Below are 649864 nucleotides of genomic sequence, written 5' to 3'. Positions count from 1 at the left end.
CCAGGTGGTCGCCTTCGCCACTGGTGTTCCTTCCTATATCTACGCATTTCACCGCTACACAGGAAATTCCACCACCCTCTACCATACTCTAGTCAGTCAGTTTTGAATGCAGTTCCCAGGTTGAGCCCGGGGATTTCACATCCAACTTAACAAACCACCTACGCGCGCTTTACGCCCAGTAATTCCGATTAACGCTTGCACCCTCTGTATTACCGCGGCTGCTGGCACAGAGTTAGCCGGTGCTTATTCTGTCGGTAACGTCAAAATTGCAGAGTATTAATCTACAACCCTTCCTCCCAACTTAAAGTGCTTTACAATCCGAAGACCTTCTTCACACACGCGGCATGGCTGGATCAGGCTTTCGCCCATTGTCCAATATTCCCCACTGCTGCCTCCCGTAGGAGTCTGGACCGTGTCTCAGTTCCAGTGTGACTGATCATCCTCTCAGACCAGTTACGGATCGTCGCCTTGGTGAGCCATTACCCCACCAACTAGCTAATCCGACCTAGGCTCATCTGATAGCGCAAGGCCCGAAGGTCCCCTGCTTTCTCCCGTAGGACGTATGCGGTATTAGCGTCCGTTTCCGAACGTTATCCCCCACTACCAGGCAGATTCCTAGGCATTACTCACCCGTCCGCCGCTCTCAAGAGAAGCAAGCTTCTCTCTACCGCTCGACTTGCATGTGTTAGGCCTGCCGCCAGCGTTCAATCTGAGCCATGATCAAACTCTTCAGTTCAAACATCTTTGGGTTTTTAAGAAACCCTAAACTTGGCTCAGCAATCGTTGGTTACATCTTTGATTTCTCGCGGAGTAACTTGTGATGCTGATAATCTTGTTGACTATCAGTCTGACTCCACAAGCACCCACACGAATTGCTTGATTCAGTTGTTAAAGAGCGGTTGGTTAAGAGCTTTCGTCTCAACCGAGGCGCGCATTCTACAGCAGCCTCATTTGCTGTCAAGTGATTATTTTCAAAAGCTTTCGAAGATTTCTTCAACAACTTCAACCACTTGCGCTTAAGATCTCTCCGAAGCGGGAGGCGAATTCTACAGCGTTACACGCTGCTGTCAACACCTCTTTTTCAACTTCCTTCTGGCTTCGATGAACTGAAGCAACTTGCTGCCGAAAACTTCATAACTCGTTGTTTACCAAGGAGTTTTCCGTTTCGACTGCGCCGGAAGTGGGGCGAATTATAGGCTTCCAGAATCTGCCGTCAACCTTCTTTTTCACATTTCTGTCATATGGGTCAAAAAAGCCCCGAAAACGCGAAAGCCGGCCCCAGGAGCCGGCTTTCCACTTACCGAGCCTTACAGGCTAGGAAAGGCGAACTGCGACGCTTCATGGCTAGCCCGTTGCGGCCAACGCTGGGTAATCGCCTTGCGACGGGTGTAGAAACGCACCCCGTCCGGCCCATAGGCATGCAGATCGCCAAACAGCGAGCGCTTCCAACCACCAAAGCTGTGATAGGCAACCGGAACCGGCAGCGGCACATTGACCCCCACCATGCCCACTTCAATCTCGTCACAGAACAGCCGCGCCGCCTCACCATCACGGGTGAAGATGCAGGTGCCATTGCCATATTCGTGATCATTGATCAGTTGCATTGCAGCTTCCAGGCTGTCGACTCGCACCACACACAGCACCGGCCCGAAGATTTCATCTTTATAGATGCGCATCTCAGGGGTCACGCGATCGAACAGGCTGCCGCCGAGAAAGAACCCTTGTTCATGCCCAGCGATGCTCAAACCGCGACCATCAACCACCAACTCCGCACCCGCAGCCACACCTTCTTCTATGTAGCCACTGACCTTATCCCGCGCCTGGCCCGTCACCAATGGCCCCATATCCAGGCCACAAGAGGTCCCCGCACCAATTTTCAACGCCTTGACCTGCGGCACTAACTTGGCGATCAACGCGTCCGCCACCTGGTCACCCACGCATACCGCCACCGAGATCGCCATGCAACGCTCGCCACAGGAACCATAGGCCGCGCCCATCAAGGCACTCACGGCATTATCCAGATCCGCGTCCGGCATCAGCACGGCGTGGTTCTTTGCTCCGCCCAACGCTTGTACGCGCTTGCCACGCTTGGTCGCTTCGGAATAGATGTACTCGGCAATCGGCGTAGAGCCTACAAAGCTCAAGGCTTTTACTTCCGGCGCTTCGATCAATGCATCAACCGCGCCCTTGTCGCCGTGCACCACACTCAGTACACCTTTAGGCAAGCCAGCTTCCTGCAACAGCTGCGCGATGAGCAGCGTCGAACTCGGATCACGCTCGGACGGCTTCAGGATGAAACAGTTACCGCACACAATCGCCAGCGGGTACATCCACAACGGCACCATGGCCGGGAAGTTGAATGGCGTAATCCCTGCCACTACGCCCAACGGCTGGAAGTCCGACCACGCATCAATGTTCGGCCCAACGTTGCGGCTGTACTCACCCTTGAGAATCTCCGGTGCCGAGCACGCGTACTCCACGTTCTCAATCCCGCGCTTGAGCTCGCCCGCTGCGTCTTCCAAAGTCTTGCCGTGTTCTTCGCTGATCAACTGCGAGATACGCGCTTCGTTCTGCTCCAGCAATTGCTTGAAACGGAACATCACCTGCGCACGCTTGGCCGGCGGCGTATTACGCCAGGCCGGAAATGCCGCCTTGGCCGAGTCGATCGCACTTTGAATGGTTTCGCGACTGGCCAACGGCACCTGGTGAATCACCTGGCCAGTAGATGGGTTGTACACATCGGCGGTACGAACGCTGTCGCTGACCAACTGGCCGTTGATCAAATGCTGGATAAGGCTCATGCAGGGCTCCTGAAAAATTGTTCTATATAGAAGGAGAAATCAGTCGATCTTGTTCAGCACTTCGCCGACCGCGTCAAACAGACGATCCAGCTCCTGCGGCTTGCTGTTGAACGTTGGCCCGAACTGCAGGGTGTCACCGCCAAAGCGCACGTAGAAACCGGCTTTCCACAAGGCCATGCCAGCCTCGAATGGCCGCACGATGGCATCCCCGTCACGCGGGGCAATCTGGATCGCACCGGCCAGACCGTAGTTACGGATGTCGATCACATTCTTGCTGCCCTTCAGACCGTGCAGTGCATTCTCAAAGTGCGGTGCGACTTCGGCTACGCGCTGCACCAGGTTTTCCTTCTGCAACAGGTCCAATGCCGCCAGGCCAGCCGCGCAAGCCACCGGGTGCGCCGAGTAGGTGTAACCGTGGGGGAATTCCACGGCGTACTCCGGCGTCGCCTGGTTCATGAAGGTCTGATAGATCTCGCTGCTCGCAATCACCGCGCCCATCGGGATCGCGCCATTGGTGACTTGCTTGGCGACGCACATCAGGTCCGGGGTCACGCCGAAGCTGTCGGCACCGAACATCGAGCCGGTACGGCCGAAACCAGTGATCACTTCGTCGAACACCAACAGGATATTGTGCTGATCGCAAATCTCACGCAGACGCTTGAGGTAACCCTGTGGCGGCACCAGCACGCCAGCGGAACCGGCCATCGGCTCGACAAACACTGCCGCGATGTTCGACGCGTCATGCAGCTCGATCAACTTGAGCAATTCATCGGCCAGCGCAATACCGCCCTGCTCCGGCATCCCCCGGGAGAACGCATTGCTCGCCAGCAAGGTGTGAGGCAGATGGTCGACATCCATCATCGCCTGGCCAAACAACTTACGGTTACCGTTGACGCCGCCCAGGCTGGTACCGGCGATATTCACACCGTGGTAGCCGCGGGCGCGCCCGATCATCTTGGTCTTGGTGGCCTGGCCTTTCAGGCGCCAGTAGGCGCGCACCATCTTCACTGCGGTATCGGCACACTCGGAGCCGGAGTCGGTGAAGAACACGTGATTCAGGTTGCCTGGGGTCAAGTCGGTAATCTTTTCCGCCAGCTGGAAAGACAACGGATGACCGTATTGGAAGCCTGGAGAGTAGTCCAAGGTGCCCAATTGCTTGGCCACGGCTTCCTGGATTTCCTTGCGCGTATGCCCGGCGCCACAGGTCCACAGCCCCGACAACGAATCGTAGATCTTGCGCCCCTTGTCATCGGTCAACCAACTGCCTTCGGCGGCCACGATCAGGCGCGGGTCGCGCTGGAAGTTACGGTTGGCGGTGTAGGGCATCCAGTGCGCATCCAGCTTAAGTTGGCTGGCCAGGGACGATGGGGCGTTTTCGGGCATGTTCATCAGCAAAACCTCGCAAGGCAAAAGGCAGCGTCGGGATCGGAAAAGCGTGGTTGCAGCTAAATTGCCACGGGGATAAAGTCGATGAAATCCAACTCTTCTAACCTTCAGTCAGGACTTCACTAAACTATGAGCAGCCGTCGTCCCGACCCTCTGGCGCAAGTCAGCGATTTTGATATTCGCTTGTTGCGCATTTTTCGCAGCGTGGTGGAGTGCGGCGGCTTCTCGGCGGCAGAAGCCGTACTCGGTATTGGCCGCTCGGCCATCAGCCAACAGATGAGCGACCTTGAGCAGCGCCTCGGGCTAAGGCTCTGCCAACGCGGCCGCGCCGGGTTTTCCCTGACCGAGGAAGGTCGCGAGGTTTATCAGTCAGCCCTGCAGTTATTGAGTGCCCTGGAGAGCTTTCGCACTGAAGTCAACGGCCTGCACCAGCACCTGCGCGGTGAATTGATCATCGGCCTTACCGACAACCTCGTCACCCTGCCCCATATGCGCATCACCCATGCACTGGCGCAATTGAAGGAGCGAGGCCCGGATGTGCAGATCCAGATCCGCATGATCGCCCCCAATGAAGTGGAGCAAGGTGTGCTCGACGGACGCCTGCACGTCGGCGTGGTGCCCCAGGCCAGCGCGCTGTCTGGCCTGGAATACCAACCGCTGTACAGCGAACGCTCGCTACTCTACTGCGCAGTCGGCCACCCATTGTTTTATGCCGATAACAAACAGCTGGAAGACGAACGCATCGACGACCAGGACGCCATCGCTCCCACCTTCCGCCTGCCCGCGCAGATCCAGGCCCACTACCAGGCGCTAAACTGCACCGCCAGCGCTTCGGACCGTGAAGGCATGGCGTTCCTGATCCTTACCGGCCGCTACATCGGCTACTTGCCCGACCACTACGCCAGCCTGTGGGTGCAACAAGGCCGACTGCGCGCGCTGAAACCGGCTACACGTTTTTACGATTTGAGCCTGGCATCGGTCACACGCAAGGGCCGCCGCCCTCATTTGGTGCTGGAAAGCTTCCTGGAAAGCCTGGCCGCAACCCGCTAAAACGGGCCTCGAAGTAAAAGTTGAGCAGGTGGACAGCTTTTTGCAAGGCACAGGGACCTTGAACCGTTCGCCTCGAGTTAACCCGCCATGCCCCCACAATCCTCCAGCTCCAGCGACCTGATCTACGGCCTCAACGACCGCCCGAAACCACTGCCCGCACTGTTGGCAGCGCTGCAACATGTACTGGCGGCGTTCGTCGGCATCATCACCCCACCGCTGATCATCGGCTCTACCCTCGGCCTCACCGCCCACCTGCCCTACCTGATCAGCATGGCGCTGATGGTCTCGGGCGTAGGTACTTTCATCCAGGCACGCAGGCCGTTTGGTATCGGCGCCGGAATGATCTGTCTGCAAGGCACCAGCTTTGCGTTTCTCGGCGCGGTGTTGTCAGCAGGCTTTCTGGTGAAGCAACGCGGCGGTAGCCCGGAAGATATTCTGGCGATGATCTTCGGCGTGTGCTTCTTCGGCGCGGCGGTACAGATCGTGCTGAGCCGCTTTATCGGCCAACTGCGCCGAGTCATCACGCCCCTGGTTACAGGGATTGTGATTACGCTGATCGGCATCAGCCTGATCAAAGTAGGCATCACCGACCTCGGCGGCGGTTTCAATGCACCGGACTTTGGCGCCCCCGCCAACCTGGCGCTCGGCTTGTTCGTGGTGCTGACGATCATTCTGCTCAACCGCTCCAATACCCCATGGGTGCGCCTCTCGGCGATCATCATCGGCCTGGCCCTGGGGAGCCTGGCCGCCTGGTTCAGCGGCAAACTCACTCCCCAGGCCCTGCCTGACCTGCCCCTGATCAGCCTGCCTACGCCGTTCCGCTTCGGTTTCAACTTCGACTGGAGCGCCTTCCTGCCGGTAGCGCTGATTTATCTGATCAGCAGTATCGAAACCGTCGGCGACCTCACTGCCAATTGCATGATTGCCCGCCAACCGATCAACGGCCCCTCTTATATAAACCGACTCAAGGGCGGCGTGCTGGGCGATGGCATGAGCTGCATGATCGCCGCCACCTTCAGCGCCTTCCCCAATACCACCTTCGCCCAGAACAATGGCGTGATCCAACTCACCGGCGTGGCCAGCCGTTACGTCGGCTTATATATCGGCGCGTTGCTGTTCTGTCTCGGTCTGTTTCCCCTGATCGGCGCCGTGCTGCAGCAAATTCCCAAGCCAGTGCTGGGCGGCGCGACCCTGGTGATGTTCGGCAGTGTGGCCGCTGCCGGCGTGCGTATTCTTGCCCAGGCGCCGCTGGACCGACGCAGCATGTTGATCATCGCCACCTCGTTTGGCGTCGGCCTGGGTATCGCCGCCCAGCCCAACCTGCTGCACCTGATGCCAACATTGGTGCAGAACCTGTTCGACTCCGCCATCACCAGCGGCGGCCTCACCGCCATCCTCTTGTGCCTGCTACTGCCGGAAGCCAAGGCGAGCGCCACTGCCGCAAACCACACTCCAGAACGCGACAGCCTGGAACCGCTTTGACGGTTTTATTGCATCGGGACTTGTCTGAGGCTTGAGGGTGGGTTATCTGTGCACACGTCGTCTCTATCGATCAGCACGGAAACCTCCATGAGCCTCGAAGTTCCTGCCCACAGCAACCACGCCGGTAAACCCGCCAGCCGCATTCGGCAAAAGAACGAACAAGCGATTCTCCAAGCTGCTGAAGATGAGTTCGCCCGTCATGGCTACAAAGGCACCAGCATGAATACCATTGCTGCCAGTGCCGGGTTGCCCAAGGCTAACTTGCACTACTATTTCACCAACAAGCTGGGCCTGTACATCGCGGTACTCAGCAATATTCTCGAACTGTGGGACAGCACCTTCAACGCGCTGACTGCCGAGGACGACCCAGCCGTGGCGCTCACGCGCTATATCCGCACCAAAATGGAATTTTCGCGACGCCAGCCACAAGCCTCGCGGATCTTCGCCATGGAAATCATCAGCGGCGGCGAATGCCTCACCGAATATTTCAGCCAGGACTATCGCGCCTGGTTCAGTGGCCGGGCGGCGGTGTTCCAGGCCTGGATCGACGCCGGCAAGATGGACCCCGTCGACCCGGTGCATTTGATCTTCCTGCTGTGGGGCAGCACCCAGCACTACGCCGACTTCGCCACCCAGATCTGCCGCGTCACCGGTCGCACCAAGCTGACCAAGCAGGACATGGAAGACGCTGGCACCAATCTGATCCAGATCATCCTCAAAGGCTGCGGCATCAAGCCAGCCCAATAAACGAAGCGAGTTATGTCTTTTACGCTGACAGGCCTTTGCGAATTTCGTGAAGAAATCCGCAAAAGCCGCTTTATCACCCTGGCGGCACCCATCACCAGCCCGCAGGACGCCCAGGCTTTTTTCGAGCAACACAGCGACCTGAACGCCACGCATAACTGCTGGGCCTGGAAGCTGGCCGACCAATACCGCAGCAACGATGACGGCGAACCTGGCGGCACCGCCGGGCGCCCGATTCTTGCGGCTATCGAGGCACAGGGCTTTGATCAGGTCGCGGTGCTGGTAATCCGCTGGTACGGCGGCATCCAGCTGGGTACCGGCGGCCTCGCCCGTGCTTATGGAGGCGGTGCAAACAAATGCCTGCAAAATGCCGAGCGCATCGAACTGATCAGCCGCGTGCCACTGAGCTGCGCCTGTGGGTTTTCCGAGCTGAACCTGGTGAAGCTGCGTGTCGCTGAACTCGCAGGCCTGGTGCTGGAAGAAACCTTCACCGCCAACGGCGTGGAGCTGCAGCTTGCACTGGGGGAGGCACACATCGACACCCTACAAGCCCAGCTCGCCGACCTGAGCCGTGGGCGCATCCTGCTGCAACGCTGAAACTGCTACTGTTACGTGCTGAACTCCCTGAACCGCGATTTCAAAGGAAGCCTTTCATGTCTACGCCAAAAACTGCACTGATCATCGGCGCCTCACGCGGGCTGGGCCTTGGCCTGGTCAAGCAATTGCTCCAGGATGGCTGGGACGTGACCGCCACCGTGCGCGATCCGAGCAAAGCCGATGCGCTGAAAGCCGTGGGGCCGGTGCAGGTCGAGAAGTTGGACATGGACGACCAGCAAGCCGTGATCGCCCTGGCCCAACGCCTGAAAGACCGCACCTTCGACCTGCTGTTCGTCAACGCTGGCGTCAAGGGCCCGGCGAACCAGGAGCCCGGCCACGCCACCCTGGCGGAAGTCGGCCAGTTGTTCTTCACCAACGCAGTGGCACCGATTAACCTGGCCCAGCGCTTTGTCGGGCAGATCCGCAAAGACACCGGTGTGCTGGCCTTCATGAGCTCGGTACTGGGCAGCGTGACCATTGCCGACGGTTCGGACCTGGCGCTGTACAAGGCCAGCAAGGCTGCACTCAATTCGATGACCAACAGCTTTATCACCCAACTGGGCGATCACAAGCTGACCGTGCTTTCGATGCATCCGGGCTGGGTGAAGACCGACATGGGCGGCGAAAATGCGCATATCGACGTCGACACCAGCGTGCGCGGCCTGGTGGATCAGGTAAATGCCTACACCGGCAAGGGCGGCCACCACTTCGTGGACTACAAGGGCGACACCATCGCCTGGTAGCCCCCCAACTGTAGGAGCGAGCTTGCTCGCGAAGAACGCCCAGGCACTGCTTAAAGCCAGACTGCCCGCGTCATCGTTGACGATTTTCGCGAGCAAGCTCGCTCCTACAGAGGTAAACTGCCCACCTCGCCCTCCCCGGCGACCCTGGATCAGCAGACAGGGCAACACTGAGCTGGCAAACCTGAACCCATCATTCAGAGGAGCCGGCCAATGCCTGCGACCCGTATCTGGTTAAAAAACCCTCTCGCGATTTTCACTGCCAATGGCCTTGATGCCCGCGGCGGCCTGGTGCTGCAAGACGGTGTGATCACCGAAGTGCTGGCCCAAGGCCAAGAACCGGCACAACCCTGTGCACAGGTGTTCGACGCTCGCGAGCATGTGGTCCTGCCCGGGCTGATCAACACCCACCACCACTTCTATCAAACCCTGACCCGCGCCTGGGGCCCAGTGGTCAACCAGCCGTTGTTTCCCTGGTTGAAAACCTTGTACCCGGTATGGGCACGGCTCACCCCGGAAAAACTTGCCCTGGCCAGCAAAGTCGCCTTGGCTGAATTGCTGCTCTCAGGCTGCACCACCGCAGCCGACCACCACTACCTGTTCCCCGATGGCCTGGAAAACGCCATTGATGTGCAGGTAGAAAGCGTGCGCGAACTGGGCATGCGCGCCATGCTCACCCGCGGCTCCATGAGTCTGGGCGAAGCCGATGGCGGCCTGCCGCCGCAGCAGACCGTACAACAAGGCCAGGTGATCCTCGACGACAGCCAGCGCCTGATCCGCGAATACCACCAGCGTGGCGACGGTGCACAGATCCAGATAGCCCTGGCGCCGTGCTCGCCGTTCTCGGTCACCCCCGAGATCATGCAAGCCAGCGCCGAGCTGGCCAACCGCCTGGATGTGCGCCTGCACACCCATTTGGCAGAAACCCTCGACGAGGAAGACTTCTGCCTGCAACGTTTCGGCCTGCGTACCGTGGACTACCTCGACAGCGTCGGCTGGCTCGGCCCACGCACCTGGCTGGCCCATGGTATTCACTTCAACCCGGATGAAATCGCACGCCTGGGCGCCGCCGGTACTGGCATCTGCCACTGCCCAAGCTCGAACATGCGCCTGGCCTCCGGCATCTGCCCGACCCTGGATCTGCTCGCCGCCGGCGCGCCCATCGGCCTGGGCGTGGACGGTTCCGCATCCAACGACGCGTCGAACATGATCCTCGAAGCGCGCCAGGCCCTGTATATCCAGCGCCTGCGTTACGGCGCGGAAAAAATCACTCCCGAAGGCGTGCTGGGTTGGGCCACCAAAGGCTCGGCGCAGTTGCTGGGACGTACGGATATCGGTGAATTGGCGGTAGGCAAGCAAGCTGACCTGGCGCTATTCAAGCTTGATGAGCTGCGGTTCTCCGGCAGCCACGATCCGATTTCAGCGCTGCTCTTGTGCGGTGCGGATCGAGCGGATCGGGTGATGATTGGCGGCCAGTGGCGAGTCATCGACGGGCAGGTCGAAGGTCTGGACCTGAAAGGTTTGATCGCCGATCACACCCAGGCGGCGCGGCAGTTAATCGCCGGAACCTAAGCCAAACGAGGTTCAAAATGTGGGAGGGGGCTTGCTCCCGATAGCGGTGGGTCAGCCAACCTATATATGACTGAACCACTGCCATCGGGAGCAAGCCCCCTCCCACATTGGACTCATTGGTGGCTTGAAGAATCAGTCACAACCCCAACAGCGACAACATGATAAAGGTCGCAAACAACACAAAATGAGTCATCCCTTCGATGGCGTTAGTTTCACCATCATTAAGGTTGATCGCGCTGACAATCAGCGTGATAAACACCATCACCGTCTGCACCGGCGTCATCGCCATCTGGAACGGCTGGCCGGAATACAGGGCCATGGCCTCCATCACCGGCACCGTCAGGATCACCGTAGACAACGATGCCCCCAACGCGATATTCACCACCGACTGCATGCGGTTAGCCAACGCAGCACGCAGTGCCGTCAGGATTTCCGGCGCGGCAGAGATCGCCGCCACCACAATCGCCGTGATCACCGGCGGGGCGCCCGTGCCTTCCAGGCCCAGGTCGAGGGTTTTGGACATCACTTCGGCCAATGCGCCGATCACGATCACCCCAAACACCAGGGTGCCGATCGAGAACGCCAGGTTGACGGGGGGCGACTGCTCCTCTTCCGGGGTTTTCTTGCGGCGTTTTTCCGGGTAGCTGTAGCTGAAGAAGTAGCTGTGCGGCCCCACCTGCATGCGCAGGAACAAGGTGTACAGCACCACCATCGCGCCGATGGTGAAGGCCGAGTAGATTTTCCAATCCGCTTCGGGGATAAACTCCGGCACCACCATCGACACGCCCATGGCCGTAAGGATCATTACGCTGTAGGTGCGTGCTGAATCATCGTTGTAGGACTGTTCGCCATGCTTGATACCCCCCATCAGCGCGGCCAGGCCGAGGATGCCGTTGATATCGAGCATCACCGCTGAGTAAATGGTGTCACGCACCAGCGTGGGCGATGGCTCGTTGCTCATCATGATCGCCAGGATCACCACTTCCACCAATACCGCGGCGAGGGTCAGGATCATGGTGCCGTAGGGGTCACCTACCTTTTCCGCCAGTTGCTCGGCATGGTGCGCGACGCGCATCGAAGCCATCACGATAAAGGCGATCAGCGCCATGCCTGCCAGCAGCGCCACCAGTTGCCCGCTGTGGAGCATCCAGTGCTCCAGCGGGTAGGCGGCAATGGCGGCAATCAGCGCCAGCAACATGAATTTTTCTTGCTTGAGGGATGTGAGCATTCCGGGCCTTTTCATACAGCGAATCAGTCATTGATGGGGTACAGACTGCGCCAAGCCGCTAACGTTTCGTTACACCTTAGTTCACATCAACCTTGCGAGGGTGAGACAAATACTCTCCTGCTGGTCAGGTTTTGCCGATTATTTCAGCCATGGCCTGTAGAATGTCGCCATTGCACCTGATGAGATTTTAAAAATGTACGATTGGCTCAACGCCCTGCCCAAGGCTGAATTGCACCTGCACCTGGAGGGTTCGCTGGAGCCTGAGTTGCTGTTCGCCCTGGCCGAGCGCAACAAGATTGCGCTGCCGTGGAACGATGTCGAAACCCTGCGCAAGGCCTATGCCTTCAATAATCTGCAAGAGTTTCTCGACCTGTATTACAAAGGCGCCGATGTGCTGCGCACGTCCCAGGATTTCTACGACCTGACCTGGGCCTACCTGCTTCGCTGCAAGGCCCAGAACGTGATTCATACCGAACCCTTCTTCGACCCGCAGACCCACACCGACCGTGGCGTGCCGTTCGAAGTGGTGCTCAACGGCATCGCCGCGGCACTTAAGGATGGCGAGCAGCAACTGGGTATCACCAGCGGCTTGATCCTCAGCTTCCTGCGCCACCTGAGCGAAGCTGAAGCCGAGAAAACCCTCGACCAGGCCCTGCCGTTCCGTGACGCGTTCGTGGCCGTGGGCCTGGACAGCTCGGAAATGGGCCACCCGCCGAGCAAGTTCCAGCGCGTGTTCGACCGTGCCCGTCACGAAGGCTTCCTGACCGTGGCCCACGCCGGTGAAGAAGGCCCGCCCGAGTACATCTGGGAAGCCATCGACCTGCTGAAGATCCAGCGTATCGACCATGGCGTGCGTGCCATCGAAGATGAGCGTCTGATGCAGCGCATCATCGACGAACAGATCCCGTTGACCGTGTGCCCGCTGTCCAATACCAAGCTCTGCGTGTTCGACGACATGGCCCAGCACAACATTCTCGACATGCTCGAGCGTGGCGTGAAGGTGACTGTGAACTCGGATGACCCGGCGTACTTCGGCGGCTATGTCACCGAGAACTTCCACGCGCTGTACACCTCCCTGGGCATGACCCAGGACCAGGCCAAACGCCTGGCGCAAAACAGCCTGGATGCGCGTTTGGTCAAACCATAACCGAACAAGCGCTGCTCAACATGTGGGAGGGGGCTTGCTCCCGATAGCAGTGGATCAGTGACACATAAGTGCCTGACACACCGCTATCGGGAGCAAGCCCCCTCCCACCTGGTTTTGTGTTGACCTTAGATTTGGGTGAGCTCTTCCAGCGTCTTGCCTTTGGTCTCCATCCCAAACACCCACACCACCAGCGCCGCGACTGCAAAGCACAGCGCGCCCAGGGCGAACACCCCGCCCTGCCCGGTTATCGGGAATACCAGCCCGGTCACCAACGGCCCCAGCAGCGAGCCGACCCGGCCAATCGCCGAAGCAAACCCGGAGCCTGTCGCCCGCGCCGAGGTGGGATACAACTCCGGCGTATAGGTGTACAGCACGGCCCACATGCCAAACAGGAAGAACTGCATCAGCAGCCCCGAAGTAATCAGCAGGCCGACGTTGCCGCCAAACACCGCACTTTGCCCATACAAAAACGCCATCACCCCGCCGCCCAGCAGCGTCACGACGCACACCGGCTTACGCCCCCAGCGTTCGACCAGCCACGCCGCCATCAGGAAGCCCGGGATCCCACCCAGGGAGATAATCACGGTGTAATACACCGACTGGGTCACGGCAAAACCCGACTGCTGCAACAACGCACTCAACCACGACGTCAGCCCGTAAAAGCCGAGCAAGGCAAAAAACCACACGCTCCAGATCATCATTGTGCGTTGGCGATACTGCGCCGACCACAGCTGCTGGAACGCGGAGAAGAAAGTCCCCGGCACAGTCTCGACCCGTGGCAGGGCAACCGGCTCGGGTAAATCAGCGCGGCCCAGGGACTCGCGTACCTTCTGCTCAATGCCCAGCAACACCTTATCCGCCGCGTCATGCTTTCCGGCCTGTTCCAGCCAGCGCGGTGATTCCGGGATAAAGAACCGGATGGCCAACACAAACACCGCCGGCACCGCCAGCACCAGGAAAATGTCGCGCCAGCCAATCACCGGCAACAGGAAGTAAGACAGCACGCCCGCAGCTACGAAGCCCAACGGCCAGAAACCATCCATCAACGCGATGTAGCGCCCGCGCCCCTTGGCCGGAATCAGCTCCGACAGCATCGACTGAGCGATGGGAAACTCCATGCCCATGCCAATGCCCAGCAGGATACGAAACAACGTCAGCATCTCCACCGTCTGCGCCGTGGAACACAAGTAACTGGCAACACCCCACAACACGATGCTCCACTGGAACACCGGCTTGCGCCCGAAGCGATCGGCAAGCATGCCGGACAGCGAAGCGCCGATCACCATGCCGAAAAAGCTCGAACTGGCCAGTAATCCCGCCTGGGCGGTGCTCAAGCCAAACTCGGTTTTGATCGAGCCCAACAGGAAGGTCATCATCGCCAAGTCCATGGAGTCAAAGAAAAACGCCAAGGCGATGATGATGAAAATGATTCGGTGGTAACCACTGATCGGCAGCCGTTCCAACCGCTCCGCTGCGCTATAGCCTTGCATACCCATGCCACACCCCCCTTGTGAAAAATCCCCTCGGCGAGTGTGCGACATCGTTATCCCTGGCTATTGCTGGATGCGACCTGACTGAAACCCTGAACGACGCAAACCGCTGACGAGGCGCCTACACTGCCGCCAGCCGGTTGATTTCCACGAGCCCGATATCGGAAACCTGCAAGGCCCGCGACTCGTTGACCACACCGATCCAGCCCGACTGCAGAAACAGCTGCAACAATCCCGCGCCCAGCGCACCGCCCAGATGCGGTTGCTGCTGGCTCCAGTCGAAGCAATCGCAGGCCAACGGCGCCGCCAATGCCTGGGTAAAAATGCCCAGGCCTGCCAAATACTGCGCGCCCTTGACCGTGACCTCGGTACGCTGCTCATGGCGCTCGATCCAGCCTGCCTCCAACATCCGCTGGTACAGCCCCGCCGCCAGCTCGCCGCCAAGATGGCCGTGACACAGGCGGGCGCGCCGCAGCAGCGGTGGCGCCATCAGTGCCAGCGGCAAAGCATTCGGCGTGCTGCGCGCCGCGCTGGCCATGGTGGTACTGGCCAGCGCATCAATGGCGACACTGACATCCGCAGCCGCCACGCGAAACAACCGCTTGCCCCGTCGAGCCTCGGTTCGTAGCAGACCGCTACCGGCCAGGCGCGCCAAATGTGCATTGGCCGATGCCGACGACAGTCCGGCCAGGCTCGCCAGCTCTTCTGAAGACTTCGCCGAGCCGTCCATCAAGGCCCAGAGCATGGCCGTGCGTTTGGGCTCGGCGAGCAAGCTGGCGATCTGACTGATGCAAGGTGCTGCTTCCATGTATTCACTCCCTGTTAAACCATTTTTCTGCTGCGGTTGAGGCCAAAGTATAGGTGCGCAGACCAGCGGTTCCGCGGCGTCTGACAGCGCAGATCAGGACAGGGTATGAGTGAAACTTCCGACCGTGACGCAGGCTATTGCCTAGCAGCCATTCGCCCCAGTCGCTGCGCGGTCAATGTCGCACAGCGTGCCACGAGCATGTCCCGCAGCAGATTGATCGGTTTGCTCAATTGCGCACGATGGGCACACAACAAGTTGAGCGGCGTGCGCTCGCCCTGCAACTCCGGCAGGATCAAGCGCAAGCGTCCGGCCAGCACGTCGGTGCTTATATCCAGCCAGGACTTGTAGGCAATCCCCATCCCCGCCACCGCCCAGCGGCGCACGACATCGGCATCATCACTGAAGCGGTCACCGCTGACCGTCAGGCTTACATGACGCTTGCCGTCGTAAAAACCCCAGTGGTCATGCACCCGGCTACCGAGCATGTAGAGCAGGCAATTGTGTTGGGCCAGTTGTTCCAGATGGCGCGGCTCACCATGGCGGGCGAGGTAACTGGGGGCGGCACACAGCACTCGAATATTGTCCGGGGCGATGGGCAGCGCAATCAGGCTGGAGTCTTCGGGTTCGCCATAGCGCAAGGCGATGTCCACCGGCTGGCGGAACAGGTCGGCAATGCGATCACCCAGCAACAGGCGCACATTCAATTGCGGGTGTTGCTGCTGGAACTCGTCCAGCCACGGCACCAGCTGGTTACGCCCAAAATCCGATGGCGCCGACAATTGCAGCACGCCGCTGACATGATCTTGACCACTGGCCAACAGTCGTCGCCCTTCGTCCAGCGCACCCAGTGACGCACGCGCGTACTCCAGGAAGCCCTCGCCTTCGGCGGTCAGGCGCAGGCTGCGGGTTGAGCGCGCCAGCAAGCGCGTGCCCAGTTGCTGCTCGATACGCTTGAGCGCAGCGCTGGCCACCGCGGGCGACAGGTCCATGACCCGCGCCGCCGCCGACAGGCTACCCAGGTCCGCAGCGCGCACAAACAACTGCAAATCATCAAAACGCAGCATGCATTCCCATCCATTATCAAAATTTGGTTGAAACAGACTGCTGTTTTAGCCGCTTTTATCTGCATGGGAAATAGCCAATCATCTGCGCATTCCGTCATCACGTGCCAGGAGTTGAATATGTCCACCGCCTTTAACGTCATCGCCACGCTGATCGCCAAACCCGGCCAACAAGCCACCCTGGAACCCTTGCTGCGTGCCCTGCTGGAACCGACCCGCCTGGAAGCCGGTTGCGAGCAGTACGACCTGCATCAGGACCTGCAACACCCCGAGACCTTCTACATGCTCGAACGTTGGAGCGATGAGGCAGCACTGGCCGGCCATGACCGGAGCGCGCATATCCAGAGCTTTCGCGCCAAAGCCGCTGACGTGCTCGAACATTTCGAACTCAAGCGCCTGAAATTCCTTGCCTGATCCCCCCATCAAGTCCGCATCACGCCCCCTTTACCGGAGCCACCATGAAAGCCATTGCCTACTACGCTTCACTGCCGATCAACGACCCAAAATCCCTGCAAGACATCGAACTGCCGGAGCCCGTGGCCGGCCCGCGTGACCTGCTGGTGGAAGTCAAAGCCATCTCGGTCAACCCAGTGGACACAAAGGTGCGCCAGAATGTCGCCCCCGAAAACGGCGCCGCCAAGGTGCTGGGCTGGGATGTGGCCGGTGTGGTCAAGGCCGTTGGCAGCGACGTGACGCTGTTCAAGGCTGGCGACAAGGTGTTCTACGCCGGTTCCCTGGTACGCCCAGGCGGCAACAGCGAACTGCACACGGTAGATGAGCGCATCGTCGGCCATATGCCCAAGAGCCTGGGGTTTGCCGAGGCCGCTGCACTGCCGCTGACCGCCATCACCGCCTGGGAGCTGCTGTTCGAACGCTTGCAGATCATTGAAGGCAAGGAAGATCAAGGCCAGAGCCTGCTGATCGTCGGTGCTGCTGGCGGTGTGGGGTCGATCCTGACGCAACTGGCCAACCAGCTCACCGCGCTGAAAGTCATCGGCACCGCCTCGCGTCCCGAAACCCAGGCCTGGGCCAAGGCCCTGGGTGCCGACTTGGTGATCGACCACAGCCAGCCGTTGAGCGAAGCGCTGAAACAGGCCGGCCACCCGCAAGTGACCCACGTTGCCAGCCTGACCCAGACCGAGCATCACCTGGATCAACTGGTGGAGGCGCTGCAACCCCAAGGCAAGCTGGCGCTGATCGATGACCCCAAGGCGCTGGATGTGAGCAAGCTCAAGCGCAAGAGCCTGTCGCTGCACTGGGAGTTCATGTACACCCGCTCGATGTTCGAAACGCCGGACATGATCGAGCAGCACAACTTGCTCAACCGCGTGGCCGAACTGATCGACGCCGGCATCCTGGAAACCACGGTGGGCGAGCACTTCGGTGTGATCAACGCGGCCAACCTGCGACGTGCCCATGCGCTGCTGGAGAGTGGCAAGGCCAAGGGCAAGATCGTGCTGGAAGGGTTCTGAAAAAACGACTGTCAGTGTCGTCCGTTATTCATGTAAGTAATGGACGACACCATTAGTCCGAGAGTTGATCCTTGTCATATTTTTGCGGGGATTCGGGTTTATATTGGCCGCCTTTGCCACGAGTCTTTTACGCGAGGAAGTCAGCAATGAAGATCCTGATAAAAGCGTTAGCAAAATCCCCAGGCAGCCAATGGCAGGTTCGTCTCGACGGCGAAGCCATCACCTTTCGCAGTGAAGCCGAGGCCCGCGCCTTTGCCGATACCCTGCAAGCCCGTATCCAGGCGCCCCACCGCTTTCCCCTCGGCCAGCAACGCTCCGCCGCTGGCTGAGCCGCATTTCAGACCTGCGCCTGTTCGGCCCTTGCCCGTTGCAGGCGCTGGGTCGACATCGCAATCGTCACCGCCAGCACACCACACAAGCTGATAACCATGGCCATCGGCATCGCCGTGCCGTCGTGCAACACGCCGACCAACGACGCAGCCCCTGCCGCCACACCGAACTGAATGCAACCGAGCAACGCCGACGCACTGCCGGCCCGGGCGCCCTGCCCGCTCATGGCGCACGCCGAGGTATTGGGCAAAATGCAGCCCAGGCTGGCGATACAGATAAACAGCGGCACCAGCAAAGGCCACAAGGCCTCGGTGCGCAGCGCGGCGATACCCAGTAGCGTCAACGCCGCCACCACATACACCCACACCGTGCGCGACAACAAAAACGCCGGGCCGCGCTTGGCCAGCAACCGCGCATTCAACTGCGCTACCAGGATAAAGCCGGCGGCGTTGGAACCGAACAGCCAGCCGTAATGCTCGGCAGGTACGCCGTAGAGTTTGATAAATACAAAAGGAGAGCCGGCGATGTAGGCAAACATCCCGGCAATCGAGATGCCGCCGGTCAAGGCATAGCCGAGGTATACGCGGTCCGACAACAGCGAGCCGTAGCGACGCAACGAACCAGACAAAGGCTGGCGCGGCTGATCGGCCGGGAAGGTTTCCGGCAACCCGACTGCCACGGCAATTGCCGCCATTACGCTGAACAGCGACAGTGCCAGGAAGATCGATTGCCAGCCCCACACCCCGACCATCAACCCACCCGCCAAAGGTGCAAGGATCGGCGCCAGGCCGGTGACCAGCATCAGTTGCGAATACACCTTGGCCGAGCCCACCGCATCGCACTTGTCACTGACCACCGCCCGGGAAATCACCATGCCCGCGCAACCGCCAAGGGCCTGCACGAAGCGCGCACCGATCAGCCATTCCAGGGACGGTGCGTAGGCACAGGCGAAGGACGCGAGGGTAAACAGGGTGACGCCACTGAGCAGCGGCACACGCCGACCAAAGCGGTCGGCCAATGGACCGTAGATCAATTGGCCAATGGCCAGGCCGGCGAAGTACACCGCCAGGGTCAACTGGATATGTTTTTCATCGGTGGCAAAGGCCGTGGCCATTGCCGGAAAGCCCGGCAGGTAAAAATCGATCGCCAACGGCGCAAAGGCGCTCAAGGCGCCCAAAATCAGGATTATGCGGAGGTTCATCAGACACCCAAGTGAGTCGGCAGCCCGACAGTCTAGCCGCGCTTGGGTGCCATGAACATTACGTTAGGTCGCTAACGATCAGAAAAAATCACGCCAGCTTGGCGGTGTAGCCCTCCTCGGTGATCAGTTGGATGACCTTATCCGAGGGCAGACTGCTTGCCACGCGCACTTCTTTGGCGCCCAAATCGACTTCGACACTCGCTGCCGGATCCTGGCTCTGTACCGCCTGGGTCACCGATCGAACGCAATGGCCGCAGGTCATTCCTTCAACACTGAATATTTGCATGACATGACTCCTTTGATGAGGTTGGGCACAGTTTGGAGCTTGCCACGATGGCAAGGTCAAGTTTCAAAAAAATCGGCCGGGCTGGTATTCGCAGGCAACGTCGGCCAAGCTTCAACTTTCCTTGCTGTGAACCACGGAGCATTCGCCATGCGCTGGTCGTTTTTTGCCCTTGCCGGCCTGATGAGCCTGTCTGCTGCTGCGCCCCAAGCCCTTGCCGCTGAAGATTATGCGGTGCTGATCATTTCCCGCGAGCGCCTGGAGGTGCCGACCAACTGCGAGATCGGCCTGTATATCCAGGACCAGTTGGCCGGGCGCCTGTTCCAGGAACAGGCCACCTCGTTCAATCTGCCTGCGGGCGATGTATCGCTGCGCCTCAAGCTGTTACCGGGTCAGTCCGGAGGCTGCCTGCCCAGCCTGCTGGCGCCACCGGCGCAGAACATTACCTTGAAGGCTGGCGATGTACGCAAATTGCGTATCGCTCAAGGCCCGGACGGCATGTACCTCAAGCCTGCGGCATTGGAATACTGAAGACGCTTGACCTTCCCCACAGGTTAAGGTTGATCCTAAGGGCAACTTCTCCTGGAGGACTGTCCCATGAATGGATCCACCACATTTGACTTGCCCATCGGCGGCATGACCTGCGCCAGCTGTGCCGGCCGCGTCGAACGCGCGCTGGGCAAGGTGCCGGGGGTACAGCGTGTCAGCGTCAACCTGGCCAACGAACGCGCGCATATCGAAGTGCTCGGCCAGATGGACGCCAGCGTACTGATCGCCGCAGTCGACAAGGCCGGCTACACCGCCACCCTGCCCCAAAGCGAAACCGCCACCGAAGCCGACCAGGCCCGACGCCTGCGCCGTGAGCGCTGGGCGTTGGTGGCAGGGATCCTGCTGGCGTTGCCCTTAGTGCTGCCAATGCTGGTGGAACCCTTCGGCCTGCACTGGATGCTCCCCGCCTGGATACAGTTTGCCCTGGCCACGCCGGTGCAATTCATCCTCGGTGCGCGCTTCTATGTCGCGGCATGGAAAGCCGTACGCGCCGGCGCTGGCAATATGGACCTGCTGGTGGCGATCGGCACCAGCGCCGGCTACGGCCTGAGCATCTATGAATGGCTCACCGCCGCCCCCGGCGTGACGCCGCACCTGTACTTCGAAGCCTCAGCGGTGGTCATCGCCCTGGTGCTGCTGGGCAAATACCTGGAAAGCCGCGCCAAACGCCAGACCGCCAGCGCGATCCGCGCCCTGGAAGCCTTGCGCCCGGAACGGGCGATCCGCGTGCAGGATGGCCGCGAAGAAGACGTCGCGATCAATGCGTTGAAGCACGGTGACCTGGTGCTGGTCAAACCCGGCGAACGCTTCCCGGTGGACGGTGAAGTGGTGGAGGGCCAAAGCCATGCCGATGAGGCGCTGATCAGCGGTGAAAGCCTGCCGGTGCCTAAACAGCCAGGCGACCCGGTCACCGGTGGCGCCATCAACGGTGAAGGCCGTTTATTGGTGCGCACCCTGGCCCTGGGGGCCGAGAGCGTGCTGGCGCGCATCATTCGCCTGGTCGAAGACGCCCAGGCCGCCAAGGCGCCGATCCAGAAACTGGTGGATAAAGTCAGCCAGGTATTTGTACCAGCGGTATTGGTCTTGGCGTTGATTACCGTAGTGGGCTGGTGGTGGTACGGCGCATCCTTGGAAACCGCAATCATCAATGCGGTTGCCGTGCTGGTGATCGCTTGCCCTTGCGCCCTGGGCCTGGCCACACCGACCGCGATCATGGCCGGCACCGGCGTCGCCGCGCGCCACGGCATTCTGATCAAGGATGCCGAAGCATTGGAGCGCGCCCATGCGGTGAGCGCCGTGGTTTTCGACAAGACCGGCACCCTCACCTCCGGCGCGCCGAAAATTGCGCACCTGGCGGCCGTGGATGGTAACGAAGCACTCTTGTTGCAACAGGCCGGCGCGTTGCAACGCGGCAGTGAACACCCATTGGCCAAGGCCGTGCTGGATGCGTGCCAGGAGAAAGGTCTGGACGTGGCCGATGTGAGCGCCAGCCAGTCCCTGACCGGGCGCGGCATTGCCGGCACGCTGGACGGTCGGCCACTGGCGCTGGGTAATCGACGCTTGCTGGAAGAGACGGGCTTGGAGGCGGGCGAATTGGCTCAGCGCGCCAAGGATTGGGAAGCCGAAGGCCGCACCTTGTCCTGGCTGATCGAGCAAGGCGCGCAGCCTCGCGTGTTGGGCCTGTTCGCGTTTGGTGACACCCTCAAGCCCGGCGCACTGGAGGCCGTGCAACAACTCAAGGCGCAACACATCAGCAGCCACCTGATCACCGGCGATAACCACGGTAGCGCTCGGGTCGTCGCCGAGGCCTTGGGTATCGACGACGTGCACGCCGAGGTACTGCCCGCCTACAAAGCGGCTGCCGTTGCCGAGCTGAAAAAAACCGGCGTGGTAGCGATGGTCGGCGACGGCATCAACGACGCCCCAGCCTTGGCTGCGGCCGATATCGGCATCGCCATGGGCGGCGGCACCGACGTGGCCATGCACGCGGCCGGCATCACCTTGATGCGTGGCGACCCACGCCTGGTGCCGGCGGCCCTGGAGATCAGCCGCAAGACCTACGCGAAAATTCGCCAGAACTTGTTCTGGGCCTTTGTGTATAACTTGATCGGCATTCCCCTGGCCGCCTTCGGCTTGCTCAATCCGGTGCTGGCCGGTGCGGCGATGGCCTTGTCCAGCGTCAGCGTGGTGAGTAATGCCCTGTTGTTGAAAACCTGGAAACCCAAGGACTTGGAGGATCAACACCCATGAACATCGGCCAAGCCGCCCGCACCAGCGGGCTGAGCGCAAAGATGATTCGTTACTACGAATCCATCGGCCTGCTGAAGACGCCCCATCGCACTGACAGCGGCTATCGCGTGTACGGTCATGACGACCTGCACACCCTGACGTTTATCAAGCGCTCGCGGGACCTGGGGTTTTCACTGGAAGAAGTCGGCAAGCTGCTGACCCTGTGGGAAGACCGCCAACGGGCCAGCGCCGACGTAAAAGCCTTGGCGCGCCAGCACATCGACGAGCTGAATCACAAGATTCGCGAATTGGGGCAACTGCGCGACACCTTGCAGGACCTGATGGAGCACTGCCAGGGCGATCATCGACCGGACTGCCCGATACTCAAGGAGTTGGCAGCGGGCAACTGCTGCGCCTGATGCTCTAACTGGCTACACGCAAATCCGAATGTGGGAGGGGGCTTGCTCCCGATGAGGGAGTGTCAGTCAACACATCTGTCGCTGACACACCGCCATCGGGAGCAAGCCCCCTCTTATCAAACTACAAGTAAACTACTGATTTTATAGAGTTAAAATTTAGTCCTAACGCCGGATATTTTGGAGGCGGTCCAGGTTGCTGCGCGACGGCGCCACGTCGACGATGTGACCGGGTTGTTGGGACGAGTACATATCCGTTGCTTAGGTAACGGCCACTATAGGTTCCGCCCTTACGGCGGCTCACTTTGCAAAAGCGGCAAAGTAAGCAAAACGCTCTTGCCCCCGGCGTTTTTCAAGGTAGTTGTCGCGTCAACCGTCTGCTATGCCGCTTTTTGTTCGGTCTGCTGTTCCCTATCCGGATTCAGCAGCACCGTTCCTACTGGTTCCCAGTTACGTGTTTGTCCTGACCACCGTTCAGGTCTTTTCCGGCGCTCCCGCTCATACAGCTCATGACGCAGCGCCAGTATCTGATGATCTTTCCCTCCATGGCGCTCTGATGGGGTGACGAAGCGGATCCGGCTGTGCCTGTGTTCGCTGTTGTACCACCGCATAAAATCCCTCACCCAAGTCCGTGCAGCGTCTAAGCTGGCGAAGCCTTCCAAGGGCCATTGCGGGCAGTATTTCAATGTTCTAAACAGTGATTCCGAATACGGGTTGTCATTGCTTACACGTGGACGACCGCGAGAAGGCGTGATACCCAGCTCATACATTTTGCTTAACAGCGTCACCGATTTCATTGGCGCTCCGTTATCAGAGTGCAATACCAAGGGCTCACGCAGGCACTTCTCATTGATCACGCTACGTTGCAACAGCGCAGCAGCTTTTTCACCACTTTCTTCATCATAAACTTCCCAACCTACCGCCTTGCGGCTGTAAATATCTTCGATCAAATACAGGTAAAAATACTTACCGCGTATGGGCGAAGGAAGATACGTGATGTCCCACGACCACACCTGATTAGGCCTCTGAGCTGCGTGCGTTGTCGGCATTACTACGCGCCGAGGTCGTCGACTACGACCTCTGTGGTGTTGTTGGCCGGCTGCTCGCAAGATGCGATAAAACGTAGCTTCCGACGCCAGATACCGTGCTTCGTCTGCCAGGCGCGGAACGATCTGGCTGGGAGGTAAATGGGCGTATAGCGGGCTGTTGCACAGGGTTACGATGGCTTGTCTTTCAATTTCACTCAGCGCATTACGCGGCTTGGGCCGCAAGGTGGTGGTGCGCGCATCGGCCTGTAACTCTGGCGCCTGAGTCCAGCGCTGCAAGGTTCGCAGCGACAGTCCAACCTCTTGGCAAGCGCGTAATTTTCGGGCGCCTGCGACGATGGCTTCAATCAACCAACCCACCAACAACTGCCGTTCCGGCAAAGAAGTCAGTTGTCCTCGCCGTCGGTCCCCCAGTAATCGTTGAGCTTTTTTCGCAGCACTAACAACGCTGCGGTTTCGGCCAATGCAGCGTCTTTACGGCGCAGATCGCGCTCCAGCTCCAGGATGCGTTTTTTGTCTTTACGCGTCTGCTCATGGTCAGCCATTTTTTGGATCTGCACCGCCTCTTGACCGCTAATACAGGCTTGACGCCAAGCATTGATCTGCTCGGGGTAAAGGCCGTTTCGACGGCAGTACTCACCTAATTCAAGTTGCGTCAGGCTGGCTGTTTCAATGACAGCGGTCAACCGGGCCTCAGCAGACCATTTATCAGAAAGCGATATATCTTCTGGCACTTTGCTTCCTTGGACACTGGCCATCTTGCGCCAGGTATACAGCGATACATCGCTGACCCCTTCACGGCGACAAACTTCGGCTACCGTCAGGTTCAGCGGGGGAAGCAACATCTTAAGCAATGTGGCTTTACGTTCGGGTGAATAGTACGTCACAACCTGTCTCTTTCCGCCCTCGGTATGCTTTTTTGGGGGTAAATCAGGAGAGGCGACAACTATCCTGACACCGGGGGCCCCACCACTCGGCACCTCGCTTAGGCTCGGTGTGCCCGTAATCCGACAGGGATTTGGTGGGCCGCCGCCACGCGCCATCCATGGCGCGGGGCGGCTAAACCGGCATCCCTGCCGGTTTACCCCCCAAATCCCCGTCGAATTCCGGCCAGCGTGGTTTAACGGGGCGCCTGAGATCAAAAACACAGCGAGGCGGCCTTATAGCCGACCTGATCGTTGAAGCGTGCGCGTACCCCTGTGGGAGCGGGCTTGCCCGCGAAGGTCGTTAACGATGACGCGGGAAACCAGACAGAACGCGGCGTTCTCAGGTTTTTCGCGAGCAAGCTCGCTCCTACAGTAAAGCAGACGCGCCGCCAGCGTATCTGCGATGCGCAGCGAGTCGCTCTTGATCTTGCTTTTGATCTTAGGCGCCCCGTTAAACCACGCTGGCCGAACGCAGGCTTGAAGCCGTGGGTAACCCGGCAGGACGCCGGGTTAGCCGTCCTGGGCCAGGGATGGCCCATGACGGCGGCCCACGGATTCAAGCCGGAGTGAGGGCACACCGAGCCTGGGCGAGGTGCCGAGTGGTGGGGCAAAAGCGCTTTGGTTACTTTCGCGCTTTTCGAAAGTGACCCGCTGTAAAAGCGGAACCATAAGTGGCCGTTACCTAAACAACGGATATGTACCCAGGCCGAAAACCAACATCCTGCTCGGCTGTCAGGCTGCCACGGGAGCAAGCTCCCTAGTTTGCTGCGCGACAGCGTCACATCGAAGATGTGGTGGGGGCTCCCACATTTTGATCTTCATCTACCCGAAGATCACTGCATCCAAGGCGGCGGCGGTGGTTCGTCCGGCACTTTGCTCGGTGGCGCATCATCCGCCGCACGAATCGCCTGGCGACGCTCTTCATCCAGCCGCGCCGCTTCGATCTCGCGGATCACACCGCCCACATCCGCCAGTTCTTCCGGTTCGTCGAACTCACCGGTCAATACACTGGCCGGGTGCAAGGTACCGGCTTCGTACAGCGCCCACATTTCCTTGGCGTACTTGGTCTTCTTCAACTCCGGGGCAAAACGCCCGAAGTAGGAAGCCATGTTGCCAACGTCGCGCTCCAACATGCTGAATGCATGGTTGTTGCCCGCCGCATCCACCGCCTGGGGCAGGTCGATGATCACCGGGCCCGTTGGCGTGAGCAGTACGTTGAATTCCGAAAGGTCACCGTGCACCAGGCCGGTGCATAGCATCAGCACGATCTGGGAGATCAGGAAGGCGTGGTATTCACGCGCCTGGTCCGGCTCCAGCACCACGTCGTTCAGGCGCGGCGCCGCGTCGCCGTACTCGTCGGCAACCAGTTCCATCAGCAGCACGCCTTCAAGAAAGTCATACGGCTTGGGCACGCGAACGCCGGCACCGGCCAAGCGGAACAGCGCCGCAACTTCGGCGTTCTGCCAGGCGTCCTCGGTTTCTTTCTTGCCGAACTTGGAGCCCTTGGCCATGGCCCGGGCCTGGCGGCTGTTACGGACCTTACGGCCTTCCTGGTATTCGGCCGCCTGACGAAAACTTCGTTTGTTCGCCTCCTTGTAAACCTTGGCGCAACGCAATTCGTTGCCGCAGCGCACCACATAAACAGCTGCTTCTTTACCACTCATGAGTGGGCGCAGCACTTCGTCGACCAGACCGTCTTCGATCAGGGGTTCAATGCGTTTAGGAGTCTTCATCAGCTTTTATTGTGGGTCCTGTATTACCAAACACGCGTGTGGCACTCGTTATACGGCAATCGGCTCGCCGGTGGGAGAGGCTACCGACCTCTGACCACTCAAGAATGCATGCAATGGGCCAATTTTGTCGTTAATCAGCGTTCGATAATCGCCGTCACCCCTTGGCCGCCCGCAGCGCAAATCGAAATCAGCCCGCGGCCTTTGCCCGCCGCGTCCAACAGTTTGGCGAGGTTGGCGACGATACGCCCGCCGGTGGCGGCAAACGGATGGCCCGCCGCCAGGGAACTGCCCTTGACGTTGAGCCGACTGCGGTCGATGGACCCCAGCGGCGCATCCAGCCCCAGGCGGGTCTTGCAATAGTCCGCATCTTCCCACGCCTTGAGCGTGCACAACACCTGGGCGGCGAAGGCTTCGTGAATCTCGTAGTAATCAAAGTCCTGCAGGGTCAAGCCGTTGCGGGCCAGCAAGCGCGGCACCGCATACACCGGCGCCATCAACAGGCCCTCGGCGCCGTTGACGAAATCCACCGCCGCCGCTTCGCCATCACGCAGGTACGCCAGGATCGGCAAGCCGCGCTCCTTGGCCCAGGCTTCACTGCCCAGCAGCACCAGGGAGGCGCCATCGGTGAGCGGCGTGGAGTTGCCGGCGGTGAGCGTGCCCTTTGCGCTGCGCTCGAAGGCTGGCTTGAGGCTGGCAAGTTTTTCCAGTGTCAGGTCGGGCCGCAGGTTGTTGTCGCGGGTGAGGCCAAGAAAGGGCGTGAGCAAGTCGTTGTGCCAGCCTTCGGCGTAGGACGCGGCCATTTTCTGATGACTCTCAAGCGCAAGCTGGTCCTGTTCGGCGCGGGGAATCTGCCAGGTCTGCGCCATCAGTTCGCAATGCTGACCCATGGACAAGCCGGTGCGTGGTTCGCCATTGCGCGGCAGTTCCGGCTTGAGGTGCTGGGGACGAAGTTGTAACAAGGTTTTTAGTTTATCCCCCATGGATTTACCGCGATTGGCTTGCAGCAAAAGCTTGCGCAAGCCTTCGTTCACCCCGATCGGGGCATCGGAGGTGGTGTCTACGCCGCCGGCAATCCCACATTCGATCTGGCCCAGAGCAATTTTATTGGCCACCAGCAACGCCGCCTCCAGCCCGGTGCCGCAGGCTTGCTGGATATCGTATGCAGGGGTTTGCGGCGACAGGCGCGAGCCGAGCACGCATTCGCGGGTCAGGTTGAAGTCTCGGGAGTGCTTGAGTACCGCGCCGGCGGCTACCTCGCCCATGCGCAAGCCGTGCAGGTTGTATCGCTCGATCAGGCCCTCCAGCGCGGCGGTCAGCATCGCCTGGTTGCTCGCCGTGGCGTACGGGCCATTGGAGCGGGCGAAAGGAATGCGATTACCGCCAATGATCGCTACACGGCGCAATTGAGTCATGGAAAGCTCCCTTGTGAAGGTGGGTGTAATCATCAAGCCTAGCCTAGGCTCAATCGAACGACTGCCACCCCAGGGTGGTCAACCCTTTGAACCCCAGCCTTCGGAGAGCGTTCCATGTCTGACCGTTATATCGACTTCGCCAACTCAAGCCTCGGCCATCGCCTGGTCGCCGCCATTGGCCTGCCGTCGCCGGTACGCCTGGAACGCTGGCAAGCTGGGCGCCTGCGCCCGGTCGAAGGTGCGCTGCTGCTCGGCGGGGGCTCGTTGACGACCCAGGTGCTGGCGTTTGCCAATCGACTCACCGACGCGGTTTACAGCTACGGCGCCGAAGCCTCGACGGCAACCGCGTGGATTCCCGGGCACGGCCCCAAGCTCAAGGCGGTGGTGTTCGACGCCAGTCACTTGCAGCACACCGACCAGCTCAAGCAACTGCGCGAGTTCTTCCAGCCTCTGCTGAAAAACCTCGATCACAGCGCACACCTGGTGATCCTCGGCCGCGCGCCGGAAAGCCTCAGCGATCCGTTTGCCGCCAGCGCCCAGCGTGCCCTGGAAGGATTCAGCCGCTCCCTGGCCAAGGAGTTGCGCAGCGGCGGCGTATTGCAATTGCTGTATGTGAGCGACGGCGCCGAGGACCAGCTGGAAGGTGCGCTGCGGTTTTTCCTGTCGCCGAAAAGCGCTTATATCTCGGGCCAGGTCATCCGCCTGGCGGCCTGCGACACCCCGGTCGAGGACTGGACGCGTCCGCTGGCGGGGCGCAAAGCCCTGGTCACTGGCGCCGCCCGTGGCATCGGTGCGTCCATTGCTGAAACCCTGGCCCGCGACGGTGCCGAGGTGATTCTGCTCGACGTGCCCCAGGCCAAGGCCGATCTCGAAGCCCTGGCTGCGCGCTTGAATGCGCGTACAGTGGTGCTGGATATCTGCGCCGAAGACGCCGCCAGCCAACTGGTCGAACACCTGCCCGACGGCCTCGATATCCTGGTACACAACGCCGGCATCACCCGCGATAAGACCCTGGCCAATATGACCCCGGAATACTGGGACGCCGTGCTGGCCGTCAACCTCAATGCCCCGCAGGTGCTGACCAAGGCCCTGCTCGACAGCGGCACCCTGCATGACAACGCACGCGTAGTGCTGCTGGCCTCGATCAGCGGTATTGCCGGTAATCGCGGGCAAACCAACTATGCCGCGAGCAAGGCCGGCTTGATTGGCCTGGCCCAGGCCTGGGCGCCCCTGTTGAAGGAACGCGGAATCAGCATCAATGCCGTGGCGCCAGGCTTTATCGAAACCCAGATGACCGCGCATATCCCGTTCGCGCTGCGTGAAGCGGGGCGTCGCATGAGTTCATTGGGCCAGGGTGGCTTGCCCCAGGATGTGGCCGAAGCGGTGGCCTGGCTCGGTCAGCCAGGTTCCGGTGCGGTCAGCGGCCAAGCGCTGCGGGTATGTGGGCAAAGTCTTCTGGGAGCGTAAATATGCAATGGCACACCTTGGACAGTTCGCCCTCTTTACTGCCGTTGTATTGGCGAGCGGCGCTCAAGCGCAAGATCACCGGCAGCACCTTGCCCGAACACGGCTTGCGTTGCCGGGTCAGCGTCAACCCCAAGGCCGTCGCGGCTTACCGAAAGGTCTGCGGGTTTGCCGATGGCCCGATGCTACCGGCGACCTATCCGCACATCCTGGCGTTCGGCCTGCAGATGCAGTTGCTGACTGACAAGGCGTTTCCGTTCCCCTTGCTGGGGCTGGTTCACCTGAGCAATCGCATCCGCATTCATCGCCCCTTGGGTGGCGTGGGCGACCTGGGCATCGGCGTCTATGCCCACAACCTTCAGCCCCATGCCAAAGGCGCGACCTTTGACATTGTGACCGTCGTCGAAGATGCCCTGGGGCTGCTCTGGGAGGCCGAAAGCCAAATGCTGTGTCGCGGCGTGAAGCTTGAAGGCGATGCAGTGGATAAAACCTCCCAGGCCCATGGCCCGACCAGCGAGCTGACACGCTGGAAAGCGCCTGCCGATATCGGCCGCCGCTATGCCCGCGTCTCTGGCGATTACAACCCGATCCACCTCAGTGCGCCGACGGCCAAGTTATTCGGCTTTCCCCAGGCCATTGCCCATGGGCTGTGGAATAAGGCGCGCACGCTGGCAGCGCTGGGAGAGCATCTGCCGGCTGCCAATATTGAGATCGAAGTCGAATTCAAGAAGCCCGTGCGCCTGCCCAGTGAAGTGATATTGATGAGCAGCGCGGCCGGTTCCAGTGGCGAGTTGGCACTCAAAGGCGCGGGAGACATTCAGCATATGCTCGGCAAGTGGCAGCCGATCGCCTGAAACATACTGCGTAATTGTATATATACACCCAAAGTTATAGCGGACCTCACGAGGTCCGTTTTTTTATTCAACTCACTGATTTAAAACATTTAAGGCTTTATCAACCTATTCTCCATTACACCCTTCGTATTAGTCGTTAAGCCGACTAAGACCTTATGTATATAAATCGTTAATACCAAGTTGAGCGTTGCACGAAATAGTGCCTGGGTCTGTGATGACCACACGGACAAACCTATCGCTACCCAAGAAGTAGCGAGGGTTTGAAACAACCAAGGTTGTACCAGGTGCAAGGAACTCAATCATGAAAACTCAAGTAGTGTTTTGGAAAGCAAGTACCGCTCTGGCCCTGATCATGGCGATGAGCCTCGGCGGCTGCAGCAGCGGTGGTGGCGGGCATAAATCCAGCGTGGCAGCCTCCTCACCGGATGCCGGAGCAGGTGCGGGCACAGGTGGCGGTGACGGCGGCACAGGTGGTGGCACTGGCGGAACTGGCGGTGGCACTGACGGAGGCACGGGTGGAACCGGCGGCGGCACCGGCGGCACTGACGGAGGCACGGGTGGGACCGGCGGCGGCACTGGCGGTACTGACGGAGGCACGGGTGGGACCGGCGGCGGCACTGGCGGTACTGACGGAGGCACCGGTGGGACCGGCGGCGGCACCGGCGGCACTGACGGAGGCACGGGTGGGACCGGCGGAGGCACTGGCGGAGGCACTGGCGGCACAGGTGGCGGCACCGGCGGCACAGGTGGCGGCACCGGCGGAACGGGTGGTGGTACTGGCGGCGGAACAGGCTCGACAACCACCCCACTGATCACCGGCCAGATCGCCGGCACCCTCGGCACCACCGTGGGCAATGTCGGCGCAGCCGTGGGTGATCTTGGCTCTACCTTGAACGGTGTGCCCATCGTTGGCGTTACCGCTGGCGGCCTGGTGACCTCGGCAGGCACCGCTGTCACCAGCATCGGTACCGGCGTGACCTCCGGCCTGGGCTCGCTGGGCACCAATAGCAACTCCCTGGGCATTACCGTGGCAGGCGTAGGTAATGGCGTCGCCGACCTGGGTGGCGGCCTCTCGACCACCGGCCAATCGCTGTCGACCACCCTCAGCGGTGTCCCTGTGGTCGGTGGCTTGACCGGCGGTGTAGGCGGTGCGGTCGGCGGCGTAGTCGATAAAGTCGGCACCACGGTGACCATGCTCGGCGATACTCTCAGCACCGCCAGCACCACTGGCCCGCTGGGTTCGCTGACCAACACCCTGGGTGGCAAAGTAGTGGTGCCTGTGGTGTCGCTGGTGGAAAACACCACCGGCAATCTGGGCACCGCAACCGGCCTGGGCACTCCCGTCAATGGCCTGCTGGATAAAGTCGGCTCGACGGTCACCAGCCTGGGTACCCAAGTCGCCAGCACCGGCGGCACCGGCAACCCGGTCACCAGCGTGGTCGGCAGTGTGCTGACCGGCGTCGGTGGCACACTCGATAAGTCCGGCGGTTATGTCGCACCAACGGGTGGCACTGCTGCCCCCGGCATACCGGAACTGGTGGGTGGCCTTGTGAGTAACGTGGGTACTGGCTTGAATGTGGGCAACAGCAACGGCACCGTCAGTGCAGCCGGTGTAACCGGTGGCGCGCTGGGCAACACCATCGCCTCCGTAGGCACCGTGCTGGGTGGTACGGGCGTCGCCAACACCGGCGCCACGGCACCGGTCGCAGCGGTCGCAACCAATGTCGGCGCAGCCCTGAACCCCGTGACCTCCGGCGTCACTGCGCTGACGCAAAACATTGGTAACACCACTGGCGTTGGTGCTCCGGTCAACGGCCTGGTGACGCAAGTCGGCGGCGCTGTGAGCAGCCTGGGCACTAACCTCACCACCACCAATGCCAACCCGGTCACCAATACTCTCGGCACCACCGTTACGGCGGTCGGCAACACCGTGAGCTCGGTGGGTGGCCTGGTCACCGGCGGCACTGGCGGCACCAGCGGTGGCCTGCTTGGCGGCCTGAACATCGGCGCCAGCACCACAACCACCGGTACTGCAACGACAACAACCGGAGGCACCACAGCAACGGGCGGTCTTGGCGGTTTGTTGAACGGCCTGACCGGAAAATAGAATTGCACCTGGCCGATTAGACGGCCTCCCCTACAGCGCCTACGCTTGGTTGAGACGAGAGACCCTGAATAAGTCTCTCGTCTTTTTTATGGGCGGCGACATAGGTGATGAATCGCCACCCTCCCGAACCGCGTCCCAGAACCCGGCGGGCCCGAAGCGCTGCTGCAGTTGACCATGGAGTGTCCTATGCGCGTATTGACGCCGTTGTTATTGCTAACCCTCAGTGCTTACGTCCAGGCCGAGCCCCTTCCCAGCTTTTTGAACAGTAACGACACGATCCGTACCCTGCCGGTCCCCAACCTGCCCGCCGACGCCTATCGACCGGTCACGCCGAAAACCCAAGTGCCTGAAACGCCGCCGACTGCCGGCCAACCCTTATTGATGGACACCAAGGTCACCATCCGCAAGCTGCAGATCGAAGGCGGCACCATTTACCCGCTTACCGAGACGGCTCAAGTCTACGCACCGCTGATTGGTCGCGAGACCAACCTCGCACAGTTGATCGAAGCGACCCGTGGCATAACCCGTCGCTACCAGGAGGACGGTTACCTGCTGTCCTATGCGTTCCTGCCGCAGCAAAATTTCGAAAACGGTCTGGTCCGCGTCGTCCTGGTGGAGGGTTACATCAAGGACTACCAGCAAACCGGCGACATCGGCTCGGTGTCGGCCTACGTCGATAAACTGGCGCAAAAGTTGTTGGCCGAACGCCCGCTGACGCGCAAGACCTTCGAACGCTACACCACGCTGATGAGCCGCATTCCCGGCCTGACCGTACAAGCCCAGGTACCGCCGCCGGGCACCACCGATGGCGCCACGCACATGCAGATCCAGGCCAGCCGCAAGCCCTTCACCACCAGCATGAGCCTGGTGCAGAAAAGCCGTGGCGGCACCCAGGCGTTGCTCAGTGCCACCAGCAATTCGCAAACCTTCCTGGGCGAGCAGCTCACCGTCAGCGGCCTGTTCCCGCCGGGTGAGGATAAAGAGCATTACTACCGCGTGGACTACAACCAGTTCATCAATGCCGAAGGCAGCCAGTTCGCACTGGCCGCCGAACGTTACCGCGCCGACCCCAATGCCAATGTGCAACTGGACGGCGGCTTCCAACTTAAGCCGCACCAGTCCGTGGACCGCTACTCCATTGGCCTGAGCCACCCGCTGATTGCCTCGCCCACCGAATCGTTGACCCTGGGCACGCGCCTGTATGCCGTGGACCAGACCACCCGATACAAACTGGTGGGCTACCCGCTGCGTTTTGATATCGAATCGAACCTGCGTGCCCTGGCGTTCGAGGGAGATTGGCGCAAGGCTGATGCGCGGCAATTGCGCATTATCAGCGGCGGCCTGTACCGGGGTATCGACGGCCTGGGCGCCAAAGCCCGCAGTGACCTGGACGTGGCAAAGCCCGACCTCGACTTTTTTCGATTGCGCCTGTCCGGGGTGCAAAGCAACAAGTTCTTCGATAACTGGCAAGGCGTGCTTTCAGGCGCGTTCTACTGGAGTAACGACACATTGCCCGACAGCGAGCGCGCCACTTTCGGCGGGCAGAATTTCGGCCGCGGCTACCCCGATGACCAAGGTTCGGGCGACAAGGGCTGGGGCGCGGCCTACGAGGTCAACTACAGCTATAACCGCGCCGGTGACTGGGTGAAAGTCCTGCAACCCTATGTCGTGCTCGACCGCGCCAGGACCTGGTTCAATGAACTGCCGGTCAAGGCCAGCGATATGTCATCGGCGGCCGTGGGCCTGCGCTTTGGCGACAACAAGTACTACAACATCGCCCTGGAAGCGGCCAAACCGATGTCGGACATCGCCCTGGACAGTTACAACCGGCGGCCGCGGTATACGTTGAGTTTCAGTTATCAGCTCTGACCCAGCCGATGCCTTAACTATAAATGTGGGAGAGGGCTTGCCCTAATGCCAGTCAGTTAAGCGGTCATCGCCTCCTGTAGGAGCGAGCTTGCTCGCGAAAAACGTCAACGATAACGCGTGTTTGCTGAATGAACGCGGCGCCTGTAAGTTTTTCGCGAGCAAGCTCGCTCCTACAAAAAAGCCTTAACTGACTTGCATTAGGGCTTGCCCCCGATGAGCACGGGTATCTACACAGCGCTGACGTAGCGACCGCCAGTAACCACGATGCGAAGCGAGCCGCTCTTGATCTTGATCTGCTCTTGATCTCAGGCGCCCCGTTAAACCACGCTGGCCGGAATTCGACAGGGATTTGGGGGGTAAACCGGCAGAGATGCCGGTTTAGCCGCCCCGCGCCATGGATGGCGCGTGGCGGCGGCCCCCCAAATCCCTGTCGGATTACGGGCACACCGAGCCTGAGCGAGGTGCCGAGGGGTGGGGCAAGAGCGTTTGGTTACTTTGCGCTTTTCAAAGTGACCCGCTGTAAAAGCGCAACCAATAGTGGCCGTTACCGCAGGAATGGATATGTACACGGTCTGATCCAACATCCTGGTCGGCTGTCAGGCCGCCATCGGGAGCAAGCCCCCTCCCACATTTTTGGAACTGCGCACGGCAACTACCGAAGTGGAAACAGGCTGTTGAGGGTATCGATCAAGCGCACCAGATAGATCGGTTTGCGAAACAGATCCAGCACCTGCAGGCGCAGCATGTCACTGACATCATCCATCTCGGCATGACCGGACATCACGATCACAGGCAAATGCGAGCGCGAGGTGTGTTCGCGCAGGCGCTTGATCAACGAAATCCCGCTTTCCTCGGGCATGCGCAGGTCAGTGATGACCAACGCTATATCAGGGTGAAGTGTCAATTCTTGCAGGGCGAAAGTAACGGAGGTGGAAGTAAAACAAACGAACCCCTCGTTTTCGAGGGATTCGGCTAACTCGACCAGCGCATCCTCCTCGTCGTCCACCAATAGGATTTGTTGGCGGGGTGACGACGGGTGGCTCATGGGCAGTACCTGATAAAAAAGATCATCGTAACGACAACCTGCAGTACTTACGGTTATGTCGCTGCCGGCAGTGCATCGGACACCTGCTCGAAGACACCTTTTATTTTATCGCCAAGCCCAGTACCGAACCCAATGATTACCAACGCAACTATCGCCACGATAATCACATATTCAATGGCCGATGCCCCGTCTCTGCGACGCAAGAACAACTGAGCGTGAATGTAAAACTTCAAGAACAGGTCAAGGATCATAAGACTTCTCCTTCATGCGCCACAAAGCGCCGTTACTGCTGGCTCGCACAATGATTGCTGTGTGCCACTAGAGCATTGTCAACAAAATTGACACTCACAACTGTAAGAATGAATTAATCACAAAGTATTAGTCGCCGCGCTGCCACTCCTTGTCCGGCCTTTAGGGCGTCGGATTTAGCCTTCAGATAAATTTCTTGTGCAGTAATGGCATTTCGTCCTAGCTGAGCTACCTTCAAATAGCCAAATCGTTAGTTGTTCATCACAGCCAAGTTGCGAAATTAACTCGTTTGGATTAACGGGCATAAGCAGTGCAACAGGATAGGGAGAGCCGTCATGAACAGTCGCATCAGCATGGTCCTGGCTGGCTTGCTGCTTGTCGGAGCATTGATTGCGGGTTATTGGGGCCTGGTGTTGAGTCGTCCAACCGCACCAGTGGTTGCGCCCTCTCCAGAACCTGTCATTTCTGTTGAAAAAACCGTAACTGCTGTCGAAGACCAAACCCGCCAACCCGTGGTGGTACTGGTACACGCGGTGCCCGCTTTTGCCCCTCTTACCGCTGCCGATGTGACCGTGGAAAAATTGCGCACCGTTCCCGCCGGCAGCCTGACCAGCCTCGACCAGGCAATCGGCCGCACGCCCTTGCGCGCCCTGGGTGCCGGCACCTGGCTAAACGATGAAAGCTTCACCGCCGGTGGGCCGCTGGCCCGCATGATCCGTGCGAATGAACGCGCGCTGGCGGTCGCCGTCGATGAGGTCATCGGTGCCGGTGGCCAACTGAGCCCCGGCGATTACGTCGATGTCTTGCTGTTCCTGCGCCAGGACAACGCCAATGCCGAGCAATCGGCGCAGGTGATCATCCCTGCGATACGCCTGCTCAGCGTCGGCGACCAATTGGGGCTGGCCAACGACGGCACACCGGCAGTGCCGCCACCGGCCAGCGCCGAAGAGCGCGCCCAGGCTGCACAACGGCGTACCGCTGCGCGCAGTGTCGTGCTGGCGGTGCCCGAACCGTTGCTGAGCCGGCTGATGCTCGCCTCCCAGGCCGGCACGCTGCGCCTGGCCGTGCGCAGTGCCGACGAACAATTACTCAGCCGCTATTGGGCCGGCGAAAGCGACACGCCGGACAAAGTGCAAAGCGCCAACCGCGACCTCTACCAATTCACCCAACTGGCCCTCACCGGCCCGCCGAAAAAAATCGCCGCCACGGTTGCCGACACCGGCCAGCGTCGGGGCGTCGAAGTGATCCGTGGCGCTTCCGCAGCCCAACAAACCCCTGATTGAACAAGGATGCCTTGAATGAGCCCACGCTACGCTCAATTGGCCTTGGCCTTGATGCTACCGTGCCTGCCCGTGGGCATGGCGATGGCAGCGCCGGGCAATTGCAGCACCTTGGGCCAGTTGCCCGCCGTGGTCGAGGTGGGCGAAGGCTTGCAAACCGAGCTGCAATCGCCGGTCGCAATCACGCGCCTGGCTATTGGTGACCCGAAGATCGCCGATGTGCGGGTCAATGGCGAGCGTAACTTCCTGTTGACCGGTGTGGGCAGTGGCGCCACCAGCCTGATGGTATGGACGGGCTGCTCGACCGCGCCGCGCCAGAGCATGGTGTTCGTCAAGGGCAAGGCCACCTCGGCACTGACCAGCCAATCGCTGTCGCCCTCGGAAGACCCGACGCTGCCCAGCCAGGTACAGACCGATATCCGCTTCGTCGAGGTCAGCCGCACCAAGCTCAAAGAGGCCAGCACCAAGATCCTCGGCATGGGCAAGAATTTCTTCCTCGGCAGCCCCGACCTGCTCTCCCCAGCGGAGAGCGTGTTCAAGCTGCCGGTGAGCGCTGACAGTTTCAACATCGGGTTTGGCGGTGGCCGGGTCAAGGCGTTGATCAACGCCCTGGAAAGCAGTGGCTTTGCCTACACCTTGGCCCGCCCTAGCCTGGTGGCCATGAGCGGCCAGAGCGCGACCTTCCTGGCCGGTGGCGAGGTGCCGATCCCGGTACCCAGTGCCGGCAGCGATACCATCTCCATCGAGTACAAGGAGTTCGGCATCCGCCTGACCCTGACGCCCACGGTGATCGATCACAACCGCATCGCCCTGAAAGTCGCACCGGAAGTCAGCGAGCTGGATTACAACAACGCGATCCAGATCGAGGGCATCCAGGTGCCCGCCCTGACCGTACGGCGCACCGACACCAGCGTGTCACTGGCAGACGGCGAAAGCTTTGTGATCAGTGGCCTGATCAGCAGCACCAACCGCTCCACCATCGCCAAGCTCCCGGGCCTGGGTGATATCCCGATCATTGGCGCGTTTTTCCGCGACTCCAATATTCGCAGCGAGGAAAAAGAGCTGCTGATGATTGTCACCCCGCACCTGGTCCGGCCATTGGCGGCCAACGCACAGTTGCCGTCGTTGCCCGGCGAAAAACTGCGCAACTATGACCCGAACTGGTTCCGCCTGTTCTTTCTTGAAAACGGCAACTTCGACCGTCGCAGTGGACTTTCCCAATGAGCGATAGCCTTGGCCAGACCTTCCTGGCAATCACCCGCAACAGTACCGACCTGGAGTGGCTGCAGGGCGCGCTGGCCCCGCTTGGACAAGTGATCAGCGTCGGCGGCGGCAGCCTGGATGAATTGCTCGCATTGGTGGACGTGACCTTCGCCAACCTGGTGTTCGTGGGCCTGGACCGCGAGCACCTGGTGGCGCAGAGCGCCCTGATCGAAGGCGCCCTGGAAGCCAAGCCAATGCTGGCGGTGGTCGCCCTCGGCGACGGCATGGACAACCAGTTGGTACTCAACGCGATGCGCGCCGGCGCCCGGGATTTTGTCGCCTATGGCTCACGCTCCAGCGAAGTGGCCGGGTTGGTGCGCCGCTTGAGCAGGCGCCTGCCGCCCACTGCGCCGAACGCCCACCTTGGCGGCCTGACTGTGCTGTACGGAGCCCAAGGCAATACCGATGGTGCCCTGATCGCCAGCCACCTGGCGATGGTGGTGCAAAAGAGTGGCCAGCAGACACTGCTGCTCGACCTCGGCCTGCCGCGGGGCGACAGCCTGGCGCTGCTGGGCCTGGAAAGTACCTTCAATTTCGGTGACGCCTTGCGCCACCTGCGCCGCCTTGACACCACACTGATCAACAGCGCCTTCACCAGCACCGATGAAGGCCTGCGCATCCTCGCTTATGCCGCCAGCGACGAGCCCCTGGAAGTGACCAGCGCCGCCGAGCTGTACATGTTGCTCAGCGCTTTGCGCCAGCACTTCCAGCACATCGTCGTGAACCTGACCGGGCAAGCCGACAGCGAAGCGTTGCGCACCTTTGTCAGCCACTGCGACAAGCTGCTGTGGTGCACCGACCAAGGCGTGCTCGACTGCCGGCGCAACCTCGCGGTGCTGAACCTGTGGCGCGAAAAAGGCATGAAGCTCGATCATGCCAAGCTGCTCGTCGACCGCTACATCAAAGGCTGCGCACCCGACACCGAAACCCTGGAAAAAAGCTTCGGCCTGGAGTGCATTGCGGTGCTGCCGCTTAGCCCTGAAGTGCGCCTGAATGCCAAGAACCAAGGGCAAAGCCTGTTCACCCTGGCCCCGCGCGAAGCGTTGACCCACACCTTGCGTCAGTTGGGCGAGCGCCTGGCAAAACGTTCCGAGGGCATGGAAAAACCGTCAACGCGCTGGTTCGAACGTCTACTGGGGTCAGGTCGATGAACGGTGAAAAACTCTTCGGCGCCCCCACTCGCGGAGCCGCCGGGCGCAACGACCATGACAGCCTGAAAATGGTGCTGCATCGTTACATCATCGATGCCATCGAAGAGACCGGGCAGAACCTGCTGGAAGGCTCGCGTCAATCCCTGGCGCAATTTGTCATCGACAAAGTGGCCGAGTACATCACACGCATGCACCTGGCGATCTCGCGTTATGAGATGGAGCGCCTGGCCGAAGAAATCGTCGATGAACTGACCGGTTTTGGTCCGCTGGAAGTGCTGCTGCGCGATGCGTCGGTCACCGAGATCCTGGTCAACGGCCCGCACCGGGTATTTATCGAACGTGACGGCGTGCTGTACCAGAGCGACCTGCGCTTTATCGATGCGCACCATGTGGAGCGGGTGATGCAGCGTATCCTCGCGCCCCTCGGGCGGCGCCTGGATGAGTCGTCGCCGATGGTCGATGCGCGCCTGCCCGACGGCAGCCGGGTCAATGCGATCATCCCGCCGATCGCCTTGGACGGCCCCTGCCTGTCGATCCGTAAATTTCGCAAGGACATGCTCAAGAGCAGCGACCTGGTGGCGATGCAAACCATCGACCAGAGCATCTTCGAGTTTTTCCAGGAGGCCGTGGGCAAGCGCTGCAATATCCTCATCAGCGGTGGTACCGGGACCGGCAAGACCACGCTGCTGAATATTCTCAGCCAATTGATCAACCCCCACGAGCGCCTGGTCACCATCGAAGATGTGGCCGAACTGCAACTGGGCCACCCCCACGTGGTGCGCCTGGAAACCCGCCCGCCCAATGCCGAAGGGCATGGCGAGGTCAAGGCCAGCGACCTGATTCGCAACGCCCTGCGAATGCGCCCGGACCGCATCATCCTCGGCGAGATTCGCGGCGTCGAAGTGCTCGACGTGATGACCGCCATGAACACCGGCCATGACGGCTCCATGAGCACCGTGCACGCCAACAACGCCCAGGACGCGCTGCTGCGCCTGGAAACCCTGGTGGGCCTGACTGGGCGTGTGGTGGCGGAAAAAACCCTGCGCCAAATGATCTGTGCCGCACTGGATGTGGTGATCCAGCTGACGCGCCTGCCCGATGGGCGCCGCTGCGTCAGCGAGGTGGTGGAAGTGGTCGGTGTGCGCGACGACGTGTATGTCACCAATACCCTGTTCCGCTTCGACCGCCGCGCCGGCTTTGGCTTCCTGCGCGAAGCGTTGCACCCGGCCGGCGACAAGCTGCGGCGCGAAACGCCATTGCCGTTATAGGGGGGGCGTCATGACCGGACCCATCTTGCTGCTCATCTGCGTTCTGCTGGTCAGCCTGTCCATCTGGCTGTTCCAGCGCGGCCTGCGCCAGGCCGGCACCGACCGCGTGCTGGAGCGCCTTGCCGATGGCCAGCCCGTGCCTCAGGAATCGAACAGCAACTGGGTCGCCATGGAGCGGATGTTCCAGCGCGCCGGCCTGGGCAAGCCCACTGACCGCCTTGGGCTGTGGTTAAGCGGCTGGGCGGCTGCCATGGTGCTGGGCTACCTGCTGGCCGACTGGCTGGGCCTGCTTGCCATGCTGCTGGTGCCGCCGTTGCTGTTGCGCCTGTACATCGCCTGGCGCTATCAGCGGCGTGTGCAACGCATGATCGAACAACTACCGCAATTGCTCGACCACAGCGTGCGCAGCCTCAAGTCCGGGCGCACCCTGGCCGATGCCGTGCTGGGTGCAATTGAAAGCACCGAGGCGCCCCTCAAGCAAGCGATGAGCCGCATCCAGCGCAATGTGCAAATGGGCGTGAGCCTGCCGGAGTCCGCCAGCGATTTTGCCGAGTTCTACGAGCGCGATGAGTTTCGCCTGTTTGCCCTGGGCCTGAAGGTCAACCACCGCTACGGCGGCAATGCCAGCGAGTTGCTGGAAAACCTGATCAAGATGATCCGCGAGCGCGAGCAGGGTGCGCGCCAACTCAAGGCCATGACCGGTGAAACACGCATGACCGCGTATGTATTGGCAGGGTTGCCCATCGCCATGGTCGGCTACTTCCTGATGGTCAACCCGGGCTACCTGATGAGCATGTGGAATGACGGAACCGGGCGCTATCTGCTGCTCGGTGCGGTAGCGCTCGACATCACGGGCACCTTCGTAATGTGGCGCATGTTGCGGAGTATTTGAGATGGCCATCCTGATCAGCCTCCTACTGTTACTCGCCGCCGTCGTGTTGATCGCCGGCAGCCTTCTGGAAAAACGCCGCCGCCAGCGCACGGTCAACCAACGCCTGCAAGGCCAACTGGCCCGCGAAGACAAACTTGGCAGCCTGATGCGCCAACTGGGCGCCAGCGCGGTCGCGCAACGCTCGGTCAGCCTGGACAACGAAACACAAACCCTGCTCAACCGCGTCGGCTGGCGTAAGCCCAACCAGCGCTCCATGTTCGCCGCCTGCCAGGTCGGCGTGCCCATCGTGCTGCTGGGCCTGACTGTGCTCGGCCAACAGCTGCTGTTTGCCCATGCGGGCTCGCCATGGATCGCGCCGGCCATTGCGTTGGGGGTCGGTTACCTGTTGCCCAAGCGTGTGTTGGTCCTCAGTGCGAAATACCGCCAGGAGCGCATCGCACGGGAGATTTCCACATTCATTCCGTTGCTGCGCATCCTGTTCGAATCCGGCATGGCGGTTGAACAGTCGCTGCGGGTATTGAGTATCGACGCCCAGCGCCTGCTTCCGGACCTCACCCATGAACTGCGCCTGATCCTGGCACGGGTCGACTCGGGTCTGGAGTTGTCGGAGGAACTGGGCAAGACCGCGCGCCTGCTGGCCGTAGACGAGTTCACCGACACCTGCATCATTCTCCAGCAATTGATCCAGCAAGGTGGCGGCGCCATGAAGTCGCTGCTGGCGCTCAAGCAGTTGCTCGATGACCGCCGCCTGACCCGCTTGCAGGAATACATCTCGAAGATGTCGGCGAAGATGTCCGTGGTGATGATGGTGTTCCTGTTTCCCGCCCTGCTGACTGTGCTTGGGGGGCCGGCCTTTATCGCCATCGCCCGGGCCTTGAATAACTTCTGAGGAGCTTGCCATGAAGCCACTGTTTGTCGCCTTGAGCCTGCTGATGCTGGGCGGCTGTGTCAGCAATGGCCAGGTCCCATGGGCCGGATTGCTGCAGCCCGGCAGTTGCCCCAAGCCCAGCTCGGACCAGGAGCTTTCATTGAACCTGGCCGATGACATGGCCAACGAGGGCAAGCTGCACGCCAGCCTGGCCAACCTGCAGGGCCTGCCCAATGCCCTGCCCCAGGTTCGCCAGCGCCAGGCCCGGGCCTACCGCTTGCTGGGCCGCACCGAAGCCGAGCCGCTGTACCGCAGCCTGTTGGGCACATGCCTGGCTGCCGATGGCGAGCACGGCCTGGGGCAATTGGCCTCGGCCAAGGGCGACAACGGCCAGGCCATGGCCCACCTGCAACGTGCTGCAAAACTGGCGCCCACCGACGAGAAAATCCGCAATGACCTGGGCGTGGTGTACCTCGATCAGTTGCGGCTGGAAGACGCCCGTTTCGAATTCATGACCGCCATCGAACTCAAGCAGAGCGATCAATTGGCAGCGGTGAACCTGGTGACCTTGCTGATCTATCAGGACAACTGGGGGCAGGCCGCAAAAGTGGTCGGCCAGCTCGGGCTGAGCCCCGAGCAGGTCACCGAAGCCCAGGCGCGTGCACAACAACTCAAGGGTTCACGCACGGCACCGGTGCGCTCAGCCAAAGACCAGGTAGCGACGGTCAGCGACACGCTGCCGGCACCTGTGAAATAGGGAGTCGATGATGAAAATCCATTACCTCGCCGGCCTCGCAGTGTTGGCACTGCCGCTCATGGCATCGGCCATCGAAGCCGGGCCGTCTTCTCCACGGCAGGCGGAAACGGAAAACTGGATGGCGCTGCAACTGAGCGGCCGCGCGGCCTCGGCCAATCCGCAGAAGGCCACGCCGGCAGAACGGGAGCAGGCTCTCAAGCGCTGGCTGGACAGTAACAAGCACCCGATCCCGGAGTTCTTTGATCAGAAGGTGGGTGGGTCTGCACAGGGTGGGAGCAAATAACCAAGCCCATATCCCACTGTAGGAGCGAGCTTGCTCGCGAAGACCTCCACGACACCGCGTTTATGCAGGATTCACGCGTTATCGTTGACGTTTTTCGCGAGCAAGCTCGCTCCTACATTATTGGCGCAGGCGCTGGACCTTCAGTGCGCTGTCACCCGCTGGCGTATCGCCGAGTTGCTGGGTGACAACGCCAGCGCCAACTGGGTGCGGTTGTGCATATGGGTCAGGCGCAATACCTGGGACACATACAACTTGACCGTGTTCTCGGTGATCCCCAGGTCACAGGCAATCTGGTAGTTGGTCTGGCCCTTGCCCACCAGGCGTGCCACATCCAGCTGGCGCGGTGACAATTGGTTGAAGATTGCCGGGATTTCCAATGGCCCGGCGTCATCGGCCAGCGGCTCGCCATCAGTGTCCTTGGATGGGTTGCGACGCGCCTTGTCCAGGTCCATATACAAGTCGTTGATGGATTCGGACAAATACTGCAGCTTTTGGTTAAGCGTGCCCAGTTGCAAGTCTTTTTGCCGTTCCTCCAAGGCCGCTTCCTGGCGCTTCAAGCCTTCAAGCAGCTCGTCGAGATTGATCGGCTTCTGGTAGTAATCAGCGATCCCCGCGCGCAGGGCCTTGATCACATCCTGCTTGTCGGCACGCCCGGTGAGCATGATCGCTTCGAACGCACGATGTTTGCCAGCGACCTGTTGCAGGGCCTGCACCAGCTCGATGCCGTCCATGCCCGGCATATGCAGGTCACACAGCACCAGGCCTATCAGGGGGTCGTCGTCGAAGCGTTGGATAGCCTGTTGGCTGGACTCGCATGGGACACAACGGTACCCGCTGCTTTCGAGAAATTCACAGAGCTCCTCCACGATCAGGGGTTGATCGTCGACCACGAGCACTTTTACCGCAGATGTGAGCTTGTTCACGCGCTACTCCATGCCTGGCAAGCCAAAGAGGACCCATCCTTTTTGACGAAAAATCCTATACAACCACTCATTAAACGTAGACGTACTTTCCAACTATGTACATAGCATTAATCAACTCGCGCGCTTAATGGATCCAAAGCCAACACCCGACAAAACCTGTCAACACGAAAGGCGCAAAAGGCTGTTTTTTTGACACTTTTTCTGCCCGCCCAACCTGGCTCGAGCTAAGCCCTTGATGCACAAATATCCAGGCCAGCATGGCGACCGCGGCGCCGATCAGCGACCCCAACAGAATGTCGGTATTGGACGCCAGGCCCAGGGCGGCGAGCAGCTTCACATCCCCCGCGCCGAAGCGGCCCAACGCATAACCGGGCAGGGTCAGTATCAGCGCCAGAACCAACGCCAGGCCTCCTTCGCTGCGGGGCGCACCGACCCAGGTCGACCCTGCCCACAGCAGGTAGATCAACGCCAGCAAACCAGCCCCCAAGGTCAGCGTATTGGCAATCTGGCGCTGGCGAATATCCTGCACTGCACACAGGCCCAACCACAGCAGAATCACTACATAGTGGATCACGTAAAAAACATCCCTTTTTGCCGAATGATTCTATGCTGATATCAGGTACTCGCCTCAGGGTAGACGCAGTCATGAAATCAGGCTTCCCGAGAAAGCAAAAAGGTGCGGCGGCCATCGAGTTTGCCTTGGTCTTCGTGATCTTCTTTGCGGTGTTCTACGGCATGCTCAGCTACAGCTTGCCGCTGCTGTTGATGCAGTCCTTTCATCAGGCGGCCGCGGAGGGTGTGCGCCGCAGTGTGTCCCTGGATCCAAGTACCGCAGGCTATTCGGCACTGGTGGTACAGCGCGCCAAGGATGCGGCGCAGGCTCAATTGAACTGGATCCCCGGCTCGTTGAAGTTCTTGCCCGGCTACATCACCGCCACCTACACCAATAATTTGCTGACGGTAAAAATTACCTACCCCTCGGCCAATATCAAAGCGGTGCTACCGGCCTTGGTATTGCCCGGGGTTGGCAGCGTACCGAACCTGCCCGCCAACCTAACCGCCACCTCGAGCCTGCAGTTTTGACGGCAGGGGATAAATTGTTCGCGCGCCTGCGCGGGCGCCACAGCGCGCCGGCCATGATCGCGCTGGGCCTGCACCTGCAACTGGACAACCTGGGCCAGGTGCTGAGCATCGCTGGCACCTTGCAACCCTTGCTCACCCAGCACTTCACCCACACAAACACCCCGCCGCTGCACGCCTTGCTGTGCGCCAACAGCGCATTGAGTGTCGAGGGCACACCGCAGCAATGGCAACGCCACGGCCTGGACCTGGACTTTCAGGGTGCCGGCGGCCAGGTCCTGCATACCCGCGGCTGGATGGAGCCCGAGGGCGACGGCTGGGCCCTGCACTTGCTGGATATTACTGACCTGCTGGCCGACCGGGCATTGGAACAGCAGCGCGAACAGAACCATCAGATCGCCGGCCTGATGAACGAACAATTGCGCGTGTGCAGCCTCAACCGCCTGCCCCAGGTATTCAACGAGCACCTGCGCACCGTCGCTCAGCGCTGGCGCATGCCGTGCGTGGCCATGGCGCTGCTCGACGAGGAGGACCAAGGCTGGCGCATCTACAGTCAATATGCCGCCCATGATGCGCCGGCCCTGTGGCAAACCGGGCAACACTTGGGCACCAGCCTGGACAGCATCAACGGCAACACGCCGCTGAGCCTCGACATTGCCCAGGGCCGCAGTGACAACCCGCGCCTGCGCAGCGTGTTTGGCAATGCCGATGGCTTCCTGGTGCCTTACCGCGACAGCCAGGGCGTCGCGGCGTGGTTGCTGTGTGGCTTCTACAGTGGCCAGGCGCAACACACCCGCGAGCGCGATTGGCTCAACTTGTGTGCGGCCCTCGCCGCCCCGCTGCTCAGTCGCCTGCGTGAACAGCGTCATCACCAGCAACTGGAACGGCTGGAAGCCCTGCAAGGCCTGCTCGGTACCGGCTGGTGGGAATTGTTGCCCGCCACCCAGGAAATCCAGCTGGCGCCACAGTTGCTGCGCAGCCTGAGCCTGGAGCAAGGCCCCACCCGCCAGGCTCTCGCCACCTGGCTCGAACTGATCCACCCGGCCGACCGCCAAGCCCTCAACAGCCGCCTGCAAGACCTGCAAGCCTTGGGCAAACCCTTGCTGACCAGCGTGCGTCTGCAGCGTACGGAGGCCGAGCAGGCGCCCCTCTGGTACCGCATACAGGGGCAAGTGCTGGGAGTCGGGAATGAGCGGCGCTGGATCGGTTTCATGCTCGACATCAGCGACATCAAAAATCAGCAACTGCAAGCCGCCGCTGCCCATGCGCGCCTGGACAACCTGATCGCCAGCTCACCGGCGGTGATCTATGTGCAGCGCTACGTCAACGGCGCGCTGCATCCGGCGTTTTTCAGCGACAGCCTGCTACCACTGCTGGGCTGGACCCTGGCCGACTGCAACCTCGACACCCTGGCGGCGCTGATCCACCCCGATGACCGCGAACTCTACTTTGAACGCACTCGCCAATTGCTGCGCGAAGGCAACGTGCGCAGCCGCTATCGGCTGCGTGACAAACAAGGCCACTACCACTGGCTGCTCGACGAAGCCAAACTGTTGCGCGACGACCTCGGGTTGCCGGTGGAGGCCGTAGGCTTGTGGCTGGACGTGACCGAGGCGACCCTGGCCGCTGAACAGGTGCGTCAGAGTGAGGAGCGCTATCGCATCCTCGTGGAAGACTCGCCGGCAATGATCTGCCGCTACCGCCCCGACCTGATCCTGACCTTCGGCAACACCCCGTTGGCCAACTACCTGGAATGCCTGCCCGCCCAACTGCCCGGCGTCGACCTGGGCCAATGGCTGTCGGATGAACAGCGCGCCGCCTTTGTGCAGCGCATTGCGCGGCTGACCCCGGAATTCCCGGTGAGCACGGCTGAAATCAGCCTGCAACTGCCCGGGCGTGAACATGCCTGGTGGGTGTGGTCGGACCGTGGCGTGTTTGATCAACACGGCACCTTATTGGAAGTGCAGGCCGTAGGCCGCGACAACACCGAAGTGCGTCGCTCCCAGCAACAACTGACCCAAAGCGCAAAAATGGCCACCCTCGGCGAAATGGCCACCGGCCTGGCCCATGAGATCAACCAGCCGCTGAACGTGATGCACATGGCCGTCGTCAACGTGCTCAAGCGCCTGGGCAATGGCGATGTACAAGTGGATTACCTCACGGAAAAACTCCAGCGCATCGACGCCCAGGTGCAACGCGCGGCACGGGTGGTCGACCATATGCGCGTCTTCGGCCGCCGCTCGGAAATCGAACAGCAACCCTTCGACCCGGCGCAGGCGCTGGAGGGCACCTTGGCCCTGCTCAGTGAGGGCCTGCGCGGCAAAGGCGTGGAAGTACGCATCAGCCCTGCGGACTTCTCGGTGCAGGTCAAAGGCCATGTCGATCAATTGGAACAGGTGCTGATCAACCTGATGGTCAACGCCCGCGACGCGCTGCTCAGCCAACGCGAAAAGCCCCCCGGACTGCGCCCCTGGATTGCGCTGCACAGCGAACATGACGGCCGCCACGTACGCATCTGGGTCGAAGACAATGCCGGCGGGATTGACCCGCGCTTGCTGGAGCGGATTTTCGAACCGTTCTTCACCACCAAGCCAATTGGTGTCGGCACCGGGCTGGGGCTCTCGGTGAGCTATGGGATCGTGGAAAACATGGGCGGACGCCTGAGCGTCAGCAATGGCGAGGCAGGCGCGAAATTTTGCGTGGAATTGCCCATCGTACCGGATCAAATCACCAGGTAAGCCCGACCCATGTGGCAGGTAAGGTTGGCACCGACTTCGGCGTTGCCGAGGTTGATGCCCAGTGCACTTAACAGGCCATCCACAATCGGGTCGAGCACTGGCGACAAAATGTTCTTGATCGCGGTTACCAGCGTATTGGTAATGGTCGCGAGTAAGCCCGACACCGCCGGTAGGATGCCGCCAGGGGCACTGCCGGTTGGGGCAACATAATTTACCTGGATCGCCCCCAAGGTATTGACCAGCCCTTTGACCACCTCTGTCGAGGGAGGAACAGACTTGTAGGTGGGCGCCAGATTCATGTCGTTGACCGGAGAAAACAGCAGACTTTGACTCGTCCCTCCCACGGTCGCATGGACGACGGATAGGGATAAGCTACCGCCTACGCCTGCCTTGCGTGGACCACAGCCAAATATCCCCTTGCAGGTCTGTACGCCAATATCCACGAGGGCTACAGGATTCACTTGGGATTTTACTGCGGAGGAAAAGGCCTGCGCTGCATCCACTTTTCCTACAGAAACATCCGCAAGCGCAGTCTCAACCTGAACAGTCAGTGATTTCGCCGCATTGCTCGCACAATTGAAATCCGTAACATGGCTTCTCGCGCTGGCCACCTCGATATTGATATCCAGGCCGCTCAACAACTGAACATCGGTGTGATCACAAGGCTTCAAAATCAGGCACAACACTGGATCCAGCAAGCTCATCAAATTCAAATGCAACAGGTTATTCACGACACCTGTCACCGGCGTGGTGATGGCGGAAACCGCAGACGTCAGCCCATTAATGCCATTCAACACAGGCAGCTGAATAGACACCAACGTACGCACTTGTGCGGTGCGCACAAAGATCTGATCGGTCGGCGGGTTATTCGACAAGCCCTTCTTTGCCAGCGCCGGGTTGCCAATGGCCGACAACTGCGGCGGCTCAATGACTTTGGTCTGGATCGACACATTGCCCACCAGCGGAATAGCGAGCTGCGCCGCCGCACTCACGGCGTTCTTGCTGCTGGATAACTGCGCCACTGCTTCGAGCAACTGAAACAGTTGCACATTGGAATTCAGCGCCGCCGTCGGGGTGCCGGTGGCGATATCAATCAGGTCGCCCACCGTCAACAGCTTGGTGTTTGGCGCAATGGCTTCTATCGAAATCACGTCGTTGATAACCGCGGTGACCGCCGCGCCATTTTTCTGCAAGACCTTCACCGCGGCGTCGATCAACTGGGTGGCGGAGACGGCCGTGCTGAGTAGCGCATCGTAATCGCCGGCCTTCACGTTCAGGTCGATCGCCAACTGGTCGAGGTAACCGAGCAGGTTGACGTTGGTCTGCAGCAAGCCGTTCCAACTCGCCGCCGTGAGCGACAGGCTGCCGCCGAGCAGGTTACCCATGACCAGATTAAGCAGGGGGGATTTACTTGAGTCGACGCTGGCCAGGCTGCTGCGGATTGTCAGTTGCGCTACCGGCGGCGGTGTAGCCGCTACGGCAGTAGCGCTCAGGTTGAGTTGCGGCGTGAGCGGCGCACCACTGAACAGGTTCCACAAGCCGTTGGCGATGCTGGTCATCACGGTGTGGGAGACCACCACGCGAATCGCGTCGCTCTTGGTAGCATCTGCGGTAAACACGCGGGTGTTGGCGGCATTGGTCGCCAGGGTGCCGCACGTCACGGCCAGGGTGCGGCCATTGCCGACCACGAAACCGTTACGCGAGGCATTTTGCGCGGCATAAGCGTTGGCCGTAGTGTTGGTGCCGCATTGGCCACCGAGGCCAGCCGCTTCCAGCGCCGACGTATCGGCAACCGACTGCAGCTTGCGTTTTTCCAGGTACAAACGCCCGCTGTCGACCGCCAGCAACGTAAACACCAGGGCCAGCGCCAAGGTGCCTGCCGTCATCAAGCCAATTGCCCCACGCTGCCTGGAACCGAATCGGGGAGACATCGAAGCACTCCTGCGCTAACTCACCGGGGTTGCATTGGAGTGTAGACAAGGGACAGGCAGGTTGCTGGCAACTCGCCACATTGGCGACTGGCGGAGATGCCCTAATGCTGTAGGAGCGAGCTTGCTCGCGAAAAACTCACAGGCGCCACGTTGATTCAGGAAGCACGCGTTATCGTTGACGTTTTTCGCGAGCAAGCTTGCTCCTACAGGGGGTAATCAGTGCGGTGGGTAGTTGGAGAGGATCTTGGTCACAGTGCTGCGGATAGCCTTGCTGCGGTCCTCTGGATTAGGCGTGCTGGCCATCATTTGCTCGTCGCTGCCGCGCCAAACCAACTTGCCGTCCTTGCCGTCGAGCAGGTCGATCTGGATGGTTGCCACTTTGTAGGTGATGTTGCGTGTTTCGTTGTACATCGGTGCGCCCCAGTAGCCATTCCAGGGTCCGCCCCAGGCGCCGCCATAGTTGGTGGTGACTTGTTGCTGGCGGTCTTCGACGATCAGGTAGGCCTGCACATTCAGGTCCGCCTTGGTGCCGGCCGCTGCGGGGCGCAGGCCGCGCTGGTCAAGCTGTTCGCCCACGGCTTGGCGGATGCGTTGCTCGGTAAGGTCGCTCTTGATTCGCGGATCATCCGGGCGGTACTGCAATGCCGGGTCTTTCCAGGCCCAATTGCGGTAGGCGCCGAAGTCTCGGCTGGCGTCGAAATCGTGATTGACCTGGTTGCTCTGGCAACCGCCCAGCAACACAACGACAGCAAGTGCAGCGATACGACGAAACATGGCACTTCTCCAAAAACAACGTGAGCCTGAAATGAGAATAGCTGCTAACTGGGCGGATAGGCAGCCATTGCTTTCTGCATCGCCTTGCGCAAGCTGTCGGCGCGTTCGCTCAGGCTGCCCTGGCTGGTGGTTTCCGCGCTGGTGCTCCACACCGGCTGGCGGGTGCGGGCGTCGAACAGGCTGATACGCGCCACTGCCACCGTCACTTCATAGGTGCGCACCACGGGCACGCTGTTGTACATGCCATAGCCGTTGCCGTAGCGGTTATAGCCGCCGTAACCGTAGCCATAGTCGTCCTGCACCTGGCGCAGGCGTTTCTCCAGGCGTACATCGGCGCTCACCAACAAGTCGGGTGCACGCTTGTCATGCAAGGGGCGCAGGCCGCGCTGGTCGAGGGCGCCGCTGACCGCTTCGGCAATTTGCGCCGAATCGGCCCAGGCCGTGCCCGCGGGCAATTGGCCGTTGAGCCAGCCCCAGCTGCGGTAGGCGCCATAGTCGCGCGCGGGCGCCGGGTAGGCACTGGCATCAAAAGTAGTGGCCGCCTGGGCCGGAGCCGGCGGCATCTGTGCCGACGTGGCGACATAGGGGTTGGGGCTGGAGCAAGCCCCCAGACCGAGCGATAACAGGATCAAACAGAGACGACGCATTTCGACCTCCGCAGGCTGGGCCGCTTAAACCGGACGGCAGACCCAGTGCAAATAACGCCCAAGTCCGGCAAAGCTTGGGTGACGACGGTGAGCGAGCTCCATCTCCAATAAATCCTGCAAATCGGCGCGGGCCTGGAACTCCATCGGCATATAGTCGTGAAACACCCGCACGCCACTTTGGCTTTCGACCTGCCACATCCCTTCGAGTTGCGCCGCCAGCTCCCGTGGGTCGAGGGGCTGTTGCGGCGTAAGGCTCTGCTTTTCACCGGCCATGTCGTTCTTGCGCATTTTGCGGAAGTGGCCTTTGAGCAGGTTGCGGTAGATCAACGCATCACGGTTGTAGAACGCCAGGGACAACCAGCCGCCGGGCAGCGTCAATTGGTGCAGCACCGGCAATATGGCGTGGGGTTCGGCCAGCCATTCCAGCACGGCATGGCACAGCACCAGATCGTAAGGCTCGGTGAGCTGGCCGGGCAAGTCTTGCCAGGGCGCATGGATAAACGTCGCGGTCTGGCCGGCGTCGGCAAAGCGCTGGCGCGCGCCTTCAAGCATCGGCGCGGCGGGCTCGGCCAAGGTTACCTGATGGCCACGCTCGGCCAGCCCCAGTGACATATGCCCCAGGCCCGCGCCGATATCCAGCACGCGCAACGGGCGCTGTGGCAAGGCTTCGGCCAGGTCGGCCTGGAGCACCGCCAGGCGAATCGCGCCCTTGGCGCCGCCGTAGATTTTTTCCGCGAAACGCGTGGCCAACTGGTCGAAATGACGATCACTCATGGGCAAACCGCCGTTCGCTGTCGGCCAGCTTGGCGCGCACGACTTCGTTCATATCCAGGCCCAGTTCACTGCACAGCAACAGCAGGTACAACACGATATCGCCGACTTCCTGGCCCGCGTGGGCGAGTTTGTCGGCGGGAAGCTGGCGGGACTGGTCTTCGGTAAGCCATTGGAAGATTTCCACCAGCTCGGCCATTTCCACGCTGGCGGCCATGGCCAGGTTTTTCGGGCTGTGGAATTGCTTCCAGTCGTTGGTATCGCGGATACGGTGCAGGCGTTCGGTGAGGTGTTCGAGGTTCATTGGGGGACTCCTGAATGGGTATAGCTTCAGGGGGATGGGGAATGAAGGCAAGTGAATAGCGGTGGTGTGCTCAAGGCCGCCATCGGGGGCAAGCCCCCTCCCACACTTTGATTTGTGCATACTTTCAAAATGTGGGAGGGGGCTTACACCCCGATGAGGCCCTAATCAACAACGCTGAACTCAAGCCTGGCGGTTTGCCCAGCCTCATCCAGAACGCTTAGCTGATAGCGGCCCAACCGCTCGAAACTGGCATTGATATTATCCTGATTGGCGCTATCACCCAACGGCGCGCCATTGAGGAACCACCAACGCCGACCACTGCCGCCCAGGGCGGAGATTTTCAGGCGCAGGGTTTGTTGGCTGGCAGCCGGCAAGCGCAGTTGGTCGCCTTCGCGTACGCCGACGATGGACAACGGCGACGACGCGGCCAGCGCCGGTGGCGGGCAGTCCGGGTCAGGGGCCGGGATGCGTGCTTCACGGCGTTCGACCCTTGGCAACCAGGGCTCCAGCGGCGCCGGCCACAGGGCAATGTTTTTGACCTGTGCGCCAGGGCAATGGGCGTCGACCCGCAAGCCCTTGGCGTTGACCCAGATGCTTTCCATCAAGCCTACGCTCAAGGGTTGGTCCAGTGCCTGCAAGGTTGGCGGCGTGGTGTTGTCCAGGGTCCAGGCAAACCGCTGACGCCGGCAATTGGGGTCGCTGCGGGCCATGGGCTGGCCCATGGGCCAACAGATCGCTGCCACGCCGATATTCGCCGGCACCGGTTTGACCGGCGCACTGATGCCGCGCTGGCTGTCACGATTGGTCAGTACGTCATGGACCTGCAACATCAACGGCGCTGCCGATGCGAGGCCGAACTGGCCCGGAACCGGTGTGCCGTCCGGACGGCCAATCCATACACCGATCAAATAACGCGGGCCCACGCCAATTGCCCAGGCATCGCGAAAGCCATAGCTGGTGCCGGTTTTCCACGCCAGCACCGGGCGTTGCACCAGCTCCGCTCGCGGGTCGCGGTCGGGCCGTGCCTGGCCGCTGAGGATGCGCCGCACAATCCAGGCCGCCCCGGGTGAAAGCAATGGCCGCTCCCTGAGCGTATCGTCCGGCTGCAGTCGCAGGGTGGCGCTCTTGCCGTCACGGGCCAAGGCGCTGTAGCCGCTCACCAGGTCTTCGAGGCGACTGCCCGCGCCACCGAGGATCAGCGCCAGGTTCGGCTCGGCCAGCGCCGGCAGCGCCAACGGCATGCCGCCGATGCGCATCTGTGCGGCAAAACGCTTGGGCCCGTAGGCTTCCAACAATTGCACCGCCGGCAGGTTCAACGAGCTGGACAGCGCCGTGCTCGCCGGCACGGCCCCGGTAAAGCCCATGGAAAAATTTCCCGGCCGGTAATCGCCATAACGCCTGGGCACGTCCTGCAACAGCGACTCGGAGTGGATCAGACCATCGTCCAGGGCCATGCCATACAGGAAGGGTTTCAACGTGGAGCCGGGCGAGCGCAGCGCGCTGATCATGTCCACATGGCCGAAGCGCTTGGTGTCGTTGATATCCACCGAGCCCAGGTAGGCGCGCACCGCCATGCTTTCTTCCTCGACCACCAAAATCGCTGCCGAGGTGTGCTCCGGCAGCCGTGCGCGCCAGCCCAGCAGCAAGTCTTCGAGACGCCGTTGCAAGGTGGCATCCAGGGTGGTGCGGATCAGCGGCGGGCTGTCCGGACGGTTGAGGCGGCGTGCGAGTAATGGCGCCAGGCTCGGTTCCAGGCGCGGGGCGAGCAGCAGCGGTTCTTCCAGGGCTTCATCGACCGCCGATTGCGGCCATACCTTGAACTCGGCGAGGCGACGCAGCACCTTGTCGCGGGCCTCCTGGGCGCGCTGCGGGTGCCGATCCGGGCGCAAGCGACTCGGCGCCTGGGGCAATACTGCGAGCAACGCGGCTTCGGCGTGGGTCAGTTGGGACGGCGACTTGCCCAGGTACGCCCAACTCGCCGCGGCCACACCCTGCAACGTACCGCCGAAGGGCGCACGGTTCAGGTACAGGTTGAGGATTTCGTCCTTGGACAGGTGCCATTCCAACTGCGCAGTGCGCCACAGCTGACGCAACTTGCCGTGCAGGGTGCGCGAATGCGGGTCGAGCAAACGTGCGACTTGCATCGACAAGGTGCTGCCGCCGGAGACCACCCGTGCACCTGTGAGGTTTTGCCACGTCGCCCGTACCAGCGCCAACGGGTTGACCCCGGGGTGCTGGTAGAACCAGCGGTCTTCGTAAGTGAGCAATGCATCGAGATAATACGGCGACACTTCGCTGGTATGCACCGGATAGCGCCACACCCCATTGGCATCGGCAAACCGCCACAGTGGTGTGCCATCCTCGGCCAGCACCACCCGGGCCAAGTCGTCCTGGGGCAAGGGCAATGGCCAGATCCGATCAGCCAGCCACAGCAAGGCAATCACCAACAGCAGGCTCGCCAGGGTCCAGCGGGCAACAAAACGCAAATTCAAGCGGGCAAACCTCTATGCTTGTAGGGAACTAGCCTGTGGCAATAACGACCAAAGGCACAGTCACGCCCACCTTCTTATTCAGGACACGCACATGCAGGTAGAAAGCTTTTTCGAATGGTTGGGCCAGGCGCTCGGCTCCGTCATCCGGTTCATCGTCGACGGTCTGAGCGGGTTGTTCGGGGCCTTGACCCACGCCGGCGGCAACTTTATCGATGGCCTGTCGCGCACCTTGGGCATGGACACCTCGATCATCAGCATCATCACCCTGATCGTCGGCCTGCTCTTGCTGTACTCGGCGGTACGCGCCTTCATGCGGGCCTCGATCATCATGGGCATCATCTGGCTGCTGCTGGGCCTGTGGCTGCTCAGTTGGGTTGTGCACTGATTTATCTGACAGCCCCAGTCCTCTGTGGGAGGGGGCTTGCTCCCGATAGCTGAGTGTCAGCCAATAATGTTTTGACTGATCCACCGCTATCGGGAGCAAGCCCCCTCCCACAGTAGTCCCATTTCACATTCAGCGATCAGCGGCCCTTGATCACCATATCCACGGGCGTCTCACCCACCGCCTGCCAGTTCGGCCGATACATCGACTCTACCTGCGGCGGCGGCACGCGGTAGGTTCCCGGTGTCACCGCACGCGCCAGGTACAACAAGTGCGTGGTGCCATAGCCATCCAGGTTCATCGCCGCCACATAGCGGTCATCCCTGAACTCCTGATGCTTGAGCGAGGCATTCTGCATCGACTCGCGCCATTGCTTCACCTGGCTGCTGGCGTTTTCCAGGCTGGCGGCGCTTTGGGCCAGGTTCTGGTTTTCCAGTTCCAGGCCGGCGGGCAGCAGGTCCACCACCAGGGCATCCGGCACACGCTGCTTGGCGCTGACGGCCAGGTGCACCAGCACCAGATCGCCGCTGGCGAGGCCGCGCAGGTTGAGCGGCTGCCCGTCCATGCCCAGGTATTCGCGGCGGATGCTCAGGTTTTCACCACCGGCGGCCGGCGGCACCTGTGGATAACCCGAGATCGTCAATTGCTGATACACCGGCGCTTCACCCTGATTACTCAAGGCCAGGTCGCTGGACAACACCTTGCCCTCCAACGCCAGGGTCGATTGCTGGTTATTCAACTCATGCGCCCCGCCGCTGCCGGTGAGCAACACCTGCCAGTTGGCTTCCGGTCTGGCAAACCCGAGACGCCCGGCGAGGAACAGTGAATTACGCTCCTGGGTCGATAGATACGGGCTGGCGGCCAACTGGTCCGACAGGGTGAACAAACGCTCTTCGCGTTGGCCCTTGGCCAAGTCATTTTCTTCCAGCAATGCCAGGATCATCGCCTGGTCACGCAACGGGCTGCCATAGTCGGCCAGCCATTCTTTGCTACTGCGCTGTGCCGCCAACCCGGCCAACAGCGCCTGATCCGCACGTGGTTGATCGCCCATTTTCTGCAAGGCGATGGCCAACTGCACCAGCGGCAACCCGGAGCGCGCATCGCTGCGCCGTTCAAACAGGCTGCGCAACGCTCCCAACGGCGCCTGCTGACTGCGCGCCAGCACCATGCCGGCGTAAGCCTGCACGGCAAACCGCGTGTGCTCGGCGTTGTCGCTGTAGTCGACTTCGATCAGGTTACGCTCCTGCACATACCGCAGCAGGCGCTCGCTGGCCTTCTTCAAGGCTTCAGGCGGTACGGCAAAGCCCTGGTCGCGGGCGCGCAGCAGGAAGTCGGTCACGTACGCCGTCAGCCAATATTCCTCCTCGCCGTCGGCGCCCCACAAACCGAAGCTGCCGTTGTAGCGTTGCATGCCCAGCAGGCGCTCGATGCCCAACTCGATCTTGCGCTTGCGCTCGGCATCCGGCTCGCCCTTGATGCTCAGGCGCTTGAGCAGCGCGTCATCGGCATACAACGATGGGTACAGGCCGCTGGCGGTTTGTTCCAGGCACCCATAAGGGTAGGCCTTGAGTGCGCTGATCTGTGCACCCAGGTTCAACGGTGGCCGGCTCGACAGGCTCAACAGCGCTTCGCGCCCGGAGGCATCGAACTGGTCCAGCGTACCGGCAGGCAGGCTCCATGGCTGATCCTTAAGTACTGCACGGTAGTGCTTGAGCAACGCCGGATACGCCGGGCGTACACCCAAGGTCCATTCGCGGCTGAACGGCGGCAGGTTTTCCCCCGGCAGGTCCAGGCCATTCACGCTGACCTTGATCTTGCCCTGGCCCAGACCGCCCCAGGCCTTCACCGGGATGCGCAGGGTGGTGCGCTGGCCTTGCTTGAGGTCAACCGATTGCGCGCCGCTGTTGACCAGCTCCAACTGCCCTTCGGCGGTCAATTGCACATCGAGCTTCTGCGCCTTGCCCGACAGGTTGGAGAGGTCCAGGGCCAAAGTGGTCTGGTCGCCTCCCGCGAGGAAACGCGGCGCCGACAATTCGGCGATCAGCGGCGCGGCGATCACCGTCTTGCCTTCGGCCATGCCGTAGCGATCATCGCTCCAGGCCTGGGCCATCAGGCGCAGTTCACCGTTGAAGTCGGGAATGTTGACGCTGACTTCACCTTCGCCTTTGTCGTTCAGTGTCACCGGCGCGCTTTGCAGGGCGACGATGGTCACGCTGGTGTCCGGGCGCTTGCCGCCCTTGGCCAATGCCGCGTCACCACCAAACGCCAGGCTGGCCAGGCGCCCCTGGCCGGCTTCGATCAGTTGGCCGTAGATGTCGAACTGATCGACACCATAGGCTTTGCGGCCGAACAGGCTGGAGTAGGGATCGGGCGTGGGGTATTCGGTGATATTGAGAATGCCCACGTCCACCGCCGCCAGCAGCACATGCACCTGTTTCGGTACGCTGCCATCGGCATTCCTGGCGGCGATTTTCACCGTCAGCGGTTGTTTGGGGCGCATTTTTTCCGGCGCGGTGAGGGTCAGGCCGAGCTTGCGCTGGGTGCGGTCCAGCGGCAGGTGCAACAGCCCCACGGCGCGCTTGGGGGTGATATTGGCTTTGCGCTCGCCGGGACGGATCACCAGGGCGCTCACATACAGATCATGGCGCGACCATTTCGGGTCGAGCTTGACCGCAAAGCTCTTGCCTTCGGCCGGCACGTCGATTTCCTGCCACCACAGCGGGCCTTCGGCAGATTCCACCAGCAGGTAGCCCTTACCGGCAGCCGGCGGGGTGACGGTGACGTTAGCGGTATCGCCGTCGCCATAAGCGGGTTTATCCAGTGCCAGCTTGACCTGGTCGGGGCGCACGGCGCCACCTTCGGTGTTGTCCTGGGCCTGGTAGCCGGCCCAGAAGCGCACGCTGCTGACCAGGCCGGTCTGCGGGTCTTCAACCTCTACGCGGTAAGGGCCCCACTCCACCTGGAAGCTGACCTTGGCGGTGTCGCCAGCCTTGATGTCCAGGGTCTGCTCGTCGAGGTTGAGGAATTTCTCGTTGTAGTGGTAGCTCCAGCCATCGTTGTCGGAGTAGTTCCAGTAGTAGTCACGGCGCTCGCGCACCAGGCGCACTTTAAGGCCTTGGGCGGCGAGTTTCTGCCCGTTCTGGTTGGCCACCAGCACTTCAAATTCCACCGGGCCATCGCCATTGGTTTCCTTGCCATCAAACAGCCCGCGCAGGCCCGGCAATTGCTCGGCCGGCCAGATCGGCTGCACCAGGCGCCGCGTGATCGGCCGCCCGCCCGACTCTTGCAGGCTGGCTTGCACAATCAATTGCAGCGGCGACTTGGCCTCGGCCCATTTGCTTTCCAGGGTCAGCGCCCCCTCGCCGTTGGCGTCGAGTACGCTTTCGTCCAACTCGAAATCCTGGCTCAGCTCTTCTTCGGTGACGGAGCCGAACTGATAGCCAGGCAGGGATTTGACCGCTTCACGCAGCGGGCGCACATAGACTTGGCCGCTGACCCGATTGCCGGATGCCGGCGCGCCATACAGATAACGGCCGTTGACCTGGATAACCGGCTTATCCGCCGGGCTCAGCGCCGTGTCACTGCCCTTGAGTTCCAGAGCCAGGCGCTCGGGCAGGAAGTCTTCGACGAGGAACTCATACAGCTGCGGCTTGCCATCGCCCAGGTCGAACACCAGCTGCCAGCGCCCGGTCGGTGCTTCAGCGGCCAGTTGCAGCGGGTATTGATAGAGGCCGGAGGCATCGGCCTCCCATACAAATTTGCGGCTTACCTGTTCATCCGGTCGGCGGACTTCGACACTCACCGGCTGCGGCTTGACCGCGTTGCCATCCTTGTCGCGCAACAACGCATTGAGCAGCACGGTTTCGCCGGGGCGATACAGGTCACGCGGGCCGAACACAAAGAATTGCAACGGGTGGGACGGTTGCCCACCGATATCGAACTCGGCAAGGTCCAGCGCGGCGCTGTCCAGGCGTAACAGGCTGGTCTGTTCACCCTGCTTGGCCAGCAGCACCTGGGCTTTTTTCGGCAGCGCCAGCTCAGCGTGTCCACCGTCTTCGGTCTTGCCCTGGCCTAGCGCGCGGCCTTCGGCATCGAGGATTTCCAGCTCGACGCCGTTCAGCGCCTTGCCGCCTTCCAACGCCTGGGTAAACACATCCAGGCGATTGGCATAGCGGTGCACCGACAGGCCAATATCGCTCAAGGTAAACAGCGTGGCCGGTTGCGAATAGTTGTAGGTGCCCGAAGCACGCATTACCGCCAGGTACACGCCCGGCTGCTGCAACTGCTTGAGACCGGCGATCGGCAGCAACAGGGTTTCGCGGGTATTGCGCGCCGGGTTCAAGTCGAAGCGCCCGCCGTAGACCAGGTAGGCCATGGGCAGCAGTTCCCGGGACTCATAGCTTTGCAGGCTGGTATTGCGCCCCCACTGCGCCAGGAACGACGGCAGGGATTCAGGCTTGATACGGAAGAATTCGACGTCGATCTTGTCGACATTCAGCGCGATCACCGGCAGGCCCTCGGCCAGGCGCGTCGGCAGCAGCGTACCGCGGCTGGCGAAGCCGACGGTGGCTTGCAGGTCGCGGGTTTCCAGGCGGGCGGTGTATTCGGCGGCGAGCTGGTTGTCGTTGACCGCCTTCACCCCGGCGTCCACTGTCAGCACCAGCTTGCGCTGCGGCTCCAGGTGACGCAGGCGCAGCTCCATCAAGTTGTCGGAAAGCTCCCAGGCGCCATCGACCTTGCCGGACTTGCTGTCCACCAAGTGCAATTTATCGGCAAATTTCTGCTCAGGGTCCAGGGGAATGGAAAAGCTCACCGATAAGGTGCTCGCCCCTTCCAACTGCACTTCGGACACGTCCACCACGCTTAACTCGCGCCCGGCATAGCGCTGCTTCAACGCCGCCACGTCCACCGCCGCCTTGGCAGGTGCAGGCGCCACGCTTGGGGCGGGGGGAGCCGACGGTGCAGCGGGTTTATCGGAAGAATCACAGGCGCTCAGCAGGGCCAGCGCGCAAGCGAGGAACAGTCCTTTGTTAAGCATGGGGCACTCGTAGTCAGAGGGAACCGAGGGGTGAACTATATATCAGCGCCGGCCGGGCCGCTGTGGCGCTGATCACATTGACCGACGGAGGGAGGGTTGGTTCTGGGTGCTCTCCAGACTAAGCCAAATCCCACAGCCACTGGAGATCAAAATGTGGGAGGGGGCTTGCTCCCGATGGCAGTGGATCAGTCAGAATATTAGTGACTGACACACCGCTATCGGGAGCAAGCCCCCTCCCACATTGAGTCTGGTAGGCAGGTACAATGCCGCTCCACCAAGGAGCCTCCATGTCCACCCTGCTCTCCGACTGGCACCACCGCCCCACCCATCGCCGCGTTTGGGCTCTGGCCGCGCCGATGATCCTGTCGAATATCTCCGTGCCGCTGGTGGCCCTGGTCGACAGCATGGTCATCGGCCACTTGCCCCACGCCCATCAACTGGGCGCCGTGGCCGTCGGCGCCAGCCTATATACCTTCCTGGCCTGGGCCATGGGTTTCCTGCGCATGGGTTCCACCGGGTTCGCCGCCCAGGCCGCCGGGCGCAACGATGGGGCGGCGCTGCGGCAAATCCTGTTGCAAGGCTTGCTGCTGGCGCTGGGGTTGGCGACGTTGCTGGGTACGGTAGGTATTCCCCTGAGCCATCTGGCTTTGGAATGGATGCAGCCCTCCCCTGAACTGAACCAACTGACCCGCGAATTCTTCCACGCCCGTCTGTTCGGCCTGCCCGCCGCCCTCGCCAGCTATGCGCTGGTTGGCTGGTTCCTCGGCACGCAGAATGCGCGGGCGCCGTTGGCGATTCTGCTGACCACCAACCTTGTGAACATTGCGCTTAACCTGTGGTTCGTACTTGGCCTGGACTGGGGCGTGGTCGGCTCCGCGCGCGCCTCGGTGATCGCCGAGTGGACCGGCGCCCTGCTCGGCCTGGCCCTCACGCAAAAAGCCCTGCGCGCCTACCCCGGTCATATCGCCTGGGTCGCGCTCAAACGCTGGCAAAGCTGGCGGCCGTTGCTGGCGGTCAACCGCGACATTTTTATCCGCAGCCTGGCCCTGCAGTCGGTGTTCTTCATGATTACGGTGCAAGGCGCACGGCTGGGGGATGCCACGGTCGCCGCCAATGCCTTGCTGCTCAATGGCCTGTTGCTGACGGCCCATGCGCTGGATGGCCTGGCTCACGCCGTCGAAGCCCTGTGCGGCCACGCCATCGGCGCCCATGACCGACAGGCATTGCGCCGCTCGCTGGTGGTTGCCTGCGGCTGGTCACTGATCGCCAGCGTCGGCTTCGCCCTGCTGTTCACCTTCGGCGGCCATCTGTTTATCGCCATGCAAACAGACATTCCCAGCGTGCGCGAAACGGCCGACATCTACCTGCCTTACCTCGCGGTACTGCCGTTGATTGCGGTGTGGAGTTACTTGCTCGATGGCCTGTTTATCGGCGCAACGCGGGCGCGCGAGATGCGCAATGGGATGTTGCTGACGGTGGTGTTGGTGCTGCCGGTTGCCTGGGCGTTGCAGGGGTTGGGTAACCACGGGTTGTGGGTAACCTTCCTGCTGTTCATGGCGGTGCGCAGCCTGACACTCTGGGCGATAGCCTGGCGCTTGAATCGGCAAGGGCTGTGGCTGGGAGCAAACTGAAGGAATGCAAATCCAAATGTGGGAGGGGGCTTGCTCCCGATAGCTGAGTGTCAGTCAACAGATTCATTGACTGATCCACCGCTATCGGGAGCAAGCCCCCTCCCACATATATTACGAGGACAGGTAGGAAGAACGCGTCAGCCCAAGGCGCAACGCATCCAGGAACTGGGTGCGCTCAGACGCCGAGATCTTCGCACTCGCACACTTGTCACGGTAATGGGTCATCAACTCTTCCGGCGACAAGTGCACATAGCGCAGCATGTCTTCGATGGTGTCATGGGTCTCGATCCCGGCGCTGTACACCGAACCATCTTCACGCTGGTAGATGTTCACCGAGTCGGTGTCACCGAACAGGTTGTGCATGTCACCGAGGATTTCCTGGTAAGCGCCCACCAGGAAGATGCCCAGCAGGTAGTCCTCGCCTTCGTTCAAGGCGTGCACCGGCAAGCTGGTCTCGATGCTCTGCTCGTCGACGTATTGCTTGATCTTGCCGTCGGAGTCGCAGGTCAAGTCCTGCAATACCGCACGGCGCAGCGGCTCTTCGTCGAGGCGATGCAGCGGCAGGATCGGCAGGACCTGGCCGATGGCCCAGGTGTCCGGCAGGCTCTGGAACACCGAGAAGTTGCAGATGTACTTATCCGCCAGCTTGTCGTTGAGTTCGTCCAGCACCTGGCGGTGCGAGCGCTGGCGGGCTTTCAGCGAGTTGTGCAGGCGGCGGCACACGGCGAAGTAGCACTGTTCGGCCAGGGCTTTTTCCGCCAGGGTCAGCTTGCCGTCGGCGTACTGGGTGGCCACGTCGCTCATGTAGTGGGTGGCGCGCCAGTAAGTTTCGGTGACCATCTCGATGTCGGTCGGGCCCAGCAGGTCCACCAGCCATTGCACGGTTTCCGGCAGGCTTTCCTTGTTTTCGATAAGCGGGATTTCGTCGTTGTGTTTCTCGACGTCCGTCACCTGCACCACCAGCATGGCGTGGTGAGCGGTCAGGGAGCGGCCGCTTTCGGAGAAGATGTTCGGGTGAGGCAGGCTCTGCGCATCGCAGAATTCCTTGAGCATGCCCACGACCACGCCGGCGTAGTCGTCCATGTCGTAGTTGATCGAGCTGGCGTTACGCGAGTGGGTACCGTCGTAGTCCACACCCAGGCCGCCGCCGACGTCGATATGATCCACCGGCAAGCCGAGGTTGCGCAGTTCGCCGTAGTAACGGATGGCTTCCTTGAACCCGTGCTGGTAGTCGGCGAGGTTGGCAATCTGCGAGCCCATGTGGAAGTGCAGCAGGCGGATGCCCTGGTCCAGGCCGGCGGCGCGGAAGCGCTCGACCACCGACAGCAGCTGTGCCGCCGACAGGCCGAACTTGGATTTCTCGCCACCGGTGTCCGCCCATTTGCTCGACGCCAGGGACGACAAGCGCACGCGCAGGCCGACCTGAGGCTTGACCTTGAGGCTCGCCGCCTCTTCGATCACCAGCTCAACTTCGGATTCCTTCTCGATCACGATAAATACATTGTGGCCAAGCTTCTGGCCCATCAGCGCCAGGCGGATGAATTCACGGTCTTTATAACCGTTGCAGACGATGGTGCCGCCCTTCGGCGCCAGGGCCAGCACCGCCAGCAGCTCAGGCTTGGAGCCGGCTTCCAGGCCGATGGAGACGTTCTGGGTCGCGATGATGTTCTCGATCACCGCTTCCTGCTGGTTCACCTTGATCGGGTACAGCGCGGTGTACTTGCTCTGGTATTCCAAGCGTTCGATGTTGGCATCGAAGGCGCCGGTCAACTGGCGCACGCGGTCTTGCAGGATATCGGGGAAGCGCACCAGCAGCGGCAATGACAGGCCGCTCTTGCGCAGCTCATCGACTTGCTCGTAGAGGTCGACGGGCGTGCTGTTCGGGCCGTTCGGACGGACTTCTACGCGACCGGCTTCATTGATCGCAAAATACCCGGCCCCCCAATGGCGAATCCCGTAAACACTGCGGCTGTCCGCAACTGTCCATTGGCTGCCATCGTCTTTGCGTGTGCGTCGTACGGACATCGAAGTCCCCTATAAATGAAGGCGAAGGCGCCACCTCTCACGGAGGCTGGCGCAGTCTAAAGAATGAAAATGACGATTTGCCTGTGAGCAGGGTAGACCCCACTCCCCGGACAGAGTTTAGATACAGGTTGGGAAGAGGCTTTCAGCCGCCGGACTTCTTGGCCTTGTACCCGAGCTTGATCAGCTCGGCCAACAGCAGTTCGACGTGGTCACCCTGGATCTCGATGACCCCGTCTTTCAATGCGCCACCGGTGCCACAGCGCTTTTTCAGCGTGGTGGCCAGCTCCTTGAGCGCATCTTCAGCCAGGGGCACGCCGGTGATGGTGGTCACCGTCTTGCCGCCACGGCCTTTGCTCTCGCGGCGTACGCGGGCAATACCGTCGCCTTCGGGGATCAGGGTCTGTTTGCAGATGCAGGCGTCCACGGGCTGGCGACAGTCCGGGCAGTGTCGACCTGCGTCGGTGGAAAATACCAGGCCACCCAGGGCAGCGAAGGATGCGGCTTTTTTGGCCACCGGCAATCCTCTTCGGAGGATGAAGACTGATCGGCCAGCACCAACGGGCGAGACCGACCGCGAAGCCCCACTCTGGCAGGGGCAGCGCTACCGAACCGTCAAGGTAACATCCACGGTAGGAGCGAGCTTGCTCGCGAAGGTCGTCAACGATAACGCGGGCGTTCAGGCAGCACGCGGTGTCTTGGCGTTTTTCGCGAGCAAGCTCGCTCCTACAGGGTGAAACAATAGTGGTTCGGGTGAAAAGGCGCGCAGTGTAACGGCAAAAAGCCGACTTGCTAAGAGCCAAATGGCGCCATTTTTTGCAACTTTAGCGACGCAGGGCCAGATAGCGCCGCAGACCTTCTTGGGCGTCCGGGCAGTAGGGCTTTTGTGCGGCCTCCTGCTGGATGGTTTCGATGGTTAAAAACCGTGCTTCCATCACCTCTTCGGGCTGCAGCCGCAGGGGCCCGTCCCACACTGCGGAGTAAGACTTGCACCAAAGCCGGCTGTCACCCTCTTCGAAATAGAAGTGGTCATGCTCGATCAATGGCACACCGCTGACACCCAACTCTTCTTCCAGCTCGCGGGCTGCCGACAACGCGTAAGACTCACCGGCCGCTACCATGCCGCCCGCCGCCGTATCCCAGAACCCGGGATACAACGCCTTGCTCAAGGTGCGCCGATGCACGCACAGCTCGCCTTGGGAATTGAACAGGAAGATAAAGGTGCAACGGCCGATCAGGCCGAGCTTACGAAGGTCAGACCTGACGCGGTGGCCGAGCAGGTTGTCCTGCTCGTCGACCCAGCAGATCAGTTCGGCATCGGAAGCCGCACGGTGTGCGGCCTCTCTGGATGAAGCGTCCATCATCAACCCTGGTTGAGGAGCTGACGCAAATCGATCACTGCAGCGTTTGCCCGGGAAATGTAGTTGGCCATCACCAGCGAATGGTTCGCCAGTACACCGAAGCCACTGCCATTGAGAATCATAGGACTCCAAACCGGTTCCTGCGAGGCCTCCAGCTCACGAATGATCTGGCGCACGCTGACGGTGGCGTTTTTCTTGGCCAGCACGTCGGCAAAGTCGACTTCGATGGCACGCAGCAGATGGGACAGGGCCCACGCTTGGCCGCGCGCTTCGTAGAACACGTTGTCGATCTGCATCCATGGAGTTTCCACCACTTCCTCATCGACCTGCGGCACTTCGCCCGGCGCCAGCGCCTCGGTTTTCAGCGCGGTGTTCAGCTTGACTCGACCCACGCTGGCCGACAGGCGCTGGGACAACGAGCCCAAACGGGTGGCGACATCGCCCAACCAGTTGTTCAGGTTGTCGGCACGCGCATAAAACAGCGCGCCGCGCTGGTTAGGGTCAGACAGGCGCGCTTCGTAGCGGCTCAGGGAGTTGATGCCTTCCTGGTATTCCGACTCACTGGACGGCAGCACCCAGCTCTTGTTATCGAAGTTGAAGCGCGGCTCAGCCTTGGCCAGATCGGCGTCTTCAGCCGACTGCGACTGTGAGCGGGCGAAATCTTTACGCAGGGCGCGGGTCAGGTCGCGTACCTGCACCAGCACGCCATATTCCCAGCTCGGCATGTTGTCCATCCACAGCCCAGGCGGGAAACGATCATTGGAAATGTAGCCGCCTGGCTTGTTCAGCAAGGTGCCGACCACGGACTTGAGGGTCTCGACGGTGGTATAGCCCACCACCATCTGCTTGCCTTCCTTCTCGGCGGCAAGCTGGGCGTTTTGCTGGACCGGAAACAGCGCCGGCTCCTGGCTCCAGTACCAACCCAGGCCACCGGTGACCAGCAGGTACAAGCAGATCACGCTGAGCAAGGCTCGGCTCATCAGCAGGTTGCGAAAATAGCTGCGGTTGGCCGACTTAGGCTCAGGGGCGGGGCCTTTGGCACTGCCTGCACGGTTTTTCCAGTCCAGCATGGCGATATCCTTTCAATCACTTGAGTTCATGCACGTCAATTGTCCGGGTGCGTTCAGACACTCCGACCACAACCCTACCCCATCGTGCCCATCGGTGCGGGGCTTTTGCGCGAAAGTGGCGCGCAACGGCAATTGGACTATAAAGGATGCACGTCTTTTACGCTGCGCGACCAGTGGGTCGATAACTGAATGTCACGCACGCGGACTTAATTGACGTATGACACTCATGCAATAGAAAAGAGGTGCTAGCATAGAGCCATCAGTCGACCTCAGCATGCACCCTCACAGTAGTCAGGATATGACCGAGCCAGAAGACCCCAGCCGCGAGCGTCTCAAGCAGCATTTTGCCCAGCGGGTAATTCATCAGGCACGTCAAATTCTCGAGATCTGGCAGCGCCTGCAGCGCAGCGAATGGTCGAATGCCGATTTCTCCGAACTCAGCGAAGCCAACCTGCGCCTGCTGCGCTTTGCCGAGCGTTTCGAACAGCCGGAACACAGCCAGCTGGCCCGGCATATCGGTGAATCCCTGCAGGCAGTGGACGAAAACCGCGGCCGCCTGAGCAGCCAGTTGATTACCGAGCTCAACCGCCTGATGCAACGCCTGTCGCGCACCGGCCTGCGCCAGGGCGACCAGCTTGAGCAAACCTTCCTGCCGCCGATGCGCAAGCCCATCTACGTGATGCTCGCTGACCATGATCGCGCCGAGCGTCTGGCCAAGCAGCTGGAATTCTTTGGCATGAGCGCCCAGTCCCTGGACAGTGTCGCGGCCTTTCGCGCGGCCATGGCCGAGCGCCTGCCGTCGGCGATTGTGATGGATGTGGACTTCTGCGGCACAGGCCTGGGCCTCAAGCTCGCTGCCGAAGCCCAGGAGGGCCTGGAGCAAAAGCTGCCGCTGCTGTTTTTCAGCCTGCACGAAACCGACACCCCGACGCTCCTGGCTGCCGTGCGCGCTGGCGGCGAGGAGTTCCTCACCGGCACCCTGGAAGCCTCCAGCCTGCTGGAAAAGATCGAAGTGCTCACCTGCATTGCCCAGTACGAGCCGTACAAGGTGCTGATCATTGACGACTCGCGGGCCCAGGCGTTGCATACAGAACGCCTGCTCAACAGCGCCGGCATTGTCACCCGCACCCTGATCGAACCGATCCAGGCCATGGCCGAGCTGGCGGATTTCCAGCCCGACCTGATCATCCTCGACATGTATATGCCTGCCTGTACCGGTACCGAACTGGCTAAGGTGATCCGCCATAACGACCGCTATGTCAGCGTGCCGATCATCTACCTGTCGGCCGAAGACGACCTGGATAAACAACTGGACGCGATGAGTGAAGGTGGCGACGACTTCCTCACCAAGCCGATCAAGCCGCGCCACCTGATCACCACCGTGCGCAACCGCGCAGCGCGGGCGCGCAACTTGAAGGCGCGGATGGTGCGCGACAGCCTGACCGGGCTATACAACCATACCCATATCCTGCAATTGCTCGAAGACTGCAGCTTCCGCGCCCGCCGCGAGAACAAGCCGTTGAGCTTTGCCATGCTGGATATCGACCACTTCAAGCGGGTCAATGACAGTCACGGCCACCCCATGGGCGATCGCGTGATCAAGAGCCTGGCGCTGTTTCTCAAGCAACGTTTGCGCAAGACCGACTATATTGGCCGTTATGGCGGTGAAGAATTCGCCATCGTCATGCCCGACACCGACCTGGAATCGGCCTGCAAGGTGCTGGACGAGATTCGCGGGCGCTTTGCAGAAATCCACTACCCCGCCCAACCCCAGGATTTGTGGTGCACCTTCAGCGCCGGCCTGGTGGAGCTGTGCGACGACTCCGACAGCCTGATGATGGCCGCCCAGGCCGATGAAGCGCTGTACCGCGCCAAGGGCGCCGGGCGTAACCGGGTACAAGCGGCCCGCACATCAAAGCAAAGTGCCATCTTTTCACCAGAATCCACCGAATCGGTCATAACTCTGTAACGCAGGCGCAATAACTTCAGGCACTTATCTTTTGCCGTCGGTTGAAACCCCGCATGCGCCTCAAGCTGCTGACCAATCTCAATACCCTTCTGCTGGTGGCCGTTTGCCTGGCCCTCGGCGCGACGCTTTGGTGGTCGCAACGGGCGCTGGAGCGTCCGTATTTATTGATGGAGCGTTACCTGGGCCTGTCCCAGGTGTTTCAAAACCAGGCTGCACGTAATATCGACGACTACCTGGCCAGCGGCGATGCCCTGCGCCTGAGCGCTGCCAGCCAGAGCCTGGAAAGCCTGTTGCAGCAACTCGCCGAGCTCCCGGCCGAGCTGGCGCAAACCCTGCGCCCCAGCCTGGCGGACCTGGAAACCTTCAGCAAGACAGACCTGCTGGCCGCCGGCAAACTGGCCGGCGACCCGCAAGCGCTGCTGTTGCAGGCCGAACGCGAACTGGGGGCAAACCTGGAGCAACTGAGCCAATACGCCAGCGGCGTCAATTCCGCCGATGCAGCCCGCTACCTGCCAGCGCTGCTCGCCGCCTCGCAACACCTGGGCAAGCTGTCCCTGGCGCGGGACAAGCTGGTGAGCAGTGGCCGCGCCGAGCTGGCTGATGAGGTGGAGCGAGAGATCGCCAATATCCGTATCCAAGCCGACCTGCTGGGACAATTGCCGTTGCTTGGGGTCAAGGCCAGCGCCGAATCCAACACCGATGATTTCTCTGCACTGATGGGCCTGGAAAACACCGAAAAAACCGAAGCCCAAGATACTGGCGTCGATCTCAAGCGCGAACTCAATAGCCTGCTGACCCGTTACCCCGCCGAACTCAAGCGCACCCGGGAGCAGATCCAGCAACGCGCCGACCTCGCCGCCGGCACCCAGTTGAAGATCGCCAGCGTGCAGCAAGCCATCGCCGGACTGGAGCCAGTGGTGCGCGCGCAACACGCCAGGATCCAGGGCGAAGTACGCGTCATCCAAGGCGTGATGATTGGCCTGATCCTGCTGATCGCGCTGCTGATCGACACCCTGCAACGCCGCCTGGCACGGGTACTGACCAACCTGGCACCGGCCTTGTCCACCTGGGCCGAAGGCGACTTCAGCCAGCCCATTGCCTTGGGCAGGACCAACCGTGAACTGCACGCTATCGAAGCCTCCCTCAACCGTTTGCGCGCCTACCTGGTGGACCTGGTGGGCACCATTCGTGGCAACGCCGAAGAAGTCGCCGGCAGCAGCCGCGCCCTGGCCGAACTGAGCAGCGGCCTGCACGACGGCGCCGAACGCCAGGCCGGCGATACCGCGCAGATTCGTGATTCCCTGGGCGAACTGGAAGCCACCATCCAGCAGGTAGCCGGTGATGCCAGCCAGGCCGCCGGCGCCAGTCGCAACGCCGGCCAGGCGGTGGAGCAAGGCCAGCGGGTGATCGGCCTGAGCCTGACCGGGCTGCATGCCCTGGTGGGTGAAGTGCAGCAAAATGCGCAGATGATCGAGAAACTCGCAGAAGAATCCGCCACCATCGGCGGTGTGCTTACGGTGATTCGCTCGATTGCCGACCAGACCAACCTGCTGGCCCTCAACGCCGCCATCGAAGCCGCCCGTGCCGGTGAAGCCGGGCGTGGTTTCGCCGTGGTGGCCGACGAAGTTCGCTCGCTGGCCCAACGTACCGCAGGCGCCACCGCCGAAATCCAGGGCCTGATCGCCGGCCTGCAAACCGCCGCCCACCAATCGGTGCAAGGCATGCGCGCCCAGGTCGAACACGCCGAAGCCACCGCCCAGCAAGCCCAGGCCGCAGATGGCGCGCTGGATGAAATCGTCGGGGCGATCCAGACGATTTCCGAAACTGCGGTGCGCATCGCCGATGTGACCGCGCAGCAGAGTGGGGCCGTGAGTGAGATTCGCGATAACAGCGAGCGGATTCACCAGTTGGGTGAGGACAACCTGCTGCGTATCGGTCAGGGGCGTAGCCAGGGCGAACACCTGCTGGTGCTGGGTGGGCAGCTCAACACTGCCGTACAAGCCTTCCGCGTCTGACCCGATGTCCCGCCCTGTGGTAGATCGAATGTGGGAGGGGGCTTGCTCCCGATCGCGGTGGATCAGCTACAGGTATTGAGACTGACCCAATGTATCGGGAGCAAGCCCCCTCCCACATTTGATCTTCAGTGGATTCAAGACCGTGTCAGGCATGACTGGATCTTGGGCCACAGTCACAAATTTTGCGCAATCCTCGCTAATCGTGCTGCCTACTGCATAGAACTGGACAGTCACAAAGGCTTTGCGGCATAGTCGCCGGGTTCTGCCGCACCCATACCCATAACAAGGAACAGCCGATGGCGACCTTACTGGTTCTTCACGGACCCAACCTGAACCTGCTCGGCACCCGCGAACCGGGCGTCTACGGGGCAGTGACCCTCGACCAGATCAACCTTGACCTGGAAAAACGGGCCCGTGTTGCCGGCCACCATCTGCTCTATCTGCAAAGCAATGCCGAGTACGAATTGATTGATCGCATCCATGCCGCGCGTGGCGAAGGTGTGGACTTTATTCTGATCAATCCCGCCGCTTTTACACACACAAGCGTTGCATTACGTGACGCGTTGCTGGCGGTGAGCATCCCATTCATCGAAGTGCATTTGTCCAACGTGTACAAACGCGAACCTTTCCGCCATCACTCTTACTTCTCCGATGTAGCGGTAGGAGTGATCTGCGGCCTTGGCGCCAGCGGTTACCGACTGGCCCTGGAGGCCGCCCTGGAACAGCTTGAAGAACAGGCCAAGCGCCCCTGACCGACCCTTGGGAGTTGATGATTCATGGATATCCGTAAAGTTAAGAAACTGATCGAACTGCTGGAAGAATCCGGTATCGACGAGCTGGAAATCAAGGAAGGCGAAGAATCCGTACGGATCAGCCGTCACAGCAAGACCCCGGCCCAACAGTTCTACGCACCGCAGATGCAAGCACCGGCTCCTGCCGCTGCCGCGCCTGCCGCCGCTCCAGCAGTTGCCGCAGCCCCTGCTGCCCCAGCCGCACCCGCGTTGAACGGTTTCGTGGTCAAGTCGCCCATGGTCGGTACGTTCTACCGCACCCCGGCACCGACCTCGCCAGCCTTCGTTGAAGTGGGCAAGACCGTGAAAGTGGGCGACACCATCTGCATCGTCGAGGCGATGAAGATGATGAACCACATCACGGCCGAAAAAGCCGGCGTCATCGAATCCATCCTGGTGGAAAACGGTCAGCCGGTTGAGTACGACCAGCCGCTGTTCACCATCGTTTGAACCGCGGAGCACCTTCGATGTTGAAACCTGCGAAGAAACTGCAAAAAGTCCTGATCGCCAACCGCGGCGAGATCGCGCTGCGTATCCTGCGCGCCTGTAAGGAAGAGGGCATCAAGACCGTCGCTGTTTACTCGACGGCCGATACCGAACTGATGCACGTGAAACTGGCGGACGAAAGCATCTGCATCGGCCCGCCACTGGCTGCGAACTCGTACCTGAAGGTCTCGAACATCATCGCCGCGGCCGAAGTGACCGGCGCTGATGGTATCCACCCGGGCTACGGCTTCCTCGCGGAAAACGCCGATTTCGCCGAACAGGTGGAAAAATCCGGGTTTGCCTTCATCGGCCCGAAAGCCGAAACCATTCGCCTGATGGGCGACAAGGTGTCGGCCAAGGACGCCATGATCGCTGCCGGCGTGCCAACCGTTCCAGGTTCTGACGGCCCGCTGCCGGAAGACGAGGAAACCGCCCTGCGCATTGGTCGCGAAGTCGGTTACCCGGTGATCATCAAGGCCGCCGGTGGCGGCGGTGGTCGCGGCATGCGCGTGGTGCACAAGGAAGAAGACCTGATCGAAGCCGCCAAGCAGACCCGCTCCGAAGCGGGTGCCTGGTTCGGCAACCCAATGGTCTACCTGGAAAAATACCTGACCAACCCACGTCACGTGGAAGTCCAGGTACTGTCCGACGGCCAGGGCCACGCCATCCACCTGGGCGACCGCGATTGCTCGCTGCAACGTCGCCACCAAAAGGTATTGGAAGAAGCCCCGGCACCGGGCCTCGACGAGAAAGCCCGTCAGGAAGTCCTGGCACGCTGCGTCAAGGCGTGCATCGACATCAACTACCGTGGTGCAGGTACCTTCGAGTTCCTCTACGAGAACGGTCGTTTCTACTTCATCGAGATGAACACTCGTGTGCAGGTAGAGCACCCGGTATCGGAGATGGTCACCGGTATCGACATCGTCAAGGAGATGCTGAGCATCGCCGCCGGCAACGTGCTGTCCTTCACCCAGGACGACGTGAAGATGCACGGCCACTCCCTGGAGTGCCGGATCAACGCCGAAGACCCGAAAACCTTCATCCCAAGCCCTGGCCTGGTCAAGCATTTCCACGCGCCCGGCGGCAACGGCGTACGTGTGGACTCGCACCTGTACAGCGGCTACAAGGTTCCGTCCAACTACGACTCGCTGATCGGCAAGCTGATCACCTGGGGCGCCACCCGCGACGAGGCCATGGCCCGTATGCGCAACGCCCTGGACGAAATCGTGGTCGACGGCATCAAGACCAACATCCCGCTGCATCGGGACCTGGTTCGTGATGAAGGCTTCTGCGAAGGTGGTGTGAACATTCACTACCTGGAACACAAGCTGGCCAACCAGTAAGTGCTCCACCCAACAAAGCCGCCTTCGGGCGGCTTTGTTGTTTCTGCACACCTGTTTTCCAGGATGGACACTGTCCAAATGTGGGAGGGGGCTTGCTCCCGATGCAGTGTGTCAGCCTCAGTATCTGTAACTGATCCACCGCTATCGGGAGCAAGCCCCCTCCCACATTTGGTCCGCGCTCATTCAGTAATGTCGTCTTCTGCCGTCCGCTCGCGTAAACTTGCGCGCTTTCGCGGCCTACTCGCTGCACATTCATTTTTTCAAAGGTGCCCGCCATGCCTTGGCTGCAAGTCCGTCTCGCCATCAGCCCAGAACAAGCCGAAACCTATGAAGACGCGTTCCTCGAAGTGGGCGCCGTGTCGGTGACCTTCATGGACGCCGAAGACCAGCCGATCTTCGAACCTGAACTCAACACCACGCCGCTGTGGTCGCACACCCATTTGCTGGCCCTGTTCGAAGACGGCACCGAGGCCGCCAGCGTCCTGGCCCATATGGAGTTGCTCACCGGCGCGCCGCTGCCCGAGCATCACAGCGAAGTAATCGAAGACCAGGACTGGGAACGCAGCTGGATGGATAATTTCCAGCCCATGCGCTTCGGCCAGCGCCTGTGGATCGTACCGAGCTGGCACGCCGCCCCGGAGCCTGGCGCCGTCAACCTGCTGCTGGATCCGGGCCTGGCGTTCGGCACCGGCACCCACCCCACCACCGCACTGTGCCTGGAATGGCTGGACGGCCAGGACCTGACCGACTGTAACGTGCTGGACTTCGGCTGCGGCTCCGGGATCCTGGCGATTGCCGCCCTGCTGCTGGGCGCCAAGGAGGCCGTGGGCACCGACATCGATGTGCAGGCCCTGGAAGCCTCCCGCGACAACGCCGGGCGCAACCACATCGCCGAAGGCAAATTCCCACTCTACCTGCCGGAGGATCTGCCGCAGGTACAGGCCGATGTGCTGGTTGCCAATATCCTCGCCGGGCCATTGGTTGCCCTGGCGCCGCAATTGTCCAGCCTGGTCAAGCCCGGCGGGCGCCTGGCGCTGTCGGGTATCCTCGCCGAACAAGGTGAAGACGTCGCCGCAGCCTACGCCCAGGATTTCGAATTGGACCCGATCGCCAACCGTGATGGCTGGGTACGCATCAGTGGTCGTCGGCGCTAGAATGAGCGCTTGCCTGAATCGGATGACCGCATGACCGACAGCTTCGTCACCCAGTGCCCGCACTGCCAAGCCCGTTTCCGCGTCAACCATGCGCAGTTGAGCGCGGCCCGTGGCGTGGTGCGCTGCGGCTCGTGCCTGCAAGTGTTCAACGCCGCTCGCCAGTTGCTGGAGCAACGCGCTCATGCGCCTGCAGCCCAACCGGAGCTACCGGCTGGCGCCGAGCCAGCCGATAGATCGACTGTCGAAGCGACACCCGAGCCACCGCGGGCAATCAGCCAAAAACAATGGACGGCCGAAGAGCTGGACCTGGATAACCTGGACAAGGAACTGGCCAAGCTGGAACGTCGCGAGCCCCTGCACACCCAGCCACTGGATGCAGAACGTCGCCAACCAGGCGCCGAGCGTCGGCAAAAGGAAGAGTCTTTCAGCGCCAGTCGCGATACGGTGAAGGCCGAAGAAGAAAAATGGGCCGCCAGCCTGTTCAGTGAGCCACCCGAGGAGCGCACCCTGGCACCTGAAGACCTGCCAGAGCCGGCCAGGGCGCAGGCGGCCAACCAGCGCACCGAACCGTCCATGTCGATCCATTCCGACGATTTCAACGACGACGCCTCCCCTGGCGATGACAACCCCGACCCGCCGCTGACGCCTGTTACCGACGCGGGAGGTGAGTCTGAACCCGACGATCGTCTGCCGTCACGCCGCAAACGCTCGCGCCCGGAAGCCGCCGTACACGACGACCTGCTCCAGGACCTGGAAGACGATCCGCTGCACCTGTATGCGCAGAAACGCCCGTCAGGCTGGGGCCGCCGTTTGATCTGGATACTGCTGGTAGTGCTCGCCGCCGCAGGCCTGGCAGGCCAGTACATCGCCTACCAATTCGACGACCTGGCCCGCCAGGACGCCTACCGCCCGTGGTTCCAGCAACTGTGCCCGAAACTGGGCTGTACCGTGCCATCGCGGGTCGATATTGCCCACATCAAGAGCAGCAACCTGGTGGTACGCAGCCATCCGGACTTCGCCGGGGCGCTGGTGGTGGATGCGATCATCTATAACCGTGCGACCTTCTCCCAGCCCTTCCCGCTGCTGGAACTGCGCTTTGCGGACTTGAACGGCAGCCTGATTGCCAGTCGCCGCTTCAAACCCGCCGAATACCTGAGCGGCGAGTTGGCCGGCGTCAGCGAAATGCCTTCGCAGACGCCGATCCACATATCCCTGGATATCCTTGATCCAGGCAACAGGGCCGTGAATTACAGCCTGAGCTTCCATTCGCCCGAGTGAACCTGTGCACATCCCGAAGTTTGACGGCGGATGATTGACTTTGTCGCCATCGACCAAACCGATGGCGATAAAAAAGTAACTGTTCAGATTTTATCCAATTCAGCCTTTAACCAGTCATCGAGAGCGGGTATCATGCCAACCCTTTTTCGAACTCTAATGATCCGGCCCCACAACAGGGAAGTCCTATGTCGGCGGTACGCATCGGCCCATACACATTGCAGAACGGCTTGATCCTCGCCCCGATGGCGGGAGTCACCGACCAGCCCTTTCGTCAGCTGTGCAAACGTTTGGGCGCGGGCCTAGTAGTCTCTGAAATGGTTACCAGCGACATGAGTCTGTGGAACACCCGCAAGTCGCGGATGCGCATGATCCACAAAGGTGATCCCGAGCCACGCTCGGTGCAGATCGCCGGAGGTGACGCACAGATGCTGGCGGACGCGGCCCGGGCCAATGTGGAGCTGGGTGCGCAGATCATTGATATCAACATGGGCTGCCCGGCCAAGAAGGTCTGCAACAAGGCCGCCGGCTCCGCCTTGTTGAAGGATGAGCAGTTGGTCGCCGAGATCCTGCAGGCCGTTGTCGCCGCAGTGGATGTGCCGGTGACCCTGAAGATCCGTACCGGTTGGGACCGGGACAACAGGAATGGCCTGACGGTGGCGAAGATCGCTGAACAGGCAGGTATTACAGCGCTGGCGGTGCATGGCCGCACCCGCGCCGACCTTTACACCGGTGAAGCCGAGTACGACACCATTGCCGCGATCAAGCAGGCCGTGTCGATGCCGGTGTTTGCCAATGGCGACATCGACTCAGCCGAGAAAGCCCGGCGCGTGCTGCACGCCACCGGTGCCGATGGTTTGTTGATTGGCCGGGCCGCCCAGGGGCGGCCGTGGATTTTTCGTGAGATCGAGCACTTCCTGCGTACCGGCGAAGCCTTGCCGGCACCGGAACTGAACGAGGTGGAACGTATTCTGCTAGAGCATCTGGCCGCCCTGCACGCCTTCTATGGAGATGTGATGGGGGTGCGCATTGCTCGAAAGCATGTCGGCTGGTATCTCGCCACCTTGCCGGGCGCCAAGGAGTTCCGCGCCCAGTTCAATCGTTTGGATGAAACGCAGGCACAGGTCGCCACCGTTCGTGAGTTCTTTGCCGAACGTGACAAGAGCCTGGGAACAGGGGATGGAGAAGGGGTGGCCGCATGACGACGATGACCGAGACTTTAGTGAGTGGAACAACACCCGTGAGCGACAACGTCAATTTGAAACAGCACCTCAACACGCCCAGCGAAGAAGGCCAGACCCTTCGCGGGAGTGTCGAGAAGGCGCTGCACAATTATTTCGCCCACCTTGAGGGCGCTTCCGTCACGGACGTGTACAACCTGGTGCTCTCCGAAGTCGAGGCGCCCTTGCTCGAAAGCGTGATGAACTACGTCAAGGGCAACCAGACCAAAGCCAGTGAGCTGCTGGGCCTCAACCGTGGCACCTTGCGCAAAAAGCTCAAGCAGTACGATTTGCTGTAAGCATTCAATCAAACCAGAAAGGCGCCCGCGTAAAACCGGTCGCCTTTTTTGCTGACTCCTTTGCTTTTGATGGAAATTGAAATGACCGACCAGACTACCCGCCTGCCGATCCGCCGCGCCTTGATCAGTGTATCCGACAAGACCGGGATCCTTGAATTTGCCCGGGAGCTGGAAGCCCTGGGTGTGGAAATCCTCTCCACAGGCGGGACCTTCAAACTGCTGCAGGACAACGGCGTGGCCGCAGTGGAAGTGGCGGACTACACCGGTTTCGCAGAAATGATGGACGGTCGCGTCAAGACCCTGCACCCGAAAATCCACGGCGGTATCCTCGGCCGTCGCGGCATCGACGACGCCATCATGAACGAGCACGGCATCAAGCCGATCGACCTGGTGGCCGTTAACCTCTACCCGTTCGAAGCCACTATCAACAAGCCAGGCTGCGACCTGCCGACCGCCATCGAAAACATCGATATCGGTGGCCCAACCATGGTCCGCTCGGCCGCCAAAAACCATAAAGACGTGGCCATCGTGGTCAACGCCGGCGACTACGCCCAGGTTTTGGAAGGCCTCAAGGCCGGTGGCCTGACCTACGCCCAGCGCTTCGACCTGATGCTCAAGGCATTCGAACACACTGCCGCCTACGACGGCATGATCGCCAACTACATGGGCACCGTGAACCAGGCCGCCGAAACCCTGAGCACAGAAGGCCGCAGCCAGTTCCCGCGCACCTTTAACAGCCAGTTCATCAAGGCCCAGGAAATGCGCTACGGCGAGAACCCGCACCAGAGCGCGGCGTTCTACGTGGAAGCCAAGCCTGCCGAAGTGGGCATCGCCACCGCGACCCAGCTGCAAGGCAAAGAACTTTCCTACAACAACGTGGCCGATACCGACGCCGCGCTGGAATGCGTGAAGAGCTTCGTCAAGCCGGCCTGCGTGATCGTCAAGCATGCCAACCCGTGCGGCGTGGCCGTCAGCCCGGACGCTGAGGGCGGTATCCGCCAGGCCTACGAACTGGCCTACGCCACCGACACCGAATCCGCGTTCGGCGGCATCATCGCCTTCAACCGCGAGCTGGACGCCGAGACCGCCAAGGCCATCGTCGAGCGCCAGTTCGTCGAAGTGATCATCGCCCCAAGTGTCAGTGAAGAAGCCCGCGCCATCGTCGCCGCCAAGGCCAATGTGCGCCTGCTGGCCTGTGGCGAATGGACGGCCGAGCGTGCCGCTGCCTGGGACTACAAGCGCGTCAACGGCGGCCTGCTGGTACAGAGCCGCGACATCGGCATGATCGGCAGCCAGGACCTGAAAGTGGTCACCCAGCGTGCGCCGACCGAGCAAGAGATCAACGACCTGATCTTCGCCTGGAAAGTGGCCAAGTACGTCAAGTCCAACGCCATCGTCTACGCCAAGAACCGCCAGACCATCGGTGTCGGCGCCGGCCAGATGAGCCGCGTGAACTCGGCGCGTATCGCCGCGATCAAGGCTGAACACGCCGGTTTGCAGGTGGCGGGATCGGTCATGGCATCCGATGCGTTCTTCCCTTTCCGCGATGGTTTGGACAACGCCGCAAAAGCCGGCGTGACCGCCGTGATCCAACCGGGTGGCTCGATGCGTGATGCTGAAGTCATCGCCGCCGCTGATGAAGCGGGCATCGCCATGGTCTTCACCGGCATGCGCCACTTCCGCCACTGATCCAACTCGATGGAAATGTGGGAGGGGGTTGTGTGGCGAGGGAGCTTGCTCCCGCTGGGGTGCGAAGCGCCCCCAAAAGCTGGCGACTGCTTCGCAGTCGAACGGGAGCAAGCTCCCTCGCCACAGCAAGCCCGCTCTCACATTCAAAAGCGCTCCTGCAGCGCCTACAGAATTTGAGGTTTTTAAAATGAATGTTTTGATCATTGGCAGCGGTGGCCGTGAACACGCCCTGGCCTGGAAAGTTGCCCAGGACCCCCGGGTCCAGAAAGTCTTCGTCGCCCCCGGCAACGCCGGCACCGCCATTGAAGCCAAGTGCGAAAACGTCGCCATTGACGTCCTGGCCCTGGAACAACTGGCAGATTTCGCCGAGAAAAACGTCGCCCTGACCATCGTCGGCCCGGAAGTGCCATTGGTGGCCGGCGTCGTCGACCTGTTCCGCAGCCGTGGGCTGGATTGCTTCGGCCCCACCGCCGGTGCCGCCCAGCTGGAAGGCTCGAAAGCCTTTACCAAGGACTTCCTGGCACGCCACAAGATCCCGACCGCCGACTACCAGAACTTCACCGAGATCGAGCCGGCCCTGGCCTACCTGCGTGAAAAAGGCGCGCCGATCGTGATCAAGGCTGATGGCCTGGCTGCCGGTAAAGGCGTGATCGTCGCCATGACCTTGCAGGAAGCCGAAGACGCCGTGCGCGACATGCTCGCCGGGAATGCCTTTGGTGACGCCGGTTCCCGTGTGGTCATCGAGGAATTCCTCGACGGCGAAGAAGCCAGTTTCATCGTGATGGTCGACGGCAAGAACGTGCTGCCAATGGCCACCAGCCAGGACCACAAGCGTGTCGGTAACGGCGACAGCGGCCCGAACACCGGCGGCATGGGTGCTTACTCCCCGGCGCCGGTAGTGACCAGCCAAGTGCACCAGCGCGTCATGGACCTGGTGATCTGGCCGACCGTGCGTGGCATGGCCGACGAAGGTAACGTCTACACCGGTTTCCTCTACGCCGGCCTGATGATCGATAAAGCCGGTAATCCGAAAGTCATCGAGTTCAACTGCCGCTTCGGCGATCCGGAAACCCAACCAGTGATGCTGCGCCTGCAATCGAGCCTGGTGCTGCTGGTGGAGGCGGCACTGGCCCAGGCGCTGGACAAGGTCGAAGCGCAATGGGACCCGCGTCCCAGCGTCGGCATTGTGCTGGCTGCCGGCGGCTACCCTGCCGATTATGCCAAGGGCGATGTGATCGAAGGCCTGGACGCGGCCGCTGGATTGGAAGGCAAGGTGTTCCATGCAGGCACCGCGCTCAAGGACGGCAAAGTTGTAACCGCAGGTGGCAGAGTGTTGTGCGCCACCGCGATGGGTGCCAGTGTCGATGCCGCGCAACAGCAGGCGTACAAGCTGGCCGCGAAAATCGACTGGAAAGGTTGCTTCTACCGCACTGACATTGGCTACCGCGCCATTGCCCGTGAACGTGGTGAGAACATCTCGTAGCTATCCGTTCGGTTAGGTAAGGGCCTCTGGCCCTTGCCGTACACATGTCGCCCCGCGCATAGTTAACCCGTGCAATCAACCTACGAAGGGATTTCGCCGTGCGCTGGCTCAGGATCGCCATAGGCTTCACAGTCAGTCTGCTGACCCTGCTCTGCTTGCTCCCGGCCCAGGCCGCCACGCAAGGCAGTGGTTGGGCAGTATTGCTTGACGAACAGGCCGACCTGCAACTGAGCGACATCCGTTCTGCCCGCTACACCAATCAATTCAGCCCCATCGAACTGGACCGCATCACTGCCGCGCAGCCGGACGGCGCGCTGTGGGTGCGCTTCAGGCTGCAACCGGGCGAGCACGAGCAAGTGCTGCGGGTCTTTGCGCCGGACCTGTCCAGCCTGGGCCTGTATGTGCTGGACGGCGACACCCTGGTAGAGCAGCAAACCACAGGCACACGCCAGCCCCAGTCTGAACGCCCGTTGCCCAGCAGCGACTTCATGCTGCCGATGCCCCAAAGTCCGCGCCCCCTTGAGGTGTACCTGCGGCTGGTCTCGGAACACGAGTTGCGCCCCTACATCACCTTGGAACCGGCCGTACTGGCCGCCGCCAACCAGAACCAGACACTGATCTACGGCCTGCTGTTCGGCGTGCTGCTCATGCTGATCCTGCACAACCTCACGCGCTTCGCCTACCATCGCTCGCGCAGCAGCCTGTGGTTGGCCGCCTGTGAATTTCTGTTGATGCTAAGCCTGGCGCTGCTCCTCAATCTGGTAGGGCCATGGCTGCCGAACTGGCATGCGATCCAGACCCCCGGCGCATACCTTGCCCTGCTGCTGACCGCCCCCTGCGGCTTGATGTTTGCCTATCGTTTCTTCATGCCCCTGGGCCCGCACCCGCTGAACAAGCTGTTGATGGCCGACATCCTGCTGATCGTGCTATGCGGCTTGTTGCTGTTGTTCGTCAATACCCTGCCACTGAACATCATCACCTATGCGCTGGTGGCGCTGGCCGGCCTGAGCATGCTGTTTGTCTCGGCCTACCACTGGCAGAAAGGCTACCGCCCGGCGCGCTTGTTCGTGGCGGCGATGGTGGTGTTCAACATCGGCACGCTGATCATCCTGCCCGCCCTGCTCGGCCTCACACTGGTGGCGCCGCAAGGCTTGATCGTCACCCTGCTGGGCTTTATCTGCATCAGCGGCCTGCTGATGAGCCTGGCCCTCGGCGAGCGCCAGCGCGCAATTGTCGAAACCCGCTTCAGCGTCAGCCGTGACCTGGCAGCCAGCAACGCCGAAATCGCCGCCAAGGCCGAGTTCCTGGCGAAGATCAGCCACGAGATCCGTACGCCCATGAACGGCGTGTTGGGCATGACCGAACTGCTGCTGGGCACGCCTTTATCGGTGAAGCAACGCGACTACGTGCAGACCATTCACAGCGCCGGCAACGAATTGCTTACCCTGATCAACGAGATCCTGGATATTTCCAAGCTCGAGTCCGGCCAGATCGAACTGGACGATGTGCAGTTCGACCTCAATGCGCTGATCGACGACTGCCTGAGTATCTTCCGCGCCAAGGCCGAGCAGCAGAATGTCGAGCTGATCAGCTTTATCCAGCCCCAGGTGCCGCGGGTGATCAGCGGTGACCCGACGCGCCTGCGCCAGGCGTTGTTGAGCCTGCTGGAAAACGCCCTGCACAAGACCGATGAAGGCGAAGTGCTGATCGTCGTGGCCCTGGACGAGCGCAGCGCCAAGCCACGCTTGCGTATTGCTGTGCAGGACAGCGGCCTGCCCATGGAAGCCGCCGAGCGCGACGCCCTGCTGCACAGTGAACTGCACAGCAAGAACTTCCTTTCGGCGACGCGCTTGAGCGGCCACCTGGGCCTGGTTATCGCCCGCCAACTGATCCTGTTGATGAACGGCGAGTTCGGTATCAAGAGCGGCAGTCACCAGGGCAGCACCTTGTGGCTGACCCTGCCCCTGGACCCGGAACGCCTGGAACACCCGACCTCCGACCTCGACGGCCCACTCAAGGACGCGCGCGTGCTGGTGGTGGACGACAACGACACCTGCCGCAAAGTGCTGGTGCAGCAATGTACCGCCTGGGGCCTGAACGTCAGCGCCGTGCCTTCCGGCAAGGAGGCCCTGGCCCTGTTGCGCACCAAGGCGCACCTGCGTGATTACTTCGACGTGGTGCTGCTCGACCAGAACATGCCCGGCATGACCGGCATGCAACTGGCGGCGAAGATCAAGGAAGACCCGAGCCTGAACCACGACATCCTGCTGATCATGCTCACCGGCATCAGTAACGCGCCGAGCAAGATCATTGCGCGTAACTGCGGGATCAAGCGCATCCTCGCCAAGCCGGTGGCCGGTTACACCCTCAAGACCACCCTGGCAGACGAACTGACCCAGCGCAGCAAAGGCGCGGCTTTTCCACGCCCGGCACCCAGCGTACCGGCAGCCGTGAGCGTGCCCGGCGATTTCCGCATCCTGGTGGCCGAAGACAACAGCATCTCCACCAAAGTGATACGCGGCATGCTTGGCAAGCTCAACCTCAACCCGGACACCGCCAGCAATGGCGAAGAGGCGCTTGAGGCAATGAAAGCCCGGCGTTACGACCTGGTGTTGATGGACTGTGAGATGCCGATCCTCGATGGTTTCTCTGCCACGCAGCAACTGCGGGCGTGGGAGGTCAGCCACCAACGCGTGCGTACGCCGGTGGTAGCGCTCACCGCGCATATCCTCTCGGAACACAAAGAGCGTGCACGCCAGGCCGGCATGGACGGGCATATGGCCAAGCCGGTGGAGCTGTCGCAGTTGCGTGAGCTGGTGGACTATTGGGTAGCGCAGCGCCAACAGCGCCCGGAACATGCTTCGTCATAATTTGAAATGCGATCAAAGGTGGGACGGGGGCTTGCTCCCGATAGCAGTGGGTCAGTCAGCATATTTGTTACTGACACACCGCTATCGGGAGCAAGCCCCCTCCCACATTTGATCTCTGCCGCCTGATAGACTGCCCACACTTCCACCGCCCGCGAGCCAGCCCCATGCTCCATGTGTTATTCAGCGTTTACCTGAAGATGCTGGTGCTCTACAGCCCGTTCTTTGTGCTGTCCTGCTTTATCAGCCTGACCCGTGGTTACTCCAGCAAGGAACGCCGGCGCCTGGCCTGGAAGGTGGCCCTGGCGACCCTGGTATCGAGCGTGCTGCTCTACCTGTTCGGCCGGGTGATTTTCAGTGTGTTCGGCATTACCGTGGACGCATTCCGGATCGGCGCCGGCAGCGTGTTGTTCATTTCCGCCCTGGGCATGGCCCAAGGCAAGTCGGCGGTGCAGACCGACAACGTGCAGCAGGATGTGACCATTGTGCCGCTGACCATCCCCCTCACCGTCGGCCCCGGCACCATCGGCGCATTACTGGTGATGGGCGTCAGCCAACCGCATTGGGACGACAAACTCACCGCTATCCTCAGCATTGCCCTGGCCAGCCTCACGGTGGGCGTGGTGCTGTACCTGTCCAACCGCATCGAACGCATTCTTGGCGACCAGGGCCTGCAGATTGTCAGCCGCTTGATGGGCTTGTTCGTCTGCGCCCTGGCCGCGCAAATCATCTTTACCGGTGTACGCGGCTACCTGGTGCCTTAGATCCGGTACTTGGCAATGGCCAACTGCACCTTATCGCCAGCGCTTTCACGCATCAGTTGGATGGTTTTTTCATTGACCACCGAAGTATTCAGTACCAGACAGGTCTGCCCGCTGAATGCCTCGAACGACGAGCTGTCCCACTCCAGGAAGGGCACGCCCAGGTGTTTATCCACGCCGTGGGTGCTGTAGGTCACCAGCACCATCATCAGTTCACCGTTGTTTTCGGTACAAGAAGCCAGGCCAAAATCGCCGCCCTCCTGCACCGTCGTGTTGCGCTTGAACAGATCGAAACACGCCGGCCGCTGCTTCAACGCTTCCAGTGCATCCGCAGCCAACTTCGGCAAGGCGCTGACCAATGGCCCCGACAGCGACGTCGACGCCAGCATCGCAGCGATGATATTCAGGGCCGCCAGTTGCACCGTCAGGCCCTTGCCCGCACGCGAGACCCGCTCAAAGCGACTGCGCACCGGCAGCCAACCCAGGCTGACCATGACCTTGATAAATTCGTCGTACCACGCCTCGGTCCCCCGTTGGACCTTCAACACATCGCTCACATAACTGCTGGCCAGCAGGTAGCTTTTGCGAATGTACTCGCGGTTCAGCACAGACAGTCCCTCGGCGAAGGAAATCACGCTGTTGTTGACCACTGCCGCATTGCAGTCGTCCTCGCGATCCAACCTTGAAGCGAGCTGCTTGCCAGGGGCTCCCGGCAGCTTATAGGCAGCGATCAATTTGCGCCTTTTTTTACTGTTGATCCTTCTGTGACGTCGCTCCATTTCCAGTTCTCCACAAGCACCCCACATGGGGCTTACTTGCACCCTAGTCCAGTGCAGGGAGGGTTTTCCATGGGACAAACATTCCTTGGCCACACCCACCAAAAACCGTCCCCCAGCAATGACAGGGCGCGGGCGCGGGACTTGCGGTTTTCATCGCATGAAAAAGAAAAAGCCCCGGACAACGCCAGGTAAATCCCTGAGTCATTCGGAGCTTTCCGGCGGCCAATGGGCCGTTTTCAGCTGGCGGGTTTTTCGCCATACCAGCGCGGTGTATACACCCACTCACCACCACCGGCACGCGGGAATGTGCAGGTGGTGGATGAGCCGATCAACACCATGGTGCGCATGTCTACCTGCTCGGGCGTGAGCTGCCCCAAGGTGGTGACACGCAGCGTCTGGCCCGGGCGACCGATGTCGCGGCCCAGCACCACTGGCGTTTCAGGCGTGCGGTGCAGTGCGACAATCTCCAGGGCACGCCCCAGTTGCCAGGGACGCGCGCGGGAGATCGGGTTGTAGAACGCCAGGGCCAGGTCAGCCAGGGAGGCGAGGTCCAGGCGCTTTTCAATGATCGACCAGGGCTTGAGGTTGTCCGACAGCGACATCACGCAAAAGTCGTGGCCCAGCGGAGCGCCGGCCTGGGCGGCGGTGGCCAGGGAGGCGGAAACCCCCGGCAGGATTTCCAGGTCGACCTGATGCCAGGCTGGATCGTCGCAGTCGTGCAACGCCTCGATCACCGCAGCAGCCATGGCGAATACACCCGGGTCGCCGGACGACACCACCACCACCGAACGTCCCTGGGCGGCCAGCTCGAAGGCGTGGCGCGCGCGCTGCATTTCTTCGCGGTTGTCGGTGCAATGTTGCACTTGATCATCACGGAACGGCCCGGCCATGCGCACATAGGTTTCATAACCCAGCACGTCAGTGCAACGCGCCAGTTCGGCCTTGACCGCCGGCACCATCAGCTCGGCGGCGCCAGGGCCCAGGCCGATCACTGCGAGGCGACCACGGGGGCGTCCCACTTGTGGCAGATCCACGGGCTGCTCGGCAACGGTGATGCTGATATCCGCAATGGGCGTCACCTGGGCAAAGCGCAGCGGCACCCCCAACGCCAACGCGGCCTCATGCAATGAGGCATCGGCCATCTGCAGGTCACTGGCCAACAGGCAGGCCAGGGCCTGCACGGCGATCCCCGCTTCACGCAACGCCGTGCGCACACGCTCGGCCAACTGCTTGCCGGGCTTGCAAGTGACGTAGACGTTCCGTGGGTAAATCAGCAGCTCATTGGCCGCCGGGGTGCGCTCGGCATTACCCACATGGATCGCCAGGCGCGCCTGTTGGTCCTGTGGCAGATTGGCCTGGTCCAACCATGGCGCCGCACCTTCGATGCGCACGCTTTCGCCGGCCAGCAAGTCCGAGACAAAACGCTTGCCCAACTCAATGTCGGCCAGTTGATAACCGGCCGGCGGGTTGAGCAGGCAGGTGCCGAAACGCAGCTCGCCGCTGGTGGTGATGGCGGCGGATACGCCCAATGCCGCAGCGATATCCCGCGCCATCACATTCACGCCGCCCAAGCCACCGAGCAGCGGCACAACGGCGCTGCCATCTTCAGCCACGGCCAGCACGGCGGGTTCCTCGCCCTTTTCCAGCAGCAGCGGCGCCAGGGTGCGGATCACAATGCCGGCGGCGCACAGGGCAATCAGTGGCGTGCCTTGCTGGTAGAGCTGGCGCAACGTCGCGCCGAACTCGCTGTAAACCTGGTCTGCACCGTCCACCCGTCCAGCCAGACCGTAGATCAACGCGCCTGGGTAAACCTGTTGGATCTTGCGTGCGGTGGCCAAGCTGCCTTGGCCCAAAATCACAATCGCCGGAGTCATCAACCTTGCCACCTTTCACCGGGCACGATGATCAGCGAGAAATACGGCGAGGACGCCGGATCGACCTGATCCAGCGGCACGATCTTCTGGTTGACCATGGTGGCGCGCTCCACATACAGCGCACGCCCGGCCAGGCCCAGGTCTTCCAACACCTGGCGCACCTTCGGGAAGTTGCGCCCCAGTTTCATGATCACCGCGGCGTCGGCATCCGCCAGGCGGCGCTTGAGGTCGTCATGGGGCAATACCCCCGAGAGCACCGACAAGCTCTGGTTGCGATACACCAGCGGCGCGCCAAGTACCGAGGCGCCCCCGAGCATCGAACACACGCCCGGAATCACCTGGGCTTCGTAGCGTTCGGCGAGGCGATCGTGCAGATACATGTAGGAGCCATAGAAGAACGGGTCGCCTTCGCAGATCACCGCCACATCGCGGCCCGCATCCAGGTGCGCCGCCACATCAAGGCTGGCATTGTCGTAGAAGTCGCTGATCACTTGTTCATAGGACAGCGGCGCCGGCAGCACTTCGGTGGTCACCGGGTACACCAGCGGCATCAGGGTTTGCTGCGCGACCAGGTGATCTTCGATGATGCCGAAGGCGTTGCCCTTCTTGCCCTTGGCCACGAAGTACGCCACCACTGGCGATTCACGCAGCAGGCGCAGGGCCTTGAGGGTAATCAGTTCCGGGTCGCCGGGGCCTACCCCCAGGCCGATCAAACGTCCGCGTGCCTGCATTATTCGACCTCCGTGGCGAGCGCATTGACTGCCGCGGCGGCCATGGCACTGCCGCCCAAGCGACCCTGCATGATCACGAACGGGACGCCACGGCTGTCCGCCGCCAGCATCGCCTTGGATTCGGCGGCTCCGACGAAACCCACGGGAAAACCCAGGATCAATGCAGGCTTCGGCGCACCGGCATCCAGCATTTCCAGCAGGTAGAACAACGCGGTCGGCGCATTGCCGATCACTACCACGCTACCCTCCAGATGCGGTCGCCACAGTTCCAGGGCAGCAGCGGAGCGAGTATTGCCCAGATCTCGCGCCAGCCCGGGTACGCTCTCGTCGCGCAAGGTGCAGATCACTTCGTTATTGGCCGGCAGGCGCGCACGGGTCACGCCTTCGGAAACCATGCGCGCATCACACAGAATCGGTGCGCCAGCGGCCAATGCATCGCGCCCGGCCTTGCCGGCGCCTGCGGAGAATTGCAGGCCATCGATCGCCTCGACCATGCCGCACGCATGAATCACCCGCACCGCGAGTTTTTCCAAGTCAGCCGGAATCCGGTCCAACTTGGCTTCCGCGCGAATAATGGCGAAGGAGTTGCGATAGATCTCCTGACCGTCGCGGATGTAATCAATCATTGGTGTTGCTCCGTGGGCGAGCGCGCAGCAAGGCGCCCGCCGCTTCAATGGAAAGAGTGCGCGCGTGCAGCCGGCCGAAACCGGGTTGGGCTGCGTCGCGAAAATAGAGGTCGTAGTGGCCCGGGCTCACCGCCAGCAAGGTGGCCGATGCGGTGTGCGCTGCGGCGCAGGAGCGCGGGCAGCCGGACAGGTGCACCTCGACGCCGGGTTGCAGGGCCGCCAGTTGCACCGCATCGACCTTGGTATCGGCCAGGCCTTTGCCGCAGCCGCTGGAACCGGTACAGGCGATCAGGCGGGCCAGGGGTTGGTCGATCGAGCAGAGAAAGCCCAACTGCGCCAAGCGTTCGGTCACCGCGACAGGGCGTTCGATATTGGGTAGCAACACCCCTTGCCAGGGCGTGAAACGCAACGTTGCGTCGCCATACTCGCTGGCCAGCTGCGCGACGCCCTTGAGCATCAGCGGATCCAGGCGGCCCAATGGCGCGACGGCCGCGACGTAGAACTGGTTTTTCTGCGCCTGTGGATAACTTCCCAGGTGCAGCAACGCGCCACTGACCGGGCGCTGGAAGCCTTCCACCGACAGCAGTGGCAGGCCCAGGCGGCTCACTACGTTATCCACAGCCAGATGGCGCATGCGCGTTTGCTCGGGCGTCGCCAGGTCGAGAAAGGCTTCCAGCACCGCCACAACCAAGGCATGGCCCTGGTCCAACGGCACCGCCGCCACGGGCGCATCCAGCCCCGGGCAGCCAGCCAGACCGAACGCCAACAGCGTCTGGCCATCGCGCACAAACGCCGACAGCCACAGGTCATGGTGATGTTCAAGCATCGCCAGGGCTTCGCCACCATCGAGCTGTACGGCGAACTTGGCCGACAGTTGATGAAAGCGTGGATGGGTTTGCAGGGTGGCGAGGATCTGCGCGGCCAACGGGCGGGTATCGAACAGCATCTGCGGGTCGATACCGGCGCTGGGACTGAGCATCAGGTTGCGCACGTCGTCGCCGGCGGCGTTGCTCGGCCCAAGGTCGGCCGCCAGCAGCATGGCGATCAGGGCTTGCTGTTCGGGGCCGATGCCGCGGATCTGCAGGTTGGCGCGGTTGGTCGCCTCGATCACTCCGCCCGCATAGGCCTGGGCTGCGTCCGCCACGGCATGGGCCTGGGCGGCACTGATCGAACCACCGGCCAATTTGATCCGGCAAATGCCGCCATCCAACGCCTGGACAATACGCAGCAACCCCGGACAGGCCGAGGGGCGCAAGGTATTTACAGCGGGTGTTGGATTCACGGGGCTACCGGTTGACGGGTAAAGGCGCGGTATTATGCCTGCTTTGTCCGGCGGCATGAAAAGCCTGCCCGTCGGATGTCGTTCAAGGAATTGATATGTCGCCCTGGCTGACGGTTGTAGGCATTGGTGAAGACGGCTTCAAGGGCCTGGGCAGGAATGCCCGGCATGCGCTGTTGCGCGCCTCGCGGATTATAGGCGGGCAGCGTCAATTGGACCTGTTGCCGGTGTGTATCCGTGGCGAGCGCCAACTGTGGCCTAGCCCGTTTTCCCTGGAACCGGTGCTGTCGCGGCGTGGCGAGCCTGTGTGCGTGCTGGCCAGCGGCGACCCGATGTTCTATGGCGTGGGCGCCAGCCTGGCGCGGCAGGTGGCGGCGCAGGAACTGTTGATCTTGCCCGCGCCGTCTTCGGTGTCGCTGGCGGCGGCGCGTTTGGGCTGGCCATTGCAGGAGGTGGTGACGTTATCAGTGGTGGCCCGGCCGGTAGCGGCGCTGAATGCGCATCTGGCCAGTGGTATGCGCTTGTTGGTATTGAGCAATGACGGCAGCAGCCCGGCTTCGATTGCATCGCTATTGGTCGAGTCCGGGTTTGGACCCAGCCGATTGAGCGTGTTTGAACATCTGGGTGGCGAGCACGAACGGCGTATCGACGGGTTGGCGCAGTCGTGGGAGCAGACTTCAGTGGCCGACTTGAACCTGGTCGCCATCGACTGCCTGGCGGATGCCAACACACCACGTCTGTCGCGTCTGGCTGGCCTGCCCGACTCGGCCTTCAAACACGATGGCCAACTGACAAAGCGCGATGTGCGCGCCATGACCCTCGCCCGCCTCGCACCGATGCCCGGCGAGCTGCTCTGGGATGTGGGTGCGGGCAGCGGCTCCATCGGCATCGAATGGATGCGCGTCCACCCCAGCTGCCGCGCCTTGGCGATTGAAGCCGACGCAGGCCGCCAAGGTCTGATCGAACACAACCGCGACGTCCTCGGCGTGCCCGGCCTGCAACTGATTCGCGGCAAGGCCCCGGATGCGTTGCTTGGCCTGGAACCCCCGGACGCCATCTTCATCGGTGGCGGCGTCACCCGTGAAGGCGTGCTCGACACCTGCTGGCAGCACCTGCGTCCCGGTGGTCGACTGGTTGCCAATGCCGTGACCCTGCAAAGCGAAATGACCTTGATGAACTGGCGCGCCGAGCATGGCGGCGAACTGACGCGCGTCCATGTGGCCCAGGCGCAGCCATTGGGCGAGTTCGATACCTGGCGCCAGGCGCTGCCGATCACCCTGCTGGAAGTGGTCAAGCCGCTATGAAACGCATTCTGCTGCTCGGTGGTGTGACAGAAGCGCTGGCCATTGCCCGTACCTTGGGGCCGGAGCATATCTACAGCTTGGCCGGTGTCGGCCGTGTGCCGACCGACCTCACCTGCCAGGTGCGTGTCGGCGGCTACGGCGGTCATGAGGGGTTAGCGCAGTTTGTTCGCGATGAGCGCATCAGCCTGATCCTCGACGCCACCCATCCGTACGCGGCGCAGATCAGCCGCAACGCTGTCCAGGCGGCACAGTTGTGCGGTGTGCCTTGCTGGGCGTTGCGGCGTCCGGCATGGCAGCCGCAAGTGGGGGATGACTGGCGGGAAGTTTCCGACTGGGCCGGGCTGATCGAGGCGTTGAAACCCTTCAAACGGCCATTGTTCACCCTGGGGCGCGAACCGTTGCAGCATCTCGATGAGATTCCCGCCGAGCAATTCTGGACGCTGCGAGCGCTGGATGTGTATCCGGGCAATGACCGGTGTGAAGTGATCGGCGCACGCGGGCCGTTTCTGATCGAGGACGAGCGCGCGCTGTTTGAACGGCGCGCAATTGATGTGCTGATCAGCAAGAACAGCGGCAGCACCGCCACCGAGCCGAAGCTGGAAGTAGCGCGTGAGCGTGGGGTGCCGGTGCTGGTGTTGAAGCGGCCGGTGTTGCCTGCCGTAGATCGAGAGTTCACCACCGTAGCTGCGTCGCTACAGGCAATACACACCCTTTGAGCAACACGGACCTAATGTGGGAGGGGGCTTGCCCCCGATGGCAGTGGTTCAGCCAGCAATTGAGTAGCTGACACACCGCTATCGGGAGCAAGCCCCCTCCCACATTTGGCATGTGTTGCCTTGAAGATCGGCATCCACCCGATTCCCCGTCTATCCTCAAACCCTGCGACACCAAACCACACCGCCCTTTTTTACTTATCCCCCCCGATCAGGCTAAATACCCCTGATCGTTTAACCCTACGGATTATCCGCCATGGCCCGACAACGCTTTGCAATTGCCTGGATCGCCTGCCTTGCAGTGCTGTTCAATGCGTTTGCCATGCCGTTGGCCAGTGCGATGCAGCAGACCGATGACCCGGTCAAGCGCCTGATGTGGGGCAGTTTCTGCTCGTCCAATGGCGCCAGCCTGAAAACGATTGCCTTGGGCAAGCTGGAGATTCCAACACCGCCGGATGATCACTCCGCCATGCAGCATTGCTGGTGTTGCTCGGGCTCGGCGCCGTTGGTAGCGCTGCCGGGGCACGTGCCGCAGTTGTATGTGACGCGGTTTGAAGCGGTGCAAAGCCTGCCGCCACCATCCCTGCAAAATCCCACTCCGCGCCAGCAATGGCCAAGTCTTAATCCCCGAGCGTCTCCAACAGCCTGATCTTCTTCGCAAGTGAACTGCGTTTAGAACCGTTCTGGAGAACTGCCATGCTCAAATCTTCCCTGCTTCTGGCTGCGTTGCTGCTGCCGGTGTTCAGTGCTGCCAATGCCGAAGACTACAAGGTCGGCGACCTGCTGGTGAGCGAACCCTGGTCCCAGGAATTACCACCCAATGCGCCGACTGTGGCGGCGTACTTTGTAATTCATAACACCGGGGCTGCCCCGGATCGCTTGCTGAGTGTCGAGACGCCGGTGGCGGACAAGGCCGAACTGCATGAGCATGTGATGCAAGGCGACCTGATGAAGATGCAGCAAGTGCCCAGCGTGGCCGTACCCGCCAAGGGTGAGCTGACCTTCGCGCCAATGGCCTATCACGTCATGCTGCTGGGCCTCAAAGACCGCAGCCTGTTGACCGATGGCAAGCAATTCCCACTGACCCTGACCTTCGAGAAAGCCGGCAAGGTCGAGGTGGAGGTGTCGGTGCAGAAGGTCCCGCCGTTGGCCACGCACGAGCATAAGCACACTCACTAGACCAACCCGATGGGCGCCCCTCGCGCCAGGTTGTCTCCGCACCGCCGCCTGATGCGCGGCAGTTGGATCAGCCTGTTCGCCATGCTGATGATCTTTATCGGTCCGCTGATTTCCCAAGCGATGCCGATGGATCATCACGCCGGTATGTCCATGGACATGCCGGCGTGCCACGGCGAGCCCAAGCCCGCCAAAGCCCCCGACGAACATCATGTCCTCTGGGAAAAATGCGGCTATTGCAGCCTGCTGTTCAGTTGCCCGGCCCTGCCCGGCAGTGTCTCCTACGTAACGCTCAGCACCCCGCCGCCAGCCAACGCACTCATCCCCGCCCCGCGACTGGGCCATGCTCGGCAGAGCATCTTCCCCGGCGCCCGCAGCCGCGCGCCGCCCATCACTGCGTAAGCCCTTCACCGCGTTACTTCACCCCGGCCGACTCTAGACAGACAGCCGCAGGCTGCTGGCCGTGTTGTTTACGATTGATTGATGGAATTTGTCATGTCCAGGTTTTCTGCTGACACCCGTTTGGGCGCTGCCCCTGTTTTCGCCGTTCTGTGCGGCGCACTGCTTACCCCCTGCGCCCATGCGCACGAACACGAGTTGAGCCCCACGGTAATCACTGCGATCGCCCCCAGCTCGCCACTCACTGTTGTCACCAACCCCAAAGACCCACGCCAACCGGTGCCTGCCAGCGATGGCGGCGATTACCTCAAGACCATCCCCGGCTTCGCCCTGGTACGCAACGGCGGCACCAACGGCGACCCGGTGCTGCGCGGCATGTTCGGCTCGCGCCTGAATATCCTTACCAACGGCAGCATGATGCTCGGCGCCTGCCCGGGGCGGATGGATGCGCCCACCTCGTACATCTCGCCGGAAACCTACGACCAACTGACCGTGATCAAAGGCCCGCAAACCGTGCTCTGGGGCCCGGGTGCGTCAGCCGGCACCATCCTGTTCGACCGCAAGCCGGAGCAATTCGGCGAGCTGGGCACGCGGGTCAACGCCAGTGTGCTGGCGGGCTCCAACGGGCGCTTCGACAAGGTTATCGATGCCGCTGCCGGTGGGCCACTGGGCTACGTGCGGGTGATCGGCAACCAGGCCCATGCCGACGACTACAAGGACGGCAATAACGACACCGTCGCATCGCGTTATGACAAGTGGAATGGCGATGTGGCAGTGGGCTTCACCCCCGACGCTGACACCTTGCTTGAACTCACTGCCGGCCGCGGCGATGGTGAAGCACGCTACGCCGGGCGCGGCATGGATGGCTCGCAGTTCCTGCGCGAAAGCCTCGGGCTGCGTTTCGAGAAGTCCAATATCGGCGAGGTGCTGGATAAGGTCGAGGCCCAGGTCTACTACAACTATGCCGACCATGTGATGGACAACTACAGCCTGCGCGTCCCCTCGGGCACCGGCATGATGGCAGGTCCCATGGCTTCCAACGTCGACCGCCGCACCCTCGGCGCGCGCATCAAGGCAACCTGGCGCTGGGCCGATGTGCAACTGATCGGCGGCCTGGATGCACAGACCAATGAACACCGTGCACGCAGCAGCATGGGCATCGACACCTACAAGGACCTGCCGCGCAACAAGGACGCCAACTTCCACAACTACGGCGTGTTTGGCGAACTGACCTGGTACGCCGCCGACAATGACCGCCTGATCACCGGCGCGCGCCTGGACCGCGCCTCGGCCAAGGATTTTCGTCAACGTACCGGCTCGGGGATGATGTCGCGACCCAATCCGACCGCCGACGACACCCGCGCCGACACCCTGCCATCGGGCTTCGTGCGCTACGAACATGACCTGGAGGACACGCCCACCACGGTCTATGCCGGCCTGGGCCATGCCGAACGCTTCCCGGATTACTGGGAACTGTTTTCTCCCAATACCGGCGCGGTCGGTTCGGTGAATGCCTTCGACGGCGTGAAACCCGAGAAAACCACTCAGCTGGATTTCGGCGCGCAGTACAAAACCGCCGATCTCGAAGCCTGGGCCTCGGGTTATGTCGGCCAGGTACGCGACTTCATTCTGTTCGATTACCGGCCCGGCATGATGGGCACCACCTCCCAGGCGCGCAATGTCGACGCGCGCATCATGGGCGGCGAATTGGGCGCGGCCTACAAGCTGACCACTCACTGGAAAGCCGACGCCAGTCTCGCCTACGCCTGGGGCAAGAACAGCAGCGATGGCAAGCCACTGCCGCAGATGCCGCCGCTGGATGCCCGTTTCGGCCTGACATACAGCGAAGACGATTGGAGTGCCGGCGCCTTGTGGCGCGTGGTGGCGGCACAAACCCGCATTGACCAGAACAAGGGCAACGTGGTCGGCAAAGACTACGACAAGAGCGGCGGCTTCGGTGTGTTCTCGCTGAACGCCGCATACCGCATCAATAAAAACTTCAAGGTCAGCACCGGTGTCGACAACCTGTTCGGCAAAGCCTACGCCGAGCATTTGAACCTGGCCGGTAATGCCGGCTTCGGCTACCCGGCCAACGACCCGCAGGCCATCAAGGAGCCGGGGCGTACGCTTTGGACCAAGGTGGATATGAGCTTCTAAAAACATCGGGGGCAAGCCCCCTCCCACCCTCTGATTTGTGAATACAGTCAAATGTGGGAGGGGCGGTGCGACGATTCGACTTGCCCCCCGATGGCGGTGTAACTGACACAAAAAAACCAAAGCCTTGCGGAGCCCCTGATGACCACACAAAAGCTCTCCTTCTACAACCTGGCCTGGCGCTGGCACTTCTACGCCGGCCTCTTCGTCGCCCCCTTCATGGTGCTGCTGGCCCTGACCGGCATCATCTATCTGTTCAAACCCCAGCTCGACCCGCTGATGTACGCCGACCTGCTCAACGTGACCGCCGCCGAACACGCGCTGAGTGCCGACGAGCTGCTGCAACGGGCCAAGACCGCCTACCCCCAGGCCGCGATCAGCAAGTACCTGCCTCCCGTCGACGCCACCAGCAGCGCGCAGTTCGTCATGCAAAAAGATGGGAGCGAAGTCACCCTGTTCATCGACCCCTATCGCGGCATCGTGCTCGGCGAACAGGACGCTAAATACAACCTGCAAGCCATCGCCCGCGCCCTGCATGGCGAGCTGATGGTCGGCACCCTCGGTGATCGCCTGATCGAACTCGCCGCCGGCTGGGGCGTGATGCTGGTGGTGTCCGGCCTGTATCTGTGGTGGCCACGCGGCAAGTCATCGGCCGGTGTGCTGTGGCCTCGTTTGCAAAGTCGGGGCCGACTGTTCTGGCGTGACCTGCACGCTGTGGTCGGTTTCTGGGGCGCGGCTTTCTTATTGGTGATGCTGCTCAGCGGCATGACCTGGACCGGCTTCTGGGGCAAGCAATATGCCCAGCTGTGGAACACCTTTCCGGCGGCGATGTGGACAGACGTGCCGCAATCGGATCAGCAGGCGCGCATGCTCAACAGCGCCAGCCAACAGACCGTGCCCTGGGCCATGGAAAACACGCCGATGCCGATGTCCGGCGGCCACGCCGAACACATGAACCATGACGCCATGCATTCGGGCCCTGCCGCCCCCACCATACGCCTGCAACAGGTGGTCGACCTGGCAACCATACGCAAGGTCGAGCCCGGCTACAGCATCACCTTCCCGACCACCGCCACCGGTGTGTTCACCGTCGCCGTGTTTGCCAACGACCCGCGCAATGACGCCACCCTGCATATCGACCAATACACCGGCAAGGTCCTCGCCGATGTGCGCTGGCAACACTACAACCTCGTCGCTCGCGCCACCGAGACCGGGGTAATGCTGCATGAAGGCAAGATGTTCGGCTGGGTCAACCAACTGATCGTGCTGCTGATCTGCCTGATGATCCTGCTCAGTGCGATCAGCGGCGTGGTGATCTGGTGGAAGCGCCGGCCACAGGGCGGGCTGGGTGTGCCGCCGCTGCGCCATGACTTGCCGAAGTGGAAAACCGCGATGGTGATCATGCTCGGGCTGGCGATCATTTTCCCGCTGGTGGGGGCGTCGTTGATCCTGGTGTGGGTCTTGGATCGCCTGGTGCTGTCACGCTTTTTTGGCCAAGGTGAATCTGCCTCAGGTTCAGTATGAAACAGGCGAGATGCCCTTGCCAGAGGGCCTCTGTAGCCTTATGCGGACTTTTGCCCCGCAGCCGATAAGTGTTAACTTATAACACTTTCTGCGCTATCGTTACTCGCCGCGCCCTGCGGCGAGTACCTGCCAAGAAGCGATTGATCGACCGATGAACAACTACCTTGCGAGCGGCCTGTGCCTGCTCGCCCTGCATACCAATGCCCAAGCCCTGACCCTGCCCGCCAGCCCCATCACCGCGCCGGCAGTGGATGACGAACGCGTCGATCTGAACACGCCAACCACCGCCGGTTCGCGCCTGAACCTGACAGCGCTGCAAACCCCAGGCAGCATAGAAAGCCAGACCGGCGCGCAGATCCGCGAACGGGGCGATGCCAGCGTGCAGGACGCCATCTCTCGCGCCACCGGCATCAGCCGCACCGGCACGCCAGGGGATGGCGGCACCTCGCTGCAGGCCCGTGGCTTTACCGGCCAAAGCTCGGTGATGCAGCTCTACGACGGCAACCGCATGTACACCGGCATGGGCACCTCGACCTTCCCGGTGGACACCTGGGCCGTGGAACGGGTGGACGTACTGCGCGGCCCGGCCTCGGTGTTGTACGGCGAAGGCGCTACCGGCGCAGTGGTCAATACGATTTCGAAAAAGCCCTTTACGGGGCAGATCGAAAACCACATCCGCCTCGGCTACGGTTCCTACGACCGCCAGCAGCAGGCACTCGATAGCGGCGGTTCGCTGTCCGATACCCTGAGCTATCGCCTGAACCTCAACCGTCTGCGCAGCAACGGTTTTATCGACCGAGGCGACTCCAGCAGTGACTTCATCAGCGGCGCCCTGCGCTGGCAGCCAGCCGACAACCTGAGCTTCACCCTGGCCAGCGACTACGGCGACCAGCGCCCGCAAAACTACTTCGGCACGCCACTGGTCAATGGCCAGTTGCACAAGGGCCTGCGCGACAAGAACTACAACGTCAGCAACGACACCCAGCACTACAACGATCAGTGGACGCGCCTGACCAGCGAGTGGCAACTGAGCGATAACCTCAGCGCGACCAACGAGCTTTACTACCTGAAAAACCAACGCCGTTGGCAAAACGCGGAGAACTACAACTTCACCAACGGCCACCTGACCCGCAGCGGCAATTTCGGCATCAAGCACAATCAGGAACAGGTCGGCGACCGCCAGACCTTCACCTTCAAGCACAGTCTGTTCGGCCTCGACAGCCAGACCGTGGCGGGCGTGGAATACAACCGCATCCGCTTCCGCCTGGCGAGCAATACGCCGTTCAATGACGTGTTGAACAACGGCCAGCCCATCGACCTGCATCACCCGCAACCCGCGCCGTTTGCCAGCCAGGACCCGTTCAAACCGGTGTTCGCCACCACCACCAAAACGGTCGCCGGCTTCGCGGAAAATCGCCTGCAGCTCACGGATAAACTCGCGCTGATCACCGGCATCCGCCGCGACTACGCACACATCGACCGCGACGACCTGCGTACCGGCAGCCAATCCGACAAGACCCTCACCGGTAATAACTGGAAAGCCGGCCTGGTCTATGCGATCACCCCGGACACCTCGGTCTACGGCCAGTACGCCACCAGCACCGATGGCGTCGGCGGGTTGATTTCCCTGAGCCCGAGCCAGCAGCAGTTTGACCTGTCCACCGCCAAGCAGACTGAGGTCGGTATCAAACAAGCGTTCTGGGACGCACGCGGTGAATGGACCCTGGCGGCTTACCACATCGTCAAGAAGAAACTGCTGACTGACGTGCCGGGCGACCCGGACCTCAAGCAGCAAGTCGGCCAACAATCCTCCAACGGCCTGGAAGCCAGCCTCGACCTGCAACTGCCAAACGCCTGGCAGTTACAAGCCAACGCCGCCATCGTGCGGGCGCAGTATGACGACTTCAAGCAGGACGTCGGCGGTGTGCAGGTTTCCCGCGATGGCAATCGCCCGGTGGACGTGCCGCGCCGCACCGCCAACCTGTGGCTGAGCAAGGCCGTGACCGACAACGTGCGGGCCGGTGCCGGTGTACGTTACGTCGACGCCCGTTATGCCGACATGGCCAACCAGAACGAGCTGCCGAGCTACACCGTGGTGGATGCCACGCTGTCGTGGAAGGCGATGCGCAATACCACCTTGGGGCTGCAACTGAATAATCTGTTTGATCGCACCTATGCGGTCAGCCAGTACAACGATGGGCAGCAGTGGATCCTGGGTGAACCGCGCTCGTTCTTCGTCACTGCTGACTACACCTTCTAACTGAATAAAACACAAACCCCATGTGGGACTTGAGAATACTGATGACCTCACTCACCCTCAGCGAACTTGGCTGGACCCCTCCCGGCCACGACCATTGCCATCACCAGTTCCAACTGCGTGAAGCCAGCCTGCAAGTCGCTGCCGGGGAGTTTGTCGGGCTGATCGGGCCCAACGGCAGTGGCAAGACCAGCCTGTTGCGCTGCGCCTACCGGTTCACCCGGCCGGAGCATGGCGATGTGTCGCTTGAACACCAGAACGTCTGGAAGCAAAGCGCAAAGTGGTGTGCACAACGTATCGCCGTGGTACTGCAGGAGTTCCCTGACGCCTTCGGCTTGCGAGTGGATGAGGTGGTCGCCATGGGGCGCACGCCCCACAAGGGTCTGTTCGACAGCGACACGTTGCACGACGGGCAATTGATCCGGCACGCGCTGGAATCGGTCGGCATGCAGGATTTCGCAGACCATGCCTTCGTCACCCTCTCGGGCGGCGAAAAACAGCGCGTCATCCTCGCCCGCGCCCTGGCCCAGCAACCCCAACTGTTGATCCTGGATGAACCCACCAACCACCTCGACCCACGCTACCAGCTGGAGCTGTTAAAACTCGTCAAGCGCCTGGACATCGGCACCCTGGCGAGCATCCACGACCTGAACCTGGCGGCGGCCTTCTGTGATCGTCTGTACGTGATCAACCACGGGCGCATCGTCGCCAGCGGCAAACCTCACGACGTGCTGACCACCGCATTGCTGCGCGAGGTATTTGGCGTCGAAGCGTTGATCGACCCCCACCCTTTGGCCGGCTACCCCCGAATCACCTGGATAACCCAACCATGATCCTGCGTGCCTTGCTGTCGCTCGCCCTGTTGTTCGGCCCGGCCCACGCCTTCGCCGAAGCCACCCGTTACCCGCTGACCATCCAGAGCTGCAACCGCGACGTGACCTTCCAACAGGCCCCGCAACATGCGGTCAGTCACGACATCAACATGACCCAGATGATGCTCGCACTGGGGCTCAAACCGCACATGGCCGGCTACAGCGGCGTGAGCGGCTGGAAGTCAGTGCCGGCGGACATGGCCACGACTCTCGATGGCCTGCCGGAACTGGCGAGCAAATACCCGTCGGTGGAAACCCTGCTCAACGCCAATGTGGATTTCTTCTTCGCCGGCTGGGACTACGGCATGCGCGTGGGTGGCGACCTCACGCCGCACACCCTGCAACCCTTGGGCATCAATGTGTATGAGCTGACCGAGTCATGCGCTTTCGTGATGAAGCGCCCGGCTGCGAGTCTGGACGATACCTATAACGACCTGCGCAACCTGGGCAGGATCTTCGACGTGCAGGAGCGCACCAATGCCTTGATCGCGCAGATGCAGGCACAGGTGGCCGAGGTGCAAAAACACCTGCCCCCCGATAAGCCACGGGTGTTCCTGTATGACAGCGGCGAAGACCGCGCCATGACCTCGGGCCGCCTGGGCATGCCCCAGGCGCTGATCGACGCCGCCGGCGGGCGCAACATCCTCGAAGACATCGACGCCAGCTGGACCCGGGTCAACTGGGAAACCGTGGTGGAGCGCAACCCGCAGGTCATCGTGATCGTCGACTACAGCGAAATCACTGCCGAGCAGAAAAAGCACTTCCTGCTGAACAACCCGGCCCTGCAAGCGGTGGACGCGATCAGGCACCAGCGCTTTATCGTAATCCCCTATGTGCAGGCCACGCCAGGTATCGACAATGTGCTGGCGGTTGAAACCCTGGCGAAGGGGTTCCACGGCGAATGATCACCCGTCGCTACCTGCTGTTATTGGGCGCCCTTGGTGCGTTGTTGCTGGTCTCCTGCGTGACCTCCCTGGGGCTCGGCCCGGCGCGGGTGCCGGTGGACGTGGTAGGACGGATTCTGCTGAACAAGGCATTCGGTCTTGGTGCGGTGGACTGGAGCATGGGCCAGGAACATATCGTCTGGCTGATCCGGGTGCCGCGCATGCTGCTGGGGGCGTTGGTGGGCGCCGGGCTGGCGTTGATCGGCGCGGTGTTGCAGGCGGTCACGCGCAACCCGCTGGCCGACCCACACCTGCTCGGCGTAACCTCCGGCGCCACCCTCGGCGCAGTAATCGTGGTGCTGCATGTGGGTGAGATCATCGGTCTGTTGACCTTGCCCATGGCCGCGTTCGTCGGTGCGTTGCTGAGCATGCTGGTGGTGCTGGCGGTGGCCAGTCGCAATGGCCGCCTGGACAGTGATCGCCTGCTGTTGTGCGGTGTAGCGGTGTCGTTTGTGATGATGGCGATGGCCAACCTGTTGCTGTTCATGGGCGACCACCGCGCCGCCTCGGCGGTGATGTTCTGGATGCTGGGCGGTCTGGGTCTGGCGCGCTGGGAACTGCTGTCGATTCCCGCCATCACGGTGGTCTTGGGGCTGGCCCTGCTGCTGGGCATGGCGCGCCCGCTCAATGCCTTGATGGCTGGCGAACAGACCGCCGTGACCCTGGGCCTGAACGCACGCAACGTGCGGCTCAAAGTGTTCCTGATCGCATCGCTGATGACCGGCGTGCTGGTGTCGATCAGCGGCTCCATCGGCTTTGTCGGTCTGATGGTGCCGCACATCGCCCGGCGCCTGGTGGGTGCCGAGCATCGGCGCTTGCTACCCGTGTGCGTACTGCTGGGCAGTGTGTTCCTGGTGTGGGTCGACGTCGCGGCACGCACCCTGATCGCCCCCGAAGACCTGCCGATTGGTGTGGCGACGGCAGCGATTGGCGGGCTGTTTTTTATTGGCCTGATGCGCAAGCGCTGAGTTCATAGCTCATCTTTTGTGCGGGCATACCAGAACTCATCGGTTGGCGGTTCTGCCCGCACCCCGTTGCTGCTCCACTCCCGGTCCAGCGGGCCGATACGTGTCCAGAACGCATCGGTCATCAACACCGACAGTTTGCCCAGTACCCTGAGCTGGTTCACCAGCACGTGAGGGGCCGGCGCAGGCCCTGAGCTGAGCAGGCGGCTTTCAGTGAGTGAAAGCGCGGGCACGTATTTGAGCAGGGCCCCGCCGCGGCAAGACAGGTAACAACTCTCAGCCCGGGGGGCATTGTTCTTGATCACCACCAGGCTATCGCGCAAGTCATCCTTGGAGACGAAATTCTCCAGCAGGTCTTTGTCTATCTGCTCATGGCTGGACGTCGACGCAATCGCCTTGTAAAACCGGTGGACCGCGACAATTTTATGGGTGCCCAGTACATGGCCCGCCGGTACGTCAAATCCGGCGTGGCCAATCCAGAAAAACCTTGCCAGCGTGGACATGCCGTTTATCAGCCCCTGATCCTCCACCGGTTCGATCGCCACGTACCCCTGCCCTGGCTCTGGCTCCAGGACCGCACCCAGGTATTGCCTGGACTGGAACGGGGCCACCAGCCCCTGGGCATAATGGGCAGCATCATCGGGGTAAAAAAACAACGGGCCGCAGAACGAGTGAAAAAACGGATCATCCACCAATGCATGGGGCGTTTTTTTTGGCACCCAATTGGCAGTGACCCGCTCTTTCCTGCCCCATATTTCACTGTTCACCCGTACGTGCAGCTCACCGGCACTCGCCAGGCGACGCACGTAGTCGCGCACCTTGAGGGTGCCTTCAAGCAATCGAGTACGGTCCAGATGGGCCTCGCCCGTTACCCTGTGCAGTGGCGTGCTTCGGGGAAGTACGTACTTGAGCAACGCACCGTCAGCGCACACCAGGTACAGCGGCAGGCTTTCCCCGTTGCGCGCGTAGGTGAGGAAGCTCAGCGCCTTGACGATGGCAGGGGGCGCAAAGAAACTGTGCGCCATTTCATCATCGGCAGACGCAATGGCAACGGTGGAGGCACACAGGTACAGGCCATCAAGCACATAACCCTGAGGCAACTGACCGCCGACAAATACTTGGGTGAGATCGGCGAGATCTTCTCGAACCAACGCCAGGGTTGTCATGTACAACGGTTTGTTCACCGATTTGAGTACGTAACCGAATGCCACTTCGGCTTGCGGCTTGTACAAGCGCTGGGCGTGACGGACGGCATCATACGCCTGGGTGAACAGGGGCCCGCAGGGCGGGTCAAGGAATACGGCGCGAATCGCTCTGGCGTCGGTTTGAGGTTGATTGGCCAGAAAACTCACCTTCACCGTCCTCGGCGGTCCCCATACCCGGTCGCCCTCCACCACACGTAATTCACCGGCCTTCGCCACCTGCGTCACGAAGTCCGCAGGCGAAAGTGCCCCGCTGTGTATTTGCTGCTCGATGAGGTTATCGCCGTAGTCCGCCCTCACCGGGTTCAGCGGCGCCACACGCTGCATGAGCAACGACTCCTCGGCGGCGCTGGACAACTGGTAACTGAGGATCGAGCCCCTTGCACCGAACACGTACTCCCGATTGAGGTAGCGCTCACGGTGCAAGAATGATCCCAGTACCGCGCTCGGTATCATGGTTTGGTAGATGGCTTTTTCAGTCGCGGACAGCAGCATCGGTACCTCCTGGTCCACCAGGGACCGATACCGCGCCACAATCGTACTACCTCCCGGATACAGCCCCGCCGCAACCGTCTGCTCAGGGTAGATCCAATTCAGCGCAAACCCTTGGGGCGGCAGCGCCAGGGGCTCCGTCGCCACGAACAGCCCGTTGACCAGTCTGAGCACTACGCCGCCATAGGCCCGACGATAGCCGTTGTTCAGCCGCGCCGCTGCGTGGCGGGCCGCATCATCGGCACTCGCAAAGGAAGGGCTCAACCGACGCGGCATCAGGGTTTCGTAACCGCCCCATGTAGCGGCGACCACGCCTTTTTTATCCCAATACTGGCTGGTACGTACGACAGTGAGCATGCCTTTGAGCACCCACTCCCTGAGGAAGTCCAAGGGTGGCTTCTGACCGGAGTTCAACTGTTCCTGCGCCTGGGTCAATAACGTATCTGCCGGGCCGCCACTGCTCACATCAAGGGGTGCGGGCACATACCGCAACAGCGCACCATCGAGGGTCGAAAAATACAACGTCGGCTTTTTCACGCCTGCTCGATCAGCCGCAAAGATCGCGGTATACAGCACATCCGGCGTGACAAAAAACAACGTCAGCCAAGCGTTCGAAGTATTCAACCCCGCAGGCGACCATTGCTGCGAGCGAAACAGTCCATGCACTTCAAACCCATCGGGCAGCCGATAGCCGCCGCCATCCTTGCGCTCAAACAAACGGTTGAGATTGAACAGCGTGTCCTGAGCAGTGACGCCCACAATCTGACTCGCAATGTACTGCTCCTGCTCCTTGTGTTTGAGAATGAAGGCGAAGCAGGCCGAATCAGCGTAATTGCGCCCGTGCACTCGCCCATGCAAGTTGTTGGCAGCTTCATCGGCGCTGGGAAACACGGCGCCGTAGGTGACATAGTCAGGTGGGCCGGATCGCGGGGCGTAGGTGTAGTTGGGCGTCCAGTCGTTGTAGACCACCGAACGCGGGCCCCACAGCGCATTGCCTTCTATAACCCTCAAGTCTGCTGCCTCAGCCAGGCGCCAGACCCAATCGGCAGGTCTGATCCGCCCGCTGTCGAGGCGTTTGCCGAGGCTATTGTCACCGGCCTGGGGGCCGAGGTTGGCCAACAGCAGGCTTTCCTGGGATGAGTTGTTCGGGGTGAACTCCAACAGGCAGTCCTGCGCCCCCGACAGATACGCCGGCCGGCCAGCCGGGATGATCGAGTAGATTTCGGCGGTGCTGAACACCTGCTGGTTGATCTGCGCCTCGTCGCGGGTCCAGCCGCGCTGTGCCACCGCCACCGGATCGGCCATCGACAGGGCCAGGTGCGAACCATAGCGCCCATGCAGCACATAGGGTTCCGGCGGGATCAAAGGTCCGGCGTGGCCCAGAGGGAAAAACAACGTAAAGGCAAAGGGGTTGGCGGCGCTGGCAATGGGCTCGGTAATGACAAAACGACCATCTTCGCCCTTGAGCACATAACCACCGTAGTAGCGGTCGCGCCAGTTGCCGATTTGCTCATGGGCATACACCGCCGCATCCCGTGCAGAGAGAAACGAACGGCTCAAGGTTGCCTTGTAGAACGACGTCAACAGGTCGGAGCGGTTATCCACACTGCCCACCTTGCGCCACAAGCCACCGGCCTGCACCACCGCCAGCTCGGTTGCCGCAATGACCCTGCGCACATAGTCTCGCGGGCTCAAGGTGCCGCTGAGCAGGGCGGCCTGTGCACCGTTGTCGTTCAGCTCGCCCTCGCTGCCCTGCCGCACCAGCTCACTGGTGGACGTGGCCTCGGGCACCTTGAACGCCAGCAGGGCACCGTCCGAGGCTTGCATATACAGGGACAAACCACGCCCCGGGTTTTGGATTTCCAGAGTGCCTCGCGCCTGCCGAGTCGCCGCCACTATTTGTGCCGGTGTAAAGAAGGTACTGGCCAGCCATTTTTCCCGCGCCGCGACTTCGTGGGTCTGGTAAAAACTGGTGAAGTAGATGGCCTCCAGCCGGTAGCGGGAAGGCAACCGAAGCTTACCGTTGGGGCGTTTGGGAAACACCTCGTTGAGCGAGAACAGCGGTTGACGCTTGGGCGTCGCCAAGGTTGCAACGTAGGCGTCCTCACGGCTGTGCTTGAGTACAAACCCGACCTTGGCGCCCTGGTCGGACGCACCGGCCAACAATAGTGCACGCAACACGGCCGTTTCCGGGGTTGGAAACACCGCCGTGAAAAATGGCAGTTGTTGCACGACTGTCGCCGGCGTCCTGATCCGCCAGCCGTGGGTGATACGGCCGCGCACGCCGCCCCACACCGGATGCGCGATGATCACCCAGAGCTCGCCGGCCTCGGCCAGTTTCCAGATCAGATGTTCGAAATCACTGCTGGGCTCAAGCGTCCCGTCACGCAACTGCTGCTCCAGTTTTTTTTCCGTCGTCGAACCGCTGCTGACGTATTTGAGCAACACGTTATCGGGCCCGGAAAAATAGTGGGTCTTGGCGAACGCCCGCTGCCTGAAGCTGAAGAGTTGGTCGGCCACCGAATAGTAGTTGTTGAACAGCAGCACCTGGTCGGCCGTAAAGCTGGGAAACATGCCCTGGATTTGCGCGGCATCGGCAGGATGGGAATGGTAGAAGGCCTCGGCGACATAATCGCCAGGGGCGATGAAGTGGCCTTGGCTGTCCTTGGCCAACACCAGCCCATGATCAAAGCTGTTGCGTTGGTCCGGTACAGGATGGGTAGCGTAGTAGCGGCCTGCGCGCTTGAGAATGACACCGCCATACTCGACATCACGGCGCTCGCCGATGGCGGCATGTGCCCAGCACGCGGCGTCGTCGGCACTGATAAAGGCTGGGCTCAAGCGTGGTGACGGTTTTTCAAGCGCTGGGGGATCAGCAGCGAATCGTCCTGCCCGTTGCCATGCTGTCCCGACCTGCACCACATTCAACTCCCCCAACCTGGCCATTTTCTCGACAAACTGGGCAGGGGTAAGCGTGGCCTCTTTCATTTGTTTTTCCACCACGCTTCCATCATCGGAAAGGAACTGGGCTTCTGCCTCCGAGCCGGAAAAGGTGTAGGACAATAGCGCACCATCGGCACTTCGCAACATCAGCGTCAGACGCCGATGAGGGTCGTACAACGCAGGGTCGGCACGCCACTGGGCAAGCGCGGCAGCCAACAGTGAGGGGGTGAAAAAATACTTGTGCTGCCACACTTCTTTCGGCTGCACCCGGCAATAAACCCTATCAATCCGAAAGTTGGACGGCAGGCGTGCGCGGCCCTCGGCGCGTTTCATAAACAGCCCCTCGGGGGGTACGAGGCGTTGCTGCTCCCAGGCAGAAACGGGAGCGATGTACTCGTCCTTGCCGATTGCCTTGAGTACATACCCGAAGACGGGCCGGGCCGACGCCGTGATATTCATCGGCAGTAGCTTTTCCAGATCCCGACCTGGGAATACCGACGTAAACAATGGCTGCAGTGCCTGCCCTCCGGCCAATCGCTCCCCCATGCGCCAGTCTTTGTCGACACGCCCGCGTACGCCGCCCCAGACGGCGTTGGCTACCAGCACCGAAAACTCGCCCGCTTCGGCCAACTGCGGGATGACGTCTTCGTGCAGATCCATATCCCCGGGGTCGCCATCGTCCAAGCGCTTTAAAAACGCCAGTTCCTTGGGCGAACCGCTGGCCACGTACTTGAGCAGCGAGCCTTCGGGCCCGGACAAGTAATGGGTGCCGGCAATATGACGAAAACGAATCATGACTTGCATGTCGGGAGGCGAAAAAAACCCGAGCAGGAGGGTGCGCTCATCGGCGGTAAAGTGCGTGCCCTCATATGCGGCGTAATCAAGCGGATGGGAATGATAGATCGCCGCGCACGTATAACCCGACGGCAAGATAAGCGTGCCGTCATCCGCCGTAGCGAAGACTTCGTTCAGGGTAAATGACGAGGTCTTACCCGGCTGTGGTGTTGTCGCGGCATAACGGTTCTCGCGCTTGAGAATCACACCGCCGTACTCTCTGTCGCGCTGATCGCCTATTTGCTCATGCGCCCAATACGCGGCGTCATCGGCACTGATAAAAGGCGGGCTCAAAAGCGGCAAATGAACGGCCTGGTTTGACGGGTGGGCTGCAGTACTGGGGATCTTTTCCATAAAAGCTCTCGCGCAAGAAGGAGCGAAGGCGCATCGCGTGCGCCTTACCTGAACCCTCATGCTGGAACATCCCTGCACGGTGCTTGCGGCGCATATCTATCTTCATGCCCCGTTTTAGCGCCTCGCATGCACTTTGCCGCCATTGCGGCGCCAAGCTAGTGCACGCCCTTGCCAACACCCGCAGCAATCACTCAAGGGCGACGGTGGTTTGCGCCGCAGGCACAGCCTTTGCAAAGTCCGGTGTATCTGCCCCCATAAAAATATCGGTTTACGGAGATCGCACCATGCAGCGTCGTAGCTTGATCAAGGCTTTTACTTTGTCGGCATCCATTGTCGCGATGGGTTTGACCTGGACCGTGCAGGCTGCCGAGACCATCAAGGTCGGGATCCTGCACTCGCTGTCCGGGACCATGGCGATCTCCGAGACTTCGCTTAAAGACATGGCGCTGATGACCATCGACGAGATCAACGCCAAAGGCGGTGTGAACGGCAAGATGCTCGAACCGGTGGTAGTGGACCCTGCCTCCAACTGGCCGCTGTTCGCCGAGAAAGGCCGGCAACTGCTGACCCAGGACAAGGTGGCCGTGGTGTTCGGCTGCTGGACTTCGGTGTCGCGTAAATCGGTATTGCCGGTGTTTGAAGAACTTAACGGTTTGCTGTTCTACCCGGTGCAGTACGAAGGCGAAGAGATGTCGCCGAACGTGTTCTACACCGGCGCGGCGCCGAACCAGCAGGCGATCCCGGCGGTTGAGTACCTGATGAGCGAAGAAGGCGGCGGCGCCAAGCGCTTCTTCCTGCTCGGCACCGACTACGTGTACCCGCGCACCACCAACAAGATCCTGCGCGCGTTCCTGCATGCCAAAGGCGTGGCCGACAAGGACATCGAAGAGGTCTACACCCCGTTCGGCCACGCCGATTACCAGACCATCGTTGCCAACATCAAGAAGTTCTCCGCTGGCGGCAAGACCGCGGTGGTCTCCACTGTCAATGGCGACTCCAACGTGCCGTTCTACAAGGAGCTGGCCAACCAGGGCTTGAAAGCCACCGACGTACCGGTGGTAGCGTTCTCGGTGGGTGAAGAAGAACTGCGCGGCATCGATACCAAGCCGCTGGTGGGCAACCTCGCAGCGTGGAACTACTTCCAGTCGGTGGAAAACCCAGTGAACCAGAAATTCGTCGCCGACTGGAAAGCCTACGCCAAGAAACACAACCTGCCGGGTGCGGACAAAGCCGTGACCAACGATCCGATGGAGGCCACCTACGTGGGCATCCATATGTGGGCCCAGGCGGCGGAGAAAGCCAAGTCCACCGACGTCGACAAAGTGCGTGAAGCCCTGGGCGGCCAGACCTTTGCTGCACCGTCGGGCTTCACCCTGACCATGGACAAGACCAACCACCACCTGCACAAGCCGGTGATGATCGGTGAGATCCAGGCCGATGGGCAGTTCTCGGTGGTGTGGCAGACCCAGGAGCCGATTCGGGCGCAGCCGTGGAGCCCCTACATTCCGGGCAATGACAAGAAGCCGGACTATGCAGTGAAGAGCAACTAAAGCCCACCACAGGTCAAAAATGTGGGAGGGGGCTTGCTCCCGATTGCGGCGGGTCAGTGATACATGCATTGCCTGGCACACCGCCATCGGGAGCAAGCCCCCTCCCACAGTGTTGACCGCGCATGACTAGGACATTGTGTTATGCCTACTGCCCTCCAACATTGCCTGTTGGCACTGCTATTGTTGTTGCCGTTTGGCGCACACGCCAGCGACGCCGAAGACTTCCTCGCCGCCAACCCGACGCAACAAGCCAAGCTCCTCCAGGACTGGGCCGCCCAGCCCGACCCGGCGCGCATCGAGCTGGTGGACGCCCTGCAACAAGGCCAGCTCACGCTCAACGGCGAAACCAAAACCATACGCCTGAACAATCGCCTGCGCGGCTTGATCAATAACGTCCAGGCCAGCCAGCAGTTACTCGCCGCCGACCCCAAGGTGCGCCTGGCAGCCGCGCGCATCCTGCAAAAAAGCGCGGTACCTGCGCAGTTGAAATTCCTCGACCAGCAGGTCGCCGCCGAGACCGATGAGGACGTGCACACCGCCCTCAGCCTGGCCCTGGCCAACCTGCAACTGGTGGACAGCGATCCGGTGGTGCGCCTGGCTGCCGTGCGCTTGCTCGGCAGCACCGGTGACCCGCTGGCGCGCACGCGTCTCGAAGCGCTGCTCGCGCCGGGCGTGGAAACCGATGCCGCCGTGCACACCGCGGCCGAAACCAGCCTGGCCCAGGTCAAGCGCAAACTGATGATGGGCGAGATCCTCGGCCAGGCGTTCAGCGGCATGTCCCTGGGGTCGATCCTGTTGCTGGCGGCGCTGGGCTTGGCGATCACCTTCGGTCTGCTCGGCGTGATCAATATGGCCCATGGCGAGATGCTGATGCTCGGCGCCTATTCGACCTATGTGGTGCAGTTGATGATGCAGCGCTATGTGCCTGCTGCTATCGAGTTCTACCCGTTGATCGCGCTGCCGGTGGCGTTCTTCGTCACCGCGGCCATCGGCATGGCCCTGGAGCGCACAGTGATCCGCCACCTGTATGGCCGGCCATTGGAAACGTTGCTCGCCACCTGGGGCATCAGCCTGATGCTGATCCAACTGGTGCGCCTGGTGTTCGGCGCACAGAACGTCGAAGTGTCCAACCCCGCCTGGTTGTCTGGGGGCATCCAGGTACTGCCCAACCTGGTGCTGCCTTACAACCGCATCGTGATCATTGCCTTCGCGCTGTTCGTGGTGGTGCTCACCTGGCTGCTGCTGAACAAGACACGCCTGGGCCTGAACGTGCGCGCCGTCACCCAGAACCGCAACATGGCCGCCTGCTGCGGCGTGCCCACCGGGCGCGTGGACATGCTCGCCTTTGGCCTCGGGTCCGGCATCGCAGGCCTTGGCGGCGTGGCGCTGAGCCAGATCGGCAACGTCGGCCCGGACCTGGGCCAAAGCTACATCATCGATTCGTTCCTGGTGGTGGTGCTCGGCGGTGTCGGCCAGTTGGCCGGCAGCGTCATGGCGGCGTTCGGCCTGGGTATCGCCAACAAAATTCTCGAACCGCAGATCGGCGCCGTACTTGGCAAGATCCTGATCCTCGCGCTGATCATTCTGTTTATCCAGAAACGCCCGCAAGGACTCTTCGCACTGAAAGGACGGGTGATCGACTGATGAACCAGCCATTGATGCTTACAGCCACGCAAAAGGCCGGCCCCAAGGTGACGATTGCCGTCGGCGTGGTGATTCTCGCCGTGCTGCTGGCGTTGCCGCTGCTGTCGCTGCTGCCGGCGCAGAGCACCTTTCATGTTTCCGCCTACACCCTGACGCTGGTGGGCAAGATCCTCTGCTATGCCATCGTCGCCCTGGCACTGGACCTGGTGTGGGGCTACGCCGGGATGCTGTCCCTGGGCCACGGTCTGTTCTTCGCCCTGGGCGGCTATGCCATGGGCATGTACCTGATGCGCCAGGCGTCAGGGGATCAATTGCCGGCGTTCATGACCTTCTTATCCTGGAACGAGTTGCCCTGGTACTGGGCCGGCACAGACCATTTCCTCTGGGCGCTGTGCCTGGTGGTGCTGGCCCCGGGCTTACTGGCGCTGGTGTTCGGCTTCTTCGCCTTCCGCTCAAGGATCAAGGGCGTGTATTTCTCGATCATGACCCAGGCCCTGACCTTTGCCGGGATGCTGTTGTTCTTTCGCAACGAGACCGGGTTTGGCGGCAATAACGGCTTCACCAATTTCCGCAGCATCCTCGGCTTTGGCATCACCGAACCGGGCACGCGGGCGGTGTTGTTCGTGGCGACAGTGCTGTTGCTGGTGGCCAGCCTGTACATCGGCTGGCGCCTGGCGCAGAGCAAGTTCGGCCGGGTGCTGACTGCACTGCGCGATGCCGAGAACCGCCTGATGTTCTGTGGTTACGACCCACGTGGCTTCAAGCTGTTCGTATGGGTATTGAGTGCGGTGTTGTGCGGGCTTGCCGGGGCGCTGTATGTGCCGCAGGTGGGCATCATCAACCCCAGCGAAATGTCGCCGACCAACTCCATTGAGGCCGCCGTGTGGGTGGCCCTGGGCGGGCGCGGCACGCTGATCGGGCCATTGCTCGGCGCCGGCGTGGTCAATGGCATGAAGAGCTGGTTCACCGTGGCTTTCCCGGAATACTGGCTGTTCTTCCTCGGCGCGCTGTTCATCATCGTCACCCTGTACCTGCCCAAGGGCGTTATCGGCCTGCTGAAAAAATGAGGAACGTCATGCTTGAACCTATTTTCGATGCGGGCAGCGGCCGCGATGCGATCGGTATCGGCCAGGCCGCAGGCAAAGGGCTCAATACCCGCCATGGCACCATCCTGACCCTGGAAGATATCAGCGTCAGCTTCGACGGTTTCAAGGCCCTCAATGACCTGAATCTCTACATCGGCGTCGGTGAATTGCGCTGCATCATCGGCCCCAACGGCGCGGGCAAGACCACGCTGATGGACGTGATCACCGGCAAGACCCGGCCCAGCCACGGCAAGGCCTGGTTCGGCGAAACCCTGGACCTGACCAGCATGAGCGAAGTGCAGATCGCCCAGGCCGGTATCGGCCGCAAGTTCCAGAAACCCACGGTGTTCGAAGCCCTCAGTGTGTTCGAAAACCTCGAGCTGGCGCAGAAGGCCGACAAGTCGGTCTGGGCCAGCCTGCGCGCACGCCTCAATGGCGAGCAGAAAGACCGTATCGATGAAGTGCTCGAGACCATCCGCCTCACCACCTCGGTGCAGCGGCCCGCCGGCTTGCTGTCCCACGGCCAGAAGCAGTTCCTGGAAATCGGCATGCTGCTGATGCAAGACCCGCAACTATTGCTGCTGGACGAACCGGTGGCGGGCATGACCGACGCCGAAACCGAGTTCACCGCCGAGTTGTTCAAGCGCCTGGCGGGCAAGCATTCGTTGATGGTAGTGGAGCATGACATGGGCTTTGTCGGTTCGATTGCCGACCACGTCACCGTGTTGCACCAGGGCAGCGTATTGGCCGAAGGGTCGCTGGAACAGGTGCAGGAAAATGAGCGAGTGATCGAGGTCTACCTCGGTCGCTAAGGTGGTTTTCCTGTAGGAGCGAGCTTGCTCGCGAGATCGTTAACGATAACGCGGGCATCCTGAATGTACGCGGCGCCCTCAGGTTTTTCGCGAGCAAGCTCGCTCCTACAGGGGATTGAGGAGGTTTTGAGAATGCTGCAAGTCGACAAGCTGCACCAGTACTACGGCGGTAGCCACATCCTGCGCGGGCTGTCCTTCGAGGTGAAGATCGGCGAAGTCACCTGCCTGCTCGGGCGTAACGGCGTGGGCAAGACCACCCTGCTCAAGTGCCTGATGGGTTTGCTGCCGGCCAAGGAAGGCGCGGTGAATTGGGAAGGCAAGGCCATCACCGGCTTCAAGCCGCACCAGCGTGTGCATGCTGGCATCGCTTATGTGCCCCAGGGACGGGAGATTTTTGCCCGGCTGACGGTGGAAGAAAACCTGCTGATGGGCCTGTCGCGCTTTCCCGGCGCCGAAGCCAAGGCAGTGCCCGCCTTCATCTACGAGCTGTTCCCGGTGTTGCTGCAAATGAAGCATCGCCGTGGCGGCGATCTGTCCGGCGGCCAGCAACAGCAATTGGCGATTGGTCGCGCCCTGGCCAGCCGCCCGCGCCTGCTGATCCTCGATGAGCCCACCGAAGGCATCCAACCGTCGGTGATCAAGGAGATCGGCGCGGTGATCAAGAAGCTCGCGGAACGCGGCGATATGGCAATCCTGCTGGTGGAGCAGTTCTACGACTTCGCCGCCGAGTTGGCGGACCAGTACCTGGTGATGTCCCGGGGTGAAATCGTGCAGCAAGGCCGCGGTGAAAATATGGAAAGCGAAGGTGTGCGCGGACTGGTAACCATCTAATCTGTAGCCTCTTGACGATAAGCACCCGGCCATGAACCTGCCCATATCCCCTGCCCTGTTCACCCCCAGCTGGCACGCCGAGCTGGAACTCGGCTACGCGCGTTTCGGCGACACCACGCGCCCGGTATTGCGCCGCCACCTTGGCCCGCTGCGGGTGCAAAAGCACCTGTACGCCGAAGGCCCCGGGGTGTGCCAGCACATCATCGTGCACCCGCCCGGCGGAATTGCCGGCGGTGATCGCCTGGACATCAGCGCCCATGTCGGCGCGGGGGCCTGGGCGCAGTTGACCAGCCCCGGCGCCGCCAAGTGGTACCGCGCCAGCGGCCCGGCGTTTCAACAAGTCGAGTTGACCGTCGAGGCCGGCGCGACCCTGGAATGGCTGCCCCAGGAAACCATCGTGTTCAGCGCCGCCCAGGCTGAACTGACAACACGTGTTGAGCTGCAAGGCGACGCGCGGTTGTTCTACTGGGATGTGGTCGCTCTTGGACGCCCGGCCAGTGGCGAGCGGTTCGACCTCGGCCACTTTCAATCGCACCTGGATATCCGCCGCGACGGGCAGTTGCTCTGGCATGAGCGCCAGCGCATTGTAGGCGCCGATGGGTTGCTGGATTCGCCCATCGGGCTGGATGGGCAGCCGGTGTTTGCCACGTTGCTGGTGACGGGTGAGATCGAGCCTGAATTGCTTGAGCGTTGCCGCTCGCTGCCCCACGCTGTGCGCGGCGATCTGACCCAATTGCCGGGCTTGCTGGTCGCCCGCTGCCTGGCCAGTGAAGCACTGCTGGCGCGAGGATGGTTGATTGATCTATGGCGATTGCTGCGCCCGGCCATACTCGGCAGAGAAGCAATATCACCAAGAATCTGGAGCACATGAAGATCAAAATGTGGGAGGGGGCTTGCTCCCGATGGCGGTGGGCCAGTCACAGATGTATGCCTGACACCCCGCCATCGGGAGCAAGCCCCCTCCCACACTTGATCTCTGTCAAATTCAAGAATGCATTCTTTGAAGGACCTTGAACCATGGACCTGACCCCACGGGAAAAAGACAAACTGCTGATCTTCACCGCAGGCCTCGTCGCCGAGCGCCGCCTGGCACGCGGGGTGAAGCTCAACTACCCGGAAACCATCGCCTACATTTCCGCCGCCCTGATGGAGGGCGCCCGCGATGGCCGCACCGTGGCCGATCTGATGCACTACGGCACCACACTGCTCAGCCGCGAACAGGTGATGGAAGGCATCCCGGAGATGATCCCGGATATCCAGGTGGAAGCCACCTTTCCCGACGGCACCAAGCTGGTCACCGTCCACCAGCCCATTGCGTGAGGCACTGCGATGATTCGTGATGCAACCGAACACGACCTACCGGCGATCCGCGACATCTACAACGACGCCGTGCTGAACACCACGGCAATCTGGAACGAGCAACCGGTGGACCTGGCCAACCGCCAAGCCTGGTTCAGTGCGCGCCAGGCCCAGCAGTATCCGATCCTGGTGGCGGTGGAACACGACGAAGTCATCGGCTACGCCTCCTTCGGCGACTGGCGGCCTTTCGAAGGCTTTCGCTATAGCGTCGAACACTCGGTGTACGTGCGCAACGATCAACGCGGCAAAGGCCTTGGCCCACGCCTGATGCAAGCGCTGGTGGAGCGTGCGCGCAGCGGCGGCAAGCACGTGATGGTCGCGGCCATCGAAAGCGGCAACCAGGCGTCCATCCATCTGCATGAACGCCTGGGTTTCATCACCACAGGGCACATGCCGCAAGTGGGCATCAAGTTCGGCCGCTGGCTGGACCTGACCTTTATGCAACTGACCTTGAACCCGGGCGCCGAACCGCCCAAGGAGTGAGATCGATGAACGCTGCACAACTGCGTCGAGTCAATGCTGAAAGTTTTGCCCATTACCGCCTGGGCTTGATCGAGCTGTTGCTGGACGCGGTGCAGCATGGCGCTTCGGTGGGTTTTATGGACGACTTCGACGAAGCCCAGGCCCGCGCCTATTTGAGCGGCGTGCAATCCAGCATCGAAGACGCAAGCCTGCTGCTGTGGGTGGTGGTGCGTGACGAGCAGGTCATCGCCAGCGTGCAGTTGGCGCTGTGCCAAAAAGCCAATGGCCTCAACCGCGCCGAAGTACAAAAGCTGCTGGTGCACAGCAGCGCCCGCCGCCACGGCCTGGGCCATCAATTAATGAACACCCTGGAACTCGCCGCGCGCCAGCACAAGCGCGGCCTGCTGTACCTGGACACCGAGGCCGGCTCCGCTGCCGAAGCGTTCTACCAGTCGCTGCGTTATACCAAGGTCGGTGAGCTGCCCGACTATTGCCAAAGCCCGGACGGGCGCTACAGCCCGACCGCCATCTACTTCAAGACCCTGGGGCAACCTGCATGATTCCTGGCGAATATCAGATCCAGCCGGGCGACATCGAACTCAATGTCGGCCGTCGCACCCTCACCCTCGACGTGGCCAACAGCGGTGACCGGCCGATCCAGGTGGGTTCGCACTACCATTTTTTCGAGACCAATGACGCTCTGGAGTTTGATCGTGCAGCAAGTCGTGGCATGCGCCTGAATATTCCGGCGGGCACGGCAGTGCGGTTTGAGCCGGGGCAACGGCGGGAGGTGGAGTTGGTGGATTTGAGCGGTGGCAGGCGGGTGTTCGGGTTTGCCGGGCGAATTATGGGTGATCTTTAGGGCCTCATCGGGAGCAAGCCCCCTCCCACAAGGGAATGCATTCCAAGTGTGGGAGGGGGCTTGCTCCCGATAGCGCTTTCACATTCAACACATCTTTATCAGGGCAACCACACATGAAAATCAGCCGCCAAGCCTACGCCGACATGTACGGCCCAACCGTCGGTGACAAGGTTCGCCTGGCCGACACCGAGCTGTTCATCGAAGTGGAACAGGACTTCACCGTCTACGGCGAAGAAGTCAAGTTCGGCGGCGGCAAGGTGATCCGCGACGGCCAGGGCCAGAGCCAGTTGCTCGCCCATGAAGTGGTGGACACCCTGATCACCAACGCACTGATCATCGACCACTGGGGCATCGTCAAGGCTGACGTTGGCCTCAAGAACGGTCGCATCCACGCAATCGGCAAGGCCGGCAACCCGGATGTCCAGCCCGGCGTGACCATGGCCATCGGCGCCAGCACCGAGGTGATTGCCGGCGAAGGCATGATCCTCACCGCCGGCGGCATCGACTCCCATGTGCACTTCATCTGCCCGCAACAGATCGAAGAGGCGCTGACCAGCGGCGTCACCACCATGATCGGCGGCGGCACCGGGCCGGCCACCGGTACCAATGCCACCACTTGCACCTCCGGCCCCTGGCATCTGGCGCGCATGCTGCAGGCCAGCGATTCGTTCCCGATGAACATCGGTTTCACTGGCAAGGGCAACGCCAGTTTGCCCGAGCCGCTGATCGAGCAGGTAAAGGCCGGCGCCATCGGTTTGAAGCTGCATGAAGACTGGGGCACGACGCCGGCAAGTATTGATAACTGCCTGAGCGTGGCCGACCAATACGATGTGCAGGTGGCGATCCACAGCGACACCCTCAACGAGTCCGGTTTTGTCGAAACCACCCTCGCCGCCCTCAAGGGCCGCACCATCCACACCTACCACACCGAAGGCGCCGGCGGCGGTCACGCGCCGGACATCATCAAGGCCTGCGGTTACCCCAACGTGCTGCCCAGTTCTACCAACCCGACGCGGCCGTTCACCCGCAACACCATCGACGAACATCTGGACATGCTGATGGTCTGCCATCACCTGGACCCGAGCATTGCCGAAGACGTAGCCTTCGCCGAAAGCCGCATCCGCCGCGAGACCATCGCCGCCGAAGACATCCTGCACGACCTCGGGGCGTTCTCGATGATCAGCTCCGACAGCCAGGCCATGGGCCGCGTCGGTGAAGTGATCACGCGCACCTGGCAGACCGCCGACAAGATGAAAAAACAGCGCGGCGCCCTGCCCGGCGACGGCCCCGGCAACGACAATTTCCGCGCCAAGCGCTACATCGCCAAGTACACCATCAACCCGGCAATCACCCATGGCATCAGCCATATCGTCGGATCCATCGAAGTGGGCAAGTGGGCCGACCTGGTGCTGTGGCGCCCGGCGTTCTTCGGTATCAAGCCGACGTTGATCCTCAAGGGCGGCGCGATTGCCTCAAGCCTGATGGGCGACGCCAACGCCTCGATTCCCACGCCGCAACCGGTGCATTACCGCCCGATGTTCGCCAGCTTCGGCAGCGCGTTGCACGCCACCAGCCTGACCTTTATCAGCCAAGCCGCCCAGGACGCCGGGTTGCCCGAGGCCCTGGGCCTGAAGAAGCAGATTGCGGTGGTCAAGGGCTGTCGCGATGTGCAGAAAACCGACTTGATCCACAACGACTACCTGCCCGAAATCGAGGTAGATCCACAGACCTACCAGGTCAAGGCCGACGGCCAGTTGCTGTGGTGCGAGCCGGCGGATGTACTACCGATGGCCCAGCGTTACTTCCTGTTCTGAACCCGCCCCTGCAGGCGCGGGCAAGCTCGCGTCCACAGGAAACGGAGACTACGCAAACAACGTCGCAATCATGCCTTCGCTGTATTGGTAATCCATGCGCAACTCGACACCCGCCGGGATATCTTCAAGGGCAAATATCGCCGTCAGGATCATAGTGCTCCTGGTGCTCTTGGCACCCTGCCCCTCCTCCACTTCAACGTCGAACCCAACCCCTTCTACATTGTAGCCGCCGGCGGCCTGGCGTATGGGCTTGCCGTTGGCGTCATACTCAAAGTGGGTATTGATCCTGGAAAGGATGTTGTCCCCCGAGATTTCGATGGGCTCCATGCCGAGTTTTCCTGGGGTCGGCCTGGCACCCGCCACGATCACGTAGGTCTGCCCTCCGGGGCTGCCGACTTGAGAGGGCAGCACGGTGCCGCCGTAGACGCCGAGGATTTCACCTTTGGCAATACGCCGGTTGGCCACCACCATGGACTGCCCGATCAGAACTTTTTCTTCAGGTACCTGCATGTCCTGGGCAGTGAACACGCGCCGCTGCAGCTTCTCGTCATAACGCGCCGCCACCTTTTCGTAGCCTTCAAACTGGAGATAAGGCTTGATCTGCTCAGAGCTGTACTTGACGCCCGCTTCGGTCACGACTTCTCTCTGCAGTTTCCGGATACGCATGGGTTTGCCTTGCAGATCCCGCAGCGGGTACCTGCCGTTGTTAACCCGGTCATAACTGCCCGGCACATTGCGCAGCTGGGTGAAATGCACCTCGCGCTTCATGGCGCTCAGCTCGGTTGCAGTGTAGTGATCCACCGGCATGGACTCGGATGCATCTTCAAGTTCATCGCTGGAACTGCCGGACCGCATGCCGCCCGCCGAGCCCCTGCGTATCCATGCGCCGCCGATATCGGGCTTGGCGACGATACCGCTGCTGACCAGGGCAAATGGATTCTCCGACGCCTGCACCCACAACACGTAATACTCGCCATCCCGGGCATCGGGCATGCTCGCGACAAAGTAGCGCTTGCCATCCAGCTCGATGGCGCGCGCCTGGCTGAGCTGCAGGCCGGAGGTCGGGCCCACGCCCGGTTCGACCAGCACTTCGAGAGGTTCATGGGGTAGCAGTACCTCGGCGATTTCCTGGCGGCTCAGGCTCTCGATCAGTGCTCCTTCCTCGATCGCCAACCGCGCCTGCAACTCATCGGCCCTGGCCTCATAGAGCGCGGCGGACAATTGCTCGGCCGCTCGCTGGTCATGCAGGGCGGCCAACTGCTGCTGGTAGGGCTCGCTGAGCCGATCAAACTGCGCGCGGTATTTATGCGTCACATAGTCCTGCCAGAAATCCCGGGCCAACAGGGCGTGAAACTCCTCGGCAGAGTTGTCCTGGCCAATGATGTGCGTGTAGGCGTCATCCAGCATTTGCTGCGTCACTTGGCCCAGACGGGTAAAGCGCACCCGCTCGGGCTGCCCTGGCAATTGCAGCCGATCCTTGAGGCCGAAGCGATACGCCAGGCCGATCTCCACCTCTTCTCGCAGGCGGTCGATGTGCCGGGACTTATCGGCCGGCGGCACAGCGGGGTCGCTGATAATGTCCTTGCTGCGCTGGATATCGGCACGCGCAAATTTGTCGACCTCGTCCAGGCGGAACAAGCCCTTGGACAGGGTCGCCAACTGCGCCCCCGGCGCCTGTGCGGTGGCTTGCGCCCGCGCCCTGTAGATCAGGGTCCTGACCTCCAGATTGGCGAAGGAGTATGCGGCAAGATCGCAGCAACCGGGCTCGCCGGCCTGGTTGAACAGGTCCTTGCGGTGGTTCTCCGATGGCTCGGTGTTTTCGCTGATGCTGTCGAGCACCTCCCACACGCGACGCTGCAAATCGGCATGCACTGGGCCGGCCGGCATCAGGTTATTGAGTAGCCGGAAGAATGGCTCGGCGCCCGGCTGGCTGCGCAGTTGCGACCACTGAGCGCGCCTCGCGGCCAGTTGCCCCTCGGACATTCCCTGGGTCCAGCGTTGCAACGGTTGCGGTTCGGCCACAGAAGGCCCGGTCAAGCCGCGCTGAGCCGTGATGGGGATGTTCAGCGCGGTTCTCACCAGCTGGTTCGTGTTGGTCGGCGCCAGGCCGGCCTGTACGAGGCGCTGGTCGTAAGCCCTGACCTGTTGCAGGGTTTGCGGGGTCAGCGGATTACCGGATACGTACGTCACGTCATTGACTTGTGCCGAGCGCGCCAACTGCTCGCCGGGCGGTGCAATGACCGAGTCTGGCAGGGTCGTGATGTGATTATTGCGCAGGTCTATCTGATCCAGATTCGGTTGCTCGGCCAAGCCCACGGGCCAGCTGTCAATATTGGTGTTGTTCATACTGAGCCAACGCATGTTGGTAATGCGCGTGAAGTCCGGCGCAAGGCCGAGGGTGTTGTGTTGCAGCCATAGCACGCGCAACGTGACCCGTTCCGACAGGATCCGCGCAGTCTCGCGGGTCAGGCGGATCCGGTTGTTCTGCAAGAACAAGCGGGTCAGGCCGGGCATTTGTCCGAGGGCCAACGGCAGCTCGCGCAACTGGTTGTCCGACATATCCAGCCAGCGCAGATGCCGGAATCGCGCAAGGAACCCTTCCGGCGAAGCACTGAGTTGTGTGTTGCTCAGTTTCAGCGAACCTACATGGCCGAAATCCACATCCAGGTCCGGCAAGTTCGGCAGGTTCAGCCCACTCAAATCCAGCTCCAGGCCAATCGGTTGTCCATCACTGCTGAGCTTTTGCGGGGTCTCACGGCGCCAGGCGGCGAGGATCCGTTGCTGGGCCTGGAGACGGTCGTTCAGATTGTCGGCGTTGGCTTGCCGTTCGCCTGTCCGCACATAGCGCTGGCGTTCTCCGCCCCCCGAAAACGTCCAGGCATTCAACTGTCGCTCCAGGGTGGTAAATTCCGCTTCGAGCCTGGCCAACGTCCCATCGGCTTGCTCGCCCATCAGCGAAACCCACGCCCTCGCTTCGTACGTGCGCTTGTTCGGGTACATACGCCGTATCTTTGCAAGCCTGGGGTTGCCACTGTCAAACGCGCCGTCACGAGCGCTTGAAACCACCGGCGACCGGGCCTCCGCCAGGCGTTCCCAATAGCTCTCGAACTGCTGCCAGTAATCAGCCGGGAACGGGTTGCCCTCAAGCAAGGTGACACCGTTGACCCGGGCGGTTTCTTCGAACTGCTCTGGAGCCGGGTTGAGGTATTGCGCCGGCACCTCGCGCAACAGGTTATGGCTCAAATCGACGACTTCCAGATCGGGGCACGCAAGCAGGCCCGTCGGCCACTGTTCCAGTTGCGCGCCCCTCAGGTTCAGTTGCCTCAAGTGCGGCATCCCACTGAAATCCGGGGTAATGCCCAAGCGGTTGCCGGTGAACCGCAGCGTCTCAAGATCGCCCAGGCCACTGAGCATCCGGGCGCTTTGGGAATTGAGGCGAATGCGGTTGGAGCTCAGGTCCAGCGAGGTAAGGTTGTGCATGTCACCGATGGCTGCGGGTAATTCGGTAAGCCCGCAGCGGCGAATGCTCAAATCCTCGAGCCCGCTGAATTGCTTGAGGAAGGCGTCGCCCTTGGCTGACCATTTGGCCCCATAGATTTCAAGGCTCTGGACATGCCCGAAGTCGGCGCTCAGTGTCGGCAGCTCCAACTTGCGTGGCATCATCAACCGCAGGGTGCGGCTACGCGTACGACGCCAGTGCCCCATGATCTCATTGGCCATACGCGGCGCCGGGGCGTCGATATCCCGCACGCCCGATGCGTCCAATGGCGTCGTGGCCTGGACCCAGGCGTCGAGATCGGCGGCCAGGGTCTTGAATTCCGCTTCCCGGCGGGCCAGCCCTCGCCTGACGTCGCCACCCAGTGACTGGATGAAATTCGTCACTTCATCGTCGCTCAAGGTCGGGTACAGCGTGCGTACCCGGGCCTTTAGCGCCTCCGGCGACGGCCCCACCACGCGGTCCAGCAGCCGCCGGAAGCCACGCCCGCCACCCAACAGGCGCAGCCCCGGTTCAACACTCGGCTTGCGCACCGGGTGCTCCAGCAACACCGTGCGCAGCGGTTGTCGCGGCAGGGGCGCTTGCCCGATGGCGGCCTTCATTTGCAAGGCATCAGTGAAGCCCAGGTTCTGGCGCTCCACACTGGACAACTGCTCCCAAGCGGCGGTGTAGAAGTCCCTGGGCATGGGTGCATCGAAGGCGCCGTTGATCTTGAGCACCAGGGTCTTGCGAATGCTCGAGTCCGGGGAACCGATGGCATCGAGCAGGGTGCCCTCGGCCGAGGATCGACGCAGCTCGACCCGTGTGCCGCGCCGCCAGCCGGGCAAGGTTTCGAGGGTACGCAGGGCCAGGCGCTGGCTGTCGAGGCCGGTCAAGGTGTCCAGGTGCAGGCCTTCATAGGCGCGCGAAACACGGGTTTCCTGCTCGAACCAACGCGCCTGCTCGCGCTGCGTTTCGGGCAGAATCCCGCTGTTGCGAAACGCCTGCAATTGTTCATCGTTCAGGCCGGCAAGTAACTCGGCGGCAATCGACGCCGGCAGCTTGGGGTAAGTGCCCTGGACCAGTCCTACGTCAGGGTCATCGCTGGCGCTCAACGCCTTGTAGCGTTCCTCGACCAACGAGCCCTTGAACGTCTCGACGATAGTGGCGACCGACTCGCGCACCTTGGCGGCCCGCATCGTCAACGACTCTTCGGCAGTGCCGGGGATCGTCATCAGCTTCGGGTCGAGGCCTTGCAAGCTGTGCAGCACCTCCTCGAGCAAATCACCACGGGCCAACTGGCTTTCAGTGACCACCACCACGTGCCGGGAAGCGGTGGTAAAGGCTTGTTCTTCCCACAACACGCGACCGCTGTCGCTCACCACGCGCAGCACGGTATTGGCCGGCAACATGCCACTGCGCCGCATGAACTGCAGTTGCAGTGTCGGGTCTGCCTGGGCGTGAAGCGCCGGGTCGCTGCTGCGCATCTGCTCGACAAAGGTGGTCAGGTCCTGGTGAGCCTTGAAGTGCTGGACGGTGTCTTCAAGCAACAAAGGCACCGGGCCGTGTTCGACATAGGCCTGGCGCAGGGTGTCGTCCTCGATGCCGCTGGCCATGCGCGCCTGCTCCAGGGCCGTCGCGTCGAGCCCGCGCTGCACCAGGCCCAGACGCCGGATCAAGGTCGGCTGGTCCCAGGTCAGGGGCTCCTCGACTTCATGGCTCCAGGCGCCGGCATGGTTATGCTCCAGCAGCGGTTCATAAGCACCAGGGCGGCTGGGATGCTGGATGCGGTATCGCCCGGTCTTGGGTTCCTGGCGCACTTGATAGTAGTCACCTTCATGGGGCAACAGCGTCTGTCCTTTATGGGCATAGAGGCCCAGGGCGTCCGGCTTGGTGTCTGCGGGTAAGTCGACCTGTACCTTGTAGGGCGTCAAGTCAGGGTTCCACAGCCGCTCTTTACCGTCGGGGAGGGTGACTGGCTTGAGTTTATCCACCACGCTCGCCAGCTTGATTTCGGGCACGACCTTGGCACCGGTCTTAAGCAAGGTTGCATTAAGGGCGATACTGGCTAAGTGCGCCCACATGGTCTTCAGGTCGCCTTGCTCGAAAGCCTCGACCCCTTCAAACGCCTCGGCGCACATCTGCAGCACCGCCACCGCCAGCATGATCGGCCCCAGCCCCGGCACCACGAACGCCGCGAGGTTGAATGCGCTGATCACCGCATCGAAGTAACTGGCCAGCCGGTCGAGGCGGGCCTGGCGATCCTCGTCACCGGTGGGCACGGCTACGGCGCGGGCGTCGGCAAGGATCTTGCGCACCTGGGCTTCGCGCAACGGTTGCCACAGGCGGGTGTCGATCAGCTGCTCATCCAGGGGTAAACGCGCCGGCTTGGCGGCCAATGGGTAGTCACCGGCCGCGCCATTGCCGTTGGCGGGTTTGTACAGCCGACTGAACTGTTGAAAGAACACGCCCTGTTCGCGCTGAGGCACGAAACGGCTGAAAAAACGCCGGTAGGACAGGCTGTGCAAGCGGGTCCGGAGGTCGGCCATGAACTCGCCGCTGGAGGCATATTCCTTGAGCGGCTGCTGGGGGTCGTTGGGGATGAACACCACCAGGCGCTCGACCCGATCGCTGTCTTTGCGTTCAGGGCCGATCAGCACGGGCCCGACCAACACACTGCCGAAGATCTTCAGCGCCGCAAACGTCACCGGTTTACCGTCAAGCCTGGCGCTGCCGGGGTCGGTAATGACCTGCTTGAGCATGCGATAGGCATCGGCACTGACGCCCCACTCCGGCGTTTGCACCGCCACCTCGGCACTCAACGCCAATTGCTGGCGCTGATGTTCTTCAAGCTGGCGTTCAAGCGCGTTGCGCTGGGTATCGTCAGCGGGTTGCACGATGTCTTGGATATGTTGCTGATACCGTTTGCCCAGGTCCAGGCTGCGGCACAGTTGGGCAAACTCATGGGCAGGAATGGCCAGCGCATGCGCCTGGATCACACTGGGAGTCGGGATGATGTCGCTGTCGAAGCCGCCCCAGGTGGTGATCACCTGGCAATCGGCGCAGGCCCTGACCTGTTCTTCGTCGGGCGCGAAGTTGGCCAGGGCCGCCTCGAGCAGGGAAACGCCGCGGTATTCATAGCGCTGCGCCGGGTCGCCTTGTTGATCGAAAACAAAGGCACCGTACAAGTCATCGCGACTTTTGAACCCGTACTTGCGTGCGAAATAGACGTTCCGGACATCCAGCTCCAACTTGAAGCGGGTCTTGATCGCGTCCTTGAGCGGCTGCTCGGCAAAGGCCAATACGTCCTCGATCTGGCCCAGGTGCTCGTCAACCTGGTTCAAAGTTTCACGGTAACGGTTATGGCTGTCGGCCAGGTCGGCCTTTTGCTGGGCCGTGGCACTCAGGTACCAGCTGGGCAGTTCCAGTTCGTGGTTGGCGAGTTCTTGCTGGCGCAGGGCGATAGCCTGATTGAACCAGGCGGGCACACGGTCTTTAAGGAAGTCGTAGTGCACGCCCCGAAGGTCAACGTTGAACGTGCCTTCGGGGGTGGGAGTAACGGGTTGCTCTGACATAGCGGGCCATCCATGACGGGTTGTGAAAACACCAACCTATCGAATCGCCCGGCCAGGCAAGCCCTAGCTATTTATCGCCGCTCAAAAATGCTCGCGCGGGTTGAACGCGGCCTTTTGCGCCAGCGCTTGCCACAACGCCTTGACCTCTTCGTCGCTGGTCTTGGGCATGACCGCCTTGAGCTGCACGAACAGGTAACCGCGCTGCCCGGCCTTGTTTGACAAGCCGTGGCCCTTGGCGCGCATGCGCTGGCCGTTCTGGCTGCCGGCGGGCACCTTGAGGTTGATCTTGCCGGTCAGGGTCGGCACCGCCACTTCCGCACCGAGCGCTAACTCCCAGGGTGCCAGGGGCAAATTAATGATCAGGTTTTCGCCATCCACTTCAAACCTGGGGTGCGGCGCAAGCTTGATAATCAGGTACAGGTCGCCGTTGGCGCCGCCACCGATGCCCGGTGCGCCCTGCCCTTTGAGGCGGATGCGCTCGCCGTCGGCTACGCCGGCGGGGATCTTCACGTTCAGGCTCTTGGTGGTGTTGCTGACGTGACGGCCCGAGGCGTCGTATTGCGGCACCTGGAAGTTGATCTGCTTGGACTCGGTGGACAGCGTTTCCTCAAGGTGCACCGTCAGTTGCATCTCCACGTCCTGGCCCTTGCGCCCCGCAGGACGGCGCTGGCCGCCACCGAAAGCGTCGCCACGACCACCGAAGATCGAGCTGAAGAAGTCGGAAAAGTCCTCGGTACCCGCGCCGCCACCGCCGAACCCACCACGGCTCTGCCAGCCCGGTGGCCCCTGGAACGGTTGGCCATGCTGGCCGTATTTGCGCAGCTCATCGTACTCGGCGCGCTTGTCGGCACTTTTAAGCGCCTCATAGGCTTCGGACGCGTCCTTGAATTTCGATTCGGCGTCTTTTTCCTTGCTGACATCGGGGTGATATTTGCGTGCGAGCTTGCGATAGGCCGCCTTGATTTCCTTATCATCGGCCGTCGGCTCTACACCCAGAATCTTGTAGTAATCTTTGAAATCCATCGGCGGTTCACCATCCTTTATCGAGATCGCACTGCCCGGGGCACCACGTGCGCTGGTTTGCACCTGTGGAGGGTGGTGGCCTGGGGGTACGTCAAAGTGTTATCGGCATCAGCCGTATGCACCAGATGTGGGGGCAAATCCCGCACTTTCAAGCGTGATTTAACGGATAGTCGGCCTACGCAAGCGCCTGCGACTGACATACACTGCGCGGCCGTTTTTCAACCGGAACCCGATAGACATGAAAAACCCATCCCCAGCCCGTGCCTGCGGTATCGACTTCGGCACGTCCAACTCCACCGTCGGCTGGATCCGCCCCGGCGAGGAGACGCTTATTGCGCTGGAGGACGACAAGATCACCTTGCCGTCGGTGGTGTTCTTCAACTTCGAGGAGCGTCGCCCGGTGTATGGCCGCCTGGCCCTGCACGAATACCTGGAAAATTACGAAGGCCGGCTGATGCGCTCGCTCAAGAGCCTGCTGGGTTCCAAGCTGATCAAGCACGACACCAGCGTATTGGGTACGGCCATGCCGTTTACCGACCTGCTGGCGCTGTTTATCGGCCAGCTCAAGAGCCGTGCCGAGGCTACTGCCGGTCGTGAGTTCGAGGAAGTGGTACTGGGCCGCCCGGTGTTTTTCGTCGATGACGACCCCATGGCCGACCAGGAAGCCGAGAACACCCTGGTGGACGTGGCGCGCAAGATCGGTTTCAAGGACATTTCCTTCCAGTACGAACCGATTGCGGCGGCGTTCGACTACGAGTCCACCATCGAGAAAGAAGAGCTGGTGTTGATCGTCGACATCGGCGGCGGTACGTCAGACTTCTCCCTGGTGCGCCTGTCCCCGGACCGCCGACACAACGACAACCGCCAGAGCGACATCCTCGCCACCGGCGGCGTGCACATCGGCGGTACCGACTTCGACAAGCAACTGTCCCTGGCCGGCATGATGCCGCTGTTCGGCTATGGCAGCCGCATGAAAAGCGGCGCCTACATGCCCACCAGCCACCACATGAACCTGGCTACCTGGCACACCATCAACTCGGTGTACTCACAGAAATCCCAGCTGGCCCTGGGCAGCATGCGCTACGACATCGAAGACACCGGCGGCATCGACCGCCTGTTCAAGCTGATCGAACAGCGCGCCGGGCACTGGCTGGCGATGGAAGTTGAAGAAACCAAGATCCAACTGACCCACGAAGACAGCCGCCATGTGCTGCTGGATCGGGTCGAGCCGGGGTTGAGCGTGGACCTGAGTCGCACCTTGTTCGAATCCGCCATCGACGGCCTGCTCGAACGCGTGCGCAACAGCGTGACCCAGTTGCTCACCGATGCCTCGATAGACGTGGCCCAGGTGGATACGGTGTTCTTTACCGGCGGTTCCAGCGGCATCCCGGCACTGCGCCACAGCATCTCGGCAATGCTGCCGAATGCGCGGCATGTGGAAGGCAATATCTTCGGCAGTATCGGCAGCGGTTTGGCGATCGAGGCCAGCAAGCGCTACGGCAACTGACCTGCTCCGATCTCGCCAACACTGCGATCAAATGTGGGAGGGGCACCGCCCCTCCCACATTTTGGCCTGCGTACATCCGAAAAAACGCAGGGTAGCTTCGATGGACGTAATGGACGCTGGTTGAGTCCGCAAGCGGCCTAATCCTGCTTGTCATAGTTGACCGCAAAAGGAGATTTCAACGGCACTGCTAGTGCGCCCTGAAGGGGAACCGTATGACTCAATCTTCTTAACCACATCCATACCTTCAACGACCTTGCCAAACACCACATGCTTGCCGTTAAGTTGAGGAGTCGCAACGGTGGTGATAAAAAACTGACTACGGTTGGTATTCGGGCCATTGTTGGCCATGGACAACAGGCCTGGCCCGTCGTGGTTCAACGTAAAATTTTCATCTGCGAATTTCTCACCGTAGATCGACTTTCCTCCGAACCCATCGCCTCGGGTAAAGTCCCCACCTTGAAGCATGAAATTTGGGATTACCCGGTGGAACTTCGACCCCGCGTACCCAAACCCGTGCTCCCCCGTGCACAAGGCTCGGAAATTCTCAGCGGTTTTCGGAACAACGTCAGCGAAGAGATTCATGACAACTCGCCCAGCCGGAACGCCGTCGATACTCACGTCGAAATAAACTCGTGGATTGCTCATAGGTTTACCTTTTCCTTTTCAATTAATTGAAAAGCAGGAAAACCCCATGATTTTCCTTACTTCTCATTGGCACTCAAGAAAAGATAAAAGCTCCTGTCCTGCCTGCAACCTGTGAAAGCTGACAGTTTCTTAGACGGTTTGGCGATCATTTTTATAACGCCATTCGCTAAACCGTCCCGCCCAGCTATGCGGGCATTGAGGACGTACGATCCCTTCCCCACCTTCGAAGTGTGGGTTGTCTATGCCGTCGCAAGAATGAAGATCCGTTTGAACGGAAACAGCGTATGCCCATCCCTCTCCGGCGGGTAACGCTGGTGCACTCGCGCCAGGTATTGCTCCAGGAATCGTCGTCGCTCCTGCTCATTCAATGCCAGCAGCACAGGCCGCAGTGCCGAGACTTTGACCCAGTCAAAAATCGGCGACTGGCCCTCGACGACCTGTAGATGCTCGGTCTCCCAGATATCCAGGCCAGTGGTCAACGGCGCCAGCAAACGGTAATAGCGCTCCAGCGACAGCACCGGGCGCTCGGCCATGCACTGCCGAAGCTGCGGTGTACCCAGTGGTGCGTTATCCAGACCACCGTGTTCAAGGGTCTCGAGCATCAACGCGTACCAGGGCGCGTCCCGCCAATCAGGCATGTGAGCCGCCAGGCAACCGCCGGGGCGCAGTTGTGCCAACAAGCGTGGCAACAAGGTTTCATGCCCGTTGATAAAGTGCAGCACGGCGGCAGCGAACAACAGGTCCGCAGGCTGCTCGGCCTGCCAATGCTGCACATCGCACCTGTACCAGAGCGCCTTGATCGGCAGGTAGCTGGCCTCGCTGAGCATTTGCGAGGAGCTATCGATGCCGATCAACTCTGCCTCGGGCCAACGCTTGGCCAACAGTTGGGTGGCGATGCCGGTCCCGCATCCCAGGTCATAGATGCGCCGGGGCTGCTGGGAGGTCATGCGGTCCAACAGTTCCAGCACCGGGCGCTCGCGCAGGCGGGCGAATTGAAGATAGGCCTGTGGATCCCACCGAGTTGTAGCAGGCCCTGCCGTTGACGGCTTGGGTTTGTTGATCATGACTTAATCCATTAGGTCAGTTAGGGCGTAAGGCTCAGGCAGGCAAGTTAGCCTGCATCAGCTCACAATTGTCGCCCGAGGACGTTCAACGTCCTGAGTGCCAGCGCCACGCCGCGCCGGGTGTCCGGCTCACGCAGCAACGACAGCAAGCCATAGAGGCTGGGCGGAGTCTCTTCAGCCTGAGTCTGCGCCGTGGCCATGCGCGCCGCGTTGCCGACGTTCCAAGACACAGCCGTGGCCTGTTCAAACAGCAGCGCCAGTTTCTCCACCATGGCGCCATCGAGCATGTCCACCAGATCGGACACCAACGCCAGCACATCGACAACATTGTCCATACGGCCACTGTCCAGCAGCGGTTGTAGCTTGGTAAGCAACGCCTCAAGCCCGGCGTTATGCCCGGGCAACGTATCAGCAACATCCATGACGTTTAGAACCTCCGTGTGTCAGATCAAAGCATTCCGCGCGCCACGGCCCAGTACAGGCCACGATTGAAACCGGTGCGCAGCAGGCCGCCGAGCTTGCTCGGCGGAGTTGGCAGAACGTCATGGGCGTAGTCGTACCACAGCGGCATTCCGGCATTCAGCCCCATCTGCGCCACCGCCTGCACGCGCCCTTCGTATACCGAGTTGGGAGCGCCCAGCCGAATCTCGGCGGTGATGTTATTGGCGATCACCGGCGCCTGGTTATGACAGGCGCCTCCGGCCTTGCTGATGGGCAAGTCGACCGTGTCGCCGATGACGTACACCCCTTGCAACCCATAGACCTGCAGCGTTTCATGATTAGTCGGCAGCCAGCCTTCGTCATTTTCAGCCTGGGAGACGCCGCTTTCGAGCACCACATCCACGGCACGAATCGGCGGGGTCGCCATCAGGATATCGAAAGGCTGCTCCTCACCCTCTTCGGAGTAGGCAATACGGCGCTCGGCGTCGACCCTGCCCAAGGTGAAGTCGCGCTGGAAACGGATATTCCTCTGCTCGAAAATACCCGGCAGGGCCTCCCCTACCGGACGCTGCATGAACAGGCAGTTGCGCAAAAGCTGGGCGACGCTGGGGTAGGTGTAAATGATTTCAACTTTGTCGCGCACACCTCGACGCCGCAACAAGTCGTCCAGCATCAGGGTAGTTTCCACCGGGGCGATGCCGCATTGGTGAGGTACGTTTGGCGTCTTTGGAAAAGAAACGCTGATGAAAATCCGCCCCCGCTCAATCGTATTCAGGCGCTCGGCCAACCGCCGGGCTGCCGCGTAATCGTAGAAATGATCACCCGCCTCCTTGAGGCCCTCGATACGTTCGGGTGCAGGCACGCAACCGGTGGCGATCACCAGGAAATCGTAGCCGTAGCGCTTGCCACTGCGGGTATGCAGGTGCTGGCCGGCAAAGTCGAAGCGCGTGACCTCATCAACCCGGAAGTCGATTTCCGGGCGCAGCAATGAGCGTTCGGGGCGCTTCAACTCTTCGTCGAAGAACTGATTGAAGGCCACGTACATGAATGCAGGCTTATAGAAATGATCGGGCGAGTTCGACAGCAAGGTAATGCATACCGCGCCGCGCAGGATTTCCGAATAAAGCTTGGTGACCAACTGGTTGGCGAGCATCGTGCCGCCAACGCCGCCACCGACAATTACAATGTGCTTGCTCACGCGTCCCCTCCCTGGTTCAGACAACCTCCCTCGGGGAGTTAGCCTCATCCAAGCAGGTGCAAAGCACCACTGTGAGAACTTACAGTTTCAAGACATCTTCGGCATAACGTTTATCGCAATCGGCTATTTGCCCGAGTGCCCGGCCTCAAACCATGCCGCCAAGCTTCAATTCGCTCTTGAGGTAGGCATAGTAAATCGGCCCCGCCACCACCCCCGGCAAACCAAACGCCGCTTCGAACACCAGCATCGCCAACAACAACTCCCACGACTTGGCACTGATCTGCCCGCCAACGATGCGTGCGTTGAGGAAGTACTCGACCTTGTGGATCACAATCAGATATCCCAGCGCCGCCACCGCCACCCAGATCGACAGCGACAGCGCGACGATGGTGATCAGGGTGTTGGACATCAGGTTGCCAATCACCGGCAACAGGCCGAGCAGGAAGGTCAGCACGATCAGGGTTTTTGTCAGCGGCAGGTGGATGCCGCACAACGGCAGCACCACCGCGAGGAACACCGCGGTGAAGGCGGTATTGAGCGCAGCGATTTTGATCTGGGCGAAGACGATGTTGCGAAACGCCTGGACCAGCAGGTGCAGGCGATCGAACAACGCGGCGGCCAAAGGTTTGCGCTTGGTCAGGTCGGGCACGCGCTGCAGCGCGATGATAGCGCCGAGCACCATGCCGATCAGCAAGGTAACGAACATGTGGGCTGCGTCTTTGCCCACCAATTGCAGTTCGCTCAGGTGCTTGCTCAGCCAATCGCCGATAGCCACGCGAAACTCGGCGGCACTGGCGGGCAGGTAGGCATCGATAAACGGCGGCAATTGGCCGCGTGCGCGGTCGACCACGCCCATGAATTTGTCGAGGGACGCCCCGGGATTTTCCGCTTCGTGGAGCAGGAAGCTGATGGCGCCGGCGAATATCAGGGTCAGCACGCTGACGATCAGGGTGCCCAGCAAGGCCACCGCCAGCCAGCGTGCGCGCCGGCCTTCGATCAGGCGTTGCAGTTGCGGGGTGAGCATGTTGACCAGTTCATAGACCAACAGGCCGGCCAGCAGGCTGGGCAGCAATTTGAGCGGCAGCACCAGCAGCAACCCGCCGAAAATGATGATGTAGCTGGACAGCAACAACACATGACGCTGAGAAAACGTTGGCATACAGCCTCAAAACGAACGGCGTAAAAGGATGTTGTAGGAGCGAGCTTGCTCGCGAAAAACGAAAGGGCGCCTCGTTTAGTCTGGGTGCCCGCGTGATCGTTCACGTTTTTCGCGAGCAAGCTCGCTCCTACAAAGGGGCTGTGTGCGAGTGTCGCAGCCTTCTATGGCCCGGGGCTATTATTTCTTCAGGCAGGTGCTCATGAATGTTTTACGCGCATCGCCGGTCAACGCTTTGGTTTTAGCCGACGCATTGCAGTCTTTCATCTTCTGCTGCTGCGGCGTCAGGGTCTTGGCATCGTTGGCCGCTGGCGCCGACAGGCAGGTCTTCATGAAGGCCTTGCGGTCATCGCCTTTAAGGGTCTTGGTTGTGGCCTCGGCATTGCAGGTGGTCATTTTGTTCTGCTGGGCGGTAGCGGCAAAACCCTGGGAGCACAGCAGCAGGCCCATCATCAACAACGGAATACGCAGCATCTTCATGGAGTTTTCTCCCTGTTACCGTGCCGACGGGCACGGCCTACCTGGCAGTGTAGTCAAAACCTGTTACAACTTCAGCGACCACGTATATTCGAACGCCGGTACTGCTCCGGCGTGCAGCCGGCGTGACGCTGGAACATGGCGATAAAGGCCGAGGCGGTGCTGTAGCCCAAGTCAAACGCCACATGTTGCACGCTGCGCTCACTGTCCAGCGCTTCGATGGCCGCCAGGTAGCGCAGGCGCTGGCGCCATTCGCCAAAGCTCATACCCAGTTCGCGCACAAACTGGCGCGCCAGGGTGCGCTCGCTGACATGCACCTGCTCGGCCCATTGCACCAGCGGGCGATTGTCTCCCGGTTGCGCTTGCATGCCTTCCAAGACACCGAGCAGCCCAGGGTGGCGGGCGTAGGGCAAGAAACCGTCGTGAATCGGCGCCTGTTTGAGCTGGTCCACCAGCACCTGGGCCAGGCGAATATCGGCGTCGGCCTGCGGGATATTCACGTCACGCTGGGCGAAATCACTGAGGATGGCCTTGAGAATGTCGCTGATCGCCAGGGTGCATGGGGTTTGCGGCAGTTGCTCACAGAGCGCCGGCGCCAAGCCCACCGAGCGATACACGATCGCCTGGGCGTTGTAGGAGCTGTGCTCGGTATCCGGCGGAATCCATACCGCGTACTGCGGCGGCGACATAAAGCGGTTGCCGGCGACCTCCATGCGCATAACGCCATTGGCCGAATAGTCCAGCGAGCCCCAGCCATGCCGGTGCGGGGTGCACTCGGTATCCGGAGCGAACTCGGAGTAGCGGAAGTACACTGGGCTGGGCAAGCTGGGGAAATCCGCGAGACGTACGGTATGTCTGGGCATGTTGTCTGGATTCAGAGGTCGGTTGTCTGGTTCGCAGTATAGGCTTCGATACAGACAGAGGATAATCGCGCCTCGTCAATACACTGGATTCTTTCAATGCAATACGCGTATCCGCTGCTGGCCATCTTTATCTGGGCCGGCAATACCGTGGTCAACAAATTGGCCGTAGGCTCAATCTTCCCGGCTGAAATCGGCTTTTACCGCTGGCTGTTCGCTGCACTGCTGTTCACTCCGTTCATGTTCAAACCGGTCGTTGCCAACTGGGCGCTCATCCGCCCGAACCTGGGCAAGATCTTCATCCTCGGCGTTTTGGGCATGGCGGTGTATCAAAGCCTGGCCTATTACGCGGCCACGCTGACCAGCGCCACCAATATGGGCATCATCCTTTCACTGATGCCGCTGATGGCCCTGACCGCCGCCATCATCAGCCTGGGCCAACGCCTGACCTATGGCGCACTGACCGGTGCAGTGCTGTCATTCGCCGGCGTAGTGGTGGTGGTGTCGTCCGGCAGCCTCGGTGCACTGCTGCAACACGGGGTCAACCTGGGCGACGGCATGATGCTCATCGCCACGCTGGCCTATGCCATCTACAGCACCCTGCTGAAAAAATGGCAACTGCGCCTGCCGCCGTTGGTGCTCTTGTATTTACAGGTGCTGGTGGCGGTGGTGGTGCTGTTCCCGCTGTATCTGTTCTCGGCCAAGGCGGGCCTGGGCTGGGCGAATATTCCGCTGGTGCTGTACGCCTGCCTGCTGGCTTCGATGCTGGCGCCGCTGGCGTGGATGCACTCGGTGAAGACGCTTGGGCCGAGCCGTACCACGCTGTTCTTCAACCTACTGCCGTTGATTACCGCGCTGATTGCAGCGGTGGTGCTCAAGGAAGAGTTGGCGCTGTATCACTTGGTGGGCGGCTTGCTGACCTTGGGTGGGGTGATCCTGTCGGAGCGCTGGACCACGCCGGTCACAGCCACTCATGACACATCCTGTTAAATCCGATAAAACTTTTCGCCTGGCCCGGGACTCACAACCTATAGCGATCACGCCGGCAGAGCGTGGCGTACAACCGGATTAGCCCCAGGAGATTGAAATGACTGAAGCACACTTGACTGACATTGCGACCCTGCGCAGCCGCGCCCGCCAGAATGTCGAAAACGGTGCCGTGACCGAAGGCTACGACGCCGACCGTCAGGAGATCATCCGCCTGCTCAACGAGTCGCTGGCCACCGAACTGGTCTGCGTGTTGCGCTACAAGCGTCACTACTTCATGGCCAACGGCCTGAAAGCCAGCGTTGCCGCCGATGAGTTCCTGGAACATGCCACCCAGGAAGCCGAGCACGCCGACAAACTGGCCGAGCGCATCGTGCAACTGGGCGGCGAACCGGAGTTCAACCCCGACCTGCTGTCGAAGAACTCCCACGCCCAATACGTGGCAGGCAACTCGCTCAAAGAGATGGTCTACGAGGATCTGGTGGCCGAGCGTATCGCGGTGGACAGCTACCGTGAAATCATCCAGTACATCGGTGATAAGGATCCAACTACCCGCCGTATCTTCGAAGACATCCTGGCTCAGGAAGAAGAACACGCCGATGACATGGCGGATATTCTGCAGGACCTGTAATCAGCAACACAGCAGTCCCCCTGTGGGAGGGGGCTTGCTCCCGATAGCGGAGTGTCAGTCGAATTAGATATTGACTGAACCACTGCTATCGGGGGCAAGCCCCCTCCCACATTTGGTTTCAGGTGTAGTCAGCTATTTCACGGTTTTCGGCGCCTTGCCTTCCTTCATCTGTTGCAGCAAAGGCGCGCACTGATTCGGCTCATCGCCGCTCGGTGCCACCAGCGCCAGCAACCCGGCAGCCGGGCCGGCAATAACGCCCAAGGCCACCATGCCGGCGCCGCGCAGGGCCAGGGGAATGGCTTTCACGCCAGCATTGGGCTTAATGAATGGCCCGTTGACGTACAGCGGCGAGCGCAGCGAAAACAAGCGAAAGCCCTTGGACTCCGGTGTGATGGTCAGGTCCAACTGCTCCGTTGCCATGTTCGCGGTGCCATCGATGTAGATGATGGCGTTCTCGGTATCGAACACAAACAACCGCGTGGTCGCCAAGCCCGTCTTGATGCCGAAGTCCGCCGCCGCGCAGTTGATCTTCACTTCCTTGTCGCCGAACAGGCGGCCCACCACGTAGTTGCCCACATTGAGCCCGGCGATTTCCATCAGGCCTCGGCTGATGGCGCCGTCGTTGATCAACATCTTCAGGTCACCGTTGGAGGTGCCCAGCAGCGCCGCCACGGAATTACCACGTCCGGATATATCGGCGTCGCCGTTGAGTTCACCGAAGCTGGTTTTCATCGGTTCAAAGCTGGGGAACAACTGCTTGAGTTTGAAGTTACGCGCCGTCAACTTGGCGCGGCCTTCCATCGGCGTGGTGCGCCCGTTCAAACGAATCTGCGCGTCGAGCTTGCCACCGGCCACGCCGAAACGCAGCGGTTCCAGGCTCAGTTGGCCATCGTTGAGCACCAGGTGCGTATAGAGGTCGGTGAAGGGCAGGTCGGCACTGTGCACGATGCGCTTGCCGGTGAACTCCACGTCGGCATCCATGACACTCCAGCGCTCGGTGCGGAACTCTTCCACCGGCAGCACCTTGGTCGCCGGTTGCTTGCTCTCCCCGCCTCGAGCCTTTTGCTTGGCATTGGAATCAGCGCCGACCAAGGGCGCCAGGTCATCCATGAGCAACTGGTTGGACACCAGCGCGCCGCTGAGCTTGGGCCGCGGCTGGCTGGCGACATAGGCCAGGTCGCCGTGGATATCGCTGTTGCCGATCTTGCCGTTGAATTTTTCGTAGCGGAAAGAGGCGCCGCTGGCTTCATGCAGCTTGGCGATCAGGCGGCCATCGGTGGAATAGGCCGGCGAGTCCGGCAGGGTGACGCCGGTCAGGGGGTACAGGTTGCCCAGGCTGCTGCCCGAGAGTTTCAGGCGCAGGTCCAGGGCGCCGAGGTTCAGCGGGTCAGTCAGGGTGCCGGCCAGGGCGATGCTGGTGTCGGCGACTTTGACCTGGGCTTGCAGTGGGAACGGCTTGGCCGCGTCCTGCAATGCCAGCAGGCCGCCGATCTTGCCGGTAGCGGCGAGTTTCTGGCCGTGATATTGGCCTTTGACCTTCAGGCCGAACGCATAGTCCTGGGGCGCCGAGCCTTTTTCCAAAGCCTTCTTGGCATCGGCGTCGCCGACGATCTCGCCGAATGGGATCGGTTTGCCCAACGGGTCGATGATCACATCGAGCTGGGTTTTGAGGGTTTGATCGTCAAGGGTCACATAGCCCTTGTCGAAGCCGATGGCACCAATGTCCACCACCCAGTTGGAGGGCTCGGCGTCGGGATCCTTCGGATCGAACTTGAAGGTCCAGTTGGCGCGGCCATCGGCCAGGCGCTGCAACTGCGCACTGGGTTCGGTAAGGTCGATACGCGGGATCACTACGCGCTGCACCAGCAAGGCCAGGGGCGAAATACGCAGCTCGACCTTCTTGAGCGTAACCATCTGCGGTTGCTTGGACCAGTCGGGGTTGCCCAGGGTCAGGTCTTCGGCGATCACATGGGGCCACGGCACCCAGGCGCGCCAGCCGCCTTCATCAGGCTCACGCTGCCACACCACCGCAAGGTTGCCGTTGATGGCGAACGGGCGATGCAGCTCCTCGGAAACCTTGGCATTAAGTGGCGGTTTGATGCGATTCCAGTCGAAGAACACCAGGATCAAGACCACCATGGCAATTAACAGAACGAAGCTGGCGCAGCTCCAAGCGACGATTTTACGAGTGCGCGTCATTGCACAGGACTCCTGAATACGACTGGCTGAGCTACCCCTCTAGAGCAGCCTATAAGACTACGACTGGCAAACCGCCCGGGGGTTTAACCCGATGGCTGATTTAGTCGCAAAAAGCCACTTTCCTGATCGAACGGACAGATTCCGATCATCACCGGCGCACCATTGTTACCCAAGTTCGTGTCGAAAATACCCACCCCGGTGCAAAACCGCGTGCTTGAGAGGCTCGATCTAGAGCCTTTGCAGGGAACAATCAATTCTGTTGATTATTACCATTGTGTTTATGAACTTTTATATCGACTTATCAAGAGTAGCATTAGCCCTGTACCCACTTTATCGCCCTCCCAAGGAGCAACCATCATGAAACGTCAATTACTCGCTACCGTCCTGTTATCTGTCCTGGCTTCCAGCGCTTTTGCCCTGCCGGCCGCCGAACAGGCCACCCCACAGAATAAAGCCCAGGCCATGCAAACCAGCCAGACCGTGGCTCGCAGCGGTTCGCAAGAAGACGAAAACCGTGATTACGCCAAAGGCGCCGTGGCTGAAAATGGCTACAACCGCCTGCAAGAGAAAGGTCTGGTCGAAGGCGGTGCTGAACAAGCCAACAAACGCGCCTACACCGAAGGCGTTGCTGAAGGCGGTGCCGACCGTCTGCAAGAACTGCATCAAGCACAGAGCTAAGCCTGTGGTGGCCCAGAAAAAAGCCCGATCTGCCGATCGGGCTTTTGCTTTTATATAGACCGCATCACGCCCCGCCCCTGCCAAGTTCGACGCCGGCAAAGCGCTTTTGCTAGAGTGCGTCGCTGTACTTGCCGACAAAGCCCATTCGCTCATGCTGCCCCGTGCCGAACAGAAGCAACAGACCCGCCTCGCCTTGATGGACGCAGCCCGCCATCTGATGGAGTGTGGCCGTGGGTTTGGCAGCCTGAGCCTGCGCGAAGTGGCCAAGACGGCCGGTATTGTGCCCACCGGTTTTTATCGCCACTTTGCCGACATGGATCAGCTTGGTTTGGTCTTGGTCAGCGAAGTCGGCCAGACCTTCCGCGCCACGATTCGCCTGGTGCGCCACAACGAGTTCGTGATGGGCGGAATTATCGATGCCTCCGTACGGATCTTTCTCGATGTGGTCTCGGCCAACCGTTCACAATTCCTGTTCCTGGCCCGTGAACAGTACGGCGGTTGCCTGGCGGTACGCCAGGCCATCGCGGCCCTGCGCGAAGACATCACCCGCGACCTGGCGGCCGACCTGACGCTGATGCCCAAGTTGCAGCACCTGGACCCAGAGGGTTTGCATGTAATGGCCGACCTGATCGTCAAAAGTGTGTTCGCCACCCTTCCCGACATCATCGACCCACCGGCCCATGCCCTGCCGGCTCACCTCACGCCCCAGGCAAAAATCACCCAGCAACTGCGCTTTATCTTTATCGGCCTCAAGCATTGGCAGGGGCTGGGCAGTACCGAGTAAGCCCTCAGCCGGCCTTATGAAAACGCTTGGCCGTGGTGTAGTTCTTGCTCCAGTACTTATTGCTCAACGAATCTATACGCACATGTTTGCCGGTTCGCGGTGAATGAATGAACTTGCCTTCGCCGATATACAGCCCGACATGACTCACCTGCCCTCGCCCGTTGCCCTTGAAAAATACCGCATCGCCCGGTTTTAACGCTGTGCGCTTTATGGTCGCGGCAGTGGAGCGGTGCATCGCTGCCGTCGTGCGTGGCAGCTGAATATTGGCTTGGGTCTTGAACAGATAGACCAGGAAACTGCTGCAATCAAATCCCTGCTCGGCAGACGTACCGCCCCACTTGTAGGGGGTGCCGAGCAATTGATGGGCTCGGTCGATCACATCGTCCACCGAAGATTTGGCATGGGTTGAAGCAAAGGTAGGCGACTGTTGAAGATTGGCCGAAGCTGACGAGATGAAACACGACAGGCCGACAATGACTGAACAGATAAATGACTTGAACATGATGAATATCGCGGTGAATTAAACACGGCGCGAATCTTAAAGAACCATCACGTAAGCCCATGAAGGCGGATTCTTGCATCTGTGTAGGATAATTCCCTAAAAATGCAATGGATAATTGGATGAAAGAAGCTTCATACAATCCAAGGCCTCTTTCAGGAAAAGCGCCCTTTTCCAGTGCTATAACCAAACATACGCACCAAATTGAAACAACCATACAACCCGTGTATGCCCCATCCAGGCTCCACAACCCGTACCGACAGGCAATTCCTACGGCTATAGCGGGTTGGCAAGCCCCTTGCTCTAGCACTGCTATTGCTCATAGCTGGAAGCCTACTGATGCTGGTGATCCACCGCCGAATCGCCTCCCAAGCCCTCTGGGCCGCTGAGTTGCTGCTGAACTTCGAAGCCCGCAGCAAAAGCCGCCTGCGCTGTTTCAGTGCCGACGGTGAAGACGTCGGCCTGTTTCTGGAGCGTGGTCAGCCACCGCTGCACGACGGCGAATTCCTACAAGCCGAAGACGGACGTGTCGTACGCGTTCGCGCCAGACCTGAACAGCTGCTGCACGTCACTTGCCGCAACGCGTTTGAACTGACCCGCGCTGCCTACCATCTGGGTAACCGCCATGTGGCCCTGCAAGTCGGCGACGGCTGGCTGCGTCTGCTTGACGACTACGTGCTCAAGGCGATGCTGGAACAGTTGGGTGCCGACACCCAGACCATCGAGGCGCCATTCCAGCCTGAGCATGGCGCCTACGGCGGCGGCCATCATCACTCGCGCCATGGCGACGAAGACTTCAACTACCCGCCCAAACTGCACCAGTTCGGCGTACGTCTATGAACCCAGCCTGGGCGCTGTTGCGCCTGGCCAGTCCACAATTGCCGATTGGCGGCTACAGCTATTCCCAGGGTTTGGAAATGGCCGTGGACAATGGTCACGTACAGGATGCCGCGAATGCACGGCGCTGGATCAGCGATCAGTTGCTGCTCAATCTGGCGCGCTTCGAAGCACCCCTGTTGCTCGCCCATTGCCGTGCTGCCGCTGCACTGGACTGGGCCGCACTGGCGCAGTTGTGCGAAGAACATCGTGCCAGCCGCGAGACCCGCGAGCTGTATCAGGAGAGCCGGCAGATGGGCTATTCCCTGCAACAACTGCTCACTGGCTTGCCGGAACTGGACAGTGCCGCCCGTGAGTTCCTTGCACAACGCGGCGAACCGCACCTGGCCCTCGGCTGGGCCCTGGCCGCCCGCGCCTGGCGTATCAGCCCTGAGGACGCCCTCGCCGCCTGGCTGTGGAGCTGGCTGGAAAATCAGTTGGCGGTGTTGATGAAAACCCTGCCCCTCGGCCAGCAAGCCGCACAACGTCTGACCAGCGAACTGTTGCCGCTGCTGCAACAAGCCCAGCAAGACGCCGAACGCGTCGACCCCAAGCATTTGGGCAGCGCCGCCTTTGGCCTGTCCCTGGCGTGCATGGCCCACGAGCGCCAATACAGCCGCCTGTTCCGATCCTAGGATTTTTTTGGAGAACCAGATATGAACACCCAACCCCTGCGCGTCGGTATCGGTGGCCCGGTGGGCTCCGGCAAGACCGCCTTGACCCTGGCCCTGTGCCTGGCGCTGCGTGATCGCTATAACCTGGCGGTGGTCACCAACGACATCTACACCCGCGAAGACGCCGATTTTCTGGTACGCAACCAGGCCCTGGCGCCCGAGCGCATCATCGGCGTGGAAACCGGCGGTTGCCCGCACACCGCGATTCGCGAAGACGCCTCGATCAACCTGGAAGCCGTGGACCAGCTCAACCGCCGCTTTCCGGGCCTTGACCTGATTCTGGTGGAATCCGGCGGCGACAACCTGTCGGCCACTTTCAGCCCGGAACTGTCGGACCTGACCATCTATGTGATCGATGTGTCCGCTGGCGACAAGCTGCCACGCAAGGGCGGGCCCGGTATTTGCAAATCCGACTTGCTGGTGATCAACAAGATCGACCTGGCTCCGCTGGTGGGTGCCTCGCTGGAACTGATGAACAGCGACACTCAGCGCATGCGCAACGGTAAACCCTTTGTGTTCAGCAACCAGAAAACCGGGGTCGGCCTGGAGGAGATCGTCGCCTTTATCGAACGCCAGGGCCTGCTGACCGCTGCCTGATCAACCTATAAGGAACCTGTTCATGAGCCTCAACAAATTCCTCGCCGCGGCCACGCTGCTGCTCGTCCCTGCCCTTGCCTTCGCCCACCCGGGCCACGGCGACAACGGCCTGGTGGCCGGTATTAGCCACCCGCTGGGCGGCCTTGATCATTTGCTGGCCATGGTGGCGGTCGGTCTATGGGCGGCGCAGCAACAAGGCAATGCACGTTGGGCGCTGCCTTGTGCCTTCGTTGGCACCATGTTGATTGGCGGGGTGCTGGGCTTTGAAGGGCTGCAATTGCCGGCACTGGAAAGCGGGATTGCGGCGTCGGTGCTGGCGTTGGGCCTGGCGGTGGCATTGGCAGTACGGCCGCCGCTTTTCGTAGCCGTGGGTGCTACGGCGTTGTTTGCGTTGTTCCATGGTGTTGCCCATGGTCTGGAATTGCCGGACATGACCAGCCCTTGGGCGTATGCCGCTGGGTTTGTGGGAGCGACTGCGGTGTTGCATGCCTTGGGCTATGCCGTTGTGCGCTTTCTGCCGGTTGCGGCGGCGCCCTTGGTGCGAGTGGCCGGGGCGGCTTCGGCGGCGACTGGGGTTTGGTTGTTGGCGGGGTGATTTGCGGCGCTGCTGAAGGCGCCATCGGGGGCAAGCCCCCTCCCACACTTGACTGTATTCACAAATCAAAATGTGGGAGGGGGCTTGCTCCCGATGGCGGTAGCGCAGACACCACAGTTGCCAAGCCTGCTACCATGCGCGCCTACACCCCTGCCGTGACGACGCCAGCCAATGCCCAGCGCTTCCCCCCCTTCCTTGAACACCGTGCTCACGCACTTCCACGACCTGATCGTCCCCCTATGGCAAGGCCCAGGCTGGAATGCCGACCTGGCACTGCCCTTCGAGGCGCTGGACGCCGATCACCAGCCGCTGCCCCCGCAACGCTACCGCGCCATGGCCTGCGCCCGTCAGTTGTATGTGTTCGCCAGCCTGATCGGCGAGCCCGGGGCGGGCTTTGCCGAAGAACGCGCGGCGGCGCTGTTCCGTTCCCTGCAACGGCACTTCCATGATGCCGAGCACGGTGGCTGGTTCTACAGCATCGACCCGGCCGGCCAACCGCTGGACAAACGCAAAGACCTCTATACCCACGCCTTCATCATCTTTGCCTGCGCCCATTACTGGGCCAAGGTGCGTGAACCGTTGGTGGAATCGGTACTAAATGCCGCCCTGGAAGTGGTCGCCCAGCGCTTTGCCACGAACGATGGCTTGTATGAGGCCGTGCTGGAGCGCAACTGGGCCTCGCTGGGCTCAGGGCCATTGCAGAACCCATTGATGCACCTGGCCGAAGGCTTCCTTGCGACCCTCGCAGTGCGTGAGGATGCCGAAGTACAGGCGGCCCTGCTGGCGTTGGCGACGGCCATGCAGCAACGCTTCATCGACCGCGAGCATGGCGTGATGATGGAAAAACCGCTGGGAGCTGTGGATAACTGGTTTGAGCCGGGGCACCAGTTCGAATGGTTCTTTTTGCTGGAATCGTCAGAGGTGCTGCGCGGCACACCGCTGCATGCGTCACTGACACGGGCGTTTGCCTATGCCGAAGAAATGGGTGTGGATAAATCGAGCGGTGCGGTCAGTGGCATGCTTGCGCTGGATGGCGCGGTGCGCGACGGCACCCAACGTATCTGGGCTCAGGCCGAGTACGTGCGGGCACTGACGTTACGGCCAGGCAGTGAAGCGGTGCTGCAGCGCCAGTTGCTGGCGCTGCAAGAGCATTTTCTGCATGCCAAGGGCTGGCATGAATGCCTGGATGCCCAGGGCGCCGTGAGCCGACGGGATATGCCGTCGACTACGCCGTATCACTTGGCGACCTGCTACCAGGGTTTGATCAAGCAGTTTGGGTGATCTTCAGGGCCTCATCGGGGGCAAGCCCCCTCCCAAACTTGAATGGGTTAACAAATCAAGATCTGTGAACCCTTTCCAATGTGGGAGGGGGCTTGCTCCCGATAGCCTCACCTCGGTCTAACGGCCCATCACGCAATCCACTTGCGATCCCCGGTAAAGCTGATCGTCAGCCAACGCGCCGCATCCGGCGTGCCCAGCCCTGTGGATATCTCTTCACGCAGCCCATCCAGCGTCGCCACCTTATCCACCGGGTAATCCGCGGGCAATACCACATGAATCTCAATAAACCGCGCGCGCCCGTGCTTCTGCACATAGGACACGTAATCGTCGAAACCGTGCTTGGCCTGCGCCGCGTCCATTACTTCGCGCACTTTGTCGTCCAAGTGGTCCGGGGCAATTCCCAATACCTCGCGCAACGCCGGGCGCAGGATCTTGAACGCCGGCGCCAGCATGCTCAGGGCCAGCAGAATCAGGATCAACGGGTCGACATACACCGCCCACTCGCCATAGCCCTGGGACTTGAGCAACAGCGCGGCAAGGAAGCTGATCAGCAAGCCCACCGAGAGCATCGCGTCCACCAGCCAACTGATGTTGTCGAACTGGATCAGCGATGATTTGAGGCTGCGGTTGCGGTAGCGCACATAGAAGAAATAGGCGAACTCCACGACGGTAAACACTGCCGCATAAATGATCACCAACCCCAACTCGATCTCGCGCCCGCCATTGATAATGCCGAACACACCATTGAGGAACGCGTAGATGGCGATCAGCAGCAGGAAGCTGCCTTCGATCAACAGCACCATCGGCTCCAGGTGCCAGTAACCGAACTGGAAGCGCTCGTTGCTTTTCTTGGCGATCAGCTTGGCCGTGATCAGCATCAGCACCTTGATGGCGGTGGCGATCAGCGAGAAAAAACCGTCGAACAGAATGGATTGGGCGCCGGATATCACGCCCGTGACAATCCCGGCGATCGCCACAGCGAACATCAGGATCGTCGATTGTTTGAGCAGTGCCTGCTCACCTCGGTTACTCACATTTCCTCCTGTCAAAACCTTTAAACCGCACAGTGCGGAGGGTTTTCAGGAGCGGAGTGTACCTTATGTCCTGTTTTGGCCGATTTGACGCCATTTATTGTAGGAGCGAGCTTGCTCGCGAAAAACCCGAGCGCGCCGCGTGCATTCAGGATGCCCGCGTCATCGTTAACGTTTTTCGCGAGCAAGCTCGCTCCTACAATGTATTGCGCAGGTACTTAAGCCTTGGCCCCACGCTCAATCGCAAACCCAGCCCAGGTCTGGCTCACCGGCATCAGCTCCAACCTGTTGATATTCACGTGCGCCGGGGTGTTCATCACCCAGAAGATCGTGTCGGCGATGTCCTGCGGCTGGATCGGCTCGGCACCTGCATAGGTGGCGTCATAACGTGCCTGGTCTCCACCAAACCGCACCAGCGAAAACTCGCTCTCACACAGGCCCGGCTCGATGTTGGTCACACGTACGCCGGTGCCTTGCAGGTCGCAGCGCAGGTTCAACGAGAACTGCTTTACGAATGCCTTGGAGCCGCCATACACATGGCTGCCCGGGTACGGGTAGTTACCGGCGATGGAACCCAGGTTGATGATCCCGGCGCCGCGACCATGGGCGATCAGGCGCGGCAGCAACAGACTGGTGGTGGTCAGCAGCCCCTTGATGTTGGTGTCGACCATGGTTTCCCAATCGTCGAGGTTGCACTTGGGCGCAGGGTCGGTGCCCACGGCCAGGCCGGCATTGTTGATCAAGCCACGCAGCTTGGCGAACGATGGCGGCAGGTTGGCAATGGCGTCTTCCATGCCCTTGCGATCACGCACATCCACCACCAGGCCATGCACTTCGGTCTGCTTGGAAAGCTCTTCAACCAGCGCATTCAAGCGCTCGGCACGGCGACCGGTAAGCACCAGTTTCCAGCCGGCTTCGGCAAAACGACGGGCACAGGCTTCGCCGAAACCTGAAGTGGCGCCAGTGATAAATAACGTGTCGGACATGGTGTTCTCCTTGCGGGTATCGGGAAAAAAGCAGCCAGCAGAATGCCCTTACACCGCCCCTGCGGCAACCGCTATGCACACATCTTGAGGCATGATTGATCATTTTTTAACCACTTCGAGCAGAGCCTTATAAACCGTGGCTTGCAGCCATATGCGCGCAGGTTATCCACAACTGCGCCCACAGTCTTTGGGGGCAAGTGCAAACTGCTCGAAGCCGCTGTGTACAAGGCTTTCAGGCGGGTCTGGAAAGTTTTTTGCTTGACCTGGACGAGGTCGTATGTAGCCGCTGACATATGCGGAAAACCATAACGATGGCTCCAGGCCAGTCATTCCGGCCCCTGCGGGGGTCTTTCCAGAGTTTAGTCACAGACTTATCCACAGCCTGGACGGACATATTTTGGTCATATACCTGTGTCTTTAAACAGGTTGACAAAACCCTCGGACAGCCGCGAAAAAGCGGCTGATCAAAAAACAACCACAAGGCTGTAAGCCACGTGTTTAAAGGCTTTCAGCCAGCTACTCCCACGTTACCCACAGCCGGTTCCACAGTGGATGGGGACAAGTCAAAACTGTGACAAAACAGGGATTTGCGGCGGCTATATGTCGCGCTTTAGAGGGTGGCTGGATTTGTTTTCCACAATTTGGAGAAAGGCTTGTGGACATCCCAGAACAACTGTAGGAGCGAGCTTGCTCGCGAAGAACTCAAGGACACCGCGTCCATCCAGGATGTGCACGTTATCGTTGACGCTTTTCGCGAGCAAGCTCGCTCCTACAGGGTTTTAGTGACCGCCGAGGTAGGCGTTGCGCACTTCCTCGTTCACCAGCAATTCCTTGCCAGTCCCCGTCAGGCGAATCTCGCCATTGACCATCACATACGCCCGATCCGACAAACGCAGCGCATGGTTGGCATTCTGCTCCACCAGGAAGATGGTCATCCCGGTGGAGGCCAGCTCACGCAGGGTTGAGAAGATCTGCTTCACCACAATAGGCGCCAATCCCAGGCTCGGCTCATCCAGCAGCAACAGCCTGGGCCTACTCATCAATGCACGGGCGATGGCAAGCATTTGCTGTTCGCCACCGGACATGGTCATGGCCCGCTGGTTGCGCCGCTCCTTGAGCCGTGGGAATAGCTCGAACATGCGTTGCATATCCTCGCCGGCGAACTTGTCGCCGATGGGGATGGTGCCCATCAGCAGGTTTTCCTCGACGGTCATGTCGGGGAATACCCGCCGCCCTTCCGGCGACTGCGCAATGCCGTTGGAGGCGATGTAGTGGGACGACTTGTGGGTAATGTCGACGCCGTTGTACAGAATCTGCCCCGACTCGGCCCGAGGCTGGCCGAAGATCGACATCAGCAACGTGGATTTACCCGCGCCGTTGGAGCCGATCAGGCTGACGGTTTCGCCTTCGTTGATGTACAGCGAGACTTTTTTCAGGGCCTGGATCGGGCCGTAATACACGTCCAGGTCCTTCATTTCGAGGATAGGCGCGCTCATACCAGTTCCTCTTCGTCTGCGCCCAGGTAGGCCGCTATCACTTTCGGGTCGTTGCGGATCGCCTCCGGGCCGCCTTCTGCGATCACGTTGCCGTGGTCCAGCACCACGATGTGGTCGGAAATACTCATCACCATGCCCATGTCGTGCTCGATCAGCACCACCGTGAGGTCGTGTTCGTCGCGCAGCAGGCGAATCATCGCGCTGAGGGCTTCGGTTTCCTGGGGGTTGAGGCCCGCAGCGGGCTCGTCCAGGCAGATGATCTGCGGCCGCGTGCACATGGCGCGGGCGATTTCCAGGCGGCGCTGCTGCCCGTAGGAGAGCTCGCCGGCCAGGCGGTTGGCACAGTCCACCAGGTCGACCACTTCCAGCCAGTAAAAGGCATGGTCGAGGGCGTCGCTTTCGGCCTTACGGTAGCCTTTGGTGTTGAGGATGCCGGCCAGCAGGTTGCGGTTGACCCACATATGCTGGGCCACCAGCAGGTTTTCCAGCACCGACATTTCCTTGAACAGGCGGATGTTCTGGAAGGTCCGCGCCAGGCCGGCGCGGTTCACCAAGTGAGTGCCGCCGAACATCTTGTAGTACACGCGGCTGAGAAAGTTTTTCGGCGACACGAAGTCCACCGCCTTGAAGCGCTCGCCGAGCAGTTGGATCACGTTGGTCTGCTGGCCTCGCACGTTGAGTTCGATCTTGCCGCCGCTGGCTTTGTAAAAGCCGGTGAGGCAGTTGAACACCGTGGTCTTGCCGGCGCCGTTGGGGCCGATCAGGGCGAAGATCGAGTTGCGTTCGACCTTGAGGCTCACATCGCTCAAGGCCTTGATGCCACCGAAATGCATCATCAGGTGTTCCACGGACAGCACAACTTCCTTGCTCATGGTGCTACCCCCTTACGTGGCGTCACACCGGTACGGCTGATCCGAATCAAGCCACGCGGTCGCCAGATCATCATCACCACCATCAGCACCCCAAACAGCAGGACGCGGTACTCGGAGAAGCTGCGCAGCAGTTCGGGCGCCACGGTCAGTACGAATGCCGCGATCACCACGCCCACCGTCGAGCCCATGCCTCCGAGCACCACAATGGCGAGGATCAACGCCGACTCGAAGAAGGTAAACGACGACGGATTGACGAAGCCCTGGTAACTGGCAAAGAACACCCCGGCCAACCCGGCGGTGGACGCGCCAATGGTGAATGCCGAGAGCTTGACCAGCACGTGGTTCAGGCCCATGGAACGGCAGGCTATCTCATCCTCGCGCAAGGCTTCCCATGCGCGGCCCACCGGCATGCGCGTGAGCCTGTGCTTGATGTACAGCACCGCCAGCACCACCAGGAACAGCACGATATAGATGAACATGAACTTGACGTTGGGGTTGTAATCGATGCCAAAGAACTCGTGGAACGGGATGCCGCCATCCTTCGCCCGCTTGCCGAACTCCAGGCCCAGGAAGGTCGGCGAAGGCACTGGCATACCGTTGGGACCGCCGGTGAACGACAGCCAGTTATTGAGCACCAGGCGAATGATTTCACCAAAGCCCAGGGTCACGATGGCCAGGTAGTCACCGTGCATTCGCAGCACTGGAAAGCCAAGTATGCATCCGGCTAGCGCCGCTGCGATGGCCGCCAGCGGCAGCACCGTCCAGAAACCCAGGCCGAGGTATTGGTAGCCCAGCGCCAGGCCGTAGGCACCAATGGCATAAAACGCCACGTAACCCAGGTCAAGCAGGCCGGCCAGGCCGACGACAATGTTCAGGCCCAGGCCGAGCAAGACGTAGATCAACCCGAGGATGACCACGGTGAGCAGGTATTTGTTGGCGAAAATCGGAAACACGATGGCGATCACGATCAGCGCCGGAATAATCCAGCGCAGCCGCGACTTGTAGTCCGGTGGCAGCACGTGCACGCCCGAGCCGCTGCTTTCGAAACCCTGCAGGATCTTCACGCCTTTGGGGGTTTGCAGGAACAGGCTGAGGGCAAAGCGCCCAGCCATCACAATGGCGACCAACGTGGCAACGCGCACCGGCTCCAGGTTGAAGCTGTAGCCGTCGAGCACCACACCGACGATGGGGCCGAACACGATCAGCGAAATCAGCCCGGCGAGGACCGTATCGACCACACTTTTCTTGATATCAATCGATTTGGCAGCAGACATGTTTACACCTTCGCCACAAGTGGGCGACCAAGCAGGCCCTGGGGACGGAAAATCAGAATCACCACCAGCAGGGAGAAACTGAACACGTCTTTGTAGTCAGAGTTGATCAACCCTGCGAACAGCGACTCGGAGATACCGAGGATGATCCCGCCGAGCATCGCTCCAGGCAGGGAGCCGATGCCGCCGAGTACCGCTGCGGTAAATGCCTTGATACCGATAATGAAGCCGGCATAGAAGTCGAAGGTGCCGTAGTTGAGGGTGATGAGCACGCCAGCCAGGGCGGCCATGGCAGCACCGATGACAAACACGTAGGAGATCACGCGGTCGGTGTTGATACCCAGAATCGAGGCCATCTTGCGGTCTTGCTGGGTGGCGCGGCACATGCGGCCCAGCTTGGTGTATTTGATGATGTAGGTGAGCAACGCCATGCCGGCAAACGCCGCCACGAGGATGAACACTTTGGTATAGGTCAGTTGCACGAAGCCAGTGCCGATATCGACACGCCAGGCGCCGGCCAGCAGGGTCGGGATGCCTTGTTGCTTGGCGCCCTGGGCGATCTGGGCGTAGTTCTGCAGGATCAGTGAGATACCGATGGCGCTGATCAGCGGAGCCAGTCGGGTGGAGTTACGCAACGGTTTATAGGCGACACGCTCAATGACCCAACCGTACACGCCGGTGACGACTACGGTGAAGATCAAGGTGCCGAGAATGAGCAGCGGGAAGGATTCGATGCCGAAGTAAGCCAGCAGTGCCAGACTGATCGCCGCGAGGTAAGCGGAAATCATATAAACCTCGCCGTGGGCGAAGTTGATCATGCCAATGATGCCATAGACCATTGTGTAGCCGATGGCGATCAGGCCATAGACCGACCCGAGGGTCAGGCCGTTGACCAGTTGCTGCAGGAAAATACCATCCATAACGCAATCTCACGCGGTGAGCACCTGCACACCAGTGGGTGTGCGGCGCTTCTGGAGGAAAAAACAGATCTCAATAACCATACTGTTCAATGTGGGAGGGGGCTTGCTCCCGATTGCGGTGGGTCAGCTACACATCTGTTGACTGATACACCGCATCGGGGGCAAGCCCCCTCCCACATGGCTTACTTCTGCTTTTCCAGCTGATGGTATTTGCCGTCTTTGTCCCACTGGTAAACCACGTAGTCAGAGACTTTCAGGTCGCCCTTACCGTCCCATTCCTTCTTGCCCATCACCGTCTGGACCGGGTTGGCTTTCAGCCACTTGGCAGCGTCTTCACCCTTGTTGGACTTGGCACCGTTGAAGCCGGCGGCCAGGGCCTGGATCGAGGCGTAGGCGTACAGGGTGTAGCCTTCCGGCTCGGTGCCGTTTTTGCGGAACTCTTCCACCACGGTCTTGCTGTCCGGCAGCAGGCGCGGGTCGGCGCCGAAGGTCATGTACACGCCATCGACATACTGGGCACCACCGGCAGTCGCCACCAGTTCGTCGGTCACCACGCCGTCATCGGACATGAACTTGACGTCTTTCAAACCGGCTTCACGGATCTGGCGCACCAACGGGCCGGCTTCGGGATGCAAGCCGCCGAAGTACACCACGTCGGCGCCCAGGGAGCGGATCTTGGTGACCAGGGCGCTGAAGTCCTTCTCGCCACGGGTCAGCCCCTCTTCCAGCACCGGCTTGACGCCGCGCTTGGTCAACTGCGCAGCGGTAGCGTCGGCCAGGCCCTTGCCGTAGGTGTCCTTGTCGTTGATCACCGCGACTTTCTTGCCCTTGAGCACGTCGACGATGTAGTCGCCGGCGACGATGCCCTGCTGGTCGTCACGCCCGCACATGCGGAACATGGCGCTCAGGCCGCGCTCGGTGACTTGGGGGTTGGTGGAACCCGGGGTGATGGCAATGATGCCGGCTTCGTCGTAGACCTCGGATGCCGGAATAGTGTTCGAGGAGCAGAAGTGCCCGACCACGCCGATGACTTTGTCCTGATCCGCCAGGCGGTTGGCCACGGCGACTGCTTGTTTAGGTTCGCAGGCGTCGTCGCCGGCGACCAGCTTGATCTGCTCGCCGTTGATGCCGCCGGCCTTGTTGATAACGTCGGCTGCCGCCTGGGCACCCTTCATGTACTGCTCACCGAAAGCGGCGTTGGCGCCCGTCATCGGGCCCGCCACACCAATCTTCACATCAGCTTGAACAAACGTAGAAACACCCAGCGCCGCTGCAACGGCGAGGGCCAGAAAACCTTTCTTGTAAAACGTCTGGGACATGAGTGGTGCTCCGATATTTTTGATTTTTGGCACGACAACTTGCATTCAAACCTTTCACCGAAAGCTCAGAGCAAGCCGCGTGCCATTACGTTTTTATTCTTCAAAAAGACACGGTGTCATTGTTATTACAGGCGTTTCGACGCCTTCTGCCAGGACGTGCAACCGTCTAGCCTCTATAGGTGCAACCAACGAACCAAAAAAGTACAACCTCGACAGGTCGCACCTGCAACCAGAGGGATAAACGACAGTTCCTACACCTGTAACAACGTGCGTAACGGAACTGCACATTTACAGTGCGAGATTGCTACGCCTTGCACCAATACAGATGGGTAGCCTGCTAAGAAAATGCAGGCTTCTGACAGGTATTTCGCTGATCAGATCACGATCCTAAGACATTGCCCGGCGTGATACAGCGAGAATCCAGCTTCATACAAGCAGCTGCGCAGGCTTGCCCCGGCCAAGGGTTGCATGGGCGCAAACGGGATCGGCAGGGCCTGGGGATCCTGGTGACACAGATAGTCGGCAAACGCCTTGCCCACCACGCTGCCGGTGGTTACGCCACGACCGTTATAGCCGGTGACAGCGACCAGGCCGGGGGCCGGTTCGAATAGACGCATCAGGTGGTCGGGGGTGAAGGCGATGCAGCCGGTCCAGGTGCACTCCCATTGCACCGCTTTGAGGTAGGGGAAGTAGTGCTGTTGCACCCGATCGGCCCACGCTTTGAGAAACCAGGCCGGTTTTTGGTTGCCGTTGCCCAGGCTGCCAAGCAACAGGCGCCCGTCGGCATCACGGCGGATGCTGCTCAACACCTGGCGCGTATCCCATGAGCCCTGGCCGCCGGGGAGGATCTGCCGGGCGGCCTCCTCGGTCAGCGGCGCCGACGCGACTTGGTAGTAATAACCGGGAAAGAAGTTGCGCCGCAGCTCGGTCCATTCGCCTTCGGTATAGGCATTGGAGGCGATCACCACCTGTGCGGCCTGCACCGCGCCCTCGTCGGTCTGCACAGACCAATCGGCACCTTGGCGCTCCAGTTGGGTGACCGGGGAATGGTCGAACAGCTGCCCGCCAAGCCCCACGGCGGCATTCGCCAAGCCCGCCGTGTAAGCCATGGGGTTCAAGGTGCCGGCGCGCCGATCCAGCAACGCGGCAGCGATTTTCTTGGTCCCCGTGGCTTGCTCGCATGCTTGCCCGGTGAGTAACTCAACCGGCGCACCACGGCGTTTCCATTGTTCTTCACGGCTGCGTAAATCCGCCTCGCCACGGGCATTGTGGGCCATGTGCAAAGTGCCCTCGCGGCGCAATTGGCAATCGATGCGGTATTTGTCGATCAGGCTGAACACCAGGGACGGCGCCGCGCCCAACATGCGATTGAGCTGGCTGCCCACCGCCGTGCCGAACCCGGCTTCGATCTCGTCCGGCGGGATCCACATGCCGGCATTGACCAACCCGACGTTACGCCCCGAACCGCCATGGCCGCTGCGATGGGCCTCCAGCACGGCAACGCTTTTACCCTGTTCGAGTAAATGAATCGCCGCCGACAAACCGGTGATGCCGGCTCCGATCACGCATACATCCACCTTGACCGCGCCCTTGAGCGCGGCACGATCCGGCCGGCCAGGGGTGAGTTGTTCCCATAAACATGCTTCGCGTAGTGCCATTGCCAGACTCCGATGAGACCTAACAGACAACAATCTTGATGTGTAAATGAGATCAACTGTGGGAGGGGGCTTGCTCCCGATGGCGGCGTGTCAGTCAGCAGATGTACAACTGATCCACCGCAATCGGGAGCAAGCCCCCTCCCACATTTTGACCTCACTTGGACTTGAGGACTCAGTCGAACGTGATGCCCTGCGCCAACGGCAATTCCAGCGAATAGTTCACGGTATTGGTCTGCCGGCGCATATACCCGCGCCATGCATCCGACCCCGATTCACGCCCGCCGCCGGTCTCTTTCTCACCGCCAAACGCGCCCCCAATCTCCGCGCCGCTCGGGCCGATGTTGACGTTGGCAATCCCGCAATCGCTGCCCACGGCCGACATGAACTGCTCGGCTTCGCGCACATCGGTGGTGAAGATGCATGACGACAAGCCCTGAGGCACGGCGTTGTTCAAGCGCAAGGCTTCGGCGAAATCGGTGTAGCCGACCACGTAGAGAATCGGCGCAAACGTCTCGGTACACACCACGTCGCTCTGCTCGGGCATTTCCACGATGGCCGGTGACACGTAATAGGCGTTGGGGAATTGGTCTTGCAGCTGGCGCTTGCCGCCGAACACCTTGCCGCCTTCGCTCAAGGCTTGCTCAAGGGCATCCTGCATGTTGTCGAAGCCCTGCTTGTCGATCAGCGGGCCGATCAGGTTGCCTTCCAGCGGGTGGCCGATGCGCACTTTGGAGTAGGCGGCCTTGAGGCGCGTGACAATTTCGTCCTTGACCGACTCATGGGCAATCAGGCGGCGCAGGGTGGTGCAACGCTGGCCGGCAGTGCCGACGGCGCTGAACAGGATGGCGCGCACGGCCATGTCCAGGTCGGCGCTCGGGCCGAGGATCATGGCGTTGTTGCCACCCAGTTCGAGGATGCTGCGGGCAAAACGCGCAGCGACTTTCGGCGCCACTTCGCGGCCCATGCGCGTGCTGCCGGTGGCACTGATCAGGGCGACGCGCGGGTCATCCACCAGCGCGGCGCCGGCGTCGCGGCCGCCAATGATCACCTGGCTGAGGTACTCGGGGGCACCGTCGAATTTTTTCAGCACGCGCTCGAACAGTGCCTGGCAGGCCAGCGCGGTGAGCGGGGTTTTTTCCGAGGGTTTCCAGATCACCGCGTTACCGCACACCAGGGCCAGGGTGGTATTCCACGCCCACACGGCCACCGGAAAGTTGAAGGCGCTGATCACGCCGACCACGCCCAGCGGATGCCAGGTTTCACGCATATGGTGACCAGGGCGCTCGGAGGCGATGGTCAAGCCATACAGTTGACGCGAGAGGCCGACGGCGAAGTCGCAGATGTCGATCATCTCCTGCACTTCGCCCAAGCCTTCCTGGGTGATCTTGCCGGCTTCCCATGACACCAGTTCGCCGAGGTCGGCCTTGTATTGGCGCAGCACGTCGCCAAACTGGCGTACCAGCTCGCCGCGTCGCGGTGCCGGCACCTTGCGCCAGGCCTCGAATGCATGCTCGGCGCGACTGACCTGTTGCTCCACCTCGGCGGCGCCTTCCCAGTGCACAATGCCGATCTGGCTACCATCGATCGGCGAATGCACGGGCTGCTTGCCCGATTGGTACAGCGCCGGGTTTACCCCGAGACGATCAAGCAATGCAGCAACCATGGGTCACTCCTTCAATCTCAAACAGAAAATTCGCGCCGCCAAAGACACGGCGATCCAGAGCTTATTTGTAGCTGGCCCAAGACTTGCCAACAAACGACGATTAGGCGAGATATCATTCCGTTTATTCATGCAAAGAATAAAAAGAGGCATGCCGTGCTGAACAAAAGATATTTGCCCTCGATCACCGCCCTGCAATGTTTCGAAGCCGCCACCCGCCACCTGAGCTTCACCCGCGCCGCCGAGGAGCTCAATCTCACGCAAAGCGCGGTGAGCAAACAGGTGGCACAGCTGGAGGAGCTGCTGCAACACCTGCTGTTTCGCCGGGTACGCCGCCGTTTGCAGATGACGCCGGCGGGCGATCTGTACCTGGTGGAAGTGCGCAAGATCCTTACCCAGGTGGAGATGTCCACCCATTACCTGCGCTCCTATGGCGGCGAGACCGAAGTGCTGCGGGTGTCCACGCCCTACACCTTCGGCGCACGCTGGCTGGTGCCACGCCTCAAGGGTTGGCGCCTGCGCCATCCGCAGATTCACCTGGACCTGTGCAACGAGCAGGAGCCGGACGAACTGCTGCAAGGCAAGGCCGATATGGCGTTCTACTTCGGCCAGGGTTCGCGTCCCGGCACCGAGAGTTTGAAGCTGTTCAGCGAAGAGCTGGTGCCTGTCTGTGCGCCCGACAGCCTGCCCGCCCTCCCCTTCACCGACCCCACGCAACTGAGCGATCTGGTGCTGCTGCAAAACGCCTCGCGGCCCCAGGGTTGGCATGACTGGTTTGCCAGCCAGGGCATGCATACCGAGCACAGCTACCACGGGCCGCGTTTCGACACCTTCTATATGTGCATCCGCGCCGCGCAGGTGGGTTGTGGCGTGGCGTTGCTGCCGCGCTTTCTGGTGGAGGAGGAACTGGCCGAGGGCAAGCTGGTGATTCCCTGGCAGCATGCGATGCCGAGCCAGGATGCCTATTACCTGGCTTATCCTGAGCATTCGGCGGAGGTGCCGAAGGTCAGGGAATTTGTGAAATGGATGCTTGAGCAGGTTATTTAGTGCCTGGAATACCGCCATCGGGGGCAAGCCCCCTCCCACATTTGAAACGCATTTCAATCTGTGGGAGGGGGCTTGCTCACGATAGCGCCGGTGGCCTTGGCAAAAAAATCACTGGCAAACCGACCCACGTCTATGCGCCACTAGCCCCCTTACTTAATTGTGCGTAAAGGCCGGCGCCCATCGCCGACCCGTCTGGAGATTCCCGTTATGAGCGAGAGTGTGTTTGCCGATCGCATCGTGCAGAACTTGCTCGACACCGACTTCTACAAGCTGACCATGATGCAGGCGGTGCTGCACAACTACCCGAATGTGGAAGTTGAATGGGAGTTCCGTTGCCGCAACAGCGAAGACCTGCGCCCGTACCTGGCGGAGATCCGCTACCAGATCGAGCGCCTCGCAGAGCTGAGCCTGAGCCCCGACCAGTTGGGTTTCCTTGAACGTATCAGCTTCATGAAGCCGGACTTCCTGCGTTTTCTCGGGCTGTTCCGCTTCAACCTGCGCTACGTACAGACCGGTATCGAGAACGGCGAGTTGTTTATCCGCCTGCGCGGGCCGTGGCTGCATGTGATCCTGTTTGAAGTGCCGATGCTGGCCATCGTCAGCGAAGTGCGTAACCGCTACCGCTACCAGACGGTGATCCTTGAACAGGCCCGCGAGCAGCTGTACCGCAAGTTCGATTGGCTGACGGCGAATGCCAGCAGCGACGAGCTCTCGGAACTGCAAGTGGCGGACTTCGGTACGCGCCGGCGCTTCTCTTACCGTGTGCAGGAGGAAGTGGTCAGCGTGCTCAAGCACGACTTCCCCGGGCGCTTTGTCGGCACCAGCAACGTACACCTGGCCCGCGAGTTCGATATGAAGCCCCTGGGCACCATGGCCCACGAATGGATCATGGCGCACCAGCAACTCGGCCCGCGCCTGATCGACAGCCAGATCGCCGCCCTCGATTGCTGGGTGCGTGAATACCGTGGCCTGCTGGGTATTGCCCTGACCGACTGCATCACCACTGACGCCTTCCTCGGCGACTTCGACTTGTACTTTGCCAAGCTGTTCGACGGCCTGCGCCACGACTCCGGCGATCCCATCCAGTGGGCGGAAAAAGCCATCGCCCACTACCACAAGCTCGGCATCGAACCGATGAGCAAGACCCTGGTGTTCTCCGACAGCCTGACGCTGCCCAAGGCCCTGGAGATTTTCCGCGCATTGCGCGGTCGCATTAATGTCAGCTTTGGTATCGGCACCAACCTGACCTGCGATATTCCAGGGGTGGAACCGATGAGCATCGTGCTTAAAATGACCGCCTGCAATGGCCAGCCCGTCGCCAAGATCTCCGATGAAGCGGGCAAGACCCATTGCACCGACCCGAATTTTGTCGCCTATTTGCGTCACGTTTTCAAAGTACCTGCCCTTTCCAGCAAGGAGTGAATCATGCAAGCCGTACAGCGTGAGATTGCGCAGCAGCTCAAGGTCCAAGCGCCGTTCAATAACCAGGCCAGCCTTGAAGCCGAGATCGCCAGGCGCGTGGCCTTTATCCAGGACTGCCTGCGCAATTCCGGGCTCAAGGCCCTGGTGCTGGGCATCAGCGGCGGCGTCGACTCCCTGACCGCCGGCCTGCTGGCCCAACGGGCGGTGCAGGAACTGCGCGCCAGCAGTGGCGACGAGGCCTATCGTTTTATCGCCGTGCGCCTGCCCTACGACACCCAGTTCGACGAACATGACGCCCAGGCCGCGGTGGAGTTTATCGAGCCGGACGAACGCCACACCGTGAATATCGGCCCGGCAGTCAAAGCCCTGGCCAATGAAGTGGCGGCGTTTGAAGGCAAGGCAGCGGTGTCCCGCGACTTCGTACTGGGCAACACCAAGGCGCGTATGCGCATGGTGGCGCAGTACACCATCGCTGGCGCGGCCGGCGGCTTGGTGATCGGCACTGATCACGCGGCGGAAGCGGTGATGGGCTTTTTCACCAAGTTCGGCGATGGCGCCTGCGATCTGGCGCCGTTGAGCGGATTGGTGAAAAACCAGGTGCGTGCGATTGCGCGGCACTTTGGTGCGCCGGAATCGTTGGTGGAGAAAGTCCCGACCGCCGACCTGGAGGACCTGTCGCCGGGTAAGCCGGACGAAGCGTCACACGGGGTGACCTATGCCGAAATCGATGCGTTCCTGCACGGTGAGCCGGTGCGTGAAGAGGCGTTCAGGATTATCTGCGAGACCTATCGCAAGACTGAGCACAAGCGGGTGATGCCGTTTGCGCCTTGAAGTGAGCCAGCTGGTTTTGCAGTGATTGCCAGAATGCCATCGGGGGCAAGCCCCCTCCCACACTTTGATTGTGAATACATTCAAAATGTGGGAGGGGGCTTGCCCCCGATGAACGATGACGCGGCTTTACTTCAGGACCACGGCACCTTTCATCATCGAGATGTGGCCAGGGAACGAGCAGAAGAAGCTGTACTTCTCATCGGCTTTCAGCTTGGAGACGTCGAAGGTCACCGAGTCTTTCTCGCCAGCGCCAATGATCTTGGTGTGGGCGATGATGCGGTCATCACCGGCCTTCAGATAATCCTTATCGATACCAGCAGCCATACCGTCGGTAGCCACAGGCTGCATGTTGGCTTCAGTGGTCAGCACCCAGTTATGCCCCATCACGTTCTTGGGCAGGTTACCCGAGTGAGTCAACTCAACGGTGAACTGCTTGCAGCTCTTATCGATGGTGATTTCTTTGGTGTTGAAGGACATCTGGTCGGTAGAGTCGACGGTGACCTTGCACTCTGCGGCAAGCAACTGGCCGCTCGCCAGAGTCAGCAGGGAAACAGCAACGAGTTTGGCAAACATGTGAATCTCCAAGGCAGGGTTAGAAAACGCGTATTGCGACAAGGGTGCCTCAAGCAGGCTTAAGTTCTTATGATCTGCGTCAACAGATTGTATACAACTTTAGGCTATCAGCTTGATCAACACAATCAACCAGCCAAAGTGCCGCAGGCTGTCTATGATCGCGCCATTGCCCACTGGAGTCCGCGCCATGCACCTTAATCACCTGTTCAACGGCCTGCTGGCCGCCTACGCCTGCGGTAAGTGAAGGCGAAAGGCACCTTGAAGCTGCTACCATGACGACCCAAGGCAGCTGCGCGCCGCCCACCCTCACCTTCGACCCTAGAGGATCGCCCATGGCCAAACCTAATTACTCCTTCGCCAAACGTCAGAGAGACTTGGCCAAGGAACAGAAGAAAGAGGAAAAACTGCAACGCAAGAAAGCCGCTGCAGACGAAGAAGCAGGCGCACTGAACCCGGATGCGGATGGTGAAGTGGCGACTGACGAGACCGAAACCCCGAAAGACCCGGCGGAATAAGCATTACTGTAGGAGCGAGCTTGCTCGCGAAAGGCGTTAACGATAACGCGGGGTGCCTGATTCACCGCGGCGCCCTCAGGTTCTTCGCGAGCAAGCTCGCTCCTACAACGGCATCACCGTCACCCGCACCTCCGGGTCATGGCTACCGCCCCCCAGAATCACCCCCCGCAACGGCGACACATCAGAGAAATCCCGGCCCCAGGCCAGGGTGATGTGCTCCAGTGCCGGCTGCACATTATTCGTCGGATCAAAATCCACCCAACCCGACTCCGGGCAAAACACCGAGACCCAGGCATGGGACGCGTCGGCGCCGATCAACCGTGGCTGGCCGGGCGGTGGCTGGGTCAGCAGGTAACCGCTGATATAGCGCGCCGCCAGCCCACGCGAGCGCAGGCAGGCGAGCATCAAGTGAGCGAAGTCCTGGCACACCCCGCGCCGCCGCTCCAGCACCTCCACCAGCGGCGTGGCGACCTGGGTGGCTTCGGCATCGAAGGTGAACTCGCTGAAAATCTTCTGCATCAACGCCTGCGTGCCCAGCAGCAAGGGCTTGCCGGGCGGGAAGCAGCTTTCGGAAAACTCGACGAAGGTTTTCTTCAAATGCACGTAGGGCGATTCGAAGCGATAACGACAAGCTTCGATCAACTCCACTGCCATGGGCTGGCTGCTGTAGGTCAAGCTGTCGCGAGTCCGGTCCCAGGCCGGCGACTGCTGGAAATCCAGCGCAGGCCGCGCCAGCACTTCCACGGTCAGCGCCGCGTTCACCAGTAATTCATCATGGGGCCGCTCGAACGCGAGGCGGGTGATCGGGTTGCCGAACACATCCAGCTCATCGCGACGCGAAGACGGCTGCGGGCTGATTTCCAGCTGCTGCCAGGTACAACGTTGCCAGGCACACTGCCGTGGCCATAAATGCGCCAATTGCTGCGCCAGGGACACCGGGCTGTCGTAGTGGTAATGGGTATCGTGGAAAATCTGATAACGCGCGCTCATCACACCGACACCGTCTGCTGGCTGACATCGTCCACATGGGCAAAATGACGCAGCGCCAAGCGATCGGACACTTGCCCACTTTCATCGGCGACCGTTTGCAACAGGTCGGCCAGGCCGTCCAGCGCGGCACGCACGCTGGCCTCGCCGAACAACGGGTTCTCCAGGCAGCCCAGGTCAAAGCGCGCCAGGCGCTCCACCAACGGCGCCAGGCCGGTTTCCCGAGGCACACCGAAATCATCATTGAGGCGACGCAGGGTACGGCTCACCAGTTTCAACTGGAACAGCACCGCATGGGGGTTCTGCTCATCGAGCAACAACAGGTCGAGCACCGGGATCAACTGCGGCACCGCCAGGTAGCGCGAGCGATAGGTGATGCTGCTGTTGCCCAGTTCCAGCAACCACTCCAACCCGGCCTGATCGAACACCGCCACACCACGCAGGAACGCTGCCAGGCTGCTGCTGAGAAACTGCAGGCGCTCGATACGCCGGCCCATCATCAAGAAGCGCCAGCCTTCATCACGGGTCATGTCGTCCAGGGCAAATCCGGACAGCGCCGCCAGGGACATCACCAGACGGTTGAGGAAATCCAGCAGCTCGCCAAAATCAGGGGCTTGGCTTTCCAGCTCCATGGCTTCGCGTTGCAACTCCACCAGGGCCTGCCAGTTTTCCCGGGACAGCTTGCCGCGTACCTGGGACGCCGCCCACTGCAAGCGCTGCAAGTTAGCGCGCAGGCTCGAATGCCAATCATCGCCGAGCAAGGCGGCGAGCAGGCGCTCGGGCAGCTCGCCCTCCTCTGGTAACAGACGCAGGTTTTCCCCCAGTTCGATCGCTGCCCGCAACGCCAACGGATCATCGCCATCTACATAACGCGCCAGCACGATACGCAGCCAACGCGCACTGTCATCGCAGCGTTCACAATAGCGGCCAAACCAGAACAGGTTTTCCACCACCCGCGACGGCAAATAAGGATCGCGGCGTACCAGATCGTGGGCGCCAATCGCGCGCTGGGCACGCCACTGTTCGCCGACGCTGGCACGTTCACCCAACACCCAGGTGTCCTTGCTGGCACCGCCGCGCTGCATCGATACCACCTCAGCATCGGCCTCGGCAGCCACACGGGTCAGGCCACCGGGCAGCACGCGATACCCCTCATCACTGGCCACCGCGTACACGCGCATGCCGATGGCGCGGTGTTGCAGATGGTCTTCCTCGGTATGCCATACCGGCGCCTGGGACAACTGCGCCAGCTCTTGGGCAACGTAGGCGTAAGGCCGTGCGCGCATGCGTTCGGCCAGGGCCTGGCGTTGCTCATCGTTCAAGTCACGGCCAAAAACCGGGGCGAAACTTTGCGAAGAAAACGCCGGTTTGATTAACAGCTCCGGGAGCTTCTCCAGCGCCTCGGCCAGTACCGGTGCCTCGCCGCACCACCAGGTGGCAATGGACGGCAGGATCAGCGCTTCACCGAACAGGAATTCGTTGATCTTTGGCAGGAAACCCAACAAGCCTGGGGACTCCAACACACCGCTGCCCAGGGCATTGGCCACCAGCACATTGCCTTGGCGCACGGCGTCGAGCAGTCCAGGCACGCCGAGGGCCGAGTCGGTACGCAGCTCCAGCGGGTCGCAGAAATCGTCGTCGAGGCGGCGCATGATCGCGTGGACCCGACGCAGGCCGCTGAGGGTTTTCAGGAACACAGTGCTGTCGCGCACGGTGAGGTCGCCGCCTTCTACCAACGGGTAACCGAGTTGGCGCGCCAGGTACAGGTGTTCGAAATAGCTTTCGTTGAAACGCCCAGGCGTGAGCAGCACGATCAGCGGTGGCTGGTCGTCGCCCGGCGCCTGGCGAGCCAGGGTTTCCTGGAGCGTACGAAAGAATCCGGTGAGGTGCTGCACCTGCAAATCACGGTACAAGTCCGGGAAGGCGCGGGACACGATGGTGCGGTTTTCCAAAGCGTAGCCGGCGCCCGACGGGGCTTGGGTACGGTCAGCGGTGACCCACCAGCGGCCATCCGGAGTGCGCGCCAGGTCCACGGCGTACAAGTGCAGGAATGCACCGTCGGGCGGCTGGATGCCCTGGCATGGCCACAGGAAGTTGTTATGCCCGAACACCAGTTCGGCGGGCAGCAAGCCTTGCTTGATCAGGCGCTGCGGGCCATACAGGTCGGCCAGCACTGCATTGAGCAAGCGCGCCCGCTGGGCGATGCCGGCCGACAGCTGCCGCCACTCATCGGCGGCCAGCACATGGGGCAGCAGGTCCAGCTCCCAGGGGCGATCAGCACCCTTGGGGTCGGCATAGACGTTGTAGGTCACGCCGTTTTCCTGGATTTGCCGGGTCAGCAGCGCCTGGCGCTGGGCCAGTTGCGCGGGCGTGCTGCGTTGCAGGTGATCGAGCAAGCGCTGCCAATGGGCACGCACCGCGCCGCTGGCGTCCAGCAGTTCGTGGTAGGTGCCCGCGGTGAGCGGGTAACGGTCGAGCAAATCGGACATGGAACGCTCGGCAGGGGCAAGGGAAGTCAGGTTAACTCAAATTCACTACGGTCCAATGTGGGAGGGGGCTTGCTCCCGATAGCGGTGTATCAGTGACGGGTGTGCGGACTGACACTCTGCTATCGGGAGCAAGCCCCCTCCCACAGTTGGCTCGCATTCATTCCTTATTTGTTGGAAAACGGCGTAAATCGAGGGTCATAGGCAATTCATCGTTCACCACTACACCCGGCACAGAGAGCTTGCCCGGGCTATGCCCCAAGCGGAAAAACCGCGCCATCCGCCGGCTCTCTGCCTCATTGGCATTCACCGGCAAGCTGTCGTAATTGCGTCCACCCGGATGCGCCACATGGTATTGGCAGCCGCCCAGCGAGCGCTGCATCCAGGTGTCGAGCAGGTCGAATACCAAGGGCGCATGCACTGCGATGGTCGGTTGCAGACAGTTGGCCGGTTGCCAGGCGCGGTAGCGCACGCCGGCGACAAACTCGCCGACGCGGCCGGTCGGCTGCAGCGGCACCGGGATGCCATTGCAAGTCAGCAGGTAGCGTTGCGCTGGCAGGCCAGTCAACTTCACTTGCAGGCGCTCCAGGGACGAATCCACATAGCGTACCGTACCGCCCACCGCGCCCTCTTCGCCCAGCACATGCCAAGGCTCCAAGGCCTGACGCAGTTCCAGTTCGATACCGCTGACGGCGTAGTCGCCCACCTTGGGAAAGCGGAACTCCAAGTGCGCCGCGAACCATTCGGCGCGCAGCGGGTAGCCGGCCGCATTCAGTTCGACGATCACGTCGGCAAAGTCCTGCTCGATAAAATGCGGCAACAGGAAACGGTCATGTAACTCGGTGCCCCAGCGCGCCAGTTTCGGCGGCGCGTAAGGCTCACGCCAAAACCGTGCCACCAGTGCGCGCAGTAGCAACTGCTGGGTCAGGCTCATGCGTGCATGGGGCGGCATTTCAAAGGCGCGCAATTCGAGCAGGCCCAGGCGGCCGGTAGCGCCGTCGGGGGAGTAGAGTTTGTCGATACAGAATTCGGCGCGATGGGTGTTGCCGGTTACATCGATCAGCAAGTTGCGCAGCAGGCGATCCACCAGCCATGGCGGGCATTCCTCGCCCGGTGCGGGCATCTGCGCGAAGGCGATCTCCAGTTCGTACAACGCATCGTTGCGTGCCTCGTCCACCCTTGGCGCCTGGGAGGTCGGACCGATAAACAGACCGGAGAACAAGTAGGACAGCGACGGGTGGTTATGCCAATAACTGATCAGGCTGCGCAGCAGGTCAGGACGGCGCAGGAACGGTGAGTCCTTGGGCGTCGCGCCGCCCAGCACAAAATGGTTGCCGCCACCGGTACCGGTGTGGCGCCCGTCGATCATGAATTTCTCGGTGGTCAGGCGGGTTTGCCGGGCTTCTTCATAGAGGAACTCGGTGCGTTCTACCAACTCGTCCCAGGTGGCGGACGGCTGTACGTTGACCTCGATGACACCGGGGTCCGGCGTGACCCGGAAGTTGCTCAAGCGCGTATCCGCGGGCGGCTCGTAGCCTTCCAACAGCACCGGGCAATGCAACTCTTCGGCGGTGGCCTCGATGGCGGCCACCAGTTCCAGGTAATCCTCGACGCGTTCCAGCGGCGGCATAAACAGGTACAGGCGCCCTTCCCGCGCTTCGGCGCACAGTGCGGTACGGGTAAGCCAGTCAGCGGATTCATCGACCTTCGGCACACGCTCATCGCTCGTGGCCGGCTCGCCGTGGCTACGCAATTGTTCGGTGGTCGGCAGGTCAGGCTGATCCTGATTCGGGTCGGTGGGGTGCACGAACGGATACTCCGCCGCCGTCACCCAGGGCTGGGACGACAAAGGCAGGCGATAGCCCAGCGGCGAATCGCCCGGCACCAGGCGGCAGTGATTATCGCGCAGGTACCAGCGACCACTCTGCCAGCAGTCATTGGCCGCGGTGCGCGCCAGGGGCAGCACGTGGCCGATGACTTTATCCAGGCCCTGAGCGAAGACTTTGCGCAGGCGTTCGCGCTCCAGTTCGTCGCTCAAGCGCGGGTCCTGGGCGCTGACGTTGTGCGGCAACGCGCCCTCACGCCACAGGTAGTAGAAGTTGTCTTCAAAGGCCTGGAACACAAAGTGCGTCGCAAGCTTCAAGCGCTCGGCGATGCTCGCCAGGAAGCGCCCGGCCATCGCGTCGTCAGCGCCATAATCCTCTTGTTCATCGGCGATCAGCGCGCTGTTGTGCCAGATCGGCACCCCATCGCGGCGCCAATAGCAGTTGAGCGACCAACGCGGCAGTTGCTCGCCGGGGTACCACTTGCCCTGGCCGAAATGCACCAGGCCCTTGGGCGCATAGTGCCGGCGCAGGCGTTGGAACAGCTCGGCGGACAGGCGACGCTTGTCCGGCCCCAGGGCGGCGGTGCTCCATTCGGCGCCGTCAGGGTCGTCGATAGAGACGAAGGTCGGCTCGCCGCCCATGGTCAGGCGCACGTCGTGCTTGAGCAGGTCAGCGTCGATCTGCCGGCCCAGGGCCTGGATCGCCAGCCATTGCTCTTCGGTGTAGGGCTGGGTCACCCGTGGCGCTTCCCAGATACGCTCCACCGACATCTCGTGGGTAAATTCACACTCGCACGGCTCCACCAACCCGCTGATCGGCGCGGCAGATGATGGATCGGGGCTGCAGGCCAACGGGATATGCCCTTCACCGGCGAACAGCCCGGAAGTCGCGTCAAGGCCGATCCAGCCAGCGCCGGGCAAATACACTTCGCACCAGGCATGCAGGTCGGTGAAATCGACTTCGGTGCCGGAGGGGCCGTCGAGGGCTTTGACGTCAGCGGTGAGCTGGATCAGGTAACCCGAGACAAACCGCGCCGCCAGCCCCAGGTTGCGCAGCACTTGCACCAGCAGCCAGGCCGAGTCGCGGCAGGAGCCGGAGGCATTTTCCAGGGTGAATTCCGGGGTTTGCACGCCCGGCTCCATGCGGATCAGATAGCCGATATCGGCGGCCAGGCGCTGGTTCAGCCCAACCAGGAAATCCACCGCAGGTAATGGCGTACGGTCGATACCGGCCAGGTACGCGGCGAATCTTGGCGTCAGCGGCAAAGTTTCCAGGTACGGCGCCAGTTCGCGTTGCTCATCGGCGGCGTAGTTGAACGGGATTTTTTCGGCATACGGCTCAAGGAAAAAATCGAATGGGTTAAACACCGCCATCTCGGCAACCAGGTCGACTTCGATACGCAGTTCGTCCGTCTTTTCCGGGAACACCAGGCGCGCCAGGTAATTACCCTGGGGGTCTTGCTGCCAATTGATGAAATGCTGCTCGGGCAGCACTTTCAACGCGTAGGACAAGATCCGCGTACGGCTATGGGCTGCCGGGCGCAAACGCACAATCTGTGGGCCGAGTTCGACAGCGCGATCGTAGCGGTAGTGCGTAACGTGGTGCAACGCGACATGAATCGACACGGCGGCCTCCTGCGAGCCAGGGCATAGGCACAATGTGCGCAAGACTTATGCCAGTGCGGCAGTCATTGCGCTTCATCGTGGGGCCCGGTGCAGTACAGCACCAAAACAGCGCCAACGTGGGTGCCGTGGTACAAGTGACGCACATATTTGTGGCGCGGGCATGAGAGTGGGCGGTGAACCTACCCGGTCAACGATGTCTGTGTCGGGCAATCATGACTTGGCGCTGGCAGCGGACTTCGACCAGTTTCTGGCGCATTTCACGGTGGCGTTTGCTGTTGAACAGCAATAACCCAAGCAATGGAAACAACAGGCTCAAGGCATATACCACCCCATTCGGTTGATCATTGAGTGTTGGCAATACACCCAGAAAGCATACCCCCAGCAGCATCACTAACGGCCACATCCATTGGGGACGCCCGCGTGCAATCATGAAATTGCAATGCACAATGACTAGCGTGAGTGCGATACCCACCAGGAAGGAGTACTTGGCGTTATCTGCCATGGACAGGCTTGGCATATAGCTGTCGAAGAACACCGGAACCGCAAACACGAGCGTGAAAATGCAGGCAAATATCGCCCCCATAAAGACTGGGAAATACGTCGACAGAAAACTGCGAATGCTAGGCAGCTCGTTCATTGCTCGGCCTCCTCATACAGCCCTATGGCAATTGTGCGCACGTTTCCTGACACCGCACTGCCGGTAAAACCGATGGCCGCGCCCAACGCGTCCTTGATCTGCGTGACCGTTGCATGCTTGACCTCGGTGGGCGTGAACCGCTTAGGCAATTCGCCCGACAACTGCTTCAACTTGATCATCTTGGACGTCAAGCGTGGGTCGTTGATGCTCAGCAGCTCTTTGGTCAACTTGGCGCGCTCCTGTCGATTCAGGCCCCTGAGCACCTCTCTCACACTTTTCCCGGTAGAGGCCCTATTCAGCCGCACCAGCTTGACCGTTGCCAATGCCGATGAACCCACCCCAATCAACGACGCTGCATCCAGGGCAATCATGGTGTATTGGTACCATTCCTCACTGTCGAGCTGATCATTGCGCGCAGGATTGCGGATCTCATTGACCGTGCGATAGCCGCTGGCAAAACACTGCACAGAACTGGCTGCCGCAGCCGTGTAGCCGAGCGCCACGACCACCGAACTGGCCCCCGCCGAAAACGGGACCGCGACGGAACCACTGAGCACCACAATCCAACCGATGACCGCGCCGGCACACGATAGTGTGGTATTGACCGCTTCACCCACCAACCGGGACTCACGCGGATTGTCTTGCACCTGCTGGGCGAATTGCGTTGGCGCGATGTACTTCTGCGCCTCACGCAGGATCACACGCTTGGGTGCGATGCTGCAGATGGGCTGAAATTCGCGCAGGGTGACAACGTTGAAATCGGCATCGATATACACCACACCTGCACCGACAATGGCGGGGTCGGCATCAATGGCTGCAAACAGCCGCGGCAGGTTGATCTGGCTTTCGATGCGCTGGCGCGCCATGAACTGGGAGCGGTTGAAGTCCATGCCGATGCCGGCCAGGGGGTTGCCCATGGGGTGTTCTTCCTTGAAGCGGTGGAGACTGGACTGATTTTCTGGCGAAGGCGCAGCGACAGCTGGTGAGTCTACCCAATCAACGGGCTTTGCGTTGCGCAATGGCCGCTTGGCGCAAATGGCGGATTTCGAGCAGCCGCTGGCGCATTTCACGATGGCGCTTGCTGTTGAGCAACAACAAACCCAGCAGCGGAAACAGCACCGCCGAGCCGTACACCAGGGTATTGAGGCCGTATTGAATCATCGGCAACACGAACAGCAGGCAGCACACCAGGTAGCCCGCCACCAGCCGAGTCGCCCAGGGGAACCCGCGTGCAATCATCACATTGCCAAACACCAGCACCGCTACCAGCACCAGGATTGCAGCTGCGGAGTAGTTGGCCTTGAGCGCCGGCTCAACACCGCGCAAATAGGTCACGCCCGCCGTGGAGACAGCCACCGAACCAGAGAAAATCGCCATGAAGATGGTGCCCATGAACACCGGAAAATAACGCGCAAGGAAACTGCGCCTATCGGGAAACCCCTTCATTCCGTCAGTTCCTCATACAGGCCAATGGCAAGCGTCGATGCCGAGCCGACGTGACCGGTTCGATAGCTGCCCCAGATACCCAACATGCCGCCCAAGGCGTCCTTGAGCTGGGTGAGCGTGGCATGACGAATTTCCGTGGAGCTGTAGCGCTTGGGCAACGTGCCGGCGCGCTGCTGCAACTTGAGCAACTTGGGGGTCAGGCTCGGGTCTTTGAGGCTGAGCAATTCCTGGGTCAACTTCTTGCGCTCCTGGCGATTCAAGCCCTTGAGCAGCTCATACCAACTCTTGCCCAAGGCAGCGGCCTTTTTGGCCTTGAGCAGCCTTAAGGTGGTGAAGGCTCCCGTTCCGATCCCGACCAACGATGCGGCATCGAGAATCGGTGACACCGCGCCATACCACTGGGCGTCGTCCATGCGGTCGTTGGCATCCGGGTCAAGGATTTCGTTATAGGTACGGGCCACGCCAAACCCGCACTGAGCACTGCTGGCCAGCGCCGCCGTGACACCAATACCCACCACAAAAGCACTGGCACCGGCGGTGAAGGGTACGGCGACGCTGCCACTGAACACCACGATCCAGCCGATCACCGCCGCCCCACAGGAAAGCCCCATATCAAAGGCCTCCTTCTGGAGGCGCCCTTCACGGGGGTCGGTCTTCACCTGCTCGACAAACTGCGCCGGCGAGATGTACTTCTGCGCCTCGCGCAAAATGACGCGCTTGGGCTTGATGCTGCAGATGGGCTTGAATTCGCGCAGGGTAATGACGTTGAAGTCGGCGTCGATGTATACGACGCCTGCGCCAACGATACCTGGATCGGCATCAATGGCTGCAAACAGCCGCGGCAGGTTGATCTGGCTTTCGATGCGCTGGCGCGCCATGAACTGGGAGCGGTTGGAGTCCATGCCGATGCCGGCCAGGGGGTTGCCCATGGGGTGTTCTTCCTTGAAAGGGTGGAGACTGGACTGACGCTATCGGGAGCAAGCCCCCTCCCACACTTTAATGTGTGAATACATTCAAAATGTGGGAGGGGGCTTGCTCCCGATAGCGCTTTAATGGCCACCACCTTAACAAACAGGCTCCCAACCGCCTAGAAAGCAAAACGCCAGCACGAGGCTGGCGTTCTGCATATTCAAGCGACGATCAACGCGGCACCACCGGCTTGCGCGCAGGCTTGCCGCCCTTGCCCTTGGCCGCATCGGTGCGTTCCTTTGCCGCTTGCTTGTTACGCGCCTGGGCCGCCGCTTTGGCTTGCTCACGCTTGTCCCACGGGTTGCTGCCGTCGCTGCCACGGGGTGGCAGGCCGGTGTGCTGGGTGAGGATTTTGGTCGTGGTTTCCTTGGCGACCTTGTGGCTGCCGGCCGGCGTCGAGTTCTTGCGCCGGGCGCTCTGGTAGCTGTCGGTGGACGGCTGGTGCAGCGGGATCAGCTGGTCTTTCCCAGGCCCGATCAGATCGGCACGGCCCATGCGGGTCAGTGCTTCACGCAGCATCGGCCAGCCCTTCGGGTCGTGGTAGCGCAGGAACGCCTTGTGCAGACGGCGTTGCTCTTCGCTCTTGACGATGGTCACCGCGTCGCTCTTGTAGGTGACCTTGCGCAATGGGTTCTTGCCCGAGTGGTACATCGCGGTGGCGGTGGCCATTGGCGAGGGGTAGAACGCCTGCACCTGGTCGGCACGGAAGCCGTTGCCCTTGAGCCACAGGGCCAGGTTCATCATGTCTTCATCGGTGGTGCCCGGGTGGGCGGCGATGAAGTACGGGATCAGGTACTGCTCCTTGCCCGCTTCCTTGGTGTACTTCTCGAACATGCGCTTGAACTTGTCATAGCTGCCAATGCCCGGCTTCATCATCTGGTTGAGCGGACCTTCCTCGGTGTGTTCCGGGGCGATCTTCAAGTAGCCCCCCACGTGGTGGGTCACCAGCTCTTTGACATATTCTGGCGACTCGACGGCCAGGTCATAGCGCAGGCCGGAAGCGATCAGGATCTTCTTCACGCCCGGCAACGCTCGGGCACTGCGATACAGCTGGATCAACGACGAGTGGTCGGTGTTCAGGTTCGGGCAGATGCCAGGGAACACGCAGGATGGCTTGCGGCACGCGGATTCGATTTCCGGGCTCTTGCAGGCGATGCGGTACATGTTCGCGGTCGGACCACCGAGGTCGGAAATCACACCGGTGAAACCCGGGACCTTGTCGCGGATCTCTTCGATCTCGCGGATGATCGACTCTTCGGAACGGTTCTGGATGATGCGGCCTTCGTGCTCGGTGATCGAGCAGAAGGTGCAGCCGCCAAAGCAGCCACGCATGATGTTCACCGAGAAGCGGATCATGTCGTAGGCCGGGATTTTCTCCTTGCCGTACGCCGGGTGCGGTACGCGGGCGTAAGGCATGCCAAACACGTAGTCCATTTCTTCGGTGGTCATCGGAATGGGCGGCGGGTTGAACCACACATCCACTTCACCATGCTTCTGCACCAGGGCGCGGGCGTTGCCTGGGTTGGTTTCCAGGTGCAGCACGCGGTTGGCGTGGGCGTAGAGCACCGCGTCGCCGCGAACTTTTTCCACCGAGGGCAGGCGGATAACGGTCTTGTCGCGGGTCATGCGCGGGCTGGCCAGGATCTGTACGACCTTGGCTTCTTCCGGATCGTCCACCGGCCCCTTTTCCTGCTCGATGGCGCAGGCTTGGGTGTCCTGGGTGTTTACATAGGGGTTGATGATCTTGTCGACCTTGCCCGGGCGGTCGATACGCGTGGAGTCCACTTCGTACCAGCCTGCCGGCGTGTCACGGCGAATGAACGCGGTGCCGCGCACATCGGTGATGTCTTCGATCTTGTGGCCCCACGACAGGCGCTGGGCGACTTCGACGATGGCGCGCTCGGCGTTGCCGTACAGCAGGATATCGGCGGTGGCGTCGATCAGGATCGAGTTGCGCACACGGTCCTGCCAGTAGTCGTAGTGGGCGATGCGGCGCAGGGAGGCTTCGATGCCGCCCAGCACGATCGGCACGTTCTTGTAGGCTTCCTTGCAACGCTGGCTGTACACCAGGCTGGCGCGATCCGGGCGTTTGCCGGCCATGCCGCCTGGGGTGTAGGCGTCGTCGGAACGGATTTTCTTGTCGGCGGTGTAGCGGTTGATCATCGAGTCCATGTTGCCGGCCGCGACACCGAAGAACAGGTTCGGCTCGCCGAGCTTCATGAAATCGTCTTTGGACTGCCAATTCGGCTGGGCAATGATCCCGACGCGGAAGCCCTGGGCCTCCAGCAGCCGGCCGATGATCGCCATGCCGAACGATGGATGGTCAACGTAGGCATCACCGGTGACGATGATGATGTCGCAGGAATCCCAGCCAAGCTGATCCATCTCCTCCCTGCTCATCGGCAGGAATGGCGCAGGACCGAAACATTCGGCCCAGTACTTGGGATAGTCAAATAACGGCTTGGCTGTTTGCATGACGGTGACCGGTGTTGAGATGAAAAATCGCGGGCGCGGAATATAGCACAAATTTTGACCAATTCCGACGGCAATGGTCGGCTTTAATCCTGGCCGTCTCCCTCCGCGCCGGGCGCCCAGCTTTTGCGGGCGTGCGGGTAACAAGTAGATAACCTTCAGCGACGAAAACCCTGGATAGGCTGGCCCCAAATGACTATCCATTTGGAGCCCCTGATGACCAGCAACCCCACGCCTGCGTTTTCGACTCACGCAGCCTTTATTCGCACCCAACTGCCGGCCTGGCTGACGCTTGCGCCCAAGGAGTTGCGCAAAGCGTTGCGTGAAAGCCTGCGCAAGAGCAATAAGGCCAGGCATGATCTCAAGGCCTATCTGCACAGCCTCAAAAGCCCGGAAGCCTATGCGCGGCCCATGCTCAGGCAAGCCCTGCAACGCAAGTTTCCCGGCCAGCGGATCGATGAGTCCGCGCTCCTGGTGCGCAAATGGAAGCACCAACACTTGCTGGGCCTGGTCAAGACGGCCGCAGGCACTACGGAGCAGAGCCTGTTGGAGGTAGCGCTACAAAACTTCGAAGCGGACGAAGCCGAAGGCAAGGGTATCGAGGCCGGCTCGGGCATCTACACCCAGGCCGGAGGTGGCCGCCAGCTCAGCCCCGTGACACCGCAGCAAATGGCCAAACTGTGCCGCGATCTGGATATCGGCCGGTATTACCAGTATCACGTTGAACAGGTACTGGGCACCACCCATACCCTGACCATGACCTCGCACGTGCGCATGCTGTTTGTCGAAAAAGAAAAGCACAGCCTCGCGGTGTCGCTGCATTTGGCGCGACTGAACAATGTGCTGGTCCAAGAACGCTATGATCAGTTGCTTGCACTGGCGCGCGACGGCAGCCACCCACAGTTGCGCTGCAGCCACCTTACCCTCGACACGGTCGTGCTGCCCAACGTGCTGGTGTTCGAATGGGGCAGCGACAACCCGCAACAGTTGCTCTACGTGCCGGAGGATCCAGCGGCCCCCTTGCGCTTGCACTCGTCCGAGGAAGACTTGAACCAGCAGTTGGCGGACCGACTGAGCAACACACCCGGCTACCTGGCGTTTTTCAAGCGCCTGGTGCCCCTGCATCATCGCGATACCCTGCTCGAGGTACGACCCGCCTGGAGAGACTGGTTCTCCGTCGGGGCTACCGGCAAACTGATACCGGCCAGCCTGGCCAAACCCATGACATATACCGCCATCCGCGGCCATGTGTTCCTGGCCATCACCCGCCACCGCATCGAGCAAATCAAACAGGACGCGCGCGCATTGGTAGTGCCCACTGCGGACGCAGACCTGGCCAGCCGGCAAAAGCGCTTGCAGTCCTATCTGGAGCTGGGAAAGTCGGTGCTGTTCTTCGCCGCCTCATTTGTGCCGATCGTCGGCGAGGTCTTATTGGCAGTCAGTGCGGCGCAATTGCTCGGCACCGTCTACAACGGTTTTGCCGCCTGGAGCCGGGGCGACAGCGACGAAGCCCTCGACGATTTGATGGATGTGGTGGACGCGGCCACTACCACCGCCATCACCGCTGGCGCGGTCAAGGCGGTGGGTTTTTCCGCCGGGTTGGTCAAGGTCAGGCTGCGCGGTGGGCGTGAACGCCTGTGGAACCCGGACCTTGCACCCTACCGCCATCTGGAAAGCACCTTGCCCGGAGGCTTACCCGCCGATGCCGACGGCGTGTACGCACACGCAGGGCAGGCCTATGTGAAGCTCGACGACCACCTGCATGCCATCCAGCGCGACGCTGGCAGCCAGCAATGGCAACTGCAGCACCCCAGCGATCCCGACGCCTACACCCCGCCTCTGCACAGCAACGGCAGCGGTGGCTGGCGGCATGCCCACGAGACGCCGCGGGACTGGGATGATCTCAAGCTGATCAAACGCCTCGGACCAGACGCCACCAACATCACCCAGGGCCAGGTCGAGCCACTGCTGTTGGTCGGCGGCGCCAACAGCAGCACCCTGCGCCGGACTCACCAGGAGTCGCTGCGCCCACCACCGCAGCTGCGCGAAACGCTCAAACAGTTCAACCTGCAAGAGGAGATCAACAACTTCGACGCAGATCGCGCCGAGGGTTCGACACTCACGCCCTGCACACCTTATATCCAACTCCATGAGGTCTGCTTCCTCCCCGAATGGCCCCGCGACCGAGTGGTGAATATCGTCGATGACCAGGGCAAGAACCTGATCAGTCTTGGCGGTGGCACGCGAGCCATCAAGGTGCCGCTGGCGCGCTTCAGGAAGGGCGAATTATTGTATTGCCTGAAGGACGCCCTACCCACGGCTGAATTCAACGAGCTGCTGCCCGCCGAACCCGCTGAGCAACGGACCAACATCGAGAACCTGGCCCAGCGCTTGAGCCAAGCGGTGCCTGAGCATTCACACCGCCTGTTGACCTGGCTGGAAAAGACGCTGAAGCAACCCGGCAACAGCGTTGAGCAGGAGATCGGCAAGCTGGTCCCGGACTTGCCGACCAGCCAGGTCGAAGAAATGGCCTCGGTACTCAGCCCCGAACAGCGACGCAAATTGCTACTCGAGAAAAGCCTGACCCGACAACAACACTGGGAAGCCGACCAGTACCTGCAACAGGCCGAGGCCAGCCGGCTGCTCGCCAGCCTGCACCTGGACTCAATGGCCACGCCGCAAACGCCGGAACTGATGCTCGCAGCCCTGGAACAATTGCCCGGCTGGCCCGTCTCGCGCCGCCTGGAGGTACGCGACATCGGCACCAGTGGCCCGCTGCTATGCAGCAGCGGCACGGGCGACGCCAGCCAGCGCTTGCTGATCATCCGCGAAGGCCAGCACTATCGCCCACAAGATAGCCAGGGCCGGGCGCTGGCCGAACCCAGTGACCTGCCCACTGCCATCAGCCGCACGTTGCCGCCCGCCGAACTCAACGACGTACTGCACCAGGCCCAGGCAAGCACTCTCAAGCAGGCCATGCGTAAAGCCAGCCAGAAGAGCATGGCCGAGGGTTTGGTTGCCAAGCGTGCATCATTCAAACGCAGCGATTCGTTTCCCATGCGGCACCGGATCGAACCCGCATTTGCCGAGCCCGCACCGCCAGCGGGGCTCACGCTGAGGGCGGATGGCATCTATCAGGCGCCTGTCCTGCCCGACGGCAGCTATCGCTATTACCTGCTGGATAACGCCAGATACTACCGGGTACAGCCCGATGACAGTGGTTGGCGCCTGATCGACGCACGCAGCCAGTTCAGGGCCTACCAGCCTTATGTGCGCAAGCGCAGCGAGGGTGGTTGGGAGCTGGACGGCACCGTCGCCACGCCGTTCGGTGGCGTACCGATGCCTGATTTCGAAGGCACGACGCCAGGCGACTCCAGCGAAACCTTCGCATCTGCCGAACCCGCCACGGATTATGAGTCGGCCGACGAAGGCGCCATCGTGTATACGGCGGACGAACTGCAGCACATGCGCTCGTCGGCCAGCTACCAGCACAGCGTCAATCACCTCGGCGTATTCGATCGCGCCAACAATGGCCGCTACCCTTTGCGCGATACCGAAGGACGGCCGCTGCGAATCAAATCAATCCAGGCCACCGGACGCTCAAGAAGGGGCACGCCCTATGGCAAGGCGTTGATCATGCCGTTCATCGAGTGGGAAGGTTTTGAGAAAGTGGCGGCGCTGTACGACGAAAAGTTGAAGGTAGTGCCCTTCACCGCAGCACATCAGAAGTTTCCCGAAGAGGCCAGCCTGCTCGGCCAATCCACAGTGGTGACCACCAGAGCTATTGCCAAGGGCGAAACACTGGGGGTGTACGGCGGCGAGCTGGTGCCCTCGCGAATTGCCCAGCAGCGTCGCGATCCCTATCTGCTTGATGTGCACACGTGGGTGCAACCGGGCGCACAAAAAGGCAGCACGCCGACGCCGAAAATGGTCAGTGCTTTCCTGAGTTTCTCGGGCGACAACCTACTGTCGAGGATCAATACGATATTCGAGTACAACAACGGCATACCCGCCAGGCAAGCCAGCACCGGCTATAACGTCGAAGATGCCGGCTTTGTGGTCGATGTGCTGACCGCTGACGAGTCGCGGATGCGCCTGCGCCTGAGCGCTTTCTTTGCCACCGAGGAGATGGCGGCCGGCACGGAGTTGCGCTGGGACTATGGTTACGACGAAAAGATGATCAAGCAGCTGTTCAGCAAGGCCGATTGACGCTTGGCTATTCGTCGTCGTCGAAGTTGTAGCTGCCCGGCGCCAGGTTTTCGAAGCGCGTGTACTTACCGATGAACGCCAGGCGGATAAAGCCGATGGGGCCGTTCCGCTGCTTGCCGATGATGATCTCGGCGATGCCCTTGTGCTCGGTCTCGGGGTGGTACACCTCGTCGCGGTACACAAACATGATGACGTCGGCATCCTGCTCGATCGCTCCGGATTCACGCAAGTCGGAGTTCACCGGGCGCTTGTTGGGCCGTTGTTCCAGGGAACGGTTGAGCTGGGACAGGGCCACCACCGGGCAGTTGAATTCCTTGGCCAGGGCTTTCAGGGACCGGGAGATTTCAGAAATCTCGTTGGTACGGTTGTCACCGCTGGAACCCGGGATCTGCATCAACTGCAGGTAGTCGATCATGATCAGCGCGATGTCGCCGTGCTCGCGCACCAGGCGGCGGGTACGCGCACGCATTTCGGACGGGCTGATACCGGCGGTGTCGTCGATGAACAGCTTGCGGTCGTTGAGCAGGTTGACCGCCGAGGTCAGGCGCGGCCAGTCGTCGTCTTCCAGTTGGCCGGAACGCACTTTGGTCTGGTCGATACGCCCCAGGGACGAGAGCATACGCATGATCAGCGATTCGCCTGGCATCTCGAGGGAATACACCAGCACCGCCTTGTCGCTGCGCAGTACGGCGTTTTCCACCAGGTTCATCGCAAAGGTGGTCTTACCCATGGATGGACGGCCGGCGACGATGATCAAGTCGGACGGCTGAAGGCCGCTGGTCTTTTCGTCGAGGTCGGTGTAGCCGGTGGAAATACCGGTGATGGCCGCATCGGTGTTGAACAAGGTGTCGATACGGTCGATGGCCTTGGTCAGCAGGTCGTTGACGCTGACCGGGCCACCGGTCTTGGGCCGCGCTTCGGCGATCTGGAAGATCTGGCGCTCGGCTTCGTCGAGGATCTCGGCGGCGGTACGGCCTTCGGGGTTGAAGGCACTGTCGGCGATCTCGGTGCTGATGCCGATCAACTGGCGCAAGGTGGCGCGCTCGCGGACGATCTGCGCATAGGCCTTGATGTTGGCGACGGACGGCGTGTTTTTCGCCAACTCACCGAGGTAGCCCAGGCCACCGACCTGGGAGGTCTGGCCTTCCTTGTCCAGCTGTTCGGCCAGGGTCACCACGTCGATCGGTGAGTTCTGGTCAGCCAGCTTGGCGATGGCGCGGAAGATCAGGCGGTGGTCATGGCGATAGAAGTCACCGTCCGAGACTTGATCCAGCACGCGTTCCCAGGCGTTGTTGTCCAGCATCAAACCACCGAGCACGGCCTGTTCGGCCTCGATGGAATGCGGCGGCACCTTCAGGGCAGCGGTTTGCAGATCGTATTGCTCAGGAGCGGAGATTTCGTTCATGGCCACTTGGAATTTAAGGGTGTGTAGAAAAACAAAAGGCACGACCTGTAAACAGGATCGTGCCCGATGTTAACCGCCTGGCACGCGAGGTGCCAGTCAGTTAGGTGCGGCTTAAGCTGCTACCACGACAACGCGTACGGTGGCTTCAACTTCGGCGTGCAGGTGCACGGCTACGTCGAATTCGCCTACGTTGCGGATGGTGCCGTTCGGCAGACGAACTTCGCTCTTCTGCACTTCAACGCCGGAGGCGGTCAGTGCATCGGCGATGTCGTGGGTGCCGATCGAACCGAACAGCTTGCCTTCGTCACCGGCGGTGGCAGTGATAGTCACTTCCAGCTCAGCCAGTTGGGCAGCGCGAGTTTCGGCCGAAGCTTTTTTGTCTGCTGCGGCTTTTTCCAGCTCAGCACGACGCTCTTCAAACGCAGCCAGGTTGGCAGCGGTTGCAGCGGTGGCTTTGCCGTATGGCAGCAGGTAGTTACGACCGTAGCCGGCCTTAACGTTCACTTTGTCGCCCAGGTTGCCCAGGTTGGCGACTTTTTCCAGAAGGATCAGTTGCATGTGAAAATCCTCTAACTTTTAACCTTCACCGTTCGCGTTATCGGCGTCTTTCGACGCCAGACGACCGCGAAAATCAATCAGGCCGTCGACAATGGCCAAGACCACGAGTAACGGATAGATCAGCTGCATGAACAGCAACAGCGTGACGTACAACCCCACCAGCCAAAACCTGGCCAGGCGCTTGCGCGCAACCAGCCCATGGATCAGGGCCAGCCCGGCAAACACCAGCGGTACGCTGCAAATCGGCGCCAGCAAGGCCATCTGTGGGCCGAAGTTCGGCCCGACAACCATGCACGCCAGCAGCAACATCGCCGGCCCCGCCGGGATTCTGATACTGCGAAACTCGCGACCAAAACCACCCGGGTTGTACAACAACGCCTGCCAGTAACGCCCAAGAATCAGGCTCAGCACGCTGACGACCTGCAACAATGCCGCAATCAGGCCGGTCAGGACCGGGGCAATCAGTGACGCAAACCGCGCTCGCTCATCTACCGACAACTGCTGGTAGAGATCCCCGAGGGCCAACGGCAGGATCTTGACGATCTCCTGCGACAGCGCCTCGATTTGCGGGCGGAAAGCCGCGCCAAGCATCACTGAGTACACCAACCCCAATGCCACGCTGACCAGCAGCGTGCGGACCCAGGACTCACTTGCGCGCAGAACCAACGCAAGGCTCGATGACCCCAGCAGTACCAGAAGTACCCGTGGATCACCCATTTGCAGCCACCAGATCAAGGCCGGCAACAAACCCAGGGCAAGAACGCCAAGGGCGTCCTTCAAACCGCGCCGCAGCAGCACAAGGCAACCTGCGGCAGCACCCAACCAATAAAGCAACGGCAATGCCGCACAGCCAGCCACTACCAGAGTGGCCTGCACGCGACCGCGCATGATGAACTCAGCTAAGGCGCGCATGCATTCAATCCCTTACTACTTGTCGACTGCCCGGTCTCAGCGGCCGTGGCTGTCGGTGTAGGCCAGCAGGGCCAGGAAGCGGGCGCGCTTGATAGCGGTGGCCAGCTGACGCTGATAACGTGCTTTGGTACCGGTGATACGGCTTGGAACGATTTTGCCGGTCTCGGATACGTAGGCTTTCAGAGTGTTGAGATCTTTGTAATCGATCTCTTTCACGTCTTCAGCGGTGAAACGGCAGAATTTACGACGACGGAAGAAACGTGCCATTTGATAGGCTCCTTAAAAGGTCCGTGGATTACTCGTCAGCGTTATCGCTGTTGTCACTGTCATCAGCGCTATCATCAGCGCCTTCTTCAGGACGGTCGCGACGCTCACGGCGCTCACTGCGGTTTTCTTCAGCCTTGAGCATCTCGGATTGGCCGGTAACGGCTTCTTCGCGACGGATGACCAGGTTACGGATCACTGCATCGTTGTAGCGGAAGTTGTCTTCCAGCTCGGCCAGGGCCTTGCCAGTGCACTCAACGTTCAGCATCACGTAGTGAGCCTTGTGAACATTGTTGATTGCGTAGGCCAGTTGACGACGGCCCCAATCTTCCAGACGGTGGATTTTGCCGCCGTCTTCTTCGATCAGCTTGGTGTAACGCTCAACCATGCCGCCGACTTGCTCGCTTTGATCCGGGTGGACCAAAAAGATGATTTCGTAATGACGCATGAATGCTCCTTACGGGTTGTAGCCTGCCGCTCAAAAACGGTCAGACAAGGAGTGAATGACACTTATGGATCTTGCCGCAGGGGAGGCACATGCGTGCCTGCCAGGAAGGCAAGGGGCGCAATTGTAGAGAAGGGGGAGAAGCGGCGCAAGGTGATTGGTGATTATTTGAACAATCTCCCAAACACCACAAAACTAAATGTGGGAGGGGGCTTGCTCCCGATAGCGGTGGGTCAGTTACAGGTGATGTGACTGAACTCCAGCAATCGGGAGCAAGCCCCCTCCCACATTTTGGTTCTGTGCCAGGCTCGGGATTACTTCTTGGCCTTGACCTTGGCACCGCGCTGACGCTGGGCCTCAAACAGACATACACCCGTTGCAACCGACACGTTCAGACTGCTGACACTACCGGCCATCGGCAAGTGCACCAGGTAATCGCAATGCTCACGGGTCAGGCGACGCATGCCTTTGCCTTCGGCGCCCATGATCAGGATGGTCGGGCCGGTGAGGTCCTGGTCATAGATGCTGACCTCGGCCTCGCCTGCCGTACCCACGACCCACAAGCCACGCTGCTGGAGCTTCTCCAGGGTGCGCGCCAGGTTGGTCACGGCCACCAATGGAATCACTTCCGCCGCACCGCAGGCGACTTTACGCACTACGGGTGTCAGGGTCGCTGACTTGTCCTTGGGGACGATCACCGCCAGCGCGCCGGCGGCGTCCGCCGAACGCAGGCAGGCGCCGAGGTTGTGCGGGTCGGTCACGCCGTCCAGCACCAGCAGCAACGGCGCGCCTTCGGTGCGGTCGAGCAGCTCGTCGAGCATCGCTTCGCCCCAGACCTGGCTTGGGCTGACGTCCGCCACCACGCCCTGGTGCACGCCTTCGACCCAGACGTCCATTTCACGACGCTCGGCCTGGCCGATGGCCACCTTGTTTTGCGTGGCCAGCTCGACCAGCGCCTGTACACGCGGCTCGCTGCGGCCTTCGGCCAACCACACCTGCTTGACGCGCTTGGGATGGTGACGCAGTAGTGCTTCTACGGCGTGTACGCCGTAGATTTTTTCCAGACTCATGACTTGGCCTTAGGTTTGCGCGACCCGCTGCTTTTGGCGGGGGCCGAACCCGCTTTCGGCGGGCCTTTACGGTGTTTACTCGGCTTGCTCGACGGTTTTTCCGCCCCTTGGGACTTTCCCCCAGACGCCGCTTTACCACCGCTTTTGGCTTCGTTGAGCAACTGCTGCTTCAACTCGCGGCTCTTGCGCAGCTCGGCGTTTTTCGCCGCGGCATCACTTGGGCGGTAGGCTTCAGGGGCCTTGTCCTTGGCAGAAGAGCGACGACCGGACTTGGCCGGTGCAGGCTCGGCGACTGCCGCTTTCGCAGGTGCCCCTTTGCCCTTGGTCGCCGGGGCTGCGGTTTCACTGCCACGCTTTTTACGGCCAGCCGGTTCTGCGGGCTTGTCAGGCATGCCGAAGTCGATCTTGCGCTCGTCGAGGTCGACGCGCATGACCTGCACTTCCACGGTATCGCCCAGGCGGAAGCTGCGCCCGGTGCGCTCGCCCGCCAGGCGGTGATGCACAGGGTCGAAGTGGTAGTAGTCACCCGGCAAGGCGGTGACGTGCACCAGGCCCTCGACGTAGATGTCGGTCAGCTCGACGAACAGGCCAAAGCCGGTCACGGCGGTGATCACACCCGGGAACGTCTCGCCCACGCGATCCTTCATGAACTCGCACTTGAGCCAGTTCACTACGTCACGGGTGGCTTCGTCGGCGCGGCGCTCGCTCATGGAGCACTGCTCGCCCAGCTGTTCCAGGGCCGCCTCGTCGTACGGATAGATCCGTGCCTTCGGAATGGTCATGGCACCGGCGCGCTTGACGTGCGGGGTGTTCTGCTTGGAGTGGATCACGCTGCGGATCGCCCGGTGCGTGAGCAAATCCGGGTAGCGACGAATCGGCGAGGTGAAGTGGGTATACGCCTCGTAATTCAAGCCGAAGTGGCCCTGGTTGTCGGCGCTGTATACCGCCTGGCTCAGCGAGCGCAGCATCACGGTCTGGATCACGTGGTAATCCGGACGATCCTTGATGCTGGCCAGCAGGGCCTGGTAATCCTTCGGCGTCGGGCCGTCCTTGCCTTTGTGCAGGGACAGGCCAAGCTCACCGAGGAACGCGCGCAGCTTTTCCAGGCGCTCCGGCGGCGGGCCGTCGTGCACCCGGTACAACGCTGGAATTTCGTGCTTTTTCAGGAATTCGGCGGTGGCCACGTTGGCCGCCAGCATGCATTCCTCGATCAGCTTGTGCGCGTCATTACGGGTGGTCGGCGTGATAGCGGCGATCTTGCGCTCGGAACCGAAGACAATCCGGGTTTCCTGGGTTTCAAAGTCGATCGCGCCACGGGTATGACGGGCACCCAGCAACACCTTGTACAGCGCGTAGAGCTGCTTGAGGTGTGGAACCACGCCAGCGTATTCGCTGCGCAGGGCCTTGGCTTCGCTGGTCTTCGGTGTTTCCAGGATGGTGCTGACCTTGTTGTAGGTCAGGCGTGCCTGGGAGTGGATCACCGCTTCGTAGAACTGGTAGTCGGTCATCTCGCCGGTTTTCGAGATGGTCATCTCGCACACCATGGCCAAGCGGTCGACTTTCGGGTTCAGGGAGCACAGGCCGTTGGACAGCTGCTCAGGCAGCATCGGGATGACGCGCTCAGGGAAGTACACGGAGTTGCCGCGAACCTGGGCTTCGTTATCCAGGGCCGAACCGATCTTCACGTAGCTGGACACGTCGGCAATCGCGACGAACAGCTTCCAGCCGCCGGAGAACAGGCGCAGTTTGCCGGGCTTGGCTTCGCAGTAGACCGCATCGTCGAAGTCGCGGGCATCTTCGCCGTCGATGGTGACGAACGGCAGGTGACGCAGGTCGATGCGTTTTTCTTTGTCTTTGTCTTCGACTTCCGGCTTGAGCTTGGCGGCTTCCTTGAGTACCGCCTCAGGCCAGACGTGAGGAATATCGTAGGTGCGCAGCGCAACGTCGATTTCCATGCCCGGCGCCATGTAGTTGCCGACCACTTCAACGATATCGCCCTGGGGCTGGAAACGCGCAGTCGGCCAATGGGTGATCTTCACCTCGACGAACTGGCCCACCTTGGCGGCGCCATTGCGGCCCGGCGTGATCAGCACTTCCTGCTGGACCTTCGGGTTATCCGGCACCACAAAGCCGATGCCGCCTTCTTCGAAGTAACGGCCGACGATGGACTCGTGGGCACGGGACACCACTTCGACGATCACGCCTTCACGGCGACCGCGACGGTCGAGGCCGGAAACGCGCGCCAGGGCACGGTCGCCATCGAACACCAGGCGCATTTGCGCAGGGCTCATGAACAGATCGTCGCTGCCGTCGTCCGGGATCAGGAAACCAAAGCCGTCACGGTGGCCGGCGATGCGGCCCAGGATCAGGTCGAGCTTGTCTACCGGTGCGTAGGTGCCGCGGCGGGTGTAGATCAGTTGCGCGTCGCGCTCCATGGCGCGCAGGCGGCGGCGCAGGGCTTCGAGCTGGTCTTCGGTGGTCAGACCGAATTCTTCGACCAACTGCTCGCGGCTAGCAGGCGAACCACGATCGGCGAGGTGCGCCAGGATCAGTTCGCGGCTAGGAATAGGGTTTTCATATTTTTCCGCTTCACGAGCGGCCTCGGGATCGAGGGACTGCCAATCGGCCATTAGAGAGTTTTCACCTTGTCTATATGTGGGTTAGTTTGGCATACGCGTATTGAAACGGGAAATTTCAGGTATCAACAAGCGTTTAAAAGCCTTTTGCGACCCCCGGCGCGCACCTTGCACGACCATTGGCGAAATTTTCCAGGCTTTTTTGATGGCAGGGGTTTACAGCGCAAATATCGCTCCGTATAGTGCGCGCCATCGACGACGGCAACGTTGTCAGATAATGCCCAGGTGGTGAAATTGGTAGACACGCCAGCTTCAGGTGCTGGTGATCGCAAGGTCGTGGAAGTTCGAGTCTTCTCCTGGGCACCAAATTCAGATCAAACCCGCGAAAGCGGGTTTTTTCGTTTCAGGCCTTTGATTTTTAACGGAAAAATTGATTTATATTTTTCGAATCAGGGGTTTACAGATCAAAAAGGCCGCCGTATAGTTCGCCCCATCGACAGCGGCAACGTTGTTAGATAATGCCCAGGTGGTGAAATTGGTAGACACGCCAGCTTCAGGTGCTGGTGATCGCAAGGTCGTGGAAGTTCGAGTCTTCTCCTGGGCACCAAATTCAGATCAAACCCGCGAAAGCGGGTTTTTTCGTTTCTGACGCTTGAAAAACTCCCCAGTGATTTGCCCGCTCATCCGCACATGAGAAGTTTTATCGTTTATCCTTGCAATGATTTGTTGCATATAGCGAGGAACACTTCGGATGATGATCCGCGATAACCGTCTCACAACATCCCTTCTGCGCGGCCTGAGCCTCACCCTGCTCGGCCTGACACTGCTCTCGCCCGCCGCCTACTCCGCCGACAAGATCGCCCTGACCTTGTACAACGGCCAACATAAGGAAGTCGGCGATGAACTCGCCAAAGCCTTTGAAGCCAAGACTGGCATTCACGTTAACGTGCGTAAAGGCAGCAGCAATCAGTTGGCCAGCCAGGTCGTCGAAGAAGGTGACCGTTCCCCTGCCGACGTGATCTATACCGAAGAGTCGCCGCCACTGAACAAACTCGGCGAGCAAGGCTTGCTGGCGAAGATCGATGCCAGCACCCTGGATGTACTGCCCAAAGATTACGTCGGCCGTAACGGCGATTGGATGGGCGTGACCGCCCGCACCCGCGTCGTGGCTTTCAACCCAAAACTGATTGCTGAAAAAGACCTGCCCAAGTCGGTATTGGACTTCGCCGGCCCCGAGTGGCAAGGCAAGGTCGGCTTCGTACCCACCAGCGGCGCCTTCCAGGAGCAAGCGGTGGCGATCATCAAGCTGCACGGTCGCGAAGCTGCCGAAGAGTGGCTGACCGGCCTGCGCGCCTTCGGCAAGGTGTACAGCAACAATATGGTCGCCCTCAAGGCCGTGGAAAATGGCGAAGTGGCCACCGTGCTGGTGAATAACTATTACTGGTTTGCCCTGAAGAAGGAAAAAACCAACCTGGATTCCCAACTGCACTATTTCACTGATGGCGATGCCGGCGGCCTGATCACCGTGTCCTCCGCTGCCGCACTGAAATCCAGCAAGCATCCCAAGGAAGCTCAGCAATTGCTGGCATTCATGGCCAGCGAAGAAGGCCAGCGCGTGATCACCAACACCTCGGCCGAGTACCCGCTGCGCAAGGGCATGGAATCCAACCGTGGCCTCAAGCCCTTCAGCGAGCTGCAACCGCCGAAAGTCACTCCGGCCGACCTTGGCAATGCTGAGGAAGCACTGGAGCTGGAACGTGATGTTGGCTTGAACTGATGAACCCGTCGCTGACGACCGGCGCATTCAGCCCCCGGCGCAAACGCCCTTCGATCTGGCTGTTGCTGCCGGTGCTATTGCTGGTTGGCCTGAGCCTGCTGCCACTGGCATATGTCGGGCTCAAGGCTTGGCAGGCCGGCTGGGCAGAGGCGGTGCATCTGTTGTGGCGGCCGTATGTCTTTGGCCTGCTGCGCAACACCCTCGCGCTGATGGTCGGCGTGACGGTGGCCTGTGGCGTGATCGGCCTGTCCCTGGCCTGGCTGCTGGAGCGCAGCAGCCTGCCAGGGCGGCGCCTCTGGGGCGTGATCCTGTGCCTGCCGTTTGCGGTGCCGGCATTTGTCAGCAGCTTTACCTGGGTGTCGTTGAGCGCCAACTTCGAGGGGCTCGGCGGCGCAATCCTGGTGATGAGCCTGTCCAAATACCCGCTGGTGTTTTTGCCGGTGGCGGCAACCTTACGCAACCTCGACCCGTCCCTGGAAGAATCCGCCCGCACATTGGGGCTGAATCGCTGGGGCGTGTTCTTTCGCATCACCTTGCCGCTGCTGTGGCCGTCGTTGCTGGCCGGGGCGTTGTTGATCGCCCTGCATATGCTGGTGGAGTTCGGCGCGCTGTCGATCATCGGCCTGCAGACCTTCACCACAGCGATCTACCAGCAATTCGAACTGGAATTCAGCAATGCCAATGCCGCGATGCTTTCGGCGGTGCTGCTGGTGATGTGCCTGACCCTACTGTGGCTGGAGTTGCGCGTGCGCGGCAAAGGCCGGCATGTGCGCATCGGCCAGGGTGCGGCGCGACATGCCGGACAGGTCCAACTGGGCAAGTGGGCGTTATTGGGTCAGGTGTATTGCCTGGCGCTGGCAATCATCGGCAGTGGCATTCCATTGGGGATGCTCGGTTACTGGCTGGCGGTAGGCTCATCTGCGGCGTTTCCGATGGCAGAGATAGGTGAGGCGCTGCTGTCCTCCCTGGCACTATCCCTGGGCGGCGCAGCTCTGTGCCTGGCGCTGGCGGTGCCGGTGGGATTGCTGGTGGTGCGCTACAAAGGTCAACTGGCGATCTGGGCCGAGCGCCTGCCTTACTTGCTGCACGCCCTGCCCGGCCTGGTGATCGCGCTGACCCTGGTGTATTTCGCCCTGCACTACGTGCCGGTGCTGTACCAGACCTCGGCGTTGCTGCTGATCGCTTATGCGCTGCTGTTCTTGCCCTTGGCCCAGGCGCCGATTCGCACCGCGCTGAACAAGGCCGCACCGCAATTGGAAGAGGCAGCACGCACGTTGGGCGCTTCGTCGTTCAGTGCGTTTTGCCGAGTGACGTTGCCGATTATCTTCCCGGCGTTGGGGGCGGCATTTGCACTGGTGTTTCTGGATGCGATGAAGGAATTGACGGCGACGTTGCTGTTGAGCCCAACCGGGCTGAATACCTTGGCGACTGCCGTTTGGGCACATACCTCGAATGTGGAGTTTGCGGCGGCGGCGCCTTATGCAGCGTTGTTGATATTGGTGTCGGGGTTGCCGGTGTATTTGCTCACGACTCGGATGTATCTGAGTCGCTGAGATCGCTATCGGGAGCAAGCCCCCTCCCACATCGGAACGCATTCCAAGTGTGGGAGGGGGCTTGCTCCCGATGAGGCCGGCACAGGCAACACTAAGCCCTGAACTGCCCCAGGCTCGCCTTCAACTGCGCCGCCAACCCATCGAGCACCTTGCCACTGGCCGTCGTCTCTATTACCGCCTGCGCCGCACGCTCGGCCTGGGCATGGATTACCTCCACCCGCCCGCGCACTGCATGGGCGCCCTGGGCCTGATGCTCGGCTGCACGAGTCGCCAGGCCGATGGCCGCGTGCACCTGCTCCACCGATGCCTGGACCGTCTGTTGCAAGCGCACGCTGTCGCGCAGCACCAGCAATCCTTCATTGGCCTGGCGCCCAGCCTTACCAATGGTTTCCACCGCCTCACGCGCGCCCTGCTGCAATGCCACGATATGCGCCTGGATATCGCCAGTGGAGCTTTGGGTCTTACTGGCCAATGCACGCACTTCGTCCGCCACCACTGCGAACCCACGACCGGTCTCACCGGCGCGGGCTGCTTCGATGGCTGCGTTGAGGGCGAGTAGGTTGGTTTGCTCGGCGATGCCATGGATCACGGTCAACACCACCTCGATCTGCTCGCTTTGCTGGGCCAGGCGCTCGATAACCTGGGAGCCGGCCTGGACCTGCCCTGCCAACGCCTCGATCAAGCTGCCGACTTCGGCCGACGTGCGCGAATTTTCATCCGTGGCCTGGCGAATATCCACCACTTGTTGCAAGGCTGCCTGCATGGCATGGCTTTCGGCCTGGGCCTCGTCGGCCATTTGCGAGAGTGCGCGCAAACTCTGCGCCACTTCATCACGCTGCAAGCCAGCAGCAGCATCGGCGCCGGCATTGCGCAACGTCATGGCGCCGATTTCCACACCGGTGCGCTGGGCCACGTCGCCTGCTTCGCGCACGATGGGTTGCAATTTATCCACAAAGCGATTGACCGCAGAGGCCATGTCACCAATTTCGTCCTTGCTGTTGATCTGCACGCGCTTGGTAAGATCACCCTCGCCTGCCGCCAGGTCATCCATGGCCGCGATCAGCAGCTTCAAGCGATTGACCACGCGCCGACCGAGTACGATGGCGATCAGCAGCAGCACGCCAAGGCCCACCAATGCCAGGCCCATGCCGATGCGCCAGCGCAGGGTGCTCGCAGCTTCCTGCACGGCACTGGCGGTATTGGCGGTCATTTGGGTAGCTGTGGCCTGCGCCGATTGCAACCTGGCGCCCATGGCGGCGGCACTGTCAGCAGCAGCCCCCTTGAGACTATCGCCCACCAGCTGGTCACCGCTGGCAATCAGCGCGGCAAAGCGCTTATCCAATGCTTGCAGATCGGCTTCAACCGCCGCAGTGGATACGCCCATGCGCACCTTGCCGATTTCCACGCCGTTGGGGCTGATAGAGGCTTCTACGTAATACACGGAAGGGTCAGTCCTGGCCGCGTCCAGCACTTTATCCAGGGCACGCTCGCCCGCTCCCTTCGCCAGCAGGGCCTGGTTGATCGGGTTTTCGCGATTCAGGTAACGGGTCAAGTGCTCGCCTGCTGCGTCGTCATACACTACGAACAACACATTGGGGTTACGCTGGGCACGCCGGGCGAACTCCGACAACGTCGGCACATCACTGTCCCACATGGCGCGAGGGGCCACTGAAGCCAACAATTGCGCCATATCATTGGCGGAGTCCTGCAGGTCTTTTTCCAGGGTCGCACGCAGCTGTTTCTGTTCTTCCTGCAAGCGCGTGGAAAGCCCCGCCGTCAGACGCTGGCGGGTACTGGTCGACAGGCTGTCCAGGCTGGAGGTGACTTCCTTGCCCGCCTGGGCCAATTCGCCAGACAGCTTCTGGCTGTCGATACCCAGGCGATTGCTCAAATCGGCCTCCAGTGCAGTGACCGTGCTCCGCGTCAGAGCGACGGCGACCAGCACTTGCACCAAAAGAGCGATACCAAGGGTAACGAAGACCGGCCGCAACAGCCGGCTTTGTAACAATGAGAGAACGGCAGACATCGGGAATCCCTCCACCACGGGTGCCATTAAATTGATAGCACCGCGAAAGAGAGAAACACAGCAAGGGTCGTGCCGCTTGCCAGACAGAAACGACAAAGGGCTCCCGAAGGAGCCCTTTGCTTTTTACATCAACAGCTTATTAAGCGAACGGGTGACGCAGCACGATGGTTTCGTTGCGGTCCGGGCCCGTCGAAATAATGTCGATCGGTGCGCCGATCAACGCTTCAACACGCTTGATGTAGGCACGGGCGTTGGCTGGCAGTTCTTCCAGGGTCTTGGCACCCACGGTCGATTCGGTCCAGCCTGGCACTTCTTCGTACACAGGCTGCAGGCCTACGTAGCTGTCGGCGTCGGTCGGAGCGACATCGTTGCCTTCTGCATCTTTGTAACCGATGCAGATGTTGATGGTTTCCAGACCGTCGAGGACGTCCAGCTTGGTCAGGCAGATGCCCGAGATGCTGTTCACATCGATAGCGCGACGCAGGATAACGGCGTCGAACCAGCCACAACGGCGAGCACGGCCGGTGGTTGCGCCGAACTCGTGACCTTGCTTGGCCAGGTGTGCACCGACGTCGTCGAACAGCTCAGTCGGGAATGGACCCGAACCGACACGGGTGGTGTAGGCCTTGGTGATGCCCAGGATGTAGTCCAGGAACATCGGGCCAACGCCTGAACCTGTGGCGACGCCGCCAGCGGTGGTGTTAGAGCTGGTGACGTACGGGTAGGTACCGTGGTCGATGTCCAGCAGCGAACCCTGGGCGCCTTCGAACATGATGTCTTTGCCGGCGCGACGCAGGTCATGCAGCTCGGCGGTCACGTCCAGCATCAGCGGCTTGAGCAGTTCAGCGTATTCCTTGCACTCGGCCAGGGTCTTCTCGAACTCGATGGCCGGCTCTTTGTAGTAACCCACCAGCATGAAGTTGTGGTAATCCACCAGTTCACGCAGCTTGTCTTCAAAGCGCGGCATGTTGAGCAGGTCGCCTACACGCAGGCCACGACGGGCTACCTTGTCTTCGTAGGCCGGGCCGATACCGCGACCGGTAGTACCGATCTTCAGCTCGCCACGGGCCTTTTCACGGGCCTGGTCCAGCGCAACGTGGAAGGACAGGATCAGCGGGCAGGACGGGCTGATACGCAGGCGCTCACGCACCGGCACGCCTTTCTCTTCCAGCTTGATGATCTCGCGTAGCAGGGCATCAGGTGCGACCACCACGCCGTTGCCGATCAGGCACTGCACACCTTCGCGCAGTACGCCCGAGGGGATCAGGTGCAAGACGGTTTTTTCGCCATCGATGACCAGGGTGTGGCCAGCGTTGTGGCCACCTTGGTAGCGCACTACGGCGGCAGCATGTTCGGTCAGCAGATCAACGATCTTGCCTTTGCCCTCATCACCCCATTGGGTGCCCAGGACTACGACATTCTTACCCATAACACTTGTCCTCATTCGCGCAAACTTGGTGCCGGCGATGGCCGGCAGGAAAACTCAAGAAGCCAGTGGCGTTACTTGCCAAAGCCCGTTCTGCTGAATCAATTGCCGGTCGCAGTCCGCTTCACGGGCGGCGGCCAATGGCTGCCCAGGCAAGGCCTGGACTACACGCTGACCCTCACTGCGTAACTGGCAAACCTGCTGCCAGAGCGCTGCGTCCGTACTGTCGGGCATCCAGATGCCACCAGACGGCAGCTCGACCTCAGCACGCCCCAGGGTCACCAGGGTTTTCAAATCGGTGGAAAAACCAGTGGCCGGACGCGCACGACCGAAGTCAGCGCCGATATCGTCATAACGACCACCCTGGGCGATGGCTTGGCCAACACCCGGGACAAATACCGCGAACACCACACCGGTGTGGTAGTGGTAGCCGCGCAACTCACCCAGATCAAAATACAGCGGCAGCTGCGGGAACCGCGCCGACAGGCGCTCGGCGATTGCCAGCACGTCATCCAGCGCGGCCAATACCGGCGCTGGCGCCTTGGCCAGGCGCTCACGTGCAGCCGACAGCACTTCACGGCCACCGCACAGATCCACCAGCGCACGCAGCATGCCGGCCAGATCCGCAGGTACACCCTCGGTGAGGGCGACCACTTCATCGATGGCCTTGCGTTGCAGGGCATCGAACAACTGCTGCTCTACTTCGCCGGACAACCCGGCCGCACGGGCCAGGCCGCGGTAGATACCGACGTGCCCCAGGTCCATGTGCACAGCCGGCACGTCAGCCAGTTGCAGCATGGCCAGCATCAGGCTGATCACTTCAACGTCGCTGCTCGGGCTGGCATCGCCGTACAACTCGGCGCCCAACTGGATCGGGCTACGGGAAGACGACAAGGCACGCGGCTGGGCATGTAGCACGCTGCCGGCGTAGCACAGGCGGGTTGGACCTTCGCGGCGCAGAGTGTGCGCATCGATGCGCGCCACTTGCGGCGTGATGTCGGCACGGAACCCCATCTGCCGGCCCGATTGCGGATCGATGACCTTGAAGGTACGCAAATCCAGGTCCTGGCCCGCGCCGGTCAGCAGGGATTCCAGGTACTCGATATGGGGAGTCACGACAAACTCGTAACCCCAGCTCTGGAACAGATCCAACACCTGGCGACGCGCTATTTCAATGCGCGCAGCTTCTGGTGGCAGTACTTCTTCGATGCCATCTGGCAGCAGCCAGCGGTCTACCGTTGCCATTACGCCATTCCCCTATGATCCGGGCGGCCAGCCCTCGGCCGAACCTTGAGTGAAGCAGAAAATACCCGCCCCCTGCATAAACCACGCGCAAGAGCGACGTGACGAATGGCCTGTAACCGGCCTCGTCGGGCACTTTCCTCGAAAAACCTGTCACGCCTGCCGAATCAAACATGCAGACGCAAAAAAGCCGGGAATTTCCCGGCTGCCGCATCATACACCCGTTTTCTGAAAGGAGCACCCCGCCAGGCATTTTAGCCGCCCGACGGAGTGCGTCCTACAGAATCAAAGGCTGGTTACTTGGACTTTTCCAGGTAGCGGAAGAAGTCGCTGCTTGGGTCCAGCACCATGACGTCGGTTTTATTCGCGAAGCTTTCACGGTAGGCGCGCAGGCTACGGTAGAACGCGTAGAACTCCTGGTCCTGGCCGTAGGCCTTGGCGTAGATCGCCGCGGCTTGGGCATCACCATCACCACGGGCCTCTTCAGACTCGCGATAGGCTTCTGCCAGCAGGACACGGCGCTGACGGTCGGCATCCGCACGGATACCCTCTGCCAGCTCGTTACCCTTGGCGCGGTGCTCACGGGCCTCGCGCTCACGCTCGGTGCTCATGCGCTCGAACACGCTGCGGTTGACTTCCTTGGGCAGGTCAATGGCCTTGACCCGGACATCGACCACTTCGATACCCAGCTCTTTTTCCGCCATGGTGTTCAACGAACGCGTGATGTCAGCCATCAGCGCATCCCGCTCACCGGATACCACCTCGTGCAGGGTGCGTTTACCAAACTGGTCACGCAGGCCCGATTCCAGACGACGCGAGAGACGCTCGTCAGCAATCTGCTTGAGGCCGGAGGTCGCGGTGTAGAAGCGCTCGGCATCCTTGACGCGCCACTTGGCGTAGGCGTCAACCATCACGGCTTTCTTTTCCAGGGTCAGGAAGCGCTGTGTCGGTGCATCCAGGGTCATCAGGCGGGCGTCGAACTTGCGCACCTGGTTGACGTAGGGGACCTTCACATGCAGGCCCGGCTGGACATCCGCCTGGACCACGCGACCGAATTGCAGCAGCACCGCACGCTCGGTCTGAGCCACGATGTAGAAGCAGTTCCAGGCAGCGATGACCACGACGACGCCCACAATCAGGGCGGTCAGCGATTTATTGCTCATCAACGACTCTCCCTGGTACGTGTTTGCTGTTGCAGCAAGTCAGCGGCCGCACGGGCGCTCGCTTCGTTGGCAGCGGCATTGGAACCGGTAGACGGTGCGCTGGTGCCACTACGACCACCTTCGATCATCTTGTCCAGCGGCAGGTACAGCAGGTTGTTCTGCCCACCCTTGCTGCCAGTCACGAGAACCTTGCTGGTGTTACTGAAGACTTCCTGCATGGTGTCCAGGTACAGACGCTCGCGGGTGACTTCCGGCGCCTTGCGGTACTCGGCCACCAGCTTGGTAAAGCGATCCGCCTCACCCTTGGCGCGGGAGACCACTTCATCGCGGTAGCCATTGGCATCCTCGATGATGCGCTGGGCCTGACCACGGGCTTCCGGCACGACGCCGTTGGCGTAGGTTTCAGCCTGGTTGCGCGAACGCTGCTCGTCTTCACGGGCGCGGATCACGTCGTCAAAGGCTTCCTGCACTTCACGCGGTGCCGCTGCGCTCTGTACGTTTACCTGGGTGACGGTGATACCGGTGCGATAGGTATCGAGGAAGCGTTGCAGCCGCTCCTTGATTTCACTGGCCATCAATTCACGACCTTCGGTGAGCACCTGGTCCATGGCGGTGGAACCCACCACGTGGCGCAGGGCACTTTCGGTTGCGTGTTGCAGGCTGATTTCCGGCTGGTCGACGTTCAGAACGAAGTCCTGCAGGTTGCTGATCTTGTACTGCACGGTCAGCGGCACTTCGACGATGTTCTCGTCTTCGGTCAGCATCTGGCCCTGCTTGGTGTACGCCCGCTCACGCGTGACGTTCTCCATGTACTTCTTGTCGATCGGCGGGAAATAGATATTCAGGCCCGGGCCGACGGTCTCGTAGTACTTGCCGAAGCGCAGCACCACGGCCTGCTCCTGCTCGTCCACGACGTATACCGCACTGTAGAGCCATACGGCCGCCAGCACGACAAGACCCAGGCCCAACAGGCCATAGCCACCGCCCTTGCTTGTGCGACCGCCGTCGTCACCACCACGTTTTTTTCCACCACCGAACAACCCATTCAGGCTTTCCTGCAGCTTTCGGAAGGCCTCGTCGAGATCCGGTGGCCCCTTGCGGTCGCCATTATTGCGGCGCTTACCACCCCAAGGATCCTGATTATTCGAGTTGCCACCCGGCTCATTCCAAGCCATAGCGCTCTCCATCTGATAAAGCAAAGACGCACCCACGGCGCGCCGACCAATGCTACAGAATGCCTGCTACCGCGGCACAACCGCTTTAGGAGGCTTTTATTGCAAAGTGTGTTGTTCGATGAACTCTGCCGGTACAACACCCTCGCGACTGACCAGCCGATTGAGCTCCGAGCGCGGCAATCGAACGGCCAGCAAGCTGACACCTTCTTCGTCGTGTTCTTCTTTCTGTACCGCGCCCAACTCGAAAAACTGTGCACGCAGTCGAGCAAAACGCTGAGGCAAGCGCAAGGTGCCGACGAACAAATCGCTGCCGAGCAATTCGGCAATGGCTTGTTCAAGCAGCTCCAGACCACTGCCATCACGCGCCGACAACCAGACCCGTTGGGGCTTGCCGTTTTCGTCGCGCTGGATCTGTGGCTCAACGCCTTCAAGCAAATCGAGTTTGTTATAGACCTCGAGGATCGGCAAGTCCTGGGCACCAATCTCGCCCAGCACCACCATGACCTGTTCAATTTGCAGCATGCGATCCGGTTCGGCCGCATCGATCACGTGCAAGAGCAGGTCGGAATTGCTCGACTCTTCGAGCGTAGACCGAAATGCCTCGACCAGCTTGTGCGGCAAGTGACGAATGAAACCCACGGTGTCGGCCAGGACAATCGGCCCCAGGTCGTCGATATCCAGGCGGCGCAGGGTCGGGTCGAGGGTTGCGAACAGCTGGTCGGCCGCGTACACGTCCGATTTCGTCACGTTGTTGAACAGCGTGGATTTGCCGGCGTTGGTATAACCCACCAAGGAAACGGTAGGGATATCCGCGCGGGTACGGCCACGTCGCGATTGCTCGCGCTGGCTGCGCACTTTCTCCAGGCGGCCCTTGATCTGGCGCAGGCGAACCCGCAGCAGACGCCGGTCGGTTTCCAACTGGGTTTCACCGGGACCACGCATGCCGATACCGCCACCTTGACGCTCAAGGTGCGTCCAGCCGCGAACCAGGCGGGTGCTCATGTGGTCAAGCTGGGCCAGTTCGACCTGGAGCTTGCCTTCATGGGTACGGGCGCGCTGGGCAAAAATATCGAGGATCAGGCCGGTACGGTCAATCACGCGACACTCGAAGACACGTTCGAGGTTACGTTCCTGACTGGGCGTGAGAATGTGATTGAAGATCACCAGATCGGCTTCTTCGGCGTGGACCAGGTCGCGCAGTTCCTCGACCTTGCCGCTGCCTATCAGGTATTTGGCGGTTGGCCGATGACGCGGCACGTTAAAAAACGCAACGGTCTCGGCGCCGGCCGAATTTGCCAACTCCTGAAACTCCTGCGGATCTTCGCGCGCCTCAGGGTCCTGTCCATCCAAGTGAACGAGGATTACTCGCTCACCACCACCGTGGCGCTCAAAGAACAAAGGAGACTCCTATCAGGCGTTACCTGGCTCAGCGTCACCCTGTTCGTCACCTGCTGCGCTAGGCAGACGGATTGGACGAACTGGAACGACTGTCGAGATAGCGTGCTTGTAGACCATCTGGCTGACGGTGTTTTTCAGCAGGATCACGAACTGGTCGAACGACTCGATCGTACCTTGCAGCTTGATACCGTTGACCAGATAGATGGAAACCCCCACTTTCTCTTTACGTAAAGTATTCAAGTAAGGGTCTTGTAGCGAATGCCCTTTTGACATGTGCCGCACTCCTTTAAGGATCAATAATAAAAAATCGGAAAATAGATAGCTTATGGCCGCCACACCCCCAAGGATAGACGGCAATTGCAAGGACTCAGCTCAATATGGAGACCGTTCCCAAGTATTTCAAGGCGCGTGACAGATTGTCGCTGTCCAGGCTGTCCAACCAGTGCAAATCGCTCCAGCTGCGCAGCCAGGTGAACTGGCGCTTCGCCAATTGGCGCGTGGCAATGATGCCGCGCTCCTGCATTTCGGCTGACGTCAGCTTGCCATCCAGATGATCCCAGACTTGGCGGTAGCCTACAGCACGTATCGAAGGCAGCCCGGGATGCAGGTCACCTCTTGAACGCAGTGCTACGACCTCCTCCACAAACCCCTGTTCCAACATAATTGTGAATCTTTGTGCAATTCGTTCATGCAGCACCTGGCGATTTGCCGGAGCGATGGCCAGGTTCGCCACAGTATAGGGCAATTGTGGTTGTCCAGATGCGCCTGCATCAGCACTTTGCGCACTTTGTTTCAGCCTGTGTTCAGTCATGGTCCGGCCACTCACACGCCAGACTTCCAAGGCACGGGTGAGACGCTGGGGGTCATTGGGGTGAATACGCGCTGCGGACACCGGATCCACGGCCGCCAATTGCTCGTGCAGGGCTTGCCAGCCGAGGCGTGCAGCCTCTTCTTCGAGTTCGGCGCGCACTTGGGCATCGGCGGGCGGCATATCGGCCAGGCCTTCCTGCAAAGCCTTGTAGTAGAGCATCGTACCGCCCACCAGCAGCGGAATATTGCCCCGCGCGGTGATCTCGGCCATGGCCGCCAGGGCATCGGTACGAAAATCCGCGGCCGAATAGCTCTCGGCCGGGTCGATGATGTCGATCAAACGGTGCGGATACTGGGCCAACAACGCTTTCGACGGCTTGGCCGTACCAATGTCCATGTCCCGGTAAACCAGGGCAGAGTCAACGCTGATCAGCTCGCAGGGCAACACCTTGGTCAGCTCGATGGCCAGGTCGGTCTTGCCGGCGGCCGTGGGGCCCATCAGGAAGATTGCGGGGGGCAAGGCACTCATCAACGGCCGCGCAGGAAGAGTTTGTCCAGATCGTCCAGGCCCATCTGGGTCCAGGTCGGTCGGCCATGGTTGCATTGGCCGCTGCGCTCGGTGTTTTCCATGTCACGCAGCAGGCCGTTCATTTCCGGCAGGGCCAGGCGACGATTGGCGCGGATGGCGCCGTGGCAAGCCATGGTGCCGAGCAGCTCATTGATATGTGCCTGGATACGGTCACTGGTGCCGTATTCCATCAGGTCTGCCAGCACGTCGGCCACCAGGCGGTTGGCCTCAGCCTGTTTGAGCAACGCGGGAATCTGCCGGATCGCCAGGGTTTCCGGACCCAGACGCTGCAATTCGAAGCCAAGTTTCTGGAACACACTGTGATGCTCTTCAGCGCAATCGGCCTCGCGCTGGCTCACCGCCAGGGATTCCGGCACCAACAGCGGCTGGCCGCTGAGGCCTTCGCTGGCCATGGCGATTTTCAAGCGCTCGTACATTATTCGTTCGTGGGCGGCGTGCATATCCACCAGCACCAGGCCATGAGCGTTTTCAGCGAGGATATAGATGCCCTTGAGCTGCGCCAGGGCGTAACCCAATGGCGGGATATCGCCGCCGCCTTCCGGCAATGAAGGAGCAATACCCGGCTCGGCGCCCGGCAGCGGCGCAAAAAACTCACGGTACGCCGCCTGGGCCTCGGCCACAGGCACCGTCGATTGCGGGCGCGGCGTGTATTGATACTGATAGCCCGCACCGGCCCCCGAGTTCGGCGCCGTGTAGGTCGGTTGCGACTGCGGCGATTGCAACAGATTGGCGGCCAGGCTCATTTCACCCTGGGGGCCAAACTCTCCGGCTTCCGGGCCAGTTGGCCGTACCACGGCCGTGACAATCGGCGCTGACAGTTGGTCGTCCGGACGCACATCGCCCAGGGCGCGGTGCAGCGTGCCATACAGGAAGTCATGCACCATGCGCCCGTCGCGGAAGCGTACTTCGTGCTTGGTCGGGTGCACGTTGACGTCGACCACCGACGGGTCGACCTCAAAGAACAGCACAAACGTCGGATGCCGCCCGTTGAACAGCACATCGCGGTAGGCCTGGCGCACCGCGTGGGCCACCAGCTTGTCGCGTACCGCACGGCCGTTCACAAAGAAATACTGCAAGTCGGCCTGGCTACGGGAAAACGTCGGCAAACCGACCCAGCCCCACAGCCTCAGGCCATTGCGTTCGATCTCAATCGGCAGTGCCTGCTCCAGGAACCCGCCACCGCACACTGCCGCCACCCGGCGAGCGCGTGCGGCGTCGTCGTGGGCTTCGTGCAGGCTGAGGATGGTCTTGCCGTTGTGGCGCAGATGAAACGCCACATCGAAGCGCGCCAGGGCCAGGCGCTTGATGACTTCCTGCAGGTGGTCGAATTCGGTTTTCTCGGCCTTGAGGAATTTGCGCCGTGCCGGGGTGTTGAAGAACAGGTCGCGTACTTCCACCGAAGTGCCCACCGGGTGCGCCGCCGGCTGAACCCGAGGCGCCATGTCGCGGCCTTCGGTTTCCACTTGCCAGGCTTGCTCGGCACTGCGGGTGCGTGAGGTCAAGGTCAGGCGGGCCACGGAGCTGATGGAGGCCAGTGCCTCACCGCGAAAGCCCAGGCTCATGACCCGCTCCAAGTCTTCCAGGTCGCGGATCTTGCTGGTGGCGTGACGGGCCAGGGCCAGCGGCAGGTCGTCGGCGGAGATGCCGCTGCCGTCATCACGTACCCGCAGCAGCTTGACGCCGCCCTGCTCCACGTCGACATCGATGCGCTTGGCGCCGGAGTCGATGCTGTTTTCCAGCAACTCCTTGATCACCGAAGCCGGGCGCTCAACCACCTCACCGGCGGCGATCTGGTTGGCAAGACGCGGGCTGAGCAATTCAATGCGCGAGCCGCTGTTCAAGATGGTTTCGCTCATTACTGTGCCGCCAGTTCAGTGCCGGGGATGGTCAACACCTGGCCGATCTTCAACTCATCGGTTTTAAGGTTATTGGCACTGCGCAAGGCCGCAGGCGTGACCTGGAAACGTACTGCCAGCATGGCCACGGTGTCACCGGGCTGCACGCGATGGTCACGCGGGCCCTGGGCGATCTTGCCGGAGTCGCGCAGCCAGGCGATATAGGTGCCCGGCGGCGGGTTCTGCTGGAAGAACTGGCGCACGCCGGCGCTGATCGAGCGTGCCAACGCCTGCTGATGGCTGGCGCTGGCCAGCTTCGAGGCTTCGTTGGCGTTGGAGATAAACCCGGTTTCCACCAGGATCGACGGGATGTCCGGCGACTTCAACACCATGAACCCGGCCTGCTCCACGCGCTGTTTGTGCAGCGAGGTCACGCGACCGATGTTGCTCAGGACTTTCTGGCCGACGTTCAGGCTGGAGGTCAGCGAGGCGGTCATCGACAGGTCGAGCAGTACGCCGGCGAGCATCTTGTCCTTATCATCGAGGGACACGTTGCCGGCCCCGCCAATCAAGTCGGAACGGTTTTCGCTGTCGGCCAGCCAGCGTGCGGTCTCGGAGGTGGCGCCGCGATCCGACAAGGCAAACACCGAAGCACCAAAGGCGGCGGTGGACGGCGCGGCGTCGGCGTGGATCGACACGAACAGGTCCGCGCCCTTCTTACGGGCAATTTCGGTACGGCCACGCAACGGAATGAAGTAGTCACCGGTACGGGTCAACTCGGCGCGGTAGCCTTTCATGCCATTGACCTGGCGCTGCAGCTCGCGGGCAATCGCCAGTACCACGTCCTTCTCATGCTGGCCGCGGGAGCCGGAGGCACCAGGGTCTTCGCCACCGTGGCCGGCGTCGATCACCACGATGATGTCGCGCTTGCCGGCCGGTGCGGGCGGCGGCGGTGGCAGCTTGACCTGGGGTTGCGAGGGGTTGACCGGTACTGCGGGCACCGTCGCCACGCTCGGCGTCGGCGCAGGCGGCGGTGCGGCGTCGGCAGGGTTGTCGAACAGGTCGACCACCAGGCGGTTGCCGTATTGGGCGTTGGGCGCCAGGGAAAAGCTTTTGGGGGTCACGGCCTTTTTCAGGTCGATGACCACGCGCAGGTCGGTCGGCGTACGCTGGGCCGAGCGCATGGCGGTAATAGGCGTGTTGGCGGTAGAAACTTTCAGCGGCGCGGCCAGGCTGGCACCGTTGATGTCTATCACCAGGCGATCAGGCGCCGTCAGGGTAAAGACGCTGTGCTGGACCGGGCCAGACAGGTCGAACACCAGTCGCGTGTTATCCGGAGCTCGCCACAGGCGAACGCTCTTTACCTGTGAAGCAGCCAGAGCATTGACAGTCATTGCCGCAAGCAACACCCCCACGACAGCAACCAACGCGCGAAAGCGCATACCTAACCCCACCAATTTTATTTGAATTCCAATGCCAGAGTGGCGCACCACGCTTTAGCGCGCTCGCTCTGGGGCAACAACTTCAGCTGACGTCCGTGCTCATGCGGCGTAATGGTAATGGTCATGTCTGGCTTTGGCAAAAAGCCTGTGCCTTTATCTGGCCATTCGATCAGGCATAGCGCATCTTCGTCGAAATAATCACGGATGCCCATGAACTCCAGCTCTTCGGGATCTACCAGACGGTAGAGGTCGAAGTGGAAGGCACGCACGTCACCGATCTCGTAGGGCTCTACCAAAGTGAACGTCGGGCTTTTCACCGCGCCCGTATGGCCCAGACCGCGAATAATTCCTCGCGACAGCGTGGTCTTGCCGGCCCCAAGGTCACCCTCGAGAAAAATCAATCCGGCCCCGGCGGTGACCTGCGAGATGCGTTGACCGAACGCAACCATGGCGTCTTCATTCGCCAGGAAAAGCACTAATTCAGGCACGGCGACTGCTCCTCCAGCAATTGACGAATGGCAGGTATCAGGTCGCTGGCCGCCAGCCCGCGACCAAAACTGCCTTGGCGATCCCCCGCAGTGGCATGCAACCACACGGCCAGGCAGCTTGCGTCATACGCGGGCATACCCTGGGCCAACAAGGCACCGACCAGGCCCGCCAGGACATCACCGAGCCCCGCCGTCGCCATGGCCGGGTGGCCTTGATCACAGCGGGCAACCCGCCCGTCAGGGCTGGCAATCAAACTGCCAGCCCCCTTGAGGATAGCCACGGCATTGAATTTCTCGCTCAACGCGCGCGCCACCTTAAGGCGGTCCGCCTGAACCTCGGCTGTCGAAATGCCCAACAACCGCGCTGCTTCACCTGGATGCGGGGTGATCACGCTATTGGCAGGAAGGCTGACGCTGCCTGTGGCCAGCTGATTCAAGGCGTCAGCATCCCAGACCTGCGGCTGCTGGGCATTGGCCGCCACGGACAGCAGGCTTTTGCCCCACGCCGCAGCGCCCAAGCCCGGGCCAATCACGATGACCGAGATTTTTTCAAGCAGGCTCATCAACTGGTTGGCAGAGCTGACGCCCACCGTCATCACTTCCGGCAGCCGTGCCAGCGCCGCCGGCACATGCTCAGGGCGGGTCGCCAGGGACACCATACCGGCACCGCTGCGCAAGGCACTTTCGCCACTGAGCAACGCCGCACCGCCAAAGCCGCGATCGCCGCCGATGACCAATAGATGCCCGTACAGGCCCTTATGGGCGTTCGGGGAACGCGCAGCCAGTTGCGGCAAATGGCCAGGCAACAGGGGCTGCACGTCGGTTATTTCGTGTTTTGTCTGAGGCATGCGTCTTCAAGCTCCGATGTCTGGCAGAATTATACGCATCTAACCTGTGGTTTCCCGTGTCTCATGCCTGCTATTACCTCCGATCTGCCCGCCCTCGCCCAATCGATCAAAGACTGGGGCCGCGAGCTGGGCTTTCAGCAAGTCGGCATCAGCGGCCTCGACCTGGCTGAGCATGAACAGCACCTGCAACGCTGGCTCGACGCGGGCTACCACGGCGAGATGGACTACATGGGCGCCCACGGCAGCAAGCGTTCGCACCCCGACCAACTGGTGCCCGGCACCTTGCGCGTGGTATCGCTGCGCATGGACTACCTGCCCGGCGATACCCAGATGGCGCAACTGCTGGCCAAGCCGGAAAAAGCCTACATCTCGCGCTACGCCCTGGGCCGCGACTACCACAAGCTGATCCGCAAACGCGTGCAGCAATTGGCCGATCGCATCCAGGCACAGATCGGCCCCTTCGGCTTTCGGGCCTTTGTCGACAGCGCCCCCGTATTGGAAAAAGCCATCGCCGAACAAGCCGGCCTGGGCTGGATCGGTAAAAACACCCTGGTACTCAATCGGAAGGCCGGCAGCTATTTCTTCCTGAGCGAACTGTTTGTGGATCTGCCGCTGCCGGTGGACCCACCCCACGCCACCGAACACTGTGGCCGCTGCACCGCCTGCCTGGACATCTGCCCCACCAATGCCTTCGTCGGCCCTTATGTGCTGGACGCCCGGCGCTGCATTTCCTACCTGACCATCGAACTCAAGAGCGCCATCCCCGAGGACCTGCGCTCGTTGATCGGCAACCGCGTATTTGGCTGCGATGACTGTCAGATCGTTTGCCCGTGGAATCGTTTCGCCCGACCCACCGCTGAAAGCGATTTCAAGCCACGGCACAATCTGGATAACGCGGAACTTGCCGAACTGTTCATGTGGGACGAGGATAAATTCCTCAGCAGCACCGAAGGCTCACCCTTGCGCCGTGCCGGCTACGAGCGCTGGCTGCGCAACCTGGCGGTAGGCCTGGGTAATGCGCCGTCGAGCATACCGGTGCTGGAAGCCTTGAAGGCGCGGCGGAATTATCCGTCGGAGTTAGTGCGCGAGCATGTGGAATGGGCGCTGAACCAGCACGCGGCCCGCTAGTGTACGTCGTCGTTGTAGACGAACTTGGGCATTTCCCAGTGAAAACGGATCGCCAGCAGGCGCAATAAAAAGCCGCTGAATAGCGTCAGCAGAATCGCTTGTTCGCTGGGCAGCTCCAGATACAGGCACAGCAGATAGAACCACGCGGCCAGGAATGACACGCTGGCGTACAGCTCCCGGCGGAAGATCAGCGGAATGTCGTTACAGAAGATATCCCGCAGGATGCCGCCGAACACCCCAGTGATCACCCCGCTGACCGATGCCACTAGCATGCCGTGGCCCATTTCCAGAGCGGTCATGCAGCCGATCAGGGTAAATGCCACCAAGCCCAAGGCGTCCAACGCCAAAAACAGCGAGCGAAGGCGGCGCATCAGCGGTGCGATAAAGATCGTCACCAACGCCGCGACGGAGGTGAGCACCAGGTATTCCGGGTGCTTGACCCACGTCAGCGGGTAATGGCCGAGCAATACATCGCGCACCGAACCACCGCCCAGGGCCGTCACACAGGCGATCAGCACCACGCCAAACCAATCCATGCCACGCCGACCGGCGGACAAGGCGCCAGTCATGGCTTCGGCCGTGATGGCGATGAGGTAGAGCATCAGCAACATGATGGCGATCCTTGCAGAGAGGCCGGCAGTCTAATCATTTGCTGATGGCACCAAAAGGGGGCGCTCGGAGATAAACCCAGTCGCCCGCCATCAGGGCAAGTGCCCTTCCACCTTTGGATTTGCAAATCCATTCAAACGTGGGAGGGGGCTTGCTCCCGATGAGGGAGTGTCAGTCGATGCATCTGGGGCTGACACAACGCCATCGGGAGCAAGCCCCCTCCCACATGTTCAGCAGTCGCCCCGTTTTCAAGCCTTGATGAAATGCTTGCGGTAATGCTGCAACTCGGCAATCGACTCGCGAATATCATCCAGCGCCAGGTGCGTGCTGCCTTTATGGAAGCTGTCCTTGACCTCCGGCGCCCAACGCGCAGCCAGCTCTTTGAGCGTCGACACGTCGAGGTTGCGATAGTGGAAGTAGCTCTCCAGCGCCTTCATATGCGTATAGAGGAAGCGTCGGTCCTGGCAGATGCTGTTGCCGCAGATCGGCGACTTGCCCTTGGGTACCCACTTTTCCAGGAAGGCGATGGTTTCAGCTTCGGCTTCGGCCATGCTGATGCGGCTGTCGCGCACGCGTTGGGTCAGGCCGGAGTTACCGTGGGTGCGGGTGTTCCACTCATCCATGGTGGCGAGCACGGCGTCACTATGGTGGATGGCGATCACCGGACCTTCGGCCAAGGTGTTGAGGTTGCTGTCGGTGACAATGGTCGCCATCTCGATAATGACGTCGGTGTCGGGGTTCAGACCGGTCATTTCCAGATCGATCCAAATCAGGTTCTGTGGGTTTTGCATGGCTTGATTCTCTTGGCACCTTGGCGTAGCCAGGCAGTTTAGCAGGCGGGGGCGTGCTAGACTCGCGACCGTTTTACCTAACCTTTGCATTATCGACACGGAACACCAATGGCCAAACGCCAGCTCAATCGTCGCCAAAACTGGCGCATCGAAAAGATTCAAGGTGAACGCGCCGCACGCGCCGCCAAACGTGAATCCTCCGCCGTGGAAGCACTCGAGGGCGGCGACCTGGGCCCAGAACAAACCGGCCTGGTGATCGCGCACTTCGGTGTGCAGGTCGAGGTCGAGGCGCTGGAAGGCGAGCTCGCAGGCTCAGTATCCCGTTGCCACCTGCGCGCCAACCTGCCTGCGCTGGTCACCGGCGACAAAGTCGTGTGGCGTGCCGGTAACCAGGGCATCGGCGTGATCGTCGCCCAATTGCCACGCAGCACCGAACTGCGCCGCCCCGACAGCCGTGGCCAGCTCAAGCCGGTAGCCGCCAACGTCGACATGATCGTGATCGTGTTCGCGCCGCTGCCCGAACCCCATGCCAACCTGATCGATCGCTACCTGGTCGCGGCCGAGCATGCCGGTATTCGCCCGCTGCTGCTGCTGAACAAATTCGACCTGATCGACGAGCAGAACGCCCCGGCGCTCAATGCCTTGCTGGCGGTCTACCGCACCCTGGGCTACCCGGTGCTGGAAGTGTCAGCCCATCACGGCAACGGCATGGAACAACTGCAACAGCAGTTGGACGGGCGCATCAGCGTGTTTGTCGGCCAGTCCGGCGTGGGCAAGTCCTCGCTGGTCAACAGCCTGTTGCCGGAAGTCGACACCCGAGTTGGCCCACTGTCGGAACTGTCCGGCCAGGGCACTCACACCACCACCACCGCGCGGCTGTTCCACTTCCCCGGCGGCGGCGAATTGATCGACTCCCCGGGCATCCGTGAATTCGGCTTGGGCCACGTCAGCCGCAGCGATGTGGAGGCAGGCTTTATCGAGTTCAACGACCTGATCGGCACCTGCCGCTTCCGCGACTGCAAGCACGACCGCGAGCCTGGCTGTGCGTTGCTCAAGGCCTTGGAAGATGGCCGAGTGCAACAGCAGCGAATGAACAGCTATCGGTCGATTATTGCGAGTTTGCCTGAAAGCAATTACTAAGCCGCCAGCCTCTGTAGGAGCGAGCTTGCTCGCGAAGACCCCAAGAGCAACGCGGGCATCCTGGATACACGCGTTATCGTTGACGTTTTTCGCGAGCAAGCTCGCTCCTACAGTGAAACAGCAAATACAACAAGGCCGCGATCATCGCGGCCTTGTTGTATCTGGAGCTTAGGAGGCCGGCGCAGGCACCGTAGGATCCTTCACCCCGCCATCATCAAACAGGTTCAACTTCTGCCGCAGTTCATGGGCCGGCAGCGGCTGCTGTTCCGGCGGTAGCGCATTCGGATCAACCGGCACTTCGCCTGGTGCGCCGTCACCCTGGGTCGGTGTCGGTGGCGGCGGCTGGTCGCCCTCAATCGCACGCTGGGCCTTTTTGGTGAGTACCACGATATCGATACGGCGGTTGACCGGATTGAACGGGTCCTTGGGATCAAACAACTGCGAAGAAGCAAAACCTACCACTCGCGCCACTTGCGGGTCTGGATAGCTACCGGCCACCAGTGCACGGCGGGCGGCGTTGGCGCGGTTGGCCGAGAGTTCCCAGTTGCCAAAATCGCCCTGGCCCGCGTAAGGCTTGGCATCGGTGTGGCCGCTGATGCTGATCTTGTTCGGCACCGCCTTGATGGTGTCGGCCATGGCCAGCAGGATGTCTTCAAAGTACGGTTTCAAGCGCGCGCTGCCGGAGTCGAACATCGGCCGGTTGGCGGCGTCGGTAATCTGGATGCGCAGCCCCTCGGGGGTGATCTCGAAGGAAATCTGGTCCTTGAATTTCAGCAACTGCGGGTTTTCTTCAACCTTATTCTGCAATTCTTGCAGCAACAGCTCCAGGCGCTCCTGCTCGACCTGCTCGGCCATGGTTTCAACCGTATCGCGCTCGATCGGGATTTTTTCCTGGGGCGACTCGGTCTGCACCTCCGGGTTGATGGTGCGCTCAGGTGCCAACTGTGGCGAGCCGCCCAGGTCGATCACGAAGGGCGTGCCGCTTTCCGAAAAGCCAATCGGGTCTTTGAAGTAACCGGCGATGGCGATCTTCTGTTCCGGCGTGGCGGTAGACATCAGCCACAGCACCAGGAAGAACGCCATCATTGCCGTGGCAAAGTCGGCGAAGGCGATTTTCCAGGCACCACCATGGTGCCCCGCAGCGAAGCGCTTGACGCGCTTGATAATGATTGGCTGGTTGTTTTCCATGGCTTAGCGACCGCGAACCGCTTGTTCCAGCTCGGAGAAACTTGGGCGATGCTTGGGGTACAGCACCTTGCGCCCGAACTCCACGGCCAGCGACGGCGGCATGCCCGACGCGGACGCTACCAGGCACGCCTTGATCGCTTCATAGAGATTGACCTCTTCCTTGGCATCATGGGCCAGGGATGTGGCGAGGGGCCCAAAGAAACCATAGGCCGCGAGGATACCGAAGAAGGTCCCCACCAGCGCCGCGCCGACGTGCATGCCGATGGCCGCCTGGTCGCCCTCGCCAAGGGAGGCCATGGTCACCACGATACCCAGTACCGCGGCGACAATACCAAAGCCCGGCATGCCGTCGGCGATGCCGGTCACGGCGTGGGACGGATGCTCCAGCTCTTCCTTGAGGCTGAACAGTTCCATGTCGAACAGGCCTTCCAGCTCGTGGGGCGCCATATTGCCGGACGACATGATGCGCAAATAATCACAGATATACGCAGTCATGCGCTCGTCTTTGAGCACCGCCGGGTATTTGGCGAAAATCGGGCTGGCGGCGGCGTCTTCGATATCGCCCTCGATCGCCATCATGCCTTCACGGCGGCTCTTGTTGAGGATCTCGTAGACCAGCCCCAGCACCTCCAGATAGAAGGTGTGGGAAAAGCGCGAACTGAACATCCCCAGCGACTTCTTGATCACATGCATGGTCATGTAGCCGGGGTTGGCCTGCAAGAATGCGCCAAACGCCGCGCCGCCGATAATCAGCACTTCGAAAGGTTGAATCAACGCGGCGATTTTACCGTGGGAGAGGACGTACCCTCCGAGCACACTTGCGATGACGACAATGATGCCGATAATTTTAGCCATAGGAGATGGGTACTTGCGCCGTCGGGTTCATGGACATATTGGGTGTTGCGGAAAACTCTTGTTCTACTTATCGGCAAAACTGCGCCAGACTATAGCCCGTTAAGGCGAAAAGCCAATTCAGCCCGTTCCGGGCGTGTTAAACGCAAGTGATGATCGCGCCCCAATCATGGCAAACGAAACGACCGTATCCAATGCAAAACCCACCACCCTCGCCGCTTGGATCAAGCGCCTGGACGATGTTTTGCTGCCAGTGCCCCAGGCCAGCCATGAACGCGTATGCAAGGCCATTCGCGATAGTCGCAGTTCATTGCGAGATATTGCCGAACTGATGCAGAACAGCCCGGCCCTGGTGCTCAGCGTGATGCGCGAAGCCAACAGTCAAACCCATGGCAGCCTGGCCGAACCTGCGGAAAACCTCGAAGTCGCGCTTAATCGCCTCGGCCTCGAGCGTGCAGAGGAACTGCTGGCGCGCCTGCCCTCAGTGCCAGCCCAGGAAATCCCTGTTGCGTTGCGCCAATTGCTATTGGTGAGCCAGCATGCGTCCCAGCAAGCCAACGGTTTGTTCGGCAGCCGCTTGGCGCGGTTGTGGCAGGACATCCACTGGGGCAGCCTGCTGTTTCTGTCGCCGCTGTGGCCGATGGCCGTCGCCTTCCCCAAGCTGTTGGAGGAATGGGAACTGCGGGTTATCCATAAAGGCCAGTCGGCGCGCCATGTCGAGCAGGAGCTGTTCGGCGTGCGCTTGCTCGATCTGTGCCTGGGCCTGACCGAAGCCTGGCACCTGCCGATCTGGGTGTCACAGGGCTACAAGCTGTTGTTAGAGGAGCAGCGTTTGCTGGTCAAGGCGCTGCACATTGCCCGCGAAGACGATGCCCTGCGCCACCAGCAACTGCTCGATGCCGAGCCCAACCTGCGCCGCTGGCTGAACCAGCCGGCCAACACCGTGCTGCTGGCCAACGGCCTGGCGATGTCGGCCCAGGAATCCTGGACTTGCCCGCACACCGAGCGTTGGCAATACCTGACCGCCTTGTACCTGCAGGTGCCATTGAGTGACGTGCAACAGCAGGTGCACCAGCAAGCTGTGACCAGCGCACGCACCACCTTGATGCCCGACCTCTGGCACCCGGCGCTGTCGCTGATCTGGCCGTGGCATGTGCAGAAGGTCCATCGCGGCCTGCTGCCAGCGCCGCCGCCCACCGCCGAGTCCCTTGCGGTGTGGCGCAAACACTGTACGGAACTGCTGGTCGAGCCAAATCGTTTCGCCAATGCCATGCACCTGACCACCTGCGCCAAGAGCGCCTTGGTAGCCAGCGGTATGCAGCGGGTTTTGCTGTTCATGGCCGACCGCGCCCTGAGTACCTTGCGCGTGCACCAGGCCGATGGGCTGCCCAAGGACGCCGCACACCTGAGCCTGGATGTGGTCAACAGCACATTGCTGCAACGCCTGCTGGAAAAATCCGCCCAGGTGCGGCTCAGCCCCGACAACCATGCGCAGTTCTCAGCCCTGCTGCCGCCGGTCCTGCGCCGCTTGTTTACCGGCGAGCACTTGCTGCTGCGCTCTTTGAGCTGCAACGGCCGCGTGGTAATGCTGATCGTCGCGGACCAGGGCGGCGGGCCATTCTCGGAAACCACCGTGCAGGCGTTCGGCAAAACCGCCCAATGCATCGAAAAGGCCCTGCACAGCTTTACCAACCGCAGCGCCTGATGCTTGCGCTACAATCGCGGTCTTTAATCGCCAACATTTGTGCCCAGGAGACCTCACATGCCTGACTTCTCTGGCTTGCCGCTGGTGATCGAATCCAGCGACCTGCTTGGCCGCCTTGATGCCAAACACCTGATTGTGGTGGACCTCACCAGTGCCGCCCGCTACGCCGCAGGGCATATCCCCGGCGCGCATTTCGTTGACCCCAAACGCACCCAACTGGGCCAGCCACCGGCACCCGGCCTGCTGCCCAGCCAAGCCGACCTGGAAAAACTGTTCGGCGAACTGGGCCACACCCCGGACGCGACCTACGTGGTCTATGACGACGAAGGCGGCGGCTGGGCCGGGCGCTTTATCTGGATGCTCGACGTGATCGGCCATCCGAAATATCACTACCTGGACGGCGGCCTGCTGGCGTGGCTGGAGGAAAAACTACCGCTCTCCACCGATGTACCCGCACCGGTCGGCGGCCCGGTCAGCCTCACGCTGCACGATGGCCCCACCGCAACCCGCGAATACCTGCAAAGCCGTCTCGGTGCCACCGACCTGGGTATCTGGGACGCCCGTGGCCCGCTGGAATATTCCGGCGAGAAAGTGCTCGCGGCCAAGGGCGGTCACATCCCCGGTGCAGTGAATTTCGAATGGACCGCCGGCATGGACAAGGCGCGCAACCTGCGTATCCGCCGTGACATGCCGCAGGTCCTCGAAGACCTCGGGCTGACCCGCGACAAAGAAATCATCACCCATTGCCAGACTCACCACCGCTCTGGCTTCACCTACCTGGTGGCCAAGGCGCTCGGTTATCCGCGAGTCAAAGGTTATGCCGGTTCCTGGGGCGAATGGGGCAACCACCCCGACACCCCCGTTGAGATTTAAGGTTTAAGGACAGTTATGAAAAAGCAGTTGTTTATCCTCAGCCAGTATTTGCTCCCACACCACTTGCTCTCGCGCTTGGCCGGCTGCGTTGCCGAGTGCCGCGTGCGCTGGTTCAAGAACGCCTTCACCGCCTGGTTCGCCAAGCGCTATCAGGTGGACATGTCCCAGGCCCTGGTGGAAGACCTGACCGCCTACGAGCACTTCAACGCCTTCTTCACCCGCGCCTTGAAAGACGACGCCCGCCCGCTGGACCCGACCCCAGGCGCGGTACTCAGCCCGGCCGACGGCGCCGTCAGCCAGGTAGGCCCGATCGAGCATGGCCGCATCTTCCAGGCCAAGGGCCACAGCTTCAGTGTGCTGGAATTGCTCGGCGGTGACGCGGCGCTGGCTGCTCCATTCATGGGTGGCGACTTCGCCACTATTTATCTGTCGCCGAAGGACTACCACCGCGTGCACATGCCACTGGCCGGTACCTTGCGCGAGATGGTGTACGTGCCAGGGCGGATTTTCTCGGTCAACCAGACCACCGCTGAAAACGTGCCGGAGCTGTTTGCGCGTAACGAGCGGGCGGTCTGCCTGTTCGACACCGAACGCGGCCCGATGGCGGTGGTGTTGGTGGGCGCTATGATCGTGGCGTCGATTGAAACCGTGTGGGCCGGCCTGGTCACGCCACCCAAGCGCGAGCTGAAAACCTTCCGCTATGACGAAGCTGCCCGCGCGCCGATTCATTTGGAAAAGGGTGCAGAGATGGGTCGCTTCAAGCTGGGCTCGACCGCCATCGTGCTGTTCGGTCCGGACCAGGTGAAGTGGACCGAAGCGTTGCTGGCGGGTGCGCCAGTGCAGATGGGCCAGGCTATCGCACTGCCTAAAGCCTGATCTGAAAACTGCAAAGATCAAATGTGGGAGGGGGCTCGCTCCCGATGGCGGTGGAATAGTCTATACATCTCTGACTGGAATACCGCCATCGGGAGCAAGCCCCCTCCCACATTTTTGACCGCATTTCGTCAATTAGACCTGACCGTCGCGGTCGCGCAAGCCCAGCAGATACAGCACGCCATCCAGACCCAAGGTCGAGATCGCTTGCTTGGCCGATTGCTTGACCAACGGCTTGGCGCGAAACGCCACACCCAGCCCGGCAATCGCCAGCATCGGCAGGTCATTGGCGCCATCGCCGACCGCAATGGTCTGCTCCAGCCGCAAGCCTTCCTTGTGGGCCAGTTCCTTGAGCAGATCCGCCTTGCGCTGCGCATCGACAATCGGCTCGACGGCCACTCCGGTCACCTTGCCATCCACCACTTCCAGCTCGTTGGCGAATACATAGTCAATGCCCAACTTCGCCTGCAACTGCTTGGCGAAGTAGGTGAAGCCGCCCGACAGGATGGCGGTCTTGTAGCCCAGGCGCTTGAGTTCGGCGAACAGAACCTCGGCACCCTCGGTCAGGCGCAGTGACGCGCCGATGGAATCCAGCACACTCACGTCCAGGCCCTTGAGCAACGCCAGACGCTCCTTGAAGCTGGCCCGAAAATCCAGCTCACCGGCCATCGCCCGCTCGGTAATCGCGGACACTTGCTCGCCCACACCGGCCGCCTTGGCCAGCTCGTCGATGACTTCGGCTTCGATCAGGGTGGAGTCCATGTCGAACACCGCCAGGCGACGGTTGCGACGGAACAGCGAGTCTTCCTGGAAGGCGATATCGACATTCAGCTCCTGGGCAACACTGAGGAATTCGGCACGTAGCGCTTGCGCATCGGCGGGTTCGCCGCGCACGGAGAACTCGATGCAGCCCTTGCCCTTATCAGCAGGGGTATCCAATGGCATGCGACCCGACAGACGGTCGATATGGTCGATATTCAAACCATACTGCGCGGTAATGGAGCTGACGCGTTGCAACTGCTCGGCCGTGACCTTGCGGGTCAACAGGGTGACGATATGGCGTTTTTTGCCCTGGCCTTGCACCCAGTGCTGGTAGTCCGCTTCGGATACCGGAGTGAAACGCACCTGTTGATCCAGCTTATAGGCCGTGAACAGGATGTCCTTGAGTACCGCCGAGGCCTGCTCGGTGCTGGGGATTTCCACCAGGATGCCGAACGACAGGGTGTCATGGATCACCGCCTGGCCGATGTCGAGAATGGTCACACCACCCTGAGCCAGGACGCCGGTGATGGCCGCGGTGAGACCCGGTCGGTCAAGACCTGTGATGTTGATCAGGACAATTTCGCGCAAAGCGCACCCCCAGGCTGGAAAAAAACCGCATTCTACCCACTTTCAGTGACCATCGGGCACAGCCAGCGCTTTGCCGGCCATGGGCCTGTCGCTATACTGCGCGTCAACTTCACGGACCAAGAGCCGAGCGCAAGTGAACCGGCCCACGCCAGTAAAAACCGATAACTTCTTCCTGCTGATCTTCCGGGCACTGCGCCACCGCCGTGTACCGATCGCATTACGCATCGCCAGCCATAACGTGATCCTGGTCGCTTTGGCCCTGGTGATCTACGCCTGCGTGATGGGTTTGCAGTTCAAGCAGGCCATGCATGAGCAGGCAGATGCCCTGGGCGAGAGCCTGACGACCCAGACCGCCACGTCGGCGACTGAGTTGCTGGTGTCCAACGACATCCTCAGCCTCAACGTACTGCTCAACAACCTGACCAAGAACCCGCTGGTGGCCCATGCCGCCATCTATAGCGTGGATAACCGGATCATGGCCGAGGCCGGGCAACGCCCGAAGAACGGCCTGTTGGGTGAAGCCGAGGGCCTGTACCAGAGCAATATCACCTTTCAGGATGTGAAGGCCGGCCAACTGCGTATCAGCCTTGATATGCAGCAGTTCCAGCAGCCGATGACCATCAGCCTGCAGAGCATGGGCATCTTGAGCGCGATCCTGCTGGCCCTGGCCCTGGCCTTGAGCCTGCGCCTGGGGCGGCATATCTCCACGCCGTTGATGCAACTGCGCATCTGGCTGCGGGATATCGACGAACACACCCCGGCCACTGATCGCCAGGACGAAATCGGCGACCTCGCACGCCAGCTTCACGCCAGCTTTGCACCGGAACCTAAAGTCCCGGAAGTCGAACCTGAGCCAGAGTACGACGACACCGACGACTACAACGACGAGCCTGAGTTTGAAGTACGCAACCTGCGCGACCCGGGCTTCGACGAAAGCGCGCCGGTAGCCGGCCTGAAGCCAGCGCCGCGCCATGTGATCAAGGCCGAAGAAGACGAGCTGGACGACGAAGACCCGTTCGCCGACCTGCGCGATACCTCGGCCGTGGCCCCAGCTGCTGCGCCGAAGCCGGTTGCGGTGGAAAGGAACACCGAGCCGCAACACAGCGCCGTACTCGCCGTGCAACTGGGAGCCCAGGAGCAACTGCGCCGCCTGCCGCGTGCGCGCCTGACCGAGTTGCTCGAACGCTACCGCGACTGCCTCGACCAGGCCGCCTCGCTGTACCAGAGCGAACTGCACACCCTTAACGATGGCAGCACGCTGATGCTGTTCCACAGCGAAGACAGCGGCGAAGACTACCTGACCAATGCAATCTGCTGCGGCGAGCTGTTGCGCGCCCTGGGCCACGCCCTGCAGATCGAAGTGGCCGATAGCGGCATCACCCTGCAACTGCAGCTTGGCTTGACGGTGGGCGATGACCTGTTTGGCATGAGCCAGATCGACCTGCTGCTGACCGAAATCGCCCAGGATGCCCTGGCCTTGTCCCAACACAGCCGCAACCTGCTGTTGGTGGAACGCAAGATCAGTGAAGACACGCTGATCCGCCAACGCGCCCGCATCCGCCCGATTGCCAGCCCTGAAGGGGCCAGCTGTGTGGAGCGGTTGATGGAGCCGTATCCGTCGATGCTCGAGCGCCAGTTGGCGCGCATGCATGAGACCCGCAAACCCTGAGGCTAAGGCTTTTGTAGGAGCGAGCTTGCTCGCGAAAAACTCACAGACGCCGCGTTTATTCAGAAAACACGCGTTATCGTTGACGCTTTTCGCGAGCAAGCTCGCTCCTACAGAACAGCCCAATAAAAAGGCCCGCTTATTCAGCGGGCCTTTTGTTTGTGCGCCATTCAGATCAGAACCTGAACACTTCCAAGTCCGTGCGAATCGGCGTTGCCATCGGCATCTTCGGCTTTTCCGGAGCTGCCGGCTTGGGCTGGGAAGCCTGTTTGCGAGGTGTCTCGGCAGCAACCGGCGGCTGGTTGGCCAGTGGCTTGAGCGCCACCGACAACTGCTGTGCCAAATGCTGCAACAGCACACCCTGGGCCTGGACCTGGGACGCGGTGGTGCCGGCGTGCTCTTCCTGCAAATGTACGATGCGGTTATCCCGCACCTGTCCACGACGGTCTATCAGACGCCACTGTGCATCCAGGATTGCAGGTTGCGACTTGCCGGAGTCAAGCCGCGTGATCGTCAACAGCACCTGCACATCCGGAGTAAACCCGGATGGCCCTGGTGCCAGCACTACGCGCTGGCTGTCCAGTTGGCCGGCCACCTGGCGCAACATCAGTTGATTGATATCGGACGACAGGCTGCCTGCCCAACGACCATCGGTGGAACCTTGCAGGCTGCCATCGTTCTGACGTTGTAGCAGGGTTTCGCGCTGCAGGTAATCGGCAACGACTACCGGGCCAAGCAATACCGCCATGCCCGCTGTCTGGGCTGGCTGAGCCGGACTTCCGCTGTCCAGCTGGTACAGCGAAACCGGTTGGTGCGTGCTGCAACCCGCAAGCCCTAAAAGGCCAGCGAGCATCAAAAATAGTGGAAGGCGTGGAGCAGTCATCATCCCATCCAGGTGGCTGCCACAAGGCGAACCACAATGTAATACTAAAAATAACCTGACACGCTCGGCCACGCCGGCGCTGGAAAGGCCATATCATCCGTGAATATGCGCCATGACTCCAGCGCGAAAGCGTCGATCTACGCGTTAAATCGTAGATCGAGGCCTCTAGTACAGCTTAAACCGGCGTTTCCACCAGCAAGGCGTCCACTCGCTGGAAGCCGCGAGGCAGTTTATTACCACGCCGACCACGTTCGCCCTTGTAGTGTTCCAGGTCGTCAGGGCGCAATGACAACGTGCGCTTGCCGGCCTGGAGCACCAGGGTAGAGCCTTCCGGGACCACCGCGATGTCGGTCACGAACTCTTCACGACTGGCCACCCGGTCGCCGGGAATGCCGATAATCTTGTTGCCCTTGCCTTTGCCTAGCTGCGGCAAATCGCTGATCTTGAACACCAGCAAACGCCCTTCGGTGGTCACCGAAGCCAGCCAGTTGCTCTCACGATCATCCACCGGCCTTGGCAGGATCACCTTGGCGTTGTTCGGCAGGCTCAACAGCGCCTTGCCCGCCTTGTTCTTGGCCTGCAGGTCTTCACCCTTGACCACGAAACCGTAGCCGGCGTCGGAGGCGATGACGTACAGCGAATCATCGTCCGGCAACAGCACGCACTCGAAGCTGGCCCCCGGTGGCGGCGTAAGGCGCCCGGTCAACGGTTCACCCTGCCCCCGTGCAGACGGCAAGGTATGGGCCGGCACTGAATAACTGCGCCCGGTCGAATCAATAAACACCGCAAACTGGTTGGAACGCCCGGCCGCAGCGGTCTTGAAGCCATCACCGGCTTTGTAGGAAAGGCCGGTGGCGTCAATATCATGCCCTTTGGCGGAACGAACCCAACCCTTTTCCGACAAAACGACGGTAATTTTCTCGTTAGGCAACAGCTCGGTTTCTGTCAGCGCCTTCGCTTCAGCACGCTCGACGATAGGCGAACGGCGGTCATCGCCGTAGGTTTCCGCGTCTTTGATCAGTTCACTGCGCACCAGCTTCTTGAGCTTGGCTTCGCTGCCCAGCAGCGCCTGCAACTTGGCTTGCTCCTTGAGCAGCGCATCTTGCTCGTCGCGCAGCTTCATTTCTTCCAGGCGTGCCAACTGGCGCAAGCGGGTGTCGAGGATGTAGTCAGCCTGGATTTCGCTCAGCTCGAAACGCGCGATCAACTCGGCCTTCGGGTGCTCGGCGGTACGGATGATATGGATCACTTCATCCAGGTTGAGGTAGGCAATCAGCAAACCGTCCAACAGGTGCAGGCGGCGCTCGACCTTGTCGAGGCGAAATTGCAGGCGGCGGCGCACGGTTTGTACGCGGAACTCCAACCATTCCACCAGCAGATTGCGCAGGTTCTTCAACTGCGGCTTGCCGTCCAGGCCGATGATATTGACGTTGACCCGATAGCTGGACTCCAGGTCGGTGCTGGCAAACAAATGCTGCATCAGCACTTCATGATCCACCCGGCTATTGGTCGGGATAATCACGATGCGGCACGGGTTCTCATGGTCGGACTCGTCACGCAGGTCGGCCACTTGCGGCAGTTTCGATGGCTTGGCCTGCATCAACGCGGCGATCTGCTCCAGCACCTTGGCACCGGACACCTGGTGCGGCAGCGCGGTGACAATGATGTCGCCGTCTTCGATGTGGTACACGGCGCGCATACGCACCGAGCCCTTGCCGGTTTCGTACATCTTCAACAGGTCGGCGCGGGGCGTGATGATTTCCGCTTCGGTCGGGTAATCCGGGCCCTGGATATGCTCGCAAAGCTGCTCGACCGTGGCCTTGGGCTCATCCAGCAAGCGCACGCAGGCGGTGGCGACTTCACGCAGGTTGTGCGGCGGTACGTCGGTGGCCATGCCGACCGCGATACCGGTGGTGCCATTGAGCAGGATATTCGGCAAACGTGCCGGCAATACCAAAGGCTCGTCGAGGGTTCCGTCAAAGTTCGGCCCCCAGTTTGCAGTGCCTTGGCCCAATTCGCTGAGCAGCACTTCGGAGTAACGCGACAACCGCGCCTCGGTGTAACGCATGGCAGCGAAGGACTTGGGATCGTCCGGCGCCCCCCAGTTGCCCTGGCCGTCCACCAGGGTGTAGCGGTAGCTGAACGGCTGGGCCATCAACACCATGGCTTCATAGCACGCCGAATCGCCGTGGGGGTGGAACTTACCCAGCACGTCACCGACAGTACGCGCCGACTTCTTGTGCTTGGAATCGGCGTCCAGGCCCAACTCACTCATGGCATAGATGATGCGCCGTTGCACGGGCTTCAGGCCGTCGCCGATATGCGGCAAGGCACGGTCCATGATCACGTACATGGAGTAGTTGAGGTAGGCATTTTCGGTGAAGTCAGCCAGCGACCGGCGTTCTACGCCATCTAAGCTGTCTGCGAGGATGTCACTCATGCGGGCCTCATCATTGTAGGGTAACGCGCAGCGGAACTGCCGCTGCGCCGGGTCAATGCAAAAAAAGCAGGGCTCATGGCTGGGCGCTCCAGCCACCGTCAGGCGCGGCGAAACGATAGACCATAGGGCGTTTTTCACCATCGGCGCGAGGGCCGAAATTATTGTCGATACCGATCCACGCGCCGTCGGCATCCACCACCAGGGCTTCGGCCAGCCCATAAGGTTGTGCATAACGTCGCGGCGGCGTGAGCATCTCGTCGACAAACGACCAGCACAGCTCGACTTTGGCCGTGAGCGTATCGCGCCGGCAAATCTGGAACGCATTGCGCTCCAGGGTAAACAGCTTGCCGTTGAACAGCGCCAGGTCGGCAAAGTCCTTGGACACCGCCTTGGCGTTGGTGAATTGCGCCGGTTGCACTTCTTGGCCGGCCTCGCTCAACAACACGCAGGCACCGTCGCAATCCCATACGCTCTGGCCACGCTTGATCGAAATCAAGCCGCGGCGTTCACGCTCGGCGGCCAGCCAGACCTGATTGCCTTCGGGGTTCACCGCCAGGCCTTCGAACAAGGCATTGAAGTGCAGCAACATGCCACTGGCCCGTGCTTCGCGCACCATGCCAGGGGCAATTTTCAACCATTCGGGCGCGCCAGTCGCCGGGACCTGCAACACCGCCGCATGGGCTTCGCTGACAATGTAGCGATTCCCCAAGGCATCACAGCTGATACCTTCAAAATCCAGGTCACCGCCGCGAATGAACGAAGCGGCCTTGGTGCGCGAACGCAAGCCCCAAGGCAGACCGGACTCGGGCACGGGTGGCACGTCGATCTGCACCGCTTGGGCGTTCCAGGTCGGCGCGCCGGTATCCAGCCGGTAGATCTGGTCGTCATCCCGGTCAGAAACCGTCCACAGTTCCTTGCCGCACAACGCCAGGCCCGACAGGTTGCCGCCGCGCATGCCGTCCACGGGGTGCTCGGACACCAGCTTGAGTTCCGCCACGGACGCGGCAACCACCTGGGTGGCCGCCAGCCCGCTCAACATCAGGATCGCCAGGGCGAAGCCTGTGCGCATCAGCCCAGAACCTCAGCCAGGTTGCCTTTGGACTCCAGCCAGGCCTTGCGATCCGGTGCACGCTTCTTCGCCAGCAGCATGTCCATCATTTCCGACGTGCCGGCGAAATCTTCCAGGGTCAACTGCACCAGGCGCCGGGTGTTCGGGTCCATGGTGGTTTCGCGCAGCTGCGGCGGGTTCATCTCACCCAGGCCCTTGAATCGCGTGACCTGAGGCTTACCGCGTTTCTTCTCGGCCACCAGGCGATCAAGGATGCCATCGCGCTCGGCTTCGTCCAGGGCGTAGAAAATTTCCTTGCCCAGGTCGATGCGATACAGCGGCGGCATGGCGACGTAGACGTGACCGGCATCCACCAACGGACGGAAATGCTGGACGAACAACGCGCACAGCAAGGTGGCGATGTGCAGGCCGTCGGAGTCGGCGTCGGCGAGGATGCAGATCTTGCCGTAGCGCAGTTGGCTCATGTCCGCTGCGCCCGGGTCGACCCCGATGGCCACGGCGATGTTATGCACTTCCTGGCTGGCCAGCACTTCGCTGCCGTCGACTTCCCAGGTATTGAGGATCTTGCCGCGCAGCGGCAGGATCGCCTGGAATTCCTTGTCCCGCGCTTGCTTGGCGGAACCACCGGCTGAATCACCTTCGACCAGGAACAGCTCGGAGCGCATCGGGTCCTGCCCGGCGCAATCGGCCAGCTTGCCCGGCAATGCCGGGCCCTGGGTAATGCGCTTGCGCTCGACCTTCTTGCTGGCCTTCAAGCGCCGGCCGGCGTTGTTGATCGCCAGCTCAGCCAGGGCCAGGCCCAATTCCGGGTGTTCGTTGAGCCACAGGCTGAAAGCGTCCTTGACCACACCGGAGACAAACGCTGCCGCTTCACGGGACGACAGACGCTCCTTGGTCTGGCCGGAAAATTGCGGCTCCTGCATCTTCATCGACAGCACGAACGCGATGCGCTCCCACACGTCTTCCGGCGCCAGCTTGACGCCACGCGGCAACAGGCTGCGGTATTCACAGAATTCGCGCATGGCGTCCAGCAAACCCTGGCGCAAACCGTTGACGTGGGTGCCGCCCTGGGCGGTGGGGATCAGGTTGACGTAGCTTTCCTGCACGCTGTCGCCACCTTCGGGCAACCACAGCAGCGCCCAGTCGACGGCTTCCTTATTACCCGCCAGGCTGCCACAGAACGGCTCGTTGGGCAGGCGTTCGAACTCGCTGACAGAGTCTTCGAGATACGAGCGCAGGCCGTCTTCGTAGTGCCACTCGACCTTCTCGCCGGTGCCTTTGTCTTCAAAGCTGACCAGCAGCCCTGGACACAGCACGGCCTTGGCCTTGAGCACATGCTTGAGGCGGCTGATGGAGAATTTCGGCGAATCGAAGTATTTCGGGTCCGGGGCGAAGTACACGCTGGTGCCGGTGTTGCGCTTGCCAACAGTGCCGACCACTTCCAGGTCGGTGGCTTTATAGCCATCGGCGAAGGTCATCTGGTACTCGTTGCCGTCGCGCTTGACCTTGACCCGCACCTGGGTCGACAGCGCGTTGACCACGGAGATACCCACACCGTGCAAGCCACCGGAAAACTGGTAATTCTTGTTGGAGAACTTGCCACCAGCGTGCAGCTTGGTCAGGATCAGCTCGACACCCGATACACCCTCTTCAGGGTGAATGTCCACCGGCATGCCGCGACCATCGTCGGACACTTCCAGGGAATGGTCGGCATGGAGGATGACCTGTACCGACTTGGCGTGCCCGGCCAGGGCTTCGTCGACGCTGTTGTCGATGACTTCCTGGGCAAGGTGGTTCGGCCGACTGGTGTCGGTGTACATACCGGGACGTTTACGCACCGGGTCGAGGCCCGAGAGGACTTCGATGGCGTCGGCGTTATAAGAGCTAGCGCTGGGAGTGGCCATGGGGTCTCGTCGTGAGTCGTTCAATTAAAAAGTGACCTGCGATTCTACAGTGACGAAAAATCGAAGGATTGATACTGATCTGCGCCAATACCGGCAAAGCTCAACAATGCCGGCAATTGCTCGGCGAACCCCTGGTAACCATGGTCGCCACCGGCCTGGATGCGCAAGGCACAGGCCCGGTAATACTGTTGGGCGAGGCGATAATCCAGGGTTTCATCCCCGGTCTGCAACCACACCTGATAACGCGCCGCATCCTGGGGTGCCGGTACTTCAAGTTCGGCCAATGCCGCAACGTGATCGTGGGTCAACTCCCAGGTCTCATCGGTGTAGAGGTTCTTCTGGGTGCCCAGGTAACCGTCGAACATCCGATGGGGGCTGACCGCCGGGTTGACCAGCAACGCCTTGAGACCATGGCGTTCGGCGAGATGGGTTGCATAGTAGCCGCCGAGTGAGCTGCCGACCAGCAGCGGCCGCCCCAGTTGGTCAATCGCCTGCTCCAATTGCGGAATAGCCTGACGCGGGTGGTGATGCAGGGCCGGCACACGCAGTTGCTCGGCCAGGCCGAGGGCGCCCATCACGGTGATCAGCTGACTGGCCTTGTTGGAGGCCGGGGCACTGTTGAAACCGTGGATATACAGGATCGAAGCGGACATGCCGGGCTCTCCGTGCGTGGGCCAAAGAGGCGCAGTTTACAGGGATCGGAGTGAGGTGTGAGCACCCGATCTTCCAGACACCGCAGAACCCATGTGGGAGGGGGCTTGCTCCCGATGGCGGTGTGTCGGCCCCAATAGCTGTGGCTGACCCACCGCCATCGGGAGCAAGCCCCCTCCCACATTTGCTCAGTGTTTGCAGGTCTTAATAGCCGTTGCTGCCGTAGTCGACGGTAAACGCGAAGTCCCGAAGCCGCTCCACCCCAGTCTCCAACCGTCCGTCGGCATGCAAGCGCAGCCAGCGATACCCCGGCGCTTGCTCGCTGACCTGGAAGTCCTCGCTGCCCGGCGCGAACTGGATACAGGTGGAAGGCGAGGCCAGCAACCGCAACCCGTTGCGCTCGCGGTCGATCTCTTGGTGCACGTGCCCCCAGAGCAGCGCCCGCGCTTGCGGGAAGCGGTCCAGTACGGCAAACAGCGCCTCGGGATTGCGCAGGCCGATAGGCTCCATCCAGGCACAACCGATAGACACTGGATGATGGTGCAGGCACACCAGATGATGGCGGTTCGGCGCTTCGCTCAGGGCCTGGGCAAGCAGCTGCAGTTGCTGGTCCTGCAGGTAGCCCGGCACCGAGCCGGGTACGGCCGAGTCCAACAGGGTAATGCGCCAGTTGCCGATATCCACCACAGGCTCGAGCAAATCACTGTGCACGGCCGCCAGGGCCATGATCTGCGGCTCGTCGTGATTGCCCGGGATCCAGCGCGCCGGCGCGCCAATCGCCCGGGTCATGTCGCGAAATTGCTGGTAGGACTCAAGCGTGCCGTCCTGGGACAGGTCACCGGTGGCCAGCACCAGATCGATCCGCGGCTGTTGCTCGCGCACCAACTCGATCACCCGCTGCAAGCTGGCGCGGGTATTCATGCCCAGCAGGGCTGTGCCTTCCTCGGCGAACAAATGGCTGTCGGACAGCTGCACCAACAACACGCTGGCGTCGGGGTTCACGTTGGATACGCTCGGCAAGGCGCTCTCCCAAGGCAATCACTGGAATGGATAGGTGGCGCGATTATGCTAGGGCAGGACACAAAGAGGAAAGCTGGGTAAGCAGACGCAGTTCACATCTACCGCACGACCTCAACCTCATGACCCAACGCCAGGCAGTGGCTCAGCCATTCCCCGAGGAACACATTGAGCTGTGCTTTCTCGTCGGGTTGGTGCATGAACACATTCGGGTAAGGATAGATGCTGCGAAAGCGTCGCGCATGCTCGGCGCTGATCACTTCGGCCATACGCGCATCGTGGTATACCTGCACTTCCAGTTGCGGCACCGGCAGCCAAGGCAGACTGTGCTCCTGGCGCACGCGCAGCGTAGTGGTGTAGGGACAGGTGAGGATGACCTCCAGCGCCAGCACGCCGAGCATCTGGTCGCCGTGGGTCACAGCAATGCGCCGCGCCTCGGGGGTGTGGCGCATGTCCGGGAGCAGGCGCATCAGCCGCGCATAGTTGGCTTCGCAGGCGGCTTGCAGCCCGATCAGGTCAACTCGGTAACGCTCCCGTGCCTTTACTGCCATAACCCCCTCACTTCCGCGCGATTAAGCGCAAGCCACTGCAGGGCGATAATGCTGGCTGCATTGGAAATCTTACCGTCGCGCACCGCTTGCAAGGCATCTTCGAACGCCCAGGCGGTAACGCGGATATCTTCTGCTTCTTCTTCCAGTCCATGGACGCCGCCAGCGCCCGAGCTGTCGCAACGGCCCAGGTACAGATGGACAAATTCGGTACTGCCGCCGGGCGACGGGAAATACTTGGTGATCGGCCAAAGCGCGGAGAATGTCAGCCCAGCTTCCTCCTCGGCCTCGCGGTGTGCAACTTCCTCCGGTTGCTCGTCCTTGTCAATCAGGCCGGCGACCATCTCCACCAGCCACGGATTACCGGCGCGCCCCATGGCACCGACGCGGAACTGTTCGATCAGCACCACCTCATCACGTTGCGGGTCGTAGGGCAGCACGCACACAGCATCATGACGCACGAAGACTTCGCGGTTGATCACCCGGCTCATGCCGCCATCGAACTTCTCGTGGCGCAACTGCACGCGATCGAGCTTGTAGAAGCCCTGGTAGGCATTGTCGCGCTGAACGATCTCGATCTTGTTCGGCGCGGACTTCGCGATGTCCGTCATGTTTTCCTCGTTATGCTGATGCAATTGCCGCCATCCTAACGCGCCGATGCCCGTTGATGCAGCCCCTTTCCAGTTGCCGGGACAGGCGGCGGACGTCAAACTCACACGATCAAGCTTAGTGGCGAACTGACTGCCGCGCCGGTAGTCGAAGATCCACGAATTTCGCTCTTATCGATGGACGAAGAACATACATGTCGCTTTTAAAAATCGCCTCCGTGGCTTGTATCGCATTGACTCTCGGCGCCTGCCAGAGCCTGTTCCAACCCAGTTATCGCACGCCGCTGGAAGGCGTCCGTGACGCCACCGAGCAAAGCAAGCCGGGTTGCGCCAGCGCCGATTGCCCACTGGTCAATATCGACACCGTGCACTTTGCCAAGGAGCCCAAGCTAGACGCCTTGATCGAACAGCGCCTGCTGGAGATGACCCGCACCAATGCGAGCGACCCGCTGCCGTCGAGCCTGGAAGCCTACCGCGAGCAGTTCCTGCAAACCGCGGCGCCCCACAACAGCATGTATTTGCAGGCCAAGGTACGCGAGCAGCATGACGGCTTGGTGATCATCGAACTGTCCAGCTACCTGGACCAGGGCGCCACCCATGGCGAACCAGGCCGCGGGTTCATCAACTATTCGCGCCAGCAGCACAAGGCCCTGACACTTACCGATATGCTGTTGCCGGGCAAGGAAGACGCGTTCTGGAAAGCTGCCCAGGTCAGCCACAACAGCTGGCAGATCAGCACGCGCCTGAGCCTGGAGCCGGAATTCGTGAAAAGCTACCCGTTCCAGAAAACCCCGAACGTGGCGTTGACTTCCAGTGCCGTGACCCTCAAGTACCCCACCGCCACCATCGCCCCCTATGCCCTGGGCCACGTCGAGTTGCAGATTCCTTACTCGCGCCTGGAAGGCATCCTCAGGCCTGAACTGGTACCCGCGCGCCGCTGAACGCTCGTCCCAGGATGAATTCGCGATGTCCGGCGAATAAGTGCTGGGTTGAATGTTCAAGGGAGGGGTGACCTGCAAGAGGCATGTGTTGCTTGGGAAATGGCTATCGGGGGGCAAGCCCCCGATAAGCCTCTTACAAGGTATCTGAATCCGGATCAGACCTTCTTGTACAGCTGGCTACCTTCCTGCTTGAACCGTTGCGCCTGCTCCGCCAAGCCCTTGGCCACATCCACATCCACCGCCTCAATGCGCTGGTTGGCGGCGTATTCGCGTACTTCCTGGGTGATTTTCATCGAGCAGAACTTCGGCCCGCACATGGAGCAAAAATGCGCGACCTTGGCCGAATCCTTAGGCAGGGTTTCATCGTGGTAGGAACGTGCAGTGTCCGGGTCCAGGCCTAGGTTGAACTGGTCCTCCCAACGGAACTCGAAGCGCGCCTTGCTCAGCGCGTTATCACGGATTTGCGCGCCTGGGTGGCCTTTCGCAAGATCGGCGGCGTGCGCGGCGATCTTGTAGGTGATGATCCCCGTCTTTACATCATCCTTGTTCGGCAAACCCAGGTGTTCCTTGGGCGTGACGTAGCAAAGCATGGCGCAACCGAACCAGCCGATCATCGCCGCACCGATACCCGAAGTGATGTGGTCATAGCCCGGTGCGATGTCGGTGGTCAGCGGGCCGAGGGTGTAGAACGGCGCCTCGTCGCAGCACTCCAGTTGCTTGTCCATGTTCTCCTTGATCAGTTGCATCGGCACGTGGCCAGGGCCTTCGATCATGGTTTGTACGTCGTGCTTCCAGGCGATTTTGGTCAGCTCGCCCAGGGTCTCCAGCTCGCCGAACTGTGCGGCATCGTTGGCGTCGGCAATCGACCCCGGGCGCAGGCCGTCACCCAGGGAGAAACTGACGTCGTAGGCCTTCATGATTTCGCAGATTTCGTCGAAATGCGTGTAAGTGAAGTTCTCTTTGTGGTGCGCCAGGCACCACTTGGCCATGATCGAGCCGCCACGGGACACAATGCCGGTCACACGCTTGGCGGTCAGCGGCACATAGCGCAGCAGCACGCCGGCGTGGATGGTGAAATAGTCGACGCCCTGCTCGGCCTGTTCGATCAGGGTGTCGCGGAACAGCTCCCAGGTCAGGTCTTCGGCGGCGCCACCGACTTTTTCCAGGGCCTGATAGATCGGCACCGTACCGATCGGCACCGGCGAGTTACGGATGATCCACTCGCGGGTTTCATGGATATGCTTGCCGGTCGACAGGTCCATCACGGTGTCCGAACCCCAGCGAATACCCCAAGTCAGTTTCGCCACTTCTTCCTCGATGGACGAACCCAGGGCGCTGTTACCAATATTGCCGTTGATCTTCACCAGGAAGTTACGCCCGATGATCATGGGTTCCAGTTCGGTGTGGTTGATGTTGGCCGGAATGATCGCGCGGCCGCGGGCGATCTCCTCGCGCACAAATTCCGGGGTAATGATTTTCGGCACGCTGGCGCCGAAGCTGTGACCGGCGTGCTGCTGATCCAACAGGCCGCTGGCGCGGGCTTCTTCCAACTTCATGTTTTCGCGGATGGCGACGTATTCCATCTCGGCGGTGATGATGCCCTTGCGCGCGTAGTGCATCTGCGTGACGTTGGCGCCGGCCTTGGCGCGACGCGGGTTCTTCACGTGGGCGAAGCGCAAGGCAGTCAGTTCGGCATCGCTCAAGCGTTGCTGGCCAAAGTGCGAACTCAGGCCCGACAGGCGCTCGGTGTCACCACGAGCCTCGATCCACGGCGAGCGCACATCCCCCAGGCCCTTGCGCACGTCGATGATGACGTTGGGGTCGGTATAAGGGCCGGAGGTGTCGTAGACGACCACGGGGGCGTTGATTTCACCGCCGAAATCGGTGGGGGTCACATCCAGGCTGATTTCGCGCATCGGCACGCGGATATCCGGGCGAGTGCCTTGTACGTAGATTTTTTGCGAGCGGGTAAACGGCTGCACGGAGCCGGAGTCGACCTTGGCCGATTCACTCAGGTGCACGGTATTTTTTAGTTTTGTCGTCATCACGGGCTCTCCAACTTATCCAGGCGGTGGATTTTTGTCGGAGCGAACCTGTGACGGATGGACGCACTGGAACCAGTGCTGTGCTCGGTACTCGAGGGCTGTTCGATGGTCGAACAACATCCCGGACGAAGCACAAGAGGACTCGCCGGGTGACGAGAAATCTTGTTCCCTACGCAGGCGTTAACCTGATCAGGTTCAACGGGATCCGGTATTTACCGATCTCAGCCTTCCAACAAGGCACCCCGACAAGAACTCGGCCAGTCTAGACCATGGCATGGGCAAATTGCCAATAGCGGTGCATTCAGCGTGATGAATGGCGTGATCGTGGGATTGTTGTGCCGTGATCCGGCCACTACACTCGGGCACTGCCTCAAGGCTTGACGCCAGGAATGGCCAGCCTTAGCCTTGAGCGCTAAATTATCGCCGTAATATTTAAACTAGGGATCGCCTCATGCTGCGCAAACTCTCACTGGCTCTTGCCGTGTCTTGTGCGACCAATGGAATGGTCTGGGCAGCAGAAGCGCCCTTGTCCACCAACACCGACCTGGTCAGCGTCTATCAGGAAGCGGCGCACAACAACGCCGACCTGGCCGCTGCCCGCGCCCAATACGGCGCGCAAAAAGAAGTAGTGCCCCAGGCTCGTGCCGGCTTGCTGCCAAACCTGTCGGCCGGTGCCGATAGCAATAACGTGCGCACCCAGATCGACCAGCCGGCCGCCACGGCCAACCGCGACGCCCACTCCTGGCGCGCCACGCTGAGCCAGCCGCTGTTCCGCGCCGATCGCTGGTTCCAGCTGCAGGCGGCTGAAGCCGTCAACGAGCAAGCGTCGCTGCAATTGTCGGCCACTGAACAGAACCTGATCCTGCAAAGCGCCGAGAGCTACTTCGCCGTGCTGCGTGCCCAGGACAACCTGGCCTCGACCAAGGCCGAAGAAAATGCCTTCAAGCGCCAGCTCGACCAGTCCAACGAACGTTTTGACGTGGGCCTGTCGGACAAGACCGACGTACTGCAATCCCAGGCCAGCTATGACACGGCCCGGGCCAACCGTATCGTTGCCCAGCGCCAGGTAGATGACGCCTTCGAAGCGTTGATCACCCTGACCAATCGCCAATACAACTCGATCCAGGGCATCGTCCACACGCTGCCAGTGCTACCGCCGGCACCGAACGACGCCAAGGCCTGGGTCGAAACGGCCGGTCGCCAGAACCTCAACCTGCTGGCCAGCAACTACGCGGTGACCGCCGCCGAAGAAACCCTGCGCCAGCGCAAGGCCGGGCACCTGCCGACCCTCGACGCCGTCGCGCAATACGAAAAAGGTGACAACGACGCCCTGGGTTTCAGCAACCCGAATCAGTTGCCCATCCCGTACGGCGGTGATGTGTCGCAACGCACCATCGGCCTGCGCCTGAACATCCCGATCTACAGCGGCGGGCTTACCAGTTCGCAAGTGCGTGAATCCTATTCACGCCTGGACCAGAGCGAGCAACAACGCGAAGGCCTGCGCCGCCAGGTGGTGGAAAACACCCGTAACCTGCACCGTGCGGTGAATACCGATGTGGAACAGGTCCAGGCACGCCGCCAGTCGATCATCTCCAACCAGAGCGCGGTGGAAGCCACGGAGATCGGCTATCAGGTGGGCACGCGCAACATCGTTGACGTGCTGGATGCACAGCGCCAGCTTTACTCCTCGGTGCGCAACTACAACAACAGCCGCTATGACTACATCCTCGACAACCTGCGCTTGAAGCAGGCGGCGGGCACCCTGAACCCAGGGGACTTGCAAGACCTGGCGCGCTACCTCAAGGCAGACTACAACCCGGACAAGGACTTCCTGCCACCGGATTTGGCCAAGGCCGCCGCCGAGCAGCTCAAGGCCCGCCCGGGTTATTAATCACACTGCAAAAACCAATGTGGGAGGGGGCTTGCTCCCGATAGCGCTGTGTCAGTCGCCCAACAGGTTGGCTGACCCACTGCCATCGGGAGCAGGCCCCCTCCCACATTTGATGGGTGGTGGGTCAGTGAGCGATCAATCTTTCCAAACCGTCCAAAAGGCGTTTTAACGCACCCTGATTGGCCTGCATCACTTTCAACCCCGCCTGCGCCATCCTGCGCGCATCCTGCGGCAGCTCGAACAGCTGCCTCACCGCTTCGGCCAGACCTTCTGCGTCATCCACCTCGCGCAACGCCCCCGCGTCACGCATCATCGCGGTGATGTCGAGGAAGTTGAATACGTGGGGTCCCATGATCACCGGCTTACCCAACGCCGCCGGCTCCAGCGGATTGTGCCCCCCCGTCGGCACCAGGCTACCGCCGACAAAGGCGCTGTCGGCCAAGCCGTAGAGGAACAGTAATTCACCCATGGTGTCGCCAAGCAAAATCGAGGTTTGCGCGTTGACCGCCTCGCCACTGGAGCGGCGCACCGTGGCAAAGCCCTGCTGCACGCAACGCTCAAATGTTGGGCCAAAGCGCTCCTGATGACGCGGAACCAGAATCAGCAATGCGTTGGGGTAGCTGGCGAGCAATTGTCGATGGGCTGCAAGCACCACTTCATCTTCGCCTTCGTGGGTACTGGCTGCGATCCACACTGGCCGCTCACTGGCGCCCCATTGTTCACGCAACGCGGCGGAGCGTTCCGGCAATTGCGGATCGATGCTCAGGTCGAATTTGATCGAGCCGGTAACCTCCACCGTTTCAGGACGCGCACCAAGACTGCGAAATCGTTCGGCTTCGGTTTCAGTCTGCACAGCGAACAGGCTCATTTGCGAGAGCATCGGCTCAGTCAGCTTGGCGAAACGCGCATACCCCTTGGCCGAACGCGCCGACAATCGCGCATTGGCCAGCGCCACCGGGATACCGCGCTGGGCACAGGCATGAATATGGTTGGGCCAGAGTTCCGTCTCCATGATCACTGCCAGCTTGGGCTGCACGTGATCAAGAAATCGCTTGGCGGCGCAAGGCAAGTCGTAAGGCAAGTAGCAGTGCTGGATGCGCGGCTCGTTGGCGAACAGTGCCTGGATCCGCTCAGAACCGGTGGGCGTCATGCAGGTGACGGTGATCGGCAGCTGTGGATAACGCGCCAGCAAACCACGAACCATCGGCGCGGCGGCAATGCTTTCGCCCACCGACACGGCATGCACCCAGATCCCGCCGGGACGCATCACCGGCAAGCCATAGGAAAACCGTTCGCCCACACGCTTGGCATAGGCCGGCGCCTTGCGCGCACGCAACCATAAACGTAAGGCCACCAACGGCAGCGCCAGGTAAAACAGACAGCTATAGAGAGTTCTATTCATGGCGGCGGAGTTTATCGGCTTTTTCAGTCGATCGCCTGCAAGCACTCGGCAAAACGTTTGGCCAGGAAGCGGGCCGCGGGCCCAAGGTGTTCATCGCGGCGCCACACCAGCTCCACCACCAGCGCCGGCGGCGTCCATTCGCTGGCCAACTCGACCATCTGTTGTTGATAGGTCGGGTATTGCACGATATGCCGAGGCAACCAGGCCCAGCCCAGGCCGCTCATCAGCCATTCGGCGAGTACGTAGAAACTGTCGGCGCGCCACACCAGCGGGCTGGCCGCCTCGCTGCCGGGGTAAACGCTGGTCTGGGTCGACATCAGCAACTGCCGAAACTGCGCCAGATGCTGGCACGTCACGTACTGTTCCTGGGCCAGCGGGTGATTCACCCCGCACACCGTGACCATTTCCACACTGCCCACCACCCGTCGTTCCAGGGCCTCGGGGATCTGATCGTGATAGAACAACAGCCCCAGGTCCGCCTTGCGCTCCACCAACTTGCGCGCCACGTCGCCCTGGGCGGCGCTGGACAGCTGCACTTCCAGCAGCGGGTAGTGCACCGCCAGTGCCTCGAGGCTATCGAGCACCGGCTGGAACAACATCGCCTCATCCTGGGCCAGGCGCAGGCAGGCTTCCTCACCGCGGGTCAAGGACAGCGCCCGGCCATTGAGGCGCTCACACTGGCGCAGCACTTCACGCGCCTCCTCCAGCAACACGCTACCGGCCTCGGTCAAGCTAGGCTGGCGGCCACTGCTACGCTCGAACAGGCTCACGCCCAGGTCCGCTTCCAGCAACGCGATGCCATTGCTGATCGCCGATTGCGCCTTGCGCTGATCACGGGCGACGGCCGAGAACGAACGCCGCTCGGCGACGCTGACAAACAGGCGCATCTGTTCCAGGTTCCACTGCACGCTCATGGCTCAACCCATCTCCAATCCAGATAGGTAATGACTTTACCGCATCTGGCAAACAACTAGAATGCCGACCACTGTAGGAGCGAGCTTGCTCGCGAAAAACGCACAGGCAACGCGTCTAACTGCAATCCCTGCGTTTTCGTTAACGCTTTTCGCGAGCAAGCTCGCTCCTACAGATTTTGAAACTACCGAGGACTTTCCCATGAATGCCGCCTACGTTTACCTGGCCATTGCCATTTGCTCGGAAGTGGTTGCGACCGTCTCCATGAAAGCCGTCAAGGGCTTGAGCACACCGATCCCGCTGTTGTTGATGATTGTGGGTTATGGCGTCGCGTTCTGGATGCTCACCCTGGTGGTGCGCACCGTGCCGGTGGGGATAGCCTATGCGGTCTGGGCAGGGCTGGGGATTGTGATGGTCAGCGTCGCAGCGTTGTTCATCTATGGGCAGAAGCTGGATGTCCCGGCGATGCTGGGCATGGGCCTGATTGTGCTGGGCGTGGTGGTGATTCAGCTGTTCTCGAAAACCGTGGGGCACTGACCGCCACTCAACAGCCTGTATACTGCGCCTCTTGTCTTGAACACTGAGGTCGCCGATGCCATCCGTTATTTCCACCGACGTTCTGATTGTCGGCGCCGGGGTTGCCGGCCTCTGGCTCAACGCACGCCTGCGCAGCCAGGGGTTCTCTACGTTAGTGGTGGAAAGCGCCACCCTGGGTGGCGGGCAAAGCGTGAAATCCCAGGGGATCATCCACGGCGGCGCGAAATACGCCCTGCACGGCGCCCTCACCGGCGCCTCCGAAGCCATCGCCGATATGCCGCGCCGCTGGCGGGAAGCCCTGGCGGGTACCGGTGAGCTGGACCTGTCCGGCGTACGCGTACTGTCCCAAGCCCATTACCTGTGGTCCCCCGGCACCCTCGCCGGCAACCTCACCAGCTTCTTCGCCAGCAAGGCCGTGCGCGGCCGCGTCGATCAGGTCAAGGGCGACGAGTTGCCCGCGGCCCTGCAAGACCGTCGTTTCAAGGGCAAGGTTTATCGCCTGGCGGAATTGGTGGTGGACGTACCGAGCCTGATTGAACGCCTGGCGCAACTGGCGGGTGACGGCTTGCTTGCCGGTCAGCACATTGAACCCCTGTTTGAGGACGGCACTCTGGCGGGCTTGAAAGTCGACGGCCGCGAGATCCGTGCCCAGCGCATCGTGTTGAGTGCCGGCGGCGGTACCGCCGATGTGCTCGCGACCCTGGGCCTGAGCCAGCCAGCCATGCAAAAACGTCCTCTGCATATGATTATCGCCAAGGGCCCGGGCCTCAAACCCCTGTATGCCCATTGCCTGGGCGGCGGCACCAAGCCGCGCATCACTGTGACGACACACCCGGCGGCCGACGGCAACTGGGTGTGGTACCTCGGCGGCGATATTGCCGAGGCTGACGGCGTGGCACGCACACCAGAAGAACAGATCGCCACCGCACAGAAAGAGCTGGCGCAACTGCTGCCCTGGATCGACATGAGCCAGACCCGGTGGGCAACCCTGCGGGTGGACCGCGCCGAACCGCTGCAATCGGGGCTGACCCGCCCCGATAACGCCTTCCTCGCCGACGACGGCCGCCTGTTGGTCGGTTGGCCGACCAAGCTGGCCCTGGCGCCGGACTTCGCCGATCGAGTCCTGCACGCCCTGGAACGCGACGGCATCCGCCCTGGCGCCAGCGCGCCGCTGCCCGACCTGCCAAAACCGACTATCGGCCAACCTGCCTGGGAGCAACTGTTGCCATGAGCCTGCTAACCCTTCACGACTTTCATCGCCCCTTGGGCAACACCGGTCTGCGGGTGTCGCCATTGGGCCTGGGCACCGTCAAGCTGGGCCGCGACCAAGGGGTGAAATACCCCAGCGGTTTCCAGATCCCCAGCGACGAAGCGGCACGCAGGCTACTGCTCCTGGCCCGCTCGCTGGGCATCAACCTGATCGACACCGCACCGGCCTACGGCATGAGCGAAGAGCGCCTGGGCCCGTTATTGCGCGGGCAACGCAAGAACTGGGTAATTGTCAGCAAGGTCGGCGAAGAATTTGCCAATGGCCTGTCCCGGCACGATTTCAGCGCGGACCATACGCGGATGTCGATTGAACGCAGCCTGAAACGCCTTGAAACGGATTTTATCGACCTGGTGCTGGTGCATTCCGATGGCAACGACTTGCATATCCTCAACGATTGCGAGGTTTACCAGACCCTGGCGGAGCTGAAAAAAGACGGCAAGATTCGCGCTTTCGGTTTTTCCGGCAAGACCGTCGAAGGCGGTGTAAAAGCGTTGGAACAGGGTGATTGCGCGATGGTCACCTACAACCTCAACGAGCAGGCCGAAAAAGCCGTGATCGATTATGCAGCAGCCCATGGCAAAGGCATCCTGGTGAAAAAAGCCCTGGCCAGCGGCCACGTGTGCCTGGAGCCAGGAATGGATCCAATTGATGCCAGTTTCAAGCTGTTGTTTGCGCAAACGGGCGTCGCCAGTGCTATTGTCGGGACCATTAATCCGCTGCACCTGGCCCATAACGCGGCGACCGCTGCCCGGGTCATCCGTCAACTCTGATGCCGCCCACGCGGCCGACCCCGTCGCACAAAGGAGCCGACATGCCGCGTACGCTCATAAGAAAGAACCCCAGTAACTTCAAGACACTGCCGCTGCACGTAGAAGCCACCCCCGAAGGCCTGAGCTACCAGAGCGTCGGCATGCCGCTCAACTTTGCCCAGACCCTGCAACGACGCAAGCCAGTCGAGGTGCCGGACGCCGAACGCTTCGCCCTGGAACTGGCGAACCTCGGCGTTTCGGTACGCCTGACCCTGCATTGGCAGAACAAGGATTATTGGGTACTGGTGCGCCAACGCCGCCAGGACCGTGGCGATGTGGTGCTCAAGCTGATCTCCGGCTACGTCCCGGCCCATGAACTGAACCTGCCACTGCACACTGCCATCCAGGAAATTGCCGAGGAATGCCTGCTCGAAACTCCGGAAGGCTGGCTCGGCGGACGTTTCAACGACACCTGGCTGCCGGCGCCCTACTCCGCCGCCCTGCATTACCGCGAAGCCCTGCCGTTCCGCCTGAGCCCCTTGTCCGGCGCCGCTCGCCCGGTACGCTGCGCCACCACCCAACTGATCGAACGCCCGCGAGCCTACGTGCACCTGCCGACGGCGTCACTGCAGTTGATTTATGACCTGCGCCTGGAAGTGCCGAAGGAGGCCAAGTCCCTCAGCTTGTTCCATGTGGATGAGCGCCTCGAAGGCGACCAACTGGTGGCGCGCCTGGACCGCCAGCGCCCGGACCTGTACCTGATGCCATTGAAAGACGGCGAGCCGCTCGCTGAGCTGTACACCGTAAAGAAAGACCAGCTGTACCCGGCCAGCACACGCGGCTTGTACCTGGCGGAAAGCTTCGCCCGGCAGGAAGGCTGGCTGGTGCGCGATGAGCGGATTCGCTGGAAAGATTGGCTAAGGCAGCAGGGTTTGGCAGAGCCGGAAAAGGACTCCAAGCTCAAGCGCCTGACCGGCAAGGCGCGGCAGATGCTGCGCAAGATCGTACCGAAGAAGAGCTAGGGGCGAGCAGGCTCGCCCCGGGCGTCACGGGGTGTTACTCGTTGTTGCGGATCTTTTCGACGATAGCAGTGGTAGAGCTGTTTTCAACCAGCCCCAACACCTTGACCGTACCGCCATAGGCACTGACGATATCCGCACCGACCACCTTGTCGACGGTATAGTCCCCGCCCTTGACCAGCACGTCAGGCTTGACCTGGGCCAGCAGGTTCTCCGGGGTATCTTCGGAGAAGCTGATCACCCAGTCCACCGCACCCAGTCCCGCCAGCACCGCCATACGCCGGTCAACACTGTTGATCGGACGGCCTGGGCCTTTCAAACGGCTCACCGACGCATCATCGTTGACCGCGACGATCAGGCGATCGCCCTGGGCACTCGCCTGCTCCAGGTAAGTCACATGACCGGCGTGCAGGATGTCAAAGCAGCCGTTGGTGAAGACTATGCTCTCGTTGTGGGCGCGGGCATCGTCAATCGCCAGCAGCAATTGCTCCAGGCCCAGCACGCCGCGTTCCGAGCCTTCGGAGCGTTGGATCGCACGGCGCAATTCCGGGGCACTGATGGCCGCGGTACCCAGCTTGCCCACCACAATGCCTGCCGCCAGGTTGGCCAAGGCCACGGCGTGGGGCAATTCTTCACCGGCCGCGATGGACGCCGCCAGGGTGGAAATCACGGTGTCACCCGCACCGGTAACGTCAAACACTTCACGTGCACGTGCCGGCAGGTGCATGGCCGGATGGTCAGGTCGCAGCAGGGTCATACCGTGCTCGCCACGGGTCACCAGCAAGGCGCCCAGGTCGAGATCGGCCATCAGTGTGGCGCCCTTGCTCACCAGATCGTGCTCATCGACGCAACCGCCGACGATAGTTTCGAACTCACTGAGGTTTGGCGTCAGCAGGCTGGCGCCTCGATAAATCGAGAAGTCCTTGCCCTTGGGATCGGCCAGCACCGGAATGTTGCGAGCCTTGGCGGCCTGGATCAACACCTGGTGGTTCTGCAAGGCGCCTTTGCCGTAGTCAGACAACACCAGCACCTTTACACCTTCGAGCCACGCATCGACCTGGTCGCTGAGGGCCAGGGCATTGGTGGCGAAGGGTTCTTCGAAATCGATACGCAGCAATTGCTGGTGACGGCTCATGACCCGCAACTTGACGATCGTCGGCTGATGGGCGATGCGCTGGAACAGCGCACGCACGCCGGCCCCCTGCAAGCTGTTGGCCAGGCTGTCGGCAGCTTCGTCGTCGCCAGTCACCCCTACCAGGGAGGCCGGGGCGCCGAGGGCGGCAATATTGAGGGCGACGTTGGCAGCGCCACCTGGGCGGTCTTCGATTTGCTCGACCTTGACTACCGGCACCGGCGCCTCAGGGGAAATCCGTGAGGTACCGCCATGCCAGTAACGGTCGAGCATGACATCGCCGACCACCAAGACAGCGGCTTGATTGAATCGCGGCATGGACAACTTCATGGAGCAACCCACATACAAAATGAACAGGGGCGCGATATTAGCACAGGGTTTGCGGTCGCTTGCGCCCACTGCTGGCCAAATGTGGGAGGGGGCTACCCTCTGTAGGAGCGAGCTTGCTCGCGAAAAACTCACAGGCGCCGCGTTTATTCAGGAAGCACGCGTAATCGTTGACGTTTTTCGCGAGCAAGCTCGCTCCTACAAAAAAACCTTCGGACAAGCCCCTCCCACATTCGAGCCGTGACGCCTGTTGATCAGGTGATGTCAGCCGCTACCGGCGCATCCAGGCCCATGGCATGCAGGCGGGCGTAATAACCGTTCTGCGCAAGCAACTCGCCGTGGGTGCCGCGCTCGACGATCCGACCATCGTCCATCACCAGGATCAGGTCAGCCTTCTCGATGGTCGACAAGCGGTGTGCGATCACCAAGGTCGTGCGGCCTTGCATGACCTTGTCCAGTGCCGCCTGGATATGCCGCTCGGACTCGGTGTCGAGGGCCGAGGTGGCCTCGTCGAGAATCAACAACGGCGCATTCTTGAGCAATGCCCGGGCAATGGCCAGGCGCTGGCGTTGGCCGCCGGACAACAACACGCCGTTCTCGCCGACCTGGGTATCGAAGCCCTTGGGCAACTGGTCGATGAAGTCCTTGGCGTTGGCATCGGCGGCGGCCGCTTCAACGTCGGCGCGAGGCGCACCGGCCAGGTCGCCGTAGGCGATGTTATTGGTCACGGTGTCGCTGAACAGGGTGACGTGCTGGGTGACTTGGGCAATGTGCTTGCGCAGGTTGAGCAGCTTGTAGTCTTCGATCTCTACGCCGTCGAGCAGGATCTCGCCGCTTTCATGGTGGTAGAAGCGCGGGATCAGGCTGGCCAGGGTTGACTTGCCGCTGCCCGAACGGCCCACCAGGGCGATCATCTGCCCAGGCTCGGCGGTGAAGCTGATGTCCTTGAGCACATGGCGTTCGGTGCCAGGGTAGGTGAAGTTCAGGTTGCGCACTTCCAGGCGACCGCTGACCTTGTCACGCTCGATGGTACCGTGGTCGACCTCAACGTCTTCGTCCAGTTGTTCGAAAATACTTTCGGCGCCCGCCACACCTTTCTGGATAGTCGAACTGACCTCCGACAGTTGGCGGATCGGCTTGGGCAATAAACCGGCCAGGGTGATGTAGGCCACCATGTCACCGGCAGAGGCATCGCCGCGCAGGTACAGGACCAGGAACATCAGCACCGCCATGGCGGAGTAGATCACCAACTGCAGCGCCGGGGTGTAGATCGCCCCGGTGCGGGTCATGCGCAGTTGCTTGTTGGTGTTGCTCTGGCTGGCCTTGAGGAAGCGCTTCTCTTCGTAGACTTCACCACCGAAGCTGCGCACCACGCGGTAGCCCTGGATGGTCTCCGAGGCCACATGGGTGACGTCGCCCATGGCCACCTGGATCTTCTTGCTCTGCTTGCGGAATTTCTTGCTGGCGGTGCTGACCATCACGGCAATCAGCGGCAGGATCGCGATCATGACCAGCGTCAGGCGCCAGTTCATGTACAGCAGGGAGGCGAACAGGAAGATCACCGTCATGCCTTCGCGGATCACCACCTTGATGGCATCGGTCGCCGCCCCCGTAACCATGGTTACGTTGAAGGTGATACGGGAAATCAGGTGCCCGGAGTTGTGGTTATCAAAATAACGGTTGGGCAGCGTCAGCAAGTTGTTGAACAACTGCACCCGCAGGTCGTGGACCAGGCCCAGGGAAACCTTGGCCAGCAGATAGTTGCCCAGGAACGAACCCAAGCCCTGCCAGGCCGCGATCAGGATGATCAGCAGCGGTACGGCCTGCAGCAACTGCAGGTCGCGCAGGAATGGCACGGTCGGGAACAGCACGGCTTCCGGGTTGGAGAGGCCGTCGACAAAGTACTTGAGGATGTAACCCAGCATCGGCTGGGTCGACGCGAAAATCAGAAATCCGAGGATACTCAATGCGAACAAGCCCATATAGGGCTTAACGTAACTGAGCAGACGGAAGTATATTTTCAAGCTCGAAGGGCTTGCGCTCGGACTGGAGTCGGTCATATCACGCGGCGTTTTGAAAAAGGAGGCTGACTTTAGCACAGCTTCTCTGTTGTACTTGCACCCGGTGTAACCCGCGGCCCGGTTGGATCCGACCGGCGACATTACATGGCCACTAGCTTAAGATGGTTGGCTTTCTCTTTCTGGAATGGCTCTACTGTATGCACTCCAAGCGCCTTAACTATGGCTCAAATCGCGTTTTCGACTTCCTGGTCCTGTGGATTTTGCCTGTTGGCTTATTGCTGCTCCTGAGTGCACTGTTCTTCGTCGGCAATCGTAATGTACTGCACCGGATTTTCTACATCCTGTTCAGCGTACCGACTTTGTTTCTGTTGTGCATGCGCCCCAGGGAATTCAAGGATCTGTTGCGCGAGCCGCTGGCGATCGCCTTCCTGGCCTTTTCCGCCTGGGCGTTGACCAGCCTGCTGTGGAGCCCGGAACACAGCACCGACACTGACCTGTTCAAGCGCCCGCTGAACACCTTCATGCTCTTTGGCGGATGCGGGCTGTTGCTGCATTACCGCAATGAATTGTTCAAGCCGATCTTCTTCAGCGCTGCGGTGATTGCGCTGGTGGTCAGCCTGGGTAACCTGGTGGAGTTCGCCAAGGGCTACTCGCCCGGTTTGCGCATGATCGGCGGTCTTGGTGCTCTTGATAACCCACTGTTGAGTTCGCACCTTTTTGGGTTTTTCACCGTGTACTGGCTGTATGTCTGCATGACCACCCAGCGCATGAAAGTGTTGTGGTTCAGCGTACCGGCCCTGGCGATCATGACCATGGCCGTGCTGGCGACCGGCTCACGCACGCCGCTGGTGGCGCTGGGGCTGGCTATCCTGTGGATGAGCTTTGTGAGCCGAAATCGTCGCTCGGCATTGCTGATCAGTGGAATGATCCTAGGCACAGTCGCACTACTCCTGTTTTACCCCGAGTTAATCACCGAGCGAGGCACTTCGTTCCGTCTCGAGCTGTGGAGTATTTCACTGCAGCTTATCGCCGAGCATCCCTGGATCGGGCATAGCTACGATTCCGAGCTTTACCTAACGGTGTCCGATGGATACCAACTGCGCGAACCCCACAGCTTTGCCCTCGGCGTGCTCTATTACGTCGGCATCATTGGTTTTATCCCCTGGGCCTTTATGCTCGGCTGGGGCCTGTATAAAGGCCTGCAGCAACGCGCACAGCCGTTGTTCATCCTGGCTTCGTCACTGCTGGCCTACGGCATCGGCGCAGGCCTGACCGAGGGCGGCGGCATTCTGTCGCGCCCCAAGGAACACTGGTTCCTGCTGTGGATTCCCCTGGCGATTATCACCGGCCTGAGCATCGCCCAGCGCCATCGCAGCCTGTTGCGTATGCCGGTGCAAAACCTGAAGACCGCCGCCTTCGAGCAGATGTGCAACAACGCCCACGTCATTGAAGCCGATGGCCTCGGACCTAAAGTCCTACGCCTGGAAGACGGCAGCTTCCTCAAGCTATTCCGCCCACGCCGCTGGTACACCTCCGGCAGCTTCAACCCGTATTCGGAGCGTTTTGCCAGCAACAGCGAGCAATTGCGCACCCTTGGCATTCCCGCCCCGGACATCCTCGGGCTCTATCGCCTGAGTGACGCCAGCAGCGCCGTGGCCTACACACCACTGCCCGGCCTGACCTTGCGCCAAGCGCTGCAAAGCCTGGACAGCAGCTTGCGCGAATCGCTGGTGGAGCGTTTTGGCCGGTTCATGGCGCAGTTGCACGAGCGCGGTGTTTACTTCCGCTCGCTGCACCTGGGTAACGTGTTGTTGATGGACGACGGTGAATTCGGCCTGATCGACGTGGCTGACCTGCGCATCTATCCGTCGTCACTGCGTTATGCACTGCGCCAACGTAATCTGCGCCACATGCAGCGCTATCCACAGGATCGCAACTGGCTGTTCGAAACGCACTTCGAGCAACTGGTCAAAGGCTACGCCTCGGTGGCAAGCCCAGCGGCTACCGCGAAAATCCGCGAGCAAGTACAGAGCCTTTAAACATGTAGGAGCGAGCTTGCTCGCGAAAATCGTGAACGATGACGCGGGCATTCAAGTTGCCCGCGGTGTTCTCCGTTTTTTCGCGAGCAAGCTCGCTCCTACAGGGTGAGGCGCAGTTTCAGTTTTTGAGCGGCGCCAGATACAAGCGCACCAAACCGCGCAACGTCTTGCGCCCCCAGAACTTCAACGGGATCTGCTTGAGAATCTCCCGCGCCAGTGGGCGATCGCGGTCGGCGGTCTTGAGGAACATCGAGTTCAGGAAGTTGTAGCGCACCGCGTCATAAGCCGGGTGATCGCTGAACTTGGCATAGGTCTTGAGAATGTTCTGGATCATGTAGCGGTGGTTCTTGTACGTGTTGCTCGCGTGCTGGCGATACTTGGCCATCACCACGCCAAGGGCGTCGATCGTGTAGCCCGCCGCCGTGATCTTCAACTGGATCAGCAGGTCCTCCAGCGGAATCTGCGGGTCGAAGCCACCGACTTGCTCCAGCACTTCCCGACGAATCAGCATGGTCGGTGCCGGTGGGAACGGCTTGCGGTCCATGAAAATATCATCGAAGTCGAGGCTGCGAAACGGCACGTCGCGGCGTTGTTTTTTCTCCGGATGCAGGTTGCCGTCAGCATCGATCAGCTCGATGTTGCCGGCACACATGCCCACCTTAGGCTTACCGTCCATATACGCGACCTGGGTGGCAATACGGTCCGGCAGCATGATGTCATCCGAGCCGAACGGTGCGATCAGGCTGCCCTTGGCGCGCGCGATCGCACCGTTGAGGGTGGCGCTGAGGCCTTGGTTCTGCTGGACCTGGAAGTCAAAGCCGTGCTCGGCCTGCAAGCGCAGGATACGTTCGACGCTATCATCCTTGGAGCCGTCATCCACCACCAGCAATTCGATATTGGGGTAGGTCTGCCCCAACACGCTGAGGATGCTCTGTTCGATGTACTGGCCGTGGTTATAGGAAGCGATAATCACCGAGACCAGGGGTTGTGGCTGATTCATGCTCTACCTACTTCACGCAAACCGGTTTCAATCAGGGTCAGGTACTTGTGCTTGAACTCTTCAAGAGTGTGATTGGCCTGCAGGTAGCGGAACACCTCTTCACCCTTGGCGCGTAATTGTTCATCGCTCAGCGCCAGATAGGTATCCAGGGCCGCGGCCAGTTGCTCGACATTACCCGGGTCATGGGACAGGCCGCCCGCGCCCTGCACCAGCGGCAGCATCGCCGGGCCATTGGAAGCGATCACCGGCAAGTGGCCGCTCATGCCTTCCAGCAGGGCCAGGCCCAGGCCCTCGAACAGCGACGGCATGGTCCAGATATCGAAGCCGCGCACGTACTTCATGCCGTCTTCGCGAAAGCCCAGTAAGTGTGCGCGACCAGTCAGGCCCAGACGCTCGATATCCGCACGCAGATCGGCTTCGGCGCGACCGGAACCGATGATGCCCACCTGGGCCTCGGGGTATTTGTCCTTGAGGGTCGCGAAAGCTTGCAACAGATGGGTGTGGCCCTTGATCGGTACCAGGCGGCCCAGGGCGCCGATCATCCGTGCATCCATTGGCAGGCCCAGGGCCTTGCGGGCGTCCTCGCGGGTCAGTTGCAGGGCTTCGGCCTGGGGAATGTCGATGGCGTTGGTGACATAGGTGGTGTTGTCGCGGGTAAAGCCGCAGTTGAGGTTCACCAGGTAGTCCTTCACCGCCTCCGACACCCCGACAAACCGCCATGCCGGGCTGACCCAGCGCTGGGTCTGGCGCCGACGATAACCACGGGCATATTCGCCAAAACCGTGGGAGATACCGATGCACAGCGGGATTTTCAGCCAGCGATTGAGCGAGAGCATCATGTTCACCGACTTGAAGCGGTTACAGATGACCACATCGAATTTCTGCTCGCGGCAATACTTGTAGATCTGCCACATGGCACCGAAGCGAATGCCCTTGAGGGACTTCTCCGGCAGCTCGAAATAATGAGAGTGTTCAGCCACGCTCAGGGGCTGGCCGGGCAGCGGGCGGCCGCTGAGAAATCCGGATGTCACCTCGAAACGCTCAGGCGGCAAGGACTTGACGATTTGCTCACCCAGGTCGGCGAAATCATTGGTCTTGACGTTGTAGTCCGGCTGTAACTGCAAAACCTTGAAACGCGGCTTCATAACTCTCCATGCAGCGATCTGGCTACGGGCACGCAGCCCGGTAAAAAAGGGCGACAGGCAAATACCGGCCTGCCTTCAATAGGCTCTCAGTCCCTCTTCAGGACCCACAACAGCTCGTGACGGCGCACGGCCTTGCGAAAGAATTCGTTCTCGCCGTAGGGCGACGGCTTGCGGCCCGCCAGCAGTTGCTGCAACCACCTGCGCACCCGGCGCTTGAACGGCGCGGGCGGTTGCAGGTCATGCATCATGCCCAATGCCATGGCCTTGTCCTGCTGCAGACTCAAACTGAGCGCAAAGCTGCAAGGCTCCATCTCGACCGCACTCTCAAAACGCGGCGGCAGCGCTACGCCAGCCCCCGAATCACCCATGGGCCAGCGGTCGTTATCATGCAGGTGATTGGCGTAGCCGAGCAATGTGTCGGGCTGCCACTCCAGGCCTTGCAGGGCTTCCAGGATCGCCGCATGGGCACTGATGTGGTCCGCGTGGGGGTCAAGCAATGGCGTGGGCAACACGATCACCTGGGGCCGCGCCTTTAGCAGCAGTGCCCGCAGGTCAGCGATCAAGTTGTGCCAGGTCGGCGCGCCGTCCATATCCCCCGGCAATGCAAAGCCGTTGAACTGACGAAACAACCGCGTATCGCTTAAGTCAGCTTCGCGCGAAGCCATGGGCTGATCCGCCGCTGCCTGCATGGCCTGCAACTGCATGCAGAAGTAGCCCAATTGCACACACTGCGTCTCGGGCACGCCAGCCCAACGCGGCACGGCGATGCTGTCCCAGGCACGCAGGCGGCCCTTGAGGCGGGCGGCTTCAGCTCTGGGAAGCCCCATGTGCTGGTAATGTTCGGCTTCAATTTCACCGGCGGTCAGGGTCACGATCCAGCTTTCACGCGCCTGACTGTAGAGGCTGAACGCCGCCAGCTCGGCATCGTCGGCGTGAGGCGCGATCACCATCACCCGTTGCTGGCGATAGTCCGGCTGGCGAAAGCGCCAGAGTATCGGCTGGCCCTTGATCCGGCAGAAACGCCCGCGCAACCTGATATTGCCCGCCGCCAAGGCTTCGGCGGCGCCTGTCAGGTTCAGGTAACGCCGCCCGGCGACGCCGCGCTCGAAGACTTGTCGATCCGGCATCTCCAGGCCCAAAACGTCCACCGCAGGGTCGAGGAACCGCCCAAACCAGGTGCTTTTCAAATCGACACCCACGATCAGGGTTTCATCGGCCGCCAGAGGCGTGTCCAACAGCAGCCGCCCCGCCTCCAGGCGCAGGCCGGACTGTTCGCTGCCGACCGGGAACGCGTAGCCGTAGCTGTCTTTGGGCGAGTAAAACAGGTGATCGGCAAACCAGGCTTCATGGGCCGCCCACAGCAGCACCGCCAGCAGCAGCGGCAACCACCAAGCCACCAGGACGCCGGCTGCCACCAACACCAGCAAGCCGATCAACAGCGCGATACGCTTGTTGCGCCGATGGCGCTTGAGCAGCTGCTGCTTGCGACTCATACGCTGAACACCGGCACCGGGTTGCACCAGCGCTCCTTGTACTCACGGTCGGAACGCCCGAAGGAGAAACGCAGCGACTTGTTCGACGCCCGCGCCTGTTCCCACGCGCTTTGGGTATTGAGGAAACTCAGCACGCTGCCGGGGCTGAATGCGCGGGTTTCCGGGTCGACGCCACCGTTGACGTACTCGGCGCTGAACCACTCATTGGACTGCACCTGATATACCAACTGCACCGCTATCGGGGCATCATTGAGAAACAGCACCGAACCGAACAGAAACTCCTGGAGCAACTCCAGCACCTCGGCCAGACGCACCGCGCCTGCTGCCGGAAAGCCCCAGCGGCGCTGGAACAGGTCGCAATAAATCGCCGCCAACTCCACGCTGGAAAACTCACTGACCGCCCGCACTACGCCGCCCGCTTCTTCCAGCAAACGCAATTCGCGGCGCTGGTTGTAGCGAAACTTCTTCGACAGTTCTTCGGGCGTGCGCGCCATGGCCAATTGCTCTGCCTGGGGCTTGAGGGTGCTGACGCGCCCCTCGTTCAGCGCCGACAGGTAGCGCGCACGATGCCGCAACGGCACCTGCGCATCGGCGGCAATCGGCAGGATGATCTCAGCGTTGCCCAGGTCAAACAGGCCCTTCTTGCCGCTGCGCTTGAGCACTTCTTTGGAGAGAGCAAGGTCGCGTCCCCAGGTGGCGATCGCCCCCTTGAGTTCGCCACCTTGTTCCCAACCCAGATAGCGCACCGGAATCTGCGCCAGGTCAGCCAACCGCTCGATCACCTGCGGATGAGTCGCCAGGCTGCCGCCATAACGCTGCCAGGCCTGGGCGTAAACCTCGGCCTCGACAGGCGCCCAGCCACGTTCACGCCAGCCCTGGAAGCGGTTCAGCATTTAAACCACGGCGTCATAAGGGTCCACGCCGTCCTTGACCACGAGGATGTCTTCCATGATCAGGTACTGCAGGTCGGAGCCGAAGAACATATTCAACGCATCGGTCGGCGAGCAGATCATCGCTTCGCCACGACGATTGAGCGAGGTGTTCAGCGACACACCGTTACCGGTCAGCACTTCCAGCTCTTTCATCATGTCGTAGTAGCGCGGGTTGTATTCGCGCTTGAGCACCTGGGCGCGGGACGTACCATCTTCATGCACCACTTCCGGCACGCGGGTCTTCCACTCTTCGGCGACTTCAAAGGTGAAGGTCATGAACGGCGCCGGGTGATCGACCTTGATCATCTGCGGGGCCACGGTGTCGAGCATCGACGGGCAGAAGGGCCTCCAGCGCTCGCGGAACTTGATCTGGTGGTTGATGCGGTCAGCCACGCCGGTCGCACTCGGGCAACCGATGATCGAACGGCCGCCCAGGGCGCGCGGGCCGAACTCCATGCGTCCCTGGAACCAGGCCACGGGGTTGCCGTCGACCATGATCCTGGCGATGCGCTGCGGCATGTTTTCGATCTTGCGCCAGTTCGGCTTGCTCGCGTGCTTGGCGCAGGCGGCGATCACGTCTTCATTGCTGTAGGACGGGCCGAGGTAGACGTGCTCCATCTTCTCAACTGGAACACCACGGGCGTGGGACACGTAGGCCGCCGCACCGACTGCTGTACCGGCATCGCCGGAAGCGGGCTGTACGAACAGCTCTGTCACGTCGTCACGGGCGATGATCTTCTGGTTCAGCTTGACGTTCAGCGCACAGCCACCGGCGAAGGCCAGCTTGCCGGTGTCCTTGAGGATGTCACCCAGGTAGTAATCGATCATCTGCAGGGCCAGCTTTTCGAACAGCGCCTGCATGCTGGCCGCGTAGTGGATGTACGGCTCGTCGGCGATGTCGCCTTCGCGCTTGGGGCCAAGCCACTCGATCAGTTTCGGCGAGAAGTAGAAACCCTTGCCCTTCTCTTTATAACGGCGCAGGCCGATGACGTTGGCGTAGTCGGTGTTGATCACCAGTTCGCCGCTTTCAAACGAGGCCAGGCGCGAGAAGTCGTACTTGCTGGCATCACCATAGGGCGCCATGCCCATGACCTTGAACTCACCGTCGAGCATCTCGAAACCGAGAAACTCGGTGATTGCGCCGTACAGGCCGCCGAGGGAGTCCGGATCGTAGAATTCCTTGATCTTGTGGATCTTGCCGTTTTCGCCGTAGCCGAAGAAGGTAGTGGCGTATTCACCCTTGCCGTCGATGCCCAGGATCGCGGTTTTTTCCTGGAAGCCCGAGCAGTGGTAGGCACTGGAAGCGTGGGCCAGGTGGTGTTCAACCGGTTCTATCTTGATTTTCTTCGGGTCGAAACCCAATTGCTCCAGGCACCAGACGATCTTGTTGCGATAGCGCTTGTAGCGACGGTTGCCCATCAGGATCGCGTCGAGGGCACGGTCCGGGGCGTACCAGTAGCGCTTGGCGTAGTGCCAGCGCGCCTCGCCGAACAGGCTGATCGGGGCGAACGGGATCGCCACTACGTCAACGTCGGAAGGCTTGATGCCGGCCTGTTCCAGGCAGAACTTCGCCGACTCGTAGGGCATGCGGTTCTTTGCATGTTTGTCGCGTACGAAGCGCTCTTCTTCGGCGGCCGCAATCAGCTTGCCGTCGATATACAGGGCTGCGGAAGGATCATGGCTAAGGGCGCCGGACAGGCCAAGAATCGTCAATGCCACAGGGGTCTAGCCTCTTTTAGTCTGCATGCAGGCGGGTCGCGCCTGAAAAAAGTGTGCCTCTCGCCTGGGCGAGAAACAGCTAAAGGGCGGGATTATAGCTTAAAAGCAGGGGGAAGCTGTTAGCGGCGCGCGCCAGGCTCGGAGGGCTACTGCAGTTCGAGGCTACCGTCGGCGTTTTGCCGGTAGAGGGTGTAAGGCAAGGCAAGGGTATCCAGCACGGCGGAGATCGGCACATCGATAAAGGCCCAGGGAATACCGTCCAGCGCGAGGCCACCTGCGGAATTCGGCGGTGCATGCAATACGCACAGGTCATAAGCCACGCCGCTGTAGACACGCGGGACGGTCTGGCAGTAGGTTTTTTTCGCCTTGAGCTCCCGGATTGCGACCCCATCGTCACGCAACACCGTTGTCACGGTACCGCAGCCGGCCAGCAGCAACAGGCTGCCTACCAGCGCCGACCGCCTCGCCATTCCAGTCTTCATGCTTGCTTCTCCAGTTGAGGGGCTGAAAGCTAACACTCCGAACCGTTATCCACAGGCTCTGCTGGGCGCAATTTTGTGTAGGAACCGTCCGATCCCGCCGCCCTGCTTGCACTGGGCTCGTGCACCACAGCCCTGGCCGGCGACGCAACGCTGACCCTCGACCCCAGCGTGATCACCGGCTCGCGCAGCGCCAGCCCGACGCTCGACCTGCCGGTATGTCAGCAACGCCGGCGGGGCGATCGTGGTACGCGGGGGGGTTGGGGGCTGAACATCAACTCTAATGTGGGAGGGGGCTTGCTCCCGATAGCGGTGGATCAGCTACAGAAACATTCACTGACGCCCCGCATCGGGGGCAAGCCCCCTCCCACATTTGGACTTCAAGCGTGCTCTTAAACCAGGCCCGCCAAAACATCTGTCTCTTCAGGCAACCGCTGATCAATCACCTGATACAACGCACTGCCCTGCGGCCAATTGCGCATAAACCGTGCACGATCCTTGGCATACGCCGCAGCGAAGCTGGCAATGGAGCTGTGCTGACACATGGCGTCCAGGTCGATCATCGCCCAGCGGCCGTCGTTCCAAAACAGGTTATGCCCCTTGAAGTCGCCGTGGCTGATGCGCTCGCGAATCAACTCGGCAAACAGATGGTCCAGCGCCAGCAGCTCGCTTTCAGGCGCATCCCCGCGTTCGACATAGGGCGCGAAGCGCTCGATGATGTCCGGCCCAGGCAGGAACTCCGTGATCAGGTAAGCACGGCTGCGCAACCAGAAAAAGCGCTTCTCCAATACCGCCAGCGGCTTGGGCGTGGCGATACCGAGGAACGCCAGGCGATTGCCTTCTCGCCAGGAATGCCAGGCGCGGCTCGGCCGCCAGAAGCGCTTGAGCCAGTGGGCAAAGCCCTTGATGTTGTAGCGCTTGATCACCAGCGGCCGACCGGCCACCTCGACCTTGCCCACGCTGGCCGCGCCGCCGGTCTTGTACAGGTGGCCCTGATCGAGCAACGCATCCGCCTGCTCCAGCACCGGCAGCATGGCCGCCTCTTCTTCGCGACGGATCGCACGCAGGGCAAAGGCGCCACGTACTACGCTGAACAGCGTGCACTCGCGACCGGTCTTGTCGAGGAAATCTTTCAAGCGCCAGGCGCTGACTTTGCGTACCTGCTTTTCCAGGGCTTCCAGGGGCAAGGCATGCTCGCCATTGCCGAGCAGGTAATACACCAGCAATTCTTCGGTAAAGGGTTCGAGGTTTTTCGGCAGTTGGGCAAAAAATACGCCGAGGTTTTCCAGCACTCGATTGCGCGACAGCGGCTTGCCCGGCTCCTCGACACGAATACCGGCGCCATCGATCAAATACAACTTGCCATCCTGGCGCAGCAGATTGTCCAGGTGCAGGTCTTCCTGCCACAGGCCTTTGGCGTGCATCTGGGCAATCGCACCCAGCGCTTCGGCGAGCACGGCGGTTTGTTCGTCCGCAAGCGGCGGCAGGCTCTCGACGGCGAGCCAGGCGTCGGCCAGGCTTTGGGCGCCCTCGATAAACTCAAACAGCAGCCAGCCGCCCTCGCCATCCTGCAAGCCATCGGCCAGCAACAGCGGCGTGGTCAGGCCCTGCTCGGCCAACAAACGCACGCCCTTGAGCTCGCGCTGAAAATGCCGCGCCGCCTTGCTGCCTACCAGTAGCTTGGCCAACACCGGGCGACCGCGCCAAACAGCCGCGCCCACGTAGCGCTGCCCCGGCAACACCCGCAACAGGCTCAGCAGTTGCAACTGCCCCGGGCCTGCGGCATCTGCCAAGTCGATAGTCAACGGCAGGCTGGGGGAACGGCCAACATTTTTCAGCTCGGATAAACGCATCAGCGGTTCTCCTTGTGGCTGCGGCGTGCGGTCAAGCGTTGAAGCCAAGTGGATACCAAGGCACTGTCCTCGGGCTGTTCAAGGTACGCTGCCAACAGTTGGCGCACTTGCGCATCGGACCATTGCGGCGCACGGCGCAGCAGCGGTTCCAGGTCCTTGACCCGGTCCCGCCAGCCGAACAACAGCGGGCGGGTTTTCTCCAGGTCAATCAACTGCGCGGCGTAACCCTGCACGGTGGCCTGCAGGAAAATATGCTTGGGGTAAAAACAGCCGTGCACCTGACCCACACCGTGCAGGTGCCGCGCCAGCTTGCCGCACGCCAGCAGAATTGCGCACTGCTGGGTATCGCTCAGTTGCGGCCATTGTTCCAGCAACGAATCCAGGTCGTTCCAACCGTCCAGGGCGCGGGTAAGCAACATCGCCCGGCGTTCGCCTGCGACCTTGCGCTCGCCGAAGAAAGCCGCCTGCAACGCCGGGATACCCAGCTTTTGATACAGGCTGATGTTACGAAACTCACGGGCAAAACTGGGTTCGCCCAACGGCCGGTGCAAGGTGCGGGTCAGGTAGTTGCTCTGGCGCTTGAGGTAATAACCCTGACCCTCAAGTTCCAGGCGATACACGCTGCTCCAGCCGCCTTGGCTGGTATTGGGCTCATCCACCGCGTCCAGTTGCTTGGCCCACAGGGCGTCGAACGTCGCGAGGCCGTTGCGCTCAAGCAAAGCGCGGTCTTCGGCCGCCAGGAAGTCACTCATTCGCGTCCCTCGAAAAACTTCACCACATGGCGAATTCGCTGTTTGTCCGACGCCGTCAGGTGCGAGCGTTGGCGATATTGCAGGTAGAAGCGCAGGCGCTGGGTGGCCGACAAGTGATACTTGGCGACTTTGTCCAGGCAGGCCAAGTCCTTGGTGATGCGATACTTGAGCCAGAAACCGCGCCAGAAATCGCCGTTGGGGCAGTCGATCAGGTACAGGGTGCGCTGGTCGTCCACCAGCAGGTTGCGCCACTTCAAGTCGTTATGGGTGAAGCGGTGGTCGTGCATGGTCCGCGTGTACTCAGCGAGCTGACGGCTGATGCCATCGACCCAGCGGGGGTCCTTCAGGCGTTCGTCATTACGCTCGGCCAGCACCGACAGGTCTTCGGTCCTGGGCAATTCACGAGTGATCATGGCGCCGCGGTTGTAGGCCAGGCCCTTGCGATCCAGGCCCCAGGCAACTACGTCGGCCGTAGGGATGCCCCATTTGGCGAAACGCTTGAGGTTCTGCCATTCGGATTTGACCCGCGGCCGGCCCAAATAGCGGCGTAAGCCTTTACCGGCGCCCACATAGCGCTTGACGTAATAATTGACCCCACCCCGCTCCACCCGGATCACTTCCGACAGCGGGTCGCGGGTCAGCCGCTCGCCTTGCAGGGCGAAGACCGCTTCCAGGCTCCCGAAGTCATCCGCCAGGGCGGCGTAGGCAGGCTCCAGGTTCCAACCCGCCATCAGAGCGCATCCCCGTATCGTTGCTTGCGCGCATAAAGCTTCGCGGCCATGCGTTCCAATTCGGCCAACAGCGCGGTTTGCTCGGCCAGGATCTGGCGCAGCGGCTGTTGGAAGTAAGCCTTGAGAAAGCGCAGTTTGTCGCGCTGGGTCAAGCCGATCTCCAGGGCGGAGTAATACAGGCCGGCCAGGTCTTTGTTGCGCCAACGCATAGGTATCGTCGCACGCACCTGGGCACGGTGCAGGTCGATCACCGACAGCTTGAGGTTGTCGACGCTGATGGGCTGGTCGGTGTGCAACAGGAAATGGCAGAGGTAGCAATCGCGATGATTGACCCCGCCGCGGTGCATCGCGCCGACGGTACGTGCCAGTTCAAGGGTCAAGGCATGCTTGATGGCTGGCACGGGCGGTTGCTTGACCCAGTCGAGGGTCAAGTCTTCCAGACTGATAATCGGGGTCAGTTCCCGGGTGACGATAAACGAATGCTGGTCCGCCGGGTTGCTGCCTTTTTCGCCAAACGCCACGGCGGTCATGGTCGGCACGCCGAGTTCCTGCAAACGCTGGATCGCCAGCCACTCCTGGCCCGCGCCCAATACCGGCAACTTGGCCGTAACCAGGTTCTTGAGGATTTCGCCCCAGCCGATACCACGGTGGATCTTCACAAAATAAGGCTGGCCTTCGACCACCGTACGCAACGTACGGCGAGCGGCCAGCTCGCGGAACACCTGGCCTTCCAGCTTCTCGACCTCGGCGAACGCATCGCGCCCGGCCCAAAGAGTCTTGAAGGGTTCGGCTAGAATCAACTTCATCGGTTTGGCTCCGCCAGAATCAGGTCCGCAGCGTACTGCGGCATGCTATAGAGGTCGGCCGTCTCGGCGAAGGCCAGACCATTGCGACTCCAGGTCGCGCGTGCGTGTGGATCGTCGAGCATATCCACCAGGTACTGGTTGAGCTGGGCTTGCTCGAACGGCTCGTCCAACACCCGACCGCTCTGGGCCTTGTCGATGTAGAACGCGTAGCCACACACCCGGCTCACCAGTACCGGGAGGCCGGCGACCACCGCTTCGACCAGCACCATGCCGGCCGCCTCGTTATAAGCAGGGTGGATCAGCAGGTCTGCACCCAGCAGGAAGCGCGGGATATCACTGCGGCCCTTGAAGAACTGCACCTGATCACCCAGGCCCAATGCGGCACTCTGCAATTGGAATACCTTGGGGTCGTCCTGGCCGATTACAAACAGCCGGGTGCGTTTCTTCAGCTTCGAAGGCAATGCGGCCAAAGCCTTAAGGCTGCGGTCGACGCCCTTGGTCTTGAAGCCCGAACCGATCTGCACCAGCAACAGGTTATCCTCGGCCAGGCCAAATTCACCGCGAAACTCGGCGCGAATTTCGGCGGCGTTCGGCGGGGCGCGTCGGTCGCGGGCGATGCCGGGCGGCAGCAGATGGAAACGCTCGGCCTGGGTTCCGTAATACTGGGTGAAGAGCTGCTGCTGATGTTCGGACAACACCATGATCCGGGTCTTGGCGTTTTTGTCGAACACCGCACGCTCGTATTCGGCGAAGTGCCTGTAGCGCCCGAACCAGCGGTACATGGGGTTGCGCAGGTTTTGTGCCTTGTCCTCGAACACCCCGTCGGCGGCGAAGTACACATCCAGCCCGGGCATTTTGTTGAATCCCACCACGCGGTCCACCGGGCGCTTGGCCAGGTCAGCCTGGATCCAGGCATACAGTTTTTCGTTGCGACGGTGGTTGACCAGCGCCTTGACCGGTGCCACCAGCACCTCAAAACCTGGCGGGATATCACCCTCCCAGATCAAGGTGTACACACGAATCTGGTGGCCACGCTGCTGGCACTCCAGGGCGATGCGCATGAAGTCGCGCTGCAGGCCGCCGAAGGGGAAATACTTGTACAGAACAAAAGCCAGTTGCATCAGTGCTGCTCCTCAGCCAGTAACAACGTGCTCAGCCGGCTTGCTACACGCTCAGGATTCAAGCGTGTGAAACACAGGGGCGACTCACGCTGGATGTCGAACCGACGCAGGTCGTCGGCCGTTGGTTGATAGGTGCAGTTTTTTTGCAGGCATGGCGCACACGGCCAATCGCTGGCCAGGTGAACCTGGCCCTTGCCATAAGCACCGGTCAGGCCGGGGTTGGTGGGACCGAACAGGGAAATGGTCGGCACATCCAGCGCAGCGGCCAGGTGGCCGAGCCCGGTGTCCACGGCCACACAGGCCCGGGCGCTGGCCAATACACCGGCCACACCCGCCAGGTTGAGCTTGGGCAACACTTCGGCGTTGGGCAGCCCTTGGGCCAGGCGCTCGGCCCGGGCCTTTTCGGCGGCGTTGCCCCAGGGCAGTTTCACGTCCACCCCCAGGCGGCCCATGCGTTCGGCCAGCTCGCGCCAATAGGCTTCGGGCCAGTGCTTGGTGTCCCAGGTGGTGCCGTGCAACAGCAATACAAAAGGTTTCTTTGGCGGTAGCCCCAGCAGCTTTTCGGTGCTCAGGCCATAGTCGCCCAGGCCTTTGGGCAGATCGTAGCCCAAGGCCACCGCGAACAACTGGCGCAGGCGCTCTACCGCGTGTTGCCCACGGGCCACGGCCAGGCGCCGCGAGTAGAAGTGTGCCGCGATCGGTTCGCGGGCCGAGTGCTTGTCAAACCCGGCCACGGGTGCCCGCACATAACGGGTCAGCCAGGCGCTTTTCAACAGGCCCTGGGCGTCGATCACCAAGTCATATTTGGTCGACTGCACACGCTGCTTGAAGCGCCGCCACTCGCCGCTCTTGAAGGTTTGCCAGAGATTCTTGCGCCAACGGCGGATCGCTACCGGGATCACCTGGTCCACCGCCGGGTGCCAGGCAGGGATTTCGGCAAAGCCTTCTTCCACCACCCAATCAAAGCGAATGCCGGGGATCGCCCGCGCTGCATCGGTCAATGCTGGCAAGGCGTGGATCACATCGCCCAGGGATGAGGTCTTGACTACCAGTACCCGCAACTCAGCGAACCTCGACCACGTCGCCCTGCAACCGCTGCAAGGCATCGGTTACCGGCTGCGGCAATAATTGGCGCAGGCAATTGTAGTGGCCGAAACGGCAGGTACGGTCAAAGCACGGGCTGCAATCCAGGCCCAGGCGCACCACTTCGACCTTGTCGGCCAGGGGTGGGGTAAACCCTGGGGAGGTAGAGCCGTACACCGCCACCAGCGGGCGGTTCAGCGCTGCCGCGACATGCATCAGGCCGGAGTCGTTGGACACCACCGAGTCAGCGCAGGACAGCAAGTCGATGGCCTCGGCCAGGGATGTGTCGCCACTGAGGTTCGTCGCTTCCTCCCGCAGGCCCGGGATCAGGCGCTGGCGAATATCTTCACCGACCGAATGATCGTTCTTCGAACCGAACAGCCACACCTGCCAGCCTTCGCGGATCTTGGTCTCGGCAACCTTGGCGTAATGCTCCGACGGCCAGCGCTTGGACTCGCCAAACTCGGCGCCTGGGCACAAGGCCAATACCGGCCGATCAAGGGTGAGGCCGAACTTGGCCAGTGCCGCGTCGCGGGTCACCGGGTCGATCTGCAAGCTGGGGCGCGGGTACGGCTTGGGCAATTGCGCGCCAGGCTCGTAGGCCAGGGCCATGAAACGCTCAATCATCAGCGGGTAGCGAGCTTTATCCAGCGTGCGCACATCATTGAGCAGCACATAGCGAAACTCGCCGCGCCAGCCGGTGCGCTTGGGGATGCCGGCGAAATACGGCACCAGCGCCGACTTGAGCGAGTTGGGCAACAGGATCGCCTGGTCGTACTGGCCGGCCATGGACTTGCCGATGCGCCGACGGGTCGCCAGTTCCAGGGCGCCGTGGCCGAGCGGAAAGCTCAAGGCCTTGCGCACTTCGGGCATGCGCTCGAGGATCGGCCGGCTCCACTCAGGGGCGAGCACGTCGATCTGGCAGTCTGGATAGCGCTGCCGCAGGCACTGGAACAGTGTCTGTGCCATCACCATGTCACCGACCCAACTGGGCCCAACGATCAGAATATTCATGTAGTTTCCACAAACGATGCGGGGAGGCTTATGCCTCCCCGCCCTAATAGTGTTTCAGCTCAAGCCCAGCGCCTGCCAGATTCGCATTACCTGTCGCCGCTCGTCGGCGAACTGGTCTCCGGCGACCGTGCCGGCCTCGTTCTGCAAAGCCTGGCGGTGCGCGGCTGAGCGGTAGGCCTTGTACACCTCACGCAGCAAATGGGCATCGGCGGCGGGCATCAGCCCGACCTGCTCCAGGCCCTCCAGAATGCGGATATTGTCGGTGTAGCGCAGCAACGATGGATGTTGCGCAGACCACGCCAAAGCCGCGTATTGCACCATAAATTCAATATCGACGATACCTCCGGCGTCCTGCTTGAGATCGAACACCGCCGTAGCCTCGAAGGCATTGGCGCCCCTGCCGGCCGTCGTGGCCCGGGTGCCTAGGTTATCGCGCATCTTGGCACGCATCTCACTGACCTCCTGGCGCAGCTTGGCCAAGTCCCGTTCACGTCCCAACACTTCAGCGCGTACCTGCTCGAATGCCTGGCCCACATCCTGGCTGCCGACCAGCACCCGCGCGCGTATCAGGGCTTGATGCTCCCAGGTCCAGGCTTCATTTTGCTGATAGCGGTCGAATGCGCCCAGGGAACTCACCAGCAGGCCGGATGCGCCGGAAGGTCGCAGGCGCATGTCCACTTCATAGAGCTGGCCGGAGTTGGTCTGGGTGGTCAGCAGGTGAATGATCCGCTGACCCAGGCGCGTAAAGAACTGCGCGCCGTCAATCGGCTTGGCGCCATCGGTCTCGGCCTGGGGGTCACCATCGTGGATAAACACCAGGTCCAGGTCCGAACCATGTCCCAGTTCGATACCGCCGACTTTCCCATACCCGACAATGATGAACCCAGGATCGCACAGCGTACCGTCCAGGCGCTGCGGCGCGCCGTGGCGGGCGACAGTCTGGCGCCAGGCCAGGGCCAGCACTTGCTCAAGAATCGCCTCAGCCAGCCAGGTGAGATAGTCGCTGACTTTCATCAACGGCAGGCTGCCGGCGATTTCCGAGGCGGCCACCCGCAAGCGGTGCGCCAGCTTGAAATGCCGCAGGGCTTCCATCTGCTGCTCAAGGTCATCTTCGGGAATGCGCGTAAGGCGTTCGCGCAACTCGGCGGCCAGTTCCGGCGCCAGCGGCGGCTTGAACAGGCGGCCTTCGTTGAGCAACTCATCCAGCAACAACGGGAAACGGGTGATCTGCTCGGCGATCCACGGGCTGGCGGCGCACAGGGTCAGCAGGCGACGCAGGGCGTCGGGGTTTTCCGTGAGCAGCACCAGATAAGCCGAACGCCGGGCGACCGCCTCCACCAGCGGCAACACACGCTCAAGCACCAGGTCCGGGTTGGCGTGCTCGACGGCCTGGGCCAGCAGGCGCGGGATAAACGCGTCCAAGCGTTCACGGCCCAAGCGCTGCATGGCACGCAATTGCGGGCTACCGCGCAGGCCAGCCAAGGCCTTGAGCGCCTTAGGGGCGTCGGTGAAACCGCCTTCGGCCAGTTGGCGGCACGCGGCGTCTTCATCCTGGGATTCCTCCCACAGTGGCAACCACTCGCCACCGACGACCAGTTCGCTTTCTTCGCCTTCCTCTTCATCCGGGTCGGCAATCACTTGGCGGAAGTGCCAGTCCACGCGGCCACGCCAGTACATCAGGCGCTCGTGGAACGCGGCCCAATCGCTGAAGCCCAGCATAAAGGCGATACGCGCCTGGTCTTCGGGGCTATCGGGGAGCATTTGCGTCTGGCGATCGGCGATCGCCTGGATCGCGTGTTCGGTGTAGCGCAGGAATTCGTAGCCATTGCGCAACTCGGTGATCACCGCCGGCGGCAGGTAACCCTGGCCTTCCAGGGTGCCCAGCACGTTCAGCAACGGACGCTGTTGCAGGCTGAGGTCGCGGCCACCGTGGATCAACTGGAACGCCTGGGCGATAAACTCCACCTCGCGGATCCCGCCTGCACCCAGCTTGATATTGTCGGCCATGCCCTTGCGCCGCACTTCCTGCTGGATCAACTGCTTCATGGTGCGCAGCGCTTCGATGGCGGAGAAATCCAGGTAGCGGCGGTAGACGAACGGCCGCAGCATATCCAGCAACTGCGCGCCCGCCACCTGATCGCCGGCCACCACCCGCGCCTTGATCATCGCGTAGCGTTCCCAGTCCCGGCCCTGATCCTGGTAGTACTGCTCCAGCGCATTGAAGCTAAGCACCAAGGCGCCGGACGAGCCGTAGGGACGCAGACGCATGTCGACCCGGAAGACGAAGCCGTCGACGGTCATCGGGTCGAGGGCCTTGATCAATTTCTGACCAAGGCGGATGAAAAACTCCTGATTATCCAGGGAGCGCTTCACACCCACCGTTTCGCCGCCTTCAGGGTAGGCAAAGATCAGGTCGATATCCGAGGACAGGTTCAATTCCACCGCACCGAGCTTGCCCATGCCGAGGATAACCATGTGCTGGGCTTCACCACTGCGTCGCCCGGTGGGCGTGCCGAACTGGGCGCAATGGCGCTGGTACAACCATTGGTAGGCCTGGTCGATGCTGGCGTCGGCCATGTCAGAGAGATCGCGACAGGTTTGCACCAGGTCGGCCTGACGCGTCAGGTCGCGCCAGATGATGCGCACTTGCTGGCGCGTGCGCTGGCGGCGCAATACCCGGCCCAACTCATCTTCTGTTTCGGCTTGTTGCACTGCTCCGGCAATCTGGCTGCACAGCTCACCGGGCGCAAAGCCGCGGTCCAGCTCACCCCAGGCCACCAATTCGAGCAACATCAAAGGGTCACGAACACTCTGTTCAATGACGAAATCACTGGCTGCGCACACGCGGGCGAAGTCGGCCCACCGTTGCGGCGTCCACGCAGAAAGGCCATGATCGTCATCCAGCGCGGCCACTGCGTCACGAAATGACTGCTCGGCCCGGCTGGCGTAAGGCAGGAGAATGGCCGGCAGCTCGGCCAGCGTGGGAAGGCTCATGGTCTATCCTTGATCGGCGCGTAAATGGCCTGTAGCTGTGAACGCAAGAACCACCCTCGGTGATGGACTGTCGAACAAAGGTTATAAATAGCTGAAATTAAATCAATCTTGGCAGACAGCATTAAACTTTCACCTTTTCTTGTTCGCAAAAGATCAACAATAACGATTATGCTCACCAGCCAGACCGAGCCATACGCTCAGTCTTGTGTAGTTTTACTACTCGTATATACATTCGAAAGGCTGAAATGGCCGACGATTTGTAGTAAAACTACAGGACGCCGAAGCAACCTTCGGCCATCCAAGAATTTATGTCGTCTGCCCACAAGGCCAGTCGCAAACTTCAGGCAACCGATTCTGGTAGCCTTTCCGCCCTGGAGCAAGCCATGCAAGACCTCGATCCCGTCGAAACCCAGGAATGGCTGGACGCCCTGGAATCGGTTCTCGACAAAGAAGGCGAAGACCGTGCTCACTACCTGATGACCCGTATGGGCGAACTCGCGACCCGCAGCGGCTCGCAATTGCCTTACGCCATCACCACGCCATACCGCAACACCATCCCCGTTACCCACGAAGCACGCATGCCTGGCGACCTGTTCATGGAACGCCGCATTCGCTCGCTGGTACGTTGGAACGCCATGGCGATGGTAATGCGCACGAACTTGAAAGATTCTGACCTGGGCGGTCACATCTCCAGCTTCGCTTCCAGCGCAACCCTGTATGACATCGGCTTCAACTACTTCTTCCAGGCCCCGACCGACGAACACGGCGGCGACCTGATCTACTTCCAGGGCCACACCTCGCCAGGCGTCTACGCCCGTGCGTTCATGGAAGGTCGCATCAGCGAAGAACAAATGAACAACTTCCGCCAGGAAGTCGACGGTCAGGGCCTGTCGTCCTACCCGCACCCTTGGCTGATGCCTGATTTCTGGCAGTTCCCGACCGTTTCCATGGGTCTGGGCCCGATCCAGGCGATCTACCAGGCACGTTTCATGAAGTACCTGGAAGCCCGCGGCTTCATCCCCGAAGGCAAGCAGAAAGTCTGGTGCTTCCTGGGTGACGGCGAGTGCGACGAACCGGAATCCCTGGGTGCCATCTCCCTGGCCGGCCGCGAGAAGCTCGACAACCTGATTTTCGTCATCAACTGCAACCTGCAGCGCCTCGACGGCCCGGTTCGCGGCAACGGCAAGATCATCCAGGAACTTGAAGGCGTGTTCCGTGGCGCCCACTGGAACGTGACCAAGGTCATCTGGGGCCGCTTCTGGGACCCGCTGCTGGCCAAGGACGTCGACGGCATCCTGCAACGTCGCATGGACGAAGTCATCGACGGCGAATACCAGAACTACAAGGCTAAAGACGGTGCGTTCGTTCGCGAGCACTTCTTCAACACGCCTGAACTCAAGGCGATGGTTGCCGACCTGTCCGACGACGAGATCTGGAAGCTCAACCGTGGCGGCCACGACCCGTACAAGGTCTACGCGGCGTATCACCAGGCGGTCAACCACAAGGAACAACCCACCGTCATCCTGGCCAAGACCATCAAGGGTTATGGCACCGGTGCCGGCGAAGCGAAGAACACCGCGCACAACACCAAGAAAGTCGATGTCGACAGCCTGAAGTTGTTCCGCGACCGCTTCGACATCCCGGTCAAGGACGAAGAGCTGGAGAACCTGCCGTTCTTCAAGCCTGAGCCAAACAGCGCCGAAGCCCGCTACCTGAGCGAGCGTCGCAGCGCATTGGGCGGTTTCGTGCCACAGCGCCGCGCCAACAGCTTCAGCGTACCGACACCGGACCTGAGCACCCTCAAGGCCATCCTTGACGGCTCGGGCGACCGTGAAATCTCCACCACCATGGCCTTCGTGCGCATCCTTGCGCAACTGGTCAAGGACAAGGAAATCGGCCCGCGCATCGTCCCGATCATCCCGGACGAAGCCCGTACCTTCGGCATGGAAGGCATGTTCCGCCAGTTGGGCATCTACTCTTCCGTCGGCCAGCTCTACGAGCCAGTCGATAAAGACCAGGTGATGTTCTACAAGGAAGACAAAAAGGGCCAGATCCTCGAAGAAGGCATCAACGAAGCGGGCGCCATGAGCTCCTTCATCGCTGCCGGTACTTCGTACTCCAGCCACAACCAGCCGATGCTGCCGTTCTACATCTTCTACTCGATGTTCGGCTTCCAGCGTATCGGCGACCTGGCCTGGGCAGCAGGCGACAGCCGTACCCGTGGTTTCCTGATCGGCGGTACCGCCGGCCGCACCACGCTGAACGGCGAAGGCCTGCAACACGAAGACGGTCACAGCCACATCCTGGCTGCCACCATCCCGAACTGCCGCACCTTTGATCCAACCTACGGCTACGAGCTGGCGGTGATCATCCAGGACGGCATGAAGAAGATGACCGAAGAGCAGCAGGACGTTTTCTACTACATCACCGTGATGAACGAGTCCTACCAGCAGCCTGCCATGCCGGCCGGCGTGGAAGAAGGCATCATCAAGGGCATGTACCTGCTCGAAGAAGACACCAAGGAAGCGGCGCACCACGTGCAACTGATGGGCTCCGGCACCATCCTGCGCGAAGTGCGTGAAGCGGCTAAGATCCTGCGTGACGAGTTCAACGTCGGCGCCGATGTGTGGAGCGTGACCAGCTTCAACGAACTGCGTCGCGACGGCCTGGCCGTAGAGCGCAGCAACCGCCTGCACCCTGGCCAGAAACCTGCAAAGAGCTACGTCGAAGAGTGCCTGGCCGGCCGTAAGGGTCCAGTCATTGCCTCTACCGACTACATGAAGCTGTTTGCTGAACAAATTCGCCAGTGGGTCCCGTCCAAGGAATTCAAAGTCCTGGGCACCGACGGTTTCGGCCGCAGTGACAGCCGCAAGAAGCTGCGTCACTTCTTCGAAGTCGACCGTCACTTCGTGGTGTTGGCAGCCCTGGAAGCCTTGGCTGACCGTGGTGAGATCGAACCCAAGGTGGTGGCTGACGCCATCGTCAAGTTCGGGATCAACCCGGAAAAACGCAACCCACTGGACTGCTGAGGAGACTTTTTGTGAGCGAACTCATTCGCGTACCTGACATCGGCAGCGGTGAAGGTGAAGTAATCGAGCTGTTTGTGAAGGTCGGCGACACCGTCGAAGCCGACCAGAGCATCCTGACCCTGGAATCGGACAAGGCGAGCATGGAAATCCCTGCTCCCAAGGCCGGCGTGGTCAAGAGCCTGAAAGTGAAGCTGGGCGACCGCCTGAAAGAAGGTGACGAACTGCTGGAGCTGGAAATCGAAGGTGCTGCTGATGCAGCCCCTGCGGCCGCGGCCCCTGCTGCCGCTGCTGCGCCAGCACCCGCTGAAAAGCCAGCCGAAGCACCTGCCGCTGCGGCTGCTGAACCCGCCGCCGCCACCGTCCAGGACATCCACGTCCCGGACATCGGTTCGTCGGGCAAGGCCAAGATCATCGAGCTGCTGGTCAAGGTCGGCGACACCGTCGAAGCTGACCAGTCGCTGATCACCCTGGAGTCCGACAAGGCTTCCATGGAAATCCCTTCGCCGGCTGCCGGCGTGGTGGAAAGCATCGCGGTCAAGCTGGAAGACGAAGTCGGCACTGGTGACTTCATCCTCAAGCTGAAAGTACAAGGTGCTGCGCCAGCCGCCGCACCAGCACCGGCTGCTGCTCCGGCTGCCAAGGCTGAAGCGGCACCTGCCGCTGCTGCCCCTGCACCTGCCGCAAAAGCCGAAGCTGCGCCAGCCCCTGCGGCTGCCGCACCTGCGCCAAGCGGTGCCAAGGTGCATGCCGGCCCTGCGGTGCGTCAACTGGCCCGTGAGTTCGGCGTTGAGCTCAATGCTGTGTCGGCCACTGGCCCTCACGGTCGCGTGCTGAAGGAAGACGTGCAGGTCTACGTCAAGGCCATGATGCAAAAAGCCAAGGAAGCGCCAGCTGCCGGTGGCGCTACCGGTGGTTCGGGCATTCCGCCGATCCGTACCGTGGACTTCAGCCGCTTCGGCGAAATCGAAGAAGTGCCGATGACCCGCCTGATGCAAATCGGCGCGGCCGGCCTGCACGCGAGCTGGCTGAACATCCCGCACGTGACCCAGTTCGACCAGGCCGACATCACCGACCTGGAAGCTTTCCGCGTTGCGCAGAAAGCCGTGGCCGAAAAGGCTGGCGTTAAACTGACCGTGCTGCCACTGCTGCTCAAGGCGTGCGCGCATCTGCTCAAGGAACTGCCGGACTTCAACGCCTCGCTGGCGCCAAGTGGCAAGGCGATCATCCGCAAGAAGTACGTGCACATCGGTTTCGCGGTCGACACCCCGGATGGCCTGCTGGTGCCGGTCATCAAGAACGTTGACCAGAAGAGCCTGCTGCAACTCGCTGGCGAAGCCGCTGCACTGGCTGCCAAGGCCCGCGACAAGAAGCTCACCCCGGACGACATGCAGGGCGCCTGCTTCACCATCTCCAGCCTCGGTCACATTGGCGGCACTGGCTTCACGCCAATCGTCAACGCGCCGGAAGTGGCGATTTTGGGTGTTTCCAAGGCCACCATTCAGCCTGTGTGGGACGGCAAAGCGTTCCAGCCGAAGCTGATGCTGCCACTGTCGCTGTCCTACGATCACCGTGTGATCAACGGCGCCGCGGCGGCACGCTTCACCCAGCGCCTGAGCCAGTTGCTGAACGACATCCGCACCATCCTGCTGTAAGCCGCAGGGCCTTCCTTTCACTGGGAAGGCCCTTGCCGCACCGATTTCCGAGCGCCACGCTCGTACCTCAACCCCGCCGCTTGGCGGGGCTTTTTTTGCGCGCTCGGTGTACGCACAGGACAGGTTTGTACACCTTCTGTCACTTCGATTGCAGAAATCCTTCGCGCGGCCGATAACTGCCTTATAGCACTTAGCCTTCATCCTCTCTTGTCAGTGCGTGCCGCATGATGCAACCTTGCCGCAGGCGACAGTAAAGAGGGCGTGAGCCGGGCGCCACGCGCATTTTCCCAAGCGAGTTTCCCCATGAAAAGCCAACCCGATGTCGCCCGTATGGCGACCGAGGTAGTGACGCAATTACCGGTGCCTTCGCGCCTCGGTATGCTGCGTTTCGAGCGGCTTAATGAGGCAAGCTGGGCCCTGCTGTACCTCGATCCCAATTGCGAGCGCCAATTCGGCCTGCCAGCGGTGGAACTCTGTGCCCTGATCGGCACGCCCTACGCCAGCCTCATGGAGCCCCAGGCGCGCTATCAGCTGCACGACGCGATCCAGCAGCAGCTGACCCACAGCCCCCATTACCTGGTGCGCTACACCCTGCACACCCATGACGGCCCGATGAGCCTGCTGGAAATGGGCGAGGCCTACAAACAACACAACCGCCATCTGCTGCGCGGCTACCTGATGGTGGTCGACGGGCTGTTCAGCGATAACACCGCGCCCGCCCCGACCGCCGACCTGGAAAACCAGAACAGCCGCCTGCAGATCGCCCTGGAACTCAACCAGCGCGCCCAGCAAGAACAGCTGCAACACCTGGAGCGAGTACGCGCCCAGCAGGAGTTGATCCTGCTGCTGGCGCGCCAACGCTACACCACGCCCAATTCTCTGCGCGAAGCCGCCGAGCTGATTACCCGCAGCGCCTGCGACATCTACCAGATCGATTGCGCCAGCATCTGGAACCTGGAGGGTCAGCGCCTGGTGCCGATCTCGGCGTACCACCGCGCCGACCAACAGTACCGCCTGCCCGACGCCATCGACGCCAGTGGTTTCCCGGATTACCTGGAAGCCCTGCACTCCAGCCGCGCCATTGATGCCACCCATGCCCTGCGCGACCCGCGCACCCGGGAAATGGCCGAAAGCCTGCGTGCCAAAGATATTCACGCAATGCTCGACGCCAGCATTCGGGTCGACGGCCAGGTGGTCGGCGTGCTGTGCCTGGAACAATGCGGCAGCTCGCGGGCGTGGCAGTCCGATGAGATCGCGTTTGCCGGCGAGTTGGCGGACCAGTTCGCCCAGGTCATCAACAACCATAACCGCCGCACCGCCACCAGCGCCCTGCATCTGTTCCAGCGTGCAGTGGAACAAAGCGCCAACGCCTTTCTGCTGGTCAACTGCGACGGCGTGGTGGAGTACGTCAACCCCAGTTTCACTGCGATCACCCAGTACAGCGCCGAAGAAGTCCACGGCCATCGCCTGGCCCAACTGCCGGCCCTTGAAAATCTCAGCGAATTGCTGTTCGACGCCCCCTCGGCCCTGGCCAAAAGCAACAGCTGGCAGGGTGAGTTCAAAAGCCGGCGCAAGAACCTGGAACCCTACTGGGGCCAGCTGTCGATTTCCAAGGTGTACGGCGACAACCGCGAGCTGACCCACTACATCGGCATCTACGAGGACATCACCCAGACCAAGCTGGCGCAGCAGCGCATCGAACGCCTGGCCTACACCGACAACCTGACCAACCTGGGCAACCGACCGGCGTTTATCCGCAACCTCGACGAACGCTTTGCCCGCGACAGCGACAGCCCGATCAGCCTGCTGCTGGTGGACATCGACAACTTCAAGCGCATCAACGACAGCCTCGGCCACCAGACCGGCGACAAGTTGTTGATCAGCCTGGCCCGCCGTCTGCGTAACAGCTTGAGCAGCGGCGGCAGCCTTGCGCGCTTTGCCAGTAACGAGTTTGCGGTACTGTTGGACGACGCCGACCTAGAGACCGGACAACAGGTCGCCTGCCAATTGCTGGCCACCCTCGACAAACCGATGTTCGTCGACAACCAGCTGATCAGCGTCACCGGCTCCGTAGGACTGGCCTGCGCGCCACTGCATGGTCGTGACCCACAGACCCTGATGCGCAACGCCGGGCTGGCCCTGCACAAGGCCAAGGCCAACGGCAAGCACCAGGTGCAGGTATTTACCGAAGCCTTGAACGCCGAGGCCAGCTACAAGCTGTTCGTGGAAAACAACCTGCGCCGCGCCCTGACCCAGAACGAACTGGACGTGTTCTACCAGCCCAAGCTGTGCCTGCGCAGCGGCCGTTTGCTAGGCATGGAAGCGCTGCTGCGCTGGAATCACCCGGAAAAGGGCATGATCCGCCCCGACCAGTTCATCAGCGTGGCCGAAGAGACTGGGCTGATCATCCCTATCGGCAAATGGATAGCCCGCCAGGCCTGTCGCATGAGCCGACAGTTGAGCGCCGCAGGCATGGGCAATCTGCAGGTGGCGATCAATCTGTCGCCCAAGCAGTTTTCCGACCCGGACCTGGTGGCCTCGATCGCCACGATCCTCAAGGAAGAACAACTGCCGGCCAATCTGCTGGAGCTGGAGCTGACCGAAGGTTTACTGCTGGAGGCCACCGAAGACACGCGCCTGCAACTGGACCAGCTCAAGAGCTTCGGCCTGACCCTGGCCATGGATGACTTTGGCACCGGTTACTCGTCGTTGAGCTACTTGAAAAAATTCCCCATCGACATCATTAAGATTGATCGTAGCTTTATCCACGAAATCCCGGACAACCAGGACGACATGGAAATCACCTCGGCGGTGATCGCCATGGCCCACAACCTCAAGCTCAAGGTGGTGGCTGAAGGCATCGAGACTGCCGAGCAATTGGCGTTCCTGCGCCGGCATCGCTGCGATGTCGGCCAGGGCTACCTGTTCGACCGGCCGATCCCCGGTACAGAGCTGCTGGAAAAGCTCAAACGCTATCCACGTGGCCCAATCGCCTGACAGCGCTGTAACACTCGGGCACACTGGCTGTCTGACAATTTACTGCTACTCAACCTGACGAGAGGACTGATCATGGTCTTGCGCTCGGAAATTCTGGTGAACAAAAACGTGCTGCCTACTCAAGAACAAGCTCTGCCTGGCCGTGAAACCCCGATGGCGCTGCCAGAGACCCACTTCGTCAACGGCAACCCGCTGCTGGGCCCGTTCATTGATGACGTCGGCTTTGCGATCTTCGGCCTGGGGTGTTTCTGGGGCGCGGAACGTAAATTCTGGGAGCGCGACGGCGTGGTCAGCACGGTGGTCGGCTATGCCGGCGGCTTTACGCCGAACCCGACTTACGAAGAAGTCTGCTCAGGCCTGACCGGCCACAGCGAAGTGGTGCTGGTGGTGTATGACCAGGCCAAGGTCAAGTATGAAGACCTGTTGAAGATGTTCTGGGAACTGCATAACCCTACCCAGGGCATGCGCCAAGGCAATGACATTGGCAGCCAGTACCGTTCGGTGATCTATGCAACCACGCCTGAACAGCTGGCGGCAGCCAAAGCCAGTGCCGAGGCTTATCAAGCTGAATTGACCAAAGCCGGCGTGGGTACTATTACCACTGAAATCGACGAAGCACCGACGGTGTACTTCGCTGAAGCCTACCACCAGCAGTACCTGGCGAAGAACCCGCAGGGCTACTGCGGGATAGGCGGCACCGGCGTGACCTGCCCGATCTGACGCCGATCTCTGTAGGAGCGAGCTTGCTCGCGAAAAACCTGAGAGCGCCGCAGGGCGTCAGGTTTCCCGCGTTATCGTTAACGATTTTCGCGAGCAAGCTCGCTCCTACAGTTGATTATTCGGCGATGAGCCAATCCATCTGCCACCCACCCTGGGTCTGGCCAAGCTTCTTGGACAGCCACGGCAGTAGCTCACGCAACTCCTCTTCCAAACCCCACGGCGGGTTGGCAATCGCCAGGCCCGAGCCGGTCAGGGTGTTGGGGGTGTTCAGGGGATGCACCAGCAGCTCCACACGCAGCAACTTCGGCGCACCGGTGCCGGCCAGGTCCTGGTAGAAGCGGCGCAACATGCGCTGGTCCTTCACCGGGTACCAGATCGCCGCGACCGTCTGGCGCATACGGCCAACCGCTTCCTTGAGGGACGCCGCGCAACGCTGCATTTCATCGAGCTGTTCAAAGGGCGGGTCGATCAGCATCAGCGCGCGTTTTTCCGGCACCGGCAGCAAGGCCCGTGGCACATGCCAGCCTTCGCCCAGGTGCACTTTGACGCGGCGATCACCCTTCATATTGTCCTTGAGCAGCACGCCGTCTTCCGGGTGCTTTTCGTTGAGCATCACGCGGTCCTGTGGCCGCGTGAGGCGTCGGGCCAGCTCCGGCGAGCCCGGGTAATAGCGCAACTGGCCATCCGGGTTCATCTCGTGCAGCACGCGCATGTAGTCAGCGGTGAGCGGCGGCAGGTCGCTGGCACCCCACAGGCGGGCGATGCCTTCAAGGTATTCACCGGTACGGTTAGCCTGGTCGCCCTGCAGGTCATACAGGCCAATGCCGGCGTGGGTATCGAGGTAGGCGAACGGCTGCTCCTTGCGCGACATCAGGGCGATGAGTCGGGTCAAGGTCAGGTGTTTGAAGACATCGGCGTGGTTGCCGGCGTGAAAGGCGTGACGATAATTCATGGTTGCTCCTGCGCAGGGGGCGAAGTTTACCTTCAACCGGCGCAAAGGTGCAGGGCCGCAAGGCGGGCGGTACGGATGACACGCTATAGCCGTCCGCTCAACTCAATTGCACGGCGATGTAATCCGCCAATGCAGCAGGGCTGATATCCGGCCCGCGTGCGAAGTAGGCGACCTTGTGCTGCAAGGTGGCTGGTGTAAACGCGGTATACAGGTCAGGGCACTGCTCCTGGAGCCATTGCAGCAGGTTGTCGACCAGTACCTGCGGTGACTGCTGCGCCAGGTGCGCCAGTAATGGCGCCGGCACTTGCCACCAGGGGCTGGCCCTGGCCGGCGCGACCGGGCGCGACGTCACTGACAGCGGCTGGCCGTTGATCAGATAACGCTGGAACACCGGTAACACATGCCCGGCCTTGTCACCCAAGTGCTGCAAGATCGGCAGAAACTGCGCGCCGTCCCAGAAGCGCAAAAATACCGGCTGGTTTTCGGGCAGGTACACCTGGGTCAAGCCCTTCAGATGCTCGATCACAACGTCCAACGGGCAGGACGCGACTGCCAGCCAGCCCCAATCCAACGCCTGGGCGGCGACGACCCAATCGAGGAAGGCACTGCCCGGTTCGACGACAGCCACGTAAGGCATCACGTCCTTCCAATCGGCGTAGGCCGTGCCCGCCCAGACCGGTTGTGGTGGCTTCCCGACCGCCATGGCTTGCCAGGCGGCAAACGGCTGGGCATCGCTGGCACTGCCCAGCACGGCGTACATCCGTTCATCCGGTTGCAGTGGGTACTTCGCCAGCCAGGCGCTGGGCGTCAAAGGCGCTGCCATCAGGGCAAACTCCGTGCATGAGCGCTGATATCGCATTGCCCGTTCTTGCAGCGTTCACACTCTTCGCAAAACGGCGCGCTGCGTTTCAGGCTGGCCACTTGCACGCGGCTTAACGGTACCGGAATAACTGCCAGCAACGTCTCCTTCAACCCAGGCACCAATGGCGCTACCGCTGGGGCAGGCGACCCGCCGAGCTGAATCGGCGCACTGCTGAAGATCCCGGCAGCCGACAGCGTGATCGACTGCCCTCCTGCTTGAATGGTCACGCTGGCACCCGCGTCAATGACGATGCTTTGCCCAGCCCCCAGCTGAATGGTCTGCCCGGCACGCATATGCTGCGAACCACCGACCACCAGATGATCATCCTGCTTGAGTTCAGTCAGGCGATTGCCATGGGTGATGCGCTGCTCTTCGCCCTGCAACTCATGGCACGACTCACCGCCCACCCGCACACGACGCTGGTTATCGACCCGTAGCTGCTGGTCATTCAGCACATGCTGGGTCCAGTCGCGCTGGGCGCGCAGGTAGATCTCCTCGGCGCCCTTGCGGTCTTCGATACGTAATTCGTTGTAGCCTTCCCCACCCGGGCTGCTCTGGCTACGCCATATGCTACGGGTTTTGTCCGCCGGTAGGTCGAGAGGCATCGGCGTGGCGGCATTTGGCAAACAGCCCACCACCAGCGGCATATCCAGGTCGCCATTGACGAAGCCCACCAGCACTTCCATGCCGACCCTGGGGATCAGCACCGCACCATAGCGGTCATGGGCCCAGCCGCTGGCGACCCGCAACCAGCAACTGGAATGCTCGTCGTGCTCACCTACGCGGTCCCAGGCCAGTTGCACCTTGACCCGACCGTATTCGTCGCAATGGATTTCACTGCCCACCGGGCCAGTGACCACGGCGCTTTGATAACCCGGTACGCTCGGGCGCGGCTGCTCAGGCAAGGGCGGGCGAAAGACTGCATCCCAGGGTGCGGCGGCAAATGTATTGCGATATCCCTGGCGAAATTCTCCCCCAGCCACCTCGGTGACCGCTTCCTCCAGTACCTGGGGCTGCTTGCCTTCGTGGGTCACTTGCGTGACCAGCCACAAGTCGTTCCAGCCCTCGCACGGGTGGTCCCGCAGTTGCAGAAACCGACCGCTGGCCAAGGCCGGCTCGTCACCTTGGCCATAGGCAACCCGATAGTCACTACGGTGCCGCTCCAAGCCACGCTGGGCGAGATACTTCCCATGGGCCCGGTCGGAAAAATGGCCGGGGAATTGCTGCATTTCAAGCGTTGGGGGCTGTTCGTCGCCGGCCGTGTTTTCCAGCTCGAAGCGTGGTTGGCGAAAATCATAATCGCGCAGATTGACCGCCGTGGTACGGGTTGCCAGCTGCAGCGTAAAGCGCTTGATCGCGGGGGTATCGGCAACCATTCCTGAACCGGGTCGGTAAGGTGTAGGTTGATCTGCCTGGGCAAACACCGTCTGGTCATCGCCAAACACCAGCAAATGTCCTTCGGGAGCATGCTGGAAGTGATAGTGAATGCCAAGTTCGGCACATAGGCGCTGGATGAACGCCAGATCAGTCTCGCCGAACTGCACGCAGTACTCGCGCTCAGGGTAATCGCCGCTGAGCCGGAACTCGAAGCGATCGCTTTGAATCCCTTGCCCTACCAACACCTGCGCAACAATCTGCGGCACCGTCTTATGTTGGAAAATACGTTGCTGGCTGCTGTGCACCAGGTACGCCAAATGGGGCACGAGGCTGAGCTGATAACGCGTCAGGCGTCGCCCGGAATCGCCCCGGGCGACCCGATAAACCAAGCCGTGAACACCATGGCCCTGCTCATTGAACCCCAAATACGCCTGGCGATGCAGCAAGCCCTCCAAATCAAGATCCGGTTGCTCGCTGACCAGCTCAAGCTCAAACCGGTACGGCTGGCTGATGGCCTCCGTGCCGCTGAACTTGAACACCTTTAAGTCGCTGGGCACCCCATCAAGGGCCAGGGTAAATGCACTTTGATTGGCAGGAGCGAACATCCGGTGTTTCTCTGCGAAGGGTGGTCGGCCGATTCTGCACCAGCTTGTCGCCAGCCAGGACTCATCGCAGGCAAATCAGTAAGGTCCTACCCTTGGCTTCATTCAGCAGCTGCCGAGGGCTCACACAAAAAAAGGCCCGGCATCCTCAGGACGCGGGCCTTTTTCACTCGCTCAACAGGCGTTAAACGCCCAAGGAATTACTTGTTGAGGTTGTAGTCTTTCTCCGCAGCATCAAAACGCTCGACCATACCCGCAGTCGGTGCGCCCATTTTGCTCACGAAGTAGATCGCCAGGCTGGCGAAGATGAAGCCTGGGATGATTTCGTACAGGCCCAGCAGCTCGAAGTGCTTCCACACGATCACGGTAATCGCGCCGACCAGGATGCCCGCCAGTGCGCCGTTACGGGTCATGTGTTTCCAGATAACCGAGATCAGCACCACCGGGCCGAACGCCGCGCCAAAGCCAGCCCAGGCGTAGCTGACCAGGCCCAGTACGCGGTTTTCCGGGTTGGCGGCCATGGCAATGGCGATCAAGGCCACCACCAGCACCATGATGCGACCGACCCATACCAGCTCGAGCTGGGAAGCACCTTTACGCAGGAACGCCTTGTAGAAGTCTTCGGTCAGGGCGCTGGAGCACACCAGCAACTGGCAGCTCAGGGTGCTCATGACGGCAGCGAGGATGGCCGACAGCAGGACACCGGCAACCCATGGGTTGAACAGGATCTTGGCCAGCTCGATAAACACTCGCTCAGGGTTTTCAGTTACCGGGCCTGCCACTTCCGGATGCGCCGAGAAGTAGGCGATACCGAAGAAACCCACTGCCACGGTGCCGCCCAGGCACAGGATCATCCAGGTCATGGAGATGCGACGCGCCTTGGCGATCGACTTCACCGAATCCGCCGCCATGAAACGCGCAAGAATGTGCGGCTGGCCGAAGTAACCCAGGCCCCAGCCCATCAGCGAGATGATGCCGATGAAGGTGGTGTTTTTCAGCATGTCGAAGTTGGTCGGGTCCTTGGCTTCGATGGCCAGGAAGGTGGTGTCGACACCGCCAGTTGCCAGCAGCACGATGATTGGCGTCAGGATCAGCGCAAAAATCATCAGCGTGGCTTGTACGGTGTCGGTCCAGCTGACCGCCAGGAAACCACCGATAAAGGTGTAGGCAATGGTCGCCGCAGCACCGGCCCACAGCGCAGTCTCATAGGACATGCCGAAGGTGCTTTCGAACAGGCGGGCACCGGCGACGATGCCGGAAGCGCAGTAGATGGTGAAGAACACCAGGATCACCACGGCGGAGATGATCCGCAGCAGGCCGCTTTTATCTTCAAAGCGGCTGGAGAAGTAATCCGGCAAGGTCAGGGCGTCGCCGTTGTGTTCGGTCTGCACCCGCAGGCGGCCGGCCACGAACAACCAGTTGAGGTAGGCACCGACGATCAGGCCGATGGCAATCCAGCTTTCCGACAGACCGGACATGTAGATCGCGCCCGGCAAGCCCATCAACAACCAGCCGCTCATGTCGGAAGCACCGGCTGACAAGGCTGTCACCACGCTACCGAGGCTGCGACCGCCGAGGATGTAATCGGAAAGGTTGTTGGTGGAGCGATAGGCCATCAGGCCGATCAGCACCATTGCTGCAATGTAGATCACGAACGTGATCAGGGTTGGATTGCTAACGCTCATAGGAGTGACGCCCTGGCTTTGTTTTTATGTAGCGACGGTCAGTCGGACGACCATCGGTCAGTAACCGGATAGACGAGCCTGCGTGCCGCGCATTTATGACTGGCGTTTCCCCAGGAAAGCCGCCAGCCGATGAACCACCCCTAGAGATGGTTGCACCTTGGTGCGCGAATGCTATTCAACAAAGCAAATAAGGTGCAACCAGTTTCTTTCTAATAAGTTGCACCCAAGTGTGTTTCTGGACAAACGCCCTGTTTTTGCTCCTTTTCGGAGCAAGAACAGCCGATCTCAGAAGCAAAAGCACCAAGACAAAGCCGATTCCGCCGTTGCCTCATTTTTTTCCGATCAACCGTCGAAAATTTCCTGAACAAAAGGGTTGCACCCGGTTGCACCTGCGCATGGGCAAAGCTAATCTTGCCGCCAGCAGATGCCACTCGGTAGTGGCACCCATGAGGATAAAAAGATGGCAACGACCACCCTTGGGGTCAAACTCGACGACCCGACCCGCGAACGCCTTAAGGCCGCCGCGACCTCCATTGATCGCACGCCGCACTGGCTGATCAAACAGGCGATTTTCAATTACCTGGAGAAACTCGAGGGTGGTGCAACCCTGTCCGAGCTCAATGGCTCGGGTAGCAAAGACGCCGAAGACGCTGGCGAAATCCAGGCGGACCACGCCCATCAATGCTTCCTGGAGTTCGCCGAAAGCATCCTGCCGCAATCGGTACTGCGTGCCTCGATCACCGCCGCGTACCGCCGCCCGGAGCCGGAAGTGGTGCCGATGCTGATCGAGCAGGCGCGCCTGCCGGTCGAAATGGCCGAAGCCACCAACAAGCTGGCCGCCTCGATCGCTGAAAAACTGCGCAATCAGAAGAGCGCCGGTGGCCGTGCCGGTATTGTCCAGGGCCTGCTGCAGGAATTCTCCCTGTCGTCCCAGGAAGGCGTGGCGCTGATGTGCCTGGCCGAAGCGTTGTTGCGCATCCCGGACAAAGGCACCCGTGATGCGCTGATCCGCGACAAGATCAGCACCGGCAACTGGCACCCACATTTGGGCAACAGCCCGTCGCTGTTCGTCAACGCCGCTACCTGGGGCCTGCTGCTGACCGGCAAACTGGTCGCCACCCATAACGAGGCAGGCTTGACCTCGTCCCTGAGCCGCATCATCGGCAAAAGCGGCGAGCCGATGATCCGCAAGGGCGTCGACATGGCCATGCGCCTGATGGGCGAGCAGTTCGTCACCGGCGAAACCATCGCCGAAGCCCTGGCCAACGCGAGCAAGTTCGAAGCCAAAGGCTTCCGTTATTCCTACGATATGCTCGGTGAAGCCGCGCTCACCGAACACGATGCCCAGAAGTACCTGGCCTCGTATGAACAAGCCATTCACTCCATCGGCAAAGCCTCCCATGGCCGTGGGATCTATGAGGGCCCGGGCATCTCCATCAAGCTTTCCGCCCTGCACCCGCGCTACAGCCGTGCACAGTACGAGCGTGTGATGGACGAGCTGTACCCACGCCTGCTGTCGCTGACCCTGCTGGCCAAGCAATACGACATCGGCCTGAACATCGACGCCGAAGAAGCCGACCGCCTGGAGCTGTCCCTGGACCTGCTCGAGCGCCTGTGCTTCGAGCCGCAACTGACCGGCTGGAACGGTATCGGTTTTGTGATCCAGGCTTACCAGAAGCGTTGCCCGTATGTGATCGACTACGTCATCGACCTGGCCCGTCGCAGCCGCCACCGCCTGATGATCCGCCTGGTAAAAGGCGCGTACTGGGACAGCGAAATCAAGCGCGCCCAGGTCGAGGGCCTGGAAGGCTACCCGGTGTACACCCGCAAGGTTTACACCGACGTTTCCTACATTGCCTGTGCACGCAAACTGCTGTCGGTGCCGGAAGCCATCTACCCGCAGTTCGCCACGCACAACGCCCACACCCTGTCGGCCATCTACCATATCGCCGGCCAGAACTATTACCCCGGCCAGTACGAGTTCCAATGCCTGCACGGCATGGGTGAACCGTTGTACGAGCAAGTGGTAGGCAAGATCTCCGAAGGCAAGCTGAACCGTCCGTGCCGTGTGTACGCACCGGTCGGCACCCACGAAACGCTGCTGGCCTACCTGGTACGCCGCCTGCTGGAAAATGGCGCCAATACCTCGTTCGTCAACCGTATCGCTGACCAATCCATCTCGATCCAGGAGCTGGTGGCCGATCCAGTGGCCAGCATCGAGCAGATGGCCACGCTGGAAGGCGGCTTCGGCTTGCCGCACCCGCGTATCCCGCTGCCGCGTGACCTGTATGGCAGCGACCGCGCCAACTCGGCCGGTATCGATTTGGCCAACGAACACCGCCTGGCGTCGCTGTCCTGCGCCCTGCTGGCTACCGCCCACAACAACTGGAAAGCCGCGCCGATGCTCGGTTGCGCCTCCAGCCAGGAAGCGGCACAGCCAGTGCTGAACCCCTCCGACCTGCGTGATGTGGTCGGCCATGTACAGGAAGCCACCGTCGAAGACGTCGACAACGCGATCCAGTGCGCCATCAGCGCCGCGCCGATCTGGCAGGCCACCCCGCCCGCCGAACGCGCCGCGATCCTGGAGCGTGCCGCCGACCTGATGGAAGGCGAGATCCAGCCGCTGATGGGCCTGCTGGCCCGCGAAGCCGGCAAGACCTTCGCCAATGCCATCGCCGAAGTGCGTGAAGCCGTGGACTTCCTGCGTTACTACGCGGTGCAGGCGCGCAACGATTTCACCAATGATGCCCATCGCCCACTGGGCCCGGTGGTATGCATCAGCCCGTGGAACTTCCCGCTGGCGATCTTCAGCGGCCAGGTTGCCGCAGCATTGGCCGCCGGTAACCCGGTCTTGGCCAAGCCCGCCGAACAGACCCCGCTGGTTGCCGCCCAAGCCGTGCGCATCCTGCTCGAAGCCGGTATTCCGGAAGGCGTGCTGCAACTGCTGCCGGGCCAGGGCGAAAGCGTCGGTGCCCGCCTGGTGGGTGATGATCGCGTCAAAGGCGTGATGTTCACCGGTTCCACCGAGGTTGCGCGCTTGCTGCAACGCAATGTCGCCGGGCGCCTGGACGCCCAGGGTCGCCCGATCCCACTGATCGCCGAAACCGGTGGCCAGAACGCAATGATCGTTGACTCGTCGGCACTCACTGAACAGGTGGTGATCGACGTGGTGTCCTCGGCTTTCGACAGCGCCGGCCAACGTTGCTCGGCCCTGCGCGTGTTGTGCCTGCAGGAAGATTCGGCAGACCGTGTGATCGAAATGCTCAAGGGCGCCATGGCTGAATGCCGCCTGGGCAACCCTGAGCGCCTGTCGGTGGACATCGGCCCGGTGATCGACGCCGAAGCCAAGGCCGGCATCGAGAAACACATCCAGGCCATGCGTGACAAAGGCCGCACTGTGTACCAGGTGGCGATTGCCGACGGCGAAGAGATCAAGCGCGGCACCTTCGTGACGCCCACCCTGATCGAGCTGGAAAGCTTCGACGAGCTGCAACGGGAAATCTTCGGCCCGGTGCTGCACGTGGTGCGCTACAAGCGCAAAGAGATCGACCAGCTGATCGGTCAGATCAACGCGTCGGGCTACGGCCTGACCCTGGGCGTGCACACCCGCATCGACGAAACCATCGCCAAGGTGATCGACAACGTCAATGCCGGTAACGTCTACGTCAACCGCAACATTGTGGGTGCCGTGGTCGGCGTGCAGCCGTTCGGTGGCGAAGGCCTGTCGGGCACTGGCCCGAAAGCCGGTGGTCCGCTTTACCTGTACCGCCTGCTGTCGACTCGCCCTACCGATGCGATCGAGCAGTCCTTCGTACGCGGCGACAAGCTGGCTGCACCCGATGTGCGCCTGCGCGATGCCATGAGCCAAGCGCTGACCTCCCTGAAATCCTGGGCCGACAGCAACAAGTTCAGTGAGCTGAGCGCGCTGTGCACTCAGTTCGCCGCACAGTCCCAGAGCGGTATCACCCGCCAACTGGCCGGCCCGACAGGCGAGCGCAACAGCTATGCCATCCTGCCGCGCGAGCACGTGCTGTGCCTGGCTGAAGTGGAAGGCGACTTGCTCACTCAACTGGCGGCGGTGTTGGCGGTAGGCGGTTCGGCGGTATGGCCGGAAACCGAGCTGACCAAAGCGTTGTTCGCACGCCTGCCGAAGGATATTCAGGCGAAGATCAAGCGCGTGGCCGACTGGACCAAGGACGACGTGGTGTTCGACGCCGTTCTGCACCACGGTGATTCCGACCAATTGCGTGCGGTGTGCCAGCAAGTGGCGCAGCGTGGTGGGGCGATTGTCGGGGTACATGGCATGTCTCAGGGTGAGACGGCCATTGCCCTGGAGCGTTTGGTGATCGAGCGGGCGTTGAGCGTCAACACCGCAGCGGCAGGCGGTAACGCCAGCCTGATGACTATCGGTTAAACACTGTGGGAGGGGGCTTGCTCCCGATAGCGGAGTGTCAGTCAGCACATTGGACACGGACACACCGCTATCGGGAGCAAGCCCCCTCTTATCAAACTTCAAATAATCTACTGATTTTAAAGAGTTAAAATTTAGTCTTAACACCGGATATTTTGGAGGCGGCCCGGGTTGCTGCGCGACGGCGCTACGTCGACGATGTGACCGGGTTGTTGGGTTGTTGGGGCGAGTACATATCCGTTGCTTAGGTAACGGCCACTATAGGTTCCGCCCTTACGGCGGCTCACTTTGCAAAAGCGGCAAAGTAAGCAAAACGCTCTTGCCCCACCGGCGTTTTTCAAGGTAGTTGTCGCGTCAACCGTCTGCTATGCCGCTTTTTGTTCGGTCTGCTGTTCCCTATCCGGATTCAGCAGCACCGTTCCTACTGGTTCCCAGTTACGTGTTTGTCCTGACCACCGTTCAGGTCTTTTCCGGCGCTCCCGCTCATACAGCTCATGACGCAGCGCCAGTATCTGATGATCTTTCCCTCCATGGCGCTCTGATGGGGTGACGAAGCGGATCCGGCTGTGCCTGTGTTCGCTGTTGTACCACCGCATAAAATCCCTCACCCAAGTCCGTGCAGCGTCTAAGCTGGCGAAGCCTTCCAAGGGCCATTGCGGGCAGTATTTCAATGTTCTAAACAGTGATTCCGAATACGGGTTGTCATTGCTTACACGTGGACGACCGCGAGAAGGCGTGATACCCAGCTCATACATTTTGCTTAACAGCGTCACCGATTTCATTGGCGCTCCGTTATCAGAGTGCAATACCAAGGGCTCACGCAGGCACTTCTCATTGATCACGCTACGTTGCAACAGCGCAGCAGCTTTTTCACCACTTTCTTCATCATAAACTTCCCAACCTACCGCCTTGCGGCTGTAAATATCTTCGATCAAATACAGGTAAAAATACTTACCGCGTATGGGCGAAGGAAGATACGTGATGTCCCACGACCACACCTGATTAGGCCTCTGAGCTGCGTGCGTTGTCGGCATTACTACGCGCCGAGGTCGTCGACTACGACCTCTGTGGTGTTGTTGGCCGGCTGCTCGCAAGATGCGATAAAACGTAGCTTCCGACGCCAGATACCGTGCTTCGTCTGCCAGGCGCGGAACGATCTGGCTGGGAGGTAAATGGGCGTATAGCGGGCTGTTGCACAGGGTTACGATGGCTTGTCTTTCAATTTCACTCAGCGCATTACGCGGCTTGGGCCGCAAGGTGGTGGTGCGCGCATCGGCCTGTAACTCTGGCGCCTGAGTCCAGCGCTGCAAGGTTCGCAGCGACAGTCCAACCTCTTGGCAAGCGCGTAATTTTCGGGCGCCTGCGACGATGGCTTCAATCAACCAACCCACCAACAACTGCCGTTCCGGCAAAGAAGTCAGTTGTCCTCGCCGTCGGTCCCCCAGTAATCGTTGAGCTTTTTTCGCAGCACTAACAACGCTGCGGTTTCGGCCAATGCAGCGTCTTTACGGCGCAGATCGCGCTCCAGCTCCAGGATGCGTTTTTTGTCTTTACGCGTCTGCTCATGGTCAGCCATTTTTTGGATCTGCACCGCCTCTTGACCGCTAATACAGGCTTGACGCCAAGCATTGATCTGCTCGGGGTAAAGGCCGTTTCGACGGCAGTACTCACCTAATTCAAGTTGCGTCAGGCTGGCTGTTTCAATGACAGCGGTCAACCGGGCCTCAGCAGACCATTTATCAGAAAGCGATATATCTTCTGGCACTTTGCTTCCTTGGACACTGGCCATCTTGCGCCAGGTATACAGCGATACATCGCTGACCCCTTCACGGCGACAAACTTCGGCTACCGTCAGGTTCAGCGGGGGAAGCAACATCTTAAGCAATGTGGCTTTACGTTCGGGTGAATAGTACGTCACAACCTGTCTCTTTCCGCCCTCGGTATGCTTTTTTGGGGGTAAATCAGGAGAGGCGACAACTATCCTGACACCGGGGGCCACCACTCGGCACCTCGCCTAGGCTCGGTGTGCCCGAACGAAGGCTTGAATCCGTGGGCCGCCGTCATGGGCCATCCCTGGCCCAGGACGGCTAACCCGGCGTCCTGCCGGGTTACCCACGGATTCAAGCCTGCGTTCGGCCAGCGTGGTTTAACGGGGCGCCTAAGATCAAAAGCAAGATCAAGAGCGACTCGCTGCGCATCGCAGATACGCTGGCGGCGCGTCTGCTTTACTGTAGGAGCGAGCTTGCTCGCGAAAAACCTGAGAACGCCGCGTTCTTTCTGGTTTCCCGCGTCATCGTTAACGACCTTCGCGGGCAAGCCCGCTCCCACAGGGGTACGCGCACACTTCAACGATCAGGTCGGCTATAAGGCCGCCTCGCTGTGTTTTTGATCTAAGGCGCCCCGTTAAACCACGCTGGCCGGAATTCGACAGGGATTTGGGGGGTAAACCGGCAGGGATGCCGGTTTAGCCGCCCCGCGCCATGGATGGCGCGTGGCGGCGGCCCCCCAAATCCCTGTCGGATTACGGGCACACCGAGCCTAAGCGAGGTGCCGAGTGGTGGGGCAAGAGCGTTTTGCTTACTTTTGCGCTTTTCAAAAGTGAGCCGCTGTAAAAGCCAGCCCTTTCAAGGTCTTTGCCTAAATCGCGTCCTACGCCAATTCCAGGCTGAAATTAAGAAATAAACGAGTTGAATTTGGCTCAGCCAGCATCTCTTTTGGTCAAAAAACGATCATGTTTTGGGGCTTTTTCCAAAGACCTTGAAAGGGCTGGCTGTAAAAGCGGAACCATAAGTGGCCGTTGCCCAAATAACGGATATGTACCCAGGACGAAAACCAACATCCTGCTCGGCTGTCAGGCCGCCACGGGAGCAAGCTCCCTAGTTTGCTGCGCGACAGCGTCACATCGAAGATGTGGTGGGGGCTCCCACATTGACTGCACTTCAATTACCTGCCTGCGTTTTGCCCTTCCATCACCCAGATCAATCTTGCTATCCAGCCTATATTCACGCGCTTAGACTCAGGCCAATTCCTCCAAAGGTAAGCCGCCATGTCCGAATCGCTGCTCAGTTCCCGCAACCTGGCTTTCGAGCTGTACGAAGTTCTCGATGCCGAGGGCCTGACCCAGCGCGAGCGGTTTGCCGAACATAACCGCGAAACCTTCGATGCTGCCATCAGCACGGCGCGCAACATCGCAGAAAAGTACTTCGCCCCTCACAACCGCAAGAACGACGAAAACGAGCCACGCTATGAAAACGGCCAGGCGATCCTGATTCCGGACGTCAAACCCGCCGTGGACGCTTTCCTGGAAGCCGGCTTCCTTAACGCAGCCCGCAGTTTCGAGGCTGGCGGCATGCAGTTGCCGACCTTGCTGTCCCAAGCCTGCTTTGCCCACTTTCAATCAGCCAACGCCGCGTCAACGTCCTACCCATTCCTGACCATGGGCGCCGCCAACCTGATCGAAAGCTTTGGCACCGAAGAGCAGAAACAACGCTTCCTGCAACCGATGATCGACGGGCGTTTCTTCGGCACCATGGCCCTGACCGAGCCCCATGCTGGTTCATCCCTGTCGGATATTCGTACCCGTGCAGAACCTGCGGCTGACGGCAGTTATCGGCTCAAGGGCAACAAGATTTTCATTTCCGGCGGCGACCACTCGCTGTCGGAAAACATCGTGCATATGGTGTTGGCCAAGCTGCCCGACGCCCCTGCTGGCGTGAAAGGTATTTCGCTGTTTATCGTGCCTAAGTTCCTGGTCAACGATGACGGCAGCCTGGGCGCTCGCAACGATGTGCTGCTGGCCGGGCTGTTCCACAAGATGGGCTGGCGCGGCACCACGTCCACCGCGCTTAACTTCGGCGATCACGGCAATTGTGTCGGCTATCTGGTGGGCAAGCCGCACCAGGGCCTGAGCTATATGTTCCAGATGATGAACGAGGCGCGCATTGGCGTGGGCATGGGTGCGGTGATGCTCGGTTACGCCGGCTACCTCTACTCCCTGGACTATGCTCGCGAACGCCCCCAAGGCCGCCTGCCGGACAGCAAGGACCCGAGCACCGCGCCGGTGTCGATCATCCAGCATGCCGACATCAAGCGTATGCTGCTGACCCAGAAAGCCTATGTGGAAGGCGCCTTCGACCTCGGCCTGTACGCGGCGCGGCTATTCGACGACACCACCACCCTGCCCGCCGACGCCGAGCGCAAGCAAGCCCACGAACTGCTCGACCTGCTCACGCCTATCGTCAAATCCTGGCCCTCGGAGTTTTGCCTCAAGGCCAACGAACTGGCAATCCAGATCCTCGGTGGCCATGGCTACACCCGCGAATACCCGGTGGAGCAGTACTACCGCGACAACCGCTTGAACCCGATCCACGAAGGCACCCACGGTATCCAGTCCCTGGACTTGCTCGGGCGCAAATTGGCGCAGAACGGGGGAGCCGGTTTGAAACAATTGATCCGCTTGATCGCCGAGACCGGTACACGGGCGCAGCAGTACCCGTCACTTACTGCACTACGGGAGCCATTAGAGCAACTGGTTAATCGACTGCAAAGCGTCACCATTGGCCTGCTGACCGATCTCGCCCTGGGCAAGGTCACCAGCAGCCTGGCGAACTCGGCACTGTACTTGAAAGTGTTTGGGCATACGGTGGTCGGCTGGCGCTGGCTGGAACAGGCGATCCGCGCCGAAGAAGGGCTGGCCAAAGGCAATGCGGCCGATGCGGCCTTCTATAAGGGCAAGCTCCAGGCCGCCCGGTACTTCCTGACTTGGGAAGTACCAGGCTGCCATCATGAACTGGCGATTCTGGAGGCACGCGACGATACGTGCCTGGGAATGCAAGATGACTGGTTCTAGGGCTGCCCGATCACCTTGGAAATCACATCGACCGTGGCGCTGACTTGCTCTTGGTAACGGTCGAGTTCCTGCTGGTGCGCCTGCTGCATTTCGATCTGCTCGGCACACAGGTTCAGCGCGGCCAATACCAATAATTTGTCACCGATCAGGGTCGGGTACTTTTTCTTGGTAACCGCCAGGGAAGCCTTGAGCATGGTCACGGCATGCATCAGGGTCTGATCTTCGCCGGCCGGTGCCTTGATCGAGTAATCCTCACCGAGAATCGAAACGACCTTTATCCCCTCATTCATGCGCTGACAGGCCCTGCACTCACACGCTCAACCAGTGCCTGGATGCGAGCAGCAGTGGCGCCGTGCTTTTCTTCCTGCTCCATCAGGTTCAGTTGCAGGCTGTCGTTTTCATCCTTGGCACGGGCCAGTTCGGCCTTGAGGGATTCGTTGCTGCCCAGCAGCTCTTGATTCTGTTGTACGAGGTCGCTGACCAGTTGTTCCAATTGACTGAGGGATGCTTCTAACATTTTGATTTCTCGGGCATTTAAAAAGGGCGGTGACGATAAAGAAAATTCACCTCGGATGCCAGGGCTATCCCCGGCGTGCAGCCCGATTATTCAGGGGGCGAGCCGCACTTTCGAGCCTTAGTGACTGCATTTACCCGATCTGGTTCCTGAATCCGTCCAACCCCTCGTCAGGTGCGACAAAAGCGCGCAGCCCTTTAAGACTTTAGTCGCATGGCCGATAGCGGATGCACACCTCGTCTCACGGCCGCATGGATCGCGCTTTCCCCCAGGATTCCAGCATGTCACTTCGTAATATGAATATCGCTCCGAGGGCCTTCCTCGGCTTTGCGTTTATTGGCGCCCTGATGTTGTTGCTCGGTGTGTTCGCGCTCAACCAGATGAGCAAGATCCGTGCAGCTACCGAAGACATCACCTCGGCCAGCGTGCCCAGCATTCGTGCCCTCGACGAGTTCACCCAACTGACCCTGCGCTTGCGCGTGTTGTCGTACCGTTTGCTGACCAACCGCGAGCCTGATGTTCAGCAAAAAACCCTGGAAGCCTTCGATGTGCGCAACCAGCAGATCCATACCGCCCAGGGCGTCTACGAGAAACTGATCGAAAGCAGCGAAGAGCGTTCTACCTACAATGAGTACGTGCGCCTGCTGGGCCAGTACCACCAGATTGAAGAGCGCATGAAGAGCCTGTCGCGCGCCAACCAGACTGACGAGTTGCGCACCCTGCTTAACACCGAGCTGCTGAACAACTCCGAGCAAGTCAACGCGGTGCTCAACCGCTTGCTGGAAATCAACAATACGATGGCCAATGACACCAACCAGCAAGCCAAGGACCAATACGACCTGGCTTTTAACCTGGTAGTGGGCCTGCTGGTGGTTGCCACGGCGCTGACAGTACTGTTTGCCTGGTTGCTGACCCGCAGCATCACCCTGCCCATCGCCCGCGCCCTTGAAGCGGCGGAAGAAGTCGCCGAAGGCAACCTGACGCGTCCGATTACCGTGGACGGTAACGACGAAGCCGGCCGCCTGCTGGCCGCCATGGCCAAGATGCAAAACAAGCTGCGCGATACCCTGCAGCGCATCGCCGGCTCCGCCACGCAACTGGCCTCTGCTGCCGAGGAGCTGAACGCCGTCACCGACGAAAGCGCCCGCGGCCTGACCCAGCAAAACAATGAAATCGAACAAGCCGCCACCGCCGTCAACGAGATGACCAGCGCCGTGGAAGAAGTTGCCCGCAATGCGGTCAGCACGTCCGAGGCCTCGCGCAACGCCACCACCTCCGCCGGTGACGGTCGTGACCTGGTGCAGGAAACCGTCAGTGCCATCGAACGCATGAGCGCCGATGTACAAGCCACCGCCTCCTTGATCGGCGACCTGGCCAATGAATCGCGGGATATCGGCAAGGTGCTGGACGTGATTCGCGGCCTGGCCGACCAGACCAACCTGCTGGCCCTGAACGCGGCAATTGAAGCCGCACGGGCCGGGGAAGCCGGGCGCGGTTTCGCCGTAGTGGCCGATGAAGTGCGGGCCCTGGCCCACCGCACCCAGCAGTCCACCAGCGAGATCGAGCGCATGATCGGCAGCATCCAGACGGGTACCGAGCATGCGGTGGATTCGATGCGCAATAGCACCGAGCGGGCCGAATCGACGCTGAACATCGCCAAAGGCGCGGGCATGTCGTTGGATACCATCAACACCGCGATTGTCGAGATCAACGAGCGCAACCTCGTCATCGCCAGCGCGGCGGAAGAACAGGCCCAGGTGGCGCGGGAAGTAGATCGCAACCTGGTGAATATTCGCGATCTGTCGGTGCAATCCGCTACGGGCGCCAGCCAGACCAGCGCCGCGAGCAGTGAATTGTCGCGCCTGGCAGTGGACCTGAACGGGATGGTAGGCCGCTTCCGTCTCTAACTGACTGCACTTGAAAATGTGGGAGGGGGCTTGCCCCCGATTGCGGTATATCAGTCAACTTATCTGTAGCTGACCCACCGTCATCGGGGGCAAGCCCCCTCCCACATTTGCTTCCGCGAAAATTCAGAAAAAGCTTTTTGACAGTGCAGCAATTCAACAGGTTAGAATCCCTGGCACGCAGACTGCATGGTCAGTTTGCGCCCCCGTCTTCCCTGCTCTGGAGTATTGCCTTTGAATGCGACGACCATCAACAGCCTGTTCTTGATCGGCGCGTTGCTGGTGAGTGCGAGCATTCTGGTGAGCTCCCTTTCGTCCCGCCTGGGTATCCCGATCCTGGTGATCATCCTGGCCGTGGGCATGACCGCTGGTGTCGATGGCGGCGGCATCATTTTCGATAACTACCCGACCGCCTACCTGGTAGGCAACCTCGCCCTGGCCGTGATTCTGCTCGACGGCGGGTTGCGTACACGGGTGGCGAGCTTCCGTGTGGCGCTGTGGCCGGCCTTGTCCCTGGCCACGGTGGGGGTGTTGATTACCACCGGCCTCACGGGCATGGCCGCGGCCTGGCTGTTCGACCTCAATATCATCCAGGGCTTGCTGATTGGCGCCATCGTCGGTTCCACGGACGCCGCAGCGGTGTTCTCGCTGCTAGGCGGCAAGGGTCTCAACGAACGGGTCAGCGCCAGCCTGGAAATCGAATCCGGCAGCAACGACCCGATGGCGGTGTTTCTCACCGTCACTCTGATCGACATGCTCGCCAGCGGCCAGACCGGCCTGCACTGGAGCCTGCTCACGCACCTTATCCGTGAGTTCGGCATCGGTGGCCTGGTGGGCCTGGGCGGCGGCTGGCTGATGCTGCAGCTGGTCAACCGTATCAACCTGGCCAACGGCCTCTACCCGATCCTCGTGATTGCCGGCGGCCTGTTTGTCTTCGCCCTGACCAACGCCTTGCACGGCAGCGGCTTCCTGGCCGTGTACCTGTGCGGGCTGGTGATCGGCAACCGCCCGGTGCGCAGCCGCCATGGCATTTTGCACATGCTCGATGGCATGGCCTGGCTGGCGCAGATCGGCATGTTCCTGGTGCTGGGCCTTTTGGTCACGCCCCATGACCTGCTGCCCATCGCCTTGCCGGCCCTGGGCCTGGCGCTGTGGATGATCCTGTTTGCGCGGCCGTTGTCGGTGATGGTCGGCCTGTTACCGTTCAAGGCCTTCCACGGTCGCGAAAAAGCCTTTATCGCCTGGGTCGGCCTGCGCGGCGCGGTGCCGATCATTCTCGCGGTGTTCCCGCTGATGGCCGGCCTGCCCCATGCACAGCTGTACTTCAACCTGGCGTTCTTTATCGTATTGGTCTCGCTGCTGGTGCAGGGCACCAGCCTGCCGTGGGTGGCCAAGTTGCTCAAAGTCACCGTACCGCCGGACCCGGCGCCGATTTCTCGCGCAGCCTTGGAAGTGCACGTCACCAGCGAGTGGGAGCTGTTCGTGTACCGCCTGGGCGCGGAGAAGTGGTGCATCGGTGCAGCCCTGCGCGAGCTGAAAATGCCCGAAGGCACGCGCATCGCCGCGCTGTTCCGGGGCCAGCAACTGCTCCATCCGTCGGGTAGTACGGTGCTTGAAGTCGACGATCTGCTCTGTGTAATCGGCCATGAACACAACCTGCCGGCCCTGGGCAAACTGTTCAGCCAGGCACCGCAGCGCGGCCTCGATCTGCGCTTCTTCGGCGACTTCGTGCTCGAAGGCGACGCCCAGCTGGGCGCGGTTTCAGCCCTGTACGGGCTCAAGCTGGAGGGTATCGACCCAGACATGCCATTGAGCCGCTTCATTACCCAGAAGGTCGGCGGCGCACCGGTGGTAGGCGACCAGGTGGAATGGAACAACACCATCTGGACCGTCGCGGTCATGGACGGGAACAAGATAGGCAAAGTCGGCGTCAGATTCCCCGAAGGAAGTCGCCCGGGCCCCGGACTCTTCCTCTAAACTGCGGGGCAATAACGCCCCGATTCTTCACCTTGCAAGACCGGTCTCTATGCCAACCCTGCGCACTTTTCTCGCCACTGCCCTGCTGGGCCTGACCCTTTGTGTCGGCAACGTACACGCCGCCGACCCGCCCAGCGCCGACGCCATCCAGCAAAACCTGGATAAACTGCCCGATCGCAAGCTGCCCGACGCCGACATGAAGGCATTGCAGGCGATCCTGCAGCAGACCCTGACCTACCTGGGCAACAAGCAGGATTACGAACAGCGCCTGGCCGACCTCAAGCGCCAGCTGGAAGAGGCACCGCGCCAGACCACCGAGAACCAGCGTGAGCTGACCCGGCTCAAGGCCACCAAGGTCATCCCGGTTGCCCAACGCTACGCCACCCTACCGGTGCCGCAACTCGAACAATTGCTGGTGCAGCGCACCACCCAGCAAGGCGATCTGCAAAAAGAGCTGGCCGAGGCCAACAGCCTGACCATCGCTGCCCAGACCCGCCCCGAGCGCGCCCAGACCGAAATCAGCAGCAGCCAGACGCGCATCCAGCAGATCAACGCCACGCTCAAGCTCGGCAAAGACAACGGCAAGGCCCTCAGTGGCGACCAGCGCAACCAGTTGAACGCCGAGCTGGCGGCCCTGAATGCACTGATCCCACTGCGCCGCCAGGAATTGGCCGGCAACAGCCAGCTGCAAGACCTGGGCAACAGCCAGCATGACCTGATCCAGGAAAAAACCGCGCGCCTGGAGCAGGAAATCCAGGACCTGCAAACCCTGATCAACCAGAAACGCCTGGCCCAGTCCCAGCAAACCGTGACCCAACAGTCCATCGAAGCGCAGAAAGCCGGCGGCAGCAGCATCCTTGCCAAGGAAAGCGCAGATAACCTGAAGCTGTCCGACTACCTGCTCAAGAGCACTGACCGTCTCAATGATCTGACCCAGAAGAACCTGCAGACCAAGCAGCAACTGGACACGGTCAACCAAAGCGATTCGGCCCTGGATGAGCAGATCAACGTGCTCAAGGGCAGCCTGCTGCTGTCCAAGATTCTGTATAAACAGAAACAGGCCCTGCCACGCCTTACCGTGGACCGCGACCTGGCCGACGATATCGCCAACATTCGCCTGTACCAGTTCGAGGTCAATCAGCAGCGCGAATTGATCAGCTCCCCCAGCGCCTATGTGGATAAGCTGCTGGCCGACCAGCCGCCGGACGAGGTCACCCCACAACTGCGTCGCACCTTGCTGGAGCTGGCCATTACCCGCAGTGACTTGCTCGAACGTCTGGGCCGCGAGCTGAGTGCACTGCTTAACGAATCCATCACCCTGCAACTGAACCAGAAACAACTGCTCAGCACCGCCACGACCCTGCGCGCCACGCTTGATGAGCAAATGTTCTGGATCCCGAGCAACAAGCCGCTGGACACCGAATGGCTGGAAACCGTGCCGGCGCACCTGAGCAAGCAAGTCGCCACCCTGCCCTGGGCGTCCAGTGTCAGCGAACTGTATGACGGCCTGACCCAGCGCCCGTTGCTGTTCCTGCCGCTGCTGCTGTTGATCGGCGCGCTGTTGTGGCGACGCAGTGCGCTGTATGTGCGCCTGAAAAAGGTGCACCTGGACATCGGCCACTTCAAGCGCGACAGCCAGTGGCACACGCCCCAGGCCATCCTGATCAATGTCCTGCTGGCCATGCCGGTGGCCCTGGGCCTGGCGCTGTGCGGCTATGCGCTGCAGATTGACGCCCGCGGGCAAAACGCCAACCTGGGCTCGGCCCTGCTGCAGATCGCCCAGGCGTGGCTGGTGTTCTACACCGCCTACCGGATCCTGGCGCCGGGCGGTGTAGCCGAACTGCACTTTCGCTGGGAAAAGCCCCAGGTCGAGTTCCTGCAAGGCTGGGTGCGCAAGCTCGGCCTGGTGGTATTGGCCTTGGTGGCCGTGGTTGCGATTGCCGAGCACCAGCCGGCGGCACTGGCCGAAGACGTGCTGGGCATCGCCGTGGTGCTCACCTGCTATGCGCTGATGGCATGGTTGCTGAGCCGCCTGCTGCTCAACAGCCCAACCCACGAAAAAGCCTCGCTGTTTCGCAAGGCCATCGGGCTGCTGTTCACCGCCCTGCCGGTGGCGCTGTTTATTGCCGTGTGCTTTGGCTACTACTACACCGCACTGAAACTCAGCGACCGGCTGATCAACACTCTGTACTTGCTGATGCTCTGGCTGGTGATCGAGGCCACCTTTGTACGTTGGCTAAGCGTCGCCGCCCGGCGCCTGGCCTACGCCCGGGCGCTGGCCAAACGCCAGGCCGCCAAGGACGCCGGTGAAGGCGAGGCCGTGGTGGAAGAGCCAATACTGGACATCGAAAAGGTCAATGAACAATCCTTGCGCCTGATCCGCCTGGCCCTGCTCGGCGGCTTTATCGCGGCGTTGTACTGGGTGTGGTCGGACCTGATCTCGGTATTTTCCTACCTGGATAACGTCACCCTGTACGAATACACCAGCGGTACCGGTGCGAATATCAGCATGGTGCCTATCAGCATCGGTGACCTGCTCGGCGCGTCGATCATCATCGGCATCACCTTCGCCCTGGCGCGCAACCTGCCCGGCCTGCTGGAAGTACTGGTGCTGTCCAAGCTGGACCTGGCCCAGGGCAGCGCCTACGCCACCACCACCTTGCTGTCCTACATCATTGCCGGCGTGGGCTTTGTGACCACGCTCTCTACCCTCGGTGTGAGCTGGGACAAGTTGCAATGGCTGGTGGCCGCGCTGTCGGTGGGCCTCGGTTTCGGCATGCAGGAGATCTTCGCCAACTTCATCTCCGGCATCATGATCCTGTTCGAACGCCCGGTACGCATTGGTGACACCATCACCATCGGCAACCTGTCGGGGACGGTGAGCAAGATCCGCATTCGCGCCACCACCATCACCGACTTCGACAACAAGGACATCATTGTCCCGAACAAGACCTTCATTACCGGGCAACTGATCAACTGGTCGCTGACAGACACCATCACTCGGGTGACCCTCAAACTCGGGGTGGACTACGGCTCAGACCTGGACCTGGTGAAGGAATTGTTACTGAAGGCCGCACGGGAAAACCCACGGGTACTGAAAGAGCCCGAACCCCATGTGTACTTCCTCAACTTCGGCGAAAGCACCCTGGACCACGAGCTGCGCATGCACGTACGCGACCTCGGCGATCGCAACCCGGTGCTGGATGAGGTCAACCGCTTTATCAACCGTGAGTTCAAGAAACAGCACATCAACATCTCGTTCCGGCAGATGGAGATCTACCTGAAAAACCTCCACGGCCAGGAGTACAAACTGGTGCCGGCCGACGATGAGCGCAAGACCATTGCCGAGCCCCTCGATAAGCCCGACGCACCGGAGCCACCCGCGGGCAAAGTGGTGGATGCGCCGGAGCCGCCACCGAGCAAACTCGACTAAACGCCCTATCCCCAGCAGAATGCTCGGACATTCTGCTGGAGATGGCCGGTGAAAGCCCTCGACGAACTGACCTTCGACAACCGCTTCGCACGTCTGGGCGACGCGTTCTCTACCCACGTATTGCCAGAGCCCCTGGACGAACCGCGCCTGGTGGTAGCAAGCAAGGCCGCCATGGCCCTGCTGGACCTCGACCCGGTCGTGGCCGAAACATCGGTATTTGCCGAACTGTTTGGCGGCCACAAGCTGTGGGCCGAGGCAGAACCTCGGGCGATGGTCTATTCCGGGCATCAGTTCGGCGGCTACACGCCGCAACTGGGTGATGGCCGTGGGCTACTGCTGGGCGAGGTGTACAACCAGGCCGGCGAGCATTGGGACCTGCACCTCAAGGGCGCCGGGATGACGCCTTATTCACGCATGGGCGACGGGCGTGCGGTGTTGCGCTCTTCGATTCGTGAATTCCTCGCCTCCGAAGCCCTGCATGCGCTGGGCATCCCCAGCAGCCGCGCCCTGTGCGTGATCGGCTCGAGCACCCCGGTATGGCGTGAAAAACAGGAACGCGGCGCCATGGTTCTGCGTCTGGCCCAGAGCCATATCCGCTTCGGGCATTTCGAATACTTCTACTACACCAAGAAACCCGAACAGCACGCCGAGCTGGCCGAGCACGTGCTGAACCTGCACTACCCCGAATGCCGCGAGCAGCCTGAGCCGTACCTGGCGATGTTCCGCGAAATCGTCGAGCGCAATGCCGAGATGATCGCCAAATGGCAGGCGTATGGTTTTTGCCATGGCGTGATGAACACCGACAACATGTCGATCCTGGGCATCACCTTCGACTTCGGGCCGTTTGCGTTCCTTGACGACTTTGATGCGCACTTCATCTGCAACCATTCCGATCATGAGGGGCGTTACTCATTCAGTAACCAAGTGCCGATCGGGCAGTGGAACCTCAGCGCGCTGGCCCAGGCGCTTACGCCGTTTATCAGCGTTGACGCCTTGAAAGAAGCGCTTGGCCTGTACTTGCCGTTCTACCAGGCCCACTACCTGGACCTGATGCGCCGCCGGTTGGGCCTGATCACCGCCGAAGACGATGACCAGAAGCTGGTGGAGGGCTTGCTCAAGCTGATGCAGAACAGTGGCGTGGACTACACGTTGTTCTTCCGGCGCCTGGGCGATGAGTCCGCCGAGCTTGCAGTGAAGCGGTTGCGCGATGACTTTGTCGACCTGGCCGGGTTTGATGCCTGGGCCGAGCTATACAAAGCTCGTGTTGCGCGAGATGGGGATGACAGCCAGGAACAGCGCCGTGAGCGCATGCATGCGGTGAACCCGCTCTATATCCTGCGCAACTACCTGGCACAAAACGCCATTGCCGCCGCCGAGGCGGGGGACTACAGCGAAGTGCGACGGCTGCATGAGGTGCTTTGCAAACCGTTTGAGGAACAAGCGGGAATGGAGCAGTACGCGCAGCGGCCGCCGGATTGGGGCAAGCATTTGGAGATCAGTTGTTCGTCTTGACCCCTTAGATAAAGGTCTCCACAGACACCCCAAAACGCTCGGCCAGCCAACGAATCTGGCGCACGTTGAGCTGGCGTTTTCCGCTCAATACCTCAGAGACGACTGATTGCGCCCCGACCCCCGGAAGGTCGCTCTGGGTGAGGTTGTGCTCGCGCATCATGTAGCGCAGCACATCGACCCCGCTGGCGACAGGCATTGGGCGATGCTCGCGATCATAAGCTTCGATCCAGTCGCTCAGAATATCGACCAGGCTCATCAGTGGGCTGTCCTCGTCTTCACCCACCATGCTCAACAACTCATCCAAACCGCACACCAGTGCGTCGTAGTCTGCCTCGTTTTCCGGCTTGCGCAGCACAGGTGAAACGAATTGCCAGTGCTCTGCCGCCACTCGCATAAGTGCGCTCATCTGATTTTTTCCTTCCATTTGTCCTTCTCATAATCGCGATGGTCAAGCAGGTGCTTGATGTAAACGCGCTGCATTCGATACTGCACCGACGCAATCAACCTCAGCTTGTTACCGCCAATATCAAACACATGAAATTCACCTACCTTGTCCGTGGCGGGAAACATGGCTTTCATCGCAGCGAAGTCCTTGGGGGCGTTGCGCTTGATCACGCGATACCACTGATCCAGGGCGGTTGCCGAGCGCGGCCATTTTCCCTTTGCTTCCCAGATCCTGCTTTCACTGATGACTCGCATGCAACGTCCTTATCGCATCTTGCTATGAAGGTTAAGCCTGAATTCGAACTATCGCAATTTGCTATAGCCGCAAACAGACCGGTGGCGCACAACAAAAAGCCTAGCCACGCGAATCATCCCGCAGCGGGCGAAAATGTGAGCGAATAAGTCGCTGTATCTAACCTTGATAAACCCCACTCCCGGCACCAAATACATCTATTGGCCAGACTCCAGGAGCCTCCGATGTCCGAACCACTTGTAATCCCCTGCCCTCATTGCAACGGCCTCAACCGCATCCCAGGCGAACGCCTGGGTGATGCGCCCAAGTGCGGGCGTTGCAAGCAGCCGGTGTTGTTGAACAAGCCCTTTGAATTGAAACAAGGCGACTACACCAGCCAGATCAAGGGCGACCTGCCGCTCTTGGTCGATGTGTGGGCCGACTGGTGCGGGCCGTGCAAGTCGTTTGCGCCGGTATTCGAACAGGCCGCCGGACAGCTTGAAGGCAAGTGCCGGTTGGCGAAGCTGGACAGTGAGGCTAATCAGCAGCTGTCGGCGCAGTTGGGGATTCGTTCGATTCCCAGTTTGATTCTGTTCAAGAACGGCCGCGAAGTAGCGCGCCAGAGTGGGGCCTTTCCGTTGCCGCAGCTGATGAGCTGGTTGCGTAGTCAGGGCGTATAACCACCCCTTCAGAACACCGCTGGACAGTGTGGGAGGGCGCTTGCTCCCGATATAGCAGTGGACCAGTCAGCTTATCAGGTGACTGACACACCGCCATCGGGAGCAAGCCCCCTCCCACATTTTTGACCGCGTTTCAGCTTTGGGGGAGTGGGGCTTCGCGGTCCATCATCTGGGCGACCAGCATGACGCCCAGTTCGCTTAACTGGTGGATAGCCAGGGCCACATCGCGGTGTTCGCCTGTGAGATCGTTGGACAAGTTGAGTAATAGCGTGCGCACGGAAGAGAAGGTTTCGTAGCTGTTCAGAACTAGAGCTTCGGTGGGCAGGTTGGGCGACACATTGAAAAGGCTGATAGACATGCATTTGTTCCCTGATAGGGCCACTACCGTTTCGCTACTAAACGAAGGGTGGCAGCTGTACGCAGGTTAGTAGACCGGGGAACAAAGCAAAGACCGGCGCACCCGAGGGTGCCCTGCATACAGCCACCATCAGATAGGCGATAAACGCCATGCTTTTGGAGCGGTACAAATGCTTTGGTCGGTCGGGCTACTAAACCCGATCACTGAACATTCAGCGACCGGCAAACCTTAGAGACGCCCATCCAGACGCACAAGCCGGCGGATTCTGGCGTAGCTGTAGGCAAGGTTACAAGGCACAAGTCCCAATGCCAGACTGGTCCTACAGCCTATGTGGGACAAATCCAATCCCCGACTGAAATGCAATCAAAATGTGGGAGGGGGCTTGCTCCCGATAGCGATGTATCAGCCAAATATCTACTGACTGACCTACTGCCATCGGGAGCAAGCCCCCTCCCACATTGGATCTGTGTGGCACTTGAGATCAGGCGTTTTCCAAGAGGTTGTGCAATTGCACAAACTGCTGGGTCAGCTTGTGCCGTGGATCGAGGTGGATCAGCGGCTTGCTCTCCTGGTGCGACTCACGCATACGCACCGAACTGGCCAGGTACACCGGCAGCACCGGTAACCCTTCGGCAATCAGTTCATCCAGAATCTGCTGCGGCAGGCTCGCCCGGGCCTGAAACTGGTTGACCACAATACCTTCCACTTCCAGGCCCTCGTTATGGTCGTCCTTGAGCTCTTCGATTTCCGCCAGCAGGCCATACAGGGCCTGGCGCGAAAAGCTGTCGCAATCGAAGGGAATCAACACACGATCAGCGGCAATCAGCGCCGAAACCGCATAGAAATTCAGCGCGGGTGGGGTATCGAGATAAATCCGGTCGTAATCCTCGCTCAACTCATCCAGCAGCTTTCGCAACTTGTTGATCTTGTGCTTGGCTTCGAGCTTGGGCTGCAGGTCTGCCAGCTCGGCGGTGGCGGTGATCACGTGCAGGTTGTCGAACGGCGTTTCGTAGATATCCACCTTGTTCTTCTTCGAAAACGGCCCGGAAGACAGGGTTTGCTTGAAAAAGTCGGCGATTCCCATGGGAATATCGTCGCCGGTCAAGCCGGTGAGATACTGGGTCGAGTTGGCTTGCGCATCGAGGTCCACCAACAGGGTCCGGTAACCTTCGCTGGCGCTGACGGCCGCCAGGTTGCAGGCGATGCTGGACTTGCCAACGCCGCCCTTCTGATTGAACACCACACGCCGCATGGAAAAACCTCCGTGTATCAATGAATGCCCGAGTGTAGAGCGCAAAAGCGCCTGTTAGCTACCTCCTTCATCCATGTGTAGCTGCATAACACCACGAGCGCGGCATCTGTCTCACAAATGAATAGGAAGGCTCCGACAATCCCGCTCGTTCATGGATCACCGACAATCTGTAAATTCTTCCAACTTATTTGTGATCAACAGTGAACAAATTTTCACCAATATTTGCTAGAACCCCACGGCACCGGGATAATGCGCGCCATTCGGCCATCGCTGCCTGTCCCGGTATTCGGGGCTACCGGCCGCACATGGAAGCCCGCAGGGGCGGGATAACTTCTCAGTGATCAACTTCAACATCGCCCAATGGCGCGCCTGGGCTCCTGGCCTGGAGACTGCGGACGACTGGCACGCCTGGTGCCGGGCCCCGGTGTTGCTGCCTGTCAGTGAAGCCTCGCCGGATGTGTCATTTTTGCCAGCGATGCAACGCCGCCGCCTCAGCCGCCTGGCGCGCATGGCCTTCAGTGTGGGCTGGCCACTGGCCGAGGGCTTGCAGGATTTGCCCCTGGTGTTTATCTCCCGGCACGGCGAAACCCCGCGCACTTTCGATATTCTGACCGACCTGGCCAACGACCAGCCGCTGTCGCCGACCCAGTTCAGCCTGTCGGTGCACAACGCAGTGATCGGCCTGTGGTCGATCCTGCGCAATGAAACCACTGAAATGACCGCCCTCGCCGCCGCAGGCGATGGCCTGGAGCATGGCCTGCTCGAAGCCGCCGCACTGCTCAATGAAGGGGCCCCGGCGGTGCTGCTGGTGATCACCGAAGAACAGCCGCCCGAAGCCTACGCCGGTTGGATCGATGACGTGCCATTCCCTTATGCCCTCGGCCTGTTGCTGACCCCGGGCGACGAGTGGCAGTTGGAACTCACCACCGGCACTGTCCAACCCTCCACCATCGCCCAGTGGCCCCACGCCCTGAACCTGCTGCGCACCCTGTTGACCGAACAGGGCGCCTGCCAACATGCCTGGAAGAACCGCGTATGGAACTGGCAACGCAAGCCCTGACCGACAAGCCCCGGGACGCCTACTACTGGCGCCTGTTCGCCACCGCCGCGAGTTTTTTTGTGTTCGGCGTGGGCGGGCTGTGCCTGCGTTTGCTGGTGTTTCCGCTGCTCAGTTGTCTGCCGGGCGACGCCACGCAGCACCAGCGGCGCGCACGCCACACCATCAGTTGCCTGTTCTGGTTCTTTATCCGCTTGATGAAATCCCTGGGCATCCTCACGTTCAGCGTCGAGGGCGCCGACAAGCTTGGGCGCCCCGGGCAAATGATCGTCGCCAACCACCCGTCGCTGATCGACGTGGTGTTCCTGATCGGTCTGATGCGCCAGACCAACTGCGTGGTCAAGCAGAGCCTGTTCCAGAACCCGTTCACCCGCGGCCCGGTGCGCGATGCCGGCTATATCAGCAACGACGGCAGCGCCGACATGCTCGACGCGGCTGCCGACGCCCTGCGCGCCGGCCAGACCCTGATCATCTTTCCCGAAGGCACCCGCACCACGCCGGGCGCGGCGCCTGCCTTTCATCGCGGTGGCGCAGCCATTGCCCTGCGCGGTGCGACAATCATCACCCCGGTGGTGATCAAGGTCAGCCCCACCACCCTGACCAAGGCCGAACCCTGGTATCGCATCCCTAAACGTCGATTTCACTTCAGTTTGCGCGTGGGGGCCGATATAGAGCCACAAGCGTTTGCCGCGCTCGGCCCCGCGCCCCAGGCTTCACGCAAGCTCAACGATTACCTGCATCACTATTTCATTAAGGAGCTCGCCGAAGATGAGCGACCAACACCGCCTTGAGCACGAGATAAAAGAGCTGATCATCGAGGCCCTGGGCCTGGAAGACATCAGCGCCGACGATATTGGCAGCGATCAGACCCTGTTCGGCGAAGGCCTGGGCCTGGACTCGGTCGACGCCCTGGAATTGGGCCTGGCGATCCAGAAAACCTACGGCATCAAGATCGATGCCGACGCCAAGGACACCCGCAATCATTTCACCAACGTGGCCAGCCTTGCGGCGTTCGTCACGGCCCGACAGGCAGCTTGAGACCGTACCATGCAAACTCGTGACGATATTTTCAACACCCTGCGCGACGCCTTGGTGGAACTGTTTGAGCTGGAACCTGAACGCGTCACGCTTGACGCCAACCTGTACCAGGACCTGGAAATCGACAGCATCGACGCCGTGGACCTGATCGACCACATCAAGCGTCAGACCGGCAAGAAGATCGCCGCCGAAGAGTTCAAGGCCGTACGCACTGTGAACGACGTGGTTGAGGCGGTGTACCGTCTGGTCCAGCCCGCCGCATGAGCCGGCTGATCGGCCTTGGCCTGTTGTTGGCGGGGCTGCTGTACCCCTTCGCTGTGTATTACGGCACCGAGCACTTTGCGCCGTGGCAGTTCGGCTTGTTGCTGGGCAGCTTGTGGCTGCTGCGCGCCCTGACGGCTGCGCGGCGCCCAGGCAGCCGGGCGATGGCCGCGACGGTGATCCTGTTCTGCCTGCTGCTGGCCTGGTTTGATAACCCGCAGTGGCTGCGTTGGTACCCCAGCCTGGTCAGCGCGTTCATGTTGGCGCTGTTCGGCCTGAGCCTGAAATACGGCCCGCCGATGGTCGAACGCCTGGCACGCATGACTGACCCGCAGCTGCCGCCGAAGGCAATTGTGTATACCCGCCAGGTCACCGTGGTGTGGAGTGCATTTTTTCTGTGTAATGGCTTGCTCGCTGCCGCGCTCACGCTGTGGGCGCCGCTGAGCTGGTGGACGTTGTACAACGGCTTGATCGCCTACGGGCTGATGGCGCTGTTGTTTGCCGTGGAATGGCTGATACGACAAAGGGTTCGGGGCTGCGTATGAATGGGTTGAAACTTGAGCACTTGTTGCTTGAGCCGCTGCAACAGCGCCGGGTCACCACCGAGCCTGACATGAATCACGCCCAGCTGTTGGAGGCGTCCCTGCGCCTGGCGGCCGGCCTGCAGGCGCGAGGCATCCGGCGCCTGGCCGTGTACCTCGAAGACGCGGGCGTCCTGGCGATTGCCTTGCTGGGCGCCTGGCGCGCCGGTGCCAGCGTCCTGCTGCCCGCCGACCTGCAACCCCAGACCCGCCAACGCTGGGCGCCTGCCGTCGACGCCTGGCTGACCGAAGCCGCTGACCTTGAGGCGCTGTACCAGATGCCACTGAGCCCCGCGGTGCTTGATCTGGACAGTTGCCAACTGAGCCTGTGCACCTCCGGCTCCAGCGGCGAGCCCAAGCGCATCGACAAATCCCTGCGCCAACTGGCCAATGAAGTCCAGGCGCTGGAAGCCCTGTGGGGCGCGGACCTCAAAGACGCCTGCATCATCGGCAGCGTCGCGACCCAGCACATCTACGGCTTGCTGTTTCGCGTGTTGTGGCCGCTGTGCGCAGGTCGCCTCTTTGTGCGCAAACAACTGGCATTCCCCGAAGACATGCAACGCGCCAGCCGCGAATACCCCCGATTTGCCTGGGTTGCCAGCCCGGGGCTGCTCAAGCGCATGGGCGACAACCTCGACTGGCCGGCGCTGAGCCGAGTAGCGCGGGTGTTTTCCTCCGGCGGTGCGTTGCCGGTTGAAGCCGCCGGCAGCCTATACGACCGCTTGCAGCAATGGCCGACGGAAATTCTCGGCAGCTCGGAAACCGGCGGCATCGCCTGGCGTCAGGGCGCGCAACCCTGGCAGCCGTTTGCCGATGTGCAACTGAGCCAGGATGCCGCCGGCGCGCTGCGCATCGCATCAAAATACCTGCCCGAAGGGCATGTGGAGCAAACCGCCGACGCCGCACGCATCCATGCCGATGGCCGTTTCGAATTGCTGGGCCGCCTGGACCGCATCGTCAAGCTGGAAGAAAAACGCATCTCCTTGCCGATGCTGGAACAAGCGCTGATGACCCACCCCTGGGTTGCCGAAACCCGCCTGGGCGTGGTGCAGGAAAACCGCGCCTCCCTCGGTGCCCTGGTGGTACTCAGCGCGGCAGGCCTGCATGCCCTGCGCAATCAGGGCCGGCGCACGCTTACCCAAACCCTGCGCCAGCACCTGGGCCAACACTGCGAAGCCCTGGCCCTGCCCCGGCGCTGGCGATTGCTGCGCCAATTGCCCCTGAACAGCCAGGGCAAGCTGCCCCAGGCCGATATCGAAACACTTCTGCTGGCTCCCCGGCCAAAAGCCCCTGAAGTGCTGGAGCAGGTCGAAGCCGACGGTGAATGGACCGTGCAGTTGAGCGTTCCGCCGGACCTGGTCTATTTCAGCGGGCACTTCCCGGTAACGCCCGTGTTGCCAGGCGTGGTGCAGGTGGAATGGGCGTTCAACCTGGGCCAGCAACTGCTGGATTTGCCGGGCACATTCGCCGGGATGGAAGTGCTCAAGTTCCAGCAGCTGGTGCGCCCAGGCGACTGTATCGAACTGCACCTGCGCTATGACCGGGAACGCCGAAAACTGTACTTCGCCTACCGCAACGGTGTCGCCGCCTGTTCCAGCGGACGGATAGTGCTGGAGGCTGCACATGCATAACCCATGTGCCCTGATCCCGGTCTACAACCACGAAGCCGCCGTGCCCACAGTGGTCCGCAGCCTGCTCGACAGCGGCCTGCCCTGCCTGCTGGTCGACGACGGCAGCAGCCCGGCCTGCGCAGCGGTACTGGCGCAACTGGCGACCCTGGACAGCGTCACCCTGCTGACCCTGCCCAGCAACCAGGGCAAAGGCGGCGCGGTCATGGCCGGTTTCCGCGAAGCGGCGCGCCTGGGCTATACCCACGCCCTGCAAGTGGATGCCGACGGCCAGCACGACTTGCGTGAAGTCGAGACCTTTATCGACACCTCCCGCCGGCACCCCAACGCGGTCATCTGCGGCTACCCCGAATACGACGACAGCGTGCCCAAAGGCCGCTTGTATGCGCGCTACCTGACCCACGTATGGGTGTGGATCAACACCCTGTCGCTTGAGATTCGCGACTCGATGTGCGGCTTTCGCGTGTACCCGCTGGCGCCGACCCTGGCCTTGATGGACTCGGCCTACATCGGCACGCACATGGATTTCGACTCGGACATCCTGGTGCGTCTGGCCTGGCGCAACCAACCGATGCGCTGGCTGCCGACCCGGGTGCACTACCCGGCCGACGGCTTGTCGCACTTTCGCTTGTTCCGCGACAACGTTCGCATCAGCGCCATGCACACGCGGCTGTTTTTCGGCATGTTGGTGCGTGCGCCGATGATCCTGTGGCGACGGTGGCAGGCATGAGCGACAGCACCAAGCACTGGGCCGACCGCGAGGAGCGTGGCAGCTTCTGGCTGATGAAATTCACCGCGGTCGCGGCAAAAATCCTCGGCCGTCGACTGTTGAGCCCGTTGCTGTACAGCGTCGTTTTTTACTTCTTCGTGTTCGGCCGCACCGCCCGCCGCAGCGCCTGGCAATACCAGCAACGCCTGGCCGAATGGAGTGGGCGCAATGAGCTGCGCCCCACCCACAGGAAAGTCTTCGGCCAGTTCATGGCCTTCGCCGACTCGCTGCTGGACAAGCTCGATGTGTGGAACGGCAAGCTGCGCCTGGAGCAGATCGACATCGACGACCCGGCGCAATTGCGCGGGCAACTGCGCGGCGAACGCGGGCAGATGCTGGTGGGGGCGCACTTGGGCAACCTGGAAGTGTGCCGCGCCCTGGCGGAAATCGGTGAACAGGTGACCATGAACGTGCTGGTGCACACCAAGCACGCCGAGCGTTTCAACCGCCTGTTGGGCGAAGCCGGCGCCACCCATTTGCGCCTGATCCAGGTCAGCGAGCTGGACCCGGCCACCATGCTGCTGCTCAGCCAGCGCCTGGACGACGGCGAGTGGCTGGCGATTGCCGGCGACCGCATACCGCTGCACGGCGGGCGCACGGTGCGCGTGGACTTCCTCGGCCATGCCGCCGCTTTCCCCCAAGGCCCGTGGCTGCTGGCCGGCCTGCTCAAATGCCCGGTAAACCTGCTGATGTGCCTCAAACACCAAGGCCGCTATCGCCTGACCATCGAGCCTTTCGCGCCGTTGATCGAATGGAAGCGCAGCACCCGCGAGCAAGTGATTGCCGAGTGGACTGCCCGCTACGCCGCACGCCTGGGCCAGTTCTGCCTGCAAGCGCCCCAACAATGGTTCAACTTTTACCCTTTCTGGAAGACCGATGACGACGCATCTTGAGCCGGTAACCTTTGGCGAACGCCCCTTGCGCATCGAAGACGTGCTGGCCCTGGCCAACCGTCAGGTGCCCACGCAATTGCAGGGTGATGCTGCCTATCGCCAGCGCATTGCCAAAGGCGCGCAGTTCCTCGACTCGCTGCTGGACAAGGAAGGTGTGATCTACGGCGTGACCACCGGCTACGGCGACTCCTGCGTGGTGGCGGTGCCGCTGGAACACGTCGAAGCCTTGCCGCGTCATCTGTACACTTTTCACGGATGCGGCCTGGGCAAATTGCTTGATGCCCAGGCTACTCGCGCCGTACTGGCGGCGCGTTTGCAGTCGCTGTGCCACGGGGTGTCCGGGGTGCGCGTGGAACTGCTGGAGCGCCTGCACGCCTTCCTCGAACACGACGTACTGCCGCTGATCCCGGAAGAGGGTTCGGTGGGTGCCAGCGGCGACTTGACCCCGTTGTCCTACGTGGCCGCGACCTTGTCCGGCGAACGCGAAGTGCTGTTTCGTGGCGAACGCCGCCAGGCGGCCGATGTGCACCGCGAACTGGGCTGGGAACCGCTGGTATTGCGCCCCAAGGAAGCCTTGGCCTTGATGAACGGCACCGCCGTGATGACCGGCCTGGCCTGCCTGGCCTTTGCCCGCGCCGACTACCTGCTGCACCTGGCCACGCGCATCACCGCGCTCAATGTGGTGGCGCTGCAAGGCAACCCGGAGCACTTCGACGAGCGCCTGTTCGCCGCCAAGCCGCACCCGGGGCAAATGCAGGTCGCCGCTTGGCTGCGCAACGACCTGGCGATTGATGCGCCAACGGCGCCGCTGCATCGCTTGCAGGATCGCTACTCCTTGCGCTGCGCCCCCCACGTGCTCGGTGTGCTGGCCGACAGCCTGAACTGGCTGCGCTCATTTATCGAGATCGAGCTCAACAGCGCCAACGACAACCCGATCATCGACGCCGACGCAGAGCGCGTGCTGCACGGTGGGCACTTCTACGGCGGGCATATCGCCTTTGCCATGGACAGCCTCAAGACCCTGGTGGCCAACGTCGCCGACCTGCTTGACCGCCAACTCGCGCTGCTGGTGGACGTGCGCTACAACCACGGCCTGCCGAGCAACCTGTCAGGCGCCCCGGCTGACCGCGCGATGATCAACCACGGCTTCAAGGCCGTGCAGATCGGCACCAGCGCCTGGACCGCCGAAGCGTTGAAAAACACTATGCCGGCCAGCGTGTTTTCGCGCTCTACCGAGTGCCACAACCAGGACAAGGTCAGCATGGGCACCATCGCCGCCCGCGATGCCATCCGTGTGCTGGAGCTGACCGAACAGGTCGCCGCCGCTACCCTGCTCGCTGCCAACCAGGGCGTGTGGCTGCGCGCCCAGGCCGAGGATGCTCGGCCGCTGCCACCGGCATTGGCCGCGATGCGCGCAGAACTGGCCCAGGATTTCCCGCCGGTCATCGAAGACCGCGCCCTGGAAAGCGAACTGCGCCTGTGCCTGCAACGCATCGCCGAGCAACACTGGGGGCTGCATGCGTAGTCAGGGTGTATTGCACAGCGACACTGAAATCCTCGTGCCGTTTTTCGATATCGACACCATGCACGTGGTGTGGCACGGGCATTACGTGAAGTACCTGGAAGTGGCGCGCTGTGCGTTGCTGGACAAGCTGGGCCATAACTACACGGCCATGCTGGAGTCCGGCTACGCCTGGCCGGTAATCGACATGCAGCTACGCTATGTACGTGGCGCCACTTTCGGCCAAACCCTCAATGTGCGCGCCAGCCTGGTGGAGTGGGAGAACCGTTTGAAGGTCAATTACCTGATCACTGACCTGGCCAGCGGCGAGCGTTTGACCCGCGCCAGCACCGTGCAGGTGGCGGTAGAAATCGCCAGCCGCGAGATGCAGTTGGCATCGCCCAAAGTCTTCACCGACGCCGTCGAAAGGGCCCTGAAATGAAATCCCCTGTAGGAGCGAGCTTGCTCGCGAAGATCGCCCATAAAAACGCGGGCCACCTGACACCCCGTGGCGCCCTCAGGTTTTTCGCGAGCAAGCTCGCTCCTACAGTGGCGGCGTTGTTGCTGAGCTTAAGCGCCCATGCTTTTGACCTGCAGCAGTTGAGCGATCAGCTCGCCAAACCCTCCGTCATCCACGGCAGCTTTACCCAGGAAAAACACCTGCGCGCCCTGCCCCAGCCGCTCGTCAGCAAAGGCACCTTCGTGCTCGCCAAGGACCATGGCCTGCTGTGGCTGCTCAAAACCCCACTGCAACAGGACTACCGCATCAACGCCCAAGGCATTGCCCGGCGTGACGCCAACGGCTGGCAACCGCTGCCGAACAAGAGCGCCGGTGCCGAGCAGAATCGCTTGTTCCTCGCGGTGCTGCAGGGCGACAGCAGCGGCTTGCAACGTGATTTCGAACTGCAACTGCAGGGCCAGGCCCAGCAATGGAAGCTCACGCTGACTCCGCGTTCGCTGCTGCTCAAGCAAGTGTTCACCCGGATCAACATCGACGGCGGCGAGCTGGTGCACACCATCGAACTGCTGGAAACCCAGGGCGACAGCACCGTGCTGCGCATGCAGGACAGCACGGCCAGCCAGCCCTTGAGCGCAGCGGAGCAACACGACTTTGCCCAGTGAGCGTTTGCTGCCGCGCCTGTTCCTGATCCTGCTGGTGGCCGTGCTGGCCCTGGCCGGCTGGCAGTGGCGTCATGGCGCGCCGCTGTCGGCCAACCTGATGGAGCTGGTGCCCGGCAGCACGCCGGACGCCCTTGAACAGCAAGCCGAACAGCGCATGCAGGAGCCGCTCAACCGCGAAATGCTGGTGCTGGTGGGGCATGCCGACCGCCAGCAAGCACTGGCCGTGGCGCAACAATTGGGCGAGCGCTGGCAGGCCAGCGGCTTGTTTGAAAAAGTGCAGTGGAACCTGCAAGCCGACCTGCCAGCACTGCGCGAGCAACTGCTGCGCGCACGCTTGTCGATGCTCTCGGCCAAGGACCGCGAGCAACTGATCGAGCAACCCGACGCCTTCATCCAGCAACGGGTGCAAGCGCTGTTCGACCCGTTCACCAGCTTCAGCCTGGTGCCGAGCCAGGACGACTGGCTAGGCCTGACCGGTCGCATCCAGAACAGCCAGCCGCAACACGGCTCGGTGCAACTGGATATCGGCAGCGGCGCCTTGATCGCCGACGCCGACGGCAAAAGCTGGGTACTGCTGCGGGCGCGCACTACCGGCAATGCCTTCGATATGCACTTGCCGCTGCAAGTGGCGGACCTGCTCCAGGCCAGTCGCGCACAAGCCGGCGAGCAAGGCGCGCAGCTGCTGGCCGCCAGCGGCTTGCTCTATGCCGCCAACGGGCAACGGCAGGCCACCCGGGAAATCACCTGGGTCGGCGGCGGTGCGACCGTCGGCATCCTGCTGTTGCTGCTGCTGGCATTCCGACGCTGGCGCGTATTGCTGGCGTTTGTGCCGGTGCTGGTGGGTATGCTGTTTGGCGCGGTGGCCTGCGTGGCGCTCTTCGGACATATGCATGTGATGACCCTGGTGCTGGGTTCCAGCCTGATCGGCGTGGCGGTGGATTACCCGCTGCACTACCTGTCCAAAAGCTGGAGCCTGCAACCCTGGCGCAGTTGGCCGGCGTTGCGCCTGACCCTGCCGGGGCTGAGCCTGAGCCTGGCGACCAGTTGCATCGGCTACCTGGCGCTGGCCTGGACGCCGTTCCCGGCGCTGACGCAAATCGCGGTGTTCTCCGCCGCCGGGCTGGTCGGTGCTTATTTGTGCGCCGTGTGCCTGTTGCCGGCGTTGCTCAAGGGTGTGGAACTGCGCCCGGCGCAATGGCCGCTGCGCATCGCCGACAGTCTGTGGCAGATGCGTACAGCGCTGATCAAGCACGTGCCCAGTTCGGTGCTGCTGGTGTGGGTACTGTTGTTCTGCGTCGGGGGCCTGTGGCAACTGAATAGCAAGAACGATATCCGCCAATGGATCGGCGCGCCGCCGCAATTGCTCCAGGAAGCCCAGGCCGTAGCGCGCATCACCGGGTTCCAGCCCACCAGCCAGTTTTTCCTGGTGCGGGCCGACAATCAGCAGCAGTTGCTGGAACGCCAAGCCGCCCTGGGCAAACGCCTGGATCAGTTAGTGAATATGGACAAGCTCGAGGGTTACCTGGCGCTCAATCAGCTGGTGAGCCTGGCGGACGAACAGCAACAACTGCGGGATGCGCTGAACAAACTGCCGCAACACTGGCAGCCGCTGCTGGACCTGGGCGTGCCCGCCAGCGCCCTGCAAGCTGAAATCGCGCAGTTGCAGGCGCTGCCCATCACCGACATCGACGCAGCATTGCAAGGGCCGCTGGCCGAACCCTGGCGTACGTTGTGGCTCGGCCCGGTCGACGGCGGCGTGGCGGCCATGGTGAGCCTGCAAGGTTTGAACAACCCGGCGCTGCTGCGGGTGCAGGTGCTGGACTTGCCCGGCGTGCAACTGGTTGATCGCCTGGGCGACTTGAACCGGGTGTTTGCCGACACGCAAATCAGCGCCGCCGAGTTGAAGTTGATGTCTTGCGTGCTGATTGTGCTGTTGCTGATTGCCCCCTTCGGTTTCGGCGGTGCCTTGCGTATCGTCGCCCTGCCGCTGCTGGCCGCGCTGTGCAGCCTGGCCAGCCTCGGTTGGCTGGGCCAGCCGCTGACCCTGTTCAGCCTGTTCGGCCTGTTGCTGGTGACAGCCATCAGCGTTGACTATGCGATTTTGATGCGCGAGCAGATCGGCGGCCCGGCCGTCAGCCTGTTGGGTACGCTGCTGGCAGCGCTGACGACCTGGTTGTCGTTCGGCCTGCTGGCGGTCTCAAGTACACCGGCGGTCAGTAATTTCGGCCTGTCGGTCAGCCTGGGCCTGGCGTTCAGCTTTATGCTGGCGCCCTGGGCCGGACAGCAGAAACACACCTTATGAATGCGATTATCGCCCATGCGGCAAGGAGCCCTCGTGCCCATAGTTGAAATGGAACGTCGCCAGGTGGTGGTGATCGGTGCCGGACCGTCCGGGGCCATCGCGGCCGCGCTGCTAAAGCGCAAAGGGCATGATGTGTTGATCATCGAGCGCGAGCACTTCCCGCGCTTCTCGATTGGCGAAAGCCTGCTCTCGCACTGCATCGATTTTATCGAAGAAGCGGGCATGCTCGACGCCGTGCAAGCGGCGGGCTTCCAGGTGAAAACCGGTGCTGCCTTCGCCTGGGGCGAGCGCTACAGTGCATTTGATTTTGGCGACACGTTCAGCAACGGCAAGCCCACCACCTACCAAGTGCAACGCGGCGAGTTCGACAAATTGCTGGCCGATCAGGCGGCGTTGCAAGGCGTCGAAATCCGCTATGGCCATACCATTGTCGGCGTGGACTTCTCCGGCGAGTGCCGCTACCTGCATGTGCGCCGACAGAACGGCAGCGAGTACCACATCAAGGCCAAGTTCGTACTCGATGCCAGCGGCTATGGCCGCGTGCTGCCGCGTCTGCTGGACCTTGAAGCACCGTCGAACTTCCCGCTGCGCCAGGCCGTGTTCACCCATGTCGAAGACCATATCGAACACCCAGGTTTTGATCGCACCAAGATCCTCGTCACCACCCATCCGACCCAGCGCGATATCTGGTTCTGGACCATCCCGTTCAGCAATGGCCGCTGCTCAGTGGGCGTGGTTGCGGCCAAGGCGCATTTCGATGGCCGCGACAGCGACCTCGACGCCTGCCTGCGCAGCTTCATCGACGAGACGCCAAGCCTGTCCGGCGTGCTCAGCAATGCCGTATGGGACACCCCGGCGCGCAGCATCGGCGGTTACTCGGCCAACGTCAAAACCCTGCACGGCCCGGGCTTTGCGCTGCTGGGCAATGCAGCGGAATTCCTCGACCCGGTGTTCTCTTCGGGCGTGACCATCGCCATGCGTTCGGCGAGCATGGCCGCGGCTGTGCTGCACCGTCAGCTCACCGGCGAAACCGTGGATTGGCAAAGCGAATTCGCCGAGCCCTTGAAACGTGGGGTCGACACTTTCCGTTGCTACGTCGAAGGCTGGTATGCCGGCACGTTCCAGGACGTGATTTTCCATCCTGGCAGCTCGCCGGAAATTCGCCGCATGATCAGCGCGATCCTGGCCGGCTACGCCTGGGATGAGCGCAACCCGTTTGTCAGCGAGCCAAAACGGCGGTTGCGGATGTTGTCGGATATCTGTGCGAGTGAAGCGGTATGAGCAGTCCTGCCGTTGGAAAAAACTACCTGAGCAAGAATTACGTCGAAGAAACCAGGTTCGGCTTCTGGTTCCTGCGCAGCCATACGTGGCAGCATCACGTCTTGCGGGTGGCGATCAACGATCTGCGCAGCCTGTTCAGCGATCCGCTGCCGGTGGCGCCGGTATTGCTCGACGCCGGTTGCGGCCAGGGAAAATCCTTCCGGTTGCTGCAGGAGGTGTTTGCGCCCTCACGCCTGATCGGCCTGGATGCTGACCCCCACAGCCTCGAACTGAGCCGCGAAGAAGCCGAGCGCCAGGGCATGGCTGTCGAGTTGATCGGCAGCGACTGCGCCACCCTAAAGGTACCGGACGCCAGCGTCGATATCCTGTTCTGCCACCAGACCTTCCATCACCTGGTGGAACAACATCGCGCACTCAAGGAGTTTTATCGGGTGCTCAAGCCGGGCGGTTATCTGCTGTTTGCCGAATCCACCGAAGCCTATATCGACACCTGGGTGATTCGCTGGCTGTTCCGCCACCCGATGCATGTGCAGAAAAGCGCCGAGCAATACCTGGAGATGCTCCACGAGCAGGGCTTTGAATTCGCCCCGCAGAATGTCTCGTACCCCTACCTGTGGTGGAGCCGCTCCAGCGACTTCGGCCTGCTGGAGCGCTGGGGCCTGCGCAAGGCGCCGCCGGTAGGCCAGCGCGAGGAAACCCTGGTCAACTGCGTAGCGCGTAAACCTTTGGAGAATGCTGCCCCATGATGCGCCTGCTGTTGATCGGTTGCGTGTTGCTGCTGAGCGCCTGTGCCAGCCAGGCACCGCTGCCGGAAAAAATCCCAACCCTGGCCTTGCCGATGCAATTGCACGTGCAGCGTCTGGCGGACGGCCAGAGCCAGGATTGGTTGCTGGTGATCCAACACGAAGGCAGCGCGATTCGCTGGTCGATGATGGACCCGCTGGGTATTCCCCTGGCCCGGCAAAAGCTGGTCGATGGGCAATGGCAGGCCGACGGCTTGCTGCCACCCAATCCCCAGGCCCGGGAGTTGTTCGCCGCGCTGCTGTTTGCCCTGACCTCGGCCGGTGAAGTGCCGGCGCTGTATCCGCACGCCCAGGCAATGGACTTGACGCGTACGCTGCCGGGCCATTGGCAGATCGTCTACCAGTCCTCCGAGGTGTTCAGCGTGAACATGGTCGACCAGCCGTTGCGTTATCGCATCACTCCGCTGGGCCTGCGCCGATGATCGCTTACCTCAATGCCCTCGGCGTGATCTGCGCCCTCGGCCGCGGCCAGGCCGAAGTCAGCCGCAAGCTGTTTGTCGGCGACTGCTCGGGCATGCGCGCCGAAAGCGGTTGGGTGCCGGAGCGCGTGGTGCCGGTGGCGGCCGTGCACGGCGAGCTGGCGCCCCTGCCGGTGACGCTGAGCCAACAGAGCAGCCGCAATAACCAGTTGCTGTTGGAAGCGGCGTTGCAGATCGAAGCTCAGCTGCGCCTGGCGATCCAAACCTACGGGCCTTCGCGGGTCGGCATTGTGCTGGGCACCAGCACCTCAGGCATCGACGAAGCCAGCCGCGGCATTGCCCACTACTTGCGCGACCAGCAATTCCCCACCGACTACGACTACCAGCAACAGGAACTCAGCGCCCCGGCGAATTTCCTTGCCGACTGGCTGCAAGTGAGCGGCCCGACCTATGTGATTTCTACCGCCTGCACCTCCAGCGCCCGTGCACTGATGAGTGCCCAGCGCCTGCTGGATCTCGGCATCTGCGATGCGGTGATCTGCGGCGGTGTGGACAGCCTGTGCAAGCTGACGCTGAACGGTTTTACCGCATTGGAGGCGGTCTCCAGCGAGCGCTGCAATCCGTTCTCGGTGAACCGCAACGGCATCAATATCGGTGAAGCGGCGGTGCTGTTCCTGATGAGCCGCGAGCCAGCCCCGATCGCCTTGCTGGGCAGCGGCGCCAGTTGCGATGCCCATCATATCTCTGCGCCGGAACCCGGCGGCAGGGGCGCGCTGCAAGCGATGCGCAAGGCCCTGGCCAACGCGAAGCTGGCTCCCGAGCAGATCGGCTACCTGAACCTGCACGGCACCGCCACCCAACACAACGACGCCATGGAAAGCCTGGCGGTCGCCAGCCTGTTCCCCGACGGCGTAGCCTGCTCGTCGACCAAGCCCATGACCGGCCACACCCTCGGTGCCGCCGGAGCGCTGGAAGCGGCGTTCTGTTGGCTGAGCCTGAGCCACGGCTTGCTGCCACCCCACGTATGGGACGGCCAAGCCGACCCGGCGCTGCCCGCCTTGCAATGGGCACGCAGCGGCGACAGCTTGAAAAAACCCTGCCTGATGAGCAACTCGTTTGCCTTCGGCGGTAATAACGTCAGCCTGATAATCGCAGAGGCCCCATGATCGATTGGCCACTTGCCGAACTACTGCCCCATGCGGGCGACATGATCCTGATCGACCAGGTGCTGTCGTTCGATGAAGAGCAGGTCCGCACCCGCGTCACCGTCAAGCCCGGTGGCCTGTTCAACCGCCCTGACGGCAGCCTGCCGGCCTGGGTCGGCCTTGAGTTGATGGCGCAAAGCGTCGCCGCTTATGCCGGTTGCCGCGCGCGCCAGCAAGGCCAGGCGGTGGAGCTGGGTTTCCTGTTGGGCACGCGTAAATACGAGTGCAACGTGGAACACTTTCCCGCCGGCGCCGAGCTGGATATCCACGGCCTGCGCTCCCTGGAAGACGACAACGGCATGGGTGTGTTCGAATGCCACCTCACCGGCGACGGTATCCACGCCAGCGCGCGCCTTAACGTATTTCGACCGCCCCAGGCGGCCAACTACCTAGATGAATCGAAGGACCAAACGCCATGACTGAATCCGTACTGGTCACCGGCTCCAGCCGCGGCATCGGCCGCGCCATTGCCCTGCGCCTGGCCCAGGCCGGCCATGACATCGTGCTGCATTGCCGCAGTGGTCGCGCCGAAGCCGACGCCGTGCAGGTCGAGATCGAGGCCCTGGGGCGCATGGCGCGAGTGCTGCAATTCGACGTGTCCGACCGCGCCAGTTGCAAGGCCATCCTTGAAGCCGATGTGGAGCAACATGGCGCCTACTACGGCGTGGTACTCAATGCCGGCCTGACCCGCGACGGCGCCTTTCCAGCCCTGTCGGAAGACGACTGGGACGTGGTGATGCGCACCAACCTCGATGGTTTCTATAACGTGCTGCACCCGGTGATGATGCCGATGATTCGGCGCCGCGCCGCCGGGCGGATCGTGTGCATCACTTCGGTTTCCGGGTTGATCGGCAACCGCGGCCAGGTCAATTACAGCGCCTCCAAGGCCGGCTTGATCGGCGCGGCCAAGGCACTGGCCATCGAGCTGGGCAAGCGCAAAATCACCGTCAACTGCGTGGCGCCCGGCTTGATCGACACGGCGATGCTGGATGAAAACGTACCTGTGGAAGAGTTGCTGAAAATGATTCCGGCGCAACGTATGGGCACCCCGGAAGAAGTCGCCGGTGCGGTGAATTTCCTGATGTCGGCCGAAGCCGGCTATATCACACGCCAAGTGCTGGCCGTGAACGGGGGCCTGTGCTGATGAAGCGCGTCGTCGTCACAGGCATGGCCGGCATGACCTCCCTGGGTAGCGACTGGGAGACCATTGCCGCCAACTTTCGCGCCAACCGCAGTGGCATCCGGCGCATGGATGAGTGGGACCGCTTTACCGAATTGAACACGCGCCTGGCCGGGCCCATCGATGATTTCGTCGTGCCCGCCCACTGGACCCGCAAGCAGCTGCGCAGCATGGGCCGCGTCTCGCGCCTGGCAGTGTGGGCGGCGGAACAGGCGTTGCAGGACGCCGGTCTGCTCGGCGACGCGTCAATCAAGGACGGGCGCATGGGCGTGGCCTGTGGCTCGTCCACCGGCAGCACCGATGAGATCAAGGCCTTCGGCAATATGCTGCTCAACTCGGTGGCCGAAGGGCTCAACGCCAATTCCTATGTGCGCATGATGCCCCACACCACGGCGGCGAATATCAGCATCTTCTTTGGCCTCACCGGGCGCCTGATCCCCACATCGAGCGCCTGCACCAGCGGCAGCCAGGGCATCGGTTATGCCTACGAAGCGATCAAGTTCGGGCGCCTGCCGTTGATGCTTGCCGGCGGCGCCGAAGAACTCTGCCCCACCGAAGCCATGGTATTCGATGCGCTCTACGCCACCAGCCTGAAGAACGATGCACCGCAAACCAGCCCACGCCCCTACGACAGCGGCCGCGATGGCCTGGTGATCGGCGAAGGCGGCGGCATGCTGGTGCTCGAGGAGCTGGAACATGCGTTGGCGCGGGGTGCGCACATCCACGCCGAGCTGGTCGGTTTTGGCAGCAACGCCGACGGCCAGCACACCACCCGCCCGGAGCAGAGAACCATGCGCCGCGCCATGGAACTGGCCCTGGAAGATGCCGGGCTTGAACCGTCCGCCATTGGCTACGTGAACGGCCATGGCACCGCCACCGACCAGGGCGACATCGCCGAAACCCTGGCCACCAGCAGCCTGTTCGGCAGTCGCATGCCGATCAGCTCGCAGAAGAGTTTCCTCGGCCACACCCTGGGTGCCTGCGGCGCGCTGGAGTCGTGGTTCAGCATCGAAATGATGAACCGTGACGAGTATGTGCACACCTTCAACCTGGATTCGATCGACCCGCAATGCGGCGAGCTCGATTACCTGCAAGGGGGCTTTCGCCAGATGCACAACGACTATGTGATGAACAACAACTTCGCTTTCGGCGGCGTCAACACCTCGTTGATCTTCCGCCGCTGGTCCTGACTTTTTAATCGATTGGAGAAAACGGAATGTCTTCCCTGCTACGCGCCACCCTGATCACCCTGGCCCTGCTGACCACCGCCGGCTGCACCAGCAAGCCGGTGCTCAACACCCAGCATGAGTTGCCGGCCACCAGCCAGGTCAGCGAAGAAAAGATGAAACAGGCCATCGTCGCCGCCCTGCAGAAACGTGAGTGGACCGTGCAACGCCTGAGCCCGCAGCTGGTGCAGGCCGAGATCACCGTGCGCGGCCAGTTCTATGCCGCCATCGATATCCGCTACAGCCGCAACAGCTATGCCATCACCTACCGCGACAGCCGCGACCTAGGCTACAAGGACGGCAAGATCCATCGCAACTACAACCGTTGGATAAGCATGCTGGATAGGGACATTCTGGCGGGGTTACGCTCGGCCGGGATGCAGTAAGGCCAGAAACGACAAAGGGCGCCTTTCGGCGCCCTCTTCACAAACAGGTTGGCTTGTCATCGCCGCTTCCTGCCTGGCTCTGCGATGGCTGGTTGCCCAGGATCCTCAGAGTCTCACAAGCCCCTTTCGGGAACTCGGCCAGTATGCCTGAAAGCAGGTTACCTGCAATCGGTGGCAAAACGCCGTCCATCTATATCCCACTTTATCGCAACCCAAGCGCACTGCGTACCGCTGTTTTTATCGCCAAAAATTGATCATTGGTGAGTTCGGCGATTTTGTAAGTTCGTTTGCCATGACGATCTTTACTTTTGATTCGGTCCAGTCGACCCAAGCTGACTGTCGCGACGATGTCGCATTTAGCCCAGCAGACCGGGCTCGCTCCCTGAAGGTGGCTATCAAGCCGCAAATGGTGTTCCAACACCTGCTGTGGAGCGGTAGTACTCAGAGGTACCACCGTTACGAGCAGCTTATTCCTCCGGTGTTTGCGTATCACAATAACAGGTCGAATCTTGATGATTTCCGGAACCTCATAGCCACGAAAATCACAAATCAACACGCTGCCCTCCTTGGGCTGATAGAGAAGTGCCATCCATATCCACTCGCTTGAAAAAGAGTGATTTTGCGCAAGTTTCTGGCGAATAACTAAGCCGGTTGCGTTACCTGATATGTGACCCCGCCTACACCAATACCTGACGCGTCAACAACTCCACAAACCCCTTCGCCATCGGCGTTTGCACGCCCTTGCGCTGCACCAGCCACACCGCTGTCATCGCCTCCGGGTCCAGCAAGGTGCGATAGACCACGCCATCGATGCGGATGCGCTGGTAAGACGCCGGTAATACCGACACGCCCAACCCCGCCGCCACCAGGCCAATGATGGTCATCGCCTCCCCCGCTTCCTGGGCAAAGTGTGGGCTGAAACCGGCATCGCGGGCCAGGCTGAGCAATTGGGCATATAAACCGCTGCCGTAGGTACGCGGGAAAAATACAAAGGGTTCCTGCGCCAATTGCGCGAGGTGCAAGCCGCGCTCGCTGCCCTCCACCAAAGGATGGCCGGCGCTCAATACGGCGACCAACGGCTCACGCATCAATTCGACCACGCTCAACGAGTCGGGCAGCGGCAAAGGCCGCATCAGCCCGACCTGAATCGACTCATCCACCAGCGACTCGGCTACCTGGGTGCTGCTCATCTCTTGCAGGTTGAGGTGCACTGCCGGGAAGGCCTGTCGAAACGCAAAGATCGCCTGGGGAATACTGGAATTGAATGGCGCGGAAGACGTGAAGCCGATCTTCAGTTCGCCGAGTTCACCCAACTGTGCCCTGCGCGCCACATCCGCTGCCTTGTCGACCTGGGCCAGAACAAGCCGCGCCTCTTGCAGGAACAGCCGCCCTGCCTCGCTCAGCTCGACCCGACGATTGGTGCGCTCAAATAGCCGCGCCCCCACCTCTTGTTCCAGCGCCTGGATCTGCTGGCTCAGGGGCGGTTGCGAGATACCCAGCACCTGCGCGGCGCGGCCAAAATGCAGTTCTTCGGCGACGGCGATGAAGTACCGCAAATGACGTAATTCCATACACCCCTCATTAGGTCGTAAAACCTATCAAACAGGTCGAACAATATATTGGAAAGAATAATTAGGCAGCTATATTCTTTTTGCATTGTCGGTCCTGGCAGCCTTTCCTCCCCGAGGTCCCCGTGAATTCTGCTGTTGCTCCACTCACCCAACAAACCCCTCCCTCCGCCCTCGATGAAGTGGTGGCGCAGCTCAATGACGAGTACATCGAAAAAGGCACGCCGATGTTCATGCGCACGGTGCTGGCACTGTTCTCCGGCGGGTTTGCCACCTTTGCCCTGTTGTATTGCGTACAGCCGATGATGCCGGCGCTGTCCCACGAGTTTTCCATCAATGCGGCGCAAAGCAGCCTGATTCTATCGGTGGCAACCGCGATGCTTGCCTGCGGCCTGCTGGTCACCGGGCCGATTTCCGACAGGCTGGGGCGCAAGCCGGTGATGGTCGCCGCGTTGTTCTGCGCGGCGCTGGCCACCATCGCCAGCGGCCTGATGCCAACCTGGGAGGGGATTCTGCTGATGCGGGCGCTGGTGGGCCTGTCCCTGAGCGGCCTGGCTGCCGTGGCGATGACCTACCTCAGCGAAGAGATCCACCCGCAGCACATCGGCCTGGCTATGGGTTTGTACATCGGCGGCAACGCGATTGGCGGCATGAGCGGGCGCCTGATCATCGGCGTGTTGATCGACTTCGTCAGCTGGCACACCGCAATGCTGATCATCGGAGCCCTGGCACTTATCGCTGCCACGGTGTTCTGGAAGATCCTCCCCGAATCGCGCAACTTCCGCGCCAGCAGTCTCAAGCCACGCAGCCTTGTGGATGGCTTTGTCATGCACTTCAAGGATGCGGGCCTGCCATGGCTTTTCCTTGAAGCCTTCCTGCTGATGGGCGCCTTCGTGACGATGTTCAACTACATCGGTTATCGCTTGCTGACTTCGCCCTACGAGCTGAGCCAGGCGTTGGTGGGCCTGCTGTCGCTGGTGTACCTCTCGGGTATCTACAGCTCGGCCAAGATCGGCTCCCTGGCCGACCGCCTTGGTCGCCGCCGCGTGCTGTGGGGCACCATCGTGTTGATGCTTTCAGGGATGTTGCTAACGCTGTTCACGCCGCTGTGGCTGGTAGTGCCGGGTATGCTGGTGTTCACCTTCGGCTTCTTCGGCGCGCATTCGGTGGCCAGCAGTTGGATAGGACGTCGGGCGGTGAAAGCCAAGGGGCAGGCGTCGTCGCTGTATCTGTTCTGTTACTACGTGGGTTCGAGTATTGCCGGGACCGCGGGAGGGTTCTTCTGGCATTTTGCCGGGTGGAACGGGATTGGCGGATTCATTATCGCGCTACTGATCGGCGCGTTGCTGGTGGCGTTGAAACTGGCGAGGTTGCCGCCGCTGGGGCAGGCCTGAAGGTTTCGGGCTTTTAATGTGGGAGGGGGCTTGCTCCCGATGGCGGTGTGTCAGTCTCAGTATCCTTAACTGAGCCACCGCCATCGGGAGCAAGCCCCCTCCCACATTTTTGCTCTGTGTTTTACTCGTGGTACTGCGCGGACAGTTCGTGCACGGCGCGCAAGAACGCACCCGCATGCTCCGGGTTCACTTCCGGCGTAATGCCATGGCCGAGGTTGAACACGTGACCGGTGCCCTTGCCATAGCTGGCCAGGATGCGGCCGACTTCGGCGCGAATTGCATCAGGCTTAGCGTAGAGCACAGTCGGGTCCATGTTGCCTTGCAGCGCGACCTGGTTGCCAACACGACGGCGGGCTTCGCCGATATCGCAGGTCCAGTCCAGGCCCAGGGCATCGGCCCCGGCGTCGGCGATGCTTTCCAGCCACAGGCCGCCGCCCTTGGTGAACATGATCACCGGCACCTTGCGGCCTTCGTGCTCGCGGATCAGGCCGCTGACGATCTTGCGCATGTAGGCCAGGGAGAATTCCTGGTACGCCGCCGCCGACAGGTTGCCGCCCCAGGTATCGAAAATCTGCACCGCTTGGGCGCCGGCCATGATCTGGCCGTTGAGGTACGAGGTGACCGACTGCGCGAGCTTGTCCAGCAGCAGGTGCATGGCTTGCGGGTTGTCATAGAGCATGGCCTTGGTCTTGCGGAAGTCTTTCGACGAGCCGCCTTCGACCATGTAGGTGGCCAGGGTCCAGGGGCTGCCCGAGAAGCCGATCAGCGGCACGCGGCCGTTCAGCTCGCTGCGGATGGTGCTGACCGCATCCATCACATAGCCGAGGTCTTTGTGCGGATCAGGAATCGGCAGGGCTTCGATATCGGCCAGAGTGCTGACCACCTTCCTGAAGCGCGGGCCTTCGCCGGTTTCGAAATACAGGCCCTGGCCCATGGCATCGGGAATGGTGAGGATGTCGGAAAAGAGGATGGCCGCGTCCAGTTGTGGGTAGCGGTCCAGCGGCTGCATCGTGACTTCACAGGCGAACGCAGGATTCATGCACAGGCTCATGAAGTCGCCGGCGTGGGCGCGACTGGCGCGGTATTCCGGCAGGTAGCGACCGGCTTGACGCATCATCCACACGGGGGTGACGTCCACAGGTTGCTTGAGCAGGGCACGAAGGAAACGGTCGTTCTTGAGGGCAGTCATGTCGGCATCCGCAAAAAAAGTGCGGGCATTTTCTCAGAGCGCGACGCAAAAGGCACGGAATGCGCCGTGCCTTTTGTCTATCGGGTCAATTTGTCGCGGTAGCTTGAACGCAGCGCAAAACAAATGTGGGAGGGGGCTTGCTCCCGATGGCGGTGTGTAAGGCAACTAAATTGTTGCTGATGTACCGCTATCGGGAGCAAGCCCCCTCCCACATTTTGATCCCGTTTCAGGCTGGGATCGGGGTCAGACTTGCAGGTAGTCCAGGATGCCTTCGGCGGCATTGCGGCCTTCGAAGATCGCCGTCACTACCAGGTCAGACCCGCGCACCATATCGCCACCCGCGAAGATTTTCGGGTTGCTGGTCTGGTGCTTGTACTGGCCTTGCTCCGGGGCAACGACGCGGCCCTGGCTGTCGGTCTGGATCTCGAACTGCTCGAACCACGGCGCCGGGCTCGGGCGGAAACCGAAGGCGATGACCACGGCGTCAGCCGGGATGATTTCTTCGGAACCCGGGATCGGCTCGGGGCTGCGACGGCCTCGGGCGTCCGGCTCGCCGAGACGGGTCTCGACCACCTTCACGCCTTCGACGCGGTCTTCACCGACGATCGCAATCGGCTGGCGGTTGTAGAGGAATTTCACGCCTTCTTCCTTGGCGTTCTTCACCTCTTTGCGCGAGCCGGGCATGTTGGCTTCGTCACGGCGATAGGCACAGGTCACCGACTTGGCGCCCTGGCGGATCGACGTACGGTTGCAGTCCATCGCGGTGTCGCCACCGCCAAGCACCACGACCTTCTTGCCTTTCATGTCGACGAAGTCTTCCGGCGACTTTTCAAAACCCAGGTTGCGGTTGACGTTGGCAATCAGGAAGTCGAGCGCGTCATATACGCCCGGCAGGTCTTCACCGGCAAAGCCGCCCTTCATGTAGGTGTAGGTACCCATGCCCATGAACACCGCATCGTATTCGGCGAGCAGTTGCTCCATGGTGATGTCTTTGCCGATTTCGGTATTCAGCCGGAACTCGATCCCCATGCCGGTGAACACTTCACGACGGTGGCTCAGTACGGTTTTTTCCAGCTTGAACTCGGGGATGCCGAAGGTCAGCAGGCCACCGATTTCCGGGTTCTTGTCGAACACCACCGGGGTCACGCCGCCACGCACCAACACGTCGGCGCACCCAAGGCCCGCCGGGCCCGCACCGATGATCGCGACGCGCTTGCCGGTCGGCTTGACCTTGGACATGTCCGGGCGCCAGCCCATGGCGAACGCAGTATCGGTGATGTACTTCTCCACCGAACCGATGGTCACCGCGCCGAAGCCGTCGTTGAGGGTGCAGGCGCCTTCACACAGACGGTCCTGCGGGCACACACGGCCGCAGACTTCCGGCAGGGTATTGGTCTGGTGCGACAGCTCGGCGGCAGCGAGGATGTTGCCCTCGGCCACCAGCTTGAGCCAGTTGGGAATGAAGTTGTGCACCGGGCACTTCCACTCGCAATACGGGTTACCGCACCCCAGGCAGCGGTGGGCCTGGTCGGCCGAGTGCTGGGGTTTGAACGGTTCGTAGATTTCCACGAACTCTTTCTTGCGTTGACGCAACAGTTTCTTCTTCGGATCCTTGCGCCCGACATCGATGAACTGGAAGTCGTTATTCAGACGTTCAGCCATGTTAAAACCTCATCAAACTGTTCAGGCGCATATCACTGCGGGTTGGCACGGATGCTGGAGAGCAACGATTTCAGGTTGGCAGCCTTGGGCTTGACCAGCCAGAAACGACGCAGGTAATCATCGAGGTTCTCGGCGAGTTCACGACCCCATTCGCTGCCGGTCTCATCGACGTACTCATCCAGCACGTGCTGCAAGTGGTTCCGGTAGGATTCCATGGCTTCGCCGCTGATCCGCTGGATCTCGACCAACTCGTGGTTGACCTTGTCGACGAAGGTGTTGTCCTGGTCGAGCACGTAGGCGAAACCGCCGGTCATGCCCGAACCGAAGTTGTAACCGGTCTTGCCCAGTACCGCGACAAAGCCGCCGGTCATGTACTCGCAGCAGTGATCGCCGGTGCCTTCCACCACGGTGTGGGCACCGGAGTTACGCACGGCGAAGCGCTCACCGGCGGTGCCGGCGGCGAACAACTTGCCTCCGGTGGCGCCGTACAAGCAGGTGTTGCCGATAATGGCACTGTCCTGGGTCTTGTAGACGCTGCCTTTAGGCGGAACGATCACCAGCTTGCCACCGGTCATGCCCTTGCCCACGTAGTCGTTGGCGTCGCCTTCCAGGTACATGTGCAGGCCGCCGGCGTTCCACACGCCGAAGCTCTGGCCCGCCGTGCCCTTGAAGCGGAAGGTGATCGGCGCTTTCGCCATGCCCTGGTTGCCGTGCTTGCGCGCGATTTCGCCGGAGATGCGTGCGCCGATGGACCGGTCGCAGTTGCAGATATCCAGGGCAAATTCGCCACCACTGGCGTCATTGATCGCACTGCCTGCCATGTCGACCATCTTCTCGGCCAACAGGCCCTTGTCGAACGGCGGGTTGCGGTCCACCTGGCAGAATTGTGGCTTGTCTGCCGGGATGTGATCGCTGCCCAACAGCGGCGTCAGGTCCAGGTGCTGTTGCTTGGCGGTCTGGCCTTCGAGGATATCCAGCAGGTCGGTACGCCCGATCAGCTCTTCGAGGGAACGCACGCCCAGCTTGGCCAGCCACTCACGGGTCTCTTCGGCGACGTAGGTGAAGAAATTCACCACCATGTCGACGGTACCGATGTAGTGATCCTTGCGCAGCTTCTCGTTCTGGGTCGCTACGCCGGTGGCGCAGTTATTCAGGTGGCAGATGCGCAGATACTTGCAGCCCAGGGCGATCATTGGCGCGGTGCCGAAGCCGAAGCTTTCGGCGCCGAGGATCGCCGCCTTGATCACGTCGAGGCCAGTTTTAAGGCCGCCGTCGGTCTGTACCCGCACTTTGCCGCGCAGGTCGTTGCCGCGCAGGGTCTGGTGGGTTTCGGCCAGGCCGAGTTCCCATGGCGCGCCGGCGTACTTGATAGAGGTCAGCGGCGAAGCGCCGGTACCGCCGTCGTAGCCGGAGATGGTGATCAGGTCGGCATAGGCCTTGGCCACGCCGGCAGCAATGGTGCCGACGCCGGCTTCCGCCACCAGCTTCACCGAGACCAGGGCCTGCGGGTTGACTTGTTTCAAGTCGAAAATCAGCTGCGACAAGTCTTCGATTGAATAGATGTCGTGGTGCGGCGGTGGCGAGATCAGCGTCACGCCCGGCACCGCATAACGCAGCTTGGCGATCAGGCCGTTGACCTTGCCGCCTGGCAACTGGCCGCCTTCACCAGGCTTGGCGCCCTGGGCCACCTTGATCTGCAGCACTTCGGCGTTGACCAGGTATTCCGGGGTTACGCCGAAACGGCCAGTGGCGACCTGCTTGATTTTCGAGCTCTTGATGGTGCCGTAGCGCGCCGGGTCTTCGCCGCCTTCACCGGAGTTGGAACGCGCGCCCAGGCGGTTCATGGCTTCGGCCAGGGCTTCGTGGGCCTCGGGCGACAAGGCGCCCAGAGAGATACCAGCAGAATCGAAGCGCTTGAGGATCGATTCCAGCGGCTCGACTTCGCTGATGTCCATCGGCGTGTCCAAAGTCTTCACCTTGAACAGGTCGCGGATCATCGACACCGGGCGATTATCCACCAGGCTCGTGTATTCCTTGAACTTGGCGTAGTCGCCCTGCTGCACGGCGGCTTGCAGGGTGCTGACCACGTCCGGGTTGTAGGCGTGGTATTCACCACCGTGCACGAACTTGAGCAGGCCGCCTTGCTGGATCGGCTTGCGCGCACTCCAGGCCTCCAACGCCAAGGCTTTCTGCTCGGCTTCGATGTCGACGAAACGTGCGCCCTTGATGCGGCTCGGCACACCACGGAAGCTCAGCTCGCAGACTTCTTCCGACAGGCCAATGGCTTCGAACAGTTGCGCACCTCGATACGAGGTGACCGTGGAGATGCCCATCTTCGACAGGATCTTCAACAAGCCCTTGGTAATGCCTTTACGGTAGTTCTTGAACACCTCATAGAGGTCGCCCAAAACTTCACCGGTACGGATCAGGTCGCCGAGCACTTCGTACGCCAGGAACGGATACACCGCCGACGCGCCGAAACCGATCAGCACTGCAAAGTGATGCGGGTCACGGGCAGTAGCGGTTTCAACGAGGATGTTGGAGTCGCAACGCAGGCCCTTTTCGGTCAAACGGTGGTGCACCGCGCCGGTGGCGAGCGAAGCGTGGATCGGCAGCTTGCCTGGCGCGATATGGCGGTCGGTCAGCACGATCTGGGTACGCCCGGCGCGCACGGCTTCTTCGGCCTGGTCGGCGACGTTACGCACAGCGGCTTCAAGACCGAGGCTCTCGTCGTAGTTCAGGTCGATGATCTGGCGGTCGAAACCTGGACGCTCCAGGGTCATCAGCGAGCGCCATTTGGCCGGGGAGATAACCGGCGAGCTGAGGATCACGCGGGAAGCGTGCTCAGGCGACTCCTGGAAGATGTTGCGCTCGGCACCGAGGCACACTTCCAGGGACATCACGATGGCTTCGCGCAGCGGATCGATCGGCGGGTTGGTGACCTGGGCGAATTGCTGGCGGAAATAGTCGTACGGGGTGCGCACGCGCTGGGACAGCACGGCCATCGGCGTGTCGTCGCCCATGGAGCCGACGGCCTCGTAGCCTTGTTCGCCAAGCGGGCGCAGCACCTGGTCGCGCTCTTCGAACGTGACCTGGTACATCTTCATGTACTGCTTGAGCTGGTCGATGTCGTAGAAAGCCGAACCGTGGTCGTTGTCTTCCATGGTCGCCTGGATGCGCAGGGCGTTCTTGCGCAGCCATTGCTTGTACGGGTGACGAGACTTCAAGCGGTTGTCGATGGCGTCGGTGTCGAGGATCTGCCCGGTCTCGGTGTCCACGGCCAGGATCTGGCCCGGGCCAACGCGGCCTTTGGCAATCACATCTTCGGGCTTGTAGTTCCACACGCCGATTTCCGACGCCAGGGTGATGAAGCCGTTGGTGGTGGTAACCCAACGTGCCGGGCGCAGGCCGTTACGGTCGAGCAGGCACACTGCATAGCGGCCATCAGTCATGACCACGCCGGCCGGGCCGTCCCAGGGCTCCATATGCATCGAGTTGTATTCGTAGAACGCCCGCAGGTCCGGGTCCATGGTCTCGACGTTCTGCCACGCAGGCGGAATGATCATACGCACGCCACGGAACAGGTCGATACCACCGGTGACCATCAGTTCGAGCATGTTGTCCATGCTGGAGGAGTCGGAGCCCACGCGGTTGACCAGCGGGCCAAGCTCTTCCAGGTCCATCAGATCGTTGGCGAACTTGGTGCGACGGGCCACGGCCCAGTTGCGGTTGCCGGTGATGGTGTTGATCTCGCCGTTGTGGGCGAGGAAGCGGAACGGCTGGGCCAACGGCCATTTCGGCAGGGTGTTGGTGGAGAAGCGCTGGTGGAACACGCAGATCGCAGTTTGCAGGCGCTCATCGCTCAGGTCCGGATAAAAGGCGGTGAGATCCGCCGGCATCATCAGGCCTTTGTAAATGATGGTCTTGTGGGAAAAGCTGCAGATGTAGTGATCGGTATCGGCAGCATTGAGCACCGACGAACGGCGACGCGAGGTGAACAGCTTGATCGCCATGTCCTGATCGCTCAGGCCATCGCCTGCGATGAACACTTGTTCGATCTGTGGCAGACGCTCCAGGGCCAGGCGGCCGAGCACGCTGGTGTCGATTGGCACTTTGCGCCAGCCGACCAGTTGCAGGCCGGCGGCGGCGATCTCGCGGTTCATGTTCTCGCGAGCGGCTTCGGCTTTGACCGGGTCCTGGTTGAAAAACACCATGCCCACGGCGTACTGCTTGGGCAGGTCGGCGGCAAAATGCTCTTTGGCGACAGCACGCAGGAATTGGTCGGGTTTTTGAATCAGCAAGCCACAACCGTCACCGGTCTTGCCGTCGGCGTTGATCCCACCGCGGTGGGTCATGCAGGTCAGGGCCTCGATGGCCGTTTGCAAAAGGGTATGGCTGGGCTCGCCCTGCATATGGGCTATCAGGCCGAAACCGCAGTTATCCTTGAATTCATCGGGTTGGTACAGACCTGCTTTCATAGACACTTTCTCACCAGGCTGCCTCTTATTTCGAGGCAAATTTCTTTTCAATTCAACCGGTTACCTTCCACGCCGAACGTACGCCGGCTTAGCGGGGGCAAAAGGGAGGTCATTGTACACACCGACACAGACGCTCACAAATTTAGCGACGAAATGTCGCAAATCTATGTCGCATTTATGAAAGGTTTAAAGCGATATGCTGTGCTAGTCAAAACTTTTTTAATTCTGACCGCTACGACTCAAAAGCTACTGTGGCGCAGACACCACAAAGCGCGCGGTCCTTGCGGGGGACTGCACGCCTTGCGATTGTTTTTTGAGGTGCCGGGAGGGCGGCCTGGGTAAGGCCGCCGGATCTTCAGCGAGTTGTTGCCAGTTCTTGTTGAACGCTGGCAACAGTGCGAGGCCAAGGTTTACCAGCCTGGACCTTCGCTGGCAAGGCTTTGATGGCCGAATCAGCTGCGGCGCGGCTTGGGAAGCTGCCATAGGTGATGACGTAGAGAGGCTTGCCGTTGAGCACTTTCTTGAAATAACGGTACTGGCCGCCCTGCTCTTTGACGAACGCCTGGGCGTTGGCCTCGGAGCTGGTGCCGAGGATTTGCACCACGAAGTTGCCGGTAGGCTGGCTGCTGTACCAGCTGCTGCCGGCGGCGCCGGCCTTGGCCACGGTGGCGGCGGGTTTTTCAGCAGGCTTGGCCGCAGGTGCGGGTGCCGGCTTGGCCACTGGCGCTGCGGGCTTGGCTGTCGCAACTGTCGGCGCCGGGGTCGGCTTGGCAACTGGCGCTACCGGTGCGGCAGGCGCTACCGGGGTTGCTGGCGTGCCAGCCGGTACGCCGGCTGGCGGCGCGGTGGTGGTCACGGTCGGCGGCGTGGCGCTGGAGCCTTCCACCGGCACGCCGTCGTCGCCTTCGGAGATGCCACCGGCTTCTTCGGCGAGCGGGCCACGCATTACAGGCTGACCAACCATCGGCAGGTTGGTCGGTTGGCCGGAGTTGGCGAACTCGACGTTCGGCGTGGGCTTGCCCAGTGGCAACTGCGCCTGCTCAGTTGGCGCGCCGGTCGTTGTCGGTGCTTTATTGCGACCCGGGATCAACCAGGCGGCGGCAACAGCGACCACGACAACGGCGGAAATAGCCAATACGTGCTTCTTAGGCATAGTGAACCCCATCTTTGGACGCTTGACCGCTGAGCGGCTGGCAATCATGGCTTCGATCATTGCATCGCGGGCAACCTGGTTGATGTTGCCAGGCCAGCCATCGGAGCTTTCGTGAATATCAGAGATCTGCGCAGCGGTGAAAAGTTCGATACCCGCCCCGGCGCCTTCAAGGCGTTGCGCCAGGTATTCGCGGGTTTCTTCCTCTTCGTAGGGCTGCAGCTCAATGACGTGGAACAGTTCCTGATCACCGCTGATCTGCTCCAGATCGGCGATCAACGACGACTCGCCAAACAGGAACACATGGGGGCGGCCTTCCGGCGTGCCCGCAGCAAGCGCCAGCAACGCTTCGAGGGCAGATTCGTCAAGCTGCTCGGCGTCGTCCACCAGCAGGTAGACTTCCTGGCCGGTCAGGCCCAGTTGCACCACCTGCTTTAGAATCGCGCTCGGCTCGGCATTGGCTACGTCCAGCGCCTGGGCCACCTGGCGCAGCACACCTGCAGCATCGCCGGCGCCACGGGCCGAGACCACCACACTCTGCACCGATTGCTTGTTAGTGCTGGCCACCAGCGCCTGGCGCAGCAAGGTCTTGCCGCTGCCCAACGGGCCGGTGACCACCAGCAGCAACTGGCTGTAGCGCGCGAGGTGATGCAACTGCCCAAGTACCGGCTTGCGCTGGGCGGGGAAGAATTTGAAACCCGGCACCCGTGGAGCGAAGGGGTCATGGCTCAAGTGATAATGGCCGAGGAACGCCTCGTCGGCATGCAAACTAGTCATCGGGATCTTATTAACCTTTAAGCTGGGCCAGGGCGCGGTAATCCGCTCCCAGCGTGGCCTGTAAAATCTCTTTCGGATAATCGTCGGTCACCACGGCTTCGCCCATGTGGCGCAACAGCACCAGTCGCAGTCGACCGTCGATCACTTTCTTGTCTATTGCCATATGTTCGAGGAAATCGGCCTCTGTCATCTCCGTCGGCGGGATGACCGGCAAACCGGCGCGCTGGAACAGGCGGATGCCACGATCGCGCTCCTGGGCGCTGATCCAGCCCAGGCGCTGCGACATTTCCAATGCCATCACAGTGCCAGCCGCCACGGCTTCCCCATGCAACCACACACCATAGCCCATGTGCGTTTCGATCGCATGGCCGAAGGTGTGGCCCAGGTTCAGGGTGGCGCGTACGCCAGACTCCCGTTCGTCGGCATTTACCACCAGCGCCTTGGCGGCGCAGGAGCGGGAAATCGCTTCGGTCAGGGCCACCTGGTCAAGTGCGCGCAGGGCATCTACGTGTTCTTCGAGCCAGGTCAGGAAGGGCTCGTCGCAGATCAACCCGTACTTGATGACTTCCGCCAGGCCCGCCGACAGCTCGCGCGGCGGCAGAGTGTTGAGGGTCGCGGTATCGATCAGTACGGCTTGGGGCTGGTAGAACGCACCGACCATGTTCTTGCCCAGCGGATGGTTGATACCGGTCTTGCCGCCTACCGACGAATCGACCTGGGACAACAGGGTGGTCGGCACCTGGATAAAATCCACGCCACGTTGGTAGCAGGCCGCGGCAAAACCGGCCATGTCGCCGATCACACCGCCGCCCAACGCGACTACGGTGGTTCGACGGTCATGGCGCGCAGTCAGCAGGCCATCAAAAATCAGTTGCAGGGTTTCCCAGTTCTTGTGCGCTTCGCCGTCAGGCAACACCACGGAGATCACCGAATACGCCGCAAGGCTGCGGCTCAGACGCTCAAGATACAACGGCGCGACCGTTTCGTTGGAGATGATCGCCACCTGCCGACCGGCAATATGCGGCGCAAGCAACTCGGACTTGTCCAACAGGCCTTCGCCAATGTGGATCGGGTAGCTGCGCTCGCCTAAATCGACCTTAAGTGTCTGCATGTGTCCCCGCGTTGAAGATATATTGACGACCGGCAACGCCGTGATCCGACACCGCCTGATAGCTCTACGCCATACCTCACAAGGTTATGGCGCGCCGCCGAGAATAGCGCATTTCGGGCCAGGCTTTAACGGGGCGGCAACCTTTGCAGGCGCTCAAGAATGTCGAGCACCACCATTCGCGGCGGCCGTTCATCGGTTTCCACCACCAGATCGGCGATTTCCCGATACAGCGGATCGCGCAGTGCCAGCAGGTCCCGCAAGGTTTTCGCCGGGTCGGCAGTGCGCAGCAACGGGCGATTGCGATCGCGGGCAGTGCGGCCCACCTGCTGTTCGACCGACGCGTGTAAATACACCACCCGACCACCGGCATGCAGCGCCCGACGGTTTTCATCGCGCATCACCGCGCCACCACCGGTTGCCAACACAACGCCATCGCAGCCGCACAGCTCAGCAATCATCGCCTGCTCACGGTCGCGAAAGCCCAGTTCGCCTTCCTTATCGAAGATCCATGGGATATTGGCACCCGTGCGCAATTCAATTTCCTTATCGGAGTCTTTGAATGGCAGGCGCAGCTCTTTGGCCAGCAAACGGCCGATGGTGCTCTTTCCAGCCCCCATCGGTCCTACAAGAATCAAATTTCGCACAGAATCAACGACTCACAGCAATCGCCTGGTTATTCATAATACGCGGAGTCAGGAATACCAGCAGCTCGGATTTTTTCTCCGCCAGCACATCGCGCCGGAAAAGGCGGCCAAGATACGGCACATCGCCCAAAAATGGCACTTTATCTACCACTTTGCTTTGGGTATTGGAGAAAACCCCACCAATGACGATGGTCTCGCCATCCCGGACCAGTACCTTGGCATTGACTTCGTTTTTCTTGATCGGCGGCACATCATTGAGCCGGTTCAGGTAGTCGGGCTCGTCCTTGGTGACCTTGACCGCCATGATCACGTGGTCATCGGGGGTGATCTGCGGCGTGACCTCCAGTGAAAGGGACGCTTCCTTGAACGACACCGAGGTAGCGCCCTGGGAGGTGGACTCCTGATAGGGAATCTCGGTGCCCTTGAGGATGCGTGCGGTCTCTTTATCGGACGTGACCACCTTGGGCTGCGAAACGATTTCGCCATTGCCGCTTTTCTCCATCGCCGTCAGCTCAAGATCCAGCAACAGGTTGTCGGTAATGTAGGCGATGCCCAGCCCCGACGTACCGGTCAGCGAACCCAGGTCGACGAAGGGTGAACTGGGCGGGTTTGCCGGGGGCTCGGCGCCGTCCGCCAGGGGTTTTGAAATACCCCCCGCACCCCAGTTGCCGCGGCTGAGCCGCCCACCCCAGCGCACGCCCAGGCTTTTGTCGTAGTCGACATTGGCCTCAACGATTCGCGCCTCGATCATCACCTGGCGTACCGGGATATCCAGTTGCGCCACGATGCGCCGCAGCTCTTCGAGGCGCTCGCCGGTCTGGTAGGCGATGATGTTGTTGGTGCGGTCATCCACGGCCACCGAGCCGCGCTCATCCGTGGCACCCTCAAATCCGGTCATCGACTGGAATAGCTTGGCCAGGTCCGCAGCCTTGGCGTAATTGACCTGCAATAACTCTCGACGCAACGGTGCCAGCTCGGCCATCTGCTTGCGCGACTCCAGCACCAGCAGTTCGCGAGCGGCCAATTCATCGGCGGGCGCCACCAGCAACACGCCGGCCTGCACCCGTTTGTCCAGGCCCTTGGTTTGCAGCACCAGGTCCAGCGCCTGATCCCAGGGCACATTTTTGAGCCGCAGGGTGATCGAACCCTGTACCTCGTCGCTGGTCACCAGGTTGAGCCCGGCGACATCGGCGATTTGCTGCAATACCGCGCGCAGGTCGATGTCCTGGAAATTGAGGGTCAATTTTTCGCCCGTATAGCTGGCCGGCAAGGCACGGTCAGGCGGCGGCAGGTGGATCAGGTCCGGGCGATTGGGCACAGCGGCAGCCATCGGTGCCGTAAACGCTATCCATAGCGCCACACCGAAGGACGAGAAAGTCCTTTTCATTGTTTGATTCCATTATGAGTTGACGTTCAGCACCAGGGTTCGCGGGCGCTCCAGCCATGCGCCCTGGTCATCGGGGAACAGCTCGACCAATTCGATATAACCGTCTTGAATGGCCGTGACCTGGCCGTGGTCCGGCCCAAGGTAATCACCGACCGCCAGGCGATGCACCAATGATCCCGCACGCAGCAAGGCGAAAGCCTGCACGCCATTGGACAGTGTGCCGACCATTTCGAACTGATCGATGCTCATGCCCTCCAGCAGCCCCCGTGATCGGGTGAGATCCGGCGAAAGCGCCGGCCGACCGGGCACGCGGGCGGCCTGCAAGGTGGGCGACCGGAACGGATCGCGCAGGGTTGAAGGGTCATAGACAAATCGCGGGCCTGGCTCAAGGGCCTGGAGGGCCTGGCCGCTTGGAATGGCGCCCCGATAAGTCTTGGCCACCATTTCCAGACGCAGCAAGGCACCCTCAGGCCGAAGCGTGACATCCTGTACGGTGACGACCCGCCGCAGCCCAGCCAAGGCACTGACGAACGCCGCCAGGTCGTGGTAGGCCCCGGTCGCGCCCATCTGCACAGGTTGCTCGGTGTAGAGTTGACGGGGCTCTTCTTCCAGCAGCGTGATGCCCTCGACCCATACACCATTGGCAACCGCCAGTCGGGCAACATCTTCGAGCAAGCCAGGCACTTCGGACTCTGCGGGCAACTGCCGCAGAAGGCCCACGAACTTATCCTCCATTGCGCGCAAATGTTCGGTACGCGCCTCAAGGCTGGTAGCCAACTGTGTTTTTTCTGCAAGCTGCTGTTGCAGTGCATGTCCCCGCGCCTCGCCCCCCTGCAAGCGTTCCCGCGACGGGCTCAGGTACAAAACCTCACCCACCAGCAGCACCAGGCCGACCAGCAAGCAGCCGAGCAGGACCCGGTAGGGCAATGGCCATTTGGCAGCGTTATGGGAGAGCGTGGAAACGTCGAGCCTGGGCAGGCTCATGGTTGCGCCTCGACGGTTTCCCCCTGGCGCACCATCAGCTGAAACTCACTTTCGCCGCGCTCGCCTTCGGCCTGCACGCGCTGCAGACGAGTCGCATGAGCCCCTTGCGTGGCCTCGAGCCGACGCATCAACTGGGCGATATCCTGGTGGCTTTCAGCACTGCCGCGGATACTGATGGTATCGCCGTTCGCCACCACCTCATGCAGATGTACGCCCTCGGGCACTGCGCGAGCTAACTGATCGAACAGCCGGGCACCGGAAGAGCGGGCATCGTGCAGATCCTGCACGACCTTCATGCGTTCGGCCAATTGCTGGCTGCGCTCCTGCAGGTCGTCGATGGTCCTGATCCGTGAATCTTGTACGGCAATGTCCTCACCCAGGCGATTGTTGCGGCTTACCTGTCGGTCTATCGCCTGGTCGATCACCTGATCAGCCAACCAAACTGCGGCCAGCGCCACACAGACAAACGCCAGCATCAGCATCAGGAAATATCTGCGTCTGCGTTCCGCCAGCGCCTGGCGCCAAGGCAAAAGATTGATTCGTATCATCCAGCGAAACTCCTCAGGGCCAACCCGCAAGCCACTCCCATCCCTTGGGCATCCACGGCCCATTGTGCGCCATCGACTCGATGACCCGGCGCGAAGCTGGCAAAATCCTGACGGCAAGCGCGCTCCAATGCAAACTCTTCCACATCTACCACCCGCAGCACCAGCCCCGCCAGGGACAAAACCGCTTCACGCGCCTCGACCTGCTCGCGCAGGCATGCCACCAACATCACTTGGACCCATTGTGCCCCCTGGGCCGACGGCCCCTGGACCTGAAAGTCGATGGCCACCTCATCCAGTGGGTAGGGAATGAACTGGTCGGCGTCCATCTGGATCTTCCAGGCCATTTCCTCGTCGCTGAGGCCTGCGTCCATTTCGATCAACCGCGTGATCACCGAAGGGCCCGTAACCGCCACGGCGGCGCATCGGGCCGAAGGCCGCAAGCGCGATAAGGCCTGCTGCAATGCCCGCCCCACGCCTTCAAGGTCCAATAGGGTACCGTCGACCACCGAATGGGCCGGCAGCGCCTGGGTCACGTAGCCCTGGACGCTGAAACCGCCCGCTGAGCGGCCCAGCTCGATCAGCCTGATGCTGCTGTCGTTGATATCGACGCCCAGGACGGTGTCGACTTTTTGCCTGAAAAATCCCTTTCCCATAAAACTCCCTAAAACTTTCCCTGTCATACCGGCTGCCATATCGCCTGATTGCTGCCAGGCGCCCTGCATTCGGTCGGCTTGTTCGAGGCACGTGAATGACGCCCGAAGCCGAAAAATGCTTTAATGCCCAGCGTTTTTTTCCGCTTTTATCTGCTGCCCGGGTCGAACCATTGGTTGCCATGCATGACCCGACGCGTAACTCATTCTTTTCTCTGGAAATCCAAAAGCCTTGATTCGTCTGCTGAAGTTTTTCGGGTACTCCATTGTCGCCATCGTCTGCGGGCTGCTGCTCGTACTCAGCGGGGCCTACCTCTACCTTAGTCCGGGTTTGCCTTCCGTAGAGGCCCTCAGAAGTATCCAGTTGCAGATTCCTTTGCGGGTCTACAGCAGCGATGAAAAACTGATCGCGGAGTTTGGCGAAATGCGCCGAACACCGATCCGTTTCGCCGATATTCCGCCCAATTTCATCAGCGCCTTGCTGTCGGCTGAAGACGACAATTTCGCCAACCACTACGGCGTCGATCCCAGCAGCCTGGTGCGTGCGGCCACACAGCTGGTAAAAAGCGGACACATTCAATCCGGCGGCAGCACCATCACCATGCAGGTGGCGAAGAACTTCTTCCTCACCAGCGAGCGCAGTTTTTCCCGCAAGGCCACCGAGATCCTGCTGGCGTTGCAGATCGAACGTCAGCTGACCAAGGACGAAATCCTTGAGCTGTACGTCAACAAGATCTACCTGGGCAACCGCGCCTACGGCATCGAGGCCGCCTCCCAGGTTTACTATGGCAAGTCGATCCGCGACGCCAGCCTGGCGCAGATGGCCATGATTGCCGGCCTGCCCAAGGCCCCGTCGCGCTTTAACCCGCTGGCCAACCCGGCGCGCAGTAAAGAGCGGCGCGACTGGATCCTGGGGCGCATGTACAAGCTGGGCAAGATCGACCAGGCCGCCTACGAAAGCGCTGTAGCCGAGCCGCTGAACGCCAGTTATCACGTGCCGACGCCGGAAGTGAATGCGCCGTATATCGCCGAAATGGCCCGCGCCGAGATGGTCGGCCGCTATGGCAGCGACGCCTACACTGAAGGCTTCCGGGTGACCACGACGGTTCCGAGCAATTTGCAGGAAATCGCCAACCACTCGGTGCACGAAGGCCTGATCACCTACGACCAGCGTCACGGCTACCGCGGTCCCGAATCGCGCCAGCCCGGCAAGACCCTGAGTGCCTGGACCACCGAGCTGGGCAAGCAGCGCTCGATCAGCGGTCTGGAACCGGCCATTGTCATCCAAGTAATGAAAGACGGCATACAGGTGCTGACCCGCACCGGCGAGGCCCATGTGGCTTGGGACAGCATGAAATGGGCGCGCCCATTCCTGAATACCAACAGCATGGGGCCAATGCCCAAGCAGCCGTCCGACGTGGCCCAGGTGGGCGATTTGATCCGTGTGCAACGCCAGACGGATGACAGCCTCAAGTTCAGCCAGGTCCCGGTCGCCCAGGGCGCCCTGGTGTCCCTGGACCCGCAGAACGGTGCGATCCGTGCATTGGTCGGCGGCTTTGCCTTCGAGCAGAGCAACTACAACCGCGCCACCCAGGCCAAGCGCCAGCCGGGTTCGAGCTTCAAGCCATTCGTCTACAGCGCCGCGCTGGACAACGGCTACACCGCCGCCAGCCTGGTCAACGACGCGCCGATCGTGTTTGTCGATGAATACCTGGACAAGGTCTGGCGCCCGAAGAACGACACCAACACCTTCCTCGGCCCGATCCGTATCCGCGAGGCCCTGTACAAGTCGCGCAACCTGGTGTCGATCCGACTGTTGCAGGCAATGGGCGTGGGCAAGACCATCGACTACATGACGCGCTTTGGCTTCGCCAAGTCCGACCTGCCGCCGAACCTGTCCCTGGCCCTGGGCACCGCGACCCTCACACCAATGGAGATTGCCACCGGCTGGAGCACCTTTGCCAACGGCGGCTACAAAATCACACCCTACCTGATCGACAAGATCGAGAGCCGCAACGGCGACACGCTGTTCACTGCCAACCCACCGCGAGTGCCGGGCGACGTGGTCAATGGGGTGGCAGCGACCGATGGTCTCGCGGCACCAGGCAATGGCGGCATCACCATCGAGCCGGCGCCAGGCACCACGCCTGCGGCAACCGCCCCCGCGACCGCCGAACCGCAAGCCCCGGCCGTTGCCGAGCGCATCGTGGATGGCCGTACCACCTATATTCTTAACAGCATCCTGCAAGACGTGATCAAGAAGGGCACTGGCCGCCGTGCCCTGGCCCTAGGCCGTGCGGACATCGCCGGCAAGACGGGTACCACCAACGAATCCAAGGACGCCTGGTTCTCCGGTTATAACGGCGACTACGTGACCACCGTATGGACCGGCTACGACCAGCCTGAAAGCCTGGGCCGCCGTGAGTTTGGCGGCACCGTCGCGCTGCCGATCTGGATGAGCTACATGGGCGCGGCCTTGAAGGATAAGCCTTTGCACACCCAGCCGGAGCCGGAAGGCATCCTCAGCCTGCGCATTGATCCGATCAGTGGCCGTGCGGCTTCGCCGAGTACGCCGAATGCGTACTTCGAGCTGTTCAAGAGTGAAGACACGCCACCATCGGTCAACGAGCTGGGCAACGGGGTTGTACCAGGCAGCCCGCTGCCGGCGGATGAAGGTGCGCCGATCGATTTGTTCTGACCCGATCCAAGACGCAACATAGATCCAAATGTGGGAGGGGGCTTGCTCCCGATGGCGGACTGTCAGTCAATGAATATGGCGACTGATACACCGCCATCGGGAGTAAGCCCCCTCCCACATTTGACCTCTATCGGCTTCAAGAGAATTGCCATAAAAAAGCCCCGACTCATTCGAGCCGGGGCTTTTTGTTGGTGCGCTACAACAGCTTAGCCGTTGAACACATCATCCACGCTTTGCAGCGGGTAGTTCTTAGGATACGGCAGGGTCGCCACGCCGGTCTCGATGGCGGCCTTGGCCACGGCATCGGAGATCAGGGTGATCAGGCGCTTATCCATTGGTTTCGGGATGATGTACTCACGACCGAATTCCAGCTTGGCACCACCGTAGGCGTCGCAGACGTCCTGAGGCACTGGCAGCTTGGCCAGTTCACGCAGGGCGTTGGCGGCGGCCACTTTCATTTCTTCGTTGATGCGCTTGGCGCGTACGTCCAGGGCACCACGGAAGATGAACGGGAAGCCCAGGACGTTGTTGACCTGGTTCGGGTAGTCCGAACGACCGGTGGCCATGATCACGTCGCTGCGGGTGGCGTGGGCCAGCTCTGGCGAGATTTCCGGATCCGGGTTGGAGCAGGCGAACACGATCGGGTTCGGTGCCATGGACTTCAGGCCTTCGGCGCTCAGCAGGTTCGGGCCGGACAGGCCGACGAACACGTCGGCGCCGTCGAGGGCGTCAGCCAGGGTGCGCTTGGAGGACGGATGGGCAAACATCGCCTTGTACTGGTTCAGGTCGGTACGCTCGGACTGGATCACGCCCTTGCTGTCGACCATGTAGATGTTTTCCAGCTTGGCACCCATGCTGATGATCAGTTTCATGCAGGAAATGGCTGCTGCACCGGCGCCCAGGCAGACAATCTTCGCCTCGCCCAGGGTTTTGCCAGCGATTTCCAGGGCGTTGATCATGCCGGCTGCGGTAACGATCGCAGTGCCGTGCTGGTCATCGTGGAATACCGGAATGTCGCACTGTTCGATCAGGGCCTTTTCGATCTCGAAGCACTCAGGTGCCTTGATGTCTTCCAGGTTGATGCCACCGAACGTGATGGAAATGCGCTTGACCGTGTCGATGAACGCCTGCGGGCTTTCGGAGTCAACTTCGATGTCGAAAACGTCAATGCCGGCAAAGCGCTTGAACAGCACGCCTTTACCTTCCATGACTGGCTTGGATGCCAATGGGCCGAGGTTACCCAGGCCAAGGATCGCGGTGCCATCGGAAATCACTGCAACCAGGTTGCCTTTGCCGGTGTACTTGTACGCCAGTTCTGGGTCACGGGCGATTTCACGTACGGGCTCGGCAACACCAGGGCTGTAGGCCAGCGACAGGTCGCGAGCAGTGGCAGTGGCTTTGGTGAGCTCTACACTCAGCTTTCCTGGACGAGGATGGGCATGATATTCGAGAGCGGCAGTTTTCAAATCAGACATATCGGCATTCCGCTTTTACTGTTGGTCGACGGACCGCCGAGGATACGCGCGTAGCAATTTACCTACAAGACTGGGCAGTCACAGGTGTCAAGCGCCCTGGGCTACGACTTTTGGCCAAGAGCCGCGGGATACAAGGGCTCAACTGTTCACAATCGAAATAAAAAATGTCTACAATTTTTTATTCAAGGTGCTGATTTCAGCATGCTGGGGTCGGTCAATGGCAGCAGCCAGCGTGACTGGCCCTTTTTCAGACCGCCGCTTCGCGAGCGATCCTGCACCCAGCCGCGCGCCTCGAGGGTGCGGCCTTGCAGACCTTTGAGCAGGGCCGCGTCGAAACGACTGATCAGATTGGGTGCAATACGTAATACCAGCGAACCCTGCAATTCAATCCAGATTCCGCCGCGATTGCGCTCGATCGTGGTAACCCGGCCAGTGACCAGGGCAAACCCGGACTGCTTGAGTTGCGCCACGGACTGCACCGGCGATTGGCGCCATAGGCCGAGTCGCGCTTGGCGGGCGCTGTTTTCGGCGGCCTGCTGGCAGGCGACCAAGTCCACATTCGGCACCACGCCCACCTGGAAACCCAGGCCCTCGCCCAACAATTGCGCCTCCAGGTTCTCACCGTTGGCGCCGTAAAGGTGGGCCAGGGTACGACCGTAGTGATCCTTGCCCTCGCGCCCCGGCACCAGACCGACACGCCCATCACTGGCCCGCACCAGCGCCTGTAGACGCTGGCGGGCGGCGACGGCAAATGGTTCGTCGGTGCGCCCCTTCTTGGCGGTTTCCGGCGCATTGAGGCCAATCATGCGCACGCTGCGGCCATCCTTGAGGCGCACGGTGTCGCCGTCCACCACTCGCTGCACCTCGACACGCACCACAGCGGCCGGTGCGGGGCAGAACGCTTCGGCCCGGGCGGTCGCCAGCCAAATCCCTGGCACAAAAAAGGCGCCCACAAGGGGCGCCTTTTTCAACAGCTGGCAAAAGCCCATAAGGCTCTTGAACCTTACTCTGCTGGAGTAGCAGCAGCAGGCTTCTTGCCGAAAGCACCAAAGCGATCTGCGAAGCGCTGTACACGGCCGCCGGTGTCCAGAGTTTTCTGCTTACCGGTGTAGAACGGGTGGCACTCGTTGCATACGTCAGTACCCAGTGGCTTGCACAGGTTCGAACGGGTTTCGAACTTGTTGCCGCAGCTGCAGGTGACTTCGATGGTTTCGTACGCTGGATGGATATCGGCTTTCATGGCACTTCCTCGGGCTAGCGTGCCGCCACTCGACACTATTGTCGAATACCGCACGTAATTAGGCCGCGGATTCTACCAGACCTTTCTAAACGCGCAAGCGGCAACACTATTTGCTTGTAAAGATAAAAGCGCCTTTCATCAGAAAACCGTGGCATACCCAAGCCCTTCCCTCTCTGCTAGGCTCGCGTCCCTGCACCACCGCCTGCCTTTATATGAGACCCCTCGCGTGCCCGACGCCATTTTGCGCCTAGCCCTGCCCTCGCCCCTGCGCCGCCTGTTCGATTACCGGGCTCCGGCCGGCGTGCTGCGGGCGCAGTTGCGGCCAGGCATGCGCGTGCGCGTGCCGTTTGGGCGGCGTGAGATGATCGGCATTCTGGTGGAGGTCACCGATCACAGCGAAGTCCCGGCGGAGAAACTCAAGCCGGCGCTGGCCATCCTCGACGCCACGCCACCGCTGCCGCCCGAGCTGTTCAAGCTGTGCCTGTGGACCGCTCAGTATTACCAGCACAGCCTGGGCGACACCTTGAGTTGGGCGCTGCCGGTGCTGCTGCGCCAGGGCGAACTGGCAGAAGCACGCCAGGAGCGCTTCTGGTCGATGACGCCTGGCGCGCGCCTGGACGACCCACGCATCGCCCGCGCCCCGCGCCAGCGTGAAGCCCTGGCCACCTTGGCCCAGCATCCCCATGGCGTCGCCCATCAGCTGTTAAGCAAGCTGATGCTGAGCAAAGACAGCCTCGACCTGCTGTTGGCCAAGGGCCTGGTGCAGGTGGAAATCCGCAAGCACGCTCCGGACCCGCGCCACGAACACTGGCTGGCCCAACCGGAATTGCCGCTGAACCCCGAGCAACGCGCCGCGTACGAGGCAATTCGCGCAGGGTTCGACAGCTTCCATGCGTTCCTGCTGGCCGGCGTCACCGGCAGTGGCAAGACCGAAGTGTATCTGCAACTGATCCGCGAAACCCTGCAGGCCGGCAAGCAGGCGCTGGTGCTGATCCCCGAGATCAACCTGGGCCCACAGACCCTGGCGCGTTTCGAACAGCGCTTCAACGCCCGCATTGCCCTGGTGCACTCGGCGGTCAATGACCGTGAGCGCCTGGAGTCGTGGCTGGCGGCGCGGGACGGTGAGGCCGACATTATTATCGGCACCCGTTCGGCGCTGTTCACCCCGATGAAGAACCCCGGGCTGATCATCATCGACGAGGAGCACGACGGTTCCTATAAACAGCAGGAAGGCCTGCGCTACCACGCCCGCGACCTGGCACTGGTGCGCGCACGCCAGGAAGACATCCCGATTGTGCTGGGTTCGGCCACACCATCCCTGGAAAGCCTGCACAACGCCTACACCGGCCGTTACGGCCTGCTACGCCTGAACGAGCGCGCCGGCGGCGCCAAGCAACCACGCTTCCTGCGCCTGGACGTAAAGAGCCGCCCGCTGGACAGTGGTATCTCCGGTCCGATGCAACAGGCCATCGGCCAGACCCTTGCCGCCGGCCAGCAGGTGTTGGTGTTTCTCAATCGCCGCGGCTTTGCCCCCACACTGCTGTGCCATGACTGCGGCTGGATGTCCGGATGCGAACGCTGCGATGCACGCATGACCGTGCACCAGCGCTATGGCGAACTGCGTTGCCACCACTGCGGCCATGTGGAACGGGTGCCGCGCCATTGTCCGCAGTGCGGCAAGGTGGATCTGCGCCCGGTAGGGGCTGGCACCGAGCGCGCCGAGGAGCGCCTGGGCATTCTGTTTCCGGATTACCCGGTGCTGCGGGTCGACCGCGACAGCACCTCGCGCAAAGACGCGATGAACCAGTTGTTCGCCACCATCCAGAAAGGTCAGCCGTGCATCCTGGTGGGCACGCAGATGCTTGCCAAAGGGCATCACTTCCCACGGGTGACCCTGGTGTCGATCCTGGATGCCGACGGCGGGTTGTTCTCTGGGGATTTCCGCGCCAGCGAACGCATGGCGCAGTTGATCGTGCAGGTGGCAGGGCGCGCCGGACGGGCCGAAGAGCCGGGCAAGGTGATTATCCAGACGCACCTGGCCGACCATCCATTACTGATTCAGCTGACGGAACAAGGCTACTTCGCCTTCGCCGAGCAGGCCTTGAGTGAACGCCGCGCCGCTGGCCTGCCGCCCTTTGCACACCTGGCGTTGTTGCGTGCCGAGGCGCATAAGCCGGGACAAGCCGAAGGTTTCCTGGATGAAGCTTGCAGTACCGCCGAACGTTTGCTGGGTGAATTGAGTCTGAGCGGCATCGAATTGCTCGGGCCGGTACCCGCGCCCATGGAGCGTCGCGCCGGACGTTATCGCGCTCAGCTACTCTTGCAGGCAACCTCCCGTGCGCCGCTGCATCGGTTATTAAGTCGCTGGATGCTTGAGCTGGAGCAAATGCCCAGCGGCCGACAAGTGCGATGGTCACTGGATGTAGACCCTGTAGATTTGTACTGATCCACCCAACACTGTAGGAGCGAGCTTGCTCGCGAAAAACTCAAGAACACCGCGTTAAATCAGGAAGCCCGCGTTATCGTTGACGATTTTCGCGAGCAAGCTCGCTCCTACAAACTGCTCCACAGGTCCGGAACGGTTGGCAAGCCCGCCCTCGCCACGGATAATGCCGAGTTTTTCCACCTGCGCATCGCGCGCCGCCGCTTGCGGTCGAAAGAGAACACCATGAAAGACACCATTCGCCAGCTGATCCAACAAGCCCTCACCCAACTCGTCAACGAAGGTGTGTTGCCTGAAGGCCTGTCGCCGGCGATCCAGGTGGAGAACACCCGCGACAAGACCCACGGCGACTTCGCCAGCAATATCGCGATGATGCTGTCCAAGCCGGCCGGTATGAAACCCCGCGACCTGGCGGAAAAAATCATTGCCGCGCTGCCGGCTGACGCCAGTGTCACCAAGGCCGAAATCGCCGGCCCGGGCTTTATCAATTTCTTCCAGAACACCCAGGCCCTGGCGTCGCGCCTGGACGCTGCCCTGGCCGACGCCAACATCGGCGCGCACAAGGCTGGTGCTGCCCAGCGCGTGGTCATCGACCTGTCGGCGCCGAACCTGGCCAAGGAAATGCACGTTGGCCACCTGCGCTCCACCATCATCGGTGACGGCGTGGCCCGGGTCCTGGAGTTCCTCGGCGATACGGTGATCCGCCAGAACCATGTGGGCGACTGGGGCACCCAGTTCGGCATGCTGATGGCCTACCTGCAGGAAAACCCGATCACCAGCAACGAGTTGGCCGACCTGGAAAACTTCTACCGCGCCGCCAAGAAGCGTTTCGACGAATCCGAAGAGTTCGCCGACCGCGCCCGTGGCCTGGTGGTCAAGCTGCAAGCGGGCGATGAGGAGTGCCTGGCGCTGTGGAACCGCTTCCGGGAAATCTCCCTGTCCCACTGCCAGGAAATCTACGAGCTGCTCAACGTGAAACTGACCATGGCCGACGTGATGGGCGAAAGCGCCTACAACGACGACCTGATCAACGTAGTCAACGACCTCAAGGCCAGGGGCCTGCTGGTGGAGAGCAACGGCGCGCAGTGCGTGTTCCTTGAAGAATTCAAGACCGCCGACGGCGAACCGCTGCCGGTGATCATCGTCAAGGCCGATGGCGGCTACCTCTACGCCACCACCGACCTGGCCGCCGTGCGCTATCGCAGCGGCGTGCTCAAGGCCGACCGTGCGCTGTACTTCGTTGACCAGCGCCAGGCCCTGCACTTCCAGCAAGTGTTCGAAGTGGCCCGCCGTGCCGGTTTCGTCACCCACCCGATGCATATGGAACACATGGGTTTCGGCACCATGAACGGCGCCGATGGCCGCCCGTTCAAGACCCGCGACGGCGGCACCGTGAAGCTGATCGACCTGCTCACCGAGGCCCAGGAACGTGCCTACAACCTGGTGAAGGAAAAGAACCCGGAATTGGCCGAGGCCGACCTGCGCAACATCGCCCGCGTGGTAGGCATTGGCGCGGTGAAATATGCCGACCTGTCCAAACACCGCACCAGCGACTACAGCTTCAACTTCGACCTGATGCTCAATTTCGAAGGCAACACCGCGCCGTACCTGCTGTACGCCTACACCCGCGTGGCGGGTGTGTTCCGCAAGCTGGGCAAGGACTTCAGCGAAGTCGAAGGCCAGATCGTGCTGGATGCCGCCCATGAACAGGAACTGGCCGCCAAGCTGGCGCAGTTCGGCGAAGTGCTCAACAGCGTCGGCGAGAAAGGCACACCGCATATCCTGTGCACCTATTTGTACGAAGTGGCCGGGTTGTTCTCCAGTTTCTACGAGAACTGCCCGATCCTGACCGCCGACGACGAAGCCCAGAAACAAAGTCGCCTGCGCCTCGCCGCCCTGGCTGGACGCACCCTCAAGCAAGGCCTGGAACTCTTGGGCCTGGAAACTCTGGAGCGTATGTAAGTTGGCTGCCAAGAAAAAACCTGCACCCAAGCGCGGCGCCAGCCGCTACCAGGCCCCGGCGAAACAGCCGATTCCGGGCTGGCTGTGGATGGCTATCGGCCTCACGGTCGGTGCATTCATCGTATTTTTGATGAAGCTTGAACCCGGTCAGGGCGATGACGTCAAGCGCGTCAAACAGGAGCAGCAGAAAGCCACAAAAATCGCCGAGGCCAACAAGACCGCGCCGAGCCCGACTGCACCGGTGAAGCCAAAGTACGACTTCTACACCCTGCTGCCGGAATCGGAAGTGATCGTGCCACCCGAGGCCGTGCCGGAGAAAACCCTGCCGACGCCGCAAGTGCCAACCACGCCGGTGACACCTGCGGAAGCCGCGAAAATCGACACGGCCCGGGCCCAGGCTGCACTGGCCGGGATCACGCCGCCACCACCACCGCCGGTCGCTGCCACCAAGGCCGCGCCGGTGACCAAGTTCTTCCTGCAGGCGGGCTCGTTCCCGAAACAGGCGGATGCCGATCGCGTGCGTGCGCAGATCATCCTGTTGGGCCAGTCGGTGACGGTGGAATCCGGCACGGTGAAGGAAGCGACCTGGTATCGCGTATTGGTAGGGCCGTTCAGCAACCGTGAGCAATTAACCGTGGCGCAGAAACAATTGGCTGGCGCCGGGTTCAGCAACCTGTTGTTACAACAGCGCCAGAGTCGCTGATTCCGAAGGCATAGCAGGACTAATGTGGGAGGGGGCTTGCTTCCAATGGCGGTGGACCAGTCAGCATATCCGGCGACTGATACACCGCCATCGGGAGCAAGCCCCCTCCCACATTTGGTTTTGCGGTGTTCTTGGATAGGTGTCGGATCAATAACACCGCTCGTCCGCACACCGGTCCTACGGTTGAAATCCCCACCGCCACCCCCATATGAGTTTCCATCAGGGCATTTTCGCCCCGCTGCGTGGAGACTCTCCCCTTGACCACCATCGTTTCAGTACGTCGCCACGGCAAAGTTGTCATGGGCGGCGACGGCCAGGTTTCCCTGGGCAACACCGTGATGAAAGGCAACGCGAAAAAAGTGCGTCGCCTGTACCACGGCCAGGTACTTGCCGGTTTCGCAGGCGCTACCGCCGACGCCTTTACCCTCTTCGAACGCTTCGAAGGCCAGCTTGAGAAACATCAGGGCCACCTGGTGCGCGCCGCTGTCGAACTGGCCAAGGAATGGCGCACCGACCGCTCCCTCAGCCGCCTTGAAGCCATGCTTGCCGTCGCCAACAAAGACGCTTCCCTGATCATCACCGGCAATGGCGACGTGGTAGAACCTGAGCACGGCTTGATCGCCATGGGTTCCGGCGGTGGCTACGCCCAGGCTGCGGCCAGTGCGTTGCTGAAGAAAACCGACCTGTCGGCCCGGGAAATCGTCGAGACCGCCCTGGGCATCGCCGGCGATATCTGCGTGTTCACCAACCACAACCAGACCATTGAGGAGCAGGACCTCGCCGAGTAAGCCTTAGGCTTATTCTCGCTTGAGGCCGCCAAACAACTATGTCCATGACTCCCCGCGAAATCGTCCATGAACTCAATCGCCATATCATCGGCCAGGACGATGCCAAGCGCGCCGTTGCCATCGCCCTGCGTAACCGCTGGCGCCGGATGCAACTGCCGGAAGAACTGCGCGTTGAAGTAACGCCCAAGAACATCCTGATGATCGGCCCGACCGGTGTCGGTAAAACCGAAATCGCCCGACGTCTGGCCAAGTTGGCCAATGCCCCGTTCATCAAGGTGGAAGCGACCAAATTCACCGAAGTCGGCTATGTGGGCCGCGACGTCGAGTCGATCATTCGTGACCTGGCCGATGCTGCCCTGAAGATGCTGCGCGAACAGGAAGTGACCAAGGTCAGCCACCGCGCCGAAGATGCCGCTGAAGAACGCATCCTCGATGCCCTGCTGCCACCGGCACGCATGGGTTTCAACGAAGACGCCGCATCGTCCTCGGATTCCAACACCCGCCAACTGTTCCGCAAGCGTCTGCGTGAAGGCCAGCTGGATGACAAGGAAATCGAGATCGAAGTGGCCGAAGTGTCCGGTGTGGATATTTCCGCTCCGCCGGGCATGGAAGAAATGACCAGCCAGTTGCAGAACCTGTTCGCCAACATGGGCAAGGGCAAGAAGAAGAGCCGCAAGCTCAAGGTCAAGGAAGCGCTCAAGCTGGTGCGCGACGAAGAAGCCGGGCGCCTGGTCAATGAGGAAGAACTCAAGGCCAAGGCACTGGAAGCCGTTGAGCAGCATGGCATCGTGTTTATCGATGAGATCGATAAGGTGGCCAAGCGCGGCAACTCCGGCGGCGTCGATGTCTCCCGTGAAGGCGTGCAGCGCGACCTGCTGCCGCTGATCGAGGGATGCACAGTCAACACCAAGCTGGGCATGGTCAAGACCGACCACATCCTGTTTATTGCCTCCGGCGCCTTCCACCTGAGCAAGCCAAGCGACCTGGTGCCCGAGCTGCAAGGCCGCCTGCCGATTCGCGTGGAACTCAAGGCGCTGACCCCGGGCGACTTCGAGCGCATCCTCAGCGAACCCCACGCATCGCTCACCGAGCAATACCGTGAGCTGCTGAAAACCGAGGGCCTGGGTATCGAGTTCCAGGCCGACGGCATCAAGCGTTTGGCGGAAATCGCCTGGCAGGTCAACGAGAAGACCGAGAACATTGGTGCCCGTCGCCTGCATACCCTGCTTGAGCGCCTGCTTGAGGAAGTGTCGTTCAGTGCTGGTGACATGGCCGGTGCGCAGAATGGCGAAGCGATCCAGATCGATGCTGACTACGTCAACAGCCACCTGGGCGAATTGGCGCAGAACGAAGATCTGTCGCGGTATATTCTGTAAAACTCACACCGAACTGCTTTGCTTCAAATGTGAGAGGGGGCTTGCTCCCGATGGCGGTGTATCAGTATCAGATGAGCTGACTGACACACCGCCATCGGGAGCAAGCCCCCTCCCACATTTAAGCCGGTTTATTCAGGAGCATCCCATATGGCCAAGTTTCCTAGCGCAGTAAACCTGCATAAAACCTCCAATACCCTTGGCCTGACTTACGGTCCGGATGAAACCTACCAACTGCCCGCCGAATTCCTGCGGGTGCACTCGCCTTCCGCCGAGGTCCAGGGCCACGGCAAACCCATCCTGCAATTCGGCAAGCTCAACGTCAGGTTGAACAAGGTCGAACCGGCCGGCCAGTACGCACTGAAATTGACCTTCGACGACGGCCATGACAGTGGACTGTTCACCTGGGACTACCTCTACCAACTGGCCGTACGTCAGGACGCACTGTGGAGCGATTACCTGGCCGAGCTCAAAGCGGCCGGAAAAACCCGCGACCCGAACCAGTCGGTCGTGCGGCTGATGCTCTAGCCCAGGCGTCTTGCTCTTTAGAGGGCATTTTCTAATTTCATCTGCTTGAATGCCCTGTCGCGAGGCCAATGATCGGCCTGCTTGCGAAAAAAAATAAACTCGGGTAACCAATGGAACTGGCAAGTTCCCTGCATTTGACGATGCGGTATCAACGGTCACCCGGGTCGCAGTACCAGGCTGGTGTCGTGTATCGAAATTGGGTGCGCAGCAATCGCCGGTACTCGTCTTTCGGACAATGGAGCGTCGTAGATGAGTAACAAGAATAACGATGACTTGAAACGCCAGGCGTCGGAAAACACCTTGGGGCTGAACCCGATCATCGCGTTACGCAAAAAGGATTTATTGGCCTCGGCCAGGATGGTGCTGACCCAAGCCATCAAGCAACCGTTGCACAGCGTCAAGCACGTCGCCCACTTTGGCGTCGAATTGAAGAATGTGATGTTCGGCAAATCCCCACTGGTACCCGAGGGCGACGACCGTCGCTTCAACGACCCGGCCTGGAGCCAGAACCCGCTCTACAAACGCTACCTGCAGACTTACCTGGCGTGGCGCAAGGAACTCCACGACTGGATCGACGACAGCAGCCTGTCGGCACAGGACATCAGCCGCGGCCATTTCGTGATCAACCTGATGACCGAAGCCATGGCCCCCACCAATAGCGCGGCCAACCCGGCGGCGGTCAAGCGCTTCTTTGAAACCGGCGGTAAAAGCCTGCTCGACGGCTTGTCCCACCTGGCCAAGGACATGGTGCATAACGGCGGCATGCCGAGCCAGGTCAACATGGGCGCCTTTGAAGTCGGCAAGACGTTGGGCACCAGCGAAGGCGCGGTGGTGTTTCGCAACGATGTGCTGGAGCTGATCCAATACAAGCCCACCACCGAGCAAGTACACGAGCGCCCACTGCTGGTGGTGCCGCCGCAGATCAACAAATTCTACATATTCGACCTGTGCCCGGATAAGAGCCTGGCGCGCTTCTGCCTGCGCAATGGGCAGCAGACGTTTATCGTCAGCTGGCGCAACCCCACCAAGGCCCAGCGCGAGTGGGGTCTGTCGACTTATATCGAGGCGCTCAAGGAAGCGGTCGATGTGGTCACGGCGATTACCGGCAGCAAGGACGTGAATATGCTCGGCGCCTGCTCCGGGGGCATCACCTGCACCGCGCTGCTGGGCCACTACGCGGCGCTGGGGGAAAAGAAGGTCAATGCCCTGACCCTGCTGGTGAGCGTGCTGGACACTACCCTGGACACCCAGGTGGCGCTGTTTGTCGACGAGCAGACTCTGGAGGCGGCCAAGCGCCATTCCTACCAGGCCGGCGTGCTGGAAGGCCGCGACATGGCCAAGGTGTTCGCCTGGATGCGCCCCAACGACCTGATCTGGAACTATTGGGTCAATAACTACCTATTGGGCAACGAGCCGCCGGTGTTCGACATCCTGTTCTGGAACAACGACACCACCCGCTTGCCGGCCGCTTTCCATGGCGACCTGATCGAACTGTTCAAGAACAACCCACTGGTACGCGCCAACGCCCTTGAAGTGTGCGGCACGCCCATCGACCTCAAGCAGGTCACCGCCGATGTCTACGCCCTGGCCGGCACCAACGATCACATCACGCCGTGGCAGTCCTGCTACAAGTCGGCGCAGTTGTTTGGCGGCAAGGTCGAGTTTGTGTTGTCCAGCAGCGGGCATATCCAGAGCATCCTCAACCCGCCGGGCAACCCCAAGGCGCGCTACCAGACCAGCGAGGGCTTGGCGGGCAGCGCACTGGAGTGGCAGGAGAACGCCACCAAGCACACCGATTCGTGGTGGCTGCATTGGCAGGTGTGGCAGGCAGAGCGGGCGGGCAAATTGAAGAAAGCCCCGGCGACATTGGGCAGTAAAACCTATGCCGCCGCCGAAGCGGCGCCAGGTACCTATGTACATGAACGGTAGATTGGAATGAGATCCAAATGTGGGAGGGGGCTTCCCGATAGGGATGGATCAGTGTCAGGTGTGCTCAATGACACACCGCCATCGGGAGCAAGCCCCCTCCCACATTTTGACCGTATTCCTCCTGTAACACTTCACAGGGCTTGAGCATGCCGCAACCGTTCATCTTCCGTACCATCGACCTGGATGGCCAGACCATCCGTACCGCGGTGCGCCCGGGCAAGCCCCACTTGACGCCGCTGCTGGTCTTCAACGGCATCGGCGCCAACCTTGAGCTGGTGTTCCCGTTCGTCCAGGCCCTGGACCCGGACCTGGAAGTGATTGCGTTCGATGTACCCGGCGTTGGCGGTTCCTCGACGCCAAACCGGCCCTATCGCTTCCCCGGCCTGGCCAAACTCACCGCGCGTATGCTCGATTACCTCGACTACGGCCAGGTGAACGCCGTGGGTGTGTCCTGGGGCGGCGCGCTGGCGCAGCAGTTCGCCTATGACTACCCGGAACGCTGCAAGAAGCTGATCCTGGCGGCCACGGCGGCCGGGGCCTTTATGGTCCCCGGCAAGCCCAAGGTTCTGTGGCTGATGGCCAGCCCTCGGCGTTATATCCAACCCTCCCATGTGGTGCGCATTGCTCCGATGATTTATGGCGGCTCGTTCCGCCGCGATTCGAACCTGGCCGCCGAACACGCGAGCAAAGTACGCTCGGCCGGCAAGCTGGGTTACTACTGGCAATTGTTCGCCGGGCTTGGCTGGACCAGCATTCATTGGCTGCACAAGATCCGCCAGCCCACCCTGGTGCTGGCCGGTGACGATGACCCGCTGATCCCGCTGATCAACATGCGCATGCTGGCCTGGCGCATCCCGAATGCGCAGTTGCACATCATCGATGACGGCCACCTGTTCCTGATCACCCGGGCCGAAGCCGTGGCGCCGATCATCATGAAGTTTCTCGAGGAGGAGCGCCTGCGCGCTGTGATACATCCGCGACCGGCGGTGTGAAGGATCACACCAACGCGCAACTTGCCAGAAACCGACTAAGGTTCTGGATTGGCGTGCCTGCTTGATGTCTTGACGAAGGAGTGTTGGCTCATGCGAGAAAGACCCGTGACGAACCCGGCGCCCACCCCTGCTGCGTTCATCAACGCGCAAAATGCGATCACCGGCCTCAGGGGGCGCGATCTACTATCGACCCTGCGCACCGTCGCGGCGCACGGCCTGCGCAACCCGATCCACACCGCCCGCCACGCCCTAGCCTTGGGCGGCCAACTGGGCCGCGTGCTGCTGGGTGAAACCGTGCACGAGCCCAACCCCAAGGACAATCGCTTCAGTGACCCCACCTGGAAACTCAACCCGCTGTACCGACGCAGCTTGCAAGCGTATCTGAGCTGGCAGAAGCAGACGCTGCACTGGATCGATGACAGCAACCTCAGTGACGATGATCGCACCCGCGCACAGTTCGCCTTCGCCCTGCTCAACGATGCCGTTTCCCCTTCCAACACCCTGCTCAACCCACTGGCGATCAAGGAACTGCTCAACTCCGGTGGAAGCAGTGTAGTGCGCGGTGTGAGCAACCTCTTCGAAGACCTGCTGCACAACGATGGCCTGCCGCGCCAGGTCAGCAAGCACGCCTTCGAAGTGGGCAAGACAGTAGCGACCACGCCCGGCTCGGTAGTGTTTCGCAACGAGTTGCTGGAGTTGATCCAGTACAAGCCCATGAGCGAAAAACAGTACGCCAAGCCGCTGCTGGTGGTGCCGCCGCAAATCAACAAGTACTACATCTTCGACCTGAGCCCGGCCAACAGTTTTGTGCAATACGCCCTGAAAAACGGGCTGCAGACGTTCATGGTCAGTTGGCGCAACCCGGATGTGCGTCATCGCGAATGGGGCCTGTCCACCTACGTGGCCGCGCTTGAAGAAGCGCTCAACGTCTGCCGGGCGATCAGCGGCGCACGCGAGGTCAACCTGATGGGCGCCTGCGCCGGTGGCCTGACCATCGCTGCCCTGCAAGGCCACCTGCAAGCCAAGCGCCAGTTGCGGCGTATCTCCAGCGCCAGCTACCTGGTGAGCCTGCTGGACAGCCAGATCGACAGCCCCGCGACCTTGTTTGCCGATGAGCAGACCCTGGAAGCTGCCAAGCGCCGCTCCTATCAGCAAGGCGTGCTGGACGGCCGCGACATGGCCAAGGTGTTTGCATGGATGCGCCCCAACGACCTGATCTGGAGCTACTGGATCAACAATTACCTGTTGGGCAAGGAGCCACCGGCCTTCGACATCCTGTACTGGAACAACGACAACACACGCCTGCCTGCCGCCTTGCACGGCGACCTGCTGGACTTCTTCAAGCACAACCCGCTGAGCCATCCCGGCGGGCTGGAAGTGTGTGGCACCCCCATCGACCTACGCAAAGTCACGGTGGACAGTTTCAGCGTGGCCGGGATCAACGACCACATCACGCCCTGGGACGCGGTGTATCGCTCAACCCAGTTGCTGGGCGGCGAGCGGCGCTTTGTACTGTCCAACAGCGGGCATATCCAGAGCATCCTCAACCCGCCGGGCAACTCCAAGGCCAACTACGTCGAAAACCTCAAGCTGAGCAGCGACCCTCGCGCCTGGTACTACGACGCCCAGCACGTCGAAGGCAGTTGGTGGCCGCAGTGGCTGGCGTGGGTGCAGCAGCGCTCCGGTGTACAACGCCAGACCCTCACCGCCCTGGGCAACCAGAACTACCCACCGATGGAAGCGGCGCCAGGCACTTACGTGCGGGTGCGCTGAGCTCAACGATCAGATTAAGAAGACTGGATGAAGACCCGCGACCGTATCCTTGAATGTGCCCTGCAGCTGTTCAACCAGAAGGGTGAGCCGAACGTGTCGACCATGGAGGTGGCCAATGAAATGGGGATCAGCCCCGGCAACCTCTACTACCACTTCCACGGCAAGGAGCCGCTGGTGCTCGGGCTGTTCGAGCGCTTCCAATGCGAATTGGCGCCCTTGCTCGACCCTCCCGCCGACGCGCAACTGGAGGCCGAGGATTACTGGCTGTTCCTGCACCTGATTGTCGAGCGCATGGCTCATTACCGGTTTCTGTTCCAGGACCTGTCGAACCTGGCCGGGCGCTTGCCGAAGCTGGCCAAGGGGATTCGCCTCCTGCTCACGGCGCTCAAACGAACATTGGCGTCCTTGCTCGCGCGTTTGAAGACGGCAGGGCAACTGGTCAGTGATACCCAGGCGTTGGGGCAACTGGTGGAGCAGATCACCCTGACCCTGCTGTTTTCCCTGGATTACCAACGGATTCTGGACCGTGAAGGTGAGATACGGGTGGTGGTGTACCAGATCATGATGCTGGTGGCACCCCATCTGCTGCCGACGGCGCGGCAGGCGACTGAGCGGTTCGCCTTGAAGTACCTGGATGACGCGGATTAAACATGTAGGAGCGAGCTAGCTCGCGAAAAACGTCAACGATAACGGGGGCTTCCTGAATAAACGCGGCGTCTTTGAGTTTTTCGCGAGCAAGCTCGCTCCTACAAAATTGGGCCATGCGGCGTTTTTCAGGTTTGCATAAAAAACGCCCGATCTTCGCAGACCGGGCGTTTTTTGTGTCCCGTAGAAATCAGGACTGACTGGATGGCGTCGGGGTGGCCGGCGTTGCAGTCGGGGTAGCTGCCGCTTGCGTGGGTGCGGACACCGAATTGGCGGAAGAAGCGGCCGGTGCTGGCGCCGTGGCTGGCTTGGCCGTTGCGGCGGGCTTTGCGGCTGCCGGTTTTTTCGCTACCGCAGGCTTTTTGGCCGCTGCAGGTTTTGCCGCTGGTTTCGCAGCGGCGGGCTTGGCAGCCGGTTTAGCGGCAGCGGTTTTAGCCGCAGGTTTGGCAGCCGGTTTCGCCGCTGGTTTGGCGGCGGTTTTAGCGGCCACTGGCTTAGCGGCAGGCTTGGTAGCCGGTTTGGCGGCAGCGGTTTTAGCCGCTGGCTTGGCCGCAGGTTTTGCAGCAGCTTTGGCTGGCGCTTTTGCTGCGGGTTTTGCAGCCGGCTTGGCGGCGGCTTTAACCAGAGGCTTGGCGGCAGTTTTGGCGGCGGGTTTTGCGGCGGCGGTTTTAGCTGCTGGTTTGGCCGCCGGTTTTGCTGCAGGCTTGGCTGCGGCGGTCTTGGCGGGAGCCGCTTTGGCGCCGGTGAGTTTTTCGATTTGCTTGGTCAGGGTATCGACCTTGCTGTGCAGGGTTTTCAGCTCAGCCTTGCTTGGCACGCCCAGTCGCGAAATAGCACTGTTGAGGCGTTTGTCGAATGTCTCTTCCAACTTGCCCCATGTATCCGAAATGCTCGATTTGGCCGAACCCGCACTGGCCTTGGCAGCGTCTACTTTTTTACCAACCGTGCTCTTGGTCAACTTCTCGGCCTTCTCGCCGTCTTTAACCAGGGTCTCGAAGAGTTTGCTGCCGTCACTGTCGATCTTCGAGTACACGCCTAAACCAGCGAGCCAGATTTTGCGGGAATATTCTTCAACTTTCCCGACCCACGAGCTGCCTTCTTTCTGAGTAGTCTTTTTAACAGCCATCCCGATGTCTCCTTAGTGTTTACGCGCGACACGTTCGAGCAATGCCGTCAGCTCTTCGAGCTTAGCAGAGAGTGTCTCCACGTCATGTTTAGACGCAATGCCGATCCGATTCAAGGCACTGCCGACACGAGTATCAAAAGCTTTTTCAACTTTATCCAGTTGAACTTCAACCAGGCCTTTGACGCTGGAGACGTTACTCCTTACTTGGTCAATCTGACTGTTAGCAGCATCAAGTTGTTCAACTACAACTTTTTTGCCTTTGCTTTCAACACGTTGACCACTCTTAACCAGCTCTTTGAAGTAATCGCCGCCCTCGCTGCCGACCTTGGCATAGGCACCAAGGCCTGCCAGCCAGATCTTGCGGGCATAGCTTTTAACCTCACTCAGGGTAGTGGTCTGAACGTCGATTTTTTTCTTCAACATAACTTTGGCCATGGTGCACCTCACACAAAATAGGGTGGCGGACGGCCCGCAGGAGTTGAGGGCTTGGGCACAAAGTAGGGTTAAAAATTAGAATCGGCACCCTAAGAACATCAAGCTCAGGCCAGCGCTTTATCCAGGGCTTTTTCGATTTCGGACTTGATCGTGCCGCTCATGGCCGACATCAACAGGCCCAGTTCCACGTCGATACGCAGTGAGTCATCGGCCACTGCCACCGTGCCTTTGATCCCTGAACGCTTGAGCTTGAGGGTATCGCCAGACCATGAGGACTCCACGCCATATTTATCCTCGAGCTTGCGCGCCAATTGCTCGGCCTTTGCCCGCGCCTGTTCTTTTCCCAGGGTGTGTTCACGCTCAACGGTAATACGGGCCATTGCAATGACTCCTCTTTATAACGACTCGGAACACCCGCCATGCGGCAAAAGGTCTCGGTGAGGGTCTATCTTACCTGCAGCCTTGCCAAGACAAAGTAGGCCCTGGGGATTATCATGTCCCGCATTCTCTTTTGGTGACAGCGATATGACTGATCAGCGCAAAGGCAGCGATGCCGAACCCACCACTCACTTCGGCTTCAAGAACGTCCCGGAAAGCCAGAAAGCGGAAAAAGTCGCTGAGGTGTTCCACTCCGTGGCGGCCAAGTACGACCTGATGAACGACGTGCTCTCCGGTGGCATGCACCGCCTGTGGAAGCGCTTCACCATCGAGCTGTCGGGCGTACGCACCGGCAACCGCGTGCTGGACATCGCCGGTGGCACGGGTGACCTGGCGGCGAAGTTCTCCAAGCTGGTTGGCCCGACCGGCCAGGTGGTATTGGCCGATATCAACGGTTCGATGCTCAAGGTTGGCCGCGACCGCCTGCTCGACAAAGGCGTGGCCGGCAATATCGAATTCGTCCAGGCCGATGCCGAGAAGCTGCCGTTCCCCGACAATCATTTCGACTGCGTGACCATCGCCTTCGGCCTGCGCAACGTCACCCATAAGGAAGACGCGATCCGCTCGATGCTGCGCGTCCTCAAGCCGGGTGGCCGCCTGTTGGTACTGGAATTCTCCAAGCCGACCAACGCGCTGATGTCCAAGGTCTACGACACCTACTCGTTCGCCTTCATGCCGCTGATGGGCAAGTTGATCACCAACGACGCCGAGAGTTACCGCTACCTGGCCGAATCGATCCGCATGCACCCAGACCAGGAGACCCTGAAGTCGATGATGGTTGAAGCCGGTTTCGACCGCGTGACCTACCACAACATGACCTCCGGCATCGTCGCCCTGCACCGCGGCATCAAGCCCTGATGCTGCTGCAAGGTCTTCTCGCCAGCGTCGAACACGGCCTCAACCGTGTACTGCGCCTGGACAGCACCGCCCTGGCGCGGCTCGCGCACTTGAACGGCAAAGTCATTGCCGTCGACTGCCGCAGCCCCGCCGTGCAGCTGTTTATCCTGCCCAGCGATGAAGGCCTGCTGCTCGCCACCCAATGGGCCGCCGAAGCTGACTGCACCCTGCGTGCACCGGCCTCCAGCCTGTTGCACCTGGCGCTGAGCCGCAACAAAACCGCCATCCTCCACGGCCCCGAGGTGGAGCTGGAAGGCGACAGCGCGGTGCTGATGGACCTGGCCGCCGTGCTGCAAGACCTGGAGCTGGACTGGGAATACGAACTGTCGCGCTGGATAGGCCCCGTCGCCACCCAGTTGATCAGCGGGCACCTGCGCAGCCGCACGCGCTGGTATCAGCAGGGGTTCGCCAGCCTCAACCAGAACCTCGCCGAATACCTGAGCGAAGAATCGCGCACCCTGGTCGGGCAACGGGAAGCGCAAGCGCGCTTTCGCGAGCTCGACAAGGCCAAAATCGACCTGGAACGCCTCGAGGCCCGCTTCGAGCGCCTGAGCCGTTCCCTTGATCCAAGCGATAACGCATGAAGCTGCTCGCCGTCCGCCGTTTGTTTCGTATCCAGCGCGTCGTAATCCGCTACCGCCTCGATGACCTGCTGTTTGCCCTGCCCCTGCCGTGGTTTTTGCTGGCGGTGCGTTTCGTACTGCCGTGGCGCTGGTTGCCGCGCAAGCAGCTGGAGCTGAGCCGTGGAGCGCGTCTGCGCCTGGCGCTGCAGGACCTGGGGCCGATCTTTATCAAGTTCGGGCAGATCCTCTCGACCCGCCGCGACCTGCTGCCCGAAGACATCGCCGACGAGCTGATGCTGCTGCAGGACCGCGTGCCGCCGTTCGACTCGCAGCAGTCCATGGCGCTGATCGAAGCACAACTGGGCAGGAAGATCAGCGAGGTGTTCAGCCGCTTCGACGTCGAGCCACTGGCCTCGGCGTCGGTGGCACAAGTGCACGCCGCGCAGCTCAAGACCGGCGAAGAAGTGGTGGTGAAGGTCATTCGCCCAGGCCTCAAGCCGATCATCGGCCAGGACCTGGCGTGGCTGTTTATCCTCGCCCGCGCCGCCGAACGCTTCTCCGCCGATGCGCGTTTGCTGCACCCGGTGGATGTGGTCGCCGACTACGAAAAAACCATCTACGACGAACTCGACCTGCTGCGCGAAGCGGCCAACGCCAGCCAATTGCGACGCAACTTCGAAGGCTCGCAACTGCTGTACGTGCCGCAAGTGTATTGGGACTGGTGCCGGCCGAAAGTGCTGGTGATGGAGCGCATCTACGGCGTGCAGGTTACCGACCTCGCTACCCTGGCCGACCAGCGCACCGACATGAAGATGCTTGCCGAGCGCGGTGTGGAGATTTTCTTCACCCAGGTGTTCCGCGACAGTTTCTTCCACGCCGATATGCACCCGGGCAACATCTTCGTCAGCACCGTCAACCCGTGGAGCCCGCAGTACATCGCCATCGACTGCGGCATCGTCGGCAGCCTGACCCCGGAAGACCAGGACTACCTGGCCCGCAACCTGTTTGCCTTCTTCAAGCGCGACTACCGCCGCGTGGCGCAGTTGCACATTGATTCGGGCTGGGTGCCGGCGGAAACCAAGCTCAATGAATTCGAAGCGGCGATCCGCACGGTGTGCGAGCCGATCTTTGAAAAACCGTTAAAAGATATTTCCTTCGGCCAGGTACTGATGCGTCTGTTCCAGACCGCGCGGCGCTTCAATATGGAAGTGCAGCCGCAGCTGGTGCTGTTGCAGAAGACCTTGCTGAACATCGAGGGCCTGGGCCGCCAGTTGTACCCGGACCTCGACCTGTGGAACACCGCCCAACCGTTCCTGGAACGCTGGATGCGCGAGCGGATGAGCCCGAAAACCATGCTGGGCAACCTGCACAGCCAGATGGAACAACTGCCCCATTTGGCGAATATGACCCGCGATCTGCTGGAGCGCATGTCCCAGCCGCACGCCAAGGATCCCGCACCGCCGTGGAAAAAGCGCAAGGACGACTGGTTCCTGCGCCTGCTGGGCGCCGCGCACCTGGTGGGCGGCGTGATGCTGGCGGTTGGCGGCCCATTGAACCAGCTGGGCCATTGGCCGGCCGGGATCATGGTAGCCGTGGGCGTTTATCTGATCGTGCGTCGATAGCCAATCCGGTTATACACTGTCGCAAATTGCCGGAGCCGAACATGAAAGACTGGCTGGACGAGATCAAGTGGGACAGTGACGGCCTGGTGCCGGCCATTGCCCAGGACTACAAGACCGGGCGCGTGCTGATGATGGCCTGGATGAACCGCGAGGCCCTGAGCCTCACTGCCACTGAGCAGCGCGCCATCTATTGGTCACGTTCGCGTGGCAAACTGTGGCGCAAGGGCGAAGAGTCCGGGCACGTGCAGGTCCTGCATGAAATCCGCCTGGATTGCGACGCCGACGTGGTGATCCTGATGGTCGACCAGATCGGTGGTATCGCTTGCCATACCGGGCGCCACAGCTGCTTTTATCGCGTGTTCGAGAACGGCGAATGGAAGGTTGTGGAACCGGTGCTCAAAGACCCGCACGCCATTTATTCCGCAGGACACTGAACATGAGCGATACCCTGAACCGTGTGGCCCAGGTGCTGGAAGACCGCAAAGGCGCGGATGCCGACAGCTCCTATGTCGCCAGCCTGTACCACAAGGGTCTGAACAAGATTCTGGAAAAACTCGGCGAGGAATCCGTCGAGACCATCATTGCGGCCAAGGACGCGCAAATCAGCGGTGATTGCAGCGATGTAATCTATGAGACCGCCGACTTGTGGTTCCATAGCCTGGTCATGCTCGCCCAACTGGGGCAGCATCCACAGGCCGTGCTGGATGAACTGGACCGTCGCTTCGGCCTGTCCGGGCACGCCGAGAAGGCCTCGCGCCCGTCCGCCTGAATAACTAAGACTTGAGGATTTGCAGCATGGGCATTTTTGACTGGAAACACTGGATCGTCATTCTGGTGGTGGTTGTTCTGGTGTTCGGCACCAAGAAACTGAAAAACCTCGGCACCGACGTCGGTGAGTCCATCAAGGGCTTTCGTAAAGCCATGAACGACGACGAAAAACCAGCCGAGCCAACGGTAAACCCGGTGCCCCCGGCCCAGCCTGTGCACCCTCAGGCCACCCAGCCGATCACTGAACGTCGCACCTTCGACGTGCAGGCTGAGAAAGTCCAAGAGCCGACCCGCAAAGACTCGTGAGCACTGACTAATGTTTGGTATCAGCTTCTCTGAACTGCTGCTCGTCGGCCTGGTGGCCCTGCTGGTACTGGGGCCGGAACGCCTGCCCGGCGCCGCACGTACCGCCGGCCTGTGGATCGGGCGCCTGAAACGCAGTTTCAACGCGATCAAACAGGAAGTTGAACGGGAAATCGGTGCCGACGAGATCCGCCGGCAATTGCACAACGAACATATCCTGTCGTTGGAGCAGGAGGCACGCAAGATTCTCTCCCCGGTGCAAGAACCGGCCAAGCCGGTTACACCACCGGTGGCCGACCACAGTATCGCGCCCGCCCCCGCTGCCGAGCCCGCTCCGACAGAGCCCGCGCCGACGCCCGTTGCGTCGCCCGCGCCCCATGACCCTACATTGCCGCCGCGAGCCCCATGAGCGCTGATAAACCGGAAAACGACCAGCACATGCCGCTGGTCTCGCACCTCTCCGAGCTGCGTACCCGCCTGCTGCGTTGCGTAGCGGCCATCTTCATCATTTTTGCCGGGTTGTTCGCCTTTACCCAGCAGATCTACACCTTCGTTTCCACGCCGTTGCGCCAGTACCTGCCCGTCGGCGCGACGATGATCGCCACCGATGTGTCGTCGCCGTTCCTGACGCCGTTGAAGTTGACCATGATGGTCTCGCTGTTCCTGGCGATACCGGTGATCCTGCATCAGATCTGGGGCTTTATCGCCCCGGGCCTGTACAAGCATGAAAAACGCATTGCCGTGCCATTGCTGGTGTCGAGCATCCTGCTGTTCTACACCGGCATGGCCTTCGCGTACTTCCTGGTGTTCCCGTTGATCTTCAAATTCTTCGCCGCCGCCACCCCGGCGGGCGTGGAAATGATGACCGACATCACCAGCTACCTCGACTTCGTGATGACGCTGTTCTTCGCCTTCGGCGTCGCCTTCGAAATCCCGGTGGCCGTGGTGTTGCTGGTATGGATCGGCGTAGTCGACGTCAAGTACCTGAAGAAGATCCGCCCGTACGTGATCATCGGCTGCTTCGTGGTCGGCATGATCCTCACGCCGCCGGATATTTTCTCCCAGACCCTGCTGGCCGTGCCGATGTGGATGCTGTTCGAAGTGGGCATCCTGTTCAGCGGCTTGATCAGCAAGCGTGGCGAACACCCGGATGACCAGGCTGCCGACGACGATCAGCCGCCAGCGACCCAGCCGTGAACCTGCTGCTGCTTTTCGATGCCGACTTTATCGCGGCGGACCGGGTGGTGCTGCGTGATCGGCGCCTGGTACATATGCAGGAAGTCCACCGCGCTGTAGTGGGTGACAACCTGCGTGTGGGCCGCCTTGGCGGGCTGATGGGCAATGCCCAGCTGCTGCGCCTGGACGCTGCTGAAGCCGAGCTGCAAGTCAGTTTCGATCAACCGCCGCCGTCCAAACTGCCCCTGACCTTGCTGCTGGCCCTGCCCCGCCCGAAAATGCTGCGCCGGGTGCTGCAAACGGTGGCAGCCATGGGCGTGCCGAAGGTGGTGCTGGTCAACAGCTACCGTGTGGAAAAAAGCTTCTGGCAGACGCCATTCCTGGAGCCTGAAGCGGTCCGCGAGCAACTGATCCTCGGCCTGGAACAGGCGCGGGACACGGTACTGCCCGAGATCATTATCGAGAAGCGCTTCAAGCCGTTTGTCGAAGATCGCCTGCCAGCCATGCTTGAAGGCACCCTGGGCCTGATCGGCCATCCCGGTGATTACCCTGCGTGTCCCCGTGGTCTGGATGAGCCTGTCACCCTGGCGATCGGCCCGGAAGGTGGTTGGATCCCCTATGAGGTGGAGCTGTTGGCTAAAGCCGGTTTGCAACCGGTGCAGCTAGGTGCACGCATCCTGCGGGTGGAAACCGCCGTCACCGCACTGCTCGCTCGACTGTTCTGATATCCAATCCAAAAACACCACAGCCTAAATGTGGGAGGGGGCTTGCCCCCGATAGCGGTGTATCAATCACTGAATATGGTGACTGACACTCTGCCATCGGGAGCAAGCCCCCTCCCACATTGGATCTCTGGCGCTACAGAATCCTATGCATATGCCGATAGCCTCTGAATAAGTCCAAGCCTTGTTCCAGGGGAGTTCGCAGCATGTATCGTTGGTTAGCCGAAAAACTGGGGAATGTCAGCGTCAACCGCAAGCTGAGCGTCGGCTTTGGCCTGGTGTTGATCCTGACGCTGTTGATCACCTTTACCGGCTGGACCGGTCTGGGTGACGTGATCAGCCGCGGCGATAAACTGGGCTTCATCTCCAGCCTCAACGGCCTGACCAAGGACCTGCGCCTGGCGCGCCTGGACTTCGACATGCGCCGCGGCGAACAAGGCACCGACGCGGTCAATGGGCTGCTCGCCCAATTGGACAGCGGCTTGAAAACCGCCGCCGAGCTGATTGAGCAACCCGACGATAAAGCCTTGGTCGAACAACAACTGGAAGCCTTGAACCAGTATAAAAAAGCCTTCGCCGCCATGGTCCAGGCGGGCCTCAAGCGTGAGGGCGCGCGCAGCAAGCTCGGCGATACTGCCGACAATGCCGTGGCCAGGATCAACGAGGTTGAGAAGGCCCTGCTGCAAGGCGACAGCGTCACCCAATTCAATAGCATCGTCGAACTGAGCAAGCTGATCCAGCAAGCGCGCTTCCAGGTACGCGGCTACACCTACAGCGGTAAGGTCGAAGCCGAGCAACCGGCCCTGGATGCCATCGACAACGCCTTGAAGAAAGGCACCGAGCTCGAAGGCCAATTGCCGGCGCAGTATCAGGCCAACCTGCAAGAAGCCGGTGTTTCACTGCAAGCCTACCGTGCTGCAGTCAGCCAGTATCGTGACGCCCAGGTGGCCAGTGCGGCGGCGTTGAAAACCATGACCGCCCAAGGCGATATCCTGTTGGGCCACAGTGACAAACTCACCACATCGCAAACCGCCGTGCGCGATCATGATGCCGCGCAGGCCAAATATTGGCTATTGCTCGCCACCGTACTGGCGCTGATCTTCGGCGTGCTCGCCGCCTGGGCCATTACTCGCCAGATCGTCATCCCCCTGAACCAGACTCTCAAAGTCGCCGAGCGCGTGGCCTCCGGCGATCTGAGCCACAATCTGGATTCCACCCGTCAGGACGAACTGGGCCAGCTGCAACGCGCCATGCAAAGCATGACCGTGGGCCTGCGCGAGTTGATCGGCGGTATCAGCGATGGTGTCACCCAGATCGCCAGCGCGGCCGAGCAGTTGTCCGCGGTCACCGAGCAGACCAGCGCCGGGGTCAATAGCCAGAAAGTCGAGACCGACCAGGTGGCTACCGCCATGAACGAAATGGCCGCCACTGTGCAGGAAGTGGCGCGCAATGCCGAGGAAGCGTCCGAAGCCGCCGTGGCCGCCGACCAGCAGGCCCGTGAAGGCGACCAGGTGGTCGGTGAAGCCATCGCCCAGATCGAGCGCCTGGCGACCGAGGTCGGCAACTCCACGGTCGCCATGGGCGACCTGAAGCGCGAGAGCGATAAGATCGGCAGCGTGCTCGACGTGATCAAGTCCGTGGCCCAGCAGACCAACCTGCTGGCCCTCAACGCAGCCATTGAAGCGGCGCGTGCCGGTGAGGCCGGGCGCGGCTTTGCCGTGGTGGCCGATGAGGTGCGCAGCCTGGCCCAGCGCACGCAGAAGTCCACTGAGGAGATCGAAGAGTTGATCGTCGGCCTGCAAAGCGGCACACAGCAGGTGGCGGCCATCATGGACAACAGTCGTGGTCTGACCGAAAGCAGTGTGGAACTGACGCGCCGGGCCGGTAACGCGCTGGGCAATATCACCCGCACCGTCTCGACCATTCAGGCGATGAACTCACAGATCGCCACCGCCGCCGAGCAACAAAGTGCCGTAGCCGAAGAGATCAACCGCAGCGTGCTGAATGTGCGCGATATCTCCGAGCAAACGGCGGCAGCCAGCGAAGAGACCGCCGCCTCGAGTACCGAACTGGCGCGCCTGGGCACCCATCTGCAAGCATTGGTCGGCCGCTTCCGGGTCTGAGCTGATCCCACCTAAGTGGCGGCCCGTTCTGGGCCGCCTGCAACTTGTGAAATTTCCTACACGTCTTTCAGGTCAATTCTTACGCGCCCTATGCCGAAAAGATTTAGCGTTCTCACTCCTCCTGACCTGCGTCAGCCGGGGTGCGAAACGCTCTCTTTTCTGATGGAGGTGCATCATGTTTCGACCACTGACCCGCGTATTAGGCAACACCAGCGTCACCCTCAAACTCATCCTTGGCTTCGGCCTGGTACTGGCGTTGTGCATGGCTGTCGCCCTGACCGGTTGGCAGGCCCTGAACGCCTCACTGTTTCGCGCACAAACCCTCACCACGCTTTCCCGACTGGCCGTGACCGGCGAAGAATTGCGTGCCGACCGGATTGTGTATCGCACCGTGAATGACCCGGCAAGCTTTGACAAGCTCGGCCGGCACATGGAGAAAATCGACGCTTACCTGGCCGAGTTGGCCGAGCGCCTGAAAATTCCTGCCCACCTGCAGCAGGTCCAAGACTCCAGTCGTCTCAGCGCACGCTTCAAAACCGCACTGAACGGGCTGCCCAACCTGATCGAACAACGCGAGCAAGCGCAGAAACGACTCACCAGCAGCGCCGTGACCGCCAGTGACACCCTGGGACAACTGTCCAGCGACTTGCCAGACCAGAATGACGAGAAAGCCTTGGACAGCGTAGAAAACCTGCGCCAGGCCATGGAGGCAGCCGAAGACCGCACCAAGTCCCCGGCCTGGGCCGCCGACACACTGCAAATCTACACGCAAGCGGTGGATGCTGCGCTCAAAACCCTCGACAGCGCCCAGTCTGCCGTGACGGCTCTGCCGGTAGACAGCAGCGCGCTCAACAGTGCATTGCTCGATTATCGCGCCCAACTCAATCGCCTCAAGGAGGCGCAGGTCACCGTTGAAACCACCCAGAACCAACTGGAACAATGGCTGGACCAACTGCTGTCGCAAAGCGACCGGTTGAGCGAGGAACAGACCCAGCAACGCGACAAGGAAGCCGGCCTGGCGCGCCTGCTGATGCTCTATGTAACCGGCGCGGCGTTGCTGCTCGGCGTCCTCGCCGCCTGGCTGATCGCCGGCCAGATCGTCAGGCCGCTGCGCCAGGCGCTGCAAACCGCCAACCGCATCGCCGAGGGTGACCTGAGCCATGACATCACTACAACGCGACGCGACGAACTGGGCCAATTGCAGCGCAGCATCGGCCAGATGACCCTGAACCTGCGCACCCTGATCGGCGGCATCAACGACAGCGCCCGCCAGATCGCCAGTGCCGCCGAGCAATTGTCCGCCGTCACCGAGCAAACCCGCGCCGGGGTCAATGGCCAGAAACTGGAGACCGAACAAGTCGCCACCGCCATGAACGAAATGCTCGCCACCTCCCAAGAGGTCGCACGCCATGCCGAGCAAGCCTCGATTGCCGCCATCGAGGCTGATCAACAAGCGGGCGTGGGCGACCAGGTGGTGGCCGAGGCGATTACCCATATCGAGCACCTGGCTGAGCAAATGAACCGCTCAAGCGAGGCGATGCAAGGCCTGCAGCAGGAAAGCCAGAAGATCGGCAGCGTGCTGGAGGTGATCAAGTCGGTATCCGAGCAGACCAACCTGTTGGCCCTCAACGCCGCTATCGAAGCGGCGCGCGCGGGTGAGGCAGGTCGCGGTTTCGCCGTGGTCGCCGACGAGGTGCGCACCCTGGCTCAGCGTACCCAACAATCAGCCGAGGAAATCGAAGGCTTGATCGAGGGTTTGCAGCGGGGCACACAACACACTGCCGACATCATGGACAACAGCCTCAGCCTGACCGACAACAGCGTGGAACTGACGCGTCGCGCAGGTCAGGCCCTGGCCAACATCACCCGCACGGTCTCGGTGATCCAGGAGATGAACCCGCAGATTGCCGCAGCAGCCGAGGAGCAAAGCGCAGTGGCCGAGGAGATCAATCGCAGCGTACTAAAAGTCAAGGAGGCGTCGGAGCAAACCTCGACCGCCAGTGAGCAGACGGCGGCGGCCAGTGTTGAACTGGCACGCTTGGGCTCCGAGCTGGCACGTTCGGTAGGCCGCTTCAAAGTCTGAGCGGCTACAGCACCTGGCGCAGGAAGGCTTGTGCCCGGGGGTCCTGGGGAGCGGCGAAGAAGGCGGCGGGTGCGGCATCTTCCAGCAGTTTGCCGTGGTCGAAAAACAGCACCCGGTCCGCCACTTCCCGGGCAAAGCCCATCTCGTGGGTAACGCAGACCATGGTCATGCCTTCCAGGGCCAGGGTCTTCATCACGTCCAGCACTTCACCGACCATTTCCGGGTCGAGGGCCGAGGTGGGCTCGTCAAACAGCATCACCTTGGGCTCCATGGCCAGGGCCCGGGCAATCGCGACCCGCTGCTGCTGGCCGCCAGACAGGCGTGACGGAAACTCATGGGCCTTCTGTGCGATACCGACCTTTTCCAGCAGGGCCAGGGCCTTGGCCTCGCGCTCTTGCTTGCCGCGCTTGCGCACGACCTTTTGCGCCAGGCACAGGTTTTCCAGCACGGTCATGTGCGGGAACAGGTTGAAATGCTGGAACACCATGCCAACTTCACGCCGATAGGCATTCACGTCGGTCTTCGGGTCGGCCAGTTGCAGGCCGTCGATGCTCACCGAGCCCGAGTCGAATTCTTCCAGGCCATTGAGGCAGCGCAGGAAGGTAGACTTGCCGGAGCCGGACGGCCCGATCACCACCAGCACTTCGCCCTTGGCGACCTGGGTGGTGACGTGATCCACCGCGCGCACCACGTGCCCACGGGTGTCGAAGACTTTTACCAGATCGCGCACTTCAATCACTTTGGGCGAGCCTCCGCTCAAGCCGGCTGGCCATTTTCGACAGCGGCAGGTTGATCAGCAGGTAAAGGCCTGCCACACAGAACAGGATCTCAAACGGCGAGAACGAGGTGGTGATCACCTCGCGGCCACTCTTGAGCAACTCGGTAATCGCGATCACTGACACCAGCGACGTGTCTTTTACCAGGCTGATAAATTGCCCGGCCAGGGGCGGCAGCACGCGCTTGAAGGCTTGCGGCAACACCACATGGCGCATCGACTGGCTGGCGCTCAAGCCCAGGGAGCGCGCCGCTTCGTCCTGGCCACGGGTGATGGACTGCACCCCGGCGCGGACGATTTCCGCCACATAGGCGCCGGTGAACAACGACAGCGCGGCGATCCCGGCAAACTCCCGGGACAGGTTGAGCACCGTGCCGATAAAGAAATAGAAAATGAAGATCTGTACCAGCAACGGCGTACCGCGCACCAGTTCGACGTAGATCGTCGACAGGTCGCGCAAGGTCGGGTTTTTGGAGAGCCGGCACAACCCGGTCGCCAAGCCAATGGCCAAGCCGAGGACGCCGGACACCACAGACAGCCACAACGTGGTCCACAAGCCCCACATCAACGGCCCGAGCGCCCACTGGCGAGTCACGCCGACCACGTCACCCTCAGCCACATCGTCGCCGCGCGCCACTTGCAGGCTGTTGTCGGCAACCGTGAGCTTTTGCTCGCCCCCCGCGTCATTGCGCAGGGTGACTTCGGCCATGTCGCCTTTGCGCACCAGCTCGACCACGGTGGACATATCCGCAGCGCGCTGGGAGGTCTCGGCTTGATAGGCAAAGTATTGCGGCACGCGGTTCCAGCGCCACTCGTAGGACATCAGCGAGGTGGCGTAGTACAAGGCGCCAGCCAGGCCGACCAGCACAACCACGGTGAGCAGGTGCCAGGGCCATTGGGCTTTTTTCTGTTTCATTTCATTTTCCGGATGCAGTGCTTTTGTAGGAGCGAGCTTGCTCGCGAAAAATCCGAGAACCCGTTGGGTGTCAGGATTGCCGCGTTACCATTGACGATTTTCGCGAGCAAGCTCGCTCCTACACCATCAAGCTTTTATTCCATGTCCTTGAGCCACTCGGAGCTCTTGAACCACTTGTCATGGATGCGATCGTAGGTGCCGTCGTTCTTGATCTGGTGCAGGAAGTTGTTGATGAAGTTGATGCTGTCGTAGTCACCCTTCTTCAAACCGAACGCCAGAGGCTCGAAGGTGAAGGGTTCTTCCAGGAACACCAGCTTGCCGTTGCCGACTTTCTTCTCGGCAACCACGTTGTACGGCGCGTCATACACGAAGGCATCGGCCTTGCCGTTGACCACGTCCAGCACACCCTCCTGCTCGTTATCGTAACCGTGGTACTTGGCCTTGGAGATCAGCTTCTTGGCCACCATTTCACCGGTGGTACCGAGCTTGGAGGTCAGGCGGTATTTCTCGTCGTTCAGGTCTTTGTAGGACTTGATCGTGCCTTCCAGCTCCTTGCGGATCAGCAGGGTCTGGCCGACCACGATGAAGGGTTCGCTGAAGTTCAGGCGCAGGTTGCGCTCCTGGGTCAGGGTCATGCCGCTGCCGATCATGTCGAACTTGCCGGTCAGGAAGGCCGGGATGATGCCGTCATAGCCAGTAGAAACCAGCTCCAGCTTGACTCCCATGGACTTGGCCATGGCCTTGAGGATGTCGACTTCGAAACCGATGATCTCACCGCGCTTGTCAGTCATTTCAAACGGCATGTAGGTCGGGTCCATGCCGACTTTCAGCGTGCCGCGCTTGACCGCATCGTCGATGGCACCGGCCTGTGCCGCAGTGGCAGCGACCAGCGCAGTGACACCGAGCAGCAGCATCGAAAGATACTTTTTCATCAACAAGTCCCCTGAACGATTCTTATAAGGTTGGCGCGCAAGAGGGCTGCGCCATTTCGGGGTGGGATCCTAACCCACTCGCTGCCCGTCACAAAGGTTTCACGGGTAAATCATATCGGCGTATGTCGCAACCCCCCGACAGCGTTGCGGTTCAATGCAGAGGTAGACACATCGGCGCAGCGGTTGGGCAATTGATTGATGTGTAAGTAGTTATGACGATCACTCAAGCTCAGACACCCAGGCAGTGTCCGTGAACCACTTGTCATGCAGGCGATCGTAGGTGCCGTCCTGGGCGATCTGGTTGAGGAAGTGATTGATCCAGTTGAGGCTGTCGTAGTCGCCTTTTTTCACGCCGAAGGCCAGGGGTTCGAAGGTGAAGGGTTGTTCCAGTGCCAGCAATGCGCTGTTCTGCGGCCGGCTCAGTGCGATCAGGTTGTAGGGTGCGTCATGCACGAATGCGTCGACCGTACCCTCCACAACCTGGCGCACCCCCTCTTCCGGGGTCGTCACGCTGCTGAGGCGCGCCGCTCCAAGAAAGCGCCGTGCTGCGTCCTCTCCCGTGGTGCCTTCAATGGCGACGACGCGATAACCGGCTTGGTTCAAGTCTTCAATGCTGAAAATCGAACCCGCCAGGCGAGGATGCAGCAGCACGCTCTGGCCCACCACGATAAACGAGTCGCTGAAGTTGAGCTTGAGGTTGCGCTCCTGGGTGACCGTCATGCCGCTGCCAATCAGATCGAACTTTTTCGCCATCAACCCCGGTAACAACTCCGTATAGGGCACCGCCACCAGCTCAAGCTTTACGCCCAGTGCGCGGCTCATGGCATGGAGCAAGTCGATTTCAAAGCCGATGATGCGTCCCTGTTTATCCAGCATTTCGAACGGCACGTAGTTGGGAGTCGTGCCAACTTTCAATACACCACGGCGAACAGCATCGTCCAGCGCACCCGCCTTCAGCAGCCCTGTGTGCACCAATAGGAAACAGCTAATCAGCAATGCCGCACAGTACTTCTTGATCATGAATGCCCCCGTGGCAAGTCAAATTTTGGGGGGCGATGCTAACCCAGTCGCCGGCACGGCAATACGCTTCGAACAGAGGTCTTTTGTTTCAAAATAACAAGGAGTTAGGGATACAAAGAAGGCACTGTAAACGCTGTAGGACCAGCGTCTGGAACACCCCCGAGGTGAGCCCTCGAGGGCGTCTGAATCAGGCTGGTTGAGCCTGGGCCGACTGCGGTTGCAGCGGCAGCAACGGCAGCAACGGCGCATGCGGATCAGCCTTGATCGATGCACGCCAGGCACCGAGCCACTCGGCGTGGCCTTCGCTCCAGACCTGCTCATGCAGGCGTGCCAGAGCCACCGGGTCGCTGAGCAAGGCCAGGCGTTCGCTGTTGTTGAGGCCGGCCGGGCCGACTTTCAACGCGTGGCGAACACGCTCCATGCGCAGGTACTCGATCGGCTCGGCCTCACGGTGCCGCGAAGTCGCCAAGGCGCAGGCCAGGGCGTTCTGCTGCGGGTCGACCACGGAACGCACAAAACCGTCATTGAGGGCGTGCCAGCGATTTTCATGGGTGTATTGCTCGGTCGACAGCAACGCTTGCGGCGGATTGTATTCCTCAGGAATCAGGAACAGGCTCTCGTCGCGGGACTTGAGACCCAGCTTGACCCGACTGGAAATCACCGACACCGGGATCGACAGCATCAGCGAGCCGACAATCGGGATCAGCCACCACAGGAAGCTTGGGTTCAACCACACCACCAGCAGGGCCCACAGGAAGCCCAGCAAGGTTTGCGGCCCGTGGCGCTTGACCGCTTCGCTCCATGGCGTGGAGTCGTCGTCACGCTGCGGCGAGTTCCAGGTGGCGGCCCAGCCGAGGAACGCGGCAAGCACGAAACGGGTGTGGAAAATCATCCGCACCGGCGCCAGCAGCATGGAGAACAGCATCTCCAGCAGCATCGACAAGGTCACCTTGAACTTGCCGCCGAACTCTTTCGCGCCCTTGGCCCAGATCAGGATGATGCTCAGCAGTTTGGGCAGGAACAGCAGCACGATGGTGGTGGAGAACAGCGCCACCGCCTTGTCCGGGTGCCATTGTGGCCACAGCGGGTACAACTGGCGCGGAGCCATGAAGTACTGCGGCTCCATCAAGGTATTCACCGCCAGCAGCGCGGTGGACAACACCAGGAAGAAGAACCACAACGGCGCCGACAGGTAGGACATCACGCCGGTCAGGAACACCGCACGGTGCACCGGGTGCATGCCTTTTACCAGGAACAGGCGGAAGTTCATCAGGTTACCGTGGCACCAGCGACGGTCACGCTTGAGTTCGTCCAGCAGGTTCGGTGGCAGTTCTTCGTAGCTGCCGGGCAGGTCGTAGGCGATCCACACGCCCCAGCCGGCACGGCGCATCAGCGCAGCTTCAACGAAGTCGTGGGAGAGGATCGCACCGGCAAACGCGCCTTTACCGGGCAACGGCGCCAGGGCGCAGTGCTCGATAAACGGCTTCATGCGGATGATCGCGTTGTGACCCCAGTAGTGGGATTCACCCAGCTGCCAGAAGTGCAGGCCGGCGGTAAACAGCGGGCCGTACACGCGGGTGGCGAACTGCTGCATGCGCGCATACAGGGTGTCCATGCCCGACGCCCGTGGCGCGGTCTGGATAATCCCCGCATCCGGCGTGGCTTCCATCAGGCGCACCAGGCTGGTCAGGCATTCGCCGCTCATCACGCTGTCGGCGTCGAGCACTACCATGTACTTGTAGTCACCGCCCCAGCGACGGCAGAAGTCGTCGAGGTTGCCGCTCTTGCGCTTTACGCGGCGGCGACGGCGGCGATAGAAGATCTTGCCGAAGCCACCGGCCTCGCGGCACACATCGAGCCAGGCTTGCTGCTCGGCGATGCAGATGTCGGCGTCGTTACTGTCACTGAGCACGAAGAAGTCAAAGCGATCCAGGTCGCCGGTGGCGGCCACCGATTCGAAGGTCGCACGCAAACCCGCGAATACCCGCGGCACGTCTTCGTTGCAGATCGGCATCACCAGGGCGGTGCGCGCATCCTTCGGAATCGGCTCGTCGCCGGCACTTTTACCGGAGATGCGATATTTATCGTGACCGGTCAGCAGCTCCAGGAAGCCCATCAACGCGGTCCAGAAACCTGCCGACACCCAGCAGAACAGAATCCCGAACATGATCAGGATGCTGGTTTGCAGGGCGTAAGGCAGTACCTGGGTTGCCGTTTGCAGCAGGGTCTGGTTGCGGATTTCGTCGAAGTCGACCAGCGACCAGCCCTGGTACGGCATGATGCCTTTCATGTACCAGCCAGCCACGATGGTCTGGCCGAGCATCAGCACCAGCAGGATATAGCGACGGATCGAACCCACGGTACGCCAGCGCGCAGCCGGCAACACCCGCTCGTCTTTCGGTGGCTTGGGCGGGTTGGTGCGACCGGTGATCCGCCGCCAGCCACGCACCAGGATATTGGTACGCCAAGGCTCGGGCACCACTTTGGTCCGGCGGATCGGTGGCGTGGCCTTGAGGCATACGCGACCGCTGGCGTCGAGCGCCAGCATTTCGGCGTCTTGCAGCTCTTCGGCAGTGCTGAGGGTCAACCGACGGCCGACCGAGGCCTGGGCGGCGTCGGTCGGTGCGTCGAAGGTTTTTGACGACAGGCGCTCATGCAACTCGCTGAACGAGCTGCAGCCCGCCAGCTCGGCGCGCTGCTCGGCCGTCATGGGCAGATGCGCCAGGTACTCGGACAGAGTCTCAGGCGTTATTTGGGAATTACTCATCGGCAGGCAACTGATAGCTCCAGGTTTCGGTCAGGACTTGCTCAGTCTTGATCGGCTCCGGAGTGGCTGGGGCAGCTTCTGGCTGCTGGGCTTGCTTGTCTTTCGCGTCTTTCTTGGCCTGTTTCTCGTGCTGCTTGGCCAGGACCTTGTCGGCCTTCAACACATGGTTGGAAACCGGCTCAGGCTCTGGCTGCACGATATCCTGCACCAGTGCCGCACGCATCTCGGTCGGCTTGCCCGCGTCCTTGATCTTCATGCGCAGGGTCAGGCGCCAGCCTTTGGTGTGCTCGTTGTAGCGCACACTGTTTTCAACCAGCTCGGCGTTGTCACTGACGCTCACCTGGCTGCGCACCGGGGCGTCCGGCAGCAGCTTCTTCAGGGACGGGCCTTCGAAGTCCACCAGGTAGGCCACGCTGCCATCGGGCTGACGGATCAGGTTGGATTGCTTCACGTCACCGGTGGAACGCAGGGTCTGCTTGACCCAGGCACTGTCCGGCGAATGGAATGCGGCGTCGTCCAGGGTCCAGTGCAGGCGGTAGGACACGTCCAGCGGCTTGCCGACTTCCGGCAGTTCAGCCGGGCTCCAGAACGCCACGATGTTGTCATTGGTTTCATCGGCCGTCGGGATCTCTACCAGATCGACGGTGCCCTTGCCCCAATCGCCCTCAGGCTCGATCCAGGCGCTTGGGCGCTTGTCGTAGTTGTCGTCCAGGTCTTCGTAGTGGCTGAAATTGCGGCCACGTTGCAGCAGGCCGAACCCGCGCGGGTTCTCGACGCTGAAGTTGCTGACCGACAGGTGTTTAGGGTTGTTCAACGGGCGCCAGATCCACTCGCCATTGCCGGCATGGATCGACAGGCCGCTGGAGTCGTGCAGCTCGCGACGGTAGTTGAGGACCTTGGACGGCTGGTTGGCGCCGAACAGGAACATCGAGGTCAACGGGGCCACACCCAGCTTGCTGACCTTGTCGCGCAGGTACATCTGCGATTTCACATCGACTACGGTGTCGGTGCCAGGGCGCAGGATCAGGCGATAGGCGCCCGTGGCGCGCGGCGAATCCAGCAGGGCGAAGATCACCAGGTGCTTGTCACCCGGTTTTGGACGTTCGATCCAGAACTCGGTGAAACGCGGGAACTCTTCGCCGGACGGCAGTGCGGTATCAATGGCCATCCCACGGGCAGACAGGCCATATACCTGGTCCTTGCCCACGACGCGGAAATAGCTGGCGCCGAGCATGGTCATGATTTCGTCTTGCTTATCGGCCTTGTTGATCGGGAAAAGCACACGGAAACCGGCATAGCCCAGCTGTTCAGTGGCCTTGGGATCGAATTTCACGTCGCCGAAGTCGAAACGCGTCGGGTCGTACTTAATTTCATGCACGCTGTCGGCAGTGACTTCGTTGATTTTCACCGGCGTGTCGAAATGCATGCCCTGGTGATAGAAGGACAGCTTGAACGGGGTGTTCTGATCGGCCCACTCGGCTTTTTCATTGCGGAAACGAATCTTCTGGTAGTCAGCGAATTTCATTTCGCGGAATTCGTTCGGCAGATTGCTGCGCGGAGCTTCGTATTTCTGCCCGGCCAGCTCTTTTGCCTTGGCCGACACATCATCCAGACTGAATGCCCACAGTTGACCCGCGCCGAACAGGCAAAACAGGGCAGAGCCCGTCACCAGTGCGTTTCGTAACCGTTTGGCAGACAATTTTGGTGCATTACAGGGACTAACAATCACGAGCAACCCTCGCCGAAAACAGATCAAAAAACCAACGGCCAGCTATCTATATGCCAGGTTGGCGAGCAATGTTCCGACTCCCCTAGGGCCAAATGATTCCCCAAAGGCTATCGGACAAGTCTCTACCTAAGTCAAAAATGGACCAAACAACGCTGATCCCCGTAGCGCGCGATTATCTAGTAGCCCGCGAGACAACGCATCAGGGGCAGTGAAGTATTTGTAGCGAAAACCTGCGTTTTTCAGCATTAAAGTCGTTTTTAATACATTCATGTCTGTAAGAGGAAGGTCACAGGGCCATCATTGACCAAATGCACCTGCATATCGGCGCCAAAACGCCCTGAAGCCACCTTGCCATGCAATTGTTGCGCTTGTAACAACAAGTGCTCAAAAAGCGCCGCTCCCAGGGCCGGTGGAGCCGCTGTGGAGAAGCTGGGCCGCAGCCCGCTTTTTGTGTCCGCCGCCAGGGTGAACTGCGACACCAGCAGCAAACCGCCGCCGATATCCTTGAGCGACAGGTTCATCTTGCCCTCGTCGTCACTGAACACCCGATAGTTAAGCAACTTGTGCAACAGTTTATCGGCGCTCTCGGGCGTATCTGAAGGCTCGACGGCGACCAGCACCAGCAAACCCTGGTCAATCGCCCCTACGACCTCCCCGGCAACTTCGACGTGGGCGCCACGCACCCGCTGCAACAGGCCCTTCATGCTTCTTCAGGGGGCAGATCAAGCAGGCGCCGTGCCATTTCGCCGGTCGCACGCACCAAAGCGTCGGTGATACCCGGCTCGGAGGCGGCATGCCCGGCCTCGCGTATCACCTGCAGCTCGCTGTTGGGCCAGGCCTGATGCAGCTCCCAGGCGTTATCCAGCGGGCAGATCATATCGTAGCGGCCATGGATGATGACGCCGGGCAGATGGGCGATCTTGTGCATATCGCGAATCAGCTGGTTGGGTTCCAGGAAGGAGTTGTTGGTGAAGTAATGGCATTCGATGCGGGCAATGGACAAGGCGCGCTGCGGCTCGGAGAAGCGCTCGACATGCTGCGGGCTCGGGCACAGGCCCAGCATGCGCCCTTCCCAACCGGACCAGGCCTTGGCTGCGTGCATCTGGGCGATCTGGTCGTTGCCGGTCAGGCGCTTGTGGTAGGCGGCGATCATGTCGTGGCGCTCTTCCACCGGGATCGGCGCCAGGTAGTCCTGCCAGTAATCCGGGAACAGGCGGCTCGCCCCCTCCTGGTAGAACCAATGGATGTCCTGCGGGCGCGCCAGGAAGATGCCGCGCACGATCAGGCCAAGCACGCGCTCGGGATGGGTTTGCGCGTAGGCCAGGGCCAGGGTCGAGCCCCAGGAGCCGCCGAACAGCACCCATTTGTCGATGCCCAGGTGTTCGCGGATGCGCTCAAGGTCGGCGACCAGATCCCAGGTGGTGTTGTTTTCGAGGTTGGCGCGCGGGGTCGAGCGACCACAGCCACGCTGGTCGAAGGTCACAATATGGTACAGGTTCGGGTCGAAGTAGCAGCGGCTCTGGGCGTCGCAACCGGCACCTGGGCCACCGTGGATGAACACGACGGGCAAGCCTTCGGGGGAGCCACTTTCATCGACATACAGGGTGTGGGTGTCATCGACTGCCAGATCATGCCGGGCGTAGGGTTTGATCTGCGGGTACCAAGTCTGCATTGCGCGCTCCGTAGGGTGTCGGGTTCATCCCTGGGGGGACGTCTATTATTTTGCCGTCTGGCATCATAAACCCGAATTGTGCAATGAGCATGTCCTTGAGCACTCAGACCTGTGTCAGCAGTTCGCTCCGCAGATAATCCTACAGTCGCCCCTCCAGCCCCTCCGACATCTGGACTGTGTGAATGCAGTCAAAATGTGGGAGGGGGCTTGCTCCCGATAGCTATTTGAGCGGCACCCTGAATCATCGGTAACGGCTTTGCCCCCAAGACAAAAATCCTTGCAGCAGCTGCTTCAACACCACCTGGGTCGGCTCCGCAAGGTCGGGGCGATAGCGAAACGGCTCAAACTCCTCCATATACGCGCTCTGGCACAACTCAAGTTGCACGGCATGGATATCCTGCGCCGGGTCGCCGTAGTGCCGGGTGATGTGGCCGCCCTTGAAACGCCCGTTCAGCACATGGGTGTATTGGGGATACTGAGCACAGATGGCTTCCAGCTGGCTGGCCAATTCCGGATCGCATGCGGCGCCGTTGAAGGTACCGAGGTTGAAGTCCGGCAACTTGCCGTCGAACAGGTGCGGGATCACCGAGCGGATCGAGTGCGCATCGAACAACAGCGCATAGCCGAACTCGGCCTTGAGGCGCGCCAGTTCTTCTTGCAACTGGCGGTGATAAGGCCCCCAGATCTTCTGCAGGTAGCTAGCACGCTCTTCCTCGGAGGGCGTCTGCCCTTCACGAAACAACGGCACGCCATCGAACAGCGTCTCCGGGTACAGGCCGGTGGTGGCGCCGGCATAAAGCGGCTTGTTATCCGAGGGCCGGTTCAAGTCGATGACAAACCGCGAGTACTCTGCCGCCAGGGTGCTGGCGCCCAGTTCTTCGGCAAAGTCATACAGCAAAGGTATATGCCAGTCGGTGTCCGGCAGGCTTTGCGCCTCGGGGATCAACCCGGCCTCGACCGCAGGCGTCAGGCGCAGGCCGGCGTGGGGCATGCTGATCAGCAGCGGTACGCGGCCTTGTTTGAATGTCAGGACCTTATCCACAACGCTTCTCCTTAAACAGTGACATCGACGCCATGGCGCACGACGCGTTTATCCAGCTCGCCGCCCAGCCAGTAGGCCAGGTCGGCGGGGCGATCGATCTGCCAGGCGACAAAATCCGCAACTTTGCCCACTTCCAGGGAACCATGGGTGTCACCCATGCCCAATGCGGTAGCCGCGTGTTGCGTGGCGCCAGCCAGGGCTTCTTCCGGGGTCATGCGGAACAGGGTGCAGGCCATGTTCAGCATCAGGCGCACCGACAACGCCGGCGAGGTGCCAGGGTTGAGATCGCTGGCGATGGCGATCTTCACGCCGTGCTTGCGCAGGGCCTCCATCGGCGGCAACTGGGTTTCACGCAGAAAGTAAAATGCACCCGGCAGCAAGACGGCGACGGTGCCGGCAGCGGCCATGGCGATGGCGTCGTCTTCGGTCATGAACTCAAGGTGGTCGGCCGACAGCGCGTGATAGCGCGCCGCCAGGCTGGAACCGTGCAGCGATGAGAGCTGCTCAGCGTGCAGCTTCACCGGCAAGCCAAGCTGTTGGGCAACCTTGAACACGCGCTCGACCTGTTCGGGGGAGAACGCCAGGTATTCACAGAAGGCATCCACCGCATCCACCAGGCCTTCTGCGGCCAGCGCCGGCAGCATCTCTTTGCAGATGTGCTCAATGTAATCATCGGCGCGGTCTTTATACTCCGGCGGCAGCGCATGAGCGGCCAGGCACGTGGCGCGCACACTGACTGGCAGCGCTTCGCCCAGGCGCCGGGCCACGCGCAGCATCTTGCGTTCGTTGGCCAAGTCCAGGCCGTAGCCGGATTTGATCTCCACCGTGGTCACGCCGTCACGCAACAGACTGCGCAGGCGCTTTTCAGCGCTGGCAAACAGTTCATCTTCCGTGGCAGCGCGGGTGGCACGCACGGTGCTGGCGATACCGCCGCCCTTGGCCGCGATGTCGGCGTAGCTGACGCCCTCAAGGCGCTGCTCGAATTCGCCGCTGCGATTGCCGCCAAACACGGTGTGAGTGTGGCAGTCGATCAGCCCGGGGGTGACCCACGCGCCTTGCAGGTCATGCACCTGGGCGTAATCGCCCGTGGGTGCCTGGCTGCGCGGGCCGATCCACTCGATCAGCGAGCCCGCAGTCACCATGGCGGCATCCTCGATAATCGAGTATCTGCCCTGAGCCATGGTTGCGACGTGGCAGTGTTGCCAAAGGGTTTTCATCAACGCCTCCCTAAGTTATCGATGAGACAAAGCCTGTTCGTAATGGACCTTGGCCCCTTGCCCGGCGGCGGGCTTGACCCACAGCAGGTACGCGACGATCAGCAGCACAATCCATACAGCGCCGACCATCAAGGCGGCCTGGGTGTCCGGGAAGTAACCGAGCACACCAAATACAAACAGCATGAACACAATGGCTGCTGCCGGCGCATAGGGCCAGAACGGCACCGGGAATTTCAGTTCGGCGACCTGCTCCTTGGTCATGGAGCGACGCATGGCGACCTGGGTAAACAGGATCATCAGCCATACCCACACAGTGGCGAAGGTGGCAATCGAAGCGATCAGCAGGAACACGTTTTCCGGGATCAGGTAGTTGAGCACCACGCCGCCGAGCAACGCGGCCCCCATCACCACCACGGTCATCCACGGCACGCCCTGTTTGGACAATTGCGCGAATCCCTTGGGCGCCTGCCCTTGCTGGGCCAGGCCGTACATCATGCGGCCCGCGCCGAAGATGTCGCTGTTGATCGCCGACACGGCCGCCGAGATCACCACAATATTGAGGATGGTCGCCGCCGAGCCGATCCCAAGGTTGCTGAATATCTGCACGAACGGGCTGCCCTGGCTGCCGATCTGCGGCCATGGGTAGATCGCCATCAACACGAACAGGGTCAGCACGTAGAACAACAGGATACGCAGCGGCACCGCGTTGATCGCCTTGGGGATCACCCGCTGCGGGTCCTTGGCTTCGCCGGCCGTGATGCCGATGATTTCGATCCCGCCAAAGGCAAACATCACTACCGCAAACGAGGCAATCAGCCCGCCGATACCGTTGGGCATGAAGCCGCCGTGGGCCCACAGGTTGCTCAAGCCACTGGCCTGGGTTTCACCCGCCGAGTGAATGCCGAACAGCATGATGCCGAACCCGCCAAGGATCATCGCCACGATGGCGCCAACCTTGAGCAACGACAGCCAGAACTCCATCTCGCCAAAAACCTTGACGTTGCACAGGTTCAGGCCGCCGATCAAAAACACGATGCCCAGCACCCAGACCCAACGGGCGACCTCGGGAAACCAGAAGCCCATGTAGATGCCGAAGGCGGTGACGTCGGCCAGGCAGACGATGATCATTTCAAACGCATAGGTCCAGCCGAGGATAAACCCGGCCATTGGCCCCAGGTAGGTGCTGGCGTACTGGCCGAAGGAGCCGGACACCGGATTGTGCACAGCCATTTCACCGAGGGCGCGCATCACCATGAACACGGCGGCGCCGCCGATCAGGTAGGCCAGCAGCACGGCAGGGCCGGCCATCTGGATGGCTGAGGCCGAACCATAGAACAGCCCGGTGCCGATCGCGGAACCGAGTGCCATGAAGCGAATATGTCGGGCGTTGAGCCCGCGTTTCAAACCTTTTTCTGGCTGGTGCATTTCTCTTCCCTAATTATTCTTGTCCGAGAAAATTGAACGCCTGCGAACGGCGGTCTTTTGTGGCGAGCGAGCTTGCTCGCGCTGGGCTGCGCAGCAGCCCCAAAAATTCTGCGAGCGCTTCGCACTCGAGCGGGAGCAAGCTCCCTCGCCACACAGAGCCTGTCGTCCTCTGGATCGGTCAGAGACTCGGCAGCAACTTGGCCGGTACCAGCTCATTCAGGCAACGGGTGGCGAGCAGTTCGCTGGCGGCGTTGATGTCCGGGGCGAAGAAGCGATCCTTGTCATAGAACGCCACCTTATCGCGCAGGATGCCGCGGGCTTTTTCAAGTGCAGGCGAGGTCTTCAGGCCGTCGCGCAAATCCAGGCCCTGGCAGGCTGCAAGCCATTCCACCGCGAGAATGCCACGGGTGTTCTCGGCCATTTCCCACAGGCGCTTGCCTGCAGCCGGGGCCATGGAGACGTGGTCTTCCTGGTTCGCCGAGGTCGGCAGGCTGTCGACGCTATGGGGATGGGCCAGTGCCTTGTTCTCGCTGGCGAGTGCAGCGGCAGTGACCTGGGCGATCATGAAACCGGAGTTCACCCCACCATTGCCTACCAGGAACGGCGGCAGTTGCGACATGTGCTTGTCCATCATCAGCGAGATGCGCCGCTCGCTCAGGGAGCCAATCTCGGCAATCGCCAAGGCCATGTTGTCGGCGGCCATGGCCACCGGTTCGGCGTGGAAGTTACCGCCGGAAATCACGTCGCCTTCGGCGGCAAATACCAGTGGGTTATCCGACACCGCGTTGGCTTCGACCACCAGCACTTCGGCAGCCTGGCGGAACTGGGTCAGGCAGGCGCCCATGACCTGTGGCTGGCAACGCAGGGAGTATGGGTCTTGCACCTTGTCGCAGTTCTGGTGCGACTGCGACACCTGGCTGCTTTCGCCCAACAGGTCACGATAGGCCGCAGCCGCATCGATCTGCCCACGCTGGCCACGCGCCGCATGAATACGCGCATCGAACGGCGAGCGCGAACCCAGTACAGCCTCCACGGTGAGGCCGCCGCAGGTGAGCGCGCCAGCAAACAGGTCTTCACCTTCGAACAGGCCGCGCAATGCGTAAGCGGTGGATACCTGGGTGCCGTTGAGCAAGGCCAGGCCTTCTTTGGCGGCCAGGGTCAGCGGCGTGAGGCCAGCAATTTTCAGCGCTTCGGTGGCTTCCAGCCATTGGCCTTTGTGGCGCGCCTTGCCTTCGCCCAGCAGCACCAGGGACATATGCGCCAATGGCGCCAGGTCACCAGAGGCGCCGACCGAACCTTTCAATGGAATGTGCGGATACACCTCGGCGTTGATCAGCGCGATCAGCGCGTCGATCACCTGGCGACGGATCCCGGAGAACCCGCGGCTGAGGCTGTTGACCTTGAGCACCATGACCAGCCGCACCAGCGCATCGCTGATCGGCTCACCGACGCCTGCAGCGTGGGACAGCACCAGGGAACGCTGGAGGTTTTCCAGGTCTTCGCTGGCGATGCGGGTAGAGGCGAGCAGGCCGAAACCGGTGTTGATGCCGTAGGCAGTGCGGTTCTCGGCGAGAATCTGCTCCACACAGGCGACGCTGGCTTCAATCTGGGCCGAGGCGCTGTCATCCAGGCTGAGGGTTACCGGCTGCTGGTAGATGGCCCGCAGTTGGGCGAGGGTCAGTTGGCCTGGAATCAGGTTTAGCGCAGTCACATTCGTTCTCCTTGTGAATTATTCTTAGGTGTTCAGTGCAAATTCGGTAACGCAGTGTCTTTAAGCAACTGGGCAGCGGCGGCAATATCCGGCGCCAGCCAACGGTCCTGCTCGTAAGCGGGGACCACTTCGCGCAACAAGCGCCAGGCGTGGTCGGTGCCCACGCCGAAGCGCTGGTCCTTGAGGAATTCGAACGCCTGGGCGGCCAGCAAATACTCGATGGCGAGGATCTGGGTGACGTTGACCAGCACCTGGTGCAGCTTGAGCGCGGCGTTGGTGCCCATGCTCAAGTGGTCCTCCTGCAGGCCCGAGGTGACGAAGTTGTCGAGCACCGCCGGTTGCGCCAGTTGGCGGTTCTGCCCGCACAAGGATGCGGCGACGTACTGCACGATCATCATTCCGGAGTTGACCCCAGGGTTGCTGACCAGGAACGCCGGCAAGCCGCTGACGTGCGGGTTGATCAGGCGGTCCAGGCGACGTTCGGCCACCGAGCCGATTTCGGCCATGGCAATCGCCAGCATGTCCGCCGCCAGCGCTACGGACTGGCCGTGCGGGTTGGCCTGGGATACCACGCGGTAGTTATCCGGGGTGCCAAGCAGCAGTGGGTTGTCCGTGGCGCTGTTGAGCTCAGTCTCGACCTGGCGAGTGGCGTGCTCAAGCTGATCGCGAGCCGCGCCGTGGATCTGCGGGATCGAACGAATGCTCAGGGCGTCCTGGGTGCGAATACCTTTGCTGCTGGCGATGACTTCGCTGCCGTCGAGCAAGGCGCGCAGGTTGCTGCCGACCTGCTGCATGCCCGGGTGCGGCTTGAGGGCGATGATTTCTGCGTCAAAGGCGTCGATCTGGCCGCGCTGGGCTTCGAAGCTCATGGCACCGATCACATCGGCCCATTGCAGCAAATGGTGGGCATCGGCCAGGGCCAAACAACTCAGGCCGGTCATGCACGGCGTGCCGTTGACCAAGCACAGGCCGTCCTTGGCGCCGAGCACCACAGGTTGCAAACCTTCTGCTTGCAAGGCTTCGTGCGCCGTCACAATCCGGCCGCGATAGCTCACGTTGCCGACGCCGAGCAAGGCCACGCCGACATGGGCCATGTGGGTCAGGTAACCCACCGAGCCCTGGGACGGCACTTGTGGGGTGATGCCGTGATTGAGCAGCGCCAGCAACGAGTGCACCACCTGTGGGTGCAGGCCGGACTTGCCGTGGCTGTAGTTGACGATCGCCGCGCAGATGATCGCGCGGGTCTGCTCGTCGCTGAGCACCGGGCCGACGCCACAGGCGTGGCTCAACAGTGTATTGCGCGACAGCTGGCTCAATTGCTCGCCCTTGAGCGACACGTTGCACAAGGCGCCCAGGCCGGTGTTGACGCCATAGGCGCGCTCGCCGCTGGCGACGATGCGTTGCACGATGGCCTGGGCGTTGTCGATGCGCGCCCAGGCCTGGCCCGAGAGCTCGAGCACGGCGCCATGGCGAGCCACGGCGGCCACGTCCTGCCAGCGCATCGGCGCGTCGGCGATGATAATTGTTGTTGCCTGGGGCATCTTCGTACCTTCTTTAATTCTTGTGCAGCCTTACCGGCCCAATCGGGGGCAAGCCCCCTCCCACCTTTAAAGGTGTTCACAGTTCAAAATGTGGGAGGGGGCTTGCTCCCGATGGGGCCAGCAGCCTCACCACAAACCCCGGCTCAGACCACCGCCGCCCGCCGCTGAACAAACCGATCCACATACTCATCCGCCGGCGAATGCAGGATCTCCCGCGGTGTGCCGACCTGGATCAGCTTGCCGTCCTTGAGAATCGCAATGCGGTTGCCGATGCGCACGGCCTCGTCGAGGTCGTGAGTGATAAACACGATGGTCTTGTGCAGGGTCTTTTGCAGCTCGAGCAGCTGGTCCTGCATCTCGGCGCGGATCAGCGGATCGAGGGCGCTGAAGGCCTCGTCCATCAGGATGATGTCGGTGTCGGCCGCCAGGGCGCGGGCCAGGCCCACACGCTGGCGCATGCCGCCGGAAAGCTGGTGCGGGTATTTGTTTTCATAGCCCTTGAGGCCCACGGTTTCGATCCAGTGCAGGGCGCGCTCGGCACACACCTGCTTGGTTTCGCCACGTACTTTCAGGCCGTAGGCAACGTTGTCGAGCACGCTCTTGTGGGGCAACAGGCCGAAGCTCTGGAACACCATGCTGATCTTGTGTCGGCGGAATTGGCGCAGGGCTTCCATGTCCAGTTGCAGGATGTCTTCGCCGTCTACCAGGATCGCGCCGCTGGTGGGGTCGATCAGGCGATTGAAGTGGCGTACCAGGGTGGACTTGCCGGAACCCGACAGGCCCATGATCACGAAGATCTCACCCGTGCCGATGCTCAGGGACAAGTCATTCACGCCGACCACGCAGCCGGTCTCGGCCAATACCTGGTCCTTGGTCTTGCCTTGGCCGATCATGGCCAGGGCATCCTTGGAACGCGCGCCGAAGATCTTGAAGACGTTCTTTACTTCGATTTTGCTGACAGTAGTCATTTGCTCGCCTCATGCCGTGGACGACCATAGGCCTGGGTGATGCGGTCGATGACCACTGCGAGAATCACGATCGCCAGCCCGGCTTCCAGGCCACGGCCAACGTTGAGGGTCTGGATGCCGACAAGCACATCCTCACCCAAGCCACGGGCGCCGATCATCGAGGCGATCACCACCATCGACAGCGCCATCATGGTGGTCTGATTTATCCCGGCCATGATGCTCGGCAACGCCAGCGGCAGTTGCACGCCGAACAGTTGCTGCCAGCGGTTGGCGCCGAAGGCGTTGATGGCTTCCATGACTTCGCCATCGACCTGGCGAATGCCCAGGTCCGTCAGGCGGATCAGTGGCGGCGCGGCGTAGATCACCGTGGCGAAGATCGCCGGGACCTTGCCCAGGCCGAACAGCATCAGCACCGGGATCAGGTACACGAAGCTGGGCATGGTCTGCATGATGTCGAGCAGTGGCATCAGCACCGACCGCAGGCGATTGCTGCGCGCCGACAGGATGCCCAGGGGAATGCCGATCAGCACCGAGATCACCGTGGCGACCATCATCAGTGCCAGGGTTTGCATCAGCTTGTCCCACAGGCCAACGGCGCCCACCAGGAACAGCAAACCGACGATCACCGCCGTGGTTACCAGCTTGCGCGTGGCGTGCCAGGCAATGCCGCCGACGATGGCCAGCATCAGCCACCAGGGTGCCATGCGCAGCAACCCTTCCAGGTTGACGATGGCCCATAGCAGGGTGTCGGAGATATGCCGGAACACATCCCCGTAGTTGGTAACCAGCGCGTCCACCCAACCGTTGACCCAGTCGGCGATGGAAAACGTAAAACTCTCAGGAAACATATCGTGCTCTCGATCCAGTGGGTTGTGGCCAGCCGCCCGGCCACCCCAGAGGGTAGCCGTGCATACTTGACCTACAAGGCCGCGTCGATTTTCTTGGCTGCGTCGTCGCTCACCCAGGCGTGCCAGACTTCAGGATGTTCCTTGAGGAAAATTTTCGCCAGTTTTGGCGACTCGATGCGCTCCTTGGCCATGCGCCCGAGGTTCTGGTTCAGCAGGTCGATGGGCAGGTTGACCTTTTCCAACACGGCCACCAGTTCCGGGGCTTGCTCGTGGAAGGTCTTGGACAGGCCGACCTTGATGTGCACGCTCTTATCCACGCCGGGCTTTTCTTCCAGCTTGACCAAATCCACCTGGCCCATCAGCGGCGTCGGCGACCAGTAGTAGAAGAGGATCGGCTCGCCGCGCTTGTAGCTCGACAGCACCGCCGCATCCAGCGCCGGGCCGGTGCCTGGGCGGAAGTTGGTGTAAGTGCTTTCCAGGCCGTAGCTCTTGAGCATTTCGCTGTTGTCCAGCTCACAGGTCCAGCCGGCCGGGCAGTTGTAGAAACGGCCCTTGGAGGGTTCTTCCTGGTCCTTGAACACCGAGGCGTACTTGGCCAGGTCGGCGATGTTTTTCAGGTCCGGGGCCTTGGCTTCCAGCTTGCGCTTGGCGTCGCCTTCGATCACATAACGCGGCACGTACCAGCCTTCCACCGCGCCGACCACCGGGGCACCGACGCCGACGACCTTGCCGGCCTTTTCGGCCTTGTTCCAGACTTCACTGCGGCCTACCCACTCCTCGGCGAATACCTGGATGTCATTGCTGCCCAGGGCGTTTTCCATGGTGATGGAGTTGCCCGGCAGGCTGTCGGTTTTGCAGTCGTAGCCTTTTTCCAGCACGGTTTGCAGGATGTCGGTGAGCAACATGCCGCTTTCCCAGTTCAGGCCGGCGAATTTCACCGGTTTGCCGGATTCGCACCAGCCGGCCGCCTGGGCGCCGGCGCTTGTCAGCAAGCCCACTGAGAACAAGGTAGCCAGCAAGGTCTTATTCATAGTCATTGTTGTGACGCTCCCAATCATGAAATGGATTACGGCAGTCAGTAGGCGTCCTGCCCTGTCCACGTCCCATCAGGCTTGTGCAGCCAGCCCGCTTGTTGTGGGTAAAGCGCCCTGCTCTTTTGGCAGGATCAGGTGATCAGGTACCGTGCCGTGCCATTTTTTCGCACACACGTAATACAGGGCCGCCGGCAGTACCAGGCCGATGATCCAGGAAATATCCACGCCCCCCAGAGCGGCCACCAATGGGCCGGTGTAGAACTTGGTGGCGATGAACGGCAGCTGCACCAGCACGCCGAAGACATAGACGCTGATACCCAGCAGGTTCCAACGCCCATAGCGGCCGTTCGGGTCGGCCAGTGCCGGCACGTCATAGCGCTCGCGGGTGATGCAGTAGTAATCCACCAGGTTGATCGCACTCCAGGGCGTAAAGAACGCCAGCAGGAACAAGATGAAAGACTTGAACGCACCGAGGAACGAGTGCTGGCCGAGCAACGCAATCAGGGTGGCCGCACCAACGATCGCCAACACGAACATCAGGCGCTGCAGCCGCGTGACCTCCAGGCGACCACGGAAACCGCTGACGATGGTCGCAATGCACATGAAGCTGCCGTAGGAGTTCAGCGTCGAGATGGTGACCTTGCCGAACGCGATGCTGAAATACAGCAATGCAGCGGTGGCGCCCGTGCCGCTCAGGCCCACGATATAGGCCACTTCATGACCGGCGAACTGCCCGTTGGACATGGCCGCGGCAAACACGCCGAGGACCATCGCCACCTGCGCACCGATGACCGAGCCCGCGCCAGCGGCGAGAAAGGTTTTCACCGATGAGGTCTGGCTCGGCAGGTAACGCGAATAATCCGCCACATACGGGCCGAAGGCGATCTGCCAGGATGCCGCGAGCGACACGGCCAGCAGAAAACTGCTCCAGCTGAAATGGCGGATCTGCAAAAGCGCGCCAACATCGGTCTGGCTCATCAGGCGACTGAACAAGTAGACAAAGGCAATCACGCCAATGACGCTGGCGACACGACCGATGAAATGGATCACCCGATAACCCAACACGGTGACCAGCACGATGACACTGGCGAAGATCAGGATGCCGACACTGTCGCTGACTCCAAACAACTGCCCCAGCGCCTGACCCGACAACACGGTGCCAGTTGCGGTGAAACCCAGGTACATCAAGCACACCAGCACGATCGGGATGGCCGCGCCATACACGCCGAACTGCACCCGGCTGGAAATCATCTGCGGCAGGCCAAGCTTGGGGCCTTGGGCCGCATGCAAGGCCATGACCCCGCCGCCAATCAGTTGACCGACCAGCAGGCCAATCAACGACCAGAACACATCACCGCCCAGCACCACAGCCAGGGCCCCGGTGACAATCGCGGTGATTTGCAGGTTGGCGCCCATCCACAGGGTGAACTGGCTGAATAGACGACCGTGTCTTTCCGCTTCCGGGATGTAGTCGATCGAGCGCCTTTCGATCAACGGGGTGGTGTCATTCGCAGCCATGTTGTTCAACCTCTGATGGATTGTTCGATGCTTTTCTGTAGGAGCGAGCTTGCTCGCGAAAAATGTACATTCAACGCAGCGAGGCGCCTGGAATACCTTCGCGAGCAAGCTCGCTCCTACAATAGGTGCGTCAGCCAGTGATCATCGGCAGGTTCAGACCCTGCTCTTTAGCGCAATCGATAGCGATCTGATAACCCGCATCCGCATGACGCATCACCCCCGTCGCCGGGTCGTTATGCAGCACTCGCGCAATGCGCTCAGCTGCTTCGTCGGTACCGTCACACACGATCACCATGCCCGAATGCTGGGAGAAGCCCATGCCCACGCCGCCGCCGTGGTGCAGCGAAACCCAGGTCGCGCCGCTGGCGGTGTTGAGCAAGGCGTTGAGCAGTGGCCAGTCGGATACGGCGTCGGAGCCGTCCTGCATGGCCTCGGTTTCGCGGTTCGGGCTGGCGACCGAGCCGGAGTCCAGGTGGTCACGGCCGATCACCACCGGCGCAGAAAGCTCGCCGCTGCGTACCATTTCGTTGAAGGCCAGGCCTAGCTTGGCGCGCTGGCCCAGGCCAACCCAGCAGATGCGTGCCGGCAGGCCCTGGAAGCTGATGCGCTCGCGAGCCATGTCCAGCCAGTTGTGCAGGTGGGCGTCGTCGGGGATCAGTTCTTTGACTTTGGCGTCGGTCTTGTAGATGTCCTGCGGGTCGCCGGACAGTGCAGCCCAACGGAACGGGCCGATGCCACGGCAGAACAGCGGGCGGATATAGGCTGGTACGAAACCCGGGAAGTCGAAGGCGTTTTCCACGCCTTCTTCTTGAGCCATCTGGCGGATGTTATTGCCGTAGTCGAAGGTCGGGATGCCTTGTTTCTGGAATTCCAGCATGGCTTTGACGTGCACGGCCATCGACTGCTTGGCGGCCTTGATCACGGCGGCGGGCTCGGTCTTGGCGCGGGCGCGGTATTCGTCCCAGGTCCAGCCGGCCGGCAGGTAGCCGTTAAGCGGGTCGTGGGCGCTGGTCTGGTCGGTGACCATGTCCGGGCGTACACCACGCTTGACCAGTTCCGGCAGGATTTCGGCGGCGTTGCCCAGCAGGGCGATGGAGATAGCCTTGCCTTCCTTGGTGTACTTGGCAATGCGCGCCAGGGCGTCGTCGAGGTCGGTAGCTTGCTCGTCGACATAACGGCTGCTCAGGCGGAAATCGATGCTGACCTGCTGGCATTCGATGTTCAGCGAGCAGGCGCCAGCCAGGGTTGCCGCCAGCGGCTGAGCACCGCCCATGCCGCCGAGACCGGCGGTGAGCACCCAGCGGCCGGTGAGGTCGCTGTTGTAATGTTGGCGGCCAGCTTCGACGAAGGTTTCGTAGGTGCCCTGAACGATGCCCTGGCTGCCGATGTAGATCCAGCTGCCGGCGGTCATCTGGCCGTACATGGCCAAGCCCTTGGCATCCAGTTCGTTGAAGTGTTCCCAGCTGGCCCAGTGCGGCACCAGGTTGGAGTTGGCGATCAGCACACGGGGCGCATTGCTGTGGGTCTTGAACACGCCGACCGGTTTACCCGATTGAACCAAGAGGGTTTCGTCGTCGTTCAGGTTGGTGAGGCTCTCGACGATCTGGTCGTAGCACTCCCAATTGCGCGCCGCACGGCCAATACCGCCGTACACCACCAGTTCTTTCGGGTTCTCGGCCACTTGCGGGTCGAGGTTGTTCATCAGCATGCGCAACGGCGCTTCAGTCAGCCAGCTTTTAGCGGTGAGCTTGTTACCGCGGGCGGCGCGGATTTCGACGTCACGGTATTTTGTAGGCCTAGCTTTCGAAAAATCGGTCACTGCTGGACTCCTCGGCATGATGCGCGAACATGGATGGTGCGAAGGAGAGTCTTACGCACACATCTTTACTTGTATGTACAAGCATATGCAATCGAGCGGCCAACTCTTTGAGTGAGCCCTGCAGATTTTTTTCGAAGATGAGCAAAAGCCTTGAAAATAAAGGCTTCAAAGCTTGATGAAATTTCTTACGGAAAGGTTTTGCGGCTACGAGGATTGGTCACGACAGCGCAGCTTTGCGTCACGCTGGGGCATTAAGTAACAAATTGGTGCGCAGGCTGGAAACAGATCTATGGATCACACAAAACAAAATGTGGGAGGGGGCTTGCTCCCGATAGCGGTTTATCAGTCACCTATCAATTGACTGAACCACCGCTATCGGGAGCAAGCCCCCTCCCACATTTTTTAACCGCGTGCGGTCAGTTCGATCAGGCAGCAACGGCCGGTGACCGATATATCCAGCAGGCCAACATTACCGTCTACTTGCAGGCAATCGTGATGGCCGAGCTTCTCGCCCAACACCTTCACTTCATCCGCCACGCTGAACACCAGCACTGTCTGCGCCGTGCTGAAAAACCGCTGCACGCCATCCACCCACTGCAAGCGCGCGTGATAACGCTCAGGCGAATAGATCAGGTTGAAATCGCGGATTGGCCCGGTAATCAGGCGGCACGTCACTTGACTGTCTCCCTCGAACGCGAACGGCTGCAACGGTAACAACCCGCGCTGCTCCTCACCGTCCACGGTCAGCACCATGCCAGCACCCTTGATCACCGTAATCACGCGCTGGTAACCGGCGAACGTGGAGAATTCGCCCGATTCGGCAATATCGGCAATCGACAGGCGCCAGCCAAATCCATCCAGGCCAGTGCCCGCATCACGGGTGATCTCTTCGGTACTGCCGCCGCCGTTTTTCCACGGCATGCGCACGTAGTCGGCGGCGCGCCAGATCTTGACTTCACTCATTTGCTGAAACGTCCTTCGAGGCTGTGACGGGAACCAGGATGGATCAACCGCGCAGCGGTCACCGGCTGGCGACCCGACCAGGTGCGGCGACGAATCAACAGGCACGGCTCGCTCGGCTCGATCTGCAACAACTTGCACTCAGCGGCGTCGGCAAGGATCGCCTCAACCACGTGCTCGCCCTCGGTCAATGGCGCGACCTGATTCAGGTAGGCATAGGGGGTTTGCTGGGTGAAGTCCTGCTGCAAGTATTCCGGCGCAACCAGGGCGTTGACGAAACGATCTTCGATTTGCACAGGAATGTCGTTCTCGTAATGCACGATCAACGAATGAAACACCCGCCCGCCTTCGCGCATCTCCAGGGCCACGGCACGCTCGGAACCGGCGGCTTCTTCGCCCAGGGTGATGACCTGGCACGTGTGCCGATGCCCGCGGGAGGCAATTTCATCGGCGATGTTGTGCACTTCAAACAGCGCGGACTGGCTCTTCGGCTCGGCGACGAACGTGCCGACCCCTTGCATGCGCACCAACATCCCTTCGGCGGTCAGTTCGCGCAGCGCGCGGTTGATGGTCATTCGGCTGAAGCCCAACTGGCTGACCAGCTCGCTCTCCGACGGCACGCGGTAGTGGGGCGGCCAGTTGCCGTTGAGGATCTGCTGGCTGATCATCTGTTTGACGCGGGCATACAAGGGCGCCGGACTTTCGTCCATGTGGGCAGCCAGCGAAGACTTGGCGGGCGGAGTCGGCACAGGGAATCCTTGCAGGGGGAAAAGATGCATAGATTGCCGGAGTTTACCGAGCAGGCAAACGTCTGTATATGTATATACAAATAAACACACGACCGGGGTGCCTTGATCATGTCCGCCTTCTTTGCCGAACGCGCGCTGCTGCCTAATGGATGGGCCAACGATGTACGTCTTGAAGTCAGCGCCGATGGCCTGCTGACCCAGGTTGAGCCCAATGCCAGTGCAGACGCTGCCGAACGGCTCAGGGGCCCGGTATTGGCGGGCATGCCGAACCTGCATTCCCATGCGTTCCAGCGCGCCATGGCGGGCCTGGCCGAGGTGGCCGGCAACCCCAATGACAGTTTCTGGACCTGGCGCGACCTGATGTACCGCATGGTCGGCCAGATCAACCCCGAGCAATTGCAGGTCATCGCCCGCCAGCTGTATATCGAAATACTCAAGGCCGGCTACACCTCGGTGGCCGAGTTTCATTACGTGCACCACGATGTCAGCGGCGAGCCCTATGCCGACCGTACCGAACTGTCGCGCCAGATCAGCCTGGCGGCCGCCAGCAGCGGGATCGGCCTGACGTTGGTGCCGGTGCTTTACACCCACTCTGGATTCGGCGGCCAGGCGCCGAATGAAGGGCAGCGCCGTTTTATCCACAGCACCGAGAGTTACCTGGACCTGCAAGCACGCTTGCAGCCAATTCTGGCGGCACAACCTGCGCAGCAACTGGGCCTGTGTTTCCACTCGCTGCGCGCCGTTACACCGCAACAAATCAATGAAGTCCTGGCGGCCAGTGACAAGACTTGCCCGGTGCATATCCACATCGCAGAGCAGCAAAAAGAAGTCGACGACTGCCTGGCCTGGAGCGGCATGCGTCCATTGCAGTGGCTGTATGACAATGTCGAGGTGGATGAACGCTGGTGCCTGGTGCACGCCACCCATGCCGACCCCGATGAAGTGACACGCATGGCCAAGAGCCGGGCGATTGCCGGTTTGTGCCTGACCACCGAGGCAAACCTGGGCGATGGGATTTTTCCGGCGGTGGATTTCCTCGCCCAGGGTGGACGCATGGGTATCGGGTCCGATAGCCATGTGTCACTGAGCGTGGTGGAAGAATTGCGTTGGCTGGAATACGGCCAGCGCTTGCGCGATCAACGGCGTAATCGCCTGTATCGCAGTGATCAGCCGATGGTTGGGCGCACGCTGTTCGATGCTGCGCTGGACGGTGGCGCACAGGCGCTGGGCCAGCCGATTGGTCGTTTGGAAGTGGGTAAGCGTGCGGATTGGATCGTGCTGGACGGTAACGATCCGTACCTGGCCACCGCCAATGAGGATGGGATTCTCAACCGCTGGTTGTTCGCCGGTGGCGATCGGCAGGTGCGCGATGTGCTGGTCAATGGCAAGTGGGTGGTGCGGGACGGGCGGCATGCCGGTGAAGAGGAAAGCAGCCGGGCATTCACCCAGGTCTTGAAGGCTCTGTTGGGCTAACGGCCAACACCTAACAAATGTGGGAGGGGGCTTGCTCCCGATAGCGGTGTATCAGTATCAGATGTACTGGCTGACATACTGCATCGGGAGCAAGCCCCCTCCCACATTCAATTACTGCGAACTCTTGGCCATTTGTTTATCTGAAGTACGCCAGATCAACCGCGTAGTGTCATACCCCTGCTGCCGCGCCCTACTGAGCAAGTCTTCACGGGTATCGGCGCTCACCGTCGGCGTGCGCGACAGGATCCACATATAGCGCCGGCTCGGGCTGCCGACGATGGCGGTCTTGTAGTCATCGCTCACATACAGCACCCAGTAATCGCCCTTGGCGACGCCCGGCAGCAGTGACGTGAACCAGTTATTGAATTCGACCCAAAGCTTGTCGGTCTTGCCGGGCACTTGCGGTGTGGCCGTGCCTTTGGCTTCCTGCCACTTCCACTCAGGTGTCAGGCAGCGGTTGAACACCGACATGTCGCCATCGGGCAGCAAGGTATAGCGCGCTTCGGATTGCGCGCAGTTGCGCTGGAAGTACATGGGCAATCGGGCCAACTCATACCAGGTGCCCTGGTACCGCTTGAGGTTGACGTTACTTGCCGTCTTGGGTTGCAGATCATCGCCAGAATGGCTGGCACAGCCCGCCAAAAACAGGCTGGCGCAAAGGAACAAAACAAAACGCATCATTCTTCTTCTCCCGCAGGCTCGCGCCCCGGTTTACTTCAGGCCTTGCCCGGAAAACATCAGAACTTTGTCACCGGCGTACTGCACGCTGATAAAGCTGTTTTTATCGCCCCAGGTGCAGCTGGACATGCCCAGTGCGCCGGAACAATCGGTTGGCTTGCCCAGCAGCGACTCCACCTCGGCCTTGGCCATGCCGGCTGAGAGCTTTTGGTAGTTTTCTTGGGTGACCTTGCTGCAAGCGGCTAAGAGCACGCAAAAAGCCAGCAGGGCGAGACGGCGTAAAGACATGGAAAAGCTCCTGGAGAGACAAAGCAGCTGGGGTATCTGCCAGAAGCTTAGAAGGGAAAAGAGGTGTCTGGTTCCCGACGAGCGAAAACAAAAAAGCCCCGCAAACGCTGAAACGTTTCGGGGCTTCTTCAAGGGTGAACGGCCTCACAACACGGCGGATAATTTATCGCCGTGTATTACTTCTTGTGGTAGCCGGTCACTCGCTCAACTTCTTCCTTCGAACCCAGGAACACCGCCACGCGCTGGTGCAGGCCTTCGGGCTGGATATCGAGGATACGCTGGTGGCCATCGGTGGACGCACCGCCCGCCTGCTCGACCAGGAACGACATCGGGTTGGCTTCGTACATCAAACGCAGTTTGCCCGGTTTGGAAGGCTCGCGGCTGTCACGTGGGTACATGAACAGGCCGCCACGGGTCAGGATGCGGTGCACATCGGCCACCATCGCAGCAACCCAGCGCATGTTGAAGTTCTTCTTCAACGGGCCTTCTTCGCCTTCCATCAGCTCGTTGACGTAACGTTTCACCGGCTCTTCCCAGTGACGCTGGTTGGACATGTTGATCGCGAATTCCTGGGTAGAGGCAGGAATCGAAATGTCTTCGTGGGTCAGCACAAAGCTGCCCATCTCGCGGTCGAGGGTGAAGCCCTTGACGCCGTCGCCCAGGGTCAGCACCAGCATGGTCTGCGGGCCGTAGATCGCGTAGCCGGCAGCCACCTGCTCAGTGCCTGGCTGCAGGAAGGCCTTTTCGTTCAGCGCTTCGTTCTGGCTCAGGTATTCGCTAGGGCAACGCAGTACCGAGAAGATGGTGCCGACCGGTGCGTTGATGTCGATGTTGGACGAGCCGTCCAGTGGGTCGAATACCAGCAGGTACGCGCCTTTCGGATATTTGCCCGGGATCTGGTAGGCATTGTCCATTTCTTCGGACGCCATGCCAGCCAGGTGACCGCCCCATTCGTTGGCTTCGAGCAGGATCTCGTTGGAAATTACGTCGAGTTTCTTCTGCACTTCGCCCTGCACGTTCTCAGTGCCCATGCTGCCCAGCACGCCACCCAGGGCGCCTTTGGACACGGCGTGGCTGATTTCCTTGCAAGCACGCGCCACCACTTCGATAAGGAAGCGCAGATCAGCAGGCGTGTTGTTGCTGCGGGTCTGCTCGATCAAATAGCGACTCAGGGTAACGCGGGACATGGACGGCTCCGGAAAATAGGGGGCTGAAAACCCGCGCAGTTTAGCGCGAGTCGAGGTGTATTTCCTCTAATCAGAGGATTTAACTCCAATAGAGTTCACGGCTCGCCCGCAGGCTCGGCCCGCTTGGGCGGCAGCGGTGCGAAATACCCCACCACCAGCAACAACCCACCCACGCCGATGAACGACACGATCCGTGCCAGGCCGCCGCGGTTACTCAACTCGACAAAGAACAGCTTGGCCACCACCACCGCAATCAGCACCGCACCGACCAGCCATACTTCGCGACGATGGCGCAGGTGACCACCGATCATCAGGCTCAGGGCAATCAGGGTCCAGACAATCGACAAGCCCGCCTGAACCCGCATCGACTCCAGCAGCGCCTCCAATTGAAATGGCACAGCGCCCCAATGGTGGGCGGTGCGCATCACCAGCGCGGTAAAGAAAGCAAACAACGAGGCACCCACCACCGCCTGGGCGATCAATGTCACTTGCAGACCACGTTGCGCCGCCACGCTGTGCGACCACAGGTACACCCCGAGCAACGCAAACAGCAGGCCCAGGTCCAGCGGGCTGATCAGCGGCACGTAGGGCAGCGGCCTGGCCGTGCCGTCGCTGAATATATTTGCCAGCCAGAACCAACCCAGCATCAGCACGGCCAGGGGCAGCGCGGCCACCACACGGTACTCATGCGGGCAGGCCGACACCGGCCACGGCCAGGCACGTGGCGCAGCCGCCAGCACCAGATACAGGCTCGGCAGGAGCGCCCAACCCAGCCAGCGCCAGGCGCTGTATTCGCTCGACAGCAGCATCAGGCCGTAGCGCAGCTCCAGCGTCAGCACGCCGATCAACATCCAACAGCCGAGCACATGGGCAACACTCAGCGCTCGCTGCGGCACCAGCGACGCCAGGCGGCGCAGCGAAACGAAGTGCAGCGCGAAAACCGCCGCCCACGCCATCCCGGCGAGGTTGGCCGCCGGGTGGTGGTACTCATTCCATGTGCCGAGCAGCACCATACCGACAACCGGCATCAGCAAGGTGCACACCACCCCGAGCGCCACCCAACGCAGGCGTAGCGCCAGCCAGCACCACATCCCCGTGCTCAGCGCCGCTGCCGCATATAACCAGGTTGCGTGCCAATCCGTCGGGGCTGAGCGCCACACTTCGCCGAGCACGGCCAGCCCCCACCACACCACGCCCCAGCCCAGCAGCAGTTTGGAGCCGCGGGTCGATTGCTGCTGCCGCAAACTCCAGGCACTGGCCATTGCGGCCAGGGCGATGATCATCGGAGTGTAGAAATGACTGCCCGGGTCGAGCGCAAAGCTGATGCCGCCGAGCAGTTGCACGGCCACGGCACAACGCACCCAAGCCTGCGAACCGAGCCGCCGGCCTGCCCACGCCGTCACCAGGCCGGCGAACGACCAGCCGATGACGCTGCCCTGGGTCGACCACAGCAACGGCGCCAGCAGATATCCACAGCCCAGGCCGAGCGCCGCAAGCCACGGCGCGCCTTTACGTTCCCAGGCGCGGGCGTGCTCAGGCGCGGCTTTGTGGACCTGATAGAACGTGAACAGCAACGCTGCGCCTAGCAACAGCGCACTCAGTGCAGGTCCCTCCAGCAGCGTGTCTGTACCGGGGCGCAACTCGCTGAAAAACGCCAATGCCGAGCCCAGCTGCAGCAACAAGGCAAATCCCCGCGCCAATAGTCGCTGTTGGCGCAAGCCGAGCCAGAAGATTCCGGCACCCTCCACTGCCCAGGCCGCCGTGGTCCAACGCGCATCGAGCCCCAGGGGAATCGCCAGGCTGGCGAAAATCACCCCAAGGGCCAGGCAGGTTTGCGCCAGCAACAAGGTACGCCCGCCACTCAGCCAGCGCGCCAGGGCCATGTAAAGAATGCCCAGCGCCAAGGCACTGAACGCTGCGGCAAATTCCAGGTGCTGTACCAATGCGAACTGCAACCCAAAGCCCACCAACGGCGGACCGAACAGCAGGCTGCCGTCGACATAATCGCCTTTGGCCGCCGACCAACGCAGCCATGCGCCACGGCTGTCATCCTCGGGCGCATCGGCCATCTCGTGCAATTTGCGCCGGGCAAACAACAAGCCTACGGCCAGGTACATCAGGAAAAATACAATCAGGAACGGCTCAGTGCTCCACAACATGTCCGGCGTATAGGCACGCACACCCCAGGCGAAGCCGATACCGAAAGTGCCGACAAAGCCGATCAGGTTGAGTGGGCGCCAAGCCTTGAACCAGGCGATGGCAAGGATGCCGGCATTGAGCAGGGCGAAGTAGCTGAACAACGTCACATGGCTGCCGGCACCGGTAGACGCCAGCAGCGGCGCAGCAAAACCGCCCAGCGCGGCCGCGCAGGCCAGGCCCAGCGCATCTTGGGTGAGCGCCAGAATCGCGGAAAACACGGTGACGACCACCAACAGGCCAAACGCCGTGCCCGGGTCGATCAACGGGTGCAAGCGCATCGCGGCGAATACCGTCAGGTAAAGTACTGCAATCCCGGCGCCTTGCAGCATCAGGCCGTAATTGCGGTTACGCCGCCGCAACCACCAACCCAGGCCCAGCAGGCCGATGGCAGCCGCCGCTACCCCGGCGTACCGCAGCTGGATCGGCACCACCATGCCTTCCGTGGCGTAGCGCAACAGGAACGCCAGGCCAAGGAACAACAGCACCAAACCGACACGCAGCACGGTGTTGCCGCCGAACAACCAATTGCGTGCAGCGGTAATGGCGCGTTCGATCAGGTTGGGGCTGCGTAGTGGTTCAGGTGGGCGGGGCGTGGCATTGGGCGCCCAGGCGTCATCCGGTAGCGGCCGGCTCGGCTCGGCAATCATGGCCACAGGCGTCAATTCAGCAGGCAGCTCCCAAACCAGTTCGGACGGTTTGGCGACAGGTGCCGGCTCAGGTAAAGGGGTTTGCGCTGCAACGTTGCTGGTCGGCGTGGGCACTTCCAGCTGCCGCAGGCGCTCGCCCAAGGCTATCAGCGCCTTCTGCGTGGTTTCCAACTGACTGGCCTGCTGCTGCGCCTGGGCCGACAACTGCGACAAGCGAAGCGCCTGGCCGATGCCCAACCCAAACAATGCACCGATACCCGCATCGCTGAACGACTCATCGAGCACCCAGCCGAGTACCAGGCCAATCAGCATGAAAATCCATTGCATGGTCGATATTCCCTGAGCGAACCGAAGGCCAGTATATCGACGCAGAAGCAATGTGGGAGGGGGCTTGCCCGCGAAGACGTCAGCCCAGCAAACATTGATGTTGGCTGACCCACCGCTATCGGGAGCAAGCCCCCTCCCACAGGGGACCTGCGCTTAACTGACGGGCATTAGGGCAAGCCCCCTCCCACATTTTGTGTTGCGGTGTTCAGTCGAGGGCTTTCCAGATCTCGGTGGCGTATTCGCGGATGGTACGGTCCGAAGAGAACCAGCCCATCCTTGCCGTATTCAGCACCGCCGAACGCCACCATTCCTTGGAATCATGCCAATGCGCCTCGACCCGTGCCTGGGCATCCCAGTAGGAGTCGAAGTCGGCACACACCAGGAAGCGGTCGTAGTCGATCAGCCCGTCGATCAGGCCGACATAACGCCCGGGATCATCCGGCGAGAACACCCCGCCGCGGATCGCTTGCAGCACGTCGCTCAAACGATGGGACACGGCGATGTCCGGCCCGGCGTTGAATTCTCCGGCGTGCTTGCGCGCTTCCACCTGCTGGGCACTGAGGCCGAAGATAAACATGTGCTCGGCGCCGACACGCTCGTGCATCTCCACATTGGCGCCGTCCATGGTGCCAATGGTAAGCGCACCATTGAGGCCGAACTTCATGTTGCTGGTGCCTGACGCCTCGAAACCGGCCGTGGAGATCTGCTCCGACAAGTCCGCCGCCGGGATGATGCTTTCCGCCAGGCTGACGTTGTAGTTGGGCAGGAACACCACCTTGAGCAAACCGCGCACGGTCGGGTCGTTGTTGACGGTGCGGGCGATGTCGTTGGTCAGCTTGATGATCAGCTTGGCCTGGTGGTAGCTGGCCGCAGCCTTGCCGGCGAAGATTTTCACCCTTGGCACCCAGTCGACCTCGGGTTCGGCACGAATCGCCTGGTACAGGGCCACGGTGTGCAGCAGGTTGAGCAGTTGGCGCTTGTATTCATGAATGCGCTTGACCTGCACGTCGAACATCGCCGCCGGGTTGACCGCGATGCCCAGGCGCTCATGGATGATCTCGGCCAGTGCACGCTTGCTGTGCAAGCGCTGTTCGGCGAAGGATTTGCGGAAGGTCTGTTTCTCGGCGAAGGTTTCCAACTCCGTCAGGCGGGTTTCCATGCTATCGAGAATGTCCGGGCCCAGGGCCTGCACCAGCATCTCGGTCAACTTGGGGTTGGCCTGGTAGAGCCAGCGGCGGAAGGTGATGCCGTTGGTCTTGTTGTTGATCCGTTCGGGGTAAAGCTTGTGCAGTTCGGAGAACACCGTGCTGCGCATCAGCTGGGTATGCAAGCCGGACACGCCGTTGACGCTATGGGAGCCGAGGAACGCCAGGTTGCCCATGCGCACGCGGCGGCCGTTGTCTTCTTCGATCAGTGATACGGCGCGCAGTACGTCGAAGTCGTGGATGCCCTTGGCGCGTAGCGAGTCGATGTGCTGGGCATTGATCAGGTAGATGATCTGCATGTGCCGGGGCAACATGCGCTCCATCAAACCTACAGGCCAGGTTTCCAGTGCTTCGGGTAGCAAGGTGTGGTTGGTGTAGGAAAGCGTTTCGACGGTGACGTCCCACGCGGCTTCCCACGGAATATCATGCAGGTCGACCAGCTGGCGCATCAATTCGGCCACGGCGATGGACGGGTGGGTATCGTTGAGCTGGATGGCGGCGTGTTCGCCCAGGCTCAGCACCGAGCCGTGCATGTTCTTGTGGCGGCGCAGCAGATCCTGCAGTGAAGCGGAAACGAAGAAATATTCCTGGCGCAGGCGCAATTCCTGCCCGGCTTCGGTGCTGTCGGCCGGGTACAGCACGCGGGAGATGCTTTCGGCGCGGGCCACTTCGGCGACGGCGCCCAAGTGGTCACCGGCATTGAAGCGCTCCAGATGCAAGTCTTCCACGGCCCGTGCACGCCACAGGCGCAGGGTGTTGACGCTGGCGCCGCGCCAGCCGACTACCGGTGTGTCATAGGCTACTGCGCGTACGGTCTCGTTGGGCGACCACACCTGGATCATCTTGCCGGAGGCGTCCGCAATAGTTTCGACACTGCCGCCAAAGCCGATCGGGTAAATCACCTCGGCGCGCTCAAACTCCCACGGGTTGCCAAAATCCAGCCAGCGCTCGGTTTGTTCCTGCTGCCAGCCGTCGACGATGGCCTGGCGGAACAGACCGTGCTCATAACGGATGCCATAACCGTGGCCGGCAATGCCCAGGGTCGACATGCTTTCCATGAAGCAGGCGGCCAGGCGCCCCAGGCCACCGTTGCCGAGGGCCGCGTCGGGCTCCAGCAGGCGAATGCGTTCCAGGTCGACGCCCAGTTCGGACAAGGCTTCGCGGGCGATTTCCAGCACGCCTAGGTTGCTCAGGCTGTCGTAGAGCAAGCGGCCGATGAGGAATTCCAGGGACAGGTAGTAAACGCGCTTCTGGCCTTTGCGATAAATACGCCGCGTATGGTCCATCCAGTGATCGACCATCTGGTCGCGAGCGGCCAGGGCAATGGCTTCGAACCAGTCGTGGTCGAAGGCGTGATCCGGGTCCTTGCCCACCGCGTAGGTGAGTTTGGTCAAGACAGCATCGCGGAATGCGGCTACCTCTGCTTCTCGTGCAAGTGGTTCCTGAGACATCAGTTGCGACCTCGGGCGAGATAGAAGGAGTTGCTAGAGCCTAGACGCTCTGACACACGGCGCCGGCTCTGGTTCGTCAGTTTTTTAACTCATTCACTGTTAAAGGGATTAGATGCAGGGGTCGTGCCCGAACGCCACCGAAGATGAAAAACCTGAAAATATTGTTCAAAAAATCATCAATCCCGGTATGATCGCGCGCCCGGACACCGCCCCACCTTGGAACCCTGATGAAGCCTCAACTGATCGCCGCCGCGGAACTCGACCGCCTCGAAACGTGGCAGAAATATTCCGCCCACATGTGCGGCGGCTGCGTATCCAGCTGCTGCACCCTGCCGGTGGAGGTGAAGATCAAGGACCTGATCCGCATTGGCATCGTCGATGAGTTCGAGCGCGGCGACCCGCCGAAGAACATCGCCAAGCGCTTGCAGAAAGAAGGCATCGTCGAGCGCTACAACAACAAATCCGAGATTTTTACCCTGCAGCGCATGAGCAACAACGACTGCCTGTACCTGGATCGTAAGACGCGCTTCTGCACTATTTATGACAAACGCCCGGATACTTGCCGCAACCACCCGAAAATCGGGCCGCGGCCGGGGTACTGCGCGTATAAGCCGAAAGAAGTGGTGCGCGAGACCAATTTCAAAACCCTCGATAAGTTCTGATCCAAGATTTGTAGTGTTTTGAAGGGCCTCATCGGGAGCAAGCCCCCTCCCACATTTTGATTTGTGAACACATTCAAGTGTGGGAGGGGGCTTGCTCCCGATGAGGCCGGTACAGGCGCCATAAAACCAGCAGGCATAAAAAAACGCCCCCGGTCTTTCGACCGGGGGCGTTTTTCATTCAGCCTGAGTTAACTCAGTTCTTGGCTTTCTTGGCAGCGCGGGTACGCTCGCCTTCGTCCAGGATCTTCTTACGCAGGCGGATCGACTTAGGCGTGACTTCGCACAGCTCGTCATCCTGGATGAATTCCAGGGCCTGTTCCAGAGTGAAGCGGACAGGTGGAACCAGAGCGATGGTTTCATCTTTGCCCGAAGCACGCATGTTGTCGAGCTTCTTGCCTTTGGTTGGGTTGACGCCCATGTCGTTGTCACGGCTGTTCAGACCAACGATCTGGCCGTTGTAGATCTCTTGACCGTGCTCAACGAACAGCTTGCCACGCGCCTGGAGGGTTTCCAGGGAGTAGGTCAGCGCCTTGCCGGTTTCTACCGATACCAGCACACCGTTCTGACGGCCGGACATGTCGCCGGACTTCATGGTGTCGTAACGATCGAAGATCGAGGTCAGGATGCCAGCACCGTTGGTCAGGGTCAGGAACTGGTTACGGAAACCGATCAGACCGCGAGCAGGGATGTTGTATTCCAGACGTACACGGCCCTTGCCATCCGGCACCATGTTGGTCAGATCGCCCTTACGCAGGCCCATCTCTTCCATGACCTTGCCCTGGGATTCTTCAGGGGTGTCGATGGTAACGTTTTCGAACGGTTCCTGCTTCACGCCGTCAACAGTACGGATGATCACTTCCGGACGACCAACACCCATTTCGAAGCCTTCGCGACGCATGGTTTCGATCAGTACCGAGAGGTGCAGCTCACCACGGCCGGATACTTTGAACTTGTCAGCCGAGTCGCCTTCTTCAACGCGCAGTGCAACGTTGTACAGCAGCTCTTTGTCCAGACGCTCCTTGATGTTACGGGAGGTCACGAACTTGCCTTCTTTACCGCAGAATGGCGAGTCGTTTACCTGGAAGGTCATGGAAACGGTTGGCTCGTCAACGGTCAGAGGCTTCATCGCCTCGACGTTGTCCGGCTGGCACAGGGTGTCGGAGATGAACAGCGAGTCCATACCGCTCACGCACACGATGTCGCCGGCGAAAGCTTCTTCAACGTCGATGCGGTGCAGGCCGTGGTGACCCATCAGCTTCAGGATACGACCGTTACGCTTCTTGCCGTCGGCACCGATAGCGACAACCGGGGTGTTCGGCTTGACGCTGCCACGAGCGATACGGCCAACGCCGATAACACCCAGGAAGCTGTTGTAGTCCAGTGCCGAGATTTGCATCTGGAACGGGCCTTCACGGTCAACTTTCGGCGGCGGTACGTTGTCGACGATCGACTGGTACAGCGGGGTCATGTCTTCAGCCATGTCGTTGTGGTCAAGACCAGCAATACCGTTCAGGGCCGAGGCGTAGATAACCTGGAAATCGAGCTGTTCTTCGGTGGCGCCGAGGTTGTCGAACAGATCGAAGATCTGGTCCAGAACCCAGTCCGGACGCGCGCCTGGACGGTCAACCTTGTTGATGCATACGATCGGACGCAGGCCGGCTTCGAAGGCCTTCTTAGTCACGAAACGGGTTTGCGGCATAGGGCCGTCTTGAGCGTCAACCAGCAGCAGAACGGAGTCAACCATCGACATTACGCGTTCTACTTCGCCGCCGAAGTCGGCGTGGCCCGGGGTATCCACGATGTTGATGTGGTAGCCGTTCCAGTTGATAGCGGTGTTTTTTGCCAGGATGGTAATACCGCGCTCTTTTTCCTGGTCGTTGGAGTCCATCACGCGCTCGTCGTTGAGCTCGTTGCGCTCCAGGGTGCCGGATTGACGCAGGAGTTTGTCTACCAGGGTGGTTTTACCATGGTCAACGTGAGCAATGATGGCGATGTTACGTAGATTTTCGATCACTTGTGTATCTCGATCAGAGGATTCGGTGTGCTGACAGGTCGTGGCAGCGATTAACAGTAGAGTCAGGCCTTGCCGTTACAGCTTGACGGCAGAGTCGGGGGGCCGGTGACGCAGGCCACAGGCAAACAGCCCCGGGCTCTTAGCTCGGTCGATAAACGCGCACATTGGCATGCCCCTCACTGAGCAAATGGTGGGCATGCAGGCGACTCATCACGCCTTTGTCGCAATACAGCAGGTACTGACGGCTGTTATCCAGTTCCTTGAAACGCGCGTTCAGTGCGTAGAACGGCAGCGTTTGCACGTCGATGCCAGTAATTTCCAGCGGCTCGTCTTCAGCGGCATCCGGGTGACGGATGTCGATGACGATCTGGCCGGCCAGGGCCTCACTGACTTCTTCGATTTGCACATCCTGGCCCAACTCGTCGATGACGCGATCGATTGGCACCAGCTTGGCGTTCTCGAGCGCACGCTCCAGAATCGCCATGTCGAATTCTTTCTCTTCATGCTCCACGCGATGCCGCTTGGCGTGGGTCTTGGGGTTCACCGAGATGACCCCGCAGTACTCAGGCATGTGCTTGGCAAAATCGGCGGTGCCGATCTGTTCTGCCAGGTCGATGATGTCCTGCTTGTGGCTGGCGATCAGCGGGCGCAGCACCAGCTTCTCGGTAACGCAGTCGATAATCGACAGGTTCGGCAGCGTCTGGCTGGATACCTGGGAAATCGCTTCGCCGGTCACCAGCGCGTCGATCTGCAGTTGATCGGCAATTCGCGAGGCAGCGCGCAACATCATACGCTTCAATACCACGCCCATATGACTGTTATCGACTTTGCCGAGAATTTCCCCCAGCACTTCCTCGAACGGCACGCTCACAAATAGCACACGCTGGGAGCTGCCGTACTTCTTCCAGATGTAGTGCGCGACTTCCATCACGCCCAATTCATGTGCACGCCCGCCCAGGTTGAAGAAGCAGAAGTGGCTCATCAGGCCGCGGCGCATGATCTGGTAGGCCGCCACCGTGGAATCGAAGCCGCCGGACATCAAGACCAGGGTCTGTTCCAGGGCACCCAACGGGTAGCCGCCGATACTGTTGTGCTGGCTGTGGATCACAAACAACCGTTGGTCGCGAATTTCCATGCGCACTTCAATTTGCGGCGCTTTGAGGGAAATTCCTGCGGCGCCGCACTCGCGACGCAGCTTGCTGCCGACGTACTTTTCGACATCCATGGAGCTGAACGGGTGCTTGCCGGCACGCTTGCAGCGCACCGAAAAGATCTTGCCTTCCAGCGAGCTGCCGTAGTGCTGCTTGCACTTGTCGGTGATGTCGTCGAAGTCGCCCAGCGGGTACTCGTCCACCTGCAGGAAATGCGCGATGCCCGGCATGCAGCTCAGGCGCTCGGTCATGTCTTTCAAGGCTTTGGCGTCGGTAATACGGGTTTCCAGCTCGAGATTGTCCCACACGCCGTTCACCACCACAGCCGGGTCCAGGTCACGGAGCACGGCACGGATGTTCTTGGCCAACTGACGGATGAAACGCGTCCGTACCGGTCGGCTCTTGATGGTGATCTCGGGGAAGACTTTAACGATTAATTTCATGGAAACAGCGCGCGCCGGGCCTGCTGAAAAAGGGGGGCGCGGATTATAGCGGAAATCGCTCAAGGTTTAACCAGTTAATATGCACCGCTTGTGCAATGCACCAAAACGGGTCATTTGCGCAAATAAACGCTACATTGCAGTGCGCTATTTATCGCATTTTGAACGATTGCACCGTTATAGGGGCCATTTTGAAGCAAAACGGCCATGTTGGCGCACTGGCATGCAATTTGCTCTCTTGTGAGGCAGGTTGCCATGGCGGAGTATCCGCGCCGGCATCACCCACATTCTAAGGGCTAACTCCACTACCCAGCCCGAAGCCACCCGGAGGACACCATGTCGAAGTCGGTTCAACTCATCAAAGATCATGACGTTAAATGGATTGATCTGCGCTTCACGGACACCAAAGGCACTCAGCACCACGTGACCATGCCGGCTCGCGACGCGCTGGATGATGCTTTCTTCGAAGAAGGCAAAATGTTCGACGGCTCCTCCATTGCTGGCTGGAAAGGCATCGAAGCTTCCGACATGATCCTGATGCCGGACGACAGCACTGCCGTGCTCGACCCGTTCACCGAAGACCCAACCCTGATCATCGTCTGCGACGTGATCGAGCCTTCGACCATGCAAGGCTACGACCGCGACCCACGTGCGATCGCCAAGCGTGCCGAGGAATACCTGAAGTCCACCGGTATCGGTGACACCGTATTCGTTGGTCCTGAGCCAGAGTTCTTCATCTTTGATTCGGTCAAGTTCAAGTCCGATATCTCCGGTTCCATGTTCAAGATCTTCTCCGAGCAAGGTTCGTGGATGTCCGACCAAGACATCGAAGGCGGCAACAAGGGTCACCGTCCAGGTATCAAGGGTGGCTACTTCCCGGTTCCGCCGTTCGACCACGACCACGAAATCCGTACCTCCATGTGCAACGCCATGGAAGAAATGGGCCTGGTTATCGAAGTTCACCACCACGAAGTGGCCACTGCCGGCCAAAACGAAATCGGTGTGAAGTTCAACACCCTGGTCGCCAAGGCTGACGAAGTACAAACCCTGAAGTACTGCGTACACAACGTGGCTGATGCCTACGGCCGTACCGCGACCTTCATGCCTAAGCCGCTGTACGGCGATAACGGTTCGGGTATGCACGTTCACTTGTCCATCGCCAAAGAAGGCAAGAACACCTTCGCTGGCGAAGGTTATGCCGGCCTGTCCGACACCGCCCTGTACTTCATCGGCGGTATCATCAAGCACGGTAAGGCCCTGAACGGCTTCACCAACCCGTCGACCAACTCCTACAAGCGTCTGGTGCCAGGTTTCGAAGCGCCGGTGATGCTGGCCTACTCGGCTCGCAACCGTTCCGCCTCGATCCGTATTCCTTACGTGTCCAGCCCTCGCGCTCGCCGTATCGAAGCCCGCTTCCCGGATCCAGCGGCCAACCCATACCTGGCCTTCGCTGCACTGGTCATGGCCGGCCTGGACGGTATCCAGAACAAGATCCACCCAGGCGATGCTGCCGACAAGAACTTGTACGACCTGCCGCCTGAAGAGGCCAAAGAGATCCCACAAGTGTGCGGCAGCCTGAAAGAAGCCCTGGAAGAGCTGGACAAGGGCCGTGCGTTCCTGACCAAGGGCGGCGTATTCAGCGACGACTTCATCGATGCTTACATCGAGCTGAAAAGCGAAGAAGAAATCAAGGTTCGCACCTTCGTACACCCACTGGAATACGAGCTGTACTACAGCTGCTGATCCGGTAGCGCTGCTTAACGTGGCGTGATGAAAAAGACCTCCTCCGGGAGGTCTTTTTTTGCCTGGGAGTTATGCAGCTTCAAATCTGCAAACTCAATCAAAAAGGTGGGAGGGGGCTTGCTCCCGACGGCAGAGAGTCAGGCAATATGTGTGTTGCTGACACACCGCCATCGGGAGCAAGCCCCCTCCCACAAGGAGATCTGCGTTGAAACATAAATTCGTGTTCGCCCTGCTGTTCGTCAGCGCCGGTGTTTACGCCGCCCCACCTACCTTGGAGCCACTGCTCAACAGCATCGCCGAACGCCTGGAGATTGCCGATCAGGTGGCCTTGAGCAAATGGGACAGCCACAAGCCCGTCGAAGACAAAAAACGCGAGCAGGAAGTGATCGCCAGCGTCGTCGCCCAAGCCCCGAGCTACAAGCTTGACCCTGCCGCCGCCGAGCAGTTTTTCTCGGCGCAGATCGAAGCCAACAAACTGGTGCAATACACCCACCTGTCCGACTGGCAGTTCCAGGGCAAGGCCCCCGATGATCCGCGCCCGGACCTGATCAAGCAGATTCGCCCGCAGCTGGATGAACTGCAAAAGCGCCTGCTTGAGCAGTTGGCCGCTTTCACCCCGCAGCGCACTGACCCGCAGTGCCCGCAGTGGCTGGCCGAGGCCGTGCACGAACCGCTGAATGATCCGCTGCGCCAACTGGCGATGATTCGCGCCACTGCAGAACTCTGCATCTACAAAGGTTAATGACTGCAAACCCGGTAAAAATGTGGGAGGGGGCTTGCTCCCGATAGCGGTGTTTCAGTCGACATTGGTTTGACTGACCCACCGTTATCGGGAGCAAGCCCCCTCCCACATTTGGGCTGTATGCATTCAGGGCCATCTCTGGCAGCTTCCTGAACAACCTTCACAAAACCGCACTATATTGGTGCAATAGGTTGCACCCTTCCCACCTGCCCAGCCCATTTTGGTTCGAAACTTCCCGTACGAGCTGGCAGAACGCCACAGTTTCGCGCCACAAACGCCTATTTCAGGGCTTTAACGCTTCTTTTCGGAGCCTTGGTTTGGTTTTTGCATTTTCCTCGTATCAGCGTGTGCCTCAAGCCCGCGCCTTGCTCCAAAAGAGGTCCCGATGACCATCAGCGATGCACTGCACCGTTTGTTACTCGACAACCTGACCACCGCGACCATTCTGCTCAATGCCGACCTGCGCCTTGAGTACATGAACCCGGCGGCGGAGATGCTCCTGGCCATCAGCGGCCAGCGCAGCCATGGGCAGTTCATCAGCGAGTTGTTTACCGAGTCGGCCGAGGCCTTGAGCTCGTTGCGCCAGGCGGTGGAGCAGGCGCACCCGTTCACCAAGCGCGAAGCAATGCTCACTGCTCTCACCGGCCAGACGCTGACCGTCGATTACGCCGTAACCCCGATCCTGAGCAACGGCGCCACCCTGCTGCTGCTCGAAGTACATCCCCGCGACCGATTGCTGCGCATCACCAAGGAAGAGGCGCAACTGTCCAAGCAGGAGACCAGCAAGATGCTGGTGCGTGGCCTGGCCCATGAGATCAAGAACCCCCTGGGCGGCATTCGCGGCGCCGCGCAGTTGCTGGCCCGCGAGCTGCCGGAGGAGCACCTCAAGGACTACACCAACGTCATAATCGAAGAGGCCGACCGCCTGCGCAACCTGGTGGACCGCATGCTCGGCTCCAACAAGCTGCCGTCCCTGGCGTTGACCAACGTGCACGAGGTGCTGGAGCGCGTGAGCCAGTTGGTCGAGGCCGAGAGCCAAGGCTGCATCACCCTGGTACGCGACTACGACCCAAGCATTCCCGACGTATTGATCGACCGCGAGCAGATGATCCAGGCGGTGCTCAATATCGTGCGCAACGCCATGCAAGCCATCAGCAGCCAGAACGAGCTGCGCCTGGGCCGTATCAGCCTGCGCACCCGCGCCCTGCGCCAATTCACCATCGGCCATGTGCGCCATCGCCTGGTGACCAAGGTCGAGATCATCGACAACGGCCCGGGCATTCCGGCCGAATTGCAGGAAACCATCTTCTTTCCCATGGTCAGCGGCCGCCCGGACGGTACCGGGCTGGGCCTGGCCATTACCCAGAACATCATCAGCCAGCACCAGGGCCTGATCGAATGTGAAAGCCATCCCGGCCACACCACGTTCTCGATCTTCCTGCCATTGGAACAAGGAGCCCCCACGACATGAGCCGTAGTGAAACTGTCTGGATCGTCGATGACGACCGTTCTATCCGCTGGGTCCTGGAGAAAGCCTTGCAACAGGAAGGCATGACCACCCAGAGCTTCGACAGCGCCGACGGCGTGATGAGCCGCCTGGCGCGCCAGCAGCCCGACGTGATCATCTCCGACATCCGCATGCCCGGCGCCAGCGGCCTGGACTTGCTCGCACGCATCCGCGAGCAGCACCCGCGCCTGCCAGTGATCATCATGACTGCTCACTCGGACCTGGACAGCGCTGTCGCGTCCTACCAGGGCGGCGCCTTTGAGTACCTGCCCAAGCCATTCGACGTGGATGAGGCCGTAGCGCTGGTCAAGCGTGCCAACCAGCACGCCCAGGAACAACAGAACCAGGAGGCCCCGCCCACCCTGACCCGCACCCCGGAAATCATCGGTGAAGCGCCGGCGATGCAGGAGGTTTTTCGCGCCATCGGGCGCTTGAGCCACTCCAACATCACCGTGCTGATCAACGGCGAGTCAGGTACCGGCAAAGAGCTGGTGGCTCATGCTCTGCACCGCCACAGCCCACGGGCGGCCTCGCCGTTTATCGCGCTGAACATGGCGGCGATTCCGAAGGACTTGATGGAGTCAGAGCTGTTCGGTCATGAGAAAGGTGCGTTCACCGGCGCCGCCAACCTGCGGCGTGGGCGTTTTGAACAGGCCGACGGCGGTACGCTGTTCCTCGATGAAATCGGCGATATGCCGGCCGATACCCAAACCCGCTTGCTGCGGGTATTGGCAGACGGTGAGTTCTATCGCGTCGGCGGGCATACGCCGGTCAAGGTCGATGTGCGCATCATTGCGGCCACCCACCAGAACCTGGAAACCCTGGTACACGCGGGCAAATTCCGTGAGGACTTGTTCCATCGCCTCAATGTGATCCGTATCCATATCCCACGCATGTCGGACCGCCGCGAAGACATTCCCACCCTCGCCCGCCACTTCCTCAGCCGCGCCGCCCTGGAGCTGGCCGTAGAGCCGAAGCTGCTGAAAAGCGAGACCGAGGAATACCTCAAGAACCTGCCGTGGCCCGGCAATGTGCGCCAACTGGAAAACACCTGCCGCTGGATTACCGTGATGGCGTCCGGGCGCGAAGTGCATATCAGCGACCTGCCGCCTGAGCTGCTGAGCCTGCCCCAGGATTCGGCCCCGGTGACCAACTGGGAACAGGCCTTGCGCCAATGGGCCGACCAGGCCCTGGCCCGCGGCCAGTCGAACCTGCTGGACAGCGCCGTGCCGGCATTCGAGCGGATCATGATCGAGACCGCGTTGAAGCACACTGCCGGCCGCCGTCGCGATGCGGCAGTGCTGCTGGGTTGGGGGCGCAATACCCTGACGCGCAAGATCAAGGAGCTGGGGATGAAGGTCGACGGCGGGGATGACGATGAGGGTGATGAGGCCTGATCACACCTCCCAGATCCACTGAAAGTCTAATGTGGGAGGGGGCTTGCTCCCGATAGCAGTAGTTCAGTCACCACATCGGTGTCTGACCCAGCGCTATCGGGAGCAAGCCCCCTCCCACATTTGGAGCTCTGCAATTCCACGACTGTGCACCGCTTCAATGCACCATGAACCGGCATTGGGCACGGATCGGAAACCTGAAGGATCGCCTTTACTGAGAAGTTTTTAGGCGCCTTAACCACCAAAGCCCCGTATTCCGGGGCTTTGCAATTCCCGGCAACTTTTTCTGGCATCAACTGCAAGTTTTGGCACGCGCCCTGCAATACCCCTCGTACAACCCAGTTTCGGGGACCTTGGTACAGGCAGGCCGAGAATCCCCTCTTTAACACCGAAGCCCTTGGCTTCACCCGTTTTGGGAGCCCTGGTACAGGCAGGCCGGGAACTCCCTCTTTTATTGCTCTTGGAGATGGATCTCCAACCGCCAGCGGTCGTCGACCTCCTGGCCCTTCCACTCCCCGCGCAACGGTCGCGCCGCCACCAGGTTCAGCAGCAAACCACCATCGGTCTTGCGCACACGCCAGTTAACATCCTTGTCATTAACCTTCAGTTGCCCACTGGCAGGCTTGCCCAGCGCGTCGAACAACAGCGCGACAGTGCCGTCGATATGCTCGCCATGCAGCTTGGGTTCACTGTTGAACCACACCACCACACCGTCGACCGCAGGCAGTACCTCCAGCAGTTCGACCGGGTCCGGCGTGGTCAGGCGCCCAATCATCAAGCCGATCATTAACCCGACAATCGCCAACGACCCCAAAACCCTCGGCAATAGCTTCGGCCTCGGGTCTTCTTCAGGGGTAGAATGCAGCGCATCTTTGCCTTCGGAGCCGTGCATGTTTCACGTCATCCTTTTTCAACCAGAAATTCCGCCGAATACCGGCAACGTTATCAGGCTGTGCGCCAACAGTGGCTGCCACCTGCATTTGATCGAGCCGTTGGGGTTCGACATGGACGACAAGCGCCTGCGCCGCGCCGGGCTGGACTACCACGAGTACGCCACCCTCAAGCGCCATGCCGACCTGGCCAGCTGCCTGGAAAGCCTGGGCCATCCACGGCTGTTTGCGTTCACCACCAAGGGCTCACGGCCGTTTCATGATGCCAGCTTTGCCGAAGGCGATGCCTTCCTGTTCGGCCCGGAAAGCCGTGGCCTGCCGGCCGACGTGCTCGACGCCCTGCCCGACGGCCACCGCCTGCGCTTGCCGATGCGCGAGGGCTGCCGCAGCCTGAACCTGTCCAACACCGTGGCCGTCGCCGTCTACGAAGGCTGGCGCCAGCTCGGTTTCAAATAACACACAAAACAAATGTGGGAGGTGGCTTGCCCCGATGGCGGAGTGTCAGTCGACATCTAAGTGACTGTTCCACCGCTATCGGGAGCAAGCCCCCTCCCACATTGAGTGCTGCGTCAGGTTCGAGATTACTGAACCGTCGGCGCGCCTTCCTGTTGCATGCGCTGCAGCTCTTGAGCGTACAAAGCATCGAAGTTCACCGGAGCCAGCATCAGCGCCGGGAACGAGCCACGGGTGACCAGGCTGTCCAGAGTCTCACGAGCATACGGGAACAGGATATTCGGGCAGAACGCACCCAGGGTGTGGCTCATGGACGCTTCGTCCAGGCCCTGGATCAGGAAGATACCCGCCTGTTGTACTTCAGCGATAAAGGCTACTTCTTCGCCGTTCTTGACGGTAACCGACAGGGTCAGCACAACTTCGTGGAAGTCGCCTTCCAGGGCTTTCTGACGGGTGTTCAGGTCCAGCGCAACGCTTGGGGTCCACTCCTGGCGGAAGATGGCCGGGCTTTTCGGCGCTTCGAACGACAGGTCACGCACGTAGATGCGCTGCAGCGAAAACTGTGGGCCTTGGGTTTCTGCTGCTTCGGTGTTCTGTTGGTCAGTCATCGCAGATCCTTCTCTATCTTGGGGTCTTTAAGGGGTTAGAAGTCAGACGAGCAGCAGCGCGTCGAGTTTACCGGCGCGCTCCAGGGCGAACAGGTCATCGCAACCACCGATGTGCGTGGCGCCGATCCAGATCTGCGGGACCGACGTGCGGCCGGCCTTCTGGGCCATTTCGGCGCGCACCTGGGGCTTGCCATCGACCTTGATCTCTTCGAAGGCCACCTGCTTGCTTTGGAGCAACTGCTTGGCTCGAATGCAATAAGGGCAATAATCGCTGGAATACACGACAACCTGGCTCATATCACTTCACCAGCGGCAGGTTATCGCCACGCCAGCTGCTGATACCACCCGACAGCTTGGCGGCGGTAAAGCCGGTCTTGAGCATCTCGCGGGCGTGGGTGCCGGAGTGCTGGCCTTGGGCGTCGACCAGGATGATGGTCTTGGCCTTGTATTTTTCCAGCTCGGCCAAGCGTGCGATCAGCTTGTCCTGCGGGATGTTAAGGGCACCGACGATATGACCGGCGGCATAATCCTTGGCCGGGCGAATATCGACGACAACGGCCTCATCCTTGTTGACCAGCGCGGTCAGCTCCGACGTGCTCAGGCTGCGACCACCGCGGCTCAGTTCATGAGCGATCAGCAGCGCCAGCAGGATGACGAAGGCACCCACGAGCAGGTAGTGGGCAGTGGCAAATGCAATCAGGTGATCAACCATCAAGGAGGTTCCAGGGCGTTAAAATGGCGGTAAGTATACACAGGCGCCAGGGGCGGCCAACCCCCGTAAAGCGGTGACGTGGTTGGAACTTCGCTTTAAACTGCCACTCCCTTTTCAATTGTCTTCCTTTATTACCGCCGCGAGAGGATCTATGACTACTACGCCTAAACCTTTGGTCCTGATAATTCTCGATGGCTTCGGACACAGTGAAAGCCACCACGACAACGCCGTGTACTCGGCCAACAAGCCGGTGCTGGATCGCCTGGCCGCCACCGTCCCCAACGGTTTGATCTCAGGTTCCGGCATGGACGTGGGCCTGCCGGACGGCCAGATGGGCAACTCGGAAGTCGGCCACATGAACCTCGGCGCCGGACGAGTGGTATACCAGGACTTCACCCGTGTCACCAAAGCGATCCGCGATGGCGAGTTCTTCGAGAACCCGACCATCTGCGCCGCGGTCGATAAAGCCGTGGCCGCCGGCAAGGCCGTGCATTTCATGGGTCTGCTGTCGGACGGCGGCGTACATAGTCATCAGGACCACCTGGTGGCCATGGCCGAACTGGCCTTCAAACGCGGCGCCGACAAGATCTACCTGCACGCCTTCCTCGATGGCCGCGACACCCCGCCCAAAAGCGCGCAATCGTCCATCGAACTGCTAGACACCACCTTCGCCGCCCTCGGCAAGGGCCGTATCGCCAGCCTGGTAGGCCGTTACTTTGCCATGGACCGCGACAACCGCTGGGACCGCGTGTCCCAGGCCTATAACCTGATCGTCGACGGCCAGGCTGAATTCAATGCCGCCACCGCCCAGGAAGGCCTGGAAGCGGCCTACGCCCGTGGCGAAAGCGATGAATTCGTCAAGGCCACCACCATCGGCGAGCCGGTGAAGGTCGAAGACGGCGACGCCGTGGTGTTCATGAACTTCCGTGCCGACCGTGCCCGCGAGTTGAGCCATGTGTTTGTCGATGAAGGTTTCAAGGACTTCGAGCGCGCGCGCCAGCCGAAAGTCGAGTTCGTCATGCTCACCCAATACGCCGCCAACATCCCGGCCCCTTCGGCTTTCGCCCCGGGCAGCCTGGAAAACGTGCTGGGCGACTACCTGGCGAAGAACGGTAAGACCCAGCTGCGCATCGCCGAGACCGAGAAATACGCCCACGTGACCTTTTTCTTCTCCGGTGGCCGCGAAGAACCGTTCCCGGGCGAAGAGCGCATCCTGATCCCGTCGCCAAAAGTCGCCACCTACGACCTGCAGCCGGAAATGAGCGCGCCGGAAGTCACCGACAAGATCGTCGACGCCATTGATAACCAGCGTTATGACGTGATCGTGGTCAACTACGCCAACGGCGACATGGTTGGCCATAGCGGCAACCTGGAAGCGGCGGTCAAGGCCGTGGAATGCCTGGACCTGTGCGTCGGCCGCATTGTCGACGCCCTGGAAAAAGTCGGCGGCGAAGCGTTGATTACCGCCGACCATGGCAACTGCGAGCAGATGTCCGACGAATCCACCGGCCAGGCGCATACCGCCCACACGACCGAGCCGGTGCCGTTCATCTATGTCGGCAAACGTGACCTGAAAGTGCGTGAAGGTGGCGTGCTGGCAGATGTGGCGCCGACCATGCTGATGCTGATGGGGCTGGAGAAGCCGAAGGAGATGACCGGGACCTCAATCCTGGTCTGATCTAAATGTGGGAGGGGGCTTGCTCCCGATAGCGGTGTATCAGTCAGCTCATAGGTAGCTGACCCACCGCAATCGGGAGCAAGCCCCCTCCCACATTGGTTTTGTGGTGTTTGATAGATGTCTTTTTGCCATACCATCGCCGCTCGGCGCCTATCTTGTCTTTGAGCCCCAATTGGGCGTTTTTTTTGCAGCGCTTGGCGGGCATACTAGGCCGTCCCTTTCCCTGGTGTCGCCCGCCTCTATGCTTCGCGCCTTGATAACCCTCGCTCTTGTCTGCCTGCTCCAACCGGCCTTTGCCGATGAGCGCGCACAAACCCAACAACAACTGGACGCTACGCGTCAGGACATTGCCGAGCTGAAAAAGCTGCTGGGCAAGCTCCAGGAAGAAAAATCCGGCGTGCAGAAAGACCTGCGCGGCACGGAAACCGAAATGGGCAAGCTCGAGAAGCAGGTCCAGGAGCTGCAAAAAGAATTAAAGAAGAGCGAGTCGGAACTGGAGCGACTCGACGCTGAGAAAAAAAAACTCCAGAGTGCACGCGTTGAACAGCAACGCCTGATCGCGATCCAGGCCCGTGCCGCGTACCAGAGCGGCCGCCAGGAATACCTCAAGCTGTTGCTCAACCAGCAGAACCCGGAAAAATTCGCCCGCACCCTCACGTATTACGATTACCTAAGCCAGGCGCGCCTGGCGCAATTGAAGGGTTTCAACGAGACCCTGCGCCAGTTGGCCAATGTCGAACAGGAAATTGCCGACCAGCAGTCACAACTGCTCGACCAGAAAAGCGCCCTGGATACCCAGCGCGACCAGTTGGACAAGGTACGCAAGGAACGCCAGCAAGCCCTGGCCAAGCTCAACAACGACGTGAAAGCCCGCGACGCCAAGCTGCAGGCCCGCGAGCAGGACCAGGCCGACCTGGCCAAAGTGCTCAAGACCATCGAAGAAACCCTGGCCCGCCAGGCCCGCGAGGCCGAAGAGGCGCGGCAAAAAGCGCTGATCGCCCAGCAGGAAGCGGAAAAAAAGCGCCAGCGTGAGGCCGAACTGGCCGCCAGCAGCGACGCGCCAGCACCGCGCAAACCGGCACGCGCAGCCCCTGGCCCGCTGGTCTCCAGCAGCGGCGAGTCCTTCGGCGGCCCTTTTGCATCTGCCCGGGGCAAACTTCCATGGCCAGTTGATGGTCGACTACTGGCACGCTTCGGTGAAACCCGTGGCGATGACACCCGTGCCAAGTGGGATGGGGTGATGATCAGCGCCTCGGCCGGCAGCCAGGTCCATGCCGTCCACGGTGGGCGCGTGGTGTTTGCCGATTGGCTGCGGGGCGCCGGCTTGCTGGTGATTCTCGACCACGGCAATGGCTATTTGAGCCTTTACGGCCACAATCAGACATTACTCAAGTCGGCAGGTGATGTTGTAAAAGCCGGTGAATCCATCTCCACTGTCGGTACCAGTGGCGGCCAGGACACCCCGGCGCTGTACTTCGCTATTCGTCAGCAGGGTCGCCCGAGCGATCCTGCACAATGGTGCAGATCCCAAGGATAGGGTCGCATCTACATTAGGAGTTCGTTCGACATGCTGCATTTGTCCCGCCTCACTTCGCTGGCCCTGACGATCGCCCTGGTGATCGGCGCGCCTCTGGCTTTTGCCGACCAGGCCGCACCGGCTGCGCCCGCTGCCATGGCCGCGACCACCAAGGCACCGTTGCCGCTGGACGAGCTGCGCACCTTTGCCGAGGTCATGGACCGGATCAAGGCAGCCTATGTCGAACCCGTAGACGACAAGGCCCTGCTGGAAAATGCTATCAAGGGCATGCTCAGCAACCTCGACCCGCACTCTGCCTACCTGGGCCCTGAAGATTTTGCCGAGTTGCAGGAAAGCACCAGCGGTGAGTTCGGCGGCCTGGGCATCGAAGTGGGCTCCGAGGACGGCCAGATCAAAGTGGTCTCGCCCATCGACGACACACCGGCGTCCAAGGCCGGCATCCAGGCCGGCGACCTGATCGTTAAGATCAACGGCCAGCCGACCCGCGGCCAGAGCATGACCGAGGCCGTCGACAAGATGCGCGGCAAGCTCGGCCAGAAAATCACCCTGACCCTGGTACGCGACGGCGGCAACCCGTTTGACGTGACCCTGGCCCGTGCGACCATCACGGTCAAGAGCGTCAAGAGCCAGTTGCTGGAGTCTGGCTACGGCTATATCCGCATCACCCAGTTCCAGGTCAAGACCGGTGACGAAGTGGCCAAGGCCCTGGCCAAGCTGCGCAAGGACAACGGCAAGAAACTCAACGGCATCGTGCTCGACCTGCGTAACAACCCAGGCGGCGTGTTGCAATCGGCGGTGGAAGTGGTCGACCACTTCATTACCAAGGGCCTGATTGTCTACACCAAGGGTCGAATCGCCAACTCCGAACTGCGCTTCTCGGCCACCGGCAACGACCTGAGCGAGAACGTGCCGCTGGCAGTACTGATCAACGGCGGCAGCGCCTCGGCCTCGGAAATCGTTGCCGGCGCCTTGCAGGACCAGAAGCGCGGCGTCTTGATGGGCACCACCACCTTCGGCAAGGGCTCGGTGCAAACCGTGTTGCCGCTCAACAATGAACGGGCGCTGAAGATCACCACGGCGCTGTACTACACGCCGAACGGCCGTTCGATCCAGGCCCAGGGCATCGTGCCGGACATCGAAGTGCGCAAGGCCAAGATCACCAACGAGATCGACAGCGAGTACTACAAAGAGGCCGACCTGCAAGGTCACCTGGGCAATGGCAACGGCGGCGCCGACCAGCCCACCGGCAGCGGCGCCAAAGCCAAGCCGATGCCGCAGGACGATGACTATCAGTTGGCCCAGGCGCTGAGCCTGCTCAAGGGCCTGAGCATCACCCGCAGCCGTTGATCATGCGTTTTTTCCTGATCATCGCTGTGCTGTGCAGCCTGGTCGGGGTCGCTCAAGCGACCTCGGCCAGCGAGCCACACAAAGCCTACCTGACCCTCATCATCGACGACCTCGGGCAAAACCTGCCCCGGGATCGTCGTGTGCTGGCCCTGCCTGGGCCGGTAACCACCGCGATCATGCCGGACACGCCCCACGCCGCCGAATTCGCCCGCGAGGCCCACAAGGCCGGCAAGATCGTGATCCTGCACATGCCCATGGACCCGGCCACCGGCCCCTTCGCCTGGCACCCCGAACTGCCGGTGGAAGAACTCGGCAAGCGCCTGGACGCGGCGTTTGAAGCCGTGCCCTACACCGCCGGGATCAACAACCATATGGGCAGCCGCATGACCGCGCAGCCGCAGGCGATGGCGTGGTTGATGGCCGAGCTGCAGCGACGTCACAAGTTCTTCGTAGACAGCCGCACCAGCGCGCAGACCGTCGCCGCCGCCGAGGCGCAGAAGATTGGCCTGGCGCATGTTTCGCGGGATGTGTTCCTCGATGACGAACGCACCGAAGCAGCGATTACCACCCAACTGCAAACCGCAATCAAGCTGGCGCATAAGCAGGGTTCGGCGGTGATGATCGGGCACCCTTACCCACAAACCCTGGCGGTGCTGGAGCGCGAATTGCCCAAGCTCAAGGCCCAGGGCGTGGAGTGGATCGATATCAAGTTGATGATCAGTGTGCGCAGTAACCAGGCCATGAGTGCCCACGGCAAAAACGGCATTTACCGCTGACGCCCCCCTGTAGGAGCGAGCTTGCTCGCGAAAAACTTGAGACCGCCGCGTACACCCCGGATACCCGCGTCAGCGTTGACGTCCTTCGCGAGCAAGCTCGCTCCTACAGGTAGCTGGCCATGATCTGGTCGATACGGCCTTCTTCACGCAACTGGTCCATCGCGGCCTGAAGCTTGGCCACCAGCTCATCCGGCACGTCCTTGTTCAACGCCAGGTAAAGCTGCGCGCTGTTGAAGCGCAATACGGTGTTGAGCCCGTTAACCCCCACCTGCCGCGCCAGGTAACGTCCTGCAGGATCGCCAGTGGCCCACAGGTCGATTTGGCCCTCCATGAGCTTTTGCGCATTGTCCTGGTCACGCAAGGCAACAATCGGCTTGAGCCCCTGCTTGTCCAGGCTTTCGGCGATGGCATCGCCTTTGTAGGCGCCGATCTTGTAACGGCGCGCCTGCTCAAGGTTTTCCAGCTGGATCTTGCTGTCGGCCTTGGCCAATAGCACCCAATCATCCGGGCCGATGGGGCCCACCCATTTGAACAAGGCTTCACGGTCTGGCAACCGCGCCATCACAAACACGCCGTAACCGGGTTTTTCCAGGGCGAGTTTGTAGATTCGCTCCCATGGAAAACGCAGGGTTAGGTTGTAGGAAATGCCGGCACGCTTGAAGGTTTCGCGCACGATGTCTACGGCGATGCCTTCGATGTTCTCGTCCTGGGCGAAGTTCTTGCCGTTTTTCGCCATGTTGTAGGGCGGGAAATTTTCCGTCAGCAGCACCAGGGAGGTGTCAGACGATTCTTCGGCGTGTGCCGTAGCCACCATGAGCATGGAGAAACTGGCGAGGGCGAGCAGCAGGTGTTTGAACATGAAGGCTACCGAAATCCATGGCAAGCGCAGAGAGTGCCGCGAGCCTGCCATGGTGTCCAGCAGCGTTTAGCGTACGACGATACCGCGTGCTGCCATATAGGCCTTGGCCTCGGGTACGGTGTATTCGCCAAAGTGGAAAATACTCGCCGCCAGCACGGCGCTGGCGTGGCCTTCGATCACGCCATCGGCCAGGTGCTGCAGGTTGCCGACACCACCGGAGGCGATTACCGGGATGCCCAGGGCATCGCTGATGGCGCGGGTGACGCCCAGGTCGAAGCCATTTTTCATACCGTCCTGGTCCATGCTGGTCAGCAGGATCTCACCAGCGCCCAGGCCTTCCATCTTCATCGCCCACTCCACCGCGTCCAACCCGGTCGGCTTGCGACCGCCATGGGTGAAGATCTCCCAACGCGGGGTTTCGCCCGGGCCGGACACCTTCTTGGCGTCGATGGCGACCACGATGCATTGCGAGCCGAAATGCTGCGCGGCTTCGCCGACGAACTCGGGATTGAACACGGCGGCGGTGTTGATCGAGACCTTGTCCGCGCCAGCATTGAGCAGGTTGCGGATGTCTTGCACGGTGCGCACGCCACCGCCCACGGTCAGCGGGATAAACACCTGGCTGGCCATGCGCTCGACGGTATGCAAGGTGGTATCGCGGCCATCGACGCTGGCGGTAATGTCGAGAAAGGTAATCTCGTCGGCACCTTGCTCATCGTAGCGACGGGCGATTTCCACCGGGTCGCCGGCATCGCGGATGTTCTCGAACTTGACGCCCTTGACCACGCGACCGTTGTCGACGTCCAGGCAAGGGATGATGCGTTTGGCCAGCGCCATGGTCAGTCCTCAGCCGTTGTAGGCATCGCAGTAAGCCTGGGCTTCGGCGACGTCCAGGGTGCCTTCGTAAATCGCACGGCCAGTGATGGCGCCGATAATGCCGGGGGCCTTGGCGTCCAGCAGCGACTTGATGTCGCCCAGGTTGTGAATGCCGCCGGAGGCGATCACTGGAATTTTGGTCGCCGCCGCCAGAGCAGCGGTGAACGGCACGTTGCAACCCTGCATCATGCCGTCTTTGGCGATATCGGTATAAACGATGGCGGACACGCCGTCGGCTTCGAACTGCTTGGCCAGGTCGATCACCTGTACGGTGCTGATTTCAGCCCAGCCGTCGGTGGCGACAAAACCGTCTTTCGCATCCAGGCCGACGATCACCTTGCCCGGGAATGCGCGGCAGGCTTCGGCGACGAAGGCTGGGTCTTTCACGGCCTTGGTGCCGATGATCACGTAGCTCACGCCCGCTTTCACGTAGTGCTCGATGGTCTCCAGGGAACGGATACCGCCGCCGATCTGGATTGGCAGGTTCGGGTAGCGCTTGGCGATCGCGGTGACCACCTCGCCATTGACCGGCTGGCCTTCGAAGGCACCGTTCAAGTCCACCAGGTGCAGACGACGGCAGCCACCCTCCACCCATTTGGCGGCCATGCTCACCGGGTCATCGGAGAACACCGTGGAATCTTCCATGCGGCCCTGGCGCAGACGTACACAGGCGCCGTCCTTGAGATCGATAGCGGGGATAATCAGCATCTGGCAAACCTTATTCGATATTCAGCAATGCTTGGGAAATCAGGGTTTCTCAAGCGACCACAAGTCGCTTTCGATGCTTTCGAACCTTTCTTTGAGGAGCGTCTGCGTATCGAAAATCGCCCTGTTGTAATAATGCGGCGCCACTTCGGTGGTGAACAACTCAAGAATCTCGGCGACCTCGAACGAACCCAGCTTGAGCTCGAAGCGGTCCTCCATGAACCGCTTGATCTTGTCGGTGGCCACACGCTCCTGTTCGGGCGTGAGGTTCAAGATCGGCGGTTTCGGTTTCTTGGCCATTTACCAGCGACCATCCCACGCGGCGAAGTTCTGCAGCAATTGCAGGCCATGGGTATGGCTCTTCTCCGGGTGAAACTGCACGGCAAAGCGCGAACCGTCGGCCAGCGCTGCGGCGAAATCGACACCGTAGTGCCCGCCACCCACCACCTGGCGCCGGTCACCGGCGGCGATGTAGTAGCTGTGCACGAAGTAGAAACGTGCCATGTCCGGGATCTCATGCCACAGCGGGTGGTCGACGGTGCGGCGCACCTCGTTCCAGCCCATGTGCGGGACCTTCAAATGCTCGCCGTCTTCATGCAGGCCCTTGCCGAAGAACTTCACCTGGCCTGGAAACAGGCCGATGCAGTCGACGCCGTCGTTCTCTTCGCTGCTGTCGAGCAAGGCTTGCATGCCCACGCAGATACCGAGGAACGGCCGATCCTGGCTAACCTCGCGCACCAGGCTGTCAAAGCCCAGGCGGCGGATCTCGGCCATGCAATCGCGAATCGCACCCACACCGGGGAACACCACGCGGTCGGCTTCGCGAATCACGTTGGCATCGCTGGTGATCAGCACCTTGCCGGCGCCTACGTGCTCGAGAGCCTTGGCTACCGAGTGCAGGTTACCCATGCCGTAATCGATAACCGCGACCGTCTGCATTACAAGACGCCCTTGGTCGACGGCATTTGCCCGCCCATGCGCTCATCGACTTCCACGGCCATGCGCAGTGCGCGGCCGAAAGCCTTGAACACGGTTTCGATCTGGTGGTGAGTGTTGGTGCCGCGCAGGTTGTCGATATGCAGGCTGACGAGGGCGTGGTTGACGAAGCCCTGGAAGAATTCCTGGAACAGGTCGACGTCAAAGCCGCGGCCAACGTTGGCGCGGGTGTAGGGCACGTGCATCTGCAGGCCTGGCCGGCCGGAGAAGTCGATGACCACACGCGACAGCGCTTCGTCCAGCGGGACATAGGCATGACCGTAACGACGGATGCCTTTCTTGTCGCCAACAGCCTTGGCAAAGGCCTGGCCGAGGGTGATGCCCACGTCTTCCACCATGTGGTGGTCGTCGATGTGCAGGTCGCCCTTGCCGACGATATCCAGGTCGATCAGCCCATGACGGGCGATCTGGTCCAGCATGTGCTCAAGAAAAGGTACACCGATATCAAATCGGGCCTTTCCGGTGCCATCCAGGTTGATCGAGGCTTTGATCTGGGTTTCCAGAGTGTCGCGCTCGACAGACGCCTTACGTTCGGCCATCACCAGCTCCGCAAAATCATTGGGCGAAAAAGGCAGCCATTATAGGGGCGTGGGCGCTAAACAGAAACATCGAAGGGGATAAGACTGATGGAGTGTCGGGGATAGACATGTGCATACATGCATAACCAATGTGGGAGGGGGCTTGCTCCCGATAGCGGTAGATCAGTCAACAATGCACTGACTGATGCGCCGCCATCGGGAGCAAGCCCCCTCCCACAAGGGTTTTGCAGTGTTAGTGGAACAGTACCGCGGTCTTCTGCAGGGTCACCCACACACCCCACGCCAACGGAATACCCACCACCAGCCAGGCGGCAACCGCCAACGGCTTGCTGCCGGCGGACGCTTTCCACTCCAGCACGGTGGTCGCATCGGCACCTTTGTCATGCCCCAGCGCCTGTTCGGCGGCCAGTTCGGCGTCAGTCATGAAGTACTTGTCGGCCACCGGGCGTACCAGCATATTGCAGATAAAGCCCAGCACCAGCAGACCGGCGAGGATATACAAGGTGATGTCGTAGGCCGCAGCGCGTTCAACGCCGATGCTCAGCTGGTATTCACGCAGGTAGTTCACCAGAACCGGCCCCAACACGCCCGCAGCCGCCCAAGCGGTCAGCAGGCGACCGTGGATGGCACCCACCATCTGAGTACCGAACAGGTCAGCCAGGTAAGCCGGGACGGTGGCAAAACCACCGCCGTACATCGACAGCACGATGCAGAACGCAGCCACGAACAGCGCGACGTTACCCAGGTGCCCCAGGTTCGGGATCAGCGCGTACAGGGCAAAACCCAGTGCAAAGAACACGAAGTAGGTATTTTTACGCCCCAGGTAATCGGAGAACGACGCCCAGAAGAACCGGCCCCCGATGTTGAACAGGCTCAGCAGGCCAGTAAAGCCAGCGGCAATCGCCGCAATGGAGGCAAGCTGACCGGCGTCCAACTGGCCAAATGGCACATCAACACCCAGCAGCTTGCCGCCGAACACTTCCTGCAACAGTGGCGAGGCCATGCCGAGAATGCCGATACCGGCCGATACGTTCAGGCACAACACCAGCCATACCAGGCGGAATTGCGGGGTTTTCCACGCGACATTCACATGCACGTGGCGGTGAGTGATCATCGCGTTGCTGGCTTTTTTCGCCGGCGCGGTCCAACCCTCAGGCTTCCAGCCCGTCGGCGGCACGCGGTACAGCAATGCGCCACCGATCATGAACACGAAGTAAATCGCCGCCATGACCACGAAGCTCTGCCACACGCCCACGCTGGTCGGTGAAGAGAAGTGGCCCATCAGCGCTGCGGCCAGGGGTGCGCCCACCATCGCGCCACCGCCGAAGCCCATGATCGCCATGCCGGTCGCCATGCCGCGCTTGTCCGGGAACCACTTGATCAGGGTCGATACGGGCGAGATATAGCCCAGGCCCAGGCCGATGCCACCAATGACCCCGGAGCCGATCCACATCAGCCAGATCTGGTGGGTATAGATACCCAGCGCAGAAATCAGCAAGCCACCGCACCAGCACAGTGCCGAGACAACCCCGGCCTTGCGCGGCCCGGCATGTTCCAGCCAACCGCCCCAGATCGCTGCCGAGCAGCCCAGGAAGATGAAGAACAGGGTGTAGATCCAGCCCAGCATGGAGATGGGCCAGTCGCATTGAGACGAGAAGACTTGGGCGATGAAGCTCATGTCCGGCGCGCAAGCCACCGGTGCGCTGATCCCCAGCGCCTTGGACAATGGCAGCCAGAATACCGAGAAGCCGTAGGCCATGCCGATACACAAGTGGATGGCCAGGGCGGCCGGTGGAACCAGCCAGCGGTTGAACCCCGGCTTGGCGATGATGCGTTCCTTGGACAGGAACGCGGGCTGTGCGGCGACGGCGCCGGCCACAGTGCTAGTGCTCATTGGTGTTTCCCCCATTTATTAATATGCGTCCGTCAGGCGCTCTCTCCCTCGGCCTTGCACGCAAAGCGTGGCCGTTTTGTTGAGTGAAGCTCCATTTTAGGCGCGACGTTAAGTCGCAGAAGGCGGACGAACGTGCAGAGATTAGCACCAGTGGATGACAGAAAAATCAAACTGCCACTACCTTTTTTGGATTATCTGCATTTTTCTGACGTCAAAATCCTATTTTCGCGTCACTGGATACAATGTAACGATCCGTGAACTGACGCAGGCCGCCGGGCGTTATACTCTGCGGCTAAATTTTGAAATCGACATACAAGGACTCGCCCATGAAAGCGTTCGGCAAAATCCTGGGTCTGGTACTTCTCGGGCTGTTGCTGATCATTGTGGCGCTCGGCTTTGCCCTGACCCACCTCTTCGATCCCAACGACTACAAAGAAGAAATTCGCCAGATAGCCCGCGACAAGGCCCACATCGAGCTGACGCTCAATGGCGATATCGGTTGGAGCCTGTTTCCCTGGCTGGGCCTGGAATTGCACGAGGCCAGCGTCGCGACCCTGACCGCACCGACTCAACCATTCGCCGATTTGCAGATGCTCGGCCTGTCGGTACGTGTGCTGCCGCTGCTGCGCCGTGAAGTGCAAATGAGCGATGTGCGCGTCGAGGGCCTGAACCTGCGCCTGAACCGCGACAAGCAAGGCCATGGCAACTGGGAAGACATCGGCAAGAACGTACCCGATGCGACTGCCGAGGCCCCCGCAGCCGCGCCTGCGCCAGTGGAACCGGTGGCTGAAACCAAGCCGGAGAAACCGCCACAACCGATCCGCCTGGATATCGATAGCCTGACCATCAACAACGCCCGCGTCGAATACAACGATGAACAGACCGGCAAGCAATTCAGTGCCGAAAGCATCCAGCTCAGTGCCGGCGCGATCCACGAAGGCGCCAGCATTCCACTGAAACTCACCGCGTTCCTGGGCAGCAACCAGCCGCTGATGCGTGTCAAGACCGAGCTGAACGGCAACTTGCGCATCCAGCGTGCCCTCAAGCGCTACCAGTTCGAAGACATGCGCTTTAGCGGCGAAGCCACTGGCGAGCCGTTGCAAGGCAAGACCGTGAGCTTCTCCACCCAGGGCCAATTGCTGGTGGACCTGGCGGCCAATATCGCCGAATGGACCAACCTGAAACTTTCTGCCAACCAGTTACGCGCCTTGGGCGAATTGAAGGTCAATGACCTGGACAAGACCCCGCAAATCAGCGGCGCCCTGTCTGTCGCCCAGTTTGACCTGGCCAAGTTTCTCGACAGCGTCGGTCACCCATTGCCGGCTATGGCCCCGGGCAGCCTGAGCAAGGTCGAACTGGTCAGCCGTCTGAGGGGCACGCCCACCAGCGTGGCCCTGGAAAACCTGAACCTGAAACTTGACGAAAGCACTTTCACTGGCCGCGTCGCTGTGGACGATTTCGCCAAGCAGTCCCTGCGTTTACAACTCAAGGCCGATACCTTCAACGCCGACAATTACCTGCCGGCCAAATCCGAAGCGGCCAAAGGCGCAACCGCCGCACGCCAGGCCGAAGTGCAAAGCAGCGAAGCCGGCGCCATGGCAGCCGGGGGCAGCACGCCATTGCCGGACGCACCAACCAAAGGCGCCTGGAGCACCGACAAGCTGCTGCCACTGACCCGCCTGCGCAGCCTGGATATCAACGCCGACCTGGCGTTCGGCCAGCTCACCCTGAGCCAGTTGCCGATCCAGAACGCGGCGCTGAAAGCTTCGGGTATCGACGGCCAGCTCAAGCTCGACAGCTTGAGTGGCGGGCTCTACAACGGCACCTTCCAGGCCAACGGCACACTCGATGTGCGCCAGGACCTGCCACTGCTGGCGCTGCGAACCCAAATCAAGCAAGTGCCGGTGGAGAAGATCCTGCAAGCCCAGGGGAAAAACCCGCCAGTAAAAGGCCAGGTCACCCTGGACAGCAACCTGACCGGGCGTGGAAACAGCCAGAAGGCGCTGATCGACAGCCTCAACGGTACCGCCAGCTTTGTGATCAATAATGGCGTGCTGCTCAACGCCAACATTGAGCAACAGGTCTGCACCGGTATCGCCCTGCTCAACCGCAAGACCTTGAGCAATACACCACCGGGCAAGGACACCCCCTTTCAGGAACTGCGCGGCAATCTGACGTTCCGTAACGGCGTGGCCAGCAACCCTGACCTGAAAGTGCGTATCCCAGGGCTGACGGTCAATGGCAATGGCGATGTCGACTTGCGCGTGCTGGGCATGGACTACCGCGTCGGCATCATCGTCGAAGGCGACCAGCGGGAGGTGCCAGATCCGGCCTGCCAGGTCGGCACCAACTTCCAGGGTATCGAAGTGCCGTTGCGCTGCCGCGGCCCGCTGGAGCTGGGCGCCAAGGCCTGCCGCCTGGACAAGGATGGCCTGGGCCAGGTCGCCCTCAAGGCTGCCGGCAATCGCCTTAACGAGAAGCTGGAAGAGAAGCTCGACAAGGTCAATCCAAAAATCAAGGACGCCTTGAAAGGTCTGTTCAACCGATGAGAGACGAGCAGTTTTCAGCGGCGGTACTCGACTGGTACGACCGCCACGGCCGCCATGACCTGCCCTGGCAACAGGGCATCACACCTTACCGGGTGTGGGTGTCGGAGATCATGCTGCAACAGACCCAGGTCAGCACCGTGCTCAATTACTTCGACCGGTTCATGGCGTCTCTGCCGACGGTCGAAGCCCTGGCGGCCGCGCCGGAAGACGAAGTGCTGCACCTGTGGACCGGCCTGGGCTACTACACCCGGGCGCGCAACCTGCAGAAGACCGCCAAGATCGTGGTGAACGAGCACGGCGGCGAGTTTCCCCGCGACGTGGAAAAGCTCACCGAGCTGCCAGGCATTGGCCTGTCCACCGCCGGTGCAATCGCCAGCCTGAGCATGGGCCTGCGCGCGCCGATCCTCGACGGCAACGTCAAGCGCGTGCTGGCGCGCTTTACCGCGCAAGAGGGTTACCCAGGCGAGCCCAAGGTGGCCAAGCAGCTGTGGGCCACCGCAGAGCGCTTTACGCCCCATACCCGTGTCAACGCCTACACCCAGGCGATGATGGACATGGGCGCCACGCTCTGCACCCGCAGCAAACCCAACTGCCTGCTGTGCCCGCTGGAAAAAGGCTGCGAGGCCCACATGCTTGGCCTGGAGACACGCTACCCGATCCCCAAGCCGCGCAAGACCATCCCGCAGAAGCGCACGCTGATGCCCATGCTGGCGAACGCCGAGGGCGCGATCCTGCTTTACCGTCGCCCTTCCACGGGCCTGTGGGGCGGTTTGTGGAGCTTGCCGGAGCTGGACGACCTGGAAGACCTTGACCATTTGGCCAACCAGCACGCGCTGCAACTGGGCAAGCATCAGGAGCTCCCCGGGCTGGTCCACACCTTCAGCCACTTCCAGTTGGCCATCGAACCCTGGCTGGTCCAGGTCGAGGAATCCGCCCATCACGTGGCCGAGGCCGACTGGCTCTGGTATAACCTCGCCACCCCGCCGCGCCTGGGCCTTGCCGCCCCGGTAAAGACGTTGCTCAAGCGCGCGGCCGACGTATTGAACGCAGGAGTTTCGTCATGACCCGCAACGTTATGTGCCGCAAGTACAAAGAAGAACTGGAAGGACTGGAACGCCCTCCCTATCCGGGCGCCAAGGGCCAGGACATTTACGACAACGTTTCCAAGAAAGCCTGGGAAGACTGGTTGAAACACCAGACCCTGCTGATCAATGAAAAACGCTTGAACATGATGAACGCCGAAGACCGCAAATACCTGGCGGGCGAAATGGACAAGTTCTTTTCCGGCGAGGAATACGCCAAGGCTGACGGCTACGTGCCGCCTGCTCAATAATTGATCAAAAACCGGGGTCTGCACGTAAGCGACGGTAATAATTAAATATTTTTTGAAAACTTGCTTGACGACCCCCTGAAAAACCCGTTTAATGCGCCCCGTTGCCCAGATAGCTCAGTCGGTAGAGCAGGGGATTGAAAATCCCCGTGTCGGCGGTTCGATTCCGTCTCTGGGCACCAAAATACCGAGAAACCCCAAGGAACAATGTGTTCCTTGGGGTTTTTTATTGCCTGCGATTTAATGGGCCCTGAGTACTTCTGGACACAATGTCGCAGCAGGACGATTGAGGGTTATTTTTCGCTGGGCTCAATCGTTCAGCCTTTACCAAATTCTCCGTTGTAAGGTTTCTTCCATGACACGCCTCTTGCTCTGCTCGCTATTACTGCTGACGGCACTACTCAGTGGATGCGCCACGCAAATGGACGTAGCGATCAACGCAACACCCGATCCGGACTATCACTTCGACCGCCAGGCAACCGTATTGGTGACGTCTGTCGGTGGCAGCGACGAAAACGCACTCAATGCCCGCTACTACCTGCGCGACATGGTCAGCGCCATGAAGGACCAGGGCTTTCGCAATGTCTTTACCGACACCACACTGCCCAAGAACCATGCACCGATCAAAATGACCATCACTCTTGATGTCGAAAGCAAGCAGGTCACTTACCGCTATACCGCTACCGACTATGGCCCGGTGGCAAACAGCACGACCACGCAGTGCAAGAAGAACAAGAAGAAGACCGACCAACTGACCTGCACCAGCGTCCCGAACACCTCCTATGGCCCGGTGGGCACATCGGAACGCACCGGCTACACCACCCTCACCACCTTCCGCGCGACCGCTCGGGATGAAGCGAGCAGGCGTGCGGTGTACGTGCTGCGAGTATCGTCCTATAACGACGATTGCCAGGCGGCCAAGGTCGAAGCTTTCCTGGTGCAGCAGGGCCTGCAGAACCTGAACTTCCAGGACCGCGTGCAGCGAAATTACACGGTGACGATGCCTGAGGGGTATCGCTGCAAATAGCTTGCTCCCGTCCGGATACAGCTTGGGCACCCTGACCAAAGCCGACCCGACCTAGTTTCATTTGGGATATTTTTCACTTATCCGAACTGATTTTTTGAGATAGTGTAGGGCCTCATCAGGCCCCTAACGCCTTCCCTACGGGCATCAAATCAGCCTTATTTCGAGATAATCAAAATATCAATTGGAGATACTTTCCATATGCCCGAGTTTGCTCATCACGATCTGGAGCTATTGAACCCCTCGTTCGACTCGGGCCTGGTTGATGTTCTGAGCGAGCTGGAACACCTGCGCCGCCTGCAACTGGGTGGCGATACACCGCCTGCTGTTTTTTTCCAGTTGAAAGCCCTGTTTCATACGCTGGAAAGCCTGGGCTCTGCACGTATCGAGGGCAACCACACGACACTGGCCGACTACATCGAAAGCAAAGTCGAAGGGGCCGCCGAGGCTTCAGATCCGTTGCGGGAAATTGCGAATATCGAAAAGGCCATGGACTACGTCGAAAGCATCATGCAGACCGGCGCTGATCTCACGGAGTTTGCGATTCGAGAGCTTCACTCAATCACCGTCCAGGGACTGCAACGCGAAGGTGATCGTACGCCAGGTGCTTACCGCGAGTCCGGGGTCAGCATTGCCCAGTCCGATCACCTCCCGCCCGAGGCGGTGATGGTGCCAGGCTACATGCAAGAACTCGTCGCCTTTGTGAATAAGCAGGATGCCCCCAAGTACGATCTGATGAAAGTCGCGCTGGCCCACCACCGATTTGGCTGGATCCACCCATTTGGCAACGGCAATGGCCGCGTCGTGCGCCTTCTGACGTACGCAATGTTGATGAAGTACGGCTTCAACGTCAGCGCTGGCGGCCGAGTCCTGAATCCGACGGCAGTCTTCTGTATCGACCGCGAAAAGTATTACGCGATGCTTTCCACCGCTGACACAGGCACCAAGGAAGGCCTTGAGGCTTGGTGTACGTATGTGCTGGCAGGCATTAGAGATGAATTAGAGAAAGTCAGCAGGCTGACGGACTACGGCTACCTGACCAGACACATTCTCGCCCCCACCATTGCATTGGCGAAAGACCGCGCATGGATAACGCCTCTTGAAGAGAAAATTCTGAGCACGGCGATGCAACTGAAGGTGGTCAAGTCGGGCGATATCGCTGACGCTCTACCGACACTGTCCGCCGCCCAAAGAACCTATCAAATAAAAAAACTGGTCGACCAAGGGATGCTGCTTCCCATCAGTCCAGGTGCTCGGCAGTACACAATCGGGTTCTCAAATAATTATTTGATCAGAGGGGTTATCAAATCCCTGCGCGAAGAAGGCTTTATTCCTGAGCAGCTGGACAAACCTTATCCATGAGGGGGCCCGCCAAGTTGCCCCCTCACTTCAGCAAAAACACCATCAACGGATTGTCATTCAACCGCCCCGCAAAGCTTGGCGACAGTTGCTCCACTGGCGAGCCTTTCAACAGCGCAGTCTCCTTGCGCGGCACAATCACCCAGGATGGCCGGGGCAGCGCACTCAGTTGCTCAAGCTGGTGACGCTCGACAAACAGTGGCTGCTCATCGTGATCCAGGTTCATCATGTAGCGCACCGCCCAGGTGTCTCGGGCCAGGTCGACAAATACCAAAGGGCCAGGCTGCGACTCACGTAGTGCCTCCACCTGGCTGACAAACCGTCGGGTGTCGAATTGCAGGTCCTTGGCCGGCTCTATCACCGCTACCAGCAACGACCATTGCGCCGCCAGTGCTATCACGCTGAGCCATACCAAACGCAACGGCCGGCGCCAGGCAATCAACGCTGCGAGTTGCAGCAACACCAACACACCAATCATCAGCGGCAAGGAAATATCCGGCCAATAGCCCTGCTTGTGCCAAGCATGCCGACACACAAACAACACAACCACGCACAGCGCCGGCAGCGCTGCGACAAGCCCTTCGTAACAACGGCGCACGCCCACCAGCCAACCTTGCGCCTGGAGCAGCCCATAGGCCGCGACAGCCGCAAACATCGGCACCATCGGCAAGATGTAATAAGCGCGCTTGAAGTGCGGCACTGACAAGCCGAGCAGAATCATCAAGCCACAGGCTGCGAGACGCACCAGCAGTTGCAGGTCCTCATGGGCCCAGCGCTCAGGCCAGCGTTGGCGCAGCGCGACCAGGGTGGCCAACGCCAGCGGCACCACCGGGAAGTAACGGTACAAACTCAGCTGAAAGTAAAAATAGAACGGCTCGCCGGACTCATCCAGGCGCCCGCCAACCTGCATCTTGAACACTTCATCAGCAAAGGCATCACCGCCACTGAACCGCGCAAGCTTCATCAGCAGCCACCAGCACACCGCGAGCAGCACCAGGCCGATAACGCCGTGGATCAGCACTTGCCGAACGCGCTCGCCCGGCCTGCCCAGCGCCCAATACACGCACACCACCCCACAGACCTCAATCAACCCCAGCGGGCCACGGATTGCAAAAGCCAGGACGAACAACGGGAACACCGCCAGTTGCCGCAGGCGCGCCCCCTGGCGCTCGCCACTGTGCAGCAGATAGAAACTGCCGACACACAACAGCGCGATCATCTGGTCGAGGCAGACCGAGCGCGATTTTTCGAGCAACTGGGTGGTGAGTAGCGTCAGCAACACCGTCAAAAACGCCCATGGACGACTGAACGGCGCCAGCAAGCGGTACATCAGCGCGATCACACCGGCCGACGCAAGCGCGGTGGGCAATACATTCGCCAAATGATTCGGTGCATCAAACCAGCGGGCGAATACAAAACTGAAGAAAGTCGCAGTGCCTGGGTAGTCCGCGTAAGGCTGACCGTAGGTGGTGGGAAAAAAGCTTGCGCCGTGGCGAAACATTTCCTGCATGAACAACGCCCAGCGCCCATCAAAGCCCTGGGGCTGCTGATCCCAGATTCCCAACGTGAACAACAACAGGGCAATCAGAAAGAGGCCCAGGGACTCCAGGCGAATACGGTTGCGATGATCCATCGGGTGGCCTGTCAGGTGGGAAGCGCTGGCGTATGGTGCCGACCGCAGCCCTGAATAGCGCCTGAACGAACCTGAACATTCACGTTTTTACCGACTTGGGTACCACACCACTGCCGGGATCAGGCGAACGTAGACCAACTCGGCCACCAACTCGACCAAGGTTTGCAGGATCACCGCCGCGGCAGCCAACCCACGCACGTCCTCCGGCAAGGCCAGCGCCAACGGCAATACCACCAGCGAGTTGCGCGTTGACGCACTGAATGTCACCGCCCGTGCACTTGGCGCAGGCAGTGCCAACAGCCGTGCAGCCAGGATCCCCATCAACGGCGCCAGCAGTACAAAGCCCAGGTAGATCGCAAGCACCGGCAGCAGCAGGTCGATGTCGCGCATCACTGATGTGATCTGCGACCCAATCACCACGAACAGCACCAGGGCCATCGTCGGCACCGGCAACCAGGCCCACGCATTGCTCCATTTGCCGACAAGCGTTGATCGCCGCGCCAGGTAGGCCGTCAGCACGGCCAGCAGCATCGGCACCAGGATCAACCACAGGAATGCCTCGATAAACGGGCCGATCTGAACCACCACTCCCGAGTGCGCGCCCAGCATAAAGCCCAGGTACACCGGCAGCAGTGCCAACTGCGACAGCAACAGCAACGGCGTGGCCGCCAGCATCGACCGCGAGTCGCCCTTGCCGATGTGGGTGAACACCACCACGTAATCAATACAGGGCGTCAACAACACCAGTAATGCCCCCACCAACAGCGCGGGATGCTCCAACAGACCACGGGTCAGCGCCCACACCAGCAACGGCACCAGAACAAAATTGGCCAGCAACAGCGCCGAGACAAAACGGATATTGCCCAAACCCTGGCGCAGATCGAGGAAAGGAATTTGCAGGAACATCGCGTACATCAATACCGCGATGGCAGGCGTGATCAATACGCTCAAACCGTGAGCCAGTACCGGCGCAAACACACCACAGGCAGCGGCCAGCAGAATGGCGACAAAATAGAAGGGGATCTGGTTATGCTCAAGGGCATCGCGGGTCATGAGGACGCTCTGGCGGATGACAAAGCCGTAGCCTATTGATCTATGGCCTGACGGTCGAGCGCGATGAACGACCAGATCCGCCCGGATTTCCTTGGGATTTACCCCAACCTGCGCTTCAATACCCCACCCAGATCCAGAACCCAAGGACGTTGAGCCCATGGCCTCGCCGAACAAGCAGCAAAAACGCGCCCAGCGGGCAAAGACCAAGGCCAAGCAAAACCGCACCCAGCGTGCCGTCGCGGCCAAGCCGGATGCGTTCGCCGGCGACGACAGCCGCATCGATCTTGAGTCGGTGGACTTGACCGAACTGTTCGTCGAGATGCGCACCGCAGGCGAGATCAGCCAGCAGGCACTGTGCGCGGTATTCCTGGCGCACCCGCTGCTGGCGCTGGTGCTGGAGCAGGAAGGCGAAGAGGAAGCGACCGACTTTATCCTGGCGGCGCTGATTGAATATCGGCAGTGGGCGACAGACAGCGATGACGAGGCCGCTGCGCTGGCATGGATCGAATCGCCGCAGTTCCAGGCGGACTACGTGGCAGCATCCCAAGCGCTGACAGCCTCAACAGACTGACCCATATCAAAATGTGGGAGGGGGCTTGCTCCCGATGGCAGAGTCTCAGTCGACATCCAAGTGACTGACACACCGCCATCGGGAGCAAGCCCCCTCCCACATTTGCATCACATTCCGTCAGTTGAGCACTGCTGCGCCTGATTTCTGGGCCTTGCGGCGGCTCGCCACGAACAACCCCGCCAACACCACCAGCAAGCTCAACACTCCCGTCGCGATGATCTCGACCCGGTGCGCTTCCTGGAACAGCATGATGGTCAACGTACCGACGATAAACACCATCACCGCGTAGGTCAGGCCAGGGAACAGCCACATCTTGAACACGATCTTCTCGCCCGCCGCCGCGCGCTTCTGGCGCATGCGCAGTTGCGACACAGCAATCACCAGGTAAACCAGCAAGGCAATGGCGCCGGAGCTGGCCAGCAGGAACTCGAATACGGCCGCCGGCGCCACATAGTTGGCAAACACCGCCAGGAACGCCGCACCGGTGGACAGCAACACCGCCCAGTAAGGCGTGCCGCTCTTGTTGGTGCGCTTGGCAACCGCTGGCGCATCACCGCGACGCCCCAGGGAAAACAGCATACGCGAAGCGGTATACAGCGCCGAGTTCAAGCAGCTGGTTACAGCAACCAGCACCACCAGGTCGACGATCAGCTTGGCGTTCGGGATGCCCATGCGTTCCAGCACGGTCTGATAGGAACCTACGGCGGCCAGGGTCGGATCGTTCCATGGCACCAGGGATACCACGATGAAGATCGACAACAGGTAGAACAAACCAATCCGCCAGATCACCGAGTTGGTGGCCTTGGTGATCTGCTGGCCGGGGTTCTTCGATTCCGCTGCGGCGATGGTGACGATCTCGGTGCCCATGAAGGAGAACATGGTGGTCAGGATCGCCGCCAAGACCGCGCCCATGCCGTTGGGCATAAAGCCCTGGGTGTCGAACAGGTGCGACACACCGCTGACCTGGCTGGTGGGCAAGAAGCCGAAAATCGCCGCCAGGCCGAGGATCACAAAGCCTACGATCGCCACGACTTTGATCAACGCAAACCAGAACTCGAACTCACCGTAGTTCTTTACGCTGAACAAATTGGTCGCAGTCAGCAGCAGCGTAATGATCAGGGTAAAGGCCCAGATTGCCACATCGGGGAACCAGGCATGCAGGATGGTCGCCGCCGCGTTGGCCTCCAACGGAATCACCAGTACCCAGAACCACCAGTACAACCAACCGATGGTAAAACCGGCCCAGTGGCCGATTGCGCGGTCGGCATAAGTTGAGAACGAACCCGTGTCCGGTGACGCAACGGCCATCTCGGCCAGCATCCGCATCACTAACACCACCAGCGTACCGGCAGCCGCATAGGCCAACAGCACAGCCGGGCCAGCGGCAGCAATCGCATGGCCGGAGCCGACAAACAAACCGGCACCGATCACGCCGGCAATCGACAGCATGGTGACGTGACGCGGTTTGAGCCCCTGTTCGAGGTCATTGGAGCTTTGCGTACTACTCATTGACACACCTTTGCGAGGAATTGCGAAAACGGTTCGCCCAGTTGCTGCCTCTCTCGTGAAAAGAAACCAACAGGGCGTTCTTTATTTTTTACGCAAGATTTGCGCCAAAATGTTACGAAACCGCGATTGACGCGGCCTGTAGGACAATTCAACAGTCATCGCAAGTCTTTGAGAACAATGGCATTCCGCTATAGCGTTACCGTGTGACCCACATCCAAGATGAACAGGCGCACCAAAAACACACACAAAAAGTGCGTGACGCTCCATATAAGGACTGATATGGACCGTTTGCCCGGTTAACCCTTCCAACACCCGGCCAAAGCTGGCACCATCGCGCCCTTTTTTACGCGAAGCCTGTGGCTTTTCCGGTTCAAACGGCTGTTCGGTTGTTGATGGCGCGACACGCTACTGTGCCGATGCGACACCCTGCCGCACACCACCGGTTAACCGTCCGCAGCGCTGTTGGCTGTCATCCAAACGCTATGCTAGCTTGGCGCCTCGCCAGGAAGGCGGCCCAACAGCGAAGCACGCACCGAACACAATGAGGACCGCACATGGCCGAGGCCACGCCCGCGCTTGAAATCCGCAACTTGCATAAACGCTATGGTGAGCTGGAGGTACTCAAGGGTATCTCGCTGACCGCACGCGACGGCGACGTGATCTCGATCCTGGGTTCTTCCGGTTCCGGCAAGTCTACCTTCCTGCGTTGTATCAACCTGCTGGAGAACCCGCATCAGGGCCAGATCCTGGTGGCCGGTGAAGAGCTCAAGCTCAAGGCCGCGAAAAACGGCGAGCTGATGGCCGCCGACGGCAAGCAGATCAACCGCCTGCGCAGCGAAATCGGTTTTGTGTTTCAAAACTTTAACCTGTGGCCGCACATGAGCATCCTCGACAACATCATCGAGGCGCCACGCCGCGTGCTCGGCCAAAGCAAGGCCGAAGCGATAGAAGTGGCCGAGGCCCTGCTGGCCAAGGTCGGCATCGGCGACAAGCGCCACGCCTACCCTGCCCAACTCTCCGGCGGCCAGCAGCAGCGGGCGGCGATTGCACGCACCCTGGCCATGCAGCCTAAAGTCATCCTGTTCGATGAGCCCACTTCGGCGCTTGACCCGGAAATGGTCCAGGAAGTACTTAATGTGATCCGCGCACTGGCCGAAGAAGGCCGCACCATGCTGCTGGTCACCCATGAAATGGGCTTTGCCCGCCAGGTGTCCAGCGAAGTGGTGTTCCTGCACCAGGGTCTGGTAGAAGAGCAAGGATCGCCACAGCAGGTATTTGAAAACCCGCTTTCGGCGCGCTGCAAACAATTCATGTCCAGCAACCGCTAACGGAGCAACATGCATGCAGAACTATAAAAAATTCCTTCTGGCCGCGGCCGTCTCGATGGCGTTCAGCGCCACGGCCATGGCAGAAACCTTGAAAATGGGGATCGAAGCGGCCTACCCGCCGTTCAACAATAAAGACGCCAGCGGCAATGTCGTGGGCTTTGACAAAGACATCGGCGACGCCCTGTGCGCCAAGATGAAAGTCGAGAAGTGCGAAGTGTACGTGTCCGACTGGGACGGCATCATCCCGGCCCTGAACGCCAAGAAGTTCGACTTCCTGGTGTCCTCGCTGTCGATCACCGATGAACGCAAGCAGGCCGTCGACTTCACCGACCCGTACTACTCCAACAAGCTGCAATTCATCGCACCAAAAGCCACAGCGGACTTCAAGACAGACGCCGCTTACCTCAAGGGCAAAGTCATTGGTGCACAGCGTGCAACGCTGGCCGGTACCTACCTGGAAGACAAGCTGCCGGACACCGAAGCCAAGCTCTACGACACCCAGGAAAACGCCTACCTCGACCTGACCTCCGGTCGCCTGGACGGCATCCTCGCCGACAAGTACGTGCAGTACGAGTGGCTCAAGAGCAAAGACGGTTCGGCCTATGAATTCAAAGGCGACCCGGTGGTGGAAAGCGACAAGATCGGTATCGCCGTACGCAAGGGCGACCCGCTGCGCGAGCGCCTGAACAAAGCCCTGGCAGAGATCAAGGCAGACGGCACCTACAAGAAAATCAACGACAAGTACTTCCCGTTCAGCATCGAATGACCTGAACGGCCTGCCCGGTGCGCTCGGTTGAGCGCGCCGGCTTTCAGCAATGCCTGCCGCGATATGAAAACACCATGAATTTCGATCTCTACGGATTCGGCCCGGCGCTCGCCGCTGGCGCGCTGATGACCGTCAAACTGGCGCTCACGGCCCTGTGTCTGGGGCTGGTGCTCGGCCTTGCCGGCGCCTTGGCCAAGACTTCGCCCTACAAGCCGCTGCAATGGCTGGGCGGTGCTTATTCGACCATCGTTCGCGGTATTCCCGAGCTGTTGTGGGTGCTGCTGATTTACTTCGGCACGGTCAACCTGATGCGTGCCCTCGGGGAGTTCTTCGGTAACCCCGACCTGTCCTTGAGTGCCTTTGCCGCCGGGGTGATCGCCCTGGGCCTGTGCTTTGGCGCCTACGCCACGGAAGTGTTCCGCGGCGCGATCCTCGCCATTCCCAAGGGCCACCGCGAAGCCGGTGTGGCATTGGGGCTGTCGAAATTTCGGATTTTCACCCGGTTGATCATGCCGCAGATGTGGCGTATCGCCCTGCCAGGCCTGGGCAACCTGTTCATGATCCTGATGAAAGACACTGCACTGGTGTCGGTAATCGGCCTTGAAGAAATCATGCGCCACGCGCAGATCGGCGTGACCGTCACCAAGCAACCGTTCACCTTCTTCATGGTCGCGGCGTTCATGTACCTGGGCCTGACCGTGCTGGCGATGATCAGCATGCACTTCCTGGAAAAACGCGCCGCCCGCGGCTTTGCAAGGAGCACCCAATGAGCGGCGACTACAGCTGGCTATCGCACTTCGACCTGGGCCTGAACTGGGCCGTGATCATCAAGTGGCTGCCCAAACTGGCCCAGGGCGCAACCCTGACCCTGGAGCTGGTGGCCATCGCGGTGATCGCCGGCCTGCTGCTGGCGATCCCGCTCGGCATCGCCCGCTCGTCGCGCCGCTGGTACGTGAGCGCCCTGCCCTACGCCTACATCTTCTTCTTCCGTGGCACGCCGTTGCTGGTGCAATTGTTCCTGGTCTACTACGGCCTCGCGCAGTTCGATGCGGTGCGCAACAGCTTCATGTGGCCGTACCTGCGCGATCCGTTCTGGTGCGCCACCGTCACCATGACCCTGCACACCGCCGCCTATATCGCCGAGATCCTGCGCGGTGCTATCCAGGCCATTCCGCCAGGTGAAATCGAAGCGGCGCGCGCCCTGGGCATGTCCAAGCCCAAGACGCTGTTCTACATTATCCTGCCCCGCGCCTCACGCATCGGCCTGCCAGCCTACAGCAACGAAGTGATCCTGATGCTCAAGGCCAGCGCCCTGGCCAGTACCGTGACCCTGCTGGAACTGACCGGCATGGCGCGGACCATCATCGCCCGCACCTACCTGCCGGTAGAGATCTTCTTCGCGGCCGGGCTGTTCTACCTGGTGATGGCCTACATCCTCGTGCGTGGCTTCAAACTGCTGGAAAAATGGCTGCGCGTCGATGCGTGCCAAGGACGTTGAGGCACGCTTCCAGGCACTGGATGCATTCCTGACCGAACACCAAGGGCTGTGGAGACCACGGCCCTTTACCCATCTGCGCTTGCCCTGGGAAACCGAACACCCGACGCTGTCCCGATGGCTGCGCCAGCGCTCGCTGGCCGAAGCCGAAGCCAGTCACAACCACCCCCACGACCTGCCTGCGCCGGCACCTTTTCCGCAGCTGGCCGCCCAAGCGTTACACCTCAGTGCTGTGGATAAACTACCCACGCATACGCTTGAACCTGCTCGCCACCGCCTGAATGTCGACGTACCCGGACGCAAGTGGCAACAGATCGAAGCCTTCGGCGCCGCGCTGAACTTTGCCGAAACGCCCACCCATTGGCTGGACTGGTGCGCCGGCAAGGGCCATCTAGGCCGCCGCCTGCTGCAACCCGACCAACAGTTGACCTGCCTGGAATACGACCCAGCCCTGGTCGCATCCGGCCAAGCCCTGAGTGACCGCCATAACCTGCCCGCAGCCCATCGCCTGCAGAACGTCATGGCGGATATGGCGATTGATCCCGAACACACACCAGTCGCCCTGCACGCCTGCGGCGATTTGCACGTGCGCCTGCTACAACTGGCCAGCGCCGCCGGCTGCAAACAACTGGCACTGGCGCCTTGCTGCTACAACCGCATCAACGCCGACCGCTACCAGGCATTGTCCGCTGCCGGGCGCGCATCCCGACTGCACCTATCCATAGAAGATCTAGGCCTGCCCCTGAGCGAAACCGTCACCGCCGGCAACCGCGTGCGCCAGCAACGGGATACGTCCATGGCCCGACGCCTGGGCTTTGACCGACTGCAACGCCAGCTGCGCGGTTGCGACGAATACCTGCCAACGCCCTCCCTGCCCGCCAGCTGGCTGGATAAACCTTTCGCCGACTACTGCCGAGAACTGGCGAACCTGAAGGGTTTATCCACAGGCGAACAGGACTGGGCGGCGCTGGAGGCACACGGCTGGCGCCGCCTGGCCGAGGTGCGCAACCTGGAGCTGGTAAGAGGCCTGTTTCGACGCCCGCTGGAAATGTGGCTGGTGCTCGATCGAGCATTGTTCCTGCAAGAGCAAGGCTACAACGTCGAGGTCGGTAGCTTCTGTGAAACAGCGCTGACGCCGCGCAACTTGATGGTGCTGGCCGAGCGCGATTAAGCGGCGAAACTTCCTACACGCCCCTGTGGATAACTCTGTTGATGAAATCTTTACCGAGCCAGTATCTATCTGCGTTACAGGCCAAAATCTACTCTGGTCATTTTTTGTTCACAAAATAAAACGCACGCAAAACAGGCAGTTGCGGGGTGCAAAGAACGCCGACACAAAATGGCTGCTTCATCACGCTATCTACCTGCCGATTGTGCATAAGCATTTGGGGTAAGCGTATAAAGCGTAATTTATGCGATGTTTTTTTGGGCTTTCAGCCTCCGCAAAGCTGCGCGAGACAGCCAGGCTGCGGCGTGGTGAATGCACGCATACATGGCCTACATCGACTCCAAAGAACAGACGCAGGGTGATGGAATAGATGAAATTCACCGTGGATTGCGGGGATAGGAATTGACGCTCGAGGGAGCAGGAAAACCCGCCATTCGAAGAAAACCTCTCCTTCTGCAAAAATAGTCAGAATTCAGGGGTTTACAGAAGCTTTCCAATCGCTATAATCGTCGCCCTAACACGCCGGTATAGCTCAGTTGGTAGAGCAACTGACTTGTAATCAGTAGGTCCCGGGTTCGACTCCTGGTGCCGGCACCATACAAAACGAAGCCCTCGCAGAAATGCGAGGGCTTTGTTGTTTCTGGGGCATTAGTAATCGACGCCTCCCTCGGCCATCTCGCCTGCAAAACCGTAGAAACTGCCGGATCTGCGCCCCTTGCTCCCCCTCTACAGCTTTATGCTAAATTATGAAATGGCAATAATTATGGCGTATCCATAAAAAGAGATAATTGCATGAGCAGCATATTTCAGCGCCCTGAATTGGCTGAATCGATGGCAAACCAGCTTCTTCACCCAGGCGTGCTTGATGAAGGCTTACGCTCAGGGCTGTTTCTGTCTGGCCTGCGCCGCACAGGTAAAACGACTTTTTTGAGAAACGACCTTATCCCTGCCCTGGAAGCAGCAGGTGCTCTGGTGATCTACGTCGACCTCTGGAGTGACACGCTGGCCAACCCGGCAACACTCGTGCACAGCGCCATCCACAAAACCCTGAAAGAACTACAAACTCCAGGCTCATCGGCGCTGGAGATGCTCAAGCGCGTCAGCAACGTCGATCTCGGTGCAGGAGGATTCAAGTTCGGTTTCAAGCTCGACAGCATCGGTAACGCAGACGGTCCGACATTGGCTCAAGCGCTGACAGAGGTGGTCGACCAAGCGAAGACTGATCTGGTGCTGATCATCGACGAAGTTCAACACGCCATTTCCTCCGATGACGGCAATCAGCTGCTCCTGGCCCTCAAAGCTGCGCGTGATGCGATCAATCCGCGCCCGAATACGCCAGGATATTTCCTTTTTATTGGCACCGGTTCCCACCGAGCACAAGTGAGTGAGCTGACTGCCAAACGCAATCAAGCCTTTTCCGGCGCCACGTCAGCAGCGTATCCGCTGCTAAAAGGGGATTACGTCGAGTTTCTGCTCAATCGTCTTGCGATGACGGTAAAGAAAGAAAAGCTCCCCTCTATCGAAGCTGCCATCGAAGCATTCAACACCCTGGGGAATCGACCTGAGGAAATGCTCAAGGCGTTGCGCCAACTCTTGCAACAGGAAGGTGATCCCGACCTCTTCCTCCCCGTCATTGCCAGCACCTTACGCTCGGCGGCAGCGAATATTGAGCTTGAAAAAGTCGAGCAACTGGGTAGCCTGGCTCTGGCGATTTTCAACAAAATCGCCGCAACCGAAGGGGATGCCCGGGGGATATTTTCCATTGATGCGGCCGCAGAATATTCAAAAATGGTCGGCCGCGAGGTACGGGTTGAAGAGATTCAACCGGTGGTGATTGCGCTGGTGGCGGAGAACATCATCATGCGGCGCGGGCATGGGATTTATGCGATTACCGATCAGTTTGTTCAGGAGATTTGGTTGGAGGGGCGTGCTCTAATTCTCGGAAGCTGAGAACCGAAACCTGTGGAATGGAAGCCTTTCAGAGGTTGACAAGCATCCAATTCGGCAAATGGTACGCACACGATGAGAGGTCGTCGCATAGATATGAGAGTATTCGGAGCATGAAAAACTGGTCGGCTCAGCTGCTTTTGGCTCAAACACCGAATGGAGATTGAAAATGTGCGGGATCGTAATTTTTTATCGACTCAAGAACGCTGTTCAAGATCTATGAGCTCTCATCCAGAAAATTTCGCTCTTTGTAAAAAATTAAACCTTTCAGAAAAAAAATATGTCAATTAAGGATGCTACAAAGAAACTGCGCAGCTCGCCCAGTTTTATTAGCTTATTTTCTGGATGTGGTGGTCTAGACTTGGGCTTTATAAAGGCCGGATTTGTTCCGAAGGCCGCATATGATATTTGGCCGTTAGCTGTAGAAAACTACGAACGAAATTTAGGTCAACACATACAAATATTAGATCTTTCTCATGCAAAAATCCCTTATACAGGACAGTGTGACATTGTGGTCGCTGGCTCCCCCTGCCAAGGGTTCTCGACCGTAGGAAAACGAATTCTTGACGACCCGAGAAATAATCTTCTTCACTCGGCTGTAAAAATTGCGATTGATGCCAACCCAAAAGTGATGATATTTGAGAATGTCCCTGGAATTCTGCAAGGCGGTCATAAAAAGCATTGGGATTTAGCATGCAAGACAATTGAAATCGCCGGATATAATTTTTCGGGGATGATTATCGACTCTAGAGAAATTGGCGTTCCGCAAACTCGCAAAAGAGTAATATTAGTCGCCTGGAAAAAAAATATAGAGTTGAAGCCTCAGATTATAACGATGCAACCCCCAACCCTCCAAGAAGTGATTATGGGATCATCTAGCCTGCCCAATCATGAACCTAAGAGATTAACTCCAGACTCAGCTGACTATAAAATATCGTACCGTATCAGAGCAGGGCAAAAGCTATGCAACGTCAGGGGAGCACAAACGTCCGTACACACTTGGGAGATTCCGGAAGTCTTTGGCGAAACTTCAGATGAAGAGAAAGAAGTTCTTACGACAATTATGAAGCTTCGTAGACGCAACAGAACTAGAACTTTCGGAGATGCCGACCCGGTTTCTATTGAATGCATACAGACTGAGCTTGGGCGTCGAGTGCTTAGAAATATCAACTCACTGGCAAAAAAGAACTACATAAAACCAGTCGACTCAAAAATCGACTTGAGACACACCTTCAACGGAAAATATAGAAGAGCATCACCAGACGGAGCATCTTTTACTGTGGACTCTAGATTCGGTGACCCCCGGTGTTTTCTTCATCCTACGGAGCAACGGGGTTTTAGCGTTAGAGAAGCAGCCCGTATTCAAGGTTTTCCCGACGAGTACATATTTCATGGTTCAATAGAGGATCAATTTCGCCTAGTTGCTAATGCTGTGCCACCTTTAATGGGGCTTGCAATAGGCGAGATGATTAAGTCTGCTTTAGCTTCGGAATCAGACCATGAGTAATAAACTGCGAACAATTGAAAGAATGGAGCTTGAAGTTAACTCCATTGATGAAAAACGTTCAATTCGAGCAAGCAAATTAAGAAGTTTTTACGAAACATTAGCTGCGCAACTATTTCAACAATTTGAACCTACAAAAAAGGTTTCTCAACGCGTTAGCAGAGACTTCATGGTTCGACTCAATGATTGGCTAGAGCATTACGAAGATCATGAAGATCAGTGGATTGCCTTTAGAAGCATTGAGTATTTATTTTTTGCTGGCCAGCAAGAATTCGAAGAACTTTATAGATGTGCATTTGACAACATAATAAAACCATGGCTGGTAGACATGGCCAGCATCGATATTTTCTCTCCTGACGCGAGTGAAAGGTTGGACATTGAACTTGAAGCTGTTTGGCCTTGTCCTGTAACAGATAGTCTAAGGATTAATGGATTCCTCCACCTAACCGGTCTTTCTGGTAAAAGCCTGCGGCCAGACTGGCTGAGTATGCGACAATTTTCTTGCCCTGCAAAAATAAAACTATATCAGGTGAAAGAGGGTATCAAATATTTAGTTTTGATTGAAGACTTCGTCGGATCAGGAGGTCAAGTCAGTAGAGCGTTGAGGTTTGCGGCCGCTGAATTTGAAGGGCCAATTCTCCTAATTCCACTACTTGTGTGTGCTCCTGGCGATAGAAAGATAAAGGGGGTTATAAGCGACCTCAAAAGAAAAAATATCCATTATAAACCTGTCACTGTACTTGCTGATGAATGCCTTGTTTCTGAAGTTCCGAATATTAGCGAACCTAAGCTTTTTTCTGACCTAAGAAACATTATGAAAACTGGATATAAGACCATGAATTTTAACCTCGATGGAGAGGAATTCGGCTGGAAAAAAATTGGTAGCTTAGTAGTTATGTATAGTAACTGCCCCAATAATACCCCCCCAATATTTCACCATCGTACGACAACATGGAACCCTCTATTCCCACGCTCTGAGCGAGAATTAAAGGTGATAGCATGAATAGGTTTGATAATCCTTTTCACGATCTATGGGTTACGGAAATACTTGCTCCTGCAGATTTTGTAAAAATGTTTAGCCCCTATGTTGTTACACACTCTGAGGAGCTTTTTGGGACGGGCAATGTGGTCGTAAAAGGGCGTCAAGGCAGTGGTAAAAGCATGCTTCTTGGGCTGTTAAGCACCAATACTCGCATCGCATACGCACGTGCTGGCGAACCCTATCCCGCCCCTAAAAAGTATAAAAATTTTATAGCAGCGGGAATACATTTAATTCGTGATAATGCACGAATAGTTGCCTCTCGGTTATCGGAAATCCCATCAGATAGACGTCGAGATTGGGCAGCAACGACATTTGCAGATTATGTAAATTACCTCCTAGTAGAGGATCTACTCGCAAATATAAAATACTTATCAAGCGAACAAATAAAAGATAATGTTTTACAAGCCGAATTCCCCATTAAGTGGAATGAAGAAAGCCAACAAAAACTTGTTGAGTTTCTAAAATCCTCAGATGCGTGGTTTGGCTACCTAGACAACTGTTCCAACATCGTCGAAATAAGTGATAAAATTTCAAATCGGCTGAAAGAATATCGGCGCTACTTTAACTTCAACACAAACTCTCTAGATGACTCCATAGAGACTACAAAGACAAGAGTCGGTGAGCCCGCGGCGGTTTTAGCCGATGGGCTTCGAGACTCTGGCATAATACCTGAGAGTTCATTAGTCTTTCTTAGGATTGATCAGCATGAAGAGCTATATGAGCTAGAAAAATCGTCTGGATACTCAAATGTTTTCAGACAGGTTATAAATCAAGCTTTAGCTATGCGTGATGGACGGGTCGCTTATCGAGTGGGGACTCGCCATTATGCTTGGAGCGAAGATATTGCCGTGTGGGGTAGCGGCGCACATCTGGAAATAATGCGAGACTACTCAATAGTAGATATTGATGAAATGTTCAAAAGAAAAGAACAGAACTCTCAGATAGCTGACTTTGGAACTTTTGCAGAAGACGTTTTCAGGCGTCGACTTAGTACATATGGCTTCGAACTTGATGAAAAAGAGAAAAGTGTTTTAACTAAGGTTTTTGGAGCAACTCTCTCCCCATCAGAAAGAGCAAAAAAATATGTTAAGAAAAAGTCTTCTACATTACAGATACCTGAAAGCTGGTCTAACGAATGGAGGGCCACTCTCGAGAAACTTTGGGAAACTGATCCTTTAGAGGCAAAGTTGGGTGAAATATGGCTACGTCAGCGAAAACAGCAAACCGAAAAAACATACCAGGCGACGGATATTAAACCCATCATGGGTTGGGCTCGCCGTACATATTGGAAAAAAGAAAGAAACGAAGCGGCACTAGTACAAATCGCAGGTGACGCGAAGGAAATGCTCATATGGAGTGGCCAGCGTCATATTGTTGATCTTTCAGGCTATAACATACTAGCATTTATGACTATTTGCAGAGCTATTTGGGCAGCTTGGCTCAGAAGCACATCAGACGATGAACTTGAAAAAACTTACATTCCGAAAATTGAAATAGACAAGCAAACGATTGGTATAAATGAGGCAAGCAGAATTTGGTCTGAGAAGCTTAAGGAAGGAACTGACGGCGATCGCCGGTTAAAGTTCATTAATGCAATTGGATCTTGGTTTTCAAATAAGATTCGCAGCGACAAGTCGCTTTCAAACCCCGGACATAATGGAATATCCCTCTACATATCTGACTTTGAGAAAAAAACTGAAATTACGAATTTAATTCGAAGCTGTAGAGATCATGGTGATCTTATAGAGTCAGATCACACTACGAAGCTCTCAGATGGTTTACCTAGAATCAAATGGTACTTAAACCCTCTACTAAGCCCTCACTTTCGAATTCCACATATCAGAACAAAAGAGCCTATATATACATCTACTAGAGAACTCGAACATATTTACAACGAAAATCTCTATCCTTCTCAAAAAAAATATCAAGACGATAATAATCCTCTGCAAACGGAATTGAAATTTTAGGAGGCTGACGTGGCGCAGATACACCCTTGGGGTAAAATTGATTGGCTAACTAATAACGTAGGCCATCGAAACTGGACTGGAATATTGTGCTCGTCATTTGAGCCAAGATGCTTAGCCGTGGCTGACTGGCTTTCAAAAAACAGCACTAATAATCAGTTCTGCTTAAAAATAAGCGACCCAGAAAACCGTTTTACTTCTCAAGTCCTGTCTTCAACCAACGATCATGAAAAAATAATAAAGAATTTATTTGGCGCACGGCTTGATTTGATAAATGCTGAACTACTTTCAGAGCCAAGTGTTTGGTACAATTTTTCCCACCTAGTCGGTGCCACGCCTGATCTTTCTCTTATGCTCGATATAAGTGGCATGCCGAAGAGAGTATTTTTATTTTTGGTAAAGCAATTTCTCAGCTCTAAAAATGTGAAGGATTTAGTGGTCTGTTATACAAGGCCTGAAGGATATAAGGAGGGACAACTTACAGAGGATGCCCTGCCTCCCTCGCCTATACCGGGTTTTTCTCGGATATCCAACTACATTGGCGACCCAACCACAATAGTTAGCGTCGGCTACATGGCCTTTAATCTAGGAGACTTGTTAGAGCAGCAGAGAGGAAGAACTGCAAAATTTTTATTTCCTTTCCCACCTGGATCACCAGGTTTCAGAAGAAGCTGGAGGTTGCTTCACGATCTATCTCAAGGAATGGATCTACAAACTGAAATCAAACGAATTAATTCAATGGACATGTTTTCCGCTCTCGACTGGCTTAAAGACATTAAGCAGGGAACCAGCGGAAATATTGATATGATACCTATCGGGCCAAAACCGCATGCGCTTGCAATGGGACTAGCATTCCCATTTATGGGAGACTCTGCCGAAATATCTTACTCACAACCCCGTTTGTACCATCCAGATTATTCTTTCGGAATACTCAAAGATGAATTTGGAAATGCAGATATAACTGCTTACTGCTTGCGAAGGGACTTCGTTAACTTTGTATAACTTCAAAAACAGCAAAATAACTAACTTTATATAGCACATCTCTACGTGCCAGTATCAGAATGGTTCTATAGACAACTTATGCATTATTTTTTACCAAACAAGGATAAAACCACAGCATTCGATAATAACATAAATCATGGTCTGACTCTTTTACGTATTCAAAACAAGGAAAACCTCTCCCAGTGCCTGCGGATTATCCGAGCTTTTATACAAGATCAAAGACAGACCATAATTATGAAAGATCCATAAAACCAAGAACCACCCTATGATCAATGCCTACCCTAAAACCAGCAGACACAACTAATCCACTTTCCCGATTGCTCCCCACGCCCCACCACGCTACCCTCCCTCCTGTCGCTGCCAATTCAGCGACCGGGCCTGAGAACCCGGCAAGATGCAGGCGCACCAAGCGCCCCCAAACCCGATTTGCAGGCGTTTTTTTTCGCCTCACAATTCGTGCAATGGCGGCTGTGCGTGGGAGACCTTCGGGTCTGCCGGGTTCCTGTATCTCCGGTTTCTCAGCCTGCGCACAGCTGCCACCCATTCGCCTGAGAACGAACGTGGTAGCTCTCACTTGATACGGGAGTTTTACCGATGACCGTTACAAATGCGTCTGCGTTAACCACCCTCGGCGTCACCCCCTTTTCCTTTCACTCCGACCAACCTCTGTTCCGCGTCAACAGCGGTGTTTCCCTGCATGAAGCCTTGCATCACGTTTCCGACTTGCTCCACCTCGCCAAGCTGCTCGCGGAAGATGCGGCGATGACGCAGGACACGGACCGTTACGCCTGGGCGTCGCATTTTTTGCAGGAGATGAGCAAGGCGGTGATTGATGATGTGGTGAAGGTGTTGGAGTCGCCTGGGAATATTGAGGCGTAACGAAGTCGTGCGGTGTCTGGGCTGACGGGCCCGGCGCTCACAGGAGAAAGCCCTGGCCTGAATAGGTCGGGGCTTTTTTGCGAATGGCGATTCGCATATCAGCAATGATATGGCAATTAGCCACTTTTCCGTTTGACACTCCCTCCCACTCCGGTTAAAAACCCCGCCTTGCTTGTGCCTTTAATCGAGACATGGATGTTGTCGAACCCACCGCTGTTCAAATACCGCCGCTATTGGCTGGCGGTCATCATCGTGTTGCTGGCTATTCTTGATCCTTTCGGCCTGGCCAGTTCCAGCGACAAGGCGTCGGCGCAGTGGCTCAATCGCATGTTCGCCAGTCACTACCCGAGCCTTGGGCAGCAGCGGGTGGCGGTGGTGTTGATCGATGATGCCTACCTGATGCGCAACAACAGTTCGTGGCCCATGCCTTATGGCGAGCAGAGCAAGTTGTTCAAGCGCCTGCTGGCTTACAAGCCTCAAGCGGTGTTTGTGGATTTGCTGTACAGCCATGACCACTCGTTGGGCGACCCGGCGCGGGGCAGTCAGTTGCTGGCGAATGTGTTTGAGCGTTATCAACGCCAGGGCATCCCGCTGTGGTTGGCCAATACCGGGTTGACGCGCGCAGAGGCGGGCCAGGCCAATACGCTGGCGCCTTTTATGCAGGTCAGCCGCCCCGCCCTGGTGGTGTGGGAAGGGGTGGATGACAAGTATCCACTGGCCAAGCACACCCAGGCCGGGCTGATGGAAACCCCCGCCTTGGCGCTGTACCGGGTGTTCTGTGCCGCGCACGAGTGCAAGCCGCCCCCGGTGGATGCGCAAACCGCTGCGCAGCGCCAGCCGATTGCGGTGCAGTGGGGGCTGAAGCTGGCGCCGGAACAGGCGCGTATTGCGGATATCAGCCACTGCGCGCCCGCGCGGCATTTCTTGCTGGACGGGGTGGCGCAGTTGTTCCAGGCCGTGTTCTGGAAGCTCGATGACTCGGCCCAGGCGCGGTGCCCTTATACGCTGACGTTGTCGGCCAGTGACCTGGAAGTTACCGACCCCAACGACCAAGCCTTGATCGCCGAGTTACTTCGCGACCGTCTGGTGTTGGTCGGCGCCAATATCGCCTCCACCGGGGACCTAGTGGAGTCGCCGGTACACGGCCAGCTCCCCGGCGTTTACCTGCATGCCATGGCCCTGGATAACCTGATCAATTCAGGCATGGCCTACGACCATGAACCGGCCAATTTCCCCGCCCTGCCCTTCAATTGGCTGGACCTGCTGGAGCTCGGGCTGCTGGCGTTGATTGCCGTGCTCAAGGCGCTGCACGCACGGCGCCTGGCGGGCCATCGCACCTGGAGCCGTTGGCGGCGCCAGGAAATCTGGTTTTTTACCTCGCCGTGCCCGTCGTGGCTGTTGGTGATGTCGATGTTGGCGGCGGTCAGTGTGCTGCTGAGCCTCAATGACATCACCCCGGTCAACGTGCTGGGCATTGTATTGCTGTCGTTGGTGTTGTTCAGCGAGCGGATCGAAGCTTTCTTCGACCGCGATCGCTGAGTGTGCCGCTTTGCCCTTTGACTCAAGGAACCCAAGGATGAACAGAAGTCTGATTGTCTTGCTCGCCGCCCTCTTCACCCCAGGCGCCTGGGCGGAAACCCACAGTATCCAGGCGTTCCTGGCCGACCCGGTGACGGTGCTCGACGAACAGGGCAAGCAACAGCGTGAGCTGGCGAAAAAGGATGCGCCCACCCAGCCCGTGCCGGTGTTGCAGTACAACCAGGCGCTGGACCTGGTGCAGGTAGAGCTGGCCGGCCAGAAGGTCTGGCTGGACACCATGGACCTGCGTATCGAACCGCCGCTGAACGTCGTCGACCTGCCTTGCCAGGGCCTGACCAAAAGCCAGGCCAAGGACAGCCGCAATAATTCCACCATCGGTTTTGGTGCCGGTTGCAATCAATAAAAGGAGCGTTGCGGTGAAGGGATATCGAGTGGCAGCCAGCCTGTTGGCTTGTTCCGTGCTCAGTGGTTGCGCGACCTTGAAGGGCGCAGACCAGGCGTTTTTGAACCTGGTGGGGCCTTCGACCCAATCCCGGGTCCAGGGCCACTACGTGGACAACACCGACGTGCGCCAGTACTACAAGCTCGACCCACAGCGCCAGAGCCAGCAGCGTCTGAGCTACGACGGGCGGGCGGTGCCGGCTGCCGAGGCGCGCCAGCAGAACCTGGTGGATATCCCGATGCTGCAAGGTTACTTGCAAGGCATTGTCACGCGCTTGTCCAAGGGCTGGCCGGGGGAGTTGCCGCCGCTACAGGTGAAGATCACCGACAGCTATGGGTTCGGGCCGTCGGCGGACCCTTACGGCAACCTGTTCGTGCCGCTGGGCATGCTCGACAACGTTGCCAGCGAAGACGAAATCGCGGCAATGCTTGGCCATGAAATGAGCCATGTGCTGCTGCATCACCATGACCGCATGGCCGCCTTCCAGCAGCAGAAAGACATGTTCACCACCGTCGCCTCCACGGTCGCCTTGGCCACCATGGCTGCCGATACGGGCGTCGACCGCAGCTCCGGGACGATGAAGCTGTTCAGCAAGGACCCGGCCGGCACACAAAAGACCATCGGTAACACGGTGCTGTACACCGCACTGGCCAATACCTTTTCCGATCAGGTATGGAGCACCGCCTGGGGTCGTAGCCAGGAAGACCAGGCTGACCTGCTCGGCACCGACTTGATGATCCGCGCCGGTTACGCCCCGCGCGCCGCCACCCATAGCCTGGAGCGCCTCAATGACTTCCAGGGCAAGCAGAAGCCGTTGCTCACGGGCTTTCTCACGGCGCGCAAGAATGCCATGCAGGATTCGCTGCAGCAGTTCAATCTCAACCAGTTCACCAAAGAGCTGGACGTGCTGGTCAAGGACGGCCTGACCACCGGCATCACCGCAACCACCCAGTACTTCAACCGCTCGCATATGTCGGCCATGGACCGCGACACCGAGCTGCGCCAGTACTTGCAACGCGAATATCGCCAGGAACGCCGCGCCCGGGTCAACCCGCAAAGCTGGTCGAAGATGAAAAACACGCCCCAAGTGGCGAAGGCCTTGCAGGGTTATAAAGATGCGTATTTTGCTATCGATGCCCTGGAGAAAAACAAAGTGCCGGATGCCGAAAGGTTTATCCGCAAGGCGCTGGCTTCGCCGGTCAAGGACCAGCCGAGTATTCGGCGCACCGCCTATACCGTGCGCCTGGCCCAGGGTAAAAACAGCGAAGCGTTGAAAGAGTTGCAGGCGATCAAGGACTGGTCTCTGGCCGGCCCTTCGACCTATGACTTGATGATCAGCTACCACCTCAAACGGGGTGATGGGCAAGCGGCGCTGGCGATGATCGACAAGGCCGAACGCAATCTGGGCTCGGAAGAGCTGTTCATCACTGAAAAGCTGTTGGCCAACCAGCAACTGCAGAATACGCAGCAGGTACAAACCGTGCTGCGCAAGTGCGAGCAATACCCCGCACGCAAGGAAAACTGCAAGAAGCTCGCGCCGGTTAAAGCCTGACATTCAGAACACTCCACCCAGGCGAAAACACTCGCCGCCAGGCAATAAAAAACCCCGAACCAGTCGGGGTTTTTTATTGCCTGGAATCAGGCGCGACGCTCGATCAATTAGAAAACGTTGATCGGGTAGTCGGCGAACAGACGGATTTCGTTACCACCAGTGTTGTATTTGCTGGCGTTGTCGGAAACGCGCAACCACGAGGCGCGAGCACGCAGGCTCAGGTCTTTGGCTGGGCCGCTCTGAACAACGTATTTGAACTGGTTGAAGATTTCACGCTCGGTACCGTCGCCACGGCCGCTGCCGTCGTCGATGTTGGTACCACGCACATAGGCGATGTTGTAGGTCAGGCCCGGTACGCCGAAGGTGGCGAAGTCGATGCCGTAACCTGCTTGCCAGGAGCGCTCGTCCTTGCCGTTGAAGTCAGACCAGTAGGAGTTGGCCAGCAAGATGGTATTGCCGCCGTCGCCGATACCGCCAGCATTGCGGTAGCCACCGTACAGGTAACCGGTGTCGCCGGTGCTGCGCTGGTGAGCGAGGGTGAAGCTGTGCGGGCCAACAGCCCACGTGGCGCCCAGGCTCCAGATCTTGTTGTCGCGAGCATCCGCATCACCTTGGTTTTCCAGGGCGAAGCTGCGGTCGAGCTTGGTTTTGTAGCCGTTGAAGTCAAACGTCAGCGACTGCTTCTCTGGCAGGGCCAGCACGTAGTTGACGTTGACGTATTGCTTCTTCAGCACGTCCTGCATGTCGGAAGCGTACAGGGCAGCCGACAGGCTTTCGGTGAATTTGTAGCTACCACCAATGTAGTCGATGCTTTTCAGGCGGCCGCTGTCGGTGCCTTCCATGCTCTTGCGCGCTTCTTTGGTGAAGTGACCCGCGTCCAGTTGCAGACCGGCGATCTCTTTGGAAACGATCGAAGTACCGGTGTAGGTTTCCGACAACAGGCGGGAGTTGTCGTACTGCAGCACAGGTACAGCCGGGAACTGATCACCGTACTTGAGCACGGTGTTGGAAACGCGGAACTTCACCGCAGCGCCGCCTTTGGCCAGGTCGTGTGGTGCCGAGCCCGGGTTTCGCTGGCCGTTTTCATCAACAGTGCCGTTGCCCTGCTTGAAGAAGTCGATACCGCCGGCGCCAGCGCGACCTTTACCACCGTCCAGGCGAATAGCGTATTGGCCAATCACGTCCACACCCACACCCACAGTGCCTTGGGTGAAGCCGGACTCGAACTTGCCGATGAAGCCTTGGCCCCATTCAGCTTTGTCCTTCTCGCCATTTTTTTTGTCACGGCTGATGTAGGCGTTACGTGCGGCGATGTTCAGGTGGCTGTCTTCAACAAAACCCTTGGATTGCTCCTGGTCGTTTGCCATTGCTGTCGATGCGCTCAAAATCCCCAGAGCGATCAGACTCATCCGTTGCTTCAACATGTTCTTATATTCCTTATTACGGGTTGAGTACGCGCTGTGACACCAGGCTCCGTGTTGCTTTTTTCTGGTGTCGACTGTTTCCCGCAAAAAGAAGGCCCGCGGACGACTGAACTGCCGCGGGCCTTTTTTATTGGATTTAGTCATGGTGGTTAGCCACAGGCGTTGGGCGCAATCCTATGCGGGCATTGAACTAAGTGTCAATTTCGTGAATCGTCTGTATTTAGGCGATATTCGTCTAAGCAGCGAGCTAAAGCGCTGCAATGAAAGTCACCAAATGTGGCTGCACACGGACAAAAACACATTAAGTAACAAATCTAACAGGCAGCACCATAGGGAATAGATAACACGCGCAAATGCAAAGCATTACCGTTCGCACACTATTTCCCTGCCAGACCATTTGGATACTCCCCCCCATGCTTGTCCCGCGCCTGACGCCCATTTCCTTAGGGCTCTCTTTTTTGCTGTCTGTCGGTTTTGCCAATGCGACCACGGTATTGCCTGAAACCTCGATTAACGCCGAGGCTGACGAAGATGACCCACGCGTCAAGGAAACCAGCACCGCCACTCGCACCGCCACGTCCGTGCGCTACGTGCCCCAGGCCATCGATTCCGTGAAGACCGAAAGCCTGCGCTCCTACGGCACCAACGACCTGGGCCAGGCATTAAGCGGCATCCCTAACGTCAGCAGCGGCGCCGACACGCGCTTCGACAGTTTGCGCATACGCGGTTTTGACGCGAGCAACGATTTCTATCTGGACGGCATCCGCGACGACAGCCAGTACGTGCGCGACCTGCATAACATCGAGCGCATCGAAGTGCTCAAGGGCCCGGCTGCGGTGCTGTACGGGCGCGGAGGCCAGGGTGGGATCGTCAACCGCGTCAGCAAACTGCCTACCCAGGGGCAGAAATCCAGCATCGAAGCCCAAGGCGGCAGCAATGATTTGCGCAGCCTGTACGCCGACCTGAGCACCGATCCGACTGACACCATCAGCCTGCGCCTGAACATGGGCAACCAGGACAACAAAAGCTTTCGCGATGGGGTCAGTGGCAACCGCCAGTTGTTCGCACCATCGATGAGCTGGCAGCTCACCCCTGAGCTGAACTGGCTGGTGCAATACGAATACAGCCGCTACAACCGCACGCCGGACCGCGGCATCCCCGGGGTCAACGGGCGTCCGGCCGATGTGAGCCGCAGCACCACCTATTTTGATAGCGGCGATTACATCGACGATACATCCCAGTCCCTGCGTTCCAAGCTCGCCTATGAGCTCAACGCCAACTGGCAACTGCGCCACACCCTCGGCGTGTTCAAGCTCGACAGCGATTTCGACAACACCTACCAGACCGGCTACGACCCGAAAACCAACACCGTCACCCGCCAACACTGGCAGCAGGACCTGACCACCCGCAATGTGTTCAACAACCTTGAGCTGGAAGGTGGTTTCGACACCTTCGGCCTGGAGCACCGCCTGCTCACCGGTATTGAGCTGGGCAGCCAGCGCCGCGATCCGAAGCTGTACTCCGCTACCGCCGTCAATCGAGGCGGCCAGGCCGTGCCGAGCCTGGACCTCAACCAGCCCAATCGCCACCTGAGCCACATCGGGCGTATGAGCGTTTCGAGCAACAACCACACCGAAGTCGAAAGCCGCGCCCTGTACGTGCAGGACCAACTGCGCCTGAATGATCAGTGGCAACTCTTGGGCGGACTGCGTTATGACCGTTTTGAAGTGGACACCACCAGCAAGTTGCTCAACACCCAGCAAAACGTGAAGAGCCACAGCACCAGCCCACGCGTCGGCCTGGTGTGGACGCCGCTGGAGCACCATTCGTTCTATGCCTCGTGGAGCAAGACCTTCACACCCGCAGGCGGCGGTCTGATCGGTATCACGCCGAATGCGGCCGGTGGCGTCAATGACCTGAGCCCCGAATTGACCAAGCAAAAAGAAATCGGCGTGAAAAGCGACTGGCTCGACGACCGCCTGAGCACCACCCTGGCCGTGTACGAACTGGAACTCTACAACCGCCGCACCAGCGACCCACTGGACCGCACCATCACCCTGCTCACAGGCTTGCAACGCTCACGCGGCGTGGAGCTGACCGCCACCGGCAAGATCGTCGACAACTGGTACGTACGCGGCGGCGTGGGGCTGCAGGACGCTAAGGTGGAGAAGGACAACAATGGTTTTGAAGGCAAACGGATCAGCGACGTAGCCAAGCGTAATGCCAGCCTGTTCATCACCTGGAAGCCCGAAATGGGTTGGTACGCGGAAACCGGCTTGACCTTGGTAGGTGATCGTTACGCCGACAACCTCAATACCGTGGTGCTGCCGGGCTATGGGCGCTGGGACGCACTGGCCGGTTTCCGTCAGAAGGAATGGGACGTCAGGGCGGCACTGAACAATATCGCTGACAAAAACTACTACGCCTCGACGACCAGCGCGGCGCAGATTCAACCGGGAGAGCCGCGTAGCCTGGTCGTCACCGGTACCTACAGTTTCTAAGGCCGAATAAATGCAACCTGTGGGAGGGGGCTTGCTCCCGATTGCAGTGTGTCAGTCACCGGATGTGTTGCTGACACACTGCATCGGGAGCAAGCCCCCTCCCACCTAGTGTTTCAGCGCGCCTGAGAGTTACGCATCAGGTCACACAGCTCCCGCACTTCATCCTCGGTGAACAACCCCACCGGATAACGTTCACGCATCACGCTGCGCCAGTCAGGCGCTTGCCTGATCTGTCTCGAGCCGTTTGCCTTCAACCAGAGCGCCAGCGCATGGATCGCGTCGCCGTTGACCCGCGTCGGGTGGAATGGGCGCGTGTAGATAGGGTTGATATCGGCATTCATTTCAGCGCTCTCTCCTGCTGCGTGAGCGGCTAACTTACTCAAGGTTTGTGACAGAACTGTGCAGTCATCACCCTGGGCCACTGTCACGACAGCGATACAAGAGCTATGCCAATTCCCAGTGTTCATTGGTATTCAGGTATAAAAAAGCCCGCGACCTGGCTGGGCCGCGGGCTTGCCGGGAACACTGCAATCGCGCAGTGCCCGCTTGCCATCAAGGCGTTGTTACAACTGCACTCAATTTCTCTGCGGGGCTGGCTGTTGTTGAGTCAGGCAATGGATATTGCCACCGCCCAGTAACAGTTCACGCCCCGGCACCATCACCACCTCGTGCTGGGGGAACAGGTTCTGCAGGATCTGCTTGGCTTGGCTGTCCAGCGGGTCGTCGAAACTCGGCGCGATGATGCCGCCGTTGACGATCAGGAAGTTGACGTAGGAACCGGCCAGCCGCACGGTCGGATTACGCTCCTGGCTACCGTCCACCGGGTCGACACCGGCGCACTCCTCCTCAGTGGCATACAGCGGCCCCGGGATCGGCATTTTATGCACGATGAACGAGCGGCCTTGGGCATCGGTGCTGTTTTGCAGCACTTCCATGGCCGCATGGCAGCGTGCGTAGTTCGGATCTTGTGGGTCATCGGTCCAGGCCAGCAACACTTCACCCGGGCGCACGTAGCAGCAGAAGTTATCCACATGGCCGTCGGTTTCATCGTTGAACAGGCCGTCCGGCAGCCAGATGATTTTATCCACCGCCAGGTGATCGCTAAGCACTGCTTCGATCGCTGCTCGATCAAGGTGCGGGTTGCGATTGCGGTTCAACAGGCATTCTTCGGTGGTGATCAGGGTGCCCTCGCCGTCCACATGGATCGAACCGCCTTCGAGCACAAAGCCTTCAGTACGGTAGCGCGGCGCACGTTCGATCTCGAGGATCTTGCCACCCACCTGGGAATCGCGGTTCCACGGCGAATACAGACCGCCGTCGAAGCCACCCCAGGCATTGAAATCCCAGTTCACGCCACGCACTTCGCTGCTGTCGTTGATCACGAACGTCGGGCCGGTATCCCGCACCCAGGCATCGTCGCTGGACATCTCCACCAAGCGAATATTGGGCACATCCAGGCGCGCACGGGCGTTCTCGTACTGGCCGGCGGAAACTGCGACGGTCACCGGTTCAAAGCGGGCAATGGCCTTGGCCACCGCCACATGGGCTGCCTGCGCGGGCTTGCCGCCCATGCGCCAGTTGTCCGGGCGCTCGGGCCAGATCATCCAGATTTGGGTCTGTGGCGCCCATTCGGCAGGCATGTGGAAGCCATCGGCGCGAGGTGTGCTGTGCAGGGTGGTCATGGCGATCAGGACTCCGAATGGGGTGAAGGCCGACTTTATAACGGATAAAAATCGGCTTTAAAAGCTGTTAATCATGATTAACATTGATAACTATATGAATTAATCGATAACTATCGACAAACGGCAACTAATCCATCGGTCATCACGGCAGGTTTTCAGAACAAAGCTGCCATAGGTGCTGTCTATAGTGCCGCTTGAACAGGCACGATGGGTCAACAGGGACAACAACATTGTGACGGCGTTTGTTTTTTCAGACGTCTATATCGCCATTGCTCACGGGCTTTAATCAACCCCTTATGCTCGCAGCGCTTGCGCCGGCCCGATTCACAACTCAAGCTATGCTTCTTTCGCCCAATGTCCGTCTAAGGAAAAGGCCCTCGACATGCGCATTCTCATCACCGGCGGTGCCGGATTTATTGGCTCGGCCCTGATCCGGCACTTGATTCAACACACCGAGCATGAAGTGCTCAACCTGGACAAGCTGACCTACGCCGGCAACCTCGAGTCGCTGGCCAGTATCGCGTCCAACAGCCGCTATGAGTTCGTCCAGGCCGATATCATCGACCAGGCCGCCGTGAGTGCCATACTTACGCGCTTCGAGCCTGACGCCATCATGCACTTGGCGGCTGAATCCCATGTCGACCGTTCCATTGACGGCCCGTCGGATTTTATCCAGACCAACATCGTTGGCACCTATAGCCTGTTGGAGGCCACCCGGGCCTACTGGCAGAAACTGGCAGAACCGGCGAAAAGCGCGTTTCGTTTCCACCACATCTCCACTGACGAGGTCTACGGCGACCTGCACGGCGTGGACGATCTCTTCACCGAGACCACGCCTTACGCCCCCAGCTCGCCGTATTCGGCAAGCAAGGCGGCCTCAGACCACCTGGTACGCGCCTGGCAGCGCACCTATGGCCTGCCCGTGCTGCTGACCAACTGCTCGAACAACTACGGGCCGTTCCACTTCCCCGAAAAGTTGATCCCACTGGTCATCCTCAACGCCCTCGCGGGCAAGCCGCTGCCGGTGTACGGCGATGGCCTGCAGGTGCGTGACTGGCTGTTCGTCGAGGACCATGCCCGCGCGCTGCTCAAAGTGGTAACCACTGGGGTTGTGGGCGAGACCTACAACATCGGCGGCCATAACGAGCAGAAGAACATCGACGTGGTCCGTGGCATCTGCGCCCTGTTAGAAGAGCTGGCGCCACAACGCCCAGCCGGCGTGGAAAAATTCACCGACCTGATCACCTTCGTCAAGGATCGCCCGGGCCACGACCAACGCTACGCCATCGATGCCAGCAAGATCGAGCGCGAACTGGGCTGGGTCCCTGAAGAAACCTTTGAAACCGGACTGCGCAAAACCGTGCAGTGGTACCTCGATAATCTGGAATGGTGCCGCAGGGTCCAGGACGGCAGTTATCAAGGTGAACGATTGGGCAACACTGACGCAAAGGATTTGATCGCATGATGAAGGGCATTGTATTGGCCGGCGGTTCCGGCACCCGTTTGCACCCCATTACCCTGGGCGTGTCCAAGCAGCTGTTGCCGGTGTATGACAAGCCAATGATCTACTACCCGATCTCGGTGTTGATGCTGGCGGGGATCAAGGACATCCTGGTGATCTCTACCCCGGTGGATCTGCCGCAGTACCGTAACCTGCTGGGCGACGGCAGCCAGTTCGGTGTGCGCTTCAGCTATGCCGAGCAGCCTTCGCCGGATGGCTTGGCGCAGGCGTTCATCATTGGTGAAGAGTTCATTGGCGATGATCCTGTGTGCTTGATCCTGGGGGACAACATCTTCCACGGCCAGCACTTCGGCGATCAACTGCGCAACGCCGCTCAACGTCCATCGGGTGCTACGGTGTTCGGATATTGGGTCAAAGACCCGGAGCGTTTTGGCGTGATCGACTTCGATAAAGAAGGCCGCGCCCTGTCCATCGAAGAAAAACCGGCAGCGCCTAAATCCAGCTATGCCGTCACCGGCCTGTATTTCTATGACAACGACGTGATCAAGATCGCCAAGGCGGTCCAGCCTTCGCCGCGTGGCGAGCTGGAGATCACCGACGTCAACAATGCTTACCTCAAACGAGGCGACCTGCACGTCGAGCGATTCGGCCGTGGATTTGCCTGGCTCGACACCGGCACACATGACAGCCTGCTGGAAGCCTCGACTTACGTACAGACTATCGAACACCGCCAGGGCTTGAAAGTGGCCTGCCTGGAAGAGATCGCCTACGAGAATGGCTGGATCGACCGTGACTATCTGCTGGAGCGCGCCAAGTACTTTGGCAAAACCGGTTATGGTCAGTATTTGTACACTCTTGCCGGGAACCCTAAATGAATGTGAGCGCCACTGAGCTGCCCGGCGTACTGGTCATCGAGCCGAAGGTTTTTGGCGATGAGCGCGGCTTTTTCTATGAGAGCTTCAATGCCCGCGAGTTTGAAAAGGCCAGCGGGCTGCACCTGCAGTTTGTGCAGGACAATCACTCGCGCTCGCAAAAAGGTGTGCTGCGTGGCCTGCATTATCAGGTTGAGCACGCTCAGGGAAAACTGGTGCGTGTGACTGCCGGTGAAGTCTTGGACGTGGCGGTGGATATCCGCCGCAGCTCCCCGCATTTCGGCAAATGGGCCAGCGTGCGCCTGTCTGCCGAAAATAACCGCCAACTGTGGATTCCACCGGGGTTTGCCCACGGCTTTGTGGTGCTCAGCGACTACGCAGAATTTCTTTACAAGACCACGGACTACTACACACCGTCAGCTGAACGTTGCATTAGTTGGGATGACCCGGACCTTAATATCGATTGGCAACTCAATGGTCCACCGACCTTGTCCGCCAAGGATCAAAACGGCAAACGCCTGAAAGATGCGGACCTGTTCCCGTGACAGCTGCCCTGAAAATACTCATCACCGGCCAACACGGCCAAGTCTCCCAAGAGCTGCAACAGCGGCTCCAGGGCCTGGGCGAGCTCATCGTCCTGGGCCGCGGCCAGCTTGACCTCGCCGACGCCGGCCGCATCCGCCAACAGGTACGCGCCCATCGCCCCGGCCTGATCATCAACGCGGCCGCGCACACCGCCGTCGATCTGGCCGAGAGCGAACCGGACGCAGCCTTTGCCATCAACGCTGTCGCCCCCGGCATCCTCGCCGAGGAAGCCAAGGCATTGGGCATTCCGCTGATCCACTACTCGACCGACTACGTGTTCGACGGCAGCAAACCTGCCCCGTACACCGAAAACGACACGCCAAACCCATTGGGTGTCTACGGTCAGAGCAAGCTGGCAGGCGAGCAGGCGATTGCTGCAGTGGGTGGCCAGTACCTGATTCTGCGCACCAGCTGGGTGTATTCCAGCCACGGCAAGAATTTCCTGCTGACCATGCAACGCCTGCTGCAGGAAAAACCGCAGATGCGCATCGTGGCCGACCAGATCGGTGCGCCGACCTGGGCCGGGACCATCGCCAACAGCACCCGTGTGCTGATCGAACAGTGGCAAGCCGGCAAGGCCGGGGAATGGGGTGTCTATCACCTGACCGCCCAAGGCGAAACCTCGTGGTTCGGCTTCGCCGAGGCCATTGGCGCGCAACTGCGGGCCGAAGGCAGAGCCTGTGCCGAACTGGAGCCGATTCCTTCCAGCGCCTACCCGACCCCCGCCAAGCGCCCGCTCAACTCGCGCCTGGACTGCACGCGGCTGCAGCAGCAATGGCAGGTCAGCCAGCCGCAGTGGCAGGACGCATTGCAAGAGTGTCTTGCACAGCCGCACTAGGCATAATGCGCCTGTACCCACAGGCGCGATCCCCATGACTCCACCCCTTGCGCGAAGACCCCGCTGGCGCAGCCTTGCCCTGCTGGCATTATGCCTGGCACCGCTGTTGTGGCCACTGGAGCACCTGGCCGAGCGCTATTACCGCAGCGAACTGGCCGGGCAGAATCGTCAGACCCTCGACCTCTACGTCGCCAACCTGCTGGGCACCCTGCACCGCTACGAAGTGCTGCCGCAGATCCTCGGTGACCTGCCGGCCCTGCGCACTGCGCTGGACGCGCCCCAGGTCAGCACCCACCTGGCCAACGCCAACCTGCTGCTCAAGGACGTCGCCGCCCAGGCCGGCGTGGAAGTGATGTACCTGATGGACACCACCGGCAAGACTCTGGCCGCGTCCAACTGGGACAAACAAGACAGTTTTGTCGGGCGCAATTTTTCCTTTCGCCCCTATTTCAGCGAGGCCATGGCCGGGCGCCTGGGGCGCTTTTTCGGCCTGGGCACCACCTCGGCCAAGCGCGGCTACTTTTTTGCCGCCGCAGTGCGTGATGGCGACACTATCATCGGTGTGCTGGTGGTGAAGGTCGACTTGGACCACACCGAAAGCCTATGGGGCAATACCCCGGAACAACTGCTGGTCACCGACCACAACGGCGTGGTGATCCTCACCTCACGCCCGCAATGGCGGTTCCGCGCCACGCGGCCACTGACTGCCGAAGAACGCCAGGCCATCATTGCCATCCAACCCTACCCAACCCGCGACCCGCAGCCGCTGAGTCTGAGCAGCAGCGCCTGGCTGCGCCAATCCACGGCCATCGCCGAAACCGGCTGGAATGTGGAAATCCTCGCACCACGCTCGCTGATCAACCGCCCGGTGCGCACAGTGATGGCCGTCGGGGGCGCCGCACTGTTGGTGCTGATGCTGTTGCTGGGCTTGATCATGCAGCGCCGCCGGCATTACCTGGAACGCATCGCCTTCGAAGCCAAGGCCCGACGCGAACTGGAAATGCGCGTGGCAGAGCGTACCAGCGACCTGGAGGGCCTGAATCGACGCCTGAAACAGGAAGTGCTGGAACGTGAACACGCCCAGCAGGAATTGGTGCGCGCCCAGGATGACCTGGTACAGGCCGGTAAACTCTCGGCACTGGGCACCATGTCGGCGAGCATCAGCCATGAACTGAACCAACCGCTGGCAGCGATCCGCAGCTATGCCGAAAACGCTGAAATCCTGCTCGACCACGAGCGCACCAGCGATGCCCGCGGCAACCTCAAGTTGATCAGCGAGTTGACCGGGCGCATGGCCTCGATCATCGCCCACCTGCGCGCCTTCGCCCGCCGCGACCGCCACGCCCCGGAAAGCGTGGCCCTGCAGCCAGCGCTGGACGACGCCCTGGCGTTGCTGGCCAAGCGGCGGCGCTCGATGGAAGTGGAGCTGATCCGCGACCTGCCGGAGGCAACCCTATGGGTGCAGGCTGGTGAAACCCGCTTGCGCCAAGTGCTGGGCAACCTGTTGGCCAATGCCCTCGACGCCCTTACCGAAAAAGGCCCGCCGCGCAAACTCTGGCTGAGTGCCGAAACCACTGCACAGGGCGTCAACCTGTACATTCGCGACAATGGCCCGGGCTTTTGCATGGAAGCCCTGGGCCGCGCCAGCGAGCCGTTCTACACCACCAAGACGCGCACCCAGGGCCTGGGCTTGGGCCTGGCGATCTGCGACACCCTGATGCGTGCCTTTGGCGGCGAACTGCTGTTCGCCAACCACAAGGAAGGCGGCGCGCTGTTAACCTTGAAATTGCGTGCCGGCTCGCCGGGCGTCAGTCTGCAACCGTCCGAGGACCGCAGTGTATGAGTATCGATAACCAGATTCAGGTGGTGTTGATCGACGACGATCCCCACCTGCGTCAGGCCCTCTGCCAGACCCTGGACCTGGCCGGGCTGAAAGTCTTGCCCCTGGGCGAAGCCAGCGGCCTCACCGCCCGCCTGTCGCGGGACTGGCCGGGAGTGGTGGTCAGCGATATCCGCATGCCCGGTATGGACGGCCTGGAACTGTTGGCCGAACTGCACGGCCAGGACCCGGATCTGCCGGTGCTGCTGATCACCGGCCATGGCGACGTGCCGCTGGCGGTGCAGGCCATGCGGGCCGGCGCCTATGACTTCCTCGAAAAACCCTTCGCCAGTGACGCCCTGCTCGACAGCGTGCGCCGCGCCCTGGCCTTGCGTCGCCTGGTACTGGACAACCGCAGCCTGCGCCTGGCCCTCAGTGATCGCCAGCAACTGAGCACACGCCTGGTAGGGCATTCGCCGCAGATGTTGCGCCTGCGTGAGCAAATTGGGGCGCTGGCTGCGACCAAGGCCGATGTACTGATCCTGGGCGAAACCGGGGCGGGCAAGGAGGTCGTCGCCCGTGCATTGCATGACCTGTCGAGCCGCCGCAGCGGCCCGTTTGTGGCAATCAATGCCGGGGCGCTGGCCGAATCGGTGGTGGAAAGCGAGCTGTTTGGCCACGAACCAGGCGCGTTTACCGGCGCGCAGAAACGCCGCATCGGCAAGTTCGAGTTCGCCAATGGCGGCACGTTGTTCCTCGATGAAATCGAAAGCATGAGCCTGGATGTACAGGTCAAGTTGCTGCGCCTGTTGCAGGAACGTGTAGTGGAGCGCCTGGGGGGCAATCAGCTGATCCCGCTGGATATCCGCATTATCGCCGCCACCAAGGAAGACCTGCGCCAGGCCGCCGACCAGGGCCGTTTCCGGGCTGACTTGTATTACCGCCTCAATGTCGCGCCGCTGCGCATTCCACCCCTGCGCGAGCGGGGCGAAGATGCATTGATGCTGTTCCAGCATTTCGCCGACGAGGCCAGCAGCCGCCATGGCCTGCCCCTGCATGAGCTGCAGCCGGGCCAGCGCGCGCTATTGCTGCGCCACAGCTGGCCGGGCAATGTCCGCGAACTGCAAAACGCTGCGGAGCGTTTCGCCCTGGGCCTGGAGTTGGCGCTGGACAACACCCAGGACAACCCGGCAGCCGGCGTGCTGACCTCCACCCCTGGCGGCCTGAGCGAGCAGGTCGAGCAGTTCGAGAAGAGCCTGATCGCCGCCGAACTGACCCGCCCCCACAGTTCCCTGCGCAGCCTCGCCGAAGCCCTGGGCGTGCCGCGCAAGACGTTGCACGACAAACTGCGCAAGCACGGCCTGAACTTCGCCGACAGCGCCAGCCACAGCGCCGACGACGAATGACACTGTCCACCCGCCAAGAGGCCACCATGAGCCGCGACAGCCGTTATCTGGAAACCATCCTGCACCACGACATTCCCCTTACCCGGGAAATGGGTCTGAAGGTGCTCGACTGGCAGCACGACCAACTGCATCTGCATTTACCCTTGCAAGCCAACATCAACCACAAGAGCACCATGTTTGGCGGCAGCCTCTATTGCGGCGCCGTGCTCGCAGGTTGGGGTTGGCTGCACCTGAAATTGCGCGAAGAAGGCATTGAAGACGGGCATATCGTGATTCAGGAAGGCCAGATCAGTTATCCATTGCCAGTGACGCAGGATGCGACGGCCATTTGTGCAGCGCCGGATGAGAAGGTCTGGAAACGTTTTTTGGCGACGTACAAGCGTCATGGGCGGGCGCGGTTGGCGCTGGAGACATGGATTGTGAATGCAGGCAGCGCAGAGAGCGCAGTAACCTTTACCGGCCAGTACGTCCTGCACCGCTAAAAAGTGCGGGAGGGGCTTGCTATCGATAGCGGTGTATCAGCCAAGTATCTGGTGACTGAATTATCGCCATCGGGAGCAAGCCCCCTCCCACACTTTGCCCTGTTGTGATCTTAAGATCTGGCCAGGGTCAATAGGCGTTCGCGCCATGCAGCCTTCGCGGGCAGCGCCAAAAAGAATGGGTTCAACAATGATTCCCGTGCCGGGTAGCTGAACGGCTGGCCATTCAACTCCAACACCTCGCCCCCCGCGCCTTCCAACACACCCTGGGCCGCCGCAGTATCCCACTGTGACGTCGGCGCCAGGCGTGGATAGCAATCGGCGCTGCCTTCGGCCAACAGGCAGAACTTCAACGAGCTGCCGATATTCGCCAGTTTCAGCTCGCCCAACCCTTCGCTCAAACCATCCAGCAGGCGCTCTTGCTCCGCGCTGGTATGGCGACGGCTGGCCACCACGGTAAACGCCTCGCCCGCAGCCGGGGTCTGGCGTACTTGAATCTGCTTGGGCGCGGCATTTACATCCGAACGCCAAGCCCCAAGGCCTGCGCCGCCGAAATAGCAACGGCCAGTGGTAGGCATCGATACCACGCCGAATACCACGCGGCCCTGTTCGATCAGGGCAATATTGACGGTGAATTCTTCGCTGCCGGAAATGAATTCCTTGGTGCCATCCAACGGATCCACCAACCACCAACGCTGCCATCCGGCTCGCACGCTTTGATCGATATCGGCATCCTCTTCGGACAGTACCGGAATGCTCGGATCCAGAGCAGTAAGGCCAGCGAGAATCAAATGGTGCGCCGCCAGATCGGCAGCCGTTACCGGCGAATCATCCGCTTTTGAAGTCACGGCGACGTCGGCGCGCCAGTACGGCAGGATGGCTTCACCCGCTTGGCGCGCCAGTTCAATGACAGGGGCGATAAATGGGTGGCCTAAAAACAGTTCGCTCATGCGTTGAACGCTCCACGCTGGGTCAACAGGTCTCTTACCAAGTACAGTGCAGCCAAGGCGCGGCCTTCGCTGAATTGTTCGTTTTGCGCAAGCGCCGACAATTCACGCAGGTTGACCCGCTCCACGCGCATCGGTTCAGGCTCATCGCCTTCAAGGCGCTCTTCGTACAGATCGGTGGCCAGCACCACCTGGATTTTCTGGCTCATATAACCAGGCGACAACGACAGTTCGGTGATGTGCTCCAGCTGCCGTGCGCCGTAGCCGGCTTCTTCCTTGAGCTCGCGATCCGCCGCCGCCAACACATCCTCGCCCGGCTCGATCAAACCTTTGGGCAAGGACAGTTCATACTCGTCGGTGCCACCGCAGTACTCTTCCACCAGCAACGCATGATCTTCGTCGATCATCGCCACGATCATCACCGCTCCGTAGCCCGTGCCCCGGCCCACCAGACGCTCGTAGGTCCGTTCAACGCCATTGGAAAAGCGCAATTGCACTTCCTCCACGCGGAACAAACGGCTACTGGCGACTATTTCGCGGGCGAGGACAGTGGGTTTCTGGCGCATAAGCGGCTCCTTGGCGTGATCGGGTTACTATACCGTGGCTTTTCCGATTGTCTGTGTCGGATATCTTTACTTACATGAGAACGCATCATGCCCTCTTTGCCCTGGCACGCCATCGACACCGTCCTGCTGGACATGGACGGCACCTTGCTCGACCTGCATTACGACAACCATTTCTGGATGGAGCACTTGCCCCAGCGTTACGCCGAACTGCACGGCGTGAGCCGCGCCATGGCCGAGATGGAATTGCAACCGCTGTTCGAGCGTAACGCCGGACAGTTGCAATGGTACTGCCTGGACTTCTGGAGCACTGAGCTGGCGATCCCGGTGCGCGAACTCAAGCTGGAGACCGCCCACCTGATCGCCCTGCGACCGGATGCCGATACGTTCCTGGCGGCGATCAAACAGGCCGGCAAGCGCGTGATCCTGATCACCAATGCTCATCGTGATTCGCTGTCATTGAAGTTGGAGCGCATCGAACTGGCGCCGTATTTCGAGCGATTGATCAGCTCCCACGACTATGGTTTCCCCAAGGAAAACCCGCAATTCTGGGAAGCCTTGCAAGCCGACATCCGCTTCGATCCGGCCCGTAGCCTGTTTATCGATGACACCTTGCCGATCCTGCGCAGCGCCCGGGATTTCGGTGTGGGGCATTTGCTGGCGGTAAAAGAGCCCGATAGCAAGAAAGGGCCAAAGGACACGGCAGAGTTTGCAGCAGTAGAAGGTTACCGCGATCTCATTTCCGGGCTCTAAACCCATGTGGGAGGGGGCTTGCTCCCGATAGCGGTGTATCAGCCAAGTATCAAGTGACTGAACCACCGCCATCGGGAGCAAGCCCCCTCCCACATTTTGTTCTGCGTATTACTCAGGAATGCGCAGTGTCTGGCCTGGGTAGATCTTGTCCGGGTGCGACAACAGTGGTTTGTTGGCCTCGAAGATCTTGTTGTACTGGTTGGCGTTACCGTACACCGCCAGGGAAATCGCGCTGAGGGTGTCACCCTTTTTCACCACGACGAAGCGAGCAGCGGCAACCGCAGGGCCGGATACAGTGATCTGATCATCCACACTTGCCACACCAGCAATGTTGCCCAACGCCAACAGGATCTTCTCTTTCTCTTCCTGCGTGGCCACTTCACCAGTCACCGTGACCTTGTCGCCGTCCACCGTGGTCTGCACGTTTGGATTACCCAGACCCACCTTGCTCACATGCTCCTTCAACTGCTCGCTCGCATTCGCATTACCCGGCGTCAACAGGTCGACAATCTTTTCGCCGGCTTCTTTGATAAAGCTAAAAATACTCATGGTGCGCTCTCCTTGGGATTTAATTTCCAGATGCCCAAGACTAGACCAGTCCTACAGATTTGGGTTCCAGATCGGCCAAAGACTCAAAAGTATTGAAATCACCCGCCCTTGGAATAAGCGCGCAGTGAAGCGACGAACCAGCCGTGATCGACGCCATCTATCAATAGATCAATACTGACAATTAGACGCGACCCTTTGTCGCGCCTAGTCTAAACACTGATCAATCCGCCGGTGGTACTGCCCCATGAACGCCAAGCGCCCAACCTGCGCGGCGCCCGCACTCGAAACGACCGCGCCCGTCGCCAGCCAGAGCTATCAATATTGCAATCTTGAACACACTGAAGTCGCCAGTACTGCGCTGGCTGAAGAGGTGGCGTTGGCGATTGCCTATAACGATATCAGCCAGGCGGTGATGCTGGTGACGCCCACTGACCTGGAAGACTTCATCGTCGGTTTCAGCCTTGGCAGCGGCATTATCACCGACGTCAGCGACATTTATGACCTGAAGATCAGCGGCTCCGGCTCTGCCCAATACGCCCAGGTGCAGATTTCCAGCCGTGCATTCTGGAACCTCAAGCAGCAGCGCCGCCAATTGGCCGGCACCAGCGGCTGCGGCCTGTGCGGAGTAGAAGCGGTTGAACAGGCCCTGCCCGACCTGCAAGTGCTGCCTGGTGCGCCTTTGCCGCCAGCCGAATGGCTCGACGGCCTGCGCCAGCGCATCAGCGCGTTCCAACCCCTGGGCCAGTACAGCGGCGCAGTGCATGCGGCGGTGTTTATGAACAACCAGGGTGAATTATTGATGGGCCGCGAAGACATCGGTCGGCATAACGCCCTGGATAAATTGATCGGCGCGTTGCTCCGCGAAAACATTCCGACCGACGGCGGCCTGGCCATTGTCACCAGTCGCTGCAGCCTCGAATTGATCCAGAAAGTCCTGCGCGCCGGCATCCAGACTCTGGTCAGCCTGTCGTCGCCCACCGGCCTGGCCCTGCAATGGGCGCGTCGGCACAACCTCAATCTCATCCACCTGCCGCAGAAAAGCGCGCCACGGGTCTACAGCCCAGCGATGGAGTACCAGCCATGAGCCTTCACCACCAAGCCGACCAGACCCCAACCCCACGCTACAAGCCCTATAAAGGCCCAGCCGGCGGCTGGGGCGCACTGATCAGCGTGGCGCAAGCCTGGTTGACCAGTGACAATGCGCTGAAAAACATCCGCATGATGCTCAAGACCAACCAGAACGGTGGTTTCGATTGCCCGGGCTGCGCCTGGGGTGACTCGCCGGAAAGCGGCATGGTCAAGTTCTGCGAAAACGGCGCCAAGGCGGTCAACTGGGAAGCCACCAAGCGCCGCGTCGATGCGGCGTTCTTCGCCAAGCACAGCGTCACCGCCTTGCTTGAGCAAAGCGATTACTGGCTGGAATATCAGGGCCGACTGACCGAGCCGATGCGCTATGACGCTGCGACCGACCGCTACATGCCCATCAGTTGGGAAGCGGCCTTTGACCTGATCGGCAAGCACCTCAACGCACTGCCCAGCCCGAACATGGCCGAGTTCTACACCTCGGGCCGCGCCAGCAACGAAGCCGCCTACCTGTACCAGTTGTTTGTACGCACCTACGGCACCAACAATTTCCCGGACTGCTCGAACATGTGCCACGAGGCCAGCGGCGTAGCCCTGGCCCAGAGTGTGGGCGTGGGTAAAGGCACCGTGACCTTTGACGATTTCGAACATGCCGACGCTATTTTCGTCTGGGGCCAGAACCCCGGCACCAATCACCCGCGCATGCTCGAACCGCTACGTGAAGCGGTTAAGCGCGGCGCCCAAGTGGTGTGTATAAACCCGCTGAAGGAACGCGGCCTGGAACGCTTCCAGCACCCGCAACATCCGCTGGAAATGCTCACCAACGGCGACAAACCGACCAATACCGCCTACTTCCGCCCCGCGCTCGGCGGCGACATGGCTATCCTGCGTGGCATGGCCAAGTTCCTGCTGCTGTGGGAACGCCAGGCCCTGGCCGAAGGTAAGGAAGCGGTGTTCGACCATGACTTCCTCAACGAGCACACCACCAACGTACTGGAGTACCTGGGCCAGATTGACGACACCTCATGGGAAGAAATCGTCGAGCAATCCGGCCTGACCTTGGTTGAGATCGAACAGGCGGCGCGCATGTACGCCAAAGGCAAGAACGTGATCATGTGCTGGGCGATGGGTATCACCCAGCACCGCCACTCGGTACCGACCATCCAGGAAATCGCCAACCTGATGCTGTTGCGCGGCAATATCGGCCGCCCAGGCGCCGGCCTGTGCCCGGTGCGCGGCCACAGCAACGTGCAGGGCGACCGCACCATGGGCATCAACGAGCGCCCACCGGCAGCCTTCCTTGACGCATTGGAGCGTCGCTTCCAGTTCCAAGTGCCACGTGACAATGGCCACAACGTGGTGGAAGCAATTCACGCCATGCTTGAGGGTCGCTCCAAAGTGTTTATCGGCCTGGGTGGCAACTTCGCCCAAGCCACACCGGACAGCCTGCGCACCTTCGAAGCGCTGCGCAATTGCGACCTGACCGTGCAAATCAGCACCAAGCTCAACCGTAGCCACCTGATGCACGGTAAAGACGCGCTGATCCTGCCATGCCTGGGACGTACCGATATCGACATCCAGGCCGACGGCCCGCAAGCGGTAACAGTGGAAGATTCCTTCAGCATGGTCCATGGCTCCAACGGCCAACTGCAACCGCTGTCGGCGCAGATGAAGTCCGAACCGGCGATCCTGGCCGGGATTGCCGCCGCCACCTTGGGCAGCAAACCGGTGGATTGGAATTGGCTGGTGGCCGATTACGGGCGCATTCGCGACCTGATTGCCGACACCATCCCGGGCTTCAAGGACTTCAACCAGCGCATCAAGCACCCAGGGGGTTTCTACCTTGGCAACTCGGCCGGTGCACGCCGCTGGAACACACCATCGGGCCGCGCCAACTTCCGCCCCAACATCCTGCCCAAGGACCTGATCCACGAACGTACCCATGCCACAGGCCGGGTGCCGGACCTGATCATGCAGTCAATGCGCTCCCACGATCAGTACAACACCACCATCTATGGCCTGGATGACCGTTATCGCGGGGTCAAGGGCCAGCGTGACGTATTGTTCGTCAACGAAGCCGACATCATCCGCCTGGGCTTCAAGCCAGGGCAGAAGGCTGACATCGTGTCGTTGTGGGAGGATGGCCGTGAGCGCCGTGTGAAGGGCTTTACCTTGCTGGCGTTTGATATTCCGGCGGGGCAGGCAGCGGCGTACTACCCGGAGGTGAATCCGTTGGTGCCGCTGGAAAGCACTGGCGAGGGTAGCCACACGCCGACGTCGAAGTTCGTCGCGATTCGCCTTGAGGCGGCAAGTGATACTGGGTTGATCATGGCGCGCTCGGCCTGACCCGGGATCTCTGTTGTTTGAACTACCGCTTTCACGGGCACAAAAAAGGCCGCTTTTGCATAAAAGCGGCCGTTCCGAAGTAACTAAAGACCTGCAAAAACAACTTAAGTTCCCGATAAAAAACAGTAACTTAGCAAATTGTATACAACCTCTGCCGCCGGTCGGATTTCGATTGTCAGCGTCTCGATACAACCTCAGGATCGCGCCGTCATCCCCTTGAGGTTTCCCTGAATGAAGTTCTCCTCGATTCTCTTGTTGTCCCTTGGCCTGGTCAGTGGCGCAGCCATGGCCGGTGGCACCACCGAAGCCGGTGTAGGCGGCGCATTGGGCGGGGTTCTAGGTTCTGTTGTCGGCCAACAGTTGGGCGGCAACACCGGCTCGACCATCGGCGCAGCCCTGGGCGGCGCGGGCGGTAGTGCGGTCGGTGCCGACAAGCGCAGCCGAGGCGAAGCCGCCATTGGCGGCGCATTGGGCGCAGCCGGCGGCAACGTCGTGGGCCGCAGTGTCGGCGGCAGTACTGGCGCACTGATCGGCTCGGCGGCCGGCGGTGGCGCGGGCGGTGCGCTGGGCAACTACATGGGCAACGAAAGTGATCGCGACGACCGCCGTTATCGCGACCGTGACCGTGACGACCGTCGCTACTACCGCGACGGCCACCCAGGCCGCGGCCATGCCTACGGGCATCGCAAGAACAAGCATCACTACCGTCATCGGTAAGCTCTGAAGAGCACCGAAGTACTAATGTGGGGGGAGCAGGCCCCCTCCCACATGGGGTGCCGCAAGGTCAAACCACCAGTCGCTGCAACGCCTCGCGCAAGATCCCCGGTATCGGCACGGGCTGGTTCGACGCCCGATCCACAAACACATGCACAAAGCGCCCCGCAGCGCAGGCCTCTTCTTCGCCGGCCTTGAACACCGCCAGCTCATACTGCACCGAACTATTGCCCAGCTTGCCTACCCGCAGGCCGATTTCAATGCGCTCGGGAAAGGCAATCGAAGCGAAGTAATCGCACGCCGAACTCACCACGAATCCCACCACCTCACCGTCGTGAATATCCAGCCCGCCCTGTTCGATCAGGTAGGTATTCACTGCCGTATCGAAAAAGCTGTAGTAGGTGACGTTGTTCACATGGCCGTAGGCATCGTTGTCGTGCCAGCGCGTGGTGATCGGCTGGAAGTAGCGGTAATCGGCACGCAGGGGCGTTGAGTCAGGCATCGGCAAGTCTCGTCAGAGTAGGTCTAATTGGGCGTGGGCCCAGTCGCGCACTTCGGCGTAGGGGTAGTCTTCCAGTGCGGCAAACCCGGGAATGCCCCGCGCCTTCAACTTGGTAAACAACGGCACGCTGATACCGCCGAGAAACCGCGTCAGCCGCTCGGCACCGGGTAGCTCGCCAGTGTGCTCATGATGCCTGTGGATAAAATCGCCGCACAGCCCCATGAAGCTTTTATCCACAAGTGGCGGCAGGCTTGGCGGTGGCGGCAGATGCGCGACATGGCCGTGGCACACCGAACAATGTCCACAACGCTGGGGAGCGTTTTCATCACCGAAGTACTGCGCCAGACGTTGCCCCAGGCAGTATTCGGTGGCGAACAGGTCGAGCATGGCATGAATCCGCGCTACCTCTGTCACTTCGTGCTGCTTGAAGCCTGTGTATAACTCAGCGCTCAACACCCGTGGATCGAAATCGGTGTCGAGCAAACTGTAGACCTCCGTCATCTGTTTGCTTTCCAGCTCGATCAGGCCCTGCTCCTGGAAGTAATCCAGCGCCTTTACCACCCGGCTGCGCTCGGCATTGTGCTGTTGATAAAGCGTGTCGAAATCCACCGTTGCCCAGGTTTTCGCACGCTTGCACACCTGGATGATCGCCGCGACAAACTGCTGCCGCTCACCGGAAAACCGTGCGAGCAAGGCGTCAGGTTCGACCAGGTACTTGAAACGGTATTCAGCATAAAACGCATAGCGCGGTGCGATCACGCCCTTGAGCTCCAATTGCACCAGCAGCGTCTTGAGTGGCAGCTCGCGGATGTTGCTGTGGTCGGACAGCGACCTGAGCAGGAACTCCCACTGCCCTTCGCTGCGTGCGGCCTGCAACTCCTCGAGGACACGGCCAATGCCCTCTTGCTCCGGCGTGTCGCCATAGACAAAATTTTCCAGCACATTGAGGCTGTCGCGATTGGCCAACACCAGGCAATCAGACGGCTGCCCGTCACGCCCTGCACGGCCGATTTCCTGGCTGTAGTTCTCGATGGACTTGGGCAGGTCGAAGTGCACCACATTGCGGATATCACTTTTATCGATGCCCATGCCAAACGCGATGGTTGCAACAATGCAATTGGAACGCCCACCCATGAAACGCTGCTGGATACCCTCGCGTTTATCGTGGGGCAAGCCCGCGTGATAAGCCTCGGCCTGAATGCCGTGGCGGTTCAGATGCTCGGCAATCTGCTCGGCGGTTTTCTGCAAAGTGACATAGACGATGCTCGGTTGGTTGGCTCGTTCCTTCATCCATTCAACCAACCTGCGGCGCTTGTGCTGGCCGCTGACCGGTTCCACCAGCAGGTTGAGGTTGGGCCGATAGAAGCCGGTAGTCACCACATCTCCGGGGGCAATCGCGAACTTGGCCTGCATGTCGGCGATTACCTTGGGGGTGGCCGTCGCGGTCAGCAGCAAAGCCTGTGGGATATTGAACTGGCGCTGGTAGTCCGGCAGCTTCAAATAGTCCGGGCGGAAGTTGTGGCCCCACTCGGAGATGCAGTGCGCCTCGTCCACCACCAGCAGCGAGATCTGCACGCTTTGCAAAAAGTTACGGAAGCGCTCGTTCTTCAAGCGCTCCACGGAAATCATCAGGATTTTCAGCTCGCCTGAACGCGCACGAGCCATGACATCATTGGCGTCATCGCGGCTCTGGGCCGAATCAATGCTGCCCGCCGAAATACCGTGACGCTGCAGGAAACCCAACTGGTCCTGCATCAGTGCCAGCAAGGGCGACACCACCAGCGTCAGGTGCGGCAGCAACACCGCCGAAAGCTGATAGCACAGGGACTTGCCCGACCCCGTAGGGAAAATGGCCGCCGCGGAGCGCCCGGCCAGGACGGCGCTGACCGTCTCTTCCTGGCCGAGACGAAACTGTGGATAACCGAAGACCTGCTGGAGGGTGTCGTGCATGAGGCTGTCACTCCATTGACCGCTGGGCTGGCTCAAAAACATAGCCTGGGAATCTCAGCGAATCGAGAAAGGTCGCAAGGAAAAAAGAGACAGGATGATACACAGGGCGAGGGATGGCCCAGGGCCGAAGTGGGACTTTTCCTAGGAAATAGCAGGAAGCGGCAGAATCAAATGTAGGGCGCAGCGTTGCCCGCGTCCCGTGTTCGGGTGGTTGGTGGTTTTTTAACCTGCCTGTACGATGATGCATTGCGCTACAATCAAAGCCTTGCTAACCAGGAGTACGCTGCAATGAGCGAACCGACGTTTGAGCAAAAACAGGATCACTATCACAAAATCCGCCGTTCCAATTACCTGGCCAGCTTGCGCCTGGAAGGGTTCGATACCCAACCGGCCGATGTCGACAAGCCCCTGCCGACCCGCGAAGCCGTCCTGGCCAAATACCGCAATACCTCACGCTGATGCTCGACAAATACGGGGTGGGCCAGGACCCGTACTGCTACCCGGATAGCAGCGTCCTGCGCAACCGCCTCGATTTGCTCGATGAACACCGCCTGCACCAGGCCGAGCGAGAGTTATCCGAAATTGCCGTAGCCAACCTTCCGCTATTTCCGCCGCCCTACGACCTTGATCGTCTGCAACACATCCACCGCATCCTGTTCGGTGACGTCTACGATTGGGCCGGCGAACTGCGCAGCGTCAACATCCAGAAAGGTGACACGCTGTTCTGCACTCCGGAGCGTATCCTGCCAGAAGCGGCGAAAATCATCCGGCATATGCACGACGCCAATTGGTATGTCGGCGTGTCCCAGGCCGATCTCGTCCATCAAATCGCTGAAGCTTATGGCGACCTGAATGTTATCCACCCCTTCCGTGAAGGCAATGGACGGGCACAGCGGATCCTGTTTGAACAGATCATCGTGAATGCGGGGTTTTCGGTGAATTGGTGGCTGGTGAAACACGCGGCATGGATACCGGCGAATATTGATGCGGTGGCGTGTGATTATCGGGGATTGGAGGCGATTTTTGGGCGGTGTATCAGTAAGCCTCTCAATGCCTGATCGAACCGCGAATGACTAAACCATCTGTTTATTGCTCGAGAACAACCTCACTTCTAAGGTTCAGCTCGCCGCTGCCAATTCAGCGACGGGGTTTGGTCACTCGAAAACAGCACACATAAGTGCCATTACTTGCCTTGCGAACGTCTATCGTCTCGTAACGCACTGCTATGGCGGCTGTGTGTGGGACGTCTTCGGACGTGTCGGATTGCTGTTTCCGGCTGGCCAACCCGCGCACAGTCCGCCACCCACCGTTTGGCCACGGTGATGTCGGTTACCTAACAGCAACCCGAGTAAGTTCAAGACAAAGCTGAAGATATCCAATCAGCCGCCCACCAGCGTATCCGCGCCGCCAGCGACTTATTGGAAACCTTCTCCTGCCTGACCTTCGACCACGCCGACCTCAAAGACATTTCCCACATCATCAATGCGCTGTACCTGCTCGTTCAGGACGGCTGTGATTTGCTGGAAGCCGCGCAACACGTTCAGCTGCAACCTGAACAAGCGCAAGTCTAAGCAACACCTGTGTAGGAGCGAGCTTGCTCGCGAAAATCGCCAACGATGACGCGGTAAATCAGAAAAAACGCGGCGCTTTTGAGTTTTTCGCGAGCACGCTCGCTCCTACAACTGATCAGCTTTGCCCATTACATCGTTGCAAGCCATAAATGCCGGAGGCTTTTGTAAGACACAGCCAAACGTCACGCCATCCGTTTCCCAAACTGCTTCAAATGCCCGCTCAACCCTCTATACCAGTTACGCGTAGCCGACTGAACATAACCTCCTATCACCTGTTTCGGAAAAAACCGTGAACATCGAAAGGACTCAATATATCGGCCACTATGGCATCACTTTCACGGTAATTCGACTCACCGTGATGCCAAACAATCGACAAGAGCTAGCCACACTTTGCTTGCTGCAAGCAAAAGCTTCAGCGATAGAGGTCCGCTTGCGGCTGCGGAAGTTGTACGAAAAGATGCTTGCCCGAGATCTACCCTGCGTAATGACAGTCGCCGTCTCAAAGCCACTGACCAGGGAGCAGGCAGATTGCTTGAACAATCGGAACAACCTCATAAAAAAGATCATTTCTGGCGCAGTTGCAGCCCCTGTCGGGATCATATCCAGCAAAGCAGAATCGATAGTCGAGAACGCTATCAGCGATTTGATTTCTCGCAGGATCCACAACTTTCACAGCGCAGACATCGTCATTGGCCTGGATGCTCAGGTCAGCGGTGGCATAGGCCCGCAGCGCTCAAGCGTCTCAATGCATGTGTACTCCAGATGAACTTTAGTCAATGGCTTTACCTACAAACAGCGCTATTGTTCGCTCTCCATCTGTTGCTGTATTACAAAATCACTGACTGCACGTTAAGAACGCGTCTCGCCGTTACCTTCATCGTAACGGGACTGCTCCTGTTGTTCTGGCTACCCTACATCGCCATTGTCCTGAACATTCAACTTCTTCCCCTGGCCTTGTTCTTGATAGGCTTGGCTCTCTTCATCACGCGAAACAAATACCGCCTGCAACGTAAAAGGCCCGCTCACCCACTCCTACGCACCCCCACCATGAACCTGACCCCCAACTTCCCCGAAGACCCGGTCATGCAGCAGCTCCTGCAATTGCTGCATGAAGAAATCGGTCTGCCGAAACACAAGACCATTAGCCTGCAAACCTCGCTCAACTTCGACCTTGCCTGCAATGGCGTTGAGGCCAAGCAATTCATGGATGCGCTGGAACAGGATTTCGGGGTCGACCTAAGCGACTACGACGCTTATCGTTACTTTCAGCCGCCGATGTTCGACGTATTCTTGAAGCGACGCGCCAAAGGCCGTGGCGACAAAATACCGCTGACCATCGGCATGCTCTACCTGGCGATCAAGACCCACAGATGGGACACGCAGTCCTTGGAAAACCTGAGCTGATCCCAAGAGCACTCAGATCCAAATGTGGGAGGGGGCTTGCCCTCGATTGCAGTGGGTCAGCTATAGATAAGCTGACTGATTCACCACCATCGAGGTGTTGAACCGTAGACATCGTTTACATCTGAAACCGGGGCAAGCCCCCTCCCACATTGGCTCTGCGCTAATCTGGCGAGCGGTATACATAACAAGGACCTTACATGGACGTACTAATGGGCCTGCTGGCCGCCCTGCTCTGGGGTGGCACGGACTTTCTCGTGGGCCTCAATGCCCGCGCCGTTGGCGTTAAGCGCGCGGTGTATTTCGGACAAGCCCTCGGCTTTCTGATTATGACGTTGCTGCTGGTCATATTCCCGACCTACCTTTTCAAATCCCTCGATGCGCCGTTAAGCGTCTGGCTCCTGGGCATCGCAGCCGCCCTGCTGACCGTTTCCGGCGCCCTCGCACTGTCCAAGGCGTTTGCCTTGGGCAAGGCTGCCATCGTCGCGCCATTGGTCACTTCCTATGGTGTAGTGACCACCCTGCTGTCCTGGGCCAGCGGTGAGCACATCAGCTTGATACAACTGGGTTGCATCGCCCTGTGCGTGCTTGGCGTGGTCTTGTCCAGCATCCACAAGGACAACGGCACGCCCCACAACAACCCGCGCCTGTCCATCGCCTACGCCATGCTCGCAGCAACGCTGTATGGCACCAGTTTCTGGCTGCAAGGCCGCTACACACTGCCGGCGCTGGGGCCGATCACCATGCTATGGCTGGGGTACCTAGTGGGCCTGTGCGTGCTGGTGGTGATGGTGCTGAGGATCAAGGACGGCCTGAAGATCCCGCCGCTGAAAAATTGCGCGACGTTGACCGGTGCGAGCCTGATGAACCTCGGCGGGTTCTCGGCGTTTTCGTGGGGTGCGATGGCGGGGTCGGTATCGGTGGTGACGGTGATCAGTACGCTATCGGGCGGGATTGCGGCGATCCTGGGGTTTGTATTTTTCAAAGAGCGCTTGTCGGCGGTACAGGTGCTCGGGGTTGTGCTGGTGCTGGTCGGCGCGGTGGTGCTGCACATCGCCCATTAACCCTGCGCGTACAAAAAAGCCGCCTGCAGGAGGCGGCTTTTTCACAACAGCTAAGTCTTACAACTTAGGACCCGCAGCCTTGATCGCATCGCTCACTTCAAACTTTTTGAAGTTCTCGATGAACAGGCCAGCCAGCGCTTTCGCCGCTTCGTCGTAGGCGGCTTTGTCAGCCCAGGTGTTACGTGGGTTCAGCAGGCCGGTTTCAACGCCCGGTACGGCCAATGGCACGTCGAGGTTAATGGTGTCGAGGTGTTCGGTTTGCGCACCGATCAACGCGCCGCTCTGAATCGCTGCAATCACGCCGCGAGTGGTCGGGATGTTGAAGCGTTTGCCAACGCCGTAGCCGCCGCCGGTCCAGCCGGTGTTGACCAGGTAGACCTTGGAGCCGAAACCACGGATACGCTTGATCAATAGCTCTGCGTATTCGCCAGCCGGGCGTGGGAAGAACGGCGCGCCGAAGCAGGTGGAGAAGGTCGACTTGATACCGCTGCCGGAACCCATTTCAGTCGAGCCCACCAATGCGGTGTAGCCGGACAGGAAGTGGTAGGCCGCTTGTTCTTCGCTGAGGATCGACACTGGCGGCAGTACGCCGGTCAGGTCGCAGGTCAGGAAAATCACCGCGTTTGGCTCGCCGCCCAGGTTCTTCTCGGAACGCTTGGCAACGTGCTCCAGCGGGTAGGCGGCACGGCTGTTCTGGGTCAGGCTGACGTCAGCGTAGTCGGCGTGCTTGGCATCGTCGATCACCACGTTTTCCAGCACGGCACCGTGCTTGATGGCTTTCCAGATAACCGGTTCGTTCTTCTCGGACAGGTCGATGCACTTGGCATAGCAACCGCCTTCGATGTTGAACACCACGCCCTCGCCCCAGCCGTGTTCGTCGTCACCGATCAGGTAACGGCTTTCGTCGGCAGACAGGGTGGTCTTGCCGGTGCCGGACAGGCCGAAGAACAAGGTCACGTCGCCTGCTTCGCCAATGTTGGCGGCGCAGTGCATCGGCAATACGTCGGAGGCCGGCAGCAGGAAGTTCTGCACCGAGAACATGGCCTTTTTCATTTCACCGGCGTAACGCATGCCGGCGATCAGCACTTTTTTCTGGGCGAAGTTGAGGATCACACAACCGTCGGAGTTGGTGCCGTCACGCTCTGGCACGCATTCGAAGTTGGCCACGTTGAGCACTTGCCACTCTTCACGACCGGCCGGGTTGTACTGGGCCGGGTTGATGAACAGGCAACGACCGAACAGGTTCTGCCAGGCAGTCTGGGTGGTCATTTTCACGGCCAGGTAGTGGTCTTCGGAAGCACCTACATGCACGTGGGAGACAAAATGCTCTTGCGCGTTGTTGAACGCCTCGACGCGAGCCCACAGGGCATCGAACTTGTCGGCCGGGAACTTGCGGTTGATCGGGCCCCAGGCAATGGCGTCCTGGGTGGAAGGCTCTTCAACGATGAAACGGTCAACCGGAGAACGCCCGGTACGATGACCGGTTTCTACGACCAGCGCGCCAGTATCGGCAAGCACGCCTTCACCGCGCTGCAGGGCTTCTTTGACCAGATCGTCAACACTCAGATCGGTGTATACGGCGTTATTGGCTTGCGTCATGAGGTTCCCCGTCGGCCTATGGCCGAGTGCTCCAAACGTTTTGTAGTAGAAAGTTGCGCACTACTACCGCGAAAAAAGTGGGCCGGATTATGCCAGAAAAGCCCAAAAAGAGTAGGGCCCTCCCGTCAGAACGCCTCTAATCCGGCATTCGACAGGTAATTTACCTGTGCTTAAACGTTTTAGTGGCGGGTGTCGGAAGGGGTGTCGATACCTGCTCCGGCGAATAATTGGGCTACATCCGCGGCATCGAACAAATAACGCTCGTTGCAGAACTGGCAGTCGATCTCGATATGGCCGCCGTGTTCCACCACCAGGTTTTGCGCATCTTCCAGCCCAAGGCTGACCAAGGCATTGGCCGAACGCTCGCGCGAGCAACTGCAATTGAAGCGCAGCCCCTGTTCATCGAACAGGCGCACGGCCTCTTCGTGATACAGGCGGTGCAGGATGGTTTCGTTGTCCAGGCCCAGCAGCTCTTCGGCCTTCAATGTGTCGGCCAGGGCGATGATATGCCGCCAGCTTTCAGCGCGATCATCGTCATCCTTGATGCGGTCAGCCGGCAGTTGTTGCACCAGCAAGCCACGGGCGCGCTTGCCGTCTGCGTTAAGCCAGAACTTGGTGCCCACTTGCTGGGACATCACGAAGTAGTTGGTGAAGCATTCCGACAGGGTTTTGCCATCGAGGTCGACGATGCCCTGGTAGCGCTGGCCTTCGGTCGGGTCGACGGTAAGGGCCAGTACGCCGTTGGGCATCAGGTCGGCCAGGGTGGCGTCCGCAGCGATCTGGTCCGCGTCATATCGGGCCAGGCCGCGGATTTCGCGCTCGCTGGAGCACTCGATCATCAGCATGGGGATAGGCCCTTCGGAGCGAGCCTGCAAGATCAGCAGGCCGTCGAACTTCATCGTGCCAACCAGCAGCGCCGCAGCGGCCATCAGCTCGCCGAGCAACTGCGCGACCGGCTCCGGATAGGCATGTTTAGCGAGGACTTCGGCATAGCTGCGCTCCAACGAGACCATCTCGCCGCGGGCGTCGCTCTCATCGAAGATAAAGCGTTGGGTGAAGTCGGTATCCGGTAGATCGGTCATAGGTCTGGGTATCTGAAGTGATGACAAAATGATTACAAGGTTTATAAAATTAAACGCTTTAGCACCATGTTGGTGCGACTTCTCCTGAAAACAAGGAGCTTAATAGAGCGATGAGGGACAGTTTATGAACAATCCGGGTTTGTTCCAAGCCAACTGGAACCTCCGGCGATGGGCTCTTTGCAATCTACTCGCTATCGGGCTGCTGTGTTTTTGGCTGTGGCCCACGGGCCAGATGCTCTGTGTAATTTTCGACGAGTGGCTGTTTCATCTGCTCAATGACCCGCTGGCGACCAGCTCGACCTGGCTGCATGTGTGGGCCGTGGCCAGCCTGCGGCCATTTGATGCGGTGGTCGGCGTGATTTTGCTGGCGTTACTGATTCGCGGCGATTGGGTGTTCAAGGCTGTGCAGGTGCGCCAGGCGTTTTTTGGTTTTCTAGGCATTCTGCTGCTGTTGCTGTTTATTCGCATGCTGTTCTCCAAGCTCGCAGCCCAGATGGGCTGGCAGCACAGTAGCCCGTCGATGGTAATCAGCGGCGCGATTCAAATGAGTGATTTTTTCCCTGGGCTGGAAAAAACCTGGGAATTGAAGGACCGCTCAAGCCAAAGCTTCCCCGGCGATCACGCTTCGGTGCTGTTGATCTGGGGCATGTTCATGACGGTGTTTGCCAAGCGCGTCAGCCAGGTGCTGGTGATCTGGGGCCTGGCGCTGTTGTTTATGACGCCGCGACTGGTTGCTGGCGCGCATTGGGGCCAGGACGATTATATCGGTGGGGTGCTGCTGGCGCTGTTGGCGCTTGGGTGGGGGTATTACACGCCGTTTGCCGCGAAGGTGTCGGGGTTCCTGTTACGGGTAACTGCGCCGGTGTTCAGGTTGCTGGGCAAACTGCCGGTGATCGGGCGATTGAGCGTCATACGCACCGCTCCTTAAATGCGCGGGTTAAATGTGGGAGGGGGCTTGCTCCCGATTTGCAGTGGCTCAGTCGCAAGTGTATTGGCTGACACTCTGCTATCGGAAGCAAGCCCCCTCTCACATTTTGATCTCCTTCAAGCTGGAGACTTGTGTCATCAATCGTCGTTGCCACTGCCGCGGAACTTGAATAGATCGCGGCGCTGCTTCTTGCTTGGCTTGCCATCGGTGGTCATACCAGTCGCTCCAGCCTTGCGCATGGCCGCTGCGTTTTCGCGCTTGGCGATACTCGCTTCGGTCTCGGTGTACAGCGCCTGCGCTTCGGGTGCACCACGGCGCACGGCAGAAAGCGCCTGCACCACAACAGTCTTTTCATCAAAACCTGTACGAACCTGAAACTCATCACCGATACGCGGCTCTTTGCCCGGCTTGCAGCGCTCACCTCGATGGTGCACCTTGCCACTCTCGATAGCGGCCTTGGCCAGGGCACGAGTTTTATAGAAGCGCGCCGCCCACAACCACTTGTCCAGCCGGACCTTTTCTTCCTCTTCCTGTTTTTGAGCCACTTGAATTCCTCGCTCTGAAAAATGTCGCAACTTTACCGTTGAAACCCTTCGACGCATAAACCCCAAGGCTCACCTAAGATACGCCAGGTAGTACCCTGATTTCGCGAGGATCCGCTGTGACCGACTTTCCCGCTTCACTCACCTCGCCTGACCAGCGGTGCGTGGGTTGCCAGCAAAGCGAGCCCCTGGGCTTTGATTTCGCTTTCGCCTACCAGCCTATCGTAGACCTTCGGGATCACTCTATTTTTGCCCATGAAGCCCTGGTGCGGGGCACACACGGCGAAGGCGCGCTGTCGGTGCTGGAGCGGGTCAATAAAAGCAACCGGTATCGCTTCGACCAGCGCTGCCGCACCCAGGCTATTGCCGGGGCTTCGGCCCTGGGAATGCAAACCCGCCTGTCCATCAATTTCATGCCCAATGCCGTGTACCGGCCTGAGCTGTGCATTCGCAGCACCCTGGAGGCGGCGCGGGCGCATAACTTTCCTTTGGACCGGTTGATTTTCGAGACCCTGGAACACGAGCACGTAGATAACTATCGCCATTTGACCAATATTCTGCGTGAATACCGCGAATTCGGCTTCATGACCGCCATCGACGATTTCGGCGCGGGCTATTCGGGGCTGAATCTGCTGGCCGATTTCCAACCTGATTTGATCAAGCTCGACATGGCGCTGATCCGCGATGTCGACCAGGACCGTGTCCGCCAAGTGATCATCCAGGGGATTGTCACAATCTGTGAGCAGTTGGGGGTTACTGTCATCGCCGAAGGTATCGAAAGTGCCGGCGAGCGCGACTTCCTGTTCGACTGTGGAGTATTTCTGATGCAGGGCTACTGGTTCGCCAGGCCCGCATTCAAAGCCCTGGCCGAGGTCTCTCCTCAGGCATGGGCGAATTAACCGGTTACCCATATTGAAGACATTTGACCATTTGACCGTTGTGGGTCTGCGTGAGTGGGTGGCACTACCCGACCTGGGAGTGGCTGGCCTGCGCGCGAAGATCGACACCGGTGCCAGCACCTCAAGCCTGCACGCCACCGATATCGAGCCCTTCGAGCGCGACGGTGAACAGTGGGTGCGCTTTACCGCACACCTTGGCAGCGTGGTGCAGTTGCGTCACCGCCGCTGCGAAGCGCCCCTGGTGACGATGAAAACCATCAAGAGCTCCAACGGTCATGCGCAGGTGCGCTATGTGATCAGTACCACCCTGGCGCTGGGCGATAGGGTGTGGCGGGTGGAGTTCACCCTCGCCTGCCGCAAGGCCATGCGCTATCGCCTGCTGCTGGGTTCCAAAGCCTTGATTGACGGCCAATTGGTGGTCAGCCCCGGCGTCAAGTACGTTCAAGACAAGCCGGTGTTCCCGGTCTCCACTATTTCTGCCCCAGGTGCTGCATGAAGATTGCTGTGCTGTCGCGAAACCCGCGTCTGTATTCCACCCGCCGCCTGGTCGAGGCCGGCACCGAACGTGGCCATGAAATGGTGGTGATCGACACGTTGCGTGCCTACATGAACATTGCCAGCCACAAACCGCAGATCCACTACCGGGGCAAACCGCTGGAAGGCTTCGATGCGGTGATCCCGCGCATCGGCGCATCGGTAACGTTTTATGGCTGCGCGGTATTGCGCCAGTTTGAAATGATGGGGGTGTTCCCCCTGAATGAATCCGTGGCCATTGCACGCTCGCGGGACAAGCTGCGTTCGCTGCAACTGCTGTCGCGCCGGGGCATCGGCCTGCCGGTGACCGGGTTTGCCCACTCCCCGGATGACATCCCCGACCTCATCGAGATGGTCAATGGCGCGCCACTGGTAATCAAGGTGCTGGAGGGCACCCAGGGCATTGGTGTGGTGCTGTGTGAAACCGCAACGGCAGCGGAGTCGGTGATCGAGGCATTTATGGGCCTCAAGCAGAACATCATGGTGCAGGAATACATCAAGGAAGCCGGCGGTGCGGATATCCGCTGCTTCGTGGTGGGCGACAAGGTGATTGCAGCCATGAAGCGCCAGGCCAAGCCCGGTGAGTTCCGCTCCAACCTGCACCGTGGCGGCAGCGCCAGCCTGATCAAGATCACCCCGGAAGAACGCATGACTGCGCTGCGGGCAGCCAAGGTGATGGGTTTGAGTGTGGCGGGCGTGGATATCCTGCGTTCCAACCATGGGCCGCTGGTGATGGAGGTGAACTCATCGCCGGGCCTGGAAGGGATAGAGACCACCACCGGCAAGGATGTGGCAGGGATCATCATTCAGCACCTGGAGAAGAACGGCGGGCCGAATATGACTCGGACCAAGGGCAAAGGCTAAAAACCTATTTAGGCCCGACATAAAACCAATGTGAGAGGGGGCTTGCCCCCTCCCACATTTGATTTATATCACCAGTCAGACCGCATCTCTAGGCAACATCAGCCCAAGCGGCAAGCGCACCCGCGCCTCCAACCCGCCCTCTTCCCGGTTGCGCAACTCAACATTGCCGCCATGCATCGAGGCAATTCGCCGCACAATCGCCAGGCCCAAGCCCGTGCCCTTGCCGCCCCGGGCTCGGTCGCCGCGAGTGAAGGGGTTGAAGATGCCCTCAAGCTCGGCAGGGTCGATCCCCGCGCCCCGGTCCATCACACTCAGCACTACGTAAGGGGCAGTACTGTCACCAGAGACATACGCCGCCACTTCCACATCGGAACCGGCATGATGCAAGGCATTGCCGATCAGGTTGTTCAGCAGGCGCTTCATCGACACCCGGCGCAATGCGAATGGCTGGATCGGCTCCAGACGCATACGCACCTGCTCGCCGTTCTGGTTATAGGGCGCAACCACCTCACGCACCAGGTCCGTCAGGTCGACTTCTTCCACCACCTCATCACGCCCATCGCGGATGAACGCCAGGAACTGGTCGAGAATGGCGTCCATGTCCTCGATGTCACGGACCATGTCATCGGTCAGGTCGGTATGGTCGCCCATCAACTCCAGGGACAAGCGCAGTCGCGTCAACGGCGTACGCAAGTCATGGGACACCCCCGCCAGCATCAGCTCCCGCTCGCGCCCAGCCTGTTCGACATCTTCCGCCATCTGGTTGAAGGCGCCGTACACCTCGGTCATTTCACTGGGCGTGTCGCTGACCGGCAGGCGCACGCTGCGCCCCTGGCCTAATTGGCGGGCGGCAAATACCAGGCGCTTGAGGGGTTGGTTGAGCTGACGGACGAAAATCCACGCGGACGCCGTTGAAAGCAAGCCAATGGCCAGGAACCACCCCAGCACGTTCCAGATTTTCTGCCCGCGCAGCGGGTGCGGGTATAGCGGAACCTTGATCCAGGCATCCCCGAGGCTCGGCGCTCGTACCCACAGTGCAGGCGAAACATGCATACGCAGGCGCACCTCGGTGTCGGCTCCCAGTTCGGCCTGCATCTGGCGCTGGTAGATCTCGCTGTAAGGCCAATGTTGCTCGCCTTCCGGCACGCCGGCCCCATCAACCCGGGTCAAGGTCGACGCCTTGGCCACTTTTTCCCGGTTCTCAGGGTCTACCGCCCAATAACCACGCAACGTCAGGGCGACGCCATGGCTGTACTGCCGATCCACCAGCACGTCTTCGTTCATCAACAGATAAACCAGCGTAAGCGCCTTGGAAAACAGAACGACGATCAGCACCAGCCAAAGGGTGCGGGAAAAGAAACTTTGCGGGAACCACAGCGGGGTTTTCATAGATGAAAGCTGCACACCTTGCAGGAACGAACGGCGCTCGCAGAATTGCAGACGCCGGGCATCCCGTCGCCCCTCATGGAGTCAAACGTCAGGATACCCGCCCCTGCAAAACATCGGTCACTTGGTAGCGGTGCCATCCGGCACGAACACATAACCCACACCCCACACCGTCTGGATGTACCGCGGCTTGGACGGGTCCGGCTCGATCATCCGGCGCAGCCGGGAGATCTGCACATCGATGGAGCGCTCCAGAGCGTCCCACTCCCGGCCACGAGCCAGGTTCATTAGCTTGTCACGAGTCAGCGGCTGGCGAGCGTTCATCACCAAGGCCTTGAGCACCGCGAATTCGCCGGTGGTGAGCATGTGCACTTCTTCGCCGCGCTTGAGCTCACGGGTGGCCAGGGACAGCTCGTAGTCGCCAAAGGTGACACTTTCGTCTTCGCTGCCCGGCGCACCCGGCACAGGTGCTGCCTGGCGACGCAATACAGCCTTGACCCGCGCCATCAGCTCGTCAGGGTTGAACGGCTTGGCCAGGTAGTCGTCAGCGCCCAGTTCAAGGCCCTTGATACGACTCAGCTCATCGCCCTTGGCGGTGAGCATGATGATAGGAATCAGGTTGTTCGCACCGCGCAGGCGCTTGCACGCAGTGAGGCCGTCTTCGCCGGGCAACATCAGGTCGAGTACCACCAGGTTGAACACTTCACGCCCCAGCAGGCGATCCATCTGCTCGGTGTTCGGCACCGCGCGGGCACGGTAGCCCTTGGAGTTGAAGAACCGCTCCAGCAGGCTGCTCAGCCCCGGATCGTCATCAACGATGAGAATTTTTTCGCCTTCAGCAGTTTGTGCGGTGCTGCTCATTGGATGCTCCTCTTATCTCGGCGCGCATTATGGCGTAGCTGCCGTTATACGCACCGTGTGCATTGTTAGCAGATTTTTCATCTACTGCCAGCGAACCCACGCCCCTACCACCTGCGGCGCAGTAGCCCCCAAGGGCAGAACGCTGGTTATAATGCGGCGCCTCCGTGCAGGGCAACGTCAGGACGTTACCGTTTGCTGCCGGGCTTTTTTTTCCCGCTTGTCGTGAATTTTTCGATTTCGAGGGTCAACAGACAGCCTCTTGACCCAGGCAGCGGCGCCAGTCGGGCCGCTCAACCAGTCTTGCCGGGCCTTGTTTTACGGGCTGGCGAGCTGATTTTAAGAATTTCAGGTGGTTTTATGGACAGCATCAACAGCCGCATCGCCGAGGAACTCGGTGTACGCCCACAACAGGTCGAGGCGGCCGTCGCTCTACTGGATGAGGGCTCCACGGTGCCTTTCATCGCCCGTTACCGAAAAGAAGTGACCGGCAGCCTCGACGATACCCAGCTGCGGCACCTGGAAGAGCGCCTGCGCTACCTGCGAGAACTCGACGAACGGCGTATCAGCATCCTCGCCAGCATCGAGGAACAGGGCAAGTTGACCCCTCAACTGGAACGAGACATCAAGCTGGCGGACACCAAGACCCGCCTAGAAGACCTTTACCTGCCGTATAAACAGAAACGTCGTACAAAGGGTCAGATAGCCCTCGAAGCCGGCCTGGGCGATCTGGCTGATGGCCTGTTCAACGATCCGTCGCTGACGCCGGAAAGCGAAGCCGCCCGCTTCATTGACGCTGAAAAAGGCATCGCCGACATCAAGGCCGCCCTGGAAGGCGCCAAGTACATCCTCATGGAGCGCTTCGCCGAAAATGCCAGCCTCCTGGAAAAACTGCGTACCTACCTGAAGCAGGAAGCCATCCTCAGCGCCCGCGTCATCGCCGGCAAAGAGGAAGAAGGCGCCAAGTTCCGCGACTACTTCGAGCACGACGAACCGCTCAAAAGCATGCCGTCCCACCGCGCCCTGGCGATTTTCCGCGGCCGCAACGAAGGTATTCTCAGCTCCTCGCTGAAAGTCGGCGACGAGCTACCGGGCGCAATGCACCCCTGCGAAGGCATGATCGCGCAACAATTCGGCATCCAGAATCAGAACCGTCCTGCGGACAAGTGGCTCGGCGAAGTCGTGCGCTGGACCTGGAAGGTCAAGCTCTACACTCACCTGGAAACCGACCTGCTCGGCGAACTGCGCGACGGCGCCGAAACCGAGGCGATCAACGTGTTCGCCCACAACCTGCACGACCTGCTGCTGGCCGCACCGGCCGGCCCGCGTGCCACCCTGGGCCTTGACCCGGGCCTGCGTACCGGTTGCAAGGTCGCCGTGGTCGACGCCACCGGCAAGTTGCTGGACCACGCCACCGTGTACCCCCACGTGCCACATAACAAATGGGACCAGACCCTGGCGATCCTTGCCGCCCTGTGCGCCAAGCACGCGGTGGACCTGATCGCCATCGGCAACGGCACCGCCAGCCGTGAAACCGACAAGCTGGCCGCCGAACTGATCAAAAAATACCCAGCCATGAAGATGACCAAGGTCATGGTCTCCGAGGCAGGCGCTTCGGTGTACTCGGCGTCGGAGCTGGCCTCCAAGGAGTTCCCGGACCTCGACGTGTCGATCCGTGGCGCTGTTTCCATCGCCCGTCGCCTGCAAGACCCGTTGGCCGAGCTGGTGAAGATCGACCCTAAATCCATCGGTGTCGGCCAGTACCAGCACGACGTGTCGCAGCTGAAACTGGCACGCGGCCTGGATGCGGTGGTGGAAGACTGTGTAAACGCCGTCGGCGTGGACGTGAACACCGCCTCCGTGGCGCTGCTGGCGCGCATCTCCGGCCTCAACGCAACCCTGGCGCAGAATATCGTCAGTCACCGCGACGAAAACGGCGCGTTCAAAACCCGCGCCGCGCTGAAAAAGGTCGCACGCCTGGGTGAAAAAACCTTTGAACAGGCTGCTGGTTTCCTACGCGTAATGAACGGCGACAACCCGCTGGACGCGTCTGCGGTTCACCCGGAAGCCTACCCATTGGTGCAACGTATTGCCGCCGAGACCGATCGCGATATCCGTTCGCTGATCGGCGATGCCGCGTTCCTCAAGCGCCTGGATCCAAAGAAGTACACCGACGAAACCTTTGGCGTGCCGACCATCACCGACATCCTGCAAGAACTGGAAAAACCTGGCCGCGATCCGCGTCCCGAGTTCAAGACCGCCGAGTTCCAGGACGGTGTCGAAGACCTCAAGGACCTGCAACCAGGCATGATCCTCGAAGGCGTGGTGACCAACGTGACCAACTTCGGCGCGTTTGTGGATATCGGTGTGCATCAGGACGGCTTGGTGCACATCTCCGCGCTTTCGGAGAAATTCATCAAGGACCCACGCGAAGCGGTGAAAGCCGGCGATGTGGTCAAGGTCAAGGTCATGGAAGTCGACATTCCGCGCAAGCGCGTTGGCCTGTCGATGCGCATGAGCGATACCCCTGGCGAGAAAATCGACGGCGCCCGTGGCGCGCGTCCGGGCTCGGCACCGCGCCAGTCGCAGAACAACGCGCCACGTAAGGAAACCGCGACGGCCGCACCGAGCAACAATGCCATGGCATCGCTGTTCGCCAACGCCAAACAGTTGAAGAAACGCTGATGCAAATCCCGGCCGGTTTGACCCAGAGCGCGTTCAGCGAACTGATCGGCTGCCGCCTCCAGCGCCTGGATGAGGGCGTTGCCGAGGTGGCCCTGGCCCTGGAGCCACACCTGCGCAACCGCGCAGGCAAGCTCCATGGCGGGGCGATTTTCAGCCTGGTGGACATTACGATGGGCCTGGCCTGTTCCAGCGCCCATGGGTTCGACCAGCAGAGCGCCACCATCGAATGCAAGATCAACTATATCCGTGCCGTGGAAGACGGTGAGGTGCTCTGCACCAGCCGGGTGATCCACGCCGGGCGGCGCACCTTGGTGGTCGAAGCCGACGTGTATCAAGGCGAAAGGCTTGTCGCAAAAGCGCAGGGCACCTTCGCTGTCCTATAGCTCCCCACCCTCGATTTGAGTTAATTTCGGCGCTGCAATAATAGCGTCGGAATTTTCTCGCTGCGCTGTAGCCCAATTCATTGAGTGAAGTAGGCATATTCAGAGCGGGTTAAATCGACTCAGAACCAGGCGATCACGCCAGTTTCAACTTCACCCTTGTAGACCGTCCTGCCCACCCCCATATTGGGGCGACTGACGCGTGAAGGAATCCAACTTGAGCGAACTTCTCAACCGCCGCCTGGCCCTGCTCGGCAAGCGCGAACACCTCTCCCTGCTAGAGCAGTGCTTGCACGGCATCGAGCGTGAATGCCTGCGTGTCACCAGCGAGGGTCGCCTGGCGCAAACGCCGCACCCTGAAGCCCTGGGCGCTGCGTTGACCAACGAACAGATCACCACCGATTACTCGGAATCGCTGCTGGAGTTCATCACCCCAGCCCTGCCCGACCCGGCCGACACCTTGGGCAGCCTGGACAAGATCCATCGTTTTGCCTATAGCAAGCTGGGCAACGAGTACCTGTGGAGCCCCTCGATGCCGTGCCCGTTGCCGGCCGAGGAAGATATTCCGATTGCCTACTACGGCACCTCCAATATCGGCCAGCTCAAGTACGTGTACCGCAAGGGCCTGGCCCTGCGATACGGCAAGACCATGCAGTGCATCGCCGGCATCCACTACAACTTTTCCCTGCCCGAACAGCTGTGGCCGCTGCTCAAGGAAAGCGAAGGATTTATCGGCACCGACCGCGACTACCAATCCACGGCCTATATCGCGCTGATTCGTAATTTCCGTCGCTACAGCTGGTTGCTGATGTACCTGTTCGGTGCATCACCGGCCTTGGACGCCGGCTTCCTGCGCGGGCGTTCGCACCAGCTGGAAGTGCTCGACGCCGATACCCTGTACCTGCCCTACGCCACCAGCCTGCGCATGAGCGACCTGGGTTACCAGAGCAATGCCCAGGCCGGCCTGACGCCCTGCTACAACGACTTGGCCAGCTACACCGACAGCCTGCGCGAAGCGGTGGCAACGCCCTACGCGCCCTATGTTGAAGTGGGCACGCATAAGGATGGTGAGTGGGTCCAGCTCAACACCAACATCCTGCAGATCGAAAACGAGTACTACTCCAACATCCGTCCCAAGCGCGTGACCTACACCGGCGAGCGGCCGATCCAGGCGCTAATGGCCCGTGGTATCCAGTACATCGAAGTACGCTGCCTGGATATCAACCCGTTCCTGCCGATGGGTATCGACCTGCCGGAATCACGTTTCCTCGACGCGTTCCTGCTGTACTGCGCACTGAACGACAGCCCGCTGTTTGCCAATAACGAGTGCGGTAATGCCACGTCCAACTTCCTCAGCGTGGTCAAGGAAGGTCGCCGTCCGGGCCTGCAATTGCAGCGTGAAGGCCAGGCGGTGGACATGAAGGAGTGGGCTGCCGAGTTGCTGGAGAAGATCGCCCCGTTGGCGGCCTTGCTTGATGAGAGCCACGGCATCACCGAACACAGCGAGGCGCTGGACGCCCAGTTGGCCAAGGTCAAGGATTCGTCCCTGACGCCCTCGGCCCAGGTGCTGGCGGCGATGGCCGAGCGCAAGGAGAGTTTTGCGCAATTCTCCCTGCATCAGAGCGAGGTGCATGCCGAGTACTTCCGCAAAGAACCTTTGGCGGCTGAGGAACAAGCGCGCTTCGAAGAGCAGGCCCGCACGTCGCTGGCACAGCAGGCGGAGCTGGAGCAGAACGAAGTGGGCGATTTCGATGTGTTTGTCGGGTCGTACCAGGCCAGTATCCTCGCCATCAGCAACTGATGGCTTGTGTGGGAGGGGGCTTGCTCCCGATGGCGGTCTTTCAGTCAATCATCCAGTGACTGTCATTCCGCTATCGGGAGCAAGCCCCCTCCCACATTGGTCCCTCGCATGCGCAGAATTTGCTTCATAAGCTAATTCGAAAAAGTTATTTATTTTAGAATTCTTAGATCATTTAGTCTCCTCACACGCCGACCCTCGGCCGCCTGATTGAGGAGCTTCCCCTTGAAACTGCTGACCCCTCTGCGCCTGTTGGCCGCGTTGTCCCTGGCCGGTGCCAGCCTGTTTGCCCAGGCGGCAGACGTGACCATTGCGTACCAGACCACCGTCGACCCGGCCAAAGTCGCCCAAGCCGACGGTGCCTATGAAAAAGCCACCCACGCCAAGATCGACTGGCGCAAATTCGACAATGGCGCCGACATCATTGCCGCCATCGCCTCCGGCGACGTGCAGATCGGCTATCTCGGTTCCAGCCCGCTGACCGCCGCGATAACCCGTAAGGTGCCGGTGCAAACCTTCCTGGTCGCCACCCAGATCGGCGGCGCCGAAGCACTGGTGGCGCGTAACGGTTCGGGGATCAACAGCCCCCAGGACCTGATCGGCAAAAAGATCGCCGTGCCCTTCGTTTCCACCGGCCACTACAGCCTGCTGGCGGCACTGAAGCACTGGAACATTGACCCGGCCAAAGTCACCATCCTCAACCTCGCCCCTCCGGCCATCATCGCCGCCTGGAAGCGCGGTGATATCGACGCCACCTACGTGTGGGACCCCGCCCTGGGCGTAGCCAAGGAAAACGGCCAGGTGCTGATCACCTCCGGCGAGCTGGCCAAGTTCGGCGCGCCGACTTTCGATGCCTGGATTGTGCGCAAAGACTTCGCCGAGAAGCATCCGGAAATCGTCACCGCCTTCGCCAAGGTCACCCTGGATGCCTACGCCGCCTACCGCAAAGACCCACAAGCCTGGCTCGCCGACACAGGCAATGTCGACAAACTGGTGAAACTCTCCGGCGCCAAGCCCAGCGATATCCCCTTGCTGCTGCAAGGCAACGTCTACCCGCTGGCCGCTGACCAGGTCACCCTGCTGGGCGCACCGACCACCCAGGCCGTCACCGACACCGCTGCGTTCCTCAAGGAACAAGGCAAGGTCGACGCCGTGCTGCCGGACTACGCCCCTTACGTCAGCGCCCAGTTCATCACCCACTGATTCAGGAGTTGATCGCGATGGCCTTGCTACAACTGGAGCGCATCAGCGCACAGTACCCAGGCGCCCCGGAACCGGTACTGTCTGACATATCCCTGGACCTCGGGCCCCAGCAACTGCTGGTCGCCCTCGGCCCGTCCGGCAGTGGCAAGACTTCACTGCTGAACCTGATCGCCGGTTTCGTCGAACCGTCTGCCGGGCGCATCACCCTTGACGGCGTGCCGGTCAAAGGCCCCAGCGCCGAACGCGGCGTGGTGTTCCAGGACGATGCCTTGCTGCCCTGGCAAGACGTGCTCGCCAATGTGGCTTTCGGCCTCGAACTGGCCGGCGTGCCCAAGGCGCAGCGCGAAGTTCGCGCCCGCGAAATGCTCGCCCTGGTGGACCTGGCCGGTTTCGACAGCCGCCGCATCTGGCAACTCTCCGGCGGCCAGAAGCAACGCGTCGGCCTGGCCCGTGCCTTGGCGGCAGACCCGCGGGTATTGCTGATGGACGAGCCCTTCGGCGCCCTGGATGCCTTCACCCGCGAACAGATGCAAGAGCTGCTGCTGCAAGTCTGGCGGCGCACCGCCAAGCCGGTATTGCTGATTACCCATGACATTGAAGAAGCGGTGTTCCTCGCCACGGACTTGATCCTGCTGGCACCCAACCCCGGCCAGATCGTCGAACGCCTGCAGCTGGATTTCGGCCAACGCTATGCCGCCGGGGAGTCGGCGCGGGCGATCAAGTCCGACCCGCGCTTTATCGAAACCCGCGAGCACGTATTGGGCAAGGTGTTCTCCCAACGGCAGGTGTACGCATGAGCAGCTACGAACTTCCCGCCACGGCCAGCAAGCGGGTGGCGCACGCCACTATCCCGGTACGCCGCAGCCTGAGCACGCGTTGGATCAGCGTCCTGACCCTGGTCGCCCTGCTCGCCCTCTGGTGGGCGGTGACCGCCACGGGCTTGATCGAACCTCTGTTCCTGCCGCCACCATCCGCCGTGTTGCAAAAAGGCTGGCTGCTGGCGACCACCGGCTACATGGATTCCACCTTGTGGCAGCACCTGGGCGCGAGCCTCAGCCGTATCGGCCTGGGCCTGGGCTTTGCGGTGCTGACCGCCGTACCGGTGGGGATTGCCATCGGTGCCAACCGTATCGCCCGTGGCATTCTCGATCCGCTGATCGAGTTCTACCGGCCGATTCCGCCCCTGGCCTATCTGCCGCTGATCGTGATCTGGTGCGGCATCGGCGAGCTGTCCAAGGTGCTGCTGATCTACCTGGCGATCTTCGCCCCGATTGCCATCGCCACTGCAACCGGCGTGCGCACCGTCGACCCGGCCAAACTACGTGCCGCGCAGTCATTGGGTGCCACCCGTGCACAACTGATTCGCCATGTGATCCTGCCCAGCGCCTTGCCCGACATCCTCACCGGGGTGCGTATCGGCCTGGGTGTGGGGTGGTCGACCCTGGTCGCCGCCGAGCTGATTGCAGCCACCAGCGGCCTGGGTTTCATGGTGCAGTCGGCGGCGCAGTTTTTGGTCACCGATGTGGTGGTGCTGGGGATCCTGGTCATCGCACTGATCGCCTTTGCCATGGAAATGGGCCTGCGCGCCCTGCAGCGTAAATTAGTGCCATGGCACGGCCAGGCACACTAAGTGATGAGAACTCAATTGAGCAGCCTGACCGTTACCCCATTAAGCACCGCCCTGGGCGCCCAGATCAGTGGCGTCGATATCACCCAGCCGCTGAGCGAGGCACATCGCGATGCCATCGAGCAGGCGCTGCTCAGCCACTCGGTGCTGTTCTTCCGGGACCAGGCGATCACCCCGCAGCAACAAGCGCGGTTCGCAGCGCACTTCGGCGACCTGCATATCCACCCGATCTACCCCAACGTGCCGGAACAGCCCGAAGTGCTGATCCTCGACACCGCCGTCACCGACGTGCGCGACAACGCGGTGTGGCACACCGACGTGACCTTCCTGCCGACGCCGGCCCTGGGCGCGGTGCTCAGCGCCAAGCTATTGCCGGCGTTCGGGGGCGATACCTTGTGGGCCAGTGGTATTGCGGCGTACGAAGCCTTGTCCGAGCCATTGAAAGTACTGCTGACTGGGTTGACCGCCACCCACGACTTCACCAAGTCCTTCCCGCTGGAGCGCTTCGGCAATAGCGCCGAAGACCTGGCGCGCTGGGAACAAACCCGCCGGAAAAACCCACCGCTGTCGCACCCAGTGGTGCGCACGCATCCGGTGAGCGGGCGTAAGTCGCTGTTTGTGAGTGATGGTTTTACCACCAAGATCAATGAACTTGAGCCGGCGGAGAGTGAAGCAATCTTGAAATTCCTGTTTGCTCACGCGACACGCCCGGAGTTCACCCTCCGCTGGCGCTGGCAGGAAAATGACGTGGCGTTCTGGGATAACCGCGTGACCCAGCATTACGCGGTGGATGACTACCGGCCACAGCGGCGGGTGATGCACCGGGCGACGATTCTTGGGGATGTGCCGTTCTAGAGCCTGGCGAAGTACAAATGTGGGAGGGGGCTTGCTCCCGATAGCAACCTGTCAGTCACCTCTGTGCTGGCTGATTCACCGCTATCGGGAGCAAGCCCCCTCCCACATTTTTGACCCAGTTGTGTCAGTTATTCAGCGGTCGATGGCTTTTCCCACAAGTTGATCCCACCTTCCTGCGCAAACCGATCAATCTCCGCCAGTTCCTCAGCACTGAAGCTCAGGTTCTGCAACGCCCCGACATTCTCGATGATCTGCTCCGGCCGGCTGGCACCGATCAGCGCACTGGTCACCCGTGGATCCCGTAAGGTCCACGCCAGGGCCAATTGAGCCAGGCTCTGACCACGGCGCTTGGCGATTTCATTCAGTGCGCGCACGTGGGCGATGTTGGCTTCGGACAGGTGCTGGGCTTGTAGGGAGCCGCCACCCGGGCGGTTGACTCGTGCATCGGCCGGTACACCGTTGAGATATTTATCAGTGAGCAAGCCCTGGGCCAGCGGCGTGAAGGCGATCACCCCGGCACCGAGTTCTTCGGTGGTGTCGAGCAGGTCTTTTTCCACCCAGCGGTTGAGCAGGTTGTAGGCAGGCTGATGGATCAGCAGCGGCACTTTCCACTCGTTGAGCAAGGCTGCGATTTCGCGGGTCTTCACACCGGAGTAGGAGGAGATGCCGATATACAACGCCTTGCCCTGCTGCACGGCGGTGGCAAGGGCGCTGGCGGTTTCTTCCAGGGGTGTGTCGGGGTCGAAACGGTGGGAGTAGAAGATATCCACGTAGTCGAGGCCCAGGCGTTGCAGGCTCTGGTCCAGGCTCGCCAGGATGTATTTGCGCGAACCACCGCCCTGGCCGTACGGGCCGGGCCACATGTCCCAACCGGCCTTGCTGGAGATGATCAGTTCGTCGCGATAGTGCTTGAAGTCTTCGCGCAGCAAGCGGCCAAAGTTGATCTCGGCGCTGCCATAGGGCGGGCCGTAGTTGTTGGCCAGGTCGAAATGGTTGATGCCCAGGTCGAACGCCGTGCGCAGCAAGGCGCGCTGAGTGTCGATCGGGGTGCTGTCGCCAAAGTTGTGCCACAGCCCCAGGGACAGTGCTGGCAACACCAATCCACTGCGACCTACGCGGCGATAAGGAATAGATTCATAGCGGTTTTCGGCAGCAATGTACGTCATCGAATCCTCTCTTGAGCTTGGGCAAATAAGGCCTGGGAATATCAATATTCCCAGGCCTTTTAAGCAGCTGAATCGCTTAAGTCTGCCTCTTCCTTTTACAGCAAAGGCCTACTTGAGAGGAACGGTTTACCGCATATTACTCAGCGCACCAGATGCAGGAACTGCAGGTGCCGCTCGTACTGGTCGAGGATGTCATTGATGATCTGTTCCTTGGTGTAGCCCACCAGGTCGTAGTCCTGGCTGCCCTCGCTCAAATGCACTTCCGCCCGGTAATAGCGGCGGTTGTTGATCTCTTTGGAGCCCATGCCACCGCGGGCAAACGACGGCGTGAAGTAGCCACGCATCTGCACCTGGTAGATAAACGGATGCTCCTCGCCATGCCCGATTTCCAGGCTGACGCTGTCGTTGGAGGGGTCTGGCTGAGTGACCACATTCAGGCCCTTCTCGACAAACACCGCCGTCACTTCCTCGATGGCCGGGCGCACCGTCGATTCGAGGAAGCGATACACCTCATCGCGAGACGGGAAGTGCACGGCCTGGCTCAGGCGCTGGCGCCAACCGCCACGGCCTTTGCGCGAAGCCGAAATCGGCGCCAGGGAATGCAACTGGGCGATCTGCTTCTGCGACTCGAGGTAGAACGCCTTGTGCAGCCCCCACATCATCAGCAGCAGAATCAGCGAGAACGGCAGCGAGGTCAGTACCACCGCTGACTTGAGCGAATCGATGCTGCCGGCAAACAGCAAGGCACTGGTGACCAGCGCGGTCATCGCGCCCCAGAACACCCGCAGCCACTTCGGCCCGTCTTCATCGGCGTTGCCGCCTTTGGACGACAGGGTAGACAGCACCACCGTGCCGGAGTCCGCCGAGGTCACGAAGAACACGAAGCTGATAAACACCGTGACCGCGATGACGGTCTTGCTCCACGGGTAGGTTTCCAGCAGCAGGTAGAGGCTCATCGACGGATCATCGATAGCCGACTGACCCAATGCGACCATGCCATGGTTGAGCACCTGATCGATGGCGCTGTTACCGAAAATCGACATCCACGCCAGGGTAAAGCCCAGCGGGATCAGCAGCACGCCGAACACGAATTCACGGATGGTGCGGCCACGGGAAATACGTGCGATGAACAGGCCAACGAATGGCGACCATGCGATCCACCAGGCCCAATAGAACACCGTCCAGCCACCCAGCCAGTCACTCGGCTTGTCGTAGGCATACACATCGAAACTCTTGGTGGGCAATGCGCCCAGGTAGTCACCGATGTTCTGGATCAGGGTATTGAGCAGGTGCTGGGTCGGCCCGGCAAACAACACGAACAGCAGCAGCGCACAGGCCAGCAGCATGTTGATGTCGGACATCACCCGCACACCTTTGTCGACACCGGCCACGGCAACGATGATCGCCGCGCCCATCATCAGGGTGATCAGGCCCACCTGGATCCACTGGGTGTGGGCAATGCCAAACAGGTAGTCCAGGCCGGAGTTGAGGTGCAGCACGCCAAAGCCCATGTCGGCGCCCAGGCCGAACACCGTGGCGATGATGCCGAAGCCATCCACCGCATAGCCGATAGGACCATTGATACGCTTACCGATCAGCGGGTACAGCGCCGAACGCAATGCCAGCGGCAGGTTATGCCGGTAGGCGAAATACGCCAGGGCCATGCCGACAAAGGCGAACACGCCCCAGCCATGCAGGCCCCAGTGCAGGAACAGCACCTGCATGGCCTGGCGCGCCGCATCGGCGTTCATTGCCTCGCCTTGGGGCGGTTGCACCAAGTGCGTCAACGGCTCCGAGACGCAGAAGAAAAACAGCGTGATGCTGATACCGGCGGCGAACAGCATGCCGGCCCAGGACAGGTAACTGAATTCGGGCTCGTCGTGGTCGGCACCGAGTTTTATCTTGCCGTAGCCCGATAGCGCGGTGACCACCACGAAGACCAGATACAGGGTCATCGCCAGCATGTAGTACCAGCCGACCGTATTGGCCGCCCAGTTTTGCGCCGCCAGCAGCCAGGCGCCGGCCTGTTGCGGTATAGCGATGACGGTAATGCCAAACAGCAGGATAAAAGTCGCGGCAAAGTAGAAAACGGGCGCATTCATGCGCACCAGGCCGCTGGATGGGGTGGACGATGCACTCATGAACGATGCACCCCTGGGGTGTGGGATGTGGCTGTAAATAACGGACTCAGCAAAGGTAAGCCTCCTGTTGTGAGCGGGCAGCGAACCACCGGGTTTAACTTGAACGAACGTTCAAGTTAAACATGAATAGGCGGTCCGGGACTAATCGCATGGCTGAGTGGTAGATGATTCCTACACTAGCTCAAGGATTGGTATGACGGATCTAAATGACAAATCGTTCAGTGATAACGTGTGAATTTGAACATGCGATTAAACAATGTGGGAGGGGGCTTGCTCCCGATTACGGTGGGTCAGCTACAGATAAGCTGACTGACCCACCGCTATCGGGAGCAAGCCCCCTCCCACATTGGTTTTGTGTAGTGCCTGAGTGCGCGGTTACTTCTGCGCCCCATCATCATGCTGCAAGTTCGCCTGGGTGATATTCGCCCCCGCCGGTACGCTGCGGGTCAGCCACACATTACCGCCAATGGTCGAGCCCTTGCCGATGGTAATCCGCCCCAGGATCGTCGCCCCGGCATAAATCACCACGTCATCCTCAACGATCGGATGCCGCGGATGGCCTTTTTGCAACTGCCCATCCTCGTCCGCCGGGAAGCGCTTGGCGCCCAGTGTCACGGCCTGGTAGATACGCACCCGCTCGCCGATGATCGCGGTCTCGCCAATCACCACGCCCGTGCCGTGGTCGATAAAGAAGCTCGGGCCGATCTGCGCACCGGGGTGGATATCGATGCCGGTGGCCGAGTGGGCGATCTCCGCGCTGATCCGCGCCAGCAGCGGCAAACCGGCCCGGTATAGATGATGAGCCAGGCGATGGTGGATAACCGCCAGGATGCCCGGGTAGCACAGCAGCACTTCATCCACGCTGCGGGCAGCCGGGTCGCCGTGGTAGGCGGCGAGTACGTCGGTGTCCAACAGGCTGCGCAGGGACGGCAGCGCCAGGGCGAAATCCTGGATCAGGCGAATGGCCAGGGCATCGACTTCACCAGCATCCTCACCGCCCTGACGTGCGGCGTAGCGCAACTCCAGGCGCGCCTGGGCAAGCAAGGCATTGAGCGCCACATCGAGGGTGTGCCCTACATAGAAATCTTCGCTTTCTTCGCGCAGGTCCACCGGGCCCAGGCGCATGGGGAACAGCGCACCACACAAGGCTTCAAGGATCTGCGCCACTGCCTCGCGGGACGGCAATTCGCGGCCACCATGCTCGCCACTCAAGCGCCCGTTGCGCGTTCGCCACTGGTCGCGGGCGCCGCGCAGCTGGCTGACGATGGTCTGCAATTGCCAATGACTGGAACGCTCACTCACGGTATTCACTCCTGACGAAATGGCCATCACTTTACGGTATGGACCTGGCGGCGCTTAAGAACCAATGGTATGAGACTAAGAACTATTGTTCATAAGCAATTGGCGGTTGCCCGATGAAAAGTGCCTGCCTATAGTCCCCCACATCACTCAGTCACCGTGCGTAGCCATGATCAAACAACAGCTTGACCGTTTTAACCGTCTGGAACTGCTGGGCGGTGCTACCGCTTTGGAAAAGCTCGAGCGGCTGTCGGCCTGGCTGGGCAGGGACATTTACGTCAAACGCGATGACACCACACCGTTGGCCATGGGCGGCAACAAGCTGCGCAAACTCGAATACCTGGCAGCCGACGCCATCGCCCAGGGCGCAGACACCCTGGTCACCGCCGGCGCCATCCAATCCAATCACGTACGCCAGACCGCCGCGCTGGCGGCCAAGCTGGGCCTGGGTTGCGTGGCCCTGCTGGAAAACCCCACCGGCACCGATAACATCAATTACCTGGGCAATGGCAACCGCCTGCTGCTGGACCTGTTCGACGCCAAAGTGGAATTGGTGGAAAACCTCGACAACGCCGACGACCAACTCAACGCCCTCGCCGACCGCCTGCGCAGCAATGGCAAGAAACCGTACCTGGTGCCGATCGGCGGCTCCAATGCCCTCGGCGCTTTGGGCTATGTGCGTGCCGGGCTGGAGTTGGCCGCACAGATTGAAGACAGCGGCATTGAATTCGCCGCCGTAGTGCTCGCCTCGGGCAGCGCCGGGACCCACAGCGGCCTGGCCTTGGCCTTGAGCGAAGTGCTGCCGCAGTTGCCGGTGATCGGCATCACGGTGTCGCGCACCGAAGAAGCGCAGTTTCCCAAAGTACAGGGCCTGGCCGAACGCACCGCCGAGTTGCTCGGTATGGATATGCCCGAAGCCTTCAAGGTGACCTTGTGGGACGAGTATTTCGGCCCTCGGTATGGCGAGCCAAATGCCGGCACTCTATCTGCGATCAAACTTTTGGCCAGCCAGGAAGGTCTGCTGCTGGACCCGGTGTATACCGGCAAGGCCATGGCCGGTTTGCTGGACGGCATCGGGCGTCAGCGATTTGAGGACGGGCCGATTATTTTCCTGCATACCGGTGGGGCGCCGGCGTTGTTTGCCTACGACTGCGTATTTAATTGACTAAGCAGGATTAAAATGTAGGAGGGGCTTGCTCCCGATAGGGGAGTATCAGTTTATGCCTGTATCACTGACCCACCGCTATCGGGAGCAAGCCCCCTCCCACGTTAGACCTAATTCATATTCAAAAAAAGAATATAAATTGGCATTTTTATTATTTTCAAGTCTTAAAAACCCGCTTTATCATCGCGCCGCAGAAGAAGACGCACACCGCGCTTTAAGGCAGGATACGACAACCGCGTCACCTGCTTCGCTCACCATAAAAACACAGGGGCTCTCCATGACTATTTCTGTATTGCGTCGCACGCTACTGGTTGGCACATTGGGCCTGGCGCTTGGCGCTGGCTGGCTGGGCCAGGCGGTTGCCGGCGAACAGCTGGGCAACATCAAGAAAGCCGGCGAGATCAAGATCGGCCTGGAAGGCACCTACCCACCCTTCAGCTTCGTCGATGAAAGCGGCAAGCTCAGCGGGTTCGAGGTGGAGTTGTCCGAAGCCCTGGCCAAGGAGTTGGGCGTCAAGGTCAAGCTACAGGCCACCCCGTGGGACGGCATCCTCGCCGCCCTGGAATCCAAGCGCCTGGACGCCGTGGTCAACCAAGTGACCATCTCCGAAGAGCGCAAGAAAAAGTACGACTTCTCCAAGCCCTACACCGTTTCCGGTATCCAGGCGCTGACCCTGGCGAAGAACGTCGACACCATCAAGACTGCCGACGACCTGGCCGGCAAGAAAGTCGGCGTAGGCCTGGGCACCAACTACGAACAATGGCTCAAGGACAACCAGCCTAAAGCCATTATCAAGACCTATAACGATGACCCGACCAAGTTCCAGGACCTGCGCATCGGCCGTATCGACGCGATCCTGATCGACCGCCTGGCCGCCCTGGAGTACGCCAAGAAAGCCAAGGACACCGCCGCAGCCGGCAACGCCTTCTCACGCCAGGAATCCGGGATTGCCCTGCGCAAAGGCGAGCCTGAACTGCTCGACGCGGTGAACACGGCCCTCGACAAGCTGCGCGCCGACGGCACCTTGAAGAAGCTGTCCGAGAAGTACTTCAACGCTGACGTCACTCAATAATGGAAGCAGGTTTCCAACTCGCGCTGGACTCCGCGCCCTTTCTGCTCAAGGGCGCGTACTACACGGTAATCCTCAGCCTTGGCGGGATGTTTTTCGGCTTGCTGCTGGGCTTCGGCCTGGCGCTGATGCGCCTGTCGCGCTTCAAGTTGCTCAGCTGGACGGCCAGGGTCTACGTGTCGTTCTTTCGCGGCACGCCGTTGCTGGTGCAACTGTTCCTGATCTACTACGGCTTGCCGCAAGTGGGCATCGAGCTGGACCCGATCCCGGCTGCCATGATCGGCTTTTCGCTGAACATGGCCGCCTACGCCTGTGAAATCCTGCGGGCCGCCATCGCCTCCATCGAGCGTGGCCAGTGGGAAGCCGCCGCCAGTATTGGCATGACCCGTGCGCAGACCCTGCGCCGGGCCATTTTGCCGCAGGCCATGCGTACAGCCCTGCCGCCCCTGGGCAACAGCTTTATCTCGCTGGTCAAGGACACTGCGCTGGCCGCCACCATCCAGGTGCCAGAGCTGTTCCGCCAGGCCCAACTGGTGTCGGCGCGTACCTTCGAAATTTTCACCATGTATCTGTCCGCGGCCCTGATCTACTGGATCCTGGCGAGTATTCTGGCGCATCTGCAAAACCGTCTGGAAGACCGCGTCAACCGGCATGACCTGGAGTCTTGAAGCATGATCGTGGTTGAGAAACTGACCAAGCAATTCAACGGCCAGGTGGTGCTCAACGGCATCGACCTGGAGGTCAAGGCGGGCGAAGTGGTCGCCATCATCGGACCCAGCGGCTCCGGCAAGACCACCTTCCTGCGCTGCCTGAATTTCCTCGAAGAGCCCACCAGCGGCCGCATCAAGGTCGGTGACATAGAGATCGACAGCAGCAGGCCGCTCAACCAGCAACAGGGCCTGGTGCGGCGCCTGCGCCAGCATGTGGGCTTTGTGTTCCAGAACTTCAACCTATTCCCGCACCGCACCGCGCTGGAAAACGTCATCGAAGGGCCGATCGTGGTCAAGAAGATGCCGCGGGAAGCGGCGACCGAACTGGGGCGCAAGCTATTGGCCAGGGTCGGCCTGGCGGGCAAGGAAGCGTCCTACCCACGGCGGTTGTCCGGCGGCCAGCAACAGCGTGTGGCGATTGCCCGGGCGCTGGCCATGGAGCCGGAGGTGATCCTGTTCGACGAACCCACCTCGGCCCTTGACCCGGAACTGGTGGGCGAAGTGCTGGCGACCATCCGCAGCCTGGCCGAAGAAAACCGCACCATGGTCATCGTTACCCACGAGATGAGCTTTGCCCGGGATGTGGCCAACCGGGTGATTTTTTTCGACAAGGGCGTGATCGTCGAACAGGGCGAAGCCAAGGCGTTGTTCGCCAATCCCAGGGAAGAGCGAACCAGGCAGTTTCTGAGCAAATTCCTCGCCCACTGACCCACCCTCTGTAGGAGCGAGCTTGCTCGCGAAAAACGCCCAGGCAACTCGGTCAATCTGATTCACCGCGTTATCGTTGACGTTCTTCGCAAGCAAGCTCGCTCCTACAACGAGTTACCGCTCCAGCGCTTAAAATACCCCGCCGTAACAACCTTAAAGTCCCCCTCCCCGTCAGACTCTTCTGAATATCTTCAAAGCCGCCGTTTAGCCTTTTGCCTCCATTGACGCTCCGCGGCCAACCCTCTTATCTAGCGCCTTGAGGATTGGATCCTATCCCGGCTACTGACTGAATCGTTCCTTTCGAACCGCCTTGCGCCTGTGTGCCGGGAGCTCGGAACGATTGCTGCTGGCTGCATCAAGGAGATTACTGATGACACACACCCAAATCCCGGCCACGCTCACTGCCCCCAAATTGCCCCAGGCGATTGGAAGCGGCATCAGCGCCCTGGCCTCCACGCACTTGCAAGTAGACATTTCACCCTACCCTGGCATGGAAGAAGGCGACCTGATCGAACTGTTCTGGAATAACTGCTTCGCCGCTTCGCGCAAGGTGACCGCTGGCAAGATCGGCACGTTCACCCACCTGTGGGTACCGGAAAGCTTTGTGCAGGACGGCCCCGCGCGCGTCCACTACCAGGTCCTGCAGATCGGTCATGGGCCTATACGCTCTGCTGCGACCCTGGTGCGGGTCAAAACCAACTACCCCGGCGGCCTGCCCTCGTCTCTTCTGAACCACGAAAGGGGTGATGAAAACCAGAACCTCGCCCCCGTCGGCCTGCCTGAAACCATCCGCCGCTATGGCGTCAACAGCTGCCAGGTACGCCGCGGCATCCCGCTGACGATCGAGCCTTACTTGAACATGAGCACCGGAGACGCCATCACTCTGCGCTGGGGTGACGTACGCCTGGACCTGCCGAAAATCCAGGCCGGGAACGTAGGCCTGGCGGTACAGGTGTGGGTGCCCTCCCAGGTGATTATCGAAGCGGGCGACGACTGCCGGTTGGACGTCACCTACTGCATTCTTGATCGCGTCGGCAATAATTCCCGTTGGGCGCCCGCCCGCACTTTGCGCATCGCCGCCTGCGCGTCAGCAGCAACAACCCGCCCTGCCTCGCCCGCGCCAGGCTATCAACCACGTCGCTTCGGCTCACCTTGTGAACCGGGGTGACAGCCCTTCTATGCATATTCCTAAAAGTTAGTTTATTTAAAGAATTAACACGCTTAGGGTATATGCACCGGACCACCGGACATTCCTGATTTTTCAGTTTTTATTTCATTGAATGCGAGGTCGGTATGGTCAGAATTACCCCGGTGCATAACGCCAGGGCATTGCGTGCAGCCAAGGAGCGGCGCTGATGTCTAACTTGGCTCTAACACCCACCCAGAGTGATCTGGACGTAGCCCCCCTGCTGTTGCCGGCCACGGTTTTGCGCGACGACGCCCAGGCGTTGAGCGCCGCCCACGAGCTGGCCCAGGCTGCACGCTTGCAGGCCGCCAAGCGCGACCAGCAACGCAAGCTGCCGTGGGCACAGCTCGAACAATTCACCCGCAGCGGCTTGGGCAGTATTTCAATTCCCCGCGAATACGGTGGCCCGCAGGTGTCGTTCGTGACCCTGGCCGAAGTGTTCGCGATCATCAGCGCGGCCGACCCGGCCCTCGGGCAGATTCCGCAGAACCACTTCGGCATCCTGCATGTGTTGCAGAACACCGCCACCGAGCGCCAGAAAAAGCAGCTGTTCCAGAGCGTGCTCGACGGCTGGCGCATCGGCAACGGTGGCCCGGAACGTGGCACCAAAAACACCCTGGAACTCAAGGCGCGCCTCACGGCAGAAGGCGACGGGTTGGTGGTCAGCGGCCAGAAGTTCTATTCCACCGGCGCGCTGTTTGCCCACTGGGTCGCGATCAAGGCGCTGAACGATGACGGCAAGCAAGTCATGGCCTTCGTTCGGCGCGGCAGCGAAGGGCTGCGCATCGTCGATGACTGGTCGGGCTTTGGCCAACGCACCACCGCCAGCGGCACCGTCTTGCTCGACCGGGTGCGGGTCGACCCGGAGCTGGTTATCGACAACTGGCGCCTGGGCGAAAGCCCGAACATCCAGGGTGCCGTGTCGCAGTTGATCCAGGCCGCCATCGACGCCGGCATCGCCCGTGGTGCCCTGGACGACACCATAGCCTTCGTGCGTGAGCGTTCGCGCCCCTGGATCGACGCCAAGGTCGAACGGGCCAGCGACGACCTGTATGTGATCGCCGATATCGGCAGGTTGAAGATCGAACTGCACGCCGCCGAAGCGCTGCTGCGCAAGGCGGGCCAGGTGCTCGACGACGTCAGCGCCGCGCCAATCACCGCGCAATCTGCCGCGCGCGCGTCAATCGCGGTGGCCGAGGCGAAGGTGCTGACCACCGAAGTGTCGTTGCTGGTCACCGAGAAGCTCTTCGAACTGGCCGGCAGCCGCGCCACCCTCGCCGAATTCAACCTCGACCGTCACTGGCGCAACGCCCGGGTGCACACCCTGCACGACCCGGTGCGCTGGAAGTACCACGCTATCGGCGCCTATCGCTTGAACAGCATGTTACCGGCGCGCCACTCCTGGATTTAACCGACCAGAACACTTTTCCACGAGCTTCTGGAGAAACTCATGACCCTTTCTCACCCCGTCGCGGTTATCACCAGCGATGAACATGCCCTTATTGTCGCCAGTGATCTCGCTGAAGACTTGCGCCGTGACAGCGCCCAACGCGACCGTGAACGGCGTCTGCCGTTGCCCGAACTGGACGTGTTTTCCCGCTCCGGGCTATGGGGCATCAGCGTGCCCAAGGCCCACGGCGGCGCGGGCGTGTCCAACGTGACCCTGGCCAAGGTCATCGCGCTGATTGCCCAGGCCGATGGCTCCTTGGGCCAGATCCCGCAGAACCACTTCTACGCCCTCGAAGTGTTGCGCGTGAACGGCAGCCCCGAACAACAGCAGCGCCTGTACGCCGAGGTGCTGGCCGGCCAGCGCTTTGGCAACGCCTTGGCGGAGCTGGGTACCAAGACCGCCCATGACCGCGTGACCAGCCTCACCCGCGACGGCGATGGTTTTCGCATCAACGGGCGCAAGTTCTACGCCACTGGCGCTATCTATGCGCAACGCATTCCCACCTCGGTGGTGGATGAAAATGGCATCCAGCAGCTGGCCTTCGTGCCACGCGACAGCGCGGGCCTGACGGTGATCGACGACTGGAGCGGCTTCGGCCAGCGCACCACCGGCAGCGGTTCGGTGGTGTTCGACAATGTGTGGGTTGCGGCACAGGACGTGATCCCGTTCCAGAGCGCCTTCGAACGCCCGACCACCGTCGGCCCGCTGGCGCAGATCCTTCACGCGGCTATCGACACCGGCATCGCCCGCGCCGCCTTTGAAGATGCCTTGCACTTTGTGCGAACCAAGACCCGTCCCTGGATCGATTCCGGTAACGACAAAGCCACCGAAGATCCGCTGACCCTCAAAAGCTTCGGCCACCTGAGCATTCGCCTGCACGCTGCCGAGGCCTTGCTGGAGCGCTCCGGGGAATTCCTCGACCGCGCCCAGGCTGACAGCAATGCCCAGACCGTCGCCGCCGCATCCATCGCCGTGGCCGAAGCGCGCGCCTTGAGCACCGAGATTTCCCTGGCTGCCGGCAGTACCTTGTTCGAACTGGCCGGCAGCCAGGCGACGCTCGCCGAGCATGGCCTGGACCGCCACTGGCGCAACGCCCGGGTGCACACCCTGCACGACCCGGTGCGCTGGAAGTACCACGCCGTGGGCAACTACTACCTCAACGATGAAAACCCGCCGCTGCGGGGGACCATCTGATGAGCAAAAAGAAGATCCTGCTCAATGCCTTCAACATGAACTGCATCGGGCATATCAACCACGGTCTGTGGACTCACCCACGGGACAACTCGACCCAGTACAAGACCCTCGAATACTGGACCGAACTGGCGCAGATCCTCGAACGCGGGTTGTTCGATGGTTTGTTTATCGCCGACATCGTCGGTGTCTACGACGTGTATCAGAACTCGATTGACGTGCCGCTCAAGGAATCGATCCAACTGCCGGTCAACGACCCGTTGCTGCTGGTCTCGGCCATGGCCGCCGTCACCCGTAACCTGGGTTTTGGCCTGACCGCCAACCTCACCTACGAGCCGCCTTATCTGTTCGCCCGACGCATGTCCACGCTGGACCACCTGAGCCGTGGCCGAGTCGGCTGGAACATCGTCACCGGCTACCTCGACAGCGCGGCCAAGGCCATGGGCCTCTCCGAACAGGTCGAGCATGACCGGCGCTACGACCAGGCCGATGAGTATCTGGAAGTGCTGTACAAGCTTTGGGAAGGCAGCTGGGAAGACGACGCAGTGCTCAACGATCCACAGGCGCGGGTGTATGCGCAACCGGGCAAGGTGCACAAAGTCGAACACCACGGCGAGTTCTATCAGGTAGAGGGTTATCACCTCTGCGAGCCGTCGCCGCAGCGTACGCCGGTGCTGTTTCAGGCCGGCAGTTCCGAGCGTGGCTTGTTGTTCGCCGGGCGGCATGCCGAGTGCGTGTTTATCAGCGGGCAGAACAAGGCCTCAACCAAAATCCAGGTGGATAAGGTGCGCGCCAGCGCGGTGGAGGCGGGGCGCAAACCGGACGACATCAAGGTATTCATGGGCCTCAATGTGATCGTGGGCGCCACCGAAGAGTTGGCCTGGCGCAAGCACGCCGAGTACCTCAGCTATGCCAGCGCGGAAGCCGGCGTGGCGCATTTCTCGGCCTCGACGGCGATTGATTTCTCCCAATACGAACTGGACGAACCCATCCAGTACGTAAAGAGCAACGCAATCCAATCGGCTACCAAAAACCTGCAAAACAACGACTGGACCCGGCGCAAATTGCTCGACCAGCATGCCCTGGGTGGGCGCTATATCACCTTGGTGGGCTCGCCTGAACAGGTGGCGGATGAACTGGAATCCTGGATCAGCGCAACCGGGCTGGATGGTTTCAACCTGACGCGCATTGTGACGCCGGAGAGCTATGTGGATTTCATCGACATGGTGATACCGGAGTTGCAGCGGCGTGGCTCGTACAAGACCGAGTATGCGCAGGGCACGTTGCGGGAAAAAGTCTTCCACGGCACCGCTCGCTTACCCGAACAACACACCGGCTCCACCTACCGCCCCTGATCAAACATGTGGGAGGGGGCTTGCTCCCGATAGCAGTGGGTCAGACACAGCTGTATGCACTGACACTCCCCCATCGGGGGCAAGCCCCCTCCCACAGTTGACCCCGTGACTCTTACCAATACCTTATGACTGGAAATTGATTATGAAAAAGACCCTGCTCACCCACCCAGTCAAAGCACTGGCCCTGGCCTTCGGCTTATTCAGCTCGGCAGTATTCGCCGCCGATGCACCGTTGAAAATCGGCACTACCGCCGCCTTCGCCATCCCGCTGGAAGCGGCCGTGGAAGAAGCCGGCAAACAGGGCCTGAAAGTCGAGCTGGTGGAATTCACCGACTGGATCGCCCCCAACGTCAGCCTGGCAGCAGGCGATATTGACGTGAACTACTTCCAGCACATCCCCTTCCTAGAAAACGCCAAGGCCGCCGCCGGCTTTGACCTGGTGCCCTATGCCCCGGGCATCATCAACAACGTCGGGCTGTATTCGAAAAAGTACAAAAGCTTCAACGACCTGCCCGAAGGTGCCAGCGTGGCGATTGCCAACGACCCGATCAACAGCGGGCGCGGCCTGCAACTGCTGGCCAAGGCCGGATTGATCACCCTCAAGCCGGGGGTGGGCTACAAGGCCACCGAAGAAGATATCGTCAGCAACCCGAAAAAGATCAAGATCCTGCAAGTGGAAGCCGTGCAACTGGTGCGCGCCTATGACGATGCCGACCTGGTGCAGGGCTACCCGGCTTATATCCGCCTGTCCAAGACCTTCGATGCCGAGTCAGCGCTGCTGTTCGACGGCCTCGACCATCCGGAATACGTGATCCAGTTCGTCATCCAACCCAAGAGCAAAACCGACCCTCGGGTGATCAAGTTCGTCGACATCTACCAGCACTCGCCAGTGGTGCGTGCGGCGCTGGATAAATCCCTCGGCAAGCTCTACCAAGTCGGCTGGGAAGATAAGAAATGACCGCCGCCAACGCCCAACTGCGCGACCTGGGCCATGGGCCCAGCGACGCCGAGCAGACTGAACTACACCCGGACCTCAACCGCGCCCACGTGCGTTTTATCAACCTGGGCAAGACCTACGACGGCACGGTACACGCCCTGCAAGGCATCGACCTGGCGATCCAGCGTGGCGAAGTGTTCGGCATCATCGGCCGCAGCGGCGCCGGCAAGTCATCGCTGATCCGCACCATCAACCGCCTGGAGCAACCCAGCAGTGGGCGGGTGCTGATTGATCAAGTCGACATCGGCGGCTTCGACGAAGACCACCTGGTGGCGCTGCGGCGGCGCATCGGCATGATCTTCCAGCACTTCAACCTGATGTCGGCCAAGACCGTGTGGCAGAACGTCGAGTTGCCGCTCAAGGTTGCCGGCGTACCCAAGCCCCAACGTGAGCAAAAGGTGCGTGAGCTGTTGGAACTGGTGGGTTTGCAGGACAAGCACACCGCCTATCCGGCGCAGCTCTCTGGCGGGCAGAAACAGCGTGTTGGCATTGCCCGCGCGCTGGTGCATGACCCCGAGATTCTGCTGTGCGACGAAGCCACCTCGGCCCTTGACCCGGAAACCACTCAGTCGATCCTCGGCCTGCTGCGCGAAATCAACCAACGCCTGGGCCTGACCATCGTGCTGATCACCCATGAGATGGCCGTGATCCGTGAAATCTGCGACCGCGTGGTGGTGCTGGAACATGGGCATATCGTCGAGCAAGGCCCGGTGTGGCAAGTGTTCGGCACCCCCCTGCATGAGGTCAGCAAGACCCTGCTCGCACCGCTGCAACACGGCTTGCCGCCTGAATTGCAAAGCCGCCTGCAACCCACACAATCCTTGGCGGGCGCGGCGCTGGTGCTGCGCTTGCAATTCACCGGCAGCGATAGCGATGAGCCGGACCTCGCCGCCTTGTTCAGCGCCCTCGGCGGGCGCGTGCGCTTGTTGCAGGGCGGTGTGGAACGCATCCAGGGGCACGCCCTGGGGCAATTGCTGCTGGCGGTGAATGGCTCACCGCACAACGCCGAAGAACTGCGCAACCGCGCCAGCAATTGGGCGCAACAGGTGGAGGTGCTGGGTTATGTGGTTTGATCGTTTAGTGCAGGGCGCCATCGACACTCTGTTAATGGTCGGCGTGTCATCGCTGATCGCCTTGCTGGTAGGGATTCCCCTGGCAGTGTTCCTGGTCACCAGCGACAAGGGCGGCATCTATCAGGCGCCGGCCCTGAACCGCGTGCTGGGGGCGTTCGTGAACTTGTTCCGCTCCATTCCGTTCCTGATCCTGATGGTGGCGCTGATCCCCTTTACCCGCCTGATCGTCGGCACCACCTATGGCGTATGGGCGGCCGTGGTACCGCTGACCATCGCCGCCACGCCGTTCTTTGCACGCATCGCCGAAGTCAGCCTGCGCGAAGTCGACCACGGCCTGATCGAAGCCGCGCAGGCCATGGGCTGCCGACGCTGGCACATCATCTGGCACGTGCTGTTGCCCGAAGCGCTGCCGGGAATCGTCGGCGGCTTCACCATCACCCTGGTGACCATGATCAACTCATCGGCCATGGCCGGGGCAATTGGCGCCGGTGGCTTGGGCGACATTGCCTATCGTTATGGCTACCAGCGCTTTGACACGCAGATCATGCTCACGGTGATTGTGCTGCTGGTGGTCCTGGTGGCGGTGATCCAGTTGGGTGGTGATCGATTGGCGCGGGTGTTGAACAAGCGCTGAGGTCAGGGGCACTCATCCAATTGGGCCACGCTGGCATGGGGCACGAAGCTGACGGTTTGTTCCTTGGCCTGCCAGGGGCGCACGACATAACTGCCGTCCGAGTCGGCCATCACCCGCAGTTTCACGCTGCGCTGCGGGTGGGCGGCGTCTATCAGCACGCCGGGGACCTTGGCCCCGTCCGACCAACTCATCAGCGTACATACACGCCCTCCCGAAGCGAAACCTTGCAGCGGCAAGCCGCCCAATTTCGACCCGCTCGCGGGGATCAGTCCAAGGAAACAATGAGCGCAAAGGCCGCCAGTGATGCGAACGCCACCGGGTTCTTGTGATCGCGCATGCACACCACCAGGCAGGCGCCGCAGCCCCGGCGCCAGCACAGGCCAGCCAGAATTCGCCGGACAGCTCACCCAGGGCAACATGGGCGGGCCGGGCACGAATGATGATGCCGACATAGGCCAGCACTGCCACCATAATCGCCACGATCCAGCTGATGGTCAGCAAAGGCCCGGAGCAAACGCTGAATCCACTCGCCTATACCTGTTAACTCTGACAGTTGTTGGTTGTTTTCTGTGCGTATCTAATCAGACGGAATCTCTCACCAAGGATGGGCTGATGATGAAAATGCACTCTTTAGGGTTTGCGGGTTGTATTTTACTGAGCACGGTCAGTTTGACCGTCAACGCTGCCGCCTACACCAACCTAGGGCATGAAGCGGGAGCCCAATGCAAAACCTCCGGCATCAACGACAATGGTATCGCTGTTGGCAATTGCACGCCGGCCAGTGCCAGCGCCAACAACGTCCCTTGGTTAGCAGATACGAACACAGAGAACTCACAAGTAGCGCTCAAGCCATTGGTTGTTGGACAGCCTTGTCGCGCCCTCAATATCTCGAACGCCGGGTGGATCGGCGGTGCTTGCAAGAATGAAAATAATGTCAACACCGCCGTGATCTGGAACGCCACCACTCCAAACAGTATTCCGACAGCTCTCAAGCCGCTTCCTGGGGTAGTGCTGCCGCTGCGTGCCGCGGACGTAAAGACAATCATCATGGCGTCCAATCAACGCGGGGATATGGTTGGATGGAGTATCAGCAGTAATCAGGAGCTATCTACCGTCATATGGCTCGCAGGGGATGACACGCCTAAGCGGGTATTTTCTTCGCTGCTTGGACTGCTTGGTTACAACGATAAATGCGTTCCAGTGGGGGTCAGTGACAGCCTGTCGAATGGCTACCCCAGCATTGCCATGAACTGTCCCAGCACCAACGGCATCACAATTCCCCAAGTAGCTAAGGCTAACGTCACGACCTATACCATAAGCTCTTTACCCATAGCGACTGGAGCCAATCGTTGCTATGTCAAAGGACTCAATAACGCACTGCAATCGGTGGGTTACTGCGAGTACCCCGATACCGCCACCAACCCGGTCCGAACCGCAGCCTGGATGACGCCGACGACAGCGCCTCTGACCTTGACCCTTTCTATCAAGTCCAAAAATGCCGGACGCGCAATCAACAACGCGGGAATTGTGCTGGCATCACGACAGGACGACACCGGTAGAGTGAGCGACTTAACGTGGATTCCCCCAGCGGGGTTGGCGGGCATTCAGCTGATTCAGCCTCCGACGGGAGCGGTGTCGACCCAAGCGTTCGGTATCGCCGATAACAACACCGTCGCGCTCAACAGCGATGTTGATCAGTACATCACCGGCTGTATCTGGTACCCCGCAACCGGTGGAAACCCTGCGACCACCAACTGTCTCGCTTCGATAGGTGGAGGCAAAAAAAATTGGCTAGACACCTTCTCTCAAAGCGGAGGCTACGCAGGTGGCGTGAACATCAACAACACTCAGGACATGGATGCAGTAGCAGCGGGATTGCCCTGAGTGCATCAACACATAAGGCAGCAAACGCCACTTCATGCCAACGACATCTAACTTCAGGGAAAAACCATGTCAAAACTCATGACGTCGAACAGCCTTGCATCCGTTGCATTGTTATTTATGGTCGCTATAAGCGGTACTGCGGCAGGCACCCCGTCGCTGACAGGGGAGGTAATTTCTAAACTTGTTCTAGACGACGCCACCGCCTTCTCTTTTCAAATTGAACCTTGGCCTTTACCACCACCTGAAACGCGGAAGGTGGTAGGGCAATTTTGCTACCTATTTCCTTGTGATAAGGACGGTCCTAATTGGCACAATATTTACGAAGATTAGTTAAGCCTAGATTGTGGTAGCGGCCCAAGCATCGGATATAGTTGCTGTGTTCTCACTTGAAACAGCCCTATGAAACTCGAACCCGACGACCTCAACCAGATCACCGCCACCACCCTCGGCCATTACAACAAGGTGGCCGAAGACTTCCGCGAAGGCACCCGCGATCACGATGTGAGCCAGAACATCGACGCGCTGCTGCGGCACATCCAGGGCACGCCGCCATTTACCGTGCTGGATTTCGGCTGCGGGCCGGGGCGGGATTTGCAGACTTTTACGCGCATGGGGCATATCGCCGTGGGGCTGGATGGCTCTGAGCGTTTCGCGCAGATGGCGCGGGACGACAGTGGCTGCGAAGTGCTGCAGCAGGACTTTCTCAAGCTGGACCTGCCCGCCCAACGCTTCGATGGCGTGTTTGCCAATGCGGTGTTGTTTCATATCCCCAAGCAGGAACTGCCACGGGTTCTCAAGCAGTTGCATGACACATTGAAGCCCGGCGGCGTGCTGTTCAGCTCCAACCCAAGGGGCGAAAACCAGGAAGGCTGGAATGGGCCGCGATATGGGTCTTATCACGACCTGGAGGCGTGGCGGGCACTGCTGACTGAGGCGGGGTTTGAAGAGCTGGAGCATTACTACCGGCCGGCCGGGTTGCCTCGGGAACAGCAGCCTTGGTTGGCGAGTGTGTGGCGTAAACTTTAATGTTTTGTTGTTCGGTCTGGCGCCTTCGCGAGCAAGCCCGCTCCCACATTTGGAACGCATTCCCCTATGGGAGCGGGCTTGCTCGCGAAGGCCTCACAGACGCTACTGATTCACCTGATACACCACCGGCTCCTGGCCCTCCATCAGCACCGTGACACTGCGCCCGGCATATCCCTCTTTTTCCACCGCCGAGAAATTCGCCACCAGCCGCGTCCGATCTGCGAAGGTGGTTTGCTGCAACTGCTTGTCCACCGTCAGCCAACGGAAGCCAGTCATTTCCTGGGTCGCCAAGCGCTGATGCAGCGGTCGGAAAAACCGGTCCTGGCGTTGAATCACCGGCAAGCGCTCCTTAAGCGTTGCAGCACTCAGGTGATACAACGGCGGCACGTTATAGAGCAGTTGGGTCAACTCGTTCTGAACCCGCACATTGCTCAGCTTGAGGTTATCGAACATCCAGTGATGGGTGGTGATCACCGAACCGTGAAACACTGCCTGGTACAGCGGCAGGCGCATACTCGGCTCGAAATACAGCGTGCGAAACGGCTCTTTCAACGGCACCGGCTTGAAGAACGTTGTCGGTTGTTCCGGCGGGAACCAGTTGCCCAGATAGTGGGGCGACTGCTTGTCCTGGGTCATCTGCCGATCTCCCCAGCCTATGACCGGCGTTTGCATACCGTGAGCAAACAGGATGCCCTGGGCAGTGGTGGCGTTGCCGTCTTCGGAGCCGGCCGGCAACTTGAGCGAGTCGCCGAGCCAGCGGGACGCATCGATATTGCCCGCGGCGTTTTGCGCCTGGGTCATGGACGCGCCGTCCCGGTAGCTGTCGAACAGCATGCCGGTGGCATAGGCGTCGAGGAACCAGGCGTTGAAGCCGGCCTTGGCCTGCACGGCCCGCACCCGCGCCTCCAGTAACGGCCGCACGCAGCGGGGGTCGGTGTAGTGGCCGGACTGCTGGAAGCCGGCTTTCAGCTTGCCGTCCTTGAGCATGATTGCGCAGTTGCGGTAAGCCTGGTCGCCCTGGTGGGCCGTAGTCCAGTCCGGGTTCTCGGTCGCGGACAAAGCGGTTTCGTAGGAATCGTAGGGCGCGATCAGGAAGCCCGCGTCGACACCGGCGCGAATCGCTTCGGGATGCCAGAGGCCGCCTTCCCAGCCTTCGCCCAGAGTCAGCAGCAGGCGAGGCAGGCCGGCATCGCGCAGGCCTTGGATAGTCTTGCTGCCCCAGGTTTCAGGGCTGCCGCTCAAGGCCCCGGTGAATGCTACCGCCAGCTCCTGGCGTAGCTCGCCATAGCGGGCGGCGAGTCGCGTCATGTCTGGTTCCTCGACTTGCCACGCCTGGCGCGCCTGCTTGTTGATCGCGGCGTTAAGGCCACGCAGCAGCACCGTCTGCTCATAACGATTCAACGCCGTGGTCTGCGCCAGCACCTTGGCGGCCTCTTTATCCAACAAAGCGGCGAGTGCATGATCGCGCAGCCGCTTGACCAACTTCGGCCAATCACGCACATCTTCCAGGGCCAGCAGGTCATTGCCCCACAGGTAGGCATGGCTGGCACCCAGCAGTTTTTCGGCCTCGGGGGTCTGGCGCAGCTTGTCCGCCAACGGCTCATATTTGCCCTGCTCTACCAGCCACTGGCGGTAGCGCTTGGCTCCGGCCAACGGGTTGGCGTCGCCCAGGTGCAGGCGTAGCGTCATCGGTGTATTGGGATCCAGCGTGGTGAACTCATGGGCCAGGGACAGCGCCAGGCCATTGCCGTCCGCCTGCCATTCGAGGCGGTTGTTGTAGGGGTTGGTCAACAGCCAGTTAAGCGTAAAGGCGCCATGATCCATGCCCCATAAAGGCAGGCTCAAGTCTTGTGTGGTATTGAGCGCGCCCTGCTCCAGCAGGAAAGCCCGCCATATTGCATTGCCGGCGGGTACATAATGTCCTTCGGCCAAGGGCCAGAGCACGCCTTGGCCTATGGCTTCGGCGGGCTGGCGCAGCAGCGGCAATTCGCCAGGCTGACTGGCGTTGACGGTCAAGGCCAGGTCGCGTTGTTCAAGGCGTACGGTCAGGCGATAGGCGCCGCTGTCCCATTGCCAGCTGGCCTGATCGGGTTCGCTCTGCAATTGGCTGACGACATGGGCCGCAACGCCGCTGGAGACCTGCACCGGGGCCTGGCCCGATGGCGTCACGCGCAGGGCCAGGGTGGACGGGTCAAGCTCGATGCGCCAGAGGGTGTTTTCGAGCACGGTGGCGGCGAAGGTCGGCGGCGACAGCAAAAGCACGCAGAGCAGCAAAGTGGAGCGCAGGCGGGTCATAAGGGTCGACCTCGGTGAAGGGCAAGGTCGAGAGGGTAAGACATACAGCCTTTGAACGGGGCAACAAGTAGATTTTTCGGAAGCATCCCACAGTTTTTCAAGCGCTATGAACATCAAAATGTGGGAGGGGGCTTGCGCCCGATGGCGGTGGGCCAGGCACCGATGCACTGACTGAACCACCGCCATCGGGAGCAAGCCCCCTCCCACATTTTTAGCTGCGTTGTTCCTGTTTCGGTTCGCGGATTTTGTACCAAGCCACATACAGCGCCGGCAAAAACAGCAGCGTCAGCAAGGTAGCAATGATAATCCCGCCAATCATCGCGTAGGCCATCGGCCCCCAGAACACTTCGCGGGCGATAGGAATCATGCCCAGGCTTGCCGCAGCGGCCGTGAGCAGGATCGGCCGGCGCCTGTGTTCAGTGGCTTCCACCACGGCATCCCACGGCGTGTAGCCGGCCTCTTCATATTCGTGGATCTGCGTCACCAGGATCACCGAGTTGCGGATGATGATGCCGATCAGCGCCAGAATGCCCAGGATCGCCACGAAGCCCATGGGCGTGCCCGTGGGGATCAACGCCAGCACCACGCCGATCAGCCCCAGCGGTGCAACGCTGGCCACCAGGAACATCTTCTGCACGCTGTGCAATTGGATCATCAAGAACGTGGCCATCAGGAACAGCATCAACGGCACCACCTTGGCGATAGGCCCCTGGGCCTTGCCGCTTTCTTCCACGGTGCCGCCGGTGGCGACTTTGTAGCCTACCGGCAGATCAGCGCCGAATTTCTCGATGGTCGGCGCCAGTTGCTTGACCAAGTCGGTAGGCTGCATCTCATCGCGCACCGCAGCCTTGATGGTAATGGTCGGCTTGCGGTCGCGGCGCCATACCAGCGGTTGCTCCAGCTCGTAACGTACGGTGGCGAACGCCAGCAGTGGAATCGAAGTGCCGTTGGGCGTGACGATCTGCAGGTTCTGCAAGGTTTCCGGCGTGCCACGCTCGGCGTCTTCGGCGCGGCCGACCACGTTGATCAGGTAGATATCGTCGTGCACCTGGGTCACCGACGCACCGCTGACCACACTGTTCATCAACTGCGCAACGTCTTCCGACGACAGCCCCAATTGCCGCGCCTTGTCCTGGGCGATATCCACCCGCAGGACTTTGCCCGGCTCGTTCCAGTCGTAGATGATCTCGCCCAGGTGGGTGTTCTGGTCGAGCAAGGTCGCCAGTTCGATGGCGTGCTTGCGCACCTGGTCGATGTCTTTGCCAGACACGCGGTACTGGATCGGCCGCCCCACCGGCGGACCCATTTCCAGCGGCTGCACATAGCTGCCGATGCCGACAAAGTCATCGCGCAGGCGCTGTTGCAAACGGGCGATCAACGCACCACGCTCTTCCAGGCCCTTGCTGACGATCACCAACTGCGCGTAGTAGGGGTTTTCCAATTGCTGGTCCAGCGGCAGGTAGAAACGGATCGCGCCCTGGCCGATATAGGTGCTCCAGCGGGCAATGTCCGGGTCGTTCTTGATGATCGCTTCGAGACGGTCGACGGCCTTGCGCGTCTCGTTGATCGAGGCGTTTTGCGGCAGGTTCAGGTCGACGAGGATTTCCGGGCGATCCGATGATGGGAAGAACTGGTTTTGCACAAACTGCATGGAAAACACCGAGGCCACGAACAGCGCCACGGTGATGCCAATGGCCCACCAACGGTTGCGCATCGCCCACAGCATGCCGCCATTGAAGGCGCGGCCGATGCGGCCCGGCTCGGCATTGTGTGGTTTCACATTGGCGCTGAGGATGTGCACGCCGATCACCGGCGCAAACAGCACTGCCACCACCCACGACACCAGCATTGCCACGGCAATCACCGCGAACAACGTGAAGGTGTACTCACCCGCCGAGCTGGCATTGAGGCCAATCGGCACAAAACCGGCCACGGTCACCAGGGTACCGGTGAGCATCGGGAACGCGGTGGAGGTGTAGGCGTAGGTCGCCGCCTGCTCCTTGGTTTCGCCTTTTTCCAGGCGCGTGATCATCATCTCCACGGTGATCATCGCGTCGTCCACCAACAGGCCGAGGGCGATGATCAACGCACCGAGCGACACACGCTGCATGGTGATGCCGCTGTATTCCATGAACACGAATACCAGTGCCAGCACCAGCGGAATCGAGCACGCCACCACCAGCCCGGCGCGCATGCCCAGGCTGATAAAGCTAACCACCAGCACGATGATCACCGCCTCGAACAATGCGCTGGTGAAGCCGCCGACGGCCTCTTCCACCACCTCGGCCTGATCAGAAACCTTGTGCACACCAACGCCCACCGGCAGGTCGGCGGTCAGCTCGTCCATGCGCCCGTGCAGGGCCTTGCCGAACGACTGGATATTGCCGCCCTTCTGCATGGCGATGGCCAAGCCAATCGCCGGCTTGCCATTGAAGCGGAACATTGGCCGTGCCGGGTCGACGTAGCCACGGCTGATGTCGGCGATATCCGCCAGCCGATAGAAACGGTCATTGAGGCGCAGGTTGACGTTGGCCAGGTCCTTCTCCGAGGCGAACTGCCCGGAGGTGCGCACGGATATGCGCTCCGGCCCGGCCTCGATCACTCCGGCGGGGGTCACGGCGTTTTGCGACTGCAGGCTTTGCACGACCTGGCGCTGATCAATCCCCAGGGCCGCGAGTTTGCGCGTGGAGAAATTCAGGTAGATCACTTCGTCTTGCTGGCCGATCATCTCGACCTTGCCCAGCCCCGGTACCGAACGGATTTCGGCGCGCACCTGCTCCACGTAGTCACGCAGCTGGCGCATCGACAGACCATCGCCGGTAAAGGCGTACACCGAGCCGAACACGTCACCGAACTCATCGTTGAACGATGGCCCCTGCAAGCCCTGGGGGAAGGTCCCGCGAATGTCATCGATCTTCTTGCGAACCTGGTACCAGATTTCCGGAATGGCCTTGGCACTGGTGGTGTCCTTGAGGAACACGAACACCGTGGACTCGCCCGGTCGGGTGTAGCTTTTCACGTAGTCGAGGGAGTCCAGTTCTTCGAGTTTTTTCTCGATGCGGTCAGTGACTTGCTTGAGAGTTTCTTCCTGGGTCGCACCCGGCCAGCGGGTCTGGATGACCATGGTCTTGATGGTGAACGAGGGGTCTTCCTCACGGCCCAGGTTCATGTAAGAGAACACGCCCATCAGTAGCGCGACGAACATCAGGTACCAGACGAAGGACTGATGCTTGAGGGCCCAGTCGGATAAGTTGAAGCTCCCTTTCATCGCGGGCTGTCCTCGTCGATTTTGACTTTTTGCCCGGGTTTCAGGCTGTTCACACCGGCAGTGACAATGCGCTCGCCGGGTTTGACGCTGCCATTGAGCAAGACACTGTTGGCGCTGCGGCTAAGGACGCTGACCTCGCGGGGCTGCACAGTCTGGCTCTGGGTATCGAGCAGCCAGATGCGGGTCTTGCCGTCGCCTTCCTGCAGGGCGCTCAGGGGCAGTTCGATACGCGGGGCAATGGCGGTGCTCAAGGTCACGCTGATCGCGGTGCCGAGGCGGAACGCGGGCGGTGTTTCGGCCAGGCTCAGGCGTGCGCGGCGAGTGCGCGTGGCGCTCTGGGCCTGGGGTTCGATCTCGCGCACGACGGCGGTGGTATGCACGCTGGGGTCCAGTTGCCCGGCGACCAGAAACACCACATCTGCCGGCAGGCGCTCGGCCAGGCCGGCGGGAAGGTCGATCACCGCTTCCTTGATGTCCGGGCGCGCCAGGGTCACCACTTGCTGGCCGGCACTGACCACCTGGCCGGCCTCGGCATTCCAGGCGGTGACGATGCCGGCGTGGTCGGTACGCAGCTCGGCGTAGTTGAGTTGATCCTTGGCCTGGTTGACCGAGGCGCGGGCCTGGTCAAGCGTCGCCTGGGTGGTTTTCAGGTCGGTCTGGGCCACGTCCAGTTGGGCCTGGGCCCCCACGCCGCGATTGAACAGCTCTTGTTGGCGGCGCGCATTGGCCTGGGCGTTGATGAACTGTGCCTGCACGCGTGCCAGGTCGCCCTGGGCCGCGCGCAGTTGGTTTTGCTGGTCGGTGGGGTCGAGGACGGCGAGCAAGGCGCCCTTCTCCACTTCGGCGCCCACATCCACAGCGCGGCGCGCGATGCGGCCCGACACACGGAACCCCAGGTTGCTTTCGTAGCGGGCCTGGATGGTACCGGCGAAGCGGCCGAGGTGTTCCTGGTCTTCGGCCTTCACTTCCATGGACAGCACCGGGCGCACTGGTTCGGGTGGGGCTTCTTCCTTGGAGCAGGCGATCAGCACCAGGCTGGCGGTGAGTACAAGCGTCAGGCGCTTCATGGCTGGGCTCCCGGTTGGGCGATCTCGACCTGCATGCCGGGGTGCAGCAATTGACCACCGGCCACCACGACTTTTTCCCCGCCCTTGAGGCCGTCGCCAATGATCACTTTGCCGGTGAGGTAACGCGCCACCGTGACCTTGTGCAGTTGCGCCTTGCCGTCGCCGTCGATCAGCCACACGGCGGGTTCGCTGAGGTCTTTGGTCAGCGCGGCCCAAGGCAACTCGATGCTGGCCTTGGCCGGGCCATTGGCCGTGGCACTCACCACCGACCCCAGCTCCATACCCTTGGGCAAGCTTTGCAGGGCAATCTTCACTTGCAGGGTGCCTGTATTGGCGGCCACGGCAGGGGTCACTTCACGCACCTTGCCTACAGCCTTGATGCTTGGATTATCCAGCAGGCTGACGGTGATCGGCGCATCCGACGGCGGCTCCACCAGCAGCGACTCATAGACGTTGAACACCGCATCGCGCTCACCATCCCGGGCCAGGCTGAAGATCGGCACGGTGGCTTGTACTACCTGGCCGACTTCGGCCTGGCGCGCGGTGATAATTCCCGGCGCGTCGGCGACCAACGCGGTGTAGCCCAACTGTTCGCGGGCATTGGCCAATTGCGCCTGGGCAGCGGCCAGGGCGCTTTGGCTGCTGCGCAACGCAGCCTGGGCGGCGTCGTATTCACTGCGACTGGTGTAGCCCTTGGGCAAGAGTTTTTCCTGGCGCACAAAAGCGGCGGCGGTCTGCTTGACCCGCGCCTGTTCGGCCACGACCTGGGCCTGGGCGGAGTCGACGTTGGTCTGCAGGTCCTTGGGGTCGAGCTTGGCCAGCACTTGCTTGGCGCTCACCCGGTCGCCCACATCCACCATGCGCTGGATGATTTTGCCGCCCACCCGAAAGGACAGGTCGGTCTGTACCCGCGCCTGGATATCCCCAGTGAGTGTCACCGCTGCGGCGAAATCCGCCGACTGTACGGTTTGCACAAACACCCGGGAATGCTGCTTGGGCTCGGCTTTGTCTTGGCCACAGCCACTCAGCAGCGCCAGGAGGCCAAGGCTGAAAATAAATGTCGAAGTACGACCGCCCATGCAGGCTCCTTTTGCGCGACGCAAGGTACAAGTGTGTATGCGACTGTGAGCTTAGATCAGGGTTCCTTATCTGCATGGAGGATCCCATACTCCAATGGTTCCCATGCCGGCTAAATACACATGCTGAAAACCCTCGCGGTGGCCAATTACCGCTCGATCAACAAATTGGTAGTGCCGCTGGACCGGCTGAACTTGGTGACCGGGCCCAATGGCAGCGGCAAGTCCAACCTGTATCGGGCCCTGCGCCTGCTGGCCGAAACCGCCCAAGGCGGGGTCATCAACGCTCTGGCCCGTGAGGGTGGACTGGACTCGACCTTCTGGGCCGGGCCGGAAACCATCACTCGGCGTATGCACAGCGGCGAAGTGCCGGTGGAGGCCACCGCAGCCCAAGGGGCCAAACGCCTGCGCCTGGGGTTTGCCGGGGAGGATTTCAGCTACGCCATCTCCCTTGGCCTGCCCATCCCGGTTCCCGGCAGCGAATTCAAACTGGACCCGGAAATCAAAAAGGAATGCATCTGGGCCGGCCCCCTCTACCGCCCGGCCAGCCTGCTGGTCCAGCGTTCCGGGCCAATGGTGCGGGCGCGTGACGGCCGCGCCTGGGATGTACTGGCCCAGCACACACCCAACTATCACAGCCTGTTCGATCAGGTAGGCAACCTGCGTGGCTCGCCGGAAGTGTTGCTGCTACGCGAGAGTATCCGTGGCTGGCGTTTTTATGATCACTTTCGCAGTGATATGGATGCGCCGGTGCGCCAACCGCAATTGGGCACCCGCACGCCGGTGTTGCATCACGACGGTCGGGATCTGGCAGCGGCGTTGCAGACCATTCGCGAGGTGGGCGACGCCGAGGCATTGCAGCACGCCGTCGGCGATGCCTTCCCGGGCGCACGCCTGAATATCCAACCCTTGCAGGGCGGGCGGTTTGCAATCGAGTTTTACCAGGAGGGCCTGCTGCGTCCCTTGTCGGCGGCGGAGCTGTCGGACGGCACCTTGCGCTATCTGCTGTTGATCGCCGCGCTGCTGACGCCACGCCCGCCGACCATGATGGTGCTGAACGAACCCGAGACCAGCCTGCATCCGGATTTGCTGCCGGCGTTGGCACGCTTGATTGTCCAGGCGTCGGCTCATTGCCAGGTGTGGGTGGTGTCCCATGCCAGCCGCTTGATTGCGGCGTTGCAGCAGGATGAGGGGTGTAATTCGATTGTGCTGGAGAAAGTGATGGGGGAGACGCGGATTGTTGGGCAGGGGATTCTGGATGGGCCGGCTTGGCATTGGCCGCAGTAAACGGGGTTGAAGAGCAGACGCTGAGCGTCTTAGGCTGCATTCCCACGCGGAGCGTGGGAACGATCAAGGATGAGAGTCAGCCCTGCCACTTACCGCCTTCCACAATCACGCTTTCAGGCTTGGTGTCATCGCTCAGCTCTTTACGTACATATTGGTCATACAGCTTGAGCAGGAACTTCTCCTCCCCCAACTTCGCCAGCTCGGCATTCACCCAGTCGCGCAGTTCGGTATTGCCTTTCTTCACCGCCGGGGCAATCGGCGCTTCATCACCGAGTTTTTCTTCCAGCACACGGTAGCCCGGGTTCTGCTTGGCCCAGCTGAACAGCACCAGGTTATCTTGCGCATAGGCGTCACCACGCCCCGCCGACAGCGCCTGCAACGACTCGGAATTTTTCTCGAACTTGAGCAGTTTCCAGTCCGGGTGGTTCTTGGTCAGCCAGATATCAGCCGTGGTGCCGGTGGTGACGATGGTAGTACGGGTTGCCAGGTCCGCCAGGTTTTTGACTGCGCTGTCGTTGGGCACCAGGGCCTGGACGGCGACTTTCAGGTTGGGGTTGGTGAAGTCCACCGCTTCCTTGCGTTCAGGCGTCACGGTCATGTTGGCGAGGATCAAGTCGACCTTGTCGCTTTGCAGGAACGGAATGCGGCTGGCCGGTTCCACGGCCACGAACTCAACCTTGTTTTCGTCGCCCAGCAGGTCCTTGGCGAATTGGCGGCCGATGTCGGTATCGAAGCCGACATAGCGCCCGGCTTCATCGACAAAACCGAACGGTGGCTTGTCGGTAAACACGCCGACGATCAGCTTGTCCCGTGCCTTGATCTTGTCGATATAGCTCGCAGCAGCAACAGGTTTGGCAGGCTCTTCGGCCTTTTTATCGCAGCCGGCCAGTAAGGCGACGGCAAACAGCGGCAGCAGTAACTTTTTCATATCAGCTCCAGTTCCTTGATCTTCTTGGGCAGTGTTGAAACAAAGGAGAACTTCTCCAGGAACTGCTGCGCGCGTGCGGTCTGCGGGTTCGTAAAGAATGCCTCGGGGGTGTTGTGTTCGAGGATACGACCGGCCTCCATGAACACCACGCGGTCGGCGACAGCGCGGGCGAAGGCCATTTCATGGGTGACGATCAGCAGGGTCATGCCATCGCGGGCCAGGCCCTGGATCACCTCCAGCACTTCCTTGACCATCTCCGGGTCGAGGGCGGCGGTGACTTCGTCAAACAGCATGACCTTAGGGTTCATGCATAACGAGCGGACGATGGCAATGCGCTGCTGCTGGCCGCCGGAGAGCTGGCGCGGGAAGGCGTCGCGCTTGTCGGCCAGGCCTACGCGCTCGAGGAGTTTTTCAGCCTGCGCACGGGCCTCGCGGGGGTCGCGCTTTTGCACCTTCAGCGGGCCGAGCAGGATGTTGTCGAGCACGCTCATGTGCGGGAACAGGTGGTAGCTCTGGAACACCATGCCGATGTCCTGGCGGACCTGGCGCCAGTCGGTGCTTTTGCGCAAAAGCTCGTCGCCGGCGAAACGCAGGCTGCCGCTGTGTGCGACTTCCAGCCCGTTGAGGCAACGCAGCAAGGTGCTTTTGCCACAGCCGCTGGGGCCGAGGATCACCACCACTTCGCCGCTTTGTACACTCAGGTCGATGCCCTTGAGCACCTGCTGTTCGCCGAAGAATTTGTTGAAACCCTGGAACTCGATCAATGCGCTCATGCTTGGGCCCAGCGCCGTTCCAGCACCTTGGAGGCGGCCGACAACGGGTAGCAGATAAAGAAGAAAAACAGGAACAGCGCGCCGTAGATCAATATCGACTCGTAAGTGCGCTCGATGATTTGCTGGCCGACCTTGATCACATCCACCACGCCGATCAGCACCGCCAGGGAGCTGGTCTTGATGATGCGTGTGTAAACGTTGATGGTCGGCGGGGTCATGCGCTTGAGGGCCTGGGGCAGCAGCACATAGCCATACAACTGCGGGTCGGACAGGCCAATCGACAAGCCCGCCTCGCGCTGGCCACGGGGCAGCGAATGCAACGCGCCACGTACCACCTCGCCCACCTCGCTGGCACCCCACAACGACAGCACCAGCACCGCACACCAGAAGCTCGGGATGCTCAGGCCAAAGAAGATCGGCAGGCCAAAAAACATCAGGTACAACCACACCAACACCGGAATCGCGCGGAACAGCTCCAGGTAAACCCGCAGCACCAGGTTGATCAAGCGGTTACCCAAGGTGCGCAGCACGCCGTACAACACGCCGCCCAGCGTACTGAACGCGATGCTCAGCAACGAAATCGACAGGGTTTGCGCGGCGCCCTTGCCCAGTTGCGGCAACGACACCCACAACAACTCAAGACCCGAACTGGCCATGCTGGAGCCTCCTTTCCAGGCGGCTGAGCAGCAGCGACAGCGGCAAAAACAGCAGCACGCAGATCAACGTCAACACGGCGAGCATTTCGTAGGTCTTGTAGTAAAGGGCTATATAGCTCTTGGTGGTGTAGAGAATCTCCGGCACCGCCACGGCGGAAACTACAGTGGTCTCCTTGAGCAGGAAGATGAAGTTGGCGAACAACGCCGGCAGGCTGAGAATGCCGGCCTGGGGCAGGATCACATGGCGCAGCAGCTGCCAATCGGACAGGCCAATGGACTTGCCCGACTCGATCTGCGCCAGCGGCACCGCTTCCACCCCGGCGCGCAGCACTTCGGTGAGGTAGGCGCCGCCGAGAAAGGTCATGGTGATGATCGCCGCCCAGAACCCGGAGATATTCAAGCCCAGGGCCGGCAGCGCGAAGTACACGAAGAACAGCTGGATCAGCAGCGGCGTATTACGCGCCAGCTCCACATACAGCGCCACCAGGCGCGACAGGTACGGCGTGCGAAACACCAGCAGCGCCGCGTTGATCAGCGCTACCAGCAACGAGGTTCCAATGGCGATCAGGCCCACTTGCAGCGTCACGCCCACGGCCTGCAGGAAGGCAGGCAGGGTGCTGAGGATAAAAGCGAAATCGAAAGTCATCGTGAGTCCATGACGCCGCAGGGGTAATGCAGCGAACGCAGTCCGTTCCGACAGGGGTAACGTCGGGTAATGAGAACTTTAAAGGTATAAAAATCAAAATTTAAATACCTAAATAGCATATTGATATCTCCCAAAAAGATAATCCCCTGGGTTCGCGGGTTGAGCAGGTGCGGGCTATGGTTGGAGACGTCTGTGTTTCGAGGGAATGAACGATGAACGCAACAAAACCGATTGATCCGCAGGAGCTGGTGAAGTGGTTGGTGGCGTTGCGCCGGGCGATTGAGAGCCGCACGCTCTGACACACTGAAGATCAAATATGAGATGGAGATCAAATGTGGGAGGGGGCTTGCTCCCGATAGCGGTATGTCAGTCACAAATGCACTGACCGAACCACTGCTATCGGGAGCAAGCCCCACCTTTAAACGCATTCCAAGGTTCAGACATAAAAAACGCCGACGCTGTAGTAGCCGTCGGCGTTCAAACCTTGAAGGGTTTTTTTGAGTTACATCAGAACGCCGGCACTACCGCGCCGTTGTACTTCTTCTCGATGAAGGCTTTGACTTCCGGGCTGGTCAAGGCCTTGGACAGTTTCTGGATCGCATCGCTGTCCTTGTTGTCCGGGCGCGCCACCAGGAAGTTCACGTACGGTGACTTGGCGTCTTCGATGATCAACGCATCCTTGGCCGGGTTCAGACCCGCTTCCAGGGCGTAGTTGGTGTTGATCACATCCAGGTCAACCTGGTCGAGCACCCGTGGCAGCAAGGCCGATTCCAGCTCCTTGAACTTCAGGTGCTTGGGGTTTTCCTTGATGTCTTTTGGTGTGGACAAGGCGTTGGTCGGGTCTTTGAGCGTAATCAGACCGTTCTTTTGCAGCAGCAGCAGGGCACGGCCACTGTTGGAGCCTTCGTTCGGGATGGCAACGGTGGCGCCGTCTTTCAGATCTTCAATTTTCTTGATCTTTTTCGAGTAACCACCGATGGGTTCAACGTGCACACCGACTACGGTGACCAGGTTTGTGCCTTTGCCCTTGTTGAAGTTTTCCAGGTACGGCAGGGTCTGGAAGTAGTTGGCATCCAGGCGCTTTTCGGCTACCTGCGTATTGGGTTGTACGTAGTCGGTAAAGACTTTGATTTCCAGGTCCACGCCTTCTTTGGCCAGGGTCGGCTTGATCAGCTCGAGGATCTCCGCATGGGGGATCGGCGTGGCGGCCACCACCAGTTTCTCGTTGGCCTGGGCGAAGCCGGCAGTCAGGGCAGCCGCCAGTGCAGTAAACAACAGAACCTTTTTCATGCAGTGTCCTTTTATAACGACCGTTTTTATGTGAGGTGCCAGCGAAGTGCTATCGCGGCGTGGGAGGGACAATACCTAGATTTTTTATTCCCGAACAATATCTTTTATTCACGTTGATATTCCATTTTGTTCATGTAGGAATTTACGCAGTAATGCTTGCTCGGCCGGGCTGGCACTGGCATAGATCCGCCGCACCTGCTCCAGCGGTGAACCCGTCACCGGCAAGTTCAAATGCTCGGGCAGGATTTCATCACCGCTGCTCACCAGCAAGGCAAAATGAATGACGTTTTCCAGCTCACGGGTGTTGCCCGGCCACGCGTGGTGTTCCAGCACACGTTGGGCAGCGTCGCTGATCAGCGGCACCGGCAGGTCCAGGCGCTGGCTATAGATACCGAGGAAATACTCGGCGAGGGACAAGATATCGCCCACCCGGTCACGCAGCGCCGGCAGCTCCAGCTGGCCTTCGCTCAAGTAATGAAACAGGCGCTCATGAAATTTACCCACCGCCACCGCCTGGGCCAGGTCGATGCTGGTGGCGGCCACCAGACGCACATCCACAGGGCTTGGCTGATGGGCGCCGACGCGGGTGACTTCGTGGTTTTCCAGGGCCGAGAGCAATTTCACCTGGATCGGCAGCGGCAAGTCGCCAATCTCATCCAGATACAAGGTGCCGCCATTGGCCGAGCCGAACCAGCCAGCGCGGCTGCTGGCGGCGCCACTGTAGCTACCGGCGGTGTAGCCGAACAATTCGGCGTCGGCGTAAGTCGGGCTGATCGCGCCGCAATTGACCGAGACAAACAAGCCGGTGCGATCACTGCCACGGTGGATGTGTCGCGCCAGCAGCTCCTTACCGCTACCGGTTTCACCGCGAATCAACACGGGCAAAGCACTCGGAGCGAGGCTTTCCAACTCTTCACGCAGTTGGCGTGAGCGTGGGTCGACAAACACCAGCGCCTTGGCGCGGATGCTCAGCGGGCTTTTTTCGGCGTCGGGAAAGGTCAGCAGCGGCTGGCCGAAGGCTTCTTGACTCATGGCAGGCTCCCGCCCCCAATCCACTCAGGGACGGGGCGTTGAAAAATGTCAGGCACTGCGCCGAGCATGATGCTCGAGGCGGTTTTGCAGGCGATAGAGATAAGCGAAACCCTGCTCCCAACGACGGTGGCCGGACTTCACATTGATATGCCCGGCGCCGGACAAAATGCCGGCCTCGGCGCCCCACTGACGCGCCAGCTCCAAGGCCCGGGGGGCGCTGACAGCACTGTCATTGTCGGAGCTGACCACTTGGCTGGGGAACGGCAGCAGGTTGTTGGGGATCGGCGCAAAGTTACGCAGGGCGGGCGCACACGCAGGGCGCTCGACATCCGCCGGGGCCACCAGCAACGCGCCGCGTACCTGACGCAAGCAATGTACCGGTGCAGTAGCGGCCCAGTGAGCCACGGTGATGCAACCCAGGCTGTGGGCGATCAGGATCACCGGTGTGCTGTCGGCGGCAATCGCCTCGGCGAGCGCAGCCACCCAGTCCTCGCGCCGCGGTGTCAGCCAATCGGCCTGTTCCACACGGGCGCTGTTGGGCAGGCTGTGCTGCCAATGGGTTTGCCAATGATCTTCTGGCGATCCTTGCCAGCCCGGCACGATCAGGTAACGAATCGACTCGCTGTGCATGGTGTGCCCTCCTGCAGCGTTTAACGTTGCTGGTCAGTATAGGGACGGGGCATATATTCGTTAAGGAATAAGAAGCTATTTATTAATAACCAAAAACTCAACCCTGTAATTCAGTCGTCATCGGTGCCTGGCGCCAAGCCGTTGTGTTCCAGTGCTTTCAAGGCATGCAAAAATATTCAGCAAAGGTATGGCTCAGTGCGGGTTTCCAGCACATAAAGCCAGCAATTCAGCCAACAACGTTTGCCCCGCTGCACCCAGGCCACTGCGGCCGTACAGCGCCAACCGCACACCGTGAACGGCGGGCAAGCCACTCTCGGCGCCGAGTATGCGATGGCCGGGTTGCAGCACCCGCTCCGGCAACAGGCTGATGCCCAGGCCTGCTGCCACCGCCGAACACACGCTGGCCAGACTGGCGCTGGAGTAGCCGATACGCCAGCGCCAACCGCAGCGCTCGAGATGGTGGAGCATGTCATTGCGGTACAGGCCGCCCACGGGAAAGGCCACCAACGGCAATGGATCGCGACCCAGCGCAGGGGTGTTCAGGCTGTCGACCCAATAAAGGGGTTCCGGCCACGACGCCACACAGTCGTCGCTGTCGCCCATCTGCTTGACCAACAACACATCGAACTCCCCACCCCGGTATTGGCGCTGCAATTCCGGGCCGAGGCCACTGGTGACCTCCAATCGCACCCGTGGATAGGCCACGACAAACGCCGAGAGCAGCGGCATCAGGCGCTCGGCGGCGAAATCCTCCGGCACACCCAGGCGCAGCACACCGTCGCTCTGCTGGTTGATCAACACGTCAGCAGCTTCTTCGTGCAGTGCCAGGATACGGCGCGCATACGCGAGCAGGCGCTCGCCCTCGGCGGTGGCCACCACATGGCGCTGGTCGCGGTCCAGCAACTGGCACGCCACCGCGTCTTCGAGGCGGCGGATCTGCTGGCTGACGGTGGACTGGGTCAAATGCAGGCGCTCGGCGGCGCGGGTGAAATTGCCGCAGTCCACCACGGCAACAAAGCTGCGCAACAACACGGGATCGAACAAGGGCGTCACCATTACGTTTGCCACTGATTGGCATATTTATATTTAATTTCAGCATACCCCTTCGGCTGACCATACTTCACTTTTCATCAAATTCGGGGGCTTGCATGACCAACGATCAATCACACCTGCAACGCGCCATTGCCCTGGCCCGCGCCAACGTTGCCCAAGGCGGCCGGCCCTTCGGCGCGGTGCTCACGCGCCACGGTAAGGTGCTGGTAGAAGCCGTGAATGAGATCCACCTGACCCAAGACCCCACCGCCCACGCCGAACTGCTGGCGATCCGCACCGCCAGCCGGCAACTCGGCGCACGCCTGGACGGCTGCGTGATCTACGCCAGCGGTCAGCCTTGCCCGATGTGCCTGAGCGCCATGTACCTGTGCGGCGTGGAGCGCGTGGTGTTTGCCGCCAGCAACGCCATGGCCGAACCGTTCGGCCTGTCCACTGCGGCCATCAGCCAACAGGTCGGCCTGCCCATAGAGGCGCAGCACCTGCCCATTCAGCACCTGCCCGACGCCAGCATGAGCGCGCTGTATCACCAGTGGAAAACCCTGCATGACCCTGAATAAATCCCTCGCCGGCTGGGGCCTGCTGGTGGTACTCGGCTTGAACCTGCGCCCCATCCTCAGTTCCATCAGCCCCTTGCTCGGCGAGATTCGCCAGGCCACCGGCTTGAGCTTCCAGAGCAGCGCCTTGCTCACCAGCCTGCCGGTGATATGCATGGGCCTGGTGGCATTGGTGGGCGTGCGCGTGGAAGCCCGCTTAGGCGAACGTCGCGGCATCGCCCTGGGCTTGATGATGATTCTGCTGGCGTGCCTGGCGCGCTGGCTGATGGGCCAGGCGTCGGCGCTGCTGGTCACCGCCTTGCTCGGCGGCGCGGGGGTGGCACTGATCCAGGCGTTGGTGCCGGCCATGATCAAGCGCGAATTCCATCACCGCGTGCCGGTGGCGATGGGCGTGTATTCGGCCTCGCTGATGGCCGGCGGTGGGCTGGCGGCGCTGCTCAGCCCGGTGGTGGCCACGCATTTCCAGCAATGGCAGGCAGGCCTTGGCGTGTGGCTCCTACCGGCGCTGGGGGCGTTGCTGTTGTGGGCCTGGCTGCCGCTGGGCGCCGCCAGAAATCTGCAGCAGGCTCCCGCGTTCGAGAGCTTGCGCAACCGTCGCGCCTGGCTGCTGGCGTTGTATTTCGGCCTGGTGAACTGCGGCTACATGAGCATGGTTGCGTGGCTGCCCGCCTACTATCAGCAACTGGGCTGGGGTGTGCTGCCAAGCGGTTCGTTGCTGGCCTTCATGACCATCTTCCAAGTGATTGCCGCACTGCTGATGCCGGTGCTGGCGCAACGCGGCATCGACCGGCGCCCACTGCTGAGCATCAGCCTGCTGGCGCAAACTGTCGGCTACCTCGGCCTGCTGATGGCGCCGCAGCAATTCCCGCATTTGTGGGTGGCGCTGATCGGCTTTGGCCTGGGTGCGTGTTTCGCCCTGAGCCTGCTGCTGACCCTCGACCACCATCGCGACCCTCGCCAAGCCGGACAACTGGCGGCGTTCGTGCAGGGCGTGGGCTTTTTGATCAATGCGATTTCGCCGTGGCTGACCGGTTGGCTGCGCGAACTCACCGGAACGTTTATCAGCGCCTGGGTGGTGTTGACCGTGACGGTGCTGGCGATGCTGCTGGTGACACGGGTGTTCAGCCCGGCCACCTATCGCACCGACCTAGAAGTCGTAACGCCCAGTCACGCCTAAGGTGCGCACGACCTGCCCCTGGCATTCATTGCTTGCTGAAAGCGAGTCTGGCGTCTGGCTGTTCCTGGCGCTCAAACCGATTGGCCCGGGCGAAGGTGCCAAAATCATTGAAGCGCACGCCCATCTCGGCCATGACCTTATGCGCCACCTTGACGGTCATCTGGCGGATGTAGAACGGCTCCTTCACCACAAAGTGATGGATGCCATGGGTGCTGCCGAAGTTGAAGCAGAACGCCTGCAACGGCCACAGCCACCAGGGGTTCAAGACCTGGGTCTGCTGGATCACGTTACCCGGTTCCACATCGCCGTAGTAGTGCATGTTAGAGCTGACAAAATGCAGGCAGAACGTGCGCAACACATTCGGGCCGATGATCACCACCGCAGCGATGTCGATCACTTGCATCATCTGCAAGGTGCCGGCCGACCAGGTGATCGGCGCGCCCAACAGGCTGGCGATGCCGTTGGCGGCATGAAAGCCCAGGAAGACGTACCAAGCGCCCCAATGCAGCAGCGCCAGCGGGGCGTACACCAGCACCACGCGCTTGAGGATGCTGAGTTTGTGCGCCCAGGTCTTGGCCCGCAGCATGCGGATCAAGGCCGACATCATGTTGTCGCCCACCATCAGCAAGCGCGCAAATCCCCAGGGCTCGCCGTTGGTAATGGCGCGTTCTTCCATATCCGCCTCAGTGCCGGAGACCTTGTGGTGATTAAGGTGCAGATGCCGGCGTATCCACGGGTTGATCGTGCTGGGCCGTGCCAACCACACCAGGCCCATCATCAGGTTGTGGGGCAGGCGCTGCTTGCGAAAGTACATGCTGTGGATCAGGTCGTGTTCCAGCTCGTGGGTCAGTGAAGCGAAGAACGCGTTGAGCAGCAGGCACGCCCACCAGGCCAGATGACCACTGATATAGAGCGCCGCCGAGCCGAGCATGCCGAGCAAGGCAAACGCCAGGATGCCGGCGCCCAGGGCGTCCTGATGCAGCAGCCAGGGGTGGCGCTGGCGCAATCGGGCGCCCTCGGCCAGCACCACCTCACGGATATGCGCGCAACGCTGTTGTGCGTTCATCTGCTGGGGACTTGCAGAAGTACCGTCCATGCTTCCATCCTCTTGTACATTGATGTGTCTATCCTGCCCTAAGCGATCGGGCAGGACGCTAGCCCCGGACGCCAACCTGTTGACCGCAAGCGCCAATCGCCATGACCGAACCCACTTCCCTCGCCAGTTGGACCCGCGCCCTGCGCAAGCAGCTCGACGCCCTGGGCCTGGACAGCGCCGCGCTGTGCGCCGAGGCCGGCCTCGACCCGCAGCAGATGGACGACCCCAACGCACGCTATCCGTTGTCGGCGACCACGCGCCTGTGGCAACTGGCGGTGCAGGCCAGCAGCGATCCGGCGATTGGCTTGCGGGTGTCGCGCTTTGTCAGCCCCACGACATTTCATGCGCTGGGTTATGCCCTGGTGGCCAGCGGCAGCTTGCGCGAGGTGTTCGAGCGTATCGTGCGCTATCACCAGGTGGTCAGTGATGCCCTGAGCCTGGAGCTGAGCCGCCACGGCGACGTCTACCACTTTCGCCTGCTCCAACCCCAAGGCAGCCACGCGCCGGCGCTGGAGGCCATCGACGCCTTCGCGGCGATCTATGTGCGCACTTGCCGCAACCGCCTTGGGCGTGACTATGCGCCGCTGGCCGTTTATCTACGACGCCCGCAGCCTGTCGACCCCGAGCCATGGCACAAGGTGTTTCGCTCGCCAGTGTTTTTTGCCGCCGACGAAGATCGCCTGGAGTTCGCCGCCCACGATTTCGACAGTCATCTTGACGATGCCAACCCGGAGTTGGCCGAACACAACGAAACCGTGCTCAAGCGCACCCTCGCCCAACTGCAACCGTTGACCTGGGAGCGCAAGGTGCGCGCCGTCATCGAGGCGCAATTGCCCGATGGCGAGCCGAGTGCCGAACGCGTTGCACAGGCCTTGCACCTGAGTTTGCGCAGCTTGCAGCGCCACCTGGCGGATGAAGGCTGTCGGTTTGACGCGCTGCTCAATGAGTGCCGGCAGAACCTGGCGTTGTTGCACCTCAGGGATCCGCAGTGTTCGTTGGCCGAGATCAGCCATTTGCTGGGGTTTGCCGATACCAGCAGTTTCAACCGGGCGTTCAAGCGCTGGACGGGGGTGACGCCGGGGCAGTTTCGGGATGGGTTGCGGTAGGAAGATTTTCAGTGGTTGAGATGGCCTCATCGGGGGCAAGCCTCCTCCCACGCTGAACTGTGAACGCGGTCAAATGTGGGCGGGGGCTTGCCCCCGATAGCGGTCGCTCAGGCAATCAGCGCCCACGATCCCGACGCAATACTTTCCTCACCCGAGCCACCAAGACCTTGGCGTCAAACGGCTTGAGCAAGTAATCATCCTCGTGAAGTTCCAACCCCCGCAACCGGTCCTCGATGCCGCCCGGCGTGGTCAGGTACAGCACCGGCGTGTCGCCCTTTTGCCGGATCGCCTGCTGCAATGTCCAGGCGTTCAAGCCCGGTAGCATCACGTCCAGGATCACCAGGTCGTATTCGGTGCCTTCCACAAACCGCTGCGCCGCCATGCCGTTGGCCGCGACTTCCACTGAAAAGCCGGCCTCGCTCAGGCCCTGGGCCATGCGCTGGGCCAGTTGCGGCTGGTCTTCCACTAACAACACCTGCATGTCTTACCCCTGGGTTTGATTACAAACCTGTCATCCAATTGTGCGGCTTTTGTCGGCGTCCACTGGCTACCGTGATGGCCTGCCTTCTGGAGCCCTTCGCATGTATCGCACCGCTTTGTTCCTCAGCCTCGCCGTGACCACCGCGGCCCAGGCCATGCCCCAACTGCCACGCCACGCCGAGCTGGATCTGCGCACCGCACGCCAACTGGCCGACGCCAGCCTGGCCCACTGCACGGCTGCACTGACGGTACTTGATCGCGGCGGCAACCTGTTGCTGGGCCTGCGGGCTGACGGTGTCGGCCCGCACAACAGCCTCGCCAGCCAGCGCAAGGCGTACACCGCGTTGTCGACTAAAACCCCGACCCGGCTATTCGCCGAGCGTGCACGCAACAATCCCGAGGCCGCCAACCTTAACAGCTTGCCCGAGTTGCTGTTGCTCGGCGGCGGCATACCGCTGTTCGCTGACGCCGAACTGGTCGGCGCGCTGGGCATCGCCGGGGCCGGTGGCGCCGCGCAGGACGACGCCTGTGCAGTCCAGGCTGCCGAGCAACTGGGCTTGAAAATCACCCCCTGACTTGATCACTATCAAAAGGACTTTTCGATGAAAACCTTCAGCATGACCCTCGTCGCCCTCAGCCTGAGTGGCCTGTGCAACCTGGCCCTGGCCGCCGGCAACCCGCTGAGCGTACACGTGCTCAACCTGGAAAATGGCCTGCCTTCGGCCGGTGTCAGCGTCACCCTGGAACAGCAAGTGGGCGATCACTGGCAGGCCCTGTCCAAAGGCGTCACCAACCAGCAGGGGCGCATCGCCGAACTGTTTCCTGCCGACCGCAGCATGACGCCGGGCGAATATCGCGTGGTATTCAAGACGGGTGACTACTACAAGAAGGCCAACCGCGAGACGTTCTTCCCCGAGGTGCCGGTGATTTTCCAAGTCAAACAGGCCGACCAGCATTACCACATTCCGCTGTTGCTCAGCCCTTACGGTTTCTCCACCTATCGCGGTTCATAGGCCCGCGGCCAGGCGCAGCCGGTTGAGGTCGAGTATCTCGATGGCGCCGTAACTCAAGCCAATGATGCCCTGTTGCTCCAGTGCCTTGAGCAGACTGTTGATGGTCTGGCGCGACAGGCCCAGCATCGCCGCCAGATCTTCCTGGGGCAGCTGCAACACGCGACGCGGCGGCTCTGTTTCACCGTAGCCCTGGGCAATCATCAGTAGCCGATGGGCCAGGCGCACCGATGCGGGCATCAGGCTGATCTGTTCGATATTGATCAATGACAAGCGCAGTTTATGGCTCATCAGCAGGGCCATATCGCGCCAGAACGCTGGATGCTGTTCGAGAATGCCGAGCATCACCGCCTGCGGCACCTGCAATAGCGTGCACGCGCCGGTGGCCAGGGCGTCGTGGGTACGTGGCAGGTTGTCGAACAGGCAGATTTCGCCGAACCAATGCGGTGTTTCCACCAGGCTCAACACCGCCTCCTTGCCCTGGGCGCTGACCGCGCTGATACGCACCGCCCCTTCCAGCACCGCATACAGCCCACAGGGCGGGTCGCCGCGCTTGAACAGAAACTGCCCCGCCGTCAATGAGCGCAGGCGTGCCGCGCCCAGCAGGCTACGCTGCAAGTCTGACGGCAAGTGTTTGAACCAATGGCCGCGGGCCAAGTGCGCGTGCCATTTGCCTGTGTCCATGGGAACTCCGAAGATTGTCGCCCAATTGACAGTTAGGCACCGACTGACAGGGCATGATCAGACATCCTACAGGAGGAACAACAATGAAAAGCCTCGTCGACCACCTCAGTCAATACGCCGCGTACCACCGCGACCCGCGCAATATTGTCAGCCACTTCATCGGCATCCCACTGATCGTGGTTGCCGTGGCCGTGTTGTTGTCACGCCCCGAATGGGCGGTGGGTGGCCTGTGGGTCTCGCCAGCGGTGATCCTGGCGTTGTTCTCGGCGTGGTTCTACCTGCGCCTGGAACTGGCCCTGGGCGTGCTGATGACGCTGCTGATGGGCCTGTCGGTGTGGGCCGGGCATGTATTGGCGGCGCAGAGCACGATGGTATGGCTGAGCAGTGGCGTGGGTATGTTTGTGGTGGGTTGGGTGATTCAGTTTATCGGGCATTACTACGAAGGCAGAAAGCCGGCGTTTGTGGATGATGTGTCGGGGTTGATCGTGGGGCCGTTGTTTGTGGTCGCGGAGTTGGCGTTTCTGCTGGGGTTGCGGCAGGACCTGCAAAAGCAGATTGCACAACGTTCAGGCCCGATGGGACGCCGCGATCTCAAGCCAAGTGAAGTCTAAATGTGGGAGGGGCGGTGCGACGATTCGACTTGCTCCCGATAGCGGTATATCAGCTTAGAAATTTTTGGCTGACACACCGCTATCGGGAGCAAGCCCCCTCCCACATTGGGTTTTGTATTGAGCTTAGGCTTTTTGCCAGACCTTGGGTTTGAAGAACAGGGTTTCGCCACGGGTTAAACCGGTGAGGCTGTCATGGTCTTTGACCACTTCGGCCTCGATCAACTCGCTTTGGCCTTCGACCTTGAGCGTCACCCGCGTCGTGGCGCCCAACGGCCGGATATCCCGCACTTGCGCCGCATGGTGATCCTCCAGCTCATGCCGCGACAGCGACACTTCATGGGGACGGAACAGCAGGTGCTTGTCCTCGCCCAGGTGCAGGCGGTTCGAATCACCCAGGAAGTGATAGACAAAATCGCTGGCCGGGTTTTCGTAGACATCCCCCGGCGAGCCGATCTGCTCAATCACGCCCTTGTTCATCACCACGATGCGGTCGGCGACTTCCATGGCCTCTTCCTGGTCGTGGGTCACGAACACCGAGGTCAGGTTGATGTCTTCGTGCAGCCGCGCCAGCCAGCGGCGCAGTTCTTTGCGTACCTTGGCGTCGAGGGCGCCGAAAGGTTCGTCCAGCAGCAGCACTTTGGGCTCCACCGCCAGGGCGCGGGCCAGGGCGATACGTTGGCGCTGGCCACCGGAGAGTTGTTCCGGGTAGCGGTCGGACAACCAATCGAGCTGCACCATGTTCAGCAATTCGTGAACCTTGGCCGCGATCTGGCTTTCGCTCGGGCGCTGGTTTTTCGGTTTCATGCGCAGGCCGAAGGCGACGTTGTCGAACACGGTCATATGGCGGAACAAAGCGTAGTGCTGGAACACAAAACCGACGTTGCGATCACGCACATCGTGGCCGGAGACGTCTTCGCCATGGAACACGATGCTGCCGGCGTCCGGGGTTTCCAGGCCGGCGATGATGCGCAGCAAGGTGGTCTTGCCGCAGCCGGACGGGCCCAGCAACGCCACCAGCTCGCCACTCTGGATATCCAGGTTGATGCTGTCCAGGGCCTTGAAGGCGTTGAAGTTCTTGCTGACATTACGGACTTCGATCGACATGACTTATTCCTCACCGGCGCTGTTGCGCAGGCGGTTAATTCGGTTCTCGCTCCACTGCTTGAGCAGCAGGATGAAGAGCGCCAGGATCAGCAACAGGCTGGCCACCGCAAACGCGGCAACATGGTTATATTCGTTGTAGAGAATCTCGACATGCAGCGGCAGGGTATTGGTCACCCCACGAATGTGGCCGGACACCACCGACACCGCGCCGAACTCGCCCATGGCCCGCGCGGTACACAGCACCACGCCATAGATCAAGCCCCATTTGATGTTGGGCACGGTGACATGCCAGAACATCTGCCAGCCATTGGCACCGAGCAGGCGCGCCGCCTCCTCCTCCTGGGTGCCCTGCTCCTGCATCAGCGGGATCAGCTCCCGGGCCACGAACGGCACGGTGACGAAGATGGTCGCCAGCACGATGCCGGGCAAGGCGAACACGATCTGGATGTCATGGTCCTGCAACCATGGGCCGAAGAAGCCCTGGGCGCCGAACATCAGCACGTAGACCAAACCCGCGATCACCGGCGAGACCGAGAACGGCAGGTCGATCAGCGTCACCAGGATGCTCTTGCCACGGAACGAATACTTGCTCACACACCAGGCGGCGCTGACACCGAACACCAGGTTGAGCGGCACTGAAATCGCCACGGCAATCACCGTAAGCTTCAACGCCGACAGCGCGTCGGGCTCCAGGATCGCAGTGAAGAATGCACCCAGGCCATTCTTCAAGCCCTGGGTTACCACGATCAGCAGCGGCAACAGCAGGAACAGTACGAACACCAGCCAGCCTAGGCCGATCAGGATGCGTCGCGACACAGCACTGCCACGCCGGGCGGCATTGGCCGAGGACGCGGCGGAAATAGACGATTGGGACATGTTCCGCGCCTCCTTATGGACGTTCGATGCGCCGCTGCAACAAGTTGATCAGCAGCAGCAGGACAAAGGAAACCACCAGCATCAGCACGCCGATGGAGGTGGCGCCGCGGTAGTCGTATTGGTCGAGCTTGACCATGATCAGCAGCGGCAGGATCTCGGTCTTCATCGGCATGTTGCCGGCGATGAAGATCACCGAACCGTACTCACCCACACCCCGGGCAAACGCCAGGGCGAAGCCGGTCAGCCACGCGGGCAGCAACGCAGGCACAAGGATGTAGCGGAACACTTGCAGCGGCTTGGCGCCGAGGCAGGCCGCGGCCTCTTCGATCTCCCGGGGGATATCGGCCAGCACCGGCTGCACCGTGCGCACCACGAATGGCAAGGTGACAAAGGTCAGCGCCAGGGTGATACCCAGGGGGGTGTAGGCGATCTTGAAACCCAGGTCGGCGGCAAACTGGCCGACCAGACCGTTAGGCGTGTACAGCGCGGTCAGCGCGATACCAGCCACGGCCGTGGGCAGGGCGAACGGCAGGTCGATCATCGCATCGATGACCTTGCGACCGGGGAAGGTGTAACGCACCAGCACCCAGGCCAGCAGTGTACCGATCACGCCGTTGATCAGCGCGGCGTACAGCGCGGTGCTGAAGCTCAGCTTCAACGCCGCCAGCACGCGCGGTGCGGAAATGATGCTCCAGAACTGATCCCAGGTGAGTTGAGCGGCGTGTACGAACATCGCCGCCAGCGGGATAAGTACGATCAGGCTGAGGTACACGACGGTGTAGCCCAGCGTCAGCCCGAAGCCGGGTATGACGGGGGAAATACGACGCGACATAAGAGTCCTTGGTTAGCGGAACGGATATGCGTATGGCCCGCCGTGGCGAGGGAGCTTGCTCCCGCTGGAGTGCGAAGCGCTCCCAAAACCGGTACCCACGGTACATCGTGGTTACCTGATTTTGGGGTTGCTTCGCAGCCCAGCGGGAGCAAGCTCCCTCGCCACGACAAGCCCCGTGCGCAATAGTCGGTATCAGTTACTGCGCCGTGTAGATCTGGTCGAACACGCCACCATCATTGAAGAATTTCGGTTGGGCCGTTTTCCAGCCGCCGAAGTCCTTGTCGATCGTCACCAGGTCCAGTTTCGGGAACTGCTGGGCATACTTGGCGGCAACTTTCTCATCCCGTGGTCGGTAGAAGTTCTTCGCCGCAATCTCCTGGCCAGCCGGGCTGTACAGGTGATTGAGGTACGCGGTGGCGATCTCGGTGTTGCCCTTTTTCTCGGCGTTCTTGTCGACTACGGCCACCGGTGGCTCCGCGAGAATCGACAGGGACGGCACGACGATGTCGAACTTGTCGGCGCCACCGTCTTCCTTCAGCGCCAGGAACGCCTCGTTTTCCCAGGCCAGCAATACGTCGCCCTGACCGTTGTTGACGAAGGTAATGGTAGATCCGCGGGCGCCGGTGTCCAGTACCGGGACGTGCTTGAACAGCTCTTTCACGTATTCCTGGGCCTTGGCTTCACTGCCACCGGTCTTGAGGCCGTAGGCCCAGGCGGCAAGGAAGTTCCAGCGTGCACCGCCGGAGGTTTTCGGGTTTGGCGTGATCACCGACACGTCTTTCTTGATCAGGTCGCCCCAGTCCTTGATGCCCTTGGGGTTGCCCTTGCGCACCAGGAACACGATGGTCGACGTGTACGGGGTGCTGGCGTCCGGCAGGCGGGTCTGCCAGTTTTCCGGCAGGGTCTTGCCCAGTTTGGCAATTTCATCGATGTCGCCGGCCAGGGCCAGGGTCACCACGTCGGCGCGCAAGCCGTCGATCACCGCCCGGCCTTGCTTGCCGGAGCCGCCGTGGGATTGCTGGATCTTGACGTTGTCGCCGGGGTGGGACTGCTTCCAGAAGTTGGTGAACTCGGCGTTGTAGTCCTGGTACAGCTCACGGGTCGGGTCGTACGAGACGTTGAGCAACTCATAGTCTTTGGCAACGGCGGAACCGGCAAACACGGCACTGGCCAACGCGGCCAGGGCGTAACGGCGAATCGACGACATAGAAGCTCCTGAAATTCTTGTTGGCGGCATCCTGTAGGAGCGAGCTTGCTCGCGAAAAACCCAGCAGCACTGCGTTAAACCTGATGCGCTGCGTTATCGTCGGCGTTTTTCGCGAGCAAGCTCGCTCCTACTGATGGCTTATTCTTAGGCGGGTTTGTTACCCGGGCTCTGCAGGCGGAATTTTTCCTTGCGTTCGATCTGTACCACTTGAGCGTTGTGCACGGTGATTTCCACTGCGCCGAACCGCAGATCGCGCAGGGCGCTCTGGATCTCACGCAAAATGGTTGCTTCGTCCTGGCCGTCGACGCTACGTAGAGATGCGCTCATGGTCTCGCTCCTGAGATGAATAGTGCCTGGCAGTGGCGGCACTGCTTGCGGCGTGAGGGCGATAGTAGATAAGCGCGGATATTCTTAAAAATACTATTTAAGAATGTTTATATAACCAGAAATAATTTTCTGACAGGACGAGGAGTTGCGTGTGGTTGCGATCCAAATGTGGGAGGGGGCTTGCCCCCGATAGCGGTGGGTCAGCCAAGTTTTTCTAACCTGATACACCGCCATCGGGAGCAAGCCCCCTCCCACATTTTGACTGCATTTCAAGGCTGGATTGGGGGGGCTCGGGTCCAGTCGATAGCGTCGGCAGGCATCGGTCGCCCAAACCAGTAGCCCTGGCCCATATCGCACTGCTGGTCCAGCAGGAAGCGCGCCTGCTCCACCTGCTCGATACCCTCGGCATGCACCTGCATGCCCATGCTTTTCGCCAGGGCGATCACCACGCGCACAATCGCAGCATCGTCTTCATCCCAGGGCAAACCCGCGACAAAGCCTTGGTCAATCTTGAGTTTCTGCACCGGCAGGCGTTTGAGCCGCAGCAACGAGGAGTAGCCGGTGCCAAAGTCGTCGATCGCCAGGCGCAGGCCCAGTTCGCGCAGGCGGTGCAGTTGCTCCAGGGCGACTTCCGGGTCGTCCATCACCGCGCTTTCGGTGACTTCCAGCTCAAGGAAGGCCGGATCCAGGCCGGTGGCGTGCAGCACCTGGGCAACTTGCTCGTACAGCTCGCGCCGGGCGAACAAGCGGCTGGAGACATTCACCGCAATGAAACTCAGCGGCGCGCCGTGGGTTAGCCACTGGCACATCTGGCGACAGGCCTGGTCCAGCACCCACCCATCGATGTCGGCAATCAGGCCGGTGCGTTCGGCGATGGGGATGAACTCGCCCGGCGGGATCAGACCGCGCTCCGGGTGTTCCCAGCGCACCAGCGCTTCCACGCCCACCAGGCGGCTGTCATGCAGGTCGTGCACCGGCTGGTAATAAACGCGCAGCTCTTGCTGGTCGAGGGCGCGACGCAGCTCGCTGGCGATCTCCACGCGGTTCTGTGCATGGGCGGTGAGTTCTTCGGTGTACAGGGCGTAGCCTTCGCGGCCGGCGTTCTTGGCCTTGAACAAGGCGGAGTCGGCGTTGCGCAGCAATTGCTCGGCGCTCAGGGCGTCGCTGGGAAACAGGCTGATGCCAATGCTGGCGCTGATAAACAGCTGGTTGCCGTCAAAAATGAAGGGGTCCTTCATGGCATTGAGCATGCGCTGTGCCAAGGCCGCGGCCTGCAGCACCTGTGGACAACTTTCCGCGAGCACGGCGAACTCGTCGCCGCCCAGGCGCGCCAGGGTCACACCGGGCCCGAACAAGCCGCGCAAGCGTTCGGCGACCAGCTTGAGCAACTGGTCGCCGACGTTATGGCCAAGGCTGTCGTTGATGATCTTGAAGTGGTCCAGGTCCATCAGCAGCAAGGCACAACCACGCTTGTGCACCTGCGCCGAGGCCAGGGCCTGCTCGGCACGGTCGGTGAACAGCAGGCGGTTGGGCAAGTCGGTGAGCGGGTCGTGATGGGCCAGGTGCGCCAGTTCGTGTTCGGAGTCCTTGATGGCACTGATATCCGAGAACACCGCGACGTAGTGGCTGACCTTGCCCTGGTCATCGTGGATGACGCGAATGGTTTGCCACTGTGGGTAAATTTCGCCGCTTTTGCGTCGGTTCCAGATTTCGCCGCTCCATTCGCCCGTGCGTTCCAGGGTCTGGAACATTTGCTGGTAGAACGTCGACGAATGGCGGCCGGATTTGAACAGGCTTGGTCGCTGGCCCATGACGTCTTCGCGGCGATAACCGGTGATTTCCATAAACGCCCGGTTGACATGCACGATCAGCCCTTGGGTATCGGTGACCAGCACCCCTTCGCGGGTGCAATCGAACACCGCAGCGGCCTGGCGCAGGCGCTCGCGGTTTTCTTTCAGGGGTTGCTGCAATGCATGGGCACGGGCAAAACGCCGGCCGATCCAGTAAATGACCAACGCGCTGAGGCTGACCCACACATAACCGCGCACCTGCAGCCAGCGCCCCAGCTCCCACGGCTCATCGATAAAGTTGATCAATGCGTAGTTGCTGAGCTGGAGCCAAATGATGGAAACCAACAGGTATACCAGCCCCGCACGTAGGGCACCTCGGTATGAAAACAGCATATCTTTAGTAATCCTTACTAAATAACCAGAATCGCCCTACAAAGGATCAGGATTATAGATGAGGAAACACCTTGTAAGTCTTATCTGAAACGGCGACTGGTTTTATCCGAAAAGGGAGTGATAATGCGGATGCTGTTTTTTTCTTTATCTGAGGGCCATACAGCCTATGTGGTACAACGGTTTTCTTGATCTGTCAGCCTGGCAACTGGTGGCAGTCACTCTGTTGATGACCCACGTGACCATCATTGCGGTCACCGTCTATCTACACCGCTATTCCGCCCATCGCTCCCTGGAGCTCAATGCGGGCCTTAAACACTTCTTCCGCTTCTGGCTGTGGCTGACCACGGCGCAGAACACCCGCGAGTGGACCGCCATCCACCGCAAGCACCACGCCAAATGCGAAACCGTCGATGACCCGCACAGCCCGGTGATCAAGGGCCTTTCCACCGTGCTGCGCAAAGGTGCCGAGCTGTACCGCGCCGAGGCGGAAAACCCCGAGACCCTGCGCATCTACGGCAAGAACTGCCCGGACGACTGGATCGAGCGCAAGCTCTACACGCCCTACCCGCTGCTGGGCGTGGCGATCATGGGCGTAATCGACGTGCTGCTGTTCGGCACCATCGGCATCACCATCTGGGCGATCCAGATGATGTGGATTCCGTTCTGGGCCGCCGGCGTGATCAACGGCCTGGGCCATGCCGTGGGCTATCGCAACTTCGAATGCCGTGACGCCGCCACTAACCTGGTGCCGTGGGGCATCATCGTCGGCGGCGAAGAGCTGCATAACAACCACCACACCTACCCCAACTCGGCCAAGCTGTCGGTGAAGAAGTGGGAGTTCGACCTGGGATGGGCCTGGATCAAGGTGTTCAGCTTCCTGCGCCTGGCCAAGGTGCAGCGCGTGGCGCCCATTGCCCACCGCGTCGAAGGCAAGGGCAGCCTGGACATGGACACCGCCATGGCGATCCTCAACAACCGCTTCCAGATCATGGCCCAATACCGCAAATTGGTGATTGGCCCGCTGGTCAAGCAGGAGCTGGAGAAAGTCGATCATTCGGTACGCCACCAGTTCCACCGGGCCAAGCGCCTGTTGTCGCGGGAAACCAGCTTGCTCGATGACCGCCACCACCTGCGCATCCAGAGCATGCTGGAGCACAGCCATGCGCTGACGGTGATCTACGAAAAGCGCCTGGCGCTCCAGCAGATCTGGCTCAAGACCAGTTCCAACGGCCACGATATGCTGGCCGCGATCAAGGAATGGGTGCATGAGGCCGAGGCCAGCGGTATCCAATCCTTGCGCGATTTTGCCCACCAACTGAAGACGTATTCGCTGCGGCCTGCGGCAGTCTGAGTGTGGTGTGGGAGGGCTTGCCCTCCCACACACTGGCTTTTTGGCGCCATTTTACGGGCACCGCCAATCGGTCACGATCATGGAACTTCACCGCAATTCCCCTCTCTCAAAGAACACTTCGCCATCATGGTGACCCCTTGTAGTGACCGCTGTTCCATCCTGCGGCGCGCCCAGAGAGAGTTGTACCGATGGTTCACGAAAAGCCCTGCCTGCCCGATGTGCCCACTGCCGAGCCGCCGCGCCCGGCCGCGGCGGCGACCCTGTTGGCGTTGATGCATGCCCAGGGCGAAGTCGAGCGACTGAGTGAGCGTGAGCAACTGCTCAGTTCACTGCTGGTCAGCGTGAACGCGGTGCTATGGGCCATCGACTGGGAAACGCGCCGCGTGCTGTATGTGAGCCCGGCCTACGAGCGCATCTTTGGCCGTTCAGCCGGCTTGCTGCTGGCCGATCACCGGGAATGGCGCAACAGTGTTCACCCCGAAGACCTCGACTACGCCGAACACAGCCTGGCCCGCGTGCTGGAACAGGGCGCCGTGGAAGACCGCGAGTACCGCATCATCACCGCCGACGGGCAAATCCGCTGGCTGTGCGACAAGTGCTACATCAACCAGCAGGTGGTGCCTGGCGAGCCGCTGATCGTGGTCGGCATGGCCGAAGACATCACCGAAAAGAAGCTGCTGGAGCTGGAACTGCACCGCCTCGCCACCACCGACGTGCTGACCCAAAGCAGCAACCGCCGGCACTTCTTCGAATGCGCCAACCAGGCGTTCGACAATGCCTGCGTGCAGGGCACGGCGCTGGCGTTCCTGTTGCTGGACATCGATGACTTCAAGGACATCAACGACACCTACGGCCACCTGGAAGGCGATCAGGTGCTGCGGCGCATTGCCGAGAGCGGTCGCGGGGTACTGCGCCGTGGCGATTTGTTCGGGCGCATTGGCGGCGAAGAATTCGCCGCCGTACTGCCCGGTTGCGCACCGGAGATGGCCCTGCAAGTGGCCGAACGGCTGGGCAAGGAAATCCAGGCGTTGCTGTTCAGCTATGAGGGCCGCGAGTTCAACGTGACCGTCAGCCAGGGCCTGGCCAGCTTGCGGGAGGATGACTCCACCCTCGACAGCCTGTTCGCCCGGGCGGATGCGGCGATGTATGAGGCCAAGCGCCTGGGCAAGAACCGTGTTATCGCAGGCTAGACTTGGTCAAAATGTGGGGGGGCTTGCTCCCGATGGCGGTGTATCAGGTTAACAATACTTGTCTGGCCCACCGCATCGGGGGCAAGCCCCCTCCCACATGTGGGCCTCATTGGCTGTCAGGTTTTGCATAATCCTATTCGCCCAGGCGGATGCGGCGATGTATAAGGCCAAGCGCCTGGGCAAGCACCGCGTTATCGCAGGCTAGACTCGGTCAAAATGTGGGAGGGGGCTTGCTCCCGATGGCGGTGTATCAGGTTAACAATACTTGTCTGGCCCACCGCATCGGGTTCAAGCCCCCTCCCACATTTGAGCCTCATTGGCTGTCAGGTTTTGCATAATCCTATTCGCCCAGGCGGATGCGGCGATGTATGAGGCCAAGGGCCTGCGCAAGCACCGCGTTATTGCAGGCTAGACTCGGTCAAAATGTGGGAGGGGGCTTGCTCCCGATGGCGGTGTATCAGGTTAACAATACTTGTCTGGCCCACCGCATCGGGAGCAAGCCCCCTCCCACATTTTGGCGTTATTGGCTGTCAGGGTTTGCGTACTCTTGTCAGTTCGGACAAGCCCACTTTGAGCAGCCGTGCGGTCTTGCTGCCGGCAAGCTCTTGCAGCCCTTCATGCTCGGTCAAGCGCGCCATCTGTGTCGCCAGGTTCACTACCAAGGCTTCGCGTGAATACACACCGCCTTCCAGTGAATAGGTGGCCGCGATCAATTGGCGCAACTCCAACGGCAAGCGCCAGCGCGTGCGCAACGCCGAGCCGTAGGCGGCGCCAAAAGTGTCGAGGGATTCGCCGATCGCTTCGTCATCCAGGGCGCCGCCAGCCTGGCGCCAGTCTTCCAGGCAGCGCAACAAGGCCAGGTCGCCCAACCGATGCAGGATACAGGCGCTATAGCAGCGCTGGTGATCCAGTTCCAACATGCGCGCCAGGCGTCGGGCGTACTCGGCGCTGTCCTCGGACAATTGCCAGTGCCGCTCGGCGTAGGCCACCAGCCCAGGGTCACCCAGCACCACGTTGTGCTTGAGCGCCAGGCCCAGGATGAGGTTCATGCTTTGCCCGGGGACCAGCTTGTTGAGGGCCGCGTGCAGGGTCTGCACCGGCGTGCCGTGATACCCGGCACTGTTGGCGGCGGCGATCAGCACGGCGGTGATTTGCGGGTCGATACGCACCTGGTCTTCGAGCTGCTGCAGGTCCAGGCCCTCGGGTCCCAGGCTGCGTTGCACCGCGGCTTTGACATCCACACGCAACGGCGCGCCATCGCTGACCTCTCGGCGCCGCTCCAGGAATGCCGGCAAGGTCATGCCTGGCGCCAGCGCCGGAATCTCGCAATACACGCTTTCGCCTTCGTTAAGCAGCAGGTCTTGCAGGCGCTGGGTCAGGCTCTCCATGTTCAGCGGATGGGTCAGGTACGCAGTCGGCGCCAGGGGCAAGGCTTCGCGTACGCTGGCGCTGTCATTGCGGCTGCTCAGCAGGATGAACGGCAGTGCGGGAGAGCGGCGCTGCTCGCGCACACTGCGCAGCAGGCTCAGGCCATCGACGCCCGGTAGCTCCCAGTCCGCAAGAATCAGGTCATAGGTTTTTTCCCGCAACAGCGTGGCGGCCTGCTGCCCATCGGCGCACACATCCAGCCGTGCGTCACAGCGCACATTCAACAACACTTGCTTGAGCAGGTCCCGCGACCAAGGGTCCGCTTCGGCAATCAGCACTCGGGGTACAGCGGGTAAATCAACAGCAGTCATCCAGCACGCTCCATCGGCAATGCTTGCACCTTAGACAATGCCGCCGCGTGCGTAAAATGAAGCAGGCACAAAAAAACCGCCGAAGCGGTTCTTTTGCTTTTCGTAGGAGCGAGCTTGCTCGCGAAGGTCGTCAACGAAAACGCGGGCAGCCCTTGAAACGCGGTGCCTGGGCGTTTTTCGCGAGCAAGCTCGCTCCTACAGGGGCGGGGCGTGTCAGAGTTCGGAGAAACACTCTTCGATAATCGCCAAACCCTTGTCCAGCTGCTCGTCCGGCGAGGTCAGCGGCACCAGGACGCGCAACACGTTGCCGTAGGTGCCGCACGACAGCAGGATCAGGCCCTTGTCACGCGCCTTGGCCACCACCGCGGCAACGGCCGCCGCGTTAGGCTTGTGGCTGTCGCCCTCTTCAAACAGCTCGACTGCGATCATCGCGCCCAGGGCACGCACATCACCGATCACCGGGTACTTGGCCTGGATGGCCTTAAGGCCCGTCACCAGGCGCTCGCCGACCGCCTTGCAGCGGTCCAGCAGGTGCTCTTCTTCGAACACTTGCATCACGGCCAGGGCTGCGGCGCAGGCAATCGGGCTGCCGGCGTAGGTGCCGCCCAGGCCGCCCGGGGCGATGGCGTCCATGTATTCAGCCTTGCCACACACACCGGCCAGCGGGAAGCCGCCAGCGATGGATTTGGCGAAGGTGGTCAGGTCGGCGGCCACGCCCATCTGTTCCATGGCGAAGAAGGTACCGGTACGGCCGGCACCGGTTTGCACTTCATCGGCGATCAGCAGGATGCCGTGCTGGTCGCACAGTTCGCGCAGGCGCTTCATGAAGGCTTTCGGCGCGACGTAGAAACCGCCCTCGCCCTGCACCGGCTCGATGATGATGGCGGCGATATCACGCGGCTCGGCATCGTTCTTGAAGATACGTTCGATGCTGGCGATGGAGTCGTCGACGCTCACACCGTGCAGCTCGTTCGGGTACAGCGCACGGAACACGCCGCCGGGCATCAGGCCCATGCCGGCCGAGTACGGCACGACTTTACCGGTCAGGCCCAGGGTCATCATGGTGCGACCGTGGTAGGCACCGGTGAAGGCAATCACGCCTGCGCGGCCAGTAGCGGCGCGGGCGATCTTCACGGCGTTCTCGACGGCTTCGGAACCGGTGGTGACCAGCAAAGTTTTCTTGGCGAAATCGCCTGGCACCTTGGCGGCGACTTTCTCACACACCTCTACGTAGGGCTCGTAGGCCAGCACCTGGAAGCAGGTGTGCGTCAGCTTGTTGAGCTGCTCGGTCACGGCGGCGATGATTTTCGGGTGCACGTGGCCCGTGTTCAACACGGCGATACCGCCGGCGAAGTCGATGAACTCGCGACCTTCTACGTCGGTCACCGTGGCGTTCTTCGCGGATTCGGCGAAGATCGGGTGAATCTGGCCAACACCGCGGGGTACAGCGGCTTCGCGGCGTTTCATCAGGGAAGCGTTGGTCTTGCTCATAAAGTCCTCATTCGCCACTCATCGGGTGGCGTGGTCCAAGGCATAGGTGGCGGGGAGGCAACTACGGCAGCATGCGATGATCGACTGCCACAGCTTTCCCGGCCACTACGAATAACGATGTGGAACACGCAAAGGGGCAGCGCTCTCGTGCCCTCTACGTTTGCTGCAAGCTCTTGCCGGTCAGATGCCCAGGCAGAGGTATTTGATTTCCAGGTAATCCTCGATCCCGTACTTGGAGCCTTCACGGCCCAGGCCCGAGGCCTTGATGCCGCCGAACGGCGCCACTTCGTTGGAGATCAACCCAGTGTTGACGCCGACCATGCCGTATTCCAGGGCCTCAGCCACACGGAACACCCGGCCCAGGTCGCGGGCATAGAAGTACGAGGCCAGGCCGAACTCGGTGTCGTTGGCCATGGCGATCACATCGGCTTCGTCTTTGAAGCGGAACAGCGGCGCCAGCGGGCCGAAGGTTTCTTCCTTGGCGACAGCGGCGTCTTTCGGCACATCGACCAGAATGGTCGGCTCGAAGAAATTGCCTTCCATCGCCTTGCCACCGGCCAGCAGCTTGGCGCCTTTGCCCAGGGCATCAGCGATGTGCTCCTGAACCTTGGCCACGGCTTTTTCGTCGATCAGCGGGCCCGTGGTGGTGCCTTCTTCAAGACCGTTACCGATCTTCAATTTGGCCACGGCCACCTTGAGCTTTTCAGCGAAGGCGTCGTACACCGAATCCTGGATGTACAGGCGGTTGGCGCAGACGCAGGTCTGGCCGTTGTTGCGGTACTTGGAGATGATCGCGCCTTCGACGGCCTTATCCAGGTCGGCGTCGTCGAACACAATGAACGGTGCGTTACCGCCCAGCTCCAGGGAGACTTTCTTGATGTCCTTGGCACATTCGGCCATCAGCTGGCGACCGATTTCGGTCGAGCCGGTGAAGGACAATTTGCGCACGATCGGGTTGCTGGTCAGCTCACCGCCAATGTCGCCGGCGCTGCCGGTGACCACGCTGAGCACGCCTTTCGGGATACCGGCGCGGTGCGCCAGCTCAACCAGGGCCAAGGCCGAGAATGGTGTCTGCGAGGCTGGCTTGATCACCATGGTGCAGCCGGCAGCCAGGGCCGGGCCGGCTTTACGGGTGATCATGGCGGCCGGGAAGTTCCACGGAGTGATCGCCGCGGTAACGCCAATCGGCTGCTTGATCACGATCAGGCGCTTGTCGGGTTGGTGGCCGGGGATCACGTCGCCGTAGATGCGCTTGGCCTCTTCGGCAAACCACTCGATAAAGGACGCGGCGTAGACGATTTCGCCCTTGGCTTCAGCCAGCGGCTTGCCTTGCTCGAGGGTCATCAGGCGGCCGAGGTCGTCCTGGTTTTCGATCAACAGTTCGAACCAACGGCGCAGCTTGTTGGCACGCTCCTTGGCGGTGAGGGCACGCCAGGCCGGCAGGGCCTTGTCCGCGGCTTCGATGGCGCGGCGGGTTTCCGCGGCGCCCATCTTCGGCACGCTGCCGAGAATTTCACCCGTGGCCGGGTTGTTGACCTTGATGGTCTGACCGTTGTCCGCATCGACCCAAGCGCCATCGATAAAGGCTTGCTGGCGGAACAACTGGGTATCTTTGAGCTGCATGTCGGCTTTCCTTAACAGCACCGCGCGCACGCGGAGCGAATTAGAGTTGTTGAAAGGCGCCTTGTGGGCAATGTCGTTGTAGGAGCGAGCTTGCTCGCGAAAAATTCAAAGGCGCCGCGTAAAACCAGAAACGCGACGTCATCGTTAACGATTTTCGCGAGCAAGCTCGCTCCTACAGGGCATCAGCCAGGGGCTGCCGTCAGGGAAATCAGTCCAGGGCGCAAAGATAGGTTATGCGCGCACGGGAGACAGAGCGTTTGAAATCTCAAACGAATCCTAGGATCAATGGGGGTACAGGGCAATAGGATGTTCGAAAAAAAGAACGAATATGGCGCATCTGGTTCATCTTTCAGATCAAGCGCATCAACGACAACAGCCCCGGAGCCTTGTGGGCGCCGGGGCTGTTGGGGTCTTGCTGCTTAAGGTTGGAACGATTTGAGCACGGCCAACAGGCTGGTCAAGTTGTCGGCCACGCCGCCTTGGGCGACTTTTTCGGTGGCCGACGCGCCGGCGGTGGTGTCGACACTGTAGATCTGCATCACGCCCTGGTTGGTGGCCGCCTGGGCCAGGGTGTTTTGTTGCTGTTGGGCCGAGACCGAGTTCTGGAACAGGATCGCCGTGGCCTGTCCCATGGATTGGTAGATCGTGCTCATGGCCATCGCGGGCGATTCGGCAACGACCTTGACGTTGGTCTGGGTGACGGCATCGGTGATTTGCGGGCTGACAGTACTCATGGTTGAAACTCCTGGGTTGAGAAAGAACAACTTCCGTTATTGCTCAGTGCTTAAGGCTGGAAGGACTTGAGCACGGTCAACAGGCTGGTGAGGTTATCCGACACGCCGCCCTGGGCGACTTTCTCGGTGGCCGCCGCACCGGCGGTGGTATCGACGCTGTAGATCTGCATCACGCCCTGGTTGGTGGCCGCCTGGGCCAGGGTGTTTTGCTGCTGTTGGGCCGATACGGCGTTCTGGAACAGAATCGCCGTGGCCTGCGCCATGGATTGATAGATGGTGCTCATCGCCATCGCTGGCGATTCGGCCACCACTTTGACGTTGGTCTGGGTGACCGCGTCGGTAATTTGCTCGTTGACTAATGGCATGATCAATTTCCTTATTTAGTGCACGGTGTATTCCGTGTTCATCAATGAACGTTGCGAAACAGGCGCTGTGAAACAGAGTGTTCAAGGTTTCGCAGTGGGGCCCAACGCCGCTTCAATCCGCGTGATCAACCCCTGGATCAGTGCCTGCACTTCCTTGCGTTGCGCGTCCTGGTCGGGAGCTGCGCCGTCCAATACCTGGCGTAACGCCACCTCACGTTGCTCGGCAGCGGTCTTGAGCGCTTGCTCGTTGGCTTTCGATTGCTCAAGCACTTGGGTAGCGCGCTTAAGGGTTTCGTCGACGATGGCCTGGGGCGTTCCGGCGAAAATCTGCGGGTTACGCAGCATCGCCTCCAGCCGTTGACGGTCATCGGCGGACAGGACCGAGGGTGTGGAGGGGGGAGCCATGTCGATCTCCTTGGGCAGTAAGTTGCCTGCAAAAGGTCCGCTAAAGCCGCACCTCGACGTTATCCTGCCAAAAACCGGCGAAGTAGAAGTCTGTGGCGTTGTCGCAACTCGCGGCCAGCTCCCAGGGGGTCATTACCGTGGAGCGCGTAGTGAAGATCGGCGGTGGAATCTCACTGCCGCTGATGTAAAGGTTGCCAACCTCGTAGGCGTTTGCGACGAACTGCGAACAGAACGAGGCATTGCCGATAGACACCGATTCGTTAATCCGCGGCATGAGACCCGGCTCGTAGCCAGACGACTTGAGAATCGATAACAGCGCATTCCATTTACTGTATCGACCCGTAATTTCCTTGCTAGCGACGTCGCCATAAAATTGATCTGCGGCATACGCGGCCGCCCATCCCAACTTGGTGTCTTCACAGGAGAACACCATGGCTCCACGGGGTACGGCCTCAGTTGTCAGGTCGGTTACCTGAATGCCACTGCCGACACTCTCCACGACATGCGTGGCGTCGATCGCAATAGCCGCATGCACCACGGGTACATTCGGATCGCCCGTTCCGAAGATTTTCGCTTTGATCCACTGCCCCGCCACAATGAATACGCGAGGAATGCTGGTGGACAACTTGTCGTCCACTTGCGCCACAGAAAAAACAATATCGCCAAGCTTCATGATGTCGCTCCTCATTCAAAAAAAGTTGCTTTCAAGTTGCTGTCGCACCGCCCCAGCCGAACGCTGGAGCGCTGTACTCGGTTCAGGCCGCTGGCGCGGCCCGGTTGGCCAGGGTGCTCGCGTACTTGGCGATGCTCTGGTCGATCTTGTCGATGGCAACGCTCGCGGCTTCGGCTTCCATCGCCCCGGCGGCGGCGGCCACAGCGGCAGCGGCGCCCACCAGCAGGTCGGTGGCTAACGCGCCCAGTGCATCCTCGGCGGCGCCCGGCAGGTTGTTGTTGACGATGTTCTCGGTCATTTGCTGGAGCAGCACGGCCTGGGCCGCCAGGGCGATCTTGCTGACCCCGTCGAAATACCCCGCCGCCGCCTGCGCCACCAGGCCGGCCGCCTGGCTGATCATCATGTCGGCCGGCACCGCGATCTGGGCCGGCGCATAGGCGAAGTTCTGTGCGTTAGTGAACTGCACCGCCTGCACAATCTGGCTGTTGAGCGCCGCCGTGCTATCGGTTGACGGCGCGCTCACCTGGTTGAGCAGGTGCTCGTTCATGCGCGCCATGATCGAGCGCGAAGCCGGTGGGGCGGGCGCCGGCGCAGGTGGGTCGGCGGCGGGCGTTGCTTGGGAGGCGGCGGGTTTCTTTCTGCTGAACCACGACATGATGGATCTCCCCAGGCTTCAGCCCTTCTCGCCAATCTGCATGATCAGCGCCACGGCCTTGGAGATCACCGCATTGGAAATCTGGTTCATCGCCTGCTGGCTGTTGACCGCGTTCTGCAACGACAGGCCCGCCGCACTGCTGGCGACCTGATACAGCGACGCGATGGCCTGGGCCGGCGCCTCGGCCACCACCTTGACGTTGGTTTGAGTGACCGCGTCGGTGATCTGGCTGTTGACCTCTGTCATACATCTCTCCTTGATGGCATTCGCCCAAGGTTGGGCGTGGATAGTGGCGGCAGGACGCGCTCATACAACTAGAACGCCCCGCGCCGGGTTCTGTGAATCCAGCTCAGCGCAAGGCACTGCGCAGCAGTTGCACACGCTTGCGTACCAGCGGCAGCTTGACCTGCAACTCGGCGGCGATTTGCGGATACGGCAAGTCATCGACAAAACGCATCTCGAACAAGCGCTGCTGCATCATCGGCAACCGCGCCACCTGCGCCTTGACCCGCTCCAGGCGCTCGTAGCACTCCACCCGCTCCAGCACCGACGCGCAGGGCGCGGCGAGCGCGGCCAGGTGATCATGCTCAAGGTCCACCGAATCATCGAACAGCCGCCCCTCGCGCTTGCTGCGCCGCAAGCTGTCGAGAAACACATGGTCGAGTACCAGAAACAGAAACCCCTCAGGGTCGCGAATACGCTCGGGCGAGCGCCGAAAAAACAGCAGGGCCTTGATCGCCGTGGCCGACAACCACTCCTGACCCTGATCCAGATTGCCCTTGGCGCGCCGCAACGCACGCCGCTTGAGTTCACCCTGCACGGCGCGCCAACTCGCTTCGAACAAACGGTCATCGGCGGCCCATTGATCCTTGAACTGAACAGTCATCCCCATCGCCAGCACTCCTGTGCATCCTTGATGAAGGGCCAGTCTGCGAGGGCTCGACGGGGGTACGCTGTTACCTGGGGAACACTACGGCAACTAATTCAGCGCAAAAGCCTTGCGCCGCAACTGCTCGACATCGTTGATCACCATGCGCTCCAGATCGCCGCTGATCACCCCACTGCGCCGCCACACTTGCAGCTGCACATTCAGCTTGGGGCGGCTGGTATTCAGCATCGACGCCAACACCCCCTGGCTGGCGGGCAAAGACACACAGGGCATGGCAAGCGCCAAATCGATCTCGCCCAGGTTGGCCAACAGAAACCGCGCCAACCGCGACTCCAGCCGATGCAGGCACACCAACTCCAACAACTCGATGGCGTGTAGCAAACGCAGCATCATCAGCATCAACAAACGCCGCAGAAACACCGGCTCCTCAAACAACACAGCAAAATGCCGGCTCCCCAACTGCAACAAACGCGTGGGCCCGCTGGCAAAGGTAGAAGACTCGCGCCCATGATCCTTGATCAACGCCGTCTCCCCCACCACCTGCCCGGCCCCGGTACTGCCGATAATCTGCTCGCGCCCATCCGGCCCATGCACCACCGAATAAATCCGGCCTTCGACTACCAATGCGATGAATGCGAGGGAGTCGTCCTTGAAATACAACAGCTCACGATCCTCCAGCGTGCGCTCCACCATATGGGTGGCAACGTAGCGCAAGAGGTGCTCCGGCATACCTCGAAACAAATCGGAGCGAGCCAACAGAGTTTGTCTCAGCGGGAGATCGAGCATCACGGTTCCTTTGGAATGCATGCGTTCACCTGGGGAATTGCGGCGTGGAAGCGGTTTAAAGCCACAAGAGCAAAGCAAACAAAGGGACGCGCGGCGCGGGGAGTTGTGAATGAGGGTGGCGATTAGCCATTTTTTGTCGGAAACGGCTGACGGTGACCGGCTGAAATGCTGCAATGGACGCATCAGGTCGACATGGGTATGATGTCGCCCGCACAAGCATCCGTAGCTCAGCTGGATAGAGTACTGCCCTCCGAAGGCAGGGGTCGTGGGTTCGAATCCCGCCGGGTGCACCAGATATGAAATGAAAAAGCCTCAGGTCGAGAGATCTGGGGCTTTTTTTTGGGGGGGGGTTGGGGGGGTGTTGAGTTGCGTTGGGGTTGTAGGGGTTGGGGTTGGGGTTGGGGTTGGGGTTGGGGTTGGGGTTGGAAGTTACTCGACCGGGCTTTGGTTTGAGATGCGCGGGATTTCCGTCTCTTTTTTGTCGTGCAAATAAATCTGTCCCCTTATTCCAGAACGCTCGACAGCGTGGGGAGGAGGCAAAAAAAGCAGTTTTGAATGCGATAGGTTTTGCGTTAGATGAGGAGTGGAACGCAGCAACTAAGCAGCTAGCGGTAGTGGGGGCACAGTTAATTGCCGTCAACCGACAAAATGGTGGAATGGAAGATGGTTTGTCGAGACTTGAAGTACCTCGTTTTGGTCCCTTCCATACAAGACTAGATCGTGCCGATTTGGCAGCCGTCGCTGACGGTATTTCTTTTGCAGATCTACTCGCGGCATAACTCTCAAGCAGCCCGCACTTGCGGGCTGCTCACCTGGTTCTTAAGGTTCTCAGAGTTGACGCGCACAACTGCAATCCATCTGAAAGATCAGGTTGTATGCTGCTGCAATACTCACTGAGTGACGAGCCACTTTATTCGGAAACTTCAACCATAAAGTACCATTTAAGCACACCGATTGAGCGTAGAATCAAGCACCGACAGGCAACCTAGCGGGTGGTTTTACTAAACTTCGAAGTTGCGAAATCAGACGTTGATGGCCCAACTCACAGTGCCGTCTAAGCATGCGAAATACCGCAGCCTTAAGAAACGCACGATCCTGTATCCCGCTTTCACTCCAAAATTCTTCATATTGTTTTAGAGTCATCACGAGCTTTTCATCAGTGTCAACCTGAAGTCCTGACCGCCTTACCCAGCTCCCAAACAATCCGAGCCAGCTTGAAAAAGACGGATCGAGATGATCTCGACAGTAGCGTTCTCGGACAGAGAAAACCTCGTCCCAAGTTGGCACAGCATCCGTTTCCGGATCAAACCTAATTACCCACTTCGGCGTGTGCTCTGTCGCACCATCGAATGGATCACTATCGTCTAACAAAACATCTATTTTTACATGATTGTAAGGATCAAATGCCACACGTCGCGACCCATCGGCCCGCCTTATAATATCGATTGCATGCTTATAGTTGGAATTGCACTTATGTCCCATTGGGACTAAATTCCTCAAATTTGCCGCAGCGAAAGGATACCGGCTTTTCGTAAGGTAATGATCCAGTGCCTCGCGAGTTGCGCCCGGCGCATCGAAGTATTCTGTGCCACAGAAAGGGCACATATGCTCCGGGGCTGTAGCATAGATGACAGAATAATGCTGGTCGCGAACTTCAAAATCAGTGAGCAAAGCGAACGCAAAGCTGAATAAAGAGTCGATAGGATCACGCACCACCTCCGGCAAACTCTCGAGTGTGTCGCAGTCGGTCACCCCGCCTAAAAGATCTGAGATGCGGTTTGTCGCTTCAAGCGCCTCTAGAACCAAGTCCCTATCGACCTTATCAAGCTTACGAATCGCTCTATCATAGGCTCTAAAACGATCGCGCAAACCATGTCTTGGCTGCAGCGTAACTTGATGCGCAGTTGGCAGGATCTGAGGCCAACCTGGATATCGCTTCCTTGCGTCAGCAGCAACATGAACGTTTCGAACTGTTTCACAGAGACAGTCATGCAGCCAGTTGTTCAGTGTCGCTGCAATGGGATAGCCAAAGAGCACAGTTACTTGTCCTCTTTTTGCGATAATTGTCGAAGGTGATCCATCAGGAACACTTTCTCGACGGAGTCACCCAATCGACCAATCCCCGCCTTCACTTCTTCGCGATTATTGCTTTCCATAAGATCTGCAATCTCACGCCGAGGAACTTCCGACATCGGAGGACTCACTCCAAAGCATTCTTCAAGAATAGTGTCGAAGGTAGTTCCGAAGGTCTCGATACCAGGTCGGCGTACCTGCACGCCCGCCTGAACCTTCTCGAATATGAGCACCTTATCTCTCGCCATGTCCGAGGGAACAAATGGTGAATGTGTCGTCAACAAACAGTCTTGCTGCGCAGATTTACTTCCATGCTGCCCGCGTTTTCCATTAGCTGTGGGCAAATCCATCAATCTAGATATGAACTTAACGCGCCACTGCGGATTGAAGTGTGACTCTGGCTCATCTAACAAAAACAGTGCATTAGGAAGCGACGCCATGCACATAGTCCCAAGGATTTGTGCAAGTTGATGCTCCCCGTCTGATAGTGACACGTAATCGACCACACCCTTACCAGTCTTAGGAATAAAACGAACCTGCTCAAAGCGAAACACCCGGTCTTCATCCTGCGGCTCTGGCAGTCGGGAAGCGAAACGTCTTGTTTTGATATCGCGCAATAGGCGTTCGCGCGCCGCTCTGGGGATAGCTAGGTCGTTAAGCATCGAAAGTTTGTGAAGGGATGAGTACAGATCAATCGGGGTCTTCCAGAAACTCCGAAACGCCTCGCGAGTTTCGTCGGTTACCAAGAAGTCGAAGACATACGTCTCGGTCTTTTCATCGTAAGAGTGACATGTCGAGCATCGCTTCAGATGATCGATGTAACTTTCTAACTCGTCCGTCAGTTGAACACCTTTGCGCTTCCGTCCGGAGGTGGTGCGCGCTGCCAGCTTGGAGATGGCGCGATGCGCCAATTGGATCACGCATCGAAAAGAATGCAGCTCGCTAAGCTTAGCATCCATCAATAACGCATTACGCTCGTCTGCAGAACCTAGGATAAGATTGGCAACGAGCACTTCCAAATGCGTTCCATAATCAACTAGCATTAGACGAGTGTCAGGGATAGGCTTCCGATTAATCTCTGGATCTTTCTGCAAAGCCTGTTTGCCTACTGCGTCGGCATACCCGCTCCGACTCATGAGAAATGGCAAGCTCAAAGTTTCGTTGTCACCTGATGTGTAACCAATAACTCGAGACGGCAATAGCTCACGAGTTGAAGGCTCATCTAAAACACATTGGACCCAGTTGAAACCATCTTTTTTCTCAATTTTTAGTACAGGACGTCTTTTTCCTTCACTGCGGCGCGAGAGGCGGACTAGGACAGAGTTACTAGCAAGTGCAGGTCGAATTAAGTATTCGAGTTCGAACTGGAGTTCCTCATTGCCCTTGGCACGTTCTTCATCTCCAACGCACGCGTGAAACACTGTCTGAAATGCCTCAGCAACGACCTGTAAAAATTGAGACTTTCCCGCACCGTTTGCCCCGACCAAGCATAGTGGATCAAACTGCGCTGAATTGCTCTGGGTTCCTCTCAAACTGATATCTAACCCGTCGAGTAGTCCGCCACAAGTCGCCGCTTTAATTATATTAACACGCGTAAGTTTCAAAGCTTGACCCTCACTAAGCGCATCTCTTTATTGTTCTTATCGAAAATTTGCTGGACTATCGGGTTAGGTTCCGACAACAACTCAAAAATCGCGGTTTTTATAGACTCGTAGTTCCCGGGGATAAGCGCTCGCAGATCTTCAAATGAGAATCCATCGGTCTCAGAGCTCGAAATTATTGCCTTGACGGCATCCTTCTCGGTATTACTCATAGTCGGTCTTCTTGGCAGCGTTCTGGCTTGTTTCAGTGGCGGCTCAGCCTGGGGGGTATGCCTACTGGCCTCTATATTGACCAAAAGCGTAGATGCTGGCTCATCATTTGGATCTTGAGGAACCAACTCGCCTATAAAAGCCTTGTTGAGGGCTGCAGGCGTTAGTGCAGCAACTTTCGCAGCGGCATTGGCGCAATTGCGTTCCAAGCGATCAGCGAAAAGGAAAAGCTCATCCACGCGTTTCACTATTTCCAACTGCTCGTCGGAAGGTGGGACAGCAACTGGGAGCGAGGACAGTACGGATTTGTTGATAGAAGCGAGGTTCGTCGTCTGCTTCCCTTTTGCTAAAAAATACTCGTACCCGCGACTATTACCATAGTATGAGAAATAACGAGGCTCAAAGGTCGGATCAGAGAGGCGTGCTCTGAACACATGATTTTGAAAGATGCAAGCCGGCAGCTCGCCGCTCCAGATCCAGCCTCGCCCGAGTTTGTTGATGTCCCCCCCCTCGTTGAACAAGATATCACCGGCACGCAATAGTAGGTCTGCAACTCGGTTGGGCGGCACTCGAATGGTTTTTACCTCTGATAAATCAAGGTAACCCCGCTGAACATTAGCCACTCGGAGATAGGGTAATTCTGTAAATCCACTCCCCTGTTTCTTTGAGTCTTTTGTCACCCCCCCAGTAATCGTTGCTATATCGGCTAGGCGCCGTATAGCCCAAGAAGCAGGGAAAACGTAGTCGCGAAATGAGTCCGAATCCGCCTCCTGGAACGACTGACTCTCACCATCATCACCGCGTGCTTCCCGCCACTCACGAGTGAGTTCACCGCTAGTGGCAGCTGTGAGCACGGACTGACGAAATCTCTTGAGTATGTCGCTGATTTGGTCGAGGCGCCCCCGACACGTGGCTAAGCGCTCGAGCAGTGAGTCGAGTTTGTCGGTGATGCGTTTCTGTTCAGCAAGAGGGGGAACAGGCAACTCTAGCTTTGTGAGGTTTCCTCGGGAGATCCTGCGACGCGTAGTGCCTGATGACTGTAGCTCGATGAGCTGCCTTACAGGTGGCGCATTTAAAAAGTGCATCAACCACTTAGAACTTACGGACGAAGAACCAGGGCGCACGATTGCGACGTCAACAACTGTAATACAGCGCTGGGCTAACTTCGGCGCAAGACATGCTCGCCCAAGAGGTTCCGGCATTCTTGCGATCAGCACATCTCCTTCGAACACCTCAGTGCATCGAAGCTGATCAAACTTTATGTCATTAATAAATCTGTTTGATTTATTGACGAATACCCCATCACCGATGTCTGCCAGTTGTAGAAGCCGGATCGATCCGTTAGGGTCCTGGTCCTTGCTCTCGACCCAGTCTCCGTCCGAGAAGATACCGTTCTCTGCGATCAAATTTGCGACGGTTGTTTGTTCCCAACCTGGAGGAAGGCCCTTCACGCTTCGAACTCTTCCATGTCTTCGCCTAGTTCCGCGAGTATTCCACGCAGATCTTCAAGCGCGCCCTCCAGCTCTACCATCGCCTCGCGTGCCAGCTCAGTTGGTTCAGAATGCACGGCATTAGCTGCGGCGCTGTCATCCTTCAGCCAGGTAATATCCAGATTCTCTCCACGCTCAGAGATCCACTGTCGTGAAAATTTGCGGAAGCGGCCTGTTTCACCAGTTTCCATACGCTTGTTTAGGCTATCTCGGCCGGCGGATGGGTCTGTGCCAAACGCGGCCTCGAAATCAGCAAAATATTTCCGCGTGAGCTGTGTGCGCTTGCCAAATTGCGGAACGTTTGCTCGGAGATCATAGACCCATACCTCCTCCGTACTCCCCTTGTCTGATAAGCCACGGGTGAAGAATAAGACGTTAGTTTTCACGCCCTGCGCGTAGAAAATTCCCGTAGGCAAGCGCAGCACAGTATGAAGATTGCACTTATCCATCAGATCCCGACGAATTTCGGTGCCAACGTTACTATCGAAAAGCACGTTATCTGGAAGCACAACGGCAGCACGGCCACCTGGTTTAAGACCTTGATAAATATGCTGCAAGAAACAGAGCTGCTTGTTTGTCGTCGGGTAGATGAAATCACTACGCGAAGGCAGCCCTCCTCCTTTTTTAGTACCGAATGGGGGGTTGGACAGAATGAGGGTTGCGGCTGGCAGTCGAGTTCCTTGCTCTCCGAGCGTATCACCAAACTGGACACCACCTTCCACACCATGCAGAAGCATGTTCATAAGTGCTAGCCGATGTGCATCCTGCACAAGCTCCATGCCGTAGAAGGTGCCATGTTTGTACCTCAGCTGCTGTGCATCAGTCAGTGCTTTGAAATCATTTTGGTGGCGCAAAAAATGATTGGCAGCAATCAGAAAACCAGCCGTTCCGGCGGCGGGATCCTGAATCACGTCGTCCAATGTAGGTTTCATTACCGCAACGATGCTATCAATCAACACACGTGGGGTGAAGTACTGACCAGCACCGCTCTTCTTCTCATTCGCGTTTCGAGCTAACAATCCTTCATACAGATCACCCAGATCCTCGCGGTGTACGCTGTACCAGGCGAGCTTATCAATTTCTTCCACGAGCGTTGATAGAGTCGATGGTTTGGTAATCACCGTACTGGTATTTGCATAGATCTCCTGGACCGTACCGTGACCATAGCGGCTGTATTCTTGCAACAGTTGCTTGTACAGGGATAACCGGTCCGAGGCATTGGCGTCCATTAAATCAGACCAGCGACTACCGTTTATCTGCTCCTTTGGCGCTCCTTTCTTAGGCGCCTTGAAGAGGACTAAGCAGTCCTCCTGATCAGTCTCCTCCATCATTTTCAGAAAGAGCAGGTAGGTCAGTTCGCTAACGTACTCGTGATACGTCACACCATCGTCGCGCAACAGGTGGCAAAGGTTCCAGAGCTTAGAGACGATGTCTGACGTTGCGGCGTTCGTAGTAGTCATGCGGGCTATTTTGTCGTCGGTTTAGTGGCGGCTTGAGAATATCGTGCACACACCAGTAGGAGTGAGCACCATGACTTCCAGCATCGACGCAACGCTGCGTATCTCGACTGCAGGAGGCTGCCGAAAGCGCAGCCGTGACATCTGGGGAACTGAGGCGCTGACCACGTTAGTGATAGCCACAGCAAAATTCTTTTATGAAGAGCGCTAGCTTTCAGCAAGGATAAACGTTTCGACAGTCGCTTGCACTCTGGTCAGGAGCTTGAGTACGACATCCACCAGCCTTGTTACATGCGATCTTGGCCTAAGACAGCGTTGTGGTGACATCAAGGCCTAAACAGACCGGCCCGACGAACCTTTACTCCTGCCCGCGCCAGAGCCGTTACACAACGCCCCTGCGTAACACCTACTCTTATGATTTTTTGAAAACCGTGCAACCCTAATAAATTCAATATATTCAATAAGTTACTGAGTTCTTTACACCCGTAACACCTGTAACACGCGATTTTAGTCGAGTCTCCCCCGCACCCCATAAGCATCCATGCCACCAGCGAGGAAATGCTCATACAAGGCGGGGTCCCTGAATGGATTCAGGCCAGACGGGGTCGGAAACCCGCGTGATCGTGTCAGCGGAAAGGTGCCCAGCTTAGTGAACAAGTGAACCGGGTGAACTGCCGTTCACCAGTGCACTTGCCCTATGAATCGGAAAGCCGCTGGGGACCCTGGGCATTTTGGATAGGCACGGGGCAAAGAACCCGCGCGTTCGTGTTAGCGGCTGGATTTTTTAAGTTGGTTGACAGGTTGACGTGGTTGACACCCATCACCATGGTTGACGCCCTGCGGGTGTGCACTATCAGCAACAGATACAGCCACCTTTACAGAAGCTGTAACGATGGCCCTATTTCTTCAAGATCCTTTCAATTTCAACGATTGAAATTTCAGTAACTTCTGGCACCTCCCACTAACTCGATCCCGCGGGTTTCATGCCCCGTACTGCTAGTAAATCACCAGGGTCCCCAGCGCTTATCGGCCACGAAACTCCGACGGGTATCGCTACGAAAGATCGATACCAGGTGAAGTGAAAAGTCTTTGGGGTCGCTATCTAGATGAATATGCTTAGGAATTTGGTGGAGATTGAATGTAGACGATCTGCTTATCTCGACCCACCAACAAGCCGATGACGAGCAGGATCACTCCGAGGAAGAAGCCAACAAATCCTAGAAAGCCACTCACCAAAGTGCCACCGATGGCCGCTCCCGCCGTTTCTGCACCTGAGTGAGCGCCACTGACATTGGTAGCGATATGGCTACCGGTGAAAATAATACCGGACAAAGGAAGCATGAATGCAGCGATGCCCGAGGTCACTAGAAGTCGACGCCATGCTTTGCCAGGAGTGGGAGCATAAATCGCTACGACTAGTGCAATGATCCATGCGACGAAGAACACAATCGCGCCTGTCGCACCGCCAGCCCCTGGCGAAGCCGCTCCGGCGATGGCTACGACCATCGAAAGAAGAATGGCTAATATTAAGCCGCCGACCAGCCCTGCAAGAACCTTCATCGTTAACTCCTTTTATTTGCCGAGGCATCGAATATGCTGACGTGATGTATAGCAGCAGAATGCCACTTCTGTCCTGCCGCACCGTTGTGGGCGACCAATGAATTCTCACAGAAACCGCATTTTGTGGCTCTAGCAGTTAGCCTCGTGTATCCCACGTGTATGCCTAACCGATACAGAACCTACAAAGCCCAGAAAATACTGGCACTTTACAACCCAGTTCAAACGACGCCGGGGCACCAGATATGAATGGAAAAAGCCCCAGGTCGAAAGGCCTGGGGCTTTTTGGTGCGGGCCTTCAGCACGCCCATGTAAAGTCTTGAAAACCCACCCCTGCCGACGGGAGCAGGCCTTCATTCAGAGCTTGAACTTGGACACCAGATCATTAAACGACAGCGCCAGTCGCGAAAGATCATGGCTGGAGGCATTGGTCTGATTCGCACCAGCGGCTGTTTGCGCGGACAAGTCCTGGATGTTCGTCAAGTTACGATCAACCTCACGCGCTACCTGGGCCTGTTCTTCAGAGGCGCTGGCTATCACGATATTGCGGTCATTGATTTGCGCGACGCCGAGCGAAATTCTTTGCAGCACTTCCCCGGCCTGTGCGGCCAAGCGCTGCGTCTGCGTAGCCAAGGACCGACTGTCGCCCATTGCGGCAACGGCCTCATCCGCACATTGCTGTACGGCATTGATCATCCCTTCGATTTCAACGGTCGATGACTGGGTGCGATGGGCCAAAGCGCGTACTTCGTCAGCCACCACGGCAAATCCCCTGCCCTGCTCTCCGGCCCTGGCCGCTTCGATCGCAGCGTTCAATGCTAATAAATTAGTCTGCTCTGCGACGCTGCGTATAACGTCAATCACTTTGCCGATGTCGCGAACTTGCCCCGCGAGGGATTCGACTTTACCGGCCGAACCTTCAATTTCAGTGGCCATTCGCGTGATCCCGACCACGGCATCATCCACGTGAGCGTGGCCTTTTACCGCGTCATTGCGCGTTTCTTCAGAAGCCTGCGATGTGGAAATAGCATTGCGCGCCACTTCTTCCACAGCCACGGTCATCTGGTTGACCGCAGTCGCCGCTTGCTGAATTTCGTCGTTCTGGCGAATCAAGCCTTGGGTACTTTCATCGGTGACGGCGCTCAGCTCTTCTGCAGCGGCTGCCAATTGATCCGAGGCACTCGCGATTTCCTGTAGCGTCTTTTTCAGGCTCCGTTGCATTGCGTTCAGCGCGTTAAGCAATTGCCCCACCTCATCTTCACGATCGGTGCGGATCATTTCAGTCAGATCGCCACGAGCAACCCGCTCGGCACTGATGACCGCCGAGGCGATCGGACGGGTGATACTGCGTGTAATGCACACCCCCAACGCAATGGCGATCATGAAGGACAGCAATACGCCCACGAGCAACTGAGTCGTCGACTCGCTGATCGTGGCGTTAACGGCTTGCGCTTGCTTGTCTACTTCAACCCTGTTGATGCCCAAGATAACGTCCAACTGCTCGCGGGCGTTACTCATGGCGCGTACATTTTCATTGCTCAACAGGTTTCTGGCCGATGAAAAGTTTGCTTGATTAATGGCCTCAATGACCTGTTTGGCGCTTACCAGATAAGCCGCCCAGAGTTTCTCGAATGCCTCACCCGCCAGGCGCTCTTCAGTGCCCATTGGGGTTGAGCGATAGTGGTGGAAGACCTTATCGACCTGTTGCTGGGTGTCATTCAATGCTCGCGCTACCGCTTCCACATCCGCTCTGTCGGCTCCCGATGCCGCAAACGTCAACAAACGATAAAGATTGCGGTTGTGCGTCATGATCAAGCCTTTCGCCTCGGACACGCTGGAAGCCGAAACCAAGGTGTCTGAAAAGGTAAGATTGAGTGCAAAACCCAACTTCTTGACGCCACTCCAGCCAATGCCCCCGACCACCAACGTAATCAGCGCGACCAAAACGAAGGACGTCAACAGCTTGGTTGCAAGCTTCGCATTTTTTATCCACTTCATTGCATGTGCTCAGGTTATTTAAAAGATGCACCGACCTATTGGCGAGGAGGCTTCAGTAATAAAGCGCTGATCACTCCCGACAAAAAACAGTTGCTAAACTATTTCCACGCCCAGATGAAGCCATCTAATCCTTGACGATTTCTTCTTCATCGTCGTTGCCGCGCAGGAACCGGACAAACTCTTCCGCCTCGTCACGCGTTTCAAACATCAGAGTCAGTTCACCCATCGTCAAGACGTAGCAAGGCGGCGATTCAATATAGTTAATCTCGATATTCATGATCACACCCACGTTTGAAGGTTATTGCGCAAAAAGAGGAAGCATGAGTGCGCCAACCTGTTCGCCATCCTGAAACACGCGATCCTTGCCGTTATGTTTGGCCCTGTACATATTGTTATCGGCGCACTTGAGCACCGCCGACATGTCGGAGGTTGCCGAGAATCGCGCTATTCCCGCACTGCAGGTGTAATGATGCGGGGGCGCCACACTGGCCCGGATAGCACCCAATAAACGCAACGCGTATTCCTGAACCACCAAGTCGTCGCCGCCCAACACCAAGACCCCGAACTCTTCACCGCCGATTCGTCCGACACAGTAACTGCCCGGTGTTGTTTTCAGGCAGTTGGCCATGGCGCACAGGATCTTGTCGCCGACATCATGACCGTACTGATCATTCTTCAGTTTAAAGCCGTCGATATCTAACATGATGAAATAGCCGTACCGCCCCTCCGCCAATAGCTTTTGAAAGAGTTCCATAAAGGCGCGACGATTCAGCAAAGACGTGAGAAAGTCAGTCTCGGCGAGCGTCCTGATCTCACTCTCCACCAACAACACCGAGCGCAAATTCCTCAAATAGGTAAAGCTCAGGGTAAAGCCGATCGACACAGACGAGACGCAAAACAACAGTAAGTACAACTCTTGACCGCGGTATATATCGATATCAATATGGGTCCACATCAATAGCCAGACCTGCACGCTGGACAGCAAATAATCACCAACGGTTATAAATAAGATAGCGCTGCTGAGTACAATGATCACTGCCAACGGCAAGGCAAATATTCGCAGCTCCATATGCGAGCGAATAACGTAGGCAAACCCGACTGAAAGAACAAAAATGTAAAGACCGCCCATCACCCTCCACATTAAAAAACTGCGTATCACACGATGAACATACCAAACGCTCAATAAGCAAAGCGTGATCAACAGGTGTATCACATTCAGTGCAGATACCGAATCAATGAAAAGCGCCCCCAGCCACGCCAATATACCTACCAACTCAATTTTTATGACTGCTGGTGATAACAGCGTTCGCATTCTCGGTCTAATCTTGAAAATCGCCGGCATTGACAAACTCCTTTCCCAAGACCATCGAATATGCTCGTCAATCTTTGAGGCCGCCCATCAACTACACCGACACAGTCACCCGTCATCTGGAAACGTCTAAAGGACTGACGGTTCACTGAACGCCGAAATCCTTAGCATGCGTATTTGTCGGCTTTCACATCCATGCCCAATTCAATGCTTATGCACACGACAGAAAAATGCACTGACATGATCTTACGCGCCAGTTCCAGAAACACCGGGCGCAGCTCTACCGAATGCTTGTGACACTTAAAATAACCTTTCACCTCGCCTTCTTTAACCATACGTATCAAATGCGTCTTTGAAACACTCAAACGTTTCGAAAGCTCAACATAGGATGAGACTTTCTGATTAGAGTGTAACGATCCGTTCCTCATTGCATCTGTATAAAGCGCGAGCATGGGTAGATGCCCCCCGGCTCGATTGACGAGCCACATTGTTTCGGGCATTAGCTTGTCAAGCATCAAGTCGGCTTCAAGCAACTTGGAAAAGCCTCTGAAGAAATAGCGCAATAAATCTTCGGAATTCAAGGCGTTCACCTGGCGGCCCAAATAAGGCACGATCATTTGCGACGGCAACAGAAACGCCTTGAGCATACTCGCGGTTTCACACAATGCCGTTTGTGTCGGTACGAAAATACGCTGCCTTCCATCTTCGTTATGCAGATGAACATGCATATACCCGGAGATGAAAAAAAAAGAAAAATACGCGTCCAGGCTATTGCGCGAAAGATAGCCTCGCTGCTGACAGAAGGCCTTGACTTTAGACAAGGGAACACGACTATCTTCATAACTGAAGCTTAATAAAGAGAGCGCGACTATGTACCTGTCGTATTTCAACAACGTCTTGTAGAAAAACGGCTTTTTTCGATAGCTTTGCGTTACCAACTCGAAGTGGAGAAGAATAGCTTCGTCCATATCACTTTGGGTCATCGCGTAACTGGTCTCTTTCAAATAGTTCAGTAGATCAGTTTTATTCATCGACGCTCAACAGACCTCATGCAACAACATCAGACAACTATTACCATCATCGTGCACAGTATATGCGTATTTGCCCCTGTGTTTTTTTCAGCCCAAAAATGTTCTATTTCACACAGATGGGTAAAGCGCGTGCCTGGCAGACTTTGACATATACCCAGCCAGACAATACAAGCGCCCCCTACGATCGAGTAGGAGGCGGATTTACATCCGCCGTCCTCTCACACCACCGTACGTACGGTTCCGTATACGGCGGTTCAGGTTATGCGGCTAAGCCGATTTATCGTATCCAGTATTGAGACCAGCCCGAGTCGATCCCACAGTTTCTTCGGTAGCGCCTGATTCATATGTGGCGCTCCCGAGTTCCACCATGGACCTCGGCCATTGAACGCTGATGTGCAGGCGCGCCCTTCGTCGAGTCCCAAACGCATCAGGTTGCGCGCCCTCGTAGAGGGGTGCTTCCATTGGCGCCAGATGATGCAGCGAAGTTTGTGTCGCACCCAGCCATCAAGTATCTCCAGCGCTCGCTTACCCTGAGTCAACTTGAAATAGCCAGCCCAACCGCGCAGCACGGGATTTATCCATTCGATGACATTCGTCATCTTGTGGCCCCGCCCTCTGCGCAGCAGGTCTCTGAGTCGGTCGCGCAAGCGACCCAGACTCATCGTTGCCACTCTCAGCCTCGGCTGCTGGTGCCAGCTCATCCCGTAGCCCAAGTAATCACACATCCAAGATCCGGCGACTCGGCTCTTTTCCCGGTTCAGCGTCAGTTTCAGGCGCTGGTTCAAGAAGCGCTCAACACCGGCCATCACCCGTGCACCAGCCCGCTGACTGCGCACATAAATGTTCGCGTCGTCGGCATAACGCACGAAGCGATGGCCTCGCCGTTCCAGTTCGCGGTCGAGTTCATTGAGCAGGATGTTTGACAGCAATGGCGAGAGCGGGCCGCCTTGCGGCGTCCCTTCCTGCCGTCGGCTGACGATTCCACCCGACATGGCTCCGGCTTCGAGGTAACGGCGGATCAGTTTGAGCACGCGTTTATCTTCGACATAACGCTCAACTTTGGCCATCAACACGTCGTGATTCACTCGATCAAAGAACTTCTCAAGGTCGAGCTCCACGCACCAACGGTTGCCCGCCGCCACATGGGCGCGGGCGGTTTCGATAGCTTGATGAGCGCTTCTGCCCGGACGGAAGCCGTAGCTGTAGTCCGAGAACAGCGGGTCGAGGATTGGCGTGAGCTGTTGCAGCAGTGCCTGTTGGATCAAGCGATCCACGACGCTGGGAATACCCAGTTGCCGTGTTCCGCCTTTGGGCTTGGGGATGTCAACGGCGCGTACACCCTGCGGGTGATACTCGCCGGCCAGCAACCTCACCTTGAGGGTTGGCCAATACTGTTTCACGTAGTCCGCCAAGTCGTCGACCGTCATGCCATCGGCACCCGGTGCGCCCTTGTTGCTGACCACACGTTGATACGCACGCCTAAGGTTGGCCGGCGCAAGCACCCGCTCCATCAGCGTGTCCGGCTCCGCGTTCGTCCACGTCACAGACGCCGCTGATACCTGTGCGCTGTCAGCCGTCATCCTCGGATTCTGTCCGGGACTCGGAGTGACAGTCTTCTCTGGGAGAAATTTCTGCATTTCGGTATTCAACGAGACTTTGACGCCTACTGGCGGCATAACCTGTTCGGCCCTTGGTAACGTGGTTATTCGTCACTTACTACGGCCTCGGCTGACTTCTGCAAGCTCATCCCGTCGCCTCTCGACGTCGGTAGCACAACGGCAAACCTACAGATCTCCCAGGGTAATTCGCGCGACCTTCCTGCTTATGCCTGTCGGATCTACGTCACAGCGTTCCGTGCAAGTATTGGGCTTTAATGATCATGGCCACCTTACCCCGCTGCGCCGCCTAATCCGCTTCCTGTTCGTCAGGCCAGCATTTTGCCTCGGGCTTCCTTCAGATTCGCAGTCACCCGCGACACCCTTGCCTCTGGCTAACACTTCCCCTTGCCGGGTGTGTAGAGGACTTTCACCTCCAAGTCACCAGCGTGGCCACCACAGCCAAACTGGTTGCGCTTCGCGCAACGCGCCATGCCTGGCGCACCATGAAAAAGCCCCAGGCCAAAAGACCTGGGGCTTTTTTGTGTGCGCTCAACACGCCCATTTAAAGTCCTGGAAAGCCACCTCCCCAGGCAACACAGCAGTCACGTAGTGACCCTTCCCCCGAGCAGCCTGCAACGACGCCGCATAGCTAACCCCCGGCCCAAACCCATCAATCACCCGAAAAACCCCCTCAAGATGACAATCCAGAATCAACGTCACCCCCGGATAATCCCTTACCAACTCTCCCGACAAATCGCTCAGCACCAACGCTTCCGGCGCCAGGTCAATCAACAACCAACTACGATGCTTGAAGCGCCCTCCCACATCCTTGAGTAACGCGTTCCATTCCATGGCGAAGCCTCATCGACTGGCTATCAGCACAGGAATGGCGTTGTTCAGTGAAAACGCCACGAGGAATACGGCCAGGCCCACGTCGATCTGCCGGGTGTATTTGAGGAACAGCGCTTTGATCGGGCCCTGACCGAAGAGCAGGGCCACCACGGAGTACCAGATGACTTCGAGCGTCGAGCACAGCAGCACCACCAGGACTTTTTCGATGTCCGTACGCGGCGATGAAAGAAAGCCGGCGTAGATACTGATCATGAAGGCGATGGTTTTCATGTTGCTGATGTTGGTGATGACCCCCACGCGGTAAGCCTTGGCGAAGCTGGTCGCGCCCGGGGCGGTGCTGTCGGCGGTGCCGGTGTTCTTTGCCAGTACGCTTTTGATGATGCTGTAGGCGATGTACAGCAGGTACGCCGAGCCGCATAACGTGGCGACTTTGGAAAACGCCGGGTACTGATGCAGCAGAGCCGCCAGGCCCAGCAATGAGATGGTCGAGAAAAACACGCCGACCGTGCAAATGCCCAGGGTCGCACCGATACCGGTCGAGACCGACCCCAGCGAAGAAAATCGGCTGACAATGATGAAGTTGGGCCCCGGGCTTATCACCGCCAGGATATAGATCAATGCTGCTGTAAACATGGGAACTCCTTGTATGAGGCAGCAGCCGGCGCAGGCTGCTGCCGAGGGCAGGTCAGGCCAATGCGTGCAGCGGGGCTTCGGCCTGTGCGAGTTTTTCCTCCAGGGACGCCAGGATGTGTTCGACCCGCAGCGAAATCAGGCTGAATGAACCGGCGTCTCCCAGGCCGTGGGAGCTTTCGCATAACCCGTTGAGAAACACGGCGGGCAAGTCCTCAAGAGACGTGAGGCTGTAATCGCGGTTGACCACCAGTGCGCCGTGGGCGTCCGCATGAAACCGTGCGTGATAAGGCGCCAGCAGCGGCGGATAGAGCTCGCCATTTTCCTTGGCGGCAATGTCCTTGAAGCCGGTGGCGAGCACCAGTGCGTCCAGCGCCAGGGTCGAGTGGGTCAGTTGGTTGACCTCCTTGAGCCCCAGCTCCACCTGCCCCGATGCACTGATCTGCGCCTGCTCAATAGCGATGTTGTTGAGAATGTGAATGCGCTGCTTGCCCTGCAACTTTTCCTCATGAATGCGTACGTAGAGGGCGTTGATCACATCTTCATCGGCCGAGCTGTAATTGGTGCCGCGCAGTTGCTTGTCCACCCGCGCCTTGGCCTCGGGCGGCAGGTTGAAGTAGTAGTCGATAAACTCCGGGAAATACACCTTGTCGCTGAATGGGCTGGTGTCCTTGAGCCGGAAGCTGAAGCTGCGGTGCAGCGAGTAGATGTCTTTGTCCGGGAACCTGGCGGTCAGGTCGAGCACAATCTCCACGGCACTCTGGCTGGAGCCCACTACACCGATGCGCTGCACGCTGGGAGGCAGCTTGTTGAGGCGCTCCAGGTAGTGATTGAGGTGGAACACCTGAGGGCCAGTCAGGCCCTCGAAAACCGCCGGGATATTCGCCGTACGCCCGGTGCCCAGCACCAGGCTACGCCCGTAAATGACGCGCTGATCGTTATAGGTGACCTTCCACACCTGCTCGCCTTTGAATAGCAACGGCTCGACCCTTTGCGCGAACGCAGAGGACTCGACACTGCCCAGAAAATGCCCGGCGACCCATTTGATGTACTCGGCATATTCACGCCGCAGCGGATACGTCAGCGGCAGGTTGAGGTAGTCGAACAGGCGACCGGTTTCTTTCAGGTAGTTGACGAAGCCATAGTGGCTGCGCGGGTTTCGCGGGGTGACCAGGTCGCGCAAAGGGTTGTTCTGGATATCCGAACCGCTGAGCAACATTTCATCCTGCCAGTCCGGCGTTTGCTTGGCGTCCAGGAAGCGATAGGTCAGCGCAGAAGCGGATTCTTCAAGGCCAATAGCCAACGCCAGGTTGGAGGGGCCAAAACCAATACCCACGATATCGAAAACAGTGTCTGACATGGAAAAGCTCCTATCCCTGGATTGGCTTCAATGGAAGATGGTAATAGTGATACGCCGTGTTTTCGATAAACCCAAAGCGCGTGTATAAGTTTCGTGCCTTTGGGTTGTCGTCTGCGCCCTCGATGAATAACTGCTTGGCGCCGGTTGTTTGTGCGAATGCCTTGGCGGCATTCAATAACGCCAGGCCAACTCCCGCCCTTCGTTTTGAGGCTTCAACATATAAGTCATTGAGTATCCACAGGCGCTCTAGTGTGACGCTTGAAAAGCTCGGAAAGAGTTGCGTGAACCCAATGACTTCATTGTTTACTTGCGCGACGATAATAATTGACTCGCCTAAAAAGAAGCGTTGTTGAATAAATGCCAGGGAGCGAGCCAGGTCGGAAGCTTCACCATAGAACTCGCGGTATTTATCCAGCAAGGGTGCGATGGCACCGGCGTCATCGAGGGACGCGTGCCGGGTGATAATGGCATCGGTCATGGAGTGATTACCTCGGCAAACGCTTGCTCGAGAATCTGCACGCCTTGGTTGATCTGCGCAGCAGTGATGGTCAGGGCCGGAAGAAACTTCAGGACCTGGTTATCGATGCCGGAGGTTTCAATGATCAGGCCATGTGCATAGGCGCGCGCAGCAACTTTCTGCGCCAGGCTCGCGTCCTCGAACTCGATGCCCTTGAAGAACCCGCGCCCTTTCAGGCGGTTGGGCGCCTTGGCGGCGAAACCTGCGGACAGCCTCTGCAACGCATCATGCAGCACGCCCGTCTTGGCCTTGAGCGCCTGAGTGAAACCCGCGTCGCTCCAATAGTGGTCGATCACTGCCTTGCCGGTGACGAACGCCAGGTTGTTGCCGCGAAACGTGCCGTTGTGCTCGCCCGGCTCCCACACATCCAGATGGGGCGCCAGCAAGACCAGCGACATGGGCAAGCCATAACCGCTGATCGACTTGGACAACGTCACGATGTCTGGGGTAACGCCCAGGGCTTCGAAACTGAAAAAGTCACCCGTACGCCCGCAGCCGGCCTGGATATCATCGATGATCAGCAGGATGTCATGGGCCTGGGCGATGCGTTGCACAGTGTGTACCCAGGCGGCCGAGGCACTGTTCACACCGCCCTCGCCCTGCACGGTTTCCAGCACGATGGCCGCCGGTTTGTCGATGCCACTGCCGCTGCGCAACATCCTGTCCAGGTACAGCGAAGTGTCCACACTGTCGCCGAAGTAGCCGTCATAGGGCATGAACGTGACATTGCTCAGGGTCACGCCGGCGCCGGCTCGCTTGCGCGGGTTGCTGGTCAGGGCCAGGCTGCCCAGGGACATGCCATGGAAGGCATTGGTAAACGCTACGATGTTCTGGCGCCCGGTGTACTTGCGCGCCAGCTTGATCGCCGCCTCTACCGCATTGGTGCCGGTGGGGCCGGGGAACTGCACTTTGTAACGCAGGTTGCGCGGCGCCAGGACCTGTTCTTCAAATGCGGTGAGGAACGCTTTCTTGGCGGTCGTCTTGAAATCCAGGCCGTGGGTGATGCCATTTTGCGCAATGTAGTCGAGCAGCGCGGCCTTTAGAACCGGGTTGTTATGCCCGTAGTTCAAGGCACCGGCACCACTGAAAAAGTCGATAAACAGCTGACCTTGCTCACTGGTCAGCGTTGAACCCTCAGCGGTATGGAACGTGTCGGTAAAGTCTCGGCAATAAGAGCGTACGTTGGACTCTTTAAGCTCGAATATATCCAGGGGTTGTTGTAGTTCAGGCACTGCCTGTGCCAATGAGTAATTCAGCGTCGCCGTCATATACAGGTACCGTTCATCAATCCAATTGAATGGACTTCCAACAGGTAGAGCTATTTCCCAGTGGCCATGTAGCGAATGCTGAGAAGACTTTAATCCTTGAAGTCCGCATGCAACTTTTCATCCAATGAAACATGACCCGCTCTGTTGGCCAGCAGGAACAATGACGTCTTTCGCCTATTAAACTAGCAGCAATTACTCCCTGAGCAACTGAATATAAATTCATATGCTTATGACGCATTTCAGACGTTCGGCGATGGTACCGCTGGGTACCATCGCCATGGGGTCAGTGAGGCTGCAATGCCTTGAGTCGTTCCTCGAGGTTCTGTGCAGGAAAGCGTTTTTGCAGCTCGGCGAGTTTTGCCGTCGCCGCCGCATCATCACCTGCCTGGCGCAGGCGTAACACGTCCTGCAAACCCTGCTCAAGCGGTTCCGGCACAGCGCGCTTGGCCATGTTGGCTTGGGGCAAGGCATCGCTGCTCATTTCGGCGCTGAACGATTCGATGCGTGGCGGCGCGCTCATAGGCGCAGGTGCAGGCGCAGAGAACGCAGCCGGGGCAGCCAGGCGCGTGTTCGGCACGTGCTCAAACTCGCTGGTGCGCGTGACCACACCCACCAGCAACGCCACACCGGCAACGCTGGCGAATGCCATTTGCCAACGCGGTTGCTGGCACACGCGCAGCCAGCGCTGCCAAAGGTTAGGCGATGGTTTTGGTGCCTCGCGGTGGGCGGTGGCCAATATGAAGGCGTCCAGTGACGCCGGCGGCTCGCCGCTGCTGTGTTGACGAAAGTGCTGGATCAGCCCGTCGTCGGTGTCTGGGTCGTGTCGGGAGTCGTTCATGCGGGTATCTCCTCGGCCAGCAGGCGGCGCAGTTTCTGCTGGGCGTAGCGCAGGCGGCTTTTTACGGTTTCCAGCGGGGCGCCGGTGAGGGTGGCGATCTGCGGTACTTCGAGCTCGCCGTGCAGGCGCAGCAGGAAGACTTCGCGCTGGTCTTCGGGCAGGTCTTGCAGGGCAGCGTCGAGGCGCGCCTGGTCGCGGCTCAGGCTCAGTTGTTGCTCTGGGCCGGCGCTGCTGTCGGGCTGGGCGTGCAGTTGCTCATCGTAGCTGTCGTGCAAGGGGTTGTGGACACCATGCTTGCGCCAGTGGTCGATCAGGCGGTTGCGGGCGATCTGGAACAACCACGTACGAAAACTCGCCCGGCCCTGTGGCTGGGTGTTGCTGCGGATCAGGCTGAGCCAGGTGTCCTGGTAGATTTCTTCGGCCAGTTCGGCCTTGTTGCACAGGGACATGAGAAAGCGGTACAGGCCCTGGCGGTGGCGCGTGTACAGGGCTTCGAATGCGCCAGCGTCACCGGTTCGGTAGCGGGCCAGCAGCGATTCGTCGCTGGGTGAATCGTCTGGAACGGCCATCTAATAGTGAACTCCTTCTTTCAGTCGAAGCTGATCTAACTGTGGGAGGGGGCTTGCCCTAATGCCAGTCAGTTAAGCGGTCATCGCCTTCTGTAGGAGCGAGCTTGCTCGCGAAAAACGTCAACGATAACGCGTCTTTGCTGAATGAGCGCGGCGCCTGTAAGTTTTTCGCGAGCAAGCTCGCTCCTACAAAAAAGCCTTAACTGACTGGCATTAGGGCTTGCCCTCGATAGCGGTGGGTCAGTATCAAATAGTCTGGCTGACACACCGCCATCGGGGGCAAGCCCCCTCCCACATTTGATCTTCGCTGCTTTGAGCATTTAGTTCGGCATTAGGGCTTGCACCCTCCCCCATTTGCACATTGTTGCGGGCCGGATCAGGGTTTGAGGCTTTGGGCCAACTCCACCAGTTGCACAAATTCGTTGCGCAGGCCGAACGGGTCATCGCCGCGGGCCGAGCGGGCAAGTTTGGCGGTGTCCTGCAAACTCATGTTGCCAGTGTAGCGGCCATCGCCCTTGAGCTGTTGGGCGAACGCGGCCACGGCGGCTGAGAAGCGCAGGTCTTCGCTGGCTGGGGTGGGCTGGTTGGCGATGGGGTGCTCGATCAATTGACTGTTGCCTCCCGCAGCAGGTTTATAGCGCACCCGTAGCATCGCCAGCTCGTCGGATTTACCTTCAATCGCAGGCGCGGCGGCATAGCGCGAAGGCTCCAACCAGCCCTTCTCGCCCTTGGGGACGATTTCGTACAGCGCAGTCAGCGTATGCCCTGCGCCGATTTCACCGGCATCGACCTTGTCGTTGTTGAAATCCTCACGCTTCAAGGCACGGTTTTCATAGCCCAACAGGCGGTATTCGCTGACCTGGGCGGGGTTGAATTCCACCTGCAACTTCACATCCCGGGCGACCATGGCCAGGGTCGAGCTGAGTTGCTCCACCAGCACCTTGCGCGCTTCACGCAGGTTGTCGATATAGGCGTAATTGCCATCGCCCGCATCGGCCAGTTGTTCCATCAGGTGTTCGTTGTAGTTATCCACACCAAAGCCCAGGGTGGTCAGGGACACGCCGCTTTTACGCTGCTCGACCGCCATTTGCTTGAGGCTGTCGAAGTCGCTGATGCCCACGTTGAAGTCGCCATCGGTGGCCAGCAGGATGCGGTTGATGCCCTTGTCGATAAAACCTTCGCGGGCCATCTGATAGGCCAGCTCGATGCCGGAGGCGCCTGCGGTGGAGCCACCGGCGGTAAGTTGGTCGATGGCGTTGCGGATCGTGTTTTTGTTACGCCCGGAGGTGGGCTTGAGCACCACGCGGGATTCACCGGCATAGACCACCAATGACACACGGTCCTGATCGCGCAGTTGGTCCACCAGCAATTTCAACGTGCTTTTCACCAACGGCAACCCTTCGCGACGGTCCATGGAGCCAGACACGTCCACCAGGAACACCAGGTTGGCCGGCGCCAGGTCCGCCACGTCGCGGTCGGAGGCCTTGATGCCGATGCGCAACAATTTTGTGCGCGGGTTCCAGGGCGTGGCGGCGAGCTCGGTGGTGACGCCAAAGGGTGATCCATCGGTGGGCAGCGCGTAGGTGTAAGGGAAGTAATTGACCATTTCCTCCAATCGCACAGCGCCTTCGGGCGGCAGGCGACCTTGATTGAGGAAACGCCTTACGTTGGCGTAGCTGCCAGTGTCGACGTCGATGCTGAAAGTGGAAACCGGGGTCTCGGCGACGCGATGCACCGGGTTGTCCGGCAGGTTGGCGTATTGCTCGCGAGGTTCGCTGCGGTAGTCCATCGTCGCCATTTCCCGCACTCTCATCGGTGCAGGCATCGCCATGCGTTTGACCATAGCGCCCTGGGCCGGCGCGCTTTGCAGCTCGGCGACGGGCGCCGGTTCAACAGGCTTGGCGACATCCGGGGACGACGACAGCCCACACCCGGCCAGCGCCACCAGCAGGGTAACGGCAAAGCCTTGGGCAGCGGGACGCAGCAAAAGCAGAGAGCGGGACATAGGCTGAACCTCGTGAATGAATGATCCGTTCAACCGATCAGACGTAGCCCAACCTCCCTACGGGTTAAACACGGATATTGCGCCGTCAGCTCGCTGCGTCATCTTTCGAGACACAACCAACTGAACCTGCCATCACCACCCACCACATATCGAGGGTCCGCCTCCCTGTCAGAACCGTCTGTTTCTTGAGTGCTTTGGAGGCTTTTAATTCAGAGAAACCACGATGAACTCCGTAAACACCCTCGCACACCGCTATCAGCCGCCCTCATTCGCTGAGCGGCCCAGCTATACCGGGGCCGTTTCAGGCAAGCCCTCCTACACCACCGAGCAAGCGGCAGAGCAAATCACCCGAACGGGCTATCGTTGGAAAGAGCGAGACAAAGACGGCATCACACCTATCGGCTACCGTTTTTTCACACCCGCGCAAGCCACCTACAGCACGCCCACCGGCGCTAACGAGTTCTCCCCGTCGCAAAAAGAGCAGGCTAGGCGCGCCATGCAGTCTTGGGCGGATGTCGCCAATATCACCTTCACTGAGAATGCACCAGAGGCCAAAGGGCAACTGTTACTGGGCAATGACCCGAACCAGACCGGCCATTCGGGCCGTGCGTCTTATCCAGGCATCTACAGCGATGGCACACAGGCCTGGTTCGCGTCCGATGGCATGAATCGCCCCTTCACCCAGGGCAGTTTCAGCCGTTATCTGCTGGCCCATGAGATCGGCCATACCCTGGGGCTGATGCACCCCGGCAAATACAACAATGGCGGCAGCTACGCTGAAAACGCCCGCTATGCCGAGGACAATCGCGCCTACAGCCTGATGAGTTACTGGTGGGCTGGTCACCTGGGCCATGACCATAACAAGAACGGCCAAACCCACTATGCCAGCGCGCCGCTGATGGACGACATCACGGCCATCCAAAAGCTCTACGGCGCCAATTACAAAACCCGCGACACCGACACGGTGTACGGCTTCAACTCCAATACCGGGCGTGACTTCCTCAGCCTCAACTCAGCGGACGACGCGCCCGTGTTCAGCGTGTGGGATGGGGGCGGCAACGACACTCTGGATTTCTCGCGGTTTCATCAGGACCAGACCATCAACTTGAAGGCTGAACACTTCTCCGATGTCGGCGGCATGAAAGGCAACGTCTCCATTGCCAAAGGCGTGACCCTGGAAAATGCCATCGGCGGCACGGGCGCTGATCGACTTATCGGCAACCACGCCGATAACCGCCTGACCGGTGGGCTGGGCCAGGACACCCTTACCGGTGGGCTGGGCAAGGATACCTTTGTGTATAACAACGCCAGCGAGTCGACCCAACAGCGCCCCGACCTGATCACTGATTTCACCAGTGGGCAGGACAAGATCGATGTGTCTGCAGCGCTGCAGGCCGCGGGTATCAATGGCCTGCAGTTTGTGCGCCGTTTCAGCGGTCGGCCGGGCGAGGCGTTGCTCGGTTATGACCCGAACACGCGCCAGCACAGCCTGGCGATTGACCTGGATGGCTCGGGCCAAGCCGGGCTGTATATCAAGAGCCAACGGCCAATCAAGCCAGACGACGTGATCAGCCGAGCCTCCCAGCCGAACCCTATGCCAACCCCACCCGCCCGGGTTACGCCTCAACCGCCAACCCCACGACCGCCGTCGCCAGCGGATGTCGCACCGTACAAGCCCCACCCCACGCCAACAGCCGCGCCGCAACAGGCGCCGTTCTCCTTGCAGAACTACGCCAATGCATCCCTTAAGGGCACACCGATGCATGCAGCGGCCAGGGCCGTGGGCAATATTCGCGAAGTGAGCGTCACACGGGACTCATGGGGCTACGAACGCGTGCATACCCGTTCGTTGGGTACCGGCTCGCTGATCAACGATGGCAACAGCGTGCTGACCAACCAACATGTGCGCGACGCGCTGGCCAAGGGCAGCAAGCTCGAGCTTTGGCTGGGTTATGAACAAGACAGTAGCGGGCGGATGAAGGTAGAGCGCAAAGTACCGCTGGACCCCAAGCCGCTCAGTGGCGACGCGCGGTTGGACTACGCCGAGCTGCGTGTCGATTTGCCCGCCGGCGAGAAAAAAGCCTTGGCCGAGCAGTTCCGGCCGCTCAAGTTGGCCTCCGGCCCCCAAGCATCGCCTGGGCAGAAAGTCTTTATGCCCAACCATGGGCAAGAGGCCCTCGGCATTTCATTTCTAAATGCCAAGGGCCAACCCACCACGCTCAAGGGATACGACCAGGACAGCCGTTATCAGGGCACGGTCTACCACGACGCCTTCAAGAAACCCGGCACCTCCGGCTCACCGCTGATCAGCGTCGATACGGGCGAGATCGTTGCCTTGCACAACGGCTCCATCGGCACCAGCGTAAACGGGCAGCGCGACTCCATGGGCACGGCCACCCGCATCGACTTGATCCAACAGCACCGTCGTCAGAGGTGACGCGGTTTACCGGTTGCCGCTGATCAGTCCGTGCCGTACTTGGGGTTACGCGGGCCGTACAGAAGCCCGGTGCGTTGCCCTGCCGACAGCAGGCGTGCGCTGGTGATACCGGCAATCGGATGCGCCGCATCGGTAGAGCTGTTGATCACCTGCTTGACCGCCGCCGTGATCAGCATGCCCACCAGGCCGCCGCCGTTGTTGTTGCCCTCCTCGCTCGACGCCCGCGCAGAACCGGTCCACAGGGTGGTGCCGGTGCGCAGGTCTACCAGTTTGGCCGAGGCCGTCACCGAGGTGTCGCTGGAGATCAGCATGTACTGGGTGCCGTACTCGCTGATGGTGATGTACAGCGCCGCGTCCGCACCAAAGATGTCATGCAGTTTGGCCGGCTGTACGGCCTGGATATCGTTGGCGGTGGTGAGGCCGTTCTGGCGGAAGGTTTCGTCCACCAGGGCAATCGGCAACACGTAGTAGCCGGCTTCGGCCAGTGGGTAGGTGACTTGCGACACCAGGCTGTAGGACGCCTGCACTTCCGGCGATTCATTGATCGGCGGCAATACCAGGATCGACTTGGGCCGCGCCTGTTTGTACGCCGAATAATCAACCGTCTTGGGTGCGGCGCAACCGCCGAGCAACGCCAGGGCCAGCAAGGCGCCGGTGAGTTTTAACAGGCTCATTTGGTGGCGACTCCGGCTTTGGCGTTTTTCAGTAGAAAGTCCATGTACGCAGCGGACTCAGGGAACAGCGCCTTCTCGGTGCGAAACTCCTGCACCATCTGGTCATCCTTGCCCATGTTCATATACAGCATGCCCAGGTGCGCGTGGTAACCCGGCGGCGCCTTGCGGCCACTGGCGTTGATCTTCTGCAGATCGCGCTCCAGTGCTTCCACCTGCGCTTCCTTGGGTTCGCCCTTGAAGTACTCGTAAACCTGAGGCTGGTAGCTTTCCCATTGATACAGGGGCTGGGGCGCCGTCTGGCACCCGGTGACCGCCGCGACTGCTGCCAACGTCAGCGCCAATTTCACTGCCTTGCTCATCCGTGTACTGCTCCTTGTGGTGTGGCTGATCAGTTACGCGGGTTCCAGGCGCCGGCGTTGATGCCGTCGACCAGGCGGTTGATCGCTTCGCGCATGGCCAGGTCGAGGACCTTGCCATTGAGGGTGGAGTCGTAGCTGGCGGTGCCGCCGAAGCCGATCACTTCACGGTTGGACAGCGCGTACTCACCGGCGCCCTGGGTGGAATACACCACTTCGGAGGTATTGATGTTGACGATGTTCAACGCGACTTTGGCGTAGGCCACTTGGGTCTTGCCACGGCCGAGGATGCCGAACAACTGGCGGTCGCCGGTTTCTTTGCGGCCGAACTCGGTTACATCGCCGGTCACCACGTAGTCAGCGCCCTTGAGCTTCTGCACGGTGCCTTTGATTTTGGCTTCCTGGGAGATCTCGCCCATGTTGTCGCGGTCCAGCACGCTGAAGCGGTTGGTCTGCTGCAAGTGGGTGATGAGGATGGTCTTGGCCTGGCCGCCGAGACGGTCGACACCATCGGAGAAGATGCCGCGCATGTAGCTGGAGCGGTTGTCGAACTTGCCCACGGCAATCGGCACACGCACGCCGGAATAGGCCACGTGGGCGCTGGCGACTTGCTCCACCGGCATCGCACGGTTGCTCTCGGTGGCGCAACCGGCCACGGTCAAGAGCGCCGCGGCGGTGAGGCCCGACAGCAGGATTTTGGACAGTGTCTTCACAGGGTGCTCCTTGGGTGAGGAAAACAGCGTTGCTGGGTTTTCCAAGGAGATAGGCAGCCTGAAAACGCGCTGGCCTGAATTCTTCCCTGAAAGACGGTGATGCAACGGCTGCGGCATTTTACGGGGTTGAGAGCGGTTCTCAAGTTGTTTCGGCCATAAGTGGGGCTTACCCTTCTGCCGACCGCAATACTCAAAGCAACGAAGCTCAAGTGTGGGAGCTGGCTTGCCTGCGAAAGCGCCAGTACAGCACCAAACACACGGCCTTCATAAGCACACGTCTACTGTAGGAGCGAGCTTGCTCGCGAAAAACGTTAACGATAACGCGTGCTTTCTGAATGAACGCGGCGCCTGTAGGTTTTTCGCGAGCAAGCTCGCTCCTACAAAAAAATCCTTAACTCACTGGCATTAGCCCAGCCCGCCCGCCAACAGCAGCAAGCCTTCGCACAGCCCTACTTGAGCTCCTTCACCAGATACTGCGCAGAGATCTGCGTAATCCCGGTCAACGCCCGGCGCAAGGCTTCTGGGTCGGTGCGGTAAGTGAGCGGCGTGTAGCCATAGACATTCTGACCATTGAACGGCGTGACCGCTTCAAAGGTGCGCCAGATCATCTCATCGCCGCGATCCATCTGCGCTAACACGTTAAGGGTGGGGTAAATCACACTGCTGAAACCCTGGGTCAGGCGAAAGCCCCACTCGGACACAGTCAGCTGAATCTGCGCATCAGCGGGCTCATCGTCGCCGACCACCTTGAGCGTCGACGTCTTATCCAACTCATCGACAAAGCCCTGCTTGAGCAACACGCCAACATCGAGTTTTTCCGCCTCCATTACCGTCAGAATAGCCACCGGCGTCGGCATCTCGGCCAACTGCCCAAGCTTCATGCCGCCGGCAAACCCGGCGCCGCTCAACGCCGCAGTACCCAGCTTGGACGCCCCGCTGGCCATGCCAACACCCGCGCCAACCCCGGCACCCAGGGCCGCGCCCCAGGCCTGTTCGCGGCCGAAGTACACCATGTTCTTTTCCCACTTCACGGGCAGGACTTTGACGGTCTTGATCTGCGCGCGGTTTTCGGGGGTGAGGGGGTGGCTGACGCAGCCGCCGAGGATGAGGGTGGTGAGGAGAATGAGGAGGAGGTTTTTCACATTGGTCCTTTAATGTTTGGGGTGAGGCTTCGGATTTGCGTATTCGTAGTGCGTTTGTTCGTGGGCAGTATGTCGGCAATGGATAGCAAGATGTTAGCCGCTGCGGGCACGCTCCGAAGCAGCGGCATTTTGATGCCTTGCGCGGGCTTGGCGGTGCGGCTTATAGTCCGGCCGTCGCTCAAAAAGCGACCGGGTTTGGCGACCCGAAGAACGAGCCCTCAATAATCCAGAGAGCTTAATGATGAATCGATACATTCCCCTAACCGGCCACGACTGCACCGTCCCAGCCCTGATCATCGACACCCAGGCACCTCTCGACGTCCTTCACGACGCCGCCGTGCACCGCATTCGGGCCGTCACCCAACTGCTGGAAAACCTGGCCTTCCGCGAACAACTCAGCAGCGATGCCGTCGTGCTTTCAGACTTCGCCCATTTGCTGGCCATTCCGCTGCGCGATGGGTGTGACTTGCTGGATGTCATCAGTCGCAGGCTGAATGCCGATCCGTCCTGAGTGAAAATCGGGCGGCCTTAGTGTCGCCCGCTTTATGCGTGAGCAATTCAACTTAATAAACCGGTCCACTTTTTTCGTCATTTCACGCAGCAAACCTGATCATCCGAAAGATAATAAAGCCCCTCCAGCTTTCCGCAAATGGAAGGAAGACCGAAAACCGATTCTGAGGCATAAGAAATAGGCAGCTCGGTTCTAATCGAACAGGCAAACTCCGAACTTTCCCACGTTGGAGTGACTATACCGCTCCAAAAACTTACTGCGTCTCCCTTATCAGACAATATAACAGGCTTTACGTATTCAATTGCGGCATTGGAGTCCCAATATAAATAACCGCGATACACAGCGCCACTTTCACCAAGAAAATCAGTTAGAACAATAATCTGAAAATCTGAGCACGTTTCCTGTTCGGCGAGGGGGCGTACAGTTGACTCATCCTCCACTGTTTCGTCCATCGGAAAAAACCAAACGCTATAGCTATCAAGATCATCAATCGTTAGCTCATATACTTGTTTGTCCGACACAAATCGCCCCCTATGTAATTAAATACAACAAAAGGGGACAGAATTACTTAATAGGCTCTCAATTCTAATTTAAATAAATCTGTCCCTTTTCTACCCATTTCTCCGAATTTTTATCCTGCTGGAACCGCATCGATATCAAACTCACCTTGCTCGTCAATTTCGGCGTCTGCTCTCAACACCTCAAAATCGCAGCCCCCTAAATTCAAATGGACATTTATTTCATACGCTCCACTTGAGGAGGGTCTTATAAATTCGACCTGAAGAGAATAATCTCCTTCAGGCAGTTCTAGAGGAACCGTACTCGAAATACTACCAAGCTCAACATTTCTATCTTTCACCGTGAAGGGAACTTTAAGAGCCCGAACCACGTCTGCGCTAATAGCGGGCACTTGCTCGTTAATGAAAACGCTAATTATATGATCCCCTTCGTCGATCAAAGCTCTAAAAGAGGCACTTCCTAACCTCCACGCAAATCCTTGCGCATAACTACGATCACTCCAATCATTATACGGCTGATCAAGCGAGCTTAAAAACACGCAAAATTGCGAATAAGACAAATATATACTTTCTCTAAACCCACCCATTAGCCCACCACCTTAATTCAACAAAAGGGGACAGATTTACTCAATAGCCTTTGTACTACCACCACGAATTAAGTAAATTCGCCGCCCTCACAACTACCTGACTAACTAGGCAACGGTTTCTTGATCGCCATTAACAGAATCAAACAGTACGCCGACAACACCAGCCGCCATAAATCGCCGTTTCACTTCTTCACTTACTATGACCGCACCCAAATATTTTTTAAGTCTAAATATATGACTTGATCCGACCCTGCCCGGGTCAACCACTAAATTGTAGAAAGCACGATAGTTGCCGGCCATATCTGGCCTAACAGGATCATCTACCTCAAACTTTTTATAGCGAGAGCGCTTTTCATCCACGCAATCAATTTGCGTTTCAATAATCATCAAAAAATAGCTCTGGCAAACCACTTTATTGTTTATCTTCACCGGCTCAAAAACGACATGCTGATAAAGTTCGTCTGTCTCTGGCAAACCGGCGAGCGAATTTTTTGCCCTCTCGCTTAAAACAGGAATACTGGCGTATCCAGCGAGGGAATAATCAACTTCTTTACCGTCGAACCTTACATCGAGGGTATATGTGCCTGGCTCCATAAAATTAACTGGAGGATCACTGAAATGCCAGTTATCTACATGATGTACATCTCCGAGCACCCACCTATCGCAGACAGTTACATCTTGTCGCATTAAGTAATATCTCATTTCAGTCCCTCGTAAGCCATTTATTAACTTCACTACCCACGATTACTGCTTCTGACTTAATCCCTTCCAATATTTTTGTCACGAATCAACGAAAAAAGGGGACTGTCTAGTCCTGAAATAGGTTTACACCTGCTTCAGGACTAGACAGCCTTTAAACTCTAGTCTAGATAAATCTGCCCTCTTTTCTTGTCCCTTTTCTTCAGTCCCCTTTTCTTCAACTTATTCATCATCCCAAAACTGCCCCGGCGGCGCATAGTTACCATCTTCCAAGATGCTGCACCATCCAAAAAGCCTATAAAACATTTCAAGATCCAATATTTGGTAGATATCAATATCAACTTTTTTTAACGACACCCGACCGTGTGCATAGTGAGAGTATTGCCCACCTACCCCACCTATCGCTCTTTTTTCAAGTTCTGCACGATCCCACTCCAGAACGGTTCCTGCAGCTTCTGGCAAAGGGTCCAAAAATTCAATTTCAAACTCCGTTGCAATTTTGCAAATGCAAGGAATCAGCCTTTGCTCGAGCAGGCTGTGGGTTAACAAATTCTCGGGAAACTTAATGCTTAATTTCATTTCAGAGCATCCTTTGGAACAACAACATAACCTGAAAAATTCTTTTCAAAAGTAGTCGCGGGGCTAAAGTACTGCTTACCATGAGGATCACTGCAAAAGGGGACAGATTTATTTAATGCGCCTTTAAACTCTAATTTAAATAAATCTGTCCCCTTTTCTCGTGAGATTAAAAGGTGGTACCTACCCATCCATCTTTACTGGATACCCACGCAGACCGTGACGGCGCGCAACCCACAATCAGAAATACAACTACCATTATTACGTTAATTTTTTTCACGTTTTCTCTCCGTGAAAATGTGAAAAATGGGACATATTTATTTAATACGTTTTTCAACTCTAATTCTAAATAAGCCTTTCCCTTTTCTCACTTTTTTATTCATCTCCGCTCTGGCACCGACTCAACTTTTTCCATTTATATGATTTCGCCACGGCACGAGCAGTCCCTCCAACAAGACTCGATCAACAACACCATCATCAATGGCGCCGACAAAAGTTGTATCCAACTGAAACTCAAAGGAAATATTTTCCTTTTCCGATAATTTTTTTACGGCACAGACTATTTCTTCCACTTCATCTAGATTTTTTGAATCCATATCAACAGACAGTATATTCGGTTGCAGTGCTGAATAAATCTCCAACATTCCACCCACCACTTCCGCGCCCCCTTCGTCTATCGCGTCAATAAAGGTTGGCGGGGCAATGCTCCATATTCTTGACGCAGCGAGCTCATTCACGAGCTGCTGCACATTAGATCTAATAGACTGATCTAAGTCTTGAGCCACGTAGAAAATCAACTTTTGCTTCTCATGTTCTAGCGGTACGGAATGCATTATTCAGCTCCTTTTTTTGGAGGGTATGCCGGGAGAGCCGACCCTGGACCGCCTGGATTATATCTAAACCCTCCTGGCATATGCGCATCCAAATGCCGTGTATCAGGCAGTGGCACAGTAAGTGGCGAACCCTGAACATGGTGCATAGGAATTCTCTCGCCCTTTAGCCCTGCATCTTCAGGAAAAACCTTAACCCATGCATCGTCGACTTTTGGAGTCCGTCCTTTAGCAATCGCGGCCCGATTTTCAGTACTTAAGATTTGACCATACCCAAGGTCATCCCAATTATTACGCAGTGCTCTCCAATCTGCGGCATTTGTACGAACAACACCTGTCCTAGTCGCACCAGAAGTCACAATAGGCGCGGGAGGCACTACTTCGCCTGTCGCCTTTGGACCCGCCGCCTCTTCAAGGGAACCCGCGCCGACTTGGCTTCCTTTCCCCTTACCAGAGCTTGAACGTGAAGGCAGTGTGATCCCAACTCCGGCCTTAATTGCCTCCGCACCGAGCTTAACTAATGGCCCACCGCCCGCAGAGCTGATATCTGCTGCAATTTGGCTGGACGCGTCTAGGTTGTTCCCTATCACAAAACCAACCGCAGAAGCAGCACCGCCCTGCCCTTGGGATCTCAACCTACCTACCAGATCAACGAGTTTCTGATCATCGTTCGCCAAGGAAGTGGCAATACCTCGGCAGCGTTGCGGATCGCGTGCGCAAAGCGCATCCAACTCGTCATTTCTCTGCTGATCAAGTTCCGCATAGCGCTGCCTGACCTCACGCTTCTCTTGCTCCGTAGTCTTGCTATCTACCTCCCGAAGCATTTCCTCGACTTCTTCGTGGTAAAGATAGTTGAACGTCGTCGCCTTCTGAGCAATCTGAGAGCCTTTTTCCAAATCTCCATCGACCGCCGCAGCTGCTAACAAGCCTGTCAGCTGTGAAAGCATCAGCGTGATGTCGTCATTGCCTTGAGCAGCCCACACCAACTGATTGATGAGTGCCTCATTCAGCCCGGCAGCGGCAGCCCCGGTTTTGAAATCGCTACCTGTGGCTTCAGCCAGCAATCCCCCCATCAAAGCGTGCGCAATAATCTTTTGAGGGCTGCCATTGGGGAACGTGACGTAGTCACCCACCCAATTAAAACCGGTAGCCATTGCAACGTTGCCAGCCTCTCCCAACAGGGCCGCATTGAAGTTGTCGCCGAAGCTTCCCCCTTGAATGGCCGTCGATATTCCGCTAGAGATTACCGCCCGGCCACCGGTACGCAGCGCGATATCGCCTGCTGACGTCCAGGTGAAAATATCTTTGGAGGAGTTCGTAACCGCCAAGGTTGAACCCGTACTCGGGGTAACACCTTGGACTGTGCTTGTACTTGTGCCTGCACCTGCACCTGCACCGTCAGCACCAGCGAACCAATTGGTGTCGGCATACTCAAGAGCCCCCGCCGTGAACCCGGCGACTGCTGCGCTTTTCAGGCTATTGGCGCTGACCGTTTCCTTAAGCGCTGCACCCAAATTGCCTTTGTTGTTGATGGTGCTAGTGACTGCCGTCGTACTCAGGCTGGTGCTCACCGCAAGGGTGGCTCCCTGCAACCCGAATCCTACCGGCCCCATGATCGCCGCCATCATGATCGCAATCGCAATCTTGGCACCGGCGCCCAACCCTGAGTTGTCGTACTTGAAGCTCTCGTGAATCTCCTTTACCTGGCGCCAATCAATGTCGCCACGTGCCTCAGCTTGCTTGAGCCAGGCCAAATTAGGATCAGCCTTGACCATCGCATCAACGGTCTGGCTTACAGTCTGCTGATCGACCTGTTTGACGTCGATACGAATGCCTTCGGCGGCCTTGATGACAAGCTGTCCTTGGGCAACCAACTCGCTCTGACGCAAGGTTTCGTCTGTATTACCTTTGCCCTTAGCGCTGAACCACGAGAGGTCGCTTTTGCTCTTAGTGTGGCTCTCATCGTGCAGGTCCTTGACGCCTTCAAAGACAATTGCACCACCGCTATCAAGGATGATGTCCTTGCCGCTATTAAGCTTCGCAACTTGATACAGCTGGTCGCCGTCGCTTTTAAAGACTAGGTTGCCACCTGTCTTGATCTCGGTCCCTACCTGGGTGGTGCGGGTCACTTCATCCATCTGCGCCTTTTTAGCGCCCCAGCTTCCCTTCTCCTTCATGTCATACAACGTATGCGTACTGTTCTCAGCCGCCAACAAACTCAACTTATCCCCGCTATACAGATAAGCCTCATTCCCCGCGCTGATCCTGCTCGCCACAATCGTGGTATCACGCCCCGCCTGGCTGACAAAATCCCCACCCGCCGTCAGCACGCTTGCCACTTGAGTAGTCTGGTCGTCCGAGGTCTTGATGCGTTTTTTGCCGTGCTTTTCCTTGCCCTCGACGTTGTGCATGTCGCTGACCGAGGCGACGTTGAGGTCGCGGCCGGCGGCGATGTTGAGGTCTTTGCCGGCGGTGGCGGTGCTGCCGATGATGTTGACGTCTTGCCCGGCCTGCATGTTGAGGTTGCCGCCCGCCGTGACGCTGGCGGCGAGGTTTTTGACGTCGGTGGTGATGCTGGATTTCTCGCCGCCGTCGCGGGTCTCGTGTTTGACGCTGGTGTCGCTGGCGGCGATGAGGTTGAGGTCGCGGCCGGCGGTTAAGTTGGCGTCGTTGCCAGCGGTCAGGGCGCCTCGATTGGTGAGGTCGCGGCCGGCGTCGATGGCGAGGTTTTCGCGGGCGACGATGGTGCCGGCGCTGGTGTCGGTGAGGGTGCGCATACCGACGCCGTCACGCACCTGGATGGCGGTGGTGTCGTTGGTGATGTCGCCTTTAAGCGCTGTGAGGCTGACTTGCTTGCCGCGAATTTCTCCCGCCATGGCGTTGCGGATGCTGTCTTGGGCCAGCAGGTTGAGGTTGTTGCCAGCTTCGACCAAGCCGCCAGTGTAGATACTGCCGCTGCTGATGGCGGAGAGGTTGTTGCTGGCGCGCAGGGTGCCGACGTTGATCAGGTCGCCGCCGGTGACCAGGTTGAGGTCGCGGCCCTGGATGAGGCTGTTGCCGCGCACGTTGCGCGAGTCGGCCTGGGCCAGGTAGAGCACCGGCACAAGGACGGTCTGGCCGTCGATGACGCGGTTTTCCATCCACACGATGTCGTGGGTCAGGGCGCCGACTTGCTGGTCGGTGAGGGATACGCCGAGGCTCAGGCGCAGGGCGTCTTTGCTGGCAAGGCCGTTGTCCATCAGGTAGCGGAACTGGTCGGCGTCGCTGTAGAGGCCGCCGGCGAGGAAGCGCTGGCCGGTCTGCGCGAGTACGGCGTCGCGGATCAGGCGGGTTTCGTACTGGCCGTCACCGAGGCGGCGCCAGGCGTCGTCGGAGGTGTAGCCGAGCTTGCCGAGCATGTAGTCGGAGCTGAGGAAGCCGGATACGGAGGCGAACTCGGGGTTGGTCTCGATCAGGTAGTGGCTGGTGGGGTCGGCGCTCTTGACGAACAGGCCGTACTCGCCCTTGGGCAACTGGAAAGTAGGCGAGGTAGTGGGATCGACCGGGGCGAAGGCGGTGCCGGTGTAGTCCACGGGCACGAAGCCGCCGCCGGGGGCCACGCCCACGACGGGCAACACGCTGCCTGGCGCCTGGGCACTCGGGTCGTTGGCGTGTTTACTCAGGTTGATGTTGATGCCGCCGACGGGGATGCCGGTCTGGTCGTCGCCGAGGGTGCCGGTCAACTGCACCAGGGTGTTGTTGTGCAACGTGCCGTTTTGCAGGGTGCGGGCGACGTTGAGGTTGACCGTGCCGCCCGCTTGCAGGGTGGCGTCGTAGCCGGGGCCGCCGTTGTTGGTCCAGGTGGTGACATCACTTGCGTAGGCGAAAGGCCGGCTATTGGGTGAGCGGCTTTTCAGTTCTTCGAAGCGCGCCTTGTCGAAATTGCCAGCCGCCGTGGCCGCATTGAACGCGGGCACGTCGACATAGCGCATGCGTTCAAACAAATCGTCGGGAACGTGCCCTGGCGTGCCGATGACAAGCTTGCGCTGGCCCGTGCGCGTGGCGGCGCCCTGGTTGAGCAGGTCACCGGCAGTGATGCTCAGGTCGCCATTGGCGGCCATCAGGCTGTAGCGGTTCTGCACATTATCGCCTTGCAGCAGCATGTTTTTGCCCGCCACCAGGCGCGCCGCTACCGAGTCCTTGGTCGCCGCTTCAAGGTACGTCTCGTAGATGGTGATCTCGCCACGTTCCCAGTTGTCGCTCTCGCCGCAGTGCTGGCCACAGATCCAACTCAAGCTGCCGGTGGTCAGCGTTTGCCCGAGTTCGAATTCGTCTTTGGCGTTTTCGATAAAGCCTGCATTGATAGCGACGGAGCCTTCGCTTTCCACGGTGCCGGAGCGGTTGCTGAACAGCACGGCACGCCCGCCATCGCGGGCGGCGAAGCTCAGGTTGCCTTTGCTGTAGACATCGCCATAGCTGTTGCTGAAGCCATTGCTGCGCAAGGTCATGTCGCCGCCGCTGAACAGCAGCGTGTTGGCGGCATTGGTGATGCCGTTGACTGCGGTGAGGTTCACCGCGCCCTGGGCACCGAGGGTGCCACGGTTGTTGATTTGCGCGGCGGCGATGTCCAGTTGCTGGCGGGCGGTGAGGAAGCCGAGGTTGTCCAGGGTGCCGCCCAGGGTCAGGCGGGCATTGGTTGCGGCCAGGCGGCCGCCGTTCTGGCTGAGGTTGTTGGCGGCGACGGTGAGTGTTTGCAGGGCCGAGACGCGGCCGCTGTTGGTGATATCGCCGGTGGTGATGCTGATGTCACCGTCGCTGAGCAGTTCGCCGCCGTTGTCCAGGCTGGCCACGTTGAGGATCAAGCCCTTGGCGCTGGCCATGCGGTCACCGGCCTTGAGGGCCAGCCCCTGGTCGCTCTTGTAGGTGAGGACTTCGTTGAGTTGCACGCGGCCCAGGCCGTCGACCTTGCCGAACGCCCAGTCGGCGGTGCCCATGCCCTGGATGTTGCCCTGGCTGCCGGAGAGGCTGGCGGTGTTGAGGCGGAACAGGCCGGTGCCGGCGTGTTGGATCTGGCCGGCCTGGTTGTTGAGGCTGGCGGCGTCGAGGTTGAAGGCCTGGCTGCCGAATTCGAGGGTGCCGTTCTGGTTGTTCAGCGCGCCGCTGAGGTTGAGGCTGCTGGTGGCGCCACTGAGGGCGCGCAGTTGGCCGCTTGCGCTGTTATCCAGGCTGCCGCCGTTGAGGCTCAGGCCCTGGTTGGCTTCGATCAGGCCGCCCTGGTTGGTGAGGGTGGCGCGTGAGGTCAGGTTGAGCTGGTTGCCGCTGATCTGGCCACCCTCGCTGTTATCGAGGGTGGCGCCGCTGACGGTCACTTGTTCTTTGCCGAACAGTTTGCCGCCACGGTTGGCCAGGGCTTCGACGGTCAGTTGCAGGTTGCCGACCAGGCTTGCCATCAAGCCGCCGCTGCCGTTGTTCACGCTAGCAGCGGTGACGGTCAGGCTGTCGCCTTGCACGGTGCCGCCCTGGTTATCCAGGCGGGTGGTATTCAACTCGGTGAGGGCGCCGCCGCTGAGGATCAGGCCCTTGCGGTTGCTCACATCCTGGCCGCTGTAGTTCAAGCCCCCGGCGCCGGCCAGCAGTTGGCCGTCGTCGTTGTTATTCAGGTGCTGGGCGGTGATGTCCAGGCGCTTGCCGCGCAGGGTGCCGCCGTTGTTGTTGAGGGTGGTGAGTTGCTTGACCAACACACTGCTTTCGCCCGCGTCGATCTGGCCGCCGACGTTGGTCAGCAGGTCGCTGACGTTGAGCACCACGTCGCCGCCATCGCTGACCAGCGCGCCTTTGTTGCTGTTGTTGAAGCTTTGCGCCGTCACATCGACGGTTTGGCCGAGCAGGGTGCCGGCGCTGTTGTCCAAGCGCTCGCCGCGCAGTTGCAGCAGGCCTTCACTCTGGATGCGGCCCTGGGCGTTGAGCAACTGGCCCGGGCCCTTGAGCAGCAGGCTTACGCCCTGGGCGCCACCGGCCAGCAGGCCGGCGTTGCGGTTGTCGAGGCCGGAAGCGCGCACGTCGAGTTGGTCGCCCAACACGCGCCCGGCGCGGTTGTCGATATCGCCGCCAGCCACGTCGAGCAGCAGTTGTTTGCCGACGATCACGCCGTTCTGGTTATCCAGGTTCGCGGCGTGCAGTTCGATATTGCCCTGCCCGGCCTGTAAGCGGCCCTGGGCGTTGTGGAGCTGTTGCGCGGCGGTGAGGGTCAGCTTGCCGGTGTCGGCGCTCAGTACGCCGTCTGCGTTGCTGCTGAGGGTGCCGGCAGTGACGTTGAGGTCGGTGCTGGCCTGGGCGAAGCCCTGGGTGTTGTTGAAGGCGTTGGTGACGGTGAGGTTGAGCGCGCCGCCGTCGGCCTGGATCAGGCCCTTGAGGCTGTTGTCGAGGTCGCTGGCATTGACGCTGGCGGTCTTGGCCACCAGCACGCCGTTCTGGTTATTGAGCTGGCCGGCGTTGACCGTCAGGTCGTTGGCGATGACTTGGCCGCCGCTGTTGTTCAGGTCGGCACTGGTCAGCACCAGGCTGCCGCCGGCCATTTCGATACGGCCCTGGCGGTTGTCCAGGGAGGCGCTGTTGAGCGTGGCGGCCTGGCCTTCGCCGAAGCGAATCAGGCCGCCAAGGTTGACGATGGCCGGCGAGCTGATCGCCAGGCTTTGTTCGCCGAACAAGCGTGCGCTGGCGCCCTGGTTGGTCAGTTTGGCGCTGCTGACCTCGACGGTCTTGGCCTGGATGATCGCGCCCTGGTTGGTCAGAGCCTGTGCGGCGGTGATCGCCAGTGCGCGGCTGGCCAGCAGGTTGCCGCTGGTGTTGACGGTCTGCGCATTCACCACCAGATCGCCGGTGGTGTTGCGGCTGTTGTCGGGGGCAACGCCGGCTTCGATGATGCCTGCGTTAGTCAACGTGGCCGCGTTGAGTTCGATGCGTTGGCCGGCGGCCACGCTTTTCTGGTTGACCAAGGCTTGGGCGCTGGTGACCTGCACGCTGCCGTTGGCGTAGACCTTGTCGGTGAGGTCGACGCTTTGTGCGGTGACCTTGACGTTACCGGTGGCCACCGTTTGCGCCATGCTCAAGCGCCCATTGGCATCGAGCTGGATGTCGCCGCCACTGGCCGCCAGGGTGCCGTCGAGCTTCACGCCCACACCGGCTTCGGTGCCCACCAGTTTGATCGCGCCGGCATACATGCCGCCCAGGGCCGAGGAGTCAATCGCCAGCTCCGGCTTGGCGCTGCCGTCGTCGGCGCGGGGGGTGGCCTTCAGGGTTTGCGCATCGACGTCGTTACGGCCGGCGATCACGTTGAGTTCGCGGGCGTTGATCTGTGCGTTGATCTTGGCCGAGCGGGTGATGATGTCGAAGCGTTCGACGTTGCTGGCGTTCAGGCCCTCACCGTCAATGGTCACGGCGCCGCCATCGACCTGGTAGCGCTGCAGTTGGCCGTTCTGGTCGATCACCGGTTTGCCGGTGGTCAGGGTGACATTCGGGGTGTTGATAAAGCCGCAACCGCTGCACGTCACGCCATACGGGTTGGCGACGATGACCTTGGCCGACTGCCCCGCCACTTCGGTATAACCGCGCAACTGGCTGGGGCTACCGCCGTTGACTTCGTTGAGAATAACGCTGGCCGCGCCGCCCTTGAGGTTGGGGTTGCCGACGATGTAGCCGCCCAGCTGGGTGTTGACCATGGCGCCGTTGGCGTTGTTGAGGATTACGCCATTGGGGCCGACGTTGTAGTCCTTGAACTGGTTATGGGACAAGCCCGCGCCGTTGGGCGTGGCGATGTTCACCACGGGCACGCCGTTGCCCGCCGCACCCACGGTAGTGCCCGGCGCACTGACCACAATGCCCTCGGCCTGGGCCAGCAGCGGCTGCCAGAACAGCGCATTGGCCAGGATCAGCACCAGCCCGCGTTTGGGCAGGCCGAAGAACGAGTTGCGCGGCTTCAGGGCAGCAGAAGGTTGGCGGGCCAGGAAGGCAAATTGGCGAACATCCATTGTCAGTTTCTCGTTGCAGCGCGGCGTTGAATTACAGGAAGAAATCCATGCGGAAGTAGATCGGCGCTTCGCGCTCGGTGACTACACCGGGTCTTTCCAGCGAGTGGGCAAAGGTCACGCTGGTGCTGACGTTTTTGCCGCGGGCGAACAGCTCCAGGGAGTTGCTGGACACCCGGCCATGCACGTTGTCGTTGTAACGGTCGTTGCGGATCACGCCCTGGTCATAACCGACGCTGGCGCCGTATTCGAAGAAGGCCGGGCGCATCCAGTCGAGGGTCACCGGGCGGGCCCAGCGCACTTCGTTGCGCCAGTAGCCGCCGCTGTCGCCAGTCAGCAGTTGGTCCTTGAAGCCGCGCACCGAGGCGGAGCCGCCGAGGCTCACGCGTTGGGGCGAGAACAGCGGGTCTTCGCTGCGTTGGCCGGTGGCCAAACTGCTGAAGCTGAACGACTCACCCCATAGGCTGAAGGGTTGCAGGTAGCTGACCGTGGCGGTGTATTTGCGGTAGCGCGAGTTCGGCTGGCGGCGGCCCGCGGGGTCACGCTCGTCTTGGGTTTGGGCGTCGAGCAGGCCGATGCCGCTTTGCATGCCCAGGTCCAGGTTGACGAAGGCACTGCCGATGCGCCGCCCGTGGTTGACGCCCAGTTGCAACTCGCTGAGGCGGTTGCTGCTGGGCGCGGTGCGCACGTCGAGGATGTAGTTGTTGGTGCGCAGGTGCGCCAGGCCGACGTTGACCGAGGTCTTGCTCACGTCATCGCGGTGGATCACCCGCTCGGCGCGCAGTTGGTGGTTCTGGTTGTCGCCATCCTGCTTGTATTTGTAGTCGTCGGTCCTGCCGTAGGTGCGGTAGTCGCTTTCGCTGTAGGTGTAGCTGAAGTTCCACCAGCCCCACGGCACGTTGTAGTAGAGCATGGTGTTCTTCGAGGTTTTCTGGTGGTCGCTGATGGCATCGTGGCCGCCGCGCAACATCAGTTGGTCACCCAAGCCCAGCGGGCTATCCCACTCAAGGCCCGCGCCCCATTGCTGTTCGCCGGTGCTTTTCTGGCCGTCGTTATTGCGCGACAGGCTGGCGCGCCAGGGTTTCTGCGCGGTGTTCTTGACCACCACGTCGCTGCCGCCGACTTGCTTGCCGGGGGTGAGTTCCATCTGCGCCTGTTTGGACGGCAGGCGGTTGAGCTGGTCCACCAGTTGCTCGATCTCGCGCAGGTTCAACGCCTCGCCGACCTTGCCGGGAAAGGCCATGGCCAGTTCACGCTCGGTCACTGTGCTGCCTTCGGCGCTGCGCAGGGCTTCGAGCTTGCCTTCGACCACCAGCACTTGCAGGTGGCCGCTGGAGAGGTCTTGTTGCGGCAGGTAGGCGCGGCTGGTGACGCGGCCTTTGCCGAGGTAGTAGTCGGTGATGGCCTTGAGCAGTTCGTTGAGCTGGGACACGCCCAGGCACTGGCCGATATAAGGCTTGAGCAGGCGCTCGCGGTCGGAGGCCGGCAGGCTGTCGGCGCCTTTGAGCTCGATGTCTTTGATCGGGAAGCAGCGGGTGTCGGCGGGCGTTGCCGGGGCTTGGGGCTTGTCCGCTTTACCGGGCAGGTCCTGGAGCTCCTGGAGCCGCCGATGTTGCTCTTCGAGCAGGCGGTTTTGCCGGTCGCGAATCAGGTCCTGGTCACCAGGCGTGGGGGCGGCGAATGCGCTGTTCAGGCTCAGGCAAGTGAGCAAGGCGCATACAAGAAACCGAGTCCGTGGCAATAGTGAGGACATGTTCGATCCATCGAAAATCAAGGGCCGCGAAACTAACATCGAACTTCCAGCTAGCCTAGAAACGGGCGAAGTTGGGCCTTTCGATTAATTAGTCTTTTAACCTATTGATTATTATTAATAAATTTTCATCAAAAGAGTCTTGGCCGGGCACATGGAGTGATTATTCCGACAAGTGGCGACTATTTTGATGGCGATTCGACGAATGAATCTTTGATTGCCATTATTTAGCCATCAAGTTTCGTCGAGATAGGTTAGTACCGAGGAAGGGAGAAAAGTTCGCGAGGGTTTTGTGAATTGGATCCCATTTATCGGAATTCGACGCTGGGGCTGCCATCTATAAGGTGGGACATAACCAATGTGGGAGGGGGCTTGCCCTAATGCCAGTCAGTTAAGCGGTCATCGCCTTCTGTAGGAGCGAGCTTGCTCGCGAAAAACGTCAACGATAACGCGTGTTTGCTGAATGAGCGCGGCGCCTGTAAGTTTTTCGCGAGCAAGCTCGCTCCTACAAAAAAGCCTTAACTGACTGGCATTAGGGCTTGCTCCCGATCGCGGTGTGTCAGTCATATATAGGGTGACTGACACTCTGCTATCGGGAGCAAGCCCCCTCCCACATTGGGTACTCGTAGGTCAGCCAATGCCCTTGTCTTTGTCAGTGCCGGGCACCAGGGCCAGGCCGGGGCGTTCGACGTCGCGGGAGACGTGGGACTTCACGTCTTCCACACCGCCCTCCTCGTTATTGTGGATCACCAGCACGCCGGGTTTGCGAAACTGCTCCAGGTGACCATCGCCCAGGTTGAAGCTTTCACTCAGGTGCTTGTCGCTCAGGGCGTTGGCCTCGGCGCGACGCTGGGCAAACTGGCGGCCGCGGCGCTGTTGATAGCGCGCCCAGCCGATCAGGATCAAGGCATTGAACAACGCGATCCACAGGTAGATCTGCAAGGTGTTGAGCGCGGCAAAGATCGGCGCTTCGATGCGTGGGCCGCCATGGGTCTCGAGCATGGCGCCGATGCCACGCGCCAGCAGCCAGACCAGCCCGCCCCAGGCCAGCAAGGTCAGCAATACGTCGATGATCCACATCACAGGGCTTTGGCGAGTTCTGACCAGTTTCATGCTCACGCCTCCTCTGCGGCAGGTTTAATTCCGCGATCCGGGCTGACCCAGCGTGCGCGCTTCTGATGCTGGTTGAACAACACCTTGGGAAAGCTCACCAGCGTGGTGAACAGGCTCACCAGCCAGAACACCATCGGGTACCACACGGTCCAGAACAGGGTTTTCCACAGGTCTTTTTCGTAGCGCCGATCGATCAGGATGCTCACCGCAAACTGCAGCAGGCACACCATCGCCAACACCAGGCCGGTGAACGCGGGCGGCACCAGAGAGTCCACGGTAATGGCCGCCGGCAGCGTGACAAATTTACCCATAGCCCAGAAGACCACCGAGAGCAGGAAGGTGAAGGCCCAACCGGTGGACAGGCAGTATTCGAACAGCAGCGGCCACAGGTAGCGATGGCGCCATTGCCAGATGCCACGGATGTTCTTGAACAATACTTCGGCGCCGCCCTGGGCCCAGCGCAACCGCTGCTTCCACAGGCCGCCGACGGTCTCGGGCATGAGGATCCAACACAGTGCACGCGGCTCGTAGAAGATCGACCAGTGATCGAGTTGCAGCTTCCAACTGACATCGATGTCTTCGGTGATCATGTCGGTGCTCCAGTAGTCGATGCGGTCCAGCGCCTTCTTGCGAAACGCCACCACCACTCCCGAGACCGTGAAGATCCGTCCGAACACCCTTTGGGTGCGCTTGATCAAGCCGATGATCGAGGAGAACTCGCCTACCTGCACGCGACCGATCAAGGTCGAGCGGGTACGGATGCGTGGGTTGCCGGTGACAGCGCCCAGGCGCGGGTTGTCGAGCATCGGCGCGACCATGTAGGCCGCGGCGTTTTTGTCGAGCAAGGCATCGCCATCGATGCACACCAGGTATTCGCTGCGCGCAGCCACGGCGCCCATGCGCAGGGCCACGGCCTTGCCCTGGTTCTGCGCCAGGTGCAGCACGCGCAGGCGTGGGTGTTGCAGCGCCAGGGCATCGAGCACCGCGGCAGTGTTGTCGCTGGAGCCGTCGTTGACGGCGATCACTTCGATATTCGGGTACACCTGGGCCAATGCGGCCGCCATGGTGTCGGCGACGTTATCACCCTCGTTGTAGCAAGGAATGATGATCGAGATCAGCGGCTCGCCGGCCAGGGTCGGCGCAGGCGTGTCTGCTTCCCACGGCCAATGGCGCTCCCAGTGCAGCCAAAAATACAGACCGCCGGCGATCCACAGCGCCGACATGAACAGTGGGTAGAAGAACACGAAGTCCATCAGGAACTGCCCGGTCACCAGGAAGATCAGGCCCAGGGGCAAGCCCAACACCAGTGCCAACACGAATATAGCCAGGATTCTGTCGATCATGATCTAAGGATTCCACTGGTTGGAAAGGGCCGGACGTATGGTCTTCAAGTCCGGAGAGTTCTCCAGGAAGTTGTCCGGGTAATAGCCGAAACTGGTGACGCCCTGGCGTTTGAGTACACCCATCCATTGCGCCAATTGCGTAGCGCTGATATCCGGCGCGGCCTTGGTGCGCCAGTCTTTGGCTTGCAGCTCGAAGATGGTTTTATCCAGGGCACCGGGGCGCGCCTTGACCGTGGCTACCAGTTTTTCCAGCCAGGCATTGGAGTCTTTGAGCGACTGGCCCTCCATCAGCGGCATGGCCATGGGCGCCGTCCAGTCATAGGTCTGGAGGAAGTCATCAAGGTTCTGCGCGAACCAGGCTTCGCTGCCAGGGTTGAGCATCGGCTCGGCAAAGATATTGCGTGCGGTGAGTATCTGCGGGCCGCGAATAGTGCGGAACTTGACGGTCAACTCGTTGGTGAAGTCGATCAGGTAGCGGCTCTTGAAGCGCGTCCAACGCTGCATCAGCGCAGGGTCGGCACGCAGTGCGGCGATGTTGTCCGGCAGGCCCTGTGCGGCGTAGGCCTTGAGTGCGGCGGGGCTGGCGTCTTCAAAGTCGCTGAGCAGCGCATCGTCGTGGTAGAGCACGCCGTCGATGGCACTGTTGCTGGTGCGCGCCAGGTCTTCATAGATCTCGCCAATCATCTGTCGCACTTTTGGGTCGAAGGGTGACAGCCGCTGGTATTGATCCGGATCGGTGCCGACCTTACCGGTCTGCGGGTCCCAACGGGTGACGCGTGGCAGCTTGGAGTCGAGGGCGAAACTGAGCACCGGCATCCATGCAAACACGCTGGCGTGGGCACGGGTATGCAGCTGCCAGGAGACACGGTTGAACAGGTCGGCACGCATCGGCAGGTGGCGGTTCGGGAAGTACAGCGAATGCACCAGGCCATCGCCCTTGGGGTCGGCGTAGGCTTGCAGGAACACGGTGACAGCGCCCATATCCACCACGCGCTGCACCAGTACGTCGAGATTGTGCGCCTGCTGGACCGGGTCGGGGTCATAGACATGATCCAGGTCCACGTGCAGCACGCGCAGCGGCGCCTTGGCCTGCACCGCGACCATGCTGCTGGCGAAGTGTTCGCCATCGGGGTCGGAGGCCACCAGGAAGCGCGGGCTGTTCATCAGCTTGTTCGAATCATCCAGGCCGTCGTCGAGGGTCAGCGCCATCTCATAGCCGTGTTCACCCACCACGGCCAGGGTGGTGCCGTCGGCCGCGCCGTAAGGCCACACCCACACCCGCGGCGACTTGCCAGTGACGGTACGGATCTTGTTGGAGATGGCCGCGACGTCCGTGCGCATCCGCGCCTGGAACTGTGCTTCGGTTTCGTAGCGACGGGTCGCCGGGTCATAGCGACGCGTGGTGGCGGCCGGCTCAAGGTTACCCTGGGGGTTGGCGAGGATGCCTTTGTGATTGGCGTCGGTATGGGCGGCGATTTCCACCAGGCCCGACTGGGACACTTCGCGGATCTGCTGCCAGGTCAGGAAGTCGCCCCGCGCCCGTGGTGTACCGGCGAAGTCCACCGGCTGGTTCAGCGGCGTATCGATCCAACTGCCCACCGGCGCCAGCACGGCCGGCCAGTTGTAGGCCCGCAGAATCGGCATCACGCGGGTGTAGAAGCTTGCGTAACCGTCATCGAAGCTGAGCATCACAGCCTTGGGTGGCAGTGGCGGCCCACCCCGGCGCGCAGCGAGCACTTGGTCGACGCTGACCGCCTGGTAGCCGTTCTCCCGCAGCCAGGCCAGTTGCTCGATCAAACGTTCGGTACGCACCGCCACCACGGCCTGGTCGGGGTCGTTGTCCGAGACGTCGTGGTAGGCAATACCCAGGAAATGGTTCTTCGGCCACGGCGCCTCGCTGGCCAGTATCGGCCGCTCGGCAGGTGGAACGAATGGCGCGGGTTGCTGGGCGCAGGCGGCGGCCAGCATTACACCCAGGACCAGAAAGCAACGGCTGAGGAGGGTCATGGTCAGGCTCTTCTAGAAACGGTAAGTGAGGTCGAGGAGCAGGCGCAGATCACGTTCGCGCTCGCCGTCGTAAGGTCGGCTGACCAGGCTCAGGTTGGCGCCGGCTTCCAGCACGTCATTCCAGCGAAAGCGTTGGCCGTAGCCGATCAAGCCAACGCCACCGGTGGAGTAATCCTTCTGGCTATAGGTGCCTGCGCCGACCTGGAACTGCTGACTCCACTGGGTTTCGTAGCGGTGATACAGCACATGGTTGACGTTGACGGTGGGCAACACGCTGAAGTCGGACTTGGGGTTGAAGTAGATGGTGTCTTCCTTGCTGTTGCGGCTGGCACCGACGTCCAGGCCCAGCTCCACTTGTACTTTCGGCGAGCTATAGATGCCTTCGCGGCCCGTGAGCAAGGCTTCGACGCGGTCGTTGCCATCGCTGAAATGGGACGGGCTGACAGTCAGTTTCCACTCGCGGCTTTCATTCGCACGCCAGCGGATAAAACCGCTGCCGCCGTTGGCCGTAACCCCATCATTCAACGCCCGCAATGGCGTGGTGTTGAGCAGGTAGCCAAGGCTGCCGCCGTACTGCCAGTGGTCGTTGATGTCGCGGGCGATCGACACGCTCGCGCCTTGCTTTGAGCCATCGCCATAGGAATGGTTGGATACCTCGGCTTCGATGGTCATGTCACGGGTGCGCCGCTCCACACCCACACGCTGCCAGCGGTGATGGCCGGTGCCTTCGGCAAAATCGGCAGTGCCATAGCCGACACCGGCGAACACGCGCCAGTCTTCGTCGATGGGCGGGGTGTAGATCACACTTTCTATGCCCCAGTCACGGCTACCCGACACCGCGCCGGCTTCTTGGTTATTGCCGCCACCGAAGCTTTTACCGGTGTAGGCTTCCACCCGCACTTCGGCCATGTCGTGCACATCGCGCAGGCGCTTGAGGCGCTGTACCTGGCGGTTGTCCGGGGCACGGGCGACGACGTCATCGGTGAGCAGATCCAGTTGCCGCCATTCCTGCAGGTCCAGCGCGGTGAAGCCTTGGGACATTTCCACACCGATGTCACGGGGGCTCTGGTTTTCAGTCTCCTTGAGGGAGTCTTCAGCGCGCCTTGGCCATTCACGGGCCCGGTACATTTCCGCCTGTGCCAGGCGCACACCGATGCTGCCGGGGGCTTTGCTGCCCAGGTCTTCCAGGCTCTGTTCGCTGGCATCCAGGTCAGCCCCATAGGTGCCGGCCTGGGCCGCCAATTGCTGGGCGTCCATCCACTCGTCGTTGGGGTTGCCAATGGGCAGGCCCTTGAGTTCGACCCGAGGCTTCTCGGTGCTGGCCAACTGCGTGGCGACCGCACGCGCCTCATCGACCTGGTCGTTTTCCAACAGGGCGTAGAACAGGGCCGTGCTGTCTTTGACGTGATCACCAACGTCGGCGTCCGCTGCGGTCAGCGCCTGGCGGTACAGCGGCGCGGCTTTTTCCGGCAGGCGCTGATCGAGGTAGGACGCGGCCACCCAGCGCACGGCATAGGTCGGCAATTGCACGCCCTCGGCCGTGAGGGTTTCGTACTCGCGGATCACCTCAGCCGTGCGTGCCCGCGCCTTGAGCGCGCCCAGGCGGTCAATGCGCCAGCCCACCACGTCGTCGTGGGCAGTAGCGTCCGGGCCCCAGCGGCTGATCAATTTGTCGTAATCCTGCAGGGCGCGATCAGCGATGACATAGCGCTCCTTCTCAGTACGTGTGGCGAACTCGGCCATGCGTACGCGCTCGGCGGCGAGGTCGCCTTCCAGGCGGCGCTGGGTAACCGCATCCACCAGGCCGGGGCGTTTGGCCGACAGGCGCAGGGCAGGCTCCGGCATGCGGGCTTTTTGCAGGGCGACGATGTATTCGCGGGCCACTTCCGGTTTGTCGCCGGCGCGGATAAAGGCTTGGTCGAATTCGAACAGCGCGTCGTAGTTCAAGCCGGCGCGTGTCAGCGCATAACCCAGGGCCATGCGGCGGTTGGGGTCATTGGGTTGGGCCGCCACCATCGTGCGCAGGCGTTGCACCGCCTCGTTGGCTTTGCCGCCATCGGCCTGGGTCAGGGCCTGGCCCAGTTGCAGGTCGACGTTATTCGGCTCACGCAGCAGCGCCTGGCGATAGACTGCCTCGGCCTGGGCCCATTGCTTTTGATTACGATAGGTGCGCGCCACCGTGGCGAGTGCCTGGGTAGTGAGGTTGCGATGTTTGCCTTGTGCTTCGTACACCTTCAGCACTTCGGCGTCTTGCCCGGCCCAGCCGGCGATCACCAAGTGGTCGCTGACCTGGCCTGGGGCCTGGCGTTCGGCGGACAGTTGGCGCAACTGGGTCAAGGCGGGCGTGAAGTGACCGTTGCGGGCCTGGATGATCAGGGCGTCGTAGGCAGGGTCAGCCACGGCATAGGCTGGCATCAGCAATGGGCCGCACAAGGCTGCTCCAATGAGCAGTCGCAACTGGCCTGATGCACTGAGTGGATGGATTCGCAACATGTCGTCGGCTTCCTTACAAGGAAAGCTGCAACGATGGGTGATCCTGAGCGATGTGCATCAGGGTGTCGGCGTCTCGGGACCCGACCTAGCTTTCCTGGGCGAACTATCCCTTAGCGATGTCAGGGGAAGGGCAATTCAGAACAATTGTTCAGAATTGGCTGGCAGGAATTTCTTGCCAAGCACACAAACAAATGTGGGAGGGGGCTTGCTCCCGATAGCGGTGGGTCAGTTATAAATATACTGACTGACACTCCGCCATCGGGAGCAAGCCCCCTCCCACATTTTTTAGCGCATTCCAGGCTTATTGCGCGCCGCTTACTGCACCGACCTTGGACATCACAAAGCTGATGAACTGCTCAGCAGTCATCTTCTGGCCGTTGAAGGTCACTTCGTTGTTGGCGTAGTGCAGCTTGGAAACCACATCGGTGCCCACCAGGGTCGCCATTTGGGTACCGACCGCCATGCTGCTGACCATCTCGGCCGCCATCTGCGACTGCTGCTCGATGGCCTTCGGGTCAGTCACGCCACCAACCTGGGCTTGCAGGGCCGCCACGTCGCTGATCATCGGCTTGGACAGGGTCAGGTTGGCATCCAGCAGCGCAACCATTTGCTTGCCCAGTTCAACCGGCGGCAGTTCCATGGAAGTTGGCTTGGCCAGGTCGACCACCAGGTTGAATTTGCTTTCGCCGTGGGTGGTTTTCAACGACAGGTTTTCCACGGCCAATTGCGGCTTGGCGGCCAGCACCTGGTTGACGTTGGCTTCGGCCAGGGTCTGCTCGGCTTCGGTCAATTGCAGTTCAGGCACCGGTTGGCCAGCGGCGGCCGCGGCTTGCACCGGTTGCATCTTGTCCTGGTAGAGCTTGGTCAGCACCAGCATCGCCGGGATATCGACGTTCTTCATGCTCACGGCCATGGCGGCCGAACCGACAGGCTTACCCTGGTAACCGATCTCGTCGATCTTGTAGTCGACGCGGCCGGCCAGGTTGTTGTCCTTGGCTTGGGTGGAGTCTTTCTGCTCGAAGCCCTTGAGGGTCAGCACGGCTTTCTGCGGGCCGAAGGTGACCTTGGTGTCAGTCAGCTCCACGGTGTTCTGGCCGGTGTAGAAGCCAAAGGTGGATTTCTCCAGGTTGCTGGCCACGGTCAGGCCAGCCAGCTCGGCTTCGAACGGCGCGCCGTTGGCATCCACCGCGGCGACCTTGAGGCTGTTCATGAAACCGTCGGCCTTGACCTTCTGGCCTTCGGCGCTGCTGTCGAAGTCCAGGTTGGCACCGGAGAAGCTCACCGAGGAGGTGTCGTCCTTGAACTCCAGGGGCAGCAATTCGATGTTGCCGCTGACCGAGCGGCTATAGCCGATATTCGCCACGCCTTTGAGCGGCGACACGTCTTTGCTGGCGGCGAACCATTTTTCCGTGGTGGGGTTCTTTTCCAGTTCGTAGTGACTGGTGGCCATGACCGGCAGCCATTTGAGGGTCACCAGGCGCGAGAATGGCAGCGGGCCGTGCTCAATGTGGTCGACGAACAGCAACTCGGGGTTCGGGTTGTCTTCACCGAACACGCTGCCCTGGCCTTTGAGGCGGTAGTGCGCGGTGCTGCTGAACACGCCACGGTCCAGGGACACCAGCTCCAGGGCCAGGGTGCCGTCGACGCCGGCCATGGAGGTCTGCAGCTCTTTGTTGGCGTTCTGGATCGCGGTCTGCAGGACCGGCTCCAGTTGCTTGCCGGTGTACCAGGCACCGCCCGCACTGACGGCGCCGATGGCGACAACGAAACCCAAGAAAACAACGGCTGGCTTATTCATGAAGTGACCTGATCAAATCCTGTGAGAAGTGGGCTGTCTTCCTTGAACCCCGAAGGGGTTCCTGTAGGAGCGAGCTTGCTCGCGAAGAACGCATGGGCAACGCGTTTATCCAGGATGCACGCGTTATCGTTGACGTCTTTCGCGAGCAAGCTCGCTCCTACAGTAGTGGCCCGTAGGGCCGAAGGCTGGGGAAGATTAGCACTGGCGGGCGCAAACGGCCCAACCTTTCAGAGGCATCAGTTCAGCCGTAGTTCAGGAGTACTCCAGCTCGATTTCATCCAACTGGTGATCAAAACTCTTCAAACGTGCGGTCCAGGTGTACACCAGCACCTCGAATTCGCGATGTATCACGGCATTGCCGGGGGTGTCGGCCTTGGGGTCGCAGAAATCCAGCTGATAGCGCTCACGGGCCATTTGCGTGGCCACGTCGGACAATTCCCGCGCGTTATTCAGCCAGTGCCTACCGTCGGCTACCTGTCGATCCAGCAGCACGCATTGTTTTTTCAGGACTTCGAGGCTTTTTTCCAGCGGGGTGCCGGTGAGGTCGCCCATGACTTCCTGGAAGGTGCGCCCGGGTTGCCAGTAGCTGCCCCAGAAATAGCGGTCGAACACGGTTTCGACCCGGCGCAGGGCGACTTTGGTATCCCAGATCGCGACGCGGGTCTTGCCTTGTTCGAGGAGCTTTTTCTTCACCCGTTGATTTTGGTAGGAGGCCCAGGCAACGACACCGATGGACAGGGTGCCGATCACCAGGCAGGCGCTGTCGAGAAACACCATGGCCTTGTCGAGTTGATGGGCGAGCATGACGCCATAGAAATACGCGGCCGATAACAGGACCAGTGCGAAGAGCACGCACCAGAAAGCGGGAGCATAAGGGTTTTTCATTATTGGAATCCCCATGAGCAAACGCAAACTTTGTCGGGTGAAGCGTCACGGCGCCTCCCCTGACAAAGCATAGCAATCACCTCACGGTTTGCCGGGTTTTGTACCTTGCGTTCGTCCGCTTTCCCAACCGCCGCCCAAGGCCAGGAACAGATCGATCTGGTTCATGGCAACCTGGGTGTTGGCCGCCGCCAATTGCGCGCGCATCTCGGTATAGGTGCGCGTGGCTTGCAGGTCGGCCAGGAACGATTCGCGGCCGGCCTGGAAGAAGCGGTGGGTCTGGTCCGCTGCCTGCCGCGCCGATTGCTCGGCTTCGGCCAGGGCGTCGCGGCGCTGCAACACGGCGGTGTATTGCGCCAGGCCGGTCTGGGTTTCACGGATGGCGTTGAGTACCACGCCGTCGAAGTGGGCCAGGGCGCCCTGGGTGGCGGCTTCGGCTTCATGGATACGTGCGCGGGCACCGTTGGTCGGCACGGTCCAACTGATCATCGGGCCAAAGCCCCACCGGTTGGTGGCCGGGGTGCCGAGGTTTTCCAGCAGGCCCACGGTGCCTACCGTGGCGCCGATGCTGATATCCGGGTACAGCGCGCCGGTCGCCACGCCGATGCGCGCGGTGGCGGCGGCCAGTTGGCGTTCGGCCTGGCGCACGTCGGGGCGGCGCTTGAGTAATGTGGCGCCGTCGCCTACCGGCAGCAGTTGGGCAATGTGCGGTAGCTCGGCGCAGGTGCCAGTGCCGACGGGCAACTGGTCCACCGGTTTGGCCAGCAGCATCGATAATCGGAACAGCCCGGCCTGGCGCGAGGCTTCGTAGCGCGGCATCTCGGCACGCAGGGATTTGTATTGGGTTTGCGAACGGGTCACCTGGGTTTCATCGCCGCGCCCGGCATCCCGCAGGCGCTGGGTCAGCTTAGTGCTCTGGGCTTGCAGATCGAGGGACTGGTTGGCAATTGCCAGCTCTTCGTTGGCCGCGCACACCTGGGTGTAGGAGCGCACCACATCAGCGACCAGGGTGATGCGGGCGATATCGGCAGCGGCCTGGGTTGCGTCGGCACTGGCCTTGGCGCTTTCGATGCCGCGCTGCAAGGTGCCGAACAGGTCGAATTGATAGGAGGTGGTGATACCGACGCTGCCGATATTGCCGACCGGGACCTTATCCGGCAGCAAGAACGCTTCGCCAGACTCCTGCAAACGCTGGGCCTCGGCCTTGGCGCCGGCACTCCAGCCGCCGGCGGATTCGGCTTGCTGCACCTGGTAACGCGAACGCTGCAGGTTGGCGGCGGCCACGCGCAGGTCGGTATTGGAGGCCATGGCCTGCTGCACCAGTTGGTCCAGGCGTGGGTCGTTGTACAGCTTCCACCAGTCAGCCGGCACCGGCGCCGAGACCACGTTGCTGCCCTCGCCCATGATCGGCCCTTGCAGGTCGCCACGGTTGACTGCGGCCTGTTCCGGCAGTTTGTAATCCGGGCCTACCACTTGGCAGGCCGACAGCAACAACCCCAGGGCAGCGATTGGCAACAGCCGCTTCATGGTTTGTCCCCGTCTTTAACTTTGTCGTCGATGATCGACACCGTCGCCGTGCGCCCGGCGATCATGCGAAAGTCCGCCGGCACATCGTCAAAGGCGATGCGCACCGGGATCCGCTGGGCCAGGCGCACCCAGCTGAACGCCGGGTTGACGTTGGGCAACAGGTTGGAGCCGCTGCTGCGGTCGCGGTCTTCGATACCGGCGACGATGCTCTGCACATGCCCATGCAGGCGGGCGTTGTCGCCGATCACGCGGATGTCCACGCCCATACCGACATGGATACCGTCGAGCTTGGTTTCTTCGAAGTAGCCGTCGATGTGGAAGGAATTGCTGTCCACCACCGACAGCACCGGGCGCCCGGCGGTGACGAACTCCTGGGTGCGCGGCGCGCGGTCGTTGACGTAGCCGTCCACGGGGCTGCGGATCACCGAGCGGTCGAGGTTGAGTTGGGCAGAGTCCACCGTCACCTGGGCTTCGGCCAGGGCCGATTGGGCGCGGGCGACGCGGGACTGGCTTTCTTCCAGTTGCTCGCTGGGCACCAGGTTGCCGAGGCCACGGTTACGCTTGTACTCGCGCTGGGCCTGGGCCAGGGTTTCCTGGCGGTCAGCCACGGCGGCCTGGGCTTGGCGCAGGGCCAGCTTGAAGCGGTCCTGGTCGACGGCAAAGAGCACCTGGCCCTTGGTCACCAACTGGTTGTCGCGCACGTCGACGCGCTGGATCAGCCCGGACACGTCCGGGGCGATCTGCACGATGTCGGCGCGGATGTGGCCGTCACGGGTCCAGGGCGCAAACATGTAGTACATGACCATGCGCCACACAACGACGACCGCGAAACTCACGATCAACAACGTCAGGACGACACGGCCGATAGTCAAAAAAGGTTTTTTCATGTCATCAAATATCGACTGAGTGAGTCCACCGCGCCCAGCAACAGCGCGTACAGCCCCACATTGAACAATGCCCGGTGCCAGACCAGGCGATAGAAGTGCATGCGCGTCAACAGCCCGTGCACCACCAGAAACAACACGTAGGTAATGCCCATCAGCACCAGCAGTGTGGGCAGGAACACCCCGCTGATATCCAGATCACCGATCATAAAGGCGCTCCATCGGGTAGCGGCGCTTCCATTTCCGTGCCGCCAATGAATTCCACGCCGGGCAACAGCGCCAGGCGCAGGCCGGCCAAGGCATGCAGCAGGTGCAGGCGGGTGTCGTCTTCGTCTTGCAGGCCCTGGCCGTTGAGGGCGCGGCGCGTGCGGTCCAGGGTCATCAGCAGACCGCTGGGCGCGGGTAAGCGTTCACCGGCCTTGAGGCATGCCTTGAAGTAACCGCCCACGCCTTCCACCACCTGGTTGAGCAACACCCTTGGCACGCCGAGGATGCGCGGCGAGTAGGCCAACAGGTCGAGCAGGTTCAGCGCTACGCGCAAGTCGCGCAGGGCGCTGCCGGTGTCCTGGCCGGTGAGGGCCAGGCGCGGCAAGTGTTGCATCAGGCGGTCGAGCATTTGCGCGGCCATGTGCCGGTGTTCGTTCAGGGTTGCGGGCTCGGTCAGGCCAACGATGTCGCGCCAGCTGAAACGGGTCAGGCGCTTGGCCGCCAGTTCGGCGCCGAAGGGCCGGGCGATCAAGGTCCATACAAACGCGAACAGCAGGCCCACGGGCCCGGCCAGATTGACGTTGGCGAAGTTGAGAAAATCCGCGTCATAGGCGCCCTGGATGCTGATGAACGACGAGGTGTTCACCAGCGTCAGCAGCATGCCCAGGTAGAACCTTGGCTGCACGGTAAGCGTGCCGATGCAGATAAACGGCACGGCAAAAGCCAGCACCAGCATGGGGAAATCGTGCAGGTTGGGCAGCACCAGGAACAGGTACAGGCTGGCGAACAGCACCGACATCGCGGTCCAGAAAAAGAACCGGTAGATCTGCGGCGCCGGGTCGTCCATCGAGGCGAAGAAGCTGCAAGCGACGGCGGCCAGGATCACGGCGCTGCCGCCATCGGTCCAGCCCAGCAGGATCCACAGCACCGAGGCGACGATGATCGCGGTGACGGTGGAAAACGCCGAGTAGAACATCAGGCCACGGTCGAGAAACGGCGTGAGCCGGCCCAGGCGCCAGTGGCGGTAGACGGCGCGCCAAGTGTCCTGGCTTTCGCACTGGATGGCGGCTTGCAGGCTGCGGCAGTCCTGCCACAGATCGATCCATTCGCCCAGGCGGTACAGGGCGTTGGAGAACAGCAGGGTGTGGCGGTCATCCAGCGCTTCGCCCTGGGGTTGCGCGGCGTCGACCTGGTCGCGCAGCTCGCGCCAGCGTTCCAGGGGCGCCGTTTCGGTGGTGCTTTGCAGCCAGGCGTTGGCGGCTTCCAGCAAGGGTGTGAGCCGGTCAAGAAACTCCGGGGCTCGATGCTCGATGGCGTACACCGCGTCATCCAGCGCATCGACCACCGGCAACAGGTGAATCATGCGCCCGCGCAGTTCCTTGGTGTTGCGTACCGTCTGCGGGCGTGTGCCTTCGTGGGGCAACTGGCCGATCATCAACTCGAGGGTATTGAAGGTAGCAACCATGCCACCGCGCAGGTTGCTGACAGCTTCAGGGTCGACCTGGCGGGTGAGAAAGCGCTGGCTGTAGACCTGGGCATCGCTGAACCACTTGGTCACCGAGCCATCGAACACCGGCATCAGGCGCCGCGGCCAGAACATCGCGCCCACCACCGCTGCGACCGCGATACCAAGGAAGATTTCCTCGGTACGCGCTTCGGCCACATCCCATACCGCCAGCGGGTTATCCACCACCGGCAAGGCAATCAACGGCAAGGTGTAGCCGGCCAGCATCAAGGCGTAGTTATTCGCGGTGCGCAGATGCATGGAGAGGAACAGCAAAGTGCCCGTCCATAACGCGATCACCACCACCAACAAGTAAGGCGACTGCACGAACATCGGCACAAACAGCACCGCCGCCGCTGCGCCCATAAAGGTGCCAATGGCGCGGTACAGCGCTTTGGAACTGGTGGGACCGACAAACGGGCTGGAGACGATATACACCGTGGCCATCGCCCAGTAAGGACGCGGCATTTGCATCAGCATGGCGATGTACAGCGCGATCATCGACGCAGCGAAGGTACGCACCCCATAGAACCAGTCACGGGCAGGCGGAAATCCGGTAAAAAATCCGTTCAAGACGACACAGCCTCGGCCGCCTCGAAGGCCCGCAGCACCCGCAATGCGGCTTCCAGATCCGCGGTGGCGATATCCGCCAGGACTTCATTACGCAGGCGCACCAGTTGCGCCTCCACCGCCTGCACCAGTTCACGGCCACGCTCGGTAAGGCTCAAAGCCTTGGCACGGCGGTCGTGGATGTCTTCGGTGCGGCAGACATAACCGTCGCTGCACAGCCGGTCGAGCAGGCGCACCAGCGACGGGCTTTCCATGCCGGAGGCCTGGGCCACCTTGACCTGGTGCACACCGTCGCCCAGGCGACCGATCATCAGCAACGGCACGGCGCAGGCTTCGGAAATGCCATAGCTCACCAGCGTGGTCTGGCAGATTTTGCGCCAGTTACGGGCGCCCACCACCATGCTGCTACTGAGGTTCATCTGGAGTTGTTCGAGGGATTGGGACACTGGATAGTTCGCATACAGTTAGTTTGCTAACTATTAATATGGTGGAGAGACGAGTTGTCGTCAAGTTTTGAAACAATTTCTCGATGGATGGACCGAGTCAGCGGCCATACCGCAGGGCGAATGTGGGAGGGGGCTTGCTCCCGATGGGGATGGGTCAGTCACAGATGCGTTTACTGACACGCCCTCATCGGGGGCAAGCCCCCTCCCACATTTGGATCAGCGTCGGATGCCCGGGCTATTTTTCAGCCTGACCATCCAGGCGACGCTGGATCTCGCCCAGCATGTCCAGGCCATCGCGCAGTGAAACCAATGCGGCAGTGACCAAGTGATGGAGGTTTGGGTTGTCGCTTGATGAGGCGAGGGTCTCCAACAGCTCAGTGCCGATACGCACGCGACTGCGCGCTGTTTCGTGGAGCAAATGCGAGGGGGCAAAGGTGTTGAAGGCGAGGACGGGAACGCTGGTGGGGTTGGACTTGAAAGCAGAAAACTGTTCCATGAGTTAAATCTCGAAGATTGAGTTCAAAATCACCATTACTCGTCGCCAAACGAGAAAGGGTGGCAGCTGTACGCAGGTTGGCGAACCGGTAATCTACGAAACCCGGCAGATCCGAAGATCTCCCGCGCACAGCCGCCATAAAACTGCGTGCCTTCACCCACGGGGAAAGCACGGAATTTGAACGCTGTAACGCTTCGTAGAACGCGGATCGCCAAATCCGATCGCCGATGTGCGGCGACGGGGCGAACTATAGGGGGGATGGTTGAGGCTGTGCAACCAACATATTGATCTCTACCGTCAGTCGTCTCAGCTTTTTCCAAACGCCATTTGGTAATGACGATGTATATACTTTGTACATACCATTCCGAAGGAATCGCTGATGTCCAAATTAGCCGTTTTTACAATGAAGCTTGAACCAGAGCTCCGCGACCAGTTCATGGCTGAATGCGAAGCCTCCCATCGTCCTGCATCGCAAATCGTACGCGAAATGATGCGTGAATTCGTTCAGGCCCAGCAGCACTCTCGAGAGTACGATGAGTTCTTGCAACGCAAAGTTGATGCTTCTCGTGCATCCATTCGCGCAGGCCGAGAGGTTTCCAATGAAGATTTGGAAGCTGAATTCGCAGCCAGGCGCGCTCAAGTAGATAGTCAGGGATGAGGGTCGCGTGGACACCTGAGGCAGGGCAGGATCGTAGAGATATCTGGGATTTTCTGTTTGAGAAAAATCCACAAGCCGCAGCCGATATGGACCGGCGCTTCAGCATGGCAGCACTTGGATTAGCACATAACCCCGAAATTGGCCCAGTAGGCCGCATTGCAGGAACACGCGAGGTCATTCCGCACCCGAGCTACCGCCTTGTTTATCAAGTTGAGACTGATGTAGTGAGGATTGTGGCTCTAGTACATACAGCTCGCCAATGGCCACCAGAAAGTTGCATCCCGCATTGATGCCTCAGACGGGCGAGGGCTGATTGCCAAACTCCTCAATCACCCGCCCCGCCTCCTCCTCAATAAACCCAAACACCTCCTCCGCCACGCTGTACTGAAACTGCTTGCGCCGATGCTTGGAAAGCTTCCCACCGTTATCCAGGCACATCATCACCAGCTTCGACAAATCACTGCCACGCACGTCGTAGCGTTGATTCACGGCCTTGATCACGCGGTCGTAGCGGTCGAGGAATTCGGTTTCTTCGCGCAGCTCTACTTCCAGTGCGCGGCGGGCCATTTGCAGAGTGAATTCGACACAGCGGGTGGCGTCCCAGTAGCGGTAGATCGAGGGGTGGCCGATGAAGTCGAACGCCATGTGGTCGGCGTCCAGCCAGGTGACGTTCCAGAATTCCCGCGTCGGCTGGGAGAAGGTCTTGAGTGCCTCCAGGTAGGCTTGCTCTTCGTGCTTCATGGCAACGGAGACCGGTAGCAACAAGCCATTTCCCAGTGCGCCATAGTGACAAAGCGTCTGGTGGATCAGGAAGCGAGACAGGCGGCCATTACCGTCCATGAACGGGTGCAGGAACACGAAGCCGAAGGCGGTGACGGCCGCGGCGACCAAGGGATCGACGTCGCGCACGGGCTGGTTGGCGAAGGCCATCAGTTCTTCCATCAGTTCCTGGCAAAGCTCTGGTGCTGGCGGCACGTAGCTCACACCGGCGGCGCCGCGCAGGCCGTTGTGCAGATGATTTTGTTCGTGGCGAAACGCGACGGCTTTGTCGAAGGGGTTGGAGACGGTGCTGTTTTGCAGTTCGACCAAGTAGTCTTCGGTGAGCAAACGGCCTTCGTGGGCCTGGCGTAGGAGTTGGACGAAGCGGCGGGATTTTTCTTCGCTGGGTTGTTCTTTTTCGATGGCAAATGAATCGCGGGTTTCGTGCAGGTACGCCCACTGGATGGCGCGGTCCATCATTTCGGGTGGGAGGGTGGCCATGAAGGATTTGGCGCGGGCCAATACATCAAGCACCAACAACGCTTCTAGCTCAGGCGTTCGCTCTACTGTGGCGCAATAATGCAAAGAGCCCAAACCGTTGAAATCCACTCGCCAACGACTGTTGCGAATGCTCGGACCGATTACATAGCGCTGGGGATCGAACAAGGGAACAACGCGACCACGAACAGGAAGAGTGTGATCCAGCATTTTTCCGGTAAAGCCTTCCCAAAGAAAACAGGCTTTTCGGATAAACGCACCGTTGGGCGAGTCGGCCAGCGCCTCCAAAAACGGTTCTGGGCCAAGCTGTTCAAACACCTGGGCAAGTATCGCCAGGTTCATGCCTTCATGCTTAAGCGCAAACAGCACATGCTCAAACAGCGCATGTTGGGCAGGCGCCACCGAATGGGGCACCGCCAGACAATCACCGATCAGGGTAATCCTGGTCACCGGCTTGATCATCGCAGCCCGCAACGGTGCGATAACCTTTAGATCCAGCGCCTCACAAAGATGAGCGTATCCGACTGTTGGCATGGAGAGCTTTCCAGAAAAAATCCACTTAAGCGATTAAAGCCCAGTTTTTTTTACCGCTCACCATTTTTTTTTACATACTCGCTTTTATTTGGATATTTTTTTACACCCCTCGCCCACTCCGCAACATCAGATTCAACTCATCCACCACCACCGCCCAATCCGCATCGTCCAGAATCTCCTCACGCAAAAATGCCTTCTGGGCGTTGCTCCAAAAAAACGCATCGGCGAGTTTCAAATCCGGCTTGAGGGGCGAATGAGAGGCGACAAATTGCTCAATGCTGACCGGGTCGTCTGGCAGGCCAAGCTGTTTGAACAAAGCCGGCAAGCTGTGTACTGGCGATTCCATGGAGTGTTCCTCATAAGCCTGTTCAGAAGAGTCTAGCGGCAGCCTTCAGGTTGCGGCGCCAGTGCGTTGCATAGCACGAACAAGCGCGCCCGCGCTCCGCCACCGTCCTGGCGACTGAGTTCGCGCCAGCCTGCGGGCAGCGGGGCAAAGTCGTCCGGTGTTTCGTTGCTGCTGATCAACCATACCCGACGTGTGCTGGCGGGCAGTGCTGACAAGTGGTCGAGATAGATGCGCCCACCATCCTGGTCCACCAGGGTGCCGAAGCCATAGGCATTCGGCCGGGTCGGCGTGCCGTCGGGTTTGGGCGGGGTGTAGAGCTGCAGCTGTGCGTCGGTCTGGTCGTAGTACACGTAGCTGAGATACCACATCATGTCGCTGAGGACGATGCGGTCGTCTTCCTGGTAATTGCGATTGACGAACTCCACCGGCACGTTGAATTGGTCGTGTTCATCCACCTCGAAGGTGTTTTTCAGGCCCAGCAGTTCCATGCCCACAAACAGCACCCACAGCGCTGCGCCCAGCCATGACAAGCGTGACGGCAAGCGGTCGATGGCAAGCGCCAGGACGATCGGCAAACCCAGGGCATACACCGTGAGGTAGCGCTCGATAAAGACCGGCGAGATAAACGACACGCCATACACCAACAGCAACGGCAACAAGAAAAACAACGCCGGCAAACGAGCTCCCGGGTGGCGCCAGGCCGTCATCCACACCACCGCAATCAGCAGCAGCGGAAATATCCAGAACAGCGGCGTCCACAAATCATCGCCTTCATTCTGCAACACGAACTGCCAGATCATCGAGGGCACAGACAGCAGGTTGACCGGCTCTTCCCAGCCGATGTCGCCGCCCACCTTGAGCTGGTCGACATGCTGCACCAGGTCCAACAGGTTCGGTAGCCAAGGCAGGTACAACAGCACAATCATGGTGTTGGCCAGCCACCATGCAGGGCGCGTGATCAAGCGTTGGCCCGGCGCCGGCAACCCCAGGTAGGCCCAATGCACCAGTACGCACAACGCGGTGAAATAATGGGTATAGAAACCCGCGCTCATCAACAGCACATACGCCGCTAGATAGCGCGTGCGTTCGGGTTGGCGCATCCAGTACACCAGCGCCAGCGTCGCGCCTAGCAGCCACATGCCCAGCAGCGAATACATGCGTACTTCCTGGCTGTAGCGCACCGCCGTGGGCAGCAGTGCCAGCAGGATCCCCGCCAATACTGCCGCGCGTCGGGTGGACAGTTGCCGCGTCAGCCAAATGCCCAAGCCAACCACGGCCACACCTGGCAGCGCACTCACGCTACGAATCGAGCCGATGCTGTCGCCAAACAGCTCGATCCAGCCGCGCAGCAGGAAGAAATACAGCGGCGGATGCACATCATGGGCCGCATGAAACCACAGGTCGGCTACGGCGTATTCACTGAGCAACAGGCTTGACCCTTCGTCGCCCCAGATCGCCGCCGACGTTAGATGGTAAAACCGCAGCGCCATGGCCAACGCCAGGATCGGTACCCACCACAGACGGCTAAGCCAAGCGGCACCCTCCCAGGTCAGGCGATGGGAGGCAGGCAGCACCCCGGCTTTTTCGCTTTGCTCTACCACAGACCGACGCACTTGAATTCCCCTGCTTGCCTAAGCGCAAACACCGCCACTCTAGGACAAAAGCCCCGGCTTCGCTGCTGGAATCGGACAAATCAGCATTTTGTGTAGGCCTTCACCGAAGCGCGCGTCAGGATCAGGCTATTATTGGCTTCCTCCAAGGACCAAGGATCAAGGACACGTCATGCGCATCGGTTTTTTGTCACCTCTGGCACTGGCCCTGCTGGCCGGTATTTCCCTCCAGGCCCAGGCCAGTTCCGACGACTCGTGCTACCCCGACTGGCGGGTTTCGCGTGACAGCCTCGAACCCTGCAGCAACCAGCCCTTTCTCAGCCCGGGCAACGACAGCCGGGTCAACCTGCGCCTGCTGCTGGCCGACAAAAAAGCCGCGCCGCTGACCCCCAATGCCTTGGGTGAAGATGACCTGGCCCAGGGTTTCGGCCCGGTGCCCTTCCCGGTGTATCGCCTTGTACCCCCACCAGCCACCGGTGATGAGCCTGACAACCAGCCAGATGATTCACGCACGGCCGAACTCGACGCCCTGCTCCAACCGCTGGGCATCAAGCGTGAGGAATACAAGACTGCCGGTGAAGCGTTCCTGAATGGCGAAGGCAGCCGCTGCCGCAGCAACAGCGATGACAGCGCCACGGCGTTTATCAGTCAGGTGATCAAAGCCGATATGCCGCCAGCCGAGCGCGACTTGCTGGTGAAAGCGCGCTTACAGTTGTTGACGACCTGTGACTTCACCGGCCAAGTGGTGGACGCGCAGTTGACGCCCTCGACCAATGCCCAGCTGTTTCGCACCTACCTGCAGGCCGCCGCCGATTTCTACGGCGGTCGCTTCATTTACGCCGAGCGCGGTTTCGCCGCCGCCGCGACCAGCGATCTGCCTTGGCTGAAAGAGACCGCGCTGTACATGACCGCACGGACCTCGTTGAACAGGGCCCAGGCCGAAGCCTTCGATGAATACGGCATGCCGCAACGCGAGCATGTGGATAAAGCCGCCTTGAGCGACGCCGAAGAAGGCTTTCTCGGTTACCTGAAATATTTTCCGCAGGGTGATTACGTTGCGTCCGCCCGCGGCCTGTTGCGCCGCGTGCATTGGCTGGCGAACGACGACGCCAAGCTTGCAGAAGACTTTACCTGGCAATTTACCGAGGCAACCAACGCCCAGCGCAATGTGAGCATCGACGAGTTGGTCGAAGAAGCTGACCTCAAGTTGCTGATGGTCGGCAACAAATCGGCAAACAGCCCGATGCTGCAGGTGGTCAGCGACCTGATGGCGATGCGTGCTCATACGCCGCCGCTCCTGAGCCGAGAAGACCTCGACAACCAAAAGAGCACCTTCGCCAACGAGCCGGCCTTGTTCGACTATCTGCAAGCGGCGTATGCCCTGTACGTCGAGCATCAGCCCGACAACGCCTTGAAGCACCTGCCCGACAGCGTGCCGTCGAGCCTCGACTATTTCGCCTTCAGCCAGCAGACCCTGCGCGCCCTGGCCCTGGAAGCCAAGCAAGACTGGCAAGGCGCCGAAGCCCTGTGGCTGCAATTGCTGCCCCTGGCCAAGCAGCCGTTGCAACGCGACCAACTGGAGCTGGCCCTGGCGATGAACTATGAGCGCAGCGGCCAACTGGCCAAGGTGTTCGCCGCCGACTCGCCGATCAGCGCCAAGCAAGTGCGCTACATCCTGCTGCGCAACGTCGCCGGCCCCGACCTGCTGCGCCAGCAGATCGCCAACGCCAGCGACCCGACCGAACGCCAGAGCGCGCAATTCGTGCTGCTGTACAAAGACCTGCTGCACGGCCAGTACGCCACCTTTGCCGATGACCTCAAGCAAGCCTCGCTCGCTGACGACAAGCTCGGCACCAGCCTGGGCTACACCTACACCAGCGGCCAGTCCTTGAAGCTGTTCCAGTGGAACGGTGACAAAGCCGAATCGGGCTACGCCTGCCCAAGCATCGCGCAAACCGCCGCGACCTTGCAGGATGAGGCCAAAAACCCGCACGCCTTGAACTGCTTCGGTGAGTTCATCCTGCGCAACGGCCTGGACGGCATGCCCCTGGAACAACCCCGCGCCGCCGGCAGCCTGGGCAGCACCGCCTCGCAGTTCAAGGGTGAAACCTTCTCGCGCCTGGACGGCTACAAACAGGTGATCGCCAATGCCAAGGCGCCGAAAACCGACAAGGCCTATGCACTGTTCCGCGCCATCAATTGCTACGCGCCGGCAGGCTACAACAGCTGCGGTGGCGAAGACGTCGCGCCCGCGGTACGCAAAGCCTGGTTCCGCCAGCTCAAGACCGGTTTCGCCGACACCCAGTGGGGCAAATCGCTGCAGTACTACTGGTGAAGTCACTGTGGCTGGGTTTGCTGTTGCTGGCAGGCCCGGCTTTCGGTGCGGTCGACGCCCGCGACTACGACGCCTTCTGGCTGTGGAGCGGCGTCACCCCCCAGCCGGTGATCAAGCAGGCGAAAACCCTGTACATCCTCCAGGGCCAGATCAACTCTACTCGCCGCGCGCCCCAACGCGGCGTGCAACTGATCGCCCAGGGCATCAGCGTACCGCGCATTACCCAAGGCGAAATCTGGGTGGTCTACCGCGCCCACACCCTGCACTGGCCGGAACAGGTCTACACCCAACTGCTCGGCCAGGTGCAACGCTGGCGTGACGCGGGTAACCCTGTGGTTGGCATCCAGATCGACTTCGACGCCCGCACCCAATACCTGCACGAATATGCCGACTTCCTGCGCGACCTGCGCCGACGCTTGCCTGCCGACCTGCGCTTGAGCATCACCGGCCTGATGGACTGGAGCAGCAACGCCGACCCGGCCGCCATCGCCCAGCTCAAGGGTGTGGTGGATGAAGTGGTGGTGCAGACGTATCAGGGGCGGCACAGCATCCCCGACTATGCCGCGTATTTGCCGCGGATGAATCGGCTGGGGATGCCGTTCAAGGTCGGCTTGATTCAGGGAGGCGAGTGGCAAGCGCCGGGGTATTTACAGGGAAGTAAGTGGTTTCGAGGGTATGTGGTGTTCTTGCAAAACCCGTGAAGGCTGAATATCAACTGTAGGAGCGAGCTTGCTCGCGAAAGACGTGAACGATAATGCAGCGTTATCAGATAGCCCGCGCCGCCGATACGTTCTTCGCGAGCAAGCTCGCTCCTACAGTGGGTGAGGCTCGCAAGTTCATCGCCAGTTTCACGCCGGCGAGGTGCTCAGGTCGTTGCTCAAGGTCGCTTTTATCACTGCTCCACAACGAACGCCCCCAGGCCGAGCGCGGAGCTGATCGCAATCACCCAGAAAGACACGCCGATGCAGATCCAAATACCGTTGGCCCACGTTAGGCGGTGGTTGGCTTGGCCTGTCGAATCATTTTCCAAGTGGTTCACCGCGTGCTGAATCTGCACGCTCATCGCGACCTGCGCGATTGCAAAGCACAGGCCCACCTTCAATGCGGTAAGCGACGAGACGAACCACACATAGGTAAAAGGCAGGAAAGCGCAGATTATCCAGCCAAGCACAAAGCAGCGAGGCCACCACCGATAAGCCGGGTCTTTCAGATCAAGCGCCTGCTTGATTTTCATCACCAGCGCATAAAGAAAAAAGATCGAAAAAAAGGCTCGAACAATCGGCAGTACACGGGCCCCCGTTGCGGCGCGATAAGCACTCCAATGTTTGTATAACCAGTAAAACGTATAGAAGCCTTGGGACAGCAGCACCATCAATACCAACTTGCGCGGTGCGACGATAAAAAAGGTCGATGCGCCAGTTGACGGCGTTTTGAGATCAGCTTGGGGTGCTGCATAGGGGTTTTCAGATATGAACATAAGGACGACTCTTGAGGGCAGTCCCGCAAGATTAATGCTCATGTTCCTGGCTATTGCCCCTATCTCGAAAACAGGAACATTCCTACGCTCGACTTCACACAATCGTTACTGAGCGACTTGCAACGGGTACATCGACTCCCACCCTCCTCCCAGCGCTTTGTACAAACCGACCATGGCCAAGGACACGCTGGTTGAGCTTTCCACCCATTGCTCCTGCGTCGCCAGCAATGCGCTTTGCACGGTGAGGACGTTGACGAAATCCACCACGCCTTCGACGTACTGATGTTGCGCGGTGGTCAGCGCGATCTGGTTCTGGCGCACGGCTTCGGCGAGGCTGTCGCGGCGTAGTTGACTGGCGTTGTAGCGGGTCAGTTGGTCGTCGATTTCATGCCAGGCGCGCAGCACGGTTTGCTGGTAGGCAAGGGCCGCTTCCTGTTGCTGGGCTTCGCGCAAATCCACCATGCCTTGCAGGCGCCCACCGTTGAACAGTGGCAGGCTTAATTGCGGGCCGAGGGCAAATGCGCGGGAGCCCCAGGAGCCGAAGTCCGACAGTTGCATGGCTTGGGAGCCGAGGCTGCCGGACAGGGTGATGCGCGGGTAGAAGTCGCCCTTGGCCACGCCGATGCTGGCGGTGGCGGCGTGCAAGCGCGCTTCTGCCTGGCGGATGTCGGGACGGCGTTCGGCCAGCTCCGAGGGCAGGCCGATGGCGACCTGGCGTTGGGTTTGCGGCACAGGGGCGTCCTTGGACAGCTGTGCGTGCAGGGCCTGGGGCGGCTCGCCCATCAGCAGGCTCAGGGCGTTGATCAGTTGGTCCTGGCGCTGTTGCAAGTCCGGCAGGCGCGCTTCAATCGCCGCGACCTGGGCGGCGGCTTCGGCCACGTCCAGGTCGGTCGCTACGCCATCAGCCAGGCGCAATTGCGAGAGCTTGAGGCTGTGACGGGCCACGTCGAGGTTTTGCTCGGTAACGGCACGGGTGTTCTGCACGCCGCGCAGTTGGATGTAGTCCTGGGCGGTCTCGGCCAGGACCGACAACAACACGGCGCGGCGGTCGTTTTCGGCGACCTCCAGGGTGGCGTCGGCTGCTTCGGTTTCACGCTTGACCCGGCCCCAGAAGTCCAGTTCCCATGAGGCCGAGAAGCCCATGTCCCATTGGTTGAAGGCCGAACGGCCGTTCTCGCCGGAGGGGTCGTTCAAGCCTTTGCCGCTGTTGCGCTTGCGCTGGTAACCGCCACCGGCATCGACGTTGGGATAGCGTTCGGCTGTGGTCACCTGGCGCACGGCGCGACTTTGTTGCAGGCGGCTGCTGGCGAGTTTCAGGTCGAGGTTATCGCTGAGGGCGCGGCGCGTGAGGGCAGAGAGCTGCTCGTCGTGGAATACGTCCCACCAGCGCTCCTGCAAGGGGTCGCTGACGGCGCGGCTTGCGGCTTGGCGACCCTGGGGCTCGCTCCACTGGCTGACCCGTGGACCTTGAGGCCGTTGGAAATCCGGGCCGACGGTGCAGGCGCTCAGGCTGATGAGGCTCAAGGTGAGCCAGGCGACGTGTTTCATTGCTGGGCCACCTCACGCTGTTGCGCGGCCGGCCGGGTATCGACGCTGGCTTCCACCGACATGCCAACGCGCAAACGCTCGGTCAGTGGCTGGTTCGGCTCAAGCACAATCTTCACCGGAATACGCTGTACCACCTTGGTGAAGTTGCCGGTGGCGTTGTCCGGCTTGACCGAGGCAAAGGTCACCCCCGTGGCCGGCGCCAGGCTTTCCAGATGGCCTTTGAGCAGCTCGCCGTCGAGGCTGTCGACGCTGACCTGCACGGCCTGGCCGGCGTGCATATGGGACAGTTGGGTCTCCTGGAAATTGGCCACTACATAGGCTTGGGCCAGGGGCACGACCGCGAGGATTTTGCTGCCCGGCGTCACATAGGCGCCGACTCGCACCGCGCGCTCGCCGACCATGCCATCCACCGGCGCGACAATGCGCGTGTAAGACAGCTGATAACTGGCCATTTCCAACGCCGCCTGGGCGCGCTTGAGGCCACCTTCGGCCGCATCACGCTGGGCGGTAAGGATTTCTATCTGCTTGCGCTCGGCCGCCAGTACCGCGGTGGATTTGGCCAGCCGGGCGGTGGCCTGGTCGATGCGGGTCTTGGCTTGCTGGGCGTTCTGCACCGTGCCCGCGCCGACGCCGGCGAGGTGGTTGTAGCGATTCAACTCATGTTCGGCGAAGGCCACTTCGGCGCGATCAGCGGCCACCGTGGCCTGAGCCTGGGCGATCACCGAGCTTTGACGCTCCAGGGTCGCGGTGGCGTTTTTCAGTTGGGCCTGGGCCACCAGGGTATCGGCGTCGGCAGCCTGGGCGGCGGCGCGAAAGTCGCGGTCATCGATCAGCGCCAGCAGCTGGCCGGCCTTGACGCACTGATTGTCTTCCACCAGTACCTCTTTGATAAAGCCGGCCACCCGCGGCGCAACCAGGGTGAAATCAGCGGCGACGAACGCGTCGTTGGTAGTCTGGCGCTTGCTGCCCAGCACACCCGGCGCGACCAGGTAAACCAGTACGCCGACGGCAAATACAGCAATAACGGCCACGGCAATTTTGTCTTTGCGTTTCATGGAAAGTCCTTGTGGTCAGGTCGGAGCGCGAGGCGGATAGATCCGCGTGGGCATCCAGAAAATCAGCAGGATCAACGCCACCGCGACACCGGCCATGACGACGTAAAGATCCGACGAGGTCAGCACCACGGTCTGCTCGTGCAAGCGGTGAGCGAGGCCCTGCGCTTCCGTGTCGGCCAGGGGCGAGTTGCCGAGGCGGTCCACCAACATGGTTGAATGGAAATGCCCGCGCTGGGTGGTCAATGTATCCAGCACCGCGGTGGCGATCACAGCGGCCAGGCCCTTGACGGTATTGAACCAGGCCGAGGCGAACGGCCCTTCGATGGGCTGGATGCTGCCGGTGGACAGCATCAGCAGCGGCAACACGGCCATCGGCTGGCCGAAAATCTGCAGCAGATACCAGCCATAAAAATCATCGCGGATCCACGCCGAGGTCAGGTGTGAACTGCCGATGCAGCACAGCACCAACATGCCCAGGCCGATCCCCAGCACCCAGCGGCAATCGACCCAGCGCAGGTTGCACAGCGCCGCCACCAGCGGCAACGCGATCAACTGTGGCAGCGCCATCAGCAGCATCACCGGCGCGGTTTGCAGCGGCCGGTAGCCCTGGACCTGGGCGAGAAAACTCGACGGAATGATGATCACCGAAGTCAGCACCATCAACACGCCGGCCAGCACGATCAGGGCGAAGGCCAGGTTGCGCAGACCGAGCATCTGCAACTTGAAGAAGGGTATTGGCTGCGACCATTCGTTGAGCAGGAACAACACCAGCAACAAGGTGCCGGCACTCAGCAGAAAGGTGATCAGGCCCGACTCGAACCAATCCAGGCGGTTGCCTTGCAACAAACCGATCACCAGCATGCAGATCGCCGGGAACCCCAGCAGCAGGCCGCGCCAGTTGAACTGCTTGAAGCGCTCCAGGCGCAGCGGGTCTTGCGGCAAGCCATAAGCGACAGCCGCCATCGACAGCAGGCACGGCGCGACGATCTGCCAGAACGCCCATTGCCAGCCGACGTATTCGGTCCACAATGCCGCCAGCGGCGTACCCAGGCTCGGCCCGAAGGTAGCGGTCAGGGCATAGCCGGCCAGGCCATAGAGCTTGACGTTGGCCGGCAGGAAACGCAGCGCCACGGTCATCAGCATCGGCGGCAGCGCGCCACCGGCCAAACCTTGCACGGTGCGTAGCAGCAGCAGGCTTTCGTAGTTCGGCGCGAACGGGCACAGGATCCCAAGCACGGTGAACAAACCGATGGCGCACAGCGTGAAGCGGCGCAGGGAAAACGTCACCGAACACCACGGCGCAAAGGCCATAGCTGCCACGGACGTCGCCGTGTAGGCCGCGACCAGCCAGGTGCCTTCGTCAAAACCGATATACAGCGCACCGCGGATATCGGCGAGGGCGACCTTGGTGACCATCTCGTTGAGACCGGACACCAGCACCGCCAGCAGCACGCCGACCAGGCCGATGATGATGCGTGGGCCGAACACGGGCGGGCTTGGAGCGACAGGTTGGGCTGCGGCCTGGAAAGCGGGGGCAGCGAGGGATGTCATGAACAGGTAACTCGGAATGATAAATACCTGAGCAGTTTAATCAGGCTATACCTTGCAAAAAAGTTACTTATCGGAAGCTTATAAGTGCGCCAGGCGCAATCCATGGGTGGGGGGGGCTTGCTCCCGATGGCGGTATGACAGCCAGCTGATGTGAAGCTGATACACCGCTATCGGGAGCAAGCCCCCTCCCACATTTGATTGTGCATGGGTTGAGGTTTTTAGGTGGGTTGGGCTTCGAGCCAGGTGGCGTGGCAACTCTCGCGCATGGTCTCGCGCAGCCATTTGTGCGCCGGGTCTTTGTCGAAGCGTGGATGCCAGGATTGGGCCAATACCAGGGTCGGCAAGGAGATCGGCAAAGGGAATGCGCGCAGTGGCAGGTTCAGGCGTTTAGCGCTCAGCAGCGCTTCCTTGGGTACCGGCATGATCAGGTCGGATTCCGGCAACATGAACATTGCGCCGTGGAAGCCCGGCGCGATCATCGCCACGCGGCGCTCCAGGCCCTGTTCATTCAGCGCGGTGTCGATCGGCCCACGAGCAATTCCACGCCGTGAAATGCTGATGTGGGAATAGCTGGCAAAGCGTGCCGCCGTGATTTCCTCGTCGAACAACGGGTGGTCTTGCCGCGCCAGGCCGACAAAGTTGGTGAAGAACAGGTTTTGCACCTTTACTTCCGGGCTGGCCGGCATGGTGTTGCTCACCCGCAGGTCCAGGCGCCCTTCGCGCAGGGCTTCGTCGTCGGTGTCGCCTTCGGGCACGAAACGCAGCTCGCACAGAGGCGCCACGCGCTCCATGGTGTCGAACAGCCGGCCGCCATACACGCCGATGAAGAAGTCATTGGCGCGCACACTGAAACGACGGCGCAAGGTGCTCAAGTCCACCTGATCTGCCGAGCGAAACAGCAACGCCGCCTGCTCCACCACATTGCGCACCTGGCCTTGCAGCTCCAGGGCCTTGGGGGTCGGCACCAGGCCACGACCGGCACGCACCAGGATCGGGTCACCCACCGCCTCGCGGATACGCGTAAGGGTTCGGCTCATGGCCGCGGGGCTCAGGTTCATCCGCCGCGCAGCGCCAACCACGCTGCCCTCGTCGAGCAAAGCGTCGAGGGCGACCAGCAGGTTCATATCCGGTAGTTGCATGCCAAGCACTCGTGATCGATTGGGAGTGAACTGGGCGCAATCCTAGCAGGCTTTACCGGTTCAGAAAGGCGCATCCCCCTGGATAGTGGTGCGGTACAACTTGCGGCGCAGGTGGCTCGGGCTCCAAGGTGATGCTGATGGCCCTATCGGGGCAAGCCCCCTCCCACACTTGAATTGTGAACGCGGTCAAATGTGGGAGGGGGCTTGCCCCCGATGAGGTCGGCACAGGCGCTGGAGATTTACCGCTCGTGCAACGCCTCGGCCCGCGCCTTGATGATCGGCTTGAGCAGGTAGCTGAGGATGCTTTTCTTGCCGGTGATGATGTCCACCGAGGCGACCATGCCGGGGATGATCAGCAGCGGCTTCTCATCGGTGCCCAGGTGGCTGCGGTCGGTGCGCAGGGTGATCATGTAATAGGTGGTTTTCTTGTCTTCATCGGTGATGGTGTCGGCACCGATGCGTTCGAGCTTGGCCTTGAGGCCACCGTAAATGGTGTAGTCATAGGCAGTGAACTTGACCACCGCTTCCTGCCCCGGGTGCAGGAAGGCGATGTCTTGCGGACGGATCTTGGCTTCCACCAGCAAGGTGTCGTCCAACGGCACGATTTCGACCATGTCGCTGCCTGGCTGGATGACGCCACCGACGGTGTTGACCAGCAACTGCTTGACGATCCCACGTACCGGCGAGGTAACCAGGGTGCGACTGACGCGGTCTTCAAGGGCGCGGCCGGTGGACTCGGCCTTGTTGAGCTCGGTACGGGCTTCGTTGAGCTGGGTCAGGGCTTCACTGCGGAATTTGCCACGGGTTTCGTCGATCTTGCGCTGCACTTCCTTGATCGCCGACTCGGCGCGAGGGATCGCCAGGGTGGTGGCGTCCAACTGGCCGCGGGTTTCCATTTCGGCGCGCTTGAGGCGCAGCACTTCCACCGGCGACACCGCGCCCTGGGCCACCAGCGGCTCGGACATGTTGATTTCCTGGCGTTGCAGGGACAACTGGCTGCGGTACTGGCCCTGCTTGGAGGTGAACTCGCGCAGCTCTTGCTGGCGCTGTACCAGTTGCTCCTGCAAGCCGCCGACTTCGTCTTTCAATTGCTGGCGCCGGCTTTCATACAGGGAGCGCTCGTTGGCGGCCTGGCTCGGCGCGGCCTTGAGCACGTCGTCGGGGATGTTCAGCGGGCGATCGTCCACCTGTGCACTGAGGCGCTCCACGCGCAGTTGCATGGCCAGGCGCAGGGCTTCGGTTTCCCCGGCATTGGAGACAAACCGTGTGTCGTCGAGGCGGATCAATGGCGCACCGGCTTCGACGATCTGGCCTTCCTTGACGTACAGCTCGGCGACGATACCGCCTTCCAGGTTCTGGATTTTCTGCAACTTGGACGACGGAATCGCCTTGCCGTCGCCACGGGTCACTTCGTCGATCTGGGAAAACCCTGCCCACACCACCAGGAACACGAAGAACCCGATGATCGCCCAGATGGTCAGGCGGATGACCCGCGGAGCATCTTCGATCAGGGCTTTGTTGACCTCGGGCAGAGGCTGGCCCTGCAGCGAGTCGGAACCTTTGAAATAGCGCCCGACCGCACTCTTGATGGAGTTAAGCAACACTGATCTGCCCCTTCTTCAACGCTTCCATGACCACGGCTTTCGGGCCGTCGGCGAGAATCTGTCCACGGTCGACTACCAGCAGGCGGTCCACGAGGGAGAGCAGTGAGGCGCGGTGCGTGACCAGCACCACGGTCTTGTTTTGTACCACGGCTTGCAGGCGTTGCTTCAAGCGTTCTTCACCGGTGTTGTCCATGGCGCTGGTGGGTTCATCCAGCAGCAGCATGGGCGGGTTGAGCAGCAGCGCACGGGCCAGGGCGACGTTCTGGCGCTGGCCGCCGGACAGGTTCTGCCCACGCTCGCCGACTTGCAGCTCGTAGCCTTGGGGGTGCAGGCGGGCAAATTCGTGCACGCCGGCCAGTTCGGCGGCTTGCAGGACCATTTCGTCCTCGACGTAGCGCGCCCCGGATACCAGGTTGTCGCGCAAGGTGCCGGCGAGCAATTGGATGTCCTGTGCGACGTAACCAATATTGTGGCGCAGCTCGCTGACGTCGATCTGGCGTACGTCCACGCCATCCACCAGCAACGCGCCGGAATCGGGCTGGTACAAGCCGACGATCAATTTGGCCAGGGAGCTTTTGCCCGAGCCGCTGCGACCAATGATGCCGATTTTCTCCCCGGGCTTGATCACCAGGTTGATGTTTTTCAGCGCAGGGTTCTGTTGGTTCGGGTAGGTGAAATTCAGGCCCCGGCACTCGATGGCGCCTTGCAGGGTGCGGCGGCTCATAGGGCGCTCGTCGAAATTGCGCTCCTGGGGCAGCTCCATCATCTGGTCTACCGAGGTCATGGTGACCTTGGCTTGCTGGTAGCGCGTCAGCAGGCCAGACAGTGAGGCCAACGGGCTCAATGCGCGGCCACTGAGCATGTAGCAGGCAATCAGGCCGCCCATGCTGAGGTTGCCGTCGATGATCTGGTACACGCCGAACACGATCATGATCACGCCGGCCAACTGCTGGATCAGCAGAGTCATGTTCATCGACAGGCCCGACAGCAACTTCACCCGCAGCTCAAGCCGGCTCAGGGTGCCGATGGTCTGTTCCCAGCCGTATTGGCGCTCGCTCTCAGCGTTGTTGACCTTGACCGCGTCGAGCCCGGCGAGGGTTTCGATCAGGCTCGACTGGCGCTCGGCGGCCAGGGCCATGGTGCGTTCCATGGTGGCAACCAAGGGCTTTTGCAGGGCATAGCCGATGCCCAGGGCAAGCGGGAACGCCAGCACCGGCACCCACACCAGGTGCCCGCCGAGGATGGCGATCACCAGGAAGATCAGCAAGGTGAACGGCAGGTCGATCAGGCTGGTGAGGGTCAGCGACGCGAGGAAGTCGCGCAGGCTTTGAAACTCATGGATGTTCTGGGCGAAGCTGCCGACCCGTGCCGGGCGGTACTTCATGGACATGCCGACGATGCGTTCAAACAGCGTGGCCGAGATGATCAGGTCGGTTTTCTTGCCGGCCAGGTCCAGGCACAGGCTGCGCAGGCTCTTGAGGACCAGGTCGAACAGGTACGCGCCGCAGATGCCCACGGCCAGCACCCACAGGGTGGCGGTGGCCTGGTTCGGCACGACGCGGTCGTATACGTTCATCACGAACAACGGCGCGGCCATGGCGATGATGTTGATCAGGAAACTGGCGGCGATGGCGTCGGTGTAGAGCCAGCGCGAACGCATGAGGGTGTCACGGAACCACGACCGCGCCCGTGGAATCAGGCTGCCGTGGTTGACGTCGAATTTGTGTTGCGGCTGGGCGAAGAAGACCTTGCCGATGTAATCGTCGGCCAATGCTTCGCGTTTGATCAGCACTTCGCCGCCGTCGCTTTCGCTGAGCAGGATCCGTGCTTCATCCTCGCCTACCCAGCCGACCAGCACGGTACTGCGACCGTCCTTTAGCAACAGCAGCGCCGGCAATGCAATCGTGGGGATCTGCTCCAGCTTGCGTTGCAGCAGCCGGCCTTGCAGCCCGGCCCGTGCAGCGGCACGCGGCAACAACTCGGCGCTCAAGCGTTGCGAGGGCAGCGGCAGGCCGGTAGTGAGCATGGCCGCGCTGGCCGGCTTCTGATGCAGGGCGCAGAGCGCCAACAGCCCGTCGAGCAACGGGTCGTCATGCAGAGCGCGTGGATCATGACTGAGATGAACTCGACTGCTTTCAGGTTCCACGCGGCGCACTCTCGACTAACAGATGGGGCTATTGGGGTGGCTCAATTCATCCCAGGCAGTTGGACTTTAGGTTTCACGTCGTTCTGTACGACGGAAGCCATTGGTGCGACCACTCCCTGGCTCTTGAGCAATTCACCCATGGTCGCCTTGATTCGGTACTGAGTAAATAACTGAATGTTCTTGATTTCTTCCAGGCGGCGGGAAGCGGTGAACAATTCATTTTCGCTGTCGAGCAAATCCAGCAGGGTGCGTTGACCGAGGCTGAACTGTTGCTGGTAGGAGGTGCGTACACGGGAGCTATGGTCCACATATTGCTGAGCCACTGGCAATTGCGCATTGGCGTTATTCAACGCGTTCCAGGCCAAGCCTAGCTCTTCATTGAGTTGGCGCAAGGCGTTGTTGCGGATATCCAGGGCCTGGTTGGCCTGGTAGGACTTCGATTGCAGGTCGGCCTTGTTGCTGCCACCGGCAAACAGGTTGAAGCGCATGCGCACCATGGCTTCCCAGCCGTTGCTGTGGTTCGGATCACCGGAGACGTTGTTGTCGGCGTTGGTGCCAAGCTCAGCGTCAAAGCGCGGGTAGAAGCTGGATTTGGCGGCTTCGTACTGTTTCTCGGCGGCGGAGATATCCGACTCGGCCGAACGCAGGACCGGGCTGTTGTCGAGCATCTGGCGACGGGCCTCATTCAGGTCTGCCGGCAGCATGGCCATGAACGGCGCCGGGCGCTCAAGCTGGTCGGGCATCTGGCCGACGGCGCTGAGGTAGTTGGTTTGCGCGTCTGCCAGGTTGGTCTGCTCGGTGATCAGGTTGTTGCGGGCCTGGGCCAGGCGCGCTTCGGCCTGGTCCTGGTCGGCACCGTTGCCGACGCCGCGCTGGGTACGCAACTTGATCTGGTCGTAGATGCGTTCGTGATTGCGCAGGTTGTCTTCGGCCAGGCGCACGAACTCACGGCGGGTCAACACTTCCAGGTAGACCTGGGCAACGGTCAATGCCGTACGCTCGGACGTACCCAGCAGGGAATAGGCACGGGCATTAACGTTGGCTTGTTGACGCCCGACTTCGCTGGAGGTGGCGAAACCGTCAAAAATCATTTGCTGCAGGCGCAGGCTGGATTCACCGCGGTTGAGCGTGTCCCAGTGGTTGCCGCTGGGGTTGTTGGCGCGGGAGGTGGCGTTGTCGGTCCCTTGGCGGCCATAACCGGCGTTCAGGTCGACTCGCGGCAGGTAGCCACCTTGTGCGGCGCGCAATTGGTAATCGGCGGCGATACGGCTGTTTACACCCGCCTGGATTTCCGGGTGTACATCCAAGGCCTGTTGCATGGCTTGGGGCAGTGTCTGGGCTTGTACGAAACTGGCGGCGAGAACGAACGGTATTGCCTTGAACAGGTGCAGACGCATTAAAAAATTCCCCAGGACTTCTTGTCTCAAATCACAGCGATGAGTACCGCTGCGTCGGATAATGGCTACCGTAATGACCGTACGTCGGAAAGTTCAAAAAGCGGAACTGCTTCACACATGTAGGACGGTTCGCCGCTTAAATATCAATGTGACATTACGGAAGCGATTGTTTAGGATGGCGGCCATAAGGTCAATACTTTGGCACAAACTAGATCGCTAAAAAATCTAGCCAAATATTTGACGTCAATACATATATAGACTACGCCCTCCCAATTGGCAGTGCTAATAGCGCGCTGCGAAATGGAATTTGTCGAAACGGATCGCCGGAGAAAATTTTAATGAGCAGTGTTGTTGCCATCGTCAAAAGCATTGTTGGTCAAGTTTTCGTTATTTCTCCGGAAGGAACACGTCGCGTCCTTATTGAGGGTGATCGCTTGTTCGCGGGCGACCAGGTCGACACCGGTATGTCGGGCGCAGTAAGCCTGGAACTGGCCGACGGCCGCATCCTGGACCTGGGCCGGGACACCCAGTGGAGCGCCGATATGCCGGACTCCACCGCCGATCTGGCTGCTGCCGCCGAGCAGGCCGCGCCATCGGTTGCCGAGCTGCAACAAGCCATCGCCGCCGGTGCCGACCCGACCACCGAGCTGGAAGCCACGGCCGCAGGTGCAGCGGCTGCCGGTAATGGCGCCGCAGGGGGTGGCCACAGCTTCGTGGTACTGGACGCCACCGCCGGCCGTGTCGACCCGACCATCGGTTTCCCAACCGCCCCTCTCGGCCAGGGCACCTCGACGCTCAACGCGTTGGCCGGCGCACCCGGCACTGCTGATTCCGGCTTGGCGCTGCAGCCCGCGACCCTGTCCCTGAGCGCAACCCCCACCATCACCGAAGCCGGCGGTGTGCTGACCTATACCGCTACCGTTACGCGGCCCTCCACCAGCGACCTGACCGTGACCTTGTCCAATGGCGCGGTGATTACCATCCCGTCCGGCCAACTGACCGGCACCGTCAATGTGCCCCTGGCCCCTAACGACAGCCCCTACATCGATCCAAGCCAGATCAGTGTCAGCGTTACCGGTACCACCGGCGGCGGCAACCTGGTGTTGACCCTCGACCCTAACCCAGCCGTGACGCAGATCACCGACACCATCGACACCACCACCGTGACGCTGACCGCAGGCGATACGGTGACCGAAGGTGGGCAGATCACCTACACCGCCACCTTGACCAACCCGGCGCAGACGCCTGTGACCGTGACCTTGAGCAATGGCTCGGTGATTACCATCAAGGCGGGCGAGTCAACGGGCACCGTGGTGGTCGCCACCCCGGCGAACGACGTCTACAACAACGGTTCGACTGTCAGCACCACCATTACCGGTGCAAGCGGCGGTAATTTCGAAAACCTGGTGCCGAGCACCACGCCTGCGGTCACCACCATTACCGATTCGGTCGACACCACCACCGTCACGCTGACCGCTGGCGAAACCGTGACCGAAGGTGGGCAGATCACCTACACCGCAACCCTGACCAATCCGGCACAAACGCCTGTCACCGTGACCTTGAGCAATGGCTCGGTGATTACCATCAAGGCCGGCGAGTCAACGGGCACCGTGGTGGTCGACACCCCGGCGAACGACGTCTACAACAATGGTTCTACCGTCAGCACCACCATTACCGGTGCAACCGGCGGCAACTTTGAAAACCTGGTGCCGAGCACCACGCCTGCGGTCACCACCATTACTGATTCGGTCGATACCACCACCGTTACCCTGACAGCCGACGGCAACGTCACTGAAGGCGGCCAGATCACCTACACCGCCACCCTGACCAACCCAGCACAGACGCCTGTGACCGTCACCTTGAGCAATGGCTCGGTGATTACCATCAAGGCGGGCGAATCGGCGGGCAACGTTGTTGTCGATACTGCGGCGAACGACGTCTACAACAATGGTTCTACCGTCAGCACCACCATTACCGGTGCAACCGGCGGCAACTTTGAAAACCTGGTGCCGAGCACCACGCCGGCGGTCACCACCATCACCGATTCGGTCGACGCCACCACCGTCACGCTGACCGCTGGCGAAACCGTGACCGAAGGCGGACAAATCACCTACACCGCGACCTTGACCAACCCGGCGCAGACGCCTGTAACTGTCACCTTGAGCAATGGCTCGGTGATCACTATCAAGGCGGGCGAGTCTGTCGGCAGCGTGGTCGTGGACACGCCGCCCAATGACGTTTACGTCAATGGCAGCACCATCAGCACAACCATCACCGGCGCGACCGGCGGCAACTTTGAAAGCCTGGTGCCGAGTACCACACCGGCGGTCACTACGGTTACTGATTCGATCGACACCACCACCGTGACCCTGACGGCTCCGTCTGAAGCTAACGAAGGTGGACAGATCACCTACACCGCTACGCTTTCCAATAAAGCGGGCACTGACGTTACGTTGAAGTTGGATAATGGCTCGAGCATCACCATCAAGGCGGGCGATACTGTCGGCACCGTGACTGTTCCGGCACCGACCGATGACGTGTTCATCGATAAGAGCACGCAGACCGTCCAGATCACTGAGACCACTGGCGGCAACTTTGAGAAGTTAGAAGTTGCAGGCAACGGCGCGACCACCACGATCAACGACACTATCGACAAGGTGGACGTAGTTCTGACCGCCACCACCACCGTCGGCGAAGGCGGCAATATCGTCTACACCGCCAGCCTTGTGGATAAAAACGGTGCGCCGGTGACTAACATCACCAACCCGCTCACCGTCACCTTGGATAACGGTCAGTCCATCACTATCGGCGTGAACCAATCCAGCGGTTCTGTCTCGGTTGTGGCGCCAGATGACGTCTACAAAGGCGACCAAACCGTCACCACAGCTATCACAGGCGTTACTGGCGGTGAGCACTTCGAGAATTTGATTCCAGGTACTGCGGCGGTTAACACCACCGTTACCGATACTCCGAGCACCGACAACACCACGACTGTCACACTGACTGCACCGAGTGCCGTTAACGAAGGTGGCGAGATCACCTACACCGCGACCTTGAACAACAAGGCCGGTACTGACGTCACCTTGAAGCTGGACAACGGCTCGTCGATCACCATCAAGGCGGGCGATACCGTTGGGACGGTAACGGTCCCTGCACCGACCGATGACGTGTTCATCGATAAGAGCACCCAAACCGTTCAGATCACCGAGACCACTGGCGGCAACTTTGAGAAGTTAGAAGTTGCAGGCAACGGCGCGACCACCACGATCAACGACACCATCGACAAGGTGGACGTAGTTCTGACCGCCACCACCACCGTCGGCGAAGGCGGCAATATCGTCTACACCGCCAGCCTTGTGGATAAAAACGGCGCGCCGGTGACTAATATCACCAATCCGCTGACTGTCACTCTCGATAATGGCCAGACCATCACTATCGGTGTGAATCAGTCGAGCGGCACCGCTACTGTTGTGGCTCCGGATGATGTGTACAAAGGCGACCAGACTGTCACCACCGCTATCAAAGGCGTGACCGGCGGCGAGCATTTTGAAAATCTGGTTCCAGGGACCGATAAAGTCACCACGACTGTGACTGACACACCGGGTACCGATAACACTACGACTGTCACGTTGACCGCGCCAAACGCAGTGAACGAAGGTGGTCAGATCACCTACACCGCAACTTTGAGCAACAAGGCCGGCACCGACGTCACCTTGAAGCTGGACAACGGCTCGTCGATCACCATTAAGGCCGGCGATACCGTTGGAACGGTGACTGTTCCGGCACCGACCGATGACGTGTTCATCGACAAGAGCACCCAAACCGTTCAGATCACTGAGACCACTGGCGGCAACTTCGAAAAACTGGAAGTGGCAGGTAACGGTGCAACCACCACAATCAATGACACCATCGACAAGGTCGATGTGATCCTGAGTGCAACCACCACCGTCGGCGAAGGTGGCAACATCGTCTACACCGCCAGCCTTGTGGATAAAAACGGTGCGCCGGTAACCAACATTACCAACCCGCTGACCGTCACTCTCGATAATGGCCAGATCATCACTATCGGTGTGAACCAGTCGAGCGGCACCGCTACTGTTGCGGCTCCGGATGATGTCTACAAAGGCGACCAAACCGTCACCACCGCCATCAAAGGCGTGACCGGCGGCGAGCATTTCGAGAACTTGGTGCCAGGGACCGATAAAGTCACCACGACTGTGACTGACACCCCGGGCACCGATAACACCACTACCGTGACGCTGACTGCGCCAAGTGCCGTTAACGAAGGTGGTCAAATTACTTACACCGCCACGCTTTCCAACAAAGCAGGCACTGACGTCACGCTAAAACTCGACAATGGTTCGAGCATCACCGTCAAGGCCGGCGATACCGTCGGCACCGTGACTGTCCCTGCACCGACCGATGACGTGTTCATCGACAAGAGCACCCAGACCGTCAAGATCACCGAAACCACTGGCGGCAATTTCGAAAAACTGGAAGTTGCAGGCAACGGTGCGACCACCACCATCAACGACACCATCGACAAGGTCGATGTGGTGCTGTCCGCCACCACCACCGTCGGCGAAGGCGGCAATATCGTTTACACCGCCAGCCTTGTGGATAAAAACGGCGCTCCGGTGACCAACATCACCAACCCGCTGACTGTCACCCTGGATAACGGCCAGTCCATCACCATCGGCGTGAACGAATCGAGCAGCAGTGTTTCGGTTGCAGCTCCAGATGATGTGTATAAGGGCGACCAAACTGTTACCACCGCCATCACAAACGTGACCGGTGGCGAACACTTTGAAAACCTGGTGCCAGGGACCGATAAAGTCACCACGATTGTGACTGACACACCCGGTACTGATAACACCACCACTGTCACACTGACCGCGCCAAACGCCGTTAACGAAGGCGGCCAGATCACGTACACCGCTACGCTCTCCAATAAGGCGGGCACCGACGTCACCTTGAAGTTGGACAACGGCTCGAGCATCACCATCAAGGCTGGTGATACCGTCGGCACCGTGACTGTCCCCGCGCCGACCGATGACGTGTTCATCGACAAGAGCACCCAGACCGTTCAGATCACTGAGACCACTGGCGGCAACTTTGAGAAGTTAGAAGTTGTAGGCAACGGCGCTACCACCACGATCAACGACACCATCGATAAGGTGGACGTAGTTCTGACCGCCACCACCACCGTCGGCGAAGGCGGCAACATCGTCTACACCGCCAGCCTTGTGGATAAAAACGGCGCGCCGGTGACTAACATCACCAACCCGCTCACCGTCACTCTCGATAATGGCCAGAGCATTACCATCGGCGTGAACGAGTCCAGCGGCACCGCGACTGTTGCGGCTCCGGATGATGTCTACAAAGGCGATCAAACCGTCACCACAGCCATCAAAGGCGTGACCGGCGGCGAACACTTTGAAAATCTGGTACCGGGCACTACCGCGGTGAACACCACCGTTACGGATACCCCAGGCACTGACAACACCACGACTGTCACGCTGACTGCGCCAAATGCCGTTAACGAAGGTGGTCAGATCACCTACACCGCAACTTTGAGCAACAAGGCCGGCACCGACGTCACCCTGAAGCTGGACAACGGCTCGAGCATCACCATCAAGGCTGGTGATACCGTCGGCACCGTGACTGCCCCCGCGCCGACCGATGACGTGTTCATCGACAAGAGCACCCAGACCGTCCAGATCACCGAGACCACTGGCGGCAACTTTGAGAAGTTAGAAGTTGCAGGCAACGGTGCAAATACCACGATCAACGACACTATCGACAAGGTCGATGTGGTGCTGTCCGCCACCACCACCGTCGGCGAAGGCGGCAATATCGTCTACACCGCCAGCCTTGTGGATAAAAACGGTGCGCCGGTGACTAACATCACCAACCCGCTCACCGTCACCTTGGATAACGGTCAGTCCATCACTATCGGCGTGAACCAATCCAGCGGTTCTGTCTCGGTTGTGGCGCCAGACGACGTCTACAAAGGCGACCAAACCGTCACCACCGCTATCACAGGCGTTAGTGGCGGTGAGCACTTCGAGAATTTGATTCCAGGTACTGCGGCGGTTAACACCACCGTTACCGATACTCCGAGCACCGACAACACCACGACTGTCACGTTGACCGCGCCAAACGCAGTGAACGAAGGTGGTCAGATCACCTACACCGCAACTTTGAGCAACAAGGCCGGCACCGACGTCACCTTGAAGCTGGACAACGGCTCGTCGATCACCATCAAGGCGGGCGATACCGTTGGGACGGTAACGGTCCCTGCACCGACCGATGACGTGTTCATCGACAAGAGCACCCAAACCGTTCAGATCACTGAAACCACTGGCGGCAACTTTGAGAAGTTGGAAGTTGCAGGCAATGGCGCGACCACCACGATCAACGACACCATCGATAAGGTAGACGTCGTTCTGACCGCCACCACCACCGTCGGCGAAGGCGGCAACATCGTCTACACCGCCAGCCTTGTGGATAAAAACGGCGCGCCGGTGACTAATATCACCAATCCGCTCACCGTCACCCTGGATAACGGCCAGAGCATTACCATTGGGGTGAACCAGTCCAGCGGCACCGTTTCCGTCTTGGCACCGGATGACGTCTACAAGGGCGATCAGACCGTCACCACCGCCATCAAAGGCGTCACTGGCGGCGAACATTTCGAAAATCTGGTACCGGGGACCGATAAAGTCACCACGACTGTGACTGACACCCCGGGTACCGATAACACCACGACGGTCACACTGACTGCACCGAGCGCTGTTAACGAAGGTGGCGAGATCACCTACACCGCCACCTTGAGCAACAAGGCCGGTACTGACGTCACCCTGAAGCTGGACAACGGCTCGTCGATCACCATCAAGGCGGGCGATACCGTCGGCACCGTGACCGTCCCGGCGCCTACCGATGACGTGTTCATCGACAAGAGCACCCAAACCGTTCAGATCACTGAAACCACTGGCGGCAACTTTGAGAAGTTGGAAGTTGCAGGCAATGGCGCGACCACCACGATCAACGACACCATCGATAAGGTCGACGTAGTTCTGACCGCCACTACCACCGTGGGCGAAGGCGGCAATATCGTCTACACCGCCAGCCTTGTGGATAAAAACGGCGCGCCGGTGACTAACATCACCAACCCGCTGACTGTCACTCTCGATAACGGCCAATCCATCACTATCGGCGTGAATCAGTCGAGCGGCACTGTTTCGGTCTTGGCACCGGATGATGTGTACAAAGGCGACCAGACTGTCACCACCGCCATCAAAGGCGTGACCGGCGGTGAGCATTTCGAGAACCTGGTGCCGGGTACTACCGCGGTAAACACCACTGTCACCGATACTCCCGACACTGATAACGCCACGACGGTCACGCTGACTGCACCAAGTGCTGTTAACGAAGGTGGCCAGATCACCTACACCGCGACCTTGAGCAACAAGGCCGGTACTGACGTCACCCTGAAGCTGGACAACGGCTCGTCGATCACCATCAAGGCGGGCGATACCGTTGGGACGGTAACGGTCCCTGCACCGACCGATGACGTATTCATCGACAAGAGCACCCAGACCGTCCAGATCACTGAGACCACTGGCGGCAACTTCGAAAAACTGGAAGTGGCAGGTAACGGTGCAACCACCACGATCAACGACACCATCGACAAGGTCGATGTGATCCTGAGTGCAACCACCACAATCGGCGAAGGTGGCAACATCGTCTACACCGCCAGCCTTGTGGATAAAAACGGCGCGCCGGTGACTAATATCACCAATCCGCTGACTATCACTCTCGATAATGGCCAGACCATCACTATCGGTGTGAATCAGTCGAGCGGCACCGCTACTGTTGTGGCTCCGGATGATGTGTACAAAGGCGATCAGACCGTCACCACCGCTATCAAGGGTGTGACTGGCGGCGAGCACTTCGAGAATTTGGTTCCAGGGACCGATAAAGTCACTACAACTGTGACTGACACCCCAGGCACCGATAACACCACGACGGTCACACTGACTGCACCAAGTGCTGTTAACGAAGGTGGCCAGATCACCTACACCGCCACCTTGAGCAACAAGGCGGGTACTGACGTCACCTTGAAGCTGGACAACGGCTCATCGATCACCATCAAGGCGGGCGATACCGTTGGGACGGTAACGGTCCCTGCACCGACCGATGACGTGTTCATCGACAAGAGCACCCAAACCGTTCAGATCACTGAAACCACTGGCGGCAACTTTGAGAAGTTGGAAGTTGCAGGCAATGGCGCGACCACCACGATCAACGACACCATCGATAAGGTAGACGTCGTTCTGACCGCCACCACCACCGTCGGCGAAGGCGGCAACATCGTCTACACCGCCAGCCTTGTGGATAAAAACGGCGCGCCGGTGACTAACATCACCAACCCGCTCACCGTCACTCTCGATAATGGCCAGAGCATTACCATCGGCGTGAACGAGTCCAGCGGCACTGTTTCGGTCTTGGCACCAGATGATGTGTACAAAGGCGATCAGACCGTCACCACCGCTATCAAGGGTGTGACTGGCGGCGAGCACTTCGAGAATTTGGTTCCAGGGACCGATAAAGTCACTACAACTGTGACTGACACACCGGGTACCGATAACACTACGACTGTCACGTTGACCGCGCCAAACGCAGTGAACGAAGGTGGCCAGATCACCTACACCGCGACCTTGAGCAATAAGGCCGGTACTGACGTCACCTTGAAGTTGGATAACGGTTCGTCGATTACCATTAAAGCTGGCGACACCGTCGGCACTGTGACCGTCCCTGCACCGACCGATGACGTGTTCATCGACAAGAGCACCCAGACCGTCCAGATCACCGACGCTTCCGGCGGCAACTTCGAAAAACTCGAAGTCGCAGGCAATGGCGCAACCACCACGATCAACGACACCATCGACAAGGTCGATGTCGTCCTGACGGCCACTACCACCGTTGGCGAAGGCGGCAACATCGTCTACACCGCCAGCCTTGTGGATAAGAACGGCGCGCCGGTGACTAATATCACCAATCCGCTCACCGTCACCCTGGATAACGGCCAGAGCATTACCATTGGGGTGAACCAGTCCAGCGGCACCGTTTCCGTCTTGGCGCCGGATGACGTCTACAAAGGCGATCAGACCGTCACCACTGCGATCAAAGGCGTCACTGGCGGCGAACACTTCGAAAATCTGGCTCCAGGGACCGATAAAGTCACTACAACTGTGACTGACACACCGGGTACCGACAACACCACCACCGTCACGCTGACGGCACCAAGTGCTGTCAACGAAGGTGGTCAAATTACGTACACCGCTACGCTCTCCAACAAAGCGGGCACTGACGTAACACTGAAACTCGACAACGGCTCTTCGATCACCATCAAGGCGGGCGACACTGTCGGCACCGTGACTGTCCCGGCGCCTACCGATGATGTGTTCATCGACAAGAGCAGCCAGACCGTCAAGATCACTGACGCTTCTGGCGGCAACTTTGAGAAGTTAGAAGTTGCAGGCAACGGCGCGACGACCACGATCAACGACACCATCGACAGGGTAGATGTGGTGCTCACCGCCACATCCACCGTTGGCGAAGGCGGCAACATCGTCTACACCGCCAGCCTTGTGGATAAAAATGGCGTCCCGGTGACTAACATCACCAACCCGCTGACTGTCACTCTGGATAACGGCCAAACCATCACTATCGGTGTGAATCAGTCGAGCGGCACCGCTACTGTTGTGGCTCCGGATGATGTGTACAAAGGCGACCAGACTGTCACCACCGCTATCAAAGGCGTGACCGGCGGCGAGCATTTTGAAAATCTGGTTCCAGGGACCGATAAAGTCACCACGACTGTGACTGACACACCGGGTACCGATAACACTACGACTGTCACCCTGACTGCGCCAAGTGCCGTTAACGAGGGTGGCCAGATCACCTACACCGCGACCTTGAGCAATAAGGCCGGTACTGACGTCACGCTGAAACTCGACAACGGTTCGTCGATCACCATCAAGGCGGGCGACACTGTCGGCACCGTGACTGTCCCGGCGCCTACCGATGATGTGTTCATCGACAAGAGCACCCAGACCGTCCAGATCACCGACGCTTCCGGCGGCAACTTCGAAAAACTCGAAGTCGCAGGCAATGGCGCAACCACCACGATCAACGACACCATCGACAAGGTCGATGTCGTCCTGACGGCCACTACCACCGTTGGCGAAGGCGGCAACATCGTCTACACCGCCAGCCTTGTGGATAAAAACGGCGCGCCGGTGACTAATATCACCAATCCGCTCACCGTCACCCTGGATAACGGCCAGAGCATTACCATTGGGGTGAACCAGTCCAGCGGCACCGTGTCCGTCTTGGCGCCGGATGACGTCTACAAGGGCGATCAGACCGTCACCACTGCGATCAAAGGCGTAACCGGCGGCGAACACTTTGAAAATCTGGCTCCAGGGACCGATAAAGTCACTACAACTGTGACTGACACACCGGGTACCGACAACACCACCACCGTCACGCTGACGGCACCAAGTGCTGTCAACGAAGGTGGTCAAATTACGTACACCGCTACGCTCTCCAACAAAGCGGGCACTGACGTAACACTGAAACTCGACAACGGCTCTTCGATCACCATCAAGGCGGGCGATACCGTCGGCACCGTGACTGTCCCGGCGCCTACCGATGATGTGTTCATCGACAAGAGCACCCAGACCGTCAAGATCACTGACGCTTCTGGCGGCAACTTTGAGAAGTTAGAAGTTGCAGGCAACGGCGCGACGACCACGATCAACGACACCATCGACAGGGTAGATGTGGTGCTCACCGCCACATCCACCGTTGGCGAAGGCGGCAACATCGTCTACACCGCCAGCCTTGTGGATAAAAATGGCGTCCCGGTGACTAACATCACCAACCCGCTGACTGTCACTCTCGATAACGGCCAGTCCATCACTATTGGCGTGAACCAATCCAGCGGCTCTATCTCGGTTGTGGCACCGGATGATGTGTACAAAGGCGATCAGACCGTCACTACCGCTATCAAAGGCGTAACCGGCGGCGAACACTTTGAAAATCTGGTTCCAGGTACTGCGGCGGTTAACACCACCGTTACCGATACTCCCGGTACTGATAACACCACGACTGTCACGCTGACCGCGCCTAGCGCGGTGAACGAAGGTGGCCAGATCACCTACACCGCGACCTTGAGCAATAAGGCCGGTACTGACGTCACGCTGAAACTCGACAACGGTTCGTCGATCACCATCAAGGCGGGCGACACTGTCGGCACCGTGACTGTCCCGGCGCCTACCGATGATGTGTTCATCGACAAGAGCACCCAGACCGTCCAGATCACCGACGCTTCCGGCGGCAACTTCGAAAAACTCGAAGTCGCAGGCAATGGCGCAACCACCACGATCAACGACACCATCGACAAGGTCGATGTCGTCCTGACGGCCACTACCACCGTTGGCGAAGGCGGCAACATCGTCTACACCGCCAGCCTTGTGGATAAAAACGGCGCGCCGGTGACTAATATCACCAATCCGCTCACCGTCACCCTGGATAACGGCCAGAGCATTACCATTGGGGTGAACCAGTCCAGCGGCACCGTGTCCGTCTTGGCGCCGGATGACGTCTACAAGGGCGATCAGACCGTCACCACTGCGATCAAAGGCGTAACCGGCGGCGAACACTTTGAAAATCTGGCTCCAGGGACCGATAAAGTCACTACAACTGTGACTGACACACCGGGTACCGACAACACCACCACCGTCACGCTGACGGCACCAAGTGCTGTCAACGAAGGTGGTCAAATTACGTACACCGCTACGCTCTCCAACAAAGCGGGCACTGACGTAACACTGAAACTCGACAACGGCTCTTCGATCACCATCAAGGCGGGCGATACCGTCGGCACCGTGACTGTCCCGGCGCCTACCGATGATGTGTTCATCGACAAGAGCACCCAGACCGTCAAGATCACTGACGCTTCTGGCGGCAACTTTGAAAAGTTAGAAGTTGCAGGCAACGGCGCGACGACCACGATCAACGACACCATCGACAGGGTAGATGTGGTGCTCACCGCCACATCCACCGTTGGCGAAGGCGGCAACATCGTCTACACCGCCAGCCTTGTGGATAAAAATGGCGTCCCGGTGACTAACATCACCAACCCGCTGACAGTCACTCTCGATAACGGCCAGTCCATCACTATTGGCGTGAACCAATCCAGCGGCTCTATCTCGGTTGTGGCACCGGATGATGTGTACAAAGGCGATCAGACCGTCACTACCGCTATCAAAGGCGTAACCGGCGGCGAACACTTTGAAAATCTGGTTCCAGGTACTGCGGCGGTTAACACCACCGTTACCGATACTCCCGGTACTGATAACACCACGACTGTCACGCTGACCGCGCCTAGCGCGGTGAACGAAGGTGGCCAGATCACCTACACCGCGACCTTGAGCAATAAGGCCGGTACTGACGTCACGTTGAAGCTGGATAACGGCTCGTCGATCACCATCAAGGCCGGCGATACCGTTGGAACGGTGACTGTTCCGGCACCGACCGATGACGTGTTCATCGACAAGAGCACCCAGACCGTCAAGATCACCGAGACCACTGGCGGCAACTTCGAAAAACTGGAAGTGGCAGGCAACGGCGCAACGACTACGATCAACGACACCATCGACAAGGTAGATGTGGTGCTCACCGCCACACCTACTGTCGGCGAAGGCGGCAACATCGTCTACACCGCCAGCCTTGTGGATAAAAACGGCGCGCCGGTGACCAACATCACCAACCCGCTCACCGTCACCCTGGATAATGGCAAGACCATCACTATCGGCGTTAACCAGTCCAGCGGCACAATCACCACCGTCGCGCCAAACGATGTCTACAAGGGCGATCAGACCGTCACCACGGCAATCAAAGGTGTGACCGGCGGCGAACATTTCGAAAATCTGGTGCCAGGCACGACTGCGGTGAGCACCACCGTCACCGACACCCCGGGCTCCACCGATCTGACCAGCGTCACCCTGACCGCCCCGACGGCCGTCAACGAAGGTGGCCAGATCACTTACACCGCGACCTTGAGCAACAAGGCCGGCAGCGACATGGTGGTCCAGCTCGATAACGGTTCCAGCATCACCATCAAGCAGGGTGCGACCGTGGGCACGGTGACCGTCCCAGCACCTACCGATGATGTGTTCATCGACAAGAGCACCCAGACCGTCAAGATCACTGGCACTACCGGCGGCAATTTCGAGGGTGTAAGCATCACCCCGGGCGGCGCGACGACCACTATCAACGACACCATTGATGACGTGACCGTTGTACTCAAGGCCACTGGCTCGGTCAGCGAGGGCGGGCAGATCGTCTATACCGCGTCCCTGGTCGACAAGAACGGCGCGGCAGTCAACAACGTTGGCTCCGACCTGGTGGTAAGGCTGGATAACGGCTCCACCATCACCATCGGCAATGGCAAGTCCACCAGCTTCATCACCGCTACCGCGCCTAACGATGCGTATGTCGGCGCCAATGACGTCACCACCAAAATCACCGGTGTAGTCAGCGGTGGCGACAAGTACGAACACTTGATCCTCGATGGCAGCACCGTGGTCACCAAGGTGACGGATGTGGTCAACAACACCACGATCGGCATCACCGGCGACGCGTCGGTGACTGAAGGCGGCACGGCACACTACACCCTGACGCTGAGCAACCCGCCGCTGACCGACGTCACCGTGACGCTCAAGTACAGCGGCACCGCCACCGACGGTTCGGACTTCAATGGCGTGTACACCGTGAAGATCCCGGCCGGCTCCAGCAGCGTGCCGTTTGATATCCGCACACTCGACGACAAGATCACCGAACCAACGGAAAAGATCGTCATCACCATCGACAAGGCCACCGGTGGCAACTTCGAAAACCTGGTGGTGGGCAATGGCAGCGTCAGCACCGACATCATCGACAACGATGCGCCGCCGGTCATCGACCTGGATGCCAACAACTCCAGCGGCGCCATCGGCGCGGACTTCAAAACTACCTTCACCGAAGGCGGCACCGGCGTGTCGATTGCTGACACAGACATCAAGATCACCGACCCGGACAGCACGCAGTTGACCGGCGCCACCGTGGTACTGACCAACAGCCAGCCAGGCGACTCGCTGAATTTCAGCGCGGTGAGCGGTATCAACGTGACCCCGACCACCGACCCTGTCAGCGGCAAAATCACCTTAACCCTGACCGGCACGGCGTCGCTGGCCGACTACATGCAGCAGATCAAGAACATCACGTTCACCAACAACAGCCATGACCCAAGCACCACGCCACGCACGATTACCGTGAGCGTGACCGATGGTGGCAACTACTCCAACGTCGCGACCACCACTGTAAACGTGGTGGCCGTCAACGATGCGCCAGTGGCCACCGGCGGTGCCGTGACCGGTACGGAAGACACCGCGCTGGCCCTCACCTGGGCCAACTTCGGCGTAACCGATGTGGACTCGCCACAAGCCAGCCTGAGCGTGAAAATCACCGAACTGCCGGTAGCAGGCAAACTGCAGTTCCTGGCGGCGGACGGCAGCACCTGGACCAACGTGTCCAGTGGCCAGACCTTCACCAAGGCCCAGATCGACGGCGGCCAGTTGCGCTTTATGCCTAACGCCAACGAATCAGGCGCCGATGGTTATGGCGGCACCGGCATTGGCAACAAACAGGCCGATTACGCGCAGTTCAAGTTCCAGCCTAGCGACGGCAAGGATCTGGGTACGACAGCTACGGTGAAAGTCGATATCACCCCGGTGGCCGACGCACCGACCCTGAACGTGGCCGATAACAACGTCGCCTCGACCGGCCTGGTCAAACAGGGCTGGAACAGCATTGCCGGCCTCGGCAACAACGGCAACGGCGCTGCGCCAGATGTACTGAAAAAAGCCATCGATAACGCCGGTACACCAAACAGCACTTCTGTGGTGACCAACGTCGAATCCGTCGATAACGTCAATGCTGGCTCTGGCTCCAAGATTTCCGGCCTGATCTACATGGAAGCCGGCAAGAGCTACACCTTCAGCGGCATCGCCGATGACAGCGTAGTGGTCAACGTTGGCGGTAAAGACATTGCCAGCGGACTGTGGGGCACCAACAGCGGCAAGTTCAGCGGTTCGTTCACGCCATCGGTCAGCGGCTACTACAGCCTTGAGATCTACCAGGCCAACCAGGCGGGGCCAGGCAGTTTTGACGTCAACCTGTCGGTCAACGGCGGAGCGGTGCAGAACTTGAGCACCAGCACCGTGCCGTTGTACACCGGCATCACCGACCTGAGCAACGCCGGTGTCACCGTGTCCGACCTGCATGGCAGCAACGGCGACGGTTACTACGTGGGCTACAAGCTCAACGAGGGCCAGGAAAACGGCACCGTGAAGCTGTCCAAGGTCACCACGGCGCTGACCGACACCGACGGTTCGGAAACCCTGAGTGTGAAGATCAGTGGCATTCCGGCAGGCTCGGTACTCACCGACGCGTCGGGGCATACCTTCACCGCGAGCAAGACCACGGGCGAAGTCAACGTCACCGGCTGGGATCTGGGCACCCTGACCATCAAGCCGCCGACCTACTACAGCGGCCAGTTCAACCTGACGGTCACTTCAACCTCCACCGAAAGCATCGGTGGTTCGGCCACCACCACCGCGCAATTGCCCGTCACCGTGCACCCGGCGACCTATAACCCGGTTACCGGCACCTCGGGCAGCGACACCATCAACGGCACCGATGGCAACGACATCGTCGTGGCCGACGTCGGCGGCCTGAACGTGGTGCAGGGCAAGAACTACAACATTGCATTCATGATCGATACATCGGGCAGTATGGGCGCGGATTCGATAGCAGCGGCGAAAGCCTCGCTGACCACCACGTTCAACTCGCTGAAAAACAGTATCGGCTCCAGCACCTCTGGCACCGTGAATATCTTCCTGGCGGACTTCAGTGACCAGGTCAATCGCACGGTGACAGTCGACCTGAAAGACCCAGGTGCGTTGGATTCGTTGCAGAAAGTCCTGGATTCCATGGTATCTACCGGCGGGACCAACTACGAAGACGTGTTCAAGGCTGCGTCCAACTTCTTTAAAAGTGCCCAGGCGACTGGCAACACTGGCGCAATCAATACAACGTACTTCATCACCGATGGCCAGCCGACGTTTTACCAGGGGTCCGAGCAGACCAACCCGTACTTGTACGGCAACGTCAGGCTCGATGATGTCGTCACCATGAACAACTACACCATAGGCACCGCCACCCGGATCAACATCGACTCGAGTCACTTAATTGATATCGACTCTGTTGGCAAGGTAACCCTGTGGACCAACAACTGGTGGGGCTGGGGGCAGTCCAGCCCGGGAACAATCCATGCCCAAGGGGATGGCACCTATGAGATATCGGTAAAAGGCGGCCTCGGGTACGATACCGACTACTCCACCACTCTCAACTCCAACAGCGCGTTCGCACTGCTCAAAGGCCTGTCCACAGGTGGCGTAGAAGCCATCGGCCTCAACAGCGGGGTCAGCCTGAATCAGTTGGCACCGTACGACAGCGACGGCAAACCGCAAGCCAACATCGATCCGAAGGACCTGGCCAACGCGATCCTCGGCCACACCGAGGCGACGTTGCCTGGCGCCGACACCGTCATCGGGGGCGATGGCAACGACATCCTCTTCGGCGATCTGGTGAGCTTCAGCGGGATCAACGGTGAGGGTTACAACGCGCTGCAGGCGTTTGTGGCGCAGAAGACCGGCGTAGCCGTCTCTGCGGTGACCGCCTCTAACGTTCACCAATACGTTACCGAGCACTACGTGGACTTCGACGTCTCCGGCGCCAAGGATGCCAACGACACGCTGCTGGGCGGCGCTGGCGATGACATCCTGTTCGGCCAGGGCGGCAACGACCTCCTGGACGGCGGCAAAGGCAATGACATCCTGCTGGGCGGCACCGGCAACGACACGTTGATTGGCGGCCAGGGCAACGACATTTTGATCGGTGGTTCGGGTGCCGATACCTTTGTGTGGAAAGCGGGTGACTTCGGCAACGATGTGATCAAGGACTTCAAGGCATCGGAAGGCGACCGGATTGATCTGCGTGACTTGTTGAAAGGTGAGACCGATAGCACCATCGACAATTACCTGAAGATCACTACGGTAGATGGCGTGTCGACCCTGCAAGTCAGCAGTGAAGGCAAGCTCAACGCTGCCGGTGGCGTGGCCAATGCCGATGTGACAATCAAGCTGGAAGGCAATGATTGGTCCCATGTCAGCATCAACTCGCTGATCACTGGCGCCGACCCAACCATCAAGATCGACCATAGCTAAGATGCAATGGATCGGCCGCCTTCCCAGGCGGCCGATTTTTTTGCCTTATGGGCCGCTGGCCCTGGCGGACGGTGCGTCGCATACTCACGCCCATACACGCAGCGTTGGCCTATGCTGTTGAACGCATGTGGCTCATATTCGAGGGGTTCTTATGTTTTACGTGCAACGTGATGCGCTGGGCGCGCTGGTTCGCGTAGAGGCCGCCGCCTTTACCGAATCCACCGAAACCCTGCCGGCCGATCACCATGAGATCCAGGCCTGGTACGCCAACGAAGTGGTGGAAACCAGCCTGGCCCAGCTCAAGCAGAGCGACTTGGAGATGATCCGGGTACTGGATGACTTGATCCAGGTGCTGACCCGCAAAGGCGTGATCAGCGTGACCGACCTGCCGCCAGCGGCACAGGCTAAGTTGATGGATCGCAACCATGCGCGGGAAGCGTTGGGTGGGTTGAGCCAGTTGATCGATGATGACGAGAAAGGATTGATTTGATCCAGCCGCTCCTACGCACTGTAGGAGCGAGCTTGCTCGCGAAAAGACTCAAATCGCCACGGGGTGTCAGGCTTTGCGCGTTATCGTTGGCGATCTTCGCGAGCAAGCTCGCTCCTACAGGTAATTATTTCCAGGGCGCAGGCTCGCCAAACAGCTGACCCTGCACTCCAAAAATCCCCATCTCACGAATCACCTTCAACTCGCCCTCGGTTTCCACACGCTCGGCAATCAACGGCAGATCGATGCTGTGGGCGGCGCGCTGGATAGCTTCGATAAACAAGCGCTTGTCACTTTCCTGGTCGATGGCACGAATGTAGCTGCCATCGATCTTCAAGTACGCCAGGCCCAGGCGCGCCAGGTTGCCAATCATGCTGAAGCGCCCACCGAAACGTTGCAGGCTGAGAGAGAAACCCAACTCGCGCAGGCGCTGGGTCATCTGTTCCAGCACGTGCTGTTCAGGCAGTTGCTCTTCACCGATCTCCAGGGTGAGGCGCGGGCCCAGGTTGCTGTGCTGGCGTAGCAGATCGTAAATCCGGTTCAGCGCCTGGGTGTCCTGCAAGGTCGCGGCTGAGAGGTTCAGCGCCAGGTTATGGCTGTGGTTGGCCATTTGCTTGAGCACTTGCTCCAACATCAGGCGGTCCAGACGGGCCGACCAGCCAAAGCGTTCCAACCACGGCAGGAAACGCCCGGCCGGTATAGTGTGGCCGTCTTCGTCCTGCAGGCGCGACAGGACCTTGTAGTGCAAGACCAACTGTGTGTCCTGGCTGGCAACGACGGGCTGGAAGTACAGCTCAAAGCGCTGCTGGGTCAGGGCCTGGTCCAACAACCTGTGCCAGGCATGATGATCGTCACCGACGCTGGCGGCAGCGCTGCGGTCCAGGCACACCCAACTGCTGTCGCCCTGCGCTTCGGCCTGGGCCAGGGCCTGGTCAGCCAGGGTCAGCAGGGCTTGAGGCGCATCGCCATGGTTGAACGGAGCCAGGCCAATATAAGCGACCGGCGTAACATCGCTGGCACCGGTCGCTTGCAGGCTGAGCAAGGTGCTTTCAAGGTTTTGCGCCAATTGCAGCGCTTCTTCACGCATCAAACCCGGCGCCAGCACGGCGAACTCGCCGCCGCGGATGCGGGTGACGAGGTTGTGGGTTTCCGGGTATGGCTCGCACTGGCGCAGCAGTTGCTCGCCAACCGCTTGTAGCAACTGGTCGGTGCGCTGGCCGCCCAGGCGCTGGTTGAGCCCGGCAAGGTCCTTGACCCGCAGCAACAGCAGATAGCCGGAATTGGTCTCTTCCGGGTTGCTGACACGGGCGTTGAGCTGCATCTCGAAATAACGTCGGTTGGCGAGGCCGGTGAGGTTGTCCTGATAGGATTCGGTGCGCAGTTTTTCGCTGCGTTCGGCCTGCTCCTGGAACAACGCCTTGAGCTTTTCCACCATCTGGTTCATGGCCTGCACCACTCGTCGCAGCTCGGGAGTGCGTGGCAGATCGGGCAGGCTGAGGAACTCCCGGCGGGCGATGGCGTGGGATTGTTTGACCATATAGTCCAACGGCTTCAACTGCCGGCGCAGCAAAAGCCCACCTAGCACCACACTCACCGCGCCGCACAGCAACAACCAGCCAAGGCTACCCAACGCGCTCTGCCAGAGTTTGGCCAGGGCAAACATCGGATGGCTGACTACCTCGACCCGTGCCGCCTGCTCCCAGCCTCGGCTGACCAGGGCATCACCACCTGCCGGCTCCAGGCCGATCAACTTCACGAACCAGTTGGGCACGCCGTTGTTGTCAGGAATACCGCTGCGCTCGACGATGGTTTTGTCGGTGGCCAGGTCCACTACACGGATGCTGGCGTAATAGCCGCTGTCGAAGATCGAGCTGACCAGCAGTTCCACCATGGCCGGGTCATCGATATTCGGGGTCAGCGACAGCGCCAGCGCCGTCGCCGCATCCTGGGCATGGGAGCGCAGTTGGTTGACGTATTGGGTGCGCGAGCTTTCCAGGCTGACCATGAAGCTGCCGCTGAAGGCGACCACCAGGAACAGACAGATAGCGATCAATAGTTGTTTGAACAAGGACATCCGATCAGTTACTCCTAGTTGGCAGGCTCGGCTGGAAAGCCTTCCGCACGCATTTTTCTCAACACATCCTGCCAGCGCGACAAGCGTTTGGTATCACCGACTTTTTTGTTGCCCTTGGCGCCGGGCAAGTACAGGCCCTCGGCGTTGAATGAGTACACCGGGACCAGATCGGTACGGCGGGTAGCCGGCAGGATTTCGTCCATCAGGCTGTCGAGCACCAGCGGGATAGCGTCGGGGGTCGAATAATAGGTCAGGACCATGTGCGCGCGATTCTGTCGCAAGGCCTTGACGTAGGTGATGCGCAATTTGTCGCTGGACACACCCAGATGACGCAAACTGAAATACTTTGCGATCGCGTAGTCTTCGCAGTCACCGGCCCCCTTCCAAAGGGCCTCGACGGGTGTCTCCCAATAGTCGATGACGTGCCAGAGGTCGATGTCTTCGACGTAGGTCATTTGCTTGTTGAAGAACAAGTTAACCACCTTGAGCTGCTCCGACTCGCTGACCTGTTTTTCAGTCGCCAATAGCCGCTGCCAGGCGTCGATACGCTGCTGGCCTTGGCCCAGCGGCCCGTATACGGCGGTAGCCTTGCGGCTGATCTGCGAGAAATCCCAATCGGCACACAGCCCGCCGAGCATCAGGCCAGCCAATAAAATTGCCGATAAAAACCAGCAAAGGACTCGATAGGGAATAAAACTTACCGCCAAGGCGTTCAGTCCATGAAAGAGACGGAATTTCAAGGGATGGTGAAGCCTCGCCCTACAAAAAACAATGGCACAGTGCAATCATTCGTCAGTGGACTGAGTTTATGACCGCCCCTTGTGGGACTCACAAAGTAGGCTGTGTAAGCCCTTACAAACGGAAACTTAGGCTGTTTGACAAGCGCCTGACCCATCTCTAGTGTGCATTGGATCCAATTAGCCAAACTATTATTCAAAAAAGGAGGATAGCGTAACCGTGACGCAGAAGCCGAACCCTTTAAGCAGCATCAAAATCAGCGGGCCTATTCCCGCCCATCTTGCTCGCTCCGTAATTGAAGAAACACTGCGCAACGCCATTCTCGATGGGCGATTGCCCTGTGGCACTGCGATGCGCCAGCAGGAGCTGGCCAGCTTGTTCGGCGTCAGCCGCATGCCCGTACGCGAAGCCTTGCGCCAGCTGGAGGCGCAATCCCTGCTGCATGTGGTGACTCACAAGGGTGCCGTGGTTGCGCCCTTGATCGAGGACAATTCGGCTGAGACCTATGCCTTGCGCATGCTGCTGGAATCCGAAGCGCTGCGCTTGTCGATTCCATTGCTCACCGAGAAAGATCTGTCCGAGGCCGAGGCGTGCATCAATGCGCTGGAATGCGAAAAGGACTATACCGAGATTGGTCGCCTCAATCGCCTGTTCCACATGGTCCTGTATGGCAAGGCACCCAACCAGCGATTGCTCACCTTGGTCGAGCACGGGCTGAATGAAGAGGAGCGTTTCCTGCGCTTCAACCTTGAGGCGATGGGACTAGGCGAGACGTCCCAGGAAGACCACCGTGAATTGCTGAGCCTGGTGGCACAGAAGAAGGTCGATGAGAGCATCCTGACGCTGCGTAATCACTTGATGCGTGGGATGGAGGTCATAGCCACCTACCTCAAGGGGCTTGAAACCGCCGAAAAAAAAGCCCGGCAATAGGATCCTCGACCCTCTATCGCCCTTTACCGCTACGGGGCAACCTCCCTGGGAAGTTGCCACATTGGCATACGGAAAATCCACTTCAACTTAATTAACGCGAGGAAACATCCGACACTGACCACAGACAACTCAACTAATAAAAACCACACAGAAAAAACATTTAATACATTTATAAGCCAGCCCAAACGTTTAATCAGTTTATTATCATTTCCCGAAAAACCACACCTCCAAGTTCGTTGCGCAGGTCTATGTCAGTGCTGCGCCGCGCGCGTCGTGCGGTCTCGATTTAACGTTCCCCTTCTATCTTACAACTACAAAATCCCAACACTGCTTTTGAGCACCTGCAACAATTCATAGGCGTCAACCATGTATCAAGAATTGCTTGAACAAAAAAAACTACAACTTTTCAACCATCCATTATTTATAGAAATAACTTCACTTAACAAGTTACAGCACTTCATGGAAAACCATGTATTTGCCGTCTGGGACTTCATGACCCTGACTAAACGCCTGCAACAGGACCTGACCTGTACCCAGATACCTTGGCTCCCACCTGCGGACTCGCAGGCTGCCCGCTTGATCAATGAAATAGTGCTTGGCGAGGAGTCAGACGAACACCCGACGCGGGGTTATCGCAGCCACTTCGAGCTGTACCTGGACGCCATGACGGAGGTCGGCGCCAGCACTGTCGCCATTACCCGCCTGATCGACCTGCAATGCGAAGGCGTGGAGGTCAGTGCCGCCTTGCAGATGATCGATGCGCCACCTGGGGTGGCCCGCTTTGTCGACAGCACGCTGCAGGTCGCCTTGAGCGCCCCGACTCACTGCGTCGCAGCGGCATTCTTGCATGGCCGCGAGAGTGTCATTCCGTCGATGTTCCAGCGACTGTTGCACAGTCATGGGCTCATTGATCATGAGGCACCCACCTTATGTCACTACCTCAATCGTCACATCGAAATGGACAGCCACGACCATGGGCCGGCAGCGGAGCAATTGCTCAAGCGCCTGGTCGGCGCAGACCCGATTCGCCATAAGCAAGCAGATAATGCCGCCCTCGACGCCGTGGAAAGTCGCATTACCTTTTGGGACGGGGTTCTGACTTCGATGCAAGGGGTACACCAATGAACGTTGTCAATTATCGATCCTTTGCCGATGACTGGGAGCGGCGCGCGACCATTCGAACACGCCCCCGGCGCATGCTGGAGGACGACAACAAACTCATCTTCCCTCTGTACCGACAACCCCTCGTACTGAGTGCAACCTTCCTCGAGCAGTGCCCACAGTGGCGCGACTTCGTGCTGGTACAAAGCTTCTATAAATTCATCAATGACGTGGTGATCTTCGAAACCGAAATCGTCGACAAGACCGCACGCAACATCGCCAAGAACCGTTTTTCACCGCCCTTTCCGCTCGCCTGCCGGTACGACGCGATGACCGTCGTGGTGGACGAGGACTATCACGCGTTGGTCGCGTTGGACTTCCTGCAACAAGCCGTGGAAATGACCGGTATCCAGCCGCTTGATCTGCCTGGGCAAATCGAATTGAGCCGCGCACTGCCGGCGGCACAGGCGCAGGTGCCAGCGCATTTGCACGACGCCGTCGAGTTGATCGGCGTGGCCATTGCCGAAAACACCGTAACCCACGACGTGGCCGCATTCTCCAAGGATGACAGCGTCAAATCATCCATCCGCGGCATGATGGCCGACCACCTGTTTGATGAGGGTCGTCACGCGCAGTTCTGGACACAGTTAGTGCGTCTCTACTGGCAATCGGCAAGCTCGCAGGAGCGCGACAGCATTGCTCAAGCTTTGCCCGTTTTCCTGGAGCATTACCTGACCAACGACCTGCAGAAAGACTTTGATCTGCACCTGATCGAACACTTGGAAATCAGCGCCGACACACGTCTGGCACTGCACCATGAAGTCTCTGCGCTGGACTTCCCCATCAACCACCAGCATCCACTGATAGGCAATATAATGAGCCTGCTGCGTCACAGCGGCGTGCTGCAAACACCCAGCGTGGCTCGGGCGCTGAGCAGCTACCTGCCTATGGCGGGGAGGCCGGCATGAAGCGTTTGACGATAGCGTGGGGCGCCGCCAGTAACGTCCTGGCCCCCGTCAAGCAAGTGCTGGAACAATACGGTCATGTCTCGGGAACGGGGCCTGTCGACCTGGTGATTGAAGACGGTAGCCGGCCACTCGCGCAATTATCCGCTGACGCATACTGGATGAGTTTGCGCATGGGCATTGGCCCGGTGTCCGAGAATGGACTGCCAGCCCTGCAATTCCGCTGCTATGACCGTGAACGACGCCTGTTGGCTGTGTACGACGTCGCAGAGGATTTCAGCGGCAATGGGCAGCGATTGCGTCACAAGGCAACGAACGCACTGGTGGAATGGCTCGCCTTGTTGGTTAGTAGTTACTCCAGGGACCCGGCCTGCTTCACCGTTGTGGTCACCCCTAACGACTGGCCCGAACACAGTCTGCAAGCGCTGGAAACCTTGGCGTTCAAGCATCGACTCAATGGCACGACGGATCCAGCGCTGTTGCAGGCGGCCCAGACCCCCATGATGGAACGGCTGCAAGCCAGCCTGGACAAGTTCGCCACTCGAACAGCGTTGAATATCGCGGGCAACCTGCTGACTTATCAGCAGCTCCAGGCACACGCCTTGGCGATCCAGCAGCGTCTGCTTCCACTCTTGGAGGGCATCGAAACTCAACCCGTGATAGGCGTGTGCCTGGCAAAGTCCGTTGAGCTGTACGCAAGCATCCTTGCGGTGCTGGGCAGTGGCGCGGTGTATTTGCCTCTGGCGCCGGACCATCCGGTGCAGCGCCAACAGCAGATGCTGGCAAGCGCCGGCGCTTGTGTATTGCTGGAGAATGGCCTGCACCCGCTGCGAGATCGCCTCGCCTCATTGGATGTCAGCAAGATCGAACCGTGCGCCATCACCCGTGCACTGCCACTGATGCGTGAACGGCCCAGTGCCGACACACCGTGCATGGCGCTTTTCACCTCAGGCACTACCGGGTTTCCCAAGGGGGTGCTGCTTAGCCAATACAACCTGGCGCATTTCAGCGCCTGGCTCGGCGCTTGTGTAGAGATGAATGAAGAGAGTCGCGTGTTGCAGTTTTCGCCGTTGAGCTTCGACTCTTCATTGATCGATATTTTCCCTGCCTTGATAGCCGGCGCCGAGTTGATTATCCCCAGCAACGATCAACGCCAAGACCCTCGACAACTGGTCGAATTGATTCGCGGGCAACGCGTCACCCATGGCTTTCTACCGCCGGCGCTGCTCAGCATCCTGCCGCTGGATCAGCCACTGGGGCTTGCTCACCTGCTCACTGGAGGCGATTTCTGCGAGCCCTATGTAATCGAACGACTGGCAGGCCAATGCCAGTTGCATAACCTCTATGGGCCGACCGAGACCACGGTGCTGGCAACACATAGGGTGTTCCGGCATGGCGACAGCCCTCGCAACATCGGCCATCCCATTGCCAACAGCCAAGTGTTGATTCTCGACGAAAACCTGCAGCCCGTGGATGAACAAGTGCTGGGCGATTTGTATATCGCAGGCCCGGGGGTAAGCCTGGGTTATTTGAATGTACCGCAACGGGCCGACAGCCCTTTTGTTGCACTGACATTGCCTGATGGGCAGGTGTTGCATGCTTACCGTAGCGGCGACCTGGCGAAATGGACTCAGGACGGTATCAAGTTGGGTGGGCGTCGGGATGACCAAGTCAAAATCCGCGGATTCCGAGTCGAGCCCCAGGAAATCGAACAATGCCTGCGCAACAGTCGATTGTTTCGCCAAGTAGCCGTAGTGATTGACCCGGGCCTCAGGGTCATCGCTTTTGTCACACAACCCGAACCCAGCGCCACGCTGGCTGACTTGCAGCAATATGCCCGCCAGTGGCTGCCCGAACATATGCGGCCCGTCATTTGGAGCGAGTTGGCGCGCATGCCGGGATCGAGTAACGGCAAGATTGATCGCAAGGCATTACTGGCCATGCCGTTGTCCATCCCTCAAGCAGTGACTCGCTGCTGTGCTCAGACCGATCTGCAAAAGCAGTTGGTGGACCTGTGGGCGCAATTGCTGGCGTTGCCCGCTGGCGAATTATCGATTGACGACAGCTTTTTCAATCTGGGCGGCCACTCCATCCTCTTGTCGACTTTATTGCTACGCGTGCGCGAGCGGTTTGGCCGTAGCCTCTCTCTGAGCCACTTTTTCGAGGCGCCGACAATCCGCACATTGGCGGCCCTGATGGAAGGTAGTGTGTTGCCGGACACGCCTGGCAGCCAGATGGAGAAAGATGCATCACAAGTGCTGGAGATCAAGATGCTACCGGAGGCTCGCGCGGGAGATCCGCGTAAGGCGATCGTCACTGGGGCAAATAGCTTTGTCGGGGCGCATATCGTTCACGCGCTGCTGGCGGCAGGAGCACAAGAGGTGGCGTGCCTTGTGCGGGAACTGCCAGGTCAATCGGCAACAGCAAGGTTTACCCAGGCCTTGCGTGAATACCACTTGGAGCATCTGGACCTGAGCCGAGTGCAGGTATACGCCGCCGACATTCGCCAACCTCGCCTGGGCTTGGCATGCAATGTGTACGACTACCTCGCTCGCGATTATGGCGTGCTGGTGCACAACGCGGCACAGGTCAATCATGTGATGGACTATGTGTCACTCGCCAAGGACAACGTCGAACCAGCCCTTGAGTGCCTGCGTCTTTGCGAGACCCATTGTAAAAAGGTGCTCAACTTCATCTCGACGCTATCAGCCTGCAGCAACGTGGACGGCGATGGGTACGTCCTTGAAGCACCAGCAGGGCACGCGTTACCGCTCTATGTGAAAAATGGCTATAACCTTTCCAAGTGGGTGGCCGAACGGCTGTTAGGGCGGGCAAGGGAGCAAGGGGCCTGGGTGAATATCCATCGGCCCGGGAATATCAGCTTCAACAGTCAGAACGGTGTTTGCCAGCCGCAGAAAAATCGATTGATGTTGATGCTCAAGGGCTCCCTGCAATTGGGCTTGGCACCCCGCCTGGACGTGAACTTCGATCTGATGCCGGTGGACTTCCTGGCTGGCTTCATTGCCTTTCACAGCGTCCGCTTTGCCCCTGGGCGAAACGTATTCAACCTGCACAACCCGCAGCCCTTGAGCTGGGATCAGTACCTCGACGCGTTCAGCGAGGCCGGGCACGTCTTCGACCGGGTGAGCATTGAACACTGGCAACGGACGCTGCAAACGGTGAGCCGTGATAATGCGCTGTTTCGCGTGCTGGGCTTTTACCTGGACGGGCTCGGCGAAGACATCGGCGACACTTCGATGATCCGTCACGACAATGCCCGCTGGGGCCTGGAAAAGATGGGTGTGGACTATCCGCCAAAGAACCCGGAGCTGTTACGCAAGGGCTGTGACTACCTCAGGGCCATCGGCTTCCTCTGAACTGCTTCAGGACTCCCCCATGAAACCGCTGCAACCCGATACGTTAATTCGCAATCCGATCGGTACACCGATTGTGGCTTCCGTCGTAGTCCCGTGTGAGGCTAAACGCCTGTGGGACGTGGTCGGTAGCTTTGATAGTTTTGATACCTTCATCCCAAGCCTGTCACACATCGAGATGACGGGTGTTGGGGTAGGCGCATTGCGCACTAAAATTTTCCACGATGGCCATTGCGTCGTGGAGCAACTGAACAGCCGAGACGAAAGCGCCATGTACATGACGTGGACCACCCTCTACAACACTTTGGGCGTGGCGCGCCTATGGGCAGCAATGAGTGTGGAAGCGCTTGGCGCCGAGTGTTCCAAGGCAACTTGGACGCTGGTGGGCGAGCCGCAGGAAACGACTCAAGCTGAATTTGAACAGTTTGCACAGACGTTCGCCGACAGCGCGTTGGAGAATGTGCGCCGGATGCTTGGCTAAGCAGTCGGAGCGAGGTATCTCGCTCCGGTGCAGTCGGGTTCAGATTTTGAAGCTATCGACCAATTGCTTCAATCGACTGGCCTGCTGGGACAGCGCATCGCAGTCCTTGAGCGTCTCGTTGAGGTTGGCCACGCCCTGCTGGTTCAGCAGGTTGATCTGGTTGATGTCAACGTTGAGGGTTTCAACGACTGCGGTCTGTTCTTCGGTTGCTGCCGCAACCGACTGGTTCATGCCATCGATTTCAACGATGCGCTGCGTCACGCTGACCAGGCGCTCACCCGCCTGGTTGGCCACTTCAACGCTTTCTTCGCTGGAGACCTGACTGGCATTCATGGTGGTCACTGCTTCTCGGGACCCCACTTGCAGGGAAGTGATCATCTTGTGGATCTCTTCTGCCGACTCTTGGGTACGATGCGCCAGGTTACGCACTTCATCAGCCACCACCGCAAATCCACGTCCGGCTTCACCGGCACGGGCAGCTTCGATCGCCGCGTTAAGGGCAAGCAAGTTGGTTTGCTGGGAGATGCCTTTGATCACATCAAGAATATGACCGATGTTGTCGGTACTGGCATTCAAGGTCTCGATCTGAGTGCAGGACAGGCTGATCTTCTGTGACAGCTCCGACATCGCCTGGATGGTTTGCTCAACCACCTTACGCCCATCGTCAGCTTGCTCGCTGGCACCGCTGGCATGCTGCGAAGCATCTGCGGCGTTGCGCGCGATTTCTTGGGTAGCGGCGCCCAGTTCGTTGATCGCAGCTGCGACGCTGTTGGTGCGCGCACTCTGTTCGTCGGACCCGATGATCGAGGCATTGGACGATGCCATTACACGCTGGGATAGATCGTGCACCTGCCGAGTTGCCGAAGACACCTCGGAAATCGAGGCGTGGATCCGCTCTACGAACTGGTTGAACGCACTACCGACTTCCCCGAATTCGTCTTTGCTGGTCACGTCGAGGCGGCGGGTCAAATCACCTTCGCCTTGGGCAATGTCCTTCATGGCAACGCCCATGGTAGTCAAAGGACGTAGCAATACTTGAATGAGCAAGCTCAGGAGCACAGCAATGGCCACGACAGCGATCAACATCGCAATCAACGCTGAAGTACGGAATTTACCCAAAGGGGCATAGGCTTTTTCTTTATCAATCGACAGGCCGATGTACCAGTCGGCGCCAGGCAAACCGCTGATAGGCGTGAACGACAGAATGCGGTCCTGGTGATTGAGGACGACGTCCTGGTTAACCTTTTCGATGCGTACGTTGTTGCCAGAGTAGATGTCCTTGAGGTTTTTCATCACCTGGTCCTGGTCAGGGCTGACGATGACTTGACCATCACCGCTGACCAGGAATGCATGGCCGATGCCGCCGAAGTCTACTGAATTGATGATCTTCACCAGGGTTTGCAGACTCAGGTCGCCACCGACAACACCCAACAATTCGCCGTTCTTCTTCACAGGCATGGCAATTGTCACGATCTGGCCGCCCACAGCCGCCATATAAGGCGGAGTAAGCATGGTTTTGTCCGCTACTACTGCTTGCTTGTACCAAGGGCGCTGACGAGGGTCGTAGTCGTCAGGCATCTTCGCATCAGGACGCTGAGTGAACACGCCGTTGGTCTGACCCACGTAGGTGAACTGGAAGTTGGAGGTGAGCGCTGGCTGATCGACCAGCCCGGGAAGGTCGGCAGCATTGCCCTGATGAGCTACGTTCTGCGCCAGGTTCTCGAGGACCAGGATGCGACCACTGAGCCAGTTCTGCACACTGCTGGCAGTGAGTTCGCCGGATTGTTGAATGGACGAGGCCAGGTTTTGCTTGATCGTGTTGCGTTGCAGGTAGTCGTTGTACAGCGTGAATAACGCGAAGGCTAAAACCACGACGCCTGACGCGGCCAACAGAATTTTATGACTGAACTTGAGATTCATTTCATCGACTTCTTTTGCCAAAGGGGGTGAGCGTGCCGAG

530 protein-coding genes, 5 tRNA genes, 1 rRNA gene, 9 pseudogenes and 1 riboswitch (1 of these 546 cut by a window edge) are annotated in these 649864 nt (G+C 60.3%); of the genes and pseudogenes, 253 read left to right on the top strand and 292 right to left on the bottom strand.

Translation table 11 applies throughout. The features are described from left to right. From QYQ93_RS04270 to QYQ93_RS04260, 3 genes are all read right to left on the bottom strand, one after another. Positions 1-736 (bottom strand): 16S ribosomal RNA (locus QYQ93_RS04270); it reaches 801 nt to the left of the window's first position. Between the two features lie 571 nt (positions 737-1307). Beyond that, positions 1308-2801: a CoA-acylating methylmalonate-semialdehyde dehydrogenase gene (locus tag QYQ93_RS04265; protein ID WP_043051754.1), complete on the bottom strand. Its 1494-nt coding sequence runs from the start codon at positions 2799-2801 to the stop codon at positions 1308-1310. Positions 2802-2840: 39 nt separating this feature from the next. Then, complete coding sequence (locus QYQ93_RS04260) at positions 2841-4190, bottom strand: aspartate aminotransferase family protein (RefSeq protein ID WP_338476405.1); 1350 nt, start codon at positions 4188-4190, stop codon at positions 2841-2843. 126 nt (positions 4191-4316) lie between these two features. On the opposite strand from QYQ93_RS04260, the gene QYQ93_RS04255 reads away from it, so the two are divergent. The 6 genes from QYQ93_RS04255 to QYQ93_RS04225 all read left to right on the top strand — a co-directional run bounded on the left by QYQ93_RS04255 (position 4317) and on the right by QYQ93_RS04225 (position 10372). After that, positions 4317-5237, top strand: coding sequence for a LysR family transcriptional regulator (locus QYQ93_RS04255; protein WP_043051756.1), 921 nt, complete (start codon positions 4317-4319; stop codon positions 5235-5237). 87 nt (positions 5238-5324) lie between these two features. After that, on the top strand, positions 5325-6719 hold the full coding sequence (locus QYQ93_RS04250) for a nucleobase:cation symporter-2 family protein (protein ID WP_338476404.1): 1395 nt from the start codon (positions 5325-5327) through the stop codon (positions 6717-6719). Between the two features lie 87 nt (positions 6720-6806). Beyond that, on the top strand, positions 6807-7466 hold the full coding sequence (locus QYQ93_RS04245) for a TetR/AcrR family transcriptional regulator (protein WP_043051758.1): 660 nt from the start codon (positions 6807-6809) through the stop codon (positions 7464-7466). A gap of 12 nt (positions 7467-7478) precedes the next feature. Next, positions 7479-8060, top strand: a complete 582-nt coding sequence (locus tag QYQ93_RS04240; RefSeq protein ID WP_338476403.1) for a YigZ family protein — start codon at positions 7479-7481, stop codon at positions 8058-8060. Positions 8061-8116: 56 nt separating this feature from the next. Continuing rightward, positions 8117-8803, top strand: coding sequence for an SDR family oxidoreductase (locus QYQ93_RS04235; protein WP_043051760.1), 687 nt, complete (start codon positions 8117-8119; stop codon positions 8801-8803). A gap of 210 nt (positions 8804-9013) precedes the next feature. Further along, the gene (locus QYQ93_RS04225) at positions 9014-10372 is read left to right on the top strand and encodes an 8-oxoguanine deaminase (protein WP_043051761.1); all 1359 of its coding nucleotides are present in this window, start codon (positions 9014-9016) and stop codon (positions 10370-10372) included. 136 nt (positions 10373-10508) lie between these two features. Here the strand turns inward: QYQ93_RS04225 and QYQ93_RS04220 are convergent, their stop codons facing one another. After that, positions 10509-11600, bottom strand: coding sequence for a calcium:proton antiporter (locus tag QYQ93_RS04220; RefSeq protein ID WP_338476402.1), 1092 nt, complete (start codon positions 11598-11600; stop codon positions 10509-10511). Between the two features lie 193 nt (positions 11601-11793). Here QYQ93_RS04220 and QYQ93_RS04215 point away from each other — a divergent pair, with 193 nt between their 5' ends. After that, a complete protein-coding gene (locus QYQ93_RS04215) occupies positions 11794-12747 on the top strand; it encodes an adenosine deaminase (RefSeq protein WP_043051475.1) in 954 nt (317 codons plus the stop codon). 125 nt (positions 12748-12872) lie between these two features. Here the strand turns inward: QYQ93_RS04215 and QYQ93_RS04210 are convergent, their stop codons facing one another. From QYQ93_RS04210 to QYQ93_RS04200, 3 genes are all read right to left on the bottom strand, one after another. Beyond that, the gene (locus QYQ93_RS04210) at positions 12873-14243 is read right to left on the bottom strand and encodes an MFS transporter (protein ID WP_338476401.1); all 1371 of its coding nucleotides are present in this window, start codon (positions 14241-14243) and stop codon (positions 12873-12875) included. A 115-nt stretch (positions 14244-14358) separates the two neighbouring features. Further along, positions 14359-15045, bottom strand: a complete 687-nt coding sequence (locus QYQ93_RS04205; RefSeq protein ID WP_217881407.1) for an ArsR/SmtB family transcription factor — start codon at positions 15043-15045, stop codon at positions 14359-14361. Between the two features lie 134 nt (positions 15046-15179). Then, entirely contained in the window at positions 15180-16109 is a 930-nt protein-coding gene (locus QYQ93_RS04200) for a LysR family transcriptional regulator (RefSeq protein ID WP_124399221.1), read from the bottom strand. Between the two features lie 117 nt (positions 16110-16226). Between QYQ93_RS04200 and QYQ93_RS04195 the strand changes: the two genes are divergently transcribed. From QYQ93_RS04195 to QYQ93_RS04185, 3 genes are all read left to right on the top strand, one after another. Beyond that, a complete protein-coding gene (locus QYQ93_RS04195; RefSeq protein WP_338476400.1) occupies positions 16227-16520 on the top strand; it encodes a putative quinol monooxygenase in 294 nt (97 codons plus the stop codon). 44 nt (positions 16521-16564) lie between these two features. Next, entirely contained in the window at positions 16565-17578 is a 1014-nt protein-coding gene (locus QYQ93_RS04190) for a zinc-binding alcohol dehydrogenase family protein (RefSeq protein WP_338476399.1), read from the top strand. A gap of 146 nt (positions 17579-17724) precedes the next feature. Then, positions 17725-17907 (top strand): hypothetical protein, encoded by a 183-nt coding sequence (locus tag QYQ93_RS04185; protein ID WP_043051481.1) that lies wholly within the window; start codon positions 17725-17727, stop codon positions 17905-17907. A gap of 8 nt (positions 17908-17915) precedes the next feature. Here QYQ93_RS04185 and QYQ93_RS04180 read toward each other — a convergent pair whose 3' ends face one another. Together QYQ93_RS04180 and QYQ93_RS04175 are read right to left on the bottom strand one after the other, a co-directional pair. Beyond that, positions 17916-19109 carry a multidrug effflux MFS transporter gene (locus QYQ93_RS04180; RefSeq protein WP_338476398.1) on the bottom strand — a complete coding sequence of 398 codons (1194 nt, stop codon included), beginning with the start codon at positions 19107-19109 and terminating at the stop codon, positions 17916-17918. Positions 19110-19197: 88 nt separating this feature from the next. Continuing rightward, complete coding sequence (locus QYQ93_RS04175; protein ID WP_043051483.1) at positions 19198-19395, bottom strand: heavy-metal-associated domain-containing protein; 198 nt, start codon at positions 19393-19395, stop codon at positions 19198-19200. A 147-nt stretch (positions 19396-19542) separates the two neighbouring features. Between QYQ93_RS04175 and QYQ93_RS04170 the strand changes: the two genes are divergently transcribed. The 3 genes from QYQ93_RS04170 to cueR all read left to right on the top strand — a co-directional run bounded on the left by QYQ93_RS04170 (position 19543) and on the right by cueR (position 22589). Then, positions 19543-19923 (top strand): hypothetical protein, encoded by a 381-nt coding sequence (locus QYQ93_RS04170; RefSeq protein ID WP_046070752.1) that lies wholly within the window; start codon positions 19543-19545, stop codon positions 19921-19923. Between the two features lie 66 nt (positions 19924-19989). Next, positions 19990-22191: a heavy metal translocating P-type ATPase gene (locus QYQ93_RS04165; protein ID WP_338476397.1), complete on the top strand. Its 2202-nt coding sequence runs from the start codon at positions 19990-19992 to the stop codon at positions 22189-22191. Then, positions 22188-22589, top strand: coding sequence for a Cu(I)-responsive transcriptional regulator (gene cueR, locus QYQ93_RS04160; protein WP_043051486.1), 402 nt, complete (start codon positions 22188-22190; stop codon positions 22587-22589). Before QYQ93_RS04165 ends, cueR begins: the two co-directional genes overlap by 4 nt. A 377-nt stretch (positions 22590-22966) precedes the next feature. Here the strand turns inward: cueR and QYQ93_RS04155 are convergent. Beyond that, positions 22967-24519, bottom strand: a protein-coding gene (locus QYQ93_RS04155) for an IS3 family transposase (RefSeq protein ID WP_124421718.1) whose coding sequence is annotated in 2 segments (ribosomal slippage) — positions 22967-24057 and positions 24057-24519 — 1554 coding nt in all. Because the reading frame shifts where the segments join, the coding sequence is not laid out codon by codon here. A 291-nt stretch (positions 24520-24810) separates the two neighbouring features. Here QYQ93_RS04155 and QYQ93_RS04150 point away from each other — a divergent pair. After that, positions 24811-24933: pseudogene (locus QYQ93_RS04150) on the top strand (outer membrane lipoprotein carrier protein LolA); the annotation flags it as partial. A 458-nt stretch (positions 24934-25391) separates the two neighbouring features. On the opposite strand, the gene QYQ93_RS04145 reads toward QYQ93_RS04150, so the two are convergent. Both QYQ93_RS04145 and QYQ93_RS04140 read right to left on the bottom strand, forming a co-directional pair. After that, positions 25392-26291 (bottom strand): PA4780 family RIO1-like protein kinase, encoded by a 900-nt coding sequence (locus QYQ93_RS04145; protein WP_043051735.1) that lies wholly within the window; start codon positions 26289-26291, stop codon positions 25392-25394. Positions 26292-26425: 134 nt separating this feature from the next. Continuing rightward, positions 26426-27703: an acetyl-CoA C-acetyltransferase gene (locus tag QYQ93_RS04140; protein WP_043051734.1), complete on the bottom strand. Its 1278-nt coding sequence runs from the start codon at positions 27701-27703 to the stop codon at positions 26426-26428. Positions 27704-27817: 114 nt separating this feature from the next. Between QYQ93_RS04140 and QYQ93_RS04135 the strand changes: the two genes are divergently transcribed. The 4 genes from QYQ93_RS04135 to QYQ93_RS04120 all read left to right on the top strand — a co-directional run bounded on the left by QYQ93_RS04135 (position 27818) and on the right by QYQ93_RS04120 (position 33997). Continuing rightward, entirely contained in the window at positions 27818-29170 is a 1353-nt protein-coding gene (locus QYQ93_RS04135) for a 3-oxoacyl-ACP reductase (RefSeq protein ID WP_338476396.1), read from the top strand. Between the two features lie 2 nt (positions 29171-29172). Further along, positions 29173-30021, top strand: coding sequence for a MaoC family dehydratase (locus QYQ93_RS04130; RefSeq protein ID WP_338476395.1), 849 nt, complete (start codon positions 29173-29175; stop codon positions 30019-30021). Positions 30022-30322: 301 nt separating this feature from the next. Continuing rightward, positions 30323-32128 (top strand): collagen-like triple helix repeat-containing protein, encoded by a 1806-nt coding sequence (locus QYQ93_RS04125; protein WP_338476394.1) that lies wholly within the window; start codon positions 30323-30325, stop codon positions 32126-32128. Between the two features lie 186 nt (positions 32129-32314). Beyond that, positions 32315-33997, top strand: coding sequence for a ShlB/FhaC/HecB family hemolysin secretion/activation protein (locus QYQ93_RS04120; protein ID WP_338476393.1), 1683 nt, complete (start codon positions 32315-32317; stop codon positions 33995-33997). Between the two features lie 652 nt (positions 33998-34649). Here the strand turns inward: QYQ93_RS04120 and QYQ93_RS04115 are convergent. Next, on the bottom strand, positions 34650-35042 hold the full coding sequence (locus QYQ93_RS04115) for a response regulator (RefSeq protein WP_043049505.1): 393 nt from the start codon (positions 35040-35042) through the stop codon (positions 34650-34652). Between the two features lie 53 nt (positions 35043-35095). Beyond that, on the bottom strand, positions 35096-35293 hold the full coding sequence (locus QYQ93_RS04110) for a Flp family type IVb pilin (protein ID WP_043049504.1): 198 nt from the start codon (positions 35291-35293) through the stop codon (positions 35096-35098). Between the two features lie 333 nt (positions 35294-35626). Between QYQ93_RS04110 and cpaB the strand changes: the two genes are divergently transcribed. The 8 genes from cpaB to QYQ93_RS04070 are packed head-to-tail and all read left to right on the top strand — an operon-like array spanning position 35627 to position 43053. After that, positions 35627-36574: a Flp pilus assembly protein CpaB gene (gene cpaB, locus QYQ93_RS04105; protein ID WP_338476392.1), complete on the top strand. Its 948-nt coding sequence runs from the start codon at positions 35627-35629 to the stop codon at positions 36572-36574. Between the two features lie 15 nt (positions 36575-36589). Next, positions 36590-37795: a type II and III secretion system protein family protein gene (locus QYQ93_RS04100; RefSeq protein WP_043049502.1), complete on the top strand. Its 1206-nt coding sequence runs from the start codon at positions 36590-36592 to the stop codon at positions 37793-37795. Next, positions 37792-38985, top strand: coding sequence for an AAA family ATPase (locus tag QYQ93_RS04095; protein WP_043049501.1), 1194 nt, complete (start codon positions 37792-37794; stop codon positions 38983-38985). Before QYQ93_RS04100 ends, QYQ93_RS04095 begins: the two co-directional genes overlap by 4 nt. Further along, entirely contained in the window at positions 38982-40253 is a 1272-nt protein-coding gene (locus tag QYQ93_RS04090) for a CpaF family protein (protein WP_043049500.1), read from the top strand. Before QYQ93_RS04095 ends, QYQ93_RS04090 begins: the two co-directional genes overlap by 4 nt. Positions 40254-40263: 10 nt before the next feature. Continuing rightward, positions 40264-41145: a type II secretion system F family protein gene (locus QYQ93_RS04085; protein ID WP_338476391.1), complete on the top strand. Its 882-nt coding sequence runs from the start codon at positions 40264-40266 to the stop codon at positions 41143-41145. Position 41146: 1 nt separating this feature from the next. Next, a complete protein-coding gene (locus QYQ93_RS04080; RefSeq protein WP_338476390.1) occupies positions 41147-42034 on the top strand; it encodes a type II secretion system F family protein in 888 nt (295 codons plus the stop codon). A 10-nt stretch (positions 42035-42044) separates the two neighbouring features. After that, positions 42045-42770, top strand: coding sequence for a tetratricopeptide repeat protein (locus QYQ93_RS04075; RefSeq protein WP_338476389.1), 726 nt, complete (start codon positions 42045-42047; stop codon positions 42768-42770). A 10-nt stretch (positions 42771-42780) separates the two neighbouring features. Beyond that, positions 42781-43053: a DUF3613 domain-containing protein gene (locus QYQ93_RS04070; RefSeq protein WP_217881394.1), complete on the top strand. Its 273-nt coding sequence runs from the start codon at positions 42781-42783 to the stop codon at positions 43051-43053. A gap of 140 nt (positions 43054-43193) precedes the next feature. Here the strand turns inward: QYQ93_RS04070 and QYQ93_RS04065 are convergent, their stop codons facing one another. Further along, positions 43194-43976: a response regulator transcription factor gene (locus QYQ93_RS04065; RefSeq protein WP_043049495.1), complete on the bottom strand. Its 783-nt coding sequence runs from the start codon at positions 43974-43976 to the stop codon at positions 43194-43196. Positions 43977-44100: 124 nt separating this feature from the next. Further along, on the bottom strand, positions 44101-44550 hold the full coding sequence (locus QYQ93_RS04060; RefSeq protein ID WP_338476388.1) for a prepilin peptidase: 450 nt from the start codon (positions 44548-44550) through the stop codon (positions 44101-44103). Positions 44551-44621: 71 nt separating this feature from the next. Here QYQ93_RS04060 and QYQ93_RS04055 point away from each other — a divergent pair, with 71 nt between their 5' ends. Then, positions 44622-45059 carry a TadE/TadG family type IV pilus assembly protein gene (locus QYQ93_RS04055; protein WP_046070734.1) on the top strand — a complete coding sequence of 146 codons (438 nt, stop codon included), beginning with the start codon at positions 44622-44624 and terminating at the stop codon, positions 45057-45059. Beyond that, complete coding sequence (locus tag QYQ93_RS04050; protein WP_338476387.1) at positions 45056-47794, top strand: PAS domain-containing sensor histidine kinase; 2739 nt, start codon at positions 45056-45058, stop codon at positions 47792-47794. Before QYQ93_RS04055 ends, QYQ93_RS04050 begins: the two co-directional genes overlap by 4 nt. Here the strand turns inward: QYQ93_RS04050 and QYQ93_RS04045 are convergent. From QYQ93_RS04045 to pbpC, 6 genes are all read right to left on the bottom strand, one after another. Further along, positions 47779-49725, bottom strand: coding sequence for a pilus assembly protein TadG-related protein (locus QYQ93_RS04045; RefSeq protein ID WP_338476386.1), 1947 nt, complete (start codon positions 49723-49725; stop codon positions 47779-47781). The two genes, QYQ93_RS04050 and QYQ93_RS04045, sit on opposite strands and share 16 nt — an antisense overlap. A 216-nt stretch (positions 49726-49941) precedes the next feature. Beyond that, the gene (locus QYQ93_RS04040; protein WP_034117535.1) at positions 49942-50499 is read right to left on the bottom strand and encodes a DUF4136 domain-containing protein; all 558 of its coding nucleotides are present in this window, start codon (positions 50497-50499) and stop codon (positions 49942-49944) included. A 44-nt stretch (positions 50500-50543) separates the two neighbouring features. After that, positions 50544-51146 (bottom strand): DUF4136 domain-containing protein, encoded by a 603-nt coding sequence (locus QYQ93_RS04035; protein ID WP_338476385.1) that lies wholly within the window; start codon positions 51144-51146, stop codon positions 50544-50546. Positions 51147-51170: 24 nt separating this feature from the next. Further along, on the bottom strand, positions 51171-51920 hold the full coding sequence (locus QYQ93_RS04030; protein ID WP_338476384.1) for a methyltransferase: 750 nt from the start codon (positions 51918-51920) through the stop codon (positions 51171-51173). Then, entirely contained in the window at positions 51913-52221 is a 309-nt protein-coding gene (locus QYQ93_RS04025) for a MazG-like family protein (RefSeq protein ID WP_003188211.1), read from the bottom strand. Before QYQ93_RS04025 ends, QYQ93_RS04030 begins: the two co-directional genes overlap by 8 nt. Before the next feature lie 161 nt (positions 52222-52382). Continuing rightward, positions 52383-54713: a peptidoglycan glycosyltransferase PbpC gene (pbpC, locus tag QYQ93_RS04020; RefSeq protein ID WP_338476383.1), complete on the bottom strand. Its 2331-nt coding sequence runs from the start codon at positions 54711-54713 to the stop codon at positions 52383-52385. 91 nt (positions 54714-54804) lie between these two features. Between pbpC and QYQ93_RS04015 the strand changes: the two genes are divergently transcribed. Next, entirely contained in the window at positions 54805-55098 is a 294-nt protein-coding gene (locus QYQ93_RS04015; RefSeq protein WP_043049487.1) for a hypothetical protein, read from the top strand. A gap of 136 nt (positions 55099-55234) precedes the next feature. On the opposite strand, the gene QYQ93_RS04010 is transcribed toward QYQ93_RS04015, so the two are convergent. Continuing rightward, the gene (locus tag QYQ93_RS04010; RefSeq protein WP_338476382.1) at positions 55235-60133 is read right to left on the bottom strand and encodes an alpha-2-macroglobulin; all 4899 of its coding nucleotides are present in this window, start codon (positions 60131-60133) and stop codon (positions 55235-55237) included. A 287-nt stretch (positions 60134-60420) separates the two neighbouring features. Here QYQ93_RS04010 and QYQ93_RS04005 point away from each other — a divergent pair, with 287 nt between their 5' ends. Beyond that, complete coding sequence (locus QYQ93_RS04005; RefSeq protein WP_338476381.1) at positions 60421-61764, top strand: MATE family efflux transporter; 1344 nt, start codon at positions 60421-60423, stop codon at positions 61762-61764. A 111-nt stretch (positions 61765-61875) separates the two neighbouring features. Here QYQ93_RS04005 and speA read toward each other — a convergent pair whose 3' ends face one another. The 4 genes from speA to QYQ93_RS03980 form a co-directional block, all read right to left on the bottom strand. Further along, positions 61876-63789: an arginine decarboxylase gene (gene speA, locus QYQ93_RS04000; RefSeq protein ID WP_046070724.1), complete on the bottom strand. Its 1914-nt coding sequence runs from the start codon at positions 63787-63789 to the stop codon at positions 61876-61878. A 142-nt stretch (positions 63790-63931) separates the two neighbouring features. Then, the gene (locus QYQ93_RS03995; RefSeq protein ID WP_043049484.1) at positions 63932-64303 is read right to left on the bottom strand and encodes a translation initiation factor Sui1; all 372 of its coding nucleotides are present in this window, start codon (positions 64301-64303) and stop codon (positions 63932-63934) included. 307 nt (positions 64304-64610) lie between these two features. Beyond that, positions 64611-65147: an NUDIX hydrolase gene (locus QYQ93_RS03985; RefSeq protein ID WP_043049483.1), complete on the bottom strand. Its 537-nt coding sequence runs from the start codon at positions 65145-65147 to the stop codon at positions 64611-64613. A 2-nt stretch (positions 65148-65149) separates the two neighbouring features. Then, entirely contained in the window at positions 65150-66217 is a 1068-nt protein-coding gene (locus QYQ93_RS03980; RefSeq protein WP_034117525.1) for a DUF2333 family protein, read from the bottom strand. Positions 66218-66515: 298 nt separating this feature from the next. Here QYQ93_RS03980 and QYQ93_RS03975 point away from each other — a divergent pair, with 298 nt between their 5' ends. The 13 genes from QYQ93_RS03975 (at position 66516) to QYQ93_RS03915 (ending at position 83572) form a co-directional block, all read left to right on the top strand. Next, positions 66516-68186: a PleD family two-component system response regulator gene (locus tag QYQ93_RS03975; RefSeq protein WP_338476380.1), complete on the top strand. Its 1671-nt coding sequence runs from the start codon at positions 66516-66518 to the stop codon at positions 68184-68186. 53 nt (positions 68187-68239) lie between these two features. Then, positions 68240-70201, top strand: coding sequence for a methyl-accepting chemotaxis protein (locus QYQ93_RS03970; RefSeq protein WP_338476379.1), 1962 nt, complete (start codon positions 68240-68242; stop codon positions 70199-70201). Positions 70202-70497: 296 nt separating this feature from the next. Further along, the gene (gene aroQ / locus QYQ93_RS03965; RefSeq protein ID WP_043049480.1) at positions 70498-70953 is read left to right on the top strand and encodes a type II 3-dehydroquinate dehydratase; all 456 of its coding nucleotides are present in this window, start codon (positions 70498-70500) and stop codon (positions 70951-70953) included. 24 nt (positions 70954-70977) lie between these two features. After that, a complete protein-coding gene (gene accB / locus QYQ93_RS03960; RefSeq protein WP_043049479.1) occupies positions 70978-71442 on the top strand; it encodes an acetyl-CoA carboxylase biotin carboxyl carrier protein in 465 nt (154 codons plus the stop codon). A 17-nt stretch (positions 71443-71459) separates the two neighbouring features. Beyond that, positions 71460-72821, top strand: a complete 1362-nt coding sequence (accC, locus tag QYQ93_RS03955; protein WP_043049478.1) for an acetyl-CoA carboxylase biotin carboxylase subunit — start codon at positions 71460-71462, stop codon at positions 72819-72821. A 275-nt stretch (positions 72822-73096) separates the two neighbouring features. Further along, the gene (gene prmA / locus QYQ93_RS03950; RefSeq protein WP_043049477.1) at positions 73097-73975 is read left to right on the top strand and encodes a 50S ribosomal protein L11 methyltransferase; all 879 of its coding nucleotides are present in this window, start codon (positions 73097-73099) and stop codon (positions 73973-73975) included. 30 nt (positions 73976-74005) lie between these two features. Next, positions 74006-75253, top strand: coding sequence for a DUF3426 domain-containing protein (locus QYQ93_RS03945; RefSeq protein WP_043049476.1), 1248 nt, complete (start codon positions 74006-74008; stop codon positions 75251-75253). A 185-nt stretch (positions 75254-75438) separates the two neighbouring features. Further along, the gene (gene dusB / locus QYQ93_RS03940; protein ID WP_338476378.1) at positions 75439-76452 is read left to right on the top strand and encodes a tRNA dihydrouridine synthase DusB; all 1014 of its coding nucleotides are present in this window, start codon (positions 75439-75441) and stop codon (positions 76450-76452) included. After that, positions 76449-76769 carry a DNA-binding transcriptional regulator Fis gene (gene fis / locus QYQ93_RS03935; RefSeq protein WP_043049474.1) on the top strand — a complete coding sequence of 107 codons (321 nt, stop codon included), beginning with the start codon at positions 76449-76451 and terminating at the stop codon, positions 76767-76769. The genes dusB and fis overlap by 4 nt, the downstream gene beginning before the upstream one ends. An 81-nt stretch (positions 76770-76850) precedes the next feature. Beyond that, positions 76851-78458, top strand: coding sequence for a bifunctional phosphoribosylaminoimidazolecarboxamide formyltransferase/IMP cyclohydrolase (purH, locus tag QYQ93_RS03930; RefSeq protein ID WP_043049473.1), 1608 nt, complete (start codon positions 76851-76853; stop codon positions 78456-78458). Between the two features lie 187 nt (positions 78459-78645). Then, positions 78646-79941 (top strand): phosphoribosylamine--glycine ligase, encoded by a 1296-nt coding sequence (gene purD / locus QYQ93_RS03925; RefSeq protein WP_043049472.1) that lies wholly within the window; start codon positions 78646-78648, stop codon positions 79939-79941. Positions 79942-80039: 98 nt separating this feature from the next. After that, positions 80040-82811, top strand: a complete 2772-nt coding sequence (locus QYQ93_RS03920) for a hybrid sensor histidine kinase/response regulator (protein ID WP_043049471.1) — start codon at positions 80040-80042, stop codon at positions 82809-82811. A gap of 164 nt (positions 82812-82975) precedes the next feature. Continuing rightward, a complete protein-coding gene (locus QYQ93_RS03915; RefSeq protein WP_003171467.1) occupies positions 82976-83572 on the top strand; it encodes a MarC family protein in 597 nt (198 codons plus the stop codon). On the opposite strand, the gene QYQ93_RS03910 is transcribed toward QYQ93_RS03915, so the two are convergent. The 5 genes from QYQ93_RS03910 to cobG form a co-directional block, all read right to left on the bottom strand. Further along, a complete protein-coding gene (locus QYQ93_RS03910) occupies positions 83569-84348 on the bottom strand; it encodes a hypothetical protein (RefSeq protein ID WP_338476377.1) in 780 nt (259 codons plus the stop codon). The two genes, QYQ93_RS03915 and QYQ93_RS03910, sit on opposite strands and share 4 nt — an antisense overlap. Before the next feature lie 236 nt (positions 84349-84584). Beyond that, a complete protein-coding gene (gene cobJ, locus QYQ93_RS03905; protein WP_338476376.1) occupies positions 84585-86222 on the bottom strand; it encodes a precorrin-3B C(17)-methyltransferase in 1638 nt (545 codons plus the stop codon). Beyond that, on the bottom strand, positions 86222-86953 hold the full coding sequence (locus tag QYQ93_RS03900; RefSeq protein WP_338476375.1) for a precorrin-2 C(20)-methyltransferase: 732 nt from the start codon (positions 86951-86953) through the stop codon (positions 86222-86224). Before QYQ93_RS03900 ends, cobJ begins: the two co-directional genes overlap by 1 nt. Further along, a complete protein-coding gene (locus QYQ93_RS03895) occupies positions 86953-87579 on the bottom strand; it encodes a precorrin-8X methylmutase (protein ID WP_043049467.1) in 627 nt (208 codons plus the stop codon). The genes QYQ93_RS03900 and QYQ93_RS03895 overlap by 1 nt, the downstream gene beginning before the upstream one ends. Continuing rightward, on the bottom strand, positions 87572-88918 hold the full coding sequence (gene cobG, locus QYQ93_RS03890) for a precorrin-3B synthase (protein WP_338476374.1): 1347 nt from the start codon (positions 88916-88918) through the stop codon (positions 87572-87574). The genes QYQ93_RS03895 and cobG overlap by 8 nt, the downstream gene beginning before the upstream one ends. A gap of 38 nt (positions 88919-88956) precedes the next feature. Between cobG and cbiE the strand changes: the two genes are divergently transcribed. The 11 genes from cbiE (at position 88957) to QYQ93_RS03835 (ending at position 101169) form a co-directional block, all read left to right on the top strand. Beyond that, positions 88957-90162 (top strand): precorrin-6y C5,15-methyltransferase (decarboxylating) subunit CbiE, encoded by a 1206-nt coding sequence (cbiE, locus tag QYQ93_RS03885; protein ID WP_338476373.1) that lies wholly within the window; start codon positions 88957-88959, stop codon positions 90160-90162. Beyond that, positions 90159-90878: a cobalt-precorrin-6A reductase gene (locus QYQ93_RS03880; RefSeq protein WP_338476372.1), complete on the top strand. Its 720-nt coding sequence runs from the start codon at positions 90159-90161 to the stop codon at positions 90876-90878. The genes cbiE and QYQ93_RS03880 overlap by 4 nt, the downstream gene beginning before the upstream one ends. Positions 90879-91131: 253 nt before the next feature. Beyond that, the gene (locus QYQ93_RS03875; RefSeq protein ID WP_043049463.1) at positions 91132-91524 is read left to right on the top strand and encodes a DUF2946 domain-containing protein; all 393 of its coding nucleotides are present in this window, start codon (positions 91132-91134) and stop codon (positions 91522-91524) included. Between the two features lie 47 nt (positions 91525-91571). Beyond that, positions 91572-92054, top strand: coding sequence for a copper chaperone PCu(A)C (locus QYQ93_RS03870; protein ID WP_043049462.1), 483 nt, complete (start codon positions 91572-91574; stop codon positions 92052-92054). A gap of 9 nt (positions 92055-92063) precedes the next feature. Beyond that, a complete protein-coding gene (locus QYQ93_RS03865) occupies positions 92064-92453 on the top strand; it encodes a DUF2946 domain-containing protein (RefSeq protein WP_338476371.1) in 390 nt (129 codons plus the stop codon). Between the two features lie 93 nt (positions 92454-92546). Beyond that, a complete protein-coding gene (locus tag QYQ93_RS03860; protein ID WP_043049460.1) occupies positions 92547-94607 on the top strand; it encodes a TonB-dependent copper receptor in 2061 nt (686 codons plus the stop codon). A gap of 138 nt (positions 94608-94745) precedes the next feature. After that, on the top strand, positions 94746-96128 hold the full coding sequence (locus QYQ93_RS03855; RefSeq protein ID WP_338476370.1) for a PepSY domain-containing protein: 1383 nt from the start codon (positions 94746-94748) through the stop codon (positions 96126-96128). A gap of 151 nt (positions 96129-96279) precedes the next feature. Further along, positions 96280-98388: a TonB-dependent receptor gene (locus QYQ93_RS03850; RefSeq protein WP_043049458.1), complete on the top strand. Its 2109-nt coding sequence runs from the start codon at positions 96280-96282 to the stop codon at positions 98386-98388. Between the two features lie 41 nt (positions 98389-98429). Further along, entirely contained in the window at positions 98430-99218 is a 789-nt protein-coding gene (locus QYQ93_RS03845; RefSeq protein WP_338476369.1) for an ABC transporter ATP-binding protein, read from the top strand. Further along, positions 99215-100162, top strand: coding sequence for an ABC transporter substrate-binding protein (locus QYQ93_RS03840; protein ID WP_338476368.1), 948 nt, complete (start codon positions 99215-99217; stop codon positions 100160-100162). Before QYQ93_RS03845 ends, QYQ93_RS03840 begins: the two co-directional genes overlap by 4 nt. Then, positions 100159-101169 carry an iron ABC transporter permease gene (locus QYQ93_RS03835; protein WP_338476367.1) on the top strand — a complete coding sequence of 337 codons (1011 nt, stop codon included), beginning with the start codon at positions 100159-100161 and terminating at the stop codon, positions 101167-101169. The genes QYQ93_RS03840 and QYQ93_RS03835 overlap by 4 nt, the downstream gene beginning before the upstream one ends. A 2-nt stretch (positions 101170-101171) precedes the next feature. Here the strand turns inward: QYQ93_RS03835 and QYQ93_RS03830 are convergent, their stop codons facing one another. Beyond that, positions 101172-106991, bottom strand: a complete 5820-nt coding sequence (locus tag QYQ93_RS03830; protein ID WP_338476366.1) for a DUF4329 domain-containing protein — start codon at positions 106989-106991, stop codon at positions 101172-101174. Between the two features lie 284 nt (positions 106992-107275). On the opposite strand from QYQ93_RS03830, the gene urtA reads away from it, so the two are divergent. The 11 genes from urtA (at position 107276) to ureC (ending at position 117410) form a co-directional block, all read left to right on the top strand. Then, the gene (urtA, locus tag QYQ93_RS03825; RefSeq protein WP_124399172.1) at positions 107276-108541 is read left to right on the top strand and encodes an urea ABC transporter substrate-binding protein; all 1266 of its coding nucleotides are present in this window, start codon (positions 107276-107278) and stop codon (positions 108539-108541) included. A gap of 141 nt (positions 108542-108682) precedes the next feature. Next, positions 108683-110185 carry an urea ABC transporter permease subunit UrtB gene (gene urtB, locus QYQ93_RS03820; RefSeq protein WP_338476365.1) on the top strand — a complete coding sequence of 501 codons (1503 nt, stop codon included), beginning with the start codon at positions 108683-108685 and terminating at the stop codon, positions 110183-110185. Further along, positions 110185-111252 carry an urea ABC transporter permease subunit UrtC gene (gene urtC, locus QYQ93_RS03815; protein WP_338476364.1) on the top strand — a complete coding sequence of 356 codons (1068 nt, stop codon included), beginning with the start codon at positions 110185-110187 and terminating at the stop codon, positions 111250-111252. Before urtB ends, urtC begins: the two co-directional genes overlap by 1 nt. Then, positions 111249-112082 carry an urea ABC transporter ATP-binding protein UrtD gene (gene urtD, locus QYQ93_RS03810; RefSeq protein WP_161796502.1) on the top strand — a complete coding sequence of 278 codons (834 nt, stop codon included), beginning with the start codon at positions 111249-111251 and terminating at the stop codon, positions 112080-112082. The genes urtC and urtD overlap by 4 nt, the downstream gene beginning before the upstream one ends. Before the next feature lie 132 nt (positions 112083-112214). Then, positions 112215-112913, top strand: coding sequence for an urea ABC transporter ATP-binding subunit UrtE (gene urtE, locus QYQ93_RS03805; RefSeq protein WP_043047800.1), 699 nt, complete (start codon positions 112215-112217; stop codon positions 112911-112913). A 31-nt stretch (positions 112914-112944) separates the two neighbouring features. Continuing rightward, on the top strand, positions 112945-113784 hold the full coding sequence (locus QYQ93_RS03800) for an urease accessory protein UreD (protein ID WP_338476363.1): 840 nt from the start codon (positions 112945-112947) through the stop codon (positions 113782-113784). Positions 113785-113930: 146 nt separating this feature from the next. Further along, on the top strand, positions 113931-114233 hold the full coding sequence (ureA, locus tag QYQ93_RS03795; protein WP_003171437.1) for an urease subunit gamma: 303 nt from the start codon (positions 113931-113933) through the stop codon (positions 114231-114233). A gap of 9 nt (positions 114234-114242) precedes the next feature. Continuing rightward, positions 114243-114755 (top strand): GNAT family N-acetyltransferase, encoded by a 513-nt coding sequence (locus tag QYQ93_RS03790; RefSeq protein ID WP_043047804.1) that lies wholly within the window; start codon positions 114243-114245, stop codon positions 114753-114755. Positions 114756-114760: 5 nt separating this feature from the next. Beyond that, positions 114761-115294 carry a GNAT family N-acetyltransferase gene (locus QYQ93_RS03785; RefSeq protein WP_043047806.1) on the top strand — a complete coding sequence of 178 codons (534 nt, stop codon included), beginning with the start codon at positions 114761-114763 and terminating at the stop codon, positions 115292-115294. Beyond that, on the top strand, positions 115291-115596 hold the full coding sequence (locus tag QYQ93_RS03780) for an urease subunit beta (RefSeq protein WP_043047807.1): 306 nt from the start codon (positions 115291-115293) through the stop codon (positions 115594-115596). The genes QYQ93_RS03785 and QYQ93_RS03780 overlap by 4 nt, the downstream gene beginning before the upstream one ends. Before the next feature lie 113 nt (positions 115597-115709). Continuing rightward, positions 115710-117410 carry an urease subunit alpha gene (gene ureC / locus QYQ93_RS03775; RefSeq protein WP_338476362.1) on the top strand — a complete coding sequence of 567 codons (1701 nt, stop codon included), beginning with the start codon at positions 115710-115712 and terminating at the stop codon, positions 117408-117410. A 48-nt stretch (positions 117411-117458) separates the two neighbouring features. Here ureC and QYQ93_RS03770 read toward each other — a convergent pair whose 3' ends face one another. Together QYQ93_RS03770 and QYQ93_RS03765 are read right to left on the bottom strand one after the other, a co-directional pair. Next, entirely contained in the window at positions 117459-124460 is a 7002-nt protein-coding gene (locus tag QYQ93_RS03770; RefSeq protein ID WP_338476361.1) for an NEL-type E3 ubiquitin ligase domain-containing protein, read from the bottom strand. An 81-nt stretch (positions 124461-124541) separates the two neighbouring features. Then, a complete protein-coding gene (locus tag QYQ93_RS03765) occupies positions 124542-125483 on the bottom strand; it encodes a DnaJ C-terminal domain-containing protein (protein ID WP_043047810.1) in 942 nt (313 codons plus the stop codon). 238 nt (positions 125484-125721) lie between these two features. Between QYQ93_RS03765 and QYQ93_RS03760 the strand changes: the two genes are divergently transcribed. Continuing rightward, a complete protein-coding gene (locus tag QYQ93_RS03760; RefSeq protein WP_338476360.1) occupies positions 125722-126990 on the top strand; it encodes an Hsp70 family protein in 1269 nt (422 codons plus the stop codon). A 150-nt stretch (positions 126991-127140) separates the two neighbouring features. Here QYQ93_RS03760 and QYQ93_RS03755 read toward each other — a convergent pair whose 3' ends face one another. The 7 genes from QYQ93_RS03755 to QYQ93_RS03725 form a co-directional block, all read right to left on the bottom strand. Further along, positions 127141-127635, bottom strand: a complete 495-nt coding sequence (locus QYQ93_RS03755) for a peptidylprolyl isomerase (protein WP_338476359.1) — start codon at positions 127633-127635, stop codon at positions 127141-127143. 239 nt (positions 127636-127874) lie between these two features. Continuing rightward, a complete protein-coding gene (locus tag QYQ93_RS03750; protein ID WP_338476358.1) occupies positions 127875-128699 on the bottom strand; it encodes a methyltransferase domain-containing protein in 825 nt (274 codons plus the stop codon). Between the two features lie 62 nt (positions 128700-128761). After that, positions 128762-129121, bottom strand: coding sequence for a DUF1641 domain-containing protein (locus tag QYQ93_RS03745; protein ID WP_043047816.1), 360 nt, complete (start codon positions 129119-129121; stop codon positions 128762-128764). Between the two features lie 26 nt (positions 129122-129147). After that, positions 129148-130386, bottom strand: a complete 1239-nt coding sequence (locus tag QYQ93_RS03740; protein WP_338476357.1) for an FAD/NAD(P)-binding oxidoreductase — start codon at positions 130384-130386, stop codon at positions 129148-129150. 97 nt (positions 130387-130483) lie between these two features. Beyond that, on the bottom strand, positions 130484-131497 hold the full coding sequence (locus QYQ93_RS03735; protein ID WP_043047819.1) for an AI-2E family transporter: 1014 nt from the start codon (positions 131495-131497) through the stop codon (positions 130484-130486). Between the two features lie 177 nt (positions 131498-131674). Then, positions 131675-131974, bottom strand: a complete 300-nt coding sequence (locus tag QYQ93_RS03730) for a PsiF family protein (protein WP_043047820.1) — start codon at positions 131972-131974, stop codon at positions 131675-131677. A 71-nt stretch (positions 131975-132045) separates the two neighbouring features. Then, on the bottom strand, positions 132046-132834 hold the full coding sequence (locus tag QYQ93_RS03725; protein WP_043047821.1) for an AraC family transcriptional regulator: 789 nt from the start codon (positions 132832-132834) through the stop codon (positions 132046-132048). 96 nt (positions 132835-132930) lie between these two features. Between QYQ93_RS03725 and QYQ93_RS03720 the strand changes: the two genes are divergently transcribed. Continuing rightward, positions 132931-133821 carry a DMT family transporter gene (locus QYQ93_RS03720; protein WP_043047823.1) on the top strand — a complete coding sequence of 297 codons (891 nt, stop codon included), beginning with the start codon at positions 132931-132933 and terminating at the stop codon, positions 133819-133821. A gap of 97 nt (positions 133822-133918) precedes the next feature. Then, complete coding sequence (locus QYQ93_RS03715; protein ID WP_005784304.1) at positions 133919-134449, top strand: ferritin-like domain-containing protein; 531 nt, start codon at positions 133919-133921, stop codon at positions 134447-134449. A gap of 132 nt (positions 134450-134581) precedes the next feature. Here the strand turns inward: QYQ93_RS03715 and QYQ93_RS03710 are convergent, their stop codons facing one another. After that, on the bottom strand, positions 134582-136648 hold the full coding sequence (locus QYQ93_RS03710) for an AsmA family protein (protein WP_338476355.1): 2067 nt from the start codon (positions 136646-136648) through the stop codon (positions 134582-134584). A gap of 357 nt (positions 136649-137005) precedes the next feature. Here QYQ93_RS03710 and QYQ93_RS03705 point away from each other — a divergent pair, with 357 nt between their 5' ends. Beyond that, positions 137006-137326 carry a hypothetical protein gene (locus tag QYQ93_RS03705; protein ID WP_005784302.1) on the top strand — a complete coding sequence of 107 codons (321 nt, stop codon included), beginning with the start codon at positions 137006-137008 and terminating at the stop codon, positions 137324-137326. Positions 137327-137477: 151 nt separating this feature from the next. Further along, positions 137478-138110 (top strand): TetR family transcriptional regulator, encoded by a 633-nt coding sequence (locus tag QYQ93_RS03700; RefSeq protein ID WP_043047825.1) that lies wholly within the window; start codon positions 137478-137480, stop codon positions 138108-138110. A gap of 4 nt (positions 138111-138114) precedes the next feature. Here the strand turns inward: QYQ93_RS03700 and QYQ93_RS03695 are convergent, their stop codons facing one another. Then, positions 138115-138612: a C40 family peptidase gene (locus QYQ93_RS03695; RefSeq protein ID WP_338476353.1), complete on the bottom strand. Its 498-nt coding sequence runs from the start codon at positions 138610-138612 to the stop codon at positions 138115-138117. A gap of 336 nt (positions 138613-138948) precedes the next feature. Here QYQ93_RS03695 and ureE point away from each other — a divergent pair, with 336 nt between their 5' ends. From ureE to QYQ93_RS03670, 5 genes are all read left to right on the top strand, one after another. After that, positions 138949-139449: an urease accessory protein UreE gene (gene ureE / locus QYQ93_RS03690; protein ID WP_338476352.1), complete on the top strand. Its 501-nt coding sequence runs from the start codon at positions 138949-138951 to the stop codon at positions 139447-139449. Continuing rightward, positions 139446-140120, top strand: a complete 675-nt coding sequence (locus tag QYQ93_RS03685; protein ID WP_338476351.1) for an urease accessory protein UreF — start codon at positions 139446-139448, stop codon at positions 140118-140120. Before ureE ends, QYQ93_RS03685 begins: the two co-directional genes overlap by 4 nt. Positions 140121-140141: 21 nt before the next feature. After that, on the top strand, positions 140142-140756 hold the full coding sequence (gene ureG / locus QYQ93_RS03680) for an urease accessory protein UreG (RefSeq protein WP_012721947.1): 615 nt from the start codon (positions 140142-140144) through the stop codon (positions 140754-140756). A 22-nt stretch (positions 140757-140778) separates the two neighbouring features. After that, positions 140779-141351 carry a HupE/UreJ family protein gene (locus tag QYQ93_RS03675; protein ID WP_043047834.1) on the top strand — a complete coding sequence of 191 codons (573 nt, stop codon included), beginning with the start codon at positions 140779-140781 and terminating at the stop codon, positions 141349-141351. 171 nt (positions 141352-141522) lie between these two features. Next, the gene (locus QYQ93_RS03670) at positions 141523-142632 is read left to right on the top strand and encodes an AGE family epimerase/isomerase (protein WP_043047836.1); all 1110 of its coding nucleotides are present in this window, start codon (positions 141523-141525) and stop codon (positions 142630-142632) included. A 128-nt stretch (positions 142633-142760) separates the two neighbouring features. On the opposite strand, the gene QYQ93_RS03665 is transcribed toward QYQ93_RS03670, so the two are convergent. The 9 genes from QYQ93_RS03665 to QYQ93_RS03625 all read right to left on the bottom strand — a co-directional run bounded on the left by QYQ93_RS03665 (position 142761) and on the right by QYQ93_RS03625 (position 153848). Then, on the bottom strand, positions 142761-143666 hold the full coding sequence (locus QYQ93_RS03665) for a cation diffusion facilitator family transporter (protein ID WP_338476350.1): 906 nt from the start codon (positions 143664-143666) through the stop codon (positions 142761-142763). Between the two features lie 215 nt (positions 143667-143881). Next, positions 143882-144649: an SDR family oxidoreductase gene (locus tag QYQ93_RS03660; RefSeq protein ID WP_043047840.1), complete on the bottom strand. Its 768-nt coding sequence runs from the start codon at positions 144647-144649 to the stop codon at positions 143882-143884. A gap of 779 nt (positions 144650-145428) precedes the next feature. Next, the gene (locus QYQ93_RS03655; protein ID WP_043047841.1) at positions 145429-146145 is read right to left on the bottom strand and encodes an ABC transporter ATP-binding protein; all 717 of its coding nucleotides are present in this window, start codon (positions 146143-146145) and stop codon (positions 145429-145431) included. Continuing rightward, positions 146142-147017 (bottom strand): ABC transporter ATP-binding protein, encoded by an 876-nt coding sequence (locus QYQ93_RS03650; RefSeq protein ID WP_043047842.1) that lies wholly within the window; start codon positions 147015-147017, stop codon positions 146142-146144. Before QYQ93_RS03650 ends, QYQ93_RS03655 begins: the two co-directional genes overlap by 4 nt. Further along, positions 147014-148291 (bottom strand): high-affinity branched-chain amino acid ABC transporter permease LivM, encoded by a 1278-nt coding sequence (livM, locus tag QYQ93_RS03645; protein ID WP_217881340.1) that lies wholly within the window; start codon positions 148289-148291, stop codon positions 147014-147016. Before livM ends, QYQ93_RS03650 begins: the two co-directional genes overlap by 4 nt. Positions 148292-148293: 2 nt before the next feature. Next, positions 148294-149208 carry an ABC transporter permease subunit gene (locus QYQ93_RS03640; RefSeq protein WP_034125666.1) on the bottom strand — a complete coding sequence of 305 codons (915 nt, stop codon included), beginning with the start codon at positions 149206-149208 and terminating at the stop codon, positions 148294-148296. 182 nt (positions 149209-149390) lie between these two features. Then, positions 149391-150527 carry a branched-chain amino acid ABC transporter substrate-binding protein gene (locus QYQ93_RS03635; RefSeq protein ID WP_043047844.1) on the bottom strand — a complete coding sequence of 379 codons (1137 nt, stop codon included), beginning with the start codon at positions 150525-150527 and terminating at the stop codon, positions 149391-149393. 374 nt (positions 150528-150901) lie between these two features. Next, entirely contained in the window at positions 150902-152185 is a 1284-nt protein-coding gene (locus QYQ93_RS03630) for an FAD-binding oxidoreductase (RefSeq protein WP_338476349.1), read from the bottom strand. Between the two features lie 172 nt (positions 152186-152357). Further along, positions 152358-153848 carry an aldehyde dehydrogenase family protein gene (locus QYQ93_RS03625; RefSeq protein WP_338476347.1) on the bottom strand — a complete coding sequence of 497 codons (1491 nt, stop codon included), beginning with the start codon at positions 153846-153848 and terminating at the stop codon, positions 152358-152360. A 153-nt stretch (positions 153849-154001) separates the two neighbouring features. On the opposite strand from QYQ93_RS03625, the gene QYQ93_RS03620 reads away from it, so the two are divergent. The 3 genes from QYQ93_RS03620 (at position 154002) to nadE (ending at position 157145) form a co-directional block, all read left to right on the top strand. Then, complete coding sequence (locus tag QYQ93_RS03620) at positions 154002-154892, top strand: LysR family transcriptional regulator (protein WP_043047847.1); 891 nt, start codon at positions 154002-154004, stop codon at positions 154890-154892. Positions 154893-155099: 207 nt separating this feature from the next. Then, positions 155100-156314, top strand: a complete 1215-nt coding sequence (gene pncB, locus QYQ93_RS03615; protein WP_003188094.1) for a nicotinate phosphoribosyltransferase — start codon at positions 155100-155102, stop codon at positions 156312-156314. A gap of 3 nt (positions 156315-156317) precedes the next feature. After that, positions 156318-157145 carry an ammonia-dependent NAD(+) synthetase gene (nadE, locus tag QYQ93_RS03610; RefSeq protein WP_043047848.1) on the top strand — a complete coding sequence of 276 codons (828 nt, stop codon included), beginning with the start codon at positions 156318-156320 and terminating at the stop codon, positions 157143-157145. 126 nt (positions 157146-157271) lie between these two features. Here the strand turns inward: nadE and azu are convergent, their stop codons facing one another. Further along, positions 157272-157718, bottom strand: coding sequence for an azurin (gene azu / locus QYQ93_RS03605; protein WP_043047849.1), 447 nt, complete (start codon positions 157716-157718; stop codon positions 157272-157274). Positions 157719-158050: 332 nt separating this feature from the next. Between azu and QYQ93_RS03600 the strand changes: the two genes are divergently transcribed. Further along, the gene (locus tag QYQ93_RS03600; protein WP_338476345.1) at positions 158051-158233 is read left to right on the top strand and encodes a hypothetical protein; all 183 of its coding nucleotides are present in this window, start codon (positions 158051-158053) and stop codon (positions 158231-158233) included. A 102-nt stretch (positions 158234-158335) separates the two neighbouring features. Here QYQ93_RS03600 and QYQ93_RS03590 read toward each other — a convergent pair whose 3' ends face one another. The 8 genes from QYQ93_RS03590 to QYQ93_RS03555 form a co-directional block, all read right to left on the bottom strand. Next, positions 158336-159223 (bottom strand): transglutaminase family protein, encoded by an 888-nt coding sequence (locus QYQ93_RS03590; RefSeq protein ID WP_338476344.1) that lies wholly within the window; start codon positions 159221-159223, stop codon positions 158336-158338. Beyond that, on the bottom strand, positions 159223-161709 hold the full coding sequence (locus QYQ93_RS03585; protein ID WP_043047854.1) for a circularly permuted type 2 ATP-grasp protein: 2487 nt from the start codon (positions 161707-161709) through the stop codon (positions 159223-159225). Before QYQ93_RS03585 ends, QYQ93_RS03590 begins: the two co-directional genes overlap by 1 nt. Before the next feature lie 157 nt (positions 161710-161866). Further along, the gene (locus tag QYQ93_RS03580) at positions 161867-165157 is read right to left on the bottom strand and encodes a transglutaminase family protein (RefSeq protein WP_338476342.1); all 3291 of its coding nucleotides are present in this window, start codon (positions 165155-165157) and stop codon (positions 161867-161869) included. 187 nt (positions 165158-165344) lie between these two features. Then, positions 165345-165794 carry a hypothetical protein gene (locus tag QYQ93_RS03575; RefSeq protein ID WP_043047856.1) on the bottom strand — a complete coding sequence of 150 codons (450 nt, stop codon included), beginning with the start codon at positions 165792-165794 and terminating at the stop codon, positions 165345-165347. Then, positions 165791-166711 (bottom strand): hypothetical protein, encoded by a 921-nt coding sequence (locus QYQ93_RS03570; RefSeq protein ID WP_043047857.1) that lies wholly within the window; start codon positions 166709-166711, stop codon positions 165791-165793. Before QYQ93_RS03570 ends, QYQ93_RS03575 begins: the two co-directional genes overlap by 4 nt. Positions 166712-166790: 79 nt before the next feature. Next, positions 166791-167240, bottom strand: coding sequence for a hypothetical protein (locus QYQ93_RS03565; protein WP_057023420.1), 450 nt, complete (start codon positions 167238-167240; stop codon positions 166791-166793). Then, a complete protein-coding gene (locus QYQ93_RS03560) occupies positions 167237-168169 on the bottom strand; it encodes a hypothetical protein (RefSeq protein ID WP_043047859.1) in 933 nt (310 codons plus the stop codon). Before QYQ93_RS03560 ends, QYQ93_RS03565 begins: the two co-directional genes overlap by 4 nt. A gap of 211 nt (positions 168170-168380) precedes the next feature. Further along, complete coding sequence (locus QYQ93_RS03555; protein WP_043047861.1) at positions 168381-170684, bottom strand: YgiQ family radical SAM protein; 2304 nt, start codon at positions 170682-170684, stop codon at positions 168381-168383. Positions 170685-170897: 213 nt separating this feature from the next. Here QYQ93_RS03555 and QYQ93_RS03550 point away from each other — a divergent pair, with 213 nt between their 5' ends. Then, the gene (locus tag QYQ93_RS03550; protein WP_338476340.1) at positions 170898-174890 is read left to right on the top strand and encodes a dermonecrotic toxin domain-containing protein; all 3993 of its coding nucleotides are present in this window, start codon (positions 170898-170900) and stop codon (positions 174888-174890) included. A 7-nt stretch (positions 174891-174897) separates the two neighbouring features. On the opposite strand, the gene dnaB is transcribed toward QYQ93_RS03550, so the two are convergent. The 7 genes from dnaB to rnr all read right to left on the bottom strand — a co-directional run bounded on the left by dnaB (position 174898) and on the right by rnr (position 182174). Next, positions 174898-176295: a replicative DNA helicase gene (gene dnaB / locus QYQ93_RS03545; RefSeq protein ID WP_003188079.1), complete on the bottom strand. Its 1398-nt coding sequence runs from the start codon at positions 176293-176295 to the stop codon at positions 174898-174900. Positions 176296-176406: 111 nt separating this feature from the next. Beyond that, the gene (gene rplI, locus QYQ93_RS03540; RefSeq protein ID WP_003171376.1) at positions 176407-176853 is read right to left on the bottom strand and encodes a 50S ribosomal protein L9; all 447 of its coding nucleotides are present in this window, start codon (positions 176851-176853) and stop codon (positions 176407-176409) included. A gap of 18 nt (positions 176854-176871) precedes the next feature. Beyond that, positions 176872-177765: a hypothetical protein gene (locus tag QYQ93_RS03535; protein ID WP_043047864.1), complete on the bottom strand. Its 894-nt coding sequence runs from the start codon at positions 177763-177765 to the stop codon at positions 176872-176874. A gap of 36 nt (positions 177766-177801) precedes the next feature. Beyond that, the gene (gene rpsR, locus QYQ93_RS03530) at positions 177802-178032 is read right to left on the bottom strand and encodes a 30S ribosomal protein S18 (RefSeq protein ID WP_002551829.1); all 231 of its coding nucleotides are present in this window, start codon (positions 178030-178032) and stop codon (positions 177802-177804) included. A 28-nt stretch (positions 178033-178060) separates the two neighbouring features. Further along, positions 178061-178477 (bottom strand): 30S ribosomal protein S6, encoded by a 417-nt coding sequence (gene rpsF / locus QYQ93_RS03525; RefSeq protein WP_005784250.1) that lies wholly within the window; start codon positions 178475-178477, stop codon positions 178061-178063. A 311-nt stretch (positions 178478-178788) separates the two neighbouring features. Continuing rightward, positions 178789-179544, bottom strand: coding sequence for a 23S rRNA (guanosine(2251)-2'-O)-methyltransferase RlmB (gene rlmB / locus QYQ93_RS03520; RefSeq protein ID WP_021493242.1), 756 nt, complete (start codon positions 179542-179544; stop codon positions 178789-178791). Next, positions 179541-182174 (bottom strand): ribonuclease R, encoded by a 2634-nt coding sequence (gene rnr / locus QYQ93_RS03515; protein ID WP_043047866.1) that lies wholly within the window; start codon positions 182172-182174, stop codon positions 179541-179543. Before rnr ends, rlmB begins: the two co-directional genes overlap by 4 nt. Positions 182175-182399: 225 nt before the next feature. On the opposite strand from rnr, the gene QYQ93_RS03510 reads away from it, so the two are divergent. From QYQ93_RS03510 to QYQ93_RS03495, 4 genes are all read left to right on the top strand, one after another. Further along, positions 182400-182486: transfer RNA gene (locus tag QYQ93_RS03510), tRNA-Leu, on the top strand. A gap of 154 nt (positions 182487-182640) precedes the next feature. Beyond that, positions 182641-182727 (top strand) — tRNA-Leu (locus tag QYQ93_RS03505). A 144-nt stretch (positions 182728-182871) separates the two neighbouring features. Then, positions 182872-183897: an iron ABC transporter substrate-binding protein gene (locus tag QYQ93_RS03500; protein ID WP_124399131.1), complete on the top strand. Its 1026-nt coding sequence runs from the start codon at positions 182872-182874 to the stop codon at positions 183895-183897. Further along, positions 183897-185450, top strand: coding sequence for an ABC transporter permease (locus QYQ93_RS03495; protein ID WP_043047868.1), 1554 nt, complete (start codon positions 183897-183899; stop codon positions 185448-185450). Before QYQ93_RS03500 ends, QYQ93_RS03495 begins: the two co-directional genes overlap by 1 nt. A gap of 91 nt (positions 185451-185541) precedes the next feature. Here QYQ93_RS03495 and QYQ93_RS03490 read toward each other — a convergent pair whose 3' ends face one another. The 12 genes from QYQ93_RS03490 to QYQ93_RS03435 all read right to left on the bottom strand — a co-directional run bounded on the left by QYQ93_RS03490 (position 185542) and on the right by QYQ93_RS03435 (position 199892). After that, positions 185542-187476 (bottom strand): methyl-accepting chemotaxis protein, encoded by a 1935-nt coding sequence (locus QYQ93_RS03490; RefSeq protein WP_043047869.1) that lies wholly within the window; start codon positions 187474-187476, stop codon positions 185542-185544. 139 nt (positions 187477-187615) lie between these two features. Further along, the gene (locus QYQ93_RS03485; RefSeq protein WP_043047871.1) at positions 187616-188905 is read right to left on the bottom strand and encodes an adenylosuccinate synthase; all 1290 of its coding nucleotides are present in this window, start codon (positions 188903-188905) and stop codon (positions 187616-187618) included. Between the two features lie 54 nt (positions 188906-188959). Further along, positions 188960-190147: an ATP phosphoribosyltransferase regulatory subunit gene (locus QYQ93_RS03480; RefSeq protein ID WP_338476339.1), complete on the bottom strand. Its 1188-nt coding sequence runs from the start codon at positions 190145-190147 to the stop codon at positions 188960-188962. 293 nt (positions 190148-190440) lie between these two features. Further along, the gene (gene hflC / locus QYQ93_RS03475) at positions 190441-191307 is read right to left on the bottom strand and encodes a protease modulator HflC (protein ID WP_010213607.1); all 867 of its coding nucleotides are present in this window, start codon (positions 191305-191307) and stop codon (positions 190441-190443) included. Beyond that, entirely contained in the window at positions 191307-192482 is a 1176-nt protein-coding gene (hflK, locus tag QYQ93_RS03470) for an FtsH protease activity modulator HflK (RefSeq protein WP_043047874.1), read from the bottom strand. Before hflK ends, hflC begins: the two co-directional genes overlap by 1 nt. 96 nt (positions 192483-192578) lie before the next feature. Then, a complete protein-coding gene (gene hflX / locus QYQ93_RS03465; protein WP_043047876.1) occupies positions 192579-193880 on the bottom strand; it encodes a ribosome rescue GTPase HflX in 1302 nt (433 codons plus the stop codon). Between the two features lie 12 nt (positions 193881-193892). After that, positions 193893-194153: an RNA chaperone Hfq gene (gene hfq / locus QYQ93_RS03460; protein ID WP_003188059.1), complete on the bottom strand. Its 261-nt coding sequence runs from the start codon at positions 194151-194153 to the stop codon at positions 193893-193895. 94 nt (positions 194154-194247) lie between these two features. After that, positions 194248-195219 carry a tRNA (adenosine(37)-N6)-dimethylallyltransferase MiaA gene (gene miaA, locus QYQ93_RS03455; protein WP_338476337.1) on the bottom strand — a complete coding sequence of 324 codons (972 nt, stop codon included), beginning with the start codon at positions 195217-195219 and terminating at the stop codon, positions 194248-194250. Further along, complete coding sequence (mutL, locus tag QYQ93_RS03450; protein ID WP_043047878.1) at positions 195219-197135, bottom strand: DNA mismatch repair endonuclease MutL; 1917 nt, start codon at positions 197133-197135, stop codon at positions 195219-195221. The genes miaA and mutL overlap by 1 nt, the downstream gene beginning before the upstream one ends. Further along, entirely contained in the window at positions 197135-198556 is a 1422-nt protein-coding gene (locus QYQ93_RS03445) for an N-acetylmuramoyl-L-alanine amidase (RefSeq protein WP_032878208.1), read from the bottom strand. The genes mutL and QYQ93_RS03445 overlap by 1 nt, the downstream gene beginning before the upstream one ends. A 17-nt stretch (positions 198557-198573) precedes the next feature. Continuing rightward, positions 198574-199044 carry a tRNA (adenosine(37)-N6)-threonylcarbamoyltransferase complex ATPase subunit type 1 TsaE gene (tsaE, locus tag QYQ93_RS03440; protein WP_217881325.1) on the bottom strand — a complete coding sequence of 157 codons (471 nt, stop codon included), beginning with the start codon at positions 199042-199044 and terminating at the stop codon, positions 198574-198576. Next, positions 199032-199892: an NAD(P)H-hydrate dehydratase gene (locus QYQ93_RS03435; protein ID WP_043047885.1), complete on the bottom strand. Its 861-nt coding sequence runs from the start codon at positions 199890-199892 to the stop codon at positions 199032-199034. Before QYQ93_RS03435 ends, tsaE begins: the two co-directional genes overlap by 13 nt. A 63-nt stretch (positions 199893-199955) precedes the next feature. On the opposite strand from QYQ93_RS03435, the gene queG reads away from it, so the two are divergent. After that, positions 199956-201020 (top strand): tRNA epoxyqueuosine(34) reductase QueG, encoded by a 1065-nt coding sequence (queG, locus tag QYQ93_RS03430; protein WP_043047887.1) that lies wholly within the window; start codon positions 199956-199958, stop codon positions 201018-201020. Here queG and QYQ93_RS03425 read toward each other — a convergent pair. Next, the gene (locus tag QYQ93_RS03425; RefSeq protein WP_172833454.1) at positions 201017-201634 is read right to left on the bottom strand and encodes a trimeric intracellular cation channel family protein; all 618 of its coding nucleotides are present in this window, start codon (positions 201632-201634) and stop codon (positions 201017-201019) included. The genes queG and QYQ93_RS03425 overlap by 4 nt on opposite strands. A 243-nt stretch (positions 201635-201877) precedes the next feature. Further along, positions 201878-202420 carry an oligoribonuclease gene (gene orn / locus QYQ93_RS03420; protein WP_010213620.1) on the bottom strand — a complete coding sequence of 181 codons (543 nt, stop codon included), beginning with the start codon at positions 202418-202420 and terminating at the stop codon, positions 201878-201880. 108 nt (positions 202421-202528) lie between these two features. Between orn and rsgA the strand changes: the two genes are divergently transcribed. Next, positions 202529-203560, top strand: a complete 1032-nt coding sequence (rsgA, locus tag QYQ93_RS03415) for a small ribosomal subunit biogenesis GTPase RsgA (protein WP_043047889.1) — start codon at positions 202529-202531, stop codon at positions 203558-203560. 168 nt (positions 203561-203728) lie between these two features. On the opposite strand, the gene motB is transcribed toward rsgA, so the two are convergent. Further along, positions 203729-204748: a flagellar motor protein MotB gene (motB, locus tag QYQ93_RS03410; protein WP_057023433.1), complete on the bottom strand. Its 1020-nt coding sequence runs from the start codon at positions 204746-204748 to the stop codon at positions 203729-203731. Positions 204749-204751: 3 nt separating this feature from the next. Next, positions 204752-205603, bottom strand: coding sequence for a flagellar motor stator protein MotA (gene motA / locus QYQ93_RS03405; RefSeq protein ID WP_043047893.1), 852 nt, complete (start codon positions 205601-205603; stop codon positions 204752-204754). A 166-nt stretch (positions 205604-205769) separates the two neighbouring features. Between motA and QYQ93_RS03400 the strand changes: the two genes are divergently transcribed. The 3 genes from QYQ93_RS03400 to asd are packed head-to-tail and all read left to right on the top strand — an operon-like array spanning position 205770 to position 209054. Beyond that, entirely contained in the window at positions 205770-207305 is a 1536-nt protein-coding gene (locus QYQ93_RS03400; protein WP_338476334.1) for an HDOD domain-containing protein, read from the top strand. 57 nt (positions 207306-207362) lie between these two features. Next, positions 207363-208178, top strand: a complete 816-nt coding sequence (locus QYQ93_RS03395; protein ID WP_043047895.1) for a rhodanese-like domain-containing protein — start codon at positions 207363-207365, stop codon at positions 208176-208178. A gap of 15 nt (positions 208179-208193) precedes the next feature. Beyond that, on the top strand, positions 208194-209054 hold the full coding sequence (gene asd / locus QYQ93_RS03390) for an archaetidylserine decarboxylase (protein WP_043047897.1): 861 nt from the start codon (positions 208194-208196) through the stop codon (positions 209052-209054). Between the two features lie 132 nt (positions 209055-209186). Here the strand turns inward: asd and serB are convergent, their stop codons facing one another. Further along, complete coding sequence (gene serB, locus QYQ93_RS03385) at positions 209187-210401, bottom strand: phosphoserine phosphatase SerB (RefSeq protein WP_217881320.1); 1215 nt, start codon at positions 210399-210401, stop codon at positions 209187-209189. A 133-nt stretch (positions 210402-210534) separates the two neighbouring features. Here serB and QYQ93_RS03380 point away from each other — a divergent pair, with 133 nt between their 5' ends. Then, positions 210535-212070 (top strand): AhpA/YtjB family protein, encoded by a 1536-nt coding sequence (locus QYQ93_RS03380; RefSeq protein WP_338476333.1) that lies wholly within the window; start codon positions 210535-210537, stop codon positions 212068-212070. Positions 212071-212242: 172 nt separating this feature from the next. Here QYQ93_RS03380 and QYQ93_RS03375 read toward each other — a convergent pair whose 3' ends face one another. The 8 genes from QYQ93_RS03375 to QYQ93_RS03340 all read right to left on the bottom strand — a co-directional run bounded on the left by QYQ93_RS03375 (position 212243) and on the right by QYQ93_RS03340 (position 221190). Continuing rightward, positions 212243-212953 (bottom strand): PqiC family protein, encoded by a 711-nt coding sequence (locus QYQ93_RS03375; protein WP_043047900.1) that lies wholly within the window; start codon positions 212951-212953, stop codon positions 212243-212245. Positions 212954-213125: 172 nt separating this feature from the next. Next, a complete protein-coding gene (parC, locus tag QYQ93_RS03370; RefSeq protein ID WP_043047901.1) occupies positions 213126-215390 on the bottom strand; it encodes a DNA topoisomerase IV subunit A in 2265 nt (754 codons plus the stop codon). Positions 215391-215463: 73 nt separating this feature from the next. After that, positions 215464-216459: an esterase-like activity of phytase family protein gene (locus QYQ93_RS03365; protein WP_338476332.1), complete on the bottom strand. Its 996-nt coding sequence runs from the start codon at positions 216457-216459 to the stop codon at positions 215464-215466. After that, a complete protein-coding gene (parE, locus tag QYQ93_RS03360; RefSeq protein WP_043047903.1) occupies positions 216459-218363 on the bottom strand; it encodes a DNA topoisomerase IV subunit B in 1905 nt (634 codons plus the stop codon). The genes QYQ93_RS03365 and parE overlap by 1 nt, the downstream gene beginning before the upstream one ends. A gap of 44 nt (positions 218364-218407) precedes the next feature. Then, entirely contained in the window at positions 218408-219016 is a 609-nt protein-coding gene (locus QYQ93_RS03355) for a YqiA/YcfP family alpha/beta fold hydrolase (RefSeq protein ID WP_043047904.1), read from the bottom strand. A 202-nt stretch (positions 219017-219218) separates the two neighbouring features. Continuing rightward, the gene (gene cpdA, locus QYQ93_RS03350) at positions 219219-220034 is read right to left on the bottom strand and encodes a 3',5'-cyclic-AMP phosphodiesterase (protein ID WP_338476331.1); all 816 of its coding nucleotides are present in this window, start codon (positions 220032-220034) and stop codon (positions 219219-219221) included. A gap of 98 nt (positions 220035-220132) precedes the next feature. Then, entirely contained in the window at positions 220133-220582 is a 450-nt protein-coding gene (locus QYQ93_RS03345) for a DUF1249 domain-containing protein (protein ID WP_338476330.1), read from the bottom strand. Further along, positions 220573-221190 (bottom strand): NUDIX domain-containing protein, encoded by a 618-nt coding sequence (locus QYQ93_RS03340; RefSeq protein ID WP_043047909.1) that lies wholly within the window; start codon positions 221188-221190, stop codon positions 220573-220575. The genes QYQ93_RS03345 and QYQ93_RS03340 overlap by 10 nt, the downstream gene beginning before the upstream one ends. 191 nt (positions 221191-221381) lie before the next feature. Between QYQ93_RS03340 and QYQ93_RS03335 the strand changes: the two genes are divergently transcribed. Then, positions 221382-222128, top strand: coding sequence for an RsiV family protein (locus QYQ93_RS03335; protein ID WP_043047911.1), 747 nt, complete (start codon positions 221382-221384; stop codon positions 222126-222128). A 155-nt stretch (positions 222129-222283) separates the two neighbouring features. Here the strand turns inward: QYQ93_RS03335 and thiC are convergent, their stop codons facing one another. Beyond that, the gene (gene thiC, locus QYQ93_RS03330; RefSeq protein WP_043047912.1) at positions 222284-224173 is read right to left on the bottom strand and encodes a phosphomethylpyrimidine synthase ThiC; all 1890 of its coding nucleotides are present in this window, start codon (positions 224171-224173) and stop codon (positions 222284-222286) included. 149 nt (positions 224174-224322) lie between these two features. Continuing rightward, positions 224323-224428, bottom strand: a riboswitch (TPP riboswitch). 196 nt (positions 224429-224624) lie between these two features. Between thiC and QYQ93_RS03325 the strand changes: the two genes are divergently transcribed. Continuing rightward, a complete protein-coding gene (locus tag QYQ93_RS03325; protein ID WP_043047914.1) occupies positions 224625-226064 on the top strand; it encodes a TolC family outer membrane protein in 1440 nt (479 codons plus the stop codon). A 124-nt stretch (positions 226065-226188) separates the two neighbouring features. Here QYQ93_RS03325 and waaA read toward each other — a convergent pair whose 3' ends face one another. Then, a complete protein-coding gene (gene waaA / locus QYQ93_RS03320; protein WP_338476328.1) occupies positions 226189-227466 on the bottom strand; it encodes a lipid IV(A) 3-deoxy-D-manno-octulosonic acid transferase in 1278 nt (425 codons plus the stop codon). Between the two features lie 23 nt (positions 227467-227489). Next, positions 227490-228380: a LysR family transcriptional regulator gene (locus tag QYQ93_RS03315; RefSeq protein ID WP_043047918.1), complete on the bottom strand. Its 891-nt coding sequence runs from the start codon at positions 228378-228380 to the stop codon at positions 227490-227492. A gap of 199 nt (positions 228381-228579) precedes the next feature. Between QYQ93_RS03315 and QYQ93_RS03310 the strand changes: the two genes are divergently transcribed. Genes QYQ93_RS03310 through QYQ93_RS03295 form a run of 4 tightly spaced genes read left to right on the top strand, consistent with a single transcriptional unit; the run spans position 228580 to position 231956 of the window. Further along, positions 228580-228915, top strand: coding sequence for a DMT family transporter (locus QYQ93_RS03310; protein ID WP_043047919.1), 336 nt, complete (start codon positions 228580-228582; stop codon positions 228913-228915). A gap of 55 nt (positions 228916-228970) precedes the next feature. Further along, a complete protein-coding gene (locus QYQ93_RS03305; protein ID WP_338476327.1) occupies positions 228971-230146 on the top strand; it encodes an NAD(P)/FAD-dependent oxidoreductase in 1176 nt (391 codons plus the stop codon). Then, positions 230143-230955 carry an aldo/keto reductase gene (locus QYQ93_RS03300; protein ID WP_124376008.1) on the top strand — a complete coding sequence of 271 codons (813 nt, stop codon included), beginning with the start codon at positions 230143-230145 and terminating at the stop codon, positions 230953-230955. The genes QYQ93_RS03305 and QYQ93_RS03300 overlap by 4 nt, the downstream gene beginning before the upstream one ends. Before the next feature lie 41 nt (positions 230956-230996). After that, positions 230997-231956 carry a hypothetical protein gene (locus QYQ93_RS03295; RefSeq protein ID WP_043047922.1) on the top strand — a complete coding sequence of 320 codons (960 nt, stop codon included), beginning with the start codon at positions 230997-230999 and terminating at the stop codon, positions 231954-231956. Positions 231957-231990: 34 nt separating this feature from the next. Here QYQ93_RS03295 and hldE read toward each other — a convergent pair whose 3' ends face one another. Further along, complete coding sequence (hldE, locus tag QYQ93_RS03290; RefSeq protein ID WP_338476325.1) at positions 231991-233415, bottom strand: bifunctional D-glycero-beta-D-manno-heptose-7-phosphate kinase/D-glycero-beta-D-manno-heptose 1-phosphate adenylyltransferase HldE; 1425 nt, start codon at positions 233413-233415, stop codon at positions 231991-231993. 251 nt (positions 233416-233666) lie between these two features. Beyond that, positions 233667-235472, bottom strand: a complete 1806-nt coding sequence (msbA, locus tag QYQ93_RS03285) for a lipid A export permease/ATP-binding protein MsbA (RefSeq protein WP_043047927.1) — start codon at positions 235470-235472, stop codon at positions 233667-233669. A 158-nt stretch (positions 235473-235630) separates the two neighbouring features. On the opposite strand from msbA, the gene QYQ93_RS03280 reads away from it, so the two are divergent. Then, entirely contained in the window at positions 235631-237472 is a 1842-nt protein-coding gene (locus tag QYQ93_RS03280; RefSeq protein ID WP_043047926.1) for a bifunctional O-antigen ligase/aminoglycoside phosphotransferase family protein, read from the top strand. 118 nt (positions 237473-237590) lie between these two features. Here the strand turns inward: QYQ93_RS03280 and QYQ93_RS03275 are convergent, their stop codons facing one another. The 14 genes from QYQ93_RS03275 to glnE all read right to left on the bottom strand — a co-directional run bounded on the left by QYQ93_RS03275 (position 237591) and on the right by glnE (position 254594). Continuing rightward, the gene (locus QYQ93_RS03275; protein WP_043050749.1) at positions 237591-238472 is read right to left on the bottom strand and encodes a glycosyltransferase; all 882 of its coding nucleotides are present in this window, start codon (positions 238470-238472) and stop codon (positions 237591-237593) included. Then, complete coding sequence (locus tag QYQ93_RS03270; protein WP_043050748.1) at positions 238469-239617, bottom strand: glycosyltransferase family 4 protein; 1149 nt, start codon at positions 239615-239617, stop codon at positions 238469-238471. Before QYQ93_RS03270 ends, QYQ93_RS03275 begins: the two co-directional genes overlap by 4 nt. 86 nt (positions 239618-239703) lie before the next feature. Next, positions 239704-241110, bottom strand: a complete 1407-nt coding sequence (locus QYQ93_RS03265; protein WP_043050747.1) for a PIG-L deacetylase family protein — start codon at positions 241108-241110, stop codon at positions 239704-239706. Next, on the bottom strand, positions 241107-242003 hold the full coding sequence (locus tag QYQ93_RS03260; protein ID WP_043050746.1) for a GNAT family N-acetyltransferase: 897 nt from the start codon (positions 242001-242003) through the stop codon (positions 241107-241109). The genes QYQ93_RS03265 and QYQ93_RS03260 overlap by 4 nt, the downstream gene beginning before the upstream one ends. Next, positions 242004-243761, bottom strand: a complete 1758-nt coding sequence (locus QYQ93_RS03255; protein ID WP_043050745.1) for a carbamoyltransferase family protein — start codon at positions 243759-243761, stop codon at positions 242004-242006. Positions 243762-243907: 146 nt separating this feature from the next. Continuing rightward, positions 243908-244243, bottom strand: a complete 336-nt coding sequence (locus tag QYQ93_RS03250; RefSeq protein ID WP_080889115.1) for a YceK/YidQ family lipoprotein — start codon at positions 244241-244243, stop codon at positions 243908-243910. A gap of 389 nt (positions 244244-244632) precedes the next feature. Beyond that, complete coding sequence (locus QYQ93_RS03245; RefSeq protein ID WP_338476321.1) at positions 244633-246093, bottom strand: lipopolysaccharide kinase InaA family protein; 1461 nt, start codon at positions 246091-246093, stop codon at positions 244633-244635. Continuing rightward, positions 246093-246845, bottom strand: a complete 753-nt coding sequence (locus QYQ93_RS03240) for a lipopolysaccharide kinase InaA family protein (RefSeq protein ID WP_043050742.1) — start codon at positions 246843-246845, stop codon at positions 246093-246095. The genes QYQ93_RS03245 and QYQ93_RS03240 overlap by 1 nt, the downstream gene beginning before the upstream one ends. Next, positions 246842-247576 (bottom strand): lipopolysaccharide kinase InaA family protein, encoded by a 735-nt coding sequence (locus QYQ93_RS03235; protein WP_043050741.1) that lies wholly within the window; start codon positions 247574-247576, stop codon positions 246842-246844. The genes QYQ93_RS03240 and QYQ93_RS03235 overlap by 4 nt, the downstream gene beginning before the upstream one ends. Continuing rightward, positions 247576-248382: a lipopolysaccharide core heptose(I) kinase RfaP gene (gene rfaP, locus QYQ93_RS03230; RefSeq protein WP_043050740.1), complete on the bottom strand. Its 807-nt coding sequence runs from the start codon at positions 248380-248382 to the stop codon at positions 247576-247578. Before rfaP ends, QYQ93_RS03235 begins: the two co-directional genes overlap by 1 nt. Continuing rightward, positions 248379-249503, bottom strand: a complete 1125-nt coding sequence (locus tag QYQ93_RS03225) for a glycosyltransferase family 4 protein (protein WP_338476320.1) — start codon at positions 249501-249503, stop codon at positions 248379-248381. The genes rfaP and QYQ93_RS03225 overlap by 4 nt, the downstream gene beginning before the upstream one ends. Then, positions 249503-250564, bottom strand: coding sequence for a lipopolysaccharide heptosyltransferase I (gene waaC, locus QYQ93_RS03220; protein WP_043050738.1), 1062 nt, complete (start codon positions 250562-250564; stop codon positions 249503-249505). Before waaC ends, QYQ93_RS03225 begins: the two co-directional genes overlap by 1 nt. Before the next feature lies 1 nt (position 250565). Then, entirely contained in the window at positions 250566-251600 is a 1035-nt protein-coding gene (waaF, locus tag QYQ93_RS03215; protein WP_043050737.1) for a lipopolysaccharide heptosyltransferase II, read from the bottom strand. Between the two features lie 54 nt (positions 251601-251654). Continuing rightward, complete coding sequence (gene glnE / locus QYQ93_RS03210; RefSeq protein WP_043050736.1) at positions 251655-254594, bottom strand: bifunctional [glutamate--ammonia ligase]-adenylyl-L-tyrosine phosphorylase/[glutamate--ammonia-ligase] adenylyltransferase; 2940 nt, start codon at positions 254592-254594, stop codon at positions 251655-251657. Positions 254595-254977: 383 nt separating this feature from the next. On the opposite strand from glnE, the gene aceE reads away from it, so the two are divergent. From aceE to msrA, 4 genes are all read left to right on the top strand, one after another. Continuing rightward, positions 254978-257623: a pyruvate dehydrogenase (acetyl-transferring), homodimeric type gene (aceE, locus tag QYQ93_RS03205; RefSeq protein WP_043050735.1), complete on the top strand. Its 2646-nt coding sequence runs from the start codon at positions 254978-254980 to the stop codon at positions 257621-257623. An 11-nt stretch (positions 257624-257634) separates the two neighbouring features. Next, positions 257635-259275: a dihydrolipoyllysine-residue acetyltransferase gene (gene aceF / locus QYQ93_RS03200; protein WP_043050734.1), complete on the top strand. Its 1641-nt coding sequence runs from the start codon at positions 257635-257637 to the stop codon at positions 259273-259275. Between the two features lie 303 nt (positions 259276-259578). Beyond that, positions 259579-262272: a putative bifunctional diguanylate cyclase/phosphodiesterase gene (locus QYQ93_RS03195; protein ID WP_338476318.1), complete on the top strand. Its 2694-nt coding sequence runs from the start codon at positions 259579-259581 to the stop codon at positions 262270-262272. A gap of 72 nt (positions 262273-262344) precedes the next feature. After that, the gene (msrA, locus tag QYQ93_RS03190; RefSeq protein WP_043050732.1) at positions 262345-262992 is read left to right on the top strand and encodes a peptide-methionine (S)-S-oxide reductase MsrA; all 648 of its coding nucleotides are present in this window, start codon (positions 262345-262347) and stop codon (positions 262990-262992) included. Here msrA and QYQ93_RS03185 read toward each other — a convergent pair. The 5 genes and pseudogenes from QYQ93_RS03185 to putP all read right to left on the bottom strand — a co-directional run. Further along, positions 262982-263089: pseudogene (locus tag QYQ93_RS03185) on the bottom strand (outer membrane lipoprotein carrier protein LolA); the annotation flags it as partial. The gene msrA and the pseudogene QYQ93_RS03185 overlap by 11 nt on opposite strands. Before the next feature lie 18 nt (positions 263090-263107). Then, the gene (locus tag QYQ93_RS03180) at positions 263108-263944 is read right to left on the bottom strand and encodes a 23S rRNA (adenine(2030)-N(6))-methyltransferase RlmJ (RefSeq protein WP_338476317.1); all 837 of its coding nucleotides are present in this window, start codon (positions 263942-263944) and stop codon (positions 263108-263110) included. Positions 263945-264041: 97 nt separating this feature from the next. Beyond that, the gene (locus QYQ93_RS03175) at positions 264042-264767 is read right to left on the bottom strand and encodes a DUF4123 domain-containing protein (protein ID WP_043050730.1); all 726 of its coding nucleotides are present in this window, start codon (positions 264765-264767) and stop codon (positions 264042-264044) included. Then, positions 264767-266788: a type VI secretion system tip protein VgrG gene (locus QYQ93_RS03170; RefSeq protein WP_338476315.1), complete on the bottom strand. Its 2022-nt coding sequence runs from the start codon at positions 266786-266788 to the stop codon at positions 264767-264769. Before QYQ93_RS03170 ends, QYQ93_RS03175 begins: the two co-directional genes overlap by 1 nt. A gap of 197 nt (positions 266789-266985) precedes the next feature. Continuing rightward, positions 266986-268470 (bottom strand): sodium/proline symporter PutP, encoded by a 1485-nt coding sequence (gene putP / locus QYQ93_RS03165; protein WP_043050728.1) that lies wholly within the window; start codon positions 268468-268470, stop codon positions 266986-266988. A gap of 460 nt (positions 268471-268930) precedes the next feature. Here putP and putA point away from each other — a divergent pair, with 460 nt between their 5' ends. Beyond that, positions 268931-272884 carry a trifunctional transcriptional regulator/proline dehydrogenase/L-glutamate gamma-semialdehyde dehydrogenase gene (gene putA, locus QYQ93_RS03160; RefSeq protein WP_043050727.1) on the top strand — a complete coding sequence of 1318 codons (3954 nt, stop codon included), beginning with the start codon at positions 268931-268933 and terminating at the stop codon, positions 272882-272884. Between the two features lie 362 nt (positions 272885-273246). Here the strand turns inward: putA and QYQ93_RS03155 are convergent. Beyond that, a protein-coding gene (locus tag QYQ93_RS03155; RefSeq protein WP_124421718.1) for an IS3 family transposase occupies positions 273247-274799 on the bottom strand; the annotation gives its coding sequence in 2 pieces (ribosomal slippage) (positions 273247-274337 and positions 274337-274799; 1554 coding nt in all). Between the two features lie 308 nt (positions 274800-275107). Next, positions 275108-275230: pseudogene (locus QYQ93_RS03150) on the bottom strand (outer membrane lipoprotein carrier protein LolA); the annotation flags it as partial. 697 nt (positions 275231-275927) lie between these two features. On the opposite strand from QYQ93_RS03150, the gene QYQ93_RS03145 reads away from it, so the two are divergent. Next, positions 275928-277730, top strand: coding sequence for an acyl-CoA dehydrogenase (locus tag QYQ93_RS03145; RefSeq protein WP_338476312.1), 1803 nt, complete (start codon positions 275928-275930; stop codon positions 277728-277730). Here the strand turns inward: QYQ93_RS03145 and QYQ93_RS03140 are convergent. Beyond that, complete coding sequence (locus tag QYQ93_RS03140; protein ID WP_043047201.1) at positions 277727-278020, bottom strand: cell division protein ZapA; 294 nt, start codon at positions 278018-278020, stop codon at positions 277727-277729. The two genes, QYQ93_RS03145 and QYQ93_RS03140, sit on opposite strands and share 4 nt — an antisense overlap. Continuing rightward, the gene (locus QYQ93_RS03135) at positions 278017-278247 is read right to left on the bottom strand and encodes a hypothetical protein (RefSeq protein WP_003187970.1); all 231 of its coding nucleotides are present in this window, start codon (positions 278245-278247) and stop codon (positions 278017-278019) included. Before QYQ93_RS03135 ends, QYQ93_RS03140 begins: the two co-directional genes overlap by 4 nt. 224 nt (positions 278248-278471) lie before the next feature. Between QYQ93_RS03135 and QYQ93_RS28500 the strand changes: the two are divergent. The 5 genes and pseudogenes from QYQ93_RS28500 to selO all read left to right on the top strand — a co-directional run. Then, positions 278472-279248: pseudogene (locus tag QYQ93_RS28500) on the top strand (MCP four helix bundle domain-containing protein); the annotation flags it as partial. Positions 279249-279278: 30 nt separating this feature from the next. Next, the gene (locus QYQ93_RS28495) at positions 279279-280151 is read left to right on the top strand and encodes a methyl-accepting chemotaxis protein (RefSeq protein ID WP_372804090.1); all 873 of its coding nucleotides are present in this window, start codon (positions 279279-279281) and stop codon (positions 280149-280151) included. Between the two features lie 231 nt (positions 280152-280382). Beyond that, entirely contained in the window at positions 280383-282125 is a 1743-nt protein-coding gene (locus tag QYQ93_RS03125; RefSeq protein WP_005784108.1) for a potassium/proton antiporter, read from the top strand. 49 nt (positions 282126-282174) lie between these two features. Further along, positions 282175-285558 (top strand): mechanosensitive channel MscK, encoded by a 3384-nt coding sequence (mscK, locus tag QYQ93_RS03120; protein WP_043047203.1) that lies wholly within the window; start codon positions 282175-282177, stop codon positions 285556-285558. Positions 285559-285606: 48 nt separating this feature from the next. Continuing rightward, the gene (gene selO / locus QYQ93_RS03115) at positions 285607-287070 is read left to right on the top strand and encodes a protein adenylyltransferase SelO (RefSeq protein ID WP_043047204.1); all 1464 of its coding nucleotides are present in this window, start codon (positions 285607-285609) and stop codon (positions 287068-287070) included. Positions 287071-287074: 4 nt separating this feature from the next. Here the strand turns inward: selO and QYQ93_RS03110 are convergent, their stop codons facing one another. Both QYQ93_RS03110 and QYQ93_RS03105 read right to left on the bottom strand, forming a co-directional pair. After that, complete coding sequence (locus tag QYQ93_RS03110) at positions 287075-287476, bottom strand: helix-turn-helix domain-containing protein (RefSeq protein ID WP_217881289.1); 402 nt, start codon at positions 287474-287476, stop codon at positions 287075-287077. After that, entirely contained in the window at positions 287473-287769 is a 297-nt protein-coding gene (locus tag QYQ93_RS03105; protein WP_043047206.1) for a type II toxin-antitoxin system HigB family toxin, read from the bottom strand. The genes QYQ93_RS03110 and QYQ93_RS03105 overlap by 4 nt, the downstream gene beginning before the upstream one ends. A 222-nt stretch (positions 287770-287991) precedes the next feature. Here QYQ93_RS03105 and trxC point away from each other — a divergent pair, with 222 nt between their 5' ends. Further along, positions 287992-288426, top strand: coding sequence for a thioredoxin TrxC (trxC, locus tag QYQ93_RS03100; protein WP_043047207.1), 435 nt, complete (start codon positions 287992-287994; stop codon positions 288424-288426). 133 nt (positions 288427-288559) lie between these two features. Here trxC and QYQ93_RS03095 read toward each other — a convergent pair whose 3' ends face one another. Together QYQ93_RS03095 and QYQ93_RS03090 are read right to left on the bottom strand one after the other, a co-directional pair. Beyond that, the gene (locus tag QYQ93_RS03095) at positions 288560-288784 is read right to left on the bottom strand and encodes a DUF6124 family protein (RefSeq protein ID WP_043047208.1); all 225 of its coding nucleotides are present in this window, start codon (positions 288782-288784) and stop codon (positions 288560-288562) included. A gap of 481 nt (positions 288785-289265) precedes the next feature. Further along, positions 289266-290036, bottom strand: coding sequence for a ParA family protein (locus tag QYQ93_RS03090; RefSeq protein WP_043047209.1), 771 nt, complete (start codon positions 290034-290036; stop codon positions 289266-289268). Positions 290037-290373: 337 nt separating this feature from the next. Here QYQ93_RS03090 and QYQ93_RS03085 point away from each other — a divergent pair, with 337 nt between their 5' ends. Genes QYQ93_RS03085 through QYQ93_RS02990 form a run of 20 tightly spaced genes read left to right on the top strand, consistent with a single transcriptional unit; the run spans position 290374 to position 307688 of the window. Then, positions 290374-291096 (top strand): beta-ketoacyl synthase chain length factor, encoded by a 723-nt coding sequence (locus QYQ93_RS03085; RefSeq protein WP_043047210.1) that lies wholly within the window; start codon positions 290374-290376, stop codon positions 291094-291096. Next, positions 291072-291884, top strand: a complete 813-nt coding sequence (locus QYQ93_RS03080) for a lysophospholipid acyltransferase family protein (protein ID WP_217881286.1) — start codon at positions 291072-291074, stop codon at positions 291882-291884. Before QYQ93_RS03085 ends, QYQ93_RS03080 begins: the two co-directional genes overlap by 25 nt. Further along, positions 291862-292131, top strand: a complete 270-nt coding sequence (locus QYQ93_RS03075) for a phosphopantetheine-binding protein (protein WP_043047212.1) — start codon at positions 291862-291864, stop codon at positions 292129-292131. Before QYQ93_RS03080 ends, QYQ93_RS03075 begins: the two co-directional genes overlap by 23 nt. 9 nt (positions 292132-292140) lie before the next feature. Further along, complete coding sequence (locus tag QYQ93_RS03070; protein ID WP_003209389.1) at positions 292141-292395, top strand: acyl carrier protein; 255 nt, start codon at positions 292141-292143, stop codon at positions 292393-292395. After that, entirely contained in the window at positions 292392-292937 is a 546-nt protein-coding gene (locus QYQ93_RS03065) for a hypothetical protein (RefSeq protein ID WP_338476309.1), read from the top strand. Before QYQ93_RS03070 ends, QYQ93_RS03065 begins: the two co-directional genes overlap by 4 nt. Beyond that, the gene (locus QYQ93_RS03060; protein WP_338476308.1) at positions 292934-294604 is read left to right on the top strand and encodes an AMP-binding protein; all 1671 of its coding nucleotides are present in this window, start codon (positions 292934-292936) and stop codon (positions 294602-294604) included. The genes QYQ93_RS03065 and QYQ93_RS03060 overlap by 4 nt, the downstream gene beginning before the upstream one ends. Further along, positions 294597-295331: a glycosyltransferase family 2 protein gene (locus QYQ93_RS03055; RefSeq protein WP_338476307.1), complete on the top strand. Its 735-nt coding sequence runs from the start codon at positions 294597-294599 to the stop codon at positions 295329-295331. Before QYQ93_RS03060 ends, QYQ93_RS03055 begins: the two co-directional genes overlap by 8 nt. Further along, entirely contained in the window at positions 295328-296263 is a 936-nt protein-coding gene (locus QYQ93_RS03050; protein ID WP_338476305.1) for a glycosyl transferase, read from the top strand. Before QYQ93_RS03055 ends, QYQ93_RS03050 begins: the two co-directional genes overlap by 4 nt. Beyond that, a complete protein-coding gene (locus QYQ93_RS03045) occupies positions 296247-297788 on the top strand; it encodes an aromatic amino acid ammonia-lyase (RefSeq protein WP_338476304.1) in 1542 nt (513 codons plus the stop codon). Before QYQ93_RS03050 ends, QYQ93_RS03045 begins: the two co-directional genes overlap by 17 nt. Beyond that, positions 297781-298206, top strand: coding sequence for an acyl-CoA thioesterase (locus QYQ93_RS03040; protein WP_043047218.1), 426 nt, complete (start codon positions 297781-297783; stop codon positions 298204-298206). The genes QYQ93_RS03045 and QYQ93_RS03040 overlap by 8 nt, the downstream gene beginning before the upstream one ends. Further along, positions 298203-298886, top strand: coding sequence for an outer membrane lipoprotein carrier protein LolA (locus tag QYQ93_RS03035; RefSeq protein ID WP_338476303.1), 684 nt, complete (start codon positions 298203-298205; stop codon positions 298884-298886). The genes QYQ93_RS03040 and QYQ93_RS03035 overlap by 4 nt, the downstream gene beginning before the upstream one ends. Next, the gene (locus QYQ93_RS03030; RefSeq protein ID WP_338476302.1) at positions 298876-301188 is read left to right on the top strand and encodes a hypothetical protein; all 2313 of its coding nucleotides are present in this window, start codon (positions 298876-298878) and stop codon (positions 301186-301188) included. Before QYQ93_RS03035 ends, QYQ93_RS03030 begins: the two co-directional genes overlap by 11 nt. Before the next feature lie 33 nt (positions 301189-301221). Next, positions 301222-302469, top strand: coding sequence for an NAD(P)/FAD-dependent oxidoreductase (locus QYQ93_RS03025; RefSeq protein WP_338476301.1), 1248 nt, complete (start codon positions 301222-301224; stop codon positions 302467-302469). After that, a complete protein-coding gene (locus tag QYQ93_RS03020) occupies positions 302466-303215 on the top strand; it encodes a class I SAM-dependent methyltransferase (RefSeq protein ID WP_043047222.1) in 750 nt (249 codons plus the stop codon). The genes QYQ93_RS03025 and QYQ93_RS03020 overlap by 4 nt, the downstream gene beginning before the upstream one ends. Continuing rightward, positions 303212-303694, top strand: coding sequence for a hypothetical protein (locus tag QYQ93_RS03015; RefSeq protein ID WP_043047223.1), 483 nt, complete (start codon positions 303212-303214; stop codon positions 303692-303694). The genes QYQ93_RS03020 and QYQ93_RS03015 overlap by 4 nt, the downstream gene beginning before the upstream one ends. Beyond that, complete coding sequence (locus QYQ93_RS03010) at positions 303691-304857, top strand: beta-ketoacyl-[acyl-carrier-protein] synthase family protein (RefSeq protein ID WP_338476300.1); 1167 nt, start codon at positions 303691-303693, stop codon at positions 304855-304857. The genes QYQ93_RS03015 and QYQ93_RS03010 overlap by 4 nt, the downstream gene beginning before the upstream one ends. After that, positions 304854-305315, top strand: a complete 462-nt coding sequence (locus tag QYQ93_RS03005) for a hotdog family protein (RefSeq protein ID WP_043047225.1) — start codon at positions 304854-304856, stop codon at positions 305313-305315. The genes QYQ93_RS03010 and QYQ93_RS03005 overlap by 4 nt, the downstream gene beginning before the upstream one ends. Beyond that, positions 305312-306040, top strand: coding sequence for a 3-oxoacyl-ACP reductase FabG (gene fabG, locus QYQ93_RS03000; protein WP_043047226.1), 729 nt, complete (start codon positions 305312-305314; stop codon positions 306038-306040). Before QYQ93_RS03005 ends, fabG begins: the two co-directional genes overlap by 4 nt. Further along, the gene (locus QYQ93_RS02995; protein WP_338476299.1) at positions 306040-307266 is read left to right on the top strand and encodes a beta-ketoacyl-ACP synthase; all 1227 of its coding nucleotides are present in this window, start codon (positions 306040-306042) and stop codon (positions 307264-307266) included. Before fabG ends, QYQ93_RS02995 begins: the two co-directional genes overlap by 1 nt. Before the next feature lie 26 nt (positions 307267-307292). Then, positions 307293-307688 (top strand): hypothetical protein, encoded by a 396-nt coding sequence (locus QYQ93_RS02990; RefSeq protein ID WP_338476297.1) that lies wholly within the window; start codon positions 307293-307295, stop codon positions 307686-307688. Positions 307689-307890: 202 nt separating this feature from the next. Here the strand turns inward: QYQ93_RS02990 and QYQ93_RS02985 are convergent, their stop codons facing one another. After that, positions 307891-308277, bottom strand: a complete 387-nt coding sequence (locus QYQ93_RS02985; protein WP_338476295.1) for a type II toxin-antitoxin system PemK/MazF family toxin — start codon at positions 308275-308277, stop codon at positions 307891-307893. A gap of 88 nt (positions 308278-308365) precedes the next feature. Then, positions 308366-309259 carry a LysR family transcriptional regulator gene (locus QYQ93_RS02980; RefSeq protein ID WP_338476294.1) on the bottom strand — a complete coding sequence of 298 codons (894 nt, stop codon included), beginning with the start codon at positions 309257-309259 and terminating at the stop codon, positions 308366-308368. 179 nt (positions 309260-309438) lie between these two features. On the opposite strand from QYQ93_RS02980, the gene QYQ93_RS02975 reads away from it, so the two are divergent. After that, on the top strand, positions 309439-310650 hold the full coding sequence (locus tag QYQ93_RS02975; protein ID WP_422394051.1) for an MFS transporter: 1212 nt from the start codon (positions 309439-309441) through the stop codon (positions 310648-310650). Between the two features lie 121 nt (positions 310651-310771). Here QYQ93_RS02975 and hemE read toward each other — a convergent pair whose 3' ends face one another. From hemE to pilM, 10 genes and pseudogenes are all read right to left on the bottom strand, one after another. Continuing rightward, complete coding sequence (gene hemE, locus QYQ93_RS02970; protein ID WP_043047230.1) at positions 310772-311839, bottom strand: uroporphyrinogen decarboxylase; 1068 nt, start codon at positions 311837-311839, stop codon at positions 310772-310774. Positions 311840-312082: 243 nt separating this feature from the next. Beyond that, complete coding sequence (locus QYQ93_RS02965; RefSeq protein WP_003187920.1) at positions 312083-313501, bottom strand: FAD-dependent oxidoreductase; 1419 nt, start codon at positions 313499-313501, stop codon at positions 312083-312085. 32 nt (positions 313502-313533) lie between these two features. Continuing rightward, entirely contained in the window at positions 313534-317979 is a 4446-nt protein-coding gene (gene gltB / locus QYQ93_RS02960) for a glutamate synthase large subunit (RefSeq protein ID WP_338476292.1), read from the bottom strand. Between the two features lie 355 nt (positions 317980-318334). Further along, on the bottom strand, positions 318335-319906 hold the full coding sequence (locus QYQ93_RS02955; protein WP_043047233.1) for an SPOR domain-containing protein: 1572 nt from the start codon (positions 319904-319906) through the stop codon (positions 318335-318337). Positions 319907-319916: 10 nt separating this feature from the next. After that, on the bottom strand, positions 319917-321017 hold the full coding sequence (gene aroB, locus QYQ93_RS02950; protein ID WP_043047234.1) for a 3-dehydroquinate synthase: 1101 nt from the start codon (positions 321015-321017) through the stop codon (positions 319917-319919). A gap of 125 nt (positions 321018-321142) precedes the next feature. Further along, on the bottom strand, positions 321143-321661 hold the full coding sequence (gene aroK, locus QYQ93_RS02945; RefSeq protein ID WP_003187914.1) for a shikimate kinase AroK: 519 nt from the start codon (positions 321659-321661) through the stop codon (positions 321143-321145). A gap of 4 nt (positions 321662-321665) precedes the next feature. Next, a pseudogene (locus QYQ93_RS02940) lies at positions 321666-322922 on the bottom strand (type IV pilus secretin PilQ); the annotation flags it as partial. A 138-nt stretch (positions 322923-323060) separates the two neighbouring features. Further along, positions 323061-324032, bottom strand: a complete 972-nt coding sequence (locus QYQ93_RS02935) for a pilus assembly protein PilP (protein WP_338476291.1) — start codon at positions 324030-324032, stop codon at positions 323061-323063. Next, entirely contained in the window at positions 324029-324580 is a 552-nt protein-coding gene (locus tag QYQ93_RS02930; RefSeq protein ID WP_338476289.1) for a PilN domain-containing protein, read from the bottom strand. The genes QYQ93_RS02935 and QYQ93_RS02930 overlap by 4 nt, the downstream gene beginning before the upstream one ends. Then, positions 324577-325233: a type IV pilus assembly protein PilM gene (pilM, locus tag QYQ93_RS02925; protein ID WP_043047238.1), complete on the bottom strand. Its 657-nt coding sequence runs from the start codon at positions 325231-325233 to the stop codon at positions 324577-324579. The genes QYQ93_RS02930 and pilM overlap by 4 nt, the downstream gene beginning before the upstream one ends. A gap of 95 nt (positions 325234-325328) precedes the next feature. Between pilM and QYQ93_RS02920 the strand changes: the two genes are divergently transcribed. Then, complete coding sequence (locus QYQ93_RS02920; protein ID WP_161796498.1) at positions 325329-325466, top strand: hypothetical protein; 138 nt, start codon at positions 325329-325331, stop codon at positions 325464-325466. Further along, positions 325466-327928 carry a penicillin-binding protein 1A gene (locus QYQ93_RS02915; RefSeq protein ID WP_422394050.1) on the top strand — a complete coding sequence of 821 codons (2463 nt, stop codon included), beginning with the start codon at positions 325466-325468 and terminating at the stop codon, positions 327926-327928. Before QYQ93_RS02920 ends, QYQ93_RS02915 begins: the two co-directional genes overlap by 1 nt. A gap of 206 nt (positions 327929-328134) precedes the next feature. Here the strand turns inward: QYQ93_RS02915 and QYQ93_RS02910 are convergent, their stop codons facing one another. The 3 genes from QYQ93_RS02910 to rpmE form a co-directional block, all read right to left on the bottom strand. Continuing rightward, the gene (locus QYQ93_RS02910) at positions 328135-329403 is read right to left on the bottom strand and encodes a malic enzyme-like NAD(P)-binding protein (RefSeq protein ID WP_005784034.1); all 1269 of its coding nucleotides are present in this window, start codon (positions 329401-329403) and stop codon (positions 328135-328137) included. A gap of 182 nt (positions 329404-329585) precedes the next feature. Beyond that, positions 329586-330392 carry a thermonuclease family protein gene (locus QYQ93_RS02905; protein WP_338476287.1) on the bottom strand — a complete coding sequence of 269 codons (807 nt, stop codon included), beginning with the start codon at positions 330390-330392 and terminating at the stop codon, positions 329586-329588. A 14-nt stretch (positions 330393-330406) separates the two neighbouring features. After that, positions 330407-330643: a 50S ribosomal protein L31 gene (rpmE, locus tag QYQ93_RS02900; RefSeq protein WP_003237330.1), complete on the bottom strand. Its 237-nt coding sequence runs from the start codon at positions 330641-330643 to the stop codon at positions 330407-330409. 226 nt (positions 330644-330869) lie between these two features. On the opposite strand from rpmE, the gene QYQ93_RS02895 reads away from it, so the two are divergent. Next, positions 330870-333089, top strand: a complete 2220-nt coding sequence (locus QYQ93_RS02895; RefSeq protein WP_338476286.1) for a primosomal protein N' — start codon at positions 330870-330872, stop codon at positions 333087-333089. A gap of 54 nt (positions 333090-333143) precedes the next feature. Here the strand turns inward: QYQ93_RS02895 and QYQ93_RS02890 are convergent, their stop codons facing one another. Next, entirely contained in the window at positions 333144-333341 is a 198-nt protein-coding gene (locus QYQ93_RS02890; protein WP_124375951.1) for a hypothetical protein, read from the bottom strand. Here QYQ93_RS02890 and argS point away from each other — a divergent pair. The 9 genes from argS to QYQ93_RS02845 all read left to right on the top strand — a co-directional run bounded on the left by argS (position 333312) and on the right by QYQ93_RS02845 (position 343782). Then, the gene (argS, locus tag QYQ93_RS02885) at positions 333312-335048 is read left to right on the top strand and encodes an arginine--tRNA ligase (RefSeq protein ID WP_338476285.1); all 1737 of its coding nucleotides are present in this window, start codon (positions 333312-333314) and stop codon (positions 335046-335048) included. The two genes, QYQ93_RS02890 and argS, sit on opposite strands and share 30 nt — an antisense overlap. A gap of 1 nt (position 335049) precedes the next feature. Next, positions 335050-335751 (top strand): SPOR domain-containing protein, encoded by a 702-nt coding sequence (locus QYQ93_RS02880; RefSeq protein ID WP_043047243.1) that lies wholly within the window; start codon positions 335050-335052, stop codon positions 335749-335751. 257 nt (positions 335752-336008) lie between these two features. Continuing rightward, positions 336009-336539: an ATP-dependent protease subunit HslV gene (hslV, locus tag QYQ93_RS02875; protein ID WP_003171209.1), complete on the top strand. Its 531-nt coding sequence runs from the start codon at positions 336009-336011 to the stop codon at positions 336537-336539. 38 nt (positions 336540-336577) lie between these two features. Further along, positions 336578-337915 carry an ATP-dependent protease ATPase subunit HslU gene (gene hslU / locus QYQ93_RS02870; RefSeq protein WP_217881257.1) on the top strand — a complete coding sequence of 446 codons (1338 nt, stop codon included), beginning with the start codon at positions 336578-336580 and terminating at the stop codon, positions 337913-337915. A 147-nt stretch (positions 337916-338062) separates the two neighbouring features. Further along, complete coding sequence (locus tag QYQ93_RS02865; protein WP_043047245.1) at positions 338063-338440, top strand: gamma-butyrobetaine hydroxylase-like domain-containing protein; 378 nt, start codon at positions 338063-338065, stop codon at positions 338438-338440. 249 nt (positions 338441-338689) lie between these two features. Then, positions 338690-340369, top strand: coding sequence for a class II poly(R)-hydroxyalkanoic acid synthase (gene phaC / locus QYQ93_RS02860; RefSeq protein ID WP_338476284.1), 1680 nt, complete (start codon positions 338690-338692; stop codon positions 340367-340369). Between the two features lie 146 nt (positions 340370-340515). Next, the gene (gene phaZ / locus QYQ93_RS02855; protein WP_043047247.1) at positions 340516-341361 is read left to right on the top strand and encodes a poly(3-hydroxyalkanoate) depolymerase; all 846 of its coding nucleotides are present in this window, start codon (positions 340516-340518) and stop codon (positions 341359-341361) included. Between the two features lie 90 nt (positions 341362-341451). Next, positions 341452-343134, top strand: coding sequence for a class II poly(R)-hydroxyalkanoic acid synthase (phaC, locus tag QYQ93_RS02850; protein WP_338476283.1), 1683 nt, complete (start codon positions 341452-341454; stop codon positions 343132-343134). 27 nt (positions 343135-343161) lie between these two features. Further along, positions 343162-343782: a TetR/AcrR family transcriptional regulator gene (locus tag QYQ93_RS02845; RefSeq protein WP_043047249.1), complete on the top strand. Its 621-nt coding sequence runs from the start codon at positions 343162-343164 to the stop codon at positions 343780-343782. Between the two features lie 187 nt (positions 343783-343969). Here QYQ93_RS02845 and QYQ93_RS02840 read toward each other — a convergent pair whose 3' ends face one another. The 3 genes from QYQ93_RS02840 to QYQ93_RS02830 form a co-directional block, all read right to left on the bottom strand. Beyond that, positions 343970-344905: a phasin family protein gene (locus QYQ93_RS02840; RefSeq protein ID WP_043047250.1), complete on the bottom strand. Its 936-nt coding sequence runs from the start codon at positions 344903-344905 to the stop codon at positions 343970-343972. A gap of 12 nt (positions 344906-344917) precedes the next feature. After that, a complete protein-coding gene (locus QYQ93_RS02835; protein WP_043047251.1) occupies positions 344918-345340 on the bottom strand; it encodes a phasin family protein in 423 nt (140 codons plus the stop codon). Between the two features lie 104 nt (positions 345341-345444). Further along, complete coding sequence (locus QYQ93_RS02830) at positions 345445-345720, bottom strand: polyhydroxyalkanoic acid system family protein (RefSeq protein WP_043047252.1); 276 nt, start codon at positions 345718-345720, stop codon at positions 345445-345447. 145 nt (positions 345721-345865) lie between these two features. Between QYQ93_RS02830 and ubiE the strand changes: the two genes are divergently transcribed. The 12 genes and pseudogenes from ubiE to QYQ93_RS02775 all read left to right on the top strand — a co-directional run bounded on the left by ubiE (position 345866) and on the right by QYQ93_RS02775 (position 356035). Further along, the gene (gene ubiE, locus QYQ93_RS02825) at positions 345866-346636 is read left to right on the top strand and encodes a bifunctional demethylmenaquinone methyltransferase/2-methoxy-6-polyprenyl-1,4-benzoquinol methylase UbiE (protein WP_003171186.1); all 771 of its coding nucleotides are present in this window, start codon (positions 345866-345868) and stop codon (positions 346634-346636) included. Further along, positions 346636-347259, top strand: coding sequence for a ubiquinone biosynthesis accessory factor UbiJ (locus QYQ93_RS02820; RefSeq protein WP_043047253.1), 624 nt, complete (start codon positions 346636-346638; stop codon positions 347257-347259). Before ubiE ends, QYQ93_RS02820 begins: the two co-directional genes overlap by 1 nt. After that, positions 347256-348860, top strand: a complete 1605-nt coding sequence (ubiB, locus tag QYQ93_RS02815) for a ubiquinone biosynthesis regulatory protein kinase UbiB (RefSeq protein ID WP_043047254.1) — start codon at positions 347256-347258, stop codon at positions 348858-348860. The genes QYQ93_RS02820 and ubiB overlap by 4 nt, the downstream gene beginning before the upstream one ends. Positions 348861-348901: 41 nt before the next feature. Then, positions 348902-349294 carry a phosphoribosyl-AMP cyclohydrolase gene (gene hisI / locus QYQ93_RS02810; RefSeq protein ID WP_338476282.1) on the top strand — a complete coding sequence of 131 codons (393 nt, stop codon included), beginning with the start codon at positions 348902-348904 and terminating at the stop codon, positions 349292-349294. 2 nt (positions 349295-349296) lie between these two features. Continuing rightward, entirely contained in the window at positions 349297-349629 is a 333-nt protein-coding gene (locus QYQ93_RS02805; protein WP_003209299.1) for a phosphoribosyl-ATP diphosphatase, read from the top strand. 26 nt (positions 349630-349655) lie between these two features. Beyond that, positions 349656-349934, top strand: a complete 279-nt coding sequence (locus QYQ93_RS02800) for a twin-arginine translocase TatA/TatE family subunit (RefSeq protein ID WP_043047256.1) — start codon at positions 349656-349658, stop codon at positions 349932-349934. A gap of 10 nt (positions 349935-349944) precedes the next feature. Further along, on the top strand, positions 349945-350340 hold the full coding sequence (gene tatB / locus QYQ93_RS02795; protein ID WP_043047257.1) for a Sec-independent protein translocase protein TatB: 396 nt from the start codon (positions 349945-349947) through the stop codon (positions 350338-350340). Continuing rightward, positions 350337-351128 (top strand): twin-arginine translocase subunit TatC, encoded by a 792-nt coding sequence (tatC, locus tag QYQ93_RS02790; RefSeq protein ID WP_043047258.1) that lies wholly within the window; start codon positions 350337-350339, stop codon positions 351126-351128. Before tatB ends, tatC begins: the two co-directional genes overlap by 4 nt. Then, the gene (locus tag QYQ93_RS02785; RefSeq protein WP_338476281.1) at positions 351125-351832 is read left to right on the top strand and encodes a 16S rRNA (uracil(1498)-N(3))-methyltransferase; all 708 of its coding nucleotides are present in this window, start codon (positions 351125-351127) and stop codon (positions 351830-351832) included. The genes tatC and QYQ93_RS02785 overlap by 4 nt, the downstream gene beginning before the upstream one ends. Positions 351833-352035: 203 nt before the next feature. Next, positions 352036-353094: pseudogene (locus tag QYQ93_RS28490) on the top strand (methyl-accepting chemotaxis protein); the annotation flags it as partial. Next, complete coding sequence (locus QYQ93_RS28485) at positions 353080-353952, top strand: methyl-accepting chemotaxis protein (RefSeq protein WP_422394049.1); 873 nt, start codon at positions 353080-353082, stop codon at positions 353950-353952. The pseudogene QYQ93_RS28490 and the gene QYQ93_RS28485, both read left to right, overlap by 15 nt. A gap of 175 nt (positions 353953-354127) precedes the next feature. Further along, a complete protein-coding gene (locus tag QYQ93_RS02775) occupies positions 354128-356035 on the top strand; it encodes a methyl-accepting chemotaxis protein (RefSeq protein WP_338476278.1) in 1908 nt (635 codons plus the stop codon). Positions 356036-356039: 4 nt separating this feature from the next. On the opposite strand, the gene QYQ93_RS02770 is transcribed toward QYQ93_RS02775, so the two are convergent. From QYQ93_RS02770 to hutC, 20 genes are all read right to left on the bottom strand, one after another. After that, positions 356040-356774, bottom strand: a complete 735-nt coding sequence (locus QYQ93_RS02770) for an amino acid ABC transporter ATP-binding protein (RefSeq protein ID WP_032878328.1) — start codon at positions 356772-356774, stop codon at positions 356040-356042. Beyond that, positions 356767-357726 (bottom strand): amino acid ABC transporter permease, encoded by a 960-nt coding sequence (locus QYQ93_RS02765; protein WP_043047262.1) that lies wholly within the window; start codon positions 357724-357726, stop codon positions 356767-356769. The genes QYQ93_RS02770 and QYQ93_RS02765 overlap by 8 nt, the downstream gene beginning before the upstream one ends. 134 nt (positions 357727-357860) lie before the next feature. Beyond that, positions 357861-358658 carry a transporter substrate-binding domain-containing protein gene (locus QYQ93_RS02760; protein WP_043047263.1) on the bottom strand — a complete coding sequence of 266 codons (798 nt, stop codon included), beginning with the start codon at positions 358656-358658 and terminating at the stop codon, positions 357861-357863. 219 nt (positions 358659-358877) lie between these two features. After that, positions 358878-359678, bottom strand: coding sequence for a transporter substrate-binding domain-containing protein (locus tag QYQ93_RS02755; RefSeq protein WP_338476277.1), 801 nt, complete (start codon positions 359676-359678; stop codon positions 358878-358880). Positions 359679-359865: 187 nt separating this feature from the next. After that, positions 359866-362445 (bottom strand): glucans biosynthesis glucosyltransferase MdoH, encoded by a 2580-nt coding sequence (gene mdoH / locus QYQ93_RS02750; RefSeq protein WP_338476276.1) that lies wholly within the window; start codon positions 362443-362445, stop codon positions 359866-359868. Beyond that, entirely contained in the window at positions 362438-364117 is a 1680-nt protein-coding gene (locus tag QYQ93_RS02745) for a glucan biosynthesis protein G (protein ID WP_225924133.1), read from the bottom strand. Before QYQ93_RS02745 ends, mdoH begins: the two co-directional genes overlap by 8 nt. Positions 364118-364440: 323 nt before the next feature. Next, a complete protein-coding gene (dtd, locus tag QYQ93_RS02740) occupies positions 364441-364878 on the bottom strand; it encodes a D-aminoacyl-tRNA deacylase (RefSeq protein WP_338476275.1) in 438 nt (145 codons plus the stop codon). Further along, positions 364875-365846 carry a prolyl aminopeptidase gene (pip, locus tag QYQ93_RS02735; protein WP_043047267.1) on the bottom strand — a complete coding sequence of 324 codons (972 nt, stop codon included), beginning with the start codon at positions 365844-365846 and terminating at the stop codon, positions 364875-364877. The genes dtd and pip overlap by 4 nt, the downstream gene beginning before the upstream one ends. Positions 365847-366087: 241 nt before the next feature. Further along, positions 366088-366888 (bottom strand): N-formylglutamate deformylase, encoded by an 801-nt coding sequence (gene hutG / locus QYQ93_RS02730; protein ID WP_338476274.1) that lies wholly within the window; start codon positions 366886-366888, stop codon positions 366088-366090. Positions 366889-366899: 11 nt separating this feature from the next. Further along, positions 366900-368105, bottom strand: a complete 1206-nt coding sequence (gene hutI, locus QYQ93_RS02725) for an imidazolonepropionase (RefSeq protein WP_043047269.1) — start codon at positions 368103-368105, stop codon at positions 366900-366902. Between the two features lie 15 nt (positions 368106-368120). Beyond that, positions 368121-369530 carry an amino acid permease gene (locus QYQ93_RS02720; RefSeq protein WP_043047270.1) on the bottom strand — a complete coding sequence of 470 codons (1410 nt, stop codon included), beginning with the start codon at positions 369528-369530 and terminating at the stop codon, positions 368121-368123. Between the two features lie 178 nt (positions 369531-369708). Next, on the bottom strand, positions 369709-371241 hold the full coding sequence (gene hutH, locus QYQ93_RS02715; protein WP_338476273.1) for a histidine ammonia-lyase: 1533 nt from the start codon (positions 371239-371241) through the stop codon (positions 369709-369711). A gap of 32 nt (positions 371242-371273) precedes the next feature. Further along, positions 371274-372782 (bottom strand): histidine ammonia-lyase, encoded by a 1509-nt coding sequence (locus QYQ93_RS02710; protein WP_338476272.1) that lies wholly within the window; start codon positions 372780-372782, stop codon positions 371274-371276. A 143-nt stretch (positions 372783-372925) separates the two neighbouring features. Then, a complete protein-coding gene (locus QYQ93_RS02705) occupies positions 372926-373750 on the bottom strand; it encodes a quaternary amine ABC transporter ATP-binding protein (RefSeq protein WP_052501115.1) in 825 nt (274 codons plus the stop codon). Then, complete coding sequence (locus QYQ93_RS02700; RefSeq protein ID WP_043047273.1) at positions 373747-374598, bottom strand: ABC transporter permease; 852 nt, start codon at positions 374596-374598, stop codon at positions 373747-373749. Before QYQ93_RS02700 ends, QYQ93_RS02705 begins: the two co-directional genes overlap by 4 nt. 71 nt (positions 374599-374669) lie before the next feature. Then, complete coding sequence (locus QYQ93_RS02695; protein ID WP_043047274.1) at positions 374670-375635, bottom strand: ABC transporter substrate-binding protein; 966 nt, start codon at positions 375633-375635, stop codon at positions 374670-374672. Positions 375636-375704: 69 nt separating this feature from the next. Then, positions 375705-377150 (bottom strand): cytosine permease, encoded by a 1446-nt coding sequence (locus QYQ93_RS02690; RefSeq protein ID WP_338476270.1) that lies wholly within the window; start codon positions 377148-377150, stop codon positions 375705-375707. 130 nt (positions 377151-377280) lie between these two features. Then, complete coding sequence (gene hutU, locus QYQ93_RS02685; protein ID WP_241194027.1) at positions 377281-378969, bottom strand: urocanate hydratase; 1689 nt, start codon at positions 378967-378969, stop codon at positions 377281-377283. 402 nt (positions 378970-379371) lie between these two features. Then, positions 379372-379932: a HutD family protein gene (locus QYQ93_RS02680; protein ID WP_043047277.1), complete on the bottom strand. Its 561-nt coding sequence runs from the start codon at positions 379930-379932 to the stop codon at positions 379372-379374. Next, on the bottom strand, positions 379929-380639 hold the full coding sequence (hutC, locus tag QYQ93_RS02675) for a histidine utilization repressor (protein WP_206425755.1): 711 nt from the start codon (positions 380637-380639) through the stop codon (positions 379929-379931). The genes QYQ93_RS02680 and hutC overlap by 4 nt, the downstream gene beginning before the upstream one ends. A 147-nt stretch (positions 380640-380786) precedes the next feature. On the opposite strand from hutC, the gene QYQ93_RS02670 reads away from it, so the two are divergent. Beyond that, positions 380787-382151 carry a formimidoylglutamate deiminase gene (locus QYQ93_RS02670; protein WP_338476269.1) on the top strand — a complete coding sequence of 455 codons (1365 nt, stop codon included), beginning with the start codon at positions 380787-380789 and terminating at the stop codon, positions 382149-382151. 111 nt (positions 382152-382262) lie between these two features. Here QYQ93_RS02670 and QYQ93_RS02665 read toward each other — a convergent pair whose 3' ends face one another. From QYQ93_RS02665 to QYQ93_RS02645, 5 genes are all read right to left on the bottom strand, one after another. Beyond that, on the bottom strand, positions 382263-382832 hold the full coding sequence (locus tag QYQ93_RS02665) for a lipocalin family protein (RefSeq protein WP_014716529.1): 570 nt from the start codon (positions 382830-382832) through the stop codon (positions 382263-382265). A gap of 30 nt (positions 382833-382862) precedes the next feature. Continuing rightward, complete coding sequence (locus QYQ93_RS02660; protein ID WP_043047281.1) at positions 382863-383117, bottom strand: lipoprotein; 255 nt, start codon at positions 383115-383117, stop codon at positions 382863-382865. Positions 383118-383293: 176 nt separating this feature from the next. Further along, positions 383294-384304 carry a class 1 fructose-bisphosphatase gene (locus tag QYQ93_RS02655; RefSeq protein WP_034117301.1) on the bottom strand — a complete coding sequence of 337 codons (1011 nt, stop codon included), beginning with the start codon at positions 384302-384304 and terminating at the stop codon, positions 383294-383296. Between the two features lie 95 nt (positions 384305-384399). Beyond that, positions 384400-387477 (bottom strand): DUF2339 domain-containing protein, encoded by a 3078-nt coding sequence (locus tag QYQ93_RS02650; RefSeq protein WP_338476268.1) that lies wholly within the window; start codon positions 387475-387477, stop codon positions 384400-384402. A gap of 205 nt (positions 387478-387682) precedes the next feature. Further along, entirely contained in the window at positions 387683-390133 is a 2451-nt protein-coding gene (locus QYQ93_RS02645) for a glycogen/starch/alpha-glucan phosphorylase (protein ID WP_338476266.1), read from the bottom strand. 227 nt (positions 390134-390360) lie between these two features. Here QYQ93_RS02645 and QYQ93_RS02640 point away from each other — a divergent pair, with 227 nt between their 5' ends. After that, on the top strand, positions 390361-390795 hold the full coding sequence (locus tag QYQ93_RS02640) for a YkgJ family cysteine cluster protein (RefSeq protein ID WP_003187815.1): 435 nt from the start codon (positions 390361-390363) through the stop codon (positions 390793-390795). Positions 390796-390988: 193 nt separating this feature from the next. Here QYQ93_RS02640 and typA read toward each other — a convergent pair whose 3' ends face one another. Together typA and thiI are read right to left on the bottom strand one after the other, a co-directional pair. Then, on the bottom strand, positions 390989-392809 hold the full coding sequence (gene typA, locus QYQ93_RS02635; RefSeq protein WP_043047284.1) for a translational GTPase TypA: 1821 nt from the start codon (positions 392807-392809) through the stop codon (positions 390989-390991). 139 nt (positions 392810-392948) lie between these two features. Continuing rightward, positions 392949-394403 carry a tRNA uracil 4-sulfurtransferase ThiI gene (gene thiI / locus QYQ93_RS02630; RefSeq protein WP_043047285.1) on the bottom strand — a complete coding sequence of 485 codons (1455 nt, stop codon included), beginning with the start codon at positions 394401-394403 and terminating at the stop codon, positions 392949-392951. A gap of 333 nt (positions 394404-394736) precedes the next feature. Between thiI and glnA the strand changes: the two genes are divergently transcribed. The 4 genes from glnA (at position 394737) to ntrC (ending at position 399789) form a co-directional block, all read left to right on the top strand. Continuing rightward, positions 394737-396143, top strand: coding sequence for a glutamate--ammonia ligase (glnA, locus tag QYQ93_RS02625; protein ID WP_034117297.1), 1407 nt, complete (start codon positions 394737-394739; stop codon positions 396141-396143). 205 nt (positions 396144-396348) lie between these two features. Then, positions 396349-396885 carry a chorismate mutase gene (locus tag QYQ93_RS02620; RefSeq protein ID WP_338476264.1) on the top strand — a complete coding sequence of 179 codons (537 nt, stop codon included), beginning with the start codon at positions 396349-396351 and terminating at the stop codon, positions 396883-396885. 385 nt (positions 396886-397270) lie between these two features. After that, positions 397271-398356, top strand: coding sequence for a nitrogen regulation protein NR(II) (gene glnL, locus QYQ93_RS02615; protein ID WP_043047287.1), 1086 nt, complete (start codon positions 397271-397273; stop codon positions 398354-398356). Then, on the top strand, positions 398353-399789 hold the full coding sequence (ntrC, locus tag QYQ93_RS02610; RefSeq protein WP_003187806.1) for a nitrogen regulation protein NR(I): 1437 nt from the start codon (positions 398353-398355) through the stop codon (positions 399787-399789). Before glnL ends, ntrC begins: the two co-directional genes overlap by 4 nt. Before the next feature lie 448 nt (positions 399790-400237). On the opposite strand, the gene QYQ93_RS02605 is transcribed toward ntrC, so the two are convergent. Continuing rightward, positions 400238-400678 (bottom strand): hypothetical protein, encoded by a 441-nt coding sequence (locus QYQ93_RS02605; protein WP_043047288.1) that lies wholly within the window; start codon positions 400676-400678, stop codon positions 400238-400240. Between QYQ93_RS02605 and QYQ93_RS02600 the strand changes: the two genes are divergently transcribed. Beyond that, positions 400677-401132, top strand: a complete 456-nt coding sequence (locus QYQ93_RS02600; RefSeq protein WP_034095446.1) for a tRNA (cytidine(34)-2'-O)-methyltransferase — start codon at positions 400677-400679, stop codon at positions 401130-401132. The genes QYQ93_RS02605 and QYQ93_RS02600 overlap by 2 nt on opposite strands. A 125-nt stretch (positions 401133-401257) precedes the next feature. On the opposite strand, the gene secB is transcribed toward QYQ93_RS02600, so the two are convergent. The 3 genes from secB to QYQ93_RS02585 are packed head-to-tail and all read right to left on the bottom strand — an operon-like array spanning position 401258 to position 402449. Further along, positions 401258-401737 (bottom strand): protein-export chaperone SecB, encoded by a 480-nt coding sequence (gene secB / locus QYQ93_RS02595; RefSeq protein ID WP_043047290.1) that lies wholly within the window; start codon positions 401735-401737, stop codon positions 401258-401260. Positions 401738-401779: 42 nt separating this feature from the next. Next, positions 401780-402034 carry a glutaredoxin 3 gene (gene grxC / locus QYQ93_RS02590; protein WP_338476263.1) on the bottom strand — a complete coding sequence of 85 codons (255 nt, stop codon included), beginning with the start codon at positions 402032-402034 and terminating at the stop codon, positions 401780-401782. A 1-nt stretch (position 402035) separates the two neighbouring features. Beyond that, positions 402036-402449: a rhodanese-like domain-containing protein gene (locus QYQ93_RS02585; protein WP_003187796.1), complete on the bottom strand. Its 414-nt coding sequence runs from the start codon at positions 402447-402449 to the stop codon at positions 402036-402038. Between the two features lie 151 nt (positions 402450-402600). Here QYQ93_RS02585 and gpmI point away from each other — a divergent pair, with 151 nt between their 5' ends. The 4 genes from gpmI (at position 402601) to QYQ93_RS02565 (ending at position 407787) form a co-directional block, all read left to right on the top strand. Then, on the top strand, positions 402601-404127 hold the full coding sequence (gpmI, locus tag QYQ93_RS02580) for a 2,3-bisphosphoglycerate-independent phosphoglycerate mutase (RefSeq protein ID WP_338476262.1): 1527 nt from the start codon (positions 402601-402603) through the stop codon (positions 404125-404127). A 241-nt stretch (positions 404128-404368) separates the two neighbouring features. Further along, entirely contained in the window at positions 404369-405664 is a 1296-nt protein-coding gene (locus tag QYQ93_RS02575) for a murein hydrolase activator EnvC family protein (RefSeq protein WP_046070507.1), read from the top strand. A gap of 30 nt (positions 405665-405694) precedes the next feature. Beyond that, positions 405695-407011 carry a S41 family peptidase gene (locus tag QYQ93_RS02570; RefSeq protein WP_043047294.1) on the top strand — a complete coding sequence of 439 codons (1317 nt, stop codon included), beginning with the start codon at positions 405695-405697 and terminating at the stop codon, positions 407009-407011. A 2-nt stretch (positions 407012-407013) separates the two neighbouring features. After that, positions 407014-407787, top strand: coding sequence for a divergent polysaccharide deacetylase family protein (locus tag QYQ93_RS02565; protein WP_338476260.1), 774 nt, complete (start codon positions 407014-407016; stop codon positions 407785-407787). Between the two features lie 103 nt (positions 407788-407890). Here QYQ93_RS02565 and QYQ93_RS02560 read toward each other — a convergent pair whose 3' ends face one another. The 7 genes from QYQ93_RS02560 to QYQ93_RS02530 form a co-directional block, all read right to left on the bottom strand. After that, positions 407891-408646, bottom strand: a complete 756-nt coding sequence (locus QYQ93_RS02560) for a substrate-binding periplasmic protein (RefSeq protein WP_043047296.1) — start codon at positions 408644-408646, stop codon at positions 407891-407893. Positions 408647-408712: 66 nt separating this feature from the next. Further along, entirely contained in the window at positions 408713-409483 is a 771-nt protein-coding gene (gene hisF, locus QYQ93_RS02555; protein ID WP_003171107.1) for an imidazole glycerol phosphate synthase subunit HisF, read from the bottom strand. A gap of 9 nt (positions 409484-409492) precedes the next feature. Beyond that, complete coding sequence (gene hisA / locus QYQ93_RS02550) at positions 409493-410230, bottom strand: 1-(5-phosphoribosyl)-5-[(5-phosphoribosylamino)methylideneamino]imidazole-4-carboxamide isomerase (protein WP_003187784.1); 738 nt, start codon at positions 410228-410230, stop codon at positions 409493-409495. 39 nt (positions 410231-410269) lie between these two features. After that, positions 410270-410527: a DUF2164 domain-containing protein gene (locus QYQ93_RS02545; RefSeq protein WP_338476259.1), complete on the bottom strand. Its 258-nt coding sequence runs from the start codon at positions 410525-410527 to the stop codon at positions 410270-410272. Continuing rightward, positions 410528-411166: an imidazole glycerol phosphate synthase subunit HisH gene (gene hisH, locus QYQ93_RS02540; RefSeq protein WP_338476258.1), complete on the bottom strand. Its 639-nt coding sequence runs from the start codon at positions 411164-411166 to the stop codon at positions 410528-410530. Then, complete coding sequence (hisB, locus tag QYQ93_RS02535; RefSeq protein ID WP_043047299.1) at positions 411166-411762, bottom strand: imidazoleglycerol-phosphate dehydratase HisB; 597 nt, start codon at positions 411760-411762, stop codon at positions 411166-411168. The genes hisH and hisB overlap by 1 nt, the downstream gene beginning before the upstream one ends. A gap of 232 nt (positions 411763-411994) precedes the next feature. Next, entirely contained in the window at positions 411995-413656 is a 1662-nt protein-coding gene (locus QYQ93_RS02530) for an OFA family MFS transporter (RefSeq protein ID WP_043047300.1), read from the bottom strand. A gap of 326 nt (positions 413657-413982) precedes the next feature. Between QYQ93_RS02530 and QYQ93_RS02525 the strand changes: the two genes are divergently transcribed. The 6 genes from QYQ93_RS02525 (at position 413983) to QYQ93_RS02500 (ending at position 419921) form a co-directional block, all read left to right on the top strand. Next, positions 413983-416205 carry an AsmA family protein gene (locus QYQ93_RS02525; RefSeq protein ID WP_338476257.1) on the top strand — a complete coding sequence of 741 codons (2223 nt, stop codon included), beginning with the start codon at positions 413983-413985 and terminating at the stop codon, positions 416203-416205. Beyond that, positions 416202-417269: an A/G-specific adenine glycosylase gene (gene mutY / locus QYQ93_RS02520; RefSeq protein ID WP_338476256.1), complete on the top strand. Its 1068-nt coding sequence runs from the start codon at positions 416202-416204 to the stop codon at positions 417267-417269. Before QYQ93_RS02525 ends, mutY begins: the two co-directional genes overlap by 4 nt. Then, positions 417266-417538, top strand: a complete 273-nt coding sequence (locus QYQ93_RS02515) for an oxidative damage protection protein (RefSeq protein WP_338476255.1) — start codon at positions 417266-417268, stop codon at positions 417536-417538. The genes mutY and QYQ93_RS02515 overlap by 4 nt, the downstream gene beginning before the upstream one ends. A gap of 103 nt (positions 417539-417641) precedes the next feature. Beyond that, a tRNA-Phe gene (locus tag QYQ93_RS02510) sits at positions 417642-417717 on the top strand. A 173-nt stretch (positions 417718-417890) separates the two neighbouring features. Further along, a complete protein-coding gene (locus QYQ93_RS02505; RefSeq protein WP_043047304.1) occupies positions 417891-418562 on the top strand; it encodes a hypothetical protein in 672 nt (223 codons plus the stop codon). A 198-nt stretch (positions 418563-418760) separates the two neighbouring features. Further along, entirely contained in the window at positions 418761-419921 is a 1161-nt protein-coding gene (locus QYQ93_RS02500; RefSeq protein ID WP_043047305.1) for a Fic family protein, read from the top strand. 22 nt (positions 419922-419943) lie between these two features. Here the strand turns inward: QYQ93_RS02500 and QYQ93_RS02495 are convergent, their stop codons facing one another. Together QYQ93_RS02495 and QYQ93_RS02490 are read right to left on the bottom strand one after the other, a co-directional pair. Beyond that, complete coding sequence (locus tag QYQ93_RS02495; RefSeq protein WP_338476253.1) at positions 419944-421551, bottom strand: hypothetical protein; 1608 nt, start codon at positions 421549-421551, stop codon at positions 419944-419946. Between the two features lie 87 nt (positions 421552-421638). Next, positions 421639-422604 carry an arsenic resistance protein gene (locus tag QYQ93_RS02490; protein ID WP_338476252.1) on the bottom strand — a complete coding sequence of 322 codons (966 nt, stop codon included), beginning with the start codon at positions 422602-422604 and terminating at the stop codon, positions 421639-421641. 157 nt (positions 422605-422761) lie between these two features. Here QYQ93_RS02490 and QYQ93_RS02485 point away from each other — a divergent pair, with 157 nt between their 5' ends. Beyond that, a complete protein-coding gene (locus tag QYQ93_RS02485) occupies positions 422762-423175 on the top strand; it encodes a hypothetical protein (protein WP_005783897.1) in 414 nt (137 codons plus the stop codon). Positions 423176-423292: 117 nt separating this feature from the next. On the opposite strand, the gene gabP is transcribed toward QYQ93_RS02485, so the two are convergent. Then, positions 423293-424684, bottom strand: coding sequence for a GABA permease (gene gabP, locus QYQ93_RS02480; RefSeq protein WP_043047308.1), 1392 nt, complete (start codon positions 424682-424684; stop codon positions 423293-423295). Between the two features lie 554 nt (positions 424685-425238). Here gabP and QYQ93_RS02475 point away from each other — a divergent pair. The 15 genes from QYQ93_RS02475 (at position 425239) to QYQ93_RS02405 (ending at position 441312) form a co-directional block, all read left to right on the top strand. Then, positions 425239-426012: an ABC transporter ATP-binding protein gene (locus QYQ93_RS02475; RefSeq protein WP_025859203.1), complete on the top strand. Its 774-nt coding sequence runs from the start codon at positions 425239-425241 to the stop codon at positions 426010-426012. Positions 426013-426025: 13 nt separating this feature from the next. Further along, positions 426026-426778 carry an ABC transporter substrate-binding protein gene (locus QYQ93_RS02470; protein WP_003187758.1) on the top strand — a complete coding sequence of 251 codons (753 nt, stop codon included), beginning with the start codon at positions 426026-426028 and terminating at the stop codon, positions 426776-426778. A 74-nt stretch (positions 426779-426852) separates the two neighbouring features. Beyond that, positions 426853-427548, top strand: coding sequence for an ABC transporter permease (locus tag QYQ93_RS02465; RefSeq protein WP_032878373.1), 696 nt, complete (start codon positions 426853-426855; stop codon positions 427546-427548). 38 nt (positions 427549-427586) lie between these two features. After that, positions 427587-428276 (top strand): ABC transporter permease, encoded by a 690-nt coding sequence (locus QYQ93_RS02460; protein ID WP_124380058.1) that lies wholly within the window; start codon positions 427587-427589, stop codon positions 428274-428276. Beyond that, the gene (locus QYQ93_RS02455; protein WP_338476251.1) at positions 428257-429444 is read left to right on the top strand and encodes a methyltransferase; all 1188 of its coding nucleotides are present in this window, start codon (positions 428257-428259) and stop codon (positions 429442-429444) included. The genes QYQ93_RS02460 and QYQ93_RS02455 overlap by 20 nt, the downstream gene beginning before the upstream one ends. Positions 429445-429962: 518 nt before the next feature. Next, positions 429963-430038 (top strand) — tRNA-Thr (locus tag QYQ93_RS02450). Between the two features lie 195 nt (positions 430039-430233). After that, entirely contained in the window at positions 430234-431391 is a 1158-nt protein-coding gene (locus QYQ93_RS02445; protein ID WP_122733874.1) for an AAA family ATPase, read from the top strand. Positions 431392-431668: 277 nt separating this feature from the next. After that, complete coding sequence (locus tag QYQ93_RS02440) at positions 431669-432895, top strand: DNA cytosine methyltransferase (protein WP_338476250.1); 1227 nt, start codon at positions 431669-431671, stop codon at positions 432893-432895. Next, entirely contained in the window at positions 432888-433895 is a 1008-nt protein-coding gene (locus tag QYQ93_RS02435; protein ID WP_338476248.1) for a phosphoribosyltransferase-like protein, read from the top strand. The genes QYQ93_RS02440 and QYQ93_RS02435 overlap by 8 nt, the downstream gene beginning before the upstream one ends. Further along, positions 433892-435901, top strand: a complete 2010-nt coding sequence (locus tag QYQ93_RS02430; RefSeq protein WP_338476246.1) for a hypothetical protein — start codon at positions 433892-433894, stop codon at positions 435899-435901. The genes QYQ93_RS02435 and QYQ93_RS02430 overlap by 4 nt, the downstream gene beginning before the upstream one ends. Before the next feature lie 117 nt (positions 435902-436018). Then, on the top strand, positions 436019-436900 hold the full coding sequence (locus tag QYQ93_RS02425) for a hypothetical protein (RefSeq protein ID WP_164365917.1): 882 nt from the start codon (positions 436019-436021) through the stop codon (positions 436898-436900). A gap of 594 nt (positions 436901-437494) precedes the next feature. Continuing rightward, complete coding sequence (locus QYQ93_RS02420) at positions 437495-437779, top strand: DUF3077 domain-containing protein (RefSeq protein WP_338476245.1); 285 nt, start codon at positions 437495-437497, stop codon at positions 437777-437779. A gap of 195 nt (positions 437780-437974) precedes the next feature. Continuing rightward, entirely contained in the window at positions 437975-439318 is a 1344-nt protein-coding gene (locus QYQ93_RS02415; RefSeq protein WP_043047354.1) for a CHASE2 domain-containing protein, read from the top strand. Between the two features lie 37 nt (positions 439319-439355). Continuing rightward, a complete protein-coding gene (locus QYQ93_RS02410; RefSeq protein WP_043047355.1) occupies positions 439356-439721 on the top strand; it encodes a hypothetical protein in 366 nt (121 codons plus the stop codon). A gap of 13 nt (positions 439722-439734) precedes the next feature. Further along, positions 439735-441312: a M48 family metallopeptidase gene (locus QYQ93_RS02405; RefSeq protein WP_043047356.1), complete on the top strand. Its 1578-nt coding sequence runs from the start codon at positions 439735-439737 to the stop codon at positions 441310-441312. A gap of 107 nt (positions 441313-441419) precedes the next feature. Here the strand turns inward: QYQ93_RS02405 and QYQ93_RS02400 are convergent, their stop codons facing one another. Further along, positions 441420-442736, bottom strand: coding sequence for an OprD family porin (locus QYQ93_RS02400; RefSeq protein ID WP_043047357.1), 1317 nt, complete (start codon positions 442734-442736; stop codon positions 441420-441422). A gap of 413 nt (positions 442737-443149) precedes the next feature. Between QYQ93_RS02400 and QYQ93_RS02395 the strand changes: the two genes are divergently transcribed. Continuing rightward, positions 443150-445237, top strand: a complete 2088-nt coding sequence (locus QYQ93_RS02395) for a TonB-dependent siderophore receptor (RefSeq protein WP_338476243.1) — start codon at positions 443150-443152, stop codon at positions 445235-445237. Between the two features lie 113 nt (positions 445238-445350). Here QYQ93_RS02395 and QYQ93_RS02390 read toward each other — a convergent pair whose 3' ends face one another. Both QYQ93_RS02390 and aguA read right to left on the bottom strand, forming a co-directional pair. Beyond that, positions 445351-445578 (bottom strand): hypothetical protein, encoded by a 228-nt coding sequence (locus tag QYQ93_RS02390; protein WP_043047359.1) that lies wholly within the window; start codon positions 445576-445578, stop codon positions 445351-445353. Positions 445579-445812: 234 nt separating this feature from the next. After that, positions 445813-446919 carry an agmatine deiminase gene (gene aguA, locus QYQ93_RS02385; protein ID WP_338476242.1) on the bottom strand — a complete coding sequence of 369 codons (1107 nt, stop codon included), beginning with the start codon at positions 446917-446919 and terminating at the stop codon, positions 445813-445815. A gap of 382 nt (positions 446920-447301) precedes the next feature. On the opposite strand from aguA, the gene rfbB reads away from it, so the two are divergent. Genes rfbB through QYQ93_RS02350 form a run of 7 tightly spaced genes read left to right on the top strand, consistent with a single transcriptional unit; the run spans position 447302 to position 454383 of the window. Continuing rightward, positions 447302-448384: a dTDP-glucose 4,6-dehydratase gene (gene rfbB, locus QYQ93_RS02380; RefSeq protein WP_338476240.1), complete on the top strand. Its 1083-nt coding sequence runs from the start codon at positions 447302-447304 to the stop codon at positions 448382-448384. Beyond that, a complete protein-coding gene (gene rfbA, locus QYQ93_RS02375) occupies positions 448381-449256 on the top strand; it encodes a glucose-1-phosphate thymidylyltransferase RfbA (protein WP_043047362.1) in 876 nt (291 codons plus the stop codon). The genes rfbB and rfbA overlap by 4 nt, the downstream gene beginning before the upstream one ends. Beyond that, positions 449253-449798: a dTDP-4-dehydrorhamnose 3,5-epimerase gene (gene rfbC / locus QYQ93_RS02370; protein ID WP_043047363.1), complete on the top strand. Its 546-nt coding sequence runs from the start codon at positions 449253-449255 to the stop codon at positions 449796-449798. Before rfbA ends, rfbC begins: the two co-directional genes overlap by 4 nt. Further along, positions 449795-450676, top strand: coding sequence for a dTDP-4-dehydrorhamnose reductase (rfbD, locus tag QYQ93_RS02365; protein ID WP_043047364.1), 882 nt, complete (start codon positions 449795-449797; stop codon positions 450674-450676). The genes rfbC and rfbD overlap by 4 nt, the downstream gene beginning before the upstream one ends. A gap of 34 nt (positions 450677-450710) precedes the next feature. Continuing rightward, positions 450711-452519 carry a sensor histidine kinase gene (locus QYQ93_RS02360; protein ID WP_043047365.1) on the top strand — a complete coding sequence of 603 codons (1809 nt, stop codon included), beginning with the start codon at positions 450711-450713 and terminating at the stop codon, positions 452517-452519. After that, complete coding sequence (locus tag QYQ93_RS02355) at positions 452516-453901, top strand: sigma-54-dependent transcriptional regulator (RefSeq protein ID WP_043047366.1); 1386 nt, start codon at positions 452516-452518, stop codon at positions 453899-453901. Before QYQ93_RS02360 ends, QYQ93_RS02355 begins: the two co-directional genes overlap by 4 nt. A 26-nt stretch (positions 453902-453927) precedes the next feature. Then, entirely contained in the window at positions 453928-454383 is a 456-nt protein-coding gene (locus QYQ93_RS02350; RefSeq protein WP_043047367.1) for a thioesterase domain-containing protein, read from the top strand. A gap of 110 nt (positions 454384-454493) precedes the next feature. Here QYQ93_RS02350 and cysQ read toward each other — a convergent pair whose 3' ends face one another. Together cysQ and nudE are read right to left on the bottom strand one after the other, a co-directional pair. Next, complete coding sequence (gene cysQ / locus QYQ93_RS02345) at positions 454494-455330, bottom strand: 3'(2'),5'-bisphosphate nucleotidase CysQ (RefSeq protein WP_043047368.1); 837 nt, start codon at positions 455328-455330, stop codon at positions 454494-454496. Then, positions 455327-455893: an ADP compounds hydrolase NudE gene (gene nudE, locus QYQ93_RS02340; RefSeq protein ID WP_043047369.1), complete on the bottom strand. Its 567-nt coding sequence runs from the start codon at positions 455891-455893 to the stop codon at positions 455327-455329. Before nudE ends, cysQ begins: the two co-directional genes overlap by 4 nt. A gap of 87 nt (positions 455894-455980) precedes the next feature. Between nudE and yrfG the strand changes: the two genes are divergently transcribed. After that, entirely contained in the window at positions 455981-456643 is a 663-nt protein-coding gene (yrfG, locus tag QYQ93_RS02335) for a GMP/IMP nucleotidase (protein ID WP_338476236.1), read from the top strand. A gap of 108 nt (positions 456644-456751) precedes the next feature. Here the strand turns inward: yrfG and lysM are convergent, their stop codons facing one another. Beyond that, positions 456752-457192: a peptidoglycan-binding protein LysM gene (gene lysM / locus QYQ93_RS02330; protein WP_043047371.1), complete on the bottom strand. Its 441-nt coding sequence runs from the start codon at positions 457190-457192 to the stop codon at positions 456752-456754. Between the two features lie 244 nt (positions 457193-457436). On the opposite strand from lysM, the gene fdhD reads away from it, so the two are divergent. From fdhD to QYQ93_RS02315, 3 genes are all read left to right on the top strand, one after another. Beyond that, complete coding sequence (fdhD, locus tag QYQ93_RS02325; RefSeq protein WP_338476235.1) at positions 457437-458276, top strand: formate dehydrogenase accessory sulfurtransferase FdhD; 840 nt, start codon at positions 457437-457439, stop codon at positions 458274-458276. Then, positions 458273-460621 carry an FdhF/YdeP family oxidoreductase gene (locus QYQ93_RS02320; protein ID WP_338476234.1) on the top strand — a complete coding sequence of 783 codons (2349 nt, stop codon included), beginning with the start codon at positions 458273-458275 and terminating at the stop codon, positions 460619-460621. Before fdhD ends, QYQ93_RS02320 begins: the two co-directional genes overlap by 4 nt. Positions 460622-460852: 231 nt before the next feature. Next, the gene (locus tag QYQ93_RS02315; protein ID WP_005783837.1) at positions 460853-461338 is read left to right on the top strand and encodes a glycine zipper domain-containing protein; all 486 of its coding nucleotides are present in this window, start codon (positions 460853-460855) and stop codon (positions 461336-461338) included. 67 nt (positions 461339-461405) lie between these two features. On the opposite strand, the gene QYQ93_RS02310 is transcribed toward QYQ93_RS02315, so the two are convergent. Continuing rightward, a complete protein-coding gene (locus QYQ93_RS02310; RefSeq protein WP_217881157.1) occupies positions 461406-461837 on the bottom strand; it encodes an acyl-CoA thioesterase in 432 nt (143 codons plus the stop codon). A gap of 12 nt (positions 461838-461849) precedes the next feature. Continuing rightward, positions 461850-463787 (bottom strand): RecQ family ATP-dependent DNA helicase, encoded by a 1938-nt coding sequence (locus QYQ93_RS02305; protein WP_338476233.1) that lies wholly within the window; start codon positions 463785-463787, stop codon positions 461850-461852. 288 nt (positions 463788-464075) lie between these two features. Between QYQ93_RS02305 and QYQ93_RS02300 the strand changes: the two genes are divergently transcribed. From QYQ93_RS02300 to QYQ93_RS02275, 6 genes and pseudogenes are all read left to right on the top strand, one after another. Next, positions 464076-464246 carry a YhfG family protein gene (locus QYQ93_RS02300; RefSeq protein WP_124421665.1) on the top strand — a complete coding sequence of 57 codons (171 nt, stop codon included), beginning with the start codon at positions 464076-464078 and terminating at the stop codon, positions 464244-464246. Beyond that, complete coding sequence (locus QYQ93_RS02295) at positions 464246-464845, top strand: putative adenosine monophosphate-protein transferase Fic (protein WP_217881155.1); 600 nt, start codon at positions 464246-464248, stop codon at positions 464843-464845. The genes QYQ93_RS02300 and QYQ93_RS02295 overlap by 1 nt, the downstream gene beginning before the upstream one ends. A gap of 312 nt (positions 464846-465157) precedes the next feature. Beyond that, positions 465158-465358, top strand: a pseudogene (locus QYQ93_RS02290) (hypothetical protein); the annotation flags it as partial. A 289-nt stretch (positions 465359-465647) separates the two neighbouring features. Further along, the gene (locus QYQ93_RS02285; protein WP_338476231.1) at positions 465648-466124 is read left to right on the top strand and encodes a hypothetical protein; all 477 of its coding nucleotides are present in this window, start codon (positions 465648-465650) and stop codon (positions 466122-466124) included. Positions 466125-466405: 281 nt separating this feature from the next. Beyond that, a complete protein-coding gene (locus tag QYQ93_RS02280) occupies positions 466406-466762 on the top strand; it encodes a DUF1493 family protein (RefSeq protein ID WP_338476230.1) in 357 nt (118 codons plus the stop codon). A 197-nt stretch (positions 466763-466959) separates the two neighbouring features. Beyond that, entirely contained in the window at positions 466960-467823 is an 864-nt protein-coding gene (locus tag QYQ93_RS02275; protein WP_338476229.1) for a DMT family transporter, read from the top strand. Positions 467824-467880: 57 nt separating this feature from the next. On the opposite strand, the gene QYQ93_RS02270 is transcribed toward QYQ93_RS02275, so the two are convergent. Next, entirely contained in the window at positions 467881-469422 is a 1542-nt protein-coding gene (locus QYQ93_RS02270) for a phosphoenolpyruvate carboxykinase (RefSeq protein WP_043047381.1), read from the bottom strand. A gap of 179 nt (positions 469423-469601) precedes the next feature. Then, complete coding sequence (gene hslO / locus QYQ93_RS02265; RefSeq protein WP_338476227.1) at positions 469602-470504, bottom strand: Hsp33 family molecular chaperone HslO; 903 nt, start codon at positions 470502-470504, stop codon at positions 469602-469604. A gap of 124 nt (positions 470505-470628) precedes the next feature. Between hslO and QYQ93_RS02260 the strand changes: the two genes are divergently transcribed. Continuing rightward, positions 470629-471432, top strand: a complete 804-nt coding sequence (locus tag QYQ93_RS02260; RefSeq protein ID WP_338476226.1) for a phosphatase PAP2 family protein — start codon at positions 470629-470631, stop codon at positions 471430-471432. Between the two features lie 137 nt (positions 471433-471569). Here the strand turns inward: QYQ93_RS02260 and QYQ93_RS02255 are convergent, their stop codons facing one another. Continuing rightward, the gene (locus QYQ93_RS02255) at positions 471570-471977 is read right to left on the bottom strand and encodes an RNA-binding S4 domain-containing protein (RefSeq protein WP_043047384.1); all 408 of its coding nucleotides are present in this window, start codon (positions 471975-471977) and stop codon (positions 471570-471572) included. Between the two features lie 116 nt (positions 471978-472093). On the opposite strand from QYQ93_RS02255, the gene QYQ93_RS02250 reads away from it, so the two are divergent. The 3 genes from QYQ93_RS02250 to rimK are packed head-to-tail and all read left to right on the top strand — an operon-like array spanning position 472094 to position 474271. Next, entirely contained in the window at positions 472094-472873 is a 780-nt protein-coding gene (locus QYQ93_RS02250; protein ID WP_338476224.1) for an EAL domain-containing protein, read from the top strand. Positions 472874-472919: 46 nt separating this feature from the next. Further along, positions 472920-473369: an ATP-dependent zinc protease gene (locus QYQ93_RS02245; protein ID WP_370881242.1), complete on the top strand. Its 450-nt coding sequence runs from the start codon at positions 472920-472922 to the stop codon at positions 473367-473369. Continuing rightward, complete coding sequence (gene rimK / locus QYQ93_RS02240) at positions 473366-474271, top strand: 30S ribosomal protein S6--L-glutamate ligase (protein ID WP_003187674.1); 906 nt, start codon at positions 473366-473368, stop codon at positions 474269-474271. Before QYQ93_RS02245 ends, rimK begins: the two co-directional genes overlap by 4 nt. A 75-nt stretch (positions 474272-474346) precedes the next feature. Here the strand turns inward: rimK and QYQ93_RS02235 are convergent, their stop codons facing one another. Continuing rightward, entirely contained in the window at positions 474347-475660 is a 1314-nt protein-coding gene (locus QYQ93_RS02235) for an ATP-binding protein (RefSeq protein ID WP_043047387.1), read from the bottom strand. Positions 475661-475777: 117 nt separating this feature from the next. Then, complete coding sequence (gene ompR, locus QYQ93_RS02230; RefSeq protein ID WP_043047388.1) at positions 475778-476518, bottom strand: two-component system response regulator OmpR; 741 nt, start codon at positions 476516-476518, stop codon at positions 475778-475780. Positions 476519-476875: 357 nt separating this feature from the next. Here ompR and QYQ93_RS02225 point away from each other — a divergent pair, with 357 nt between their 5' ends. The 7 genes from QYQ93_RS02225 (at position 476876) to tauD (ending at position 485063) form a co-directional block, all read left to right on the top strand. Further along, complete coding sequence (locus QYQ93_RS02225) at positions 476876-479200, top strand: Tex family protein (RefSeq protein WP_338476222.1); 2325 nt, start codon at positions 476876-476878, stop codon at positions 479198-479200. Next, a complete protein-coding gene (locus QYQ93_RS02220) occupies positions 479200-479583 on the top strand; it encodes a PaaI family thioesterase (RefSeq protein WP_043047390.1) in 384 nt (127 codons plus the stop codon). Before QYQ93_RS02225 ends, QYQ93_RS02220 begins: the two co-directional genes overlap by 1 nt. Positions 479584-479797: 214 nt before the next feature. Then, positions 479798-481381, top strand: coding sequence for a glutamate--cysteine ligase (gene gshA / locus QYQ93_RS02215; protein WP_338476221.1), 1584 nt, complete (start codon positions 479798-479800; stop codon positions 481379-481381). 222 nt (positions 481382-481603) lie between these two features. Continuing rightward, positions 481604-482581 carry a taurine ABC transporter substrate-binding protein gene (gene tauA / locus QYQ93_RS02210; RefSeq protein WP_043047392.1) on the top strand — a complete coding sequence of 326 codons (978 nt, stop codon included), beginning with the start codon at positions 481604-481606 and terminating at the stop codon, positions 482579-482581. A 17-nt stretch (positions 482582-482598) separates the two neighbouring features. Next, positions 482599-483378 (top strand): taurine ABC transporter ATP-binding subunit, encoded by a 780-nt coding sequence (gene tauB, locus QYQ93_RS02205; RefSeq protein WP_043047393.1) that lies wholly within the window; start codon positions 482599-482601, stop codon positions 483376-483378. Beyond that, positions 483375-484211 carry a taurine ABC transporter permease TauC gene (gene tauC / locus QYQ93_RS02200; protein WP_217881144.1) on the top strand — a complete coding sequence of 279 codons (837 nt, stop codon included), beginning with the start codon at positions 483375-483377 and terminating at the stop codon, positions 484209-484211. Before tauB ends, tauC begins: the two co-directional genes overlap by 4 nt. A gap of 3 nt (positions 484212-484214) precedes the next feature. Further along, positions 484215-485063 (top strand): taurine dioxygenase, encoded by an 849-nt coding sequence (gene tauD, locus QYQ93_RS02195; protein WP_338476219.1) that lies wholly within the window; start codon positions 484215-484217, stop codon positions 485061-485063. A gap of 128 nt (positions 485064-485191) precedes the next feature. Here tauD and mgrA read toward each other — a convergent pair whose 3' ends face one another. The 3 genes from mgrA to epsC form a co-directional block, all read right to left on the bottom strand. Then, positions 485192-486229, bottom strand: coding sequence for an L-glyceraldehyde 3-phosphate reductase (gene mgrA, locus QYQ93_RS02190; protein WP_043047396.1), 1038 nt, complete (start codon positions 486227-486229; stop codon positions 485192-485194). Positions 486230-486369: 140 nt separating this feature from the next. Continuing rightward, the gene (gene betT / locus QYQ93_RS02185) at positions 486370-488331 is read right to left on the bottom strand and encodes a choline transporter BetT (protein WP_164486656.1); all 1962 of its coding nucleotides are present in this window, start codon (positions 488329-488331) and stop codon (positions 486370-486372) included. Positions 488332-488745: 414 nt separating this feature from the next. Next, on the bottom strand, positions 488746-489672 hold the full coding sequence (gene epsC / locus QYQ93_RS02180; RefSeq protein WP_057010541.1) for a serine O-acetyltransferase EpsC: 927 nt from the start codon (positions 489670-489672) through the stop codon (positions 488746-488748). 166 nt (positions 489673-489838) lie between these two features. On the opposite strand from epsC, the gene QYQ93_RS02175 reads away from it, so the two are divergent. The 11 genes from QYQ93_RS02175 (at position 489839) to QYQ93_RS02125 (ending at position 501207) form a co-directional block, all read left to right on the top strand. Then, complete coding sequence (locus QYQ93_RS02175) at positions 489839-490834, top strand: D-cysteine desulfhydrase (protein WP_217881142.1); 996 nt, start codon at positions 489839-489841, stop codon at positions 490832-490834. 277 nt (positions 490835-491111) lie between these two features. Next, positions 491112-491906 carry a cystine ABC transporter substrate-binding protein gene (gene tcyJ / locus QYQ93_RS02170; RefSeq protein WP_043047400.1) on the top strand — a complete coding sequence of 265 codons (795 nt, stop codon included), beginning with the start codon at positions 491112-491114 and terminating at the stop codon, positions 491904-491906. Further along, positions 491906-492571, top strand: a complete 666-nt coding sequence (gene tcyL / locus QYQ93_RS02165) for a cystine ABC transporter permease (RefSeq protein ID WP_003187646.1) — start codon at positions 491906-491908, stop codon at positions 492569-492571. The genes tcyJ and tcyL overlap by 1 nt, the downstream gene beginning before the upstream one ends. Before the next feature lie 3 nt (positions 492572-492574). Next, a complete protein-coding gene (tcyN, locus tag QYQ93_RS02160; protein WP_043047401.1) occupies positions 492575-493321 on the top strand; it encodes an L-cystine ABC transporter ATP-binding protein TcyN in 747 nt (248 codons plus the stop codon). A 370-nt stretch (positions 493322-493691) separates the two neighbouring features. Continuing rightward, on the top strand, positions 493692-494489 hold the full coding sequence (locus QYQ93_RS02155; RefSeq protein WP_043047402.1) for a hypothetical protein: 798 nt from the start codon (positions 493692-493694) through the stop codon (positions 494487-494489). Between the two features lie 187 nt (positions 494490-494676). Then, complete coding sequence (locus QYQ93_RS02150) at positions 494677-495918, top strand: SfnB family sulfur acquisition oxidoreductase (protein WP_338476217.1); 1242 nt, start codon at positions 494677-494679, stop codon at positions 495916-495918. A gap of 39 nt (positions 495919-495957) precedes the next feature. Then, the gene (locus QYQ93_RS02145; protein WP_338476216.1) at positions 495958-497151 is read left to right on the top strand and encodes an SfnB family sulfur acquisition oxidoreductase; all 1194 of its coding nucleotides are present in this window, start codon (positions 495958-495960) and stop codon (positions 497149-497151) included. Then, positions 497151-498503, top strand: a complete 1353-nt coding sequence (locus QYQ93_RS02140; protein WP_338476215.1) for an LLM class flavin-dependent oxidoreductase — start codon at positions 497151-497153, stop codon at positions 498501-498503. The genes QYQ93_RS02145 and QYQ93_RS02140 overlap by 1 nt, the downstream gene beginning before the upstream one ends. A gap of 142 nt (positions 498504-498645) precedes the next feature. Further along, the gene (locus QYQ93_RS02135) at positions 498646-499461 is read left to right on the top strand and encodes a MetQ/NlpA family ABC transporter substrate-binding protein (RefSeq protein WP_338476214.1); all 816 of its coding nucleotides are present in this window, start codon (positions 498646-498648) and stop codon (positions 499459-499461) included. Next, positions 499458-500573, top strand: a complete 1116-nt coding sequence (locus QYQ93_RS02130; RefSeq protein WP_338476212.1) for a methionine ABC transporter ATP-binding protein — start codon at positions 499458-499460, stop codon at positions 500571-500573. Before QYQ93_RS02135 ends, QYQ93_RS02130 begins: the two co-directional genes overlap by 4 nt. Continuing rightward, positions 500563-501207: a methionine ABC transporter permease gene (locus QYQ93_RS02125; RefSeq protein WP_034117212.1), complete on the top strand. Its 645-nt coding sequence runs from the start codon at positions 500563-500565 to the stop codon at positions 501205-501207. Before QYQ93_RS02130 ends, QYQ93_RS02125 begins: the two co-directional genes overlap by 11 nt. Positions 501208-501209: 2 nt before the next feature. On the opposite strand, the gene QYQ93_RS02120 is transcribed toward QYQ93_RS02125, so the two are convergent. After that, positions 501210-501398, bottom strand: coding sequence for a hypothetical protein (locus QYQ93_RS02120; RefSeq protein ID WP_338476209.1), 189 nt, complete (start codon positions 501396-501398; stop codon positions 501210-501212). Positions 501399-501819: 421 nt separating this feature from the next. Here QYQ93_RS02120 and QYQ93_RS02115 point away from each other — a divergent pair, with 421 nt between their 5' ends. Together QYQ93_RS02115 and QYQ93_RS02110 are read left to right on the top strand one after the other, a co-directional pair. Continuing rightward, on the top strand, positions 501820-503091 hold the full coding sequence (locus QYQ93_RS02115; protein ID WP_338476207.1) for a hypothetical protein: 1272 nt from the start codon (positions 501820-501822) through the stop codon (positions 503089-503091). A gap of 399 nt (positions 503092-503490) precedes the next feature. Beyond that, the gene (locus QYQ93_RS02110) at positions 503491-504117 is read left to right on the top strand and encodes a class I SAM-dependent methyltransferase (RefSeq protein ID WP_338476205.1); all 627 of its coding nucleotides are present in this window, start codon (positions 503491-503493) and stop codon (positions 504115-504117) included. 102 nt (positions 504118-504219) lie between these two features. Here QYQ93_RS02110 and QYQ93_RS02105 read toward each other — a convergent pair whose 3' ends face one another. The 4 genes from QYQ93_RS02105 to QYQ93_RS02090 all read right to left on the bottom strand — a co-directional run bounded on the left by QYQ93_RS02105 (position 504220) and on the right by QYQ93_RS02090 (position 511826). Continuing rightward, complete coding sequence (locus tag QYQ93_RS02105) at positions 504220-506412, bottom strand: glycoside hydrolase (protein ID WP_338476202.1); 2193 nt, start codon at positions 506410-506412, stop codon at positions 504220-504222. 211 nt (positions 506413-506623) lie between these two features. Continuing rightward, positions 506624-509680: an efflux RND transporter permease subunit gene (locus QYQ93_RS02100; RefSeq protein ID WP_043050842.1), complete on the bottom strand. Its 3057-nt coding sequence runs from the start codon at positions 509678-509680 to the stop codon at positions 506624-506626. After that, positions 509677-510747: an efflux RND transporter periplasmic adaptor subunit gene (locus QYQ93_RS02095; RefSeq protein ID WP_338476199.1), complete on the bottom strand. Its 1071-nt coding sequence runs from the start codon at positions 510745-510747 to the stop codon at positions 509677-509679. Before QYQ93_RS02095 ends, QYQ93_RS02100 begins: the two co-directional genes overlap by 4 nt. Continuing rightward, positions 510744-511826: an efflux RND transporter periplasmic adaptor subunit gene (locus QYQ93_RS02090; RefSeq protein ID WP_217881127.1), complete on the bottom strand. Its 1083-nt coding sequence runs from the start codon at positions 511824-511826 to the stop codon at positions 510744-510746. Before QYQ93_RS02090 ends, QYQ93_RS02095 begins: the two co-directional genes overlap by 4 nt. 120 nt (positions 511827-511946) lie before the next feature. On the opposite strand from QYQ93_RS02090, the gene QYQ93_RS02085 reads away from it, so the two are divergent. After that, entirely contained in the window at positions 511947-513110 is a 1164-nt protein-coding gene (locus QYQ93_RS02085; protein ID WP_043050839.1) for an AAA family ATPase, read from the top strand. A gap of 76 nt (positions 513111-513186) precedes the next feature. Here the strand turns inward: QYQ93_RS02085 and QYQ93_RS02080 are convergent, their stop codons facing one another. The 8 genes from QYQ93_RS02080 to QYQ93_RS02045 form a co-directional block, all read right to left on the bottom strand. Next, positions 513187-514038: a transporter substrate-binding domain-containing protein gene (locus tag QYQ93_RS02080; RefSeq protein ID WP_043050838.1), complete on the bottom strand. Its 852-nt coding sequence runs from the start codon at positions 514036-514038 to the stop codon at positions 513187-513189. Then, positions 514035-514811 carry an amino acid ABC transporter ATP-binding protein gene (locus QYQ93_RS02075; protein WP_043050837.1) on the bottom strand — a complete coding sequence of 259 codons (777 nt, stop codon included), beginning with the start codon at positions 514809-514811 and terminating at the stop codon, positions 514035-514037. Before QYQ93_RS02075 ends, QYQ93_RS02080 begins: the two co-directional genes overlap by 4 nt. Then, positions 514808-515467, bottom strand: coding sequence for an amino acid ABC transporter permease (locus QYQ93_RS02070; RefSeq protein WP_043050836.1), 660 nt, complete (start codon positions 515465-515467; stop codon positions 514808-514810). The genes QYQ93_RS02075 and QYQ93_RS02070 overlap by 4 nt, the downstream gene beginning before the upstream one ends. After that, positions 515448-516113, bottom strand: a complete 666-nt coding sequence (locus tag QYQ93_RS02065; RefSeq protein ID WP_005783759.1) for an amino acid ABC transporter permease — start codon at positions 516111-516113, stop codon at positions 515448-515450. Before QYQ93_RS02065 ends, QYQ93_RS02070 begins: the two co-directional genes overlap by 20 nt. Before the next feature lie 507 nt (positions 516114-516620). Further along, positions 516621-517403 carry a MetQ/NlpA family ABC transporter substrate-binding protein gene (locus QYQ93_RS02060; protein ID WP_043050835.1) on the bottom strand — a complete coding sequence of 261 codons (783 nt, stop codon included), beginning with the start codon at positions 517401-517403 and terminating at the stop codon, positions 516621-516623. Positions 517404-517511: 108 nt separating this feature from the next. After that, a complete protein-coding gene (locus tag QYQ93_RS02055) occupies positions 517512-518435 on the bottom strand; it encodes a sigma 54-interacting transcriptional regulator (protein ID WP_043050834.1) in 924 nt (307 codons plus the stop codon). 48 nt (positions 518436-518483) lie between these two features. Next, positions 518484-519065 (bottom strand): alpha/beta hydrolase, encoded by a 582-nt coding sequence (locus QYQ93_RS02050; RefSeq protein WP_043050833.1) that lies wholly within the window; start codon positions 519063-519065, stop codon positions 518484-518486. A 192-nt stretch (positions 519066-519257) separates the two neighbouring features. Further along, complete coding sequence (locus tag QYQ93_RS02045) at positions 519258-520109, bottom strand: LysR family transcriptional regulator (RefSeq protein ID WP_043050844.1); 852 nt, start codon at positions 520107-520109, stop codon at positions 519258-519260. A 104-nt stretch (positions 520110-520213) separates the two neighbouring features. Here QYQ93_RS02045 and QYQ93_RS02040 point away from each other — a divergent pair, with 104 nt between their 5' ends. Both QYQ93_RS02040 and QYQ93_RS02035 read left to right on the top strand, forming a co-directional pair. Further along, positions 520214-520675, top strand: a complete 462-nt coding sequence (locus QYQ93_RS02040) for a nucleoside deaminase (protein WP_043050832.1) — start codon at positions 520214-520216, stop codon at positions 520673-520675. Then, entirely contained in the window at positions 520662-521849 is a 1188-nt protein-coding gene (locus tag QYQ93_RS02035) for a CynX/NimT family MFS transporter (RefSeq protein WP_338476190.1), read from the top strand. Before QYQ93_RS02040 ends, QYQ93_RS02035 begins: the two co-directional genes overlap by 14 nt. A 25-nt stretch (positions 521850-521874) precedes the next feature. Here the strand turns inward: QYQ93_RS02035 and QYQ93_RS02030 are convergent, their stop codons facing one another. Next, the gene (locus QYQ93_RS02030) at positions 521875-522945 is read right to left on the bottom strand and encodes a fatty acid desaturase (RefSeq protein ID WP_338476188.1); all 1071 of its coding nucleotides are present in this window, start codon (positions 522943-522945) and stop codon (positions 521875-521877) included. 101 nt (positions 522946-523046) lie between these two features. Here QYQ93_RS02030 and QYQ93_RS02025 point away from each other — a divergent pair, with 101 nt between their 5' ends. Further along, positions 523047-524051 (top strand): AraC family transcriptional regulator, encoded by a 1005-nt coding sequence (locus tag QYQ93_RS02025; protein WP_338476186.1) that lies wholly within the window; start codon positions 523047-523049, stop codon positions 524049-524051. A gap of 115 nt (positions 524052-524166) precedes the next feature. Here QYQ93_RS02025 and QYQ93_RS02020 read toward each other — a convergent pair whose 3' ends face one another. Further along, a complete protein-coding gene (locus QYQ93_RS02020; RefSeq protein ID WP_043050828.1) occupies positions 524167-524532 on the bottom strand; it encodes a response regulator transcription factor in 366 nt (121 codons plus the stop codon). Between the two features lie 100 nt (positions 524533-524632). Here QYQ93_RS02020 and QYQ93_RS02015 point away from each other — a divergent pair, with 100 nt between their 5' ends. After that, a complete protein-coding gene (locus QYQ93_RS02015) occupies positions 524633-525106 on the top strand; it encodes a heme-binding protein (RefSeq protein ID WP_338476183.1) in 474 nt (157 codons plus the stop codon). Positions 525107-525133: 27 nt separating this feature from the next. Next, positions 525134-525544 carry a hydroxyisourate hydrolase gene (gene uraH / locus QYQ93_RS02010; RefSeq protein WP_043050826.1) on the top strand — a complete coding sequence of 137 codons (411 nt, stop codon included), beginning with the start codon at positions 525134-525136 and terminating at the stop codon, positions 525542-525544. Here uraH and QYQ93_RS02005 read toward each other — a convergent pair. After that, on the bottom strand, positions 525539-526225 hold the full coding sequence (locus tag QYQ93_RS02005; protein WP_043050825.1) for a Crp/Fnr family transcriptional regulator: 687 nt from the start codon (positions 526223-526225) through the stop codon (positions 525539-525541). The two genes, uraH and QYQ93_RS02005, sit on opposite strands and share 6 nt — an antisense overlap. 83 nt (positions 526226-526308) lie before the next feature. Here QYQ93_RS02005 and QYQ93_RS02000 point away from each other — a divergent pair, with 83 nt between their 5' ends. After that, the gene (locus QYQ93_RS02000; RefSeq protein ID WP_338476181.1) at positions 526309-526836 is read left to right on the top strand and encodes a DUF962 domain-containing protein; all 528 of its coding nucleotides are present in this window, start codon (positions 526309-526311) and stop codon (positions 526834-526836) included. A gap of 123 nt (positions 526837-526959) precedes the next feature. Here QYQ93_RS02000 and QYQ93_RS01995 read toward each other — a convergent pair whose 3' ends face one another. The 6 genes from QYQ93_RS01995 to dibA form a co-directional block, all read right to left on the bottom strand. Further along, positions 526960-527940 carry a sulfate/molybdate ABC transporter ATP-binding protein gene (locus tag QYQ93_RS01995; RefSeq protein WP_043050823.1) on the bottom strand — a complete coding sequence of 327 codons (981 nt, stop codon included), beginning with the start codon at positions 527938-527940 and terminating at the stop codon, positions 526960-526962. A gap of 3 nt (positions 527941-527943) precedes the next feature. After that, the gene (gene cysW, locus QYQ93_RS01990; protein WP_043050822.1) at positions 527944-528816 is read right to left on the bottom strand and encodes a sulfate ABC transporter permease subunit CysW; all 873 of its coding nucleotides are present in this window, start codon (positions 528814-528816) and stop codon (positions 527944-527946) included. Between the two features lie 13 nt (positions 528817-528829). After that, the gene (cysT, locus tag QYQ93_RS01985) at positions 528830-529648 is read right to left on the bottom strand and encodes a sulfate ABC transporter permease subunit CysT (RefSeq protein WP_338476180.1); all 819 of its coding nucleotides are present in this window, start codon (positions 529646-529648) and stop codon (positions 528830-528832) included. A 196-nt stretch (positions 529649-529844) separates the two neighbouring features. Continuing rightward, entirely contained in the window at positions 529845-530855 is a 1011-nt protein-coding gene (locus tag QYQ93_RS01980; RefSeq protein ID WP_043050820.1) for a sulfate ABC transporter substrate-binding protein, read from the bottom strand. A 144-nt stretch (positions 530856-530999) separates the two neighbouring features. Beyond that, the gene (oscA, locus tag QYQ93_RS01975) at positions 531000-531182 is read right to left on the bottom strand and encodes a sulfur starvation response protein OscA (RefSeq protein WP_043050819.1); all 183 of its coding nucleotides are present in this window, start codon (positions 531180-531182) and stop codon (positions 531000-531002) included. 269 nt (positions 531183-531451) lie between these two features. Next, positions 531452-533365, bottom strand: a complete 1914-nt coding sequence (dibA, locus tag QYQ93_RS01970; protein WP_338476179.1) for a phosphodiesterase DibA — start codon at positions 533363-533365, stop codon at positions 531452-531454. A 166-nt stretch (positions 533366-533531) separates the two neighbouring features. Here dibA and desA point away from each other — a divergent pair, with 166 nt between their 5' ends. Then, entirely contained in the window at positions 533532-534716 is a 1185-nt protein-coding gene (gene desA, locus QYQ93_RS01965) for a delta-9 fatty acid desaturase DesA (protein WP_338476178.1), read from the top strand. Between the two features lie 188 nt (positions 534717-534904). Beyond that, positions 534905-535906 carry a GGDEF domain-containing protein gene (locus tag QYQ93_RS01960; protein WP_043050816.1) on the top strand — a complete coding sequence of 334 codons (1002 nt, stop codon included), beginning with the start codon at positions 534905-534907 and terminating at the stop codon, positions 535904-535906. A 530-nt stretch (positions 535907-536436) separates the two neighbouring features. On the opposite strand, the gene QYQ93_RS01955 is transcribed toward QYQ93_RS01960, so the two are convergent. The 11 genes from QYQ93_RS01955 to QYQ93_RS01905 form a co-directional block, all read right to left on the bottom strand. Further along, positions 536437-537645, bottom strand: a complete 1209-nt coding sequence (locus QYQ93_RS01955) for an HDOD domain-containing protein (RefSeq protein ID WP_338476177.1) — start codon at positions 537643-537645, stop codon at positions 536437-536439. A gap of 213 nt (positions 537646-537858) precedes the next feature. Continuing rightward, entirely contained in the window at positions 537859-539136 is a 1278-nt protein-coding gene (gabT, locus tag QYQ93_RS01950; protein ID WP_338476176.1) for a 4-aminobutyrate--2-oxoglutarate transaminase, read from the bottom strand. Between the two features lie 180 nt (positions 539137-539316). Continuing rightward, the gene (gabD, locus tag QYQ93_RS01945; RefSeq protein WP_043049124.1) at positions 539317-540759 is read right to left on the bottom strand and encodes an NADP-dependent succinate-semialdehyde dehydrogenase; all 1443 of its coding nucleotides are present in this window, start codon (positions 540757-540759) and stop codon (positions 539317-539319) included. A 419-nt stretch (positions 540760-541178) separates the two neighbouring features. Beyond that, a complete protein-coding gene (locus QYQ93_RS01940; RefSeq protein WP_043049126.1) occupies positions 541179-541493 on the bottom strand; it encodes a RebB family R body protein in 315 nt (104 codons plus the stop codon). A gap of 50 nt (positions 541494-541543) precedes the next feature. After that, positions 541544-541858 carry a RebB family R body protein gene (locus tag QYQ93_RS01935; protein WP_003187550.1) on the bottom strand — a complete coding sequence of 105 codons (315 nt, stop codon included), beginning with the start codon at positions 541856-541858 and terminating at the stop codon, positions 541544-541546. Between the two features lie 81 nt (positions 541859-541939). Beyond that, a complete protein-coding gene (locus QYQ93_RS01930) occupies positions 541940-542263 on the bottom strand; it encodes a hypothetical protein (RefSeq protein ID WP_338476175.1) in 324 nt (107 codons plus the stop codon). A gap of 40 nt (positions 542264-542303) precedes the next feature. After that, positions 542304-542936, bottom strand: a complete 633-nt coding sequence (locus tag QYQ93_RS01925) for a hypothetical protein (RefSeq protein ID WP_043049130.1) — start codon at positions 542934-542936, stop codon at positions 542304-542306. Positions 542937-543018: 82 nt separating this feature from the next. Further along, positions 543019-543591 carry a hypothetical protein gene (locus tag QYQ93_RS01920; RefSeq protein WP_338476174.1) on the bottom strand — a complete coding sequence of 191 codons (573 nt, stop codon included), beginning with the start codon at positions 543589-543591 and terminating at the stop codon, positions 543019-543021. Positions 543592-543609: 18 nt separating this feature from the next. Continuing rightward, on the bottom strand, positions 543610-543837 hold the full coding sequence (locus QYQ93_RS01915) for a RebB family R body protein (protein WP_003187543.1): 228 nt from the start codon (positions 543835-543837) through the stop codon (positions 543610-543612). A 103-nt stretch (positions 543838-543940) separates the two neighbouring features. After that, entirely contained in the window at positions 543941-544483 is a 543-nt protein-coding gene (locus QYQ93_RS01910) for an RNA polymerase sigma factor (RefSeq protein WP_043049132.1), read from the bottom strand. Positions 544484-544570: 87 nt separating this feature from the next. Further along, complete coding sequence (locus QYQ93_RS01905; protein WP_422394036.1) at positions 544571-545287, bottom strand: Crp/Fnr family transcriptional regulator; 717 nt, start codon at positions 545285-545287, stop codon at positions 544571-544573. Between the two features lie 195 nt (positions 545288-545482). On the opposite strand from QYQ93_RS01905, the gene QYQ93_RS01900 reads away from it, so the two are divergent. Further along, positions 545483-545559: transfer RNA gene (locus QYQ93_RS01900), tRNA-Arg, on the top strand. Positions 545560-546232: 673 nt separating this feature from the next. Here QYQ93_RS01900 and QYQ93_RS01895 read toward each other — a convergent pair. The 4 genes from QYQ93_RS01895 to QYQ93_RS01880 are packed head-to-tail and all read right to left on the bottom strand — an operon-like array spanning position 546233 to position 552100. Beyond that, the gene (locus tag QYQ93_RS01895) at positions 546233-547303 is read right to left on the bottom strand and encodes a hypothetical protein (RefSeq protein ID WP_338476172.1); all 1071 of its coding nucleotides are present in this window, start codon (positions 547301-547303) and stop codon (positions 546233-546235) included. A gap of 2 nt (positions 547304-547305) precedes the next feature. Then, positions 547306-548943 (bottom strand): restriction system-associated AAA family ATPase, encoded by a 1638-nt coding sequence (locus QYQ93_RS01890; protein ID WP_338476171.1) that lies wholly within the window; start codon positions 548941-548943, stop codon positions 547306-547308. Continuing rightward, entirely contained in the window at positions 548940-550601 is a 1662-nt protein-coding gene (locus tag QYQ93_RS01885; RefSeq protein ID WP_338476170.1) for a restriction endonuclease subunit S, read from the bottom strand. Before QYQ93_RS01885 ends, QYQ93_RS01890 begins: the two co-directional genes overlap by 4 nt. Beyond that, positions 550598-552100 (bottom strand): N-6 DNA methylase, encoded by a 1503-nt coding sequence (locus QYQ93_RS01880; RefSeq protein WP_338476169.1) that lies wholly within the window; start codon positions 552098-552100, stop codon positions 550598-550600. Before QYQ93_RS01880 ends, QYQ93_RS01885 begins: the two co-directional genes overlap by 4 nt. 70 nt (positions 552101-552170) lie before the next feature. Between QYQ93_RS01880 and QYQ93_RS01875 the strand changes: the two genes are divergently transcribed. After that, positions 552171-552308 carry a hypothetical protein gene (locus QYQ93_RS01875; RefSeq protein WP_288074991.1) on the top strand — a complete coding sequence of 46 codons (138 nt, stop codon included), beginning with the start codon at positions 552171-552173 and terminating at the stop codon, positions 552306-552308. Between the two features lie 905 nt (positions 552309-553213). Here the strand turns inward: QYQ93_RS01875 and QYQ93_RS01870 are convergent. From QYQ93_RS01870 to QYQ93_RS01805, 15 genes and pseudogenes are all read right to left on the bottom strand, one after another. Next, entirely contained in the window at positions 553214-553657 is a 444-nt protein-coding gene (locus QYQ93_RS01870) for a hypothetical protein (protein ID WP_065896187.1), read from the bottom strand. A 354-nt stretch (positions 553658-554011) separates the two neighbouring features. Then, the gene (locus QYQ93_RS28480; protein ID WP_419178676.1) at positions 554012-554875 is read right to left on the bottom strand and encodes a methyl-accepting chemotaxis protein; all 864 of its coding nucleotides are present in this window, start codon (positions 554873-554875) and stop codon (positions 554012-554014) included. Continuing rightward, positions 554870-555652 (bottom strand): annotated as a pseudogene (locus QYQ93_RS28475) (MCP four helix bundle domain-containing protein); the annotation flags it as partial. The pseudogene QYQ93_RS28475 and the gene QYQ93_RS28480, both read right to left, overlap by 6 nt. Positions 555653-555776: 124 nt before the next feature. Further along, positions 555777-555929 carry a hypothetical protein gene (locus QYQ93_RS01860; RefSeq protein WP_338476165.1) on the bottom strand — a complete coding sequence of 51 codons (153 nt, stop codon included), beginning with the start codon at positions 555927-555929 and terminating at the stop codon, positions 555777-555779. 21 nt (positions 555930-555950) lie between these two features. After that, positions 555951-556994: a GGDEF domain-containing protein gene (locus tag QYQ93_RS01855; protein ID WP_338476164.1), complete on the bottom strand. Its 1044-nt coding sequence runs from the start codon at positions 556992-556994 to the stop codon at positions 555951-555953. 131 nt (positions 556995-557125) lie between these two features. Beyond that, a complete protein-coding gene (locus QYQ93_RS01850) occupies positions 557126-557992 on the bottom strand; it encodes a hypothetical protein (protein WP_043049137.1) in 867 nt (288 codons plus the stop codon). A gap of 254 nt (positions 557993-558246) precedes the next feature. Then, the gene (gene ltrA / locus QYQ93_RS01845) at positions 558247-559668 is read right to left on the bottom strand and encodes a group II intron reverse transcriptase/maturase (RefSeq protein WP_338476162.1); all 1422 of its coding nucleotides are present in this window, start codon (positions 559666-559668) and stop codon (positions 558247-558249) included. A 471-nt stretch (positions 559669-560139) separates the two neighbouring features. Further along, the gene (locus QYQ93_RS01840) at positions 560140-560442 is read right to left on the bottom strand and encodes a hypothetical protein (RefSeq protein ID WP_043049139.1); all 303 of its coding nucleotides are present in this window, start codon (positions 560440-560442) and stop codon (positions 560140-560142) included. Positions 560443-560451: 9 nt separating this feature from the next. Then, the gene (locus QYQ93_RS01835) at positions 560452-561075 is read right to left on the bottom strand and encodes a LysE family translocator (RefSeq protein ID WP_056847261.1); all 624 of its coding nucleotides are present in this window, start codon (positions 561073-561075) and stop codon (positions 560452-560454) included. 52 nt (positions 561076-561127) lie between these two features. Then, positions 561128-562432: a SidA/IucD/PvdA family monooxygenase gene (locus QYQ93_RS01830; protein WP_056847262.1), complete on the bottom strand. Its 1305-nt coding sequence runs from the start codon at positions 562430-562432 to the stop codon at positions 561128-561130. Between the two features lie 10 nt (positions 562433-562442). Continuing rightward, entirely contained in the window at positions 562443-562910 is a 468-nt protein-coding gene (locus QYQ93_RS01825; protein WP_338476160.1) for a GNAT family N-acetyltransferase, read from the bottom strand. After that, positions 562907-564160, bottom strand: a complete 1254-nt coding sequence (gene ectB, locus QYQ93_RS01820; RefSeq protein WP_206425754.1) for a diaminobutyrate--2-oxoglutarate transaminase — start codon at positions 564158-564160, stop codon at positions 562907-562909. The genes QYQ93_RS01825 and ectB overlap by 4 nt, the downstream gene beginning before the upstream one ends. Before the next feature lie 340 nt (positions 564161-564500). Beyond that, complete coding sequence (locus QYQ93_RS01815; protein ID WP_338476159.1) at positions 564501-565055, bottom strand: hypothetical protein; 555 nt, start codon at positions 565053-565055, stop codon at positions 564501-564503. Further along, on the bottom strand, positions 565052-565624 hold the full coding sequence (locus QYQ93_RS01810) for an RNA polymerase sigma factor (RefSeq protein WP_043049146.1): 573 nt from the start codon (positions 565622-565624) through the stop codon (positions 565052-565054). The genes QYQ93_RS01815 and QYQ93_RS01810 overlap by 4 nt, the downstream gene beginning before the upstream one ends. Positions 565625-566000: 376 nt before the next feature. Then, positions 566001-567629, bottom strand: a complete 1629-nt coding sequence (locus QYQ93_RS01805) for a VWA domain-containing protein (RefSeq protein ID WP_338476158.1) — start codon at positions 567627-567629, stop codon at positions 566001-566003. 223 nt (positions 567630-567852) lie between these two features. Here QYQ93_RS01805 and QYQ93_RS01800 point away from each other — a divergent pair, with 223 nt between their 5' ends. Beyond that, on the top strand, positions 567853-570066 hold the full coding sequence (locus tag QYQ93_RS01800) for a M10 family metallopeptidase C-terminal domain-containing protein (RefSeq protein WP_338476157.1): 2214 nt from the start codon (positions 567853-567855) through the stop codon (positions 570064-570066). 23 nt (positions 570067-570089) lie between these two features. On the opposite strand, the gene QYQ93_RS01795 is transcribed toward QYQ93_RS01800, so the two are convergent. The 4 genes from QYQ93_RS01795 to QYQ93_RS01780 form a co-directional block, all read right to left on the bottom strand. Then, positions 570090-570740, bottom strand: coding sequence for a DUF799 domain-containing protein (locus QYQ93_RS01795; RefSeq protein ID WP_043049149.1), 651 nt, complete (start codon positions 570738-570740; stop codon positions 570090-570092). Further along, positions 570737-571099: a DUF4810 domain-containing protein gene (locus QYQ93_RS01790; RefSeq protein ID WP_043049151.1), complete on the bottom strand. Its 363-nt coding sequence runs from the start codon at positions 571097-571099 to the stop codon at positions 570737-570739. The genes QYQ93_RS01795 and QYQ93_RS01790 overlap by 4 nt, the downstream gene beginning before the upstream one ends. 29 nt (positions 571100-571128) lie before the next feature. Further along, complete coding sequence (locus tag QYQ93_RS01785; protein WP_005783620.1) at positions 571129-571809, bottom strand: CsgG/HfaB family protein; 681 nt, start codon at positions 571807-571809, stop codon at positions 571129-571131. A 449-nt stretch (positions 571810-572258) separates the two neighbouring features. Further along, complete coding sequence (locus tag QYQ93_RS01780; RefSeq protein WP_043049153.1) at positions 572259-572951, bottom strand: hypothetical protein; 693 nt, start codon at positions 572949-572951, stop codon at positions 572259-572261. A 253-nt stretch (positions 572952-573204) separates the two neighbouring features. On the opposite strand from QYQ93_RS01780, the gene QYQ93_RS01775 reads away from it, so the two are divergent. Then, positions 573205-573462, top strand: coding sequence for a hypothetical protein (locus tag QYQ93_RS01775; RefSeq protein ID WP_005783616.1), 258 nt, complete (start codon positions 573205-573207; stop codon positions 573460-573462). A 77-nt stretch (positions 573463-573539) separates the two neighbouring features. On the opposite strand, the gene QYQ93_RS01770 is transcribed toward QYQ93_RS01775, so the two are convergent. The 19 genes from QYQ93_RS01770 to QYQ93_RS01680 all read right to left on the bottom strand — a co-directional run bounded on the left by QYQ93_RS01770 (position 573540) and on the right by QYQ93_RS01680 (position 601695). After that, on the bottom strand, positions 573540-573983 hold the full coding sequence (locus tag QYQ93_RS01770) for a hypothetical protein (RefSeq protein WP_072445732.1): 444 nt from the start codon (positions 573981-573983) through the stop codon (positions 573540-573542). Between the two features lie 110 nt (positions 573984-574093). Further along, entirely contained in the window at positions 574094-574567 is a 474-nt protein-coding gene (comJ, locus tag QYQ93_RS01765) for a competence protein ComJ (RefSeq protein ID WP_080889066.1), read from the bottom strand. A gap of 105 nt (positions 574568-574672) precedes the next feature. Continuing rightward, positions 574673-575269: an imm11 family protein gene (locus QYQ93_RS01760; protein ID WP_043049155.1), complete on the bottom strand. Its 597-nt coding sequence runs from the start codon at positions 575267-575269 to the stop codon at positions 574673-574675. Positions 575270-575488: 219 nt separating this feature from the next. Continuing rightward, entirely contained in the window at positions 575489-575845 is a 357-nt protein-coding gene (locus tag QYQ93_RS01755; protein ID WP_003187492.1) for a hypothetical protein, read from the bottom strand. A gap of 398 nt (positions 575846-576243) precedes the next feature. Next, a complete protein-coding gene (locus tag QYQ93_RS01750) occupies positions 576244-576675 on the bottom strand; it encodes a hypothetical protein (RefSeq protein WP_003187491.1) in 432 nt (143 codons plus the stop codon). Then, on the bottom strand, positions 576675-584678 hold the full coding sequence (locus QYQ93_RS01745; RefSeq protein WP_338476154.1) for a DUF637 domain-containing protein: 8004 nt from the start codon (positions 584676-584678) through the stop codon (positions 576675-576677). The genes QYQ93_RS01750 and QYQ93_RS01745 overlap by 1 nt, the downstream gene beginning before the upstream one ends. Positions 584679-584709: 31 nt before the next feature. Further along, entirely contained in the window at positions 584710-586428 is a 1719-nt protein-coding gene (locus QYQ93_RS01740) for a ShlB/FhaC/HecB family hemolysin secretion/activation protein (protein ID WP_338476153.1), read from the bottom strand. Positions 586429-587055: 627 nt separating this feature from the next. Further along, complete coding sequence (gene pgaD / locus QYQ93_RS01735) at positions 587056-587538, bottom strand: poly-beta-1,6-N-acetyl-D-glucosamine biosynthesis protein PgaD (protein WP_043049161.1); 483 nt, start codon at positions 587536-587538, stop codon at positions 587056-587058. Between the two features lie 2 nt (positions 587539-587540). Continuing rightward, positions 587541-588881, bottom strand: coding sequence for a poly-beta-1,6-N-acetyl-D-glucosamine synthase (gene pgaC / locus QYQ93_RS01730; protein WP_338476152.1), 1341 nt, complete (start codon positions 588879-588881; stop codon positions 587541-587543). A gap of 3 nt (positions 588882-588884) precedes the next feature. Beyond that, the gene (gene pgaB, locus QYQ93_RS01725; RefSeq protein WP_043049163.1) at positions 588885-590888 is read right to left on the bottom strand and encodes a poly-beta-1,6-N-acetyl-D-glucosamine N-deacetylase PgaB; all 2004 of its coding nucleotides are present in this window, start codon (positions 590886-590888) and stop codon (positions 588885-588887) included. A 12-nt stretch (positions 590889-590900) separates the two neighbouring features. Continuing rightward, positions 590901-593381 (bottom strand): poly-beta-1,6 N-acetyl-D-glucosamine export porin PgaA, encoded by a 2481-nt coding sequence (pgaA, locus tag QYQ93_RS01720; RefSeq protein WP_043049164.1) that lies wholly within the window; start codon positions 593379-593381, stop codon positions 590901-590903. A gap of 301 nt (positions 593382-593682) precedes the next feature. Then, positions 593683-595179: a YdgA family protein gene (locus QYQ93_RS01715; protein WP_338476150.1), complete on the bottom strand. Its 1497-nt coding sequence runs from the start codon at positions 595177-595179 to the stop codon at positions 593683-593685. A 252-nt stretch (positions 595180-595431) separates the two neighbouring features. Continuing rightward, a complete protein-coding gene (locus QYQ93_RS01710; protein WP_043049169.1) occupies positions 595432-596064 on the bottom strand; it encodes a hypothetical protein in 633 nt (210 codons plus the stop codon). An 81-nt stretch (positions 596065-596145) separates the two neighbouring features. After that, positions 596146-597588: an efflux transporter outer membrane subunit gene (locus QYQ93_RS01705; RefSeq protein WP_338476147.1), complete on the bottom strand. Its 1443-nt coding sequence runs from the start codon at positions 597586-597588 to the stop codon at positions 596146-596148. After that, complete coding sequence (locus tag QYQ93_RS01700) at positions 597585-598475, bottom strand: efflux RND transporter periplasmic adaptor subunit (protein ID WP_032878498.1); 891 nt, start codon at positions 598473-598475, stop codon at positions 597585-597587. Before QYQ93_RS01700 ends, QYQ93_RS01705 begins: the two co-directional genes overlap by 4 nt. Further along, positions 598472-598681 carry a DUF1656 domain-containing protein gene (locus tag QYQ93_RS01695; RefSeq protein ID WP_003187469.1) on the bottom strand — a complete coding sequence of 70 codons (210 nt, stop codon included), beginning with the start codon at positions 598679-598681 and terminating at the stop codon, positions 598472-598474. Before QYQ93_RS01695 ends, QYQ93_RS01700 begins: the two co-directional genes overlap by 4 nt. Next, positions 598678-600756 carry an FUSC family protein gene (locus QYQ93_RS01690; protein WP_338476145.1) on the bottom strand — a complete coding sequence of 693 codons (2079 nt, stop codon included), beginning with the start codon at positions 600754-600756 and terminating at the stop codon, positions 598678-598680. The genes QYQ93_RS01695 and QYQ93_RS01690 overlap by 4 nt, the downstream gene beginning before the upstream one ends. Next, positions 600753-601172 (bottom strand): MarR family winged helix-turn-helix transcriptional regulator, encoded by a 420-nt coding sequence (locus tag QYQ93_RS01685; RefSeq protein WP_217881413.1) that lies wholly within the window; start codon positions 601170-601172, stop codon positions 600753-600755. Before QYQ93_RS01685 ends, QYQ93_RS01690 begins: the two co-directional genes overlap by 4 nt. 262 nt (positions 601173-601434) lie before the next feature. After that, the gene (locus QYQ93_RS01680) at positions 601435-601695 is read right to left on the bottom strand and encodes a hypothetical protein (RefSeq protein ID WP_078819975.1); all 261 of its coding nucleotides are present in this window, start codon (positions 601693-601695) and stop codon (positions 601435-601437) included. A gap of 379 nt (positions 601696-602074) precedes the next feature. Between QYQ93_RS01680 and QYQ93_RS01675 the strand changes: the two genes are divergently transcribed. Further along, positions 602075-602353: an antitoxin gene (locus QYQ93_RS01675; protein ID WP_032878500.1), complete on the top strand. Its 279-nt coding sequence runs from the start codon at positions 602075-602077 to the stop codon at positions 602351-602353. Further along, entirely contained in the window at positions 602350-602643 is a 294-nt protein-coding gene (locus tag QYQ93_RS01670) for a type II toxin-antitoxin system RelE/ParE family toxin (RefSeq protein ID WP_217881015.1), read from the top strand. Before QYQ93_RS01675 ends, QYQ93_RS01670 begins: the two co-directional genes overlap by 4 nt. 4 nt (positions 602644-602647) lie before the next feature. Here the strand turns inward: QYQ93_RS01670 and QYQ93_RS01665 are convergent, their stop codons facing one another. The 3 genes from QYQ93_RS01665 to QYQ93_RS01655 all read right to left on the bottom strand — a co-directional run bounded on the left by QYQ93_RS01665 (position 602648) and on the right by QYQ93_RS01655 (position 606103). Beyond that, positions 602648-604144, bottom strand: coding sequence for a Fic family protein (locus tag QYQ93_RS01665; RefSeq protein ID WP_338476143.1), 1497 nt, complete (start codon positions 604142-604144; stop codon positions 602648-602650). Between the two features lie 100 nt (positions 604145-604244). After that, a complete protein-coding gene (locus tag QYQ93_RS01660; RefSeq protein WP_338476142.1) occupies positions 604245-604490 on the bottom strand; it encodes a DUF2789 domain-containing protein in 246 nt (81 codons plus the stop codon). Between the two features lie 32 nt (positions 604491-604522). Then, positions 604523-606103 (bottom strand): glycosyltransferase family 39 protein, encoded by a 1581-nt coding sequence (locus tag QYQ93_RS01655; protein ID WP_338476141.1) that lies wholly within the window; start codon positions 606101-606103, stop codon positions 604523-604525. Positions 606104-606272: 169 nt separating this feature from the next. Here QYQ93_RS01655 and QYQ93_RS01650 point away from each other — a divergent pair, with 169 nt between their 5' ends. Both QYQ93_RS01650 and QYQ93_RS01645 read left to right on the top strand, forming a co-directional pair. Next, positions 606273-608435 (top strand): outer membrane assembly lipoprotein YfiO, encoded by a 2163-nt coding sequence (locus QYQ93_RS01650; protein WP_338476140.1) that lies wholly within the window; start codon positions 606273-606275, stop codon positions 608433-608435. Continuing rightward, positions 608432-609136, top strand: coding sequence for a DUF3142 domain-containing protein (locus QYQ93_RS01645; RefSeq protein WP_338476139.1), 705 nt, complete (start codon positions 608432-608434; stop codon positions 609134-609136). Before QYQ93_RS01650 ends, QYQ93_RS01645 begins: the two co-directional genes overlap by 4 nt. Positions 609137-609327: 191 nt before the next feature. Here the strand turns inward: QYQ93_RS01645 and QYQ93_RS01640 are convergent, their stop codons facing one another. The 8 genes from QYQ93_RS01640 to QYQ93_RS01605 form a co-directional block, all read right to left on the bottom strand. After that, complete coding sequence (locus tag QYQ93_RS01640; protein WP_052501138.1) at positions 609328-609912, bottom strand: hypothetical protein; 585 nt, start codon at positions 609910-609912, stop codon at positions 609328-609330. A gap of 105 nt (positions 609913-610017) precedes the next feature. Next, a complete protein-coding gene (locus QYQ93_RS01635) occupies positions 610018-611460 on the bottom strand; it encodes an efflux transporter outer membrane subunit (protein WP_338476138.1) in 1443 nt (480 codons plus the stop codon). After that, positions 611457-612515 (bottom strand): HlyD family secretion protein, encoded by a 1059-nt coding sequence (locus QYQ93_RS01630; RefSeq protein ID WP_338476137.1) that lies wholly within the window; start codon positions 612513-612515, stop codon positions 611457-611459. The genes QYQ93_RS01635 and QYQ93_RS01630 overlap by 4 nt, the downstream gene beginning before the upstream one ends. Positions 612516-612530: 15 nt before the next feature. Then, positions 612531-614066, bottom strand: coding sequence for an MFS transporter (locus tag QYQ93_RS01625; RefSeq protein WP_338476136.1), 1536 nt, complete (start codon positions 614064-614066; stop codon positions 612531-612533). 218 nt (positions 614067-614284) lie between these two features. Beyond that, a complete protein-coding gene (locus tag QYQ93_RS01620) occupies positions 614285-615205 on the bottom strand; it encodes a LysR family transcriptional regulator (RefSeq protein WP_043049190.1) in 921 nt (306 codons plus the stop codon). Between the two features lie 239 nt (positions 615206-615444). Further along, on the bottom strand, positions 615445-616809 hold the full coding sequence (locus tag QYQ93_RS01615) for an HlyD family type I secretion periplasmic adaptor subunit (RefSeq protein WP_057010434.1): 1365 nt from the start codon (positions 616807-616809) through the stop codon (positions 615445-615447). Next, complete coding sequence (locus tag QYQ93_RS01610; protein WP_043049200.1) at positions 616799-618955, bottom strand: type I secretion system permease/ATPase; 2157 nt, start codon at positions 618953-618955, stop codon at positions 616799-616801. Before QYQ93_RS01610 ends, QYQ93_RS01615 begins: the two co-directional genes overlap by 11 nt. A 41-nt stretch (positions 618956-618996) precedes the next feature. After that, on the bottom strand, positions 618997-620352 hold the full coding sequence (locus QYQ93_RS01605) for a TolC family outer membrane protein (protein ID WP_046070313.1): 1356 nt from the start codon (positions 620350-620352) through the stop codon (positions 618997-618999). A gap of 338 nt (positions 620353-620690) precedes the next feature. Between QYQ93_RS01605 and QYQ93_RS01600 the strand changes: the two genes are divergently transcribed. Then, a complete protein-coding gene (locus tag QYQ93_RS01600; protein WP_338476135.1) occupies positions 620691-637754 on the top strand; it encodes a retention module-containing protein in 17064 nt (5687 codons plus the stop codon). Positions 637755-637905: 151 nt separating this feature from the next. Beyond that, positions 637906-638244 (top strand): hypothetical protein, encoded by a 339-nt coding sequence (locus tag QYQ93_RS01595; protein WP_043051472.1) that lies wholly within the window; start codon positions 637906-637908, stop codon positions 638242-638244. 16 nt (positions 638245-638260) lie between these two features. On the opposite strand, the pseudogene QYQ93_RS28470 reads toward QYQ93_RS01595, so the two are convergent. The 3 genes and pseudogenes from QYQ93_RS28470 to lapG form a co-directional block, all read right to left on the bottom strand. Further along, positions 638261-638350: pseudogene (locus QYQ93_RS28470) on the bottom strand (outer membrane lipoprotein carrier protein LolA); the annotation flags it as partial. An 18-nt stretch (positions 638351-638368) separates the two neighbouring features. Further along, positions 638369-640315, bottom strand: coding sequence for a cyclic di-GMP receptor LapD (gene lapD / locus QYQ93_RS01590; RefSeq protein ID WP_043051471.1), 1947 nt, complete (start codon positions 640313-640315; stop codon positions 638369-638371). A gap of 14 nt (positions 640316-640329) precedes the next feature. Continuing rightward, entirely contained in the window at positions 640330-640953 is a 624-nt protein-coding gene (lapG, locus tag QYQ93_RS01585) for a cysteine protease LapG (protein ID WP_338477234.1), read from the bottom strand. A 319-nt stretch (positions 640954-641272) separates the two neighbouring features. Between lapG and QYQ93_RS01580 the strand changes: the two genes are divergently transcribed. From QYQ93_RS01580 to QYQ93_RS01560, 5 genes are all read left to right on the top strand, one after another. Continuing rightward, complete coding sequence (locus QYQ93_RS01580) at positions 641273-641983, top strand: GntR family transcriptional regulator (protein WP_043051469.1); 711 nt, start codon at positions 641273-641275, stop codon at positions 641981-641983. A 366-nt stretch (positions 641984-642349) separates the two neighbouring features. Continuing rightward, a complete protein-coding gene (locus QYQ93_RS01575; protein ID WP_338476134.1) occupies positions 642350-643108 on the top strand; it encodes a DUF3050 domain-containing protein in 759 nt (252 codons plus the stop codon). Then, a complete protein-coding gene (locus QYQ93_RS01570; protein ID WP_338476133.1) occupies positions 643105-644052 on the top strand; it encodes a diiron oxygenase in 948 nt (315 codons plus the stop codon). Before QYQ93_RS01575 ends, QYQ93_RS01570 begins: the two co-directional genes overlap by 4 nt. Continuing rightward, the gene (locus QYQ93_RS01565; RefSeq protein ID WP_338476132.1) at positions 644049-647426 is read left to right on the top strand and encodes an amino acid adenylation domain-containing protein; all 3378 of its coding nucleotides are present in this window, start codon (positions 644049-644051) and stop codon (positions 647424-647426) included. Before QYQ93_RS01570 ends, QYQ93_RS01565 begins: the two co-directional genes overlap by 4 nt. A gap of 19 nt (positions 647427-647445) precedes the next feature. Continuing rightward, positions 647446-647904 (top strand): SRPBCC family protein, encoded by a 459-nt coding sequence (locus tag QYQ93_RS01560; RefSeq protein WP_043051465.1) that lies wholly within the window; start codon positions 647446-647448, stop codon positions 647902-647904. A gap of 39 nt (positions 647905-647943) precedes the next feature. Here the strand turns inward: QYQ93_RS01560 and QYQ93_RS01555 are convergent, their stop codons facing one another. Beyond that, on the bottom strand, positions 647944-649824 hold the full coding sequence (locus QYQ93_RS01555; RefSeq protein ID WP_043051464.1) for a methyl-accepting chemotaxis protein: 1881 nt from the start codon (positions 649822-649824) through the stop codon (positions 647944-647946). Between the last annotated feature and the right edge of the window lie 40 nt (positions 649825-649864).

Source organism: Pseudomonas khavaziana (assembly GCF_036704165.1).
Taxonomy (GTDB): Bacteria; Pseudomonadota; Gammaproteobacteria; order Pseudomonadales; family Pseudomonadaceae; genus Aquipseudomonas; species Aquipseudomonas khavaziana.
Note: the sequence above shows the minus strand (reverse complement) of the source record. Positions and strands in the feature narration are given on the sequence as shown.

What these genes read in the sequence shown, in the direction of transcription:
- QYQ93_RS04265 (WP_043051754.1), bottom strand. Translation starts at nt 2,801, where the DNA reads ATGAGCCTTATCCAGCATTTGATCAACGGCCAGTTGGTCAGCGACAGC.
- QYQ93_RS04260 (WP_338476405.1), bottom strand. Translation starts at nt 4,190, where the DNA reads ATGAACATGCCCGAAAACGCCCCATCGTCCCTGGCCAGCCAACTTAAG.
- QYQ93_RS04255 (WP_043051756.1), top strand. Translation starts at nt 4,317, where the DNA reads ATGAGCAGCCGTCGTCCCGACCCTCTGGCGCAAGTCAGCGATTTTGAT.
- QYQ93_RS04250 (WP_338476404.1), top strand. Translation starts at nt 5,325, where the DNA reads ATGCCCCCACAATCCTCCAGCTCCAGCGACCTGATCTACGGCCTCAAC.
- QYQ93_RS04245 (WP_043051758.1), top strand. Translation starts at nt 6,807, where the DNA reads ATGAGCCTCGAAGTTCCTGCCCACAGCAACCACGCCGGTAAACCCGCC.
- QYQ93_RS04240 (WP_338476403.1), top strand. Translation starts at nt 7,479, where the DNA reads ATGTCTTTTACGCTGACAGGCCTTTGCGAATTTCGTGAAGAAATCCGC.
- QYQ93_RS04235 (WP_043051760.1), top strand. Translation starts at nt 8,117, where the DNA reads ATGTCTACGCCAAAAACTGCACTGATCATCGGCGCCTCACGCGGGCTG.
- QYQ93_RS04225 (WP_043051761.1), top strand. Translation starts at nt 9,014, where the DNA reads ATGCCTGCGACCCGTATCTGGTTAAAAAACCCTCTCGCGATTTTCACT.
- QYQ93_RS04220 (WP_338476402.1), bottom strand. Translation starts at nt 11,600, where the DNA reads ATGCTCACATCCCTCAAGCAAGAAAAATTCATGTTGCTGGCGCTGATT.
- QYQ93_RS04215 (WP_043051475.1), top strand. Translation starts at nt 11,794, where the DNA reads ATGTACGATTGGCTCAACGCCCTGCCCAAGGCTGAATTGCACCTGCAC.
- QYQ93_RS04210 (WP_338476401.1), bottom strand. Translation starts at nt 14,243, where the DNA reads ATGGGTATGCAAGGCTATAGCGCAGCGGAGCGGTTGGAACGGCTGCCG.
- QYQ93_RS04205 (WP_217881407.1), bottom strand. Translation starts at nt 15,045, where the DNA reads ATGGAAGCAGCACCTTGCATCAGTCAGATCGCCAGCTTGCTCGCCGAG.
- QYQ93_RS04200 (WP_124399221.1), bottom strand. Translation starts at nt 16,109, where the DNA reads ATGCTGCGTTTTGATGATTTGCAGTTGTTTGTGCGCGCTGCGGACCTG.
- QYQ93_RS04195 (WP_338476400.1), top strand. Translation starts at nt 16,227, where the DNA reads ATGTCCACCGCCTTTAACGTCATCGCCACGCTGATCGCCAAACCCGGC.
- QYQ93_RS04190 (WP_338476399.1), top strand. Translation starts at nt 16,565, where the DNA reads ATGAAAGCCATTGCCTACTACGCTTCACTGCCGATCAACGACCCAAAA.
- QYQ93_RS04185 (WP_043051481.1), top strand. Translation starts at nt 17,725, where the DNA reads ATGAAGATCCTGATAAAAGCGTTAGCAAAATCCCCAGGCAGCCAATGG.
- QYQ93_RS04180 (WP_338476398.1), bottom strand. Translation starts at nt 19,109, where the DNA reads ATGAACCTCCGCATAATCCTGATTTTGGGCGCCTTGAGCGCCTTTGCG.
- QYQ93_RS04175 (WP_043051483.1), bottom strand. Translation starts at nt 19,395, where the DNA reads ATGCAAATATTCAGTGTTGAAGGAATGACCTGCGGCCATTGCGTTCGA.
- QYQ93_RS04170 (WP_046070752.1), top strand. Translation starts at nt 19,543, where the DNA reads ATGCGCTGGTCGTTTTTTGCCCTTGCCGGCCTGATGAGCCTGTCTGCT.
- QYQ93_RS04165 (WP_338476397.1), top strand. Translation starts at nt 19,990, where the DNA reads ATGAATGGATCCACCACATTTGACTTGCCCATCGGCGGCATGACCTGC.
- cueR (WP_043051486.1), top strand. Translation starts at nt 22,188, where the DNA reads ATGAACATCGGCCAAGCCGCCCGCACCAGCGGGCTGAGCGCAAAGATG.
- QYQ93_RS04145 (WP_043051735.1), bottom strand. Translation starts at nt 26,291, where the DNA reads ATGAAGACTCCTAAACGCATTGAACCCCTGATCGAAGACGGTCTGGTC.
- QYQ93_RS04140 (WP_043051734.1), bottom strand. Translation starts at nt 27,703, where the DNA reads ATGACTCAATTGCGCCGTGTAGCGATCATTGGCGGTAATCGCATTCCT.
- QYQ93_RS04135 (WP_338476396.1), top strand. Translation starts at nt 27,818, where the DNA reads ATGTCTGACCGTTATATCGACTTCGCCAACTCAAGCCTCGGCCATCGC.
- QYQ93_RS04130 (WP_338476395.1), top strand. Translation starts at nt 29,173, where the DNA reads ATGCAATGGCACACCTTGGACAGTTCGCCCTCTTTACTGCCGTTGTAT.
- QYQ93_RS04125 (WP_338476394.1), top strand. Translation starts at nt 30,323, where the DNA reads ATGAAAACTCAAGTAGTGTTTTGGAAAGCAAGTACCGCTCTGGCCCTG.
- QYQ93_RS04120 (WP_338476393.1), top strand. Translation starts at nt 32,315, where the DNA reads ATGCGCGTATTGACGCCGTTGTTATTGCTAACCCTCAGTGCTTACGTC.
- QYQ93_RS04115 (WP_043049505.1), bottom strand. Translation starts at nt 35,042, where the DNA reads ATGAGCCACCCGTCGTCACCCCGCCAACAAATCCTATTGGTGGACGAC.
- QYQ93_RS04110 (WP_043049504.1), bottom strand. Translation starts at nt 35,293, where the DNA reads ATGATCCTTGACCTGTTCTTGAAGTTTTACATTCACGCTCAGTTGTTC.
- cpaB (WP_338476392.1), top strand. Translation starts at nt 35,627, where the DNA reads ATGAACAGTCGCATCAGCATGGTCCTGGCTGGCTTGCTGCTTGTCGGA.
- QYQ93_RS04100 (WP_043049502.1), top strand. Translation starts at nt 36,590, where the DNA reads ATGAGCCCACGCTACGCTCAATTGGCCTTGGCCTTGATGCTACCGTGC.
- QYQ93_RS04095 (WP_043049501.1), top strand. Translation starts at nt 37,792, where the DNA reads ATGAGCGATAGCCTTGGCCAGACCTTCCTGGCAATCACCCGCAACAGT.
- QYQ93_RS04090 (WP_043049500.1), top strand. Translation starts at nt 38,982, where the DNA reads ATGAACGGTGAAAAACTCTTCGGCGCCCCCACTCGCGGAGCCGCCGGG.
- QYQ93_RS04085 (WP_338476391.1), top strand. Translation starts at nt 40,264, where the DNA reads ATGACCGGACCCATCTTGCTGCTCATCTGCGTTCTGCTGGTCAGCCTG.
- QYQ93_RS04080 (WP_338476390.1), top strand. Translation starts at nt 41,147, where the DNA reads ATGGCCATCCTGATCAGCCTCCTACTGTTACTCGCCGCCGTCGTGTTG.
- QYQ93_RS04075 (WP_338476389.1), top strand. Translation starts at nt 42,045, where the DNA reads ATGAAGCCACTGTTTGTCGCCTTGAGCCTGCTGATGCTGGGCGGCTGT.
- QYQ93_RS04070 (WP_217881394.1), top strand. Translation starts at nt 42,781, where the DNA reads ATGAAAATCCATTACCTCGCCGGCCTCGCAGTGTTGGCACTGCCGCTC.
- QYQ93_RS04055 (WP_046070734.1), top strand. Translation starts at nt 44,622, where the DNA reads ATGAAATCAGGCTTCCCGAGAAAGCAAAAAGGTGCGGCGGCCATCGAG.
- QYQ93_RS04045 (WP_338476386.1), bottom strand. Translation starts at nt 49,725, where the DNA reads ATGTCTCCCCGATTCGGTTCCAGGCAGCGTGGGGCAATTGGCTTGATG.
- QYQ93_RS04040 (WP_034117535.1), bottom strand. Translation starts at nt 50,499, where the DNA reads ATGTTTCGTCGTATCGCTGCACTTGCTGTCGTTGTGTTGCTGGGCGGT.
- QYQ93_RS04035 (WP_338476385.1), bottom strand. Translation starts at nt 51,146, where the DNA reads ATGCGTCGTCTCTGTTTGATCCTGTTATCGCTCGGTCTGGGGGCTTGC.
- QYQ93_RS04030 (WP_338476384.1), bottom strand. Translation starts at nt 51,920, where the DNA reads ATGAGTGATCGTCATTTCGACCAGTTGGCCACGCGTTTCGCGGAAAAA.
- QYQ93_RS04025 (WP_003188211.1), bottom strand. Translation starts at nt 52,221, where the DNA reads ATGAACCTCGAACACCTCACCGAACGCCTGCACCGTATCCGCGATACC.
- QYQ93_RS04015 (WP_043049487.1), top strand. Translation starts at nt 54,805, where the DNA reads ATGCAGGTAGAAAGCTTTTTCGAATGGTTGGGCCAGGCGCTCGGCTCC.
- QYQ93_RS04010 (WP_338476382.1), bottom strand. Translation starts at nt 60,133, where the DNA reads ATGCTTAACAAAGGACTGTTCCTCGCTTGCGCGCTGGCCCTGCTGAGC.
- QYQ93_RS04005 (WP_338476381.1), top strand. Translation starts at nt 60,421, where the DNA reads ATGTCCACCCTGCTCTCCGACTGGCACCACCGCCCCACCCATCGCCGC.
- speA (WP_046070724.1), bottom strand. Translation starts at nt 63,789, where the DNA reads ATGTCCGTACGACGCACACGCAAAGACGATGGCAGCCAATGGACAGTT.
- QYQ93_RS03985 (WP_043049483.1), bottom strand. Translation starts at nt 65,147, where the DNA reads ATGGACGCTTCATCCAGAGAGGCCGCACACCGTGCGGCTTCCGATGCC.
- QYQ93_RS03980 (WP_034117525.1), bottom strand. Translation starts at nt 66,217, where the DNA reads ATGCTGGACTGGAAAAACCGTGCAGGCAGTGCCAAAGGCCCCGCCCCT.
- QYQ93_RS03975 (WP_338476380.1), top strand. Translation starts at nt 66,516, where the DNA reads ATGACCGAGCCAGAAGACCCCAGCCGCGAGCGTCTCAAGCAGCATTTT.
- QYQ93_RS03970 (WP_338476379.1), top strand. Translation starts at nt 68,240, where the DNA reads ATGCGCCTCAAGCTGCTGACCAATCTCAATACCCTTCTGCTGGTGGCC.
- aroQ (WP_043049480.1), top strand. Translation starts at nt 70,498, where the DNA reads ATGGCGACCTTACTGGTTCTTCACGGACCCAACCTGAACCTGCTCGGC.
- accB (WP_043049479.1), top strand. Translation starts at nt 70,978, where the DNA reads ATGGATATCCGTAAAGTTAAGAAACTGATCGAACTGCTGGAAGAATCC.
- accC (WP_043049478.1), top strand. Translation starts at nt 71,460, where the DNA reads ATGTTGAAACCTGCGAAGAAACTGCAAAAAGTCCTGATCGCCAACCGC.
- prmA (WP_043049477.1), top strand. Translation starts at nt 73,097, where the DNA reads ATGCCTTGGCTGCAAGTCCGTCTCGCCATCAGCCCAGAACAAGCCGAA.
- QYQ93_RS03945 (WP_043049476.1), top strand. Translation starts at nt 74,006, where the DNA reads ATGACCGACAGCTTCGTCACCCAGTGCCCGCACTGCCAAGCCCGTTTC.
- dusB (WP_338476378.1), top strand. Translation starts at nt 75,439, where the DNA reads ATGTCGGCGGTACGCATCGGCCCATACACATTGCAGAACGGCTTGATC.
- fis (WP_043049474.1), top strand. Translation starts at nt 76,449, where the DNA reads ATGACGACGATGACCGAGACTTTAGTGAGTGGAACAACACCCGTGAGC.
- purH (WP_043049473.1), top strand. Translation starts at nt 76,851, where the DNA reads ATGACCGACCAGACTACCCGCCTGCCGATCCGCCGCGCCTTGATCAGT.
- purD (WP_043049472.1), top strand. Translation starts at nt 78,646, where the DNA reads ATGAATGTTTTGATCATTGGCAGCGGTGGCCGTGAACACGCCCTGGCC.
- QYQ93_RS03915 (WP_003171467.1), top strand. Translation starts at nt 82,976, where the DNA reads ATGCTCCATGTGTTATTCAGCGTTTACCTGAAGATGCTGGTGCTCTAC.
- QYQ93_RS03910 (WP_338476377.1), bottom strand. Translation starts at nt 84,348, where the DNA reads ATGGAGCGACGTCACAGAAGGATCAACAGTAAAAAAAGGCGCAAATTG.
- cobJ (WP_338476376.1), bottom strand. Translation starts at nt 86,222, where the DNA reads ATGACTCCGGCGATTGTGATTTTGGGCCAAGGCAGCTTGGCCACCGCA.
- QYQ93_RS03900 (WP_338476375.1), bottom strand. Translation starts at nt 86,953, where the DNA reads ATGCAGGCACGCGGACGTTTGATCGGCCTGGGGGTAGGCCCCGGCGAC.
- QYQ93_RS03895 (WP_043049467.1), bottom strand. Translation starts at nt 87,579, where the DNA reads ATGATTGATTACATCCGCGACGGTCAGGAGATCTATCGCAACTCCTTC.
- cobG (WP_338476374.1), bottom strand. Translation starts at nt 88,918, where the DNA reads ATGCCGCCGGACAAAGCAGGCATAATACCGCGCCTTTACCCGTCAACC.
- cbiE (WP_338476373.1), top strand. Translation starts at nt 88,957, where the DNA reads ATGTCGCCCTGGCTGACGGTTGTAGGCATTGGTGAAGACGGCTTCAAG.
- QYQ93_RS03880 (WP_338476372.1), top strand. Translation starts at nt 90,159, where the DNA reads ATGAAACGCATTCTGCTGCTCGGTGGTGTGACAGAAGCGCTGGCCATT.
- QYQ93_RS03875 (WP_043049463.1), top strand. Translation starts at nt 91,132, where the DNA reads ATGGCCCGACAACGCTTTGCAATTGCCTGGATCGCCTGCCTTGCAGTG.
- QYQ93_RS03870 (WP_043049462.1), top strand. Translation starts at nt 91,572, where the DNA reads ATGCTCAAATCTTCCCTGCTTCTGGCTGCGTTGCTGCTGCCGGTGTTC.
- QYQ93_RS03865 (WP_338476371.1), top strand. Translation starts at nt 92,064, where the DNA reads ATGGGCGCCCCTCGCGCCAGGTTGTCTCCGCACCGCCGCCTGATGCGC.
- QYQ93_RS03860 (WP_043049460.1), top strand. Translation starts at nt 92,547, where the DNA reads ATGTCCAGGTTTTCTGCTGACACCCGTTTGGGCGCTGCCCCTGTTTTC.
- QYQ93_RS03855 (WP_338476370.1), top strand. Translation starts at nt 94,746, where the DNA reads ATGACCACACAAAAGCTCTCCTTCTACAACCTGGCCTGGCGCTGGCAC.
- QYQ93_RS03850 (WP_043049458.1), top strand. Translation starts at nt 96,280, where the DNA reads ATGAACAACTACCTTGCGAGCGGCCTGTGCCTGCTCGCCCTGCATACC.
- QYQ93_RS03845 (WP_338476369.1), top strand. Translation starts at nt 98,430, where the DNA reads ATGACCTCACTCACCCTCAGCGAACTTGGCTGGACCCCTCCCGGCCAC.
- QYQ93_RS03840 (WP_338476368.1), top strand. Translation starts at nt 99,215, where the DNA reads ATGATCCTGCGTGCCTTGCTGTCGCTCGCCCTGTTGTTCGGCCCGGCC.
- QYQ93_RS03835 (WP_338476367.1), top strand. Translation starts at nt 100,159, where the DNA reads ATGATCACCCGTCGCTACCTGCTGTTATTGGGCGCCCTTGGTGCGTTG.
- QYQ93_RS03830 (WP_338476366.1), bottom strand. Translation starts at nt 106,991, where the DNA reads ATGGAAAAGATCCCCAGTACTGCAGCCCACCCGTCAAACCAGGCCGTT.
- urtA (WP_124399172.1), top strand. Translation starts at nt 107,276, where the DNA reads ATGCAGCGTCGTAGCTTGATCAAGGCTTTTACTTTGTCGGCATCCATT.
- urtB (WP_338476365.1), top strand. Translation starts at nt 108,683, where the DNA reads ATGCCTACTGCCCTCCAACATTGCCTGTTGGCACTGCTATTGTTGTTG.
- urtC (WP_338476364.1), top strand. Translation starts at nt 110,185, where the DNA reads ATGAACCAGCCATTGATGCTTACAGCCACGCAAAAGGCCGGCCCCAAG.
- urtD (WP_161796502.1), top strand. Translation starts at nt 111,249, where the DNA reads ATGAGGAACGTCATGCTTGAACCTATTTTCGATGCGGGCAGCGGCCGC.
- urtE (WP_043047800.1), top strand. Translation starts at nt 112,215, where the DNA reads ATGCTGCAAGTCGACAAGCTGCACCAGTACTACGGCGGTAGCCACATC.
- QYQ93_RS03800 (WP_338476363.1), top strand. Translation starts at nt 112,945, where the DNA reads ATGAACCTGCCCATATCCCCTGCCCTGTTCACCCCCAGCTGGCACGCC.
- ureA (WP_003171437.1), top strand. Translation starts at nt 113,931, where the DNA reads ATGGACCTGACCCCACGGGAAAAAGACAAACTGCTGATCTTCACCGCA.
- QYQ93_RS03790 (WP_043047804.1), top strand. Translation starts at nt 114,243, where the DNA reads ATGATTCGTGATGCAACCGAACACGACCTACCGGCGATCCGCGACATC.
- QYQ93_RS03785 (WP_043047806.1), top strand. Translation starts at nt 114,761, where the DNA reads ATGAACGCTGCACAACTGCGTCGAGTCAATGCTGAAAGTTTTGCCCAT.
- QYQ93_RS03780 (WP_043047807.1), top strand. Translation starts at nt 115,291, where the DNA reads ATGATTCCTGGCGAATATCAGATCCAGCCGGGCGACATCGAACTCAAT.
- ureC (WP_338476362.1), top strand. Translation starts at nt 115,710, where the DNA reads ATGAAAATCAGCCGCCAAGCCTACGCCGACATGTACGGCCCAACCGTC.
- QYQ93_RS03770 (WP_338476361.1), bottom strand. Translation starts at nt 124,460, where the DNA reads ATGTCAGAGCAACCCGTTACTCCCACCCCCGAAGGCACGTTCAACGTT.
- QYQ93_RS03765 (WP_043047810.1), bottom strand. Translation starts at nt 125,483, where the DNA reads ATGGATTTCAAAGATTACTACAAGATTCTGGGTGTAGAGCCGACGGCC.
- QYQ93_RS03760 (WP_338476360.1), top strand. Translation starts at nt 125,722, where the DNA reads ATGAAAAACCCATCCCCAGCCCGTGCCTGCGGTATCGACTTCGGCACG.
- QYQ93_RS03755 (WP_338476359.1), bottom strand. Translation starts at nt 127,635, where the DNA reads ATGAGCAATCCACGAGTTTATTTCGACGTGAGTATCGACGGCGTTCCG.
- QYQ93_RS03750 (WP_338476358.1), bottom strand. Translation starts at nt 128,699, where the DNA reads ATGATCAACAAACCCAAGCCGTCAACGGCAGGGCCTGCTACAACTCGG.
- QYQ93_RS03745 (WP_043047816.1), bottom strand. Translation starts at nt 129,121, where the DNA reads ATGGATGTTGCTGATACGTTGCCCGGGCATAACGCCGGGCTTGAGGCG.
- QYQ93_RS03740 (WP_338476357.1), bottom strand. Translation starts at nt 130,386, where the DNA reads ATGAGGCTAACTCCCCGAGGGAGGTTGTCTGAACCAGGGAGGGGACGC.
- QYQ93_RS03735 (WP_043047819.1), bottom strand. Translation starts at nt 131,497, where the DNA reads ATGCCAACGTTTTCTCAGCGTCATGTGTTGTTGCTGTCCAGCTACATC.
- QYQ93_RS03730 (WP_043047820.1), bottom strand. Translation starts at nt 131,974, where the DNA reads ATGAAGATGCTGCGTATTCCGTTGTTGATGATGGGCCTGCTGCTGTGC.
- QYQ93_RS03725 (WP_043047821.1), bottom strand. Translation starts at nt 132,834, where the DNA reads ATGCCCAGACATACCGTACGTCTCGCGGATTTCCCCAGCTTGCCCAGC.
- QYQ93_RS03720 (WP_043047823.1), top strand. Translation starts at nt 132,931, where the DNA reads ATGCAATACGCGTATCCGCTGCTGGCCATCTTTATCTGGGCCGGCAAT.
- QYQ93_RS03715 (WP_005784304.1), top strand. Translation starts at nt 133,919, where the DNA reads ATGACTGAAGCACACTTGACTGACATTGCGACCCTGCGCAGCCGCGCC.
- QYQ93_RS03710 (WP_338476355.1), bottom strand. Translation starts at nt 136,648, where the DNA reads ATGACGCGCACTCGTAAAATCGTCGCTTGGAGCTGCGCCAGCTTCGTT.
- QYQ93_RS03705 (WP_005784302.1), top strand. Translation starts at nt 137,006, where the DNA reads ATGAAACGTCAATTACTCGCTACCGTCCTGTTATCTGTCCTGGCTTCC.
- QYQ93_RS03700 (WP_043047825.1), top strand. Translation starts at nt 137,478, where the DNA reads ATGCTGCCCCGTGCCGAACAGAAGCAACAGACCCGCCTCGCCTTGATG.
- QYQ93_RS03695 (WP_338476353.1), bottom strand. Translation starts at nt 138,612, where the DNA reads ATGTTCAAGTCATTTATCTGTTCAGTCATTGTCGGCCTGTCGTGTTTC.
- ureE (WP_338476352.1), top strand. Translation starts at nt 138,949, where the DNA reads ATGCTGGTGATCCACCGCCGAATCGCCTCCCAAGCCCTCTGGGCCGCT.
- QYQ93_RS03685 (WP_338476351.1), top strand. Translation starts at nt 139,446, where the DNA reads ATGAACCCAGCCTGGGCGCTGTTGCGCCTGGCCAGTCCACAATTGCCG.
- ureG (WP_012721947.1), top strand. Translation starts at nt 140,142, where the DNA reads ATGAACACCCAACCCCTGCGCGTCGGTATCGGTGGCCCGGTGGGCTCC.
- QYQ93_RS03675 (WP_043047834.1), top strand. Translation starts at nt 140,779, where the DNA reads ATGAGCCTCAACAAATTCCTCGCCGCGGCCACGCTGCTGCTCGTCCCT.
- QYQ93_RS03670 (WP_043047836.1), top strand. Translation starts at nt 141,523, where the DNA reads ATGCCCAGCGCTTCCCCCCCTTCCTTGAACACCGTGCTCACGCACTTC.
- QYQ93_RS03660 (WP_043047840.1), bottom strand. Translation starts at nt 144,649, where the DNA reads ATGTCCGACACGTTATTTATCACTGGCGCCACTTCAGGTTTCGGCGAA.
- QYQ93_RS03655 (WP_043047841.1), bottom strand. Translation starts at nt 146,145, where the DNA reads ATGAGCGCGCCTATCCTCGAAATGAAGGACCTGGACGTGTATTACGGC.
- QYQ93_RS03650 (WP_043047842.1), bottom strand. Translation starts at nt 147,017, where the DNA reads ATGAGCAAGGAAGTTGTGCTGTCCGTGGAACACCTGATGATGCATTTC.
- livM (WP_217881340.1), bottom strand. Translation starts at nt 148,291, where the DNA reads ATGTCTGCTGCCAAATCGATTGATATCAAGAAAAGTGTGGTCGATACG.
- QYQ93_RS03640 (WP_034125666.1), bottom strand. Translation starts at nt 149,208, where the DNA reads ATGGATGGTATTTTCCTGCAGCAACTGGTCAACGGCCTGACCCTCGGG.
- QYQ93_RS03635 (WP_043047844.1), bottom strand. Translation starts at nt 150,527, where the DNA reads ATGTCCCAGACGTTTTACAAGAAAGGTTTTCTGGCCCTCGCCGTTGCA.
- QYQ93_RS03630 (WP_338476349.1), bottom strand. Translation starts at nt 152,185, where the DNA reads ATGGCACTACGCGAAGCATGTTTATGGGAACAACTCACCCCTGGCCGG.
- QYQ93_RS03625 (WP_338476347.1), bottom strand. Translation starts at nt 153,848, where the DNA reads ATGGTTGCTGCATTGCTTGATCGTCTCGGGGTAAACCCGGCGCTGTAC.
- pncB (WP_003188094.1), top strand. Translation starts at nt 155,100, where the DNA reads ATGAGCGAGAGTGTGTTTGCCGATCGCATCGTGCAGAACTTGCTCGAC.
- nadE (WP_043047848.1), top strand. Translation starts at nt 156,318, where the DNA reads ATGCAAGCCGTACAGCGTGAGATTGCGCAGCAGCTCAAGGTCCAAGCG.
- azu (WP_043047849.1), bottom strand. Translation starts at nt 157,718, where the DNA reads ATGTTTGCCAAACTCGTTGCTGTTTCCCTGCTGACTCTGGCGAGCGGC.
- QYQ93_RS03600 (WP_338476345.1), top strand. Translation starts at nt 158,051, where the DNA reads ATGGCCAAACCTAATTACTCCTTCGCCAAACGTCAGAGAGACTTGGCC.
- QYQ93_RS03590 (WP_338476344.1), bottom strand. Translation starts at nt 159,223, where the DNA reads ATGAGCGCGCGTTATCAGATTTTCCACGATACCCATTACCACTACGAC.
- QYQ93_RS03585 (WP_043047854.1), bottom strand. Translation starts at nt 161,709, where the DNA reads ATGTCCGATTTGCTCGACCGTTACCCGCTCACCGCGGGCACCTACCAC.
- QYQ93_RS03575 (WP_043047856.1), bottom strand. Translation starts at nt 165,794, where the DNA reads ATGAACGAGCTGCCTAGCATTCGCAGTTTTCTGTCGACGTATTTCCCA.
- QYQ93_RS03570 (WP_043047857.1), bottom strand. Translation starts at nt 166,711, where the DNA reads ATGGGCAACCCCCTGGCCGGCATCGGCATGGACTTCAACCGCTCCCAG.
- QYQ93_RS03565 (WP_057023420.1), bottom strand. Translation starts at nt 167,240, where the DNA reads ATGAAGGGGTTTCCCGATAGGCGCAGTTTCCTTGCGCGTTATTTTCCG.
- QYQ93_RS03560 (WP_043047859.1), bottom strand. Translation starts at nt 168,169, where the DNA reads ATGGGCAACCCCCTGGCCGGCATCGGCATGGACTCCAACCGCTCCCAG.
- QYQ93_RS03555 (WP_043047861.1), bottom strand. Translation starts at nt 170,684, where the DNA reads ATGCAAACAGCCAAGCCGTTATTTGACTATCCCAAGTACTGGGCCGAA.
- QYQ93_RS03550 (WP_338476340.1), top strand. Translation starts at nt 170,898, where the DNA reads ATGACCAGCAACCCCACGCCTGCGTTTTCGACTCACGCAGCCTTTATT.
- dnaB (WP_003188079.1), bottom strand. Translation starts at nt 176,295, where the DNA reads ATGAACGAAATCTCCGCTCCTGAGCAATACGATCTGCAAACCGCTGCC.
- rplI (WP_003171376.1), bottom strand. Translation starts at nt 176,853, where the DNA reads ATGCAACTGATCCTTCTGGAAAAAGTCGCCAACCTGGGCAACCTGGGC.
- QYQ93_RS03535 (WP_043047864.1), bottom strand. Translation starts at nt 177,765, where the DNA reads ATGCGCGCCTTAGCTGAGTTCATCATGCGCGGTCGCGTGCAGGCCACT.
- rpsR (WP_002551829.1), bottom strand. Translation starts at nt 178,032, where the DNA reads ATGGCACGTTTCTTCCGTCGTCGTAAATTCTGCCGTTTCACCGCTGAA.
- rpsF (WP_005784250.1), bottom strand. Translation starts at nt 178,477, where the DNA reads ATGCGTCATTACGAAATCATCTTTTTGGTCCACCCGGATCAAAGCGAG.
- rlmB (WP_021493242.1), bottom strand. Translation starts at nt 179,544, where the DNA reads ATGAGTCTGGAAAAAATCTACGGCGTACACGCCGTAGAAGCACTACTG.
- rnr (WP_043047866.1), bottom strand. Translation starts at nt 182,174, where the DNA reads ATGGCCGATTGGCAGTCCCTCGATCCCGAGGCCGCTCGTGAAGCGGAA.
- QYQ93_RS03500 (WP_124399131.1), top strand. Translation starts at nt 182,872, where the DNA reads ATGATGATCCGCGATAACCGTCTCACAACATCCCTTCTGCGCGGCCTG.
- QYQ93_RS03495 (WP_043047868.1), top strand. Translation starts at nt 183,897, where the DNA reads ATGAACCCGTCGCTGACGACCGGCGCATTCAGCCCCCGGCGCAAACGC.
- QYQ93_RS03490 (WP_043047869.1), bottom strand. Translation starts at nt 187,476, where the DNA reads ATGTCTGCCGTTCTCTCATTGTTACAAAGCCGGCTGTTGCGGCCGGTC.
- QYQ93_RS03485 (WP_043047871.1), bottom strand. Translation starts at nt 188,905, where the DNA reads ATGGGTAAGAATGTCGTAGTCCTGGGCACCCAATGGGGTGATGAGGGC.
- QYQ93_RS03480 (WP_338476339.1), bottom strand. Translation starts at nt 190,147, where the DNA reads ATGGCAACGGTAGACCGCTGGCTGCTGCCAGATGGCATCGAAGAAGTA.
- hflC (WP_010213607.1), bottom strand. Translation starts at nt 191,307, where the DNA reads ATGAGCAATAAATCGCTGACCGCCCTGATTGTGGGCGTCGTCGTGGTC.
- hflK (WP_043047874.1), bottom strand. Translation starts at nt 192,482, where the DNA reads ATGGCTTGGAATGAGCCGGGTGGCAACTCGAATAATCAGGATCCTTGG.
- hfq (WP_003188059.1), bottom strand. Translation starts at nt 194,153, where the DNA reads ATGTCAAAAGGGCATTCGCTACAAGACCCTTACTTGAATACTTTACGT.
- miaA (WP_338476337.1), bottom strand. Translation starts at nt 195,219, where the DNA reads ATGAGTGCCTTGCCCCCCGCAATCTTCCTGATGGGCCCCACGGCCGCC.
- mutL (WP_043047878.1), bottom strand. Translation starts at nt 197,135, where the DNA reads ATGAGCGAAACCATCTTGAACAGCGGCTCGCGCATTGAATTGCTCAGC.
- QYQ93_RS03445 (WP_032878208.1), bottom strand. Translation starts at nt 198,556, where the DNA reads ATGCGCTTTCGCGCGTTGGTTGCTGTCGTGGGGGTGTTGCTTGCGGCA.
- QYQ93_RS03435 (WP_043047885.1), bottom strand. Translation starts at nt 199,892, where the DNA reads ATGCCTCAGACAAAACACGAAATAACCGACGTGCAGCCCCTGTTGCCT.
- queG (WP_043047887.1), top strand. Translation starts at nt 199,956, where the DNA reads ATGCCTGCTATTACCTCCGATCTGCCCGCCCTCGCCCAATCGATCAAA.
- orn (WP_010213620.1), bottom strand. Translation starts at nt 202,420, where the DNA reads ATGCAAAACCCACAGAACCTGATTTGGATCGATCTGGAAATGACCGGT.
- rsgA (WP_043047889.1), top strand. Translation starts at nt 202,529, where the DNA reads ATGGCCAAACGCCAGCTCAATCGTCGCCAAAACTGGCGCATCGAAAAG.
- motB (WP_057023433.1), bottom strand. Translation starts at nt 204,748, where the DNA reads ATGGAAAACAACCAGCCAATCATTATCAAGCGCGTCAAGCGCTTCGCT.
- motA (WP_043047893.1), bottom strand. Translation starts at nt 205,603, where the DNA reads ATGGCTAAAATTATCGGCATCATTGTCGTCATCGCAAGTGTGCTCGGA.
- QYQ93_RS03400 (WP_338476334.1), top strand. Translation starts at nt 205,770, where the DNA reads ATGGCAAACGAAACGACCGTATCCAATGCAAAACCCACCACCCTCGCC.
- QYQ93_RS03395 (WP_043047895.1), top strand. Translation starts at nt 207,363, where the DNA reads ATGCCTGACTTCTCTGGCTTGCCGCTGGTGATCGAATCCAGCGACCTG.
- asd (WP_043047897.1), top strand. Translation starts at nt 208,194, where the DNA reads ATGAAAAAGCAGTTGTTTATCCTCAGCCAGTATTTGCTCCCACACCAC.
- QYQ93_RS03375 (WP_043047900.1), bottom strand. Translation starts at nt 212,953, where the DNA reads ATGATGACTGCTCCACGCCTTCCACTATTTTTGATGCTCGCTGGCCTT.
- parC (WP_043047901.1), bottom strand. Translation starts at nt 215,390, where the DNA reads ATGAGTGACATCCTCGCAGACAGCTTAGATGGCGTAGAACGCCGGTCG.
- QYQ93_RS03365 (WP_338476332.1), bottom strand. Translation starts at nt 216,459, where the DNA reads ATGCGCACAGGCTTCGCCCTGGCGATCCTGATGTTGAGCGGGCTGGCG.
- parE (WP_043047903.1), bottom strand. Translation starts at nt 218,363, where the DNA reads ATGGCCACTCCCAGCGCTAGCTCTTATAACGCCGACGCCATCGAAGTC.
- QYQ93_RS03355 (WP_043047904.1), bottom strand. Translation starts at nt 219,016, where the DNA reads ATGTCCGCTTCGATCCTGTATATCCACGGTTTCAACAGTGCCCCGGCC.
- QYQ93_RS03345 (WP_338476330.1), bottom strand. Translation starts at nt 220,582, where the DNA reads ATGGCAGTAAAGGCACGGGAGCGTTACCGAGTTGACCTGATCGGGCTG.
- QYQ93_RS03340 (WP_043047909.1), bottom strand. Translation starts at nt 221,190, where the DNA reads ATGACGGACATCGCGAAGTCCGCGCCGAACAAGATCGAGATCGTTCAG.
- QYQ93_RS03335 (WP_043047911.1), top strand. Translation starts at nt 221,382, where the DNA reads ATGTCGCTTTTAAAAATCGCCTCCGTGGCTTGTATCGCATTGACTCTC.
- thiC (WP_043047912.1), bottom strand. Translation starts at nt 224,173, where the DNA reads ATGACGACAAAACTAAAAAATACCGTGCACCTGAGTGAATCGGCCAAG.
- QYQ93_RS03325 (WP_043047914.1), top strand. Translation starts at nt 224,625, where the DNA reads ATGCTGCGCAAACTCTCACTGGCTCTTGCCGTGTCTTGTGCGACCAAT.
- waaA (WP_338476328.1), bottom strand. Translation starts at nt 227,466, where the DNA reads ATGAATAGAACTCTCTATAGCTGTCTGTTTTACCTGGCGCTGCCGTTG.
- QYQ93_RS03315 (WP_043047918.1), bottom strand. Translation starts at nt 228,380, where the DNA reads ATGAGCGTGCAGTGGAACCTGGAACAGATGCGCCTGTTTGTCAGCGTC.
- QYQ93_RS03310 (WP_043047919.1), top strand. Translation starts at nt 228,580, where the DNA reads ATGAATGCCGCCTACGTTTACCTGGCCATTGCCATTTGCTCGGAAGTG.
- QYQ93_RS03305 (WP_338476327.1), top strand. Translation starts at nt 228,971, where the DNA reads ATGCCATCCGTTATTTCCACCGACGTTCTGATTGTCGGCGCCGGGGTT.
- QYQ93_RS03300 (WP_124376008.1), top strand. Translation starts at nt 230,143, where the DNA reads ATGAGCCTGCTAACCCTTCACGACTTTCATCGCCCCTTGGGCAACACC.
- QYQ93_RS03295 (WP_043047922.1), top strand. Translation starts at nt 230,997, where the DNA reads ATGCCGCGTACGCTCATAAGAAAGAACCCCAGTAACTTCAAGACACTG.
- hldE (WP_338476325.1), bottom strand. Translation starts at nt 233,415, where the DNA reads ATGAAGTTGTCCATGCCGCGATTCAATCAAGCCGCTGTCTTGGTGGTC.
- msbA (WP_043047927.1), bottom strand. Translation starts at nt 235,472, where the DNA reads ATGACCGACTCCAGTCCGAGCGCAAGCCCTTCGAGCTTGAAAATATAC.
- QYQ93_RS03280 (WP_043047926.1), top strand. Translation starts at nt 235,631, where the DNA reads ATGCACTCCAAGCGCCTTAACTATGGCTCAAATCGCGTTTTCGACTTC.
- QYQ93_RS03275 (WP_043050749.1), bottom strand. Translation starts at nt 238,472, where the DNA reads ATGAATCAGCCACAACCCCTGGTCTCGGTGATTATCGCTTCCTATAAC.
- QYQ93_RS03270 (WP_043050748.1), bottom strand. Translation starts at nt 239,617, where the DNA reads ATGAAGCCGCGTTTCAAGGTTTTGCAGTTACAGCCGGACTACAACGTC.
- QYQ93_RS03265 (WP_043050747.1), bottom strand. Translation starts at nt 241,110, where the DNA reads ATGAGTCGCAAGCAGCAGCTGCTCAAGCGCCATCGGCGCAACAAGCGT.
- QYQ93_RS03260 (WP_043050746.1), bottom strand. Translation starts at nt 242,003, where the DNA reads ATGCTGAACCGCTTCCAGGGCTGGCGTGAACGTGGCTGGGCGCCTGTC.
- QYQ93_RS03250 (WP_080889115.1), bottom strand. Translation starts at nt 244,243, where the DNA reads ATGAAGACTGGAATGGCGAGGCGGTCGGCGCTGGTAGGCAGCCTGTTG.
- QYQ93_RS03245 (WP_338476321.1), bottom strand. Translation starts at nt 246,093, where the DNA reads ATGCGTTTATCCGAGCTGAAAAATGTTGGCCGTTCCCCCAGCCTGCCG.
- QYQ93_RS03240 (WP_043050742.1), bottom strand. Translation starts at nt 246,845, where the DNA reads ATGAGTGACTTCCTGGCGGCCGAAGACCGCGCTTTGCTTGAGCGCAAC.
- QYQ93_RS03235 (WP_043050741.1), bottom strand. Translation starts at nt 247,576, where the DNA reads ATGGCGGGTTGGAACCTGGAGCCTGCCTACGCCGCCCTGGCGGATGAC.
- rfaP (WP_043050740.1), bottom strand. Translation starts at nt 248,382, where the DNA reads ATGAAGTTGATTCTAGCCGAACCCTTCAAGACTCTTTGGGCCGGGCGC.
- QYQ93_RS03225 (WP_338476320.1), bottom strand. Translation starts at nt 249,503, where the DNA reads ATGCAACTGGCTTTTGTTCTGTACAAGTATTTCCCCTTCGGCGGCCTG.
- waaF (WP_043050737.1), bottom strand. Translation starts at nt 251,600, where the DNA reads ATGAATATTCTGATCGTTGGGCCCAGTTGGGTCGGTGACATGGTGATG.
- glnE (WP_043050736.1), bottom strand. Translation starts at nt 254,594, where the DNA reads ATGAGCCTTCCCACGCTGGCCGAGCTGCCGGCCATTCTCCTGCCTTAC.
- aceE (WP_043050735.1), top strand. Translation starts at nt 254,978, where the DNA reads ATGCAAGACCTCGATCCCGTCGAAACCCAGGAATGGCTGGACGCCCTG.
- QYQ93_RS03195 (WP_338476318.1), top strand. Translation starts at nt 259,579, where the DNA reads ATGAAAAGCCAACCCGATGTCGCCCGTATGGCGACCGAGGTAGTGACG.
- msrA (WP_043050732.1), top strand. Translation starts at nt 262,345, where the DNA reads ATGGTCTTGCGCTCGGAAATTCTGGTGAACAAAAACGTGCTGCCTACT.
- QYQ93_RS03180 (WP_338476317.1), bottom strand. Translation starts at nt 263,944, where the DNA reads ATGAATTATCGTCACGCCTTTCACGCCGGCAACCACGCCGATGTCTTC.
- QYQ93_RS03175 (WP_043050730.1), bottom strand. Translation starts at nt 264,767, where the DNA reads ATGGCAGCGCCTTTGACGCCCAGCGCCTGGCTGGCGAAGTACCCACTG.
- QYQ93_RS03170 (WP_338476315.1), bottom strand. Translation starts at nt 266,788, where the DNA reads ATGTTCGCTCCTGCCAATCAAAGTGCATTTACCCTGGCCCTTGATGGG.
- putP (WP_043050728.1), bottom strand. Translation starts at nt 268,470, where the DNA reads ATGAGCGTTAGCAATCCAACCCTGATCACGTTCGTGATCTACATTGCA.
- putA (WP_043050727.1), top strand. Translation starts at nt 268,931, where the DNA reads ATGGCAACGACCACCCTTGGGGTCAAACTCGACGACCCGACCCGCGAA.
- QYQ93_RS03145 (WP_338476312.1), top strand. Translation starts at nt 275,928, where the DNA reads ATGTCCGAATCGCTGCTCAGTTCCCGCAACCTGGCTTTCGAGCTGTAC.
- QYQ93_RS03140 (WP_043047201.1), bottom strand. Translation starts at nt 278,020, where the DNA reads ATGAATGAGGGGATAAAGGTCGTTTCGATTCTCGGTGAGGATTACTCG.
- QYQ93_RS03135 (WP_003187970.1), bottom strand. Translation starts at nt 278,247, where the DNA reads ATGTTAGAAGCATCCCTCAGTCAATTGGAACAACTGGTCAGCGACCTC.
- QYQ93_RS28495 (WP_372804090.1), top strand. Translation starts at nt 279,279, where the DNA reads ATGGCCAAGATGCAAAACAAGCTGCGCGATACCCTGCAGCGCATCGCC.
- mscK (WP_043047203.1), top strand. Translation starts at nt 282,175, where the DNA reads ATGCCAACCCTGCGCACTTTTCTCGCCACTGCCCTGCTGGGCCTGACC.
- QYQ93_RS03110 (WP_217881289.1), bottom strand. Translation starts at nt 287,476, where the DNA reads ATGAGCGCACTTATGCGAGTGGCGGCAGAGCACTGGCAATTCGTTTCA.
- QYQ93_RS03105 (WP_043047206.1), bottom strand. Translation starts at nt 287,769, where the DNA reads ATGCGAGTCATCAGTGAAAGCAGGATCTGGGAAGCAAAGGGAAAATGG.
- trxC (WP_043047207.1), top strand. Translation starts at nt 287,992, where the DNA reads ATGTCCGAACCACTTGTAATCCCCTGCCCTCATTGCAACGGCCTCAAC.
- QYQ93_RS03095 (WP_043047208.1), bottom strand. Translation starts at nt 288,784, where the DNA reads ATGTCTATCAGCCTTTTCAATGTGTCGCCCAACCTGCCCACCGAAGCT.
- QYQ93_RS03090 (WP_043047209.1), bottom strand. Translation starts at nt 290,036, where the DNA reads ATGCGGCGTGTGGTGTTCAATCAGAAGGGCGGCGTTGGCAAGTCCAGC.
- QYQ93_RS03080 (WP_217881286.1), top strand. Translation starts at nt 291,072, where the DNA reads ATGGAACTGGCAACGCAAGCCCTGACCGACAAGCCCCGGGACGCCTAC.
- QYQ93_RS03075 (WP_043047212.1), top strand. Translation starts at nt 291,862, where the DNA reads ATGAGCGACCAACACCGCCTTGAGCACGAGATAAAAGAGCTGATCATC.
- QYQ93_RS03070 (WP_003209389.1), top strand. Translation starts at nt 292,141, where the DNA reads ATGCAAACTCGTGACGATATTTTCAACACCCTGCGCGACGCCTTGGTG.
- QYQ93_RS03065 (WP_338476309.1), top strand. Translation starts at nt 292,392, where the DNA reads ATGAGCCGGCTGATCGGCCTTGGCCTGTTGTTGGCGGGGCTGCTGTAC.
- QYQ93_RS03060 (WP_338476308.1), top strand. Translation starts at nt 292,934, where the DNA reads ATGAATGGGTTGAAACTTGAGCACTTGTTGCTTGAGCCGCTGCAACAG.
- QYQ93_RS03055 (WP_338476307.1), top strand. Translation starts at nt 294,597, where the DNA reads ATGCATAACCCATGTGCCCTGATCCCGGTCTACAACCACGAAGCCGCC.
- QYQ93_RS03050 (WP_338476305.1), top strand. Translation starts at nt 295,328, where the DNA reads ATGAGCGACAGCACCAAGCACTGGGCCGACCGCGAGGAGCGTGGCAGC.
- QYQ93_RS03045 (WP_338476304.1), top strand. Translation starts at nt 296,247, where the DNA reads ATGACGACGCATCTTGAGCCGGTAACCTTTGGCGAACGCCCCTTGCGC.
- QYQ93_RS03040 (WP_043047218.1), top strand. Translation starts at nt 297,781, where the DNA reads ATGCGTAGTCAGGGTGTATTGCACAGCGACACTGAAATCCTCGTGCCG.
- QYQ93_RS03035 (WP_338476303.1), top strand. Translation starts at nt 298,203, where the DNA reads ATGAAATCCCCTGTAGGAGCGAGCTTGCTCGCGAAGATCGCCCATAAA.
- QYQ93_RS03020 (WP_043047222.1), top strand. Translation starts at nt 302,466, where the DNA reads ATGAGCAGTCCTGCCGTTGGAAAAAACTACCTGAGCAAGAATTACGTC.
- QYQ93_RS03015 (WP_043047223.1), top strand. Translation starts at nt 303,212, where the DNA reads ATGATGCGCCTGCTGTTGATCGGTTGCGTGTTGCTGCTGAGCGCCTGT.
- QYQ93_RS03010 (WP_338476300.1), top strand. Translation starts at nt 303,691, where the DNA reads ATGATCGCTTACCTCAATGCCCTCGGCGTGATCTGCGCCCTCGGCCGC.
- QYQ93_RS03005 (WP_043047225.1), top strand. Translation starts at nt 304,854, where the DNA reads ATGATCGATTGGCCACTTGCCGAACTACTGCCCCATGCGGGCGACATG.
- fabG (WP_043047226.1), top strand. Translation starts at nt 305,312, where the DNA reads ATGACTGAATCCGTACTGGTCACCGGCTCCAGCCGCGGCATCGGCCGC.
- QYQ93_RS02995 (WP_338476299.1), top strand. Translation starts at nt 306,040, where the DNA reads ATGAAGCGCGTCGTCGTCACAGGCATGGCCGGCATGACCTCCCTGGGT.
- QYQ93_RS02990 (WP_338476297.1), top strand. Translation starts at nt 307,293, where the DNA reads ATGTCTTCCCTGCTACGCGCCACCCTGATCACCCTGGCCCTGCTGACC.
- QYQ93_RS02985 (WP_338476295.1), bottom strand. Translation starts at nt 308,277, where the DNA reads ATGGCACTTCTCTATCAGCCCAAGGAGGGCAGCGTGTTGATTTGTGAT.
- QYQ93_RS02980 (WP_338476294.1), bottom strand. Translation starts at nt 309,259, where the DNA reads ATGGAATTACGTCATTTGCGGTACTTCATCGCCGTCGCCGAAGAACTG.
- hemE (WP_043047230.1), bottom strand. Translation starts at nt 311,839, where the DNA reads ATGACTGCCCTCAAGAACGACCGTTTCCTTCGTGCCCTGCTCAAGCAA.
- QYQ93_RS02965 (WP_003187920.1), bottom strand. Translation starts at nt 313,501, where the DNA reads ATGGCTGAACGTCTGAATAACGACTTCCAGTTCATCGATGTCGGGCGC.
- gltB (WP_338476292.1), bottom strand. Translation starts at nt 317,979, where the DNA reads ATGAAAGCAGGTCTGTACCAACCCGATGAATTCAAGGATAACTGCGGT.
- QYQ93_RS02955 (WP_043047233.1), bottom strand. Translation starts at nt 319,906, where the DNA reads ATGACTAGTTTGCATGCCGACGAGGCGTTCCTCGGCCATTATCACTTG.
- aroB (WP_043047234.1), bottom strand. Translation starts at nt 321,017, where the DNA reads ATGCAGACACTTAAGGTCGATTTAGGCGAGCGCAGCTACCCGATCCAC.
- QYQ93_RS02935 (WP_338476291.1), bottom strand. Translation starts at nt 324,032, where the DNA reads ATGAGCCTGCCCAGGCTCGACGTTTCCACGCTCTCCCATAACGCTGCC.
- QYQ93_RS02930 (WP_338476289.1), bottom strand. Translation starts at nt 324,580, where the DNA reads ATGATACGAATCAATCTTTTGCCTTGGCGCCAGGCGCTGGCGGAACGC.
- pilM (WP_043047238.1), bottom strand. Translation starts at nt 325,233, where the DNA reads ATGGGAAAGGGATTTTTCAGGCAAAAAGTCGACACCGTCCTGGGCGTC.
- QYQ93_RS02920 (WP_161796498.1), top strand. Translation starts at nt 325,329, where the DNA reads ATGACGCCCGAAGCCGAAAAATGCTTTAATGCCCAGCGTTTTTTTCCG.
- QYQ93_RS02910 (WP_005784034.1), bottom strand. Translation starts at nt 329,403, where the DNA reads ATGTCTGATTTGAAAACTGCCGCTCTCGAATATCATGCCCATCCTCGT.
- QYQ93_RS02905 (WP_338476287.1), bottom strand. Translation starts at nt 330,392, where the DNA reads ATGGGCTTTTGCCAGCTGTTGAAAAAGGCGCCCCTTGTGGGCGCCTTT.
- rpmE (WP_003237330.1), bottom strand. Translation starts at nt 330,643, where the DNA reads ATGAAAGCCGATATCCATCCAGCGTACGAAACCATCGAAGTCACCTGC.
- argS (WP_338476285.1), top strand. Translation starts at nt 333,312, where the DNA reads ATGAAAGACACCATTCGCCAGCTGATCCAACAAGCCCTCACCCAACTC.
- hslU (WP_217881257.1), top strand. Translation starts at nt 336,578, where the DNA reads ATGTCCATGACTCCCCGCGAAATCGTCCATGAACTCAATCGCCATATC.
- QYQ93_RS02865 (WP_043047245.1), top strand. Translation starts at nt 338,063, where the DNA reads ATGGCCAAGTTTCCTAGCGCAGTAAACCTGCATAAAACCTCCAATACC.
- phaC (WP_338476284.1), top strand. Translation starts at nt 338,690, where the DNA reads ATGAGTAACAAGAATAACGATGACTTGAAACGCCAGGCGTCGGAAAAC.
- phaZ (WP_043047247.1), top strand. Translation starts at nt 340,516, where the DNA reads ATGCCGCAACCGTTCATCTTCCGTACCATCGACCTGGATGGCCAGACC.
- phaC (WP_338476283.1), top strand. Translation starts at nt 341,452, where the DNA reads ATGCGAGAAAGACCCGTGACGAACCCGGCGCCCACCCCTGCTGCGTTC.
- QYQ93_RS02845 (WP_043047249.1), top strand. Translation starts at nt 343,162, where the DNA reads ATGAAGACCCGCGACCGTATCCTTGAATGTGCCCTGCAGCTGTTCAAC.
- QYQ93_RS02840 (WP_043047250.1), bottom strand. Translation starts at nt 344,905, where the DNA reads ATGGCTGTTAAAAAGACTACTCAGAAAGAAGGCAGCTCGTGGGTCGGG.
- QYQ93_RS02835 (WP_043047251.1), bottom strand. Translation starts at nt 345,340, where the DNA reads ATGGCCAAAGTTATGTTGAAGAAAAAAATCGACGTTCAGACCACTACC.
- QYQ93_RS02830 (WP_043047252.1), bottom strand. Translation starts at nt 345,720, where the DNA reads ATGGCCCGTATTACCGTTGAGCGTGAACACACCCTGGGAAAAGAACAG.
- ubiE (WP_003171186.1), top strand. Translation starts at nt 345,866, where the DNA reads ATGACTGATCAGCGCAAAGGCAGCGATGCCGAACCCACCACTCACTTC.
- QYQ93_RS02820 (WP_043047253.1), top strand. Translation starts at nt 346,636, where the DNA reads ATGCTGCTGCAAGGTCTTCTCGCCAGCGTCGAACACGGCCTCAACCGT.
- ubiB (WP_043047254.1), top strand. Translation starts at nt 347,256, where the DNA reads ATGAAGCTGCTCGCCGTCCGCCGTTTGTTTCGTATCCAGCGCGTCGTA.
- hisI (WP_338476282.1), top strand. Translation starts at nt 348,902, where the DNA reads ATGAAAGACTGGCTGGACGAGATCAAGTGGGACAGTGACGGCCTGGTG.
- QYQ93_RS02805 (WP_003209299.1), top strand. Translation starts at nt 349,297, where the DNA reads ATGAGCGATACCCTGAACCGTGTGGCCCAGGTGCTGGAAGACCGCAAA.
- QYQ93_RS02800 (WP_043047256.1), top strand. Translation starts at nt 349,656, where the DNA reads ATGGGCATTTTTGACTGGAAACACTGGATCGTCATTCTGGTGGTGGTT.
- tatB (WP_043047257.1), top strand. Translation starts at nt 349,945, where the DNA reads ATGTTTGGTATCAGCTTCTCTGAACTGCTGCTCGTCGGCCTGGTGGCC.
- tatC (WP_043047258.1), top strand. Translation starts at nt 350,337, where the DNA reads ATGAGCGCTGATAAACCGGAAAACGACCAGCACATGCCGCTGGTCTCG.
- QYQ93_RS28485 (WP_422394049.1), top strand. Translation starts at nt 353,080, where the DNA reads ATGCAAAGCATGACCGTGGGCCTGCGCGAGTTGATCGGCGGTATCAGC.
- QYQ93_RS02775 (WP_338476278.1), top strand. Translation starts at nt 354,128, where the DNA reads ATGTTTCGACCACTGACCCGCGTATTAGGCAACACCAGCGTCACCCTC.
- QYQ93_RS02765 (WP_043047262.1), bottom strand. Translation starts at nt 357,726, where the DNA reads ATGAAACAGAAAAAAGCCCAATGGCCCTGGCACCTGCTCACCGTGGTT.
- QYQ93_RS02760 (WP_043047263.1), bottom strand. Translation starts at nt 358,658, where the DNA reads ATGAAAAAGTATCTTTCGATGCTGCTGCTCGGTGTCACTGCGCTGGTC.
- QYQ93_RS02755 (WP_338476277.1), bottom strand. Translation starts at nt 359,678, where the DNA reads ATGATCAAGAAGTACTGTGCGGCATTGCTGATTAGCTGTTTCCTATTG.
- mdoH (WP_338476276.1), bottom strand. Translation starts at nt 362,445, where the DNA reads ATGAGTAATTCCCAAATAACGCCTGAGACTCTGTCCGAGTACCTGGCG.
- dtd (WP_338476275.1), bottom strand. Translation starts at nt 364,878, where the DNA reads ATGAAGGGCCTGTTGCAGCGGGTGCGTGGCGCCCACGTCGAAGTTGCC.
- pip (WP_043047267.1), bottom strand. Translation starts at nt 365,846, where the DNA reads ATGCAGACTTGGTACCCGCAGATCAAACCCTACGCCCGGCATGATCTG.
- hutI (WP_043047269.1), bottom strand. Translation starts at nt 368,105, where the DNA reads ATGAAAACCCTTTGGCAACACTGCCACGTCGCAACCATGGCTCAGGGC.
- QYQ93_RS02720 (WP_043047270.1), bottom strand. Translation starts at nt 369,530, where the DNA reads ATGCACCAGCCAGAAAAAGGTTTGAAACGCGGGCTCAACGCCCGACAT.
- QYQ93_RS02710 (WP_338476272.1), bottom strand. Translation starts at nt 372,782, where the DNA reads ATGCCCCAGGCAACAACAATTATCATCGCCGACGCGCCGATGCGCTGG.
- QYQ93_RS02705 (WP_052501115.1), bottom strand. Translation starts at nt 373,750, where the DNA reads ATGACTACTGTCAGCAAAATCGAAGTAAAGAACGTCTTCAAGATCTTC.
- QYQ93_RS02700 (WP_043047273.1), bottom strand. Translation starts at nt 374,598, where the DNA reads ATGTTTCCTGAGAGTTTTACGTTTTCCATCGCCGACTGGGTCAACGGT.
- QYQ93_RS02695 (WP_043047274.1), bottom strand. Translation starts at nt 375,635, where the DNA reads ATGACTATGAATAAGACCTTGCTGGCTACCTTGTTCTCAGTGGGCTTG.
- QYQ93_RS02690 (WP_338476270.1), bottom strand. Translation starts at nt 377,150, where the DNA reads ATGGCTGCGAATGACACCACCCCGTTGATCGAAAGGCGCTCGATCGAC.
- QYQ93_RS02680 (WP_043047277.1), bottom strand. Translation starts at nt 379,932, where the DNA reads ATGAGTGAAGTCAAGATCTGGCGCGCCGCCGACTACGTGCGCATGCCG.
- hutC (WP_206425755.1), bottom strand. Translation starts at nt 380,639, where the DNA reads ATGGACGAAAGTCCGGCGCCCTTGTATGCCCGCGTCAAACAGATGATC.
- QYQ93_RS02670 (WP_338476269.1), top strand. Translation starts at nt 380,787, where the DNA reads ATGTCCGCCTTCTTTGCCGAACGCGCGCTGCTGCCTAATGGATGGGCC.
- QYQ93_RS02665 (WP_014716529.1), bottom strand. Translation starts at nt 382,832, where the DNA reads ATGATGCGTTTTGTTTTGTTCCTTTGCGCCAGCCTGTTTTTGGCGGGC.
- QYQ93_RS02660 (WP_043047281.1), bottom strand. Translation starts at nt 383,117, where the DNA reads ATGTCTTTACGCCGTCTCGCCCTGCTGGCTTTTTGCGTGCTCTTAGCC.
- QYQ93_RS02655 (WP_034117301.1), bottom strand. Translation starts at nt 384,304, where the DNA reads ATGTCCCGCGTTACCCTGAGTCGCTATTTGATCGAGCAGACCCGCAGC.
- QYQ93_RS02650 (WP_338476268.1), bottom strand. Translation starts at nt 387,477, where the DNA reads ATGCAATGGATTTTCATGCTGATTGGCCTGGTACTCGGCTGGGTGCTC.
- QYQ93_RS02645 (WP_338476266.1), bottom strand. Translation starts at nt 390,133, where the DNA reads ATGTCTCAGGAACCACTTGCACGAGAAGCAGAGGTAGCCGCATTCCGC.
- QYQ93_RS02640 (WP_003187815.1), top strand. Translation starts at nt 390,361, where the DNA reads ATGAAGCCTCAACTGATCGCCGCCGCGGAACTCGACCGCCTCGAAACG.
- thiI (WP_043047285.1), bottom strand. Translation starts at nt 394,403, where the DNA reads ATGAAATTAATCGTTAAAGTCTTCCCCGAGATCACCATCAAGAGCCGA.
- glnA (WP_034117297.1), top strand. Translation starts at nt 394,737, where the DNA reads ATGTCGAAGTCGGTTCAACTCATCAAAGATCATGACGTTAAATGGATT.
- glnL (WP_043047287.1), top strand. Translation starts at nt 397,271, where the DNA reads ATGACCATCAGCGATGCACTGCACCGTTTGTTACTCGACAACCTGACC.
- ntrC (WP_003187806.1), top strand. Translation starts at nt 398,353, where the DNA reads ATGAGCCGTAGTGAAACTGTCTGGATCGTCGATGACGACCGTTCTATC.
- QYQ93_RS02600 (WP_034095446.1), top strand. Translation starts at nt 400,677, where the DNA reads ATGTTTCACGTCATCCTTTTTCAACCAGAAATTCCGCCGAATACCGGC.
- QYQ93_RS02605 (WP_043047288.1), bottom strand. Translation starts at nt 400,678, where the DNA reads ATGCACGGCTCCGAAGGCAAAGATGCGCTGCATTCTACCCCTGAAGAA.
- secB (WP_043047290.1), bottom strand. Translation starts at nt 401,737, where the DNA reads ATGACTGACCAACAGAACACCGAAGCAGCAGAAACCCAAGGCCCACAG.
- grxC (WP_338476263.1), bottom strand. Translation starts at nt 402,034, where the DNA reads ATGAGCCAGGTTGTCGTGTATTCCAGCGATTATTGCCCTTATTGCATT.
- QYQ93_RS02585 (WP_003187796.1), bottom strand. Translation starts at nt 402,449, where the DNA reads ATGGTTGATCACCTGATTGCATTTGCCACTGCCCACTACCTGCTCGTG.
- gpmI (WP_338476262.1), top strand. Translation starts at nt 402,601, where the DNA reads ATGACTACTACGCCTAAACCTTTGGTCCTGATAATTCTCGATGGCTTC.
- QYQ93_RS02575 (WP_046070507.1), top strand. Translation starts at nt 404,369, where the DNA reads ATGCTTCGCGCCTTGATAACCCTCGCTCTTGTCTGCCTGCTCCAACCG.
- QYQ93_RS02570 (WP_043047294.1), top strand. Translation starts at nt 405,695, where the DNA reads ATGCTGCATTTGTCCCGCCTCACTTCGCTGGCCCTGACGATCGCCCTG.
- QYQ93_RS02565 (WP_338476260.1), top strand. Translation starts at nt 407,014, where the DNA reads ATGCGTTTTTTCCTGATCATCGCTGTGCTGTGCAGCCTGGTCGGGGTC.
- QYQ93_RS02560 (WP_043047296.1), bottom strand. Translation starts at nt 408,646, where the DNA reads ATGTTCAAACACCTGCTGCTCGCCCTCGCCAGTTTCTCCATGCTCATG.
- hisF (WP_003171107.1), bottom strand. Translation starts at nt 409,483, where the DNA reads ATGGCGCTGGCCAAACGCATCATCCCTTGCCTGGACGTCGACAACGGT.
- hisA (WP_003187784.1), bottom strand. Translation starts at nt 410,230, where the DNA reads ATGCTGATTATCCCCGCTATCGATCTCAAGGACGGCGCCTGTGTACGT.
- QYQ93_RS02545 (WP_338476259.1), bottom strand. Translation starts at nt 410,527, where the DNA reads ATGGCCAAGAAACCGAAACCGCCGATCTTGAACCTCACGCCCGAACAG.
- hisH (WP_338476258.1), bottom strand. Translation starts at nt 411,166, where the DNA reads ATGCAGACGGTCGCGGTTATCGATTACGGCATGGGTAACCTGCACTCG.
- hisB (WP_043047299.1), bottom strand. Translation starts at nt 411,762, where the DNA reads ATGGCCGAACGTAAGGCGTCTGTCGAGCGCGACACTCTGGAAACCCAG.
- QYQ93_RS02530 (WP_043047300.1), bottom strand. Translation starts at nt 413,656, where the DNA reads ATGAGCACTAGCACTGTGGCCGGCGCCGTCGCCGCACAGCCCGCGTTC.
- QYQ93_RS02525 (WP_338476257.1), top strand. Translation starts at nt 413,983, where the DNA reads ATGAAAGCGTTCGGCAAAATCCTGGGTCTGGTACTTCTCGGGCTGTTG.
- mutY (WP_338476256.1), top strand. Translation starts at nt 416,202, where the DNA reads ATGAGAGACGAGCAGTTTTCAGCGGCGGTACTCGACTGGTACGACCGC.
- QYQ93_RS02515 (WP_338476255.1), top strand. Translation starts at nt 417,266, where the DNA reads ATGACCCGCAACGTTATGTGCCGCAAGTACAAAGAAGAACTGGAAGGA.
- QYQ93_RS02505 (WP_043047304.1), top strand. Translation starts at nt 417,891, where the DNA reads ATGACACGCCTCTTGCTCTGCTCGCTATTACTGCTGACGGCACTACTC.
- QYQ93_RS02500 (WP_043047305.1), top strand. Translation starts at nt 418,761, where the DNA reads ATGCCCGAGTTTGCTCATCACGATCTGGAGCTATTGAACCCCTCGTTC.
- QYQ93_RS02495 (WP_338476253.1), bottom strand. Translation starts at nt 421,551, where the DNA reads ATGGATCATCGCAACCGTATTCGCCTGGAGTCCCTGGGCCTCTTTCTG.
- QYQ93_RS02490 (WP_338476252.1), bottom strand. Translation starts at nt 422,604, where the DNA reads ATGACCCGCGATGCCCTTGAGCATAACCAGATCCCCTTCTATTTTGTC.
- QYQ93_RS02485 (WP_005783897.1), top strand. Translation starts at nt 422,762, where the DNA reads ATGGCCTCGCCGAACAAGCAGCAAAAACGCGCCCAGCGGGCAAAGACC.
- gabP (WP_043047308.1), bottom strand. Translation starts at nt 424,684, where the DNA reads ATGAGTAGTACGCAAAGCTCCAATGACCTCGAACAGGGGCTCAAACCG.
- QYQ93_RS02475 (WP_025859203.1), top strand. Translation starts at nt 425,239, where the DNA reads ATGGCCGAGGCCACGCCCGCGCTTGAAATCCGCAACTTGCATAAACGC.
- QYQ93_RS02470 (WP_003187758.1), top strand. Translation starts at nt 426,026, where the DNA reads ATGCAGAACTATAAAAAATTCCTTCTGGCCGCGGCCGTCTCGATGGCG.
- QYQ93_RS02465 (WP_032878373.1), top strand. Translation starts at nt 426,853, where the DNA reads ATGAATTTCGATCTCTACGGATTCGGCCCGGCGCTCGCCGCTGGCGCG.
- QYQ93_RS02455 (WP_338476251.1), top strand. Translation starts at nt 428,257, where the DNA reads ATGCGTGCCAAGGACGTTGAGGCACGCTTCCAGGCACTGGATGCATTC.
- QYQ93_RS02445 (WP_122733874.1), top strand. Translation starts at nt 430,234, where the DNA reads ATGAGCAGCATATTTCAGCGCCCTGAATTGGCTGAATCGATGGCAAAC.
- QYQ93_RS02440 (WP_338476250.1), top strand. Translation starts at nt 431,669, where the DNA reads ATGTCAATTAAGGATGCTACAAAGAAACTGCGCAGCTCGCCCAGTTTT.
- QYQ93_RS02435 (WP_338476248.1), top strand. Translation starts at nt 432,888, where the DNA reads ATGAGTAATAAACTGCGAACAATTGAAAGAATGGAGCTTGAAGTTAAC.
- QYQ93_RS02430 (WP_338476246.1), top strand. Translation starts at nt 433,892, where the DNA reads ATGAATAGGTTTGATAATCCTTTTCACGATCTATGGGTTACGGAAATA.
- QYQ93_RS02420 (WP_338476245.1), top strand. Translation starts at nt 437,495, where the DNA reads ATGACCGTTACAAATGCGTCTGCGTTAACCACCCTCGGCGTCACCCCC.
- QYQ93_RS02415 (WP_043047354.1), top strand. Translation starts at nt 437,975, where the DNA reads ATGTTGTCGAACCCACCGCTGTTCAAATACCGCCGCTATTGGCTGGCG.
- QYQ93_RS02410 (WP_043047355.1), top strand. Translation starts at nt 439,356, where the DNA reads ATGAACAGAAGTCTGATTGTCTTGCTCGCCGCCCTCTTCACCCCAGGC.
- QYQ93_RS02400 (WP_043047357.1), bottom strand. Translation starts at nt 442,736, where the DNA reads ATGTTGAAGCAACGGATGAGTCTGATCGCTCTGGGGATTTTGAGCGCA.
- QYQ93_RS02395 (WP_338476243.1), top strand. Translation starts at nt 443,150, where the DNA reads ATGCTTGTCCCGCGCCTGACGCCCATTTCCTTAGGGCTCTCTTTTTTG.
- QYQ93_RS02390 (WP_043047359.1), bottom strand. Translation starts at nt 445,578, where the DNA reads ATGAATGCCGATATCAACCCTATCTACACGCGCCCATTCCACCCGACG.
- aguA (WP_338476242.1), bottom strand. Translation starts at nt 446,919, where the DNA reads ATGACCACCCTGCACAGCACACCTCGCGCCGATGGCTTCCACATGCCT.
- rfbB (WP_338476240.1), top strand. Translation starts at nt 447,302, where the DNA reads ATGCGCATTCTCATCACCGGCGGTGCCGGATTTATTGGCTCGGCCCTG.
- rfbA (WP_043047362.1), top strand. Translation starts at nt 448,381, where the DNA reads ATGATGAAGGGCATTGTATTGGCCGGCGGTTCCGGCACCCGTTTGCAC.
- rfbC (WP_043047363.1), top strand. Translation starts at nt 449,253, where the DNA reads ATGAATGTGAGCGCCACTGAGCTGCCCGGCGTACTGGTCATCGAGCCG.
- QYQ93_RS02360 (WP_043047365.1), top strand. Translation starts at nt 450,711, where the DNA reads ATGACTCCACCCCTTGCGCGAAGACCCCGCTGGCGCAGCCTTGCCCTG.
- QYQ93_RS02355 (WP_043047366.1), top strand. Translation starts at nt 452,516, where the DNA reads ATGAGTATCGATAACCAGATTCAGGTGGTGTTGATCGACGACGATCCC.
- QYQ93_RS02350 (WP_043047367.1), top strand. Translation starts at nt 453,928, where the DNA reads ATGAGCCGCGACAGCCGTTATCTGGAAACCATCCTGCACCACGACATT.
- cysQ (WP_043047368.1), bottom strand. Translation starts at nt 455,330, where the DNA reads ATGAGCGAACTGTTTTTAGGCCACCCATTTATCGCCCCTGTCATTGAA.
- nudE (WP_043047369.1), bottom strand. Translation starts at nt 455,893, where the DNA reads ATGCGCCAGAAACCCACTGTCCTCGCCCGCGAAATAGTCGCCAGTAGC.
- yrfG (WP_338476236.1), top strand. Translation starts at nt 455,981, where the DNA reads ATGCCCTCTTTGCCCTGGCACGCCATCGACACCGTCCTGCTGGACATG.
- lysM (WP_043047371.1), bottom strand. Translation starts at nt 457,192, where the DNA reads ATGAGTATTTTTAGCTTTATCAAAGAAGCCGGCGAAAAGATTGTCGAC.
- fdhD (WP_338476235.1), top strand. Translation starts at nt 457,437, where the DNA reads ATGAACGCCAAGCGCCCAACCTGCGCGGCGCCCGCACTCGAAACGACC.
- QYQ93_RS02320 (WP_338476234.1), top strand. Translation starts at nt 458,273, where the DNA reads ATGAGCCTTCACCACCAAGCCGACCAGACCCCAACCCCACGCTACAAG.
- QYQ93_RS02315 (WP_005783837.1), top strand. Translation starts at nt 460,853, where the DNA reads ATGAAGTTCTCCTCGATTCTCTTGTTGTCCCTTGGCCTGGTCAGTGGC.
- QYQ93_RS02310 (WP_217881157.1), bottom strand. Translation starts at nt 461,837, where the DNA reads ATGCCTGACTCAACGCCCCTGCGTGCCGATTACCGCTACTTCCAGCCG.
- QYQ93_RS02305 (WP_338476233.1), bottom strand. Translation starts at nt 463,787, where the DNA reads ATGCACGACACCCTCCAGCAGGTCTTCGGTTATCCACAGTTTCGTCTC.
- QYQ93_RS02300 (WP_124421665.1), top strand. Translation starts at nt 464,076, where the DNA reads ATGAGCGAACCGACGTTTGAGCAAAAACAGGATCACTATCACAAAATC.
- QYQ93_RS02295 (WP_217881155.1), top strand. Translation starts at nt 464,246, where the DNA reads ATGCTCGACAAATACGGGGTGGGCCAGGACCCGTACTGCTACCCGGAT.
- QYQ93_RS02280 (WP_338476230.1), top strand. Translation starts at nt 466,406, where the DNA reads ATGAACCTGACCCCCAACTTCCCCGAAGACCCGGTCATGCAGCAGCTC.
- QYQ93_RS02275 (WP_338476229.1), top strand. Translation starts at nt 466,960, where the DNA reads ATGGACGTACTAATGGGCCTGCTGGCCGCCCTGCTCTGGGGTGGCACG.
- QYQ93_RS02270 (WP_043047381.1), bottom strand. Translation starts at nt 469,422, where the DNA reads ATGACGCAAGCCAATAACGCCGTATACACCGATCTGAGTGTTGACGAT.
- hslO (WP_338476227.1), bottom strand. Translation starts at nt 470,504, where the DNA reads ATGACCGATCTACCGGATACCGACTTCACCCAACGCTTTATCTTCGAT.
- QYQ93_RS02260 (WP_338476226.1), top strand. Translation starts at nt 470,629, where the DNA reads ATGAACAATCCGGGTTTGTTCCAAGCCAACTGGAACCTCCGGCGATGG.
- rimK (WP_003187674.1), top strand. Translation starts at nt 473,366, where the DNA reads ATGAAGATTGCTGTGCTGTCGCGAAACCCGCGTCTGTATTCCACCCGC.
- QYQ93_RS02235 (WP_043047387.1), bottom strand. Translation starts at nt 475,660, where the DNA reads ATGAAAACCCCGCTGTGGTTCCCGCAAAGTTTCTTTTCCCGCACCCTT.
- ompR (WP_043047388.1), bottom strand. Translation starts at nt 476,518, where the DNA reads ATGAGCAGCACCGCACAAACTGCTGAAGGCGAAAAAATTCTCATCGTT.
- QYQ93_RS02225 (WP_338476222.1), top strand. Translation starts at nt 476,876, where the DNA reads ATGGACAGCATCAACAGCCGCATCGCCGAGGAACTCGGTGTACGCCCA.
- QYQ93_RS02220 (WP_043047390.1), top strand. Translation starts at nt 479,200, where the DNA reads ATGCAAATCCCGGCCGGTTTGACCCAGAGCGCGTTCAGCGAACTGATC.
- tauB (WP_043047393.1), top strand. Translation starts at nt 482,599, where the DNA reads ATGGCCTTGCTACAACTGGAGCGCATCAGCGCACAGTACCCAGGCGCC.
- tauC (WP_217881144.1), top strand. Translation starts at nt 483,375, where the DNA reads ATGAGCAGCTACGAACTTCCCGCCACGGCCAGCAAGCGGGTGGCGCAC.
- tauD (WP_338476219.1), top strand. Translation starts at nt 484,215, where the DNA reads ATGAGAACTCAATTGAGCAGCCTGACCGTTACCCCATTAAGCACCGCC.
- mgrA (WP_043047396.1), bottom strand. Translation starts at nt 486,229, where the DNA reads ATGACGTACATTGCTGCCGAAAACCGCTATGAATCTATTCCTTATCGC.
- betT (WP_164486656.1), bottom strand. Translation starts at nt 488,331, where the DNA reads ATGAATGCGCCCGTTTTCTACTTTGCCGCGACTTTTATCCTGCTGTTT.
- QYQ93_RS02175 (WP_217881142.1), top strand. Translation starts at nt 489,839, where the DNA reads ATGATCAAACAACAGCTTGACCGTTTTAACCGTCTGGAACTGCTGGGC.
- tcyJ (WP_043047400.1), top strand. Translation starts at nt 491,112, where the DNA reads ATGACTATTTCTGTATTGCGTCGCACGCTACTGGTTGGCACATTGGGC.
- tcyL (WP_003187646.1), top strand. Translation starts at nt 491,906, where the DNA reads ATGGAAGCAGGTTTCCAACTCGCGCTGGACTCCGCGCCCTTTCTGCTC.
- tcyN (WP_043047401.1), top strand. Translation starts at nt 492,575, where the DNA reads ATGATCGTGGTTGAGAAACTGACCAAGCAATTCAACGGCCAGGTGGTG.
- QYQ93_RS02155 (WP_043047402.1), top strand. Translation starts at nt 493,692, where the DNA reads ATGACACACACCCAAATCCCGGCCACGCTCACTGCCCCCAAATTGCCC.
- QYQ93_RS02150 (WP_338476217.1), top strand. Translation starts at nt 494,677, where the DNA reads ATGTCTAACTTGGCTCTAACACCCACCCAGAGTGATCTGGACGTAGCC.
- QYQ93_RS02145 (WP_338476216.1), top strand. Translation starts at nt 495,958, where the DNA reads ATGACCCTTTCTCACCCCGTCGCGGTTATCACCAGCGATGAACATGCC.
- QYQ93_RS02140 (WP_338476215.1), top strand. Translation starts at nt 497,151, where the DNA reads ATGAGCAAAAAGAAGATCCTGCTCAATGCCTTCAACATGAACTGCATC.
- QYQ93_RS02135 (WP_338476214.1), top strand. Translation starts at nt 498,646, where the DNA reads ATGAAAAAGACCCTGCTCACCCACCCAGTCAAAGCACTGGCCCTGGCC.
- QYQ93_RS02130 (WP_338476212.1), top strand. Translation starts at nt 499,458, where the DNA reads ATGACCGCCGCCAACGCCCAACTGCGCGACCTGGGCCATGGGCCCAGC.
- QYQ93_RS02125 (WP_034117212.1), top strand. Translation starts at nt 500,563, where the DNA reads ATGTGGTTTGATCGTTTAGTGCAGGGCGCCATCGACACTCTGTTAATG.
- QYQ93_RS02120 (WP_338476209.1), bottom strand. Translation starts at nt 501,398, where the DNA reads ATGAGTTGGTCGGACGGGGCCAAGGTCCCCGGCGTGCTGATAGACGCC.
- QYQ93_RS02115 (WP_338476207.1), top strand. Translation starts at nt 501,820, where the DNA reads ATGATGAAAATGCACTCTTTAGGGTTTGCGGGTTGTATTTTACTGAGC.
- QYQ93_RS02110 (WP_338476205.1), top strand. Translation starts at nt 503,491, where the DNA reads ATGAAACTCGAACCCGACGACCTCAACCAGATCACCGCCACCACCCTC.
- QYQ93_RS02105 (WP_338476202.1), bottom strand. Translation starts at nt 506,412, where the DNA reads ATGACCCGCCTGCGCTCCACTTTGCTGCTCTGCGTGCTTTTGCTGTCG.
- QYQ93_RS02100 (WP_043050842.1), bottom strand. Translation starts at nt 509,680, where the DNA reads ATGAAAGGGAGCTTCAACTTATCCGACTGGGCCCTCAAGCATCAGTCC.
- QYQ93_RS02095 (WP_338476199.1), bottom strand. Translation starts at nt 510,747, where the DNA reads ATGAAGCGCCTGACGCTTGTACTCACCGCCAGCCTGGTGCTGATCGCC.
- QYQ93_RS02090 (WP_217881127.1), bottom strand. Translation starts at nt 511,826, where the DNA reads ATGGGCGGTCGTACTTCGACATTTATTTTCAGCCTTGGCCTCCTGGCG.
- QYQ93_RS02085 (WP_043050839.1), top strand. Translation starts at nt 511,947, where the DNA reads ATGCTGAAAACCCTCGCGGTGGCCAATTACCGCTCGATCAACAAATTG.
- QYQ93_RS02080 (WP_043050838.1), bottom strand. Translation starts at nt 514,038, where the DNA reads ATGAAAAAGTTACTGCTGCCGCTGTTTGCCGTCGCCTTACTGGCCGGC.
- QYQ93_RS02075 (WP_043050837.1), bottom strand. Translation starts at nt 514,811, where the DNA reads ATGAGCGCATTGATCGAGTTCCAGGGTTTCAACAAATTCTTCGGCGAA.
- QYQ93_RS02070 (WP_043050836.1), bottom strand. Translation starts at nt 515,467, where the DNA reads ATGGCCAGTTCGGGTCTTGAGTTGTTGTGGGTGTCGTTGCCGCAACTG.
- QYQ93_RS02065 (WP_005783759.1), bottom strand. Translation starts at nt 516,113, where the DNA reads ATGACTTTCGATTTCGCTTTTATCCTCAGCACCCTGCCTGCCTTCCTG.
- QYQ93_RS02060 (WP_043050835.1), bottom strand. Translation starts at nt 517,403, where the DNA reads ATGAAAAAGGTTCTGTTGTTTACTGCACTGGCGGCTGCCCTGACTGCC.
- QYQ93_RS02055 (WP_043050834.1), bottom strand. Translation starts at nt 518,435, where the DNA reads ATGAGTCAAGAAGCCTTCGGCCAGCCGCTGCTGACCTTTCCCGACGCC.
- QYQ93_RS02050 (WP_043050833.1), bottom strand. Translation starts at nt 519,065, where the DNA reads ATGCACAGCGAGTCGATTCGTTACCTGATCGTGCCGGGCTGGCAAGGA.
- QYQ93_RS02040 (WP_043050832.1), top strand. Translation starts at nt 520,214, where the DNA reads ATGACCAACGATCAATCACACCTGCAACGCGCCATTGCCCTGGCCCGC.
- QYQ93_RS02035 (WP_338476190.1), top strand. Translation starts at nt 520,662, where the DNA reads ATGACCCTGAATAAATCCCTCGCCGGCTGGGGCCTGCTGGTGGTACTC.
- QYQ93_RS02030 (WP_338476188.1), bottom strand. Translation starts at nt 522,945, where the DNA reads ATGGACGGTACTTCTGCAAGTCCCCAGCAGATGAACGCACAACAGCGT.
- QYQ93_RS02025 (WP_338476186.1), top strand. Translation starts at nt 523,047, where the DNA reads ATGACCGAACCCACTTCCCTCGCCAGTTGGACCCGCGCCCTGCGCAAG.
- QYQ93_RS02020 (WP_043050828.1), bottom strand. Translation starts at nt 524,532, where the DNA reads ATGCAGGTGTTGTTAGTGGAAGACCAGCCGCAACTGGCCCAGCGCATG.
- QYQ93_RS02015 (WP_338476183.1), top strand. Translation starts at nt 524,633, where the DNA reads ATGTATCGCACCGCTTTGTTCCTCAGCCTCGCCGTGACCACCGCGGCC.
- uraH (WP_043050826.1), top strand. Translation starts at nt 525,134, where the DNA reads ATGAAAACCTTCAGCATGACCCTCGTCGCCCTCAGCCTGAGTGGCCTG.
- QYQ93_RS02005 (WP_043050825.1), bottom strand. Translation starts at nt 526,225, where the DNA reads ATGGACACAGGCAAATGGCACGCGCACTTGGCCCGCGGCCATTGGTTC.
- QYQ93_RS02000 (WP_338476181.1), top strand. Translation starts at nt 526,309, where the DNA reads ATGAAAAGCCTCGTCGACCACCTCAGTCAATACGCCGCGTACCACCGC.
- QYQ93_RS01995 (WP_043050823.1), bottom strand. Translation starts at nt 527,940, where the DNA reads ATGTCGATCGAAGTCCGTAATGTCAGCAAGAACTTCAACGCCTTCAAG.
- cysW (WP_043050822.1), bottom strand. Translation starts at nt 528,816, where the DNA reads ATGTCCCAATCGTCTATTTCCGCCGCGTCCTCGGCCAATGCCGCCCGG.
- cysT (WP_338476180.1), bottom strand. Translation starts at nt 529,648, where the DNA reads ATGTCGCGTCGTATTTCCCCCGTCATACCCGGCTTCGGGCTGACGCTG.
- QYQ93_RS01980 (WP_043050820.1), bottom strand. Translation starts at nt 530,855, where the DNA reads ATGTCGTCGATTCGCCGTTACGCCCTGGCCGCGTTGGCCAGTGCCGTG.
- oscA (WP_043050819.1), bottom strand. Translation starts at nt 531,182, where the DNA reads ATGAGCGCATCTCTACGTAGCGTCGACGGCCAGGACGAAGCAACCATT.
- dibA (WP_338476179.1), bottom strand. Translation starts at nt 533,365, where the DNA reads ATGCTGTTTTCATACCGAGGTGCCCTACGTGCGGGGCTGGTATACCTG.
- desA (WP_338476178.1), top strand. Translation starts at nt 533,532, where the DNA reads ATGTGGTACAACGGTTTTCTTGATCTGTCAGCCTGGCAACTGGTGGCA.
- QYQ93_RS01960 (WP_043050816.1), top strand. Translation starts at nt 534,905, where the DNA reads ATGGTTCACGAAAAGCCCTGCCTGCCCGATGTGCCCACTGCCGAGCCG.
- QYQ93_RS01955 (WP_338476177.1), bottom strand. Translation starts at nt 537,645, where the DNA reads ATGACTGCTGTTGATTTACCCGCTGTACCCCGAGTGCTGATTGCCGAA.
- gabT (WP_338476176.1), bottom strand. Translation starts at nt 539,136, where the DNA reads ATGAGCAAGACCAACGCTTCCCTGATGAAACGCCGCGAAGCCGCTGTA.
- gabD (WP_043049124.1), bottom strand. Translation starts at nt 540,759, where the DNA reads ATGCAGCTCAAAGATACCCAGTTGTTCCGCCAGCAAGCCTTTATCGAT.
- QYQ93_RS01940 (WP_043049126.1), bottom strand. Translation starts at nt 541,493, where the DNA reads ATGAGTACTGTCAGCCCGCAAATCACCGATGCCGTCACCCAGACCAAC.
- QYQ93_RS01935 (WP_003187550.1), bottom strand. Translation starts at nt 541,858, where the DNA reads ATGCCATTAGTCAACGAGCAAATTACCGACGCGGTCACCCAGACCAAC.
- QYQ93_RS01930 (WP_338476175.1), bottom strand. Translation starts at nt 542,263, where the DNA reads ATGGCTCCCCCCTCCACACCCTCGGTCCTGTCCGCCGATGACCGTCAA.
- QYQ93_RS01925 (WP_043049130.1), bottom strand. Translation starts at nt 542,936, where the DNA reads ATGAAGCTTGGCGATATTGTTTTTTCTGTGGCGCAAGTGGACGACAAG.
- QYQ93_RS01920 (WP_338476174.1), bottom strand. Translation starts at nt 543,591, where the DNA reads ATGTCGTGGTTCAGCAGAAAGAAACCCGCCGCCTCCCAAGCAACGCCC.
- QYQ93_RS01915 (WP_003187543.1), bottom strand. Translation starts at nt 543,837, where the DNA reads ATGACAGAGGTCAACAGCCAGATCACCGACGCGGTCACTCAAACCAAC.
- QYQ93_RS01910 (WP_043049132.1), bottom strand. Translation starts at nt 544,483, where the DNA reads ATGGGGATGACTGTTCAGTTCAAGGATCAATGGGCCGCCGATGACCGT.
- QYQ93_RS01905 (WP_422394036.1), bottom strand. Translation starts at nt 545,287, where the DNA reads ATGCATTCCAAAGGAACCGTGATGCTCGATCTCCCGCTGAGACAAACT.
- QYQ93_RS01880 (WP_338476169.1), bottom strand. Translation starts at nt 552,100, where the DNA reads ATGACTACTACGAACGCCGCAACGTCAGACATCGTCTCTAAGCTCTGG.
- QYQ93_RS01875 (WP_288074991.1), top strand. Translation starts at nt 552,171, where the DNA reads ATGACTTCCAGCATCGACGCAACGCTGCGTATCTCGACTGCAGGAGGC.
- QYQ93_RS01870 (WP_065896187.1), bottom strand. Translation starts at nt 553,657, where the DNA reads ATGAAGGTTCTTGCAGGGCTGGTCGGCGGCTTAATATTAGCCATTCTT.
- QYQ93_RS28480 (WP_419178676.1), bottom strand. Translation starts at nt 554,875, where the DNA reads ATGCAACGGAGCCTGAAAAAGACGCTACAGGAAATCGCGAGTGCCTCG.
- QYQ93_RS01860 (WP_338476165.1), bottom strand. Translation starts at nt 555,929, where the DNA reads ATGAATATCGAGATTAACTATATTGAATCGCCGCCTTGCTACGTCTTG.
- QYQ93_RS01855 (WP_338476164.1), bottom strand. Translation starts at nt 556,994, where the DNA reads ATGCCGGCGATTTTCAAGATTAGACCGAGAATGCGAACGCTGTTATCA.
- QYQ93_RS01850 (WP_043049137.1), bottom strand. Translation starts at nt 557,992, where the DNA reads ATGAATAAAACTGATCTACTGAACTATTTGAAAGAGACCAGTTACGCG.
- ltrA (WP_338476162.1), bottom strand. Translation starts at nt 559,668, where the DNA reads ATGCCGCCAGTAGGCGTCAAAGTCTCGTTGAATACCGAAATGCAGAAA.
- QYQ93_RS01840 (WP_043049139.1), bottom strand. Translation starts at nt 560,442, where the DNA reads ATGGAATGGAACGCGTTACTCAAGGATGTGGGAGGGCGCTTCAAGCAT.
- QYQ93_RS01835 (WP_056847261.1), bottom strand. Translation starts at nt 561,075, where the DNA reads ATGTTTACAGCAGCATTGATCTATATCCTGGCGGTGATAAGCCCGGGG.
- QYQ93_RS01830 (WP_056847262.1), bottom strand. Translation starts at nt 562,432, where the DNA reads ATGTCAGACACTGTTTTCGATATCGTGGGTATTGGTTTTGGCCCCTCC.
- QYQ93_RS01825 (WP_338476160.1), bottom strand. Translation starts at nt 562,910, where the DNA reads ATGACCGATGCCATTATCACCCGGCACGCGTCCCTCGATGACGCCGGT.
- QYQ93_RS01815 (WP_338476159.1), bottom strand. Translation starts at nt 565,055, where the DNA reads ATGAACGACTCCCGACACGACCCAGACACCGACGACGGGCTGATCCAG.
- QYQ93_RS01810 (WP_043049146.1), bottom strand. Translation starts at nt 565,624, where the DNA reads ATGGCCGTTCCAGACGATTCACCCAGCGACGAATCGCTGCTGGCCCGC.
- QYQ93_RS01805 (WP_338476158.1), bottom strand. Translation starts at nt 567,629, where the DNA reads ATGTCCCGCTCTCTGCTTTTGCTGCGTCCCGCTGCCCAAGGCTTTGCC.
- QYQ93_RS01800 (WP_338476157.1), top strand. Translation starts at nt 567,853, where the DNA reads ATGAACTCCGTAAACACCCTCGCACACCGCTATCAGCCGCCCTCATTC.
- QYQ93_RS01795 (WP_043049149.1), bottom strand. Translation starts at nt 570,740, where the DNA reads ATGAGCCTGTTAAAACTCACCGGCGCCTTGCTGGCCCTGGCGTTGCTC.
- QYQ93_RS01790 (WP_043049151.1), bottom strand. Translation starts at nt 571,099, where the DNA reads ATGAGCAAGGCAGTGAAATTGGCGCTGACGTTGGCAGCAGTCGCGGCG.
- comJ (WP_080889066.1), bottom strand. Translation starts at nt 574,567, where the DNA reads ATGGGTGGGTTTAGAGAAAGTATATATTTGTCTTATTCGCAATTTTGC.
- QYQ93_RS01760 (WP_043049155.1), bottom strand. Translation starts at nt 575,269, where the DNA reads ATGAGATATTACTTAATGCGACAAGATGTAACTGTCTGCGATAGGTGG.
- QYQ93_RS01755 (WP_003187492.1), bottom strand. Translation starts at nt 575,845, where the DNA reads ATGAAATTAAGCATTAAGTTTCCCGAGAATTTGTTAACCCACAGCCTG.
- QYQ93_RS01750 (WP_003187491.1), bottom strand. Translation starts at nt 576,675, where the DNA reads ATGCATTCCGTACCGCTAGAACATGAGAAGCAAAAGTTGATTTTCTAC.
- QYQ93_RS01745 (WP_338476154.1), bottom strand. Translation starts at nt 584,678, where the DNA reads ATGGATGTTCGCCAATTTGCCTTCCTGGCCCGCCAACCTTCTGCTGCC.
- QYQ93_RS01740 (WP_338476153.1), bottom strand. Translation starts at nt 586,428, where the DNA reads ATGTCCTCACTATTGCCACGGACTCGGTTTCTTGTATGCGCCTTGCTC.
- pgaD (WP_043049161.1), bottom strand. Translation starts at nt 587,538, where the DNA reads ATGAAACTGGTCAGAACTCGCCAAAGCCCTGTGATGTGGATCATCGAC.
- pgaC (WP_338476152.1), bottom strand. Translation starts at nt 588,881, where the DNA reads ATGATCGACAGAATCCTGGCTATATTCGTGTTGGCACTGGTGTTGGGC.
- pgaB (WP_043049163.1), bottom strand. Translation starts at nt 590,888, where the DNA reads ATGACCCTCCTCAGCCGTTGCTTTCTGGTCCTGGGTGTAATGCTGGCC.
- pgaA (WP_043049164.1), bottom strand. Translation starts at nt 593,381, where the DNA reads ATGTTGCGAATCCATCCACTCAGTGCATCAGGCCAGTTGCGACTGCTC.
- QYQ93_RS01715 (WP_338476150.1), bottom strand. Translation starts at nt 595,179, where the DNA reads ATGAATAAGCCAGCCGTTGTTTTCTTGGGTTTCGTTGTCGCCATCGGC.
- QYQ93_RS01710 (WP_043049169.1), bottom strand. Translation starts at nt 596,064, where the DNA reads ATGAAAAACCCTTATGCTCCCGCTTTCTGGTGCGTGCTCTTCGCACTG.
- QYQ93_RS01705 (WP_338476147.1), bottom strand. Translation starts at nt 597,588, where the DNA reads ATGAAGCGGCTGTTGCCAATCGCTGCCCTGGGGTTGTTGCTGTCGGCC.
- QYQ93_RS01700 (WP_032878498.1), bottom strand. Translation starts at nt 598,475, where the DNA reads ATGAAAAAACCTTTTTTGACTATCGGCCGTGTCGTCCTGACGTTGTTG.
- QYQ93_RS01695 (WP_003187469.1), bottom strand. Translation starts at nt 598,681, where the DNA reads ATGATCGGTGATCTGGATATCAGCGGGGTGTTCCTGCCCACACTGCTG.
- QYQ93_RS01685 (WP_217881413.1), bottom strand. Translation starts at nt 601,172, where the DNA reads ATGAACCTCAGTAGCAGCATGGTGGTGGGCGCCCGTAACTGGCGCAAA.
- QYQ93_RS01680 (WP_078819975.1), bottom strand. Translation starts at nt 601,695, where the DNA reads ATGGAACAGTTTTCTGCTTTCAAGTCCAACCCCACCAGCGTTCCCGTC.
- QYQ93_RS01675 (WP_032878500.1), top strand. Translation starts at nt 602,075, where the DNA reads ATGTCCAAATTAGCCGTTTTTACAATGAAGCTTGAACCAGAGCTCCGC.
- QYQ93_RS01670 (WP_217881015.1), top strand. Translation starts at nt 602,350, where the DNA reads ATGAGGGTCGCGTGGACACCTGAGGCAGGGCAGGATCGTAGAGATATC.
- QYQ93_RS01665 (WP_338476143.1), bottom strand. Translation starts at nt 604,144, where the DNA reads ATGCCAACAGTCGGATACGCTCATCTTTGTGAGGCGCTGGATCTAAAG.
- QYQ93_RS01660 (WP_338476142.1), bottom strand. Translation starts at nt 604,490, where the DNA reads ATGGAATCGCCAGTACACAGCTTGCCGGCTTTGTTCAAACAGCTTGGC.
- QYQ93_RS01650 (WP_338476140.1), top strand. Translation starts at nt 606,273, where the DNA reads ATGCGCATCGGTTTTTTGTCACCTCTGGCACTGGCCCTGCTGGCCGGT.
- QYQ93_RS01640 (WP_052501138.1), bottom strand. Translation starts at nt 609,912, where the DNA reads ATGTTCATATCTGAAAACCCCTATGCAGCACCCCAAGCTGATCTCAAA.
- QYQ93_RS01635 (WP_338476138.1), bottom strand. Translation starts at nt 611,460, where the DNA reads ATGAAACACGTCGCCTGGCTCACCTTGAGCCTCATCAGCCTGAGCGCC.
- QYQ93_RS01630 (WP_338476137.1), bottom strand. Translation starts at nt 612,515, where the DNA reads ATGAAACGCAAAGACAAAATTGCCGTGGCCGTTATTGCTGTATTTGCC.
- QYQ93_RS01625 (WP_338476136.1), bottom strand. Translation starts at nt 614,066, where the DNA reads ATGACATCCCTCGCTGCCCCCGCTTTCCAGGCCGCAGCCCAACCTGTC.
- QYQ93_RS01620 (WP_043049190.1), bottom strand. Translation starts at nt 615,205, where the DNA reads ATGCAACTACCGGATATGAACCTGCTGGTCGCCCTCGACGCTTTGCTC.
- QYQ93_RS01605 (WP_046070313.1), bottom strand. Translation starts at nt 620,352, where the DNA reads ATGCGTCTGCACCTGTTCAAGGCAATACCGTTCGTTCTCGCCGCCAGT.
- QYQ93_RS01600 (WP_338476135.1), top strand. Translation starts at nt 620,691, where the DNA reads ATGAGCAGTGTTGTTGCCATCGTCAAAAGCATTGTTGGTCAAGTTTTC.
- QYQ93_RS01595 (WP_043051472.1), top strand. Translation starts at nt 637,906, where the DNA reads ATGTTTTACGTGCAACGTGATGCGCTGGGCGCGCTGGTTCGCGTAGAG.
- lapD (WP_043051471.1), bottom strand. Translation starts at nt 640,315, where the DNA reads ATGTCCTTGTTCAAACAACTATTGATCGCTATCTGTCTGTTCCTGGTG.
- lapG (WP_338477234.1), bottom strand. Translation starts at nt 640,953, where the DNA reads ATGCTCGGCGGGCTGTGTGCCGATTGGGATTTCTCGCAGATCAGCCGC.
- QYQ93_RS01575 (WP_338476134.1), top strand. Translation starts at nt 642,350, where the DNA reads ATGTATCAAGAATTGCTTGAACAAAAAAAACTACAACTTTTCAACCAT.
- QYQ93_RS01570 (WP_338476133.1), top strand. Translation starts at nt 643,105, where the DNA reads ATGAACGTTGTCAATTATCGATCCTTTGCCGATGACTGGGAGCGGCGC.
- QYQ93_RS01565 (WP_338476132.1), top strand. Translation starts at nt 644,049, where the DNA reads ATGAAGCGTTTGACGATAGCGTGGGGCGCCGCCAGTAACGTCCTGGCC.
- QYQ93_RS01560 (WP_043051465.1), top strand. Translation starts at nt 647,446, where the DNA reads ATGAAACCGCTGCAACCCGATACGTTAATTCGCAATCCGATCGGTACA.
- QYQ93_RS01555 (WP_043051464.1), bottom strand. Translation starts at nt 649,824, where the DNA reads ATGAATCTCAAGTTCAGTCATAAAATTCTGTTGGCCGCGTCAGGCGTC.